We start from the raw sequence: 722,236 nt of genomic DNA on the forward strand, positions 1-722,236 counted from the left end.
AGCGGGTCTGCTGGGCGATCGCGTCGGCACCCGCCTGCCGCTGCTGGCGGCGCTGTTCGGTCTCGGGGTCGCGGCGCTGGCGGCCAGCGAGGTCACGTCGCCGCGGGCGCTGATCATCTGCCTCGCGGCCATGGGCGCGCTCGCCAGCGTCTATCACCCGCTCGGCATGAGCCTGATCTCGCGCACCATCGACGCCCGCGGCCGCGCCCTCGGGATCAACGGCATCTTCGGCAATCTCGCCATCGCCCTGACGCCGGTGGTGACCGCCACCCTCTGCGCCCACTTCGGCTGGCAGGACACCTACCGGCTGGTCGGCTACGCGATGTGCGCGCTGGCGGTCGGCTGCGCCTTCCTGCCGGTGCAGGAGCCGGCGCCGCGCGCCGTCGCCGCCGAGGCCGCCGGGACGCCGATCGCCTGGCGACCGCTGCTGGTGCTGCTGGTGGCGGCGACCCTCGCCGGCGTCAGCTATCGCGGCACGACCCTGTTGCAGCCGGCCTACTTCGCCGAGCGGGTGAGCGAGATCTGGTTCGGCGCCGCGGTGTCCGTCGCCTATCTGCTCGGCGTCGGCGGCCAGTACCTCGGCGGTCTGCTCGCCGACCGGCACGACCAGCGCCGGCTGTACCTGCTCTTCCACGCCTGCAGCCTGCTGCCGCTGCTGTTGATGAGCGTGCTCGGCGGCATGCCGCTGGTGGTCAGCACCGCCGCGTTCGTGTTCTTCAGCCTCGGCATGCAGCCGATCGAGAACAGCCTGGTGGCGCACTACGCGCCGCCGCACCGGCGGGCGGCGATCTATGGTCTCAAGTTCGTCTGCACCTTCGGCGTCGGCTCGCTGGCGGTGTGGCTGGTGGGCTGGGCCGACGGCATCGGCGGCCTGGCGCACGCCCTGCGCTGTCTCGCCGGCGTGGTCCTGCTGGTGATCGTCGCCGCCGCGGTGCTGCTGCGCATGGATGATCGCGTCGCCCCGCGCCCGGCGCGCGCGGCGACGGCCGCGCGCCAGCCAGGTGGCGCGAGGCCGCAGGATTCGGCGGTGCTGCCATGAGCGGCGTGCGACGTCTGGTGCTGGTGCGGCACGGCGAAACCACCGGCCAGTCGAGCGTCCGCTACTACGGCGCCACCGACGTGCCGCTGAGCGCGCTCGGCGAGGCGCAGATGCGGCGCGCCGGCGCCGCCCTGGCGGGCGAGGCGTTCGACGCCGTCTACGCCAGCCGGCTGCAGCGGGCGCGGCGCGGCGCGGCGCTGATCGCCGGCGCCGCCCACGCGCCGCGCCCGGTGGCGGCGTTCGACGAGGTGAGCTTCGGCGACTGGGAGGGCTGGACGCGCGAGGAGATCGCGCGCCGCGCGCCCGCGGCGTTCGCCCGCTGGCAGGCCGACCCCGAGCGCTTCGTCTATCCGGGCGGCGAATGCCGCCAGGCCTTCCACCGTCGGGTCGCCGCCGGGCTCGCCGCGCTGCTGGCCGACCCCCCCGGCGCGCGCCTGCTGCTGGTCGCGCACCGCGGCGTCATCGCCGTCGCGCTGAGCGAGCTGCTCGGCCTGGACGCCGCCGCGCGGCGCGTCCTCGACATCGGCCTCGGCTCGATCCACGTGCTCGTCCGCGACGGCGCCGGCTGGCGCGCCGAGCGGCTGAACGCGCTCGACCACCTCGCCGACGTCGCGGAGGCGAGCGCATGAGCCGCCTGTTCGCCGGCGGCGCCGCGCGCGTGCGCGAACGCCGCGGGCGCGCCGCCGAGCGGCTGCGCGGACTCACCCTGTCGCCGATCAAGGACGTCGAGCTGCAGGCGAGCCGCATCCCCGGCGTCGTCTCGCTGGCGCAGGGCATCCCGAGCTTCGACACCCCGGAGCCGATCAAACGCTTCGCGGCCGAGCGCATGGCGGAGGGCGCCTGCGCCCGCTACTCGGTCAGCCCCGGCCTGCCGGCGCTGCGCGAGGCGATCGCCGAGGCGCTGGCGCGCGAGGGCATGCCGTACGACCCCGACCGCGAGGTCCTGGTCACCGTCGGCTCGATCGAGGCCATCGCCGCCACGCTGCTGGCCCACCTCGACGACGGCGACGAGGTGCTGGTGGTGTCGCCGACCTACGCCTCCTACCTGCCGGCGATCCGCCTCGCCGGCGGCGTGCCGCGCTGGGTGCCGCTCGACGAGGACGCGCACTTCGACCTCGACCCCGACGCGATCGCCAACGCGGTGTCGCGCCGCACCCGGGCGCTGCTCCTGTGCAACCCCAACAATCCCACCGGCACCGTCTTCTCGCGCGCCCAGACGCTGCGCATGCTGCGCGTCGCCGCCGCGCACGACCTGCTGGTGATCACCGACGAGGTGTACAAGGACTTCGTCTACGGCGAGGCCGGCATCTTCAGCGCCGCCATGGAGCCGAGCGCGCGCGAGCGCGTGATCCGCGTCTGCTCGTTCTCGAAGGCGTACGGGATGACCGGCTGGCGGGTCGGCTTCCTGCACGGACCGGCGGAGCGCGTCGCCGACGTCCTCACCGTCCACGACGCGCTGGTCACCTGCGCGCCGGTGGTGTCGCAGTACGCGGCGCTGGCGGCGCTCGAGCTGGGCGGCGCGTTCATCGCCGAGTTCGCCGCCGAGTTCCGGCGCCGCCGCGACCACGTCGTCGAACGCCTCGACGCCCTGTCGCAGGTCTTCGATTACCAGAAGCCGAACGCGTCGTATTTCGCCTTCCCGCGCGTCAAGGACACCGTTCCCCTGGCGCGCGATTCGCGGCGGCTGGCCGCCGAGCTGCTGCACCACGCGCGCGTCGCCCTGGTGCCCGGCGTCGCCTTCGGCCCCACCGGCGAGGCCCACCTGCGGCTCTGCTACGCGCGGCCCGCGGCCGACGTCGACCTCGCCTTCGATCGACTGACGGAGTACTTCGGCGGCCGCCCGGCGCGCGATCGCGTCGCCGTGCCCGCCACCCTGCCGGCGCGCGCGCCGACCGCCCGGCTCGCGCTGCGCCGCCGCGGCGTCGCGCTGCTCCGCCGCCTGGCGCACCGCCGCCTGCAGCGCATGCGGCCGAAGGTGGTGGCGATCACCGGCACGCACGGCAAGACGGTGCTGAAACGCACCCTGGCCGAGCTGCTGGCACGCCGCCTGCGCGTGCACGCCAACCCGCTCTCCCACAACACCGCCATCGGCCTGCCCCTGGCGGTGCTCGACGCCGAGCTCGACACCCGCCGGCCGCTGGCGATCGCGGCCGCCTTCGCCCGGGCGGCGTGGCGCGCCTATGGACCGGTCCCCCCGCTCGACGTCATGGTGCTCGAGCTCGGCGTGCGCCGCCGCGGCGACATGCGCGCCCACCTGGAGATCGTGCGCCCGGACGTCGTGGTGGTGACGCCGGTCGCCGCCAGCTACACCGACGACCTCGAGGCGATGAAGACCCTGCGCGCCGAGATCGGCCTGCTGTGTCGCGACGCGAGCCAGCGCGGCGCCGCGGTCCTGCTCTGCGGCGACGATCCGATGCTCGCGGCGCTCGCCGCCGAGCTGCCCGGCGCGCGCACGTTCTCCGCCCAGGAGCTGCGGACGGGCGCAGCGGGCACGACGTTGGCGCTCGACGGCCGGGACCTGCCGGTGCACCGCGACATCGTCGGCGCCAGCGGTCAGCGCGCCGTCGCCGCCGCCGTCCACGTCGCCCGCCTGCTCGGCGTCGACGACTCCGAGATCGCCGCCTACCTGGATTGACGCCCGGGGGCTCCGCGCCCGACGGGCGGGGATGACGGCTCCTCGGCGCCGAGACCCGGGCGCGCCCGGTTGCGCTCTCCCCCGGCGCCGGCTAGCAGTCGCCGACCGATGACAGGAGGATCCCCATGTCGCGTTGGCTGATGCTCGTCCCCTTCACCGCCCTGCTGGCGTTCGGCGCCGTCGAGACCGCGGTCGCCGGCGGCGACTGGAACGACCAGAACATCAAGTGGCGCAGCTACGACGACGGGCTCGCCGAGGCGAAGAAGGCCAAGAAGCCGGTCATGCTCATCTTCTTCACCGAGTGGTGCCCGCACTGCAAGAACTACAGCGGCGTCTTCCATGACCCGAAGGTGGTCGCGAAGTCGAAGGACTTCGTCATGATCCGGCTCGACGCCGACCAGAACAAGGAGCTGAGCGAGAAGTACGCGGTGGACGGCAGCTACATCCCGCGCACCTACTTCCTCTCGTCGACCGGCACGCTGTCCGAGATCCACGCCCCGCGCGAGCAGTTCAAGTATTTCTACGACGAGCGCAACCCCGCCTCCGTCCTCGCCGGGATGGATGCGGCGCAGAAGCAGTTGAAGTAGCGCCGGGCCTCGCGGCGCGGGTTGAACCCCGCCGGCTGCGCGCCATCGCCGGCCAGACCCGCGGTGGCGCGGGCAGGCGGTCGCGCGCGATCCGATTTCCGCCTGGAGGGCGCCGTTCCCGCGGCGCCCTCCAGGGGTCGCGTCACTGGTTGACGTAGATCGGCGACGACCAGGCGCGCTCCTCGTTCATGCTCAGGCAGTCGTCGTCGTAGGGCGTGCGGTAGTCGCCGAAGCAGGGGTGCACCTTCACGCAGTTGCCGGCGGCGTCGTACTCGCAGCGCAGCGCGCCGGCGTTGACCGCCGGCGTCGGCTCCTGGATGGCGCGCACGTAGTAGAGGACGTCGCGCTCGGCGACGCGGTAGTCGGGATCGTCGAACTCGACGGTGCAGCCGGCGGGATCTTTCGGACACTCGAACCGCCGCCACGGATCCTCGATCAGGTTCGCCACCGGCTCGCCCTTGGCGCGCTGCGGGCGGATGCGGACCACCTCGATGCGGGTGATGAGGTTGCGTTCGTCGCTCGGGTTGTAGCACTCGCCGCGGCACAGCCGCTCGAGCCGATCCTTCGCCAGCGCGTCGACGGCATAGTCCGGACAGCCGGGGAGCTGCTTGAACGAGCCGACGGCGCGGACGCGGAAGCGCGGGGTCTGGTGCATGGTGACCTCGGCGCCCATCGGCGCGACGCCCTGCGGCCCGTTCAGCAGATCGAACCACAGCAGCAGGCGCTCGCCGCTGGTGCCGTAGACCTCGCGCCGCTTGAGCGCGTTCCAGATGGCATCGCGATCGCGGCCCTCGCTGTGCACGGCGACCAGACCGCCGGTCATGAAGAACGACGCCTGGCGCTCGAGGTCGACCATCTGGAAGCCCTGGATGCCGCTGACCCCGTTGGGGTCGAAGGGGATCGATTCGTCGCCGGTGCGGGTGTCGGCGGGGAACATGCGGTCGGCCCAGGTCGCGTCCTTCGGCCCCGCCGCCTCGGTGAACGCGCGGCGCGCGAATTCCTTGTACCCGGTGCCCGGCCGCGCGGTGTGGTTGTCGCTCGAGCCGATGTAGCCGAAGCGGAAGCGGCGCGGCGGCGCGTTCGGATCGTCGAAATTGCCGATCGCCGCCATGTACTGCGTCGAGCTGAGCGGGCGCATGTTGAACGCCGGGTTGAAGCAGTCGCGGCAGTAGCCGCAGTCCTTCCAGTCGTCGATCGTGCTCCCCGGGACGGTGTGGCGGCCGGCGACGCCGGCGGCGAGGTAGTTGCGGCGCGCCGCCTGCACGCGCTGCTCGCACTCGTCGGCGGGGGTGTCGCCGCAGCGGCCGCGGATGATCTCGCCCGCCTGCCAGCAGCACGGCAGGTAGTCGGCGGTTGGTTCGGGGCAGATCGCCTCGCCGTCGTCGCCGAAGATCACGTCGCGCCAGTTGCGATACTCCTCCGCATTGCCGTGGCCGGAGTAGACCTCGACCAGCGTCTGCTTGTCGGGATCGTGCATGGCGCCGACGAGCTGCTTGTCCCAGGCGCTGCCGGGCGGCGTGTAGAGGCCCCAGGTGGTGCCGTGCGGGATGACGATCGTGTCGAAGCCCCACTGCGAGAGCTTCTCGTAGAGGACGTCCGGCGTCTGCGCCGACTCGTGGCAGTCGGCGGGGAGCTCGCGGCTGTCGACGCCCTCGGGGCAGAGCGGCGTCTCGCGCAGCTCCTGCTGGTAGGTGGCGACGTCGAAGTACTGCTGGCGGTGGGCGAAGTCGAAGAGCGGCAACTGGATCCGCTGCCACAGCGGCGGCGAGGAGCGCAGCGCGCCGACGAGCTGGGCGCTGAGGGCGCTGATCGGGCGCGTCGGCACCTTGTCCTCGTCGAGGTCCTTGAAGATGACGTTCTTGTGTCCGTAGTGGTCCTTCGCCGTCTGGCCGACCTGCGTCCACTCCCAGCCTAGGAACGCGACGATGTCGGGATTCTTCGGATCGCCGGCGACCGCGTTGCACTGGCGGATCGACTCCTTGGTCTCGCGCCAGTGCTGCGGCGACACGCCCTCGGCGTGGTCGTTGATGCTCCAGAAGTCGAGGTCGCTGCAGTAGCGGGCGAAGTCGCAGGCGTCCGCCGGCGGGTGCGTCCCCTCGCCGTTCAGGAACGGCAGGCTGCGCATGAAGGCGTCGGGCGAGAAGGTGGTGTGGACGTGCAGGTCGCCGAAGAGGATCTGCTTGGCCGGCGGCGCGCCCGGCGCCAGCGCCGCCGCGGCCTTCGCCTGCGTCGCCTGCCGCGCCGCGACGACCGCGGCCGGAATCGCCGGACCCGTGATCTCCCCCGGTCCCTGGTGCTGGCCGCGGCATCCCGCCAGCACGAGCAGCAGCCAGGCCAGTCGCTGGATCTTCATCTCCGTACCCCCACGATGTTGGACTTGCGCCGCGCCGGGCGCGGCCGGTGGACGACGGCCCACCGCTCGCGGTGGGCGCGCCCCACCAGCAGCCTGCGCCTGTGTGGCCGGAGGGGAAAGAAAAATCAAACGACCGGTCGGCCGGTCGTCTCCAGCGGCTCGATCTGGAACTGCGGCGGCTCGCGCTCGATCAGATAGGCGAACTGGCGCGTGAGCTCGTCGCGATCCATTCCGGCGGTGGCCGCGAACCGCTCCAGCTCGGCCGGATCGTCGAAGTCGTCGCGCCGCAGGCGGATCATGTAGCGGCGGGCGATCGCGTAGCGCGCGGAGTGGATGTCGACCAGGCGCACCCGGGTGCGGCCGGTGGTCGGATCGAGCAGGTTGGCGAAGGGGATCGGCACGAAGCTGCCGCCCTGCATCGACACCATCGCCGCGTGGCCGCCGGCGATCAGGAACTTCGCCGCGCAGTAGCCGAGGTCGCGGCAGTACTCCATGTCGTAGGGGATCGGATCGGCGCAGCGCAGCTCGTAACCGATGTCCTTGGCGGCGATCTTGGTCTTGATCGTCGTCGACCGCAGCCGTTCCTGCACGGCGCGCTTGATGATCTCGCCGATGTTGATGTCGGCGATGCGGACGTGCCCGTGCTCGTCGCGCTCGACGCTCTCCAGCTCCGCCAGGTCCTCGGGGCGGATCCCCTCGACGACCCCCTCGGCGACCACCGCCACGCCGTGCTTCTGGCCGAGGCTGCGCCGCTTGATGATGGCGCCGACCAGCGTGTCGACGATCTCCTGCAGCCGGATGCCGTGGCTGCCGAACTCCTCCGGAATCAGCGTCAGCGTCGCCCCCGCCGCCTTGCCGATGCCGAGCGCCAGGTGCCCCGCCTTCCGGCCCATCGAGATGACGATGTACCAGTGCGAGGTGGTGTGGGCGTCGACCATCAGGTTCTTCACGATCTCGGCGCCGACATGGCGGGCGGTCTGGAAGCCGAAGGTGTCGATGCTCGGCGGCAGGTCGAGGTCGTTGTCGATGGTCTTCGGCACGTGCACGACCTTGAGCCGCCCGCGCGACTGCGCCTCCAGCCGCATCGCCGAGAAGGCGGTGTCGTCGCCGCCGATGGTGATGAGCTGCGACACGCCCAGCGTCTGCAGCGTCTGCACCGTGGTCTCGAGCAGCGCCGGATCGGTGGTCGGGTTGGCGCGCGCGATGCCGATGCAGGAGCCGCCGCGGAAGTGGATGCGGCTGACCGAGTCGATGGTGAGCGGCCGCGCGTGGTCGGTGCGGCCGCGCATGAGGTGCTCGAAGCCGTCCTCGATGCCCAGCACCTCGACGCCCTCGAGCACCGAGCGGATGGTCGCCGCGCCGATGACGCTGTTGATGCCCGGCGCCGGGCCACCGCCGACCAGGATCGCCAACCGCTTTCGTTCGCTCATCGCATCCACTCCGGCTCGGGATGCCTGCCCAACGCACCCGGGTTGTGCTCCCTCTCTTCGCGTCGCGCCGCCACGCCGTCAAGCCGCCCCGCGGCGAGCCGCGCCGCGGCAGCGGCGCTCTCCACGGACGCCGCGCGACGCGCGAGCCCGGCTCATTCATGAGCTCGCGTCGCGAGCGCGCCGAGCCGGCGCCAGATCCGGCCCGGCGCAGCGACGACCGACGCAGGCGGACTCGACCGTCCGTCGAGGCGGGCGGAGCGCGCGCGGCCGGCGATGGCTTGCGATCGGCGCGGGCGGTAGCGAATTCATGAATGATCCGGGCTAGAAGGGCGGCGATGATCCTGCAGCGCCTCGTGCCCCATCCCGACACGCCGTCCCCGGCGGTGCGCGAGCTGACCGTCGCGGTCGAGCCCGCCCGGGCCAGCGTCCGCCTCGCCTACACGCTGCGCGGCGACCTCGACGCCCTGGCGATTCCCGCCGCGACCACGCCGCGCCCCGCCGACGAGCTCTGGCGCCACACCTGCTTCGAGGCGTTCGCCGCCCCCGGCGAGGGCGAGCCGTACTACGAATTCAACTTCGCGCCGTCCGGCCAGTGGGCAGTGTACGGATTCGCGGCCTACCGCCAGCGCCGCGACGGCGCCACCCTGGCGCCGTCGACCGCCTGGGAGCGGGACGCGGATCGCCTGCTCCTCAACGCCGTGCTGCCGATGGCGCCGCCGCTCCGCCTCGGCCTCTCCGCCGTCATCGAGACCCGCGCCGGCGCCCACGCCTACTGGGCGCTGCGCCACCCGGGCCCGCGCCCCGACTTCCACCACGCCGGCAGCTTCGCGCTCCACCTGCCCGCGGGCGAGGACCCGCGATGCTGACCGGCCTCGACCGCCTGCTCGCCGAGCCGGCGCTGCGCGCGCCCCTCGCCGGCCGGCGCGTCGCCCTGCTGGCGCATCCGGCGTCGGTCACCGCCGATCTGACGCACGCCCTCGACGCTCTCGCCGCCTGCGGCGACCTGCGCCTCAGCGCCGCGTTCGGACCGCAGCACGGCCTGCGCGGCGACAAGCAGGACAACATGGTCGAGTCGCCGGACTTCACCGATCCGCGCCACGGCATCCCGGTGTTCAGCCTCTACGGCGACGTGCGCCGGCCGACGGCGGCGATGATGGCGACGTTCGACGTGCTGCTGGTCGACCTGCAGGACGTCGGCACCCGCATCTACACCTTCGTCACCACGCTGCGCTACGTGCTCGAGGAGGCCGCGGCGCGCGGCAAGGCGGTCTGGGTGCTCGACCGCCCGAACCCGATCGGCCGCCCGGTCGAGGGTCCGCTGCTGCGCCCGGGCTGGGAGAGCTTCGTCGGCGCCGGTCCGCTGCCGATGCGCCACGGGCTGACCCTCGGCGAGTTGGCGCGCTGGTTCGTCCGCCACCTCGCCCTCGATCTCGACTGCGCCGTGGTCGAGATGCGCGGCTGGGATCCCGCCGCGCCGCCCGGCTGGGGCTGGCCGCTCGGCGAGCGCGCCTGGGTGAACCCGAGCCCGAACGCCGCGACGCTCGGGATGGCCCGCGCCTATCCGGGGACGGTGATGCTCGAGGGCACGACGCTGAGCGAGGGGCGCGGCACCACCCACCCGCTGGAGCTGTTCGGCGCCCCCGACCTCGACCCCGAGGCGCTGCTCGCCCGCATGGCCGCGCTCGCGCCCGCCTGGCTCGCCGGCTGCCGCCTGCGCCCGTGCTGGTTCGACCCCACCTTCCACAAGCACGCCGGCCACCTCTGCGCCGGCGTCCAGATCCACGTCGAGGACGGCGCCTACGCCCACGACGCCTTCCGCCCCTGGCGCCTGGTCGCCCTCGCCTGCAAGGCGCTGCGGGCGCTGCGCCCGGACTACCCGCTGTGGCGCGATTTCGCCTACGAGTACGAGCACGAGCGCCTGGCCATCGACCTGATCAACGGCGGTCCGCTGCTGCGCGAGTGGGTCGACGACCCCGCCGCCACCCCGCAGGACCTCGATGCCCTCGCCGCCGCCGACGAGATCGCCTGGGCGGCGGAACGCGACGACGTCCTGCTGTATCGCTGACGCGCGCCGGCGCTACGCCGCGCGCGGCCAACGACCGTCGCGGCCGCCGACGTAGCGCGCGGCCGGGCGGATCAGCCGGTTGGCCTCCATCTGCTCGAGGATGTGCGCCGTCCAGCCGCCGACGCGGGCGAGCGCGAAGGTCGGCGTGAACAGCTCCGCCGGCAGCCCCACGCCGTGCAGCAGCAGCGCGGTGTAGAACTCGACGTTGGTGTCCAGCCGGCGCCGCGGTTTCAGCTCGCGCAGCACGCGCAGCGTCGCCGCCTCGACGATCCGCGCGTCGGCGATCAACGTCCCGTCGCCGCCGCGCGCGCCGAGCGCCAGCGCCGCGGCCCCGAGCACGTCGGCGCGCGGGTCGCGAACGCGATAGACGCGATGCCCGAATCCCATCATGCGAGCCCCGGCGCCCACCTCGCGGCGAACGTACGCGTCCGTCTCCGCCTCCAACGTGCGGCCGGAACGCGCCGCCGCAGCGCGCAGCGCGAACACCATGTCCAGCGCCGGTCCCGGCGCGCCGCCGTGCAGCGGACCCTTCAGCGCCCCGATCGCCCCGACCACCGCCGAGCACGGGTCGGACTGGGTGCTGGCGATCACCCGGGCGGTGAAGGTGGAGGCGTTCATGCCGTGGTCGACCACCGTGTTGCAGTAGGTCTCCAACGCCCGCACCACCGCCGGATCCGCCTCGCGGCCGTCGAGCAGCCAGAGGAAGTGCGCGACGTGGCCGAGATCGCGCCGCGGCGCCGGCAGCCCGCGCCCGGCCCGCTCGCGCCAGTACGTCGCGATCACGGTCGGCATCGCCGCCACCAGAGTGATGGCGTCGTCGAGCGCCGCCGCCCGATCGCCGCCGCCGCGCGCCCCGAGGCTGAGGCTCGCGACCCCCATGCGCAGCGCGTCCATCGCCGGCACCGCCCGCCGCGCCGCGTCGCGCAGCAGCGCCCGCGTCGCCGCGGGCAGCCCCCGCCGCGCCGCCAACGCCTCGGCCAGCGCCGTCCGCTCCGCCGGGCTCGGCAAGCGCCCGTGCCACAGCAGGGACAGCACCTCCTCGAAGTGGGCGTGCGGCGCCAGCTCCTCGACCGGGTAGCCGCCGATGATCAACCGACCGCGCTCGCCGTCCACCTCGCTCAAGCGCGTCGCCGCCACCACCACGCCCTCCAGTCCCGCTGCGATGTCGTCCATGATCCGCCCTCCCGGCGCCACTGCGGCGCGCCACCGGATGCTCATCAATTGATTCTGTGCTGTCAATCTTGATTGGTAATTACATGATTGACTGCTCAATCAATGTAGTGATACCGGGCGCGCATGCCGACCTATCTCAGCGCGCGCGAGGCCGCGGCGGAGCTCGGCGTCAGCCTGGCGACCCTGTACGCGTACGTGAGCCGCGGGCAGATCCGCTCCGAGCGCGAGGGCGCGGCGCGCCAGCGGCGGTATCTCGCCGAGGACGTCTGGCTGCTGAACGCGCACAAGCGCGGCCGGCGCGATCCGGCGCGGGCGGCGCGGGAGGCGCTGCACTGGGGCATGCCGGTGCTGGAGTCGCGTCTCTCGGTGATCCACGGCGGGCGTCTGTACTACGCCGGCCATGACGCGGTGGAGCTGGCGGCGCGGGCGACCATCGAGCAGGTGGCGGCGCTGCTGTGGTCGGGCGACGTCGACTCGCCGCTGCCGGCGGAGCCGATCGCCAGCGACGCCGTCGAGTGGCGCAGCGCCGCGGCCCTGGCGCGGCGGGTGGCGCCGCTCGACGGCCTGCAGCTCTTCCTGCCGCTGGCGGCGGCGCGCGACCCGCACGCCTTCGACCTGCGGCCGCTGGCGGTGCAGCGCGCCGGCGGCCGCATCCTGCGCGTCCTCGCGGCGGCGGCGGCGGGAACGCGGCCGACGACGGAGCCGGTGGCGCGCCTGCTGCAACGGCGCTGGGCGCCGCGCGATCCCGGCGCGGCGCGCCTGCTCGACGCGGCCCTGGCGCTGTACGCCGACAACGGCCTCAATCCGTCGAGCTTCACCGCCCGCTGCGTCGCCTCGGCCGGGTCGACGCCCTACGCCGTGGTGACCGCCGGCCTGGCGGCGCTGCAGGGCGTCAAGCACGGCGGCGCCTGCGAGCGCGCCGCCGGGCTGCTCGACGAGGTGCGCGACGCGCGCGGCGCGGCGGCGACGCTGGCGGCGCGGCTGCGCCGCGGCGAGGCGGTGCCCGGCTTCGGCCACCCGCAGTATCCCGACGGCGATCCGCGCGCCGCGCACCTGCTGGAACGGCTGGCGGCGCACCGGCCGTCGTCGCCCGAGGTGGCGCGGGCGCGGGCGCTGGTCGACGCCGTCGGCGCGGCGATGAACGAGCGGCCGACCATCGACTTCGCGGTCGTCGCCCTCTGCCGCACCCTCGGGCTGCCGCCCGGCGCGCCGCTGTGGCTGCTCGGCGTGGCGCGGGTCGTCGGCTGGATCGCGCACGGCCTCGAGCAGTACCAGGAGGGCCGCGCCATCCGGCCGCGCGCCCGCTACGCCGGCGCGCTGCCGGCCGCGGAGTGAGTCCGAGCGCGGGCGGCGCCGGAGGGAGCGTGCGATCGATGGGCAAGCGCCTGCTGCTGGTCGTCGCCGGCGCGCTGGCGGCGTCGTGCGGGACCTTCCGCAACTTCTACAACGACACCGACATCCCGGACCTGCCGTATCGGCAGCCGTACGGCGGCGTGCGCATCGACGTCATCCTCGGCGTCGACATGTACGACGACGAGCGCTGCGGTTCCGGCCGCTGGCCGGCCTGCGTCCTGCAGCGCGTGTTCGTCGGCCCCTATCTCCTGACGATCGATCTCGCCGCCTCCGCGCTGACCGACACTCTGACCTTGCCCGCGACGTCGTCCGCTCCGGAGGCACCCCGCGAATCGCCCCGGCCAGCGGATTAGCGAGGCGCCGCCGCTTGGCCGGCCGCGCGCTTCCCCATCGCCGCTCGTCTGTGGTGAGGTGGGGCGCATGAGCGACGCCCTCGACTTCGTGGTCAATCGTTCCGACCTGCGCCAGTGCGCCGTCGAGCCCGGCCGCGTCGCCGGCGATACCGCGCTCGCGACCGGGCAGATCCTGCTGCGCATCGACCGCTTCGCGTTCACCGCCAACAACGTCACCTACGGCGCGGTCGGCGACATGATCGGCTACTGGGACTTCTTCCCGGCGCGCGCGGGCTGGGGTCGGATCCCGGTGTGGGGCTTCGCCGATGTGCTGGCGTCGCGCCACGACGCGGTGGCGAGCGGCGAGCGCCTCTACGGCTACCTGCCGATGTCGACCCACGTCCTGCTGGCGCCCGACCAGGCGACCGCCGCGACGTTCGTCGATGCCGCGCCGCACCGCGCCGCGCTGCCGCCGATCTACAACCAGTACACCCGCTGCGCCGCCGACCCGCTCCACTCCGGCGATCGCGAGCCGTACATCGCCCTCTTCCGCCCCCTGTTCGCGACGGCGTTCCTGCTCGACGACTTCCTCGCCGGCGAGAACGCCTTCGGCGCCCGCCAGGTCGTGCTCAGCAGCGCCTCGTCGAAAACGGCCCTGGGGCTCGCCTGCCTGCTGCGGACGCGCGGCGGCGCGCGGGTGATCGGCCTCACCGCGCCCGCCAACGCCGCCTTCGTGGACGAGACCGGATACTACGACCGCGTCGTCCCCTACGACGCGGTGGAGACGCTGCCGGCGGCGCCGACGGTGTTCGTCGACTTCGCCGGCGACGGCGCGGTGCGGGAGCGCGTCCATCGCCACCTCGGCGACCGCCTCCGCCGCAGCGCCCAGGTCGGGGTCACCCACTGGGAGCGGATCGCCGCGCCGGCCGCGCTCCCCGGTCCGGCGCCGGCCTTCTTCTTCGCGCCGACCCACTTGCAGCGGCGCCTGCAGGAGTGGGGCCCGGCGCCGTTCCAGCGCCGCCTCGACGCGGCCCTGCAGCGTTTCCTGACGGCCAGCGCCTGGCTGCGCATCGTCGAGCACCGCGGCCCGGCCGCCGTCGAGCGCCTCTACCGCGCCATGGTCGACGGCCGCGTCGACCCCGCCGCCGGCCATATCTGCACCCTGTCGCCCTGACGCCCGGGCGCCGCCCGGGGGGCCGGCGCCGCCGCGTTCGGCGCCCGGGGATGCGGTGGAGACGCGCTGCTGGCGCGGCTCAGAGCGGCGCCACCCGCACGCCGTCGGCGACCTGATCGCTCGGGTGGAGCACGACGGCGTCGCCGAGCGCCAGGCCGTCGAGGAGCTCGGTCTGCTGCGCGGTGGCGCGCCCGACCTCGACCCGGCGCAGCGCGGCGCGGCCGTTCGCCACCGCGAACACGTGCCAGGCGTCCTGGCGGCGGAAGAGCGCGCTCGACGGCACCAGCAGCACGTCGTCGGCCTCGGCGACGACGATGCGCGCCTCGATGCGATAGCCGTCGCCGAGCCCGCCGCTGTCGGCCGTGAAATCGCCGATGACGTTCACCCGCTGCTCCTCGACGCCGAGCGCCGACACCTTGGTGAAGCCCGACGGCTCGACCCGGCGCACCTGCGCCGCCAGCGGCGTCGGGCCGCCCCACTCCTCGACCAGCATCGCCGCCCCCGGCCGCACCTTGACCGCGTCGGTCGACAGCAGATCGACGACGATCTCCAGATCGCTCGGATCGCCGATCTCGACCAGCGGCTCGCCGGCGGCGACCACCCGCTCGCTCTTCTGCGGCACGCGCAGGACGCGGCCGGTCACCGGCGCCCGCAGCTCGATGCAGCCCGGCTCGCCGGATTCGCAGGCGGCGACCATCGCCTGGTTGCCGTCCGCGCCCGGCGCCATCAGCGCCGCCTTCGCCGCCTCGAGGTTGAAGGCGGCGGCGCGCTCCGCGAACTGCGATGCCTCGAGCTCCTTGTGGCGCAGCGTTTCGTCGAGCTCGGCCCGCTCCTGTTCCTCCTTGCCGATGGTGCCCGACCTGCCGAGCTGGCGGGCGCGGTTGGCGCTGCGCTGCGCCTGCGCGAACGCCGCCTCGGCGTTCTCCACCTGGGCGCTGGTCTCGCGCAGCGCCGCCTGCGCCGCCTCGAGGCGGGCCAGCGCCTCGGCGCGGGTGCGCGGGTCGAGCGGCACCGGGTGCATGCGCGCCACCACCGTCCCCTGCTGCACCGGGTCGCCGGGCTCGAGCGTCAGGCGCGCCAGGCGGCCGGCGATCGGCGCCGCGACCACGAAGCGATCGCGGACCCGCGTCTCGCCCTCCTCGTCCACGGTCACCACCAGCCGGCCCCGCTCCACGTGCCCGACCTCGACCCGTACCGGCGCCGGCCGGAACACCAGCCACACCAGCACCGCCGCCAGCGCCAGCCCCGCGCCCGCGGCGGCGCGCCGTCTCCATGCCTGCATCCGATCACCAGCTCCAGGGGGAATCGCGCGCGGAGACGCCGAGCGACGGCCCGGGCTCCGACGCCCCAGCGCGCGCCGGGCCGCCGCGTCTCCGCGTGCATCCTTTGGCGGTCATGCTCATTCGCGCGTCTTCAGTACTTCGACCAGGTCGAGGCGGTCGAGGCGACGGCGCACCAGCCAGGCCGAGCCGACGGCGGCGGCGAGCAGCACCAGCAGCGCGAAGGCGTAGGTCTCGAAGCGCACCACCATCGGCATGCGGAACAGCTCCCACTGGTACTGGCGGGCCAGGGCCATGCACATCTGATAGCCGATGAGGTAGCCCAGCGGCACGGCCAGCACGGTCAGCAACGCCTGCTCGCCGAGCAGCAGCACCGCCACCTCGCGACGGGTGAAGCCGAGGACGCGCAGGCTGGCGAGCTCGCGGCCGCGCTCCGAGAGCGCGATGCGCGCCGCGTTGTAGACGATGGCCACCGCAACGACGCAGGCGAAGCCGACCAGGATGGTGACGAAGATGCCCATGCTGCGCGCCACCGTGTCCTCGAAGCTGCGCAGCGCCACCTCGCGGATCGAGACGCCGGCGACCGATGGCATGCGCTTGAGCTCGCCGTAGAGGCGCGCCGACTGGTCGGGATCGATGGTCAGGAAGGCGCCCGAGAGGCCGCCCTCCTCGCGCAGCAGGCGGTGCAGCGCGCCGCGGTCCATGTAGGCGTTGAAGCCGATCAGCTCGTCGACGGTGCCGGCGACCCGCAGCAGGCGCCGCGGCCGGCTGCCCTCGAGCACCTCGACGGTCAGCAGGTCGCCGGTGCGGACGCCGAGCACCTCGGCGAGCATGCTGGTGAGCAGCACGCCGTCGGCCGGCACCGCCACCGGGCGCAGGTGGTCGTCGATCAGGCGGTGCAGCTCGCTCCCGGCATCGAGGCCGGTGAGCCCGACGCGCCGCGAGCGGTGCGCGAAGCGCAGCTCCGCGGCGACGGCGCGGAAGGGCTCGGCGCGGCGGACGCCCGGCAGATGCGCGAGCGCGAAGCGCGCCCGCTCGGGAAGCGCCTCCTGGAATCCGAGCGTAGCGTCGTCGCGCTGCACCAGCCGGAACTGCACCTCGGCGAGATACTCGATGGCGTCGACGAAGTAGCGGCCGACGATCAGGATGGCGACGGCGAACGCCATGCCGACGATCGCCGCCATGGCGCGCGCCGGCCGGCGCAGGACGTTGCGCAGGATCATCCGCGCCGGCGCCGGCAGCAGCCGGCGCAGGCCGGCGCGCTCGAGCGGCCCGGCGTGGAACTCGGGCGGCGACTCGGGGCGCATCGCCTCGGCGGGCGGCAGGGCCAGGGCGCGCCGCGTCGCCGCCCAGGCGCCGAGCAGCGCCGCCCCGCCGGCGATCAGGATCGCCGGGCCGATGACGCTCGGGCCGGCCTCGAAGCGCAGCACCGGGAAGCGGTAGAAGTCGACGTACATCCGGTTGACCAGCATGCCGAGCCAGATGCCGAGCCCGCTGCCGACCAGGCTGCCGCCGGCGACGGCGACCAGCGCGAAGCCGAGGTAGTGCGCCGCCACCGCCCAGTGCGCGTAGCCGAACGCCTTCAGCACCGCGATCTGGTCGCGCTGCGTCGCGACCAGGCGCGACAGCACGATGTTGAGCAGGAACGCCGCGACGCCGAGGAAGATCGCCGGCAGGACGGTGCCGAAGACCTGGTTCTGGGCGATCTCGTCGGAGAGGAAGCGGTGCGAGATCCACGTGTCGCGGCCGCCGGCGCGCAGGCCGCCGTAGCGTTCCAGGGCGCGGTCGAGCTCGGCGATCACCGCCGCCTCGCTGGCGCCCGGCGCCAGGGCGACGACGACGTCGTTGAAGGCGCCGTCCATGTCGAACGCCGGCCCCATCGCGTCGCGGCTCATCCACAGCACGCCGAAGCGGCGGTTGTCGGGGAAGATGTCGCTGCCGCGGATCTCGTAGACGTACTCCGGCGACAGCGCGATGCCGACGATGCGCAGGCGCTGCCAGCGGCCGTTGAGGATCGCCCCGAGGGTGTCGCCGACCGCGAGCCGGTTGGCGCTGGCGAACGCCTCGCTGACGATCACCTCGTCGCGGCGGCCGGGCTCGACCCAGCGCCCGCGCCGCAGGTGCAGGTCGTTGAGGATCGGCACCCGGCGCTCGGGGATCGACTGCAGGCGGCCGGTCGCCGGCTCCGCGAGGCCGGGCACGTCGAGCGTCACGTCGAAGACGATGCGCGTCTGCAGCGCGGCGACGCCGGGGATGCGCGCCAGGCGCGCCGCCAGCGCGTTCGGCGCCCGCTTCAGGTGCACGAACACGTCGGCGAAGCGGTACGCGGCGTAGTAGGCGTCGCGCGACATCTGCAACGACTGGTAGGCGGCGCGGGTGGAGACGAACACCGCCACGCCGCAGGCCACCACCAGCGCGATGGCGACCATCTGGCCGCGCAGGTGCCAGAGGTCGCGCGCCAGCTTGCGGTTCAGGGCGCGCATGCGGCTCGCGCCGGCGCGCCGGTCACCACGTCAGGTCCTCGGGGCGGGCGCGCCGCGCGTTGACCTGCGTCTCGACGATGCGGCCGCTGCGCAGACGGATGACGCGATCGCCCATCGCGGCGATGGCGGCGTTGTGCGTGATCACCGCGGTGGTGGTGCCGACCTCGCGGTTCACCCGCTCGAGCACCAGCAGCACCAGCTTGCCGGTCTCGTAGTCGAGCGCGCCCGTCGGCTCGTCGCACAGCAGCACCTCCGGGCGCTTGGCGATGGCGCGCGCGATCGCCACCCGCTGCTGCTCGCCGCCCGAGAGCTGGGCGGGGAAATAGTCCAGGCGTTCGCCCAGGCCGACCAGCGCCAGCGCCTCCTCGGGGCGCATCGGCGCCGGCGCGATCTCGGTCACCAGGGCGACGTTCTCGCGCGCCGTCAGGCTGGGGATCAGGTTGTAGAACTGGAACACGAACCCGACGTGCTGGCGGCGATAGCGCGTCAGGTGCTCCTCGTCGTCGACCGTGAGATCGTGATCGAGGAAACGAACCGAGCCGCTCGACGGCACGTCGAGCCCGCCGAGGATGTTGAGCAGCGTCGACTTGCCGCTGCCGGACGGACCGAGGAGCACGACCAGCTCGCCGCGGTAGAGGTCGAGGTCGACGTCGCGCAGCGCGTACACGTCGACGTCGCCCATGCGGTAGACCTTCGACAGGTTCCGCGCCTCGAAGACGACCTCCGCCACGGGTGCTGAGTAGTGGAAGCGCCCCCGGCCCGCAAAGCATGGCCCGGGGCGCCGTGGCCGCCGAGCGCCCGCCGCCGTTGCGTCGCGGCGACGGATGACGTTGTGATCGCCCGGCATCGCGCGCCGGCGCGAACGGACAAAGGGGGAACGATGGAGATCCAGCAGCCGGGGGGCCACCTCGACCAGATGATGCGGCAGACGCGCGGCAACCTCATCCAATTGAGCAGCATGGCGGACATGAAATCGAGCATGCTGCTGACCCTGTCGTCGGTGGTGTTGACGCTCGCCGGCCGCTACGTCGCCGACCCGGTGTTCGGCACCGCGGTGCTGGTGCTCGGCGCCTGCTGCCTGCTCACCATCGGGCTCGCGACCTACGCCGCGATGCCGAAGGTGCCGGTGATCGCCAGCGGCGGCGCCGATCTCGCCGACAGCCGCTTCAACCTGTTCTTCTTCGGCGACTTCGTGCGCATGGACTACGGCGCCTTCCACGACGCCATGGAAGCGGTGATGAACGACCCCAGCCGCACCTACGAGATGCAGGTGCGCGAGGTCTACACGCTCGGCCGCTTCCTCGCCGAGCGCAAGTACCGCTACCTGCGCCTCGCCTACCTCGCCTTCATCGCCGGCCTGGTCGCCAGCACCGCGCTGGTGGTGGTGGCGCGCTTCGGCTGAGCCGCGCCCCCCACTGTCGCCGCCGCGCCCCTCGGGTATAGTCCGGCGATTCCCCGCATGGCGGACGACCTCATCCACATCGTCGGCGCGACGCAGAACAACCTGAAGGGCGTCGACGTCCGCATCCCGCTCAACGCCCTGACCGTGATCACCGGCGTCTCGGGGTCGGGGAAGTCCAGCCTCGCCTTCGACGTGCTCTACGCCGAAGGGCAGCGCCGCTACGTCGAGAGCTTCTCCGCCTACACGCGGCAGTTCCTCGACCGCATGGACAAGCCGCAGGTCGAGCGCATCGACGGCATCCTGCCGGCGATCGCCATCGGCCAGGGCAACACGGTCAAGACCTCGCGCTCGACGGTCGGCACGATGACCGAGCTGCACGACCACCTGAAGCTGCTGTGGGCGAAGATCGGCGTCCTCCACTGCCGCCAGTGCGGCGAACCGGTGCAGCGCGCGACCGCGGAGTCGGTGGCGGCCGAGCTGCTGGCGCGTGGCGAGGGCACGCGGGCGCTGGTCACCTTCGACGTGTCGGTGCCGGCGAACCTGCCCTGGAGCGAGGTGCGCGCCGGCCTGGTCGCCGCCGGGTTCCGCCGCCTGCTGCTCGGCGGCGAGGTGCGGGAGATCGAGGAGATGGCGAGCGCCGACGGCGCGCCCTCCCTGTCCATCGTCGCCGACCGGGTGGTGGCGCGCGCCGAGCACAAGCGCCGGCTGGTGGATTCGATCGAGCAGGCGTTCCGCTTCGGCAAGGGGCGCCTGGCGCTCGTCTTCCCCGACGACGGCGGCGCGCGCGCCCCCTACAGCGAGGCCCTGGAGTGCGCCCGCTGCCACATCGCCTACCGCGAGCCGACCGCCAACCTCTTCTCCTTCAACAGCCCGCTCGGCGCCTGCGAGCAGTGCCGCGGCTTCGGCCGGGTCATCGACATCGACCTCGAGTTGATCATTCCCGATGCGACGAAGTCGCTCGCCGACGGCGCCATCAAGCCGTGGTCGACGCCCTCCACGGAGTGGGAGCGCAGCGAGCTGCGGAAGTTCTGCGCCCGCGCCGGCATCCCACTGCACGTGCCGTTCGAGCGGCTGGAGCCGGCGCAGCGCGCGGCGGTGATCGACGGCGCGGGCAAGTACTTCGGCATCCGCGGCTGGTTCAAGTGGCTGGAGGGCCGCACCTACAAGATGCACGTGCGGGTGTTCCTCGCCCGCTACCGCAGCTACCGCGTCTGCCCCGCCTGCGACGGCGGCCGGCTGACGCCCGACGCGCTGCTCTACCGCATCGACGGCCGCACCGTCGTCGACGTCAACCGGATGAGCGTCGCCGCGGCGGCGGCGTTCTTCGCCGACCTGCGCCTCTCCGGCGTGCAGGAGGAGATCGCGCACCTCGTCCTCGGCGAGATCCGCCACCGCCTGCGCTACCTGCTGGCGGTCGGCCTCGACTACCTGACCCTCGACCGCCAGTCGCGCACGCTCTCCGGCGGCGAGCTGGCGCGCGTCGACCTGACCCGCGCCGTCGGCTCCTCGCTGGTCAACACCCTCTACATCCTCGACGAACCCTCGGTCGGCCTGCACCCGCGCGACAGCCAGCGCCTGGTGAAGATCCTCCAGGAGCTGCGCGCCAAGGAGAACACGGTCGTCGTCGTCGAGCACGAGGAGGAGATCATCCGCGAGGCCGATCACATAATCGACATCGGCCCCGGCGCCGGCGAGCGCGGCGGCGAGGTCCTCTTCGCCGGGCCCTATCCGGCGCTGCTGCCCGAGACCCGGTCGCTGACCGCGCAGTACCTGACCGGCCGCCGCCGCATCGCGGTGCCGGCGAAGCGGCGGCGGCCGATCCGCCATCACGAGCTCATCATCCGCGGCGCCCGCGCGCACAACCTGCGCGACGTCGACGTCCACATCCCGCTCGGCCGCCTCGTCTGCGTCACCGGCGTCTCCGGCTCCGGCAAGTCGACGCTGATGGAGGACGTCCTCTACCGCGGCCTGCGCAAGCGGCTGGGGCAATTCGACGGCGTGCCCGGCGCGCACGAGGACATCGCGGGCTGGAACCGCGTCGGCCACGTCGTGCTCGTCGACCAGTCGCCGCTCGGCACCACGCGGCGCGCCAACCCGGTCACCTACCTGAAGGCCTTCGACCCGATCCGCGACCTGTTCGCCGCCACCCCGCTGGCCCGCCTGCGCGGCTTCACCGCCGCGACCTTCTCCTTCAACGTCGCCGGCGGCCGCTGCGAGACCTGCGGCGGCGAGGGCTACGAGAAGGTCGAGATGCAGTTTCTCTCCGACGTCTACGTCACCTGCCAGGCCTGCAACGGGGCGCGCTTCCGCGCCGACGTGCTGGAGGTCTCGTACCGGGGCCGGTCGATTCGCGAGGTGCTGGAGCTCACCGCGGAGGAGGCGGTCGCCTTCTTCGGCGGGGACTGCGAGACCGCCGCTCGCCTGCAGCCGCTGCTCGACGTCGGCCTCGGCTACCTGCGCCTCGGCCAGCCGCTGACGACGCTGTCCGGTGGCGAGTCGCAGCGCCTCAAGCTCGCCGCCGCCATCGGCCAGCCGACCAAGGGGCACACGCTCTTCCTGTTCGACGAGCCGACCATCGGCCTGCACTTCGCCGACGTCGAGACGCTGCTCGCGGCCTTGCAGTCGCTGGTCGAGCGCGGCCACTCGGTGGTGGTGATCGAGCACAACATGGAGGTCGCCAAGGCGGCGGACTGGGTGATCGACCTCGGCCCCGACGGCGGCAGCGGCGGCGGCCGCGTCGTCGCCGAGGGCACGCCCGAGGACGTCGCCGCCACGCCCGGTTCGCACACCGGACGCTATCTCGCCGCCGCGCTCGCCGGGCCGAGCGCCGCGCCGCCCGCGCCGCGGGTGCGCGAAGCGGCGGCGGCGGGCAACGGCGCCGGCCTGATGCGCATCGTCGGCGCCAACGAGCACAACCTGAAGGACCTCCATCTCGACCTGCCGCGCGACCAGCTCATCGTCGTCACCGGGCTGTCGGGATCGGGGAAGTCGACGCTCGCCTTCGACATCGTCTACGCCGAGGGGCAGCGCCGCTACCTCGACAGCCTCTCCACCTACGCCCGCCAGTACGTGAAGGTCCTGCCGCGCCCCGATGTCGACCTGCTCGCCGGCGTGCCGGCGACCGTCGCCATCGAGCAGCGCCTGAGCCGCGGCTCGCGCAAGTCGACCGTGGCGACGGTGACCGAGATCTCGCACTACCTGCGCCTGCTCTACGCCAAGATCGGCGTCCAGCACTGCGTCACCTGCGGCGAGGCGCTCAGCCCGCTCAGCCGCGAGCAGATCGCCGCCCGCATCCGGAAGGAATTCAAGGGCGAGGAGGTGAGCCTGCTGGCGCCGGCGGTGCGCGGCCGCAAGGGCATCTACAAGGAGCTCTTCCAGGCGGCGCGCAAGCTCGGCTACCGGCAGGCGCGCATCGACGGCGCGCTGCTCGCCCTCGACCCCCTACCGGCGCTGGCGCGCTACAAGGAGCACGACATCGACATCGTCGTCGGCGCCGTCGACCTCGCCGCCCGCGGCGCGCCGCACCTGCCGGAGCTGATCGCCGCCGCGCTGCGCCTCGGCAGCGGCACGGTGATCGCGCGCGCCGGCGCGCGGGAACGGCTCTACAGCGAGCGCCTGTACTGCGGCCGCTGCGGCGTCGGCTACGAGGCCCTCGACCCGCGCCTGTTCTCGTTCAACAGCCGGCAGGGCGCCTGCGCGACCTGCGACGGCCTCGGCAGCGAGGCGACGTTCGAGGTCGATGCCCTGATCGCCGACCCCGAGCGGCCGCTCGGCGAGGCGCTCCAGGCGGCGCTCGCCGCCGGCGGACTGGCGACCCGGCGCGTCATCCGCGAGGTCGCCAAGCGCCACCGCGTGCCGCTGAAGAAGCCGCTCGGCGCGCTGACGGCGAAGCAGCGCGCGGCGTTCTTCGAGGGCAACGGCGCGCCCGGGCTGCGCGGCGCGCTCGAGGAGCTGATCGTCGAGGACGCGGAGGTCGGCGAGGCGCTGTCCGGCCTGCTCGGCGAGCGGCCGTGCCCGAGCTGCGGCGGCACACGGCTCAACGCCCGCGCCCGCGCCGTGCGGGTGCTCGACCGCAGCATCTGCGAGGTCACCGCCGCCTCGGTCGCCGACGCCCGGCGCGCCCTCGCCCGCTGGCACTTCGGCGCCCGCGACGCGGCGATCGCCGCCAACGTGATGAAGGAAATCATGCCGCGGCTGCAGTTCCTCGAGGAGGTCGGGCTGCCGTATCTGACCCTCGACCGCCCCGCCGACACGCTCTCCGGCGGCGAGGCGCAGCGCATCCGCCTGGCGGCGCAGCTCGGCTCGAACCTGCGCGGCGTCTGCTACATCCTCGACGAACCGACCATCGGCCTGCACCCGCGCGACAACGCCATGCTGATCGAGACGCTCGGCGGGCTGAAGGCGAAGGGCAACACGCTGCTGGTGGTCGAGCACGACGAGGCGACCATCGCCGCCGCCGACCTGGTGGTCGACCTCGGACCCGGCGGCGGGGCGCGCGGCGGCGAGTTGGTGGCCATGGGCCCGCCGGCCAGCCTGGCGGCGCAGGCGCGCTCGGTGACCGGCCGCTTCCTCGGCCGGACGCGCCCGCGGCTGGGCCCCCTGCGTTCGGTGCAGGGACTGCCGCGGCTGCGCCTGCGCGGCGCCCGCGAGCACAACCTGAAGGGCATCGACGTCGAGCTGCCGCTCGGCGCCTGGACCTGCGTCACCGGCGTGTCCGGCTCCGGCAAGTCGACGCTGGTGCGCGACGTCCTGTTCGCCGGCCTGCGCCGCCGGCTCGGCCTCGCCGGCGGGCGCGTCGGCGCCTTCACGGCGCTCGAGGGCTGGGAGACGATCCAGCGCGTCGTCGAGGTCGACCAGACGCCGATCGGCCGCACGCCGCGCTCGACGCCGGCGTCGTACGTCGGCTTCTGGGACGAGATCCGCCGCCTCTTCGCGCTCACCGGCGACGCCCGCAGCCGCGGCTACAGCGCGTCCCGCTTCTCCTTCAACGTCAAGGGCGGCCGCTGCGAGGCGTGCGCCGGGCAGGGGCGGATCAAGATGGAGATGAGCTTCCTGCCCGACGTCTACGTCGCCTGCGATGCCTGTGGCGGCGCCCGCTTCAACGCCGAGACCCTCGCCGTCACCTACAACGGCCGCTCGATCGGCGAGGTGCTGGCGATGACCACCGACGAGGCCGCCGCGTTCTTCTCCGCCGTGCCCGGCGTGGCGCAGCCCCTGCGCCTGCTCGCCGACATCGGCCTCGGCTACCTGACCCTCGGCCAGGGCAGCAACACGCTCTCCGGCGGCGAGGCGCAGCGCATCAAGCTCGCCTGGGAGCTCGGCAAGCCGTCGCGCGACGCCACCCTCTACGTCCTCGACGAGCCCACCACCGGCCTGCACTTCGCCGACATCGAGAAGCTGATCGACGTGCTGCACCGCCTGGTCGACCGCGGCAACACCATCGTCACCATCGAGCACAACCTCGACATCATCAAAGAGGCCGACTGGCTGATCGACCTCGGCCCCGAAGGCGGCGCCGCCGGCGGCGAGGTCGTCGCCATGGGCCCGCCGACCGAGATCCTCAGGGCCAGGCGCTCGCACACGGCGAAGTTCCTGCGGCAGTTCCTGAACACGGGCGCCGCGCGCCCATAGCGACAACCCGAAGCGCTCCCACGGACCTTCGCGGCCGCGCCGCCGCGCTCTCGCGGCCGTGAAGCAGCGCGCCACCTACCCAGTTTCACGCCCGGCCTTCGACGCCGGCTCATATATTCACTCCGTAGGTCGACGCTGCCAATAGAATAGCGTTAAATCAGCTACTTGTAGGACGCGAATCAATTCTGTATCCATTCATTCATCATTCATGACGCGCGCCGAAACCCGGGATCTGGTCGCTGAACTGAGGCGCCGAGGGCCGTTGCGGGCGAGCGAGCTGCAGCGCAGCCTGGCAGTGAGCCAGCCGACTCTGTCGCGGCTCGTTCGCGCCGCCGGGCCCGACGTCACCCGCATCGGCAGGGCGCGGCGCAGCGGCTATGCAGCCAGCCGCGAGATCCGCGGTCTCGGTCGCGCATGGGCCGCGTATCGGGTGCGCAGCGAGGGGCGCATCGACCAGGTCGCCACCCTGCACGCGCTGGCGCCGCGCGGGTGGTGGTGGCAGACGCCAGCCCCGCCGGAGTGGCTGGGTGGGGACGTTGCCCCTGGCGTCTTCCCGGATCTGCCGTGGTTCTTCGAGGATCTGCGGCCGCAGGGCTTTCTTGGTCGGGCCTTCGCGCGCCGGCATGCCGCGGCGCTGGGACTCGGCCAGGATCCCCAGCAGTGGAGTGCGGATGAGGTCCTCGTGGCGCTCCTCGCCCTCGGCGACGACTTGCCCGGCGATCTCGTCATCGGCGATCGCGCGGTCGCCGCCCTGCAGCGCGCGCGATTGAGCGATGCCGCCGCGGTACCCGACGCGGAGCGTCCGGCACGCTACGAGTCGCTGGCGGTGGCGGCACTGGCCGGCGATGTGGCCGGCTCGTCCGCAGGCGGCGAGCAGCCGAAGTTCGCGACCGTCTGCCGGGCAGCGGACGGCAGCGTGCGCCATGTGCTGGTGAAGTTCTCGCCGCCGGTCGATACCGCCGCCGGCCAGCGGTGGGCGGATCTGCTGCGCTGCGAGCACCTGGCGACCGAGGTGCTGCGCGACCATGGCATCGCGGCCTGTCACACCGCGTGGTGCGCGGGATCTGAGCGCGTCTTTCTCGAGGTGACCCGCTTCGACCGCCTCGGCGAGCACGGCCGGCGCGGCGTGGTCTCGCTGCTCGCCGTCGCCATGGCGACCGGCGCCACGCTGGACAGTTGGGCGGCGGCGGCCGACTGGCTCGAGCGCGATCGCTGGCTGACCGCCCAGGACGCCGACACGCTGCGGGTGTTGTGGTGGTTCGGGCGGCTCATCGCCAACGCCGACCAGCACTTCGCGAATGTCAGCCTGCTGCTGGAAGACCGGCGTCCACTGGCGCTGGCGCCCGTCTACGACATGCTTCCGATGCACTTCCGCCCGACCGCCGCGGGCGAGATTGCCGATCGCCGGTTCGACATCGACGTCGCGCCGCCCCGCCTGCACGCCGCGTGGGCCACCGCCGCCGCGATGGCCGGCGCGTACTGGATGCGCGTGCGCGACGATCCGCACGTGTCCACACCCTTCCGCGCCACCGCCGCGGCCTGCGGCGAATTGGTGCACCATGCCGTGCAGCGGCTCAGGGTCACCTGAGCATCAGCATTCCGCGGGTCTCACTGCGTCATTGCGTTCGACCCCCGACAACCATTCGGGGTCGGGGTTGTCGGAGCCCTGCGGTCGCACTTCATCCATGCAGCCTCGAGGTCCGACGGCGTCTTGTCGGCGAACGGGATCACACAGGCGATCCCTTGCCGGAGCTCATCGGCGCGCACCCCGGCGATCTCGAGCGTCTGATGACCGGGATGCCGCCGGCGTATCGGCTGCATGCGCACACCCACCGACGGGACTGGCCGGCGGGCTCGTGCGCGCTCGACATGATGGCCTCCGCGAACGCGCTCAGTAGCCGCGCAACCGCTGCACCAGCTCGTCCAGGGCCGGGAACTGGGTGGCCAGCAGGGTGAGCAGCGGCAGGCCGACGAAGGTCGCCGCCTGCTGGAAGAAGCGGGCGTCGAGGTCGACGTGGTTGGGCCGCCGGTTGGCGGCGAGGCTGAGCAGGGTGTTGCGCTCGCTCTGCAGGAGCACGGTCGCGAAGACGACGACCAGCGCCAGCACCAGCCCGATCGTCAGACGCAGCAGCGTCTGCTGCGGGTGGAACGGGTACGACATGATCGCGAAGCACAGCGACAACGCCCCGAGCATGGCGCCGGTGAGCAGGATGCGGAGGTGCAGGAAGACGTAGCCGAAGTAGCGGGTCAGCTCGGCGGCGACGAACTCCTCGGCGACCCGCAGTTGCGGCAGCGCCGGCTTCGGGCGGGTCTGGTGCCGGCCCAGCTCGTCGCGGTAGCCCTTCTCCTTGCCGCCGTCGGCGGTGGGCGCGGCGCTGGGCGCGTTGTCGGGAGCCGCCAGATCCTCGTCCCACCGGTTCGGCAGTTGGCGGAGCAGGCGCGCCGCCGCCTCCGCCAGGCCTTTCTGCGCCGAGGCGCCGTAGGCCCAGGCGCCGTGGCCGGCGAGCGCGTTGACCTCCGAGTCGAAGGTGCTGGCGATCTCCGGCGCCGCCGCGGCCGTGCCCGCGAAGGCGGTCTCCGCGCTGCGCGTGCGCAGCAGCTCGAGTCGATCGATCGAGTCTCGCAGCTCCCCGAGCTGCGCCGGACCGCGGGACGAGCGGAAGCCGAGCGCCTCGGCGCAATGGTCTGGCAGGCGCTCGAAGGCGTGCAGCAGTGGCGTGCGCCCGACGGCGCGCAGCAGCGCCCGCAGCCGCTGCCAGACGAGGAAGAACCGGCATCCGGCGACTCCCACTGCGTACACGAGGCCGACGAAGACGAACCGGGCCGCGTCGGCCCACTGCGGGTTCAGGGCGCGAACGTTCGACTGCACCGCCCAGACGGCGATCGCGGCGGGTATCATCGCCACCAGGTACGGTGCGATGCGGTCGGCGGTCCACGGCGATCCCGCCTCGCCGAGGGCCTGGCGCAGGCGATCCTCCAACGGCTCGAACGGGGTGTCGCGCACCACCGCCGCCATGCTCCGCGCGTGCTGCAGCAGTTGTTGCCGCCGCGCCGCGCCGTAGGTGAGCAGCAGCGCGCACACGGCCAGCCACGCCGTCGGCACGAGCGGCGACAGGCCGCTGCGGAAATCCAACGCCCGCGCCAGCGCGGCGCCGACGACGTCGTGGCTGGTGGCGGCGGTGGCGGCATGTGCGGCGTTCCCGCCGACCAGGGCCAGCCAGGTCTGAAGCTCGCCCCGCCGCGGATCGAAGCGCGTCGCATTCACCGCCAGGCAATAGAGCGCCGGCGCCAGTAGGGCCCCGAACCACGCCGCGGCGAGCGCGATGCGGCGGTCGAGCACGGGAACGGGAGACAGCACCCAGCGCAGCGTCGAGGAGTGCCCCCACGGGAGCCAAGCCTTCGGTAACAGCAGGTACAGCGTGACGGCCATCAGCGCCGCCCACGCCAGCGCGGTAACGGCGAAGGGCGAGCGCGGCGCCTGCCCGATGTTCAGGGTTGGCCCGGCTGCCCCCTCGCAGCCGTCGGCGGCCGGCGGCGATGCCGGCTTGATCAACGGCGACCAGAGGAAGTTCCGGGCCGCCGAGCCGCGCAGGCTGGCCTCGTCGCGGGGATCGCGCCAGTGGATCGGCCAGAACTCGCCGTTGCCGACGGCGCTGATCCACAGGTAGGGGCCGCCCGTGTCGTCGCCCCGCAGGCGATAGTCAATCATGTTGCCAACGATCGTCGCCGCCGCGTCGCGATCTTCCTCCGCCAACGCCAGCTCCGCCAGCGCCGCCAGCGCGGCGTTGTACGTCGCCTGCTGGCCGTGGGCCGCGAAGGGCAGCACGATGTCGCGGCTCTGGGTCGCGGTGGTCAACGGGTAGCTGCTCGCGACCCACATGCCGTCGAGGTCGCGCAGCCAGCGCGGGTGCAGGTACGTGACGTCGGCGAGCAGCGTGTACAACTGCACGTCGGGCAGCTCGCGTTTGATCTGCCGCGCCAGGAAGAGCTTGTCGCGCGTGTCAGAGCCGAGAATGCCGACGAACGCGACGTTGCGGCGACGCAGGTCGGCGAGCACGGTCGAGAGCTGCAGATCGGCGGTGTTGGCGGAATCCGCCGCCGCGAATACCGGTGGCACGTCGCGGCGCTGCTGGCCGTCGTCGAAGGCGAGGGTCAGCGACGAGCGGGCACGGCTGTTCAGCGTCTTCTCGTCCGCCAGCAGGCCGGCCTCCGCCCACGCCGAGCGCGCCTGCGCCAGGTGCAATGGATAGGGCACGCGCAACGGCGACCTTCGTGTCGTGGCTGGCGGGTTCTGTTGCCGCCCCGGACAGTTCGCCGACCCGCGGCCCGTGGCGCCGTACGCCGTGCCGGCCTCGTAGAAGAGCACGGTGTTGTCGGCGCTGGCGCCATGGTCGGCGAGGAACTGCTCCATCGCGCACTGCGTCGCCCGCGACGACCAACTGAGGGCGCGGAAGCGGGTGGCGCACTGACCATCGCAATCCGCGCTGTTGAGACGCTGCGGCAGGTTCTCAGCCGTGGCGCCGGCACTGAACAGGCTGATCCTCTGGCGGTTCGTCGCGGTCGACTTCTCGCACTCATTCTCCTTCTCCTGGCCGCTGGCTGCGGTCGGCCATTCGCCTGGCGTCGCGCCCCCGCGCCGCCAGCGTTCGATCGCATTCCTCATCGTCGGCGCCGAGCCCGAGAACGAGGGTCCGACGATGGCGATCGGCTTGGCGGGACCGCCGAGCGCCGCCGCGGTGTCGAGCGCGACCTGCAGGGCGGCGCCGTGGACGCCGCTGGTGGCGGTTTCACCGACCAGCAGCACCAGCAGGGCGCGATCCGGTTTGATGTCGTCGCGGAGCCCGCGGCGCGGGCGCTCGCAGTCATCTGCAGCGTCCAGCAGGGCGTGCTCCGGCTCCCTGCCGTCGCGGAACAGCAGGGCGCCGGGGCGCTCGCGGTACCCCGCGGCAGCGGACGCGGACGAGAGCTTCACTTCGCGTCCGTCGACCGCGATCCGAGCGCTCAGCGCCTCCGGCTGCCCGCTCGTCGACCAGGGCAGGCGGTAGCGGTCCAGCGTGTATCCCGCCGCTGAGGCGGCGAGCACGAATGCCTCGACCGATTCGTCGAAGGTGATCGCCATGTGCGAATCGTTGGGATCGGCGACGGTGGCGATGATGACGCTCGAACGCGTCGTTTTGAACCTCTCCTGCAGGTCTCGCTGCTCCGGCTTGGCGGGGCCGAGGACCCAGGACTCATCCAGGTCCCAGAGCTCGCGCAGCAGCGTGACGACGTCGGCGGAGCTCTCGCCGCTGGCGGTGGACGCGGCCTTGCCGGCGACCTTCTTCTGCGCCCCGCCCGGCGCCGTGGCCGAGGGCGCGATGGCGAAGGCGCCGATGACGAGCATGGCGACGAGCAGGACGAGTGAGCGGTCGTTCCCCATCGGACGCCTCCTGTGGTGTGAGAGCGCCTTCTGGTAATCGATGCGGCCGCGGGGCGACAATTCGGACTTCCCCTGATCGGGTTTTCCCCCAGCCCGCGGGCACCCCTACCTGCGGGTCCCGCCTGGGCCCGCTCCCACGCGGCGATATCCCGCGAGCGATCCGCGGGCTCCCGTCGCCGTGTCCGGGCGGCGGTCGTGATGTTGCCGCGTCGGGCGGCCGCGCGGGAGCGCGGCCCTCCAGATCGGCCGAGGCCGAGGCGGCGGCGGCCGGACCGGCGCCGTCACCGGTTGTCTGATCGCGCCGCCTGCCGTAGTGCTGTTCGCGTGATGCGCGCATGGGTGGTGGTGGCGGTGGTGCTGGCGGCGGGGTCGGCGCGGGCGACCTGCCCTGGCGATTGCAACGGCGACGGCGCGGTGACGATTCCCGAGGTGGTCACGGTCGTCAACATCGCGCTCGGCAGCCTGCCGCTGTCGGCCTGTCCGGCGGCGGATGCGGGCGGTGACGGCAGCGTCGGCATCGGCGACGCGATCCTCGCCGCGCAGGCGGCGCTCGCCGGCTGCCCGGAGCCGCCGGAGCTCTGTCCGACGATCCCGGTGGCCACCGACAGCGGCGCCACCGTGCTCTCCGGACCCGGCCTGCTGGTGCAGCCCGGCGGCGCCTTCGCGGTCGCCAGCGGCCGCACCGTGGTCAGCGGCGGCGCCCAGTCGCAGGCGCAGGGCGAGGTGCACGTGTACCGCTACAGCGCCGGCGACGTGCTGCTCGGCGACACGCTGCTCGCCCGGCGCCAGCAGGTGATCCGCGCGCCGGCGCTCGCCGCGCTGCCCAACGGCGGCGGCATGGCGGCGTGGGGCGAGGCGAGCCCGCGCCAGTTCCAGTCGCCGATCACCCGCCTCGCGCTGCGCCGCTTCGGCGCCAACGGCAACCCGCTGGGCGGCGTCGCCCTGGCGGCGAGCGCCGCCTCCGGCCACACCTTCAATCCGCCCAGCCTGTCGGCCGACCCGTCGGGCAATGCCCTGATCGCCTGGATGGATCTCCAGGACAGCGGCGCCTTCCAGGCGATGGCGCGCCAGCAGCGGCCCTCCGGCCTGGCGGCGCCGCTGGCGCTGAATTGCTTCGGCGATCCGGTGGCGCTGGCCAACGGCTCCCGGCTCGGCGCGGTGTGCGTCGCCTTCGACGTGCGGCCGGCGCAGCAGATCGCGCTGCGCGCCTTCGCGCTGGCGCAGGGAGCGATCGTGCCGCTGTTCGACTTCGCCTCGGCGGCGTCGCCGTTCAGCAGCGTCGCCGCCGCCGCCACGAGCGACCGCATCGCCGCCGTGTGGCGACAGCCGCTCGCCGGCAGCAGCCGCAGCCGGCTGATCGCCCAGGTCGTCGCCAGCGACGGCACCCCGATCGCCGGCCCGCTCGAGATCGCCACCACTCTGCAAACCACGGCACCGCCGGCGGTCGCCGTGCAGCCCGACGGCGGCTTCGCGGTCGCCTACGGCGAGAACCCATTGCTGCTGCGTCGCTTCGCCGCCGACGGCAGTTCGCTCGGCCAGCCGCTGCCGATCGCCGACACGTTCATCGACGATCTCGCGCTCGCCAGCGATGCCGCCGGCGATCTCGTCATCGCCTGGCGCTGGCAGAACATCTACGCCCGCCGGATCCCGGCGCCGGGGACGCCCTGCCCGTAGCGCTGGGCCACCGGGAACACCAATGACCACGAAGGAACACGAAGCGCTTGGTGTTCCGTCCCGTCATCGGTGTTCTTCGTGTTTCTGATCCGCGACCGATGTGGCGTCCCGAGGACATCTTCCTTCCCGCCGCGAGCGGGCGCGGAACGGTGCAGGTCACCTGGCTCGGCACGGCGGGATTCGCGATCGAGCACCGCGACCACGTGCTCCTGCTCGATCCGTACCTGACCCGCGCCTCGCTCTCCCGCTGCCTGCTCGCGCCGCTACGCGCCGATGCGGCGCTGGCCCGCCGGGTGACGCCGCGCGCCGACGCCATCGTGCTCTCCCACACCCACTTCGATCACGCCCTCGACGCGCCGCTGATCGCCCACCAGACCGGGGCGCGGGTCTTCGGCTCGCGCTCGGCGCTGCACCTGTGCCGCGCCCACGGCGTGCCCGAGGCGCAGCTCGCGTGCGTCGAGCCCGCCGCCGGCGGCGCGCCGCAGCGCGCCGAGGTGGGTCCCTTCCGGCTGCGCTTCTGGCCGAGCGCGCACTCGGCGTTGTTGCTCGGGCGGGTGCCCTTCCCGGGTGAGATCGCCGACTGCACCGACGTCCCGTTGCGCGCCGAGGGGTACCGCTGCGGCGCGGTGTTCGGGCTCGAGATCGAGGTCGGCGGCCGCCGGCTGTTCCACGTCGGCAGCGCCGAGCTGGTCGAGCGCGGCTGGCGCGTCGGCGCCGTCGATCTGGTCCTCGCCTGCGTCGCGGGATGGACCGCCAGCGAGCGCTATCCCGAACGGCTGCTGGCGGCGCTGTCGCCCGGCATGGTGCTGCTCCACCACTGGGACAACTTCCTGCGCGGCCTCGACCGCGGCGTCCAGGCCCTGCCGGCGATCCGCATGCCGCGCCTCGTCGACCGACTGCGCGCCGCGGCCCCGACGGTCCCGGTCGGCGCGCTGCCGCTGCTCGGCTCGCTGCGCCTCTGAGGCGGCGCCGCGCCGCCGGCGTCCGGCCCTGCGAACCGCCGCAGCGCCTGCCGCGTCAGGCGACGCGGCGGACGCCTCGCCGCAGCAGGATTTCTGATGCCACCCATTCGCAGACGGCGCGGCGCGGGCCATTCGCCGCGGAATTTCGCTCGAACGCGAAAATCGTTGTTGCGGGCGCTCCGCTCGTCAGGTAGCAGCGCACGCGCGTTGCGGGAGCGCAACGACGACGCCGCCGCGAATGGTGGTTCGGATCGGAGACGACAAATGGTGTACGGGGCGGCAGTTCGATGGACCGTTGCGCTCGCGGCGGGCGTGGTGCTGTGGGGCGCGGGCGGGGCGGCGGCGCAGATCACGGCGGATCCGCAGTGCGCGACCATTCCGCAGACCTCGACGAACTACGCGCTCAGCGTCATGCTGCCGAAGTTCGACGCGTCGCTCGGCACCCTGACGGTGGTGAAGCTGACCCTCGAGGGCACGCTGGTGCAGACGATCAAGATGGAGAGCACCGACAGCTCGCCGCAGACGGTCACCGGCACCGGCAGTGGCACGATCAGCGTGACGCTGCCGACGCCGACGGCGTTCAGCGTCTCGCCGGTGAATGCCGTCACCCACATGTACAGCGCCTTCGACGGCACGGTCGACTTCATGCCGCCCTCGGGCAGCACCGACAGCGGACTGACCAATACCAAGACGGCGACCATCGCATCGTACACGCCGGTCAGCGACTTCGTCGGCAGCGGCAGCATCACCCTGCCGGTCGGCGCCACCGGCAGCTTCTCGACCGGCGGCGCCGGCAATGTCATCACCCAGGTGACGACCACCGCCGGCGCCACGGTGTGCGTGCAGTACACCTACGTGCCGCCGACCCCCACGGCCACCGTCACCCTCACCCGCACCTCGACGGCGACCCGCACGGTGACCACCACGCCGACGATCACGCCGACGACCACGGTGACGCTGACCCCCTCGATCACTCCGACGCCGGCGAGCACCCTCACGCCCACGCACACCCGCACGCCGAGTCACACCGGCACGGTCACCAACACGCCGACCATCACCCTGACGCCCACCATCACCAACACGCCCGCGAGCACGGCGACGCGAACGGCGACGCGCACGGCTTCCAGCACGCCAACCGCGTCGTTGACCGCGACGGCCACCAGTACCCGCACGGTCAGCCAGACGCCGACGGTGAGCGGGACCGCGACCGCCACCGGGACCATCACCTCGACCCCGACCGCCACCCCCTTCTCGACCATCGTCCTCTGCGACGAGAAGGCGCTCACCGCCACCGACTGGAGCGACACGCTGACGATCGGTCAGTTCGATCCGGCCGTCGGCACCCTCGTCAACATCAAGATCACGGTCGAGGGCGCCATCGAGCAGAACGTCAAGCTCGAGAACCTCGACGCCACGGCGGTCACGGTGGGCGTCACCGGCGGCGCGACGATCACCCTCACCACGCCCGACATGGCGCACGTGATCGCGCTGCCCACCTACACCCAGAGCTACAACCTGGCCGCCTACGACGGCACGTTCGACTTCCAGCCGCCCTCCGGCATCACGGCGCCGACGCAGACCGCGTCGGACACCGCCACCGAGGCGTCCTACACGCCGCTCGCCGACTTCATCGGCACCGGCACGGTCAGCATGCCGGTGACCGCCAAGGCCAACTTCCAGGCCAACGGCGCCGGCAACCTCGCGACCCAGGTCGCGACGACCGCCAGCGCGGTGGTGTGCGCCGCCTACACCTATCTTCCCCCGACGCCGACGCCGACGGCGACCAACACCGCCACCAGCACCGCGACGCCCACCGCCTCGGCGAGCGCGACGCCGACGTTCACGCCGACCTGGACCGCGACGCAGACCGAGGCGGCCACGCCGACCTCGAGCGCGACGCAGACCCAGGCGGACACGGCGACGGCGACGCGGACCGCGACCGCGACCTCCACGGCGACGGCAACCTCCACGACGACCGGCACGGCCACCGCGACGGCGACGTCCACGGCCACGGGCACCGCCACCGCGACGGGGACGCCGACGCAGACGGCGACGCCCGCCGGCACCGTGCAGCTCGGACTGACCAAGGAGCTGGCTGGCCCGATCGTCACTGGCCGCACGGCGACGTACCTGATCACCGTCCGCAACCAGGGAACGCGCGCCACCGTCAGCTCGGTGGTGGTGACCGACACCCTGCCCAACGGCCTGACGCTGCTCTCGGTCAGCGGCGCGGGGTGGAACTGCGCCGCCTCGAGCCCGCCGTCCTCGGTCTCCTGCACCTACGCCGCCAGCATTCCGGCCCAGTCCGCGGCGCCGCCGATCACGCTGGAGACCCAGGTCACCTTTCCGGCCGGCACGGAGATCGTCAACACCGCCACGGCGAGCGGCGGCGGCGGCGACCAGCCGGCCACCGGCGGCAGCTCGGGCCTGGTCTCGAACGTCGCCCCCGCGCCGGCGATGACCGCGCTTGGCGGCGGCTTCGCGCTCGCGACGTTGATCGGCATCGCGGCCCGACGCTGGCGCGCGGCGCGGCGGCGAGGGTAGCTTCGATGGGGCAATGGAGACTCGACGCGCAGACGCGAAGACCTGATCCCAGGATGAGGGGGCCTGGCGTTCGCCGCCGGACGCCGATTGCGGTTGGCATTGGCGAACCGCGCGACCGGCTCCGATTCTCTGCGTCCCTCGACGCTCTTGCGCCTCCGCGTTGATCCTCCTCTGTCAAGACCACGGCTGGCTTCGATGCCAGTGGGGGAGGGTTGCGTTCAGCCGGCACGCACGCGCGCCGAGGCGGAGACACGCGGGCTGTGATTGCCGAGCTGCGGGCAACCTGGGGACCGCGCTGCCTGCTGGCTGCGGAATTCGACGACCTGCTTGTCCACCTGACGGCGCTTCCCGCCGCGCGCCGTGGCGCGACGGCTGAGGCCGGCGATGCGGCGGCGGCATCGCGCCGCGCCGCCGCTGCTCAGCGCGGCGCGGCGGCCTGGCGCAGCAAGCGGTCCCATGCCGTTCGCTCGCGCTCGAGGGTGAGCGACTCGGCGACCCGCCGCGCGCCGGCGGCGAGGCGTTGGCGCAGGCCGGCGTCGGCGTCGAGCGTTTCGAGCCCGCTGCGCAGCGCCGCCGGCGTCCACGCCGGCAGAACGTAGGCGCTCTCGCCGTGCGTGAACAGGTCGGCCATCGCGCCGACCCGGGTGCAGAGGATCGCGCGGCCGGCGGCGGCCGCCTCGAGCACGGCATTGGGACAGCCGTCGGCCAGGCTCGGCGCGACGAAGACGTCGAGGGTCTCGAGCGCGTTCAGCGCCTCCGCGCGCGGCAACGGACCGCGGATCGCGACTCCATGGGCGCCGGGATCGGTGCAACTCCTGACGAAGGCGCCGAAGAGGCGCACCCGATCGCGCAACGCCGGGGCATCGGCGACGGCGCGCAGCAGCAGCTCGATGCCTTTCTTCGGCTGGAAGAATCCGACCGCGCCGAACAGCGGCGCGCGCGCCGCCGGCGGCCGCCAGCGGCGCTGCAGGATTTCCGGCTCGACGCCGTTGTGAATGATGGCGGTCGGCGGCATCACCGGCGCCGCGGCGCGCGCCAGGGACTCGAGGTCGCGGGCGACGAAGGTGGCGGCGCGCGCCACCCGCAGGCAGTGCTGCAACAGCGGCAGCCAGCGGGCGTCGTGCAGGTTGCGGCCGGCGTCGTTGCCGCGGAAGCCGAGGACGAGCGGGACGTCGCGCTGGCTGGCGACCAGCGCGCTCGGGTACCCGGCGGCGGACGGAAACAGCGAGACGATGATCTCCGGCCGGTGCTCGTCGGCGAGCTGGGTGAGGCGCAGGTAGGCGCTCTCCAGCCGGCGCGCGGTCGTCCGCAGCTCCTCGGGTAGGGCGGCGGTGAGGATGTCGGCGTGCGGGATCAGCTCCAGGGTCACGCCGGCGCGGTCGAGCGTCGTCCGCTCCGCCGGCACCTGCGCGTCCTCGCGGTAGGGGCCGGCGCCGTCGAACACGACCACCGTCACGTCGTGGCCGAGCCGCGCCAGGCCGTCGGTGATGCGCGCCACGGAGAGCGCGAGACCGCCGCGGTGCAGGTGGGCGTGCTCCGGGGTGGTGACGAGGATCCTCATGCCCGATGGACCGCTTGGGCGGCGCGCCCCGGAGCGCCTGGACGGAAGCCGGCTCCGCCGGCGAGTCGCTGGCCGCGCACGCGCGGTGTCTACACGGCCGCGGCGCGGAGCGCGAACGCCGGTGGGCCGCGGCGCGGCGGACGCTCAGCGCCGGCGGGTGCCGCCGACGTCGGCCAGGAACTGGCGCAGCGGCGCGAAGCCCGGCAGGGCGTCGTAGGTGCGGAAGTCCTTCGCCGGCGCCGGGCCCCGTTCGCTGGCGAGCACGCCGGCGACGACGCCCATGAGGGCGAAGAAATTCTCCTCCGTCGGCGCGCGCCGGAAGCGGGCGAGGAGCTCGGCGCCGTAGGGCTCGAACCAGCGCATCTGCTTGGCCGTGCGCCGCCGGCGCTCGAGGGTGGCATAGCGCTCGTAGAGCGAGGCCGGCGTCCAGTGCGCGCCGTGCCGGCCGAGCGTGTCGACCTCGCCCGACCCGGCGCCGGCCTTCACCCGCCGCACCTCGTAGCCGTCGGCCACGAACGCGGCCACCTGTTCGACCTCGAGGCTGTCGTTGGCGGAGAACGGGTAGCGTCGGGTGACGGCGTGGCGGAAGATCTTGACGCCGCGGAGGCGGCAGCCGAGATGGACGTCGAAGAGATAGGCGACGACCATCGCCGTCTGCGGACCGGCGCCGTCGATCCAGTCGTGCAGGGTACGGACGGCGGGCGGATCGAGCAGCATGTCCTCGTCCACCTGCACGTAGTAGGGCGTCCGGCAGTCGTCGAGCATGCGCTGGAAGGCGGCGTGCATCGGCGCGACGTGGTCGATCACCTGCAGCGTGAAACGGCAATCCTGCGCCCGCAGGTGCGCCATGCAGTCGGCGAAGGACGGCGCGCCGACGGTGGTCACGAACACCGTCACCGCCGCGCTGAGGTCGGCGCCCGGCTCGCTGCGCGCCTGCTGCGTCTCGGACACGCGCCGTGTCTAGCGAGCCGGCGCCGCCGTCGCCAGCGCCGCGGGCGCCGTGTCGGGCGCCGGCGCGAGCGCCCGACCCCTCACAGCGGCCGCAGGTCGATCGGCAGGCCGTCGAGCGGCTTGGAGATCGGCGCCTGCTGCACCGGCATGGTGTAGCCGGCGGGGACCGACCAGCGGTAGCGCAGCACCAGTTGGTGCAGGATCGATTTGATCTGCAGGTCGGCGAAGTGCATGCCGAGGCAGAGGTGCGGCCCGCCGCCGAACGGGACCCAGGCATGGGTGTGGCGCTGGTCCTCGGCGCGGTCCGGCGCGAAGCGTTCGGGGTCGAAGCGCGTCGGCTCGCTCCACCATTCGGCCATGTGGTGGGTGTGGATCGGCGAGATCACCACCATCGCGTTGGCCGGGATGCGGTAGCCGGCCCAGTCGAAGGCGCGGGTGGCGACGCGCGGGATCACCGGCAGCGGCGGATAGCGGCGCATCGTCTCCTTGATCGCCCAGGTCATCGCCTCGAGCCGGTCGAGATCCTCGTAGGCGAGCTCGGCGCGGCCGAGGGCGCGGCTCTCCTCGCGGATGCGCTCCTGCCACTGCGGGTGCGTCGCCAGCTCGTAGGTCAGCGAGGTCAGGGTGCTGGTGGTGGTGTCGTGCGCGGCCATCATGAGGAAGATCATGTGGTCGACGATGTCGGCGTCGGAGAGCGCCGCGCCGTCCTCGCTGCGCGCCCGCACCAGGCGGCTGAACATGTCGCCGCCGTGGCCGGCGCGCCGGGCGGCGAGCAGGCCGGAGAAGTAGCGCACCAGCCGTTCGCGTCCGACCAGGCCGCGGTAGAACTCGAGGCCGGGGATGCGCAGCCGCAGCTTCGACATCGACGCGGCGACGAGATCCTCGAAGACGCCGTTCATCGCCGTCGTCTCCGGGCCCAGCTCGACGCCGACGAAGATGCGCGCCGCGATGTCGAGCGTCAGCTCCTTGTAGGCGCGGAAGGCGGGGAAGGGCCGCGGCCCGCCGGCCCACCGCGCCAGCCCCTCGCCGATCAGCGGGTTCATGCGCTCGCCGTACTGCCGCAACGCCGGCCGGGTGAAGGCCTCGCGCATGATCTTGCGGTGCTGCTTGTGCTCATCGCCGTCGCGCAGCAGCAGGCCGTTGGGGAAGATGCGGCCCATGATCTGCATCCACGGCCGGCGGGCGGAGAAGAGGCGCTCCTTGTCGAGGAGCACGAAGCGATTGGCGTCGGGGCCGAAGAGATTGACGTACTGGATCAGGCCGAGGTCGAGCAGCACCACCGGCCCGTAGCGCTCGTGCATCCGGCGCAGCCGCGACAGCATGTCGATGCGCTCGCTGCGCCCGCCGAGCAGGGCGCGCGCCAGCTCCCAGCGGGAGGCGCGCGGCACCGCCGCGGCGGCGGTCGGGGGGAGGGCGGCGTCGGCGTCGAGCGGCAGGGACATGGGGTGCACTGTAGGCCCGAAAGCACGCGTCCGATCAACCGCTCGCATGCGAATTGTCGACGCGGAGCCGTTGCAGAGCGTCGGTCAGATCGGGCGGGTTCCGTGGCCCGTCACGCCGTCCGGGCGCGGATGACGGCCGGCTCCCCGTCGCGCGCTCGGCGGATGATGGCTCAGCGCCACGAGTCGTGCGCGTAGGGATGGTACGAGTAGCCGCTGTAGAAGGCGAAGTGGCCGAGGTAGCGGGCGGCGTTCGCCAGCCGGGTCAGCCCATTGGCGCGCGAGGCGGGGAACACCACCAGGCCGCTCATCCCCCAGGCGAGCCCGGTCGCCAGCGAGCGCAGGAGTTGCTCGCTCGGGCGGAGGTCCGGCGTGTCGGCGGCGTAATAGCGCGCCGAGCTCATGCCGACCAGGAAGCGGCGGCGCAGGTACCAGCCGACGGTGGTGCGATTCGGCGGCAGATGCTCCCAGACCAGGGCGGTGTCGACGGCGACGATGCGGACGCCGGCGGCGCACAGGCGAACGAAGAGGTCGGTATCCTCGCCGCCGCTGAGCGCGAAGCGCTCGTCGAACGGGCCGGGAAGCGCCATCAGGCGCTCGCGCCGCAGGAGCGCGTTGCCGGTGCGGAAGCCGCCGCGTTGGAGCACCGTGCCGGTCGGCCGGCGGGGGCGGTCGAAGAAGCCGCCCTCGATCATCCAGCGCGGCGTCGCGTCGTGGAAGCGCGGCAGCACCGGACCGACGCCGCCGTCGGCGCCGTGGCGCTCCACCGCCTCCAGGAGGTCGATCAGCCAGCGCGGATCGGCCTCCTCGTCGTCGTCGATGAACGCCACCCACGTGCCGCGCGCCGGCGCCACCGAGCAGTTGCGCGCCTGGGCGATGCCGCGCCGCGGCTCGACGCGGTACTCGACGGCGATGCCCTCGGCGCGCGCCTGGCGGACGGCGGTCTCGCCGCTGCCGGCGGCGTCGTTGTCGGCGACGATGATCTCATGGCGCGGCGAGGCCGGGTCGAGCCGCCCGAGCGAGCGCAGGAGCCGCAGCAGGCCCGCGGGCCGGCGGAAGGTGGCGACGCAGATGCTGACGTCGATCATGGCCGGTCCGCCGGCTGCGCCCGGGCGCGCGCCGCCGCGGCGACGATCGCGGCGCGCTCGCGGGCGATGAACTCGGCGTCGTCGCGCGCCAGGTCGCTGCCGTAGAGCTCGAGCAGCAGCTCGCGGGCGGCGACCTTGGCGGGAATGTTGCGCGACAGGCCGTCGGTCTCGTGGTAGCGGACCAGCGCCTCCTCGAGGTGGTGGAACGCGCAGCGGCGCGACAGGCGGATGAACAGCTCCAGGTCCTCGAGCGCCGGGAACGCTTCGTTGAACCCGCCGACCGCGACGAGGTGCTCGCGGCGGATGACGGTGGACTGAATGCCGAGGCCGCACACCTGGTAGAAGCGCGTCGCCGGCGCGAGCAGCACCCCGGGGGTGAGATCCGGCGAGCGATGATGGAGCGCCTGTCCGTCGCGCAGCACGCGTTCCATGTCGGAATAGACGACACCCACCCGCGGCGGGCAGGCGGCGAAGACCCGCATGTGGCGTTCGAGCTTGCGCGGCAGCCACTCGTCGTCCGAGTCCTGGAAGGCGAGGAAGGGCGCCGCGATCTCGCGCATGCCGGCGTTGCGCGCCGCGGCGGCGCCGCGGTTGGCGTCGAGGCGGAGGTAGCGGAGCCGCGGATCGGCGAAGCGCGCCACCACCGCCGCGGTATCGTCGGTGGAGCCGTCGTCCACCACCACGAGCTCGAAGTCGTCGTAGGTCTGCGCCAGGACGCTGCCGATGGCGCGCCCGATGAGCTCGCCCCGCTGGTAGGTGGGCAGCACGATGCCGACGGTGGGCATGGCGTCGATCAGTCCTCGCCGCCGCGATCGCCGCGCGGCGCCGGCGGTCGATAGCCGCGCGCCAACGCCTCGTAGAGGCAGCCGAGCCACAGGTTCAGCTCCCAGCGGGCGTCGAAGGCGCGGCGCGCGTCGGCGGCGCGGCGCGCGGCGGCCAGTCCGACGACGCTGCGCGCCAGGCCGCGGCCGATCGCCGCCGCGCCGCGCGGCACGTGCGGGCGGCCGGCGCGCGCCTGTTGCCGGGATTCGCGCCGCACGCAGCGCCCGAGGTGGAAGGCGCGGCGCAGGATCCAGGCGCGGGTGAGCTGCCGCGGGCGGACGATGTGGTGGACCAGCGCGTCCGGGCAGTGCCAGCAGCGGACCCGCTCGGCGATCGCCAGGCGCAGGGTGAGCTCGGTCTCGCCCCCCATCGCGTAGGTCGCGGTGCGGTCGGGCCCGATGCGCTCGTCGAAACGGTGGCCGCGATGGAACCACTCGGCGCGCACGGCCATGTTGGGGCCCCAGATCTTGTTCGCCTCGCACGGGCCCTCGATCGCCGCCGGGTCGGATTCGCTGAACAGCGGCGCGGCGCGGCCGGCGTCGCGGATCCACTGCGCCGGCGGCGCGTCCCACTGCGCCACGATGCGGCCGCCGAAGATGCCGAAATCGGGATGGGTGTCGGCGGCGGCGCGCAGGCGAATCAGCCAGTCGGGGGCCGGCAGGCTGTCGTCGTCGGTGAACACGGCGAGGTCGCCCGCCAGCTCGCGCAGGCCGCGGTTGAGCGCCCGGTTCTTGCCCCGCCGCGGTTCCGACAGGAGCTGGAGCGGCAGGCGGTCGGCGAACCCGGCGGCGACGGCCGCGGAGCCGTCGTCGCTGCCGTTGTCCACCACCACCAGCTTCCAGCCGCCGGGCGGCGGCCGCAGCCGCGCGTGGGCATCGAGCACGCGCGGCAAGGTCTCCGCTCCATTGTGTGTCGCGATCAGCACGGTCAGCACGGCGCTGTTCCCACCACCCCGCAGCTCCATTCTTCGTGCGCCGCGGAGTGTCAAGTCAGCGGGGACGGGATCACGCCCCCTGTCGCCCGATGACGTGGCGCGCTACACAGCGGTCGGGAGGCGGGCATGACGACCAAACTCACGATGCTGCTGCTGGCCCTGGCGCTGCTACTGCCGGCGGCGGCGCGGCCGGCGCGGGCCGACGAGGAGCTGCGGCGCGACGCCGCCGCGGCGTTGCAGAAGCTGTGCGCCGGCAACAGCGCCGCGGCGCTGCTGCGCAAGAAGGCGACGGGCATCCTGGTGTTCCCGCGGATGCTGAAGGCCGGGTTCCTGTTCGGCGGCCAGATCGGCGACGGCGTGCTCTTCAAAGGCGGCCGCGCCGTCGGCACCTACAACTCGGTGGCGGCCTCCTACGGCCTCCAGGCCGGCGGCCAGACGTTCGGCTACGCGATGTTCTTCATGAACCCGGCCGCGCTCGAGTACCTGAACCAGAGCGGCGGGTGGGAGGTGGGCGTCGGCCCGAGCATCGTGGTGGTGGACGAGGGCATGGGCAAGTCGATCACCAGCACCACCCTGACCAACGACGTCTACGCCTTCATCTTCAATCAGAAGGGCCTGATGGGGGGCCTCGGCATCCAGGGCTCGAAGATCACCCGCACCGGCGACTGACCGGCCGCGCCGGCTTTGAATCCATGGCGAAGGAGCGTCCCATGTTGCGACCGATTGCCCTGCTGTCCTGCTGCGCCGCGCTGCTCGCCGGCGCGCTGGCCGTCCACGCCGCCGAGCGCGGCGGCAGCGCCACCCTGGAGGCGGATCGCGCCCTGCTGGTCAACACCGTTCGCGCCAACCGGCGGGCGCTGGTGGCGGTGAACCTCAACCTGAGCAGCGAGCAGGCGGCGCAGTTCTGGCCGCTGTACGATCGCTATCAGACGGAGATCACGGCGATCGGCGACCGCGGCCTCGCCGTGGTCGCCGATTACGTCGATCACTACGCCGAGCTCTCGAACGACAAGGCGCTCGAGCTGATGACCGACTATCTCGCCGCCGAGGCCGAGCGCCTCAAGGTGCGGCAGAGCTACCTGCCGGAGTTCGCCAAGATCCTCCCCGGCCGCACGGTGGCGCGCTTCTACCAGATCGAGAACAAGATCGACGCCGTGCTGCGCTACGACCTGGCGGAGTCGATCCCGGTCCTCGAGCAGTCGCCGGCGTCCGGCAAGTGAACGACCACCCTCGAGGCACGCCTCGTTCTCGCTTCGCCAACGCCCTCGACAACGGGCGGCTCGCCGCCGCCGGCGAACGACATCGCTCCTCTGGGTTCCGCGCTGACGATGCTCCGTCGGATCGTTGCTAGTCCCAGGGACGGAAGTCCGGGAACGCCACCGTGACGCCGACGCGGACCGTGGTCTGTGGCGCGAGCGGCGCGAACTGGCGGTAGGCCGTCCACTCGCCGCTGACGAAGACGTTGATCGGCGGCGTGTCCTCGCTGAGGAAGACGCGGCCGATGCCGGCGCTGAGCGGCAGCACGGTCGCGTCGCCGCGTCGCCAGCCCATCGTCCAGGTGGCGTCGGCGGACTTCGCGTACCAGCCGCCGCCGACGCTCACCAGGAGGATGGGCTGGAAGAGCAGCGTGTTCAGCGCCGCGCGGTCCGGCGACGTGTAGGCGAACGACACCGGGTTCTGCAGCAGGCAGCCGGCGAGCAGCCAGGGCACGCCCTTGTAGATCGCGCCGAACGTCGGGCCGACCTGCCACGCGCCCTGGCCGGCGTAGCGGTTGGTCGCGGTGGGAAAGATGAACAGCGGCCCGAGCGCCAGGCGCAGCCCGAGCGACGGGTCGGGCCACGGCAGGACGGCGACGTCGAAGAGCTGCAGGTCGCCCAGGCCGGTGCGCGTCGCGCCACCGCGACCGGTCGGCGCGGTGACGAGAAAGAGACTCGGACGCACCAGTTGCACGAACGGCAGCAGCGGCAGGCGCGGGATGCGCGGGATGATGGCGCGCGCCACGACGCGGTTGGCCGGCGCCTCGGTGCCGTAGCTCACCGGCGTGTAGGCGTCCTGCAGGAAGAGCTGCGGCAGCGTCGTCAGCGGATCGGAGAACTCCTTCTCGAGACGCTGCAGGCGCGTCTCGGCCTCGGCGGCGCGGGCCCGCTGGTCATGGGCGATGACCATGACCAGCGCCGCGCAGAGCGCCAGGGACGCGCCGCGAACGCCGAACATCGCGCGCCGTGACCTGCGCCGCATCCCCTCGCCCATGCGGTGGCGGGCGGTGCGTCACGCCTTGCCCGCCAGCAGCGCCTTCTTCGCCGCGGCCAGCTCCGCCAGCTTCGCCTTGTCGACCGTCGGATAGCGGAGGTCGAGCGACGCCAGCGTGTCGACGACCGCGGCGGCGACGACGACGCGGGTGAACCACTTGTTGTCCGCCGGAACGACGTACCACGGCGCGTCCGCCGTCGCGGTGTGGCGGATCATGTCCTCGTAGGCGCGCATGTAGTCCTTCCAGAAGGCGCGCTCCTTGATGTCGTTGGCCGAGAACTTCCAGTTCTTCTCCGGGTTCTCGCAGCGCTGCAGGAAGCGCTTCCTCTGCTCCGCGTTGGAGACGTGGAGGAAGAACTTGCGGATCACCACGCCGTTGCGCGTCAGATAGCGCTCGACGCTGCGGATGTCCTGGTAGCGCTCCTTCCAGATGTGCTTCGTCACCACCTGCGGCGGCAGCTTCTGGGCGGCGAGGAACGCGGGGTGCACGCGCACCGCCAGCACCTCCTCGTAGTAGCTGCGGTTGAAGATGCCGATGCGGCCGCGCTGCGGCAGGACCTTGAGGCAGCGCCACAGGAAGTCGTGGTCGAGGTCCTCGGCCGAGGGGGATTTGAACGAATAGACCTCGCAGCCCTGGGGGTTGACGCCGGACATGACGTGCTTGATGGCACCGTCCTTCCCGGCCGCGTCCATCGCCTGGAAGATCAGCAACACCGCCCAGCGATCCTGCGCGTAGAGGCGGTCCTGCAGCTCGGCGAGCGCCTCGACGCCCACCGCCAGCGCCTCCTTGGCGCGCGGCTTGTCCTCCGAGGTGAAGCCGAGGGTGTCGCCCGGATCGACGTCCTTCAGCCGAAAGCGGTCGCCGTCGTCGACGCGGAAGGTCTCGATCAGCTTGCGCGCCCGCTTGACCAGGGCGTCGAGGTCGACCTCCGGCGCCTTGGCCATCGCGCCGGCGCGGGCATCCATCCGTTCCGTGAGCACTTTCTTCAGACCCATGACTCTCCCTCCGTTGTCGGGCGCGGTGGCTCGCGTCGTCGTTCGCCCCGCGCCTTCATGCATCGACCCGCCTCACCCGTTGTCGCCGGCGGTGTCGGGACGCCGGCGCGCGGCGCCGCCGCGCCGGCCCCAGCGCCAGCCGCTGATCTCCGGCATGTCGTCGCCGTAGCGGGCGATGTACTGCTTGTGCTCGAGCAGCTTGTCGCGGATCGCCTGTTTGGCGTAGGCGGCGCGCGCCGCCAGCCGGGGCACGCGATCGATCACGTCGCTGACCAGCGAGAAGCGATCGAGCTGGTTGCGCACCACCATGTCGAACGGCGTCGTCGTCGTGCCCTCCTCCTTGTAGCCGCGGACGTGCAGGTTGTCGTGTCCGCTCCGGCGGTACGTGAGGCGGTGGATCAGCCAGGGATAGCCGTGGAAGGCGAAGATGATCGGCTTGTCGACGGTGAACAGCGCGTCGAAGTCCTGATCGGTGAGGCCGTGCGGATGTTCGCTCGGCGGCTGCAGCTTCATCAGGTCGACGATGTTGATCACCCGCACCCTGAGCTCCGGCACGTGCGCGCGCAGCAGGTCCACCGCGGCCAGCGTCTCCAGCGTCGGCACGTCGCCGCAGCAGGCCATCACCACGTCGGGCTCGCCGCCGCGGTCGTTCGACGCCCACTCCCAGATGCCGATGCCGGCGGTGCAGTGCTTCACCGCCTCGTCCATGGTCAGCCACTGCGGCGCCGGCTGTTTGCCGGCGACGACGACGTTGACGTAGTTGCGGCTGCGCAGGCAGTGGTCGGTCACCGACAGCAGACAGTTCGCATCGGGTGGCAGGTAGACGCGGATCACCTCCGCCTTCTTGTTGACGACGTGGTCGATGAAGCCCGGATCCTGGTGCGAGAAGCCGTTGTGGTCCTGGCGCCACACGTGCGAGCTCAGCAGGTAGTTGAGCGAGGCGATCGGCCGCCGCCACGGGATCTGGTGGCAGACCTTCAACCACTTGGCGTGCTGGTTGAACATCGAATCGACGATGTGGATGAACGCCTCGTAGCAACTGAAGAAGCCGTGCCGGCCGGTGAGCAGGTAACCCTCGAGCCAGCCCTGGCACTGGTGCTCGCTCAGCACCTCCATGACCCGGCCGTCGGGCGCCAGGTGGTCGTCGTCGGGGTAGATGTCGGCGACGTAGCAGCGGTTGGTCACCTCGAGGATGTCCTGCCAGCGGTTGGAGTTGTTCTCGTCGGGGCTGAAGACGCGGAAGTTGCGGCTCGGCAGGTTGAGCTTCATCACGTCGCGCAGGAACGCGCCCTGGACGCGCGTCGCCTCGGCGGTCGTCGCTCCCGGACTGGGCACCGGCACGGCATAGTCGGCGAAGGCCGGCAGCCGCAGGTCGCGCAGGAGCAGGCCGCCGTTGGCGTGCGGATTGGCGCTCATCCGCCGTTCGCCCTTGGGCGCCAGCGCCGCCAACTCGGGGCGCAGGCGCCCGTCGGCATCGAAGAGCTCCTGCGGCCGGTAGCTCTTCATCCACCGCTCGAGGACGCGGACGTGCTCTGGCTTGTCCATGTCCGCCATCGGCACCTGATGGCTGCGCCAGTAGTCCTCGCACTTGAGGCCATCGATGCGCGGCGGACAGGTCCAGCCCTTGGGCGTGCGCAGCACGATCATCGGCCAGCGCGGCCGGCGGACGATCGCCCGCGGCGCCCGCGCCGCGGCCCAGATCGCCCGGATCTCGGCATGGCAGGCGTCGAGGGCGGCCGCCATCTGCTGGTGCAGCGGTTCCGGATCGTGGCCGGTGACGAAGTGCGGCCGGTAGCCGTACCCCTCGAGCAACTTGCGCAGCTCGTCCTCGGGGATGCGCGCCAGGAAGCAGGGGTTGGCGATCTTGTAGCCGTTGAGGTGGAGAATCGGCAGCACGGCGCCGTCGCGCGCCGGGTTGAGGAACTTGTTCGAGTGCCAGCCGGTGGCCAGCGGGCCGGTCTCGGCCTCGCCGTCGCCGACGACGCAGGCGACGATCAGCTCGGGGTTGTCGAAGGCGGCGCCGAAAGCGTGCGAGAGGGCGTAGCCGAGCTCGCCGCCCTCGTGGATCGAGCCCGGGGTCTCCGGCGCGACGTGGCTCGGGATGCCGCCGGGGAAGCTGAACTGCTTGAACAGCCGCTGCATGCCCTCGGCGTCCGGCGTGATGTTCGGATAGACCTCGCTGTAGGTGTGCTCGAGCCAGGCCTGGGCCACCAGGGCCGGACCGCCGTGGCCGGGGCCGATCACGTAGATCATGTCGAGGTCGTGCGCGACGATCAGCCGGTTGAGGTGAACGTAGATGAAGTTGAGCCCCGGCGTGGTGCCCCAGTGGCCGAGCAGGCGCGGCTTGATGTGCTGGCGCCGGAGCGGCTGGCGGAGGAGTGGGTTGTCGAGCAGGTAGATCTGGCCGACCGACAGGTAGTTCGCGGCCCGCCAGTAGGCGTGCGTGCGGCGCAGCAGGTCGGGCGACAGCGGCCCGCCGGTGGCGCGCCGGCGGAGCGGCGGGGACGCCGCCGCCTTCCCGACCTGTCGCGCGGCGCGCGGCCGCCGCGCGGACGGGGACGCCGGCGCTCCTGTGGGTCGTGCCATCGCGTGCTCCTTTCGTTCAGCCGCCGAGCGCGATCGCGGTGCCGACCAGGGCGAGGCCGACGACGAGGAAGGCGAACCCGGCGCGCCAGCGGTTGGTGAAGCTGTAGTGTCCCCACTGATAGCCGACGGCGAAGAGGCCGCCCAGCAGGAGGAGATTGGACACCCGCAATGCCCGGGTCGGCGAATCGATCACCAGAAAGGGCAGCGCGGCGGGCACCGAGGTCAGCATCACCAGGAGGGCACTGGCGATGGCGCCGTAGACGTCCTCGCGGTGCAATCCCAAGCGTCCGATGGGGACGCGCAGGGCGGCGCCGCGCACCAGGGCGAGGAGCTGCGCGCGCTCCTCCGGGGTCGCCGCCGCGGTCACGGCGCCGCCCACGGCGTCCTCCACCGCGTCGTCCACCACCGCCAGCGCCGTCGCCTCGTCGGGAGCGGCGTGCAGGGCGCGCAGCCGGCGTTGCGAGCGGCTGCGTTCGAGCAGACACGTCGTCAGGTACATCGCGCCGTCGATCAACCCCCAGGCGATGTTGCAGCCGATGGTCGCGATCAGCAGCCCGCGGGTCGCCTGCGGTCCGTCGCCGACGGCGAAGCCGGCGGTGAGCGTGAAGGTCAGCACCATGATGAGGCCGAACAACACCTCGTTCAGCCGATCGGCGGGCTCGAGATAGCGCTGCAGGAGGCGTTCCCGCGGCCGGGCGGAGGACGCCGGCGCCGAGCGCGGCGCGGCGGCGGTCATCGCTGCGCGAGCCACCGCGCGTGCTGATCGCGGAGCAGGGTGATCGCCTCCCCGGCGGTGTCGACGCAGTGCGGGATGTCCAGGTCGGCGGGACTGGCGAGGGCGAGGTCCGGTCGCAGCAGGTAGCGGCGCGCCCACTCCACGAGCTCGCGCCACATCGGCCCGACCAGGATGAGCGGCGTGCCGTAGAGCTGCCGTACCTGCAGGAGCTGCCATACCATCGCCAGCTCGAGCACGGTGCCGATGCCGCCCGGGACGACGACGAAGGCATCGGAGGCGATCACGAAGTGGTGCAGGCGCGAGAAGAAGGTCCCGTGCTCGTAGACCTCGTCGACGAAGGGATTGGTGTCCTGCTCGAACGGCAGGTGGATGCGGATGCCGACCGACTGCCCGGCGGCGCCGACGCCCGCCGAGGCCGCGCCCTCGTTCGCCGCCTGCATCAGGCCCGGCCCGCCGCCGGTGATCACCGTGCAGCCCATGCGCGCCAGCTCGGCGGCCAGGTCGCGCACCGCGCCATAGACCCAGTGATCGCGCGGAATCCGTGCCGAGCCGAAGAGGGTGACCCGGAAATCGTCGCGGCGCGAGGGGCGCAGGCGGGTGAGCGCGTTCACCACCTCCCACAGCCGCAGCACCGATTCGCGGACCAGCGCGGCGACCTGCTGCTCGTCGGCCAAGCTGACCAGGGTGGACTGCGAGTCGGTCCGGGTCTCTTCCATCACCACCTCTGCTCCGCTTTTGACAGAATCACGCCCGCCCACAAGGCGGGACCGGGTGCCGCGGCGCCCGCTTTTGTCTGTCGGTCCGAGAGCAAATTCGGCTATGCTGGCGAGCGCGCGCCATGCTGCGATCCAGTGAGGAGCCTCCCCGGTCGTCGCCCGAAGTGCGGGCGGCGCTCGCGCGACTGACCGTCCGCCGCGGCCGCCTGTTGCTGCTCCTCGGCCTCGCGGCCGTGGCGGTCTTCGGCGCCATCAATCACCTGACGCTCTCGCCGCCGCCGCTGTGGAGCGACGCCATGAACGGCGCGCTGACGATCCTGATCGGGCTCGCGCTGCTCGCCACCCGACTGGCATTCGTGCAGCGGCACATGGCGCCGATCTGCCTCGGCCTCGGATTGATCGGCAGCGCGATTCGCGCCTGGGCGAGCGTCTGGCACGGCGAGGTCGCATCGACCGCGATCTTCTTCGTCGTCATGGCGGTGACCGCCGCCGCCATCCTGCCCTGGGGCTTCTGGCTGCAACTGCTGGGCGCCAGCGCCCTCGCCGCCATGCTCGCCGTGAGCTCGCGCCTCGTGCTCGGCAACCTCGGGCCGCCGCCCGGGCATGCGACGGCGGCGGTCGGGCTCGGCCTGGCCTGCTCGGCAATCCTCGCCGGCGAGATGCGCCGCCACTACATCCGGCTCTTCGACGACAACTTCCGTCGCCGCGACGCCGAAGCGGCGCTGGCGCGGCTGAACGCCGAGCTCGAGCGCCGGGTCGAGCAGCGCACCGCCGAGCTCACCGCCGCCAGCCGCGAGCTCGCGCGCGAAGCGGAGGAGCGCCGGCAGACCGAGGCCGACCTGCGCGAGAGCCAGCGCCGCCTGCAGGCGGTGCTCGACCACGCCGACGTCGCCGTCTACCTGCGCGACCTCGACGGCCGCTACCTGCTCGCCAATCGCTACCTGCTGCGGATGTGGGGCCGGCGCGCCGACGAGGTGATCGGCCACACCATGGACGAGCTGCTGCCGCCGGACGTCGCGGCCGTCGTGCGCGCCAACGACCGCGCCGTGCTGCGCGCCTCCTGCTCGCTGCAGTTCGAGGAGAGCTTTCCGCTGCCGGACGGCTGGCGCACCTTCATCACGGTGAAGTTCCTGTGGGCCGGCCGCGACGGCGCGCCGGCCGGCATCTGGGGCCTGGGCACCGACATCACCGACCGCAAGCAGGCCGAGGCCGAGCTGCGCCGCTCCGAAGCCGCGCTGTCGGCGGTGATCGAGAACACCCCGGACGCGATCTGGTCGGTCGACCGCGACGCCCGCGTGACGGTGATCAACGGCAGCGCCCGGGCGCGCTTCGCCCAGCGCTACGGCGCCACCTATGGCGACGACGCCAGCGCCCATGTTCCGGCGGCCCTGCGCGAGGAGTTCATGGCGCTGTTCCGACGGGCGCTGGCCGGCGAGCACGTCCAGCTCGAGCGCACCGAGATGGCCGCCGACGGTCCGCGCTGGGAGCTGCTCTCGCTGCACCCGATCCGGGCCCGCGGCGAGGTGATCGGCGCCACCGTGTTCAGCAAGGACGTCACCGACCTCAAGCGCGCCGAACAGGCGGCGCGCCAGCACCAGGCCGATCTGGCGCACGTCCTGCGGCTCAGCACCATGGGCGAGATGGCATCGGGCCTGGCGCACGAGATCAACCAGCCGCTGGGCGCCATCGCCAACTACGCCCAGGGCTGCGCGCGCCGGCTGCGCGCCGGCACCGCCGACGTCGCCACCCTGCTGCCGATCGTCGAGGAGATCGGCGGCGAAGCGCTGCGCGCCGGCGAGATCATCCGCCGCCTGCGCGATCTGATCCGCAAGGACACCGCCCGGCAGAGCCCGGCCGACGTCAACCACCTGGTGCGCGAGTCGGTGCGGCTGATCGAGCCCGAGGCGCGCGCCCGCGGCGTCGCGCTCCACCTCGACCTGACGCCGGACCTGCCGGCGGTGTCGTGCAACGACATCCAGATCGAGCAGGTGCTGCTCAATCTGCTGCTCAACGGCGTCGAGGCGGTCGAGGCGGCGGACAACGGCGAGCGCGCGCTGGCGGTGCGCACCGCGCTCGCCGGCGACGCCGTGCAGGTGGCCGTCGCCGATTCCGGCGTCGGCCTACCCGACCCGCCGGCGGACGTGTTCGCGCCGTTCTACAGCACCAAGTCGAGCGGCCTCGGCATGGGCCTGTCGATCAGCCGTTCGATCATCGAAGCGCACGGCGGCACCCTGTGGGGGACGCGCAATCCCGACCGCGGCAGCACCTTCCGCTTCACCCTCCCGGCCTGAGCCAGCGCAGCGCCGCCGCGGCCAGCGCCGCCAGGGCCGCCACCCACCACCAGCGGCGCCGCCGCGGCGTTGGCGCGTGGCGCAGACACATCCGACACACCGCCCGCCGGCTGGTCAGGCGCAGCACGACCTCGACGCAGTCGCCGCAGCACAGCGCGCCGCAGTCGGCGCACATCCCGGCGGCCGGCGCCTGGCAGTACACGCAGTAGACATCGTCCGGGGTGAATGGCTGTTCCTGCACGCCCGCAATGGTGAACGATCGGCCGGCGGCAGCGCAAAGGGCGGCCCCGCGCGACGGCGGCGCGAGAGTGTGGCAGGGTGTGGCGCGATGGCGAAGAAGCCCCTCCCACCGGAGACGACGGCGCTGGGCTCGCTCGGCGAGTTGCTGCGCCGGCGCGGCGTCCGCGTCGGGGAGCCCGCCGTTCCGGCGCCAGCGCCGCCGGCGGCGGCGGCATCGCCGGCGACGTCGCCCGCCGCGGGTCTGGACCTCAGCCGCGCCGGCAAGGTGATCGTCCGCCGCGAGCGCAAGGGCCACGGCGGCAAGACGGTGACCGTCGTGGACGGCCTGGCATTGCCGGCGGCGCAGATGGACACACTGGCGCGCGCCCTGCGCAAGGCGCTCGGCTGCGGCTCGTGGGTGGAGGCGGGCCGGGTCGTGCTGCAGGGCGATCGTCCGGATGCGGCCGCGGCCTGGCTCGTCCGTCACGGCGCCCGGCAGGTCCGGCGCGGCAACTGAGCGAGGTCGGTCGGGTCAGCGCCGCCGCGTCACCCGCGCCGCCAGCGCCATCGCCGCCAGCAGCAGCGCGGCGGCGAGAACGAACGACGCGCCCTGCTGGGGCCATGATCTCCTCGCGCAGCGCGCGCCGCTGCATCCGCCCCGGCGGGCAGCGAAAGATCTTGCAGCGACGGCGTTTGGGCCCCAAGCTCCGGGCCGTGCAGCTCTTCGATCTCCTCCTCGGGCACGGCGACCGGGTGGCGCTCACCGCGGATGGCCGCGACCACACCTACGGCGCGCTGGCCGACGCCGCGGCGCGGCTGGCCGCGACGTTGCGGGCGCGCGGGCTCGCGGCCGGCGATCGCGTCGCCTTCTTCCTTCCCAACTGCGCCGAGCTGGCGATCGCCTACTTCGGCTGCTTCGCCGCCGGGCTGGTCGCCGTGCCGCTCAATCCGCGCTACCGCGGCCCCGAGGTCGAGCACGCGGTGGCGGACTGCGCGCCGCGCCTGCTGATCGCCGACGCCGCCCTGCTCGACCGTCTCGACGGCGCGCGCCTGGCGGCGCTCGGGATCGCCGGGGTCGTCGTCGCCGGCGGTCCGGCGCCGACCGGCACCGAGCCGTTCGCCCGCCTGCTCGACGCCGCGCCGCTGCCGGCCCCGGTCGCGGTCGCCGCCGACGACCCCGCCGTCGTCCTCTACACCTCCGGCAGCACCGGCAAGCCGAAGGGCGTCACTCACACCCACGCCTCGCTGCGCCGCACGGCGCGCCACCAGGTGGTGAGCCAGGCGCTCGACGCCAGCGACGTGCAGCTCGCCTTCATGGGCATCGCCTACATCGCCGCCTTCGCCGGCCAGTTGCTGACGGCGTTCGCGCTCGGCGGCCGGGTGATCCTGCTGCCGCACGGCGATCCCGCGGCGGTGGTCGACGCCATCCCGCGCCACGGCGTGACGCGGCTGCAGACCGGCCCCGCCGATCTGCGCGACCTGTTGGCGCATCCGGCGCCGGCGCGCGCCGCGCTGGCCACGCTGCGCTGCGCCATCGCCGGCGGCGAGCGCATCGCCGCCGAGCTGCACCACCGCTTCGCCGAATGGGCCGGCCTGCCGCTCACCGAGGCCTGTGGCATGACGGAGGCCTACAACTACGCGATGAACCCCCCGTTTGGCGCCAAGCGCCTCGGCTCCTTCGGCCTGCCGACCGACGGCGTGACGCTGCGCCTGGTCGGCGCCGACGGGCGCGACGGCGACGAGGGCGAGGTGTGGCTGCGCAGCGACGCCATGGCGCGCGGCTACTGGAACGATCCCGCGGCGACCGCCGCCGCGCTGCGCGACGGCTGGCTCGTCACCGGCGATCTGGCGCGTCGCGACGCCGACGGCTGGTACTGGTTCGTCGGCCGGCGCAAGGAGATCATCATCCGCGGCGCCTCGAACATCGCGCCGGGCGAGGTCGAATCGGTGTTGACGCAGCATCCCGCGGTCGCCGCCGCGGGCGTCGTCGGCGCGCCGGACGCGCACGACGGCCACGTGCCCGTCGCCTTCGTCCAGCTCCATCCCGGCGCCGCGGCGACGCCGGCGGCGCTGCGCGCCTTCGCGTCCGAACGCCTCGCCGAGTACAAGGTGCCGGTGCGCGTCGTCGTGCTCGATGCCCTGCCCCGGAACGTGAACGGCAAGCTCGACCGCGCCGCGCTCGCCGCCCGCTCCTCGCTCAGCGCCGCTTGAAGTACCTCTGCACCGCCGCGGCGTAGAGCTTCCGCAGCCGGGCGGTGAGCGGGCCGGGCTTGCCCGTGGCGAGCGGCGCTTCGTCGACGTGGACGATGGGGACGATCTCAATCATCGACGAGGTGAGGAAGGCCTCGTCGGCGAGGCGCAGGTCGGTGGTGGTGATCTCGCGCTCGACGGCGGGGATGCCGTTGGCGCGCGCCAGGTCGATGATCAGGCCGCGGGTGACGCCGGGCAGGATGCCGCCCTGCGGCGCGGTGTAGAGGGTCTTGTCGCGCACCACGAACACCGACGTCGTGGTGCCCTCGGTGAGCACGTGGTCGGCGCGCACGAAGAGGCCCTCGTAGGCGCCGTGGTACGACGCCAGCACCTTGCCGACGACCGCCGGCAGGTAGTTGATCGACTTGTGCTCGGGGATGAAGCCGTGGCGCGAGAAGGGGAGCAGCGACACCTTGACGCCGCGCTTCTGGTGGGTGGCGATGGCGCGATCGAGCGGGCGGACCATGATCACCGTCGTCGGCTTGGCGATGTCCGGCGGCAGCACGCGCGGCTCGGCGGGCCCGCGGGTGATGGTGATCCGCACCCAGGTGTCCTGCCGCTGCAGACCGTTGCGCTGCAGCAGCTCGCTGATCACCTGCGGCCAATCGAGATCGGGGACCGGCAGGCCGAGGATGTCGGCCGAGGTGCGCAGGCGGTGGAAGTGCTCCTCGATCGCGAAGGCGCGCCCCTTGTAGCCGCGCATGGTCTCGAAGAGCCCGTCGCCGTACAACAGGCCGCGGTCGTAGACGCTGATCATCGCCCGCTTGGACTCGACGATGCGCCCGTTGAGGAACACGTAGCCGTCTCTCATGCCCGCATCCTTTCCATCCCCCGCAACGCCTGCATCAACGCCTCCGTCTTGAGCAGCGTCTCGGCGTGCTCCCGCGCCGCCTGCGAGTCCGCCACGATCCCGCCCCCGGCCCAATAGCACAGGCCGGTGGCGTCGAGCACGGCCGTGCGGATGGCGAGGTTGAAGACGCTGCGCCCGTCGGGCTCGGTCCAGCCGATGGCGCCGGTGTAGAAGCCGCGCGGCGCCGGTTCGAGCTCCTCGATGATCTCCATGGCGCGGATCTTCGGCGCGCCGGTGATCGAGCCGCCGGGGAAGAGGGCGCGCAGGACGTCGGCGAGCGCGGTGCGCGGCCGCAGTCGCCCGCGCACCTCGGAAACCATGTGGACGAGCAGCGGGTAGGCGCGTTCCGCGAAGAGATCCGCCACCTCGACGCTGCCGGTGACGCACACCCGCCCGAGGTCGTTGCGCTCCAGATCGACGATCATCACGTGCTCGGCGCGCTCCTTGGCGTCGTCGACCAGCGCGCCCGGTGAGCCGGCGCGCCGGCGGGTGCCCTTGATCGGCAGGGTGGCGATGCGATCGCCGTCGAGGCGCAGCAGGCACTCGGGCGAGCTCGACACCAGCGTCCATCCCGCGCCGTCGAGGTAGGCGGCGTAGGGCATCGGGTAGCGCTCGCTCCACGCCGCCAGTAGCGCCGGCGCGGCGACGCGCGGCAGGGCGGCGTGGAACGGCTGCGCCAGATTGACCTGGTAGACATCGCCGGCGGCGATGTAGGCCTGCACGCGCGCCACCAGCGCCGAGTAGCGCTCGCGGTCGAGCAGCGGCCGCAGCGCCGGCGGCGCCACGAGCGGCGCGAGCGGCGGGTCGGGCGCCGCGTACCACTGCCGCGCCGCGGCGAGGCGGGCGTCGCTGGCGGCGGCGAGGCAGGCGCGGCCGCGGCGCCGGTCCGCCCGATAGCTCCAGTCGTAGGCGGCGGCGAAGAGCAGCGGCGTCTGCGGCCACGGCAGGCGGCGCGGCAGGCGCTCGCCGGCGTGCTTGAGGTCGTAGGCGAGCGCCGTGGCGATGCCGCCGCCCTCGCCCACCCGGGCGCGGTGGGCATCGAGGAACGCCTGCCAGGCCGCCCACGGATCGCCCCAGCGCCAGCGCGTGCCGCCGCCCGCGGTCGTCGCACTCCAGCCCGAGGCGTGGCAGGTCAGGGTGGCGATCGGCGTGTCGCTGTAGCGGACCGTGCCGTCGCCCCAGGCGTCCGCGTCGCCGTCGAACAGCACCCGGTGGGGTCGATCGCCGCCGCGCCGCACCAGCGACGCGGGGCGCATGGCGGGCGCGACTCCTTGCGTCGGCATGGGCTTCCTGCTTTGGGCAGAGCTGTCGTTGTACCGAGCGTCCGGCCAAGGCGCAACACGGCTCGCCGCGCGGCACGATGCGGATCACCATGCGAGGGTTGCGTTCTCGGAGCTCGAAGCGGCGCGGTCCGCTCTGATCGGCGACCTCGGCCATGAACGCCACCCTCCAGCTCCTGCACTCGGTCCTGCCGACCAGCGTCGGGCTGCGGGTGCGGATCAACATCGCGCACCCCTCGGCGCAGATCCTCGGCGCGGAGCGGATGGGGTCGGGGACGATCGTCGACGCCGCCGGCATCGTCCTGACGGTGAACTACGTCGTCCTCGGCGCCGAGACGGTCGAGGTGACGCTGCTCGATGAGACGCGGCTCTCCGGCCAGGTGATCGCGCAGGACTTCTACAGTGGCCTGGCGGCGGTGAAGATCCCGGAGCAGAGCTACCGCGCCGCCCGGCTCGGCGGCACCGACCGGCTGGCGCTGGGCGACGAGGTGTTCATCGTCGCCTCCGCCGGCGGCAGCCAGCGGCGCGTCAACACCGGCGCGATCATGTCGCTCGACCGTTTCGACGCCTTCTGGGAGTTCTCGCTCGAACGCGGCATCGTCACCACCGCGCGCAACCCCGGCCTCGGCGGCGGCGGCCTCTTCACCCGCGCCGGCGAGCTGGCGGGGATCGTGTCGCTCGACCTCAACGAGGTCGGCCGCTTCACCCTCGCGGTGCCGATCGAGCACTGGTCGGCGCACACCGACGAGCTGCTGCGGCACGGCCGGCGCACCAGTCGGCCGCCGCGCGCCTGGGTCGGCTTCTACTGCTACGTGCTGAGCGACCACGTGATCATCGCCGGCGTGCTCCCCGGCACGCCGAGCGAGCGCGCCGGCCTGCGGCCCGGCGACGTCGTCGTCGCCGTCGACGAGCAGCCGATCGCCGACCGCCGCGATCTCTACGCGCGCGTCTGGGCGCACCGCCCCGGCGAGCGCATCCACTTCAAGGTCTTCCGCGACGACGCGGTGCGCGAGGTCGTGGTGGAAGGCGGCGACGCCGAGGCCTTCTTCGCGTGAGCGCGATCGCCCGACGCGCTCCCCGGCGGCCGGCGCGCGGGGCGAAGCGACGATGAAGCCGCGCATGGCGCTCGGCGACTTCCTGGTCGCCTATCTGCAGCGCGTCGGCGTCACGCACCTCTTCGGCATTCCCGGCGACCTGGTGATGCGCCTGTTCCTGCGCTTCGGGCAGAAGCGCGGCCTGCGCATCGTCACCATGTCGCACGAGCCGGGGGTCGGCTTCGCCGCCGACGGCTACGCGCGCGCCACCGGCCGCATCGGCGTCGTCTGCGTCACCTACGGCGCCGGCGGCCACAACATGGTGAATCCGGTCGCCGGCTCGTTCGCCGAGCGCGTGCCGCTGCTGATCATCAGCGGCGGGCCGGGCGAGGAGGAGCGCAAGCTCGGGACGCTGATCCACCACCAGGCGAAGGAGATCGCGTCGCAGCTCCACATCTACCGCGAGATCACCTGCGCGGCGCGGCTGATCGACCGCGTCGGCAGCGCGGCGGACGAGATCGACGAGGTGGTGCAGACGGTGTGGGCGGAGCGGCGGCCGGGCTATCTCGAGATCCATCGCGACATGGTGGAGCGCACCGTCGCGGTGCCGCCGCGCCTGCTCGACTGGACCGGCCGCCTGCCGGAGCGCCGCTCGGATGCGCGCAAGGTGCGCGAGGCGGCGCGCGAGACGGCGGCGCGGCTGAACGCGGCGCGCGCCCCGGTGGTGATCGCCGGCATCGAGTGCCACCGCTACCACCTCACCCGCGAGCTGCTGCGCCTGGTCGAGCGCACCGGCGCGCCGTGCGCCACCACCGTGCTGGCCAAGGGGGCGATCCCGGTCGACCACCCGCAGCACATGGGCGTCTACCTCGGCGCCATCAGCCCGCGACCGATCCGCGAGCGCATCGCGCGCGCCGACGCGGTGCTCAGCCTCGGCACCCTGCTGACCGACATGAACCTCATGGGGCGCGGCCCGACGTTTGGCGCGGCGGCGGCGATCTCGGCGGTCGACGACCGCGTCGACGTCAGCTTCCACTCCTACAATCAGGTGACGCTGCGCGACTTCCTCGCCGCGCTCGGCCGCGAGCCGCTGACGCGGCGCCGCCAGCGCGTCGTCTACGCCGACAACCTCGGCCCGCAGCAACGCGGCACGGCGCGCGCCGTGCGGGTCAGCGACGTGCTGTGGGAGGTCAACCGCTTCCTCGCCGGCCGCCGCGACGTCATGGTGGTGTCGGAGGCGGGCGATGCCCTGTTCGGGGGCCTCGACGTGCGCGCCAACGGCCCGGTGCCGTACCTGGCGCAGGGCTACTACGCGTCGATGGGCTTCGGCGTGCCGGGCGCCATCGGCGCCCAGATCGGCACCGGGCTGCGGCCGCTGGTGCTGTGCGGCGACGGCGCCTTCCAGATGACCGGCCAGGAGATCGCCCAGGCGCCGCGCCACGGCTGCAACCCGATCGTGCTCGTGCTCAACAACGCCGGCTGGGGCATCTTCCGCCCGGTGGCCGACCGCAAGGACCTGCTCGCCATCCCGCCCTGGCCGTACGCCGAGCTGGGCCGCGCCTGGGGCGGCTGGAGCGCCCGCGTCGAGACCGTCGCCGCGCTGCGCGACGCCCTCGCCGAAGCCGGCCGCCGCCGCGAGCTGGCGCTGATCGAGATCATCCTCGACCCCGACGACCACTCGCCGGTGGCGCGCAAGTACATCGCGGCGTCGGTGGGAAGAAGGAACAAATGAAGCGGAATTGTCGCGGTTCCGAATCGTCATCCAGCTCAAGCACGTGGACGCTGAGCTATGCGGCGATTCCTCGTCGGCTCTGATCGGCAGAGGACGAGAAGGCGACGCGCCTCGCTGTCCCCACGAGGAGCGCCGATCGGCGCTGGACGCGAGCGCTCCGTTGACGCAAAAACGCCTCGGAAGCTAACCGATGCCGCCGGTCTCGATTCCGCAGTGGCTGATCGGAGGCCGCTGCGGTGGGAGCGGTGTCGACGTGTAGCAGCAGGCCAGGGGATTGCGGAAGGTGAGGATGGACAACGACCCCGAAATCAGCGTCCGGGCTGAATTACAACCGGGCCAGATCTTCACTGGTCCGCTCTTCAGCGAGCCCACGCGCGTCGAGACGGTTCAGCCGAACGGGGCGGCGAGTTGGGTCGTGGGACTCGGCCTGCAATCAGAACGCCTCCGGAAGGTGACGCTCACCGCTGCCGATCTCGATCGCCTCTCGTTCCTGCACGCACGGAGCTCGTTCGACGGCGACGGGCGCCTCCTGCGCCTGGGTCTCCAGGCCTATGCGCTGGGCATCGCCTATGAGTTCGATCCGTACTTTGGCCTCTCCATTTCGCGCATCGATCCGCTCCCGCACCAGATGCAGGTGCGCGAGACGCCGCCGTCATCCGGAGACAATCGATGAAGATTCGCAAGATCGCGCTCAAGAACTGGAAGAACTTCGTCGACGCCGAGGCGCAGATCCATGATCGCGTGTTCCTCGTCGGACCGAACGCATCCGGCAAGTCGAACTTCCTCGACGCGTTCCGGTTCCTCCGTGACTTGGCGTCCACCGGTGGCGGGTTCCAGGAAGCGGTTGCGCGGCGTTCGGGGGTTTCCGCGATTCGGTGCTTGGCGGCCCGCCGCTACCCGGACGTCGAGATCCGCGTCGAACTCCAGGATGGAGACGACGGCCCGAGTTGGACATACGAGTTGGCCTTCAATCAGGACTCGCAGCGGCGGCCCCAGCTACGCAAGGAACGTGTCTCGGGACCCAGCGGTAAGCTCCTCGATCGCCCGGATCGCGAGGACAAGGGCGATCCGGCCCGGCTGACGCAGACCTTCCTAGAGCAGGTAAACGTCAACCGGGACTTCAGGGACATCGTCACGTTCTTCGCGTCCATTCGCTACCTGCACATCGTGCCGCAACTCGTGCGCGAGCCCGACCGTTCCGTGGGCCGTTCGAATGATCCCTTCGGCGGCGACTTCCTGGAGCAGGTCGCCAAGACACAGGAGCGGACGCGCAACGCCCGCCTGCGGCGGATCCAGGAAGCCCTCCGCGTTGCGGTACCACAGCTCCAGGAGGTCGAGCTGTGGCGCGACGCGCGCGGCACCCCCCACTTGCGGGGCAAATACCAGCACTGGCGCCCGCAGGGAGCCTGGCAAACGGAAGAGCAGTTCTCCGACGGAACGTTGCGGCTCATGGGTCTCCTGTGGGTGACGATGGACAGAGAGGGGCCCCTGCTCCTGGAGGAGCCCGAGCTCTCGTTGCACCCCGAGATCGTGCGCGTCCTACCCTCGATGCTGGCACGAGTTCAGCGCCGCACCGGCCGGCAGATCTTTCTCAGCACGCATTCGCCGGACCTCCTTCACGATGAGGGCATCGGTCTCGACGAGGTGCTGCTGCTCGTCCCCGGGAGCGAGGGCACGCAGGTATCGACGGCTGGCTCACATCGCGACATTCGCGATCTGCTGGAGGGCGGCCTGTCGCTGGCTGACGTCGTGATCCCCAGGACGCGGCCCGACCGAGCGAATCAGCTCACGCTGTTCGCAGACGCCTGATGGCCGCGCAGCCCGTGGTGATCTCGGCGGCGGTGGAGGGCATCGTGGACGAGGCGGTCGTACGGAGGCTCATCGCCAGCGTCGGCGGCCAAGCGGGTCCCGTGTACGGCAAGAACGGGAAGTCCGCCCTCAGAACCCAGCTCAACGGGTTCAACAATGCGGCGAGGCACGCGCCCTGGATGGTCTTGGTGGACCTGAACGGCGAGCAGGATTGTGCTCCCCTATTGCGCGCGAGCTGGCTGCCCTCGCCGGCCCGGTTGCTTTGCTTCCGTGTCGCCGTGCGACAGGTCGAGGCTTGGCTGATCGCGGATGGGGAGGCGCTCTCGGAATACGCCGGCGTTGCGCGATCCCAGATTCCCAAGGACCCGGAGCGCCTTCGGAACGCGAAGGTCGCGATGGTAGATGTCGCCCGCCGCTCCCGGCGCGCCGCAATACGCCGGGACATGGTGCCCCGCCAAGGGAGTGGGCGACCCGTTGGCCCGGCCTACACCTCGCGGCTCATCGAGTACGCCGAGACGCGATGGCGGCCGGCTGTGGCGGCGCAGCGCTCCGAGAGCCTGCGCCGGGCTATTGCGGGTCTTGAGCGCCTGATCGGAACATCGGCGTGATCCCCAAGGCCCGCAAGCGCGTCGCCGAGGTGGAGTTCCCGATCGCCGACGTGCGCCGGCATGCGGCGCGCGAGAAGTCGATCCGCCACGGGCACCCGAGCACGTTGCAGCCGTGGTGGGCGCGAAGGCCGCTGGCGTCGAGCCGAGCGGTGCTGCTGGGCCTGCTCTGGCGTCACCCGTGCGACCCACTCTGCCCGCCGTCGTTCAAGGCCGAGGCGCGACAGCGGCTGCGAGAGATCGCCAGTTGCCACCCGGGGGAAGCAACGGGATTCGTAGGGGGTTGAGAGTTGCGCGTCCCGCTCGGGTGACTGGCAATCCCACTCGTCTTCGCCTAACCCCTAACCGCGCAACCCCGTCCAGTCATCAGTCCGCCGAACCCAATCCGCCGTCCCACCGATGATCGCCATCCTCCACGGAGCCGCCGCCGAACCCTGGGTGGGCCCCATCGCCAGCGACATCCAGGCGGCGGCGGAGGCGCGCGGCGGCGAGATCGTGCGCCTGACGTTCGAATCGGCGCTGCGCGCGCCGCGCGAGTGGCAGAGCGTGCGGCGGCTGTACGTGCTGCCGTTCGACGTGCCGGCGGACGTGCCCGAGGACCTGCCGCTCGACGGGACGCTGCTCATCCGCGCCCTCTTTCCGCGCGCCGAGGTGGTCAACGCCATGGCGGCGCACGCGCTGTGCTGGGACAAGATCGCCGCCGCGCAGCGCTTGCACGAGCGCGGCGTGGCGATGCCGGAGACGCTGATCACCATGGATCCGGACGAGGCGCGGGCCTTCGTCCGCCACCACCAGCACGCCATCCTCAAGGAGCCGCGCGCCGCCGGCGGGCACGGGCACGTGGTGCTGTTCGCGGACGGCGACGGGACGATCGGCGGCGAGGTGCCGGGGCGCCGCTACGTCGTCGAGCCGGTGCGCTCCGGCATCGGCCGCCAGGTGCGGCACGGCGTGCTGAGCTGTCCGCCGCCGTTCTACCTGCAGCGCCTGGTGACCGACGTCGGCCGCGGCGGCGTGCTGCGCCCGGGCCAGATCCTGCGCGCCTACGTGGTCGACGGTCAGATCGCCTTCTGGAGCGAGCGGCGGCGCGACAAGATCCGCCGCCCCGCGGACTTCATCATCAGCGCCGCCTTCGGGGCGCGCTACCACTTCGTGCGCGCCGTCAGCGATGCCGCCGAGACGCTGGCGCGCCGGGCGGCCGAGGCGCTCGGCGTGCGCATCGGCGCCGTCGACCTGATCCGCGCCGGCGATCAGGGACCGTTCGTGCTCGAAGCCGACACCGACGGTCAGCACCTGCTGATCGACCGTTCCTTCAAGCGGCTGCCGGAGTACCGCGACCTCTTCAACTTCGACGCCATGATCGCCGACGTGTTGCTCGCCGAGGAGACGGAGATGAAAACGCGCACCGTCGGCGTCGAGCGCCGCGAGCGCCCGCCCCGCCCGCGCCGCTCGTAGCCGGGATCGGCGTCGGGCGGTCGCGGCGCCGGACGATCACGGCCGTCGTCGGACCGACGCGCGGCCGGTCAGAAGATCACCGCCAGCAGCGCGCCGAGGATGAGCAGGACGTTGGGGACGAAGGTCAGCGCGAAGCCGAGCGAGCGCGATTCCGGATCGGCGACGTAGGCGCGGGCGTAGATGGCGCGCCCGGCGACGAACACCAGGCCGAGCAGTCCGGCCCAGCGCGGGCTGACGTAGCGGGCGAACAGGAACAGCGCCGGGATGAAGACGATGAGCTGCTCGAGCGTGTTCATCTGCACCCGGTACCAGCGCTCGAACATCGGATGTCCGGTGGTGGCGGGCGCCGCCACGCCGTACTGGCCGCGGGCGCGGCCGGTGAGCGTCGAGATGGCGAGGTATTCGATCAGCGCCAGCAGCGCGACGAACGAGACGAAATCCATGCGACCTCCTGCAGTGTCGGGTGTCCGTTCTCTGTATCCCGCGCGCCCCGGACGCTCAACGTCCGAGCCGCGAAAGGGGTGGCGGCGGCCGGGGCGAACGCGCTAGGAGCAGGCATGCGCGATGTCGAGCGGGTGCTGGCCGCCAACGAGGCGTTCTACACCGCGTTCGCCGCCCGCGACGTCGAGGCGATGGAGGCGCTGTGGGCGCAGCGCGCGCGGGTCGCCTGCATCCATCCCGGCTGGCAGCCGCTGCACGGGCGCGACGCCGTGCTGGCGAGTTGGCGCGACATCCTGAGCAATCCCAATTCGCCACCGATCCGCTGCAGCGACGCCGTCGCGCACGTGCTCGGCGCGACGGCCATCGTCATCTGCACCGAGCGCTTTCCCGGCGCCGAGCTGGTCGCGACCAACGTCTTCGTCGAGGAGGACGGCGCCTGGCGCCTGCTGCACCACCAGGCCGGCGGGGTCGTCCGCCCGAGCAGCGACGACGACGGCGAGCTGCTGCACTGACGCGGCCGGCGGCCGCCGGTGCCGGTTCTCGCCGGCACGTCGTCAGGCCTTGGTGACCGGGTAGAGCTTCTCGGTCCACTCGCGCCAGCCGCCGTCCATGGAGCAGACGTTGCGGTAGCCCATTTTCTGCAGCGCGTCGGCGGCGAGGGCGGAGCGGAAGCCGCCGCCGCAGTAGAGCACGATGCGGGCGCCCTTGTCCGGCACGACGCGCTCGATGTCGCGCTCGATGATGCCCTTCGAGAGGTGCAGGGCGCCGGGCAGGTGGCCGCGCGCCCATTCGCCGTCCTCGCGGGTATCGATGAGCTCGAAACGGTCGCCGCGATCGAGCATCGCCTTGACGTCATCGGTGCCGCACTCGCGGATGCGCGTCTTGGCGTCGTTGACGATGGCCAGGAATCCCGGTGCGTGCTTCATGGCAGCGTCCCGCACTGCGCGCGCTGGCGCAGGTAGTGGTCGGCGAGCACCAGCAGCGCCATCGCCTCGACCATCGGCACGGCGCGCGGCAGCACGCACGGATCGTGACGGCCTTTGCCCTCGAGGGTCACCGCCTGGCCGCTGCGGTCGACGGTCCGCTGCGCCTGGCGAATCGTCGCCGTCGGCTTGAAGGCGACGCGGAAGACGATGTCCTCGCCGTTGCTGATGCCGCCCTGCACGCCGCCGGAGCGGTTGCTGACGGTGCGCACGCGGCCGCCCTCGGCGGTGAAGGGGTCGTTGTGCTCGATGCCGGTCAGCGACACGCCGGCGAAGCCGCTGCCGATCTCGAACCCCTTCGACGCCGGCAGCGAGAGCATGGCGCGGGCGAGGTCGGCTTCGAGCTTGTCGAACACCGGCTCGCCGAGCCCGGCGGGGACGCGGCGGCAGACGCACTCGACGATGCCGCCGAGCGAGTCGCCGGCGCGTCGCGCCTCGTCGATGCGGGCGATCATGCGCTCGGCCGCGGCGGCGTCGGGACAGCGGACGATGTTGGCCTCCACCGCGTCGCGCGTCACCGCCGGCGGCGCGATCTCGGTGGCGATCGTCCACACCTGCCGCACCCAGGCGACGACCTCGACGCCGGCGAGGTCGGCGAGCAGCTTGCGGGCGATGGCGCCGGCGGCCACCCGGCCGATGGTCTCGCGCGCCGAGGCGCGGCCGCCACCCTGCCAGTTGCGGATGCCGTACTTCGCTTCGTAGGTGTAGTCGGCGTGCGACGGCCGGTAGGCATCGCGGAACGCCTCGTAGGCGGCGGAGCGCGCGTCCTCGTTGCGCACCAGGACCGCGATCGGCGTGCCCAGCGTCTGGCCCTCGAACAGGCCGGAGAGGATCTCGGCGCGGTCCGCCTCGTCGCGCGGCGTGGTGATGCGGCTCTGCCCGGGCCGCCGCCGGTCGAGATCGCGCTGGATCTCCTCGACCGTCAACGGCAGGCGCGGCGGGCAGCCGTCGACCACCACCCCGACGCCGCCGCCGTGCGACTCGCCGAAGGTGCTGAGCCGGAAGAGCTGTCCGAAGCTGGAGCCCATCGCGTCGCAGCGTAGGCGAGCAGCATGCTGGTCACAAGCGCCCTCCCCACCCATCCAGGACGCGAAGCTCGCACGGGCTCGTCTCGCTTCGCGCCTTCGCGTCGAGACGCGTCAGGGCAGGGTCTTCGCCGAGAGGAATGTCCACACCCGCTCGGTGGCATCCGCCGGCCAGCGGTGCGGGTAGGCGTCCTCGCAGTAGGCGACGACGGCGCCGTCGCGACAACGCCAGCGCTGGCAGGTCGGGCCGTCGGCCTCGGCCTCGCCGGTACAGCCGTCCAGGGCGCGCCAGCGGTCGCGCACCTCCCGACCCAAGGCGACCGGGATGAGATCGTCCTCGCTGCCGTGCTGGATGAGGATCGGCACCGGGCGCGCCGGCGCGCAGTCGACGCGCAGCGTGCCGCCGCTCACCGGCGCCACGGCGGCGATGCGGTCGGCCATGGCGCAGGCGAGGAGCTGGCTGAAGAAGGCGCCGTTGGAGAAGCCGGTGGCGTAGATGCGCCGGCGGTCGACGCAGTAGTCGCGCTCGAGCTGGTCGAGCAGGGCGGCGGTGAAGGCGACGTCGCGATTGCCGGCGATCGCGTCCATCCGCCAGCCGGGGCCGGTCACGTCCTGGCCGCGCAGCGTCAGTTGCACCGGCAGGCCCTCCGGGTAGGCGGTGATGAACCCCTCGCGCTCGGCCAGCGCCTTGAAGCCGGAGACGTTCCAGACCCCGGCGCCGCTGTGGCCGAAGCCGTGGAAGTCGAGGAGCACGGGAGCCGGTGTGCCCGGCTTGACGCTGTCGGGCACGTCGAGGATCACCTGACGCGGCGTGCCGGCGACGTCGATGGTTCGCGTCAACCGCCGCCCGTGCTCGATGTCGGTGCGCGAGCAGCCGCTCGACGGCAGCGGCGCGGCGGCGGCGGTGGCGGCGGCGGCGGTGGCGAGTACGAACAACAGCGTGGCGACCAGCGGCATGGGTCGCATCTATAGCCGATTCCGGCCGCCGGCGCCCGCGGCGCTCAGCGCGGCGGCGGCGCGGCGCTGAAGCGGACGACGCCGCCGGCGTCGCGCCAGATGTACACCGTGCTCTTGCCCTGGTCGGCGGCCGCGGCGACCGCCGCCGCGACGACCAGCGCCAGCAGCAGCGCGAGCCCGAGGCGGCGCCGCGGGTGCGCGGTCGACGCCGCGGGTGCCTGGTCGTGGCGAGTCGTCATCGGGCAGGAACGACACCAAGATGCGTACCAATCGCCCGGCGACGCGATGCCGGGATGGTCGCCGGATGATGAGGGAAATTCGCCGTCGACGGGTCGACAATTCGTCGCTTCGTGGCAGCATGGGGCCGCGCGTTGACAACGCGCCGGGAGCGCACGTATGCGTCCCGCATCATCGAACCAGGAGGGTCGTTATGAAGAGGACTCTAGTGTTGGCGGCGATCGGGGTGATGCTGAGCGGTGGAGTTGCTCTCGCCGATCCCGATGTGGGATGCGGCTGGGGGACGATGGCCTTCAAGGGCCAGACCGGCGTCGCGGCCAAGGTGCTGGCGGCGACCACCAACTCGTCGCTCGGCAACCAGACCTTCGGCATCAGCTCCGGCACCGCCGGCTGCAAGCAGGGCGGCACGGTCACCGCCGACGCCCGCCTGCAGATGTACGCCAGCGCCAACATCGACCAGTTGGCGAGCGACATGGCCTCGGGCCGCGGCGAGTCGCTGGACACGCTGGCGCAGTTGATCGGCGTCGCCGACGCCGACAAGCCTGCCTTCTTCGCCTTCGCCAAGCGCAACTTCGGCGCCCTGTTCCCGGCCGATCAGGTCACCGCCGGTGAGCTGCTCACGGCGCTGAAGGGCCTGATGGCGACCGACGCGCTGCTGGCGCAGTACGTGTCGTGAGCGACGCGCGGGACCGCGGCCGACGCCCCCGGTGGCTCGACGCCGCGGTCCGCGTTCGCTTCGCTGGCTGATCGCGGCCAGCGTCCTGGTGGCCAGCGCCACCGCCGCCCTGGAGGGCCGCCCTCCCGCGCCGCCGCGCGACGCCGGCGCCTCACCACCAACGCCCGCTCCATCCTGCGTCGCCGCCGGCTGCGAGCCCCGCGCCGGAGCGCCGCCCTCCACGCCGCCGGGTGAAGCGGCCGAGTACCTCGCCGAGCTCACCGCCCGCGCCGACGCGCTCGGGCTCGCCGACGACCCGCAGTGGTGGGCGCTGCTGCACGTCGAGCGCCGGCTCGGCGGCCGGGTCGAGAGCACGGCCGACTCGCCCGACTTCCTGCTCGCCCCCGACGGCCGCGACGACCCGCGCGCCGAGCTGCACGCGACCCTCGCCCGCTTCTTCGACCCGGCGGCGACGCTGAAGGACGACGAGCCGCCCCAGTGCGCCCTGCGCGGCCGCTACCTCTGGCTCGACCGCCGCCTGCGCTTCGACCCGAGCCGCCTGCCGCCGCAGCCGTGCCCGGCCTTCGAGCACTGGCGCGCCGCCATCGATCCCGCCGGCGTCACCCTGGTCTTCCCGGAAGCCTACATGAACAACCCGTCGTCGATGTTCGGGCACACCCTGCTGCGCATCGACTCCGCCACCGGCAAGGATCTCCTCGCCTACGGCAGCAACTACTCCGCCGACGTCGGCGGCGACGGCGGCATCGCCTTCGCCTTCAAGGGCATCTTCGGCTACTACGACGGCCGCTTCTCGATCCACCCGTACTACGACATCGTCAAGCAGTACGGCGACTGGGAGCAGCGCGACATCTGGGAGTACCCGCTCACCCTCGACGCGGCGCAGACCGACCTGCTGCTCGCCCATCTCTGGGAGCTGCGCGGCGTCACCTTCGACTACTACTTCTTCGACGAGAACTGCTCCTACCAGATCCTGGTGCTGCTCGACGCGGCCCGCCCCGGCCTCGACCTGCAGCGGGCAGTTCCGCGGCCTGGTCGTCCCCGCCGAGACCGTGCGCGCCGTCGCCGACACCCCCGGCCTGATCGCCGGCGCGAATTTCCGACCGTCGGCGGCGACCCGCCTGCGCCACGCCGCGGCGACGATGCCGCACGCCGACAACGCGCTCGCCGCGGCGATCGCCGACGGCACGCGGCCGCCCGACGACCCGGCGCTGGCGGCGCTGCCCGACGACGCGGCCCGCGCCGCCGTCCTCAACACCGCCTTCGATCTCTTCCGCTACCGCTACCTGACCGACCGCGAGGCGACGCCCGAGGAGCAGCATCGCGCCCGCGCCATCCTGCTGGCGCGCAGCCAGGTGCCGTACGCGGGCAGCGGTCTCGACCCGGTGCCGACGCCGGCGGTGCGGCCCGACGAGGGGCACCGGAGCATGCGCGCCAGCCTCGGCAGCGGGGCGCGCGACGGCAAGTACTACGTCGAGGCCGGCGCCCGGCTCGCCTACCACGATCTGCTCGATCCCGGCGGCGGGTACACGCCCGGCGCCGCGATCAGCGCCGGCGACCTGCTGTTCCGCTACTACACGAAGGACCGCGACCCGCGCGTCGAGCGCTTCACCCTCGTCGACATCACCTCGCTCTCGCCGCTCGACGCCTTCTTCCACCCGATCTCGTGGACCGTCGGCACCGGCCTCGACAACCGCCTGCTGCCCGACGCCCACGACGCGCTGCGGGAACACTACGTCTGGCACACCCACGGCGGGCCTGGCGTGGCGATCGCGCCCTGGCCGCGCGCTCTGCTCTACGGCTTCGCGCAGGCGATCGTCGACTGGAGCCCGTCGCTCGCGGAGGACCACGCGATCGGGCCGCAGGGCGCCATCGGCGTCTACGCCGGGCCGGCGAGCGATCGCTGGCGCGCCCACCTCTACGGCAGCGTCACCGGCTTCGTGCTCGGCGACACCAGCCAGTGGTACCGCGGCGGCCTCGACCTGCGCCTGACCCTGACCCCGCAGATGGCGTTGCGCGGCGGCGTCAGCGGCAACCGCGACTTCGACCAGAGCTGGGTCGAGGGCGGCGTGAGCTGGGACCTCTTCTTCTGAGCGGAACGTTCACCGCCGAGCGGTGCCGCAGTGGGCGCCGGCGACGCCTCGCCTGCTCACGCCACGGGATTGCGCGTCGCCAGGCCCGCGAAGCGGGAGAAGTCGCGATCGGCGGTCCAGAGCTCGCTGATGGCGTGCTGCAGGCAGAGGGCGGCGATGCGCGCATCGTGCACCTTCGGACCAACCACGCGCGCGTCGCGCAGCACCCGCGCCAGCACGTCCCAGTAGCCGTCCGCCTCGTCGAGCAGCACCAGCGTGCCGACCGCACGCCAACTCTCGACGGCGCGCAGCGCGGCGGCGGATCGAACACCCGCGGGTGCGTGGCGATGGCCAGGAACTCGTGCACGCACGGCCACGGAATCGCCCAGGGCCCGCGCGCCACCTCGGCCAGGCAGCGCGCCGTCGCCTCGTGCCAGGGGGAGTCTCGACGATGCGCGTACAGCAAGAGGTTGGTGTCGATCGCGATCACCCGCCGCGCTGCTCGTACGCCAGGGATCTGAGCGTGTTCCAGTCGTCCCACGACAGCCCCGGCTGGAGCCCGCGGCCATCGACCGCGTGGGTCCGCAGCGGCTCGGGGCGACGGGCCTGCGCGTCGCGCTCGAGCGCGGCGCGCAGCGCCTCCTCGATCACCGCCCGCAGGGTCGTCCGGCGCCGCGCCGCGAGCTGCTTGGCGCGGCGCAGGAGCGGATCGGCAAGATCGATGGTGGTCTTCATATGGGAGACCCGTGTCACCGAGCCAGACGGGCGCCAATCGACCAGCGGTCCCGCAGCCGGGGCGGGATCAGGCCGCGGCCGGTCTCGCCCCGACCAGCGCCTGCATGGCCTGGCCGATGCCGTCGACGCTGAGGTGGAACATGGGGAAGATGCGCTGGATGAGGCGGCCGGTGTGCGAGCCGTCCCAGTACGGCTTGTCGTCGGGATTGATCCAGACGCTGCGCTCGAAGTGCTCGGCGATGCGGCGCAGCCAGACGATGCCCTCGGTGGCGGCGCCCTGGCGCGGGTCGATGTTGCCGTAGGCCTCGAGCAGCTCGGCGGGGTGCATCGCGGCGTCGCCGACGATGACGCACTTCCAGCGGCTGTCGAGCCTGCGCAGGATGTCGCCGGTCGGCACCGCGTCGGCGCGCATCATCCGCGCCCTGGTGTAGACGTGGTCGTAGATGCAGTTGTGGAAGTAGTACGGCTGGAATTCGCGCAGGCCGTGGTCCTCGTGCAGCGCGGTGAGCAGGCGGCTCACCGGCTCGAAGTACGGGTCCATCGTGCCGCCGACGTCGAGCAGCAGGAGCAGTCGCACGTTGTTGCGGCGCGGCGCGCGGAAGACCATCTCGATCTCGCCCGCGTTGCGGCAGGTCTCGTCGATCGTCTCGTCGAGGTCGAGCTCGGTCTGCTGGCCCTGGCGGGTGAGCTGGCGCAGGCGGCGCAGCGCCACCTTCACCGAGCGCACGTCGAGCGCGTCGTCGGTGCGGTAGTCCTTGTACCGGCGCTCCTCGGCGACCTTCATCGCCGAGCGGCTCTTGCTCTGGCCGCCGACCCGGATGCCGGTCGGATGCTGGCCACCGTGCCCGAAGGGCGACTTGCCGCCGGTGCCGACCCACTTGTCGCCGCCGTCGTGGCGCTCGGTCTGTTCCTGCAGGCGCTCGAGGAAGCGCCGCATCAGCTCGTCCGACGACAACCGCTCGAGCGCCGCCCAGTCCTCGGGCGACAGCTCCGGGAAGTTCTTCGGATCCTTCAGCCACTCCATCACCTGGGCGGTGACGTCGTCGCCGAAGGCGCCCTCGACGCCCTTGAAGACGCGCGAGAAGACGCGGTCGTAGGCGTCGAAGTAGGTCTCGCTCTTGATCAGGCAGGCGCGCCCGAGGTGGTAGAAGCGCAGCAGGTTGCAGCCGTGCAGCCCCTGCTCGAGAGCGCGCAGGAACCCCTGCCACTCCTGGATGGCGACCGGAACGCCCTCGTCGCGCAGGCCGTAGAAGAGGTCGAGGAACATCAGAATCTTTCACCGCAGAGGCGCAGAGTCGCGGAGGCGGAGCACTGGTCCGCGTGACCTCCGCGCCTCTGCGTCTCGGCGGTGAAATTCTTCATTGATTGTACCGCGGACCGAGGTCGGCCCACTTGTTGGGATAGCGGCCGCTCTTCTGATCGTAGCGATTGAGCGCGTCCACGTCCTGCTCGGTCTTGAGCAGGGCGCCGACGAAGGGGATGTGGCTCTCGATCTGCTCCATGCTGATGCCGGAGCGGAGCAGGGCGCTGATCCAGTCGATCAGCTCCGAGGTCGACGGCTTCTTGCGCAGGTCGCTCTGCTCGCGCAGCCAGTAGAACTTGATCAGCACCTGGTCGAGCAACGTGGCGTCGAGGTGCGGATGGTGCACGTCGATGATGCGCCGCATGAGCGGCGGATCGGGGAAGTCGATGTAGTAGAAGATGCAGCGGCGCAGGAACGCGTCCGGCAGCTCCTTCTCGTTGTTCGAGGTGATGAGCACCACCGGCCGGTGGTTCGCCTGCACCTCCTCGCCGGTCTCGGTGATCGTGAAGCGCATCTCGTCGAGCTCGCGCAGCAGGTCGTTGGGGAACTCGAGATCCGCCTTGTCGATCTCGTCGATCAGCAGCACGTGCCGCTGCGCGGCCTTGAAGACGCGGCCGAGCGGCCCGAGCTTGATGTAGCGATTGATGTCCGCCACGTCGCCGGTGCCGAAGCGGCTTTCGTTCGGTCCCATTTTGCCGGGTGCGGCTAACGGGGCGAAAGTTGGGCGGCTCTCCATACTCGGGCAGTGTCGTAACACTCGGCGATCACCTGAGGCAACGACGGCGCGAGTTGGGACTCCGGCAATCGGACGTCGCCAAGAAGCTGGGGGTACATAGAACAACTCTGAACGCATGGGAGAATGGACATCTGACGCCTCAGCTGCGGTTCTGCCACGCAATCGAGGAGTTTCTGAAGGAAGATGCGTCCCCAGAACGTTCCTCTCGAGCGACCGGAGGAGCGGTCGGTGGCGGCGCGGAGCGTTGGAGCGCGCATCCCTGCTGGAGGGATTGGTGAGCGCCGCGACGCGCTCCCAGTCGCGCCCCGGCCTCTCCGACGTCGCAGACCGCTTAGTGACCGTGCCAGCTGGACGTAAACGGCGCGGGGATCTGCCGACGGCGCGCCCGGGCGATCACTTCGATTGCGCAGAATCTGTCGGATCTCTTCGCATCGGGATCGTACAGCGCGTCTATGCTTCCGGTCGCGACAGGCAGACGCGCCTGAGCGTGCGGCGGCTGATTTTCGACTCCAAGGCGGCGCAGGTGTCCCGGCCTCCGTGGCGATCCCGACTCCTCCCCAACTCGGGCGCGAGTTAGGGCATCCAGGCAACCCAACCATCGATCTGGCCGTCGGGTCCTACCGCAGTACCGGCGACCTTCCTCCCGTCCGCCGAAACGGCGAACGCATTCAACAGCCGCCAGCCATTAAGATCGATCCCTGCTTCTGCGAGTTGTTCCGAAATCGGATGTGGACCGGCGGTGTCCCATATCACGGCAACGTCACCGAGCCCGCCGTCCCCGACATATCCAACCACGGTTGACCCGTCATAACTGACATCCATGGGTCCCCAGTAGACACTGTCTGTGCGACAGTTGTCCGGGTTCGGCGTCGGACTGAATGGAACCTCCGCCAGGAGGGTCATGCCCGTACTCTCCGTCCAGCAGAAAGGCGACGTTGGAACTGCACACGTGTACTCGATTCCACTGGCGACGTTCTGCCGCCGCAACAGCGTTCGACCACAGATTTTTCGGCCGTCGCCGGAAATGGACCAAGCGACGTTTTGTCCGCTCCCTCCAGCTACGTCGCCCAATCCGACCATGCCGGTGGACGCACTCCACCGAAATGCCTGAACTCCATCTCCCGTAGAACTGTGACCGGCCACCGTTCTGCCGTCGTCCGAAACGCTGGTGGCCACGCTCTGAGTGCCACCCGTAAGAATGCCAAGCATTCGCGGCGCACGCGCGTTGGCCCAGATCGCTGCTTCACTGGCGACCGAGCCGACTATAGCTGCCCCATTGGGCGTAACGTCCCAGGCGGACGAAGGCGCGCCGCCAATAGTAGGCAGTGCGACCATCCCACCCACCTGGCGCCACCGAAACGCTCGATCGCCGCTGGTGCCGACGACAACGTGGCCCGTGACCGACAGCGCCGCCGCTCCAGTCGATGCATCACTCACGAGACGTTCGAGAAACACGAACCCACTCCCATGGCGCCAAAGCGATCCGAGGTCAGCGCCCTCGATCCCCCCGACCACGGTCCTGCCATCACGTGAAATGTCGCGAGGGACGAATGTTCCGCGCCCGCTTTGAAGCAGTTCGAAGTGCGCCGGACCGGGAGAGCCGTCGTCGCTGTCACTACCACAACCAGCCCCAACGCTCGTGACGGCAACGGCCAGCGCTAGGAGCCAATTGAGTACGCCCACACGGGCGAACCCTTCACGCAGGTCGTTCATGGCCGACAGCACGTAGTTTGCGGGCTCCGGGGAACCCCCATAGAGCGAGAGCCCCGCACGCTACAGCCCCAAGTGCGAAGGACATCAATTGCAGGTGAGGAGCCGGTGGATCGCGTAGCGACTCTAGTACTCCCTTTGCCAAGTTATCTGCGCCTATCCAGACCAAGAGGACCTGGCCACTGTACGACCGACGCGGCGCCCACCACCAAACTAAGAGCGCAAGACACAAAGACCACAATGCGAAGTACAGCTGAAGAGGGTGCACGGGAATTGCTGCGGGTGCGTCCGGCAGGAGTAACCCGGAACCCAACTGCTTATGCCAGGCAGGGCTGCCCGGAGGGAACGCTACTCCCCACGCAACGGAAGTAACGGTTCCGTGGCAGCAGCCCGCGAAGAAGCAACCAATGCGAACAATAGCCATTGCGAATCCAGCTGCGCCGGCGCAAGCGTCACCAAGATCGAGCAGTGACTTGGTGAGCCGACCCCCCAATCCAGCGAGTAGCGGGACCATAGAAAGTAAGGCGATTACCGCACCCGGATACCGATAACCATTCTGCAGCTCCCATATCACGCCTTGCCACCCTCCGCGTTCCAACAGCGAGTCGGCCTTCGCTCCGGTAAGGCCAACAATTCCCGCAGCGACGAAGAACAACCCAAGAGAAGTCCCCGACGCTTTCGGAAGCCCGAGTCGCTGCCACGCACGTTTCGCGACCAGGCTGCCCACCACGACTGCAATCCCCAGTGATATCGCGTATGTCGGACAGGTTCCGAACAGCAGGGGGTACAATGTCGCGGCTCCTTTACGCCACCCCGATCAACTACTCTTCCCGACCTGCAATGCCCGAATCTGCAGCCTTGCGGATTTCGTTGCCGGTATTCATATCGTAGCTCCATGACCCGGATTCGCCGCTTCCCAGGATGAAGGTACCGCCGTTGCCGTCCCGAGCCATTTTGGCATTGAAGGTCCCGACCTGCACCCCTTTCTCGTTCAGCAATACACCGAACGCATCGTCACCATCGAGCTGTCCTTCAACGGTCAGGTCATCGAACCCAGGAACCCCAGGGACGCTGAGCTTCGCGCGTACGGAGCCGTCATCCCGCTCAATTGCATGGATAAACCATGGACGCCCCGAGCCTTCCTTCCAACGTGCGTCCGCATTGGCCATGCGGCCCTGCCATGAACCGCTACCTGCAAGCCTGTGGACGATCGGACGTTCCGCATGCTCATCATTCCCGTCACGCTGTTGAGCGACTAGCTTCCGCGCTAATGGTGCGACTAACGCGAGCGCGCCGATCATGAGCATTGCCGACATCGCCTTCATATTACGCATCTTCGAATCCCTTCAGAGTCGTGAATCGGACGCACCGTCCCCCGCCTCGTCCGCTCTGGTGCTCAGTGCTTAATGATGTGCCGCTTCTTGAGGGCGCGACGCGCGGCGGTTGAGACCTCGGGATCATTCACCAAGTCTCGCAGCGCTCTTTCTGCCTCGTCCGACGATAGTCGGGCAAGCGCATCAATCAAGACCTCTCGATTGATGCCGTGCTTCGGATCGCGCGCGAGCAAGATGATGTCGTCCGCCACCTCGTCGGTCGCGGCGACCTCGAGCGCGCACGCAAGCCCTCCTTTCCATGTTAGCCCGCTGCGGTCATCATCCCTTTGGAAGAGATCGACTAGCGTTCTCCACCCCTGAATTGCTTCCGGAACCGCAAGGGCGCGCGCTATTCCTTCCCTCACGCGCTCGGGGTAGTTGCGGGTCAAATGATCAAGCAACACGGGGACCGCCCGCGGGTACGGAGCGCTCGAGTTCACCAGATCCCATGCCGACGAGACGTGAACGCCAACCTTCGCCAAATCCTCAACGAGTGGCGCTTCCGCTCGCTGCCACTCCGCTGCATGACGTTGGCGGTCCTCCTCCTGCGCTCGAAGGGATGCCTGCACGGAATCGTAACGGCCCTCCGCCTTGAGCTTCGCGTCCCATTCAGCAAGGGTCATGCCCTTCTTTGATGTTCTCTTGTGCCCCATTAGCGTCTCAGAGGAATTGTATCAATTATATTTACGAGGCCCCTATTTCGCGCCTCCAACAGGTTGCGCGAGAGTATCGTATTAGGGTCCACGTATAAGTCAAAGCGCAGCTTATTTTCCTGGGCGTACTCCGCGTACTGCCTCAGTTGCTTCGTCCACCCTTGCTTCGCCTTGTTCTTTACTTCGCTGAGTACTGTCTTCGTTAAACCGTCCGGGACACCCACTCCCGGGATCCTCACCTTGCGCCCGATGCTGCCTACCGCTGCAACTACTGCCTCCTCGCCTTCTCTGCCCAGCCGCGCTGCGCGTCGTATCGATTGAACGGCCTTGGCGTAGCGGTATTCTGCGCGTAGGCCCTCAGACAGTCCTACCGTCGCTACCGTCAGCACAAGATCGATCTGCAGCGATCGCAAATCTCCAGGGATGAAACTAAGGGGGATCAGATCTACCGCATATCCGGGATAGTCTCCATTCTCGAAGTTCATGGTTGCTCGGTTCTCAAAATAGCCATGAAACTTTCGGAGCGTGGTGTCGATGCTTTGCGCGAAGGTTACCTCTCGGTTTCGACCCGGCTCTCCTATTGGAAACGCCGGGCTAAATGGATAGCTCGGGCCATCAATTACGCCGCAGAACGTGACCGAGCCCAGGGGGCCACACTGATAATTGTCGATGTCAACGAACCCACTTGGGTCTATCCGATTCACCGGATTCCATTGCACGTAGGCGTATGAGTTTCTGCCTTCCACCACAGCGTCAAGACTTACGAAGCGCGCCAACTGAGGATCGTAGAGCCGTCCCGGAAAACGGTACAATTGGGCGCGGCTATCCCATGGTTGCCCGGTATACAACACGTCCGTCTTCTCACTTCCTGAGGTCACCGCTGTACCCGCCGGCGTGTACGCTGCCGGTTTTCCATAGGCACCGTATCGGTAGTATTCGACCGGTGCCCCCTCAGTAACGGGACTCCCATCAGGAGCTTTGCGGGAGGCGGTCAACATGCTTGCGGAATTCAGATGGTCCGGGTGCACGAAGTATGCGGAGTAAGTTGTGGCACCGCCGTCACCGGTACACGAGGCCTCAGCGCGAGACGGATGCATCCCCAACCGATCGAACCCGATGGGCGACGCCACTATGTCAATAGTGACAATTACGCACAAGCTCGCTACCCACCCTCGACGCACTTTGCCGACAAAGGACACGCGCAATGGCCCTGCGCCCCAGCACATCGCAAAGAGGAATGCGGTCCCAATGGCCGCAAGCCCCGCCATGATGCTTCCTGAGAGGACAACACTGACGGGGGACCCGCTGGGCCCTATCGCCAACATGCTTCCTGGCGCGGTGCCACCTGAGTTGGCCGCGAGGGTCAAGCCCGCGGGTGCGTTCGTAATGCTCAGGGCGATTCGCCGGTCCTCGGAATAAAAGTGCCGCGTGAGCGTACCACCCCGGACCTCGAACAACCCGTCGTAGTAGAGCGTTACATCTGTGTCGTTGACGGCTTTGGCTACGATTTGTCCCTCGTGGTCGTACGCGTACTCTACAACGGTGCCATCGGACATGGTAACTCTTTCCACGCGGCCCGCTGCATCGTAGTCGATTTGCGTTTTTCCGAGATCACCGGTCACGGTAGCCGGTCGTGATTTCAGGCCTCCGTTTGCCTGATAGGTAGGTGCGACACCGGGCGGGGTGACGGATGAGATTTGGTGCGGCTTCGTACTACTTGCGGGCATCGACTGGCTTGCCCCGGGAGCGGGGAACCCTAGATTCCCGGCTGTCATATTGTCCAGGTAGTCATACGTGAAGGAGGCGGTTACACCTGAGGTACCCTTTTTCGCGGTACTCAGTCGCCCCTCACCCCAGTATGTGTACGTCCAGTCGTTGTCGCGGGCGCTTTCGGCCGTATAAGTCGTCGTTTGGTCGGTTATCTTGAGCAGGTTCCCCGCGCGGTCATACGGGCCATACTGGAAATCCTGCAGCGCGGGGGCCGTACCATTGGTAACAAGTATCTGATTCAGTCGCAGGTTTGCGGATGTATCGGAATACACCCATTTGTCCTGCACAGATCCGTCGCCGAACTGCTGGCGCAGGATTCTGCCGAATCGATCGTATACCGCGTTTTGTAGGTAAATGTTGCCGACGGTGTAGGCTGAGCGCAGACGCCCTACGGAATTGTAGAACAGGAACAGGTCTTCATCGACGGAGTCTGTGGGATAATTCACCTTCGTTAGGCGATCGTTTACATCATACGTATACGTCCAGGTAAACGAGCGCGCCGTACCGCCTCCGGGCGCCAGACTCTTTCGCAGTCTGACCTCCCGACCCCGCTTGTCGTATTCGAGAACGGTTGTGGTGGCAGCGGTGACAGGCGTTGGACTTAGAATCACGGTTTTCGGGCCGAGAGCCTCCCACAACCTCCCTTTTCCATTCGTCGCTCCATCATATAGATACTGCGCGCGGTTGGGAGTTTGGGCGCACGGGTTCTGAGAGAAGGTGTCCGTCGAGACGGCACTTTCGCCAACCGGCCGGTTCAACTGGTCGAAACAGACCTCTACGTGTTGACTCGTCCGAGGATCGTCTTGGGATATGAGATTCCCAGCATCGTCGTAGACGTAGCGCCAGAGTCCCGAGTCGTTCTCGCTCATCGTGAGTCGACGGCCAAGAGAATCATATGTGTACGTGATCTGGGATTGTCCCGTATTCCCTGCACTGTCTTTCGTTGTGTCACTGGTCAGATGGCCGAGTACGTCGTAGGCCTTCGTGACTTTTCGAATCAGAGTCGAGGCGCCGCGATAGACACTACTCTCCACAACGCGGCCGAAGGGATCGTACAATTGAATGGTCTTCTTCCCGGGACAGCTGGCATTCGGCGCGAGTGGATCAGCTGCGCAAGCGACATAATTGCCGTCATGCGTCTCCACACCTCCCCCGGTGTCGTAGAGGGTCTCGGCCGAATTGCCGTCGGGTGTGATAGTCGTTCTCACCCTATCCGCGCTGTCATAGCTGAATTGAACGGCAGCCTGCGTATCCGCCACAGAATCGAATGCCGTGAGGGCAGTCATGCTCATGAATGGGACAGCTTGGCGCCGAATCCGCCCCGCAGCATCGAAGAGGACCGCTCCCGTCGTGGTCACCTCCGCGGTCCCATCCACCTCGTTTTCCAATTTCGTCTCTAGGTGCCGGCCGAGTCCATCGAAGAATTCTACTTCGGTGCTGTAGCCGGTTGCGTTGCCAGGCTCGCGCTGCTGAGTTTTCACATATCCGGGGGTTGCCCCAGCGCCGGAGACGTAGGTGAGCTTGGTCGATTCGCGCTGCGGCCCATCCGGGACGGCGCCATCGACAGGGTCGAGGGGCTCCGTTACCGACTTGAGCCGCCCGAATCCGTCGTATGCATAGGTGGTAGTGCCCCCGTTGGGGTCCGTTATCGAGAGTTCGCCGCCATGGACGATATCGTAGGTTCGAGACGTAACGTGATCGAAAGCGTTCGTGACGGTGCACGGGTACAGTCCGCTATTGCACGTGTACCGAACCTTAGTGCTAACGCTTTGACCATTGCCCCAGCCCGTCTGGATCAGAGTGGGCAGTCCGGTAGTCGCCGCCGCGTCCAGACCGGTCTCGTATGCGAGGTGCATCGAGGTCACTGTACGGGCGCCGCCACCTCTCTGAGCGTCGTTGTCCAGCCAGTCCAGAACATCTGTGACGTTTCCGCTAGGGTCATAGACATACTCGCGCCTCGCACGTTGAACCAAGCTGCCGCTCACCGATTCCTTCACGGTAACCGTCAGCGGCCGGTCGAGAATCGCCTTCGCTATGTCGGTAGTGTACGTCACGACTGTCGTCGAGAGAGTGCTAGTATCGACCGTTCCTCTCGACACCGAGCCGGTGACAGTTACCGACGTTACGTTGTTGTACTGATCGTAGGCGTCGAACGTTCGGACTTGACGCGAGTACGCCGACGGCGTCGAGCCGTACACCGTCCGAGTACTCGTTTGGGGGCGAATCCGCTGCCGAACGCCGCCCGTTGTAGCTACCGTAACGCTCGTCCACTTTGTGGAATTGTCGAGCAGCAGTTTGGACGTCGAGTCGCGAGTCTCCTGGGAAAGGAGCTTGAACGGGGCTAGCGATAAAGGGCCGGTTTCATTCGGGAGAAGAGGCTGGTCAAACGACCGGGCAGTCTTCCGCCCATCGCCAACGCGGGTTTCTGTTGACGCGCGGAAGCCACGGAACTCCCGCGTTGCAGCTTCGAAGAAGGGACCCGTGAAAGTATAGTTCGTCGTAAGAACGTGGCCGTTACCTGTTAGTCCAGAGCGCGCCGTTAGAGCGTTTACCGTCCATACCGGGAATGGAAGAGCGGCACCGGACTCGGCGGCAGCTACATAAGTAGCTTCCCAAGAGCTGCCAACACCCGTGTCGATTCGCTTGAGCAGGTTTGCACGCGGCGGTTTACCGGGCTGCACCTGAAAGAAGACCGATGTCGTCCCGACGACCGTTACGCGGTCTATGATTCCGTCACCATCTAGGTCGAGGAGCGTTGACCTGACCTTGCCATCGTAAGCTCCCGTTGGGGGCGCCTTATCGATTAGCGCCCGATTGCTCCCGATATTCGACCATGTCGGCCGCGAGCTAGAGTTGCCGGTAAAATGATCTCCTGTGTTGATTCCCACCTCCCAATCCTGATTGTTGTCTATGAAGTTAACGTAATCGGGAAGCGAATCCCCATTGACGTCCTCAAGTAGGCTCACAGTCCCGCTGTTGGTGAAGCGCGTATAGTCGAGGTATGGAATGTCAGAACGGCGTTCCGTGCCTTGCCACCCCGCGGGGTCCACGTCGGTAAAACCCGCGCCGGTGTTGTATGCTACCTGCCACGGAAGGAGCGATTGCGAGTTCGTATAGGACCACGTCCGCCCTGAGGCACAGTTTGGAAATCCACAACACTGGGTCGTGCACGGTATACAGAATTGAGTGGGCTCACCGCTCGAGACCAAATCGGGCAGCCCATCGCCGTTGATGTCTACAATGGTCTTCAGCAGATGGTACCCATAGATCTGGCTTAAGAAGCAGTTGTCGTTGAAATCGGCTCCGCCCTGGTTGCTCTGGCCGTCGCCGACGGAAGCAGCGAGCGGGCCCCAGCGCAGCGTGTCCCAAATGTCGTTAGGACCGCTAGCCATCTTGTTCAACGGATCGTCGAACCACTCGGAGGGGATGTTTGGAACATACCAGGATGTGGCGGCGGCGAAGCCCAGCCCGACAAGTGTCCCACCCGACCCCGTGGTCCCCAGATTCCTGCGGAAGTCGCAATAGGGTTGCGCTGCGGTCCAGGCGCCGCAGTGGATTAGGTCAGGAAGGCCATCGCCATTCAGGTCAATAAGCTGTGCCTGCTGACTGGCTGCAGCCGTCCTTTGAATCGGGTTGGGGAATTTTCCCAAGAGAGCAGTCGGGACTCCCGGCCAGGACAGTGCGGTTGGTGAGATCTGGCCCGCGATGTTGGGGTACACAGACCAGGAACATGTCTGGTTTGTGGCGCTCGTCGTGCACGCCGTCGTTCCGGAACCCTGGGTTACAAGGTCTGGTAACCCATCGCCAGTGATGTCCAGGAAACGTTCGAATCCTGTCGAGCTCCCGTCATAGGAAAGTCTATGGGTGAGACTCGTCCACACTGCACCATTATTCTGACGCTGAAAAGTATATCCGCCTTTGTTGAGATAGAGGACGAGACCGGCCGCCTCATTTCCGCTGTAGCCGTCAAGGAAATCTGGCAGATGGTCGCCGTTTACGTCGAGAAACCCGGACTTTATCCTCGATGGGTTGGCTTCGAACTGCTGTAGGACAGATCGAGCTTTGACGGTGGGCATAAAATCAAACACTGCATTTGCCGCTCCGTTCAGGCCATTCGGCTTTGTTTCGTAGGTAAACGTCGTGTCCGGAGGAGATGTTTCTCCAGGTACATCGAGTCCGACGGAATACAGTTGCGAGACGCCCGTGTCCGGGTCTTGTTGATACGCGAGGCGGTATTTGCGGTTCGGATTGGTACTCGAGAAGGATCCGGTATCCGCCCACACCTTGATGCTGTCCGCTCGCATAGTAGCGCGCGCCGCGAAGCCGCCTTTGTAGCTCGCGGGGGCGTCCTGACGGCCGCTCTGGTACGTCACCTTTACATGGAATATGTCGGAATACCCCGCGGCTCTGTTTCCGCCGTAGTCGATTTGATCCAGATAGGCGAACGGATTGGCGCCGGACACCAGATCTGGCGACGTGTACTGGACGACGATCCGATTGGCGTTTGGGTCGTCTATTCGGGTGAGGAACCAACCGAATGTGCCGCCATTCGAGTTGACGTTCCAGCCAGTGCGCGCCCCCGTCGCGCCAAAGGTATACTGGATGCCGCTCTTGTCTTTGACCCGCCATTGATTCGCGGCTCGGTCAAACTGTGCAGAGACCCAGATCTCCTCGACCTGGGATCCCCAACTGTTGCAAAGGGAAGGTTGCTGCCCGTCCAGGCAACGGTCGAGCAATATCGTTCCGCGCGGGAAGGTGAGAACGAAGCCATAGGCATCATCGTATGACGTCCCGCTGATGGGGACGCCCTTTCGCGTGTCGCGCTGAACCGCACCGAGCGAAAGGTCCCAACCTACGCCAAAGGGCCCGTTGGTCGCGCTGCTGGAATAGCGGAGGATGACCTCCGGTGTGGCATTCTTCCGGCCCGGGGGTACGATGATTGGAACGCTCGTCGTAGAACTTCCAAAGAGCGGATCGACCGTTAATGGCGTCGAGAGGCCAAATCCAGGATTGGCCGTTCCGCCGGCCGCATCCGGAAGCTGCCGATTTGCTGTTCCCAAGGCGAAGCCGTGCTCCGTGGAATTATCGGCGTCGACATCAAGCGCCTGGCCGATCGCTCGGTCTGGATGAAAGAATGATATCGTTGCGAGGAGAAGCAACAGCTGTGCAGGCCAATACGGTTGGCGATAGTGTAGAGTCACTCGCTCCTCCATCTATGATGCAATACGCGTGGTTCGAAAGCGGCGCGCCACCTCAGGAGGTGCGCAGCCTCGGCGATGCGGGTATCCTCGGGTGTAGAGGATGACGTACTGAACTCGTAGATGCTCGGTCAAGTCACGATTCGTGAGTTTCTTGGGTGCATCGCAGCCATTCGGAACAGTGAAAAGAAATGTTTGCGATTTCTGCAGGCGCGCCAAGGCACGCGCGGATCGGCCTCGACTGTGCGAATGTGTCTTGGCGGGGCGTGGTCGAGCGGGGGCGCCCGATTTATGCAATGGCGGGCGTAGACCCACATTGACACGCCTCTCAGGCCCTACGAGCGGCCTGGGTTTAAGCCGGTAGGGTCTGCCCGGAAGCGAACTACCTGGAAATATAGGTCAGTGTGCCCTGTCCTCGAATGGCGCTGCGGTTCGCCACCGCGCTATGTGGTCGAAAACAACTCGATGCGGAGGCGAGTCGCCATGGGAAGACAGATCTTGAAGCGCGTAGTTTATCGGATGAAGTTCCGCCGCGTCCGATGAGACATCGTACTGCTCCATAGCGCTTTGCCTTATGATGATTTTTACGTCGCGGCTGACCCCCGCCGTTAGGTTGCAGCGGTAGATCGGCCGAGCGTCCGGAATGTGCGGATAGTAGAAGTGCTCCGCGAGAGCCACAGGGCGCTCGTCCCGATATCCGGGGTCCAAGATCGTGTGCGCGACTGACGAATCGAAGGCGGCCGCTTTCATAAGGCTAAACAGGTCACGCGTGCTTACAACATCATCGATCGCCGCCGCCGGCTGTCCAGGATGGTGAACCCACAAGGGAACATGCAAATGGGTGTCGTAGACGGACGCGTCGTGGAGGTAGAGGCCGTGCTCGCCAAACGCCTCACCGTGATCGCTAGTGATGATCAGGAGGGTGTTTTCCAAAAGGCCGGCATCTCTGGCCTGCTTGTAGAATCGCTCGAGCTTTGTATCCATGAGCTCGATCGCCCGATGATATCGGGCCAGAAGCATTGCGCCACCCGCCGGAGGGATCCGAAATCCTTCGCGCAGATATTCGTGTGCGCCAAGTTTCGACATTATCCGTGGTAGCGTCAAATTTTCCCGGACACCATCGATCGAAAGTGAGGGCCGGAGGATCGAGTCGGGGCGCGGCGGATAGGGCGCATGAACGTCATATAGATTGGAGAAGATGAAGAATTTCCGATTAGCCGCGTGCAGTGACGATGCCTGCCGCAATACATACTCCAGCGAGTGCGCGTCGGCCGGAAGCATCGCGCGAGCAAACGTCGTCAGGAACCGACGGCTCTGCTGGTGTTTTGGATGGAAAAAGCCGGTCTCGCGCACGTGGCGGCGAAAGCGCGGCTTCGCGAGCGCGAGGAACAGTGCAAAAGGATTCAATCGGCCCGTATCAGACAAGATCTGCGTGTTCCGCCGGAAACCGCGTGTGATCCCTGGAATCGTACCATCGAATATAAAGTTTCGGGTGACGATCTCAGTATGCCATCCGGCTGCCGACAGGATCTCAGCGATCGTGGGAGCGGGCGACCGATACGCCATCGTCTGGAAATGCGCGCCGTGCTCAGAAGGCAGCAACCCGGTGAAAATGCTGGTATGTGTTGGCAACGTCCAACATTCGGTCGCATAGGCGCGTCTGAAGTGAACGGTCTGAGTCCCGAGCCAATCCAGAAATGGTGTTTTAGGCCGCTCTTGCGCCTCCGGAGCGAGAGATTGAGCACGCAAAGAGTCAACGACAAGGAGCAAGATGTTCATTCGTTTCGACGCGGCGATGGTGAGACGGATCGAGGCGACACGGCTCCTCCATTGTATGCCCAACCACCGCGCAGCGCCTCGCGCTATCTTGATCGATCGGACACGATGTCGATACGAACCCCTTGCCGTGGTTGTCGAGAGGAAGCGCGTTGCAGCGCGGCGCCTGGATCGCGGACCACGGCGTCCTCTGCCAAAACCATAGCCTTTGCCCGCCAAGGCCGAATGCGTCTTCGCCTCGCTAGGCTCTTAATAGGCGCCTCAGCGACTCGATCCGGCGGTTCTCCTTGCGTAGCCGCTCGAGTTCCCGCTGCTGCTCACCGAATACCGCTTCGATCCGCTTGAGCGCATCCCCCAACGCCGCGAGCGCCGCATTAGCGGAACCGCCCGATCGACGCGGCCCCCGCCTCTGCAGCACGGCGCCGCGCGTCCTCGCAATGCGATAGTAGTTCGCCGCCACCGTTCCCGGCTGGCCGCTTATTCGCTTGGCGATCTCCTCGAACGCGGCGAGGCGCTTCATCGCACCGCCGGCTGTGAGGCGCTCGACCTCGGCGAAGATCTGCTCGCCTTTCTGACCCCGCTTCACCGTCTTGTTGCCATTGCGCGCTCCCATGAGGTCCCCCTTTGGATTGGGGGCGTTTATCACGCTCTGCAGGCGAGATCGAGGCCGTCATCTCTTCGAGATCGGAGCCGTCATCTCTTAATGGAGTCGGTGACCAGCGCCGAATTGTGCACCGCAACGCCGAACCGGAAAAGCGTTCACGTACCCGGAGTGGGCACCGCATGTAAGGCGGGAACCAGGGCCGATGGCGGTCTGAATACGGCAGTGACTCCGCTCACGGAAGGGTGCCCGGCTTCCGAGACCATCCCCGTGCACGGCGAGACCGGATCCTTCTGGGATAATTGCAGAGACTGAACACTCCGCTCAAGCAGGCTCGGAGCCGATGCACGCATCTGAGTTCGTTGAGGGATTGTCGTCGCAATCATCCGCCTCAAAGGTTCTTGAACCGACCCGTAACCTAAGGAAGGCGACCCGTGCCCAGAACTAAGGCATGACGACAGCAATTGGCGTAGAGCATCCTCGCGAGGTAAGCGCGTCAGACCCGACACTGGCCGCTATTTAAGCCTCCGGCTCGCCATCGATAACCACATGAGCGCGCGGAATTGGTCGCCCGTTACGGGTCGGAAACTGGGAGCGCAAGAAACCCTTCACATTCTCTATCAACGCGATTGTGCGCCGGCGGCTGCCGACGTAGTCAATCATCTCCTCCTCCGTGGGCAGCAGGGTACAAGGATTTAGGCAGCCAACGCTCGAAAGGAAGCCGCGCCCGGGGTGGATCAAGATTTCTGTCCGCTCGCCGGTCGATCTGAGTTCGATCCCCGGCTTTGGCACTGAGCTTGTACTGTTGTTTGTTACGAAGCCGATTGTGACATATTTTGTCCCGGCTTGCGTGGATATCGGGTAGACTCCCTGTTCCACTCGTCGGCCATTCTGTGGGGGCCTGTTTGCACCGGGGCCTCTGCTCTCGGCAACAGTGCCGTGAAGGTCGACGCCTGATTGCTCTACGCCGTCGTGAAACACCTTGTACGTCGCGACCGTTCGACGCTTGCCGTCGCTTCGGCGCGATTGCTCCACCATGCGTACAATATGAAGCTCCCATCCCGAACCGCTGATCGGCATAGCTATCCAACCGTGCACTGTGCGGCGCTAGCACATTGTCCAGTGTGGACCTAATTACGGTCGGGGTTTCAACAGGTCCGTAAGGATATTATCTATCATGGCCTTGCGCTTCTTCTTTAGTTCCTCAAGCTCCGGCCCTTCGGGGGTCTGCTTGATCTTCTCCTCTAGCCGATCCGCCTCGCTCCTAAATTTGAAATCGTTGTACAGTTTCGTTGCGTCAACGATCGTGTTTAGCAGCAGTTCGGACCCTTCCTTTTGCGTCAGGAAGCGCGACAGGAGCGCCGCGCTGGCAGCGGTTGGCGTAAACTTTTCGAACGCGTCGTTCTTAGTGCCGTCCAGCAGGAAGACAATATACGGCTCATCGCCCTCATACACCGAGTGCGTGTCTTTGTGGATCAAGCCTTTCCCGAGCTCGAATTCGAAGGCAGTGTGGTCAAAGGTTGGTGAGGTCAGGACCTTGAACCCTGCTGTTGGTAGAGGCGAACCGGGAATCTCGAACTCAAGACGTTCCGTAACCGAGAAATCTGGCTTGGCATCGACCAGCGCGTCTGCAAGCGGTGCCAACAGCTTGATCGCGGCCCCGACCGCTATAAGCACCCCACTATAAGGGCCGAAAACCGGAATGCTGCCTGCAGACGAGATTGCACTTCCGATCTTGTCCACGAGTTCTTGCGGAAAATCGTCGAATGCAACATCGAAGGTGACAGTTGTTGACTGCATGGTTAATGCGGGCGAATAATATACTAGCAGCGCGCCATCTTCCGTTGCGTCAGGGCCCACAATGTTCGTGTGTTGGCCAACACGTTGCTTTAGCAGGTTGACCGCCCGCGGTGCGGAATTGAACGTTGTGATTACATCACGGACTGCCGACGTGAGGAGTAAGTCTTTACGTTTGCTGAAGATAGTGCCGTGAGGCAATCGTCCGGTATAGACGTGGCGGAGAAGGACTGTTGCGGGACTGCCGATTGCAACGGGTTTGATCGGTGTGTTGTCCTCGGCGCGGAGATCGAGGACGTCTGTGACCGCGACCGCTCCGCTACTGAAGTCGAACCTCCCTGCGTTTTCCTTCGCGTGAAGTGCGCGCGCAAATGTCTGAAAGGGCTTCTGCTTTTGGCGAATCACCGCGTCGAGCTCGTCTTGGGCGACGAGTGTTCTGCCGTACACGTGCAGCAGCGGCATGTGGCTCTCCTCCTTCTAAAATGGCTGTGTTGCGATCGACTCGTCGTTTGTAGGGATGCGTGTGCCATGCCTGTACACCAGTGGGCGGCCTCCAAGAAGTTAGGGAATCCCCGTACTCCGAAGCGCATAGGCGGCAAGAGTGCCCTGCGCGCATGGATGTGTGCGGCGGTGGCAAAGCGCCGGTACGTTGCGCCTCCGTGACAAAAGGCAGAGGGTCATAAGGGTATTTCCCTAGTTGTAATCCGCACTGCGGCTCCATTAATCCCGGGAATTGTCGCACCACCCTTAGGCTGGAGTTCTCGAGGCCGCGACGACGGAGGATGGGCATGCCCAAAGGCGGCGTAGAAACCACGATTGGCCACTGGGCCCAGCCTCTGGGCGAAGTGAATATCTCCCCGCAGGAGTTCTATGCGGCGGTCGAAGCAGAGGTCACGCGGCGTGAGATTCCGGGGTGCCACCTCTCGCGGGTCGACTGGTCGGAAGCCGGCCTCGCCTCGTACAAGCGAGAGTACTGCCGCGTCGAGTGGCGTGAGTACGTGGTCGACATCTGCGGGGCGCCGTTCGGCCGCTCGTTCTTCGCGTCGTCCTGGATCTGCGTTCCGCCCCCGCGCCTCGTGAATGCGATCGGCTACGCCGTCGGCTGCCTTGCCGTGCTAGCGTTCGTAGTCACCACGCAGCGCAGCGTGCTCGGATCGCTCCTTGCCGGGCTCCTCGGGCTTCTCTTCTGTGGCATTGTCACCTTCGGGATCGTCCGGCCGCTGTTTTTCCCGCCACGGCTCACCTACTACCGCGTCGACACCGGGCAGATGTTTTACTCCGCGATCCACCAGGCGGTGCTCCAAGTTATCGAGAACCTCCGGAGCACGCACGGAGTACGAGTGCTCACGGAGGCGGAGCGACGGCCCGTAATGCGCGACTACGGCGCCGCCGCCTATGTCGGACCCGGACCAGCTGCCGCCTGAGCGCCTCACTGCGACCGAGCTCCTGACGCTCCAGTTCTACGGCTGGGAGCGCCGCGGGCGCGGCTGGGATCTGTACGACAGCCCGGTCTCCATAGAGCCGCCGTTCACGCCCTTCTTCCGTCGACTCGCAAACGCTGGGAGCACCCGTCCGCCCGACGACGGGCGCAAGGCAACCTGGCTGACCACGATTGCGGAGAGGCTGAGGGAGTACTGGAACGCGCCCGCGGCACCTGTAACGCCCGTCGCGAGCGACGAGGAGCCGGCGGGTGTCGAATACGACCTCGACCTCGACACGCGATGGACAGAGTTGGCGGTCGTCCTACCCGCCGGTTGCGACGTGAATCGCGAAGCGGCTGAACAGCTCGTGGTCTCGCTCAGCACCTGCCCGTCGCCTATCAGTTTCGAGATGATCGGCACGCCTGAGGCGATCGTCGTCCAGCTCGCCTGTCACCAGGCCGAAGCGGATGTGGTGATGCAGCAGGTCGGCGCCTATTTTCCCGATGCCATCGTTGAGGAGCGCTGTGGTTTTCTCGATCGCGCCTGGCGCCGTGCCGCCTGGTACGAAGAGCTGCTCGTCGACTTCGGGCTCTCCGATGAGTTCATGCGGCCGGTGAAGACGTTCCGCAACTTCTCGGTCGACCCGTTGATCTCGCTTGCCGGCGCACTGGGCGATACCCGAAGCGGCGAAGCTGCCGTGCTTCAGGTGCTCTTCCGGTCGTGTCAGCATCCCTGGAGTCCGAGTATTCTCCGCTCCGTGGCGGACGGGGAGGGCGGTTCGTTCTTCCTCGATGCGCCAGAGATGCTCCCGCTCGCCAAGCAGAAGATCTCCCGACCGCTTACCGCGGTTTTGATCCGTGCTGGGGCGAAGAGCGGCGTCCGTGGTCGCGCCGAGAAGTTGATGCGCGGCCTCGCGCGCGCGCTTGGGCAGTTCGCCGATCCCACCTCGAACGGGCTTATCCCACTTACAAACGACAACTATGCCCATGAGGCGCACGAGCGAGACCTCCTGCACCGCCACTCACACCGGAGCGGCATGATCCTGAACACGGAGGAGCTGGTTGGTCTCGTGCACCCGCCCTCTGCATCGATCCGCCTCGCGAAGCTCGATCGCGAGCGGCGGAAGACCAAGGCGGCGCCGGCGACGGTCGTTGGTCACGAGCTCCTCCTGGGCGAGAACCGGCATGCCGGCAAGGCCATGCCGGTCACTCTGAGTGCCGAGCAGCGCAGCCGGCACATATACCTGATCGGCGCCTCGGGCACGGGCAAGTCGACTCTGCTCTTGAATCTCATCGCGCAGGATCTTCGGAGCGGCCAGGGTATTGGCGTGCTTGATCCGCACGGCGACCTGATCGATGCCGTCCTCGGGCTCGTGCCTGCGGAGCGCTACGACGACGTGGTCCTTCTCGATCCGTCGGATGATCAGTTCCCGGTCGGGTTCAACATCCTCTCGGCGCACTCCGAGCTTGAGCGCACGCTCCTCGCCTCTGATCTGGCAGCGATCTTCCGGCGCTTCTCGACCTCCTTCGGCGATCAGATGCAGGCGGTGCTCTCGAACGCCATCCTCGCCATCCTCGACAACGACCGCGGCGGCACGCTCCTCGACCTGCGCCGCTTCCTCGTAGAGAAGCCATTCCGCGACGAGTACCTCCGGAGCGTCACGGATCCGGAGATCCAGTACTACTTCCAGCGCGAGTTCTCGCTCCTCAAGGGCTCACCTCAGGCGCCGATCCTCACGCGCCTCAATACCTTCCTGCGCCCGAAGCCGATCCGCTACATGGTAGCGCAACGCGAAGGACTGGACTTCTCGACGATCATGAACGGCGGGAAGATCTTCCTCGCCAAGCTCTCCCACGGACTGATCGGCGAGGAGAACTCGCATCTGCTCGGCGCGCTACTCGTCACCAAATTCCACCAGCTCGCGATGGGGCGGCAGGAGATGGCAGCAGCCGGCCGGCGACCGTTCACGCTCTACATCGACGAGTTCCACAATTTCGTGACGCCGAGTGTTGCCTCGATCCTTTCCGCCGCACGGAAGTACCGGCTGGGGCTGGTTCTCGCCCATCAGGAGATGCGGCAGCTCTGGGACCAGGATGCAGCAGTCGGCAGCGCCGTCCTCACGAACCCCTGCACCCGGATCTGCTTCCGCGTCGGCGATTGGGACGCGAAGAAGCTCGCCGAGGGGTTTTCGTCGTTTACCGCGACTGATCTCCAGAGTCTCGGCGTCGGCGAAGCGATCTGCCGCGTCGAGCGGGCCGAGCATGACTTCACACTCACGACCCCTCCGCCGCCAACGGTGGAGCCGTCGGTTGCGGAGGCTCATCGCGAGGAGATCCTCCGCCGGTCGAGAGCGCGATACGCCAGACCCCGCGCCGAAGTCGAGGCGCTCTTGGATGCTGCACGGACCGAAGCACAGGCAGCAAATGTGCCGAACCGACCACCGCGACCCGCCCCGATGGAACCGCCGCGGTCCGTGCCGTCGCAATCCGCGCCTGCTCCGACACTGACGCCGGTAGATACTCCGGTGCGTCCAAGTGCCGAGAAGAAGGCGCCGCCTTCTGCTGCCAGTTCCACGCCGCTGCTCGGTCGCGGAGGGCGCCAGCACAAGTATCTCCAGCATCTCGTGAAGCGACTCGCTGAGGACCGCGGCTACCGGGCGGTGATCGAGCAGCCGATCCTTGCCGGCGCTGGCAGCGTCGACGTGTCTCTGGAGAAGGGCGAGCGACGGATCGCCTGCGAGATCTCGGTCACGACCGAGACCGATCACGAGATCGACAACATCCAGAAGTGCCTGGCCGGCGGGTATGAAACGGTCGTGGCGCTCTCGTCGGATGCGAAGGTCGTTCGCCGACTCAAGGAACGCGCGGCACCCGTCCTCGGGCCGGAAACCTTCTCTCGTGTCCGCTTCCTGCAGCCGGAGGATCTGGTGCTCTTCCTCGACGAGCTCGCCGCCGGCGAGGCGAGCGGCGAAACGACGGTCCGTGGCTACCGAGTGAAACGGCGGTACCAGCCAGTCAGTCCGGAGCAAGCCGAGCTGAGGAAGCAGGCGATTGCGAAGGTGCTCGGGCGAACGCGCAGATAGGCTTGGGCTCACTTCTGCCAACGGGGGTATAACATGAACGAGTCGGAACTGGTCAATGCGATTCGCGAGGAGGCTAGAGATGTCAAACAGTGCTTCACCTCGTTCACCTTTCAGGGAATACTCTTTGCGAGCGCCGTATTCGGATTCATAATCAAATTCCAGCCGAAGCAGCCACTCGTCGGCATAGCAAGCGTCCTCGTCGTCTTCATCCTACTGACGATCGGCAGGATTGGAACATACAAATATGGAACTGCAAACCGCAACGCGGGCTACGAACTTCACCTGTATCGAACCTTCCGCCTAGCTCCTGGAAGTGGTCGGGGCTGGCGGACCACGATGCGCGAAATCGGATGGGAAGAGGCTATGCGAGCCTGGCGTGTAGTGCAGGGGACCGTTTTCGAAGAACTCTACGACACCGGTTCGCTCCGTCCGAACCGGTTGCGGCGTGAATACCGTGAACTGCCGAAAGAGGAGCGGTGGTTTGAACCGCGAGCTTTGGCGGAAAGCGGGGGCGCGACCTATTACCCGGGCAGCTATCTGCGCACGATGTTGAGCATCATTTATATCATGATCGCTGCTGCCTTTGTTCCGTTCTATTGGATGACGGTGCAATATCATCAGCGGGGTGATAACGCAGCCGCTTTGGCGTCACTGTTGATGAATGTAGGAATCTCTATTTTGGCGCTGGTTCGGTGCCTTCATCTGAACGTCCGGCTTGGAGCTCTAGAGCAGGGATTACTATCTATCCATTCATGCTCAATAGTATGGCAGGCGGTGATCGTTGCGCACTTTCGCGCGCTTGATGAATTGAAATCCCGCGGCGATGATCGGCTCGTGTCTTATCGGGGATATACCGCCGCTCTGGGCCGCCAAGCGACAGATTTGAAGCGTCACGTGCTGAGGATCCACCAATGGATTGAAGGACCCATTGCCGCGACGACGGCACAGAACGCTACCTTTTCGTGATTTGCTCGTTTGCCGCGGCCATGATGCTACGATCCTGGAGGGTCGCGAGTGGTCACAGCTACAGACTTACGACAGAGAAGGCCGATGTCCCTCGTCCGAGTCACAATAGTCGTCCCGGTTCGGTCAGTCCGCGTCGTCTCTGCAACCGTGTCTGGGAAAATGCTTCCCCTCTCGACCATTTTGGTACGATGGGTGCGCTGCCGCGAATTGGGCCGGTAGGTGTCCGCCGTGCGCCGGCGGAAGATGATGCCCTGTGAACCGTCCTGCGTCTTCCCGAGGACGTCACTGCTCTGGTTGTCGGTGGCGACGGCCACTCGCCTTGGCGAGATCAGCCCTTCGGTATCCATCGTCACCTCGGCTACCATCTCTCCACTGCGGCGGTTCCGCACGACGGCAACCTTGTCGGTGAAGACAATGCCGCGCTGCTCGATTTCGGTTTCCAGGGCGAACGGGAGCTGGTCGCGGAGCGCACCGACGGCGCCTTTGATGAGCAGCGCGTCGTGCTTGCACTCGGGGCAGCGGCGGGGCAACTGGTAGCCGTTCTTCTTGCAGAAGATCTGGGTACCGGCCGAGATCACAAAGGTGTTGCCGCAGTCGGCGCACGAGACGCTCTGTGGCGCGACAGATTGCCAGCATTCCTTGTGGAAGCGCGGCGGCTTCTCCCATCCGCGATGGATGCGGAGAGTACGGTCGCACAGTTCGCACATCGTTTCCTTCCAGGCGCACTCCTTGTGGTACTCGGGGACTCGGTTCCAGTCGCGGTTCACGGGGATTGCGTGGCCGCAGTGCTTACACTCCACCTCGTACCACTTGGCGGCCATCGCCACCCGACATTCCTTGTGAACCCGCGGCGGGTAATCCCAAGCGCGGTGTATCCGCATCGGCTCGCCGCAGATCTCGCAGTCGCGCTCGTACCAGGCGCACTCCGAGTGGTAGTCGGGAATCTGATCCCAGTCGCGGCAGACCCGCATTGTGCCGCCGCATTTTGCACACTCCTTCTCGTACCATCGGTCGGCAATGGCCTGACGGCAGTCGCGGCAATACTTCAGTTCGTGCTCCCACTCACGGCAGGCACGGAACGCGGCGCCGCATTGGCTGCACGCGATGTCGTACCAGAGGGCGGCGCGGCGCTCGCGACACGCTTTGCAGAACCGCGGCGGCCGATCCCAATCCTCGCAGATATGGAGGTCGTCGCCGCAGTCGTCGCAGGAGGTGGTGTACCACTGGGCCATCCGAGTGTTTGCCTCATCTACTCGCGCATCCGGCTAAGGCACTGCCCACCGCCGCGACCAGTTCATCAACGGTCACAGAGCCACTCCCGTCACGGTCGACTGCCGCACACTGCGCGCTCCTGCGGTCTAAGGCCATGCCGACGGATAGGACAAGCTCTCCGATTGTGACTCGCCCGTCGCCGTTACAATCGCCGATACAGGGAGTTATGGGAGGAGTCTCTGTTGGGCGGATCGTCGGAGTGGCGGTCGAGTCGGGCGTCGATGAGGGCCGCGCGGTGTTCGTCGGAATGGCAGTTGACGTCGCTGATGGCGTTCGGGTCGCGGGTGGCGTATCGGTAGCGGTCGGGGTCGGTGTGGCGTAACCGAACTCAAACGCTCCGATGTCCACGGCTGTTCCGAAGGGACGCATGTGTCCTTCGAGGTCGTCTGCGGGCGCGTTCTCTGAGGTGCCCGCGTCAATACAGGGAGAGTCCGGCATGAGTGAGTAGTCCTGACCGGTCGGATTCTGGAAACGTGGGTCGGCGCTGAAGTTGCCGCCGCCATCAGTGAACCGCCCAAATGTCGTACCCACGTTAGACCGGGAGATCGTCACCTCCGCCAGATTGCCATCGCTATAGAAATCATCACCGTCGTTGCCAAAGAGGATACTGTTGGTAATGACAGCCGACGTCTGTCCGGCCGAGGAGACGAAGAATGCCGCAGCCCCGCGGTTTCCCGTGACGGTATTGTTCACGAAACGCAGCTCTCCGGTTCCCTGGTCATAGACACGCAACGCATCCATCTCGTTGTCCGCCACCAGATTGTTGGTGAAGAATGCGGTGAGAGTTCCGGTGTTTTCGACCTGCAGGCCTCCATAGTTCTGAACAGCCGCATTGGCGGCGACGACTAGGTTCATCGTTCCATGGTTCGACACCCGTGCCACTGGCCCGAAATTGCCGCGCAGGCTGTTTTGACGAAGAAGTACAGACGCGCGGCCCGAGCTGTTCAGAGTGACTGCCGGTGCCCCGGGGAGCCCAAGCACCTCTGGCCTGCCAGCTCCGATGATGGAGCTATCCTCAAGCTCGACAGTCATCTCCGAATCGGAATCGGCGTCGCTATAGAGCGCGGTATTGGCGAAATCTAACACGCCTGGTCCCATGATCCCGATCGCGCGGCTATTGAGGAACGCCAGGCGAATTCGAGCTCCGTTGACCCCACTCACCCATGCGCCAATCCCTCCGACCGGCACGTGGAGAAGCGCGTCAGTCATTTCGACATCCAAATGGCCCCGGATGGCGTAGCCGCACAGTTCCTGTGTGCCAGTACGGTCGGCCGAACGTATTTCGTCGCTCGACGATTGAAACCGCACCGTTGCTGATTCGGCGACCGGGTTCAGGAACATCTCGCTTCCGCAGTTGCCGCGGGTGTTCAGCTCGAAATGATTGTTCCGGGAGGTCACCGTTATCGTGGCCTCGGTATCCGCGTTCACCGCCAAGCCCCCGCCGCTGCGTGTCGCCTCGTTCTGCGTGAACAGGTTGCCGTCAAGAAGAAGGGTCACCGCAGATGAACTCTCCGCAACGGCGGAAAGACCACCACCGTAGTCTGCCAGATTGTCGGTGATCACGTTTCCGCGGAGAACCACATTGACCACGGTGCCGCTCCGAGCGTCGACCAAGACGCCGCCGCCACTCGAGGGCTGTTCCGGAGAGCGAGCCGCTTGGCCATTGCGCAGCGTGAATCCCTGAATGGTCACCGAGGCGCCGTCTGTGATTGAGACCACGCTATCGCTGCCCTGGGCGTCTATCAGGGTCGCGTCGGGCCCATCGGTACTCTGCAGGATGAGTGTGCGCCCGCGCAGTGCGAGCGTCTCCCGGTAACTGCCAGGCTTTACGCGGATGGTGGTGTCGTCCGCCGCAGCGTCGATGGCGGATTGGATGGTGGGGAACTCCGTGGGAACCGTTACGGCCGGGCCGGGTGAAGCAGGCGCGGTATTCACTACGACGACGAGCTGAACGGCAATGCTGGCCCACAGCCGGACGACAAGCGGCATCTTCATGCTCCCTCCATGCGCGAGCGAACACGGACGGTGATCCTATCTGTGAGTCAGAGAGGTACCGCGTTTCCTTATTACTGGCAAGGACGAGTCTGTTTGGTAGACAGTCCTGGCGAGGTGTCACTGTTTCACCGCCTGTGGCCGCGCGCCCTCTGGTTCCCCGATCATGGTGGCTGACCGAGGCTCATGAGGAGGGCGGCGATGGACGAGCGGGAACTATTGGGGAAGCGGATTCAGGAGCTACGGTTGGCGCGGCGCATCTCTCAGGAAGCACTTGCCGAACGAATGGGCGTGAACGCCAAGTACCTCGGGTTCATCGAGCAGGGCCGGGCGAACCCGACGCTGGAAGTTCTCTTCAACGTCGCCCGTTCTCTTAAGGTCGAACCTGTCGACCTCTTCAACTACGCGTGGCTGAAGCTCTCAGACGCCGAAATGCGTCGAAAAATCAAGGCACTTGCCGACCGGACGCAAGGCGAGCGGCTGCGGGAGATGCTGGCTTTGCTGAAATCGCGCGAGGCGTAATCGTCTCGCATCGTATCGACGGATCCGGGCCTCCTGTCGGCTTGATTACACGCTCGAAGCGCCGCCCTCGAGCGTACGACGACGGCACCGAGCACCGCGCGCAGCAAACGTCGCCCCCCGCGAGCAAGCAGTCCTCCTCCTGCCCCGATTGACCTTGGAAGGGGGCGCAAAAAATGGTATCGCGCATTAGCGATACTGGTTTTTATGCCAAGAGCCGCAAACAGGAACGTTGTCGGAGCGGATGGGTTCGAGTTGCGAGAGGTCACTCGCCTCACGGAACTCTCGCCGGGAATGGTAGACTACCTCTGTCGAATGGACATGGTGGTACCTCGGGGCCGCCGCGATCGCGGTAAGGGTCGACGGCGGCGATACACGTTCGCAGATCTGGTTCTGTTGCGGGTTCTTGGGCAGCTGCTGAAGTGCGGGGTAACAGTGGCCCGGCTCCGAAAAGCAATTCGCGCTCTGCGGGAGGAACACGACTTCGGTGACCCAAGGTCACTACCCGCGCAGACCCTGATCACGGATGGCAGAACGATTTACCTCAAGAGCGGCACTACGCTCGAAGATCTCACCGCAGATGGACAATACGCGCTGGCATTTGTCCGGATCGAGTTAGTCTCAACAGATCTCCAGAAAACGATTGACGGCACCACACGCGCACGGAAGCGCACGCCCACAATAGCGCGCCCACGAGCGAGAGCGGCAGGTGCTGGTCAAAGTATCCGCACTGGGCCCTGAGGTGCTGTCAGCCTTCGCGTAAGGATGTATAATTAAACAGATGTTTTATCAACAATGCCAAAGGCCAACTGCCATAATTCAAGTAGCTATTGGTCGGTTTCTTTTTGGCCAAATCGCTTGCACTAACGTTTTAGTGCCTTTGGGCGATATCGAGGGACTGCCATGATTACGGCGACGGTTTCAGGAAGCTTTCATCGACACCTGCACGCGATCGAATCGGCGGTGCTCGAACTGACGGCTTTAGGGGTCCGCGTGCTTTCTCCGGCAGATCCCAGAATCGTTGGCGCGAACGGGGAATTTCTTTTCGTTGCCAGCGATCGAGTTCGGTCAGTACGGCTGGTGCAGGATCGACATCTACAGGCGATCGAGGCATCGGGTTTTCTCTGGCTGGTCGACCCGGACGGATACGTTGGCCAATCGGCATCGCTTGAGATTGGATTCGCGATCGCGCGCGGCATTCCGGTACTGAGCACGACCCTGCCGTCCGACTTGACATTGCGCCAGTATGTGCACCAGGTATCCAGCGCACGCGCAGCACTCTCGATCGGCCGAGTCGCGTCGCCGACGTATCGGCGACAGCCGAATGGGTTCCTTATCGATCCACACGCGAGCATCGAACAGGCCCATGAAAGCCTGGAGCGCCTCTCCGATCATTTCGATACCGCGCGGCGAGACCATTCGTATGACCCCGCCCACGATATAGAGCTAGAGTTTGGACTCCTCGCGGGATTTCTTCGTCGTTCGCCGGATGATGCTGAGCCATGGAGCTAGGTTTTGCCGCGCTCGAGGAGCTGAGGCGGTTCGTTGCTGAGATTCTTAAAGGACAGTCCGGCTCCCTAAGGCGGTACTTCAATCCCGACATACACGGGTTTCAGCACACCGGCGGCGAAAATAAGACCTCCCCGTCCATCGCCAGTACCGGCACCTGTGTGGTTGCGTTGCTGGCCACCGGGCGTTGGAACGACAAGGAGGCACCGTGGCACGACGACGCCCCCGAACTCGCTGCCGCGATACTCTCAAAAGAGTGGACCAGTGCGGCGTTGGCCGCCAACAACGTGTTTAGCGTTGCATGGGTGCTTGAGACCATCACCGCCTTGGAGAATGCCGGGATAGACCTGCGCCTTGACGGAAAAGCCAAGCAACGGATCAGTCAAGCTGAGGAGATCCTCGTCGCTTCATTGGAGGATGGAAGTGCCGCAATCGAAGATTACCCCGCGTCAGCTTACGTAACGCAGCTGGCGGTCCGTGTGCTTGTGCGCCGCCAGAAGCTTGAGAACGCCGACCGCGTCCGGGAATGGGCACTTACCCAAATAACCATGCAAATCGCGCTGATTCTGAGTAAGAGCAGCGCATTGGATGTGTATACGCTCGCGTATGCGACAATTCTTTTTGCAGCACTCTCTGAGCCTGCGAAGGTTTCGCCGCAGGAAAAGCGTATTGTAGATACTGCCATTGAGCAGCTCTTTGCGTCCCAACTTCCAGATGGAAGCTGGCCACGAAGTCGGCCGTTGTTTCACTATCCGAGGGCGGGTAACGCCTACTGCTTTGAATACGAAATGCTAGTACAACTGCTCGAGACGTCGGCGTTGCAGGAAAACCTGTTGCGCCATATGCATTCCCTCAGAGACGCTGCATATGCACTTACCCGGAGCGCATTCCAGCTCGACGACGATCTCAACCGAGGGTGGGCTTCCGGCCATCATCCAAACTTAAAGGGACCGGAGTCATGGTCCACCGCATCGGTCTTCCACTTCCTATACTCGCTTGATCGTCTGATCGCGGAAGCAGTTCGGCGAGCGACCTTCACCTATTTGGATCGCGTCTACACCCAACCATCTAGGCCGAAGCCGACTTTCGCCGATTTCGCCCCACTTCTGTGGGATTCGGAGGTAACCTTCCCGGATGCGCACACGGAATCGCTTAAGAAAACTCTCTTCGAGCGTTTCGTCGAGCCTATAGCGCGAGGTGCCACAGAGGTCGAACTGGGCCGGCCACTGCCGAAAGGCACGAAGATGTCAGCCATATTGTTTGGCCCACCTGGAACATCCAAGACCCAGTTAGCTAAGCATATTTCTGAGTTTTTGGGCTGGCCACTTCTTGAGGTAGACCCGTCTCATTTGGTTCGCGAGGGAATGGATAGGATCCAAAAGGAAGCGAATGCGCTATTCAGCATGATTGAGGCTGCGGAGCGTGTAGTCGTGTTTTTGGACGAATTTGATGAAATGGTGCGGGACCGTTCGGTCGCTGGATCAGAGGCGGAGTCCCGCTTCCTCACAACGGCTATGCTGCCAAAGCTTAGCAGGATCAATGATCGGCGACGCGTGGTCTTTCTCCTGGCGACGAACTATATCGATAACTTCGATTTTGCGATCAGTCGTCCTGGGCGATTTGACGTTATTCTTCAGGTGATGCCGCCCACGACGAGCGAGAAGATGGCGAACCACAAGGATGTGGCGGACAAGCTACGGGGTCTCGGCATAAACTTGGGTACCGGTATCCATGATAAGTTGGCGGAGTTGACATTTGGTGAGTTCGAACGTCTCGCGGCGGACATACGATTGGCCTCTGACCAACAAGCGGCAATCGCAGCTATAGAGTTGGCGCACGCGCAGTGTACTCTACAGCGACATTTGGGTGGGTCTTCTCCTCCAGCCGGCGACGAAACGTGGGCGGAACGATCAAAGGCTCAGCATAGATACGTCCGGAGCTGAGAGTGCGTGCGGCAGAGGATTATTTGATTTCCAGGGATGTCGTACTCGGACGCATCATTCAGGCTTCTACCGATCGTTGGAACCCCGATCGCACAGAGGACCCGATGTGGGGCTTGGTCCGCATCGTGATCGCTCAGCAGATATCGACAAGCGCGGCAACAACTATCGCGCAGAGAGTTGCCCGGGCATATCCGGAGCTTCTCAGCGGTGATCGACCGCGAGAAGGAATGAGAAGGTCCCGCTTGCGGAAATGCGGGCTTTCCCCGCGAAAGGCGCATTGCTGTTGTCAGCTCGTCCAGCGCATGACTGCGGAGGACTTTTCAACAGGATCTGACGACGCCATGGACGCATTGAGCGGCGTGAGGGGCATCGGTCCGTGGACGAGAGACATGTTTCAGATATTGGTGTTACGAAAGCCCGATGTACTGCCACTGGGCGACGCGGGCCTGCTGCGCGCTGTTCGAGTACACTACGGTACTGAAATCGCCCTGCACACCTTGGCGGAAGCCTGGCGACCCTTCCGATCTGTAGCGTGTTGGTACCTCTGGCGTTCCCTCGGTAACGTGCCCCTCGGCTGACGGGTTTAGTTACAAACACCATGCGCCGGCGGTTAGCGTCGGCAGAGAAAGCGGAAGCTCGGATACTTTGACGTGGATCCTTTTCATCGGAAATAGAAAACGCCCAACTCAAGAGTGGTTGGGCGTGGACTTCACCAGTACCCGTCGTCGACGAAGGAGACGTAGCGCCCTTTGCCGATCACTACATGGTCAAGGACGTGCACGCCGATGAGGTCGCCGACTTCACGCAGCCGGCGGGTGATGTCGAGGTCCTCCCGGCTTGGCGTGGGATCTCCAGACGGGTGGTTGTGAACGAAGATTACCGCAGCCGCGGCGTCGCGGACGATGCGCGAGTAGACGTCCCGCGGATGGACGATCGACGCGGTTAGTGATCCCTGACCTACGACAGTGTCGCGGATCTTCCTGTGTTTGTTGTCAAGGAGCACGGCGATGAAGAACTCTACCGGCTCCGCAGCAAGCCGCTCGCGGTAGTGAGCATAGACATCGTACGCGCCCTTAAAGGGTTGGCCCGCCAGCCACTCGGTTTCGCCGTAACGCTTGGCGAGTTCAAATAGGGCGCCGAGCTTGAGCACGGCACGTTTGCGCATGCCAGCTTCGCGCCAGTCGAGCGGGTGCGCAGCTGCTAGGCGGCGGAGATCACCATACTCGGCGAGCAGGCGTTCGAACCCTACTCGGGCCGGATCTCCGAGGATCGTTGCAAGTAGCTCGGCATCGCTCATGGCTGAGCACTCACCGAGCGATCTCGTTCGCCGCCGCGAGTGCACCGTGTCTTCGCTGTCTCTGACGACGTCGCCATCGTGAGGTGGTTCTGCGGAGTCCATCAGCGGCACTCCTTCAATGACTTCGGCGTCCAGTAGAGATCGCGTTCGACGCGTAGACCTCCGGGACCGCGGATCGCTTCCAACTCGTCGAGCGAAAAGTATCCCAGCTCGCGTTCGTGGCCGACGACGACGCCGAAGAACAGCCGCTCGTTGGGATCGTACTCCGAGGCGTACCAAGTCCAGCTCGTCCAGGGTGTGAAGAACTTAACCAGGGCCGGCGCTTCTTCGCCGCACTCCTCCTGGCTGTAGAGCTGCGGCACGGTTGCCGCGAGCTCGGGTGGAAGAAGTTCCATGTGGGACCTCCGTCTCCGGTGCGCGAGGGAGTGAGTTCCCTCCGGGAAACCGCTGGTGGCGGGCTCCCCGAGAGATGTCAGTCCGGGAGGCGGAAGGTTCTGGCGGAGAACGGTGGCGACGGCACGCCGTCCACCATGAGCTTCAGGTAGATGTGCCGGTTCGGGAGGTTGATCATGTCGAGCGCCGAGAAGGTCGGCCCGAACTCCTGGGCGAGCAGGTCGGCATCCTCCGGCCCGACGCGGAAGCTCATGATGGTTCCGGCGTTGCCGAGGATCGCTTCCCTGACCAGCGGATCAAGCTGCGCCAGGTACTGGTGCGCGAGCACGAGGCCAACGCCGTACTTCCTGAGTTCCGATAGCATGCCGGCGAGGCTCAACGTGGTGAACGCGTGGAATTCGTCCAAGTAGACGAAGAAGTCGCGGCGGTCGTCTTCGGCAACATCGCTCCGGCTCATGGCCGCAACTCCCAAGCTCGTCACGATGAGCGCGCCGAGGAGCGTCGCCGTATCCTCGCCGATTCTTCCCTTGGCGAGATTGACGAGCAGGATCTTCCCGTCATCCATGATCCGCCGGAGATCGAGCATCCGCTCGGCCCTGGTGAGAATGCGGTGGAGGAGCGGATTGGCGAGAAAGGCGCCGACTTTGTTCTGGATCGGAGCGATCGCTTCGAGCCGGAACTTTGCCGGGTACTTCTCGTACTCCTTGAGCCAGAAGGCTCGGACCGGCTGGCTGCGCACTGCGGTCATCGCATGCCGTCGGTAGTCGTCGTCTGAGAGCAACCGCATAGCATCGGCAATCGTGGCGTGGGGTTGGTCGAGGAGCGCCAGGAAGGTATTCCGCACGATGTGCTCAAGGCGCGGGCCCCACGAGTCAGACCAGAGTTTTTTCATCACTTCGAGGAGTCCTGAGGCGGCAAGGGGTCGCTTGACGATCGGCACGCCAGCCAACGGGTTAACGCCGTAGGGCTGCGTAGGATCGGGCGCATCGAGGTAAACGAGATCGCCACGTCGATGTGCGGGCAAATGGCGTACGATCCGCTCGACGAGATCGCCGTGTGGATCGAGAACCGCCAAGCCTTGGCCGTGCGCGGCGTCCTGACGGATGAGTGTTTCAAGCAGGGACGACTTCCCGGTGCCGGTCTGCCCGATCACATACATATGGAACCGCCGGTCGGCGGTCTTGATGCCAAAGAGCTGATTCGAGTCGCGGAAGTCGGTGCGGCCGATGAAGGTGAGGCGGTCGTGCGGAATCATCCCTCATCGTCGCCGGCGTCGCTGGTGCCAGAAAGACGGAGCCCTTTGTCGTGCGCGGCAACTCGCTCCGTCTTTGCCCCGTTCCTCCCTCGCTTACCGTGGAAGACAGTCCTTTGAACGGACGGATTCCACAACCCAGAGGAGGAAATGGAGATGATCCATGACGAAGCACGGGATGAGCGCGCCCATAACGCCGCGCTCGTAATCGCGGGGACCGCTGATGGTTTCCGCGTCCATGCTCCGGCAGAGCCGAGGAAGATCTACCTCGTCTCGGGCGTGCCAGAGGAGCTGCAGTGCAACTGTCCAGAGTTCGGGCTGCACCGCCGAGAACCCGGCTGGCGATGCCGGCACATTCTGGCTGTCCACGACCGCTTCTTCGGCGGCAGCGGTGCCGATCACGATCCGCATGCTGCGCGCGAGCGGGCTGCGATCCAGGACGAAGGAAGTCCGCAGAACGGCAACGGCACGCGTCCGCCAGGGGGCGCCGCCCAGATGCTCTTGAAGCGGAGTGCCAGCCCCGACGGACGGATCGACTCTTTGTCGGTCGAGTTCTCGTGTCCGGTCGACGACGTCCCATCAGGAACGATTCAAACGACGGCCCGGCGCATGCTCCAGCTCCAAGCGGCCATCATCAGCGAGTTCGTGAAGTCGCCGATGGAGCCAACGAACGGCTCTCAACCTGGGAACGGAACGCATCGGAACGGCTCGCGCAACGATCCGGTCCCGGCGCGTCTCCTCGCGATCGGCGGCATGCCCGGCAAGTGGGGCCGGCGACTCTTCATCACCGTCGATGTTGACGGCGAGACCACCCGCATCTTCGGCAACCGCAAGCAGCTCGGCGACGCCCTCGTCGCTGCCGGACACGCCGCCCTCGTGAGAAACATCGCCGAGGGCGTGAGCCTCAATGTTGGCTGCCGCGTCGTGGCCAAGCCTACCGATGACGGCCGCTATCTGAACATCGTCGAGGTGCATCCGGCAGAGGAGCGTCGCCAATGACGCTGGCCACTGATGACGTTGTCCCTTCGAGGCGCGCCGAGGCACTGCCCTATCTCTCGCACTCGCGGGTCGCGAAGTACCTGCACTGCCCGGAGCAGTACCGACTCTACTACGTGAAGGGACTTCGCCGCCGCATTCCGGATGCGAGCTTGGTCTTCGGGCAGGTGGTCCACCAGGCGCTTGCCGGCCTCTTCCAGAATGGTGAGGACCCGGTGGATGCTTTCACCAAGCTCTGGACGGAAGTGGAGAGCGCCGATCTCGTCTACGGCGTGCGCGAATCATGGGCCAAGCTGAAGGACATCGGACGTACTTGCCTCCAGAGGTTTGTCGACGAGGAACTGCCCAAGCTCCAGGACGTGACTGCGAGCGAGAAGCCGTTCCGCCTCATGGTCACGAGTCTCTGTCTGCCCTTCGTCGGTGTGATCGACCTCACCGCTCGCCTGAACCAGAAGCGAACCGTAATCGACTTCAAGACCGCGGCCTCAGGCTACCAGGAGCACGAAGCCACACTATCGGATCAGCTAACCGCCTACCAGCTTGCTGAGCCCGAGGCCGAGCAGAGCGCGCTCTGCGTGTTCGTGAAGACCAAGGAGCCGCGGATCGACTGGCTCGTCTCGGAGCGCCAGCCCGACCAGGTCCTCGAATACGTGGAGAAGGTGGAAATCATCGCCCAAGCGATCAGCGCCGGCTTCTTCTACAAGCGACCCGGTCGCTGGTGCAGCTACTGCGATTTCCTGCCGCTCTGTCTGGGCGACCAGGCGAAGGTCGAGGAGACCCTGGTCCAGGTTGCTCCTCGCCCGTGAAACACCACGAGCCAGTTGGCGAAACGCCGCCTGGCTCTTTTTTGTGGGATACAGGGCAGGGTCGCCAGCTCACAGTCCCTCGCTCCTGGAGAAGGATCGGTCCGTCGTGGTATTCCGGAACGCCGATGGACGAGAACTTTGTCTGGAGAATCCAGAGGAACACCTATCTTCCGAAGACCAAGGCGCTCGCGCCGCTCTTCGAAGCGGTGGTGAATTCTCTGCATGCCACCGAGGAGGCAGGGAACCCGTCCAATGCAACGATTGACGTGATGATCGACCGCGGAGCGCAGGCGTCGCTCATGCCAAACTCGCCGCCTCCCGACATCACCGGATTCACGATCCGCGACGACGGCATCGGCTTTACCGACGAACACTTCCGTTCCTTCAACACGACCGACACCGACCAGAAGGCGGCCAAGGGCGGGAAGGGTGTCGGTCGCCTTCTGTGGCTGAAGGCATTTGAGCAGGCTGCCGTCGATAGCGTCTTCATGAACGGCGCATCGACGTTCCTCCGGCGCCAGTTCCGGTTTGTTCTCCAATCCGATCCCGTACAGGGAGGCGAGCGCCCCGAGATGGCGGACGGCCCGCGGTCGACGACCGTTCGCTTGATCGGACTCCGCGAAGGTATGAGCGTACCCGCGCAGGCAGACACAATCGCTCGCCACCTGCTGGCGCACTGCCTGCTCTACCTTCTCGACGCCTCGTGCCCGCGGCTCACGGTGCGGGATACGTGGAATGGCGACTCGTTCTCATTGAACCAGATGCTGGCCGAAATGCTCGCCTCATCCGAAGGTGGCGAGTTTGACGTTCAGGACCAGACGTTCGCCGTCCGGCTCATCCGCCTCCGTTCCCGGGACAGGAAGGCTCACGCGATCCACTACTGTGCGGACAACCGGCCAGTGGTTTCCGAAAAACTGGACGCTCTTCTTGAGGACTTGGACGGCAATCTGCTCATGGACGGCGGAGCAGAGACCTGCGTTGCCGTGGCCCTGGTGTCGAGCAGGTATCTGGACGAGCGTGTGAATGCCGAGCGAACGGAGTTTACGATTCCCAAGAAGACGATCGACGGCAACCTTGGGATCAAGGATCTTTCCTGGATGGAGATCGAGGAGGCGGTGGCCAATCGTCTTTCGGAACTCTTGGCCGATGAGTTGAAAAGTCTGCGTCAGACCAAACTCCACGGCATCGTCGAGCGCATTCAGCAAACGGTGCCGGAGTGGCGTTACCTCACCGTCCATGCTGCGGAGCGCCTCGCCCGCCTTCCTCCCACTCTCTCCGATCCGAAGTTCGAAGCCGCTCTCTTCCAAGTGTCACGCGAACTCATGGAGGACACCAGTCAGAAGGTGAAGGCCATTACGAGCCGTGACGGCGCGATGGCCGACGCGACAATCGAAGCCGACTACGCCCAGTTGATCGACACGCTGACGGCTATCAATGAAAAGGACCTGGCCGAGTACGTCCGTCATCGGCACGCGATCCTTGACCTGCTCGACCAGGCTCTTCGTCGTCAACCAGATGGGAAGTTCGTCTATGAGGATCGGGTTCACCAGATCATCTGTCCGCGCTTCGCCACCTCCGACGACCCGGAACACCTCCGGCAGAACCTATGGCTCCTCGATGAGCGGCTGAGCTACCATCGATTTCTGGCATCCGACTTGCCGATGTCTTCATTCGGTGATGTCGAAGTAGCTAGCAAGAAAAAGCCAGATATCTATATTACGTTTGACGAGCCGGCAGTATTCGCTGAAGGTGAACGACCGTTCCATTCTGTGACTATCGTGGAGTTCAAACGGCCCGAGCGAAGCGATTACACCGAGAAGGACAATCCGGTGTGGCAGGTATATGAGTACATCGACCTGCTCCGAACCGGCACGGTGCTCGATCGTGACCAGCGTCCAATACACCTCGACGACGCGATCCGGTTCTTCTGCCATATTGTCGCCACCGTAAACCAGAAGCTGGTGCAGGCGGTTCGCGAGCTGGGCATCCGCCCTGGCATCGACCAGCGATTGCTTTCTGGATACAGCGAGAGCAGACGGGCGTGGGTTGAGATTGTCGACTACGATATGTTGCTCGCCAACGCCCGACTGAGAAACCGAATGCTCTTTCAAAAGGCCGGGCTTCCATCGTGATGATCGTTCCTTGACGGCCTCCGACTTCCGCCTCTTTACTGATCGGAGTCCCTCGAAGAGAACCCGATGGGATGACCTATACGGAAGGGACGCTCACCGGCCCGACGGGCAACCAGGGCGTCCTGCGGTTTCTCGTGGACAGCGGCGCCGTCTACACGCGCGTTGCGCACAATGTTCGGAAGGCCCTCGATCTCACCCCGAAACGGACCGTCACCTTCAGTCTGGCCGACGGCACTCCGCTCCGAATATCACATCGCGCTTCCCCAGGCGACGGCCACACGCCGGTCATCCTGGGCGAACCGGGCGGCGAGGCGCTCCTCGGGACCGTGACGCTCGAAGAACTCGGCCTCGTCCTTCATCCGTTCAAGCGCACGTTTGAACCGATGCGCATGCTCCTCGCCTGACGGAGCACCACGCCGCGACCCCGTGTCGCGGCTTTTTCTTTGCGAGCGAATCCTATCCGGAACGTCGGTCCGGGCACTGGCCAAGCTCAGTGTCACCAATTTCTTCTCCAGTTGCCTGCGCGTTGCCGCACCCATGTGAGGAGATCTCCCGCAAGCCGCCGCAGGTCTCCCTGAAAGATCGCCGCGAGGGAACCGAAAACGATAGCGGCGAGAACGCTCCACCAAAGCTGGTTGATGCTGACCTGCAGCGAGTACAGGGATGTCTTCAGGCTGAGCCGCCGTTCCACCCGGTCCTTCGCCAATTGCAGGCACCTCTCCAGTCTCGCCGACTGATTGTCCAGCTCCGTGAGATCCGCGCGGAGAACGCGGCTCGTATCGTAAGGGACGTTGGGACCCAAATTGTATCGTAGGGCCAGCTTGACGAACTGCGTCCACAGACCGGATTCCAAGAGGTGCGCACCGTGACGCTCGCGGAATCCTTCGGTCGCCGCCACGAAGTCATCGGCACCACGTCCCTTCTTCTCGAAGACCGGCACGTCGTCCAAGACCTTCATCATGTCACTGGTCTTCTCGCGAAAAATGCGAACGGCTGCCTCCAAGTTCTCTCCTTCCACCAGCCTTTCTTCGAGGTTGGTCTCAAGAGCCGCAATCGCGTCCCCCGACTCAGCCGATCGCAGGGCGCGCAGGTCGGCATCGAACGCGTCACACGAATACGCGCGCGCGGCGGCCTGATAGTGCGGGACGACGACGTGGAGGAAGAGAATGAACCGGGCCACGCGCTCTATCTCGCGACTCAGTGGATTCTGGAGCATCCACACCGACCGCTGGGGGTCGGGCAGAATCGGGGGCTTGTTGGCAACGACTGCGCGGACGAGCTCCGATAGCTCGGGATGTGCAATGAACGTCTGGCCGTTGAACATAAAGTAGGCGTGATCGACGTGCGGGAGGACGCCCATCGAGACCAGATCGCTCGCCGTCCAGTACTGTGTCATGTCCGCGCCGTCGTACTCGTGCATCAAGTACTCGAACTTCGTGGGGTCATCGATATGCGTTGCGAGCAGGAGAGGAATCTTCATGCTCGCATACGGCTCGCGTAACGTCTTCAGCAGGATCGCCAGCGGAGAGTCTGCGAGAAAATTGGCCGACACAACCCCGAGAAGGCGCTTCGTCTCCTGCTGATAGTCCTCCCGATCGTGAAACGCATTCCTGTGGCGATCGGTGATCACGAGGACGAAGAGCGGGTAGCGACGGAGTTCAAGGTCAGGTTGGTCCTTCAGTGAGAAACTCACCGACGGCCCCCAACTGTCTTCCGAATCGTGAACCGACTCCGGCACAACCAGATCGCTGGACCGTAGCCGTTCCCCCAGGAGTCGCCGGCCGTTTTCTTTGAAATCAAACGGGAAGCTTGGCGCCATGGCAAACCAGCGGTCGTAAGTGGTGCGGTCGCCAAAGACAGCCGGCCGGTCCAGACCGAACACATCGAGGCGCTCGATGTCGCCACCAATCTCCACGAGTTCTCCGTCGACCGTGCATGGCCACAGGGCGTAGACGACGCCGGGTGTTTGCGCGAAGAGATCGATATCAGACGCGGACTCCAGCGCTGTCCCTGTGACGCTGAACCCGCACGCGACCAGAAAACCAAGAACGGTGATAAGAGAAAGACGGCTCAACGGCGTTGCCTCCCGGACAATCTTGAGCGAAATGGTGTAGCAGGTTTCGAGTGGCGAGAAGGGAGGTGGAGTCGGTCGTGCCGCGAATCGAGAACGTGGAGGACGCGGCGCTCGACGCCGCGCTGCGCTTCATCCGCAACCACACCTCACCACTCTTCCTCGACGGCGCGTTGGCAGGGTCGGGGACCTTCATCTCGTGGGATGATCAATTCGGCATCCTCACCGCGCACCACGTGCCGCACAACCCGTTGGACTCCGCCAGGCGCTTCGACTTTTCGGCAAGCAGTGGTCAGAAGCTCGGCTTGTCGCTCGTCGAGTACGCCCATCGTTTCGAGCTTGAGATGCGCTATCTCGGGGTGTCGGATATTGCCCTTCCGATCGACCCCGCCGATCCATGTCGGGGTCCCGACCTGGCGGTGATCCGCCTTGGCAACAAGGCGTCGGTCCAGGATATCGAAGCGCGTAAATCGTTCTATCGTCTCAGCTATCGAACTGCTGAACGCCTCGAAGCTTCGCTGCGCGCTGATGGGATCTTCGCCATCTGCGGTGCGGCGAAGGAAGAGGAACGTCAGGCCGAACCGGAACTCGGATTCAGCGAGGTCACCGTGGAGAACCTGTGCACCTACTATGGGGGTCTTGTTCCACCGCACAGCCGCTGGTTCGAACGTGATGGGTACGAATACATCGAGATCGATGTCCGGTACCCTGGAGTTGAGGATCCTCCGAAGAAGTTCGGCGGCGTCAGTGGCGGTGGCCTTTGGCAGATTGCCGTGCAGCCTTGTCCCGACGATCCCACCCGCTTCGTCGTCTTCGATGACCCGGTGCTCGCCGGGGTGGCGTTCTGTCAAGGCGTCGTTGATCCCTCCCGCGGATTTCTTCGGTGTCATGCGGGGGGAGTTCCCTACCGCCAAGTGCTCACCGGGCTGTAGTTATGCTCAATCGCGTTTGAGACAGGAGGAAGGTTCTGTTGCGATCGGATTACGTAGTTCGAGATATGCGGACCTTCAACGGAGGCTTCTTCGTCCTGAAGCGAGGTGTCCGAGACTAAGCTGCAAGTCGCGGTGATTCTGCCTCCGAATCCACGTCCCTGTGGCGCCACTAGCGCGATGGGCTACGTCGCCGTGGGTATGACGACCCTCTATGCCGCCCTCGACAACTTCCTCCGTCTTTTCCTTCGGAAGAACCGCTCTACGCTCGATACATCTGGGAACACCTCTCTGTTCAGGTCCCAGTAGTGCCACACGCACACCTTCCGGATGATGCGATCCCAGGTTCGAACGTCGTCCCGTAATCCCCGCCCAGTGGGACGAGCGAGCGCGCTCGCGTGATCTCGTCCAGTCGTAGCGCGAGAATCCGTAGGTTCGAGAGGGCCGCCAGGGTCGTCGTCCGCAACCTGAGATCCATCGAAGAAGGAGAAGGGCTCACGCGCGTCAATCCTGACCGTTTTCGCTTGGAGCCTCAGGTTCGAACCGACTTCGAGCACGAGAGCCTTCTTCTCTGGTGGAGCGCTTCTCTCGAAGCGGTTCTGCAGTCCTTGAGCCAGGGTGAAGGTTGCGAGGGCGCGGTGACGCGCGTCCGCAATCCGATTGTCGCGCAGCATGGCTGCTTGAAGGCGTTCCTTCCGTTTCACGAGAGCGGAGCGCTGAACCGCGTACTCCTCGTCGCTTAGCAGGCTGCCGTCGACATTGGCTGGCGACGTTTTCAACGCGAGAAGTTGCTGCAGCCGTGTCGTGGTCTCGCCGAGGGCCTGCCGGCGCGACTCGGAAGCGGCGACCGTGATCGCGGCGAGCTCCGCGCAGAGTTCGGGAGCCCTGCGGATCGCATACTCCTTGAGGGATTCGGGAATGGTGATCCGCCCAAGAAAGGCGGCGATCTGCTCCGCGATCTGATCTTCGGTGAGACTCCGTTCGGCGCATCGGGGAGTCTTCCGCCGCGTGCAGTGGTAGTAGGTGTAGATGAGGCGCTTCGCGTGCGGCATCTGTTCGATGCGCGCTGCGCAGGAGGGACAGCTCTCCTTGCCACGTAGAGAGAACTTCGTCCGGCATTGCGCGCAGATGAGCTGTTCCTTTTCCTCGGCGGTAACCGCCGCGCCGCAGGTTCCGCACTTCAAGAGGCCGGCGAAGGGGAACTGGCGCTTGCGGGCTCGCGGGTTACCTTTCCGACCCAGGCGGGCCTGCACGATTCGGAACTCGTCCTCCGAGATGATTGGCGTATGGCGTCCCAGCCACCAGGCTCCGCTCCCTTGCGGGTACTCGAACCAACCGTAGTAAAAGGGATTCGTCAGAATGCGGTAGACGGTGCTTCGAGAGAGAGGCCGATTGCCGAGGCGGCGCATGCGTCGCGTGCGGAAACCCCATTCGTTGTTGGCGAGCTTCCAAATCTGGGGCGGCGTGTAGCGGCCACTGAGCGCCGCTTCCCAGATGCGCTTCACAAGTGGAAGGCGGACCGGATCGGTGACAATGCAAGTCTCGCCGTTCTCGGGAGAGCGCCAGTTCAGGTAGCCGAGCGGGGCCACTGACGGGTACCATCCCTTTTCGAGCTTAGCTCGCAGGCCGCGCTTCACGTTGCGGCTCAGATCCTCGATATACTTCTGCGCCATGCCGAACTCGATGTACATAAGGATGGTGTTGTCATCGGCCTGGCGGAAGCTTTGGGTCGGCGTCAAGATCTCTACCCCGTGCTGCTTCATCGACCAGATGACGGCACCGCCGTCGATGGGGTTCCTCGCCAGGCGGTCCAGCTTCCAGCAGATGACGCCATGCGCCTCGCCGCGATAGATTCGCTGCATCATCACGTTGAAAACCGGTCGGCCAGGTTCTTTGGCCGAGCGCGCCTCAGTCAGGACCTCGACAATGTCGAGCGACCGAGAGGAAGCAAGGCGGGCAAGTTCCGCCTGTTGCGATTCGATTGAGAGCACTTGGCGGTCTTCCGCCTCGGTCGATTTGCGGCAGTAAATGAAGAATCGTGGCATGTCATCGGAAATGGTTCTTGCCTCCTCATGGTAAGAGCGCAGTCGAATCGTTGTCAAAGTTCGACCTGTGGATCATCGACTAGGTCGACCGCATCGTGCAGGAGGAGCGCCACCAACCGCACCAGGCGCCCGGCGTGCTCGGTTGCCTCGCTTTCGGAGATTTCCCGTCCGAACTCGCGGGCGTAGATCTCCCGATATTCGCGGACCGCTTCTCGGCTCAGGTTCATCGGAACAGCGTACCCGTCCGCAGTGAGCGGGGAAGACGGCGGAATGTGCCGCCAGGTACATGCCGCTCCGTCTTTGCCTCGCTCGCTACTGCCGTACGCTGAGCCCATGACACACATCGACGATTTGGCTGCAGTGGCCGTCGGCTTCCATGAAGCGCTGCCCGACCGCATCCGTGAGTATCTGAACGGTCGGGGCATCCCTGATGGCATCATCTCCCGATACCGCCTCGGCTGGAACGGGCGACGGATCACGATCCCGATCACGAACCGCGACGGAATCGTCTCCTTCTTCAAGCTCGCCAAGGACCCGGCGGATGCGAGCGACGCTCCGAAAATGCTCGTGAACGCCGGTGGCTCAGTGGAGCTCTACGGCTGGGAACGAGTACTCGCGAAGACGAGCCCGCTCGTGATCTGCGAGGGGGAGTTCGACCGGCTGGTTTTGGAATCCCGTGGCTTTCCGGCTGTGACCTCGACCGGCGGCTGCGGCGTCTTCCGCAAGGAGTGGGCGAAGGAGTTTGCCGAGATCCGGGAGGTCTACATCTGCTTCGACAACGACGAACCGGGCCGTGACGGTGCTCAGCGGGTTGCGGAATTGATTCCGTACGCGAAGATCGTCCGCTTGACCGACGACGTTGGCCCCGCCGGTGACATCACCGACTTCCTCGTCCGCCTCGGACGCTCGAACGACGACTTCGTGGATCTCCTCAAGACGGCCGTGCCGGCGCAGAAGAGTTCGCGTCCGCCACGTGATCGGTCGCCCCGAGCTCACGAACCCGACTCTCCGCTGGCGCGGCGCGTCGCGCGTCTCAAATCATCGCTCTCCATCGTCGAGGTGATCGAGCCCTACGTGACCCTCCGCATCGGCCACGGTGTGCTTCGCGGGCACTGCCCGTTCCACCAGGACGACACGCCGTCCTTCACCGTCTACCCGGCCACCGGCACCTTCCACTGCTTCGGCTGCCGCATACACGGCGATGCAATCAGGTTCCTCATGGAGGCGGCGCACCTCACCTTCTACCAGGCGCTCGAAGCGCTCGAATCTCACCAACGCCATGGCCGAGCAGCCTGAGAAGACGGCGCGCGGGATCCCGTGCGTCTCGACGACCTTCGATGACGGTTCTCTCGTCGAGATGGTCTACCGGCCCGAGGAGCGGCGGACGGCGTTCGTCGTTTGGCGCGATGACGGCTGGACCGAAGTGCCATACGTAGAGCGCGACGGCGCTCGCCTCGTTCCCTATTCGCCGCGGAATAACCTGATCACCAACAGCGTCGTGGTCTTCCCGTCGGAACCGGCGGAGTATGGGAGCGTGGCCGAGCTCGTCGCCGAGGTGCAGGCGTACATCCACCGCTACATCGACCTCTCGCCGCTCTTCGAGCAGATCGCCGCCTACTACGTGCTCTTCACGTGGGTTTACGATGCTTTCAATGAGCTGCCGTACCTCCGGGTCCGCGGTGACTACGGGAGCGGCAAGACCCGTTTTCTCCTCGTCATCGGCTCCCTCTGCTACAAGCCGATCTTCGCGAGCGGCGCCTCGACGGTCTCACCGCTCTTCCGGCTTCTCGACACCTTCCGCGGCACGCTCGTCATCGACGAGAGCGACTTCCGGGTCTCGGACGAACGCGCCGAGGTGGTGAAGATCCTGAACAATGGCAACGGGCGAGGCTTTCCCGTCTTGCGGAGTGAGCTCGCCGGCAAGGGCGAGTACGATCCGCGCGCATACCACGTCTTCGGGCCGAAACTTGTCGCCACGCGCGGCTTCTTCGAGGACCGCGCTCTGGAGAGCCGGTGCCTCAGTGAGGAAATGGGACAGCGCGAGCTGCGCGTCGACGTGCCGATAAGCTTGTCGCGCGGTGTCGCAGATGAAGCGCTCGCGCTTCGCAACAAGCTGCTCCTCTTCCGTTTCCGGAACCTGGCGAGGTGCGGTCCCGCCGACCAACTCATCGATCGCTCCATCGAGCCGCGCCTCAATCAGATCTTTGTTCCGCTCATGAGCGTGGTCGAAGATGCCGATGTCCGTGGCGACCTGAAGGAGCTGGCGCGGCAGTACCAGCTGGAGATGGTCGCCGATCGCGGACTGACGACGGAGGCTCAGGTGCTGGAAGTTGTCCGGGAAACGCTGCTTGCAGCCGACGAACCTCACCTGGCGGTGAAAGACATCACTGCCCGTTTCGCCGAGCGCTTCGGCGATGAGTACGAGCGCAAGGTCACCGCCCGGTGGATCGGCGGCGTCCTGCGGCGGAAGTTGCGACTGCCGACCGAGCGTCGGCACGGGGCCTATGTTATCCCGCGCGAGGCGTTTCCGCAGATCGCGCGGCTCACCGAGCGCTACGGACTCGGGTCCGATCCGCCACCTGAACAGATTCCTGACCCTCTGGGGGACTTTGGGTGACGTTGGGGGACTTTGCCGGGGCGATGTGGTCGGCAGGCGCCGTCATTGCGGCGCCTTTCTCTCCCTCCCGAACGATCGTGCGCCCCCGCGGCTGATCCGTCGCTACGTCACCCTATGTCCCCCAACGTCCCCCGGACTTGTCCGCCAAACCTCGGTGTCGCCGCTACTGATTTGGACCGACCACCACCCGAGCAACCGTGCTCCCGAGGTCGATCGATGGCGTTTCGAGCTGTCGACACCGTCCCATCTTGACTAGTTCGATCATGACTGCGCGGTGCGGCCAACTCGCCTCCGCCCTGACGGAGTCCGGCTGCAATTGCAACGAGTCCCGTTGTCTGGCCATCTCGTCGTAGCTTCTCCATTCCGCGGGCTCAGTGATGACGAGTTCGGATCCAAATTGGAGACCTTGCTTTGCGGCAAGCAGGTCGGTGTAGGCCGCTCGGGCGCGAAGGTTCGCTGCCTGGCGGTTCAATTCCTCGGAGTTATCTCGCTGCCGTCCTCGCCGGTCGTAGTAGGGAACGCTGCTGGCGAATCCCCGAAGGCCGATCTCGATCGGCTGATCAGGCCCGCCTGCGCACCGGTGGATCTCGGTCAGGAACGCCTTGATTCCTTCGCGCTGTTTGTCGGTTAGGCTCACGCCCTGGAAGAATGCCCCATTGTCCCAACCCGCCTTTCCAAAGAAGACGAGCGGGGCGAGCGATGCACGAATCTGTTCGGGCTGAGTCTCCAGGTAAATGACTGGTGCGGTGGTAGGAAGGTCCGGGATCTCGATGGGTGGGTGTTGATAGATGGCGAGTCCGAGGGTGAGGGCGAATGTGGCATAGGCCAGGCTTGTCGCATCGTCGAGGAAACTCCAGATCGCGGTACTCCTCAGAACAAATGCGGCGCTCTCGATCGCGAATTTCACGAGTCGCTCCAGGTTGAGCGCGATGGCGGCGACCGAGATCGCTGCTGCCGAGAGGCCTGCCGGGAGGTTGGGGAGGAGGTTGCCGGCCTGACCGGCAACAACGCCGAAGAGTTTGTTCGCGAGAACGTATCCAGCAAGGCCCGCCGTGCCGCCGACGAGAATGACAAACGCCGCGCGAGCAGTGAGGCCCGCCCATCCCTTGGTGCGTTCGCGGACGATGACGCGCGTTCGGGAATCAGTTGTTGTAGGCGCCGTGTTGTCCATCGCTGACGATCGGGTCGGACCCAGCTGTAAGTTTCACTGGATTGATGCCGTTCCTTGGCGCCCGTCGGCAAGGTGGGAAATTCCCTTACGGGATTTCCCTTATCGAGCGCGACTCCGTGGTGGTAGGCACGATCGCGACCGATGAAGCTGACTTGCCACTCTCGGCAACTTTCTCCGTCGTGACGGCCGCGCGTGCAGCGGTACGATGAAGAAAAGGTCTCACACAAACCAATCCCCATCGCTCTTTGAAAAAACCATCAAGTCTTCCCAACTACCTCCGGATGCACCGCCGGCGGGCGGGGCTCACGCAGGCGGACATGGCGTACCTGCTCGGCGTGCAGTCGAGCGGAAAGGTCTCCCGCTACGAACGCTTCGCCCGCCGTCCAGCGTTGGAAACGGCAATGGCGTTCGAGGTCATTCTCGGCGTTCCCATCGTCGATCTCTTTGCCGGCGTTCGTGAAGACATCGAGCACGAAGTCAGGAAGCGGGCGCTTCGCCTCCGCCGGCGACTTCTGAGACGCCAGGCTCACCATCGGCCGCTTGCCGCGGTCGGCGCCATCCTCGACCGGTCCACCAAGGAGGTTACCTATGAACCGATCCGATGAGACGCCGACACAGCAGGCGGCGCATCCTCGCGATCGATCCGACCCATCGCGGGTTCGGATACGTGGTACTCGAAGGGCCTGATCGTCTGGTCGACTGGGGCCTTTCCCAGTGGCGCAGCGGTGAAGGCACAGCTGCGATTAAGCGGGTTGGCGATCTCATTCGCCGGCTCGCCCCCGACGTGTTGGTCATCGAGGACACCAGTCACCGCGATTGCCGGCGCAGTCAGCGCGTGCGCCGTTTGCTTCGTGGCGTCGCCATTGCCGCAGCCAAGCTGGAGATCTGTACCCGTCTGCTGCCGGCCGCCGTCGTACGTGCACGGTTCGCGGCGCTCGGCGCCACGAACAAGGACGCTGTCGCACGCATTCTCGCCGAGCGTTTTCCCGAGTTGGCGACGTTCCTTCCGCCTCCGCGGAAGCCGTGGAGGAGCGAGGACGAGCGCATGGCCATCTTCGATGCGCTCGCTCTAAGCCCTTATGCCGATTCCCGGTACGTCTCCACACGGTACCGCCATGGATCACGGTCCGCGTTACCGGGAACCCATTCGGGCTGATCGAGGGCTAGGGTCCGCGCGGCCTGATAAGTTGCGAGGGCGGAAGGCGCTAGCATCCGCTCACCGCGCAACCGGGGTTCTCCGGGGAGTTGATGCGTCCTCACTGACAATAACGCGACGATCTGCAGACAGAGTTCCGCTTGTCTCGGCTTTGCTGATTCGGTGAGATCGGAGACAAGACGATAGCACTCTACCAACGGCTCCCGTCTTCCGTACCGCCTCACGTTGCCATAGCTCAGGCAAATATGCATAACCGCATACAAGCACAACTCTATAACTTGCTGCGTTCCTGAACGCATGTTGAGAGCCGCAATGAGGTCACAAAGCGTCCACAGAAACTCCTGACGAACAGCATCCAAGTCCCCCCACTCGCGGCGGAGGTTTGCCGTCCGTCTTACAACATAATGAAGGATATGCAACGCGACCGTCACCTGATCGGGAATGCACCTCTCTCGACCGAGTATTAAAGCGATTTGTCCCCGGGCAACTTCCCATGAAAATCGGTGGCCACGAGTAAGACGCGAAGGTGTCCTTCCGAAGGGGACACCTGCCTGTCCGGCAATTCGTTTCAGCAGCAGCCGAACTAGAGAGATCAGTTGCACACGATCGCGGGCACCAACGGCACCCATAATGATCTCGTGGATAGCGCCGAGCGGGTCCTGCTCGCCATGCTGGTGGCCCCAAAGGATTAGGCGGTACGCGACCGTCTGAGGGGAACCGACTTCAGGTGTTACATCGGCCAACCCGTAACGACGGATGCCCTTCGTTGTTATGCGTCGGGCTAATCTGGCAGCAAGGAGGTATGGGTCAAGGTTCTCAATTTGCTCGAGGGTCAAGGGGACAAGAAGCAAGATGGAGCTGATTGCGAGAACAATCTCACAATCAAGGTAGCGGTAGTCTTGAGCCGCAATAAAATAGTGCAGGGTGCTCAATAGATACACACCGAGGCTAATTCCCGAGATGAAACACAGTAAGACAAGCAATACAGTCGGGTTACGATAGACCTGCGTTATAGTTCGTGAATAGTTTGGCCGGACAGCGAGTTGGGCGGTTATGAATACAACTGCAATCGTAATTCCCATGATCGCAGCTAAGCTCTGCACTAGAGTGCTTAGCAGATATAACGCAATCGTAAGAATCTCCGGTTGCGAAGGGGGCGGATCGAAGATGCGGAGCCGCCCTGTGATTATGGTGGTCGTGAGAAAGGCAAGCAGAAGGAAGGTTGCTGTGAGGAGAGCGCGACGTACGTGAAAGAGCACGCGTCGATCCTGCGCTACGAAATCGTTTTACTGATCAAGAGCCGTAAGAACCTGTCTTATCGTTGATGCAGCGGCCCTTACAGAAGCAGGTATGCACAACGCAGCTATATCGCCCTTGACAGAATAGCTGTCGAGGCGTTCCAGCTCTGCGACAAGGCGCTCTGCGAATTCATGCCGGGGGCGGTCGCAAAAGTGCAAAAGCGACCCCTGTGGCGGACAGCTTCTTGTTTGGACCTCGGGGTATTGTCTCAGAAATGTCGCATAGCAGCGGCGCATTAGGAAGGATTTGGCAACCAGGAGGGCAGTGGTTGGAATACGACCGGCTTGGCGCAATGTGCGCATGCCAAGAGAAACGTTTTGATAGGTGTTCGTTGCCGTGAGTTCGAGAATGACAGAGCCGGAAGGAACTCCCAGTTCAACCATTCGGTCGCGAAAGACGATGGCTTCCGGCTTCGAGAATACTTCTTTGGTGAGGGCACCGGCATTTCCCGTTACAAGTACGATTGGCGCATAGTGCAGCGAATAGAGTTCTGCCGCCCTTGTCGGTACCGCCAAATCGAGACCGCCAAACACGAAGATTACATCGCTCGGCTGTGGCTGTTCGTTCAGAGCTAGGTAGTCCCAAACAGGACTGACCAAAGCTAAAAATTGCGCATCGTCTTCGAGTTGATGCGAGATCGCTCGTGTGGTCATACAACTATTAGTCTAGGCGAAGTGGGAGTCGCGGTAAACGCGCGCCGCGGGGATTAGAGCCGCCATCTTTCATATTGACGGTGCAAATTGGAGGCGAAGAGGGTACCGGAGTCCTGGTGATTCTGTGTCGTACGGAAACGTCAGGGAGGTCCTCTTTAACCGTGGCCCAGGTGCAGCGCATAGTCATGCGTTTGAATCTACACCGCTTCCTATATGGAGTTACTGATTGTACCGCGGCCCCAAGTCCGCCCACTTCGTCGGATAGCGGCCGCTCTTCTCGTCGTACCGGCTGAGCGCATCGACGTCCTGCTCGGTCTTGAGGAGCGCGCCGACGAACGGGATGTGCGCCTCAACCTTCTCAATGCTCATGCCAGAGCGGAGCAAGGCGCTGATCCAATCGATCAGCTCGGAGGTCGATGGCTTTTTGCGCAGATCGTTCTGCTCGCGCAGCCAGTAGAACTTGATCAGCACCTGGTCGAGCAGCTTGGCGTCGAGATGCGGGTGGTGGACTTCGATGATCTGCCGCATCAGCGACGGATCTGGAAAGTCGATGTAGTAGAAGATGCAGCGGCGCAGGAAGGCGTCCGGCAGCTCCTTCTCGTTGTTCGAGGTGATGAGCACGACTGGTCGGTTTCTGGCGACCACCTCCTCACTGGTCTCGACGATTGTGAACCGCATTTCGTCGAGCTCACGGAGGAGATCGTTCGGAAACTCCAGATCTGCCTTGTCAATCTCGTCGATGAGGAGCACGTGCCGGTCCGCCGCGGAGAAGGTGCGCCCCAGAGGCCCGAGCTTGATGTAGTGCCGGATGTCCGCAACCTCCCCGCCTCCGAAGCGGGAATCGTTCAACCGCTGGACGGTATCGTACACGTAGAGACCGTCCGTCGCCTTCGAGGTCGACTTGATGTGCCACTGGAGGAGCGGCATCCCGAGGCCTTCGGCCACGTGCCTCGCGAGCACCGTCTTCCCTGTGCCGGGCTCGCCCTTGATGAGGAGCGGACGTTCAAGGGCGATCGCGCAGTTCACGGCGTCGACGAGGGGAGCAGAAGCGATGTAGCCAGGCGTTCCTTGGAAGCGCAGGAATCCGTTCTCGTTGCTCATAGACGGCTCACCTAACCCGCCCGCTTGACTAGCTGCAAGCCGCCGGCGCGAGGGCTGCCATCCAGCTGATCACGCTTGCCGCAGTTGGAGCGCCTGCGCGATACTCCGCTGCCCCCAAGGAGCGCTCCATGGCAGTTGCAACTACCGAGACCGCGCATACCCGAGCGGCAACGAGCACGGCAGTCGGTATCTGGGTCCGTGTGTCCACTGAGGATCAGGTCCGTGGCGAAAGCCCGGAGCACCACGAGACGCGCGCCCGCTACTACGCCGAGTCGAAGGGGTGGTCAGTGCATGCGGTCTACCGCCTGGACGGCGTGAGTGGAAAAGACGTGCGGAGCCACGCCGAGTGCCAGCGGATGATGGACGATGTCCGCCACGGCAAGATCTCGGCGCTTGTCTTCAGCAAGCTCGCCAGGCTCGCGAGAAGCACCCGAGACCTACTCGATTTCGCCGACTTCTTCCGAGAGCACGACGCCGACCTCGTGAGCCTCGAAGAGGCCATCGACACGTCAACGCCCGCGGGTCGGCTCTTCTACACGATGATCGCGGCAATGGCGCAGTGGGAGCGCGAGGAAATCGCTTCCCGTGTCGCGGCTTCGGTCCCTGTGCGCGCGAAACTCGGCAAGTCGCTCGGCGGCGCTGCACCGTTCGGCTACCAGTGGCAGGGTCACCAGCTCGTGCCCGATCCGCACGAGGCACCGGTCCGCAAGCTCATGTGTGAGCTTTTCGTGGAGCATCGCCGAGTAGGAACCGTCGCCCGACTCCTGAACGATGCCGGCCACCGTACCCGTTCCGGCAAGCTCTTCGGGAAGACGACGGTGAAGCGGCTCCTCGGCGACCCGACCGCCAAGGGAGTGCACCGCCTGAACTACACCACGGCGCGTGGCGAAAGCGGTGTCATCCTGAAGCCGGAATCAGATTGGGTGCTGGCCGAGGTCGAACCGGTCATCTCCGAGGAGCTCTGGGAGCGCTGCGCCTCCCTTCTCACTGAGCGGGAGAAGACTGCCCGCCGGCCAGCCAGACGGCCTGTCCAGCTCTTCGCCGGCACCACCTTCTGTGCCTGCGGCCAGAAGATGTACGTGCCGTCGAACACGCCGAAGTACGTCTGCCAGAAGTGCCGCAACAAGATCCCCGTGGACGACCTGGAAGCCGTCTTCCAGGAGCAGCTTCGGAACTTCGTCTTCTCGCCAGACGATATTGCCGCTTTCCTAAGCAGCGCCGACGAGGGTATCGCCGAGCGGGAACGGGAACTCAAGGTCCTGGACCAGGACGTCGCGGACCTCAGGCGACGCATGGGCCAGGTCATGCGGCTCTTCCTCGACGGCCAGCTCTCGAAGGATGGTTTCGGACGGGAGTATGGACCGCTCGAAGAGCGGCTCAAGCAGCTCGACGACCGCATCCCCGAGGTCCAGGGCGAGCTCGATTTCCTGAAGATCCAGCGGCTATCGAGCGACGAGGTGCTCTCGGAAGCTCGCGATCTCTACAGCCGCTGGCCGGAGCTGGAGCGCGACGAAAAGCGCCGGATTGTCGAGGCAATCACGGATCGGATCACGATCGGGGAGGACGAAGTCCACATCGACCTCGCCTACCTCCCGTCTCCCTCCGAAGAACTGGCAACAAAGGCCCGAAACCTCTGTCGTTGAGGCGCTGCACGGTGTCGTAGACGTACAGGCCGTCGGCCGCCTTGGAGGTCGACTTGATGTGCCACGACAGCATCGGCATCGACAGGCCGTCGGCGACGTGGCGCGCCAGCACGGTCTTGCCGGTGCCGGGTTCGCCCTTCAGCAGCAGCGGCCGCTCGAGGGCGATGGCGCAGTTGACCGCGTCGACCAGCGGCTGCGACGCGATGTAGCCGGCCGTGCCCTGAAAGCGGAGAAACCCGTTGTCGGTGCTCATTGGGGGTGGCCTAGCGTCCCCGGGGGGTGGGGTTCAAGGGCCCGTCGGCCGGGGGGCGCCACGGCGACGGTGGCGCCGCGCCGAGTCACTCCAACAGCCGCGCCCGCAGGCCGTCGAGCGCTTCGTCGCTGACGCCGGCGGCGCGGGCGTAGTCCCGCATCGACCCGTACGCCTCGCGCAGCCGGGTCAGCAGACCCGCCATGGTCTCCGGCTCGGCGTGCATGGTGTCGGGCGGCAGCGCGCTGAGCATCTCGTAGTAGCCCTTGGTCGCCATCAGGCGCTCGACGATGGCGTCGAGATTCTCCTTGGTGGCGGCGTAGTCGGCGACGATGACCGCATCGGGCACGCCGAGCAGGCCGAGCAGCACGGCGGAGACCACGCCGGTGCGATCCTTGCCCGCCGCGCAGTGGTACACCGCCGGCGCATCGCTGGCAGCGAGCGCCGTCACCACCCGGCCGATCGGCTCCTGCGCGAACTGCGCCAGGAGGAAGTAGCGATCGGTGAGGGTCATCTCCGAGGGCGCGCTCTTCACCGATTGGCCGTCGAACAGCGGCAGGTGGTGGAAGGCGACCGCCTCGTGCGCCAGCGGTCCGCGCCCCTCGGAGCGCAGCTCGGCGGTCGAGCGCAGGTCGATGACGGTGCCGAGCCGGATCTCCTCGCGCAGGTGCGCGACGTCCTGCCGGGTCAGGTGGTGCAGGGCATCGCTGCGGAACACCTGTCGCCAGCGGACGGCGCGCCCGTCGGCGGTCGGATAGCCGCCGAGGTCGCGGAAGTTGAGACAGCCTTCGAGATCGATGGTGCGGTTCATGCGGGCGGGCGGCGCGCGGCGATCCGCCGACGGCGGATGGTCGACGGCGGTCTCCTCATTTGGCGTAGGTCCGATTCAGGTAGGCGACGATGTCCGCGGATTCGAACATCTCGCGGCCGGTGTTCGGGTCCGCCAGGTAGGGCACCATCATCGTGCCGGAGCGCTTCACGAACGCCTCGCGGCTGGGGCTGCCCTTGGCGACGTTGTGCAGATGATAGGGCAGCTCGAGGGCGCTCAGGCGCTCGCGCACCAGCCGGCAGAAGGGCGAGGCCTCGAAACTCCACAGCTCGAGCGGCCGCTTCGGCTGCCGCGCCGGCTCGTAGCGGCCGCCGATGCCCGGGCGGACGGCGCTGGCGGCGAACGACGACAGATCGGTGAGCGGCCCGAGGCGGAGCGGCAGCGGCACCTCGCCGTCGCCGTACTCGGCGAACAGGTAGGTGACGATGTCGTCCGATTCGTAGAGCTCGCGCCTGGTGTTGGGGTCGACGAGGAAGGGGAACTGCGCCTTGCCGCCGCGCTCGGCGACCCGCTGGCGGAAGCGCGGGCCGCCCTTCGGGCACGGATAGACCATCGCCTCGAGGTCGAGCGCCGAGAGCGCCTCGCGCACCTTGCGGCAGTATGGGCAGGCTTCGAACTCGTAGAGCTCGAGGAGTCGGGCCGGGCGTTTGCCGAGCCGGCCGACGGACAGGCCGCCGCCCAGCCGGGCGGCCGAGGCGGCGAGCGAGGAGGCGACGTCGAGCGCGCGCAACATGCGCTGACCGTATCCAAGATGGACGAGGGGCGAAAGATGATGGATGACGGCGGCATGGAGGCGTTGACCGCGCTGGCGCCCGATCTCTGGGTCGCCACCCGGCCGCTGCCGCTGATCGTCGGCGACATCGGCACTCGCATGACGGTCATCCGCCTGCGCGACGGCAGTCTGTTCCTGCACTCGCCGGTGGCGCTGGACGCGGCGACGAGGAGGGCCCTCGATGCGCTCGGCCCGGTGCGTGCCGTGGTGGCGCCGAGCCTCGTGCACCACTTCTTCGTCGGCGACTACCGGACCGCCTATCCGCAGGCGACGCTGTACGCGGCGCCCGGCCTGGAGAAGAAGCGCCGCGACGTGCCCTTCGGCGCCGTGCTCGACGACGAGCCGCCGCCGCAGTGGGCGGGACAGCTCGAGCAGCACGTGTTCCGCGGCGCCCCGATCATGAACGAGGTGGTGTTCTTCCACCCGCCGACCCGCACCCTGCTGCTCACCGACCTCGCCTTCAACGTCACCCGGCCGCTCGCCGGCCGCGCCCGCGTGTTCCTCTGGCTCGTCAAGGCACGCGGCTTCGGCCCGCACCGCATCATCCGTCTCGGGGTGCGCGACCGCGACGCCGCCCGCTCGTCGCTCGAGCGCCTCCTGCAGTGGGACTTCGACCGCATCGTCGTCACCCACGGCGACGTGCTCGACAGCGGCGGCCACGCCGCCATGCAGTCGGCGTTCGCCTGGCTCTCGTGAGCGCGGGCGGTCGCCCCGCCTCACGAACCCGGGAAGAAGATGGCGTCCTGCTGGCTGCGGTAGGTCTCGACCTCGGCGCCGCCGCCGTCGAGCTTCCACATCCGGTACGCCAGGCGCAGGTGCAGGCTGCCGCCGATGCGGCGCCGACGCAGCACCGTCAGCCGGGTGAAGAAGCGCTCGCCGAGCAGCACCGGCGCCGAGTAGCGCGCCTCGCTGATGCGCACCCCGTGGCCGCGCCAGCCGGCGTCGATCAGCCCGCGCCGGCGCAGGAACACGCAGGCCGCCTGGCCGGTCAGCCCGATCACCAGCTCGCCCGGCAGGTGATGCGGCCACTTCGGGGTCGTCCGCTGCTCGCGCACGCCCGGATCGTCGAGGGTGAGCGTCTTCTCGAACACGCAGCCGTGCTCGTCCTCCTCGATCAGCGCGTCGAAGAGCACCGGCATCGGGGCGAGCGGATCGAGCTCGCGGCGGGGAACGGGAAGACTCATGCGGAGTCCGTCACCATGGAGGCACGGAGGCAGACAGACGTCTCCGTGGTGAAGGAATCACACCGACTTCTTGAGAGCGATCCGATCCAGGTAGCACTGCCGCACCAGGGCGCAGTCGCGCAGGAAGTGGTCGAGCTCGGGCAGCAGCAGCGCCTGCGGGCCGTCGCACAGCGCCTCCTCGGGGCGCGGATGGAAGTCGACCAGCACCATGTTGGCGCCGGCGACGATGCCCTGGGCGGTGACGTGGTGGATGTCGAGCAGCCCGTCCGGCGCCGCGACCTTCTTGCCCACCGAGTGCGACGGGTCGATGCACACCGGCAGGCGGGTCAGTCGCCGCACCACCGGCACGTGCGCGAAGTCGACGAAGTTGCGGTGCGGGTCGCCGAAGTTGGTCTTCATGCCGCGCAGGCAGATGATGATGCGGTTGTTGCCGCCCGAGGCGATGTACTCGCAGGCGTTCAGCGACTCGTCGAGGGTGATGCCCATGCCGCGCTTGAACAGCACGGGGAAGTCCTGCTGCGACCCCGCGACCTTCAGCAGCTCGAAGTTCTGCGCATTGCGGGTGCCGATCTGGATCATCACGCCGGTGGCGTTGCCGCAGGCGCGCAACGCCTCGCGGATCTCGTCGAGCTGCGACTCGTGGGTGATCTCCATCGCGATCACCTTCTGGTCGTACTTGCCGGCGAGCTCGAAGAGGTAGGGCAGGCACTGCTTGCCGTGGCCCTGGAAGTCGTAGGGGCTGGTGCGCGGCTTGTAGGCACCGGCGCGCGTCGTCTGGATGCCCGCCGCCTGCAGCGCCCTGAACATCGCTGCGACGTTCTCGCGCGTATCGACCGCGCACAGGCCGGGGAAGACGTGGAAGGTGTCCTGGCTGAAGCGGACGCCGTTGTACTCGAAGCCGAACGCCTCGGCGCCATCGTGGCGGCCGATCGACCGGTAGCGCTCGCGGATGCGGATCGTCTTCTCGACCGCCGGGAACTCGTCGAACGGCTCCTGCGGCACCTGGGTCGTCGGCCCGAGGAGATAGATCTCGATCAGCGACCGGGTCGCGCCCTCGATCTGCCGCACCTCGGCGTGGATCCCCGGGTAGCGCTCGGCCAGCTTGATGACCTGCTGGACCTCCGGCGAATCCGGCCGGATGTCCGATTTCATGACGATGATCATGCGCCGCTCTTAGCGGACCGGGCGCGGCGCGGCCAAGCCAGGCACGCCGCGAGGCACCAGCGCGGGCGCGGCCCGCTCGGCCCTTCGGCGACGGCAACCCCGGATCTGACGACGCGTGGCTGCGCGTGCACCCGGCATCCAGGAAGCGGCTGGGTCGGTGGCGGTTGACTCCACTCGCTGTTGCGGATAGATTCCTAAGTAAGAGTAATACGCAACTAGGAATCGATGGCGAACAAGGCACGAAGCACGGTCGCGCAGCGGCTCGAGAACCTGCGGACGGTCGCCAAACAGGCGGGCGTCAAGTTGACGCATCAGCGGCTCGAGATCTTTCGCGAGCTGGCGGCCACGGAAGAGCACCCGGGCGCCGACGCCATTTTCCGCGCGGTGCAGCAGCGAATGCCCACCGTGTCGCTCGACACGGTGTACCGGACCTTGTGGATGCTGCACGACCTGGGACTGGTCGCGACGCTCGGCCCGGAGCGCCAGGGTGTTCGCTTCGACGCCAACCTCGACCAGCACCACCACTACATCTGCGTGCGCTGCGGCCTCGTGCGCGACTTCGAGAGCGCCGATCTGAACGCCCTGCACGTGCCCGACGCCGTGAAGGAATTCGGCAGCGTCGCCGACGCCCATGTCGAGGTGCGCGGCGTGTGCGCGACATGCCTGGCGCAGCCGACCGCCGCCCCTGCCGAAACGGCCGCAGCCGCCCCACCCCCGAGCAAGAGGAGCCCGTCATGAGCGAGCAGAGATCCGCCACCCCCGACGACCACCATCCCGCGACCGCCGCCTGCCCCGTGCTGCACGGCGGCAATACCACCCTCGGCAGCTCCGTGACCGCATGGTGGCCCAAGACACTGAACCTGGACATCCTCCATCAACACGACCGCAAGTCCGATCCGTTCGGTCCCGACTTCAACTACCGCGAGGAGCTGAAGAAGCTCGACGTGGCGGCGCTGAAGCGGGATCTGCGCGCGCTGCTGACTGACAGCCAGCCGTGGTGGCCAGCGGATTGGGGCCACTACGGCGGCCTGATGATCCGCATGGCCTGGCACGCCGCCGGCACCTATCGCGTCGCCGACGGCCGCGGTGGCGCCGGCACCGGCAACCAGCGCTTCGCCCCCCTCAACTCCTGGCCGGACAACGCCAACCTCGACAAGGCCCGCCGCCTGCTGTGGCCGATCAAGAAGAAATACGGCAATCGCATCAGTTGGGCCGACCTGATCGTCCTCGCCGGCACCATCGCCTACGAGTCCATGGGCCTGAAGACCTTCGGCTTCGGCTTCGGCCGCGAGGACATCTGGCATCCCGAAGAGGACATCGACTGGGGCGCCGAGAAGGAATGGCTCGCCGCCAATCGGTACGAGGGGAAGGGCCGCGATCCGCTCGACAATCCGCTGGCCGCGGTGCAGATGGGCCTCATCTACGTCAACCCCGAGGGGGTCAACGGCCAGCCGGACCCGCTTCGCACGGCGCAGGACGTGCGGCTGACCTTCGCGCGCATGGCCATGAACGACGAGGAGACGGTCGCGCTCACCGCCGGCGGCCACACGGTCGGCAAGTGCCACGGCAACGGCGACGCGAGCCGGCTCGGACCGAGCCCGGAGGCGGCCGACGTCGCCGAGCAGGGTCTCGGATGGCGCAATCCGGCCGGCAAGGGCTGCGGAGGCGACGCGGTCACCAGCGGCCTGGAGGGCGCCTGGACGACCCATCCGACGCGCTGGGACAACGGCTATTTCCACATGCTGTTCTCCCACGAGTGGGAGCTGAGGAAGAGCCCCGCGGGCGCCTGGCAGTGGGAGCCCGTGACCATGCGCGAGGAGGACAAGCCGGTCGACGCCGCGAACCCGTCGATCCGTCGCAACCCGATCATGACGGACGCCGACATGGCGATGATCAAGGATCCCGCCTACCGCAAGATCGCGCAGCGGTTCCACGAGGACCCGGCGTATTTCTCCGAGGTCTTCGCCCGCGCCTGGTTCAAGCTGACGCACCGCGACATGGGGCCGAAGGCGCGCTACCTCGGTCCCGATGTGCCGCAGGAGGATCTGCTCTGGCAGGACCCGGTGCCAGCCGGCAACGCCAACTACGACGTCGGCGCCGTGAAGGCGCGCATCGCCGCCAGCGGCCTGTCGATCAGCGACATGGTGACCACCGCATGGGACAGCGCCCGCACCTTCCGCGGCTCCGACATGCGCGGCGGCGCCAACGGCGCGCGCATCCGCCTGGCGCCGCAGAAGGACTGGGAGGGCAACGAACCCGCCCGCCTCGCCCGCGTGCTCGCCGTGCTCGAGGGCATCGCCGCGGCGACCGGCGCGAGCATCGCGGACGTGATCGTGCTGGCGGGCAACGTCGGGGTCGAGCAGGCAGCGCGCGCGGCGGGCGTCGAGATCACCGTGCCGTTCACGCCGGGACGCGGTGACGCCACCGAGGCGATGACCGATGCGGCGTCCTTCGCCGTGCTCGAGCCGATTCACGACGGATACCGCAATTGGTTGAAACAGGACTACGCCGTCAGCGCCGAGGAGTTGCTGCTCGATCGCACGCAGCTCATGGGCCTCACCGCCCCGGAGATGACGGTGCTCGTCGGTGGCATGCGCGTCCTCGGCACCAACCACGGCGGCACGCGGCACGGCGTGTTCACCGATCGCGTCGGGGTCCTCACCAACGACTTCTTCGTCAACCTGACCGACATGCGCTACACCTGGGTGCCGGCCGCGAACGGCCTGTTCGAGGTGCGCGAGCGCGCCACGGGCGCGGTGAAATGGACCGCCACCCGGGTCGATCTCATCTTCGGCTCCAACTCGATCCTGCGCGCCTATTCCGAGCTCTACGCGCAGGACGACAGCAGGGAGAAGCTCGTCCGCGACTTCGTCGCGGCGTGGAGCAAGGTGATGGACGCGGACCGCTTCGACGTCACCGCGCGGACGTGAGGACGCGCCGTGCCCCTGCTCCGGCAGGGGCACGGCCATGCCCGACCGGGTGCGAGCCATAGTTGGCGTCGGTGGTGGAACCCGTGGCGTACTGCCAGCCCGCCCGCTTCTACAACAGGCGTCCGAGCAGCGCTGGCACGGCCTGTTCGACGCGCAGCGGCCGCGGCCCGAGGCTGACCGCGACGCACCCGGCGCGCGTGAGGGCCTCGATCTCGTAGGGGATGAAGCCGCCCTCCGGACCGATGGCGAGCGTGACGTGCGTGGCGACGCCGCGCGGGCACGCGCTGGCGGCCGGCGGATGCGCGACCAGGCCAAGCGATCCGGCGAGCAGCCCCGGCAGCTCGTCCTCGACGAACGGCTTGAAGCGGCGCCGCAGGGCGATGCGCGGCAGGACGGTGTCGCCGCCCTGCTCGAGCCCGAGCACGACCTGCTCGCGCAGCGCCGCCGGCGCCAGCGCCGGGCTCTCCCAGAAGCTCTTCTCGACCCGCCAGGTGTTGAGCAGGACGATGTCCTTCACGCCGAAGGCCGCCGCGCCCTGCAGCACGCGGCGCAGCGCTTTGGGCCGCGGCAGGGCCAGCAGCAGGCGGACCGCCGCTGGCGCCGGCGGCGCGGCGTCGAGGCGGATGGCGGAGAGGACCAGCGCCTCGTCATCGAGCGCGGCGACGATGGCCGTGCCGATTCCGCCGTCCAGCCGCCCGACGCGCAGGCGGTCGCCGACGGCGGCGCGGTGCACCGCGCGCACGTGCCGGGCCCGCCGGCCGTCGAGCCGCGCCTGGTCGGCGGCGAGAAAATCGTCGTCCTCGAGCAGCAGGAGATTCACGGCGCGATCTTCCCATCGGCGCCGCGCGGCGTCGAACGGCGCGACGTCGAACGGTTGACACGCCGGCGCGGCGCGGCCTAGCACCGCAAGCCATGCGCCGCGCCGCCGTGTTCCTGCTCGCCCTCGCCGCCGCCGCCTGCGGGCGCGGCAGTTACACCGTCCAGCCGAACGGACCGGAGCGCGTCGACTACTCGCCGGCGGAACGGATCCGGGTGATGCTGCCGCCGGCGGGCTCGCAGGGCGACGAGGGCGGGCGCATCGTCTCCGGCCGCGTCGTGCAGGTGCTGCAGCAGACCCACGCCGACGTGCAACTGATCGCCAGCAGCGATCGCGCCGCGGCGCTCGCCGACGCCGCCGCGGCGCACGCGGCCTACCTCATCGCGCCGGCGGTGACCCTGTGGGTCGAGGGCCTGGCGCCGCCGTTCACCGCCGACCAGCTCGGCGTCCGCCTCGAGCTCATCGACGTCGCCACCGGCACGGTGGTCAACACCGCCACCTATTCCAACACCAGCTCCGTCTTCACCGTCAGCGAGGCTCCGCCCTCCTCCCTGCTCGACGCGCGCTTCGACGACGCCGTCCGCGCCCTCATCGGATCGGCGCGCCGCTGACGCGATCCGGTGGGCGCCGCGCGCTGCATCCTCGCGTTCGCCTGCGCGCTCGCCGCGGCGCCGCCGGCCGGCGCGGTGTCGTTGCGCCCCCAGTATGCCGTGCGCGCGACCATCGAACCGGCGGCGCCGCAGCTCGACGGCACCGTGGAAGTGGCGTTCACCAACCACGCCGCGCGCCCCCTCCACGACGCGGTCTTCCTGCTCTTCGCCAACCGCTTCGCCGCGCCCGACACCGACCTCAACGACTTCACCCGCTCCCTGGTCTATCCCGACCTGGAGTTCCATCCCGGCGGGCTCGAGCTGCTCGAGGTGCGCGACGGCGGCGTGCCGACCCAGGTCACGCCGCTGCCGGTGGCCGGGCTGCCCGAGGGCACCTTCGTCAGCGTGGCGATCGCGCCGCTGGCGCCGGGCGAGACGCGGACGCTGACGCTCGCCTTCCGCACCACCCTGCCACCGCGCTTCGGCACCTTCGGCGCCGTCGAGGACCAGCTCACGGCAATCGGCGGCTGGTATCCGTCGCTCGTCCCGCTCGCCGACGACGGCACCTGGACGATCGCCTCGGCGCCGCCGCTCGCCGACTTCGACGTCACGCTCACGCCCGCCGCCGGCCTCGACGTCATCCTCAATGGCCGTTACCTGCCCGCCGGCGCGCCGCTCGTCCACGCCACCGTCCCCGCCGTGCACGACCTGACCCTGGTGGCGGCGCCGCGCTTCGCCAGCGCCGCCGCGCAGGCGGACGGCGCCACCATCCGCTACTACTACCGCCCGCCGGCGCGCGGCCTGCGCATCGCCTTCGGACCGTCGCTCCCCGACGTCGTGCTCGAGACGTTGCGCACCATCGTCGCGCTGCGCCCGCCGGTCGTCCCGGCGCCGGCCGGCGAGCTGGTGGTGGTGGCGGCGCCGCTGCGCGTCGATCTCGACGCCAACGGCGAGGGCGACGTCATCGTCAGCGACAAGCTGCTCGAGCTGCAGAGCGCCGTGCGGCCGTTCCACGAGCTGCACCTGGCGCAGGCCGTGTACCAGGAGCTGCTGCGCCCGCAACTCGCCCGCCGCGAGTCGGCGCGCGACTACCCGTGGGTGAGCGAGGGCGTGTCGCGCCTGCTCGCCTACCGGTACATGGACGTGGTCCTGCCGGAGCGCCGCTCGGTCTACGACTGGATCGAGCTGTTCAACGTCTTCGCGATCGTCGACCGCTTCGAAGCGACGCCGAACATCGCCTTCACCGGCGCCTTCTTCGAGAACGCGAAGCAGGCGGACCCGATGCACGCCGAGGTGTGGAGCGTCACCGACGCGGGCCCGCCCGGGCGCGTCGTGCTCGGCAAGCTGCGGACGCAGGTGGGACCGGCGGCGTTCGATCCGCTGCTCGACCGCTGCCTCTCCGCGCCGCAGCCGCTGCGCGATTGCCTGGCGGCCGGCGCGCCGGACCAGCCGGTGGCGGCACGCCTCGAGACCTGGCTGGGCCCGTACCCGGCGATCGACTATCGGGTGGAACAGACGGCGTTCAACGTCCGCGAGGGCGACCGCTACCGCAACACGGTCGCCGTCCGCCGCGTCAGCTCGCGCCCGTTCCCCGAGCCGGTGACGATCCGCCTGCGCTCCATCGGCGGCGAGCACGTGGACGTGCAGTGGAAGAGTCCCGGCGACGTCGCCCTGGTATCGGCGACCACCGAGGGCCACGTCTACCAGGCGATCGTCGATCCCGATCGCCAACTGATCGACGACGACCGCGCCAACAATGCCTGGCTGCCGCGGCTGCAGGTGGTCGTCGACTCCGCCGACGTCGCGGTGACCTCCACCGAGTTCGCCATCGGCGCCCTGGCGCTGGCCCGCCTGCGCTACGACTACTCCAAGGACGTCGGCCTCACCGCCTTCTACACCAACCGCGGCATCGGCTTCGCGGTCGGCCCCCGCCTGCACTGGGGCGAGCCGGTGGACAACGCGCGCTTTCGCCACAACCTCTACGGCTTCTACACCTTCACGTCGCTCGACCGCTCGTTCACCGACGATCGCCATCCCGACGTCCGCACCGGCGGCCAGCTCGGCGGCATCGGCGCCCGCTACGACTACACCAACGTCTTCTGGGGCGACGCGCCGACCAGCCAGCGCCGGCTGCGGCTGTTTGCCGACTGGTTCGACACGAATCTGGGCAGCGACTACGGCTACCTCGACTGGGGCTATCTCGCCTCCGCCACGCTGCCGCTCGGCACGCCCCGCACCGTCGCCGCCGCCGAGATCGTCAACGGCTTCAGCGAGCCCTTCAACAGCCTGGTGCCGAACCAGGGCCTCTACAGCCTCGGCGGCGAGCGCACCATCCGCGGCATCAGCGCCGAGGCGCAACTGGCGCGCAACGTCTTCGTGCTGCGCAGCGAGCTGCGCCAGGTGCTGACCCCGGATCTCGACTTCAACCTGCACGACATCGTCGTCCTGCGCCGCATCAGCACCCGCCTGCTCTTCGACACCGGGCAGACGAGCAATTCCGCCGGGCGCATCTACGACCTGCCCACCTGGGCGATGGGCGCCGGCGCCGGCATCGGCATCACCTACGACTTCTTCGGCTTCTTCTCCGCCGCCGCCTACCTCGACCTCGCCACCCGCCTCGATCGGAACCAGGGCGACGTCCAGGTCCTCTTCGGCTCGGCGCAGTCGTTCTGATCCGAGTCCGCGCCGCGCGCGCCGGGCAACGCTGGAGCCCGCCGCGTCCTGCACGCGCCGCGCGCAATGGCCTTCTTGCGGCTGTTCGCGCCGGTCGATTAAGGGAGGGGCATGGATCGCGAGCAGCTCAAGCAGCGGTTGAAGGTGATGATCGTCGAAGGCCTCAAGCTGGAGGACAAGCGGCCGGAGGAGATCGACGACGCGGCGCCGATCTTCGTCGAGGGCCTGGGGCTCGATTCCATCGACGCGCTCGAGCTCGTGGTCCTGGTGGAGGACAACTTCCACGTCACCATTCCGGACGAGGACGTCGGCCAGCGCGCCTTCGCCTCGATCGATGCCCTGGCCGACTTCATCGCCAGCGCCGGCTGAGCCGCGGCGCATGCGGTGGGGCGGCGGCGGGCTGCTGCTGTTGCTGCTGGCGGGCGCGGCGGGCGCGGCGCCGTGCGATTCCACCGCGACGTGTCTCGCGGCGCTGAACGCCGCGCAGGCGGCGACGCGCAGCGTCGATGCCCGCTTCGTGCAGACCAAGCACGTGTCGCTGCTCGACCAGCCGCTGATCTCCACCGGCCGCTTCCGCTTCCGCCGCCCCGACCACGTGCGGCTCGACATCGAGACCCCACGCCCGAGCACCATCCTCATCGCCGGCCGCGCGGTGACCATTCCCGGCCTGCCGCCCAGCGAGCAGCGCGCCCTCGCCGACAGTCCGATGGCGGCGATGTTCACCGAGCTCGGCGCGGTGTTCGCCGGCAACCTCGACCGCGCGCCGGCGCACTTCGCCATCGTCGCGCGCGCCGACGGCGACGACATCGAGGTGACGCTCACCCCGACCGCCCCCGACTTCCAGCGCCTGTTTCGCGCCATCACCCTGCGCTTCGCCGGCGCCGCGCCGACGGTGCGATCGATGCGCCTCGACGACGAGCTCGGCGACCGCCTCGAGGTCGAGCTGCGCGACGTCGCGTACAACGTCGATCTGCCGGATGCCCTCTTCGCCCAGCCGTGACCGGCGCCGAGCACGCGCCGCCGCCGTGCTGCTCGCCCTCCTGGCCGGCTGCCTCCGCCCGGCGAAGCCGCCGCCGGCGCCGCCCGGCGACCCGCTGACCGCCCTGCGCCAGCGCACCGCCGCGCTGCGGACGCTGCGCGCCGCCTTCGACGTCGTCGTCCACGTCGGCGCCGACGAGCGCCGCGCCACCGGCGTCCTGCTGGTGCGGCCGCCCGACGATGCGCGCATGCGCCTGGTCGCCCCCTTCGGCATGACCGTGTTCGACGGCCTGCGCACCGGCGGCCGGACGTACGTCACCGCGCCGCTGGCGTCGGGCGACGACCCCACCTCGCTGCGCGCCATGCGCTTCGGTCCCGGCGACTCGGTCCTCTTCGGCGCCGGCGCCGGCGCCTGTCGCGCCGCCGAGCCGCGCGACGGGCAGACGATCTACTGGTGCGGGGCGCCGCCGACCCGCTGGGTGGCGATCGATCCGGCCACCGCCACGCTCGGCGCCGAAGGCGAGACCGTCGACGGCGAGCCGCTCGTCACCTGGGCGTACTCCGATTACCGCCTGGTCGACGGCCAACCGCTGCCGTTCCGGATCCGCATCGACTACCCGCGCGCGAACGTGACCGTCGACATCGCCGTCGAGCGCTACGAGGTGAACCCGCCGCTGCGCGACGACCAGTTCGTCCCGCCCCCCCAGGAGGACCGCGCCGCCGCGCGGCCGCCGGCATGAGCGCGCCCCGCTGGGCGGCGCTCATCGAGCGTCACTACCGCGCCGTCCTCGTCGCCTCGTTGCTGCTCGGCGCGGCGGCGGCGCTGTCGCTGACGCGCCTGCGCCTCGACGTCGACGTGCTCGGGATGCTGCCGCGCGGCGAGCCGGCGTTCGACGACTTCAAGACCTTCGTCGCCGACTTCGGCGAGCTCGACGAGCTGCTCATCCTGGTCGACGGGCCGCGGCCGGCGCGCGAGCAGGTCGCCGCGGCGCTGACCGCGGCCCTGGCACGGGTCGACGGCATCGCGAGCGTCCAGGGGCGGATCGACACCGCGACCGCGGCGGAGGCGCTGCTCGGGCGCTATCTCGCCAACTACATTCCGCTCGCCGACCACGACGAGCTGCGCCAGCGCCTGACGCCCGACGGCATCGCGGCGCAGCTCGCCGCCGACAAGGCGCTGCTGGCGGCGCCGTTCGACCTCAGCCTGGCGCGCGCCGTCAGCGAGGACCCGCTCGGGCTGCGCCGCATCGCCGGGCGCCACCTCGCGGCGGCGGCGGGTGACGCGCTGCCCGACCTCGCCGGCGGGTATCTGACGGCGCGCGACGGCGAGGCCCTGCTGCTCATTGCGCGCCCCACGGGGTCGGCGTTCGACGGCGCCTTCACCGCCCGGCTGCTCTCGGGGGTCGACCGCGCCATCGCGACCGCGCGCGCCGCCGTGCCCGACGCGCCGGTCCGCGTCGCCCTCACCGGTAGCTACGTCTTCGCCCAGGAGGACGCGGCGACGCTGAAGGCCGACATCCAGCGCTACACGCTGCTGTCCCTGCTCGGCGTGCTGGCGGTGTTCTGGTTCGGCTACGGCAATCTGCGCGTCCTGCCGTTCGTCGCCTACCCGCTGCTGCTGAGCACCCTGCTCGCCTTCGCCGTGTCGCTGCTGCTCTACGACCAGCTCAACGCTCTGTCGCTCAGCTTCGCCGCCATCCTCTACGGCCTGTCGATCGATTCCGCGATCCACTTCTACGGCCGCCTGCTGGAGGCGCGGCAGCGCCACCCCGGCGAGGCGCGCGCCGCCATCGCCGAGACGCTCGCCAGCCTCGGCTGGGCGAACGTCGCCGGCTCCGGCACCACCGCGGCGGCGTTCCTGGTGATCGCGCTCTCCTGCCTGGCGGTGGTCCAGCAGCTCGGCATCCTGACCACCATCGGCATGCTGATCACCCTCGGCGAGTTCTTCGTGCTCTACCCGGCGCTCGGCTTCCTGCTCCTGCGGCACGGCGCCGCCCTGCCGCCGGCGCGCGACACGCCCCGCCTCGGCGCCTGGGCCGCCGCCGCCCAGCGCCGCGCCGCGCTGGTGCGCGGCATCCTGGTCCTGGTGGCGATCGGCGGCGTCCTCGGCGCGCTGCGGGTGCCGCTCGACCCGTCGCTGCGGCGCCTGCGCCCGACCGATTCGCCGGCGCTGCGCGTGCAGGAGGAGATCGCCGCCCGCTTCACCCGCTCCGATCGCGCCGGCGCGGTGCTGGTGGCCGGCGCCGACACCGAGGCGGCGTTGGTCGCCGGCGAGGCGGTGGCGGCGCGCCTGCGCGCCTATCGCGACGAGGGCGTGCTGGCGAACCCGCAGACCATCGACGCGCTGCTGCCCTCGGCCGCGGTGCAGCGCCGCCGCCTGGCCGCGTACGATGCGCTGCCGCGCGACGCCGCGCTGGCCGCCCTCGACCCGGCGCTGCGCGCCGCCGGATTCGACCCCGCGCGCTTCGCCGGCTTCAAGGCCGCCTTCGCCGCCCCGCGCGACGAGATCGTCACCCTCGCGACCCCGGCGCTCGCTCCGTTCGCGCCGGTGATCGAGCGCCACGTCCGCGAGCACGCCGGCGGCGCCGCCATGGTCGCGAGCTACGCCGAGCCGGCGGCGGGACACGACTGGAGCGCCATCGCGACCCGCCTCCGCGCCGACCTGCCCGATCTGCCGCTCGCGGTGGCGGCGCGCTCGCTGCTCGAGGAGCGCCTGCGCGGCGTGCTCGAGCGCGAGCTGCTCGCCTTCATTGCCCTCGCCGTGGTCGCCAACTTCGCCCTGCTCGCGCTGGCGCTCGGCGACCTGCGTGATGCCGCCGCCGTGCTCGCGCCGGTGTTGCTGGTGGTGGTCGCCGTCTTCGCGCTGATGGCGGCCGGCGGCATGGCGGTGGATCCGGTCAATCTCGTGGTCACGCCGCTGCTGCTCGGGATCGGCGTCGACAACGGCGTCTACGTGCTGAACGCCAGCCGCGAGCTCGGCGGCGCCGGCCCGGCCGTGCGAAGCTGCGGCCGCGCCATCTGCGTCACCTCCGGCACCACCATCGCCGGCTTCGGCGTCCTGGCGCTCTCCACCTATCCACCGCTGGCGGCGCTCGGATCGCTGATGGTCGTCGGGCTCGCGCTCGCCCTCGCCGCCGCGATCGTCGCGCTGCCGGCGCTGATGCGGCGGACGGGTTGACAGCTCGCGCGACGGGTGGCCTGTCTGACCTTCCGTGTCCGCCGTCGTGAACGTCCCCCGCGATGAGGTGCTGCGCGCCGCCGTCGAGCGCGCGCGCCGCAGCCCGTTCTACGCCACGCATCTCGCCGGCCACACCCTGCGCGGCCGCGCCGACCTCGCCAGCCTGCCGCTGACGCGCAAGACCGACCTGCGCGACGCCACTCCGTTCGGCATGCTGGCGGTGCCGCCGCACCGCGCCTGGCACTACCACGAGACCAGCGGCACCACCGGCGAGCCGATCTCCACCTGGTGCGGGCTCACGGAGCTGCGCGCCATGGCGGCGATCGTCCAGCGCATGGTGCCGGAGCTGGCACGCGAGACCATCCTGCTGAACCGCTTCCCGCTCTTCGCCCCGGTCTCGTTCGTGTTCGAGGAGGCGCTGCGCCAGGCCAACGCCTGCCACATCGCCGCCGGCACCATGAGCTGGGACGTGCCGTTCGGTCGCGCCGTCGACTTCATCCGCCGCCTCGGCGTCACCGCCATCTCCAGCCTGCCGCTCGAGCCGGTGCTGCTGCACGACCTGGTGACCGACGCCGGCCTCGACCCGGCCGAGGTCTTCCGCACCGTGCAGGTCGTGTTCTGCGGCGGGGCCGTGCTGCCGCCGGCGCTGCGCCGCATCATCGAGCACGACTGGCAGGCGCGGGTGGTCGAGATCTACGGCTCGAACGAGACCATGCTGATGGGCGTCGGCTGCCCGCGCGGGCGCCTGCACCTCTGCAACGAGCTGCTCGAGCTCGAGGTGCTGGATCCGCGGACGCACGCGCCGGTCGCCGCCGGCGCGCGCGGCGTGCTCACCATCACCAGCCTGGTGCACGAGGTGATGCCGTTGGTGCGCTACGTCACCGGCGATCTGGTGCGCCTCGATCCGGCCGGCTGCGACTGCGGCCACGGCGGCCCGGTGGGCGAGGTGTTCGGGCGCGCCGGCGACGAATTCACCTATGGCGACCGCGCCACCACGCCCTACGAGCTGCTCGACGCCGCCTACGACTTCGCCGATCGGCTCGGCACGCGCGTCTTCTTCGTCCTGGCGCGGCCGCGCACCATGCACCTGCTGGTCGAGGTGCGCGACCCCTCGACGGCGCGCGACGCCGCCGCCGAACGGGCCCTGCGCGAGCGCCTCGGCGTGCCGCTGGTCATCGAGTACCTCGGCCACAACGAGGTGCTCGACCGCAGCGCCCTGTACCGCGGGCCGAAGATCTACAAGCCGTCGGTGATCAGCGACTGGCGCGGCGACGGACGCAAGACCATCACCATCATGGAAGCCCTGCTCGAATGGCCGCGCTACGACCTGCGCACCCTGCTCCACCTCGGCCGCCGCCAGTTCCGCAACGCCCGCCGCCGCTCGCGCCTGGCGAAGGAGGATCGGGGATAGCGCACCGCGCCCGCGGACGCCCGTCCTCGGGTCAGGATCCGGTCAGGGCGCGCAGGCCGTCGAGCACGGGCCAGACCTCGACGCCGTTGTCGAAGCGCTGGCGTCGATCGCCGCGATAGAGGATCCACAGTCGCACCGGCTTGCGGTCGCCGGCCACCGCGCGCAGCGACAGCAGGCCGCGCGTATCCGCGGGCCCCACCTGCCGGCCGTGCTTGATCTCGACGCTTGCGGGCGCTCGATCCCGTCAGGATGAAGCGCGGAGCCGGCGAGCGGTCGATCAGCGACTGAATGGTATTGAGGAGCGACGGCAGCCGCTGAACCTCGTCGACGACGACCAGCCGTCGTGGCGGCCCGGCGGCGAGCTCACGGCGCAGGCGCGCCGGATCCTTGGCATACGACAGGTACTCCGCCTCATCGGCGAGATCGACGTAGAAGTCCGGGTCCAGGGAGCGGCAGAGAGTCGACTTGCCGACCTGCCGCGGCCCGAGCAGCAGCACGCTCTTGCGGCCCGCGGCGATGCGCGCGCGGAGCAGTCGGTCTCGCATGTGGGGCATATACGTCGTAAATGACCCACCTGCCACCTGCGCGGTCGGCGGTGCGTTTCCACACCCCTTCTCTGCGACGGCGCGTCGACCGACCGCGGGACGCTGACGGGATCGCACCCCCGTGCAGAGCGACGCGGCGATCGCGCTTGGTTGCAAAATCCTCCCGCTCCGTGATGGTCGTGGCGGCATCCGGCTCATCGGGAGTCGGTGCCGCGCGGGTCGCGCGCGGCCAATGCCAGTCTTCTGGGGGGAACCGGATGATCCGATTCGATCGTAGTGTGCGCATCGCCGTCGCGGCAGCGGTGGCCCTGCTGGCGGCCGGCCGCGCGCCGGGGTTGAGCGCGGCCGACAAGTGCGAGGCGGACAAGCTCAAGCGCGCCGCCCTGTACGGCGCCTGCCGGCTCAAGGCGGAGTCGCAGGCGGTGAAGAAGGCGCTGCCGGCCGACTACACCAAGTGCGATGCCAAGCTCGGCCCCAAGTGGACGGCGGCGGAGACGAAGGCTGGCGGCCTGTGTCCGACCAACGGCGACCTCGCCATCATGCAGGGGTTCATCGGCCAGCATGCCGACGACGTCGCGACGGCGCTCGGCGGCGGCGGCCTGCCGACCTGTCCCGCCGACCTGGCGACCTGCGGCAACGATCTCGCCGCCTGTCAGGCGGAGCCGAGGGGCCAGCGGACCAAGACCCGACAGACCACCTGCTACAACGGCTCCGGCGGCGTCATCCCCTGCGCCGGCACCGGCCAGGACGGCGAGGTGCAGGCGGGGCTGACGGCGAGTTTCTCGGACAACGGCGACGGCACGGTGACCGATCAGCGCACCGGTCTGACCTGGGAGAAGTTGAGCGACGACGGCAGCGTCCACGACAAGGACACGTACGAGACGTGGGTCGATGCCTTCGCCAAGATCGACGCCCTGAACAGCGCGGTCTTCGCCGGCCACGCCGACTGGCGCCTGCCGAACGTCAACGAGCTGCAGAGCCTGGTGGACTACGGCGCCGGCGGCAGCCCGTGGGTGCACGCGCCGCTCAACGCCGGGTGCATGGCTGGATGCACCGTCCTCACCTGCTCGTGCACGGTGACGGGCGACTACTGGACGTCCACCACCGTCGGCAACGCCACGACCAACGCCTGGATCGTGGGCTTCGGCTCCGGTGGCGTCATTCCCGTGTTGAACAAGAACGGCTACGCTGCCATCCGCGCCGTGCGCGGCGGCGGCTCATGACCGGCGCGGCGGCGCCCTGGCTCGCCTCCGGCGCGCCGGGGGCGGACCCACAGCGAGGAGAACGACTCTGATGATCGGCTACGTCACCATCGGCAGCACGGACCTGGATCGCGCCTGCGCCTTCTACGACGGCCTGCTGGCCCTCGTCGGCGCCCGGCAGCTCATGGGCCTGGACCGGATCAAGTTCTACGGCACCGGCATGGACAAGCCGATGCTCGCCGTCTGCATCCCGTACGACGGCAATCCGCACCAGGTCGGCAACGGCAACATGGTCGCCATCCCCGGCGGCTCGCGCGCGGGCGTCGACGCGCTCTATGCCAAGGCCATGGAGCTCGGCGCCACGGACGAGGGGCCTCCGGGCGAGCGCATGCCGGTCTTCTACGGCGCCTACGTGCGCGATCCCGACGGCAACAAGCTCTGCTTCTTCGACATGAAGCTCGGCTGAGCGCGCGGCGCCGCCCCGGGAGACGGGACCCACGGTCCCCCGGGGGCGGCGCCCCCGCCGGCGAGCGAACGATTCACACGACCGGCGCCCATTCCTCCGGCGATCCCGTGCGGCTCGGCGGCGACGGCGGCGGTCGGAAACGCGGTGGCTCCGAGCATCGTCCGGCTCTGCCGCCGTGACGCCTTCCTCGGCACGGCACGCCCCATCGAACGATCGTGGACCCCCGCCCGCTGCTGATCATCGTCAACCCGGTCGCCCGCCGCGCGGCCCTGCCGGCCGGCGCGATGGTGCGCGAGACCGTCGGCGACGGCGCCGACGGCGAGCGCATCCGCGACTGGATCACGGCCCTGCGGCCGCGCGCGGCGGTGGCGGCCGGGGGCGACGGCACCGTGCGCGCGGTGGCCGGCGCGTTGATGGACGTCCCGGCCGCGGCGCGACCGCCGCTCGGCGTGCTGCCCCTGGGCACCGCCAACAACGTCGCCCGCGGGCTCGGGCTCGGCAACGTCGCCATCGCCACCGCGGCGCTGCGCGGCGCGGCGCCGCGCCCGCTCGATCTCGGGCGCGCCAACGGCACCTGGTTCGTCGGCTCCTGCGCCGCCGGGATGGACGCCGCGATCCTCGCCGCCCGCAACCGCTGGCGTGCGCGCTGGCCGATCGGGCGCGCGCTCGGTGGCTACCCGCTCTACCTGCTCGCCTGCGCGGCCGGACTGCTGCGCCATCGCCCGGTGCGGGCCACCATCGCCTGCGACGACGGCGCGCCGATCGTGCAGGCGGTGCACGACCTGCTCATCCTCAACATCGCGCTCTATGCCGGCGAGTTCCGCTTCGACACCGCCGACCACAGCGCCGACGGCCGGCTCGACCTGCACGCCTTCGCCGACGCCGGCGCCTACGTGCGCGGCTTCGTCACCGCCTGGCGCCGCCACCTGGGCGCCGCCGTGCCGCCGCCGCCGCTGCGCCGCGTCGCGCGGCTCGAGGTCCGCTTCGCCGCGCCGACGCGCCTGCAGATCGACGGCGAGGAAGGCGGCCTCACCGACGCGCTGGCGGTCGCGGTCGTGCCGGCGGCGCTCCGGGTCCTCGCGCCGGCCGCGGCGGCGCCCTCAGAATAGCGCCTCGACCGCGGCGACGATCTCGCGCGTCGACGCGAGCACGCGGTGCGCGCCCTCGAAGCGCCCGCCGCGGGTCATCCCGCGCGGCACGACGATGCAGCGCACGCCGGCGGCGCGCGCCGCCGCCAGCCCGCGCTCGGAGTCCTCGATCGCCACCGCCTCGTCGGGACGGCAGCCCGCGCGCGCCAGCGCGGTGAGGTACGGATCCGGGTGCGGCTTGCTGCGCGCGTAGTCGCGGTTGGTGATCGCGAACTCGAAGAATCGCAACAGGCCGCTGCCGGCGTGGATGACGTCGAAGTGCTCCGGGTTCGAGCTCGTCACCACCGCCAGCCGGGCGCGCGGCCGCAGCGCCTCCAGCACCTCGGCGATGCCGTCGAGCGGCGCCACGCCGGCCGACAGCAGCGCCGCGTAGCGCGCGTTGCGCCGCTGCCGCAGGATCTCGATCGCGGCGGCGTCGCAGCGGTCGCGCACCAGATCGAAGACGCTGCGCCCCTGGCGCAGGCTGAGATCGATGAACTGCGCCTCGCCGACCTCCACCCCGATGTCCGAAAGCACCTCGCGGGTCGCGGCGTAGTAGAGGTGCTCGGTATCCACCAGCACCCCGTCGTTGTCGAAGAAGATCGCTTTGACCACGCCTAGTCTCGATGAGACAAAAGACTCCTCACCAGGGAGGCACGGAGACACGGAGGGCTCGGTGCCATAGCGAAGGCGCGGGGCCTCTTCTCACTCCATTTCCAATGAACTTTGGGATGAACGCTGAGCGGTTTCGAGATCAGCACTCTCCGTGTCTCCGTGCCTCCGTGGTGAAAGTCTTTTTTCGAAGCAAGCCTAGATCGCCTTCCCCATGCTGATGCGCGGCTCCACCGCGTAGCCGAGCCGGGCGTAGAAGGCGACCACGGCGTCATTGCCGGCGACGATCTGCAGGTTGATCTTCGGGCAGCCGCGGGCGCGCAGCGCCGCCTCGGCCGCGCCCATCAGCGCGGTCGCGATGCCGCGCCGGCGCGCCGCGGGCGCGACCGCCAGGTGGTACACCCAGCCGCGGATGCCGTCATAGCCGAGCGCCACGGCGCCGACGACGCGCCGCCCGCGCACCGCCGCCAGGATGAGATCGTCCCGCCGCGCGCGCTTGCGGGCGAGGTAGGCGGCCGGCTGATTCCAGGCCCGCGCGTCGGGGAACACCGCCTCCCACAGCGCCCGCACGCCGGGGACGTCGGCCTCCTCGATGGCGCGGATGACCACCTCGCCCATCGCCAACGGCTACCGCGCCCATCCGCCGCATGCGACCGGATTCTCCACTCGTCGCGGATCCGGCTCCGCCCGCAGCGGCCGAGGCTGACAGTTGGCACGGCGCTCGATAAGGCTGGCGTAACGATGCGGGCGTTTCTCACCGGCTGCGGCGCGGTGTCGCCGTTCGGCGGCGGCGTCGAGGCGTTGTGGACGGCGCTGTGCGAAGGGCGCAGCGCCGTCGCGCCGCTGCGCGGCATCGCCGTCGACGGTCTCGCCGGGGTGCTCGCCGCCGAGGTGCCGCCCGATGCGGTCGCGGCGTATCTCTCGCACCCGGAGCGCGCGCACCTGGAGCGCATCGACCAGCACGCGCTGGCCGCCGCGCGGGCGGCGCTGGCGGACGCCGGGCTCGAGCTCGGGGGCTGCGACCCGAATCGCATCGCGGTGGTGGTCGGCACGACGCTCGGCGCGATGCCGATCGGCGAGGGCTACCTGCGCGCCCGGCAGGGCGGCACGGCGTTCGACGCCCGGCGCCTCCTCGGCATGCCGTATGCCGCCACCGCGGCGCGCCTGGCGCGCACCCTCGGCGTCCGCGGGCCGGTGCTCAGCCCGTCGATCGCCTGCGCCTCCGGGACGCTGGCGGTGGGGCTGGCGCGCGACCTCGTCGCCCTCGACCGCGCCGACGTCGTCCTCGCCGGCGGCGCCGAGGCGTTGTGCGAATTCGTCGTCGCCGGCTTCGCCTGCCTGCGCGCCACCACGGCGACGGCGGTGCGGCCGTTCGACGCCCGGCGCGACGGGCTGGCGCTCGGCGAGGGCGCGGCGCTGGTGGTGGTCGAGTCGGCACGGCACGCGGCCCGGCGCGGCGCGACGGCGGCGATCGAGGTCGCCGGCAGCGGCCTCTCCGCCGACGCGGTGCACATGACCGCGCCGGCGCGCGACGGCGCCGGGGCCGCGCGCGCCATGCGCGCCGCCCTCGCCGACGCCGGTCTCGACGCCGACGCGGTGGACGTCGTCAGCGCCCACGGCACCGCCACGGTGTTCAACGACGCCATGGAGATGGCCGCCCTCGCCGCCGTCTTCGGCGATCATCGTCCACCGGTGAGCGGCATCAAGGGCGCCATCGGCCACACCCTCGCCGCCGCCGGCGCCTTCGAGGCGGTGCTCTGCGCCCGCGTGCTGCGCCACGGCGTCGTGCCGCCGACCGCCGGCTGCGAGGAGCTGGATCCGGCCTGCGCGCTCGACATCGTGCGCGGCGCGCCGCGGCGCGTGCGCGCGTCGGTCGCCCTGTCGACCTCGTCCGCCTTCGCCGGCAACAACGCCGCCGTGGTCCTGAGGCGCGATGAGCGCTGACGTGGTCATCACCGGCTGCGGCGTCGTCTCGCCGCTCGCCTGCTCGGCAGCGGAGCTGGCGGGCCGCCTGGCCGCCGGCGAGCAGGCGGTCGATGGCGATGGGGCGCGGGTGGCCGAGATCCCGTTGACGGTCGTGCCGGCGGCGGCGCGATCCCGCATCGGGCGGCTCGACCGCGTCTGCCGGCTGACGCTTGCGGCGGCCTATCTCGCCGTCGACGATGCCGCGCTGCCGCTGCCACTGGCGGTGCCCGAGCGGGTCGGGCTGGTCTTCGGCACCGGCCTCGGCTGCCTGCTGAGCGACGCCGAGTTCTACGAGAAGGTGGTGGCGCAGGGGGCGCCGGCGGCGAGCCCGCGCGCCTTCGCCTACACCGTGTCGAGCGCCGCCGCCGGCGAGGTGTCGATCGCCCTCGGCATCCACGGGCCGAACGCGACGCTGCACATGGGCATGGCGGCCGGCGCCGGCGCCCTCGGCCATGCCGCCGACCTCATCCGGCTCGGCCGCGCCGACGTCGTCATCGCCGGCGGCGCCGACGCCCTCGACACGGCCCTGGTCGAGGCGCTGCGCGCCATGCGGCTGCTGAAGACGCCGGCGCGGTCGCGGCCCTTCACCGACGCGGTGCCCGGCGTGTGGCCGGGGGAGGGCGCGGCGATCGCGGTGCTCGAATCAGCGGACCACGCCGCGGCGCGCGGCGCGCCGGCGATCGCCCGCGTGCTCGCCCACGCCGCCGGCTTCGAGCCGACGCTGACCGGGCGGACCCGGGTCGCCGACGGGATTGCCGGCGTGCTGCGCCAGGCGATGACCGCGCCGCCCGACCTCGTACTGGCGAGCGCGCAGGGCACGCCGCTCGACGCCGTTGAGGCTGCCGCGCTCACCGCCGCCGGCGCCGGCGCGGCGCCCGTCATCGCGCCCAAGGCGCAACTCGGCGACGCCTTCGGCGCCAGCAGCGCGCTGGCGGCGGCGCTGGCGCCGTACCTCGCCGCGCGGCGCGTGCTGGTGAGTGCCGTCTGCCCCGCTGGCAGCGTCGGCGCCGTCCTGCTCGAGCCACTGGGAGCGCGGCTGGCCCGGCCGCCGCGCTAGCTAGCGCATTGCCCGGCGTGGCACGGCACCCGTGCCGCGGCTCGATGCGACCTCTGGCTGTCGCGCCGCGTTGGCGGACGGTGGGCGCCTGCTGGTAGGAGCGCGCGATGGCGCTGATCGACGACGCTCCCCGTCAACTGCAGGCGATTCTCGACCTGCATGGCATCGAGGGAGAATGTTGTGAGGACCTCACTGGCGCGCAGCGCGCGGCGATCCTGACGACGCTCTACCAGATCCTCGACATCATCGACGCGAAGACGAACAGCGTCCTCACCATCAACATGATGGTCCTCACCGCGCAGGTGTTCCTGGCCGGTTCGTCCTTCGCGTCCGGGCTCCCGCGCGCCTGGCAGAGCGTGCTGCTCCTCGCCGTCGTGGTGCCACTGCTGGGCACGGGCTGGGCCCTCCTGGTCTTCCACGTCCAGGGCGGAACCTTCCTGCGCTGGCGCGGGGCGGGATGCACGTTGACGGACGGGAAGCGTGTCGGCGTCTCCAAGCACCTGGCGATGTGGAGTGAGTTTCGCAACCTGGCGCTGATCTGCGACCAGCGCTGCCGGCGACATGCGCGAATCCGCGCATGGACGATCGCCTCGGGGGTGGTGTTTCTGTCCACGATCCTGATCGTGGTGGCGAAAATCCTGTGTTTTGATAGCGTCGCCGCTGTGTCGTCCTCCGCTCCGGCGCGATCGGAACTCTTTGTCGGGCTCGCTGAGCTTCCGGCGGCCGATCGCCATCTCCTCGAGCGGGCGCGGGCGGTCTCGCGCCGCGCCTATGCGCCCTATTCCGGGTTCGGCGTCGGGGCCGCCGTGCGCACCCGTTCCGGCGCCGTGTACGCCGGAGCGAACATGGAGAATGCCTCCTACGGGCTGACACTATGCGCCGAGACCTCGGCGCTGCTGCAGACCGTCGCGGCGGATGATTTCGCCGTCGAGGCGATCGCCATAGTCGGCGGGCGGTTGGACGGCGCCGGCGGGCCGGGGCGGCCGGTGACGCCCTGCGGTCGGTGCCGGCAATTGATCGTCGAAGCGGCACAGGTGGCGAACACCGATGTCCGCGTCATCGCCGCCAACGCCGACCTGAGCCGGGTCACGGTGCGGACGATCGGCGAGCTGCTGCCCGAGGCGTTCGGACCGCGCGATCTCGGCTAGCGCGCCGCGCGCTAGCCGCGCCGCAGCAGGGCGGCGGCGTTGTCGTGCAGGACCTTGCGGCGCAGGCGCTCGTTCCCCTCCGTCGCCATCAGCACCTTCGCGATGCCGATGGCCTGGTGGTAGAAGGGCCAGTCGCTGCCGTAGACGACGCGATCGGGATCGGCGCGGGCGAGGATCGTCCGCACGTTGGCGAGCGACTGCCCCGACAGCTCCAGCCAGACGTTCGGGTAGCGGCAGGCGAGGTCGAGCGCCTGCTCCATCTGCAGCGCGCCGGCGTGGCCGAGGACGAAGCGGGTGCGCGGGTGGGTGGCGATCGGTTCCTCGTACAGCGCGACCTGCGAGCGCCGCCGGCCGCTCGCCAGCTCGATGCCGACCGGCCCGCAGTGCCACAGCAGCGGCAGGTCGCGCTCGCCGCACAGCCGGTAGAGCGCCATGGCGCGCGGATGGTTGGGCGCCATGAGCTGGACCGCCGGGTGCATCTTCACGCCGCGGGCGCCGTCGTGCGCCTGCTCGTCGAGGCGGACGCCGACGCGGTCGACGATCGGATGCACCGAGCCGAAGGAGATCAGGCGCGGCTGGCGCCGCGCCGCGTCCAGCGCGTGCGCGGCGTTGCGCGACAGGTACGGCAGGTCGATCGGCAAGAGCACCGAGTGGACGATGCCGAGCTCGTCCATCTCGCGCACCAGGTTCGGCACCGTGTGGGTGGCGCGCATGCCGCCGCGGCGCAGGCTGCCGAGGGTGAGATCGCGCTTCAGCGCCTGCAGCGCCGCGGGCGTGAAGTTGCGGTTCTGGTAGACCTCGAAGTCGATGGCGCAGCAGTCGGGCAGGTAGTGCTCGGTGCGCGGCGTCGGGCGCTGCAGGTCGACGCGCATCGGCAGCAGGTAGGCGAGGGCGATGTGCGCGTGCATGTCGATCACCGGTCCGACGGCGCGGTCGGAAACGACCAGGCGCCCGTCGTGGAGGTCGAACCACGGCAGGCGGGCGAGGTCGCGCAGGGTGGCGAAGACCAGCGGCGGCATCAGGAGTGCTCGCTGGCGTGGCCGAAGACGGCGGCGGCGAGCGGCGCGGCGCGCTCGGCGAGCGCCGCCGGCACGAAGACGTAGAGCCGCCAGAGCTGGGCGTAGCGCTCCTGCAGGGCGCGGATCTCGGCGCTGCCGGCCTCGTCGGCGTCGTTGAGGGCGCCGAGGCCGCGGCTGGTGACGACGCGCGCGCTCGCCTCCTTCATCACCGTCAGCGCCGGGCAGTACACGATCACCTCGCCCTCGGCGCAGCCGAGCTGCTCGGCGAGCAGGCGCTCGGCGGCATGGCGTTCGGCGCGCGATTCGTGGAAGCGGCGCACCAGCGCGGCCCGCTGCGCGCCGTCGACCGAACGGGCCGACACCACGTAGCCGCGCTTCAGCAGATCGCGGCGCGCCAGGCGCGCGGTCAGCGCCGCCGCGGCGGCGCCGCACGCCGCCAGGCGATCGAGCAGGGTCCAGTCGTTGAGCGCCAGCAGGTCGGGCTCGGCGAGCGCCCCCGTCGCGACCGCCAGCTCGACCGCCTTGGAGATCATCGCGCCGGCGGCGACCTTGGTGTGGTGGTAGTAGACGCGCTCGGTGAGGAAGTAGCGCATGCGCAGAAGCTGGATCACCTCCGAGCGGGCGTCGGGGCGGTCCATGCCGTGCTTGGCCATGCTCAGCGCCAGGTGGCCGTCGGCGACGGTGAAGTAGCGGAAGACGCGATCGTCGTAGTCGTGCGCCAGGCCGGTGAAGTAGGCGTCGCGACGCAGGTAGTCGAGGAGATCGGCATCGATGGTGCTCGCGATCACCTCCGCCGCCCACGGCGGCAGGGCGCTCGGCGCGGCGCCCAGCAGGCCGGCGATCGGGGCGCGGATGCCGAGCCGGTCGAGGCCGGCGCCGAGCTCGCCGTCGAGCAGGCGGCCGAGCCGCGTGCCCTTGTCGTGGCGGGGAAACAGCCGCCGCTCGTCCTCGAGCGTGTGGCCGAAGGGAACGTGGGTGACGTCGTGCAGCAGGGTGCCGATCGCCACCAGCTCGGCGAGGTCGTCGGCAATCGCGACGCCGTCGCGCCGCAGGGCGGCGATGATGCGGTGGGCGAGGGCGCTGGCGCCGAGCGAGTGGTCGAAGCGGGTGTGCAGGGCGCCGGGGTAGACGTACGACGCGGTGCCGAGCTGTTTGATGCCGCGCAGCCGCTGCACGGCCGGCAGATCGAGCACCGCCGCTTCGAGCGGGGTGAGCGAGAGGTCGCCGTGGACGGGATCGCGGATCAGCATCGCCGACCATCCTAGCGCGGGCGGCGGGGTCCGCGGAACGCGCCGGGGATCAGCGGCGCCGGCGCAACAGCCAGGCGGGACCGACGGTGGTGCCGAGGGCGACGGCGCAGTAGCCGAGGAAGCCGGCGGCGCCGATGCGCCGCAGCGCCGCGGGATCGGTGGTGGAGCCGCTGAGCCGCTGGCCGACGCGCTCCAGCTCGCCGGGATTGGTCACCGTCCAGGCGACGAGGTTGACCGCCACATACGCGGCGTAGGCGGTGATGAGCGGCAGCGCCCAACGGTGCAGGGCCACCAGCGCCAGGCCGGTGACGAGCATGAAGAGCCCGATCGCCGCCGCCGGCAGGAAGGCGGCGCGGCCGTGCAGGATCTGTCCGACGACCACCAGCGTCGCCTCGTCGCCCTGGAAGAGCTTGGCGAAGTTGGTGAGCGAGCGAAGGACGATCAGCACGCCGCAGAACCGGATGAACCCGTTCGCCATCGCCGCCTTATCCGCACAGGACGCACCGCCTGCGCAAGCCTTCCGTCCCGCGCCGCTCGGGCCCATCGGCGCGGTCGCGCGCCGGGTGAGTTTCGGTGCGTCCCCGTGGTAGAGGCTGCGCCATGCGCTACCTGCACACGATGGTCCGGGTGACGAACCTGGAAGAGTCGCTCGACTTCTACTGCAACAAGCTCGGGCTCAAGGAGCTGCGGCGGCACGAGGTGCCGCAGGGCCGCTACACGTTGGTGTTCCTCGGCGCCGACGAGAACCCCGACGCGCAGGTCGAGCTGACGTTCAACTGGGATCCCGAAGTCTACGGCGGCGGGCGCAACTTCGGCCACCTGGCCTATCTGGTCGAGGACATCTATGCCGTCTGCCAGCGCCTGATGGATCGGGGCGTGGTGATCAACCGGCCGCCGCGCGACGGCCACATGGCCTTCGTGCGTTCGCCGGACGGCATCTCGATCGAGCTGCTGCAGCGCGGCACGCCGCTGCCCCCTCGGGAGCCGTGGCAGTCGATGCCCAACACCGGGAGCTGGTGAGATGGCGAATGGGGAACGCGATTTCGCGGAAGAGCTGGGCGACTTCGTCAAGCGCGTCTTCGACAACCTGAGCGGCCTGGTGGTTTCGGGGATGATCCACCTCGGCCACGAGCTCGGTCTGTACCGGGCGCTCGAGGGCGCCGGGCCGACGACCAGCGAGGCGCTGGCGGCGCGCACCGGGCTGCACGAACGGTGGCTGCGCGAATGGCTGCGCGGCCAGGCGGCGGCGGGGCTGCTCGAGTACGACGGCGCCGGCGGGTTCTCCCTCTCCGACGTCGGCGCGCTGGTGCTGGCGAACCAGGACAGCCCGGCATTCGCCGCCGGCAGCTTCGTCGCCCTGCCGGCGCAGCTCAACATTCTCACGCCGCTGCGCCAGTCGTTCGCCACCGGCATCGGCCTGCCGTACGACGCCTTCGGCTGCGAGGGCGCGCTCGGCATCGAGGGCATGCTGAAGCCGTGGTTCCGCACCATGCTGGTGCCGATCGCGCTGCCGCAGCTCGACGGCGTGGTCGCCAAGCTCGAGGCGGGCGCGGCGGTCGCCGACATCGGCTGCGGCACCGGCATCGCGGTGATCGAGATGGCCCGGGCGTTCCCGCGCTCGCGCTTCCGCGGCTACGACATCTCGACCCACGCCCTGACCCACGCCGAGCGCTACAAGCGCGAAGCCGGCCTGACCAACGTCACCTTCCACGACCCGCGCGACGAGCCCCTGCCGGACGACGCCAGCCTCGACTTCGTCACCGCCTTCGACTGCCTGCACGACATGACCCACCCGCTCGACGCGATGCGCGCCGTGCGGCGGGCGCTGCGCCCGGACGGCACCTGGCTGATCGCCGACATCAACGCCCGCCCGAGCTTCGAGGAGAACCTGCGCGACAACCCGATGGCGGCGATGATGTACGGGTTCTCGATCCTGAGCTGCCTGTCGTCGAGCCTCTCGGAACCCGGCGGCGCCGGGCTCGGCACGCTCGGCTTCCCGGAACCGGTGGCGCGCGAGATGACCGCGGCGGCCGGCTTCACGCGCTTCACCCGGCGCGATTTCGGCAATCCGGTGCAGGCCTATTACGAGGTGAGGCCCTGAGCGGCCGCGAATGCCGGCCGTCGCCGTGGCTCTGTTGAGCCACCGCGGCTGATCTGGGCCGCCACCGTTCCCGCCGTCTCGTCCATCGATCCCGACACGGCGGCGGGCGACGGCTGGCACGTCCATTGCCATACGTCCAGGCGCAGGAGGCATGCACTGGATGGAAACGCAGGTGGTCAATGGCGTCGTCAGCGGCGCCGGGGCGGCGACAGCGCCGTCGCAGCGCGGCGCGCAATGGGCGGCGCGGGTCCGCGACGAGGTCCACAAGGCCGTCGTCGGCCAGGACGCGGTGATCGAGCGCGCGCTGGTGGCGCTGCTCGCCGACGGACACGTGTTGATCGAGGGCATGCCCGGCCTCGCCAAGACGCTGTTGGTCAAGAGCCTGGCGGCGGCGCTCGGCCTCGACTTCGAGCGCGTCCAGTTCACGCCCGACCTGCTGCCCTCCGACGTCGTCGGCACCATGGTCTTCCAACCGCAGCACGGCGAATTCCGTACCCACCTGGGGCCGATCTTCGCCAACCTGGTGCTCGCCGACGAGATCAATCGCGCCCCGGCCAAGGTGCAGAGCGCGCTGCTCGAGGCGATGCAGGAGCGCCAGGTGACCATCGGCGGCCAGTCGCACTCGCTGCCGCGGCCGTTTCTGGTGATGGCGACGCAGAACCCCGTCGAGCAGGAGGGCACCTATCCGCTGCCCGAAGCACAGACCGACCGCTTCCTCTTCAAGCTGCTGGTCGACTACCCCGCCGAGCACGAGGAGTACGGCATGCTCGGACGGTGGAGCCAGACGACGCGCCAGCCGACCGTGCAGGCGGTATCGTCCCCGGCCGAGCTGCTGGCGCTGCGCGCCGAGGTCGACGAGGTCTACGTCAGCGAGGATCTGCAGCGCTACGTGCTGGCACTGGTGCGAGCGACGCGCGACCTCGCCAACGGCCGCGGCACGGCGATGAACGGCGGCCCTCCGCCGCTCGCCTTCGGCGCCTCGCCGCGCGCCTCGCTGGCGCTGGTGCAGGCGGCGCGCGCCCTCGCCTACGTGCGCGGCCAGGACTACGCCAGCGCGGCGATGGTGCAGGCACTGTTCGGCGATGCGGTCCGCCATCGCGTCGGACTCACCTACGAAGCCGAGGCCGAGCAGGTGACCCCCGACGCCGTGCTGCAGCGCGTCCTCGCCACGACGCCGATTCCACCCCGCACCTGATCCCTCCCACCACCTCCCCCCATCGCGGGAACGCAGAGGCGACACGCACCCAGCGCGCGTCCTCCTCCCACGCGCGCACCCTCCCTCCCCGACACGCACGTCTCGTGCGCCCGCGATGATCGACGGCGCCCCGGCCCCCTCCCGGCCGGGGCGCCTTTTTTCTTTTCGCGCTTCGGCGGCGCGGCGTGCTGGCGATGTCTTCATCGCCGAGGAGCGCGGGGCCGGATCCGTGGACGGTTCAGGTTCCTTTCGCGCCATCCGGCCGGCTGCTTTGAGCCACCGCGTTTTCGATGGGCGCGCGTATCGCCGCACCGCCGGGTCCGTTCCGCACCTGGCACAACCGTTGCCTTGGAGCATCGCGACATGAATGCGCCGGCTCCCCATCCCGTATCGCTGCTCCGCAAGCTCGAGTGGCGGGTCCGCCACACCGCGGACTCGCTGCTCGGCGGCGAGTATCGCTCCGCCTTTCGCGGCCGCGGCCGCGAGTTCGACCAGGTCGTCCAGTACGAGTGGGGCGACGACGTCCGCGACATCGACTGGAACGTCACGGCGCGGCGCGGCGAGCCCTACCGCAAGAAGTACGTCGAGGAACGCGAGCTCACCCTCGTCCTGCTGTTCGACGACAGCCCGTCGTTGCAGTTCGGCTCCGGCGCGCGCAGCAAGCGGACCGCGGTGCTCGAGCTCGCCGGACTGCTGGCGCTGCTCTCGGCCGGCAACCGCGACCGCGCCGGCTTCTGGCACGCCACGCCGGAGACCCATCTGGTGCGCGAGCCGGTGCGCGGCCGCACCGCGATCATCGAGACCGCGGCGCGCCTGTTCGCGCAGCCGATCCCGGACCTCGACCGCGGCGGCGAGGTGGCGATCGACTGGCAGCGCTTCTTCCTCGCCTTCCCGCGCCACAGCGTGGTGCTGTGGCTCGGCGACTTCGCGCCCCGCCCCATGCCGCCCGCCTGGTCGGCGCTGCGCCGCCGCTACCAGATGGTCGGCGTGCGGGTCGAGGACGCCTGGGAGCGGGTGCTACCGGCGCGCGGCCGCATGACCGCCGTCGACCCGGTGAGCGGCGCGCTGGTGCCGTTCGATCCCAGCTCGCGCGCCAGCCGCGCCCGCCACGCGATGTGGGTGCGGGCCCGCGACGCCTACTTCAAGCAGCTCTTCCCGTCGCCGCTCGATTGCCTGACCGTCAGCACCGATGACGACCTGCTCGGCGCCCTGGTTCGATTCTTCCGCGCCCGCATGCAGGGGGTGAAGGGATGACGCCGGGTTGGACGCTCGCCACGCCCGCCTGGCTGCTGCTGCTCGCCGCGCTGCCGCTCATCGCCTGGCTGCGCGCCCGCCGCGGCCGGCCGGTGCTGGTGGTGCCATTCGTCAGTCAGTGGACCGGCCACGATCTCGTCACCCGGTCGCGCCTGCCGCAGGCACTGGTGCTCGCCGGCCTGGCGTTGATCGCCGTCGCCCTGGCGCGGCCGCAGCACGTCGACGAGCAGCGGCAGGTGACGCAGGACGGCTACGACATCGTCCTCGCCATCGATCTCTCCGGCAGCATGCTGGCCGAGGACTACGCGCGCGACGACGGAACGCGCATCAACCGCCTGCAGGCGATCAAGCCGATCATCGACGCCTTCATCCAGCGCCGCCCGAGCGACCGCATCGGCATCGTCCCCTTCGCCGGCCGCGCCTACACACTGGCGCCGCTCACCGCCGACCACGACTGGCTGCACCAGCAGGTGCGGCGGCTGAAGGTCGGCCTGATCGAGGACGGCACCGCGATCGGCGACGCGCTGTCGCTCGCCGTCGCCCGCCTCGGCCAGCCGGCCCGCGAGACGGACGGCAAGCGGCTCGGCGGCTTCGTCATCCTGCTCACCGACGGCGCCAACAATGCCGGCGCGGTGGCGCCGCTCGAAGCCGCGGCGCTCGCCAAGGCGAAGGGCATCCCGGTGTACACGATCGGCGCCGGCACCGACGGCGTCGTGCCGATGCCGGTCTTCGATCCGAGCGGCCGCAAGCTCGGCTATCGCGACGCGGTCTCCGACCTCGACGAGGCGACGATGCGCGCCATCGCCGACGCCACCGGCGGCGGCTATTTCCGCGCCACCGACTCCGACACCGTCGAGGCGGCCTTCGCCGCGATCGATCGCGAACGCAAGATCACCTTCGACGCCAGCGCGGCGCGGCGCGCCGAGGAATTCTACGCCTGGGCGGCGTGGCCGGGCATGGCCCTGATCGCCGCCGGCTATCTGCTGGCGCTGGTTCCGACCTCCCTCGGTCGCGGCAGCCGCCGCGAGGTGCCCGCATGACCTGGCAGCATCCCCTCGTCCTCGTGCTCGTCCCGCTGGCGCTGGCCGGCGCCTGGTGGCTGTTCCGCGCTCGCCAGGCGGCGACCGACGAGCGGCTGCCGAACGTCGCCCGCCGCTGGGCCGACCGCCTCGGCCTGCACGCCGCGGCGCCGCTGATGTCGCGCCGCGGCCGCGGCGCCGCCCTGGCGCTGGCGCTGCTGCTCACCCTGGCGGCGCTGGCGCGGCCGCAGTGGGGCGAGATCCCCGAACAGACGGTGTCGCGCTCCCGCGAGGTGATGATCGCCCTCGACCTGTCGCAGAGCATGATGGCGGACGACGTCTCGCCGACCCGGCTGGCGCGCGCCAAGCTGCTCGTCGACGCGCTGCTCGACGCGCTGCACGGCGAGCGCGTCGGCCTCATCGTCTTCGCCGGCACCGCCTTCGTGCAGAGCCCGCTCAGCGCCGACTACGAGGTGCTGCGCGAATTCCTCGCCGCCCTCGACACCTCCTACCTGCCGCAGGGCGGCACCGAGTACGGCGCCATGCTGCGCGCCGCCAGCGAGGCCTTCGGCGCCCAGGGCGACGGCGACCGCTACCTGGTCGTGCTGAGCGACGGCGAGGCGCAGGACACCGACTGGCAGCAGCTCGTGCCGACGCTGCGCCAGCGCGGCATCCGGGTCATCGGTCTGGGCGTCGGCACGCCGCAGGGCGCTCTGGTTCCCGCCGCCGATGGCGGGATCCTCGAGGACGAGTCCGGCAAGGCCGTGCTGTCGAAGCTCGAGCCGGCGACCCTGCAGGCGCTCGCCGAGCAGACCGGCGGCACCTATCGCGACGCCGCGACCTGGGTCGACATCGCCGATCTGGTCAGCGGCACCGTCGCCACGGGCCGCGCCGGCACCTACGTCGAAGAGCGGCGCGTCCGCCTCGAGGACCGCTTCCAGTGGTTCCTCGCCCCGGCGCTGCTGCTGTTCCTGCTCTCGTACTGGCTCGAATTCCCCCTCGCGCCACTCGCCCGCGCGCTCTCCACGCGCGGCCGCCGGCCGCTCCGGGTCCCCGCCCCGGCGATCGCGGCGGCGTTGATCGGGCTGGCCGCCTGGCCTCCTCCTCGCCAGGCGCTGGCGGTGGCGGCGGACACTCCTCCTCCCCAGTCCGCCGCCACCATCTCCCCGCCCGCGGATCTGGCGGCGACCATCGCCGAGCTGAGCGCCAGGCCGACGCTCGACGCCGCCGACTATGCGCGCCTCGCCACCGACACCATCGGCTTCGCCGCGCAGCCCGCGGCGCCGCGCGGCGCGCCGCGCGACGGCATCATCGACGACGCGCTCGCGGCGGTCGATCGCGGCGCGCAGCGCGACGCCCACGCCGCTGATTGGCCGGCGCTCCGGCAACAGCTCGAGGCGCTGCGCCAGCCACCCCAGCCACCGCCGAACCCGCCGCAGGAGCAGCAGGGCCAGCAACAGGAGAATCAGCAGAACCAGGAGCCGCAGCAGGGCCAGCAGCAGGAGAGTCAGCAGAACCAGAAGCCGCAGCAGGGCCAGAGCGACCAGCCGCAGCAGAACCAGCAGAGCGCCGGCGGCGCGGAGGCGGACCGGCAGCAGAATCAGTCGGGCGGTGGATCGTCAGCGCCGGACCAGCAGCAGGCGCGGGACGAGCAGCGCTCGCCCGCCGACCACGGGGACTCGTCACAGGCCAACGATGGCAAAGCCCAGGACCGCCGTGAGGGCGAAGCGGGCGCGGAGTCCGGTGGAGAAGATCAGCAGGCGCAGTCGCCGCGCCAGGATCGGAAGACCGGCGAGGTGCAGCGGCAGCAGGACGCCAAGCCGGTGGACAGCGCCGGGCTGGGCGACGACGAGACGCCGCCGCAGCCCGAGTCGGCGCCGCGGCAAGAGGCCGGCGTCCAGGAGCAGGCGGCGCCGCCGGGCACGCGCCTGATCGGCGGCGGCCAGGTGGTCGCCAACGCGCCGCAGAGCGACGACCCGGCGACCGCCGATGCGCTCGCCCGCATGGAACAGGTGAAGGACGGCGACGCCCCGGCGGTGCTGTTCGACCGCATGAACCGCGCCGAGGGCCAACCGAAAGCGAAGAACAACGGGAAGAACTGGTGATGAATCGCCCCCGCTCGATCACGACCGAGGCCCCGGAGGCCGCCGCTGGCGCGGCGCCGGGCAGACACCCCGCATGGCGAGCCGGCCGCGCGGCCCTGATGGCCGCGCTGCTCGTCGGCCTGGCGACGCCCGCCTTCGCCGCGCGGGTCCATTGGCTCGAACCCGACGCGATCGGCGCCGGGCAGACGGCGTCGCTCGACCTGGTGTTCGAGGACACCGCGCCGGCGGGACCGATCGCGCTGCCACACGTCGACGGCCTGCGCGTCGTCGGCGCGCCGGCCCAGGCGAGCGACATCTCGATCGTCAACGGCCACCGCTCGGCGAGCCTGACGCTGAGCTATCCGGTGCGCGCCGAGCGCACCGGGACGCTGCACGTCCCCGCCTTCGACGTCGAGACCAGCGACGGCACGCAGCGCGTCGCGGCGCTCGACCTCGAGGTCGGCCGCGCCATGGTGCGCGACCGCAGCGGCGCCGCGCGCGCGCTCGAGGACGCCGTGCAGGCGCGCCTGACGCCGTCGACGCTGACGCCCTACGCCGGCGAGGTCGTCGACCTCGACCTGCGCATCACCCTCGACGGCAACCACAGCGGCCAGGTGGTCGGCGCGCCGACCTGGGACGCCGGCGGCCTGGCGGTCGAGCCGTGGAGCGACGGACACGCGGTGCGCACCAGCGGCGGCAACGCCGTGCGCTTCCACACCCGCGCGGTGGCGCCGCAGGCCGGGCGGCTCGAGGTCGCGCCCGCCGAGCAGGAGGTCCAGTTGGAGACCGGGCGGGGGCGCAACCCGCTCGCCGACTTCGATCCGTTCGGCGCCATGCAGCGCATGGGCGGCAGCCGGCTCTTCGACTCGTTCTTCGGCGCCCCGCAGATGACCGCGGTGACGGCGCGCAGCAACGGCGTCCAGCTCGACGTGCGTCCGCTGCCGCAGCCGGCTCCCGCCGGCTTCAGCGGCGCGGTCGGCGATTTCACCCTCGAATCGACGCTCACCCCCGACCATCCGAAAACCGGCGAGCCGGTGACCTGGACGCTGACGCTGTCGGGGACCGGCAACTGGCCCAATGGCGTCGCCCTGCCGGCGCGCGCCGTGCCGGCCGACCTGCGCACGCTGCAGCCGAAGCAGCGCAGCTCGTTCGGCGACCACGGCCGCTTCAGCGGCGAGGTCTCCGAGGACCTGGTGATCGTCCCCAATCAGCCCGGACCCCTGGCGCTCGCGCCGGTGCGCTTCGTCTACTTCAATCCGACCAGCGGCCGGTACGAAACCGCCGAGGCGACCCCACCGACCCTCGAGGTCACGGGCGCGCCGCTGCCAGCCGCCAGCGCGCCCGCCCCGGCGCCGGCCGCCGTCGCGGCGCCGAGCAGCGAGCCGGCGCCCCTGGCGGCGCCGGCGCTCGGGTCGCCGCTCGACGGCCGGGCGCCGACGCTCGCGCCCCTGCCATGGACGACGCTGCGCTGGTGGCTGATCGCGCCGTTCGCGCTCGCCTTCGGCCTGCGCCTGGCGCGCCGCGCCTGGCGGGTCTGGCACGACCATCCGCGCCGCCGGGCGCGGCGCACCGCGCGACGGATGCAGGTCGCGATCCGTGCCGCCCGCGACGCGGCCAGCGTCGAGGCGCGGCTGGCGGCGCTGCTCGATTGGCAGCGCGCGGCGGCGCGGCTGCTCGACATCGATCTCGCCGCGCCCACCGCCGAGCAGGTGCGCGGCATCGGCGATGCGCGCTGGGCGGAGGTCTGGGCGGCCAGCGAGCGCGCCCTCTATGCGCGCGGCCATGGCCTGCCCGAGCAGTGGTATGCCGCGGCGCTGGCGCTGTGCGCGCCACCGCGCGGCGGGCGCGCGGCGCGGCGCGGGCGGCGCAGCCGTCCGCTCGTGGCGACCGCGGCGACGGCGTCGCTGCTGCTGCTGGCGCTGGCCATGCCGAGTTGGGGCGACGAGCGGGAGGCGCTGCGGACGCAGGTCGAAGCGGCCCCCCTCGACTGGATCGCGCGCTACAACCTCGGCCTGGCCGAAGCGCAGGCGGGCGACAGCGGCCGCGCCCTCGGCGAGACCGCCGCGGCGCTGGCGCTGGCGCCGCGACAGGCGGTGGTTCGCGCCAACGCGCGCGCCCTCGCGGCATCGGTGCCCGGCGCCGAGGCGACCCTGGCGCCGCTGCTCGACCACCGCCTCGCAGCGCTCGCCTCGCCGGCGCACTGGCAGTTGACGCTGCTCGCCGGCGCGGTCCTGGCGGCGGCGGGCATCGCCGTCGGTCGCCGGCGCCCGAGCTCGCTGCTGCTCGCCGCCGGCGCCCTGGCGATGGCGGTGGCCGGCGTCGCGCTGCGCGCCCAGGGCGCCTTCGCCGATCCGCGCGCCGCGCTGGTGGCCCGCGCCGCCGCGCTCCACCCCCTGCCCACCGAGGCCGCGCCCGCCGCCGACGCGCCGGCGCTGGCGCCGGGGAGCCTCGTCATCGCCGGCGGCGACTTCCTCGGCTGGCGGCAGGTGCGGCGCGCCGACGGCGCGACCGGCTGGGTGCGCGGCAGCGATCTCGTGCCGCTGTACGCACCGCCGGCGCGGCCACGCGGCGAGACGGCCGCATGACGAGATCCCGCTCGCACCTCGGGCAGGGGCGGGCGGGCCAGGGCGAGAGGGCCGCCGGCGGATCCCCACTTCGCGGTGGCCGATCCAGACAGAGAAGGAACCGGCGGCACTCTCGTCCGTTTCCCTCGCCGACCCACCACGCGCGCGCTGCCCTCTGGCGGCGCCCTGTGCTTTGATTCCCCGGTGCCGGCCCAACCGTCCATCTTCCGCCGCGTTCGACTGGCGACCTTCGCGTTCCTCGCGCTGCTGACGATCGGCCTGGTCGTCTCGGCGGCGTTGACCGTGCGCGAGCAGCGGCTGCTGCGCAATGCCGCGGCCGAGATCGAGCGCCTGCACGAGTTCCAGCGCGTGCACGTCGTCGTCTCGCAGCAGTTGACGCGGCTCGGCGTCGATCCGGCGCCCGATCCCGAGACGCGCCAGGACACCGAGCAGAAGATCAACCTGCTGATCGGCCTCACCGTCTCGGCGAAGACGATCGAGAAGCTCGCCGCCGTTCGGGTGCGACTCGAGCTCATCGACACCGGCGGCGCCAGCCACTTCGCCGAGGGCACGGCGCTGCTGGCCGAAGCCGAGAGCGCGGAGCAGGAACATCAGGCGACGGTGCTGGCCAGGCTGCAGCGCGAGAACATCGCCCAGCAGCAGCTCGAGCTGGCGGCGCCGATCGCGGTGCTGGCGGTCGGCGTGCTGCTGCTGCCGCTCGCCCGGCGGCGCATCATCAAGCCGCTCGACGCCTTCGCGGAGCGGCTGTCGCGGCTGGCCGACGGCGACTTCGGCCCGGCGCCGCTGCACGGCGTCGATCCCTTCCTGCTGCCACTGCACACCCAGCTCAACGCCGTCGCGGCGCGCCTGCAGGAGCTCGAGGCCGCGCACCAGGCGCGCGCCGCGTCGCTGGAGGAAGCCGTCGGGGTCGCCGTCCGCCGCCTGCTCGAACAGCAGCGCGAGCTGGCGCGCGCCGAACGGCTGGCGGCGACCGGCGAGCTGGCGGCGTCGGTGGCGCACGAGCTGCGCAATCCGCTGGCGGGGATCCAGATGACCCTCGCCAACCTGCGGGCCGAGATCGACGACCGCGAGGTCGGCGAGCGTGTGGAGCTGGTGCTGAGCGAGGTCGACCGGCTCACCCGACTGCTCAATTCGCTGCTCGACTCGGCGCGCCATCAGCCCGAGCCGCTGCGCGAGGTGCGACTGGCGACGCTGGTGGAGGAGCTGCTGACGCTCACCCGTCACCAACTGCCGGCGGGCGTGCGCATCGACATCCAGGTCGATCCGCAGCTCACCTGTCGCGCGCCCCAGGATCGCCTGCGCCAGGCGCTGCTGAATCTCGTGCTCAACGCCGGCGCCGCCCTCGGCGAGCGCGGCGGCGTGATCACCATCGCCGCCCGCGGCGACGGCGATCGGGTCCGCCTGACGGTCAGCGACGACGGACCCGGTTTTCCGGCCGAGGTGCTGCAGAACGGCATTCGCCCCTTCTTCAGCACCCGCGAGCAGGGCACGGGCCTGGGGCTGTCGCTGGTCCGCCGCTTCGCGCGCGAGATGGGCGGCGAGCTGGCGCTCGCCAATCGCGCCCCGCACGGCGCCGAAGTGACGCTGACGCTCCCGCTGCGCGACTAGCGCGCCGAGCAGCCGCCGTGGCACGGCGTGCGCGGCCCTGATACGAGGCCGGCAGATGAGCGACTCGCTGCTGCTGATCGAGGACGAGGCGCTGCTCGGGACGGAGTTGGCGCGGCACTTCCGGCGCGAGGGCTGGGAGGTGGTGCTGGCGCCCGACCTCGCCGCGGCGCGGCGGGCGCTGCACGACGACGAGCTGGCGCCGCTGGTGGTCGTCTCCGACATGCAGTTGCCGGACGGCAATGCCCTCGACCTGCTCGCCGAGGTGCGCGACCGGCGCGGCGCCGGCGAGTGGATCTTCCTCACCGGCTACGGCAGCGTCGCCGACTCGGTGCGGGCGTTGCGGCTCGGCGCCTACGACTTCCTCGAGAAACCCTGCGACCAGAAGCGCCTCGACCTGATCGTCGCGGGCGCGGCGCGCAGTGCCCGCGCCCAGCGGCAGATCGCCGAGGCGGCGCGGCAGCAGCACCAGAGCTATCCGGTCGAGGCGTTCGTCGGCCGCAGCGGCGCCGCCGGCACGGTGCGCGAGGTGCTGCGCAAGCTCAGCGAGGTCCCCTTCAGCGCCCTGGTGATCGGCGGCGAGACCGGCACCGGCAAGGGGCTGGCCACCCGCATCCTGCACTACAGCGGCGCCCGCGCCGCCGGGCCGTTGGTCGAGATCAACTGCGCCGCGCTGCCGCGCGAGCTGCTCGAATCCGAGCTCTTCGGCCACGAGGCGGGCGCCTTCACCGGCGCCAAGAAGCGGCGCCGGGGGCTGATCGAACAGGCGAGCGGCGGCACCCTCTTCCTCGACGAGATCGGCGAGCTCGAGCTCGACCTGCAGGCCAAGCTGCTGAAGGTCATCGAGGACCAGCGGCTGCGGCCGCTCGGCGCCGAGCACGAGGTGAAGGTTGACGTCCAGTTGATCGCCGCCAGCAACCGCGACCTCGCGGCGCAGGCGCGCGAGGGCGGCTTCCGCGAGGATCTCTATCACCGCCTCTCGGTGTTCGGCCTGCGCCTGCCGCCGCTGCGCGATCGGCTGGAGGATCTCGAGGATCTCGTGCCGTTGATCGTCGCCGAATACAACGCCAAGGCGCGCAAGACGGTGCGGATGGTGTCCGACGCGGTGTGGACGGCCCTCAAGTCCTACGCCTGGCCGGGCAACGTGCGCGAGCTGCGCAACGTCATCGAGCGCTGTGTGCTGTTCGCCGACGGCGACGAGTTCCCGCTGCAGTGGCTGCAGCTCCCGGGCCGTCCGGCGGCGGCGATCCCGGCGGCCGTCGGCGCGCCGCCGGTCGCGGGCGATCACCTGGTGCTGCCGCTCGACGGCAGCATGTCGATCGACGACATGGACCGGCACATCGTCGCCACCGCGGTCGCCCGCGCCGACGGCAACCTGAGCGCCGCGGCGCGCATGCTCGGCACGACCCGGCAGACGCTGCGCTACCGGGTGAAGAAGTACGGCATCAAAGCCGGCGACGACGCGTGACGCGCGCCCGCCGGTCGCGGGTCACGACGCCGCGGCCTCGAAGGATGCCCGCATCGCGGCCCGCAGCTCGGGGGCGCAGAGGACGTCGATCGCCGTCAGCGCCAGCGCCTTCGCGCCGTCGATGACGCCCTGCTGGCCGCGCTCGCTGGCCGCCCAGGTGGCGAACTCGGGCGTGTGCAGCGCCACCTGCGGCGGGGCGATCGCCACCATCGGGTGGATCGAGGGCACCAGCTTGCTCACGTTGCCCATGTCGGTGCTGCCGCTGATCAGCTCCGGCGGAGCGTGCTCGACGCGACGGCCGAGCTGCACGAGGTTCGCCTCGTACGCGGCGGCGAGCGCCGCGTTGGTCCACATGTCCGAGTAGTCCTCGCCGTGGGTGTGCGTGCACAGCTCGGCGCCGCTGGCGAGCGCGCCGGCGCGAAAGCAGTCGTGGACCCGCTGCTTCAGGCGTTCGAGGCGGCGCTCGTTGGCGGCGCGGACGTAGAAGAGCCCGGCGGCGTGCTCGGGCACGATGTTCGGCTTCTGCCCGCCGTCGGTGATGATGCCGTGGATGCGCTCGCTGGGCCGGATGTGCTGCCGCAGTTGGGCGATCGCCTGGTAGGCGGTGACCAGCCCGTCGAGCGCGTTGACTCCGGCGTGTGGAGCTGCCGCCGCGTGCGCGGCGCGGCCGCGGTACTCGACCTCGACGGCGTGGATCGCCAGCACGTTCATGCCGATGAGCTCGAGGCTGGCGGGATGGATCATCATCGCCGCCGCGACGTCGGCGAAGGCGCCCTCGCGCCCCATGATCACCTTGCCGCCGCCGCCCTCTTCGGCCGGCGTGCCGAGCACGACGACGCTGCCGCCGGTCTCGGCCACCACTGCCGCCAGCGCGGCCCCGGCGCCGGCGCCGGCGGCGGCGATGACGTTGTGCCCGCAGCCGTGGCCGATGCCGGGCAGGGCATCGTACTCGCACAGCACCGCCACTCGCGGCTCGCCGCTGCCGGCTCGGGCGGCGAAGGCGGTCTTCAGGCCGTAGGCGCCGCGCTCGACGGCGAGTCCACGGCTTTCGAGGTAGTCGCACAGCCAGGCGGCGGCGTGCTGCTCCTCGAAACACAGCTCGGGGTGGGCGTGGATGCGGCTGCTGAGATCGACCAGCGCGGCGCGCTCAGCGTCGATGCAGGCGCTGGCGCGCGCCTTCAGCGCCGCCAGATCACGGGCGGGCGGCGGTTGGCTGCGCGGCGGCATTCTTGGCGGTGGTGTCGGTGTCGTCGTCGGCAAAGTCGAGGATGCCCGCCGCCAGGTTGCGATTGTCCTCGTCGGGGTCGTGCAGCGCCTCCTTCACCAGCGCCAGGGCCTCCGGGTCCTCCATGTCGCCGAGCACGCTGATCGCCTCGAAGCGGACCTCGGCATCGGGGTCGCGCAGCGGCTTGGCGAGCAGGCCGGGGGTGAGCTCCTCGACGCGGTCGCCAAGGGCCTCGACGGCGGCCAGCCGGACTTCTGGATCCGGGTCGTCCATGCTCTCCATGAGGAGGCGCATGGACTCGGGCCCCTCGTCGCCAGTGAGCATCAGGATGGCGCCGATGCGCTCGTCGGGATCCTGGTTGTTCTGCAGCGTGTCGCGCGCCTCGGCCAGCTCCTCGGGATCATCGTCGCTGTCGTCGACGGCGAGGTCCTGCTCCGCGCGCTCGCGCATCTTGTCGGCTTTCGCCGACGCGGTCGGCGCCTCGCGCCTGGAGGCGCCGGGGGCGTCGGCCTGGCGCTTGTCGTAGTCGGCGCGGAGCTGGTTCAAGCGGTCTTCCACCCGCGAATTGCCGCTCTTCGCATCGGCATTCGCCCCCGCCGAACCCGTCCCGGCACGCGGGCGGGCCGCCACGCCGGCGTCCGTGCCCGAGCTGGTACCCTCGTCGCCGCCGCGCATCAGCACGGCGATGGCGAGCAGAACCGCTGCTCCGGCGGCGATCACCGCCAGTGTCACTCCGCGCATCGACACCTCCCGGCCGAGCGGACTACTGATTGCTCTCGCACTGTTGGATCTCCCTCGACGCGGGACACCGCCCGGGAGGACGGCCCGCAGGATCTGACCACCCAGCTAGGCTGAGTTGTCAGCCACGGTCAAGACTTGCTTTGCGTCGCCTCCGGGCCCATTGGCCGAGCCCGGCCGGCGCGCGGCGGCGGAGGGCGGGACGCGGCGCCCCACCGGGCGGACCCCGCGACCCGCGGCCCAGGCGGGCTCAGTTGTCGATGCGGGCGATCAGCAGGCGGTAGTCGGGCAGGTCCCCGACCGCGCGCAGGAGCTGATCCACCTGCACGGGCTTGCGCAGGAAGGCGACGGCGCCCGATTTGTAGCTGCGCGCCATGTCCTCGTCTTCGTCGGATCCGGTGAGGACGATGACCGGCAGATGGCGGAGCCGCCGGTCGCCCCAGATCTTGGCCAGCACCTCGCGGCCGTCGATCTTCGGCAGCCCGAGGTCGAGCAGGATGAGCCCGTAGCGCCGGTTCCCCTCGAGGGCGGACGCGTAGAGCATGTCGAGTCCTTCCTGCCCGTCGCGCGCGACCGAGAGGTGGTTGCCGATGTGCGCCCGTTCCAGGGCGCGCTTGGTGAGGAGCACATCGTCCTCGCTGTCCTCGATCAACAGGAGATTCGGGACCTGGGCGTTGGTGGACGGTGGGTTGCCCATTGCTCCTCCTTGGTTTTCATTATCGCGAAAGCCCCGCAATTCAAGAGCCCGGCGTTTCCTTTGGCCGATCCCGCGCGTGCGCTATACGCCGCGGACGGAGATGCGTGACAGCGCGGATATCGTCGTCCGGTACCCTCGCACGGCCATCGTCATCGGCCTGCTGGCGACCCTGCTGTTCGGCATCGCGGCGCGGCACGTGCGCATCGAGGCGTCGATGGGCAGCATCCTGCGCGCCGACGATCCCGGCGTGCGGTATTACGACGATGTCCGCACCGCGTTCGGCAGCGACGACATCGCCGTCGTCGGGGTGCGGGCGGATGAGATCTTCGCGCCCGGGACGCTGACCAAGATCGCCCGCGTCACCGACCAGCTCGCCGCGCTGCCGGGCGTCGAGCGGGTGCTCAGCCTGACCAATACCGTCGATCCGGCAGCCGACGTCTTCAATCCGCCGCCGCTGCTGCCGTCGATCCCACCGCGTCCCGAGGACATCGCGGCGCTGCGGGCCAAGCTCGCGGCGACGCCCTTGTACGCGCAGAATCTCGTCGCGCCGGACGGGCACGGGGCGGCGATCAATGTCGTCCTGCGGCCGATGACCGATGCCGAGTACGCCGACCTGCGGCTCGACGAGCGCATCGCCGATATTCTCGCCGCCGCGCAGGGACCGGAGCAGTTCTTCTACACCGGGGTGTCGCGGATCACGCGCAGCGCCGTCACCCTGATCCGCCGCGACTTCGCGCGCTTCACGCCGATCGCGGTCGCCTGCGTCGTCGCCGTGCTCTGGTTCGCCTTCCGCCGCTTCCGCGCCGTCGTCCTGCCATTGGTGACGGTCACGCTGGCGGTGGTGTGGACGGTCGGCGTGATGGCGCTGGTCGGCATCCCCGTCAGCCTCGGCACGTTCATGCTGCCGCCGCTGCTCCTCGTGGTGGGCAGCGCGCAGGCGATGCACGTCATCTCGGCCTACTACGAGCAGGTGCGGCGCGGGAACCGCGAGGGCGCGGTCGGCGAGGCGGTGCACGCGGTGTGGGCGCCGCTGCTGATCTCCAGCGTCACCCTCGCCGTCGGCTTCGGCGCCCTGACGGTGAGCGACATCGTGGCGGTGCGCGATCTCGGCCTGATGGCGGTGGTCGGCGTGCTGCTGTCGACGATCAGCTCGCTCGGCTTCCTCCCGGCGGCCCTGGCGGTGTGGGCCCAGGTGGCGAGCAGCAAGGAGACCGCGCCGTCGCCGCGGGTCGAGAGCCTGATGGTGAAGATAGGCGGCCAGGCCTACGCGGCTCGCGGCACCGTGCTCGGCGTGGCGGCGCTGATCGCCGCCGTCGCCGCGATCGGTACGGCCCGCATCGTCGTCGAATCCGACTTCCTCGCCTACTTCGATCCCAGCTCGCCGGTGCGCCACGACCACGAGCTGATCAACCACACGATCGTCGGCAGCAATCCATTCTACCTGATCATCGAGGGGGGCGCCCCGGGCACATTGCGGCAGTGGGAGGTGCTGAAGAGGATCAAGGATCTGCAGACCTTCATCGGCACCCTCGACGGGGTGAGCGGTTCGATCTCGCTGGTCGACTACCTCGAGCTGCTGGAGAAGGGACTGAACAAAGCCGGCGAAGGCGATGTGTTGATCGACGAGCACGGCAACATCATCGAGGGCACCGGCGGGGCGCCGCAGTCGTTCTGGGAGAACTCCGCCAACCTGCCGCCGGTTCTCAACCTGATGGCCGGGAGCCCCAGCACCTTCCGCGCCGTGGTCAGCGGCGACTTCTCGCGCGCCAGCATCGTCGTGCGCTCGAAGGTGTCGGGGTCGCGCGAGATCGAGGCGATGCTCGGCAAGATCCGCCACTACGTCGGCGAGCACTTCCCGGCCGGGCTGCGCGTGGTGCCGACCGGCAGTCTGGTGCTGATCACCGGCACCAGCTCGCGCATGGTCCTCGACCAGATCGCGAGCGTGTCGCTGGCGCTGCTCGGCATCTTCGCGGTGATGGCGCTCATGTTGTTGTCGGCACGCATCGGGCTGCTGGCCATCCTGCCCAACGTGCTGGCGGTCGACGTCTTCTTCGGCATCCTCGGCTGGGGACGGTTGCCGCTGAATCTCGGCACCAGCCTGATCGCCACCATGGCGCTCGGCCTGGCGGTCGACTCGAGCGTCCACTACATGTGGCGCCTCAGCCGCGAGCTGCGCGGCGAGGCGGACCAGGCGGCCGCCATCCAGCGCACCCTGCGCGCCGTCGGCGCGCCGATGCTGTACACCACGCTCGCCCTGGCCACCGGCTTCCTCGCCTTCGCCGGCTCCAGCTTCCCCCCGATCCGCAACTTCGGCGTTCTGACCGCGATCACCCTCGCCACGGCCTTCGCCGCCAACCTGGTGGTGCTGCCGGCGCTGCTCGCGACCACCAAGATCATCACCCTGTGGGATCTGCTGCGGGTCAGGTTGGGGCCCGACTTCACCCGCGCCATCCCCTTGCTCGCCGGCCTCCGACCGGCCCAGGCGCGCATCGTGGTGCTGATGGGCGAGCTGCGCCAGTTCCCCCCCGGGGCACCCATCGTCCGCGCCGGCGAGGAGGGCAGCGAGATGTTCGTCATCCTGTCCGGCGCCACGGACGTCTACGTCCGGCACAACGGCGACCGCCGCCAGGTGGCGGAATTCCGCCGCGGCGACGTCTTCGGCGAGATGGCGCTGGTGCGCAACGAAGAGCGCAGCGCCGACGTCGAGGCCCGCGACGCGGTCGAGCTGCTCGCCGTCGACCAGCGCTTCCTGCAACGCATCCAGCGCCGCTACCCTCGCATCGCGGCCCGCGTCTTCCTCAATCTGACCCGCATCCTCAGCGACCGCCTGCAGCGCATGAACGAACGGATGGCGTAACCCTCTCGCCTCGTCCCGGGGTCCGCGCTACTGTCTCCTCTTCCCTCTGGAGGACGATGCCGATGCCCAGGACATTGCTCGACAAGGTGTGGGAGGCACACACCGTCGCGGAGCTGCCGAGCGGACAGACCCAGCTCTTCATCGGTCTGCACCTGGTGCACGAGGTCACCAGTCCGCAGGCCTTCCAGATGCTGCGCGAGCTCCACCTGCCGGTGCTCTTCCCGACGCGCACCGTGGCGACGGTCGATCACATCATCCCCACCCATACGATGGCCCGGCCGTTCGACGACGAACAGGCCGAGACCATGATGTCGGAGATCGAGCGCAACTGCCGCGACTTCGGCATCACGCTGTACGATCGCGCCTCCGGCCACCAGGGCATCGTCCACGTGATCGGTCCGGAGATGGGGCTCACGCAGCCCGGACTCACCATCGCCTGCGGCGACAGCCACACCTCGACCCACGGGGCGTTCGGCAGCATCGCCTTCGGCATCGGCACCAGCCAGGTCCGCGACGTGCTCGCCTCGCAGTGCCTGGCGATCGAGAAGCCGAAGCTGCGGCGGGTCGAGGTCAACGGCGCGCTGCCGCCCGGCGTCTACGCCAAGGACGTGATCCTGCACATCATCCGCACCCTCGGCGTGAAGGGGGGCGTCGGCTACGCCTACGAGTACGCCGGCACCACGTTCGACCGCATGACGATGGAAGAGCGGATGACCGTCTGCAACATGAGCATCGAGGGCGGCGCCCGGTGCGGCTACGTCAACCCGGACCAGACCACCTTCGACTACCTGCGCGGCCGGCCGCTGGCGCCGCGGGGCGCGGCGTTCGAACGCGCCGTGCAGTGGTGGAAGAGCATGGCGACCGAGGCCGGCGCGCCCTACGACGCGGTCACCACGCTCGACGGGTCGAGCCTGACGCCGGTCGTGACCTGGGGCATCAATCCCGGCCAGGCCATCGGGATCGGCGAGCCGATCCCCGGGGTCGACGCCTTCCCCGAGGACGAGCGGGACGTCGTCGAGGATGCGTATGCCTACATGGACTGGAAGCCCGGCGCGCCGCTGCGCGGCACCAGGATCGACGTCGCCTTCATCGGCTCGTGCACCAACGGGCGCATCTCGGACCTGCGCGAGGCGGCGCGGGTGGCGAGGCTCGGGCGGGTGCGGTCGCACGTGAAGGCGATCGTCGTCCCGGGGTCGCAGGAGGTGGCGCGCCAGGCCGAGGCCGAGGGGTTGCCGGACGTCTTCCGCGCCGCCGGCTTCGAATGGCGCCTGCCCGGCTGTTCGATGTGCCTGGCGATGAACCCCGACAAGCTGAGCGGTCGCCAGATCTGCGCCTCGTCGAGCAATCGCAACTTCAAGGGCCGGCAGGGCAGCCCGAGCGGCCGCACCCTGCTGATGAGCCCGGCGATGGTCGCCGCCGCGGCGATCGAGGGCGCGGTCACCGACGTGCGCGACCTGTTGGGGAGGGCGTGATGAGCGAGCTGGTCAGGATCACCAGGGTGAGCGGGCGGCCGATCCCGCTGCGCGGCAACGACATCGACACCGATCGCATCATCCCGGCGCGCTACCTGAAAGCGGTCACCTTCGACGGGCTCGGCGCGGCGGCGTTCTACGACGAGCGTTTCGACGCGCAGGGCAACTCGAAGGGCCACATCATGGACGACCCGCGTTTCCAGGCGAAGGGACCGCGGGTCGCGGTGGTGAACAAGAACTTCGGCTGTGGCTCGTCGCGCGAGCACGCGCCGCAGGCGATGCTGCGCTGGGGCGTCAAGGCGCTGGTCGGGGAGTCGTTCGCCGACATCTTCTTCGGCAACTGCGTCGCGCTCGGCATGCCCTGCGTCACCGCCAGCGAGGCCGACGTCGGCCGCCTGCTGGCGGCGGTCGAGGCGGACCCGAGCCAGGAGCTGATCGTCGACGTCGAGGGCCAGACGGCGACCTACGGCCCGCTCACCGTGCCGGCGCGCCTGCCGGCGGGCATCCGCAATCAGTTCCTCGCCGGCACGTGGGACGCGACGCGCGTCCTTCTCGAAGCGACGTCGAAGATCAAAGCGACCGCCGCCCGCCTGCCCTACGTCTCGGGCTTCGAAGCCTAGCCGTTCGTTGCGCCGACGCCGCGCGCGCGGCTGGCCTTGCTGTGACGAAACATTTCACCACGGAGGCACGGAGACACGGAGTAACCTGGACAAGAGGGGGTTCGGGGGCGAGATCCCCAACGCCATCAGCAAGGGCCAGGGGATCTTCCCTCGCTGCACCCTCCGTGGCTCCGTGCCTCCGTGGTGAAGGTGTCTTGTCGTGTCGAGGTCAGATCGCCGGCTTCCGGCACTGCGCGCACTGACAGAGCTCGCGCAGGTACGGGTAGGAGTAGATGCCCGTTTCGTGACCGTCGGCCCAGTGGAAGCTGAGTGCGTAGCGACCGACCGGGGCGATCCGCTGCAGGTCGTCGTTTCCGCCCTCGACGAAGCGCTTCGCTCCCGAGTGCCCCTGGCAGGCGGCGCAGGGACACCAGCCGCGCAGATGGCCGAAGGCGTAGTCGCTCTCGTGGCCGTCGCTCCAAATGACGCGCAACGCCCGGCGCTCGGGCTCGCGGCGGACTTCCAACGGGTACGGCGGGCGCGACATCGGGGAAGTCTTGGCGATGACCGGCCGCTTTACAACCCACCGCCGGAGCCATCCCGACGACGCCGCGACGAGCGCGCGCCGCGGCTACCCGAATTGACTTCTGCGTCAGCTCGTCGAGAGTGGCGCGCGTGATGGGGGAGGACGGGCTGCGCCTGCAGCCGGACGGGTCGGCGTTCGCCTGGATGTCCCAGCGTCTTGCCGAGCGCGTCTTCCTGCTCAACCAGTATCGCCGCCGCCGGCGGGTGCGGCATCTGCGCCGGCCGCTGCGCGACCGCCAAGCGCTGCTCGACGCCCTGCGACGCAAGCACCTGGTGTTCTGCGTCACCGCCGGGCGCACCGGCACCACCTACGTGACCCGCCTCGGCGAGCTCTTCCCGGACACCGTCAGCCTGCACGAGCCGCAGCCATCGTACGTTCACTTCCTCCGCCAGGCGCAGCGCCGTCCGCGCCTCGCCTACCACTTCCTCCTCGAATACAAGCTGCCGTTCATCGCCAGCGCGCCGGCGACGCACTACGTCGAGACCAGCCATCTCTTCGCCAAGGGCTTCCTGGAGCCGATGCTGGATCTCGGTCTGCGTCCCGCCGTCCTGTTGCTGCGCCGCGAGCCGCGCGCCATCGCCCGCAGTCTGCTCACCCGGAGGACGGTGCCGGGACGCGGCAAGCTCGGGTTCAAGTACCTGGTGCACCCCGGCGATCCCGGCGTGCTGCCGTTGCCGCACTGGAACGCGTACAGCGACTACCAGCTCTGCTTCTGGTACGCGCTGGAAATGGAGCGCCGGCAGCGGGACTACGGCGCGCTCCTGTCAGCCCACGGCTGCGCCGTTGCCGACGCGACCGCGGACGAGCTGCACGACTCGCACCGTTTCCTCGCCGTCGCGCAGGAGCTGGGCCTGCTCGACGGGCGGGTCGACCGCGAGGCGCTGCTGCAGCGACACGCCGAGGTATCGGGGCGGCTCTACAACTACAACCGCCGGCCACCGGCGGTGGTGGTGGACCCGGACGCGGCCGAGGAGGCGGTCTGGCAGGCCGTGGCGCCGGCCGCGCCATGGATGCGCGAGGCGGTCGCGCGACGGTACGCGCCGGCGGGCGAGGTCACACGCCGGGCGGCTTCCCGCTCTTGAGCTGCTGCTTCCAGTCGAGCATCCGACCCTTGGCCGCCCACTCCTCGGCGCGAGGCACGTCGCCGACCTTCTGATAGATCCGCGAGACGTTGGTGTAGGAGAGTATCTCGTCCGGCTGCAGCTCCGCGACCCGCACCGCGGCGGCGATCGCCTCGTCGAACCGGCCGAGGTCGGCGAGCGCCATCGACAGCCCCTCGAGCACGTCGGCGTAGTCGGGATCGATCGCCAGCGCCTCGCGGTAGACGCGCACCGCCGTTTCCAGATCGCCGTCGGCGACGGCATCGACGGCGCGGTCGAACAGCTCCTCTTTGGTCGGCATGCGAGAAACGCTATCGGAAAAGGGGCCTTCTGTCAGCGTCGCCGTCCGTCGCCGGAGGAACGAGTGCGCGACGGCACGGCCCGACCCGACGCGTCGATGACGATCCCGAGGATGCTCCTTCCCCTGCTGCTGCTCGCCGCGTGCACCCGCGTGGCGCCGGTGCAGGTCGATGCCGCGGTCGACGAGTCGCTGGCGCGCTCGCTGCTGAACGAGCTCGCCGAGCAGCAGCGGGCGACGATCGAGCGCTCCCGCGCCGAGGGGGCGGATGTCCTGTGGGCGAGCGACCCCGCCGACGTGCTGCGCCGCGCCGCCGCCGGCGAGCTGGCGCCGCTGACGGAGGCGATGATCGGCAGGCGTCCGCCGACGCTGGTCGACCCGCAGCACCGGTGGGCGGCGGTGGCGGCGATCGGACGGGTGATCGTCTACGACCCCGACCGACTGCCCGACGATGGGTCGCCGACCCGCGTCCTCGACCTGGCGCGGCCGGAGCTGGCGCGGCAACTGGTGCTTGCCGAGCCGACCCGCGGCGCGGCCTTGTGGCACGCCGCCGCGCTGTCGGCGCGGCTCGGCGATGCCGACGCGCTCCGCTTCTTTCGCGGCCTGCGCGACGGCGGTGCGCGGCTGGTCGCCGACGAGGACACAGTGGGCGCGGCACTGATCGCCGGCGACCAGGCGCTGGCGTTGATCGACAGCGACCGCGCCTATGCGGCCCAGACGGCGCGGCCGCGGTTGGTCATCACCATTCCGGATCAGGGCGACGATGGCAGCGGCGTCTTCGTGCTGCCGTCGGTGGTCGCACTGACCGCGCGCGGCGCCCGCAACCCCCGCGCCGTCGAGCTCGCTGCCGCTCTGCTCGCCCAACCGCAGGCCTTCCGCATCGCCCTTGCCGGCAACGCCTTCGTCGTCGCCGCCGACGGCACGTCGCCGCCCAGCCTGCTCAATGTCGACCAGATGAAGCTGATGCCGGTCGACTACGCCGACATCGTCGATCGCCTGTCCAAGGTGAGGACGGCGCTGGTGGGCGTTGATCTCGCCGCTGCGCCCTGAGGCGGCCTCGGGGGGTCCTCCGAGGTCCAAGGCGCGCCGCCCGGCGGCCGTTCGTCAACTTGCTTCGCGATGCGCTCGCGCTGCGACGGCCGCGCGGGAGCGCGGCCCAGCGCTACGAGGATGGCGTCAGCGCGGCCAGGGTCCGCATGATGCGGCTGTTGGCCCGCCGCAGGAGGCGGTCGAGCTGGCGGCGCTCCTCGTCGGCGAGGACGGCGGTGTCGAGCGCGCGCAGCTTGCGGCCGAGACGGCGCAGCAGGCGGGCCACCTCCGCCACCTCGCCGCGCGCCACCGGCTCGCCGGCCTGCTCGGAGCGGAAGCGCTGCACCGAGAGGCGGCGCGCCCGGGTGAGGCGCCACAGCGTCTGCTGCTTTTCCGGCGACTCGGCGCGCGCCAGCGAGATCAGGATCTCGCGCGACACCTCGGGCGCGGCGTGCACTTCCCGCTTGATGTCGTCCGGCAACCGGCGCAGCGCCAGGGTGTTGCTGACGTAGGGGCGGCTCTTGCCGATCAGCTCGGCCAGTGCTTCGTGCGTGTAGCCGTACTGGTCGATCAGCGCGCCCAGCCCCTCGGCCTCCTCGAGCGGCGAGAGATCCTCGCGCTGGACGTTTTCGATGATCGCGATCTCGAGCGGGTCGTCGTCGCGCACCAGCGCCGGGATCATCGTCAGGCCCGCGAGCTGGGCGGCGCGAAAGCGCCGCTCTCCGGCCATGATCAGGTAGCCGTCGCCGTCGCGCTTGACGATCACCGGCTGCAGGATGCCGTGTTGCGCGATCGAAGCGGCGAGCTCGGCGAGCGGCTCGTCGGCGAAGTGTTTGCGCGGCTGCTCGGGATTGGCGTGCACCTTGTCCACCGCCAGCGCGGTCAGGGTGGTGCGGGTGCCTCGCAGGATCGTTCCGGCAGCCACGGTGCGCGATGCGGCCATGCGCGCGGACCTTTAGCGCGCCGCGCTCGACCCGGACAAGCACGGCGGCGGCCCGGGAGGCAAAGAAAAAGGGGCGGGCGCTCAACGCTCCCGCCCCCTGTGTCCGCGTCCGGACGGTGTGGCTCAGCCGATCTTGCCCTGCAGCAGGAAGCCGATCAGCAGGCCGTAGATCGCCAGGGCTTCCATGAAGGCGAGGCCGAGGACGAGCGGCGTGAACACCTTGTCGGCGGCGTTCGGATTGCGGCCGATCGACTCCATCGCCGCCGCCACCGCGCGCCCCTGGCCGAGGCCCGGGCCGATCGCCGCGACGCCGATCGCGATGCCGGCGCCGAGGGCGATCATGCCGTCGCCGCCGTGGCCCGCGCCCTCCTGCGCCAGCGCCATGCCCGGTCCGAACATGGCCAGCAGGAGCGTCCCAATCATCCACTTCACTTTGCGCATCGTTCGTTTCCTCCTTTCGATGCGAGACAACGGGTTCGCTCCCGGCCACGCCACCTCTATCATCCTCGCCACGCCTCGGCCTCGCGAACCCTGGGTTGACGGTACAGTGCGCGGGACGTCCGTCCCGCTCGCTCAATGATGCGCGTGCTCCTCGTCGTGGTCGCCGTGGCCGGCGGTCGCCAGCGAGACGTACACCATGCTGAGCACGGTGAAGACGAAGGCCTGGATCAGCACCACGATGCTGCCCAGCAGGTAGAACGCGATCGGCACGATCAGCCGGGTGAGGTCGGTGAAGATGTCCAGCACCAGATGGTCGGCGAACATGTTCATCAGGAGACGCAGATTGAGCGTGAAGGGGCGGAGCAGGTTGTCGATGATCTCGAGCGGCATCATCAGGAAGAAGAGCCACCAGATGGGGCCGACGAAGTGCTTCAGGTACGCGATCCCGTGCGCCTTGAAGCCGAAGTAGTTGTACATGACGAAGGACAGGATCCCGAGACCGAGCGTCGTGTTCACGTTCGACGTCGGCGGCGCGAAGCCGGGGATCAGGCCGATGGCGTTGTTGGCGAGGATGAACAGGAACAGCGCGCCGTAGAGCGGTACGTACTGCTTCGCGTTCGCCCCCAGGATGCCGGTGGCGAAGCTGGAGAACCACTCGACGTACATTTCCATCGCGTTGCGCGCCGTGAGCGTGCCATCGGGCACGGCGGCATCGCTCGCCCGGGCGATCTGTCGGCGCGCGGCGACCGCGGTGCCGACGAGCAGCGCCGTCACCAGTCCCGCGGTCACGACGTGATCCGGGAAGTGATTCACCACCGGGACGATCTGCATCCAGGTGAAGCCGTGTTCCGTTCCTGCTGACATGGAGAAACCCCTTACGGATGCGCCGGCGTCGGCGCGCGGAACGACGAGAGGGTGATGGCGACGAGCAGCACCGTGGCGCCGAGCGCGAACGCCAGAACATCGATCGGCAGCCGCCAGATGATCAAGGCCAGCACGCCGACGAAGAGCACGAACTTTCCCAGCATGATGCCGAGGACGGCGCCCGGGCTGCCGGCGCGGTCCGGCGAGACCAGGCGCCCCACCAGCACGCCGAGCAACCGCAGGTTGGCCAGCATCACCAGCCCGCCGAGCAGGACGCTGCCCGGCGCGAGCCAGCCGGTGAGGTAGGCGACGCACGCCACCGCGACGAGCAGCCCGAGATGCAGGCGCTCGATCTCCCGTAGCCGCGAGCTCATGGAATCCGGTCAGAGCTAGGCTTTTTGATGGCCCAAAGCAACAGCCGCATCGAGCCGTAGAAGCCGCCCAACGTGAACACGGTGGTGAACAGCGGCTCGGTGCCGAAGTAGCGGTCGGCGTACCAGCCGAGGATCATCCCGCCGACGATCGAGCCGGCGATCTGGAAGCCGAGGGCGAGAAAGCGACCGCCCTTGGCGAGCATCTGGGGATCGAGCAACGGCATCGTCGCGCCCCTGGCGGCGTCCTTGCCCCGCGGCCGATCAGGCGATCGCCAGGGCCTGGTCGACGGCGGTGATGGTGGCGTCGACGTCCCCCTCGCTGTGGGCGAGCGAGAGGAACGCGGCCTCGAACTGGGAGGGCGGCAGATAGACGCCGCGCTCCAGCATCGCGGCGAAGAAGCGCCCGAAGGCGGCGGTGTCGGCGGCGCGCGCGTCCTCGGCGTTGGTGACACGGTCGACGCCGAAGAACAGGGTCCACATCGAGCCGACGCGCTGCACGCAGGCGCGCCGGCCGTGCCGCCGCAGTGCCGCCGTCAACCCCGCTTCGAGGCGCGCTCCCAGCGTCTCCAGGCGCTCGTAGACGCCGGGTCGGTCGAGCAACTCGAGGGTCGCGAGTCCGGCGCTGACGGCGAGCGGATTCCCCGACAGGGTCCCGGCCTGGTAGACGCCGCCCACCGGCGCGAGCTGCTGCATCACGTCGCGCCGGCCGCCCACTGCCGCCAGCGGCAGACCACCGCCGATCACTTTGCCGAAACAGCTCAGGTCGGGTCGGAGGCCGAACGGCACCTGCACACCGCCCCAGGCGAGGCGGAAGCCGGTCATCACCTCGTCGATGATCAACAGCGCGCCGTGTCGCTCGGTGACGCGGCGCAACCCGTCGAGAAACCCCGCCGCCGGCGGCACCAGGCCCATGTTGCCGACCACCGGCTCGACGATGACGGCGGCAATGGCGTCGCCCTCGGCGGCGAAGCGGGCCTCCACCTCCCCGAGGTCGTTGAAGCGCGCCACCAGCGTCAGGCTGGCGATCGCCTCGGGCACGCCGGCGCTGTCGGGGATGCCGAGCGTCATCGCCCCGGAGCCGGCGCGTACCAGCAGCGGATCGGCATGGCCGTGGTAGCAGCCATCGAACTTCACGATCTTCGGCCGGCCGGTGAACGCGCGGGCGAGGCGGATCGCGGTCATCGTCGCCTCCGTACCGGAGGACACCAACCGGACCTGCTCGACCGACGGCACCGCGTCGACGATCCGGCGCGCCAGCTCGATCTCGCGCGGCGTCGGGGCGCCGAAGCTCGTCCCCTGCTTCATCGCGTCGTGGATGGCGCGCAGCACCTGGTGATGGGCATGGCCGACGATCATCGGTCCCCACGAGCCCACGTAGTCTATGTAGGCGTTGCCGTCGGCGTCGGTGATCATCGCGCCGGCCGCGCGCTGGATGAACCGGGGCCGCCCACCCACCGCCTTCCAGGCGCGCACCGGACTGTTGACGCCGCCCGGAATGTAGGCGCTCGCCTGCTCGAACAGCTTCGCCGAGGTCTCGTCCTTCATGCGCTGCAGCTAGTTGCCGCGCTCGCCGCGGTCAACAAATCGAGCCCGTGCGCTGCCGCCCCAACGCTCCCGAGGACCGCGGCGCGACGCTCCCGGCGCCCGCCGCGCGAGGTTACATTGCACGCATCAAATTCTTCTTGCTCGCTTTTTCGGAACACGTTAAAGCTCTGCGCCCCGCCGCCGGCGGGGTTCCCTTCTTTCTGACAGCAACGAGTCGTAAGCCGCTGGACAGCCTGTGGATAGCGCTGTGGAGAGCCTGCGCGCAGCTACGCTAACCCTGCGATTCATTGATGGCTTTCTTCTCTTCCCCACCTGTTGACAAGTTCCCGCTGGAGCTATGGAAAAAATCTGGCGTTCCGCCGTCGAGGCGATTGAGCCGCAGCTCACCGAACCGGATCTGCACGAGGTCGTCATGCGTCTGCGACCGGTGGCGATGCGTGGCGACTCGATGGTCGTCGAGGTCCCCAGCAAGCTGGCCGCTGACGTCGTCCGCGAGCGTTGTCTCGCCGATCTCGAGCGCGCGCTGGTCGAGAGCAGCAACGGCGCCCTGCGCTCCATCGCGCTGACGATTCCCTATCTCGGGCAGCAGGAGCTGTTTCCGGCAGCGGCGCCACCGCAGAAGCCGAACCGGTCCGAGCCCCGGCGCACCGCGTTGCTGCCGAAGTACATCTTCGACAACTTCGTCGTCGGCGCCAGCAACCAGTTCGCCCATGCGGCATCGAAGGCGGTCGCCAACCAGCCCGGCGACCACTACAACCCGCTCTTCATCTACGGCGGAGTCGGTCTCGGCAAGACCCACCTGGTGAATGCGATCGGCCATCAGGTGCTCGACCGCAACGAGAACGCGCGGGTGGTCTACCTGTCGTCGGAATCGTTCATGAACGAGCTCATCGCGGCGCTGCGGCGCGATCGCATGGACGAGTTCAAGGCGCGCTTCCGGCGTATCGACGTGCTGATCGTCGACGACGTGCAGTTCCTGGCCGGGCGCGAGCGGACGCAGGAGGAGTTCTTCCACACCTTCAACTCGCTGTACGATGGCCACCACCAGATCGTCCTCACCTCGGACAAGTTCCCGAAGGAGATTCCCGACCTCGAGGAGCGGCTGCGCAATCGCTTCGAGTGGGGGTTGATCGCCGACATCCAGCCGCCGGACGTCGAGACCCGCATCGCGATCCTGGAGAAAAAGGCCGAGTTCGAGGGCATCGAGCTGCCGGCCGAGGTGGCCAACTTCCTCGCCAGCACCATCGACTCCAACGTCCGCGAGTTGGAGGGATCGTTGACCCGTTTGGGGGCGTTCGCCTCGCTGAACAAGTGCCCGATCACGGTCGACTTCGCTCGCGACGTGCTGCAGAGCGTGCTGCGCGAGCGGGTCGAACGGGCCATCACCATCGAGTCGATCCAGAAGGCGGTGTGCGACTTCTACCGCATCCGCCCCAACGACCTGCGCTCCAAGCGGCGCACCCGGACGATCGCCGTGCCGCGGCAGGTCGCGATGTATCTCTGTCGCCGCTACACCAACGCCTCGTTCCCGGTCATCGGCGACCGCTTCGGCGGCCGCGACCACTCCACGGTCATCCACGCGGCCCAGGTGATCGAACGCCGGTTGCGCGACGAACCCGGCTTCCGCGCCACGGTCGAGCGTCTCGAGCGGCTCTTGGAACGGCCGGGCTGAAGTGCCATGACTAGCCCGTCGGTCCGTCGTTCGGGGCGCCCTGCCGTGTGCCCTGTGGACGACATGCGGAGACGCGGTGGAGTGGATGTGAGGCGGAACGGAACAAACGCGGTGGCGGCCCGGATTCCGCAGCCGTTCTCCGCAGCACTGATGTCGTCCCTGCCCTGTGGGACAAGGCTTTCCACAGATCCACAGCCCCTACTACGTACTGGTTTTCTATTCTTACTAAATAAAGAAAGAAGAAGTGCGGCGACGCACGGGCGGTGAGCGATGGAATTCAGCATTCAACGCAGTGAGCTGCTCGCAGGCCTCTATCTGACGCAGGGCATCGTCGAACGGCGGACGACCATCCCGATTCTCGGCAATGTGCTGGTCGAAGCGGCGGGCGACGGAATCCTCGTCGCTGCCACCGACCAGGAGATCGCGGTGCGGCGGCAATGCACCGCGGCGGTGAAGAAGAAGGGCACGATCACCGTCGGGGCGCGCAAGCTCTACGAGATGGTGCGCGAGATCCCGGAAGGCGAGGTGCGGATCCGCCAGCAGGACAACAACTGGATCGAGGTGTCGGCGGGGAAGTCGCGTTTCCGCGTCGTCGGACTCGACCCGCGCGAGTTCCCGGCGATGCCGGATCCGCCGGCCGACGCGCCGAGTATCCGGATCAGCGGCGACACGCTGACGCGGATGATCGAGTACACGTTGTTCGCCGTGTCCGGGGACGAGACGCGGGTCAACCTGAACGGGATCCACGTCGAGGCGACCCCCGACGGCAGGCTGCGCTTCGTGGCGACCGACGGGCACCGCCTAGCGATGGTCACCCGATCGGTGGAGCACCTGGCGCTGGCCGGCGCCGTCACCATTCCGCGCAAGGCGGTGATGGAGCTGCGAAAGGTTCTGGAGAGCGGCGAGGATCTGATCGAGCTGATCGTCCAGGGTGGCGTGGCGCACGCCAGCCGCGGTCGGGTGCAGATGTCCATGCGCCTCGTCGAGGGCGAGTTCCCGGACTACAACCAGGTGATTCCGAAGAAGTCCGAGCGGATCGCCGTCGTCGACGCGACGGCGCTGCACGCGGCGCTGCGTCGCGTATCGGTGGTGTCGAGCGAGCGGACCCGCGGCGTACGCCTTCAACTCGACAACCAGAAGCTCGAGCTCAGCACGATCAATCCCGACGTCGGCGAAGCGGCCGAGGAGATCGAGATCGAGTACGACGGCAGCCCGGTCGGGGTGGGGTTCAACGCCCGCTATCTGATCGACGTGCTCACCGTGCTGCCGTCCGACAAACGGATCGAGCTCGGCCTCAACGACGAGGTCAGTCCGGGGGTCATTCGCTCGGTTGAGGATGCAGATTACTGTTATATCGTGATGCCGATGCGGCTCTGACAGTAGTCGTTTTTCTGCCCTCTGACAGGGCCTCCCAGCGGGCCCGGCAAGCGCCTGGCAGATATAGTGACAGTGCAGCGGTAAGCTGCTGAAAAGTAAGGAGTAATCTTTCAACAACCGCCTTCCTTTTCACCCCCTTTCCATGCTAGTCTCACGCGAATAACAAACGGCGGATAAAACGCGTGACGACAGAGCAGGAAATCCCCAGCGAAATCACCAAGTCAGGGTCTGATTACGGGGCCGAGAAGATCACCGTCCTCGAAGGGCTGGAAGCGGTCCGGAAGCGCCCCGGGATGTACATCGGCGATACCGCCGAGCGGGGTCTGCACCACCTGGTGTTCGAGGTCGTGGACAACTCGATCGACGAGGCCATGGCCGGCTTCTGCACCGACATCCTGGTGGTGCTGCACATCGACGGCTCGGTGACGGTCGAGGACAACGGGCGGGGCATTCCGGTCGAGATCCACCCGAAGGAAGGCGTCTCGGCGGCTGAGGTGGTGCTGACCAAGCTCCACGCCGGCGGCAAGTTCGATTCCGGCGCCTATACGGTCTCCGGCGGTCTGCACGGCGTCGGCGTCTCGGTGGTGAACGCGTTGTCGGCGACGCTGGCGGTGGAGATCAAGCGCGGCGGCAGGGTCTATGCGCAGCGCTACCACCGCGGCAAGCCGGAAGCGCCGCTCGCGATCATCGGCACCAGCGACCAGACCGGCACCAAGGTGTCGTTCAAACCCGATGCCGAGATCTTCGAGAAGATGGATTTCAGCTTCGATATCCTGTCGCAGCGCCTGCGCGAGCTCGCGTTCCTCAACCGCGGCGTGCGCATCGTCATCGAGGAACAGGCGACCCAGAAGCAGCACGAATTCCTCTATCGCGGTGGCATCGAGGAGTTCGTTCGCCACCTGAATCGCGCCAAGACGCCGATCCACCCGACGGTGATCGCCCTCACCGGCAGCAAGGAAGGCGTCGAGATCGAAGCCGCTCTGCAGTGGAACGAGGGCTACGCCGAGTCGATCTTCTCGTTCGCCAACAACATCAACACCATCGAGGGCGGCACCCACCTGACGGGCTTCAAGGGGGCGCTCACGCGCACGCTCAACGCCTATGCGACCTCCGCCAATCTGCTGAAGAACGGCGAGACGTTGCAGGGCGAAGACACCCGCGAGGGGCTGACGGCGGTGGTGAGCGTCAAGCTGCCGCATCCGCAGTTCGAGGGGCAGACGAAGACGAAGCTCGGCAACAGCGACGTCCGCGGCTACGTCGAGGCGCTGGTCAACGAGAAGCTCGGCGAGTACCTCGAGGAGCATCCCAACGAGGCGAAGCTCATCGTGCTCAAGAGCCTCGATGCCGCGCGCGTGCGCGAGGCGACGCGCAAGGCGAAGGAGTTGGCGCGGCGCAAGGGCGCGCTCGATTCGGCGGCGTTGCCCGGCAAGCTCGCCGACTGCCAGGAACGCGACCCGGCGCTCTCCGAGCTCTACATCGTCGAGGGCGATTCGGCCGGCGGCTCGGCGAAGCAGGGACGCGATCGCCGCAACCAGGCGATCCTGCCGCTGCGCGGCAAGATCCTCAACGTCGAGAAGGCGCGCTTCGACCGCATGCTGTCCTCGCAGGAGATCCGGACGCTGATCACCGCGCTCGGCACCGACGTGCTCAAGGAACGCGCCGCGGAGCGCGAGGAGAACGAGCCGAGCAAGGTCCGCTACCACACGATCATCATCATGACCGACGCGGACGTGGACGGGTCGCACATCCGCACCCTGCTGCTGACGCTCTTCTACCGCCATTTCCCCGATCTCATCGAGCGCGGGTACGTCTACATCGCGCAGCCGCCGCTGTTCCGGGTGAAGAAGGGCAAGACCGAGCGCTACCTCAAGGACGAGCACGCGCTCGAGGAGTTCCTGCTCGACCTCGGCACCAAGGACATCGCCCTGCGCGCCAGCGACGGCACGACGCTGAGCGGCGACGGCCTGCGCGGGGTGGTGAAGCAGCACCTCCGGTTCACGCACGTGCTCGACATCGTCGCCCGCCAACGCAAGAGCCGCGAGGTGGTCGCCGGGCTCGCCTTCGAGCCCGGGCTGACGGTCGCGGCGCTCGCCGACCGCGCCCTGGTGACGCCGCTGGTCGACCGGGCGCGACAGCGCATGCTGGCCGAGCATCCCGAGCTCGAGCCGCTCGCGGTGCAGACCCCCGATGATTCCGAGCATGGCGGCGTCCGCCTGGTGATCCGCGCGCGGCAGAACGGCAGCGCCCAGGAGACGGTGATTGATGCCGCCTTCGTGCAGACGCCGGAGTTCGTCGAGCTGCAGCGCCTCGCCGGCCAGTTGCGCGCGGCCGGCACGGCGCCCTTCGCCATCGTCGCCGGCGAGAAGGAAACCGCCGCGCCGACCCTGGCGGCGGCGGTCAGCGAGGTGCTCGCGCTGGCGCGCAAGGGCCTCGATATCCAGCGCTACAAGGGTCTCGGCGAGATGAACCCGGAGCAGCTCTGGGAGACGACGATGAACCCGGACACCCGGACCCTGCTCCAGGTGCGGGTCGAGGACGGCGTCGAAGCCGATCTCATGTTCTCGACGCTCATGGGCGACGAGGTCGAACCGAGGCGCAAGTTCATCGAGGACCACGCGCTGACGGTGAAGAACCTCGACATCTGATCTGCAGGGCGCCGGTCCGTCGGCGCCCGTGGAGTCGAACGACGACGCCTGGGTTCAACGGCGCCGACACGACGGCGCCGACCCCGGGGGTCGGGCATGAACCGTAGGACGCAAGGAACAGCATGGCAGAACCCAAGGGAGATCGAATTCCCGTCGCGATCGAAGACGAGATGCGGCAGTCCTTCATGGACTACGCCATGTCCGTCATCATCGCGCGCGCCCTACCGGACGCGCGCGACGGACTGAAGCCGGTGCATCGCCGGGCGTTGTACGCGATGTACGACCTCAGCAACGACTGGAACCGGCCGTACAAGAAGTCGGCGCGCATCGTCGGCGACGTGATCGGCAAGTACCACCCGCACGGCGACGCCGCGGTCTACGACACCATCGTCCGCATGGTGCAGGACTTCTCCCTGCGCTACCCGCTGATCGACGGCCAGGGCAACTTCGGTTCGGTCGACGGCGATCCCGCCGCGGCCATGCGCTACACCGAGATCCGCATGGCGCGCATCGCCAGCGAGCTGCTGGCGGACCTCGACAAGGAGACGGTCGACTTCGCGCCCAACTACGACGAGTCGACCCAGGAGCCGGTGGTCCTGCCGGCGCGCATTCCCAACCTCCTCATCAACGGCTCCTCGGGCATCGCCGTCGGCATGGCCACCAATATCCCGCCGCACAATCTCGGCGAGGTGGTCGACGGCCTCATCGCCCTGATCGAGCAACCGACGCTGACCTCGGCGCAGCTCATGCAGTACATCCCGGGGCCGGACTTCCCCACCGCCGGCTTCATCCATGGCCGCGGCCCGATCCACGAGGCCTACACCACCGGTCGCGGCGTGCTCACCGTGCGCGCCAGGGTCGAGATCGAGGACGGCGGCGACAAGGGGCGCACCCGGCTGATCGTCCGCGAGCTGCCCTACCAGGTGAACAAGGCGCGCCTGATCGAGCGCATGGCCGAGTTGGTGACCGACAAGCGCATCGACGGCATCTCCGACCTGCGCGACGAGTCCGATCGCGACGGCATGCGCGTCGTCATCGAGCTCAAGCGCGACGCCGTGCCCGAGGTGGTGCAGAACCAGCTCTTCAAGCTCAGCCAGCTCCAGGAGTCCTTCGGCATCAACATGCTGGCTATCGTCGGCGGCCGGCCGAAGCTGCTCACCCTGCGCGACGCGCTGCTGGTGTTCATCGAGCACCGCAAGGAGGTCGTCACCCGGCGCACGGTCTTCGAGTTGCGCAAGGCGCAGGAGCGCCTGCACATCCTCGAGGGCCTGAAGATCGCGATCGAGAACCTCGACGCGGTCATCGCCCTGATCCGCGCCGCCAGCGATCCGGCCACCGCCCGCGATGGGCTGATGACCCAGTTCGGGCTCAGCGAGCTGCAGGCCCAGGCGATCCTCGACATGCGCCTGCAACGCCTCACCAACATGGAGCGGGACAAGATTCTCGAGGAGCACGCCGAGACCCTGAAGCTGATCGCCCGCTACCAGGAGATCCTGGGCGACGAGCGCGAGGTGGCGAAGATCGTCGTCGCCGAGCTGCGCGAGGTCCGCGCCCAGTACGGCGACGCCCGCCGCACGGTCATCGTCGAGGAGTCCGCCGATCTCAGCATCGAGGATCTGATCGCCGACGAGGACGTGGTCGTCACGGTGTCCCACGAGGGCTACATCAAACGGAACCCGGTCGCCGAATACCGCGCCCAGCGGCGCGGCGGCCGCGGCAAGATCGGCGCGACGACCAAGGACGAGGACTTCATCGAGCATCTCTTCATCGCCTCGACCCACGCCTACATCCTGGTCTTCACCAACCTCGGCAAGCTGTACTGGATGAAGGTGCACGAGCTGCCGCAGGCCGGCCGCGCCGCGCGGGGCAAGGCGATCGTCAACCTGCTCAGCCTGCGCGAGCACGAGAAGGTGTCCGCCTTCCTGACGGTGCGCGAATTCGCGCCCGGCCGCAACGTCCTCTTCGCCACCAAGGACGGCACGGTGAAGAAGACGGCGCTCGACGACTACGCCAATCCGCGCCCCTCCGGCATCATCGCCATCAAACTCAACGACGGCGACGAGCTGATCGGCGTGCGCATCACCGACGGCGACCAGGAGGTCATTCTCTCCACCGCCAACGGACAGGCGATCCGCTTCCGCGAGTCGGACGTGCGCACCATGGGCCGCAACGCCGCCGGCGTGCGCGGCATCACCCTCGAGGAGGGCGACGCCCTGGTCGCGGTCGACGTGGTGACCCCCGACACGACCCTGCTCGCGGTTGCCGAGAAGGGCTACGGCAAGCGCACCCAGATCGACGAGTACCGGCTGACCAACCGCGGCGGCAAAGGCGTCATCACCATGAACGTGACCGACAAGGTCGGCCGCGTCGTCGGCGTGCGTCTGGTGCGCGAGGGCGACGACGTCATGCTCATCACCGATGCCGGCAAGGTGATCCGCATGCCGGTGCGCGACATCTCGGTGATCGGCCGCAATACCCAGGGGGTTCGCCTCATCGGCCTCGAAGAGGGCGAGAAGGTGGTCGGCGTCGCGCCGCTCGCCGAGATGGACGGCGAGGCCGAATCGCCGCCCGACGCGCCGGCCGCCTGACGGCGGCGGATCAGAACGCCGGCGTGACGGTCGTGACGGGCACCCCGCCCTCGACAGACGGGGCGTCCGTCGGCGTGGGAATCGGCGTGGCCGGCAGGCGCCAGAGGAGTTGGGTGTTGTCGACCCAGCCGACCAGGCCGGCTTCCGTGGTCACGTTGGCGAAGCCGCGGGTGAGGCTGAGCCGGGTGACCGGTTGGTGCAGGGTCAGGCGCGCCACGACGTCGGACGTGGCCGAGGGAAGCGTGTACATGACGACCCCGTCGGTCGCCGCGTAGTAGAGGTCGGCGCGCTCCACCTCCGGCGCCGGCATCGGCGCCGGCTCCTCCCCGAACCAGGAGTCCCAGGTCTCGGTGACCGTCGCACAGCCGGCGACCTGCAGCCCGATCGCGACCAGCATCAGCAGCCCTGCACGAACCATAGCTGGGCGCCCTAGCAGCTCCGGCGCGTCGATCGTACCCCCCGCGGCGACCTTCCTCGCGCCGGCCCACGAGCGCGCGGACGTGTCGTCCCGCCGCCGGTAGTGACGCGAAACGGAACCGCCGCGAAACGGAACCGGTCGGTGACGCATGACGGCGTCAGATGCCGTGTCGTGTCACTTCGCAGCGGGTCCGCCATCGATGATGCCGTGCGCGACACGGTGGCATCGGCTGTGCATCGTGTCCTCCCCGTGGGGGGACCAAGTCTGCGGTCGGGCACGCGCCCGAGCCCGTCGTTGCGCAACGCGAGCGGCCGCAGGCCGCAAGCGCAACCGCGCGCGCCGGGCCGAAACGCGCCGCGCCGCGTTCGTCGGCCGCGCCGCCGGGCGCAACGGCGATCCAGACAGCACGGCGTGCCGGACAACCTGGTCCGCGGCGCTGTGCTCGGCGCGATCATCGCTGCCGCGGTCTGGCTGCTGTTCGGGTCGCCGCCGATGTGACGGCGGCGGCGCGCGTCGGGTCGCCCGGGGCGGCCGGGTCAGGATTCGTTGATGCGATTGATCAGGCGCCGCAGGAGGCCGTAGCTGCGGCGGTCGAAGTGGAAGGCGATGCGCGGCAGGTGCAGGGTGGCGGGATCGTCGCGCTCGACGCCGAAGGGCGGGCAGGCCTCGATGTTGCCGCGGACGATGATCGGCGAGAACTCGTAGCTGAGCTCGACCAGCCGTTCGGCGGGCAGCGGCGTCGTGGTGCGGATCACCAGCAGGTCCTCGACGTAGCGGCTGGAGTGGTAGACGCGGTAGAAGCGGGTGATTTCCTCGACCGCGCGACCGACGTCGTCGGTGACCAGGTAGAGGTGCAGGTCCTCGGGCGAGATCAGGTTCCGGCGCAGGAGCTGGTCCTCGACGTAGCGCTGCCAGGTCTTCCAATAGGTGCCGCGCGGCTGGTCGAGCAGCACCAGCGGCATCATCTGGCACTTGCCGGTCTGCAGCAGGGTCAGGGTTTCGAACCCCTCGTCCTGCGTCCCAAAGCCCCCGGGGAAGAGCACCACCGCATGCGCCTCGAGGACGAAGAACAGCTTGCGGGTAAAGAAATAGCTGAAGGACCGCAGCTTCGGATCGTCGCGGATGATCGGATTGGCGCCCTGCTCGAAGGGCAGTTGGATGTTCACTCCGAAACTCCGTTCGCGGCCGGCGCCGCGCTGGCAGGCCTCCATGATGCCGCCACCGGCGCCGGTGATCACCATGAAGCCGTGCTCGGCGATGGCGCGGGCGAAGTGCTCGGCGGTGACGAAGAAGGGATCGCTCTCCTGGGTGCGCGCCGAGCCGAAGGTCGAGACCTTCCGTTCCCCGCGGTAGGGCGCGAACATCTCGAACGCGCGCCGCATCTCCTCCAGGGAACGGGCGACGATCTTGAGGTCGCCCAGGCTGGCGCCGCTCGCCTCGAAGGCCTGCCCGGTGCGGACGATTTCGGCGACCAGACGGGCGGCGCGCGCGCGTCCGCGCCTGGTTTCACGTGGTTCGGAGCTCGGCATCGTATCCTCCGGGCGGGCGCATGGTCAGGCGAGCAGCCGCGCGACGTCGTCCCATGTGGTCGCCGGCGGCGAGCAGGTACGGTCGCGGCAGACGTACACCGTCGGCTGGCCGCCGACCGCGCTCTTGCCCGCGAGCAGCGCCGGCCGCGGCGTCGGGTCCGCCGGGTCGAGCACCAGCAACGTCCGATTCGGCAGGTAGAGTCGGCGCAGACGCGCCAGCAGCTCGACGGTCTCCGCCGCCCGCGGCGGGGCGACGACCACGATCTCGAAAGGTCCCTGGGCATGGAAGTCGACCGCCGCCAGCAGATTCGCGAAGCCGAACGGTTGCGATCGCATGGGCGAGGCGAACAGCCGCAGGCAGGCCTCGGCGCGCGCGCGGAAGTCGTCGCGGTCGAGCAGGTGCGCGAGCCGCAGCAGGGTCAGCACCGCGACCGAGTTGCCGGACGGGATCGAGCCGTCGAATGCCGGCTTGCTGCGCACGATGAGCGTCTCGTGATCGTCGCTGGTGAAGAAGAAACCGCCCGCCGCATCGTCCCAGAAGTGGCGCAGAACGGTGTCCATCAGGCCGGCCGCCTGGTCGAGGTACGGCCGTTCCTGCACGGCCTCGAAGACGTCGAGCAGCGCCGCGGCGAAGAAGACGTAGTCGTCGAGGTAGCCGTTGAGCTTGGCCACGCCATCCTTCCAGGTGCTGAGCAGCCGCTCGCCGCGGCGCAGCTCGCGATTGACGAACGCTACCGCATCGACCGCCGCCTGGCGGTAGCGCGGGTCGTCGAAAAGCTCGGCGGCGCGCGCCAGGGCGCTGATCATGAGCCCGTTCCAGGAGGTCAGGATCTTGCTGTCGAGTCCCGGCCTGACACGCCGATCGCGAGCGGCGAAGAGGGTGGCGCGGGCCTGCGCCAGGGTGCGGCGCACCTCGTCCACGTCGCGCCCGTGCAGCCGGGCGAGCTGTTCGACGCCGATGGCGACGTGCAGGATGTTGCGGCGCTCGAAGTTGCCGGACGCCGTCACGTCCCAGTAGCGACAGGCGAGGGCCCCGACCTCGTCGCCGAGGAGGTCGAGCACCTCGCGCTCGTCCCACAGGAAGAAGCGGCCCTCCTCGCCCTCGCTGTCGGCGTCCTGCGTCGACCAGAAACCGCCGGCCGGATCGCGCATCTCGCGCAACACGTAGTCGAGGGTCTCGCGCGCGATGCGGGCGAAGAAGGGATCCGCCGTGTGCTGGTGCGCCGCCAGGTACAGCGGAACGAGCTGGGCGTTGTCGTAGAGCATCTTCTCGAAGTGCGGCACCAGCCAGCGTTGGTCGACGGAGTAGCGGTGGAAGCCGCCGCCGAGCTGGTCGTAGATGCCGCCCTCCGCCATGCGGCGCAGGGTGTGCAGCGTCATGTCGACGGTGGCGCCGTCACCGGCGCGGGCGCCGGCGCGCAGGAAGAGGTCGAACACGGCAGTGTTGGGAAACTTCGGCGCCGTGCCGATGCCGCCGTGATCGCTGTCGTAGGCGCGCGCCAGTTGCGCCACCGCGTCGCTCACCGTCTCCGCGCCGGGTAGCGACTCGGCCGGTCGATGCCGCTCGAGCTCTTCCAGGCGGGCATGGACGTCGCGCACCGAGCGCGTCACGTCGTCCGGTCGCTCGCGCCACGCCTCGGCGATCGCCGTCAGCAGGCGGGGGAAGCCGGGCAGCCCGTGCCGGTCCTCGGGCGGGAAATAGGTGCCGCCGTAGAACGGCTCGCCCGCCGGCGTGAGAAACACGGTCATCGGCCAGCCGCCCCGTCCGGTGAGGAGCTGCACCGCGTTCATGTAGATGTGATCGACGTCCGGGCGTTCCTCGCGATCGACCTTGATGTTGACGAAGTGCTCGTTCATCAGCGCCGCGATCGCCGGGTTCTCGAACGACTCGCGTTCCATCACGTGGCACCAGTGACACGCCGAGTAGCCGATGCTCAGCAGCACCGGCCGATGCTCGCGCCTGGCGCGCTCGAAGGCCTCCGGACCCCAGGGATACCAGTCCACCGGGTTGTGCGCGTGCTGGCGAAGATAGGGGCTCGATTCGGCGGCCAGGCGATTGGTGTGGGCGTTCATTCGATCAGCATCCGCACCCGGCTCCGCTGGTCAACCGCGCGGCCGGATGAAGCTGGTGCCGGACGGAGCGGAGTGCGGTAGAGAGCGGCATGAGCGACATCGGTCTCTACGAAGCGCTGGCGAGCACGCGCGCGGTGCGCCGGCTGCGTCCCGATCCGGTCCCCGAACCGGTGCTGCGGCGCGTGCTCGAGGCCGCGACCTGGGCGCCGTCCGGCGGCAACCGGCAGCCGTGGCGCGTCATCGCGGTGCGCGATGCGGCGATCAAACAGGCGCTGGGCGCGCTCTACCCCGGTCCGTGGGCGCCATACGCGGCTCGCCAGCGGGCGCAGATCGCGCGTCTGCCCGAGGCGAGCCGCGCCAAGGGGGAGCGCGCGCTGGCCGCCGGCGACCACCTCGCCGCGCACCTGCACGAAGCGCCGGTGATCGCGGTGTTCTGCTTCCAACCCGAGCTCCTGACGATCACCGATTCGGCGCTGCCGCGGCCGTCGGTGGTCGGCGGCGCGAGCATCTACCCGGCGGTGCAGAACCTGCTGCTCGCCTGCCGCGCCGAGGGCCTCGGCTGCGTGCTCACCACGCTGCTCTGCGTGGTCGAGGCGCAGGTGCGACCGCTGCTGCGGATTCCCGAGCCGTGGGCGACGGCCGCCTTCGTGCCGATCGGCTGGCCGGTGGGCCGCGGCCACGGCCGGGTGAGCCGCAAGCCGGTCGCCGAGATGGTGTTCAACGACCACTGGGGAACGCCCTTCGAGCCATGAGAGCCGTGCTCCGGCGCGGCTCTCAGCGTCCGCGACCGGGCGGGAGCGCGGCCCGCCACGTCATTTGCCACCGCCGCAGTCGGGTGGATAGGAATCGGGCATGGCTCGGCATGGCTTCCTGCGCGTCGCGGCGCTGATCTCGGCGCTGGCGCTGTTGTCGGGGGCGCATCCGTCATCGGCGCTCGACCGCTGTCCCGGCGATTGCGACGGCGATGACGTGGTGAGCGTGGACGAGTTGGTGGCCGGTGTCCGGCGCGCGTTGGTAGGGGACGACGGACGCGCCTGCGAGGCGGCGGATGCGGACGGCGACGGGATGGTGACCGTCGCCGAGTTGGTGCGCGCCGTCGCCGCCGCGCTCGACGGCTGTCCGCTGGCGCCTCTGCCGTTCACGGCGGCCATCGCGGACGGGGCGCTTCTGCTCACGCCCGACCGCGCGCTCCGCGGTGCCAGCGTCTACGCGGTGGTGCTGACCACCGCGGTGCGCGATTCCGGCGGCGCCCCCCTGCGCGCCGCGCCGGATTTCGCCCTGGCGCGCGGCGTTCCCGAGCTGCCGGGGGCGGGGCCCACCGCGCTCTTCGACGCCGACCCGACCGCCGACGGGAACCCGTATCCCGACGGGCGGCTCGTCTCCGGCAGCGGGGTGATCATTCCCGATCGCATCGCCCGGCGTGGTCTCGCGGACGTGCCCGAGCTCGCGCCGGCGCGCGCCGCGCTGCGCCAGGCGGCCGACGCGATCGGCGCCGCCGGGGACTTCAGCACCACGGCGCCGATTCGCATCGCGCTGTCGTCGAGCGTCGACCTCGCCACGGTCGACCCGACGTCGGTGCTGCTGGTCCGCCGCAGCGATGGCGTGCTGGCGCTGGAACCGCTGCTGGCGCAGCTCGAGCGACAGGGGCTGCCGCGAGCGCAGGTGGCGCTGGCGATCTCGTTCCCGACCGAGCGCATCGAGGACGACCTGCTGGCGGCGCGAGGGCGGCTCGATGAGCGCGGCGGCATCGAACGGGTCAGCTTCGTCGATCCCGATCCCGACGACGACCTGGCGATCGGCATCTTCGCCGGCACCGCCGGTCCGTACCGCGATTTCCTCGCCGCCAATCCCGCCGTCGCGGCGGTGGCGCGCGGCGTCTACCCGGCGCCGGACTTCCGTGGCCCGGACGGCCTCTTCGATCCGGCCGCCCTCGCCGGCACGGCGGCGCCGCGCATCGCCATGCTGGACTTCCTGCTCACCGTGCCGCGGGGCGACGGCCCACACCCGCTGGTCGTGGTCCAGCACGGCTTCGCCGGCGACCAGAGCTTCGTGCTCAGCGTCGCCGGCCTGCTGGCGCAGCACGGCCTGGCGGCGATCGGCATCGACGCGGTGTCGCACGGACGGCGCGGCAGCCCGCTCGACCTGCTGCGCGCCACCGCGCTGCAGACGCGCGACCTCTTCCGCCAGACGGTGGTCGACCAACTGGCGCTGGTGCGCGCGCTGCGCAACGGCGTCGACGTCACCGGCGACGGCCACTCCGACCTGGTCGCAGAGCCCATCAGCTATCTCGGCGTGTCGCTCGGCGGAATCATCGGCAGCGTCTTCATCGCCCTCGAGCCGACGGTGAACGCCGCCGTCCTGAACGTCGCCGGCGGCCGCGTCGCCTTTCTCGGCGACAACCCCGGCACGCGGCCGATCTACCAGGCGGCGCTCGCCGAGCAGGCCGCGCTGCCGGTCGGCGATCCGCGGTTCGAGGTCTTCATCCAGCGCATACTGACCCTCGGACAGCAGGCGCTGGATCCCGCCGACCCGCTGAACTTCGCGCGCCGCTGGCGCGCCGATCCGCTCCCCGGCAATGCTCCGCGGCGGGTTCTGCTCCAGGAGGGCATCGGCGACCTGCTGGTCAGCAACGAGAGCACCGAGGCGTTGGCGGCGGCGGGCGGCCTGATCGCGCAGACGCCCCAGCGCGACCAGCGGGGCGTCAGCGGCCTGTGGCGGTTCGACCCGCCTGGCGGACACGGCATCCTCTCCCGCGACGACGTGCGCCGCCAGGCGGTGGAGTTCCTCTTCAGCGGCGGCACCGAGATCGTCGCGCCCTGATCCGCGGGAGGCTCACGGCGGCCGACGAGCGGCTGGCGCCGCGATGCGACCCGCCCGACTCGTGTCCGTGACGCGAACTTGCTAGGCCGACACGGGCGCGAGGATCCCGTGGGCCTGGGAGAGATATGGATCTGCTGCACATCCTGCCGTTCGCGGCGATGCTGGTGGGCATCGCCCTCATGCCGATGCTCATCCCCCACCTCTGGGAGCACCCGCTGGCCCCGGCGATCCTGTCGGCGGCGTGCGCGATCCCGGCGATCGCCGACGCCGCGGTCTCCGGCCACCTCGCCGAGGTCGCCGAAGGGCTCGAGGAATACATCGCCTTCATCGCGCTGATCTCGGCGCTCTACGTCACCGCCGGCGGCATCCACATCTCCGGCAACCCGCGCGGCACGCCGCTGGTGAACGTGGCGTTCCTCGCCATCGGCGCCGTCGCCGCGAGCCTGATTGGCACCACCGGCGCCTCGATGCTGCTCATCCGGCCGCTGCTCGACGCCAACCGCGAGCGCAAGCACAAGACGCACATCGTCATCTTCTTCATCCTGGTGGTGTCGAACACCGGCGGCCTGCTCACCCCCCTCGGTGATCCGCCGCTCTACCTCGGCTACCTGAACGGGGTGCCCTTCTTCTTCACGCTGCGGCTGTTTCCCGCCTGGCTGATCGCACAGGGGCTCTTGCTGACGATCTTCTTCCTCTGGGACAGCCGCACGATCCAGCGCGAGTCGGCCGCCGACCTGCTGCGCGACCAGATCGAGCGCAGCGACCTCAAGATGGACGGCGCGGTCAACATCGGACTGGCGCTCGCCATCGTCGTCATCTCGGCGGCGGGCACGCCCTCGCCGTGGCGGGAGCTGCTGTTCGCGGCGGTCATCGCGACCTCGCTGTTCGTCACCCCGACCCGCGTGCGCGAGGCCAACACGTTCCACTACGGCCCGCTGCGCGAGGTCGCGCTGCTCTTCCTCGGCATCTTCATCACCATGGTGCCGGCGCTGGAGGCGCTGCGGCATCACGCGCCGCACCTGCCGGTGGGGTCGCCGACCGGGCTCTTCCTGCTCACCGGCGTGTTGTCGAGCGTCCTCGACAACGCGCCGACCTACCTGATCTTCGCCAATCTCGCGGCCGAGCGTTCCGGCGCCGGCGGCGATCTGGGCGTCCTCGCGGCGCACGCCCCGGCGCTGCTCGCCGCGGTCAGCGTCGGCGCGGTGTTCATGGGCGCCAACACCTACATCGGCAACGGGCCCAACCTGCTGGTCAAAGCCGTGGCCGAGTCGGCGGGCGAGGCGCGCGTCGCGATGCCGAATTTCCTCGCCTATGCCGGCTACGCGATCGCGATCCTCGCCCCGGTCTACGTGGCGGTGATGCTCTTCATCCTCTGACGCCGGGCGGCGCGTCAGATCGTCGCGAACGGCCCGCGCACTTCGTAGGTGATGCCCTGGGTGATGAGTCCGCCCGGGCCGCGTTGCGAGCTGAAGTAGAGGCGGGTGCCGGAGGGGTCGAACGCCGGGCCGGTGATCTCCGAGTCGATGTGACCGACGACCTGGGCGATCGGATACACCGGTCCGCCGGGCACGATCGCGACCACCTGCATGTCGCCGCCATCCTCGGCTACCAGCACCGAGCCGCCGGGCGAGATGGCGACGTTGTCGACGCCAGTGAGCACCGGGTCTTCGTAACGGTCGTCGTCGTAGAGGACGCCGATCGCCTGTCGGGCGAGGTCCAGCGCCCAGACCCGATTGTCGTACTTGGTGGTGAAGTAGGCGACGTCGTCGTGGATGGCGATGCCCTCGGACCCTGGGAAGGCCGTGCTGGTCGACACCTGTTGCGAGGTCGAGGCCGCGATGGCGCCCGGATCGGGCACCGGACGCCAGCTCACCGGCCCGCTGACCAGACTGCCGCCGTCAGGCACCTCGGCGACCTCGAGCAGTCCGTCGGCCAGATCGTAGGCGCCCGAGTGGAACACCTGATGCGGCGTGAAGCGGTAGAAGCGGCCGTCGGGAGCGTCCTCGGTCAGGTAGAGCTGGCGCCGGACCGGATCCACCGCCACCGCCTCGTGGGCGAAGACGCCGAGCGCCGGTCGCACGATGCCGGGCCGCTTGCCGAAGGGGTCGCACTCCCACACCCGCCCGAGCGGGAACTCCTCGCACGACAACCAGGTGCGCCACGGGGTCGCGCCGCCGGCGCAGTTGAGCGAGGTGCCGTGCAGGATCGGGTAGGCGTCGACCACGGTGCCGGCGGCGTCGAAGCGCAGCGCGCCGGCGCCCCCCTGGCCGAAGTTCAGCTCGCTGTTGGAGACGTACACCCAGCCGCCGCGTGGTGCGGCGAAAACGGCGCCGCCGTCCGGCGAGGCGTGCCACCGATAGCGGCCGCCCCGCACCGGCGGCTCGCCGGCGCGCGCCACGATGCGCGAGGTGAATCCGGGAAGGAGACGGAGCCCGTTGGCATCCGGCGGCTGCAGCGCCGGCGGCGTCGGGTCGGCGCCGGCGCGCGCCCGCAGCAACGGGCCGGTGAGCGCCAGGCCGGCGCCGCCGAGCGCGGCGCGTAGGACGGCGCGACGCGAGAGCAGGGTCACGGCTGGACGCTCGCCGGCGGCATGGGGTGGCGCCGACGCGTCAGCGCTTGCGGACGATGGTGAGGCCGTCCGACACCGAGATCATCACCGCCTCGACGCGCTGGTCGGCGGCGAGGTGATCGTTGAGCTGCTGCAGCGCCCGGGTGTCGTCCGACGGCGTCTCCCGGTCGAGCACCTGTCCCATCCACAGCACGTTGTCGAAGACGAGCAACCCATTGCGGCGCAGGCGCGGCAGCAAGGCTTCGTAGTAGTCGCGATACGAGACCTTGTCGGCGTCGATGAAGGCGAAGTCGAAGGTGCGGTCGGCCGGGAGCGCGCGCAGCGTCTCGAGCGCCGGCGCCAACCGCAGCTCGATGCGCTCGGCGACGCCGGCCTTCTCCCAGTAGCGCCGGGCGATGGCGGTCCATTCGTCGCTGATGTCGCAGCAGAGCAGGCGGCCATTCGGCCCGAGCGCGCGGGCGACGCACAGGGCGCTGTAGCCGGTGAAGGTGCCGATCTCGATCGCCGAGGTGGCGCCGATGGCGCCGACCAGGATCGACATCAGCGTTCCCTGCTCCGGCGCGATCTGCATCACCGCAATCGGCCCGAGCGCCTCGGTTTCCCGCGCCAGCTCGGCGAGGAGCGGATCGCCGTTGTGCCCATGGGCGACGAGGTAGTCGTACAGCGGCTCGGACATCGGAATGAACTTCATGTCCCTGCGCCTAGCACACGGCGGTTGGTGGAACGAGCCGCGCGGCGGCGGTCGGGTCAGCCGCCGCGCAGGGCGGAGAGGCTGGCGGCGAGCTGGTCGGCGCGGCGTTGGCGCAGCCAGGCGTGCAGCAACTGGCCGCGGACCGTCTCGAAGGGCGGCGGAGCGCCGGCGAGGCGCTCGTCGACCCAGACGATGTGCAGGCCGTACGAGCTGGCGATCGGCGCCGACCATTGGCGCGGCGGCAGGGCCAGCGCGGCGGCGGCGAAGGCCGGGCCGAAGATGCGGGTCAGCTCGGCCTCGGTCGCCGGACCGATCCGGGCGCCGCGCGCGAACGGATCGCCGAGCCCGCTGCCGGCGTCGGCGCCCTGGTCGCGCAGACGCAGCGCCAGCACGCCGGCGTCCTCGCCCAAGCGCGCGCCGTGGCGATCGCGGTTCAGGTAGACGTGGGCGAGGCGGACGCGCGGCGGCGGCGCGTAGTCGTCGCGGTGCTGGTCGTAGTACGCGCGCAGCTCCGCCTCGCTCGGCAAGGCCGAGGGCGGGAGCGTCTTGGCCGTCAGGTGCATGAGGTCGATGAGATGGCGGCGGATGATCGGATCGGAGTGCACCAGCCCGAGGGCGCGGGCGGCGCGCTCCGCCGCGCCGTCGTCCGCCGCGGCGGGAACGAGCGACAGATAGCGACCGAGGTTGGCCAGACGCGCGCGCACCAAGGGATCGGTGCGATCGACGGCTGCGTCGAGGGCGACATCGAACAGCAGCGCGTCGTCGGTGCCGGCGGCGCCGGCGTTCGCGTCCGCGGCAATTCGGGTCGCCGGCGCGGGCGCCGGCGAGCGATCGACGACGACGAACAGCGCGGCGCCGGCGAGCGCGAAGCGCAATCCGGGCGCCCGCACGCTCAGCTCCCGGCGGGCGCCAGGCGGCGGTCGGCGTAGCGCCAGCGGCGCGCGTACGACGCGCGATAGGTGCCGATGGTCACGTCGACCGTGACCGTGTGATCGACCCGGGCGGCGGCGTCCAGCGTCAGGCCGGACGCCTCGACGTCGATCCGCAGCGCGCCATCGGCCCCGAAGCGGTAGTTGGCCGGCGCGATGGTGGTGGTGAAGATCGCGTCGTCGTCGGTCACCGCGACGGTCGCCGGCGTCGCGGCGAGATCGATGCCCGGCGGCGGCGCCGCCAGTCGGATGGCGAGCTGCAGCGCGTCGCCGTTCCTGCTGCCGCCGCCGAAGGAGATGCCGCCGGTGACCTCGGCGATGCCTTCCTGGCGGTACCAGATCGGCGAGGTCCAGGCGCGCTCCTGGATGGTCGGCGAGAGGAACGGGTCGTTGGTTTCGTTCAGACAGCAGTTGGCGAAGTCGGCGCCGGCGGCCGCGGCCTGCGTCGCGCAGTCGGACGCGAACGGATCGACCCCGGCCTCCTTGCACACGAAGGTGCTCCAGCGGCAGGTCGGATTCTCGAGCACGCGCGCATAGTAGAGGGCGCGCTGCTCCGGGTTGAAGTCGGGATCCTCCCAGACGGCGCAGAGCTCGGCCGCGCCGGCGCCGCGCGGGGCGCAGGTGGCGGGATCGACATCGGCCCCGTTGTCGGGATTGCCGGCGACGTCGTAGACGCGTTCGCGCGGCGCGCCGTCCTCGAGCCACGCTTTGACGATCTGGATGCGCTGCAGGTCGGCGCCGGGGATGGCCTCGCTGCCGGGATCCTTCAGCGCCAGCACGGCGAAGCGCGGGCTGGCGGCGCCGCGCACGGCGCCCAGCTCGCCGCCCATCGGCGTGCCGGTCGCGTAGGCGCGGGCGATGAAGTCGGGCGCGCCACAGGCGACGCCGCTGAGATTGCCGGCGAAGAAGCGCACCACCGGGCGCGTGCCGCTGGTGGCATAGGTCTCGCGCCGGCGCAGGGCGCTGAACAGCGCGTCGCGCGAGTTCTCCTCCGCCCAGACCACGGCCAGGCCGCCGGGGTTGTTGGTGATGCCGTGGATCTGGCGTTCCGGGGTCGCGTCGTTGTTGCCGTCCTTGCCCTCGTAGCCCGGCTCCTCGGTGTTGCCCGGCGCGGCGTCGTGCGAGTCGGTGCTGGCGATGAAGCCGAAGCGGAACGGGTTCACCCCCAGTTGCTCCTCGAGCCGCAGGCCGTCGGCGACGGCGTTGCGCACCAGATTGCGGGCCGGATACGCGTCGATCGGCGGGTCGGACTGGCCGGGCACTTCCGACGCTTCCTTGATCTGCTCGAAGGTGCAGAGCTCGTCCTCGGTGCCGACGCCACGGCCGGCCAGGCGATCGAAGCGGCACTCGGAGCCGCCCTTGCTCTGGTAGATCTCGACCAGCGGCTCCCGGTCCTGGCGCCGCTGCGCTTCGGCGGTGTCGGCCGGGTCGGCGAAATGCAGTCCGTCGCTGAGGTTCGAGTTGTGCGGGATGATCACCGCCTCGCAGCCGATGTCGGCGTCGAGGCAGTGCTGCTCGATGGCGCTCCACAGGCCCTGCGGCACGCCGCCGGACGCCGTGTCGAGCTGGCTGTAGACCTGCGGCGGCACGTGGGCGTTGCGGAAGATGACGTTGCGGTGCAAGTGGCGGCCGCCGCGGCTGGGGGTGTGCTCGTAGCCGATGAAGCTGGTGAAGCGACAGGCGCTGGTGCGGTCGTACGCCTCCTCCGCGGCGGCCTGCATCTCCTGCCACACCGAGACCGCGGCGGCGTCGCAGTCGATCCCGGGCGTCGAACAGAAGGGCAGCGAGGGGGGCGGGTTGTCGACGCCCGCGGGGTAGAGCCACTGCACGATCGTCCCGAACTGGCGCTCGGGAGGCTCGTACTGGCGCAGGATCTGGCACATGCGGATGTCGTAGACCGGCGAGTCGGGGCGGGTGCAGACATCGACCTCGCCGAAGAACTCGGCGTGGTCGGTGACGGCGGCGAAGTCGAGCGGCCGGTCGAGGCGAACCGGCCGCGTCGGCTGCTCGTCGGCGTCGGAGAACATGATGGTGCCGCCGCGGGCGAAGTCGTAGGCGTCGCGCGGTTCGGTCTTGGTGCCGTAGATCGAGGCGTCGGCGGAATAGCGGGTGTGGACGTGCAGGTCGCCGAAGAACGGCTGCCGCTGGGCATCGTAGTCGTCGCAGGCGGCGCGCTCCTCGGTGCGCTGCCAGGGCGCGCCGGTGGGCGCCGCGCTCGGGGTGGGCGTGCGGGCCGCCGGGTGCGAGACGTCGTCGCCGCAGGCGGGGAGCAGCAAGGCGACGGTCAGGATGGCGAGCGCACGGTGCACTCTTCCCGCGTAGTGCACGGCGCCGGATCTGGCAAACGGTTCAGGCGTCGGGCGGGCTTCTAGCGATCGGCCGCCGTGAAGGTACGCACCGTGACGCGCTGCATCGTCGGACGCAGGGGCGGACTGGCCCGCAGCGCCCGCCCGACGGCCCGCGCCCCCGGCGTCGGCCGGCCGAAGAGAAGGATGCAGTTGTGGTACTCGGCGTGAGTCAGGGCGGTCGCGGGTCGGCGCAGCGCCCGCGCGAGCGCCCGCGCGTCGCGGCGGTCGAGCGCGTTGCACACCAGGACGCCGCCCGGGCGCAGGCGCGCCAGCGCCCGGCGCAGGGTCGCGGGCCAGCCGCGCGGCTTGCGCATGGCGGCGCCGGCGCGCTCGTAGATGTCGTCGATGACCACGTCGAAGCGGGCGGGAGCGGGCAGGGAGCGGAGGTAGGCGTCCGCCTCGGCGCAGACGATCGTCGCCCCGAGGCGGTCGAGCGCGAAGGCGCGCCGCGCCACCGCGAGGACCTCGCGATCGAGGTCGATGGCCGTGACGGCCGCCGCCGGCCGCAGGGCGCGGATCACCCGGATGACCGTGCCGCCCCCGACGCCGAGCAGCAGGACCCGCGGCGCCTGGCCAGCGACCAGCAGCACCGGCGCCGCGAGGAGGTCCCAACTGCCTTCGGTGATGGCCCGGCCGGGCCGCCACACCGAGGCGCACGAGCCGTCGACGAAGAGGAACGTGCCCTCGCGCGTGCGCTGCACCCGGACGTGCGGTTCGCTGTGGTCGCGCGGCGCCTGGGACACGACGCTTGGCGTAGCGCGCCGGCGCCCGAGACGCGAGCCGGAGGGCGGCGCGCCCGCGCCGCCGTCGCCGTGCCCTCGCACCATCAGGCAAGCGCCCGGGCAGTGGTTCGCCGCCCGCTGCGCGCCATGGTAGTTCTGCGGGCGTTGACGACCGTCACCCGCCATCGCTGGAATCCGTTCGCGGCGCCGCGTCCCGAGGGGTGGACGGTCGAGGTGGCGCCGCGGGGCGAGGGGGACGAGGAGGTCTGGGTCTTCCTCACCGCCGGCTTCATCTGCCTGTGCGTGATCTACGTGCTGATCTTCCAGCTCTACGGCGGTCCGCGGGCGCAGACCCTGAACACGGCGCTGCCGTATCAGGTGTTGTTCCGCGATCTGCCGGGCCCCGAGCAGCGGGTCTTTCGCGCCATGCAGGAAGGGACGGCCGAGGCGCTGCGGCTGCGCGGCGGCTCGGACGCCTGGCCGGCGGTCGAGGCGCTGGCGGCCGATGGCATTCCACCCTTCGCGCCCGACGTGCTCGACCGCGCGGGTCTGCGCTGGGAGCGGCGTGGCGACGGGCTGGCCACCGCCTACATGGGGATGCCGACCCGCGACCCGGCGGCGCCGGCGTTCCTCATTCTGATCGTCGAACCGCCCCCCGGCGGCGGCGAGCAGCCGGCGCCGGCGGTGGTCGACGAGGAGCATCAACTCCTGGCCGACGGCACGCTGGTGCACGCCACCTACTGGACGCGCGCCAGCGCGTCGGTGCCCGCCGGCGTTCCCGCCGACCCGGCCCTGCAGGGCTGGCAGCAGATCCGCGTCAACAGCCCGTTCCAGACCGTGGAGGCGCAATGATGGCGGTGCGATCGTTGATCGTCGCGACGGTGATGGCCTGGGCGATGGCGGCCGGCGCCGCGGCCGAGACGCCGGGGGCGCCGTTGAAAGTCGGCGTCACCCTGCACCCGTATTATTCCTGGACCAGCAACGTCACGCGCGGCACCGACGTCGAAGTGCGGCCGATCCTCCCCGGCGAGGTCGACGCCGGCGACTACCAGCCGCGCCCCGAGGACATCGCGAAGATCGCCGACCTCGACGCCATCGTCATCAACGGGGTCGGGCACGACGATTTCATCACCGACATGATCAAGGCGTCGGGGAACGAGAAACTGGTCGTCATCCGCCCCAACGACGGCGTGCCGCTGCTCAGATCGGCGCACGGCGGGATGGTGAACTCGCACACCTTCATCTCTTTCTCGAACGCCATCCAGCAGACCTACGCGATCGCCCGCGCGCTGGCGGCGCTGCGGCCGGAGCTGGCGGAGCGGTTCCAGGCCAACGCCGCCGACTACGCGAAGCGGCTGCGCGCCATCAAGAGCGCCGCGGCGGCCAAACTGGTGGACGCGAAGATCAACCGCGTCGTCACCGTGCACGACGGCTACGCTTACCTGATGCAGGAGCTCGGCATCGACATCGTCGGCGTGGTCGAGCCGGCGCATGGCCTGGTGCCGTCGGCGAAGGAGCTCGGGGACATGGTGGACCTGCTCAAGCGCGAGCAGGTGACGGTGGTCTTCAGCGAGGAGAGCTTCCCGCAGCCGCTGCTCGAGGTGCTGCGCGAGAACGGGCGTGCCCGTGTCTACGTCATCAGCCACATCGCCTCGGGGGCGTTCACGCCCGACAAGTTCGAGGTCGAGATGGAGAAGAACGTCGGCGCGATGGTGCAGGCGCTGGTGACGGATCCGCGGCGGTGAGCGTCGTGTCGACCGCCGCGGTGCTCGAAATCGAGGGCGTCAGCGTGGTGCGCGACGGGCATCCGCTGCTCGCGGACGTGCGCCTGACGGTCGACCGCGGCACCACGCACGTCCTCCTGGGCCCGAACGGCGGCGGCAAGACGACCCTGCTCGGCGCGGTCCTCGGGCAGATGCCGTTCGACGGCCGCATCCGCTTCCACTGGCGCGGCGCGGGCCGTCTCGGATACGTGCCCCAGGGCTTCCACGTCGACCGCACGCTGCCGCTCACCGTCGGCGAGTTCCTGGCGCTGCCGCGCCAGCGCTGGCCGGTATGTTTCGGGGTGGCGCGGCGGACGCGCACGCGCATGGAGGCGGTGCTGGCCCGCCTCGGCCTGCGCGACTGCTGGCAGCGGCCGCTCGGCGTGCTGTCGGGTGGCGAGCTGCGGCGGGTGCTGGTCGCCAATGCCATCGATCCCGCCCCGGAGTTCCTGCTGCTGGACGAGCCGGCGAGCGGCATGGACGAAACCGCGGTACAACAGCTCGAGGCGGCGCTGACGGCGCTACGGGCCGAGGCGGGCACCAGCGTGCTGATGGTGTCGCACGACCTCGAACAGGTGCGGCGCGTCGCCGACCGGGTGACGCTGCTCGATCGGTCGGTGCGGCGCAGCGGCAGCGCCGCGCAGGTGCTGAGCAGCGGGCTCGCCGAGGCGTTGGCCATCGGCGGCGGACATCGCGACGCGTGAGCCCCCTCTACGATCACCTCGCGGCGCTGGCGGCGCGCGGCGTCCTGCCGGACGTGTTCCAGTACGCCTTCTTCATCCGCGGCCTGATCTCGGTGCTGCTGCTGGCGCCGCTCCTCGGCGGGCTCAGTCATCTCGTGGTGGCGCGGCGCCTGGCGTTCTTCTCGGCGGCGCTGGGACAGGCGGCGCTCACCGGGTTGACCATCGGCATCGTGCTCGGCGAGCCGCTCAACGCCGCCTATGGCGGCATCTTCGGCTTCTGCTTTCTGTCGGCGCTGGCGATGGTGTACGTGCGGCGCCATTCCTCGCTGCCGCCGGACACGCTGATCGGCGTCTTCCTCGCGCTGTCGCTCGGCCTCGGCATCTGCCTGCTGGTGGCGGTCACCAAGCGCTTCAACATCCACCAGGTCGAGGCGGTGATGTTCGGCAGCCTGCTCACCGTCACTGACGCCGACCTGGCACTGCTGCTCGGGCTCGGCGCCGCCATCGCCGTCGTGCTGGCGATCGTCTACAACCAGCTCCTGCTCGACAGCCTCGACCCGGCGCTGGGGCGGGTGAGCGGGGTGGCGTCGGCGTTCGTCGATTACCTATTCGTGATGCTGCTGACGGCGGCGATCGTCGTCAGCCTGAAGGTGATTGGCGCGTTGCTGGTGGAAGCGATGGTGGTGGTGCCGGCGGCGGCGGCGCGCAACCTGGCGCGCACCACGCGCGGCTATCTGCTGCTCAGCATCGCCGTGGCGCTGCTCGCCGGGGTCAGCGGCCTGTTCATCTCCAGCCGCCTGCAAGTGCCCAGCGGCGGCGCCGTGGTGCTGGCGATGAGCGCGCTGTTCTTCGTCACCCTGGCGATCGGCGGCCTGCGCGCGCTGCGCGGGACGCGGCGCTGAGGACGGGCGGTCGCTGGTGCCACTTGGATGGGGGCGAACTGATCCGTAGAGGAGGCGAAGCGCGACAAGGGCACGGCGTTGCGGGCGCGGCCCGGGGTCGGAACGTAGGCCGCCGCAGCGGCCCCGGCGCCGCGCCGCGCGATCGCTTCGCGCCGGCGGCGACGCTGTCCGCTGGACGCTACTTGGCGATGTCGAGCCGCGCCTGCGCCCAGCGGCGGCGGGCGTCGGCGGCGGGGAAGTCGGCGTCGACCGGCGCCAGGCGCGCGAGCTCGCTTTCGGCGGCCTGCAGCTCGGCGCGGGCGGCGACGGCGTTCACCTCCGCCGGCGCTTCCGCGGCCTCGGCGAGCACGGTCATGACGTTGTTCGCCACCTCGGCGAAGCCGTCGCGGATGGCGAGCACGTGCGCGCCGGCGGCGTCCTTGTAGGTGAGGCGGCCGCTGTCCAGCGAGGTGAGGAAGTTGGCGTGGTCGGGGAGGACCCCGAGCTCGCCCAGGGTGCCGGGGGCGGTGACCTCGGTGACCGCCTGGTCGACGACGAGGCGCGTGGGTGTGACCACCCGCAACTGGAGCTCGCTCGCCATGGCGATCAGGACGCGAGCTTGTTGGCGGTCTCGAGCACGTCTTCGATCGTGCCCTGCAGGTAGAACGCCTGCTCCGGCACGTCGTCGTGCTTGCCGTCGACGATTTCCTTGAAGCCGCGGATGGTGTCGGGGAGCTTCACGTACTTGCCGCTGCGGCCGGTGAAGGCCTCGGCGACGTGGAACGGCTGCGACAGGAACTTCTGGATCTTGCGCGCCCGCGCGACGGTCTGCTTGTCCTCTTCCGAGAGCTCGTCCATGCCGAGGATGGCGATGATGTCCTGGAGGTCCTTGTAGCGCTGCAGCAGCTCCTGGACCTGGCGGGCGACCTTGTAGTGCTCGTCGCCGACCACGTTGGGATCGAGGATCCGCGACGTCGAGTCGAGCGGATCGACCGCCGGGTAGATGCCGAGCTCGGCGATCTGGCGCGACAGCACGGTGGTGGCGTCGAGGTGGGCGAAGGTGGTCGCGGGCGCCGGGTCGGTGAGGTCGTCGGCGGGCACGTAGATCGCCTGCACCGAGGTGATCGACCCCTTCTTGGTGGTGGTGATGCGCTCCTGGAGCTCGCCGAGGTCGGTCGACAGGGTCGGCTGGTAGCCCACGGCGGATGGCATGCGGCCGAGGAGCGCCGACACCTCCGAGTTCGCCTGGGTGAAGCGGAAGATGTTGTCGATGAAGAGGAGCACGTCCTTGCCCTCCTCGTCGCGGAAGTATTCGGCGGCGGTGAGCGCGGTCAGGCCGACGCGGGCACGGGCGCCCGGCGGCTCGTTCATCTGGCCGTACACCAGCGCGGTCCGGGCGATCACGCCCGACTCGCGCATCTCCAGCCACAGGTCGTTGCCCTCGCGAGTGCGCTCGCCGACGCCGCCGAACACCGAGTAGCCGCCGTGCTGCTTGGCGACGTTGTTGATCAGCTCCTGGATGAGCACCGTCTTGCCGACGCCGGCGCCGCCGAAGAGGCCGATCTTGCCGCCGCGGGCGTAGGGGGCGAGCAGGTCGATCACCTTGATGCCGGTCTCGAACGCCTCGACCTCGGTCGCCTGGTCGGTGAACTTCGGCGCCTCGCGGTGGATCGGGTAGAAGGTCTTGGTCTCGATCGGGCCGGCCTCGTCGACCGGCTCGCCGATGACGTTGATGATGCGGCCGAGGGTCTGCGGGCCGACCGGCACCTTGATGTTGTCGCCGGTGTCCTGCACGTCCATGCCGCGCACCAGGCCCTCGGTGCCATCCATGGCGATGGCGCGGACGGTGTTCTCGCCGAGGTGCTGGGCCACCTCGAGGACGAGATTCCAGTCGAGGCTGCTGATCGCCGGGTTGGTGACCTTCAGCGCCTGGTAGATCGGCGGCAGCTTCCCGGGAGGGAACTCGACGTCGACGACCGGACCGATGACCTGCGTGACCTTACCGAGATTCATGTCGGAGCCTTTCTGATTTCTTCACCGCAGAGACGCGGAGGCGCGGAGACGGTGCGACCCGAGCCGTGCGCTCTCTGCGTCGAAAGTCTTTCTCTTCAACCCTTCAGCGCCTCGGCGCCGGACACGATCTCCATCAGCTCGGTGGTGATGGCCGCCTGGCGGGCGCGGTTCATCGCCAGGGTGAGGCGATCGATCATGTCGCGGGCGTTGGCGGTGGCGTTGTCCATGGCGGTCATGCGCGCCCCGTGCTCGCTGGCGATCGACTCGAGGAAGGCGCGGTGGATGAGCGTGGTGATGTACTGGCGCAGCAGCCGGTCGAGCAGCGTCGCCTCGTCCGGCTCGTACAGGTAGTCGAGCGTCTCGCCCGCGCCCTCGGAGCTCGGCGGCACCGGCAGCAGGCGCTCGACGGTCGGCACCTGCGAGAGGGCGGAGCGGAACTGGCTGTAGAGCACGTAGACCCCGTCGGTCCGCTCGCTGATGTAGTCGCGGGCGACGCGCGCCGAGAGCTCGAGCGCCAGTGCCAGGCCGGGGCCGGCGGGCATCTGGATGTGCTGTTCGGCGACCCCGACCGGTCGGCGGCGGAAGTGCATGTAGCCCTTGTTGCCGACCGCGGTCAGGCGCACCTCGCTGTCCGCGTGCTCGGCGATGAACTGCTCCGCCTTGCGGACGAGGCCAGCGTTGTACCCGCCGCACAGGCCGCGGTCGCTGGTGACGAGGATCAGGTCGATGCGCCGCTCCGGGCGCTCGGCGAGCAGCGGATGCGCGCTGTCCGCGGCGGCGCGCGCCGCCACCGTCTGCAACATGGTCGCGAGCTTGTCGGCGTAGGGCCGCGCCTGCTGGGCGGCCTCCTGCGCCCGGCGCAGCTTCGCCGCGGCGACCATCTTCATCGCCTTGGTGATCTGCTGGGTGCTTTTGACCGAGCTGATGCGTTTGCGGATGCTCTTGAGCGAGGCCATCGGCGGTGCGGCGGCAGCGGGGCGCGGCTCAGGCGGCGAACTGCGACGCGAACTCCTCGAGCGTCTTGTTCAACAGGAGCTTGAGATCGTCGTCGAGCTGCTTCTTCTCGAGGATGGTCTTGAAGACCTCGGGCTTGCGGGTCTCGACGAAGCGGAAGAGCTCCTGCTCGTAGCGCTTGAGCTGCGCCACTTCGACCTGGTCGACGTAGCCGTTGGTCGCGGCGTAGAGGATCAGCACCTGGCGCTCGACCGGCAGCGGCACGTACTGGCCCTGCTTGAGGATCTCGACCAGGCGGCTGCCGCGGTTGAGCTGGCGCTGCGTGGCGGCGTCGAGGTCGGAGCCGAACTGGGCGAAGGCGGCGAGCTCGCGATACTGGGCGAGGTCGAGGCGCAGCGTGCCGGCGACCTGGCGCATGGCCTTGATCTGGGCGTTGCCGCCGACGCGTGACACCGAGATGCCGACGTTCACCGCCGGGCGGACGCCGGAGTAGAACAGGTCGCTCTCGAGGAAGATCTGGCCGTCGGTGATCGAGATGACATTGGTGGGGATGTACGCCGACACGTCACCGGCCTGGGTTTCGATGACCGGGAGCGCGGTGAGCGAGCCGCCGCCCTCCTCGTTGCTCATCTTGGCGGCGCGCTCGAGCAGGCGGGAGTGGAGGTAGAAGACGTCGCCGGGGAACGCCTCGCGGCCCGGCGGTCGGCGCAGCAGCAGCGAGAGCTGTCGGTAGGCGACGGCCTGCTTCGAGAGGTCGTCGAAGATCACCAGGGCGTGGCGGCCGGAGTCGCGGAAGTACTCGCCCATGGCGCAGCCGCTGTACGGGGCGATGAACTGCAGCGGCGCGGCGTCCGACGCCGTGGCGGCGATCACCGTGGTGTACTCCATGGCGCCGTTGCGGGTGAGGCGGTCGACCACCTGCGCCACGGTGGAGCGCTTCTGGCCGATGGCGACGTAGAAGCACTGCACGTCGCCGCCCTTCTGGTTGATGATGGTGTCGAGGGCGACGGCGGTCTTGCCGGTCTGGCGGTCGCCGATGATCAGCTCGCGCTGGCCGCGGCCGATGGGGATCATCGAGTCGATGGCCTTGAGGCCGGTCTGCAGGGGTTCCTTCACCGGCTGACGCTTGACGATGCCGGGCGCCTTGAGCTCGATGCGGCGGGTGTGCGGGGTGTTGATCGGGCCCTTGCCGTCGATCGGCTGGCCGAGGGCGTCGACGACGCGGCCCAGCAGCGCCTCGCCCACCGGCACCTCGGCGATGCGGCCGGTGCGGCGGACCTCGTCGCCCTCGCGGATCTCCTGCGCCTCGCCGAAGATCGCGGCGCCGACGTTGTCCTCTTCGAGGTTCAGCACCAGCCCGTAGATGTTGTGGGGGAACTCGAGCAGCTCGCCGGCCGCGGCCTTGTCGAGGCCGTAGATGCGGGCGATGCCGTCGCCGGTCGAGAGCACGCGGCCGGTCTCCCGCACTTCGACGTCGCGCTGGTACTCCTGGATCTGGCGCTTGATGATGTCGCTGATTTCCGCGGCGCGGATTTCCATTCCCTTGGTTCCTCCCTGGCGTGTCGCGAGGCGATCCAGCAGGACGCCGGCGCGCGGTCACGCGGTCCGGGGCTCGGCGCTAGAGCAGCGAGCGACCCCCGGCGATACGATTGGCGAGCGACTGCAGCTGGGTGCGGACGCTGCCGTCGTAAACGGTACCCTCGACGTCGACGACGACGCCGCCGAGCAACTGCGGGTCGACCGCCGTCTCGGCCAGCACCGTGCGGCCGAGCTTGCGCTCGAACGCGGCGATGAGGCTCTGGCGCTGCGCGTCGTCGAGCGGCGTCGCCGAGGTGATGGTGGCGCGGACGCGCTGCAGCTTGCGGTCGAGGATCTGGGTGAACTCGCGCGCAATGCCGACCAGTTGGTCGAGCCGCCGGTGGTCGGCGAGCAGCGAGATGAAGTTGCGCGTCGTCGCGCCGAGCTTGAGGTTGTCGGCGATGGTCGTGGCGAGATCGCGGCGCGCGCTGGCGCTCAACAGCGGGTTGGCGAGCGCGGCGGCGATCTGCGGATCGTCGGCGACGGCGCCGAGGAGCTGCAGCTCGTTGCCGATCTGGTCGGTCGCGGTCTGCTCCTCGGCGACGGCGAAGATGGCGCGGGCGTAGCGCCGGGCCACGGAGCCGACGATCATCGGGTCACCTCGCGGACGAAGTCGTCGACGAAACGCGCCTGGTCGGCGGCGGCGAGCCGCTGCGGCGCGATCTTCGCCGCGATCGCCAGCGCGTGCTGCGCGACGTCGGCGCGGAGTCGTTCACGGGCCTGCCGGAGCTCGTTCTCGGCGGTGCGCTCGGCGTCGCGCTGGATCGCCTCCGCGGTGTGGCGGGCGGCGGCGAGGATCTGATCGCGCTCGGCGGCGATGTCGGCGCGCGCCTGCTGCAGCATGCCCTCGAGCTCGCCGGCGAGCTTGTCGAGGCGCTGCTGCATCTCGGCGCGCAGGGCCTCGGCCTCGCGCCGCGCCCGCGCGGCCTTCTCGAGCGCTTCGCGGACGTGGCTGCGACGCTCGATCATGACGTTGCGGATCGTCGGCCAGAAGCGGCTCAGCAGATAGACGAAGATGCTGAAGTTGACGGCCGTGAAGGCGAGCTTCGTCCAGGGCACGCCGGGAATGTGGTGCGCCTCGGGGATATCCTCGGCGAGGGCGGCCAGCGGCAGGAGCAGGCCCAGGGCGACGGCGAGCAGACGGCTCATGCGCGGGCGCTCCCGGCGACGCGGTCGAGCATCTCGGCGGCGACCTGCTCGGCCTCGGAGGCGAGCGCGCGCCGCGCCTCGTCGACCTGGCGCGCGACCTGTTCGCGACGATGCGCGAGATCGAGCGCGATCTTGGCGCGTGCCGCGGCGATTTCGTCGTTGGAGGCGGCGATCGCGGCGTGGCGGGCGGCCTCGGCCTCCTGCGCCATCGCGTGCCGCTGCTCGAGCAGCTTCTGGTCGTACCGCGCGCGGTCCGCTTCCGCGGCAGCGGCCAACTCTTCGGCGTCGTGTGCTGCCTGCACCGTGCGCTGGTGGCGTTGGTCGAGCACCTGGGTGGTGGGGCCGAAGACGAAGGCCCTGAACACCATCCAGAAGACGATGAACAAGGCGACCTGCGCAAATATCGTATAGTCGGGAGCGAGCTGCATGTGTCTCTGGCTGGGTTCCGCGTGGCCTGGCGGCGAGGTCCGCCGGCGCGGAACGGATCCGTGGTTTCTGAAGTTGTGAGGTGCGGGTACGGGCGAGCGCGGGGCTGCGCTCAGCCGGCGGCCTCCGACGAACGGCGGCCGCCGCCGCCGCGCTCCTCGGCCGGGAAGAGCGCGACGCGCTTGTCGCTGCGCTCGGCGCGACCCGCCGCCGCGCCACCCATGGAGCAGTGACCCTCGAACACGACCCCCTCGTGAATGACCAGACACGGCGTGCTGATGTTCCCCGCCACCGACGCGGGCGCCTTGAGCTCGACGCGCCTGCGCGCCGTCAGGTCGCCGGTGACGCGCCCCTGGACGACGATGGTGTTGGCGACGATCTGTGCCGAGACGTCGGCGGTCTCGCCGAGCACCACCATCTCCTGAGCGCTGATCTCGCCTTCCACCTGCCCGTCGATCCGCACGCTGCCTTCGAACGTCAATTTCCCTTCCACCCGGCTGCCCTGGCCGAGGTGCGCCTGCACGTCACGCGCGCTCGCCGGCGCGCTCGCACTCGCCGGCGCGGCAGCCTGCAGAGGCTCGTCAGACTTCTGCGTCTTGTCGTCTTTCACGAACAACGCCATCGTCTCACTCCTGAAGTTGTCGCGCGGGGATTGCGGTGAACGGTGGGGCTATAGCGGGGGTTTACACGCAAGTCAAAACGGGGTCGCTCTCCCTCGGGGTCCGCCGCGAGCGGCTGCGGCGCGCCGCCGAGACTCGGCCGAGACACCCCGCCTCGCGGCGCGATTCAGCGCGCCCCGAGGCGCGTCAACAACCCGTCCAACTCGTCGAGCGAGAAGTACTCGATGACGATGCGGCCGGAGCCGTCGCTGCGATGGCGCAGATGCACCCGCGTCGCCAGCGCCCGCGCCAGATCCGCCTCGGCGGCGCGCCGTTCGATGTCGTCCTCCGGCGCGCGCCGACGCTCGCGCACCAGCCGCTCGGTGTCGCGCACCGAGAGCTTGCGGCTCGCCGCCTCGCGCGCCAGCGCCGCCTGCGCCGAGGTGGACTCGAGCGCCAGCAGGCTGCGACCGTGACCAGCCGACAGCTCACCCGATTCGAGCTGCGCCAGCACGGACGGGGGGAGCTGCAATAGACGAATGCTGTTTGTTACAGCAGAACGTGTTTTGCCCACGCGCGCGGCGATCTGTTCCTGCGACAGATCGAATTCGTCTCCGAGCCGCTTGTAGGCGCGGGCCTCTTCGACCGGGTTGAGATTCTCTCGCTGCAGGTTCTCGATCAGCGCCAATTCGAGGGCTTCGATGTCGTCGGCGTCGCGGAGCGAGATCGGCACCCGCTCGAGGCCGGCGCGCTGGGCGGCGCGGAGGCGGCGTTCGCCGGCGATCAACTGGTAGCCGTTGCCGGCCGGCCGGACGAGCAGAGGCTGGAGCAGGCCCTTCTCGCGGATCGAGGCCGCGAGCTCTTCGATCGCGACCTCGTCGAAGATCTCGCGCGGTTGGTAGGGATTGGGGACGATCGAGCTGATGGCGGCGGTCCGCTCCGATTCCGCAGGCGTCCGAGTGCGGTCCGGCGTCGCTTGAGCCGCGCCGGGAATCAGCGCGCCGAGCCCCCGCCCGAGGCCGCGTTTACGAAGGTCGTTCATCGGTCTCTCCTGGTGAGCCCTCTTCGCCCTGCTGCGCGGCGATCAGCTCGCGCGCCAGGTCGAGGTACGCCTGCGCGCCCTTTGACGCGGGGTCGTACAGAGCGGCCGGCATTCCGTGGCTCGGCGATTCGCTCAGGCGAACGTTGCGGGGGATCACGGTGCGAAACACCCGATCCGGAAAGTGTCGGCGCACCTCGTCCGAGACCTGGTGCGAGAGGCTGTTGCGGGTGTCGAACATGGTCAGAACGATGCCGTCGATTGCCAGGTCGCGGTTGAGCCCCTCGCGGATCAGCTCGACCGTCTCCAGCAGCGCGCTCAGGCCCTCGAGCGCGTAGTACTCGCACTGCAGGGGAATGACGATCGCGTCCGCGGCGGTCAGGCCGTTCAAGGTCAGGAGTCCGAGCGACGGCGGGCAATCGATGATGATGAAGTCGAACTGGTCGCGAACCGACGCCAGTGCTTCGGCAAGCCGGAACTCGCGACGCGGCGCCGATACGAGCTCGACCTCGGCACCGACCAGATCGCGATGAGCCGGGATGAGGTCGAGCGAGCTCACCTGTGTGGCGATCTTTGTCTCCTCGGCGCGCCGCTCGCCGAGGAGCAGATCGTAGGTGGTGGGGCCCTCGCTGTCCCGCAGGCCGAGCCCGCTCGAGGCATTGCCCTGCGGGTCGAGATCCACCAGCAGGACGCGTCGTTCCTGCAGGGCGAGACTGGTGGCGAGATTCACCGCGGTGGTCGTCTTGCCGACGCCGCCCTTCTGGTTCGCCACACAGATGATCCGCCCCACGCGCACCTCGATCGCCGCGACGTCGCTAGCACAGGTGGCCCTTGCACACCAGAAATGCGCTGGGAACCAGTGCCGCAGATCACTCCGGTCGCCCTCCACCGGCGCCTTGAGCGTGCCCCAGGAGGATGTTCCACGAGAAACCTGACGGTGAAACAGGGGGCAACCGTTCCACGTGAAACTTGACAGTGAAACAGCGCCGGAGTTAGGTCGGCGCCCATGGAGATCAGCGAACGGGATGCAGGGTTCGTGATCGGTCTACTGCTTGGCGAGGGCCACTTCGGTGGCGACGGGCGCCAGCCGCAGGTGACCCTGCGCATGCATACCAAGCATGAGCGACTCTTCCGCTGGCTGGAACGGACCCTGCCGGGCGGACGCCTCTACGGTCCATATACCCACGGCGGGCGAAGCTACTTCCAGTGGATGATCCGTGGCGCTGCGCTTCGCGAAGAGTTGCTGCCGATCATCGACCGCAACCGGGATCTCCTGGACGAGCACACGGAGAGCCGCTACGCGGCGATGTGCGAGCGATACGGGCTCAGGTAGGACGGCGCTGCTCGAAGAGAAGGGTCCGGGGCGTACCGTCCGGAAGCGTGTAATCGACGCGTCTCGCGCCGGCTGGGACGGCGGCGCTGGCGGCCCGCATTGCCAGCAGTTGCCCATGCGGGCGCAGAAAGGGCCGCGACAGTTCGCGCAACAGCACCAGGTCGCCAAGGGCGCGGGACGTAGCCAGGTCGTAGGCGCCGCGCTGGTCCTGCTCCGCCGCCATCACCTCGATGCGAGCGTGCATCGGTCGGGCGTTGCCGAGACTGGCAACCCGGCAGACCTCCTCGAGAAACGAGACCTTCTTGCCCCGGGCCTCGATGAGGGTCACCCGCGCCCCTGGGCATACCATGGCGATCACCAGTCCCGGAAAGCCGGCGCCGCTCCCCAGATCGACGATGGCGGAGGCATCGCGGCAATGCGCGGCCGCGAACAGCGAGTCGGCCAGGTGCTTGTTGAGCAACAGGTCGACGTCCTCGGCGGAGCCGACCAGTGAAACCCTTCGATTCCACAGCCGCAGGAGATCGACATAGGCGCGCAGCGCATCGACATGCGCCTCGTTCAGCTCGAATCCGGTGCTCCGGCGCGTCCAGTCCCGCAGCGCCTGCCAGTCGGCCACGAGTGCTCCGGCGATCTCAGGCGGCGCCGATCCGGCGCAGATGGATCGACAGCAGCGACACGGCGGCGGGAGTAACGCCGGCGACCCGCGACGCCTGGCCGAGCGAGCGCGGACGGAGGACCGACAGTCGCTCCCGCACCTCGCGCGACAGGCCGGGAATGGTGTCGTAGTCGAAGGCGTCGGGAATCCGCGCATCTTCCATGCGGGCGGCGCGGCGGATGGCGTCGTTCTGGCGGTCGACGTATCCGGCGTACTTGATCGCGACTTCAACCTGGGCCGCCGCATCGGGCGCCGGCAGCGGCGGCGCCTCGTTCAGGAGGCTCCAGACGCCCGCCAGATCGAGCTCGGGGCGCCGCAGCAACTGGGCGAAGGAGCAGGGCAGGCGGAGCGGCGTCGAGCCCAGGGCTTCGACCCGGCGGTTCAGCTCCGCCGTCGGTGTAGCCACCGTTGTCTGCAGCAACTCGATGGCGCGTTCGATCGCCGCCCTCTTCGCCAGCGTGCGCGCCCAGTCGGGCTCGTCGACCGCGCCCGCCCGACGGCCGATCTCGCGCAACCGCAGGTCGGCGTTGTCCTCGCGCAGCAGCAGGCGATGCTCGGCGCGCGAGGTGAACATGCGATACGGCTCGCCGCCGACGCCGCGCAGGACCAGATCGTCGATGAGCACGCCAATGTATGCCTGCTCGCGGCGCAGCACCAGCGGCGGCTCGCCGCGTAGGCTGAGCGCGGCATTGATGCCGGCCATCAGCCCCTGCGCCGCGGCCTCCTCGTAGCCGGTCGTGCCGTTGATCTGCCCGGCGTGGTAGAGGCCGCCGACCAGCTTGGTCTCCAGCGACGGCCAGAGCTGGGTCGGGTCGACGTAATCGTACTCGATCGCATAGCCGGGCCGCATGATGGCCGCGTCCTCCAGCCCGGGGATCGAACGCACCATCGCCGTCTGCACATCCAACGGCAGGCTGGTCGAGAGGCCGTTGGGATAGATCTCGACCGTGTCGAGCCCCTCGGGCTCGAGAAAGATCTGGTGCCGCTCCTTGTCGGCGAAGCGGACGACCTTGTCCTCGATCGAGGGGCAGTAGCGCGGCCCGCGGCTCGAGATGCGGCCGCTGTACATCGCCGAGCGATCGAGCGCGCCGCGCACGATCTCGTGCGTGCGCGCGGTCGTGTAGGTGATGTGGCAGGGGACCTGCTGCTGAGGGATGCGTTCGGTGGCGAACGAAAACGGCCGCGGCGGATCGTCGCCCGGCTGGACTTCCAGGCGGTCGAAGTCGATGGTGCGCGCGTCCAGACGCGGGCAGGTTCCCGTCTTCAGACGGCCGACGCGGAAGCCCAGCCCGGCGAGTTGCTCGCTGAGTCCGCGGGCCGCGAAATCACCCGCCCGCCCCGCGGCGCTGCTGCGCAGGCCGACGTGGATGAGACCGTTGAGGAAGGTGCCGGTGGTGAGGATGACGCGCTGCGTCAGGATGGTCTCGCCGAGCTCGGTCTCGACGCCGGCGACGCGCCCGCCGTCGATCAGCAAGGCGACGACGCTCGCCTGGTAGACGGAGAGCGACGGCGCCGTCTCGAGCCGCGTCTTCATGCGATCGCGGTATCGGCGCTTGTCCGCCTGGGCGCGCGAGGCGCGCACTGCCGGGCCCTTGCGGGTGTTGAGCTGGCGGAACTGGATGCCGGTCTCGTCGATCGCCCGCGCCATCTCGCCGCCGAGCGCGTCGATCTCCTTCACCAGGTGGCCCTTGCCGATGCCGCCGATCGCCGGATTGCATGACATCTGGCCGATGTGGTCGAGGTTGAGCGTCAGCAGCGCGGTCGCGCAGCCCATGCGCGAGGCGGCGAGCGCCGCCTCGATGCCGGCGTGGCCGGCGCCGACCACGACGACGTCGAACGGCGTCGCGCGCGCCCGCGGCGCGCTGCCGGATGGGTCGATCGGAAAAGGGGTCATGTATCGAGAGGACGTTTGCGGACGATGGCGGCGACCGCGTGATCGCGGGTCACCGCCCCGATGTGCTCCAGCGCCGCGTGCAAATCAACGCCGCTCGGAACCGACAGCCGATGAATGGGGTGCGCGCACGTCCGCGCTGGCGTTCCCGAAGGCCCGATGTGGCAGCGAGCCCGGCAGGCCAACGGCCCGGCGCATTCAGCGGTGGTGGGCTGATCCATGACGTCTGGCGGCGGCACCGTCACTTGCCGAGGCAGAACTCGCGGAAGACGGCGTCGAGGACGTCGTCGCTGGTGACCGCGCCGGTCACCGTGCCGATGTGCTCCAGCGCGGCCTGCAGATCCACGGCGACGAGCTCCGGGGGCAGGCCGGCGAGCCGCGCCGCATCCGCGGCGGCGAGGCTCGTGGCGACGCGTGCGAGCGCCTCGCGCTGGCGCATGCTGGTGAGCGGCGGCACGTTGTCGGCCCATTGCACGCCGGCCTGGGCGAGGATGGCCTGACGCAACGCGTCGAGGCCGCGCGCGGTGGTCGCCGAGACGCGGAGGCAGCGGTGGGCGGCCGCGGCCGCGGCCTCGTCCGCGGCCGACCACGCCGAGGGCAGGTCGCTCTTGTTGAGCACGGCGATGGCATGGTCGCGGCCGAGCAGGGCGGCCTGATCGGCGAACGGCCGCGCCGTGTCGAGCACCACCAGGACGAGGTCGGCGGCGGCGGCGGCGTCCGCGGCGCGCGCGACGCCGAGCCGCTCGGCGGCGTCGGCGGCATCGCGCAGCCCGGCGGTGTCGATGAGCGTCACCGGGACGCCGTCGAGGTCGACCATCGCCTCGATCACGTCGCGCGTCGTGCCAGGCTCGGGGGTGACGATGGCGCGTTCGGCGCCGAGCAGGGCGTTGAGCAGGCTGGACTTGCCGGCGTTCGGACGGCCGCTGAGGGCGACCCGCAGGCCGCGCCGCAGCAACTCGCCGCGAGCGGCGGTGGCGAGCAGGGTGGCGACCGCGAGGCGCGCCGCCGCCAGGTCGTCCGCCAGCACGGCGGGATCGAGCCCGACGTCCTCGTCGCCGAAGTCGAGCAGCGCCTCGACGTGCGCCTTGGCGCGCACCAGGCGCGCGCGGATGCCGCCGAGGTGCGCCGAGAGCGCGCCGCCCAACTGCGCCGCCGCCGTCGTCGCGGCGTCCGCGGTGCGCGCCGTGACCAGCGCCATCACGGCCTCGGCCTGGGTGAGGTCGAGGCGGCCGTTGAGGAAGGCGCGTTTGGTGAACTCGCCCGCCAGCGCCGGCCGCGCGCCGCACGCCAGGACCGCTCCCAGCACCTGTTCGAGCACCACCGGGCTGCCGTGGCAGTGGAGCTCGAGCACGTCCTCGCCGGTGTAACTGCGCGGCGCGCGCATCAGCACCGCCATCCCTTCATCGACCGCGGTGCCGTCGGCGCAGACCCGGCCGGCGTAGAGCCGATGCGATCGCCACGCCCCGGCGCTGCGGCGGCGAAAGACCGCGTCGGCGATGGCGGGCGCGTCCGGCCCACTGACGCGCACGATGCCGATGCCGCCCGGTCCGGGCGGCGTCGCGATCGCGGCGATGGTGTCGGGTACGTACATGCGCTGAAGGGCCTACACGCGGCGACGAGGACGCGAAGCGGGCCAGTGGCCCTGCTCCGTCTGAGCATCTTTGCGCCGCAGTTCAACCCTGGTTCGGCGACCCGGCGCCGTCCACGACGGATGCAGGACGGGGATGCCAGCGGGCGAACTTTCCCTCTGGATCCGGCGCCCACATGGGTCACCATGTGCCGCATGCGAAGCGACCTGGCGGGGTGGACCGCGCTCTTGGTGCTGGCGGGCGTAGTCGCCGGCGGCTGCAGCGACGGCAGTGGTGGAACGGCGCGCTCGACGGCGACAGCGACGACGGCGGTTCCAACCCATACCCCGACGGCGACGCCGGTCGCCACCGCCACCATCGTCTACGCCCTGGTGACGGTCGGCGACGCCTGCAACGGCGCCGATCGCAACGGCTTCGGCGCCGTGGCGTATCCGTACCGCATCGGCACCTACGAAGTGACCATCGGCCAGTACGCCGCGTTCCTCAACGCGGTGGCGCGATCGGATCGCCACGGGCTCTACCACCTCGGCATGGCCGGCAACGGGAGCGTCGCCGGCATCGCGCAGAGCGGCGTCGACGGCGCGTTCACCTACGCCGTCGTCGGTCCGTTCGGCAGCGCGCCGCCGGGCGCGGCGAGCGGACCGGATCGGCCGATCACCTACGTCACCTGGTTCGACGCCGCCCGGTTCGCCAACTGGATGGCGAACGGGCAGCCGGCGGGCGCACAGGACGAACGCACCACCGAACGCGGCGCCTACGCGCTCGACGGCCGCGTCGCCGGCGACGCCGTGGCCAGGAGCGCCATCAATCCCAATACCGGCGCGCCGCCGAGCTACTACCTGCCGACGGAGGACGAGTGGTACAAGGCGGCATATTACAGCCCGGCCCTGGAGCGCGGCGGCGGCGGCTACCACAGCCTCGCCACGCAGAGCGACGACGATCCCGGGAACGTGCTCGGCGACGCGAGCAACCAGGCGAACCACATCAACGACGCCTCCGGCTCCTCGATCTATTCGGTCACCCAGGAAGCCACCCTCGATCCGGGTCAGAACTACCTCAGCGACGTCGGCGCCTTCCGCGCCAGCGCGAGCTACTACGGCACCTTCGATCAGACCGGCAACGTCTGGGAGTGGACCGACCGCGACGGCCGGTCCGGGCCGTATCGCGTCATTCGCGGCGGCGGCTGGACCTCGACGCCGCCCTATCTGCGATCGTCGCTGCGCCTCGGCTACGTGCCGGATCGCGACAACTCGAACTCCGGCTTCCGCCTCGCCGCGCCGGACGATGGCGCGGCGCCGCCGGGGTGCGCGACGGTCGACGCCGCGGTCGCGGAGCCGCCGGCGATCGCGCCGCCTCGATCCGCCGATCCGCCGCCCCGCCTGCCCGCCTACGGCGGCGACGTCGTCATCGAGCTGGCGCCGGTGGACGACGCCGGCAACGTCGACGACCGCACCGGCTTCGGCGGCGTCGCCTATGCCTACCGAATCGCCAGGTACGAGGTGACGATCGGTCAGTACGCCGCGTTTCTCAACGCCGTCGCCGCGTCGGATCCGCACGGCCTGTACAACCCGCGCATGGCCAGCGACGCCGCGATCGCCGGCATCGCGCGCCAGGGCGAAGACGGCGGGTACACCTACCACGTCATCGACAACGGCGGCGACAGCCGCGATCGGCCGATCACCTACGTGTCCTGGTTCGATGCGGCGCGCTTCGCCAACTGGCTGGCCAACGGGCAGCCGCTCGGCGCGCAGGACGAGACGACGACGGAAGACGGCGCCTACGCGCTCGCCGGCGCGGTGAGCGGCGCAGCGGCGGCGCGCAACGCCATCAACCCGAACACGGGCGCGCCGCCGGCGGCTTTCCTTCCCACCGAGGACGAGTGGTACAAGGCGGCCTACTACAGCCCGCTGCGCGACGCGGGGGCCGGCGGCTACTTCGGCTACGCGACGCAGAGCGACGATCCGCCCGGCAACCGCATCGGCGACGAGCCGAACCAGGCGAACTACTTCGCCGGCGGAATCTTCTCGGTGACGCAGGGCAGCGCGCAGGAGCCGGGGCAGAACTACCTCACCGACGTCGGCGCTTTCACCGCCAGCGCCAGCTACTACGGGACCTTCGATCAGAACGGCGGCGTGTGGGAGTGGAACGATCTCGACGACACGCCCGGCGCGTCGCGCGGTCTGCGCGGCGGCTACTGGTTCAGCGGCTCGCTGGCGCTGGAAGCGGCGCTCTTCTGCCAGGACACGACCACGCGCGAGAGCAACGACGTCGGCTTCCGCCTGGCCGCCCCGGGCCGATAGGGAACGGCTGCTGGCGCCGCCACGCCAGCGCCGCGCCCGGGCGGCTCACGCCTGGCCGCGCGCCGCGGTCGGGACGATGACCAGCCGACGGTAGTAGCCGCTGCCGGCGCTGCGCGTGCTCAAGGTCGGATCGCCCTGCAGCGCGAGGTGCACGACGCGGCGTTCGCGCGGGTTCAGCGGGTTCAGCGTCACCGGCCGCCCCTTGTCGCGGGCCCGCGCCGCCATGCGCTGCGCCAGCGCCTCGAGGGCGGCGCGGCGGCGGGCGCGATAGTCGTTGGCATCGACCTCGACGTGGCCGGCGTGCTCGTCGTCGTGGCCGATGACCCGATTGACGACGTACTCGAGCGCGTCGAGGGTCGCGCCGCGGCGACCGATCATGACGCCGCCGGCGTCGCCGTGGATGACCAGGCGCGACCCGTCGGCCTGGACGGTCGCCGCGACGTCGCACAGGCGCGCGATCTCGGCGAGGACGGTACGGGCGCGCTCGAGCGCCGCCGGGCTCGGCGGCGTCCCGACCGTCGCCGGTGCGGGGCGCGGCGGGCGGCGGTCCTGTCGCTCGCGCGGCGGCGGGCGGCGGACCGGGTGCGCGGTTCGTGGCGGCGCGGCCGCCGGCTGCGCGGTCGCGGCGACGGGTGCCGGCGCGTCGGTTGCCGGGGGCGCCGCCGCCGCCGTCGCGGGAGCTGGTGCGCCCGCCGCCTCGGCGGCCGAGCGGCGCAGGCTGGCGCGCACGCGCGCCCGTTTGCCGCCGAATCCGAACAGCCCCTTGGTGGCGTTGGCGAGGATTTCGATCTCGACCCGCTCGCGCGGCGCGCCGAGCAACTGCAGGGCGCGCGCGATGGCGTCGTCGATGGTGCGGCCTTCGGCTTCGATGGACTGCATGTTCTGCTCCGATCAACGCCGGCGCCACGGACGAGAGGGACGCGCCCACCAGCCCGCGCACCGCGCGGGCGACGATCAGGGCCGGCGCGACATCGCGTACTGCTGGCCGATCGTCAGCAGGTTGTTCACCAGCCAGTACAGAGTCAGACCGGCCGGGAAGTTGATGAACATGAACGTGAAGACGACCGGCATGATCATCATGGCGCGCTGTTGCGCCGGATCGGCCGCCGACGGCGTCATCCATTGCTGCACCAGCATGCTGCCGCCCATCACCAGGGTCAGCACCGGAATGCCCGGATGGGGCACGAACGGCAACTGGATCGAGCCCAGGCGATCGGGCGCCGAGAGGTCGGTGATCCAGCCGATGAACGGCGCATGCCGCAGCTCGACGGCGTTGAGCAGCGCGTTGTAGAGGCCGACGAAGACGGGGATCTGCAGCACCATCGGCAGGCAACCGCCGAGCGGGTTCACCTTGTGGCGCCGGTAGAGCTCCATGACCTCGCGGTTCATCTCGTCCGGCTTGTCCTTCAGCCGTTCGCGGATCTTCTGCATCTCCGGCTGCAGCTTCTGCATCGCGCGCATCGACTCGAAGCTCTTCTTGGTGAGCGGGAAGAAGAGCACCTTGATCACCACCGTGAGGAGGATGATCGCGACGCCGTAGTTGCCGGTGAAGCGGTGCAGGAAGCGGAGCGCCTGCAGCATCGGCAGGGCGATGAAGGTGAACCAGCCGAGGTCCACCGCCTTGCGCAGCCCGTGCCCGACCGCCTCCAGGCGGTCGATGTCCTTCGGGCCGGTGTAGACCTCGGCCTGCGTCCGGAACGTGCCCTGCGGGAAGATGACCATGCTCTGCACGTGGTCCTGGTCGCGGCGCATCCACACCCGCAGATCGTTGCTGGCCTCCGCCTCCGGCACCACCGCGGCGAGGAAGTAGTGGCCGCTGAACCCCATCCAGCCGATGTCGCCCTTGGCCTCGATCGGCGTCGCGCCGTCGAACTTGGCGAACGGATGCAGTTGCAGCTTGTTCTTCTCCAGCACCGACACCTGGTCGAAGACCACCTCGCTCGCGTTCGGCCCGGCGGGGTTCATCCCCTCGTTCCAGGCGAGCGACATCTGGGAGTAGCCCTCGGGCACCGCGCCGACGTCGAGATCGAGGGTCCAGACGTAGTCGTGGCCGTGCAGCGTGACCCGCTTCTGCACCGTGGCACCGTCGGGCATCGTGCCGGTGAAGGTCAGGGTCGCCGACTCGTCGCCGGTCAGCTCCAGGTTCGACTGATCGACGCCGTAGACGACCGCCGCGTCGCCGGCCGGCGGCTTGTCGGCACCGATCAGCGTCACCCCGAGGGGCAGTTGGTCGGGAGCCGGGAACTGGATGAGCTGCAGTGGCGGGCTGTCCCTGGCGACGGTGGTCAGGTAGCGCTTCAGCTCCAGGCCCTTCAGGCGGGCGCCGAGGGTGGTGAAGGTGGCGCGGTAGAGGTCGGTATCGACGACGACGTCGCGCGCGCTGGCCACCAGCTCCGGAGCCAACGCCGACTGCGGCCGCGCCTCCGCCTCCGTCGGCGCCGACTTCTCCACTGCTCCCGGCGCCGCCGCCGGCGATCCCTGCTCGGCCGGCGCCGGGGGCGGCTCCGCCGGCGGATAGAGACGGTGGACGATCAGCTCCTGGTAGAGCGCGACGATCAGCAGCGAGATGGCGATGGCGAGGAGAACGCGGCGTTGTTCCATGACGGCGTCACTCCGGGCTCACTCGACCGGGTCGTACCCGCCGGGATTGAGCGGGTGACAGCGGGCGAGGCGGCGCAGCGCCCGCCAACCGCCGGCGAGCAGGCCGTGTCGGGCGATCGCGTCCGCCGCGTACCGCGAGCACGACGGCGCGAAGCGGCAGTGCGATCCCAAGAGCGGCGACACCAGCACCTGGTAGGCGCGGATCGCCGCCAGGGCCGCGCGCCCGCCGAGGCCGCTAGCCGAGGCGGAGGGCGCGGGACAGCTCGTCGACGACATCGGCGTACGAGAGGGTTGGGGCGCCCGGGCGGGCGATGACGATCAGATCGCGCGCCGCGCCGAGCCGCGGGCGGTGGCGGCGAAAGAACTCGCGCACCAGGCGGCGGATGCGGTTGCGCTCCGGGGCGTTGCCGACCTTGCGGCTGGTGGTGATGCCGAGGCGGACGTGCGGCCCCGACGTGCCAGAGCTGATCACGATGAAGTGCGGTGCCGACTGCCGGCGCCCGTCGCGCTGCAGCGCGACGAACTCGCGCCGCGTGCGCACCCGATAGCGGCGCGGAAAACGCTGCGAGCGGTCACCGTCCGCCGCCGGCGTCACCGCGGCTGCTTCGCCGGAATCGAGACCGTCAGCCGCTTGCGCCCCTTGGCGCGCCGCCGCTTGAGCACGCCGCGCCCACCCGGGGTCGCCATGCGGGCGCGAAAGCCGTGCGTCCGCTTCCGCCGCCGATTACTCGGTTGATAGGTCCGTTTCATGCTCGTCCTTCGGATTGGCTGAGGGATGAGATGCCGTCGGCGGCAGCCCAACCGGGGTCAGACACCACATCACCGGCAGCAAGTCAATTCGCCGCGTTACGACGCCGGCGCCGCCTCGGCGGCCGCCTTGCTGTGGTGTTTGGCGAAATGGTCCGGGCACAGGCCGCGCCGCAGGGGCGCCTTGCCGCAGCCGGCCTCGTTGCACGACCGATGGCGCGGCTTGCCCATCTTGCCCTTCCGCCAGCTCCGGTAGTGGCGGTCACAGTACCCCTTGGCGCGCACCACCTTGTCGCAGTTGGCGGCCTTGCACGTGCTCTCGTCTGCCATTGCCCGACTCCTCCTCACAGATCGCGCCCGCCCAAGCCCTGCCAGCCCTCGCCCCGCTGGACGCAAGCGCTCTGTATGGCACGCGCCGCGCGGTGAATCCACCACCCCAGCGGCGGGTCCGACCGCGCGGCGTCCGGGATGCAGGCGGGGCGGTCGTCAGAATCGAGCTTGATTGTTCGCTTTCGGATTTGTCATGTTACGGGGACGTTACAGTTAGGGGGATCTCAATGAGACTTTCAGGGGCGGGGTTGGCCACCGCGACTGCGGTGGCGTTCTTCTGGTGCGCCGCGCTGCCGGCGCACGCGGCGCTGAGCAAGGACGAGCTGAAGTGCCAGAGCACGGTGGCGAAGAAGGGGCGCGTGTTCGTCAAGAAGCGCCTCAAGGCGCTGTCGAAGTGCCATGACGACGTCCTCGCCAAGAAGCTGCCGGAGACCACGGACTGCACGCTCGAGACGGCGACGAAGGCCAAGATCGACAAGGCCGCGGACAAGCTGCACGGCGCCATCGTGCAGTCCTGTCCCAACAGCGTGCTGACCGGCGGGTTCGATTTCGGCGGCGACTGCCTCGGCGTGTCGACCGGCGCCGCGCTGGCCGACTGTCAGCTCGCCAGGCACGAGAGCGAGACCGACGCGCTGATCGAGATGATCTACCGGTTGGAGCCGCACAAGAAGTGCAACGGCGGCACCAACGTCGGCAAGGTGTGCACCAGCAACGCCGGCTGCCCCTCCGCCGCCTGCGTCTACATCCCCGAGACGCCCGGCAAGTGCACCGGCGGCGTCAACGCCAACGCCCTCTGCAGCGCCGACGCCGAGTGTCCGGGCGCGCTCTGCCGGGCGTCGGACGAGGCCCTCGCCTGTCTGAAGCAGATGTCGAAGGCGCTCAACAAGCTGGCGGGCAAGCGCCAGAGCATCCTGCAGAAGTGCAAGAGCAGCGTCGCCAAGGGCAAGCTCCCGTCCGGCACCAACTGCGTCGCCACGACGCAGAGCAGTCTCGACGCCGAGCTCACCGCCGCCCGCACGGCGGTTCTCAACGCCTGCTCGGCGACGGCGACCGCCGGCCTGGGCTTCGGCGGCGCCTGCGACGAGATCACCGACCAGGCGTCGGTGGCGGCCTGCACCACCTGCGCCGCCGACCGCGCCGCCGACAACCTGGTGCTCGCGCAGCACGGCACGCCCGCCAAGGGTGGCGCGGCGGTGCTGAAGCAGATCACCAACCCGGGCACCGAGTGCGTCGGCGGCCGCATGAGCCGCTGCCGCGCCAACGACTACCTGCTCGCCAACGATCGCATCCGCATCGTCGTGCAGGACATCCAGCGCAATCTCTTCGGCATCGGCCAGTACGGTGGCCAGATCATCGACGGCGACCTGGTGCGCACCAGCGGACCGGACCGCGACAACTTCGAGGAGTGGGCGATCTCGCTGAACATCGAGAGCACCGCCCACTACACCTCGCTGACCATTCTCAACGACGGCAGCAATGGCGGTCCCGCCGTGCTGCGCGCCACCGGCGTCGACGACCTCATCGACTTCGTCAACCCGAGCTCGGTGGTCGCCAGCTTCGGCTTCCTGCTGCCGGCGAGCGTCGACGACGTCGACCTGCCGGTCACCATCACCACCGACTACATTCTCGAACCGGGCGCCAACTACGTCCGCGTCGAGACCACCGTGCACAACACCAGCGGCGCCGCCATCGACATCTTCTTCGGCGAGTACATCGGCGGCTCCGGCCAGCTCGAGCTGTTCCAGACGGGCTACGGCTTCGGCGAGCCGTTGGTCACCAGCGTCTGCCCGTCCACCATGCCGAATCTCTGCAACTTCACCGCCTGGAGCGGCTTCGGCGACGGGGACGGCGTCTCGTACGGCTACATGCACCAGGTGCCCGGCTCGAGCACCTTCACCACCTCGGGCGTGCACGTGCCGCAGCTCAAGACCGACGTGCTGCTCGCCCTCATCGGCCTCGCCGGCCCGCCGCACCACATCGGCGCCAACGGCGATCCCGACGATTCCCTCACGCTGACCCGTTACTTCATCGTCGGCGACGGCAGCACGGCGAGCATCGAGGACACCCGCAACGAGATCCAGTGCGTGCCGACCGGCACGTTGACCGGCAACGTGACCGCCGGCGGCAGTCCGGCCGCTCGCGCCGGCGTCGCGGTGATCGCCGATCCCGCCTTTGGCCCGGCCGGCGTGTCCAAGAACGTCTTCATCCACGCCAAGACCGACGACGACGGGAACTTCTCGGTCACGCTGCCGCCGGGCAATTACAAGGTCGCGGCGGCCGTGGACGGCTCCCCGTACGAGGGCGGCGGCTCGACGCCGCTCGAGCACCCCGTCACCATCACCGCCTTCACCTCCACCAGCCAGAACATTGCCATCCCCGCCACCGGCGCCCTGCAGGTCACGGTGGTCGACGAGAACAACGATCCGAGCCCGGCGAAGGTGTCGGTGGTCGGCTTCGATCCCAGCCCCGGGGTGGTGGTCGCCCAGACGCTGTTCGGGATCATCAACAACCGCACCGGGATGTTCCACGACCTCGAGGACCCGTATCCGTTCGGCATGGCGAAGGTCGCCTGGGTCGGTCCGAGCGGCGACTCCGGCGTCATCCCGCTCGAGCCGGGCAACTACCAGGTCTACGTGTCGCGCGGCAGCGAGTTCTCCCTCGACTCGATCCCGGTGACGATCACCGCCAACACCACGACGCCGGTGTCGGCGCAGGTCGAGCGGGTCATCGATTCCGACGGCTTCGTCTCGGCCGACTTCCACGTCCACGCGATCGACAGCCCCGATGCGGCGGTCACCAACGTGCAGCGCGTCAGCGCCATGCTCGGCGACGGCATCGAGTTCTTCGCCACCACCGACCATGACTTCCGCTCCAATTTCCAGCCCACCATCGACGCGCTGGGCGCCGCCGACCTGATCGGCACCACCGTCGGTCAGGAGATCACCACCTTCGACTACGGCCACTTCAACGGCTGGCCGCTGGTGCAGGACTTCACCAAGGTGAACAACGGCAGCGTCGACCACGGCGGCGCCGCGCCCGACGGCCAGGACTATCCGTCGGCCGGCTACTACAGCGAAGCGCCGGTCGGCATCATCGCCGACGCCCACGCCGCGGCCCCGGGCGCGTCGAACACCGTGCAGGTCAACCACGTGCACAGCTTCTTCGGCCTCGACGGCGGCTCGGGTCTGGCGATCGACACCGCCCTCACGCCGCCGCAGTCGGCGGTGCCGGCGGCGGCGCGACGCCTCAATCCGTCGATCACCAACTTCTTCAGCGATACGTTCGACGCCCTGGAGATCTGGATCGGCGACGATCGCGCCCAGGTGGCGACGAACTTCCTCGGCCAGAACGCGGGCGACTGGTTCAACCTGATCAACCAGGGCATCGTCCGCACCGGCATTGCCGACTCGGACACCCACAACCAGTTCGTCGGCGTTTCCGGCCTGCCGCACAACATGGTCGCCATGCCCACCGACGACCCGGGCGATCTGAGCGCCATGGCCGATACGGTCTCCGCCAACGTCAACGCCGGCCGCTCGTTCGGCACCAACGGGCCGATGGTCCGCGTCTCGGTCTCCGCGGCGTCGACCGGCGAGACCGCGTCGCTCGAGCTCGGCGATCCGCTGACCATCAGCACCACCGATGGCGAGGTGACGATCAACGTCGACATCCAGAGCCCGACCTGGGCCGAGTTCAACCGGGTCGAGTACTACATCAACCCGGTCACCACCCGGGTCATCAAGCCGAACGTCCAGACCGGGGCCGGCCTGGTGAACGTCAAGCGCTACACGATCACGCCGACGGCGACGCAGAACGTCGTGCCGGTGCCGGTACCGGTGGCCGGGACGTCGTCGAGCCGTCTCGAGGCCAGCACGTCGCTGAACCTCACCGGCCTCACCCAGGACATCTGGGTGGTCGTCATGGTGAAGGGCACCGATGGCGTGTCGAAGCCGCTCTACCCGGTGATCGGCAACAGCCTGAAGACCAGCACCAACACCACGCTGGCGCAGCTCACCGACGGCAACCTCGGCGAGGACGGCATCACCGCCCTGGCCTTCACCAACCCGCTGTTCGTCGATGTCGACGGCGGCGGCTGGACGCCGCCCGGGGTGCTCGTCAATCCTTGATGCCCGACAACGGTTCGTGTCCGCGCGGGGCGGGCGGCAGTCGCCGCCCGCCCCGCTTCATTTCCCCGCCCGTCGTCGCCGCCCTGCTGCTGGCCACCAGCCTGCTGGCGGCTGCCGCCGCGCCCGCCGCGGTGGCGCCGCGCCTGCGCGCCCTGCTCAAGGCGGGCCGCACCGTCGTCGCCGGCGCGGTGACCGACACCACTTCGTACGATGACGACCGCGTCGCCGTCGTCGCCTTCAGCGCGACGACCATCTTCCGCGGCGCCGGCGAGCCGCCAGTGGCACTGTCGCTGGTCGAGCTGCACGAGGGCTCGGACGCGCCGCCCCTGACCGCCGGCATGGAGGGCCTCGCGTTCCTGCAGCCGGCGCGGATGACGTCCTATCTGCAGCGCACGCTGCCGGCTGGCCGCTACCAGCAACTCATTCCCGGCTACGGCGCGTTCATCGCCGCCGCCGACAAGGCCGACGCCGAGCGCCAGGTGTCGATCATGCGACGCGTGCTGCACCTCGCCGGCGGCGGCGCCCTGTCCGATGCCGAGGCGCGCCAACTCACCTTCGACCTTCTCGCCAGTGGCAGCCCGGTGCTGGTCGAGGACGGCGCCGCCGGCCTCGGCGATCTCCGCCGCGACCCCACCCTCACCAGCGCCGAGGACGCGACGCTGAGCGCCGCGCTGTTGCGCCAGAACCTCCCCGATCGGGTACGCATCGCCCTCATCCACGCCGTCGCCGATGCGCGGCTCGCGTCGATGGTGCCGACCCTCAGGCAGATCGGCTCGCCACCGCCGGTCATGGAGGCGGCGTGGAAGGCGCTCGACCAGCTCGGGGCCGGGGCCAGCGACGACGACATGCGCCAGCGCCTGGCCAGCGACGACCCCGGGACCCGCATCGCCGCGGCGCGCGAGATGCTGGCGCGCTCCGGCGCCGGCGCCCTCGCCGCGGTGTCGCCGGTGGCGATCCGCGACCCCGACCCCAGCGTGCGCCTGCAGGTGGTCGAGGCGGTCGGCGCCCTCGAGGATCCCGCCGCCCTGCCGACGCTCGAGCAGGCCTTCGTCGACGAAGCGATCAACCAGCGCCAGGCGGCGGCGCGCGCCATCGTCGCCATCGGCGGCAAACCCGCCGTCGACGCGCTCGGCCGCCTCGCCGTGCAGGGGCCGGTGGACTCGCAGCGCTACGCCGTGCTGGTGCTCATGACGTTGGATTCTCCGGATGCGCGCCCGGTGCTCGCGCAACTCGCCAAGACCCATCCCGATGCCGCGACCCGCGACCTCATCACGCACGGCTTCCCCAAGGGCGAGCACTGAGCGGCGCCGCGCCGCCGCGGTGGCGGGCGCGCTCCTGGTGGTGCTCGGGGTCGGCGCGCCGGCGGCGGCGCACGACATCACCTCGCACGCCGTCCGCGAGCTGGTGCGCATCCAGGGAACGCTCGGCAGCGCCACCCCGCCGCCGAACGGGCGCCAGCTCACGTTCACGGTCCGCGGCCAGCGCCTGCCGTTCACCGCCAGCGAGTGGCGCGTCTTCGCCTTCGCCGACGACGCGACGCTCAAGCAACCCGAGGCGCCGGCGCCCGAGTTGGTCGGCGACCGCGCCATTCTCCGGCGCGTCATCACCGCCCGGCCGGATCAGCTCATCACCATCCTCGCCGAACGCCGTCCGGGTTCGAGCGACTTGTTCGTGCTCACCGTCGACCGCTGCCCGGAGCGCTAGTCGCGGGTGGCGCCGGGCCGCTGGCTACCGATCGGCGAGGTCGATCACACCGCCGTCCGCCGCCCGTTCCGCCGCGCGGCGCGGCGCCTGATAGGCGCCGAGGTACTGCACGAAGTTGCAGCTCTGGATCATGAACGGCGGGTTGTCGGGGAACACCACCAACTGCGCGCCGTTGTTGTTGAGGGTCACGCTGCCGGTCGTCGGGCGCGAGGTCTGGAAGTCGTCGCTCGACCAGGCCACCAGGGTCGCGGTCGTGGCGCTGGTGACGTTGGCGCTGAAGCTGACCGTCGGCGGTTGGACCAGATTGGTGGCGAGGGTGACGAACAGCAGGCGGCCGTTGCTGGAGAAGGTGCCGTTCAACGAGCCGCCACAGCTCCGGTTGAAGGTGCCGTTGAACAGGCAGAGGTTGCTGCCCTGGGTGCTGAACGTCGACGGGCAGCGGTTGTTGGGGGTGCGCGTCGCCGTCGGTTGGCGCGTCGGGGTCGGGGTGCGCGTCGGCGTCGCCGGCGTTCCGCCGGTCGGCGTCACCGCGGCACAGCCATTCAGCGCGTTGTTGACCGCGGTGATCAGGTCGTTGATCGTCACGTTGCCATCGCCGCTGCAGTCGCCGCAGCATTGCGCCCCAGCCTGGCCGGCCGTGAGCAGCAGCAGGGAGACGAAGAGGAGAATTCGCATCGGCCCTGCCTAGCCTACCCGTGGCGCCGATCCGAGAGACCCGCCGCCCCGTCGCCGGCGTTTGCCTTCTCGATGCCCGCGTGTCGCAATCGCCCGATGCGCCGCCTCGCACCATTGCTGCTGCTCGTCCTGGCCTCCCCTGCCCTGGCGCGACCGGTGCGGGTCTTCGTGGTCAACCCGCACCTGCGAATGCCCGCCAGCTATGCCGACTTCCGCGAGCAGATGTTCGCGCTGGTCGACGCCGCGCACCCGCGCCGCGCCGAGCTGGTGCAGCAGGGAGTGCCGGACATCGCGGCGCACCTGTCGCCGCGCGACCCGAGCGCGCCGGTGGACGCGCTGATCGTCTTTCCCGAGGACGTCGGCCTGGTCGCCGGTTTGATCGGCAGCCGCGGCGCCACGGCGCGGCAGATCACCGCGGCGACCGGCGGCTCGACCGTCGCCTTCCTCTCCCTCACCCTCGCCTACCAGCCGCTCGTCAGGTACTACGGCGACCGCTACCCGGGCCTGCCCGGTCTCGCCTACCTCTTTCTCGCCACCACGGACACCCACTACCGCGCCGTCTACGAGACCTTTCGCGATCTCGCGGCGACCTACGGCGTCTACGTCGCCGCCAGCGTCAACGTCGCTCCGGCGCGCCGCGTCGAGGCCGCGGCCGACCCCGCGCTGGTCGCTCGCTTGCGCGATCCCGACGAGCCCGACCGCGGTTATGCCTACGAGGCGATCGAGGGCCGGCCGGTGAACACCATGTTCCTCTTCGCGCCCGACGGCTCGGTGCTGGTCCACGACCGCGGCGTCACCCGGCGCGCGCCCGGCGAGACCGCCGGCGTCCTGCGCGGCAGCCTCGACAAGGCCTACCTCACCGAGATCGAACAGGATCCGCTCGGCCTGTCGTTGGGCGCGGTGCGCGATCTCGACGTCCTCGACACGCCGTTCGGCCGTCTCGGCGCGGTGACCTCGAAGGACGCCTGGATGGTCGACGTCAACGATCGCTACGACGCCAAGGGCGCGCAGCTCATCCTGCAGCCGGAGGCGTTCGATCAGTGGGCGTTCACCACCGACTTCTGGGCCCCCGATGGCTTCAAGGCCGGAGGCTTCGCCCAGGTGCAGCGCAACCCGTCGTTCCTCTACAACGCCACCTCCTGCCTGGTCGGCAATCTCTTCGACATCACCTTCGACGGCCAGGGGGCGGTGATCGGCAAGCGACACAAGCCGGTGCGCTCGGAGCAGTCCGCGGCGCTGGCGTGGATCGGCCAGGACCCCGACGCCGGGTTCGTCGCCGTCGCGCCCTGGGTCGCCGCCGATCCCGGCGGTCCGGACCTGGCGGCGCGGCGCGCGGCGCTGGTCGCCGCGGGCCTGCCGCTGCTGCCGAGCTCCGGCGTGCCGTGCATCCCGCCGCTCGGTCCGGGGTCGTGCGAGGACGGCTACCGCGAGTCGATCCAGCGCGTCGATGTCGACCTGCCCGCCGCCGGCGCCGCGCCGCCGCCGCGACAACCCGGGGCGCCGGTGCCGACGGCCTTCGGCACGGCATCGTTCATCGCCGCCGCCAGCGCCGAACAGCGCCATCCGCGCCTCGCCGCCGACGGCGACCACGTGTTCGTCGTCTGGCAGGAGCGCCGCGCCGACGTCGACCGGATCTACCTCGCCGTCAGCGACGACGGCGGCGCGACGTTCACCACGCGGCGCGCCAGCGATGCGCCCGACGGCGCGGCCGCGGAGTGGCGCCCGGCGGTCGCCTTCAGCCCGCGCACGCAGACGGTCCACGTCGTCTGGCAGGAGCCGTGCGCGGCCGCCGACGACGACTGCGGCCGCATCCTGTCGGCGCGCTTCGACACGGCGGGCCGCAAACAGGGCGGCGACGTTCGCGTCGACCGCGGCGCCGACGACGCCGGCAAGTGGAACGCCGCCCTCGCGGTGGACCGCGCCGGCAACCCGCTGGTCGCCTGGGTCGACGAGCGCGATCGCAGCGACCGCGGCCTGCCGCTGGAGCACATCTACTTCGCCCGCAGCCGCGACGGCGGCGCCACCTTCGGTCGCAACCTGCGCGTCGACCGCGGCCGTCCCGTCGACGTCGCCGCCGAGCTCGACAACAAGTGGGCGCCGGCGATCGCCGTGCGGCCGCCGTTCATCCAGATCGCCTGGACCGACTTCCGCGACTACCAGTGGGACATCTACACCACCCGTTCGCGCGACGGCCGCTACTTCGAGCCCAATGTGCGGGTCGACGACGGCGCCAGCGAGCGCATCCACGATCACCCGGCGATCGCCGTCGACCGGCGCGGCACCGTCCATGTCGCCTGGGCCGATCGCCAACGCCAGGACCCCGACACCGACATCCGCTACACCCGCAGCCCCGCCGGCGGCCGCCGCTTCGCCGCCAGCACCCGCATCGACGCCGGCGTCGCCGCCGCCAATCAGTGGCACCCCGCTCTCGCCGTCGACGGCGACGACGTCCTCATCGCCTGGCAGGACAACCGCCTCGGCGACAACGACGTGTTCTTCGCCCGCAGCCGCGACCGCGGCGGCACCTTCGCCGGCGATCAACGCCTCGACGACAGCGGCGGCGACCCCAGCGAGCAGACCCGCCCCGATCTTGCGATCGACGCCGTCACCCACACCGCCTACGCGGCATGGGAGGACGAGCGGTGGGGTCCGTCGAGGATCGCCCTGGCGAAGACGCCTCTCCGGTGACGAGGCGGCCGGGTTGTCAGGAGCACCGGTATCCCTTCGGGATGCGTGGCGGGCGGGAGCCCCTGCCCGGGGTATCTCCGTCGCAACGACCGACGGCCTGACGGGACAGCCTCGATCCTGAGCGGCGAGTCGCGGGGCCCCTGATCTCCACCTCCTCGCCTGCGCGGGTGTCCTCCCGTCCCGATCTGTGTTCATCTGTGCCCGATGGCGATCACCCGCGAGCTGATCCGCGCCGGCCTCGAGCGGGCGCGCTACATCACCACCGAGGCGGTGGAGACGGTGCTCTACCTGTCGCTGGTGCTCGAGAAGCCGCTGCTCATCGAAGGTCCGGCCGGCGCCGGCAAAACGGAGATCGGCAAGGTGCTGGCGGCGACGCTCGACGCCGAGCTGATCCGCCTCCAGTGCTACGAGGGACTCGACGAGGCCAAGGCGCTCTACGAGTGGAACTACCAGAAGCAGTTGCTGCGCATTCAGGCCGATCGCGACCAGGGCCTGTCCGGCGAGGAGATGACGCAGCACGTCTTCTCGCGTGAGTACCTGCTCGATCGGCCGCTCCTGCGGGCGATCACGACGCCGCGCCGCGCCGTCCTGCTGATCGACGAGATCGACAAGGCCGACGAGGAGTTCGAAGCCTTCCTGCTCGAGCTGCTCTCCGACTTCCAGGTCTCCATCCCCGAGCTCGGCACCGTCCGCGCCCAGCACCGCCCGGCGGTGGTGCTGACCTCGAATCGCGCCCGCGAGCTGTCGGAGGCGCTCAAGCGCCGCTGTCTCTACCTCTGGCTCGACTTTCCCGGCGTCGAGAAAGAGCGCGAGATCGTCGCCCTCAAGGTGCCCGACCTCGAACCGCAGTTGCAGGCGCACGTCGCGCGCTTCGTGCACGCGCTGCGCAAGCTCGACCTGCACAAGGCGCCGTCGATCGCCGAGACCCTCGATTGGGCGCGCGCCCTGCGCGCCCTGCAGATACGCGAGCTCAACGCCGCCGCCGTCCGCCAGACGCTGAACCTGGTGCTCAAGTCGGAGGAGGATCTGCGCAAAGCCGAGGGCAAGAGCGCGCAGTTGCTGGCGGCGGCGACGAAATCCGGATGAAGGACCAACTGCTCGGGTTCTTCGATGCGCTCCGGCAGGCGGGACTGGCGCCGAGCGTCGGCGAGACGCTGGACGCGGCGGCGGCGGTGCGCGCCGCGGGCATCGAGCGACCGGTGCTGCGCGAAGCGCTGGCGGCGGCGCTGATCAAGGACCACGCCGAACGAGCGACCTTCGACGACGTCTTCGACCGCTACTTCGCCCTGCCGCCGGCCGCGGCGCGGGCGCGCCGGCCGTCGATGCCGCGCCAGGGCGACGAGGGCAGCGGGCGCGGCGGCGAAGGCGCCGGGCGCGGCCAGCCGCGGCAGGAGGGCGCGGCCGGCCAGCAGCCGCGCGAGGAGCCCCGCCGCGGACACGATCAGCGCGCGCGCGAACTGGCGCGGCGTCGCGCCCTGGCGGCGAAGCCGTTCCGCGAGATGGAGCCCGACGAGGTCGAGGGGCTCGACGATCTGGTCGCCGAGCTCGGCCGCCGGCTGCGCAGCCGCTTCGCGCGCCGCCAGCGCCGGGTGCGCGGCGGGCGGGTCGACATGCGCCGCACCATCCGTCGCGCCCTGGCGCGCGGCGGCGTCCCAGTGGAGATTCTCTTCCGCGCCCCGCGCCCGGGGCGCAGCGATCTGCTGGCACTGGTCGACGTGTCGCATTCCACCGCCACCGCCGCCGAATTCCTGCTCGCCCTCCTGGCCCCGGCGCGCCGCCATTTCCGCCGCGTCACCCTGCTCGCCTACGTCGACCGCCCCTGTCCGGTCTCGTTCGAGGCCGGGCAGGTGGTGCCGCACGAGGCGCTCGACCTCAACGCCCGCTCCGATTTCGGCAACGTCCTGAAACTGCTCGCCGAGCGTTGGGACGTCGCGATCGGACGCAACACCGTCCTTCTCATCCTCGGCGATGCCCGCAACAACCGCCGCCCGCCGCGCGCCGACCTCCTGGCGCGCCTGCGGCGGGTCGCCCGCCGGATCATCTGGCTGAACCCCGAACCGGTGGCGCGCTGGAATACCGGCGACAGCGTCATGGCGACCTACGCCCGCCACAGCGACGCCGTGCTGGCGGCCTGGAGCCCCGCCACCCTCGCCGCCGCCCTGGGGGAGCTGCCGCGCCACTAGCCCCGGATCATCCATGAGATCGCGTCGCGACAGCGCCGACGGTGCGCCAGAGATGGCGTGCCTTCGCTGCTCGCCGTAGCGAGCTCATGAATGATTCGGGCCAGGTCGCGGGATCGCGGCGGCGCGCCACTCGCTCGCGCCGTGCATGACAGCGGCGACGAAATGGGCACTGCACATCCTGCAAGCAGCGACCTTTCGCGACACGTCAGCGGTCCCTTGCTGGGGCGCACCGTCACCGCGCTGTGCACGCCATTTGCACTCATCGCCGTCCGCAATGGATCCCTCGCTCGACAGCGCCCCGGCGACGGTGCCGCAGTGGATGCGCGGCCTCTGGCGGCGGCGGTCGGTCCGCTACCCGGACGGCAGCTATGACGACACCACCGTCGTCTACTGGCTGCAGGGCGAATCCGCCTTCGCCGACATCCGCATTCCGCGCGGCCGGCCGGTGGTGCGCGACCCGGAGAGCCTGGCGACCCTCGGCGACAGCGAGCTGCTGGCCCTGGCCCGCCAGGCGGGATTTGCCGGTTGGACGGAGCTGAGCGGCATGCGCTGCCACTGGCACCGCGAGATCGACTACCAGCCGCCGACCGGCGTTCCCGATCAGGGCATGGTGCACCGCGGCGACGGCGTTCTCATCGAGGAGGGCGTCCACCAACGCTACATCGAGATCTGGGAGTCGGTCGCCTGCGGTCCCGCCGGGGCGGATGCGTTGCTGGCCCGGCGGGCGGCGGCGGCGATGGGCGGGCGACTGGTGATCGGCGGCAACGTGTTCTTCTTCGTGCGCGACGGCCGTCCGCCGCTCGCCACCGCCGCCAACCTCGCCGCCCTGGCGCCCGACGGCCGCGAGCGGCGCGCCGCGCTGCTGACGCTCCTCGACTGCGAAATCTCCTTTGGCCGCTGCCGCGGCGGCAGCGTGCCCTGGGAGATCACGCTCTCGACCCTTCCCTGGCGCGAAGGCCAGTCGCTGCTCGAGATCGACACCGTCCGCGGCTGAACGCGGCGCGGCCGGCTCCGCCGGTTGCGATTCCCTGCCCGCTGTGGCCTCTGTTCCCCGCTGTGCTGCCGTCCAGACGTTGGATGAAGATGCTGGCGCGCGCCCTCGGGACCCCGGGCAACGCGCGCACGTTCCCGGCGCTCACCCGCGCCAACCTGCCGCCGATGCGCGGCGCGCTGCGGATCCTGCGCGACGCCAACGGCGCCACGCACGTCTACGCCGAGGACGAGCGCGATCGCTACGCCGCCGCCGGTTGGCTGCAGGCCGCGGATCGCTTCTTCCTCCTCGACATCGTCCGCCATCTCGGCGCCGGCCGGCTGTGCGCGCTGCTCGGCAACTGGAAGGCGCCGCGCGGCCTCGGCCTGGGCGGCGGCGGCCGGGTCAGCGATCTCGACGGCTTCGTGCGCCCCTTCGGCTTCGAGGCGCAGAGCCGCGCCGACGTCACCCGCCTGGCGCCGCGCGCCGCCGGCCTGCTCGAGGCATACAGCGACGGGGTCAACGCGGCGCTGCACGCGATGCGCGGCGTCTACCCGCCCGAGTACCTGCTGGTCGGCGCGCCGCGCCCCTGGCAGCCGGCCGACTGCCTGCTCAACGGCCGCGCCTGCGCCTTCGTCGTGTCGCTCACCGGGTTCGAGAACGAACGCGTCTTCGACGCCGTGCGCGGCGCCCGCGGCGACGGCCTGGCGCGCCGCCTCTTCCCGGAGGCGCCATGGGAGAACGTCCCCACCAGCTATCGCGTCGGCACCGGCGACGACACGCCGGAGACGCCGCTCGGCGCCTCGGCCATCGGCAGCAACAACTGGGCGGTCTCCGGCGCGCTCAGCGCCAGCGGCCGGCCGGTGGTCGCGAACGACCCGCACGTGCCGTTCGTCCCCCTGCCCACCTTCTGGCACCACCTGCACCTGCACGGTCCCGACCACCGCGTGCAGGGGGGCATGTTTCCCGGCCTTCCCGCCTTCGGCTTCGGGCACAATGGCGACCTGGCGTGGGGCTGCACCACCGGCTTCCGCGACGCCTACGACGTCTACCGTGTCCATCGCCTGGCCGACGATCCGAGCCGCTACCGCACCGAGCACGGCAGCGGCGCCATCGCCAAGCACCGCGAGGAGCTGCCGGCGCGCGGTGGGCGGACGGTGACGCTGGAGTGGGAGTCGTGCGAGCACGGCGTCATCTACCCCGGCTGGCACCATCACGACGGCACGCCGCTGGCGGTGCGCATCGTGCCGAGCGACACCGCGGCGATGTTCGAGGGCTACGTGGCGCTGGCGGAGGCGCGGACGGTCGACGCCTTTCGCGCCGGCCTGGCGCGCTGCAACGAGGGGCCCTTCGATTTCAACCTCGTCTACGGGCACCGCGACGGCGCCATCGCCTGGGAGCTCTTCGGCCACGCGCCGCGCCGCCGCAGCGAGGGGCTGTTCGTCCGCGACGCCGACGATCCCGCCGGCCAGTGGGACGGCTTCATCCCCTTCGCCGAGATGCCGAAGCAGCGCGATCCGGCGCGCGGGTTCGTCGCTACCGCCAACTCCGAGACCGATCCGGCGCAGTGCGCGGCGGTGTTCACGCCCACCCACTGCGAGCCGCGCTATCGCACCGATCAGATCGGCGCTCGCCTGGCGGCGCGCCGCGATCACGACCCGGCGAGCTTCGCGGCGATCCAGCGCGACGTCCACGCCGACTACGCGCCGGCGCTGCGCGACGCCTGCGTCGCCGCGATCGGCGAGGTCTCGGGCAACGACGTGGCGCGGCGCGCTCTGGCGGTGCTGCGCGCCTGGGACGGCGCCTTCGACAGCGAATCCGCCGGCGGCGCGGTGTTCGCCCTCCTGCACCAGGATCTCCCCTTTCGCCTGTTCGCGCCGCTGCTCGGTCCGTCGCTGGGGAGCCGCTTCGCGCACGGCCGACGGGCGATGCCGCGCCTGCACCGGCTGCTCCTCGACCGCGAGGATGCGCTGCGCGCCGACATCGAAGGCGCCGCCGGGCGGCCGCTGGCGACCCTGGTCCGCGAGGGCTTCTTCGCCGTCGTCGAACGGCTCGCCGCGGCGCAGGGCTGCGATCCGGTCGCCTGGCGCTGGGGCGCCGTGCAGCGCATCTGGCTGGGCACGCCGCTCGGCCTGCTCCCGCTTGTCGGCCGTCGCTTCGTGGCCCTCGACGCCGCCTTTCCCGGCGACGAATACACCATCAATCCCTCGCGCTCGATCCCGCTGCGCGGCCGCCACTACGCCTTCGTCGGCGCCACCAGCCGCTTCATCTGCGACCTGGCGACGCCGGACGAAGCGCTGTTCGCGCACAGCGCCGGGCCGAGCGCCGACGTCCGCTCGCCGCTGTTCCGCGCCGGCGCCGAGTCGTGGCAGCGCTTCCAGTACTTCCGCTCGGCGCTCTGGGAGGCCGACCAGGTGCCCGACGTCATCGAGCGCCTCGACGGGTGAGCCGACCCGCCGCCACTCAGCCGAGCAGGTTCACCACCCGCAGTGGATCGAGAATGACGTAGAGGCCTTCGGCCTCGACGGTGACGACGTCGCCGGCGAGCAGGCGCCCGGCGCTGTGCACCTTGCGCTCCTCGCGTCGCGCCACCCAGCCCTCGAAGCGCAGCGGCTGGTGCAGCGGCGTTGGCCGGCGGTAGAACATCTGCAGCCGCGCGGTCGGGCCAGCGGTGGCGCTCATCACGTTGGCGACGTTCAGCACCTGGTCGAACGCCGCCGCGATCGCCCCGCCGTGCACGCAGCCCGGGGGGCCTTCATAGGCGGTCCCGAAGGTCACCTCGCCGACGGCGAGGGGGTCCTCCCAGCGCATGGCGATCGGCGCGGCGAGCGGGTTCCAGCGGCCGATGACGAAGTCGTAGGGGAAGAACCCCATCGGCGTCTCGCCGCCGGGATAGCGCGGCGGCGGCGGATCGGGCGCCGCGCCGCGCAACGCGGCGGCGAGGTCGTCGACGCGGCGCGAGGCGGCGCGCAGCAGCGCGGCGTCGCCGTCGACGCGGACGGTGGCATCGATCAGGCGCCGCACGCTGGCGGCGAGCTCTTCGAGGGCGGTGTCACGGTCGGACATGGGCTCCCGGTTCACAGGTTGGCGTCGAGGCGCACCCGCGGGCGCCGGCCGACGGCGAGCAGGCGGCTGCGGGCGCCGCGCTCGTGCTTGAGGTACCAATCGAAAAACGCGGTCGACGCGTCGATGATGGCGCGCTGCGCGTCGCGATCGCCGCTGCCGACGTAGGGCAGGATGTGACCGCCGCCGATCAGGGTGAGCAGGGCCTTCGGCGCCCGCAGCGTGCCGTAGGCGGCGCGCGCCTCGGTGTAGGGGACGGTGTCGTCGGCGTCGCCGTGGATCACCAGGGTCGGCGGCGCGCCGGCGCCGCTGTACTCGCCGCCGGGGAATGCCCAGAGCAGTCCCGCCATCGGCACGGCGGCGTCGATGCGCGGGTCGCGGCAGCAGGTGTTGAGGGTGACGCCGAAGGTCGTCAGCCCGCCGAGCGACTGCCCGGCGGCGCCGATGCGCTGGCGATCGACGCGGGCGTGCAGCGCGCTCGCCGGGTCGGCGTCGAGTCGCAGCAGCTCGTCGATCACGAAGCTGACGTCGGCCGGCTGGTTGACGTAGTCGTCGGCCGTGGCGCCGCCGGGTGTCTGGGCGTGAGTGAGCGGGAAGTCGGGCGCGGCGACGACGTACCCCTCCGCCGCCCAGGCCTGGAGGATGACGAAGTACAGGCGGCCGAGCGCCCCGAGGCCGTGCGCGAAGACGATCAGCGGGAAGCGGCCCGGCGCGTCCGGGTAGTAGACGGTGGTGGGCAACGTCCGCGCCTCGCTGCCGGGCGCGCCGCCGTTGGCCGCGGTCGGTCGCGTCGGGTCGACCAGCCGCAGCGCGGCACTGGCGATCGCGAAGCTGCCGTCCGGCGCGGTGGTCGCGGCGCCGGAATGGCCGCCCTCGCCACAGCCGACGGCCACCAGGGCGCACAGCGCGAGCAGCCAGCGCGACATGCGACAGCTCTAGCACCGTGGATCGGTGCGAGGCGAAGCGCGCCGCCACCTCTTGAGACGCCGCCGGCGATCGGCGACAAGCGAGCCATGTCCGTGGTCGTGCAGCCGCTCGGCGAGGATCGCCTCGACGAGGCGGAGCGGGTGTTCCGCCTCGCCTTCGGCACCTTCCTCGGCGTGCGCGAGCCGTTGCAGTTCACCGGCGACTGCGCCTACGTGCGCACGCGCTGGCAGGCCGACCCGACGGCCGCCTGGGCGGCGCTGCTCGACGGCAGGCTCGCCGGCACCAATTTCGCCACCCGTTGGGGGAGCTTCGCCTTCTTCGGCCCGCTCAGCGTGCGCCCGGAGTGGTGGGAGCGCGGCATCGCGCGCCGCCTGCTCGAGGTCACCATGCAGCGCTTCGAGGAGTGGGGCGTGCGCCACGCCGGGCTCTATACTTTCGGGCACAGCCCGAAGCACGTCGCGCTCTACCAGCGCTACGGGTTCCTTCCGCACTACCTCACGGCCATCGTCAGCAAGTCCGTCGCCGCCGACGCCGCGGTCTCGCCCGACGAGTGCCGGTCGGCGCTGACCTCGGCGCAGCGGGCCGCGGCGCGCGCCGAGTGCGCGGCGGTGACCGACGCGATCTTCGCCGGCCTCGACGTCGGGCGCGAGATCGATGCGGTGCAGAACCAGGCGCTCGGCGACACGCTGCTGCTGCGCGGCGACCGCGGCCTGCGCGGCTTCGCGGTCTGCCACGTCGGCCCCGGCACCGAGGCCGGCGATGGAGTCTGCTACGCCAAGTTCGCCGCCGTCGCGCCCGGCGCCGGCGCCGCGCCGGCGTTCGACGACCTGCTGCGCCTGTGCGAGCGCTACGCGGCGCTGCGCGGCGCGGCGCAGCTCGTCACCGGCATCAACACCGCGCGCGCGCCCGCCTACCGGGCCCTGCTGGCGCGCGGATTCCGCGCCTACGCGCTGGGCGTCGCCATGCAGCGGCCGGACGCCCCGGGGTTCAACCGTCCCGACGCGTGGGTGCTCGACGACTGGCGGTGAACGCGCCGCCTCATGCGTGGAATGTCCTTGTCGCGGCGCGCCCGCGACGGTAGCGCATGGCCATGACCATCACCGTCGAGCCCATCGCCCACGTCCGCACCCGCCGCGTCACCCCCGAGGACGACTTCTGGGGCGACGAGACCGCGCTGCTCGAGCTGGCCGACGGGTACGACCCCGAGTGCCTGCTCGGGCTCGAGGACTTCTCGCACGCCGAGATCATCTTCCACTTCCACCAGGTGGATCCGAAGAAGGTGGTGCTCGACGCCCGCCGGCCGCGCAACAATCCCGACTGGCCGCGCCTCGGCATCTTCGCCCAGCGCGGCAAGAATCGCCCCAATCGTCTCGGCAGCACCATCGTCCGCATCATCGGCCGCGAGGGGCGCGCCCTGCGCGTCGCCGAGCTCGACGCCATCGACGGCACGCCGGTGCTCGACATCAAGCCGGTCATGCGCGAGTTCCTGCCCCGCACCGACGTGCGCCAGCCGGCGTGGGTCGGCGAGCTGATGCGCGACTACTGGACGGCGCGCGATGACTGATCAGCATCCGACGCACTAGCATCGCGGCACGCGAAGCACGCTGGCGCCCGCGCGCGAGCCCAGGTTTGGCGGATCGCAGGCGCATCCACGACCCTCGCCGAGCGACGGTCCTGCATCTCCTCGCGTTCGCCGTCCGTCGCGGGTGGGTGCTTCGTTTCGGTCGATGCCTCGATCCCGCGCCCTGCGATCGATGGCGCGGCCACGCGGCACGTGGTCACGCGGTGAGGGCGGCGCACGCGGTCGGTGTCTGGCCGACCGCCCTGGCTTCGCCCGGCATGGTGGGCAGGGCGAACCTCAGCGCCGGGTGCCCCGTCCCGATACGCCGGCCGCGGCGCCTTCGCTGAAGAAGGCGGCAATCGCGGCATGCGTCTCCGCCGGACGTTCGAGCTGCGGCACATGGCCGCAGTCGAGCTCGAGGTGGCGCGCGGCGGGGAGGTGAGTCCGCACGTGCGCCGCGAAGGCGATGGGCACCAGCCTGTCCTCCCTGCCCCAGACGAACAACGCCGGCGCCTGCAGCGTGGCGAGCCGGGTCCAGAAGCCCTTCGCGCCGTGCGGCTCCTCGAGGTAGATCTGCCGCGCGGCCGCATAGAATGCGGCCCGCCCACGCGCCGTCAGATACGAGCGCAGGAATTCGTCCACGCCGGCCTGCACCCAGTTGTTGCCGGCGACCGGAATGACGCGGTGGACGATCGCCTCGACGGCCCAGCGCGGCGTGATCTGCAGCAGGCCGAGCTCGGGTCGCAGCAGCCGCAGCAGCGGCGCCCACGGCCGCTCGCGCTTCCAGGCCAACGACGGTGCGAGCAGTGCCAGGCGGCGCACGCGGTGGGCGTGGCGCAGCCCGACCTCCAGCGCGACCCGCCCGCCCATGCTGTTGCCGATCAGGTGCGCCTGTTGCAGCTCGCAGGCATCCATCAGGTCGAGCACGGCGCGGGCGAAGAAGGGAGGATGATAGGCGGCGCCCAGCGGCTTCACCGAATCGCCGAAGCCGGGCAGGTCGAGCGCGATCGTCCGGAAGGTCGGCGCCAGCGCCGCGACGGTCGGCAGGAAGGACCCCTTGGTCGCTCCGAGGCCATGGATGAGGATCACCGGCTCACCGGCTCCGGCGGTGAGGATCGAGAGCCGGCCCGAGGCCGTCTCGACATGGCCAAATCGCAGCCGCTCGGGCCCAGTGGCGCCGCTGGTCGCCGCCAGGAAGCCGACGCCGAGATTGAGATTGTGCCGGATGACCAGCCGCCCGGCGCGATACGCGTCCATGCCGCCGCGCAGATCGGCGGCGATGCGCTGCCAGGTCGCCGCGTCGGCGCTCAGACTCGCATCGGCGGTTCGTCTCGTATCGGCCTCGGCGAGACGCACCTCGCCGTCGCGCGGCAGCGCATCCCACTCTCCGACGCCGGCGACGATCAGGCGCAGGCGCGGCGTCGTCCCCGCCGCATCGAACGCGCTCGCATCGAAGCGGTCGACGAGGACCCGCAGGCTCTCCGGAACGGTCAGCGTCATTCCACCCGAACCTCACGCGCGCCTGGTTGCCCACATACGGGCGGCGCAAGAACGATACCACGCTCGGGCGAGTGGAGAGCGCCGCCGGATGGGGAGCGCCGCGGCGCGCCGCTCTCGAATCTGGCAAAGCCTGCCGCGTCGGACGGGGCGGCGTTCTCGCTTCCGCCACAGCGCCGTGTCATCGGGACCGCCGGCGCGGCGGCCGCGCGCCTGGCAGATCCCGTGCTGGAACCATCGTCACCGGGAGCCCGATGAAGCCACCCCCGACATGGCATCCCGACGTGCTGGTCGGCAGCCTGAGCACGATGCTGCGGTACGTCGCGCAGCCAGTGCAGAACACCCTGGGCGATCTCGACGTCTACACCGGGCGTCCGCTGGAGGAGCTCTTCCCGTCGCCGCGCCGGCTGCCGCGCATGACGGTGCGCGAGCGCTGGCGCCTGCTCGGCATGGTGAGCGAGGATCTGGTGTTCCGCTCCCTGCACCGGCCGCTCGAGCCCAAGTTCCGGCGCCGCTATCTCGCCGACTACCCCGAGGCGCACGACGTGTATGCGCGGCGCCTCCGTCCGGCGGGGAGCGAGCGGCGGCCGCGCCTGCTCTATCTGCACGGCTACATGCAACCCGAGACGTACACCGAGGAGCTGACGCTGCTGGCCAGCATGGCCCTGGCACTGAACGTCGAGGTCATCCAGATGCAGTTCCCCTACCATGGGCGGCGCACCCCGCGGACGGCGCGTTTCAGCGGCGAGCTCTTCTGGACCGCCGATCTGGTGCGGAGCTTCGAGGCTCTGCGCCAGACGCTGCTCGACGCGCGCACGTTGCTGCGCCTGCTCCTCGCGGACGATGAGCGGCCGGTGGGCATTGCGGGCCTGAGCCTGGGCGGCGCCCTCGCCCTGAGCCTCACCTGTCTCGAGCGGCGCTTCGTCTTCTCGATTCCGCTCATCGCGCACATGGATCTCGCCGCGTTGGTCGCCGACGCCCCGGTGCTGGCGACGATGCGGCGCGACCTGCGATCCTTCGGCTGGGACGACCAGGACTTCGCCAGGTTCGCCGCCGCCATCCGCTGGCACACCCTGCGGCCCAAGTTGCCGGCCGAACGCATCCTCCTCCTCGCCGCCTCCGCGGACCGCTTCTTCGCTCCCCGCCTCGTGCGGGACCTGCGGCAGCGGTGGGGCAACCCGGCGATCCACTGGTACCCCACCAGTCACATGGGTTTCCTGCCGCACCTGCCGGATGCGCTCGCCCGCATGCGGCGCTTCATCGATCGCCTCGCCTGACCATGCGCCGCTCCGACATGTCCGCGCGGCCAAGGCGGTTGATTTGGTCGCCGCATGCGGTCAAAAGGGCAGCGAATTCCACGGCGAGACGAACGCGGCCCGCGCGCTGATGGAGGCCCCATGCGGACGGCTGACCAGCCGATGAAACGCAAGGATTACGAGAAGGCGTTGCGCAGCCTGCAGGCCGAGCTGTGCACGCTGCAGGAGTGGGTCAAGGCGAAGGGGCTGCGCGTCATGGTCGTCTTCGAGGGTCGCGATGCCGCCGGCAAGGGCGGCGTGATCAAGGCGATCACCGAGCGGGTCAGCCCGCGCGTGTTCCGCGTCGTGGCGCTGCCGGCGCCGTCGGACCGCGAGAAGACGCAGCTCTACATGCAGCGCTTCCTGCCGCACGCGCCGGCGGCGGGCGAGATCGTCATCTTCGACCGCAGTTGGTACAACCGCGCCGGCATCGAGTACGTCCTCGGCTTCTGCACCAGGGCGCAGCACAAGCGCTTCCTGCAGGTCTGCCCCGAGTTCGAGCACTACATCGTCGACGACGGCATCCTGCTGATCAAATACTGGCTCGAGGTGAGCGAGGCGGAGCAGAAGCGGCGTTTCGCGGCGCGCATCAACGACCCGGTGCGCCAGTGGAAGCTGAGCCCGACCGACCTCTGCTCGCGCAGCCGCTGGTTCGAGTACTCGAAGGCCCGCGACCTCATGCTCGCCGCCACCGACACCACCTTCGCGCCCTGGCACATCGTGCCGTCCGACGACAAGCGCCGCGCCCGCCTCAACTGCATCAGCCACCTGCTCAGCCAGATCCCGTACAAGAAGCTGCCCCGCCCCAAGGTGAAGCTGCCCAAGCGCGCCACGCGCCACGCCTACGACGACCGCGCCAGCCTGCGGGGGCGACGCTTCATCGACGCGCGTTACTGATCCCACGCCAACGCGGGAGGACGAATGACGGACGCCACCGCGACGAGTCCCCCGACCGCCGCCGCCACCTGGCACGCGCTGTCCGCGGCCGACGTGGTCTCCCGGCTCACCACCGACGCGCAGCGCGGCCTCGCCGCCGGCGAGGCGAACGCCCGCCTCGCCCGCTACGGGCCGAACCGCCTCCCCGCGGGCCGGAAGCGCGGGCCGCTGGCGCGCTTCCTGGCGCAGTTCAACAACATCCTGGTCTACGTCCTGCTCGCCGCCGGGTTCACCAAGATGATGCTCGGGCTGTGGGTGGACGCCGCGATCATCCTCGGCGTCGTGGTGCTCAACGGCCTGCTCGGTTTCATCCAGGAGGGGCGGGCCGAGAAGGCGCTCGATTCGATCCGCAACATGCTCTCGGCCGAGGCGCGCACCACCCGCGACGGCGAGACGCGCATGCTCCCCGCCGAGGAGCTGGTGCCCGGGGACGTGGTGCTGCTCGAGTCCGGCGACAAGGTGCCGGCCGACCTGCGCCTGACCGAGGTCAAGAACCTGCGCACCGAGGAGGCGGCGCTCACCGGCGAGTCGGTGCCGGCGGACAAGTCGCCGCAGCCGGTGTCGGCCAAGGCGACGGTCGGCGATCGCGAGAACATGGCGTTCTCCGGCACCATGGTGGTCTCCGGGCGCGCGGTGGGGGTCGTCGTCGCCACCGGTAGCGACACCGAGCTCGGCCGCATCAACCAATTGCTCGCCGGGGTCAGCGCCCTGGAGACGCCGCTGCTGCGTCAGATCAAGAAGTTCGGCTACGCCATCACCGCCGCCATCGGCATCGTCACCGTGCTGGTCTTCTCCTACGGCCACTGGGTGGCGCAGATGGACTTCATCCCGCTCTTCCAGGCGGTGGTCGGCATCGCGGTGTCGGTCATCCCCGAGGGCCTGCCGGCGATCATCACCATCACCCTGGCGATCGGCGTCCAGCGGATGGCGCAGCGCAACGCGATCATCCGCCGTCTGCCCGCGGTCGAGACCCTGGGCTCGGTGTCGCGCATCTGCTCCGACAAGACCGGCACCCTGACGCTGATGGAGATGATGGTGGTGTCGGCGGTCACCGCCGAGGCCGCCTACCAGGTGAGCGGCAACGGCTACGCGCCGGAGGGCGCGGTGACGCGCGACGGCCAGCCGGCCGCCGACGACCCGGTGCTGAGCCTGCTCGGACGCGTCTCGGTGCTGTGCAACGACGCCCAGCTCTTCACGCACCAGGGCGCCTGGAAGGTGGAGGGCGATCCCACCGAGGGCGCGCTCTATCCGTTCGCCGCCAAGATCGGTCTGGCGCGCGAGGCCGAGGAGGCCGCCGCGCCGCGGCTCGACGCCATCCCGTTCGAGTCCGAGCATCGCTTCATGGCGACCCTGCATCGCCGGGCCGACGGCGCCGAGATGCTCCTCGTCAAGGGCGCACCGGAGGTGATTCTCGACCGCTGCGACCGCCAGCAGACCCGCGCCGGGGAGGCGGTGGCGATGGACCGCGACCACTTCCTGCGCGCCGCCGACGCGCTGGCCGCGCAGGGCGAGCGCGTCCTCGCGCTGGCCTGGCTGGAGAGCCCCGGCCTCGCCGCCGGCAGCCTCGGCCCCGCCGATCTGCCCGCCAACCTCGTTCTCCTCGGCCTCGTCGGCCTGCTCGATCCGCCGCGCCGGGAGGCGATCGAGGCGGTGGGCGAATGCCACCGCGGCGGCATCCGCGTCACCATGATCACCGGCGACCACAAGATCACCGCCGCCGCCATCGCCAAGATGCTCGGCATCGGCGACGGCACCACCGCCGTCACCGGCGCCGAGATCGAGGAGATGGACACCGCGACCCTGCAGGAGCGGGTGCGCGACGTCGACGTCTTCGCCCGCGCCAGCCCGGAGCACAAGCTGCGTCTGGTGAAGGCGATCCAGGCGAACAAGCAGATCGTCGCCATGACCGGCGACGGGGTGAACGACGCGCCGTCGCTGAAGAAGGCCGACATCGGCGTCGCCATGGGGATCAAGGGCACCGAGGTCACCAAGGAAGCGGCGGGCATGATCCTGGCCGACGACAACTTCGCTTCGATCACCGCCGCGGTGAAGGAGGGCCGGACGGTCTACAACAACATCGAGAAGGCGATCCTCTTCATGCTGCCGACCAACGTCGCCCAGGGCCTGGTCATCGCGGTCGCCATCTTCCTCGGCCTGCCGATGCCGATCACCGCGCCGCAGGTGCTGTGGGTCAACATGGTGACCTCGGTGGCGCTCGGCCTGGTGATCTCGTTCGAGCCGCATGAGCTCGACGTCATGGACCGGCCGCCGCGCGCGGTGGACCGCCCGATCCTCACCCCGTTCGGCATCTGGCGGGTCGTCCTCGTCGGCCTGGCGCTGCTCGGCTACACGCTGTGGGCGTTCTTCCAGATGAAGACCTCCGGCGCCTCGGATCAACTGGCGCGCACGGTCGCCGTCAACGCCATCACCATCGGCCAGATCTTCTACCTGCTGAACAGCCGCTTCCTCGTCGACTCGTCCCTCTCCCTGCGCGCCCATCTCGGCAATCCGTACCTGCCGCTCGGCATCGGCGCCGTGGTGGTGCTGCAACTGCTGTTCACCTACGCGCCGCCGCTGCAGCGTTTGTTCGACAACCAGGCGCTGCCGCTGTCGGTGTGGCCGATGCTGCTCGCCGGCGGCGTGGTGTTCTTCCTCGCCATCGAGGCGGAGAAGCTCGCCATCCGTTCCAGCCCGGCGCTGCGACGCATCGTCACCGCGGTGGAGGCGGGGACGTGACGCACCGGTGCCACCGCGCCCCCCGGCGCCTCGTCCTGGCAAATGGCGCCGGAAACCGCGTGCTGCGCGGAGCGCGCGCCCGCTACCGCGCCGCGGCGCGCAACGATTCGGCGAGCCGCCAGGCGTGGTGGAGGGCGCCGTCCGCCCACGCCAGCGCGTCGAGGGCGCCGCGGGCGTTCGTCGCCGACACCCGTTGCAGGGCGAGGTCCGCCAGCAACTGCTCGCGGCCGCTCCGCCGTTCCTCGCCCAGTTGACGGCTCGCGTTCTCGACGGCGCGGAACGCCGCCGGGGACGGCGCGCCCGCCGGGTCGCGGGTGGCGTCGAGGAGCTCCGCCAGCGCCCGCGCCGCGGCGGCGAATCCCGCCGGCGGCGACCAGTCGGCCGGGGTCGCGGGCGCCCTGGCCAGCTCCGCGTCGAGCTCGCCCAGGTGGTCGAGGGCGTGGCAGAGGCGGACCAGGCGCGGGCCGATGGTCGTCAGGTCGGTCGTCTCGAGCGACAGCGAGGTGAGGAACTGTTCGGTCCGCCGGACCGCGTCGGCGGCGGGGGCGTACGCCACCGGCTCGCCGGCGAGGCGGCGGCGCAGCGCGTCGACCACGCCGGTGGCGGTCTCCAGCAGCGCCCGCCACGCCGCCTCCAGCGCCACCGTGCCGCCGGCCTCGGCCAGCGTCGGCTGCAGGCGATCGACGGCGGTGTCGCGTCCCGGCCCGGTGAGGTGTTCGATGTAGCGCGCGAACTGATCGAGCCACGGGTAGAAGACGAGGATGCCGGCGAGCTTGAACAGGCTGCTGAACGACGCCAGCGCCAGCACCCCGTCGGTGGCGCCGAGCCGGCCGCCGATCCATTCCGCTGCCGTCGTCAGCGGCGTCAGGAACGACAGCGAGAGGACGCCGACCACGAGGCTGAAGACGACATGCGCGAGCGCCGAGCGGCGCACCGCCAGACCGCCGCCGACGGCGGCGATCGCGGTGGTCGCCGCCGAGCCGACGCTCTGGCCGACGATGATCGCGCAGCCCTGCTGGAAGGAGAGCGAGCCGGCATCGAGGGCGACGAGGGTGGTCGCGGCGGCGGCGCTCGAGCTCTGCATGACGAAGGTCATCACCATGCCGACGATGGCGAGGATCCAGCGCGCCGCCGGACCGCTGCCGGCGAAGGCCTCGAGGTCCCACGACGTCCCCGCCATGCCGTTCTGCAGATAGTCGATGCCGACGAAGAGCAGGCCGAAGCCGGCGAGGATGGCGCCCAGCGAGCGCCAGCGGCCGCGGCCGACCAGCCACAGCAGGGCGCCGATGCCGAGCAGCGGCATCGCCGCCGAGGCGATGCGCAGGCGCAGGCCGAAGATCGCGACGATCCACGGCGTCGAGGTGGTGCCGAGGGTGGCGCCGACGATCACGCCGACCGCCTGCGGGAAGGTGACCAGGCCGGCGCTGACGAAGCCGATGACGGTCAGCGTGGCCGCGGTCGAGGACTGGATCAGGACGGTGAACACGACGCCCGAGAGCACGGCGCTGAACCGTCCTCCCACCAGCCGCTGCAACGCCTGTCGCAGCGAGTCGCCCGCCAGTCCCTTCAGCCCCTCGGTGAGATGGTGGATGCCGAGCAGGAACATCCCCAGCCCACCCAGCACGGTGACGATGGTCGCATCCATGATCCGTCCTCCTTGCGTGGCGGGATGGCGAGGCCGGGGCGCTACTTTTCGTCGAAGGTCACCACCGCTTCCCAGTCGGGCGGCGGCGGGGTGGCGATCAGGGCGCGCGCGCGGCGGATGTAGAGCGCCGAGGGGTGGTCGTTGGCGCGCTCGTCGAGGACCCGCTCGAAGGCGGCGATGGCGGCGGCGAAGTCCCGGGCGCGGTAGGCGGCGAGGCCGGCGGAGAAGTGCTCGCGGATGACGGCCCACTCCGCGGCGCGGTCGCCGGGCCCGAGCACTTCGTAGATGCGGGACGTATCGTCCTTGCCCTTGACGCGCACGACGTCGAGCTCGCGCGTGACGATGGCGTCGCCGGCGGCCAGCACGGTCGCCTCGCTGGCGAGGATGGCGGTGCCGTACTGCTTGTTGACACCCTCGAGCCGCGCCCCGAGGTTCACGTTGTCGCCCATCACCGTCAGGCTCAGGTGGCCCGGCGAGCCCATGTTGCCGAAGACCATCGGGCCGCTGTTGAGGCCGATGCGGATGCTGAGCTGCGGCCAGCCGCGGGCGGCGATGGTGGCGTTGAGCGCGTCGAGGCGATCGATCATCTCGAGCGCGGCGCGGCAGGCGCGGGCCGCGTGATCGGCCTGCGGCACCGGCGCGCCCCACACCGCCATGACGCCGTCGCCGATGTACTTGTCGAGCATGCCGTCGTGCGCGAACACGACCTCGGTCATCTCGCCGAGATAGGTGTTGAGCAGCTCCACGAGCTGCTCCGGGGCGAGGCGCTCGCTGATGGTGGTGAAGCCCTTCACGTCCGAGAAGAGCACGGTGCGATCGCGCTTCTCGCCGCCGAGCGCCAGGGTCTCCGGCCGCTCGCTGATGTACTCGGCGAGCGCCGGGCTCAGATAGAGGTCGAGCATGCGGCGGGTGCGTCGCTTCTCGCGGTCGACCGACAGGTAGTGCTGGACGCTGACGGCGACGTACACGAGCACGACGGTCATCGTCTGGTAGGCGATGCCGAGCACCGTGCCGGTGCGGGTGAACAGCAGTTGGCTGAGGATCGCGTAGCCGACCAGCAGGACGGCGGCGAACGCGACGCCGCCCAGGCCACGGCTGAACTGCAGGGCGAGGCCGAGGAGCAGCGCCAGGGCGAGAATGACCAGGACGTCGGGGCCCTCCCAGCCGGGGCGGTGCAGGAAGTCGCCGCGCAGGATGTTGTCGAGCACCGTGGCGTGGATCTCGGCGCCGGGGTAGACGCGGTCGAGCGGCGCCGCGCGCACATCGCCGACGCCGATCGCGGTGACGCCGAGGACCACCAGCTTGTCGCGAAAGACCTCCGGCGACACCCGCCCGCCGAGCACGGCGCCGGCGCTGACGTGCGGGAACGTGCGCCCCGGGCCGCGGTACTTGACCAGCATCTGGCCCTGGTCGTCGACCGGGATCTGTTCGCCGCCGAAGCGCACCGACTCGACGCCGAACGGACCGATGCGGATCGCCGGCTTGCGATCCGGGAACGCGCGCTGCAGCATCGCCAGCGACAGCGGCAGCATCATGCGGTCGTGGAACAGGACGGTGAGCATCGCGTGCCGGTAGAGGCCGTCCTCGTCGGGCTGGAAGTTGAAGTACGCCAGGCCGGCAGCGGCCTCGGCGAGCCCGGGCAGGTTCTGCGTCAGGTTGAAGCCGCGCGTCACGCTCGCGTCGCTGGCGCCCGGCGCGCGCTGCACCAGCGGGTAGACGCTCTCGCCGGCGTACGGGCTCTCGTCGCGGCGCTGGAAGTCGAAGAAGTAGCCGAGGACGATGCGGCCCGAGTCGCGGATCACCGTCGCCAGCCGGGCATCGTCGGACTGCGGGCCGGAGAGCGCCCGGCCCACCTCCGCCCGGCAGGCGTCGCCGATGGCGCCCTGCAGCGCCGCGACGTCGCACGACGCGGTCGGTTCGGCCTGCACGAGGTCGATGCCGACGACGCGCGGCGCGCCGGCGTCGATGCGCGCCAGCAGGTCGGCGACCCGGGCCCGCGACCAGGGCCAGCGCCCCAGCTCGGCCAGGCTGGCGTCGTCCACCGCGACCAGCACCACCTCCGGCGCCGTCGTCTGCGTGCCCACCTGCTGCAGGCGGTAGTCGTAGGCGCGCAGCTCGACGAAATCGAGCGGTTTGACGCCGTAGCCGCGCAGGGCGGCCACCACGCCGCCGATCAGCAGCGCGAGGAGCAGGGGAACGAGGCGGCGCATGGCGGCGCGGCGGGCCGCGTCACCGGCGCGGCGCCGCCGCCGCGATCGCGCTGTGTGCCCGCGCCGGCGTCGGCGACCGCGACGGCCGGCGGCTCAGGGCACGCCGAGCTGGCCGCGCGAGTTGAGCACGGCGGGCGGCTGGCCGGCGACGTCGCCGGCGTTGCGCATCTCGTCGCGCCCGACCTGCCCGGCGAGCCCGCCCGACGAGGGCGCGCGGTCCGGCGGCGGCACGTTGTTGCCGCCGCTGGCGCCGGCGCTGGCGGCGGCCGCGCCACCCGCCGCCGCGCCGCCGCCGCCCACGGCGAGCGGCTGCAGGACGTTCGACTCGTGCATCATGTAGTCGGGATCGATCGGCTCCGGCCGCGTCGGCGCCGAGCCGCGGGCCACCGTCGTACCCTCGCTGGCGGTGACGTACACGGTGTTGTTCAGCACCTCCGCCAGGCTGCGCACCATGATGCGACCCTCGATGCCGATGACGTCGGTGGCGTCGCGCCTGGCGTCGTACTCGATCAGGAACGTCGTGCCGCGCACGCCGGCAACCGCGGTCGGGGTCTGGATCTCGTACGACGAGCCCGGGGCGCCGTAGACCTTGCTGACCAGCGCCCGCGCCTTGCCGGCGGCGAGCCGCAGCAGCGAGGTGTACGTGCTGTTCGCGGGATCGAACACCTGCGTGTCGACGGTGAGCGACGAGCGCTCGGTCAGGTCGACGACGCTGTCGTCGCGGAAGACGACGCGCATCTGGCCGTCGCCGGTGCGCAACTCGTCGCCGAGTTGCACGCCGGCGCCGACCGTCGCCGCGGTGAAGGCGCCGCCGCGGCCGATCTGCGCCTCGCCGCGCACCGAGGCGACGCTGCCGACGTCCTCCGCGACGGCAACCGATGCACACAACAGGAAGGGCAGCAGGGCGAGCCGAAAGCGTCTGTCGATCATCGTCAGTACCTCACCTGGACGGCGAACGAGCCGATGTTGCGATCATACGTGAAAACGGTCTTGTTCGAATCATTGAAGGTGCCGAAATACGACAGCACCAGCGACAGGTGCTCCCAGAGCTCCGGGACCGGCCGTTCGAGCGAGAAGATCACCCGGTGGTCGTTGTCGACCCTCGGGGTGAGCCCGCGCGGGTTGAACCCGTTCGGGTAGTTCTGGAGATCATTGCATGCCGCGGGCGTGCTCGAGCCGTTGACGATGCAGCCGCTGGCCGGGCTGTAGGTCTGGTGCTCGTAGCGATAGGCCAACTCGCTCAGCACCTGGAAGGGCAGCGGCCAGCGGATGCCGACTTCGCCCGCCCACGAGCCGTACTGGTACTGGTCGCGGTTGAACTCCTGCAGCGGGGTGTTGCCCGGTTGCGGCGTCTGGAAGCCGAGCTGGTAGCCGACCCAGAGCTGCTGCGCGGCGTTGCCGAGGTCGAAGAACTGGCGCGTGCCGGCGAAGCTGTAGATGCCGTTGAGGGCGCCGTAGCACGCGCTGCCGGCGCCGCCGGGCGTCGTCGGCGGCGGACAGTTCGCGGCCTTGAAGCTGCGCGGCTGGACGCGGGCGTAGATCTCGGTGCGGCCGAATCCCTCCTCGCGGATCGACACCCAGGGCATGCCGGTGGCCTCCGAGAGGTAGCTCTCGCCGCCCAGCAGGTAATAGTCGTAGCGGCCGAGCAGACCGATCGAGACCCAGTCGAAGTCGTACTGCAGTTGCATCGACGGGCGGTTGTCCGTGAGGTTGAAGTCCGAGAGCTGGAACTGGACGCTCTGGAAGAATTCGTAGCCCACCGACAGGCTGGCGCGGCCCCAGTGCAGCGGCGTCCAGCGGCCGCCGCCGTTGATCACGTAGCGCCAGTCGCCCTTGCCCGACACCGAGCTGGGGATGGTCTGACTCGGCCCCAGGGTGACGTTGCTGTCGTACTCCAGCGCCATGGTGCCGAAGGCGGAGTAGTCGGCGGCGCGCTCGTCGGCGATGACGGTCAGGTACTGCGCCGACTCGCGGCCCATGGCGGTGTCCGGGTTCTGGCGTTGCACCGCGGCGAAGGCCGACTCGGCGCTCTCGTAGTCGCGGCGGCGGAAGGCGATGACGCCCTCGTAGTACTGCGCCGCGGTGGCCAGGCTCGGATCGCGGTCGGCGGCGCGGGTGAAGTTGGTGCGCGCGAGCTCGTAGCGGCGGAGGCGGAGCTGTGCGACGGCGAGATAGAAGGAAGCTTGGGCGTCGAGCGACGCCACCTGCTGCGCCTGCATCAGCGGCGCCTCGGCCTTGGCGGGGCGATCGGCGTCCACCAGCGCGATCCCGAGCTCGAGCGCCGCGTTGGGGAAGTAGGGTCGCAGCGCCAGCGCCCGCTCGAGATCCTCGATGGCGCCGCTGCTGTCGCCGCTCCGGGCGCGCACGACGCCGCGCTGGTAGCGCACGTCGGCGTCGTCGGGATCGGCGGCGACCGCCTGGTCGAGCAGCGCCAGCGCCTCGGCATTCTTGCCGTCATCGATGGCGATCAGCGCCCGCGCCCCGAACGCCTGCGACGCCTCGTTGGCCGGCGCGGGGCCGGCGATGAGGCACGCGAGGAGGGTGGCGAGCAGCGCCGGACCGCGCGGCGCCCGCGGCGTCGCGATCATCGCGGCACCGGCCGCGCCGCCGCGCGGGAGCGCGGCCCGCCGGGGCGCCGATTGGAGCGCGGGAGAGTCGGGATCACGGCAGCTCCGGGGTCGCGGTCGGCGTCGGCGTCGGGACGAAGACGGCGCCGCCCGCTGCGCGGCCGGCCGCGCTCGCCACCGGCAACGTCGGGGTCGGCGTCGCCGGCGTGCCGACGAAGAAACGGTAGCTGAAGTCGAGATCGCGCGGCGGATCGGCGAGGTTCTGCGCCGTGATGCGCGCGTCGACCGGTCCGTTGGGCAGATACGACAGATACTCGGCGACGGCGCGGGCGAAGAAGCCGGTGACGCCGAGGTTGTTGCCGCTGCTGCACGGCTCGCCGCCGCTGTCCTTGCACGGCGCGAGCTCGAGCGGCACGCGCTTGGTGATCGGCCGGAAGACCGGCGGCTCGCCCTGCGGCGCGTCGAGGGTGATGTCGAGCGCCACCGACGGGGCCGCGATGCCGGTCTCGGCATCGACGACGGTGAAACCCATCTCCACCGGCAGGTCGACGGAGGCGTTCTGCGGCGGGGTGAATTCGAGCAGGAACGGCAACGCCGACACCGCGACGTCGCCGAGGTTGACGCGCACGCCGCCGAAGATGGTGATCGCCTTCGGCTCGCTGCCGTACGCCGCCGACGCGTCGAGCGTGTCGCAGGGCCGCACGCCGCTGGTGTTCAGGGTTTTGCACGTGGCCGTGACGTCGGGCGGCAGGGGCGCGAAGTCCTCGACGTAGCCGTCGATGGTGACGGTGGCCGGCCCGAGCGGCAGATCGGTCAGCACCAGGCTCGGCTGGCCCGGCACCGGCTTGGGCGGCAAGAGGGCGGGGTCGGCGGCGATGCAGCAGGTCTCGCCGCTCTGCGAGCGGAAGACGACGCGGCCGATGGTGCAGATGTCGGGGAGGATCGAGCCGCCGCCGCCGGGGGTCCGCGTCGCCGGCGGGGTCGGCGGCGTGCCATCCGGGGTGGCGGTAGTCGTCGCCGTGGCGAGCGGCGTCGCCGGCGTCGCGCTCGCCACCGGGGTGGCGGTGCGCGGCAGCGGGCCGCCGATCGGTCCGCCGCCACAGGCCGACAGCCCCAGCAGCGCCAGCGCCGCCGGGACGCGGAACGGATTCCCCAACATGGCGTCGCCGGCGTCGTTACGGCAGTTGCGCCGCGACGCCGCGCAGTACGTCGGTCACCTGATGTTCGGGGTGGGCGAGCGCGAACACGCCGCTGCTGGCGAGGCGCACCATGTCCTCGCTCAAGGGCAGCACGCCGGCCACGGGGACGCCGTACGACGCGCCGATGCGCTCTGTGACCGCCGCGGTGTCGATCGGCGGCAGGACCTTGTTCACGACCAGCATGATGCGCGGCGTCTCGAGCCGCTTGGCGAGGTCCACCGTCACCGCGGTGCCCTGGTAGTCCTGGTGGTCGGCGCGCAGCACGATGACCAGCGCATCGGAAATGGCGATGGAGAGCAGGGTTTCCTCATTGACGCCCGGGTGCGTGTCGATGAACAGATAGTCGAGGCGCAGCGCCTCTTGCAACTCGCGGAACCCGTCGTTGAGCCGGGCGACGTCGTAGCCCTCGCGCAGCACCCGGGCGATCTCGCCGGTGCGCAGGCTGGAGGGGATGAGGAAGAGCGCCGTGCTCGCGGGGATGGCGGGCACCCCGGCCAGCACCCCGCCGACGTCGTACGCCGTCTCCTCGATGGCGCAGCGCCCCCACAGGTAGTCGTTGAGGGCGCGCTGGATGCGGTCCTCGTCGAAGCCGAAGAGGACGTGGATGCCGGGCGACTGCACGTCGGTGTCGACGACGCCGACCCGCTTGCCCTGCATCGCCATCAGCACCGCGAGATTGGCGGAGATGTTCGACTTGCCGGTGCCGCCGCGGAAGGAGTGGATGGAGACGATCTTCGACACGCGCCCTCCTGTCACGGCCGCTCGCGGAGCTGGCGGGCCTTCCGCTGCAGCACCTGGAAGTAGTCCGTGTCGGCGATCTCGGCCACCTGGCGGGCGCGCTTGACCTCGTCGATCTGGACGTGGAGGGCGCGGATCTCCTGCCGCAGGCGGTCCTCGCGGGCGTAGACTTCGAGCGCCGCGGCGGCGAGCATCGACAGCGATTCGACCACCGGAACCAGGCCGGGATCGAACGGCACCACGGCGCCGGTCGCCGGATCCTGCGCGTTCAGGAGCTGCAGCACGCCGATGACCCGCTGCTGGGCGCTCTTCAGCGGCACGGTGAGGAACGACATCGAGCGGTAGCCCGTGCGGGCATCGAAGGCGATGGTGCCGGAGAGCTCGAAGCCGTCCGCCGCGTAGGCGTCGGCGATGTTCACCGGCGTGCCGCGCAGCGCCGTCCAGGTGGCGACGTTGCGCTCGTTCGGCGCGCCGCTCTCCGGGTCGTAGAGCGGCAGCGGCGGGTAGGGAATCGCCTCGCCCGTGCTGCCGCCGAGCGCCAGGCCGAGCGAGTCGTTGCGCAGGATGACGAAGCGCAGGCACTCGTCGTCGGTGCGCAGATAGAGGGTGCCGCCGTCGGCGTGGCAGAGCGCCTTGGCCTCGAGCAGGATCTGCTCGAGCAGCGCCTGGAAGTCGCGCGCCCCGAGCATCGCGACGCCGATCGGGATCACCGCTTTGACCACCGCCTCGAAGCGCTGCTCGAGGGCGACGATGCGCGCCTCCTGCGCCTCGCAGCGGGCCACGAGATCGAGCGCGGCGCTCATGCCGCGTCTCCCGACCTGCCGTGCGGCCGCATCGCCTCGGCCAGGCCGCCATGCGGCGCGTGGCAGTCGAAGATGTGCAGGCCGAAGCGATTCGACAGCTCCTCGCAGACGCGGATGCCGCGCACGCTGTTGCCGCGCGCGTCGAGCGGCGGCGAGAACACGGCGACCCCCGCCTGCCCCGGCACGACGGCGATGATGCCGCCGCCGACCCCGCTCTTCGCCGGCAGGCCCACCCGGTAGGCCCACTCGCCGGCGAAGTCGTACATGCCGCAGGTGTACATGAGGCTGAGGATGTCGCGGACGTACTCGGCCGGCACCGCGCGGTCGCCGGTCAGCGGGTGGACGCCGCCGTTCGCGAGCGTCGCCGCCATCATCGCCAGATCGCGGCAGGTGACGAGGATCGAGCACTGCTTGAAGTAGAGATCGAGCGCTTCCTCGATGCGGTCGTCGATGATGTCGAAGTTGCGCATCAGGTGGGCGATGGCGCGGTTGCGGTGTCCGGTGGCGCGTTCGGAGGTGAAGACCGCCATGTCGACGCCGACCGGATGGCCGATGTAGCGGGCGAAGGTCTCGAGCACGTGGTTCAGGCGGTCGGCGGGGCCCTCGCCGGTCACCAGGCTGGCGGCGGCGATGGCGCCGGCGTTGACCATCGGATTGTGCGGCCGGTGCGTGCCGGGCTCGAGCTCGATCGAGTTGAACGCGTCGCCGCTCGGCTCGACGCTGATCTTGGCCAGCGTCGCCTCGCGCCCGAGGTCGGCGAGCGCCATGCCGTAGACGAACGGCTTCGAGATCGACTGGATGGTGAACGGCTGCTCGATGTCGCCGAACTCGAAGCGCTGGCCGTCCGTGGTCACCAGGCAGAGTCCGAACCAGTCCGGGTCGGCCTTCGTCAGCTCGGGAATGTAGTCGGCCACCGCGCCGTCGCGCAGCGCCTGGTACCTGCCGTGCAGATCGCGCAGGAACGCCCGCAGCGGCGACGCCGCGGCGCGAAACGGCGACAACAGCGCCGCCACGTCATCTTGTCCGGACCGGTCCATCGGGCACACCCCACCGGCGGGACTAATGACCAAGATTCGTGCCGCGGGCCCGTCGGCGCGGGGACGCTACGCGATATTCAGACGGCCGATGCCGTGCCCGTCCTCTGGGCAGCGCGTGCCCGCTCGCTAGGCAGCGAACCGGCGGGTGTTGACGACGGCCTTCTTCGCCTCGGCGATCGCGAAGATGAGCGCGCCCACGCCGGTCATCACGCCCCACCACCACGGGGCGATGGGGGCGGTGTGCAGGAGCTCGTTCATCAGCGGCAGGTAGGTCACCGCCAGTTGGGTGATCAGCATGGCGACGGCTCCGCCCCACACCCAGCGGTTCGAGAAGAGGCCGAGCCGCCACAGCGGCAGGCGGAGGCTGCGACAGGCGAAGAGGTAGCCGACCTCGGCGACGACGATGGTGTTGAGGGCGATGGTGCGGGCCTGCGGATGGTCGAGCCCGAGACGCACGGCCCATTCGAAGAAGCCGAAGGCGAAGGCGCCCATCACCGTCGACACGATGAGCGTGCGCAGCCCGAGGTTGCGGTCGAGGATGGGCGCATCGACCTTGCGCGGGGGGCGTTGCATGAGCCCCGGCTCGCGGGGCTCGAAGACGAGCGCGGTGCCGAGGAGCACCGCGGTCACCATGTTCACCCACAGAAGCTGCACGGGCAGCACCGGCAGGTCCGTTCCCAGCAGGATGGCGGCGAGCAGCACCAGGCCCTCGCCGCCGTTGGTCGGCAGGGTCCAGGCGATGAACTTCACCAGGTTGTCGTAGACGCCGCGGCCCTCCTCGACCGCCGCTTCGATGGTGGCGAAGTTGTCGTCGGTGAGGATCATGGCGGCGGCGGCGCGGGCGACGTCGGTGCCGCCCCTGCCCATGGCGACGCCGATGTCGGCCTGCTTCAGCGCCGGCGCGTCGTTGACGCCGTCTCCGGTCATGGCGACGACGTGGCCGCGGCTCTGCAGGGCCTGCACGAGCGTGAGCTTCTGCTCGGGGGCGACGCGGGCGAAGACGGCGACGCGCTCGGCGAGGGCGGGCAGCTCGCCGACGGGCGTCTGCTCGAGCTCGCCGCCGGTCACCGCCCGCAGGCTGCCGTCGGCGCCGCGCTCGCCCTCCAGACCGAGGGCGTCGGCGATGGCCGCGGCGGTGACGCGGTGATCGCCCGTGATCATCTTCACCTGGATGCCCGCCGCCCGACACGCGGCGACGGCGCGCTGCGCCTCGGGCCGCGGCGGGTCGATCATGCCCACCAGCCCGAGGAACGTGAGGCCGGCGACGTCGTCGTGGACGATCCCGCCGGTCGCCGCCGGCAGCGTCTTCTTCGCCAGCGCGAGGACCCGCAGCCCCTGTTGGGCGAGCGCCTCCACCTGCCGGTGGACCGCGCCGACATCGAGGGCGACCGTGCCGCCGCCGTCGTCGGCGGCGTCGACGCAGCGGGTGAGCAGGGCGTCCGAGGCCCCCTTCGCGTAGAGCACCGTGTGGCCGTCGCGGCGGTGCAGCGTGGCCATGAACATGTGCTGCGACTCGAAGGGCACCACGTCGACGCGCGGCCAGGCCGCGAGCGCGACGTCGTCGAGATCCGCCTTGCGGGCGGCGACGGTGAGCGCGGCCTCGGTGGGGTCGCCCTCGACCTTCAGCGCCCCGGGATGGCCGACCAGGCGGGAGTCGTTGCACAGGGCGCCGGCGCGCAGGCATTCGAGCAGCGCCGCCGACGTCGAGGGATCGATCGCCGGGGCGTCGGCGGCCTCCCCGTCGTGGAAGTGGCCGGCGGTGTCGAAGCCGACGCCGCTGACGCGGATGCGACGCCCACCGACCTGGATGGTCGTCACCGTCATCTGGTTCTCGGTCAGGGTGCCTGTCTTGTCCGAGCAGATCACGGTGGTGCTGCCGAGGGTCTCCACCGCCGGCAGCCGGCGGATCACGGCGCGACGCCGCGCCATCGCCGACACGCCCACCGCGAGCAGGATGGTGACCGCCGCGGGCAGGCCCTCGGGGATGGCGCCGACGGCGAGGGCGACGACGCCGTTGAACGTGTCGCCGAGGTCGCGCCCCCGCAGCGCTTCGATCGCGAACAGCCCGCCGGCGATGCCGAGGATGACCCGCACCAGCAGGCGCGAGAGCTGGGCGATGCGCGCCGTGAGCGGCGTCTGCAGTTGCGCGGTGCGCTCCATGAGGCCGGCGATGCGGCCGGCCTCGGTGTGGTTGCCGACGGCGACGACGACGCCGCGCCCCTGGCCGAAGGTCACCGCCCCGCCCGCGAAGGCGAGGTTCTTCCGGTCTCCCAGCGGCGTCTTCTCCAGCACCAGACCGATGTCCTTCGCGACCGCCACCGACTCGCCGGTGAGCGCCGCTTCCTCGATCTGCAGGTCCTTGACCGCGAACAGACGCAGATCCGCCGGCACCGTGTCGCCCGACTGCAGGGCGACGACGTCGCCGACGACCAGCTCCTCGCTCGGCACCCGGCCCAGCACCCCGTCGCGCAGCACGGTGGCCTCGGTGACGATGGTCTTGCCGAGGGCGGCGATGGCCTGCTCGGCGCGATGCTCCTGCAGGAAGCCGATCACGCCGTTGACCAGCACGACGGCGCCGATCACGGCCGCGTCCACCCAGTCGCCGAGGACGACCGAGAGCGCCGCCGCCGCGATCAGGACCACCACCAGGGGCTGCAGGAATTGCTCGAGCAGCTTCATCCAGGGCGAGGGCCCGCGACTGCCGGTGATGGTGTTGCGACCGTCGCGCTCCAGACGGGCGGCGGCGTCGGTGGCCGAGAGGCCCTGCTCGCCGCTGCCGGTGATCCGGTACACGTCGTCGAGGGTGAGGGCGTGCCAGGCCGGGGTCGTCATACGTTCCGATACTGCCATCACGCCGCGTTGGAAACCCGCGTCTGCCCGTGTGCCGTCCGCCCATGGCGCCACGGGCGCCGCGGTCTCCACCCTTGCCCCCGTCTCTCCGGCCGCCGCGACACCGCTGCGGAGCGCGTCCGGACGGCATCTGGCCGTGCCTGCCCTGCACAGCTTGCCGCCTGCGAGAAGGGGGGGTAAAGGCCGGCGCGGAAGATGATCAGGAGACTCGGGGGCCGCGATGCGGCGCTGGCGCTGCTCCTGTTCCTGGCGATCGTCGCCTACCTCGTCTATCTGCCGCGCACCCTCGGCCGCGCCGACGAGTCGCATTTTCTGTACGAGGCCAAGCGCATTCGCGACGGCGAGGTCATGTACCGCGACTTCTTCCAGTTCGTGACCCCTGGCGCGCCCTACATCATGGCGTTCCTGTTCTGGGTGTTCGGGACGACCCTTCAGACCGCCCGGGTCGCGACCGCCGTGCTGCACGGCCTGCTCGGCGTCCTCATGTTCGCGATCTGTCGGACGCTCGGCGTCCGGCGCGCGCTCGCGATCGTGCCGCCGGTGGCATTCCTGGCCCTCTGCCAACCCGCCTGGCAGTTCGCGAGCTGGCACTGGTTCAGCGCGTTCTTCACCGTGGTGGTACTGTTCACGCTGCTGCGCGCCCCGTGGTCGAGTCGCCCGCGCGCCGCCATCGTGCCCGGAATCGCCGCCGGGTTGCTCACCGCGGTGCAGCAACAGAAGGGCGTGGCGATCACGCTCGGCGTCGGCCTCATCTTCCTGCTCGACCAGGCGATCGATCGGCGCTACCCGCATCCCGCGCCGTGGCGCGATCTCGTCGTCCGCCTCGCCTGGTTCGCCGCCGGCGTCGCGCTCGTGATGGTCCCGTTGCTGATCGCCTTCGTCGCGATGGCGGGCTTCGATCCCCTCTATCAGGCGCTCGTCATCTTTCCGCTCGTCAACTATCGCAAGGCGTTCCACACCCCCTGGGGCAACGTGCTGTGGGTCACCGAGGGGTCGGCCAAGCTGACCTATCCCGTCGTCCTGAAGTACCTCCCCGTCGCGTTGCTGCCCGCGGCGCTCAGGCTGCTCGTCGGCGTCGTGCGCGGCGCCGACCGCGACGCCATCCGCCGTCTCGTGGTGCTCCTCGTGTCCGCCGGCTCGGCGACCCTGTCGATCTGGTACTTCCCGGATTTCATCCACATCGCCTTCATCGCGCCGGTCTTCCTGATCGCCGCCGCCGAGGCGCTCGGCTGGATGATCGGCGCCGCCGAGACCGTCCTGCGGCGCGGCGGGTCGGCAGCGACCCATGCGGCGCGCGGGTGGGTCGAGCTCGCCCTGGCGACGGTCCTGGTGGGCGCGCTGGCGCTCCATCTCGGCAACAACGCCGCGACGCTGCGAGCCGACTTCCCATATCCGCACGACACGGCGTTCGGCCGCATCGATTTCCCGGGCCGCTGGCAGGCCATCATGATCGACCGCACGCGAACCCTGCTCGGCTTCATGCCGTCGAAGACGCTGTTCGCCTACCCGAACATGTCGGAGCCCTACCTGACCACCGGGGCGAAGAACCCGACACCCTACCAGTACTATTTCGCCCCGGTCTCGCCGCGGGAACACACCCAGCGCGTCCTGGAGATCCTGCGGTCCGGCACCGTCCCCTTCGTCATGGTCCAGGGGTTCTTCCTCCATCCGAAAGATCCGGTGGCGCGCGAGATCTTCGCCCATTACGAGGCCGTGGACATCCCGGAGATCGACGCGCTGCGCGAGCACACCAGCCTGACGCTGTATCTCCGGAAGGGCCTCCGCGGCGGGCGCTGACCGCCGACGGCCCCTGAGCGAGCGCGCTTCCCGCTTTCCCGCACCGGGCGTCGAAGCGCGCTCCCGCCGCCTACGCGCGCACCACCTGGCCGGGCAGGGCGCCGGTGGGGACGCCGTGCTCGAGCAGGATCTCGCCGTTGACGATCACCGCGTGGTAGCCCTCGGCGTCGACGACGAAGCGCGGACCGTCGGCGGGAAAGTCGCGCACCAGACGGGCGGCGCCGGCGCGCAGGCGGGTGGGATCGAAGAGCACCAGGTCGGCGGCGGCGCCGGGGCGGATCACGCCGCGGTCGGCGATGCCGTGGATCATGGCCGGGAACATCGTCAGGCGCGCCACCGCCGCCTCGAGCGGGAGCGCCTTCGGCACCCACTCGCTGAGCAGGCGGGTGGTGTAGTCGGCGCCGACGAACGACAGCAGGTGCGCCCCGGCGTCGCTCGAGCCCGCCATGACGATCGGATCGCGCACCAGCGTGGTGATCATGTCGTCGAAGGTCTGGCCGGGCGGCATCTCGACCACGAACTGGGTCTGCAGGTCCTCGCTCAGCGAGAGGTCGAGGAACGCATCGAGCGGATCGGCGCCGCGCGCCTCCGCCAGGTCGCTCACCGAACGGCCGACCCACGCCGCGTGCTCGGGATCGCGCACCGCCTCGACGACGCAGATCTGCCAGATGAAGACGAAGGCGCGGCCGGTGGGATCGGCGAGCTCGGCGCGCATGCGCTGGCGCACCGCCGGATCGCGCAGGGCGCGCGCGCGCTCCGCGGGCGGCAGGGTCAGCGCGGCGCGGAAGCTCGGCATCTCGTCGAACAGGAACGTGGTGTCGAGCGCGAAGTGGGCGCCGAGCTTGTTGGTGGGGAACATCGGGTGCAGGCGCAGCCCGTCGGCGAAGGCGGCGCGCGCGAACTCGAGGCAGCGCTGCCAGCCGTCGGGCGCCGCCGGCAGCGGCACCAGGGTGTTGAGCTCGAGCGGACGGCCCGACGCCCGCGCCATGGCGCGCAGCAGGTGCCGGTCGGACGCGTCGTAGCCCTCGACGAAGCTGCGCGGGATGAACTCGACGGCGCCGCGCCCGAATTCAGCGAGCACCCCGCAGAGGCCGATGAGCTCCTCCGGGGTGGCGAAGTTCGAGGGCACCTCGCGGCCGTCATGGGCGACGTGGATGTCGAGCTGCGAGGACGAGAAGCCGAGCGCGCCCTCGCGCATCGCCTGCCGCACCAGCTCCCGCATCTGCGCGATCTCCTCGGCCCGCGCCGGACGCTGCGAGGCCTCGTCGCCCATGACGTGGCGGCGCACCGCCGAGTGGCCGACGTAGCCGCCGGCGTTGACCCCGAGCCGCCCCTCGAAGCGGCGCCAGAAGTCGCCGAAGCCGCCGCCCCGCCAGCGCAGGCCCGCGGTCAGCGATGCGACCGACATACCCTCGACCCGGCTCAGCATCTGCGCCAGCCACTCGCAGTCGCCGACGCGCGCCGGCGCCAGCGTGAAGCCGCAGTTGCCGGCGAGCACGGTGGTGACGCCGTGCCACGAGGACGGCGAGGCCGTCGGGTCCCAGTCGAGCTGCGCGTCGTAGTGCGTGTGGACGTCGATGAACCCCGGCGTCAGCACCAGGCCGTCGCCGTCGATCACCCGCGTCGCCTCGTCCGCGAGACGACCGATGGCGGCGATGCGGCCGGCGCCCACCCCGACGTCGGCGGTGAACGACGGCATGCCCGTGCCGTCGACCACGCGGGCGCCGCGAATCAGCAGATCGAAGGTCATGCGATGTGTCCCCCGGGTGACGGCGTTCCGCGGCTGGGCCCGCGGCTCACCGCGCGAACCCATGACGCAGCCCCGGCCGAGGTGTCAACGTCGTTCGTGCCGCGGCGCTGGCCGCCCGCATGCATGCGCGGAGGCCTTGACGGCCGGCGCGGGCGTATGCGAACCGCGGGCATGCGCCGTGGCCCCACAGCCGCGCTGCTCGTCACCCTGGCGGTGGTCGCTCCCGGCTGCGCGGCGACGCTCGGTCCCAGCGATCTGCAGCGCCTCAGCCGTCAGGCCGGTGGCGGACTGCAGCCGGTCCGCCGCGCCGACTTCCCCACCGGCAACCCGCGCGAGGGGGTACGCGGCGCGCCGGGCTCGCAACTGCTGGCGGCGGCGGTGGGGGACAATCCGACCGTCGCCGAGGTCGTCGCCGCGCACGGCATCCCCGATGCCATCGCCGTGACGCCGCCGTACGCGACCGAGGTGCGGCTCGCCTACGCCGGCGAGCGGCAGCTCTACAGCATCCGCAGCGAGTCCACCTGGGTCACCCGCTGGGTGGTCAGCGCGCGGCCGCTGACCGACGACGAGCTGACGGTGGTCGATCCGACGCGCCGCACCGCGGCGATGGCCGAGGCGGTGCGCGGGCTGGTCGCGGCGCACGCGCGCGTCCAGACCGTCGGCCGCGCCCTGCTCGCCCACCTGCCGCCGGACGGCGAAGGCGGCACCAGCTACGGCGTGCTGCTGCTGAACGCGACGCCGAGCACGGTGTCGCTCTACGGCGGCGGGCCCGCCGCCGACGAGAAGATCGTCGCCTGGGTCGATCCCGCCGGACCGCAGCGCGAGCGCCTGCAGGTCGGCGACCGCGTGCTGGCGATCAACGGCGTGTCGCCGCAGGCCGCCGAGGCCACGGGGATGAAGCTGGCGGGCACGCCGCGCCTGACCGTCGCCCGCGGCGGCGCGTCACGCGAGGTCGAGCTGCGGCCGGAGCCGACGGCGCGGCGCATCACCTTCGCCGTCATTCCCGATGACGCCGCCAACGCGGCGGCGGTCGAGGGAGCGGTCGGCGTGACCAGCGGGTTCCTCATGCTCTTTCCCGACGACGACGTGCTCGCCGTCGCCATGGGGCACGAGCTGGCCCACATCACGCTCGGACACACGCAGTCGCGGGTGACGCCGGGCGGCGTGCTGAAGGGCATCGTCGGCGTCGGCGTGCTGCTGCCGGTCGACATCGCCCTGCCCGGCACCGGTCAGTTGCTCGGCGGCGTCATGCGCGGCGTCGAGAACCGCTTCAACCGCGAGCAGGAACGCGAGGCCGACCGCCTCGGCCTCCAGTACGCGAAAGCCGCCGGCTACGACCCGCGCGCCGGCCTGATCCTGATCGACACCCTGCAGGCCAAGGCGCCGTCGAGCGCCCTGCAGCAGTTCCTCGACATCCATCCGCCCTATCCCGAGCGCCGTCAGCTCATGGAGGAGGCGCTGCGGTAACGGGCGATCGCCACGCCGCCTCCGACCGCCGCCGGTGCGCGGGAGCCCAGCCCGTCAGCCCGACTGCCGCGCGGCGAAGTACGCGAACGCCTGCTCCATGCCCTCGGCGATGCCGACGCGCGGCGTCCAGCCGAGGGCGCGCAGCTTGGCGTTGGCGAGGCGGAAGCGGTAGCCGAAGGCCTTGACGTCGGCGGTCAGCACCGGCGGACTGCCCGCGAGCGGCAGCACGCTCCACGCCGCCTGGGCCGCGGCGGCGGCGGCGTAGACGACGGCATAGGGCAGGTAGCGCGGCGCGAACGGTCTGCCGAGGATGGCCGCCAGGCGGGCGCACAGCGCCTCGAGCGTCGGTCCGTCGGCGTCGTCGTGCACGAGATATCCCTGGCCGACCGCCGCGGCCTCGCGGCCGACCAGCGCGATGGCGTCGGCGAGGTTGTCGACGTGCGCCCAGGCGAGCCGGGTGTCGCGCTGCCAGAAGATCAGCAGGCCGTCGCGGATCGCCTGCGCGAAGCCCGGGAAGAGCGCCTCGTCGCCGGGGCCGTACACCCAGCCGGGGTAGACGACCGACACCGGCAGCCCGCTCTCGCGGTGGAAGTCCCAGAGCCAGCGCTCGGCGTCGATCTTGGTGTCCGGATAGGGCTCGCCCCAGTAGCCGAACGGTCGCGATTCGTCGATCACCGCGCCGTCGCGCGGGATGCCGAAGACGTCGCTGGTGCTGATGTGCACCAGGCGGCGCACGCCGGCCGCGTGGGCGGCGCGCGCCACCGCCTGCGTGCCGCCGATGTTCACCGCCCGATAGCGCGCCCACGGGTGCCAGCCGTGCACCAGCGCCGCGCCGTGAAACACGCGCTCGACGCCGGCGAAGCACGGCGCGAGCGCGGCGCCGTCGGTGACGTCGGCCTCCACCACCTCGACGTCGAGCGCCCGCAGCTCCGGCAGCCGCCGATCGCCCGGCAGCGCCACCGCCCGCACCCGTTCGCCGTCGGCGCGCAGCCGGCGCACCAACGCGAGCCCGACGAACCCCGCGGCTCCCGTGACGAGGACGGTCATGGGCGCACACTCAGCACAATCGCCGCCGGCGCTCCACCGCGCCCGAGCGTTTCCCGCGTCGTGCCCGGTTGGGTCGCCGCGGTGACCAACAATGATGGGCCTTGATGTGACGAAGACATTTCACCACGGAGGCACGGAGACACGGAGTAGCCTGGACGAGAGGGGGTTCGGGGGCGAGATCCCCAACGCCATCAGCAATGGCCATGGGGATCGCGCCCACCCGCGATTCCGACGCCGCACCCTCCGTGTCTCCGTGCCGCCGTGGTGAAGGTATTTTGTCGCATCGAGGTGGAGGGCGCGCGCCGACCTCGATCGGGCGATGGCGAACGCGCCCGACGTCGCCGATCGCCAGCGCCGCGGCCAGTTGTGGGCGCGCGCTCCAGCCCCTATAGACCGCACAGCCCACCGGTCGCATTGAGGGACGATGACGAGCCCAATCCAGTCGGAAGCCGATCCCGACGCACGCCAGCCCGCCACCGCCGCGGTCAACGGTGCCGCCGATGCGCGCGCCGCCGGCGCGGCGCCGGTGCTGCCGCTGGCGGAGGGCGTCGATTTCGCCGCGCCGGAGGTCCGCCGCGAGGCGCTCGAGGTGCTGGAGAACGGCGGCGTGCTGCTGCTGCCGAAGGCCTTTTCCCTGGACGCCGCCGAGCGCGAGCTCATCGCCGACCTGGGGAACTTCCTCGTCCGCGAGCCGGAGACCGGCAACGGGCGGCCGACGATCATCTTCCAGCCCACCCGGCGGCGCATGGCCCGCTTCAACTTCGCCTTCGCCGGCAAACGGCTGGTGCGGGCCGAGATCAAGCCCGCGGCGCGGGACGCGATCGAACGCATGATGGCGCGCTACAGCGACTGGGCCGGCTCGCTGCTCGCCGCCCTGGCGCCGGCGTACAGCGCGGCGCTGGACGTCGATCGCGTCACCTATCGCCCCAACCAGCGCCAGGCGGTGCAACCGCTGCACGTCGACTCCGCCTACGGCTACCCGACCCAGGGACGCGCCATGTTGCGCATCTTCTGCAACATCGATCCGTTGCAGCGCCCCCGCGTCTGGCACGTCGGCGAACCGTTCGAGGCCTTCGCCCGCCGCTTCCTCCCCGCGGCGCAGCCGCGCCGGTCCGGCTGGACGGCGGGACTGTTCGCCCGCCTCGGGATCGTCGGCGGGGCCCGGACGCCGTACGACCTGCTGCTCGCCGAGCTCCGCCGCCTGGGCAAGCGCAGCGACGAGTACCAGCGCACCGCGCCGCGGCGCGTCGTCGAGTTCCAACCCGGCGCCTGCTGGATCGCCCTCACCGACCTGGTGCTGCACGGCGCCATCTCCGGCCAGCACAGCCTCGACCAGACGTTCTTCGTGCCGCCGACCGCGATGCGCGACCCGTCGCGCTCGTCGCTGCGCATCCTCGAACGGCTGAGCGGGCGCCCGCTGGTGTGAGCCGGGCGCGGACGCGCACACTCGCAGCGGCCATGCCGACTCCAGGACAGGACGGCGCGGGCGCGCCGGTCACCATCGTGCTGCTGGCGGGTCGGGTGAAGGTTCCCGACCGTATCGGGCATCACGATTACCTGGCCGGCTGCCGTCTGCTCGCCGGCCTGCTGGAACAGACGAACGGGGTGCGCGCGGTGGTCGTCGCCGAGGGGTGGCCGGCGGACGAATCCCTGCTCCAGGCCGCGCGCTGCGTCGTCGTCTACGCCGGCGGCGCCCACAAGTCGCCGCTGCTCGCCACGCCAGAGCGCAGCGCGACGATCGAGCGCCTGGCGCAGGCCGGCGTCGGCCTGGTGATGATCCACCAGGCCGTGTCGTATCCAGCCGATCGCGCGGCGCAGGCGGCGGCGTGGATCGGCGGGGCGCACGTGGCTGGCCACGGCGCCCGCGGCCACTGGCCGGCCTCGCACCGCGAGTTTCCGGCGCATCCGGTCACCCGCGGCGTCGCCGCCTGGGACAGCCACGACGGCTGGCTGCGCGAGATCCGCTTCGTCGACGGCCTGCGCGGGGTCACCCCGCTGGTGTGGTCCAGTCGCCAACGCCGCGACGGCCGCGAGGGTGGGACGGACGACGTCGTCGCCTGGGCGTATGAACGGCCGCACGGCGGGCGCGCGTTCTGCTACACCGGCCTCGACGGCCACGCGGCGTGGTCGGCCGCCGGCGTTCGCCAGTTGCTGGTCAACGGCACGCTGTGGGCCGCGGGGTTGCCCATTCCGAATGGCGGCGCGCCGTGTGCGATCGCGGCGAGCGCCCTGTCCGCCTACCTGACCCCACGCGGCTCGCGCCGCGCGTGGATCGGCAAACTGATGCGCCGCGGGCTGCGCCGCCTGACCGCGGGGCGCGCCGACCGGCGGGCCCCGTGAGCGGCGCCGGCGCGCACGGTCGCCAGCCCGGGGGAGGATCGACAATGACCACGGAGATGAAGGACCGGACCGCGGTGGTCCTCACTGGCGCCGCCGGCGGGATCGGGATGGCGACCAGCCGCCTCCTCGTCGAGCGCGGCTTCCGCGTCGTCGGCACGCTGCTGGACAGCGAGGATGCGGCGCCGCTCGAGGCGCTCGGCGCCCAGGCGGTGCGGCTCGACGTCACCCAGCCGGCGAGCCTGCGCGAGGCGATCGCGCGCATCGAGGCGCTGCTCGGCGACACCCCGCTCGCGGGCCTGATCAACAACGCCGGCATCGCCGACGGCGGCCCGATCGAGCTGCTCGATCTCGACGCGATGCGCCACGTGTTCGAGGTGAACGTCTTCGGGCTGGTCGCGGTCACGCAGGCCTTCCTGCCCCGCCTGCGGCGGTCGCGCGGCCGGATCATCAACATCAGCTCGGTGTCGGGGCGGGTCGCCGCCCCGTTCCTGGCCTCCTACAGCGCCTCGAAGTTCGCCGTCGAGGCGATCTCCGACTGCCTGCGTCGCGAGCTGCAGCCCTCGGGCATCGAGGTCGTCATCATCGAGCCGGCCGTCATTCGCACGCCGATCTGGGACAAGGCCCTGGCGCACGACCTCGAACGCTATCGCGGCACGCCCTACGAGCCCGTGATCGAGAAGGCGTTGCGCCGCATCCGCAAGGGCCGCGACCGCGGCATGGAGCCGATCGAGGTGGCGCGGGTGATCGCCGACGCGCTGACCGTGATCCCGCCGCCGACGCGCATCCCGGTGCTGCGCAACCGGCGCAGCTTCGTGCTGGCGCAGTGGATGCCGGATTGGTTCATCGATCGACGCATCGCGCGCAAGGTGTGGGACGCGACGCGCTGAGGCGCCGGGCTCAGCCTGCCTTGGGGCGCGGTCCGCGGCCGCTGAGGATGCGGTCGTAGAGCGCCGCCGGCAGCAGGCGGGCGATGCCGACCAGCATCGCCAGCGACGCGGGAAAGGCGTAGTACGGCTTGCGCGCGACGATGGCGCGGTGCATCAGGCGGGTCGCCGGCTCGAGCTCCAGGCGCAACGGCTTGTTGCGCTTGCGCCGCGTCGCGCCCGGCTTGATGCGCACGAAGCCCGGCAGGAGCACGGTCACGTCGACCCCCTGCGGGCGGAGATCGATGCGCAGGCTCTCCATCATGTTGGTCAGCCCCGCCTTCGCCGCCGAGTAGGCGGCCGAGTTGGGCAGGCCGCGCGAGGCCGCCAGGCTGCTGACGGCGACCAGGTGTCCGGCGCGTCGCGCGAGCATCCCGGGGAGCACGGCGTCGATGCAGTTGGCAACGCCGAGCAGATTGAGGTCGACCACCGCCGCGACGTGCTCGGCGCTGAACGGCTGCGAGCCGAGCGCCCCGCCGGCGTTGGCCACCAGGCGTTCCGTCGGACCGAAGCGCGTCTCGGCCTCGCGCACCGCCGCCCGCACCGTCGCCCGGTCGGTGACGTCGCAGGCGATCGCCATGGCCTGCCCGCCCGCCCGCTCGATCTCCTCGACCAGCGAATCCAGCAGCGGCCGTCGGCGGGCGATGAGCGCGACCGGGTCGCCCGCCGCCGCCAGCCGCCGCGCCAGGCTGCGCCCGATGCCCGACGAGGCGCCAGTGATGATCGTCAGCCCCATTTCATCGTCTCGTCGGCGGGCCGGCTCGATGCCGGCTCGGACGCCGGCGCCGCGTCGAGGTCCAGACCCGGCACGGGGGAACGCCGCCAGCGCCGGTGCCACCAGATCCCGTCGGCCGGATTCCGGCGGAGGTGGCTTTCGAGCAACTGGCTGAGCTGGCGGGTCAGCGCGATGACGTCGCGCCGCCGATCGCCGCTGTCGACCGGCTGGATCGGCGCCAGGATCGTGAAATGATGCCCCCCCTCGGGGCGGCGGCGCGCGAACGCCGGCACGACCGGCACGCCGCGCCGGAGGGCGAGCACGGCCGGCGCGACCGGCGTGCGCGCCAGGCGACCGAAGTACGGCACCGACACCGACGGCACCGGGATGTCGAGATCGATCATCAGCACGAGATGGCCGCGCCGCTTCAGGACGCGGAGGATCTCCCGCCACGATTCCTGGCTGCGGCGCAGGACGACCTGCAGGCCGTACTCGGCGCGGATGTCCACCAGCAATTGATCGAGGGGCGGATGGTCGGTGGGTCCGCCGATCGCGGTGATGGGAAATCCGCGCTGCGCCGCGTATGCGGCGAGCAGATCGAAGTTGCCGACGTGACCGGTGACGACGATGGCACCGCGGCCCATCGCGTCCACCGTTTCCAGATGGTGCCAGCCGTCGACCGACACGCAGTCGTCGAGGTGGGGGCGGAGCTCGTCGAACTTGGCCATCTCGACGAGGTAGCGCGCCAGGTTGCGATAGGACTGGCGCGCGATCCGTTCGCGATCGGCCGGCGGGCAGACGTCGCCCAGGGCGATGGCGAGATGGTCGAGCGCGAGGCGGCGGACGCTCGGGAGGGCCGCATAGGCGAGATCGGCGGCGCGGTCGGCGAAGGCCAAGGCGCCCGGTAGGCTCGCGGCGCGCACCCGCCGGATCGCGCGCACGGCAGCGCGATGGAGGAGGGCGAACCGCCACCCGCGGACGCGCCGGCGCAGCCCGGTCCGCCGGTAGAGCCGCCCCAACGGCGTCAACGCCTTCGGCATCGGCGCGACGACCACTGGCGCGGCGTCCGCCACCGGATGCTCGCCGGAAATGATCGATGTCATGTCCGACATCCCCTGCCGAACAGGTGTGTGGACAACGAGTCTTTGCAGGGAACGGGCACCGCTGCCTCTCCACCTTCCTTCGCGCAGCCAGCGTCACTACCACGATTCCCGTGCCGAGGACGACCCGCCCGTGCCGCGGCCGGCGCCACGCCCGCGGCGGCGCGCTTCCGCGCCGCCCCGCGCCGTCGCGTCGATCGCCGCTCGGCGACGTTGAAAGCGCGCCGCCGCTTTCGTACTGTGCCCCGACATCGACCCCTAGCGGTGCCCACCGTTCGCCTTCAGCGGCGTTCAGCGGATCGCGCGGCAGGATTCGCGCCGACCGCCGATCGACGAGGACCCACGACGCATGACATTCAAGTCCGGATCGACGGATGAGACGATCAACCCGCCGGCCCTCGAGCCGACGGCCTCCGGCGCCGCGGCGCCCGCGGCATCGGACATTCTTCCGCCGGACCTGCTGCCGCTGCTGCTGAGCGGCAAGGCGCGAGATCCAGCGCCGATGATCGCCCAACTGCGCGAGCACCACCCGATCTGCTGGATTCCCGGCGTCGATGCCTGGCTGGCGACCCGTCACGAGGACGTCCGCCTGCTGTTCGCACACCCGAGCGTCACCGCCGATCCGCGCGCCTACGAGCGCTTCACGCCTCCAACCGTGGCGGGCGCCGACCGCTGGCTCGGCGAGATGCCCTTCCGCGCCACGCCATCCGACCCGCTCTCGCGCGGGCGGCGTCTGGTGACGGGCGCGCTGACGCCCCGGGCGATCGCGCGGACCGAGGCGTGCATTCGTGAGATCGTCGAGCAGTTCGCGGCGCCGCTGCGCGGGCGGCGGGGCGTGGTCGACGTCATGCGCGAGTTCGCGTTGCCGGTATCGGGGGCGGTGATCGGCCGGATCCTGGGCGTGCCGCCGAAGGGGGAGGACGAGATCCGCTTTCAGATGCTCGCTCGGCGGGTGGCGAAGGGGATCCGGCCGTTCCGCTCGGAGCAGCAGCGACAGGATACGGAATCGGCGACCGTGGAGATCGCCGAGTACGTGCTGGGTCTGGTCGAGGAGCGCCGCCGGGCGCCGCAGGAGGATCTGATCTCCGAGCTGGTGCGGGCGTCGGCAACGACCGGGGCGAGCGATGACGACATCGTGCGGACGGTCGGCGCATTGGTCGCTCCCGGCACCGGGACGCCGGGCGTCGCCTGCGCCCGCGCCCTGCGGGCGCTGCTGCTCCATCCCGCCCAGCTCTCCCTGCTGCGCCGCGAGCCGTCGCTGCTGGACAACGCCATCGGTGAGCTGTTGCGGTACGACAGCGGCCTGACGCTGTTCCCCCGCTACGTGCTGGAGGATCTCGAGCTGCGCGGGCGGACGCTGCGGACGGGTCAGCTCGTGGGCCTCAGCCTGGTGGGCGCCAATCGCGACCCGCGCGTCTTCGCCGATCCCGACGTGTTGGACCTGCGCCGCGACACCAGCGAGGCGTTGAGCTTCGGCCACGGCCCGCACTACTGTCCGGGCGTCAACGTGGCACGCGCCGAGCTCCACCTGATGCTCGCCGCCGCGCTCGAGTTCCTGCCCGAGAACGCCCGCCTCCTCGAAGACGAGGTGCGCTGGAGCTCGGGAGGGTTCATGAGTCAGATCAAGAGCCTGCCCGTCGACTTCACGTCGTAGGAGCCGCCGTGCCGCCGCCGCCACACCTGGCCACGCTTGCTTGCAACCGGCAGCCGCTTTCACTAGCAGGGCAGCGGTTCCGACGACCGATCGCCGACGCCGGCGGTGGCCACGCGGCGTGGGAGCGAGGGGACACTCCGTCATGAGCGCGACCGAGGTGTTGGAAGGCATCCGCGATCGGCGGCGCCAGTTGGTGCGCCGCTACGGCAAACGCGCGTTCAAACGGCTCAACCGATACCTGGCGCGGCAGTCGCAGGTCGGCGATCGGCCGGTGTTCGAGCGCGAGCTGTTCCCCTGGGCGCGCGCCTTCGAGGCCGAGTGGCGGACCATCCGCGGCGAGCTCGACGGGATCCTCCGCTACCGCGATGCGCTGCCCCGCCTGTACGAGGTGTCACCGGAGAACACCCGCATCTCCGCCGACGACAACTGGAAGAGCTTCGTCCTGTACGGCTTCGGCTATCGCTCCGAGCGCAACTGCGCGATGTGTCCGGAGACCGCTCGGCTGCTGGCGACCGTGCCCCGGCTCGAGACCGCGTTCTTCTCGATCCTGGCGCCCGGCGCCTACATCCCGCCACACAAGGGGCTGGCGAAAGGGCTGCTGCGCTGTCACCTCGGCCTGATCATTCCCGACGACCGTGAGGGGTGCCGGATCACGCTCGACGGCGTCTCCCGCAGTTGGGAGGAAGGACGGGTGCTGCTGTTCGACGACACCTACCGGCACGAAGTCCGCAACGACACCGAGCAGGACCGCGTCGTCCTCCTGTTCGATTTCGAGCGCCCGATGCGGCTGCCCGGACGTCTCGTCAGCCGCGCCCTGCTCGGCCTCATGCGGCGCAGCGCGTACGTGCAGGACTCCAAGCGCCAGTACCTGGAGTGGGAAGAGCGCTTCAAGGAGCGGTTCTTCCCGGATGACGACGCCGACGACTGACCGCCGGCGTCCGGGTTAGGCGGGGGAGCCGGCCCCCCGGCTCGTCGCGATCCGATGCGCTCCGCCCTGGTCTTCGCCCGCGCCTATCCGCTGCGCACGGCCGCGACCCTCGCCTGCCTGCTGCTCGCGGGGGTCGCCGAGGGCTTCAGTGTCGCCAGCGCCGTCCCCGCCCTCGCGCTGGCGGCCAACTCGGCCGCGGGACCGGGGGCGGCCGACGTCGGCGGCGTCGGCGGATACGTCACCGCGCTCGCGCGCGGGCTCGGGATGGAGCCGACGATCGGGGTGCTGCTGGCGCTCATCGCCGGCGGCATCGTGCTGCGCGCTCTGCTGGTGCTGCTGGCCAACAGGCAGGTCGGCTACGCGGTCGCCCACATGGCGACCGACCTCCGCCTCGGGCTCATTCGCGCGCTGATGCGCAGCCGCTGGCCGTATTTCATCCATCAGCCGCTCGGGGCGATCGTCAACGCGGTGGCCAGCGAGGCCCGTCGCGCGGCGGATGCGTATCTGCACGCGGCCACCCTGCTCGCCCTGCTCATCCAGGGCGCCGCGTACGTCGTGGTCGGCTGCCTGGTGTCGTGGCGGGCGACGCTCGTCACGCTGCTCGCGGCGGCTGTGATGGTCGCCGTGCTGCACCGCCTGGTGCGTCGGTCCCGGCGCGCCGGCGCGCAACAGACCACGGCGGCCCGGTCGCTGCTCCGGCAGCTCACCGACACCCTGCAATCGATCAAGCCGCTCCGGGCGATGGGGCAGGAGGCGCTCGTCGCGCCCATGCTGGAGGCGACGACCAATCGGCTCGAGCGCGCCATCCGGCGCGAGGTCGTCAGCAGGGAGGCGCTGCAGGCGCTGCAGGATCCCTTGATGACCGCCTTCCTGGCCATCGGCCTGTACGCCGCGCAGGGCGCCCTCGCCCTGCCGCTGGCCACGGTCATCCTGCTCGTCCTGATCTGTGGACGGGTCATCGCCTTGCTCGGCCAGGCGCAGAAGGAGGCCCAGCATCTGGCTGCCGGCGAATCGGCGTTCTGGTCGCTGCGCGCGGCGATCGCGGACGCCGAGAGGGCGCGGGAACAGGTGAGCGACGGGGACCTGCCACAGCTCCGGCGCGCCATCGAGGTGCGCCAGGTGCGCTTCGCCTACGACGACGGGCCGGTGCTCGACGGCGTGTCGCTGGTCATCCCGGCGGGCGAGATGGTCGCCGTGGTCGGCCCCTCCGGCGCCGGCAAGACGACCATCGCCGATCTGGTCATCGGCCTGTTGGAGCCGCAGGCCGGCGCGGTCATGGTCGACGACGTACCGCTCGACACCTGCGATGCCGCGCGGTGGCGCGCCATGATCGGGTACGTGCCCCAGGACACCTTCCTGCTGCACGACAGCGTGGCCGTGAACGTGACGCTGGGCGACCAGGACCTGTCGCCCGCCGACGTCGAGGCGGCGCTGCGGGAGGCGGGCGCCTGGGACTTCGTGACGGGGCTTGCCGCGGGCGTGGACACCATCGTCGGCGAACGCGGCTTGCGCCTGTCGGGTGGCCAGCGGCAACGGATCTCGCTGGCGCGCGCCCTGGTGCGCCGCCCGCAACTGCTCATCCTCGATGAGGCCACGGCGGCCCTCGATCCGACGACCGAGGCCGACGTCTGCCAGACCTTGCAGCGCCTGCGCGGGCGCATGACCATCCTCGCCGTCTGCCACCACGGGCCGCTGATCGAGATGGCGGACCGCGTCTACCAGATCGACGCCGGCCGCGTCACCGTGGTGCGCTAGCCGCCCCGGGGGTGGGCTCAGCGCCGCGGCGGGAACGCCGGTCCCGCGGCCGCGCGCCGTTGCAGGAACGCCTCGGCGGCCGCGAGCTGTGTGATCGTGTCGACGTCGAACCCGGCCTCCGGCGCGGAGACCACGACCGGCCGCACCCGCACCCCCATGCGGTCGGACGCGAGATCCATCACCGCCGCCACCGTCAGGCGGCGCAGCACGAAGCGCAGCACCGATCCGACTCCCAGCGCCCCGACCATCCGCCAGGGGCGCTTGCGGTGGCGTTCCACGGCCATCCACGCGGCCGGCGCCCGACGCGCCTCCGGAGTGAGGAAGGCGAACAGGTTGCACCCACAGAAGGCGCCGTCGCGAAACGGCACCGTGGTGCGGCGCACCGTCGGAAAGGCGCTGCGCACGAGCGCCGCCGGCACCAGGCCGACGGTCACGTCGGCACCGCTGTCCGCCGAGCGGGCGCAGAACTCGTCGACCAGCGCGGGAGTCAGCAGGGGGTGGTCCGCCGTCGCGACGAGCAGCGGCGTGCAATCGCCGAGCGCCTCCATCGACGCGAGGACGCTGGCGCTCGGCGTGGCGCCGCCGCCCATCAGCGCCAGCTCGCCGCCGGCGAGGGTGGCCTGCAGGGTGGGCTCGCCGGCCAGTGCGTCCGCGGGCATCCCGCACACGACGAGGCGCCCGACCGCGCGAGCGGCGCGCAGGGTCGCGAGCACCCGCGCCAGCATCGGCACGCCGGCCACCGGCGCCAAGGCCTTGTGCGACACGCCGGCGGCGCGTGCCAGGGGATCGCCGCCGGGGCGGCTACCCGCCAGCACCAGGGCGGTGAAGGGCCGCGCCGGGGCCGCGGCGGGAGGTTCCGCGTCGGGCACGCGAACCAAATCGTTCACTGGAGCGATTTCTCGTAGAGCCGATACGTCTTGTAGGGCCGGGCGCCCAGCCGCTCCTTGATGCGGCGCATCGGGTGGTTGTCCTCGAGCGTCCACGACAGCTCGAGCCGGTCGATGTGCCGGTCGAGCACCGGTTGGCGGACGGCGTTGATCAGGCCGAACGCGAGCGCGGTGGCGAGGGCGCTGCGGTGGTATTCGCGGCGGACCCCCATCAACGCCACCCGGGCGCTGCGCGGCGGATGGTACCTGAGCCGCCAGAGGAGCCGCGCCCAGCCGAAGGGGAAGAGTCGTCCGTCGAGGTCGCGCGTGCAGTCGCCCAGGTTGGGCACGATGACGATCATCGCCGCCGGCCGACCATCGACCTCGGCGATCTGCACGAACTCGGGCGGGACGAACAACTTCAGGCTCTTGCCGAGGTCGTCGAACTCCGACTTGGTGAACGGAACGAAGTTCCAGTTCTGCGCCCAGGCGTCGTTGAAGATCTCGCTGAGGAGCGCGAGGTCCTCCTTCAGCTTGGCCATGCGCAGGGGACGAATCGCGATCCGTCCCGAGCTGTCGGCGCGGCGCGCCGCCTCCAGCATCACCGCGGGCGGAGCGAGCGTCGGGTCGAGCAGATAGGCGATCACGTCCTTGGTCTTGCGGTAACCCAGGTCGCTCACCCGCTGGTCGTAGTACGGGTGGCCGTGGCTCATCAGGAACATCGGCGGCGTGTCGAAGCCGTCGACGAGCAGGCCGATGTCGCCGTTGATCGAGAGGTTGAACGGCCCGACGACCCGCTCCATGCCCTGCTCGCACAGCCAGGACTCGGCGGTGGCGAGGAGCAGGGCGAAGACCTCGGGATCGTCCACCGCCTCCAGCAGGCCGAAGTGACCAGTCGCGTCCTGATAAAGGTCGATGTGCAGATCGTCGACCTGCGCCGTGATGCGGCCCACTGCCTGCCCGCCCCGGTAGGCGACCCAGTACTGGGCCCGGGCGTGCTCGAAGAACGGGTTCTTCTTGCTGAGCAGGTGGCGCTGCTCGACCAGCAGCGGCGGGATCCAATTGGGCTCGTTGGCGTAGACATGCCAGGGCACCCGGATGAAATCCCGCAGCGCGCGCGCCGTGCGCACCGGCACGATGCGTAGGGGGTGGCTGGCGGATGGCGTGACGCTCGCCGGGCGCGCCGCGGATGAGTCGGGAACGGGCTCAGCGGAGCTCGGCTGCATCATCTCGATCCTTCCCGCATCAAAAGTGCGGGGACCGTAGAGTAGCCCGACGGGACATTCAAGCACGGCCCGGATCGCCCATCGGGGCCACCTGTCCCTCGGACCGTCATCCTGCTACGACCGGCCGCGATGAGGCTGTTGGCAGCCCTCGCCCGCGCCCAGCCACGGCGCACCGCCGCGATGCTGGGATGCCTGCTGCTGGCCGGGCTCGCCGAGGGCGCCAGCGTGTCGGCCCTGCTGCCCTTGCTCGCCTTGACCGCGGGCGGCGGCGCGCTGGACGCCCAGGCGGGAGGATCGTCGCGGGTGGCCGCCGCGTTGGTACGCGTGCTGCAGAGCGTCGGCCTGCCGCCGACGGCCGGGGTGCTGCTGGTGCTGATCCTCGCCGGCTCGGCGGTGAAGGCCGGCCTGGTGCTGCTCGCCAACCGCGAGATCGGCTTCGCCGTTGCCGGCGTCGCCACCGCGCTGCGGCTGCGGCTGATCCGCGCCCTGCTCGCCACCCGCTGGCAGTTCTACGTCCATGCGCCGTTGGGGACCTTCGCCAGCGCCGCCGCCAGCGAGGCGACGCGCGCGGCGGACAGCTACCTGCGCGCCGCGACGATGGTCATGTACCTGATCCAGGTCGCCGTCTATGCCGTGATCGCGCTGCTGGTGTCGTGGGCGGCGACGCTCGCCACGTTGCTCGGCGGCGCCGGCATGGCGGCGGTCCTCCACCAGTTGATCCGCCGCGCGCGCCGCGCCGGCGTGCGCCAGACCTCCCTCGGCCGATCGCTGCTCAACCGGCTGACCGATACCCTGCGGGCGGTCAAGCCCCTCAAGGCCATGGGCCGTGAAACGCTGCTCGGGCCGCTGCTCGAACGCGAAACCCGGCGGCTCAGTCGGGCGCTCCAGCTCGAGGTGCGGAGCCGGGCCGCGATGCGCGCGCTGCAGGAGCCGCTGCTGATGGTCCTGATCGGTGCCGGCATCTATGCGGCCTTCGTCGTTCTCGCGCTCCCGCTCGCCAACGTCATCCTGCTGATACTGCTGTGCACCCGCATCCTCGATCTGATCGGCAAGATCCAGCGCGAACGGCAGGACCTCGTCGTCGGCGAGACGGCGTTCGACGCCCTGCAGGAGACCATTCGCCGCGCCGAGGCCGAGCGCGAGGTCGCGCACGGGGGCGCCGCCCCCACGCTTCGCCACGCGCTGCGCCTGTCGGAGGTGGAGTTCGCGTACGACGAGCAGCCGATTCTCCGCGATGCGTCGCTGACGATCCCGGCCGGCCGGCTGACCGTCATCACCGGTCCGTCGGGCGCCGGCAAGACCACCATCGCCGACCTGGTGATCGGGCTCATCCCGCCGCGGCGGGGCGCCGTGCTGGTCGACGGGACGCCGTTGTCCGCGCTCGATATCGCTCGCTGGCGCTCGATGATCGGCTACGTGCCGCAGGACGCCCTGCTCGTGCACGACACGATCGCCGTCAACGTCACGCTCGGCGACCCCGCCGTGAGCGCGGCCGACGTCGAGGCGGCGCTGCACGCCGCCGGCGCCCGGGATCTGGTCGCGGCGTTGCCGCAGGGCATCGACACCGTGGTCGGGGAGCGCGGGCTGCGCCTCTCCGGCGGGCAACGCCAGCGCATCGCCCTGGCGCGCGCGCTGGTGCGCCGGCCGGTCCTGCTGGTGCTCGACGAGGCGACGACCGCGCTCGATCGCGACAGCGAGGCGGCGCTGTGCGAGACCCTGCGCCGCCTGCGCGGTGGCCTGACCATCCTCGCGATCTGCCACCACGGACAGTTGATCGAGCGCGCCGACGGCGTCTACCGCGTCGACGGCGGGACGGTCGTCGCGGTCCCGCCGGTCTGCGACGCGGCGGCCGCGGGCGGCTGAACGGCGGCGGCGACGCGAGTCAACCGCGCCGGTAGCGGCGCCACGCCTGCGCCGCCGCCTGCAGCGGGCCGAACGGATTCCACTGCGCGCGGCGCAGCGCCGCCTGGATGCGGTCGACGTGGCGCAACACCGGTGCCAGGGCCGCGAGGCGTCGCTCGATGTCCTCCCACTCCGACCACATCCGCTCGTCGGCGGGCGTGCTGGCATCGGTCGCCAGCCGGCGCAACCAGCGGTAGGCGTCCGCGGTGAGCGGATTGACCCGCCCGTCCAGATCGCGATCGGCATAGACGCTGTGGCGCATGCCCGGCCGCAGGAACCCGGCGGCGTAGGCGTCGATGGCGGCGTCGCGCTCCGCCGCCGGCGGCAGCTCGAGCGTGCTCCCCATGCGCCGCAACTGCGCGGCGGGTTCGGCGAGCACCAGATCGTAGTCGACCACCACCAGGGGGCGGCCGCGCAGGTCGCGGAAATAGGGCACCACGTTCACCAGCCACTCGAGGTCGCTCTGCTCCTGCGTGCCGCGCTGCGGATCGAGCGCGGCACGGGAACGCGCCACGCTGAGCGGGTTGCGCAGCGCCACCACGAAGCGCGTGTCGAGCGCCAGGGCCGCGAACACCGGTTGCCAGAACGGGAAGAGGCGGAGGGTGCGGGCGTATTTGTAGCCCCAGAGCGCATGGGCGCCGAAGCGGCGGCGCACGGTCGCGATGGCGTGCTGTTGGAGCGCGCGCACCGCCGGGGCCCGCCATTCGGCGTCGTCGATCAGGCGCACGCTGTCGCCGCGCACGCGCAGCAGCCGCTTGAGGCGCTTGTTGATCGCCAGCAGGTCCTGGTCCTCGAAGAAGCCGGTCGGATTCTTGCCCCCCGGCGGCCGCAGATGATCGCCGAGCTCGACGCCGAGCGCCTGCACGCCGCGGGTGATCGCACTGGTGCCGCTGCGGCCGGCGCCGACGATGATCACCACGGTCTGCCGCCCCGGCGCGGCGACAGGGGGCGCGGTCTCAACCGCCACGACGCGAATCCCGGCGACGTGGTGCGTGAGCGGCGGCGGCGAACGACGCGCGCATGGGGCTCAGTAGCTCTCCGCGGGCTTGCCGCGCAGTTGGCGCACGAGGTCGCGCGCGGTGGTGCGCAACGTGTCGCCGATGACGACGATGAACACCTTGCGCATCGCGTGCGGCGGACAGTTGATCTCGCGCATCCCGTGCCACGACTGGCCGTCGCGCGCGAACAGCAGACTGTGGTTGCCCAGCGTCTCGGCGGTGATGGCGCGGTCGAAGTCCTCGAAGCGCGGCGCCGACCTCGCCTGGAAGCGCCCGCCGTCGTCGAGGATCAGGGTCTGCCCACCCCAGGTCGGCTCCCAGTCCTCGGCGGTGTTGAAGTAGAAGATGTGCGACCCGAGCTTGGTGGGCGAATCGCAGTGCGGCGAGATCGAGCAGCCGTTCGGGGTGTAGTGCCAGTGCAGGCGCAGGCTGAAGAGCCGGCGACCGAGCAGGCGGCCGATGAAGCGCCGGTAGGTGGGCCCCTGCAGCTCGCGGATGAAATCGCGCCACGGGGCGGCGAGCTCGAGACCCGGGTGGTACTCGAGCGCGTAGCGGTCGTGGCTCTGCTGGCCGTGTTTGCGGACGACGTCGAAGCGCCGGGTGAACCGCGACACGTCGGGCAGGGTCTCGCAGAGGCGCCGGTAGCCCTCGTTGGTCAGCAGTCCGGCGGGATTGACCCAGGGATAGGGGCGTTGGGCGCGGAAGGCGCGCGCATCGACCGCCTCGAGCCGTTCGCTGTCGAGATACCGCACCGCGTCCTTCTCCAACTCGGCCGTGGTCGTCATCTAGCGCGCCTGGGCCGGGGCCGCGGCGGTCGCGCGCAGGGCGGCGGCACCGGCCGCCGCCGTCTCGCCGGCGCTGAGCAACTGCCGGATGCGGTCCACCGCGCGCGCCAGATCGTCGAGCGGTTGGCGCGGGGGCAGCTCCGCCGTCTCGCCCAGGGCGGCGACCAGCCCGCGCTGGCGCAGGGCGCGATGGAAGGCGGCGAAGTCGCGCCCGGGCTTGAAGAGACCCAGGTCCACCAGCCGGTCGTAGAGGCGATCGCTCCAGCGCGCCGCGTCGTCGTCGCGCCGGTCCCGCGCGTCGCCCCATCGCCGCAGCCACCCCTTGATGCCGCGCCGCGCGTCGGGCCGCAGCGGCCAGTCGAAGAGCGCCACTGGCCGGCCGCTCTCGCAGGCCTCGGCGAGGAGCGAGGCGCTGTCGGCGGTGACGATGAAGCGGTCGGCGAGGGCGAGCACCGCGTGGTACGGGTTGTCCGGGTCGTCCCGCCGCCAGCGGTAGGCGAACACCGGGCAGTCGATGGCGGCGAGCAACGCCTCGGCGGCGGCGGCCGGCGTGCGAGCGCTGGTGGTCACCAGCAGACTGCCGCCGGCGGCGCGCGCCGCCGCGCTGGCCTCGCGTCCGAGGCGCGCGGCGGTGAGCGGATCGAGGAGGTACGTCGAGCTGTCGCCGCCGACCAGCAGTGCCGTGAACGGGCGCGGCAGGCCGGCGAAGCGCCGCGCCCCCTGGAGACGCGCCGCGTCCAGGCGCGCCGGATCGACGTGGTTCAGGGGACCGACGTTGCGCAGCACGTTGGGCCGCGCTCGCAGTCGGTACTGCGGCGTGGTGATCACGAGGTCGAAGGCCGCCAGCGGCGCCTGGGCGTGCATGAGGTGCACGAGGCGGGTGGCGCCGCCGGACTGGCGCTTGATCCAGCGCGCCACCGGAGCGCTGCGCCGCGATCCGGCGATCACCAGGTCGGGCCACGGCGGCTGGAGCGCGCTCGAGCGCCGGCGGTCGACGGTGATCGTCGTCGCCCCCAGGAGGGCGTTGGGACAGTGGCTGAGCCGGTTGAAGGCGAGGTCCTTGGTCTCGTACGGCCAGCCGAGCGCGCGGGCCAGGGCGACCATCTGGCCGTTGCCGCCCACCCCTTTGCCGAGGAGCACCCAGACCGTCGGCGGTGCCATCGGCTACCCCTGCGCCGCGCTGAGGCGGACCTGGACTCCGCTCGCCGCGGCGGCGCGCGGCGGCGGCGCCAGGCTCTCGACCGGCGCCAGAGGTCGTAGTGGGCCGGCGGGCGTCGCCGCGTCGGCGAAGCCGAGGAGCAGCCGCACCCGCCGTGCCACCGTCTCGACATCGCGCAGCGGCCGGCAGCCATCGGGATCGAAGGGGGCGCCGAACAGGCGCGCGGCGCCCGCGTCGACGAGGCCGCGGTACAGGCGATCGAGTTGGCGCGGCGGCCGGACGATCCCGGCTTCGATCAGGCGGGCGCAGAGGTGCTCGAGCCCCTGCTGCGGCCGCACCGTGCCCTTCGCCTTGCGCGGGCGCGCCTCGGCCCGGCGCGCCACCCACTCGGCGGGGAGGCGGAAGCCGAGCGGACGTTCCGGCAGCGGATAGATGAACAGCGGCTTGGCCGCCGCCACCGCCTCGGCGAGCATCGATTCGCTGTCGCCACTGACGACGAGCACGTCCGCGAGCGCCAGGTGGGCGATGTACGGGTTGCCGACCTCGCCCGGTTTCCACTCGTGCAGGCGTCCGAACCCGGCGAGGCCGGCGCGCAGCGCCGCCGTCGACTCGACGCCGGTTCGCGGACTGGTGATGGCGAACAGCGAGCCGCCGAGGGAACGCGCGAAGGCGGCGGTCTGCTCGGCCATGTGCCGCGCGATGTCGGCATCGAGCCGGTAGCGGGCGCAGGTGCCGCCGACCACCAGAACGACGTGCGGCCGCGGCGCCTCGGCGAAGAGTTGCGGGAACCGCGCGGCCGCTTCCGCCAGCCGCTCGGGCGTGACGGAATGGAGGGGGGCGACGATCTCCACCCGCCGCGGGTGCAGGGGCAGGCGGAAGTGCGCGCAGGTGGCGACCAGATCGAAGGCATCGACCGTCTCGCCGCCGCGTCGCCCCAGTTGGACGAGTCGGGCGCGGCCCCCGCTCTGCGCCCCGATCCAGCGCGCGACCGGCGCGGTGCGCCGCCCGGTCGAAATCACCAGATCGGGCCATGGTGGCCGCAGCGGCGCCGAGCGGGCGCGGTCCAGGCCGAGCCGGCTGGCACCGCGAATCCGGTTGCTGAGGTGGTTGAGCAGATTGAAGCGCAGCGCCTTCACCTCGTAGGGGAACCCCAGCGCCGCGGCCAGGCCGAGCGACTGGGTGGCATGTCCCGCCTTGTGATCGGCCAGCACCCAGACCGTCGGCGGTCGCCCATCGAGCCGGCGGCCCCCCTCCCGGACCAGCGGCGGCTCGCCGTGGTCGGCGCCGCGGCGGACCACCAATCGCCACCGCACCTCGGGATGGCGGGCGCTGGCATGCTCGACGCGCGCCAGCCACCACGCGAGCGGGCGCGCCCGCCTCGCATGGACGCTGCCGTCGGCCGCCACGCGCAGGGGGTCGGCACGAGCCGCGAGGTAGACGCAGCGGCGGGCGCAGCGGAAGAGCTCCTCCAGCAGCCACGGGACGTCGGCATCCGGCGCCCCGTCGAGAACCCCGGCGGCGACGACCGCATCGACCGCGGCGTCGGGTTCGTCGGCCAGGCCGCCGTCCGCCAGCGCCAGCCGCCGCACGCTGCGTCCGGTGCCGGTGGCCACCGACCACGGGCCCTGATCGCCGAGCTGCACCTCGAGCACGCGCTCGGCGACCGCCTCGCGCAACAGTGCCTCGAGATCGTCCGCCGCCGGCGCCGCGCCCGCGGTCGCGGCGCTCGCCGCGGCACCCAGCGCGGCGAGCTCGGCGCTGGGGCGGCGCGCCGTGAAGACCTGAAAGCCGGCGCGGTCGGCGGCGCGTTCCATGTCCACCCACACCTGTCCGACTGGATTGTGCTGGTAGACGAAGCGCTCCGGAAAGGGCTGCCACGGCTGGGTGTGGATGGTGGTGAAGTGCAGCACCTTGGAGCGCCCCGCGACGTATTCCCCGTCGCGCGCGTTCCATTCCCGGGCGAGCGGTCCCCAGAGGTCGCCGGCGGCCCGGGTGCGCGCCTCGATGCGCTTGCGGCGCAGCCGTCGCGCCATCTCCGGGGTCCATACGGCGGCCATTCGCCCGCAGTCGATGAGCATCACCGAGGTGTCGCGCGGCGTGATCGACAGGAAACCGTGCGCGCCCATGTCGAGGTCGAACAGCTCGGCGGGATCGGCCAGGTAGATCTGATCGACGTCGTTGTAGATCGCCCGCCCGCTGCCGCCCGCCAGATGCGGAATGGCGAAGCGGTAGTTGGTGAACCCGGTCAGCCACCGCCGGCGGTCGAACCCTTCGAGGTCGGCCATGAGATGAATTTCATATGTCCGGGACGGATCGCGCACCTGCTCGATCGACCACACGAAGACCCGCTCGGCGCGGTGCTGGCCGGGTTCGGTGCCGACGAAGATGCGCACCGGCGGCCGCGCAGCGCGCGCCAGGCCCGGTCGTGGCTCGAGGACGACGCACTCCGGATGGGTGCGGAATCCCGGCGGCCGCCGTGGCTGCCGGTTGGCCATTCCGCCTATGATGCGGAGTGCACCTGCCATGCGCTCTACATCCCTCGCGCCCGGAGAGTAATCAGCATGCCGACGGCGTCATGCTGTTAGCAGGAACCGTTGGCGCTCGCCAATCCCCGCCCCTCATGTTCGTTTCCCGCGACGATCGCCCGCGGTGGGCGTCGCTGCTGCTCGCTGGCGCGGCGGCGCTGGCGCTGCTGGCGCGCGTGGCGGTCGCCGCCGACGCCCCGGGGCGGGGCGACCCGGCCGCGCGCCTCTCATCGGCGCCCCAGGCCAGCGAAATGTGGAACGTCACCGCCCGCCTCGATGGCGGCTATGCGCTGCTGGCCTGGTTCTTCATCACCAACGAAGGCCCCGGCGAGCAGTCGGCGGCGGCGCTGTGGTACCTGGTGCACCCCGACGGTCGCGTCGCCGAGTACCGCAACGGGCGGACGCGGGGCTACTGGACGCTGAGCGCCGATCGGCGGCGCATCGCCATCGCTTCCAGCTCCCTCGACCTCGGCGACCAGACGCGCCGGCTGGCGATCGACAGCACCTCGCAGCGGGTACGGATCGATCTGCGCTTCGCCGCGGCGGCCAGCCCGCCGTGGCCGGCGCCGGCGTCGTCGCCGACCGCGGCCCTGCGCACCGACGTCCTCCAGGTCGCCACCCCGGTGACGGGGACCATATGGGAGGGCGGCATGGCCACGCCGCTGGCGGTGACGGGCACCGCCACGGTCAGCCACACCTGGATGGACGAGAGCGTGCCGCGCCTGCTGCGGCGCCGCATCGAGTTCATCGCCGAGCAGCCGGGCCTCGCGCTCTACCTCGCCGACGATGCGCCGGCGTCCGGCGCGCCGTCGCGCTGGCTGGGCCTGGCGTCGGCCGCCGCCGGGGCCTACCGGAGCAGCGACCTCGAGGTCACCCTCGGCCCGCCGACCCTGACCGCCGATCGCCGCTATCCGGTCCCCGATCACCTGCTCGTGCGCAACGGCCGTCTCTCCCTCGACATCCACCCGCAGCGCGTCCTGCTGCGCGCCGATCCCCTCGACGCCGTGCCGCAGCCATTTCGCTTCCTCTTCTCGCTGCAGGTGGCGCCCCAGTGGCTGTGGGTCGACGCCACCTTCCAGCTCCAGCTCGCCGCCGACGCCGTTGGCGGCCCCGTCGCGGCCGAGGGGCGAGGCATCCTGGGACTCGTCTACGTGAATCCGCTGTCGCGCCCGCGCTGAGGGCCGCGGCCGCGGCGGAGCGGCGCCGCGCCGCGCGGTCAGACGGCGGGCGAGGGATGAGCCGCCAGCCAGGCCAGCGGTCGCGGTCCGCGCAGGGCGAGCTCGCCGCGCACTCCCGCCCACGTCCACCGCCGCAGCGGCGAGGCGCGGAAGCGGCGCCACGCCCCCGCCTGCCCCAGGGACGGCGCCGCATCGAAGCAGACCCTGCCCCAGAGCGCGCCCAGCAGACGAGACAGCGCCGGCTCCGGATAGCGGCGCGTCTGCGCGTTGGCCGCCTGCAGGCCGCGCAGCCAGGCCTCGGTCCAGTCGACGAAGGCGCGGTCGGGGGCGTAGCCGCTCTTGCGCATGCGGCGCAGCAGGTGGTGGCGCCGCAGGTCCTCCTCGGTGAAGGGCACGCCGAGCGCGGCGAGCTGCCGGGCGTAGATCATCTGGCGATAGCGCCGGGTCTCCTCGTCGCGGTCGCGGCTGGTCTGCTGCGGGTGCGCGCGCCGCCGCACCAGCACCTCGGGCAGGTTGGCGATCGGATGATCGCCGGCGACGCGGGCCCAGAGCTCGAAGTCCTCGCTGACGGCGAATCGCTCGTCGTGCCGGAACTGGCGCAGGATCGCGGTGCGCGCCAGGCTCGCGGTGTTCTCGATGCCCTGGCGGAACAGGCGCAGCGCGGCGACGTCGTCGGGTCGCACGGGCCGCCGCTTCACCCGTCCCAGCGGCCGGCCCTGCTCGTCCATCCAGTCGATCCAGGCGCCCACCGCGGCGAGCTCGGGATGGCGATCGAGGCACGCGACCTGCCGCGCCAGGCGGTACGGACGGGCGACGTCGTCGCTGTCGAGGAACGCCAGGTACTGGCCGCGGGCCTCGTCGACGCCGGCATTGCGGACGCGCGGCAGCCCCTGATTGCGCTCGTGACAGAGGAGGCGAAGGCGCGGATCGCGGCACGCTCGCACCACGTCGCGGGTCCGGTCGCTCGAGCCATCGTCGATCACCAGCAGCTCGAAGTCGGGGTAGCTCTGGGCCAGGATGCTCTCGATCGCCGCGCCGACGAAGCGCTCGCGATTGAAGGCCGGGATGACCACGGTGACCCGCGGCGCGCTCATCGAACGCTCATCCGAGGGCACGCGCACCGGCGGCGGATCGCGCCCCGGCGGGCCCGCCCGCGACCACCGCGAACACCGCGCGCGTCGCCTGCCCGGCGCGCCTGCGGCGCGGGCTGGGCGCGACGCCGGATCGCCGGCCACGGTCTCCGTGCATGTCCGTGTGTAGCACCCGGTCGGCCCGTCGCGCACCCGGCGGCGCCGCGGGTGTTCGCCAAGGGCCGGCCGCAAAACTTGACTCGCGGCGGGCCCGCCCCGTACCCTCCCGGGCCGTCGAGCGTATGCGCAACAGCCACGTCAAGGCCAGCGAACCGGCCATGGTCGACGTCCATCGGTACGCGGATCTCTTCGCCCGCTGCGCGCGATACACGCACGCCAAGGAGACGCAGGCGGCCGGGGTCTATCCCTACTTCCTGCCGATCTCCGGGTCGGAAGGCACCGAGGTGGTCATCGAGGGCGCGCGCAAGATCATGCTCGGCTCGAACAATTATCTGGGCCTGACGCACGACCCGCGGGTGCTCGAGGCGGCGGAGCGGGCGGCCCGTCGCTACGGCGCCGGATGCACGGGCAGCCGACTGCTCAACGGCACGCTCGACCTGCACGAGGAGCTCGAGACCGAGTTGGCGGCCTTCGTCGGCAAGCCGGCGGCGGTCGTCTTTTCCACCGGCTACCAGGCCAACCTGGGGATCGTCGCGTCGCTGGCCCACCGAGGCGATGCGGTGATCCTCGACCGGCTCGACCACGCCAGCATCGTCGACGGCGCCAGGCTCTCGGGCGCCAACGTGCACCGATACCGCCACGCCGACATGGCCAGCCTCGAGCGGGTGCTGGAACGGGCGCGCCGGCAGGTGACCAGCGGTGGGGCGATGGTGGTCGTCGACGGGATCTTCAGCATGGAGGGCGACCTCGCCGACCTGCCTGCTGTCATCGCCATCTGCCAGCGCCACGGGGCGCGGCTGGTCGTCGACGAGGCGCATTCGGTCGGCGTGATGGGTGGCGGCGGCGCCGGCGTGCACGAGCATTTCGGCGTGACCGACCAGTGCGACATCGTGGTCGGGACCTTCAGCAAGTCGCTGGCCTCGATCGGCGGCTTCGCCGCCGGCGACGAGACCGTGATGCACTACGTCCGCCACCACGCGCGCGCCCTGATCTTCAGCGCCTCGATCCCGCCCTACGCGGCGGCGACCGCGCGCGAGGCCCTGCGCATCATCCGCACCGAGCCCGAGCGGCGCGAGCGCCTGTGGCGGAACCGGGAGCGGCTGGCGGATGGCCTGCGGACGCGGGGCTTCGACATCGGCACGAGCACCACGCCGATCGTGCCGATCGTCGTCGGGGAATCGGCCCGCACCTTCTTCTTCTGGCGCGCGCTGTTCGACCACGGGGTCTTCACCAACCCGGTGATTCCGCCGGCGGTTCCCGACGGCAGCTCGCGCATTCGCACCAGCGTGATGGCCACGCACACGGACGCGCTCATCGACGAGGCGCTGGAAAGGATCGAGCAGGCGGGGAAACAGGTCGGCGTCATCTGATCGCCATATGTCGATCCTGTCCCGTTACACGGTCACCGAGATCCTCTCGCATCTGGCGGGGGTGATGGTGCTGGTGGTGACCGTGTTCATGGTTCGCCACTTCACCGAGCTCCTCGGCTCGGCGGCCGAGGGCGACCTCCCGTCGGGCGTCCTGTTTCAGCTCGTCGGCCTGCGCACCGCCATGGCCCTGCCCTCGCTGCTGCCCGCGGGCCTCTACATCGCCGCCCTGCTCGCCCTCGGACGGCTTGCCGACGACAACGAGCTGCTGGCGCTGCACGCCTGCGGCATCTCGCCGGGGCGCATCTACGCCACCGTCGTCGGCCTCGCCGTGGTCGCCGCGGGGGTGGCCGCCGTGCTCTCGTTCGGGGTGCGTCCCTGGGCCGCCGTGACCTTCCATGCCGTCCGCGACGCGGCCCTCGAGCAGGCGCGCCTCGGGCAGATGGCCCCGGGACGGTTCTACGAGCTCGGCGGCTCCAGCGAACGGGCCCTCTACGCCAAGGAGCGCTCGGCGACCGACCCGCGCGTCGTCGAACAGGTGTTCGTCCAGCAACGCGACGGCGACGGCATCGCCATCATCTCCGCCGCCCGCGCCAGCGAAGTCGTCGACGAGCAGCTCGGCTATCGCTTCCTGCGCCTGTCCGACGGCTATCGCTACGACCTCGGGCCCGATGCGACGCACATCGACATCACCGCCTACGAGACGTTGACCATCCGTACGCCGCTCGCCGGGGGCCTGTCGGAAGGGGAACAGAACCACGCCCTGTCCGCGCTCGAGCTCGCCCGCTCGCCCAACCCCGAGGACGCGGCGGAGCTGCAGTGGCGGCTCGCCAGCCCGGTCTCGACGGTCCTGCTGCTGCTGCTCGTCATTCCCCTCAGCCAGATCCCAACGCGCTGGGGCGCGTACACGAAGCTCTTCGTCGCCCTCGGGCTGTATCTCGCGTACGGCCAGCTCCTGGCGATGGTGAAGAAGTGGGTGGCCAACGGCGTCTGGCCGGTGCTGCCCGGCACCTGGCTGGTGCACGCCGTGTGCCTGAGCATCGCGCTGGCGCTGCTCGCCGCGCCGCGTCTGGCCTCGGCGGGCGCGCAGCGATGGCACGCCGGCTCGGCCGGAGCGCGCTAGATGCGGGCGCCGCAACGTCTGCCGACCCTGGACCGCTTCATCGCCGTCAACGTTCTGCAGAGTTTCGGCTTCGCCCTCGCGGCGCTGACGGCGGTGTTCCTGGTCATCAACGCGACCGAGGAGCTGCAGCGGGTCGGGGCCGGGCAGTACCGCGTTCGCCAGGCGCTGTGGTTCGTGCTGCTCACCCTGCCGAACGAGCTCTGCGCGCTGTTTCCGGCCGCCGCGGTGCTCGGCAACGCGATCGGGCTCGGCGGCCTCGCCCACCGCAGCGAGCTGATCGCGATCGCCGCCGCGGGCGTGTCGCGGGCGCGCGTGCTGTGGAGCGCCTTGCGGGTCGTGCTGGGGCTGGCCGCGGTCGGACTCGTCGTCAACGAATTCATCGCCGCGCCGCTCACCTATCGCGCCCACATCGGGCGCTCGGTCGCGCTCTCCGACGGCCGGCTGTTCAGCGGCGCCGGCGGGTTCTGGACCCGCGCCGGGTCGAGCTACGTCAACCTGCGCACGGTGCTGCCGGACGGGAGCGTGCGCGACGTCTACGTGTACGACTTCGATGCCCAGCACCGCATGCGGCGGCTCATCTACGCACGGAAGGCCACGTATGCGGATCACGCCTGGCGTCTGGAGGACCTCCGCGACCAGACGATCGGCGACGCGGGCGTCACCACCGAGGAGGTCGCCAGCCTTCCCCTGGCGATCGACCTGACGCCACGCCAGCTCGGTCTGATGCGCGTGCCCCCGGACCAACTGTCGCTGGCCGACATCTGGCGCGGCATCGCCGCGGCGCGCCGCCAGGGCGAGAGCGCCACGGCGCTGTGGCTGGCGCTGTGGCAGCGGTCGGTGGCGCCGGTCGTGATCCTGGTGATGAGCCTGCTCGCGGTGGCGCTGATCCTGGCCATGCCGCGCGGCACGACGCTCGGGCGTCGGGTCTTCGTGGGCGGGCTGCTCGGCATCGGCTTCCAGATGTTCAACCAGACCTTCGCCACCTTCGGCCTCGTGTACGGACTGGCGCCGTGGCTCAGCGCCACGCTGCCGACCGCGCTGGCGTTCGGGGTCGCGTGCTGGTGCGTGGCGCGCAGCCCGTTGTGATCCGCCTCAGCGCTTCCCTGCGGCGCGCGCCGCGATCGTGCGCCGGAGATGGAAGGCGAGCAATTGGCCCAGGCGCGCGTTGCCGAGCGGCCCGCGGTGCGATTTCTGCACCAGGTCGAGATCGGGGCCCTTGTTGCCCTCGATGAGGCATGGTCCGTCGGCGAGGATGGCGATGTCCCAGCCGATGACCACGTGGTCGGCGAAGGCCGTGGCGTGGGCGCGGCGGGCGAGCGCCAGCGTCTCGGGCCAGAAGGGCAAGATCCGCCCGCTGATCGCGGCGCCGGTATCGGGGTGCCGGTCGCACCAGCCTCGCCCGGGACCGCGCGCCATGGCGCCGTCGGTGGCCGGGCCGACGCTGCCGCTGTCCAGATCGACCTTGGCCACGATCCCGCCGGCGTGGAAGTTGTCGACGACGCTGTCGCGGCCCTGTCCCATGCGCAGCGAGGCGTTGGTCACCTCGACGTCATCGCGTTCGTTGCGGCAGGTCACGGCGCGCACCGTGGCGAGCGCGCCGGTGCTCAGCTCGGCCATGTCGGGGTGGTTCACCAGGCGCGGCAGGACGATGCAGCCGCGGCCGACCTGCATCGTCAGCGCCTGCAGGCGCGCGATCAGTTGGTCGCCGGTGAGGACGGTCCCGTCGCGGTCGCGATAGCGCCGATCGCCCTGGTACTCCCAGCGCTGCGCGCCGCGGCCGCCGGTGCCCCGCAACATCTTCACGAAGAGGTCGACCTCCGGCAGCGGCGGCGTGCCGGCGGCGCTGCGCACCACGCGCCCCTGCTCGATCACCAGCAGCGCCGGCACCGCCGGGAGGCCGAACGCCGCGCAGCGATCCGCGAACAGCGCCTTGTCGCTCAGCGCCACCGTGCTGCGCTCGACCGGCACCGGCAGGCCGCCGTTGAAGCGACGCAGATACGGGTAGAGGAAGCGTTTGGTCTCGAAGCGGTTGAGGTACTCGCCGGCACGGCCACGCCGGGCGTCGTCGTACAGCTCGAAGATGTAGTACCAGGGCGGCAGCAGCGCGTGCCGCGCCGCCAGCGCCAACTGCTCGCCGAGCTGGCGGGCGATCCCTTTGCCGGTGCGCTGCTTGACCCAGCCGCCGTTGTACCAGGTGAAGACCGCCGCCGCGGCCGGGACGGCCAACGGCCACGCCAACACCCCGGCGCAGAGCTCGAGTCGACCCGACCAGCCGGCGTCGCGCCAACTCTCGCGGGCGAAGCCGCGATGGAGGAACGCCGCCGACGAGCCGTCGTCCGGCAGCAGACGCCAGATGAGCACCGCGCCGCTGCCGGCTTTGACGATGTCTTCCGCCCGCGCCAACGGTTCAGCCACCCCGGCGGCATTGCCGCCGGCGCGCGCCCGCGGCTCGCCTGACGGCGCCACCCTCCTGGGGGGTGGTCGGCCTGGCGCGCCGGTCGCGGGCGGGAATGATGCGGGATACGGGCAGAATCTCCACGGCGGCGGGGTCGGATACTGTCAGCTCACCGGCAGACCCGCAACCGGCGCGCGCCGCCGGCCGCCCATTGCGCCCGCGCCGGCGCGCTTGTCCCGAGTCCCCGCTGTGCTATGAACGAAAAAATTATTTTGGGTTTTTCAAAACTTGGCGTCCACGGTCTCGATATACCCGCCAGTTGCGGACATCGATGCGATCGATGGCCCGCTCGGGACCATGGATCTGCGCATCGCGCCCGAGCTCGACATCGGCCGGCCGATCCGCACCGGCGTGATCAACAACCCGCTGAGTTTCCGTAACCGGCGGCGGCACGTTCTGCCGGCGCTGCTCGACGTCCTCCGCGACCATCCCTGGGTCGCGCATCACGAGGTGCACCAGCCGGAGGAGATCGTCGCCGCGACCCAGACGTTGCTCGGCGACGGCTGCGAGCTGATCGTCGTCAACGGCGGCGACGGCACCGTGCAGGCGGTGTTGACCGGTCTGTTCAGCCACCGACCGGTGGACGGGTTGCCGCTGCTGGCGGTGTTGCCGGGAGGCACGACCAACATGGTGGCGGCGGACATCGGCGCCATGTCACGACCCGTTGCCACCCTGCAGCGGGTGCTCGCCACCGCCCGCGCCGGTTGTCTGCGCGGCGACGCCGTGCAGCGGCCGGTGATGCGGGTCGAGATCACTCCCGAGACGCCGCCGATCTACTCCATGTTCTTCGGCACCGGCGCCATCTATCACGGCATCCGGTTCTGCCGGCAGTACGTGGCCACCCTCGGCCTGCGCGGCGAGATCGGCCCGGGCGTGGCGCTGGCGGTGTTCCTGAGCAAGATCGCGCTCGGGCACGGCGGCAGCATGTTCCCCCCGCTGCACCTGTCGGGGCGCCTCGACGGCCGCCCGCTGGCGACGGGCGCGTACATCGGCGCCCTGGTCTCGACCGTGTCGCGACAGTTCCTCGGCCTGCGACCCTTCTGGGGGGAGGAGTCGGCACCGTTGAAGTACACGGCGATGAGCTACGCGCCGCAGCATCTCTGGCGCGCGGCGCCGGCGGTGATGCGAGGTCGGCCGAACCGCTTCGTCAGCCCCGAGAACGGATACACGAGCCACAACGCGCACGAGCTCGAGCTCCACCTCGACTGCGGCTTCACCCTCGACGGCGAGCTGCACACGCCGCGGCCGGGCACCGCGGTGCGCCTGCGCAGCGGCTACCACGCGTCGTTCCTGCGACCGCGCGATCCATGAGCTCCGCGCCGGACGAGTTGTCCCGGTTGATCGCCGAGGAGCTGGCGGCGCCGGTCCCCGCCGGTGCCGCGCTCCTGGTCGAACGGATCCGCGCCCGACACGGCGAGGGCGTGCGGGCGATCCTGTTCTACGGCTCGTGCCTGCGCGCCAATGACGACCAATACAGTCTCCTCGACTTCTACGTGTTGGTCGACCGCTACCGGGGGCTCGGCACCAGTCGGCTGTACGCGGCGCTCAACGCGCTCCTGCCGCCGAACGTGTACTACCTGAGAGCGAACGAGGACGGGCGCAGCGTGCAGTGCAAGTACGCGGTGGTGTCGCTGGCCGACTTCGCCCGCCACACCTCGGCGCGCGCCTTCCAGCCCTACTTCTGGGCTCGCTTCGCCCAGCCGTGCGCGCTCGTCTACGCGGCGGACGCCGCCGCCGAGCGCGCGGTGGTGGAGGCCCTCGCCGCGGCGGTGACGACGTTCGTCGGGAAGGGACTGCCGCTGCTGCCCGCTCCCTGCGCGGTGCGCGACCTGTGGACGACCCAGTTGACGCTGAGCTACGGCGCCGAGCTGCGCGCCGAACGGGCGGCGGTCGCCGATCGCCTCTATGCCGCCGCGCCCGGGCGCTACGAGCGCGTCACCCGCGCCGCCCTGCCGCGTCTGCCCTTCCCGGCCGCGATGCGGCCGGTCGGCGGGGAAATGGGCGTCGACGCCCGTTGCCGCCGCGGCGCCGCGGCGGCTCGGTGGCGGGTCCGGCGTTACTACGGAAAGTGGCTCTCCCTGCTGCGCATCCTGAAGAGCGCCCTCACCCAGGAAGGCAGCGTCGAGTATGCGATCTGGAAGGTCGAACGGCACTCCGGGTTGAAGATCGATCCCTCCTGGCGCGAGCAGCGCCATCCCCTGCTCGCCCTCGGCGAGCAGGTGGTGCGCATGTATCGCAAGGGCGCCTTCCGCTAGCGGGTCGGCGGCGCGGGCGCCGCTCAGGCGGCGACGGACTGGGGCGCCTGCCGCGCTGGGCGCACGCGCGTGATGCGCGCGAAGAGGTCGATCCGCGGGTCGAAGAGGAACTGCAGCAGCACCTGGACCCACGAGCGGTGCCAGCGCAGGTGGTCGTAGAACTCCGGCGCGGCGGCGCGGACCTTCGGCAGATGAGCCCACGGCACCTTGGCGAGGTCGTGATGCTCGTTGTGGTAGCCGATGTTGAACTGGATGACATTCAGGGGGCCGTAGTAGGAGTACGTCTCCTGCCCCTCGTGGAAGGTGTAGTGCTCCTGCACCCAGCGCGCGCCAACCGGGTGCAGGCCGATGCCGACCACGGTCGACAGCAGCACGTAGACCAGGCCGCGGATGCCACAGAAATACCAGATCGCGGCATCGGTGAGCACGATCACCACCGTGTTGGCGACGATCCAGGCGTCGGTGTAGGGCCGCTTGATGCGCAGCGGGCGCACGATCTCGACCGCCGCGAACAGGAGCAGCCAGACCGCCTTGCGCAGCGGGGAATTGCCCACCACGCGCGCCTCCCAGGTGAACGCCAGGTCGGCGTCGTAGTCGTATTCGTCGAGGTGATAGTGGTGCAGGAGGTGATAGGTGCGGAAGGACATCGCGCTGGGGAACCCCTGCCCGACGTTGCAGAGGATGCCGAACAGACGGTTGCGGACCGCGCCGTGGACCACCAGATCGTGCGTCGCTTCGTGGATGAGGACGAACAGGGCGTGGCTGGCGAAGGCGCCGACCAGGTAGGCGGCGAGGATGACCCACAGCCAGCTCGTGTCGCGCAGGAGATACGCCAGGCCGATCTGCCCGGCGACGATGGCGGCGATGTAGGCACCGGACGGCGGATACGGTCCGAAGAGCCGGCGCAGCTCGGGATGGCGCTTGAGCAATTCCCGCCCCCGCGCGAGGTGCGGGTTGGGGCGGTCGGTCACCACGAATGCCGTCCTCATCATGTCCCTAGCGCGCAGCGACAGCGTCGCCTTTAGGCGTCTGGCGGAGCGCCGTCAACTGACCCCCTGACTCTCGATACGACAAAACACCTTCACCACGGAGGCACGGAGGCACGGAGGGCGGAGCGTGGGAATGGCGGGTGGGCGCGATCCCTATGGCCATTGCTGATGGCGTTGGGGATCTCGCCCGCGAATCCTCTCTTGTCCAGGTGACTCCGTGTCTCCGTGCCTCCGTGGTGAAATGTCTTCGTCACCGCAAGGCCAACTCTCGGCGGGACCCTGCGACGGGCGGCGGCGCATGGGAGGGGCGCGGAGTCGAGGGCGGCGTCGCCGCCTGACCCTGCACCCGCTCGGCCCCTCCGGCGGTCGTCCCTGCCCGTCGCTGCCGCCGCGCTCTTGGGAGCTACTTCTTCGCCGCCCTGTTCGCGTAGCGCTCGAGCCGCAGGCCGGCGATGGCGAAGCGGAGCAGGCGCCGCGGGCCGCGCGCGCCGAACAGCGCGTCGATGAGGGCGTTGAAGCGGCGGTACTTCTCGGCGGTGTACGGGTACCAGTTGGCCTCGATCTTCTTGCTGTCCTTGTCGATCAGCACCGACTTGACGTTGCAGAAGGCGTGCAGGCCGTGCTCGCCCTTGTAGCGGCCGAAGCCGCTCTGCTTGACGCCGCCGAACGGCAGCGCCGGGTTGGCTTCGGTGGCCATGACGTTGTTGATCGAGACGCCGCCGACGGCGAGGGCGCGGGCGACGCGTTTGGCGCGCGCCAGATCCCGGGTCCAGACGCTGGCGGTGAGCCCGTACTCGGAGTCGTTGGCGAGCCCCACCACCTCCTCCTCGCTGTCGAACGGCAGCAGGGGGATCAGCGGCCCGAAGGTCTCCTCGCGCGCCAGGCGCATCTCGGCGGTGACCTGATCCACCACCATCGGCGGGATGAGGCGCGACGCGCCGTCCCACTCGGCGCCGGTGAGGAAGGCGGCGCCGCGCGCCTTCGCATCGGCCACCTGCTCGGCGACGACGCGCACCTGGAACTCCGTCGTCATGGCGCCGAGATCCGACTCGCCGTCGCGGTCGATCCTCTGCACCAGCTTCCCCACCTGGCGCACCAGCTCGGCGCGGAAGGCGTCGTACACCGGGCGCTGCACGTAGACGCGCTCCACCGAGGTGCACGACTGGCCGGTGGTGGTGAGCGCGCCCCAGGCGGCGCCGGCGGCGGCGCGGCCGAGCGTCGCGTCGGCGAAGACGATCATCGCGTCCTTGCCGCCGAGCTCGAGCTCCACCGGAATCAGGTGCTCGGCGGCCTGCGCCATGATGCGGCGGCCGGTGCGGGTGCTGCCGGTGAAGAAGATCTTGTCCGGCCGCTCCGCCACCAGGGCGGCGCCGACGGCGCCGTCGCCGTACACCACCTGCACCCAGGCGGCGGGGATCTGCGCCTCGGCGAGCAGGTCCTCGACGAGCCCGGCAAGCGGCGCGTGCTCGGAGGGCTTGTGGACGACGGTGTTGCCGGCGGCGAGCGCGCAGCAGATGGGCACGATCGCCTGGTAGAAGGGATAGTTCCACGGCGCGATGACGAGGATCGTGCCGAGCGGCTCGTACCAGGTCTCGGAGCGCTTCCCCATCAGGGCGATCGGCGTGTGCTGCTTGCGGTCGGCGAGCGCCGCCGGCGCGTGCTGGAGCAGCCAGTCGAGGTTGTCGAGGACGCCGAAGATCTCCGAGATCAGCGCGTCCGAGCGGCTCTTGCCGGTGTCGCCCTGGATGCGGTCGACGATCTCCTCGCGCCGCCGCAGGATCACCGCCCGCAGCGCATCGAGGTGGCGCAGGCGCTCGGCCAGGCTGAGGCGCGACAGCGCCGCGAAGCCGCCGCGGGCGCGTCGCATGGCCGCGGCCGCGCCGCCGCCGTCGACCGCAGCCGACGACGCGGCGCCCTCCGCCCCGTAGGGCGTGATCGCCGTCGAGACCTGGGGCGGCAGCGGCTCGTCGTCCGCGATCACCGGCCCCTCGACGCGCGCGTCCCAGCCGATGCCGGGCAGCACGCGCGGGTCGAGGCCGGAGTAGTAGAGCGTCATCACCACGCCCTTGACGCCGATGCCGATCATCCGCAGGCCGGCGCCGAGCGGACCGGGGAAGCGGGCGTCGAGGTCGCACAGGCGCAGCAGGGCGCGCACCGCGGCGTTGGGCAGGACGCGGAAGAGGCCGAGCAGCGTCAGCAGGCCGTCGCGGTCGGCGTCGTACATGTGGGCGAGCATGCGGTCGGCCTGCTCGGCGCAGCGCGAGGCGGAGAAGGACGGCAGGTCGCCGTCGCCGGGGATCATCAGGTCGCCGATGCGGTTGAGCGTCGCCAACTGCGCCGGCGAGAGCAGGCGGGCGCCGTCGCGCGGCGCGTCGGTCACCTCGCGCTCCGCGGCGCCGGCGGCGTCGAGCCGCTGGTTCATCGCGCGTCTCCCAGGATCTGCGCCGCGGCTCGGCTGGCCAGCGCCATGATGGTGAACGACGGGTTGATGCCGGGGGCGTTGGGAAAGATGCTCGAATCGGCGGCGTAGCAGTTGGGCAGGCCGTGCAGGCGGAAGTCGGGCCCGGTCACCGAGCGCGCCGGATCGGTGCCCATGGCGCAGCCGCCCATCAGGTGCAGGCCGACCGCGATGTTGCCCTCGATGATCTCCCGCGCGCCGGTGGAGAGGAAGATGTTGCGGATGGCGGCGAGGCCGCGGTCGCGGCGGCGGCGGTCCTCGTCGTTGAGCGGCTTGTCGATCACCGGCGTGGCGCGCTTGCCGAGCGTGACGCGGCCGGGCGCGGTGTCGCGCACCGCGACCTCGATGCAGGCGAAGCGGGTGATCTGCCGCATCCGCTCCCGGTGCAGGCGGCCGAAGCCGGGCAGCAGCATGGCGATCGCCACCGGGGGCGCGAAGACGTTCTCGAGCTTGAAGCCGCCGCGGCGGAAGGTGGGATCGGCCGACTTGTACGACTGCAGCGGCCCGCGATGGGCGTTGATCGGCCGGTCGTAGATGCCGAGCGTCATGTACTGCGGGTGCGTGTAGAAGTCGCGCCCCACTGCCGGCAGCGCCGCGTCGAGCTTCGAGGCCAGCAACAGGCACGAGTTGCCGATGGCGCCGGCGGCGAGGATGAGGCGGCGGCCGCGGTAGATGGCGGGGCTGCCGTCGCGGCCGACGCCGTGGACGGCGACGCCGTCGGCGGCGTGCTCGACGCCGCGCGCCTGGAAGTCCGCCACCACCTCGAGGCCGGCGGCGCGGGCGCGGCGCAGCATCGTCACCGGCATGCTCTGCTTGCTCTCGATGCGGCAGCCCATCAGGCACTCGATGCAGGAATTGCCGTCGCCGAAGCGGCAGTCGCGCTGGCCGCGCACCAGCGGCGCGCAGCGGTACCCGTTGAGCTCGAAGCCGCGGCGGAAGACCTCGGCGTTGCCGTTGGCGTACGCCTCGGGGACCGTCGTGATGCTGATCTGCCGCTCGACCTCGTCGTACCAGGGGTCGAGGCCGGCGCGGGAGAAGCAGTCGACGCCCGAGCGCTCGCGCCAACTGTCGAGCGCGTCGTCGTCGAAGCGGTCGAGCAGCGCCTGGTTCACCACCGAGCCGCCGCCCACCACCTTCGGTCGCAGCAGGCCGATGCGCGCGTCGCGCGTCAGCTCGATGCCGCCGCCCCAGTAGAGCAGCGAGTTGGCGTCGACCTCGCTGCGCGGATAGGTGGCGGCGGTGAAATCACGCCCCGCCTCGAGCATCACGCAGCGCAGTCCCGCCGCGCAGAGCCGCGCCGCGATGAACGAGCCGGACACCCCGGCCCCGACGATCACGGCGTCGTGGATCATGAGCGAGCAAGAAGAAACACAAATGAACACGAATGACCACAAGGAACACGAAGGCCTCCGTATCCTTTGTGGACCTTCGTGTTCTTCGTGGATTCAGAGCGGCACGGCGGCCTCGAAGCGACCGCGCATGCGTTCCATCCACATCGTCGCCAGCGCCTTCCGCGGCAGGCCGAGGCCGCGCAGCTCGTCGGCGATCGGGTGCGTGCCGAGGGTCAGCTCGGCGCCGCCGAGGTGGAAGCCGGCGCCCTCGGCGGCGGAGGTGAAGTTGGTGGCGTGCGGCGCGCCGTGGATCAGCGAGTAGGTGACGAGATGCTGTTCGGGCAGCGTGCGCGCGCCGCCGGCGGGCAGGGAGAGGGTCAGCGCGTGCTGGCCGTCCATGGTCAGGGTGCAGGTGAGGCGCTCGGGGCGGCGCTGCCAGTCGATCCGCTGCACGGTCTTGGGAAAGCCCCAGATCGTCTCGCCGGCGTCGCGGGTGAAACTGCCGTCCACCGGGAGGTGGCGGATGTAGGTCGGCAGCGCGCCGCGGAAGAACGCCGCCGCGTTGGCGAGCGGGAAGCGGCGCTCGCCGCGCCGGCGGACGAAGAAGGTGATCGATACCTCGTGATAGGCGCCGAGGTCGTTGTCGCGGTAGTCGATCAGCGCGATCGTCAGCAGGGTGCGGCCCGGCCACACCTGCGCGACCTCGAACGCCTCCGGCACCAGCCGCCGCGCCGCCGCCGCCTCGACCAGATACGTCGCCGCGCCCGAGGTGGCGTCGCGCACCTCGACCGGCAGACGGACCTCTCTCCCCTGGATCGTGTAAGCCTGCTGCATCGGCGCCAGAAACCACAAATCAACGCCAATGGCCACGAAGGACGCGACGCCCCTTCGTGTCGCTCGGTGGTCATTTGTGCTCTGTGTGATTCGTGATTCCCCGCCTGCTCACCATCGCCGGCTCCGACTCGGGTGGCGGCGCCGGCATCCAGGCGGACCTCAAGACCTTCACCGTCTTCCGCGCCTACGGCATGAGCGCGATCACGGCGCTGACGGCGCAGAACACGCGCGGCGTCCACGGCATCTTCCCGGTCAGCCCGGCGTTCGTGCGGGCGCAGATCGACGCCGTGGTCGCCGACATCGGCGTCGACGCCGCCAAGACCGGCATGCTGGCGACCCGCGCCATCATCGAGGCGGTGGCCGAGGCGGTGCGCGTCCACCGCATCGCGCCCTTGGTGGTCGACCCGGTGATGGTGGCGCAGAGCGGCGCCCGCCTGCTCGAGGACGACGCGCGCGCCGCGCTGCTCGCCGCGCTGGTGCCGCTGGCGACCGTGGTGACGCCGAACGCGCCGGAGGCGGAAGCGCTGCTCGACATGCGGGTCGCGACCGTCGCCGAGCAGCGCGCCGCGGCCCGCCGCCTGGTCGAGCTGGGCGCCGCGGCGGCGCTGGTGAAGGGCGGCCACCTCGCCGGGCCGGAGGCGGTCGACGTGCTCGACGACGGCCACACCGTCGTCGAGCTGCGCGCCCCGCGGCTCGATACCCCGCACACCCATGGCACCGGCTGCATGACCGCGGCGGCGCTCGCCGCCTGCCTGGGGCGCGGCCTGCCGCTGCCCGACGCGGCGCGCGAGGCGAAGCGGTTCGTCGGCCGGGCGATCGCCCACGGCTTGGCGATCGGCGGCGGCCACGGCCCGGCCAACCCGCTGGCGTGGTTGGACGACCGCTCCTAAGTAGTCGGCGATGAGGAAGCGCGGCCTCGGCGTCGTCGCGGGCAAGCGCGCGGCGCGGCGGCGGGCGCGGGCGGCCCGGGCGCGGGGCAGCGTGATGCCGACGACGGCGAGGCCCTGGGTCGCGGCGAGGTGGCAACTCGTCCCGCCGATGCCGCACCCGGCGTCGAGCACCCGCGCGCCGGGCGGCAGGGCGAGCTGCGCGGCGACGCGCCGGTCGAGGTTCTCGATCGACTCGCGATGCGAACGCGTGCCGGGTTCCCACAGCCCGTAGTGGACGGCGCGCCGCGGCCACAGGGCGCGGTAGAGGACGGTCGTCGACTCGTAGTAGGCCGTGACGCGGCGCCGCCGCTGCACCAGCGCGCCCGCGCCAGCAGCCCCTCGCACATCACCAGCGAGACGAGACGCGCGCGCGGCGCCGTCGCGGAGCGGCGCGAACCCGCCGCCCGCCGGCGCCGGTTCGCCCGCGCCGCGGTGTTCATCCGTGGCGATCTGTGTTGATCTGTGGCCTTTCTGAGCCGGGAGGGACGGACATGGCGCGAGTCGAATTCGGCGTGATGCTGCCGCAGATCAAGCGCAGTTGGAGCGACAGCCGGGCGGCGGCACAGGCGGTGGACCGCCTCGGCTACCACTCGGTGTGGTTCAACGATCACCTGTACGGCGTGCCGATGCCGTCGCTGCCGATCATGGAGGCGTGGACGGCGCTGTCGGCGGTCGGCGCGGTCACCGAACGGGTGGAGCTCGGCACGCTGGTGACGCCGATCGGCTTCCGCAATCCCGCCCTGCTGGCGAAGATGGTCGCGACGCTCGACAACATCAGCGACGGCCGGGTGATCGTCGGCCTCGGCAGCGGCTGGTTCGCGCAGGAGTTCAGCGGCTACGGCATCGACTTCCCCGCGGTGCAGGATCGCCTGCGCCAGCTCGCGGAGGGCATCGAGCTGATGCGCCGCATGTGGAGCGAGGAGCAGGTCACGTTCGGCGGCCGCTACTACCGCACCGACGACGTCTTCTGCGCCCCCAAGCCGGTGCGCCGGCCGCCGATCCTGATCGGCGGCGGCGGCGAGCAGGTGCTGCTCAAGCTGGTCGCCAGGCACGCCGACATCTGGAACAACCTCGCCGTCAACCTCGACCAGCTCGCGCACAAGGCCGGCGTCCTGCTGCGCCACTGCGAGAGCGTCGGCCGCGATCCCGCCACCCTGCGCATCTCGCAGCAGACGATGGTCGTCATCGGCAGCGACGAGGCCGATGCCAGGGCGAAGCAGGAGAAGGCGCAGCGCATCTACGGCGGGCACATGGGCCGCGGCATCGCCGGCACGCCGCAGCAGTGCATCGACCAGATCGAGGCCCTGGCCGCCCGGGGCTGCTCGCTGCTGATGATCGAATTCTTCGGCAAGGACATCGCCGAGCCGGCGCAACTGTTCGCGGAGACCGTGCTGCCCGCGTTCCGGTGACGGCGCGCGCCGGCCAGGCGCTTGTCAGCGGCGGCGCCGCGTGCGCATCAGCGGCGCATGGCGACCTGGTTCGATGCGGCGCGCTTCGGGATGTTCGTCCACTGGGGGCACGTCAGCCGGCAGGGCTGGGAGCTGTCCTGGCCGCTGGTCGGCGGCGCGCCGGTGTTCCCCGCCTGTCAGGACATCCCGGCGGCCGAGTACCACGCCGGCGCCACCCGCTTCTGTCCGGCGCCGGGGGCGGCGCGCGACTGGATGGCGCGCGCCCGCCGCGCCGGCATGACCTACGCGGTGCTCACCGCCAAGCACCACGACGGCTTCGCGCTCTGGCCGAGCCGCGCCGCCGACTGGTCGATCGCCCGCACGCCCTACGGCGGCGACCTGGTGCGCGAGTACGTCGAGGCGGCGCGCGACGCCGGGTTGCGCGTCGGGCTCTACTTCTCGCTCTCCGACTGGCACCATCCCGACTACCCGCCGTTCACCGACGCCGACCGGCCGTACCGCTACGGCCAGGAGCCGCGGCCGACACCGGAGCAGTGGCGGCGCTTCCTCGCCGTCATGTTCGCGCAGCTCGAGGAGCTGCTCACCGACTACGGCCGCATCGACCTGGTGTGGTTCGACGGCGGCTGGGAGCGCAGCGCCGAGGCGTGGCGGACCGGCGAGCTGGCGGCGCGCATCCGCGCCCTGCAACCGGAGATCCTGATCAACGACCGGCTGCCCGGCGCCGGCGATTTCGACACCCCGGAGCAGTTCGTGCCGCCGCAGCCGCCGGCGCGCGCCTGGGAGACCTGCCTGACGATGAACGACAGTTGGGGCTGGAATCCGAACGACCCGCACTACAAATCGGCGCGCGCCCTGGTCCACACCCTGTGCGAGGTGGCCGGTCGCGGCGGCAACCTGCTGCTCAACGTCAGCCCGATGGGCGACGGCAGTCTGCCCGCCGTCCAGATCGAGCGTCTCGACGCGATCAGCGACTGGATGGCGGCGTACGGCGAGAGCATCGTCGGCACCGCGCCGGGCCTCGAACCCTGGCAGTTCTACGGTCCGAGCACCCGCCGCGGCCGCACGACGTACCTGCACCTGCTGCAACGCCCCTACGACAGCGTCACCGTGCGCGGCGTCCCGATCCGGCGCGTCAGCCACGCCCGCGAGGTGCGCACCGGCACCGCGCTGACGTTCCGCGGCCGCTGTTCGGTCGTCGACGAGCTCCTCAACAGCGACCCCATCGGCGAGTTGGTCATCGACGTGCCGGAGTCCCTGCTCGACGACCTGGCGACCGTGCTGGCGATCGAGATCGCCGATCCGTGAGATCGGTCAGCTCTCCAGGCGCGTGAAGAAGGCGCGGATGCGCGCCGCGTTGGCGCCGACGTCGCCCTTGCCGTCGCGCGATTTCGACCGCATCTGCACCAGGCTCTGGCCGTTGGGGGTGGCCCGCACTTCGATCACGAAGTCGTCGCGGAAGTGGAACAGGCGGGTCGTGTCGTAGCCCTCGAGCGCGTGCGCCTCCGGGTCCTCGCGGGTGATGACCCAGCTCGGCATGCTGCGCGCCGCCGCGGCGACCTGCTTGAATGCCTCGTCGGGCGGCATGGCGAGCGGCAGCGGGCCGAGATCGGGATAGCCGGCCTTCTGTTGTTCGGCGAAGGCGAGGCCCGGATACGACATGTCGCGGCCCGCGTTCTCCGGCAGCGTGCCGGCGTGCACGAACTGCGGCGGCGCATCGGTGTCGGTGGCGATGTCGTTGATGCGCGGAATGTTGCGGCGCGCGCCCGACAGCAACAGGACGAGGCCGATGACGATCACCGGGATCGCCAGGCCGGCGGCGGTGGCGCTGCGCGTGCCCGCCGGTCCGAGCAGCAGCGCGACGGCGCCGAGCGCCAGGCTGACGATGCCGACGAGCAGGCCGAGGCCGAACGTGCCGAAGCCGTAGAGGGGCGCGACCAGGTCGAAGTGCGCCAGCGCCGGACCGAGCAGCGCCAGCAGCAGGCAGACGCGGCCGAGCCAGGCGCTGACGCGCCCGAGACGCGAGGTGGTGGCAGGCATGGTGGTGTCCCCCATCGACGAGCAGTGCCGCGACCGGCCGCTGTTAGGCCGCGCGCCGGCGCGATGTCAAACCACGGCCTGCCGAGACTCCCGGCGCGCGGGCTGCGACTCGGCGCACCGATGCCGCGAGCCCGAGCCCGCCGGCGGCTCACACCTTGGCGCTCAGGATCACCTGCCGCAGGAGATGGCGATGGCACTGCGCCTCGTCCTCGGCGCAGTGGCAGAGCAGGGTCACCGGCTGGCGCCGCGCCAGCGCCTTGATCAGGCGGAGGGTGAACTTCTGACCGTGGTTCCTTATGGTGCGGTTCGCCGCGTCGGCGCTGCCGCCGGCGAAGAGCTCGGCGCGGTAGCGGCGGGCGAAGGTCGCCCAGGTGATGTCGCCCCGCTGGCCGGCGCGCAGGAGCGCCTCGCTCGGCCCGAGGTTGGCCATCCACACGTCGTAGCGGCGGGTCGGCATGCCCCGCCCCCGGAACCGGGTGGCGAGGATGCGCAGCCCGTCGCGCTTCTCGATCGGCGACCAGACGGATTTCGTCGCGAGGGGCACCGGCATGGGCGCTAGCCGAGCCGGGGGTTTCCGGTCAAGGGCCTTGCCCAAGAATTCGCTGCTCCCGCGAGGCAGCCCCAGGTTGTTAGGTTGCTAGGTTGTTAGCCTTGATGAGACAGAAAACTCCTCACCACGGACACGGAGGGCTTGGTGCCATAGCGAAGGCGCGGGGCCTCTTCTCACTCCATTTCCAATGAACTTTGGGAGGACCACTGGGCGGGCTTCGAGATCAGTACCCTCCGTGTCTCCGTGCCTCCGTGGTGAAAGTCTTTTGTCGCATCAAGGTTGGTTGTCAGGCCTGAACGGCCTCTGAGACTAACAACCTAACAACTAACAACCTAGCAACCTTTCTCGGGCAAAGCCCGGTCAACGCCCGCCGCCCGTGGCGTCCCGCACGACGCGCGGCTGACAGTGCGTTGAAAGGCGGGCGGCGTCGCGAGGGCGCACGAGACGCGCCCGCAGTGGCCGACCTGTTCCTCAACGGACTGCTAAGGTCCGCCCGTGAGCGGCGCGATCCCCGCGGGCCTGACGCAGGCCGAGGCGGCCGAGCGGCTGCGGCAGGTCGGACCGAACCAGTTGGCGCCGCCGCGCCGGCGGGCGGTGCTGCTGCAGTTCCTCTCCCGCTTCCGCAACCCGCTGGTGCTGCTGCTGCTCGGCGCCAGCCTCATCTCGGCGCTCACCGGCGAGGTGGCGAGCTTCGCGATCATCGCCGTCATCGTCACCATCAGCGTCACCCTCGACTTCGTCCAGGAGCACCGCGCCGGACACGCCGCCGAACGACTGCGCGCCTCGGTGGCGCTGCGCGCCACCGTGCGCCGCGAGGGGACGGCGTGCGAGGTGCCGGTGTCCGAGGTGGTGCCGGACGACCTGGTGCTGCTCGCCGCCGGCGATCTCGTGCCCGCCGACGGCGTGCTGCTCGAGGCCCGCGATCTCTTCGTCAACCAGGCGCTCCTCACCGGCGAGGCGTTCCCGGTGGAGAAGCGCGCCGGCGCCGGCGGCGGGCTCGGCGACGATCCGGCCGATGCGCCGGACGGCGTCTACATGGGCACCGCGGTGATCAGCGGCAGCGGCCTGGCGCGCATCGTGCGCACCGGCCGCCACAGCGCGCTCGGCCAGATCAGCGCCACCGTCGCGGCGGCGCCGCCGCCAACCGCGTTCGAGCAGGGCACGCAGGCGTTCGGCCTGCTGATCATGCGGGTCACGCTGCTGCTCGTCCTCGCGGTGCTGCTGGTCAACATCCTGCTGCAGCGGCCGCCGCTGGAATCCTTTCTCTTCGCGCTCGCCCTCGCCGTCGGGCTGACGCCGGAGCTGCTGCCGATGATCGTCTCGGTGTGCCTGGCGCGCGGCGCCCTGCGCATGGCCGCGCAGCGCGTCGTGGTGAAGCGGCTGGCGGCGATCCACGACCTCGGCAGCATGGACGTGCTGTGCACCGACAAGACCGGCACGCTCACCGAGGCGCGCATCCGCCTCGAGCGCCACCTCGACGCGCGCGGCGGCGACAGTGATCGCGTGCTCCAGCTCGCCTATCTCAACAGCGCCTTCGAGACCGGGCTGCGCAGCCCCCTCGACGACGCGATCCTCGCCCACGGCACCCACCTGTCGACCGGCGACTGGCGCAAGATCGACGAGGTGCCGTTCGACTTCGAACGTCGCCGCGTCTCGGTGCTGCTCGACGACGGCCGCCAGCGGCTGCTCGTCGTCAAGGGCGCGTTGGAGGACATCGCCCGCCTCTCGACCGCCTACGAGGGCGCGCGCGCGGGCGAGACGGAGCCGATCGACGCGGCGACGCGCGCCGCCATCGCGGCCCGATTCGCCGCCCTGTCGGCCGAGGGCTTCCGCGTTCTCGGCATCGCCTGGCGCGCCGTCGACGCCGCCCACGACCACGCGGTGGTCGACGACGAGACGACGCTGGTGTTCGCCGGCTTCGCCGCCTTCCTCGATCCGCCGAAGGCGACGGCCGCCGACGCCCTGCGCGCCCTGGCGGATGCCGGGGTGACGGTGAAGGTGGTCACCGGCGACAACGAGCTCGTCACCACCCACGTCTGCCAGAGCCTGGCGCTGCCGGTCGCCGGCGTCCTCACCGGCGCGCAACTGGCGGCGATGGACGACCAGGCGCTGGCGGCCGCGGTCGAGGACACGACCCTCTTCTGCCGCGTCAGCCCGGCACAGAAGAACCGCATCATCCTGGCGCTCAAGCGGCGCGGGCACGTCGTCGGCTATCTCGGCGACGGCATCAACGACGCGCCGCCGCTGCACTCGGCCGACGTCGGCCTGTCGGTCGATGGCGCGGTCGACGTCGCCCACGAGGCGGCGTCGCTCATCCTCCTCGACCACGACCTGCGCGTGCTCCACGCCGGCGTGCTCGAGGGCCGCCGCACCTTCGGCAACATCATGAAGTACATCATGATGGGCACGAGCTCGAACTTCGGGAACATGTTCAGCATGGCGGCGGCGACGCTGGTGTTGCCCTTCCTGCCGATGCTGCCGGTGCAGATTCTGCTCAACAACCTGCTCTACGACCTGTCGGAGCTGCCGATCCCCCTCGACGAGGTCGATCCGGAGCTGCTGCGCCGTCCGCGCGCCTGGAACATGCGCTTCGTGCGCCGTTTCATGGTCACGCTCGGACCGGTCAGCTCGCTGTTCGACTTTCTCACCTTCTTCCTGCTGCTGCACCTGCTGCGGGCCGACGAGGCGCTCTTCCACACCGGCTGGTTCCTCGAGTCGCTGGCCACCCAGGTGCTGGTCATCTTCGTCATCCGCACCCGCCGCTCGCCGCTGCGCAGCCGTCCCGCCCGCGCCCTGGCGGCGGCGGCGCTGGTCACCGTCGCTCTCGCCGTCGCCATTCCCTTCACGCCGTTGGCGCCGGCGCTCGGCTTCGCGGTCCCGCCGCCCACCTTCTTCGCCGCCCTCGCCGGCATGGTGGCGCTCTACCTGGCGAGCGCCGAGCTGGTGAAGCGCGCCTTCTATCGGGCCTGGCTCGAGGCGCCGTGAGGCACGCGCGGTGCGCGGCCGGGCGGCGCGCCCTCCCGGCTGCCCGCGCTCGCCGGCGGGCGCCGTCGCGTCACCCGCGCACCCGGCGCACGTCGCCGAGGCGCAGGGTGAAGCCGGTGCGGTCGAGATAGGTGAGCATGCCGATGCTGAACTTGCGGCTGGCGCCGATCAGGTCGCGGAACTGCGCCGCGGTGATCTCCCCGCCGTGGGCGCGTGCAAACTCGCGGATCAGCGCGCGCGCCCGCTCGACGGCAGCGGAGCCGAAGTAGAGGTCGGCGTCGGCGCGGGCGAGGCGGCCGGCGCGCTCGAGCTCGGCGAGGATGGCGGCCAGGCGCGGCGCCGGCACCCGCAGCTCGTTGGCGACCTGGCGCACGTCGGGCGGCGTCATCCCGCCGGCGGCGACGCGGGCGACGATCGCCTCGCCCAGCGCCCGCTCGGCGGGAGTCAGGCCACCGCGATGCTCGGGTAGACGCAGCAGACTGTCCTCGCGCACCAGTTCCCGCTCGCGCTCGAGCTGCGCGACGACGGCGCGGAACAGCTTCGGCGCCAGATCGGCGGCGAGCCGCGAGCGCAGCGATTCCATTTCCATGCCGCGCTCGCGCGGCTGGGCGCGGTGATGCGCCGCCAGCCGCTCGCGCACGGCCGCGCGCAGCGCCTGCCAGCGTTCGCGCGTGACGTAGGCCTCGGCGCGCGCCGCGTCGGGCAGCGGCCGCAGCTCGCGCTGCCGCGCCAGGAGCGTCCGCACCGCATCGACGCGCAGGTCGGCGGCGGCGGCGAGCGTCTCCGGGGCGACGGCGAGGTCGGTGGTCATCCGCACCAGCGCCTGCAGGCGGGCGAGCGGCGTCGCGGCGTCGCGCAGCGCGGCGAGCTGCGCCAGCCGTTCCTCGCGGGCGCGCGGTGGGCGCGGCGCGAAGGGATCGAGGACGACGCCGCCGCCGACGGTGGCGCGCGCCGTCGCGGCGCGGAGGATGAAGCGGTCGCCGCCGAACGCCGCCACCGGCGCCCGCAGCACGAGCTGCGCGAGCGCCGACTCCCTCGGCGCCAGGGCGGCGCGGCCGTCGAGCCAGACGATGCGACCCATCGCCTCGGCGGTGCCGAGATGGACGCGCACCGGCGCCTGTCGCGCCAGCGGGCCCGGCGCCGCCGGGCGCAGCTCCACCCAGGCATCGAAGCGGTCGGTGACGCGATCGAGCTCGCGATCGCACACCACCTGGCCGCGGCTGATCGCCCCGTGCGCGACGCCGGCCAGGTTCAGCGCCACGCGCTGCCCGTACGCCGCCTCGTCCACCGCGACCCCGTGCACCTGCACCCCGCGCACCCGCACCTCGGCGCCGCCCGGCAGCACCCGCAGGGTGGCGCCGCGGCGCACCACGCCGGCGGTCGCGGTGCCGGTCACCACCACGCCGTGGCCGCGCATGACGAAGGCGCGGTCGACGGGCAGGCGGAAGCAGCCCTCCGGGGCCGGCCGCGCCGCGGCGCGCAGGGCGCCGCGGATGGTGTCGCGCAGCGCCTCGATGCCCTCGCCGGTGACCGTCGACACCTCGACCACCGGCGCGCCCGCGAGCCGGCTGCCGGCGAGCAGGATCTCGATCTCCTCGCGCACGCCGCGCCGCCGCGCCGCGTCGACGAGATCGACCTTGGTGATCGCCACCACGCCGCGGCGCGCGCCCAGCAGATGCAGGATGTCGAGGTGTTCCTCGGTCTGCGGCATCACCCCGTCGTCGGCCGCCACCACCAGCAGGACCACATCGACGCCGTGCGCGCCCGCCAGCATGTTGCGGATGAAGCGCTCGTGGCCGGGGACGTCGACGACGCCCGCGGTCTCGCCGTCGCCGGCGTCGAAGCGCGCGAATCCGAGATCGATCGAGATGCCGCGCGCGCGCTCTTCCTTCAGCCGGTCGGTGTCGACGCCGGTGAGCGCTCTGATGAGCGCCGTCTTGCCGTGATCGATGTGCCCGGCGGTGCCGAGGATCAGGTGCATCCGTGAGCGCGACGGAACACGAATGACCGCGAGGCAACGCGAAGACCTCGGCGGCGAACGACGGTCATTCGCCCGCCCCCTGGCCGCGCCGCCTCGGCAGCAGGTCGGTCGCCTGCGCCACGCAGCGCAGGTCGAGCCAGAAGCGGTCGTCGTGGACGCGGCCGATGATCGGCGGCTCGCTGGCGCGGAAGCGGGCGGCGATGGCGCGCGGCGACTCCGTGGGGTGGCGGATGGCGATCGCCTTCGACGGCAGCGTCTCGGTCGGCTGCGCGCCGCTGCCGATCGCGGCGGCGGCGTCCTCGAGGGACATGCGGTAGTCCGGGCCGAGCGCGCGCGCGAGCAGGGCGAGGGCGATCTCGCCCATCGTCTGCAGCGCGGCGAGAGGGCGGGTGAGCAGCGACAGCGCCGGCAGCGCCGCGGCGAGATCGGGCGCGGTGCGATAGAGGCGCAGCGTCGCCTCGAGCGCCGCGAGGGTCAACTTGTCGCAGCGCAGGGCGCGGCGCAGCGGGTTGCGGCGCAGGCGGGCGATCAGGTCGGCGCGCCCGACCACCAGCCCCGCCTGCGGGCCGCCGAGCAGCTTGTCGCCGCTGAAGGTGACCAGGTCGGCGCCGCGGCGGAGGCGGTCGCCGACCACCGGCTCGGCCGGCAGTCCCCACGGCGTCAGATCCACGAGCGCGCCGCTGCCGAGGTCCTCGACCACCGGTACGCCGCGCGCCCGGCCGATGGCGGCCAGCGCCTCGAGCTCGACCGCGGCGGTGAAGCCGGCGATGCGGTAGTTCGACGGGTGCACCTTGAGCAGCACCGCCGTGCACTCGTTGATCGCCCGCTCGTAGTCGGCGGCATGGGTGCGATTGGTGGTGCCGACCTCGCGCAAGGTCGCCAGGCTCTTGCCGCAGACGTCGGGGATCCGGAAGGCGCCGCCGATTTCCACCAGCTCGCCGCGCGACGCCACCACCTCGCGGCCCTCGGCGAGGGTGTTGAGCGCCAGCAGCACCGCGGCGGCGTTGTTGTTCACCGCCAGCGCCGCCTCGGCGCCGGTGAGGGCGCGGAGATGCGCCTCGACGTGCGCGTCGCGCTCGCCGCGGCCGCCGTCGGCGAGGTCGATCTCGAGCGTGCAGGGGCGGGTTGCCACCGCGGTCAGGGCCGCGACGGCGGCGTCGGCGAGCGGCGCCCGGCCGAGGTTGGTGTGGAGCACGACGCCGGTGGCGTTGATCGCCGGCCGCAGCGACGGCGCCGCCAGCGCGGCCAGGCGCGCCGCCGCGTCGGCGAGCAGCGCCGCGGCGGCGGGCGCCGGCGCGCCGGCGTCGCCGAGGTCGCGCCGCGCCGCCGCCAGGGCGTCGCGCAGGGCGTCGGCGACCAGCGGTCGCGGGTAACGCGCCAGCAGCGCGCCGGCGTCGCGGCTGCGCAGCAACTGGTCGACGCCGGGCAGCGATCGCAGAGCCGAGTCGCGCGCCGCCATGCGGCGCCGACTCTGCCGCGATTCGCGCGGCGACTCAACTCGATGTCGGACGAGCCCGACCGCCGGCGCGGAGCGGCGCGGCGACCGCGTAGCCTCCGCGCGTCCGCCGTTGCCCGTCGATTAACACATCAGGGGTGAGGAGGTCGCCGATGACTGGTCGCATCGCGTTCGCCATCATCCTGCTCACCGTCCATGGCGCCGCCGCGCAGCCGCGCGAGCCCGAGCGCGCCGTCCTGCCGGGGCTGATCGTCGACGCCGCGACGGCGCCGCGCGACGCGCGCGGCGCGCCGGACGAGACACGCATCCGCGGCGCGCGCGCCTGGCGTCCGCGCGCCCCCGCGGTCGCGGCGCGTGATGCGGAGCTCGAGGCGCTGCGCGACGACGCCGCGGCGAGCGCCGGCGGGGCCGACTTCGTCCCCGTCCCGGTCTTCCCGAGCGACGCGCGCGCGCCGGCGCGCATGGATTCCGGCGATCCCGACCCCGACCGCCTGCACAGCCCGCCGCCACCGCCCGAGCGGTGAGAAAAGGAGCCCCGAGATGTCGCGCCTCATCGTCGCCATCGTCGTCAGCCTCTGCAGCGCCGCCGCCTCGGTCCGCGCCGACACCGGGTCCTCGCTCGGCGACCGCGGTGGCGAGGGCTCCACCGCCTTCACCGGCCTGGCGCAGGCCCCGGAGGCGAACCTGTTCACCGGCTCGCTCACCACCGGCATCGCCCTGGAGGTGCCGCCGGGCCGCGGCGGCATGACGCCGCAGCTCCAGCTCCAGTATTCGAGCGGCGGCGGCGCCGGGGCGTTCGGCCACGGCTGGGACGTGCCGCTCGGCCGCATCGAGCGCAGCACGACCTGGGGGACGCCGCGCTGCAGCGGCGCGCATACCGACGAGTTCGTGCTCGTGCTGCCGTCCGGCGCCGCCGAGCTGGTGCGCGAGTCGCCCGGCAGCGCCTACTTCCGCCCCAAGGTGGAGGAGGCCTGGGTGCGCGCCGAGCTGCAGGCCGCCGACAACAGTTGGCGGGTCGTCGACCGCAGCGGACGCACCTACACCTTCGGCGACGTCGATTCGGCGCGCGTCGCCACCAGCACGCCGGCGACCCTCCTGGGTCAGACCGGAACGCGCTGCGATTTCACGGCGGTGTGGGCCCTGACCCGCATCGAGGATGCGAACGGCAATCGCATCGATCTCACCTGGAGCAAGGTGTTCAACACGCTGTATCCGGCGACGGTGCGCTGGGGCGCCAACGCCGCCGCCGCCGTGCCGCACCTGTACGTGGTGCGCTTCCTGCCCGAATGGCGGCCGCCGCTGGATCGCATGGTCAGCTACCGGCTCGGCGTCGAGGCGCGCCAGGTGTGGCGCATCTACGAGATCGACGTCGAGGTCGAGGCGCCGTCGCCGGGCGCGGCGGTGCGCCAGTACACGCTGCACTACGCCGACGACAACGGCGGCTATCAGTCGCTGCTGGCGGCGGTCGGGGCCACCGGCCGCCCGACGCAGCACTTCGTGTACACGCCGGGGACCGGCGGTCACCAGGCGACGACGACCGCGGTCACCCGGCCGCCCGGCGCCTACGATCGCCTGCGCGTCGCCAACGACAGCCTCGAGGTCTCGCAGAGCGTCCTCGACATGAACGGCGACGGCATCCTCGACCTGGTGCGCAGCGACACCGGGCCGGCGAACCAGTGGTCGGTCTATCGCGGCGTCGTCTCCGGCGGCGGATTCGGATTCGAGAACACGCCGATCGCCTGGCAGGCGCCGGGCAACTGGACGCACCTGCGCAACGTCGCGGTCAGCGGCTCCGCCGCCTGCCCGGTCGGTTGGGCGTGCACCCAGGCGGACACGCTCGATCTCACCGGCGATGGCATCCCGGATCACGTCGACGCCTCGAACCCGACGACCTGGGTGGTCAACCCGGGCCGCGGCGCGCCGCAGTGGGGATTCGGCCCGGCGGTCAACTGGCCGGCGCCGAATCTGCGCTACGTGCGTCGCAGCAAGGCCGGCGACACCTACCAGGACCTGGTCGACATGAACGGCGACGGCCTGCCGGATCTGGTGAGCAGTGGCAGCCCCGGGCAGAGCGAGCCGTTCAACTGGGCGGTGTATCTCAACACCGGTGCCGGCTTCGCGACGACGCCGCTGCCGGCCTGGCCGGCGCCGGTGGGCACGATCAGCGACCACGTGCCCAACGGCACCGGGCAGGCGCTGCTCGACTTCAACGGCGACGGTCTACCCGACGTCGTGCGCAGCGGCTATCCCGGCGCCGGCGCCTGGACCGATCCGCGCTGTCAGCTCTCGGACACCGCCCACGCGTCGTGCCTCGAGGTCTACCTCAACACCGGCCAGGGCTTCGCGTCGATGCAGCCGCCGATCCCGGTCCCGCCGGGCTTCGGGGTGCAGGAGATCGGCGAGAACGGCAACGTCGTGCAGGACCTGTTCGACGTCAACGGCGACGGGCTGCCCGACTGGATCTATCGCCGCTACAACGCCGTGACGTCGACGTTCGATCCGGAGTGGCGCGTCCTGCTGAACGTCGGCGGCACGCTCGAGGCGGTGACCTACGCCCCACAGACGTTTCTGCCGCCGCCCTATACCGAGGCCATCCCGGGGCGCGTGTGGCCCGGCGGCGGAGGCTATTTCCGGCGCACGCACGAGGCGGACACCTTCGTCGACATGGTGGACCTGAACGGCGACGGGCTGCTCGACCACGTGTCGACCGGCGCCGCCGGGTGGGCCGTGCGGCTGCACGCCGCCGCGCAACGACCGAACCTGCTGGCGGTGATGGAGAACGGGCTCGGGGGGACGAACACCATCGTCTATCGGCCGTCGACGGCCTACGACAATACCGGCGGCGACGGCGTGCCGGACCTGCCCTTCGTGCACTGGGTCGTCGAGCGGACCCGCCAGAGCGACGGCCTGTGCGCGCCGCCCGCCGGCGCCGATCCCTTTTCGCCGCTCGCCAATCCGTGCATCGACGCCGGGCACGAGCTGGTGACGTCGTTCCAGTACCAGGACGGCCGCTACGATCCGGTCGAGCGCGAATTCCGCGGCTTCCGCCGGGTCGTGCGCGCCACCAGCGAAGGCAGCGCGGCGGCGGCGTCGCTCGCCGTCACCCACTTCGCCCAGGACGCGCTGGTGAAGGGGCGGATCCTGCAAGTGGACACGTACGCCGGCGGCGACGTCCTGGTGCGCCGCGACCTCAATTCCTGGCTGACCCGCAGCGCCGGCACCGGCCGGTCGCAGATCTGGTTGAGTCGATCCGAGCGAGCCACCTTCGACCTCACGGCCGCCGTCCCGCTCTACCGTGCCACGCTCACCGATCCGCCCGACAGCTACGGCAACGTCACGCACCACTACAGCATCGGCCTCTTCGGCGCCGACCGCGTCGACACGTTCACCACCTACGCCACGCCGCAATCGGGCTCCCAGGTGCGCGACAAGCCATCGCAGGTGAAGGTCACCGACCCCGGGGGCGTGCTCGAGGAGAAGTGGTACTACTACGACAGCGCCCCGGACGGCCTTCCCAGCGGCAGCGTGACCGCGGGCAACCTCGTCCGCATCCGCGCCCGCCTCTCGCCCACGGTCGCCAACGGCCCGCAGACGCACCTGGCCTACGATGCCGCCGGCAACGTGCGCAGCACGACCGACGACAACGGCCACGTCACCACGACGGCCTACGACGCGTACCTGCTGTTCCCGCGCACGGTCACCAACCCGCTCGGCCACGTCACCACCACGACCGTCGACTACCGCTGGGGGCAGCCGCTGCGCATCGTCGATCCGAACGGCGCCGAGACCGCCTTCGCCTACGACACCGCCGGGCGGCTGATCTGCGCCGCGCGGCCGGGCGATTCGCTCGCCCAGTGCAGCACCCAGACCACCTACCACTTCGCGTCCGTGCCGGGGCAGATGTCGTGGATCGAGACCGCGGTGCGCCAGGACGCGCCCCATCCGCCGCTGCGCACGCGCCATCACTTCGACGCCCTCGGGCGGGCGCGCTACACCGACGCGTCGCGGGTGGTGGAGGGCCTGCCGACCACGGTGCGCAGCAACCACGTCGAGTACGACGCCGCCGGCCGCGTCGCCCGTGTCCACGACCCCTATCTCGCCAGCGCCGCGGCGCCGGACAACGGCACCACGATCTACGATTACCACCTGAACGGCGGGCCGCGGGTCGATCCGCTCGGCCGCCTGCACGCGCTGACCGGCAGCGACGGCGCGCAACGCCGCACCGACTACGCCGGCGCGCGCATGACCAGTTGGGACGAGGAGAACCAGCGCACCGAGTCCGACCTCGACAGCGCCGGCCGCACCGCCGAGCGCCGCAGCTACGACGGCAGCACCCTCGTCGCCCGGGTGCGTCAGACCTATGACGGGCTCGGGCGCGTGCTCGCCCTGACGCAGAACGACGTCACCCTGCGCACCTTCACCTACGATTCGCTGGGGCGGACGACGCTGGTGGCGAATGCCGATTCCGGCCTCTGGCGCTACGCCTACGACGGCGTCGGCAACCTGCGCTGGCAGGACGATCCGCGCCCCGGCCAGCACATCGAGACCTGCTACGACGCGCTCGATCGGCCGACCCGCGTCTGCCCGATCGCCAACGACGCGACGCAACTGCAGGCCTGCACCGCCACCTGCGCCTCGCCGGATGCCGTGACCTACACCTACGATCTCGCCTCGGTACCGGCCGGCACGGGCCGCCTGGCGCGCGTCGTCGATGGCTCCGGCAGCACCGATCTCCTCGCCTACGACGAGCGCGGGCGCCGGCTCGACGTGCGCCGCACCATCGTCGTCGACGGCATCGCGCGCGCGGCGCGCTTCCACTACCAGTACGACGCCAACGACCGGGTGAAAGGGATGGTCTACCCGGACAACGAGGTGGTGTACACCGAGTACGACGACGGCGGCCAGGCGATCGCGCTCTACAACGCCGGCGGCACGTTCTACGTCACCGACGCCCGTTACGATCTGCTCGGCCGGCCGACGCTGATCCAGCACGCGAACGGCGTCGCCGATACGCGCACCTACGGCACCGCCGCGCAGCGCCATCGCCTGCGCGCGCTGCGCAGCAGCGGGCCGGGCGGCGCGCTGCTCGACCTGCGCTACACGCAGTATTCGCCGCGCGGGCTCCTGCAGGCGGTGAGCGATCTGCGCGATCCGTCCGGCGTGCTCTCCAACAGCGCCGTCTTCGCCTACGACGGCCTCGGCCGCCTCACCAACGCAGACTACGCCCACGATCCGGCCGATCGCAGCTTCGCCTACGACGGGCTCGGCAACCTGACGCGCAACGGCGACCGCCTGCTGCGCTTCGACAACCCGGCGCGCCCGCACCAGATGACGAGCGTCGGCGTCGGCGCCGCCTCCACCGCCATCGGCCACGACGCCAACGGCAACCGCCTCGGCAAGAGCGGCCAGGGCTACGTCTACGACGCCTTCGACCGCCTGACCCGCATCGACGTCGGCGCCAACGCCGCCCGTTTCCTCTACGACCATGCCGGCCGCAAGGCGGCGACCATCCGCGAGGGGTCGCCGGCCTACGTCACCCGCTTCTACGATCAGTTGCTCGAGGTCGGCGCCGGCTTCGCGACCAAGTGGTACGCGCTCGGCGCCATCCGCGTCGCCTCCCAGGTCACGTCCTACACGGCGTGGGAGACCGCGGCGCTCGACCACGGGCCCATCTACGTCGCGACCTCCGGCCTCGCGGCCCCGCGCCTGCTGCTCGTCCTCGGTCGCGAGGCGCAGTGGGCGGCGGTGGCCGTCCTGCTGATCGCGACGACGGCGCTGTGGCTGGTGCCCGGCGGCCGGCGGCGCCCGGTGGCCGGCATCGTCGTCCGGCGCGGTCCGGCCATCGGCCTGGCGCTGCTCTGTGCCGTCGGCACGCTGCCGTGGCCGCTCGCCGTGGCGCCGCCGCCGGCGCTCGCCGGCGGCGGTGGCACCGGCACCACGATCTATCACTACCACCTCGACCACCTCGGCTCGACGCAGGTGGTGACCAATGCCAGCGGCGGGCTCCTCCAGCAGATCCGCTATCACCCGTACGGCGGCCTGCGCGGCCGCTGGACCGCCAGCGGGGCGTCGGTGGGGCCGGCGACCGATACCAGCCGCGAGTTCACCGGCTTCCACACCGACACGCTGTCCGGGCTCGAGTACGCCGGGGCGCGCTTCTACGATCCCGAGCTCGGCTCGTTCCTCACCCACGACGCGCGCGGCCAGTTCGCCAGCCCGTACAGCTATGGCGGCGGCGATCCCGTCAACTGGACCGATCCCGACGGCCACTTCTTCCTCGAGTTGCTCGGGGTCATCCTCGCCAGCGCCTTCGCATCGGCGGCCATCAACACGGTGATCGCCGCCGCGCAGGGTCTGCCGCTCAACGCCATCGGCAAGGCGGCGGTGGGCGGCGCCATCGCCGGCGCCGTCGGCGCCGGCATCGGGGTGGTCGCCGCCGCCGGCGCGATCGGCGCCGGGGCGCTCGCCGGCACGTTGTCGGTGTCGATGGACGCCGCGCAGCAGCAACTGGTGAGCGTCGCCGTCCGCTCCGCCTTCAGCACCACCTTCGCCAACACCGCCGGTCAGAGCGCCGCCGCCGCCGGCGCGCCGGGGCCGCTCGTCACCGCGATCTCGATCGTGGTGGGGTACGCCGCCTCGTACGGCTTCGACCAGGCCTGGGGAGACAAATTCGGCGGCGCCATCACCCGCGACGGCGGCGGCCAGACCGGTTCCGGCACCTGCAGCAACACCACCGACCACACCAACATCACGGCCATGGCCGCCGAGGACGCGGGCTTCAGCAAAGCCGAGGCGGGTTGGATCACCGAGGGCAACCTCATGCGCGATCGCAATCTGTGGAACAACCAGGATCACTTCGACTTCCTGGCCAGGGACACCGCCGGCCAGTTGAAGGGCGAGGCCACCAGCGTCAATTGGTCCGCGCCGGACGGGCGGGAGGCCTTTCTGAGGACGGTGGGCGGCGCGACGCACCACATCCAGGATCCGTACGCGCTGGGACATACGCTTCCCGGCACCAGCGCGCTGCGCGGTCCCGTCGCCGCGCCGCTGCGCTTCCTGATCCACAACGCCGTCGGCGGCGAGATCAGCTTCCGCCAGGCCTCGTACGACGCGACCCTGCGCTACCTGCGCGAGGTGCGCGGCACCCTCCCGGGGATCTCATGAGGGCGCTGTTCCACGGCGAGAGCGGCCGCGGGCGTTCTCGCCGGCCGATCGGTTCGTCCGCGCCGCGCCAGCGCGGCGCGGTCCACTGCCGCGCGGCATTCCGCCGCGCCGAGCTTCCACACCGGAGGTGGGTCATGGCGACGTCTTCGTACGGTACTCGCGCGCTCGCGCTCTGCGCGGTCGCAATCGGCCTGGCGGCATTGTCCCCACCGGCCTGGGGCGTCGCGTCGCGAGGAGGCGCCGCGCTGCGCGGCGCCGGCGGCTGGCAGCGCGACGTGCGCGACGGGGCGGCGCAGCGCTGGCAGATCGACGTCACGCGTCGGGCCGACGACGCGATCGAGGGCACGGTCACGCTGCAGGGCTCGCCGCTGATGCAGACCGGCACGCTGCGCGGCACGATCGAGGGGAAGACCGTGTCCGGCAGCCTCAGCGATCCGGCGGGCAATCACGTCGCCGATTTCGTCGGCCGGATCGGGCCCGACGGCACCTGGCGCGGCAGCTACCGCGACCGCAGCGGCGAGGTCGGCCGCTGGTCGTGGGACGGCGGCGGCCTCCAGTGAGCGGGCATGGGCGGCGCGCTGCTCGCGGCGGCCAGCGCGGCGCTGCTGCTCGCCGCCGCGCCGCCGTTCGCCGCGGCGCCGCTCGCGCTGCTCGCCCTGGCGCCGCTGCTGCTCGCGCTGTCGCGCGCCCGCACGCATGGGCGGGCGGTGGCGCTGGCCTGGTTCGCCGGCGCGCTCTTCCACCTCGGCCTGCTGCCCTGGCTGCCGGCGGCGATCGTCCGCACCCAGGGCATCGCCTGGCCCGCGGCGGGGCTCCTGTTCGCGCTCTTCGCCGTCGTGCACGCGCTGCCGTTCGCGCTGGTCGCGCTGGCGGCGCGCATCCCAGGCTCGGCGCCGGCGCGCGTCGCGGCGACGACCGCGGGATGGGTCGTGGCCGAATCCGCGTGGCCGCAGGTCCTGCCCTGGTCACTCGGCGCCGTGGTGGGACCCCATCCCCTGCTTCGCCAGGGCGCGGATCTCGCCGGCGTGCACGGGCTCGCCGCCCTGCTCGTCGCCGTCAACGCCCTGCTCGCCGAGGCGGCGGCGCGCTGGCGCGCGCAGCCGGCGCGGGCCGGCCTGGCCCTCGCCGCGGCCGCGATGCTCGTCGGCGGCGCGGGTGGCTACGGCAGCCTGCGCCGGCGCGCCGCCAGCGCGGCGGCGCCCGGACGGACGGCGCGCCTCGCCGTCGTCCAGGCCGGCGCTCTGCCGACGCGCGCCGCGGACCCGCAGGGGCAGGCGATCACCGCATGGGCGGCGTACGCCGCGACCAGCGCGACGCTCGCGGGCCGCGCCGACGTCGTCCTCTGGCCGGAGTCGGTGCTGCCGCTCTACCTCGGCGCCTCGCCGTCGTGGCGGGCGCGCGCCGAGGCGTTGGCGCGCGGGCTGCGCGCCGCCCTGGTGATCGGCGCCCTCGATCGCACCGCCGCCGGCGAGGAGTTGAACGCCGCCTACGTGTTCACACCCGCGCTGTCCGCCGTCGGTCACAAGGCGGTGCTGGTGCCGTTCGGCGAGTATCGGCCCGCCGCCGTGCGCTGGGTGCCGTCGCGCTGGTGGCGACCGCCGGCGCCGCGCCGCGCCGGTCCCGCGGCGGCGGTCGTCGACGCCGGCATCCGGCTCGCCCCCAGCATCTGCTTCGAGGCGATCCTGCCGGGATACTTCAATGCCGCCGTTCGCGACGGCGCGGAGGCGCTGGTGAATCTCAGCGACGACAGTTGGTTCGCCAGCCCGTGGGCGGCGGCCCAGCACCTCGAAATGACGCGCCTGCGCGCCGTCGAGACTCGCCGCTGGTTGATCCGCGCCTCGCACTCCGGCGTCAGCGCGGTGATCGACCCGCGCGGCGTCGTCGTCGCGCGGCTGCCCTTCGCGCGGCGCGGCACGCTGCTGCACGTCGTCGATCGCCGTCGCGGCCTGACGCCGTATGCGCGGTGGGGCGACGCGCCGCTGCTCGGCGCATCAGTGGCGACGCTGGTGGCGATCGTCGGCGGCGGCCTGTGGCGCCGTCGTCAGGCGAGGTCGAAGACCAGCACCTCGGCGTCGGCCGCGGCGTTGAGCTGAACGGCGCGCTCGTCGCCCACCGCCGCGCCGTCGCCGGCCTGCAGCGACTGCCCGTTGGCGGTCACCGTCCCGCGCGCCACCTGCACCCAGGCATGGCGGCCGGCGGCGAGCGGGTGCTCGACGCTGGCGCCGGGGGCGAGCTGCGCGGCGAGGATCGCCGCATCCTGGTGGATGGTCACCGATCCGGCGCGCCCGTCGGGCGACGCGATCACGGCGAGCCCGCCGCGCACGCCCGCCGGCAGGGCGCGTTGCTCGTATCCGGGCGCGATGCCGGCCCGCGCCGGCATGATCCAGATCTGCAGGAAGTGCACGGTGTCGGATGCCGATGCGTTGAACTCGCTGTGGCGGATGCCGGTGCCGGCGCTCATGCGCTGGATCTCGCCGGGGCGGATGACCGACCCGTTGCCGAGGCTGTCGCGGTGTTCGAGCGCGCCGTCGAGCACGTAGGTGACGATCTCCATGTCGCGATGCGCGTGCGTGCCGAAGCCCTGGCCGGGCGCGACGCGGTCCTCGTTGATCACGCGCAGGGCGCGAAATTCGACGTGCCGCGGATCGTGGTACTCGCCGAAGGAGAAGGTGTGCCAACTGTCCAACCAGCCGATGCGCGTGTGCCCGCGCTCGGCGGCGCGCCGGATCGTGATCATGCGGACCTCCGTGCGGCGGAGGATACGGGGCGAGCGGCGGTTGCGAAATGGGGCCCCGCCGCCGCGCTCGCGGCGCCGACGCGGGAGCGCATTGACACCCTCCGCCCCTGGACCTATCCCGGCCTCGTGAGGCGCTGGGCAATCGGCATGCGCGCCGTCGCCACGGCGCTGGTGCTGCTGGCGGGCTGCCGTTCGGAGACGCCGTCGCGCACCAGCGAGGTGCCCGAAGAGCCACGGCTGCCCGACGGCGATGCCGGTCGCTGGCTGCAGCGGGCGATCGACGCCGAGGGCGGCTGGCGGCGCTGGCGGATGCTGCGCGACGTCTCCTACATCAGCACGCTCACCGTGCTCGACCCGGTGCGGCAGTTGAGCTCGGACAGCACCGGCTGGTTCAGCGCGCCGCTGCACGGCGGCGCCGTGGCGCGCATGGATTCCGTCGGCCTGCCGACCGACGTCCGCTTCGGCATCGACGGCGACCGCACCTGGATTCTCAGCGACGGCCGACCGGTGCGGGCGCCCGGGCAACTGGCGATCACCCGCTTCGACCTGGTCAGCAGTCTCTTCTGGTTCACGCTGCCGTTCCGCCTGGCGGAACAGGCGGCGACCGTGACCTATGCCGGGCACGAACGCAGCGAGGACGGGACGACATGGGAGAAGCTGCGCGCCGACTTCCCGCACCCCGATCCCGGCCTGCCCGGGCCCTGGGTGGTCCTCTACCTGGACCCCGCCACCGGGCTGATCGATCGCGTCCACGCCCGGCTGACGGCGCCGTTCCTGCGCCACGAGCTGTGGGTCGGGCAGTGGCTGCGCTATCGCGACTGCGACGGACTGCGCAAGGAGCGGCAGCGCAAGTTCTTCCCCGCGGACGCCGACGGCAACATCATCGGCGCCCTGGTGGCCGAGCAGTTCGTCGAGCACGTGCGCTTCAACGTCGGCCACGACGCGGAGCACTTCCGCGAGCCGGCGCCGGCGACGCCCGGCGCCCCCCCCGACGAGCCCGATCTCGCCGCCGCCGAACCCGCGGTGCCGGCCCGGTGGGCCCGCCGGCCCGCGCTCCTGCCCGCCGCGGAGCGGGCGCCATGACCGCCGGGGAACGCGCGGCGCGGGCGGTGATCGCTGGCCTGCGCGCCGCCGGGCACGTCGCCTACTTCGTCGGCGGCTCGGTGCGCGACCAGTTGCGGGGCGTGGCGCCGACCGAGTTCGACGTCGCCACCGACGCGACCGCCGCGCAGGTGCAGGCGCTGTTCCCGCGCACCGTGCCGGTCGGCGCGCAGTTCGGCGTCGTCATCGTCGTCATCGACGGCCAGCCGGTGGAGGTTGCGAGCTTCCGCGCCGACGAGGAGTATCGCGACGGCCGCCACCCGATCGGCGTGCGACCGGCGACGCCGGAGGAGGACGCGCGCCGGCGCGATTTCACGATCAACGGCATGTTCCGCGACGCCGACAGCGGCGCGGTGCTCGACTACGTCGGCGGCCGCGCCGACCTCGCGGCCGGGATCATCCGCGCCATCGGCGATCCGGCGGCGCGCTTCGCCGAGGACCGGCTGCGCATGCTGCGCGCCGTGCGCTTCGCGGCGCGCCTGCGCTTCGCCATCGAGCCCGCGACCTTCGCCGCCATCCGCGCCCACGCGGCCGCGATCACCAGCGTGTCGTGGGAGCGCATCGGCGACGAGATCGCGCGCATCCTCACCGAGGGGGCGGCGCAGCGCGGCGTCCAGCTCCTCGACGACACGGGGCTGCTGGCGCACGTGCTGCCGGAGATCGCGGCGATGAAGGGCGTCGAGCAATCGCCCGACTACCATCCGGAGGGCGACGTGTTCACCCACACCCTGCTGCTGCTCGGCGGCCTGCGGCAGCCGAGCCTGGAGCTGGCGCTCGCCGCGCTGTTGCACGACGTGTCGAAGCGCGAGTGCGCCGCGCGCCGGCCGGATGGCCGCATCACCTTCTACGGCCACGCCGAGATCGGCGCCGAGAAGGCGGTGGCGATCTGCCAGCGCCTGCGCCGCAGTCGCGAGACCTGGGAGCGCGTCGCCTGGCTGGTGCGCCACCACCTGCGCATCGCCAGCGCGCCGCAGATGCGGCGCAGCACGCTGCGCCGCTTCCTCGCCGAGCCATGGATCGAGGAGCTGCTCGAGCTGGCGCGGCTCGACATCCTCGCCTCGAACAAGGACCTCGCGGCCTACGAGTTCTGCCGCCGCGTCCAGGTCGAGCTCGCCGGCGAGCCGATCAAACCGCCGCCGCTGCTGCGCGGCCGCGACCTGCTGGCGCTCGGGTACCGGAGTGGCCCGCGGTTCGCCGAGATCCTCGGCGCCGTCGAGGAGCGCCAGCTCGAGGGCGAGCTCAGCAGCCGCGACGAGGCGCTGGCGTGGGTGGAGCGGCACTATGTGAAGTAGCGCCGCCGGCGCGCGCGCGCCGGCGACCCGCGCTACACGAAGTGCATCTGGTAGCGGCGCACCAGCCGGCTCGCGCGGCGCCGCGAGCGCTCGTCCAGGTCGCCGTCCCACTGCCAGCGCCAGAGGATCGCCATCGCCTCCTCGCAGCGGTTGGGCTCGCTCCCAGCGATGAGCAGGGCTTCGAGCTCGTCGATCACCCGGGTGGCATCCACATTCGCCGCCATCCTCGCCTCCACATGCCGGCGCGATTGTACGACCGGCGGCGGCGCGGAGCTGGCCTCGATGTGACAACAGATCAGGTCGCCCGTCCTGGGGCGCCGCAGCGCAAATGGTGGGCGCCGCCAGCAAGCCATTGTGTCCGGCCGTGAACGCGGAAGCATGTCGCTCCTCCTGGCTTCCGAGTATATTGCTGAGCCCGATGAACCTGGTCGAGATCCTGAAGCGCCCCGAGGGCAAGACGCTGGAGTTCAAGCGTGACCTGTCCTCCCCGGATGGGGCGCTCAAGACGATCGTCGCCTTCGCCAACACGGCCGGCGGCACGCTGCTCGTCGGCGTGGAGGACCGCACCCGCCACGTTCGCGGCGTGCCTGACGCACTCGACCTGGAGGAGCGTCTGGCCAGCCTCGTCAGCGATCGCATCAGCCCGCGTCTCGTCCCGGAGATCGAGATCCTGCCCTGGCGCCGCACGCAGGTGCTGGCCCTGCAGGTCCATCCGAGCCCGAGCCGGCCGCACCATCTGATCCGCGAAGGGCCCGCCGCCGGAGTCTACGTCCGCGTCGGCTCCACGAATCGGCGCGCCGACACCGAGCTGATCGAGGAACTGCGCCGTTTCGCGCGGGGCGAGGGGTTCGACGAGCAGCCGATGCCCGGGCTCGACTCGGAAGCCCTCGACTTCCGAGCGGCTTCCGAGTCGTTCGCTTCGGTCCGCGCGCTCGCCCGCCGGGATCTGGAGACCTTGCGCCTCGTCACGGAGCACCAGGGCCGAAAGGTGCCGACCGTGGGCGGGATGATCCTCTTCGGGCGGGAGCGCGAGCGGCACTTCCCGGACGCCTGGATCCAGGCGGGGCGCTTCGCGGGCGCCGACAAGCGCCACATCCTCGACCGCGCCGAGGTTCGCTCCATCCCTGCGCGCGGCGTGGAAGAAGCCGTCGCCTTCGTGCGGAAGCACGCCTGGCATGGTGCCGTGATCGGCGCGTTGCGCCGGAAGGACCGTTGGAGCATCCCTCCCGAGGCCGTGCGCGAGGCCGTCATCAACGCGGTGGTTCACGCCGACTACGCCCAGCGCGGCGCGCCAATCCGCCTGTCGATCTTCGACGACCGCCTCGAGATCGAGAACCCGGGGCTCCTGCCCTTCGGCCTCACGATCGAGGACCTGCCGCGCGGCGTCTCGAAGCTGCGCAACCGGGTGATCGGCCGGGTCTTCCACGCGCTCGGCCTGATCGAGCAATGGGGCAGCGGCGTCCAGCGCATGACCGCCGCGTGTCAGGCGGCCGGGCTCCCCGCGCCAGTCTTCGAGGAGATCGCCACGCGCTTTCGCGTCACCATCGCCACGACCCAGATCGGCCCCAGGGTGGTCGAGGACACGGACCAGGCGATCCTGGACGCGCTCGGCGAAGCCAAGGGCCTCGCCACGAGCGAGATCGCCGCGGCGATCGGCCTCTCTCCCCGCGCGACTCGCACGCGGCTCGCGCGCCTCGTCGGCCGCGGATTCGTGCGTGAGATCGGCACCGGGCCGCAGGATCCGCGGCGGCGATATTTCCTGGCCGAGCGAGACCCCGCATGAGCCCGACGTCCGAGCAGGCCCGCCAGGACATCGACGCCGCACTGGAGGCCGCGAGGTGGATCGTCCAGGACCGCGCGGCGATGAACCTCGCAGCCGCCGTGGGCGTGGCCGTGCGCGAGCTCAAGATGACCTCCGGGCGCGGCTTCGCCGACTACCTCCTCTTCGTGAACGGCAAGGCTGTGGACGGGCTCGAGGCCAAGCCGGCCGGCGACCCGCGCTACACGAAGTGCATCTGGTAGCGGCGCACCAGCCGGCTCGCGCGGCGCCGCGAGGGTTCGTCGAGATCGCCGTCCCACTGCCAGCGCCAGAGGATCGCCATCGCCTCCTCGCAGCGGTTGGGCTCGCTCCCAGCGATGAGCAGGGCTTCGAGCTCGTCGATCACCCGGGTGGCATCCACATTCGCCGCCATCCTCACCTCCACATGCCGGCGCGATTGTACGACCAGCGGCGGCGCGGAGCTAGACGCAAAGTCCGGAATCTTCCCGCGCCCCACTTGGCCGTGACCTGGGACGCGAGCTACTAGTGACGGTTCATGGCTCCCGGCGACCTGGCGCGCGATACGGCGGTGACCAAGCTTGCGGTCGCCCCGGGATGGTACACGGCCGAGCTGTCGAACGCCTGGGATTTCCGCACTCCCTCGGGTGGGGCGCTGATGACCGTCGCCATGCGCGCCATGCAGGAGGAGCTGGGCGATCCCGAGCTCCGTCCACTGTCGGCCAACACCCACTTCTGCTCGCCGGTGCCGGCGGGGCCGCTCGCGGTCCGGGTCGAGGTGCTGCGCAAGGGCGGGGTCGCGGCCCAGGTGCGCGCGCAACTGTCGTCGACCACCGTCCCCGGGCCCGGCCTGGAGGTCAGCGCCACGTTCGCCCGCGCGCGCGACGGGCTCGACGTCATCGACACCGCGCCGCCGTCGGTGCGGCCGCCCGACCAGTGCCCGTCGGGCGACGAGGCGCGGCTCTCGATCCTCAGCGAACGACCGCGCATCTTCGAGAACCTGGAGTGGCGGCTCGCGGCGGGACACCTGTGGTGGACCAGGGACTGGGCGGCCGGCCCGGCGCGGATCGCGCGCTGGTTCCGCTACAAGGTGCCGCAGCGCCTGGCCGACGGCCGCTTCGATCCGTTGGCCATTCCGCCGATCGCCGACACCATGCCGCCGGCCCTGATCCAAAAGCTCGGCCCCGAGCACGAGCCCTTCTTCGCCCCCAGCCTGGACCTGACCGTGCACTTCCTCGAGGACACCGACGCGGAGTGGATCCTCACCGCCGTGCACGTGCCGCGGGCGCGCGCCGGCTACGCCACCGCCGACGCCGAGATCTGGGACGAGCGCGGCCGCCTCATCGCCACCGCCACGCAGATGATGCTGCTGCGTCGCGTGACCGGCGCTCCGCTGCCCCAGGGCTGACGCGCGCCGCGATGTCGGTCGATCCCGCCGTCCATCTGTCGGTCGTCATCCCGGCGTTCAACGAAGCGCGCCGGCTGCCGAGGACGCTCGAGCAGGTGACGACGTACCTGGCGCGCCAGGACTATCGCAGCGAGATCGTGGTGGTCGACGACGGCTGCAGCGACGGCACCGCCAGCCTGGTGCGCGGCTGGCCGGCCGGTCCGCTGCCGCTGCGGCTGATCGCCCATCCCGACGGGCGCAATCACGGCAAGGGCGCCACCGTGCGCCTCGGCCTGACGCAGGCGGTCGGCGCGCATCGGCTGTTCATGGACGCCGACAGCTCCACCACCATCGATCACATCGAGCGCTTCTGGCCGGCGTTCGCGGAGGGTTACGACGTCGTCATCGGCTCGCGCGACGTCGCCGGCGCGCACGTCGTCATCCACCAGCCCTGGTACAAGGAACTGGGCGGCAAGCTCGGCAACCTGATCATCCGCGGCCTGGCGGTGCCGGGCATCCACGACACCCAGAACGGTTTCAAGGCGGTGACGGCGCGCTGCGCCGAAGACGTGGTGCCGCGCCTCACCATCGATCGCTGGGGCTTCGACGTCGAGCTGCTGGTCGCGGCGCGCTGCCGCGGCTACCGCGTCAAGGAAGTGCCGATCGTCTGGCGCAACGACGCCGCCAGCACCGTTCCCGCGAGCGCCTACCTGCAGGTCCTCGGCGAGGTCTTCCGCGTCCGCCGTCAACGCGCCGCGGGCCGGTACTCCTAGCCTCGAAGCGACAAAACACCTTCACCACGGAGGCACGGAGACACGGAGGGCGCAGCGTCGGAATGGCGGGTGGGAGCGATCCCTATGGCCATTGCTGATGGCGTTGGGGATCTCGCCTCCGAACTCCCTCTTGTCCAGGTTACTCCGTGTCTCCGTGCCTCCGTGGTGAGATGTTTTCGTCACATCGAGGCCAGCTTTCGCCCGCCGCGCGGGGACCGAGGCCGTCCGCGCCGCTCACGGACGGTCCGACGCCGTCGCCAGCACGCGCTCGTAGACCTCGCGGATCGCCGCGGTGTGGCGCCGGTAGTCCTCCAGCAGCGCCCGCCGCGCGCCGCCGGCGCGTTGTGGCGACGTGTAGCCCAGGTGCAGGGCGATGCCGTCGAGATCGCCGCGTTCCTCGTCGAGATCGGAGATCGAGCGGTTCTCGACGATGCGCAGCCGGCTCGACAGGCGCTGCAGGAAGGCCCAGCCGCGCTGCAGCACGTCGGCGTCGGCGGCGGTCAGTAGGCCGAGGCGCGCCAGGCGCGCGATCTGGACACCGATGCGATCGACCTCCAGCAGCTCGGCGTGTTGGGCGAGGTGGCGGAGCTGCAGGAACTGCACCACGCTCTCGATGTCGAGCAGCCCGCCGCGGCCGATCTTGAAATCGCGGCGCGCGCCCTCCTCGCGCGCCAGCTCGTCCTCCATGCGCTGGCGGATGCGGTGGATCTCGGCGGCCGCGTCGGCGGGGAGCGGGCGCAGCAGGATGTCGCGCCGCAGCGCATCGAAGGCCGCGGCCAGCGCCGGGCTGCCGACGATCGGGCGGGCGCGCAGCAGCGCCTGGCGTTCCCAGGCCTGGGCGCTGCCGCCGTGGTAGGCGGCGAAGCTGGCGCGCGAGGTGACCAGCAGCCCCTGGTTGCCGGACGGCCGCAGGCGGGCGTCGATCTGGTAGCAGGCGCCGTCGCTGGTGCGGGTCTGCAGCCCCCAGATGAGCTTCTGCGCCAGGCGCACGTAGTGCTCCTGCGCCGCGAGCACGGCGCTCTCGTCGGCGCCGGGCGCGTCGTAGAGGAAGATCACGTCGAGATCGCTGCCGTAGGTGAGCTCGCGGCTGGCGAGCTTGCCCATGCCGACGACCAGGAACTCCTCGGGCGCGCCCGACGGCGGCGCGCCGCGCCGCGCCAGCTCCTGGCGCGCCAGGGCGAGCGCGCCCTCGACGCAGACCTCGGCGAGCTCGGTGAGCCCGCTCTCGGCCTCCGCGATGGTGATCTTCTCCGCCAGGTCGAGCAGGCCGATGTTCACCAGCTCGCGGTTGTGCAGCAGGCGCAGCGCCGCCAGGCTGCGCTCGGGCTCCTCGTCGCCGCGCTCGCCGGCGACGGCGTCGCGCAGGTGGGCGAGCGCGGCGCGCAGCTCGGCGCGCGACAGCACCAGCACGTTGGGGTCGCTGAAGATCGGCTCGATGAGCCGCGGGTGCGTCGCCAGGTAGCCGGAGAGGTACTCCGAGGCGGCGAAGAGCGCGGCGAGGCGATCGACGAGCTCGGGGCGGTCGAGCAGCAGGCCGTAGTAGAAACCGCGGCTGCCGACGCCGCGGATGAAGCGGTCGAGGTTGTTCATCGCCCGCTCGCGGTTCGGCGAGGCGTCGATGGCGTGCGCGAAGCGCGCCGCGAGGCGCTCGATCTGCGGTCCGACGGCGGGCTGCGTCAGCAGGTGCGGGACGTTGCGCTGGAAGAGATCGAGCAGCGGCTGCACGCCCTCGTCGGCGAACAGCGGCGCGAAGGCGGCGCGGATCGCGGCGCGGTGCGCGTCGAGCTCGGCGGCGAAGCGCGCCGCCGGGTCGTCGCCGTCGAAGCCGAGCGCGCGCGCCAGGGCGCGCCGCGCGGCCGCGTCCTCGGGCAGGCGGTGCGTCTGCCGCTCGCCCACCATCTGCAGGCGATTCTCGGTGCGGCGGAGGAAGGCGTAGCCGCGGCGGAGGTCGTCAGCGACGGCGCGCGGCAGCACCCCGACCTGCGCCAGCGCCGTCAGCGCCCGCTGGGTCGAGCGGTCGCGCACGTCGCGGATGCGCCCGCCGTGCAGGAGCTGCAGCGCCTGGGCGACGAACTCGACGTCGCGGATGCCGCCGGCGCCGATCTTCACGTCGAACGTCGCGCCGGCGCGGCCGCTCTCCTGCTCGACCCGCTCCTTCATGCCGCGGATGGCGGCGACGCCGGCGTAGTCCATCGCCGAGCGGTAGATCATCGGGTCGAGCCCGCGGATCAGCCGCCAGCCGAAGCGGCGGTCGCCGGCGACCGGCCGCGCCTTCATGAACGCCGCCTTTTCCCAGGTCGCCGCCCAGGCGTCGTAGTACTCGGCCAGCATGTCGCTCGGCACCACCAGGGGGCCGGACTGCCCCTCCGGGCGCAGATCGAGATCGATGCGGTAGAGGAAGCCGTCGCCGGTGGTGGCGCTCACCAGGCGTGCCAGCTCGCGGACGGCGCGTCCGTAGTACTCGGCCGGCGCCAACCCGTGGGTGGCGGCGTCGGCGGGCGTGCTCTCGAGGACGTAGACGAGGTCGACGTCGGACGAGTAGTTGAGCTCCTCGCCGCCGAGCTTGCCCATGCCGAGGACGGTGAAGGCCGGGGTGAGCGGCGCCCCGTCGGCGGTGGCCCACCGCGCCGGGCCGGCGGCGGCGGCGACCAGATCCAGGGCGTGGCGCAGGGCGGCGTCGAGCAGCGCGTCGGCCAGGTGCGACAGCTCCGCCAGCACCGCCTCGGTGGCGGCGAGGTCGTCGGGCGCCGACCACAGGTCGCGCAGGGTCAGGCGCGCCAGCTCGTAGTACTTGAAGTGGCGCAGCGCGGCGGCGGTGTCGGGCGCGCCGGCGAGGACGGCGCGCAGGCGCTCGTGATAGGCGTCCGCGTCGCGCGGCTGCTCGAGCGCGTCGCCGATCAGGCGCGGCAGCCAGTCGGGATGGCGCGCCAGGTGCGGCGCCAGGAACGGCGCCGCGCCGCAGAGCGTCGTCGCGGCGCGCACCGCGGCGTCGGCGTGCGCGGCCCAGAGCGGCTGCAGCCGCGTCGCGCTGGCTTCGAGGACGTCGGCGCCGAGCACGCGGGCGCGCTCGGGATCGGCGGCGGCTGCGGCGTGGCGATCGAGCAGCGCCGCGACGCCCGGCAGCGCGGCGGAGTCGCCCACGAGGACGGGCTCCCTAGGCGGCCGCGAGCAGGCCGCGGGCGATGGCCGAGACCTGGATCTCGTCGGTGCCGGCGTAGATCTGCAGCACCTTGGCGTCGCGGCAGAGCTGCTCGACGCGGTACTCGGCCATGTAGCCGTTGCCGCCGAAGAGCTGCACCGCCTCCAGGCACACCGCCATGCACGCCTGCGCGGTGTAGAGCTTGGTCGCCGACGCTTCCGCGAAGCTCATGCTCTTGCCCTGCTGCGCCATCTCCACCTGGCGGAAGACGATGTTCTGGATGTTCATCCGCGCCACTTCCATCTGCGCCAGCTTGAGCTGGATGAGCTGGAACTCGCCGATCGGCTTGCCGAAGGCGACGCGGGTGCGGGCGTAGTTGACGCACAGCGACAGGCACTCCTCGACGATGCCGAGCGCCATCGCGGCGACGCCGCTGCGCTCCATCGAGAAGGTGTCCTTCGCGCCGGAGCGCGCCGGGATGTCCTCGGTCTCGCCGATCAGGCGGTCCCTGCCGACGCGCACGTCCTCGAGGAACAGCTCGCCGGTGGGCGACGAGTGCATGCCCATCTTGCGCAGCGGCTTCGACTGCGCGAGGCCGGGCATGCCCTTGTCGAGGATGAAGCTGAGGATCTTGCGATCGCGCGCCGCGGTGGCGTCCCCCTCGTCCAGCTTGCAGATGAAGACGATGGTGTCGGCGTACGGGCCGTTGGTGATGAAGGTCTTGTTGCCGTTGAGCAGGTAGCCGCCGTTGCCATCGCGGCGCGCCGTCGCCTTCATGCCGCCGAAGGCGTCGGAGCCGGAATCGGGCTCGGTGATCGCCCACGAGCCGATCGTCTCCATCGTCATCAGCGGCAACGCCCACCGCTCCTTCTGGGCGATCGTCCCCTTCGACATGATCGCCGCCGCGGTCAGGCCGACGCTGACCCCCATGGCGGTCACCATGCCGGGACAACAGCGGCACAGCTCGATGATCGGGATCAGGGTCATGCCGACGTCGGTGCCGCCGCTCTCGCCCTTCTCCTTCACCGGCTTCCCCTCGGCCTTCGCCCGGTCGCGGGCGAGCTGACTGGCGAAGCGCTGGCGCGCCACCTCGTCGATGCCGAAGGTCCGCATCATCTTGCGCAGGATGTCGTAGGGCGGCAGATCGCCGTGCTCGAGCTCCTCGAGGCGCGGTTTGATTTCCGCCTCGACGAACTTGCGCACCATGTCCTGGATCATCAGATGCTGCTCGCTCCACTCGATCATGTCGGGAACTCCTTGCGGGGCGCGCCGCGCCCGAGGGGATCATCCTGCATAGCCAAGCCGTTCCGGGTGGAAAAGCCCCCCGGACGCTTGCGCGGCGCGCGCCGCCGCGGGCATGAGCACGTAGCAGCGCAGGGCGCGCCCGGGGCGGCGCGCGCCGCACGCCAATGACCACGACGAACGCGGAGGCTCCGATGTCGATGATCGTGCCGAGGCGCGCCGGCGCCGCCGTGGTTTCGGTGTAGTGGATGCCGGCCGTGCAGGCAGCGCGGTTCACCCTGCTTCCACCGCCGGCGATCCGCGCCGGCGGCTGGGTGCGCGAGCAACTGCGGTTGGCGGCGGCGGGGCTGACCGGGCGCATGATGGAGGTCTGGCCGGACGTCGGGCCGAACAGCGGCTGGTTGGGTGGGGACGGCGAGAGCTGGGAGCGCGGGCCCTACTACGCGCGCGGCCTGGTGGCGCTGGCGCATGCGCTCGGCGATCCCGATCTGATCGCGCGCGCCGCGCCATGGCTCGAGTGGACGCTGGCGAGCCAGCGCGCCGACGGCTGGTTCGGGCCCGCCGGCAACGACGACTGGTGGGCGCGGATGCCGATGCTCGACGCCCTGCGCTGGCATGCCGAGGCGACCGGCGATCCGCGCGTCGCGCCGTTCCTCGACCGCTACCTGCGCCACCAGCTCGCGCATCTGCCGGAGCGGCCGCTGCAGCTCTGGGGCAAGCCGCGCGGCGGCGACAACCTGGATGCGGCGCTCTGGCTGTACGACCGCGGGGGCGCGCCCTGGCTGCTCGAGCTGGCGGCGCTGCTGCACGCCCAGACCAGCGACTGGATCGGCGAGCTCGGCGGCGACGGCCCGCCGTCGGAGGAGTTCGACTTCGGGCACGGCGTGAACCGCGCCATGGGGTTCAAGGAGCCGGCGCTGTGGTGGCGCTGCTCGGGCGATCCCCGTCATCTCGCCGCGGTGCGCCACGGCTGGGAGCGCGTCATGGCGTGCCACGGCCAGGTGCAGGGGCTGTATTCGGGCGACGAATTCCTGCACGGGCGCGGGGCGACGCAGGGCACCGAGCTCTGCACCATCGTCGAGCTGCTCGCCAGCCTCGAGCGCGTGCTGGTCGTCGGCGGCGAGGCGTGGGCGGCCGACGCGATCGAGCGCGTGGCGCTCAACGCGCTGCCGTCGATCCTCGCCGCCGACCACTGCTCGCACCAGTACTTCCAGCTCGCCAACCAGATCGAGTGCACGCCCGGCAATCGCAACTTCTGGGTGCCGCACGACACCGACCTGCTGTTCGGCACCGCCACCGGGTACGGCTGCTGCGCCGCGAACCTGCACATGGGATGGCCGCGGCTGGTGCAGCACCTGTGGCTGCGCCGCGGCGACGAGCTGTGCGCGCCGCTGTTCGCGCCGTCGACCGTGACGACGTCGATCGCGGGCGTGCCGGTGACGATCGAGGAGGACACGGCGTACCCGTTCGACGAGGCGATCGCCTTTCGCGTGCGCTGCGCCGGCCCAGTGCGCTTCGCCGTGTCGCTGCGCGTGCCGGCGTGGGCGGGCGCCGCGGAGGTCGAGGCTCCGGGCGCGGCGGGGCAGCGCATCGAGCGCGCCGGCTGGTGGCGGGTCGAGCGCGAGTGGCGCGACGGCGATCGCCTGCACCTGCGGCTGCCGATGCCGCTGCGCGTCTCGCGCTGGGATCGCGGCGCGGTCGCCGTCGAGCGCGGGCCGCTGGTGTTCGCCGTCCGCGTCGGCGAGGCGTGGCGGGCGGTCGCCGGGACGCCGCCGTTCGCCGACTACGAGGTGCGGCCGACGACGCCGTGGAACTACGCGCTGGCGCTCGACCCCGCCGCACCCGCCAAGGCGATCCGCGTCGAGCACCGCGCCGGCGCCGCCCAGCCGTGGTCGCCGGAGGGCACGCCGATCGTGTTGCGCGCCCGTGCCCGACGCGTGCCGTCGTGGGTCGCGGCGGACGGCGTCGCCGGTCCGGTGCCGCAGCCGCCGCTGTCCGATCTGGGGCCCGAGGAAGTCATCGAGCTGATCCCCTTCGGCGCCGCCCGGCTGCGGATCAGTCAGTGTCCGCTCGCCGCGGCCGCGGAGCCGGCGTGAGCCCGGGCCGCCGCGGTCGTCGGGTGGTTCCGCGCCGGTGACGCCGCGCGGCGAATCGACCTCTCGCCTGCGGCGTGCTTGAATTCGCCCGTCATGCAGCAGCACACGAAATTCTCGCTCTGGTACACGGTCGCGGTGGTCGGCGCGATGCTGTTGCTGAACGCGCTGCTCTTCTCCGGGCCGGCGGTGCCGCGGATTCCGTACAGCGAGTTCCTGTCGCGCGTGACGACCGGCAAGGTCGAGCGGGTGGTGATCACCACCGACACCATCTACGGCATCGACCGGGATCCCAACGCGCCGGCGCCGGCGAAGCCGGTCCCGGCGACCATCGAGCCGCCGGCGAAGGAGACGCCGTGGCGGGTGCCGCTCGACCGCTTCTGGCGCTGGGTCACCGGCATGCGGCAGCAGGCCCGCGAGGCCGAGGCGCGGCTGCGCTCGGAGCGGGCGCGCAGCTTCACCGTGGTGCCGCTCCCGGATCCGAAGCTGATCGAGACGCTGCAGCAGCACGGCGTCGACTTCCGCGGCGAGATCGACACCCACTGGGTGAGCAACTTCCTCCTCAACTGGATCCTGCCCTTCGGTGTCATGTTCGCCATCTGGGGGTACCTGATGCGGCGCATGGGCGGCGGCGGCCGCGGCGTGCTCAGCATCGGGCAGAGCAAGGCGAAGGTGTACCAGGTCGATCCGGCGACCCGCGCCACCTTCGCCGACGTCGCCGGCGTCGACGAGGCGGTCGAGGAGACCAAGGAGGTCGTCGCCTTTCTCAAGGATCCCAACAAGTACACCCGGCTCGGCGCCAAGCTGCCGAAGGGGGTGCTCCTGGTCGGCCCGCCGGGCACCGGCAAGACGCTGCTGGCGCGCGCCGTCGCCGGCGAGGCCGGGGTCCCGTTCTTCAGCCTCAACGGCTCGGAGTTCGTCGAGATGTTCGTCGGCGTCGGCGCCTCGCGGGTGCGCGACCTCTTCGCCGCCGCCAAGGCGAAAGCGCCGTGCATCGTGTTCATCGACGAGCTCGACGCCGTCGGCAAGCGGCGCGACGCGCCCGGGCTGACGGTCGGCGGCGGCTACGACGAGCGCGAGAACACCCTCAACCAGCTCCTGGTCGAGATGGACGGCTTCGACGCCAGCCAGGGGGTGGTGCTGATGGCGGCGACCAACCGGCCGGAGGTGCTCGATCCGGCGCTGCGCCGCCCCGGGCGCTTCGACCGCGAGATCCTCGTCGACCGTCCGACCAAGGCGGGGCGCCGGGCCATCCTCGCCGTGCACGCGCGCAAGCTGACGCTCGGGCCGGAGGTCGATCTCGACGCCATCGCCGCCCAGACCACCGGCTTCGTCGGCGCCGACCTCGCCAACCTCTGCAACGAGGCGGCGCTGATCGCCTCGCGCCGCGGCCGCGACGCGGTGCAGATGGCGGACTTCCAGGACGCCTTCGAGCGCGTCCTCGGCGGGGTGGAGAAGAAGGGGACGGTGCTCAATCCGCACGAGCGCCGCGTCGTCGCCTTCCACGAGTCCGGCCACACGCTGGTCGGCTACTTCACCCCCGGCGCCGACCCGGTGCAGAAGGTGTCGATCGTCCCGCGCGGCCGCGGCGCCCTCGGCTACACGCTGCAGGCGCCGCTCGAGGACCGCTTCCTGCTCTCCGAGCGGGAGCTGCGCGGCCGGCTGCGCACGCTGCTCGGCGGCCGCGCCGCCGAGGAGATCGTGTTCGGCGAGATCTCCACCGGTGCCGCCGACGACCTCGAGAAGGCGAGCCGGTTGGTGCGCCAGATGCTCACCGTCTACGGCATGAGCGAGCGGCTGCCGAACCTGTCATTGGCGGAGAACGTCCAGGGGAGCTTCCTGGGCCAGGTGTCGCGCGACCAGCCGCACTCGGCCGAGATCGAACGGGAACTCGGCGACGAGACCATGGAGCTGCTGCGCGAGGCCTACGCGGACGCGAAGGCGCTGCTGGTCGAGCGGCGCCCGCAGCTCGAGGCGCTCGCGACCCGGTTGCTGGCGCAGGAGAAGGTGGACGAGAAGGACCTGCTGGAGATCCTCGGTCCGCGCCAGGTCGCTGCCGGCCCGCCAGGGGCGCCGGCCGCTGCGGCCGCGCGCGGCGACTAGTGCAGCGACGCCCAGTCGCCGGAGTAGCGCTCGATCAGGGTGTTCCAGAGCGCCGCCGGGCGTTCGGCGAAGACGGCGTTGCTGTCGGCCGGACCGATGAACCAGTCGCCGCGCGTCACTTCCCGGTCGAGCTGCCCGGGGCCCCAGCCGGTATAGCCGGCATAGGCGCGGATCGCGTCGCCGCGCGCCATGCTCTTGCGCAGGGCGTCGAGGCTGCCGCTGGCGAACACGCGGTCGAAGACGCGCAGCGACTGCGGCGGCTGCTGGCGCGTGCGCACCAGCAGCAGCATGCGGTCGCGCGCCACCGGCCCGCCCAGGTAGATGACGTCGTCGCGGCGCCGCAGCTCGCCGATCTCGGGCAGCGCCTCGACCAGGGCGACGTCGGTCGGCCGGTTCACCACCACGCCGAGCGCGCCGTCGCGATCGTAGTCGACGAGCAGGATCACGGTCTCGGCGAAATTCGGATCCTGCAGGGTGCGGCTGGCGACCAGGAACTTGCCCTTCGCGAGCCGCGCCGCCGCGCCGCCCGGCGCGCCGACGCGATACGGGCGCGCGGCGGGCGTTCCGTCGTCGCGCGCCTGCGCCGCGCCGGCCACCAGCAGGGTGGCGGCGATGAGCGCAGCGGACGTCACTGCCGGCGTAGACTGGCGAGGGTGACGCGTCATGGAGCTCATCGCTGCGTCGGAGTCTATCAGCGCAGCGCGTCATTGACGAGCCCCGTTCTCTCCGATTGCACCGTCGTCGAAGCGCGTGGCAGGGAGACGGGATGCCGACCAAGCAGATCTGCGCCTCCGCGCTCGAGGCCGTCGCCGACATTCCGGACGGCGCGTCGATCCTCATCCAGTCCTTCGGGCCGCCGCAGGCGTGGCCGACCGATCTCCTGCTGGCGCTGCGCGAGCGCGGTGTCACCGGCCTGACGGTGATCTGCAACTCGCCCGCCGGCGGGCCGACGTCGCTGCAGATCCTCGCCGACAAGGCGCAGATCCGGAAGCTGATCTGCACCTACGCGGTGCTGCCGTCGGTGCCGACGCCGATCGGCGACATGGTGAAAGGCGGTCAGATCGAGGTCGAGCTGGTGCCGCAGGGCACCCTGGTCGAGCGGGTGCGCGCCGGCGGCGCCGGCCTGGCCGCCTTCTACACCCCGACCGGGGTGGGCACCGCCGTGGCCGAGGGCAAGGAGGAGCGGGTGTTCGGCGGCAAGCGCCACATCCTCGAGACCGCCATTCGCGCCGACTATGCCTTCCTTCAGGGATACCAGGCGGACACCGCCGGCAACCTGACCTATCGGCGCGGGGCGCGGAACTTCGGCCCGGCGTTCGCCACCGCGGCGAACTGCACGATCGCCGAGGTGCGGGAGATCGTGGAGGTCGGCCGCCTCGATCCCGAGGCGGTGGTGACGCCCGGCATCTTCGTCGACCGCCTGGTGCGGACGACGCAGCATTTCGATCCCGGCGTCATCCGCCAGATCACGATGATGGCCGGGCGCACCCGCGCCATGGAAGGCCGCGAGATCGAGGGCAGCGCGGCGCTGGCGCTGCCGCCCGACCTGATGGCGATGCGGGTGGCGGCGCTGCTCCGCGACGGCGAGTACGTGAACCTCGGGATCGGCCTGCCGACCCTGGTCTCGAACTACATCGAGGGCCGCGGCGTCACCCTGCACTCCGAGAACGGCATCCTCGGCTACGGCGCCTTCCCGCCCGAGGGCGAAGAGGACCTCGATCTCTACAACGCCAGCGGCCAACTGGTGACGCCGCTGCCGGAGACCAGCTACTTCGACTCGTCGACCTCGTTCGCCATGGCGCGCACCGGGCGGGTTTCGACCATCGTCCTCGGCGCCTTCCAGGTGGCGCCCAATGGCGACCTCGCGAACTGGAACATCCCGGCCACCGGCGCCGGCGGCATCGGCGGCGCCATGGACCTCGCCGCCGGCGGCGGCCGGATCATCGCCATGTGCTATCAGCGCGAGAAGAACGGCGCCTCGAAGCTCGTGCCGCGGCTGACCTACCCGCCGACGGCGCTCGCCTGCGTCCGCCACGTGGTGACCGACCTCGCCTACTTCGACATCGACGGCGAGGGCTTCCTGCTGCGCGAGATCGCGCCGGGACTGGGACTCGACGACATCCGCAGCGCCACCGCCGCCCCCTTCCGCGTCGCCAGCGACGTCAGGGACATGCAATTCGCCTAGCCCGGACTGGACGAAGCGTCCCGCGCCGGCCTGCCCGCCAGCCGCTCACCAGCCGCCGCCGCCTCCTCCGCCACCGCCGCCACCCGACGAGCCGCCGCCGCCGCTGCCGCTGCTCGATCCGGGCGCGACCGACGACGAGGCGACGGCACTGGCCAGCGACGAGCCGATCATCGACGAGAACCCGCCCGCGCTCATCTGATTCCACGGGCGGCCACCGTACCAGGCCGGTCCCGCTCCCTCGTGCCCGGCCGCCGCGGCGGCCGCCAGCACGTCGGCGAAGCGCGCGCTCCAGGCGTGCTCGACGCCGAGGGCGATGGCGAAGGGCAGCATGGCCTCGAAGCGCGCCGGCGTCTTCGGCGGCGCCTGCCGCAGCGCGTCGCCCTCGGCCGTCGTCAGGTACATCCGGAAGCCCTCGATCTGGTCCATGACCCGGCGCCCGGCACTGGTCGGCTGCTTGAGCAGGTAGGCGAACAGCCAGTTCACGGTCGCCAGCAGGAGCAAGAGCGGAATCGCCCAGAACGAGGTCGTCTGCCCGAGGGCGAACAGCCCGAACAGCTCGCCGGCGAAGAACGGCAGCGAGAAGGCGGTGAACAGGAGCGCGAGCGCGACCGCCAGGACGCGCGATCCCGCGCCGACGCCGGGTCGCACCGCGTCGCGCCAGCCGCGGCGGACGTTCTCCAGCAGCGTGAGGCAGGCGTAGGTCCAGAACCCGAGCCACACCATGATGAACGCCATGACGATGCTGCCGGCGCGCGCGCCGTACCAGCCGAGCGCGAGGAGCGCGCCGACGGACAGCACCACACCGGGCCACAGCCAGCGCTGGTTGGCGCGGAACATCGCGCCCTCGTATTCGGCGGCGAGGGCGCGGCGCAGCGCTTCGATCGCCGCCCGCACCCGGCCGTGGTTCTTCTGGTCCAGCGCGAGCGCCTCGCGGCCGCCCAGCAGGGCGCTGTTGAGCAGGCGCTCGGATACCGACAGCGGCTGCTGGCGGCCGTCGCGCCGGCTCAGCGTGAAGGCGCCGTCTTTCTCCTCGATGCCGAGCCAGCCTTTGACGCCGAGACTGACCAGCGCGGCGGTGAAACAGCGCTCGTCGTAGCGCATCGCTTCGACGTAGCGGACGCCGGGGGCGTCGAGCCCGAGCGGCGGCTCGAACAGCGGAATGATGGTGCCGCGCGTCGGATCGCGGCCGACCGCGATCCACGCCGCCAGGTAGTAGAGCAGCACCACCGCCAGGCCGGCGGCGCCGGCGACGAGGTGCCGGTTGCTGCGCATCCAGGCGGCGCGCCGCTCGTCGGCCGTCGGCTCGTGGACGTAGCCCTTGGGGAAGCCGGCGACGATCGTCAGCCCCTCGTAGGCGTCGAGCGGCCGCGTCGTCGCGAACGTCAGCGCGCCGTCGCGCGGATCGCGCGCCGTGGTCAGCGCCCGTTCGGTCGAGCCGCTGACGCCGGTGTAGCCCTCGCCGGTGACGCGATCGCGCGGCACCTCGGGCGGCAGGGTGACCCGCGCCGTCGCGCGCTCGATCGGGAACGCCCAGCCGTTGCCGGTGACGTTCCAGTACAGCTCGTCGTGATCGGCGAAGAAGCCGAGCTGCTCCGCGGTGCGGTAGGTGATGCGATAGACGTGCGGGCCGGGCGGGATCTCGACGTCCTCCCGCCCGATGTAGATCCGCACCCCGTTGTCGCGCGCCTCGGTGTGATACGGCTCGTCCCGGCCGTCGCGCTCGATCCGCAGGACGCTGAAGGGCACCTCGACGCGGGTCCCGAGCGGTCCGTCGTAGGTGGTGGGGAAGTCGCGGTAGATGCCGCGTTTGATGTGATCGCCGGCGGCGACCACGGCGATGGTCTCGGTCACCGTGAGCGCGCCGGCGCGATCGACCGCGATGTCGCTGCGATAGTCGGTGATGCGCTCCCCGCCCTCCTGCGCGCCCGCCGGCCCGCCGCCGAGCAGGACCAGCAGCAGCGCCAGGAGCCATCGCCAGGCCGCCGGCGGCCGCCGGACGCGGCGGCGCAGGCTCACGGGCGCACCTCGGGCACCGCCCGCTCGACGGCGCTCTCGACCTGGAAGAATTCCTCCAGCGGGAAGCCGCAGGCGCGTGCCATCAGGTTCGAGGGAAACGACTCGACGGCGGTGTTGTAGTCGCGCACCGTGCCGTTGTAGTAGCGCCGCGCCATCTGCAACTGGTTCTCCACCTCGCTCAGGCGCTGCTGCAACGCCAGGAAGCTCTCGCCGGCGCGCAACTGTGGATAGGCCTCGGCGACCGCCAGCAGGCCGCGCATCTGCGAGGTCAGCGCGTTCTCGCCGTCCTGCAGGGCGCGCGACGCGCGGGTGCCGCGCAGACGGGTCACGTCCTCCAGCACCCCGCGCTCGAACTGCGCGTGCCCGCGCACCATCTCGACGAGCGCCGGGACCAGGTCGTGGCGCCGCGTGAGCTGCACGTCGATGCCGCTCCACGCCTCGCGTACCAGGTTGCGCCGCCGCACCAGCCGGTTGAAGGCGAGCGCGACCGCGAGGAGGAGGAGCAGCGGCGCGCCGAGCGCCACGATGGCGATCATGGTGGGAGGGCACGCTAACGGACCCGCGCCGCGAACGGAATCGGGCGATGCGCGCGCGCGGGCCGGAGGTCGGCGGGCCGCGTGTCAATCAACCGTCACGCGCCGATCACGCGGCCCTAACCTGCGCCCGCTAGGTTGCGCGCCTTGCCTGGGGGAGACGATGACCGGTGACAGTTTCGACGCCCGCACCCATCGCGCCGTCGACGGCGAGATGGCGGCGCTGCTCGGCATCGGCGGCGGCGAGCAGCGCGGTCTGCCGCTGTTCGGCGTGCGCGGGCTGATGCTGGCGATGCTCGAGGACGCGGTGCGCAGCTATCTCGGCGCGGAGCGGCGCGGGCGCGAGGAGGCCCAGGCCTGGATCGACAGCCGGCAGCCGCGTTGGGTGTTCTCGTTCGCGACCATCTGCGAGACGCTGGGCCTCGAGCCGTCGGCGGTACGCCTGGCGCTGCGCCACATGCGCGAGCGCCCGGAGGGCCGTCGCCGTCTCCTGGTCGCCAAGAGCCGTCCGAACGCCCGTCAGGCCAACCTGCGGATCACGCTGCCGCGCGTCCGCCGGCGCCGCGGCAGCCCCGCTCCCCCGCCGCTCGCCTACTCGGCCGACGGCTCGGAGTAGGCCGCGGCGGCGAAGGACGCCGTCTCGGCGGTCACCGCCTCGTCGGCATCGCCGCCGCCGGGCGCCTTGCGTGATCGGCGGCGGCGCTTCGGCGGCGCCTCGGCCGCTTCCGCTGGCGCCGCGGCCACCTCGGCGGCCGGCGCCGGAACCTCGGGCGGGGTCGCCGTGGCTGCCAGTCGCGCCCGCCCGTGCGAATCGAGCTCGATGTCCTTGAGCATGCGCAGGCGGGTGACCAGGCGTGGCGATCCCGGCGGCCGCGCGAAGCCCTCGGCCTTCAGCGCTTTCTCGAGGACGTCGAGATTGATCCAGCGGTGCGGATCGCTGCCGCTCAGCCGGCCGATCACCGAGAGGATCTGATCGCGCGTCGCGCCGTGCGCCTCGGCATCGTGCAGCGGCGCGTGCGAAGGATGCGCCGGGTGGGCGGGAGGAGCCGAATGGGCCGTCGCCCGGTGCGCGGGCTTCGGCGGCGCTGCCCGCGGCGCGGGATGGGTCGGCGGCGGCGCGCTCTCCCGCGCCTGCTCGTGGCCCACCGGCGTCGCGCCGGCGCCGCGGCCGCGGCGCCGCCGGCCGCCGCGCGAGCGCCGGCGCCGCTTCGGCTCCTCCTCGTCCTCGACGGGGGCGGGGACCGCGGCGGCGGCGCCGCGTTTGTGGAGCAGCCGGCGGAAGGTGACGCCGCGGGCCGAGGCGGCGTCGCCGACGGCGTCGAAGGCGCGGTCGTTGGAGACGATCTCGAGCACGTCGCCGGGCTGCGCGCTCCCGAGCCAGCAGCCGGCGGCGACGGCGATCCACAGGTCGCTCCAGTCCTTGACGCCGGTCGCCGGCGCGCTGTGCACCAGTTGCGCGCCGGTGGCGGCGAGTCGGCGGGCGAGCCGCTGGCCGATGGCGCGCCAGTTGCCGACGGCGGCGACCTCGGTGGGTTGCGCGGCGTGATCGAGGTGCAGCGCCTCCAAGACCTCGAACAGATCCTCTTCGCTGCTGGTATTCTCGACGTCGACGAAGACGCAGCGGCGCGGGATGTGATTCGCCGCCGCGCGCATCGCCGGTCGTCTGGTGACCACGGCGACGTTCGGGCTCAACTTCCCGGTCGTCTTGCCGGCAGGCCGGCGCGTTGCCTTCGCGACGGCCCGCGTCTTCGCCGGCGCCTTCTTGGCGGCAGCCTTGCGAGCGGTTGATGGGGTGCGCGCGGCGGGGCCCGCCTTGGCGCGACGGGTGGGGGTCTTCTTGGTGGCCACGTGCGCTTACTGCCAGGGTCGCCGGCCAGCCGTCAAAGGCTCGCTCATCTCATTCTGGCCGGGGCGCGCCGGCGGCGAGGATCGGGTGCCCGCCCGCGATGTCGCCGCCCTGCCACTCCAGCTCAGCGCCGCGGCGACCGGCGCGCCGCGCCGGCCGGCAACAGGAGGCGGAGGATGGCGTCCGCGTGCGCCTCGGCGAAGGCCGGGTCGGTGGCGTCGATGCCGGCGATGCGACGGCATTCCGGGCCCTGGCTGAAGATCAATCCGGCGGCGCCGAGGACGATGTAGTAGAGGTGGACCGGCGCCAGCGGCGGCAGGACGCCGCGCGCCTGGGCGCGCTCGATGCGTCCGCGGATCGCTTCCCAGAGCGGCCGCACGTAGGTGTCGGCCAACCAGCGCATGCGCGGGCCGTCGCGTTTGCCTTCGTCGTTCATCAACTGCATGAACGCCGGCCGGCGGGCGACGAAGCGGACGAAGTGGCGGACGATGCGCTCGAGCTCGGCGACATCGTCGTCGCCCCCGTCCGTGGCGAGCACCGCGCCCAACTCGGCGGCCAGCTCGGCGAACGCGCTGTCGACCGCGGCCTGCCAGAGCTGCTCCTTGTCGGTGAAGTAGTAGGTGAGCAGCCCGAGGTTGGCCTCGGCGCGCTCGGCGATCTCGCGCACCCGCGCGCCGTCGAAGCCGCGCTCGGCGAAGACGTCGAGCGCCGCCGCCAGGATGCGCTCGCGAGTGGTCGCCTCCGCCTCGATGGGCGGGCGCGTCGGTCCCGGCATGACCAGGCTTTTAGTCTATTGACTAAACCGCGCAAGTGGGGTTATACAGACGACTAATCGCGCCTCGGGAGCCCCCGTCATGATCAAGGTGATCGATCTCGCCCATGTCCGCCTGCGCGCTCCGGATCTCGACCGCGCCGAAGCCTTCCTGACGGACTTCGGCCTGGTGCGGTCGGCGCGCACGGCGACGGCGCTGTACATGCGCGGCACCGACCCGCGCCATCACGTGCACATCACCGAGCTCGGCGATCCGGCCTTCGTCGGCGTCGGGTTGCAGGCGGCGAGCGCGGCGGATCTCGACGTCATCGCGCGCGCGCCGGGCGCCGGCGCGGTCGAGGACATCGACGAACCGGGCGGCGGCCGCCGGGTCCGCCTCACCGATCCCAACGGCATCGCCATCGAGGTGGTGCACGGCATCGCCGCCGTGCCGCCGCTGCCGCTGCCGGCGCCGCGCCAGCTCAACAGCGGCGCCGAGCGGCGCCGTCTCGGCGCGCCGCAGCGCGTCGAGCGCGGCCCGGCGCGCGTCAAGCGGCTCGGCCACTTCGTGCTGTTGGTCAGGGACTTCCGCGAGAGCGAGCGCTTCTACCACTCGCACTTCGGCTTCAGGAACTCGGACGAGATCTACCTCGGCGACCGCGACCAGGTGCTCGCCGCGTTCATGCGCCTGGACCGCGGCGACGAGTACACGGACCACCACAGCTTCCTCGCGGTCGGCGCCGGCACGGTGGAGCTGAACCACGTCTCCTTCGAGGTGCAGGACCTCGACGACCTGATGACCGGCCACGAGCACCTCGCGGGGCGAGGCTACGAGCACCGTTGGGGCGTCGGCCGGCACGTGCTCGGGAGCCAGATCTACGACTACTGGCGCGATCCGTGGGGTCGCGTTCACGAGCTCTGGACCGACGGCGACCTGTTCAACGGCCGCACGCCGACCGGCGCCGTGGCGGCGGAGCTCGACGGCCCGGCGTCGCACTGGGGGCCGCCGGCGCCGGGGCCGTTCGGAGCCTGAGCATGCGCCGCATCGAGGTGCCGGTCCTCATCGTCGGCGGCGGGCCGGTCGGGCTCGCCGCCGGCATCCTGCTCGCCCGACTGGGCATCGACAGCCGCATCGTCGAGCGCCGCCCCGGCCCGCAGCCGGCGCCGGCGGCGCACGCCGTCAACGCCCGCACCTTCGAGATCTGCCGCCAAGCCGGCGTCGACATGGCCGCCCTCGCCACCGCCAGCCGGCCGCCGTCGGATGCTGGCTGGGCGCGCTGGACCACCACCCTCGCCGGCGAGGAGCTCGGCGCCCTGCCCTACGAGCGGCAGGGCGACGACGTCCTGGCGGTGACGCCGACGCCGCTGCGCAACCTCTCGCAGCATCGCTTCGAGCCGATCCTCGTCGACACCCTGCGCAGCCTGCCCGCGGCGGCGCTGCGTTGGCAGCACGAGTGGCGGTCGGCGGAGCAGGACGGCGACGGCATCACCTCGCTGATCGCCGCCGACGGCGGCGCGTACGAAGTGCGCAGCCGCTGGCTGCTGGCGGCGGACGGCGCCGGCAGCCGGGTGCGCAAGTGGCTCGGCATCGAGCCCATCGGACCGGCGCGCCTGCAGAGCTTCATCATGATCCACTTCGAGGCCAACCTGCGGCCGCTGGTCGGCGGGCGCCCCGGAGTCCTGTACTGGCTGACCGACGTCGAGGGCGGCGTCGCCTTCGTGGCGCACGACATCGACTCGACCTGGGTCTACATGCACGCCTGGGATCCCGACCGCGAGCGCATCCAGGACTATGACGAGGCGCGCTGCGCGGCGCTGGTGCGGCGGGCGATGGGAACCGACGCGCATCCGTTCGCCATCCGCACCATCAGCCCGTGGACGATGACGGCGCAGGTCGCCGAGCGCTACCGCGACGGGCGCGCCTTTCTGATCGGCGACGCGGCGCATCGCTTCCCGCCCACCGGCGGCATGGGCCTGAACACCGGCGTGCAGGACGCCCACAACCTGGCGTGGAAACTGGGCGCCGTCGAGCGCCGCTGGGCCGATCCGTCGCTGCTCGACACCTACGAGCAGGAACGCCGGCCGGTGGCGCAACGCAATGCCGACGTCAGCATCGCCAACGCATTGCGCCTGTTCGAGGTCTATGAAGCGCTCGGCGGCATGGGCGACGCGGCGGCGGCACGGCGGGCGGAGGTGCTGGCGGATCCCGTTGCCCGTGCGGGCGTCGCGGCGGCGATCGCCAACCAGGCGGAGCACTTCGACATGCTCGGCCTGCAACTCGGCTTCACCTACGCGACGGGCGCCCTGATCGGCGACGGCAGCGCCGCGCCGGCGCTCGAGAATCCGGTGCGCGAGCTCGTGCCCAACGCCCGCCCCGGGGCGCGTCTGCCGCACGCGTGGGTCGGCAGCCGCTCGACCCTCGATCTGATCCCCTACGATCGCTTCACCCTGATCACCGGCAGCGCCGGCGACGCCTGGGCGGCCGCGGCGGCGACGATCGAGGGAATACCGCTCGGCCACGTCGCGCTCGGCCGCGATGCCAACCGGGGTTGGGCAGAGCAGCTCGGCATCGGAACCGACGGGGCGCTGTTGGTGCGACCGGATCAGCATGTCGCCTGGCGCTCGCCCGGCGCCGCGCCCGATCCGGCGGCGATCCTGGGTGACGTGCTGGCCCGTATCACCGGCCACTGAAGGAGGGGAGATGGATCTCGGACTGAGCGGCCGCACGGCGATCGTCTGCGCATCGAGCCGCGGCCTGGGCAGGGCCTGCGCCCGCGCCCTCGCCGGCGAGGGCGTGGACGTGGTGATCAACGGCCGCGACCCCGATCGACTGGCCGCGACGGCGGAGGAGATTCGTGCCGCCAGCGGGGTGTCCGTGACGGCGGTCGCGGCCGACGTCGCCACCGAGGAGGGGCGCGCGGCGCTCCTCGCCGCCTGTCCCGCGCCCGACATCCTGGTGAACAACAACGGCGGTCCCGCGCCGGGGCGGTTCGAGGACTGGGATCATGCCACGTGGCTGGCGGCGCTGGAGTCGAACCTGCTCGCGCCGGTCATGATGATCCGCGGCGTCATCGCCGGCATGCGGGCGCGTCGCTTCGGGCGCATCGTCAACATCACCTCGGCGATGGTGAAGGCGCCGCACCCGTTGATGGGCCTGTCGACGGCGGCGCGCAGCGCCCTGACCGCGGTGTGCAAGGGGCTGTCGCGCGAAGTCGCCGCCGACAACGTGACCATCAACAACCTGCTGCCGGAGCGCATCGACACCGATCGCCAACGCTTCATGGCCGAGCTGCGCTCGGCCATGGGCGGGATCACGATCGAGGAGGCCTACGCCGAGATGGCCGCCAGCATCGCCGCCGGCCGCCTCGGCACGCCGGAGGAATTCGGCGCCGCCTGCGCCTTTCTGTGCAGCGCCCAGGCCGGCTACGTGTCGGGTCAGAACCTGCAACTCGACGGCGGCACCTACCCGGGATTGCTGTAGGGCGTCGCGTCTCGTCGCGGGCGGCGCGCCGTGCTGGCGGGTCGTCCGCTACGCCATCTCCGCCAGCAGCGCGTCCATGCGCGCGAAGACGGTCGTGATCGTCTCCTCGTCGGGCAGGAGGGTGACGCGGAAGTGGTCGGTGTAGTCGACGTTGAACGACGAGCCCGGCACGACCAGGACGTGCTTCTCCTCGAGCAGGCGCATGGCGAAGTCGGCGTCGTTGAACGCCGGCAGCACGTCGGTGCGGGCGCGGACGAAGGCATAGAGCGCGCCGCGCGGCGGCGTCAGGGCGAGGAAGGGCGAGCGGGCGACGGCGTCGATGATCGCCTGCCGCTGGCGGCCGAGGCGGCCGGTCGGCGCGGTGAGCTCGTAGATGCTCTGCACGCCGCCGAGCGCGGTCTGCACCGCCCACTGTCCCGGGACGCTGGCGCACAATCGGAGCGACGCCAGCATCTCGAGGCAGTTGAGATAGTCCGCCGCGTGATCGCGGCGGCCGCTGAAGAACACCCAGCCGGTGCGGAAGCCGCAGGCGCGGTAGACCTTCGACAGTCCGCCGAAGGTGGCGCACAACGTGTCCTGGCAGAGCGTCGCCACCGGCGTGTGGACGGCGCCGTCGTAGAGGACCCGGTCGTAGATCTCGTCCGAGAACAACGCGATGCGCCGTGTCTCGGCGACCCGCACCAGGCCCTCGACCACCGCGCGGGGATAGACGGCGCCGGTCGGATTGTTGGGGTTGATCAGTACCAGCGCCTTGCAGCGCGGGGTGATGAGGGCAGCCACGTCCTCGGGATCGGGGACGAAGCCCGCCTCGGGCCGACAGGGGTAGTAGACCGGCTTGCCGCCGGCGATGACCACGGCGGCGGTCCACAGCGGATAGTCGGGCGCCGGCAGCAGCACCTCGTCGCCGGGCTCGAGCAGCGCCTCCATGGTCATGAGGATCAGCTCGGAGACGCCGTTGCCCATGAACACGTCCTCGGCGGTGACGCCGGGGATGCCCTTGTTCTGGGTGTCCATCACCACCGCCTCGCGGGCGGGGAAGATGCCCTTCTGGTGACAGTAGCCCTCGGCCTGCGGCAGGTTCTCGAGCAGCGCCAGGCGCAGCGTCTCGGGCGGCCGGAACCCGTACGCGGCGGGATTGCCGATGTTGAGCTTGATGACCTCGTAGCCCATCCGCTCCAGCTCCTGGGCGCGCCGCGCCAGCGGTCCGCGGATCTCGTAGCGGACGTGCGCCAGGTGGCGGGCGGGCATCAGGTGGGGGAGTGGTTGGGCGCTGGACATACGGTCGCTTATCGATTGCCGGCTACGACGGCGCAAGCCGGGAGGATGGGGTGCGTTTCCTCTTCCGTGGGCGACCGGGCGCCGGCACTCCGCATGCGGTCCGGCATGCCGCGGGTCGCGACGCGAAATCGCGGTAGAGAAGCGCGATCGATCTGTTACAACGACCGGTGTCCGGCGTGCTGCGCTCATCGGTGCCGGGCGAGGAGTGGCGCATGAAACGGCTGCAGCGGTTGGCGATGGCATCGGTACTGGTCCTGCTGATGACCGGCGGTGCGTACGCCCAGGGACAGGACTTCGAGCCGGTGCGCGAGCCGCAGCCGCGCGTCGGTCTGAGCGCGATGGTGATCAACGCCTTCTTCGTGCCACTGCGCTTTCCGGTGACGGTCGCCGGCGCGGCGCTGGCGGGCGCGACCGGCTGGCTCACCGCCGGCAACCGGCATGCCGCCGACGACATCTTCGGCCTGGTCGACGGCACGCAGGTCATCACCACCGACATCATCGAGAAGCGCCAGCGCTTCACCTGGAGCGCCTACGACTGAGGGCGCGCCGCGCTCCCACGCGGCAGCCGCCGTTGCGACCGGCGCCCGGATGCGCGCGCCTGCCTAGTGCACCGTCGTCGAGATGGGCTCACGCATCTTGCCGGCCCTCGACGTCCCTCGCAGCGTCACGCCTCCTTGGAATATTCCCGATATTCCTGCGTCGGCGTTCCTCGCGAGGACCGCCGATGACCGGCAACCTGCTCAACCCTGTCTCAACGACGGTGCACTAGGCCGTTCCGTTGCTCGCGCGCCGGGCCGCGCTCCCGCGCGGCCCGCCAGCGCTGCCTTCACGTCCGGCGCGCCTGTATGCCTGCGGGGCTCGGCGCTGGAAGCCGATCCGGAATGTGATCGAGGTGATAGAGGGCGCGGCAGTTGTCGAGCAGGAACTTCTTCACCTCGGCGCGCGGCAGGCCGCGGAAGAGGCGGCCGATGGTGACGCGATTGTTCGGCCAGTCGCTGCCGGTGTGCGGGTAGTCCGTGGACCACATCAGGTGCTCGATGTTGAGGTGGTGCCGCAGCTCGAGGCCGATGGTGTCGATCATGAACGTCGCCCAGAAGTTGGTGTGGAACGTGCGGCTCGGCATCGTGCTCATGACCTCGGCGGCGCCGGTGTACCAGCGGTAGCGGAGGAACATGTCGTCGACTTGCTCCATCGCCGTCGGGATCCAGCCGATGTTGCCCTCGACGATGACGAAGCGCAGGCGGGGGAACCTCTGGCAGGCGCCGGAGAAGAGGACGCGGAGCGCTGCTTCCATGGAATCCGCGCCCGCCTTCGAGGCGCCGGCGTGGGCGAGGAAGGCGAGGGTGCCGAACGACACCGTCGGTTGCAGGCCGGTGTCGGTGAAACTGCCGATGTGGATGCCGAGCGGGAACGCCGCCTCCTCGGCGACGGCCCAGAAGCGATCGTCGTCGCCAGTCGGTTCGTAGGTGCCGTTGGGGAAGGCGGCGAGAAGGGCGCCGCGATGCCCGTGCGCCATCGCCCACTGCAGCTCGGCGATGGCATCGTCGATGCCGGTGGTGGGGATGATCGCCTGTGGGATCAGACGGCCGCCGGACGGGCCGCAGAGCTCGAGGATCCACTCGTTGTAGGCGCGCACGCAGGCGCACTGCAGCTCGCGATCCTCGCTGTAGGTGCGGGCGCCGGCGAGGGTGATGCTCGGATAGAGGATCTGGGCGTGGATGCCGTCGGCGTCGAGATCGGCGAGGCGGGCGGCGGTGTCGAAGCTGCCCGGGCGGATGGTGTCGTAGCGCATGCCCGAGGGACGGAACTGCAGGTAGCTCAGCCCGGCGGTGGCGGTGAGCCCGAGCGGGCGCAGCTTCTTGCCATCGTCGAACGACCAGACATCGCCCTCGTCGGTGTGCAGCACCTTGGGGGCGCGGGGGCGCAGGCGGGCGGGAACGCGTTGCTGCCAGAGATCGGGCGGTTCGTTGACGTGCGCGTCGGCGTCGACGATCGGGTAGTCGATGCTGGCGACCTCGGCGAACGGCTCGGACATGGCGGCCTCCAGTGGCACGGCGCGGGATTGCGTCATCGGGTCGGCGTGAACAGCGGCGCCATCACCGTGCGCTCCACGCCCGGATAGCGCAACGGTCGGAACACGGCGTGCACCGGCTGGTCGCAGCGCAGCGACTCCGGGGCGCAGTCGACGATGTAGCTGACGATGTGGACGGCGGGATCCTCGACCAGCGCCACCAGGCCGGTGACGAAGGGCAGGCGGTCGGCGACCTGCGGGATCCAGGCGTGACGCACCACCGACCAGGAGAAGAGGTGGCCGCGGCCGCTGACGTCGTGCCAGGTCATCGTCGCGCCGCCGCACCAGCGGCACGGCGGCTCGGGATACCACACCCCGCGTCCGCACCGATCGCAGCGCGGGATGCGCAGCGCGCCGCGCGCCGCGCCGGCCCACAGCTCGCGGGTCGGCGGCCAGTCGACGTCGGGCAGCGGAAAGTCGGGGTGCATCACTGCCTGGCCAGGATCAGCGTGCTGGCCTGGGGGCCGGTATAGCCGCCGTAGACGCCGATGCGCGCTCCGCGCACCTGCGCCGCCGCCTCGCCGCGCAGTTGGCGCACGATCTCGACCACGTGGGCGATGCCGAGCACGTAGGCGTGCGAGAGCAGCCCGCCGTGGGTGTTGTAGGGCAGCGAGCCGGTGTCGAAGCTCAGGCGCTCGCCGGCGACGAACGGTCCGCCCTCGCCCTTGGGGCAGAAGCCCATGTCCTCGATCTGCATCAGGGAAACGATGGTGAACGGGTCGTAGCAGGCGAGCACGTCGACGTCGCCCGGCGCGACGCCCGCCATCGCGAAGGCCCCCGGCGCCGCGAACACCTGCGGCGTCGACGTGAACGCCTCCTGCTGCGACCAGTAGGCGCCGGTGCGCGAGTTGCCGACGCCGACGCCGAGCACGGCGATGATCGGCTGCCGCAGATCGCGTGCCCGCTCGAGCGAGGTCATGAGATAGGCGGCGCCGCCGTCGGAGATCAGGCAGCAGTCCTCCTTGCGGAAGGGATCGGCGATCAACGGGCTGGCGAGGTAGTCGGCGAGGGTGAGCGGCCGGTCGCGCATCACCGCGCTCGGGGTGTGCTGCGCGTGGCGGCGGCAGGCGACGGCGATGGCGCCGAGCTGCTCCGGCGTGGTGCCGAACTCGTGCATGTGGCGGCGCGCGATGGTGGCGAAGTAGACCGGCTGCGGGAACCAGCCGAACGGGATCTCGAGGTTCCGCTTGAACAGCTCCTCGGCGTGGACCTGGCCGGGGCCGCCCACCATCTGCGCCCGCTGCGTCGCCCAGGCGACGGAGAACGTGTTGAGCACGCAGGTCGCGCGGCCGTCGCGGATGGCCAGCGCGGCGTCGTAGGGCGCCGAACCCGCCCACACCATGCCGCCGCCGCGGTCCGACTCCCACATCGCGTGCGTGGTGCCGAAGTGGGCGCGGAAGTCGCCGGCCGTGAGCTGGTCGCCGGAGAACGGCACGTACATGATGCCGTCGACGTCGGCCGCCGTCAGGCCGGCGTCGGCGAGCGCGCGCTCGGTGGCCTGGGCCGCGATCTCGGTGGTCGTGCGACCCGAGGCGCGGGTGTAGTCGGCGTCGCCGATGCCGACGATGGCGACGGCGCCGGCGACGTCGTCCAGTGCGCTGGCGAATCCCCAGTCGGCGGTGGCGGACGGCATCGGACGTGCCGTTAGCAGCAGCGCGCGGTGCCGGGCAACGAACGCGGGCCACGAACGCGGGCGATGGCGCGGACGGATTCCTCGCCGCTGCCGCCGCGCGGATGAGGGCGCTTCTCATGCGCGCGGCGGCCGCCTCCCCGAGGCGACGGCGCCGATCGCTCAGCCGTTGAGGATGATCACGCCGGCGGCGACGACCGCCGCCGCGGCGATGCGGCGCGCGGCCCCGGGCTCGCCGAGCACCAGGGTGCCGATCAGCGCCGCGATGACGACGCTGGTCTCGCGCAGCGCCGAGACGTGCGCCATCGCGCCGCGGCTCAGGGCATAGATGACGATGCCGTAGCCCACCGTCGCCATCAGCCCGGCGACGACGCCGCGCGGCAGCACGGCGCGCACCGCGGGCCACACGGCGGGTCCGCGGCGGACCCGCGCCGCGGCGAGCAGCAGCGCCCCCTCCAGCATGTTCAGCCAGGCGATGTAGCTGAGGGCGCGCGGCGCCGCGCGCCCGCCGAGGCCGTCGAGCACGGTGTAGATGCCGATCATCGCCCCGGTGGCGGCGGCGAACCACAGGCCGCGCCGCTCGGCGCCGGCCTGCGCGCCGGCGACCAGGCTGGCGATGCCGATCGAGACCAGCGCGACGCCACCGACCTCCCGCGCGCCCAGTCGCTCGCCGGCGACCAGCGCGGCGCCGATCGCGACCAGCGGCGGCGCCAGCCCGCGCGCCAGCGGATAGACGCGGCTCAGGTCCCCGAAGCGATACGCGTTGACCAGGCAGAAGTAGTACGCGAGATGGGTCGCCACCGAGAGCAGCGCGAGGCCGAATCCCACCGCGCCGGGCAGCGGCATCAGCAGCGCCACCGGCGCGGAGAGCACCCCACCGGTGGCGCAGATGACCGCGACGCTGACCAGCCGGTCCTGTCCGACCTTGACGAACGAGTTCCACAGCGCGTGCAGCAGCGCCGAGAGCAGGACGGCGAGGACGAGGGTGGAGTCCAAGGCGTGGCGGAGAGTGAACGCCGGGTGCGCGGGTCAGCGGCCGCGCCGATGGCATCGGCGTCCGCGTCCGGCGCGCCGGCTCACGTCTGTGCGGGCGGGAAGAGCTGGTCGCGCTTCTTCCCCTCGAGCGCGCCCTCGAGCTGCGCCAGGGCGTCCTCCGCCGAGGCGGCGAGGCCCATCTTGGAGTGGTCCAGGCGGGTCATGTGGATGTCCACCGGCACGGCGGTGAAGAAGCCGTTCGGCAGGCTCGACACCATGACGAAGAAGGCGTGTCCGTCGTCGTCGCGGAGCTGGTACCATTCCACCTTCTGCACCACGTAGGCCATGCGTCGCTCCCTGCGGCCTCAGCCGCGTCGTCCGAGCTCCCAGTCGACCGCCGAGTCGACGATCTCCTCGAGGCTCGAGTGTTCCGCCCGCCAGCCGAGCGCGGCGCGCAGCGCCGAGGGATCGGCGACCAGGCTGGCGGGATCGCCGGGGCGGCGCGGCAGGACGTCGATCTCCGGCCGGCGGCCGAGGCGGCGGCCGACGGTCTCGATCACCTGCAGCACCGAGTTGCCGTGGCCGGTGCCGACGTTGAAGCTGACGCCGCTCGGCAACGCGTCCGCCTCGAGCACCCGCACGTGGGCGCTGGCGAGATCGGTGACGTGAATGTAATCGCGTTCGCAGGTGCCGTCGCGGGTCGGGTAGTCGTTGCCGTACACCTGCACCGGCCGGCCGGCGAGCAGCGCGTCGATGACGCGCGGGATGAGATGCTCCTCGGGGCGGTGCGCCTCGCCGACCCGCCACGCGGGGTTGGCGCCGGCGGCGTTGAAGTAGCGCAGCGCCGCCGAGCGGAAGCCGGCGGCCGGCGCGCTGGCGTGCAGCAGCCGCTCGAAGGCCAGCTTGGAGGCGCCGTACGGCGAGGTCGGCGCCAGCGGCACCTGCTCCGGAATCGGCGACACCTCGGCGTTGCCGTAGACCGCGGCGGTCGACGAGAAGAGGATCACCGCGACGGGGTGGCGAGCGCACGCGATGAGCAGGCTGGCAGCGGCGGCGAGGTTGTTGCCCCAGTATTTTTCGGGGTCGCGCACCGACTCGCCGACGCTGATGTAGCCGGCGAGGTGGATGACGCCCTGCGGCCGATGGCGCGCGAAGACGGCGGTCAGGGCCGCGGTGTCCTCGCAGGCGACCGGCTCGTGCAGGTGGTCGCCGACCCGCTCGCGCGTCGCGCAGCGCAGATCGTCGACGACGATCGGCGTGTGGCCGGCCGCGGCCAGCGCGCGCGTGACGTGGGCGCCGATGTAGCCGGCGCCGCCGGTGACGATCACCTTCATGATCAGAAGCTGTCCTTGAGCGCGCGCGTCCTGGCGAACACCTCGACGTCGGTCATCGGCAGCTCCGGGAAGCGCGCGCGCAGCGTGGCGCGCAGCTCGGGGCTGGTCCAGCGCAGGAAGGGGTTGGTCGCCTTCTCGGAGCCGATGGTGGTCGGCGTCGTCGTCGCGCCGGCGCGCATCTGCGCCTCCGACCAGGCGTGCTTCTCGCGCAGCGCGGCGTTCTCCGGCTCCAGCGTGCGGGCGAAGCGCAGGTTCTTCTCGGTGTACTCGTGGCCGAAGTAGACGCGCGTGTCGTCCGGCAGGACCAGCAGCTTCGACAGCGAGCCGATCATCATCGCCGCGTCGCCCTCGAAGAGCCGGCCGCAGCCGCCGGCGAACAGCGTGTCGCCGGTGAACACGGCGCGCTCATCGGGGAAGTAATACGCGATGTGGCCGGTGGTGTGGGCGGGAATGAAGACGACGCGCGCCGACAGCGAGCCGAGCGCGATGGTGTCGCCGTCCTGCACGCGCTGGGTGAGGCCGGGGATGCGGTCGTCGACCCCGTAGACGGCCAGGCCGGGGATCGCCTGCAGCAGCGCCTCGTTGCCACCGACGTGGTCGTAGTGATGGTGCGTCGGCAGGATGGCGGTCAGCGTCACCCGCTCGCGCGCCACCGCCTGCAGCACCGGCGGGGCCTCGGCGCAGTCGACGATGCCCGCCTGCTGGGTGCGTTCGTCGATGACCAGGTAGGCGTAGTTGTCGGACAGCTGCGGAACGGAAACGACCTTCATCGTGGGACCCTCACGCGATCTGGTCGAGATACTCCGACCAGCCGTAGCCGACGTGATCGCCGCAGCGCCATTCGGTCAGCCCTTCGCTGATGCGCGTGACCTTGCCGTCGCGGCGGTTGCGCAGCGGCAGCATGGTGAGCACGCGGCCGCTGATCGCGACGTCGCCGGCGGTGCGCGTGTGCAGCGTCAGATCGATGCGATCGTGGTAATGGCCGGGCTCGGCCCAGTCGGTGTGGACGGTGAGCCGCTCGACGTAGTGGTTCTCGCCGCCGCGGAAGACGAAACCGCTCAGCAACTCGCTGCCGCCCTGGGTGACGATCTGCGAGCCCATGAAGCCGAAGTCGTCGTCGAACTGGCCGATCAGCCAGCGATAGTACGCCGGCGACTGCCAGGAGCGCGGGCCCCAGGAGTGGTCGCGCAGGCCGAAGCCCTCGACGTCGAGCGCCCGGCCGTCGACGACCAGGCGGCCGGCGGCGCGTCCGTGCTGCTCGTAGTGGCCCTTGGCGAACACCATCTCGCTGTGCTCGAGCGCCGTGCCGCCGTAGATCGGGCTGAGGCCGTACCAGTCGAGCGTCAGCGCGACCGGCTGGAAGGGGTTGCCGGTGAAGGCGGCGCGCGGATCCTCGAGATCGAGAGGCTGTTTCAGGTACACGGCGTGGCCTTCGTAGGCGACCCGCAGGTGCTTGAACGGCTCGACGACGGAGAAGCGCATGCCGCCGGCGGCGAAGGCGCCGTTGTCGGCGATCTCCGGCCGCTTGTAGTTGAACAGGGCCGTGCCGTCGGCCTGGTAGACGGCGATCGTCATCTCCGCGTAGCGCTCGTTCGGCCGGTTGCCGATGCGGGCGAAGGCGCCGACCCGGGCCCGGCGGTCGTAGAAGTTGAAGTACATGCTCTCGTTGAAGTTCGCCTCGCCGGTGTTGGCGTGCATGTGCTCGTCGGCCGCTTCGATCGGCATCGTCGGCTCCGTTCTCCTGGCGGGGGGGGGGGGGCGGGCTATCGCCGCTGGCGCGATTCGGGCAGGCGGCGGAACTGGGAGGGGTCGAGCTCGATGGTCCCGTCGTCGCGCCGCGGCGCGCGCCGCCCGCCCAGCCGCGGCAGCAGGAGGGAGGCGAGCAGCGCGCCGCCGAGCACCACCGCCCCGGCGATGGCGAGCGAGAAGAGAAACATCGCCGCCAGCGGCAGGCCGGCGACGAGGAGGAACCAGAGCGGCAGCGCCCCGCGCCAGACGAACAGGCGTGGACGGCTCATGTCGGGTGCTCCTCCTTGATCTCGACCACGTAGCCGTCGGGATCGCGCACGTAGATCGACGGGCCATACCCGGTGGCGCCGAGGCGGATCATCGGCTCGTCCTCGAAGACGGACACGCCGGCCGCGCGCAGGGGCGGCAGCACGGCGTCGAGCCGACCGTCGACGCGGACGCAGAAGTGGAGCAGGCCGCCGAGGGTGCCGTCGTAGGTCGGATCCGGCACCAGGTCGATCAACTGCCCGCCGAGCCGCGCCGAGACGAACGGGCGGGCGCCGGCGCGGTACTCCTCCAACATCTCGATCGGCAGGCCGAGGAGGTCGCGGTAGAAGCCGATCGACGCGTCGAGGTCGCGCACCCGGAGCACGAAATGATCGAGCCCGGTGACGCGGAGCGGAGGCATTGCCATGCGAGGGAATCTTCGCACGCGCGCGGAGGCATTGGTAGGCGGCGGAAGGCAGGTCGTTCGCGGTCCGGCGGTTCGCCCTGGCGGGGGGGCGGGCGGATCGGCCCCTGATCGCCACCGGTCTGACGGCGAACGCCGCTACGGCTTCTTCTTCTTCTTCGGCTTCGCCGCCCGCTTGGGCTTGGCACGCCCGAGGCGCTCCTCGAGCTGCCGCAGGCTCTGTTCGATGCGCTTCAGCTCGCCGCGCAGGGCGGGGTGATGGGTGACGCGCTCGACCGACTGCCGCACCTGCGCGTCGATGCGGTGCTGCAGATCGTCGAGCGTGCGCTGCGGCGCTTCGAGCAGCTCCTCGAGTAGCGAGGCGCCCTTCTTGCCCTTGGTGGCGGTGCGTCGATTGACCAGCTCCTGCACGCCCTCGCGCATGCTCTCCAGCGCCTCGCGGCCGCGTTCGACGCCGCGCCGCAGGTCGCGCACCGCCTCGTCGCCGAACTGCACCAGGCGGCGCAGCAGCGGCAGCGACAGCGTGCCGCCGCCGTTCGGCTTCTTCTCGGCTTCGTAGATGATCTGCGCCAGGGTGACGCGGGTGAGATCCTCGCCGCTGTCGTTGTCGACGACGCGCACGTCCTCGCCGCTCTGGACGAGGGCGCGGATGCCCTCGAGGGTGACGTAACGGCTGGCCTCGACGTCGTACAGCTTGCGGTTGCCGTAGCGCTTGATCAGGCGAACGGGGCTCTTCGCTGCGGTGCTCATGCCTGAGCCCCGGCTACCACAAGCCCGCGCCTGGCGCCAAGAAAGCCGGCGGCGCGACAGAAAGCCGGCGGCGCGACACCCGGCGGGGCGGCGCCTTGACCGCCCTCCGACCGCCGACTAGTCGTCGCCTCGTCGCCGTCGCTCGCCATGGAACGCCGCTTCCTCGCCGCCGCCGTCCAGCTCTGCGCCGGACCGGACAAAGAGGCCAACCTCGCCACCGCCGCGGGCCTGGCGGCGCAGGCCGCGCGCCGCGGCGTGGCACTGGTCGTGTTGCCGGAGATGTTCGCCTGGCGCGGCCCACGCGCCGCCGAGGCCGACGCCGCGGAGTCGATTCCGGGCCCGACCAGCGAACGGCTCGCGGCCCTGGCGCGCGACCTCGGCGTGGTGCTGGTCGGCGGGTCGCTGCTCGAGCGGTCGTCCGAGCCGGGACGCTATCACAATACCTGCACCGTCTACGGGCGGGACGGCGCCCTGCTCGCCCGCTACCGCAAGGTCCATCTGTTCGACGTCGACATCCCCGGCCACGTCACGCACCGCGAGTCCGCGACCAAGGTGGCGGGCGACGCGGTGGTGGTGGTGCCGACCGAGGTCGGGATGCTCGGCCTCGCCATTTGCTACGATCTCCGCTTCCCCGAGCTGTTCCGTCGCCTCGGCGCCGCCGGCGCGGAGATCGTCTGCCTGCCCTCGGCCTTCACCTTCCCGACCGGCGCCCAGCATTGGGAGATCCTGGCGCGGGCGCGGGCCATCGAGAATCAGGTGTACGTCGTGGCGCCGAACCAGATCGGCCGCGGCCCGAGCGGCGTGCAGGACTATGGGCACTCGCTGATCGTCGATCCGTGGGGGACGCCGATCGCGCGCGCGTCCAATGCGGCGACGGCGATCGCCGGCGAGATCGATCTCGACTACCTCGTCCGCGTGCGGCGGGAGCTGCCATGCCTCGAGCATCGGACGTTCGACGTCTGAAGCCGTTCTTCCGCGTCGTCTCGACCGACGAGGCGCGGGCGGCCATCCGCGCCCTGTCGGCGCTCGGCGCGGAGACGATCGCCACCCGCGACGCGGCGCGCCGCGTGCTGGCCGCCGACCTGGTCGCGCCCGCCGATCTGCCGCACTTCGACCGCGCCAACATGGACGGCTACGCGGTGCGCGCCGCCGACACTTTCGGCGCCTCGCCGAGCGTGCCGATGTACCTGCGCATCGCCGGCGCGATCGAGATGGGCGAGACGGCGCGGACGCCGCTGCGCCGGCGGCAGGCGATGCGCATCGCCACCGGCGGCATGCTGCCGCGTGGCGCCGACGCGGTGGTGATGGTCGAGCACACCGACGAGGTCGGCGACGGCACGGTCGAGATCCAACGCGGCGTCTCGCCCTGGCAGCACGTGCTGCGGGTGGGCGAGGACATCGCGCGCGGCGCGCCGGTGTTCGCGCGCGGCCGCCGCCTGCGCGCCCAGGACCTCGGCGCCCTCACCGGCCTCGGCATCACGCGGGTGCGGGTGCACAAGCGGCCGCGGGTCGGTCTGATCGCGACCGGCGACGAGATCGTGCCGCCGGAGAAGCAGCCGCGTCCCGGCCAGGTGCGCAACATCAACCAGTTCTCGCTGGCCGCGATGGCGAGCGACGCCGGCGCGCTGGTGACCGACTTCGGCGTCGTGTCCGATCGCGCCGATCGCTTGCGTAAGGCGTTGGCCACCGCGCTGGCGCGCACCGACGTCGTCATGCTGTCCGGCGGCAGCTCGGTCGGGGTGAAGGACCTCACCACCGACGTCATCACTTCCTTTCCGCGCTCGTCGATGGTGTTCCACGGCATCTCGGTGGCGCCGGGCAAGCCGACCATCCTGGCGCGCGCCCTGGACAAGCCCGTGGTGGGACTGCCGGGACACCCGGTGTCGGCGCTGGTGATCTTCGAGCTGTTCGGCGCGCCGCTGCTGCGCATCCTCGGCGGGGAGGACCCCGTCGCCGCCTTCGCGCCGCGCGCGGTGACGCGCGCCCGACTGGCGCAGAACATCGCCTCGCAAGCGGGGCGCGAGGACTACGTGCGGGTGCGGCTGAGCGAGCGCGCCGGCGTGCGCGTCGCCGAGCCGCTGCCCGGCAAGTCGGGCGCGATCTTCAACCTGGTGTCGGCCGACGGCCTGGTCCGCATCCCCGCCAGCGCGGAGGGCATCGACGAGGGCGTCGAGGTCGAGGTCCGCCTGTTCGAATGAGCCGATCGATGCCGCGCCGCGCCAAGCCGAGCCCCGCTCCGCCGATCACCGCCGACGACTGCTGCGCCGACGTCGCGCCGGCGCCAGCGCGGCGCACGCGCTACCTGAACAAGACGTCGCTGGCCGAGGCGCTGCGCCTGTTCGTCGAGGACTGGACGCCGCCCCAGCGCGCGGCCGAGTCGGTGGCGGTCGAGCACAGCCTCGGCCGCATCACCGCCGCGCCGGTGTTCGCCCGCGTCTCGGTGCCGCACTACCACGGCGCGGCGATGGACGGGATCGCCGTGCGCGCCGAGGACACCTTCGGCGCCAGCGAGGCGCAGCCGATGACGCTGGTGCCGGCGACGGCGCGCGGACGCCAGCCGGCGAAGGCCTTCGCCGCGGTGGACACCGGCCACGCCCTGCCCGAGTGGGCGAACGCGGTGGTGATGATCGAGAACGTCTACCCGGCCAGCGACGGGCGGGTGACGATCCGCGCCGCGGCGGCGCCCTGGCAGCACGTGCGCCTGGTGGGCGAGGACGTCGTCGCCACCGAGGCATTGCTGCCGCGCCGCCATCGCATCCGGCCGTACGACATCGGCGCCCTGCTCGCCGCCGGCCACCTGACGGTCGCCGTCGCGCCAACGCCGCGGATCGCGATCATCCCCACCGGCAGCGAGCTGGTCGAGCCGGGCGCGGCGATGCGGCCGGGCGCCATCCCCGAGTTCAATTCGCGCGTCGTGGCGGCCTTCGTGACCGAGTGGGGCGGCGAGCCGGTTCGCCTGCCGCGGGTCGCCGACGACCGGGCGCGCATCCAGGCGGCGGTCGCCAGGGCGGCGGCGGACCACGACGCGGTGGTGGTGATCGCCGGCTCCTCGGCGGGGGCGCGCGATTTCACCGTCGCGGCGCTCGCGGCGCTGGGCGAGGTGCTGGTGCATGGCATCGACATCATGCCCGGCAAGCCGGCCATCTGCGCCCGCGTCGGCGCGACGCCGGTGCTCGGGCTGCCCGGGTATCCGGTGTCGGCAGTGATCGTCTGCCAGCAACTGCTGCGGCCGTTGATCGCGCGCCTGCTCGGCACGGTGGCCGAGCCGCCGCCGACGGTGCGCGCGGTGGTGCCGCGCAAGCTGCCCTCGAAGCTCGGCCTGGAGGAGTTCGTGCGCGTGACGCTCGGGCGGGTCGGCGAGCGCATCGTCGCCAACCCGCTCGGCCGCGGCGCCGGCGTCATCACCTCGATGGTGCGCGCCGATGGCGTGCTGCGCATCCCGTCGCTGTCGGAGGGCGTGAACGCGGGCGAGGAGGTGGAGGTCGAGTTGCTGCGCCCGGCCGGCGAGATCGAGCACACGATCGTGATGAGCGGCAGCCACGACGTCGCGCTGGGGATCCTCGAGGACTGCCTGAAACGGCGGGCGCCGCATCTGAAGCTGTCGATGACCAACGTCGGCAGTCTCGGCGGCCTGGTGGCGCTCAAGCGCGGCGAGGCGCATCTGGTGGGAACGCACCTGCTCGATCCGAGGACGGGCGCCTACAATCTGCCGGACGTCGCGCGCCTGTTCGGGGTCCGCGCCGACGTCCAGGTGGTCTCGCTGGCGGTGCGCGAGCAGGGGCTGATCGTCGCCCGCGGCAACCCGAAGCGCATCCGCGCGCTGCGCGACCTCACCCGCAGCGACGTGCGCTACGTGAACCGCCAGCCGGGCGCCGGAACGCGGGTGCTGCTCGACTACCTGCTCGGCAAGCAGCGCATCGCGCCGCGCCGCATCCGCGGCTACGAGCGCGAGGAGTACACGCACATGGCGGTGGCGGTCGCGGTCGCCAGCGGCCTGGCCGACTGCGGGCTCGGCATCCGCTCCGCCGCGACGGCGATCGGCCTCGACTTCGTGCCGATCGAACGCGAGGAGTACGACCTGGTGCTGCGCGGCGACTTCGCCCGCACGGCGGCGGCCGCGGTCCTGCTGGAGACGTTGCGCTCCCCGGAGCTGCGTCAGGCGGTGGAGCGCCTGGGCGGGTACGATCTGAAGACGGCGGGAACGGTGCGGGAGATCAGGCCGCGCCGCCGCCGGTAGCGTTCGCGCCCTCCCCCGCCGCGTTCGTTCAATTGCCGCCGTACGCGTCGTCCGCGCGGCTCGCGAGATGGTCGAGCACCCGCTGCTCGGCCGCGCGCATCGCCAGGGTACGCATGAACTCCTGGACGTGCAGCGCGAGCGGCCCGGTGGCGAGGTGGGCGGCGATGTAGGCCGGCGAGAGCTCGTCGATGGCCGTTTCCATGTTCGCCATCACCGGCTCGTCGATGGCCGGGAAATCCACCTGGTCGAGGATCTGCAGGGCCTCGTCGTAGCGCTCGCTGAAGAACCGTTTCGCCTCCGCCCGCTCCTCGGCGGTGTACTCCAGCCGCAGCTTGTCGGCGGCGCGGTCGAACAGGCGATCGAAGGCGGTGAGGATGACCTCTCTTCCGGTAGGGGCTCTCATGTCGACGACAGGGTAACCATGAAGACCCCGGCGACAAGGAGTCGCGGGCGAATCGCGTTGACCGTCTCCGTCCCGTCGCCCGCCTCGTGAGGCATGGGAGAGGGTGGTCGCGGCGCTGGGGACGTTTCGGGCCTCGGCCCCGGCGGACGCGGCCGGCGAGGTGCGCCGCTGGGCCGAATGGGCAGGGCGTGCTGCACGTTTCGACGTCCCGCCGCCATCGAGGATCGGGGTGCAGTCGATCGGAATCACCCGTGCGTCCACGGCCCCGACGCGAATCGACCTGCGCGTGCAATGGCCGTGGGCGCGGCGATCCCGCGGCACTTCGCACATCGTCGTCGTCATGCGCGACGGTCAAATTTTGCTTTGCTGGGGTCCTGTCGATCCGGTATACGCAGCCGCAGTCTCGGGAAAGAGCAGCAATCGTTCTGGTTCAGGGGTTCATCCAGACATGCAGCTTCCCGCAGGACGCAGACCAGAGAAGGAGGAAGCGCATGCCGCAGGGAACGGTGAAGTGGTTCAACCCGGAGAAGGGGTACGGATTCATCAAGCGTGACGACGGCGAGGACGTCTTCGTGCACTACAGCGCCATCGCCGGCGAGGGGTTCCGCAGTCTCGAGGAGGGACAGCGGGTGGAATTCGAGATTACCGACGGCAAGAAGGGCCCGCAGGCCGCGAACGTCGTCAAGGTCTGATGCCCGTCGGGGCGCGCCGCTCCGCGGCGCGCCCCCGCATCCCCTCGGCGCATGACGCCGTGTGAGTTGTGTGCGCTGCACCGCACCACCACCTGGCACGCCGAGTTCGACGAGCCCTTTCGGTTCGTCGTCCTCGACTGTGACTCGTGCGACGTCGCCATGGCGGTGCTCGGCGCGCACCGTCCCCGTCCCACCGACGAGGAGCGCGCCGTGATGCAGGCGCGCCTCGCCGAGATCGCTGATCGGCTCTATCCGGATGGGTGGTTCTTCGACGACCACATGCGGCAGATCCCGGATCACTACCATCTGCACGCGCGGCCGTATCCGCGCTGGTTGCCGCGCGGGCTGCGCCGGTAATTCGCGCGGCCACGGCCGCCGGTCACGCCGCTTGCGGGCGCAGCGCGTGACCGCAGCCGCCGCAGAAATTGGCGCGCGGCGGCAGCTTGGTGCCACACTGCGGGCAGAAGGCGAGGCGGACGCCGCCGCGGGCGCCGCGCGGCGCGCCGGCCTCGAGCGCCGCCATCGCGGCCAGCGCCTGCTCGCGGTAGCGCTGGGTGAGCTGCGCGAAATCGGCGTCCGACAGTTTGCCCATCGCGCGGTCGAACTCGGCCTCCTTGATCGCCACCAGCGCTTCGCGCTTCTGCCGTTCGAGCGGCGGTGCTTCGGCATCGCCGGGCTCGACGCCGCGCCGTGCCTGGAGCAACGGCCAGCCGACGAACAATGCCACCAGGGCGACGCCGAGCCAGATCAGCGCGCCGAGCATCACTGGTCCAACTCGCGCAGCTCGCGTTCGAGCTCGCGCTCCAGGGCGCCGCGCGGCGCGGGCGCCGGCGCCTGCGCCGGCGGCGGATGGGCGCCGCGGCGTTGCCAGCGGCGGAGCGTGACGGCGACGAATCCCGTGCCGAGCAGGAGGAGCGCGAACGGCATCACCCAGGCGGCGAGGTTGAAGCCGGTGGTGGTCGGCGCCGAGAGGATCTTCTCGCCGTATTTCTCCTGGAAGTGGGCGAGGATCTCGCCCTTGCTCAGCCCCTGCGCCATCTGCTCGCGGATCTCCTGGCGCAACGGGATCGCCGACGGGCACTGCAGATGATTGCACGAGTGCACCGTCAGGCCGCAGCCGCACTGGCAGGTGAGGGATTCCTCGAGCTCCTGGAAGGTCGGCGCGGGCGCGGCCGACGCCGGGCCCTGCAGCAGGAGGAGCAGCAGGGCGAGCAGCAGCGGCATCAGGGCTGGGTGCCTTCCCGCGCCGCCGCGTCCGGCGCGTAGGCGGGCTCGCGCGCCGCCGCCGGCGCCGGCCAGATGACGATCAGCGTGCCGAGCGCCAGGGTGATTCCCCCCCAGTAGAGGAAGCCGATGAGCGGGTTGAGGTAGGCGAGGATGGTCGCCATGTGGGTGTCGTCGTCGTAGCTGCCGAGCACCAGGTAGAGGTCCGATCCGAGGGTGGAGCGGATGGCGACCTCGGTCGTCGGCTGCTCGGGCTTCTTGTAGAAGCGCTTCTCCGGCTTCAGCGTGTCGACCTGGCGGTCGCCCTGGAAGACGCCGATGTTCGCCATCAGGTAGCTGATGTGCGGCGTGTCGCGCTGTTCGAGCCCATTGTACTGCAGGGTGTAGTCGCCGATGGCGAAACGCTCGCCCGGGTTCACCGTCACCTGCTTCTCCTGGCGGAAGACCGAGGTGCCGGTGATGGCGACGAAGATCATCACCACGCCGAGGTGGATGACGTACCCGCCGTAGCGGCGCTTGTTCTTCACCGTCAGGCGCCACAGGGCCAGCGGCGCCGGCTCGCCCATCATCGCCTGACGGGCGCGCATGCCGCGCCAGAACTCGGCGACGATGGTGCCGAGGACGAAGAAGACGAGGGAGAACGCGACCACGGACCAGTAGTTGCCGCCCCCGATCACCCAGGTCAGCGCGCCGCCGGCGACGCCGGTGGCCAGCGGCCAGGTGAAGTTGCGCCGCAGGTGTGTCCACGTGGCGCGGCGCCAGGCGATGATCGGTCCGACGCCCATGAGGAACAGCAGCACCAGGCCGAGCGGCGCGTTGACGCGATTGAAGAACGGCGGTCCGACGGTGATCTTCACGCCGCGCACCGCCTCCGAGATCACCGGGAACATGGTGCCCCAGAAGACGGCGAAGGCGATGCCGACCAGGATCAGGTTGTTGAAGAGGAAGGCCGACTCGCGCGACAGCAGCGAGTCGAGCTCGTTCTCGCTGCGCAGCAGCGGCAGGCGCCACACCAGCAGCCCCAGCGAGATCACCAGGACCACGGCCAGGAAGGAGAGGAAGAACGGCCCCAGGCCCGACTGGGTGAACGAGTGCACCGAGGAGATGACGCCGCTGCGGGTGAGAAAGGTGCCGAAGATGGTGAGGGCGAAGGTGAGGATGACCAGCACCATGTTCCACACCTTCAGCATGTTCTTCTTTTCCTGGATCATCACCGAGTGCAGGAAGGCGGTCCCGGTGAGCCAGGGCATGAAGGCGGCGTTCTCGACCGGATCCCATGCCCAGTAGCCGCCCCAGCCCAGCACCTCGTACGCCCACAGGGCGCCGAACAGGTTGCCGAGGCTGAGGAAGAACCAGGCGAAGAGCGTCCAGCGGCGGGTCGATCGGATCCACGTGTCGCCGAGCTTGCCGGTCGCGAGCGCCGCGATGGCGAAGGCGAACGGCACCGACATGCCGACGAAGCCGGTGTAGAGCGACGGCGGGTGGATCGTCATCCAGTAGTTCTGCAGCAGCGGGTTGAGGTCGCGGCCCTCCGTCGCCGGCACCGCCAGCGCCTCGAAGGGCGGCGTGATGAACACCACCATCAGCAGGAAGAAGGTGGCGATGCCCATCAGCACCGCGGTGACGTACGGCATCAGCTCGCGGTTGCGACGCCGGTTCTGCAGCTCGACGATGGCGGTGATCGAGGTGAGGATCACCAGCCAGAAGAGCAGCGAGCCCTTCTGGCCGCCCCACAGCGCGGCGACGGTGTAGTAGAGCGGCAGCGTGCTGCTGCTGTAGGCGGCGACGTACTCGATCCGGAAGTCGTGGATGGCGAGCGCGTGCAGGAGGGTCGCGGCGGCGACCAGCACGCAGCCCCAGACGGCGAAGGCGGCGTGCTCGCCGCTGGCGACGAGGTCGCGGCGGCGGATCCACACGCCGAGCAGCGAGGTGACGACGGCGTAGATCGCCAGGACGAGTCCGAGGTGCAGAGCGAGCGGGCCGAGCTCCGGCGTCATGCGATGCTCCTCACCCCGGGGCCGGCGGATCAGTTGGCCGCAGCCTGCGCCGCTTCACCGGGTTTGGGTTCGTACTTGGATGGGCAGCTCGTCATCACCGCGTGCGCCTGCAGCACGCCGTCGACGTAGCGGCCCTCGACGATGACGTCGCGGCCCTCGGCGAACATGTCCGGGACGACGCCGGTGTACGCCACCGGGACGGCGCCGGCGACCGGCTCGTGGTCGGGGCCGACGAAGTCGCCGATCGTGAAGCTCATCGCGGTGCCCTTGGCCGTCGTCTGCTTGCGCAGCGAGCCTTCGGTCACCCGGCCGGCGACGCGCACCGACTCGCCGCCCAGCTCGTGCTGGCGCGGCAGGAACTCGGCGACCTTGAAATAGTAGCTCGAGGACGTCTGCACGCCGGCGAACATCAGGTAGCCGATGGCCGCCGCCAACAGGCAGGCCCCGATTCCGAACTTCACGGATCGATTCATGGGATCAGTCGGACGGTAACGGGTTCCCCCATTCGCGGCAAGGGTGAGATGGACGGCGAATGACGCGGATTTTCACGATGGCCGGGCGTGGTGGCGGGCCCCGGGGCGCACCGGGGAGTCGCCCCGGCCGCCGTGATCCGCGGCGGGGGCTCGCCTATTCCGCGGCTTCGTCCCGCCCCTGGCGGGGTCCGCGGCAGACGCCGCGGCTGGAGGCGCGGATGAAGGCGATCAGCTCGGCGACGTCGGCGCCCTGCGGCGCGGCCTCGAGCTCGGCCAGCGCCGCGCGCAGGTTGCGGCGGGTGCGGAAGAGGATCGCGAAGGCGCGCTGGACGGCGCGGATGCGGTCGGCGGAGAACCCGGCGCGGCGCAGGCCGATGCGGTTCACCGCCCGTACCGTGTGCGTCCAGTCCATGATCGCGAACGGCGGCACGTCGCGGCTGGTGCGCGAGCCGCCGCGCAGCAGCGCCAGCCGGCCGATGCGCACGTGCTGGTGGACGACGCAGTTGCCGGAGATGTTGGCGCGATCGCCGACGACGACGTGACCGGCGAGCATGGCGCCGCTCGCCACCAGCACGCCGTTGCCGAGACGGCAGTCGTGGGCGACGTGGGCGCGGGTGAAGAGGTAGTTGTCGTCGCCCAGCTCGGTGGGGTGGTCCAGCGTCGTCGCGCGGTGGATCTCGGCATGTTCGCGAATCGTGTTGCGGTCGCCGACGCGCACCCCGGTGGGCCCGCCGCGATAGCTCAGGTCCTGCGGCAGGTGGCCGACCACGGCGCCGTAGTGGATGACGTTGTCGCGCCCGATGCGGGTGACGCCGCTCAGCACGGCGTGCGCCAGCACCCGCGTGCCGGGGCCGACGACGACCGGCCCGTCGACGATCACGAAGGGGCCGATGTCGGCGCTCGGATCGATCTCGGCGCGACCATCGACGATCGCGGTCGGGTGGATCGGCATCAGCGCGTGGTGGTGCCGGTGTCGTCGTCTTCGCTGATCGCCTCGCCCGGTACGCGGTAGCGCTCGGCCGCCCAGGCGCCGAGATCCGCCATCCGGCACCGCTCGCTGCAGAACGGCCGGTGCGGGTTGCCGGCCCAGCGCGTCGGCCGACGGCAGGCGGGACACGGTCGTGCGGGAGGGGACGCGTCGGCCACGGCGCGCCGACGATAGGAGCGCGCTGCCGGCGATGCAACCGCTCCGTCCGGCGCCACTCTGTCCTCGATGTGGCAGAAATACGTTCACCACGGAGGCACGGAGACACGGAGGAACCTGGACGAGAGAGGGTTCGGGAGCGAGATCCGCAACGCCATCAGCAATGGCCATGGGGATCGCGCGGCCATTCCCATGCTCCGCCCTCCGTGTCTCCGTGCCTCCGTGGTGAAGCTTCCGACTCGGGACACTAGATGCCGGCGCCGTGGCGAAGCAGCGAGACCGCGGCGCCGGCGTCGGGGGCGACGATCACGCTGACGCGGTCGCCGGCCTCGACGACGGTGTCGGCGGTCGGCACCAGCGTCGCGCCGGCGCGTTCGATCGACACCACCAGGCAGCCGGCGGGCAGCGCCAGGTCGCGCACCCGCCGCCCGTCGAACGGCGCTCCGCCCGCCACCGCCAGCTCCAGCAGCAGCGGCTGCGCCAATCGCTCGTGCTGGCGCGCGGCGCGCAGCTCGCGCGCGAGCAATGCCTGGTAGATCGGCGGCTCGCGCACGTATTCGGCGACGCCGTAGGCGACGGCGGAGGCGAGCGCGAGCGGCAGCACCAGCGCATATTGACCGGTCATCTCCACCATCAGCACGATGCCGGTCAGCGGGGCGCGCACGACGGCCGCGAAGTAGGCCGCCATGCCGACCACGGCGACGGCGCGGAGGTCGTTGCTCGACAGCGCGAGCAGCGTGTCCGTACCGGCGGCGATCGCCAGGCCGAGCGCGGCGCCGAGGATCAGCATCGGGGCGAAGATGCCACCCGGCGCTCCGCTGCCGTATCCAGCGAGCGTGAGGAGGAAGCGGCTGGCGAAGAGCGCCGCCAGCGCCAGGAGCCCCATCTCGCCCGTCAGCATGCGCTCCAGCACCGGCGCGCCGGTGCCGACCACGTCGGGCGCGAACCACAGCGCGAGCCCGGTGAGCAGGCCGGCGAGCGCCGCCGGCGCCACGGCGAAGCGCGCCCGCAGGCGGTCGGCGAGATCGAGGCTGGCGAGCAGGCCGCGGTTGAAGAGGACGCCGAATCCGGCGGCCACCAGGCCGATGATGCCCGCCAGCGGCAGCAGGTCGAGCTCCGGGATGGCGTCGATCGCGACGTGGAACACCGGCGTCTGCCCGAGCAGCAGGCGGGCGATGATGTCGGCGGTCACGGAGGCGGCGAGGGTGGCCGCGAAGACGTTGGCGCCGAAGTCGCGCTGCACTTCCTCGAGCACGAACACCAACCCGGCGAGCGGCGCGTTGAACGCCGCCGACAGCCCGGCGCCGGCGCCGGCCGCCACCAGGGTGCGGCGTTCGCGCGGCGTGCAGCGCAGCCAGCCGCCGACGATCTGGCCGACGGCGCCGCCCATCTGCACCGTCGGCCCCTCGCGGCCGAGCGCCAGGCCGCTGCCGATGGCGAGCAGGCCACCGGCGAACTTGACCGCCAGCACCCGCGGCCCGACGAGCTGGCGCAGGTGGTCGAGCACCGCCTTGAGGTGCGGGATGCCGCTGCCGGCCGCTTCCGGGGCCCAGCGGCTCACCAGCGCCACCGACAGCACGGCGCCGCCGACGGCCAGCGCCAGCGGGATAAAGATGCCGCGCCACCCCATCGCATGGGCGTCGGCCACGACCGTGCCACGCCACCATTCGGCCCAGTGGAGCGCCCAGCGAAAGGCGACCGCGATCAGACCCGCGGTCACCCCGACCACGAGCGCGCGCGGCAACTGGCGGCGGCGCATCTCGTGGCTGCGCGACAGGTCGCCGATCCGCCGCTCGACGACGGTCGCGCTCGGTTCGGAGGTGTGGGGTTGGCTGGTCTCGGACACGGGGCCGGGAGCGAGCGCGCCGATCGGGCGAGTCAGGCGCCGCCACCTCTTACCCCGCGGCGCGGCGGCAACAAACCCGACCGCGCGGGGCCAGCGCGTCGTCGCCACCGGCGGCCTGAGGCTTCCTCGCCGTCCGTCGTCGATGGCGCCCGCCCCGGGGACCCGCTACAGTGCCGCCGTTCGCATGGCCCACCGCGCCCCGACCGCTTCCGTGCACGCCGCGGGTCAGCGTCCGCCGACCTTCTCCGGCTTCGTCCTGCGCCTGCTCGCCTACCTCTTCCTCGCCAGCCTGGCGTTCTCGATCGGCGAGCTGCACCTGCACATGCGGCCGATCCAGACGGCGATGGCCGCCGCGGTGACGGTGATGGCGAACCTGTTCGGCGCCAGCGCCAGCGTCTCCGGCACGATCATCTCGACGCCGCACAACGCCCTCGAGATCAACCACGAGTGCACCGGCGTCTTCGTGCTGCTGGTCTACGCCATGTTCGTCCTCGCCTATCCCGCGAGCTGGGCGCAGCGCCTGCGCGGCATGGCGATCGGCTTCGTCACCCTGACGGCCATCAATCTGGTGCGGCTGGCGGCGCTGACGGTGATCGCGAGCGAGCTCCCGGACTGGTTCGCGTACTTCCACGAATACTTCTTCCAGGGGCTGTTCATCGCGCTGCTGGCGGTGCTGGCGTCGCTGTGGACCGAACAGGTGCGCCGTGCGGCCGTCCGCCAGCTTCCTGGCTAAGGTGCTCGCCCTGGTGGGCGTGCTGTTCGCGCTGTGGTCGTTCGCCGGCGTCGGCGACCTCTACGGCCGCGCCGTGGTGGCCCTCGCCCAGCCGCTGATGCGCCTGGCGAGCGGCTTCGACGTGGCGCGCGTCGAGGCGACGCCGCGCGGCCTCGACGTCGTCATCCGCCGCGGCGACATCGAGGAGGTGATGCCATTCCAGCCGCGCGAGCTGTTCTCCGGCGTCATCACCTTCCTCGCCCTGGTCGGCGCGTCGAGCATGGTCGGCCGGGCGCGCCGGTTGCGCGCCGCCGGCATCGGGCTGGGCGCGCTGTTCGTGTTCCACATGGGGCTGATCGTGCTCGGTCCCTACATGACCGGGCATCCGCAGGCCGCGCTCGGCGTCGTCTGGATGCGCCGCATCAACAGCGTGATCAACGTCTTCTACGGTTTCTACGGGCTGGTCGGCTTCGCCGCTCTGCCCTTCCTGCTGTGGTGGGTGCTGGTGCAGCGCGAGGCGCCGGCCGAGGCCGAGCCGCCTAGTCGCGAAGCCCGTCCAGGAACGCGATCAACTCGCGGTTGACCTCGTCCGGCCGCTCCTGCTGGGTCCAGTGGCCGCAGTCGCGGACGAGATGGATCTTGCGCAGGTGCGGTACCCAGTCGCGCATGCCCGCCGCGAGCTCGGGGCGCAGCACCGGATCGAGCTCGGCGGTGATCATCAGCGCCGGCGCCATCACCTTGGCGCCCTGCAGATAGGCGGTCAGCTCCCAGTTGCGGTCGAAGTTGCGATACCAGTTGAGGCCGCCGCGGAAGCCCGTTCTGCGGAAGGTGTCGACGTAGACCGCGAAGTCGTCGGCGGTGAGGAAGTCGCCGTGCGGCGCCGCCGGCAGCCGGTCGAGCAATCCGCCGGTGTTCGGACCCAACGCCCGCGGCCCCGCCGCCAACAGCGCCTCGAGGCGCGCGCGGTCCGGCGACTGGAAGAAGCCGGCGAGGGTGCGCGCCGGATCGGCGTCGAGCTCCGCTTCGGCGATGCCGGGCTGTTGGAAGTAGAGGATGTAGTGGAAGGAGCCCTGCGCCATCGCGCCCATGAGCGCCGTCGGCGCCATCGGCGGCCGTGGGAAGAAGGGCGTGTTGATGCCGACGACCCCGGCGACGCGATGCGGCGCCAGTTGCGCCATCCCCCAGGCGACGGATCCGCCCCAGTCGTGTCCGACCACCACCACCCGCTCGATCGCCAGCGCGTCGAGCATCCCCGTCAGGTCGCCGACGAGATGGTGGATCGTGTACGCCTCGACCGGCTCGGGCGCGCTGGTGCCACCGTAGCCGCGCTGATCGGGGGCGATGGCGCGGTACCCCGCAGCGGCCAGGGCCCGCATCTGGTGGCGCCACGAATACCAGAGCTCGGGGAAGCCATGGCAGAAGAGCACCGGGGTGCCGGCGCCCGCCTCGGCGACGTGCATCGAGATGCCGTTGGTGTCGATCTGCTGGTGCGTGAAGTCGGACATCCGGTCTTCAAAGCAGACGACGGCGGTGCCGTGCCAGCGCCGACGGCGCGGCGGACTCCCCCGGCGCCGGCACGGCCTGCGGGTCAGTCGAACGCCGCGAGCATCTCCTGCAGCGCGTCCATCTGGCCGCCGCGGGTGGAGGAGGGAACGAGGATCGGAGTGGTGACGCCGGCGGCGCGCCAGGCCTCGACGCCCTCGCGGATGCGCGCCACGGAACCGAAGAGGGTGACGTCGTCGAGCCAGCGTTCGCTCATCAGCGACGGGATGTCGTCCGTCCGCCGCTCGGCGATGGCTCGCTGGATGGCGTGCATCTCGTCCCCGTAGCCGGCTTCGATCCAGTACCGCTGGTAGTTCGGGAGCTGCACGTAGCCGCGCAGCACGCGCCGCATCACGGCGGCGCCGGCGGCGCGGTCGTCGGTGACGCAGGTCGGGATCATGTTGCCGATGAAGAAGGACGCCCGCCGCGCGGTCGCCGGCAGCGCCTGCAGCGAGGCGGGCATGTGCGAGCGCGCCGCGTTCGCCCACACCGCGCCGTCGGCCAGCTCGCCGGCCAGCCCCACCATGGGACGGCGGAGCGCGGCGAGGACGATCGGCGGCAGGTCGCCGGTGCGGGCGGCGCCGGCCCGCAGATCGGCCACGAAGCGGCGCATGTCGGCGAGCGGCTTGCCGGTCTGCACGCCGAGCCAGGCGTTGGTCGGGGCGTGGCTGACACCGACTCCGAAGCGGAAGCGGCCGCCGCTGATCTCGTGGATGAAGGCCGCGGTCTGGGCGAAGTCGTAGGCGTGGCGGGTGTAGATGTTGGCGATGCTGGTGCCGAGCTCGATGTGGCGCGTGACCAGCGCCAGCGCCTCGCAGAGCGCCAGCCCGTCGCCGAAGCTGGGGCAGTAGAGGCCGGCGAAGCCGCGGCGCTCGATCTCCTGCGCCAGGTCGATGGTCGCCCGCCGGCGGCCGGGCACGGCGGCGAAACTGAGAGCGGGTTTCGTCATGCCGCGCCCGCTAGCACGCGAACGCGCCGGCCGGCGAGCGGCTGCCCGTCCGCGCGCCGGAGGCCATTGCCAGGCCGCGACCGCCATGGGAGAAGAGGAGGCGAAAATGACCACCGCGGATCTCGATGGGCGCGGCACGCGACTCAATCCGGCGAACCGCTACGAGCGCCTCCACCTGGAGGCGAGCGACGCGGACGGCGAAGCGGCGCCGCCAGCCGCCGACGCGCCCACGGAGCTGTACCGCGACGCGAGCCGCACCATCCTCGCCGAGAACGACAGCCCCGACGTCGGCTTTCGCTTCAGCGTCAATCCGTATCGCGGCTGCGAGCACGGCTGCGTGTACTGCTACGCCCGGCCCTCGCACGAGTATCTGGGGTTCAGCGCCGGGCTCGATTTCGAGCGCCGGCTGCTGGTGAAGATGGATGCGCCGGCGCTGTTGCGCGCCGCGCTCGCGGCGCCGCGCTGGCAGCCGCAGGTGGTGGCGCTGTCCGGCAACACCGACTGCTACCAGCCGGTGGAGCGGCAGTTGCGGCTGACCCGCGCCTGCCTCGAGGTCTTCGCCGAGCACCACAATCCGGTCAGCGTGATCACCAAGTCGGCGCTGGTGGCGCGCGACGTCGACGTGCTGGCGGCGATGGCGGCCGATGGTCTCGCCCACGTCAGCGTCACCGTGACCACGCTCGACGCCGAGCTGGCGCGGCGTCTGGAACCGCGCGCGGCGACGCCGGAGCGGCGCCTGCAGGCGATCCGCACCCTCGCCGCCGCCGGCGTGCCGGTGAACGCCATGGTGGCGCCGGTGATTCCCGGGCTGACCGACCACGAGATCCCGGCCATTCTCGATCGGGTCGCGGAGGCCGGGGCGCGCAGCGCGGCCTGGGTGCTGCTGCGCCTGGCGACGCCGCTCGACCAGCTCTTCACCGACTGGCTCGAGCGGCACTATCCGGACCGGGTGGTGCGCGTGCTCGGTCGGCTGCGCTCCTGCCGCGGCGGCGCGCTCAACGATCCGCGCTTCGGTCGCCGGATGCGTGGCGAGGGGCAGTACGCGGCGCAGATCCGCGACCTCTTCACGCTGGCGGCGCGCCGGCGCGGCCTCGACCGCGCCCTGCCGCCGCTACGCGCCGACGGCTTCCGCCTTCCCCCGCGCGCCGGCGACCAGCTCCGGCTGTTCTGAGCGCGCCGCCGCGACCACCGCGGACGGCCTTCCCGACGGCCCGCCGGTCGACCGCGGTTACCGCGATCCGGCGCAGTCGGGGGGCGCGGCCGTCACGCGGCTCGCCAGAACACCTGGTCGTCGCGTTCCTCGGTGGCGACGGCGCCGGCGTGCCGCAGGTACTCGAGGTGCGCCAGGGTCTCGAAGGTCGCCGGGAACTGATAGGTGAGCGGGCTGTCGCTGTCGAAGGCGAAGGCGCGGCGGGCGACGTCGTAGGCGTGGTGCGGCGCGCGGCGCACGATGTCGAGGATGTCCTGCAACCGCACCCGATGGTGCTGGATGATCTGAGTGGCGCGGTGGCGGTGGTCGGAGAACGGCCCGCCGTGCGCCGGCAGGACGAGGCCGACGTCGAAGCGCTGGACCTTCTCCTGCGAGGCGATGAAATCGCCGAGCGGGTTGCCGGTCGAGCCGGGCGCGAAGCCGACGTGCGGCGTGATCTTCGGCAGCAGGTGGTCGCCGACGATCATCGCCCGCTCCGCCGGGAAGAAGAGCACGCAGTGGCCGGGGGCGTGGCCGGGCGTCCACACCACCTCGACGCGGCGGCGGCCGATGGTGAGGACGTCGCCGTCGGCGAGGGGCGCGTCGGGCGCGGTCGTGATGTAGAGGCTGCCCCAGATGTCGCTCGGCCGCGGCACGTTCGCGAAGCGCTGCAGCGGCAGCCCGTGGGCGAGGAAGAAGCGCACCGCCTCGACCGGTCGATCGCTGGGCAGGAAGCCCTGGGCGCGCTCGTACTCCGCCGGGTGCAGGTAGAGCGTCGCGCCGGTGAGATCCCTGTACGCCTTCGAGGTGCCGAAGTGGTCGGGGTGATGATGGGTGCAGATGATCTTGCGGATGCGCTGCGGCGTCAGTCCGAGCTGCGCCAGCGCTTCGTGGAAGGTGGCGATGCTGTCGGGGCTGCTCATGCCGGTGTCGACCAGCGCCCACTCGTCGCCGCCGTCGACCAGGTAGACGTTGACGATCGTCGGCTTCATCGGCAGCGGCAGGTGCAGCAGGTGGATCCCCGGCAGCACCTCGCGGAGCTTCGCCTCGCCCCCCACGCGACTACTCGTGCAGCCGGTCCTGGATGAGGAAGGTCACCTGCAGCTTCACGTGCCAGGTGGCGACGCTGCCGTTCTCGACCGTGCCGCTCACCTGCAGCACCTCGACGCGGCGGATGCCCTCGATCGTCACCGCGGCGCGCGACACCGCCAGGTTGACCGCATCCTCGATGCTGTTCGCCGAGCTGCCGGTGAGGGTGATGGACTTCTCGACCATGCGTCGCCCCTTCGCGTGCGCGGACGCTACGCGAGGGCCGGCGGAGCGTCAATCGAGCGGTGGCGCCGGCGCCGACACACGCTAGAGTCGCCACCGGAGGGTCCGAGACGATGGGCAAGCGGGTTCTGATGGTCGGCGGCGTTGCCGGTGGCGCGTCGTGCGCGGCGCGACTGCGGCGGTTGGACGAGGCGGCGGAGATCGCGCTGTTCGACCGCGGACCGCACGTGTCGTTCGCCAACTGCGGCCTGCCGTACTTCGTCGGCAACGTCATCGCCGACGAGCGCAGCCTGCTGGTCGCGTCGCGCGAGCTCTTCCGCCAGCGCTTCAACATCGATGTCTTCACCCGCCACGAGGTGACCGCCATCGACCGCGCGCGGCGCGTGATCACCGTCGTCGACCTCGACGCCGCCGGCGGGCCGCGGCAGCGCGAGGAGCGCTACGACGCGCTGTTGCTCGCGCCCGGCGCGGCGCCGATCCGGCCGCCGCTGCCCGGCATCGACCTGCCCGGCATCTTCGCGGTGCGCACCATTCCCGACACCCGCCGCATCCGGAGCTGGATCGAGGAGCGGCGGCCGCGGCGCGCGCTCGTGGTCGGCGGCGGGTTCATCGGCCTCGAGATGGCGGAAAACCTCGCGCACCGTGGCCTCGCGGTGACGATCCTCGAGAAGCTCCCGCAGGTGATGCCGCCGCTCGACGCGGAGATGGCGGCGCCGGTGCAGCAGCATCTGACGGCCAGCGGCGTGGCGCTGCACCTCGGCGACGGCCTCGCGGGGTTCGCGACCGACGGCGAGGGACTGGTGGCGCTCACCGAGCGCGGGGCGCGGCTCGCCGCCGATCTGGTGATCCTCTCGATCGGCGTGCGTGCCGAGACCGGGCTCGCGGTCGCGGCCGGGCTGCCGCTCGGCGAGCGCGGCGGCATCGCCGTGGACAGCCAGATGCGCACGGCGGATCCGCACATCTGGGCGGTCGGCGACGCGGTCGAGGTGCGCGACGTCATCAGCGGCCAGGAGGTGATCGTTCCGCTCGCCGGCCCGGCCAACCGCCAGGGCCGGATCGCCGCCGAGTCGATCGCCGGTCGCCCGCGCAGCTTTCGCGGCGTGCAGGCGACCGCGGTGGTCGGCGTCTTCGGGCTCACCGTCGCCACCACCGGCGCGAGCGAAAAGGGATTGCAGCGCAGCGGCGTCGCCGACGCCGCCTGCGTGTACCTCCATCCCGGCCACCACGCCGGCTACTATCCGGGCGCGAAACCGATCCACCTGAAGCTGCTCTTCCGCGTTCCCGATGGCCGCATTCTCGGCGCGCAGGCGGTCGGGCTCGAAGGGGTCGAGAAGCGCATCGACGTGATCGCGACCATGATCCAGCTCGGCGGTACGGTCCGCGATCTGGCGGAGGCCGAGCTCTGCTACGCGCCGCAGTTCGGCGGCGCCAAGGATCCGGTGAATCTCGCCGGCATGATCGCGGTCAACCACCTCGACGGCCTGATGCCGCTCGCCGACTGGCGGGCGCTCGCTGCCGTCGCGCAGCTCGTCGACGTGCGCGACCCGGACGAGTTCGCCGCCGGTCACATCCCCGGGGCGCGCAACCTGCCGCTGTCGCAGTTGCGCGAGCGGGTCGGCGAGCTGAGCGCCGGGGAGCCGATCGCCTGCTACTGCGGTGTCGGCCAGCGCGCGTACTACGCGACTCGCTTTCTGCTGCAGCGCGGCTATCGCGCCGCCAACCTGTCGGGCGGCTACACCACCTACCGTCAGCTCGTCGCCGGCGGGGTGATCGCGGCTACGACGGCGTGAGCAGGCGCCGGCCGGGCGTCCAGGCGCGGATGCGGCGGCGGCCGATCACCGGGCAGTTATAGCGGTACACCCACGTCTCCACGACGCCACCGCCGTCGCGGCGCGCGGCCGCCCGCTCGCGAACGTAGAGTCCCTGCGCCACGCCCTCGTACTCGTCGAGGCGGGCGAGCGCGGTCGGGTCGCCGAGCTCGATGATCGTGCCCGGCACCGGATCGCTGCCGGGCAGCAGGCCGGGATAGCCGCCGAGGTCGTAGAGCGCGCCGGCGACGGTGCCCGTGCCGAGCGCGCGCGATGGCGTCCCGTTCAACACCAGGGCGCGCTGCCGCGCATCGCGCAGCGTGCCGTAGGCGAAGAGCAGGGGGCGGGGCATCAGTAGCCCATCATCCCCATGAAGTCCTCGAGGCGCTCGAAGCGGAGGTAGAGATTGCGCCGTTTCTCCTCGCCCATGGTGGAGCGCGGCCGGTCGGCGTAGTCGTGGCCGGGATAGAGCACGGTGTCGTCGGGCAGCGCCTTCAGCTTGTTGACCAGGCTGTCGTACATCTGCGCCGGATCGCTGCCCGGCAGGTCGACGCGGCCGCAGCCACCGATGAACAGCGTGTCGCCGGAGACCAGGCTGTCGCCGACCAGGAAGCACTGCGAGCCGGGCGTGTGCCCCGGTGTGTGCAGGAAGCGGATGCGCTGCTCGCCGAGGTCGAGCACGTCGCCGCTCTCGCACAGCGCCAGATCGGTCTTCGACAGATCGCACACCCGCGGCACGTAGTCGGCCTCGTCCTTGTGGACGTACACCTTGATCTTCGCGCCGCGCGCCAGCAGCTCGACCGGGCCGGCGATGTGATGGCCCATCAGCCGGCCGCCGATGTGGTCCGGATGGAAGTGGGTGATCAGCGCCGCCTCGAGCGTCATGTCGTCGGCGGCCAGCGTGTTGAGCACCGCGTCGATGTCCCAGGCCGGATCGACGGCGACCGCGCGCCGCGTCGTCGTGTCGCCGATCAGGTAGACGAAATTCTGCATCGGGCCGAGCGGCAGTTGCTTGAGGTAGAGACTCACCGACGATCCTTTCCGCGTCTACCGGGGCGCGCCGGGTTGTTGGTGGGGCTCGCCGAAGGTCGCTTGCGCGCGGCCGCCGGGCGGTCGCGATTGCGCAGGCCGCGTTGCCACAGGTACTCGGCCTCGCCGTTCTGCTTGCCGATCCAGCGCGAGAGCACGAACAGGAGATCGCTCAGGCGGTTCACGTAGGGAATGACCTGGGCGCCGATCGGCTCCTCGCGCGCCAGGCGGATGATCTGGCGCTCGGCGCGCCGGCAGACGGTGCGCGCGTGGTGCAGCACCGCGCTCACCGGGCCGCCGCCGGGCAGGACGAACGAGCGCAGCGGCTCGAGATCGCGCTGGCACGCGTCCATGATCCGCTCGAGGGCGCGGACGTCGTCGGCGCCGACCGTGAACATGCCCTCGTACTCGGCCTCCGGCGGCGTCGCCAGCTCGCTGCCGAGATCGAACAGCTCGTTCTGCAGCCGGGTGAGAATGTCATCGAGGCGGCGGCGGGCCGGCGTCGCGTCGCCCTGCGCGTTGAAGCTGCGGGCGAGGCCGAGGATGGCGTTGAGCTCGTCGAGCTCCCCGTAGCACTCGACGCGGCGCGAGTCCTTGGCGACGCGTTCGCCGCCGACCAGCGCCGTAGTGCCCGCGTCGCCGGTGCGCGTGTAGACGCGCGTGATGTTGATCGCCATGACGACGCCGGACCCTAGCACGGCGGCCCGGCCGGGTCAGGGCACCGGCGCCTGGTCCGGACCGCTGAAGGGCGGCGCGTACACGACGACGGACACCGCCGGTTCGGCGCCTTCGTTGACGAACCAGTGCGGCGTGCCGCGCGGGATGAACGCCGCGTCCCCGGGGCGCATCGCCCGCGCCACGCCGGCGAGCCAGAGGGTGCCGTGGCCGCGGGCCAACAGCACGGTGAGGTCGTAGCGGGTGTGGATGTGCGGCGCTTCGCGGTCGCGGATCTGGACCACCGAGACGCTCGCTTCCTCTCCCTGCAGCAGCGGCTGAACGCGCAGGGTCTGGTCGGGCTGGATCGGCGCCGCGGCGAGGGCCTGGGTGACCAGGTCGGTGCCGGCCGGGCCGGGAACGAGGAAGGAGGGCGCCGGGGATCGTGCGGCGCACGCCGCCAACAACGGGGCGACGAGGAGGAGACGGCTGCGGCGCATCGCGGCGAGGTCTAGCAGTTCGTCGAAGAACTGGGCAGCTACTGCGGGCCGGCGGGCGAGTCACGCGCGCCAGGCGCCCGCCATCTGTTCCGCGATCAGCGCCTCGAACCGCTCGGCATCGAGCCCGAGCGCCGCCGTCTCGCCGTTGGCGATCGCGTCGCAGGCGCGCTCGAAGGTGTAGAGGCGCAGCGCATCCGCCTCGCGCCCCGCCGACGCCGCGGCGGCGGGGCGGCGGAGCTCCGCCAGCCACTCGAGCTGGCGGCGCCGCTGGGTGAGATAGAAGGCGCGCACCACGTCGTCGACGCCGACCAGCGCCAGCAGGCTGGCGCGCAGACCGCGCCAGCGGCGATGGTGGGCGATCACCCACGTCGTCAGATGGCGCGCCGCCTCGGCGGCCGGCAGCCCGGCGCGCACGGTGCCCGCGACGTGGCGCCACTCGGCGCCGACCCAGCGCTCGTAGGCGGCGAGCAGGATCGCCCGCTTGTCCTCGAAGTGCTTGTAGAAGGTCGCCGGCGAATAGCCGGCGGCGCGGGCGATGGCGTTGGAGTCGGTGCCGAAGTAGCCATCGCGGTTCAGCACCTCCGCCGCGGCGGCGATCAGCCGCTCGCGCGTTCCCTCGGGCGTGCCGCGCCGCGGTCGCCCCTCGGCCGCGCGCGCCAGACGCAGCCGCGCCGTGGTCTCGGCGCTCATTGCAATCGCGCCAGGAAGCGGGCGAAGGTGGCGTCGAAGTCCTGCGGGCACTCGAGGAACGGGGCGTGCCCGCCGCGGAAGATCGCGAGCTCGCCGTTGCGCAGGGCAGCGATGCCCGGCCGATTGAAGGCGAGCGGGTTCAGGCGGTCGCCGGTGGACCAGGCGATCAGCGCCGGACACGCGATGCGCGGCAACAGCGGCGTCAGGTCGTCGTCCGGCTGACCGAAGCTCCGCCAGGCGGCGGCGAGCAGTGCCGCCACCTCCGGCCAGGTGGCGACGATGCGGGCGCGCTGCTCGGCCGCCGGCGCCTCGCTCAGGACCCCGCGATACATGGCGGCGAACGCCCGCCGCGTCCACCGACCGCCGCGCGCCCCGCGGGAGAAGAAGCGCGCCATGGCGCCGGTGAAGAGACGCTTCCGCAGGCCGTGCGCGACCAGCCCACCGGGGTTGCAGGCGATCACGCCGCGCACCCGGCCGGGGCGGTTCGCCGCCACCCGCAGAGCGGCCGCGCCGCCGATCGAGTTGCCGAGCAGCACCACCCGGTCGAGCGCCAGCGCGTCGAGCGCCGCTTCCAGCATCGCCGCATAGCGCTGGCCGCTCGGCGCCACCCGATCGGCGTCCGAACGCCCCTGCCCCGGCCAGTCCAGGGCGATGACCCGGAAGCGATCGCGATGCCGGGCGCGGAAGCCGGCAAAGTCCCCGGCCCCATGCCCGACGGCGTGCAGACAGACCACCACCGGCCCCCTGCCCTCGTCGTCATACGCCAGTCGCACGCCGTCGACATTCACGAAGCGGCAGCGAGGTCCCGCTCCGACCGCGGCCCGCGTGGTCTCCGGCACTGAATCACTTCCCCGCAAGGCGACGGCAATGTCCATGTCGCTTATCAATACCAGTATCACTATCCTGTCAAGGAGATAATCAATACCCGGTGCGGGCTTCCGAATGTACGTCGGGCCGGGCTCAGAACAGGGACAGTTGGCGTTGGGCGCCGGTGAGGGTGTCGAAGTCGGTGCCGAGGAAGCGGAGGATGGCGTCGCCGACCGGTTTGAGTTGGTGGTCGACGTAGTGAGCGTAGTCGGGGGCGGCGGTTTCCTCGCCGGCCGGCTCGGGTCCCTTGTGGGTCATCGTGTAGGTGACGATGCGGCCGGCGCCCTCGCCGAGGAGGCGGGCGGCGCGGACGTGTGGCGGGGTGGTCTTGGTGTAGGCGTCGAGGTCCTTTCGCACCGCCTTGCGGTAGGCGAGGGCGTCGTCGTGGCGGCCGGCGCGCAGGTCGGCGACGAACTGGCGGACGAACGCGTCGACCGGCTGATCGGCGAAGACCCGTTCCAGGAGGCCGAGTTGGAAGCGCTTGCTGACCTCGCTCCAATCGCGGCGCACCGATTCGAGGCCGACGAACTCGATGTGGGTGCGGCCGTCCGGGTCGCGCAGCAGGCCGGCGTAGCGCTTCTTGCTGCCGGTCCTGCCGCTGCGCACCTCGGGCAGGAAGAAGCGCAGGTAGAGCTTCTCGAACTCGAGGTCGAGGTGGCTCTCGCAGCCGAAGCGGTCGCGGACGATCTGCGCCACGGCGTCGCCGATGGCGAGGCGCAGCGTGTCGGCGTGGGCGAGGGCGGTGGCGGGCTCGATGTCGCCGGCGTGGACGAAGAGCGAATCGGTGTCGCCGTAGATGACGCGGTGGCCGGCGGCGGCGGCGATCTCGGCGGCGGCGCGGATGAGCAACTGGCCGAAGTGGGTGATGGCGTTCGAGACCGCGGGCGAGAAGAGGCGCGAGGCGCCGGCGCCGAGCACGCCGTACAGCGAATTCATGAGGATCTTGATGGCGTGCGACTTGACGCCGCGGCCCGCGCGCTTCGCTTCCTCGCGGGCGGCGCCGAGTTGCTCGACCAGCTCGGGGAGGATGCCGCGCTCGTCGCGGCGGAAGCGGGCGCCGTTGGGAGCGACGATGGCATCGCTGTGGTCGCCTGCCGGCAGCAGCGCCAGCGGATCGAGATTGAAGGTGCGGATGATGCTCGGGTACAGGCTCTTGAAGTCGAAGACGAGGACGTTGCGGTAGAGGCCGGGGACGGAGTCCATCACGTAGCCGCCGGTCAGGCGCGCGTCGCCGACGTCGGCGCCGACCGACGGGGCGACGCGGCCGCGCTGGCGCAGGGCGCCGAGATAGAGGGCGTCGACCGAGGCGATGGCGGCGCTGACGCGATCGAGCGGCATGCCGGTGAGCAGGCTGCGCTCGACGGCGAGCTCGATGAGCCCGGTCTGCGCCAGGATGTCGCTCACCAGGCGCGCGTCCTCGAGGTTGTAGGCGACGAAGCGCTCGGGATCGTCGTGGTAGGCGCGCAGGATCGCCTCGGCGCGGTGGTTGCCGCCGCCGATCAGCTTGCCGCGGCCGAGGAGCGTCCGGGCGGCCGTCTCGAGGCGGTAGTCCGGGAGGCGGATGAAGGCGCCGTGCAGCAGCGACAGGCCGTCGAGCACCAGGCGGCCGTGGGTGATGGCGCGGGCGCCGCGCGTGTAGCCGAGCTCGCGCCGCAGCTCGAACGGCTCGTCGCTGCGGCCGATCGGGAAGGGCAGATTGTAGTGGCGGGCGCGGCGGGCGAGCACCGCGAGGTCGAACTCGGCGACGTTCCAGCCGGTGATGACGTCGGGATCGAGCTCGTCGAGGTAGGCGAGGAAGCGCTGCAGCAGCGCGCGCTCCGAGTGCACCGGCTCGGCGTGCGGGAAGGCGTGCTGGTGGACGATCAGCACCCGGCTGAGCTGCGGGGCATGGAGCGCGATCGACAGCACCTGGTTGGCCTGCGGATCGGTCTCGATGTCGATCGACAGCACCTTGAGGGCCGGCGTCCAGTGACAGGGGCCGAGTGTCGGATTGCGGAACACCAGCCCGAGGCGCTCCCGTGGCTCGCTGGCGCCCTCGATGCGGAGGGCGCCGCGGATGCCGCGGTCGATGAGATAGCGGCTGGCGAAGCGCACGTCGGCTTCGAAGCACTCGACGCCGGCGGCTTCGAGTCGGGTGCGCAGCGCCGGCACGTCGCCGGGCACCGCCAGGGTGATCCGCGCCACCGGTTCGCCGGCGAAGGTGCGGAGCGGGGTGTCCTCGAGCCCGAGCCCGGGCATGACGGCGTCGACGCGTGCCCGGTCGGCGGCGCGGACGAAGAAGTAGGGGCGGACGCGGTCGTCGATGACGAGGAACGGGCGGCCGTTCTCCAGCACGCCGTACAGCCGCACCTCGGGGACGCCGGCGCGGATCCGATAGGTCGGCGTCAGGATGAAGCCGCGCATTGGGCCAGCCGACTACCGCGCGAGGACGGCGTCGGCGCGGTGCCGCGATCGCCTCTCGAGCGCCGTCACCGACTCGCGCTGACCGGGCCGCCGGGGAAGAGCTGGTCGACCATCGAGCCGACCTTCGACTCGGTCGAATCGTAGATGCGGGTGGTCAGCGCCGTACCGGCCTTCGGGGCGTCGTAGAGCGCGTCGCCCACCTCGACCCCGTCGCGATACACGGTGATCCTGGCAAGCGACATGTACGGCGTGAAGTCCCAGGACCAGCGCGCGTAGTACGTGGACGTGAGGGGGCAGGCGGTCGGCGGCGAGCCGGGCGGCAACCTCTTCACCGCCAGCCCTTTGCGCTCGAGTGCCGACGTGAAGGCCGGCAGGAAGCTCTGGTCGACTGTTGGATCCTCGATGACGCACACGGTCCGCGGGTCCGTCGCCTGCAGCGTCACGGGCCGGGCGGTCTGGGTGATCGTGCACCCGCCCAACAGCAGGGACAGCCCCACGGTGGCGAATCGCTTTCGCGTCCAGTCGTGCACTGCCAAGCCCTCCTTCGACCCCGAGCGGCGGCGGCCTGTCTCCCGGCAACGGGCGATCGCGGGGCTCGTCCCGGCCGGCAGTGCCAGACATGGCAACGTGGCGCCCCGGTTGTCCAGCGCCGAGGTGACGTGGCGAACCGGCATCACCGCTTCGATGCGAAGCGCCTACGGCTCGTCCGCCGGTGCGATCTCCTCCTCCTCCGGCACCCCGCCCAGGGTGAGCTGGCGCGGAACGCGGTCGATCATCTCGACCGGGCCCACCTCCTGATCGCTGCCGGCGCCGAGGTCCTTGAAGCGGCGCGCCGACACCAGGAGGCGCGATTCCAGCGAGCCGGCGGCGCGGTTGTAGGCCTGGATCGCGGCGTCGAGCCCCTTGCGCACGCCGTCGAAGTGGTCGGCGAGGATGACGACGCGCTCGTACATCTCCTTGCCGAGGGCGCTGATCCGCTGCGCGTTCTCGGCCAGCACCTCCTGGCGCCAGCCGTAGGCGACGGCGCGCAGCAGGGCGATGAGGGTCGTCGGGCTGGCGGGGATGACCTTCTGCTCGACTCCGTACTCGATCAGCGCCGGATCGACCTGCAGCGCGGCGCTGAAGAAGGTCTCGCCGGGCAGGAACATGACGACGAACTCGGGCGTCGCCTCGAACTGGCTCTGGTAGGACTTGGTGCCGAGCTTGAGCATGTGGGCGCGCACCTGGCGCGCGTGATCGCGCAGGTGCGCTTCGCGCTTGGCGTCGTCGCCCGCCTCGAGCGCTTCGAGATAGGCGCCGAGCGGCACCTTGGCATCGATCACCACCTGCTTGCCGCCGGGGAGACGGACGACGACGTCGGGGCGGAAGCGGCCGTCGTCGGTGGTGGCGACGCGTTGCTCCTCGAAGTCGCAGTAGGCGACCATGCCGGCCATCTCGACCACCCGGCGGAGCTGGATCTCGCCCCAGCGGCCGCGCACCGCCGGGGCTCGCAGGGCCTTCACCAGGTTGGCGGTCTCCGCCTGCAGCCGGAGCTGCGTGTCGGCGAGCGATTTCACCTGCTCGCTGAGCGAGGCGTAGTGGCCGATGCGCTGCTTTTCGACCTCCTCGATGCGGTGGCCGACGAGCTGCAAGTGCTCGCGGATCGGCTGTACCAGGTCGGCGATCGCCTTCTGTCGCGTCTCGAGCTCCCCGCTGGCGCCCTTCTGGAACTCGCCCAGAGAGGCGCGGGCGAGCTCGAGGAACGACTGGTTGTTGCGGCGCAGCGCCTCGGCCGATAGCGACGCGAAGGCCTCCCGCAGTTGCTGTTCGGCGTCGCGCAGCAGGCCGATCTTCTCGTCCGCCGCCGCTCGCTCGCTCTCCGCCCGGGCGGCGAGGCGGGCCTGTTGGGCGCGCGACTCGGCCAACTGGTCCCGCAGTGCCCCGGCCTCCTGGCGCGCCTGGTCGCGTTCGCCCTCGAGACCGGTCACCCGCTGCGACCGCTCCTCGAGCCGGCTCTCGTAGGCGCTCGCCCGCGCCCGTGCGATCAGCCAACCCAGCAGCAGGCCCAACGCCAGGCCCACGGCGACGGCGGCAGTCAGGAGCGCCATCGGATCGAGCTGACGGAGCGCATCGAATGCGGTCGACGGCATCGGGGCGCAGATTGCCACCTTTCACCGCGGAGGGACACAGAGGCCGCTGTGCCCTGCTTCGCCTCCGCGGTGCGATTGATGCGGGCCGGGGTCGGCGCTATGGTCGCCGGATGCACGTTCCCGAGGCGGCCATCAACCGGCTCGCCGACGAGGTGGTTCAGAGCCTCGTCCACGCCGGCTTCATCAAGCCGAAGGTGGCGGAGAAGCAGTTGGTGGCGAGGGTCGCGCGCCTGCTGCTCGAGAACCTGCGGGCCGAGCAGGAGATCGAGGAAGAGGCCGAGCGCGCGGCGCAGAAGCTGGGCCGCCAGGCGCTCGGCATGGACCAGCGGGAGCTGATGAAGGGACTCAAGATCCGCATCGCCAAGGAACGGGGTTTTATCCTGTGATCCGGTTCAGCGAAGGGCGGCTCTCCCATCTCTCGCACCAGGTGCTGTCGATCTTCCGCGCCGAGGGGTTGGCGGACATCGAGAACGAGCGGTTGGCGCTGCAGGCGATCAAGCGCGCCCTCGAGGGCCAGCACGATCAGAACGCGCGACTCGACGAGATCGTGCGTCGCAAGATCGCCTCGCTGTCGCGCAAGGTGCCGCCCGGCAGCCACGAGTACGAGATCCTCTACCGCCGCTACATGGAAGAGGAGCAGCGCAAGAAAAGTTGATCCCGACCGGTTGACACGGGCATCGCCGGACCTACTTGTCCGGCGGCCGATTTTCGGCCGGGTTGCGTTGAACCCCGCTCAGCGGGACCTACCAAACCAGGACATCACCGAAGGAAGGAAGGAGAGAGGGTATGAAAATTCGCCCGCTGCAGGATCGCGTCATCGTTCAGCGCGTCCAGGAAGAGGAGAAGACCAAGGGCGGCATCATCATTCCGGACACGGCCAAGGAGAAGCCCCAGGAGGGCAAGGTCGTGGCGGTCGGGAAGGGCAAGGTGAACGACGACGGCAAGGTGACGCCGCTCGACGTGAAGGCCGGCGACCGCATTCTGTTCGGCAAGTACTCGGGTACCGAGGTGAAGATCGATGGGGAGGACTTCCTCATCATGCGCGAGGACGACATCCTCGGCGTGCTCGAAGGCAAGTAACGGGAGGAAGATGAGATGCCTGCCAAGATCGTAAAGTTCAGCCAGGATGCGCGTGACAAGGTCCTGCGCGGCGTGAATCTGCTCGCCGACGCGGTGACCGTCACGCTCGGCCCCAAGGGCCGCAACGTCGTGCTCGAGAAGTCGTTCGGGGCGCCGAACGTGACCAAGGACGGGGTCACGGTCGCCAAGGAGATCGAGCTCGAGGACAAGTTCGAGAACATGGGCGCGCAGATGGTGAAGGAGGTCGCGTCGAAGACCTCGGACGTCGCCGGCGACGGCACGACGTCGGCCACCGTGCTGGCGCGCGCCATCTTCGCCGAGGGGGCCAAGATGGTCGCCGCCGGCCACGACCCGATGTCGCTGAAGCGCGGCATCGACAAGGCGGTCGAGGCGGTCACCAAGGAGCTCAAGTCGCTCTCGAAGCCGACCAAGGACCAGAAGGAGATCGCCCAGGTCGGGACCATCTCGGCCAACAACGATGCCACCATCGGCCAGATCATCGCCGAGGCGATGGACAAGGTCGGCAAGGAAGGCGTCATCACGGTCGAGGAGGCGAAGAGCCTCGACACCACGCTGGAAGTGGTCGAGGGCATGCAGTTCGACCGCGGCTACCTGTCGCCGTACTTCGTCACCGATCCGGAGAAGATGGAGGCGGTGCTCGAGGACGCGTACCTGCTGATCCACGAGAAGAAGATCAGCGCCATGAAGGACCTGCTGCCGGTGCTGGAGTCGATCGCGCGCACCGGCAAGCCGTTCATCATCATCGCCGAGGACGTCGAGGGCGAGGCGCTGGCGACGCTGGTGGTGAACAAGATTCGCGGCACGCTGCACGCCTCGGCGGTGAAGGCGCCGGGCTTCGGCGACCGCCGCAAGGCGATGCTCGAGGACATCGCCATCCTCACCGGCGGCAAGGTGATCGCCGAGGAGCTGGGCATCAAGCTCGAGAACATCACGCTCAACGATCTCGGGCGCGCCAAGCGCATCGTCATCGACAAGGACAACACCACCATCGTCGACGGCGCCGGCAAGAAGGCGGACATCGAGGGCCGCATCAAGCAGATCCGGGCGCAGGTCGAGGAGACGACCTCGGACTACGACCGCGAAAAGCTGCAGGAGCGGCTGGCGAAGCTGGTCGGCGGCGTGGCGGTGGTCCGGGTCGGCGCCGCGACCGAGATCGAGATGAAGGAGAAGAAGGCGCGCGTCGAGGACGCGCTGCACGCCACCCGCGCCGCGGTCGAGGAAGGCATCGTCCCAGGCGGCGGCGTGGCCCTGATCCGCGCCTCGTCGGCGCTCGAGGGCCTGAAGCTCAGCCCGGAGGAGCAGGTCGGCGTCAACATCGTCCGCCGCGCCATCGAGGATCCCTGCCGCTGGATCGCCAGCAACGCCGGCTGGGAGGGCTCGATCGTGCTCGACCGGGTGAAGAACGGCAAGGGCGCCTACGGCTTCAACGCCGCCAAGGAGGAGTTCGAGGATCTCATCAAGGCCGGCATCGTCGACCCGACCAAGGTGGTCCGCACCGGGCTGCAGAACGCGGCGTCGGTGGCCGGCATGCTCCTCACCACCGAGGCGCTGATCGCCGAGAAGCCGGAGGAGAAGTCCGCCGCGCCGGGCATGCCGCCGGGCGGCATGGGTGGCATGGGCGGCATGGGCGGCATGATGTGAGCCGCGCCGACCAGGCGTGAAGCACCAAAGGCCCGCCGCCGATCCCGGCAGCGGGCCTTTTTCTTCTCTGCTACCGGGACATCACTGCCTTCGGCGAGGACACGCGCGGCGAGCTCGACGGCGGCCGACTTCGACCAGCCCCCCGACCGCGATGAACACCAACCCCTGGACGCCGCTGCCCACGCCGACTCCGACCACCACCTTCGTCGAGTCCCCGACGACCCGCGATTGTGGCGCCGTGCCCGAGCCGGAGCGCTGCGCCAGCGACAGCGAGAGACCAACCCGGCAACGCGCGCACCCGGTACGCCGGTGGCGATGCCGCAGTGCGTTCAGGAGAGCCACCGCAGCGACCGACTCCGCCGGGCTACAGCGGCGCGCAGGATGCACGTGCGCGTAGTCCGTATGAGCTGGCGATTTCACATCAACCGCCAGTATCAGACGTTGGCGACCGGTAGCCCCGAGGAGGCGGCATAGCGTCCTGCCCGCGCCACTGGCAAGGACGAAGCTGGTCCATCAGAGCCACAGCGGCGGACCAGCGCGGGCCGCGTCTGGGCGGCCCAGAAGGCGGTGTCCAACCTCATGAATAAAGTTCCAATGAGGCGTCTCATTAATTATGTTGGCGACTACCGTAGCCGAGGTATAAGGCCAGTTTCCATCCTCGCAGTAGAAATCTAGATCGTTCTGTGGCGTTACCGCGAGATTGTCCGCGACTGTGTAGACTTGAAAGCTGTCGATCCGCACTCGTTCGCGCACCCCATTTGGAGTCTCTGGATTGTAGGTAGATGCTGCTAGTCTATCGTTCATGAGGGCTATATGCTTTTGAATCCAGTCCTCAAATGAAAACGTCAGCGAGTAGGCGCTCTGCTGCTTATTGAAGTCATCATATACGTTCTTGTAGACGAATATCTTAAGCGCCAGGGCGTGGGTGTCGATTGTGAGGTGATTGTTCGAGCTAAAGAGGTCAGGTTGGTTGGGCGTCAGCGCAAAGTCGATCGTACCCACCGCTGCCAACCACGGTCTCTGTAGCTGTAGGGTGAGCTCAGCGCCAGCCGCAAGGGCCGAGTGGCTACCGGTGGCAACCACCGACCCATTTTCTGTCCATGAGTATGAGAATGCGGTACCCTGTTGCCCGCCCTTGTTAATGATATGAGCGATATAGGTCACGGTTTCGGCTGGATTCTGACCCACTGCCGGATCCGGCCATCGCTTTCCATCAGGATGTGCTGTATCAATCACCAGAGCTTCGCAGTTATTTGTTTTGGTTGTCGGCTCGCAAGAGGCGCCGCCGACCGATTCCCAAACCTGATCGCAAAAGCCATGACCGGGACACCCCAGATGGTGGCGGCAGTAGCTTGGATACTTTGGTGTCCGTTCGATATATGTCACATCCAAGTCAAACGTCTGTTGGAGCGTGGATAAGGGCAAGCCTTGGAATAAGAGGCCCGAGGTCGGGAAGCAGTCGCCAGGAACCAGACCGCTTGTTCCGTTGGGCAGCAGTCCAGGGTGCATGCAGACCTGCGCGGAAGCAACCGCGGCAGACAAAGCCCAGGCTACGACGGTTCCAGGCAGGACGTTACGGTACAGCCAATTCATAGTCCCCCCAATATGGTGGGCCGGGCCGGTCCGCGGTTATTGTGAACGGCTATCTTAGGGTTCTGAGGTCGGCTCTATGTCGATCGCGACAAAGACATCGCGATCGAGCAATGTGACGGGCGTCTGTTTCCAGCAACCGATAGGATTGCAGTGCTGAGCTACACTCAATACGTAGTTTCCTGGTGGTATGTTATCGAAGGTGAAGATGCCGTTGGCTAGGGAAGAAGTGAGGCCTAGCGGGGCCAAAACAACGGTGGCGAAGCCAGCCCCACACGGTTCACCAGGAAACTCGTTTACACAGCCCGCCACCTGAAATCCCGGCGAACCGGAGGTGGCGGTTGGCGTGACGGTGGCAGTGGTAGTCGGCATCGGTGTGGCCCGCTCGATATCGATCGCGATAAAGACGTCGCGATCGACAACCGTGATAGGAGTGTCCTTCCAACAGCCGATGGAGTTGCATTTCTGCACCACGCTCAACACATAGTCGCCAGGTGGTATCCCCTCGAACGTGAAGTTGCCGTTCGTGAGAGATGACGTGAGACCGAGGGGTGCCAAAAGGACCGTGGCGAACCCCGTCCCGCATGGTTCTCCCGGGAATTCGTTAACACAGCCCGCGACTGTGAATCTTGGCGAAGCGGGGGTGGGAGTGGGGGCTTCTGTCTGCGTAAGGATAGGCGTGAGGGTCCCCTCAGTAGGAGACGGACTAACAGGAGGGGAACAGCCGTTGAGTGCCGCTCCGACTGCCGCGACGAGCTCCGGGATTGTGATCCTCCCGTCGGAGTCAAGATCCAAGGCCGCACATCCACTAGCGGACTGGACCAGCGCCATTTGAACGCCCGTCAGAAGCTCGTCGATTGCAACCATACCGTTGCCATCGCAGTCGCCGACGCACCGGGCGCTCGCGCCGCTGCCGACTGCGAGCCAAGCTGCAATTACCGCTTTCCCTATAGACCCGATCCGGAACATGGACCCCCTCGGGTTCGAGATCGCGCGTACGTGAGTCCTTTAGCAGGGCGCCGAACGCTGCGGCAATAGGGAATTCCCCAAACGTCCCCGCATGTCCGCGAAATAGCGGTCCTGTGCAGCCAAGCACTGGAGGACGCCGAGGGCGCGGGCTGTCCTACACCTCGGGTCACGCGTTTGTTCCCGACGGGTCCTCGGGTGGTTGGTGACTCGTGCCTGAAGACTGCTGGCCTTCCTTGGACTTCATCCGGTTGATCGACGCAGCATCGAGACGAGTCTTTGCGCGTAGTCCGTATGAGCTGGCGATTTCACATCAACCGCCAGTATCAGACGTTGGCGACCGGTAGCCCCGAGGAGGCGGCATAGCGTCCTGCCCGCGCCACTGGCAAGGACGAAGCTGGTCCATCAGAGCCACAGCGGCGGACCAGCGCGGGCCGCGTCTGGGCGCACGGGGGCGACGACGCGACGCCGGGAGCGCGCCAGGGGTGGCGGAGTCAGCTCGGGTCCGCGGACAGGCAGCTCGGGTGAGGTGGGGGCAGCGGCGGTGGCGGCTGAAGGGGCAATCCGAGGTGCGCCAGGATGCGGGCGATCAGGCGCGGGTCGGCGATGGTCGCCACCAGGCGCCTGCCGCAGGCCGCGCAGGCCAGGACGGCCGGGTGCGCGTTCGTCCGTTCGGACCGGAGTTCGAGGCCGTCCTCGCGGCAGCCACGCTGTCCATCAGCCGCGCCGGCTACAACACCTGCGCCGCGCTGCTGCGAGCGCGGACGCGCGCCGTGCTGGCGCCGGATCCGATCATGTCCGAGCAGACGTTCCGGGCACGGCGCTGTGCCGATCTCGGCTTGGCGCACGTCGTCGAGGGCGACGCGCCGTCGCGCGAGATGCTCGTCGCGGCCATGCGCGCGGCCATCGACGGGCCGCCGCCGCGGCACGACTTCGCTCTCGACGGCGCCATCGAGAGCGAGACGCGCATCGCTGCCACGCTCAACCCGGCGGGGATACCGAGGACTGCGTGAGGGAAGACGTCCGTCCGAGGTGCGGCAAGTAGCGCGACAGGATCGGATCGAAGACGTCGTTGCGATCGTGATAGGCGAAGTAGTCGACGCTGTCGTAGCGCCTCGTCCCCTCCATCATGCGCGACTTTCTGGCGAACTCCTCGCGCGACTTGATCGGATAGTGGTTGATGCGCAGCTGCTCGACCGAGATCTTCGAGCTGGTGCTGTCGGCCGCGAACGGATCGAAATAGCGCACGGCCGGTCCGAGCAGACGGTAGAGAGGTCTGAGCTCTTTCTTGAAGCGCGGCCGCGGGATCGGGCGGACGCGCTCCCCGGTCTCGTCGACGGCGACCTCGCCGCCGCGGTAGGCGAAGTGATGGCAGTTGACCGGCGCCACGGCGCGCCTGGGATCGACGATCGATTTGACGCGTCGATTGCGGATCCAGTCGGCGGGTGCGCGCCGCGGGAAGCGGGCGATGACCGGCTCCGGCGAGGCGTGCATCTGGCCGTTCGAACCGTAGACCTGCCAGCGCACGACGACGCCGGGAAACTCCTCGAAGCGCCGCAGGGTCGGGATCAGTGTCCACTCGCACGGCGCGAAGAGAAACTCGTCGATGTCGATGCAGGTCAGCCAGCGTGCCTTGCAAGAAGGTCTCCAACTCGCGCGCCGCGCTCACGCTCGCGGGTGGGCAGCGCGCGATCACGGTGCCTACCAGCCGCGCGAGAGTCTCTCGACCACGTCCTTGCGCGACAGCACCTGGGCGCACTTCTCCCACGGTTCGCCGGACGGGTCGACGGTGTCGGCGTAGCGGATGTCGAAGGCGTTGGCGCGCTGGCGGCGCTCGATGAGCTCGCTCAGCCGCAGGTCGAGCTGTTCGATGTCGGTAATCCAGTCGTCTTCGATGACGTCGGGCAGCGAGCCGAAAATGTCGTAGCGGTCGCGCATGCGTGCCGACAGCCGCTCGTAGACCTGCTCGTCGCGGGTGCCGTGGTAGACGAGGTTGAGCATGTCGACGCTGTCGCGCGTCTGGCCGAAGCGCTTGATGCGGCCGAGGCGCTGCTCGAGGCGTGAGGGGTTCCACGGCAGGTCGACGTTGATGAGCGTGCCGAGGGTCTGGAGGTTGAGGCCCTCGCAGGCGGCGTCGGTCGCCACCACCAGACGCAGCTCGCGATCGCGCACCGCCCGCTTGATGAGCTCGCGCTCGACGCTCGCCTGGCGCTCGTCGCACAGCATGCGGCTGCGGCTCGCGCCGGCGTAGAGGCCGATCGGCTCGCCGGGCAGCTTCGCCGCCAGCGCCTCGGCGACCCAGCGAGCGGTGTCGTAGAATTGGCTGAAGATGATGCAGCCGTGACGCAACCAGAGCGGCGCACCGGTCAGGTAGTGCACCACCGCTTCGAACTTCGGATCGACGGGACGCTCGCGCAGGTGACCGAGCACTCGCTCGAGCGCGTCGCGCTCGGCGTCGGTCAGGTCGCTCGGCACCGGCGGCTGATCGTCGTCGTCCTCCTCCGCTCCGCCGTCTCGGCCGAGCAGCGTCAGCGCGGTCGCCTGGCCAGCCGCCAGGCTGGAGCAGATGCGCTGCAGAAGCAGGCTTTCCATGAAGCCCGCCGCCCGCGCCCGTTGGCCGAACAGGTCCGTGAACTCCTGCGCCGCCGCATAGGCGGCGTCGATGGCGCTGCCGGTGAGTAGTCCCTGACCGATGAACAGCGCCGACTGATCGGCGCGGCGCGGGTGGATGTCGACGGCGATGCGCGGCAGCAGGCCGCGCGCCTCCAGCGTCGCCCGCTTGCGCAGGATGGTGTGGCGGACGATCGGATTGTGGCGCTGGAAGAAGCCCAGTCCGTTGACGGTTCCCTCGAGGCGCTCGCCCAGCTCGTCGCGGGTGAAGCGGTCGACGGCCGTGAGGTCGCGACTGCTGAATGCCTGCGCATCGCCGATCCCGAGGTCGCTGCGGACGTGGTCGAAGAGCGGATCGTCGGCGCGTGGCGGCAGCGGGTTGCGGATCAGATCCCAGGCCTCGTCCTCGTCGGTGACCCGCCGCCCACCGGTCACCAGGTCGAGGGCGGTGCGCGGCGAGCGCCAGCGGCTGCCTGGCCGGCCGAGCACGTGCTCGGCGCCGCGCGCCAGCACGTCGAGCAGATCCCACAGCTCGGCGACGTCGGTCTGCACCGGCGTGGCGGTGCCCAGCAGGACGTGGCGGGCGTGCTCCGCCGCCGTCTGCATGAAGGCCAGGAGGTTGTTGGGCTGACCGGCGTTGCGCCCGACGCCGCCGGCGCGCCGGGCGCGATGCGCCTCGTCGAGCACCAGGGTGCCGTAACGCCGGCCGAGCAGGTGCTCGCGCTCGGCGGTCGGCTGGAAAACCAGGCCGGTCGAGACGATGCCGATCTGGTATGGGCAGCGCGCCACGTCCTCGGCGCCACGCGTGCGGATCTCGTGCCCGGTGTGGTCGAGCCAGGTCTTACGGCGGGTCCACACCGCCGAGGGGACGCCGAGCTTGTCCCACAGCTCGACCTGCCATTGCTGGGTCAGGGTCGCCGGACAGAGGATCAGCACCGGGCCGTCGCCGAGCAGGCTGGCCAGCACGGCCGCCGCCGCCAGCGACAACGTCTTGCCCAGGCCGACCTCGTCGGCCAGCAGCAGCCGCACCGCTGGATGGGCCTCGCGGTGTTGCATGAACAGCGTGACGAAGGACTGCTGCCACGGCATCAGCGCCTCGCCGCGCGCATAGATCGGCGCCTCGGCCATCGCCGCGGCCGCCACGGCGTCGGGCGGCACGTCCTCGACGCGGCGGAACTCGACCCGTCGGGCGCAGCGGTCGACCTCGTCGATGATCGCCTCCGGCAGCGGGATGCCCTGCGCCCACAGGTACTCGAACTCCTGGCGCACCCAGGTCACCGCCGCCGGGTCGTCGTCCTCCCAGACGATCTCGTAGTGCTCGCCCCAGCCCGGCCGGGTCTCGTTGTTGCTGCCGATGAACGCCAGCGCCGAGCCGTCGCGCTGCTCGATCACCCCTGCCTTGCCGTGCAGGAAGGGCGTCGTCGTCCGGCCGACCACCCGCACCTGCAAATTGCCGCGCACCAGCAGCGCGTGGAGCTTGCGGTAGCGGTCGCGGCCGAGCACGCTCTCCGCCTCCGGCGGCCGCTCGAACCACTTCTCGCGCAGCGCCATCGCCTGCTGCGCGGCGCTCCTGGCCACCGACAGGTCGCGCGGATCGAGGTCGCTGTTGCACACCACCCGCACCTGCTCGATCGCCGCCAGGTCCTCGTAGACCAGCTCCAGCAGCGAGCTGCGGAAGTAACCGGCGATACGGTCGTAGCGCCGCGCGCCGAGCAGCCGCTCGCGCAGAAAGAGATGGTCGAGGCGGCCCTGCCGCGACGAGAAGCGGCGGATCATGCCCCCAGCCGTTCGCCTCTCACCAGGTCGCGCAGCACCCGCGCCGCCGCCGCCTCCTCGGGCCGCAGGCGCGCGAGCGTCGCCGCCAGGTAGGCCGCCACGGCGATGATCTCGGCGCGCCGGGCGAGATAGCCCGGCACGTTGTCGCGCAGGTGGCTCATGACCTCGTCCGCCTCCACCTCGGTCTCCAGCTCGAACAGCGCGTAGAGCACCGCCCGCAGCAGCGAAGCGCCGAAGCCGTCACCGCCAAAACCGGCGTGCTTCAGGTCGCGCGCCGACTTCAGCCGCGCGTCGTTGGGCCGCATGCTGGCCATCAGCGACTGCCAGTCGCCGGCGCGGAAGGCCTTGGCGAAATTCTGGTAGGCGTCGAGCTTGCGCCCGCCGCGCGCCTCGCGGTCGAGCATGCGCAGGTAGAAGCGCTCGGCGCCGACCAGCCGCTCCCAGACCTTGGCGTCGAGGCCGTCGGGCACCAGCACCTCGTTGGCGATGCCGACCGCGAAGTCGATCAGCTCGTCGACGATGCCGCGCTCGCCCTCGACCCGCGGCCGCAGCGCCTCACGCGTCATGTCGGTGCCGTCGATGGTCGTGTAGCCGGTCAGCACCCGCAGCGCGGCGGCGTAGCCGGCCATCTGCAGGTCGTCGTCCGAGAACAGGTTCTCCGCCCGCCCGGCCGCCGAGGCGCGCTGGTTCAGACCGACCATGGTTTCGATCTGCCGCCGCACCTCGTCGCGCACCTCGAGCACCAACTCGTCCTTGTAGGCGCAGCGGCCGTCGCCGCGCTTGCGCAGTACGAGAATCACGGTGCCCTGCACGTAGCCTCCCTGCTTGAGCTCCGAGTTGGTCTCAGTGGCAATGTACCACGCCGCCGTCACCCGCAGCGCGGCCGCCCAGAAGATGCCCGCCATGTCGCCCCACACGCCGGTATCCTGATGGGTGAACATGACGATCTGCAGGCCGTTGTCCGGCATGTGACCGGCCAGCGCTGAGTAGGCAGTAACCATCTCGCGGCGGAAATCCTCGCCCGCGCCCTTGATGGCGAGACTGCGCCGGCTGTCCCATACCCAGTCACGAAATGGCGCCGGCGGATTCCGGCGCAGCCAAGCGATGAAGTACTCGGTGATCTCGTCGTAGCTATTGAGTCTCGCAGAATATAGTGACGGGATCTAGAACAGCTCCGCTTGCTGCCAGAAGGCGGTCACCAGCGTGGGGCGGCGCTGCATTCGGCGCAAGGCGCGGCGCGCCACGGTGGTGAGCTGCGAGAAGTCCTTCGGACAGAAGTTGGGCAGCTCATGCTTCTTCCAGTACCCCCAGATGTATTCCACGGGGTTCAGCTCCGGCGCGTAGGCGGGCAGGTACTCCAGGTGAATCGCGCCGCGCTGGCGAGCGATGAAGTCCTTCACCAGTCGACTGCGGTGCTGCCGCAGCCCATCCCAGATGATGAGCAGCTTGCCGGGGAGGGCCCGTTGGAGACGGCCCAAGAAGTCGACGATCTCCGGACTCTTGATCGTGCCGGGGTACAGCCGGAAGTAGAACTGCCACCACGTTACGCCCGCGATCGCCGAGAGCGTCTTCCAGTGGAAGTGATACTGGAGGACCGGGGTCTGCCCCCGCGGCGCCCATGTCCGACAGCGGTGCGGGCGCTCACTGAGTCCGCTTTCATCGATGAAGACGATGGTGCGCCGCTCGCGGCGGGCTTTTTTTTAAGGGCGGGCCAGTGCTCGCGTTTCCACCAGCGGATACGGGCTTCGTCGCGCTCCAGGGCGCGCCCGGTCGGCCGCTGGCAGCTCCACCCGAGCTGCCGGAGCAAGCGCCAGACGTGGCCGGGATGGAAGCGCTCCGCGAACTCCTGCTCGATCAGCTCCGCGACGCGCCCGGTGGTCCACAACCCGGTGGGGTATCCGAGCGCTTCCGGGCCGCGCTGCAGGGCGCGTTCGAGCTGGCGGCGTTGCGAGGCGGTCAGGCGCGGTGGGCGCCCCGCGCGCCCCGCCTTCTTCAGCCCGGCCCGCCCGTGGGTCGCCAACTGCTGCACCCAGCGACTCACCGACTGGCGATGGACGCCCACCCGCCGCGCCACCTCGGCCGGTTTCACCCCGGCCTTCAGTAACCGCGCGGCCTCCAGTCGCCGCCGTTCCAACTCATCAAAATCCCGCTTCACCCCCGCCGGATTTCCCATGGATCGTCGTGTATCACATCCGCCGCTCAATGTCACTATATTTTACGATACTCAATAACGGCATCGGCATAGGGTGGATCGGTAACATGCAGGTCGGAGTCGGTCTGCCAATCGGACGCAGGAGCCGTAACGATAGAACGCACATTGCCGCTAAGGAGCGGGAAGCTCTTCACTTCGTTCGCCAGAACGGACTCTCGCATGTGATGGAACGATTTCGCCCCGTAGTTCCAAAGCACGTTCAGGGCTTGGTTGTAGAAGACCTGTTCGACCGAATCCCCAGGCAAGCCGCCACCGGGTGTTAGTCGAGCCGATCCCACATGCCAGCGGCAGAGTCGCCCCGAACGGTCGGCGAGCGTACAAATGTCGAACGCCAGCGCACCCGCGACCTCATCGTTGTCGCCCTCCGCCCGGCAAGCCTCGCCGTACATCGCGTTGCAGAGCAGGCTGCGCGGCGTGAAGAGGTGGTGCCAGTGCGTCCAGCCGCGCTCCCGCAACAGCCGTGCGGTCTCGTCCCCAGGCTCGATGGCCATGTCGGGGACGAGCCCCTGCGCTTGCCAGCCGGCCAGGTTGGCGCGGACGATCTCCTCGATGCGCCGCTCGCGCGCCAGGTCGGCTTCAGTCACAGAGCGGAAGAAGATCTCTTCGCTTTCACGCCGTAGCCACTGGATGCAGTACAGGCGCTCCTGGAAGACGTCGTCCGGGCGCGGAACGATATCCGTCTTCTCCCAGCGGCGCAGGTCGTTGACCGTCGCGCCGCCCTCGCGCCGGTCGCCGCGCAGGGTGCGGATGGGGACGCGCCGCTCGACCCCGTCGAGCGCGTACACCATGTGGCCGTCGCGCACCGTGCCGCGCGCGGCGCGCTCGAGCTCGGCGTCGCTGGCGTCGCCGGCGATCTCGATGGCGAAGCGCCGCTCGGCGGGGACGGGCACCAGACGGGCGACCGTGCGGCGGTTGCGGCTGATGACCCATGAAGCGGCCAGCGGCACCAGCCAGCCGGTCTCGGGGCAGCGGGTCTCGACGCAGTACAAGTAGGCCTTGGCGCGGTTGCCGTGCTCGTCGTGCTCGATGCCGAGGCGGGTGACCTCGGCGTCGACGCGCTCGACCACTCGCTGCTGGGCGGCGGCGATGCGCGCCCGCGTCGCCTCGTCCCCGCCGACGATGTGCAGCGCCCCCCAGGTGAGCATGCAGGCGATGGGGTTGAGGTCGCTGGCGTAGACGTCGCAGCCCAGGCGCGCCGCCTCGAACGGAATCGAGCCGCCGCCGGCGAAGGCGTCGCCGAGCCGCGGCCGGTGGCCGAAGCGCAGGATGCCCATCTGCTCGACCAGCTCGGCGTGCGAGCCGGCGGCGGTGCCGAGGTGGGCGTTCACCGCCTCCCAGATCCCGGCATAGGCCGCGGCCGGCAGCTCCTCGGGGCGGCGGCTGCGCTTCTCCAGGCGGCGGTCGTAGGGCATGCGCGCCAGCACCTCGGCCTGCAGCCGCCGCCGCTCGGCGCCGCTCACCCGCCAGCGGCCGTCGGCGTCGAGGAGCTGGTCGCGCAGCGGCCCGCCCCACGCCTCGACGTCGGCGGCGTCGAGCTTCTTGAGGCGATGGGCGAAGGCGTCGTCGTCCATCGCCATCAGCTTCTCGAACACCTCGAGGTCCTGCTCGGTGTCACCGCTCGCCGGCAGCAGGGCGCCAAGCACGCAGGCGCGCACCAGCACCAGCGGCTTGCGGCCCTTCCAGTAGCTGCCGAGCGCGGTCAGCGTCTGGCCGGCGTTGGCCTTGCGCTCGCACTGCGCCTCGATCGAGACCTTCTGGGCGGGGAAGGCGACCTCGATCAGCGACGGCCGGTCGCGCCAGGCCAGGGGCTCGACCGGCATCAGTGGCGCGGCGGCCGGCGCCGCGCCGGCCGCCGGCGCGCGCCGGTGGCCCGCAGGGCCACCTCGAGCTCGTCGGCAGTCAGGGAGCGGAAGAGCGCGTCGCGCTCGCGGGTGTAGTCGCCGAAGCCGCTGGTGAACTGGGCGAGGAAGCGGGCGGTGTCCGCCACGCCGAGGTCGCGGGTGAGCGCGGCCAGGCCAGCGTGGGTGATGTCGACCAGGGCTCTGCGGCGGGGGGTCATGTTAGCAGCTCCACGATCAGTTGCTCGGGCGTCACCGCCCGTGTGCCGAGCGTAGCCAGCGCCCGCGCCCGCCTCAACAGGCGATCGTCACACGTACAGAAGAAATCGGCGCGCCCCTCGATCGCCGACGCCAGATGCGCGGCATCCAGCGGCTTGAGCCCGGCCGTGCACAAGGCTCGCGTGCGCAGTTCGACGGCTGGCGAGACCTCGACCACGACGGTGGCGCGGGCCAGCACCTGGGCGGCGAAATCGCGCCGCAACGGGTGCGGGTTCCGCTCCATCTCGAAGAACAACGAGCGCGATGCCAGCAGCTCGGCGGCGCCGCGCTCGCAGGCCGACAGGATGGCCAACACCGCCTCGGCCTCGACGGCGATGCGCGCCTGGCTGCGGTCGTCGAGCGGGCGCTGGATGCTGCACATGTCGAGGTACAGCCGCATCCGTCAGACGGCGGAGTCGGCGAACAGCGACAGCGATTGCTGCCGGGTGCGGCGCCCGCGGCGCGGCGCCGGCGCGGCGGCATCGACCGGATTCTCGGTCAGGGCGAAGCGCAGCGCCTTGCGCCAGCCGATGCCGGCGTCGTCGACGCCGCCGCTGGCGGCGGCCGTCATGGTGAACAGCCACCAGCGCTCCTCCGGCTTGAGCCCCGACCAGTTGGTGACCGCCGCCGGGACCAGCTCGAGGGCGGCCTCCTCGACCGCCCAGGCGAGCACGCAGAGCTCCTTGCCGAGCAGCCGCTCGACCTTGTTCTCGCCGACGCTCCAGCGGCTGGGCGCCATGCCCTTCTCCTTCAGCCGCTCGTTGAAGATGCGCCGCACGGGGTCGGCGATGGCGCTCCACTTGACCCGCGCCAGCTCGACCCGCTCGATGCTGTCCGGCGTGCCAGCGTGGCCGGCGCGAAGGCCGAACTGCTCGACGATACGCACCGGCTCGTCGCGACCGCGCGGCACGTCGACCACCATGTGATGTGGGTCGACGGCATCCGGGCAGCCGAAGCCGACGGTGGTGGGCTTCCTCACTGCTCGACCTCGTTGGCGTCGACGCTCAGCCCCCACGCTTTGACGAACTCGCTCAGATCGTGGCCGCGGGTGAACTCGAGGCGGCGGGCGCTCAGGCGCACCTCCGCCATGTCCTCGCCGAGCGCCGCGCGCAGCGCCGCGATCACCTGCTCGAGCTGCTCGGCGGTCAGCACCCCGTCGCGGCCGAAGCGCAGCGACGCGGTGCGCGTGCCGCTGCCGACCTCCAGGCTGACCTCCGACAGGCGAATGCCGTCGCGCCGCGCCTGCGCCAGGACGCGGAAGGCCTCGGCAGTGCTCGGGGCGCTGACCAGCTTCGCCAGCCGCGCCGGCGCGGCCGGGTCGATGCGGATGCCGCGGTTGCCGGCGGGCGGAATGGTGAAGGTGCGGCGTTCCGTGACACCCTCGTGCTCGGCGTGACACCAGATGGTCGTCTCGCCGTCGCCGATCTCGATCGGTCGGCCGTCGTAGACCGTCCCCTCGGCCGGGTTGGCGCCGTTGAGCGTGTAGCGGATGGTGCCGCGCGGCACCACGTGCAGCTCGACCGAGCGCGAGCCGACGCCCTCGCGCGGCTGGTGGGTGATCGTCAGCCGGTTGCGCCAGAGGACCGGATCGCCCCGCTCGTGCCCGCCGGCTGGATCCTCGGCCACCACCCACACGCAGGTGGCGTCGGTGACCAGCTTCGAGTCCGTCAGACGGTGGCTGCGGGCGGTGACGTTGGGGGTGGTGTCCCAGTAGATGCGCGGCGCCGCGCCGGCGTCGCGCACCGTCACCTCCAGCGTCGCCTCGCCGGTGGCCTCGTCATAGGCGCGCTCGTCGAGAATCACCGACGTCTTCGGTTTCTCGAACGGTCCCTTCTCGATGTAGCCGTCCTCGCTGGAGCGCCACACGCCGCGCTGCTCGGCCAGCTTGCGCAGTTGCTCCAAGCCGTTGGCCGGCAGCCACAGCCAGCGCGGCGTCGACAGGGCGCGGGCGCGGACGTCGCGCCAGGGGACGCGCTTCTGGTTCTCAGGCCAGATCACCTCTTCGGCGCGTTGGGCGAGCGCGGCGAACTCGGCCTCGACGTCGAGGGCCAGCTTGCTGGCGCCGGTGTGCGCCAGCGCCTTCTCGATCTGCTCCTCGCCGTCGAAGTTGTTGGCGGTGAACTGCATGGCGAGCTTGGTGGCCACCAGCCCGTCGCGGCTCGGGTACCAGACGCGGTTGAACGTCGAGGTGACGGTCGAGTTGAACTCCTGCTCGGCGGCCTCGTAGCGCTCCTTGAGCTCCTCCTGCTGCGGATGGCTCCTGGGCAGCGTCTCATGCAGCTTGGCGACGGCGTAGAGCATCCGCGTCTTCTCCTCGAGGTTGACGAGGTCGCTGCCGTCGCCGGTGAGGATGCAGAGGTTGTTCTTCTGGACGATCAGCTCGTAGAAGGCAGCGGCTGCGGCGGGTGGATCCTTGGTGTCCGGGCTCAGCACCAGCAGCATGCGGCCGCCGTCGAGGCGCACCTCGTCGAGTAGCGGCAGCGCCTGCAGCTCCTGATACGCATGGCGGCGCGTCGGCGCGAAGATCGCCTCCAGCCGCCGCCGCATCTCGGCGACGATCTTGTTGGCCGGCGCGCGCTCGGCCTCGGTCGAGAGCCGCTTGGTCAGGTTCTCGACGTTCGAGAAGAAGTAGGCGTCGCTCTCGTCGCGGTGGAGGTACCAGGCGTCGCGCTTGAGGTGATCGAACGCCTCCGCGAACTCGAGCACCGAGCGGTTGGGCGCGATCAGCCGTTCCAGGACGCGCTGCTTGGTGAGGCCCTTGACGCCGTCGACGGCGGTCGAGAGGGAGGCCGACAGCAGCAGGGTGGCGACCTGCATTGCGGCATCGCCGCCGGTCTGCGCATCGATCGTCTCGGCGTGCGCGCCGCCACCCGAGGCGATGTCGGTGGCCACGGCGCCGCGCAGATCGTTGATGCGCAGCACCTCGTCGCGCACGTCGGCGTCGTTCAGGTCGAGGTGCTGCAGGCCGATCAGATAGACGTCGTTGGTCGGGCGGGTCCAGACGGAGTGGATGGCGCGCGACACGAACTGCATCAGGCCGCGGGTCTGGCGGTAGCCCTCGTTGTTGCGGAACAGGGCAATCAGGTCCTTGAGCGACGGGTGGAATGGATACGACGCGCGGATCTCGTCGGCGATCTGCTCGGTGCTCTTGGCGATCGCCTTGGCCTTCTCCGCCTCCTTGATCGCCGCCGCGTAGGCCTGCACGACGTCCTCGACGTCGCGCTCGCCCGGCAGGCCGGCGAAGAGGCGCTTCTTGAGAATCTGGTAGATCTCGTCGCCGCCCAGCTCGACCGGGGTGATCGGCTTGGCCTGCCGGCGCGCCTCCTGCTCGATGTTCTTGATCGCCTTGCGGAGTTCGCGCGACGCGCCCTCGTAGCTGCCGCTGAGATTGGACACGACGATGCACAGCCGAGGCAGCTTGAGCGCCGCGGAGAAGAGATTCGACAGCGCCGCCGTGGCCACTTGGGCGAGTGTGCCGGCGCCGACCGGTCGGGTCATGGCGTTGTCGAGGTATGGCGGCAGCTCGTCCAGGAGAATCAGCGTCGGCTGGTCTCCGATGAGCTGCATCCACGCCCGTTCGTCGGGCGCGGCGGCGCCGTCCTGCCAGTACCGACGGAAGGGCTCGGGATTGCCGAGCTGCGCGGCGATCTCGCCCCACAGGAAATGGTCCGGGTAATGGCGGCCGCTGAAGGCCACGACGCGGGCGGCGGCGAACGGGGCGGCGCCGGCGAGATCCGGAACGACGCGCGACCGCAGCGCCGCATCGGCGGCGATGAGGGCAAAGGCGATCATCGTGTGCGTCTTGCCGCCGCCCATCGCCTGGGTGAGCTCGAACAGCGCCTGGTCCGTGCGGCCGGCGAGCCGCCGCAGGCCGAGGTCGAAGAGCTGGCGCATGCCGGCGGTGAGGTGATTCTTGGCGAAGAACGCCTCGCCGTCGGTGTCGGCGCAGGTTGCAGCCGAGAGATCCTCGACCTGCTCGGCGAGCGAGAAGTTGAGCGCCATGCGGTGGGGAACGCAGGCGTCGCGAACGGTCTTCAGCATGGGAGCTCGACGGCACGGCCGGTCGCATCGACGCTCTCGCGGCGCTGCGGCGGCAGCGCCGCGATCCGCTCGAACAGGTCGTCGTCCACGCTTGCGGTCTTCGGCATGGCCCAGCTCATAAGCGCAGGAATCGCCGGAGATCAACGGCGTTGGGAACCGCTGCGGCGACGCGGGACCATGCCCGTCTGGCCGTCACGTCGGGCGGAACTTGACCAGCGTCACCGCCGGCGTGACGTCCTCGAACACCACCTCGACCGGCATGCCGATGCGCACCGCCTCGGGGGCGCAGTCGACGATGTTGGTCAGCAGCCGCACGCCCTCGGCGAGCTCGACGTAGGCGAGCACGTAGGGCAGCGCGTCGCGGAAGCCGGGCGCCTGGTTCTGGTGCGTGACGGTGAAGGTGTAGATCGTGCCGCGTCCGAGAGGCAGGACGGACAGAGCGCCCGCGGGTAATGGCGCAGCGTCGCGCACCGGCCGCAGCGTTGCAGCACCAGCTCGCGCCGCTGGCAGGCCTCCCAGAAGCCCTTCGACTCCTCGTCGACGCGCGGCAGCGGTTTCGCGTACTTCGTGTCGGCCATGCCTCTACCGTCTCGACGCAGCGACGCAGAGACGCCGAGCCCGGATGAGACTCCTCCGGGCTCCGCGTCTCCGTGTCTCTGCGTTGAAGTCCTTCATCTCCCCAGCACCAGGGTGACGCCGCTGTGGCGCAGGCCGAGCATGCCGCCGGTGCCGTGGCAGAGCGCCACCCGGCAGTCGGCGACCTGGCGCGCGCCGCACTCGCCGCGCAGTTGCCGCACCGCCTCGACGACCAGGAAGATGCCGCGCATGCCGGGGTGATTGGACGACAGGCCGCCGCCGTCGGTGTTGGTCGGCAGGGCGCCGCCCAGCCCGAGGCGGCCGCCCTGGACGAAGGCGCCGCCCTCGCCCTTGGCGCAGAAGCCGAGGTTCTCCAGGGTCAGCAGCACGGTGATGGTGAACGAGTCGTAGAGCATGCACAGGTCGACGTCGTCGTGGCGCACGCCGGCCATCGCCAGCGCGCGCGCGCCGGATTCCTTCGCCGCCATGTCGGTCAGGTCGCGGACGCCCAGCGCCGTGTGGCAGAGCGACTCGCTGCCGCCGAGGATGCGCACCGGCGGTCGGGCGAGGTCGCGCGCCCGGTCGGCGCGGGTGACGACGACGGCGCCGGCGTCGTCGGAGACGATGCAGCAGTCGAGCAGGTGGAGCGGCGAGGAGACCACGCGCGTGCCATCACCGTCTCGTGTGAGTTCTACTGGCGCGTGCGCTTCGCGCACGATCTCCAGGAGTTCGAGAATTTCACCTACCGCCTGCACGCGATGCAGGAGGTCGAGCTGATCTCGAAGAAGCGATGAAGCGGTGCACCCTACGGGCGCGCTCCAGCGGGCACGCGGAGCAGCTTGCCGTCGCCGTCAAAGCGCAGCGTGAGCGCCTGCACGCCGGTGAACGCGCCCCCGTGGACCCAGGTCGCCGATGTGCCATCGTCGGGCGGCAGGCCGGATATGGCGTGGTACGGTGGCCCCAGGAGCGCGATCACCTCTGCGTACGTCATGCCGGGTTGCAGCTGCTGCGTGGCGACCGGGTCGATCCGGCGTCCCACGCAGCCGAACAGCAGCGCGGCGACCATGACCATCGCAAGCCTGCGCATAGCGGGCCGCTTACGCCACGAAGCGCCCGGGCGTCAAGGAGGGTGCGGTGAAGGAGGTGTCTGCGGCGCTGTCGATCCTGCTCCAGTCCGGCGTGCGGGACCTGTGGACCTGCCGGTGCGTCGAGATCGTGACGAAGTTCGGGGTCACGCTGCGCTGCACCGAAGCGGACGTGAACGTGCGGCTCGTCGATGCGGGCAACAAGCTGTTCCGCAAGGACGGCGCGCGGGTCGCCATCGGCTCGACGCAGCAGGTGCTGGGGCTCCAGACCGACGAGCTGCTACTGACCCTCGCGCCGATCGAGGAGCCCGGCGCGGCGGGCGGCGTCACCGGCTCTGCGGTCACGACCGACCACAGCATCGCGGTGGGCACCGTGCCCGTTCCGCTGGTGCGCGCCGCACAGAACGGCTTGTTCGATCGCGCCGAGGTGGTCGTCCACCGCGCCTTTGCGCCGGCGCCTCCATCCTACGACGACCTGGTGCCCACGTTCCCCAACGGCCAGACGCCCGAGGAGCGCGCGCTGCGGTTCACGCCGACCGGGTCGATCGAGTGGTTCCGCGGCCAATTGGCCTCCCTCGAAATCGTCGGCCGCACCATCGACTTGAGCGTCAAGTCGATCCTGAACCTTTCTCGATGCGCCCTATCCGAAGTGTTCCTTTCGGCGCGGGTGCGTGTGGGACCTGTACGGCGCGGGGTGCGGGGTGAAGCGCGCGCAGCTCACCCACCTCGGCAAAGTCAAGCAGGGCTCCACGCGCCTACGGATCGAGGGCTACCAGGCCCCCGGGCAGTCGGGGGCCAACTTCGACACGCGCGTGGCCGGCTACTTCAACGAGGGTGTGCTCGAGATGCTGAGTGGCGACAACGTCTATGTCCGGCGCGGGATCCGGGCGCATACGGGCGGCGGCATTCTCGAGTTGACGCAGCCGTTGCCCTACGAGCCCGCGGTAAGGGACATCTTCCGCGCCGTGCCGGGGTGCGACAAGACGTGGGAGACCTGCGGATCGCGCTTCGCCAACCAGGCCCGCTACCGCGGGTTCCCGTACCTGCCGACGCCCGACTCGATTACGTGATCGAAGATCCGCAACGTGCGCCTGCGCGTAGCCCGTATGAGCTGGCGATTTCACATCAACCCGCAGTCTCAGACGTTGGCGACCGGTACCCCCCGAGGGGGCGGCCCAACGCACTGCCCGCGCCACTGGCAAGGAAGAAGTTGGTCCATCAGAGCCACAGAGCCACAGCGGCGGACCAGCGCGGGCCGCGTCTGGGCGCACGGGGGCGACGACGCGACGCCGGGAGCGCGCATGAGCAACCCCGCCCAGTACCTGCCGGACGTCAACGCGCAGAAGCTCGGCGGCTTCTATCTCGGCTCCATCGGCGGCCCCGCGGCGGTGCTGGCGCAGGAGGACATCCGCAAGGTCGAAGTGCTCGAATACCGCGAGCTGGGCATGGAAGCGGTCTGGAAGATCGAAGTCGAGGATTTCCCCGCCTTCATCGTCGTCGACGACAAGGGCAACGACTTCTTCGGCAGACTGTAGTGCGATCGAGGCCCCGCAACGCGACGACGCGGAGGTTCAGGGCCCATGGCTGCGCCGGCCGCGACTTGCGGCGGCGCTGCCCTAACCACTGGGCTCAGAACTCGTAGCCGAGGGCGCGCAGCGACTCCTTCGTCGCATCGTCGAGCGGTTCGCGGGGGCTGACACCGCCGGCTCGTCGGGCGAGCGTTCTGTTCGCATCGTCCAGCGCGGCGCCGAGAGACGCCGCGCTTGCTGCGAGGGCTGGCAGATCGGGCTGTTGCTCGTCGGGGTCCGCGGCGAGGTCGAACGCCCGGCGGGCGCCGTTGCGCTCGACGAGCAGTTTGCCCGAGTCGCGCACGATCCCCATGACGTGGAGGCGGTTGTCCATCGTGTCGCCGGTCTTGGGGTGAAGCTCCAGGACCACATCGGCCGCCGGCGGCGTCTGCCGCGGCCGTCCGAGCCAGGCCGCCAGCCGCGAGGCCAGGGACGCGCTCTGCAGCAGGGGGACGAGCGATCGCCCCTCGAATCGCGGTTCGGGGGGAAGCCCGAGCAGCTCGAGCAGGGTGGGCGCCACATCGACGAGCGACACGTTGTCGTCGACGCGGACGCCGCCCTGATAGCCAGGCGCGATCAGGATGAGCGGCACGCGAACGCTCTCCTCGAACAGCGCCTTGCCGTGCTCCGTGCCCGCGTGCTCGAAGAACTCCTCGCCGTGATCGGCGGTGATGATCACAACGGCGTGGTCGAGGCGGCCGCGGCGCTGCAGGTCGGCAAACAGCGTCCGGATCTCGGCATCGACGGTCGCGACTTCGCCGTCGTAGAGCAGCTCCCGGCCGCGGAAGTCCTCGTGCCGCAGCGCGGCGGCGCCCTGCGCCAGCACCTTTCTGCCGAGCGCGGCCTCCAGCACCTCCGGACGTTCGCCCCCCAACGACCGGCTGCGGAACGGCTCGGGCGGGTCGTAGGGGCTGTGTGGCTCCATGAACTGGAAGTACAGGAGCACTGGGTGGCGGCTGTCCGCCTGCGCCACGCCGTCCAGCCAGTCGAGCGCCTGGCCGCGCAGCTCGGCGGCGCTCAGGCCGCCGGGGGGCTTGGAGTCGGCGCGCCAGTACTGGAATCCCTGGGCGAATCCCCGTTGCTGCCGCACTTGAAAGTTGGCCGAGAAGCCGGCGGCCACATAGTGCCGCGACTGCATGGCCTCGGCGAAGGTGATCTCGTCATCGGCCAGGCGCGATCCGAAGCCTATGACGTGGTGCTGGGCGCTGTAGCGCGACGTCATGAGGGATGCCACGGACGGGAGCGTCCACGAGGAGACCGCGCGCGCGTTGACGAAGACCGTTCCGCGTGCGGCCAGTTCGTCGAGGAACGGCGTCAGACCGCGCTGATTGCCGTAGACGCCGAGGCGATCGGCGCGCAGCGTGTCGACGACGATGACCAGCACGTCGGGTGGCCTGCCGCCGCCACAGGACAATCCGGCGAGGGCGAGCAGCAGCAGAGCCATGCCAACTTTCACGCGCGGCCTCCGAACGCTTGCGGCATCGAAAAAGCGTAGAGGACCGTTCTGAGGTTTGCCAGCGTCGAGTGGCGCCGCGCGACGGGGTCGGTTGGCCGGGCCACAGGCTGCACGGTCAAATCCTGCCGGCCATGTGTGATCGGCGGCGCATGTGACGGAAAGAGATCAACGCGGCGGCGCGGAGACGCAGATCTCGAAGGAGAGATGCCGTTCAACGGCGGCCGAACCCCATTGGCGACCGCAGCCAGAGCCTCGTCTCTCTGCGACACTCCGCGCCTCTGGCGCGTGGGCGCGTCCGTATGAGCTGGCGATTTCACATAACTCATAGAGGTTTGCAGCAGTCGAGCGAGCCGCGCAAGTCCGCGAGGAGCCGCGGCGATCGCCGAGCGAGAACTGCTGCAAACCGGAGTTGAACTGAGCCGCGTTGGCAGGGAGGGCGCCGACCCTATGGGCAAAGAGGCGCGGGAGGGACTCTGAGGAGACGGTCGCTGCGGCGGTGGGGATGGTGCGCACGTGGCGGGAGAGTCCGCCGCTGGCGATCCGCGGCTCTGGATGGGACGGCGCCGGACGCGTCGCAGCCTCCCCGGACGCACGAGGGCGACGACCACGTGCGGTGACCTCGATGACGGCGGTGTTGAACAGGTGGGGTCATGCTGCATGCCCGCGGTCTGGTGGACCGCGATCGGCTTGAGGGCGCCCAATGCCGAGCCGCTGCCGGACCATTCGGCCCTGTGAGCAGTGCGGGCAGAGCGTGGGGTCGATACCGGTGAGTTGCTGCAGGTGATCGAGCCAGTCGAGTGCGCCGGCACCGCGGGGCACCGGTGTCGCGACGATGGTGCCAGGCTCCAAGAGCGCGCGTGCGCGCTCGAGCTGCGTCGTAGCGTTGCCGGCAGCGAGGAGGCCGTAGTGCCTCCACGCCGCAGGTGGCCCGCGTGGGAGAAGGGGTATACAGGAAGTTCAACGCACAGAGACCGAGAGGAGCCCGCAAAAGCGATGAACTTGGAGACGTTGTTGGCACAGAGCGCCGTGGCCCTGGCCGGTGGGACAGCGGCCGAGCTGTTGCACTGGTACGCGTTGTCCCGCCAGCCCGGTGGGATCGGGGAGTACAAGGCGGGAGCCATCTATTGGTTTACGACCGCCGGGATGATTCTCTTGGGCGGCATCATGCCCCTGCTGTACCTACAGGGTACGGCCTCGGCGTTGCTCTGCTTTCACTTGGGTGCGGCAACCCCGGTGATCGTGCAAAAGCTCGTCGCCAACCTTCCGACGGCGGTGGCCCACCAAGGCCGGGGCGAGGCAACTGTCCGCGCGTTCTTCCGGTGGTGACCCGTCCTTGACGAGCCGCTGGGCATCGATGGAAAAGCTCGGCCGCATCACCTTCGTCGCGCTATGCGGCGATCCGCCCGCTGACCAAATGCCGGACCGCATTCCGGATTCAGCCTCGGTCGCTCGGGCTGTCCGCGAAGCATTCGCACCGTTCCTCAAGCCAGACGGCGATGTTCTGGTACTCGACGGCGCGGGCATCGCCGAGCCACCAGCATCGGGATTGCACCTGGTCTACGCGTACGGTCACGCCTGGTTGGGCCGCGGTGGTCCTGAAACGGCAACGGGTTCCGGGTCGAATTCGGTCATCGAGGGCGCCGCGAATTTACTTGCGCGCATCGTGGCGGCCGGGGCGGCCGACCGTACCGTTCTCATCCTCGACTGCTGTCACGCCGCGGCATTCGACCCATTTCTCCTGCCTACCCGCACGCCGCGACTGGTCGTGTACGCGTCCGCCGCGGATGAGAAGGCCATTGCCCTCACGGGGGAGCGGGCCAGCCGGCTCAGCTTGGCACTGGCGGACGAGCTGTCCCGGCCGGGGGAGTCTGTCGACCTTGCCCGAGTGGTCGCCGCGGCGGCCGAGCATCTGGACAGGGACGGCGTGCTGCGCGGCCAGAGTGTGAGCTATCGCATGCACGGCTTGGGTGTGCGCTTGAGCCGCAACCGCGAGCCAGGGGAACGCCAGCGCCAGCGCACCGTGTCGATGATTCGCAGAGCCCTGATAGCGGCCGGCGGCGCCGTCGCGGTCGTGCTAGTCGCCCTGGGAAGCTGGTACTGGAGGCACGCGCTCGTCGAGGTCGATCTTGGCGGACTGCGCGACATTGCCGGCAACATTGAGCTGGTCGCCAGCGAGGAAGAGCCAGCGAGTAACGGCAGCCGGGTGTTCGCACAGCAAGCGGTTGCTGGGAACCGCGCGCGCCTCTGGGTGCCGGCATCGAACGTTCTGCTGCGGATTCACGCTGTCTACACGGATGGCGCCGAGAGAGCGCTTAGGTTTCATCTCACCCTTGAGCCGGGCTTCAACCCCTCGAGAAAATCACTGAGTCTGGCTGTGCCAGGCGGAGATGAGATCCGCGCGCACCCGGGGATGGCGTACGTACCCGCGACCACGTGGTTTCACGGGCGCGAGCGCGAGCCGCGCACGAGCAGCCGGCCGTTCTGGATCGATCTCCGACCGCCGACGGTTTCCGAGTACCTGAAAGTCGCCGCCGCGCTGCTGCGGAACGGCGAGCTGGATCGGGAAAACTCCTTCGTGTTGACGTGGCAGCAAAGGAGTGCAGCGGTTGATGCGGTGGGCCTCGGACAACTGCGTGGGCTCAACAAGGACCTCGGAGAGATCTTTGGGACGATCGAAGCGGGCACATCGCCGCGGGTCGGTGCGCCGGGGGACATCGTGGTCGGCTTGGGTCAGCTTCCGTGCCCAACCTGTCCCGCACCAATGACTTGGTTCGAGGCCGAGCTCTATTGCCGCAGCCGCCACATGCGCTTGCCGACGGACCTGGAGTGGGAGCTGGCGGTGCGCGGCGTCGATGGCCGTGTTTACCCATGGGGGAACCAGTTCGACGCGACCCGCGCTAACGTTCCCGGGCTACCCGACAAGGGCGAGCCACCGCCGGAGCTCAAGCCCGTCGATGCCTATCCGGGGGAGCGCAGCCCCTTTGGGCTTATCGATACCGTCGGCAACGCCGGCGATTGGGTGGTCAACGAAACCGGCGCCTATGAGCGCGTCTACATGGGAGCCACCTACCGCTACAACCAGGAGGACGCCACAGCCTTCCGTCTGCTCCCGGTAACGGACTCCGACTATTTGGTTCGCGAAATCACCGCGCGCTGCGTCGCGGAAGTCATAGAAGGCCCTCGGGTCCAATAGGCGCGTAGTCCGTATGAGCTGGCGATTTCACATCACCGCCAGTATCAGACGTTGGCGACCGGTAGCCCCGAGGGGGCGGCATAACGCACGGCCCGCGCCACTGGCAAGGAAGAAGTTGGTCCATCAGAGCCACAGAGCCACAGCGGCGGGCGCGTCTGGGCGCACGGGGGCGACGACGCGACGCCGGGAGCGCGCCAGGGGTGGCGGAGTCAGCTCGGGTCCGCGGACAGCCAGCTCGGGTGAGCTGGGGGCAGCGGCGGTGGCGGCTGCGGGGGCAATCCGGCCTCATGGCTCGCGCCGGTGCCGGAACGAGGCGCCGCGCCAGGCCTCGATGCAGACGAACTGGATGTGCCCCGCTCGCCGGCGGGTGATCGGGCAGAGGGTGAAGTGGGCCCACGCCTCGGTGTCGAAGCGATCGTGCGGGTCGAAGCGCGCCATCTCGGCTACGAACGCGGGCGGCAGCAGGTCGTCGTGCACGCCCAGCAACCGCTTGCTGCCGACCGGCCAGATGCGCGCGCTCGGCGCCCCGTTCCAGAACGACAGCCGGCCGCGCAGCTCGAAGCACGGGCCGACGACGTCAGGGCGCCCGGCGCAGACGTAGTCGGGGCGCGCCGCCTCCGCCGCGGCGACGGCGCCCAGCCCGATCGCGAGGGCGAGGCTTGCCAGCATCGCGATGACGCGCGCGCGCCGCGTCACGATCCGCGCAATCCTTCTGACATCCGCGTAATCCGCGGTGGCCGGGAGTGCGCCGCGAGCGTCCTCAGCTCGTCGCCAAGAGCAGCTCCTCCGCGCTGGGGGCGTCACTGGCAACCGTGGAGGCCGTTCGCAACCGCCTCGACCACCCTGGTGATCGCGGACACCAGCTCGTTGGTAGACACCTGCCCGTCGCCATCTGCATCGAGGCCCAGGCAGGGATCGGGCGGCGCACAGAGCTCGGGCTCGAACGGACAGGGTACCGCCAGGACCGCCTTGACCAGTCGAACCAACTCGTCGATCCGGACCAGGCCGTCTCCGTCGCAATCCCCGGAACAGCGCGCGGATGCCGACAACGACGACGGAAGGGCAAGGACGACGAAGAACACCACCCGTGCGCACAGTCTCATTTGTCTGTGTCCCGCGCAGATCCGTCGCACACGAGCACGATCTTGCCGGTGATGCCTCCCTTGCCGAGCAGCTCGTGCGCGGCTCGTGCCTCGGCCAGCGGGAATCGCCGCGCGACGAGCGGCTTGATCCGCTGCTGTCGCAGGAGGTCGAACAGCGCCGTCAGATCCTGTCGGAACAGCGCCGGTCGCACCCGCTTGAGCCACTGGATGCTGTAGGGGACCACCCGCTTCCGTCCCGGGAGCAGCCAGCCGCCGGCAATGTACAACGCGAAGATGGCGATGCCGCGAAAGCGCTGACGGCGCCCCGGGCGGCCGGACGCCAACCGCCCCTCGCGGAGCCAGGAGGTGAGGCCATAGGCCACCACCCTCCCACCGGGACGCAGCGCCCCGCGGGAGCGCCAGATGTGGGTGCTGCCGATGCCGTCGAAGACGACGTCGACCCCGTCGCCCGTGCGCTCGCGGATCTCTTTCACGAAGTCCTGCTGCTGGTAGTCGATCGGGATGCCGCCGAGGTCGACCACCGCCGACGCCCCGCGCGCCGAACAGGTCCCGTACATCTCCAGCTCGGCGAGGCGCCCGAGCTGCAGCAGCGCCGAGCCGACCCCGCCGGCGGCGCCGTGAATCAACGCCCGCTGGCCCGCGCGCACCTGCGCGGAGTGGTGCAGCATCTGGTACGCCGTCACGTAGTTCAGGATGAGGCTCACCGCCTCGGCCGGATCCAACCCGGACGGCACCGGCACCAGCTCACGCAGCGGCAGGCAGACGAGCTCCGCGTACGCGCCGTGGATCGGCAGCGCGGCCACCATCGCGCCGGGCTCGATCCCGGCGACACCGGCGCCGAGCCGCTCCACCACGCCCACCAGGTCCCACCCCGGAGTGAAGGGCACCGCGGGCGTCTCGGGATGAATCCCCTCGCGCATCATCAGGTCGGGCAGGGAGACCCCCGCGGCGAGCACCCGAACCCGCACCTCGCCGTCCCTGGGTTCGGGGCACTCCTCCTCGCGCACCTCCAGCGCGCCCGGCCCGCCGTAGTGGGTGGCAACGATGCGCGTGTGTTTCACCGATCCGATCCTCGCCGCCCGGCGTTCGACCTCGCGCGGCTCAACGCGAGTGGTAGCCGCGCGGGTCGCTCCTCGCCAGCGCCTGTTCTCGGTTCGGTGGCACCACCTGCATCGGCGGCAGCGCTTGGTTATGTGGCGGCCGACCGTAGATAGGGAAGGCCAGCCGTCTTGATATAGAGCGTGCATCCATCGGCTGATCGCGGATGATGCTGGGAGCCGACCGGCAGACGCATCCAGCACCCGGCGGAGTAGGTACCAGCTTCATCGGCGAACCCGCCCTCGAGGACGAACAACTCGGCGCCTCGGTCGTAGCTGATCGGACCCGGGTCCGTTTGCGGGTCCCAACGCTCGAGGCGCATCGTGTCGTGGAACCCCGCCTGCTGGTAGAGCGCCTTCTGGGTGACGCCCGCCATCGCACTCGGTTGCCAGGCGAGCGCATGGGTGTCGATCACCACGTGTCGCGGCGCGCGTAGTCCGTATGAGCTGGCGATTTCACATCACCGCCAGTATCGGACGTTGGCGACCGGTAGCCCCGGCAGCGATTTGTAGGCCGCCGATTGCACCGTGCCCCAGTCGATGACCAGGCGGAGCAGATCGGCCTCGTCGACCTCGCGGTCGAGCGGGACGGGGGTCGCCGGCGTCCCGCCCAGGTGCAGCACGAAGAGCGCGAGCTTGTCGGCCACCCGGCTCATCAGCTCCGCCGCCCGCGCCTGCGACCGCTCCTCGCTGGGATACGGAGGGACCGGCGGCCGATACGGCGTCGGCCGGAACAGCCGCCGCCGGCCGTAGTACAAGGCGCGCAGGTTGAGGTGTTCGAACAACGTCTCGTTGTCCACCGCCACGTTGCGCAGACCATTCACGATCATTCTGAGCATCAGCTCGTTCGCCATGGTCCCTCCTTGCGCGGCTGTCTATCAGATTCGGACCAGCGCGTGTTACTCGATGCAGGACGCCAGCGCGTGCGCTTCCGCATGGCGAAGATGAGAGGATGCCTCATCTCGCGCGCCGATACGGCGCGTGCGGAGCGCGCCCCACGGACGACTCAGCGGCGATCGCGAATGTCGCGCTGCGCCCACGAGGCGGACGAAGGACAAAGGGACGAACGACAAAGGACCGAGGAGTCCAGCTGACAGCTGACAGGTGCGCGCACGCACGCGGCTTTTGAAAGCGGGGACATTCCGGGTAGCGTCGCGCCCGTGAGCTGGTGGCGTGACAAGCGGGTGCTGGTGAGCGGCGGCGCGGGCTTTCTCGGTTCGCACGTCGTCGACGCGCTGCGGGCGCGCGGCGCGGCGGAGATCGTCGTTCCGCGCAGCCGCGACTACGACCTGCGTGATCGCGCGGCGACGCACCGCCTGCTGGCCGATTGCGGCGCGCCACGCCCCGTCGATCTCGTCATCCACCTCGCCGCCCGCGTCGGCGGCATCGGCGTCAACCGCGCCCGACCGGCGGAGTTCTTCCACGACAACCTGGTGATGGGCACGCAGCTGCTCGACGAAGCCTGGCGCGCCGGGGTCGGCAAGTTCGTCGCCGTCGGCACGGTGTGCAGCTATCCGAAGCTGACGCCGGTGCCGTTCCGCGAGGCGGCGCTGTGGGATGGCTATCCCGAGGAGACCAATGCGCCGTACGGCCTGGCGAAGAAGATGCTGCTCGTGCAGGCGCAGGCCTATCGCGCCCAGTACGGCTTCAACGCCATCTTTCTGCTGCCGGTGAACCTGTACGGGCCGCGCGACAACTTCGACCCGGCGTCGTCGCACGTGATCCCGGCGCTGATCCGCAAGGCGTGGGACGCCCGACGCGCGGCCGCGCGCGGCGAGCGGCCGGTGATTCGCGTGTGGGGCAGCGGCACGGCAACGCGGGAATTCCTCTACGTCGCGGACGCGGCCGAGGCGATCGTCCGCGCCGCCGAGCGCTACGACCAGGCCGAGCCGGTCAACATCGGCTGCGGCGCCGAGATCTCGATCGGCGACCTGACGCGACAGATCATGGCGCTGGTCGGCGTCGAGGCCGAGATCGTCTGGGACCGCGAGCGGCCCGACGGCCAGCCGCGGCGTTGCCTCGATGTCTCGCGCGCCGACGAGCACTTCGGCTTCCGCGCCCGCACCTCGCTCGTCGAGGGTCTGCGGCGCACGATCGAGTGGTGGGAAGCGGAGCAGCGCAGCGCCCCCGAAGCCTGACCGCGGCGGCGCGCCCGGCCAGTATCTCCGGCAGGCTCGCCCCTATCATGTCCCGCTCTAAGATCGTGGTTGGTCCATTTGCCTCTCGCGGTTCGCCCGTTCTGGCGCTAGCTGGTCTGGCCAGGTGCACACCAACTTCCAACCACCCAACCGGTTCTGAGCTGACGACTGCGACGCAGCGACAGCGAGCAACCTGACGACCCGGGCTCATGCACGCTCGTGGCAGCGTCGAGCGGGGCGACGGCATGACCTCACGGGCGGACGCGCGCGCTCCGAGCACCGACCTTCACTACGGCAGGCGCCGGCCGTACCAGTACGCGACCGAGCGGAACTCGAGCGGCGGGACCTCGGCCGCGCGCGCCGCGCGCGCCGCGCCGGCGGCGCCGAGGGACAGGCGAAGGCTGCGCTCGAAGGGCACGGGATCGTCGGCGTGGAACCGGTACATCGCGTACTCGCCGGCGGGATTGAAGCCGCCGCCTTCCAGCGTCGGCGAGCCGCCGTGCGGACGCATGCAGGTGACGCCGAAGCGCTCCCGACTCAGCCGGCGGCGGAATCCCCACGCGAGGCAGAAGTAGTCCTCCACCCCGGTCCCGACGAGCGGCTGCGTATCGTCGATGGCGAAGAACTCGGCCGGCTCGTGCCAGCGATGTGTCGCCTCGCGATTGTGCACGTAGAGGCCGACGCCGACGTACTGGCCCTCGACGTCGCGGGCGTCGAGCAGGACCAGCGGCCCGCGGTGCGATCGCTTGTGCGTGTACGTCGCGTGGAAATGGAGCACGGGCGGCTCGAGGTCGGCGCGCTCCAGCCAGTCGAAGCTGGCGATCAGCCGCACCGGGAACGGGTTGCGGTTCACGAACGAGATCTTGGCCTGCTGCGCGAACGGCATCGGCGCGAAGCAGTTCAGAGCCGCCTGATACGGCGGCGCGTCGAGGGGCGGAATCCGCACCGATTGGAAGTAGCGACAGTCGACGTCTTCCAGGTCGCCGTGCCCGCAGAGAAAGAAGTCGGCAACGGGCGCGCTGACCTGCACGACGTCGGCGTCGTCGAAGGCGATGTGGAGCCAGATGTTCTGGTAGAGGCTGCGGTGCGCGCACAGCGCCGCCATCGCCTCGGCGGCCGTGCCGGCGGCGTTGAACACGCACCAGATGCGCCGCAGGACGCCGGCGCCGCTGAGCGTGAGGTCGCGTGATTGTCCCGGTGCGAGCGCAACCCACTTGCCCTGGCGCTCGCAGATCTGCGCCCGGCGGACCCGCCCCCCTGCTCGGCGGAAGACCGCGTCCGGGTCGCTGGGTGCGGAGGGGCGGCGCATCGGTCGTCTGGTCGGCTGGCGGCGGCGGCAAATATGGAGCAGGCGGTCGCGAACCTCAATGCGTGCGCGCGCTCGTGCCGCGCCGGCGAGCGGGCTAGGAAGGCGGCAATGGCGGAGACGGAGCGCGCCCACTGGCTGGTGCTCACCACGATCAACCAACCGAGCGACGGCATCGGCGAGTTGATCACGCGGCTCGGCGACGACTGGGGCGTGGTGGTGGTCGGCGACGTCAGGACGCCGCCCAGCTGGTGCGACTGGCCGGTCGAATTCCTGTCGCTGGAGCGCCAGCGCGAGCTCTTTGGCGCCTTCGCCGCCGACGCGCGGACGCACCACTATGCGCGCAAGAACTTCGGCTACCTCTACGCGCACGCACGCGGCGCCGGCGCGTAGTCCGTATGAGCTGGCGATTTCACATCACCGCCAGTATCGGACGTTGGCGACCGGTAGCCCCGAGGGGGCGGCATCACGCACGGCCCGCGCCACTGGCAAGGAAGAAGTTGGTCCATCAGAGCCACAGAGCCACAGCGGCGGGCGCGTCTGGGCGCACGGGGGCGACGGCGCGCCCCGAGGGGGCGGCATCACGCACGGCCCGCGCCACTGGCAAGGAAGAAGTTGGTCCATCAGAGCCACAGAGCCACAGCGGCGGGCGCGTCTGGGCGCACGGGGGCGACGACGCGACGCCGGGAGCGCGCCAGGGGTGGCGGAGTCAGCTCGGGTCCGCGGACAGGCAGCTCGGGTGAGCTGGGGGCAGCGGCGGTGGCGGCTGCAGGGGCAATCCGAGGTGCGCCAGGATGCGGGCGATCACGCGCGGGTCGGCGATGGTCGCCACCAGGCGCAGGCGCCCGCCGCAGGCCGCGCAGGCCAGGACGTCGAGGCCGAAGCTGCGGCGGCGAAGGCTGCGCTCGAAGGGCACGGGATCGTCGGCGTGGAACCGGTACATCGCGTACTCGCCGGCGGGATTGAAGCCGCCGCCTTCCAGCGTCGGCGAGCCGCCGTGCGGACGCATGCAGGTGACGCCGAAGCGCTCCCGACTCAGCCGGCGGCGGAATCCCCACGCGAGGCAGAAGTAGTCCTCCACCCCGGTCCCGACGAGCGGCTGCGTATCGTCGATGGCGAAGAACTCGGCCGGCTCGTGCCAGCGATGTGTCGCCTCGCGATTATTGCACAATAGGCCGACGCCGGCATTGCTGGCCCTCAGCGTCGCGGGCGTCGAGCGGACCAGCGGCCCGCCAGTGCGATCGCTTTGCGTGTACGTCGCGTGGAAATGGAGCACGGGCGGCTGCGAGGTCCGGCGCGCTCCAGCCAGTCAGCTGGCGATCAGCCGCACCGGGGAACGGGTTGCGGTTCTGAGTGCGAGATCTTGGCCTGCTGCGCGAACGGCATCGGCGCGAAGCGGTTCAGAGCCGCCTGATACGGCGCGTCGAGGGCAGGTCCGCACCGATTGGAAGTAGCGACAGTCGGCGCGACTTCCAGGTCGCCGTGCCCGCAGAGAAGAAGTCGGCAACGGGCGCTGACCTGCACGACGTCGGCGTCGTCGAAACGATGTGGAGCCAGATGTTTGTTCTGGTAGAGGCTGCGGTGCGCTAGCGCCATCGCCTCGGCGGCCGTGCCGGCGGCGTTCGGAACGCACACCAGATGCGCCGCAGGGGCAACCATGAGCTGTGAGGTGCGTCGGTGTCCCGGTGCGAGCGCAACCCACTTGCCCTGGCGCTCGCAGATCTGCGCCCGGCGGACCCGCCCCCCTGCTCGGCGGAAGACCGCGTCCGGGTCGCTGGGTGCGGAGGGGCGGCGCATCGGTCGTCTGGTCGGCTGGCGGCGGCGGCAAGCGCGTAGTCCGTATGAGCTGGCGATTTCACATCACCGCCAGTATCGGAGCCGATTTTGCGGTGACCATTCGCGAAACAAAAAACGGGATATTTTATACGGACCGACTTTCAGGTGTGAAACGTTCGCGCGTAGTCCGTATGAGCTGGCGATTTCACATCACCGCCAGTATCGGACGTTGGCGACCGGTAGCCCCGAGGGGGCGGCATCACGCACGGCCCGCGCCACTGGCAAGGAAGAAGTTGGTCCATCAGAGCCACAGAGCCACAGCGGCGGGCGCGTCTGGGCGCACGGGGGCGACGGCGCGCCCCGAGGGGGCGGCATCACGCACGGCCCGCGCCACTGGCAAGGAAGAAGTTGGTCCATCAGAGCCACAGAGCCACAGCGGCGGGCGCGTCTGGGCGCACGGGGGCGACGACGCGACGCCGGGAGCGCGCCAGGGGTGGCGGAGTCAGCTCGGGTCCGCGGACAGGCAGCTCGGGTGAGCTGAGGCAGCAGCGGTACTGGCGGCTGCAGGGCAATCCGGGTGCGCCAGGATACGGGCGATCACGCGCAGGTCGACGATGGTCGCCACCAGGCGCAGGCGCCCACCGCAGGCCGCGCAGGCCGAACGTCGAGGCCGAAGCTGCGGCTGGGAACCGGCCCAGGCGACGTGGCGCGGACGGACGTACCGCCCCGCCGGGGGCGAACGCGGCGCGGCGGGCAGGGCAGGATCAGCAGGGGAGGCAGGCGAGCGCGGCGGCGGCCGGCAGGCCGGTCGGCAGCGCCGGTGCCGGCGCAAGCGCACGCGGCAGGGGGGACTGGCGTGGCCGTGGCCGGGCGACCCGCCAGCAGCCGCGGGCGGCAAACAAATGGTAGGAGAGGGAGATGGGCCGCGCGGCCGCCCCTTTCCAGCGCCGCCAGCCTCTCGAGCAGTTCGGTGGGCGCGAAGCGGATGGCCTGCGTGCCGTCGCGCCACGGCCGCCGCAGCCGCAGCACGACCTGCCCCGCCGCGGTCAGCTCCAGCGCCTCCTGCGCCACCGGCGGCCGCAGCACGTAGCGGCACAGCCGCTCGAGGCGGCGCCGATCGCCGGCGCGCACCGCGGCGTCGGCGTGCAGGTCGAACCCCTCGCGGTGCGCGTGCCGCGGTCCGGCACTGCTCACCGCGGGCGCGGCGGCGCCGGCGCCCAGCCGCAGCACCCGGTGACCGGCGCGCGGGCCGGTGGCCACCCGCCCGACCACCGCGGCGGCGGTGAGCGCCGCCAGCGCCGGTTCCGCCAGCGCCAGGCGGTCGGCGGCGCCGGCGTCCGCGTGATCGTCATCGAGCCCCAGGCCGCGGCGCCGCGCCAGGCGCCGGATCCGCCGCCGCACCGCCGCCAGCAGGCGGCCCACCTCCAGATCGGTGGGCGGCCGCGCCGCCGGCTCGAAGCGCACCGCGGCGGCACCAGCGCCGCCAGCCTGCGACCCCGGCGTCCGCTCATCTCCCCACCTCCGTTGAGCCCCGTAGCACATCATCGCGAGAAGAGAGAATAGTTCGTAGCTGGGTGACCGTTGGGTGACTCGTTAGGGACCCTATCGCGGCGCGTTGCAGCAGACTGGATTGGGCGCTTCGCAATTTTGGCCTTGCCGGAAGCGACTGCGCAGCGGTAAAGGAACTGCGGAGGGGAAACGAATGTCCGCGAAGGGGTTGGTCTTCTTGCCAACTCTGAGGCTCGTCCTCACACGATCGCTGCTCTTGGCGGCGGTCGTTAGTGGGCTTTCCCTTGGCAGCCGTGCCTGGGCTCAGTGTGCCGGCGACTGCAACGCGGACAGCGGTGTCACGATCGATGAGCTGCTCGTAGGCGTCCAGATCAGTCTCGACCTTCGGGCCGCCAGTGACTGCCCCGCGCTGGATGACGATGGCGACGGGTCCGTGACGATCTCGGAGTTGGTGCGCGCCGTTGATGCTGCCTTGAATGGATGTGCCTCGGCGATCACGCCAACAGCACAGCCAACAGGAACGGCCGCGACCGCTACGATCCCTGTCACGCCGTCGACGACACCTACATCAGGCGCCGGCTTCAAGATCGACGGATGTGTCAACGAGTTCCCTGGCGAACCGTGCGGGCAGAATTTCGCCACCGTTCGCCTGGATCCCCTCGGCCTGACCTCGATGATCGGGTCCGACCTCCGATTCCATTTCACCAACATCCCGCCGGGTTCTTACGTGCTGAGCGTCCTCCAGCAATGCAACCCATTCGGCTGTTGGGAAGATGTACCCGTAACCGTCACAGACCAGGATGTGTTCGTACACATTGACTTGACGGCCAATCCTACTCCGACCCGCCCGACAGCAACGCCGACTGCAACTGGAACCGCGCTCCCGTCAACGACTCACACATCGACGCCGTCGACGACACCTACATGCGCGTAGTCCGTATGAGCTGGCGATTTCACATCACCGCCAGTATCGGACGTTGGCGACCGGTAGCCCCGAGGGGGCGGCATCACGCACGGCCCGCGCCACTGGCAAGGAAGAAGTTGGTCCATCAGAGCCACAGAGCCACAGCGGCGGGCGCGTCTGGGCGCACGGGGGCGACGGCGCGCCCCGAGGGGGCGGCATCACGCACGGCCCGCGCCACTGGCAAGGAAGAAGTTGGTCCATCAGAGCCACAGAGCCACAGCGGCGGGCGCGTCTGGGCGCACGGGGGCGACGACGCGACGCCGGGAGCGCGCCAGGGGTGGCGGAGTCAGCTCGGGTCCGCGGACAGGCAGCTCGGGTGAGCTGGGGGCAGCGGCGGTGGCGGCTGCAGGGGCAATCCGAGGTGCGCCAGGATGCGGGCGATCACGCGCGGGTCGGCGATGGTCGCCACCAGGCGCAGGCGCCCGCCGCAGGCCGCGCAGGCCAGGACGTCGAGGCCGAAGCTGCGGCGCAGGAGCTCGGCCCAGGCGACGTGGCGCGGACGGACATACCCCGCCCCCGCCGGGGGCGGGCGCGGCGCGGCGGGCGGGGCGGGATCAGCGGGGGAGGCGGGCGAGCGCGGCGGCGCCGGCGGCAGGCCCGGCTCGGTCGGCGGCGCCGGTGCCGGCGCGAGCGCGGCGGGGGGGACTGGCGTGGCCGTGGCCCGGGCGACCCGCCAGCAGCCGCGGGCGGCGAACGCGCCGTGGTAGAGGAGGAGATGGGCGCGCGGCCGCGGCACCAGCGCCGCCAGCCTCTCGAGCAGTTCGGTGGGCGCGAAGCGGATGGCCTGCGTGCCGTCGCGCCACGGCCGCCGCAGCCGCAGCACGACCTGCCCCGCCGCGGTCAGCTCCAGCGCCTCCTGCGCCACCGGCGGCCGCAGCACGTAGCGGCACAGCCGCTCGAGGCGGCGCCGATCGCCGGCGCGCACCGCGGTGTCGGCGTGCAGGTCGAACCCCTCGCGGTGCGCGTGCCGCGGTCCGGCACTGCTCACCGCGGGCGCGGCGGCGCCGGCGCCCAGCCACGCAGCACCCGGTGACCGGCGCGCGGGCCGGTGGCCACCCGCCCGACCACCGCGGCGGCGGTGAGCGCCGCCAGCGCCGGTTCCGCCAGCGCCAGGCGGTCGGCGGCGCCGGCGTCCGCGTGATCGTCATCGAGCCCCAGGCCGCGGCGCCGCGCCAGGCGCCGGATCCGCCGCCGCACCGCCGCCAGCAGGCGGCCCACCTCCAGATCGGTGGGCGGCCGCGCCGCCGGCTCGAAGCGCACCGCGCCGTCGGGCGCGGTGGCGAACACGCCCTCGGCCACCAGGGTGTGGAAGTGAACGTTGGTGTTGAGCGCCGAGCCGCAGCGCTGGATGGCGGTGATGGCGCCGGCGCGGCCCTCCACCCCGCGGGCCCGCGCCCGGCGGCGCTCGAAAGCGAGCACGGCGCGCACGAACACCGCCAGCACGGCGCGGCACAGCGGCGGGTCGTAGGCCAGCGCGTAGCGCAGCCGGTGCGGCAGGGTCAGCACCCACTGGCGCACCGGCAGGTCGCCGAGCACGCCGTCCACCAGATGCGCGGCGAGGCTCGCCATGCGCCGGCCGCAACACGAGGGGCAGAACCCCCGGCCCTTGCACGAGAAGGCGACCAGGATCTCCTGGCCGCAGCCGCCACAGCGGAAGCGGGCGAAGCCGCTGGCCATGACGCCGCAGCCGAGGAAGGCGCGCAGCTCGCGCTCGACGAAGGCCGGCAGCCCGGCGCCGTCGCCCCGCTGGCGCACCGCGGCGAGGAAGGTCTCCAGATGCACGCACCACCTGCTGCAGGACGCCGGGCTCGGGATGGCGGCGCACGCAGATCCGCCGGCCGCGGCCGGGCGGCGGCCGGCGGGAGGATGGCTGCCGGGACAATGAGCGCTCTCCGCGCGGGATCGCCATGGGAGGCCGGGCGGGGGCGATTCGCCGCCCGCCATCCATGATGGGGTACAACGCGGCCAACGACGGATGGCTCGGGGGCAACGACTGCAACGTTCGCCTTCTCGAGCCCGACCATCCGCCTTGGCAATGGCGGTGCGGGCGGCATTGAGATCAGCGACATTGCGTGCCTCAAGCCGACCGCAAGCAGCGGCACTCCCACCGTTGCGCGCATTGAGCAGGTCAATGGGGTCCATCCTGACCTTCGAGAGAACCGAGCTTTCCCCTGGCAGCGCCACGTGTGCGTCCATTCGGGGCTTGGGTGAGCGGGCGGGCGCAAGGAGCGCACCCACGCGGAGGGGCCTCACTGGCAGGGACCGCCGAGCGGGGCCGGGGCGGGCACGAACGGCGCGCCGGCGAGGGCGCTCGCGGCGAAGCAGCCGTACTGGAATTTCACCGCGTCGAGCTGGAAGGCGATGTGGTGGGAGATGAGGATGCCATCGCCAGCGTACTGCGCCACCACGCCGGTGAAGGGCGTGCCGTCGGCGGCAACGACGTTGTCGCGCACCGGGTAGTTGGCCACCGTGCCGCGGCCGACCGCGGCGAGCGCGGCGGGCAGCAGCGGCTCGAGCGGCGCGCCGGCTTCCTGGGTGCCGGAGGCGACGGCCATCGCGGCATAGATCGGATCGGGGAACTCGGGGTCGTCGACCCCGACCGGCTGGTAGATGGCGCGCGCGGGGTGACCGGGCAATGGACGGCTGCCGATGCGCGGCGCGTAGACCGCCGGCTCGGCCCACTCCCACGCGGTTTCCAGCAGCGCCATGCCGGGGTGCAGGTGGGTGAGCGGCGCCGGCGTGCCGAGCAGCACCGGGCCGACCAACGGTCGGGTGTCGACGTCGCCGACGCTGGCCTCGAGAACGACCAGGCTCCACAGCCCGCCCGAGCCGGTGGGGATCACGGCGCGCACGCGCGGCTCGAGCGCGCCGAAATAGTTGGCGTACTGGCCGCCCATCGACTGGCCCAGGACGACGATCGCGTCGCTGCGCAGGCGGACGGCGGGATCGCCGCCGACACCGTCGCAGCCGACCAGCGTCTGCGCATCGATCCGCAGCCGGCCGAGCGCATCGAGCAGCAGGCGCTGCTCGATGGTCCCCTGACGGAAGGTGTACGGGTAGGCGGCGAGGTTGAGGAGGTTGAGATAGGCGCGCGAGCTGGCGCCGGGCAGTCGCTCGGGGTTGAGCGGCAGGGCGCTTGCCGCAGTGGCGATGCCGTGCGCGGCGAGCACGTGCGCCGGTCCCTCGCCGCGCACCGGTTCGCCGCCCGGGGAGAGCGCCGGCCCACGATCGACCACCTGCGCCGCCACGCCACCCGAGCCGTGGAAGTACAGCGTCAGCGGATAGCCGCCGGCGGGCATCACCTGGCGAGGCAGCGTGAGCACCACCGGCACGTCCTCGATGCGCTGCACGATCGGTAGGCCGTCGGCGCCGACGACGAAGTCGCCGAGCGTGGCGAAGGGCGGCGTGCCGCGCTGGTACTGCGGCATGCGCACGGTGCCGCGCAATTCGCAGAAGCGCGGGTGCACCGCGTCGAGGATGACGTTCTCGATGACGACCGGATCGCGCGCCGCCAGCGCCGTCACCTGGGCGGCGAAGGCGGCGACCACGTCGCCGACGCTGAACACCGTGGCGGCGGCGACCTCGTCGCGGGCGATGCCGATCCGATCGAGCGTCTCCCACAGCGGCGCGTACAGCGCTCGCGCCGCAGCGCCGTGCGCGCCGGGGGGTGTTCCGCCGGCGCGCAGTTGCAGCATGGAGAGCGGCACGCCGAGCGGCGCGCCGGTGGCATCGCCGGCGCCGCGGCGGACCACGAACGCGTAGCGGCGGGAGGGCGGCAGAACCAGCCCAGGGATGGTCGCGACGGAGAGCGCGTTGCCGGGTAGGTAGGGATCGGCCGGCGGCGTCGTGGCGATGAGCGGGAAGAGCCGACCGCGGTCGGGCGAGGCGGGATCGACGTCGATCAGCAGCAGCGGCGCTCCGGCGTCGGCGGGAACGATGTCGGCGATGGCGCGCGGCGCGATCGGCGCGTCGAAGTGCAGCGTCAACACCGGCACTGCCGGGAAGGCCGGGCGGCGGTCGGCGATCGAGGCGACGGCGCCGACGAAGGGGTTGGCGACCAGCGGGAAGGCGGCGAGATCGGGCGTGCCGTCGGCGCGCAGACGCAGGTCGGTGGGGTATGGCAGGTCGTAGAAGCGCGCCGGATCGGCGAGATCGATGTCGAGGTCGAAGACCGCGGCCGTGCCCCGCGTCGCGCCGTACAGCGCTGCCGCCAGGGCGCGAGCGGAGGCGATGGACGCGCCGACGGCGCAGTCGGGCAGGGGCGCGCAGCTACCGATGGCGGTGCCGTCGACGCCGGCGCAGGCGCGGTCGAGGGCCTGCTTGGCGCGCCGCGCCATCGCGCCGCCGTTCGGGAGGCAGGCCGCAGCGAGCGAGTCGGGCGCCTGCTGATCGGCGTCGCGCGCCGCCTGGCAGGCGATGGCGCGAGTGAGCAGCGAGCGCACGATCTGCGACCGCTGCCGGCCAATGGCGGCGTGGCACGCGAGCGCCGCTGGGGTTGCCGCGAAGAGCAGGTTCCCCTGCAGCGCCGCGCCGCTGGCGACGATCTCGCTGTCGAGCAGCGCCGCCAGAGCGGCCGCCGGGTCGCCGCCGGGATAGCCGGCGCGCGCCGCGCCCGCATCGCCGCAGCGAGCGTCGAGGCGGGCGAGGTCGGCGGCGAGCGCCGCGTGCTGCGAGTCGTTGCACCTCGCCATGGCGCCGGCGCGCTGGCGGTGACAGGCATCGAGCCGGCGCAGGGCATGGGCGACGGCGAAGCGTGCCTGCGCGTCGATCGCGCCGCGACAGTCGCGCTCGACGTCGGCGCCCGCGAGCACTGGGACGCAGATCAGGCCGATGACCAACGCAAACGGGACACGGCGCATCCCCGCCACGTAACCATGCGGCAAACGCCAGAGTCCAACCCCGAAACCCGCCGGGATCAGGCCTCGGCAAACCCCGCGCCTGTGGCGGGAGGGCGTCACTGTCCGGCGGTGGATTCGCAGCCGCGCGATCGACGGCGGCGCGCGGGGCCACCGCGGGTCATGCGGGCGGGTGGCGCGCGATATGCACAGGGGAGCGGGAGGGAGGGTGCGCCAATGGCGGCCACCGGCTCATTTCGCTACCCGATCAATCTCAGCCGGCGCATGCAGCCGATGGATGCGCTCTTCTGGTACGTCGAAGAGGCGACGCCGGAGCTGCGGCCGCTGGTGGCCGGGCTGCTGATGCTCGATCGGCGGCCGGATCCGGAGCGGCTGCGGGCATCGGTGGAGCGCTGGGTGGCGCGCCTGCCGCGGTTGCGGCAGCGGGTGGTGGAGGCGCCGCTGCGACTCGGGCTGCCGGAATGGGAGGACGATCCGCAGTTCGAGCTCCAGTATCACGCCCGCGAGGTGATCCTGCCGGAGCCGGCGACCGATCGGCACCTGCTCGACTTCTGCGGCGCGGTGTTCGCGACGCCGCTCGACCCGATGCGGCCGCTCTGGGAGGCCTACCTGATCGAGGGGCTGGCAGGCGGACGCGCCGCCTGCTTCTTCAAGACCCACCATGCGGTGATGGACGGCGTCGGCTCGCTGGCGGTGTTCGACGCGTTCACCCAGGGGCACCGCAACGAGCCGGTGCGTGTGCCGCGCCACCACCCGCCGGCACCGTTCTCCCAGCCGACTGGGGCGCGCGCCGCGCGTCTGCTCGGCGACGCTGTCGGCACCGTGGCGAGTGGGCTGCTCGCCGCCGGCGTGGTCTCGACGCAGGCGCTGTTACGGCCCGGCGAGGCGCTCGCTCAGGTCTGGCGCACCGGACGCGGCCTGCGCGGTCTGCTCGCCGATCTGACGGCGCCGCCGGCGGTCGATCCCCTCGGTCTCGCGTCCACCGGCGTCGGCCGCCGCCTCGACGCGCTGGCGCTCTCGCTGCCGCGCTTGCAGCGCATCAAGGAACGCCTCGGGGTGTCGCTCAATGACGTGGTGCTGACCGCGCTCTCCGGCGCGGTCGGTCGCTACCACCAGCGGCGCGGCATGCGCGTCGAGCGGCTCCATTGCATGGTGCCGATGAATCTGCGGCCGGACCGCGAGCGCGACGCGCTCGGCAATCGGGTCGGCGCGTTCACCGCCATCCTGCCGGTCGGCGAATCGGACCCGCTGCGGCGCCTGGCGCGCATCCGCCAGCAGACCGCGACGGCGAAGGGCGACCGCCGCGGCGCCACCTACCCGCTGGTGGCCAGCGTGCTCGCGTTCATGCCGAGCGCCGGCTACCGCCTGTTGTCGAAGACGGTCACCGGCCGCATCAACCTGATCTGCACCAACATGCCCGGCCCGTCGGAGCCGCGTTACCTGGCCGGCGCCAGGGTCGAGGCCATCTTCCCATTCGCGCCGGTGGCGTTGGGCACGCCGTTGTCGGTCGCCCTGTTGTCGTACGGCGACACGTACGGCGTCGGCATCGACACCGATCCGGCGGCGATTCCCGACCCCGAGGTGCTGCACCGCTATCTGGAGACGGCGATCGACGAGCTCGAGCAGCGCGCCGTGCCGCATGCCGGGGGGCGGGCGCGGTCGATCGTCCGCCGGCCCACCCGGCCGGTCGGCGCGCGCTCACGACGCGAGACGAGACGGGCGGGCTGAGCCGCGCGCCGCGTGCTCGGCGGCGCGCGCTCGCGGCAGCGCTGCCCGACCTCGTTTCGACCCGCAGCGGCGAGAGCGCAGTGATCGGCCGCGACGCGTCGCGTGCCTCATCACCCATCTCGCCGTGGCGTCCATTCCCCACTCATCGATCATGAGCCCCGGGCCCGGTCGTCGCCGGCATGACGGATGCGCCACGGTCAGATGATCTCCATCAACGCCGGTGTAGGGATTTCCCGTAGTGCCGTTGGGGAAAGTCGCGAATGGTCCTTCGAGTCTGTCACGGCGATAGATCATGACACACAGCATCCGCCTACGCGGAAGGGGGTTGTCATGCACGCGCCGTACTCGCGGAGATCCTTCACCGTCGCGCTCGTCCGTCATCTGGCCTCGGCGCGGCACCTGCCGTCGCTTGCGGTCCTGTGCCTGCTCGTGGGCGCAGGAGCACTGGCCTCCGTCGCCCGCGCCGACAGCACGGGGGAGTTGTCGCCCGTGGCCGCAACCGGGAACTTCTCGAACGCGTCGAACGCCTTCACCTGCAACGACGTCGTCGCGTCGGCGAGCTCCAACAACGACGCCGAGTCGTTCTCGACCTACGGCCTCAGCCTGCCGCCGACGGCGATCATCACCGGCATCCAGGTGCGCGTGCGCGCCAACGATGGCAGCTTGAACAATCGCAAGCTGCGCATCAGCCTGTCCTCGGATGGCGGCGCGACGTTCACCGCGCCGCTGGCGACACGCAACTTCCGCCGCAACTCGCCGCTGCGCGATTACGTCGTCGGCGGGTCGACGATCCTCTGGGGGCGCACCTGGACCGCGGCGGATTTCGCCGACGGTGTCTTTCGCGTGCGGGCGCTCGCCCCGAAGGCGAACGGCGGCAGTCCCGTCAACCTCGATTGCATCCCGGTGACGGTCTTCTACCGCTTGCCTGGGGCGCCGAGTCTCAATCTGAACAAGACCGACGGTCCCGATCCGGTGCCGCCGGGTCAGGACATCAGCTACACGATCGCCTACAGCAACACCGGTGAGTCGACTGCGACCGCGGTGGTGGTGAGCGACACGGTGCCGGCGAACACCACCTTCGTCTCCGCCAGCCCGCCACCCAGCATCGCTCCGGCGATCGGGGGAACCGGTCTGGTCGCGTGGAACGTGGGCTCCCTGCCCCCCGGCGGGAGTGGCGTCGTCACCCTGGTGGTGAAGGCCGGCGCGGCCCTGCCCAACGGCACCGTGATCACCAACGCGAGCTACTCGATTGCCAGCGACCAGAACACGCCCACCGCCGGCAACCCGGCCACCACCACGGTGTCGGGAACCATCGCTCTCACGTTGAGCAAGACCGACTCGCCCGACCCGGTGGCGCCGGGCGGCACGCTGACCTACGTGCTGACGATCAGCAACGTCGGCACCGGCACCTCGAACAACATCATCGTCAACGAGTCCTTCGACGGCAACGTCACCTACGTCGCCGGGAGCTACTCTTCGAGCTGTCCCGGGATCACCGAATCCGCCGACACCGACGGGCAGTGGGTGATCCCCACCCTCGCCAGTGGCAGTCCGCCCTGTACCATCACGATCAACACCACGGTGGCGACCCCGCTCGCCGACGGCGTATTGCTCTTCAACACGGCCGATATCGTCGACGCCGCCAACAACGCCGCCGAGGCGAGCGCGGTGACCACGGTGCTGAATCCCGTCGTCTGCGGCGACGGTATCGTCGGCGCGGGCGAAGCGTGCGATCTCGGCAGCGGCCTGAACGGCAGCGGCGATTCCTGCTGCACCGCCAGTTGTCAGTTGCGCGCCGCCGGCGAGACCTGTCGCGCCGCGGCGGGCACCTGCGACGCGGCCGAGGTGTGCGACGGGTTGAACGATAGTTGTCCCGCCGATCAGGTGCTGCCCACCGGCACCGAATGTCGCGCGTCGGCGGGCGCCTGCGACCCGAGTGAGTCCTGCGACGGTGTCGGGACGGACTGCCCGGCGGATGAGCGCGCCCCCAGCGGCACCGTGTGCCGCGCCAGCGGCGCGGGGGAGGGATGCGACGTCCCCGAGAGTTGTGATGGGACCAACGTCACCTGCCCGGCGGATGCGGTGCAGCCGGAGGGTACCACCTGCCGCGCGTCGGCGGGCGTCTGCGATCCGGCCGAGACCTGCGATGGGACCGCGACGACCTGCCCGGCGGACGGCAAGAGCTCGGCGCCGTGCCGCGCCGCGGCCGGGGTGTGCGACGTCGCCGAGAGCTGCGATGGCGTGCACGACGCCTGCCCGCCCGATGCCTTCGTGAGCGACGGCACCAACTGCGACGACGACAACTACTGCAACGGCACACAGTCCTGCACCGACGGCGTCTGCGGCGGCGGCGACAGTCCCTGCGCCATGGGGCAGAGCTGCGACGAAGCGACCGATCGCTGCTTCGTCGGCGATTGCCCGGCGGCTCCGGTGGTCTGTCGTACGGCGGCGAAGAACAAGGTCCTGATCAAGAACAAGGCCGACGACAGCAGGGACAAGCTGATCTGGAAATGGAGCAAGGGGGCGGCGACGACGCAGACGGAGCTCGCCGATCCCACCGCCACGGCCGGCTATGCGTTGTGCATCTACGCCGGTGCCACGCCGGCACTGCTCGAGAGCGCACAGGTCCCGCCGGGCGGCGGCCGGTGGTCGCCGGTCGGCGACAAGGGCTACAAATACAGCGACGCCGCCGGCAGCAACGCCGGAATCACCAAGATCATCGTCAAGGGCGGCAATGCCGGAAAGAGCAAGGCGCTGGTGAAGGGCAAGGGCGCGGGCCTGCCGGACTTCAACAGCGACCTGCCCGTCGCCGCGGCCGACCTGCCGCTGATCGTGCAGCTTCGCAACAACCACACCGGCATCTGCTGGGAGGGGTCGTTCGCCAGCCCGAAGAAGAACCAGGCGGATCAGTTCAACGCTACGGCGCCGTGAGCGCGGCGACTCGCCGCTGACCGTTGCGATGCCCCGGCGTGACCGTGCCTGCCGGGGCATCGTCGCTTCTGGGCCCCGTGGCGGGCGTCGACGACGGCTCGGCGGCCGCAGTCAGGCGCGGGCGCGCGCGCGGCGACTGCTGGCGCGCGGTGGGACGAGCAGCACGTCGCACGGGACGGCGCGCAGCAGGTCGCCGGCGACGGTGCCGAGGAAGAGCTGCGCGATGCCCGCGCGGGCGCGTGTGCCGAGCGCGAGCAGGTCGATGCGCCGTGCCGTCACCAGCGGCGGCACGGTGAGGCGCGGCGAGCCGACGCGGATCAGTGTCCGCCAGGGGAGCGCGGCCGCCGCCGGACTGGCGGCGACGAGGTGCGCGAGGTGGCGTTCCAGGCGCTGGCGGGCGGCGCGGAGCTCCGGCCGTCCGGCTGCCGATGCCAGGCTGGGGTAGAGAATCCCCGCCAGCGGCGGATCGTCGACGTGCACCAGGAGGGGCGCCAGAGGCGGCCGCTCGAGCAGGCGCGGCAGGACGTCGAGCGCCGCCGGGGCCGCCTGGTCGAAGTCGATCGCCAGCAGCGGCCGCCGGTAGTCGCCACGCGCCTCGCGGCGCACGACCAGCACCGGCACCCGGCTGCGGCGCAGCACGCGCTCGGCATTCGAGCCGACGAAGGTGTCGCGCAGCGGGCGCGCGCCGACGCGTCCGACGACCACCAACTCGGCCCGCGCGGCTCGGGCCTGGGAGGCGATCGTCGCGGCGGCGGCGCCGCTCACGACCAGCAGGCGAACGCGCCGTCCAGCCAGCTCGCGGCGGGCGATGGCGGCGAGCGCGCGGCGCGCGTCCTGCGCGGCGCTGGCGCGGACGGCCGCCGGCAGGCGATTGGAGACCACGTGCAGCAGATCGAGCCGAGCGTCGGCGGCAACCGGCAGACGGGCGGCGCGTCGGACGACGCGCACCGACCCGCGCGAGAGGTCTATGGCCACCAGGAGGCGTGAGAGCATGGGCCCTCCATAGCAGCCGCCCGCCCGACGGGGCAGCCGCCTTGATGTTCGCCGCGAATTCGCGACCTATGGGCGCATGCGCATCGGGGGCGGTCGGTGAACCCGTTCGACATGGCGGCCCTCCTGGTCACGCTGGCGGCCTTCTTCAGCTACGTGAACTACCGCTTCGTCAGGCTGCCGATGGCGATCGGCACGATGCTGATCGCGCTGGTGGGGTCGCTGCTGCTGATGGCGCTGCACGAGCTCGGGTTTCGGCTCGACGAACGCGCCGCCGAGATCCTGGCGACCCTCGATTTCAACCGCATGGTGCTCGGCGGCATGCTCGCCTTCCTGTTGTTCGCCGGGGCTCTGCACGTCGACCTCGACGACCTGGCGCGAGAGAAAGGGCCGATCGCGGTGCTGGCGACGCTCGGCGTCGTGGTCTCGACGCTGATCGTCGGCGGTCTCATGTGGGTGGTGTTTCGCCTGCTCGGCGTCGAGGTCGGCTTCGTCCACTGCCTGCTGTTCGGGGCTTTGATCTCGCCAACCGACCCGATCGCGGTGCTCGGCATCCTGAAGTCGGCCGGCGTCCCGCGGAGCCTCGAGACCAAGATCGCGGGCGAGTCCCTCTTCAACGACGGCATCGGCGTCGTCATCTTCCTCGTCGTTCTCGAGCTGGCCGCCGGCGGACACGAGACGAGCGCCGCCGATGCGGTCCTCCTCCTCGGCCGCGAGGCGGTGGGCGGCGGGCTCCTCGGCATCGTGGCCGGCGGCGTGGCGTACGTGCTCCTGCGCAGCGTCGACAACTATCAGGTCGAGATCCTCGGCACGCTCTCGTTGGCGATGATGACCTATGCCGTGGCGGGCGCTCTCCACCTCTCGGGTCCGATCGCCGTGGTCGTCGCCGGCCTCCTGGTCGGGAACCACGGACGCCGCCTGGCCATGTCGGATCGCACGGTGGAGCGCCTCGACACCTTCTGGGAGCTCGTCGACGAGATGCTCAATGCCATTCTCTTCGTCCTCATTGGTCTCGAGGTGCTGGTCGTGCCGCTGCAGCGCGAGCTCCTCGTCGCCGGCGCGGCCGCGGTTCTCGTCGTCCTGCTGGCGCGCTTCGCCAGCGTCGGCCTGTTCGTCCGGCTGCTGAGTCTCGGGCGCGAATTCGGGCCGTATACCGTTCGCGTGCTCACCTGGGCCGGTCTGCGCGGCGGCATCTCCGTCGCCCTCGCCCTGGCGATTCCGGCCGGTGCCGAGCGCGAGGTGCTGGTGACCGTGACCTACGCCGTCGTCCTCTTCTCGATCCTCGTGCAGGGGCTGACGATCCGCCCGCTCGTCCGCCGCAGTGGGCTGAGCGCGCCGCCGGCCGACGCGCCTAGGCGGCTCGAGACGGACGCCCGCGCGGGGTGACCCGTCGCCGCAGGCGTTCGGCCCCGAGGCCGATTCTACGAGCGCGACTGAGGGGTCAACGCGTTCTCGCCGCGGCGGCTTCGGTAGGCCGAATTGCAGAGATAGGCGAGCGGCAGGCCGACGCTCGCGAGCGCGAGGATGCCGCCGAAGCGGACGACGCATCCGGCGAGGCGGAGCCGATTGATCCAGGGCGATTCCGTTTCGGGATTCAGGCGTCGGACGGTCTGCCCGTCGCACTCGGCGATCGCCAGGAAGGCGTTGAGCAGGTGGCGCACCTCGTGGTTGCGCGCTCGCCAGCTCGTCCACGCGTCCACCCAGCGCAGCGCCGTTGGCCCGCGCAGCGCGAACCCCGTGAGCCAGCGCTCGTAGGCGGTGATCGGCGCCGGCACGGCCGCCGTCTCCCGCCAGCGCGCATAGGCCCGGGCCACCGAGGGCGACGCTGGCGCCCCGGTGAGATACCTCGAGAGGAGCTCGGCTTCGCGTGCCCCGTCCGTCACACGGCCTCCGCGATGCGAATCGCGTTCACCACCAGGTTGTAGGTGATGCTTTTGGAGGGGAGCACCGGAAACGTCGCGCCATCGGCGACGACCAGGTTGCGGTACGCGTAGGAGCGGCCCTGCGGGTTCACGCACAGCAGATCCTCGCGCGTCGACATCGGAACCGTGCCTCCATAGTGGATCCCGTAGCCGTTGGGACGCACCTCGGTCTGCCAGCTCAGGGCGAGGGATCGGCAATCGCGCAGCATGCCCGACGTCGCGCGCACCAGCGTCTGCAGGCATTCGCGCTTGTGCGCCGCGTTCTCGTACGTGATCTCGATGCGGTCCCCGAGGAGGGCGTCGCGATCCTCGCGAAGCCGGATCGCGTTCACCCCGTGGGGGGCGTCGGGCAGGTAGTACGTGATCGATCCGAGCGCCGACTTGAGCAGGAAGAACAGCCGACTGCCGAAGTACGTCCCGAGCGGCACGGTGCGGATCAATGGGTGGTAGAGCAGGCTGCTGAGCGACAGCACCTGTCCCTGGATGAAGCGGGGGTACCCGTCCGGGAGAGGGCCCACGTACCCGAGCAGCAGCTTGTTGAACTGGAAGTTGCGATGCGACTCCGGCCGGCCGACCATCGGCCCCAGCAGGTAGGGGATGCGGACGGACAGGGTGTCGAGGACCGATTTCGTCCGCAGCTCATGGGCGGCGAAATGCCCGCGCAGGGAGGCATCGTGCTTGAGCGTCCGCAGGAAGATGCCGCCCGTGGCGAGCGCGCCCGCCGCCAGCACGGCCGTGCCGACCGGGTCGGATCGCCAGCGGCTCTCCTTCGTGTCGAAGAGCTCGAGCGAGCGCAGGTGCCCGTCGCGTCCGCCGAAGTGCGATACCAGCGCATGCGGACGGTATTCGAACGTGGAATATCGCTGGCACTCCTCGAGCGTGCTCAGGGGGTTGTAGATGGACCCTCGCGGGCAGCCCCAGAAGCAGCGGTTGCAGTAGGTGCACGCCCGTTCCGACCCCGGCCGGGTATCGACGGCGACGCGCGAGCGTCCCATCAGGAGGTGGCGCCGCGCCCGGATGCGGCCGCGGTTCCGTCGATAGAGCGAATGGAGCAGCGCCTCGTGCCGATTCATCTCCAACGGAGGCTGGAGGGCATCGGCGTGCGACAGGTACGGGGACAGATCGTCGTCCCCTTCCGGGCCGCTGATCGGCAGCCGCTGCTGGGCCCTCCTGCTGGCCGCACGGAAGTCCTCGGCGCTGACCGGCATGCCGCGCAGGTCGTCCTCGTCCCAACGGATGCTGAGCCCCGACCAGCCGTTGGCCAGGCCGCCGCGGGCCAGGGAATGGAACGGCGCGAAGTCCGGCGTCGCCTGGAAGCCGAACCTCGGGTCGTCCGCGCGCAGGTGGTAGGAGCGCGAGGGGGGAAGAGAGAGCAGCGCCTGCGCGTCCTGCGGGATCAGCGCCTCGAAATCCCGGCCGAGGAAGTACGCCTGCGGATCCGCGAGCCGCTCCTTGAGACCCTCGAAGTCCGCTTCCGGTTCGGGCAGGTCCGCCTCGACGACGCCGACGTCGTAGAGGATCACCCGCTTGCCGCGCTCCAGAAGCGTCAGCGCGGCGTTGGCGCCGCTGGGTCCCGAGCCGATGACGGCGATCCTGTCTCCAGCCTCCTGCACACTGACCGCGTAACACGGTTGCAAGCCTGAAGGCATCGGAATTCCCTGTTCCTCCACGTCCCGATGTGACAGAGCGGTTGTCCGATCGAGGCTGAGTTGTCCGTTCCCCGACGTCGCTGCACACCCCCGCTCGCCTGTCGCGAGGCCGCGCCATGACGGCCAGCCGGACCGCGTTGGCGGCGGCCCTGATGCGGGCCATCCACACTCGCCTCGATCGCCCGCGCCTGATCGACGATCCGTGGGGCGAACGCCTGGTCTCCGATGACGAGAAGGGCGCGCTGGTCGATCGCATCCTCGCCGAGGCGACTCCCGACGCGCGGCGGCGCCTGGAGGCGCTGGGGTCGCAGCGCGCGGTGCTCGACGTGGTGTTGCGCCGGCATCCGACCTACGGCGGCGTGGTGCTGCGCACGCGCTACGCCGAGGACGCCCTCGCGACCGCCGCCGCCGGCGGTGTCCGGCAATACGTGCTGATCGGCGCGGGGCTGGACAGCTTCTGCGTCCGGCAGCCGCCGTACGCCCGCGCGCTCGACATCTTCGAGGTCGATCAGCCGGCGAGCCAGGCCCTCAAGCGCGCCCGCCTCGCCGATGCCGCGGTGGCGGCGAACGTGCGCTTCGTCGCCGCCGACCTCGCGAGCGAGCCGCTCGGCGCGGCGCTGGCGCTGGCCGGCTTCTCGTCGTCGGCGCCGGCCTTCTTCTCCTGGCTCGGCGTCACGATCTACCTGCCGCGCGCCGCCAACCTGGCGACCCTGCGCGCCATCGCGACCTGCGCCGCACCGGGCAGCGAGCTGGTCTTCACCTACTTCGACCAGCGGGTTCTCGACGCCGGCGTGCCGACCCTGGAGGCGATGCGCGCGCAGCGCGCGGCCATGGGCGAGCCGTGGATCTCCGGCTTCGATCCGACCAGCCTGACGGCCGAGCTGCGGGACCTGGGCCTGGACCTGATCGAGGACCTCACCGGCCAGCAATTGACGGAACGCTACTGCGCCGGACGGAGCGACGGCCTCGCCGCGGGACGAGCCGGGCACGTCGCCCGGGTGCGAGTCGGGTTCGCGCGCTAGTGCGCCAGCATCCGGCCTTGCCCAAGAATTCGCTGCTCCCGCGAGGCAGCCCCAGGTTGTTAGGTTGCTAGGTTGTTGGTTGTTAGGCCTGAACGGCTTCTGAGACTAACAACCCAGCAACCTTTCTTGGGCAAAGCGCCAGCATCCGGCGCGCCTCCCGCCGAGCGGGATCAATCTCGAGGGCGGCTTCCCCGGCTCCCTCGCGGCCAGCCAATCGGCCGGCGCCGTTCAATGCGTGAAGAGCGGCGCCTTGCCAACCACGAAGTTGCCGATCGTCGCCTGGGCGCTGCCATAGGTGCTGCCCGGGTGGTCGGCACCGAAGATCATCGGCGTGTTGGGCGCGAACTGCAGCTCGCCCGGGTACTGGTTCCGGCCGACGACCTGATTGTCGATCGTGAGCTCCGTGCGGCCCTGCCCCGAATCGTCCTTGCCCCAGGAGAAGTTGATCGTCTTCTCCTGGCCCGCCTGCCAATCAGCGATGCGGAAGCTGATGTCGGCTTCCTTGCCGGTGTTGTCGGTCAGGATGGCGCGCAGAAACTCGCCATTCTTCACGATCTCGAGGCGATTGTTCCACTCGTGTTCCTGGCGGATCTGCACCAGGGCGTTGTCACTGGCATCGGCACCGGCCCATTCCGGCTTGAGCGTGAAGGAGATGCTGCCCTCCTTCGAGGCGTTGCCGGCGTTGGGGAACTCGACGCGGGTATTGGCCTCGACCTTGATGCCCTGGTCCCCGTTCTCCGCGTCCTTGACCTCGCCCACCGTCTGGCCATCGGCTTCGACGATGTCCTTGGTGGTGTCCAACTTGAGCGCCACGTCGTCGCCGTTGTCGCTCTGCACCGGGCGGTCGAGATCGCTCTTCGTCGGCGGCCGTGAGCTCAGGGACTCGACCAGATCGGCCTGCCGCTCCGCTTTCGGCGCGACGCGCCCGGCGCCGCCGATGTCCGCCACCGTGGCGCCGCTGCCGCCCTTGCCACCGGCGGAGCTCCCGGAAGTCCCGACCGATCCGCCCGCGCGCGCGCCGCCACCGACCACGGCCGCCGAGCCGCCGCGGCCCGCGAACCCCCCGGAGCCGCCGCTCGCTCCGCCAGATCCGCCGCCAAGCGATCCGCCGCGGGTGCCGCCGACGCCGGCCGGGCCGCCGAGGCGGCCGCCACGCCCGTCCGAGCCGCCGGCATAATCCCCGAGCCCGGTTCCCGGATGGCCGGCGCGGTCGGTCGCTGACAGCGCGGCCAGTTGGGCGTCCTCCGGACTCTCCGAGAAGAACCGCAGCGCGAACAGCGCGACCGCGGCCACGACGATGGCGATGACGACGAAATTTCCCCGTTCCATAGGCCCCGATGTGTCCCTGTGGGCGATGCTGGCTGGCGTCAGTCAACGTGTCAAGTTGCCGTCTCGCGTCGGCGCGCCGCACCGGGGCCGCGCCGTTGAAGCGACCGCGAGCCCAGGCTAGCGTCGCCCGGTGGAACCGCTCTACGAGCGCGTCCTGGCGTTCATCGCCGACCCCGCGGTCGACCGGTTCGAGGACCTGGCGCTGGCGACGTTCGCCCATCAGTTCGCACACTGCGCTCCCTACCGGGACTTCGCGCGCCGCCGCGGCGCCACCCCCGACTCGGTGCGCGACTGGCTCGGGATTCCGCCCGTCCCGATGGTCGCGTTCAAGCACGCCGAGCTGACCTGCGGCGCGCCACAGCGCATCTTCCTGTCGAGCGGCACCACCCGCGGCGCGGCCCTCCGCTCCCGCCACCTGTTGCCCGACCTCCGCCTCTACCGCGCCGCGGCGCTCGCTGGTCTGCGTCGCTTCCTCTTTCCCGACGTCAGCCGCATGCGCCTCGTCTCCCTCATTCCGTCGACCGAGGAGCAGCCGGATTCCTCGCTGGCGCAGATGGTCGCCTGGGCCCTGGAGGAATTCGCATCCGACGGCGGGTATGCCGCCGACGCCGACGGGCTGGCCGTCGACCGCCTGGTCACCGCCCTGGAGGCGAGCGAGCGCGAGGGGCAGCCGCTGGCGATCCTGACCACCACCGCCGCGCTGCTGCGCGCCCTCGACGCGCTGCGCGATCGCGGTCGCGCCTTCCGCCTGCCGCACGGCAGCCGGCTGATGGATACCGGCGGCGACAAGGGCGCGCCCCGCCGCCTGTCGCGCAACGGTCTGCTGCATGCCGTCTGGGGCGCCTTCGCGATCCCCGGATACTTCGTGGTCAATGAGTACGGCATGGCCGAGCTCTCCAGCCAGTACTACGACAGCGTCGTGGCCGATCGCGTCGCCGGCCAGCACGCGCCGCGCCGCAAGCTCGGCCCGCACTGGGCCCGTGCCCGCCTGCTCGATCCGACGACCCTCGCTCCCGCCGCGCCCGGTACCGTCGGGCTCGTCTGCCACGTCGACCTCGCCAACGCCGGCAGCGCCATGGCGATCCTCTCCGAGGACCTCGCGGTCGCCGTCGCCGACGGCTTCGAGTTGCGCGGTCGCGCTCCCGGCGCCGAGGAGCGCGGCTGCTCGCTCGCCGCCGCGCAATGGGACGCGGCGTGACGGCCTCGCTCACGGCGGTTCAGCCTTCCCGCGTCGGCAGCGATGACACGACCCCGGCGGAGCTGGCGCGGGTCATCGCCGCCCTGCGAGGCGTTCAACCGCAGCTCGCCGGGCGTTCGCGCCAGGCGACGATCCAGACGCTGGAGCAGGTCGCGGCCGACTGGATCGCGCCGCATTCGTCCTGGCTGGAACGCGCCGTCGCCGTTCTGCCCGCGGCCACCGGCTTCTCGGGGCCGATGATTCGCCGCGCGCTGCCGACCATGCTGGCACCGCTGGCCGCGCCGGCGCTCGCCGATCTCGTGCGGCGCGAAGCCGGCGACCGGCAGGGGCCGGCGCTCGCCCTGCACGTGCTGCCCGGCAACCTCCCCGGCATGGCGGCGATCCCGGCTGCGCTCTCGCTCGCGGTCGGCGCCGCGGCGCTGCTCAAGCCCGGTCGCGGCGACCGGCAGTTCCCAGGCCTCTTCATCGCCTCGGTCGCGGCCAGGGATCCCGAGCTCGCCGCGTGTCTCGCCGCCCCCTACTGGCCCGGCGGCGATCGCGCCTGCGAGGACGTCGCGCTCGCCGCCGCCGATCTGACCGTCGCGTCCGGCGACGACGCCACCGTCGCCGACCTCGCCCGCCGCAGCCGCGGCCGTTTCATCGGTCACGGCCATCGCATCAGCTTCGCCGTGGTGACCGCCGGACTCGCCGGCGACGCGGCCACCGCCGCCGACCTCGCGTTCGACACCGCCGTCTGGGATCAACGCGGCTGCCTGTCGCCGCAGCTCTGCTTCGTCGTCGGCGAGCGGGATGCCGCGCTGGCGCTCGGCGCCGCCGTCGCCGGCGAGCTGGCGCGCCTCGCCGACATCCTGCCGCCGGCACGGCTCGGGGTCGGCGACCGCCTCGCCATTCGCCGCCTGCGCGACGAATCCGAGTGGGCGACGTTCGCTGGCGAACGGGCCCGCGTGTTGGCGGCGGCCGACGAGGCCGCCGGAACGGTGATCGTCGAGCCGCGCCCGGCGTTCCGTCCGTCGCCGCTCGGGCGCACCCTGCGGATCATGCCGATCGCCTCCGTCGAGGCGCTGCGCGACCTGCTGTGGCCGTTGCGCGGCGTGCTCGAGGGTGCCGGCGTCGCCGCCGAGCCGGGGCGCCGGCTGGCGGTGACGGCGGCGCTCGAAGCGTGCGGCGTGCATCTGGTCAGTCCGCTGGGGGCAATGCAGCGGCCGCCGCTCGCGTGGCGTCAGGGCGGCCGGGCGCGTCTCGGCAGTTGGTTCGACGGCGATGCGTCCTGACGAGCTGCGGCGCGGGTTCCTCCGCCACGTCTGTCAGACTTCGGCCGCGCCGCTCGGCATCGTCGTCGCGCGGGCCGAGGGAGCGACGATCTGGGATGCCGACGGCCGCGCCTATCTCGACCTCCTGTCCGGCATCGGCGTCGCCAATGTCGGCCACGGGCATCCGGAGGTGGTCGCCGCAGTGCGGGCACAGGCCGAGCGCTACCTGCACGTCATGGTGTACGGCGAGGCCGTCGAGGAGCCGCAGGTGCGCCTGGCGCAGCGGCTGGCGGAGCTGGCGCCGGGCGACCTCGACGTGGCGTTCTTCTGCAACAGCGGCACCGAGGCGATCGAAGGCGCGATCAAGCTGGCGCGCAAGGCGACCCGCCGCTTGCGCCTGGTCGCCTTTTGCGGCGGCTATCATGGCGACACCCTGGGCGCGCTGTCGCTGTGCGACAGCCCGGTGTATCGGCCGCCGTTCGAACCGCTGCTCGGCGACGTCGAGTTCCTGCCCTTCGACGACCACCGCCAGCTCGACCGCATCGACGACCGCGTCGCCGCCGTCGTGGTGGAGCCGATCCAGGGCGAGGGCGGGGTGCGCGTGCCGGGTCCCGACTTCCTGCCCGCGCTGCGCGCCCGCTGCGACGCCGTCGGGGCGCTGCTGGTGTTCGACGAGGTGATGACCGGCTGCGGCCGCGCCGGCACCTGGTTCGCCTGTCAGCAGTGGCAGGTCGTGCCGGACGTGTTGGTGCTGGCGAAGGCGCTGGGCGGCGGCCTGCCGCTCGGCGCCTTCGTCGGGCGCGCGGCGCTGATGGCGAGCCTGTCGCACGACCCGCCGCTGGCGCACGTGACGACATTCGGCGGCCATCCGCTGTCGTGCGCCGCCGGCCTCGCCGCGCTGGAGGTGATGGCGCGCGAACGCCTGCCCGAGCGCGCGGCCCAGGTCGGCGCGCACTGGCGCGCGCGGCTCGACGCCCTGCGCAGCGCCCGGCTTGTCGACGTGCGCGGGCGCGGCCTGTTGATCGGGTTGGAATTCGCCGGCGCGCAGGACACGGCGGCCTTCTGCCGCGCCGCCTTCGCGCGCGGTCTGATTCTCAACTGGACCCTGCACCGCGACACCGTCGTCCGCCTGGCGCCGCCGCTGACCATCGGCGACGACGACAGCGAACGCGCGCTGGCAGCGATTGCCGCGGCGCTGCGCGACCTCGGGTGAGCGTCGCGCGGGCGGCGCAGCGGAGAGCCGCTCCGGTCGACCAGAAATCTCTTGTCCGCAGCGGCGTTGCCGTGGTAGCCGGCGCGCATGGCAGCACCGTGGTCGGCTGCGGGCAGCGCCGCCGCGTTTCTCCTGTCGGTGGCGTGCGCGGTTGCCGCGCCCTACCCGGTCGCCGACTTGGCGCCCGGCGCGGCCGATGCCGACATCGATACGATCCGCGCCGCCGGCACATCAGTGGTATTCCGGCGCGGCGGGTCGAACCTCTGGGGTAGCGACGGCACCAGTGCTGGTACCGTGCAGCTACGCGCAGGCGCCGTCGCCAATCTGACCGAGCACCATGGACGGGTCGCCTTCACCGCGCCGAGCGCCAGCGGGCCGTTCGAGGACCTCTGGCTCACCGATGCCACGGCCGCGGGGACGACGCTGGTGGCAACACTCAACGGCGATGGGGTTTGTTCGGTGTTCGGCGGACCGTGCACGGGCTGGCATCCCATCATCGACTCGCTGACGTCGGTGAGCGGGCTCCTCTACTTCCGGCAGGACGGGTTTGGCGTCTGGCGCAGCGACGGCACCACTGACGGAACCTTCCGTGTCGGCCTCTACGCACAACGCGTTTGTTCCATCGGCTGTTTCTGTTGCTTCTACATCGGTGCCGACCTGTCGCAGTTCACCGCGGTCAACCAGCGGTTGTATTTCAGCCGCACGGACGGCTACCTCACCGAATACTCGCTCGAGTCCAGCGACGGCGCTGCTACCGCGCCGCTGCTTGCCGGCACCGCCGCGAGTGCCATGGCGGGTGCCGGCGGCCGGCTGTTTTTCGTCGCCGCCGGGGTGCCGACGGCGCTCCAGGTGCACGACGGCAATGGCTTCCGCTGGCTCGGCCTGCTCGGAGATGGCACGCAGGCGGCAACCCAGCTCACCGCGTCGGGCGGCCTGCTCTATCTCATGGTCGGTGCGGGCACAGCCAGCGCCGCGCTGTGGCGGAGCGACGGTACGCCGGGAGGAACCTTCGTGGTGTTGCAGGGCGACGCCGCCGATTTGACCGCTTTCGACGGCGGGCTCGCTTTTCGGCGGATCGCCGCCGGCGGCGACCAGCTCTGGCATACCGATGGAACGGTCGCCGGGACTGCGCTGGTGAGCGCGCTGGCGCCGAGCTCGCTGACGGCGGTCGGCGGCACGTTGTTCTTCGCCGCCAGCGACGCGGCGGGGGCCGAGCTCTGGCAGAGCGACGGGACGGCCGCCGGGACGTCGCGGGTGGCGGACTTGGTGCCGGGTCCGGACGGCTCCGCGCCGGCCGATCTCACCGCCGCCTGCGGGAGGCTCTACTTCACCGCCAGCACGCCGGCGACCGGTCGCGAGCTGTGGGCGCTCGACGTCGATCCGGGAGCGTGCCCGGTTGCCGAATCCGACTGCGTCGCCGACGCGCAGTGCGCGTATCCCTGCGGCACCGGTCACTGCGACGCCGCGACCGGCTGCTCGGCGTCGCCATACGCCTGCTGCGGAGCCGCGCAATGCGACGATGGCGATGTTTGCACGATCGATACCTGCCGGCACATTCTCGGGTGCCAGCACACGCTGCTGCCGGGTCTCGACGCGATCACCTGCCTGCTCGGAGCCTCCGGCAGCGAGGCAGCACGCTGTCCGGGTGAGACGCTCTCGGTCGCGACCGGCCGTCGCTTCGATCGCGTGCGCTCGCGCTTGGCGCAGGCCGCCGCGCAGATGCAGCCGACGCAGGCGCAGCGGCGGGTCATGGCGGCGATCCGCGCCCTGGACCGTGTCCAGAGTCGCATCGACGGCGAGTTGCGGCGCGCCGCTGTCTCCGCCGCGTGCCACGGCGCGCTCACCGATATGGTGGTCACCGCCCGTGCGCGGGCCGCGGCGTGGCAACCCTGAGCGGAGCATCAGCGCCGCCGCCCTGACACGCCGGCGGTCAGTAGATGCGCGGCTCGCCGACGGGGCGGGTCTTCCAGCGCTTGTGGAACCAGATCCACTGCTCGGGGTAGCGACGCAGCATGGTCTCGAACACCGCGTTGCAGCGGCGCGTGTTCTCGATGACGTCGGCGTCGCGATCGCCGCTCCTCGCCAGCTCCACCTCCGGCAGGACGACGATGCGGTGCTGGTCGCTGGTGCCGTCGCGCACCAGGAACACCGGCACCACCGGGGCGCCGCTCAGCATCGCCAGGCGGGCGGGGCCGGGGGTGGTCGACGCCGGCCGGCCGAACAGGTCGGCGAACACGCCGTAGCGGCGGGTCTGGTTCTGGTCGGCGGGGATGGCGACGATCTGGCGTCGACGCAGGGCCCGCAGCGCCGCCTTGGCCGCGCTCTTCTTCGGCAGCGACACGGTGCCCGCTCGCTCGCGCAGGCTGGTGATCGCATCGTCGACCAGCTCGTTGTTCATCGGCCGGTGCACGAGCGTGATCGGATGCCCGAGGAGTCCGTGGGCGTAGGCGAGCAGCTCCCAGTTGCCGAAGTGGCCGGTGAGGATCAGCGTGCCCTCCCGCGCCGCGCGATCGAGCGTCGCCTGCCAGCGATCCGGATCCTCGACCGAGACGTAGTCGTGTACGGTCTGCGCCGTCAGCGACGGGAGGTGGCAGATCTCGGCCGCGGTGCGGCCGAGGTTGCGCACCGATGCCCGCAGCAGGGCGCGGCGCTGGGCGGGGGTCTTGTCGGGAAAGGCGATGCCCAGGTTGATCAGCGCGATGGCGCGGTCGCGGCGATCGAGCAGATAGAAGAGATCGCCGAGCAGGGCGCCCAGCCGCAGCGCGAGCGCGCGCGGCAGGATCGCGAAGGCGCCGATGGCGGCGCGGAAGATCAACAGCTCGAGGCGATCGCGGAAGGATGGCGCCGCCGCGGGCGCCATCGCGTCGGCACGATGGGTCGCGACGGCCTCGACCTGGCCCTCGCTCTGCGGGCGGGGGACGTCAGGCGACGGCGTCACCGAAGACGGCGATCTCCTTCGCCTTCAGCTCGCCGTAGACCTCGGCGTCGATGCGCCGGTACTTCTCGATCGCCTTCTCCGCCAGGCTCTCGTCCCCTTCCTGGCGCGCCAGCTCCATCAGCTTGTTGCGGATCCACGACATGTGCCACTTCTCGTCGTTGGTCACGTCCTTCAGCACTTCGAGCGTCTGCGGATCCGGGTCGTGGTTCTCGATGTGCTCGAGGTAGCGCGCGAACGAACGCTCCTCGACGACGACGGTCAGGGCGAGGATCTCGAGGATCGAGCGCGGCACCGTGCGCAGGCCGACGCGCTTCTGGTAGCCGTCCTCGATCTTCATCGGCTCGCCGCCCATGTCGTTGATGCGCTTCGTCCACAGCCAGGCGTGGCGCGTCTCGTCGGCGAGGTGCAGGGCCAGCTTCACCTGCGCATCCGGGTCGTCCATCATCTTGATGAGCCGCAGCAGCAACGTCGCGCCATGCAGCTCGGCGTCGCGGTAGTAGCTCATCAACTGAATCATGCGCGGGTCTGGCGTCGGCATCAGCGAACCTCCGATATTACGACAAAACAGTATTCTGGTAGTGAAATTCAGCGTCCAGATCAAGTCGCGGCACCGGCCGGCGGCGCCAGCGCTTGTGCCACCAGACCCATTCGGTCGGGTTCTCGCGCACCTGCGCCTCGATGATCTCGCCGCAGCGGTGCGTCAGCGTGACCACGTCCGCGCGGCGGTCGCCGCTGCGCGGCGGGTGGAGCGGCGGCAGCACGGTGAGCTGGTGGCCTCCGTCGGGTCGGCGGCGGGCGAAGGCGGGCACGATCGGCAGATCGCGGCGGACCGCCAGCGCGGCGGCGGCCGCCGGCGTGCGCGCCGGGCGGCCGAAGAAGGGCACCGACACTGACGGGGCCTGGATGTCCTGGTCGATGAGCAGCGCCAGGACGCCGCGCTGGCGCAATACCTGGAGGATCTCGCGGCCCGAGCTCGGGCTCTCGCGGATGATCGCGCGGACGCCGTTGCGGGCGCGGAAGTCGACCAGCAGCCGGTTCAGCCGCGGGTCGTTCATCTGCTTGGCGATGCCGGCGATGGGGATGCCGCGCCCGGCGAAGTAGGCGGCGAGGATCTCCCAGTTGCCGATGTGCCCGGTGACGACGATCGCGCCCTTGCCGGCTTCGAGGACGGCGCGCACGTGCTCCCAGCCGTCGACGGTGACGTAGCCGTCGTCGAAGCGGCGCTTCAGGTCCTCCATGTGGGTCACTTCGACGAAACAGCGCGCCGCGTTGCGCAGGGCGGCGCGGGCGATCCGTTCCTTCTCGTCCCGGCTCAGCGCGTCGCCGTAGGCGACGTCGAGATGGGCCAGGGACCGTTCGCGGGTCTTGCGGTCGACGGCGTAGATGATGTCGCCCACCCGGTCGGCGAGGCGGAGCGCCGTGGCCAGCGACACCTGCCGCGGCAGCCAGAGGGCCACGCGCACCGCATGGTAGGTCAGCGCGTCCTTGCGCCGGCGGACGAATCGCCGCAGCCGATGCGAGCGCCGGTAGAAACGGCGGAGCGGGTTCACGAACGCTCAGATGACCACAGTTGGCCGTGGAAGGGGAGCCCGGCGGCGGGGATCTCCCGCGCCGCGGCTACGCGACGCCGGCCTTCAGGATGTCGTGCAGGTGGATGACGCCGGCCGGCCGCCGGCTCCCCGGCGCCAGCACGAACAGCGAGGTGATGCTGTGGCGCTCCATGTCGGCCAGCGCGCGCGCGGCCAGCGCATTCGGCTCGATGGTCTTCGGGTTGGCGCTCATGAGATCGCGCGCCGCCAGGCGGTGGGGTTCGCGGCCGCGCTGCAGGCCGCGGCGCAGATCGCCGTCGGTGACGATGCCGATCAGCTCGCGGTTGGCGTCGACCACGCCGGTGACGCCGAGCCGTTTGGCGGTGATTTCCATGACGGTGTCGGCCATCGGCGCGTCGGCGTGCACCAGCGGCAGGTCGTCGCCGCGATGCATGAGCTCGCCGACCGTCAGCAGCCGGCGGCCCAGACTGCCGGCCGGGTGCAGCGCGCCGAAATCGCTCTCGCCGAACCCGTTGCGTTCGAGCAGCGCCACCGCCAGCGCGTCCCCGAGCGCCAACGCGGCGGTGGTGCTGGCGGTCGGCGCCAGGCCGAGCGGACACGCCTCCGCGGGAACGCTGGCGTCGAGCACGACGTCGGCGGCGCGCGCCAGGGTCGAGGTCGGGGCGCCGGTGAGCGCGATCACGGTCAGGTCGTGCCGCTTGAACATCGGCAGCAGCCGCAGGACCTCCTCGACCTCGCCGCTGTACGAGACGGCGAGGACGACGTCCTCCTTGCCGACGATGCCGAAATCGCCGTGCACCGCCTCGGCGGCGTGCAGAAAGCTCGCGGACGTGCCGGTGCTGGCCAGGGTCGCCGCGATCTTGCGGCAGATGAGGCCCGACTTGCCGATGCCGGTGACCACCACCTTGCCGCGGCAGGCGGCGATCAGCTCGACGGCGCGATCGAAGCGCGCGTCGAGCCGCTCGCGCACCGCCTGCAGGGCGGCGATCTCGATCGCCAGCACGCGGCGGGCGCGCTTCAGCGCCTCGCTGTCGGCGGGGCGGCGGGCGCGCGGGGCGCGATTCGCCTTACGGGGCAGCGGCATCGATCCGCACCAGCTCGTCGAGCAGCGCCGGCAGCTCGGCCAGCGGGTAGGAGTTCGGGCCGTCGCTGAGAGCGCGGTCCGGATCCTCGTGGGTCTCGAGGAAGACGGCGTCGACCCCCACCGCCACCGCGGCCCGCGCCAGCGGCCGGATGAACTGGCGCTGGCCGCCCGACGCGCCGCCCTGTCCGCCGGGGAGTTGCACGCTGTGGCCGGCGTCGTACACCACCGGATATCCGAAGCTCGCCAGCACCGGCAGGCTGCGCATGTCGGCGACCAGGTTGTTGTAGCCGAAGCTGGCGCCGCGCTCGGTCACCAGCAGGTGCGGGTTGCCGCTCGACGCGACCTTCTCGAGCAGCGGCCCGATGTCCCAGGGGGCGAGAAACTGGCCCTTCTTGACGTTCACCGGCTTGCCGGCGCGCGCCACGTCGAGCAGGAAGTCGGTCTGACGGCAGAGGAAGGCGGGCGTCTGCAGCAGGTCGGCGACCTCCGCCACCGCGGCCGCCTGGCCGATCTCGTGCACGTCGGTGACCACCGGCACGCCGATCTCGCGCCGCACCTCGGCGAGAATCCGCAACCCGTCCTCGAGGCCCGGGCCGCGCGGCGAGGTCAGCGAGGTGCGATTGGCTTTGTCGAAGGACGATTTGTAGACGAACGGCACGCCGCGCCTGGCGCAGATGTCGCGCATCGCCTCGGCGTGCCGCAGGGCGCTGTCGCGCCCCTCGATGACGCAGGTGCCGCCGATGAACGCCAGCGGCTGCCCGCCGCCGATGCGCACCGCTCCGATCTGGACCTCACGCGTCATCGCCGAGTAGGGAAACCACAGATGGACCCGGATGGCCACCGATGCGAGCACCGGCGCCGGAGCGACGGGTCGGTCGCACGGAGCCCGACGGGAATCCGATCCGGTGACGCCTCGGATCGGGGGGCTGCGGTGGCCCACCGAGGAGCACTACCAGCAGCCGCGGTGAGGGGAGTTGCTGACCGAGCGGGTCGAAGGACCCGGAAAGGTCTCGAACGACGCCGGGGGGAGCAGGCGCTCCCCCCGTGCCGTTCGCCGAAACAGCCGAATTACAGGGTGGCAGCCGCCGAGCCGCCAGTCAGACCGAAGGTGATCTTCTTGACGCCCTTGGCGCCGCAGGCGGTGCCGATTTCCGTCAGGGTCTGATCGGTCTCCACGTACACGCTCACCGGATTGCCGTTGAACGAGCCGGCGGTGACACTGCCCGACAGGGCGAAGCTGCCGTGCATCAGATCGCCGGAGAGGCCGCCGGTCTGGGTCGAGAAGGTGATGGTGGAGGCGTTCAGCTTCGGGCTGCCCTTCGACACCTTCCACTTCACGGACAGCGAGATCGTGCTCGGCTGCGGGCCGAGGAGGTTGGCGCAGTCGTTCGACGTCGTCGTGCCGGTTCCCTTGGCCTTGAAGCTGACGACATTGGCGCCGTCCATCGTGCCGCCAGTGCAGCCGTCGCCCTTGGCCTTCGCCTTCACCGAACCGGCGCTGGTGCCGCCGGTGACCAGGGCCGGCTTGAGCTTGATCGACCCGTTGATCGAGCAAGTGCCGACCGTGCCGGTTCCGTCGGCCGGCGGGCCGGCGAGAGCCGTGCCGGCCATCGCGACCGCTCCACAAACCAATCCGACCACAAAGATGTTGCGCTTCATTCCCTGTCCCCCTTCCGGGTGGAGCCGCGCCCACCCGTGTCTGGCTCTGCGCGACGGTTTCTGCCGCGCGCCGAGGCGTTTATTGACGACACATCCCAGCGGCCACGTTCCACAACGCGCCGCGTCAGATCGACTATTGAGAGCGAAAGAGCGAAACCCCCCTAACGCGCATACGGTTGCATGATCCCAGGGGTATCGGCAAGAGAAAAATTGCTGCATCGGCCCGGTTCGAGGCGGTCCGGGCTCCCCCTGCGGACCCCGGACGGCTTCCGTGCGCGATCTGGCGGCGGCCGAGGCGGAGGTACCCCGCGGACCGGCTCCGCGGCCGCCGTCCGCGCCGCTCGAGCGCGACGCCGGAACGGGAATTGACAAACCCCCCGCGGACGGCGATGCGGGAGACCTTTCCGGCCGGCGGAGCGACATTCATCTCGTGCCCGATCCCAACCCCACCGAACCTGGGTCGCCCGTCGCGGACGTCGCCACGCTGCTCGAGCAGCACCGCTACGACGACGCGCTCGCCCTCCTCGATCGCGCCATCGCCGAGGGCCCGAAGGACCCCGGCCTGCTCGAGCGCAAGCTGGCGCTGCTCTATGAGCTGGGGCGCCTGCACGATGCGATGGCCGTGGGCCGGGAGCTCGCCCGGCGCGATCCGTCGGGCGAGTGGCTGGTGCGGCTGGCGCGGATGCATGCCCGCTGCCACGACGACTTCGGCGCCGCCGACCTGCTCGCCGCATCGCTGCAGCGCCAGCCCGTTCCCTTCGATCGCGCGCTCTTCGCCGCCGGCAACTTCGCCTCGACCGAGCGCTACGACGACGGGCTGGCGGCGCTCCACGATGCCGTCCGCGCCCCCGGCGTCGCGGCGGAGCAGCGGCTGTTCGCGGCGCAGCAGTTCATCGCCCTCGGCGACCTGGCGGCGGCCGAGGAGCAATTGCAGCTCGCCGCTGCTGTCCAGGCGGGCGAGGCTCGCCTGCAGCAGGCGCGCCTCTGCCTGTGGCGTAACGAGGTCGCCGCCGCCGCGGCGATGGTGACCGATCTCGTCGCCGGTCCGCGGCCGCCAGCGACGGCCCTGGTGATCCGCGGCGTCGCTCGCCTGCGGCATGGCGATCTCGCCGCGGCCGAGGCCGATTTCAGCGCCGCCATCGCGGCCGATCCGGCCGAGCCGACGGCCTGGTGCTGGCGGGCCGAGACGCGACTGCGCGCCGGCGTTGCGGGCGAGGCGCTCGCCGATGCCACGTACGCCACCGATCTGCCCTCCTCGTTCGATCCCTTCGTGGTCAATCTCCTGCGCGTGCTCGCCAACATCGAGCACGAACGGGTGCCGCACATCGCGCCCTTCGTGCTCGAACCGCTGCGCGAGGGGCTGATCCGGCTCTGCCCCGGCTGCGAGCCGGCGCTCGGTCGCGGCGACCCGCGCGAGATCGCGGCGCTGATATGGACGGCGCTCGATCGCCTGGGCGGCAATCGCAGCCCCACGCCGACGATGATCGAAGCCGACGGCAGCCTGTCGCGGCTCCGGCTCCGCGCCTCGCCCCGCTGGCGCGCTTCGTGGGCGCTGGCGACCATCCAGACCGCCGGCGTCGACGAGGCGCGGCGGCGGCTCGACGCGGTGGTCGCCGACAGCCCGGGCTCGCCGATCGCCCTCTGCTATCGCGGCGAGCTCGACCTGTACCTGGGCGACTATGCCGCCGCCGGCGGCTTCTTTCGCCGCGCCATCGCGGCCGACGAGACGACCCGCTGGGCGTACATCGGGTCGATGGCGGTGGCCCTCTTCACCGAGGGACCGGAGGCCGCGATCGCGCTCTGGGAGCGGGCGCTGCCCTTGGCCCAGAGCCCGGGGCCGACGCTGTTCGGCTATCGCGGCGAAGCCTACCGGCGCGCCGGTCAGCTCGACCTCGCCGTCGCCGAGTTGGAGCACTCGGTGCGCACCAGTCCGACGCGGATCGGGTCGTGGCTGAACCTCGGCCTGGCGCACCTCGCGGCGGGATCGGTCGCCGGGCTGCACGCGGCGCTCGACGAGGTGAAGCGCCGCGCCCCCGGCTTCGTGACCGACGCCGCCGGCGAGCTGGCGATCCCGGTGTGGCGCGCGGATCCACTGCCGGCCGATGCGGCGGCCGCGCTCTGCGAACACATGCTGGCGATGCTGCGCGGCAATCGCGGCTCGACCTACGTGTCGTATTTCACGCGCGCCGGCGCCCTGCGCTTCGTGCCGCGCACGGACTGACCGCCGGGCGACCCGTCAGCCGCGCCAGCCGGCGCGCAGGCCCCACAGGGCGAGGCCGCCGCTGCCGACGCTGACGAGCGCATAGACGCCGATCGCCAGCCAGAAGGTCGCCGGCTCCTGGGCGCGGGAGACCGGGCGCTGCTGCGTCACGCGCGGCGCCGGCAACCACGTCGCGCCGCGCTCGACGCCGCGTCGCACCATCCAGCCCGCCCCGGCGCTGAGGGCGAGGAGCAGGGCGACCGCCAGAAGGAGCGCCGTCCGCTGCCGCGCGGCGTCGTGATGCGGCCGCGGGGCCGCGCCGGCCGTCGCCGCCGGCCCGCCATCGCCGTACTCGTACTCGGGCGGTCCGAGCTCGCTCTTGATGCGCGCGATGATCGCATCGCGGCGGCCCCGCGCCCAGGCTGGGTAGCGCTGCCAGCGCTCGGGGGAGGCGAAGTAGACGACGTGGTGGGCGCGGCCGGTCAGCATCTCGCCGTCGATGTCGATCCGCCGCCAGACGCCCCAGTGGCGCTCCTCGTAGTACAGGCCGTCGCGGCCGCGATGGCCGACGCGCCAGCCGCGCGGCGGGCGGGCGGGCGCGTTGCCCGGCGCCGGCGCCGTCGGTGCGGCGGTGGCGCGCGGCCGGCGTCCGACCCCGAGCTCGGCGCGCACCGCGCGCGAGCCGAGCGCCGCCAGGACGAACGCGCAGACCACGATGATCGGCAGACTGTGGTGGTTGGGTTCCGACGCCAGCACGGTCGTCTCGACCCCGGCGGGCGAGCGGTGGGTCGTCGTCGCGTCGCGCGCCGTCAGCAGCTCGTACGCGTTCGCCAGCATCAGCGCGACCAGCAGCGCGACGACGCCGTACCACGCCCAGGTCCGCCGCCCGAGCAATCCGATGCCGGCCGCGAGCGCCGCCGGCGGCGCCACCACGACGGCGAGGAAGCCGAGCACGTCCGTCGAGGCCGTGCCGTAGCTGCCGGCCAGGATCATCAGGAGCGAGATGACGCTGATCGGAACGAGCAGCGCGCTCGCCCCGATGATGGTCCACGCCAGCCCGCTGACGAACGCGGAACGCGGCGGCGGCGGGTCGGACGGCCCCGGGATCACGCGCGCCGTGCGCTCACGGCCGGGAGCGCGGATGCGTCAACCGCCTCGCGCGGTGGTCATCGGCGGCCATCCGCTCGATCGCCGGGATCAGTGCGCGGCGCGCACCGCGCTCAGGAGCGGCGCCTTGTGGGCCGCGGCGGCGTGCTGTTGGGCGGCGCGGATGAAGCCCTTGAAGAGCGGGTGGCAGTCGAACGGGCGCGACTTGAACTCGGGGTGGAACTGGCAGCCGATGAACCACGGGTGGTCGGCGAGCTCGACGATCTCCACCAGCGAGTCGTCCGGCGATACGCCGCTCAGCACCAGGCCGGCGCGCGTCAGTTGCTCCCGGTAGGCGTTGTTGAACTCGTAGCGGTGCCGGTGGCGCTCGTTGATCTTGCGCTTGCCGTAGAGGCGCGCCGCCAGCGAGTGCTCGGACAGCGCGCACGGGTACGAGCCCAGCCGCATGGTGCCGCCCTTGCGGGTGACCGTGTGCTGGCTCTGCATCAGGTGGATGACCGGGTGCGGGGAACGCTCGTCGACCTCGCTCGAGTTCGCGTCGCTCAGGCCGCAGACGTTGCGCGCGTACTCGATCACGGCCATCTGCATGCCGAAGCAGATGCCGAAGAACGGCACCTTCTCCTCGCGCGCGAAGCGCACCGCGGCGATCTTGCCCTCGGTGCCGCGCGGCCCGAAGCCCATCGGCACCAGCACGCCGTCGGCGGTGGTGAGGTGCTCCGGCAGGCCCTCGCTGACGATCTTCTCCGAATCGACGAAATCGAGCGCCACCTTGCACTCGTTGGCGAAGCCGCCGTGCGCCAGGGCCTCGTTGAGGCTCTTGTAGGAGTCGGCGAGGTCGACGTACTTGCCGACCACCGCGATGCGCACCACCTCGCGCGCCGTCTTCGCGGTGTGGACCACCTTCTGCCACTTCGCGAGCTGCGGGGCGCCGGTCCACATGTTGAGCATCTCGACCAGGCGCTCGTCGATGCCTTCCTCGTGCAGGGCGAGCGGCACCTCGTAGATGCAGTCGACGTCGCGGGCGGTGATGACGGCGCGCTCGTCGACGTTGCAGAAGTGCGCGATCTTCGCCTTGATCTTCGCCTCCAGCGGGCGATCGGTGCGGCACACCAGGATGTCGGGCTGGATGCCGAGCCCGGTGAGCTCCTTGACGCTGTGCTGGGTCGGCTTGGTCTTCACCTCGCCGGCGGCCGAGATGTACGGCACCAGGGTGAGGTGGACGTAGAGCACGTTCTCGCGGCCGCGGTCCCAGCGGAACTGGCGGATGGCTTCGAGGAACGGCAGGCTCTCGATGTCGCCCACCGTGCCGCCGACCTCGCCGATCAGCACGTCGCAGCCCTCGGCGGCGGCGAGGATGCGGCCCTTGATCTCGTCGGTGATGTGCGGGATCACCTGCACCGTGCCGCCGAGGTAGTCGCCGCGCCGTTCGCGGCTGATCACCGCGTCGTACACCTGGCCGGTGGTGAAGTTGTTCTTCTGGCTCATCCGCACCGACAGGAAGCGCTCGTAGTGGCCGAGATCGAGATCGGTCTCGGCGCCGTCGTCGGTGACGAACACCTCGCCGTGCTGGAACGGGCTCATCGTGCCCGGGTCGACGTTGATGTACGGGTCCATCTTGAGGATGGACACCTTCAGGCCGCGGCTCTCGAGCAGGGCGCCGATCGAGGCCGAGGCCAGCCCCTTGCCGAGCGACGAGACGACGCCGCCGGTGACGAAGATGAACTTGGTGCGCTTCACGTCGTTCGACATCCCACCCTCACCTCAACGCTGCGAGTCGGGCGCGCGCTCGCTCGAGATCGCGCGGCGTGTCGACCTCGATCGAGGCCGCCTCGACTTCCGTCACCTTGATGCGAAATCCCCATTCCAGCGCCCGCAACTGCTCCAACTGCTCGGCCTGCTCCAGCGGCGTCGGCGCCAACTGGGCGAAGCGGAGCAGGAAATCGCGCCGGTAGACGTAGAGGCCGATGTGCTTGTGGCCGAGCGGGCCGCTCGCCGCGCCGTCGCGACGATGCGGCAGGGGGCTGCGCGAGAAGTAGAGCGCGTAGCCGTCGCGGTCGGTCACCACCTTGACGACGTTCGGATCGCCGAGGTCCTCGCGGCTGGTGATCGGCGTGCTGACCGTCGCCATCGGCAGGCCGCGGTCGGCGAGCATCGGCGCCAGCGCCGCGGCGACCAGGGCCGGATCGAGCAGCGGCAGGTCGCCTTGGACGTTGACGATCACCTCGGCGTCGAGCGTGCGCGCCACCTCGGCGATGCGATCGGTGCCGGTGCGATGCTCGCGCCCGGTCATCACCACGTCGCCGTCGAACGCCCGCACCGCATCGCGGATGCGCGCGTCGTCCGTCGCCACCAGCACGCGCTCGACGCCGCTCGCCTGCGCCGCGCGCTGGTAGACGCGCTGGATCATCGGCTGGCCGTCGATGTCGGCGAGGGGCTTTCCGGGGAGACGAGTGGACTCGTAGCGTGCGGGAATGATTGCGACGACGCGAGCACCCATGTGAGTCACGCGTGATCCAGAACGAATCACGCGGCGCGGACCATACCAGCAATCAGGGGCAAGTCAAAGTTGGCGGACCGAGGCGACGCGAGTCCAGGCAAGCGGGGGGCGACGCCGCGGAACGGACGCGCGGTGCCGCGCCGCGACCTGCCTCTCGTGCCACGCGCATCGCGAGCGGGGATGAGACGACAACGGCAGCGGGCGGCTGTACGCCCGCGCGGACACGCTGTGCGGTATTCCGCTCACGCGCGGCGTTGGCGACTCGGAGATGAGCCCGCGCGGCCGCGGAGTCGCACGGCGCCGCGCCGGCATGCGCGTTGCTCGACGGCGCGTGGATGGGTTTGACAGCCAGGTTTCGATGTGGCGACAGAGCACCGCGCGACACGCGGCATCGCCTTCGCGCACTGCCGGGTTCCATGTCTACTGACCACGCCGACCAGGGGGATCGAACGGATTTCGACGTCGTCATCGTCGGTGGAGGACCGGCTGGCTCGGCCGCGGCGATCCAGCTCGCCACCCTCGGTTTCGCCGAGCGCGTGCTGCTGCTCGATCGAGCCGTATTCCCGCGCCACAAGCTGTGCGGGGGAGGCGTGGTGCGCGAGGCTGATCGGCTGTTGGGCGTGCTCGGCGTTCGCGCCGACGTACCCTCGGTCTCCATCGACACGGTGCGCTTCGAGTACCCGGGCGGGTGCGCCGTGCGGCACAGCCCGCGCATGTTTCGCGTCGTCCGCCGCGAGGAGCTCGACCACGCGCTGCTCGCCGCCGCGGCGGCGCGCGGCGTCGCGATTCGCCAAGGCGTGCGGGTGACGCAGGTCCAGCGCGCCCCCGGCGGCATCGCCGTCGCCACGGAGCATGACGTCCAGACCTGCCGGGTGCTGATCGGCGCCGACGGCGCCAACAGCCTGGTGCGCAGGTCGCTGGTCGGCGGCCGGCAGCCACGCTTCGTCGCCCTCGAAGTTCTCACGCCGATGCCCGCGTCGTCCGCGACCGCGACAGGCCAGCCGGGGATGGCCGTCTTCGATTTTCGCCCGGCTGCCCGCGGCCTCCGCGGCTACCGCTGGGACTTTCCGTCCGTGCGCGCCGGCGAGCCGCTGATGAACCGGGGCCTGGGTGGCGCGCGCTGGGACCGCGCCAGCTCGCTGCGCGATCTGTTCGCCGGCGAGCTCGACCGCCAGGGCGTCGGCTTCGATCCCGACGCGATCGAGGGCGCCACCGCGCCGCTCTACGATCCCGCCGTCGCCCAGAGCGCCCCGCACGTCCTGCTCGCCGGCGATGCCGTCGGCATCGACCCCTGGTTCGGCGAGGGCATCTCGGCCGCCATCGGCACCGGCATCCTCGCCGCCCACGCCGCCGCCGACGCTTTCGCGCGCGACGACTTCAGCTTCCCCAACCACCGCCGCCGCATCCGCGACAGCGCCGTCGGCTGGATGCTGCGCCGCAACCGCGCCACGGCGCGCGCCTTCTATCGCGCCGCGCCCCACGCCGGCGGCCTCGCCCCGTGGCTCGGCAGCGGGGAGCATGCGGCATGAGCGACGAGAAACCACTGGTTCTGTTCGACGTCCTCGGGACGCTCGGCTGCATCAGTCGCTGCCCACGCGGTGGGGCGCCGAGACTGAACCTCTTCCCGGGGATGCGGGAGTCGCTCGCGCGGTTGGCGACGCGCGCTCGCCTCGAGGCGCTGCCGGTCGCGAACGAGGCCACAACGGACGAGGTCGACGTCCTGCTGCGTGGCGCCGGATTGAACGAGCTGATGACGCCGTGCCCCGCTCAGCTTCCGCTCGCCTCGGACACGCACTTCGAGGTCGTCGCGAGGGAAGCCAAGGTCTATGTCAGCGCGAGTCCCCAGCGGCGCGCCGAAGCAGCGAAGGCCGGTCTGGTCGTGGCGCCACATCCCGATCTCGCGGCGAGCGTTCTCGACGGAGACGTCCTCGTGTACGCGAAGATCAGCAGTGACGCGGCGCTCCCGGATCTCCTCGCCCTGCAACTTCCCCTGCTGCCATTGCACGCTGACCGGAACGAGCGTGCATCACTGCTGTTTGGGGTCGGGCCCTATGAACCGCTGAGCCGATGTGACGGCGTGACCATGCTCGAGGGAACCAGTGTCGACACCGACGCGCTGTACTTTCTCGCGCACGCGGACGCCGAGGGTCGCGACGCGGAATTCGATTGGGCGAAACAGCGCGCCCACTTCTTCGAGCGAACGCGGCGCGGTGCCGTCTTCGCGGTGCGCTCCCCCGGTCTTCTGGCGGAGGACTTGCCGGCGCCGTCGTGCCACACGCTGCTCATGGAGCTCCAACCGCGTCTTGCCGAGAGATGCGCGCGGCCGTTTCGAGCCTGGCGAGGGGGGACGGCCCTGAGTCCGAGGGAGCGCACGCACCTGGAGACGTTGGACGAAGTCCTCCTGCGCCGGTGTCTCACGCCCTGGTGGCACGAGCTGGGCGCCTTGCCCGACGAGACGGATGGCGTCCAGAGCCGGCACGTTCTGCACGCTGACAATCCGCGGGTCGTTTCAGCACTGGCGACCCTTTTGCGGCGCACGTGTGGTGCCAGCAATGTGTGGTGCGAGAGTGCTCGCGATCTCGGGCGCGTGTTCGAGAACGTGGTCGCGGAGCTGCCCGCCGCGGCCGATTCGCCGTTCAAGGACGAGGTGGTCGTGCTGAGCGCCCATCTCGATTCGATCGCCAACAACAGCGACTGCGGACGCGATCGGGCCCCAGGGGTCGACGACGACGCGAGCGGCATCGCGGGGGTGCTGGCCGCGGCCGAGGTGCTCGGCGCGATGCCCGGTCGCCGACTCCGCACGATTCGATTCGTGCTGTTCAACGCGGAAGAGCTCTACATGCGGGGCAGCACCGCCTACGCTCGCTGTCACGCCGCCGATCCCGCGCAGATCGTGGCCGTCATTCAGCTCGACATGATCGGCGGCCGCATCGACGACTGCCCGAGCGAGTGTGTCGAGATCCACTCGCTGCCCGGTGACGGCGGCGGCGGATTGGGCGACGAGACCGTGCGCATCGCGGATCTCGTCGAACAGGCGTTCGCGGAGTTGCTGGGCGCGCGGCTTCGGACGCGGCGCTGTCCGACGCCCGAAACCAGGAACGAGCAGACCACCGATCAGACGGACACCATCTCGTTCCTCGCCGAGTGCATCCCGGCGTGCTGGGTCTGCGAGGACATGCACGACGGCTGTACGTCGAAGATCCGCAACCGCGCCATGCACACCACCAGGGACCTACACGTCAATTGCGCCTACGCCGCGGACATCGCTCGCGCTGCGGCGGGTGCGGTGTGGCTGCGCGCGAATGCGCCACAACCATGAGGAGGACGATGTGCCGTATCGGAACGGAAACTTCATGAAGTTCATCGCGGATTTTCTCTTGGACGAGAAATTCCGTTTCGCGGTGCTCTATCAGGAGGAAACCGCGATGGGGGATCGTGAGCTGTCGACTCCTCAGCGGTTGGCGATCCGCCGGTTGAGCGCCGACGATATCGTCAAGTGCCTCCAAGAGGAACTGAAGGGTTTCGAGACCGCGTGGAGGACGCCGCTGGAGACGCTGCAGCGGGAGGTACACCTCGATCCCGCCCCCAAATGTGAGGGCGCGGTGGCGGCGGCCGGCGCGACGGTGGAGTCAGCGGCGGCCTACACCCAGGACCAGACGTTCTTTCTCGATCCTCCGCTGACCGTGGCCCCGAATCAGGAGATCACCCTGAAGGGACTCAACTTCGGGCCCGAGGCCTGGATCTGTTTCGCGCTCTGTCCGGGCGAACACGAGGCCGACAAGCAGGTCGTCAAGGCGAAGGAGGTGAGCGTCGACGCCGACCTCTATCAACACGTGCGGGTTGCGGTGCCGGCGTTGCCGTCTGGAACGACATGGATGCTGTACGGAGGCTACCGCGACCATGCGACGCTGCAGGAATTCGTGGACGAGACGCATAAGCGGGGCAAAGTCACGATCGCGTGATCGTCACCTAGAGATGGCGCCAGGACAGCAACCTCCCGCCGACGGGCGCTTCCTCTGCGGCATCCACGAGCTGCTGGCACATGCGGCGCCGTACGTGCCGGATGGGTTGATCGATCCGGCGGCGTGGCGCCGGTTGGCCACGCTGCCGGGGCAGTTCCCGTCAGCGGGGGTGGTGGGGGCGTTCGAGTGTCGACTCGAGGCGGGCGCCTCGCAGATCGATTTCGAGGTGTGCATCACGCGCGACAGCGGCGGCCAGGAGGCGCTGGCCGCCGCCCTGCCGGAGCTCGCGAAGAGGATTGGCGACGACGACCCGCGTTGGGTGCGGACGGTGGAGTTCCTTCGCGACTGGGCCGATCCGCACTCCACGGTGGCGCAAGCCGCGCCCATCATCTGGCTGGAGCTCGATCTCGACGCGGCGAGGGACCGCGCGCCGGGGCCGTTCGCCATCGCGACGCTCGATCCGGCGCGTGCCTTCGACGATGATCCCGAGACCGAGTCGGAGCGGGCGCGGGCGATCCAGGACGTCGTCGCCGCGTTGCACGGCGGCCCCCTCACCCCGGGCACGCAGCGCGCGTTCGATGACTGCTTGGCCGCGCTGCCTCCGGCCGGGCGGCTGATGCACGTGGCGGTGCGCCCGGGCGACGGCGATTCGGCGGTGCGCATCATCCTGCAGATGCCATGGCCGAAGATGGTCGAGTACCTCGAGCGTGTCGGCTGGCCGGGCGACCGGGCGGAGTTGGCGGCGTGGCTGGAGGGCACCTGCCGCGGCACGCGCTTGCACTCGCTCAACCTCGATCTCACCGATCGCGTCGGACCGCGAATCGGCGTCGAGTACCACCATGGAACAGCGACGCCGGAATGGGCGTTCCTGCTCGACGCGCTCGAAGAGCGCGGCGCCTGCGCGCCGGAGCGGCGGGCGCAACTCGCCGCCTGGCCCTCGGCCGGCGCGGCGTCGGATGCCCTGGTCCGCGTCGAACGCGAGCTGCTGATCAAGGCGGTGTTCGCGCCGGAAGCGCCGTTGCGGGCGAAGGCCTATCTCGCCTTCACCCCGCGCCTGAACGTGGCCGCATTGTTCGCGGCCCGAGATGCTGCCGCGCCGGCGCTCACCGGCTCGTCCAGCGTCCGGGCGCGTACATAGCCGCCCAGCGCTCGGGGACGCGGATGCCGCGCGCGGCGATCGCGTCGCGCGCGGCGGACCGCAGCGCCCCGCCATTTGCGCCCCGCAGCTCGGCCCGGCGGTAGCGCGCCACGGCCGCGTGCAGGGCCATGTCGTGCCGTTCGGCCGCGGCGATGACTTCCGCGAGGCGGGCAGTGGCCTCCTGGGCATCGCCTCGGGTCGCCGCCACGCCCGCCTCCAGCATGGCGGCATGGACGGTGGCGTCGCCGCGCCCCTCGCGCCGCAGGCCGCGCGCATCGGCCGCCGCGGCGCGGAGGAGCGCGTCGTCACCGCCGCACTGGGCGACGGCGAGCGCCAGGCGACCGCGCAGGCTCAGCGCATCGACGCGCGCCAGCGACACGCGCAACAGGTGGGCGCGCCGCGCCGCCGGCCAGGCTGCGAGCAGGCGCGCGTGGGCCTGGCGCGGATCGCCGTCGTAGAGATCGCACATCGCTTCCTGGCGAATGGCGTACAGGTGCTGCAGGTGGAATCCCTTGTCCGACCACGCCTCCCAGGTGCGGCGCGGGAACAGGCGGGCGCCGGCGACGTCATCGCGGGCCAACAGCGCGGTCGACATGTGCTGCGACCCCATCGCCTCGGCGAGGCGGTCGCGCAGCACCGCGCCGGATTGCAGCAGCTCGGCCGACCGCTGCTCGACCGCGGTGAGGTCGCCGATCTCCTCGACCGAGCGCAGCGGGATGCCGCGGCCGATGTTGCATTCGAACGCGACGCCGCGACAGGCCTCGACGAGCACGCGCACGCCGGCGTCGGAGCGCTCGATCGATTCCTTCCAGCGGCCCTGCAGCATCGCGACCTGGCCGAGCGACACGTCGATGATGCCGCGCAGCAGCGCGGAGCCGGTCTCGCATTCGAGCGCCTGGGCCTGCGCGACCATGCGTTGGCCGAGGCGCGCCAGGGCGCTGCCGCCGACGACGAGCAGCGAGCCGCCAACCAGCGACAACGCGCAGCCCAAACGGACGCGGTCGTTGGCCCGCCGCGCGTGGCGGAGCGCGGCGAGCGAGAAGTAGACGCCGCGCGGCGGGTCGATGTCGACGAAGCCCTTGCCCGCCGAGTAACACGCCTCGGCGCGCAGCGCGTCCGGTTCGTTCGCGCGGTCCGGTTGTTCCGCGAAGCCCCCCAGCGCGAAGCGCGCGACGTGCCATGCCGCGCCCAGCATTGCCCCGGTCTGACTGCGCGGATAGCGCAGCCCGAGCTCGCGCAGCACCGCCGAGAGGACGTGGACGCCGTCATCGATGCGTCCCGCCGCGAGGAGGTGCTCGGCGGCGCGGCGCCGTAGATTGATTCCGTCGCGCGGGGCGGCGTGATCCGCCGCCGCCAGGAGCACCTGGGCGCCGTCGAAGAAGCGCGCCGCGTTGGCCAACGCATCGCCCTCGCGTGTCAGCAGCACGCGCGTCCAGTTGGCATCGCGCGTGTCCCACTCGCGCGCCTGCCGGTAGAGCTCGGCGGCGCGCACGAAGGCGAGGGCGTCGGCGGCCTTGTCGGCGGCCGCGACGGCATAGTCCGCCGCCTTCGCCATGGCGCCGGCGCCGCGGAAGTGCTGTGCCAGGACCTCGGGCTCGGCGCGCCCGGAGGCCTCGAAGGCGCGGGCGAGATCATGGTGGCATTGCGCTCGCGCCTCGGCGTCGAGCTCGGCGACCACGGATTCGCGGATGCGATCGTGGTACGCCTCGAGCCCGGGCCGCTCGCCGAGCGTCGTGCCGCGCAACAGCGATTCCGTTTCCAGGCGCGCGACCAGCGGCCGGCCGGGCTCGCCCTGCCGCGCGGCGTCCAGGACGACGCTGCGATCGATCGGGCCACCGGCGACCGCGACGAGCTCGACGATGCGGCGTTGCGCGGCCGGCAGGCGATCGAGGCGGGCGCGGATGACGTCCCGCAGGTCGACGGCCGGCAGCTCCGCCGACTCGTCGGCATCCGCGAAATGCCAGGCGAGCGCCGAGAGCAGGAATGGCGAGCCGCCCGATTGCGCCGTGAGGCGCGACAGCATCGCAGCCGAACGCGAGGCGGCGGGACACAAGTGGCTCGCCAGCTCCTGCGCCGCGCTGTCGCGCAGCGGGCCGACCTCGATCTGCTGCACCCGCGGGCTCGCCGGATCCCCCGCAAGCTGCTCGAGGACGCGCAGCAGCGGGATGCCGTCGCGCTCCTCGCTGCGGTAGGTGAGCACCAGCATCACGGGCGGCGGGTCCGGCGGTCGCAGCAGCTCGCCGATCAGCGCCGCGCTGTCGACGTCTCCCCACTGCAGATCGTCGATCCACACCACCAACGGGCGGGTGGCGGCGATGTTGACGAGCAGGGCGCGAAAGGCGGCAAAGGCGCGCCGGCGCAGCTCGAGCGCATCGAGTTGTTCGCGGCGCCGCGCCGCTGTCGCCCAGGCGGGAGCACGGGACAGGACCGGGAACACGCGCACCAAGGCATCGCCGTAGCGCGGCAGCAACGCGGCCGCCTCCTGGTCCGGCAGCGCCACCAGGTAACGGCTCAACGCATCGATGATGGGATCGAGCGCCTTGTAGGGCACCGATTCCTGCGGATGGCAGCGGCCGCGCAGCACCAGCGTCGTCCCACCGACTTCGAGATCGGCGGTGAATCGATGCACGAGCGCGGTCTTGCCGATGCCGGATGTGCCGTGCACGCTGGCGACCGCCGCACCCCCGGCGACGGCCCTGTCGAACAGCGCCGCCAGCGTCGCGAGCTCCTGGTCGCGGCCGACCAGCTCGCGCGGTCGGCTCGGCGGAGCGTCCGGCGCCGCGTGCGTCGGGCGCGGCATGTCCGCGAGCACCTGATCGAGCGGCGGCCGCCGGCTCGGCTCGCGCTGCAGGAGGGCGCCGATCAGCGCCTCGACCGACTCGGGAACCTCGGGGGCGAGGTGGCGCGCCGGCACGGCGGCGGTCGCGGTCTTCTGCATGGCGATCTCGGCTGACGAACCGACGAACGGCAGGCGGCCGGTCACCGCTTCGAAGAAGACCACGCCGGTCGAGTAGAGGTCGGAGGCGCGGCCGACCTGCACCGACGACAGTTGCTCGGGCGCGATGTAGGCGAACGTGCCCGCCACGGCGCTGGCCAGGGCCATGCGCCCATCGTCGTCGGCCAGCGCGGTGGCGAGATCGAAGTCGAGCAGGACGACGCGCCCGTCCGGCGTGACGCGGATGTTCGACGGCTTCACGTCGCGGTGCAGGCGTCCCGCTGCGTGAACGGCCGCCAGTCCGCGCAGCAGTTGCGGCGCCGCCGCGTGGAAGCGCGTCAGCCATCCCGCCGCCGGCGCTCCATCGGTCGTGCCGCGCACGTGCTCGACGAAGTCCACGCCATCGACGAACTCCATGGTGAAGAAGCAGGTGTCATCGGTGACGAACAGGTCGTGCAACTGCACCAGATTGGCGTGGACGATCCCGGCGAGGGCGCGGAACTCGCCCTTGAGGCGAAAGATCTGCTCCGCCTCCAGATCGCGCAACGTCTTGAGCGCGACGACGGCGCCCGATTCGCTGTCGTGCGCCCGGTAGACCGTGCCCATGCTGCCCTCGCCGACCAGCTCGAGCGGCTGGAAGCGCCCCTTCGGGCCGAAGGCCCGAGGCAGCGACGCGCGATCCGGAGCACGCGTCATGGCGTCGTCCGCGGTCGGACGCGCCGAGGACGCGGCACCCCGATTGCGACCGGACGCCGCTCGCGTGTTCTGCCCGCCGCCGGAGACATCGACGCTACGGCTAGAGCATCCGCCACCCCGATGGCAACGGAAGCGATCTGCGTTCACATCCTCGGCCCGATGCTCTAGGACGGACCGCGATGCATCGCGACGAGGAGGACCCGGCGGCGGCGCGCCTGCTCGCGGAGCACGCGCTCTACCGGCGCCTGCTCGAGCTCGGACTGCGCGAGGACCTCGAATCGTTCCTCGCCGAGGCTCTGGCGCTGCTCGTCGAGGCCGGCGCCGCCCAGCGCGGCTACGTGGAACTGTTCGATGACGACGAGGCGGACGAGCAGCCGCGCTGGTCCACCGCGCACGGCTTCTCTCGCGAGGAGATGGCCGACGTGCACGCCCTCATCTCCTCCGGGATCATCGCCGCCACCCTGGCGAGCGGAGAGACGGTGATCACGGCCTCCGCGCTCGGCGACCCCCGCTTTCGCGACCGGCCGAGCGTGCAGCGGGGGCGGATCGAGGCCGTGCTGTGCGCGCCGATCGGCCGCGAGCTGCCGTGCGGCGCCATGTATCTGCAGGGGCGCCACCAGTCCGGTCCATTCACGGAACACGACCAGTCGCGGGTCGAGCTCTGCGCTCGGCACCTGGCGCCGGTCGCGCGTCGCCTGCTCCATCAACGGCGCGACGGCTCGCGCGACGATCCGACGGCGACGCCCCGCAAGCGGCTGCGGGCCGATGGCGTGGTCGGGCGCAGTGCGGCCCTCGCCGCCGTGCTCGAGCAGGTCGCCCTCGTTGCCCCGCTCGACGTGTCGGTGTTGCTGACCGGGCCGTCGGGAACCGGCAAGACGCAACTGGCGCGCGTGCTGCACGACAGTGGACCACGTGCCGGCCGCCCATTCGTCGAGCTGAATTGCGCGGCGTTGCCGGACATGCTGCTGGAGAGCGAGCTGTTCGGCGCCGCCGCCGGCGCGCATTCGACCGCGACGCGCCGCATCGAGGGCAAGGTGGCCGCCGCGGAGGGCGGGTCGTTGTTCCTCGACGAGGTGGGCGAGCTGTCGGCGTCGGCGCAGGCCAAGCTGCTCCAGTTGCTGCAGTCCAGGAGCTATTTCCCGCTCGGCGACGCGCAGCCGCGGCATGCCGACGTGCGGATCATCGCCGCGACCAACGGCGATCTGCGCCGCGCCGTCATCGAGCGGCGCTTTCGCGAGGACCTGTTGTACCGCCTGGAAGTGGTGCCGGTGCGGGTGCCGAGCCTGGCCGAGCGCCGCGAGGATCTCGGCGAGCTGGCCGAGGCGTTCTGCGAGCAGGCGTGCAGACGCCATCGCCTGCCACGGCTGACGATTTCGCATAACGCGCTGCGCGCGCTGCGCGCGGCGGAGTGGCCGGGAAACGTGCGGCAGTTGGCGCACGCCGTCGAGGCCGCCGCCATCCGCGCCGCCGGGGCGGCGGCCGAGCGCATCGAGCCGACGCACTGCTTCCCCAACGGCGGGCATGCGCGCGACGGAGGAACCGACCTGACGTTCCAACAGGCGACGCAGCGCTTTCAGGCGGGTCTGCTCGCCGACATGCTCGCCGAGACGGGGTGGAACATCGCCGAGACCGCTCGCCGTCTCGACCTTGCCCGCTCGCACGTCTACAGCCTCATCCGCGCCTTCGGGATCGCGCGAGCGGTGAAACGCTCCTGATGCCACGCCGCTCCCCGCTCGCGGATGCGCGGGCGGCTCGCGCTGGGCGATGGTACCAACGAACGCGCGGCGGGTGGCGCCGACCACGCGCGGCGCTGCGCGCTGGCGTGCCCGGCGACAACGCCGCATGCGCCGTCGCCATCCGTTCCGAGGCCGTCACCCGGGACGCCGGCGAACCCACATGACGTAGGGGACGATGGCGAACACCGACACCGCGAGATAGGCGAGGATGGTGGCTTTCACCGCCGGCGCGGCGTTGTTCGCCGCCGCCACCAGCAGCGCGAGTCCGGCGTTGCGGGCGGCACTGCCGATCGCCACGGCGGTGCGCACCGCCGGATCCGGTCGGCCGAGCCAGTGGCCGACGGCCAGCGCGCCGAGGGTGACGAGCGCGATCGCGGTGACGACGCGGCCGCCGGCGCTGATCGCGATCCCCCACAGATCGATGATCGCCACCACCGCCAGCGCCAGCAGCAACGCGGCGGCGAGTCGGCTGACCGCCGGCTCGATCCGCGCCGTGCAGACCGGCCAGACGCGGCGCACCGCCATGCCGAGGCCGATCGGCAACAGTTGCGCGAAGAACACCTGGCGCGCGACATCCGCCGGCGCGATACTCGCATGGCCAGCGTAGAGCGGATTGAGCAGCGCGATGGACAGCGGCATGGAGATGACGGCCAGCAGCGCGACGCTGATCTGCAGCGTCGGCGCGAAGGCGCGGTGGCCGCCCGCCGCGAGCGATCGACGCAGCGCGATCGGCGCCCCGGGCGAGATCGCCATCACGACGATGCCGATCTCCGCCAGGCGGGGGAGGGCGAGGGCGCGCGCGACGAGCACGGCGAGCGCCGGCACGGCGACGAGGACCGAGATCAGGCCGCGGAGGAGCGGCCCGGGCTGCGACCAGATGCGGCGCAGGTCATCGGCGGCGATGCGCAGGCCGATGCCCGCCATCACCGTGCAGACGGTCACGGCCGCGAGGATGGTGACGACGGATTCCGAAATCGGGCTCACGCATCACCGCCGGGGTGAGAGGGAGAGGGGGACATGATCGAGCGCCTGCGCCGCGGACAACTGCCCAACTGGATCATTCCGGCGGCGTACGCCCTGGCCGCTCTCGTCTCCGGCATCGCGCTCCCGCGCATCGAAACCAGATTCCTGCCGGCGATGGAATCCGGCCTGAGCGGCGCCGCCGTGCTGGCGATGCTCTCGGCCATCGCCTCGGGAATGATCGCGCTCACCGGCATCGTCTTCTCGCTGGCCTTCGTGATGGTGCAGTTCAGTGCCACGGCCTATTCGCCCCGTCTGGTGCTGTGGCTCGCCCGCGACCCGCTGATCTGGCACGCGGTGGGCATCTTCTCCGCCACGTTTCTCTACGCGCTCGCCGCCATCGGATGGGTGGAGCGGGCCGGGACCAGCGGGGCGCCGTTCCTCACCGCCTGGTTCGTCATCGTGCTCCTGCTGGCGAGCGTAGCGATGTTCATCGCCCTCATCGAGCGCATCTCGATGCTGCAGATCCACCGCATGCTCGCCTTCACCGGCGACCACGGCCGGCGGGTGATCGAGGACACCTACCCCCCGCTGCACGCCGCGCCGGCGCTCGCGGGCGACGACGAGCGCCTGGCGCTGCCCGTCGGCCAGACCCTCTTCCACGTCGGTCGGCCACGCGCGCTGCAGATGGTGAACCTGCGGTCGCTGCTCGCCCAGGCCATCGCCGTCGAGGGGACGATCGTCCTCGTCGCGTCGGTCGGCGACACCCTGGTCGAGGGCACCGCGATACTGCACGTCCACGGCGCCCGGCGGCCGATCGACGAGGCGGCGCTGCGTGCCGCCGTCGCGACCGGCGGCGAGCGGACCTTCGAGCAGGATCCGAAGTACGCCATCCGTCTGCTGGTCGACATCGCCATCAAGGCGTTGTCGCCCGCGGTCAACGACCCCACGACGGCGGTCCAGACGCTCGACCACATCGAGGACCTGCTGCGGCGGCTGGGGAGCCGCTGCCTGGAGATCGGCGCCCACCGGGACGCCGCCGGCGTCCTCCGCCTGCTGGTGCCATGCCCGACCTGGGACGACTTCCTGATGCTGGCGTTCGACGAGATCCGCTATTGCGGCGCCACCAGCGTGCAGGTCATGCGCCGCATGCGCGCCCTGGCCGCCGACCTGATCGGCGCCCTGCCCGCCGAGCGACATGCCGCCCTGCGCCATCACCTCGAACGGCTCGACGCCAGCATCGCCCGCTCCTTCGAGGACGCCGAAGAGAAGCTGGAAGCCTCGGTCGCCGACCGCCAGGGCCTGGGCATGCCGCACGCCCACTGAAGGTGGCCCGAACGGCCCGGCGCACCAGCGCCGTGGGTGAGGACGGGTCACCCGGCGGCGGACGATGGGGACGCGTCGTCGCCGGCGAACAGGTCGATGGTGGCGAAGAGCTGGCGCGGGTCGATCGGCTTGCTGACGTAGGCGTCCATGCCGGCGGCAAGACACCGCTCCTCGTCGCCGCGCATGGCGTGCGCGGTCATGGCGATGATCGGCACGTGCCGCTTGCTGAACCGCTCGCGGGCGCGAATGGCGCCGGTGGCCTCGAGGCCATCCATCTCGGGCATCTGCACGTCCATCAGGACGAGGTCGAACACGGCGCGCTCGTAGGCGGCGACGGTTTCGTGACCGGTGCTCGCGACGACGACGCGATGGCCGCGGCGTTCGAGCAGGCGGACGGCGAGCTTCTGGTTCACCGGGTTGTCCTCGGCGAGGAGTATGCGCAGCGAGCGCGTGGCCGGCGGGGACGGCGCGACGCCGCGCGCGGGCGAGCGAGCGGCCACTCGCGCCGCGGGCGCGCGCTCCCCTGGCGGCTCGAGGGCGGCGAGCAGGGCCCCCAGCAGATCGTCGCGCCGCACCGGTTTGCTCAGGTAGCGCCGTATGGGGTGCCGCGCCGCGTGCTCGGCCGGCGCGAGAGGGCCGGCCGAGGACAACATGATGATCGGCGGCACGGCGCAATCGGCCGCCGCGAGCATCCGCTCGATGAGGGCGAAGCCGTCCATGTCCGGCATCTGGCAGTCGAGCAGCGCCAGCCGGAACGGGCTGCCGGCTACGGTTGCCCGCCGCAGCGCGAGCAGCGCGTTGGCCCCGCTGTCGACCACCGTCGGACGCATGCGCCATGCGCGCAGCGTCTCCTGCAGGATGTGCCGATTGGTGGCGTTGTCATCGACGACGAGCACGGGAAGATCGCGGAGGTCGACCGGATCGATCGGCAGGGCCACGGCCGCCCCTGGCCCATCGACGCCGAGCGCGACGGTGAAGTGGAAGGTCGAGCCGCGTCCCGGCTCGCTGTCGACCCAGATGCGCCCGCCCATCATGTCGACCAGTTTGGCGGAGATCGCCAGCCCCAGGCCCGTGCCGCCGTAGCGCCGGGCCGTCGACCCGTCGGCCTGCTGGAAGGCGTGGAAGATGCCGGCCGCCTTGTCGGCGGGAATGCCGATGCCGGTGTCGCGAACCGAGAAGTGCAGCACCGTGCCGGCGCGATCCGGCGCGTCGGCGGGCAGGTCGCGCCACCGGTCGACCGCGACCGCCACCTCGCCGCGCTCGGTGAACTTGATCGCGTTGCCACTCAGGTTGAGCAGAATCTGCCGCAGGCGGCCGGGGTCGCCGAGCACGGCCTCGGGAACGTCCGCCGCCTGCCAACAGGTCAGCTCGAGGTCCTTCTCGTGCGCGCGCACCGCCAGCGTGCGCAGGGTGTCCTCCAGGCAGCGGCGAAGATTGAACGGCACGGTCTCGATGGTCATCTTGCCGGCCTCGATCTTGGAGAAATCGAGGATGTCGTTGATGATGGTCAGCAGCGCATCGGCCGAGGCCTTCACGGTCTGGAGATATTCGCGTTGCTCGGAGCTGAGGTCGGTGTCGAGCGCCAGGTCGGTCATGCCGATGATGCCGTTCATCGGCGTGCGGATCTCGTGGCTCATGTTGGCGACGAACTCGCTCTTGGCCCGGCTGGCCGCCTCGGCGGCATCGCGGGCCCGCTCGAGCTCCCACTGCGCCTGTTTGCGCGCCGTGATGTCCTCGACCTGCGAGACGAAGTAGTGCGGCGTGCCGTCGGCATGGCGCACCAGCGACACCCCGAGATAGATCCAGACCGCGTGCCCCTGCTTGTGCAGGTAGCGCTTCTCCATCACGTAGTGGGGGATCTCGCCGCGGATCATGCGGCCGACGTTCGCCAGGTCCCGCTCGAGATCGTCGGGGTGGGTGATCGCCTGGAAGGTCGTGGCGAGCAGCTCGGCCTGGTCGTAGCCGACGATGTCGCACAGCGCGCGGTTCACCTCGAGCCATCGGCCGTCGAGCGCGACCATCGCCATGCCGACCACGGCGTGATCGAAGGCGCCGCGGAACCGCGCCTGACTCGCCCGCAGCTCTTCTTCGCGCGCGCGCAATGCCGCCGTGCGCTCGTGCACCGTGCGCTCGATGGTCTCGTTGAGCGTTTCCAGGGCGGCCCGCTGTCCGGTCATCTGGCGCATGTCGCGAACGGCGTGCACGGAGGCGTAGATGAGGATGACGTCCTCGAAGACCACCCAGGCGGCGTACTCGGCCCAGTGCAGCGGATTGACGACGAGCGGGAGGAACGCGGACCGCGGCCAGGCGATGCCGCGGAGAAAGGAATCGGCGGCGACGACCGCGGTGGCGAGCACGAGCACCCGCCAGTCGCGGTAGAACGCGAGGAAGGCCAGCGAGCCGAAGACGTGAAAGTGGGTCTCGGTGCGTCCCCCGGTGAGATGGATCAGCAACGCCGACCACGCCATCTGGCAGACGGCGATGACGTAGCGGGTGGCGGGCCGGCCCGGTTCGGTGAGCGCCAGGATGATCGGCACCGCGCTGAATCCCGTGCCGAGCAGGATGGCCGCCCAGACGTGCGGGTGGGTGTAGTGCACGGTGCCGGCCCAGGTGTAGGGCGCCATCCACAGGATCACCGCCAGGCCGGCGATCCATTGGACCGCCATGAGGACCGCGAACATGCGGTCGGTGCGCGCGAATTGGATCTGCCGCTCCTCCGCGAACAATGCCGCGGCGCGGGCATGCTGGTCAGCCGCCACGGGGCGCCTCCTCATCCGCCCGTGTCGGGCGGCTCATCCGCGACGAGGGAACAGCCGAACACCGCCGCGGTCGATCCTTCGCTGCTCGGCCATGCTCGCAACCGCTCCGCGACGGCGCGCCGGCCGGGGTTGTCACCGGCACGGCAGCGCGCCGGCGTGATGCCGCCGCTGAACAGCAGCTCGCCGGTCGCGCCGTAGAGCATCGCCTGGCCGGAGGTGAAGGCGCCGAAGCGCGATCGCTCGCGTCCGTCGACGTCGCCGAGCACCCGGACGCCCGGGATGGCGGTCGCCGATCGCCAGAGGTCGCCATGCCACCAGTCCCGGGATTCCGTCCCCGGCGCCAGGAACAGCACCGCGACGGCGGGTCGCGGCGCTCCGGCGCGCGCCATGAGGCGTGACAACTCCTCGAGGCTGGCGCTCGAGCATGCACACTGCGGGTGCACGAACATGAGCAAGGTTGGCCGGCTGCCGGCCCGGGCAACGGCACTCCCCGCCGGCCAGTGAGCCGGCGGGCGCGCCATCCGGCCGGGGGTGGCGTCGTAGACCTGCAGACGCCACGCGACGACCCCCGCCGCCGCCAACCATAGGCAGCCGAACGCGGCCAGCGCGCGATTGCGGCGGCGCGGCGCGCGCTCGTCGGCGGGCGGCGACGCCTGCGGTGCGCTCGCGACCACGCGTTCGCGATCGTTCCCCACGGTCATGCGCGATGGCGGATTGCACGTGCTATGCCTATCTGGCGGCGCGCCAGGCGTTTTGCTGACGGGCAGACACCGGTGCCAACGCCGTGCCTGAGGCTCCGCAAACGGCGGCGCGGTGGCGCTCTCCAGGTGGCGGGGAGCCGAGCGCCGCGCAGGTGACCAGCCATGTGCCGCGGGCGTCGACCGCGGCGGATTCGCCGCGCCCGGTCCTTCCTATCCCACACGGGCTACCGGTGGACCCTCAGCGATGTGTATAGAGGCGCGACGGCGAGGACCGCCGTCATGTCGATGTGAAACGGATCAGCACGGCCGGGGCGGACGCGGCGGGCGGTCGGGGGGCAGCCTGCCGGCGCGCGCCTCCGGTGCGGCTGACGGGAGGGCCGCTGCCATGCCTCGCCTGCGCCAGGTTCCACGCGATGCCGCGCCGCCACAGGTGCAGCAGATGTACGACTTCGTCTTCGGCGCCGGTCGCGATCCGGTGGCCGAGCCCGGCACCGAGACGGGCACGCCCGGCAACTGGTGGACGGTGTTCGCGCTGGTGCCGGACGCCCTGCTGCACGCCGTCGCCGGCTTCGCCTTCTACCGCTCGCCGGCGCGGGCGCTCGATCCGAAGTTGCGCGAGCTCGGGCAGATGCGCGCCGGGTGGGCGCGCGGCAGCCAGTTCGTGTTCTCCCAGCACTGCAAGGCCGGGCGCTCGGTCGGGCTCAGCGACGAGCAGGTCGAGGCGGTGCCGGGATGGCAGACCGCCGAGGTCTTCTCGCCGCTCGAGCGCGCCGTCCTCGCCTATACCGACGCCCTCGTCCTGGACGGCGGCCGGGTGCCCGACGCCACGTTCGCCGCCCTGCGCGCCGGCGGCCTGAGCGACGAGCAGATCTTCGAGCTCACCTACATCGTCTGCACCTACGAGATGCACGCCACCATCTGCCGCGCCCTGCGCCTCGAGTACGACGACGTCGACGAGCGCGTGGTCGAGATCATCGGCGCTGACGGCGTCCGCACGCTCGACGCGATGCGACGGGTCGATCGATCCTGACCCCGAATCGGGCGCGCCGCCGTCCGTCGGCGCGGTCGTCACCGCGCGTCGCCGGAGCGGCGCCTGGCCGATGTCGATTCGCCCCGGCGACAGCCGACGCCAGGGTGGGAAGCCGTCGGGTGCCGCCGACGACAGCACACGAGCTGGAGGAACGATGAAATTCCTGTGCCTGGCCTACGAAGAGGAACGGAAGCTGACCGCGCTGAGCCAGTCCGAGTGGGACCGCCTGCGCGGCGAGACGCTGGCCTATGTAGAGGTGCTGCGGAAGAGCGGTCATCTGCTCGCCACGCATGCCCTGCAGAGCGTGCGCACCGCCGCGACGGTGCGGGTGCGCGACGGCGGGGCGTCGGTGATGGACGGGCCGTTCGCGGAGACCAAGGAGACGCTCGGCGGGTTCTTCCTCGTCGAGGCCCGCGACCGCGACGAGGCGATCGCGCTGGCGGCGCAGTGGCCGTCGGCCCGCCTCGGCAGCATCGAGGTGCGACCGATCGAGGAGGAGCTGCGCCACGATCGCCGCTACTGAGCGCGGCGCGCGCCGCGCCGGCGCCTGGATCTCGAACCGCCGAGTGACCCGCGACGTCCGCCGCGGGCGCGTAGCCGCGACGACGGCCATCGCCTCGCGCGGCGCCGCAGGGCCGTCCAGCCGTTGCCGGTCCTGGGCGATGACCATCGCAGCCGGCTCGGCGGCCGCACCGCGCTCACGCCAGCGCGGCGAGGTCGATGCCGTAGAGCTCGGCGACGTTGTCGCAGAGGATGGCGCGGCGCTGGTCCGGCGAGAGGGCGCCGGCGTGCTCGGCGAGCAGCTCCTGCGACCACGGCCAGGTCGAATCGCTGTGCGGGAAGTCGTTGGCCCACATCAGCCGGCGCCAGTTCATCAGGTCGGCGGTGCGGAAGGCGACCCAATCGTCCTGGAAGGTGGTGTAGATGTGCTCGGCGAAGTACTCCGACGGCAGCTTCGACAGCGCCTGCCCCGGCGGCAGCCAGTTGCGGTGCCGCTTGAAGGCGTGGTCCATGCGGTACATGTAGTGCGGCACCCAGCCGGCATCGGCTTCGACGCAGACGATGCGCAGCCGCGGATGGCGCTCGAACACGCCGCCCAGCACCAGCGTGCCCATGATGTCCTGGCAGCCGCGGATCACCGACAGGAAGGCGTTCATGCGCGGTCCGCGCAGCGGGGCGGTCTCGCGCGTGGTGAGGATGTGGAAGGAGAGCGGCAGGCCGGTCTCGATCGCCGCTTCCCAGAAATCGTCGTAGGCCGGCGAGTCGTAGTCCTCGACCCCGGGATGTCCCGGCATCATCACGCCGCGCAGGCCGAGCGCCTTGATCGACTGCAGATCGGCGATCCCCTCCGCCGGCGTGCGCATCGCCGTCTGGCCGCAGCCGAGCAGGCGCTCGGGATGCGCGGCGCAGTACCCGGCGATCCAGCGGTTGTAGGCCTCGCAACAGGCGCGCTTGTAGTCGAGGTCCTTGTGATTGCAGATCTGCATGCCGACCGTCGGGTAGATGATCTCGGCGGCGACGCCGTCGCGCGCCTGATCGGCGAGCCGCGCCTCGGGATCCCAGCCGCCGCGGTGCAGATCCGCGAAGCGCGTCCCCATGATGCGGATCTCCTCCGCCGGCTTGCCCGCGGCGGCGACGATGCCGAGCGGAATCGGCGTCTTCATGCCGTCGATCCAGAAGAGGTCGCCCATCTCGGTGCTCTCGATACGCGGCGCGCGCTCCCGGTACGCGGCGTCGATGTGGTCGGTGTAGGTGGTCGGGGTTTCGGTGATGTGCGAGTCGGCCGAGATGATCGGGTAGGTGGCGGTCATGTCGTACTCCCTTGGGGCAGAGGCGGGGCAGGTTCAGGGGGCCGGAATTGACCGTAACCCCTCAACCCCCTGACCCCCTCGGTCACGCTCGTCCTCCGCGCAGCAGTCTGCCCGGCAGCTTCGCATTCACATCCACGGCGTCGCGGTTCTCGGCGCGGATCACCGTGCCGTTCACGATCACGGCGCGGATGCCGTCGGCGTCGGCGACCAGGCGGTCGGCGCCGGCGGGGAAGTCGCGGACGCGGCGCAGGCGGCCGCAGGCGACGGTGCGCGGATCGAAGACCACGACATCGGCGGCCTGGCCGACGGCCAGGCGGCCGCGATCGCGGATGCCGAACACGTCGGCGGCCTGCGAGGTGAGGCGGCGCACGGCTTCTTCCAGCGACAGCACCCCCTTCTCGCGCACCCAGCGGCCGAGCAGGTCGGTGGGCGCGCCGGCATCGCAGAGCTGGCTGGCGTGGGCGCCGGCGTCGGACAGGCCGATCATGGTCGACGGATGGGTGAGCAGCTCGGCGGTGGTCCGCTCGTCGGTGTTGAGGATGGCGAGGCGGAAGCGCGCCTCGAGGTTGGTCTCCAGGGCCATGTCGAGGGCGAGGTCGACGACGTGCATGCCGCGCTCGGCGGCGACCTCGCCGGCCGGCCGCTCCTCCAGCGAGCGGTCGGGCGCGTACTCGGCGATCGCCATGGTGCGCACCGGGTCGGCGAGGCGGAAGGTGCCGGAGTCGTCGAGTCGCTCGCGCATCTGGCGGCGGAATTCCGGATCGGCGTAGAGGCGCATCTTGCCGGCGTGGTCGGCCTGCGACACCGGCTTGAACAGCGACATGCCCTCGAACGGGAACGGCGCCTTGAACTGGAACTCGAAATTGAGCGGCCGGCACGAGACCTGTGGCACCACGGCGATGCCGTCCGCCTGCATCGCCGCCGAGCGCTCGAGGATGTACGTGTGTCCGTCCGGCCCCAGCATGCCGCCGAGCAGCGCCGTCCAGCTTATCGGCTTCTTCGTGCGGCGGTTGATGTCGGCGAACTGGTCGAGGAACAGGCCGGGTCCGAGCGTCGCCTGCATGACGCCGTGCGGCACCTCGGCGAGCGTGTCGGCGAGGGCGTCGATCTCCTTCAGCTCGGCGACCCGGCTCGGCACCGGCCGGCCGGCGTAGCCGACGTGGGTGGGCGACCAGGACGTCGCGAAGCCGAGCGCGCCGGCGCGCAGTCCCTCGGCGACGATGGCGCGCATGCGCGCGATCTCCGCGTCGCTGGCGGCGCGCTCGGTGGCGTCCTCGCCCATGACGTACAGGCGCACCGCGGTGTGGCCGACCAGGGCGCCGACGTTGATCGCGGTGCCGCGCCGCTCGATGGCGTCGAGATACTCGGGAATGGTCTCGAACGGCCACTCGGCGCCGATGCCGGCGCGGATGGCGTCGATCGACATGCCCTCGACGTTCTCCAGGGTGCGCAGGATGAGCTCGCGATGCGCCGGCCGGGTGGGCGCGACGGCGAAGCCGCAGTTGCCCATCACCACCGTGGTCACGCCGTGCCAGGGCGAGATGGTGAGCATGCGGTCCCAGAACACCTGCACGTCGTAGTGCGTGTGGATGTCGACGAAGCCGGGCGCCACGACGGCGCCGTCGGCGTCGACCACCCGGGCCGCCGCGCCAGGCACCTCGCCCACCGCCGCGATCCGGCCGTCGCGCACGCCGAGGTCGCCGCGCCGCGCCGGCGCGCCCGTGCCATCGACCAGCGTGCCGCCGCGGATGAGGAGATCGTAGTGCTCGGCCATGGGGTCCTCCCGGAAGCCGTCAACACACCACAGATGGGCGAGAAGAAGAAGACTTTTCACCGCCGAGGCGCAGCGGCGCGGAGACGGCCGAATGCGAGCAGCGGCTCTCTGCGTCTCAGCGCCTCTGCGGTGAATCCGGGGATTTGCAGCGGCGCCGGGCGGCCTCTAAGTACACTCGAAAGGAGATTCCCCATGCTGAACCTGATTCGTGTGGCGGCCGTCGCCGCGTTCCTCGTGCTGCCCTTGGCGGTGCGCGCCGAGCAGCCGGCGGCGGCGCCGGCGGAGGCGGCGATGCCGTGTCCGCATGCCGATCAGGCGGGCGGCTGCTGCGGCGGTCAATGCGCCGGGATGCAGGGCAAGGCGGCCGCCGGCGCGCCCGCCGCCGCGCCGGCCCAGGGCGAGGAGGGCGGCTGCCCGTGTCAGCGCGCCGCCAGGGCCGCGGCAGCGGCCAAGGCGGCGGCCGAGCACCCGCCGGCGCAGCCGTGAGCAGCGACGCCGCCGAGCGCTACCCGAAGCAGTTCCGCGAGGTGCTCGGGGCGCGCCTGGCGTACGTCGAGGTCGGCCGCGGCGATCCGATCGTCTTCCTGCACGGCAACCCGACCTCGTCGTACCTCTGGCGCAACGTCATCCCGCACTGCGAGCGGCTCGGGCGCTGCATCGCGCCCGACCTGATCGGCATGGGCGACTCGGCGAAGCTGACCCCGAGCGGCCCGGACCGCTACCGCTTCGTCGAGCACCGGCGCTATCTCGAGGCGCTGCTCGACGCGCTCGGGGTGCGCGAGCGCGTCACCCTGGTCATCCACGATTGGGGCTCGGCGCTCGGCTTCGATTGGGCGAATCGCCATCGCGACGCGGTGCGCGGCATCGCCTACATGGAGGCGATCGTGATGCCGGTCGCCTGGGCCGACTGGCCGAAGGCCGCGACCGCCGTCTTCCAGGGGTTCCGTTCGCCGGCCGGCGAGGCGATGGTGCTCGAGCAGAACCTCTTCATCGAGCAGGTGCTGCCGGCCTCGATCCTGCGCCGCCTGAGCGATGCCGAGATGGACGCCTACCGCCGGCCGTTCCGCGAGCCGGGCGAGGGCCGGCGGCCGATGCTCACCTGGCCGCGCCAGATCCCGATCGAGGGCGAGCCGGCGGAGGTGGTCGACATCGTCCGCGCCTATGGCGACTGGCTGCGCGGCAGCCCGATCCCCAAGCTGTTCATCAACGCCGAACCCGGGGCCATCCTGCGCGGCGCGCCGCGCGACTTCTGCCGCACCTGGCCGAACCAGAGCGAGGTGACGGTGCCGGGGATCCACTTCATCCAGGAGGATTCCCCGGACGAGATCGGCACGGCGGTGGCGCGCTGGATCGAGCGGCTCTGAGGCCCACTCACCCGTAGGCGCGCCGCATCGTCTCGATGAGCTGGCGCGAGGTGACCGCCACCGGTTCGCCGTGACAGGGCGCGACCTGGGCGATGGGCAGGGCCAGCACCCGGTCGAGCGCGGCGCGCAGCGCCGTGCGGTCTCTGCGCAAGAAGCGCCAGGCGCGGCTCTGGCGCAGGCCGCCGGTGACGCCCATGAGGGCGAAGACGATGCGACTGCTCAGGTTGGCGGGCTGGCCCAGGTTGAACAGCAGGTCGGCGCACAGCAGCGTGCGCGACGGACGGTGGAAGAGCACGGTCTCGTCGACCGCGGGGGCGCCGGCGAGATGGATCGCGTCGAGCGCGTCGTCGGCAGCGAGCGGTCGCGCCGCGGGCAGGTCCGGTCGCTTGCCGGCCAGGCCGGGTGGGGCGTGGAACGTCGCCCGCGGCCAGCGCGCCAGCGCGTCGCCGGCGAAGCGATGGTGCAGGAGATTCGGCGCGACGATGCGCGAGACCGCGCCGGCCGCGTCGATCGCCGCGGCGGCGGCGGCGGCGAAGGCGATCGGCGCGTAGATCAGCAGCGAGCCATCCGCGAGACGCAGCACCGTCGAGCCGAGCGGCATGCGCGCCCCCGCCGGCAGCGGGAAGTCGGCGCCGCGGACGTACCAGATGCCATCGCCGATCGCGTCCATGCGCCGCGTCTCCAACCACGGGGTCGACGTCGCCGCAATGGCAAGCGGGTGACGCGCTGCCAGAGCGCGTCACCCGCGGGGTCGGCGATTGCCGGCGCGGTGGAGCGGACGGGGGGACGCGCCGCTCCACCGCGTTGGTGAGGGGCGGCTATTCGTCTCCGCACACCGGGCTCTCGCCGATGCGTCCGGCCGAGCAGGTTCCCTGCGCCATCGCCTCGTCGTAGGCGGTGCCGCAGCGCGTGTCGCAGCGCGCCAGGCAGGCGGCGATGGCGAAGCGCTTGCCGCCGCCGTTGGCGCAGCGGGCCTCGCACACCAGCCGGTTGGCGTGGATGCGCAGCAGCCGGGCCTCGCAGGACGACGGATCCGGCGTCGCGTCGACGCTGACGCACGGCGGCGTGCCGCTGATGCGCGCCATGGCGCTGGCCCGCCGCTGTTCGCAACGCGCCTCGCAGTCGTTGGTCGCCACCGCGGCGGCCGGGCGCGCCTGGGCGGCGGCGCGCGCGTCGCGGCGATCGCAGCGCGACAGGCACTGGAAGTACTCGCTGTCGCCGCGCAGCGTCCTCGCCTGGCAGTGCATCGCGGCGTCGTCCTGGGCCAGCGCCGCGCTGGCGCCCAGGGCGGTGAGCAGGGTGAGCAGGGTGATGGTCGGCTTCGTCATGGTCGTCTCCTCCACGTGGCGCCGTGCGGCGCGGGTTGTGCGGAGGGACCATCTCAAGCGCCGTGCCAGCACGGCGGCCGCCCCGCCTCGCTGGCCGCGGCGTCGGCGTGCGGGGAAACCCGAGAACCGACGGTTACGCTGCGAAGCGACGGAGTGTGAACAGAAGCTCACACCAGGCCGATGCTGCCGGGGAGCCCACTGGGGACGGGTCGTCAGGGCAGGCCGGCGCCGGGGACGTCGACGGTGGTGATCTCGATGGCGCCGGTGCGCGGGTTGCGGGAGCGTTCCGGGTGATCGCTGGCGGAGGTGGCGATGAACAGCGTCCGGCGATCCGGGCCGCCCAGCATGCACGCGTAGGCGTGGGTGGAGACGGCGACGCGGTCGAGCACGCGGCCGCCGGCGGCGATGCGGACGCACTCGTCGCTGACCGGCGAGGCGTACCAGATGGCGCCCTCGGCATCGAGGCAGCAGCCGTCGGGCGTGCCGTTCTCGCAGCGCGCCCACTCGCGCCGGTTGGTGAGGGAGCCGTCGGGCTGAATGTCGAAGGCGGTGAAGCGGGCGGCGAAGGACTCGCCGACGATCAGGGTGCGGCCGTCGGGCGTGATCACCGTGCCATTGGGGAAGGCCAGATCGTCGGCGACGACGCGGGCGCGGCCGTCGGGCTCGACCAGGATCAGCTCGGCGGGGCGGTACTCGAAGCTGTCGACGTGCAGGTCGAAGCCGAAGTTGCCGATGTAGGCCCGGCCGGCGGCGTCGACCACCATGTCGTTGCAGTGCCAGCTCGCCAGGCCGCTGAGATCGGCGACCACCACCAACTCGCGGCCATCGAGGCGGAGCAGGCGGCGGTCGACCATCGAGACCACCAGCAGATGACCGTCGGGCGTCCAGCCGAGTCCCGACGGCCGCTGCGGCACCTCGACGATCACCTCGGCGCGGCCGTCGAGGTCGAGGGCGATCACCTTGTGGTCGTGCATGTCCGAGAACCACAGCCGCCCCTCGTGCCAGCGCGGCCCTTCGCCGAAACAGAGGCCGCCGAGCAGAACCTTCGTCGCGTGCGCCATGCCCGGTGTGTCCCATGGATCGCGCCCGGACGCCAAGGGGCGAGGACCGGAATCGCGCCGTGTGACGAGCGCGGGGACTGCGACGTCGGCTCGCCCAGTCGGCTCGCCCAGTCGGCTCGCCCAGGAAGCGGCGGCGCATCGATTCGTCGAACGGAAGGCCTCGAGAAAGGAGCGCGACATGCCGGCGAAGAGGTGGTGGGTCGGGTCGCGGTGCAGGGCGAGGCCGGCCGCCTCGTCGGTCATCACCTGACACGGGCGCGGGTGGCCGATGCGCAGCGGGCCGGCGATGCCCGGCAGCAGGTGGTGGTCGCCGGCGGCGCGCACCGGGTCGTGGAGGGCGAGTGCCTGCAGCGCGACCACGCCCCAGGGCGCGATTCACTCGCCGCGCACGTGGTCGCGATAGGCGGTCGTCTTCTCGAGCACCAGCACCGCGTGTCCGGCGCCCGCCAGCGCCGTCGCCAGGGCGCCGCCGCCGCCGATGACGATGTCGAAGCGTTCGTCCCTGCGGCCCCAATCCGCCGCGGCGGACGTCGTCGTCAGCCCTGACAGGGCGGGCGGCCCGCCAGCAGCGCAGTTCGGCCCGTCGCGACCATCACGGAAACAGATCGTCGACCGCGACCGCGGCGGGCACCCCGACCATACGCAGCGTGTCTCCTCGCCGCGCGATCGTCCCATCCGTGTACACGCGCTGCCCCACGTCCGGGTCCCGGAATACCTCGACGCACTCGTCGCGCAGGTTGAGGATCCAGTATTCGGGCACGCCGGCGCCGGCATAGACGCGCGACTTGGAGAGGCGGTCCTGCTTGAGCGAGGAGCTCGATACCTCGACGACCAGCAGCGCGGCTGTCGGATGCGCAGCGGCATAGTCGCGCAGGGTGCCGGGAACGACCGCCACATCCGGTTCGGGCACCGAGAACGGGCTGGCGATGAACGGCTGCTGCATCCGTATCGCGCCGCGACCGCCAACCGCGCGGTCGATGGCGCGCGCCGCCAGTGAGATCCCGGTGGCGTGCGGGGGATCCATGGGCGGCTCGGCGACGATGACGCCGTCGAGCAATTCGACCCGATCATCCTCGTCGAGGATCCCGCGCCGCACCAGCTCGAAGTACTGCGCGACGGTATACCCGTCGCGGCCCTGCTGCGCGTCCACCATGGGGGCGCAGTAGCACGCCGCCGTGGATCGGCCAATCTTCCGGGCGCTCTCCGGGCTCGCGGCGCGGTCTCACGTGCGCCGCAACAGTTTCAACAGCGCCGCCACCTGCAGCGGGCGGCCGCGGCCGAGCACGTGCCACCAGAGCAGCGCCGTCCAGCCGCCGGCGGCGAGCACGATGCAGAGGACGCCGAGCACGCCGCGCAGGTCGAAGCGGAGGGCGGGCGGCAGCAGCAGCGCGGCGCAGATCGACAGCGCGGCGGCGAAGCCGGTGAGCGAGAGGCGGCTGGCGAGCTGGTGGATGCGCAGCGGCAGCTCGTCGAGCGCCGGCGAGACGGCGCGGATCTGCAGGTGGCCGCTCTCGACGTCGTGCAGCAGTTGCTCGAGCGGCATGGGGAGCCCGCGCAGCAGGCTGCTGACGTCGGTGGCGCCGGTCATCGCCTCGCTGAGCAGGCGCGCCGGCGACCAGCGGCCGGTCACCAGCCGCTCGACCACCGGCTGGGCGATCGCCACCAGGTCGATGCGCGGATGCCAGGTGCGGATGATGCCCTCGAGCGTCGCCGTCGCCTTGGTGAGGATCGCGTACTCGGGCGCCAGCTTGATGCGGAAGCGGTTGGCGGCGGCGGCGAACGCCTCGGCGAAGCCGCGCGAATCCATCTCCTCGAGCGACGCGCCGCCGAGATAGGCGGCGCGCAGGCGCGCCACCTCGGCGCGCAGCTCGCCGAGGTTCACGCGTTGCGTCGAGGTGCCCATGCGCAGCAGGACGCGGGCGATGGTGGCGTCGTCGCCGAGGAGGACGGCGAGGATCAGCGTCACCAGGTCCTCGCGCTGCGCCGGCTCGAGCCGACCGGCGAGGCCGAAGTCGATCAGGCAGACGCGGCCCCCGCCGTCGACCAGCACGTTGCCGGGGTGCGGGTCGCCGTGGAAGAAGCCGTCGACGAACACCTGCCTGACCGCCGCGTGGACCAGCTCCTCGACCACGTGGTGGGCCTCCGGCCCGTCGGGCTCGAGGGCGCGCAGCGAGCGCCCGGGAAACAGCTCCATCGTCAGCACGGTGCGGCAGCTCAGCTCGCGGAAGGGTTGCGGCACGACGATGGCGCGGGTCGGATCGAGCAGCGCCCGCGCCTGTTCGAGGTTCTCGAGCTCGGAGGTGAAGTCGAGCTCGCGCAGGAGTCCCTTCTCGAATTCGGCGATGACTTCGGAGACGGCGGCGAGCTGCATCTCGTCGATCGCCGTCTCGAGGGCGCGGGCCGCCAGGTAGAGCAGGTCGAGGTCGCCGCGCAGCACGCGCTCGATGCCGGGGCGCTGCACCTTCACCACCAGCGGTCGGCCGTCGCGCGCCGTGGCGCGGTGCGTCTGGGCGATCGACGCCGTGCCGAGCGGCCGTTCCTCGACGGCGAACAGCTCGGTCAGCGGGCGGCCGAGGCCGGCTTCGATCACTTCGCGGACGGCGGCGAACGGCACCTCCGGGGCGCTGTCCTGCAGCGACTCGAGGGCGGCGATGTAGTCGGCCGGCAGGAGGTCGCGGCGGATCGACAGCACCTGGCCGAGCTTGATGAACGTCGGCCCGAGGTCGGCGAGCAGTTGCGCGAAGCGGACGGCCGGGCTGCGCGGATCCGCTCCGGCGTCGTGGCCGCGGCCGACCAGCGCGCCGAAGCCGTGACGCGCCAGGGTCGCCGTGACCTGGGTCAGCCGCTCGATGTCGCGCGCCGCGATCCGCAGCAGCGAGTCGCCGCTCTCAGCCATGCCGGCTCCCTCTGACGCAGCCGGGGGCCGGGGGGCAAGCGCTCAGCGCGGGCGGAGGAGGACGACCGGGATGTCGCGTTTCGTCCCCGCCTGGTACTCGGCGTAGCCCGGCCACTCCTTGACCATCAGCGGCCACACCCGCTGCTTGTCGGCTGCCGAACCGGTGCGGGCGGTGACCGGGATCACCGTGTCCCGAACCTGGATGTCGACATCGGGGTTGGCGACCAGGTTCTTGTACCAGCCCGGGTGCTCCGGCGCGCCGCCCTTGGAGGCGACGATCACGTAGTCGGCGCCGTCGCGCCCGTAGATGAGCGGCACCTTGCGCACCGCGCCGGTCTTGCGGCCGCGGGCGTGCAGGATCAGCACGCTGGTGCCGTTCCAGTCGTGACCGACCTTGCCGCCGGTCGCTTCGTACTGCGCGACGTGCTCGTCACCGAACAGGCTGTAGTCAGGCATGGGCGGACTCTGCCACGTCCGCCGAGCACACGCCACCGCGCGGCCGCCCGCCGCTGGATGCCGCCGCTGCCCTACAGCGCGGCGTAGAAGGCCTGGACGATGGGAAAGGCGCGGTTGTCGCCGGCGGTGCCGGGGGTCATCTTGTTCATCACGTAGGCCCAGCTCGCGGCGGCGTCGAGATCGGCGAAGCCGAGCGAGCCGCCCCAACCGCCGTGCCCGAAGGTGCGCGGATTCGGCGAAACCGGCAGGGTCGGGCTGTTGAGCATGAAGCCGAGGCCCCAGCGGATCGGGAAGCCGAGCACCAGGTCCTGCTGGTAGATCTGCTCGCGGATGGCGCCCTCGATGGTGGAGCGCGACAGCAGGCGAACCCCGTCGAGCGCGCCGCCGCACGCCAGCACGGCCATGAGGCGGGCCACGGAGCGGGCGTTGCCGTGGCCGTTGGCGGCGGGGATCTCGGCCCGGCGCCAGGCGGGCAGGTTGGCGACCTCGGGGCGCATGGGCGGGTTGCCCATCACCGCGGCCATCAGCGAATCGGGCGGCGGCGGCGCGGCGCCGTTGGCCGCGCGCTCCGCCTCGCTGGGGGGAATCATCTCGGCGACGCGGTGGTCCGCGCTCGCCGGCAGGCCGACGTGGAAATCGGCGCCGAGCGGCGCCGCGATCTCCTGGCGCAGAAAGGCGCCCAGCGTGCGCCCGCTGATGCGGCGCACCAGCTCGCCCACCAGATAGCCGTAGGTCAGGGCGTGATAGCCGCTGGCGCTCCCGGGCTCCCACCATGGCGTCTCGGCGGCGAGCGCCGCGGTCATGACCTCCCAGTCGAAGAACGACTCCGCCGTCAGGCGGGCGCGCAACGCCGCCAACCCGGCGCTGTGGCTCAGGAGCTGGCGCGGCGTGATGGCCGCCTTGCCGTTGGCCGCGAACTCGGGCCAGTAGCGCGCCACCGGGGCGTCGACATCGAGCTCGCCGCGGTCGACGAGCAGGTGCGCGCACAGCGCCGTCACCGCCTTGGTGGTGGAGAAGACGTTGACGATGGTGTCGCGCTGCCACGGTCGGGTGCGCGCCGCATCGGCGTCGCCGGCCCACAGATCGACCACCGACTCGCCGCCGAGCGTCGCGGCGAAGGACGCGCCGACCTCGCGCCCGGCGGCGAAGTTGGCGGCGAAAGCGTCGCGCACGCCGGCGAAGGCCGGCGCGCAGGTGCCGTGGATCTCGACCGTCATCGCTGCATCGAGAGCACAGACGCGCGGCGATGGGAATCGCCGGCCGGCGCCGGCGAGGCCGCCGCGCCTCAGCGGTTGACGAAGCGCATCATCGCTTCGGGGTAGCGCGGGCCGGCGGCGGCGCCGCGCGGGGCGATGCGCTCGATCTCGGCGCGCTCGGACTCGGTCAGCGTCACCGCGAGCGCCCCGAGGTTCTCCTCCAGGTAGGCGCGGCGCTTGGTGCCCGGGATGGTGACGATGTCGTCGCCCTGCGCCAGCACCCAGGCCAGCGCGAGCTGCGAGGGCGAACACTGCTTCGCCGTGGCCATGGCGCGGATGCGGTCGACCAGCGCCAGGTTGCGGACGAAGTTGTCGCCCTGGAAGCGGGGCGAGAAGCGCCGGTAGTCGGTCTCCTCGAGATCCTCGAAGCGGGTGATCTGGCCGGTGAGGAAGCCGCGGCCGAGCGGGCTGTAGGCGACGAAGCCGATGCCGAGCTCACGGCAGGTGGCGAGGATCTCGTCCTCCGGGTCGCGGCTCCACAGCGAGTACTCGCTCTGCAGGGCGGTGATCGGATGTACCGCGCAGGCGCGGCGCAGGCTCTCGGCGCCCGCTTCGGAGAGGCCGAGGTAGCGGACCTTGCCCTGCCGCACCAGCTCGGCCATGGCACCGACCGTGTCCTCGATCGGCGTCTCGGGATCGACGCGATGCTGGTAGTAGAGGTCGATGACGTCGACGCCGAGGCGCCGCAGGCTCGCCTCGCACGCCTGGCGGACGTAGTCGGGGTTGCCGTTGATGCCGCGGATCATCGGGTGGGTGGGATCGCGGACGATGCCGAACTTGGTCGCCAGCACGACCTCGTGGCGCCGGCCGCGGATCGCTCTTCCCACCAACTGCTCGTTGGTGTGCGGTCCGTACATGTCGGCGGTGTCGAGGAAGGTGCAGCCGAGATCGAGGGCGCGATGGATCGTCGCCACCGCCTCGGCCTCGTCGGTGGCGCCGTAGAACTCCGACATCCCCATGCAGCCGAGCCCGATGGCCGACACCCGGAGATCGCTCCTGCCCAGTGGTCGCGTCCGCATGCGCGTCACCATACCCTCCGCCGCCGCCGGCTGGTAGGCGAGCGGATCGCGGCGGGCGCCCGATGCGAATCCGTCCGGCCGCGGAGAGGCGCCCCGCTGTCGGAGCGCGGCAGGTACGGCGGCACCTCGACGCGAGGCGATTGCAGTCGGCCGCCATTTTTTTCTATCAGGGCGTGGCGTCGACTGTTCCGGGCAGTCGAACGCTTGATGCCCACGTGATCGAGCGAGGAGGGTCCGATGCGAGGATTGGTGTTGGTTGTCCTGCTGGTAGGAATGGCGGCGCCGGCGTTCGCGGCCGTCGACGCGCAGGAGCTGTACAACAAGAAGTGCAAGGTGTGTCACGAGCTCAACGGCGTGGCGGGCCCGAAGGCGAAGGTGGGCGGCAAGCTCGACGGCGTCGGCGCCAAGCACGACGAGGCGTGGTTCCGCGCCTACTTCGCCGACCCCAAGTCGAAGATCCCCGATTCCAAGATGAAGAAGATCAACCTCTCGCCGGAGGAGTGGGACGCGATGGTGCAGTTCATGTTGCAGCAGAAGTGAGGCGACGACCGGGGGACAGCGCGTGAAGCTGCCACCGCTCGTCCACAATCGCCTCAGCTACGCCGGCGCCGCGATCGCGCTGCTGTCGCTGACGGCGATCGTCTTTCTCTTCATCCTCAACACCCTGGCCGGCGGCGAGGCGCCGTACGCCGGCCTGGTGATCTTCATCTTCCTGCCGGCGGTCCTGCTGTTCGGGCTGGTTCTCATCCCGATCGGCATGTGGCGCGAGCGTCGCCACTGGCAGCGCACGGGAGCGTTTTCGATCCCGCGCTTCCCGGTGCTCGACCTCAACAACCCGCGCGAGCGCAACGCCGCGCTCATCTTCGTCGTCGGCTCGGTGGTGCTCCTGTTTCTGACCGTCTTCGGCAGCTTCAAGGCCTACGAGGCGACCGAGTCCGTCGCCTTCTGCGGCTCGACCTGTCACACGGTGATGGAACCGGAGAAGGTCGCGCACCAGCGTTCGCCGCACGCCCGCGTCCGCTGCGTCGAGTGTCACGTCGGTCCCGGGGCGGAGTGGTATCTCAAGTCGAAGGTCACCGGCGCGCACCAGCTCTGGGCGGTGGCGACCGACAGCTACCCGCGCCCGATCCCGGTGCCGATCGAGAGCCTGCGGCCGGCGCGCGAGACCTGCGAGCACTGCCACTGGCCGGGGCAGCACGCCGACGTGCAGCGGCTGAAGACGCGGGTGGCCTACCTACCCGACGAGGCGAACACGCGCTGGGAGATCAGCCTGCTGGTCAACGTCGGCGGCGGGTCGCTGACCGAGCAGGGGGTGGGCATCCACTGGCACCTCAATCCCGAGAACCGGGTCGAGTACATCGCCGCCGACCCGGGTCGGCAGACGATCCCCTGGGTGCGGGTCACCGACCTGCGCACCGGAAAGGTCAGCGAGTACAACAGCACCGACGAGCCGTTGTCGGCCGAGCAGATCGCCGCCGGGCCGGTGCGGGTGATGGACTGCCTCGACTGCCACAACCGGCCCAGCCACCGCTTCGAGCCGCCGGACATGGCGGTCGACCAGGCGATCCTCGCCGGCGGCATCGATCCGGCCCTGCCCGGGATCAAGGCGGTCGGAACCGAGCTGCTGGGCGCCGACTACGCTTCGGTGGCCGAGGCCGAGGCGGCGATCGACAGCGGCCTGCGTGCGCACTACGCCGAGAACGATCCGGCGGCGCTCAGTGCGCACGGACCGGCGCTGCAGCAGGCGGCGGTGGCGCTGAAGGCGGCCTACCGCGCCAACTTCTTCCCGGCGATGAAGGCGAACTGGAGCGCCTACCCGGACAACGCCGGTCACTTCCGCTGGCCGGGCTGCGTCCGCTGCCACGACGGTTTGCATGAAACCGCAGACGGCGAGAGCATCGAGTCAGAATGCACCACGTGTCACGTGATCACCGCCCAGGGCAAAGCCGGGGCGCTGCAGCGGTCGAGCGGCGCCGAGGGGCTCGCTTTCGCGCACCCGCCGATCAAGGACCTGGAAGACGCGTGGCAGGACACCCCATGCACCGACTGCCACGGGAGCTCGGGATCGGGCGAGGGCTCGTGACGTCGTTCGCATTCCGCGAGCGCCATCAGATGGCTTCCGAAGGGTGGGAAAATGCAGGCCGGCCCTAGCGACCGGCGCGGAGAATCTCTAGGAGCCGCGTGCCAGCACGACTTTTGCGTCAGCCAGCGCGGGGACCGGCGCCACCGGCGGCGGCCCGCTAGTAAACGGTGGAGGGGAACCGTGACACAGACATCTTCGGCCCCAGGGCGAGCGCCAGCGGGAATCGCGGCGCGATCGATCTCGGCCGGCGCGCGAGTCTCGGCGCTGGCGGTGCTGGCCGTCGCGCTGACCGCCGGCTGCGGCGGCGGCGGCGGTGGTGGCAAGGCCCAGCCGACGGCCACCCCCACTGGGGTCCCGACCGCCGTGCCCACCCAACCGGCGCCGATCGCCGGTGCCGGTCTGCAGAGCGACATCACGGGGGTGCAGATCAGCGGCGGCCGCATCGTCGCGACCTTCACGCTCACGGACGATGCCGGCGTCCCGATCACGCCGCTGCTGACCAACGCCCCGAACAGCCAGGCGGCGCGGGTGCGGTTCACCTCCGCGCACATCGAGACCTACGAGGGCGGCGGCGAGCTCCGCACCGAGTTCTCGCGTTACGTGAACGACCTCGATCCGGTGCGGCCGAAGTACGACAGCAACGGCACGCTGGAGACGGTCGACCGCGCGGCGGGCGTCTATCGCTACACCTTTGCCAAGGTCCTGCCCGCCGACGCGGACCTGAACACCACGTACAGCATCGGCCTCCAGGTCGATCGGACCTACGCGGGCGTTTCGCTGTCGGCCAATCCCATCTTCGACCTCGTGCCCGCTGGCGGCACGCCGCAGATCCGCGAGGCGGTCGTCACGGCGCAGTGCAACCAGTGCCACAATCCGCTCATCGCCCACGGCAATCGCCGCGAGGTGCGGCTGTGCACGCTCTGCCACACCCAGGCGGCGACCGACGAGAAGGGCACGAGCATCGACCTGTCGGTGATGGTCCACAAGATCCACGCCGGCAAGGATCTGCCCTCGGTCGCCGACGGTCCGCCGGGGAGCCGGTACGCGATCTACAGCAGCTTCGCGCGCGCCTACCAGGTGTTCGCCGAGAAGGACGAGGACGGCCGGGTGACCGGCGTCGGCTTCCCGCGGCCGCTCAACGACTGCGCCAACTGCCACACCGGCGGCGCCACGTCGCACTACGCGACCGACCGTCCGGCGGCGGCGCCGTGCACCTCGTGCCACGACGATGTCAACCCGTCGCAGGTCGCCACCGCCGCCGGTCCGCCGGGGACCAATCACATCCAGAACCGCGGCTTCCCCGACGGCGACTGCCAGTTCTGCCACCTGAAGGACCAGACGGCGGAGTTCGACATCTCGGTGCCGGGAGCCCACCTCATCCCCGAGCAGTCGACGCAGCTTCAGGGCCTGAACATCGACATCGCCGGGCTCGCCAGCCACGGACCCGGCGAGAAGCCGGTCGTCAGCTTCAAGATCAGCAACAACGCCGGCGAGGCGCTGCGCGATCTCTCCGGTCTCAACCGCCTCGCCTTCACCCTGGCCGGACCGACCCGCGAATACACCTCGGTACTGGGCGCCACCGCGGTCGGCGGCGGCGCCGGCGGCATGCTCAGCGGGCCGGCCGCCGATGGGAGCTTCCAGTACACGCTGCCGGTGGCGGTGCCGGCCGACGCCAGCGGCACCTGGTCGCTCGGCGCCGAAGCGCGCCGCTCCGTCACCCTGGCGGCACCGGAGGGGGCGACGCGCAGCGTCAACGAAGCCGCGGTGAACCCGGTGGTGACGTTCTCGGTCGGCGCGCAGGCGCCCGAGGTGCGGCGCGTGGTCGTCGAGGACGCGCAGTGCGAGAGCTGCCACGGCGAATTCTCGAAGGGCTTCTCGATCCACGGCAACCTGCGCAACCAGATGCAGTACTGCGTGCTCTGCCACAACCCGAACGCCAGCGACGTCGCGCGCCGCCGCAACGATCCGGCGGCGGTGGCGGCCGGCGACGCGGTGGCGTCGATCGACTTCAAGTACATGATCCACAAGATCCACACCGGCGACGAGCTGGCGCACACGCCCTACGTCATCTACGGCTTCGGCGCGCCGCCGGCGAACTACACCGCGATCGACTTCTCCGACGTGCGTTTCCCCGGCGATCGCCGCGACTGCCAGACCTGTCACGCCGCCGGCACGAACCTGATCCCGCCGTTCCCGGGGCACGCCCTCGGCACCCAGCTCGGTCATCTCGACCCGGCGACCGGCCAGTTGATCGTCGACGGACGCCTCGGGCCGATCACCTCCGCGTGCACCTCGTGCCACGACAGCGATGCCGCGATGGCGCACGCCGAGACGCAGACCGGGAGCAGCGGCGAGGCGTGCGAGGTCTGCCACGCCGAGGGCCGCGACGTCGCCGTCTCCGCGGCGCACGTACGCAACGTGCAGTGAGCTACCGGTTCGGCAGAGGATGATGCTATAGGGGCGCCGGCCGCGCTGGGGAGCGCGGCCGGCGTCGAGGTGGCCCGGGCGGGGGGATCCCGCCGCGCAAGCGTTCTGGGGAGGAAGCGTGCGCATTGGGTGGAGGATCGGGACTGCGTTGCTCTACGGCATCGGTGTCGCCGCGTTGCCGGCGCGCGCCGCCGATCTGTGGGGCAACCTCGACCTGCTCGGCCAGGTGCGCGAGAGCTATCAGGACCGCGATACCGAAGCGCCGACCAACGTCTACGCCAACCTCGGCATCAACCACATGTGGCACGCCAGCGAGACCGAGGCGTACTTCCGCCTCGAGCAGGACCTCGCCGGCAACCAGAACACCAGCGACTTCTACGCCGGCTACGCGCGGGTGCCGAACGTCCTGCCCGGCGTGCAGGCGACCGTCGGCCGCCAGTTCCTGAGCGAGGGGCCGGGCAACGTCTTCGTCGCCGACGCCGGCAAGGTGAACGTCGACGTCGGCTGGCCGGTGATGTTCACCGTCTACGGCGGTGCGCCGCAGTACTTCGAGCCCACCTACTCGACGCCGATCATCTCGCAGGACGAGATCCTGTGGGGCGGCAACATGCGCACCACGCGGTGGAACGGCGGCCAACTGACCCTCGGCTACCAGCAGTGGGAGCGGAACAGCAAGGTCCTGCAGCAACTGGTCAGCGCCAGCGCCGTGCAGTCGATGCCGACCTGGCTCTTCGCGCCGCGCTTCTACGGCACGTTCGGCTACGACGCCGACCGCGCCAACGTCGACACCGCCACCGGCGGCGTCGATTTCACCGTCAGGGAGCCGCTGCTGCTGTTCAACGTCGCCACCACCTACTACCAGCCGCAGGACAACACCGGCACGCTGCCCGATCTCAACCGCCAGGAGGACACGATCTTCCAGTTGTTCTCGAACAGCAACCTGTGGCAGGCGCGCGGCGGCGTGCGCCACCCGTTCTCCCGCGAGCTGTCGGTGTACGGCGACTTCTCCTACCAGAACTACGACAACGCCGTGAACCAGAACCAGAACGGCTATCTCGCCCACGCCGGCCTGATGTGGCTGCCGGAGGGCGACGGGCTGGAGCAGGTCGTGCTCGCCTACTACCTGGCCGACAGCGGCGGCGGCAACGTCAACGGCATCTCCCTCTATTACGAGAACAAGGTGTACGAGCGGATCACCTTCCGCTTCCGCACCGACCTCGCGTACTACGAGAAGGAGAGCAACCAGAGCGACTGGCCGGTGGCGACCCGCACCGGGCTCGCCTATGAGTTCCTCCCCGGTCTCGACGGCCAGCTCATCTTCGAGGCCAATCGCAACGCGCTCTTCGACGCCGACTTCCGCTTCGGCTTCGCGCTGACCTACAACTTCAAACACTACGTCAAGGAACCGTGGAACCGCGCCGACACGCCGTCCGACACGGCGGCATATCCGGCCGCCGCGCCCGCGGAGTCGCACTCGTGAGACCGCTGCCCGCGCTGGGGTTCGCCGTGGTGGCGGTGGTGGGGGCGACGGCGCTGCTGACCGCCTGCCGCAATGCGCTGCCGACCACCAGCTTCCTGCACAAACGGGCGGCGCCGGAGTCGAAGAGCACCAGCGATGCGCGACACCGCTTCGATCACGCGCTGCACGCCGAGGTGCTCGCCGCGCAGGGCCAGACCTGCGCCGACTGCCACCGCTTCGACGTCATCATCGAGACCGGCGAGCCGGCCCTGGCGAGCGACATCTCGGCGCGCGCGCTGCACCCGGGCGGGGCCGCCTGCCATTACTGCCACGGCCCCGGCGAGACCAAGATGGCGACCGCGCCGGGCACCTGCACCACCTGCCACACCAACCTGCTGCCGCTGCGACCGACGGACCACGACGTGTCCTGGATCCGCGTCCACGCCTCGGTCGCCCAGGCGCAACCCGGGCAGTGCGAGAACTGCCACAAGCAGTCGGAGTGCATCTACTGCCACGAGACCCGCGACACCATCCAGACGATCGTCCACGACCGCAATTTCCTCTACTTCCATTCGATCGAGGCGCGGGCCAATCCGATGCAGTGCGGCAGTTGCCACCGCGAGGACTACTGCATCCGCTGCCACCAGCAGGGCAAACCGGAGGTGAGACAATGACCCGCGTGGCGCGCCGGACGCCTGGCTCCGCGACCCCGCGGCCGGCCAGGGGGCGCCGCTTCCTCGCGGCCGCGCTCGCCGCCGCGCTCATCGCCGCCTGCGGCGACAACGCCGCGCCGAGCAGCGAAAACTACGGCAATCTGCTCAACTCGCCCGGCGGGCTCATCGTGCTCGAGGAGGAGCACCCCACCGGATGGCAGCGGCCCGACTGCTTCGCCTGCCACAACGTGCTCAACATGCACACCGTCAACCGCACCGGATTGCCGAGCTGCAACAAGCTGCCGCAGCCCCCTGCCACCGGCTGCATCAACCTGCTCGAGATCCAGCAGATCATCGACAACGAAGGCCAGGATAGCTGCCCGATGTGTCACGGCGACAACGGAGTGTCGCCATGAGCCTGCGCTGGCTGGCGCTGCTGGCCGTGCTGGCGCTCTGCGCCCCGGGGCTGCCCCTGCGCGCCGCCGAGGACGATACCAACCCGCACCGCATGAGCGGGCCGGACGATGACTCGGGTTGCGGCTTCTGTCACGAGGACGACATGAGCCTGTCGAGCTCGCTGCTCGACACCTGCCTGAGCTGCCACTCCCTCACCGAGCACTCCGGCTCGCAGGAACACCTGCACGCCACCGCGGCGGTGGTGGCGCGCCTGCGGCCGACGCCGATCAAGGCCGGCGCCGAGCCGATCCTGCCGCTCACCTCCGAGGGCACGATGTGGTGCGGAACCTGCCACCTCTATCACGACCCGCAGGTGAACGAGGAAGCGCTGTTGCCCGAGCGCTGGCACCCGCCGATGCGCGGCATGGCCGCCGCCGTGGCCGATGCCCTGGCGTCGCGCTGGGGCGATCTCGCCGCCAAGTACGACCAGAAGCTGCCGGTCGCCAGATTCTCGGCCCACGGCACCAACGCGTTGCGCCTGTCGGTGTCCGACGGTCGCCTCTGCGGCGAGTGCCACAGCTATCCGACGAAGGCGGCGAGGAGATGAGCCCGCGCCTGCTGCTCGGCCTCGCCCTGCTGTTCGTCGCCGCCTGTGGTCACGACGGCGCGCCGCAGTACGGCGGAAAACCGCCGCCGATCGACCAGGTCTACGGCCAGTGCACCTTCTGCCACGACCAGGTGGCAGTGCCGATGTACACCTTCGGCGGGCACGGCGGCTTCAAGGTCACCTGCACGACCTGCCACGATCAGGACCTCACCCCGGGCCGGGTCGGCCCGGACCACCGCAACGTGCCGGCGTGCGCCGACTGCCACAGCAAGCAGAAGACCCACATGGATCCCGCCGCCGGCACGCCGCAGCAGTGCCTGGTCTGCCACACCCCGCACGGCTCGCCGAACCTCTACCTGGTCGACACCGACATCACGGTGCCGAGCGGCGCCGTCGCGCCGATCGACTTCACCAACCTGATCGGCAAAGCCGATGGCAGCTTCGCCAGCGCCACCGATCCCGGCACCGGGCTCTGCGAGGTCTGCCACGCGACGACGACCTACTACAACAGCGAAGGCACCGGCGCGCCGCACTTCACCAACAACTGCGTCGTCTGCCACACCCACGCCGCCGCCTTCGCGCCGCCGCCGTAGCGCCTACGCGCGCTCGATCAGCAGGCTCTGGGCGGCGCGGCCGATCGGGCCCCGCTGGTCGAAGAGCCAGCTCTCCGCCAGGCCGATGCCGGTCGGTTGCGGGTAGGTCACGGCGTCGAGGCAGATCCACTCCGCCTCCGGATAGCGGTGCAGGTAGATCGTCAGGTCGGGGTTGATGAAGCTGTAGCCGTCGGCGCGGTGCAGGATCCAACTGATGCCGTTGCCGAAGTCGGCGGCGGCGGCGACGCGGCTGAGCGGCGAGGTCGGCTCGCCGTGCAGCACCGGCACCCGCAGGCGGATCCAGTCGACCGCCGGACCCGGTTCGTCGAAGCTGCCGCGGACGAAGCGGTGCTCGACGGCGGCGTTGTGGAAGCCGCGGTACGACAGCGAGTCGCTCCACGGCGGCAGGCTGTCGCGGCCGCCGTCGGGCGGCGATGGCGCGGCGATCCGCGGCAGGCCGGCGGGCAGCGCGACGTCGGCGCGCCGCAGGCGCAGCGCGGTGCAGCGCGCGACCTCGGTGTCCCCGCGCCACAGCGACGCCTCGACCAGTTGCACCTTGCGGCCCGGCCGCAGCACGCGCGTCCGCGCCGTCAGCGGCGCGATCGGCACGGGCCGCAGCAACTCGATGGTCAGCCGCGCCACCTGCATGCCGGCGCCACCGTCGGCCTCCTCCGCGAGCACGGCGAGCAGCGCCGCCGGCGCCCCGCCGTGCTGCGCCTCCGGCGTCCACGGACCGCGCGCCAACTCCGACGGGGTGAACTGGCTGCCGTCGCGAACGAAGAGCGCATCTGTCGCCATCTGCCAGCCGCTAGCACGGGCGCCGCGGCCGTTGCACGCGGCACCCCGTGCCCGGGCGGGATCACGGCTCGGGAGCGCGATCGTCCCCTTCCGGAATCTCGATCCGACCGGCGGCGAATTTTCTATTCGACCCGCTCGGCATCGCCGCCTACGGCTGGAGCATCCCCAGCGACGAAGGAGGACCAGATGAACGACGAGCTGTTTGGCGATCGGCGCAAGGCGAACGAGGAATCCTATTTCGCCAAGCGCGAGGAGGAGCTGCGCGCCGGCCTGCGCGGCCGCGCCGAACGCGAGGCGCGCCGCCGCGCCCTGGCGGAGGCGACCGGAGTCAGCGACGCGTGGATTCTCGACGCCCTGCTGGCGCAGGGCGTCAACGAGCGGTCGGTCGACGGGTTCATCCTGCTACCCCTGGCGGAGGTGGCGTGGGCCGACGGGCAGGTCGACCCCGCCGAACGCGATGCCGCGCTGGCGGCGGCGGCGCGGCACGGCCTGGCAGCGGACGGCCTGGCCCTGTTCGAGACCTGGTTGGCGCACCGGCCGAGCGACGCGCTGGTGGAAACCTGGCGGGCCTTCGTCGCCGCGCGGGCCAGCACCGTCGACCCGCCGCGTCGCGACGGGTGGCGGCGCGAATTGCTCGACGAGGCGCGCGCCGTGGCCCGCGCCTCGGGCGGCATGCTCGGCTTCGGCAGCAAGATCTCCGGCGCCGAGGAGCAGGCGCTGCGCGGCATCCAGGCCGCGCTGTCGTAGCCGGCGCTCGGTGGCAATGACGTTCCCCCGTCATCGCCGGCGTGCCGCCCGTCGCCGGACGCGGGCGCCCCCGCCGGGCGTCCGCGGTCGACGCCCGCCGCCCGTCCGTACTAAGGGGGCGGCATGAAATTCGGAGTGATGTACGCCAACGCCGGCCCGTTCGCCTATCCGCAGATGCTCACGCACCTGGCGCAGACGGCGGAGCGGGTCGGGGTCGAGTCGATGTGGACGATCGAGCACGTGGTCATCCCCGTCGGCTACCAGTCCACCTACCCGTACGATCCCTCGGGCAGGATCCCGGCCCCGGATCAGATACCGATGCCCGATCCGCTGATCGCGCTCGCCTATGCCGCGGCGGTGACGACGACGCTGCGTCTCGCCACCGGCATCCTCATCCTGCCGCAGCGCCACCCGATCTACGTCGCCAAGGAGACGGCGACCCTCGACGTGCTGTGCAACGGCCGCCTGATGCTCGGCATCGGCATTGGCTGGCTGCAGGAGGAGTTCGACGCCCTCGGCATCCCGTTCGCCGAGCGCGCGGCGCGCACGGCCGAGTCGGTGCGCGCCATGCGCTCGCTGTGGAAGGACGCGCCGGAGCCGTTCCGCGGCAGGTTCTTCCGCTGGGAGGCGCTGGAGATGAACCCGAAGCCGGTGCAGAAGCCCGGCATCCCGATCATCGTCGGCGGCCACACCGAGATGGCGGCGCGGCGCGCCGCCCGCTACGGCGACGGCTTCTTCCCCGGCGTCACCGACGAGGAGAAGCTCGTCTGGCTGCTCGGCATCATGCGCGAGGAGTGCGAGAAGGTCGGCCGCGATCCGGCGGCCATCGAGATCACCTCCGGTCGCGCCGTTCCGGACGTCGACGGCGGCAGGCGCCTGGCCGACCTCGGCGTCGCCCGCTTCATGGTCCCGCCGCCGGCCTTCGATCCCGACGGCGTCACGGCGGGCCTGGAGAAGCTCGGCGAGCTGATCGCCACGGTGTCCTGAAAGGCCGGTGCACCGCAGTCGGGTTGGCCTTGATGCGACAAAGGACTTTCACCACGGAGGCACGGAGACACGGAGAGTACTGATCTCGAAGCCCGCCCAGGGTCCTCCCAAAGTTCATTAGAAATGGAGTGAGAAGAGGCCCCGCTGCCTTCGCTGTGGCACCGAGCCCTCCGTGTCTCCGTGCCTCCGTGGTGAGGAGTTTTCTGTCTCATCAAGGTTGGACCCGCCTCCAGACGGAGGCGGGAGCGCGGACGACTACCATCGCTGGCGGCCGGTTGATAAGGTCCGCCGAATCCATGCGCTACTCACGCTCGCTGATCCCGACGCTGAAGGAAAATCCCGCCGACGCCGAGGTGGCGAGCCACAAGCTGATGGTGCGCGCCGGCATGCTGCGGCAGGTGGCGCGCGGCATCTACGACGTCCTGCCCCTCGGCCTGCGCGTCGTGCGCAAGGTCGAGCGCATCGTGCGCGAGGAGATGAATCGGGCCGGGGCGCAGGAGATCCTGATGCCGACCATCTGCCCGGCCGAGCTCTGGCAGGAGACCGGGCGCTGGGAGCACTACGGCAAGGAGCTGCTGCGCATCCGCGATCGCAACGATCGCGACTTCTGCTACGGGCCGACGCACGAGGAAGTGGTCACCGACATCGTCCGTCGCGAGGTGCGCTCGTACCGCGACCTGCCGCTGAACCTGTACCAGATCCAGTCGAAGTTCCGGGACGAGATCCGGCCGCGCTTCGGTCTCATGCGCGGGCGCGAGTTCATCATGAAGGACGCCTACTCCTTCCACGTCGACTACGCCGACTGCGAGCGCGAGTACCGCGTCATGTCGGAGGCCTATCACCGCATCTTCAGCCGCTGCGGCCTCACCTTCCGCCCCGTCGAGGCGGCGACCGGCGCCATCGGCGGCAGCATGTCGCACGAGTTCCACGTCCTCGCCGAATCGGGCGAGGACGCGCTGGTGAGCTGCGCGCGCTGCGGCTACGCCGCCAACGTCGAGCAGGCCGGCATTCCCGCGGTGCCGCCGCCGGCGCACGCGGCGCCGCTCAAGCCGATGGCCGCGGTGGCGACGCCGGGGCAGCGGACGGTGGAGGAGGTCAGCGCCTTCCTCGGCGTGCCGCCCGACCGCTTCGTCAAGACGCTGCTGGTCACCACCGACGCCGGCGAGACGGTGGCGGCGCTGGTGCGCGGCGACCACACGCTGAGCGAAGCGAAGCTCCTGCGCGCCCTGGGCGCGTCGACATTGACGATGGCGGACGCCGCGACGGTGGAGAAGACGACCGGCGCCGCCGTCGGTTTCGCCGGTCCGGTGGGACTGAAGGCGCGCATCATCGCCGATCAGGCGCTGCGCGGCATCGCCGGCGCGGTGGCGGGCGCGAACCAGACCGACCGGCATCTGGTCGACGTCGCCCAGGAGCGCGATCTCCCCGACCTGGCATTCGCCGACCTGCGCTTCGCCCAGCCGGGCGATCCCTGTGCGCGCTGTCCCGACGGCGTCTACGAGGGGCACCGCGGCATCGAGGTCGGCCAGGTCTTCTACCTCGGCACCAAGTACTCGCGGGCGATGGGCGCGACCTATCTCGACGCCAACGGCGCCGAGCAGGTGATGGAGATGGGCTGTTACGGCATCGGCATCACCCGCACGGTGGCGGCGGCGATCGAGCAGCACCACGACGAGCACGGCATCATCTGGCCGCTGGCGATCGCGCCGGCGCACGTCCACCTCATCGCGGTGAACCCGAAGGAAGACGCGCAGCGGCAGGCGGCGGAGACGCTGTACCGCGATCTGCACGAGGCCGGCGTCGAGGTGCTGTACGACGATCGCGAGGAGCGTCCGGGCGTGAAGTTCAAGGACGCCGACCTGATCGGCATTCCCTACCGCGTGACCATCGGCCCCAAGGCGCTGGCGCGCGGCGCGGTCGAATTCAAGCCGCGGCGCGCCGCCCAGGCGGAGGAGATGCCGCTGCACGATGCCGTCGGGCGGCTCGCCGCCCTGGCGCGCGGGGACCAGCACGGATGAGCGTCTTCTCGATCCTCGGCCCGCCGCCTGGCCAGATGCGGGCGCGCCTGATCTTCGCGCTCGACGTCGCCTCCACGCCCGAGGCGATCGCGCTGGTCGATCTGCTCAAGGACGAGGTCGGCCTGTTCAAGGTGGGCAAGCAGCTCTTCCTGCACGCCGGACCGGAGATCATCCGCCAGATCAAGGAGCGCGGCGGCGAGGTGTTCCTCGATCTGAAGTTCCACGACATTCCGCGCACCGTCGCCAAGGCGGGCGCCGAGGCGACGCGCCTGGGCGTGCGCATGTTCGATCTGCACGCCTCCGGCAGCGTGGCGATGATGCGGCAGACCATCGCCGAGGTGAACAAGGTGTCGCGCACCGAGCACCTGGTGCGGCCGAAGCTGCTGGCGGTGACGGTGCTCACCAGTCTCAACCAGGACGACCTGAAGAAGGTCGGCTTCCGCAGCGGCGTCGAGAGCCAGGTGGTGCGCCTGGCCAGGCTGGCGCGCGAGGCCGGCATGGACGGCGTCGTCGCGTCGGCCCACGAGGTGGCGCGCATCCGCAAGGAGTGCGGCCGCCGCTTCCTCATCGTCACCCCCGGCATCCGCCCGCCGAAGGGGTCGATGGACGACCAGAAGCGGGTGCTGACGCCGGAGGAGGCGATCCGCGCCGGCGCCAATTACCTGGTCGTCGGCAGCCCGATCCGCGACGCGGCCGATCCCGCGGCCGCCGCGCGCAGCATCGTCGCCGCCATGGAGCGCGGCGCCGGCCTTCCCGGCAGCGTCCGCGCGTGACGCGAGCGGGAGGACCCGGCGGGCGAGCGCGGGCTCACCGCTCGGGCGCGACCTGGAAGCGATCGAGGTAGGCCGCGTACAGACGCGCCACCGCGTCGGCGGTGAAGCCGAAGTCGGCGAGCGCGTAGCGATGGGCGCCGTGCTTTCCCCGCGGCTTGGCGGCGAGGTGCGCCGCCATGCGCTGGCGGGTGTCGGCGGCGAGCGCCAGGCCGAGCCGCGCGTACAGCGCCGCCAGGGTGTCGAGCGGTCGCGCCATGAGGTCGGCATAGGCGACGTCGACGAACTGCGCGTCGGGTAGGCGACCGTCGGCGCGCATGGCGATCATGCGCTCGAGCAGGCCGGCGACGCCGGCGGCCGTCGCGGCGGCGATGGCGGCGACGTCGACGCGGTCGCTGCGCATCGCCCGCAGCGTCGCCAGCAGGCTGATCGTCGACGGCAGCGTCTGGCGAGGGTCGCGATGGGTGAGGACGATCCGGGCGTCGGGATAGACCGCGAACAGCGCCGCCAGCGTGCCGAGATGGCTCGGCGCCTTCAGCACCCAACGCGCCCGGCGATGGCGCGCCTGCAGGCACTGCAGGATGGCGCGGTGGATGCGGTAGGCGGGACCGATGTCGTGCGTCGCCATCCAGCGGCTGTAGGACGGCACGTCGAGCGCGCCGGAGAAGTGGTTCGACTGGAACGCGTGCGCCATCAGGAAGATGCACTCCTGCGGATGGACGGCCGCGTTCTCGTGCATGGCGACATAGGCGGGCGCCAGGTCGTGCCACCACGTCACCTCGGCGTCGGCGACGGCGATGCGCGGGTCCGTGGCGGCGGTCGCCGCCGTCGGCGGCGGGGTGGAGAACATCACTTCCCAGGTTGCCGGCGTGCGGTGGTCGGGGTCGCAGGCGAGCAGCTCGTGCAGGATCGAGGTGCCCGAGCGGGCCGTTCCGACGATGACGATCGGCGCCGTCACCGGCGCCGCCGCGGCGGTCGGGTCGGTGCGCTGCCAGGCGACCAGGCGCAGGCGGTTCTGCAGCAGGCGCAGCACCTCGGCGCGGGTGAGCAGCCGTCCCGCGACGGTCAGCGCGGCCTCGCGGTCGGCCGCCTCGAGCAGCACGCGCAACGGCGTGCGGAACTCATCGGGCCCGAAGTCGTCGAGGCCGGTGGCGGCGATCGCCTCGGCGATCAACTCGTCGGTGTCGAGTCGGATCAGGCGTTGCGCGCCGCCGACGCCGGCCGCCAGCGCGTTCATCCGTGCCAGCCATTGGGGCGGCGGGGGCGGCGACCAGCTCATCGGCGGAAGCGGCGGGTGAGCGCCGCGCGGCGGCGGCGGATCTGCTCGACGCGGGCGCGGGCGTCGAGGCGTGGGTGCGCGGCGGGCAGGTGGGTGGCGACGGCGGCGAGGGGGAGGCGCGCGGCGACGGGGACGGGCGCCGTCTCGGTCCACACCCAGCGGTACGAGACGAGGCCGAAAGGCCGGCCCTCCGTGTCCAGCCAGTTCGGCGAGCCGGGGTCGTGCGCCGCGAGCACGAAGCGCACGTCCCCGTCCTCGTCGACGTGCGCGGTGTGGCCGGTGAAGCTGTTGCTGCGGTTGGCGATGTCGAGGGATTCGAACCAGTGCGGGCTGTAGAGCTGGATCGACCAGTAGCGGGCGCGCGGCGGCGTGCAGCGGATGACCAGCGCCTCGTCGTCGGCCAGGTGCCACGCGCCGGCGCCATAGAGGATGTCGGCGGCGCCGCCCGGGACCCGCCGCGGCGCGCCCATGACATTGGGCTCGAGCTCGCGCAGCCGCGCCGCCAGGTAGGCGTTCCAGTGGACCACCGTCCGCTCGACCCAGGTGGCGGCGCGCTCCAGCGCCGCGGCGATGGCCTCGGGGGAGAGCGCCGGTGGCGCCTCGCCCTCGTGGCCGACCCGTTCGATGTGGAAGGGCACGGAGACGTCGGCCTCCCAGTCGCTGACGTACTGTCGGATCAGCACGTGCTCGACGCCGGGCACCAGCGGGATCCAGTTGCCCGGCCGCGGCGTGGGCGACAGGGCGATCTCGAGGTACCCGTCGGCGTCGACCGTTAGTGCCTCCAGGCTGCGTTCGGCGAACACCCGTGTCGCGCCCATCTGCAGGTCGCCCTCGGCGGTCGAGACGATGAGCGCGCGCACGCCGCGCACGTTCGCCCAGACGCGGTAGCTCTCGCCGGGATCGACGCGGGCGCGCAGGTAGGTGTTGTCGGCGTTCGGCCCGCCCCACTTCAGGACGTCGTCGTCGAAGCGCAGGAAGGCGGGATGATGCGGATCGCCGAAGTCGACGAACCACTGCAGCGCGAACGCCGTCAGACGGGCGAGGTGGCGGTGGCCCTCCGCCCGGCCGCGCGCATCGGCGGGAAAGTCGTCAGCGGCGATTCGCGCCGCCAGCGCGCCGAGTCGGCGGCTGAACCGCGCCCAGGGATCCTCGGTCACCCGCGCTGCCTACGACGCTCCCGCGCCGGTTCGCAAACGGCGGCCGCGCGCCGCCCTGGTGCCGCCATGATCCTGCTGCGCCGGGCGCGCTGGTCACGGCGTCGCCGTTGGGCGGAGGAATCGTTGGACGTGGCGCAGGTACTGCGGGACGTCACGCACGGCGGCCCGCAGGCCTTCGTAGACCAGGGTCGGATCGATTTCATCGTACTCGTGCACGAGCCGATTGCGCAGTCCGGCGCTGGCGGCGATCTGCTTGGCGAATGGTGCGGGCAGCACGCCGATCTTCGCGAGCTGGGTGAACGAATCGAAATAGTCGCGCGGCGGCGGCAGGCCGGATTCGGTGACGAGGTGGTAGTTGATGTCGATCATCCGACCGACGATGCGTTCGAGGTAGCGTTCGGCCAGCACCTCATCGGTCGCGCTGGCGAGATAGTCGCTGATCGCCCGTGCCGCGAGCGCCGCCAGCGGCTCGAGATCAGCGGCAATCAGCACCATCTTTCGCGTCACCAGCTCGGCATCGGTCATGGCGCGCCCGCCAACACCCGCTCCACGTAGCGGCGCTCCATTGCCAGGTAGCGGCGGTGATCCTGATACCGCTTGAAGGCGTAGATGCGCAGGCGTTGCAACGCCTGCGGGGAGCCATACAACAGGTGGCACGCCTCGGTGATCTGCTTGAGAAACAGTGGGTCGGCCCGGTTGATGAAGGCGAGATCGACGTCGCGATCCGGAAACAGCTCCTGCAGGTCCGCGAGGAGTGCCGCGTGCCCGTGCAGCGTGTCCGGTAGGCGCTCGACCAGCGCCGCCAGGTCGACGTCGCTGCGGGCGTGCACCCGCCCGGTGACAGACGAGCCGAAGCGGAGCAGAAGCACGATGCCGTGCTTGCGCGCTACCCGTGCGAGAGCTTCAGCGCTCGGGTCCATGGCCGCCGTATCCTAGCCCGCATCGCCCGCCAGGTCACGCTGCCGCCCGAGACCCGGTGAGAAGCGCGGGGCGCGCCAGTGCCCGGTGTGGGCGCGGCGCGCGTCAGGCGCTCAGCGATCTGACCGCCTCGGTGGCGAGGCGGAGCAGCCAGCCGGGGAAGATGCCGAGGGCGATGGTCATGACGCTGGTCACCAGCAGGGTAGCGGTCAGGTAGGGGCGCTGGGCGACGCCCTGCACCTCGCGGCCGCCTTCGCCCATGTACATCTGCACCAGCACCGCCATGTAGTAGTAGATCGACACGACGCTGTTCAGCGCCGCGATCACCACCAGCCAGACGTAGCCCCGTTCGATGGCGGCGCTGAAGAGAAAGAACTTGCTGGTGAAGCCGGCGAAGAGCGGGATGCCGCCGAGCGACAGCATGAAGACGGTCATGCAGAAGCCGAGGAACGGGTAGCGGAAGCCGAGCCCGGCGTAGTCGCCGATCTCCTCGTTGGGTTCGCCGCGGCGCCCGACGGCGATGACGACGGCGAAGGCGCCGAGGGTCATCATCGCGTAGCCCATCAGCGCGAACAGCACGGCGCCGACCCCCTGGGTGTCGGCGGCGGTCAGGCCGACCAGCAGGTAGCCGGCGTGGGCGATGCTGGAGTAGGCGAGCATCCGCTTGACGTTGCGCTGGGCGATCGCCGCCAGGTTGCCGATGGTCATGCTCAGCACCGCCAGCAGCCAGACGACGGCGGCCCAGTCCACCGACAGCGGGCCGAGGGCGTGCAGGAAGACGCGGGCCAGGCCGGCGAAGGCGGCGGCCTTGACGCCGACGGCCATCAGGGCGGTGACCGAGGTCGGGGCGCCCTCGTAGACGTCGGGCGCCCAGGAGTGGAAGGGGACGGCCGCGACCTTGAACCCGAAGCCGATCAGCAGCAGCGCCACCGCGGCGAGGGCCAGCGGCCGCTGCTCCGCCGACAGATGCAGGAGCTGCGAGGCGATGGGATCGAGCAGCACGGTGCCGAAGGCGCCGTACGCCATGGCGATGCCGAAGAGCAGGAAGCCGGAGGCGAAGGCGCCGAGCAGGAAGTACTTGAGCGCCGCTTCCGACGAGCGCAGCTCGGGACGCCAGATGCCGGCCAGCACGTAGACCGAGATCGACATGAGCTCGAGGCCGAGGAAGAGAATGATCAGGTCGTTGGCCTGCGCCATGACGACCATCCCGAGCACGGCGAGCAGGAACTGGACGTAGTACTCGCCGCTCTCGACGCGGATCGAGCCGAGGTAGTCCATCGACATCAGCAGGGTGAGGATGCCGATGACGCAGAGCACGACGGTGAAGAAGACCGCGAAGCGATCGAGCACGAAGCTGCCACCGAAGCCGGTGGCGTTCGACGACCAGAGCAGGGCGGCGGCGATGCCGGCGATGCCGAGGCCGATCATGCCGAGCCAGCCGAGGCCCTCGCGGTCGGGTCCCTCCATGAAGAGGTCGGCGACCAGCACCACCATCGCCGTCACGGCGATGACCAGTCCGGGGATGAGCGGCAGCCAGGAGACGTCCATCGTCGGCATCATCGGTCTCACCAGCGCAGCAGGCGCAGATCGTCGGCGTCGACCGTCTGGCGGTGTCGGAAGACGGCGATGATGATCGCCAGGCCGACCGCCGCTTCCGCGGCGGCGACCGTCATGACGAAGAAGACGATCACCTGCCCGTCGACGGCGAGCTGCTGACGGGCGAAGGCGACGAACGCCAGATTGGCGGCGTTCAGCATCAGCTCGATGCACATGAAGATGACGATGGCATTGCGGCGCAGCAGGACGCCGATGGCGCCGATGCTGAACAGCACGACGCTGAGGGCGATGTAGTAGCTGATCGGGGCGGCGGCGGTCATGCGATCTTCTTGCGGGCCAGGACCACCGCGCCGATCACCGCGGCCAGCATCAGCAGGCCGGTGATCTCGAACGGCAGCACGTAGGTGGTGAAGAGGCTGACGCCGACCGAGTCGATCGAGCCGTAGCCGGGCGCCAGCGGTGCCGCCATGCCGGGCCCCGGCACCAGCGCCCCGCCCTTGCGCAGCACGTAGAGCAGACCGAGGGCGAACAGCGAGGCGGAGAGCACGGTGGCGGTCTGCCAGCCGAGGCGGCGGCGTTGCGGCTCGTCGTCGCTCAGGTTGAGCAGCATGATGACGAACAGGAACACCACCATGATCGCGCCGGCGTAGACGATCACCTGCAGCGCGGCGACGAACGACGCGTCGAGGAAGATGAAGAACACCGCCAGCAGGAACAACGTCGCCACCAGGCACATGGCGCTGCGCACCGGGTGGCGGTTCAGCACCACGCCGAGCCCGGCGACGCAGACGAGGAAGGCGAGCGGGAAGAACAACCAGACGGGCATCAGTGCGATCCGGCGGCGAGCACGACCAGCGCGGTGACGATGGCGTTGAGGAAGCCGAGCGGCATGAGGCCGATCCAGCCCAGGCGCATGAGCTGGTCGTAGCGGAAGCGTGGCAGGGTCCAGCGCAGCATGATCTGGAACCAGCAGAGCAGCAGCGACTTGACGGTGTACGAGAGAATGCCGAGCAGCGTGACGACGAGCGACGGCAGCGCGACGATGGTCTCACCGAAGTGGAAGCCGTCGCGCTCGAGGAACGGCACCTGCCAGCCGCCGAAGAACAGCACCGTGCCCAGCGAGGCGACGATCACCACCTCGATGAAGTCGGTCATGAAGAACATCAGGTGCTTCATGCCCGAGTATTCGGTGAAGTAGCCGCTGATCAGCTCCGACTCGCTCTCCGGCAGGTCGAACGGGACGCGCTTGCTCTCGGCGATGCCGGCGCAGAGGAAGATGAGGAAGGCGAGCGGTTGGTAGAAGATGCCCCAGTTGGGCAGCACGCCGAAGATGGTCCCGCCCTGGGCGCGGCACATGGCCTGCAGGTCGACGGTGCCGTAGGTCATGATCATCGCCACCAGCGCCAGGCCCATGGCGAGCTCGTAGGAGATCATCTGGGCCGAGCCGCGGATGCCGCCGAGCAGCGACCAGCGGTTGTTCGAGGCCCAGCCGCCGAGCACGACGCCGTAGACGCCGAGCGACACCATGGCGAGGACGTAGAGGATGCCGATGTCGAGCGGCGCGACCTGCAGGTTGATCTCGCGCTCGCCGATGTACAGGACGTCGCCGAAGGGGATGACCGCGAAGGTGACCAGCGCCGGAAACACCGCCAGGCAGGGCGCCAGGGTGTGCAGCAGGCGGTCGGCGCCGCGCGGGATCACGTCCTCTTTGGTGAGGAACTTCAGCGGATCCGCCATCAGCGTGTTGATCAGGCCGGCGCCGGCGAAGCGAATGCCGAACGGCAGCGGAATGGCGGCGCGGTTGGCGCCGATGCGGTCGTGGATCAGGGCGCTGCCCTTGCGCTCCACCCAGCCGAGCAGGCCGGCGAGCTGCAGCGCGTTCAGGGTGACGACGAGCGCCAGGATCCCCGAGATGCCGATGTTGATGAGCAGCGCGTCCATGTGGTGCGAATCCCCCCTGCCAGCGTTCCGATGGCGCTAGTCGCGCGCCAGGCGGTCGACCAGCGCCAGCGTGCTCTCCGGGGTCAGGTTCTCCCAGTAGTCGTCGTCGACCTGCATCATCGGCGCCGTGCCGCAGGAGCCGAGGCACTCGACCTCGCTCAGGGTGAACCGGCCGTCGGCGGTGGTTTCGCCCAACGCGATGCCCAGCCGCTCGCGCAGGCAGTCGACGATGACGTCGGCGCCGCGCAGCGCGCAGGACAGGTTGGTGCACACCTGGACGTGGTGCTTTCCGACCGGCCGCTTGTAGTACATCGTGTAGAACGACGCGACCGAGGCGACGAACGCCGGCGGCAGCTCGAGCAGGCGGGCGACGTAGGCGAGCGTCTCGGTGCTCAGCCAGCCGAACTCCTGCTGCGCCAGCCAGAGCGTCGGCATGATCGCCGCGCGCTTGACCGGATAGCGCGTCAGGTACTGCTCGAACTTCGCTTTCGCGGCGGGGGAGAACTCGACGGACGACATGAGCGGGAACTGGGGCCTTTCAACACCGAGACGCGAAGCTGGGGAGGGGGAAAGTCCAGAGATCCGTTCTCTGCGAACCTCCGCGTCTCCGCGTCCTCGCGTTGAGCCTGTGTCTGGTCAGCGGTCGCACTCGCCGCCGATCATGTTGACCATGCCGAAGGTGGTGATGATGTCGGCGACCATGTGGCCCTTCAGCATCGCGCCCAGGGCGCCCATGCTGTAGAAGCACGGCGGGCGGACGCGGCAGCGGTACGGACGACCGCTGCCGTCGCTGACGATGTAGAAGCCGAGCTCGCCGTTGCCGCCCTCGACCGCCTGGTAGACCTCGCCCGCCGGCACCTTGGCGCCCTCCATGATGAGCTTGAAGTGGTGCATCAGCCCCTCGATGGAGGTGTAGACCCGGTGCTTCTCCGGCAGCACGTAGCGCGGATCGTCGATGCGGATCGGCCCGTCCGGCAACTCGCGCAGACCCTGCTCGACGATGCGCATGCTCTGCTCGATCTCGTTCACGCGCACCAGGAAGCGGTCGTAGTTGTCGCCCGTCGCGCCGAGCGGGATCTCGAAGTCGAAGCGCTCGTAACCGGAGTAGGGCTGCGCCTTGCGCACGTCGTAGGCGACGCCGGCGGCGCGCAGCAGCGGACCGGTGACGCCGTAGCTGATCGCCTCCTCGGCCGAGATGATGCCGACGCCCGACATGCGATCGTAGAAGATGCGGTTGCGGGTCAGCAGCTTGTCGCAGTCGTCGAGCACGCCGCGCAGGTTCGTGAAGGCGGCGGCGACGCGCTCCCTGATGTCGAACGGCAGGTCGCGGGTCACGCCGCCGATGCGGGTGTAGGAGATCGTCAGCCGCGCCCCGGTCACCGCCTCGACGATGTCCCACAGGAACTCGCGCGATTCGTTGGTGAGGAAGCCGACGGTCTGCGCCCCCGCCTCCGCGGCGCCCATGCCGAGGCAGGTCAGGTGATCGCAGATGCGCGAGATCTCGCTCATGATGACGCGGATCACCTGGCAGCGCGGCGGCACCTCGATGCCGCACAGGCGCTCGACGCCGAGGATGAAGCCGACGTTGTTGATCAGCGGCGAGACGTAGTTGAGCCGGTCGGTGTAGGGGATCGCCTGCGTCCAGGTCCCCTGCTCGATCATCTTCTCGAAGCCGCGGTGCAGGTAGCCGACCTCGGTGTCGCAGGCGAGGATCACCTCGCCGTCGAGCTTGAGATTGAACTTGATCGTGCCATGGGTCGCCGGATGGGCCGGGCCCATCTGGATGTCCATGATCTCTTCCGACGGGTCGACCTCGATCGAGAAGCGCTGCTCGACGGCGGCCATCAGAACTTCCACCCCGTTTCGATGGGATCGCGTTCGGGCACCAGCGGCTGGCGTTTGTTCACCGGGTAGTCGCGGCGCAGGGGATGGCCGACGAACTCCTCGTACATCAGGATGCGGCGCGGATCCGGGTGGCCGACGAAGCGGATGCCCATCATGTCCCAGCACTCGCGCTCGGCCCAGTTGGCCAGCTTCCACAACGGCGTCAGCGAGTGCACCCAGGCGTCGGTCTCGACGACCCGGATCTTCACCCGCAGGCGGTGGTTCTGCGGCAGCGAGTAGAGGTGGTAGACGACCGCGAAGCGCGGCGACTGGCCGAGGTAGTCGACCGCGGTGACGTCCATCAGGAAGTTGAACGCGAATTCCGGCCGGTCGCGCAGGGCGCCGAATATCTCCAGGGCGTCGTCGCGGTGGATCTCGAGCGTCGCCTCGCCGTGCGCCGCGTCGGCGGCGCGGACGCGCTCGCCGAACGTCTGGCGCAGGCTGGCCACCATCTCGTCGGCGTTCATTCCCACTGCAGCGCCCCCTTGCGCCACTCGTAGAGCAGGCCGATGACCGCCACGAAGAGGAAGATGGCCATCGCCGCGAAACCGCCCCAGCCGAGCTGCCGGAAGACGACCGCGTATGGGTACATGAACACCACTTCGACGTCGAAGACGATGAACAGGATGGCGGTCAGGTAGAACTTGACCGAGAACCGACCCCAGGCCGAGCCGCTGGGCTCGTTGCCGCACTCGAACGCCTCGAGCTTGGTGGCGGTCTTGTTGCGCGGGCTGAGAAAGCGATTCACGTTCACCATGACGGTGACGACGATCAGCGCCAGCGCGAAGGTGATGAGCACCGGGATGTACTGAGCGAGCATGGGGCGACGAGTCGGTTAGGGCAGAAAAGCGACCATCGTGCAGTTATGAAATGCCCTGGAAGGAGTCAACCTATGCCGACGGGCGGCACCCCGGCGGCGCCAGGGCGTGGACGCGCCAATGGTGGCTACGCTTCGACCTCGAAGCCCATCTCGCTGACCATCGACTGGGCGTCGCGGTAGGCCTGGCCCGGGGTGGTCAGGTAGCCGTCGACGAAGATCGAGTTGGCGACGTGCAGGGCGAGGGGCCGGAACCAGCCGAGGTTGCCCTCGCCGCCGCCGGCCAGGCGGATCTCGGCCGCCGGGTTGGTGAGGCGAAAGAGGCAGAGCGCGCGCAGGCAGTCGAGCGGGCTCAGCTCGTGGCGGTCCGCGAACGGCGTGCCCTCGATCGGGATCAGGAAATTGACCGGCAGGGAGTCGACCTGCAGATCGCGCAGGGCGAAGGCGAGGTCGATGACGTCTTCCGCGGTCTCGCCCATGCCGAGAATGCCGCCGCAGCAGGTCGCGAGGCCGGCGCGGCGCACCGCCTCGACGGTGCGGACGCGGTCCTCGTAGGTGTGGGTGGTGCAGATCTGGCCGTGGTGGCGGGCGCTGGTGTTGAGGTTGTGATTGACGAAGTCGATGCCGGCGGCCTTGAGGCTGCGCGCCTGCTGCTCGTCCATCAGGCCGGCCGAGACGCAGAGCTCGATCTCCGGCTGCTCGGCCTTGATGGCGCGGGCCGCGGCGCAGAAGCGGTCGATGTCGTTGGCGCTCGGGCCGCGGCCGCTCGTCACCATGCAGAAGCGCCGCGCCCCGGCAGCGGTTGCACGGCGTGATCCGGCCAGCAGCTCGTCCACGGACTCGAGGCGGTAGCGGGGGATGTCGGCCTCGGACACCGCCGATTGCGAGCAGTAGTGGCAGTCCTCGGGGCACAGCCCGCTGCGCGCGTTGCGCAACTGGCACAGCTTCACCCGCTTGCCGCAATGGCGCTCGCGCACCCGCGCCGTCGCCCGCAGCAGCGCCGGCACCTCGTCGTCGCCGGCCGCGAGCACGCGTCGCGCCGCCTCTCGGTCGAGCGCGCCGCCGCCGAGCACCAGGTCCGCGAGCTCGTCAGCCCAATGGGTCATTGTCGGGCGCCTACCAGAAATCCGCCGATGAGCACAGATGACCAGTCGCGAACGGTCGATCGGACGCGATCGCGCATCATCGGTGTTCATCGGCGGCCATCTGTGTTCATCTGTGTCCCGCGATGCCGCTCGACGAGATCCGCCGCCTCATTCGCGAGGCCCTCGGCGTCATGCCGACGCTCGATCTGCACGGGCTCGGCGTGAAAGCGGCGTTGCACGCCACCGAGGACTTCTTGCGCGACGCGCAGGAGGACGGGCTCGGGTCGGTGCGGATCATCTACGGCAAGGGCCGCCGCAGCCCGGGTGGCCGCGGCGTCCTGCGCGAGGTGATCCCGCGCTGGCTCGACGGCGATGGGCGCGTGTACGTCCGCCGCTGGGAGCGCTGTCCCGACCCCAGCGGGGCCGACGGCGGCATGATCGTCTGGGTGCGGGAGCTGCCGGACGATGAGGACGGAGAGGGCTGAGCGCGGACGGGCCAGGCTCGCCGGTCACCCGCGCAGGACCTGGCCGGCGGCGGCGCCGGTCAGCTCGCCCCGTTCGACCGCGACGGCGCCGTTGACGATCACCGCTTCGATGCCGTCGGCCTTGGTGAGCAGGCGCGGGCCCCCGCCGGGGAGGTCGTAGACGAGCTTGGTCTCGCGGTCGATGACGCGCGTTGGATCGACCAGCACCACGTCGGCGAACCACCCTTCGACCAGGCGGCCGCGCTCCTTGATGCCGAAGAGCTCGGCGGGCGCGGCGGTGAGCTTGCGCACCGCGCGCTCGAGCGGCATCAGGCCGCGCTCGCGGATCCAGCGGCCGAGGAAGTAGGTCGCATAGGCGTGGTCGGCGAGCAGCGTCAGGTGGGCGCCGGCGTCGGAGAGGCCGATGAGGAAGTCGTCGTCGAGCAGCGCCGGTTTCCGCTGCATGTCGCCCGCCAGGCAGTAGCTGAATTCCATCTGCAGGTCGTCCTCGAGGGCGATGTCGAAGAAGACGTCGAACGGATCGCCGCCGCGCGCCGCCGCCACCGCGGCGACCGACTGGCCGATCAGCGGCTGCAGCGCCGGCTTCTCGGCGAGCTGCACCTTGACCCCGTCCCAGTCGCCCTTGAACAGGCGGTAGCCCTGGATCTCGCCGGTGACGTCGCGGCGGAAGGCGGCGCGGAACGCGGGATCGGCGAAGATGCGCGGCAGATCGGCCCTGGCGGCCTGCATCACCCGCTCCCAGCTCGGCAACTGCTCGAAGATGCCCATCGCCGAGAGCTTGAAGTCGGTCATGGTCGGCCGGCAGCTCGTCTGTGGCCGCAGTTGCAGTCCCTCCTGGCGCGCCGCCGCCAGCTTCTCCGCCGCCTCGGGGCGCAGGGCGCTCAGGAAAGTGACCGGACGGCCGCTGCGCCGCGCCGCCTCGATGCTGACGTCGACGTCGGTGAGGTGTTTGGCGGTGATCTGCACCGCGCCGCGCCCGAACTCGCGCAGCACGGCGGCGAGCCCGATCACCTCGTCGTCCTCGGCGCAGCGGCTGGGCACCGGGCGGCCGTCGCCGCCGAAGTGCGTCGGCGCCTGCGAGGTCGAGAAGCCGAGGGCGCCGGCGCGCATGCCCTGGCGCAACAGGTCCTGCATGCGCGCCAGCTCGTCGGGCGTCGCGCCGCGCTCGGCGGCGGCGTCGTCGAGCACGTAGAAGCGCAGCGCCGAGTGGCCGAACAGCGAGCCGACGTTGAGCACCGGCTTCATGGCGGCGACCGCGTCGAGATACTCGGGGAAGGTTTCCCAGTCCCAGGTGATGCCCTGGCGCAGCGCCGGCAGGCTCATGCCCTCGACCCGCTCGAGCATGCGCATGATGCGGTCGCGCCCGCTCGGCGCGCAGGGCGCCAGGGTGAAGCCGCAGTTGCCCATGACGACGCTGGTGACGCCGTTCCAGCACGACGGCGTCAGGGCGTGATCCCAACAGATCTGCGCGTCGTAATGGGTGTGCGGGTCGATGAAGCCGGGGCAGACGGCGAGGCCGGCGGCGTCGATCTCGCGCTGCCCGACGCCCGCCTTGCCGCCGATCTGGGTCAGGCGTTCGCCGTCGATCGCGACGTCGCCGGTGCGCCCCGGCTCGCCGCTGCCGTCGATGATCGTGCCGCCGCGGATGACCAGATCGTGTGGCATGGGACTGACTCCTCCGCTGTCATGGGTGCCGTGGAGCGCCCCCGCTTGTCAAACACTCGTTTGGGTGCGGCGGCCGTCGGCCCGCGGCGGTCAGCCATCGGCAAGCAGCGGCGGCAGCTCGCGGGGGTGCTCGATGAGGACGTCGACGCCGGCGATGCGCAGCTCGTCGCGGCTGCGCAGCCCCCAGGCGCAGCCGACGGTGCGCGCGCCGAAGCGCCTGCCCGTCTCGACGTCCACCGCGCTGTCGCCCACCATCCACACCGCCGGCGCGCCGCCGACGCTGGCGACGACGTGGGCGATGGTCGCCGGATCGGGTTTGCTGACGGGCAGGGCGTCGCCACCGACCACCGCCGCGAACAGGCCGCGGATCGCCAGCCCCTCGGCGATGCGGTCGAGAAACGTCTGCGGCTTGTTGCTGAGGATCGCCAGCACGTGCCCTGGCGCCAGCGCCTCCAGCGCCGGCCGGATGCCGTCGTAGAGCGTCGTCGTGTCGAGGCAGCAGTCGGTGTAGTGGGCGCGGAAGCGCAGGTAGAGCGGCTCGATGCGGCCGGGATCGTCGCTGTCGATGGCGCGCGCGATCAGGCGGCGCACGCCGTGGCCGACCCAGGACTTCACGTCGGCCGGCGCCGCCGCCGGCAGACCCGCCTCGGCCAGGCTGCGGTTCAGCCCGGTGGCGATGTCGCGCCAGGTGTCGGCCAGCGTGCCGTCGAAGTCGAAGATGACGAGGGGGCGGGACATGGCTGGCGCGAACGGAACGGGGCTGGCCCTGGCCCACCGGGCGACACGCCGTCGCCAGCCGGAGGAGCCGGGCTGGGTCGTACCTACCCGGCGATGCCTCGCATCGCCAGCGGGCCGGGGCGCCCGCGCGGCACCGCCTTCCATGACCAAAGCGTGGTTTGACATAGATCCGCCGCGTCCATACCGTCGGCCGATCCGTACTGATCGGTATCGACTGTGGACGGGCGGGCGGTTCGGGAACGAATTCGCGCGCGCGCTTCACCTGGGGGGACGTATGCTCGTATCGGGGCGCCACGCGCGCCAGTTTGCCATCATTGCCGCGCTCGCGGCGCTGCCACTGCTCGCCGCCTGCGGCGACAGCAACAATTCCAAACCGCGCCCGACGCCGACCGCGACTCAGCCCGCGCCGGCAACGGCCACGTCGGTGCCGGCAACGGCAACCGCAACCTCGGTGCCGCCGACACCCAGCGCGACGGCGATCCCGCCGACCGCCACGGCGATTCCGCCGACGGCCACCGCGACCGAGGTGCCGGCGACGGCCACCGAAGTGCCGGCCACCGCGACCGAAGTGCCGGCGACGGCGACCGAGGCGCCGGCTACCGCGACCGAGGCGCCCCCGACGGCAACTGAAGCGCCTCCGACCGCCACCGAGGCGCCTCCCACGGCGACCGAGGTGCCGGCGACGGCAACCGAGATCCCTGCGACCGCAACCGAGGTCCCGCCGACCGCCACCGCGACCGAGGCGGCGGCAACCCCGACGCGCACGCCCGATGCCGACGCGACGGCAACGCCGGACGATCCGAATTTCCGCGACCTCGGCGACGCCGCCGAGGCGTCGTTCGCCGCCCACGGCAGCGTCAACCAGGTCTATGTCACCGGCGCGACCGAGGGCGAGGTGCTCGAACTGGTCGGCGCCGATTGGCTGGTGCAGCAGCACGGCACGGTCGACTCGGCGGGGGCGCTGATCTTCCGCAACGTCGACGCCGGCGCCGGCTACCGCGTCGTCGCCGGCTCCCCCGGCAACCTCTCCGCGTCGCCCGCCCTGACCGTGACCAACGTGGACGAGCCGCCGCCGCAGTCGTTCTACGACTCGCAGGTGATCGGCAAGGGCTACGGCTATCTGCAGACCCGGGACGGCACCACCCTGTCGATCAACGTCGTCCTCCCCGGTCCGATCGAGAATGGCCCGTACCCGACGGTGATCGAGTACTCGGGCTACAGTCCGTCCAACCCCGACTCGCCGCAGCCCAGCACGCTGCTCACCAGTCTGCTCGGCTATGCCGCGGTCGGCATCAACATCCGCGGCACCGGCTGTTCCGGCGGCGCCTTCCAGTTCTTCGAGCCGCTGCAGTGGACCGACGGCTACGACGCGATCGAGGTCATCGCCGCGCAGCCGTGGGTGAAGGACCACAAGGTCGGCATGGTCGGCCTCTCCTACCCCGGCATCTCGCAGCTCTTCGTCTCGCGTCTGCAGCCGCCCTCGCTCGAAGCCGTGGCGCCGCTCTCCACCATCGCCGACGTCGGGCGGGGCACGCTCTATCCGGGCGGCATCCTCAACAACGGCTTCGCCACCGACTGGGCCGCGGACCGCAAGCACGACGCGCAGCCGTACGGCCAGAGCTGGACCCTCAAGCGGCGCGACGCCGGCGATCAGACCTGCATCGACAATCAGCAACTCCGCCTGCAGTCGCCGGACATCCTCGATATGATCGCCGAGAACCAATTCTACGTCCCCGAGGTCGCCGACCCGGTGACCCCGGAGCTGTTCGTGAAGGACATCACCGTGCCGGTGTTCCTCGCCCACGCCTGGCAGGACGAGCAGGTCGGTGGCTACGCGCCGAACATGCTCGATCACTTCACCGGCACCGACAAGAAGCACTTCACCCTGGTCAACGGCGGCCACAGCGAGCCGCTGATCCCGGCGATCTTCCACCGCTGGATCGAGTTCCTCTCGTTCTACGTGCGCAAGGAGACGCCGGTGACGCCGGCGCTCGCGACCGTGATCGTCGGCTACCTCGGCAGCGACATCTTCGGCGCCATGAACCTGGTCCTGCCGCCCGACCGCTTCGCCGGCATGTCGTACGAGGAGGCGCTGGCGGCGTTCGAGAGCGAGAAGCCGGTCCGCGTCCTGTTCGAGTCCGGCGCCGGCTTCCCCGGCCAGCCCGGCGCCCCGGTGCCGAGCTTCGAGGCCTCGTTCGATAGCTGGCCGATCCCCGGCACGGTGGCGACGCCGTGGTACTTCGCCGACGGCGGGCAGCTCAGCCCCGATCCGGTCAGCACCGACGCCGTGGACACCTTCCACTACGACGACCGCGACGCGCAGCAGGGCAACCTGGCCAGCAACAACGGCAACGACGTCTGGCTCGCCAATGCGCCGTGGGATTGGAAGCCACTGCAGGACGGCCGCGCCGTCGCCTATGCGACCGAGCCGCTCGATGCCGACACGGTGATGGTCGGCACCGGCAGCGTCGACCTCATGGTGCGCGCCGACACCCCCGACGTCGATCTGCAGGTAACGCTCACCGAGATCCGCCCCGACGGCGACGAGACCTACATCCAGAACGGCTGGCTGCGCGCCAGTCGCCGTGCCCTCGACCCGGTCAACAGCACGGAGCTGCGCCCCGTCGCCACGCACCTTCAGGCCGATGCGGCGCCGCTGCCCGAGGGAGAATTCACCCTGGTGCGCGTCGAGCTCTTCCCCTTCGCGCACGTCTTCCGCGCCGGCTCGCGCATCCGCATCTCGGTCGAGGCGCCGGGGAACGATCGCGCCATCTGGAAGTTCGACGCCCTTCCCGACCCGGCCACCGTCGAGATCGCCCTCGAGGGCTCGCGCGTCGTCCTGCCGGTCATTCCCGGCATCCAGGTCCCGACCGGGCTGCCGCCCTGCAAGGCCCTGCGCTCGCAGCCCTGCCGGCCCTACGAGGAGATCGACAACAGCGTCGACTGACCCGGGGCGCGCATTGACGCGTGCGCGCGTTCGCGGCGGACTCAACGCCCGAACGCGCGCACGCACTCGCCCGCGCCCGACCCGCGTCAGCCCTCCACTTCCGCCCCGCGCCTCGCTACCATCCCGCCCGCGATGGCGGCGGGGTCGGCGGCGCGTCTGGCGAAGGCGCGATTGCAGGGAAGGGGCAAGCGGCGCGTCCGCCCGACGCCGGCGCCCCCCGGATGGCGCCACTGGCTGCTCGGCGGTGCCGAGGCGCTGCTGCTCGGCGCCGCCGCCCTGGTGCTCGTCATCGCCGCCCTTGGCCAGTTCGCCGACTGGTTCGTCGGCGCCGAGATATGGCGTCATCTGCTGCCCTTCGCCGCCGCCGTGCTCGGCCTCGCGGTGGTCGTCGGCGGCCTGCTCTGGGGCTGGCTCCAGGCACGCCGTCCGCTCGCCGGCGCCTTCGCCTGGGCGCCCCTGCTGGTCGCCGTCGCCGCCGCCGGCGGCGCGGCGCGCTTCGCCTTCCATCCCGCCTTCGCCCGCGACCTCCACCAACTGCAGGCCCTGATCGGCGGCCAGGCCGCCGCCGAGCGCGCCGCCATCGCCCACCAGGTGTTCGCCGCCTATCGCCGCGCCGACCGCGGCGCGCTGCAGCGCCTGTTCGAGCGCGGCCAGCCCTTCGCGCCCGCCGTCGCCGAGGCGGCGGCGACGTTCGACGTCGATCCCGATCTCCTCATGGGACTCGCCGCCGTCGAGTCGTCGTTCCGGCCGCGGACGAGCGGCGACGGCGGCCTCGGCCTGTTCCAGATCACCGCCCCGCCCGCCGCCGCCATGGCCGACGCCAGTCGCGCCCTCGGCGCGCCGCGGATCGCGCTCACCGATCCGCGGCAGAACGCCGCCGTCGGCGCCGCCACGCTGCGCCGCTACCTGGATCAGATGCGCGGCGACCTGTTCCTCGGCCTGCTCGCCTACAACATCGGACCCGCCAACGGCGGCCTGCGCGCCATCATGGACCGCTACGGAGCGCGCGACTTCGTCACCATCCAGCCGTATCTGCAGGAGTTGCCGCGCGACTATCCGATCCGCGTCCTCTCCACGGCCCTCGCCTACCGCCTGTGGCGCCGCGGCACCGGCCTGCCCCGCTACGAGGACGGCGACAACGCCCGCGACGTCCAGGCCGCCGGCATCCCCGGCTGGTGAGGCGCGCGGTTGCTCTGCTCAGTCGTGCCGGGTATGGGCAGCGGCCATGGCGGAACCGCGCCGCGGGATCTGGCTCACCTTCTGCGCCATCTGCTTCGCGCTGCTCGCGATCTCGAACGTTCTCAAGCCCCTGCATGTGGGGGGACAGAGCTTCGTCTTCTTCGGCACCCCGCTCGAGGGGATTCAGAACGCCATCATCGGGCCGCTCTTCGGCGCCTTCCTCGCGCTCTATGCCTACGGCATCTGGACGATGCGCCGCTTCGCGCTGGCCATGGGCCACGCCTACGCCACCTACGTCATCATCAACATGACGCTCTGGCGCCTGGGCGACCCCGATACCACCCTGCCGCACGTGCTCGCCGGCCTGGCCTCCGCCGCGGTCGCGATCGGCGTCTCGCTCTCCGCTGCCGTCATCCTGACGCGGCGCAAGGCCGAGCTCCGCTGACGTCCGTGCCGCCGCGACCCGGTGGCGCTTCGCCGGCATCTGTGTTTTCGCTCTAGCGGCCGTGACGACTCCGAGTGAACCGACGCCGCCCGCAGGCGATGCTCCATCCGCAGCGCCGCCGCTCTCCCCACCGCCGCCCGAACCCGCCACGACGCCAGCGCCGGCGCGTTCCCGCCTCGGCTGGTGGCGGCCGTTGCGGGCGCTGATCGCCTTCCTCTTCGTCGCGCTCTCGGCCAGCGTGCTGCTGCTGACCTTCGGCCTGTACCTCGCCGCCCACGGCCGCAACCTGCCGCTGCTGCGCAGCGTCGTCGGGCTGGTCGGCCGCGCCGTCGCCGGCCAGCGCACCACGGCGCTGGTGACGCACGTCGACCTGCGGCCGGCGGCGGGCACCCTCAGCGGCGACGCGACCCTCACCGTCACCGCCGATGCCGATGGCCGGCAGCGGCTCTACTTCCTGCTCAACGACGGCCTGCGGCTGCGCGATGCCTGGCAGGACGGCGACGGCGGCGTGCGCGCGCCGGTGACGACGCTGCGCCTCGGGCCGCTCGTCATCGTCCAGCTTGCGCGGCCGCTCGCCGCCCAGGAGAGCGCTCGCGTGGTCCTGGCATACGGCGGCGCGATCATCGCGCCGGGCGGGCTCACCGGAAGCGGCACGGTGTTCGAGGCCGACGACGTCGTGCTGGCGCCGCCCGACCTCTGGTACCCGACCGACCTGCAGGGCGCCTTCGACGCCGACGTCGAGGTGCGGCTCCCCGCCGATCTCACCCTCGCCCACAACGGCCGCGAGCAGCACCGCATCGTCGACGGCAGCGCGGCGCGGGTGCGCTTCACCAGTGAGCGTCCGGTCGCCGGCCTGGCCCTGATCGCCGGCCGCTACACCGCGCGGCAACGCGAGGACGAGGGGCGCCGCTTCCGCGTCCTGCTGCCAGCCGGCAGCGAGCTCGACGCGGAGACGCTGCTCGAGTCGATGGTCGTCGCCGAACGCGGCCTCGCCCGGCACTACGGCGCGTCGGGCTTCGCCGGCGCGACCCTGGCGGTGCCGCGCCGGCTGCGCCGCGCCTTCAACGACGGCAGCGGCCTGCTCGCCATCCCGCCGCGCTACTTCTCCGACGGGCGCTATGGCTACCAGACCGTCGCCCACGAGCTCGCCCACAACTGGTGGGGGGCCACGGTGGCGGAGCGCTGGCTCACCCCCGGCAGCGGCGGCGAGTGGATCGTCGAGGGCTTCGCCCAGTTCTCCGCCTGGCGGGCGGTCGGCGAGCGCTTCGGCGAGGCCGCCCTGGTGCGCTGCCTGGTCGACAACTTCTTCGATCCCGACACCACCGGCGCGCTCGCCCAGGCGTCGGTGCTCGACAACGGCCTCGATCCCGGCGCGCGCGCGACCATCTACCAGAAGGGCGGCTACGTAACCTATCTGTTGGCGCAGCAGTTGGGCGACGGCTTCGACCTCGCGGCGCGCGCCCTGCTCGACCGCTATCGCTACCGCGCCGCGGACGATGCCGCGCTGCAGGCGGTGTTCGCCGAGACGACACAGCAGGACCTGGCGCCGTTCTTCGCCGCCTGGGTGCGCTCGAACGCGTCGATCGACCTGGCCCTCGAGCCGCAGGAAGGCAGCGCCCTGGTCCGCAACCTGCGCGCCGGACCGCCCCCGGAGCAGATCGCCCTGTGGCGCGGCGGCGGCAGCGGCGAGGTCGAGCGCGCCGGCACCGCGGTGGGCGAGAGCATCGCCGACGTCGGGGCGCAGCGGCTACTGCTCGATCCGCTCTGCGCCGCTCCCGACATGTTCCGCAGCAACAACGTCCTGCCGCGCGCCGACACGCCGCGCCACGTCGCCGCCGCCGCGCACGGCCAGTTGCTGGTGGTCGACGGCGAGCCGCAGCCCTGGGAGCCGGCGACGGTGCGCGTCATCGACGACGCTGGCAAGATCCTGCACACCTGGGCGATCGACGGCGGCCTCGAGGGCGAGCCGACCTGGAGCGCCGACGGCTCGCGCATCATCGCCGTCGAGAGCGGTCGCGCCGGCGAGCCCACCCTGGTCGCGCTGCGGCTCGGCGACGGCGGCCGGCAGACCCTCGGACACGACCGCCTGGCGGCGGCCGACGGCGACGGCACGGTGGTCGCGCGCGGCGGCCGCCTGCTCCGCCTCGGCGCCGGCCGCGGCCGCGGCGCCCTGCTGATCGATCACCCCGACGCGCGCATCGGCGCGCTCCTTCCGGCGCCCAACGGCGGCGGCCTCGCCTACACCGTCATCCGCGGCACCGACATGGAACTGCGCCTGCTGCCGACGGGCGCCGCCGAGAGCCGCATCCTGTTCAGTTGGCCGGCGGCCACGCCGGTCTGGACATGGGCGCCGGACGGCTCGCGCCTCTTCGTCGCGCTGCCGGGCGACTGGGACTGGCAACTGTGGGAGCTGCCGGTCGACGGCCGCGAGCCGCGGCGCCTGGTGCACGAGGCGGCGCGGCTCACCGCCATCGCCGCGTCGCCCGACGGCGCGCGCGTCGCCGTCGTCGCCCAGGCGGAGGTGAACGAGCCCGACGCCCGTAGCGAGCTGTTCGTCTTCGACCTCGGCTCGAACGACCTGCGCCGGTTCGATGAAGCCGCGACGACCTTCATCGACGCTGCGTGGCTGAGCGACTCGTCGCTCGCCGTCGTCACCGCCCCGGCCAGCGACCCGTCGATCCCGCGGGCCCGCCGGCTGGAGAAATTGTCTCTCGCCGACGGCGCGCGCGTCACCTGGTGAGGCGCGGAGTCTGGCGGCGTCCCAGGGCGTAGCCCTGGGCTCATCGCGTCTACGCGCCCTCGCGTTCGCGCGCGATGCCGAGCGTCGGATTGGGCGGCAGGTTGCGCACCTCGCTCGGGAACAGGTCGACCATGTAGTCGACCACGTTGCGCATGGCGACGATGCCGGTCGGGCGGCCGTCGGCGTCCACCAGCGGGATGTGGCGGAAGCCGCCGTCGCTCATGAGATTGAGCGCGTAGGCGATGCCGTCCTCGAGGGTCAGGCACTCGGGATCGCGGGTCATCACCTCGCCGACCGGCGTGGTGTCGATGTCGCGGCCCTTGGTGATCACCTTGGTCAGCACGTCGCGCTCGGTGAAGATGCCGACCAGGCGGCCGTCCTCCACCGCCAGCACGCAGCCGAGACCGCGTTCGTTCATCAACTCGACGGCGCGGCGAATCGACGCCGACGGCGCCACCCGGATCGGCGGTTTGAGCGTCGGCAGCGCGCGCACCGGGCGCTTGGTGATCGCCGCGCCCAGCCGGGCCGCTTCGACCGCCCGCTCCTCGGCGATGTTCTCTTCCTCTTCGATGATGAATTGATCCATCGCCCACCTCCTGGCGACCGGCCTGTGCGAGAGGCTGTGGTTGTCGCACGCCTCGTCGCGCTCGGGCAAGAATTTTCTTTCTGGCTGGATAAGCAAGGCTGATGCCGTGCATGGCGCGCCCGCGGCAGTCTTGTCCGCGCCCCTGGCGCCCCGATAAACACCCGGCCATGAGCGACGCCACCGCGCCGAAAAAGAAGGCGGGCGACATCGACGTGTTGCGCTGTCTCGACCCGGCGTGCCGCTGGATGCTCGCCTACGAAGTGTCGGCCGGCAACGTGCTGAATCCCGACCTCCACTGGACGGCGCGGCGCGATGGGGACACGCGCTACTTCCCCTGCCCGGCGTGCGGCGGACGCAACATCGTCGAGGAAGTGCGCGACGCCAAGGGCGCGCTGCGCCATGCGGTCACCCGCTATGAGCGTGAGTGAGCACCGGACGCAGCGAGGCGCGCGGGCGACATGGACGATCTGGAACTGATGCCGCGCCGGGTGCGCGACAAGCTCGATCGGGTGGGCATCAAGCTGCACCTGCGGGAGTGGGCCCTGCTGACGCTCGACGAGCGGCGCCAGCTCGTCGATGCGCCGTGCGGCACCGCCGATGAAGCGGCGCGCTACGCCGCCGAGCTCGACGCCCTGGTGCGGCGCCATACCGGTCGGGCCGCGGAACGGTTGGGGGGGCGATGAAATCCGTGGTGCGCATCGGCAACGCCAGCGGCTACTGGGGCGACGATCCCGAAGCGCTGCTGCGCCAGGTGACGGGCGGGCCGCTCGATTACGTCACCATGGACTTCCTGGCCGAGATCACCATGGTGATCCTGCAGCGCCAGCGGGCGCGCGATCCGAAGGCGGGCTTCGCCTACGACTTCATCGAGCACCTCGCGCTGGCGCTGCCGGCGATCGCCGAGCGCGGCGTGACGGTGATCGTCAATGCCGGCGGCATCAACCCCGCGGGCTGCGCCGACGCCGTGCAGGCGGTGTGCCGCCAGGCGGGCGTGTCGCTGCCGATCGGCGTCGTCGCCGGCGACGACCTGCTGCCGCGGCTCGACGCGCTCACCGCCGCCGGCGCCTCGCTCGATCACATGGACGGCGCGCGCCGCTACGACGAGATCCGCGGCCGCGTCGTCGCCGCCAACGCCTACATCAGCGCCCGGCCGGTGGTGGAGGCGCTGCGCCGCGGCGCGCGCATCATCGTCACCGGCCGCACCACCGACGCGGCGCTGATCCTCGCCCCGCTGGTGCACGAGCTCGGCTGGGCGTGGGACGACTGGGATCGGCTCGCCGCCGGCATCGCGGCCGGCCACATCCTCGAGTGCGGCGCGCAGGTGAGCGGCGGCAACTTCACCGACTGGCAGCGCATTCCGTCGATGCTCGACATCGGCTACCCGATCGCCGAGGTGCGGGCGGACGGCGAATTCGTGGTCACCAAGCATCCCAACACCGGCGGGATGGTCAGCGAGCGCACGGTGACCGAACAACTGCTGTACGAGATCGGCGATCCGCGCGCCTACCAGACCCCGGACGTGACGGTGGACTTCACCAGCCTGAAGCTGTCGCAGGAAGGACCCGATCGCGTCCGCGTCAGCGCCGCGCGCGGGGTGCCGCCGCCGCCGACGCTGAAGGTGTCGATGGTGTACCGCAACGGCTTCCGCGCCGTCGGCACCGTCCTGCTCTCCGGCCCGAACGTGATCGCCAAGGGCGAGCGCCTGGCCGAGATGGTCTGGCACCGGGTCGGCACCGACTTCGCCGATCGGCGCACCGACTTCATCGGCTTCAACGCCTGCTGGGGACGCGCCGCGGCCGCCGACCGCGAGCCCAACGAGGTGGTGTTCCGCATCGGCGTCGTCGACCAGGACCGCGCCAAGCTCAAGCGCTTCGCCAACCACCTCCTCGGCTTCGCGCTCCAGGGGCCGCCGGGACTCGGCATCTTCGGCGGCCGCCCCGAGGTGCAGGAGGCGTTCGGCTTCTGGCCGGCGCTGGTGCCGCGCGAGCTGGTGAACGCGACGGTGGCGGTCGACGGCGAGCCGCCGGTCGAGGTGCCGATGACGCTGCCGCCCGGCCGGCCGGCGCGCGATCCCGATCCGCCCCCCGAGCTCGCCGTCGGTCCGGCGAACCGCGGCCGCGCCCGCACCAGCCCGGTGCGCCTCGGCACCATCGCCTATGCGCGCTCCGGCGACAAAGGCGACCACGCCAACGTCGGCGTCGCCGCGCGCTCCCCCGAAGCCTACGCCTTTCTGCGCGAGACGCTGAGCGCCAAGCGCGTCCACGCCTTCTTCCGCGACATCGTCGAAGGCCCGGTCGAGCGCTACGAGCTGCCCAACCTGCTCGCCTTCAACTTCTTCCTCCGCCACGCCCTCGGCGGCGGCGGCACCCTGTCCCTGCGCGTCGACCACCAGGGCAAGACACTGGCCCAGGGTCTGCTGACGATGGAGCTGGACGTGCCGGAGGACGTGCTGTCGTCGGTCGGCGCCTAGTGTTCCGAGTCGGAAGCGGCGCCCTACCAGCAGACCAGCGGCATCGCGCCGTCGCGGACCCCGCAGCGCAGGCCGAAGTGCAGGCCGCCGCCGTCCGGTGGGTCGCGGAACTTGTCGTAGCGGGTGAGATCCGGCCCCTGGGCGAGCGGCATCCAGGCGGGGTTGTTGCGCACGATCAGGGTCATGATGAGCGCGAACAGCGCCAGGCCGCCGATCACGCCGCCGAGAACGATCAGAATGGTCTCGGTGCTGCTGCTGGCCTGCACCGGCTCCGGGTGCACGACGGCGACCGTGACCGTGAAGGTCACGATGACGATCAGAGTGGTCAGAACGCGGAGCGCGCGACTCATCGAGGGAACCCCCTTGCGATACGAAGGCGGAAGCTACCGTGGCGGTCGGGCGTTGTCCATCGCGAAGCGATCGCCGGCCGCGCCGCTCCGTCAGCCCGGGACCGGCGCGGTCAGCTTGGCGATGTCGGCGACCAGGCCGCCGCGGATGGCGGCGATCGCGGCCCCGCGCTCGCGCTCCTTGGTGAGGCGGAAGGCGGGATCCGGCAGGGTCGCGAGCTGCGCCGCCCGCTGCAGCGCCGTCTCGAGCAGCGCTTCGCCGGCGACCACCTCGTCGAGGTAGCCGGCCTCGCGGGCGCCGGCGGGATCGAAGATGTGCGCCTGGGTCACCGCGCGCGTGAACCACTGGGGCGTCAGACGCGCCCGCGCCAGCTCCATCGCGAAGACCGGCAGCGGGAGCTGGATCGCCACCTCGTTCAATCCGATCTTGAACGGTCCGGCGGCGCCGATGCGCAGGTCGGCGCTGCACAGGAACACGGCGCCGGCGGCGAGCGCGTGGCCGGTGCAGGCGATCACCAGCGGGCGCGGGAAGCCGTACATGCGCAGCGCCAGCTCGGCGCCGGACTGCACCAGCGCCCGCATGCCGTCCATCCCGCCGGTCATCACCGACAGGTCGAAGCCGGCCGAGAAGCGGCCGGCGCGACCGCTGAGCACCACCGCCTGGGCATCGCGCTCGGCGCGGTCGAGCGCCGCATCGAGCGCCCGCACCAGCGCCGGCGACACCGCGTTGGCCTTGCCGTCGTCGAGGGTGAGCAGCGCGACCGCGTCGCGCTGCTCGTAGCGAATCACGTCCGACATCGTCTCCTCGTGCCGCCCGGTACCCTAAAGCCCGGATCATTCATGAGCGCGCGTCGCACGAGCGAAGTCATGAATGATCCCGGCGAGAGGAGCGCGTCCCCATGCAACACCGATGGACACGGCTCCACCCCCGGCCACCGCGATGCCCACGGACGGCGGCGGGGCGGGCGACGGGGCGGCGTTCATCCGTTGCCTCAGCGCGGCCGCCAGGGCAGCGGAATGGGAATCATCGAGCGACTGGCGGCGACGTGCCAGGCGCCGTCCTCGCGGATCACCACCGAGCTGACCAGTCCCTTGCGCGGCGGCAGCGGCTGGCCATTCGGATCGCGGGCGTTGAGCACCACGTAGGTGCCGTCGACCAGGGCGACGTCGGCGGTGACGAACCAGACGGCGTCGATGGTCAGTTTGAGCGTGCTCTCCTTCATCGCTGTCGCCTGCTCGTCGGCGAAGTGCTTCTCCACCTCGGCGCGGCCCTTGGCGACCATGCCGTCGGGCTCGGTGGTGTCGCCGTCGAGCGCCCAGAAGCTGGCCATCCTCTTCGCGTCGTGATCGTTCCATGCCTTGGTGAACTCGGCGTAGAGGGCGCGGATCGCCGCATCGTTGGCGACGTCGGAGCGCGGGCCGCCGGCGCCGGGATGCGGCTTCGGCGTGTTCGATTGTCCCTGCGCTCCAACCGCCATCAGCGTCATCGCCACGAACAGCACGAGCATCGATCGCATGGCTTCCCCCTGGTTCGCTGAAGTCGCCGCGCGGGCCAGCGCTGCGGTCTCAGTACTGCCAGCCGGTCGGAGGGGTCAACGGGTGCGGCGACCTCCGGACCGGAGCGGGTCACTCCGGCGGCAGGTAGCCCTGGGCGAGGGCGGTGTACTCGCGGACCTGGGCCTCGGCCCAGGCGGGCGGGCGGCCGAGCTCCGCGGCCGCCAGCGCGGCGGCGCGCGGCGCCGCCGCGATCGAGGCGCGGGCGTCGAGCAGCAGGCAGCGGGTGCGGCGCGCCAGCACGTCCTCGAGCGTCCGCGCCATCTCGTGGCGCACGGCCCATTGCACCTGGCCGCAGAGGTACGGCAGGCGCGGGTGCAGGCGCTCGCGTCGCGCCGGATCCTCGTCGAGGAAGTGCTGCACCTCGCCGATGTCGGCGCCGTACATGCGCAGGTGACCCGGCTCGGGCAGCGCGGGATCGCTGCGCTCCATGCAGCCGTGCAGGCGCAACTGCTCGGTGACGCACGGGCGCTCCGGCAGGCCGGCGACGGCGACGGCGTCGTTCACCGTGTCCTCGGCCATCTTGCGATAGGTCGTCCACTTGCCGCCGACGATCGTCACCAGCCCGGAGGGCGAGATCACGACCACGTGCTCGCGCGACATCGCCTTGGTCGCGACCGCGCCGTTGGTCGGCTGCACCAGCGGGCGCAGGCCGGCGAAGACGCTCAGCACGTCCTTGCGCGCCGGGCGATGGCGCAGGTAGCGGGCGGCGTTGCGGAGGATGAACGCGATCTCCTCCGCGAGCGGCCGCGGCTCGAGCTCGGCGCGCGGCACCGGCGTGTCGGTGGTGCCGATCAGGCAGCGCCCGTGCCACGGGATGACGAAGAGGACGCGCCCATCGTCGGTCTGCGGCACCATGATCGCGGTGTCGCTGGGCTGGAAGCTGCGGTCGAGCACCAGGTGCACGCCCTGGCTCAGCGCCAGCATCGGCTCGACCTCGTCCCCGTCGAAGCGGCGGACGGCGTCGGTGAACACGCCGGTGGCGTTGATCACCACCCGGCCGTGCAGCTCGTGGGTGGTGCCGCTCTCCGCGTCGCGCGCGCGCACGCCCGACACCGCGCCGCCGGACTTCAGCAGGCCGATCACCGGCATGTAATTGATCAGCACCGCGCCGTGGTCGGCGGCGGTCTGCGCCAGGGTGAAGGCGAGCCGCGCATCGTCGAACTGCGCGTCGTGGTACATGGCGCCGCCGATCAGGTTGCGCGTCTCGACGTTGGGGATGCGCTCGATCGTCTGCTTGCGGTTCAGTCGGCGCGACTTGGCGATGCGCAGCTTGCCGGCGAGCACGTCGTACAGCTTCAGGCCGACGCCGTAGAAGGGCCCCTCCCACCACTTGTAGCGCGGCACCACGAAGGCGAGGTCGTGCACCAGGTGCGGGGCGTTGCGACAGAGGAGGCCGCGCTCGCGCAGGGCCTCCAGGACCAGCGACACGTTGCCCTGCTTGAGGTAGCGGACGCCGCCGTGCACCAGCTTGGTGCTGCGGCTCGAGGTGCCCTTGGCGAAGTCGTGCTGCTCGAGCAGCAGGGTGCGGTAGCCGCGGGTCTGCGCGTCCACCGCGATCCCGAGCCCGGTGGCGCCGCCGCCGATGACGATCACGTCCCAGGGGGCGCCGCCGAGCAGCCCGACCATGCGCTCGCGCTTCATGGCGCCGCCGGGAACAGGCCGTGGATGCCGTCGGAGATGAACTGGATCGACATCGCCACCAGCAGCATGCCCATCAGCCGGCCGATGACGTTCACGCCGGTCTGCCCGAGCGCCCGGATCAGCGCCGCCGAGTAGCGGAGGAACAGCCAGCAGAGGACGACGTTGAGCACGATGCCGAGCGCCAGCATCGACCACTGCGCCCAGTTGCTGGCGTCGTGCTCGAAGACGATGACGGTGCTCATCGAGCCGGCGCCGGCGAGGATCGGCATGCCCAGCGGCACCACCGCGATCTCGCGCCACTGCGCCACCTCCTGCGTCTCGGCCGGCGTCGACTTCGCCGGGCTCGTCTGCCCCTGCAGCATCGACAGCGCCATGAGCATGATCAGCAGCCCGCCGCCGACCTGGAACGCCGGCACCGTGATGCCGAAGAAGTGGAGCAGGTCGTCGCCCACCGCCAGGGTGGTGAAGAGGGCGATGAGCACGGTCAGCGCCGCCGTCCGCGCCACGCGGCGGGTGGTGTCCGGCGTCGGCGACGGCACCATCGCCAGGTACAGCGGCACCGCGTGCGGCGGGTTGAGGACGGAGAACAGGGTGACGAAGAAGCTCAGCCCGAACCCGAGCTCCGGCACGGTCAACATCGCGACGTGCCGCCTCGCGGCGGCCTGCAGCGCTTACGGCTGCAGCACCGCGGGGTCGTAATAGAACCGCTCGCGCACGATCTTGCCGTTCTCGACCTCGTGCACCGCGACTTCATTCAGCTCCGCCACCCGGCCGCTGGCCGCCAGGGTCACCCGCCCTTCCCATTCGATGACGATCGTCTTGCCGTCGGCGGTCACCGAGCGCGGAACGAAGGCGGCGTCGCTGACCATGCCGCGCCAGGCCTTGAGCTTCTCGCGGATCGCATCGATGCCGATCATCGGCGGATTCGACGCCTCGCGCGATTCGACGTTCTCGGCATAGAGCGCCAAAGAGGCCTCGTCCTGGTTGGCGACCGTCAGGTCGACGATGCGTCGCGCCAGGGCGCGCAGCGCGGCGTTCCGGTCCACCGTCACGGTCCGGGTGACCACCTTCGCCTTCGCCGCCGCCTTGGGCGTGGCCCTGGCGACCTTCTTCGCCGCCACCTTCCTGGCCGCCGCCTTCTTGGTCGCCGGCTTCGCGAGTCTCAGCGCTTTGCCGCTGCGCATCCCCATCGCTGCTCTCCTTCTCGAGTGCGCGGCATATCGCTCGCCCCACCGCACCCGTCAAGGTTCCGCCACGGGATGGCGGGGACGCGGCCCGGCCGGCGCTACGCCGCGCTGGGCTCGGGCAGGTCCAGGATCCTGGCCAGCAGGCGGGTGACGGTGTTGTCGAGCTCGAAGGCGCGGCCGCCTGCCTCGTCCATGGCGCCATAGGTCACCATCTGCTGCGCGATGCGGCACATGATGACGGCGAAGCGGTAGCCGGCGAGCACCTGGTAGTAGCGCAGGTGGCGGACGCGGTGGCCGGTGAGCTGCTCGTAGCGCGCCACCGATTCCTCGTGGCTGGGGAACCCGTCCAGGCGGGCCACGCCGATGCCCTCGCTGTGATGGCGGTCGAGGAAGATCGACCAGGCGAGATCCATCTCCGGGCTGCCGAGCGCGACCATCTCCCAGTCGAGCACCGCCGCCGGACGGGTGCCGGCGAAGATGATGTTGCCGATGCGCGCGTCGCCCCAGCACAGCACCGTCGGTTCGTCGCTCGGTTGATGGGCGCGCAACCAGGCGCGCGCCGCCTCGATCGTCGGCTGCGGCAGCCCGCGCGAGGCCCACGCTTCGTAGCGTTCGTAGTAGGCGAGTTGCCAGTCGAGCGGCGTCGCGCCGAGCCGCGGCCGGGCGAGGTCGGCGAAGCCGAGGGCGCGCCAGTCGAGCCGATGGATCGCGGCCAGCGTCTCGATGCCGGACCACCAGACCGCCGCCCGCTCCTCGGGCGTCGCGTCGGTCAGCCAGCCGGCGGCATGGTACGGCGGGTTGTCGGGCGGCACCCGGCCGCTCACCTGATCCATCACGTAGAAGGCGCCGCCCAGCACGCGCCGGTCCTCGGTCTCGATCCAGCGCGTCGGCGGCACCGGGATCGCGGTCGCGCGCAACCGCTGCATGGTGCGGAACTGCAGGCCGAGATCGTACTCGGGGAACACCTGGAAACCGGTGGGCTCGATGCGCACCACCAGCGGCTCGCGCCTCGCCCGGCCGTCGCTGGTGTACTCGAGATCGAAGAGCAGGGTGTCGTTGGAGAAGCCCGACGACTGCGGCGCCACCAGGTCGCTGACCCGCAGATCGCCGGCGTCCGGCAGTCGCCGCCGCAGCCAGGCGGTGAGGTTCGCCCGATCGGTTTCGAGGTCGCGTTGCCACATCGTCGGCATGTGTCGTCTCCCAGCGGATCTCAGATGAAGGCGCGCACCGTCGGCCACAGCTCGCCGATCGGCTGCCGGAGGCCGCGGCCGAGGTAGATGGGGAGGTCGTTCTCGTACGGCATGCACCACTCGCAACGCACCGTCTCGACCTGCTCGAACTGGGCGAAGTAGGGGCGCAGCTCGCCGCCGCGCACGCCGACCACGAGCACCGGATCGTCGGCGCGCAGGTCGCCCGGGCCCCACAGCCAATAGTTGTTGTGGCCGCTGACGACGCGCGGCAGGCCGCGGCCGAGCAGCTCGAGGGCGCCCGCCTCGCCGTAGTTGCCGGCGAAGACGACGGCGCGGGCGCGCTCGTCGGGCGACAGGCGATCGGCGGCGCGGCCGACCGCGGCCACCAGCTCCTCCCAACCGTAGCGGTCGGCCACGTGCTGCGGCAGCGCCCCCTGGCGGTTGTGCTCCATCGCCGGTGGCCCGAGGCCGATGGCCGCGGCGTAGCGGACGTGCACGGCCGGCGGCAGCACCGGCATCGCCAGCGGCGCGACGGCGAGCCCGCCGACCAGCACCGCGGCGGACGCCGCCGGCAGCGGCCAGCGCCAGGCGCGGCGCGCCGCCGCCGCCTCGAGCCACACCGCGCCGGCGGCGAACAGCATCGGGTAGATGGGCGAGAGGTAGTAGGCCTTGCCGCCCTGCGCCACCAGCACCGCGAAGGCGACCAGATAGGCGATGCCGAGCGGCCGCTGCGCCGCGAAGCGGCGCGCGCCGAGCAGCGCCACCAGGCCGCCGATCCACAGCGGCGCGGCGACCGGATGGGCGAGCGTCACCTGGCCGGCGAAGAAGTCGAGGGCGCTCAGGTGCACGTTCTTGCGCGCCGTGGCGTTGGCCATGAACTCGCGCGTCGGCCAGCCGTTGGCGTGCTCCCACCACAGGTGGGGCGCGAACAGCAGCAGCGCCAGCATCCCGCCCAGCCAGGGCCAGGGGCCGAGGAGCAGGCGACGCTGCCCGGTGCAGAGCATGCCGATGACCAGGCCGGCGCCGAACAGCGCCACCGAGTACTTGTCGAGCAGCCCGATGCCGGCGACGGCGCCGAAGACGAGCCACAGGCGCGGCGAGCCGCCGCCGAGGATGCGGATCGCCAGCAGCTCGAGCAGCGCCCAGGCGACCAGCTCGAGCGCGTTCATCGAGAAGAAGCTGCTGATCGCCAGCAGTTGGGGGGTGAGCGCGACCGCCAGCGCGCTCAGCAGCATGGCGCCGCGACCGCCGCCGAGGGCGCGCGTCAGCAGGCCGCTCAGGAAGATGGTGACCGCCCCGGCGGCCGCCGCCGGCAGCCGCAACGCCAGCAGCGACTCGCCGAGCGTCGCCCGCACCGCCGCCAGCAGGGCGATCGACAGCGGCGGATGGTCGACGTAGCCCCACGCCAGCCGCTTGGCGCAGGCGATGTAGTAGAGCTCGTCGCGGAAGATCCCCGACTGCTGGCCGCCGATCAGCAACAGCGCGAAGGCCGCGATCGAGAGGAGCGTCAGGGAGCGAAGGTCGCCGCGCACGGTCGTCGCCCATACCACGGCGGAACGCCGCCGGCGTAGCGCCCGCGCCGCGTCATGGCGGCGGCGCTGGCGGCGGGAGCGGCGGGACGACCACGACGCGCGGCTCGCCCGCCAGCAGCTCGTCGTGGCGCGCCGCGTGCTCGACGACGTAGCGGACGTTCGCCTGCTGCAACAGCGCCTGCCGGCGATCGGCGGGGGCGCGGCGATAGGCGGCCAGCCACTGTCCGGTGCCGGCGCTGGCGCGGGCGCCGCCGCCGGAGGTCACGGGTTTGCCGTGGACGGTCTGCCAGAACATGTAGACCTGCTGGTGATAGTAATCGACCGGCGTCGGCATGATCGCGAACGGCTCCGGATCGCTCGCCAGCGCGGCATAGAAGGCGGGGACGCGCGGCGTCTCCATCGCCGGCGGCAGGCGCGGGTAGCGCTCGAGCACGAGCCCGGCCAGCAGCGCGATCTCGAGCAGCCGCGGCGCCGTCCACGGCCGTCGCGCCGCGCCGGCCCGCGGCGCCACCAGGATCCCGAACGCGATCGCGAGGAAGAGGCCGGCCATGCCGCCCATGCGCACCGGCGAGCGACCCAGGCCGAGCCACGGAAGCCAGCGCAGCAGCCAGGCGTACGGCATCTCGCCGACGAGCGTGGTGGTGTTGCCGACGTGCAGCGACGGGCCGAGGCTGAGGACGCAGAAGAGCCCGCCGAGCGTCAGCCAGAGCAGCGGGGCGCGCCGCGGCCGGCACGCCGTCAGGACGACCAGACCGGCGAGGAACAACGGGCCGAGCGACACCTCGTCGCCGGCCAATCCGTGGTCGCGCGACAGGGCGGCGGGCGGCCATGCCTGGTGCAGGAAGCTGATCGGCGCCGGTTGCGCGATGCCCAGCAGGTTGGCGCTCAGGCTGGCGGCCTCCAGTGGCGACGGCAGGCGCGGCGGATCACCCCGCTGTTGCCAGAGCGCCGCCGCCAGGGGCAGGTGCAGGACCAGGGCGCACCCGACGCACAGCGCGATCGCGGCGAGCGCCCGCCGCGCCGCGGCGCGATCGCGAAGCAGCGGCGGCAGCCGCCAGACGACCAGCACCGCGGCCGCGAGCGCCGTGTAGACGGCGCTCTCGTAGTCCGAGTAGGTGGTCAGCGCCGCGCACGCCGCGGCCGCCAGCGCCGACCGCCAGGCGCGCCGCGTCAGCGCGCGATCGAGAAACAGCAGCGTGAACAACGCCCACTGCGTCGACAGCAGGTTGAGGTGGTTCAGGTGCCAGAAGCGGTAGGGCAGCGACATGGCGAGAAAGCCGGCGCTCCAGGCGCCGAGCGACGAGGCGCCGTGGTCGCGCGCGAGCAGGTGCGCGGCGAGGCCGGTGAGCGCGAACGACAACAGGGTGAGCAGGTTGAGCGACGTCACCAGGCCGTCGACGCCGGGCACCAGCCATTGCAACGGCAGCGACAGCACGCCGTTGGCCGGCGTCAGGGTATGGAACAGCAGCGAGGAGCGCTCGGGCCAGAACAGCAGATCGGTCTGGTAGAGGCTCTCGCCGCGGCCGAGGGCGTGCCCGACCCACCACAGGTTCCAGAGGTTCTGGAAGCTGTCGCCCCAGCCGTCCCCGCTGGCGACGTCGCGCCACAGGCGCAGCGTCAGCGACGGCAGCAGCGCCGCGGCCAGCGGGACGTACAGCAGCAGGGAGAGATCGGCGCGCCGGCGCGCCGACGCAACGCCCCATCTGCGCCGGCGCGCCGGCGGCGACGGGCTGGCGGGGTGCGCCCCACGGACGACGGCGGGCGGGCGGCGCGTTGGCACGAGAGGCCGAGGGGCGCGAGCGCGGCGCGATCACGCCGGCGCGTCGAGGTGGCCGGCGGCCCGCCACAGCAGCAGGCCGGTCGCCAGCTCGATGGTGATGAACAGGGCGGCGAAGTCGGCGCCGTGCAGCAGCCAGGCGAGGGTGCGGGTGATCGCCGCGCCGCCGATCAATGCCGCCGGGAAGCGCAGCCAGTGCGCCCGGCCGGGACGGCTGCCGGCGAGCATCGTGAAACCGGCGACGAGGAAGAAGGCGGCGAAGTCGCCCACCTGGGTGCTGCGTCCGATGCCCGTGAGCAGCGGCATGCCGAGCCCCGCCGCGGCGCGGCGCGGGACGATGATCCAACCGAGTCCCTGCAGGACGAAGAAGCCGCCGAGCACGGCGACGGCGAGGCGCAGGCGCGGGCTACCAGGGGTTGCGGGATTGGTCGTCATGGCCGCGACCAACCACAGATGGGGGCGACTCGCCAAGGGGCGGGAGGAAGCTCCCTGCCAATCGGCCTTGGATTCCCGCGCCGCGAAGGCGCAAAGATCGAATCGACGGCGCCACCGACGCCGTGAGGTCACGCCCTCGACATCCACGACCCGCCCGTGCGCCCCTCCCATCGCCTGCGACCCCGCTCACCATCCGCGTCCCGTGCGCGGCGTGCCCTGCTCGTGGCGGCGGTCGCCTGGCTGGCGACCGCCGCGCCGGCGCACGCGATCCTGGGCTGGCATCTGCCCTGGCACCTCTCGCGCTGGTTCCACCGCGACCGCTGGATCGAGCTGCGCGAGCCACAGCACCGGCCGATCCCGACCGCCGACGACAAGCGCGACGGCATGATCCCGTTCAGCCGCAGCCCGCTAGAGCGCATCGGCCGCGACGCGCGGCCGCGCGACGAGGAGCGCGCCGCCGGGCTGGCGCTGCGCGCCACCCGCGACGAGTACGAGCCGGCGCAGATCGGCGTCTACGGCGTGCGCGACCTGCACGCGCTGACGGTCGGCATCGGCGATCTGACGGACGACGCCGGCGACGTCCTCCCCGCCACCGCCTGGTCGATCCGCATGGTGCGTTTCTACGGCGCCTCGCTGTCGAGCCGCGCGCGCCGCACCTTCGGCGTCGTGCCGAAGACGCTCGAGCCGGCGGTGCCGCTCGACGTGCCGCGCGGCTCGGTCCGCCCCTACTGGCTCACCGTCCACGTACCCGCCGAGCAACCGGGCGGCCTGTACCGCGGCGCGGTGCGCATCGCGCACGACCACGGGGCGCGGCAGATCCCGATCAGCGTCGAGGTCATCCCCGTGCGCCTCCACGAGGCCGACGCGCTCTACGGCACGCTGTCGATCAATCCGCTCGCCGAGCTCAGCCACGTCCTGGCGCACAGCCATTCGCTGCTGCTCAGCCCCGACATCGTCGAGGAGATCCACCTCGCCGGCGCCGATGCGCTGCTGGCGCGAGCGGAGCTGATGCTGCGCGACCAGCGGGCGCACGGCATGAACACCATCAGCCCGTGGTCGGCGAAGGAATACGAGGTGCGCGACGGCCATCCGTACGTCCGCGACATCGAGGTGGCGATGGCGCTGGTGCGGCGCCTCGGGTTCCCGCGGCCGATGTTCTACCAGATGGGCACCCTGCTCCACACCAACAAGGTGAACCGCGCCGCCTCGTACCGCGAGTTCGACGCGGCGCGCGACGAACGCGTGGCGCGCGACGTCGCCGCCTACTACACCGACCGCTTCGCCCGCGCCGGCCTGCCGGGCATCATCTTCCTGCCGGTCGAGGAGCCGAACCTGGCCGATGGCATCCGCCTGCTCGACCCGCCCGACGCGCGCCAGAAGCTGGCGGCCCGCCTGCTCGCCATCATCAAGCAGGCCGGCGGCCGCACGGCGCTGAACTGCACGCCCGAATCCGCCCGCGCCGTCGGCGCCCAGGCCGACTACTGGATCGTCGCCCATCGCGCCTTCACCCCGCAGGTGTACGACGACGCGGCCGCCGCCGGCGCCCAGCTCGCGCTCTATGCCAACACCGCCCTGATGGGACAGAACACCTACCTGCCGCGCTTCCTGTTCGGCTACTTCGTCTGGGCCAACCACCTCGCCGGCATGCTGCCGTGGACCTACCCGTCGCAGCCGAACCGCTTCCCGACCAACGTCGGCCGGCGCGGCGAGGGCGGCTACGACGTGCGCGACGGCTTCCTCGGCAGCGACGGCACGCCGATCCCGACCATCCAGTGGGAGCTGGCGCGCGAGGGCATCGACGACGCCAGGTACCTCACCACCATCGCCGCCCTGGCGGCCGACGCGCGCGGCCGCGGCGGCGCCGACGCGATCGCCGCCGCGGACGCCGCCGAGGCCTTCCTCGCCGAGGTCCGGGCCGGCGTCGGGCGCGACGCCCAGCAGTACGTCTTCGAAGCGCCCCGCACCTACGCGCCGCACGCCGACGCCGGCTGGGACGCCGCCCGCTTCGAGGCGACGCACGCCCACGCCGCCGATCTCCTGGCGCGCCTGGTCGCCCTGCGCTGACGGCGGCCCGCCCCTGGCCTCGCCGCCACATGGCTTCACGCCATGGCGACAGCGCCATACGCATTGGCAGCACCGCCAGATGTACCAGGAGCACAGACCTTCTCCGTCGTGAACCGGCCGTCTTCGCCAGCGTGGCATGTAGTTTGCGCGACGGCCGGAAAATCCCCCTGGAGAGGTCGCGATGCGAAACCGGCTGGCAGTGCCCAGCGCGTTGATCACCCTATTGCTGCCCATCGTTGCGGCGTCCGCAGCGCCGGCGACCGTGTTCTACGTCCGCGAGATCGGCAGCGACGACAATGACGGCCTGAGTCCGACAGCCGCCTTCCGCACGATCAAGCGGGGCGCGGCGGCGGTGTTCAACCACGGCGACCGCGTGGTGGTCGGGCCCGGCGTGTACGAGGAAGGCAACATCGACCTCGCGCGCAACGGCATCGCGGGACGGCCGATCGCGATCGTCGCCGATGCGAGCGGCGTCGAAACCGGGGATTCGCCGGGCGAAGTGCTGATCCGGCCGGGGCAGGAGACGGCCGCCTTCGGAATCATGGGCCGCCAACACATCGTCATCGATGGCTTCACCGTCGAGGGAGCGTTCGACGCCGCCGTGCGGGTCAGACCGCGCCTGCCGGGCGGTTCCGATCCCGGCGCGTCGAGCGCCGACATCACCATCCGCAACATGGAGGTGCGGGGCGGCGCCAAGCGCGGCTTCGACGTCGTCGCCAGCGGTCCGGTCCTCGTCATCGGCAACCGCCTGATCGCCAACGGCAGCACGGGCATCGCCGTGCAAGGCTGCGTGGAAAGCTCGTCATCGCAGCGCTGCCGCGGCGAGGCGGGCGGCGTGGCGATACCGTTCATCTCCGGCAACGTGATCGCGATGAGCGGGGCGCACGGCGTGTACATCGAGGACGCGGTGGCGCCGATCGTCCAGCACAACATCGTCGTCAGCAGCGGCGGCACGGGCATCCTCGTCCGCTCGGCCCCCGATCCGCTGCTCGCCAACAACCTGATCTACGACAGCGGCGAGAGCGGCATCTCGCTGGGAAGCGCCGACGCCGCGACGCCCAATCCGATCGTCATCAACAACACCGTCGCCTTCAACTCCGGATGGGGCATGCGCATCGGCAGCGCCAACGCCGCCTCGCCGGGTGGCCGGGTGCTCGCGAACATCTTCTCCGGCAATCTCGGCGGCGGCATCACGCTGGCCAGCGGCTCGACCGACGACTACGTCGCCGGCTTCAACATCGTACCCGACGGCGTCGGCGACAAGACGCCGACCAACCCGTACCATTTCAGCCTCGATCCACTGTTCGCCGATCCGGCGGGCGCCGACGGCGTGCTCGGCGGCGTGGGTTGGGAGGACGATGACTTTCGCCTGCAGCCGACGAGTCCCGGCATCGACGGCACGACGATTCCGGTCGCCGATCTCGGGCTCACCGGCTCGGCGACGATCGACGGTCGTGCCGACGTCGCCAGCGTCGACATCGGCTTTCACCACGGCGCCGATGTCGATCAGCCGCTCAGCTTCATCCACTATGCATTTCTGCAACTGGGCGGGGATCTCGGCCAGCTCGATCCGGACACCCAGTACGCGATCCTCAACCGGCAGCTCGACGTCGAGTTGCCGTTCATGCCGGTGTACGTGCGGATGACCGGCAACAACCGCAACCACGGTCGAATGCCGAACCGCGCCATGCGCTCCATCAAGGCCGCGGCGCGCCTCGGCAAGGCCGGGGTCACCATCGTCGTCGGTCCCGGTCGGTATGAAGAAGGCACGATCTTCGTGCAGCAACGCAGCGGACGCATGTCGTTCCTCGGCGATGCCTGGGGCCAGCTCACCGGCGACGATCCCGGGCCGGTGCTGGTGGATGCGGGCGGCCAGGATACCGGGTTCGTGATCTTCAACGCTCCCTTCGCGGTGGTCGACGGCTTCCACGTCACCAACGCTCGCACCGCGGGGATCCAGATCCAGCGCGCCTCGCACCACGCCTGGGTGCGCAACAACGTGGCGTTCTCGAACCTGCAGCGCGGCATCGACGTGCGCGAGGCGCATGACGTGCGCGTGACCAACAACCTCGCCTACGCCAACGGCACGGGCGGCATCCAGATCAGCGGCAAACGCGGCAGCGGGTCGCACCGCGCCGTGGTGCAGAACAACACCGCCTACGACAACGGCGCCAACGGTTTCACCATCGGACCTGCCGGTGCCGCATCGCCGTGCGCGCGCGTCCGCTACAACATCGCCCAACGCAACGCCAAGAACGGCTTCCACCTCGGCTCGGCGGTGGCGCCGGGCGACAGCCGGCCTGGCTACCTCGCGGCCTACAACATCAACGCCGATGGCTACGCGGCCAACACCCCCCGCCCGGACAGCGACCTGCGCCGCGATCCGCTCTTCGCCGCCCCGGCGGGGCGCGACGGCATCCTCGGCGGCGATGGCTTCGCCGACGACGCCTTCCAGTTGCAGCACCTGGCGGCCGATCAGTCGGCGGACAGCCCGGCCATCGACTTCGCGCCACCGCGCGCCGTGGAGCTCGGCCTGGCTGACCGCACGACGCGCACCGACCAGGTGCCGGATGCCGGGTGGCTGGACGCCGGCTTCCACTATGCGCGTCCGGACAGCGCGCTCGAGTTTCGCAATCGCACGCTGCCCGCGCAGTGGCTCCAGGGGTCCAGCGAGCGCGGACGCTACTACCACGTCAACCCGTTCTGGGACGAGATGGATCTCGAGCTGCCGACGCTCTGCGACCATCTGAACGACGACGGCGACGGCTCGCCGATTCCCGACAATCGCGATTATCTCGACTACCCCGACGAAGAGTCGCAGCCGGCGGGAGGGAGCGGCAGCGGCGGCGGCAAGAGTGGAGCCAACAGCGCCTCGGGGCTGGCCTGCGCCATCGCGCCCGGTCCTCCTCGCGCTGGCGGGCCCGCCGTCGCCGTCGGCGCGGCGCTGCTCGCCGCGCTCTGGCGGCGCCGACGCGGCCAACCGTCCGCCAGCACGCGCCTGCCGTAAGGCTCGAGGCGGGACGTGGCCGATTCGGTCGAGACCGAATGACACAGGCGCGTGTTGACGGAGGTCCGATGGGTTACGGCTCGACGCCGGCGAGTCCTCGCGCCGGCTGATCGGGATCGCTTGGCACGTCGGCTGCTCCTCCGAATGAGCGAATCCTGTGCACGCTCGGAGGAGCAATGCGTATGGCTAGCCAATGCCCACAGGCGCGGGCGGTCGCGCCGAGCGATCCGGCACGCGGCCGGGTCCTGCTCGCGGAGGATGACAGCGAGTTTCGCGCCATGCTCGCCTCGGTGTTGCGCCACGACGGGTACGAGGTCATCGAAGCCGCCAGCGGAAACGAGTTGCTGCGGCACTTCAGCGCCACCATCCTGTGGCCGGAGCGCTTCCAGACGCCGGACGTGCTGGTGTCGGACGTGCGCATGCCGGGGCCCGATGGCCTCGCCGTGCTGCGCGGTCTGCGGCAGTTCGAGTGGGGCAATCCGGTCATCCTGATCACCGCGTTCGCCGACGCGGCGACGCGCGCCGCGGCCGCCGACATGGCCGCGGCGGTGCTCGACAAGCCGTTCAACATCGATGACCTGCGCGCCCTGCTCGCCGCCGCCGTGGCGCCGGAGGACGGGCCACCGTCCGGGTGTCCGGACGCGGCGTGACGACCGGAGAATCCACCATGTCGATGATCGAAGCCGCGATGGAGATCGATGTCCCGGCCGCGGTGCTCTTCGAGACGCTGACGGGATTCGAGCACCTGCCCGCGCTGCTCCCCGGCGTGGACACGGTGCGGCAGATCGACGATCGCACGCTCTACTGGGTGGGCCACGTCCTCGGGGTGCGGATCCCGTGGCTGATCGAGATCACCGACATGGTCGAGGATCGCTCGATCAGTTGGATGAGCCGCAGCGGCCCCAGCCTCAACGGCACGATCTCCCTCGAGCCGATCGGCTATGCGGGGACGCGCGTGACCGTGCTCCTCCAGCACCATCCCGCCAGTCTGGCGCAGGAGATGACCGATCACCTGGGAATCCTCCGACGCTGGGCGGAGCGCAGTCTGTGGCGCGTCAAGACGACGAGCGAGGCGGCGTACGGCGCCCGCGAGCGCCTCCCGGTCGCGGACGAGATGGTGGGGCACTGAACGGCGCGCGGGCTCGCGCCCGATCACGGCGCCTCGACCGGTCGCCGGCGCCGATCAGGCCGCGCAGCCGTCCAGGGCGTGGCGCACGGCCTCGACCAGCACCGCGATGGTGATCGCCGACGGGCACGGCTCCCCTGGCGCAATGCCGTTGCGGCAGGTCGAGCAGTCCGCGGCGCTGCCGAGGGCGAGGTCGACGAGCTGGATGACCTCGTTCACTTCGACCACCCCGTCGCCGTTGCAGTCGCCGGCGCACAGCGCCAGGGGCGGCATGGTCGCGGTGACCGCCGACGTCGCCGTGCCCGTCGGCGTCGCCGTCGGCGTCGCGACCCGAGTCGCGAGCACCGTCGGTGTCGCGGTGCGTGTCGGCGGCGAGGTCGCGGTGGGCGTCTCGGTCGGCGGGGCAGTGCCGGTCGGGGTCGCGAGAGCCGCGCCGATGGCCGCCTCCAGCGCCGCCACGTCGGGGGTCCCGAGGCCGCTGACCAGATCGTAGCCGACGCCCGCGGCGTACCCGGCGACGCCGTCGACGGCGTTGTCGCCCTGGGTGACGTCGTGGAAGACGGGCGTCCCGGCGGCGCCGTACTGCTGCCGGCCGAGCTCGTAGAGCAGCGGATTGAGCGCCCCCAACGCCTGGCCCTGTTGCTGATCGAGCAGGGCGACGATGCCGGCCCAGCTCGGCGCCGCGGCGCTGGTGCCGCCGACGATGTCGATCGCGCCGGCGACGACGACGACGTACCCGGGGCCGTTCGGATCGGCGAGCAGCGAGACGTCGGGCTGATCGCGGGCGCCGTCGGCGGGGACGCCGGGCGCGCTCTGGTAGGCGGGCTTCGCCACCAGTTGGCTGGCGCCGCCGCCCGAGGCGCCCGCCGAGTTGTTCCACGCCGTCTCCCCGACGTGCCCCGTGGCGTGGCCGCTCGCGTCGAAGCCGGGGTCGAGGGTGGTGCCGCCGACGGCGGTGACGGTGGCATCGCTCGCCAGCACGTTGACGCTGCGCCCCATCCCGTCCTGGCACCCGTCGGCGCCGCCGTCCCCGGAGGACACGAGCACCGTCTGTCCCTGCGCCGCGGCCTGGGCATACAGCGGGGCGAAGATCCTCAGATCGCCGCTGTCCAGGCGCTCGCAGGCGCCGAAGCTCATGGTGATGACCGTCGCCTCGGGGTGCGTCGTCACGATGTCCATGAGCGACACGTCGATGTCGGCGCCGCTGATGTCGACCAGCACAGTGGCCGCCGGGGCGAGGGCGCTGGCCCATTCCGTGTCGAGGAGCACTTCCGTCTGCTCGCCCTGCAGGCACTGCGCGAGCTGCCGCGAGTTGCGGATGCCCCGGCACACCCCGTTGGGCGCGCCGACGCCCGGGTTGGTGGTCGGAAACACCTTGAGCGGGGCGCGCCCGGGCACGCCGAACTGGGTCTGGAACTGGGCGACGTCCGCGCTGGCGAAGTCCGAGCGCGCGACCACCGCGATGGTCTGCTGCGCACCGGTCGTGCCGGCATCGTGCAGCGCTCGGATGCCGTACGCCGCCGCCATGTCCGACGGCGCCATCGCGTCGAAGGTCTGCGTCCCATCCGTCAAGCGCACCGACGGCTCGGCCAGCGGGAACGTGTTCAGGCGCACGACGTCGACCGCATCGCGCAGCGCGATCGGCAGCAGCGGCGGCGACTCGTTCGCCGCCAGGGTCCGGCCGCGATCCTCGTAGCGGCCCATGCGCACGCCGAAGCAGTCCTCGATGCGCGCCACGTCGCCGCTGAAGTCGACGCGCGCGGCGTTGACCTTGGGGCGGACGGTGAAGCCCTCGCTCCCCAGCCAGTCGACGACGGCGGCGTAGGTCTCCGGTGCGGGGGCGAAGCGGGCGGCGAACTGCTCCGGCGTCAGCCAGCGATGGTACTGCGGCGACCCGGGATCCTGCTGGGCGGCGAGCAGAGCGGCGAGCCCGTCGGCATCGCGCAGTCGCAGGGTGATGCTGAGGTCGAGGCGCTCGGCCGGATCGGCGGCGCCGAGGCGGCGCGCGGCGGTGGCGCGGGGCGACACGGCGTCGCGCATCGCATAACGCTCATCGGCATCGCCGCGGCGCGCCCGAGACAGGACGGCCATCAGGGCGGCGAGGAGAGGGAGGGATCGGGATCGGCGTATGGACCAACGCCGCTGTCGGCGAGCCCACCCTGCGTCCCGGTCTCGTCGCGGTCGACGCGGGCGGCACGCAGGGTGGTTGCGCCGACCGGCAAGGGCATTGGCCACGAGCATCAGCCGTCTTTCTTCGCCACCGACGATAGGGGATGGCGTCGACACTGCCAACCGCGGGCGCGGCGAAGCGCCCGCGGACGCGCCTCAGTCGTGCCCCTCGGCCGCGCGGTCGAAGAGGGTGTACAGGACCGGCAGCACGAACAGCGTCAGGGCCGTCGCGGTGACGAGGCCGCCGATGATGACCACCGCGAACGGACGAGCCGTTTCGGCGCCGACGGCGTGCGAGAGCGCCGCCGGCAAGAGACCGAGCGCCGCCATCGCGGCGGTCATCGTCACCTGGCGCATGCGCGAGAGCGCGCCCTCGTGCACGGCCGCCTGCGGCGGCAGGCGCTCGCGCCGCGCGCCGATGCTCTCGATGAGCAGGACGCCGTTCTGCACCGAGACGCCGAACACCGCGATGAAGCCGACCAGCGCCGACACCGACAGCGTCAGCCCCGCGAGTGGCAGCGCCACGATGCCGCCGATGGCGGCGAACGGGATGTTGAGCAGGATCAGCATGGCCAGGCGAGCGGAATCGAAGGCGCTGAAGAGGAGGAAGAAGATGACGAGCAGGGTGATCGGCACCACCACCGCCAGACGCCGCACCGCCCGCTGCTGGTTCTCGAAGGATCCGGTCCACTCGAGGTGATACCCGGGCGGAAGGCGCACGACCCTGTCGACCTCGCGCTGCGCCTCGGCGACCAGCGAGCCGAGGTCGCGGTCGCGCACCGACAGCTTGACGGCGATGCGCCGCTGGTTCTCCTCGCGGTAGATGTTGGCGTAGCCGGGCCGGATCTCGACCGATGCGACCGATCCGAGCGTCAGCCGCTCGCCGTTGGGGCCGAGGATCGGAATCTCTCGGATCGCCTCGACGCCCGAGACCGCCTGTGGCGCCAGCTTCACCGCCGCGTCGAAGGTGCGCTCGCCCTCGAGGATCTTGGTCGCCACCGCGCCGCCGAAGGCGGTCTCGATCACCGATTCGACGTCCGCCACGCTCAGGCCGAGGCGGGCGATCGCCGCGCGATCGATCGCGATCTGCACCTGCGGCAGCCCGGACAGGCGTTCGCGGCCGACGTCCTGCGCCCCGGCGACGCCCTGCAACACTCCGACCACCTGGTCGGCGAGCGACTCCAACGTCACGGGATCGCCGCCGAAGATCTTGATGCCGAGCTCGCCCTTGATGCCCGACACCGCTTCGTTGACGTTGTCCTCGATCACCTGGCTGAAGAGATAGTCGACGCCGGGAATGCGCCGCAGGCGCGCGTTCATGGCCGAGACGAGGCCGTCGCGCGTGCGCGCCGTCGTCCACTCCTCGCGCGGCCGCAGACTGACGTAGACCTCCCCCTGGTCGAACCCGTTCACATCCGTGCCATCGTCCGGTCGCCCCATCTGCGAGACGATGGTGCGCACCTCCGGGAACTCCGCGAGGCCGCGGCGCACCTCGCGCGCCAGCGCCGCCGCATCGGTCGGCGAGATCGACTCCGGCAGGATCACGTGGATCCAGAGCGCCCCCTCGTCGAGCTTCGGCAGGAACTCGGTGCCGAGAAAGTGCAGCACGGTGCCGCCGCCGGCGAGCGCGACGAGGGCGAGGCCGATGACCGCGGCACGCCGGCGCAGGGCCCATTCGAGCATCGGACGGTAGGCGCGTTCCAGCCAGCGGACGAGGACCGCCTCGCCCTCGGCGGGCTCGCGGCGCACGGCGAAGCTGGCGAGCACCGGCACGGCGGTCACCGCCAGCACCGTGCCGGCGAGGATGGCGAACGCCAGGGTCAGGGCCATCGGATGGAAGATCCGGCCCTCGACCCGCTCCATCGTGAACAGCGGCAGGAACGCGGCGAGCAGGATCGCCTTCGAGAACAGGATCGGCCGGCCCATGCGCGCCGTCGCCTCGACGATCAACTGCCGCAGCGAGGTGCGCGGCTCGTCGTTGTCGTCGCGCAAGCGCAGGAGGCGTTCGATCACCACCACGGCCGAGTCGACGATGATGCCGAAGTCGATGGCGCCCATGGAGATCAGGTTGGCCGGCACGCCGCGCAGGTCGAGGAGGAGGAAGGCGCCGAGCAGGGACAGCGGCACCGTCGACGCGACGACCAGCGCGGCGCGCAGGTTGCCGATGCCGAGGAACGCCACCAGGACCACCAGCACGAGGGCGATGCCCTCGAGCATGTTGTGGCGAACCGTGTGCAGGGTCCGTTCGATGAGCTCGGTGCGGTCGTAGTGCGGCACGATCCGCACGCCCGGCGGCAGGTCGCCGCGATTGATCGCCGCGACCTTTTCGCGGACCCGCTCCAGCACCGCGAGGGCGTTCTCGCCTTTGCGCAGGAGCACGATGCCCTGCACGATGTCGTCCTCGTCGACCGCATCGAACGCTCGTCCGGGCGCCGGCACGGTGAGGCCGACGCGGCCGAGGCGGAGTTGGTGGCCGATCGCCACCTCGCCCAGGTCGCCGACGCGAATCGGCGTGCCGTGGCGGGTGGCGACGGCGATCGCCTTCAGGTCGTTCAGGTCGCCCACCAGGCCGAGGCCGCGCACGACGTACATCTGTGGGCCCTGCTCGATGTAGGCGCCTCCGGCGTTGCGATTGCCCGCCTGCAGGGCGGCCAGCACGTCGGCGAGCGACACGTCATAGGCGCGCAGCTTCGCCGGGTCGACGATCACCTGGTACTGCTTCGTCGGCCCGCCGAAGCCGACGACGTCGACGACGCCGGGCACGGTGCGCAGCCGCCGCTCGACGACCCAGTCCTGGATCGCCTTGAGCTCGACCAACGGCATGTCCGGCGGCCCGACGAGGTGGTAGCGATAGATCTCGCCGACCGGCGTCGAATCGGGCGAGACGCTGGCCTCGGCCCCGGCCGGCAGGTCGACCGCCGCCAGTTGCTGGGCCACCTGGCTGCGGGCGCGGAAGCCATCGGCGTCGTCGTCGAAGACGATCGTCACCACCGACAGTCCGAACAGCGAGATCGAGCGCAGCGCCGCGCGCTTGGCGATGCTGTTGAGCTCGTTCTCGACCGGGACGGTGATGAAGCGCTCCACCTCCTCCGCGGCATGCCCGGGCCACAGGGTGATCACCTGGGCCTGGATGTTGGTGACGTCGGGATACGCTTCGACCGGCAGGTCGCGGAACGCGGCGATGCCGGCGACGACGAACGCCGCGAGGAGCGCCAGGACGATCGGCCGGTGGCGCAGCAGGGTGGAGACGAGAATCCGCATCAACCAGACGAGCCGGCGGTGAGGATCTGCTGCAGCAGCAACCCACCGCGGGTCACGATGCGCTCCCCCGGCGCCAGGCCTTCGAGCACCGGCATCCGGTCATTCGCCACCGGGCCGAGGCGCACGGGGGTGCGCACGAAGCGACCGGGCGCGCGCTCGACGAAGACGTAGTGCTGGTCGCCGTCGACGAACTGCGCGGTCACCGGGATCTCGGCGCCGACCGCCGGCGCGGGCTCGCTCGTCGTCACGTTGACGTACATCTCGGCTTTGAGCAGCCCGTCCGGGTTGTCGACGCTGCCGCGCGCCTTGACGGTGCGGGTCGCCGCATCGAGCGACGCGCCGATGAGGTCGAGACGGCCGGGAAACTCTCGCCCCGGGTAGGCGCGTGAGGTGACGACGAGCGCCTGCCCCGGTTGCAGGGCGGCGAGGTCGGCTTCGGCCACGTCGAGCAGCACCCACAGATGGCTCGGATCGCTGACGGTGAAGAGCGGCTGCACCTGCGCCGGATCGCTGGCGAGCATCTGGTCGGGCCGGATCTGCTGCCCGGGCGTGACGTTGCGCTCCACCACCACGCCGGCCAGCGGGCTGGTGAGGATGAGCTCGCCGTCGACTCGACCGACCCGGCCGCCATACGCGGCCAGCGCCGACCGACTGCGCGCGACCTCGGAGAGCGCCGACTGGTAATCGTCCTCGGCGGCCTCCAGCTCCTGTCGCGCGCCGGCGCCGTGGGCATAGAGGTCGCGCTGCCGCTCGACGGTGCGGGTGGCGAGCACGAGGTTGGCAGCGGCCTTGCGCTCCTCGGCCTGGACCTGCGCGAAGTCCGGCGACTGGACGACGGCGAGCGCGTCCCCGAGGGCGACCGCATCCCCCGGCTGGCGCAGGATCTCTTGGACGCGACCCGCCATCGGCGAGTAGACGCGCACCGTCCGCTCCTCGTCCCACGCCAGCCGACCGGTGAAGCTGCGCACCGTCGCCTGGCGAGGTTGCGCGACATCGATCTGCAGCGCCCCCATCTGCGGCGACGTCACATCCAGCACCACGGCGTCGCCCTCGACCCGCGGAGCGGGGACCGCGCCTTCCGGCGGCGGATCGCCGCAGGCGCCGGCCAGCATGGCGACGAGCAACAGGGGGCCGACCCACCATGGCCACGACCGCCCGGGTGCGACGCCTCGGATCCTGATCATTCGAGCTCCACGCCGACGACCTGCTCGAGCGTGTAGATCGCCGTCCAGTAGTCGCCGAGATCGCCATCGTACGCCGTGCGGGTCGCCGCCAGGGTGCGCTCCGCGTCGAGGAGCTCGAACAGCGATACCGCGCCTTTCTCGTACCGGTAGTGCACCAGGTCGCGCGCCCGCCCGGCCTGCTCGAGGAGGCGGGATTGATCGCGTTCGACGCGGCGGCGGGCGGAATCGACGGAGGCCAGGGCGCTGGCGACGTCGCTGCCGACCTGCAGCTCGAGCTTGCGCGCCTCGAGCGTGCGCGCCTGGAGCGCGGCCGCCGCGGCGCCGATCTCTCCCTGGTTCTGGTAGAGCAGCGGCAGCGGCAACGAGACCCCGAAGGTCGCCGTCGGCGGCTGGATCGCCTCCTGCCCCGTCCCCTCCTGCTGGTACTGCGCGGTCAGCGCGATGTCGGGAAAGCGCTCGCGGCGCGCCAGGTCGAGGGCGGCCTCGGCGCCGCCGACGCGCGTGCGCGCCGCCGCCAGGTCGGGGCGGTGGGCGAGCGCCAGCTCGCGCAGCGACTCGGCGCTCGCGTCGCGCACCTGGGGCGGGACGCGGAAGGGCGGAATCCCGTCCGCCAGGCGGTAGTCGACGATGGCGCCGCGGATGCCGAGCAGAGCGGCGAGGCCGGCCTTCGCGGCGGTCAGCTCCTCGGCCGCCACGTCGACCGCGCGCTCCGCCTCGAGCTGCGCCACCTCGGCGCGGGCCAGGTCGGCCTCCGACACGGCGCCGGTATCGAAGCGCCGCCGCACCAGCGCGAAGGTCTCCCCGGCGGTGCGCGCCAGATCGCGCGCCCGCTCCAGGGCGGCGGCTCCCAGGGCGGCGCGCAGGTACTGCTGCTTCACCGCCGGCAGGAGCGTGCGCTCGGCGTCGGCGCGCGACAGCGTGGCCGCGGCCACGGCCGCCGCCGCCACGTCGGTGCGCAGGCGCCGCTTGCCGACCAGCAGGTCGATGACCAGTCCCTGATCCGACACGTTGACCGACACCGCGGTGGCCGAACAGCCGCCGTTGCACTGGCTCGGATCGTAGTTGAACGAGTGTCCGCCGCTCGCCGCCACGGCCGGGTTCGGGAAGGCCGATGCCGCCCGCAGATCGCCGCGCGCGCCGGCGACCGCCGCGTCGGCGAGCAGCAGCTCGATGCCGTGCTGGCGGAAGAAATCCAGCGCCTGCCCGAGGGACAGCGGATCCGGGATTGCGTCCGCCGCCACCGGCGGTCCGCCGAGATCCTCCGCGGTGGCGCCGCCGGCCAGGATCGCGAGCATCACGAGGGCGGCGAGCGCCGTGCCACGCCAGCGAGACGCGATCGACATGGCAACGGGACGACGGGTACCGGTACGCATCGCTGGCGGGCCAATCCGTGTCGGCGCGGTTGCGCCGTCTTTAGCAGGCCACGCTGCGCCGCGCACGCCTACCAGGCGGTGCGCTTTCCGCCCGCATTTCCAGCACGCGCAGCGCGGCGGTTTCTCCGAACCCGGTGACCGCTGTCAGGCACGCGCAGCGTGATGCCATGGACGGGAACCAATCCAAGGGAGCCCATCGTCGCGCCGCGACCGTGGAGGATCTGCCCCCGCCCCGGTTTCGCCGCCAGGCGCGGCGCGGTCTTTCCGGCCGATCGGCCCGCCGCCGCGGCGATCCGGCCCCCGATGCGAGGGCTCGCATTCCCGGGTCGGGGATCCCGCGCAGTGGCGGGGGCCGCCGCCTCGAGGCGAGCCTCCGGCGGCGAAGTTTTCCTCCGCTCGGCGGCTGTGCCATGGTCGGGCGATGCGGCTCGCGGGCAGGGTGGCGATCGTGACCGGCGGCGCCTCGGGCATCGGCGCGGCGACGCTGCGCCGGTTGGCGGCGGACGGCGCGGCGGTCGTCTGCGCCGACATCAACGACGACCTCGGCGAGCAGGTGGTGGCGTCGATCGGAGCGCGCGCCGCCTACCGCCACTGCGACGTCGGCGAACCGGCGGACCTCGCGGCGACGGTCGCCTTCGCCGAGGAGCGCTTCGGCGGTCTCGACATCATCCACAACAACGCCATCTGGTCGGGCGGCGGCTGGGTGCACGAGATCGACGTCGAGATCTGGCGGCGCAGCCTGCAGGTGATGCTCGACGGCGTCTTCTACGGCTGCAAGGCGGCGCTGCCGGCCCTGCTGCGGCGCGGCGGCGGCGCCATCGTCAACACCGCCTCGATCGAGGCCTTCGGCGGCGAGATGATGGCCTCGCCCTACGCGACCGCCAAAGCGGGCGTCGTCAACCTGACCCGCAACGTCGCCATCGAGTACGGGCGCAAGGGCATCCGCGCCAACGCCATCTGCCCCGGCATCGTCGAGACGCCGCTGTACCAGCTCATGGAGCAGTTCGCCCGCCGCTCGCGGGCCGAGATGGAGCAGTTGTCGGCGCTCGGCCGGCTGATCCGGCCGGAGGAGATCGCCAACGTCGTCGCCTTCCTGGTCAGCGACGAGGCCTCGGCGATGACCGGCGCCGCGGTGGTGATCGACGGCGGGCTGACCGCGGCGCTGAACCTCTCGGGGCACGGGCCGTACGAGGGGTGAGATGGCGGCGCGGGTGGATCGCATGGCGCGCGGCGCCCTCGCGAGGCGCGTGGCCATCGGCCTGTCGCCGCTGCTGCTGCTCGCCTGCGCCCCCAAGATCCCCGTCCACGTCGACGCGTCGTCGCGGCAGACCCTGGCCGGGTATCGGACCTACGCCTGGATGACGCCGCCGCCGGACCGCAAGTCCGCCGACCACGAGCCGCAGCTCCAGGTGTTCGAATGGCAGGTCGTGACCACGGCGCAGAACGAGCTCGCCCGCAAGGGCTACATCCGCAGCGACAGCGCGCCCGACCTGCTGGTCCTGCTGCGCACCGACGTCGGCGAGAAGTACTCCGACACGATCGGCGACTACTTCTACTATCGCGATGCCGGCGGCACCAAGCCGTTGTTCAACGCCTTCTCGCTCGGCTACGAGCAGGCGACGATCACCTTCGAGGCGTACGACGCCGCCAGCCGCACGCTGCTCTGGCGCGGCCGCACCGCGGTGGCGATGGACGCGCCGCAGCGCGACCGGCGCGCCATCGACAGCGTGGGCGAATTGCTGAAGACGTTTCCGAGCGAACAGAGGTAGAGCCATGACGATCAATCTGGGGGATGCCTGGGAGGCGGTGGCCGACCAGTTGGGCGGCGAGACCGCGCTGTGCCACGACGCGCAGCGCGAGTCCTTCGGCGAGTTCGAGCGGCGCGCCGCGCGCCTCGCCGGCGCCCTCCAGGCGCACGGCGTCGGCCACGACACCAAGGTGGCGCTGTACCTGTACAACGCCAACGAGTACCTCGAAGCCTGCCTGGCGGCGTTCAAGCTGCGCGCCGTGCCGGTGAACGTGAACTACCGCTACCTCGCGGAGGAGCTGCACTACCTGCTCGAGAACGCCGACGCCGAGGTGGTGATCTACCATGGCGCGCTGGCCGAGCGGGTGCAGGCGGTGCGCGACCGGCTGCCCGCGTTGCGCCTGCTCATCCAGGTCGCCACCACCGACGCCGACCGCGTGCCGCTGCTCCCCGGCGCGCACGACTTCGAGGCCCTGGTCGCCGCGCACGATCCGGCGCCGCGCATCGAGCGCTCGCCCGACGATCTCATCTTCCTCTACACCGGCGGCACCACCGGCCTGCCGAAAGGCGTGATGTGGCGGCATCGCGACCTCTTCCGCGTCCTGTCGCAGAGCTACCAGGCGATCGGCGAGGTGCCGGCGACGGCCGCCGAGGCCGGCGTTCTGGCCAAGCGCATGCGCGAGATGGGGTTGTCCGGCCCGCTGCTGGCGGCGGCGCCGTTGATGCACGGCATGGCCTGGTTCACCTCGATGGGCCGCCTGCTGGTCGGCTCGACGGTGGTCAGCCTGGCCAAGCGCTCGTTCGACGCCCACGAGCTGTGGAGTCTGGTGCAGGAGCACAAGGTGGCGATGTGCGTCATCGTCGGCGACGCCTTCGCGCGGCCGATGGTGCGGGCGCTCGAGGAGGCGGAGGCGGCGGGCACGCCCTACGACATCTCCTCGCTCATGGTGATCGTCTCCGGCGGCGTGATGTGGACCCCGCCGTTCAAGCAGGCCTTCCTCGACCGCGGCGTGCCGATGTTGATCGACGGCCTCGGCTCCAGCGAGGCCACCGGCATCGGGATGATGATTTCCACCGCCGGCACCGAGCTCGAGACCGCCAAGTTCCAGCTCAACCCGACCACCCGCGTCTTCACCGAGGATGGGCGCGCCGTCGCGCCGGGCAGCGGCGAGATCGGCATGGTGGCGGTCGCCGCCGACAGCGGCATCCCGCTCGGCTACTACAAGGACGAGGCGAAGACCGCGAGCACGTTCAAGGTCATCGACGGCGTCCGCTACTCCCTGCCCGGCGACTGGGCCCGGGTCGAGGCCGACGGCAGCATCACCCTGCTCGGCCGCGGCTCGGTATGCATCAACACCGGCGGCGAGAAGGTGTTCCCCGAGGAGGTCGAGGAGGCGCTGAAGCTGCACCCGGCGGTCGAGGACTGCACCGTGGTCGGCATCCCCGACGAGCAGTGGGGCGAGCGGATCGTCGCCGTCGTCGCCTTCGGCGGCGGCCTCAGCGCCAGCGAGAAGGAGCTGATCGCCGCCGCCCGCGACCGCCTCGCCGCCTACAAGGCCCCCAAGCAGGTGGTGGTCGTCGACCGCATCGTCCGCAGCCCGGCCGGGAAAGCCGATTACCGCTGGGCGCGCGAGACCGCGATCCGCATCGCGACATAAGCCCACCGCAGCCCACCGCCAGGGGGACACGGAGGGGCGCGGAGGCAATCGTCGCCCCGCCACCGTTCAGCCGACGGTCGGTGGGCGGTCGTCGCGTTTCCCCAAGCCGGCCACGTGGCCGCTGCTCGTTCTCTGGGCACGGCTACCCAAAACGTGGGCACGGCCAGGTTCTGCAACTTCCGGCTCGGCCATGGCTCCATCTTCCGATAGAGACATGGCATCGCGGTTGCTCATCTGCGTGTGCCGCCCAGCACACGAGACAAGGAGACCCGCGAATGCTCCGACGCCCGTTGACGCTCGTCCTCGCCCTGGCCCTGTCGACCCTGGCACTGGCGCGATTCGCGCCGGCCCGTGCCGACGCGGAGGCGCCGAACCTTCCGCCGTACTTCACGGCCACCAGCCCGGATGAAGCGCAGCCCCTGTGGCCGGATGCGGGCGGTGGCGCGGCGGGCGTGTGGGCGGCGCCGGCGTCGGGCGCCGACGATCCGGCCAAGCTGACGATCGCCGACGTCTACGATCGCGTCGCCCACAACCTCTTCGCGATCAACTTCATGTGGACGCTGATCACCGGCTTCCTGGTGATGTTCATGCAGGCCGGCTTCATGTTCGTCGAGACCGGGCTGATCCGCGCCAAGAACGCCGCCCACACGGCGGGCATGAACTTCATGATCTACCCGCTCGGCTGCATCGCCTTCTGGGTCTACGGCTTCGCCATCGGCTGGGGCAACTGGTGGAACGGCCCGGTGGCGCCCGGCTGGTACGCATCGCTCGGTCCGGGCCTCTCGGTGCTCAATTCCGGGATCACGATCGGCGGCTGGGGGATCCTCGGCACCAAGGGATTCTTTCTCGGCCCCGACGTCGGCGACGTCAGCGTCATGGCGCTGTTCTTCTTCATGATGGTGTTCATGGACACCACCGCGACCATCCCGACCGGCGCCATGGCGGAGCGCTGGGCGTGGAAGAACTTCATGCTCTACGGCTTGTGGGTGGCGTTGCCGTACTGCCTGTACGCGAACTGGGTGTGGGGCGGCGGCTGGATCGCGCAGCTCGGCGGCAACCTGGGCCTCGGACACGGCGGGGTCGACTTCGCCGGCTCCGGCGTCGTGCACATGATGGGCGGCATCATCGGACTCGCCGGCGCGATCGTCATCGGACCGCGCATCGGCAAGTTCATCAATGGCAAGCCACAGGCGATCCCCGGCCACAGCATCCCGATGGTGGTGCTGGGCACCTTCGTCCTCGCCTTCGGCTGGTTCGGCTTCAATCCCGGCTCGACGCTCTCCGGCACCGACCTGCGCATCAGTTTCGTGGTCGTGAACACCATGCTCGCCAGCGTCACCTCGACGATGGGCGCCTACGTCGCCCTGATGCGGAAGGGGCTGAAGCCCGACCCGACCATGCTCTGCAACGGCATGCTCGCCGGTCTGGTGGCGATCACCGCCCCCTGCGCCTTCGTCGATCCCTGGGCGGCCGGCGTCATCGGCTTCATCGCCGGCGTGCTCGTCGTCTACAGCGTCTTCTTCTTCGAGCACCGCGGCATCGACGACCCCTGCGGCGCCATCTCGGTGCACGGCACCAACGGCGCCTGGGGCGTGCTGTCGCTCGGCATCTTCGCCAACGGCGCCTATGGCGCCGGCTGGAACGGCGTGGTCCGCGACTCGATGGTGAGCGCCTACGGCGCCGACGGCGTCCGCGGCCTGCTCTACGGCGACGTCTCGCAGTTCATCGCCCAGCTCGTCAGCGTCATCACCATCGCCGTCTTCGGCTTCGCGATGGCCTACGCCTGGTTCAAGGTGAGCGACATGATCACGCCGCTGCGCGTCGACGCCGAGGTCGAGCTCGAGGGCCTCGACGGACCGGAGATGGGCGCCATCGCCTACCCCGACTTCCCCATCCACGCCGGCGGCAAGAAGATGGTCGGCTGAGGGCCGCCGCGCGCGGCGCCCTCAGGCGAGGGCCGCCGCGAGCAACGTGCGCGTGTACTCGGCCTGCGGCGAGGCGAGCACCGTGGCGGCGTCGCCCTGCTCGACGACCACGCCGTCCTTCAGCACCAGGATGCGGTGGCTCATGGCGCGGATGACTCGCAGGTCGTGGCTGATGAACAGGTAGGCGATGCGATGACGGGCCTGCAGGTCGCGCAGCAGGCCGACGATCTGCGCCTGGATGGAGACGTCGAGGGCCGACGTCGGCTCGTCCAGCACCACCAGCTTCGGGTGCAGCACCAGGGCACGGGCGATGGCGATGCGCTGGCGCTGGCCGCCGCTGAACTCGTGCGGGTAGCGGTGGCGGGTGTCGGGGTCGAGGTCGACCTCGCGCAGCGCCTCGATGATGCGCGCCTCGCGCTCGGCGGCGCTGGCGCCGACGCCGTGCACCCGCAGTCCCTCTTCGATGATCTGCCCCACCGAGAGGCGCGGGCTGAGCGAGCCGTAGGGATCCTGGAAGACGATCTGCAGCTCGCGGCGCAGGGGCCGCAGCGCGCCGCCGCGCAGCGCCGCCAGGTCGCGGCCGTCGAGCTCGATCGCGCCCCGGCTGTCGACCAGCCGCAGGATGGCGAAGCCGAGCGTGCTCTTGCCGGAGCCGCTCTCGCCGACGACGCCGAGCGTCTCGGCCTCGCGCAGGGTCAGCGTCACGCCGTCCACCGCCCGCACGTGATCGACGACGCGGCGCAGCACGCCGGCGCGGATCGGGTACCAGACGCGCAGGTCGTCGCACCGCAGCAGCGGCCGCGCCTCCGCCGGCACCGGCGCCGGGGCGCCCGATGGCTGCGCCGCCAGCAGGGCGCGGGTGTAGGGATGCCGCGGCGCCGCGAAGACCGCGTCCACGGGGCCCGTTTCGACGATGCGACCGCGCTGCATGACGCAGACCCGATCGGCGATGGCGCGCACGATCGACAGGTCGTGGGTGATGAAGAGCATCGCCATGCCCAGCCGCCGCTGCAGCGCCTGCAGCAGCGCCAGGAGCTGCGCCTGGATGGTCACGTCGACCGCCGTCGTCGGCTCGTCGGCGATCAGGATGTCGGGCTCGTTGGCCAGCGCCATGGCGATCATCACCCGCTGCCGCTGCCCGCCCGAGAGCTCGTGCGGATAGGCGCCGAGCCGCCGCTCGGGATCGCTCAGGCCGACCAGCCGCAACAGCGACAGCGTCTCGACCCGCGCCGCCGCGGGCGCCAACTGCCGGTGCAGGGTGAGCGTCTCCGCGATCTGCCGCTCGATGGTGTGCAGGGGGTTCAGCGACGTCATCGGCTCCTGGAAGATCATCGCGATGCGATCGCCGCGGATCGCCCGCATGGTCTCGCCGTCGGCGCCGACCAGCTCGCGCCCCTGGAAACGGATGCTGCCGCGCACCCGCGCCGCCGCGACCAGCAACTGCAGGATCGCCAGCGCCGTCACCGACTTCCCCGAGCCGCTCTCGCCGACCAGGGCCAGCGTCTCGCCCCGGGCCAGCGCCAGCGAGATGCCGGCGACCGCCTCGGTGGCGCCGAACGAGACGCGCAGATCCTCGATCTGCAGCAGCGGCGGCTCCGCGGTGGCAGCGACGACGGGCGAATGCGCCGGCGGTACCACCTCGCCGGCGGCTCCTGGCGGCGCGCTGACCGCGGCCGGCGGCCCGGCCGTCAGCGCTCGCCGTGGATCCAGCGCGTCGCGCACGGCTTCGCCGATGAACACCAGCAGCGTCAGCATCAGGGCGATGACCGTGAAGCCGGTGAAGCCGAGCCACGGCGCCTGCAGGTTGTTCTTGCCCTGCTGCAGCAGCTCGCCGAGCGACGGCGAGCCGGGCGGCAGGCCGAAGCCGAGGAAGTCGAGCGCCGTCAGGGTCACCACGGCGCCGCTGGTGACGAAGGGCAGGAAGGTGAGCGCCGCGGTCATCGCGTTGGGCAGCAGGTGGCGGCGCATGATCGCCGCGTCGCGCACGCCGAGCGCTCGCGCCGCTCGGACGTAATCGAAGTTGCGGGCGCGCAGGAACTCGGCGCGGACGACGCCGACCAGGGTCATCCAACTGAACAGCAGCAGCAGCCCGAGCAGCATCCAGAAGCTCGGGGTGACGACGCTGGCGAGGATGATGAGCAGGAACAGCGTCGGCATGCCGGACCAGATCTCGATGAAGCGCTGCAGCAGCAGGTCGATCCAGCCGCCGAAGTAGCCCTGCACGGCGCCGGCGGCGACGCCGACCAGCGAGCTGAGGACGGTGAGGATGAGGCCGAAGAGCACCGACAGGCGGTAGCCGTAGATGAGGCGCGCCAGGACGTCGCGCGCCTGGTCGTCGGTGCCGAGCCAATTGCGCCGCGTCGGCGGCGACGGCGCCGGCCCCGGCAGGTCGCGCACCGTGGTGTCGTAGCGGTACGGGATCGGCGGCCAGATCATCCAGCCGTCGGCGGCGATGGCATCGCGCACCGCCGGGTCGCGGTAGTCGGCCTCGGTTTCGAGAAAACCGCCGAAGTCCGTCTCCGGGTAGGCGACCAGCACCGGCACGTAGAACCGCCCCTGGTAGCGCATGAGCAGCGGCTTGTCGTTGGCGATCAGCTCGGCCGCCAGGCTGACGAGGAGCAGGGCCGTGAAGATCCACAGCGACCACCAGCCGCGCCGGTTGGCGCGAAAGCTCGCCAGCCGCCTCCGATTGAGCGGGGTCAAAAGCGTTTCACCACGGAGGCACGGAGACACGGAGAATGAGCTCCGTGATTGCTCTCCGTGCCTCCGTGCCTCCGTGGTGAAGTCTTCTCTTCATCGGCCCTCGAAGTCGATGCGCGGGTCGACGAACATGTACGTGAGGTCCTCGACCAGCTTGGTGAGCAGGCCGATGAGGGTGAAGATGTAGAGGGTGCCGAACATCACCGGGTAGTCGCGCTGCACCGTCGACTGGAAGCCGAGCAGGCCGATGCCGTCGATCGAGAAGATGACCTCGATGAGCAGCGCGCCGGTGAACAGGATGCCGATCAGCGCCGCCGGGAAGCCGCTGATGACGATGAGCATGGCGTTGCGGAAGACGTGGCGGTAGAGCACGCGGCGCTCGCTCAGGCCCTTGGCGCGCGCCGTCAGCACGTACTGCTGGTTGATCTGGTCGAGGAACGAGTTCTTGGTCAGCAGGGTCAGGCTGGCGAAGCCGCCGATCACCAGCGACAGCACCGGCAGCGTGATGTGCCAGAAGTAGTCGGCGATGCGATGCCACCAGTCGAGCTGGCTCCAGTCGTCCGACACCAGGCCGCGCAGTGGAAACCACTGCCAGTAGCTGCCGCCGGCGAAGAGGACGATGAGGAGGATGGCGAAGAGGAAGCCGGGGATGGCGCTGCCGACGATCACCACGCCGGAGGTCCAGACGTCGAAGCGCGAGCCGTCGCGCACCGCTTTGGCGACGCCGAGCGGGATCGAGATCAGGTAGACGAGCAACGTCGTCCACAGGCCGAGCGAGATCGACACCGGCAGCCGGTCGGCGATCAACGCCATCACCGAGCGGCTGCGGAAGAAGCTCTCGCCGAAGTCGAAGCGCAGGTAGCGCTGCAGCATCAGCAGGAAGCGCTCGGGTGCCGGCTTGTCGAAGCCGAACTGGCGCTCGAGGTCCTTGATGAGCTGCGGGTCGAGCCCCTGCGCGCCGCGATAGCGGCTGGTGGTCGCCGTCACCGGCGGTCGCGCGCCGCCGGCGAGCTCGCCGCTGCCGCCGCTCACGCGCGCCGTGGCCGACACGGCGGTGCCCTGCAACTGGGCGATGATCTGCTCCACCGGGCCGCCCGGCGCGGCGTGGATGATGACGAAGTTCAGCAGCATGATCCCGAGCAGGGTCGGGATCATCAGCAGCAGTCGACGGACGATGTACGCCAGCATGCTGCCCCGGTGGCTCTCAACGCGGAGAGGCGCAGACGCGGAGGTTCGCGGAGGACATCAGCGCTTGGCGGCGATGGCGGCGGCCTTCGCCGGATCGTACCACCAGGTGTCGGTCTGCACGCCCTGCGCCGGGATCACGTCGGGGCGGCCGAACTTGTCCCAGAAGGCGTAGCGGTCGTAGGCGATGTACCAGTTGGGCACCACGTAGAAGCCCCACTGCAGGGCGCGGTCGAGGGCGTGGACGCGGGCCACCAGGCTGGCGCGGTCGGGCGCCGCGATCACCTGTTCGACCAGCGCGTCGATCGTCGGATCCTTCAGGCCGAGGATGTTCGGGCTGCCGGGCTGGTCGGCCCACGCGGACGACCAGTAGCTGCGCTGCTCGTTGCCCGGCGACAGGGTCTGCGGCCAGCTCGCCATCACCATGTCGAAGTCGAAATCGTCCGTCCGCTTCTTGTACTGCGCCGTGTCCACGGTGCGGACGCGCGCCGTGATGCCGAGCCGCTCGAGGTTCTTGGCGAACGGCAGGGTGATGCGCTCGTAGGCCGGGTCGATGAGCAGGATCTCGAACTCGAACGGCTGGCCCTGCGCGTTCACCAGCTTCTTGCTCGCCGGATCGACCGTCCAGCCGGCGTCCTTCAGCAGGTCGTAGGCCTTCTTCAGGTTGTCGCGCATGTTGCCCGAGCCGTCGGTGGCCGGCGGCTGGTACTCGGTGGTGAACACCTCCGGCGGCAGCCTGTCGCGCAGCGGCTCGAGCGCCGCCAGCTCGGCGCCCTGCGGCACGCCGTTGGCCGCCAGCTCGGAGTTGCCGAAGTAGCTGCGGGCGCGCGTGTACTGGCCGTAGAAGAGGGTGCGATTGGCCCATTCGAAGTCGAGCGCGTAGCCGATCGCCTGGCGCACGCGGCGATCCTGGAACAGCGGCCGGCGCAGGTTGAAGGCGTAGCCCTGCATGCCGGCGGGGCGCGAGTGCGGGAACTCCTTCTTGATCAGCCGGCCGTCGCGCAGCGCCGGCGAGTCGTAGGCGGTGGCCCAGTCCTTCGACGACGCCTCGAGGCGCAGGTCGTAGGCGCCGGCCTTCAGCGCCTCCAGCGCCACCGTCATGTCGCGGTAGTAGTCGTAGCGGATGGTGTCGAAGTTGGCGCGGCCGCGGTTCACCGGCAGGTCCTTTCCCCAGTAGTCGGGCACGCGCTCGTAGGTGCTCCAGCGGCCGGCGTCGAACTTCCCCACCTTGTACGGCCCGCTGCCGAGCGGCGGCTCGAGCGTGCTGGCGTCGAACTCGCGGCTCGCCCAGTAGTGTTTCGGCAGCACCGGCAGTTGCCCCATGATCAACGGCAGCTCGCGGTTCTCGCCCGGCTTGAAGGTGAACCTGACGCTGCGCTCGTCGAGCTTCTCCGCCCGGTCCACGTTGGCGTAGTAGGCGCGGTAGAACGGCTGTCCCTTGCTGCGCAGCGTCTCGAACGTCCACAGGACGTCGTCGGCGGTGATCGGCGTGCCGTCGTGCCAGCGCGCCTCGGGGCGCAGGCGGAAGATGACCCACGAACGGTCGGGCGGCGTCTCCACGGTCTCGGCCAGCAGCCCGTATTCGCTGAACGGCTCATCGGCCGAGCCGGTCAGCAGCGTGTCGTAGATGCGCGTGCTGCCGTCGTCGGGGTTGCCCTTGATGATGAAGGGATTGAAGCTGTCGAAAGAGCCGAGGCCGTAGAGCCGCAGCTCGCCGCCCTTCGGGGCATCGGGGTTCACGTAGTCGAAGTGGGCGAAGCCGGGGCCGTACTTGAGATCGCCGTGCATGGCGATGCCGTGCGCCGGCGCGGCGGTGTCGGCGGCGTGGGCCGTGGAGGCGAGGAGGAGCAGCAGAGCGAGGATGCGCATGGTCCGCGACTCTACCGGTCGCGGCGCCGCGCCTCCAGCGTCGCCGCGCCGCGTCGCTGGCGGCATTGACTCGCCCAGGCCGCCCCGGTAGCGGCCACCCCATGTCCCAGCGCGATGCGATCCTCGATGTGGTGCGTCGCTATTGGGGGTTCGACCAGCTCCGGCCGCAGCAGGAGACCGCCATCGCCGCCGGCCTGGAGGGCCGCGACGCGCTGGTGGTGCTGCCGACCGGCGGCGGCAAGTCGCTCTGCTACCAGGTGCCGCCGGCGGTGGCCGGCCGCACCGACGTCGTCGTCTCGCCGCTCATCGCGCTGATGAAGGACCAGGTCGACGGCCTGCGCGAGAACGGCTATCCCGCCGCCGCCCTGCACAGCGGCATGGGCCTCGACGAGGTGCGCGAGGTCGAGGCGGGCCTCGCCGCCGACCGCTACCGGCTGCTCTTCGTCGCCCCCGAGCGCCTGCTGATGCCCCGCTTCCTCGCCTGGTTGGAGCGCGCCGGGGTGCGCGACTTCGCCATCGACGAGGCGCACTGCATCAGCCACTGGGGACACGACTTCCGCCCGGAATACCGCCAGCTCGCCGAGCTGAAGACGCGCCTCGCCGGCGCCAGCATCCGCGCCTTCACCGCCACCGCCACCGAGCGCGTGCGCGCCGACATCGCGGCGCAGTTGCGACTCGCCGATCCGCTGCTGCTGGTCGGCACCTTCGACCGGCCGAACCTCACCTATCGCGTCGTGCCGCGCGGCGACACGCCGCGCCAGGTGTTGCAGGTGCTGCGCCGCCACGCCGACGAGGCGGCGATCGTCTACTGTCTGAGCCGCAAGGACACCGAAACGCTGGCGGCGCACCTGGTCGCCGCCGGCCTGCGCGCCGCGCACTACCACGCCGGCATGGAGTCGGCCGCGCGCCACCGCACCCAGGAGGCGTTCGCGGAGGAGAAGCTGGACGTCGTCGTCGCCACCGTCGCCTTCGGCATGGGCATCGACCGCAGCGACGTGCGCTGCGTCATCCACACCGCGCTGCCGAAGTCGATCGAGCACTACCAGCAGGAGACCGGCCGCGCCGGCCGCGACGGCCTCGAGGCGGAGTGCGTGCTGCTCTACTCCGGCGGCGACGTGGTGCGCATCGAGCGGCTCCTCGAGCGCAGCGCCGGCGAGGCCGCGGCGGCGCGCGGCGAGGTCGAGCCCGGTGCCGCCGACCTCGAAGCGATCGAGGCGTCGCGGCAGCTCCTGCGCCACATGCAGCGGCTCGCGTCGGGCCTGGCCTGCCGCCACAAGACGCTGTCCGAGTACTTCGGCCAGCCGTACGAGCGCGAGGGCTGCGGCGCCTGCGACGTCTGCCTCGAGGAGGTCGAGGGCGTCGGCGATGCGACGGTGACGGCGCAGAAGATCCTCTCCGCCGTGGCGCGCGCCGAGGGGTTCGGCGTCACCCACGTCGTCGACATCCTGGTCGGCGCCGACACCGAGCGCATCCGGGGCCGCAACCACCAGCAGCTCTCCACCTACGGCCTGCTGAAGGACCTGCCGCGCCCCGGCGTGACCGCGATGGTGCACCAGCTCGTCGACCAGCGCCTGCTCGAACGCACCGCCGGCGACCGCCCGGTGCTGCGCCTCAACGCCGCCTCCTGGGAGGTGCTGCGCGGCCAGCGCCCGGTGCAACTCGTGCAGCCGCGCGCCAAACCGGCCGCGCTACCGCGGATCGACGGCGCCTCGTGGGAGGGTGTCGACCGCGACCTCTTCGACCACCTGCGCCAGCTCCGTCGCGCGCTCGCCGAGGCGCGCGGCGTGCCGCCCTACATCATCTTCAACGACGCTACCCTGCGCGACCTCGCCCGCCGCCGCCCGACCTCCCTCGACGCCTTCGCCCACGCCTACGGCGTCGGCGAACGCAAGCTGCAGGACCTCGGCCCGGTCTTCGTCGAGCACATCCGCCAGTGGTGCGAAGCGCAGTGAGCCGTGCGTGCGCGCGCCGTTCTCTGGACGGCTGTCGAACAGGGCACGTGCCCCGAGGCAGCGGCGCTCGTCACGCGCCATTCCCGGACACGACGGGGCGAGCGCCGGATGGCGCTCGCCCCGTATCCTGAGTGCGACGGCGACGTTCAGTTGCCGGTGACGACGGTGCAGAAGTCGCCGACGATCCCCAGCATGTTGGTCGTGTGATGGTCGACCGACGAGACCTCGCGGATCCCACCGGCGCGCTTGGCGGCCTCGATGCTGGCATCGCCGGTGGCGACGATGCCGAGGATCGAGCGGGCGCAGGACTGACCTTGCTTGGTCCCGGCGGTCGAGGTGGCGGCGATCGGCCCTTTCACGTCCGCATAGAACAGCCCGATCGCCGGCGACATCACCGGTTGGCAGGCGCTGACGAACAACGCCGACGCCGCGGTGAGCATCATCATCCAGTTACGCATCGATCACCCTCCCCTGTGAGTTGTGTAGATGGTTGAATGGCCCAGGATCGTAGAGAAGCCGCTGTGTAGAGTATTCGCCCGTCCACGGCAATGATGACGACTGAACGGGGATCGCGAAGGCCGGTGCTACGGTTCGAGCGCCAGCTTGCCGAGGCGCGTCCTGTGATCTCCCGCCATCACGTCGACGGCGAGGATCTTCGCCTCGAGCACCAGCGGCACGCCGTCCACCGGCTGCTGGGCGCCGATCACCTCGAGGCGCAGCGCCAGCGTGACGAAGCGCTCGCCGCGGTTGCGCTGCAGCACCGCCGCCGCCTCCTTGGCGTCGAGCGGCCAGCTCTGCGCCTGGCCACCGTTGGCGAGCGCGATGCGGACCTCGGCCCCGAAGGGCGACCCGGAGGGAATGTAGGTTCCGTCGCCGAGGCCGACGAAGGTGAACTCTCCGTACTTGGGATCGTACTCGCCGATCGTGGCATCGAGGTTGACCTGCAGGAACTTGACGTCGCGAACGCTCTCGGCGCGGGAGCGCAGTTGTCGCTCGACCTCGTCCGCGGTTTTCTGCCGTGTGAATTCGTCCGCTCGGCTGACCTTCGGATCGCGCGTGGCGAGCGCGGCGAACGGCGGCTCGACCCCGGCGGCCCGATAGGCGAGGAAGAACAGGTCGAGGTCGGCCGGTTGCGCCAGGGTACGCCCCGCATCCGCCGCGGCGGCGCCGCGGACGCCGATCAGCAGCCCGAGGGCGATCGTGGCGACGGTGGCCCAGCGCATGCGGCGGCGGTCGATCATCGAGATGCGGCGCATGATCGTCTCCTGCCGCTCAGAACTTCGTCGCCGGACCGGCGGCGCTCTTCGCCTTCTCGATCTCCTGCTGCTGCCGCGCCTCGTCGCGCCGGCGTTCCTTGTCCTTGTAAGTCGTCTTCGCCTGCTCGTTGAAGCGCACGAGGTCCGAGCCGCGATAGAGCGCGATGGCGAAGCCGCGGCCGAGCGCCAGGTTGTCGCGCGGCGAGCCGATGGCCGCGTCGAGCGACACGCCCTGGTTGCCGCTCACCCGCGGCGGCAAGCTCGGGAAGAGATCGTAGCCCGGGCTGCGGCCGCCGCCGGTGCCGGCGTTGAGCGCCGCGTCGGCCAGCGAGAGGAACTGCGGCGTGGTCGGCGGGCGGTACTCGGCGTACTCGATGCCCTCGTCGATGCCCTGCTCCTCCGCCGTCTTGCCGGACATGATCCGGCCGCGGCCGTCGAAGCGCCAGACGATGCGTCGCGCGTGGTATTCGCTCGCCGGCCGGTCGGCCGTGGTGTCCTTCGGATACTTGGCGAAGAGCCCGTCCGCGAGCGCGCCGGCGAGCTGCGGCTGGGCGAACTGCTTGGCGCGGCCGACGAAGACGACGCGCTCCTTGTCGGGCACGGGCGAGACGTAGACGAAAACCTCCTCGTGGTCGCCGCCGTCGTCCTTCACGGCCAGCAGCCCGACCAGGTAGGCGGTCTCCTGGTCGCGGAGCTTGTCGAGCGGCAGCCCGTAGTAGCCGAAGCCCTTGTCGGAATCGGCGTAGCGACGCTCGATGGCATAGCCGGCATCGAACTGCCGGAGCGCCGCGGTGGCCTCGTCCACCGTCATGTTCAGCTTCACGCCGGCGACGTCGAGCGCCGCCGGGTCCGTCGCCGCCGGCGGCGCGTCGGCGAGCGCCGACTGCGCCAGGCAGCCCATCACCGCCAGGCCGGCGATGTACCGGCCGACCTTGGTCGTCAGGATCTCGTTGATCATGGTCTCTCCCCCACGCGGTCTGGGTGGCGCGCGGCGACTCAGAAACCGGCGGGGCCGGCGTCGTCCGTGTCGCGCCACACGATGGTGTTGCGGGTGCGCCGGCCCTGGCATCGCCAACAGCTCGCGCCGGCGATGCCGCACTCGTGGAGCGCGGCGGGTCCGCTCTGCAGAAGCTCGTGAACGCTCGTGTGCATGGTTGTCTCTCCGCGCCCCCGCCGGTCGCCCGGCGGGGGCGCACACCGTCACCAGTAGGTCTTGTTGCCGACCGTCACCCCGGTCCCGGTGCCGTGATGGATCCCGGTCACCGGGCTGCCGTTGATGATCACGGTGGCCTGTCCCCCCGCCTGCGGCAGCGGCTGGACGACGACGACATGATCCGACATCGCGCTCTCCTCCTTTCGTCGGTCAGTTGACGGACGCTGGGGAGGCGAACGCGGAAAGTGCGACAGCGGCGGCTGCGACGCGTCACCGGCGCGCCGTGGCGAACGTGAGGAGAACCTGCGGACGCTCGTTGCCGTGGGAGTTGGCGGTCGGGCCGCGCTGCCCGAGCGGTGACTCTGGCCGCCGCGGGGCGGGCTGATCGCCGCGAACGGCGGCGGCGTCGACGACGCTACGCCCGCGCCGCGTCGCGCAGGTGATCGAGCAATGTCGCGAGGTCGCAGGACGCGCGGCGGTCGGAGAATACCGAGCGAGGCGTCTGGGAGACGAGGAAGCGGCGGCGGGCGCGGATCAGGTCCGCGGCTCGGTCCAGACGCTCGAGATCCCGGGGATCGGGGTCTGACCTCAGCTTGACCTCGACGGCCCAGCGCTCGCGCCCGAGATCGAGGACGAGATCGATCTCGTAGCCGTCGCTGGTGCGCAGGAAGGAGGGAATCGCGCGCCGGCCGACGAGGCGCAGGGTGGTGAGGATCTGTTCGATCACGAACCCCTCCCAGCTCGCGCCCACCCAGGGCTGCACCAGCAGGTCGTCACGGCTGGCCGTTCCCAGCAAGGCGTGCAGCAGCCCGCTGTCGCGCCAGCACAGCCGCGGACTGCGGATCAATCGCTTCTTCAGAGTGCCGGCATACGGCGGCAAGCGGCGCACGAGAAAGGCGCCTTCGAGATGGTCGAGATAGCTGCCCACCGTGGGATGAGACAGTCCCAGGCTCTGCCCGAGCCGCGACAGGTTCACCACCTGCCCGTGCACTGCCGCCGTCATGCGCAACAGGCGATCGATCGTCTGCGGCTTCGCGGGAAGCCCCCACGTGGGGAGATCGCGCTGCGCGAGCAGCGCGAGGTAGCTGTCCTGCCACTCGGGGCACCGCCCGGGGTCGAGGATGCCTCCGTCTGGGTAGCCGCCGCACAGCCAGTGGTCGGTGACGGCAGCGGAGGGAACCTCCCAGAGGACGAAGGGCGACAATTCGAGCAGCGACAGCCGGCCAGCGAGCGATTCGGAGACGTGGGTCATCAGCCCCGGCGACACCGAGCCCAGGAGGAGAAAGCGTCCGCACCGCTGACGGTCGGCATCGATCGCGCCGCGCAGCCGCGGAAAGACCGCCGGTCAGGCCTGCGCCTCGTCGAGGATGAGGAGCTCGCCGGCCGCGGCAAGGCGATCCCATTCGATGTCGAGCCGAGTCCGCTCTCCGGGCTGCTCCAAGTCGATGTAGCGCCCGCCGAGCGAGCGGGCGAGGGTCGTCTTGCCCGCCTGCCGCGGCCCGACGAGCGCCACCGCCGGATGGCGGCGAAGCCGATCGCGCAGCACCTCGCCGAGGGCGCGCTGGATATGTGTTTGCCGATCGCAAATCGATTTTCAATTTGCAAGGCGCCGCGCGGCGATGGACCAGGCCCGGCAAGCACGGACACCGGGGCGGCGTCGAACACGCTGCAGGTGCTCGCCGAGCGGTCGAGGGCATCGCCAGACCGGCGTCCGCCGGAAGTGCCACGTGGCGAGCTCGTATGGCGATGCCTTGTCGCGTGGATGGGCTTTCGATAGACCGCCAGCATGAGCCGCCAGCGTCCCTGGCCGCGCCTCGAGAAGGGCGAGTCCTGGCGGGCGCGCTCGCTCGAGGAGCGCGCCCGCGCGGTCGAGTCCGCGTGCCGAACGGCGCTGCAGATCCTCGCCGGCTCGCCCGACCGCGCGCGCCGCCTCGCCCGCATCGATCCGGTGCCGGCGTCGACGCTCGCCCACCTGCGACGTCTCGCGCGCCGCTAGACGCCATGCCGGAACCGCGGACGGCGGCCGCGGCCTGCCACGGTGCGGCCGGCGCGGAGGCGCAGCGCCGTTCCACCGCCGCGCCTCAGTGCACCCGCCGGTAGACGACCTTCTGGCCCAGCGGCGCGTCGACGCGGATCTCGTTCGACGACACGACGACGTACTTGGCGGTCTGCCCGTTGCCGTTGACCAGCACGTAGCCGTCGCCGACGTCGTAGGTGACCGGCGCCCCGACCGAGCCGATCAGCGCCTTGTCGGCGAAGAACTCCACCTGGTTCAGCCCCAGGTTCGCCATGAGCTTCGCGTCCGGGCTCGACGCCGCGGGGTCGATCTCCCACTTTCCGAGCAGCGGGTTGCCGTGGCTGCAGGCGGCGAGCAGCAGCGCGCCGCAGGCCAGCGCGCCCAGCGGCGCCCTCCGCCGTGCCGCGCGCCACCCCCACGACGTCAGCGTGATGATTCGATCGGTTCCCTTCATCGGCGTCTCCTCCCAGTGCCGCGCAGCGCGGCGGCTCGGAGACGGGCCAGGCGTGACGTCACATCACGTCGCGCCCGTCTCGCATGGTCAGTTGATCCGAGAGGGGCACGCGGATGCCGGAAGTGCTACACGCGCCGAACTGGCCGCCAGTTCCTCCGCCTGCGCGGCGGGGGAGTCACCGCGCCTTCAGCCGCTCTCCGAGGTCCTCGTAGATCGTCCGCCGATGGCCCACCGCCAGCACTCGCACGACGCGATGGTGCCGCTGGTAGACGATCCGGTAGCGGCGAACCTTGTATCGCCGGTATCCATCCAGCTCGCGGCGGAGCGGCGAACCAGCGCCCGGGTCGGTGCTCAGCAGGCGGAGCGCTTCCTTCACCCCCCGCTTCACCTCGGGGGGGCAACGCCCGGACCAGCTCGGCGACGTGAGGCGGAATGTCGATGCGGAAGGGTGGGGAGTGCTGGCGGCCGGGACGACCTTGCATGCGACGTACATGGCGCCGCGGCAGTGCGACGACAAGACAGGACGAGGCCGAAAAGTGCGGTGAGGGCTGCCTGCTCCTCGACCGGCGTGAAACTGGATTCGCGCCTCACCCGCGGCGCTTTCCGCGGGGCGGTCGGAGCGGTTCGTCGAACACCTCCTCGAACGACAGGCCCCGCTTGCCCGCCTCGTAAAAGCGGCGGCTCTTGCGGATCTGGGCCATGAGCCGAGGGTCGCTGAGGACATCGAGCGTCGCCTTGAGGCGCTCGTACTCCGCGAAGTTGACCAGCACCGCGGCGGGCTTCCCCTTGCGGGTGACCACCACCTCCTCCTCGCGCTCGACGACGCCGCTCACCAGCGCGGGGAGGTGCGTCTTCACCTCGGAAATCGGCAGGGTTTTCGCCATCGATGCTTCGGTTGACCAGAAAACTGGTCGATACAAGCCAGCCATAGGCGGTGCGGAGCCGACGCGCAATCCGAATCATCGGCGGTGCCTGGAACATTCGTCCATGTGCCGACTACGGCCTGCTGCCCGGCGAGCAGGCCGTCGGCCACGGTCGGGTCACCTGCTCGCTCTGGTGAGACCGCGAATCCGAATTTCCACGCTGGACCTCGACCGAAGCGTCGCTTCCGGCGCATCAGTCCGTTCGCATCCATCAGTCGACGTCGACGGCATCCGACGCCGGAGCGAGCTCGACCTTCCTCACCCACATCTCTTGCTCCGACAGCGGCTCGATCAGCATCAGCTCGACGAAGCCGCGCGCCGAGAGCTGCCCCTGGCGCTTGATGCTGCGGCCGCCGAAGGGGCCGGCTGTTTCGCATCCAGGGTGTAGGTCTCGCCGATCTCGAGCTCGTCTGTGCGTGAAAGTTGCTTGCGAATGGGCGCGCGCCGCCGCGGCCACGATCGCGGCTCAGAGACTTCCCCAGGCGTACGGTCGGTCCACGTACAGGGCGCCCCTCTCGGCGAGATCGGCGCCGAACAGCCAGTCGCCGCGGTACAGGAACCCCCTGGCCCCCTGCGCGTTGGCCTCCGCCAGAAAGGCGGAGGAGGAACGATCGAGAGGCCCTGGAATGAACTCGAAGTGAAACGGGGCAACCAGCGACTCGTCCTTCACGTACAGGGCGCCGCTCTCCTCGAGCGCGTCGCCGAACAGCCAATCGCCGCGGTAGGCGAAGCCCCTCGCCCCCTGCGCATTCGCCTCGGCCAGGAACGCGCTCGAAGAACGATAGATCGATCCCGGAAGGAACTCGTAGCGGAAGGTGGCGCGCTGCGACTCGTCCTTCACGTACAGGGCGCCGCTCTCCGACAGGTCCGATCCGAACACCGAGTCTCCCCGGTAGGCGAAGCCCCGCGCGCCCTGCGCATTCACTTCGGCCAGGAACTCGCTCGAAGGGCGGTGGAGCGATGCCGGGATGAACTCGAAGCGGAAGGTGGCGTGCTGCGACTCGTCCTTCACGTACAGGGCGCCGCTCTCCGAGAAGTCGGAGCCGAACAGCCAGTCCCCGCGGTAGGCGAACCCCCGCGCGCCCTGTGCATTCACCTCGGCCAGGAACACGTCGGAAGCGCGGTAGAGCGATCCCGGAAGGAACTCGTAACGGAAGGTGTGTTGCGCGCCGCCCGGCGTACGCGAGGGAGTCCCCGCCATCGGTGTCGCCGTCGGCGTGGCCGTCGGCGCCACGGTGATCGGCGCGCCGTCGCAGCCGACGAGCGCCGCGTTGACCCCTCGCACCAGCTCGTCGATCGTCACCTGCCCATCGCCGTTTACGTCGCCCGGGCACGGCTGGCCCGCCTCGCATCCCGCCAGCGCGGCGTTCACCGCCCGCACCAGCTCGCTGATCGTCACCTGCCCGTCGCCGTCGAGATCGCCCGGGCAGGGCTGGGCGGCGGTCGGCGTCGACATTGCGAGCGCGAGACAGGCTGCGATGAGAAGCCGGCACCCGCGCGACCGCCGGAACATCCCCGCCGCTCCCGCTGTCTCGGCTCTCTCGTTCACGATCCGCTCCATCGTCATTGTTCCGCGGCCTGCGTACATCGCTGATGCGCTGGTGGGCGGCGGGGGCACTGCGGCTGACTGATTCCTCGTACCGGCGACATCATCCTGCGGAGTCTGCGCTGTCATGGCGTGCACGAGCTCGGCACTCCATTGCAGATACGCGTCGTCTGCTCGGCAGTGGCGCTGCCGGCGTCGCTGAATGCCCATACGCGGTTCGTCAGCAGGGAGCCGCCTGGGAAGCGGGCGGCGTCTCCTGACACGAACATGGTCACCAGCACGGTGCGATTTGCCCCAGCCGGCACTGATCCAAGGCTCCAATTGATGATCCGCCCCTCGATGCAGCCGTTGAAACAACTGCCGCCGTTGCCAGCGGAAACACCCGAAACCCGATCCGGCACGGCGCTGCGCAAGGTGATCGTCTGCGGGAGCGATCCGCTGTTCTCGACCGTGGCAAGATACGTGAGCACTTCGCCGCGCCTGACCGGATCGGGATCGGCCGAGGCGGTGAGGGTGAGCGTGATGGGGCTGTCGGTACGCACCGTGGCGGCGCCGTGGGCGCGTGCCGACGCACCGAGCCCGCTGTCGCGCAACTCGGCATCGCTCTCCAAAATCGTGCCGTTGGTTGCTTCGCTTGCTACCGCAACCGTGAACTGCCGGCGGCCGCTCTTCCCCGCTCCGATCGGTCCCACCGCCCACGTCACGACCCCCGCGCTCTCGGTGCCACCGTCGCTCGCACTGTCGAAGGTTGCGCCAACGGGTACCCGGGCGGTCAAAACTGCGTTGCTGGCGTCCATGGTCCCGGGGTTTCCGAACGTAACAGTGTAGGTGAGATTCTGGCCGGCCCCGATCGGATCGCGCTCGGCACGCATCGCCAACGCCAACTGCGGGCTCGAGTCGATGACGACCGTCTCTTCGGCCACTGCCCCGCCGGCGCCGATCACCCAGGCGCGATGGCTGAGCAAGGTGCCATTGGGAAACCGGGCGGCATCATCGGAGATGTACAAGGTGACCTCCGCGGTGCGGCTCCCCCCAGCCGGCAGCGATCCAAGGTCCCAGTTGATGATCCGACCCTCGATGCAGCCGTTGAAACAGCTACCGCCGTCACTCGTATTCACATTCGATACGCTGCCGGGCACCACGCTGCGGAGCGTGACGTTCTGAGCAGAGCCGCTCCGGTTGGTCGCCGTCAGGCGGTAGGTGAGCTGCCCGCCCCGCGGAACCGAATTGGGCGAAGCAACCAGCGTAAGCGCGATGGGGCTTCCGGTGCGGATCGTCACTGCACTCGTGGCACGCGCCGATGCCCCCAGGGCGGCGTCGCGGAGCTCGGCGTCACTCAACAACACGCTGCCGTTCGTCTCTCCTTGGCCCACCTGGACGGTAAACTGCCGGCGCCCGCTGGCCCCCACTGCCACCTTGCCCAGCGACCACGTCACGGTGCGATTCTCCCCGGACACGCCGCCGTCGCTCGCGCTCTGGAAGCTGGTCCCCACCGGCAGCCGCGCCGTCAGCACTGCGTCGTTCGCATCAGACGTGCCAGGGTTGCTGAAGGTCACGTTGTACGTCAGCGCCCGACCAGCCTCAGCCGGATCCCGCTCCGCCTGCAGCGCTACCGCCAACTGCGGAGTTCCCTGTACCTCGACCGAGGCCTGCGCAGCGCCGCCGACGGCGGCATCGCCCGTTACCGTTGCGGAGCTTTGGATTACTGTTCCGTTCGTCGCACCCGACACCACGAATGCCGTCAACTCCACAGTTCGACTGGCGCCCATGGCCAGCGTCCCGATGTCCCACGTCGCGATGCGCCCCGCGATGCAACCGTTGAAACAGTTCCCTCCGTCGCTGGCGTTCACGGACTGTGTATTCCCCGGGACTGGACTGTTGACCTGGACATTCGTTACGGCGCGGTTCCCCTGGTTGGTAACCGTGAGGCGCACCGTGAGGAGACCTCCCGGTCGTATGGGGTCTGGCGCCGCCTGTAGAGCCAGGATCAGCCTCGGGATCGGCGTCGGGCTCAACGTGACCGTGGGGCTGGCGCTAACCGTGCGTGTAGCCGTCGGAGTCGAGCTGGTCGTCGCGAAAGGGGTGGACGTCGATGAGTAGGTCACCGTCGCTGACGGCGTCACCGTCGGTGTTCCCGTCAGGCTCGGCGACGGCGTCGCCGTCGAGGTGGAGCCGGGTAGCGATGTCGGGGTGAAGGTCGGCGTGGGGCCGCCGCCGGCGGGGAGTTGGTCGAGGGTCAGTTTGTAGGAGCCTGCGCCCTGGGTGGTCTGGTCGGAGACGATGGCGAAGTAGAAGCCGGGGTCGGCGCCGCGGTCGAGGCGGGCGGTGCCGGGGTCGCAGATGGTGTCGAGGCGGGTCGACGCCAGGGCCCCGAAGCGCCAGAGCTCGACGCAGGGGGCGATGGCGCCGCTCTGGCGGGTGGCCTTGAGGATCAGGGTGGAGCTGCGGGTGACGCTGAAGCCGTACGGGTCGAGGTCGCCGATGTCGAGGCTCTGGCTCTCGACCGGGATGCCGTCGACGTCCTCGGGGCGCAGGCGGGCATAGTACAGATCGTAGGAGCCGATCTGGGTGTTGCTCTGGTCGTTGACCAGCACCGCGTAGGCGCCAGGGACGAGGTTCAGGTCCAGTCGCGCGCTCGGGTCGCCGCAGGCCTGGCCGCCGGGCACCGGGCCGGTGGCGAGCGAGCGCACCTCCAGGCACGGCACCAGGCCGCCGGTGGAGCGCGTCGCCTGCAGGATCACCGTCGTCGGCTCGTGCAGCTCCAGGGTGTAGACGTCGAGGTCGCCGCGCGGCTCGATGCTGGTCATCGCCGGCCGGTCGTGGCGCAGCACCGCCAGCAGGACGTTGTTCACATCGGGGCTCTCGAGCGCCTTGCGCTGCGCCTGCTCGGCAGCCGCGGCGACGGTCTGCCCGGCGAAGCTCGCCGGCGGGTTGGCCTCCTCGACCACATCGAGGAGGTCGCGGAAGCTGACGGCGCCGAAGTTGTCGATGCCGCGCTCCTCCACCAGGCGGACGGCGGCCTCCGAGCTCGGGCTGATGACCACCGCGGCCGGCGCGGCCGCGCCGGCGGGACCGACGTCGCCGAAGCGCTGGTCCTCGCCGTCGATGCGCGCCGCCAGCAGGTAGCGGGCGCTCGCCTGGGCGCAGTCGGCGGCGACATCGAAGCGGAAGGCGCCGCTGGCGTCGACCTGCGCCGACGCGATGGGCTCGGAGGTCCGGCAACGGGCGTCGTTGCAGCGGATCAGCCGCACCACGGTGCCGGGCGCGCACTCGGCCAGGCCGCTCAGGCCCGGCCGCTCGCAGGTGCCGGCGATGGGCAGGGCGAGGCGGCCGCCGAGCGCGAAGTTGACGGCGGCGACGATCTCGTTCACCGAGATCGCCCCGTCGCCGTTCTGGTCGCCGGGCCGGCACTGCGCCACGTCGCCGCCGCCGAGGGCGAGGTTGACCATCAGCACCAGGTCGTTGATCGTCACCCCGCCCTGGTAGTCGCAATCGCCGGCGCAGGTCTGCGCCGCGGCGCGACCCGCGCCGAGCGGGCTCAGCAGGCAGAGCGCGACCGCGGCGCCCGCCGCCAGCCGAATGGCCAGCGATCGTGACCGCCGGATGATTCCCTGCGTTCGCGTCGCGTCGAGTCCCCGGTTCGCAATGGTCTCCATGGTCACTCCCCCACTGAATTAGGAATTGGTCTGTGATGAGTTGATCGCGGGACGGCGCGGCGCCGCCCGCCCGGTTCACGGTTGCAGGCGGCGCACGGACGCGCTCGGCACCCAGACGCGGCGGCCGTCGGCGAGCTCGAGGCGCGTCCAGCTCCCGGACGCCTCGAGCCACGCGCCGCGCGTCCCCGATCGCAGGCGCGCCACCACCGGCTCGGCGGCGTCGGGCCGCGCGTGGGCGACGACGTCGGCGACGACCTCGGCGTTGGCCGCCGGCGCGCTGTCGCGCATCTGGTCGAGCGGCGTCCCCGGCATCGCGAAGCGCGACACCCCCACCGCCAGCACGAGGACCGCCGCCGCGGCCACCGCCCACTGCAGCGGCGGCAGCGTCAGCCACTCGCGCAGCGCGCCCAGCCAGGCGCCGATCCGCCGCGCCGGCGCCGCCGGCGCGCGCTCGACCTCCACGGGCCGAACGGCCTCGACCGGCGCCTCGGGCAGCGGCGCCGCCATGATGCGCTGCAGCACGCTGGCGCAGCGCCCGCACTGGCGCAGGTGGCGCTCGACATCGGCCTCGGCGCTGGCGCCGAGCGCCGCCGACCCCTCCGCGTAGGCGATGAGCCGCTCGTCGTCGGGACATTCCGGCGTCGGCTCTTCCGCCGCGTCGCGCGCGCCGAGGCGATCGCGCCACTCGAGCAGCCGCGCCCGGCACGATGCGCAGGCGTCGAGATGCGCCTCGATGCGATCCTCGTCGGCGCCGTCGAGCGCGCCGTCGAGCCAGGCGACCAGCTCCGCGAAGGCGGGACAACTGTGGCGCGGCGACGCGCTCATCGCTCATCTCCGGGTCCGCTACCGACCGGGATCTGCTTGAGCTCGCGGCGCAGGCGGGAAATCTTCGTCCGCGCCGTCGATTCGCTGAGGTGCAGGAGCTCGGCGATCAGCGCCGTCGGCAGCGTCACCACCGTGCTCTCGGCGGCGCGCAGCAGCTCGGCGCGCTGCCGCTCGCGCTTCGCCAGCTTGCGCTGCAGCTCGGCGCGCTGCGCCAGCAGGCGCGCGGCGCGCGGAGAATCGTGCCCGGCGGCCGCGAGATCCTCCTCGAGGCGCTGCAGCCGGTCGCCGTAGAGGCGGATCCACTGCCCGGCCGAGGCGGCGCCGTCGACGCGCGCCTGGCGCGCCGCCTCGCGTCCGCGCACCGATTCGCGCGCGTCGGCCAGGCGCCGGGTCAGCAGGCGCAGACTCCAGCCGTTGCAGTCGGCGAGGAACCGCAGCTCGGCGGCGTCGAAGTCGAAATCCTCGAGGTGCAGCAGCTTCACCAGCACCCGCTTGTCCAGCGGCAGCGCGGCGAGGAGCGCCGCCACCGCCGGCATCGGCCGCTCGCGATCGCCCCCGGGGCCATCGCCGGCGCCCGCCGCCGGGCGATCGTCGAGCGAGAGCGTGTCGAGACGCTGCCGCCGCAGCCTGCCGCGAAACTGCTTCATGAGGTCGGGCAGGATGCAGTGCCACAGGTAGGAGCGCAGCGACGCCTCGCCGCGGTAGCCGCGCAGGCGGTGGAACACGCGATCGTCGTCGAAGAGAAAGGCGATGAAGTTCTCCGTCGCCGCCTCGTGCTCGCACCCCGCGCCTTCGAAGCGATAGATGAGCGGCAGGTACTCGGCGTGAAAGCGCTGGCGGGCCGCCACGTCGCCGGCGATACAGGCGTCGACGAGGCGCTTGTCCTCCTGACCGACCACCGGCACCGCGGCGACCGCAGCCGATGGCGATTGTCGGCGCATGCGTTGGAGCAGGACCGATACAAATCGCACGACGGCGATGTCAATGTATTTCGCCGCCGCCACTGATTCTTCGCCGACATCGACATGCACTGCGTTCCAGGGGAACGGATTCAACTTTGTGCGACATCGCGGTGGCGCAATGGTCATCGTGAACATGACCGCGGAAGGGAACACGGATCGCGAATTTGTGACACGGCGCGATCGAGTTGCCGCCGATGGTCGACCTGCGCTAAGCGCCGCCGGACGTGTCCGGCGCCCGCTTCAAGATCCGCCTCGGCCTGGCCGCGATCTGCCTCGCGGCCGCGATCGGCGCCGCCGCGGCGTGGTTCGGCGCCTCGCGCGAGGCCACCGCGCGTCCGCTCGCGCAGACGACAACCGCGACGACCTTCGCCGGCGGCGAACGCGGCCAGCGGCCCCACCTCTGGGTGCTCAGCGTCGGGGTGAGCGCCTATCGCGATCCGGCTCTGCGCCTGGAGTACGCCGCCGCCGATGCGCGCGATTTCGCGGCCGCGCTGCAGCAACAGGCCAACGGGCCAGTGTATGATCTAGTTCACACGCGTGTCCTGACGGATACCGCAGCGTCGCGCGATGCGATTCTCGAGGCGCTTGATGGCTTCCTCGGCCAGGCGTCGCCGGTCGACGTGGCGGTGATCTTCCTCGCTGGGCATGGCGTGCGCGCCGACCGGGGAGCCGCCCACTACTTCCTCACCGCGGCGGCGTCGCCGGAGGCGCCGCACATCGCGGGCGTCGACATGGGAGAGCTGCGCCGCCAGATCCTGCGCCTGCACCGGAACATTCCGCGCATGGTGGTCGTGCTCGACACCTGCCACGCGGGAGCGGTCACGGCGGCGCCGAGCGGCGCCCAGCTCGGCGCCGATCTGTCCTCCGGTCTGGCGCCGGTCGAGGGGCTGTACATCCTGACCTCCGCCTCGGCCGGACAACGCTCGCTGGAAGTGGCGGCGCGGCGCCACGGCGCCTTCACCGCCGCGCTGCTCGATGGTTTGCAGGGCGGCGCGGCGCGAAACGACGGGTTGATCACCGTCCTCGGTCTGGCCAACCACGCGATTCGCCAGGTGGAGGAGCTCACCGATGGACGGCAGCGGCCGTACATCTCGATCGTCGGAGAGGACCTCGCCATCGCGGCCGACCCGGGGCGGCTGGCGCAGGTGACGCCGCCGCCCCTGCCCACGCCGGCGGCTCCAGCGGAGCCCGAGCGGCAGCGCGAACGCATCGCCATCGGCGACTTCGAGTACTTCGGCCCCGATGCCGCCTATGAATGGATGCACCGCGCGCTCAGCCAGGACGTGCTCACGGCCTTCAGCGAGATCCGCCAGCTCGACGTGTACGACGAGACGATGCTGCGTTTCGTCGCTCGCGACGCGCCGGACACCCTGGAGGCGGCGCAGCGCGCCGGCGTCGGGCTGCTGGTGCGCGGCGCGTACTGGGTCCAGGACCGGCAGTTGAGCATCAGCGCCCAGGTGCAGAGCGTGCGCCCGCTGCAGGTCGTGGCGACGGCGCGCGCCCGCGGCCCGGTGGACAAGTTCGCCCAGCTCACCGGCCAGGTCATGCTGGCCCTGCTCGACCAGTTGAGCGTCGACGTGCCGGCGCCTCTCGGCGATCAGCTCCGCAATCCCGGCACCAGCAGCCTGACCGCACGCAAGCTGCTGACGGAGGCGGAAAGCGGCGGCGGCCGCGCGCCACGGCGACCCGAGCGGCCGATCCAACCGGGGGCGTTCCACGCCCCGCCTCCGAGCGCCCCGCCGCTGCTCGCGTGGCTGCTCGACGCGATCGTCCCGCCGAGCTTCGCGCAGACGGATCCGGATGCCGAGGCCCAGCTACGCGTGACCCTCGAGGGTTACCGGCAGGCGCTGGAGGACGAGGATCTGGACGCCCTGCGCCGCTACTATGCGGACTTTCCCGCCAGTCAGGCCGCGGCGCTCGACCGCTACTTCGAGAACGCGGAGAACCTGCGCATCGAGCTGAGCGACGTGCGCGTCGCCATCATCGGCGACGAGGCGGCGGTGTCGTTCACCCGGCACGACCGCTTCACCGACCGCGAGCGCGGCGAGCCGCAGGACGTGCGGGTGCGGGTCACCAAGCGCTTCGCCTTCCGGGGGGGACAGTGGATCATCCTCAACGACGCGTAACGTCCTGGTCGAGCGCGGCGGCGCTGGCGGTCGCGACGCTCCTGTCGATCGGCACGGCGCGGGCCCAGAACCCCAATCAGTTCGGCGGCCAGGACCGCGCCAACGCGGCGTCGCAGCTCGTCCTCTTCGGCGTCGACCGCGGCATCGCCGCCCTGCCGGCGGTGTCGGGTCCGTCGGTCACCTACCAGTTCGACCCGGCGAGCGATGCCTTCGTTCGCGCCACCCGGCTCGGCTCGACCGTGCTGCCGAGCACGCAGACCATCGGCCAGGGGTCGCTCACCGTCCAGGTCGCGGCGTCCTACTTCGAGCAGTCGGAGTCGTTCACCCCGATCAACTATCTGTTCACGCGCGACGACCTGCCCACGGAGCCGATCGTCGCCAAGGTCGGCCTGGACGTGCGCGCCCGCGTGACGCTGATCAACCTGGCGGCAACCTATGGACTGACGCAACGCATCCAGCTCGGTCTGTCGCTGCCCATCACCGTGGTCGACGCGCAGGCGCAGCAGGTGTTCTCGACCCGGCGCAGCCTGCTCAATCTGCCGCCGCCGCAGGCGGTGATCAGCGGCGCGCGGGTGCAGAACGGAGACGTTGCGGCGGCGGTCAGGACGCTCAACGAGTCGCTCGGGCCGGGCAAGCCGCTGGCCCTGCGCGGCGACACCTTCTCCGCCCTCGGCTTCGATTTCAACGACGGCACCCACGCCGGAGTCGGGCGCATCGCCCTCGGTGGCAAGGGCCTCGTCTACTCGTACCAGCGCCTGCAGTTCGCCGCCGCCGGCGACGTGCTGCTCCCGAGCCCGAGCCAGGCGGAGTTCGCCGGTCCGGACAGTGTCGCCATCTACCCGCGCGTCATCGCCAGTCTGCGACCCGCCGACGCCATCACTCTCAGCACCGATCTCGGCTACAGCTACGATTTCGACCACGCCGAGCTGCAGCGCTTCGCCTGGACCATCGGCGGCTCGTTCGGCAGCGAGCGCTTTTCCCTCGATGTCGGCTTCGCGGGCTCGGAATACGCCCAGTCGATCGAGTGGACGCCCGCGGTCGTGCACGGGGAGCCGCGGACGACGGGCGTCGCCCTGAACGACGCGAGCACCGGCACGACGCTGGTGAGCGCGGTCTTCGGCGGCAAGCTGCGCGTGGCCGAGGCGACGGTGCTCGCGGGCGGCCTCAGCGTGCCGATCGTCAACCTGGCGTTCCAGCCCGACGTCCTCGGCACGCTGGCGGTCGAGTACACGTTCTGATCGTCCGGCGCGCGGGCGTCGCCCATTGGCGATCGGCGTCTCCCCCGCTCGGCGCAGCGCGTCTCACGTGTCCTTCCGCGCCTCCTCCGCTCCCGATGGGCGGCGGTAGGGGTCTCCTCGCTCCTCGTTCAGTGCCTCGATGGCGCGATAGCGGTGCACGCCGCGCGGCAGATGCTTCGCCGCCGCATGCTGGCGGTAGAAGCGCAGCATCTCGGCGACCGCTCGCAGGTTGGCCGGATCGGTCGCCTCCCGCCACGGCGGCGGCATCGCCTCCACCGAACGATAGCGGAGGACGGCCATCACGTCCCGCGCAGGCCGAAGCGGTCGGCCAGCATGGCGGCGTCCAGACGATCCAAGGGACGAACGGTGTCCTTCTTCATCCGCCAGAGGGTGCGCGGCGTGACCACCAGACGCGCGATGTTGTCCGCCTCCGGTCGAATGAAGAGATCGACGTCGCCCGTGGCGCGCGCCAATCCGTGCAGCCCCAGCGCGCCGGCGCCGAACACGGCATAGTCGACCGCCTGTGCGTGGAGCGCGCGGAAGACCTCCCGCAGTCGCGATTCGTCGAGGCTGGCAACCTCGGTCATGCGGCGCGCATAACACCGGGCGAAACGCCGGCCAAGGCGATACCCGCCGCGGCCGGCGCCGCGGCGTTGCCGCCCGGCATCTCGCGCCATCGCGCGGGCGCGCGGCCAGGGGGACGGCTGGTCATGGACGCGCGAGGGCTGGTAGTCAGTCGGGGATGGAGGAGACGGCGATGGACCTGACCAGCATCGATCATCTGCTGACCACCACCCGCTCGGTGCGCAAGCGGCTCGATTTCAGCCGCCCCGTCGACCTGAAGGTCGTCGAGCGCTGCCTGGAGATCGCGATGCAGGCGCCGACCGGCGGCAACCAGCAGGGCTGGCACTTCCTGGTCGTCACCGATGCCGGCAAGCGGCGGGCGCTCGCCGATCTCTACCGGCAGGCGTTCGAGGTCTACCGCGGCATGGAGCGCCCGGCGCTGGCCGCGGACGATCCGCGCCACGCCCAGTTGCCGCGCGTCATCGCCTCGGCCGACCATCTCGCGCAGCACCTGCACGAGGCGCCGCTGCACGTGATCCCGTGTATCGAGGGTCGCGTCGAGCAGCTCCCGGTGGCAGCGCAGGCGGCGACCTACGGCTCGATCCTGCCCGCCGCGTGGTCGTTCATGCTGGCGCTGCGGTCGCGCGGCCTGGCCACCGCGTGGACGTCGCTGCACCTGTTCCACGAGCGGGAGGCGGCGGCCATCCTCGGCATCCCCGAACACGTCACCCAGGTGGCGCTGTTCCCGGTCGCCCACCACACCGGCACCGACTTCAAGCCCGCCAAGCGCCTGCCGGCGGCGTCGCGCATCTACTGGGACGGCTGGGGCGCGACCCGCGGCGGCGGCGGCGTGCCGGGATAGGACGACGGGCATGGCGCCGCGCACGCTGCGCGTGCTGACCCTGAACTGCTGGAACGTCTCCGAGCCCTACGCGGCGCGCATGGCGATCGCCCGGGCGGCGATCGCGGCGCTCGACCCGGACCTGATCGGGCTGCAGGAGGTGATCGTCCGCCGCGATGGCTTCGACCAGGGCGCCGAGCTGCTCGGCGACCGCGGCTACCACACCGCCTACGCGCCGGCCTTTCGCTGGGACGAGCGCGGGCACGTCGACGCCGATGGCGACGGCGACGGCTTCGGCAACCTGGTGGTCAGCCGCTGGCCGATCGTGGCCGCCGAGCGCCACGCGCTGCCGGGCGAGGAGTTGGACGAGCGCCGCTGCGCCCTCGCCGTCCGCGTCGCGGCGCCGTTCGCCCAGATCCCCTTCGTGTGCACCCACCTCGCCTGGCGGCTCGACCACGGCATGCTGCGCGAGCGCCAGGTGCGCGCGCTCGACGAGGTGGTGGGGAGCTGGCGGCGCGCCGGCGACTTCCCCCCGATCCTCGTCGGCGACCTCAACGCGCCGGCGGACGCCAACGAGATCCGCTATCTCAGCGGCCTCGCCGCGCTCGACGGCCGCAGCACCTTCTACCAGGACGCCTGGCGGGTGCGCGGCGCCGGCCCCGGTCACACCTGGGACAACCGCAATCCCTTCGCGGCCATGATGTTCGAGCCCGACCGGCGGCTCGACTACGTGTTCGTCGGCGGCGCCGAGGTCAGCGGCCGCGGCTGGATCGAGCGCGTCGCGCTGGCCTGCGACCAGCCGGTGGACGGCGTCTTCGCCAGCGACCACTTCGGCGTCGTCGCGGACATCCGCGTGTGAACAGGCCCGCGCGCGGCCGCGCGGCAGCGCGGCCCGCCAGGCGGTCGTCGTTCAGGCGACGACGCGGCGCGCTTCCTTGCTGACGTCCTCGATGCGCTGCTTGGCGTTGGCGAGGACGGGCAGGTGCGCGGCGAGCGCCTCCTGCTCGCCCTCCTCGGCGAGGAAGTTGGTCTCGACGCGGATGCGCTCCTGCTCGCCCTGGGCGGCGCGGGCGATGTCGGCGAGGCGGCCCTCGAGCACCGTGCGGACGGCGGTGTCGGCGGTCTTCGCCGCGCTCTCGAACCAGGCCGACTGCGCCGCCTGCGCCTCGGTGATGCCGGTCTTCTCGAGCGTCGCCAGGCCGGGCAGGTACCAGCGCCGCCACAGCGCCCGGCGCAGCAGCGCGAGGCTGCCGGTGCGGGCGCGCTCCAGGCGCTCGGGCGGCGCGATGGCGCCCGGACGGACATCGACGCGATCGGCGGCCGCGGGCGAGGCGACGGCGCCGTATTGCTTGGCGGCGGCGCGCAGGGCGTCGAGCGCCGACGCATTGGCGGCGGCGCTGGCGGCGGCGTAGGCCTCGGCGGCGGCGTTGACGGCGCCCGCCAGGGCTTCACCGCGCCCGCTGCGCACCCAGGCGCGACGGGCGGCGCGCAGCGCCGCCGTGAGCGCTTCGGCGGCCTTGCCCAGCGCCGCGCCGCGCTGCTGACCGGCGGCGTCGACGGCGGCCTGGAAGTCGCTCACCTTGGCGCGCTCGGCGGCGGTCTTCGCCTCCGCGTCGCGCTGCACGGCGCTCAGGCGCTCGCGCACCTCGGCGAGCTTGGCGTCGAGCGCGGCGCGGCGTTGGCCGAGGGCGGCCTGCGCTTCCTCGATCCAGCGGACGGCGCGCTTGCCGGCCTCGCGCAGGGCGACCAGCTCGCGCTTCTCCGACGACGCGAAGCGGCCGAGGGCGTCGGAGAGCTCGGACAGCCCGCTCGCCGCCAGCGCGTCGCGGTCCCGGCCCTGCTGGGCGCGGGCCGCGGCGCGCGCGTCGACCAGGTAGAGCTCGTGCGCGCCGGCGACGTCGGCGCGCAGGGTCTCGGCGTGCCGCGCCAGCTCGCCCTGCTCCAGCTCGGCGCAGTCGGCATCGAGGTTCCAGACCACGAACAGCTTGCCGATGTCGGCCTGCAGCCCGTCCATCAGGCGGCGCGTCGCCTGCGTGAACAGCGCCGGATAGCGCACCACCAGGACGACCGCGTCGAGGGCGCGCAGGGCCTCGGCGCTGATGGCGTCGAAGCGCTCGTCGCTGCCGATGCCGGGGGTGTCGACGAGATCGACCTGGCCGCCGAGCTGCAGCAGGTCGGCCTCGGTCTCCACCACCACCTCGGCCACGTCGCGCACGCCGGCGCGCATGATCTGGGTCAGCTCGGCCAGCGTGTCGACGCGATTCGCCCCGACCTGCCAGACGGTGCGCGAGCCGTAGGTGATGCGCAGCGGCAGCGAGGTCAGGGGATCGAAGGCGACCGGCGACAGCTCCTTGCCGGCGAGGGCGTTGATGAGCGTCGACTTGCCCGCCTTCACTTCGCCATACACGGCGATCTTCACCCGGCGCCGCGCGAACTCGGCCAGCAGACCGTCGAGCTCGCCGAGCCGGCCCTTGGGCAACAGCGCCGCGTGCGGCTCCAGGGCGTGTCGGGTCTCGAGGAGCGCTTCGTTGAGGGAGGTCGCCAGCACGCCGTAGGCGCGGCGGACGGCGTCGTCGGTTGGTTGCATGTGGGAGCAGCTCCTTGCGGCGGTGAGTCGGCATCCATACGGTCTGCCGAGCGGCGAGGCAACTCGCGATGTGACGAAGGACTTTCACCACGGAGGCACGGAGACACGGAGCGTACTGATTTCGAAGCCCGCTCAGCGTTCATCCCAAAGTTCATCAGAAATGGAGTGAGAAGAGGCCCCGCGCCTTCGCTATGGCACCGAGCCCTCCGTGTCTCCGTGCCTCCGTGGTGAAGGGTTTTTGTCGTATCGAGATTAGGACAGTACCGCGGCGCGCGGCCGCCGAGCGTTCCCTACCGGCGCGGCGCGCGCTCGTACACCGGCAGCTCGTCGAGATGCCGGTGGCACATCTCGCACGAGGTGATGCCGCGGGCGCGCGCCGCGGGATCGAGCACGGCGTCGATCCAGCGGCGGAAGGCGCGGTAGTTGTCGAGCACGGCGGCGGGATCGCTGCCGACCCGGCCGAGGTCGTAGTGCGGCGCGTCGACCTCGGCGGCGAACGGGCAGGCGTGGAAGCGACCGGCCGAGGTGAGGACGGGGAAGCACCGCACGCAGCCGCGGCCGAGACCGTGGAAGTCGGCCTCGCGGTCGCGGTCGAAGCGGCCGTCGGCGCCGGCGCCGGCGTGGAAGAGGACCTTGTAGCCCTGGAAGAGGCGATTCGGATGGGCGCGCGCCCAGTCCTCGAGCGCGGCGCGCGCCGGCGCCGGCAGCGGCTCGGCATCGCGGCCGTGGAGGATGGAGTAGTTCAGCACCGCCTCGCTGCGCGCGTCGCTGTCGAGGATCGCGAGCAGCCGCTCGGCCTTCACGCCATTGGAGAAGATGGTGAATAGGCCGCGGAAGCCGTGGCGGCGCAGCCAGGCCATGGCGTCGATGATCGCCGTCGCGTGCAGGGTCGGCTCGCCGCCGTAGAACTTGATGTTGCCATCGGCCGCGACGCTGCGCCGCGCCTGCTCCAGCACGGCCGTGTCGTACGGCCGGTACCAGCCCCGCGGCGAGCCGTCGATGGTGCAGAAGGCGCAGGCGCGGTTGCAGAAGTTGCCTTCGTACAGGTGCAGCTCGCGCAGCTCGCGGTCGCCCGGATTGTAGTGTTCGACCGGCTCGTGAAACGCGATCGGCCCGATGTTGGGGCGGCGGTTGGCGTCGTTCAGGCCCCAGTCGTACGTGTTGTAGACGACCTCGTATTGCGCGAGGCGCTGCAGCGGCTCGCCGGTGTGCTCGGCGACGAAGCGCAGGACGCCGAGGCGGTAGTCGCGCGTCGTGGCGGCGGCGCCGGCGAAGTCCTCGGCGTACATCTTGAAGATCCGGGACACGAAGATGCGCCGCGCCGCGTGGTCGATGCGGCAGTTCCACTCGCTGGCGAGGAACTGCTCGGTGGCCTGGCGGAGCGTCGCCTGCAGGCCGTCGCCGACGTAGGCCGCCGGGCGCAGCGCCGGGCAGCCGTTGGAGCCGCAGTTGATGGCGAAGTGGATGCGCGGCTCGCGGAACTCGCCGCGCAGGATCTCGTGCTCGACGTCGTCGAGACTGACGGCGCGGCCGCCGGCGCGGTGGCGGCGGCGCTGGAAGAACTGCCCGTCGCGCGTCTTCCACACCGAGGTGATCGGATACTCGGCGAGGATCGCGTCCAGGGTGAAGGCGTTGTACGCGTTCAGCCAGTAGGCGAGGCGATCCTCGTCGCGCGGGAAGCGCGCCGGATCGCTCGCCGGGCTGGCGTCGCCGAGGGCCGCGACCACCGCATCCAGGCGATCGCGGCGTTCGCGCAGGCGGTCGTAATCGACCTTGCCGTCGGGCGCGACGACCTCACGCAGCAGCGCGGTCCACGGCTGCCAGTCGAACATGCTCCTGAGAACCACAAATGAGCACCGATGACCACGGGGAACACCACGGCGCGAGCCCGCCCGGCGGCTGGGTGCGCCTCGGGATCATCGGTGTTCTTGGCGTCTCAGTTGGGCAGCGCGCGGCCCGCCTCTTCCAACTCCTGGTCCTGGTCCGAGGTGGTGCCGTGCTCGAACTCGAGGATGCCGAGGGCGGCGAAGCGGGCGCGCTGGCGGTCGGAGAGCAGGCCGAGGCTCTTCACGTTGGGAACGATCTTGGAGAAGAGGCGGCGGCGGAACTCCTTGGCGATCGGCGACTCGAGGGCGATCGCGACGCAGCGGTCGGCGTCGAGCCCCATGGTCTCCCACACCTCGCGATTGGTGAGGCGATCGCGCATCAGGACGGCGGCTTCGTAGACGAAATCCTCGCGCTCGACGCGGCCGCGCTCGTCGAGGTCGGCGAGGTGCTCGCGCAGCGACAGGACGCCGAAGGCGACGTGGCGCGATTCGTCCTCCATCACCGCCGCCGTCAGCTCGCGCAGGAGCGGATTGCTGGCGGTGTCGCGGATGACGCCGAAGGCCGCCAGGGCCAGGCCCTCGACCATGATCTGCATGCCGAGGAACTTGAAGTCCCAGCGCGAGTCGCTGAGGATCATGTCGAGCAGCGTCTTGAGCTCCGGGTTCACCGGGTACTCGTGCTGCAGCTTCTCCTGCACGAAGCGGCGGTACACCTCGACGTGGCGCGCCTCGTCCATCACCTGCGTGGCGCCATACTGCTTGCCCTCGTACCAGGGCACGGCGTCGACGATCTGCGCCGTCGCCAGCAGCGCGCCCTGCTCGCCGTGCAGGAACTGGCAGAGCTGCCAGGTGATGCCCTCGTGGCGCAGGCGCTCGCGTTCCCGGGTCGTCAGGCGATCCCAGATGTCGGTGCCGTAGATGCCGATGCCCATGTCGGGGACCAGCTCGGCGTGCGGATCGACGTCGATCGACCAGTCGAGCCGGGTGGTGGAGTTCCACTGATCGCGCTTGGCGTTCTCGTAGAGACGCATCAGCTTGGCGCGGGTCGCGTCGTACTGCCAGTTGTAGGTCAGGTCCTGGGCGACGCGCAGGGCTTCGATGGGGTGCTCGGGGTGCAGGCAGTCGAGGGTGCTCACGGTCGGGAATCCTCCGTTGGGGTAGTCGGGGTCAGTCGGCGCGAACGCCGAGATAGGCGAGGAACAGGCGCGGCAGCTCGGCGTCGAGCACCGGATCGGCCTCCTGGCGGAACTGCACCGCCTGCGACAGGGTGCCGAGCAGGAAGTCGATGGCGAAGGCGGCGGCGCGCGCCGGATCGGGGTGGGCGAGCGCACTGGCGCGATCGGCGAGCAGGGCGGCGAGTCGCCGGTGCAGATGATCGCGCAGCTCGAGGGTCCGCTGGCGGACGCTGTCGTCGGTCAGCGCCGCGAGCAGGAAGGCGCGGAAGCTGCCGGCGCGCTGGCGGTAGATGGCGATCAGGAAGGTGCTGAACTCGCCGACGATGTCGGCGGTGCTGGCGGCGGTCCAGCGCGCCGGGTCGAGCGCCGCGTCGGCGGTGGCGCGGGCCTCGTCGCAGAAGCGGGCGTGCAACGCCTGCAGCAGGCCCTGCTTGTCGCGGAAGCGGCGATAGAAGCCGCCGACCGAGGCGCCGGCGGCGCGGGCGATGTCGGCGATGGTGGTGTCGTCGAAACCGCGCTCGGCGACCAGCTTCTCGGCGACGTCGAGCAGGCGGCCGAGGCTCTGCCGGGTGCGCTCCTGCAACGGTGGGCGAATCCACTCGAGATGTGGCGTGGTCGGGAGCTCAGCGGCCGTGTTGGGCATTTTCCGAAACCGGAATTTCGGTTTCGGTTATCGCTGAGCTGCTCATCGCAGTCAAGGGGTTTTTCTCGCCGGGTGGCCCGGGAGGCGGGGCGCTGTCCGCGGGCTTGCCGGGAGCGGGCGTGGTCGCCTACAGGGGCGATGTGGAGCCGCATCATCGCCGATTCCTGATTCTCGAGCAGGGCATCGGTTCGGCTGTCTTCAACCTGTTGCTGAACGCCGTCATCGCCTGGGCGCTGTTCCATCACCTCGAGGCGGTGCCGCTGTGGGGGCAGGAGAGCATCGCCGGTGACACGCTCGGCACCTGCTTCTTCCTGCCGTTCTTCACCGCCCTCACCGTCACGCCGCTGGTGCGCCGGCGGATCGCCAAGGGTGGGCTGGCGGCGCTCGACTGGACGCGCGAGTCGCACGCGCTGCTCACCTGGCTGCCGGCGGGAACCTTCCGCCGGGCGCTGGCGATCGGCGCGCTGAGCCTGCTCGTCGTCGGGCCGCTGGCGGTGCTGTCGTTGCACGGTCTGGCGGTCGCCGCCCTGGCGTTCCCCTCGTTCGTCGCCTTCAAGGCGGTGTTCGCCGCCCTGCTCGGGATGCTGGTGACGCCGGTGATCTCGATCTGGGCGCTGGCCGAGCCGGCGCGGGCCCGGGCGCCTGTCTCCTACTGAGTGCGGCGCACGCCGAGGACGTTCGGGACCGGCAGCGCGAACGAGCCGGCGAGGGCGGCGAAGCCGCTGCTGCCGTGGCTGCCGAGGGCTTCGATCTCGCGACCACCGCCGCGCACGAAGAGCTGCGCCTCCGGGCCGCCTTCGACGTACATCGTCTCGCGCAGGCCGATCGGCAGCGCCAGCAGGGCCTCGGCGAAGTCGTGGGTGCTGAGCGGCGCCCGCATGTGGATGAAGAGCAGGCGGCCTGCCTCGTCGACGCCGACCGCGGCATTGCTCCACTGCTTGTCCTGCTGCGTCCAGACGTTGGCGCGCTTGCAGGAGATCATGCGGATGCCCTGCACCGCGCCGGCGTAGCGATCGACGACGCTGCCGAGATCGCGACAGGTGCGGTCGATGAGCTGGACCGGCGGCAGCGCCGCCTCGCGGCGATCGAAGAGCAGCACCGCGTTGTGGCGCGACAGGCGCGGGTTGTTGACGTGCTCGCGCGACCGCATCAGCGAGGTGCTGGTGCGATAGTCGTCCTGGTAGAGGCCGGCGTTGATCGCCGCCGCCAGATGCCGCTGCTCGGCCCATTCGCGCACCGTGCGGCGCGTCCCGTCCGGGGTGGCCGAGGCGTTGAACAGCTCGACGCTGAAGCGCGTCGGGTCGATGCGGGCGATGCGGATCTGGGAATCGCCGTCCTCGGACCGGATCGGCGACGCCACCTCCGCGTACTCGAGACCCGGTTCCAACACCTGCCACCGCACCGTCTCATCGGCGCGCAACGGCGCCGCCGCGAGGCAGACATGCATCAGGATCGCGGCTGCCATCCGCACTGGTCGCACCGGCGCCATATCGACCCGCAGACGATACGCTTCCCCGCCGACGGCGCCAACTCGCGTCCTCTGCCTCCGGCGCCAGCGCCGCTCCGGCCGGCGCGCATCGCGGCCGGACGCGCGTTCGGGTGGTCGATAGACCCACCTGGGACCCTGTGGTATCTGATCGACCGTCACCTCATGTCGCGTTTCGCACCCTCCATTGCGCTGTTCGGCGCTTTGGCCCTCACCGCCTCCGGTTGCTCGCTGTTCCGCCGGTCCGCCCCCGCCGCCACGGCGCCGGACATCCTCGAGCTGGGCGCCGCCGAGACCGTCGTCGAGCCGCCCGATCCCTCGGGCGAGGCGCTCGGGCACTACCTGGCCGGCGTGCTGGCGATGAACGCCGGCGACCAGAACGAGGCGATGAGCGAGCTCGAGGCGGCGGTGGCCGCCGATCCGACCGCCGTGCCGCTGCACCAGCGGCTGGCGGCGCTCTACATCCGCCAGGGCCAGCTCGCCGACGCGCTGGCGCACAGCCAGGACGCGGTGCGCCTCGACCCGGATGACGTCAACAGCCGGCTGATGCTCGCCGACGTGCTGTCGACCCTCGGGCGCGACGGCGACGCGATCCGCGAATACGAGGCCGTCCTGGCGCTCGATCCGGAGCAGGAGCAGGCGCGCCTGCTCCTCGGCGTCCTCTACGCCAAGCAACACGACTTCGAGCAGGCGGAAGCGACGCTGAAGTTCCTCACCCGCCGCGACCCGAGCTCGTTCCTCGGCCACTACTACCTCGGCCGCGTCTACATGGCGGCGCAGGACTTCCCGCGCGCCGAGGAGGCCTTCAAGACGGCGCTGCGCATCAACCCGAACGCCGAGCCGGTGCTGGTCGACCTCGGCGTGCTGTACGAGATCACCAACCGGCCCGACGACGCGATCGCGCTCTACCAGCAGGTGCTGAAGACCAACCCGCGGCGGGAACAGATCCGCCGCCGCCTCGGGGCGCTGTACGCCCGCCAGCGCCAGTACAACGACGCCCTGGCGCAGTTTCGCGAGTTGGAGCGGAACGACACCGATTCGCAGGACACGCGCACCAAGATCGGCCTGATCCTGCTCGAGACCGGCGAGTACGATCGCGCCGCCAACGAGTTCAGCCTCGTGCTGGGCGCCGAGCCGGACAACGCCCGCGCCCGCTACTACCTCGCCTCGACCTACGAGCAGAGCGGCGACGTCGACCGCGCCATCGCCGAGTACGAGCGCGTGCCGCCCGACCACGAGTGGTACGTCGACGCCCAGCGCATGATCGTCCACCTCTTCCAGCAGCGCGGCCAGAACGACGCCGCCGCGGCCGCCATCGAGAAGGCCCGCAAGCTCAAGCCGGACGAGGAGGAGCTGATCGACGTGCAGGCGATGGTGCTGCGCGAGCAGGGCAAGACGCCCGAGGCGATCGCGCTCATGGAACAACTCGTCGTCGCCCACCCCGACAACGACCGCTACCGCTTCACGCTCGGCGCGCTGTACGACGAGTCGAAGCAGCGCGACAAGGGCATCGAGCAGATGCGGCGCGCGATCGAGCTCAACCCCGACAACGCGCCGGCGCTCAACTACCTCGGCTACACGTACGCCGAACAGGGCATCAACCTCGACGAGGCCGAGTCGCTGATCCGCCGCGCCCTGGCGATCAGCCCGAACGACGGCTTCTACCTCGACAGCCTGGGCTGGGTCGCCTACCAGCGCGGCGACTACCCGAGCGCGATCCAGTACCTCGAACGCGCGGTCGTGCTGGCCGGCGACGACCCGACCATCTCCGAGCACCTCGGCGACGCCTACCTGAAGGCGGGTCGCGACGGCGACGCGCTGCGCATCTACCGCGACGCGCTCAGCCGCGCCACCGAGGCCGAGCAGACCCAGCGCCTGCGCGGCAAGATCGACGACCTGCAGCGGCCCCGCGAGGGAGCGTCCTGAGATGCAGCGCGCGGCCATCGCGGTCCTGGCGACCGCGGTGGCGCTGGCCGGCTGCGGCGTCCGCCCGGCGCCGCGACCGCCGTCGCCGACAGCGCCGGTGGACGCGACGGCGATCGTCGCCGCCGACGCGACGCGCCGCGCCGCGCTGCGCGGCCTGCGCGCCTGGGCGCGCCTGTCGTACCAATCGCCGGACGCGTCGCAGCGCGCCAAGCAACTCCTGGTCGCCGAGCGCCCGGATCGCCTGCGCCTCGAGATCTTCTCGCCCTTCGGGGCGGTGTTCGTGCTCGCCGCCGCCGACGGCGCGCTGACCGCCTACGACCGCGGCGCCCGCACCGTCTACCGCGGCGCCGCCAGCGCCGACAATCTGCGCCGCTACACGCAGATGGATCTGCCGGTCGCCGGCGCCGTCGATCTCCTGCTCGGAACGCCGCCGCTCGACGCCGCCGCCCCGGGCGTCGTGTCGCTCGACGGCGGCGCCATCGAGCTCTGGCGCGGCACCGCCGACGGCGGAGCGCGCGTCGTCTGGTACGCGCCGTCGCTCCTGCCGCTGCGCTACGAGGAGCGGGATCGCGACGGCCGCGTCCACCTGCGCGCCGTCTACGACGGCTACGCCGCGGTGGACGGCATCGACGTCGCCACCCAACTGCGCCTCGAGCTGCCGCAGAGCCAGCAGCGGATCGAGATCGCGCTCAGCGACATCGAGGTGAATCCGACGCTCGGCAACGGCGTGTTCGCGCTGCAGACGCCCGACGGCAGCGCGGTCGTCGAGCTCGACCGGGGAGTCCCGTGAGGCGCCGCCTCGGCCCGGCGCTGCTGATCTCCCTCGTCGCCCTCGCCAACTGCTCCGACCCCGCCGCCGTCGACCCGCCCGCCGCCGCCGATCCGCCCGCGGCGACGACCGCGGCCGCCGCGCACCCGCAGCATCTGGTCACCGCCACCATCGCCGATCCGCAGACGTTCAACCCGATCGTCGCCAGCGACGCGGCCTCGCGTGCCGCGATCGCCGACGTCTTCGACACCCTGGTCCGCTTCGATCCGCGCAGCGGCGAGATCGAGCCGGCGCTCGCCGAGCGCTGGAGCCTCGACGAAGGCGGCCGGGCGCTGACCATGTGGCTGCGCGGCGACGTCCGCTGGCACGACGGCGAGCCGCTGACCGCGCGCGACGTGATTTTCACCTTCGACGCCATTCGCAACCCGGCGGTGCCGAACCCGCTCGACGCCGCGCTCACCGTCGGCGGCAAGCGAATCGAGGCGCGGGCGCTCGACGACCACCGCGTGCGCTTCTCCGTCGAGCGGCCGTTCGCTCCGCTGCTCAGCGCGCTCGCGGTGCCGATCGTGCCCGAGCACGTGCTCGGCCCGGCCCTGCGCGACGGCAGCTTCGCGCAGCAGTGGCGGACCCATGACACCGCGCGCACCGTGGTCGGCAGCGGCCCCTACCGGCTCGAGCGCTACGAACCCGGGCGCCTGATCCATCTCGTCCGCAACGACGCCTACTGGCGACGCGACGAACAGGGCGCGCCGCTGCCCTATCTCGCCGAGCAGACCATCCGCCTCGTCACCGACCAGGCGACCGCCACCCGCACCTTCCTCGCCGGCGAGATCGATCTGCACACGCCGGCGGCCGACGAGGTGCGGGCGCTGCTGGCGGCGCAGGGGGCCGGCCAGTTCGCGGTCCACGAGCTCGGCGTCGACCCCGGCATGCTGTTCGTCGCCTTCAACCGCAATCCCGCCCACTACCGGCAGAACGGCGCCGTCGATCCGCGCCTGACCTGGTTCACCGACCCGCTGTTCCTGCGCGCCCTGGCGCACGCGGTGAACAAACGGGCGATGATCGACGAGGCGCTCGACGGCTTCGGCATGCCGGCGGTGTCGTTCATCTCGCCGGCGAACCCCCGCTACGCCAATCCCGACCTGGTCGACTACGCCTACGACCTCGCCCGCGCCTCCGCGCTGCTCGACGAGGGCGGCTACATCGACCGCGACGGCGATGGCGTGCGCGAGGACCGCGCCGGCCATCCGATCGAGCTCACCCTCACGACCAACACCGGCAACCGGGTCCGCGAGCAGATCGCCGCCATCCTGCGGCGCGACTGGCACGATGGCCTGCGGCTCGACGTCCACGTCGAGACCCACGAGCTCGACGACGTCCTCGAGCGCCTGCGCGCCACCTTCGACTGGGACGCCATGCTGATGGGGTTCACCGGCAGCCCGGAGCCGAACGACGCCGCCAGCCTGCTGCGCTCCAGCGGCGCGCTGCACGTGTGGTTCCCGAATCAGCCGCAGCCGGCCACCGACTGGGAGGCGGAGATCGACCGCCTGGTCGACGCCGGGGCGCGCAGCCTCGATCCCGAGCAGCGTCGCCAGGCCTACTGGCGCATCCAGGAGATCCTGGTGGAGCGCCTGCCGATCATCCAGACCGTCCGTCCGCTGCGCTACAGCGCCTCCACCAACGCGCTGGAGAACTACGAGCCGACCGTGTGGGGCGTCTACCGTCCGGAGCGCATCCGCTTCATCGAATGACCGGTTCTCGGCTCGGGACGGCGCGCGTGGCCGCCGCGGGAGCGACGGAGGGTCTCGTCCCTCCGCACGCGGCGCCCCAGATGCCGGACGGTCGACGCCAGCGTGGGGATTCGCTAGCGGGTGGCGCGTGCCGCTGCTCGAGATCGAGGATCTGCGGGTCGAGTTCGACGGCGCGGCGCCGGTCGACGGCGTCAGCCTGTCGCTCGCGGCGGGCCGCACCCTCGGGCTGGTCGGCGAATCGGGCTGCGGCAAGACGCTGACCGCGCTGAGCGTCATGCGCCTGGTGCCGCCGCCGGGCCGCATCGCCGGCGGGCGGATCGGCTTCGCCGGCCGCGATCTGCTGGCGCTCGACGACCGCGACATGCGCGCGGTGCGCGGGCGCGCCATCGGCATGGTGTTCCAGGAGCCGATGACGGCGCTCAACCCGGTGCTCACCGTCGGGGCGCAGATCGCAGAGGCCGCCGCGGTGCACGGCGCCGGGCGCGCGGCGGCGCGCGTCCGCGCCGTCGAGATGCTGCGCCTGGTCGAGATCCCGGACGCCGAGCGCCGTCTCGACGCCTATCCCCACCAGCTCAGCGGCGGCATGCGCCAGCGGGTGATGCTGGCGATGGCGCTCGCCTGCGGGCCGCAGCTCCTGATCGCCGACGAGCCGACGACGGCGCTCGACGTCACCATCCAGGCGCAGGTGCTCGACCTGCTCGGCGCCTTGCAGCAACGCCTCGGCATGGCGCTGCTGCTGGTGACGCACGATCTCGGCGTCGTCGCCGAGCGCGCCGACGAGATCGCCATCATGTACGCCGGCCGGGTGGTCGAGACCGGCGGCGCCGCCGATGTGCTCGCCGCGCCGGCGCATCCCTACACCCGCGCCCTGCTGGCCTCGCTGCCGGCCCCCGATCGCCGTGGCCGCCTGGAGGCGATCCCGGGCACCGTCCCCGACCCGGCGCGCCTGCCGAGCGGCTGCCGCTTTCGCGACCGCTGCCGCGACGCGATCGCCGACTGCGCGGTGCGCGATCCCGGGTTGCGCCCGATCGCCGACCGGCGGCGCGTGGCATGCATCCGTGTCGCCGCGCCGGCGCCCGACTCGGATCGGCTCGCGTGACGGCATGACGGCGTCGCTGCTCCAGGTCCGCGATCTGCGCAAGGACTTCGCCGTCGGCGGTGGCCTGTTCCGCCGGCCGGCGCTGGTGCGCGCGGTCGACGGCCTCTCCTTCGATCTGGCCGCCGGCGAGACGCTCGGCGTGGTCGGCGAATCGGGCAGCGGCAAGACGACGCTCGGCCGGCTGGTGCTGCGCCTGCTCGAGCCCACCGCCGGACGCATCGCGTTCGACGGCGAGGATCTGCTGGCCCTCGACGCGGCGGCGCTGCGCCGGCGGCGGCGCGCCATGCAGCTCGTCTTCCAGGATCCGTTCGGCGCCCTCGACCCGCGCCAGCGGGTCGGCGACATCGTCGGCGAGGGCCTGGTCATCCACCGCCTCGCCTCCGGCAGCGCCCTGCGCGACCGGGTCGCCGAGCTGCTGACCCGGGTCGGCCTGCCCGCCGACGCGGCGCAGCGCTACCCGCACCAGTTCAGCGGCGGCCAGCGCCAGCGCATCGGCATCGCGCGCGCCCTGGCGCTCGAACCGCGGCTGATCGTCGCCGACGAGCCGGTGTCGGCGCTCGACGTCTCGGTGCAGGCGCAGATCGTCAACCTGCTGCAGGATCTGCAGGCGACGCTCGGCGTCGCCTACCTGCTGATCGCGCACGACCTGCGGGTCGTCGAGCACGTCGCGGCGCGCGTCGCCATCATGTACCTGGGGCGCATCGTCGAGCTCGCGGACACCGCGACGTTGTATGCCGCGCCACGGCATCCCTACACCCGCGCCCTGCTGTCGGCGGTGCCGACCCCCGACCCGGCGCGGCGGCGCGAGCGCATCACCCTCGCCGGCGAGCCGCCGAGTCCGTTGGCGCCGCCGTCCGGGTGCCCGTTCCACCCGCGCTGCGCGCACGCCGACGCGCGCTGTCGCAACGAGCGCCCGTCGTTGCTGGGCGCCGCCGGCCACCAGGTCGCGTGCCACGTCTTTCCGGTGTAAGGAGGCGGGCGGGAGGCAACGTGGGGATCTGGAATCGACGCTCGGGACGACTCCCGGCACCGCCACCGCCAGCACCGTGTCCGGCCGCGCCGGCGCCGGCGGAATTTCTCGCCCCGCCGCCGCAGGCGCGGGCCATGCTCGACAAGGATTCGGAGGTGAGCGGCAAGCTCAGCTTCTCCGGACCGACGCGCATCGACGGCACCCTGCGCGGCGAGGTGCGGGCCAGCGACCTGCTGGTGATCGGCGACACCGGCTACGTCGACGGCACCGTGCACGCCGCTTCGCTGGTGATCCTCGGTCGCATCGAGGGGAAGGTGTTGGGCGCCGAGCGGGTGGAGATCGGCCCGCGCGGCGTGCTGCGCGGCGCCATCGAGACCCGGACGCTGGTGGTTCAGGAGGGCGGCGTCCTCGACGGCGACTGCAAGGTCGCCGCCCCGCGCGCCACCATCGTCCTGTTGCGGCCGCGCGAATCCGGCAACTGAGGCGCCCTGGAGGGGCGCGGCACGGCGCCGCCCCGGCGGCGACCCGCTCAGGCCTGGCCGGCTTCCTTCTCGGCCGTCCGCTCGCCCTTCTCGGCGGTGATGCGAGCGGCCTTACCGGAGAGCCCGCGCAGGTAGTACAGCTTGGCGCGGCGGACGTGGCCGCGCGTCACCACCTCGATCTTGTCGATGCGCGGCGAGTGCAGCGGGAAGGTACGCTCGACGCCGATGCCGTACGACACCTTGCGGACGGTGAAGTTGGAGCGGATGCCGCCCCGGCTGCGGCGGATCACCACCCCGGCGAAGACCTGGATGCGCTCCTTCTCGCCCTCGACCACCTTGACGTGGACCTTGAGGGTGTCGCCTGGCTTGAAGTCGGGGACGTTCTGCTGCAACTGCTCGCGCTCGATCGCCTCGATGGTGGGATGCATTGGGGTACCTCGCGTGGGGATGCCGGAACTTCAGCGAAGCCGGACACCTATCGGGTCCCTCGCAGACGGTCAAGAATGACCGCCGCGGCGGCCCGCACCGAGAGGTGGTTGTACGGGGTGGGGCCGAGGACCGGGGCGAGCCGCAGGTCGGCCCGGGCCATGATCTCCGGCGCCAGCCCCCAACCGGTTCCGAACAGCATGAGGACGGGTGGCCCGGGGGCATCGAGGCGGGCCCGCAGCGCCGCGTAGCCGATCCCACTGGCCGATGGCCGGGCCGAGGTGACCACCAGCACGGGCCGCTCGCCGGTCTCCCGTTCCAGCGACACCAGGGTGCCGTCGAGGTCGTGCTCGATGCGGACCAGGGCCAGCGCCTCCTTGCGGGTCAGGTTGTAGGTGCTGCCGTAGCCGGTCTCCCAGTGCTCCAGAATCTTCTCCGACAGCGCCCGCAGCGCCTTCACCGGCGTGACGACGTGGAAGCCGCGGACGCCATACGTGGTCGCCGAGCGCGCGATGTCGTGGATGTCCATGTTCGTCACCGCCGTGGTGACGATCTGCCCGTTCTTGTCGAGCACCGGGTGGTGGATGAGGGCGAGGTAGAGATCGGCCATCACTGTCTCTTCGGCGGCCGCTTCAGCTCGTCGAGGATGCGCCGGTCGTCGTCGCTGAGCGCTGCCCGCGCGAGCAGGTCGGGGCGGCGTTCCAGGGTGCGGCGCAGCGCTTCGCGGCGCCGCCAGCGGGCGATGGCGCCGTGGTCGCCGGAGAGCAGGATCTCGGGCACGCTCGCGCCGCGGAACTCGGGCGGGCGCGTGTACTGCGGGTACTCGAGCAGGCCGTCCTGGAAGGACTCCTGCTCGGCCGACTCGGCGCAGCCGAGCACGCCGGGGACGAGGCGGGCGACGGCGTCGATGACGACGATGGCGGCGATCTCGCCGCCGGAGACCACGACGTCGCCGATCGACAGCTCCTCGTCGACGTAGGCGCGCACCCGCTCGTCGACGCCCTCGTAGCGGCCGCAGATCAGCGCCAGCGCCGGCCGCGTCGCCAGGGCGCGGGCGCGGCCGGCGTCGAACACCGCGCCCTGCGGCGTCAGCAGCACGCGATGCGGCCGGTCGGCGTCGCACCCGGTCGCCTCGATCGCGGCGACCAACGGCTCCGGCTTCATCACCATGCCGGCGCCGCCGCCATACGGCGTATCGTCGGTGACCCGGTGCCGGTCGGCGGCGTGGGCGCGGATGTCGTGGAAGGTGAAGTCGATGGCGCCGCGCTCGCGGCCCTTCTTGAGCATGGTCGCGTCGATCACCGACGCGAACAGCTCCGGGAACAGCGTGACGACGTGGAAGCGCATCACTCGTCGCCGAGCAGACCGGGAAGCGGATGGACGACCAGGCGGCGGTGGGCCACGTCGATCTCGGCGATGACGTCGGCCACCATCGGCACCAGCACCTCGCGCCGCGCGTCGCGGACGACGCACACGTCGTTGCTGCCGGTGACCAGCATCTCGCGCACCGTGCCCAGGACCTGGCCCGCGGTCGTCACGACCTCGCAGCCGAGCAGGTCGACGTGGTACACCGCGTCGCCCTCGGGCGGCGGCAGCGCGGCGCGCGCCACGGCGACGCGGCAGCCCACCAACGCCTCGGCCGCGGCGGCGTCGTCGACCCCGGCCAGCCGCAACAGCACGAACCGCTTGTGCCAGCGGGCGCCGTGCACGCGACGCGTCTCGCTCCGGCCGTCGGGGTGCAGCAGCACGAGGCTGCCGCTCGCCGCCGCAACCTCGGATGCCGGGTTGTGCGGCAGCAGCCGCAGCTCGCCGCGGATGCCGTGGATGTTGACGAGCGGCCCGAGCTCGACCAACGGCTCGGCGGCGGCGGGCGATTCGGCCGGCGGAAGCGGCCGGCCGGTGGGCTCCATCAGGGCGCCCGGGTTACTGCTCTTCGACGATCTCGAGGACGACCTTGCGATTGGCGCGCGATGCCGCGGCATTGAGAATGGTGCGAATCGACTTCGCGGTGCGTCCCTGCTTCCCGATGATCCGGCCCAGATCCTCCTTGGCGACCTTCAACTCCACCACCGACGCCGTGTCCCCGTGGGTCTCCTTCACCTCCACGGCGTCGGGGTTGTTGACGAGCTGACGCGCCAGGTACTGGACCAGTTCCTTCATGTGGTGCCTCCGGCGGGATCGGGCGCGAGCTGGACGCCGCTCTTCTTGATCAGTTGCGCGACGGTCGCGCTCGGCTGCGCCCCGCGCTTCAACCACTCCGCCAATCGCTCGGCCTTGAATTCGATGCGCGAAGGCTTCTGGCGGGGGTCGTAGAGCCCCACCTGCTCGAGACGGCCGCCATCGCCTGCGTTCCGCTTGTCGGTGACGACGATGCGGTAGAAGGGGTTTTTCTTGCCGCCGTGACGAGCCAATCGGATGACTGCGGACATGTGAAATTCCTACTCCTCTCCCTGGGGCCTGACAATCATCAGCCCAGTCCGGGCGGCATGCCTCTGCCGGCAAAGCGCGCCACGTGTTTCATCATCTTCTTCGTCTGCTGGAACTGCTTGAGGAACTTGTTGACCTCGGCCACCGACACGCCGCTGCCGGCGGCGATGCGGCGGCGGCGACTGCCGTTGATGAGGGTCGCGTTGTCGCGCTCCTCGCGCGTCATCGAGTTGATGATCGCCTCGGTGCGGCGGAGCTCGACCTCCGCCGCCGACATGTCCATCCCCTTCACCAGCTTGTTCATGCCGGGGATCATCTTCAGCAGGTCGCCGACCGCGCCCATCTTGCGCACGGCGCGCAACTGATCGCGGAAGTCATCGAGCGTGAACTCGTTGCGGCGCAGCTTCTTCTGCAACGCCAGGGCCTGCTTCTCGTCGTAGACCTGCTCCGCCTTCTCGATCAGCGTCAGCACGTCGCCCATGCCGAGGATGCGCGTCGCCATCCGATCGGGATGGAAGACCTCGAGCGCGTCGAGCTTCTCGCCGACGCCGGCGAAGAGCACCGGCGCGCCGGTGACGGCGCGCACCGACAGCGCGGCGCCGCCGCGCGCGTCGCCGTCGAGCTTGGTCATCACCACGCCGCCGAGCGGCACCCGGGCGTGGAATCCCTTGGCGACGTTGACCGCGTCCTGGCCGGTCATCGCGTCGACCACCAGCACCGTCAGGTGCGGATGCACCGCGGCGCCGATGCGCTCGAGCTCCGCCATCAGCGCGTCGTCGATCTGCAGGCGACCCGCGGTGTCGAGCAGGACGACGTCGCAGGCGCGATTCTTCGCCGCCTCGACGCCGGCCTTGCACACCGCGACCGGATCGCTGTCCGCCGTCGTCGGATGCACCGGCACGTCGATCTGTCCGGCCAGCGTCGTCAGTTGCTCGATGGCGGCCGGGCGGTAGACGTCCGCCGGCACGAGGTAGGGCGTGCGCTTGCGCTGCGTCTTCAGCCACCGCGCCAGTTTCGCGACCGTCGTCGTCTTGCCGGCGCCGTTCAGGCCGACGAGCATGATCACCACCGGCGGCGTCGCCGCCAGGTCCAACTCGACCGCCTGGCCGCCCATCAGCGCCGTCAGCTCGCCGCGGACGATCTTGATGAAGTGCTGCTCGGGGGTGAGGCTCGCCAGCACCTCGGCGCCCAGGGATTGCTGGCGGACGCGCTCGGTGAAGTCGCGGACGATGTCGATCTGGACGTCGGCCTCGAGCAACGCCAGGCGCACCTCGCGCACGGCGTCCTCGATGTTGCGCTCGCTGATCTTGCCGTGCCCGCGCAGCCGCTTGACGGTCTGCTCGAGCTTGTCGCTGAGGGTGTCGAACATCGGGTGGGAACGGTCCCCGGACGGCCGGGGAAATCCGTTACCTACCCAAGGGGTTACGGGGTGTCAACGCGGTCCGAACGGGGCGCCCGGCGGCGACGGGTCCGAAAGGGCATCCCAGGGCAGGCCCGAGGTCCGCCCTGGTGGACGTCGCTCGGCGTGACGCTGCCTACGGTTGCTGGGCGGCGGGCGCGGCGGCCAGCTTGGCCTTGAGCTCCTCGACCTGGCGTTGGAGCTCCTTCTTGTCGCGCTCGATGAGCGTGATCTGGCTGCTCTTGGTGTCCCGCTCCTTGATGACGTTCTGCACCTTGTCGTTGAGCTCCTCGACCTGGGCCTGCAGCTTCGTGGCCTGGCCCCAGAGCTGCCAGCCGAGGAACAGTCCGGCCAGGAACACCACCAGGCCGATCACGCCCCACTGGGCGAAGGTCCAGACCTTGTCGCGGAGGGCTTCGGCTTCGCTCTGCTGCACCTGCTCCATGGTATCCTCGCTGCAACGCTGAGAGGGTGTTCGGGCGCTGTACCACAGGGCTTCCGTGCGTGGAAAGCGGAGCGGGGGGCGCCCCGCCGGACGCCCTCCACCTGATATGGATGGACGCACGCCGATCGTCGACGAGGTGTCGCTCCGCACGCGGGTGCGACGCTCTCGGCGTCCCCGCGCCCCCGCCTCACATGCCACGTGGCAGAGGCAGCGGAGGCATCGCGCTTGCTTGGGCAGGGGTCCGTGCAGGCGATGATCCGAGAAGCCGACGCCATCGTGCGCAAGCAGCGCTTCCTGCTCTGCCGCTATGCGCTGATCCTGGTCACCGGCGCGGTCGGCTTCCTGGAGACCCAGGACGGGTCGCCGGCGCCCATCGCCATCCTGGTCGCCGTCGCCATCGCCTCCAACGTCTTCCTCGGCACGGTGCCGCCGTTCAGCTTCTTCGACGCCACCATGCAGGCGCCGATCCTGATCACCGACACGGCGATGGTCTCGGCGGTGCTGCTGGTCTCGCGCGCCAGCCAGGAGTTCTACCTGTTCTTCTTCTTCGTCCTCATCATGGCGGCGAAGATCGACAACCTGACCCTGCTGGGCGGCGGCGCGGCGCTGATCGGTCTGTTGAGCCTGCTGTTCACCGACACCAGCGGCGGCTGGTTGAGCCCGCTGCTGATGCGCATCCCGTTCATGCTCGCCGCGGCCCTGTTCTACGGCTACGTCGTGCTCCCGGAGCGCACCGGGCAGATGACCCCGCTGGCGCCGATGCGCAAGGCGCGGCCCGCGGCCGCCAAGGCGCGCGTCGCGGCGTAGGCGCCGGTCGCGCGGACCGCCAGGTCGGCGCGACATCGCGGATCCGCGCGATACGCGCTCGCTTGCCCGGGCGGGGGGCGCCGGGTATTCCCGGAAGCTCCTCACCGAAGGGATTCCCCGTGCGCACAGCTCCAACCTCCGCCTCGCCGGTGGCGTGGATGGCGATCGCCATCGCGTCCGGCGCCTTCGCGGTGCTCGCCTACGATGCCTGGCTCGGCCGACTCGGTCTGCCGGCGCTGGGCGCGCTGCTCGTCGCCTTCATCGCCTTCTGGGCCGGCCGCCGCGGCCTCCCGCTGCCCAGCCGCGCCACCGCCGACCTGACGGCGAAGGTGCTCTTCACCGTCGTCGGCATGGTCGCCCTGCTGCGCCATCCGATCCCGGTCGAGGGCGGCGAGCGGCTGCCGATCTACGACGCGATCCTGCAGTACCTCCCCTACGTCGATCCGCGCCTGTTCGTCCTGTTCGGCCTGCTGGCCATGCTGGTGAAGGCCCTCGGCGTCGTCTCCTCCGCCTACGCCTGGCATCTGCTGCTGGTCGGGCAGCGCATCCGCTACCCGTTCTGGCAGGCGATCTTCACCGCCTTCCTGATCGGACGCTTCATCGGCACCTTCCTGCCGAGCACCATCGGCCTCGACGGCTACACGCTGTACGAAGCGGGCCGCTACTCGAACCAGTGGTCGCGCGCCGTCACCGCGAAGATGCTGGAGAAGCTGATCGGCATCACCGGCCTCTTCCTCGGCATGGTCCTCACCCTGCCGTTCGGCTACCAGGTCATCGTCGACGTCACCCACCACGCCAGCCGACCGCACGCCGCGCCGCTGGTCGCCGGGCTGATCATCGCCGTCGCCGGCGGCATCTGCGCCGCGGTGATCCTGATTCTCGCCTGGCCGCGGCTGCTCACCGGCGCGCTGGCGATCTTCGGCAACTGGCTGCCCGGCGGCCTGCGCGGCCGCGTCGAGCAACTCGGCAGCGCCCTCGGCGCCTACCATGGGCAGGTCGGCCTGTTGTTCGCGGCGCTGTTCAGCAAGTTCGTCACCCACTTCACCACCGCGGTGGTCTACTACTTCACCGCCCTGGCGATCGGCGTCGTCGGGGCGCAGTTCTGGCCGATCGTCTTCGGCTCGACGATCCAGATCCTCGGCACCGTCTTCGCCCCGACCATCGCCGGCGAGGGCGCGCGCGAAGCCTTTCAGGCGCTGCTGCTGCAGAAACAGCTCGGCGGCGTCCCCCAGGCGGTGCTCTCGGCTGCCCTCGGCTTCATCGCCGCTGAGGCGGCGACGCTGTGGGGCGGCGCCTTCCTGCTGGTGCGCAAGCCGGGCTGGCGGCCGACCTTCACCCGCGTCGACGACGCGCCGGTTGACTACGCCTGGATCGACGACCGCGAGGCGGTGGACTTCCAGCGCGCGGCGAAGATGGCCGCCGCCGCCCGCCGCTGACCCGGCGCCATGGCGGGTGGTGAAAGGCCCATCGTGTCCGAGGGGCTCGAGCCGCCGTCGCCGCCGAGCCGGCTGCCACGGGCGAGGATTGCCATCGGCGCCGTGGTCCTGGTCGCCTTCCTCCTCATCGCCCGGCAGGGCGGCGCCCACATTCCGCAGTTCGCGGCATGGGTCAATCGCCTCGGCCTCTGGGGGCCGGTGGTGTTCATCCTCGGCTACGCCGTGGCGGTGGTCGCCTTCGTGCCCGCGTCGCTGCTGACCCTCGCCGCCGGGGCGATCTTCGGCATCGCCCGCGGCGTCGTCATCGTCTTCATCGCCGCCGTGCTCGGCTCCTCCGCGGCGTTCCTGGTCTCGCGCTATCTCGCCCGCGCGGCCATCGAACAGCGGGTGCGCGGCAACGCGCGCTTCGCCGCCATCGACCGCGCCGTCGGCGCCGAGGGGCGCAAGATCGTCTTCCTGCTGCGGCTCTCGCCCGCCGTCCCGTTCACGCTGCTGAACTACGCCCTGGGGCTGACCCGTGTCCGCTTCGCCGACTACGTCGTCGCCTCCATCGGCATGCTGCCGGCCACGACGCTCTACGTGTACTACGGCAAGCTCGCCGGCGACGTCGCCGCCCTCGCCGGCGGCGCCGCGGTCGAGAAGGGCGCCGGCTACTATGCGGTGCTGGCGATCGGCCTGGCGGCGACCATCGCGGTCACGGCGGTGGTGACGCGGACGGCACGGCGAGCGCTGCAGGCCGTCGCGGAGTGAGCTGGCAGCGCGCGGCCGTCGGGAGCGGCGCGAGTCTAGTGTCGATACGACACAACACCTTCACCACGGAGGCACGGAGGGGGCAGCGTCGGAATGGCGGGTGGGTACGATCCCTATGGCCATTGCTGGATGGCGTTGGGGATCTCGCCCCCGAACCCCCTCTCGTACAGGTTGCTCCGTGTCTCCGTGCCTCCGTGGTGAAATGGTTTCGTCGCATCAAGGCGAGCTGCCCACCGCCGACCGCAGATCCGCCGGCCGCCGGACGCGATTGTAGGCGGCTTTGTAGTCCTTCCAGAATTCCCGGTACTGCCGCTTGTTCTTCAGGTCGTTGAACGGGTAGCGCGCCCCCGGACGCTGGCGCAGGACGTACGTCAGCGCGAAGTCGAGCGGCAAGATCAGCAGCGCGGATAGCGGGTGAAACAGCATCGGCACCGCCAACAGGAACGCGGCGAGCTTGACGCGGAAGAAGGGGCAGCTATTCGCGACGGGAATCATCGCCCAGTAGCCGAAGAGCATCTGACCGCCCACGGCGGCCGCGAGCACGTAGCTGTTGATCCATCCGTGCAGGAACAACGAGGCGAAGACGGCGACGGTCAGGAGCTGGTATCCCAGATACGTGAGCGCGAGCTGCCACACGAGCGTGAATCCGTTGTGCTGGGTGAAGACGTGGTCGACGAAGTCGGCGCACTTGTCGATCGCGTAGCGGCCGCTCTGGCGGAACTTGTCGGCGTTGTTCGGGTAGCTGAGATACTTGGCCACGTCCCTGGCGCTGCGGCACGACCGGAGACTCAGCTCGATGCCGAGCTCCCTGGCGACCTCGTCCGTGTAGAAGCCGTAGTAGGTCAGGTGGTCGCGCGGGCCCGGCGCGGCGGTGACGTAGTACCGGCGATCGTAGCGCGCGATCTTCTCATCGAGGCGATCGGCCATGCCGGCGCGGAACGGCTCGTCGGTGATCAGCCGGTGGATGAGCAGTGACTGCATCTCGGTGATGTTGGAGAGGCCGCCGGTGAGCGGCCGCGTGTAGCCGAGCAGGTAGACGTTGTGGAGAGCCCTCGGGACCACGCCGAGGTAGTTCTCCCGGTAGACGTACTCGTAGTCGACGGTCTGTCCGTCCTTCTCGCAGGTGATGCGGGGCAGTCTCGGGACCTCGGCATCCCCCTTGATCAGGTGGTCGTAGTGCACGAGCTGCCCGTCGCATTCGATGGTCTTGCTCGCCTCGTCGACCCTGGTGTCGGCCTTGCTCCAGAGCGCGACCAGGCCCTCGGAGACGAAGAACGGGAGATCGTTCAGCAGGAAGCCCTGCGCGATGCGCCCGGGCAGATCGTCGGAGAACAGGCGCGCGTACGTGTCGATCGGCCAGTACTTGATCGCGATGATGCCGTTGGGGACGTGCGCCTGGGGAGGTCGATCGGCCTCGATCACGCGCCGCGTGTTCCCGAACGGCACGTGGAAATTCTCCGGGGTGAAGAGGCGCCCCAGGACGTGCTGGATCCTCCGCACGAGGGCCATGAAGGCGGCGAGCGGCTTGAAGTTGGGAACGACCTTGTACATCGGCACGAAATTGAAATTGATCACCGCGCCGTAGAGACGCGGGAAGCTGCGTGCCATCTGATGCGCCTCGAGCTGATCGAGGCTGTAGGTCGTGTCGCCCATGTAGAAGAGCTTGTCCAAGGCCAGGAAGCCGTTCTGCAGGACGATGATCCGGTTGTCTCCCGTCACCAACTTCGAGATCAGGAGGTTCGCGGAGTCGCCGATCGTGTCGAACACGACGGTCTGGTCGCGGATGCTGCAATCGAACGTGGTGAGCGACTCGACGATCCGGCGGCGAAACGCCGTCGAGATCACGACGTGCTTGGCTTTGAATCGTTCGCCGCTCGTGGTGTGGACGATGCTGTGGTCGCGCGTGTTCTCGATCAGGCTGACGCGGTCGACGACGATGCGATCCTGGTACTGGCGCTGGTACCGCAGGTGCATGTCGTAGAACTCCTGCGCCGTCGGGTAGCGGTCTTCGCTGAAGTCCTCGACCAGGTCGAACGTGTAGAAGCTGGTGTAGTACGAGCTGACGAGATCGAAATCGAGGCCGCCCGAGCGCGTGAGGGACGCCCAGATCGAGCCGTCCTTCTCCGAGATGATCGTGTAGTCCACGCCGGAGCGGTCGAGCTCGCGCAGGAGCGGGATGGCGGAGAAGCCGAACCCCACGAGCAGAACACTCGACTCCTTCATCGACTCCCCTCCCGATCTCACGCGGCCGCGAGCGGGCGATATGCACACGCGAAACGAAGCGCGGTCAAGGCTCCTCGGCCCGCTGTGCCGGGCCGCTCCGTCTCGCAACCAGCCGGCGGTTCGCGGGGCTGGGCCCGCATGCGCGGGAGGTCGGCCTGGGGCAGGCTCGACCTATTGCGGACCCGCGGGGGCAGAGCCGGACGCCGAGGCGCCGGCCGCGCGCTCGACGGTGAGCAACGCGACCGGTTCGTCGAAGCCCTTGAGCATGCGCTTGCCCGCCGGCTGGAAGCGCAGGTGCGGGGCGCCGGCGGCGGTGGCAACCGCGGGGGTGACGAGGAGCTCGCCCGGCACCGCGAGCTCGGCGAGGCGCGCCGCGAGGTTGACGATCGGCCCGTAGTAATCGCCGCCGCGAATGATGAGCTCGCCGGCGGCGAGCGCGCCGCGCGGCGTCACCGCCCGATCGCCGGCGAACTCGTCGACCAGCGCCAGCCCGATGTCGCAGGCGGCGCGCGCGTCCATGGTGACGAACATCACCTCGTCGCCGATCAGCTTCACCAGGCGGCCGCCGCCGGCGACCACCGCGTCGTGCGCGCGCGTCTCGAAATCCTCGATCAGCTCCGCGAGATCGCGCGCCGAGACCCGACTCGCCAGCGGGGTGAAGCCGACCAGATCGATGAACCCCACCGTCATCTCCGCGGTGTAGACGGAGCGGCCGAGCTGCAGCCGGCGAAAGCGTTCGATCGCCATCGCCATGTGCGCCCCAAAGCAGACGTGGATCATCCGCTGCAGCGCGCTGATGGATTCGACGGCGCGCAGCCCCGCTTCCGCGAGCTGCCGTTCGGTGGTCCCACGGGCGCGCATCGGCCCTTCGACCGTGACGTAGAAGAGCGACACGGCGGCCTCGGCGATGTGGCTGAGCGAGGCGCCGACGGTGCGCAGCACGCGCAGCAGCGGCTTCTCGCCGAACAGCGCGGCGGTGCGCGCGAAGAGCTGGCTCACCTCGAGCATGTCGTCGCCGAACAGCCGCTGGTCGCGCGCCGCCGGCAGACCCACGGCGAGCGTCAGCTCGGCCAGCCGGTCGGCCGGAATCGCGGCGCGCGCCGCGATCTCCTCGAGCGTGTAGCGGGGCCCCTGCCTGAGCGCGAGATCGGCCGCGAGCGCGCTCAGCGGCCCGCGCGCGTTGGCGGCGACCATCGCTTCGATCGTCAGCCCGCGCCCCGCCAACCATTCGAGCAGCTCGAGGCGTTCCGCCGCGCCGGGCGCGCGCGGGTCGTAGAGCCCGGCGGCTTCGTAGTCGGCGGGGTTCATTGCCAGGCCGATACGCGTCGCCGGCGCGACCGGCAAGTCCGCCGGCCTCCCGCGTCGGGTCGGCTCGAATGCGTTCTCCGCGGCGCGTGCGCCGGCACGGCACCGACCACGGCCCCATCGCCGCCCCCGGGCGGCACGGGCCGGCTCCATGCCCGCTCCTCTTTTCCCCGGCATCGGCATGGGCGATAGTCGCCCGATGTCCGACCTGACGATCCACGGCGAGTGCGCGGCGCGTTTCCGGCGCGTGCGCGAGGTGTTCGAGGATGGCTTCCGGCGCGGGCGCGAGATCGGCGCCGCGGTCGCGGTGGTGCACGACGGCGAGACCGTCGTCGATCTGTGGGCCGGTTGGGCCGACCTGGCGAAGACGCGGCCCTGGCAGCGCGACACCATCGCCAACGTCTACTCGTGCACCAAGGCGATGGCGGCGCTCTGCGCGCACCAGTTGGTGGAGCGTGGCCGTCTCGATCTCGACGCGCCGGTCGCCGACTACTGGCCGGAGTTCGCGCAGCGGGGCAAGGAGCGGATCCCCGTCCGCTGGCTGCTGAGCCACCGCGCGGCGCTGCCGGCGGTGCGTGAGATGCTCCCCGGCGAGGCGCTCTACGACTGGAGCATGATCACCGCGGCGCTGGCCGGCGAGCAGCCGTGGTGGGAGCCGGGGACCGCCCACGGCTACCACGCCGTGACCTTCGGCTGGCTGGTCGGCGAGGTGGTGCGCCGCATCGACGGCCGCAGCCTCGGCACCTACTTCCGCGACGAGATCGCGCGCCCGCTCGGGCTCGACTTCCACATCGGTCTCGCCGACGCCGAGCACGCGCGGGTCGCCGAGCTGAGCGACCTGGCGATGGCCGGGGCCGACGAGCTCGACGCCGATGCCATCGGCCTGGCACAGGTGATCCTGTCCGACCCCAACAGCATGACGGCGCGCGCCTTCATGAACCCGCCGTCGATGGCGTTCGGCGTCAACAACCCGGAGTGGCGACGGGCCGAGATTCCGGGGGCCAACGGCCACGCCGGCGCCCGCGATCTGGCGCGCGTCTACGGCGCGTTGGCGCGCGGCGGCGACCTGGACGGCGCGCACGTGCTCGACCCGGCCGGCATCGCCCGGCTGCGCGGCGAGCAATCACGCGGCCCCGACCTGGTGCTGCAGGTCAGCACCCGCTTCGGCCTCGGGGTCATGCTGCCGCAGGAGCGCGACGACGCGCGCTTCGGACCGAGCCCCAATGCCTTCGGCCACCCCGGCGCCGGCGGCGCCCTCGGCTTCGCCGATCCGGACGGCCGCATCGGCTTCGGCTACACGCCGAATCGCCTCGGGCCGCACATCCTGCTCGACCCGCGCGCCACGGCGCTGATCGACGCGGTGTACGAGGGGCTGCGATAGGTCGTCGCGCAGATCGCCTCCGCACCCGTTCCGCGGTTGCCCGATTCATTCCGCGGAGTAGTGTGAGCGCCATGAAGACGCTCCTGGCTCTGGTGCTGGTACTGCTGTCCGCCTCCCTGACCTCGGCCCAGCCGATCGGCGAGGGCGACGGTCCGATCGGCGGCGCGATGGTCGGCGGCGCGCCCGTCGGCGAGGGCGATGGCGCCATCGGCGGCGCGATGGTCGGCGGCGCGGCCGCCGGCGAGGGCGACAGCGCCATCGGCGGCGCCATGGTCGGCGGCGCCCCGGCCGGCGAGGGCGACGGCGCCATCGGCGGACCCGCGGTCGGCGGCGCGGCCGTCGGCCAGGAAGAGGACGACGCCGCCGTCGGCGGCGCGCCGCTGGAGTGACGCGCGGAGCGATCTCGAGTCGCTCCGCAACTCCCGCAGCCGGCGCGGAGCCCGACGCTGGCACGCGCGCCGCTCCTCCGTCCCCTCCGCGCAGGCCGCGAACGGGTGGTTCCCTTCGCGCGCCAGCGCCTGTTCGAGGCGCACCCTTCGTCGGCGATTGCGTATCTCAGCCGATCACCAGAGCCGACGCGGAGCCGGTCAAGCATCCCCCGAGGGACCACGTCCGGCTCGGCGGGTCGCCCACGCCATGCGATCCCGCGCGTCGCGGTCGCGCGATCCTCGGGGTCGTGGCCGATCCCGGCCGGCACCCGAGGCTCACCGCCTGGGATGACGGGAACGCGGGCACGTCCCTCCACCGTGACGGACGGGCGTGTGGCCACGTCTCCGGCAATCGTCTTGACTGACTGAGTCGGTCAGTTATATGGTGCCGGCACCATGCCGCGAGAGACGCCGCCGGACCGCATTCCCGACCTCATCCGCGTCGCGACGGACGTCTTCATCGCGCAGGGGTATCGACGCACGCAGATGGCGGACGTCGCCGACGCCCTCGGCATCGCGAAAGGCACCCTCTACCTCTACGTCGAGAGCAAGGAAGCCCTGTTCGATCTCGCCTGCCGCTACGCCGACGCCCTCCCGGCGCCCGCCGAGCTGCCGGCGCTCCCGATTCCGACGCCGAAGCCGGATGCGACGCTCCGTTTCGTTCGTGAAGAGCTTGCGCGCGGCCGGCAACTGCCGGCGCTCGACGCCGCACTGGCGCGGAAGCGCGTCACCGATGTGTCGGCGGAAGCGCGGGCGATCGTCTCCGAGCTCTACGATCTGCTGGCACGCAACCGTCGTCGCATCGAGCTCGTCGATTCGTCCGCCCGCGACTATCCCGAGCTGGCCGCGTACTGGTTCGAAGGCGCGCGCGGCGGCCTCGTCGCGCAGCTATCCGACTGGCTCGAGTCGCGCATCCGCCGCGGCGCCCTGGCCGCCGTGCCCGACGTCGGCGCGGCGGCGCGACTGATTCTGGAAACGACGGTCTTCTGGGCCGTCCATCGCCACTTCGACTCGCGACCGGAGACGGTCGACGAGGACCTCGCGCGCCAGACGGTCGTTCACTTCGTCGTCCGCGCGCTGACGAAGGAGTGATCCATGACTCGACGCTACGACATTGACTGGCTGCGGATCGGTGCGACGCTGCTGCTCTTCGTCTTCCACGTGGGCATGGTCTTCAGTCCGGCGCCCTTCTACCACATCCGCAACGACGCCCTGTCGTTCGCGTGGCTCGTCGTCTGCGGCTTCATCGGGCTGTGGCACATGCCGCTCTTCTTCCTGCTCGCGGGGTGGTCGCTCTGCGAGTCGATGCGCGCGCGCGGCGTGCCGGGCGTCGTCGGCGAGCGCCTCCGGCGCCTCCTCGTCCCGCTCGTCTTCGGCTGCCTCGTGTTCATGCCGGTGATCAAGTTTCTCGAGCTCTCCGGCGGCCTCGATCTCAGCCGCAACGGCCTCCGCGTGAGTCCGGCGCTGCAAGACGGGTTTCGCGCCGTGATCCCGGACGGGCTGCCGGTCGCCGCGCCGTTCCACGAGACGTTCCGCGAGTTCCTGCCGACGTTCTTTACGCTCGACCGGTTCACCTGGGCGCATCTGTGGTTCGTCGCCTACCTGCTCACGTTCACCGTCGTTTACCTGCCGCTCTTCGCGTGGTTGCTCCGCCGCACGACGGAGCCGCAGCGCGTGCCGGCGATCCTCGTCTACGCGCCGATCCTTCCACTCGCGCTCGTGCAGATGCTGCTGCGTCCCTACTGGCCCGGCGTGCAGAACCTGTACGACGACTGGGCGAACGTCGCGTACTACAGCACGTACCTGTTCGCGGGCTTCCTGCTCGCGCGCCATCCCATGGTCGAGATCGTCGCGCAGCGCGAGTGGCGTCGGGCGCTCCTCCTTGGCATCGCAACGTCCGGTGTGCTGCTCGGGGGGCTGCTCCGGCTGTACGACGCGCCGTCCGTGATGCTGGCTGGCAGCGCGGTCGCTGGCTGGTGCTTCGTGCTCGCGTTCCTCGGGCTCGCGAAACGCTTCCTCGACGTCGGCAACGCGGCGCTCCACTACCTGAGCGAGGCCGCGTTTCCGGTCTATCTGCTGCACCAGGCGGCGATCGTCGTGCCCGGTTACTGGCTCATCCAGATGCCGTTCGGCATCGCGACGAAATCCGTGCTCCTGCTCCTCGTCTCCGTCGCCCTGACGTTCGCCATCTACCACTGCGTGGTCCGGACGCTACCGCCGCTGCGATTCTGCCTCGGCATGCGCCCCCGGGTCTGTCCCGTGCCCCGACTCGTCACGCAAGCGGCCGTCGTCGCGCTGATCGTGGCGGCGGCGACGGCCGTGTACGCAGAGACGCCGGAGGGACGGTGGTATGCCGAGGGCGGCGCGGCGCAGATCGAGATTGCGCCCTGTGGCGAGGCGCTGTGCGGTACCGTCGTCTGGCTCCGGTCGCCGTTCGACGAGAACGGCTGTCCGCTGACGGATGCCCAGAATCCCGATGCGACGCTCCGTGGCCGGGAGATCGTCGGCCTCCGCGTCCTCACCGACCTTCGACCGGACGGAAGCGGATCGGGCGGCTGGACCGGGGGCCTGATCTACGATCCGACCAGCGGACGAACCTATCGCTGCAACCTTGCCCTCGACGGCCCTGACCGCGCGCGCCTGCGAGGCTACATCGGGATCACGCTGCTCGGGCGGACCACCACCTGGCTGCGCGTCGGCTCCGAGAGCCGTGCGTGCGGCACACGGTCGTCCTGATGCGACGCCCCGAATTCATCGCGCGTCAGTCGCGACGTCCGAGTGGGCTGCTCGGTTGGCTGATCGGGCGCATCATGGAGGGCGAGACGGCGCCCGAAAACGACATCGCCGTCGAGCGGCTCGCGCTGCAGGCCGAGGACGCTGTGCTGGAGGTGGGCTTCGGCCCGGGGCGCACGCTGCAGCGCATGGCCGAGCTGGTCATCCGCGGCCGCGTCGCGGGTGTCGACCTCTCCGACGACATGGTCGCGGCCGCCACCCGCCGCTGCCAGCGATACATCGCGCGGGGTCGCATGGAGCTCCGGCACGGTTCGGTGGAGCGCTTGCCGTTCCCGGATGGGTTCTTCGACAAGGCACTCTCGGTGCACACGCTGTACTTTTGGGAGCAGCCGGAGCAGGCATGCGCGGAGCTCCGGCGTGTGCTGAAGCGGGATGGCGTGCTCGTCCTCTGCTTCCGCGAAAAAGGTGACCATCACGCCGACGACTTCCCGCCGGCGGTCTACCGGTTCCACGCCGCCGCCGACGTCGGCGAGCTGCTGTGGGGTTGCGGCTTCGGTGATGTGGCCATCGAACGCCCGGTGGCTGCCGCGCGCGGGCTCGCGATCGTCACGGCGCGGACGGCCTAGCGAATCCCCGCGCGGAGGCGAGGCTGACGCGACGGGCAGGTGATCCGCACGCTGCCGCTCGCCGGCACGGCGGCCGTCGGTCGGCCGCGGAGTCGGCAAGCCGTAGGCGCATCGGCAAGGTGGGCTCCCCCCTCGACGGCGCCACGACGGTCTCAACCGGCCAACCGGCGCACCGCGCCGTCGCGGAGACGCGGCTCCAACCGATTGATTCCGTTATCGGATCCACACCTGAATGGCACACGCCAGCGCCCGAGGTCGCGAAGGACGGCGGGCGTTCCCCCGCCGTCCGGTGCGATAGGCAGCATCGCGAGCGCCGGGGGCTTTCCGGAAAATTGTCGGAGACCTTCCGGACTCACCGTCCGGTCTTTGCGATACGCGGCATGAATTCATGAGAGCGGATCGCGCCGGTCGCGGCGTGGCTCGGAGGTATTTCGAATGACATCTCGAATGACATCGATGATCCGCATCGCTCGCATGGCGGCGATTCTCGTGGCTGCGCTGACCGCCGTGCCGGCGCCGGCTCAGGTGTTCCAGGGCAAGCCCGGCGCCCCGGCGACGCGCGAATTTCCCGACTCGCGCGTGCTGCCGATCCCGAGCGCGCCTTTCGCCGGCTCGATCCAGCCCAACCTGATCGACAGCACGCCGGGCTGGCCGTCGACCATCGCGCCGCCGGCGGGCGCGCCGAACGTGCTGCTGATCCTGACCGACGACGCCGGCTTCGGTTCGAACTCGGTCTTCGGCGGCGTGGTGCCCACGCCCGCGCTCGACAAGCTCGCCCAGCGCGGCATTCGATACACGCAGATGCACAACACCGCGCTGTGCTCGCCGACGCGGGCGGCGCTGCTCACCGGCCGCAATCACCATGCCGTGGCCTTCGGCAACGTGGCCGAAGGTTCCAGCGGCTACCCCGGCTACGACACCGTCACCGGCCCCGAGAGCGCGCACATGGCGATGACGCTCAAGCTCAACGGCTACGCCACGTCGTGGTTCGGCAAGAACCACAACGTGCCGATCTGGGAGGCGACCCCGGCCGGCCCATTCACCAACTGGCCGATCAGCCAAGGCTACGACTACTTCTACGGCTTCGTCGGCGGCGACACCAGCCAGTGGGAGCCCGGCAACCTGTTCCGCAATACCACGCCGATCCACCCCTACAACGGCAAGCAGGGCCAGTGGAACCTGGTCACCGCGATGGCCGACGACGCCATCGAGTACATCCGCGCGCAGGCGGCCACCAACCCGAACCGGCCCTGGTTCATGCACTACGCGCCCGGCGCCACGCACGCGCCGCATCACCCGACCCAGGAGTGGGTCGACAAGATCACCGCGATGAATCTCTTCGACGAGGGCTGGAACCAGCTCACCGAGAAGATCTTCGAGAACCAGAAGCGCCTCGGCGTCGTGCCGGCGAACGCCAAGCTACCGCCGTGGCCGGACCAGTTGTTGCCGCGGTGGGAGACCCTCGATGCCGACCAGAAGCGCCTGTACCTGCGCCAGATCAACGTCTGGGCCGCCTACATGGCCTACATGGACCACGAGATCGGCCGCGTCATCGACACGATCGAGCAGCTCGGCGAGCTCGACAACACGCTGATCATCTGGGTCGCCGGCGACAACGGCATGAGCGCCGAAGGATCGATGAACGGCACGCCGAACGAAGTCGCGTACTTCAACGGCGTGGCCTTCACCGTCGAGCAGATGCTGCCCCTGATCCCGGTGTGGGGCACCGACAAGACCTACAACCACTTCGCAGTGCCCTGGGCCTTCGCGCTGGACACGCCCTACCGCATGGTCAAGCAGGTGGCCTCGCACCTCGGCGGCACGCGCACCGGCATGGTGATCTCGTGGCCGAAGCGCATCAAGGACGCGGGCGGCATGCGCAACCAGTTCCACCACGTGATCGACGTCGCGCCGACGGTGCTCGAGGCGATCGGCATCCCGCAGCCGACCTTCGTCAACGGCATCGAGCAACGCCCGTACGATGGCGTCAGCATGGTCTACACGTGGGACAAGGCGAACGCGAACGCGCCCTCGACCCGCAAGACGCAGTACTTCGAGATCTTCGGCAACCGCGCGATCTACCACGACGGTTGGATGGCCAACACCGTCCCCGCTGTCTACCCGTGGGAAGGCGTGGCCGGCAAACCTCCGGTGGACGTGATGAACGGTTACACCTGGGAGCTGTACAACCTGATCGAGGATCCGACCCAGACCAACGACCTCGCCGCGAAGGAGCCGGAGCGGCTGCGCATGATGCAGGAGCTGTGGACCGTCGAGGCGACGCGCAACAACGTCTTCCCGCTGAACAACTCGCAGGTGCCGATCCTGACCGACGAGCGTCCCGGGCCGGCGGCCGGACGCACGCAGTTCGTCTACACCGCGCCGATGACCTCGACGCAGTTCGGCGCCGCGCCGTCGATCCTCAACCGCTCGTTCAAGATCACCGCCGAGCTCGAGGTCCCGTCGGGCGGCGCCAACGGCGTGCTGGTGACGCAGGGCGGACGCTTCTCCGGGTACGGCCTGTACCTGAAGGACGGGAAGCCCACCTTCACCTACAACGCGCTCGACGTCGACCGCTTCAAGTGGCAGGGGTCGGAAGCGCTGCCGCCCGGCAAGCACTCGATCGTCTTCGACTGGAAGATGGACCCGCAGGGCATGGCGGTGGCGCGCGGCGGCACGGGCACGCTGTCGGTCGACGGCAGGCAGGTCGCGCAGCGCTCGCTGCCGAAAACGATTCCGTTCATCTGGGCCTGGGACGAGACCTTCGACATCGGCATGGACACCGGCACGCCGGTGGACGACGCCGACTACCAGGTCCCCTTTGCCGTCACGGGAACGTTCGGCAAGGTCACGTTCGACCTCGGCGAGTCGAGCGTGTCGCCCGAGTCGATCAAGCTGATGATGGAGGAGTTGGCGAAGAAGCGCGATCGCTGACATCCCCTTCGCGAAGCGTCCCGGTACGGCGCGGCGCCGTGCCTGGAGGATCGGGATGCCACCGCAGCGAGAAAGCGGCGCCTGTCCCCGTCCTGCGTGGATGCTGAACGGAGAAGGACCGATGCACAGTGTTCAGGTTGCCGGCGCGCCATCTCGCCGCTGCGGTGTGGTCGCCACGAGCTTCCTCCTCCTTGCACTCGCTGGTCGGAGCCGCGGAGCGGCGCACCACCGAGCTCGCCACGCAGACACGGAATCCGGTCGGCAACCCGATCAGGCGGCCTGCTGACTCAGCTCGACGAAACGTGCGAGGGGCACGGCGCATTTCGGTGCGCCACCCGCGAGCGCCAGAGGGTCTTCCGATCGGTCCCCAGGCCGAAGCACACCCCGCGGTCGCCGCGTCGGTGCTCACCTGCCGCGTTGACGGCTCTCGATTTCCAACGTACAAATATTCGTACAATGAAGGACTCCATGGCGATCGTAGGATACAGCGAGGCGCGGCAGCGTTTGGCGAAGCTGATGGACGCGGTAGTGGATGACCGCCGCCCGGTGGTGGTCACGCGCCAGAAGGCTGCGGCCGTGGTCATGCTGTCGCTCCAGGAGTACGAAGCGATGGCTGAAACCCTCCATCTCCTGCGGAGCCCGCGCAATGCGCAGCGGTTGCACAAGGCCGTCCGCGATGCGGATGCCCGACGATTCGCCCCCAACCCCCGTGAATGACCGAGCGCTGGACTGCGGGAGCAGCCCAGGACTACCGCTGGTTTGCCCGACGAGCACCCGAAGCGGCCGCCCGGATTGATCGTCTCCTGGCGGACATTCGCCGCCACCCGTTCACGGGAATCGGTAAGCCCGAGCCGTTGAGAGGCACGCTCGCCGGTTGGTGGTCGCGACGCATCACCGGCGAGCACCGCCTCGTCTACCGCGTGGTCGGCAAGGGGGCGGCACGCGAGCTGCAGATCGCGCAATGCCGGTACCACTACTGAAGCCGGCCGGGGAGTCGGCGCGCCCGCAGTGTTTCGCGCCCGGTGACCATCGTGCTGACCGGGCGCGCGGATGCGCGACGCTCACAACACCGCGGCGGCGTCCGCCCGCCCGGCAAGTGCCTCTGCCGCTCCCGGCCGCTGCGTATGGTCCGCCGCCGGCGCCACCGCACGTTCGCGGCGCAGCTTGGTCGACGACCACACCAGCGTCCTCGCGTTGATGCCCGTTCCGGCGGCGAGCTCTTTCGAGCTCTGCCCGCTGCGCCGCCACGCCCACTCCCGCCGCGTCTGCCTCATGCGCACCTCCCTCCTCGGCGCGCACTCTCGTAGCTCCACCGGCTTCCGTCAGGAACGCGATTCACTGAACGGATACACATCCTCGGCATACGGAGCGCGCCGCGATCGGCGAGGTGATCGTCCGCGTCGGCGGCGCAAGCGGCGAGCGGGCGAACAGGGTGCCCTGCCCGCGACGCGTGAACGCACGTCGACATAGCCTTGATGCGACAAGAGACTTTCACCACGGAGGCACGGAGACACGGAGAGTACTGATCTCGAAGCCCGCCCAGTGGTCCTCCCAAAGTTCATTGGAAATGGAGTGAGAAGAGGCCCCGCGCCTTCGCTATGGCACCGAGCCCTCCGTGTCTCCGTGCCTCCGTGGTGAGGAGTTTTCTGTCTCATCAAGGATAGCTCGGGGGAGGCCGCCGCCGCATGGTCCTCGCCCAGGCGTCTCGCCCGGGAGCACCGGCGGGAGGAAGCCGGGTCGCCGCCCACATGCGTCCCGGAGGCCGCCGTCCCGGCATTCTGCCCGAATCCGCGGAACGGCATGCGGTGAACTGCCAGGACGAGCCGACCGCTGCGGCCTCGGACGGCTCGCCTGCCCACGGCAAGAGCATCCGCGCGCCGCTGGCCTGCCGCTTGCGTCAGCGGCAGTTGACCGGGCCGCCGCGAACGGCGTTGTGAAGGGCGGCGGAGAACGGCGTCCGCCAATCCTGCAGCCCGGAGCCGACATGAACGAACCGGACGAGCCGATGGTCGATGATCGCCTCCCCACGCCGCCGCCGGCCTGGCCGGCGCTCGTCGTCGACGACGACGTCGGCGTGCGGCAGTCGCTGCGCCTCTGCCTCGAGCCCACGGGCGCGCGCGTGCTCGGCGTCGGCTCCGCCGCGGCGGCACTGGAGGCGCTGGAGCGCGCGCACTTCGACGTCGTCTTCCTCGACCTCTGGCTCGGCGCGGACTCCGGGCTCGATCTCCTGCCGGAGATCCTGCGCCGCCAGGCGGAGGCCGGCGTCATCGTCATCACCGCCTTCGCCAGCTTCGAGAGCGCGGTCGAGGCGATGAAGCGCGGCGCCGCGGACTATCTGCCGAAGCCGTTCACCCCCGATCAGGTCCGCCTCGCCGCCGGCCGGGTGCGCGAGGCGCACCGCCTGCGCCGCCGGGTCGCCGAGCTCGAACAGCAGATCGACGACAGCGACGTGGCGTGTCTCTTCGAATCCGCCAACCCCGCTTTCCGCGCCTTCCTGCAGACGGCGAGCCGCGCCGCCGCGTCCGATTCGGTGGTCCTGCTGGGCGGAGAGAGCGGCACCGGCAAGAACGTGCTGGCCCGCTGGCTGCGCGACCACAGCCCGCGTCGCGCCGCGCCGTTCGTCAGCGTCAACTGCCCGACCCTCTCGAGCGATCTCATGAGCAGCACGCTCTTCGGGCACCGCCGGGGCGCGTTCACCGGCGCCACCAGCGACGTCCCCGGCAAGGTGGAGGAGGCGGAGGGGGGAACGCTCTTCCTCGACGAGGTCGGCGAGCTCTCCGCCGACGCCCAGGCGCGCCTCCTGCGCTTCCTGAACGACCGCTCGTACGAACGCCTCGGCGAAGCGCGCGAGCGGCGGGCCGATGTGCGCATCATCGCGGCGACCAACCGATCGCTCGCCGAGGAGGTCCGCGCCGGCCGCTTCCGCGAGGACCTGTTCTACCGGCTGAACGTCGTCGCCTTCACCCTGCCGCCGATCCGCGAGCGCCCCGAGGACATCGTGCCGCTGGCGCGCCATTACCTGCGCTTCTACGCGCGCCGGCAGCGGCGGCCGGCGCTGGCGTTCTCGAGCGCCGCGGAGGCGGCCATCCGCGCCCATCCGTGGCCCGGCAACCTGCGCGAGCTGCGCAATGCGGTGGAGCGGGCGGCGATCCTCGCCGCCGGCAACGCGCTCGAACCGCCGGATCTCGGCCTGCCGCCGCCGCGCGACGCCGCGGCGGCGGGCCCGCTGGGGTCGGGCGTGCACGTGGGTGCGATGGTCACGCTCGCGGCCCTCGAACGCGAGCACATCGCCCGGGTGGTCGCCCAGTCGGCCACCCTCGAAGCCGCCGCGCGCACGCTCGGCATCGACGCCACCACGTTGCAGCGCAAGCGGCGGCGCTACGGCCTGGTGTGAGCCGACCATGCCGCCCCTCGGCCTCCGCGCCCGCTTCCTGCTCGCCTGCGCGCTGCTCGTGCTGACCACGGTCACGGCGAGCCTCTGGACCCTGCGCACCCTGTCGCAACTCGGCGGCGTGGTCGGCACCGCCGTGCGCGATACCGACGACGCGACCGCCGCCACCGCGGCGCTCGCCGGCGCGCTCGAGCGCGAGGACGACGCCCTGCTGTTGGCGCTGGCGGGGGACGCGGACGCCCCGCGGGCGCTCGACGCGGCGCGGCGCGCCGTCGACGAGCGCCTGGCGCGGCTCGCGACCGTGCTCGGCGACTCGTCGGAGCAGGCGCTCGCCGCGCGCCTGCGCTCCGCGATCACCGCCTATCGCGCCGCCGCCAGCCGTCTGGCCGAGGCCGGCCGCACGACCGACGCGCTCCTCCGCTATCATCGCGAAGCGAACCCGCTGCTGCGCGCCGCGGTCGGTCTCACCGCCCAGATCCGCGACCAGCGCTTCGAGCAGGCGCAGCAGGTGGCGAAGCTGGCACGCGACGAGGCCCTGCGCGCCCGGCGGGTCGTGTTCGCGATCACCGGCATCGCCCTCGCCATCTCCGTCCTGGTCGCCCTCCACCTGGCGCGGGTGGTGATCGCGCCCCTGCGCCAGCTCATGCGGGAGGCGACGGCGATCCGCAGCGGCGACTTCGAGGCGCGCATCCCGGTTCGCTCGCGCGACGAGCTGGGGCAGGTGAGCCAGGCCTTCAACGAGATGGCGGCCGATCTGGCCGACTTCCGTCGCTCGAACGTCGGGGAAACCCTGCGCGCCAAGGCCGCGCTGGAGGCGACCATCGAGGCGCTGCCCGACGCCGTCGTGTTGGTCGACGCGGACGGGCGCGTGCAGTCGCTGAACGGCAGCGCCCGGCGCCTGGTCGCCGGCGGCCGCAGCCCGGCGACGATCGGCGCGCTCGGCCTGGACGGCCTGAGCGACGCCGCCGTCGCGGCCGCCGTCGCCGCCGCCGGCGCCGCGCCCCTGATCACCGAGCTGGGAGGCGCGCTGCGCGTCACCGTCGACGGCAGCCCCCGGCGCCTGCTGCCGCGCGTCATCCCCTTGCCCGGCTTCGCCGGCGGCCGGCCCGGAGCCCTGGTGCTGCTCTCCGACGTCACCGACCTGGTGCGCCTCGACGAGATGCGCGCCGAGCTGATCGCGGTCGCCTCGCACGAGCTGCGGACGCCGCTGACCACGCTGCGCATGACGCTGCTCATGCTCCAGGAGAGCGCGGCCGCCCTGACGCCCCGACAGCGGGAGCTGGTGGGCGCGTCGCTCGGCGGGATCGACCAGTTGAGCGAGATCGTCGACGAGTTCCTCGACCTGACGCGCATCGAGGCCGGCGCCTTGCGTCTGAGCTGCGAGCCGCTGGATGCCGCGGCCCTGGTCGATGCCTGCGTGCGCCGCGCCGCGCCGCGGGCGCGCGAGGCGGACCTCGACGTCCACCTCGCCCACGAACCACACCTGCCGGCGATCGCCGCCGATCGCACGCGGCTGCGCGTCGTGGTCGACAACATGCTCTCGAACGCCCTCGAGTACACGCCGGCCGGCGGCCGGGTCGACGTCGAGGTCGGCGCCGTGCGCGACGCCGAGGGGCAGCCGACGAACCGGGTGCGGATTGCGATCGCCGACTCCGGACCGGGCGTGCCGCCGGAGTTTCGCCGGCGCGTGTTCGAGAAGTTCTTCCGCGTCGAACACCACCGCCCCGAGTCCCACGCGGGCAGCCGCGGCACCGGCGTCGGCCTGTATCTGTGCCACCAGATCGTCGCGCTGCACGGCGGGACCATCCGCTGCGAGGCGAATCCGCGCGGCCGCGGCGCGTGCTTCGTCGTCGAGCTGCCGGCGACACCCGTGGGCGCGGCCGTGGAGACGCCGGCGTGAGCGCGTGGACGCGCATGCGGCGCCGGCTGCGCCTGGTTCTCCTGATCGGCTGCGCGGCGCTGCCCTCCTGCACCGCGACGGCCGCGGCGCCGCGGCGCGACGCCGACTCCGTCACGCCGGCCGACAGCGCCGCGGAGCGGCTCGGCGCGGCCGCGCCGGCGGCAGCCGCCCTGGGAGGCGATCCCGACCTCCCCACGGCGCCGGGCGAGGGCTCCCCGGGGGCGGAGGAGGAGCGCCTGACGCTCTCCGACGCGATCGCCGAGTGCCTGGCGAACGATCCGCGCATCCGCGCCGGCGTCGCGATGCTGCAGCAGGCGCGCGCCGAGCTCTCGACGGCGTCGCTGCTGCCCAATCCGTCGCTCGACACGGGCATCAGCCTCTTCCCGCTCGGGGAGCCGTTCACCGTCGACCACCAGGGCGGGCCGCCGCAGTTCGACGTCGGGATCGCGTTTCCGATCGATTGGCTGCTGTTCGGCAAGCGCGCGGCGCGCATCGACACGGCGCGGGCCGGGGTCGACGTCGCCGCCGCGGAGCTCGCGGACCTGGTGCGCCAGCGCCTCGCCGCCACGGCGGCAGCCTTCTACGACGTGCTCGAGGCGCAGGCGCTGCTCGACCTGGCGCGCCAGGACCAGGAGAGCCTCGAACGCCTGCAACGCATCACCGAGACGCTGGTGCGCCTCGGCGGCGCGGGCACGATCGAGAACGACCGCGTGCGCGTGTCGCTGCTCGACAGCCAGCGCGAGGCGCGCCGCCGCGCCGCCGATCTGGCGATCGCCAAGGCGGCGCTGCTGGCGCAGATCGGACGTTCAACCAGCGCGCGGCGCCTCGACGTCGTGGGCAGCCTCGAGGTCGCGGCGCCGCTGCCGCCGATCGCGACCGAACGCGCGTTCCAACTGGCGCAGCGGTACCGCCCCGACGTGCTCGCCGCGCAGCGCCGCATCGCCGCGGCGGCCGCCGCCGCCCGCACGGCAGAGTCCGAGGCGTTTCCGGACGTGACGCCCCGCTTCGGGTACACGCGCCAGTTCCAGAGCCAGGCGATCGGCTTTCCCGACGTCAACGCGTTCGGCGTCGGGGTGGACCTCTCCCTGCCGGTGTTCGACCGCAACCAGGGCGGCATCGCGGCAGCGCGGGCGGCGCAGGCGCAGGCCGAGAGCGAGCGGCGCGCCACCCTGGTCGAGCTGCGCGCCGAGATCGAACAGGCGGTGCGCGATCACCGCTTCGCCTACGCGGCGGTGACGGCGGATGCGCCGCTGCGCATCGAGGCGGCGCGCAATGCGCGCGACAAGATCGAGACGGCCTACCGGGTCGGCGGGCGGCCGTTGATCGACGTGCTGGATGCGCAACGGGCCTTTCGCGACACCCAGCGCCTCGATGTGGAGGACCGCGCGCAATACTGGCAGTCGCTCCATCGGCTGAACGCGGCGGTGGGGAAGGAGGTGCTGCGATGACCCGCCCGGAACCGGCGCCGTCGCGCGCCGGCGGTGCGCGCTGGCGGCGCGCGCCCCGGCAATGGGTGGCGCTGACCGCGCTGGCGGCGAGCGCGGCCGGCATCGCCTTCTGGCTTCATCGGCCCGGCGTGGACGATGCCGCCATGTCGGCGGCGGCTGACGGCAGCGGCGAGGTCCGGGTCGTCGCCCCGCGGCGCATCGCGGTGGCGCCGGGGAGCCCGCTGGCCGACAAGCTGGAGATCCGGACCGTCGCCGCCGAGCGGCTCGCGGCGCCGCGCCTGACGGTCAGCGGCTCGATCGTGGCGCGGCTCGGCGGCGGCGCCGACAACCGCGAGGCGCGCTGGGACTTCAGCCAGCCCGAGTTGGCCGCCGCGTACGCCGACTGGCTGCGCGCCCGCACCGAGGAGCCCTACGCGGCGGCGCAGCTCGCGAAAACCCGCCAGCTCGTCGCCGCGCGGGTCTCGGCGCAGACCGCGGTCGTCACTCGCCTGCGCCAACTCGTCCAGGCAGGCACCGATGCGCCCAAGGACCTCGCCGCGGCCGAGGCCGATCTGGTCCAGACGCAGCTCGAGGGGCAGAAGCAGGTCTTCGAAGCCGAGGCGGCATGGAAGGACGCGGTGCGGGCCCGCGCCACCCTGCAGCGCCAACTCTTCCAGCAGGGCGTCGATCCCGAGCTGCTCGACCGCGCCAGCGACGATACCGCGATCCTCGTCGCCGACGTCCCCGAGGCGCGCATGGAGGCCGTGCACGTCGGCCAGGCGGCCGAGGCGCGCTTCTTCGCCAGGCCCGGGGCGCCCGTTCCGGCCGCCGTCAGCAGCGTCGCACCGGCGCTGGCCAGCGACCGCCGCACGCTGCGCGTCTTCTTCGCGTTGGACGACCGGGGGGCGCGCCTGCGGCCCGGCATGTTCGCCGACGTCGGGCTCGGCACCGAGGCGCGAGACGCCATCTCCGTGCCGAGCGACGCGGTGCTGCACATCGGCCGCTCCGACTACATCCTCGTTCAGGAGGCGGGCGGCGTCTGGCGCGTCACGCCGGTCGGAGTCGGCGAGTCGTACGGCCCGGCGGTCGAGGTCGTCTCCGGGCTCGCCCCCGGAGACGTCATCATCGGCGGCGGCGCGATTCTGCTCAAGCCGCTGATGGTCCAGGCGCTGCGCGACTGACCCCGCGCCCGCACGGCGACGCGATGCCCAGCCCGATCGAAATCGCCCTCCGCCACCGTTGGGGAGTGTTCCTCTGCACGCTGGCGCTGGCCGCCCTCGGCGCGTGGTCGTTCGCCCGTCAGAAGATCGACGCCTACCCCGACATCTCCGGGCAGATGGTCACCATCATCACCACCTTCCCGGGCCGCGCCCCGGAGGACGTGGAGCGGCAGGTCACGGTGCCGATCGAACGCGCCATGGGCGGCGTCCCGCGGGTGGAGACGATCCGCTCGCGCACCATCTTCGGCCTGTCGGTCGTGCAACTGTCGTTCGAGGAAGGAGTCGACGGGTACTGGGCCCGGCAACGCGTCGAGGAGAACCTGCGCGGCGTCGATCTCCCGGAGCAGGCGACGCCGGAGCTGGGTCCGCTGGCAACCGCCTACGGCGAGATCTTCCGCTACGAGCTGCAATCGAACGGCGTGGCCGATCTGATGGCGCTGCGGACCCTGAACGACTGGGTCGTCATCCCGCGCCTCATCCGCGTGCCGGGCGTGGCGGACGTCAGCAACTTCGGCGGCCTCGCCAAGCAGTACGCCGTCACCCTGCAGCCGGCGCAACTCCTCCGCTTCGGGCTCACGCTGCGCGACGTCGTCGACGCGCTGCGCAGCAACAACGCCGACGCCGGCGGCTCGGTGCTGTCGCGCGGCAGCATGTCGTTCGTGGTGCGGGGACGGGGCGCGCTGCGCGATCCGGAATCGATCGCCTCCACCTTCATCCGCTCGATCGACGGGACGCCGGTCTACGTGCGCGACGTGGCGAACGTCGAGCTCGACGCCAAGGTCCCCTCGGGCATCTTCAGCAAGGACCGCACGGACGAGGCGGTCGAGGGCATCGTCCTCATGCGCCGCGGCGAGAATCCGTCGCAGGTGCTGCAGCGGGTCAAGGACGCGATCGCCGAGCTCGCCGCCACCGAGCTGCCCGACGGGGTCCGCATCGTGCCCTTCTACGACCGGCAGCACCTGGTCGACGAAACGCTGCGCACGGTCAGCCACAGCGTGCTGCTCGGCATCGGGCTGGTCGTCCTCGTCCTGGTGCTCTTCCTCGGCCGCCTGTCGCTCGCCGCGCTGGTGGCGCTCACGATCCCCTTCTCGCTGCTGTTCGCGCTCGTGCTCATGGGCGCGGCCGACATTCCGATCGGCCTGCTGTCGATCGGCGCCATCGACTTCGGCATCATCGTCGACGGGGCGGTGATCATGGTCGACAGCATCGCCCACCGCCTCGGATCGCACGCGCCGCGGGGCGGGCGGCGCGACGTCACGACCGCCATCCTCGCCGCCGCGCAGAGCGTGCAGCGGGCGATCTTCTTCTCGATGTTGATGATCATCGCCGCCTACCTGCCGCTCCTCACGCTGACCCGGATCGAAGGGCTGCTGTTCCGGCCGATGGCGCTGACCATCGTCTTCGCCCTGATCGGCGCGCTCTTCTTCGCCCTCATGACGATCCCGGCGCTGGCCAGCGTCGTCCTGCGCCGCGGCCACCGGGAGTGGGACAATCCGGCGCTGCGCTGGTTCCGGCCCGTCTACGGCGCCATCCTGCGCCGCCTGATGGCGGCGCGCGGCGCCGTGATCGCGGGCGCGGCGGTGCTCATCGCCGGGGTGACGCTGCTCGTGGTGCCGCGGCTCGGGGTCGAGTTCCTACCGTACATCGACGAGGGCGTGATCTGGGTCCGCGCCAACTTCCCGGAGGGGACGTCGCTCGAACAGACGGCGCGCTTCGGGGCGCGCATCCGCGAGCTGGTCCTCGCCCTGCCCGACGTCGCGTTCGTCTCCGTGCAGACGGGGCGCAACGACAGCGGCACCGACCCGTTCCCTCCCAGCCGCATGGAGATCATGATCGGGCCCACGCCGCGCGCCGACTGGCGGCAGTTCCGCACCAAGCACGAGCTGCTCGAGGCCATCGGGTCGCGCCTGCGCCGCGATTTTCCCACCACCCGCTTCAACTTCACGCAGCCGATCATCGACAGCGTCACCGAGGACACCAACGGCACCTCGGCGAACCTCGCCGTGGAGATCCAGGGCCCGGATCCGGCGGTCCTGCAGCGACTCGGGCAGCAGGCGGTCGACCTGCTGCGCGCGGTGCCGGGGGCGGTCGACGTCAACATCGAGCAGGAGGGACCGCAGCCGCAGTTGGTCATCCAACCCGACCGCGCCCTCGGCGCGCGCTACAACGTGCGCATCGAGGACATCCAGCAGCTCATCGACACCGCGCTCGGCGGCGAGCCGGTGGCGGCGCTCTACGAGGGCGACCGCCGCTTCGACATCGCGGTGCGCTTCGATCGCCAGTCGCTCTCCTCGCCGTCGGCCGTCGGCCGCCTCCCCGTCCACACCGCCGACGGCGTGCCGATTCCGCTCGCCGAGGTCGCCAGCATCGACCTCGTCGACGGCCAGACCACGATCGCGCGCGAGGGCGGACGGCAGCGACTGACCGTCCGCTGCGACATCGTCGACCGCGATCAGGGCGGATTCGTCGCCGACGCGCAGGCGCGGTTCGCCGCCGCGATCCAGGTGCCGCCCGGCTATCGGGTGAGCTGGCTCGGCATGTTCGAGAACCTGGCCCGCGCCCGCGCCCACTTCGCGGTGGTGATTCCGGCCACCCTGGCGCTGATCTACGGGCTGCTGGTCCTGACCTTCCGCTCGCAGGCGTCCGCCCTCATGCTGCTCCTCTCGGTGCCGTTCGCCTTCACCGGCGGCGCGCTGGCGCTCTGTCTGCGCGGCATGCACCTCAACGTCTCGACCGGCGTCGGGTTCGCCGCCCTCTTCGGCGTCTCGATCATGAACGGGGTGCTCATGGTGCGCGCCATCACCGCGCTGCGCCTGCAGGGGACGTCGGCCGACGAAGCGATCGTCCAGGGCTCGCAACAATGCCTGCGGCCGATCCTCATGGCCTCGCTGGTGGCGATCCTGGGGTTGCTGCCGGCCTCGCTCGCGACCGGCTTGGGGTCCGACGTGCAGCGGCCGCTCGCCACCGTGATCGTGTGGGGACTGTTCAGCGGCATGACCCTGACATTGTTCCTGGTCCCCGTCCTCTACCGCCTCGTCCTGCCGGCGCTGCCGCAGCCGACCGTGGCAACCGCCGAGGGCGCCGTGTTCGTCGAGCCGCTGCCCGCCGTCGCGCCGGCGGACGTCGTCGCCGTCCTGCGCGCCGTCGCCGCCGAGGGCGGCGAGAGCGAGATTTTCCGCATCGCCGAGGCATGCGACTTTCAGTTCGGACGCGTGGTGTTGGTGGTCAAGGCGGCCGAGTTGCTCGATCTGGTGGACACGCCGCGCCACGTCGTCGTCCTCGCCGCCGCCGGGCGGCGGTTGGTCGAGGCACCGCCCGACGAACAGGCGGGCGTCTGGCGTCGCCAACTCCTCCACCTGCGCCTGTTCCGGCTCGTCCACGACGCCGCGCTGCGCCGCGACGACCGGACCCTCGACCGCGACTTCGTCCTGGAGACCATCGTCACCCGCATGCCGAGCGAGGACTACGAGCTGGTCTTCAACACCTTCGTCCGCTGGGCGCGCTTCGGCGCGCTCTTCGACTACGATCCGGAAACGCACCGGCTGCGATTGATCGCGTGATCATTGCGTGACACGCCCGGCGAAGGTCGGCCGTTCGGGGGACGGAGCGACGCCGACCGTCGCCCTCCCGAAGTCCCCGAGTCGCTGCGTGATCCACGAACTGGGCGCGATCGACGCGGCGGCGGCGGCGGCGCGCGGCGGTGGAGCGCCCCGCGTCACCCCCCGTCGGCGGCGCGCTCGAGGGCGGCGATGTCGAGGCGCTTCATGTGCATCATCGCGTCCATCGCCCGTTTGGCGCGGGCGCGGTCCGGGTCGGCGAGCAGCGCGAGCAGGCGACGCGGCACGATCTGCCAGGACAGGCCGAAGCGGTCCTTCACCCAGCCGCACTGCTCGGCCTCGGGCACGGCCGACAGCGCGTTCGTCAGGCGGTCGGTCTCCGCCTGGTCGTCGGTGTAGAGCTGGAAGCTGATTGCTTCGTTGAAGGTGAACTTTGGCCCGCCGTTCAGAAGCACGAAGGGCGTGCCGGCGACGGTGACCTCCACCGTCAGCACGTCGCCCTCCCGGCCGTGCGGATAGTGGGACGGGGCGCGATGGACGCGATCGACGCGCGAGTCGGGAATCACCGCGGCGTAGAAGTGGGCGGCCTCCTCGGCCTGACCGTCGAACCAGAGACAGGGGCTGATCGTCGGCATCGCCGCCTCCTCGCTCACCGACGCGGACCGACGACGGCGAACATCACCTGCTGCGGGTCCATCGCCTGGATGATCCAACGGCCGCCCGGGACTTCGCTCGGGCCGTGCAGGACGCTGCCGCCGGCGGCGCTGAGGCGCCGCTGCGCGGCGTCGATGTCGTCGACGTTGAAGTAGAAGAGCCACGACGGCCGGGGGAAGCTCGGGCTGTTCAGCATCCCGCCGAGCGGCACGCCGCCGACGCCGAAGAGCTGGTAGGTGCCCATGGCGCCCATGTCCATGGCGTCGAGCTTCTCCCAGCCGAACAGGGCGCTGTAGAAGGCGAAGCCGGCGGCCCAATCGGTGCTGTGGAGCTCGTTCCAGCCGATGTGGCCCGGCGCCTCGGCCTGGAACGCCCGCGGCGGCGCGGCGTCGCGCGGCGTGGGGCGCAGCAGCATGAAGCGCACGCCCTGTGGATCGGCGACCACCGCGAAGCGGCCGACGCCGGGGATGTCGTCGGGCGGGCGCACGACGGCGCCGCCGGCGCGCGTGATTCGTTCGGCCACGGCGTCGACATCGTCGACCGCGATGTAGCCCAACCAACCGGGCGTCGCCCATGCCTCGGCCGGCAGCGGGCCGATACCGCCGACGGCGCCGTCCGGCGCCGCCAGCACCGTGTACGCCATGCCGCCGCCGAATGGCTGCGCCGTCCAGCCGACGACCGCCGCGTAGAACGCCTCGGCCGCCGCCGGGTCGCGGGTCGCCAGCTCGTACCAGATGAACGTGTCTGCCATCGTCGTCCCCCGTGGTGGTCTCGCCTCATTGTCGCACGAGGGGGACCGCGATCGACATCGGCGAGAATCCATCCGCGGACGACGCGGACCGCGCGGCCTGAAGGCAGCCTCTGGTTCGCGACCTTCGCGTCACCGCCGTGACGAGGAATGTGCCGGGCCCCCGCCTCCTGCCCGCGCGCCGCACGGTCGGCCGTCTCGCCAGACCTCGCCGCCGGCCGCTGTCACGACCCGACCCGCGTGAGCCGCGACACTGTCAGCGGCCGCATCGCGGCGGGCACTTGGGCGTCCGTCGTCGGCTGCACCCCCTCCTCGACCAACTCGATCGGGGGTTGTGGATCGATCGACGTCTCGCCTCAACCGAGGGGAGGTCCAAGTGTGGCCGCGGAGAGGTCATGGCAGGCCGACCAGGCCTCGCCGCCGGCCGGGAAGGCCCGCTACCGCATCCGTGCCAGCCCGCGGATCGACCACAGACCGACCGCGAGCAGAACCGCCACGACGAACGCGACATGCCGCGTCGACAACAGGGGCGCACCGGTGGCCGGCGCGCACCGGTTGTCGCTGCACATGCGGCTGAGGCACTGCGAGTCATTGGTGCAGGCACCGCCATTCGGGATCAGCGTCGCGGTGGGAACAGGGGTGACGGTCGCAGTCGCAGTTGCAACCCCGGTCGGCGTCGGTCCATTCACATCCACGCAGGACACCGTCTCCATGCCGCACCCTTGACCCTGACTGGGATCGGGGCAGGCGACGGCATGGCCGCACTCCGCGACCAGACAGGCGAGCTCGCAGGACTCGAAGTCCGTGATGGTTGAGCAACTGGGATAGCAATCCCCAATGGATTCGCACGCGCAGCAGCACGGATCGGTCGACGCGCTCGCGCGGTCGACCACCAGCGTGACGAGAAGGATCGCGGCCAGAAGTACGGTCAACTTCATCAGTCCTCAGTCCTCCTGAATTCCGGTAGCTCGTCCGCGATCGGGGCCCGGCGGATTGCCGAGAGGGGGGTGATTCCCCGCCCGGGACGTGACGTGGGCCGTCGCTCCACCACACGTCGCTTCCTTTCGTCATGGACGCGACTTCTCCGGCGAGGAACGACACGTACCATGGAGCCGTGTTCTTCGGATCGTACGGACGCGTACGCGCACTTCCGCCCACGCCTCGCGACTGAGACCGTCGAGCTCTTCATTGCCGTACTGCTCGACAACAAGCACCGGAAGCTCCAAGAGGGCGCCAGTGCGTTTCCTGTCTCCGCTGCCCACCTGGACGATGGATTCCGGGCTCGGAGCACTACTTGTCCTTGGCCAGAAACCCCTGCAGCGTCACATAGTAGGTCGCGGCCAACCCCGACTGCACGCACAAGGTCGTGCCCGACTTGATGGCGATGCCCGTTGGAAACGTGGCGGTCCCGTGGCAACTGCCAAAGGCGTCGGCGAGACAACTCACCGAGATCGCGACATTGGACGGGGCTCGCAGCTTGAATATCTCCAGCCGCGAGGGCAGCGCGGTGTCCGTGTACCCCTGCATCGCGGTCACCACCAGCATTTTCCCCGCTGGAATCCCTTCGTAGGGAGCGGCCGTCCCATCCGCCATCAATTGAGCGCCCGGCAGACGACCGAAGCCGCAGGGTCCCGTCGGATCGCTGGACGAGAAGCGCAGGTTCACGACCTGACTGGGCTTGGTCGGGGCGAGCGAGCCGGCAGATGCGACGCTCGAAGCGAGCAAACTCGCTCCGGCCAGAAATGCAGTCAACTTCCTCATGTCTCTCTCCTCCTCAATGATTCAGAATCCCGGTCGGTAGCCCGCGCGCGGGAGCGGGCGGATTGCCGACAAGGGGGGTGATTCCCCGCTCGGGACGTGACGCGGACCCGTCGCTCCACATCCGGCCTTGCCTGTCGAGGCGGATTCCCGACGCGCTGGGCGCACGGGCCTCACATCCCCCCACGCACCGCCCGCACCCACACGTCGTTGCCTTTCGTCATGGATGCGACCTCTCCGGCGAGGAACGACACGTACCAAACCGCGGTTGGATCGGCGGCAGTGGTGGTGGCGGAGAAGTAGAAGGGGATGCCCACGTGGGTGCAACTGCAGGCCGGGCTCGTCAGATCGCTGCAGGCCGGTCCACAACTGGAGCCGTGAAAGGCGGCGCTCACGGCGGGATTCGTCGCGGCGTAGGAGATGATGCTCTGCAGCTCCGTGATCGTCGGAATGCGCCAGTCGTCGTGGCCGGCGAAGTTCGCTGCATTGAGGTCGACCAGCCACTGCCAGATCGTCGTTTCGCCGCTCGCATCGGGATCGACGAAGCAGGTCCCGTCCGCGACCAACGAGCTGCACACCGCGCAGCCGGTCGCATCGCCCTCCACCCCCGCCGCGCAGGCGGCGGCTGCCGCCGCGGTCGGCTGGCAGAGGTGGCCACTGATCGTGCAGGTTCCCGACCACAGGTACCCGTTGTCCGCGTTGTGCGGTTGCGCGTAGCTCGCGCCCGACCCGTCGCGGATCTTCTTCTCCCACATGAGCCCGGTCTTGTTGTCGGTGATCGTTCCGTCGCCGTTGTCGTCCAGTCGCGGGCCGCCCGACAGACGGCGCGTGAGGTCGCCGAGATCGATGTCGATGACGCCCAGGATGAACGAGGCGTCACCGGTGCTCGGGCAGGTGCCGTCCCGCTTGACGGCGCCCTGCTCCAGACTCGCCCAGTGGCGACTCGACTTGTCCACGCACTTGCCGAGGTCGGCCTGATAGCGCGCCTCGTCGCCCGTGAGGATGCGCTTCTTTTCCGCTCCGGCGCGGCATTTGGCGTAGCTGCCCGCTTCGGCGATCTTCCCCGCGGCGCACTTCTGCGCCGGGGTGGCCTGCGCGAGCGAGGCGCCCGCCAGCAGGACGGATCCGACGGCAATCCATTTCATCATCATGTTTCTCCCTCTTCTCCTTTGGCGCCCGGTCGCTATGGCTCCCGGCCGCGGTTCAGGCGGATGGCCAGCTCATCTGCTGTCCTGCGCCGCCAGGGTGCCCTGCATGAAGTCGAGCAGCTCGGGAACGCTGGCGAAGCGGGCGGCGCGACCGGAGAGGACGTGCTCGACGCGTCCGACCACCGCTCCGGCCGCCGGGTCGAACCCCGTCGCGAGCTGGATGACGAAGGCGGCGTATGGAACCAGCTTGGGCGGCAGGTCCGGAGTCGAAGCGGAATTCGTCATGGCCGCGACGGTAGCCGCAGGCCGGATGCGAAGTCCTTACGAAGTTCTAAAGCTTTTCCAAATCGTCGCGCAGGGCCCTGGCCGTCCGCACGTCGAGAAGCTCGAACCCCTCGCCGAACCAGCCGTAGATGCCGGACAGGAGATCGCGCGCCGCGATCCGACGGCCCTGCTCGCGCCACAGGCGCGCCAGTCCGGTGGCGGCTTTCAGCTCGAGCCACTTGGCCTTCTGCTCGCGCGCGACGTCGATCGCCCCGTTGAACCCCCGCTCCGCGTCGCCGTTTCGCCCCAGGGCGCGATCGATCTCCGCGCCCAGCCGCAGGACCTCGGGCGCATGCCAGTGCCCGCCGCAGCGGGCGATGTAGGCCGCCGCCTCGTCGATCGCCGTTCGCGCCTCGTCGAGACGGCCGGTGAGCAGAAGGGCATTGGCCAGCATGGCCTTCCACACCGAACCCGCATCGGGAGCGATCCCAGGATCCTTCCGCAGCCGCCGGACGGCCAATGCGCCCTCGCCGTGGGCGAGGAGCTCCGTTGCCTCGGCCATCGTCGCCAGATTCCGCCAGTTCCGGTGCCCGGTGAGATGCGCCAGCGCGCGGATCTTCGCCGCTCCCTCGGCCGCCACACCGCCCTCGAATGTCAGCCCGGCGACCCGTTGCTGACGGGCGAGCACATAGAACTCCGTATAGGGGTGCCCCAGCGCTTCGGAACGGGCGCACAGGTCGCGGAAGGCGCGCAACGCCTGATCGGGAAAACCGAGAGCCAGGCGGGCGAACGCGATGTCGGCGGCGGCCGCGAGGTGGAACGCCACCGGCGCGCCCGGCACCAGCGGGGGAAGCTGGAGGGCCGGCGTCAGATTCTCGACCGCCGACTCGTAGCGACCGCGGGCCAGCTCGACATAGCCTTCCAGGTAGCGCACCACCGGTTCGGCGCCGCGCAGAGCCGGCTCGGCGTCGAGGCGCCGCATCTGCTCGCGCACGGCATCGGCGGCGCGATCCGGGCGGCCGCAGCCCACGTGGAACGCGACCAGCCCCCCGAGCGCCTGCATCGCTTCGAAGGTCGCGACGTCGCCGCGCGCCAGCTCGCCGACGCGGCTGGCGAGCAGCGGCAGCTCGGCGGCGCCAATCCCTTCGCTCTCCATCAGCGGCCCGATCAGCGCGCCGCGGAGACGCAGCTCGATCTCGTGGCGAGGCGAACCGCTGGGGGCACCCTCGAGGAGCGCGAGGCCCCGGCGTAGCCAGCCCATCGCCTCCGCGGTGGCGTAGCGGCGCAGGGTCATCCGCGCCGCTTCGTGACACTGGCGGGCGGCGCGCAGGACGTCGCCGCCGCGCTCGAAGTGCAGCGCGAGCTGCGAGGCGATCTCGGACGCGCGGGCGCCGTACCCGGCTTCCAGCCGCTCCGCGATGCGCAGGTGGAGGGTCGCCCGGCGCGCCGGGGGCACGCGCGCCGCGAGGACCTGTCGGTAGAGCACGTGACGAAAGGCGAACGACGCAGCGCTGCTCCCGTCGGGCCATGGGCTCGATCGCGCCGCCTCGATGAACTGTCCCGAGCGCGCCAGACGCGTGCAGAGATCTTCGATCTCCGCCGTGTCCCCGCCCAGCGCGGCGGCGGTCGTTTGCGAGGAGAACACCATGCCCACCAGGCTCGAGACCTCGAGCGTCTCGCGGGCCCCCGCCGGCAGGCGCTCGAAGCGGTGCTCGATCATGTCGCGCACCGCCGGGGGGACGGCGTCGCGGATCGTGTCGGGCGAGACCGCGCAGGTCCAGGACCCGTTCTCCTCGCGCAGCCACCCCTCCTGAACGAAGTCGTCCACCGCGGCCTGCAGGAACAACGGATTGCCGGTCGTCTGCGCCTGCAGCACCTCACACACGTCGGCCGCGAACGCGCCGCGCGGGAAGCGCCACCGCAGGTAGTCGCCGACGGCCTTCGCGTCGAGTCCCTCCAGGGGGATTTCGAGACATTGCCGCTTCGCCGCCAGCTCGCGCGTCAGCGCGACGATCGGGTGTTGGGCGAGGATGGCGTCGACCGAGCGGTACGTCGCCACCAGCAGCAACCGCGCCGGCGCGCGCCGCTGCGCCAGGGCGGCGAGCAGGGCGACCGTGGCGGGATCGGACCAGTGCATGTCCTCGAACACGAGGACGAACGGTCGCTCGCGTGCCAGCACGGCGAGCGCGCTCGACAGCTCGCGGATCATGCGCTCGCTCGTCGACCCGGCCAGGGTCCGCAGGAGATCGGCGCGTTCGTCGCCGCTCGCCACCCCGGGCAGTTGCACCAGCCAGGCCGGCGCGTGCGATCGCAGCACCCGCTGCACCTCGGCGTCGCCGCACAGGCTCTCCATGGCTTCGAGCACCGGCATGTACGGCTCGCCCGGTCCGTACTGCTCGAGGCACTGCCCGCGGCCGAGGAGCGGCGCCGCCGAGGAGCCGCCGCGCGGATCGCGAGCCTCCATTGCCGCCGCGCGGCCGTCGACGCCGGCGCAGAACGCGTCGACCAGCGCGGTCTTGCCGATCCCCGGCTCGCCGGTCACGAAGACGAGCTGCCGCCGGCCCGCCTCGGCCAGCGCGTATGCTCGGCGCAGGGCGGCGACGGCCTCCGAGCGGCCGAAGACGGTTCGAGCTGCCGCGTCATCGAGATCGTGCGAGGACTCGGGCTCCGGTGTCTCGCCGACGATCGCGATCTGTCCGATCCACCGGTAGCCGCGCCGGTGAGCGGTCTCGATGCAGCGCGGCCGCCTGGCGTCGTCGCCCAGCGCCTCGCGGAGCTGCGCGACCGCGACGGTCAACACCGCCTCCGAGACGTGGGTGTCGGGCCACACGGCGTCGAGCAGCGCCTGCTTGGTGACGAGCTGACCGGCGCAACGGCAGAGGCAGCGCAGCACCTCGTACGCCTTGGGCTTCAGGTCGATCCGCCGCGCTCCGCGCCACAGACACTGACTGCCCTCATCGAGGCGATACTCGGCCTCCCCCACGAGCTTGGTCATGCCGGACAGGGCCTCGTTGTCGCAGATTCCCACCCGACGATCGAGGCTTGCCGCACGCCGCCTCGAATCGCCAGCGAGCGCGGCGCCCGGGCGGGGTCCGGCTCAGGTCGCGCGGAAGGCGAGGCTCACGCGCCGCCGTCCGCGATCACCAGCGTGAAGCCGCGCTTGCCGAAGCGCACGGCGGGGTCGAGGCGGAAGAGCGCCTCGCAGCCGGTGCCGGCGAGGTAGGCGTCGACCGCGGCGCGTTCCGCCGGCGACAGCGCGCGATAGGCGTCCAGGGGGCGCTGCACCATCCAGACCGCGTACGGGCTGGTGTAGCGGTTCACCTCGGCGCCGCGCAGCGTCGTGGTGTGGCCGCCGACCATGCGCGGCGGCTCCTCGCTGCCGGGCGGGCGGGTGGCCGCCCACTCCTCGACGGCGCGCACGGTGTCGAGCAGCAGCGGCACGGCGTCGCGGCCGATCAGCTCGAGCAGCGGCCGCAGCGTCGGCTGCAGCGCCGCCGGGGCGGCGTATGCGCCGTCCGCATCGGGATCGGGGCAGTTGCAGCGCTGCATCCAGTGGCAGACCAGCGGCGCGCTCTCGCGCAGGATCTGCCCCGGCACCGCGTCCTGGTAGAGATGGGCATAGAAGGGCCCCATCACCGCGCAGTCGGCGAGCGACGGGCGGCCGCCGAGCAGGTACGGATGCGCCGCGAAGTGCGCCGACAGCGCCGCCAGCAACTCGCGCGTGTGCGCCTCGATGCCGGGGATCGAGGCCGGAGACACGCCGAGGAAGCCGATGCTGCCGCCCATGCGGCTGGCGAACCTGTCCGCCGCCACCGGGTCGCCGTTCACCGCCGCGAAGTCGGCGCGCGCCTTGGCGACGCTGGCGGGAAAGCTCCAGCGGTAGTGCATGGCCGGCAGGACCAGGAACTCGTCGGCGTAGACCTCGAACAGGTAGGCGAGCACGCGCAGCACCGGATCCCGCGGGTAGAGCGGCGGATCGGGAAAGCGCGCCTCGAGGTGGTCGAGGATGACGCTGGTGTCCTGCCAGGTCTCGTCGCGATCGGTGACGACGATGGGGATGAACGACAGCCCGGTGCGCGGCACGATCACCTCGCGGTAGGCGCGCGGCGTCGCCAGCAGCTCCAGGTACGGGATCCGCTTGTAGCGCAGCGCCGGCCGCACCTTGGCGGTGAAGTACGAGACGTCGGCGCCGTAGAGCCGATAGTAGTGGTCGCGATCGAGGCTCATCCGGCGACCACGTCCCAGACCATCGTCGTCTCCGGGGAACGCCCGAGCAGCTCCATCGGATGCGTCTTGTCGATGTGACCGATCAGGCCGTTGTACAGCGAGTAGCCGACCAGCTCCTGCAGGCGCGGCGCGAAGCGGGCCGCGATCTGGCGCGGAATGCCGAGCTGCTGGTTCTCCTGCTGGCGGATGAAGCCGGCGCAGTAGTTCATGGCGATGCCGATGCGCCGGGCCGCGGTGCGGTTGGCGCCGCCGCCGTGCCACAGGCTGCCGTTGTACACCATGACGCTGCCCTTGGGCATTTCCGCCGGCTTGCTGTCGTACCGGCCGAAGTAGTCCGGCAGCTCGGCCAGCTTGTGCGAGCCGGGGACGATGCGCGTGGCGCCGTTGGCATCGGTGAAGTCGGTGAGCGCCCACATGGTGTTGCAGACCAGCGGCACGTGCGGCCGCGGGATCGGAATCAGTTGGTCGTCGGCGTGCAGCGGCTGCGGCTTCTCGTCGTTGCAGATCGCGATCGACGACAGCGACGACACCAGGCAGCCGGGATCGAGCACCCGCTCGACGATCGGCAGGATGTTCTCGTGCACCGGAATGCGCTCGTACAGGGCGCCGTGGACGAGCAGGTTGTAGATGCGCACCGTCTTCGTGCCCTCGAAGCGGTTCTTCGCCGGCACGATCCCGAGCTCGCGCTCGAGACGGCCGAGATCCTCGACCAGGGCGTCGACGAAGTCCGGCTCGATGGCGCGCTCGACGATCGAGTAGCCGTCGTTCTCGATGTTGCTGACGTGGCGTTGGATGGTGGCGAGGTCGAGCATCGGCAATCCCCCGGAAGCGCTATCAACCACAGCGGAGCGCGGAGGTACACCGGGGGAGGAGCACGTTGCTCCAACTGGTGCGGTAGTGCAGGGTGCAGGGAATGCGCCTCGCTCTCCTCCTGCTCGCCGCCCTCGCCGCCGCGCCGGCGGCGGCCCAATCGTGCCCGGGCGACTGCAACGGCGACGGCCAGGTGCGGGTGGAGGAGATGATCGTCGGCGTCCGCATCGCTCTCGGCGAGGCCGCGCTCGGCGACTGCCCGGCCTTCGACGCCAGCGGCGACGGCGAGCTGTCGATCAACGAGCTGGTGCTGGCGGTGGCCAACCTGCTCGCCGGCTGCCCGGCGACGCCGGAGCCGACCGCCACGGACCCGGCGCCCGCGACCCCGACGGTCCCGACCCCCACGGCGCCAACCCCGACGGCGCCAACTCCGACGGTCGCCGACACGCCGGCCGCGCCGGCGACGCCGACCGCCACCCCGACCATCCCGCCGGTGTCCGGGACCTGGATCGAAGCGCCGCTCGTCGTCGGCGATTCGACCTGCGCCGAGCCGCTCACCGCCGCGTTCGTCGAGGAGCTGGCGGGCCGCGGGCCGTGCGCGCAGGCGGTCGAGCAGACCGGCGAGACCAGCGCGCGCGTCACCGACTGCAGCCAGCAGGTGGTGGACGGCACGCTCGATCGCGACGGCACCATCCGTCTCACCTTCCCGCCCAGCGAGAGCTCGGTGGCGAACTGCACCCTGACGCTCCGCATCAGCTCCGTGATCGCGGCGGGAGCGGCTCCGGTCACCGCCGACTACGCCTTCGCGCTCAGCTTCGGCGGCGACGCCTGCCCGCTCGACGACTGCGCCATCGACGCCACCGCCACCTGGACGCGCGCCGAATAGCGAGCGCTCAGCGGCGGCGCAGGATGAGCCCGACGACGACGGCGATGATGCGCACGGTGTCGCCCCACGGCCGATAGTGGCTGATCCGCTCGGCGGCCGGCGGATAGTAGACGTCGACCGGCACCGAGACGATCTCCACCCCGGCGCGCGCGGCCCGGATCAGCACCTCGGTCTCGAAGGCGAACCGCCCGGCGGTGGCGCCGAGCCGCAGGGTGTCGGCCAGCGGGTAGACGCGAAAGCCGGACTGCGTGTCCGGCAGCGCCTGGCCGCAGGCGATCTCGACCCAGCGGTTGGCGAAGCGGTTGCCGAAGAGCTTGATCGGCGTCACCTCCTGGTCGCCGATGCGGCGGGCGCCGACGATCAACGCCCGCGGCGCCGCCGCCGACGCCGCCAGCAGGGCCGGAATCTCGCGCCCCAGGTGCTGGCCGTCGCCGTCCATGGTCAGCGCGTGGGTGACCCCCTCGCCCGCCAGGCGCGCGAAGCCGGCGCGCAACGCCTCGCCCTTGCCGCGGTTCACGGGCTGGCAGAGCACGGCCGCCCCGGCGGCCTCGGCCCGCGCCGCCGTGTCGTCGCGCGACCCGTCGTCGACCACCAGCACCCGATCGACGTGGCGCCGCGCGCCGCCGACCACGTCGGCGATCGTCGCCGCGCAGTCGTAGGCCGGAATCAGCACCGCGCAGCGTCGCATCGCCCGAACTTTTCACACGCGGCGGCGGAGCGACAGAGGCGGCCCGGCGCGGCCTCGCCACCGCCGTTGCGCCGTCTCTCCCCGTGGATCCTCGTTGCGCGGCGAGGCTGAATTGAGGGCGCCGCGCGGGCTATGCTAGCGCCACGCGATGACCGCCCCCTCCGCCCCCGTCGCCGCGCGCCTGCGCGCGGCGCTGCGCTTCGACGGCATCTGGTGGCGGAAGCTCGCCTGGCTGGGCTGCGTCTACGGCCCCGAATGGTGGAAGCAGGGCTCGCCGCCGCTGATCGCGGCGCTCATCTACGCCGGCGTCGGCCGCAACCGCCGCGGCGCCGTCACAAACCTGCAGCGCGTTCTCGGCGACCCCGATCCGCGGCGGGCGCGCCAGATGGCGCTGCGCATGTACGCCGAGTTCGCCCGCTGCATGACCGAGACGCTGGAGCACTTCGGACCCCGCCCGCAACCGGTGCGGATCGACGAGCCGACCCGCGACGTCGTCGGCGAGGCCCTGGCCGAGGGCCGCGGCCTGGTGCTGGTGACCGGCCACGTCGGCAACTGGGACGTCGCCGCCCGCACCCTCGAGCAGTACGACCGCCCGTTCAACCTGGTGATGGCGCACGAGCGCAACGCCACCACCAGCGCCTACGCGCGCGCCATCCGCGAGCGCGCCGGCATGCGGGTGATCTACTCCGACACCTCGGTGTTCTCGTCGCTCAACATGATCCGCGCCCTGCGCGACAACGAGATCGTCGCCATCCAGCTCGACCGCACCCTCGGCGTCGGCACCACCCGCATGGTCGAGTTCTTCGGCGCCCCGGCGCCGTTCCCGACCGGGCCGTTCGTTCTCGCCCGCCTCGCCGGCGCGCCGCTGCTGCCGGTCTTCTTCCCGCGCCTCGGCACCCGCCACTACGCCATCCGCCTCGGCACCCGCCTGACCCTGCCGCGCGACGCCGGCGACGCGCCGGCGCTGGCGCGCGCCATGCGCGCCGTCGCCGCCGAGCTCGAGGACGTCATCCGCGAGTTCCCGCACCAGTGGTTCCAGTTCGCGCCCTTCTGGCCGGAGGACGCCGCCCCGAGCGCGCGCCAGCGACCGGCCGACCGCGACGCGCGAGTGCGCGGCCGGCGCGACTAGTCCAGGAGTCGACCAGGATTGCCGGGAGCGCGTGATGCTAGGCCGCCAGCTCGGCGGCGATCTGCGCCCGCACCGTCTCGCGCAGGCGGTCGCGGTCCTCGTACGTCAGGCCGGCGGTGGCGATCGGCGGCAGGATCACCAGCTCGGCCGAACCGGGGAGAATCGAGAGATACTGCCCCTTGGGCATGATGCGGGTCGTCCCCTTGCAGACCACGGGGACGATGGGGACGCCGAGTTGGATGGCGGCGACGAAGGCGCCCTTGCGGAACGGCAGCAGCTCGCCGTCGGCGCTGCGCGTCCCTTCCGGGAAGATCACCAGCGAGCCGCCGTCGAGCGTCACCTTCTGCAGCCGCTCGATGGAGGCCAGGGGATCGTCGCGATCGATGGGAATCATCCCCATGGTGCGGAGCACGGCGCCGAGGATCGGCTCGGCGAACATCTCGCGCTTGGCGGCGAACCGGGTCACCCCTGGCAGGAGGCCGAGCAGGGCGGCGATGTCGAAGTGGCTCTGGTGGTTGGGTGCGAAGATGTACGGCCCGGGGCCGAGCTGTTCGCGCCCGCGCACCCGGATGCGCACGCCGCACACCCGCATGAGGTTGCGCGCCTGCAGCTTGGCGAAGCGCCACGCCAGCGGCCGGCTGATCTGGTACAGGCCGATGGCCACCAGTCCGGACGAGAACAGCATGGCGCGGAAGAGCACGCGGTTGAGGGCGACGCGCAACCGCGTCGGCTCGGCGGCGCTGACGGCAACGGCATCGGCGGGCATGCGGGTAGCAGTATCCAGCGCCCTCCGGCGGGGCAAGATACGCGGCTTGCCCCGCCGGAGGGCGCTGGATACTGCTACCGGCGTGCGCATCCTCCTCGTATCGCCGACGCACTACAACGCCGACGGCACGTTGCATAAGACGACCCGCTACTGGACCAGCGGCCTGACGCTGGCGACGCTCAAGGCGCTCACCCCGCCGGGACACGACGTGCGCATGGTCGACGAGCTGTTCCACGACGTCGACCTCGATTTCGACGGCGACGTCGTCGGCATCACCGCCATGGGACCGCAGATCCGCCGCGCCTACGAGCTCGCCGACCACTTCCGCGGCCGCGGCCGCAAGGTGGTGCTCGGCGGCACCTGGGTGACGCTCACCGCCGAGGCGTCGCTGCGCCACGCCGACGCCGTGGTCGCCGGCGAGGCCGAATCCGTCTGGCCGCAGGTCCTCGAGGACCTCGCCGCCGGCCGCAGCCGCGGCATCTACCGCGCCGCCCAGTGGCACGACCTGCGCGGTCTGCCGCGCGTCGATTACACCAGCCTGCCGCTGCTCAAGTACGACGCCTTCAAGCGCAGTTGGCTCTACCGCATGTACTTCCACTGGCCGATCGTCTTCTCGCGCGGCTGTCCGCACCCCTGCGAGTACTGCGCCGTGCAGACGTTCTACGAGCGCGGCTTCCGCACCCGCCCGGTGGACGAGGTGATCGCCGACCTGGAGGCGATCAAGGCGCTCGGCGCCAACCGCATCCTGTTCCTCGACGACAACCCGATCGGCAATCCGACCGCGGCGAAGGAGCTGTTCCGCGCCATGGTTCCGCTGAAGCTGAAGTGGGCCAGCCAGTGCACGATCAACATCGCCCGCGATCCCGAGCTGCTCGACCTCGCGGCGCGCAGCGGCTGCGTCAGCCTGTCGATCGGCCTCGAGAGCATCAACGAGGACAGCCTCGAGACGATCGGCAAACGCTTCAATCAGCCGCGCCGCTTCGACCGCGACCTGGCGGCGATCCGCGCCAAGGGCATCCAGGTGATCGGCCTGCTGATGGTCGGCCTCGACGGCGACACCCTCGATACCTTCCAGCGCTCGCTCGCGTTCCTGATCGACAACAAGGTGTCGTTCCTCAAGCTCTTCACGCCCTGCCCGTACCCCGGCACCAAGTACTACGACGACATGCTGGCCGCGGACCGGATCACCATCCAGGACTGGGGCCGCTACGACTACGGCAGCCCGATCATCAAGCCGGCGCAGATGACCGCCGAGGAGATGATGAGCGGCTTCAAGACCGTCTACGAAGGCTTCTACTCGTCGCGCGCCATCGCCAAGCGCCTCTTCCCCCCGCCCGCCGGCAGCTATCTCGAGACCCTCGCCTACCTGGTCGCCAACCTGAAGGTGAACCGCTACCTGCGCTCGCACGAGAACGCCTGGGCGACGATCTCGTGAGAACGGCGCGACGCTCTTGGCTGACGCGACAAAAGACTTTCACCACGGAGGCACGGAGACACGGAGAGTACTGAGCTCGAAGCCCGCCCAGCGTTCATCCCAACGTTCATTGGAAATGGAGTGAGAAGAGGCCCCGCGCCTTCGCTGTGGCACCGAGCCCTCCGTGTCTCCGTGCCTCCGTGGTGAGGAGTTTTCTGTCTCATCGGCCTGACGGCGGAACAGCCTCGCTCAGAGCTCGCGTAACGTCCCGCGCACCCGGAAGAGCCCGCCGTCGGCGGTGGCGCCGAAACGTCCGCGCGCCGTCGCGTCGTCGAAGCGTCGGTGGCGCGCCGCCAGCTCGGCGGCGAGCCCGGCGTCGCCGCCGAGCAGGTCGGCGGTGCCGGACATCAGGCGCACGAAGGCGGTGCGCGCCTCGAGCGGTCCCTCGGGGTTGAGCAGCTTGCGCGCCGTCCAGAAGTACGAGTCGGGATCGGTGTGGTGGTCGTAGAAGAAGTAGAGGAACTGGCGGTAGCGCTCGAAGGCGGCGCGGTAGCGCCGGTCGTAGTCGGCGAGGGCGTCGGCCGGCGACACGTTCCCGGCCAGCAGGCGCTCGACGGCGCGCGCCGCCAGGTAGCCAGCCATCGACGCCAGGTGCACGCCCGTGGAGAACACCGGATCGATGAAGCAGGCGGCGTCGCCGGCGAGCAGGTAGCCGGGGCCGTGGAAGGCGCGGCTGTCGTAGGAGTAATCGCGGATCACCCGCACCGGCGCGACGCGCCGGGCGGCGCGCGTCCGCGCCGCCACCGGCGCGCAGGCGGCGACCAGGCGCTCGTAGAGCGGCGTCGCGTCGCCGCCCGCCTCGCCGGCGAAACGGGTGGCGTCGACCACCGCGCCGACGCTGGTGGTGCCGTCGTGCAGCGGGATGAACCAGAACCAGCCATCGGCGAAGGCGGCGGAGAGGATGTTGCCGGCGGTGTCGCCGGCCAGGGGCTCGGCGCCGGTGAAGTAGGAGAAGACCGCCAGGTTCTTGAAGAAGGGATCGAAGCGACGCTGCCCGTCGCGCCGCCCGAGCAGCGCCTGCTGGCCGCTGGCGTCGATCACCCACGGCGCCCGCGCCTCGACCGCCGCGCCGCGCTCGTCGCGGGCGGCGACCCGGTTGCACGCGCCGTCGTAGGTCACCGTCTCGACCCGATGCGCCTCGCGGACGTCGACTCCGAGCGCCGCCGCGTGGCGTAGCAGGAGGTGGTCGAACTCCGCCCGCACGACGTGGAAGGCGTGCGGCCGGCCGCCGGGATCGTCGCGGAAGTAGAAGCTCCACGGTTCGGCGCGCGCCCCCCACACGAAGGTGCCGCCCGGTTTGCGCACGAACCCGGCCGCCTCGATCGCCGGCAGCACCCCCAGCGCCTCCAGCACCGGCATGGTCGCCGACAGCAGCGACTCGCCGATGTGGTAGCGCGGAAAGCGCTCGCGCTCGAACAGCAGCACCCGCGCCCCCGCCTGGGCGAGAAACCCGGCCGCGACGCTGCCCGCCGGGCCGCCGCCGATGACGATGGCGTCAGCGTCGAGCATGCCGTGCCTTCCGTTCAGCGCTTGCGCTTCTTCGCCGGCGCTGGCGTCGGGGCCGCCGCGACCGCCTGCTGCACCGGTTCGTTGTTGCTGGGCGCGCCGCCGATGATCGCCGACACCTGACCGTCCGCGCCGAACTTGACCTCGAAGGTCACCCACCGGTTGCGCCAGTAGACCCAGGTGTCGGCGCTGGTCGATGGCGTGCGGTGGGTCGGCGGATAGCCGAGCGACATCAGCACCTGCTCGCGCGTCATGCCGCGCTCGACGCGGCCGTCACGGATGGCCGCCTGCACCGACGGCGAGAACGTCGCGAAGCGCGCGTGCGGGTCGATCTCGACCAGGACCTTGGCGAAGAACTGCTGAGAGGTCTCCTGCTCCGTCCCGTACGCCTGGGTGAGCGTGACGTTGACGTCGGCGGCGCGAAAGCTCACCGACCTGGCGGTCATGCCCGTGACCGTCGCGGGACTCCCGAACGGCAGCAGGGCGCCAACCTGATAATTGGCGTCGACCACGTCGGCCGGATTTTCATAGTGGATATTGCAGCACGTGTAGAGCTGCCGCGCCTGCCATTGCTGCAGAACGCCCGGTGCCACCTTCGCCGCGCAGCCGGCAAGCACGAGCGCCAGCGCCGCGATCGTTCGTCGAAATCGCATGCAGCCTCCTGTCCCCGCCGCCGCTGCAGTCGGCGCGGGGCGGCTCGCATCTAGACCGCGGCCGGAGCACTTCGCAACCGCCGACTCCCGGCGCGCCGCCAGGCGCATCGCCCGCGACCCCCTCAGCACCCGATGGCGGCGAGGTGTCCCTCCTCGGCGTAGGCGAGCAGACCGGCGTCGCGGGTGACCAGGCGGTAGCCGCAGGCGCGCGCGGTGGCGGCGAGGATGCGATCCACCGGATCGCGCGGCGGACAGCCGGGCAGGAAGGAGGAGGCGATCAGCGCGGCGGGATCGGTGGCCGCCAGGGCGACGCCGGGCACGGCCAGCAATCGCCGGAACCACGCTTCCGGGCTGATCGAGATCGTCAGCCGGCTGCGCGCCACCAGCAGGCCGATCTCCCAGGCGCTCATCGGCGACACGAACACCGGGCGCCCCGCCGCCGCGGCCGCGTCGAGCGCCGCCGCCGCGGCGCTCGCGATCGGCTGGTCCTCGGCGATCCAGATGGCCGCGCAGGTATCGAGCAGCAACGGCATCATTCGGCGCGGTCGCCCCACTCCGGATCCGCCGGCGCGGCGAGATCGGTGCCGGGCGCGATGCCGAGGAGACCCTTCAGGGCGCCCCGCAAGGGGTGGCGCCCCCGCGCCACGTAGGCCGGCGCCGCCTCGGCCACCGCGGGCGGCGCCGCCGGCGCCGGCTCGGCAACGCGGCGGAACACCAGCTTCCGGCCGCTCATGTCGACATTCGCGCTCTCGTAGCCAGCCCGCTTCCAGGCACGGGTGATGACACTGCTCTGCTCGTTGTTGCTCCACCACGCCCGCTGGCCGGCACTCGGGGGAAGGGGGGCACCGATGATTCGCTCGATGGCCTCGAACGTCATCGGGACCTCCTTCTCCGTCCGACCCTTCAGGTAGTCCTCCAGCGGTCCGTACTTGGACATGACAACTCCCTCTCGAGACTGCTGATAACAGTTTACCTACATTAAGACAACACTGTTGTTCCGCGGTCGGATCACCGCGTCAGCATCGAGTGGCACGCGAGGCCGCCGCCGATCCGCGCTATGCCGCGCGGCGCAGCTTGGCGCGCATGTAGACCGCGGCCGAGCTGGCCATGCGGCCGATGAAGCGCGGCTCGCTCGCCATCAGGCGGGCCATGCCCCAGAGCACGTCCGGGCGCGAGTAGAAGGCGCGGTAGCAGCGGGTGAAGGCCGCTTCCAACTCGGCCTCGCTGAGGCCGCGGGGGATGAACACGAACTGCATCGCGTTCATGCGCTGCCAGTCCTCGCTGAAGTCGCCGTGCTGGTGGATGGTCGGGTAGGCGGGGGTGCCCGGATAGGGCGTGAACTTGGTGATCTGGCAGAAGTCGAGCTCGGCGACGCGCAGGAAGGCTTCGGTCTCGCGCAGGCTGTCGCTGGTCTCGGTGGGGTGGCCGAGCATGAGGTAGCCCTTGGTGCGGATGCCCGCCTGGCGGGTCAGGCGCAGCGTCTCGCGCATGCGCGGGATGCGCACCTCGCGTTTCACGGTGTCGAGCACGCGCTGCGAGCCGGATTCGATGCCGTAGGCGATCTGCCAGCAACCGGCGCGCCGCATCAGTTGCAGGGTCGGCAGGTCGAGCAGGTTGGGATGGCTGTTGCAGCTCCAGGTGAGGTCGAGCTGGGCGTCGATCAGCGCCTGGCAGAGATCGACGACGCGCTGTTTGCGCACCGTGAACAGGTCGTCGAGGAAGAGGATGTGGCGGGCGCCGCGCTCGGCGAGCTCGCGGCACAGCGCCACGACGCGCGCGACGCCGTGCAGCCGGCCCTTGCGGCCGGAGGTCGAGCGATCGCAGAAGACGCAGGTGAACGGGCAGCCGCGCGAGGTGATGAGGGTGGCCACCGGCGTCCGCGGGTAGCCGAACAGCGTCGGCTGGAAGCGGTGGGGGAAGTCCGGCAGCAGGTCCCAGGCGGGCGTCGGCAGCGCGTCGAGATCGTCGATGTACGGGGCGCGCGGGTTGGCAACGACCATTGCGCCGCGGCGGAAGGCGACCCCCGGCAGGTCGTCGACCGCCGCGCCCTGTTCGAGCCGCTCGAGCAGGGCGAACAGCGCCACCTCGCCCTCGCCGGCGATGCCGTAGTCGAAGCTCGGGAAGGCGGTCAGCGTCCGCTCGGGCACGGCGCTGACGTGGGCGCCGCCGACGATGGTGACGACGGCGGGCCGCGCCCGCTGCACGCGCTCGGCGATGCGCGCCGCGTTGGTGACCGAGATCGTCGTCGCCGACAGTCCGAGATAGTCGGGGCGCAGCGCCTCGATGCGGCGGGCGACCTCCTCGACCGGCGTCCCCTGTCCCTTGGCGTCGATCAGGTGCACGCGATAGCCGCGCTGGCGCGCCACCGCCGCGAGCATCAGCATCCCCATGCCGGGGATCGTCTCCTCGCTCTGGCGCAGGCGGTCGCGGCGGCGGTCCCAGAAGAGATACGGCGGTTCGCAGAGGACCAGCGTTCGCCCAGCCATGGGTCAGCGCTTACCCGCACGCCGCCGGCGCGGCAAGATGAATCACCGCCGCGCGCCGGCCATCGGCCGCGGACCGCTTCACCACACGAAGGGAATCAGACGCTTCACCTGGCGGCAGTACGCGGCGTACGCGGCGCCGAGTTGCGCGTGCAGGCGCCGCTCCTCCTGCGCGGCGCGCACCGCCAGCGCGGCGAACAGCGCCAGCCAGGTCAGCGCCAGCGGCGGCCGCGCCGCGACGATCGCCGGCGCCGCGGCGGCCATCAGGTAGGCGAGGTAGAGCGGATTGCGCACCAGGCCGAAGGGGCCGTCGCGGCGCAGCCCTGACGGCGCCTCGTCGGGCAGCGGCCGGTGCCGCAGCGGCCCGATCTGCAGCCGGGCGCGCCACCAGAAGATCTGCGCCGCGGCGTAGAGCGCGATGCCGAGGCCGCCGCGCAGGCGCGGCACCTGCGGCATGACGCTCACCGCGGCGCAGGCGAGGGTGACGTGGACGGCGACCAGCAGCGGCGCGGCGCGCACCCAGAGGCGCTCGCGCGCCGAGTAGTGGGGCAGCGCCGCGGTCATCGCCTCGGCGCGGAAGGCGAAGAAGGGGATCCAGCCGACGCCGAAGATGGCCCCGAGCGCGATCGGGATCATGGGCTCGTCGCCCGGCGCGCCGTCGGCAGGCGCGCCGGCGAGACGCCGAGCAGCGACAGTGCCAGCAGTCCGATCAGGACGAACAGCGTCTCGTGCAGACGCAGGATGACGCCGACCACGAAGCCGAGATCGGCGCGCCCGGTGGTGGCGCCGACCGCGAGCACCTGTGTCGCCTCCAGCGCGCCCAGGGCCGCCGGCGTCGGCACCGCGCGCGCCATGCCGCCACCGAGCAGCACCATCAGCAGCACCGGCAGCTCGAGGTCGAGGCCGAAGGCGCCGAGCAGCGCCCGGTACTGCAGCACCACGACCAGCTCGATCAGCGCCGTGAGCGCGATGCCGGCGACGAAGGTGGCGCGGTGGGCGGCGAAGAACCCCAGCAGGTGGTCCTCGACGCGGCGCAACCCGTCCAGCCAACCCGCGTGGCGCCCGACCCATCGGCGGGCGCGCGACCCGTACAACGGCGCCAGTGGCCGGCCGCCGCGCCCCAGCCGCACGACCAACGCCGCCAGCAGGACCAGCAGCGCGGCGACCCCGGCGCCGACGAGCCAGGTGGCGCGCGCCGACGTGCCGGCCATGGCGGCCGAGAACACGGCCAGGTAGGCGGCCACCGCGAGCAGATTGCCGATGACCTCGAGCAGCCGGTCGATCGCCACCCCCGCGCTCGCCGACGCGAGCGGGGTCGCGCCGGCGCGCGCCAGCACGGCGCGCAGCGGATCGCCGCCCACCCGCGCCAACGGCAGCAGCGAGGCGACGCCGTCGCCGGCCAGGCGCGCCGCGGCGATCCGCCCCACGCCGACCGGCGCCCCAACCGCCGCCGCCATCACCCGCCAGCGCCCGGCCTGCAGGCCGAGCACCACCGCCGACCACGCCGCATACTCGACCAGGCCGCGCGGCGAGGCGTGGCGCAACGCCGCCAGCGCGCCGCCGAGGCCGAACCACCATGCCAGCGCCGCCAGCAGCGCGGCGCCGAGCAGCAGCGGGACGCCGCCCTTCACTGCCACGGCGCCGCCTCCCCTGGCGGCGCGGCGACCTGCGGAAAGAGGTCGCGGATGGCGCCGAAGGCGCGCGCGCGCAACAGGCGCTCGAGGCGCGGCGCCAGGCGCGCGCGGCCGGCGCGCAGCAGCCAGCGCGCCGCGCCCGGCGCGCTCGGCGAATCGGGATCGAGCTCCCACGGATGGAGGTAGAAGACGCCGCTGCCGACGTCGCGCTCGAAGCCGCGCAGGCCGTGCGCCAGCAGGCGCGGCGGCAGCAGTCGCAGCCCCCAGCCGCTGGCCGCCGGCAGGTGCCAGAAGCGGCAGAGCCGCAGCACCGCCACCGGCACCTCCCAGAGACCGTTGTGGTGGCGGTACGGCTGCCGCGGCGAGACCAGCTCGAGCCCCGGCGGCCGGTCGTTCGGCAGGACGCTCGAGTCGTAGGAGTAGCCCGCCGCGGCGAGTTGCTCGATCGGCCAGCGCACGCCGGCGCGGATGGCGAAGTAGGGCGCGCGGTAGCCGCGCACCGGTCGGCCGCTGACGTCCTCGAGCAGCCGCCGGGCGCGCTCGACGTCGGCGCGGAACTCGCGCCAGAGTTGGTTCGCCAGGTGATGGTGGGCGTGGCCGTGACTGGCGAGCTCGTGGCCGGCGTCGGCGATGCGCCGCACCAGCGCCGGATGCCGCTCGGCGACGGCGCCGAGCACGAAGAAGGTCGCCCGCGCCCCGGCGGCCGCGAACTGCTCGAGGAGCGCGTCGGTGTTACGCTCGACCCGGCCGCCGCCGGCGGCGGCCGCGAGGCCGCCGTCGTGAAACCAGTCCTCGACGTCGACCGACATGGCGTGGCGCGGCGCTGTCACGGTGCGCGGAACGTAGCCCGCCGGCGGCGCCAGTTCCACGACGGCGCGGTCCCGGCGGGCGCCGCCGCGGCGCGGGCGCGGGACGTTGACGCTTCGCCGCCCGCGGGCTAGCGGAGGCTCGGTGGAGATCTTCACGCTCGATGCCGACGACGTCCAGGCGCGCCTGGCCGCCGCAACGCGGGTCGCTGACGCAGCCCGCGACGACGTGCTGGCGCGCGCCCGCGCCGCCCAGCCGCTCGAGGTCGACGACCTCGCGGTGCTGTGGACGGCGCCCTTCGACGCGGAGACGCTGTACGCCGCCGCGTGCGCGGCGCGCGCCCTTCGCCCGCGTTCGCTCGAGACCTTCGCGCCCCTCTACCTCACCAACACCTGCGACGCCGAATGCCGGATGTGCGGCATGCGCCGCGACAACGCGGCCCTGCGCCGCGAGACGGTCGACCTGCCGGCGGTCGAGGCCCAGCTCGAGATCCTGCGCCGGCGCGGCATGCACGGAGTCGCGCTGCTGACCGGCGAGTATCGCGCCGGCGGGCGCGACTGGGCGCTGGCGCACGTCAACCAGGCGCTGCGGCGCGCGACGACGCTCGGCTTCCGCCACGTCCTGATCAACATCGGCGCCATCGACGCACACGAGTACGACGCGCTGCTCGCCGGCCTCGCCCGCCACGCCGGCGACGACGGCGGCCCGAAGCTGACGATGTGCACCTTCCAGGAGACCTACTCGCGGCCGCTGTACCGCGCCTTCATGGGCGACAGCGCGGACAACCCGCGCGCCGATTTCGAGCGCCGATTGGCGAACTTCGATCGCGCCCGCGCCGCCGGCATGCGGGTCGCCAACCCCGGCATCCTGGTCGGTCTCAATCCCGACCTCGGCTTCGAGCTGCTGGCGCTCGCGCTGCACACCCGGCACCTGCAGCGCCACGGGATGGAGGTCTACCTGTCGGTGCCGCGCCTGCGGCAGATCGCCGGCCGCGCCAACCAGCGCGGCGCCGGCGACGCGGCCTTCGTCCGCCTCGTCTCGATCCTGTCGCTCGGCCTGCCGGAGGCGAAGATCGTCCTCACGACGCGCGAGTCGGCGGAGATCCAGCGCCGCCTGGTGCCGCTGGTCGGCGTGCTCTCCGCCGGCTCGGCCGCGGTCGCGCCCTACACCAGCTCGGGCGCCCGTTTCCCGCTCGAGGCGAGCCAGTTCGAGGTCGTCGACCAGCGCCCGTTCGAAGCGATCCTCGGCGAGCACCTCCGTCCGGGCGTGCGCATCGAGAACTTCGACCCGCCGGCCGCGTAGCGGTCACGGTCGATCGAGGAGCAGGGCGGTCATCGCGCCGCCGCGGGCGCTGCCGCACACCAGGGCGCGGCGGAGATCGGCGGCGGCGGCCTGGCGCGGCGCCAGGCGCAGCGCGGTGGGGATCGGCGTCTCCAGGTGGCAGAGCGGCGGGACCGCTTGCTCGCGCAGCGCCAGGCAGGCGGCGGCCGCGGTCATGGCGCCGGCGGCGCCGAAGTCGCCGATCGCGCCCTTGATCGAGGTCACGGTGGCGGCGCGGATCGCCGGCACGGCGGCGAAGAGGTCGAGCTCGCAGGCGTCGAGACGGCGCGACGAATTGGCGGCGCCGCACACCAGGTCGACCGGCGCCCCGGCGCACAGCGCCGTCAGCGGCGCGATGGCGGCCGGCGCCTGCAGCGGCCAGTCGTAGCGCGGCGCTTCGCTCGCGCAGGTCGCGGTCGCGACGATGCGGGCATAGATCGGCGCGCCGCGCCGGCGCGCCCGCTCGAGCGGCTCGAGCGCCAGCATCGCCGCCCCTTCGCCGACCACGACGCCGCTGCGCGCCGCGTCGTAGGGGCTGGCCCATTGGCGACCGCCGCGCTGGCCGGCGAGGGCGCGGGCCCGGTGCAGGACGCGCACCAGCACGGCCGCGATCTCGTCGGCGCCGCCGGCGAGCACGAGATCGGCGCGGCCGCGGCGCACCGCGTCGACGCCGAGCGCGATGGCGGCCTCGCCGGACACCTCCGCCTGCGAGACGGTGAAATTGACGCCGCTGAAGCCGAATTCCATCGCCGCGTAGCTGGCCGGGGCGTTCAGCACCAGGTTGGGAAACGCCATCGGGCTCACCCCGGCGGGGCCCTTCTGGAACAGGCGGTCGAGTTGCTGCACCGACTCGGTCGCCGCGCCGAGAGCGGAGCCGAAGACGATGCCGGCGCGGGCGCGATCGAGCGTCGCCAGGGCGCGCGCGTCGTCGAGCGCCATGCGGCAGGCGGCGACGGTCATGCGCGACAACGCGTCCATGCGCCGGTAGTGCGTCGAGGCGACGAGCTCGCGGGGGGAGAAGTCGCGCACCGCGGCGGCGCTCGGCGGCAGGCCGTCCGCCAGCGCCAGACCGTCGATCGGCGCGATGCCGGAGCGGCCGGCGCGCAGCGCGTTCCAGAATTGGCGCGGCCCGACGCCGATCGGACTGACGACGCCGATGCCGGTGACGGCGACGTCGTCGCTCATGGCGTCGCCTCGGGGGCGGCGCCGAGGACCACGCTCGTATTGTTGCCGCCGAAGCCGTACGAGTTCGAGAGCACGGTGCGCAGGGCCGCCGGGCGGCTGCGCGCCGGCACGTAGTCGAGATCGCACTCGGGATCCGGCTCGCGCAGGCTGACGGTCGGCGGAAGGAAACCGCCGCGCAGCGCCAGCAGCGCCGCCAGCGCCTCGATGGCGCCGGCGGCGGCGAGGCAGTGTCCGACCTGCGACTTGGTCGACGACACCGGCACCGCATAGGCGCGCGGTCCGAGCACCGCCTTGATGGCGCGCGTCTCGACGGCGTCGTTCAGGGGCGTCCCGGTGCCGTGCGCGTTGACGTAGTCGATGCGGTCGGCGTCGACGCCGGCATCGGCGAGGGCGCGCCGCATCGCCAGGATGGCGCCGGCGCCGTCGGGGCGCGGCTGGGTGAGATGGTGCGCGTCGGCGCTGACCCCGTAGCCGAGGAGCTCGCCGAGGATCGGCGCGCCGCGGCGCGCGGCGGCCTCCCACGCCTCGAGCACGAACAGGGCCGCCCCTTCGCCCAGGGTCAGGCCGGCGCGGGCGCGATCGAACGGCCGGCAGGGGACGCGATCGAGGGCCTGCAGGACGTTGAACCCCGAGTAGGTCATGCGGCACAGCGACTCGGCGCCGCCGCACAGCACCGCGGTCGCCTGGCCGCCGCGGATCCAGTCGGCGGCGATGCCGAGGGCGTTGGCGCCGGAGGAGCACGCGGTGGACACCGTGACGCGCGGGCCGCGGCTGCCGATCAACGCCGCGACGGCGTCGGTGGCGACCGCGATCGGCGTCTCGAGCCAATCGCGCAGCGGCGCCCGCGCTCCCGTGCCGGCGCCTTCGATGCGGTAGCTCTCCTCGCCGCCGGCGAGCCCGCCGGTGGTGGTGCCGAGCACCACGCCGCAGGTCCGGCCGTCGTCGAGCCCGCTGCCCCGCCAGGCCTCCGCGGCGGCGACCACGGCGAGCCGCGCCGTGTGCGAGAGCCGCCGCGCCGCGCCGCTCGGAATGGCCTCCGGCAGCGGCGGCGGCGGCGCTTCCGCGGCGCAGGCCGTGCGGTAGCCCGCGGCGGCGAAGCGGGTCAGCGCGCCGATGCCGCACCGGCCCTCGCGCAGGCCGGACGCGAAGGCCTCGACCCCGACGCCGAGGGCGTTGATGCTGCCGATGCCGGTGATCGCGACCCGGGTCATCTCATCGCCTGGAGGTGGAGCGCGCCTGGACGCCCGGGTGACCGGTCGCGCAGGCGCGGGAGATCTCGCGCAGCCATCGCATCGACGGAGGCGAAGTATGACAGAGCGAGCGGACGACGCCAGCGGCGCGGCGGCTGCCCCGCGGCCGCGATCTCACGCCATGGTCAGGCCGCCGTCGACGGCGAGGGTGGCGCCGGTGACGTAGGCGGCGGCCGGCGAGGCGAGGAAGCGGATCGCCTGCGCCACCTCGTCCGGCTGGCCGACGCGGCCGAGCGGGACGTGGCCGAGGTGGCGCTGGCGCAGCGGCGCCGGCATGTCGGCGATCAGACGGGTGTCGACCAGACCGGGGCAGACGGCGTTGACGGTGATGGCATAGCGCCCGACCTCGCGCGCCAGCGACTTGGTGAAGCTGAGCAGCCCGCCCTTGGCGGCGGCGTAGTTGGCCGCGCCCTCCTGGCCGAGCAGCGCCGCCGGCGAGACGACGTTGATGATCCGCCCCCAGCGCCGCTTGATCATCGGCCGCAACGCCTGCCGGGCGCACAGGAAGGCGCCGCGCAGGTTGACGGCCAGCACCTCGTCCCACTGGGCGGGGCTGAGCAGCATGGCGAGGCCGTCGCGCGTCACCGCGGCGTTGTTGACCAGGATGTCGACGCCGTCCCAGCGTTTGCGCAGGTGGGCGAACATCGCCTCGACCTGCGCCGCGTCGGCGACGTCCGCCTGCACCACCTCGACCTCGCCGCCGTGCGCGCGCAGCCCCTCCGCGGTCTCCTCCGCCTCCAGCGCCGAGCGCGCGTAGTTGACGGCCACCGCGGCGCCCGCCGCCGCCAGCACCTCGGCGGTGGCGCGGCCGATGCCGCGCGAGGCGCCGGTGACCAGGGCGCGCCGGCCGTCGAGGCGCCAGGGATCGTTCAGCGCAGCAGGCGCCACAACTGGCCCTTGATGCGGCGGTCGCGCAGGCGGCGCAGCACGGCGATGTTGGTCTTGATGCCGAGCCCCGGCACGATCCAGTTCGGCTGCTGGCGGGCATAGGCGTCGATGCGATCGATGAGCGCGTCGCCGAGCCCCGGCGCGACGTAGAAGCGGGGCTCGATCAACGGGTCGTCGGCGTCGATGAGGCCGTCGCGCAGCGCGATCTCGACCATGCCGGTGCCGGGCAGGATGCGGATGCCGGTCATCGCGATCACCGCCGTCGGCCGCAGCTCCTCCATCAGGGCGATGGTCTGGTCGATGCTCTCCGCGGTCTCGCCGGGGCCGCCGAAGATCAGGCTGTGGCAGAACTTGAGCCCGTGCGCCGCGAACAGCGCCGAGGTGCGGCGCAGATCGTCGAGGGCGAACTCCTTGCGCAGGTTGGCGATCAGGGTCGGCGCTCCGGAATCGGTGCCGAGCTCGATGGCGCGGCAGCCGGAGCGGGCCATCAGGTCGCACAGCTCGGCGTCGACGAACTTGGGGTTCAGGTAGGCGGACCACTCGATGTCGAGGTCGCGGGCGATGAGCTCGCGGCAGATCGCCTTGGCGTGGCGCAGCGGCAGATTGAAGATGTTGTCGACGAAGAACCAGTGGCGCGCCCCGGTCTCGCGCCGCGCCGCCTCGATCTCGTCCACCACCGCCGCCGGGCTGCGCACGCGCACGGTCGCGCCTTCGATCAGCGGATAGCTGCAGAACACGCACTCGAAGACGCAGCCGCGCTTGGTCTGGATGTTCAGCGCGCCCCCGCGCTCGTAGTAGCGGTGCCAGTCGAAGGCGGCGCGGCGCGGCGCGCCGGCGTCGTCGAGACGGCGGATGCGACCGGTCGGGGTGACGCAGACGCCGCGGCCCGCGGGCTCGCAACGCATCGCCGCCGTCGAGCGCAGCGACGCGCCGGCGGCCAGGCGCTCGAGCACCCAGGGGAAGGCGAGCTCGCCCTCGCCGACCACGCCGACCTCGGCGTCGAGCCAGCGCATCAGCGTGCCCGGCATCACCGTGAAGCCGGCGCCGCCGAGCACGATCGGCGCCGGCGTCGCGGCGCGCACGGTCTCGATCAGGGCGCGGTAGTCGGGCACGTAGGAGGTGGTCTGCGGATAGGCCGACGAATCGAGGTTGCGCAGCGAGATGCCGACCGCGTCGGGCGCGAAGTCGCGCACCTGCGCCGTCAGCGCCGCCCGCGGATCGCCGGCGAAGCAGCAGTCGAACGTGGCCACCGTGTGGCCGTGCTGCTCGGCGACCGTCGCCATGTAGGCGGCGCCGAGCGGATACACCGGATCGGGGAGGTGTTCCGTGTTGGCGGAGATGAGCAGAACGCGCATGGGAAGCCGCCGCGCGGGGGGCGCGACGGCATCCCGCTAGCACAGGGGTGGCGGTGGGTCACGGTTCGAACGGGCCGCTCGGGCGGCGACGCCGCCCGCCGCCGCCGCGCCACGGTTCAGAACCGGGCTTGCAGCGCCAGGCCCTGGCCGGTGGGGAGCGGGCCGATCCCCCAGCGAACCTGGGGATCGGGTCGAATGCCGCCGCTGTCGACCTGCTCGCGGTACGCCTGCCAACTGTTCAGCGGCTCCCACGGCGTGAGCAGGATCTGCGCCTCGCCGACCGCGGTGTTGAGGAAGAACAGCAGCGCCGCGTCGCCGAGATCGTCGCGCGCCACCAGCACCGAGGCGGCGCTGGCGTTGAGGACGACGTTGCCGGTGTGGAGCAGCCAGCCGGTGCGCTGCTCGGCGCGACCGGCGGCGCGGTAGAGGATCTCCTCGCCGGCGGCCAACTGGGCGGCGCGGTCCTCGTGCGTCGCCGACGGCATCGCCGCCAGCGGATCCGAGCCGCTGCGTCCGGGCAGCGGATCGAGCAGCAGGTAGGTGGTGCCGATGAGCCCGAGGCTGCTGTTGAGGATGTCGTAGACCTGCTTGTCGTCGTTGCTCTCGACCGCCGCCGTCGCCGCGCCCGCCGCCATGCCGGCGGCGTTGACGGCGAGGAAGCCGTAGTACCACAGCGACGCGTGCAGCTCGTTGTCGTCGAGCGAGCGGGTGACGAACGTCAGCCGGTCGAGGATCTCCCGATCGCTGAGTTGCGCCGCCTCCTCGGCGGTCAACGGCTTCTTCCCGGGGACGCCGGGATCGAGCGCCTTGCGCGCCAGCTCGGCGGCACCGTGGTAGACGGCGCAGCCCTGCACGGCGGCCAGCGCCGCCGCGACGGCGATCAGGCGGAGCAGCCGACGCGCGACCTCGACCCGCGACCTGCTGGTGGTCATCCTCACTCCTCCGCTTCCGGCGGATGCCGGTTCAGATTCGCCCCGCCGCGCCACCCGCGGCTCCTGGCGATCTCGTATCACGGCCGATGAGCGCCGCGAGATTGTCGCGCATGATCTTGCGGACCTCGAGCGGCGACATCCCGGGCAGCTCGTCGGCGAGCTCGGCCGGCCACAGGAGTCCCTCGGGATGGGGATAGTCGGAGCCGCCGAGCACGTGGTCGGCGCCGATCAGCCGCGCCAGCGCCGGGATGTCGTCCTCGAAGAAGGGCGCCACCCACACGTTGCGCCGGAAGGTGTCGCTCGGCCGCTCCGGCGGCACGCCGAAGCGCCACATGTCCTTGCTGTAGAGGCGCGCCAGGTGATCGAGCTTGTGCAGCAGCGGCGCCACCCAGCCCGAGCCGTACTCGATGCTCAGCACCCGCAGGCCCGGGAAGCGGCCGAAGAGGTTGTCGGCGATCAGCGCCGTGATGGTATCGACGACCGGCCGCTCGGTGAACGACAGCGCCCACTCCATCAGGGTGTGGCGGTGCGACGGCGGGTGCGGGCGCAGGCCCCAGGGCGGGTTGTACATCTCGCTGAAGGGGGTGCGGCCGATGTGGTAGACGATGTTGAGCGACGCCTCCTGGCAGCGCGCCCAGAAGGGATCGAAGTGGGGATCCGCCGGCGAGCGGCCGGCGAAGGGCCCGGCGGTCAGGATGGCGAAGCGCGCGCCGCGCGCCAGCAGGCGGTCGAGCTCGGCGACCGCCTGGTCGCGGTCGAACAGCGACAGCAGCGGCGCGCCGAACACGCGGCCGTCGCCCCCGTAGCCCCAATCCTCCTCCAGCCAGCGGTTGAAGGCGCGCAGGCTCGGGTACAGCACCTCCGGCGTCTCGCGCAGTTGCGGCTCGACGCCGACGCCGGCGGTGGGTAGCAGCAGGGCGGCCTCGACGCGCTGCGCGTCCATCCGCGCCAGGCGGGCCGCGCGGTCGGTGAACTCCGGCACGGCGAGGGCGTCGATCGGCTGCAGGCTCGGGCTGCCGCCCTCCTCGGTCTCGCCGCGCAGGAACGCCTTCATGATGCCGGGGGCGCCGACGCTGTCGCCGGCGCCGACGCTGAAGAACTGGCAGCGTTCGCGGCCGACGTACATTCTGCCCGGGCGGGTGGTGCCGTCGGGCCCGCGGTCGATCCACACCGTCCGTTCCCGCCACGCCGCCTCGATGTGCCGGGTGAAGCAGTCGTCCGGCTCGTAGTAATGGGTGTCGGCGTCGAAGAGCGCGTAGTCGAGCGCGGCCATGGCGGTCACTTCACCTTCGTCCCGGGCGCGAAGCGCCGGCCGGGCGCGAGGACGCTGAGCCCGGCCGCGTCGCTGGCGGCGAGCAGCATGCCCTGCGACTCGACGCCGCGCAGCACCGCCGGCTTGAGGTTGGCGACCACCACCACCTGCTGGCCGACCAGGAAGCGGTGATCGTAGGCGGCGCGGATGCCCGCCACGAGCTGGCGCGGCCGCGCTTCGCCGAGGTCGACGGTGAGCACCAGCAGGCGATCCGCCTTGGGGTGCGGCTCGGCGCTGCGGATGGTGCCGACGCGGAGGTCGACGCGGGCGAAGTCGTCGATGGAAATCTGCTCGGTCTCGTCGCTCATGGAGCCTCCGGGTGGCCGCTCTCGAGCTCCTGGATCTTGCGCTCGAGGGAGCGGACGCGGTCGCGCAGCTCCTCGACCTCGCCATTCGGCGTCGCCGTCGCCGCCGCACCGACGCTCGGCGGCGGCGCGGCGGTCGGGGTGTCGGGCGCATCGAGCAGCGCGATCGCGTCCGGGGTGAGGAGGATCATCTCGCTGTGATCGCGCCACCGGTCGACCGGACCGGTGGCGACGATGGTATGGCCGACGTAGCTCGGCCAGGTGACCAGCCAGCCGCGCATCAACGTGAGGTAGACGTCGCGGCGCTCGCGGTCGAAGTAGAGGCGGTAGAAGGCGCCGCCGTCCTCCTGTGCCACGACGCGGCCGCGCAGCGAGCAGACGCGGTCGACGCAGGTGGCGGCGTCGGTCCAGTCGACGGCCTCGTCGGCACGCGCCGCCGGCGCGGCGACGAGCAGCAGCAGGAGGAGGACACCCGGCACGCTGCTGGCCTATCGCGGATCCAGCGCTGATGCCACGCGCTGGCGCGCCGCCCCCGGCCAGCTCACGCCGCGATCAGCCGGTCGAAGGCGTCGGCCGCCAGGTCGGTGAGCGCCGCGACCACGACGTCGGCCGCCAACGCCGCATGCGTCGACAGCACGCCGATGGTGGGCATGCCCGCGCGGCGGCCGGCCTCGATGCCCGGCGGCGCGTCCTCGAGGACGACGCAGCGCGCCGGGGCGACGTCGAGCCGGGCCGCGGCGACGAGGAAGACCTCGGGGTGGGGCTTGCCGTGGGTGACGTCCTCGGCGGCGGCGACGGCGGCGAAGGCGCCGTCCAGCGCGAGGGCGGCGATGATCGTCTCGGCGTTGGCGCGCGGCCCGGAGCTGGCGATCGCCTGCCGCCAGCCGACGGCGGCGAGACGGCGCACCCAGTCGAGCGCGCCGGCCAACGGCTGGATGCCGTGCGCGGCGACCAGGGCGCGGTAGCGCGCTTCCTTCTCGTCGCCGATGCGGGCGATGTCGGCATCGCCGATCGCCGGATCGAGCAGGCGGCGGAGGATGGCGTCGTTGCGCTGCCCGAAGGTGGCGTCGAACTCGGCGCGGGTGAGGCTCCGGCCGTGCTCCCGCATCGTCTCGCGCCAGGCGAGGAAGTGGAGATCGCCGGAATCGACCAGCGTGCCGTCCATGTCCCAGAGGACGGCGCGCGGCGGGATGCGGGTCACTTCAGCCGCGTGACCCAGTCGTCCTCCTCGAACCAGGTGTACATCATGTCGTAGATCGTGCCCGAGTCGTCGAGGTCGGCGAGCTCGTTCTGCGTCCAGTTGACGAGCAGCGGATCGTTGGGTGGCAGGGCGATGCCGAGCGGCTCGAAAGTGAATGGGGTGTCGAGCGTCGCCAGCTCGTCGCGGTAGCGGTAGACGCTGACCAGGCAGAAGGGATGGTCGGCGAGCAGGGCCTCGACCTTGCCCTCGCGCACCTGGGCGACGCCCTCGTCGAGGGTGTCGACCAGCGTCATCTGCGCCTTCGGCAGATGGGTCTGGGCGAACTTCTCCGCCGTCGAGCCGCGCAGCGCCGCGACCTTCACCGTCGCGGTGTTGATCTCCTCCGCCTTGCGCAGCTTGCTCATGGTCTTCGACTTGGTGAGCAGCGACATGCCGGAGACCAGATAAGGGCCGACGAACGCCACCTTCAGGTTGCGCTGCGGCGTCATCGTCAGGCCGGAGAGCACCATGTCGACGTCGCCCTTCTGCACCGCCGGCAGGAGGTCGTGAAAGTCCATCGGCACCAGGGTCAGCTTCACGCCCATCGCGTTCGCCATGGCGTTGGCGATCTCGATGTCGAAGCCCATCAGCGATCCGTCCTTGGCGGTGGCGCTGAGCGGCGGCTGGGTGCCCGAGGTGCCGACCCGCAGCTCGCCGCGCTGGAGGATCCGATCGATCACCGGCGACGGCGACGTGTCGCTCGACCCGCCCTTCATCATCGCGCACCCGGCGAGCAGCGCGCTGGCGCACAGCGCCGGGAACAGAGACCACCGCTTCATCATGCGACCTCCTGGTCGAGCGCCGCAGCTATCCAAGCCGGGCCCCGAACGCAATACGCTGGGGCGCGCCGCTCACGCATCGCGGGCGCTGACGGCGAGGCGGTGGATGGCGTCGCTGAGCTCCTGCATGGTGTTGGGCTTGTAGAGCACCTCGCGCAGGCCGGCGGCGCGGGCCCGCTGCTTCAGGTCCTCGGTCACGTGACCGGAGCAGAGGGCGATCGGCAGGTCGGGCCGCAGTGCCAGCAGCTCGGCGGCGACGTGCAGCCCGGAGGCGCCGGGCATGTTCAGGTCGGCGATCACGAGGTCGAAGCGGTGCGGATCGTCGCGGAAGGCCTGCACCGCCTCCGCCGCCGAGGTGAAGGCGCTGATGCGATAACCGAGGCGCTCGAGCATGCGCGAGGCGAGGCGCACCAGCGGCTCCTCGTCGTCGAGATAGAGGATGTGCTGGCCGTCGCCCCGCGGCGCCACGGCGGCGGCCGGCGCCGCGTCCTGGGCCGCGTCGGCCGCGGCCGGGAAGTAGACCTCGGCGGTCGTGCCGCGGCCGGGCTGGCTGCGCACGGCGATCGCCCCGTCGTGTCCCTGGACGATGCCGTGCACCACCGCGAGCCCCATGCCGGTGCCCTTGCCGAGCTCCTTGGTGGTGAAGAAGGGCTCGAACATGCGCTCGAGCGTCGCCGCGTCCATGCCGGCGCCGGTGTCGGTGACGACCAGGCAGGCCGCGGGTCCGGGGCGCAGACCGGCGAGGTGGCTGGCCCCCGCGGCGTCCAGCGCGACCCGCCGCAGGCTCACCGCGATGCGGCCGGGCCCGTCCTCGAGCGCGTGCCAGGCGTTGGTGCAGAGATTGGCGACCACCTGGTGCACCTGCGTCGGGTCGGCGAGCACCGGCGGGGCGGCGGGATCGAGCGTCAGCGCCAGCTCGACGGCGGCGGGGATGGTGGCGCGCAGAAAGTTGACCGTCTCCTCGACCACCGGCCCGAGCGCGATGACGCGGCGAGTCTGCGGCTGTTGACTGCTGAAGGTGAGGATCTGCTGCACCAGCATGCGGGCGCGCGTGCAGGCCTTGAAGATCTCCTCCAGGCTGGTGCGCGCCGGATGATCGGCGGCGGTGTCGGACAGCGCCAACTGCGCGTTGCCGACGATGGCGGCGAGGATGTTGTTGAAATCGTGCGCCACGCCGCCGGCGAGATGGCCGATCGCTTCCATCTTCTGCGCCTGTCGGATCTGTTCCTCGAGCTGGCGGCGCTTGGTGACGTCCTCGGCGGTGCCGACGATGCGCCGCACCGTGCCGGCGGGTCCGCGCACCGGGAAGGCGCGGTCGCGGATCCAGCGCACCGACTCGTCGGGGCGCAGGATGCGGTAGGTCTCGTCGTACTCGCCCTCGCCCTGACGCGCCGCGGCGGCGGCGACCCGGGCGCGATCCTCGGGGTGGACCGCCTCCAGCCAGCCCCCCGGGGCGGCGTACAGGCTGGCGCAGGTGCGCCCCCAGATCCGCTCGTAGGCGGGGCTCACGTACAGCATCCGGGTCTTGTCCGGATCGGTGATCCAGAACGCTTCCTGGATGGTCTCGGCGAGCTCGCGGAAGCGCTCCTCGCTCTCCCGCAGCTTCTCCTCGGCGCGCTGGCGCTCGGCGATGTCGCGCTGCAGCGCCTGGTTCGCCTCCTCGAGCTGCAGCGTCTTCTCCTCCAGTTTGCGGATGAGGGTCTCGCTGTAGCTCTTCAGCAGCCCCTCCTCGCCGCCCGCCGGCGCGCTGGGCGCGGCGGCGCCATGCTCCCCGGGCGCCAGCACGGCGCGGATGCGGGAGAGGAAATCGTCCGGCTCGGCCGGTTTGAGGATGAACGCGTCGGCGCCGAGGCCCAGCGCCAGCCGCTCGTCCTCCGGCTCGGTGTAGGTGGCGGTGTAGACGATGAACGGCGCCCGGCGCAGGCGCGGATCGGCCTTCCAGTGCCGCAGCAGCGTGTAGCCGTCCATCACCGGCATCAGCAGATCGGACACCACCAGGTCCGGCGGATCGCGGCGCGCCTTGGCCAGCGCCTCGGCGCCGTGGCGGGCCGTTTCGACCACCCAGCCGTGACCGCGCAGCAGCGCGTCGAGGTAGTAGAGGTTCTCCTCCTTGTCGTCGACCACCAGGATCCGGGTCATGCGGCGGGTCCCCGGCGCGGCGGGCGCAGGCCGATGCGTTCGAGCTCGGCGACGAAGGTGTCGGGATCGATCGGCTTCTCGATGTAGCCGGTGCAGCCGGCGGCGAGGCACTTCTCGCGATCGCCGACCATCGCGTACGAGGTGACGGCGATGATCGGCGTGTCCGCCAGCGCCGGCACGGCGCGCAGCGCCCGCGCCACCGCGTAGCCGTCCATCTGCGGCAACTGGATGTCGAGCAGCACGAGGTCGGGCTGGATCCGCCGCGCCAGCTCGATGCCGCTCCGGCCGTCCACCGCCGCGGCGACCGCGTACCCGTGCTGCTCGAGCAGGAACGTGGCCAGGTAGCGGTTCTGCTCGTTGTCTTCGATGAGGAGGATCGTCGCCATGGCTCAGCCGGCGCGGCGCAGGGGCAGGAGCACCGAGAACTTGCTCCCCTTCCCCGGCTCGCTGCTGGCGGTGATCTCGCCGCCGAGCAGCTCGGCGAGCCGGCGGCAGATCGCCAGGCCGAGCCCGGTGCCGTCGTGCTGCCGGGTCAGACCGCTGTCGAGCTGGCGGAAGGGCTGGAACAGCGAGGACAGCTCGTCCGGCGCGATGCCGATGCCGGTGTCGGCGACGCACAGCCGCACCGCGGCGGCCGCGTCCGGCATCGTCGCCGCCTCGACGGTGAGCGCCACGCCGCCGCGCTCGGTGAACTTGATGGCGTTGTTCAGCAGGTTGATCAGGATCTGCTCGACGCGCCGGCGGTCGCTCACCATCGTCCCGAGCGCCGGCGCGACGGCGGTCGTCAGGGCCAGGGCCTTGCGCTCGGCCAGCGGCCGCACCGAGGCGGCCACCCGCTCGATCGCCGCCGGCAGGTCGAAGGCCTCGGCGCGCACCTCGAGCTGGCCGGCCTCGATCTTCGAGATGTCGAGCACGTCGTTGATCAGCTCGAGCAGGTGTCGGGCGCTGCCGCGCACCATGCCCAGTTGCTTGCTCTGCTCGGCGTTCAGCGGCCCGGCCAGCCCCTGCAGCAGGATGCCGGTGAATCCGATGATCGAATTGAGCGGCGTGCGCAGCTCGTGCGACATGGTGGCGAGGAAGGCCGATTTGATCCGGTCCGCCTCCTCGGCGCGCTGGCGTTTCTCGCGCTCGACGCGGACGCGGACGCGGTCGGTGATGTCGTGCACGGTGCCGGCCAGCGCGATCGGCACGCCCTGCGCGTCGCGCTTGAGGTCCGCGAGCTCGTGCACGACCTTCTCGCTGCCGTCGCGCAGGACGATGCGATGCTCGATGTCCAGGCGCTCCTGGCCGGCGAGCGCGGCCTCCTGCGCGGCCTGGACGCGGGCGCGATCGGCCGGGTGCACGAGCGCGAGGAACGCGTCGTAGGTGCTGTCGGACACCGTCCGCGGCAGGGCGAAGATCTCGTGGATCTGATCCGACCACCGCAGGCGGCCCCGCCGCAGGTCGAGCTCCCAGCTCCCCATCTTGGCGATGCGCTGCGCCTCGACCAGGTGCGCCTCGCTCTCGCGGATGCGCGCCTCCGCCCGCGTGCGGTCGGTGACGTCGAGGAACACGCAGTGGCACACCGTCCGCCCGGTGAGCTCCAGCAGCCGCGCCGAGACGAAGACGTCGCGCACCTCGCCGTCGCGGGTGCGCTGCTGGGTCTCCAGCTCGAGCCCACCCTCGCGTCGGAGGCGCTCCAGCAGCGCGCCGGTCGGCGCGGCATCGACGGCGAGGTCGGACAGGCGGAGCGCCGCCAGCTCCCGTGGCGTGTAGCCCAACTGGCGCGCCGCCTGCGCGTTGCACTCGACGATCGCGCCGCTGTCGGCGTCGAGCACCACCACCCCGACCGGCGTCTGTTCGAACAGCGTGTGGAAGCGCAGCTCGGCTTCGCGCAGCGCCTCCGCGGCGCGCCGCCGCTCGGTGATGTCGTGACCGATGCTGAGGATCTCGACCACCCGGCCGCCGGCATCGCGGACGATGCGGTTGGTCCACGCCACCCAGATCCGCGTGCCGTCGCGCCGGATGTTCTCGTTCACGTTCTGTTCGAACGCTCCCGGGTCGGCGCCGATGTCGTCGATGAGGTGGCGCAGATCGCGCCCGCCGCTCTCGGTCGGCGGCACGATCGTCCCGACGACGTGGCGGCCGATGATCTCGTCGGCCGCGTAGCCGAAGAAGCGCTGGCCGAACTCGTTGAGGAAGACGATGCGCCCGTCGGCGCTCCAGCGCAGGATGATGCTGTTCGCGTGCTCGACCAGCTCGCGGTACTGGCGTTCGCTCTCGGCGAGCCGCGCCTCGGCGCGTCGGCGGTCGGTGATGTCCAGGCCGACGCCGACCAGGCACGACTGCCCCGCGTACTCCACGCGCTTGCCGGTGAAGAAGTACGGCGTCGCCGTCCCGTCCTTGGCGATGAAGTCGGCCTCGACGGTCGCCTCGCCGTGGGCGAACACCTCCGCGATGCGCGCCGCGACCCGCGCCCGCCCCTCGCCGGCGAAGAAGTCGTGCGGGTGCATGCGCGCCACCTCTTCCCCGGAGTAGCCCGAGGCCACCTCGAAGTTCCGGTTCCAGCGCAGGAAGCGCCCCTGCGCGTCGTAGAAGTAGAGGATCCCCGGCATGCTCTCGATGAAGATGTCGGCGAACTGCTTCTCGTCGCGCAGCACCGCTTCGGCGCGCCGCCGCCGGTCGTCCCGCGCCAGGCGGTCGAGGGCGAGGGAGATGTCCGCCGCCGCCTCCTCGAGCAGCCCAGCGGCCGCGCCATCGAGGGCGCGCCCGCGCGCGAGCGCGACGCGCAGGACCCCGCCCACGAGGCCGGCGCAGCGCAGGGGGAAGGCGGCGCCGCCGCGGTCGGCGCGCACGCAGGGGCGGCCGGAGCGGAAGGCGGCGGCGCAGGGATCGCGCGCGGGGTCGGCCAAGAGCCCGTCGTCGTCGCCATCGACGCCCCAGACGGCCACCGGCGTCAGAAGGCCGCTGTCCGCGGCGGACCAGGCGACCGAAGCGGCGCGAAAGCCGGCCTGCTCGACGAGCACCCGACAGACGGCGGCGAAGAGCTCCTCGCGGCTCGCGGCGGCGAGCAACGCCCGCTGCGCGTGGCGCAGCCCGGCGAAGAGCCGCTCCCGCTCGACGGTGGCCGTCGAATCGCGCTTCCGTATCCCGCGGCGCGTGCTGGCCCGCCCGAGCTCTGACGTCGCCACGCCGGCAGCATAGCCGCGACGGGTCCGCGGACCAACGGTTTATTGGCTGCCGTGTCCATGCCGGCGATAGCCACGACGCCTGACGGCTTGACCCGCTGCCTCGCGCCGGCGAGGCTCGCCGGCGCATGCATGATGAGCAGTCAGGTCCGGTCGACGTCCCCCTCGCGGCCCTCAGCGCCGCGGCGCTGCGCGGCCTGGTGGAGGAGTTCGTCACCCGCGACGGCACCGACTACGGCCGGCGCGAGCGGAGCCTCGACGAGAAGGTGCGCGACGTCATGCGCCAGCTCGAGCGGGGCGAGGCGAAGATCGTCTTCGATCCCGAGTCGCGCAGCGCGACCATCGTCGTCGCGCGCCGCCCGTGACCTGGCGCGTCCCGACCCGCGCTACGGCCGCGCGGACGCCAGCGCCTGGCGGAGCTGCTCGTACACGGCGGGATGGGTGAGCAGGTCGAGGTGGGTCGCGGCGCCGACGTGGTGCACGCGCACCCGCGGCAGGCCGGCGTGCGTGGGGCGGCCGCCGGCGCTGGCGGGGCGAACGAGCAGGTCGCCGACGACGCGCCCGAGCGGATGCCGGCGGTCGCGGGTCACGGTGGCGATGACGAAGTGGTGCGCGGCGCCCTCGAGCAACGGCAGGTCCGCGGTATCGTCGCGCAACAGCGCGTCCGCGTCCGTCCGCCAATCCTCGTGGCGCAGCGCGCCGAAGCGGAGATCCTTGATGCCGCGGCTGCGCCGATTGAACAGCGCGGCGAACGGCCGCGTGACATCGGCGCGCCCGAGCACCCAGGCGGCGAGGTTGGCCGCCTTCTCCAGCGGCGCCCCGCGGTGCGGCGAGCCGAGGTAGAACACGTGCCGCACGCGCGCCGTCCATCCGGCGCCCGCCGCCTGGTGCGCGGCGCTGCGCAGCACCAGCCCGCCCATGCTGTGGCCGACGAGGACCAGCTCCTCGATCGCCACCGGCCACTCGCCGACCACGGTCTCCAGCAGGGCCGACAACGCACGGCCATTGTCGGCGATGGGCAGGCCGGTGTTGTAGCGCACGTGCAGCGCGCTGCAGCCGACGTCGCGCGCGAGGCGGCGGCCGAAGTCGATCCGCGGCGCCCGACCGCGGGCGCAGTGCAGCGCCGGCCGCCACAGGCTCTCGTTGCAGGCCAGGCCGTGGACGAAGACAACCAGACGCGGCGACGCCGCGGGATGGGCAGCGGCCAGGGCCGCGCGCTGCGCCGCGAGCGGCGCGCCGCGGTGGCGCAGCCCCATCGTCGCTGCCAGCGGATTGCCGGCGTCGGCCAGGCGGTCGCCGGCGAAGCCGTTGAGCGCCGCGACCGCGAGATCGGCCCGCGATCCGGCGCGCGGCGCGCCACCGCCTCCCAGCGCCTCCCCGGCCAATCGCGCCGCGCCACCGAGCGCCTGGCAGCCGGCGGCGACGGCCGCGTAGACGCCGGTGACGATGGGGTCGTGGACCGCCTGCACCAGCGCCGCGCCGCCGCCGATCGCCGGCAGCCGGCGCAGCGCCGCGAACGGCGTGCGGGCAATGGCGGCATGCACCGCCGCGACGGTGCGGACGCCGTCGTCGAGCAGCGCGGCGCCGACGTCGATCGCGCCGCGCACCGGGGAGGGCGCGGGTCCGTTCATTCCGCCTCGCCGCCAGCGCGCAGCAGGTACGGCAGCAGGATCTGGAACAGGTTGACGCGCGGCCGGTAGCGCACGAGCAGCCCGCCGAGGGTGGCGAACACCCGGCCGAGCAGGACGAAATCGGGCGGCACGGCGACGATCGGATTGTCGCGGGTGAGGCGGAGGATGCGCGCCAGCGCGTCCTCCGGGCGCAGTCCGGCGAGCGGGTCGGCGGTGTCGACGCGAAACGCCTGCAGGAGCAGGTCGGCGAAGGCGCGCAGGGCCGCGTCGTCACCGCTGCGGCTGCGGAAGCCCATCGCCGCGAAGTGCTCCGCCATGCGGAGCGGGTCGCCGCTCAGCACCGCCAGCCCCAGCCCGGCATAGGCGCGGCGGCGCGCCGGGGCGTACGGCTGCACGCAGCCGAAGTCGAGCAGCGCCAGGCGCGGGCCGTCCGGCCCGTCGACGACGAGAAAGTTGCCCGGGTGCGGATCGGCGTGCAGCAACCCGTGCTCGAGCACCTGGGCGCAGACGCAGCGGATTAGGATCGCGAACAGGCGGTCGCGATCGGCGGCGCCGGCCGTGCCCCGCGCCGCGCAGGCGTCGAGGTAATCGGTCAGCCGCGCTCCCTCGATCCGTTCCAGGACCAGCACCCGATCGGTCGAGCACGCCGCGTGGACGCGCGGTACGACGAGATCGTCGTCGGCGGCGAAGGCAGCGGCGAACGCGGCCGCGTGGACGGCCTCGGCGCGGTAGTCGAGCTCGGCGCGCACCGCGCGTGACAATTCGGCGGCGAACGTCTCCAGGTCGAGAGACGGGACCTGATCGCGGAGCGCCGGCGCGACCAGTTGGAGGGCCGCGAGATCGACCTCGACCAGTCGCGCGATCCCGGGAAGCTGGATCTTCACGACCACCGGGGTGCCGTCGGCGAGGGTGGCGGCGTGAACCTGCGCCAGCGAGGCGGCGGCCAGCGGTTGCGGCTCGAAGCTGGCGAAGCGGTCGAGGTCGCCGCCGTGTTCCTCGGCGAGTCGCTCGAGGATGGCGTCGAGCGGCGCGGCGGGCACGCGGTCCTGCAGGCGCGACAGGGCGGCGACGTAGGCATCGGGCAGCAGGTCCATGCGGCTGGAAGCGAACTGCCCGAGCTTCAGCACGCCGCCGCGCAGCTCGACGCAGAGCGCGTAGAGGCGCTCGGCGTGGCGTTGATGGAGGGATGCGAGGTCGCCAGCGCCGCTGACGGCATGCCAGCGATAGGCGGCGACGAGGCGGAGCATCTCGCCGGCGACGCGGGCGAAGCGCGGCGCGCCGCGCGCGGCGTGGGAGACGCCCTGGGCGCCAGCGGCCACCGCGTCCCAGAGCTCGGCGGCATCGGCGGCGACCGCGCGAGCATCGCGGCTCGCCTCGGCGACCAGTCGGTCGACGCGGGCGAGCAGGTTGTCGATCAGCCCGGCGGCGGCGGCCAGCACCGCGGCGGCGGCATCGACGGCATCGGCGGCGTGGTCACTCGTCCGGCGACCCGGATTCGCCATCAGGCACCTCGTCGAGACAGGTCCGGCAGCGGATGGGGATGGCGCGGCCGCCGGGCACGATGCCGACGCCGGCCCGCGTGCCCTTGGGCAGGATCGCGTTGCAGGCCTCGCAGACGGCGTTGACGTTGAGCAGCGCCAGGTGCCAGCCGACGACCTCGCCCGCGCTCGGCTCGGAGCTGCCCCGTTCGCCGGACGCCGTCCTGGCGCCGCGGGCGCTGCGGGCGATGTCGGCGCTGTCGTGCACGATGTCCTCCACCAGGCCGAAGGTGTTCTGCAGGATGTTGCGCACCAGGTTGGAGACCGACAGCCCGAGGTCCGTCGCTCGCCGCTTGATCTCGTCGTCGAGCGATTCCGGAACCCGGGTGTGGATCACCCGCTCCTTGCGTGGCCTGGGATCGTCGGGCATCAGCGTGATCGGTCGTATACTTTGTATACGATCTCGGTCAAGGAATTTTTCCCGCGCGCCGCGGATGGCGCGCCGCCCCGGGCCGATGACGCGGCGGCTCATCGTGCCGCGGCGAGCGCCGCGGCTACCCATTTGCCGGCCGGTCGGATAGCTGCGGTGCGATGACGGGAGGAACGCGGATGCCAGAGACCACGAACGGCGGCCTGCTCGCCGGGGTGCGGATCATCGAGAGCTCGCTGCTCGGACCGGCAGCGGTGGGCATGCAGCTCGCCGATCTCGGCGCCGAGGTGATCAAGGTCGAGAACCCCGGCGGCGACTACGTCCGCAAGATGGCGTTCCCGATCATCGACGGCATCTCGCTGCTCCACTGGCACCTGAACCGTGGCAAGCGCAGCATCGTCCTCGACCTGCGCAAGCCGGAGGGCGTCGCCGCCTATCTCGACCTGGTGCGCGGCGCCGACGCGGTGATCGAGGCGATGCGCCCGGGGGCGCTCGAGCGGCGCGGCGTCGGCTTCGCGAAGATGTGCGAGGTCAACCCGCGCATCGTCTTCTGCCAGATCTCCGGCTACGGCATGACCGGGCCGTACAAGGACATGCCGAGCCACGGCATCGCCTACGACGCCTGGGCCGGCGTCGCGCGGCCGACGATCAACGCCGACGGCCAGCCGACGATCCCCAGCTACACGACCATCGGCATCAACGCCGGGCCGCTCTACGCGGCGCTCGGCATCTGCGCCGCGATCATCCGCGCCCGCGCCACCGGCGCGCCGGCCCGCTTCGAGGTCGCGCAGAGCGACGCCGCGGCGGCGTTCAACTGGAACGGCATCGAGGGCAACAAGGCCTACGAGCGGCCGGAGGACGAGGTCACCGGCAACGACGGCGACGGCAAGGGCGCGCGCCGCCCGGTGGGCGACAATTCGATGACCGAATCGGTCCGCTACCAGTACTACCGCTCGCGCGACGGCATCGTCCTCTTCATGGCCTCGGAGCGCGAGTTCTGGAAGAACTTCTGCGAGGGCGTCGGCCGGCCCGACCTGTTCGAGCAGAACCCCGGCGCGAAGTACGCCGATCACGCGCGCGGCAACGTCGCCCTGCGGCGCACCCTCGACGAGATCTTCGCCACCCGCAGCACCGCCGAGTGGGTGCGCTTCGGCCAGGAGGTCAACACCCCGCTCTGCCCGGTGAACGACGTGAAGTCGATCACCCGCGATCCGCAGTTCCTCGATCGCCTGCCGCTGCGCCCGTACCGGGACGCGGGTACGGACCTGATGCCGTCGCCGATCAAGCCGATCGGCGAGTCGCTGCCGGTGCCGGCAAAGGCGGCCGTGGAAGCCGGCCGCGATACCGACGCCGTGCTGCGCGACGTGCTCGGGTACGACAGCGCGCGGATCGCCGCCCTGCGCGCCGCCGGTGCCCTCGGATGAGCGCCGGCGATCCGGATCTCACCCGCCTGCGACTGGCGCTGCGCGTCTTCGGCGTCGTCTTCGTCGTCGGCCTGTGGCCGCTGACGCGGCTGTGGCCGTCGGGCTGGGCGTGGCACGCCGGCGATCCGTCGCAGTCGCATTACCTGCAGATGATCATCGGCATCTACGCCACGCTCGGCGTGTTCCTGTACCGCGCCGCGCGCGACCCACTCGCGCACCGCAGCCTGATCTGGTTCACCGTCTGGTCGAGCATCGTCCACGGCCTGATCATGGCGGCGCAGGCGGTGCTCCACCCCGGCAATCTCGGCCACCTGCTGGGCGACGTGCCGGCGCTCTTCCTCGTCGCCGCCGTCCTGGCCTGGCTGATGCCGCGCGCCCGCTCCCAGGTCGCCGCCGCCTGATCCAGCGGCTCAATCGTCGGATGGCGCTCCCCCGACCGGCGGGACAGGGCGGCCACTGCCAGCCTGCAGCAGCTCCGCGTACACCGCCAGGTCCGCCTCGCTGAACACCACGAAGCGGACCAGGTCGATCTCCGGGTGCGCCCGCAGGTACTCGGACACCGTGTCGATGGCGATCCGCGCCGCGGCGCGGATCGGATATCCATACGCGCCGGTGCTGATCGACGGGAAGGCGAGCGAGCGCACGCCGTGGGCGCTGGCGAGCTCCAGGCTGCGCCGATAGGCGCTGGCCAGCAGCGCGGCCTCGCGGTCGCCGCCGCCCCGGTACACGGGGCCCACGGCGTGGATGACGTGGCGGGCGCGCAGCCTGCCGCCGGTGGTGATCTTCGCATCGCCGGTGGCGCAGCCACCGAGCGCTTGGCACTCGGCGAGGATCGCCGCGCCGCCGGCGCGGTGGATGGCGCCGTCCACCCCACCGCCGCCGAGCAGACTGGTGTTGGCGGCGTTGACGATGGCGGCGGTGTCCTGCCGCGTGATGTCATCCCGGACGAGCTCGAGACGGCCTGCGAGATCGCTGGTCATGCTTGATCCCACCTGTTTCCCTGCTGGCGCCCGGGGCGCAATATCGCTTCGCTTGCGCCCGTGCCAGAGCCGTCGGGACTGTGATCGATCTGCAAGGGCTCGTCTCACATCGCGGCGAGTGATCGCAATCGCGCAGGGCCATAAATGCCGTATTCTACGGGGCCTTTCGCGCGGCACGATCCGTGCGAATTCGTTTGACAAACTCAGACCGCGAAGTGAATCTTTGATCCGTTGCGTTCCTGTTCGGAGCCGTCGGCTTCGGCCAATCGCCAACACGAAAGAGGGGTCCCGCATGCTTCGTCCTCGCGTTGTACTCGGCGCGCTGTTGTCCACACTGCTGACCGCGCACTCGGCGCTGGCAGTGATCAACTTCGTCGGCGCCGACTTGACGAGTGTTCCGCCGCAGCCAGACTTCATGGCCACCGGGGACCTCAACAACGATGGCCTCGCGGACGTCGTGGTGATCAGTCCGGCCAGCAAGGACGTCACCACCTACCTCGCGAGCACCACCTCGCCATCGCGCTTCGCACCGGCGCGGTCGATCCGGGTCGGTGACACACTGCGCGGGCTGGCCCTGGGCGACATCAACCGGGACGGCCGGCTGGACGTCGTGGTGGCCGATCAGGCGGCGAACGGCGTGCACGTTCTGCTCGGCCGCGGTGACGGCACCTATCAGGATCCGTACTTCATCACCGTCCCCAGCTCGCGCAACCCCTACGGCGTCGCGATCGCCAACTTCGACGATTCGGGCGCGCCGGACCTGGCGGTGATCGATCGCCGGCAGAACAAGGTCTTCATCCTCCTCAACGACAACGGCTCGCCGCCGCGGTTTCGCCGCGGCGGGGACTTCGAGGTGGGGGTCGGTCCCGAACAGATCTTGGCGATCGACCTCAACAAAGACGGCAAACCCGACATCGTGACTCTGGATCTCGGCGGTCCACGAGTGAAGGACGTCTCGGTCGCCCTGTTCAAGCGCGTCCAGCAGGGCTTCCCCGAGTTCGAGAAGGCGGTGCAGTATGTCGCGGGCGCGAATCCGAGCGACATGATCTCGGCCGACTTCAACGGTGACGGCGTGCCCGACGTCGCCATGCTGAATCGCCCGAGCGGTTCCGCGCGGGCGAGCCAGATCGACGTCATGATGGCAACCGGCACGGGGACCTTGCTGCCGCCGCCGGGAATCCAGGTGCCGTGCCCGTTCTTCACCAATGGACAGCCCTGCCGAGCGCTGGCGCTGTCCAGCGGCGACTATGACGGCAACGGCACGATCGACCTGGTCGTCGCCCTGACCGACCCGCGGTCGCGGGGGTCAGGCGCCCAACTGATCGATGCGTTGTACGCGCTCGGCGGTCGCGGCGATGGCGGCTTCGTTCCCGGTCCCGTGTTCGCGATCCAGAAGGCGCCGCGATCGATCGCGACCGGTGACGTCACGGGTGACGGCAAGCCGGACGTGATGATCGGTTCCCAGCGCTCGCTCAGTTTGCAAGCGTTCATCAACGTCGGCTCGCCGGGCGGTTCCGGCAACGGGGCCTCCTGCCAGACCGGCGACGAGTGTCTCTCCGCCCGTTGCACCAATGGCGTCTGCTGCGGCTCGCAGTGCGCGGCGAGCGAAGTCTGCAACATTCCCGGCCGGGAAGGGGTCTGCGTGCCGGAATCGACCGGGATGCTGACCGACTGCCAGGACCCCCGCGACTGCGGCGAGGGGCAGCCGTACTGCGTCGGCAACGTCTGTTGCGACAGCCCGTGCGACGGGGGCACCTGCGCGCAGCCCGGGTACGAGGGCGTGTGCGTGCCGCTGCTCGGCGACGGCTCCGAGTGCACGCAGGACGCGAAGTGCGCCTCGGGCTTCTGCAGCGACAACGGCCGCTGCTGCAAGGAGGCGTGCGAGGGCGGTTTCTGCGACGAGTTCGGCACCTGCTCGCCGCTCGCCAGCAATGGCTCGGACTGCACCGAGAACGCGCAGTGCGCCTCCAACGTCTGCGACGCCTTCGACCTGATCTGCTGCAATCGCAAGTGTCTGGCCGATGAGGAATTCTGCAATCCCGACGGCCGCTGCACGTCGTTCAATCCCGCCACTCCCGCGGTCACCGTCACCGGGACGGGCGGCAATCGAACCTCGACCCCGACGCCGACCCGCACGCCGCGACCGAACCCGGCGCCCGACGGCGAGCTGTGCTCGGTGGAAGGCGATTGCCAGTCGGGCAACTGCGTCAACGAGGTGTGCTGCGCGGTCAGCCAGTGCTTGACGAATCAGCACTGCGCCGAGGGCAGCGGCCAGTGCGTCGACGGCGGCACGCCGACCCGCACCTTCACGCCGACCCGCATTCCGACCGAGCCGCAAGCGAACCCCTGTCAGCCCAGTCCGTGCCCGAAGGGCCAGAAGTGCGTCGTCGGCACGGACGGCGGGCCGATCTGCATCGCCACCAGCTCGAGCAGCGGCTGCTCGACGAGCGACAGCGGTGGCCCTGGGAACCTCCTGGTGCTGACGGCGATGCCGCTGCTCTTCTGGGCCGGCCGCCGCTGGCAATTGCAGCGCGCCAGCGTGCGCGCCCAGCGCTCGTCGCGCTGAGCGCGAGCGCCTGACGCGTCACATCGGGGCGGGCCCGTGGAGGGCCCGCCCCTTTTTTTCGCCGTTCGCCCGCTCGTCATCCGGCGACGGCTCGGCGGCGGCGCGGTCGACCACGACGATCGACGCCAGCGCCGCCGACCACTCGCCGAGCTGCGCCGCCACCGGCACCGCCTCGTTCAGCCGGAAGACGTAGCCGTCGCGTTCGCCGCGGCCGCGCAGCCAGGCGGCGAGGATGATCGTGCCCTCCACGTCCTCGGGTTGGAGGGCTCGCGTGCCGGGCAGCGTCAGCTCGCTCTGCACGCGCGCCGCGAAGGCGGTCAGCTCGTCGACGGCGCGCGCCTCGGCGCGCGCGATCAGCCGGCCGTGAGCGACGGCGTAGAGCAGCGCCCGGCCGCCGTCCGCGGCCGGCTGCATGGCGACGAAGTGCTGGCGCTCGACGATCCAGCTCATGGTCCGCTGGCGACGCCGCATGCGCCGCACCAGCTCGAGGTCGCGCTGCAGCCGCGCCGCCGCCTCGAAGCGGTGCGCCGCGCTGTGCGCGTCGCGCCGCTGTTCGAGCTGGCGCTGCGCGGCGCCGATCTCGCCGTCGAAGAAGCGCGCCGCCGCCGCGACCTGCTGGGCGTAGGCGGCGCGGTCGACGCGCGCCGCGCAGGGCGCGCTGCAGGCGCCGATCTGCCCGTGCAGGCAGGGCGAGACGTCCGCCGACGGCCGCAGGCCGCCGGTGCAGGTGCGCAGGCGGAACAGCCGCGCCACCAGCGCCTGCGCCTCGACCGCGGCGAGGCGGCTGCGGAAGGGGCCGAAGTAGCGCCCGGCGCGGCCGGTCAGTCGGTTGACGACCGCCAGGCGCGGAAACGCGTCGCCGAGCATCAGCTTGAGGAAGGCGATCTGCGGCAGGTGCTTGCTGAGCCGGTTGTACGGCGGCTTCAGGCGGCGGATCTCGTCCGCCTCGCACAGCGAGGCTTCGAGCTCCGAGCCCGCCACCGCCACCTCGACGTCGGCGATGTGGCGGATCAGGTCGAGCACCTTGCCGCGGTGCGCCGCGGCGTTGGTCAGGTAGCTGCCGACGCGCTGGCGGAGATTCTTCGCCTTGCCGACGTAGAGCAGACGGCCGTCGGCGTCGCGGAAGCGGTAGATGCCCGGCGCGGTGGGCAGCGCCGCGACGCGCGCCCGCGGCAGGGCGCAGGCGAAGCGCCGGCCATCGCTGGCGCTGTGCTGCAGATCGAGCAGCTCCGCCACCCGCCGGACGCCGCGCCGGCGCGCCAGCTCGAGGAGCTGGAAGAGGATCTCGACCGTGATGCGCGCGTCGCCGAGGGCGCGGTGGCGGTCGACCAGCGGAATGCCGAAGTGCCCGCCCAGCGCGTCGAGCGACTTGCGCCGCACCTGCGGCAGAAGGCGACGCGCCAGGCGCAGCGTGCAGGCATGGGGCTGGTCGAACGTCGTGCCGGCCAGCGCCAGGCGGGCGGCGTCGAGGAAGCCGAGGTCGAAGCCGGCATTGTGCGCGACGAGGACGGCGCCGGCGGCGAAGTCGATGAAGCGCGGCAGCACCGCCGCGATCCCCGGCTGCCCCGCCAGCATCGCGTCGGTGATTCCGGTCAGCCCGGTGATGAACGGCGGCAGGCGGCGGCCGGGATGCACGAGCTGCGCGAAGCGGTCGACCACGCGCCCGCCCACGACCTTGAGGGCGCCGATCTCGATGATGCCGTGGCCGCGCGTCGGCGCGCCGCCGGTGGTCTCGAGATCCACCACCACCCAGGTGGCCGCGTCGAGCGGCTGCGCCAGGGCGGCGTGCGCGGTGGCGATCCAGCGGCCGGTCGCCTCGCTGTAGGCGAAACGGCCGTCGCCACCGAGCAGCGCCTGCAGGAAGCGCGGCCCGAGCTCGCGATCGGCGCCCGGCCGGGTGAAGACCAGATCCAGCAGCTCGCCGGCCGTCGCCCCGGACGGCCGCTCCATGAGGTAGCGGTGGACTTTCTCGCGCATGACCGGGCGCGGCCATAGCACGGCGCGAACAGAAAGCGAAAACGGACACTTCGCCGCGGCGAGGCGGAGGGGCCGAGCGTCGGCGAAGGATCCGCCCTCCCGGCGCGGCGCGGAGGCCAATCGCTCAGTGCGGGGCGGTGCCGGCGGTCTGCTGCAGGTACTCTTCGATGAAGGGATCGATCTCGCCGTCGAGCACGGCGTCGGCGTTGCCGATCTCCTTGCCGGTGCGGTGGTCCTTCACCAGGCGGTAGGGGTGGAGGACGTAGGAGCGGATCTGGCTGCCGAAGGCGATGTCCTTCTTGGTCTTGTTCATCGCATCGATCTGCTCGCGCTGCTTCTGCATCTCGAGCTCGTAGAGACGGGCGCGCAGGATCTTGAAGGCCATTGCCTTGTTCTTGTGCTGGGAGCGTTCGTTCTGGCAGGCGACGACGATGCCGGTGGGCATGTGCGTGATGCGCACGGCGGAGTCGGTCTTGTTGACGTGCTGGCCGCCGGCGCCGCTCGAGCGGTAGGTGTCGATGCGCAGGTCCTTCTCGTCGATCTCCACCTCCACGGCATCGTCGATCTCGGGATAGACGAACACCGAGGCGAACGAGGTGTGGCGGCGGGCGTTGGCGTCGAAGGGCGAGATGCGCACCAGCCGGTGCACGCCGACCTCGCTCTTCAGGTAGCCGAAGGCGTACGGGCCCTCGACGGTGAACGAGGCGCTCTTGATGCCCGCGCCCTCGCCGGGCTGCACGTCGACCAGCTCGGTCTTGTAGTCGTGGCGCTCGCACCAGCGCAGGTACTGGCGCAGCAGCATCTCGGCCCAGTCCTGCGCCTCGGTGCCGCCGGCGCCGGCCTGTAGCTGGACGATGGCGTTGCCCGGATCGTGCTCGCCGCCGAGCAGGCGCTGCAGGTCCATCTGGTGCAGCGCCTCTTCGATGCCGGCCAGCGTCTTCTGCGCTTCGGCGAGGGAATCGGCGTCACCCTCGGCGGCCATCTCGAGGTAGAGCTCCGCCTCCTCGAGCGCCTCGACCTGCTTGCGCCAGCCGGTGAGCGGCGCCGTCAGTTGCGCGCGCTCGCGGCTGACCGTCTGCGCCTTCTCGGGGTCGTTCCAGAAGTCGGGCTCGGACGAGATGGCGTCGAGCTCCTGAATGCGAGCCTCCCGTTTCGGGAGGTCAAAGATACCTCCCGAACGCCTGGAGGCGTTCGCGCAGGGCAGCGATGCGGTCCTTCAGCTCGGATGTTTCGATGGCCATGGTCGGGGAATGTAGCGGCTTTGCGCGCTGCGGTCGACGGCGTCCGGCGCGGCTATTTCTTGATCAGCTCGATGTCGAGCGTGACGTCGACGTCGTCGCCGACCACCACGCCGCCGCCGTCGAGCGCTTTGCTCCAGTTGAGGCCGAAGTCCTTGCGGTTGATGCGGGTGGTCGCGGTGCCGCCGAGCTTGGTGTTGCCGAACGGGTCCCGCATCGGCGTCGGCGAGCCCTCGACCTTCAGGGTCACCGGCTTGGTGACGCCGTGCAGCGTCAGATCGCCGCGCACCGCGTAGGCGCCGTCGCCCGCCTTCTCGATCGCCGTCGAGGTGAAGGTGATGGCGGGGAACGTGGCGACGTCGAAGAATTCGGGGCTGCGCAGGTGGTCGTCGCGCTTCTGGTTGCGGGTGTCGATGCCCTTGGCGTCGATCGAGGCCGTCACCGACGACTTGGTGAGGTCGCCGTCGTCGATCGTCACCGTGCCGGTCACCGGCCCGATGGTGCCGCGGACGGTCGACACCATGAGGTGCTTGATCGCGAACTGCGCGCTGCTGTGGTCGGGATCGATCTGCCAGGTGGCGGTACCGGCGAACGCCGGCGCGGCGAGCAGCAGGGCGAGGGCGCTGAGGCGGGCGATGCGATGCATGGACAGTCCTCCAGTCAGGGTCCCCGCCATGCTCCGGATTGCGCGCGCCGGCGCAAGGGCGGATTCCGTCGGGTCAGGGGCGGCGTTGGAACGCGAATCCGGCGGTGGTCGTGTTGGCCACCATCAGGATCTCCATCGGCGGCTCGGCAACGGCCGCGGACGGGTCGATGACCACCTCCCACGCCAGCCGCTCGCCGCCGCGCGGCGTTGCCGGCTCCAGGCGGGCGCGCGGATTCACCGCCTGCGCCATGGCGTCGAGGGCGGGCAGCGACTGCTCGCCGAGCAGCGCGTACCAACTGTACGGATCGCCCTCGCGCAGCGCCTCCGAGTCCATCACCGCCAGCCGGCCGCCGGCGATGCCGACGTCCAGGTACTCCGGGACGAACGCCGGGTGGAGGGCGAGGACGCGGCTGATCGCCTCCACGTCGTCGCCGGCGATGCCGAGGGCGCGGCGCAGTCGGCTCGCCGCCACGGCGCCGGCGCCCATCCACTGCGCGGCGGCGATGCGCTGCGCGGTGGCGTCGTCGGCGCGCTCGGCGATGGCGATCATCAGCGACCGCACCAGCAGGTGGTTCTGTGCCAGGAGCTCGCGGCAGACGCGGCGCAGCGCCGTGCGCGACAGCCGCTCGAGGACGAACTCCGGATCGAACGCGCCGCGGTAGTCGTTCCAGCCGCTGCCGTCGTCGGCGGGCAGGGGGCTGAAGCGGAAGCGCGCCAGCCGCGACGCGCCGACCCGGCGGGTGATGGCGGCCTCCACCACCGGCTCGACCTCGGGATCGATCACCACCTCCCAGTGGCAGTGCGGCAGGCGATCGGCCGGCACGCGCGGTGGCCGGTGCCGCGGACGGCAGCGCGCCCGGGGATTGCTCGCCACCGCGCTGGCGTCGAACGTCGGATCCTCGATGGCGTGACACATCGAGCGCACCGCGGCGTCGCCGTACTGCTCCACTTCGAGCAGCGCGCCGCAGTGCGGCAACCAGAACTCGCCGCGCTGCGGGGTCTCGAGCCGGTAGCGGACGTCCATGTACTGGTGCGGGAATCCGACGTCGAGCTGAAACCCCTTGAAGATGGTCTCGACCGTGTCCCCGGCGAAACCCATCTCGCGCTGCATGCGGCGGGTGTAGACCGGGCTCGCGCCCATCCACTCGTCGATGGCGACCGCCTCGCGCGCCGCGGCGCCGAGCTGCAGGTGCACGTGCGGCAGGGCGGCGCGATTGAGGAGGTGCCCGAACAACAGGTACTCGCGCCCGAGGGCCGCGAGCTCGCCGTGGCTGAGGCGATCGGCGTCGATCATCTTGCCGTGCGCTGCCGGGTCGGCGGCGGCGAAGAGCGGCGCTCGGGCGCGCTCACTCGCTGATGGTGACGCGCAGGACCTTCACCGGCGTGGTCGGCCGGTCGTTGGCATCGGTCGGCGTCGATTCGATCTGCCGCACGACCTCCATGCCGCTGGTCACCTTGCCGAACACCGGGTGCTTCGACTGGCCGGGCGTGAACCAGTCGAGGTAGGCGTTGTGCTTGGTGTTGATGAAGAACTGCGCGCCGCCGCTGTTGGGCCGTCCGGTGTTCGCCATCGACAGCGTGCCGATCTCGTTCGAGGCCCTGAAGGCCGGCGGATGCTCGTCCTGGATGGTGCCGAGCGGCGAACCGCCCATGCCGCAGCGCGGGCTCTTCGGATCGCGGCTGTTCTCGCAGCCGAACTGGATCATGAAGTCCTTGATCACGCGGTGGAAGTGCAGGCCGTCGTAGAAGCCCTGCGTGGCCAGCGCGATGAAGTTGCCGGCGGTGATCGGCATCTGGTCGCGGTAGATCTCGGCGCTGAAGGAGCCGAGCGAGGTGTCGAAGGTCGCGGTGGGATTCGCCATCGTTCGTCGCTAGCGCGCGCGTGCCGTCGCCGCAAGCCGCCGGGCGACGGTCACGGCGCGCGGCGCAGCGAGGCCGCGAGGGCGGCGACCAGGATCGGCAGCGCCACCAGCACCGCGTAGTGTTCGGGGGGGTGATGGGCGGCGCCGCCGGTGAAGACCCAGCCGTTGAGGGCGTGCAGCGTCCGCTCGAGGATCGCCAGCGCCAGTAGCAGCGGCACCAGCTCGCGGTAGCGCAGGGAGACGATGAGGGCGGTGAGCCCGAAGGCGATCTGGGTCGCCCCCGCCCAGGCGAAGACGGCGACGATGACCCGGCCGTTCTGGCTCAGGTCGATGCCGGCGATGCTGCCGGCCCCGCCGTCGGGCAGGAAGGTGTGGATGCAGCCGGGGAGCAGCGACAGGACGCCGAAAGCGGTGAGGACGTAGGCGGCGACCGGCGAGCCCGCATAGCGCCCGTTGGTGCTCGGCGGCAGCAGCGGCATCGCGGCTCAGGCGCCCGCGGCGACGCGGTGCAGGAGGTCGGCGATCGCCTCGGGCGCATCCTCCTGCAGGAAGTGTCCGGCGTTGGCGATGGTCACGTGCGCCTGCCCTCGGGCGCCCGGGATGCGCTCCTGGAAGACCCGCTCGCCGCCGCGCGTCACCGGGTCGGCGTCGCTGAAGGCGGTGACGCAGGGCCGCGTGAACTGCTCGAGCACCCGCCAGGCGGCCTGGTTCTCGGCCACCGAGGGATGCTGGGGGGTGATCGGAACGAGGGTGGGGAAGCGCCGCGCACCGGCCTTGTAGCGCTCCTCGGGGAACGGCGCCTCGTAGGCGGCGCGCTCGGCGGCGGTCAGCGGACGCCGGCAGCCCATCGCGATGATGTTGCCGACCGGCAGCTCGGGCACCGACTGGCTGAAGTCGAGCCACGCCTTGAACGCGTCGCCGAAGCCGGTGCCGACCGGCAGCCCGGTGTTGGCGACGACGAGGCGGGCGAAGCGCTCCGGGAACGCGGCCACCAGGCGCAGGCCGATGAGGCCGCCCCAGTCCTGGCCGAAGATCGTGATCCGCTGCAGGTTCAGCGCCAGCAGCCAGTCGCTCATCCACCGCACATGCCGCTCGTAGGTGTAGTCGGCGGCGGCGCTCGGCTTGTCGGAGCGACCGAAGCCGATCAGGTCCGGCGCCACGACGCGGTGCCCGGCGGCCGCCAGGCGGGCGATGATGTGGCGATAGAGGAACGACCACGACGGTTCGCCGTGCATGAGCAGGATGGGCGCCGCCTCGCGCGGCCCTTCGTCGATGTAGGCGATGCGCAGCGCCGTGCCGTCCGCGTCGTGGATCTCGCGGTAGCGCGGCGCGAAGGGAAAGTCGGGCAGATCGCGAAAGCGCGACTCCGGGGTTCGCAACACGTCCATGATTGGCCTCGATGTGGCAGAAATAAGTTCACCACGGAGGCACGGAGACACGGAGGGTACCGCGTCGGGCTGGCTGGTTGGTGGGAATCCGTACGGTCATTGCTGATGGGGTTGGGATCCCGGCCCCGTGCCCCTCATTCTCCGGGCTGTTCCGCGTCTCCGTGCCTCCGTGGTGAGAGTGCTTTTGTCAGCCCTCGCCGATGTCGCAAAAGTGGCACCACCAGTGCCACTATGTCAATCGACGCGACCGCGGCTGATCGCCTGCAGGGCCGCGCGGCCGTGACGCTCGCCGCCGGCGGCCGCGTCAGGCGGCGAGCTGGCGCAGCAGCGCGCGCTGCCTGGCGAACATCCGCCGCGCCTCGGCGGGCGAGCGTTCGTGATCGTAGCCGAGGAGGTGGAGGATGCCGTGGGCGAGGAGGACGCGCACCTCGTCGGCGGCGGTGGCGCCGCGCGCCGCGGCCTGGCGCGCGGCGGTGTCGAGCGAGATCACGACATCGCCCAGCACGTCGGCGTGGACCGCGGCGTCCTCCCCCTCGCGCAGGGCGAAGGCGAGGACGTCGGTGGGCCGATCCTTGCGGCGCCAGTCGCGATTCAGCGCCTGCATCTCGGCGTCGCCGACCAGGGCGATGCTGAGCTCGCCGGTGACGCCGAGCAGCGCGAGCGCGCGCCGGGCGTCGCGCCGCACGGCGGCGGCGCGGACGCCGGGAACGCGGCGGCGGGCGACCAGGCTGACCGTCGCCGCCGGCATCGATCGACGCGGCGTCGGCGACGTCACTTGTACGCGCCGCCGGTCGCCGCCTTCCACTCGCCGATCACCTGGTCGGTCTCGACCCGATTGTAGATGTCCTCCTGGAACGAGAACTGGCCGTTGCCGGCGTACTCCATGGCGGTGAAGCCGGCGAACTCGAAGTGGGAGCCGTCGGCGCGGCGGCCGGGCAGGCGGTTGAGCCACTTGTGCACGACGCGGTTGCCGTCGATGCACACCCACTCGACCGGATAGGTCCAGCCCTTGCAGTACGCCATCACCGGCACCAGCCAATCGAGGATCGCGGCGCGGCCGCGGAAGATGCCGTAGTGGTGCTCGTGGTAGACCGCGTCCTCGGTGAACGTGTTGCCGAAACCGGCCCAGTCGTCGGCGTCCTGCAGGGCCATGCGCCGCTGCCAGGCGGCATGGATCTCCTCGCGGCTGAAGGTGCTCATGGGGTGTCGTCCTCCGGCGCCACTTGGTCGCCGCTCCATGCGGCGACGGCTGCATCGTTCACGTCGAAATGGCCGCGATCCCCGACGGTCGTGAATCGGCGGCGGTGGCGCGCCGCCGCGTCGACCATGGATGGCTCCTCCGTGGCTCCCGCCATCGCCCGCCCCGCCGCCGTTCGTCAAGCGCGGCGCGCGCCGGGCGCGGCGGCTACTGGGCGCCGGCGGTGGTTTCCGCCCGGTCGTAGGCGGAGATGATGTCGCGCACCAGGCGGTGGCGGACGACGTCGCGCTCGTCGAACTGGCAGAAGCGGATGCCGTCGACGCCGTGGAGGATCTGCGCCGCATGCTTGAGGCCGGACGGCTTGCCCGACGGCAGGTCGATCTGGGTGACGTCGCCGGTGATCACCGCCTTCGAGCCGTAGCCGAGGCGGGTGAGGAACATCTTCATCTGTTCCGGCGTCGTGTTCTGCGCCTCGTCGAGGATGACGAACGAATCGTTCAGCGTCCGGCCGCGCATGAAGGCCAGCGGCGCGACCTCGATGGCGCCCTTCTCGAGCATCTTGCGCGCCCGGTCGAAGTCGACCATGTCGTGCAGCGCGTCGTAGAGCGGCCGCAGGTACGGGTTCACCTTCTCCGCCAGGTCGCCGGGCAGGAAGCCGAGCTTCTCGCCCGCCTCCACCGCCGGCCGGGTGAGGATCATGCGGGCGAAGTTGTCGCGCATCAGCGCCGCCACCGCCATCGCCATCGCGAGATAGGTCTTGCCGGTGCCGGCGGGGCCGATGCCGAAGACGATGTCGAAGTGGCGGATGGCGTCGATGTACGCCTTCTGCGCCACGCTCTTCGGCGTCACCACCCGCTTGTGGGCGGTGATGTAGATCGAGTCGAGGAAGATGTCCTTGAGCGTGGCGCCGCGGTCGCGCGACAGGATGCGCACCGCGTAGTCGACGTCGCTGGCGTAGATCGGATAGTCGCGTTCGATCAGGCCGTAGAGCTCCTTCAGTACCCGCCCCGCCAGCTCGCGCTCGATCGCGTCGCCCTCGATGATCAGCGTGCGGTCGCCGAGCCCGATGCGGACACCGATCGCCTTCTCGACCGCCTTGATGTGCTCGTCGTGGTGACCGAGCAGGTCGTGGAACCTGTGGTGATCGGCGAACTGGACTTCGAGCGTGTCGGACATCTTTCACCGCAGAGACGCAGAGGCGCGGAGATGCGGAGCTGCGCCGGAGGCTGCCCGTCTCTGCGCCTCTGCGGTGAAGAACCGTGTCACGAGACCAGCTCGACGGCGCGCTGCAGCGCGGCGTCGATCTTCGACGCATCGCTGCCGCCGGCCTGGGCGAGCTCGGGGCGGCCGCCGCCCCTGCCGCCGACGATCGGGGCGATCTCGCCCACCAGCTTGCCGGCGTGCACCTGGCCGGCGAGGTCCTTGGTGACCGCCGCGAGCAGGCGCACCTGCCCGTCGTGGGCGCCGGCGAGGACGACGATCCCGGAGCCGAGCCGCTCGCGGAGCTGGTCGGCGAGCTCGAGCAGGCGCTTCGGATCCGACTCGTCCACCCGCGCCGCGATCACCGTGCGGCCCTTGATGGTCTGCGCCCGCGACAGCAGGTCGCCGGACTGACTGCCGGCCACCTGGCGCTGCAACTGCTGGAGCTGGCGTTCGAGCTGCTTCTGCTGCGCCAGCAGGCGCTCGACGCGCTCGGCGACGTCCTCCTCGCTGCCGCGCAGCAGCTCGCCGAGCCTGCGCAGCGACTGCTCCGAGGCGCGCACCCATTCGAGCGCGCCGATCCCGGTGATCGCCTCGATGCGGCGCGTGCCGGCGGCGACGCCGGCCTCGCCGCGCAGCTTGAAGAGGCCGATGTCGCCGGTGCGCCGCACGTGCGTGCCGCCGCACAGCTCGGTGGAGAAGTCGCCCATCCGCACCACCCGCACGCGGTCGCCGTACTTGTCGCCGAAGAAGGCGAGGGCGCCGGCCTTGATGGCGGCGTCGTAGGCCATCTCCTCGACCGTCACCTCGGCGTTCTCGCGGATGTGCGCGTTGACCTCGTCCTCGATGCGCCGCAGCGCCGGCTCGTCGATCGGCGTCGGTTGCGTGAAATCGAAGCGCAGGCGGTCGGGGGCCACCAGCGACCCGGCCTGGCGGACCTGGTCGCCGAGCACGCGCCGCAGCACGCCGTGCAGGATGTGGGTGACCGAGTGGTTCAGGCGCGTCGCCTCGCGGCGCTCGCGGTCGACCAGCAGGCGCGCCGTCTGGCCGGTCCGCAGCGCGCCGCGCACCACCGTGCCGACGTGCACGGTGAGGTCGGCCCGCGGTTTCAGGGTGTCGGTGATCTCCACCAACGCCCCGTCGGCGGTCTCGATGACGCCGCGGTCGCCGACCTGGCCGCCGGACTCGCCGTAGAAGGGGGTCTCGGCGGCGACGACGTGCACGGTCTCGCCGGCGCGCACTTCGTCGCGCGCCTCGCCGTCAACCGCCAGGGCGGCGATCGGCGACTCGTAGTCGTAGACGCGATCGCCGACGAAGCGCGACGAGGCGGCGCTGCCGACGATCTGGCCTTCGCCGGCGGCCTTGCGGGCGTCGCGGGCGCGCTGCTTCTGGGCCGCCATCGCCGCCGTGAAGCCGGCCTGGTCGACGGTGATGCCGTGATCGCGCAGGATGTCCTCGGTCATGTCGACCGGAAAGCCGTAGGTATCGTAGAGCTTGAAGGCGACGTCGCCGGGCAGGACCGTCTGCCGCGCCTTCTGGAGCGCGGCGCGCTCCTGGGCGAGCAGGGCGAGGCCGCGGTCGAGCGTTTCGGCGAAGCGCTCCTCCTCGCTGCGCACGACCTCCTCGATGTAGGCGCGGCGCTCGACCAGCTCCGGGTAGGCGCCGCCGAGGACGGCGCAGACCGGCTCCGACATCGCGTAGAGGAACGGCTGCTCGAAGCCGAGGACGCGGGCGTGCCGCGCGGCGCGGCGCAGGATGCGGCGCAGCACGTAGCCGCGACCCTCGTTTCCCGGCACGACGCCGTCGGCGATCATGCAGTTGAGGGCGCGGCTGTGGTCGGCGATGACGCGCATCGCCAGGTCGCTCTCCTCGTCGGCGCCGTAGCGGCGACCGGCTCGCTCCTCGGTGAAGGCGATGAGGCGGCGGAAGAGGTCGGTGTCGTAGTTCGAGGCGACGTGCTGGAGGACGGCGGTGACGCGCTCGAGGCCCATGCCGGTGTCGACGTGCTTGCTCTTCAGCTCGACCAGATCGCCGTTCGCCTGCCGGTCGTACTGGATGAACACCAGGTTCCACAGCTCGATGAAGCGCGAGCAGCCGACGTTCACCGCGCACTGGTGGCCGGCGACGTGCTGCTTGTCGCAGGCCGCCGGGCCGCGGTCGATGTGGATCTCCGAGCACGGGCCGCACGGACCGGTGTCGCCCATCTCCCAGAAGTTGTCCTTCTCGTCGAAGCGCAGGACCTGCGCCGGGTCGATGTCGGTCTCGCGCTTCCACAGCGACTCGGCTTCGTCGTCGGTGCGGAAGACGGTCGCCCACAGCTTGTCCTTGGGCAGCTTCCAGACGTCGGTGAGCAGCTCCCAGGCCCAGGCGATCGCCTCCCGCTTGTAGTACTCGCCGAACGACCAGTTGCCGAGCATCTCGAACAGCGTGTGGTGGTACGTGTCGCGCCCCACCTCCTCGAGATCGTTGTGCTTGCCGCTCAGCCGCAGGCACTTCTGCGCGCTCGCGGCGCGCGGATTGGCGCGCTGTTCCTGGCCGAGGAAGACGTTCTTGAACTGCACCATGCCGGCGTTGGTGAACAGCAGGGTCGGGTCGTTGCTCGGCACGATCGAGGAGCTGCGCACCAGCTCGTGCCCGCGGGCCCGGAAGAACTCGAGAAAACTGCTGCGAACCTCGGCGCCGGTCATCATCGGAGGCACGCTAGAGCCGGGTCGGAGGGAATTCAACGGGGCGCCACGGGTGGACACGGATGGCCACCGATGAACACGGATCCACGAAGAGCACGAACCCCGCCTCCTCACCCCCCCAATGCCACGAAGCCCCGCCCAACCCCGGGAGAATGGGACGGGTGGAGTGGGGATTCGTGTTCTTCGTGGCTTCGCCGGCCGGCGGCGGTGCTGACATTGGTCATGGCGGACCGGCCGCTCCGCTGCTTGAGATCCCTCGATGGCAGCAGGGCGATCGAACCATCGCCTGTCGCGGCGGGCGGCGGCGCGGGCGGTGCTCGAGCGCTTCGATCCCGCCGCCGCCGACCTGTGGATGGGCCGGGTGCGAGCGGTCCTCTGGCCCTACTTCCGGCCGCAGTTGATCGGCACCGAGCATCTGCCGACGGGGCGGGCGCTGCTCATCGGCCGCCATTCCGGCGTCATTCCCTACGATGCGGCGTGCGCCATGGCGGCCATCCACGAAGCCACTGGTCGGGTGTGTCGCGCCTTCGGCGACCGTTTCTTCGCCCTCATCCCCGGCATGGAACGGTTGCTCAATCGCTGTGGCGCCGGCATCGCCGATCCGGCCGTGGTCGAGGCGGCGCTGCGCGAGGAGCACGCGGTCCTGGTGTTCCCGGGCGGCACGCTCGACATGCAGCGACCGTACCTGAGCGACGCCTATCGGGTCGTCCCCCACCGCGGCTTCGCGCCCGGCCACGGCGGCTACGTCAAGCTGGCGCTGCGCACCGGCGCGCCGATCGTGCCGCTGGCGGTGGTCGGCGCCGAGGAGGCGCACGTCCTGCTCGGCAATTGGGCGGCCGGCGCCCGCCTGCTGGGAACGCCGCTGCTGCCATTCGTGCTCTTCCCGCTGCCCCTGCCGGTGAAGCTCTACCTCCGCCTCGGCCGGCCGATCCACCTGCGCGGCACGCCGGCCGACGCCGCGCGGCAGGATCGCGTCGACGCGCTCAACCGGGTGGTGCAGCGCCGCCTGCAGCGCCTGATCGACGACACCGTGCGGCGCCGGCGCGGCATCGTCTTCAGCCGCTTCGATCAACGAGGAACCCGATGACCACGCCGCCGCGCCGCATCCGCTTCGGCATCCAGACCGGACAGCAGTTCGCGAGCTGGCCGGAGATCGTCCGCGTCTGGCAGCGCGCCGAGGCGCTCGGGTACGACACCGCCTGGACCTACGACCACTTCGTCGCCGTGATGATGGATCCGTACGATCCCTGCCTCGAGGCCTGGACCTGCCTGGCGGCGCTGGCGGTGCAGACGACGCGGATCCGCATCGGCGCCCTGGTGACCGGCAACACCTACCGCCATCCGGCGATCCTGGCCAAGATGGCGACCACCGTCGACGTCATCAGCGGCGGCCGCCTCGAGCTCGGCATCGGCGCCGGCTGGTACGAGCCCGAGCACGCCATGTTCGGCCTCCGCTTCGGCAGCGCGCGCGAGCGCTGCGAGCGCCTCGACGAGGCCCTGACGGTCATCCGCGCCCTCTGGAGCGAGCGCCAGGCGAGCGTCAGCGGCCGGCACTACCAGTTGCGGGGCGCGGTCGCCGAGCCCAAGCCGGTGCAGCGTCCGCACCCGCCGATCACCGTCGCCGGCAGCGGCGAGCGGCGCCTGCTGCCGATCGTCGCCCGCCACGCCGACGCCTGGAGCGGCTTCGGCTCGCCGGCGGTGTGCCGGCGCAAGATCGAGATCCTGCGCCGCTGCGGCGACGCGATCGGGCGTGACGTCGACGCGATCGAGAAGGGCGTGCTGTTGCCGGCGCAGATCACCGACGACCTCGCCACCGCCGCGCCGCTGATCCAGGGCTACGCCATGTACCAGGGCATCGCGGAGGACGAGGCCCGCGACTGGATGCTGCTCGGCAGCGCCGACGAGATCTCCCGCCACCTCGAGTCCTTCGTCGCCGCCGGCGTCAGCCACTTCGTGCTGACGCTGTCGCCCTACAACTTCGACGTCTTCGAGCGCTTCGCCGCCGAGGTGATGCCGCGTTTCCGCTGACGGCGGCCCGGCCGGCGGTCGCGCGGGCGCGGCGGCGGTGCTAGCGTTGCAGGCCACGCCCATGCGCATCGGCCGGTCGCTTCCGCCCTCCTCCCCGCACCGCGCCGCGCCGCCGGAGCGCCGCTGGTGAGTCCCGCCCCGTCGCCGCGCCCGCGGCGCTCTCTCTGGAGCATCTGGGCGCCGCTGCCGCTGCTGGTGCTGGTCCTGCTCGACTGGACCTTCCCGCTCTACTTCTGGCGCATTCCGAAGATCACCGGGCGCGCCGCCGATTACGGCTACCAGTTCCTCTACGACGTCTCGCGGATGGGCCCCAAGGCGGAGGGCGCGGTCCGCATCCTCGCCTGCGGCAGCTCGGTGGCCGGCGCCTTCGACCCGGCGCAGGTGCAGGGCCTGTTGCAGGCGCGCTTCCCGGACGTCCCGATCGATGTCCAGCGCCTGCTCAAGCCGAGCATGAAGCCGTCCGACTACCGGCTGTTCCTGCGCAGCGAGCTGTCGACGCTGCAGCCGGACATCGTGCTCCTGATGGTCAACCTGCAGGACTTCCTCCACTCCAACTTCGAGCGCGAGATCCGGCCGGACGTGCAGGCCGTCCTGCCGCCCTGGCCGACGTTGCGCGAGCGCTATCCCCACATCCCGCTCTCCGATTCGCTCGCCCTGCTGCTCGCCTCGGGGAGCAACTTCTTCCGCTATCGCCAGCCGCTGCGCTCGAGCATCGAGGATCACGCCCGCGCCCTGGTGAGCTGGGCGCGCAGCCCCGCCGTGTCCGGGGGCTACGGCGTCTACCCGGACGGCTACGCCCGCCGACGGTTCGGCATCCCCGTGCAGCGCGGCAAGCCGCTCGATCTCGACTACTTCATCGATCCGGCCTGGATTGCCCAGCGCGGCGCGGTGCGGCTCGACTTCCGCCTCGGCCGGACGTCGCTGGCCACGCGCAGCGAAACGACTCCCGGCTGGAAGACGGTGCACCTCGACCTGCCCGGCGACGGCACCGCCGTGCTGCAGGTGAGCAGCGACAGCGCGTGGAACCGACGCGCCGCCGGTCTCGCCGACGACCTGCGCCTGCTCGGCGTGCGGCTGCGCGCCGCGCCCGGCGCTCCGCCCGACGGCGGACCGCAGCCGTTCCACTATCCGCCCACCGACCAGCGCGACCTCGACGCATTCCTCCGCATGGGCGGCGCCACCGGCGCCGCCTACGCCGAACGCTGGCAGGCGGCGCTGGCGCGCGACGACGACTTCGGCGGCCGCCTGCGCGCCTGGCGCGACACCCGCCTGGCGCTGCGCGACACGCCTTTCGCGCCGACCGACGAGTTCCGCGAGCTCGCCGGCATGGTCGACGAGCTCGCCGCCCAGGGCACGGCGGTGATCCTCGTCAACACGCCCGAGAACCCGCTGATGACCGAGTACCAGCACGGCGCGTACTACCAGGGCTACCGCGACTTCTTCCGCCGCCTCGCCGAGGCGCATCCGGGAGTCTGGTTCGTCGATCTGCTGGACAGCCTGCCGGCGCAGGACTTCAACGATCTCATGCACGCGACCTACATCGGCGTGATCACGCTCGGCCCCACGTACGCCGACGTCATCGCCGAGGTGATGCGCGCCCGCGGGCTCGCGCCCGCGTCTCCGCCCTGACGCCCCTCCTCCGGCCGAGGTCAGAAGCGGACGTAGATGAACTGCTTGGCGCCGGTCTCGCCCCAGAGGAGGATGGCGAAGCCGAGCGTCGCGTACGCCGCCCAGCGCGCCCAGCCGGGCGCCGCCTGCAGCACCGCCGGCACCTGGCCGCGCCGTTGCAGCAGGTGGACCGTCTCCATGACGATCAGCGCGAAGACGATCAGCGGCACGTCCGCCGCCGACCAGGCGAGCCCGCGCACGCCGATGCCGTGCGGGGCGCCGACGCCGAGCAGCGGCCCGCAGAGGCCGGCCGCGGCGCGTTGCAGGACCTGCCAGGCGGCGGCGACGGAGTCGGCGCGGAAGAAGACGAACGACGCCACCACCATGTTGAAGGTGATCAACGGCCCGCTGATGCGGTGCGCCCGGGCCAGCCACGGCGCGCCGCGCAAGCGCTTGGTGCGGGTGCGCAGCGTCAGCGAGGAGCCGATCAGATACGCCGCGTGGATCAAGCCGAAGACGACGTACGTCAGGCGCGGCCCGTGCCAGACGCCGATCGCCAGCATGTTGATCGTCAGGCTGGCGATCAGGCCGGCCTGTCCCCAGTTCCGCAGCGCCATGCGCAAGGGCGTGAAGACGTACTCGCCGAGCCAGGAGGTCAGCGTCATGTGCCAGCGCCGCCAGAAGTCCTGGATGTTGTCGGCGTAGAACGGCGAGTCGAAGTTCGGCGGCGACCGCAGGCCGAACAGGCGGGCCGAGCCGATGGCGATGTCGGTCAGACCGGAGAAGTCGGCGTACAGTTGGATGGCGAAACCATACGTGGCCAGCGCGACCACGCCGCCCGAGAACTGCTGCGGCGCGGCGAAGACCTGGTCGACCATCACCCCGAGCCGGTCGGCCAGCACCAGCTTCTTGAACAGTCCGAAGAGGATGAGCTGGAAGGCGCTGCCGACCACCGCCGGCCGCGGTCGCCGCAGCGGCTCGATCTGGGCGAGAAAATCGCCGGCGCGTTGGATCGGACCGCTGAGGATCTGCGGAAAGAAGGCGGCGTAGGTGGCGAGGGAGGTGAAATGGCGGCACGGCTCCAGCCGCTGCCAGTACACGTCGACCACGTAGCTGATCAGCTTCAGCGTGTAGTAGGAGATGCCGACCGCGCCGGCGAACTGCGCGATCACCGCGCCGCCGAACGTCGAGCCGCCGAGCCACCCGCCCGTCGCGGCGTCGACGCCGCTCAGGTACTTGAACGCGAGCAGCGGCAGGAGCAGCACCGCCAGGCCGATCCGCAGGGTCGCCAGCCGCGCCGCCTCGTCGGTCTGCCGGTGCAGGCGGTGGCCGACGGCGTAGGCGGCGCCGCTGACGCCGAGCAGCAGCGCCGCGAAGGGCACGCTCCAGGTGCAGTAGAACGCGTATGAGGCGACGAGCAGGATGGCGCGCCGCCAGGCGAGCGGCGCCAGGTGGTAGGCGATCGCCGTCAGGGCGAGGAACGCCCCGTAGGCGAGCGAGTTGTACAGCACCCCCGCGGCCCGCCGCTGCCAGCTAGCCCAGCTTGCTGCCGATCAGGGCGATGAATTCGCCCACGTTGGCGAGCGCGCTCACTTCCTTGGTGGTGAACTTGACCCGAAAGGCGCGCTCCACCGCCACGATCAGGTTGATGTGATTGAGCGAGTCCCACTCCTCGACGTCCTTGGCCGTCATGGCGTCGTGGATCTCGATCGTGTCGTCGTCGAACACCTCGCGGAAGATCGCGGTCAGCCGCGTCGTGATCTCAGTGCGCTCCATCGCTCGTCCCGCTCCCGGCCGACTCCACCGCCACCATCGGCACCTCGCGCGGCGCGTAGGCCGCGACGTCGAGTTGCCAGGTCGCCTCTCCCGTCGGGCTCTCGTCGACCTTGTCGAACCCGAACTGGGCGTAAAACTCCCGCACCATGCCGTTCTTCGCCGTCGGCAGGTAGCGACCGATCACCGTCCGGTAGCCGTGCGCGCGGGCCCACTCGACGACCCGGTTCATGGCGAACGCCTCCACCCCGCGTCCCAGCACCCGGCAGCTCATGAGCCAGGCATCGATCACCAGCGCATCCGGCCGGCGCTCGAGGATGACGACCGAGATCAGGCCGTTGTCGCCGAAGCGGTCCGTCAGCTTCGCGTACCACGGCACCCAGGTCGCGTCGTCCGCCATCATGGCGCGGCACTCGGCCAGGTTGTACCGCCGGGTGGTCAGGTTGAACTGGTTGCTGCGTTGCAGCAGTTGGACGATGCGCGTCAGGTGCAGCTCGTCGAAGGGCGCCAGGGTGATGCGCATGTCGAGCGAGCGCAGGTAGGCGCCGAGGTCGGTGGCTTCGCTCTCGAGGCGCTGGCGCTCGGCGTTGGCGCGGTACAGGTCGGCGCGGCGGCGATCCTCGTCGGAGAACGACGTCGCCTCGAAGAGATTGAGCTCGGCCAGGACGCGGACGTAGTCGGAGGCGTCCTCCGGCAGCTCCGGCACGATCACCTCGGGCAGCTCGGCGCGCACCAGGTTGCGCTCGAACGGGTTGTCGTCGACGAACACCATGCTGTCGAAACCGATGTTGAGGGTCTCGCGGATGCGACGGATGTTGTCCGGCTTGGGGTTCCAGTTGGCGACGAAGACCGCGAGGTCCTCCTCGCGCAGCACCATCTCGGGGTGGCTGCGGAACGGCTCGAGCGCCGTGGCGTGGTCGTTCTTGCTGCACACCGCCAGGATGATGCCGCGGCGCTTCAGCTCGCGCAGGTAGAACTGCAGCCGGTGGTACGGTTCGCCGTCGCCGTAGGGCCCGATGGCGATGCCCTCGAGCCCGTCGTCGCCGACCACCCCTCCCCACAGCGTATTGTCGAGATCGAGCACCAGGCACTTGACCACGTGCCCGAGGCTGGCGAGGACGATGTCGGCGATGTTCTGCGCCACCAGCGGCAGGTGGTCGAAGGCGCAGAAGGCCTTGTAGAGCGTCCACATCCGCTCGTCGCACCACTGCCGGCGGCCGACGTAGGAGGCCAGCGCCTCGACGTCGTTGATCAGCACGTGGGGGCGCTCGCGCGCCAGCGCGGTGAGGCGCGCGTTGAGCGCGGCGACGACGGCGTACAGCGACTCCGCCACCTTGTGGTCGAAGTTGCCGAACTGGCGCTCGTACGGCAGCACGTAGGTCGACTGCAGCACCAGGGCCGGGCACCGGCCGGCGAGCGTGTCCCACAGCCCGGCGAGCCGCTGCGCCACCTCGTCCGCGAACCCGGCGCGCTCGCCCGGGCTGCCGTAGTACTTCAGGCGCAGGGCGTTGGTGCTGTTGAGGATGACGACGACCTCGGGGCGGAACGCGTAGAGCGCCGAGCCCGGGTCGAGGATCGCGAGCTCGGTCGTATCGTACTCGCCGAGGTGGATCTCGGCGCGCACCCGATGCTGGGCCAGCAGCACCTCGAGCAGCGGCGCGAGCTGCGGCACCGCCGCGTCCGACAGCACGGCGATCCGGACGGTGCGCGTGCAGGTCGAGAAGTCGAGCGTCCGCCGCGCCTTCACCAGCGCGCCGTAGTCGAGATGGGTGGCGTCGTGCCTCAGCACGCCTGGCCTCCGGCGACCGGCAGGTTGACGCCGGTGATGTAGCTCGCCGCGGGCGACAGCAGGAAGGCGATCACGCCGGCGACCTCGGCGGGCGTCGCCAGGCGTTCCATCGGCAGGGTCGCGGCGAGCTCCTCGACGAAGCGCTCCGGCAGGTCGGCGTTGAACGCCGTGGCGGTCATCGACGGCGCGACGGCATTGACCCGCACGCCGTGGCGGACGAGCTCGACCGCCATGGCGCGCGTCAGGCCGAGCAGCGCGTACTTCGCGCTCACGTAGGCCGCCTGCTTGGCCGGGGGCATGCCGAGGGTCACCGACGACAGCACGGTGACGATCGCGCCGGGCGCGCCGCGCGCCTTGAGCTGGCTGGCCAGCGCGCTCGACAGCGTCAACACGCCGCGCAGCGCCTCGGCCTGATAGGCGATGAACGCCTCGGGGTCGGTCTTCAGCAGCAGCCGGCGCGGGCTGGGCCGGGCGGCATTGTTGACCAGCGCGTCGAACGGCTCCTCGCGCAGCAGGGCGGCGAGCGCCGCCAGCGAGGCCGGATCGCCCTGGTCGTAGTGCCGGGCGCGCGCGCCGGTGGCGTCCTGCAGCGCCTCCGCCGACTCCCGGCCACGGCAGTAGGTGAACAGCACGTCGTGCCCCTGCCCGGCGAGATGGCGCACCGTCGCGGCGCCGATGCCGCCGCTGCCGCCGGTGACCGCGACCCGCATCAGAGCAGCCCCACCTGGACCTTCGCCCGCGCCGCGACCCGGCCGCGGGTGACGTTGGTCAGCACCAGGTCCATCGCCACCACCCGCACCGCCTCCACCACCTGCGTGACCGTGGCGGCGATCTCGATCTCGTCGCCGACGTGCGACGGGCTCTTGAGCTGGGTGTGCACGGAGTGCAGCAGCGTCCGTTCGCCCGGAAAGTGCATGCCGACGAAGTGCGAGATGAACCCGGCGAGGATCATGCCGTGCGCCACCTTCTCCGGGAAGCCGTGCGCCCGCGCCGCCGCGTCGTCGACGTGCAGGGCGTTGGCGTCGCCGAAGGCGGCGAGGAAGTGCGCATGGACGGCCGGCGTGATGCGGTAGCTGCGGTTGGTCCGGTGGCCTTCGACGATGCCGCGCAGGGCGACCTCGGGTCCGCTCATGACGGCGTTCACGGCGGCGTCGCCACCGGGATCAGCGACCGCACGACGGGTGGCCGCGGAGGATACGGCCGCGTCCAGCTCGCCGCCGCGCAGCCAGCGGCCATCCCCACGGACAGCCCGGAAGTGGTGGTGAATCCCATGATCGGCAGTATCGGATGCGCGGTTCTCGGCTCCGCGAGCGCGGCAGAAAAGTTGTACCCCGCGCCAACTGGCGCGAGCAAGGACCAACTGCCCCGAGACGGCCGGCGCCGCCGTCGCGGAACCGCCGCCCCGGTCTCGGGCCTGTCCGGCCGGTGTCCGCCACCAGGACCCTTCCCCGCCGCCCCGGTCCGGCGCGGGGGACGGGGATCCGCATGTGCCCGGGCGGGGTCCGAGGGGTCGCGGGAGCGGCGACGGAGTGGCCATCGCCGGCCATGGGCGGCTATAGAGCCGCCGCATGTCCGAGCCGACGCGGGTCCGCCAGCGGGTGCTCGCGTTCACGCTGACGCTGACCGCGATCGCCTACCTCGATCGCGTCTGCATCTCGATGGCGGCGCCGGCGATGAAAGCGGAGCTGGCGATCAGCGACGCCCAGATGGGCTGGGTGTTCAGCGCCTTCACCTTCGCCTACGCGCTGTTCGAGGTGCCGAGCGGCTGGCTCGCCGACCGTTTCGGCGCCCGGCTCATGCTGACCCGCGTCGTCGTCTGGTGGTCGGCGATGACCGCGGCGACGGGCGCGGTGTGGAGCATCGCCTCGCTGATCGGCGTCCGCTTCCTGTTCGGCATGGGCGAGGCCGGCTGCTTCCCCAGCATGGCGCGCGCCTATGCGCGCTGGCTGCCCCTGCGCGAGCGCGGGCGCGCCTTCGGTCTGACCCTGATGGCGGGGGCGCTCGGCGGCGCGGCGACCCAGCCGCTGGTGGTGGCGCTGCTCGAATGGATGCACTGGCGCCACACCTTCATGGTCTTCGGCGTCGTCGGCATGGTCTGGGCGGTGGTCTGGTTCTGGTGGTTCCGCGACGAACCGCGCGCGCACCCGGGGGTCAATCGGGCCGAGCTGGCATTGATCGGCGCCCAGCCCGCCGATCCCCATCACCACGTGCCCTGGGCGACGCTGCTGCGCGACCGCAACCTGCTCGCCATCTGCTTCATGTACCTGTTCGCGATCTACGGCTGGTACTTCTACCTCACCTGGCTGCCGACCTACCTGCTGCGGGCGCGCGGCTTCGACCTCAAACACGTCGGCTGGCTGGCGGCGTTGCCGCTGCTCAGCATCGCCAGCGGCGTCCTGGTCGGCGGCTGGCTGAGCGACGTCCTGGCGCGGCGCTGGGGCGTGCGGCGCGGCCGCCGCGCGCCCGGCATCGTCGGACTGCCGCTGGCGGCGGTGGCGATCGTCGCCGGCATCGCGACCCCGACGGCGACCAGCTCGGCGCTGTTCTTCGCCGCGGCCGCGGGCCTGGCCGCGCTCGGCGTCAGCCCGGCCTGGGCCGTCTGCCTCGAGATCGGCGGCCGCCACGCCGGCGTGGTGAGCGGCGCGATGAACATGTTCGGCAACTTCGGCGGCGCGCTCAGTCCGGTGGTGATCGGCTTCACGCTCGAGCAGGGGGGCGGCTGGACGCCGTCGCTGCTCTCGATCGCCGTCTGCTACCTGCTCGCCGCCGGCTGCTGGATGCTGATCGACCCCGAACGCCCGATCGACGGCTGCTGATCCGCGCCGCCGCCCGCCCGGGCGGGTGCCGAGGGTCGGCAGCGGAGCGCGGGCGCAGTCGTGAAACGAACCTCGAGACGACAAGCACCTTCACCACGGAGGCACGGAGACACGGAGGGTGCAGCGTCGGAAGGGCGGGTGGGTGCGATCCCTATGGCCATTGCTGATGGCGTTGGGGATCTCGCCCCCGAACCCCCTCTTGTCCAGGTTACTCCCGTGTCCTCCGTGCCTCCGTGGTGGGTTTTCGTCACATCAACGCTCAAAGACACCGACGGTCCAGCCCGATATCAGCGTCATCGACCGGATGGGACACATCGTCGTTGCCCTCGGCGCTTCGGCAATCATTGCCTCTCATCGTCGGGGCGATCGCCGGTGCTGATCGCTGCGCCCGCGCCGCTCAACTTTACGCCCACGCCAGGCTGTAGGTGAGTATCGCCAACACGAACGCGGTGAACAGCGTGTACTTGAGGTTCCGTTCCACGAGCAGGAAGTAGAGCATCGACAACAGGACCCGGACGTACGGGGTCAGCAACAGGACGGCGATGCCGGAGTTGACGAGGAAGCGCGGGCGGAAGGAGCCGCCAGCCATGGCGGTGAGATCGGCGACGACGAAGCCGGCGACGCTCGTGGTCGGCAGGGCATAATCGAGCTGCCAGGTGCGGTAGAGCGCCCAGTGCCACGCCAGCCCGCTGGCGATCAGGCCGAGGCTCAGCAGCACACCGGCGAGCAAGGTGTAGCCGACGATGAGGTCGGCGCCCTCCCCGACGCCATCGCGATCGCCGTCTCGCACCGCCGTCACCGTCCGATCAGGCCGCGCATCAGCATTTCCAGGCCGAGGACGGCGAGCACGACGAGGAAGAAGAGGCGTACCACGCGGTTCGACAGGCGGACCAGCAATCGCGTGCCGAGGAACGCGCCGACGGTGATGCCGACGATGACCGGCGCCGCCAGGCCGGGATCGATCAGTCCGGCGCGGAGGTAGACGCTGGTTCCCGCCAGCGCGGTGACGCCGATGATCAGGTTGCTCGTGGTCGTCGAAACCTTCGGCGGCAGCCGCATCACCAGATCGTGGATCAGCACCTTCAGGGCGCCGGCGCCAATGCCGAGCAGACCGGCGACGAGACCGGCCCCGAACATGAGTGGGGCGCCGAGATAGGCGCGCGTGCCGCGGTAGGCGATCTCGCGCTGCTCCGAGCGATCCCAGTAGCGGCCCTCGAGCTCGAGCCAGTGCGACAGGGCATCCTGGGCGCGCGCCGGCTGCCATGACTCGCGGCGTTGCCACCAGAGGGAGAGCCAGGTGGCGAGGAGCACGACGCCGAAGGCCAGGAAGAGCACCCGCTCCCCCGACGCGACGGTGAAAGACGCCCCGGTCAACGCGCCGACGATGGTGAACATCTCGAGAAACATGCCGATCTTCAGATTGGTGATGTGGTCGCGGACGTAGGCGGACGCGGCGCCGCTCGAGGTGGCGATGACCGAGAGGATGCTGACGGCAATCGCCCGCTTGATGTCGAGGCCGAAGAGCGTCAGCGCCGGAATGAGCACCACGCCGCCACCCATGCCGCTCATCGCGCCGACGAAACCGGCGACGATCGAAATGAGCAGCACGACTTCGGCAGCCATGGTGTCGTTGTCCCCCCGAACCGGCTCGCATTCAACCACCGCTGCCGGGTGCGGTTGACGTAGTCGATCAACGCCGCCAGGGTCGTGCTCCTGCCGCTGCCGGTGGTGCCGGTGACCAGGATCAACCCGCGGCGCTCGGTTGCCAGGCGCTCGACCGACTGCGGCAGGTTGAGCTCGGCGATGTTGCGGATCCTGGTCGGGATGACGCGGATGACCAGGCTGAGGAAGCCGCTGGCGGAAGATGTTGACGCGGAAGCGGCCGAGGTCGGGGTGGGAATAGGCGAGATCGACCTGCAGATCGTGCACCAGCTTGCGCCGGCGGTTGTCGTCGAGCACGCCGTCGACGATGCGCTCGAGGGGCGGGCCGTCGAGCGGCGCGGCGCCCTCCAGCGGCAGGAAGTCGGCGCGGACGCGAAAGGCGGGCGGCACGTCCGCCTTCAGCAGCACGTCCGATGCGTCGTGGGCGGCTGGACGCCATCGCTGCTCTCGATCGCCGTCTGCTCCTGCTCGCCGCCGGCCGCTGGATCCTGAGCGACCCCGAACGCCCGATCGACGGCTGCTGATCCGCGCCGCCGCCGCCGGCGCCCTCCCGGGCAGGTGCCCACGATGTCGGCAGCCGGGATCGCCCTCGCGCGGGAGCGGCGGGCAACGTCCGACACCGGGCCGGTGGCACCGGCATTGCTGACGCGGTGCGAAGGCGCGGTGTGCTCGCATCGCGACGCGTGCTCCGTGCAGACTCCACTTCGCGTCATGATCGTCGACGAAAACCCCGACCGGGCGGCGCTGATCGAGCGCAGCCTGGTCGCCGCCGGCTACCAGATCGTGGCCCGGGTCATCGGGCGGGCCGATTTGCAGGCGGCGGTGAACGCGGTCCAGCCCGACGTCATCGTCATCGACATGGAGAGCCCGGACCGCGACACGCTCGAGGACATGTCGCGCATCACGCGCGAACGGCCGCGGCCGACGGTGATGTTCGTCGACCGCAGCGACAGCGACTCGATCCGCGCCGCGGTCCAGGCGGGCGTCACCGCCTACGTGGTCGCGGGCCTGCAGCCCGAGCGCGTGCGGCCGGTGCTCGAGGTGGCGATCGCCCGCTTCAACGAGTTCCAGGATCTGCGGCGCGAGCTCGAGAGCGCCCGATCCAGCCTCGAGGATCGCAAGGTGATCGAGCGCGCCAAAGGTATCCTGATGAAGCGCCGCGGCCTCGCCGAGGACGAGGCCTTTCGCCTGCTGCGCAAGATGGCGATGGACCGCAAGACGCGTCTCGCCACGGTGGCGCGCGAGGTGGTGGCGGCCGCGGAGGTTCTGTGACGGTGCTGCGCCTCGGCTTCGTGCCGCTCACCGACTGCGCCGTCCTCGCGGTGGCGCAGGCGAAAGGGATGTTCGCGCGCCACGGCATCGCCGTGCAGCTCGGTCGCGAGGTCTCCTGGGCCAGCCTGCGCGACAAGTTGATGGCCGGCGCCGTCGATGGCGCCCAGCTCCTCGCCGGCATGCCGCTCGCCGCCGCTGCGGGCATCGATCCGGCGGCGCCGCCGCTGCTCACCGCCTGTGGCCTCGGCCTCAACGGCAACGCGATCACCCTCTCGTCGGCACTCTGGGTGCGCGTCATCGCGGCCGACCCCGCCGCCGCGACGCGCCGGCCGCTGACCGCCGACGTGCTGTGGCCGCTCGTCGACGCCGACCGTCGCGCCGGCCGGCCGCCGCTGCACCTGGCGATGGTCTATCCGTTCGCCGCCCACCACTACCAACTGCGCTACTGGTTGGCGGCGGCGGGCATCGACCCGGACCACGACGTGCGCCTGTCGGTGGTGCCGCCGCCGCGCATGGTCGATGCGCTCGCCGACGGTGCGATCGACGGCTGCTGCGTCGGCGAGCCGTGGAACTCGCTCGCCGTGCGCCGCGGCGTCGGCCGCATCGCCATCACCGGCTACGAGCTGTGGAACAACGCCCCCGAGAAGGTCTTCGCGGTGACGCGCCGCTTCGCCGAGCGCAATCCGCAGACGCACCTCGCCGTCCTGCGCGCCCTGCTCGAGGCATCGGCGTGGGCGGACGCGCCGGAGAATCGCGACGAGCTCGCGCGCCTCCTCGCCGCCGAGCACCTGGTCGGCGCGCCGGCCGGCGTCATCGCCGCGGCGCTCGCCGGCGACATCGCGCTCGGCGGCGGGGCGCGCCTGAGCCTGCCCGACTTCCACGTCTTCCACCGCTACGCCGCCACCTTTCCCTGGGTGTCGCACGGCATCTGGTTCCTGCGCCAGATGCGGCGCTGGGGGCAGCTCGCGGGGGCGGGCGACCTGACCGCGATCGCCAGCGAGGTCTACCGCCCCGATCTCTACCGCGAGGCCGCGAGCGCGCTCGGGATGCTCGCGCCCGAGATCGATCTCAAGCGCGAGGGCGTGCACACGCGGCCGTGGGCGCTCGAGACGAGCGCCGGCTCGATCCCCATGGGGCCCGACGCCTTCTTCGACGGCAGCGTCTTCGATCCGCTGGGCGATGCTGACTTCGTGGGCGGCGCGATGCTCACGCGCTGAGCATCGCCAGCGACCGCGGCCGTCGCGTCGCTCCTGACGTCGCCTGACGCGGCGCGGCATCGCCTTTGCTTTCGTCACCGCGCAGCGAAGTCGGATCGGGCCAGCGACGGCCCGCCCGCGGACAACGGCGTCCCTTCGCGTGGGGTCAACCCGCGACACAGGAGAACGCCGAATGCCCACGATCACGAAATGCGATTCGCACCCCCGTCGCCGCCGGCGCGTCGTCGTCGTCGGCAACGGCATGGTGGGGCATCGCTTCTGCGAGGAGCTGGCGCGCGCCGACGTCGACCGCGGCTGCCGCATCGCCTGCATCGGCGAGGAGCGGCGCGCGGCCTATGATCGCGTTCACCTGAGCGAATTCCTTTCCGGCCGCAGCGCCGAGGCGCTGCGCCTCGCCGATCCCGACTGGTACGCGGCGCAGGGCATCGGCCTGCGCCTCGGCGATCCAGTGGTCGCCATCGATCGCGCCGCCTGCACCGTGGCAACCGCCGGCGGCGCGCGCGTGCCGTATGACGCCCTGGTGCTCGCCACCGGCTCGGCGCCGCTCGTGCCGGCGCTACGCGGCATCGAGCGGCGCGGCGTCTTCGTCTATCGGACGATCGACGATCTCGAAGCCATCCGCGCCTGGGGGACGACGGCGCGCCGGGCGGCGGTGATCGGTGGCGGGCTGCTCGGCCTGGAAGCGGCGAAGGCGGCGCGCGATCTCGGGCTCGAAACGCACGTCGTCGAGCTGGCGCCGCGTCTCATGCCGCGCCAGGTCGACGCCGGTGGCGGCGCGATCCTGCGTCAGTCGATCGAGCGCCTGGGCGTCCGGGTCCACGTCGGCGCCCAGACCGAGGCGATCGACGGCGATGGCGATGACGGAGCGGTATCGGCGCTGTGCCTGCGCGACGGCGTCCGCCTCGCGGTCGACATGGTCATCGTCTCCGCCGGCATCCGGCCGCGCGACGAGCTGGCGCGCGCCGCGGGCCTGGCGGTCGGCGACCGCGGCGGCGTCGTCGTCGACACCACGCTGGCGACCAGCGACCCGCGCATCTTCTGCATCGGCGAGGCGGCGTTGGCGAGCGGCATGGTCTATGGCCTGGTGGCGCCCGGCTACGAGATGGCGCGGGTGCTGGCGGCGCGTCTGACCGGCGGCGACGCGCGTTTCACCGGTGCCGATCTCTCGACGACGCTCAAGCTGCTCGGCGTCGCGGTGGCGAGCTTCGGCGATGCCTTCGCCGACGAGACGCTGGGCGCCGCAGCGCGCCGGATCGTGGTCGAGGACCGACTGCGCGGCGTTTACCAGAAGCTGGTGGTCGACGAGAGCCGCCGCCTGCTCGGCGGCGTGCTGGTCGGCGACGCCGCCGCCTATCCGACGCTCGTCGGCCTGCTGCGCAACGGCCGGCCGCTGCCGGAGCGGCCGCACGATCTGCTGGTCGGCGGCGCCGAGACGGCGATCGCAGCCGGCGACGATGACCACGTCTGCGCGTGCAACGGCGTCAGCCGCGCCGCGGTCCGCGCCGCGATTCGCGAGCAGGAGCTGACCTCGGTCGGCGGCATCAAGGCGTGCACGCGCGCCGGCACCGGTTGCGGCGGGTGCGTGCCGGCGTTGGCGACGATCCTCGACGGCGAGCTCGCCGCGGCCGGCCGTGCGGTGAACCGCACCGTCTGCGAGCACTTCGCCTACAGCCGCCAGGAGCTGTTCGAAATCGTCAAGCTCGGCCGCGTCCGCAGCTTCGAGCAGCTCCTCGCCAGCCACGGCAGTGGCGGCGGCTGCGAGGTGTGCCGTCCGGTCGTGGCCTCGATCCTGGCCAGCACCTGGAACGACCTGGTCCTGACGCATGCCACCATCCAGGACACCAACGACCGCTTCCTCGCCAACATTCAGCGCGGCGGCACCTACTCGGTGGTGCCGCGCATCCCGGGCGGCGAGATCACGCCGGAGAAGCTGATCGCGATCGGCGAGATCGCGCGCCGCTTCGACCTCTACTGCAAGATCACCGGTGGGCAGCGCATCGACCTGCTGGGGGCGCGCGTCGATCAGCTCCCCGACATCTGGGAGGCGCTGGTCGGCGCCGGCTTCGAGAGCGGCCACGCCTACGGCAAGGCGATGCGGACGGTGAAGAGTTGCGTCGGCTCCACCTGGTGCCGCTACGGCGTGCAGGATTCCACCGCCCTCGCCATACGCATCGAGGAGCGCTACCGCGGCATCCGCGCCCCGCACAAGCTGAAGAGCGCCGTCTCCGGCTGCATCCGCGAGTGCGCCGAGGCGCAGAGCAAGGACTTCGGCGTCATCGCCACCGAGCAGGGGTGGAACCTCTACGTCGGCGGCAACGGCGGCGCGCAGCCGCGGCACGCCGACCTGCTCGCCGCCGATCTCGATGCCGCGACGCTGATCCGCTTCATCGATCGCTTCCTGATGTACTACATCCAGACCGCCAACCCGCTGGAGCGCACGGCGCGCTGGCTCGAGCGCCTCGACGGCGGTCTCGCCTATCTCAGGCACGTGGTGGTCGACGATGGCCTCGGCATCGCGGCGCAGCTCGAGGCCGACATGCAGGCGCTGGTCGACACCTATGCCTGCGAATGGGCGGCGGTGGTGCGTGACCCGCAGCGCCGCGCCCAGTTCCGCCACTTCGCCGACTCCCGCGCCGCCGATCCGGGTCTGGCGTTCGTGCGCGAGCGCGGGCAGCGCCGGCCAGCCGATTGGCCGACCGCGGCGCCGGTCGTGCCCCCGCCGCCGGCTGCCGGCTGGGTGCGCTTGGCGCGGGCCGAGGACGTGCCGCCGGAGGGCGGCATCACCGTCGCGCACGACGGCGTGCAGATCGCCATCTTCCACTTCGCGACCCGCGGCGAGTGGTTCGCCACCCAGGCCACCTGTCCCCATCGCGGCGACGCCGTGCTCGCCCGCGGTCTCCTCGGCACGGCGCGGGGCGAGCCCAAGGTCGCCTGCCCGCTGCACAAGAAGACCTTCTCGCTGCGCTCGGGGTCCTGCCTGACCGATCCAGAGCTCCGCGTGCGGACGTATCCGGTGCGCGTCGAGAACGGCGCGGTGTGGGTGCAGTTGTCGGCGGCGCAGGTCGAGGAGGTGGCGCATGCGCTCTGAGGGTTCGAGTGGCGCGTCGAGCGCCGCAGTCCACAACGGCCTGGGGGGCGCCGCGCCGGCGGCGCCCGCTGCAGTGAGCGCCGGCGGCCGTGGTCAACGGGTGCCGAGGGCGCGGCGCCCTCCAGCGCTCCCGGTACGGGATGCGATGGTCGCCGTCGGCGGGGTTCTCGTCCTCGTCTTCCTCGGTTCGACCGGCTTCCGCCACCTCGACCACGCGCTGCTCGGCTACCTCGGCGCCGTGCTCGCGGCGACGTTCGGCATCGCCTACCGCACCAGCGCCTTCTGGCGCCGACCGGCGTCGGCGGTCTACGGGCGCGCGCTGCTGCGCGCGCTGCGCGATCCGCGCCGGCTGCGCGCCGCGCTGGCCGGCGCTGGCCGCCACGTCATCGGCCAGGAAATGATCGCGCGCCGCTCGCGCGGGCGCTGGCTGGCGCACCTGCTCCTCTCCCTCGGCACGTTGGCGAGCTTCGCCATCACGCTGCCGCTGGTCTTCGGCTGGCTGCACTTCGTCGTCGTCGACGACCGCACCTACCAGGTCGTCTTCTTCGGCCTGCCCCTGCCTGGGCACCAGTTCGCCATCGACGGCGCCGTCGGCTTCTTCATGTTCCACGCCCTCGGCCTCTGCGGCGTGGCGGTGGCGCTCGGCGCCGCCTCCTTCCTCGTCGCCCGCTGGCGGCGGCGCGGCGAGCCGGGGGCAACCAGCGGCTTCCACGTCGCGCCGCTGCTGCTGCTGGCGGCGGTGGCGCTGACCGGCCTGGCGCTGCCGGCCAGTCGCGCCGTGCCGGGGGCATTCCACGTTGCCTCGCTTCTGCACGAGCTGACGGTCGTCGTGCTGCTGGTGGCGCTGCCGTTCAGCAAGCTCAACCACCTCTTCATCCGTCCACTGCAGGTCGGCGCGCTGGTCATGCGAGCAGCGGGCGAGCCGCGCCGCACCTGTGTCAGTTGCGGTGCCGACCTGGCGCCCGCCGCGCAGGCCGCGGCCGTTGCCGGGCTGCTGGCGGAACGCGGCTTCGCCTTCGCGCGGCACGTCGAGCACTGCCCGCCGTGCCGCCGCCGTCTGGTGGCGGCGGCGCAGGCGCGGATGCTCGACGCCGACTTCCAGCCGCCGCTCACCGGCGTCCGGCCGGCGCCGCCGACACGCGCGGAGGCCGCCTGACCATGGCGATGCTGCCCTGCTCGAGCGAACAGCTCATCGACGCCTTCGGCCCGCACCTCAACTTCGAGCCGCCGGGCGGCTTCGCGGCGCGCGGCACTCCCGACCGCGCGGTCGAGACGCACTGCTGCTTCTGCGGCCAGCAGTGCGGCGTGAAGCTGCTGGTCAAGGACGAGAAGGTGGTCGGCGTCGAACCGTGGGAGGAGTTTCCGTTCAACCGCGGCAAGCTCTGCCCCAAGGGCGTCAAGCGCTACCTGCAGAACAACCACCCCGATCGCCTGTTGCGCCCGCTGGTGCGCAGCGGCCGCGGTTTCGCGCCGGTGGGCTGGGACGAAGCGCTCGACCTCGTCGCCGAGCGCCTCGCGCGCATCCAGCGCCACCACGGGAACGACGCGGTCGCCGTGCTGGGCGGCGCCTCGCTGACCAATGAAAAAGCGTATCTGATGGGCAAGTTCGCGCGCCTGGCGCTGCGCACCCGCCACATCGACTACAACGGCCGCCTGTGCATGGTGTCCGCGGGCGCCGGCAATCTGAAGGCATTCGGGATCGACCGCGCCGCCAACCCGTGGGCCGACATCGCGGCCGCGGACCTCATCATGGTCCTGGGCTCCAACGTCTCCGAGTGCAGCCCGATCACCACCGACTACATCTGGCGGGCGCGCGACCGCGGCGCGCGCCTCATCGTGGTCGATCCGCGGCTGACGCCGATCGCGCGCACCGCCGATCTCTTCCTGCCGGTGCGGCCGGGACGCGACTCGGCACTGCTGAACGCCATCCTGCACGCGGTGATCCGTCTCGGCGGCCTCGATCTCGACTTCATCGCCGCTCACACCAGCGGCTTCGACGCGTTGCGGCAGACGGTGGAGGGCTATGCGCCGGAGCGCGTCGAGGCGCTGGTCGGCATCCCCGCCGCCCGCATCATCGAAGCCGCCGCGCTGTGGGTGCAGGCGCCGCGCACCATGCTGCTGCACGCGCGCGGGATCGAGCACCACACCAAGGGCGTGGAGAACGTGCTCGCCTGCATCAACCTCGTGCTGGCGACCGGCAAGATCGGCAAGCCCGGGTGCGGCTATGCCACCATCACCGGCCAGGGCAACGGCCAAGGGGCGCGCGAGCACGGCCAGCGTTGCAACCAACTGCCAGGGGCGCGCGACATCGAGCATCCGGCGCACCGCGCGGTGGTCGCCGAGCGGTGGGGCATCGACGCCGACGAGCTGCCGGGCAAAGGCGCGACGGCGCCGCAGATCCTGGAGAAGATCCACGGCGGCGAGATCCGCGGCCTGCTGTCGCTCTGCTTCAACCCGATGGTGTCGCTGCCCGATGCTGCCTTCACGCGCGCCGCGCTGGAGCGGCTCGAGCTGTTCGTCGCCATCGACTTCTTCCTCTCCGAGACGGCGCGCCACGCCGACGTGGTGCTGCCCGGCTCGCTGCAGGAGGAGGACGAGGGCACGGTGACCAGCGCCGAGGGACGGGTGATCCGCATCCGCCAGGCGGTGCAGCCGCCCGGCGAGGCGCGCCAGGACTGGCGGATCATCTGCGCCCTCGCCGAACGGCTGGGCCGCGGCGCGCGCTTCGCGTTTCAGTCGCCGCGCGAGATCTTCGACGAGCTGCGGGCCCTGTCGGCGGGCGGCGTCGCCGACTATTCCGGCATCACCTACGAGAAGATCGAGCGCCAGATGGGCGTCTTCTGGCCGTGTCCGACGGAGGCGCACGCGGGCACGCCGCGCCTGTTCGAGGGCGGCCGCTTCGCCCATCCCGACGGCCGGGCCCGCTTCCATGCCGTCGAGTACCGACCGCCGGCCGAGGACGTCGACGAGGCGTATCCGATCATCCTCACCACCGGGCGGGTGGTCTCGCAGTTCCTCTCCGGCACCCAGACGCGCCGCATCGGGCCGCTGGTCGACCAGTACCCGGAGCCCAGGGTCGAGATGCACCCGCGCCTGGCGGCGCGGCTCGGCATCGCCGACGGCGATCGGGTGCGCGTGATCAGCCGCCGCGGCGAGCTGCGCCTGGCGGCGCAGGTGGTGCAGACCATCCGGCCCGACACGGTGTTCATCCCGTACCACTGGCCGGGCGAGCAGTCGGCGAATCGCCTGACGGTGCGCGCCTACGATCCGATCAGCGGCATTCCGGAATTCAAGGTCGCCGCGGTGCGCATCGAGCGTCTGGAGGCCGCGTGATCGGGGCGCTGTTCATCGACGCCAACCGCTGCATCGGCTGCAAGGCCTGTGAGCAGGCGTGCAGCGAGTGCCCCGGACACGGCGGCTACTCGATGATTCACATCGAGTACACGAGCCGCGCCACCTCGGTGCGGACGGCGCCGACCGTGTGCATGCACTGCGCCGAGCCGGCCTGCGCCAGCGTCTGTCCCGCCGACGCGATCAAGATCGACGCCGACGGCGTCGTCCTCGGCGCCATGGCGGAGCGTTGCATCGGCTGCGGCAACTGCGCCCTCGCCTGTCCCTTCGGGGTGCCGAAGCTCCACGCCGAGCAACACCTGATGCGCAAGTGCGACCTCTGCTACGACCGCACCGCGATCGGGCAGAAGCCGATGTGCGCCACCGTCTGTCCGTCCGGGGCGCTGTTCTATGGCACGCGCGAGGAGGTCGAGGACCTGCGCCGCGCGCGGCCGCTCAACCACGTCCTGTTCGGCGAGCAGGCGGTGCGCACGCGCAACCACCTCATGGCGCCGGGGCACGCCGACCTGCTGCCCATTGCCGGCGCGCTGACGCCGCCCCGCTCGCGCGCCGAGCAGCAACTCGAGGAGGCCCTATGGTGAACCGCGACCAGTCCGCGAGCGCCTTTCCGTTGCGCGTCGACGCGGAGCGCCGTCTCGACCGCCGCCGTTTCCTCGGCGTCGCCGGTTGCGCGGCGCTGCTGGTCGCCGGCGGGGAATGGCTGGCGCGCCGCGGCGAGCAGGCGGCGTCGACGCCGCTCACCCTGGCCCCGATCGACACCGCCGGCCTCGCCGCCGGCGAGGCACGGGCCGTCGATGCACGCGAGGGCGGCCAGGCGCTGGTCGTGCGGCTGTCAGCCGACGAGGTCGTCGCCTTCGATCGCCGCTGTCCGCACCTCGGCTGTCCGGTCGTCTGGTCGGCCGCCAACGGCCGCTTCGAATGTCCCTGCCACCACGCCGCGTTCGACGCCCGCAGCGGGCGCGTCCTGTTCGGCCCGCCGCGCCGCGGTCTCACGGCGGCGGTGCTCGCACCCGTGTGAAGGAGAGTCCCATGCCACGCACCGCTTCCCCGCCGCCGTCCCCGCTCGCGACCCCGGTCTCGCGCCGACGTTTTCTCCACGCCTCGGCCAGCGCCGCCGGCCTGCTGTTGGCCGGCATGCCGCGCGGCTGGGTCGGCGGCGTCTACGCCGACGACGGGCCGGAGGCGCCGCAGGTGCGCATCGGCATCATCGCCCTCACCGACTGTTCGTCGATCGTCATGGCGCACGAGCTCGGCCTGTTCAGGAAGCACGGCATCGATTCGACGATCTCCAAGGAAGCGTCGTGGGCGGTGATCCGCGATCGCCTGACGTTGGGCGAGAACCAGGCGACGCACATGCTCTACGGCATGCCCTACGCGTCGACCATGGGCCTGCTCGGCGCGCCGAAGAAGCCGATGATCATCCCCCTCTGCCTCAACCACAACGGCCAGGCGATCACCCTCGACGACACCCTGCGCGACAAGGGCGTGCGCGCCCCGGCGGATCTCAAGCCGCTGGTCGACGAGGCCAAGCGGGCGGGAAGCCCGCTCACCTTCGCGATGACCTTCCCGCCGGGAACGCACGCCATGTGGATGCGTTACTGGCTGGCCTCCGGCGGCATCAACCCGGACCGGGACGTGACGCTGATCACCGTGCCGCCGCCGCAGATGGTCGCCAACATGAAGGTGGGAAAGATGCAGGGCTTCTGCGTCGGCGAGCCGTGGAACGCGCGCGCCATTGCCGACGGCATCGGCTTCACCGCCTGCACGACGCAACGGATCTGGCCGGACCATCCGGAGAAGGTGCTGGCCTTCACCGCCGAGTTCGCGGAGCGCAACCCGAAGACCGTGCGGGCGGTGATGCGAGCGGTGATCGAGGCGAGCCAGTACATCGATCAGCTCGACAACCGCCCGCACGTCGCCGAGGTGGTGGCGAAGCCGCAGTACATCAACTGCGATCCGCAGATCATTCTCGGTCGTCTCCTCGGCCGGTACGACTACGGCGACGGTCGCAGTGAGCAGGATCCGCGCTACATGACCTTCGCCGACCGCGACACCAACTTTCCCTGGAAATCGCACGGCCTGTGGTGGCTGTCGCAGTTCCGCCGCTGGGGCATGGTCGGCCCGGAGGTCGAGTACACCGCCATCGTCGATCGGGTGCACCGGCCGGACATCTATCGCGAGGTCGCCAGGCAGATGGGCATCGCGGCGCCGGCCGCAGACCTGCGGGGGGAGGTCTTCTTCGACGGCGTCGCGTTCGACCCGAAGGATCCCGAGACCTACGCCACGAGCTTCACCGTCCACAACCTGGCCTGAAGGAGGGCATCGTGAGAAGCCGAACCAATGTCGCCGTGGTCGCGCTGCCGCTGGTCGGTGTCGGCCTGGTGCTGGCGTTCTGGGCCGCGCTCAGCCACACCGTCGCGCCCGATCTGCCCTCGCCGCTGCGCACCTGGCAGGAATCGCGCGACTACATCGTGCGACCGTTCTTCAAGGACGGCGAGATGAACCAGGGCATCGGCCGCTTCGCGGTGCTCAGCCTGGTGCGCGTCGCCAAGGGCTTTCTGCTGGCGATCGCCATCGGCACGCCGCTCGGCTTCCTGCTCGGGCTGTCGAGCACCTTCCATCGCCTCTTCGACCCGATCATCCAGGTGCTGCGGCCGATCTCGCCGCTCGCCTGGCTGCCGCTCGGGTTGATCGTCTTCCGCAGCTCCGAGCCGGCGGCGGTGTTCACCATCGCCGTCTGCGCCATGTGGCCGACGGTGATCAACACCGCCGTCGGCGTGCGCGGCATCAGCCAGGACTACATCAACGTCGGCCGCGTGCTGCGGCTGTCCGGGCCGACGATGCTGCGCAAGATCATCATCCCGGCGACGCTGCCCTACATCTTCACCGGCTACCGCTTGTCCCTCGGCATCGCCTGGCTGGTGATCGTCGCCTCGGAGATGCTCACCGGCGCGCCCGGCGTCGGCGGCTTCCTCTGGCAGGAGTACAACAGCCTCGTCTACTCGCACATCCTGCTGTCGATGATCACCATCGGCGTCATCGGCTTCCTGCTCGATCGCCTGATGAGCGTCGTCGAACGGCGCTTCCAGACGGCGTGACGGGGGCGGCGATGGCGTTTCTGAGCGTCCGCAACGTCAGCAAGTCGTTCGCCACCGCGACGGGGCGGGTGGCGGTCCTGGACGGTCTCGACCTGGAGGTCGACGAAGGCGAATTCGTCTGCATCGTCGGCTGCTCCGGCGCCGGCAAGAGCACCCTCGTCTCGCTCATCGCCGGCCTGCACGCGCCGGACGCCGGCGAGCTGTTCCTTGATGGCGCGCCGATCCGCGAGCCGGGACCGGACCGCGGCATCGTCTTCCAGAGCTACTCGCTGCTGGCCTGGATGACCGTCTACGAGAACATCGCGCTGGCGGTCGACGCGGTATCGGCGGCGCTGCCGCGGGCCGACCGGCGGCGCCGGGTCGAGGAGCTGATCGCGCTGGTCAACCTCACGCCGGCGACGCACAAGCGGCCGCACGAGCTCTCGGGCGGCATGCGCCAACGGGTCGCCGTGGCGCGCGGGCTGGCGATGAATCCGCGCCTGCTGCTGCTCGACGAGCCGTTCAGCGCCCTCGACGCGCTCACCCGCGCCACGCTACAGGACGAGCTGGCGCGCATCTGGAGCCGCGAGCGCAAGACGGTGGTGATGATCACCAACGACGTCGAGGAGGCGATCCTGCTCGCCGACCGCATCCATCCGCTCTCGCGCGGGCCGGGGGCCCGCCTGGGCGCCGGCATCGCGGTCGACATCGCCCGGCCGCGGGTGCGCCGGCGTCTCAGCCTCGATCCCGGCTACCAGACGGTGCGCCGCGCCGTGGTCGACTTCCTCGGCGCGCCGCACGCCTCCGGCGGGCAGGCGGCGGCGGGAAGGATGGTGGCGTCGTGAACGCTCGCTTTCTCGAGCTGTCGCAACTCGGCAAGCGCTATCCGGCGGCGGATGGCGAAGCGGTGATCGTGCGCGATTTCTCCCTGCGCATCGCCGAGGGCGAGTTCATCTGTCTCATCGGCCACTCGGGCTGCGGCAAGTCGACGGTGTTGTCGATCGTCATGGGGCTCACCGAGGCGAGCGACGGCGGAGTGGTGATCGCCGGGCGTGAGATCGATGGCCCGGGGCTCGATCGCGGGGTGGTCTTCCAATCGCCGGCGCTGCTGCCCTGGTTGAGCGTGCGCGACAACGTACTGCTCGCCGTCGACCAGGTGATGCCGGCGGCGCCGCGTCCCGCCCGCCTGGCGCGCGCCGCCGAATGCCTGCGCCTGGTCGGGCTCGACGCGTCGGCCGACCGGTATCCGGCGGAGCTCTCGGCCGGCATGCGGCAGCGGGTCGGCATCGCGCGCGCCTTCGCGCTCGAGCCGAAGGTGCTGCTGCTCGACGAGCCGTTCAGCCTGCTCGATGCGATCACCCGCATGGAGCTGCAGGACGAGCTGACACGGCTCTGGGAGCAGCGGCGGACGACCGTGCTGATGGTGACGCACGACGTCGACGAGGCGCTCCTGTTGGCCGACCGCATCGTCATGATGACCAGCGGCCCGGCGGCGACGATCGGCGACCAACTCGTGGTGCCGTTGGCGCGACCGCGGCGGCGGGCGGCGGCGCTCGCCGATCCGGCGTACTACCAGGCGCGCGATCACCTGCTGGCGTTCCTCGAAGGCGGCGAGCCGGCGCCGCCTTCGCCGGCGGCGGAGCCCAGCGCGGCACATGGCGCTCCGGCGGCGCGTGACGCGGCGTCCGCGCCGGGGGCGCCGCGGCGGCTGCGCGTCTGGCGCGGGCGCGCCGCGGCGTCGAACGCCGGGCTGTAGCGAGGCCGCGAGATCGCCCGCGCACGGGTGAGGCGAGTTGCGGCGGGTCGGCGCGACGCCGGCAGGCGTAGGCGGCGCCATGGCACTCGTGTGCCGCGAGACGGATCCGAGGCGTTGGAGAGGAGGACGACCATGAATGGAGCGAGCGGGCGCGGTGTCCGTCGCCGGGGGGTGATCGCGTTGCTGACGCTGGCGTTGGCGGCCAGTGAGGCGGCCGGACAGCCCGCCAGCCCGCCGGCCGGCGGCGCGACCGCGGTCTCGCCGCCGCCCGTCGCCCCACCGGCGCCGCCGCCGTTGCCGATGGCCGTGCCGCCGCTCTCGCTGGCCGGCCCGTACGGGTCGACCGTCCGGCTCGAGATCGCCAACCGCATCCGCGGCGAATTCGTCGACTGGTTCGCGACGCCGCCGAACGGTCCCAACCCCAACTACCGCTACAACTTCCTCGGCAACAAGTTTCAGCTCGGCGTGCGCGTGACCCGCGATCCCTACGAGCTGTTCGTCCAGTTCCAGGACTCGACCATCGCCAACGTGCCCGACAACGGCGTCGGCGTCGGTGCCGTCTACTACGCCAACACCCACCGCAGCCTGCAGAACGGGGCCATCCTGCGCAACGCCTGGATCGCCACCAAGCGCATTCTCGACCAGCCGATCTCCGGCCGCGCCGGACGCCTGCTGTACAGCGACGGGCTCGACGTCCCGGCGACGGCGCCGAACCTGAGATGGATCCAGCTCAACCGCATCGGCCAACGCCTGATCGGACCGTTCGACTACACGCACGTCGGCCGCAGCTTCGACGGCGGCCACGTCGGCTACGACACCGCGCTCTTCAACTTCACCGGCTTCGGCTTCGTGCCGACCTTCGGCGGCTACGAGGTCGACGCCAACCGCCAGCTCGACATCACGCTCGGCGGCCTGGTGGCGAACCTGAAGGAGTCTCAGCTCCTCGGCCCGACGATCGCCCGCCTGTTCTGGTACTACTACGGCGATCAGCGCGACGTCCTCTACGTCGACAACCGGCCGCTGCCGGTGCGCCAGGCGGCGATCGGCGAGCATTCGCAGATCCACACCCTGGGCGCCCATGCGGCGCGCTTGCAGCCGCTCGGGCCCGGCATTGCCGACGGCCTGGCCTACGGCTTCGGACAGTTCGGCAACTACCAGGATCTCACCCAGAGTGCCTGGGCGTATGGCGTCGAGGCCGGGTACCGGCTGATGGACGTGTGGGCCAAGCCGTGGATGCGGCTCGGCATCGACAGCGGGTCGGGCGACACCGATCCCAACGATGGCACCCACGGCACCTTCTTCCAGTTGTTGCCGACGGCCTGGCTGTACGCACAGTTCCCTTTCTACAACATGATGAACAACCAGGACGTCTTCCTGCAGTGGATCCTCGACCCGGACCCCATGGTGAGCTTCCGCCTCGATGGTCACTGGCTGCGCCTCAACGCCAGCCAGGACCTCGCGTACGCCGGCGGCGGCGCCACCAAGAACGACCTCTTCGGCTACAGCGGCATCAACGGCAAGGGGCGCAACGAGCTCGCCTACCTGCTGCATTTCATGCTGACCGTTCGCCCGACCGCCTTCATGACCGTGAACGGCTTCTACGCCCATGCCTGGGGCCAGGGCGTGATCAACGCCGCCTATGCGGGGCGGGATGGGAACTACGGATTCTTGGAAGTTCTCTTGAGCTTCTGAGACTATTCACCGCAGAGACGCTGAGGCGCGGGGGCCGGAGGGTCTCCGCGTCTCAGCGTCTCTGCGGTGAAACTCATCTTCAGAAACGCTCGATATCCAGACTGGCGCCGCGGTCGTCGCCGCCGTCGCTCTTCTCGAAGTTGTCCCAGCGGGCGTCGCTGGTCGAGGCGATGCCGCGGACCTTGAGCTCGAAATCGCTCGGGTTCGAGCAGTGCATCAGCGCTTCGTTGTAGCTGATGAGACCGGAGCGGAAGAGCGCCATCAGCGACTGGTCGAAGGTCTGCATGCCGTACGACGTGTGACCCTGGGCGATGACGTCGTGCAGGTCGCGCGTCTTGGTCTTGTCGGCGACGTATTCCTTCACCCGCGCGCTGGCGATCAGCACCTCCACCGCCGGCACCATGCCGAGGCCGTCGGCGCGCGGGATCAGGCGCTGGGAGACGATGCCGCGCAACACGCTGGCGATGATCAGCCGCGCCTGATCGCGCTGGTGCTCGGGGAAGACGGAGATGATGCGGGTGATCGTCTCCTGCGCGTCGAGGGTGTGCAGGGTGCTCATCACCAGGTGGCCGGTCTCGGCGGCGAGGATCGCCGTCTCGATCGTCTCGAGGTCGCGCATCTCGCCGACCAGGATCACGTCCGGATTCTGGCGCAGCGCCGACTTGAGGGCGGACGGGAAGTCGAGCGCGTCGTAGCCGACCTCGCGCTGGTTGACGAAGCTCATGCGGTCGCCGTGCTCGTACTCGATCGGATCCTCGATGGTGATGATGTGCGACTGCCGGGTGCGGTTGATGTAGTCGATCAGCGCCGCCAGGGTCGTGCTCTTGCCGCTGCCGGTGGTGCCGGTGACCAGGATCAGCCCGCGGCGCTCGGTCGCCAGGCGCTCGACCGACTGCGGCAGGTTGAGCTCGGCGACGTTGCGGATCTTGGTCGGGATGACGCGGATGACCAGGCTGAGGAAGCCGCGCTGGCGGAAGATGTTGACGCGGAAGCGGCCGAGGTCGGGGTGGGAATAGGCGAGATCGACCTGGAGATCGTGCACCAGCTTGCGCCGGCGGTTGTCGTCGAGCACGCCGTCGACGATGCGCTCCAGCGTCGGGCCGTCGAGCGGCGCGGCGCCCTCCAGCGGCAGGAAGTCGGCGCGGACGCGAAAGGCGGGCGGCACGCCCGCCTTCAGCAGCACGTCCGATGCGTCGTTGCGGATCGCCTCGGCCAGGATGTCGTTCAGCTCCATCGCTCGCTGTTCCTCCGTCGAGCGCCGAGCCAGCCGCCTGGGCGTCGACGCTACGAACTGGCTTTGCTCGCCTTCTTTACCTCGGGCTCCGCCGCGGCCGGCGCCGCCGAACCACCGCCGCCGACGCCGAGCTGGGCCCGCAACTGGCGGTCGATCTGCGACGCGATCTCGGGATGCTCATGGAGAAACTCCTTCGCGTTCTCCCGTCCCTGACCGATGCGCTCTCCGCCGAACGAGTACCACGCCCCACTCTTCTCGATCAGTCCACGATCCGTGCCAAGGTCGATCAGCTCGCCTTCGCGGGAGATCCCGACCCCATAGAGGATGTCGAACTCGGCCTCTTTGAACGGGGGCGCCACTTTATTCTTCACTACCCGGACCCGGGTCCGGCTGCCGACGACGGTCTCGCCCTGCTTGATCGCGCCGACGCGGCGGATGTCGAGACGGACCGACGCATAGAACTTGAGGGCGTTGCCGCCGGTGGTGGTCTCGGGGTTGCCGAACATGACGCCGATCTTCATGCGGATCTGGTTGATGAAGATCATGATCGTCTGCGAGCGGGCGATGGTGCCGGTGAGCTTGCGCAGGGCCTGCGACATCAGGCGCGCCTGCAGGCCCATCTGCGGCTCGCCCATCTCGCCCTCGATCTCGGCCCGCGGCACCAGTGCCGCCACCGAGTCGACGACCAGCACGTCGATGGCGCCGCTGCGCACCAGGGTCTCGGCGATCTCCAGGGCCTGCTCGCCGTTGTCGGGTTGGGCGATGAGGAGATCCTCGATCTTGACGCCGAGCTTGCGCGCGTAGCCGACGTCGAGCGCGTGCTCGGCGTCGACGAAGGCGCAGGTGCCGCCGTCGCGCTGGGCGCAGGCGATGGCCTGCAGCGCCAGCGTCGTCTTGCCCGACGACTCCGGCCCGTAGATCTCGACCACGCGGCCGCGCGGCAGACCGCCGACGCCGAGCGCGACGTCGAGACCGAGCGAGCCGGTGGAGATCACGGGCACGTCGGGCGCGGCGGCGTTGTCGCCGAGCTTCATGATGGCGCCCTTGCCGAACTGTTTCTCGATCTGGCTGACGGCGAGATCGAGCGCGCGCTCGCGATTGCTGTCGATGGCCATGGTCGCTCTCCTCTACGACGGCGACGGGCGGGACCGTCGGACGTCTCGTCCCATACGCGCGCTCCCGCCGGCTGCGCAAAGGCGGCCGCGCATCGAGGTCACCGCTCTATCCTCCGAATGGGATCGACCACAGCTTCGTATACAGCGCACCGTCGCGGCGCAAGTCGCTGCGGAACGCGGCGAGCTCGCGGAAGACGCAGGCGCCGAACGCCGCCTGCGCGCGCGCCTCGATCTCGTGCCGCAGCGCGCGGCCGAGCGCGGCGTCCCGGACCCGACCGAGGGTGACGTGGGCGTGGAACGGACGCGCCTCGGGGGCGACGCCGACGGCGGCCGCGGCGGCGTCGATCGCCGGCGCGATCGCCGCGAGGGCGGCGCACTCGACGCCCGCCCACAGCACGCGCGGCCGCCGCAGATCGGGGAAGGCGCCGAGACCGCGCACCTCGGCGGCGAGCGGCGCGGTGCCGGCGAGGGCGGCGGCCAGCGCGGAGCGCAGCGCGTCGAGCGCGGCGTCCTCGACGTCGCCGAGGAACTTCACCGTCACGTGCAGTTGATCGTCGCGCGCCCAGCGCACCGCGGCGCGATGGCGCGCCAGCTCGGCCGTGACCGCCGCCAGCCGCGCCCGCACGTCGGGCGCCGGCTCGAGAGCGAGAAACGCGCGCATCGGCAGGGCGATCGCGTCATCGCTTGAGGATCGCCGACTCCGTCGGATCCTCGCCGAGCTGCACGCGGCGCACCCAGTCGAGGGCGATCTGGGAGGTGAGCAGCTTCACCCAATCGCGCGTCCCCCAGAGCTGATAGCGGCGGCTCTTCGTGCCCCGCGGGCCGTCGAGGGCGATGCACACCGTGCCCACCGGCTTGTCCGCGCTGCCGCCGTCGGGGCCGGCGATGCCGGTGGTGGCGAGGCCGAGGGTGGCACCGAGCGCGCGCCGCACGCCGCGCGCCATCTCCTCCGCGGTCTCGACGCTGACCGCGCCGTGCTCCACCAGCGTCTCCTTCCGCACTCCGAGGACCGCGCGCTTCACCGCGTTGTTGTACGCCACGACGCCGCCGAGGAAGTACGCCGAGCTGCCGGGCACATCGGTGATGCGATGTCCGATCAGGCCGCCGGTGCACGACTCGGCGACCGCGAGGGTGGCCCCGGCGGCGGTGAGCAGCTTGCCCACCTCCGCCTCCATCGTGGTGTTGCCCTCGCCGTAGGCATAGCCGCCGATGCGCGCCCGCAGCGCGGCGGCGGCGGCCTCGAGCCGGCGGTCGACCTCGCCCGGCGGGCCCTGGGCGGTGACCCGCACCGAGATCTGGGGAAAGGCGGCGCGGAAGGCCAGCCGCGCCTCGGTCGGATCGACCGCGCCGGCGACCAATTCGTCGAGCGCCGATTCGCTGATCCCGAAGGTCTGGAAGGTGTGGCTGCGGTACTCGTCGACGCCGCCGCGCGCGCTGCGCAGCCACGGCAGGACCGTGTCGGCGAGCATCTGCTTCATCTCCCGCGGCACGCCGGGCATGACGATGCCGTGCACCGGGCCGTGGTCGCTCGCCATCGCCAGCCGGAAGCCGGGCGCGGTGCCGAGCGGGTTGGGGATGATCGTCGCCCCCTCGGGAAAGAGCGCCTGCTTCAGGTTGTTCTCGGGCATGGCGCGGCCCATGGCGGCGAACATCTGGCGGATGCGGTCGGCGACCGCCGCGTCCATGCGCAGCGGCACGCCGGCGACCGCGGCGACGGTCTCGGTGGTGAGGTCGTCGGCGGTCGGCCCGAGGCCGCCGGTGCACAGGATGACGTCGGCCTGCGACAACGCCTGGCGCCACGCCCAGGCGATGCGCTCCGGATAGTCGCCGACCACCAGCATGCCGACGACGTCGATGCCGATCGCGATCAGTTGATCGGCGATGTAGTGGGCGTTGGTGTCGAGCGTCCGGCCGGTCGTGAGCTCATCGCCGGTGCTGAGAATGACGGCGCGCATGTCGGTTCCTCGTTCCGACCCGCCGCGCGCGCCCGTGGCGCCAGCGGTCAGGTCAACAGCCAGGCTGCGATCAGGCGGGTGACGAGGTTGCTGTACAATCCCGACACGACGTCGTCGAGTACCACCCCGGCGCCGCCCGGCATGTGCTCGTCGATCCATCCCGCCGGGTACGGCTTGATCACGTCGAGGGCGCGGAAGACGAAGAACGCCAGCAGCGTGTGCTCCCAGGTCGGCGCCAGGAAGAGCGTCGCGCCGAGGTAGCCGACGATCTCGTCGATCACGATCTTGTGGCTGTCGTGCTCCTGCAGCAGCGCCTCGGTACGCCCCGCGACCCAGCAGGCGCCCGCCACCATCAGCGGGTAGGCCAGCAGATACAGGGCGACCGAGTGGTGGCGCAGCGGCTCGTACCACCAGAACAGCGGGATCGCGACGAGCGTCCCGAAGGTGCCCGAGGCGAAGGGTATATATCCGACGAATCCACCCGAGGCGATGAATAGCATCAGACGGCGCATCAGCGGCGCCGCCTCCGTCGCCCGTGGGAGCTCGCCGGGCGGCGTCCCACTCAACGCGAGACGAGACGGCGAATCGCCGCGACGCGCTGGTTCTCGCGCCGCAGCTCCGCGATCTGCTCCTCGAGCTTGCGGATCACGCCCGCCACCTCTTCCAGCGCCGCCGCTGCGCGCTGAACGACACCGTGCGCTGCCCCGGACCGCCCGCCCGCGATGCGCCGGCGGCGCGGCGCCAGCTTGGCGCCCTTGCGGCGAGCGATGCGGTAGTAATTGGCGGCGACGGTGCCGGCCTGCCGACCCGTGGTCTTGGCGAGCCGCCGGAACGCCTCGGTGCGTCCGATCTTCTCGGCCGCGACCATCTTCTCGATCTGCGCGAAGATCTCCGGCCCGATCTCACCTCGTTTCACCTGTCGCTTCTTGGCTGCCATTTCATGCACTCCCCTTCGGCGTAGGATACGGAGTAAATTTGGAGATACAAGACGTCATATCTCGCGATACAATGCAAATTTACCAGGTACATATGTGAGCCTGTTGTCAGTTGGCATGACCCCCCGGCTGAGCGGCGGCGAGGTCCGCTGGCATCGCCGGCGGTCTTTCCGCTAGAGTGCGCCACCGTTGAGCGGGGTAGAGATGAGTACCGGCACGATCGTGCGTCGCGTGGCGGAATGGGTTGCGGGGGTGACCCCCCAGGCCGTGCCGCGACGCGTTCTCGAAGAAGCGAAGAACCAGGTGCTGGGCATGATCGCGGCTGTCCATGCCGGTCATTTCAGCGACTCGGGACGGGTGATCAGCCGCACCGTCAAGGAATGGTCGGGCAGCAAGGAGGCGACGCTCATCCCGTCTGGCGAGCGGACGGGCGTCCAGGCGGCCATCGCCGGAAACGCGGCATTGGGGCTGGCGCTCGACTATGACGACTACCTCTTCGGCGCCCGGACGGGGGCGACGGCGGTCCTCGGAACCCTGGCGATGGCTGAGAAGGTGGGGGCTGGCGGGCCGGACTTCCTGGTCGCCCAGGTGGCGGTCAACGAGATCGGTGGCCGGTTGGGCCTCGCCACCTCGCTCGCGGTGCCGGAGCCGGCGTTGGCCGGCTATGTCCACCTCGCCGGCGGGGCGGTCCTGACCGCCTCGCTGCTCAAGCTCGACGCGGCACAGACCGAGCACGCGCTCGGCCTGGCGCTGGCGCAGGCGGGGCCCATGCCACCCTCGGCCGCGTACGGCTCCGAGGCGCGCATCCTCGCCGCGGCGCTCACCGCGCCGGTGGGGGTGCAGGCCGCCGAATTCGCCGCCAGCGGCGTGCGCGGCGCATCCGACCCCCTGGAGGGCGACGGCGGTCTGTTCCGCCGCCTCGACCGGCCGCCGTTGCTCGGGGCGTTTTCCGGACTCGGGACCCACTGGTTGACCGAGAGCCTGGGGTACAAGATCTATCCGGGGTCGTTGTTCCTGGCATCGATCATCGACTGTGTGCTCGGACTGACGCGGCAGCACCACATCGACGCCCGCAAGGTGTATGCGATCCACGTCGGCGCGGGGCCGCATGCGCTGGCGATGGACGGGCGCTCGGCGCCGTTCGTCCGCGGCAGCGACACGCTGCCGGTGACGCTCACCCAGTCGGTCGCCTATCCGGTGGCGGCGGCGCTGGTCGAGCGCGAGCTCTCGCCGCGCCAGTTCGGGCGCGACCGCATCGGCAACGCGGCGATCTGGGAGCTGGCGGGCAAGGTGCGCCTGTCGCTGGACGAGGCGCTGGCGCGCCGGGGGCGCGAGCGCTCGCCGCTGCGGGTCGTCGGCGACGACGGCAGCGCCGCGAATCTGTTCGATCTCGGCACCGTCGATCTCAACGCCTACAAGGCGACGATCGGCGCCCGCGTGCGCATCGAGCTCGAGGGCGGCCGCAGCTTCGAAATGGAGCAGGACGTGCCCAGTGGCAGCGGCGCGCGGCCGTTCGACGATCGCCGCAAGGCGGTCGAGGACAAGTTCCGCCGCGAGACCCGGTACACGCTGCGCAAGGAGCGCATGGAGAAGGCGATCGACATCGTCCATCACCTGGAGGATGCGAACGCCGCCCAGTTGCGCGAGCTGGCGCGGCTCTGCTGCTCGGAGAAGAGCTGACGGAAGACGGGCTGGTGGGTTTCCGACCCCAGGCCTCCACCGGCTACGGCTTCAGCTCCCACCGCTCGCCGTCCCGCGCCACCATGCCCTCGCGCTCCAGCTTGCGCAGGTGGGCGGTGACCGACATCGCGGCGGCGGCGTGGAGGAATTCGGGCACGTCGGTGTAGATCCGGCGCACCAGGCTGGCGACCGCCTGCGCGCCGCCGGCCAGACCGTCGAGGATCTGCTGGTCGCGCAGCGCGCGGTGGGCGAGATACGACTCGATCTTGGCGCGCGGCGTGTGGATCGCCGGTCCGTGCGCCGGGTAGATGACCGCCACGTCCAGCGCGAGCAGGCGGCGCAGCGACTGCAGGTAGTCGCCGAGATCGCCGTCGGGCGGGATGACGGTGGTGCCGGCGCCGAGCACCACGTCGCCGGTGAACAGGGCCCGCTCCTCCGGCATGTACCAGCAGAGGTGGTCCCAGGCGTGGCCCGGCGTCCACAGCGCCCGCAAGGTCGCGCCCTCGGTGCGGAGCTCGCCGCCGTCGTCGATCGGGTCAACGTCGAGCCCGCCGTCGAGCTTGTCCCACGGCTTCTTCGACACCGGCAGCGGGCCGAAGCGGCCGCGGATCCCGGCGACGCCGCCGATGTGGTCGGCATGGCCGTGGGTCAGCACGATGCGCTCCGGCGCCGCGCCGCCGCGGGTCTCGAAGACGGCGCGCTCGAGCAACGGCAGGTACGGCGGCAGGCCCTGTCCGGTGTCGAGCAGCAGCGGCCGCGACCCGGTGCCGATCAGATAGGTGTTGGTGCCGGGCCCGGTGAACGGCCCGGGGTTCTGGCCCAGCACCACCGTGACCCGGTCCGACCAGACGGCGATGTCGGGCATGTCGAGCCCGATCATGCTGTCGGTGACGACGCGCGTCGGCCGGTCGTTCATGCGCTGCGCTGTCGCGGCAGGCCGAGCACCCGCTCGGCGATGATGTTGCGCTGGATCTCCGACGACCCGGCGGCGATCGTGCGACCGCGCGAGTAGAGCATGAGGTGCGGCCAGCGACCCTCGTCGACGACGTGCGCCGAGCCGCGCAGGAGCTGCCCGTGCGGGCCGAGCAGCGCGACCGCGTGTTCCAGCATGCGCTGGTACATCTCGCTCCAGAAGAGCTTCTCGATCGATCCCTCCGGTCCCGGCGTGCCGCCGCGCAGGACGGCGGTGAGATGGCGCAACGCGGTATGGCGCATCGCGGCGCTGTCGATCACCGCCGCGGCCAGTTGCTGGCGCGCGAGCGGTTGGCGCGCCAGCGGCGTTGCCGCCGGCCAGCGGCGCGCCAGGGCGAGCAACTGCTCGAGCGCCACCCGCGACTGCAACTGACGGCTGTAGGTCAGCGTCTGCCGCTCGTGCATCAGGGTGGTGATGGCGATGTCCCACCCGCCGTTCACGGCGCCGACGACGTTGCGGCGCGGCACCCGCACGTCCGCGAAGAAGACCTCGTTGAAGTCCTCGTCGCCGTTGATCTGTCGCAGCGGCCGCACGGTGACGCCGGGGCTGTGCATGTCGACCAGCAGGAAGGTGATGCCCTTGTGCTTCGGCGCCTCGACGTCGGTCCGCGCCAGCAGCATGCACCAGTCGGCATAGCGCGCGAAGCTCGTCCATACCTTCTGGCCAGTGACGATGAAGTCGTCGCCGTCGACCACGGCGCGCGTCCGCAGCGCCGCCAGGTCGGAGCCGGCGTTGGGCTCCGAGAATCCCTGGCACCAGATCTCCTCCGCGGAGAGGATCGCCTGCAGGTGGCGCCGCTTCTGCTCCTCGCTGCCGTGCGCGATCAGCACCGGCCCGCCCATGGTCAGGCCGGCGAGGTTGATGAGCTGCGGCGCCCCGACCCGCGCCATCTCCTCCTGGAAGATGATCTGCTCGATCAGCGATGCGCCGCGGCCGCCGTACGCCTTCGGCCAGTGGACGCCGCACCAGCCCGCTTCGTAGAGCCGGCGCTGCCAGGCCTTGCCCTGGGCGACCCAGGCGCCGAGCTCCTCCGGCTCCGGGGGCGCCGGATTGGCCTCCAGCCAGGCGCGCAGGTCGCTGCGGAAGCGCTCCTCGGCGGGAGAGTACGCCAGATCCATCCGCCTCCTCGCTATCCAACGTCCCCCGGGTGGTCAACGTGGTGGGGGCGCGACATGGCGCCGGGCGGGGATTCGCACCGCCGCCACGGTGTCACTCGTTTGGCGCTTTCGCAGCGAACGCACGGCGTCCGCCACATCCCGCCACCAGGCGACGCGTGGCCGGCGGCGCGGGCGGACCATCATCGCGATCCCGGCGCCGCGGGCACGTTACGTGCAAAGTATCCCGGCGGGAGGTGTGCCAGATGACGGATGTCAGCACGACGAGCGAAGCGAACCCACAGAGCGAGAAGCGCCGTCTGCTGGTTCTCGTCCGCACCGGGCTGACGCTGGCGATCGGCTACCTGCTCATCTTCAGCACCCGTGATTCGGCACCGCCGCCCGCCCTCACCGCCTTCGTCGTCCTCTACCTCGCCAGCAACATCGTCGTCGCCCTGATGCCGTCCCGCATCCTGGCGCGGGCCGGATTCGACGTCGGCCTGATCCTCACCGACACCGCCGCCATCTCCTTCGCCCTGTCGCTCATTCCGGACGCGAACACGGACGTCTTCGTCTTCTATTTCACCGTCATCCTGCTCGCGTCGATCACCGACCGCACCGCCCTGAGCCTGCTGTCGCCGCTCATCACCAGCGGCGCCTATCTCGCCTTCCTGCTGGCGCGCTACGGCGTCCAGGAGTTGATGCAACCGTCGATCCTCCTGCGCCTGCCGTTCTTCCTGCTGACCGGCACGTTCTACGGCTTCTTCGTCGACCGGGTGCGCCGCGGCCAGATCGCGGTCGCCGCCGCCAAGCAGCGCGCCGCGGCGCGCACCGAGCTGCTGCAGGCGATCACCCACGATCTCAAGCAGCCGCTGTGGGTCGCCAGCGAGTCGGCGACGATGCTCTACGACCGCCTCGCCCGCGACGCCCACCCGGCGCGCGAGCTCGCCGCGCAGATCATGGTCAGCCTGCGCCGGATGGAGGCCCTGACCCTCAACTTCCTCGACCTCGGCAAGCTGGAGTTGCGCGGTCTGTGCGCCCTCCCGCAGCGCACGTCGTTGACCCGCATCGTCGACGACCTGCTCGACGCCGTCGCGCCGGCCTGCGACCTCAAGGGCGTGCGTCTCGACCGCGAGACGGCGCCGGCGCTGCCGCAGGCCTGGATCGATCCGATACAGGCGGAGCGCTGCCTCGGGAACATCCTCGACAACGCGATCAAGTTCACGCCTGCCGGCGGCACCGTGAGCGTCCGCACCGCGGTCGACGGCAATGCGCTCGCCGTGCGCGTCGCCGACGACGGCCCCGGCATCAGCCCGGAACGCGAAGCGGGGTTGTTCGATTCCTTCCAGGCGGGCACCGCGAGCGGCGGCCGTCGCAGCAGCGGCCTCGGGCTGCACATCGCCGATGCGTTGGCCCGCGCCATGGGCGGCAGCATCGACCTCGACCACGATCACACCCGCGGCACCTGCTTCGTGGTCCGGCTGCCGATCGCCGCCGAGCAGGTGAACGCGATGCCGTTGCCGGCTCCCGCCGCGACCGCGGCCTGATCCGCGTCAGCCGAGCGCGACCTGGGCCCGGTAGAGCGCCGCGATCGACTTCGCGTCCTCGATCTCGCCCCGCGCCACCATCGCCAGGGCGCTCGCCAGCGGGACGCGACTCACGGTGAGCACCTCGTCGTCCTCCAACGCCGCCGCGGTCTCGCGCAGCTCGCGCGCCAGGAAGAGATGGATGCGCTCGTCGCAGAACCCCGGCGTGGTGACGATGCTGCCGAGCGGCGTCCACCGCGCGGCGACGAGCCCGGTCTCCTCCTCGAGCTCGCGACGGGCACACGCCGCCGGCGCCTCGCCGGCGCCGAGCGTGCCCGCCGGTACTTCCCAGATGAAGCCGCCGGCGGCATGGCGGTACTGGCGCAGCAGGACGACGGCGCCCTCGGCGTCGAGGGCGACCACCGCCGCAGCGCCCGGATGGTGCACGATGTCCAGAGTGGCGCGGCCGCCGTTCGGGAGCGTCACTTCGTCCTGGTTGACCGTGATGATGCGGCCGCGGAAGACCTCGCCCATGCCCCATCGCTAGCACGGCGACGGGAGGTCGAACGACCGGACGAGGTCAGTGGAGCAGCGGCGGGGCGCCCGCCGGCGACGCCGGCCGGCGCATCCATGCGCCGCGCCGCCGCGCGTGGCGCAGGCAGGGCTGGACGCCCTTGTCGCGCAGCGCGTGCAGGTCATCCTGGATCGCCCGCAGCAGCCCATGGTCGATGCCGACGATCAGCACGTCGACGATCCATTCGCCCGGCACGGCTTCGGTCAGCCGGCGAATCGTCTGCATCACGCTGCCCAGCACCCCCTGATCGATGGTGCCGGCGTAGGTGTAGAGCCACTGCGGGCCGCCGGAAGCGAGGCGCCAGACGCGCACGCTGACTCGATTGGTGTGCGGTTGGTGATGGACGAGTGACAGTCTCATGTGCTCGCTCGTACGTTGCCTTTCTCTCTGAGCAACCGGAATGCCAGCCGGCGAGGCGCGCCCGGCGTCACGGCTGGCGCAAGCCGCCTTCCCCGTTGCCCTGACAATTCCGCCGCGCGCGGCGGGCGGCTGCCATGGCAGGAATTCGCCGCCGCCGCATGGCATGTGGCTGGCCCGCGATACCTCGGGGCGCGCCCGAATGGGCGAACGCGAACGCCCGCATCGTCGCGCTCCGCCGCGCCAGCGGCTCGCAATGGCGTCACTGGGGGGGCGCTGAGCGGCCCGACCGCGCTGTCCGGGCGCCGACCAACTCGACATCGCCTGTTGGAGGGTCGCCCAACCCGCGGCAGCGCTTCGCCGGCGGTCCGCTTCGCAGGCTCAGTCGTCCCAACTCGGCACGGCGGGGTTTCGCCGCACGAACACCGCGCCGACGCGATCCGTGAAGGCCAGTTGCCACCGCTCGTCGGCCGCCAGCGCGCGCGCGAGGCCCATGTCGCGATGCACGAGAACGGTCCTGATCTCGTAGGTGTCCAGGATCGTCTCGTAGCCCGGGGCGGCCTGTTCGAGCCGCGCGGCGTCGAAGAACGCTCCGTTCTCGAACAGATTGTTCCGCCCGTCCCAGAAGGTGCGCCGCTCGCCCCGCCACGCCCAGTCGAGGTAGCCGCCGAACGTGTAACTGTTGAAGACGCGGTCGGGAAGGCCGTGCTCGGCGATGAACTCGGCGCTCGCGACCGGGGCATCCGCGAGCGGATCCTTCTTCGCGGTCGCCAGCGCCATGCCCGCCAGGAGCAGCGCGAGCGCGGCAACCGGCGCCGCGGGGCGACACCAGCGCGGCGCGGTCGTCGCGCTGCCCCACTGCCGTCGGTCGATCTGGCTGCACAGGATCGCGGTCTGGATGCCGAAGAGGAACGTCGCGTGGCGGCGCGCGACCAGCGCGCCGACGAGGGCGACGACCAGCAGGGCGACTTCCGAATGGCGGTGCCGCGCGTCGCCCCAGAACGCCCTGGCGACGATGATGCCGACGCTCAGCGCGAGCGCGCCGAACCACTCTGGTCGCGCGAAGTCGGGCGGACGGAACTGATCGATGTGCGCGGTGGTGCGCCCCCAGTAGAGAGTCAGCGCGTCGGGGATGGCGTGGATCGTGTTGGGGTTCAGCAGGGTGGCGGCCATGCCCAAGACCGCGGTTGCCACGAATGGCCGCAGGGGGACGCGATCGCCCGCGTCGTCGAGCTGGCCGAGGGCCCAGAATGCCATCGGCACCGCGGCGAGCAGCATGAAGGACGGATGGCTGTTCACCCAGAAGACGCCGATGGCGAATGGGACGTACCAGCGGAAGCGAGCGCCGTCGCGCAGCCGCCACGACCAGAGGAACAGGCCTGCGAAGGCGAGGTCGCCGAAGTTCTTTCCGCGCGCGGTGAGGAGATCGTGTTCGACCAGAACCTGGACGACACACAACGCGAGACCGACGCCGCGGGCGACCCAACTCCGCGCGTACGGGAGGACGAACAGCAGCAGGGCGCCGACGTAGGCGGCGGTGTTCAGCAGCAGGACCGCGCCGAGCCCGATCGTTCGCGCGGCGAGGGCCATCGCGATCTGATAGGCGCACATGTTGACGACCCACGCGTCGCTGCTCGAGGCGAAGCTGAAGGGATCGCGATCGGGGAGCCGTCGGTGCGCGAGCAGCCAGTCGCCGGTGGCCAGCGACCAGAAGCCGTCGTTCTGCAGGCGCATGGTGTGCCAGACCAGGGCGCCCAGCGCGAAGATTCCGCACGCCAGGAGCGCATCGCCGGCGAGGCGGGAGGGGAGCGCGCGCGAGCGAGCCGCCGGCATCACGGCGTCGCCGGCGTCGCCGCGGGGAGGGGCGGGTTGACTCGGAACCCGCCCTCCTTCGCCCACGCCGCGAACAGGATCGCCGCGCGCCGTTGCGTCTCCGGGTCGGCGTTCGTCGATCGCACCGCGGCCAACGTGTCCAGGGCCTTCGCCGTCTTCCCCAGGCGGTGCTCCAGCTCGGCGCGCAGCAGCGTGCCGGCGCCGAGGGTGCCGTTGGCGCGTTCGAGGGCCGACCAGTTGGCCGCTTCCCAATGGGCGCGAAACGGGTTGTCACGCTCGAGCCACGCCGCGGCTCTCTGCGGCGCGAGGACCGGCAGCGGGGGGTCGCGCCGGGGCGGCGCCAGCAGTGCCGCCGTCACGGCCAACAGCGACCAGCCGGCGATCCGGCCCCGGCGCTGCGCCGCCGCGTCGCGCGGATAGCAGGCGCCGACGGTCGCCGTCGCCAGCAGGAATGCCGGCACGTACAGCGCAAGGGCGAGCGCCGACGACGAGAAGACGGCGACGACGAGGAGCCCGACCCCGAGCCGTCGGCGGGGGCCGAGGGCGAGCAGGGCCCACACCGTTGCCAGCAGCAGCCCGCCCCGACAGACGGCGAGTGGATGATCGAACGGGGTCGGGGCGAACGCGATCGTCCACGGGTTGGCTCCGGCATGGATCTGCCAGATGACGAGCACGATGCCCTCGATCCCGAGCAGGACGAACGCCAATCGCGCATCGCGGAGCCAGCTCGCGCGTGGCGAATCGTCTGCCGCGCCAGCGTTCCCCCGAGCCGTCGTCATCCCCGCGTCTGCCGCCCTGCGTATGGGGCATCCGTGTCGCTGTCAACGCTCGCCAACCGTCTCTCGCCAACCGTCTCGACGATGACAACGCGACCGCGCACGCGCATGGCGCAGGGCAGGTCTCCGGCGGCGAGACGAGGACAGCGCCCGGCAGCGGGCCTGCGCCCGACGCCGCCGCGACCATCGAGGGGGGGAGCCACGGCGCACCCGCCGCGGCAACACGTCCTGCATTTTCTGCCTTGCTGTTCGGCTTCGCTTCGGTACCGTTTGTGCCGCCCGGAGACGACCCCGGTGGAGGAGGGTATGCGGTCGATGCGATCAGCAATCGCTGGAAGCGTGCTCGGAGCACTGCTGCTGAGTGACTGCGGCGCGGTGAAGTTGGTGGCGCCGGAGGGGCGCGAGGTGCGCATCCTGCCGGCCGATGCGCCAGCGAGCGTCAAGGTGGACCGCACCGTCTGGTACTGGATGTGGGGTGATCGGCCGATCTCCGACAACACCACGCGGCAGGACATCGAGGTCTTCGGGTTGCGCGAGGTGCGCTACACCACCAAGCAGACGGGGTTCGAGATGCTCACCAATCCGTTCACCTCGATCATCTCCATCGTTCGCCGCACGCTCATCGTCGAGGGCAACCCATGAGCGCCGCCAGACGGCCGCGCGTGGCCACCGCCACGGCCCTGTCCGCGCTCACGTTCTGTTCCGGCTGCTTCGCCGTGCGTAGTGAAGCCCCACCGCCGCCGCCGCACGTCCGCCTGCTCTCCGAATCCGCCCCCGTGCAGGTGAGCCGCAAGTATCAGAAGTGGTACGGCGCCTGGGGCCTCTTCCCGCTCAGCCCGGCAGACGAGCCGAAGTACATCATCGAGAACGAGAAGCTGGTCGAAGCGCGCATCCTGCAACAGGACAGCTTCGAGGATCTCGTCGCCGGCTTCATCTACACCGTCATCTTCGCCGGCGTGATCCTGCCGCAGAGCATCATCGTCGAGGGCAACCGCGCGCCGGCGCCGGCGGCCAGTGGCGCGCCGGAGACCCTCCGACCGCCCCAGTGACCGCGCGCCCGACGCCAACCTCCTCGAAATGACGCCGGTCGTCAGAAGCCGATCGCGCAGCCGTCCTTGCGCGGATCGGAGCCGCCCCAGTACGCGCCGCGGTCGGGATCGATGGCGATCGCCTGCGCGCCGCCGAAGCCACCGGCGAGCAGCGCCGCCGATTCGTCCTCGACGACGTGGCCGCGGCGCGCCAGGTCGGCGCCGATCGCCGCCGCCAGCGCCGATTCCAGGGCGACGCGCTCGCCGCCGAGAACGTTGAAGCGCGAGCGCTCGATCGCCTCCTGCGCGTTGTCGCCGCCGTCGATGCTGCCGGCGACGCATCGACCACCACGTCCAGCCGTACCTGACCTACTGCGGCTGGGCGCACGTGTCGGCCAGCGTCGACGGCACCACCATCGCCGATTCCGAGCGCTCGCTTTCGGCGAGCTCGCCCATACGCCGGCGACGCTCCTGGAGGGCGCCCACGCCCGAGGCCCGATCACGATCGTCGGCGTGTGCTGCGGGGACGAGTGCCGCGGCATCTTCAATGCCTGGCAGGCGCGCGGCGGGCGCGACCCGTATGGACCACGCAGACGGGGTGGTCATCGGGCTCGCGGGCTGGCGGCGGCATGGGCGGCGCCGGGCGCGCCGCACGGTGGTCGGGCTCGAGAAGGCGAACGTTGCAGTCGTTGCCCCCGAGCCATCCGTCGTTGGCCGCGTTGTACCCCATCATGGATGGCGGGCGGCGAATCGCCCCGGCCCGGCCTCCCATGGCGATCCCGCGCGGAGAGCGCTCATTGTCCCGGCAGCCATCCTCCCGCCGGCCGCCGCCCGGCCGCGGCCGGCGGATCTGCGTGCGCCGCCATCCCGAGCGCGGCGTCCTGCAGCGGGTGGTACGCGA

At 71.0% G+C, this 722,236-nt stretch carries 624 protein-coding genes and 10 pseudogenes (1 of these 634 only partly in view); 267 read left to right on the forward strand and 367 right to left on the reverse strand.

The genetic code is table 11. The features are described 5' to 3' along the window. The 4 genes from KF840_06805 to KF840_06820 all read left to right on the forward strand — a co-directional run. On the forward strand, positions 1-1,039 hold the 3' portion of the coding sequence (locus KF840_06805) for an MFS transporter (GenBank protein MBX3024602.1). 194 nt of this gene lie to the left of the window's left edge; 1,039 of the gene's 1,233 nt are visible here — the last part of the coding sequence; its start codon lies beyond the left edge, outside the window; it ends in the stop codon at positions 1,037-1,039. Continuing rightward, entirely contained in the window at positions 1,036-1,668 is a 633-nt protein-coding gene (locus KF840_06810) for a histidine phosphatase family protein (protein MBX3024603.1), read from the forward strand. Before KF840_06805 ends, KF840_06810 begins: the two co-directional genes overlap by 4 nt. Further along, a complete protein-coding gene (locus KF840_06815; protein MBX3024604.1) occupies positions 1,665-3,674 on the forward strand; it encodes an aminotransferase class I/II-fold pyridoxal phosphate-dependent enzyme in 2,010 nt (669 codons plus the stop codon). Before KF840_06810 ends, KF840_06815 begins: the two co-directional genes overlap by 4 nt. A 125-nt stretch (positions 3,675-3,799) precedes the next feature. Continuing rightward, the gene (locus tag KF840_06820; GenBank protein MBX3024605.1) at positions 3,800-4,261 is read left to right on the forward strand and encodes a thioredoxin family protein; all 462 of its coding nucleotides are present in this window, start codon (positions 3,800-3,802) and stop codon (positions 4,259-4,261) included. A gap of 142 nt (positions 4,262-4,403) precedes the next feature. On the opposite strand, the gene KF840_06825 is transcribed toward KF840_06820, so the two are convergent. After that, on the reverse strand, positions 4,404-6,614 hold the full coding sequence (locus KF840_06825) for a DUF3604 domain-containing protein (GenBank protein ID MBX3024606.1): 2,211 nt from the start codon (positions 6,612-6,614) through the stop codon (positions 4,404-4,406). Positions 6,615-6,739: 125 nt separating this feature from the next. Further along, positions 6,740-8,044: a 6-phosphofructokinase gene (locus KF840_06830; GenBank protein MBX3024607.1), complete on the reverse strand. Its 1,305-nt coding sequence runs from the start codon at positions 8,042-8,044 to the stop codon at positions 6,740-6,742. Between the two features lie 335 nt (positions 8,045-8,379). On the opposite strand from KF840_06830, the gene KF840_06835 reads away from it, so the two are divergent. Continuing rightward, entirely contained in the window at positions 8,380-8,910 is a 531-nt protein-coding gene (locus tag KF840_06835; GenBank protein ID MBX3024608.1) for a DOMON-like domain-containing protein, read from the forward strand. After that, the gene (locus KF840_06840) at positions 8,904-10,109 is read left to right on the forward strand and encodes a DUF1343 domain-containing protein (GenBank protein MBX3024609.1); all 1,206 of its coding nucleotides are present in this window, start codon (positions 8,904-8,906) and stop codon (positions 10,107-10,109) included. The genes KF840_06835 and KF840_06840 overlap by 7 nt, the downstream gene beginning before the upstream one ends. 12 nt (positions 10,110-10,121) lie before the next feature. Here the strand turns inward: KF840_06840 and KF840_06845 are convergent, their stop codons facing one another. After that, complete coding sequence (locus KF840_06845; GenBank protein ID MBX3024610.1) at positions 10,122-11,282, reverse strand: citrate synthase/methylcitrate synthase; 1,161 nt, start codon at positions 11,280-11,282, stop codon at positions 10,122-10,124. 123 nt (positions 11,283-11,405) lie between these two features. Here KF840_06845 and KF840_06850 point away from each other — a divergent pair, with 123 nt between their 5' ends. The 3 genes from KF840_06850 to KF840_06860 all read left to right on the forward strand — a co-directional run bounded on the left by KF840_06850 (position 11,406) and on the right by KF840_06860 (position 14,141). Beyond that, positions 11,406-12,617 (forward strand): citrate synthase family protein, encoded by a 1,212-nt coding sequence (locus tag KF840_06850; GenBank protein ID MBX3024611.1) that lies wholly within the window; start codon positions 11,406-11,408, stop codon positions 12,615-12,617. Positions 12,618-12,655: 38 nt separating this feature from the next. Further along, positions 12,656-12,988, forward strand: coding sequence for a hypothetical protein (locus KF840_06855; GenBank protein MBX3024612.1), 333 nt, complete (start codon positions 12,656-12,658; stop codon positions 12,986-12,988). A gap of 67 nt (positions 12,989-13,055) precedes the next feature. Further along, positions 13,056-14,141 (forward strand): DUF2855 family protein, encoded by a 1,086-nt coding sequence (locus KF840_06860; GenBank protein ID MBX3024613.1) that lies wholly within the window; start codon positions 13,056-13,058, stop codon positions 14,139-14,141. A gap of 79 nt (positions 14,142-14,220) precedes the next feature. Here KF840_06860 and KF840_06865 read toward each other — a convergent pair whose 3' ends face one another. From KF840_06865 to KF840_06875, 3 genes are all read right to left on the reverse strand, one after another. Next, positions 14,221-15,423, reverse strand: a complete 1,203-nt coding sequence (locus KF840_06865; GenBank protein MBX3024614.1) for an HlyD family efflux transporter periplasmic adaptor subunit — start codon at positions 15,421-15,423, stop codon at positions 14,221-14,223. Between the two features lie 117 nt (positions 15,424-15,540). Then, the gene (locus tag KF840_06870; protein MBX3024615.1) at positions 15,541-17,904 is read right to left on the reverse strand and encodes an ABC transporter permease; all 2,364 of its coding nucleotides are present in this window, start codon (positions 17,902-17,904) and stop codon (positions 15,541-15,543) included. Between the two features lie 22 nt (positions 17,905-17,926). Continuing rightward, positions 17,927-18,751, reverse strand: coding sequence for an ABC transporter ATP-binding protein (locus KF840_06875; GenBank protein ID MBX3024616.1), 825 nt, complete (start codon positions 18,749-18,751; stop codon positions 17,927-17,929). Between the two features lie 33 nt (positions 18,752-18,784). On the opposite strand from KF840_06875, the gene KF840_06880 reads away from it, so the two are divergent. The 3 genes from KF840_06880 to yjjJ all read left to right on the forward strand — a co-directional run bounded on the left by KF840_06880 (position 18,785) and on the right by yjjJ (position 26,525). Further along, positions 18,785-19,306 carry a hypothetical protein gene (locus KF840_06880; GenBank protein ID MBX3024617.1) on the forward strand — a complete coding sequence of 174 codons (522 nt, stop codon included), beginning with the start codon at positions 18,785-18,787 and terminating at the stop codon, positions 19,304-19,306. Between the two features lie 57 nt (positions 19,307-19,363). Further along, positions 19,364-24,937 (forward strand): excinuclease ABC subunit UvrA, encoded by a 5,574-nt coding sequence (gene uvrA / locus KF840_06885; protein MBX3024618.1) that lies wholly within the window; start codon positions 19,364-19,366, stop codon positions 24,935-24,937. Between the two features lie 262 nt (positions 24,938-25,199). Then, entirely contained in the window at positions 25,200-26,525 is a 1,326-nt protein-coding gene (gene yjjJ, locus KF840_06890; protein ID MBX3024619.1) for a type II toxin-antitoxin system HipA family toxin YjjJ, read from the forward strand. A gap of 303 nt (positions 26,526-26,828) precedes the next feature. On the opposite strand, the gene KF840_06895 is transcribed toward yjjJ, so the two are convergent. Continuing rightward, positions 26,829-30,356 carry a hypothetical protein gene (locus tag KF840_06895; GenBank protein ID MBX3024620.1) on the reverse strand — a complete coding sequence of 1,176 codons (3,528 nt, stop codon included), beginning with the start codon at positions 30,354-30,356 and terminating at the stop codon, positions 26,829-26,831. A gap of 324 nt (positions 30,357-30,680) precedes the next feature. On the opposite strand from KF840_06895, the gene KF840_06900 reads away from it, so the two are divergent. The 3 genes from KF840_06900 to KF840_06910 all read left to right on the forward strand — a co-directional run bounded on the left by KF840_06900 (position 30,681) and on the right by KF840_06910 (position 35,536). Then, positions 30,681-32,030 carry a hypothetical protein gene (locus KF840_06900; GenBank protein MBX3024621.1) on the forward strand — a complete coding sequence of 450 codons (1,350 nt, stop codon included), beginning with the start codon at positions 30,681-30,683 and terminating at the stop codon, positions 32,028-32,030. A 98-nt stretch (positions 32,031-32,128) separates the two neighbouring features. Next, positions 32,129-32,992 (forward strand): MBL fold metallo-hydrolase, encoded by an 864-nt coding sequence (locus tag KF840_06905; protein ID MBX3024622.1) that lies wholly within the window; start codon positions 32,129-32,131, stop codon positions 32,990-32,992. Positions 32,993-33,304: 312 nt separating this feature from the next. After that, on the forward strand, positions 33,305-35,536 hold the full coding sequence (locus KF840_06910; protein MBX3024623.1) for a choice-of-anchor E domain-containing protein: 2,232 nt from the start codon (positions 33,305-33,307) through the stop codon (positions 35,534-35,536). 418 nt (positions 35,537-35,954) lie between these two features. Here the strand turns inward: KF840_06910 and KF840_06915 are convergent, their stop codons facing one another. The 6 genes from KF840_06915 to KF840_06940 all read right to left on the reverse strand — a co-directional run bounded on the left by KF840_06915 (position 35,955) and on the right by KF840_06940 (position 42,331). Next, complete coding sequence (locus KF840_06915) at positions 35,955-37,097, reverse strand: glycosyltransferase family 4 protein (GenBank protein ID MBX3024624.1); 1,143 nt, start codon at positions 37,095-37,097, stop codon at positions 35,955-35,957. Positions 37,098-37,241: 144 nt separating this feature from the next. Beyond that, positions 37,242-38,048, reverse strand: a complete 807-nt coding sequence (locus KF840_06920) for a hypothetical protein (GenBank protein MBX3024625.1) — start codon at positions 38,046-38,048, stop codon at positions 37,242-37,244. An 80-nt stretch (positions 38,049-38,128) separates the two neighbouring features. Beyond that, positions 38,129-39,490 (reverse strand): cytochrome P450, encoded by a 1,362-nt coding sequence (locus KF840_06925; GenBank protein ID MBX3024626.1) that lies wholly within the window; start codon positions 39,488-39,490, stop codon positions 38,129-38,131. Between the two features lie 170 nt (positions 39,491-39,660). Further along, positions 39,661-40,575, reverse strand: coding sequence for a glycosyltransferase (locus KF840_06930; GenBank protein MBX3024627.1), 915 nt, complete (start codon positions 40,573-40,575; stop codon positions 39,661-39,663). After that, a complete protein-coding gene (locus KF840_06935; protein MBX3024628.1) occupies positions 40,572-41,360 on the reverse strand; it encodes a glycosyltransferase in 789 nt (262 codons plus the stop codon). The genes KF840_06930 and KF840_06935 overlap by 4 nt, the downstream gene beginning before the upstream one ends. An 8-nt stretch (positions 41,361-41,368) precedes the next feature. Further along, positions 41,369-42,331, reverse strand: a complete 963-nt coding sequence (locus KF840_06940; protein MBX3024629.1) for a glycosyltransferase family 2 protein — start codon at positions 42,329-42,331, stop codon at positions 41,369-41,371. 126 nt (positions 42,332-42,457) lie between these two features. Here KF840_06940 and KF840_06945 point away from each other — a divergent pair, with 126 nt between their 5' ends. Both KF840_06945 and KF840_06950 read left to right on the forward strand, forming a co-directional pair. After that, complete coding sequence (locus KF840_06945) at positions 42,458-43,000, forward strand: lipid-binding SYLF domain-containing protein (GenBank protein MBX3024630.1); 543 nt, start codon at positions 42,458-42,460, stop codon at positions 42,998-43,000. A 41-nt stretch (positions 43,001-43,041) separates the two neighbouring features. Beyond that, on the forward strand, positions 43,042-43,551 hold the full coding sequence (locus tag KF840_06950; GenBank protein MBX3024631.1) for a hypothetical protein: 510 nt from the start codon (positions 43,042-43,044) through the stop codon (positions 43,549-43,551). Between the two features lie 127 nt (positions 43,552-43,678). On the opposite strand, the gene KF840_06955 is transcribed toward KF840_06950, so the two are convergent. The 5 genes from KF840_06955 to KF840_06975 all read right to left on the reverse strand — a co-directional run bounded on the left by KF840_06955 (position 43,679) and on the right by KF840_06975 (position 49,615). After that, on the reverse strand, positions 43,679-44,545 hold the full coding sequence (locus KF840_06955) for a hypothetical protein (protein ID MBX3024632.1): 867 nt from the start codon (positions 44,543-44,545) through the stop codon (positions 43,679-43,681). A gap of 54 nt (positions 44,546-44,599) precedes the next feature. Further along, positions 44,600-45,526 carry a polyphosphate kinase 2 family protein gene (locus KF840_06960; protein MBX3024633.1) on the reverse strand — a complete coding sequence of 309 codons (927 nt, stop codon included), beginning with the start codon at positions 45,524-45,526 and terminating at the stop codon, positions 44,600-44,602. Positions 45,527-45,649: 123 nt separating this feature from the next. Further along, positions 45,650-48,163, reverse strand: a complete 2,514-nt coding sequence (locus tag KF840_06965; GenBank protein MBX3024634.1) for a phosphoketolase family protein — start codon at positions 48,161-48,163, stop codon at positions 45,650-45,652. Between the two features lie 16 nt (positions 48,164-48,179). Then, the gene (locus KF840_06970; GenBank protein ID MBX3024635.1) at positions 48,180-48,914 is read right to left on the reverse strand and encodes a VIT family protein; all 735 of its coding nucleotides are present in this window, start codon (positions 48,912-48,914) and stop codon (positions 48,180-48,182) included. Then, positions 48,896-49,615 carry an LOG family protein gene (locus KF840_06975; GenBank protein MBX3024636.1) on the reverse strand — a complete coding sequence of 240 codons (720 nt, stop codon included), beginning with the start codon at positions 49,613-49,615 and terminating at the stop codon, positions 48,896-48,898. The genes KF840_06970 and KF840_06975 overlap by 19 nt, the downstream gene beginning before the upstream one ends. A 122-nt stretch (positions 49,616-49,737) precedes the next feature. Between KF840_06975 and KF840_06980 the strand changes: the two genes are divergently transcribed. Next, positions 49,738-51,906 (forward strand): PAS domain-containing protein, encoded by a 2,169-nt coding sequence (locus KF840_06980; protein MBX3024637.1) that lies wholly within the window; start codon positions 49,738-49,740, stop codon positions 51,904-51,906. Here KF840_06980 and KF840_06985 read toward each other — a convergent pair. Next, a complete protein-coding gene (locus tag KF840_06985; protein ID MBX3024638.1) occupies positions 51,890-52,147 on the reverse strand; it encodes a hypothetical protein in 258 nt (85 codons plus the stop codon). The two genes, KF840_06980 and KF840_06985, sit on opposite strands and share 17 nt — an antisense overlap. A gap of 87 nt (positions 52,148-52,234) precedes the next feature. On the opposite strand from KF840_06985, the gene KF840_06990 reads away from it, so the two are divergent. Both KF840_06990 and KF840_06995 read left to right on the forward strand, forming a co-directional pair. Then, on the forward strand, positions 52,235-52,642 hold the full coding sequence (locus KF840_06990) for a translation initiation factor (GenBank protein MBX3024639.1): 408 nt from the start codon (positions 52,235-52,237) through the stop codon (positions 52,640-52,642). A 197-nt stretch (positions 52,643-52,839) separates the two neighbouring features. Beyond that, entirely contained in the window at positions 52,840-54,336 is a 1,497-nt protein-coding gene (locus tag KF840_06995; protein ID MBX3024640.1) for an acyl--CoA ligase, read from the forward strand. Here KF840_06995 and KF840_07000 read toward each other — a convergent pair. Continuing rightward, positions 54,323-55,186, reverse strand: coding sequence for an aminotransferase class IV (locus tag KF840_07000; protein MBX3024641.1), 864 nt, complete (start codon positions 55,184-55,186; stop codon positions 54,323-54,325). The genes KF840_06995 and KF840_07000 overlap by 14 nt on opposite strands. After that, entirely contained in the window at positions 55,183-56,481 is a 1,299-nt protein-coding gene (locus KF840_07005; protein ID MBX3024642.1) for an anthranilate synthase component I family protein, read from the reverse strand. Before KF840_07005 ends, KF840_07000 begins: the two co-directional genes overlap by 4 nt. Before the next feature lie 179 nt (positions 56,482-56,660). On the opposite strand from KF840_07005, the gene KF840_07010 reads away from it, so the two are divergent. The 7 genes from KF840_07010 to KF840_07040 all read left to right on the forward strand — a co-directional run bounded on the left by KF840_07010 (position 56,661) and on the right by KF840_07040 (position 63,137). Continuing rightward, complete coding sequence (locus tag KF840_07010; GenBank protein ID MBX3024643.1) at positions 56,661-57,560, forward strand: serine protease; 900 nt, start codon at positions 56,661-56,663, stop codon at positions 57,558-57,560. A gap of 52 nt (positions 57,561-57,612) precedes the next feature. After that, the gene (locus KF840_07015; GenBank protein MBX3024644.1) at positions 57,613-59,271 is read left to right on the forward strand and encodes a hypothetical protein; all 1,659 of its coding nucleotides are present in this window, start codon (positions 57,613-57,615) and stop codon (positions 59,269-59,271) included. A 289-nt stretch (positions 59,272-59,560) separates the two neighbouring features. Then, positions 59,561-59,944, forward strand: a complete 384-nt coding sequence (locus KF840_07020; protein ID MBX3024645.1) for a hypothetical protein — start codon at positions 59,561-59,563, stop codon at positions 59,942-59,944. Beyond that, positions 59,941-61,080 (forward strand): AAA family ATPase, encoded by a 1,140-nt coding sequence (locus KF840_07025; GenBank protein MBX3024646.1) that lies wholly within the window; start codon positions 59,941-59,943, stop codon positions 61,078-61,080. The genes KF840_07020 and KF840_07025 overlap by 4 nt, the downstream gene beginning before the upstream one ends. After that, positions 61,080-61,688 (forward strand): hypothetical protein, encoded by a 609-nt coding sequence (locus KF840_07030; protein ID MBX3024647.1) that lies wholly within the window; start codon positions 61,080-61,082, stop codon positions 61,686-61,688. The genes KF840_07025 and KF840_07030 overlap by 1 nt, the downstream gene beginning before the upstream one ends. Further along, on the forward strand, positions 61,685-61,972 hold the full coding sequence (locus tag KF840_07035; protein MBX3024648.1) for a DUF1156 domain-containing protein: 288 nt from the start codon (positions 61,685-61,687) through the stop codon (positions 61,970-61,972). Before KF840_07030 ends, KF840_07035 begins: the two co-directional genes overlap by 4 nt. Positions 61,973-62,084: 112 nt before the next feature. After that, positions 62,085-63,137 (forward strand): hypothetical protein, encoded by a 1,053-nt coding sequence (locus tag KF840_07040; protein MBX3024649.1) that lies wholly within the window; start codon positions 62,085-62,087, stop codon positions 63,135-63,137. Positions 63,138-63,205: 68 nt separating this feature from the next. On the opposite strand, the gene KF840_07045 is transcribed toward KF840_07040, so the two are convergent. After that, positions 63,206-63,580 carry an MAPEG family protein gene (locus KF840_07045; protein ID MBX3024650.1) on the reverse strand — a complete coding sequence of 125 codons (375 nt, stop codon included), beginning with the start codon at positions 63,578-63,580 and terminating at the stop codon, positions 63,206-63,208. A 114-nt stretch (positions 63,581-63,694) separates the two neighbouring features. Here KF840_07045 and KF840_07050 point away from each other — a divergent pair, with 114 nt between their 5' ends. Next, positions 63,695-64,090 (forward strand): nuclear transport factor 2 family protein, encoded by a 396-nt coding sequence (locus KF840_07050; protein ID MBX3024651.1) that lies wholly within the window; start codon positions 63,695-63,697, stop codon positions 64,088-64,090. Between the two features lie 42 nt (positions 64,091-64,132). Here the strand turns inward: KF840_07050 and KF840_07055 are convergent, their stop codons facing one another. From KF840_07055 to KF840_07070, 4 genes are all read right to left on the reverse strand, one after another. Beyond that, positions 64,133-64,504, reverse strand: a complete 372-nt coding sequence (locus KF840_07055) for a sulfurtransferase (protein ID MBX3024652.1) — start codon at positions 64,502-64,504, stop codon at positions 64,133-64,135. Continuing rightward, on the reverse strand, positions 64,501-65,589 hold the full coding sequence (gene aroC / locus KF840_07060; protein ID MBX3024653.1) for a chorismate synthase: 1,089 nt from the start codon (positions 65,587-65,589) through the stop codon (positions 64,501-64,503). The genes KF840_07055 and aroC overlap by 4 nt, the downstream gene beginning before the upstream one ends. Positions 65,590-65,700: 111 nt before the next feature. Beyond that, complete coding sequence (locus tag KF840_07065; protein MBX3024654.1) at positions 65,701-66,543, reverse strand: hypothetical protein; 843 nt, start codon at positions 66,541-66,543, stop codon at positions 65,701-65,703. 44 nt (positions 66,544-66,587) lie between these two features. Further along, a complete protein-coding gene (locus KF840_07070) occupies positions 66,588-66,782 on the reverse strand; it encodes a DUF4124 domain-containing protein (GenBank protein ID MBX3024655.1) in 195 nt (64 codons plus the stop codon). Positions 66,783-66,973: 191 nt separating this feature from the next. On the opposite strand from KF840_07070, the gene KF840_07075 reads away from it, so the two are divergent. The 3 genes and pseudogenes from KF840_07075 to KF840_07085 all read left to right on the forward strand — a co-directional run bounded on the left by KF840_07075 (position 66,974) and on the right by KF840_07085 (position 69,546). Continuing rightward, positions 66,974-67,456 (forward strand): DUF3015 domain-containing protein, encoded by a 483-nt coding sequence (locus tag KF840_07075; GenBank protein ID MBX3024656.1) that lies wholly within the window; start codon positions 66,974-66,976, stop codon positions 67,454-67,456. 31 nt (positions 67,457-67,487) lie between these two features. Next, positions 67,488-68,468, forward strand: a pseudogene (locus KF840_07080) (DUF4105 domain-containing protein). A 37-nt stretch (positions 68,469-68,505) separates the two neighbouring features. Then, entirely contained in the window at positions 68,506-69,546 is a 1,041-nt protein-coding gene (locus KF840_07085; protein MBX3024657.1) for a hypothetical protein, read from the forward strand. 56 nt (positions 69,547-69,602) lie between these two features. Here KF840_07085 and KF840_07090 read toward each other — a convergent pair. The 4 genes and pseudogenes from KF840_07090 to KF840_07105 form a co-directional block, all read right to left on the reverse strand. Beyond that, positions 69,603-70,015, reverse strand: a pseudogene (locus KF840_07090) (PIN domain-containing protein). Continuing rightward, positions 70,012-70,260 (reverse strand): DUF2191 domain-containing protein, encoded by a 249-nt coding sequence (locus KF840_07095; GenBank protein ID MBX3024658.1) that lies wholly within the window; start codon positions 70,258-70,260, stop codon positions 70,012-70,014. Before KF840_07095 ends, KF840_07090 begins: the two are co-directional and overlap by 4 nt. Positions 70,261-70,327: 67 nt before the next feature. After that, complete coding sequence (locus KF840_07100) at positions 70,328-71,527, reverse strand: VWA domain-containing protein (protein MBX3024659.1); 1,200 nt, start codon at positions 71,525-71,527, stop codon at positions 70,328-70,330. Between the two features lie 91 nt (positions 71,528-71,618). Beyond that, positions 71,619-72,254: a MoxR family ATPase gene (locus KF840_07105; protein ID MBX3024660.1), complete on the reverse strand. Its 636-nt coding sequence runs from the start codon at positions 72,252-72,254 to the stop codon at positions 71,619-71,621. An 8-nt stretch (positions 72,255-72,262) separates the two neighbouring features. On the opposite strand from KF840_07105, the gene KF840_07110 reads away from it, so the two are divergent. Continuing rightward, the gene (locus KF840_07110; protein MBX3024661.1) at positions 72,263-72,577 is read left to right on the forward strand and encodes a helix-turn-helix transcriptional regulator; all 315 of its coding nucleotides are present in this window, start codon (positions 72,263-72,265) and stop codon (positions 72,575-72,577) included. Positions 72,578-72,872: 295 nt separating this feature from the next. Here the strand turns inward: KF840_07110 and KF840_07115 are convergent, their stop codons facing one another. The 8 genes from KF840_07115 to KF840_07150 all read right to left on the reverse strand — a co-directional run bounded on the left by KF840_07115 (position 72,873) and on the right by KF840_07150 (position 87,639). Next, positions 72,873-73,754 carry a PEP-CTERM sorting domain-containing protein gene (locus KF840_07115; GenBank protein MBX3024662.1) on the reverse strand — a complete coding sequence of 294 codons (882 nt, stop codon included), beginning with the start codon at positions 73,752-73,754 and terminating at the stop codon, positions 72,873-72,875. Between the two features lie 241 nt (positions 73,755-73,995). Beyond that, the gene (locus KF840_07120; GenBank protein ID MBX3024663.1) at positions 73,996-74,799 is read right to left on the reverse strand and encodes a prolipoprotein diacylglyceryl transferase; all 804 of its coding nucleotides are present in this window, start codon (positions 74,797-74,799) and stop codon (positions 73,996-73,998) included. Positions 74,800-74,830: 31 nt separating this feature from the next. Continuing rightward, complete coding sequence (locus KF840_07125) at positions 74,831-75,343, reverse strand: hypothetical protein (protein MBX3024664.1); 513 nt, start codon at positions 75,341-75,343, stop codon at positions 74,831-74,833. 62 nt (positions 75,344-75,405) lie between these two features. Then, the gene (locus KF840_07130) at positions 75,406-76,005 is read right to left on the reverse strand and encodes a hypothetical protein (GenBank protein MBX3024665.1); all 600 of its coding nucleotides are present in this window, start codon (positions 76,003-76,005) and stop codon (positions 75,406-75,408) included. 29 nt (positions 76,006-76,034) lie between these two features. Continuing rightward, entirely contained in the window at positions 76,035-83,018 is a 6,984-nt protein-coding gene (locus tag KF840_07135; GenBank protein ID MBX3024666.1) for a hypothetical protein, read from the reverse strand. Positions 83,019-83,402: 384 nt separating this feature from the next. Continuing rightward, positions 83,403-84,782: a sulfatase-like hydrolase/transferase gene (locus tag KF840_07140; GenBank protein ID MBX3024667.1), complete on the reverse strand. Its 1,380-nt coding sequence runs from the start codon at positions 84,780-84,782 to the stop codon at positions 83,403-83,405. Between the two features lie 238 nt (positions 84,783-85,020). Further along, the gene (locus KF840_07145; GenBank protein MBX3024668.1) at positions 85,021-85,392 is read right to left on the reverse strand and encodes a hypothetical protein; all 372 of its coding nucleotides are present in this window, start codon (positions 85,390-85,392) and stop codon (positions 85,021-85,023) included. A gap of 1,122 nt (positions 85,393-86,514) precedes the next feature. After that, on the reverse strand, positions 86,515-87,639 hold the full coding sequence (locus KF840_07150; protein MBX3024669.1) for a hypothetical protein: 1,125 nt from the start codon (positions 87,637-87,639) through the stop codon (positions 86,515-86,517). A 326-nt stretch (positions 87,640-87,965) separates the two neighbouring features. Here KF840_07150 and KF840_07155 point away from each other — a divergent pair, with 326 nt between their 5' ends. The 3 genes from KF840_07155 to KF840_07165 are packed head-to-tail and all read left to right on the forward strand — an operon-like array spanning position 87,966 to position 92,646. Then, complete coding sequence (locus tag KF840_07155) at positions 87,966-88,601, forward strand: hypothetical protein (protein ID MBX3024670.1); 636 nt, start codon at positions 87,966-87,968, stop codon at positions 88,599-88,601. Continuing rightward, complete coding sequence (locus KF840_07160) at positions 88,573-91,680, forward strand: type IV secretion system DNA-binding domain-containing protein (protein ID MBX3024671.1); 3,108 nt, start codon at positions 88,573-88,575, stop codon at positions 91,678-91,680. The genes KF840_07155 and KF840_07160 overlap by 29 nt, the downstream gene beginning before the upstream one ends. A 33-nt stretch (positions 91,681-91,713) precedes the next feature. Beyond that, positions 91,714-92,646 carry a hypothetical protein gene (locus KF840_07165; protein ID MBX3024672.1) on the forward strand — a complete coding sequence of 311 codons (933 nt, stop codon included), beginning with the start codon at positions 91,714-91,716 and terminating at the stop codon, positions 92,644-92,646. 26 nt (positions 92,647-92,672) lie between these two features. Here the strand turns inward: KF840_07165 and KF840_07170 are convergent, their stop codons facing one another. Next, positions 92,673-93,878 carry a zinc-ribbon domain containing protein gene (locus KF840_07170; GenBank protein MBX3024673.1) on the reverse strand — a complete coding sequence of 402 codons (1,206 nt, stop codon included), beginning with the start codon at positions 93,876-93,878 and terminating at the stop codon, positions 92,673-92,675. 13 nt (positions 93,879-93,891) lie between these two features. Further along, entirely contained in the window at positions 93,892-95,913 is a 2,022-nt protein-coding gene (locus KF840_07175; GenBank protein MBX3024674.1) for a hypothetical protein, read from the reverse strand. Positions 95,914-96,111: 198 nt separating this feature from the next. On the opposite strand from KF840_07175, the gene KF840_07180 reads away from it, so the two are divergent. The 4 genes from KF840_07180 to KF840_07195 all read left to right on the forward strand — a co-directional run bounded on the left by KF840_07180 (position 96,112) and on the right by KF840_07195 (position 99,881). Then, positions 96,112-96,432: a helix-turn-helix transcriptional regulator gene (locus KF840_07180; protein ID MBX3024675.1), complete on the forward strand. Its 321-nt coding sequence runs from the start codon at positions 96,112-96,114 to the stop codon at positions 96,430-96,432. Between the two features lie 291 nt (positions 96,433-96,723). Further along, complete coding sequence (locus KF840_07185; protein MBX3024676.1) at positions 96,724-97,170, forward strand: MerR family transcriptional regulator; 447 nt, start codon at positions 96,724-96,726, stop codon at positions 97,168-97,170. 162 nt (positions 97,171-97,332) lie between these two features. Further along, positions 97,333-97,941, forward strand: a complete 609-nt coding sequence (locus KF840_07190) for a hypothetical protein (GenBank protein MBX3024677.1) — start codon at positions 97,333-97,335, stop codon at positions 97,939-97,941. Beyond that, entirely contained in the window at positions 97,932-99,881 is a 1,950-nt protein-coding gene (locus KF840_07195) for an ATP-binding protein (GenBank protein MBX3024678.1), read from the forward strand. The genes KF840_07190 and KF840_07195 overlap by 10 nt, the downstream gene beginning before the upstream one ends. A 709-nt stretch (positions 99,882-100,590) precedes the next feature. On the opposite strand, the gene radC is transcribed toward KF840_07195, so the two are convergent. The 3 genes from radC to KF840_07210 form a co-directional block, all read right to left on the reverse strand. Continuing rightward, positions 100,591-101,178, reverse strand: a complete 588-nt coding sequence (gene radC / locus KF840_07200) for a DNA repair protein RadC (GenBank protein ID MBX3024679.1) — start codon at positions 101,176-101,178, stop codon at positions 100,591-100,593. 101 nt (positions 101,179-101,279) lie between these two features. Beyond that, on the reverse strand, positions 101,280-101,573 hold the full coding sequence (locus KF840_07205; protein MBX3024680.1) for a DUF2958 domain-containing protein: 294 nt from the start codon (positions 101,571-101,573) through the stop codon (positions 101,280-101,282). Between the two features lie 77 nt (positions 101,574-101,650). Beyond that, positions 101,651-102,826 carry a type IV secretion system DNA-binding domain-containing protein gene (locus KF840_07210; protein MBX3024681.1) on the reverse strand — a complete coding sequence of 392 codons (1,176 nt, stop codon included), beginning with the start codon at positions 102,824-102,826 and terminating at the stop codon, positions 101,651-101,653. Positions 102,827-102,979: 153 nt separating this feature from the next. Here KF840_07210 and KF840_07215 point away from each other — a divergent pair, with 153 nt between their 5' ends. The 4 genes from KF840_07215 to KF840_07230 all read left to right on the forward strand — a co-directional run bounded on the left by KF840_07215 (position 102,980) and on the right by KF840_07230 (position 107,161). Next, positions 102,980-103,822, forward strand: coding sequence for an SWIM zinc finger family protein (locus KF840_07215; protein MBX3024682.1), 843 nt, complete (start codon positions 102,980-102,982; stop codon positions 103,820-103,822). Further along, positions 103,819-104,625 carry a PD-(D/E)XK nuclease family protein gene (locus KF840_07220; protein ID MBX3024683.1) on the forward strand — a complete coding sequence of 269 codons (807 nt, stop codon included), beginning with the start codon at positions 103,819-103,821 and terminating at the stop codon, positions 104,623-104,625. Before KF840_07215 ends, KF840_07220 begins: the two co-directional genes overlap by 4 nt. 125 nt (positions 104,626-104,750) lie before the next feature. Further along, a complete protein-coding gene (locus KF840_07225; protein ID MBX3024684.1) occupies positions 104,751-106,757 on the forward strand; it encodes an ATP-binding protein in 2,007 nt (668 codons plus the stop codon). A gap of 71 nt (positions 106,758-106,828) precedes the next feature. Continuing rightward, a complete protein-coding gene (locus KF840_07230) occupies positions 106,829-107,161 on the forward strand; it encodes an aspartyl protease (protein ID MBX3024685.1) in 333 nt (110 codons plus the stop codon). Between the two features lie 92 nt (positions 107,162-107,253). On the opposite strand, the gene KF840_07235 is transcribed toward KF840_07230, so the two are convergent. After that, positions 107,254-108,831 (reverse strand): hypothetical protein, encoded by a 1,578-nt coding sequence (locus tag KF840_07235; protein ID MBX3024686.1) that lies wholly within the window; start codon positions 108,829-108,831, stop codon positions 107,254-107,256. Between the two features lie 77 nt (positions 108,832-108,908). Here KF840_07235 and KF840_07240 point away from each other — a divergent pair, with 77 nt between their 5' ends. Next, on the forward strand, positions 108,909-109,760 hold the full coding sequence (locus KF840_07240) for a hypothetical protein (protein MBX3024687.1): 852 nt from the start codon (positions 108,909-108,911) through the stop codon (positions 109,758-109,760). A gap of 209 nt (positions 109,761-109,969) precedes the next feature. Here KF840_07240 and KF840_07245 read toward each other — a convergent pair whose 3' ends face one another. Then, the gene (locus KF840_07245) at positions 109,970-111,802 is read right to left on the reverse strand and encodes a recombinase family protein (GenBank protein ID MBX3024688.1); all 1,833 of its coding nucleotides are present in this window, start codon (positions 111,800-111,802) and stop codon (positions 109,970-109,972) included. 53 nt (positions 111,803-111,855) lie between these two features. Then, on the reverse strand, positions 111,856-112,029 hold the full coding sequence (locus KF840_07250; GenBank protein ID MBX3024689.1) for a hypothetical protein: 174 nt from the start codon (positions 112,027-112,029) through the stop codon (positions 111,856-111,858). A 106-nt stretch (positions 112,030-112,135) separates the two neighbouring features. Here KF840_07250 and KF840_07255 point away from each other — a divergent pair, with 106 nt between their 5' ends. Beyond that, a complete protein-coding gene (locus KF840_07255; protein ID MBX3024690.1) occupies positions 112,136-113,098 on the forward strand; it encodes a toprim domain-containing protein in 963 nt (320 codons plus the stop codon). Continuing rightward, positions 113,082-114,419, forward strand: coding sequence for a hypothetical protein (locus KF840_07260; protein ID MBX3024691.1), 1,338 nt, complete (start codon positions 113,082-113,084; stop codon positions 114,417-114,419). Before KF840_07255 ends, KF840_07260 begins: the two co-directional genes overlap by 17 nt. A gap of 163 nt (positions 114,420-114,582) precedes the next feature. On the opposite strand, the gene KF840_07265 is transcribed toward KF840_07260, so the two are convergent. Continuing rightward, positions 114,583-115,590, reverse strand: a complete 1,008-nt coding sequence (locus KF840_07265; GenBank protein MBX3024692.1) for a hypothetical protein — start codon at positions 115,588-115,590, stop codon at positions 114,583-114,585. Positions 115,591-115,871: 281 nt separating this feature from the next. On the opposite strand from KF840_07265, the gene KF840_07270 reads away from it, so the two are divergent. Both KF840_07270 and KF840_07275 read left to right on the forward strand, forming a co-directional pair. Continuing rightward, positions 115,872-116,195 (forward strand): helix-turn-helix transcriptional regulator, encoded by a 324-nt coding sequence (locus KF840_07270; GenBank protein MBX3024693.1) that lies wholly within the window; start codon positions 115,872-115,874, stop codon positions 116,193-116,195. Then, positions 116,192-116,746 (forward strand): hypothetical protein, encoded by a 555-nt coding sequence (locus KF840_07275; protein MBX3024694.1) that lies wholly within the window; start codon positions 116,192-116,194, stop codon positions 116,744-116,746. The genes KF840_07270 and KF840_07275 overlap by 4 nt, the downstream gene beginning before the upstream one ends. A gap of 1,286 nt (positions 116,747-118,032) precedes the next feature. Here the strand turns inward: KF840_07275 and KF840_07280 are convergent. Beyond that, a complete protein-coding gene (locus KF840_07280) occupies positions 118,033-118,698 on the reverse strand; it encodes a YdcF family protein (GenBank protein ID MBX3024695.1) in 666 nt (221 codons plus the stop codon). A gap of 219 nt (positions 118,699-118,917) precedes the next feature. Further along, positions 118,918-119,799 (reverse strand): MoxR family ATPase, encoded by an 882-nt coding sequence (locus tag KF840_07285; GenBank protein ID MBX3024696.1) that lies wholly within the window; start codon positions 119,797-119,799, stop codon positions 118,918-118,920. Positions 119,800-119,927: 128 nt separating this feature from the next. Between KF840_07285 and KF840_07290 the strand changes: the two genes are divergently transcribed. Next, complete coding sequence (locus tag KF840_07290; GenBank protein ID MBX3024697.1) at positions 119,928-121,442, forward strand: recombinase family protein; 1,515 nt, start codon at positions 119,928-119,930, stop codon at positions 121,440-121,442. Here KF840_07290 and KF840_07295 read toward each other — a convergent pair. The 3 genes from KF840_07295 to KF840_07305 all read right to left on the reverse strand — a co-directional run bounded on the left by KF840_07295 (position 121,348) and on the right by KF840_07305 (position 123,254). Further along, positions 121,348-121,695 (reverse strand): AAA family ATPase, encoded by a 348-nt coding sequence (locus KF840_07295; protein ID MBX3024698.1) that lies wholly within the window; start codon positions 121,693-121,695, stop codon positions 121,348-121,350. The genes KF840_07290 and KF840_07295 overlap by 95 nt on opposite strands. Before the next feature lie 85 nt (positions 121,696-121,780). Next, a complete protein-coding gene (locus KF840_07300) occupies positions 121,781-122,503 on the reverse strand; it encodes a tyrosine-protein phosphatase (GenBank protein ID MBX3024699.1) in 723 nt (240 codons plus the stop codon). Between the two features lie 55 nt (positions 122,504-122,558). After that, positions 122,559-123,254, reverse strand: coding sequence for a glutathione S-transferase N-terminal domain-containing protein (locus tag KF840_07305; GenBank protein MBX3024700.1), 696 nt, complete (start codon positions 123,252-123,254; stop codon positions 122,559-122,561). An 18-nt stretch (positions 123,255-123,272) separates the two neighbouring features. On the opposite strand from KF840_07305, the gene KF840_07310 reads away from it, so the two are divergent. Continuing rightward, positions 123,273-123,989: a DUF4336 domain-containing protein gene (locus KF840_07310; GenBank protein ID MBX3024701.1), complete on the forward strand. Its 717-nt coding sequence runs from the start codon at positions 123,273-123,275 to the stop codon at positions 123,987-123,989. A 20-nt stretch (positions 123,990-124,009) separates the two neighbouring features. On the opposite strand, the gene KF840_07315 is transcribed toward KF840_07310, so the two are convergent. Beyond that, positions 124,010-124,477: a hypothetical protein gene (locus KF840_07315; protein ID MBX3024702.1), complete on the reverse strand. Its 468-nt coding sequence runs from the start codon at positions 124,475-124,477 to the stop codon at positions 124,010-124,012. 57 nt (positions 124,478-124,534) lie between these two features. After that, complete coding sequence (locus KF840_07320; protein ID MBX3024703.1) at positions 124,535-125,641, reverse strand: 3-deoxy-7-phosphoheptulonate synthase; 1,107 nt, start codon at positions 125,639-125,641, stop codon at positions 124,535-124,537. A gap of 225 nt (positions 125,642-125,866) precedes the next feature. Between KF840_07320 and KF840_07325 the strand changes: the two genes are divergently transcribed. Both KF840_07325 and katG read left to right on the forward strand, forming a co-directional pair. Then, on the forward strand, positions 125,867-126,379 hold the full coding sequence (locus tag KF840_07325) for a transcriptional repressor (protein ID MBX3024704.1): 513 nt from the start codon (positions 125,867-125,869) through the stop codon (positions 126,377-126,379). Further along, positions 126,376-128,571 carry a catalase/peroxidase HPI gene (gene katG / locus KF840_07330; protein MBX3024705.1) on the forward strand — a complete coding sequence of 732 codons (2,196 nt, stop codon included), beginning with the start codon at positions 126,376-126,378 and terminating at the stop codon, positions 128,569-128,571. The genes KF840_07325 and katG overlap by 4 nt, the downstream gene beginning before the upstream one ends. A gap of 109 nt (positions 128,572-128,680) precedes the next feature. Here the strand turns inward: katG and KF840_07335 are convergent, their stop codons facing one another. Then, positions 128,681-129,391, reverse strand: coding sequence for a 16S rRNA (uracil(1498)-N(3))-methyltransferase (locus tag KF840_07335; protein ID MBX3024706.1), 711 nt, complete (start codon positions 129,389-129,391; stop codon positions 128,681-128,683). Positions 129,392-129,483: 92 nt separating this feature from the next. Here KF840_07335 and KF840_07340 point away from each other — a divergent pair, with 92 nt between their 5' ends. The 7 genes from KF840_07340 (at position 129,484) to KF840_07370 (ending at position 138,218) form a co-directional block, all read left to right on the forward strand. Next, a complete protein-coding gene (locus KF840_07340; GenBank protein ID MBX3024707.1) occupies positions 129,484-129,999 on the forward strand; it encodes a DUF4823 domain-containing protein in 516 nt (171 codons plus the stop codon). A 9-nt stretch (positions 130,000-130,008) separates the two neighbouring features. Next, positions 130,009-132,651: a hypothetical protein gene (locus tag KF840_07345; GenBank protein MBX3024708.1), complete on the forward strand. Its 2,643-nt coding sequence runs from the start codon at positions 130,009-130,011 to the stop codon at positions 132,649-132,651. A 111-nt stretch (positions 132,652-132,762) separates the two neighbouring features. Next, positions 132,763-133,020, forward strand: coding sequence for an acyl carrier protein (locus KF840_07350; GenBank protein ID MBX3024709.1), 258 nt, complete (start codon positions 132,763-132,765; stop codon positions 133,018-133,020). Positions 133,021-133,030: 10 nt separating this feature from the next. After that, the gene (locus KF840_07355; GenBank protein ID MBX3024710.1) at positions 133,031-133,651 is read left to right on the forward strand and encodes an outer membrane lipoprotein carrier protein LolA; all 621 of its coding nucleotides are present in this window, start codon (positions 133,031-133,033) and stop codon (positions 133,649-133,651) included. A gap of 25 nt (positions 133,652-133,676) precedes the next feature. Next, on the forward strand, positions 133,677-134,369 hold the full coding sequence (locus tag KF840_07360) for a hypothetical protein (GenBank protein ID MBX3024711.1): 693 nt from the start codon (positions 133,677-133,679) through the stop codon (positions 134,367-134,369). Then, a complete protein-coding gene (locus tag KF840_07365) occupies positions 134,366-136,807 on the forward strand; it encodes an MMPL family transporter (protein MBX3024712.1) in 2,442 nt (813 codons plus the stop codon). The genes KF840_07360 and KF840_07365 overlap by 4 nt, the downstream gene beginning before the upstream one ends. A 34-nt stretch (positions 136,808-136,841) precedes the next feature. Continuing rightward, complete coding sequence (locus KF840_07370; GenBank protein ID MBX3024713.1) at positions 136,842-138,218, forward strand: phenylacetate--CoA ligase family protein; 1,377 nt, start codon at positions 136,842-136,844, stop codon at positions 138,216-138,218. On the opposite strand, the gene KF840_07375 is transcribed toward KF840_07370, so the two are convergent. After that, on the reverse strand, positions 138,128-138,763 hold the full coding sequence (locus KF840_07375) for an AAA family ATPase (GenBank protein ID MBX3024714.1): 636 nt from the start codon (positions 138,761-138,763) through the stop codon (positions 138,128-138,130). The two genes, KF840_07370 and KF840_07375, sit on opposite strands and share 91 nt — an antisense overlap. 257 nt (positions 138,764-139,020) lie before the next feature. Between KF840_07375 and KF840_07380 the strand changes: the two genes are divergently transcribed. The 3 genes from KF840_07380 to KF840_07390 all read left to right on the forward strand — a co-directional run bounded on the left by KF840_07380 (position 139,021) and on the right by KF840_07390 (position 141,540). Next, positions 139,021-139,986, forward strand: coding sequence for a DUF1566 domain-containing protein (locus tag KF840_07380; protein ID MBX3024715.1), 966 nt, complete (start codon positions 139,021-139,023; stop codon positions 139,984-139,986). Between the two features lie 70 nt (positions 139,987-140,056). Beyond that, positions 140,057-140,431 carry a VOC family protein gene (locus tag KF840_07385; protein ID MBX3024716.1) on the forward strand — a complete coding sequence of 125 codons (375 nt, stop codon included), beginning with the start codon at positions 140,057-140,059 and terminating at the stop codon, positions 140,429-140,431. Between the two features lie 215 nt (positions 140,432-140,646). Next, positions 140,647-141,540: a hypothetical protein gene (locus tag KF840_07390; protein MBX3024717.1), complete on the forward strand. Its 894-nt coding sequence runs from the start codon at positions 140,647-140,649 to the stop codon at positions 141,538-141,540. On the opposite strand, the gene KF840_07395 is transcribed toward KF840_07390, so the two are convergent. Together KF840_07395 and KF840_07400 are read right to left on the reverse strand one after the other, a co-directional pair. Then, positions 141,532-142,173 carry an HAD family phosphatase gene (locus tag KF840_07395; GenBank protein MBX3024718.1) on the reverse strand — a complete coding sequence of 214 codons (642 nt, stop codon included), beginning with the start codon at positions 142,171-142,173 and terminating at the stop codon, positions 141,532-141,534. The genes KF840_07390 and KF840_07395 overlap by 9 nt on opposite strands. Before the next feature lie 195 nt (positions 142,174-142,368). Beyond that, positions 142,369-142,788 carry a GNAT family acetyltransferase gene (locus tag KF840_07400; GenBank protein ID MBX3024719.1) on the reverse strand — a complete coding sequence of 140 codons (420 nt, stop codon included), beginning with the start codon at positions 142,786-142,788 and terminating at the stop codon, positions 142,369-142,371. A gap of 123 nt (positions 142,789-142,911) precedes the next feature. On the opposite strand from KF840_07400, the gene KF840_07405 reads away from it, so the two are divergent. The 3 genes from KF840_07405 to KF840_07415 all read left to right on the forward strand — a co-directional run bounded on the left by KF840_07405 (position 142,912) and on the right by KF840_07415 (position 146,340). Then, the gene (locus tag KF840_07405) at positions 142,912-144,114 is read left to right on the forward strand and encodes a beta-ketoacyl-[acyl-carrier-protein] synthase family protein (GenBank protein MBX3024720.1); all 1,203 of its coding nucleotides are present in this window, start codon (positions 142,912-142,914) and stop codon (positions 144,112-144,114) included. After that, complete coding sequence (locus KF840_07410) at positions 144,104-145,192, forward strand: hypothetical protein (GenBank protein ID MBX3024721.1); 1,089 nt, start codon at positions 144,104-144,106, stop codon at positions 145,190-145,192. The genes KF840_07405 and KF840_07410 overlap by 11 nt, the downstream gene beginning before the upstream one ends. A 506-nt stretch (positions 145,193-145,698) precedes the next feature. Further along, the gene (locus tag KF840_07415; GenBank protein MBX3024722.1) at positions 145,699-146,340 is read left to right on the forward strand and encodes a cytidine deaminase; all 642 of its coding nucleotides are present in this window, start codon (positions 145,699-145,701) and stop codon (positions 146,338-146,340) included. An 11-nt stretch (positions 146,341-146,351) separates the two neighbouring features. Here KF840_07415 and KF840_07420 read toward each other — a convergent pair whose 3' ends face one another. From KF840_07420 to KF840_07430, 3 genes are read right to left on the reverse strand one after another with little or no spacing between them, the layout of a single operon-like run. Then, entirely contained in the window at positions 146,352-147,359 is a 1,008-nt protein-coding gene (locus tag KF840_07420) for an amidohydrolase family protein (protein MBX3024723.1), read from the reverse strand. Continuing rightward, positions 147,359-148,609 (reverse strand): HD domain-containing protein, encoded by a 1,251-nt coding sequence (locus KF840_07425; GenBank protein ID MBX3024724.1) that lies wholly within the window; start codon positions 148,607-148,609, stop codon positions 147,359-147,361. Before KF840_07425 ends, KF840_07420 begins: the two co-directional genes overlap by 1 nt. A 49-nt stretch (positions 148,610-148,658) precedes the next feature. Next, on the reverse strand, positions 148,659-149,087 hold the full coding sequence (locus KF840_07430) for a hypothetical protein (protein MBX3024725.1): 429 nt from the start codon (positions 149,085-149,087) through the stop codon (positions 148,659-148,661). A 122-nt stretch (positions 149,088-149,209) separates the two neighbouring features. On the opposite strand from KF840_07430, the gene KF840_07435 reads away from it, so the two are divergent. The 9 genes from KF840_07435 to KF840_07475 all read left to right on the forward strand — a co-directional run bounded on the left by KF840_07435 (position 149,210) and on the right by KF840_07475 (position 161,920). Then, complete coding sequence (locus KF840_07435) at positions 149,210-149,629, forward strand: VOC family protein (GenBank protein MBX3024726.1); 420 nt, start codon at positions 149,210-149,212, stop codon at positions 149,627-149,629. A 1-nt stretch (position 149,630) separates the two neighbouring features. Further along, positions 149,631-150,710 (forward strand): methyltransferase domain-containing protein, encoded by a 1,080-nt coding sequence (locus KF840_07440; protein MBX3024727.1) that lies wholly within the window; start codon positions 149,631-149,633, stop codon positions 150,708-150,710. Between the two features lie 160 nt (positions 150,711-150,870). Beyond that, complete coding sequence (locus KF840_07445) at positions 150,871-151,905, forward strand: MoxR family ATPase (GenBank protein MBX3024728.1); 1,035 nt, start codon at positions 150,871-150,873, stop codon at positions 151,903-151,905. 363 nt (positions 151,906-152,268) lie between these two features. Further along, positions 152,269-153,159 (forward strand): DUF58 domain-containing protein, encoded by an 891-nt coding sequence (locus KF840_07450; GenBank protein MBX3024729.1) that lies wholly within the window; start codon positions 152,269-152,271, stop codon positions 153,157-153,159. After that, a complete protein-coding gene (locus tag KF840_07455; protein MBX3024730.1) occupies positions 153,156-154,199 on the forward strand; it encodes a VWA domain-containing protein in 1,044 nt (347 codons plus the stop codon). Before KF840_07450 ends, KF840_07455 begins: the two co-directional genes overlap by 4 nt. Continuing rightward, positions 154,196-156,283 (forward strand): VWA domain-containing protein, encoded by a 2,088-nt coding sequence (locus tag KF840_07460; protein MBX3024731.1) that lies wholly within the window; start codon positions 154,196-154,198, stop codon positions 156,281-156,283. The genes KF840_07455 and KF840_07460 overlap by 4 nt, the downstream gene beginning before the upstream one ends. 98 nt (positions 156,284-156,381) lie before the next feature. Beyond that, a complete protein-coding gene (locus KF840_07465; protein ID MBX3024732.1) occupies positions 156,382-158,847 on the forward strand; it encodes a protein BatD in 2,466 nt (821 codons plus the stop codon). Between the two features lie 183 nt (positions 158,848-159,030). Beyond that, positions 159,031-160,455, forward strand: coding sequence for a two-component sensor histidine kinase (locus KF840_07470; GenBank protein ID MBX3024733.1), 1,425 nt, complete (start codon positions 159,031-159,033; stop codon positions 160,453-160,455). A 55-nt stretch (positions 160,456-160,510) separates the two neighbouring features. After that, a complete protein-coding gene (locus KF840_07475) occupies positions 160,511-161,920 on the forward strand; it encodes a sigma-54-dependent Fis family transcriptional regulator (GenBank protein MBX3024734.1) in 1,410 nt (469 codons plus the stop codon). 21 nt (positions 161,921-161,941) lie between these two features. On the opposite strand, the gene KF840_07480 is transcribed toward KF840_07475, so the two are convergent. The 3 genes from KF840_07480 to KF840_07490 all read right to left on the reverse strand — a co-directional run bounded on the left by KF840_07480 (position 161,942) and on the right by KF840_07490 (position 164,580). Continuing rightward, positions 161,942-163,147 (reverse strand): amidohydrolase, encoded by a 1,206-nt coding sequence (locus KF840_07480; GenBank protein ID MBX3024735.1) that lies wholly within the window; start codon positions 163,145-163,147, stop codon positions 161,942-161,944. Further along, entirely contained in the window at positions 163,113-163,886 is a 774-nt protein-coding gene (locus tag KF840_07485) for a HEAT repeat domain-containing protein (protein ID MBX3024736.1), read from the reverse strand. The genes KF840_07480 and KF840_07485 overlap by 35 nt, the downstream gene beginning before the upstream one ends. Positions 163,887-164,133: 247 nt before the next feature. Then, a complete protein-coding gene (locus tag KF840_07490) occupies positions 164,134-164,580 on the reverse strand; it encodes a response regulator (protein ID MBX3024737.1) in 447 nt (148 codons plus the stop codon). A 100-nt stretch (positions 164,581-164,680) separates the two neighbouring features. Between KF840_07490 and KF840_07495 the strand changes: the two genes are divergently transcribed. The 3 genes from KF840_07495 to KF840_07505 all read left to right on the forward strand — a co-directional run bounded on the left by KF840_07495 (position 164,681) and on the right by KF840_07505 (position 169,529). After that, positions 164,681-167,437 (forward strand): MMPL family transporter, encoded by a 2,757-nt coding sequence (locus tag KF840_07495; protein MBX3024738.1) that lies wholly within the window; start codon positions 164,681-164,683, stop codon positions 167,435-167,437. Positions 167,438-167,499: 62 nt separating this feature from the next. Then, positions 167,500-168,909, forward strand: coding sequence for a 3-isopropylmalate dehydratase large subunit (leuC, locus tag KF840_07500; protein MBX3024739.1), 1,410 nt, complete (start codon positions 167,500-167,502; stop codon positions 168,907-168,909). Then, positions 168,909-169,529: a 3-isopropylmalate dehydratase small subunit gene (locus KF840_07505; GenBank protein MBX3024740.1), complete on the forward strand. Its 621-nt coding sequence runs from the start codon at positions 168,909-168,911 to the stop codon at positions 169,527-169,529. Before leuC ends, KF840_07505 begins: the two co-directional genes overlap by 1 nt. A gap of 208 nt (positions 169,530-169,737) precedes the next feature. Here the strand turns inward: KF840_07505 and KF840_07510 are convergent, their stop codons facing one another. Then, entirely contained in the window at positions 169,738-170,055 is a 318-nt protein-coding gene (locus tag KF840_07510; protein ID MBX3024741.1) for a DUF971 domain-containing protein, read from the reverse strand. Between the two features lie 131 nt (positions 170,056-170,186). Between KF840_07510 and KF840_07515 the strand changes: the two genes are divergently transcribed. Further along, the gene (locus tag KF840_07515) at positions 170,187-171,176 is read left to right on the forward strand and encodes a hypothetical protein (GenBank protein ID MBX3024742.1); all 990 of its coding nucleotides are present in this window, start codon (positions 170,187-170,189) and stop codon (positions 171,174-171,176) included. On the opposite strand, the gene KF840_07520 is transcribed toward KF840_07515, so the two are convergent. Beyond that, entirely contained in the window at positions 171,148-171,495 is a 348-nt protein-coding gene (locus KF840_07520; GenBank protein MBX3024743.1) for a tetratricopeptide repeat protein, read from the reverse strand. The genes KF840_07515 and KF840_07520 overlap by 29 nt on opposite strands. Positions 171,496-171,591: 96 nt before the next feature. Here KF840_07520 and KF840_07525 point away from each other — a divergent pair, with 96 nt between their 5' ends. Next, positions 171,592-172,542 (forward strand): ABC transporter substrate-binding protein, encoded by a 951-nt coding sequence (locus KF840_07525; GenBank protein ID MBX3024744.1) that lies wholly within the window; start codon positions 171,592-171,594, stop codon positions 172,540-172,542. Between the two features lie 112 nt (positions 172,543-172,654). Here KF840_07525 and KF840_07530 read toward each other — a convergent pair whose 3' ends face one another. The 6 genes from KF840_07530 to hemL form a co-directional block, all read right to left on the reverse strand. After that, complete coding sequence (locus KF840_07530) at positions 172,655-173,464, reverse strand: ParB/RepB/Spo0J family partition protein (protein ID MBX3024745.1); 810 nt, start codon at positions 173,462-173,464, stop codon at positions 172,655-172,657. Positions 173,465-173,587: 123 nt separating this feature from the next. Beyond that, a complete protein-coding gene (locus tag KF840_07535; GenBank protein MBX3024746.1) occupies positions 173,588-173,905 on the reverse strand; it encodes an ATP synthase F0 subunit C in 318 nt (105 codons plus the stop codon). A 132-nt stretch (positions 173,906-174,037) separates the two neighbouring features. Continuing rightward, positions 174,038-174,769, reverse strand: coding sequence for a F0F1 ATP synthase subunit A (atpB, locus tag KF840_07540; GenBank protein ID MBX3024747.1), 732 nt, complete (start codon positions 174,767-174,769; stop codon positions 174,038-174,040). 11 nt (positions 174,770-174,780) lie between these two features. Next, a complete protein-coding gene (locus tag KF840_07545; GenBank protein ID MBX3024748.1) occupies positions 174,781-175,143 on the reverse strand; it encodes a hypothetical protein in 363 nt (120 codons plus the stop codon). Then, on the reverse strand, positions 175,140-175,367 hold the full coding sequence (locus KF840_07550) for an AtpZ/AtpI family protein (GenBank protein ID MBX3024749.1): 228 nt from the start codon (positions 175,365-175,367) through the stop codon (positions 175,140-175,142). Before KF840_07550 ends, KF840_07545 begins: the two co-directional genes overlap by 4 nt. A 37-nt stretch (positions 175,368-175,404) precedes the next feature. Next, the gene (gene hemL, locus KF840_07555) at positions 175,405-176,688 is read right to left on the reverse strand and encodes a glutamate-1-semialdehyde 2,1-aminomutase (protein MBX3024750.1); all 1,284 of its coding nucleotides are present in this window, start codon (positions 176,686-176,688) and stop codon (positions 175,405-175,407) included. 337 nt (positions 176,689-177,025) lie between these two features. Here hemL and dnaA point away from each other — a divergent pair, with 337 nt between their 5' ends. The 4 genes from dnaA to gyrA all read left to right on the forward strand — a co-directional run bounded on the left by dnaA (position 177,026) and on the right by gyrA (position 184,970). Then, positions 177,026-178,360 (forward strand): chromosomal replication initiator protein DnaA, encoded by a 1,335-nt coding sequence (dnaA, locus tag KF840_07560; GenBank protein MBX3024751.1) that lies wholly within the window; start codon positions 177,026-177,028, stop codon positions 178,358-178,360. A 270-nt stretch (positions 178,361-178,630) separates the two neighbouring features. Next, positions 178,631-179,737 carry a DNA polymerase III subunit beta gene (dnaN, locus tag KF840_07565; protein ID MBX3024752.1) on the forward strand — a complete coding sequence of 369 codons (1,107 nt, stop codon included), beginning with the start codon at positions 178,631-178,633 and terminating at the stop codon, positions 179,735-179,737. 212 nt (positions 179,738-179,949) lie between these two features. Continuing rightward, positions 179,950-182,382 (forward strand): DNA topoisomerase (ATP-hydrolyzing) subunit B, encoded by a 2,433-nt coding sequence (gyrB, locus tag KF840_07570; GenBank protein ID MBX3024753.1) that lies wholly within the window; start codon positions 179,950-179,952, stop codon positions 182,380-182,382. A gap of 122 nt (positions 182,383-182,504) precedes the next feature. Next, complete coding sequence (gene gyrA / locus KF840_07575; GenBank protein MBX3024754.1) at positions 182,505-184,970, forward strand: DNA gyrase subunit A; 2,466 nt, start codon at positions 182,505-182,507, stop codon at positions 184,968-184,970. Positions 184,971-184,980: 10 nt separating this feature from the next. Here the strand turns inward: gyrA and KF840_07580 are convergent, their stop codons facing one another. The 3 genes from KF840_07580 to KF840_07590 all read right to left on the reverse strand — a co-directional run bounded on the left by KF840_07580 (position 184,981) and on the right by KF840_07590 (position 188,990). After that, positions 184,981-185,388, reverse strand: coding sequence for a hypothetical protein (locus KF840_07580; protein MBX3024755.1), 408 nt, complete (start codon positions 185,386-185,388; stop codon positions 184,981-184,983). A gap of 536 nt (positions 185,389-185,924) precedes the next feature. Beyond that, entirely contained in the window at positions 185,925-186,917 is a 993-nt protein-coding gene (locus tag KF840_07585) for an LOG family protein (GenBank protein MBX3024756.1), read from the reverse strand. A gap of 24 nt (positions 186,918-186,941) precedes the next feature. Further along, positions 186,942-188,990, reverse strand: coding sequence for a thioredoxin domain-containing protein (locus KF840_07590; GenBank protein MBX3024757.1), 2,049 nt, complete (start codon positions 188,988-188,990; stop codon positions 186,942-186,944). A gap of 89 nt (positions 188,991-189,079) precedes the next feature. Here KF840_07590 and KF840_07595 point away from each other — a divergent pair, with 89 nt between their 5' ends. From KF840_07595 to KF840_07605, 3 genes are all read left to right on the forward strand, one after another. After that, positions 189,080-189,742: a nitroreductase family protein gene (locus tag KF840_07595; GenBank protein MBX3024758.1), complete on the forward strand. Its 663-nt coding sequence runs from the start codon at positions 189,080-189,082 to the stop codon at positions 189,740-189,742. A gap of 100 nt (positions 189,743-189,842) precedes the next feature. Next, a complete protein-coding gene (locus KF840_07600) occupies positions 189,843-191,810 on the forward strand; it encodes a hypothetical protein (GenBank protein ID MBX3024759.1) in 1,968 nt (655 codons plus the stop codon). A gap of 125 nt (positions 191,811-191,935) precedes the next feature. Further along, a complete protein-coding gene (locus KF840_07605) occupies positions 191,936-193,186 on the forward strand; it encodes a sodium:proton antiporter (GenBank protein ID MBX3024760.1) in 1,251 nt (416 codons plus the stop codon). A 14-nt stretch (positions 193,187-193,200) separates the two neighbouring features. On the opposite strand, the gene KF840_07610 is transcribed toward KF840_07605, so the two are convergent. The 5 genes from KF840_07610 to KF840_07630 all read right to left on the reverse strand — a co-directional run bounded on the left by KF840_07610 (position 193,201) and on the right by KF840_07630 (position 199,090). Further along, complete coding sequence (locus KF840_07610) at positions 193,201-194,379, reverse strand: DUF839 domain-containing protein (protein MBX3024761.1); 1,179 nt, start codon at positions 194,377-194,379, stop codon at positions 193,201-193,203. Between the two features lie 40 nt (positions 194,380-194,419). Then, positions 194,420-195,055 carry a class I SAM-dependent methyltransferase gene (locus KF840_07615; GenBank protein ID MBX3024762.1) on the reverse strand — a complete coding sequence of 212 codons (636 nt, stop codon included), beginning with the start codon at positions 195,053-195,055 and terminating at the stop codon, positions 194,420-194,422. A gap of 71 nt (positions 195,056-195,126) precedes the next feature. Beyond that, entirely contained in the window at positions 195,127-195,960 is an 834-nt protein-coding gene (locus KF840_07620; GenBank protein MBX3024763.1) for a peptidyl-prolyl cis-trans isomerase, read from the reverse strand. A 2-nt stretch (positions 195,961-195,962) separates the two neighbouring features. After that, entirely contained in the window at positions 195,963-198,272 is a 2,310-nt protein-coding gene (locus KF840_07625; protein ID MBX3024764.1) for a DUF3604 domain-containing protein, read from the reverse strand. 95 nt (positions 198,273-198,367) lie between these two features. Continuing rightward, complete coding sequence (locus tag KF840_07630; GenBank protein MBX3024765.1) at positions 198,368-199,090, reverse strand: methyltransferase domain-containing protein; 723 nt, start codon at positions 199,088-199,090, stop codon at positions 198,368-198,370. Positions 199,091-199,216: 126 nt separating this feature from the next. Between KF840_07630 and KF840_07635 the strand changes: the two genes are divergently transcribed. Genes KF840_07635 through KF840_07650 form a run of 4 tightly spaced genes read left to right on the forward strand, consistent with a single transcriptional unit; the run spans position 199,217 to position 202,417 of the window. Next, positions 199,217-199,921, forward strand: a complete 705-nt coding sequence (locus tag KF840_07635; GenBank protein ID MBX3024766.1) for a hypothetical protein — start codon at positions 199,217-199,219, stop codon at positions 199,919-199,921. Continuing rightward, a complete protein-coding gene (locus KF840_07640) occupies positions 199,921-200,814 on the forward strand; it encodes a zinc ABC transporter substrate-binding protein (GenBank protein ID MBX3024767.1) in 894 nt (297 codons plus the stop codon). Before KF840_07635 ends, KF840_07640 begins: the two co-directional genes overlap by 1 nt. Then, on the forward strand, positions 200,811-201,536 hold the full coding sequence (locus KF840_07645) for a metal ABC transporter ATP-binding protein (GenBank protein ID MBX3024768.1): 726 nt from the start codon (positions 200,811-200,813) through the stop codon (positions 201,534-201,536). The genes KF840_07640 and KF840_07645 overlap by 4 nt, the downstream gene beginning before the upstream one ends. Continuing rightward, on the forward strand, positions 201,533-202,417 hold the full coding sequence (locus KF840_07650; protein ID MBX3024769.1) for a metal ABC transporter permease: 885 nt from the start codon (positions 201,533-201,535) through the stop codon (positions 202,415-202,417). Before KF840_07645 ends, KF840_07650 begins: the two co-directional genes overlap by 4 nt. Positions 202,418-202,595: 178 nt before the next feature. On the opposite strand, the gene atpC is transcribed toward KF840_07650, so the two are convergent. The 10 genes from atpC to KF840_07700 form a co-directional block, all read right to left on the reverse strand. Then, the gene (gene atpC, locus KF840_07655; GenBank protein MBX3024770.1) at positions 202,596-202,997 is read right to left on the reverse strand and encodes an ATP synthase F1 subunit epsilon; all 402 of its coding nucleotides are present in this window, start codon (positions 202,995-202,997) and stop codon (positions 202,596-202,598) included. 5 nt (positions 202,998-203,002) lie between these two features. Continuing rightward, positions 203,003-204,409 carry a F0F1 ATP synthase subunit beta gene (gene atpD / locus KF840_07660; protein MBX3024771.1) on the reverse strand — a complete coding sequence of 469 codons (1,407 nt, stop codon included), beginning with the start codon at positions 204,407-204,409 and terminating at the stop codon, positions 203,003-203,005. Positions 204,410-204,504: 95 nt separating this feature from the next. Continuing rightward, a complete protein-coding gene (gene atpG / locus KF840_07665; protein MBX3024772.1) occupies positions 204,505-205,365 on the reverse strand; it encodes an ATP synthase F1 subunit gamma in 861 nt (286 codons plus the stop codon). A gap of 28 nt (positions 205,366-205,393) precedes the next feature. Further along, positions 205,394-206,902 carry a F0F1 ATP synthase subunit alpha gene (gene atpA, locus KF840_07670; GenBank protein ID MBX3024773.1) on the reverse strand — a complete coding sequence of 503 codons (1,509 nt, stop codon included), beginning with the start codon at positions 206,900-206,902 and terminating at the stop codon, positions 205,394-205,396. 79 nt (positions 206,903-206,981) lie between these two features. Continuing rightward, positions 206,982-207,533, reverse strand: a complete 552-nt coding sequence (locus tag KF840_07675) for a F0F1 ATP synthase subunit delta (GenBank protein ID MBX3024774.1) — start codon at positions 207,531-207,533, stop codon at positions 206,982-206,984. Then, positions 207,530-208,090 carry a F0F1 ATP synthase subunit B gene (gene atpF / locus KF840_07680; protein ID MBX3024775.1) on the reverse strand — a complete coding sequence of 187 codons (561 nt, stop codon included), beginning with the start codon at positions 208,088-208,090 and terminating at the stop codon, positions 207,530-207,532. The genes KF840_07675 and atpF overlap by 4 nt, the downstream gene beginning before the upstream one ends. Continuing rightward, complete coding sequence (locus KF840_07685) at positions 208,087-208,518, reverse strand: hypothetical protein (GenBank protein MBX3024776.1); 432 nt, start codon at positions 208,516-208,518, stop codon at positions 208,087-208,089. The genes atpF and KF840_07685 overlap by 4 nt, the downstream gene beginning before the upstream one ends. Positions 208,519-208,628: 110 nt before the next feature. Then, positions 208,629-209,138, reverse strand: coding sequence for a polymer-forming cytoskeletal protein (locus KF840_07690; protein ID MBX3024777.1), 510 nt, complete (start codon positions 209,136-209,138; stop codon positions 208,629-208,631). A 164-nt stretch (positions 209,139-209,302) separates the two neighbouring features. Beyond that, positions 209,303-210,157, reverse strand: a complete 855-nt coding sequence (locus tag KF840_07695) for a ParB/RepB/Spo0J family partition protein (protein MBX3024778.1) — start codon at positions 210,155-210,157, stop codon at positions 209,303-209,305. Beyond that, the gene (locus KF840_07700; protein ID MBX3024779.1) at positions 210,141-210,944 is read right to left on the reverse strand and encodes a ParA family protein; all 804 of its coding nucleotides are present in this window, start codon (positions 210,942-210,944) and stop codon (positions 210,141-210,143) included. The genes KF840_07695 and KF840_07700 overlap by 17 nt, the downstream gene beginning before the upstream one ends. A gap of 216 nt (positions 210,945-211,160) precedes the next feature. Here KF840_07700 and KF840_07705 point away from each other — a divergent pair, with 216 nt between their 5' ends. Further along, a complete protein-coding gene (locus KF840_07705; GenBank protein ID MBX3024780.1) occupies positions 211,161-211,487 on the forward strand; it encodes a hypothetical protein in 327 nt (108 codons plus the stop codon). On the opposite strand, the gene rsmG is transcribed toward KF840_07705, so the two are convergent. The 3 genes from rsmG to mnmE form a co-directional block, all read right to left on the reverse strand. Then, positions 211,480-212,103: a 16S rRNA (guanine(527)-N(7))-methyltransferase RsmG gene (rsmG, locus tag KF840_07710; GenBank protein ID MBX3024781.1), complete on the reverse strand. Its 624-nt coding sequence runs from the start codon at positions 212,101-212,103 to the stop codon at positions 211,480-211,482. The two genes, KF840_07705 and rsmG, sit on opposite strands and share 8 nt — an antisense overlap. Before the next feature lie 16 nt (positions 212,104-212,119). Beyond that, a complete protein-coding gene (mnmG, locus tag KF840_07715) occupies positions 212,120-214,036 on the reverse strand; it encodes a tRNA uridine-5-carboxymethylaminomethyl(34) synthesis enzyme MnmG (protein MBX3024782.1) in 1,917 nt (638 codons plus the stop codon). 238 nt (positions 214,037-214,274) lie between these two features. Continuing rightward, positions 214,275-215,624, reverse strand: a complete 1,350-nt coding sequence (mnmE, locus tag KF840_07720) for a tRNA uridine-5-carboxymethylaminomethyl(34) synthesis GTPase MnmE (protein ID MBX3024783.1) — start codon at positions 215,622-215,624, stop codon at positions 214,275-214,277. 192 nt (positions 215,625-215,816) lie between these two features. On the opposite strand from mnmE, the gene KF840_07725 reads away from it, so the two are divergent. After that, the gene (locus KF840_07725; GenBank protein ID MBX3024784.1) at positions 215,817-217,922 is read left to right on the forward strand and encodes an SUMF1/EgtB/PvdO family nonheme iron enzyme; all 2,106 of its coding nucleotides are present in this window, start codon (positions 215,817-215,819) and stop codon (positions 217,920-217,922) included. Positions 217,923-217,967: 45 nt separating this feature from the next. On the opposite strand, the gene KF840_07730 is transcribed toward KF840_07725, so the two are convergent. The 6 genes from KF840_07730 to KF840_07755 all read right to left on the reverse strand — a co-directional run bounded on the left by KF840_07730 (position 217,968) and on the right by KF840_07755 (position 221,600). Then, positions 217,968-218,801 (reverse strand): Jag N-terminal domain-containing protein, encoded by an 834-nt coding sequence (locus KF840_07730; protein ID MBX3024785.1) that lies wholly within the window; start codon positions 218,799-218,801, stop codon positions 217,968-217,970. A gap of 75 nt (positions 218,802-218,876) precedes the next feature. Continuing rightward, positions 218,877-220,523, reverse strand: coding sequence for a membrane protein insertase YidC (gene yidC, locus KF840_07735; protein ID MBX3024786.1), 1,647 nt, complete (start codon positions 220,521-220,523; stop codon positions 218,877-218,879). Positions 220,524-220,541: 18 nt separating this feature from the next. Continuing rightward, positions 220,542-220,799, reverse strand: coding sequence for a membrane protein insertion efficiency factor YidD (gene yidD, locus KF840_07740; protein MBX3024787.1), 258 nt, complete (start codon positions 220,797-220,799; stop codon positions 220,542-220,544). Next, positions 220,759-221,118 carry a ribonuclease P protein component gene (rnpA, locus tag KF840_07745; GenBank protein MBX3024788.1) on the reverse strand — a complete coding sequence of 120 codons (360 nt, stop codon included), beginning with the start codon at positions 221,116-221,118 and terminating at the stop codon, positions 220,759-220,761. The genes yidD and rnpA overlap by 41 nt, the downstream gene beginning before the upstream one ends. Beyond that, a complete protein-coding gene (gene rpmH, locus KF840_07750) occupies positions 221,115-221,273 on the reverse strand; it encodes a 50S ribosomal protein L34 (protein ID MBX3024789.1) in 159 nt (52 codons plus the stop codon). Before rpmH ends, rnpA begins: the two co-directional genes overlap by 4 nt. 96 nt (positions 221,274-221,369) lie before the next feature. Next, positions 221,370-221,600, reverse strand: coding sequence for a hypothetical protein (locus KF840_07755; protein MBX3024790.1), 231 nt, complete (start codon positions 221,598-221,600; stop codon positions 221,370-221,372). A gap of 248 nt (positions 221,601-221,848) precedes the next feature. Here KF840_07755 and KF840_07760 point away from each other — a divergent pair, with 248 nt between their 5' ends. From KF840_07760 to KF840_07770, 3 genes are read left to right on the forward strand one after another with little or no spacing between them, the layout of a single operon-like run. Further along, positions 221,849-225,727 (forward strand): CehA/McbA family metallohydrolase, encoded by a 3,879-nt coding sequence (locus KF840_07760; GenBank protein ID MBX3024791.1) that lies wholly within the window; start codon positions 221,849-221,851, stop codon positions 225,725-225,727. After that, complete coding sequence (locus KF840_07765) at positions 225,727-227,028, forward strand: HEAT repeat domain-containing protein (protein MBX3024792.1); 1,302 nt, start codon at positions 225,727-225,729, stop codon at positions 227,026-227,028. The genes KF840_07760 and KF840_07765 overlap by 1 nt, the downstream gene beginning before the upstream one ends. Before the next feature lie 19 nt (positions 227,029-227,047). Then, positions 227,048-227,431 (forward strand): hypothetical protein, encoded by a 384-nt coding sequence (locus KF840_07770; protein MBX3024793.1) that lies wholly within the window; start codon positions 227,048-227,050, stop codon positions 227,429-227,431. Between the two features lie 24 nt (positions 227,432-227,455). Here KF840_07770 and KF840_07775 read toward each other — a convergent pair whose 3' ends face one another. Then, on the reverse strand, positions 227,456-228,106 hold the full coding sequence (locus KF840_07775) for a hypothetical protein (GenBank protein ID MBX3024794.1): 651 nt from the start codon (positions 228,104-228,106) through the stop codon (positions 227,456-227,458). Positions 228,107-228,202: 96 nt separating this feature from the next. Here KF840_07775 and KF840_07780 point away from each other — a divergent pair, with 96 nt between their 5' ends. The 5 genes from KF840_07780 to KF840_07800 all read left to right on the forward strand — a co-directional run bounded on the left by KF840_07780 (position 228,203) and on the right by KF840_07800 (position 236,394). After that, positions 228,203-230,794: a hypothetical protein gene (locus KF840_07780; protein ID MBX3024795.1), complete on the forward strand. Its 2,592-nt coding sequence runs from the start codon at positions 228,203-228,205 to the stop codon at positions 230,792-230,794. 204 nt (positions 230,795-230,998) lie between these two features. Then, positions 230,999-231,880, forward strand: a complete 882-nt coding sequence (locus KF840_07785; GenBank protein ID MBX3024796.1) for a MoxR family ATPase — start codon at positions 230,999-231,001, stop codon at positions 231,878-231,880. Then, positions 231,877-232,977 (forward strand): VWA domain-containing protein, encoded by a 1,101-nt coding sequence (locus KF840_07790; protein ID MBX3024797.1) that lies wholly within the window; start codon positions 231,877-231,879, stop codon positions 232,975-232,977. Before KF840_07785 ends, KF840_07790 begins: the two co-directional genes overlap by 4 nt. A gap of 274 nt (positions 232,978-233,251) precedes the next feature. Then, positions 233,252-233,971: a hypothetical protein gene (locus KF840_07795; GenBank protein ID MBX3024798.1), complete on the forward strand. Its 720-nt coding sequence runs from the start codon at positions 233,252-233,254 to the stop codon at positions 233,969-233,971. An 83-nt stretch (positions 233,972-234,054) separates the two neighbouring features. Then, a complete protein-coding gene (locus KF840_07800; GenBank protein MBX3024799.1) occupies positions 234,055-236,394 on the forward strand; it encodes a penicillin acylase family protein in 2,340 nt (779 codons plus the stop codon). 16 nt (positions 236,395-236,410) lie between these two features. Here the strand turns inward: KF840_07800 and KF840_07805 are convergent, their stop codons facing one another. Together KF840_07805 and KF840_07810 are read right to left on the reverse strand one after the other, a co-directional pair. After that, positions 236,411-237,013, reverse strand: a complete 603-nt coding sequence (locus KF840_07805) for a PaaI family thioesterase (GenBank protein ID MBX3024800.1) — start codon at positions 237,011-237,013, stop codon at positions 236,411-236,413. A gap of 11 nt (positions 237,014-237,024) precedes the next feature. Next, positions 237,025-237,936: a prolyl oligopeptidase family serine peptidase gene (locus tag KF840_07810; GenBank protein MBX3024801.1), complete on the reverse strand. Its 912-nt coding sequence runs from the start codon at positions 237,934-237,936 to the stop codon at positions 237,025-237,027. Between the two features lie 87 nt (positions 237,937-238,023). On the opposite strand from KF840_07810, the gene KF840_07815 reads away from it, so the two are divergent. Next, positions 238,024-238,965: a GNAT family N-acetyltransferase gene (locus tag KF840_07815; GenBank protein MBX3024802.1), complete on the forward strand. Its 942-nt coding sequence runs from the start codon at positions 238,024-238,026 to the stop codon at positions 238,963-238,965. A 56-nt stretch (positions 238,966-239,021) separates the two neighbouring features. Then, the gene (locus tag KF840_07820; GenBank protein ID MBX3024803.1) at positions 239,022-239,501 is read left to right on the forward strand and encodes an SAM-dependent methyltransferase; all 480 of its coding nucleotides are present in this window, start codon (positions 239,022-239,024) and stop codon (positions 239,499-239,501) included. A 294-nt stretch (positions 239,502-239,795) separates the two neighbouring features. Here the strand turns inward: KF840_07820 and KF840_07825 are convergent, their stop codons facing one another. Next, a complete protein-coding gene (locus KF840_07825) occupies positions 239,796-240,998 on the reverse strand; it encodes an alpha/beta fold hydrolase (protein ID MBX3024804.1) in 1,203 nt (400 codons plus the stop codon). Between the two features lie 251 nt (positions 240,999-241,249). Here KF840_07825 and KF840_07830 point away from each other — a divergent pair, with 251 nt between their 5' ends. The 3 genes from KF840_07830 (at position 241,250) to KF840_07840 (ending at position 245,962) form a co-directional block, all read left to right on the forward strand. Beyond that, the gene (locus KF840_07830; GenBank protein MBX3024805.1) at positions 241,250-242,272 is read left to right on the forward strand and encodes an alpha/beta hydrolase family protein; all 1,023 of its coding nucleotides are present in this window, start codon (positions 241,250-241,252) and stop codon (positions 242,270-242,272) included. 141 nt (positions 242,273-242,413) lie between these two features. Then, complete coding sequence (ppk2, locus tag KF840_07835; GenBank protein ID MBX3024806.1) at positions 242,414-243,187, forward strand: polyphosphate kinase 2; 774 nt, start codon at positions 242,414-242,416, stop codon at positions 243,185-243,187. Positions 243,188-243,211: 24 nt separating this feature from the next. Then, on the forward strand, positions 243,212-245,962 hold the full coding sequence (locus tag KF840_07840; protein ID MBX3024807.1) for an HAD-IC family P-type ATPase: 2,751 nt from the start codon (positions 243,212-243,214) through the stop codon (positions 245,960-245,962). An 82-nt stretch (positions 245,963-246,044) separates the two neighbouring features. On the opposite strand, the gene KF840_07845 is transcribed toward KF840_07840, so the two are convergent. From KF840_07845 to KF840_07885, 9 genes are all read right to left on the reverse strand, one after another. Continuing rightward, positions 246,045-247,607: a Na/Pi cotransporter family protein gene (locus KF840_07845; GenBank protein ID MBX3024808.1), complete on the reverse strand. Its 1,563-nt coding sequence runs from the start codon at positions 247,605-247,607 to the stop codon at positions 246,045-246,047. Between the two features lie 41 nt (positions 247,608-247,648). Beyond that, positions 247,649-249,817 carry an adenylate/guanylate cyclase domain-containing protein gene (locus tag KF840_07850; protein ID MBX3024809.1) on the reverse strand — a complete coding sequence of 723 codons (2,169 nt, stop codon included), beginning with the start codon at positions 249,815-249,817 and terminating at the stop codon, positions 247,649-247,651. A gap of 93 nt (positions 249,818-249,910) precedes the next feature. Further along, complete coding sequence (locus tag KF840_07855) at positions 249,911-250,747, reverse strand: FecR domain-containing protein (GenBank protein ID MBX3024810.1); 837 nt, start codon at positions 250,745-250,747, stop codon at positions 249,911-249,913. Positions 250,748-250,749: 2 nt separating this feature from the next. Further along, a complete protein-coding gene (locus KF840_07860; GenBank protein ID MBX3024811.1) occupies positions 250,750-252,405 on the reverse strand; it encodes a tetratricopeptide repeat protein in 1,656 nt (551 codons plus the stop codon). 73 nt (positions 252,406-252,478) lie between these two features. Further along, positions 252,479-253,543: a hypothetical protein gene (locus KF840_07865; GenBank protein MBX3024812.1), complete on the reverse strand. Its 1,065-nt coding sequence runs from the start codon at positions 253,541-253,543 to the stop codon at positions 252,479-252,481. Positions 253,544-253,559: 16 nt separating this feature from the next. After that, entirely contained in the window at positions 253,560-254,324 is a 765-nt protein-coding gene (locus tag KF840_07870) for a MinD/ParA family protein (protein MBX3024813.1), read from the reverse strand. An 11-nt stretch (positions 254,325-254,335) separates the two neighbouring features. Then, complete coding sequence (locus KF840_07875; protein MBX3024814.1) at positions 254,336-255,124, reverse strand: GAF domain-containing protein; 789 nt, start codon at positions 255,122-255,124, stop codon at positions 254,336-254,338. Next, the gene (gene glsA, locus KF840_07880) at positions 255,121-256,161 is read right to left on the reverse strand and encodes a glutaminase A (protein ID MBX3024815.1); all 1,041 of its coding nucleotides are present in this window, start codon (positions 256,159-256,161) and stop codon (positions 255,121-255,123) included. Before glsA ends, KF840_07875 begins: the two co-directional genes overlap by 4 nt. A 126-nt stretch (positions 256,162-256,287) precedes the next feature. Next, the gene (locus tag KF840_07885) at positions 256,288-258,993 is read right to left on the reverse strand and encodes an HAD-IC family P-type ATPase (protein ID MBX3024816.1); all 2,706 of its coding nucleotides are present in this window, start codon (positions 258,991-258,993) and stop codon (positions 256,288-256,290) included. A 213-nt stretch (positions 258,994-259,206) separates the two neighbouring features. On the opposite strand from KF840_07885, the gene KF840_07890 reads away from it, so the two are divergent. After that, complete coding sequence (locus tag KF840_07890) at positions 259,207-260,808, forward strand: hypothetical protein (protein ID MBX3024817.1); 1,602 nt, start codon at positions 259,207-259,209, stop codon at positions 260,806-260,808. Between the two features lie 70 nt (positions 260,809-260,878). Here the strand turns inward: KF840_07890 and KF840_07895 are convergent, their stop codons facing one another. Continuing rightward, a complete protein-coding gene (locus KF840_07895; GenBank protein MBX3024818.1) occupies positions 260,879-262,558 on the reverse strand; it encodes an amidohydrolase family protein in 1,680 nt (559 codons plus the stop codon). Positions 262,559-262,729: 171 nt separating this feature from the next. Between KF840_07895 and KF840_07900 the strand changes: the two genes are divergently transcribed. Then, positions 262,730-264,025 (forward strand): M48 family metalloprotease, encoded by a 1,296-nt coding sequence (locus KF840_07900; protein MBX3024819.1) that lies wholly within the window; start codon positions 262,730-262,732, stop codon positions 264,023-264,025. A gap of 54 nt (positions 264,026-264,079) precedes the next feature. Here KF840_07900 and KF840_07905 read toward each other — a convergent pair whose 3' ends face one another. Beyond that, the gene (locus KF840_07905) at positions 264,080-265,072 is read right to left on the reverse strand and encodes an NAD-dependent epimerase/dehydratase family protein (GenBank protein ID MBX3024820.1); all 993 of its coding nucleotides are present in this window, start codon (positions 265,070-265,072) and stop codon (positions 264,080-264,082) included. A 424-nt stretch (positions 265,073-265,496) separates the two neighbouring features. Between KF840_07905 and KF840_07910 the strand changes: the two genes are divergently transcribed. Genes KF840_07910 through KF840_07920 form a run of 3 tightly spaced genes read left to right on the forward strand, consistent with a single transcriptional unit; the run spans position 265,497 to position 268,299 of the window. Then, positions 265,497-266,498 (forward strand): Kdo hydroxylase family protein, encoded by a 1,002-nt coding sequence (locus KF840_07910; GenBank protein MBX3024821.1) that lies wholly within the window; start codon positions 265,497-265,499, stop codon positions 266,496-266,498. 32 nt (positions 266,499-266,530) lie between these two features. Further along, positions 266,531-267,412, forward strand: a complete 882-nt coding sequence (locus tag KF840_07915; GenBank protein MBX3024822.1) for a ThuA domain-containing protein — start codon at positions 266,531-266,533, stop codon at positions 267,410-267,412. A 44-nt stretch (positions 267,413-267,456) separates the two neighbouring features. Further along, a complete protein-coding gene (locus KF840_07920; protein ID MBX3024823.1) occupies positions 267,457-268,299 on the forward strand; it encodes an SDR family oxidoreductase in 843 nt (280 codons plus the stop codon). A 10-nt stretch (positions 268,300-268,309) separates the two neighbouring features. Here the strand turns inward: KF840_07920 and KF840_07925 are convergent, their stop codons facing one another. Both KF840_07925 and KF840_07930 read right to left on the reverse strand, forming a co-directional pair. Beyond that, positions 268,310-269,071 (reverse strand): SDR family NAD(P)-dependent oxidoreductase, encoded by a 762-nt coding sequence (locus KF840_07925; protein MBX3024824.1) that lies wholly within the window; start codon positions 269,069-269,071, stop codon positions 268,310-268,312. Beyond that, the gene (locus KF840_07930; protein ID MBX3024825.1) at positions 269,062-270,153 is read right to left on the reverse strand and encodes a hypothetical protein; all 1,092 of its coding nucleotides are present in this window, start codon (positions 270,151-270,153) and stop codon (positions 269,062-269,064) included. The genes KF840_07925 and KF840_07930 overlap by 10 nt, the downstream gene beginning before the upstream one ends. 346 nt (positions 270,154-270,499) lie before the next feature. Here KF840_07930 and KF840_07935 point away from each other — a divergent pair, with 346 nt between their 5' ends. The 3 genes from KF840_07935 (at position 270,500) to KF840_07945 (ending at position 274,487) form a co-directional block, all read left to right on the forward strand. Then, positions 270,500-271,804, forward strand: coding sequence for a cytochrome P450 (locus tag KF840_07935; GenBank protein MBX3024826.1), 1,305 nt, complete (start codon positions 270,500-270,502; stop codon positions 271,802-271,804). A 142-nt stretch (positions 271,805-271,946) separates the two neighbouring features. Next, on the forward strand, positions 271,947-272,732 hold the full coding sequence (locus tag KF840_07940) for an aspartyl/asparaginyl beta-hydroxylase domain-containing protein (GenBank protein MBX3024827.1): 786 nt from the start codon (positions 271,947-271,949) through the stop codon (positions 272,730-272,732). 54 nt (positions 272,733-272,786) lie between these two features. Beyond that, positions 272,787-274,487: an ABC transporter ATP-binding protein gene (locus KF840_07945; protein ID MBX3024828.1), complete on the forward strand. Its 1,701-nt coding sequence runs from the start codon at positions 272,787-272,789 to the stop codon at positions 274,485-274,487. Between the two features lie 17 nt (positions 274,488-274,504). Here the strand turns inward: KF840_07945 and KF840_07950 are convergent, their stop codons facing one another. After that, on the reverse strand, positions 274,505-275,356 hold the full coding sequence (locus tag KF840_07950) for a nucleotidyltransferase family protein (GenBank protein MBX3024829.1): 852 nt from the start codon (positions 275,354-275,356) through the stop codon (positions 274,505-274,507). A 14-nt stretch (positions 275,357-275,370) separates the two neighbouring features. Then, positions 275,371-276,492, reverse strand: a complete 1,122-nt coding sequence (locus tag KF840_07955) for an N-acetyltransferase (protein MBX3024830.1) — start codon at positions 276,490-276,492, stop codon at positions 275,371-275,373. Positions 276,493-276,708: 216 nt separating this feature from the next. Between KF840_07955 and KF840_07960 the strand changes: the two genes are divergently transcribed. Next, positions 276,709-278,442 carry an ABC transporter ATP-binding protein gene (locus KF840_07960; GenBank protein ID MBX3024831.1) on the forward strand — a complete coding sequence of 578 codons (1,734 nt, stop codon included), beginning with the start codon at positions 276,709-276,711 and terminating at the stop codon, positions 278,440-278,442. A gap of 19 nt (positions 278,443-278,461) precedes the next feature. On the opposite strand, the gene KF840_07965 is transcribed toward KF840_07960, so the two are convergent. The 4 genes from KF840_07965 to KF840_07980 are packed head-to-tail and all read right to left on the reverse strand — an operon-like array spanning position 278,462 to position 283,918. After that, positions 278,462-279,448 carry a hypothetical protein gene (locus KF840_07965; GenBank protein ID MBX3024832.1) on the reverse strand — a complete coding sequence of 329 codons (987 nt, stop codon included), beginning with the start codon at positions 279,446-279,448 and terminating at the stop codon, positions 278,462-278,464. A 60-nt stretch (positions 279,449-279,508) separates the two neighbouring features. After that, positions 279,509-280,231 (reverse strand): hypothetical protein, encoded by a 723-nt coding sequence (locus KF840_07970; GenBank protein ID MBX3024833.1) that lies wholly within the window; start codon positions 280,229-280,231, stop codon positions 279,509-279,511. Positions 280,232-280,264: 33 nt separating this feature from the next. After that, a complete protein-coding gene (locus KF840_07975) occupies positions 280,265-281,425 on the reverse strand; it encodes a mitochondrial fission ELM1 family protein (protein ID MBX3024834.1) in 1,161 nt (386 codons plus the stop codon). Between the two features lie 3 nt (positions 281,426-281,428). Further along, positions 281,429-283,918, reverse strand: coding sequence for a mitochondrial fission ELM1 family protein (locus KF840_07980; GenBank protein MBX3024835.1), 2,490 nt, complete (start codon positions 283,916-283,918; stop codon positions 281,429-281,431). Positions 283,919-284,043: 125 nt separating this feature from the next. Here KF840_07980 and KF840_07985 point away from each other — a divergent pair, with 125 nt between their 5' ends. Next, positions 284,044-285,126, forward strand: a complete 1,083-nt coding sequence (locus KF840_07985; GenBank protein MBX3024836.1) for a hypothetical protein — start codon at positions 284,044-284,046, stop codon at positions 285,124-285,126. A 38-nt stretch (positions 285,127-285,164) separates the two neighbouring features. On the opposite strand, the gene KF840_07990 is transcribed toward KF840_07985, so the two are convergent. After that, the gene (locus KF840_07990) at positions 285,165-286,220 is read right to left on the reverse strand and encodes a glycosyltransferase family 2 protein (protein ID MBX3024837.1); all 1,056 of its coding nucleotides are present in this window, start codon (positions 286,218-286,220) and stop codon (positions 285,165-285,167) included. A gap of 314 nt (positions 286,221-286,534) precedes the next feature. On the opposite strand from KF840_07990, the gene KF840_07995 reads away from it, so the two are divergent. Genes KF840_07995 through lptG form a run of 3 tightly spaced genes read left to right on the forward strand, consistent with a single transcriptional unit; the run spans position 286,535 to position 289,952 of the window. Further along, positions 286,535-287,746 (forward strand): aminotransferase class I/II-fold pyridoxal phosphate-dependent enzyme, encoded by a 1,212-nt coding sequence (locus KF840_07995; GenBank protein ID MBX3024838.1) that lies wholly within the window; start codon positions 286,535-286,537, stop codon positions 287,744-287,746. Positions 287,747-287,753: 7 nt separating this feature from the next. Continuing rightward, positions 287,754-288,866: an LPS export ABC transporter permease LptF gene (gene lptF / locus KF840_08000; GenBank protein ID MBX3024839.1), complete on the forward strand. Its 1,113-nt coding sequence runs from the start codon at positions 287,754-287,756 to the stop codon at positions 288,864-288,866. After that, positions 288,867-289,952: an LPS export ABC transporter permease LptG gene (gene lptG, locus KF840_08005; protein MBX3024840.1), complete on the forward strand. Its 1,086-nt coding sequence runs from the start codon at positions 288,867-288,869 to the stop codon at positions 289,950-289,952. It begins immediately after the preceding gene. Between the two features lie 6 nt (positions 289,953-289,958). On the opposite strand, the gene KF840_08010 is transcribed toward lptG, so the two are convergent. Beyond that, a complete protein-coding gene (locus KF840_08010; GenBank protein MBX3024841.1) occupies positions 289,959-291,251 on the reverse strand; it encodes a hypothetical protein in 1,293 nt (430 codons plus the stop codon). Between the two features lie 367 nt (positions 291,252-291,618). Here KF840_08010 and KF840_08015 point away from each other — a divergent pair, with 367 nt between their 5' ends. Further along, on the forward strand, positions 291,619-292,632 hold the full coding sequence (locus KF840_08015) for an acylglycerol kinase family protein (GenBank protein ID MBX3024842.1): 1,014 nt from the start codon (positions 291,619-291,621) through the stop codon (positions 292,630-292,632). Continuing rightward, positions 292,629-293,576, forward strand: coding sequence for a hypothetical protein (locus tag KF840_08020; protein MBX3024843.1), 948 nt, complete (start codon positions 292,629-292,631; stop codon positions 293,574-293,576). The genes KF840_08015 and KF840_08020 overlap by 4 nt, the downstream gene beginning before the upstream one ends. 23 nt (positions 293,577-293,599) lie before the next feature. On the opposite strand, the gene KF840_08025 is transcribed toward KF840_08020, so the two are convergent. From KF840_08025 to KF840_08040, 4 genes are all read right to left on the reverse strand, one after another. Further along, positions 293,600-294,568: a fatty acid desaturase gene (locus tag KF840_08025; protein MBX3024844.1), complete on the reverse strand. Its 969-nt coding sequence runs from the start codon at positions 294,566-294,568 to the stop codon at positions 293,600-293,602. A 400-nt stretch (positions 294,569-294,968) separates the two neighbouring features. Next, a complete protein-coding gene (locus KF840_08030; protein ID MBX3024845.1) occupies positions 294,969-296,621 on the reverse strand; it encodes an aldehyde dehydrogenase family protein in 1,653 nt (550 codons plus the stop codon). A gap of 362 nt (positions 296,622-296,983) precedes the next feature. Then, on the reverse strand, positions 296,984-298,375 hold the full coding sequence (locus KF840_08035; protein ID MBX3024846.1) for a GMC family oxidoreductase: 1,392 nt from the start codon (positions 298,373-298,375) through the stop codon (positions 296,984-296,986). 93 nt (positions 298,376-298,468) lie between these two features. Continuing rightward, positions 298,469-299,188 (reverse strand): acetoacetate decarboxylase family protein, encoded by a 720-nt coding sequence (locus tag KF840_08040; protein MBX3024847.1) that lies wholly within the window; start codon positions 299,186-299,188, stop codon positions 298,469-298,471. A gap of 92 nt (positions 299,189-299,280) precedes the next feature. Between KF840_08040 and thiD the strand changes: the two genes are divergently transcribed. Then, positions 299,281-300,078 carry a bifunctional hydroxymethylpyrimidine kinase/phosphomethylpyrimidine kinase gene (gene thiD / locus KF840_08045; protein ID MBX3024848.1) on the forward strand — a complete coding sequence of 266 codons (798 nt, stop codon included), beginning with the start codon at positions 299,281-299,283 and terminating at the stop codon, positions 300,076-300,078. 87 nt (positions 300,079-300,165) lie between these two features. Here thiD and KF840_08050 read toward each other — a convergent pair. After that, a pseudogene (locus tag KF840_08050) lies at positions 300,166-300,462 on the reverse strand (class I SAM-dependent methyltransferase). Positions 300,463-300,608: 146 nt separating this feature from the next. On the opposite strand from KF840_08050, the gene KF840_08055 reads away from it, so the two are divergent. Both KF840_08055 and KF840_08060 read left to right on the forward strand, forming a co-directional pair. Further along, positions 300,609-301,526, forward strand: coding sequence for a TIGR03560 family F420-dependent LLM class oxidoreductase (locus tag KF840_08055; protein ID MBX3024849.1), 918 nt, complete (start codon positions 300,609-300,611; stop codon positions 301,524-301,526). Between the two features lie 57 nt (positions 301,527-301,583). Then, positions 301,584-302,831, forward strand: a complete 1,248-nt coding sequence (locus KF840_08060; GenBank protein ID MBX3024850.1) for an alpha-L-fucosidase — start codon at positions 301,584-301,586, stop codon at positions 302,829-302,831. A 6-nt stretch (positions 302,832-302,837) separates the two neighbouring features. Here the strand turns inward: KF840_08060 and KF840_08065 are convergent, their stop codons facing one another. Both KF840_08065 and KF840_08070 read right to left on the reverse strand, forming a co-directional pair. Then, the gene (locus tag KF840_08065) at positions 302,838-303,563 is read right to left on the reverse strand and encodes a DUF1499 domain-containing protein (protein ID MBX3024851.1); all 726 of its coding nucleotides are present in this window, start codon (positions 303,561-303,563) and stop codon (positions 302,838-302,840) included. Positions 303,564-303,711: 148 nt separating this feature from the next. Then, positions 303,712-304,113: a DUF488 family protein gene (locus tag KF840_08070; GenBank protein MBX3024852.1), complete on the reverse strand. Its 402-nt coding sequence runs from the start codon at positions 304,111-304,113 to the stop codon at positions 303,712-303,714. Between the two features lie 495 nt (positions 304,114-304,608). Between KF840_08070 and mgtA the strand changes: the two genes are divergently transcribed. Next, positions 304,609-307,098 (forward strand): magnesium-translocating P-type ATPase, encoded by a 2,490-nt coding sequence (gene mgtA, locus KF840_08075; GenBank protein ID MBX3024853.1) that lies wholly within the window; start codon positions 304,609-304,611, stop codon positions 307,096-307,098. Positions 307,099-307,168: 70 nt separating this feature from the next. Here mgtA and selB read toward each other — a convergent pair whose 3' ends face one another. Then, positions 307,169-309,079, reverse strand: a complete 1,911-nt coding sequence (selB, locus tag KF840_08080) for a selenocysteine-specific translation elongation factor (protein MBX3024854.1) — start codon at positions 309,077-309,079, stop codon at positions 307,169-307,171. A gap of 64 nt (positions 309,080-309,143) precedes the next feature. After that, entirely contained in the window at positions 309,144-310,538 is a 1,395-nt protein-coding gene (selA, locus tag KF840_08085) for an L-seryl-tRNA(Sec) selenium transferase (GenBank protein ID MBX3024855.1), read from the reverse strand. A gap of 149 nt (positions 310,539-310,687) precedes the next feature. Between selA and KF840_08090 the strand changes: the two genes are divergently transcribed. The 4 genes from KF840_08090 (at position 310,688) to lnt (ending at position 319,792) form a co-directional block, all read left to right on the forward strand. Then, positions 310,688-311,059, forward strand: coding sequence for a hypothetical protein (locus tag KF840_08090; GenBank protein MBX3024856.1), 372 nt, complete (start codon positions 310,688-310,690; stop codon positions 311,057-311,059). A gap of 16 nt (positions 311,060-311,075) precedes the next feature. Next, the gene (locus KF840_08095) at positions 311,076-317,699 is read left to right on the forward strand and encodes a VCBS repeat-containing protein (protein ID MBX3024857.1); all 6,624 of its coding nucleotides are present in this window, start codon (positions 311,076-311,078) and stop codon (positions 317,697-317,699) included. Positions 317,700-317,833: 134 nt separating this feature from the next. Further along, positions 317,834-318,259 (forward strand): hypothetical protein, encoded by a 426-nt coding sequence (locus tag KF840_08100; GenBank protein ID MBX3024858.1) that lies wholly within the window; start codon positions 317,834-317,836, stop codon positions 318,257-318,259. A gap of 6 nt (positions 318,260-318,265) precedes the next feature. Next, positions 318,266-319,792, forward strand: a complete 1,527-nt coding sequence (lnt, locus tag KF840_08105) for an apolipoprotein N-acyltransferase (GenBank protein MBX3024859.1) — start codon at positions 318,266-318,268, stop codon at positions 319,790-319,792. Here lnt and KF840_08110 read toward each other — a convergent pair. After that, entirely contained in the window at positions 319,741-320,436 is a 696-nt protein-coding gene (locus KF840_08110) for a pirin family protein (protein ID MBX3024860.1), read from the reverse strand. The genes lnt and KF840_08110 overlap by 52 nt on opposite strands. Positions 320,437-320,562: 126 nt before the next feature. Here KF840_08110 and KF840_08115 point away from each other — a divergent pair, with 126 nt between their 5' ends. Both KF840_08115 and KF840_08120 read left to right on the forward strand, forming a co-directional pair. Continuing rightward, positions 320,563-321,519 carry a hypothetical protein gene (locus tag KF840_08115; protein ID MBX3024861.1) on the forward strand — a complete coding sequence of 319 codons (957 nt, stop codon included), beginning with the start codon at positions 320,563-320,565 and terminating at the stop codon, positions 321,517-321,519. Then, positions 321,516-322,829 carry a CCA tRNA nucleotidyltransferase gene (locus KF840_08120; GenBank protein ID MBX3024862.1) on the forward strand — a complete coding sequence of 438 codons (1,314 nt, stop codon included), beginning with the start codon at positions 321,516-321,518 and terminating at the stop codon, positions 322,827-322,829. The genes KF840_08115 and KF840_08120 overlap by 4 nt, the downstream gene beginning before the upstream one ends. 32 nt (positions 322,830-322,861) lie before the next feature. Here KF840_08120 and KF840_08125 read toward each other — a convergent pair whose 3' ends face one another. Continuing rightward, the gene (locus KF840_08125) at positions 322,862-323,053 is read right to left on the reverse strand and encodes a hypothetical protein (protein ID MBX3024863.1); all 192 of its coding nucleotides are present in this window, start codon (positions 323,051-323,053) and stop codon (positions 322,862-322,864) included. Positions 323,054-323,247: 194 nt separating this feature from the next. On the opposite strand from KF840_08125, the gene KF840_08130 reads away from it, so the two are divergent. Then, on the forward strand, positions 323,248-324,612 hold the full coding sequence (locus KF840_08130; GenBank protein MBX3024864.1) for a putative DNA binding domain-containing protein: 1,365 nt from the start codon (positions 323,248-323,250) through the stop codon (positions 324,610-324,612). Further along, positions 324,609-324,851 carry a hypothetical protein gene (locus tag KF840_08135; protein ID MBX3024865.1) on the forward strand — a complete coding sequence of 81 codons (243 nt, stop codon included), beginning with the start codon at positions 324,609-324,611 and terminating at the stop codon, positions 324,849-324,851. The genes KF840_08130 and KF840_08135 overlap by 4 nt, the downstream gene beginning before the upstream one ends. On the opposite strand, the gene KF840_08140 is transcribed toward KF840_08135, so the two are convergent. Beyond that, positions 324,830-325,021 (reverse strand): hypothetical protein, encoded by a 192-nt coding sequence (locus KF840_08140; protein MBX3024866.1) that lies wholly within the window; start codon positions 325,019-325,021, stop codon positions 324,830-324,832. The two genes, KF840_08135 and KF840_08140, sit on opposite strands and share 22 nt — an antisense overlap. 123 nt (positions 325,022-325,144) lie before the next feature. Between KF840_08140 and KF840_08145 the strand changes: the two genes are divergently transcribed. Continuing rightward, the gene (locus tag KF840_08145; protein MBX3024867.1) at positions 325,145-326,014 is read left to right on the forward strand and encodes a thioesterase family protein; all 870 of its coding nucleotides are present in this window, start codon (positions 325,145-325,147) and stop codon (positions 326,012-326,014) included. An 11-nt stretch (positions 326,015-326,025) separates the two neighbouring features. Next, positions 326,026-326,766 carry a glycosyltransferase family 2 protein gene (locus KF840_08150; GenBank protein ID MBX3024868.1) on the forward strand — a complete coding sequence of 247 codons (741 nt, stop codon included), beginning with the start codon at positions 326,026-326,028 and terminating at the stop codon, positions 326,764-326,766. 234 nt (positions 326,767-327,000) lie between these two features. Here the strand turns inward: KF840_08150 and KF840_08155 are convergent, their stop codons facing one another. Beyond that, the gene (locus KF840_08155) at positions 327,001-329,907 is read right to left on the reverse strand and encodes a hypothetical protein (GenBank protein ID MBX3024869.1); all 2,907 of its coding nucleotides are present in this window, start codon (positions 329,905-329,907) and stop codon (positions 327,001-327,003) included. 13 nt (positions 329,908-329,920) lie between these two features. Continuing rightward, entirely contained in the window at positions 329,921-331,150 is a 1,230-nt protein-coding gene (locus KF840_08160) for an acyl-CoA dehydrogenase family protein (GenBank protein ID MBX3024870.1), read from the reverse strand. Between the two features lie 254 nt (positions 331,151-331,404). Between KF840_08160 and KF840_08165 the strand changes: the two genes are divergently transcribed. Next, the gene (locus KF840_08165) at positions 331,405-333,243 is read left to right on the forward strand and encodes a glycoside hydrolase family 127 protein (GenBank protein MBX3024871.1); all 1,839 of its coding nucleotides are present in this window, start codon (positions 331,405-331,407) and stop codon (positions 333,241-333,243) included. A 93-nt stretch (positions 333,244-333,336) separates the two neighbouring features. Beyond that, positions 333,337-335,343: an ATP-dependent zinc metalloprotease FtsH gene (gene ftsH, locus KF840_08170; GenBank protein ID MBX3024872.1), complete on the forward strand. Its 2,007-nt coding sequence runs from the start codon at positions 333,337-333,339 to the stop codon at positions 335,341-335,343. Here the strand turns inward: ftsH and KF840_08175 are convergent. Further along, positions 335,340-335,975: a YqgE/AlgH family protein gene (locus KF840_08175; GenBank protein ID MBX3024873.1), complete on the reverse strand. Its 636-nt coding sequence runs from the start codon at positions 335,973-335,975 to the stop codon at positions 335,340-335,342. The two genes, ftsH and KF840_08175, sit on opposite strands and share 4 nt — an antisense overlap. Positions 335,976-336,109: 134 nt before the next feature. Between KF840_08175 and KF840_08180 the strand changes: the two genes are divergently transcribed. Then, positions 336,110-337,528, forward strand: a complete 1,419-nt coding sequence (locus tag KF840_08180; protein MBX3024874.1) for a 3-oxoacid CoA-transferase subunit A — start codon at positions 336,110-336,112, stop codon at positions 337,526-337,528. 45 nt (positions 337,529-337,573) lie between these two features. Here KF840_08180 and KF840_08185 read toward each other — a convergent pair whose 3' ends face one another. Together KF840_08185 and KF840_08190 are read right to left on the reverse strand one after the other, a co-directional pair. Beyond that, on the reverse strand, positions 337,574-339,544 hold the full coding sequence (locus KF840_08185; protein ID MBX3024875.1) for a DUF2207 domain-containing protein: 1,971 nt from the start codon (positions 339,542-339,544) through the stop codon (positions 337,574-337,576). Continuing rightward, positions 339,541-340,080 carry a LemA family protein gene (locus KF840_08190; protein ID MBX3024876.1) on the reverse strand — a complete coding sequence of 180 codons (540 nt, stop codon included), beginning with the start codon at positions 340,078-340,080 and terminating at the stop codon, positions 339,541-339,543. The genes KF840_08185 and KF840_08190 overlap by 4 nt, the downstream gene beginning before the upstream one ends. Before the next feature lie 160 nt (positions 340,081-340,240). On the opposite strand from KF840_08190, the gene KF840_08195 reads away from it, so the two are divergent. Continuing rightward, positions 340,241-340,693: a hypothetical protein gene (locus KF840_08195; protein ID MBX3024877.1), complete on the forward strand. Its 453-nt coding sequence runs from the start codon at positions 340,241-340,243 to the stop codon at positions 340,691-340,693. On the opposite strand, the gene KF840_08200 is transcribed toward KF840_08195, so the two are convergent. Beyond that, complete coding sequence (locus tag KF840_08200; GenBank protein MBX3024878.1) at positions 340,669-341,769, reverse strand: NYN domain-containing protein; 1,101 nt, start codon at positions 341,767-341,769, stop codon at positions 340,669-340,671. The two genes, KF840_08195 and KF840_08200, sit on opposite strands and share 25 nt — an antisense overlap. A 278-nt stretch (positions 341,770-342,047) precedes the next feature. After that, positions 342,048-342,698, reverse strand: a complete 651-nt coding sequence (locus KF840_08205; protein MBX3024879.1) for a TetR/AcrR family transcriptional regulator — start codon at positions 342,696-342,698, stop codon at positions 342,048-342,050. A gap of 79 nt (positions 342,699-342,777) precedes the next feature. Here KF840_08205 and KF840_08210 point away from each other — a divergent pair, with 79 nt between their 5' ends. The 3 genes from KF840_08210 to KF840_08220 are packed head-to-tail and all read left to right on the forward strand — an operon-like array spanning position 342,778 to position 346,155. Beyond that, positions 342,778-343,707 (forward strand): VOC family protein, encoded by a 930-nt coding sequence (locus KF840_08210; GenBank protein ID MBX3024880.1) that lies wholly within the window; start codon positions 342,778-342,780, stop codon positions 343,705-343,707. 2 nt (positions 343,708-343,709) lie between these two features. Beyond that, positions 343,710-345,365 carry an FAD-dependent monooxygenase gene (locus KF840_08215; GenBank protein ID MBX3024881.1) on the forward strand — a complete coding sequence of 552 codons (1,656 nt, stop codon included), beginning with the start codon at positions 343,710-343,712 and terminating at the stop codon, positions 345,363-345,365. Positions 345,366-345,375: 10 nt separating this feature from the next. Beyond that, a complete protein-coding gene (locus KF840_08220) occupies positions 345,376-346,155 on the forward strand; it encodes an SDR family oxidoreductase (GenBank protein MBX3024882.1) in 780 nt (259 codons plus the stop codon). 48 nt (positions 346,156-346,203) lie between these two features. Here the strand turns inward: KF840_08220 and KF840_08225 are convergent, their stop codons facing one another. After that, complete coding sequence (locus tag KF840_08225; GenBank protein MBX3024883.1) at positions 346,204-347,433, reverse strand: aminotransferase class I/II-fold pyridoxal phosphate-dependent enzyme; 1,230 nt, start codon at positions 347,431-347,433, stop codon at positions 346,204-346,206. Between the two features lie 212 nt (positions 347,434-347,645). Here KF840_08225 and KF840_08230 point away from each other — a divergent pair, with 212 nt between their 5' ends. Next, on the forward strand, positions 347,646-347,972 hold the full coding sequence (locus tag KF840_08230) for a hypothetical protein (protein ID MBX3024884.1): 327 nt from the start codon (positions 347,646-347,648) through the stop codon (positions 347,970-347,972). A gap of 287 nt (positions 347,973-348,259) precedes the next feature. Here KF840_08230 and KF840_08235 read toward each other — a convergent pair whose 3' ends face one another. The 11 genes from KF840_08235 to KF840_08285 form a co-directional block, all read right to left on the reverse strand. Continuing rightward, positions 348,260-349,468, reverse strand: a complete 1,209-nt coding sequence (locus KF840_08235) for an amidohydrolase family protein (GenBank protein MBX3024885.1) — start codon at positions 349,466-349,468, stop codon at positions 348,260-348,262. Between the two features lie 32 nt (positions 349,469-349,500). Continuing rightward, a complete protein-coding gene (locus tag KF840_08240) occupies positions 349,501-349,932 on the reverse strand; it encodes an OB-fold domain-containing protein (protein MBX3024886.1) in 432 nt (143 codons plus the stop codon). Then, positions 349,932-351,137: a thiolase family protein gene (locus KF840_08245; protein ID MBX3024887.1), complete on the reverse strand. Its 1,206-nt coding sequence runs from the start codon at positions 351,135-351,137 to the stop codon at positions 349,932-349,934. Before KF840_08245 ends, KF840_08240 begins: the two co-directional genes overlap by 1 nt. Positions 351,138-351,296: 159 nt before the next feature. Further along, on the reverse strand, positions 351,297-352,130 hold the full coding sequence (locus tag KF840_08250) for an EamA family transporter (GenBank protein ID MBX3024888.1): 834 nt from the start codon (positions 352,128-352,130) through the stop codon (positions 351,297-351,299). Positions 352,131-352,210: 80 nt separating this feature from the next. After that, positions 352,211-352,456, reverse strand: coding sequence for a hypothetical protein (locus tag KF840_08255; protein MBX3024889.1), 246 nt, complete (start codon positions 352,454-352,456; stop codon positions 352,211-352,213). Positions 352,457-352,474: 18 nt separating this feature from the next. Continuing rightward, complete coding sequence (galE, locus tag KF840_08260; GenBank protein MBX3024890.1) at positions 352,475-353,443, reverse strand: UDP-glucose 4-epimerase GalE; 969 nt, start codon at positions 353,441-353,443, stop codon at positions 352,475-352,477. Positions 353,444-353,445: 2 nt separating this feature from the next. Further along, positions 353,446-354,213: a hydroxyacylglutathione hydrolase gene (gloB, locus tag KF840_08265; protein ID MBX3024891.1), complete on the reverse strand. Its 768-nt coding sequence runs from the start codon at positions 354,211-354,213 to the stop codon at positions 353,446-353,448. 10 nt (positions 354,214-354,223) lie between these two features. Next, the gene (locus KF840_08270; GenBank protein ID MBX3024892.1) at positions 354,224-355,168 is read right to left on the reverse strand and encodes a hypothetical protein; all 945 of its coding nucleotides are present in this window, start codon (positions 355,166-355,168) and stop codon (positions 354,224-354,226) included. A 38-nt stretch (positions 355,169-355,206) separates the two neighbouring features. Beyond that, complete coding sequence (locus tag KF840_08275; protein ID MBX3024893.1) at positions 355,207-355,461, reverse strand: hypothetical protein; 255 nt, start codon at positions 355,459-355,461, stop codon at positions 355,207-355,209. Further along, positions 355,458-355,865, reverse strand: a complete 408-nt coding sequence (locus tag KF840_08280) for a VOC family protein (GenBank protein ID MBX3024894.1) — start codon at positions 355,863-355,865, stop codon at positions 355,458-355,460. Before KF840_08280 ends, KF840_08275 begins: the two co-directional genes overlap by 4 nt. A 135-nt stretch (positions 355,866-356,000) precedes the next feature. Beyond that, positions 356,001-356,612, reverse strand: a complete 612-nt coding sequence (locus KF840_08285; protein ID MBX3024895.1) for a polyhydroxyalkanoate synthesis regulator DNA-binding domain-containing protein — start codon at positions 356,610-356,612, stop codon at positions 356,001-356,003. A gap of 147 nt (positions 356,613-356,759) precedes the next feature. Between KF840_08285 and KF840_08290 the strand changes: the two genes are divergently transcribed. Genes KF840_08290 through KF840_08300 form a run of 3 tightly spaced genes read left to right on the forward strand, consistent with a single transcriptional unit; the run spans position 356,760 to position 360,849 of the window. Next, on the forward strand, positions 356,760-357,575 hold the full coding sequence (locus tag KF840_08290; GenBank protein ID MBX3024896.1) for a carbon-nitrogen hydrolase family protein: 816 nt from the start codon (positions 356,760-356,762) through the stop codon (positions 357,573-357,575). Further along, positions 357,545-358,810 carry a molybdopterin molybdotransferase MoeA gene (locus KF840_08295; GenBank protein ID MBX3024897.1) on the forward strand — a complete coding sequence of 422 codons (1,266 nt, stop codon included), beginning with the start codon at positions 357,545-357,547 and terminating at the stop codon, positions 358,808-358,810. Before KF840_08290 ends, KF840_08295 begins: the two co-directional genes overlap by 31 nt. Before the next feature lie 8 nt (positions 358,811-358,818). Then, positions 358,819-360,849 (forward strand): molybdopterin biosynthesis protein, encoded by a 2,031-nt coding sequence (locus KF840_08300; GenBank protein ID MBX3024898.1) that lies wholly within the window; start codon positions 358,819-358,821, stop codon positions 360,847-360,849. Positions 360,850-360,877: 28 nt separating this feature from the next. On the opposite strand, the gene KF840_08305 is transcribed toward KF840_08300, so the two are convergent. Next, positions 360,878-361,252 carry a hypothetical protein gene (locus tag KF840_08305; protein ID MBX3024899.1) on the reverse strand — a complete coding sequence of 125 codons (375 nt, stop codon included), beginning with the start codon at positions 361,250-361,252 and terminating at the stop codon, positions 360,878-360,880. Positions 361,253-361,743: 491 nt separating this feature from the next. Between KF840_08305 and KF840_08310 the strand changes: the two genes are divergently transcribed. Continuing rightward, the gene (locus KF840_08310; protein MBX3024900.1) at positions 361,744-361,944 is read left to right on the forward strand and encodes a cold-shock protein; all 201 of its coding nucleotides are present in this window, start codon (positions 361,744-361,746) and stop codon (positions 361,942-361,944) included. A 51-nt stretch (positions 361,945-361,995) separates the two neighbouring features. Then, entirely contained in the window at positions 361,996-362,301 is a 306-nt protein-coding gene (locus KF840_08315) for a hypothetical protein (protein ID MBX3024901.1), read from the forward strand. 22 nt (positions 362,302-362,323) lie between these two features. Here the strand turns inward: KF840_08315 and KF840_08320 are convergent, their stop codons facing one another. The 7 genes from KF840_08320 to clcA form a co-directional block, all read right to left on the reverse strand. Next, positions 362,324-362,707 (reverse strand): zinc ribbon domain-containing protein, encoded by a 384-nt coding sequence (locus tag KF840_08320; protein MBX3024902.1) that lies wholly within the window; start codon positions 362,705-362,707, stop codon positions 362,324-362,326. Further along, positions 362,707-363,168, reverse strand: coding sequence for a cytochrome c-type biogenesis protein CcmH (locus tag KF840_08325; protein MBX3024903.1), 462 nt, complete (start codon positions 363,166-363,168; stop codon positions 362,707-362,709). The genes KF840_08320 and KF840_08325 overlap by 1 nt, the downstream gene beginning before the upstream one ends. Then, the gene (locus tag KF840_08330; protein ID MBX3024904.1) at positions 363,168-365,165 is read right to left on the reverse strand and encodes a heme lyase CcmF/NrfE family subunit; all 1,998 of its coding nucleotides are present in this window, start codon (positions 365,163-365,165) and stop codon (positions 363,168-363,170) included. The genes KF840_08325 and KF840_08330 overlap by 1 nt, the downstream gene beginning before the upstream one ends. Before the next feature lie 29 nt (positions 365,166-365,194). Beyond that, complete coding sequence (locus KF840_08335; GenBank protein MBX3024905.1) at positions 365,195-365,626, reverse strand: cytochrome c maturation protein CcmE; 432 nt, start codon at positions 365,624-365,626, stop codon at positions 365,195-365,197. 166 nt (positions 365,627-365,792) lie between these two features. After that, positions 365,793-366,590 carry an acyl-ACP--UDP-N-acetylglucosamine O-acyltransferase gene (lpxA, locus tag KF840_08340; GenBank protein ID MBX3024906.1) on the reverse strand — a complete coding sequence of 266 codons (798 nt, stop codon included), beginning with the start codon at positions 366,588-366,590 and terminating at the stop codon, positions 365,793-365,795. Next, positions 366,590-366,784 carry a DNA gyrase inhibitor YacG gene (locus KF840_08345; GenBank protein MBX3024907.1) on the reverse strand — a complete coding sequence of 65 codons (195 nt, stop codon included), beginning with the start codon at positions 366,782-366,784 and terminating at the stop codon, positions 366,590-366,592. The genes lpxA and KF840_08345 overlap by 1 nt, the downstream gene beginning before the upstream one ends. A 245-nt stretch (positions 366,785-367,029) precedes the next feature. Then, positions 367,030-368,628: a H(+)/Cl(-) exchange transporter ClcA gene (clcA, locus tag KF840_08350; protein ID MBX3024908.1), complete on the reverse strand. Its 1,599-nt coding sequence runs from the start codon at positions 368,626-368,628 to the stop codon at positions 367,030-367,032. 211 nt (positions 368,629-368,839) lie between these two features. On the opposite strand from clcA, the gene KF840_08355 reads away from it, so the two are divergent. After that, positions 368,840-369,361, forward strand: coding sequence for an archaeosortase/exosortase family protein (locus KF840_08355; protein MBX3024909.1), 522 nt, complete (start codon positions 368,840-368,842; stop codon positions 369,359-369,361). Further along, positions 369,333-369,923: a hypothetical protein gene (locus KF840_08360; GenBank protein MBX3024910.1), complete on the forward strand. Its 591-nt coding sequence runs from the start codon at positions 369,333-369,335 to the stop codon at positions 369,921-369,923. The genes KF840_08355 and KF840_08360 overlap by 29 nt, the downstream gene beginning before the upstream one ends. Here KF840_08360 and KF840_08365 read toward each other — a convergent pair. Both KF840_08365 and KF840_08370 read right to left on the reverse strand, forming a co-directional pair. Next, a complete protein-coding gene (locus KF840_08365; GenBank protein MBX3024911.1) occupies positions 369,880-370,845 on the reverse strand; it encodes an alpha/beta hydrolase in 966 nt (321 codons plus the stop codon). The genes KF840_08360 and KF840_08365 overlap by 44 nt on opposite strands. A gap of 83 nt (positions 370,846-370,928) precedes the next feature. Continuing rightward, on the reverse strand, positions 370,929-371,831 hold the full coding sequence (locus tag KF840_08370) for an LLM class flavin-dependent oxidoreductase (protein MBX3024912.1): 903 nt from the start codon (positions 371,829-371,831) through the stop codon (positions 370,929-370,931). 106 nt (positions 371,832-371,937) lie between these two features. Between KF840_08370 and KF840_08375 the strand changes: the two genes are divergently transcribed. Beyond that, complete coding sequence (locus tag KF840_08375; GenBank protein ID MBX3024913.1) at positions 371,938-373,002, forward strand: PA0069 family radical SAM protein; 1,065 nt, start codon at positions 371,938-371,940, stop codon at positions 373,000-373,002. Between the two features lie 92 nt (positions 373,003-373,094). On the opposite strand, the gene KF840_08380 is transcribed toward KF840_08375, so the two are convergent. Further along, positions 373,095-374,078, reverse strand: coding sequence for an MBL fold metallo-hydrolase (locus KF840_08380; protein MBX3024914.1), 984 nt, complete (start codon positions 374,076-374,078; stop codon positions 373,095-373,097). Positions 374,079-374,082: 4 nt separating this feature from the next. Continuing rightward, positions 374,083-374,295, reverse strand: a complete 213-nt coding sequence (locus tag KF840_08385; GenBank protein ID MBX3024915.1) for a dodecin domain-containing protein — start codon at positions 374,293-374,295, stop codon at positions 374,083-374,085. A gap of 110 nt (positions 374,296-374,405) precedes the next feature. On the opposite strand from KF840_08385, the gene KF840_08390 reads away from it, so the two are divergent. Further along, a complete protein-coding gene (locus tag KF840_08390) occupies positions 374,406-376,082 on the forward strand; it encodes an FAD-dependent oxidoreductase (protein ID MBX3024916.1) in 1,677 nt (558 codons plus the stop codon). On the opposite strand, the gene KF840_08395 is transcribed toward KF840_08390, so the two are convergent. The 9 genes from KF840_08395 to rmuC form a co-directional block, all read right to left on the reverse strand. Then, the gene (locus KF840_08395) at positions 376,069-376,452 is read right to left on the reverse strand and encodes a gamma-glutamylcyclotransferase (GenBank protein ID MBX3024917.1); all 384 of its coding nucleotides are present in this window, start codon (positions 376,450-376,452) and stop codon (positions 376,069-376,071) included. The two genes, KF840_08390 and KF840_08395, sit on opposite strands and share 14 nt — an antisense overlap. Continuing rightward, the gene (locus tag KF840_08400) at positions 376,452-377,129 is read right to left on the reverse strand and encodes an MBL fold metallo-hydrolase (GenBank protein ID MBX3024918.1); all 678 of its coding nucleotides are present in this window, start codon (positions 377,127-377,129) and stop codon (positions 376,452-376,454) included. The genes KF840_08395 and KF840_08400 overlap by 1 nt, the downstream gene beginning before the upstream one ends. Further along, entirely contained in the window at positions 377,126-377,806 is a 681-nt protein-coding gene (locus KF840_08405; GenBank protein MBX3024919.1) for a cob(I)yrinic acid a,c-diamide adenosyltransferase, read from the reverse strand. Before KF840_08405 ends, KF840_08400 begins: the two co-directional genes overlap by 4 nt. A 36-nt stretch (positions 377,807-377,842) precedes the next feature. Then, a complete protein-coding gene (locus tag KF840_08410; GenBank protein ID MBX3024920.1) occupies positions 377,843-378,283 on the reverse strand; it encodes a cupin domain-containing protein in 441 nt (146 codons plus the stop codon). A 60-nt stretch (positions 378,284-378,343) separates the two neighbouring features. Continuing rightward, positions 378,344-378,973, reverse strand: a complete 630-nt coding sequence (locus tag KF840_08415; GenBank protein ID MBX3024921.1) for a TetR/AcrR family transcriptional regulator — start codon at positions 378,971-378,973, stop codon at positions 378,344-378,346. Continuing rightward, complete coding sequence (locus tag KF840_08420) at positions 378,970-379,746, reverse strand: alpha/beta hydrolase (GenBank protein MBX3024922.1); 777 nt, start codon at positions 379,744-379,746, stop codon at positions 378,970-378,972. The genes KF840_08415 and KF840_08420 overlap by 4 nt, the downstream gene beginning before the upstream one ends. A gap of 187 nt (positions 379,747-379,933) precedes the next feature. Then, entirely contained in the window at positions 379,934-382,243 is a 2,310-nt protein-coding gene (locus KF840_08425; GenBank protein ID MBX3024923.1) for a DNA polymerase II, read from the reverse strand. 65 nt (positions 382,244-382,308) lie between these two features. Next, positions 382,309-382,773 carry a hypothetical protein gene (locus KF840_08430; protein MBX3024924.1) on the reverse strand — a complete coding sequence of 155 codons (465 nt, stop codon included), beginning with the start codon at positions 382,771-382,773 and terminating at the stop codon, positions 382,309-382,311. A 165-nt stretch (positions 382,774-382,938) separates the two neighbouring features. Next, positions 382,939-384,372 (reverse strand): DNA recombination protein RmuC, encoded by a 1,434-nt coding sequence (gene rmuC / locus KF840_08435; GenBank protein MBX3024925.1) that lies wholly within the window; start codon positions 384,370-384,372, stop codon positions 382,939-382,941. A 110-nt stretch (positions 384,373-384,482) separates the two neighbouring features. Here rmuC and KF840_08440 point away from each other — a divergent pair, with 110 nt between their 5' ends. The 4 genes from KF840_08440 to groL all read left to right on the forward strand — a co-directional run bounded on the left by KF840_08440 (position 384,483) and on the right by groL (position 387,114). Beyond that, on the forward strand, positions 384,483-384,758 hold the full coding sequence (locus KF840_08440) for a DUF507 family protein (protein MBX3024926.1): 276 nt from the start codon (positions 384,483-384,485) through the stop codon (positions 384,756-384,758). Next, positions 384,755-385,027, forward strand: a complete 273-nt coding sequence (locus tag KF840_08445; protein ID MBX3024927.1) for a DUF507 family protein — start codon at positions 384,755-384,757, stop codon at positions 385,025-385,027. Before KF840_08440 ends, KF840_08445 begins: the two co-directional genes overlap by 4 nt. 131 nt (positions 385,028-385,158) lie before the next feature. After that, positions 385,159-385,452, forward strand: coding sequence for a co-chaperone GroES (groES, locus tag KF840_08450; protein ID MBX3024928.1), 294 nt, complete (start codon positions 385,159-385,161; stop codon positions 385,450-385,452). A gap of 15 nt (positions 385,453-385,467) precedes the next feature. Next, positions 385,468-387,114, forward strand: a complete 1,647-nt coding sequence (gene groL / locus KF840_08455; GenBank protein ID MBX3024929.1) for a chaperonin GroEL — start codon at positions 385,468-385,470, stop codon at positions 387,112-387,114. Between the two features lie 513 nt (positions 387,115-387,627). On the opposite strand, the gene KF840_08460 is transcribed toward groL, so the two are convergent. Further along, positions 387,628-388,707: a hypothetical protein gene (locus KF840_08460; GenBank protein ID MBX3024930.1), complete on the reverse strand. Its 1,080-nt coding sequence runs from the start codon at positions 388,705-388,707 to the stop codon at positions 387,628-387,630. Positions 388,708-388,761: 54 nt separating this feature from the next. Then, positions 388,762-389,187 (reverse strand): hypothetical protein, encoded by a 426-nt coding sequence (locus tag KF840_08465; GenBank protein MBX3024931.1) that lies wholly within the window; start codon positions 389,185-389,187, stop codon positions 388,762-388,764. Between the two features lie 1,052 nt (positions 389,188-390,239). Between KF840_08465 and KF840_08470 the strand changes: the two genes are divergently transcribed. Then, positions 390,240-390,683, forward strand: a complete 444-nt coding sequence (locus KF840_08470) for a hypothetical protein (GenBank protein MBX3024932.1) — start codon at positions 390,240-390,242, stop codon at positions 390,681-390,683. Here the strand turns inward: KF840_08470 and KF840_08475 are convergent. From KF840_08475 to KF840_08530, 12 genes and pseudogenes are all read right to left on the reverse strand, one after another. Then, positions 390,652-391,197, reverse strand: coding sequence for a hypothetical protein (locus KF840_08475; GenBank protein ID MBX3024933.1), 546 nt, complete (start codon positions 391,195-391,197; stop codon positions 390,652-390,654). The genes KF840_08470 and KF840_08475 overlap by 32 nt on opposite strands. A gap of 174 nt (positions 391,198-391,371) precedes the next feature. Further along, positions 391,372-394,056, reverse strand: coding sequence for a DEAD/DEAH box helicase (locus KF840_08480; protein MBX3024934.1), 2,685 nt, complete (start codon positions 394,054-394,056; stop codon positions 391,372-391,374). A 776-nt stretch (positions 394,057-394,832) separates the two neighbouring features. Further along, positions 394,833-395,189 (reverse strand): annotated as a pseudogene (locus KF840_08485) (DNA methylase). A gap of 30 nt (positions 395,190-395,219) precedes the next feature. Continuing rightward, positions 395,220-396,229, reverse strand: a pseudogene (locus KF840_08490) (IS630 family transposase). 35 nt (positions 396,230-396,264) lie between these two features. Next, complete coding sequence (locus tag KF840_08495; protein ID MBX3024935.1) at positions 396,265-398,088, reverse strand: DUF1156 domain-containing protein; 1,824 nt, start codon at positions 398,086-398,088, stop codon at positions 396,265-396,267. Then, the gene (locus tag KF840_08500; protein MBX3024936.1) at positions 398,088-398,327 is read right to left on the reverse strand and encodes a hypothetical protein; all 240 of its coding nucleotides are present in this window, start codon (positions 398,325-398,327) and stop codon (positions 398,088-398,090) included. The genes KF840_08495 and KF840_08500 overlap by 1 nt, the downstream gene beginning before the upstream one ends. Next, positions 398,324-398,764 (reverse strand): PIN domain-containing protein, encoded by a 441-nt coding sequence (locus KF840_08505; GenBank protein ID MBX3024937.1) that lies wholly within the window; start codon positions 398,762-398,764, stop codon positions 398,324-398,326. Before KF840_08505 ends, KF840_08500 begins: the two co-directional genes overlap by 4 nt. Positions 398,765-398,767: 3 nt before the next feature. Beyond that, a complete protein-coding gene (locus KF840_08510; protein ID MBX3024938.1) occupies positions 398,768-399,343 on the reverse strand; it encodes a DUF3780 domain-containing protein in 576 nt (191 codons plus the stop codon). After that, a complete protein-coding gene (locus KF840_08515) occupies positions 399,340-402,405 on the reverse strand; it encodes a DUF499 domain-containing protein (GenBank protein ID MBX3024939.1) in 3,066 nt (1,021 codons plus the stop codon). The genes KF840_08510 and KF840_08515 overlap by 4 nt, the downstream gene beginning before the upstream one ends. A 192-nt stretch (positions 402,406-402,597) precedes the next feature. Next, positions 402,598-402,983: pseudogene (locus KF840_08520) on the reverse strand (Zn-ribbon domain-containing OB-fold protein). 93 nt (positions 402,984-403,076) lie between these two features. Beyond that, positions 403,077-403,745, reverse strand: coding sequence for a hypothetical protein (locus KF840_08525; GenBank protein MBX3024940.1), 669 nt, complete (start codon positions 403,743-403,745; stop codon positions 403,077-403,079). A 41-nt stretch (positions 403,746-403,786) separates the two neighbouring features. Further along, positions 403,787-404,053, reverse strand: a complete 267-nt coding sequence (locus KF840_08530) for a hypothetical protein (GenBank protein ID MBX3024941.1) — start codon at positions 404,051-404,053, stop codon at positions 403,787-403,789. A gap of 62 nt (positions 404,054-404,115) precedes the next feature. Between KF840_08530 and KF840_08535 the strand changes: the two are divergent. The 3 genes and pseudogenes from KF840_08535 (at position 404,116) to KF840_08545 (ending at position 405,601) form a co-directional block, all read left to right on the forward strand. Continuing rightward, positions 404,116-404,688 (forward strand): annotated as a pseudogene (locus tag KF840_08535) (DUF2163 domain-containing protein). Positions 404,689-404,737: 49 nt separating this feature from the next. Then, positions 404,738-405,136, forward strand: coding sequence for a phage BR0599 family protein (locus KF840_08540; GenBank protein MBX3024942.1), 399 nt, complete (start codon positions 404,738-404,740; stop codon positions 405,134-405,136). 270 nt (positions 405,137-405,406) lie between these two features. Further along, positions 405,407-405,601 (forward strand): annotated as a pseudogene (locus tag KF840_08545) (fumarate hydratase C-terminal domain-containing protein). A 94-nt stretch (positions 405,602-405,695) separates the two neighbouring features. Here KF840_08545 and KF840_08550 read toward each other — a convergent pair. Continuing rightward, positions 405,696-407,078 (reverse strand): sulfatase, encoded by a 1,383-nt coding sequence (locus tag KF840_08550; protein MBX3024943.1) that lies wholly within the window; start codon positions 407,076-407,078, stop codon positions 405,696-405,698. Between the two features lie 1,005 nt (positions 407,079-408,083). Between KF840_08550 and KF840_08555 the strand changes: the two genes are divergently transcribed. Both KF840_08555 and KF840_08560 read left to right on the forward strand, forming a co-directional pair. Next, complete coding sequence (locus tag KF840_08555) at positions 408,084-408,416, forward strand: hypothetical protein (protein ID MBX3024944.1); 333 nt, start codon at positions 408,084-408,086, stop codon at positions 408,414-408,416. A 28-nt stretch (positions 408,417-408,444) separates the two neighbouring features. Continuing rightward, the gene (locus KF840_08560) at positions 408,445-410,283 is read left to right on the forward strand and encodes an SUMF1/EgtB/PvdO family nonheme iron enzyme (GenBank protein MBX3024945.1); all 1,839 of its coding nucleotides are present in this window, start codon (positions 408,445-408,447) and stop codon (positions 410,281-410,283) included. A gap of 285 nt (positions 410,284-410,568) precedes the next feature. Here KF840_08560 and KF840_08565 read toward each other — a convergent pair whose 3' ends face one another. From KF840_08565 to KF840_08585, 5 genes are all read right to left on the reverse strand, one after another. Further along, positions 410,569-410,979, reverse strand: coding sequence for a hypothetical protein (locus KF840_08565; protein ID MBX3024946.1), 411 nt, complete (start codon positions 410,977-410,979; stop codon positions 410,569-410,571). A gap of 104 nt (positions 410,980-411,083) precedes the next feature. Beyond that, positions 411,084-411,365, reverse strand: a complete 282-nt coding sequence (locus KF840_08570; protein ID MBX3024947.1) for a hypothetical protein — start codon at positions 411,363-411,365, stop codon at positions 411,084-411,086. A gap of 17 nt (positions 411,366-411,382) precedes the next feature. Continuing rightward, entirely contained in the window at positions 411,383-412,447 is a 1,065-nt protein-coding gene (locus KF840_08575; protein MBX3024948.1) for a zinc-binding dehydrogenase, read from the reverse strand. 128 nt (positions 412,448-412,575) lie between these two features. Continuing rightward, positions 412,576-412,902 carry a cupin domain-containing protein gene (locus KF840_08580; GenBank protein MBX3024949.1) on the reverse strand — a complete coding sequence of 109 codons (327 nt, stop codon included), beginning with the start codon at positions 412,900-412,902 and terminating at the stop codon, positions 412,576-412,578. Positions 412,903-412,944: 42 nt separating this feature from the next. After that, positions 412,945-413,337: a hypothetical protein gene (locus KF840_08585; GenBank protein ID MBX3024950.1), complete on the reverse strand. Its 393-nt coding sequence runs from the start codon at positions 413,335-413,337 to the stop codon at positions 412,945-412,947. A 306-nt stretch (positions 413,338-413,643) separates the two neighbouring features. On the opposite strand from KF840_08585, the gene KF840_08590 reads away from it, so the two are divergent. Then, entirely contained in the window at positions 413,644-414,621 is a 978-nt protein-coding gene (locus KF840_08590; GenBank protein ID MBX3024951.1) for a GDP-L-fucose synthase, read from the forward strand. 289 nt (positions 414,622-414,910) lie between these two features. On the opposite strand, the gene KF840_08595 is transcribed toward KF840_08590, so the two are convergent. Next, complete coding sequence (locus KF840_08595) at positions 414,911-415,930, reverse strand: DUF2961 domain-containing protein (GenBank protein ID MBX3024952.1); 1,020 nt, start codon at positions 415,928-415,930, stop codon at positions 414,911-414,913. Between the two features lie 108 nt (positions 415,931-416,038). Between KF840_08595 and KF840_08600 the strand changes: the two genes are divergently transcribed. Next, positions 416,039-416,320 (forward strand): hypothetical protein, encoded by a 282-nt coding sequence (locus KF840_08600; GenBank protein ID MBX3024953.1) that lies wholly within the window; start codon positions 416,039-416,041, stop codon positions 416,318-416,320. Between the two features lie 316 nt (positions 416,321-416,636). Here KF840_08600 and KF840_08605 read toward each other — a convergent pair whose 3' ends face one another. The 6 genes from KF840_08605 to KF840_08630 form a co-directional block, all read right to left on the reverse strand. Beyond that, positions 416,637-417,203 (reverse strand): DUF2961 domain-containing protein, encoded by a 567-nt coding sequence (locus KF840_08605; GenBank protein ID MBX3024954.1) that lies wholly within the window; start codon positions 417,201-417,203, stop codon positions 416,637-416,639. 44 nt (positions 417,204-417,247) lie between these two features. Further along, positions 417,248-417,586: a hypothetical protein gene (locus KF840_08610; GenBank protein MBX3024955.1), complete on the reverse strand. Its 339-nt coding sequence runs from the start codon at positions 417,584-417,586 to the stop codon at positions 417,248-417,250. A gap of 714 nt (positions 417,587-418,300) precedes the next feature. Beyond that, the gene (locus KF840_08615) at positions 418,301-419,167 is read right to left on the reverse strand and encodes a transposase (GenBank protein MBX3024956.1); all 867 of its coding nucleotides are present in this window, start codon (positions 419,165-419,167) and stop codon (positions 418,301-418,303) included. 1,295 nt (positions 419,168-420,462) lie between these two features. Continuing rightward, positions 420,463-421,164 (reverse strand): transposase, encoded by a 702-nt coding sequence (locus tag KF840_08620; protein ID MBX3024957.1) that lies wholly within the window; start codon positions 421,162-421,164, stop codon positions 420,463-420,465. Beyond that, positions 421,161-421,958: a transposase zinc-binding domain-containing protein gene (locus KF840_08625; GenBank protein MBX3024958.1), complete on the reverse strand. Its 798-nt coding sequence runs from the start codon at positions 421,956-421,958 to the stop codon at positions 421,161-421,163. The genes KF840_08620 and KF840_08625 overlap by 4 nt, the downstream gene beginning before the upstream one ends. A 467-nt stretch (positions 421,959-422,425) precedes the next feature. Next, positions 422,426-425,035, reverse strand: coding sequence for a hypothetical protein (locus KF840_08630; protein MBX3024959.1), 2,610 nt, complete (start codon positions 425,033-425,035; stop codon positions 422,426-422,428). Between the two features lie 213 nt (positions 425,036-425,248). Between KF840_08630 and KF840_08635 the strand changes: the two genes are divergently transcribed. Next, the gene (locus tag KF840_08635) at positions 425,249-426,760 is read left to right on the forward strand and encodes a wax ester/triacylglycerol synthase family O-acyltransferase (protein ID MBX3024960.1); all 1,512 of its coding nucleotides are present in this window, start codon (positions 425,249-425,251) and stop codon (positions 426,758-426,760) included. A gap of 489 nt (positions 426,761-427,249) precedes the next feature. After that, complete coding sequence (locus tag KF840_08640) at positions 427,250-429,691, forward strand: DUF11 domain-containing protein (GenBank protein MBX3024961.1); 2,442 nt, start codon at positions 427,250-427,252, stop codon at positions 429,689-429,691. Positions 429,692-429,802: 111 nt separating this feature from the next. On the opposite strand, the gene KF840_08645 is transcribed toward KF840_08640, so the two are convergent. Next, positions 429,803-430,684: a universal stress protein gene (locus KF840_08645; protein ID MBX3024962.1), complete on the reverse strand. Its 882-nt coding sequence runs from the start codon at positions 430,682-430,684 to the stop codon at positions 429,803-429,805. Positions 430,685-430,780: 96 nt separating this feature from the next. Between KF840_08645 and KF840_08650 the strand changes: the two genes are divergently transcribed. Next, entirely contained in the window at positions 430,781-432,067 is a 1,287-nt protein-coding gene (locus KF840_08650) for a sodium:proton antiporter (protein ID MBX3024963.1), read from the forward strand. Between the two features lie 35 nt (positions 432,068-432,102). On the opposite strand, the gene KF840_08655 is transcribed toward KF840_08650, so the two are convergent. Continuing rightward, positions 432,103-432,564, reverse strand: a complete 462-nt coding sequence (locus KF840_08655) for a hypothetical protein (GenBank protein ID MBX3024964.1) — start codon at positions 432,562-432,564, stop codon at positions 432,103-432,105. After that, positions 432,561-434,216 (reverse strand): hypothetical protein, encoded by a 1,656-nt coding sequence (locus KF840_08660; GenBank protein MBX3024965.1) that lies wholly within the window; start codon positions 434,214-434,216, stop codon positions 432,561-432,563. Before KF840_08660 ends, KF840_08655 begins: the two co-directional genes overlap by 4 nt. Before the next feature lie 152 nt (positions 434,217-434,368). Between KF840_08660 and KF840_08665 the strand changes: the two genes are divergently transcribed. Beyond that, positions 434,369-435,274, forward strand: coding sequence for a class I SAM-dependent methyltransferase (locus tag KF840_08665; protein MBX3024966.1), 906 nt, complete (start codon positions 434,369-434,371; stop codon positions 435,272-435,274). Positions 435,275-435,502: 228 nt separating this feature from the next. On the opposite strand, the gene KF840_08670 is transcribed toward KF840_08665, so the two are convergent. Continuing rightward, a complete protein-coding gene (locus KF840_08670; protein MBX3024967.1) occupies positions 435,503-436,567 on the reverse strand; it encodes a hypothetical protein in 1,065 nt (354 codons plus the stop codon). A gap of 166 nt (positions 436,568-436,733) precedes the next feature. Between KF840_08670 and KF840_08675 the strand changes: the two genes are divergently transcribed. From KF840_08675 to KF840_08690, 4 genes are all read left to right on the forward strand, one after another. Next, positions 436,734-437,801 (forward strand): long-chain fatty acid--CoA ligase, encoded by a 1,068-nt coding sequence (locus KF840_08675; protein MBX3024968.1) that lies wholly within the window; start codon positions 436,734-436,736, stop codon positions 437,799-437,801. After that, positions 437,798-439,072: a hypothetical protein gene (locus tag KF840_08680; protein MBX3024969.1), complete on the forward strand. Its 1,275-nt coding sequence runs from the start codon at positions 437,798-437,800 to the stop codon at positions 439,070-439,072. Before KF840_08675 ends, KF840_08680 begins: the two co-directional genes overlap by 4 nt. After that, a complete protein-coding gene (locus KF840_08685; GenBank protein MBX3024970.1) occupies positions 439,062-440,264 on the forward strand; it encodes an aspartate aminotransferase family protein in 1,203 nt (400 codons plus the stop codon). The genes KF840_08680 and KF840_08685 overlap by 11 nt, the downstream gene beginning before the upstream one ends. Before the next feature lie 87 nt (positions 440,265-440,351). Beyond that, entirely contained in the window at positions 440,352-442,157 is a 1,806-nt protein-coding gene (locus KF840_08690) for a hypothetical protein (GenBank protein ID MBX3024971.1), read from the forward strand. A gap of 37 nt (positions 442,158-442,194) precedes the next feature. Here the strand turns inward: KF840_08690 and KF840_08695 are convergent, their stop codons facing one another. The 6 genes from KF840_08695 to KF840_08720 form a co-directional block, all read right to left on the reverse strand. Continuing rightward, the gene (locus tag KF840_08695; GenBank protein MBX3024972.1) at positions 442,195-443,202 is read right to left on the reverse strand and encodes a lysophospholipid acyltransferase family protein; all 1,008 of its coding nucleotides are present in this window, start codon (positions 443,200-443,202) and stop codon (positions 442,195-442,197) included. After that, positions 443,186-443,740, reverse strand: a complete 555-nt coding sequence (locus KF840_08700; GenBank protein MBX3024973.1) for a ferritin-like domain-containing protein — start codon at positions 443,738-443,740, stop codon at positions 443,186-443,188. The genes KF840_08695 and KF840_08700 overlap by 17 nt, the downstream gene beginning before the upstream one ends. 16 nt (positions 443,741-443,756) lie before the next feature. Continuing rightward, on the reverse strand, positions 443,757-444,752 hold the full coding sequence (locus KF840_08705; GenBank protein ID MBX3024974.1) for a lysophospholipid acyltransferase family protein: 996 nt from the start codon (positions 444,750-444,752) through the stop codon (positions 443,757-443,759). 67 nt (positions 444,753-444,819) lie between these two features. Then, on the reverse strand, positions 444,820-445,836 hold the full coding sequence (locus KF840_08710; protein ID MBX3024975.1) for a KpsF/GutQ family sugar-phosphate isomerase: 1,017 nt from the start codon (positions 445,834-445,836) through the stop codon (positions 444,820-444,822). Continuing rightward, positions 445,820-446,638, reverse strand: a complete 819-nt coding sequence (gene kdsA, locus KF840_08715) for a 3-deoxy-8-phosphooctulonate synthase (GenBank protein ID MBX3024976.1) — start codon at positions 446,636-446,638, stop codon at positions 445,820-445,822. Before kdsA ends, KF840_08710 begins: the two co-directional genes overlap by 17 nt. A 266-nt stretch (positions 446,639-446,904) precedes the next feature. Then, positions 446,905-447,495 carry a hypothetical protein gene (locus KF840_08720; GenBank protein ID MBX3024977.1) on the reverse strand — a complete coding sequence of 197 codons (591 nt, stop codon included), beginning with the start codon at positions 447,493-447,495 and terminating at the stop codon, positions 446,905-446,907. Between the two features lie 430 nt (positions 447,496-447,925). Here KF840_08720 and KF840_08725 point away from each other — a divergent pair, with 430 nt between their 5' ends. Continuing rightward, entirely contained in the window at positions 447,926-449,716 is a 1,791-nt protein-coding gene (locus tag KF840_08725) for a tetratricopeptide repeat protein (protein ID MBX3024978.1), read from the forward strand. A gap of 15 nt (positions 449,717-449,731) precedes the next feature. Here KF840_08725 and KF840_08730 read toward each other — a convergent pair whose 3' ends face one another. The 3 genes from KF840_08730 to kdsB form a co-directional block, all read right to left on the reverse strand. After that, entirely contained in the window at positions 449,732-450,805 is a 1,074-nt protein-coding gene (locus KF840_08730; GenBank protein MBX3024979.1) for a hypothetical protein, read from the reverse strand. 87 nt (positions 450,806-450,892) lie between these two features. Next, the gene (locus tag KF840_08735) at positions 450,893-452,551 is read right to left on the reverse strand and encodes a CTP synthase (GenBank protein MBX3024980.1); all 1,659 of its coding nucleotides are present in this window, start codon (positions 452,549-452,551) and stop codon (positions 450,893-450,895) included. Positions 452,552-452,558: 7 nt separating this feature from the next. Beyond that, complete coding sequence (kdsB, locus tag KF840_08740) at positions 452,559-453,299, reverse strand: 3-deoxy-manno-octulosonate cytidylyltransferase (protein MBX3024981.1); 741 nt, start codon at positions 453,297-453,299, stop codon at positions 452,559-452,561. 416 nt (positions 453,300-453,715) lie between these two features. Here kdsB and KF840_08745 point away from each other — a divergent pair, with 416 nt between their 5' ends. Genes KF840_08745 through KF840_08760 form a run of 4 tightly spaced genes read left to right on the forward strand, consistent with a single transcriptional unit; the run spans position 453,716 to position 458,399 of the window. Continuing rightward, complete coding sequence (locus KF840_08745; GenBank protein MBX3024982.1) at positions 453,716-454,828, forward strand: FAD-dependent monooxygenase; 1,113 nt, start codon at positions 453,716-453,718, stop codon at positions 454,826-454,828. Next, positions 454,825-456,618 (forward strand): M20/M25/M40 family metallo-hydrolase, encoded by a 1,794-nt coding sequence (locus tag KF840_08750; protein MBX3024983.1) that lies wholly within the window; start codon positions 454,825-454,827, stop codon positions 456,616-456,618. Before KF840_08745 ends, KF840_08750 begins: the two co-directional genes overlap by 4 nt. A gap of 34 nt (positions 456,619-456,652) precedes the next feature. After that, positions 456,653-457,261 (forward strand): hypothetical protein, encoded by a 609-nt coding sequence (locus KF840_08755; protein MBX3024984.1) that lies wholly within the window; start codon positions 456,653-456,655, stop codon positions 457,259-457,261. Between the two features lie 13 nt (positions 457,262-457,274). Further along, the gene (locus KF840_08760; protein ID MBX3024985.1) at positions 457,275-458,399 is read left to right on the forward strand and encodes a hypothetical protein; all 1,125 of its coding nucleotides are present in this window, start codon (positions 457,275-457,277) and stop codon (positions 458,397-458,399) included. Here the strand turns inward: KF840_08760 and KF840_08765 are convergent. Then, a complete protein-coding gene (locus tag KF840_08765; GenBank protein MBX3024986.1) occupies positions 458,365-462,030 on the reverse strand; it encodes an AAA family ATPase in 3,666 nt (1,221 codons plus the stop codon). The genes KF840_08760 and KF840_08765 overlap by 35 nt on opposite strands. A 179-nt stretch (positions 462,031-462,209) precedes the next feature. Between KF840_08765 and KF840_08770 the strand changes: the two genes are divergently transcribed. Continuing rightward, complete coding sequence (locus tag KF840_08770) at positions 462,210-463,745, forward strand: sigma-54-dependent Fis family transcriptional regulator (GenBank protein MBX3024987.1); 1,536 nt, start codon at positions 462,210-462,212, stop codon at positions 463,743-463,745. A 156-nt stretch (positions 463,746-463,901) separates the two neighbouring features. Here KF840_08770 and KF840_08775 read toward each other — a convergent pair whose 3' ends face one another. Further along, positions 463,902-464,750: a hypothetical protein gene (locus KF840_08775; GenBank protein MBX3024988.1), complete on the reverse strand. Its 849-nt coding sequence runs from the start codon at positions 464,748-464,750 to the stop codon at positions 463,902-463,904. 33 nt (positions 464,751-464,783) lie between these two features. On the opposite strand from KF840_08775, the gene KF840_08780 reads away from it, so the two are divergent. Beyond that, the gene (locus KF840_08780) at positions 464,784-466,052 is read left to right on the forward strand and encodes a DUF2254 domain-containing protein (protein MBX3024989.1); all 1,269 of its coding nucleotides are present in this window, start codon (positions 464,784-464,786) and stop codon (positions 466,050-466,052) included. 47 nt (positions 466,053-466,099) lie between these two features. On the opposite strand, the gene KF840_08785 is transcribed toward KF840_08780, so the two are convergent. Next, a complete protein-coding gene (locus KF840_08785; protein ID MBX3024990.1) occupies positions 466,100-468,811 on the reverse strand; it encodes a response regulator in 2,712 nt (903 codons plus the stop codon). A gap of 11 nt (positions 468,812-468,822) precedes the next feature. After that, complete coding sequence (locus KF840_08790; GenBank protein ID MBX3024991.1) at positions 468,823-469,200, reverse strand: hypothetical protein; 378 nt, start codon at positions 469,198-469,200, stop codon at positions 468,823-468,825. A 697-nt stretch (positions 469,201-469,897) separates the two neighbouring features. On the opposite strand from KF840_08790, the gene KF840_08795 reads away from it, so the two are divergent. Continuing rightward, positions 469,898-470,542: a carboxymuconolactone decarboxylase family protein gene (locus KF840_08795; GenBank protein ID MBX3024992.1), complete on the forward strand. Its 645-nt coding sequence runs from the start codon at positions 469,898-469,900 to the stop codon at positions 470,540-470,542. 154 nt (positions 470,543-470,696) lie between these two features. Beyond that, positions 470,697-471,065, forward strand: a complete 369-nt coding sequence (locus KF840_08800; protein ID MBX3024993.1) for a YciI family protein — start codon at positions 470,697-470,699, stop codon at positions 471,063-471,065. A 175-nt stretch (positions 471,066-471,240) separates the two neighbouring features. Here the strand turns inward: KF840_08800 and KF840_08805 are convergent, their stop codons facing one another. Both KF840_08805 and KF840_08810 read right to left on the reverse strand, forming a co-directional pair. Then, the gene (locus KF840_08805; GenBank protein ID MBX3024994.1) at positions 471,241-472,353 is read right to left on the reverse strand and encodes an amidohydrolase; all 1,113 of its coding nucleotides are present in this window, start codon (positions 472,351-472,353) and stop codon (positions 471,241-471,243) included. Positions 472,354-472,435: 82 nt separating this feature from the next. Then, positions 472,436-474,127: an amidohydrolase family protein gene (locus KF840_08810; protein MBX3024995.1), complete on the reverse strand. Its 1,692-nt coding sequence runs from the start codon at positions 474,125-474,127 to the stop codon at positions 472,436-472,438. Between the two features lie 338 nt (positions 474,128-474,465). On the opposite strand from KF840_08810, the gene KF840_08815 reads away from it, so the two are divergent. After that, positions 474,466-475,491, forward strand: coding sequence for a haloalkane dehalogenase (locus tag KF840_08815; GenBank protein MBX3024996.1), 1,026 nt, complete (start codon positions 474,466-474,468; stop codon positions 475,489-475,491). Between the two features lie 7 nt (positions 475,492-475,498). On the opposite strand, the gene KF840_08820 is transcribed toward KF840_08815, so the two are convergent. The 3 genes from KF840_08820 to KF840_08830 form a co-directional block, all read right to left on the reverse strand. Continuing rightward, complete coding sequence (locus KF840_08820) at positions 475,499-476,161, reverse strand: hypothetical protein (protein ID MBX3024997.1); 663 nt, start codon at positions 476,159-476,161, stop codon at positions 475,499-475,501. A gap of 148 nt (positions 476,162-476,309) precedes the next feature. Continuing rightward, a complete protein-coding gene (locus KF840_08825) occupies positions 476,310-476,819 on the reverse strand; it encodes a hypothetical protein (GenBank protein MBX3024998.1) in 510 nt (169 codons plus the stop codon). A gap of 212 nt (positions 476,820-477,031) precedes the next feature. Further along, positions 477,032-477,880, reverse strand: a complete 849-nt coding sequence (locus KF840_08830; protein ID MBX3024999.1) for an SMP-30/gluconolactonase/LRE family protein — start codon at positions 477,878-477,880, stop codon at positions 477,032-477,034. A gap of 195 nt (positions 477,881-478,075) precedes the next feature. Here KF840_08830 and KF840_08835 point away from each other — a divergent pair, with 195 nt between their 5' ends. After that, on the forward strand, positions 478,076-478,426 hold the full coding sequence (locus tag KF840_08835) for a hypothetical protein (GenBank protein MBX3025000.1): 351 nt from the start codon (positions 478,076-478,078) through the stop codon (positions 478,424-478,426). A 46-nt stretch (positions 478,427-478,472) separates the two neighbouring features. Here KF840_08835 and KF840_08840 read toward each other — a convergent pair whose 3' ends face one another. The 5 genes from KF840_08840 to KF840_08860 all read right to left on the reverse strand — a co-directional run bounded on the left by KF840_08840 (position 478,473) and on the right by KF840_08860 (position 483,507). Further along, a complete protein-coding gene (locus tag KF840_08840) occupies positions 478,473-479,033 on the reverse strand; it encodes a Uma2 family endonuclease (GenBank protein ID MBX3025001.1) in 561 nt (186 codons plus the stop codon). A 69-nt stretch (positions 479,034-479,102) separates the two neighbouring features. Next, the gene (locus tag KF840_08845) at positions 479,103-480,776 is read right to left on the reverse strand and encodes an AarF/ABC1/UbiB kinase family protein (GenBank protein MBX3025002.1); all 1,674 of its coding nucleotides are present in this window, start codon (positions 480,774-480,776) and stop codon (positions 479,103-479,105) included. A gap of 42 nt (positions 480,777-480,818) precedes the next feature. Further along, positions 480,819-481,232 (reverse strand): nitroreductase family deazaflavin-dependent oxidoreductase, encoded by a 414-nt coding sequence (locus KF840_08850; GenBank protein ID MBX3025003.1) that lies wholly within the window; start codon positions 481,230-481,232, stop codon positions 480,819-480,821. A gap of 71 nt (positions 481,233-481,303) precedes the next feature. Continuing rightward, positions 481,304-482,449, reverse strand: coding sequence for a beta-lactamase family protein (locus KF840_08855; GenBank protein ID MBX3025004.1), 1,146 nt, complete (start codon positions 482,447-482,449; stop codon positions 481,304-481,306). 68 nt (positions 482,450-482,517) lie between these two features. Continuing rightward, positions 482,518-483,507 carry an aldo/keto reductase gene (locus tag KF840_08860; protein ID MBX3025005.1) on the reverse strand — a complete coding sequence of 330 codons (990 nt, stop codon included), beginning with the start codon at positions 483,505-483,507 and terminating at the stop codon, positions 482,518-482,520. Between the two features lie 237 nt (positions 483,508-483,744). Between KF840_08860 and KF840_08865 the strand changes: the two genes are divergently transcribed. From KF840_08865 to KF840_08900, 8 genes are all read left to right on the forward strand, one after another. Beyond that, positions 483,745-484,047, forward strand: a complete 303-nt coding sequence (locus KF840_08865; protein MBX3025006.1) for a cytochrome c — start codon at positions 483,745-483,747, stop codon at positions 484,045-484,047. 22 nt (positions 484,048-484,069) lie between these two features. Next, positions 484,070-485,590, forward strand: a complete 1,521-nt coding sequence (locus KF840_08870) for a NapC/NirT family cytochrome c (protein ID MBX3025007.1) — start codon at positions 484,070-484,072, stop codon at positions 485,588-485,590. Between the two features lie 270 nt (positions 485,591-485,860). After that, positions 485,861-488,017, forward strand: coding sequence for an OmcA/MtrC family decaheme c-type cytochrome (locus KF840_08875; GenBank protein ID MBX3025008.1), 2,157 nt, complete (start codon positions 485,861-485,863; stop codon positions 488,015-488,017). Between the two features lie 148 nt (positions 488,018-488,165). Further along, positions 488,166-489,497: a hypothetical protein gene (locus tag KF840_08880; protein ID MBX3025009.1), complete on the forward strand. Its 1,332-nt coding sequence runs from the start codon at positions 488,166-488,168 to the stop codon at positions 489,495-489,497. Beyond that, a complete protein-coding gene (locus tag KF840_08885; protein MBX3025010.1) occupies positions 489,494-490,150 on the forward strand; it encodes a cytochrome c3 family protein in 657 nt (218 codons plus the stop codon). The genes KF840_08880 and KF840_08885 overlap by 4 nt, the downstream gene beginning before the upstream one ends. Beyond that, positions 490,147-490,545, forward strand: a complete 399-nt coding sequence (locus tag KF840_08890) for a hypothetical protein (GenBank protein MBX3025011.1) — start codon at positions 490,147-490,149, stop codon at positions 490,543-490,545. Before KF840_08885 ends, KF840_08890 begins: the two co-directional genes overlap by 4 nt. Next, complete coding sequence (locus KF840_08895; GenBank protein MBX3025012.1) at positions 490,542-491,132, forward strand: hypothetical protein; 591 nt, start codon at positions 490,542-490,544, stop codon at positions 491,130-491,132. The genes KF840_08890 and KF840_08895 overlap by 4 nt, the downstream gene beginning before the upstream one ends. Then, positions 491,129-491,725, forward strand: a complete 597-nt coding sequence (locus KF840_08900) for a hypothetical protein (GenBank protein MBX3025013.1) — start codon at positions 491,129-491,131, stop codon at positions 491,723-491,725. The genes KF840_08895 and KF840_08900 overlap by 4 nt, the downstream gene beginning before the upstream one ends. A gap of 3 nt (positions 491,726-491,728) precedes the next feature. On the opposite strand, the gene KF840_08905 is transcribed toward KF840_08900, so the two are convergent. Beyond that, on the reverse strand, positions 491,729-492,523 hold the full coding sequence (locus KF840_08905) for a thioesterase family protein (protein MBX3025014.1): 795 nt from the start codon (positions 492,521-492,523) through the stop codon (positions 491,729-491,731). A 186-nt stretch (positions 492,524-492,709) separates the two neighbouring features. Between KF840_08905 and KF840_08910 the strand changes: the two genes are divergently transcribed. The 4 genes from KF840_08910 to pyrF all read left to right on the forward strand — a co-directional run bounded on the left by KF840_08910 (position 492,710) and on the right by pyrF (position 497,048). Continuing rightward, entirely contained in the window at positions 492,710-493,270 is a 561-nt protein-coding gene (locus KF840_08910) for a hypothetical protein (GenBank protein MBX3025015.1), read from the forward strand. A gap of 123 nt (positions 493,271-493,393) precedes the next feature. Then, positions 493,394-494,257 (forward strand): LLM class F420-dependent oxidoreductase, encoded by an 864-nt coding sequence (locus KF840_08915; protein ID MBX3025016.1) that lies wholly within the window; start codon positions 493,394-493,396, stop codon positions 494,255-494,257. 296 nt (positions 494,258-494,553) lie between these two features. Beyond that, positions 494,554-496,275 carry a proline--tRNA ligase gene (locus tag KF840_08920; GenBank protein ID MBX3025017.1) on the forward strand — a complete coding sequence of 574 codons (1,722 nt, stop codon included), beginning with the start codon at positions 494,554-494,556 and terminating at the stop codon, positions 496,273-496,275. 35 nt (positions 496,276-496,310) lie between these two features. Then, positions 496,311-497,048 carry an orotidine-5'-phosphate decarboxylase gene (gene pyrF, locus KF840_08925; GenBank protein ID MBX3025018.1) on the forward strand — a complete coding sequence of 246 codons (738 nt, stop codon included), beginning with the start codon at positions 496,311-496,313 and terminating at the stop codon, positions 497,046-497,048. Between the two features lie 34 nt (positions 497,049-497,082). Here the strand turns inward: pyrF and KF840_08930 are convergent, their stop codons facing one another. The 13 genes from KF840_08930 to bioB form a co-directional block, all read right to left on the reverse strand. Beyond that, the gene (locus tag KF840_08930) at positions 497,083-498,282 is read right to left on the reverse strand and encodes a sulfotransferase (protein MBX3025019.1); all 1,200 of its coding nucleotides are present in this window, start codon (positions 498,280-498,282) and stop codon (positions 497,083-497,085) included. A 38-nt stretch (positions 498,283-498,320) separates the two neighbouring features. Next, positions 498,321-499,481, reverse strand: a complete 1,161-nt coding sequence (locus KF840_08935; GenBank protein MBX3025020.1) for a DUF1214 domain-containing protein — start codon at positions 499,479-499,481, stop codon at positions 498,321-498,323. 93 nt (positions 499,482-499,574) lie between these two features. Continuing rightward, positions 499,575-500,006 carry a DUF86 domain-containing protein gene (locus tag KF840_08940; GenBank protein ID MBX3025021.1) on the reverse strand — a complete coding sequence of 144 codons (432 nt, stop codon included), beginning with the start codon at positions 500,004-500,006 and terminating at the stop codon, positions 499,575-499,577. Then, entirely contained in the window at positions 500,003-500,350 is a 348-nt protein-coding gene (locus KF840_08945) for a hypothetical protein (protein ID MBX3025022.1), read from the reverse strand. The genes KF840_08940 and KF840_08945 overlap by 4 nt, the downstream gene beginning before the upstream one ends. Positions 500,351-500,504: 154 nt before the next feature. Further along, positions 500,505-501,968 carry an NADH-quinone oxidoreductase subunit N gene (locus KF840_08950; GenBank protein MBX3025023.1) on the reverse strand — a complete coding sequence of 488 codons (1,464 nt, stop codon included), beginning with the start codon at positions 501,966-501,968 and terminating at the stop codon, positions 500,505-500,507. Beyond that, complete coding sequence (gene nuoK, locus KF840_08955; GenBank protein ID MBX3025024.1) at positions 501,965-502,276, reverse strand: NADH-quinone oxidoreductase subunit NuoK; 312 nt, start codon at positions 502,274-502,276, stop codon at positions 501,965-501,967. The genes KF840_08950 and nuoK overlap by 4 nt, the downstream gene beginning before the upstream one ends. Beyond that, positions 502,273-502,782: an NADH-quinone oxidoreductase subunit J gene (locus KF840_08960; GenBank protein ID MBX3025025.1), complete on the reverse strand. Its 510-nt coding sequence runs from the start codon at positions 502,780-502,782 to the stop codon at positions 502,273-502,275. The genes nuoK and KF840_08960 overlap by 4 nt, the downstream gene beginning before the upstream one ends. After that, complete coding sequence (locus KF840_08965) at positions 502,782-503,897, reverse strand: NADH-quinone oxidoreductase subunit H (protein MBX3025026.1); 1,116 nt, start codon at positions 503,895-503,897, stop codon at positions 502,782-502,784. Before KF840_08965 ends, KF840_08960 begins: the two co-directional genes overlap by 1 nt. 36 nt (positions 503,898-503,933) lie before the next feature. Further along, the gene (nuoE, locus tag KF840_08970; GenBank protein MBX3025027.1) at positions 503,934-504,416 is read right to left on the reverse strand and encodes an NADH-quinone oxidoreductase subunit NuoE; all 483 of its coding nucleotides are present in this window, start codon (positions 504,414-504,416) and stop codon (positions 503,934-503,936) included. Between the two features lie 117 nt (positions 504,417-504,533). Continuing rightward, positions 504,534-505,742: an NADH-quinone oxidoreductase subunit D gene (locus KF840_08975; protein ID MBX3025028.1), complete on the reverse strand. Its 1,209-nt coding sequence runs from the start codon at positions 505,740-505,742 to the stop codon at positions 504,534-504,536. Next, complete coding sequence (locus KF840_08980; GenBank protein MBX3025029.1) at positions 505,742-506,233, reverse strand: NADH-quinone oxidoreductase subunit C; 492 nt, start codon at positions 506,231-506,233, stop codon at positions 505,742-505,744. The genes KF840_08975 and KF840_08980 overlap by 1 nt, the downstream gene beginning before the upstream one ends. Positions 506,234-506,244: 11 nt before the next feature. Then, on the reverse strand, positions 506,245-506,601 hold the full coding sequence (locus KF840_08985; protein ID MBX3025030.1) for an NADH-quinone oxidoreductase subunit A: 357 nt from the start codon (positions 506,599-506,601) through the stop codon (positions 506,245-506,247). 125 nt (positions 506,602-506,726) lie between these two features. After that, positions 506,727-507,704 (reverse strand): biotin synthase BioB, encoded by a 978-nt coding sequence (gene bioB / locus KF840_08990; protein MBX3025031.1) that lies wholly within the window; start codon positions 507,702-507,704, stop codon positions 506,727-506,729. A 122-nt stretch (positions 507,705-507,826) separates the two neighbouring features. Here bioB and KF840_08995 point away from each other — a divergent pair, with 122 nt between their 5' ends. Continuing rightward, a complete protein-coding gene (locus KF840_08995; protein MBX3025032.1) occupies positions 507,827-508,168 on the forward strand; it encodes a Smr/MutS family protein in 342 nt (113 codons plus the stop codon). 24 nt (positions 508,169-508,192) lie between these two features. On the opposite strand, the gene KF840_09000 is transcribed toward KF840_08995, so the two are convergent. From KF840_09000 to KF840_09010, 3 genes are all read right to left on the reverse strand, one after another. Further along, on the reverse strand, positions 508,193-509,833 hold the full coding sequence (locus KF840_09000) for an amidohydrolase family protein (protein MBX3025033.1): 1,641 nt from the start codon (positions 509,831-509,833) through the stop codon (positions 508,193-508,195). 90 nt (positions 509,834-509,923) lie between these two features. After that, positions 509,924-510,571: an HAD-IA family hydrolase gene (locus tag KF840_09005; protein MBX3025034.1), complete on the reverse strand. Its 648-nt coding sequence runs from the start codon at positions 510,569-510,571 to the stop codon at positions 509,924-509,926. 396 nt (positions 510,572-510,967) lie between these two features. Then, entirely contained in the window at positions 510,968-511,219 is a 252-nt protein-coding gene (locus KF840_09010) for a hypothetical protein (protein MBX3025035.1), read from the reverse strand. Positions 511,220-511,244: 25 nt separating this feature from the next. Between KF840_09010 and KF840_09015 the strand changes: the two genes are divergently transcribed. The 4 genes from KF840_09015 to KF840_09030 all read left to right on the forward strand — a co-directional run bounded on the left by KF840_09015 (position 511,245) and on the right by KF840_09030 (position 517,882). Beyond that, positions 511,245-513,518, forward strand: a complete 2,274-nt coding sequence (locus KF840_09015) for a CocE/NonD family hydrolase (GenBank protein MBX3025036.1) — start codon at positions 511,245-511,247, stop codon at positions 513,516-513,518. 132 nt (positions 513,519-513,650) lie between these two features. Then, a complete protein-coding gene (locus tag KF840_09020; GenBank protein MBX3025037.1) occupies positions 513,651-514,697 on the forward strand; it encodes a transglycosylase SLT domain-containing protein in 1,047 nt (348 codons plus the stop codon). Between the two features lie 46 nt (positions 514,698-514,743). Continuing rightward, on the forward strand, positions 514,744-515,142 hold the full coding sequence (locus tag KF840_09025; GenBank protein ID MBX3025038.1) for a hypothetical protein: 399 nt from the start codon (positions 514,744-514,746) through the stop codon (positions 515,140-515,142). 193 nt (positions 515,143-515,335) lie between these two features. Further along, positions 515,336-517,882, forward strand: coding sequence for a PD40 domain-containing protein (locus KF840_09030; GenBank protein MBX3025039.1), 2,547 nt, complete (start codon positions 515,336-515,338; stop codon positions 517,880-517,882). A gap of 49 nt (positions 517,883-517,931) precedes the next feature. Here KF840_09030 and KF840_09035 read toward each other — a convergent pair whose 3' ends face one another. After that, positions 517,932-518,468 (reverse strand): CBS domain-containing protein, encoded by a 537-nt coding sequence (locus KF840_09035; protein MBX3025040.1) that lies wholly within the window; start codon positions 518,466-518,468, stop codon positions 517,932-517,934. A 167-nt stretch (positions 518,469-518,635) separates the two neighbouring features. On the opposite strand from KF840_09035, the gene KF840_09040 reads away from it, so the two are divergent. Genes KF840_09040 through KF840_09050 form a run of 3 tightly spaced genes read left to right on the forward strand, consistent with a single transcriptional unit; the run spans position 518,636 to position 520,938 of the window. Beyond that, the gene (locus KF840_09040; GenBank protein ID MBX3025041.1) at positions 518,636-518,896 is read left to right on the forward strand and encodes a hypothetical protein; all 261 of its coding nucleotides are present in this window, start codon (positions 518,636-518,638) and stop codon (positions 518,894-518,896) included. Positions 518,897-518,926: 30 nt separating this feature from the next. Beyond that, complete coding sequence (locus KF840_09045; protein ID MBX3025042.1) at positions 518,927-519,151, forward strand: hypothetical protein; 225 nt, start codon at positions 518,927-518,929, stop codon at positions 519,149-519,151. After that, on the forward strand, positions 519,148-520,938 hold the full coding sequence (locus KF840_09050) for a DUF1446 domain-containing protein (GenBank protein MBX3025043.1): 1,791 nt from the start codon (positions 519,148-519,150) through the stop codon (positions 520,936-520,938). The genes KF840_09045 and KF840_09050 overlap by 4 nt, the downstream gene beginning before the upstream one ends. 23 nt (positions 520,939-520,961) lie before the next feature. On the opposite strand, the gene KF840_09055 is transcribed toward KF840_09050, so the two are convergent. From KF840_09055 to KF840_09100, 10 genes are all read right to left on the reverse strand, one after another. Further along, positions 520,962-521,288: a hypothetical protein gene (locus KF840_09055; protein ID MBX3025044.1), complete on the reverse strand. Its 327-nt coding sequence runs from the start codon at positions 521,286-521,288 to the stop codon at positions 520,962-520,964. Positions 521,289-521,378: 90 nt separating this feature from the next. After that, entirely contained in the window at positions 521,379-522,083 is a 705-nt protein-coding gene (locus KF840_09060; protein ID MBX3025045.1) for a crotonase/enoyl-CoA hydratase family protein, read from the reverse strand. Positions 522,084-522,277: 194 nt separating this feature from the next. Beyond that, positions 522,278-522,802: an SgcJ/EcaC family oxidoreductase gene (locus KF840_09065; protein MBX3025046.1), complete on the reverse strand. Its 525-nt coding sequence runs from the start codon at positions 522,800-522,802 to the stop codon at positions 522,278-522,280. Between the two features lie 109 nt (positions 522,803-522,911). After that, a complete protein-coding gene (locus tag KF840_09070) occupies positions 522,912-524,483 on the reverse strand; it encodes a glycerol-3-phosphate dehydrogenase/oxidase (protein MBX3025047.1) in 1,572 nt (523 codons plus the stop codon). After that, on the reverse strand, positions 524,480-525,121 hold the full coding sequence (locus KF840_09075) for an NAAT family transporter (GenBank protein ID MBX3025048.1): 642 nt from the start codon (positions 525,119-525,121) through the stop codon (positions 524,480-524,482). The genes KF840_09070 and KF840_09075 overlap by 4 nt, the downstream gene beginning before the upstream one ends. 33 nt (positions 525,122-525,154) lie before the next feature. After that, positions 525,155-525,673 (reverse strand): nuclear transport factor 2 family protein, encoded by a 519-nt coding sequence (locus KF840_09080; protein ID MBX3025049.1) that lies wholly within the window; start codon positions 525,671-525,673, stop codon positions 525,155-525,157. Positions 525,674-525,768: 95 nt separating this feature from the next. After that, complete coding sequence (locus tag KF840_09085; protein ID MBX3025050.1) at positions 525,769-526,860, reverse strand: phosphotransferase family protein; 1,092 nt, start codon at positions 526,858-526,860, stop codon at positions 525,769-525,771. Positions 526,861-526,880: 20 nt separating this feature from the next. Further along, positions 526,881-528,392, reverse strand: coding sequence for a glycosyltransferase family 39 protein (locus tag KF840_09090; protein MBX3025051.1), 1,512 nt, complete (start codon positions 528,390-528,392; stop codon positions 526,881-526,883). Between the two features lie 52 nt (positions 528,393-528,444). Beyond that, on the reverse strand, positions 528,445-530,172 hold the full coding sequence (locus KF840_09095; GenBank protein ID MBX3025052.1) for a hypothetical protein: 1,728 nt from the start codon (positions 530,170-530,172) through the stop codon (positions 528,445-528,447). 30 nt (positions 530,173-530,202) lie between these two features. After that, positions 530,203-530,604 (reverse strand): hypothetical protein, encoded by a 402-nt coding sequence (locus KF840_09100; GenBank protein MBX3025053.1) that lies wholly within the window; start codon positions 530,602-530,604, stop codon positions 530,203-530,205. Between the two features lie 222 nt (positions 530,605-530,826). Between KF840_09100 and KF840_09105 the strand changes: the two genes are divergently transcribed. The 4 genes from KF840_09105 to KF840_09120 all read left to right on the forward strand — a co-directional run bounded on the left by KF840_09105 (position 530,827) and on the right by KF840_09120 (position 536,804). After that, positions 530,827-532,668 (forward strand): hypothetical protein, encoded by a 1,842-nt coding sequence (locus KF840_09105; protein ID MBX3025054.1) that lies wholly within the window; start codon positions 530,827-530,829, stop codon positions 532,666-532,668. A 181-nt stretch (positions 532,669-532,849) separates the two neighbouring features. Further along, positions 532,850-535,675 carry a right-handed parallel beta-helix repeat-containing protein gene (locus KF840_09110; GenBank protein ID MBX3025055.1) on the forward strand — a complete coding sequence of 942 codons (2,826 nt, stop codon included), beginning with the start codon at positions 532,850-532,852 and terminating at the stop codon, positions 535,673-535,675. Between the two features lie 182 nt (positions 535,676-535,857). Next, positions 535,858-536,325, forward strand: coding sequence for a response regulator (locus KF840_09115; GenBank protein ID MBX3025056.1), 468 nt, complete (start codon positions 535,858-535,860; stop codon positions 536,323-536,325). A gap of 17 nt (positions 536,326-536,342) precedes the next feature. Next, positions 536,343-536,804, forward strand: a complete 462-nt coding sequence (locus KF840_09120; GenBank protein MBX3025057.1) for an SRPBCC family protein — start codon at positions 536,343-536,345, stop codon at positions 536,802-536,804. 54 nt (positions 536,805-536,858) lie between these two features. Here KF840_09120 and KF840_09125 read toward each other — a convergent pair whose 3' ends face one another. From KF840_09125 to KF840_09145, 5 genes are all read right to left on the reverse strand, one after another. Beyond that, positions 536,859-538,892: a S8/S53 family peptidase gene (locus tag KF840_09125; protein ID MBX3025058.1), complete on the reverse strand. Its 2,034-nt coding sequence runs from the start codon at positions 538,890-538,892 to the stop codon at positions 536,859-536,861. Beyond that, positions 538,892-539,029, reverse strand: a complete 138-nt coding sequence (locus tag KF840_09130; GenBank protein MBX3025059.1) for a hypothetical protein — start codon at positions 539,027-539,029, stop codon at positions 538,892-538,894. The genes KF840_09125 and KF840_09130 overlap by 1 nt, the downstream gene beginning before the upstream one ends. A 97-nt stretch (positions 539,030-539,126) precedes the next feature. Beyond that, complete coding sequence (locus KF840_09135; protein MBX3025060.1) at positions 539,127-542,231, reverse strand: efflux RND transporter permease subunit; 3,105 nt, start codon at positions 542,229-542,231, stop codon at positions 539,127-539,129. After that, entirely contained in the window at positions 542,231-543,415 is a 1,185-nt protein-coding gene (locus tag KF840_09140) for an efflux RND transporter periplasmic adaptor subunit (protein MBX3025061.1), read from the reverse strand. Before KF840_09140 ends, KF840_09135 begins: the two co-directional genes overlap by 1 nt. Next, a complete protein-coding gene (locus KF840_09145) occupies positions 543,412-544,758 on the reverse strand; it encodes a TolC family protein (protein MBX3025062.1) in 1,347 nt (448 codons plus the stop codon). The genes KF840_09140 and KF840_09145 overlap by 4 nt, the downstream gene beginning before the upstream one ends. 451 nt (positions 544,759-545,209) lie before the next feature. On the opposite strand from KF840_09145, the gene KF840_09150 reads away from it, so the two are divergent. The 4 genes from KF840_09150 (at position 545,210) to KF840_09165 (ending at position 550,118) form a co-directional block, all read left to right on the forward strand. Beyond that, a complete protein-coding gene (locus KF840_09150; GenBank protein ID MBX3025063.1) occupies positions 545,210-545,986 on the forward strand; it encodes an SDR family oxidoreductase in 777 nt (258 codons plus the stop codon). A gap of 1 nt (position 545,987) precedes the next feature. After that, the gene (locus KF840_09155; GenBank protein MBX3025064.1) at positions 545,988-546,557 is read left to right on the forward strand and encodes a DUF4136 domain-containing protein; all 570 of its coding nucleotides are present in this window, start codon (positions 545,988-545,990) and stop codon (positions 546,555-546,557) included. Between the two features lie 4 nt (positions 546,558-546,561). Continuing rightward, a complete protein-coding gene (locus tag KF840_09160) occupies positions 546,562-548,193 on the forward strand; it encodes an acyl-CoA synthetase (protein ID MBX3025065.1) in 1,632 nt (543 codons plus the stop codon). A 275-nt stretch (positions 548,194-548,468) separates the two neighbouring features. Continuing rightward, complete coding sequence (locus KF840_09165; GenBank protein ID MBX3025066.1) at positions 548,469-550,118, forward strand: ammonium transporter; 1,650 nt, start codon at positions 548,469-548,471, stop codon at positions 550,116-550,118. 21 nt (positions 550,119-550,139) lie between these two features. Here the strand turns inward: KF840_09165 and KF840_09170 are convergent, their stop codons facing one another. The 3 genes from KF840_09170 to KF840_09180 form a co-directional block, all read right to left on the reverse strand. Next, positions 550,140-551,873 carry a dipeptide ABC transporter ATP-binding protein gene (locus KF840_09170; GenBank protein MBX3025067.1) on the reverse strand — a complete coding sequence of 578 codons (1,734 nt, stop codon included), beginning with the start codon at positions 551,871-551,873 and terminating at the stop codon, positions 550,140-550,142. A gap of 1,038 nt (positions 551,874-552,911) precedes the next feature. Next, positions 552,912-554,006 carry a microcin C ABC transporter permease YejB gene (locus KF840_09175; protein MBX3025068.1) on the reverse strand — a complete coding sequence of 365 codons (1,095 nt, stop codon included), beginning with the start codon at positions 554,004-554,006 and terminating at the stop codon, positions 552,912-552,914. A gap of 57 nt (positions 554,007-554,063) precedes the next feature. Beyond that, complete coding sequence (locus tag KF840_09180) at positions 554,064-555,872, reverse strand: ABC transporter substrate-binding protein (protein ID MBX3025069.1); 1,809 nt, start codon at positions 555,870-555,872, stop codon at positions 554,064-554,066. Positions 555,873-555,973: 101 nt separating this feature from the next. Here KF840_09180 and KF840_09185 point away from each other — a divergent pair, with 101 nt between their 5' ends. Next, positions 555,974-557,824 carry a RecQ family ATP-dependent DNA helicase gene (locus KF840_09185; protein ID MBX3025070.1) on the forward strand — a complete coding sequence of 617 codons (1,851 nt, stop codon included), beginning with the start codon at positions 555,974-555,976 and terminating at the stop codon, positions 557,822-557,824. A 146-nt stretch (positions 557,825-557,970) separates the two neighbouring features. Here the strand turns inward: KF840_09185 and KF840_09190 are convergent, their stop codons facing one another. From KF840_09190 to KF840_09220, 7 genes are all read right to left on the reverse strand, one after another. Beyond that, a complete protein-coding gene (locus KF840_09190; GenBank protein MBX3025071.1) occupies positions 557,971-558,282 on the reverse strand; it encodes a TRL-like family protein in 312 nt (103 codons plus the stop codon). A gap of 126 nt (positions 558,283-558,408) precedes the next feature. Beyond that, the gene (locus KF840_09195; protein MBX3025072.1) at positions 558,409-559,080 is read right to left on the reverse strand and encodes a hypothetical protein; all 672 of its coding nucleotides are present in this window, start codon (positions 559,078-559,080) and stop codon (positions 558,409-558,411) included. Positions 559,081-559,096: 16 nt separating this feature from the next. Next, positions 559,097-560,038 carry a hypothetical protein gene (locus KF840_09200; GenBank protein ID MBX3025073.1) on the reverse strand — a complete coding sequence of 314 codons (942 nt, stop codon included), beginning with the start codon at positions 560,036-560,038 and terminating at the stop codon, positions 559,097-559,099. 38 nt (positions 560,039-560,076) lie between these two features. Next, positions 560,077-560,232 carry a hypothetical protein gene (locus KF840_09205; protein ID MBX3025074.1) on the reverse strand — a complete coding sequence of 52 codons (156 nt, stop codon included), beginning with the start codon at positions 560,230-560,232 and terminating at the stop codon, positions 560,077-560,079. Positions 560,233-560,280: 48 nt separating this feature from the next. Then, entirely contained in the window at positions 560,281-560,421 is a 141-nt protein-coding gene (locus tag KF840_09210; protein ID MBX3025075.1) for a hypothetical protein, read from the reverse strand. 227 nt (positions 560,422-560,648) lie between these two features. Next, entirely contained in the window at positions 560,649-561,485 is an 837-nt protein-coding gene (locus KF840_09215) for a DUF4143 domain-containing protein (GenBank protein MBX3025076.1), read from the reverse strand. Between the two features lie 93 nt (positions 561,486-561,578). Next, complete coding sequence (locus KF840_09220; GenBank protein MBX3025077.1) at positions 561,579-561,779, reverse strand: hypothetical protein; 201 nt, start codon at positions 561,777-561,779, stop codon at positions 561,579-561,581. A 240-nt stretch (positions 561,780-562,019) separates the two neighbouring features. On the opposite strand from KF840_09220, the gene KF840_09225 reads away from it, so the two are divergent. Further along, positions 562,020-562,229, forward strand: a complete 210-nt coding sequence (locus KF840_09225) for a hypothetical protein (GenBank protein ID MBX3025078.1) — start codon at positions 562,020-562,022, stop codon at positions 562,227-562,229. An 85-nt stretch (positions 562,230-562,314) separates the two neighbouring features. On the opposite strand, the gene KF840_09230 is transcribed toward KF840_09225, so the two are convergent. The 8 genes and pseudogenes from KF840_09230 to KF840_09265 all read right to left on the reverse strand — a co-directional run bounded on the left by KF840_09230 (position 562,315) and on the right by KF840_09265 (position 570,595). Next, positions 562,315-562,704 carry a hypothetical protein gene (locus tag KF840_09230; protein MBX3025079.1) on the reverse strand — a complete coding sequence of 130 codons (390 nt, stop codon included), beginning with the start codon at positions 562,702-562,704 and terminating at the stop codon, positions 562,315-562,317. Positions 562,705-562,879: 175 nt separating this feature from the next. Continuing rightward, positions 562,880-563,186, reverse strand: a pseudogene (locus KF840_09235) (type II toxin-antitoxin system RelE/ParE family toxin). A gap of 105 nt (positions 563,187-563,291) precedes the next feature. Further along, complete coding sequence (locus KF840_09240) at positions 563,292-563,588, reverse strand: type II toxin-antitoxin system Phd/YefM family antitoxin (GenBank protein MBX3025080.1); 297 nt, start codon at positions 563,586-563,588, stop codon at positions 563,292-563,294. 250 nt (positions 563,589-563,838) lie between these two features. Continuing rightward, on the reverse strand, positions 563,839-564,084 hold the full coding sequence (locus KF840_09245) for a hypothetical protein (protein MBX3025081.1): 246 nt from the start codon (positions 564,082-564,084) through the stop codon (positions 563,839-563,841). Positions 564,085-564,093: 9 nt separating this feature from the next. Then, the gene (locus tag KF840_09250; GenBank protein ID MBX3025082.1) at positions 564,094-565,083 is read right to left on the reverse strand and encodes a hypothetical protein; all 990 of its coding nucleotides are present in this window, start codon (positions 565,081-565,083) and stop codon (positions 564,094-564,096) included. Between the two features lie 215 nt (positions 565,084-565,298). Continuing rightward, positions 565,299-568,829: a DUF11 domain-containing protein gene (locus KF840_09255; protein ID MBX3025083.1), complete on the reverse strand. Its 3,531-nt coding sequence runs from the start codon at positions 568,827-568,829 to the stop codon at positions 565,299-565,301. A 75-nt stretch (positions 568,830-568,904) separates the two neighbouring features. Then, positions 568,905-569,654, reverse strand: coding sequence for a zf-HC2 domain-containing protein (locus KF840_09260; protein ID MBX3025084.1), 750 nt, complete (start codon positions 569,652-569,654; stop codon positions 568,905-568,907). Continuing rightward, positions 569,651-570,595 carry a hypothetical protein gene (locus tag KF840_09265; GenBank protein MBX3025085.1) on the reverse strand — a complete coding sequence of 315 codons (945 nt, stop codon included), beginning with the start codon at positions 570,593-570,595 and terminating at the stop codon, positions 569,651-569,653. The genes KF840_09260 and KF840_09265 overlap by 4 nt, the downstream gene beginning before the upstream one ends. A gap of 245 nt (positions 570,596-570,840) precedes the next feature. On the opposite strand from KF840_09265, the gene KF840_09270 reads away from it, so the two are divergent. Both KF840_09270 and KF840_09275 read left to right on the forward strand, forming a co-directional pair. Beyond that, entirely contained in the window at positions 570,841-572,742 is a 1,902-nt protein-coding gene (locus KF840_09270) for a caspase family protein (GenBank protein MBX3025086.1), read from the forward strand. After that, positions 572,718-573,980, forward strand: coding sequence for a transporter (locus KF840_09275; protein ID MBX3025087.1), 1,263 nt, complete (start codon positions 572,718-572,720; stop codon positions 573,978-573,980). The genes KF840_09270 and KF840_09275 overlap by 25 nt, the downstream gene beginning before the upstream one ends. 63 nt (positions 573,981-574,043) lie before the next feature. Here KF840_09275 and KF840_09280 read toward each other — a convergent pair whose 3' ends face one another. After that, positions 574,044-574,283, reverse strand: a complete 240-nt coding sequence (locus KF840_09280; GenBank protein MBX3025088.1) for a hypothetical protein — start codon at positions 574,281-574,283, stop codon at positions 574,044-574,046. After that, positions 574,280-574,657: a hypothetical protein gene (locus tag KF840_09285; GenBank protein ID MBX3025089.1), complete on the reverse strand. Its 378-nt coding sequence runs from the start codon at positions 574,655-574,657 to the stop codon at positions 574,280-574,282. The genes KF840_09280 and KF840_09285 overlap by 4 nt, the downstream gene beginning before the upstream one ends. Positions 574,658-574,737: 80 nt before the next feature. Between KF840_09285 and KF840_09290 the strand changes: the two genes are divergently transcribed. Continuing rightward, positions 574,738-575,406 carry a nitroreductase family protein gene (locus KF840_09290; protein ID MBX3025090.1) on the forward strand — a complete coding sequence of 223 codons (669 nt, stop codon included), beginning with the start codon at positions 574,738-574,740 and terminating at the stop codon, positions 575,404-575,406. A 10-nt stretch (positions 575,407-575,416) separates the two neighbouring features. Then, on the forward strand, positions 575,417-576,244 hold the full coding sequence (locus KF840_09295) for an endonuclease/exonuclease/phosphatase family protein (protein ID MBX3025091.1): 828 nt from the start codon (positions 575,417-575,419) through the stop codon (positions 576,242-576,244). A gap of 51 nt (positions 576,245-576,295) precedes the next feature. On the opposite strand, the gene KF840_09300 is transcribed toward KF840_09295, so the two are convergent. The 4 genes from KF840_09300 to KF840_09315 all read right to left on the reverse strand — a co-directional run bounded on the left by KF840_09300 (position 576,296) and on the right by KF840_09315 (position 581,616). Further along, the gene (locus tag KF840_09300) at positions 576,296-577,972 is read right to left on the reverse strand and encodes a dynamin family protein (GenBank protein MBX3025092.1); all 1,677 of its coding nucleotides are present in this window, start codon (positions 577,970-577,972) and stop codon (positions 576,296-576,298) included. Between the two features lie 290 nt (positions 577,973-578,262). Further along, entirely contained in the window at positions 578,263-579,804 is a 1,542-nt protein-coding gene (locus tag KF840_09305; protein ID MBX3025093.1) for a DUF547 domain-containing protein, read from the reverse strand. 104 nt (positions 579,805-579,908) lie between these two features. Further along, a complete protein-coding gene (locus KF840_09310; protein MBX3025094.1) occupies positions 579,909-580,934 on the reverse strand; it encodes a ferritin-like domain-containing protein in 1,026 nt (341 codons plus the stop codon). Between the two features lie 31 nt (positions 580,935-580,965). Further along, complete coding sequence (locus KF840_09315) at positions 580,966-581,616, reverse strand: TetR/AcrR family transcriptional regulator (GenBank protein ID MBX3025095.1); 651 nt, start codon at positions 581,614-581,616, stop codon at positions 580,966-580,968. Positions 581,617-581,735: 119 nt separating this feature from the next. Between KF840_09315 and KF840_09320 the strand changes: the two genes are divergently transcribed. Further along, positions 581,736-582,272, forward strand: a complete 537-nt coding sequence (locus KF840_09320; GenBank protein MBX3025096.1) for a hypothetical protein — start codon at positions 581,736-581,738, stop codon at positions 582,270-582,272. Here KF840_09320 and KF840_09325 read toward each other — a convergent pair. Beyond that, the gene (locus KF840_09325; GenBank protein MBX3025097.1) at positions 582,266-583,081 is read right to left on the reverse strand and encodes a phosphodiester glycosidase family protein; all 816 of its coding nucleotides are present in this window, start codon (positions 583,079-583,081) and stop codon (positions 582,266-582,268) included. The two genes, KF840_09320 and KF840_09325, sit on opposite strands and share 7 nt — an antisense overlap. Before the next feature lie 186 nt (positions 583,082-583,267). Between KF840_09325 and KF840_09330 the strand changes: the two genes are divergently transcribed. From KF840_09330 to KF840_09355, 6 genes are all read left to right on the forward strand, one after another. Further along, positions 583,268-585,028, forward strand: coding sequence for a tetratricopeptide repeat protein (locus tag KF840_09330; protein ID MBX3025098.1), 1,761 nt, complete (start codon positions 583,268-583,270; stop codon positions 585,026-585,028). Position 585,029: 1 nt separating this feature from the next. Continuing rightward, complete coding sequence (locus KF840_09335) at positions 585,030-585,818, forward strand: DUF4292 domain-containing protein (GenBank protein MBX3025099.1); 789 nt, start codon at positions 585,030-585,032, stop codon at positions 585,816-585,818. After that, complete coding sequence (locus KF840_09340; protein ID MBX3025100.1) at positions 585,815-587,548, forward strand: ABC transporter substrate-binding protein; 1,734 nt, start codon at positions 585,815-585,817, stop codon at positions 587,546-587,548. The genes KF840_09335 and KF840_09340 overlap by 4 nt, the downstream gene beginning before the upstream one ends. A gap of 127 nt (positions 587,549-587,675) precedes the next feature. Then, on the forward strand, positions 587,676-588,647 hold the full coding sequence (locus tag KF840_09345) for an ABC transporter ATP-binding protein (GenBank protein ID MBX3025101.1): 972 nt from the start codon (positions 587,676-587,678) through the stop codon (positions 588,645-588,647). Between the two features lie 4 nt (positions 588,648-588,651). Next, positions 588,652-589,617, forward strand: coding sequence for a dipeptide ABC transporter ATP-binding protein (locus KF840_09350; protein ID MBX3025102.1), 966 nt, complete (start codon positions 588,652-588,654; stop codon positions 589,615-589,617). A 134-nt stretch (positions 589,618-589,751) separates the two neighbouring features. Beyond that, positions 589,752-590,099, forward strand: coding sequence for a polymer-forming cytoskeletal protein (locus KF840_09355; GenBank protein ID MBX3025103.1), 348 nt, complete (start codon positions 589,752-589,754; stop codon positions 590,097-590,099). A 47-nt stretch (positions 590,100-590,146) separates the two neighbouring features. On the opposite strand, the gene rplS is transcribed toward KF840_09355, so the two are convergent. The 8 genes from rplS to KF840_09395 all read right to left on the reverse strand — a co-directional run bounded on the left by rplS (position 590,147) and on the right by KF840_09395 (position 594,796). Continuing rightward, complete coding sequence (gene rplS / locus KF840_09360; protein MBX3025104.1) at positions 590,147-590,527, reverse strand: 50S ribosomal protein L19; 381 nt, start codon at positions 590,525-590,527, stop codon at positions 590,147-590,149. A gap of 47 nt (positions 590,528-590,574) precedes the next feature. Continuing rightward, entirely contained in the window at positions 590,575-591,135 is a 561-nt protein-coding gene (locus KF840_09365) for an RNA methyltransferase (GenBank protein MBX3025105.1), read from the reverse strand. After that, positions 591,135-591,872 (reverse strand): tRNA (guanosine(37)-N1)-methyltransferase TrmD, encoded by a 738-nt coding sequence (gene trmD, locus KF840_09370; protein ID MBX3025106.1) that lies wholly within the window; start codon positions 591,870-591,872, stop codon positions 591,135-591,137. The genes KF840_09365 and trmD overlap by 1 nt, the downstream gene beginning before the upstream one ends. Then, on the reverse strand, positions 591,872-592,435 hold the full coding sequence (gene rimM, locus KF840_09375; GenBank protein MBX3025107.1) for a 16S rRNA processing protein RimM: 564 nt from the start codon (positions 592,433-592,435) through the stop codon (positions 591,872-591,874). Before rimM ends, trmD begins: the two co-directional genes overlap by 1 nt. A 13-nt stretch (positions 592,436-592,448) precedes the next feature. Next, positions 592,449-592,685 (reverse strand): KH domain-containing protein, encoded by a 237-nt coding sequence (locus tag KF840_09380; protein MBX3025108.1) that lies wholly within the window; start codon positions 592,683-592,685, stop codon positions 592,449-592,451. Next, positions 592,682-592,954, reverse strand: a complete 273-nt coding sequence (gene rpsP, locus KF840_09385; GenBank protein ID MBX3025109.1) for a 30S ribosomal protein S16 — start codon at positions 592,952-592,954, stop codon at positions 592,682-592,684. Before rpsP ends, KF840_09380 begins: the two co-directional genes overlap by 4 nt. A gap of 38 nt (positions 592,955-592,992) precedes the next feature. Then, entirely contained in the window at positions 592,993-594,321 is a 1,329-nt protein-coding gene (gene ffh, locus KF840_09390; GenBank protein MBX3025110.1) for a signal recognition particle protein, read from the reverse strand. A gap of 166 nt (positions 594,322-594,487) precedes the next feature. Further along, the gene (locus KF840_09395; protein ID MBX3025111.1) at positions 594,488-594,796 is read right to left on the reverse strand and encodes a hypothetical protein; all 309 of its coding nucleotides are present in this window, start codon (positions 594,794-594,796) and stop codon (positions 594,488-594,490) included. A gap of 252 nt (positions 594,797-595,048) precedes the next feature. On the opposite strand from KF840_09395, the gene KF840_09400 reads away from it, so the two are divergent. From KF840_09400 to KF840_09410, 3 genes are all read left to right on the forward strand, one after another. Continuing rightward, positions 595,049-595,603, forward strand: coding sequence for a hypothetical protein (locus KF840_09400; protein ID MBX3025112.1), 555 nt, complete (start codon positions 595,049-595,051; stop codon positions 595,601-595,603). A 119-nt stretch (positions 595,604-595,722) separates the two neighbouring features. Beyond that, on the forward strand, positions 595,723-597,039 hold the full coding sequence (locus tag KF840_09405) for a flippase-like domain-containing protein (protein MBX3025113.1): 1,317 nt from the start codon (positions 595,723-595,725) through the stop codon (positions 597,037-597,039). Between the two features lie 9 nt (positions 597,040-597,048). Next, positions 597,049-597,789: a TVP38/TMEM64 family protein gene (locus tag KF840_09410; GenBank protein ID MBX3025114.1), complete on the forward strand. Its 741-nt coding sequence runs from the start codon at positions 597,049-597,051 to the stop codon at positions 597,787-597,789. 216 nt (positions 597,790-598,005) lie between these two features. Here KF840_09410 and KF840_09415 read toward each other — a convergent pair whose 3' ends face one another. Both KF840_09415 and KF840_09420 read right to left on the reverse strand, forming a co-directional pair. Then, entirely contained in the window at positions 598,006-600,012 is a 2,007-nt protein-coding gene (locus KF840_09415) for a thioredoxin reductase (protein ID MBX3025115.1), read from the reverse strand. Between the two features lie 171 nt (positions 600,013-600,183). Then, on the reverse strand, positions 600,184-601,320 hold the full coding sequence (locus tag KF840_09420; protein ID MBX3025116.1) for a hypothetical protein: 1,137 nt from the start codon (positions 601,318-601,320) through the stop codon (positions 600,184-600,186). Between the two features lie 178 nt (positions 601,321-601,498). On the opposite strand from KF840_09420, the gene KF840_09425 reads away from it, so the two are divergent. The 8 genes from KF840_09425 to KF840_09460 all read left to right on the forward strand — a co-directional run bounded on the left by KF840_09425 (position 601,499) and on the right by KF840_09460 (position 610,399). Further along, entirely contained in the window at positions 601,499-602,698 is a 1,200-nt protein-coding gene (locus KF840_09425; GenBank protein MBX3025117.1) for a beta-lactamase family protein, read from the forward strand. Between the two features lie 71 nt (positions 602,699-602,769). Beyond that, the gene (locus tag KF840_09430) at positions 602,770-603,087 is read left to right on the forward strand and encodes a hypothetical protein (protein ID MBX3025118.1); all 318 of its coding nucleotides are present in this window, start codon (positions 602,770-602,772) and stop codon (positions 603,085-603,087) included. Between the two features lie 435 nt (positions 603,088-603,522). After that, positions 603,523-604,218, forward strand: a complete 696-nt coding sequence (locus KF840_09435) for a TetR/AcrR family transcriptional regulator (GenBank protein ID MBX3025119.1) — start codon at positions 603,523-603,525, stop codon at positions 604,216-604,218. Between the two features lie 3 nt (positions 604,219-604,221). Next, on the forward strand, positions 604,222-605,862 hold the full coding sequence (locus KF840_09440; protein MBX3025120.1) for a DUF2147 domain-containing protein: 1,641 nt from the start codon (positions 604,222-604,224) through the stop codon (positions 605,860-605,862). Then, positions 605,862-606,485, forward strand: coding sequence for a class I SAM-dependent methyltransferase (locus tag KF840_09445; protein ID MBX3025121.1), 624 nt, complete (start codon positions 605,862-605,864; stop codon positions 606,483-606,485). The genes KF840_09440 and KF840_09445 overlap by 1 nt, the downstream gene beginning before the upstream one ends. Before the next feature lie 474 nt (positions 606,486-606,959). Next, positions 606,960-609,419, forward strand: coding sequence for an arylsulfatase (locus KF840_09450; GenBank protein MBX3025122.1), 2,460 nt, complete (start codon positions 606,960-606,962; stop codon positions 609,417-609,419). A 468-nt stretch (positions 609,420-609,887) separates the two neighbouring features. Beyond that, positions 609,888-610,136: a type II toxin-antitoxin system prevent-host-death family antitoxin gene (locus KF840_09455; protein MBX3025123.1), complete on the forward strand. Its 249-nt coding sequence runs from the start codon at positions 609,888-609,890 to the stop codon at positions 610,134-610,136. Continuing rightward, a complete protein-coding gene (locus KF840_09460) occupies positions 610,133-610,399 on the forward strand; it encodes a Txe/YoeB family addiction module toxin (protein ID MBX3025124.1) in 267 nt (88 codons plus the stop codon). Before KF840_09455 ends, KF840_09460 begins: the two co-directional genes overlap by 4 nt. A gap of 81 nt (positions 610,400-610,480) precedes the next feature. Here the strand turns inward: KF840_09460 and KF840_09465 are convergent, their stop codons facing one another. Continuing rightward, on the reverse strand, positions 610,481-610,693 hold the full coding sequence (locus KF840_09465) for a hypothetical protein (GenBank protein ID MBX3025125.1): 213 nt from the start codon (positions 610,691-610,693) through the stop codon (positions 610,481-610,483). A 731-nt stretch (positions 610,694-611,424) separates the two neighbouring features. On the opposite strand from KF840_09465, the gene KF840_09470 reads away from it, so the two are divergent. The 5 genes from KF840_09470 to KF840_09490 are packed head-to-tail and all read left to right on the forward strand — an operon-like array spanning position 611,425 to position 620,917. After that, entirely contained in the window at positions 611,425-612,813 is a 1,389-nt protein-coding gene (locus tag KF840_09470; protein MBX3025126.1) for a sigma-54-dependent Fis family transcriptional regulator, read from the forward strand. A gap of 7 nt (positions 612,814-612,820) precedes the next feature. Continuing rightward, entirely contained in the window at positions 612,821-614,710 is a 1,890-nt protein-coding gene (locus KF840_09475) for a HAMP domain-containing protein (protein MBX3025127.1), read from the forward strand. After that, the gene (locus tag KF840_09480; GenBank protein MBX3025128.1) at positions 614,707-616,158 is read left to right on the forward strand and encodes a TolC family protein; all 1,452 of its coding nucleotides are present in this window, start codon (positions 614,707-614,709) and stop codon (positions 616,156-616,158) included. The genes KF840_09475 and KF840_09480 overlap by 4 nt, the downstream gene beginning before the upstream one ends. Next, positions 616,155-617,318: an efflux RND transporter periplasmic adaptor subunit gene (locus KF840_09485; GenBank protein ID MBX3025129.1), complete on the forward strand. Its 1,164-nt coding sequence runs from the start codon at positions 616,155-616,157 to the stop codon at positions 617,316-617,318. The genes KF840_09480 and KF840_09485 overlap by 4 nt, the downstream gene beginning before the upstream one ends. A 23-nt stretch (positions 617,319-617,341) precedes the next feature. Then, positions 617,342-620,917 carry a CusA/CzcA family heavy metal efflux RND transporter gene (locus tag KF840_09490; protein MBX3025130.1) on the forward strand — a complete coding sequence of 1,192 codons (3,576 nt, stop codon included), beginning with the start codon at positions 617,342-617,344 and terminating at the stop codon, positions 620,915-620,917. A gap of 155 nt (positions 620,918-621,072) precedes the next feature. On the opposite strand, the gene KF840_09495 is transcribed toward KF840_09490, so the two are convergent. From KF840_09495 to KF840_09535, 9 genes are all read right to left on the reverse strand, one after another. Further along, positions 621,073-621,549, reverse strand: a complete 477-nt coding sequence (locus KF840_09495) for a VOC family protein (protein MBX3025131.1) — start codon at positions 621,547-621,549, stop codon at positions 621,073-621,075. A 14-nt stretch (positions 621,550-621,563) separates the two neighbouring features. Then, positions 621,564-622,319, reverse strand: a complete 756-nt coding sequence (locus tag KF840_09500; protein ID MBX3025132.1) for a VOC family protein — start codon at positions 622,317-622,319, stop codon at positions 621,564-621,566. Positions 622,320-622,753: 434 nt separating this feature from the next. Further along, the gene (locus tag KF840_09505; protein ID MBX3025133.1) at positions 622,754-623,254 is read right to left on the reverse strand and encodes a hypothetical protein; all 501 of its coding nucleotides are present in this window, start codon (positions 623,252-623,254) and stop codon (positions 622,754-622,756) included. A gap of 352 nt (positions 623,255-623,606) precedes the next feature. Further along, positions 623,607-624,077, reverse strand: a complete 471-nt coding sequence (locus tag KF840_09510) for a hypothetical protein (protein ID MBX3025134.1) — start codon at positions 624,075-624,077, stop codon at positions 623,607-623,609. 170 nt (positions 624,078-624,247) lie between these two features. After that, a complete protein-coding gene (locus KF840_09515) occupies positions 624,248-625,222 on the reverse strand; it encodes a DUF1566 domain-containing protein (protein MBX3025135.1) in 975 nt (324 codons plus the stop codon). Between the two features lie 72 nt (positions 625,223-625,294). Continuing rightward, entirely contained in the window at positions 625,295-625,507 is a 213-nt protein-coding gene (locus KF840_09520) for a hypothetical protein (GenBank protein MBX3025136.1), read from the reverse strand. Between the two features lie 46 nt (positions 625,508-625,553). Then, entirely contained in the window at positions 625,554-628,481 is a 2,928-nt protein-coding gene (locus KF840_09525; GenBank protein MBX3025137.1) for an AAA family ATPase, read from the reverse strand. Positions 628,482-628,606: 125 nt separating this feature from the next. Beyond that, positions 628,607-629,713 carry a glutathione S-transferase family protein gene (locus tag KF840_09530; GenBank protein MBX3025138.1) on the reverse strand — a complete coding sequence of 369 codons (1,107 nt, stop codon included), beginning with the start codon at positions 629,711-629,713 and terminating at the stop codon, positions 628,607-628,609. Continuing rightward, on the reverse strand, positions 629,710-630,525 hold the full coding sequence (locus tag KF840_09535; protein ID MBX3025139.1) for a phytanoyl-CoA dioxygenase family protein: 816 nt from the start codon (positions 630,523-630,525) through the stop codon (positions 629,710-629,712). Before KF840_09535 ends, KF840_09530 begins: the two co-directional genes overlap by 4 nt. Before the next feature lie 101 nt (positions 630,526-630,626). Here KF840_09535 and KF840_09540 point away from each other — a divergent pair, with 101 nt between their 5' ends. Next, positions 630,627-631,409 (forward strand): hypothetical protein, encoded by a 783-nt coding sequence (locus tag KF840_09540; protein ID MBX3025140.1) that lies wholly within the window; start codon positions 630,627-630,629, stop codon positions 631,407-631,409. Positions 631,410-631,416: 7 nt separating this feature from the next. Here the strand turns inward: KF840_09540 and KF840_09545 are convergent, their stop codons facing one another. Next, the gene (locus tag KF840_09545; protein ID MBX3025141.1) at positions 631,417-632,097 is read right to left on the reverse strand and encodes a glycosyltransferase family 2 protein; all 681 of its coding nucleotides are present in this window, start codon (positions 632,095-632,097) and stop codon (positions 631,417-631,419) included. A 148-nt stretch (positions 632,098-632,245) separates the two neighbouring features. Between KF840_09545 and KF840_09550 the strand changes: the two genes are divergently transcribed. After that, the gene (locus tag KF840_09550; GenBank protein ID MBX3025142.1) at positions 632,246-633,226 is read left to right on the forward strand and encodes a lysophospholipid acyltransferase family protein; all 981 of its coding nucleotides are present in this window, start codon (positions 632,246-632,248) and stop codon (positions 633,224-633,226) included. A 37-nt stretch (positions 633,227-633,263) separates the two neighbouring features. On the opposite strand, the gene KF840_09555 is transcribed toward KF840_09550, so the two are convergent. Next, the gene (locus KF840_09555; GenBank protein ID MBX3025143.1) at positions 633,264-633,992 is read right to left on the reverse strand and encodes a 1-acyl-sn-glycerol-3-phosphate acyltransferase; all 729 of its coding nucleotides are present in this window, start codon (positions 633,990-633,992) and stop codon (positions 633,264-633,266) included. 82 nt (positions 633,993-634,074) lie between these two features. Here KF840_09555 and KF840_09560 point away from each other — a divergent pair, with 82 nt between their 5' ends. Then, a complete protein-coding gene (locus KF840_09560; GenBank protein ID MBX3025144.1) occupies positions 634,075-635,427 on the forward strand; it encodes a radical SAM protein in 1,353 nt (450 codons plus the stop codon). Between the two features lie 228 nt (positions 635,428-635,655). Here the strand turns inward: KF840_09560 and KF840_09565 are convergent, their stop codons facing one another. The 8 genes from KF840_09565 to KF840_09600 form a co-directional block, all read right to left on the reverse strand. Then, positions 635,656-636,975, reverse strand: coding sequence for a tryptophan 7-halogenase (locus tag KF840_09565; protein ID MBX3025145.1), 1,320 nt, complete (start codon positions 636,973-636,975; stop codon positions 635,656-635,658). Between the two features lie 14 nt (positions 636,976-636,989). Beyond that, a complete protein-coding gene (locus tag KF840_09570; GenBank protein MBX3025146.1) occupies positions 636,990-637,625 on the reverse strand; it encodes a hypothetical protein in 636 nt (211 codons plus the stop codon). A gap of 122 nt (positions 637,626-637,747) precedes the next feature. Then, entirely contained in the window at positions 637,748-638,161 is a 414-nt protein-coding gene (locus tag KF840_09575) for a type II toxin-antitoxin system VapC family toxin (GenBank protein ID MBX3025147.1), read from the reverse strand. Next, positions 638,158-638,562: a hypothetical protein gene (locus KF840_09580; protein MBX3025148.1), complete on the reverse strand. Its 405-nt coding sequence runs from the start codon at positions 638,560-638,562 to the stop codon at positions 638,158-638,160. Before KF840_09580 ends, KF840_09575 begins: the two co-directional genes overlap by 4 nt. A gap of 118 nt (positions 638,563-638,680) precedes the next feature. Beyond that, positions 638,681-640,111, reverse strand: coding sequence for a cobalamin-dependent protein (locus tag KF840_09585; protein MBX3025149.1), 1,431 nt, complete (start codon positions 640,109-640,111; stop codon positions 638,681-638,683). A 78-nt stretch (positions 640,112-640,189) separates the two neighbouring features. Continuing rightward, positions 640,190-640,744 carry a hypothetical protein gene (locus KF840_09590; GenBank protein ID MBX3025150.1) on the reverse strand — a complete coding sequence of 185 codons (555 nt, stop codon included), beginning with the start codon at positions 640,742-640,744 and terminating at the stop codon, positions 640,190-640,192. Continuing rightward, positions 640,741-641,745, reverse strand: a complete 1,005-nt coding sequence (locus KF840_09595; GenBank protein ID MBX3025151.1) for a flippase-like domain-containing protein — start codon at positions 641,743-641,745, stop codon at positions 640,741-640,743. The genes KF840_09590 and KF840_09595 overlap by 4 nt, the downstream gene beginning before the upstream one ends. Next, positions 641,736-642,572, reverse strand: coding sequence for a polysaccharide deacetylase family protein (locus KF840_09600; GenBank protein MBX3025152.1), 837 nt, complete (start codon positions 642,570-642,572; stop codon positions 641,736-641,738). The genes KF840_09595 and KF840_09600 overlap by 10 nt, the downstream gene beginning before the upstream one ends. Before the next feature lie 121 nt (positions 642,573-642,693). On the opposite strand from KF840_09600, the gene KF840_09605 reads away from it, so the two are divergent. Further along, positions 642,694-643,851, forward strand: a complete 1,158-nt coding sequence (locus tag KF840_09605; protein ID MBX3025153.1) for a hypothetical protein — start codon at positions 642,694-642,696, stop codon at positions 643,849-643,851. A gap of 3 nt (positions 643,852-643,854) precedes the next feature. Here the strand turns inward: KF840_09605 and KF840_09610 are convergent, their stop codons facing one another. The 13 genes from KF840_09610 to KF840_09670 form a co-directional block, all read right to left on the reverse strand. Further along, on the reverse strand, positions 643,855-645,054 hold the full coding sequence (locus KF840_09610) for a hypothetical protein (GenBank protein ID MBX3025154.1): 1,200 nt from the start codon (positions 645,052-645,054) through the stop codon (positions 643,855-643,857). After that, the gene (locus KF840_09615; protein ID MBX3025155.1) at positions 645,051-646,265 is read right to left on the reverse strand and encodes a beta-ketoacyl-[acyl-carrier-protein] synthase family protein; all 1,215 of its coding nucleotides are present in this window, start codon (positions 646,263-646,265) and stop codon (positions 645,051-645,053) included. Before KF840_09615 ends, KF840_09610 begins: the two co-directional genes overlap by 4 nt. Positions 646,266-646,418: 153 nt before the next feature. Further along, on the reverse strand, positions 646,419-647,177 hold the full coding sequence (locus KF840_09620) for a 3-oxoacyl-ACP reductase FabG (protein MBX3025156.1): 759 nt from the start codon (positions 647,175-647,177) through the stop codon (positions 646,419-646,421). Continuing rightward, positions 647,174-648,547, reverse strand: a complete 1,374-nt coding sequence (locus tag KF840_09625; GenBank protein ID MBX3025157.1) for a cobalamin-dependent protein — start codon at positions 648,545-648,547, stop codon at positions 647,174-647,176. The genes KF840_09620 and KF840_09625 overlap by 4 nt, the downstream gene beginning before the upstream one ends. Positions 648,548-648,663: 116 nt before the next feature. Next, positions 648,664-649,479: a hypothetical protein gene (locus KF840_09630; protein MBX3025158.1), complete on the reverse strand. Its 816-nt coding sequence runs from the start codon at positions 649,477-649,479 to the stop codon at positions 648,664-648,666. A 31-nt stretch (positions 649,480-649,510) separates the two neighbouring features. Further along, a complete protein-coding gene (locus KF840_09635) occupies positions 649,511-650,752 on the reverse strand; it encodes an amidohydrolase family protein (protein ID MBX3025159.1) in 1,242 nt (413 codons plus the stop codon). Positions 650,753-650,757: 5 nt separating this feature from the next. Then, positions 650,758-651,099: a methionine--tRNA ligase subunit beta gene (gene metG, locus KF840_09640; GenBank protein ID MBX3025160.1), complete on the reverse strand. Its 342-nt coding sequence runs from the start codon at positions 651,097-651,099 to the stop codon at positions 650,758-650,760. Next, on the reverse strand, positions 651,096-651,575 hold the full coding sequence (locus KF840_09645; protein MBX3025161.1) for a hypothetical protein: 480 nt from the start codon (positions 651,573-651,575) through the stop codon (positions 651,096-651,098). Before KF840_09645 ends, metG begins: the two co-directional genes overlap by 4 nt. 62 nt (positions 651,576-651,637) lie before the next feature. Further along, a complete protein-coding gene (locus KF840_09650; GenBank protein MBX3025162.1) occupies positions 651,638-652,297 on the reverse strand; it encodes an HAD family phosphatase in 660 nt (219 codons plus the stop codon). After that, on the reverse strand, positions 652,294-653,115 hold the full coding sequence (locus KF840_09655; protein MBX3025163.1) for a transporter substrate-binding domain-containing protein: 822 nt from the start codon (positions 653,113-653,115) through the stop codon (positions 652,294-652,296). The genes KF840_09650 and KF840_09655 overlap by 4 nt, the downstream gene beginning before the upstream one ends. A 72-nt stretch (positions 653,116-653,187) precedes the next feature. Then, complete coding sequence (locus tag KF840_09660) at positions 653,188-655,254, reverse strand: response regulator (GenBank protein MBX3025164.1); 2,067 nt, start codon at positions 655,252-655,254, stop codon at positions 653,188-653,190. Beyond that, entirely contained in the window at positions 655,251-655,640 is a 390-nt protein-coding gene (locus KF840_09665) for a response regulator (GenBank protein MBX3025165.1), read from the reverse strand. Before KF840_09665 ends, KF840_09660 begins: the two co-directional genes overlap by 4 nt. Positions 655,641-655,643: 3 nt before the next feature. Next, positions 655,644-658,259: a PAS domain S-box protein gene (locus KF840_09670; GenBank protein MBX3025166.1), complete on the reverse strand. Its 2,616-nt coding sequence runs from the start codon at positions 658,257-658,259 to the stop codon at positions 655,644-655,646. A 290-nt stretch (positions 658,260-658,549) separates the two neighbouring features. Between KF840_09670 and KF840_09675 the strand changes: the two genes are divergently transcribed. Continuing rightward, positions 658,550-658,786: a YheU family protein gene (locus tag KF840_09675; protein ID MBX3025167.1), complete on the forward strand. Its 237-nt coding sequence runs from the start codon at positions 658,550-658,552 to the stop codon at positions 658,784-658,786. Between the two features lie 21 nt (positions 658,787-658,807). On the opposite strand, the gene KF840_09680 is transcribed toward KF840_09675, so the two are convergent. Genes KF840_09680 through KF840_09690 form a run of 3 tightly spaced genes read right to left on the reverse strand, consistent with a single transcriptional unit; the run spans position 658,808 to position 661,960 of the window. Then, positions 658,808-660,052: an alpha/beta hydrolase gene (locus KF840_09680; protein MBX3025168.1), complete on the reverse strand. Its 1,245-nt coding sequence runs from the start codon at positions 660,050-660,052 to the stop codon at positions 658,808-658,810. Beyond that, positions 660,049-661,554: an AarF/ABC1/UbiB kinase family protein gene (locus tag KF840_09685; protein MBX3025169.1), complete on the reverse strand. Its 1,506-nt coding sequence runs from the start codon at positions 661,552-661,554 to the stop codon at positions 660,049-660,051. The genes KF840_09680 and KF840_09685 overlap by 4 nt, the downstream gene beginning before the upstream one ends. Further along, the gene (locus KF840_09690) at positions 661,526-661,960 is read right to left on the reverse strand and encodes a hypothetical protein (GenBank protein ID MBX3025170.1); all 435 of its coding nucleotides are present in this window, start codon (positions 661,958-661,960) and stop codon (positions 661,526-661,528) included. Before KF840_09690 ends, KF840_09685 begins: the two co-directional genes overlap by 29 nt. Positions 661,961-662,139: 179 nt before the next feature. Between KF840_09690 and KF840_09695 the strand changes: the two genes are divergently transcribed. Next, positions 662,140-663,384 carry a CoA transferase gene (locus KF840_09695; protein MBX3025171.1) on the forward strand — a complete coding sequence of 415 codons (1,245 nt, stop codon included), beginning with the start codon at positions 662,140-662,142 and terminating at the stop codon, positions 663,382-663,384. Further along, entirely contained in the window at positions 663,381-663,785 is a 405-nt protein-coding gene (locus KF840_09700) for a hypothetical protein (protein ID MBX3025172.1), read from the forward strand. The genes KF840_09695 and KF840_09700 overlap by 4 nt, the downstream gene beginning before the upstream one ends. A 9-nt stretch (positions 663,786-663,794) precedes the next feature. Here KF840_09700 and KF840_09705 read toward each other — a convergent pair whose 3' ends face one another. Further along, positions 663,795-664,364: an O-acetyl-ADP-ribose deacetylase gene (locus KF840_09705; GenBank protein ID MBX3025173.1), complete on the reverse strand. Its 570-nt coding sequence runs from the start codon at positions 664,362-664,364 to the stop codon at positions 663,795-663,797. Positions 664,365-664,482: 118 nt separating this feature from the next. On the opposite strand from KF840_09705, the gene KF840_09710 reads away from it, so the two are divergent. After that, positions 664,483-666,930, forward strand: coding sequence for a VCBS repeat-containing protein (locus KF840_09710; GenBank protein MBX3025174.1), 2,448 nt, complete (start codon positions 664,483-664,485; stop codon positions 666,928-666,930). An 18-nt stretch (positions 666,931-666,948) separates the two neighbouring features. On the opposite strand, the gene KF840_09715 is transcribed toward KF840_09710, so the two are convergent. From KF840_09715 to alaS, 11 genes are all read right to left on the reverse strand, one after another. Further along, a complete protein-coding gene (locus tag KF840_09715; protein MBX3025175.1) occupies positions 666,949-668,907 on the reverse strand; it encodes a GIY-YIG nuclease family protein in 1,959 nt (652 codons plus the stop codon). 124 nt (positions 668,908-669,031) lie between these two features. Next, positions 669,032-670,111, reverse strand: coding sequence for a peptide chain release factor 2 (prfB, locus tag KF840_09720; protein ID MBX3025176.1), 1,080 nt, complete (start codon positions 670,109-670,111; stop codon positions 669,032-669,034). Between the two features lie 89 nt (positions 670,112-670,200). Then, positions 670,201-670,791: a YceI family protein gene (locus KF840_09725; GenBank protein ID MBX3025177.1), complete on the reverse strand. Its 591-nt coding sequence runs from the start codon at positions 670,789-670,791 to the stop codon at positions 670,201-670,203. A 73-nt stretch (positions 670,792-670,864) separates the two neighbouring features. Next, positions 670,865-672,085 carry a hypothetical protein gene (locus tag KF840_09730; GenBank protein MBX3025178.1) on the reverse strand — a complete coding sequence of 407 codons (1,221 nt, stop codon included), beginning with the start codon at positions 672,083-672,085 and terminating at the stop codon, positions 670,865-670,867. A 52-nt stretch (positions 672,086-672,137) separates the two neighbouring features. Next, complete coding sequence (locus tag KF840_09735) at positions 672,138-672,653, reverse strand: peptidylprolyl isomerase (protein ID MBX3025179.1); 516 nt, start codon at positions 672,651-672,653, stop codon at positions 672,138-672,140. 50 nt (positions 672,654-672,703) lie between these two features. Then, positions 672,704-673,132, reverse strand: coding sequence for a hypothetical protein (locus KF840_09740; GenBank protein MBX3025180.1), 429 nt, complete (start codon positions 673,130-673,132; stop codon positions 672,704-672,706). A 6-nt stretch (positions 673,133-673,138) separates the two neighbouring features. Next, entirely contained in the window at positions 673,139-674,041 is a 903-nt protein-coding gene (locus tag KF840_09745) for a haloalkane dehalogenase (GenBank protein MBX3025181.1), read from the reverse strand. Between the two features lie 304 nt (positions 674,042-674,345). Continuing rightward, on the reverse strand, positions 674,346-674,789 hold the full coding sequence (ybeY, locus tag KF840_09750; protein ID MBX3025182.1) for an rRNA maturation RNase YbeY: 444 nt from the start codon (positions 674,787-674,789) through the stop codon (positions 674,346-674,348). Between the two features lie 23 nt (positions 674,790-674,812). Next, positions 674,813-675,241: a nuclear transport factor 2 family protein gene (locus KF840_09755; protein ID MBX3025183.1), complete on the reverse strand. Its 429-nt coding sequence runs from the start codon at positions 675,239-675,241 to the stop codon at positions 674,813-674,815. A gap of 205 nt (positions 675,242-675,446) precedes the next feature. After that, positions 675,447-676,415, reverse strand: coding sequence for a PhoH family protein (locus tag KF840_09760; protein ID MBX3025184.1), 969 nt, complete (start codon positions 676,413-676,415; stop codon positions 675,447-675,449). 86 nt (positions 676,416-676,501) lie between these two features. Then, positions 676,502-679,126, reverse strand: coding sequence for an alanine--tRNA ligase (alaS, locus tag KF840_09765; protein MBX3025185.1), 2,625 nt, complete (start codon positions 679,124-679,126; stop codon positions 676,502-676,504). Between the two features lie 259 nt (positions 679,127-679,385). Here alaS and KF840_09770 point away from each other — a divergent pair, with 259 nt between their 5' ends. The 3 genes from KF840_09770 (at position 679,386) to KF840_09780 (ending at position 682,783) form a co-directional block, all read left to right on the forward strand. Then, complete coding sequence (locus KF840_09770) at positions 679,386-680,213, forward strand: acyltransferase family protein (GenBank protein MBX3025186.1); 828 nt, start codon at positions 679,386-679,388, stop codon at positions 680,211-680,213. Beyond that, positions 680,210-681,154, forward strand: a complete 945-nt coding sequence (locus tag KF840_09775; GenBank protein MBX3025187.1) for an LLM class F420-dependent oxidoreductase — start codon at positions 680,210-680,212, stop codon at positions 681,152-681,154. Before KF840_09770 ends, KF840_09775 begins: the two co-directional genes overlap by 4 nt. A gap of 126 nt (positions 681,155-681,280) precedes the next feature. Further along, on the forward strand, positions 681,281-682,783 hold the full coding sequence (locus tag KF840_09780) for a hypothetical protein (GenBank protein ID MBX3025188.1): 1,503 nt from the start codon (positions 681,281-681,283) through the stop codon (positions 682,781-682,783). A 20-nt stretch (positions 682,784-682,803) separates the two neighbouring features. Here KF840_09780 and KF840_09785 read toward each other — a convergent pair whose 3' ends face one another. From KF840_09785 to KF840_09805, 5 genes are read right to left on the reverse strand one after another with little or no spacing between them, the layout of a single operon-like run. Beyond that, the gene (locus KF840_09785) at positions 682,804-684,273 is read right to left on the reverse strand and encodes an MBOAT family protein (protein ID MBX3025189.1); all 1,470 of its coding nucleotides are present in this window, start codon (positions 684,271-684,273) and stop codon (positions 682,804-682,806) included. A gap of 22 nt (positions 684,274-684,295) precedes the next feature. Continuing rightward, positions 684,296-684,538 carry an acyl carrier protein gene (locus KF840_09790; GenBank protein MBX3025190.1) on the reverse strand — a complete coding sequence of 81 codons (243 nt, stop codon included), beginning with the start codon at positions 684,536-684,538 and terminating at the stop codon, positions 684,296-684,298. Then, a complete protein-coding gene (locus KF840_09795; protein MBX3025191.1) occupies positions 684,525-686,324 on the reverse strand; it encodes an HAD family hydrolase in 1,800 nt (599 codons plus the stop codon). Before KF840_09795 ends, KF840_09790 begins: the two co-directional genes overlap by 14 nt. Then, on the reverse strand, positions 686,318-687,034 hold the full coding sequence (locus KF840_09800; GenBank protein ID MBX3025192.1) for an SDR family oxidoreductase: 717 nt from the start codon (positions 687,032-687,034) through the stop codon (positions 686,318-686,320). Before KF840_09800 ends, KF840_09795 begins: the two co-directional genes overlap by 7 nt. Continuing rightward, complete coding sequence (locus KF840_09805) at positions 687,034-687,456, reverse strand: MaoC family dehydratase N-terminal domain-containing protein (protein ID MBX3025193.1); 423 nt, start codon at positions 687,454-687,456, stop codon at positions 687,034-687,036. The genes KF840_09800 and KF840_09805 overlap by 1 nt, the downstream gene beginning before the upstream one ends. Positions 687,457-687,892: 436 nt before the next feature. Here KF840_09805 and KF840_09810 point away from each other — a divergent pair, with 436 nt between their 5' ends. Beyond that, positions 687,893-689,140, forward strand: a complete 1,248-nt coding sequence (locus KF840_09810; GenBank protein MBX3025194.1) for an MFS transporter — start codon at positions 687,893-687,895, stop codon at positions 689,138-689,140. A gap of 403 nt (positions 689,141-689,543) precedes the next feature. On the opposite strand, the gene KF840_09815 is transcribed toward KF840_09810, so the two are convergent. Genes KF840_09815 through tadA form a run of 3 tightly spaced genes read right to left on the reverse strand, consistent with a single transcriptional unit; the run spans position 689,544 to position 690,888 of the window. Next, a complete protein-coding gene (locus KF840_09815) occupies positions 689,544-689,939 on the reverse strand; it encodes a DUF1634 domain-containing protein (protein ID MBX3025195.1) in 396 nt (131 codons plus the stop codon). After that, the gene (locus KF840_09820; GenBank protein MBX3025196.1) at positions 689,936-690,763 is read right to left on the reverse strand and encodes a sulfite exporter TauE/SafE family protein; all 828 of its coding nucleotides are present in this window, start codon (positions 690,761-690,763) and stop codon (positions 689,936-689,938) included. The genes KF840_09815 and KF840_09820 overlap by 4 nt, the downstream gene beginning before the upstream one ends. Further along, the gene (tadA, locus tag KF840_09825) at positions 690,706-690,888 is read right to left on the reverse strand and encodes a Flp pilus assembly complex ATPase component TadA (GenBank protein ID MBX3025197.1); all 183 of its coding nucleotides are present in this window, start codon (positions 690,886-690,888) and stop codon (positions 690,706-690,708) included. Before tadA ends, KF840_09820 begins: the two co-directional genes overlap by 58 nt. Here tadA and KF840_09830 point away from each other — a divergent pair. From KF840_09830 to KF840_09885, 12 genes and pseudogenes are all read left to right on the forward strand, one after another. Next, entirely contained in the window at positions 690,848-691,294 is a 447-nt protein-coding gene (locus KF840_09830; GenBank protein MBX3025198.1) for a hypothetical protein, read from the forward strand. The two genes, tadA and KF840_09830, sit on opposite strands and share 41 nt — an antisense overlap. 219 nt (positions 691,295-691,513) lie before the next feature. Continuing rightward, complete coding sequence (locus KF840_09835; protein MBX3025199.1) at positions 691,514-692,074, forward strand: ANTAR domain-containing protein; 561 nt, start codon at positions 691,514-691,516, stop codon at positions 692,072-692,074. Further along, on the forward strand, positions 692,071-693,291 hold the full coding sequence (locus tag KF840_09840; GenBank protein MBX3025200.1) for an ABC transporter substrate-binding protein: 1,221 nt from the start codon (positions 692,071-692,073) through the stop codon (positions 693,289-693,291). Before KF840_09835 ends, KF840_09840 begins: the two co-directional genes overlap by 4 nt. Before the next feature lie 172 nt (positions 693,292-693,463). Further along, positions 693,464-696,379 carry a nitrite reductase large subunit NirB gene (nirB, locus tag KF840_09845; GenBank protein ID MBX3025201.1) on the forward strand — a complete coding sequence of 972 codons (2,916 nt, stop codon included), beginning with the start codon at positions 693,464-693,466 and terminating at the stop codon, positions 696,377-696,379. 145 nt (positions 696,380-696,524) lie between these two features. Further along, positions 696,525-697,535: a hypothetical protein gene (locus KF840_09850; GenBank protein ID MBX3025202.1), complete on the forward strand. Its 1,011-nt coding sequence runs from the start codon at positions 696,525-696,527 to the stop codon at positions 697,533-697,535. 2 nt (positions 697,536-697,537) lie between these two features. Then, positions 697,538-699,712 carry a molybdopterin oxidoreductase family protein gene (locus KF840_09855; protein MBX3025203.1) on the forward strand — a complete coding sequence of 725 codons (2,175 nt, stop codon included), beginning with the start codon at positions 697,538-697,540 and terminating at the stop codon, positions 699,710-699,712. 92 nt (positions 699,713-699,804) lie between these two features. Further along, a complete protein-coding gene (locus KF840_09860; protein ID MBX3025204.1) occupies positions 699,805-700,311 on the forward strand; it encodes a 4Fe-4S dicluster domain-containing protein in 507 nt (168 codons plus the stop codon). Then, entirely contained in the window at positions 700,305-700,748 is a 444-nt protein-coding gene (locus tag KF840_09865; GenBank protein MBX3025205.1) for a Rieske (2Fe-2S) protein, read from the forward strand. Before KF840_09860 ends, KF840_09865 begins: the two co-directional genes overlap by 7 nt. A gap of 11 nt (positions 700,749-700,759) precedes the next feature. Next, positions 700,760-702,043: an ABC transporter substrate-binding protein gene (locus KF840_09870; protein ID MBX3025206.1), complete on the forward strand. Its 1,284-nt coding sequence runs from the start codon at positions 700,760-700,762 to the stop codon at positions 702,041-702,043. Continuing rightward, positions 702,040-702,828 (forward strand): nitrate ABC transporter permease, encoded by a 789-nt coding sequence (ntrB, locus tag KF840_09875; protein MBX3025207.1) that lies wholly within the window; start codon positions 702,040-702,042, stop codon positions 702,826-702,828. The genes KF840_09870 and ntrB overlap by 4 nt, the downstream gene beginning before the upstream one ends. An 11-nt stretch (positions 702,829-702,839) precedes the next feature. Then, positions 702,840-704,563, forward strand: a pseudogene (locus KF840_09880) (nitrate ABC transporter ATP-binding protein). Positions 704,564-704,695: 132 nt separating this feature from the next. Next, complete coding sequence (locus tag KF840_09885; GenBank protein MBX3025208.1) at positions 704,696-706,255, forward strand: alginate export family protein; 1,560 nt, start codon at positions 704,696-704,698, stop codon at positions 706,253-706,255. 79 nt (positions 706,256-706,334) lie between these two features. Here the strand turns inward: KF840_09885 and KF840_09890 are convergent, their stop codons facing one another. From KF840_09890 to KF840_09915, 6 genes are all read right to left on the reverse strand, one after another. Beyond that, complete coding sequence (locus tag KF840_09890) at positions 706,335-707,489, reverse strand: PilT/PilU family type 4a pilus ATPase (GenBank protein ID MBX3025209.1); 1,155 nt, start codon at positions 707,487-707,489, stop codon at positions 706,335-706,337. A 50-nt stretch (positions 707,490-707,539) separates the two neighbouring features. After that, the gene (gene recA / locus KF840_09895) at positions 707,540-708,604 is read right to left on the reverse strand and encodes a recombinase RecA (protein ID MBX3025210.1); all 1,065 of its coding nucleotides are present in this window, start codon (positions 708,602-708,604) and stop codon (positions 707,540-707,542) included. A gap of 106 nt (positions 708,605-708,710) precedes the next feature. Further along, positions 708,711-709,265, reverse strand: coding sequence for an RNA 2',3'-cyclic phosphodiesterase (thpR, locus tag KF840_09900; GenBank protein ID MBX3025211.1), 555 nt, complete (start codon positions 709,263-709,265; stop codon positions 708,711-708,713). A gap of 16 nt (positions 709,266-709,281) precedes the next feature. Further along, the gene (locus KF840_09905; GenBank protein ID MBX3025212.1) at positions 709,282-710,559 is read right to left on the reverse strand and encodes a competence/damage-inducible protein A; all 1,278 of its coding nucleotides are present in this window, start codon (positions 710,557-710,559) and stop codon (positions 709,282-709,284) included. A 47-nt stretch (positions 710,560-710,606) separates the two neighbouring features. Continuing rightward, positions 710,607-711,071, reverse strand: a complete 465-nt coding sequence (locus KF840_09910; GenBank protein MBX3025213.1) for a phosphatidylglycerophosphatase A — start codon at positions 711,069-711,071, stop codon at positions 710,607-710,609. A 50-nt stretch (positions 711,072-711,121) separates the two neighbouring features. Next, positions 711,122-711,496 carry a hypothetical protein gene (locus KF840_09915; GenBank protein ID MBX3025214.1) on the reverse strand — a complete coding sequence of 125 codons (375 nt, stop codon included), beginning with the start codon at positions 711,494-711,496 and terminating at the stop codon, positions 711,122-711,124. A gap of 229 nt (positions 711,497-711,725) precedes the next feature. On the opposite strand from KF840_09915, the gene KF840_09920 reads away from it, so the two are divergent. After that, positions 711,726-713,174: an MmgE/PrpD family protein gene (locus KF840_09920; GenBank protein MBX3025215.1), complete on the forward strand. Its 1,449-nt coding sequence runs from the start codon at positions 711,726-711,728 to the stop codon at positions 713,172-713,174. Between the two features lie 43 nt (positions 713,175-713,217). On the opposite strand, the gene KF840_09925 is transcribed toward KF840_09920, so the two are convergent. Beyond that, positions 713,218-714,090, reverse strand: a complete 873-nt coding sequence (locus KF840_09925; GenBank protein ID MBX3025216.1) for a beta-lactamase-like protein 2 — start codon at positions 714,088-714,090, stop codon at positions 713,218-713,220. Beyond that, positions 714,087-715,265, reverse strand: coding sequence for an acyl-CoA dehydrogenase family protein (locus tag KF840_09930; protein MBX3025217.1), 1,179 nt, complete (start codon positions 715,263-715,265; stop codon positions 714,087-714,089). Before KF840_09930 ends, KF840_09925 begins: the two co-directional genes overlap by 4 nt. Positions 715,266-715,507: 242 nt before the next feature. On the opposite strand from KF840_09930, the gene KF840_09935 reads away from it, so the two are divergent. After that, the gene (locus tag KF840_09935; protein ID MBX3025218.1) at positions 715,508-716,788 is read left to right on the forward strand and encodes a HAMP domain-containing histidine kinase; all 1,281 of its coding nucleotides are present in this window, start codon (positions 715,508-715,510) and stop codon (positions 716,786-716,788) included. Positions 716,789-716,794: 6 nt separating this feature from the next. On the opposite strand, the gene KF840_09940 is transcribed toward KF840_09935, so the two are convergent. From KF840_09940 to KF840_09955, 4 genes are all read right to left on the reverse strand, one after another. After that, on the reverse strand, positions 716,795-717,301 hold the full coding sequence (locus KF840_09940) for an NUDIX hydrolase (protein MBX3025219.1): 507 nt from the start codon (positions 717,299-717,301) through the stop codon (positions 716,795-716,797). A gap of 46 nt (positions 717,302-717,347) precedes the next feature. Beyond that, the gene (locus KF840_09945) at positions 717,348-717,701 is read right to left on the reverse strand and encodes a hypothetical protein (GenBank protein ID MBX3025220.1); all 354 of its coding nucleotides are present in this window, start codon (positions 717,699-717,701) and stop codon (positions 717,348-717,350) included. Between the two features lie 378 nt (positions 717,702-718,079). Beyond that, positions 718,080-719,531, reverse strand: coding sequence for a hypothetical protein (locus KF840_09950; protein ID MBX3025221.1), 1,452 nt, complete (start codon positions 719,529-719,531; stop codon positions 718,080-718,082). Then, positions 719,531-720,238: a hypothetical protein gene (locus tag KF840_09955; GenBank protein ID MBX3025222.1), complete on the reverse strand. Its 708-nt coding sequence runs from the start codon at positions 720,236-720,238 to the stop codon at positions 719,531-719,533. The genes KF840_09950 and KF840_09955 overlap by 1 nt, the downstream gene beginning before the upstream one ends. A 384-nt stretch (positions 720,239-720,622) precedes the next feature. On the opposite strand from KF840_09955, the gene KF840_09960 reads away from it, so the two are divergent. Continuing rightward, positions 720,623-720,949: a hypothetical protein gene (locus KF840_09960; GenBank protein ID MBX3025223.1), complete on the forward strand. Its 327-nt coding sequence runs from the start codon at positions 720,623-720,625 to the stop codon at positions 720,947-720,949. 20 nt (positions 720,950-720,969) lie between these two features. Next, a complete protein-coding gene (locus KF840_09965; GenBank protein ID MBX3025224.1) occupies positions 720,970-721,356 on the forward strand; it encodes a hypothetical protein in 387 nt (128 codons plus the stop codon). Between the two features lie 41 nt (positions 721,357-721,397). Here the strand turns inward: KF840_09965 and KF840_09970 are convergent, their stop codons facing one another. Further along, entirely contained in the window at positions 721,398-721,877 is a 480-nt protein-coding gene (locus KF840_09970; protein ID MBX3025225.1) for a gamma-glutamyltransferase, read from the reverse strand. Positions 721,878-722,236 lie beyond the last annotated feature (359 nt).

Source organism: bacterium (genome assembly GCA_019637795.1).
Taxonomy (GTDB): Bacteria; Desulfobacterota; Binatia; order HRBIN30; family CADEER01; genus JAHBUY01.

Coding starts and splice junctions, on each gene's coding strand:
- KF840_06965 (MBX3024634.1), bottom strand. CDS start 48,163: ATGGCACGACCCACAGGAGCGCCGGCGTCCCCGTCCGCGCGGCGGCCG.
- KF840_08215 (MBX3024881.1), top strand. CDS start 343,710: ATGCGCCGCATCGAGGTGCCGGTCCTCATCGTCGGCGGCGGGCCGGTC.
- KF840_09045 (MBX3025042.1), top strand. CDS start 518,927: ATGGACGATCTGGAACTGATGCCGCGCCGGGTGCGCGACAAGCTCGAT.
- KF840_07580 (MBX3024755.1), bottom strand. CDS start 185,388: ATGGTTCGTGCAGGGCTGCTGATGCTGGTCGCGATCGGGCTGCAGGTC.
- KF840_09140 (MBX3025061.1), bottom strand. CDS start 543,415: ATGATCAGGATCCGAGGCGTCGCACCCGGGCGGTCGTGGCCATGGTGG.
- KF840_08765 (MBX3024986.1), bottom strand. CDS start 462,030: ATGACGCGTGCTCCGGATCGCGCGTCGCTGCCTCGGGCCTTCGGCCCG.
- KF840_06925 (MBX3024626.1), bottom strand. CDS start 39,490: ATGTCCCTGCCGCTCGACGCCGACGCCGCCCTCCCCCCGACCGCCGCC.
- KF840_08255 (MBX3024889.1), bottom strand. CDS start 352,456: ATGGCCTACGTGGTGCAGAAGGTGGAATGGTACCAGCTCCGCGACGAC.
- KF840_07825 (MBX3024804.1), bottom strand. CDS start 240,998: ATGACGCTGACCGTTCCGGAGAGCCTGCGGGTCCTCGTCGACCGCTTC.
- KF840_07585 (MBX3024756.1), bottom strand. CDS start 186,917: ATGCCGAGCTCCGAACCACGTGAAACCAGGCGCGGACGCGCGCGCGCC.
- KF840_07250 (MBX3024689.1), bottom strand. CDS start 112,029: ATGAACCTGAGCCGAGAAGCGGTCCGCGAATATCGGGAGATCTACGCC.
- KF840_09240 (MBX3025080.1), bottom strand. CDS start 563,588: ATGGCGAAAACCCTGCCGATTTCCGAGGTGAAGACGCACCTCCCCGCG.
- KF840_08505 (MBX3024937.1), bottom strand. CDS start 398,764: ATGCGGCTGTACCTCGACATGTGCAGCATCCAGCGCCCGCTCGACGAC.
- KF840_07845 (MBX3024808.1), bottom strand. CDS start 247,607: ATGGATGCGACCATCGTCACCGTGCTGGGTGGGCTGGGGATGTTCCTG.
- KF840_08915 (MBX3025016.1), top strand. CDS start 493,394: ATGAAATTCGGAGTGATGTACGCCAACGCCGGCCCGTTCGCCTATCCG.
- KF840_07165 (MBX3024672.1), top strand. CDS start 91,714: ATGAACGAGTCGGAACTGGTCAATGCGATTCGCGAGGAGGCTAGAGAT.
- KF840_08780 (MBX3024989.1), top strand. CDS start 464,784: ATGATCGAGCGCCTGCGCCGCGGACAACTGCCCAACTGGATCATTCCG.
- KF840_07600 (MBX3024759.1), top strand. CDS start 189,843: ATGGCTCGGCATGGCTTCCTGCGCGTCGCGGCGCTGATCTCGGCGCTG.
- KF840_09950 (MBX3025221.1), bottom strand. CDS start 719,531: ATGCCGGCGGCTCGCTCGCGCGCGCTCCCCTCCCGCCTCGCCGGCGAT.
- radC (MBX3024679.1), bottom strand. CDS start 101,178: ATGAGCGATGCCGAGCTACTTGCAACGATCCTCGGAGATCCGGCCCGA.
- rmuC (MBX3024925.1), bottom strand. CDS start 384,372: ATGCCGTCGACCGCATTCGATGCGCTCCGTCAGCTCGATCCGATGGCG.
- KF840_09065 (MBX3025046.1), bottom strand. CDS start 522,802: ATGCGATCGATGCTCGTGCTGTTCGTGGCGATGACGCTGATGGCGGTT.
- KF840_09265 (MBX3025085.1), bottom strand. CDS start 570,595: ATGCGCCGACAATCGCCATCGGCTGCGGTCGCCGCGGTGCCGGTGGTC.
- KF840_08530 (MBX3024941.1), bottom strand. CDS start 404,053: ATGGTCATGGTCGCCGCGCTGCTGTTCGGCTGCGTGGGACGCCGGATC.
- KF840_07180 (MBX3024675.1), top strand. CDS start 96,112: ATGGACGAGCGGGAACTATTGGGGAAGCGGATTCAGGAGCTACGGTTG.
- KF840_06845 (MBX3024610.1), bottom strand. CDS start 11,282: ATGGACGACATCGCAGCGGGACTGGAGGGCGTGGTGGTGGCGGCGACG.
- KF840_09070 (MBX3025047.1), bottom strand. CDS start 524,483: ATGAAGCGCGAGCGCATGGTCGGGCTGCTCGGCGGCGCCCCCTGGGAC.
- KF840_09285 (MBX3025089.1), bottom strand. CDS start 574,657: ATGGCGCGAGATGCCGGGCGGCAACGCCGCGGCGCCGGCCGCGGCGGG.
- KF840_07795 (MBX3024798.1), top strand. CDS start 233,252: ATGGATCCCTCGCTCGACAGCGCCCCGGCGACGGTGCCGCAGTGGATG.
- KF840_08820 (MBX3024997.1), bottom strand. CDS start 476,161: ATGGACGCGATCGGCGATGGCATCTGGTACGTCCGCGGCGCCGACTTC.
- KF840_09055 (MBX3025044.1), bottom strand. CDS start 521,288: ATGAGTCGCGCGCTCCGCGTTCTGACCACTCTGATCGTCATCGTGACC.
- KF840_09625 (MBX3025157.1), bottom strand. CDS start 648,547: ATGCGCGTTCTGCTCATCTCCGCCAACACGGAACACCTCCCCGATCCG.
- KF840_09430 (MBX3025118.1), top strand. CDS start 602,770: ATGAAGACGCTCCTGGCTCTGGTGCTGGTACTGCTGTCCGCCTCCCTG.
- KF840_09020 (MBX3025037.1), top strand. CDS start 513,651: ATGGCGGCGGGGTCGGCGGCGCGTCTGGCGAAGGCGCGATTGCAGGGA.
- KF840_08040 (MBX3024847.1), bottom strand. CDS start 299,188: ATGCAGCAGGCTTACACGATCCAGGGGAGAGAGGTCCGTCTGCCGGTC.
- KF840_06815 (MBX3024604.1), top strand. CDS start 1,665: ATGAGCCGCCTGTTCGCCGGCGGCGCCGCGCGCGTGCGCGAACGCCGC.
- KF840_08905 (MBX3025014.1), bottom strand. CDS start 492,523: ATGGCGACAGATGCGCTCTTCGTTCGCGACGGCAGCCAGTTCACCCCG.
- KF840_09630 (MBX3025158.1), bottom strand. CDS start 649,479: ATGACCACCAGCAGGTCGCGGGTCGAGGTCGCGCGTCGGCTGCTCCGC.
- metG (MBX3025160.1), bottom strand. CDS start 651,099: ATGAGCGACGAGACCGAGCAGATTTCCATCGACGACTTCGCCCGCGTC.
- KF840_08315 (MBX3024901.1), top strand. CDS start 361,996: ATGACGCCGTGTGAGTTGTGTGCGCTGCACCGCACCACCACCTGGCAC.
- KF840_07480 (MBX3024735.1), bottom strand. CDS start 163,147: ATGCCGCCGCGCAGCCAACCGCCGCCCGCCCGTGATCTGGCGGCGCTG.
- KF840_09775 (MBX3025187.1), top strand. CDS start 680,210: ATGACCACGCCGCCGCGCCGCATCCGCTTCGGCATCCAGACCGGACAG.
- nirB (MBX3025201.1), top strand. CDS start 693,464: ATGCCCACGATCACGAAATGCGATTCGCACCCCCGTCGCCGCCGGCGC.
- KF840_07030 (MBX3024647.1), top strand. CDS start 61,080: ATGGCCGCGCAGCCCGTGGTGATCTCGGCGGCGGTGGAGGGCATCGTG.
- KF840_09540 (MBX3025140.1), top strand. CDS start 630,627: ATGCGCCTCGCTCTCCTCCTGCTCGCCGCCCTCGCCGCCGCGCCGGCG.
- KF840_08825 (MBX3024998.1), bottom strand. CDS start 476,819: ATGACGAAGCCGACCATCACCCTGCTCACCCTGCTCACCGCCCTGGGC.
- KF840_07490 (MBX3024737.1), bottom strand. CDS start 164,580: ATGGGCAACCCACCGTCCACCAACGCCCAGGTCCCGAATCTCCTGTTG.
- KF840_09350 (MBX3025102.1), top strand. CDS start 588,652: ATGACGGCGTCGCTGCTCCAGGTCCGCGATCTGCGCAAGGACTTCGCC.
- KF840_08385 (MBX3024915.1), bottom strand. CDS start 374,295: ATGGTCGAGAAGTCCATCACCCTCACCGGCAGCTCGGCGAACAGCATC.
- KF840_09135 (MBX3025060.1), bottom strand. CDS start 542,231: ATGCGGATTCTCGTCTCCACCCTGCTGCGCCACCGGCCGATCGTCCTG.
- KF840_06930 (MBX3024627.1), bottom strand. CDS start 40,575: ATGATCGACGTCAGCATCTGCGTCGCCACCTTCCGCCGGCCCGCGGGC.
- KF840_07255 (MBX3024690.1), top strand. CDS start 112,136: ATGACACACATCGACGATTTGGCTGCAGTGGCCGTCGGCTTCCATGAA.
- KF840_09290 (MBX3025090.1), top strand. CDS start 574,738: ATGGACCTGACCAGCATCGATCATCTGCTGACCACCACCCGCTCGGTG.
- KF840_07380 (MBX3024715.1), top strand. CDS start 139,021: ATGATCCGATTCGATCGTAGTGTGCGCATCGCCGTCGCGGCAGCGGTG.
- KF840_09740 (MBX3025180.1), bottom strand. CDS start 673,132: ATGCCGCTGCTGCCGCCGAGCACCAACGGGCGCTATGCGGGCTCGCCG.
- KF840_09400 (MBX3025112.1), top strand. CDS start 595,049: ATGATCCGAGAAGCCGACGCCATCGTGCGCAAGCAGCGCTTCCTGCTC.
- KF840_06975 (MBX3024636.1), bottom strand. CDS start 49,615: ATGGAAGAGACCCGGACCGACTCGCAGTCCACCCTGGTCAGCTTGGCC.
- KF840_07170 (MBX3024673.1), bottom strand. CDS start 93,878: ATGGCCCAGTGGTACACCACCTCCTGCGACGACTGCGGCGACGACCTC.
- KF840_07350 (MBX3024709.1), top strand. CDS start 132,763: ATGGATCGCGAGCAGCTCAAGCAGCGGTTGAAGGTGATGATCGTCGAA.
- KF840_07945 (MBX3024828.1), top strand. CDS start 272,787: ATGCGCTCCGCCCTGGTCTTCGCCCGCGCCTATCCGCTGCGCACGGCC.
- KF840_08480 (MBX3024934.1), bottom strand. CDS start 394,056: ATGATCCGCCGCTTCTCGTCGCGGCAGGGCCGCCTCGACCATCTCTTT.
- KF840_07805 (MBX3024800.1), bottom strand. CDS start 237,013: ATGTCCGACCGTGACACCGCCCTCGAAGAGCTCGCCGCCAGCGTGCGG.
- KF840_07765 (MBX3024792.1), top strand. CDS start 225,727: ATGCCCGACAACGGTTCGTGTCCGCGCGGGGCGGGCGGCAGTCGCCGC.
- KF840_09945 (MBX3025220.1), bottom strand. CDS start 717,701: ATGAGACTGTCACTCGTCCATCACCAACCGCACACCAATCGAGTCAGC.
- KF840_07705 (MBX3024780.1), top strand. CDS start 211,161: ATGGAGATCAGCGAACGGGATGCAGGGTTCGTGATCGGTCTACTGCTT.
- KF840_07310 (MBX3024701.1), top strand. CDS start 123,273: ATGGACGAGGGGCGAAAGATGATGGATGACGGCGGCATGGAGGCGTTG.
- KF840_08070 (MBX3024852.1), bottom strand. CDS start 304,113: ATGCCGGTGCCCCTCGCGACGAAATCCGTCTGGTCGCCGATCGAGAAG.
- KF840_07040 (MBX3024649.1), top strand. CDS start 62,085: ATGATCGCCATCCTCCACGGAGCCGCCGCCGAACCCTGGGTGGGCCCC.
- KF840_07195 (MBX3024678.1), top strand. CDS start 97,932: ATGGAGCTAGGTTTTGCCGCGCTCGAGGAGCTGAGGCGGTTCGTTGCT.
- KF840_08860 (MBX3025005.1), bottom strand. CDS start 483,507: ATGCGGACGCGACCACTGGGCAGGAGCGATCTCCGGGTGTCGGCCATC.
- KF840_08630 (MBX3024959.1), bottom strand. CDS start 425,035: ATGCGCCGTGTCCCGTTTGCGTTGGTCATCGGCCTGATCTGCGTCCCA.
- KF840_07400 (MBX3024719.1), bottom strand. CDS start 142,788: ATGGGCGAGGTGGTCATCCGCGCCATCGAGGAGGCCGACGTCCCCGGC.
- KF840_09215 (MBX3025076.1), bottom strand. CDS start 561,485: ATGACCCACGTCTCCGAATCGCTCGCTGGCCGGCTGTCGCTGCTCGAA.
- KF840_07855 (MBX3024810.1), bottom strand. CDS start 250,747: ATGATCGACAGACGCTTTCGGCTCGCCCTGCTGCCCTTCCTGTTGTGT.
- KF840_09185 (MBX3025070.1), top strand. CDS start 555,974: ATGTCCCAGCGCGATGCGATCCTCGATGTGGTGCGTCGCTATTGGGGG.
- gyrA (MBX3024754.1), top strand. CDS start 182,505: ATGGCAGAACCCAAGGGAGATCGAATTCCCGTCGCGATCGAAGACGAG.
- KF840_07885 (MBX3024816.1), bottom strand. CDS start 258,993: ATGACGACCCCGGCCTGGCACGCCCTCACCCTCGACGACGTGTACCGG.
- atpD (MBX3024771.1), bottom strand. CDS start 204,409: ATGAATCTCGGTAAGGTCACGCAGGTCATCGGTCCGGTCGTCGACGTC.
- KF840_09190 (MBX3025071.1), bottom strand. CDS start 558,282: ATGCGTAACTGGATGATGATGCTCACCGCGGCGTCGGCGTTGTTCGTC.
- KF840_09885 (MBX3025208.1), top strand. CDS start 704,696: ATGAATGGAGCGAGCGGGCGCGGTGTCCGTCGCCGGGGGGTGATCGCG.
- KF840_08560 (MBX3024945.1), top strand. CDS start 408,445: ATGGAAAAGCTCGGCCGCATCACCTTCGTCGCGCTATGCGGCGATCCG.
- KF840_07505 (MBX3024740.1), top strand. CDS start 168,909: ATGAGCGAGCTGGTCAGGATCACCAGGGTGAGCGGGCGGCCGATCCCG.
- KF840_07990 (MBX3024837.1), bottom strand. CDS start 286,220: ATGAGCGCGCCGCGGGTCACCGTGGTCATCCCGGCCTTCAATCGCGAG.
- KF840_06865 (MBX3024614.1), bottom strand. CDS start 15,423: ATGCAGGCATGGAGACGGCGCGCCGCCGCGGGCGCGGGGCTGGCGCTG.
- KF840_09335 (MBX3025099.1), top strand. CDS start 585,030: ATGCAGCGCGCGGCCATCGCGGTCCTGGCGACCGCGGTGGCGCTGGCC.
- KF840_09295 (MBX3025091.1), top strand. CDS start 575,417: ATGGCGCCGCGCACGCTGCGCGTGCTGACCCTGAACTGCTGGAACGTC.
- KF840_09615 (MBX3025155.1), bottom strand. CDS start 646,265: ATGACCCGGGTCGCGATCACCGGCATCGGCAGCATCAACGCCCTCGGC.
- KF840_09025 (MBX3025038.1), top strand. CDS start 514,744: ATGGCGGAACCGCGCCGCGGGATCTGGCTCACCTTCTGCGCCATCTGC.
- KF840_07145 (MBX3024668.1), bottom strand. CDS start 85,392: ATGGGAGCGCGCAATGGCAACAAGACGGTGAAGCGGGGTCAGAAAGGC.
- KF840_08410 (MBX3024920.1), bottom strand. CDS start 378,283: ATGCGCCGCAGCCGTCTCCTCCTCGTCGCCCCGTTGTTGGCGGCGTGC.
- KF840_09145 (MBX3025062.1), bottom strand. CDS start 544,758: ATGTCGATCGCGTCTCGCTGGCGTGGCACGGCGCTCGCCGCCCTCGTG.
- groES (MBX3024928.1), top strand. CDS start 385,159: ATGAAAATTCGCCCGCTGCAGGATCGCGTCATCGTTCAGCGCGTCCAG.
- KF840_09160 (MBX3025065.1), top strand. CDS start 546,562: ATGACGATCAATCTGGGGGATGCCTGGGAGGCGGTGGCCGACCAGTTG.
- KF840_08550 (MBX3024943.1), bottom strand. CDS start 407,078: ATGGCTCTGCTGCTGCTCGCCCTCGCCGGATTGTCCTGTGGCGGCGGC.
- gloB (MBX3024891.1), bottom strand. CDS start 354,213: ATGAAGGTCGTTTCCGTTCCGCAGCTGTCCGACAACTACGCCTACCTG.
- lnt (MBX3024859.1), top strand. CDS start 318,266: ATGGGCGGCGCGCTGCTCGCGGCGGCCAGCGCGGCGCTGCTGCTCGCC.
- kdsB (MBX3024981.1), bottom strand. CDS start 453,299: ATGGGTGCTCGCGTCGTCGCAATCATTCCCGCACGCTACGAGTCCACT.
- KF840_08095 (MBX3024857.1), top strand. CDS start 311,076: ATGTCGCGCCTCATCGTCGCCATCGTCGTCAGCCTCTGCAGCGCCGCC.
- KF840_07685 (MBX3024776.1), bottom strand. CDS start 208,518: ATGCAGCTCGCTCCCGACTATACGATATTTGCGCAGGTCGCCTTGTTC.
- KF840_07920 (MBX3024823.1), top strand. CDS start 267,457: ATGACCACGGAGATGAAGGACCGGACCGCGGTGGTCCTCACTGGCGCC.
- KF840_08180 (MBX3024874.1), top strand. CDS start 336,110: ATGCCGACCAAGCAGATCTGCGCCTCCGCGCTCGAGGCCGTCGCCGAC.
- KF840_09550 (MBX3025142.1), top strand. CDS start 632,246: ATGACCGCCCCCTCCGCCCCCGTCGCCGCGCGCCTGCGCGCGGCGCTG.
- KF840_08035 (MBX3024846.1), bottom strand. CDS start 298,375: ATGATCCACGACGCCGTGATCGTCGGGGCCGGGGTGTCCGGCTCGTTC.
- groL (MBX3024929.1), top strand. CDS start 385,468: ATGCCTGCCAAGATCGTAAAGTTCAGCCAGGATGCGCGTGACAAGGTC.
- KF840_08855 (MBX3025004.1), bottom strand. CDS start 482,449: ATGACGGTCGAGATCCACGGCACCTGCGCGCCGGCCTTCGCCGGCGTG.
- recA (MBX3025210.1), bottom strand. CDS start 708,604: ATGGCCATCGACAGCAATCGCGAGCGCGCGCTCGATCTCGCCGTCAGC.
- KF840_06850 (MBX3024611.1), top strand. CDS start 11,406: ATGCCGACCTATCTCAGCGCGCGCGAGGCCGCGGCGGAGCTCGGCGTC.
- KF840_09910 (MBX3025213.1), bottom strand. CDS start 711,071: ATGCGCCGTCTGATGCTATTCATCGCCTCGGGTGGATTCGTCGGATAT.
- KF840_08055 (MBX3024849.1), top strand. CDS start 300,609: ATGGCGCGAGTCGAATTCGGCGTGATGCTGCCGCAGATCAAGCGCAGT.
- KF840_08145 (MBX3024867.1), top strand. CDS start 325,145: ATGGCTCCCGGCGACCTGGCGCGCGATACGGCGGTGACCAAGCTTGCG.
- KF840_07065 (MBX3024654.1), bottom strand. CDS start 66,543: ATGCCGCTGGTCGCCACGCTGTTGTTCGTACTCGCCACCGCCGCCGCC.
- atpB (MBX3024747.1), bottom strand. CDS start 174,769: ATGTCAGCAGGAACGGAACACGGCTTCACCTGGATGCAGATCGTCCCG.
- KF840_09590 (MBX3025150.1), bottom strand. CDS start 640,744: ATGATCCCGATCGCGCTCGGGGCCATCTTCGGCGTCGGCTGGATCCCC.
- KF840_08685 (MBX3024970.1), top strand. CDS start 439,062: ATGCGTCCTGACGAGCTGCGGCGCGGGTTCCTCCGCCACGTCTGTCAG.
- KF840_09170 (MBX3025067.1), bottom strand. CDS start 551,873: ATGCTGACGCTGCTGGTGTTCATCGGCGAAGCCGTGCGCGACGCGCTG.
- KF840_08150 (MBX3024868.1), top strand. CDS start 326,026: ATGTCGGTCGATCCCGCCGTCCATCTGTCGGTCGTCATCCCGGCGTTC.
- KF840_09420 (MBX3025116.1), bottom strand. CDS start 601,320: ATGAACCCCGCCGACTACGAAGCCGCCGGGCTCTACGACCCGCGCGCG.
- KF840_09155 (MBX3025064.1), top strand. CDS start 545,988: ATGGCGGCGCGGGTGGATCGCATGGCGCGCGGCGCCCTCGCGAGGCGC.
- KF840_07445 (MBX3024728.1), top strand. CDS start 150,871: ATGGAAACGCAGGTGGTCAATGGCGTCGTCAGCGGCGCCGGGGCGGCG.
- KF840_08930 (MBX3025019.1), bottom strand. CDS start 498,282: ATGAACGCGCTGGCGGCCGGCGTCGGCGGCGCGCAACGCCTGATCCGA.
- KF840_08750 (MBX3024983.1), top strand. CDS start 454,825: ATGAGCGACGAGAAACCACTGGTTCTGTTCGACGTCCTCGGGACGCTC.
- KF840_09660 (MBX3025164.1), bottom strand. CDS start 655,254: ATGACCCGGATCCTGGTGGTCGACGACAAGGAGGAGAACCTCTACTAC.
- KF840_08285 (MBX3024895.1), bottom strand. CDS start 356,612: ATGAGCACCGCAGCGAAGAGCCCCGTTCGCCTGATCAAGCGCTACGGC.
- KF840_09655 (MBX3025163.1), bottom strand. CDS start 653,115: ATGAAGCGGTGGTCTCTGTTCCCGGCGCTGTGCGCCAGCGCGCTGCTC.
- KF840_07220 (MBX3024683.1), top strand. CDS start 103,819: ATGACGCTGGCCACTGATGACGTTGTCCCTTCGAGGCGCGCCGAGGCA.
- KF840_06935 (MBX3024628.1), bottom strand. CDS start 41,360: ATGCCCACCGTCGGCATCGTGCTGCCCACCTACCAGCGGGGCGAGCTC.
- KF840_09635 (MBX3025159.1), bottom strand. CDS start 650,752: ATGGCCGCGCTCGACTACGCGCTCTTCGACGCCGACACCCATTACTAC.
- KF840_08985 (MBX3025030.1), bottom strand. CDS start 506,601: ATGCTCGCTCAGTACATCCCGGTGCTCATCACCTTCGCGCTGGCGCTG.
- KF840_08270 (MBX3024892.1), bottom strand. CDS start 355,168: ATGCCGATCGAAGCGGCCGACGAGCACATGCACGCCAACACCGGCGAG.
- KF840_08795 (MBX3024992.1), top strand. CDS start 469,898: ATGCCTCGCCTGCGCCAGGTTCCACGCGATGCCGCGCCGCCACAGGTG.
- KF840_09850 (MBX3025202.1), top strand. CDS start 696,525: ATGGTCGCCGTCGGCGGGGTTCTCGTCCTCGTCTTCCTCGGTTCGACC.
- KF840_09060 (MBX3025045.1), bottom strand. CDS start 522,083: ATGTCGGACGTGATTCGCTACGAGCAGCGCGACGCGGTCGCGCTGCTC.
- KF840_09165 (MBX3025066.1), top strand. CDS start 548,469: ATGCTCCGACGCCCGTTGACGCTCGTCCTCGCCCTGGCCCTGTCGACC.
- KF840_07725 (MBX3024784.1), top strand. CDS start 215,817: ATGCGAAGCGACCTGGCGGGGTGGACCGCGCTCTTGGTGCTGGCGGGC.
- KF840_08585 (MBX3024950.1), bottom strand. CDS start 413,337: ATGGCGAACGAGCTGATGCTCAGAATGATCGTGAATGGTCTGCGCAAC.
- KF840_09260 (MBX3025084.1), bottom strand. CDS start 569,654: ATGAGCGCGTCGCCGCGCCACAGTTGTCCCGCCTTCGCGGAGCTGGTC.
- KF840_08290 (MBX3024896.1), top strand. CDS start 356,760: ATGGAACGCCGCTTCCTCGCCGCCGCCGTCCAGCTCTGCGCCGGACCG.
- KF840_09085 (MBX3025050.1), bottom strand. CDS start 526,860: ATGCCGACGATGTGGCAACGCGACCTCGAAACCGATCGGGCGAACCTC.
- KF840_07405 (MBX3024720.1), top strand. CDS start 142,912: ATGCGGGCGTTTCTCACCGGCTGCGGCGCGGTGTCGCCGTTCGGCGGC.
- KF840_09575 (MBX3025147.1), bottom strand. CDS start 638,161: ATGATGCCGTTGCTGCTCGATACCTGCGCGGCCATCTGGATCGCCGAG.
- KF840_07895 (MBX3024818.1), bottom strand. CDS start 262,558: ATGACCTTCGATCTGCTGATTCGCGGCGCCCGCGTGGTCGACGGCACG.
- KF840_08405 (MBX3024919.1), bottom strand. CDS start 377,806: ATGGCGATCAACATCACGCGCGTCTACACGCGCACCGGCGACGCGGGC.
- KF840_08325 (MBX3024903.1), bottom strand. CDS start 363,168: ATGCCGCTGCTGCTCGCCCTGCTGCTCCTCCTGCTGCAGGGCCCGGCG.
- dnaN (MBX3024752.1), top strand. CDS start 178,631: ATGGAATTCAGCATTCAACGCAGTGAGCTGCTCGCAGGCCTCTATCTG.
- ftsH (MBX3024872.1), top strand. CDS start 333,337: ATGCAGCAGCACACGAAATTCTCGCTCTGGTACACGGTCGCGGTGGTC.
- KF840_07840 (MBX3024807.1), top strand. CDS start 243,212: ATGACGGACGCCACCGCGACGAGTCCCCCGACCGCCGCCGCCACCTGG.
- KF840_06945 (MBX3024630.1), top strand. CDS start 42,458: ATGACGACCAAACTCACGATGCTGCTGCTGGCCCTGGCGCTGCTACTG.
- KF840_09255 (MBX3025083.1), bottom strand. CDS start 568,829: ATGGAGACCATTGCGAACCGGGGACTCGACGCGACGCGAACGCAGGGA.
- KF840_06915 (MBX3024624.1), bottom strand. CDS start 37,097: ATGAGGATCCTCGTCACCACCCCGGAGCACGCCCACCTGCACCGCGGC.
- KF840_09545 (MBX3025141.1), bottom strand. CDS start 632,097: ATGCGACGCTGCGCGGTGCTGATTCCGGCCTACGACTGCGCGGCGACG.
- KF840_06905 (MBX3024622.1), top strand. CDS start 32,129: ATGTGGCGTCCCGAGGACATCTTCCTTCCCGCCGCGAGCGGGCGCGGA.
- KF840_06810 (MBX3024603.1), top strand. CDS start 1,036: ATGAGCGGCGTGCGACGTCTGGTGCTGGTGCGGCACGGCGAAACCACC.
- KF840_07545 (MBX3024748.1), bottom strand. CDS start 175,143: ATGAGCTCGCGGCTACGGGAGATCGAGCGCCTGCATCTCGGGCTGCTC.
- KF840_07455 (MBX3024730.1), top strand. CDS start 153,156: ATGACGCCGGGTTGGACGCTCGCCACGCCCGCCTGGCTGCTGCTGCTC.
- KF840_09460 (MBX3025124.1), top strand. CDS start 610,133: ATGACCGAGCGCTGGACTGCGGGAGCAGCCCAGGACTACCGCTGGTTT.
- atpF (MBX3024775.1), bottom strand. CDS start 208,090: ATGAGCCGTCTGCTCGCCGTCGCCCTGGGCCTGCTCCTGCCGCTGGCC.
- KF840_08920 (MBX3025017.1), top strand. CDS start 494,554: ATGCGCTACTCACGCTCGCTGATCCCGACGCTGAAGGAAAATCCCGCC.
- KF840_09425 (MBX3025117.1), top strand. CDS start 601,499: ATGGGCGATAGTCGCCCGATGTCCGACCTGACGATCCACGGCGAGTGC.
- KF840_09210 (MBX3025075.1), bottom strand. CDS start 560,421: ATGTCGGATCATGTCGTCGTCGTCCAGCCGCTGCCGCAGGCGGGGGGA.
- KF840_09870 (MBX3025206.1), top strand. CDS start 700,760: ATGCCACGCACCGCTTCCCCGCCGCCGTCCCCGCTCGCGACCCCGGTC.
- KF840_09525 (MBX3025137.1), bottom strand. CDS start 628,481: ATGACCAAGCTCGTGGGGGAGGCCGAGTATCGCCTCGATGAGGGCAGT.
- KF840_08245 (MBX3024887.1), bottom strand. CDS start 351,137: ATGCCGTCCGCCACCGCCGACTGGGGATTCGCCAGCGCACTGGACGAC.
- KF840_08275 (MBX3024893.1), bottom strand. CDS start 355,461: ATGAGCCGTCCACGCCTGTTCGTCTGGCGCGGGGCGCTGCCGCTCTGG.
- KF840_08735 (MBX3024980.1), bottom strand. CDS start 452,551: ATGTCGAACGACGTGAAGCGCACCAAGTTCATCTTCGTCACCGGCGGC.
- KF840_08310 (MBX3024900.1), top strand. CDS start 361,744: ATGCCGCAGGGAACGGTGAAGTGGTTCAACCCGGAGAAGGGGTACGGA.
- KF840_07410 (MBX3024721.1), top strand. CDS start 144,104: ATGAGCGCTGACGTGGTCATCACCGGCTGCGGCGTCGTCTCGCCGCTC.
- KF840_07935 (MBX3024826.1), top strand. CDS start 270,500: ATGACATTCAAGTCCGGATCGACGGATGAGACGATCAACCCGCCGGCC.
- KF840_09675 (MBX3025167.1), top strand. CDS start 658,550: ATGCATGATGAGCAGTCAGGTCCGGTCGACGTCCCCCTCGCGGCCCTC.
- KF840_07355 (MBX3024710.1), top strand. CDS start 133,031: ATGCGGTGGGGCGGCGGCGGGCTGCTGCTGTTGCTGCTGGCGGGCGCG.
- KF840_09970 (MBX3025225.1), bottom strand. CDS start 721,877: ATGCCGCGGCACTCGTCCCCGCAGCACACGCCGACGATCGTGATCGGG.
- KF840_07100 (MBX3024659.1), bottom strand. CDS start 71,527: ATGTTCCTCGACCTCTTCTACGGCCTGCGCGACGAGGGCGTTCCGGTC.
- KF840_09760 (MBX3025184.1), bottom strand. CDS start 676,415: ATGTCCGACACGCTCGAAGTCCAGTTCGCCGATCACCACAGGTTCCAC.
- KF840_07830 (MBX3024805.1), top strand. CDS start 241,250: ATGAAGCCACCCCCGACATGGCATCCCGACGTGCTGGTCGGCAGCCTG.
- KF840_07690 (MBX3024777.1), bottom strand. CDS start 209,138: ATGGCGTTGTTCGTGAAAGACGACAAGACGCAGAAGTCTGACGAGCCT.
- KF840_08140 (MBX3024866.1), bottom strand. CDS start 325,021: ATGGCGGCGAATGTGGATGCCACCCGGGTGATCGACGAGCTCGAAGCC.
- KF840_09770 (MBX3025186.1), top strand. CDS start 679,386: ATGGCAGCAGGGCGATCGAACCATCGCCTGTCGCGGCGGGCGGCGGCG.
- atpG (MBX3024772.1), bottom strand. CDS start 205,365: ATGGCCTCGCTCAAGAGCATCCGCAAACGCATCAGCTCGGTCAAAAGC.
- KF840_08220 (MBX3024882.1), top strand. CDS start 345,376: ATGGATCTCGGACTGAGCGGCCGCACGGCGATCGTCTGCGCATCGAGC.
- KF840_08120 (MBX3024862.1), top strand. CDS start 321,516: ATGACCGCCGGGGAACGCGCGGCGCGGGCGGTGATCGCTGGCCTGCGC.
- KF840_08690 (MBX3024971.1), top strand. CDS start 440,352: ATGGCAGCACCGTGGTCGGCTGCGGGCAGCGCCGCCGCGTTTCTCCTG.
- KF840_09040 (MBX3025041.1), top strand. CDS start 518,636: ATGAGCGACGCCACCGCGCCGAAAAAGAAGGCGGGCGACATCGACGTG.
- KF840_09935 (MBX3025218.1), top strand. CDS start 715,508: ATGACGGATGTCAGCACGACGAGCGAAGCGAACCCACAGAGCGAGAAG.
- KF840_08760 (MBX3024985.1), top strand. CDS start 457,275: ATGGCGCCAGGACAGCAACCTCCCGCCGACGGGCGCTTCCTCTGCGGC.
- KF840_09000 (MBX3025033.1), bottom strand. CDS start 509,833: ATGCCACACGATCTGGTCATCCGCGGCGGCACGATCATCGACGGCAGC.
- KF840_07295 (MBX3024698.1), bottom strand. CDS start 121,695: ATGAGCACCGACAACGGGTTTCTCCGCTTTCAGGGCACGGCCGGCTAC.
- KF840_07150 (MBX3024669.1), bottom strand. CDS start 87,639: ATGCCGCTGCTGCACGTGTACGGCAGAACACTCGTCGCCCAAGACGAG.
- KF840_09495 (MBX3025131.1), bottom strand. CDS start 621,549: ATGCCGACGATCAGCCCCTGTCTCTGGTTCGACGGTCAGGCCGAGGAG.
- KF840_09800 (MBX3025192.1), bottom strand. CDS start 687,034: ATGCGGGTCGCGGTCACCGGCGGCAGCGGCGGCATCGGCGCCGCGACG.
- KF840_06875 (MBX3024616.1), bottom strand. CDS start 18,751: ATGCCGGGCGATCACAACGTCATCCGTCGCCGCGACGCAACGGCGGCG.
- KF840_08015 (MBX3024842.1), top strand. CDS start 291,619: ATGGATCTGCGCATCGCGCCCGAGCTCGACATCGGCCGGCCGATCCGC.
- KF840_09555 (MBX3025143.1), bottom strand. CDS start 633,992: ATGCCCGCCGATGCCGTTGCCGTCAGCGCCGCCGAGCCGACGCGGTTG.
- KF840_08110 (MBX3024860.1), bottom strand. CDS start 320,436: ATGATCACGATCCGGCGCGCCGCCGAGCGCGGGCACACGCGCATCGGC.
- KF840_08500 (MBX3024936.1), bottom strand. CDS start 398,327: ATGACCCCCCGCCGCAGAGCCCTGGTCGACATCACCCACGCTGGCCTG.
- KF840_07695 (MBX3024778.1), bottom strand. CDS start 210,157: ATGAACGACCTTCGTAAACGCGGCCTCGGGCGGGGGCTCGGCGCGCTG.
- KF840_08890 (MBX3025011.1), top strand. CDS start 490,147: ATGACCCGCGTGGCGCGCCGGACGCCTGGCTCCGCGACCCCGCGGCCG.
- KF840_07980 (MBX3024835.1), bottom strand. CDS start 283,918: ATGGCCAACCGGCAGCCACGGCGGCCGCCGGGATTCCGCACCCATCCG.
- KF840_08850 (MBX3025003.1), bottom strand. CDS start 481,232: ATGCCTGACTACAGCCTGTTCGGTGACGAGCACGTCGCGCAGTACGAA.
- KF840_07245 (MBX3024688.1), bottom strand. CDS start 111,802: ATGCCACGATTCTTCATTTACTGCCGCAAATCGACCGAGGCGGAAGAC.
- KF840_08840 (MBX3025001.1), bottom strand. CDS start 479,033: ATGGTGGACGCGCAGCAGGGCCGCGACGGGTATACCGTCGCGCAGTAC.
- KF840_07135 (MBX3024666.1), bottom strand. CDS start 83,018: ATGGAGGAGCGAGTGACTCTACACTATCGCCAACCGTATTGGCCTGCA.
- KF840_07185 (MBX3024676.1), top strand. CDS start 96,724: ATGGTAGACTACCTCTGTCGAATGGACATGGTGGTACCTCGGGGCCGC.
- KF840_09515 (MBX3025135.1), bottom strand. CDS start 625,222: ATGATGAAATGGATTGCCGTCGGATCCGTCCTGCTGGCGGGCGCCTCG.
- KF840_09690 (MBX3025170.1), bottom strand. CDS start 661,960: ATGCCCGACGATCCCAGGCCACGCAAGGAGCGGGTGATCCACACCCGG.
- atpA (MBX3024773.1), bottom strand. CDS start 206,902: ATGGAAATCCGCGCCGCGGAAATCAGCGACATCATCAAGCGCCAGATC.
- KF840_07275 (MBX3024694.1), top strand. CDS start 116,192: ATGAGACGCCGACACAGCAGGCGGCGCATCCTCGCGATCGATCCGACC.
- KF840_07260 (MBX3024691.1), top strand. CDS start 113,082: ATGGCCGAGCAGCCTGAGAAGACGGCGCGCGGGATCCCGTGCGTCTCG.
- KF840_07315 (MBX3024702.1), bottom strand. CDS start 124,477: ATGAGTCTTCCCGTTCCCCGCCGCGAGCTCGATCCGCTCGCCCCGATG.
- KF840_07595 (MBX3024758.1), top strand. CDS start 189,080: ATGAGCGACATCGGTCTCTACGAAGCGCTGGCGAGCACGCGCGCGGTG.
- KF840_09890 (MBX3025209.1), bottom strand. CDS start 707,489: ATGGAGCTGAACGACATCCTGGCCGAGGCGATCCGCAACGACGCATCG.
- KF840_09585 (MBX3025149.1), bottom strand. CDS start 640,111: ATGGCTGGGCGAACGCTGGTCCTCTGCGAACCGCCGTATCTCTTCTGG.
- KF840_07175 (MBX3024674.1), bottom strand. CDS start 95,913: ATGAAGATGCCGCTTGTCGTCCGGCTGTGGGCCAGCATTGCCGTTCAG.
- aroC (MBX3024653.1), bottom strand. CDS start 65,589: ATGGGCTCCAGCTTCGGACAGCTCTTCCGGCTCAGCACCTTCGGCGAG.
- KF840_09755 (MBX3025183.1), bottom strand. CDS start 675,241: ATGAGCACCTTCAGCCGCGAGGAGATCCATGCCGCCTGGCAGCGGCGC.
- KF840_07995 (MBX3024838.1), top strand. CDS start 286,535: ATGGTCGACGTCCATCGGTACGCGGATCTCTTCGCCCGCTGCGCGCGA.
- KF840_07615 (MBX3024762.1), bottom strand. CDS start 195,055: ATGTCCGAGCCGCTGTACGACTACCTCGTCGCCCATGGGCACAACGGC.
- KF840_06980 (MBX3024637.1), top strand. CDS start 49,738: ATGCTGCGATCCAGTGAGGAGCCTCCCCGGTCGTCGCCCGAAGTGCGG.
- KF840_08030 (MBX3024845.1), bottom strand. CDS start 296,621: ATGACGCTCTACTACTCCGGCCTCGACCCGCGCGTGCTGCCCGGCATC.
- KF840_08020 (MBX3024843.1), top strand. CDS start 292,629: ATGAGCTCCGCGCCGGACGAGTTGTCCCGGTTGATCGCCGAGGAGCTG.
- KF840_09195 (MBX3025072.1), bottom strand. CDS start 559,080: ATGCGCCGCATCTCGATGATCGACCGCCGCCGCATGCGCTGGGCCACC.
- rpsP (MBX3025109.1), bottom strand. CDS start 592,954: ATGTCCGCAGTCATCCGATTGGCTCGTCACGGCGGCAAGAAAAACCCC.
- KF840_07890 (MBX3024817.1), top strand. CDS start 259,207: ATGATCAGGAGACTCGGGGGCCGCGATGCGGCGCTGGCGCTGCTCCTG.
- KF840_09470 (MBX3025126.1), top strand. CDS start 611,425: ATGGTCGATGATCGCCTCCCCACGCCGCCGCCGGCCTGGCCGGCGCTC.
- KF840_08090 (MBX3024856.1), top strand. CDS start 310,688: ATGACTGGTCGCATCGCGTTCGCCATCATCCTGCTCACCGTCCATGGC.
- KF840_08710 (MBX3024975.1), bottom strand. CDS start 445,836: ATGCCGCTGCCCCGTAAGGCGAATCGCGCCCCGCGCGCCCGCCGCCCC.
- KF840_09510 (MBX3025134.1), bottom strand. CDS start 624,077: ATGAGGAAGTTGACTGCATTTCTGGCCGGAGCGAGTTTGCTCGCTTCG.
- bioB (MBX3025031.1), bottom strand. CDS start 507,704: ATGACCCATTGGGCTGACGAGCTCGCGGACCTGGTGCTCGGCGGCGGC.
- KF840_09435 (MBX3025119.1), top strand. CDS start 603,523: ATGCCGCGAGAGACGCCGCCGGACCGCATTCCCGACCTCATCCGCGTC.
- pyrF (MBX3025018.1), top strand. CDS start 496,311: ATGCGGGCGCGCCTGATCTTCGCGCTCGACGTCGCCTCCACGCCCGAG.
- uvrA (MBX3024618.1), top strand. CDS start 19,364: ATGGCGGACGACCTCATCCACATCGTCGGCGCGACGCAGAACAACCTG.
- KF840_07010 (MBX3024643.1), top strand. CDS start 56,661: ATGAACGCCACCCTCCAGCTCCTGCACTCGGTCCTGCCGACCAGCGTC.
- KF840_07425 (MBX3024724.1), bottom strand. CDS start 148,609: ATGCTGATCCGCGATCCCGTCCACGGCGACCTCTCGCTCACCCCGCTC.
- KF840_07015 (MBX3024644.1), top strand. CDS start 57,613: ATGAAGCCGCGCATGGCGCTCGGCGACTTCCTGGTCGCCTATCTGCAG.
- KF840_07605 (MBX3024760.1), top strand. CDS start 191,936: ATGGATCTGCTGCACATCCTGCCGTTCGCGGCGATGCTGGTGGGCATC.
- lptG (MBX3024840.1), top strand. CDS start 288,867: ATGCGGGCGCCGCAACGTCTGCCGACCCTGGACCGCTTCATCGCCGTC.
- KF840_09810 (MBX3025194.1), top strand. CDS start 687,893: ATGTCCGAGCCGACGCGGGTCCGCCAGCGGGTGCTCGCGTTCACGCTG.
- KF840_09860 (MBX3025204.1), top strand. CDS start 699,805: ATGATTCACATCGAGTACACGAGCCGCGCCACCTCGGTGCGGACGGCG.
- KF840_08600 (MBX3024953.1), top strand. CDS start 416,039: ATGGCGGAGACGGAGCGCGCCCACTGGCTGGTGCTCACCACGATCAAC.
- KF840_08495 (MBX3024935.1), bottom strand. CDS start 398,088: ATGCCGGTCGAGCCCCTGGCCTGGCGCGACCGGCCGTCGCTGATCGAG.
- KF840_09610 (MBX3025154.1), bottom strand. CDS start 645,054: ATGAGCGACGACGTCGCCGTCACCGGCATCGGCGTCGTCAGTCCGATC.
- KF840_07055 (MBX3024652.1), bottom strand. CDS start 64,504: ATGAAGCACGCACCGGGATTCCTGGCCATCGTCAACGACGCCAAGACG.
- KF840_07730 (MBX3024785.1), bottom strand. CDS start 218,801: ATGCAGTCCATCGAAGCCGAAGGCCGCACCATCGACGACGCCATCGCG.
- KF840_09570 (MBX3025146.1), bottom strand. CDS start 637,625: ATGCGATTTCGACGAACGATCGCGGCGCTGGCGCTCGTGCTTGCCGGC.
- KF840_09695 (MBX3025171.1), top strand. CDS start 662,140: ATGCCAGAGACCACGAACGGCGGCCTGCTCGCCGGGGTGCGGATCATC.
- KF840_08805 (MBX3024994.1), bottom strand. CDS start 472,353: ATGACCGCCACCTACCCGATCATCTCGGCCGACTCGCACATCACCGAA.
- KF840_09130 (MBX3025059.1), bottom strand. CDS start 539,029: ATGCCCTTGCCGGTCGGCGCAACCACCCTGCGTGCCGCCCGCGTCGAC.
- KF840_08295 (MBX3024897.1), top strand. CDS start 357,545: ATGCCTCGAGCATCGGACGTTCGACGTCTGAAGCCGTTCTTCCGCGTC.
- KF840_07005 (MBX3024642.1), bottom strand. CDS start 56,481: ATGCGCCCCGCGTCGCTGGTGCGGCGCGGCGGCGATCGACCCCACCGG.
- KF840_07280 (MBX3024695.1), bottom strand. CDS start 118,698: ATGACCACACGAGCGATCTCGCATCAACTCGAAGACGATGCGCAATTT.
- KF840_08235 (MBX3024885.1), bottom strand. CDS start 349,468: ATGTCCGAGCCGTTCGCCGAGGTCGCCAGCATCGACTACCCGATCGTC.
- KF840_08940 (MBX3025021.1), bottom strand. CDS start 500,006: ATGACCGATGCCGAGCTGGTGACGCGAAAGATGGTGCTGATTGCCGCT.
- KF840_09355 (MBX3025103.1), top strand. CDS start 589,752: ATGCTCGACAAGGATTCGGAGGTGAGCGGCAAGCTCAGCTTCTCCGGA.
- KF840_09680 (MBX3025168.1), bottom strand. CDS start 660,052: ATGAACGGACCCGCGCCCTCCCCGGTGCGCGGCGCGATCGACGTCGGC.
- KF840_06880 (MBX3024617.1), top strand. CDS start 18,785: ATGGAGATCCAGCAGCCGGGGGGCCACCTCGACCAGATGATGCGGCAG.
- KF840_09005 (MBX3025034.1), bottom strand. CDS start 510,571: ATGTCCCGCCCCCTCGTCATCTTCGACTTCGACGGCACGCTGGCCGAC.
- KF840_06950 (MBX3024631.1), top strand. CDS start 43,042: ATGTTGCGACCGATTGCCCTGCTGTCCTGCTGCGCCGCGCTGCTCGCC.
- KF840_09205 (MBX3025074.1), bottom strand. CDS start 560,232: ATGCACACGAGCGTTCACGAGCTTCTGCAGAGCGGACCCGCCGCGCTC.
- KF840_09450 (MBX3025122.1), top strand. CDS start 606,960: ATGGCGGCGATTCTCGTGGCTGCGCTGACCGCCGTGCCGGCGCCGGCT.
- KF840_08210 (MBX3024880.1), top strand. CDS start 342,778: ATGATCAAGGTGATCGATCTCGCCCATGTCCGCCTGCGCGCTCCGGAT.
- KF840_08195 (MBX3024877.1), top strand. CDS start 340,241: ATGACCGGTGACAGTTTCGACGCCCGCACCCATCGCGCCGTCGACGGC.
- rpmH (MBX3024789.1), bottom strand. CDS start 221,273: ATGAAACGGACCTATCAACCGAGTAATCGGCGGCGGAAGCGGACGCAC.
- KF840_08895 (MBX3025012.1), top strand. CDS start 490,542: ATGAGCCTGCGCTGGCTGGCGCTGCTGGCCGTGCTGGCGCTCTGCGCC.
- KF840_08610 (MBX3024955.1), bottom strand. CDS start 417,586: ATGGTTGCCCCTGCGGCGCATCTGGTGTGCGTTCCGAACGCCGCCGGC.
- KF840_07105 (MBX3024660.1), bottom strand. CDS start 72,254: ATGGGACCGAACGAAAGCCGCTTCGGCACCGGCGACGTGGCGGACATC.
- KF840_09365 (MBX3025105.1), bottom strand. CDS start 591,135: ATGGCCGATCTCTACCTCGCCCTCATCCACCACCCGGTGCTCGACAAG.
- KF840_08330 (MBX3024904.1), bottom strand. CDS start 365,165: ATGACGCCGGAGCTCGGCCCGCTCGCTCTGCACCTCGGACTCGTCCTG.
- KF840_08415 (MBX3024921.1), bottom strand. CDS start 378,973: ATGAGCGCCGAGACCACGGCGCGGCTGCGTCTGGCGCGCGCGGCCGAG.
- KF840_09705 (MBX3025173.1), bottom strand. CDS start 664,364: ATGACCAGCGATCTCGCAGGCCGTCTCGAGCTCGTCCGGGATGACATC.
- KF840_08635 (MBX3024960.1), top strand. CDS start 425,249: ATGGCGGCCACCGGCTCATTTCGCTACCCGATCAATCTCAGCCGGCGC.
- KF840_08815 (MBX3024996.1), top strand. CDS start 474,466: ATGCGCCGGGATGCAGGGCAAGGCGGCCGCCGGCGCGCCCGCCGCCGC.
- KF840_09530 (MBX3025138.1), bottom strand. CDS start 629,713: ATGAGCCTCGATCGCGACCACTACTATCGGCTCTACGGCGCCGACGTC.
- KF840_09865 (MBX3025205.1), top strand. CDS start 700,305: ATGGTGAACCGCGACCAGTCCGCGAGCGCCTTTCCGTTGCGCGTCGAC.
- KF840_08160 (MBX3024870.1), bottom strand. CDS start 331,150: ATGATCGAGTGGAGCGAGCAGCATCTGATGATCCAGGACATGGTGCGC.
- KF840_09455 (MBX3025123.1), top strand. CDS start 609,888: ATGGCGATCGTAGGATACAGCGAGGCGCGGCAGCGTTTGGCGAAGCTG.
- yidC (MBX3024786.1), bottom strand. CDS start 220,523: ATGGAACAACGCCGCGTTCTCCTCGCCATCGCCATCTCGCTGCTGATC.
- KF840_06990 (MBX3024639.1), top strand. CDS start 52,235: ATGGCGAAGAAGCCCCTCCCACCGGAGACGACGGCGCTGGGCTCGCTC.
- KF840_07530 (MBX3024745.1), bottom strand. CDS start 173,464: ATGGCCGCATCGCGCACCGTGGCTGCCGGAACGATCCTGCGAGGCACC.
- KF840_09200 (MBX3025073.1), bottom strand. CDS start 560,038: ATGATCAACGAGATCCTGACGACCAAGGTCGGCCGGTACATCGCCGGC.
- KF840_07550 (MBX3024749.1), bottom strand. CDS start 175,367: ATGCCGTTGCTCGATCCCCAGATGCTCGCCAAGGGCGGTCGCTTTCTC.
- KF840_06895 (MBX3024620.1), bottom strand. CDS start 30,356: ATGGGGAACGACCGCTCACTCGTCCTGCTCGTCGCCATGCTCGTCATC.
- KF840_09485 (MBX3025129.1), top strand. CDS start 616,155: ATGACCCGCCCGGAACCGGCGCCGTCGCGCGCCGGCGGTGCGCGCTGG.
- KF840_07375 (MBX3024714.1), bottom strand. CDS start 138,763: ATGCGAGACCGACTGCTCCGCGCGCGCATCGCCGCGGGCCGCAAGAGC.
- KF840_09035 (MBX3025040.1), bottom strand. CDS start 518,468: ATGGATCAATTCATCATCGAAGAGGAAGAGAACATCGCCGAGGAGCGG.
- KF840_08100 (MBX3024858.1), top strand. CDS start 317,834: ATGGCGACGTCTTCGTACGGTACTCGCGCGCTCGCGCTCTGCGCGGTC.
- KF840_07640 (MBX3024767.1), top strand. CDS start 199,921: ATGGCGGTGCGATCGTTGATCGTCGCGACGGTGATGGCCTGGGCGATG.
- KF840_07810 (MBX3024801.1), bottom strand. CDS start 237,936: ATGTCGCGCTGGCTGCTCGCGCTGTGCGCCCTGGTGGCCGTCGGCTGT.
- ffh (MBX3025110.1), bottom strand. CDS start 594,321: ATGTTCGACACCCTCAGCGACAAGCTCGAGCAGACCGTCAAGCGGCTG.
- KF840_07875 (MBX3024814.1), bottom strand. CDS start 255,124: ATGAGCGCCGCGCTCGATCTCGTGGCCCGCTGCGAGGCGCAGGAGGCG.
- yidD (MBX3024787.1), bottom strand. CDS start 220,799: ATGTCGTCGACGAGCTGTCCCGCGCCCTCCGCCTCGGCTAGCGGCCTC.
- KF840_08645 (MBX3024962.1), bottom strand. CDS start 430,684: ATGCTCTCACGCCTCCTGGTGGCCATAGACCTCTCGCGCGGGTCGGTG.
- KF840_09915 (MBX3025214.1), bottom strand. CDS start 711,496: ATGGCAGCCAAGAAGCGACAGGTGAAACGAGGTGAGATCGGGCCGGAG.
- KF840_09100 (MBX3025053.1), bottom strand. CDS start 530,604: ATGACGACCAATCCCGCAACCCCTGGTAGCCCGCGCCTGCGCCTCGCC.
- KF840_07290 (MBX3024697.1), top strand. CDS start 119,928: ATGGCAGTTGCAACTACCGAGACCGCGCATACCCGAGCGGCAACGAGC.
- KF840_09120 (MBX3025057.1), top strand. CDS start 536,343: ATGTCGATGATCGAAGCCGCGATGGAGATCGATGTCCCGGCCGCGGTG.
- rimM (MBX3025107.1), bottom strand. CDS start 592,435: ATGGAGCCCACCGGCCGGCCGCTTCCGCCGGCCGAATCGCCCGCCGCC.
- KF840_07125 (MBX3024664.1), bottom strand. CDS start 75,343: ATGCGTAATATGAAGGCGATGTCGGCAATGCTCATGATCGGCGCGCTC.
- KF840_06955 (MBX3024632.1), bottom strand. CDS start 44,545: ATGTTCGGCGTTCGCGGCGCGTCCCTGGCGCTCTGCGCGGCGCTGGTC.
- KF840_07485 (MBX3024736.1), bottom strand. CDS start 163,886: ATGCGCGGAGTGACACTGGCGGTGATCGCCGCCGGAGCAGCGGTTCTG.
- KF840_09940 (MBX3025219.1), bottom strand. CDS start 717,301: ATGGGCGAGGTCTTCCGCGGCCGCATCATCACGGTCAACCAGGACGAA.
- KF840_09790 (MBX3025190.1), bottom strand. CDS start 684,538: ATGGAGCGCACTGAGATCACGACGCGGCTGACCGCGATCTTCCGCGAG.
- KF840_09080 (MBX3025049.1), bottom strand. CDS start 525,673: ATGGGGATGCGCAGCGGCAAAGCGCTGAGACTCGCGAAGCCGGCGACC.
- KF840_08390 (MBX3024916.1), top strand. CDS start 374,406: ATGGGCAAGCGGGTTCTGATGGTCGGCGGCGTTGCCGGTGGCGCGTCG.
- KF840_09180 (MBX3025069.1), bottom strand. CDS start 555,872: ATGCGCATCCTCGCTCTGCTGCTCCTCCTCGCCTCCACGGCCCACGCC.
- KF840_08975 (MBX3025028.1), bottom strand. CDS start 505,742: ATGGCCGCCGTCGAGCAGCGCTTCTCGATCGAGGTCGACCCGTCGGAA.
- KF840_06870 (MBX3024615.1), bottom strand. CDS start 17,904: ATGCGCGCCCTGAACCGCAAGCTGGCGCGCGACCTCTGGCACCTGCGC.
- KF840_09715 (MBX3025175.1), bottom strand. CDS start 668,907: ATGCGCGAGAAAGTCCACCGCTACCTCATGGAGCGGCCGTCCGGGGCG.
- KF840_08595 (MBX3024952.1), bottom strand. CDS start 415,930: ATGCGCCGCCCCTCCGCACCCAGCGACCCGGACGCGGTCTTCCGCCGA.
- KF840_07535 (MBX3024746.1), bottom strand. CDS start 173,905: ATGCGCAAAGTGAAGTGGATGATTGGGACGCTCCTGCTGGCCATGTTC.
- KF840_09580 (MBX3025148.1), bottom strand. CDS start 638,562: ATGTCCAAGTACGGACCGCTGGAGGACTACCTGAAGGGTCGGACGGAG.
- KF840_08125 (MBX3024863.1), bottom strand. CDS start 323,053: ATGGCGGCGAATGTGGATGCCACCCGGGTGATCGACGAGCTCGAAGCC.
- KF840_09745 (MBX3025181.1), bottom strand. CDS start 674,041: ATGGACGTGTTGCGAACCCCGGAGTCGCGCTTTCGCGATCTGCCCGAC.
- KF840_07265 (MBX3024692.1), bottom strand. CDS start 115,590: ATGGACAACACGGCGCCTACAACAACTGATTCCCGAACGCGCGTCATC.
- KF840_09665 (MBX3025165.1), bottom strand. CDS start 655,640: ATGGCGACGATCCTCCTCATCGAAGACAACGAGCAGAACCGCTACCTG.
- KF840_06855 (MBX3024612.1), top strand. CDS start 12,656: ATGGGCAAGCGCCTGCTGCTGGTCGTCGCCGGCGCGCTGGCGGCGTCG.
- KF840_08425 (MBX3024923.1), bottom strand. CDS start 382,243: ATGCGCGGCTTCATCCTGACGCCGACCTATCGGATCCGCGCCGGCGTC.
- KF840_08060 (MBX3024850.1), top strand. CDS start 301,584: ATGGCGACCTGGTTCGATGCGGCGCGCTTCGGGATGTTCGTCCACTGG.
- KF840_07365 (MBX3024712.1), top strand. CDS start 134,366: ATGAGCGCGCCCCGCTGGGCGGCGCTCATCGAGCGTCACTACCGCGCC.
- KF840_09820 (MBX3025196.1), bottom strand. CDS start 690,763: ATGGCTGCCGAAGTCGTGCTGCTCATTTCGATCGTCGCCGGTTTCGTC.
- KF840_08980 (MBX3025029.1), bottom strand. CDS start 506,233: ATGGTGGCCAGCCTGCGCCAGACGTTCGGCGAGCGCGTCCGCGCCGCC.
- KF840_09395 (MBX3025111.1), bottom strand. CDS start 594,796: ATGGAGCAGGTGCAGCAGAGCGAAGCCGAAGCCCTCCGCGACAAGGTC.
- KF840_07940 (MBX3024827.1), top strand. CDS start 271,947: ATGAGCGCGACCGAGGTGTTGGAAGGCATCCGCGATCGGCGGCGCCAG.
- KF840_07430 (MBX3024725.1), bottom strand. CDS start 149,087: ATGGCGAACGGGTTCATCCGGTTCTGCGGCGTGCTGATCGTCCTTCGC.
- KF840_08755 (MBX3024984.1), top strand. CDS start 456,653: ATGAAGTTCATCGCGGATTTTCTCTTGGACGAGAAATTCCGTTTCGCG.
- KF840_08205 (MBX3024879.1), bottom strand. CDS start 342,698: ATGCCGGGACCGACGCGCCCGCCCATCGAGGCGGAGGCGACCACTCGC.
- KF840_09465 (MBX3025125.1), bottom strand. CDS start 610,693: ATGAGGCAGACGCGGCGGGAGTGGGCGTGGCGGCGCAGCGGGCAGAGC.
- KF840_08745 (MBX3024982.1), top strand. CDS start 453,716: ATGTCTACTGACCACGCCGACCAGGGGGATCGAACGGATTTCGACGTC.
- KF840_07910 (MBX3024821.1), top strand. CDS start 265,497: ATGACGAGCCCAATCCAGTCGGAAGCCGATCCCGACGCACGCCAGCCC.
- KF840_07025 (MBX3024646.1), top strand. CDS start 59,941: ATGAAGATTCGCAAGATCGCGCTCAAGAACTGGAAGAACTTCGTCGAC.
- KF840_08770 (MBX3024987.1), top strand. CDS start 462,210: ATGCATCGCGACGAGGAGGACCCGGCGGCGGCGCGCCTGCTCGCGGAG.
- KF840_09855 (MBX3025203.1), top strand. CDS start 697,538: ATGGCGATGCTGCCCTGCTCGAGCGAACAGCTCATCGACGCCTTCGGC.
- KF840_08395 (MBX3024917.1), bottom strand. CDS start 376,452: ATGCCCCGCCCCCTGCTCTTCGCCTACGGCACGCTGCGCGATGCGCGG.
- KF840_08790 (MBX3024991.1), bottom strand. CDS start 469,200: ATGGCGCGCGCCGGAGCGCCGCGACCCGCCGTCGCGGTGCTGTTCCTG.
- KF840_06820 (MBX3024605.1), top strand. CDS start 3,800: ATGTCGCGTTGGCTGATGCTCGTCCCCTTCACCGCCCTGCTGGCGTTC.
- KF840_09230 (MBX3025079.1), bottom strand. CDS start 562,704: ATGAAGGGAACCGATCGAATCATCACGCTGACGTCGTGGGGGTGGCGC.
- KF840_07435 (MBX3024726.1), top strand. CDS start 149,210: ATGCGCTACCTGCACACGATGGTCCGGGTGACGAACCTGGAAGAGTCG.
- KF840_09700 (MBX3025172.1), top strand. CDS start 663,381: ATGAGCGCCGGCGATCCGGATCTCACCCGCCTGCGACTGGCGCTGCGC.
- KF840_07800 (MBX3024799.1), top strand. CDS start 234,055: ATGAAGATGCTGGCGCGCGCCCTCGGGACCCCGGGCAACGCGCGCACG.
- leuC (MBX3024739.1), top strand. CDS start 167,500: ATGCCCAGGACATTGCTCGACAAGGTGTGGGAGGCACACACCGTCGCG.
- KF840_09380 (MBX3025108.1), bottom strand. CDS start 592,685: ATGAAGGAACTGGTCCAGTACCTGGCGCGTCAGCTCGTCAACAACCCC.
- KF840_09835 (MBX3025199.1), top strand. CDS start 691,514: ATGATCGTCGACGAAAACCCCGACCGGGCGGCGCTGATCGAGCGCAGC.
- KF840_07780 (MBX3024795.1), top strand. CDS start 228,203: ATGCGCCGCCTCGCACCATTGCTGCTGCTCGTCCTGGCCTCCCCTGCC.
- KF840_07225 (MBX3024684.1), top strand. CDS start 104,751: ATGGACGAGAACTTTGTCTGGAGAATCCAGAGGAACACCTATCTTCCG.
- lpxA (MBX3024906.1), bottom strand. CDS start 366,590: ATGCCGATCCACCCGACCGCGATCGTCGATGGTCGCGCCGAGATCGAT.
- KF840_07925 (MBX3024824.1), bottom strand. CDS start 269,071: ATGGGGCTGACGATCATCACTGGCGCCTCGTCGGGCATCGGGCGCAGC.
- KF840_07860 (MBX3024811.1), bottom strand. CDS start 252,405: ATGATCGCGACGCCGCGGGCGCCGCGCGGTCCGGCGCTGCTCGCCACC.
- KF840_08440 (MBX3024926.1), top strand. CDS start 384,483: ATGCACGTTCCCGAGGCGGCCATCAACCGGCTCGCCGACGAGGTGGTT.
- KF840_08225 (MBX3024883.1), bottom strand. CDS start 347,433: ATGTCCAGCGCCCAACCACTCCCCCACCTGATGCCCGCCCGCCACCTG.
- KF840_09475 (MBX3025127.1), top strand. CDS start 612,821: ATGCCGCCCCTCGGCCTCCGCGCCCGCTTCCTGCTCGCCTGCGCGCTG.
- KF840_07820 (MBX3024803.1), top strand. CDS start 239,022: ATGGCCATGACCATCACCGTCGAGCCCATCGCCCACGTCCGCACCCGC.
- KF840_08280 (MBX3024894.1), bottom strand. CDS start 355,865: ATGGCAATGCCTCCGCTCCGCGTCACCGGGCTCGATCATTTCGTGCTC.
- mnmE (MBX3024783.1), bottom strand. CDS start 215,624: ATGTACGTACCCGACACCATCGCCGCGATCGCGACGCCGCCCGGACCG.
- KF840_07590 (MBX3024757.1), bottom strand. CDS start 188,990: ATGAACGCCCACACCAATCGCCTGGCCGCCGAATCGAGCCCCTATCTT.
- KF840_09445 (MBX3025121.1), top strand. CDS start 605,862: ATGCGACGCCCCGAATTCATCGCGCGTCAGTCGCGACGTCCGAGTGGG.
- ybeY (MBX3025182.1), bottom strand. CDS start 674,789: ATGCCGGCGGCGACGGTCAGCCTGGTCGCCCGCCGCCGCGTTCCCGGC.
- KF840_08555 (MBX3024944.1), top strand. CDS start 408,084: ATGAACTTGGAGACGTTGTTGGCACAGAGCGCCGTGGCCCTGGCCGGT.
- KF840_09730 (MBX3025178.1), bottom strand. CDS start 672,085: ATGATCGACGCCGATCGCCTCAGCCACGGCGAGCTCGCGGCCCTCGGG.
- thpR (MBX3025211.1), bottom strand. CDS start 709,265: ATGCGCGCGTTTCTCGCTCTCGAGCCGGCGCCCGACGTGCGGGCGCGG.
- KF840_07510 (MBX3024741.1), bottom strand. CDS start 170,055: ATGTCGCGCCCGCCGTACCCGTTGGAAGTCCGCCGCGAGCCCGAGCGC.
- KF840_08300 (MBX3024898.1), top strand. CDS start 358,819: ATGCCGCGCCGCGCCAAGCCGAGCCCCGCTCCGCCGATCACCGCCGAC.
- nuoE (MBX3025027.1), bottom strand. CDS start 504,416: ATGTCGTCCGTCGAGTTCTCCCCCGCCGCGAAAGCGAAGTTCGAGCAG.
- KF840_08800 (MBX3024993.1), top strand. CDS start 470,697: ATGAAATTCCTGTGCCTGGCCTACGAAGAGGAACGGAAGCTGACCGCG.
- KF840_09535 (MBX3025139.1), bottom strand. CDS start 630,525: ATGCTCGACCTCGCCACCATCCAACGCCACGTCAGCAACATCGAGAAC.
- KF840_07515 (MBX3024742.1), top strand. CDS start 170,187: ATGGGGGAGGACGGGCTGCGCCTGCAGCCGGACGGGTCGGCGTTCGCC.
- KF840_07785 (MBX3024796.1), top strand. CDS start 230,999: ATGGCGATCACCCGCGAGCTGATCCGCGCCGGCCTCGAGCGGGCGCGC.
- KF840_09960 (MBX3025223.1), top strand. CDS start 720,623: ATGCGATCAGCAATCGCTGGAAGCGTGCTCGGAGCACTGCTGCTGAGT.
- KF840_07020 (MBX3024645.1), top strand. CDS start 59,561: ATGGACAACGACCCCGAAATCAGCGTCCGGGCTGAATTACAACCGGGC.
- KF840_08460 (MBX3024930.1), bottom strand. CDS start 388,707: ATGAATTGGCTGTACCGTAACGTCCTGCCTGGAACCGTCGTAGCCTGG.
- KF840_07385 (MBX3024716.1), top strand. CDS start 140,057: ATGATCGGCTACGTCACCATCGGCAGCACGGACCTGGATCGCGCCTGC.
- KF840_07905 (MBX3024820.1), bottom strand. CDS start 265,072: ATGACCGTCCTCGTCACGGGAGCCGCGGGGTTCGTCGGGCTCGCGTTG.
- KF840_07755 (MBX3024790.1), bottom strand. CDS start 221,600: ATGGCAGACGAGAGCACGTGCAAGGCCGCCAACTGCGACAAGGTGGTG.
- KF840_08230 (MBX3024884.1), top strand. CDS start 347,646: ATGAAACGGCTGCAGCGGTTGGCGATGGCATCGGTACTGGTCCTGCTG.
- KF840_07450 (MBX3024729.1), top strand. CDS start 152,269: ATGAATGCGCCGGCTCCCCATCCCGTATCGCTGCTCCGCAAGCTCGAG.
- KF840_09725 (MBX3025177.1), bottom strand. CDS start 670,791: ATGCATCGCATCGCCCGCCTCAGCGCCCTCGCCCTGCTGCTCGCCGCG.
- KF840_07775 (MBX3024794.1), bottom strand. CDS start 228,106: ATGCGAATTCTCCTCTTCGTCTCCCTGCTGCTGCTCACGGCCGGCCAG.
- rplS (MBX3025104.1), bottom strand. CDS start 590,527: ATGCATCCCACCATCGAGGCGATCGAGCGCGAGCAGTTGCAGCAGAAC.
- KF840_08720 (MBX3024977.1), bottom strand. CDS start 447,495: ATGAAGCGCAACATCTTTGTGGTCGGATTGGTTTGTGGAGCGGTCGCG.
- KF840_09520 (MBX3025136.1), bottom strand. CDS start 625,507: ATGACGAATTCCGCTTCGACTCCGGACCTGCCGCCCAAGCTGGTTCCA.
- KF840_07000 (MBX3024641.1), bottom strand. CDS start 55,186: ATGAGAGACGGCTACGTGTTCCTCAACGGGCGCATCGTCGAGTCCAAG.
- KF840_07340 (MBX3024707.1), top strand. CDS start 129,484: ATGCGCCGCGCCGCCGTGTTCCTGCTCGCCCTCGCCGCCGCCGCCTGC.
- KF840_07960 (MBX3024831.1), top strand. CDS start 276,709: ATGAGGCTGTTGGCAGCCCTCGCCCGCGCCCAGCCACGGCGCACCGCC.
- KF840_09565 (MBX3025145.1), bottom strand. CDS start 636,975: ATGCTCGACGCTGACGCCATCGTCATCGGCGGCGGCCCGGCGGGCAGC.
- KF840_09300 (MBX3025092.1), bottom strand. CDS start 577,972: ATGCAACCAACCGACGACGCCGTCCGCCGCGCCTACGGCGTGCTGGCG.
- KF840_08865 (MBX3025006.1), top strand. CDS start 483,745: ATGCGAGGATTGGTGTTGGTTGTCCTGCTGGTAGGAATGGCGGCGCCG.
- KF840_07300 (MBX3024699.1), bottom strand. CDS start 122,503: ATGAACCGCACCATCGATCTCGAAGGCTGTCTCAACTTCCGCGACCTC.
- KF840_08965 (MBX3025026.1), bottom strand. CDS start 503,897: ATGGACGCGCTGCTCATCAACATCGGCATCTCGGGGATCCTGGCGCTC.
- KF840_08995 (MBX3025032.1), top strand. CDS start 507,827: ATGCCGCTCGACGAGATCCGCCGCCTCATTCGCGAGGCCCTCGGCGTC.
- KF840_09315 (MBX3025095.1), bottom strand. CDS start 581,616: ATGCCCAACACGGCCGCTGAGCTCCCGACCACGCCACATCTCGAGTGG.
- KF840_07230 (MBX3024685.1), top strand. CDS start 106,829: ATGACCTATACGGAAGGGACGCTCACCGGCCCGACGGGCAACCAGGGC.
- KF840_06960 (MBX3024633.1), bottom strand. CDS start 45,526: ATGGCCAAGGCGCCGGAGGTCGACCTCGACGCCCTGGTCAAGCGGGCG.
- KF840_07070 (MBX3024655.1), bottom strand. CDS start 66,782: ATGACGACTCGCCACGACCAGGCACCCGCGGCGTCGACCGCGCACCCG.
- KF840_08515 (MBX3024939.1), bottom strand. CDS start 402,405: ATGCTGAAGACCGTTCGCGACGCCTGCGTTCCCCACCGCATGGCGCTC.
- KF840_07520 (MBX3024743.1), bottom strand. CDS start 171,495: ATGCCGACCAAAGAGGAGCTGTTCGACCGCGCCGTCGATGCCGTCGCC.
- KF840_07850 (MBX3024809.1), bottom strand. CDS start 249,817: ATGCGCCGCCTCGTTCCCCTGCTCCTCGCGCTGCTGATCGGCGGCGTG.
- galE (MBX3024890.1), bottom strand. CDS start 353,443: ATGAAGGTGATCGTCACCGGCGGCGCCGGCTACATCGGCGCCCACGTC.
- KF840_09925 (MBX3025216.1), bottom strand. CDS start 714,090: ATGAACGACCGGCCGACGCGCGTCGTCACCGACAGCATGATCGGGCTC.
- KF840_07130 (MBX3024665.1), bottom strand. CDS start 76,005: ATGACCCTTGCTGAATGGGACGCGAAGCTCAAGGCGGAGGGCCGTTAC.
- KF840_08135 (MBX3024865.1), top strand. CDS start 324,609: ATGAGCCCGACGTCCGAGCAGGCCCGCCAGGACATCGACGCCGCACTG.
- KF840_08830 (MBX3024999.1), bottom strand. CDS start 477,880: ATGGCGCACGCGACGAAGGTTCTGCTCGGCGGCCTCTGTTTCGGCGAA.
- KF840_09735 (MBX3025179.1), bottom strand. CDS start 672,653: ATGGCGAATCCCACCGCGACCTTCGACACCTCGCTCGGCTCCTTCAGC.
- KF840_07285 (MBX3024696.1), bottom strand. CDS start 119,799: ATGAGCAACGAGAACGGATTCCTGCGCTTCCAAGGAACGCCTGGCTAC.
- KF840_09330 (MBX3025098.1), top strand. CDS start 583,268: ATGTCGCGTTTCGCACCCTCCATTGCGCTGTTCGGCGCTTTGGCCCTC.
- KF840_07205 (MBX3024680.1), bottom strand. CDS start 101,573: ATGGAACTTCTTCCACCCGAGCTCGCGGCAACCGTGCCGCAGCTCTAC.
- KF840_08960 (MBX3025025.1), bottom strand. CDS start 502,782: ATGCCCGTCTGGTTGTTCTTCCCGCTCGCCTTCCTCGTCTGCGTCGCC.
- KF840_06830 (MBX3024607.1), bottom strand. CDS start 8,044: ATGAGCGAACGAAAGCGGTTGGCGATCCTGGTCGGCGGTGGCCCGGCG.
- KF840_07460 (MBX3024731.1), top strand. CDS start 154,196: ATGACCTGGCAGCATCCCCTCGTCCTCGTGCTCGTCCCGCTGGCGCTG.
- KF840_09685 (MBX3025169.1), bottom strand. CDS start 661,554: ATGGCGAATCCGGGTCGCCGGACGAGTGACCACGCCGCCGATGCCGTC.
- KF840_07900 (MBX3024819.1), top strand. CDS start 262,730: ATGCGCCGTGGCCCCACAGCCGCGCTGCTCGTCACCCTGGCGGTGGTC.
- KF840_09115 (MBX3025056.1), top strand. CDS start 535,858: ATGGCTAGCCAATGCCCACAGGCGCGGGCGGTCGCGCCGAGCGATCCG.
- KF840_07465 (MBX3024732.1), top strand. CDS start 156,382: ATGGCCGCGCTGCTCGTCGGCCTGGCGACGCCCGCCTTCGCCGCGCGG.
- KF840_08900 (MBX3025013.1), top strand. CDS start 491,129: ATGAGCCCGCGCCTGCTGCTCGGCCTCGCCCTGCTGTTCGTCGCCGCC.
- KF840_09410 (MBX3025114.1), top strand. CDS start 597,049: ATGGCGGGTGGTGAAAGGCCCATCGTGTCCGAGGGGCTCGAGCCGCCG.
- KF840_09250 (MBX3025082.1), bottom strand. CDS start 565,083: ATGTCGACGCCGACCGCCGCCCAGCCCTGCCCGGGCGATCTCGACGGC.
- KF840_07865 (MBX3024812.1), bottom strand. CDS start 253,543: ATGTTGGGGAATCCGTTCCGCGTCCCGGCGGCGCTGGCGCTGCTGGGG.
- KF840_07440 (MBX3024727.1), top strand. CDS start 149,631: ATGGCGAATGGGGAACGCGATTTCGCGGAAGAGCTGGGCGACTTCGTC.
- KF840_09905 (MBX3025212.1), bottom strand. CDS start 710,559: ATGCGCGCCGTCATTCTCAGCACCGGCGATGAGCTCACGACCGGCCGG.
- KF840_07305 (MBX3024700.1), bottom strand. CDS start 123,254: ATGTTGCGCGCGCTCGACGTCGCCTCCTCGCTCGCCGCCTCGGCCGCC.
- KF840_08190 (MBX3024876.1), bottom strand. CDS start 340,080: ATGATCGCCATCGTGGCGCTCGGCGCGCCGCTGCTCCTCCTCCTCGCG.
- KF840_08810 (MBX3024995.1), bottom strand. CDS start 474,127: ATGGCCGAGCACTACGATCTCCTCATCCGCGGCGGCACGCTGGTCGAT.
- KF840_09110 (MBX3025055.1), top strand. CDS start 532,850: ATGCGAAACCGGCTGGCAGTGCCCAGCGCGTTGATCACCCTATTGCTG.
- KF840_07095 (MBX3024658.1), bottom strand. CDS start 70,260: ATGAAGACCACCATCGATCTTGCCGATCCGCTCCTGCGCCGCGCCAAG.
- dnaA (MBX3024751.1), top strand. CDS start 177,026: ATGGAAAAAATCTGGCGTTCCGCCGTCGAGGCGATTGAGCCGCAGCTC.
- KF840_07420 (MBX3024723.1), bottom strand. CDS start 147,359: ATGCCGCCGCTGGTCTTCGCCACCCTGCGCGACCTCGCCCGCCTGCCG.
- KF840_07325 (MBX3024704.1), top strand. CDS start 125,867: ATGGCGAACAAGGCACGAAGCACGGTCGCGCAGCGGCTCGAGAACCTG.
- KF840_06825 (MBX3024606.1), bottom strand. CDS start 6,614: ATGAAGATCCAGCGACTGGCCTGGCTGCTGCTCGTGCTGGCGGGATGC.
- KF840_09125 (MBX3025058.1), bottom strand. CDS start 538,892: ATGGCCGTCCTGTCTCGGGCGCGCCGCGGCGATGCCGATGAGCGTTAT.
- KF840_09325 (MBX3025097.1), bottom strand. CDS start 583,081: ATGGCAGCCGCGATCCTGATGCATGTCTGCCTCGCGGCGGCGCCGTTG.
- KF840_08025 (MBX3024844.1), bottom strand. CDS start 294,568: ATGATGAGGACGGCATTCGTGGTGACCGACCGCCCCAACCCGCACCTC.
- KF840_07790 (MBX3024797.1), top strand. CDS start 231,877: ATGAAGGACCAACTGCTCGGGTTCTTCGATGCGCTCCGGCAGGCGGGA.
- KF840_08375 (MBX3024913.1), top strand. CDS start 371,938: ATGACCACCGCGGATCTCGATGGGCGCGGCACGCGACTCAATCCGGCG.
- KF840_08845 (MBX3025002.1), bottom strand. CDS start 480,776: ATGGCTGAGAGCGGCGACTCGCTGCTGCGGATCGCGGCGCGCGACATC.
- KF840_09440 (MBX3025120.1), top strand. CDS start 604,222: ATGACTCGACGCTACGACATTGACTGGCTGCGGATCGGTGCGACGCTG.
- KF840_08370 (MBX3024912.1), bottom strand. CDS start 371,831: ATGACGAAACCCGCTCTCAGTTTCGCCGCCGTGCCCGGCCGCCGGCGG.
- lptF (MBX3024839.1), top strand. CDS start 287,754: ATGTCGATCCTGTCCCGTTACACGGTCACCGAGATCCTCTCGCATCTG.
- trmD (MBX3025106.1), bottom strand. CDS start 591,872: ATGCGCTTCCACGTCGTCACGCTGTTCCCGGAGCTGTTCGCGTCGGTG.
- mnmG (MBX3024782.1), bottom strand. CDS start 214,036: ATGACCCCTTTTCCGATCGACCCATCCGGCAGCGCGCCGCGGGCGCGC.
- KF840_07415 (MBX3024722.1), top strand. CDS start 145,699: ATGTGGAGTGAGTTTCGCAACCTGGCGCTGATCTGCGACCAGCGCTGC.
- KF840_09805 (MBX3025193.1), bottom strand. CDS start 687,456: ATGAGCGGACCCGAGGTCGCCCTGCGCGGCATCGTCGAAGGCCACCGG.
- KF840_09930 (MBX3025217.1), bottom strand. CDS start 715,265: ATGGATCTGGCGTACTCTCCCGCCGAGGAGCGCTTCCGCAGCGACCTG.
- KF840_06835 (MBX3024608.1), top strand. CDS start 8,380: ATGATCCTGCAGCGCCTCGTGCCCCATCCCGACACGCCGTCCCCGGCG.
- KF840_07985 (MBX3024836.1), top strand. CDS start 284,044: ATGTTCGTTTCCCGCGACGATCGCCCGCGGTGGGCGTCGCTGCTGCTC.
- KF840_06860 (MBX3024613.1), top strand. CDS start 13,056: ATGAGCGACGCCCTCGACTTCGTGGTCAATCGTTCCGACCTGCGCCAG.
- KF840_07675 (MBX3024774.1), bottom strand. CDS start 207,533: ATGATCGTCGGCTCCGTGGCCCGGCGCTACGCCCGCGCCATCTTCGCC.
- atpC (MBX3024770.1), bottom strand. CDS start 202,997: ATGGCGAGCGAGCTCCAGTTGCGGGTGGTCACACCCACGCGCCTCGTC.
- KF840_07050 (MBX3024651.1), top strand. CDS start 63,695: ATGCGCGATGTCGAGCGGGTGCTGGCCGCCAACGAGGCGTTCTACACC.
- KF840_09415 (MBX3025115.1), bottom strand. CDS start 600,012: ATGAAGGAGTCGAGTGTTCTGCTCGTGGGGTTCGGCTTCTCCGCCATC.
- KF840_08365 (MBX3024911.1), bottom strand. CDS start 370,845: ATGTCCGACTTCACGCACCAGCAGATCGACACCAACGGCATCTCGATG.
- KF840_09175 (MBX3025068.1), bottom strand. CDS start 554,006: ATGCTGGCGTACATCGTCCGTCGACTGCTGCTGATGATCCCGACCCTG.
- KF840_07915 (MBX3024822.1), top strand. CDS start 266,531: ATGCCGACTCCAGGACAGGACGGCGCGGGCGCGCCGGTCACCATCGTG.
- KF840_08240 (MBX3024886.1), bottom strand. CDS start 349,932: ATGCACCCCGACTTTCCGCTGCCCGACGTCGACTGGCCGCCGACCCGC.
- hemL (MBX3024750.1), bottom strand. CDS start 176,688: ATGAAGGACGAGACCTCGGCGAAGCTGTTCGAGCAGGCGAGCGCCTAC.
- KF840_09150 (MBX3025063.1), top strand. CDS start 545,210: ATGCGGCTCGCGGGCAGGGTGGCGATCGTGACCGGCGGCGCCTCGGGC.
- KF840_07815 (MBX3024802.1), top strand. CDS start 238,024: ATGTCCGTGGTCGTGCAGCCGCTCGGCGAGGATCGCCTCGACGAGGCG.
- KF840_07320 (MBX3024703.1), bottom strand. CDS start 125,641: ATGATCATCGTCATGAAATCGGACATCCGGCCGGATTCGCCGGAGGTC.
- KF840_09305 (MBX3025093.1), bottom strand. CDS start 579,804: ATGTTCGACTGGCAGCCGTGGACCGCGCTGCTGCGTGAGGTCGTCGCG.
- KF840_07930 (MBX3024825.1), bottom strand. CDS start 270,153: ATGACATCGATCATTTCCGGCGAGCATCCGGTGGCGGACGCCGCGCCA.
- KF840_09505 (MBX3025133.1), bottom strand. CDS start 623,254: ATGAAGTTGACCGTACTTCTGGCCGCGATCCTTCTCGTCACGCTGGTG.
- selA (MBX3024855.1), bottom strand. CDS start 310,538: ATGGCGGCGCGCGACTCGGCTCTGCGATCGCTGCCCGGCGTCGACCAG.
- KF840_08065 (MBX3024851.1), bottom strand. CDS start 303,563: ATGCCTGCCACCACCTCGCGTCTCGGGCGCGTCAGCGCCTGGCTCGGC.
- glsA (MBX3024815.1), bottom strand. CDS start 256,161: ATGGACCGGTCCGGACAAGATGACGTGGCGGCGCTGTTGTCGCCGTTT.
- KF840_09500 (MBX3025132.1), bottom strand. CDS start 622,319: ATGGCAGACACGTTCATCTGGTACGAGCTGGCGACCCGCGACCCGGCG.
- alaS (MBX3025185.1), bottom strand. CDS start 679,126: ATGACCGGCGCCGAGGTTCGCAGCAGTTTTCTCGAGTTCTTCCGGGCC.
- KF840_09075 (MBX3025048.1), bottom strand. CDS start 525,121: ATGTTGACCGTGCCGGAGCTCGGGTTCGGGCTGAGCTTCTTCGTCACC.
- KF840_07495 (MBX3024738.1), top strand. CDS start 164,681: ATGCGTGACAGCGCGGATATCGTCGTCCGGTACCCTCGCACGGCCATC.
- KF840_07635 (MBX3024766.1), top strand. CDS start 199,217: ATGGTAGTTCTGCGGGCGTTGACGACCGTCACCCGCCATCGCTGGAAT.
- KF840_07045 (MBX3024650.1), bottom strand. CDS start 63,580: ATGGATTTCGTCTCGTTCGTCGCGCTGCTGGCGCTGATCGAATACCTC.
- KF840_08305 (MBX3024899.1), bottom strand. CDS start 361,252: ATGAGAGCCCCTACCGGAAGAGAGGTCATCCTCACCGCCTTCGATCGC.
- KF840_07155 (MBX3024670.1), top strand. CDS start 87,966: ATGCCCAAAGGCGGCGTAGAAACCACGATTGGCCACTGGGCCCAGCCT.
- KF840_07525 (MBX3024744.1), top strand. CDS start 171,592: ATGACGATCCCGAGGATGCTCCTTCCCCTGCTGCTGCTCGCCGCGTGC.
- KF840_07075 (MBX3024656.1), top strand. CDS start 66,974: ATGAAGAGGACTCTAGTGTTGGCGGCGATCGGGGTGATGCTGAGCGGT.
- nuoK (MBX3025024.1), bottom strand. CDS start 502,276: ATGACCGCCGCCGCCCCGATCAGCTACTACATCGCCCTCAGCGTCGTG.
- KF840_07975 (MBX3024834.1), bottom strand. CDS start 281,425: ATGGCACCGCCGACGGTCTGGGTGCTCCTCGGCAAAGGGGTGGGCGGC.
- ppk2 (MBX3024806.1), top strand. CDS start 242,414: ATGAAACGCAAGGATTACGAGAAGGCGTTGCGCAGCCTGCAGGCCGAG.
- KF840_07210 (MBX3024681.1), bottom strand. CDS start 102,826: ATGATTCCGCACGACCGCCTCACCTTCATCGGCCGCACCGACTTCCGC.
- KF840_07190 (MBX3024677.1), top strand. CDS start 97,333: ATGATTACGGCGACGGTTTCAGGAAGCTTTCATCGACACCTGCACGCG.
- selB (MBX3024854.1), bottom strand. CDS start 309,079: ATGCACCTGATCCTCGGCACCGCCGGGCACATCGATCACGGCAAGACG.
- KF840_07215 (MBX3024682.1), top strand. CDS start 102,980: ATGATCCATGACGAAGCACGGGATGAGCGCGCCCATAACGCCGCGCTC.
- KF840_09225 (MBX3025078.1), top strand. CDS start 562,020: ATGAGCCGCCAGCGTCCCTGGCCGCGCCTCGAGAAGGGCGAGTCCTGG.
- KF840_09490 (MBX3025130.1), top strand. CDS start 617,342: ATGCCCAGCCCGATCGAAATCGCCCTCCGCCACCGTTGGGGAGTGTTC.
- KF840_08130 (MBX3024864.1), top strand. CDS start 323,248: ATGAACCTGGTCGAGATCCTGAAGCGCCCCGAGGGCAAGACGCTGGAG.
- KF840_07160 (MBX3024671.1), top strand. CDS start 88,573: ATGTCGGACCCGGACCAGCTGCCGCCTGAGCGCCTCACTGCGACCGAG.
- KF840_08910 (MBX3025015.1), top strand. CDS start 492,710: ATGAACGACGAGCTGTTTGGCGATCGGCGCAAGGCGAACGAGGAATCC.
- KF840_08320 (MBX3024902.1), bottom strand. CDS start 362,707: ATGCTCGGCGCGCTGATCTGGCTCGGCGTCGCCCTGGTGGCATTGTTC.
- KF840_08700 (MBX3024973.1), bottom strand. CDS start 443,740: ATGCCGACGCCAGACCCGCGCATGATTCAGTTGATGAGCTACTACCGC.
- KF840_06840 (MBX3024609.1), top strand. CDS start 8,904: ATGCTGACCGGCCTCGACCGCCTGCTCGCCGAGCCGGCGCTGCGCGCG.
- katG (MBX3024705.1), top strand. CDS start 126,376: ATGAGCGAGCAGAGATCCGCCACCCCCGACGACCACCATCCCGCGACC.
- KF840_07475 (MBX3024734.1), top strand. CDS start 160,511: ATGAGCGACTCGCTGCTGCTGATCGAGGACGAGGCGCTGCTCGGGACG.
- KF840_07140 (MBX3024667.1), bottom strand. CDS start 84,782: ATGAACATCTTGCTCCTTGTCGTTGACTCTTTGCGTGCTCAATCTCTC.
- KF840_07270 (MBX3024693.1), top strand. CDS start 115,872: ATGCACCGCCGGCGGGCGGGGCTCACGCAGGCGGACATGGCGTACCTG.
- KF840_08665 (MBX3024966.1), top strand. CDS start 434,369: ATGACGGCCAGCCGGACCGCGTTGGCGGCGGCCCTGATGCGGGCCATC.
- KF840_09050 (MBX3025043.1), top strand. CDS start 519,148: ATGAAATCCGTGGTGCGCATCGGCAACGCCAGCGGCTACTGGGGCGAC.
- kdsA (MBX3024976.1), bottom strand. CDS start 446,638: ATGACGCGTGAGGTCCAGATCGGAGCGGTGCGCATCGGCGGCGGGCAG.